Origin of the sequence: Listeria sp. SHR_NRA_18 (assembly GCF_003856515.1) — a bacterium.
GTDB lineage: Bacteria > Bacillota > Bacilli > Lactobacillales > Listeriaceae > Listeria_A > Listeria_A newyorkensis.
The window spans coordinates 1-838373 of sequence record NZ_QPKR01000001.1; the positions used below are offsets into that span (position 1 = coordinate 1).

Here is an 838373-nt window from a genome sequence, read left to right on the forward strand (position 1 = left end):
CATTGTCTGGTGGTTACGGCGAAGAGGTCACACCCGTTCCCATCCCGAACACGGAAGTTAAGCTTTTCAGCGCCGATGGTAGTAGGGGGCTTCCCCCTGTGAGAGTAGGTCGTCGCCGGGCAATGTACATATTTTTAGGGGGCTTAGCTCAGCTGGGAGAGCATCTGCCTTACAAGCAGAGGGTCAGCGGTTCGATCCCGTTAGCCCCCATTTAATCAGGCCGGCTTAGCTCAGTTGGTAGAGCAACTGATTTGTAATCAGTAGGTCGCGAGTTCGACTCTTGCAGCCGGCACCATATATTTCTCATAGTATCGTTTTTGTATTGTGAGCCGTTAGCTCAGTTGGTAGAGCATCTGACTTTTAATCAGAGGGTCGATGGTTCGAGCCCATCACGGCTCATTTTTGCGGGTGTGGCGGAATTGGCAGACGCACCAGATTTAGGATCTGGCGCCGCGAGGCGTGAAGGTTCAAGTCCTTTCACCCGCATTCTATAATGATGCGGAAGTAGCTCAGTGGTAGAGCACCACCTTGCCAAGGTGGGGGTCGCGGGTTCGAACCCCGTCTTCCGCTCCAAAATGTAAGTTGCCATTATAAAGTTTCTAACGCCGGGGTGGCGGAACTGGCAGACGCACAGGACTTAAAATCCTGCGGATAGTGATATCCGTACCGGTTCGATTCCGGTCCTCGGCACCATATACTTATATAATGCGCCCGTAGCTCAACTGGATAGAGTACTTGACTACGAATCAAGCGGTTAGAGGTTCGAATCCTCTCGGGCGCACTTTCGGGAAGTAGCTCAGCTTGGTAGAGCACTTGGTTTGGGACCAAGGGGTCGCAGGTTCGAATCCTGTCTTCCCGACCATTAAGAAAATATCCCATATTTTTATGAAGGGGCCTTAGCTCAGCTGGGAGAGCGCCTGCTTTGCACGCAGGAGGTCAGCGGTTCGATCCCGCTAGGCTCCACCAAATTTTTTGTGAGTAAAGGTACGCTTATCTATTATATTGGCGGTGTAGCTCAGATGGCTAGAGCATTCGGTTCATACCCGAAAGGTCGTGGGTTCGACTCCCTCCGCCGCTACCTTTTAATTTGGACCTTTAGCTCAGTTGGTTAGAGCAGACGGCTCATAACCGTCCGGTCGCAGGTTCGAGTCCTGCAAGGTCCACCAATCACTATTTTTATTATATCATGGAGGAATACCCAAGTTTGGCTGAAGGGATCGGTCTTGAAAACCGACAGGCGGGTAAGACCGCGCGGGGGTTCGAATCCCTCTTCCTCCTTTTTCTTCTTAGTGATTTGTGGATAAAATAATATTATTGTCGCGGGGTGGAGCAGTCTGGTAGCTCGTCGGGCTCATAACCCGAAGGTCGCAGGTTCAAATCCTGTCCCCGCAATTGGTGGTTCCGTGGTGTAGGGGTTAACATGCCTGCCTGTCACGCAGGAGATCGCGGGTTCAAATCCCGTCGGGACCGCTTTACTTATGGCTTGGTAGCTCAGTTGGTAGAGCACTTGATTGAAGCTCAAGGTGTCGGCAGTTCGATTCTGTCCCAAGCCACCTTTATAGTTGTTTGTATCTTAAGCCGGCTTAGCTCAGTTGGTAGAGCAACTGATTTGTAATCAGTAGGTCGCGAGTTCGACTCTTGCAGCCGGCACCATATTTAGCGATAGCGGCGGCTATGGCGAAGTGGTTAACGCACCTGATTGTGGTTCAGGCATGCGTGGGTTCGATTCCCACTAGCCGCCTTTATGAAATTTTGGATAATGCGGGTGTAGTTTAGTGGTAAAACTACAGCCTTCCAAGCTGTTGTCGTGGGTTCGATTCCCATCACCCGCTCTTTATTTTTTTATTGTGGGCCTATAGCTCAGCTGGTTAGAGCGCACGCCTGATAAGCGTGAGGTCGATGGTTCGAGTCCATTTAGGCCCACCATATTATTCCACAGTAGCTCAGTTGGTAGAGCAATCGGCTGTTAACCGATCGGTCGCAAGTTCGAGTCTTGCCTGTGGAGCTTGTAATTGTTTATATTGGGGAAGTACTCAAGTGGCTGAAGAGGTGCCCCTGCTAAGGGTATAGGTCGTTAACGCGGCGCGAGGGTTCAAATCCCTCCTTCTCCGCCAGTATAAAAGATGCGAAACTAGAATTAATATTTAGGCCCGTTGGTCAAGCGGTTAAGACACCGCCCTTTCACGGCGGTAACACGGGTTCGAATCCCGTACGGGTCATCGCTGATTATAAGAACAATGTCATTTATGGCATTGTTCTTTTTAATGCAAAAAATGCATAGGAGGATAGGTATGAAAAGCAATAGATTTAAATTTTGGATTTTGACAGTGGTTGTTGCTATATCTGGTTTATCTCAAGGCTTATTGTTGCCTTTGATTTCGATTATATTTGAGGGAAATGGGATTTCTTCGGGATTGAATGGGCTCCATGCTACTGGGATATATATAGGGGTCTTATTAGTATCGCCATTTATTGAGGCGCCATTACACCGATTTGGATACAAACCTATTATTATTGTTGGTGGTGGGATTGTAGCGGTTGCTTTATTACTATTTCCACTGTGGTTTAATTTATATTTTTGGTTTATTTTGCGACTGCTGATTGGTGTGGGGGATCATATGTTGCACTTTTCTTCGCAGACTTGGATTGGTGCTATGAGTCATCCTTCTAAGCGTGGACGTAATATGGCTATCTATGGTCTGTTTTTTTCGTTGGGGTTTGCTGTTGGACCACAACTCGTGAATTTAATGGAGATTAATGTGAACTTGCCGTTCTTTATATCGGGGATTATGGTGATTATTGCTTGGGGGCTTGTGTGGTTTCTTAGGAATGAGTTTGTTGCTGAGAAGGCAGTTATACGCGAAATTTCGTTTTTTGGAAGTATAAAGCGATTTTCGGACGTATTTAGGCTTGCTTGGATTTCGATGATTCCGCCTTTTGTTTATGGCATATTGGAGACGGCGCTTAATGCTACTTTTCCGATTGTGGGGCTTCGGGATGGGATTCCGCAGGCGATGGTTGTGACGATTATTTCTTCCTTTTCTGTTGGGACGATTTTATTCCAAGTTCCGATTGGGATTTTGAGTGATAGGATTGGTAGGGCAAAGGTTTTGCCTATTTTTGTGGGGGTGGGGGCTGTTTTGTTTTTTGTGACGGCTTTTGTTTCTAATAGTATTGTATTGATTGGGATGTTTTTTGTTCTGGGGATTTTTCTGGGGTCGATGTATTCGCTTGGATTGTCTTATATGACGGATTTGACGCCACTGGAGCTTTTGCCTGCGGGGAATATTTTAGTCGGGATGAGCTTTAGTTTGGGGAGTATTATTGGGCCTTCTGCGACGGGAATTATGATTGGTTTGTTTGGTAATGATGTGTTTTATTTTGTGATTACAGGGCTTCTGGTTGTAGCGTTTTTAGCGTTGTTTTTCGGGAATGCTCGAAAAAGTTTGACAATGCCGTGATTTTTTAGTTGACAGGAATTTCGTGGGATGGTAATATAAGTTCAATACATCGGAACTGGATGTAATTAATTTCATATAATAACTCTTATTGTGAGTGGTAGAGGGACTGGCCCTGTGAAACCCGGCAACCTTTCAGTTTTTGAAAAGGTGCTAAATCCTGCGAAGTATGATGCTTCGAAAGATAAGAGAGTGAATGCGTGTCTGTAAAATTCGGATATTCGTAGCCTCTCTGGTTCTTTGCTGGGGAGGCTTTTTATATGAAAAAAATAATGAGGGAATGGTGATGTGAAATGGCGAAAGTTCAAAGTTCAAATTTAGGGTATCCGCGTTTAGGTGAGAAACGGGAGTGGAAGAAGGCACTTGAGAATTATTGGAACCATAAGATTTCTGAAGAGCAATTACTTTCTGAAACTAAAGAATTGCGTTTACAAGCTTTGAAGAAACAGCAGGACAAAGGGATTGATTTGATTCCAGTTGGGGACTTTTCTTTTTATGATCACATTTTAGATACGAGTATTACTTTTGGGATTGTGCCGAAACGATTTAATTATGAGGCTGGGAAAGTGGATCTTGATACATATTTCGAGGTTGCGCGTGGGAATGATGGGGCGGTTGCTTCGGAGATGACGAAGTGGTTTAATACGAATTATCATTATATTGTGCCGGAGCTTGTGGATGCGAAGCCGCAGTTGACGGAGAATCGGGCGTTGTTTTATTACGAGGAAGCTAAAAAAGAGCTTGGTATTGATGGGAAGCCAGTGCTTGTTGGACCGATTACGTATTTGAAATTGGCGAAGGGGAATGATGATTTTAAAGGGTTGTTGGATCAGCTGATTCCGCTTTATGGTCAAATTTTGAAGGAGTTGCAAAATGCTGGTGTGAAATGGGTGCAGATTGATGAGCCTTACTTAGCGACTAGTTTTGATAAGGAAGAGTTGGTGTTGTTTGAAGAGGTCTATGCTTTATTTAAGAACATTGCACCTAATTTGAAGATTGAATTGCAAACCTATTTCGAAAGTCTTGATTATTTTGAAGAGGTTGTGAAACTGCCGGTGGATGCGATTGGTGTGGATTTTGTGCATGATCATGGTGAGTCGATCGAAGCGCTTGAAAAATTTGGATTCCCGGAGGATAAAATTTTGGCGGCTGGAGTGATTGATGGTCGTAATGTATGGCGTGCGGATTTGGATGCGAAATTAGGACTTCTTGAGCGGATTGCAAAAGTGGTGCCGAAAGAGCGGTTAATTGTGCAGCCGTCGAGTTCATTACTGCATGTGCCGGTGACGAAAGCGAGTGAGCCTGATTTGGATGGGGTGTTGCTTGGTGGGTTGTCATTCGCGGATGAGAAGTTGGTGGAGTTAGTGGCGCTGACGGAGGCATTGAATGGGGAAGATGTGACGGCGGAATTTACGGATGCGAGGGCGGCGCTGGGTGCGATTAATGGTTCGCATCACCGGAATAATGCGGAGGTGCAGGAAGCGATTCGTAATTTAGAGAACGTGGAGGTGAAGCGTGATTTACCGTTTGCGGAGCGGATTAAGTTGCAACATGAGTGGTTGCAGTTGCCGTTATTGCCAACGACGACGATCGGTAGTTTTCCGCAGTCGCCTGAGGTTCGGAAAAAACGTTCGGATTGGTTGAAGAAAGTGATTACGGACGCGGAATATGAGAAATTTATTGAGACGGAGACGGAACGCTGGATTCGGATTCAAGAGGATTTGGACTTGGATGTGCTGGTGCACGGTGAGTTTGAAAGAACGGATATGGTGGAGTATTTTGGTCAGAAGTTGGATGGTTTCCAAGCGACGAAATTTGGTTGGGTGCAGTCTTATGGGTCGCGCGCGGTGCGTCCGCCATTGGTATACGGGGATGTGGCGTTTACGGAAGCTATTACGGTGAAGGAAAGCGTTTATGCACAATCGCTAACGGATCGTCCTGTGAAGGGGATGTTGACGGCGCCGGTGACGATTATCAACTGGTCGTTTGTGCGTGATGATGTGCCGGATTATGTGGTTGCGAATCAAGTTGGTTTGGCGCTGCGTAAAGAGGTGGAGGCGCTTGAGGAGGCTGGAATTCGTGTGATTCAAGTCGATGAGCCAGCGCTGCGTGAAGGATTGCCGCTGAAGCGTTCAAGATGGCAGAAGTACTTGGATGATGCGGTTTATTCGTTCAAGTTAACGACGACTTCGGTTAAGAATGATACGCAAATTCATACGCATATGTGTTATGCCGAGTTTGAGGATATTATCGATACGATTAGTGCGCTAGATGCGGATGTTATCTCGATTGAGACGTCTCGTAGCCACGGTGAAATTATCGAAACGTTTGAGAAGGTTGGTTACGATAAAGAGATTGGTCTGGGTGTATATGATATTCATAGCCCGCGTGTTCCGACGACGGGTGAGATTCAAGAGAACATTCGTCGAGCTTTAAAAGTAATTGATGCGCGTCAGTTCTGGGTGAATCCGGACTGTGGTTTGAAAACGCGTAAAGAGAAGGAAACGGTTGAGGCGCTTCGAGATATGGTCAATGCGACGAAGGAAATTCGTGAAGCGTATAAAGTGATAAAATAATAGGAAATTAGGCGCTAGGAACGGCATCATGTTGCTACTCCTGGCGCTTTTTAAATTGATGGAGGGGATTGGAATGACAAAGTTAAAGAAAGAAACAATTGTAGCGCAAATTGGAAATCGAAAAAGTGGAGCGACTGGTGCTGTGAACATGCCGATATATTTGTCGACTGCATACCGTCATGAAGATCTGGGTGTTTCGACAGGGTATGATTATACGAGAACGGGAAATCCGACGCGTGAGGTTTTGGAGGAGTCACTCGCGACACTTGAAAATGGAACGGCTGGTTTTGCGACGAGTTCGGGTATGAGTGCGATTCAGCTTATTTTTACGTTGTTTGCGAGTGGCGATCATATTATTTCTTCACGGGATTTATATGGTGGTACATATCGTTATTTTGAATTGATTGCGAAAAAGTATAACATTGATTTTTCTTATTGGGAGTCGACGGATTTGGCTGATTTGGAAGGTTTGTTGACACCGGCGACGAAGGCTGTGTTTATTGAAACGCCGACGAATCCTTTGATGGTGGAAACGGATCTTGCGGCCGTTGTGGCTTTTGCTAAGAAGCATGATTTGCTGGTGATTGTGGATAATACGTTTTTGACGCCGATTTTGCAGCAGCCGCTGGATTTGGGTGCGGATATCGTTTTTCATAGTGCGACGAAGTATCTTGGTGGGCATAATGATGTGCTTGCGGGTGCGGTGATTGTGAAAGATGAGGCGTTGGCTGTGCAGTTGCGCGATTTCCATAATTCGATTGGTGCGGTACTTTCGCCATTTGACAGTTGGTTATTGATGCGTGGGTTGAAGACGCTTGTTTTGCGGGTGGAGCAACATCAGAAAAATGCGCGGAAAGTGGCGGCGTTTTTGGAGGGTCACGAGGCTGTGACGAAGGTGCTGTATCCTGGAAAGGGCGGCATGGTGAGTTTCTTGATTAAGGATGCTACGCTTGTTTCGCCGTTATTGCGTAGCTTGGAGTTGTTTACGTTTGCGGAGAGTTTGGGTGGCGTAGAGAGTTTGATCACGTATCCAGTGACGCAGACGCATGCGGATGTGCCGCGCGAACTTCGGGAATCTTATGGGCTGACGGATGAGCTTTTACGGATTTCGGTTGGGATTGAAAATAGTGATGACTTAATTGCTGATTTGGATCAGGCTTTTGCGGCTGTTTTAAAAGAAGGGGTGAGCGTGCATGAGTGAGGGGTTTTCTTTTAATACGAAGGTTGTGCATGCGAGTCTTGGGATTGATGAGGCGACTGGTGCTCTGAACACACCGCTTCATTTGTCATCGACGTTCCATCAGCCGGATTTTGATAATTATCATGAGTTCGATTATGCGAGATCGGGGAATCCGACGCGTCAGGCTGTGGAGGAAGCGATTGCTAAGTTGGAAAATGGGACGCATGGTTTTGCGTTTGCGACTGGGATGGCTGCGATTTCAGCGGCACTTTTGACGTTGTCGCAGGGCGATCATTTTATTATTTCTGGGGATGTGTATGGCGGTACGTTTCGGTTGACGGAGCAGGTTTTGCCACGGTTTGGGATTACGCATACGTTTGTGGATATGGGTGATTTGGATGCTGTTGCGGCGGCTTTTCAGGAGAATACGAAGTTGGTTTATGTGGAGACGCCTTCGAACCCATTGATGCGCGTGACGGATATTGCGGCGGTGGCGCGACTTGCGAAGGAACATGATTGTTATACGTTTGTGGATAATACGTTTTTGACGCCGGCTTTGCAACGACCGCTTGATTTGGGCGCGGATATGGTGGTGCATAGTGCGACGAAATTTATCGGGGGCCATAGCGATATTTTGGCGGGGCTTGTGGTGACGAATAATGAGGAGCTCGCGAAACAGGTTTATTTCATGCAAAATTCGACGGGTGGCGTGCTCGGCGTTCAGGATTGCTGGTTGTTGTTGCGTGGCCTCAAGACGCTTGCTGTGCGGATGAGTGTGGGCACGGCGTCAGCGCAAAAACTGGCGGAATTTTTGCAAGCGGATGATCGGGTGAAGGCGGTTTTTTATCCTGGGCTTGCGAGTCATCCGGATTATGATATTCAGCAGAGACAGGCGGATTCGGCGGGCGCGGTGTTGTCGTTTGATCTCGGTAGCGAGGAGGCGGCGCGCCAGTTTGTGAATCATGCGAAATTGCCGGTGTTTTCGGTGAGTCTTGGCGCAGTGGAGAGTATTTTGTCGTACCCGGCGAGGATGTCTCATGCGGCGATTCCAGAAGAAGAACGGTTGAAACTCGGCATTACGCCAGGATTATTACGCTTTTCGGCGGGGCTTGAGGATATCGCGGATGTGATCAAAGACTTCGAACAAGCGCTTACCTATACAGTGGAAAGGAGTGCTCGTTGATGAATTTACGCCGCGATTTAAGTGAAAAAGTTTTAATTGCTGATGGTGCAATGGGTACGCTGCTTTATTCTTATGGGGTTGACCGTTCCTTTGAGGAGTTGAATTTATCGCATCCAGATGATATTGTTGCGATCCATCGGGCTTATATCGAGGCTGGAGCGGATATTATTCAAACAAATACCTACAGCGCGAACTATATTAAGTTGTCGCGTTACGGTTTACAAGATGATATTAAAAAAATTAATCAGGCGGCGGTGCGGCATGCGAAAGAGGCGGCGCGGGGAACTGGTGTGTATATTTTTGGCACGATTGGCGGGATTAACGGGGCGAATGATGCCCGAATTGCGGCGCCGAGTTTGGAGGAGATTAAGCGTAGTTTCCGGGAGCAATTGTACTGTCTGTTGCTTGAGGGCGTGGATGCGATTTTGCTGGAGACGTATTATGATCTTGACGAACTGAAAACGGTGTTAAAAATTACGCGGGAAACGACGGACTTGCCGATTGTCGCGAATGTTTCGATGCATGAACCAGGACTTTTGCAAAGTGGGCAAACGTTGGCATCGGCGTTACAGGAATTGGCGGATTTGGGAGCGGATGTCGTTGGCGCGAATTGTCGACTAGGTCCCTATCATATGTCCAAAGCGCTTGAGAGTGTGCCGTTGCTCGAAAATGCTTACCTGGCGGCATATCCGAATGCTAGTTTACCGCAGATGGATGAGGGAAAAGTCGTTTATCAGACGGAAACGGATTATTTTGAGCAGTATGGCGAGATTTTCAGGCAGGAAGGTGTGCGTTTGATCGGTGGTTGTTGTGGCACGACGCCGGATCATATTCGGGCATTGCGAAGAGGTTTGAAATCGCTGAAACCGGTGACGTCAAAAGTGGTTCATCCGATTTTGGAATTGGCGGAGTTGGATGCAGCGGAAGACGCGGGTGTGAGGCTTACGGATAAGGTGAAGGAGCAGTATACGGTGTTGGTGGAGCTTGACCCGCCACGGACATTTGATACAGCGAAATTTTTTGAAGGGGCGCAGAAGCTCGATGCTGCGGGTGTGGATGCGATCACGATTTCGGATAATTCGCTGGCGACACCGCGGATTAGTAACATGGCGCTTGCTGCGATTTTGAAGCAGGAGTATGATATTCGGCCGCTCATTCATTTGACGACGCGGGATCATAATTTGATTGGGATGCATTCGCATATCATGGGTTTTCATAAGTTGGGGATTCAGGATGTGCTGGCCGTGACGGGAGATCCGAGTAAAGTTGGCGATTTCCCAGGCGCATCATCGGTGTTTGATTTGCGATCGGTAGAACTTGTGCAGTTGATTAAAAAGTTCAATGATGGGATTTCGTATACCGGGAAGTCGTTGAAGGAGAAGGCACGATTCCAAGTGGCGGCCGCGTTTAATCCGAATGTGCTGAAGCTAGATAAGGCGGTGCGTTTGATTGAGCGTAAAGTGGAATACGGCGCGGATTATATTATCACGCAACCGATCTATGATACGGAAAAAGCGGTGCAATTGAAAGAGGCGCTGGTCGAAGCTGGGATTACGGTTCCTGTTTTTGTTGGTGTGATGCCGTTGCTTTCTAGTCGGAATGCCGAGTTTCTCCATAATGAAGTTCCAGGTATTCGTTTGACGGATGAGGTTCGGGAGCGGATGCGGGAAGCGGATAAAAGCGGGACTGGGCGCGAGGAAGGCATGGCGATTGCGAAGGAAATTCTCGACGCGATTTGTGAGCATTTTAATGGTGTGTATATTATTACGCCATTCTTGCGGTACGATTTGTCGATTGAGTTGACGAAATATGTGCAGAGTAAGGAAACGATTGCAGAAGTCAGTTCGCAAAATTAAAAAGTACCAGCAAGCCGTGATAGGTTTGCTGGTACTTTTTGCGGTTTAAAAATCAACCATATTCGCGCTTAGTAAGCTAATCAAAAACGCGATGGCTAGTAGTATTCCGAAGAATGTTAAGGCCTTGCTTGTTGCTTTCATCGCGGGAACCATTGTGATTGGAACGCTTTTTCCGATGAAGCGGCGAACGGCTTTGATTGCTTCGGGAACGCTGAGTAGGATAATCAGAATCCACGGAGTTGCTTCAACCGTGAAAATCAGCGCGATTTCCCATACGTACGCGAAAATGAAGGCGGAGGTGAAGAGGATAAGTGCTCCTTTTCGACCTAGTAAAATCGCCAACGTGAGGCGTCCGTTTGCTTTGTCGGGCTCTAAATCGCGAATGCTGTTTGCTAGAAGTAAATTGCCGACAAGTACCATCACTGGAATCGAAACGTAGACGATGAAAGAACTGATAAATCCGGCTTGAATATAGAAGGAAATGAATGTGATAATACCTCCCATGAAAAAGCCAGCCATGATTTCGCCGAATGGTGTGTAGGCAATCGGGTATGGTCCGCCAGTGTATAAATAACCGACAACCATCGAGATAATGCCGAGTAGACCGATCCACCAATTATTCACGTCCATGCATAAGTAAATACCGCCTAAAATGGCTAATACGTATAGAAAAATGGCTAGGAATAAAATAAAGCCTGGTTTCATCCCGTTTCGGACAATTGCGCCACCGTTTCCTACTGTATGCTCATCGTCTTGCCCTTTTTTGAAATCGTAGTATTCGTTAAATAGGTTGGCAGAGGTTTGAATGAGGAAACACGATATTAGCATGACTAAAAAGCGCGTAAAATGAAAACTTTCGTAGCTCATTGCGACTGTGGTTCCTAAAAATACTGGTACGAATGATGCAACCAGTGTGTGCGGACGGAGTAACATCCACCATTTATGGAATCCAGAATGTCTTACAATAGCTGATTTTGTGCCGTGTGCCATTAGTTTCTCTCCTTTTATAAAAGCATTGTACTTGTACAATTTTAGGCAATGTTTGTCTATTAGTCAATGAATATAGATGATTTCTTTTTCGAATGGGGAGCTGGGCTGTTTTTTCGGGAGTGTCTAGAGGTGTAAAAACGGATGGCTTTTGTTATAATGGGTAGGTGAGTGAAGGCAATGAAGGAGAGATGAGTTATATGGGTTTAACATTGCCAATAGAGCTGTTTCAGCAGGCAAAACGTAGATTAAATTCGCAACAGGAGAACGTGTTATTAAGCTGGGTTTGTGAGCTTCCTGGTGGTATGGCAAAGCGTGTTTTTGATCAGGGAAACGAGTTTTTTAAAGGCGAGCGTTTCTTCTGGCAAAATAAAGAGCGGACGTTGCGACTTGCGGGGCTTGGCGCGATGGATCAGCTTCGAGTGGAGCAGGGGCATGACCGGTTTTTGGCGTTACATACGAGAAAAGAGCAGGTGCTTGAACGGACGGTAACGAACAGTGAGGAAACTGCTTGTGGTGCCGTTTATTTTGGTGGATTTAGTTTTGATGATCAGCATGATGCGTCGCCGGAATGGGAAAAGTTCGGGGAAGGATTTTTTTATTTGCCGCTTTTCTTGGTGACGGAGAAGGAGGATCGCTGTTATTTATCGGTGAATCTGTGGCTGTCGGAGGACGATGATTATGCGAAAGTCGAGGCTGTGATGGCGCAGTGGGATAAGGTTGCCGCGTCGTCGGTTGTGCAGGATACGGAAGTGGCTTGTATTTTGGAGGAGCGCTTGGCGGAGGATGCTTGGCTGCGGGCTGCGACGGATGTTGTGGCGTTGTTGCAGGAATCGCCAAATATGCAGAAAGTGGTATTGGCTCGGCGGATGCGACTGGGATTCGATGGTTTTCTTTCGAGCAGTCGGATGATCGCGCATATGGAGGAGCAGCAGGCGAATAGTTACTGTTTCGTGCTGGAAAATGGGACGAGTACTTTCTTTGGCGCTACGCCGGAACGGTTGTTGATGGCGGATTCGTCTCATTTGGAATCGGCTTGCGTGGCGGGTTCGATTGCGCGCGGGGAGACGGCGAGTGAGGATGCGATGCTGGGTGATGCGTTACTTAGCGATGCGAAAAACTTGGCGGAACACCATTTCGTTGTAGAGATGATTCAGGGCACGATGGCGCGTTTTTGCGAGGATGTGCAGGTTTCGGCGAGTCCGGTATTGCTTAAGAATCGGGATATTCAGCATTTGTATATGACGGTTTCAGGACGCCGAGGCGAGGCGAAGTTGTTGGACGTGTTGCGTGCGCTTCATCCGACGCCAGCGCTTGGTGGTTGGCCGCAAGCGGAGGCGATGACGGTGATTCGTTTGAAAGAAGAGATGGATCGCGGTTTTTATGGGGCTCCGATTGGTTGGATTGATCCGCTTGATCGTGGTGAATTTGCGGTCGCGATTCGTTCGGCGCTTGCGATAGATACGAATGCGTTGTTGTATGCTGGATGCGGGATTGTGGCGGATTCGGTGCCAGTGGAGGAACTTGCGGAGACGGCGATTAAGTTTCAGCCGATGCTACGGGTATTAGGAGGTAAGGTACATGAACGATCATAGAAAGGTCATGACGGAATATTTGGCGGCTTTTGTGGAAGAATTGGTGCAGGCTGGCGTGAAGGAGGCGGTTATTAGCCCAGGTTCGCGCTCGACGCCGATTGCTTTATTGATGGCAGAACATCCGACGCTAAAAATTTATGTGGATGTGGATGAACGCTCGGCGGGATTTTTTGCGCTGGGGATTGCGAAGGCTTCGAAAAGACCGGTTGTACTTTTATGTACGTCGGGAACGGCGGCGGCGAATTATTTTCCTGCGGTGGCTGAGGCTAATTTATCGCAGGTTCCGTTGCTTGTTTTGACGGCGGATCGGCCGCATGAACTGCGAAATGTTGGGGCGCCGCAAGCGATGGATCAGGTTCGCTTATTCGGATCGCATGTGAAGGATTTTACGGATATGGCATTGCCTGAGAATTCGACGGAGATGTTGCGTTTTGCAAAATGGCATGGTTCGAAGGCTGTGGATATTGCGATGAATGCACCACGTGGACCGGTTCATTTGAATTTTCCGTTGCGCGAGCCGTTGATGCCGATTTTGGAGCCGTCGCCGTTTGCGGTTACGGAGAAGAAGCGGCGTCACGTGCATATTTATTATACGCATGAGGTGTTAGAGGATGCAGTGATTGCGCAGATTATAGGGGCTTGTGCTGGGAAACGTGGCGTTTTTGTGGCGGGTCCTTTGGATAAAAAGGCGTTTTCACCGAAATTGGTGGCGCTCGCGGAACAGATTGGTTGGCCGATTTTGGCGGATCCGTTGTCGCAGTTGCGTAGTTATGGTGCGCTGAGCGATGCTGTGATTGACCAGTATGATGCGATTTTGCAGGAGGAATTGGCGCGCGAGGCGTTGCGTCCGGAAGTTGTGATTCGCTTTGGGGCGATGCCGGTTTCGAAGCCGCTCATGAAGTGGCTCGAGGCTTTGGAGGACGTGATGTTCTACGTGGTTGACCCTGGCGCGGCGTGGAAGGATCCGATTAAAGCGGTGACGAACATGATTCACTGTGACGAGCATTTCTTGGTTGGCGCGCTCACGGACGGCTGGCAGGAGAAGACTGCGGCGGACTGGGCGGGGACTTGGCAACATTTGAATGCAAAAGTGAAGACGGTTATCAATGGGCATATGAAGACGCTTGACACGTTGGATGAAGGGAAGCTTGTGTACGAACTGCGCGAGTGGATTCCTGAAAAAGCTGGCTTGTTTATCGGGAATAGTATGCCGATTCGTGATATTGATACGTATTTTGCGCAGGTGGATAAACAGATTCGGATGCTTGCTAACCGCGGGGCAAACGGGATTGATGGCGTGGTTTCTTCGGCGCTTGGTGCAAGTTTGACGGAGCAACCGATGTATTTGCTGATTGGTGATTTGTCGTTTTATCATGATATGAACGGTCTTTTGATGGCGAAAAAGTATGGGTTGAATTTGACGATTATTGTGGTGAATAATAATGGGGGCGGGATCTTCTCGTTCTTACCGCAGGCGTCGGATCCGAAGTATTTTGAGTCGTTGTTTGGGACGGGGACGGATCTTGATTTTCGCTACACGGCGGCGCTTTATGAGGGTGATTTTCATGAAGCGGCGGATTGGGATGAGTTCCATGATGCGCTTGATCAGGCTCATTTCCACAAGGGACTGGATATTATTGAAGTGAAGACGAATCGATATGAAAATGTGGATGCGCATCGGGCGTTGTGGGAAGCGATTAAGACGGCGATTCGTTCGGAGTTGAAATAAGGATGCGGATTCGGGGCGTGGATTACCATGTTGTGGAGACGAATGCTGGGGCTTTACGGGGAACGTTGTTATTGCTCCACGGCTTTACGGGTTCGCATGCGACGTATGATGCGATTTTGCCGATTTTGGCGTCGGATTGGCACTGTGTGACGGTGGATTTGTTGGGGCATGGTGAGACGGATGCGCCGCTTGATGTGACGCGATACGAGATGGAGCAGCAGGCGGCGGATTTGATGGCGATTTTGGATCAGGTTGGCGCGCAGAAAGCTTCGGTACTCGGATATTCGATGGGTGGCCGGCTAGCTTTGGGGCTTGCAACGCTTTACCCTGAGCGAATCCAGACGCTTGTTCTGCAGAGTGCTTCGCCGGGTTTGGAGTTGGAACAAGAGCGCGAGGCACGAATTTTGAAAGATACGGCGCTTGCTGATAAAATTAAAAAGCAAGGCGTGGCCGATTTTGTCGTAGATTGGGAGAAGTTGCCACTTTTTGCGACGCAGCGTTATCTCTCGGAAAATGTGCAGGATAAGATTCGCGCGGAACGGTTGAATCAACGTGCGCAAGGTTTGGCTGGAAGTCTTGGCGGAATGGGAACGGGTGCGCAGCCTTCTTTTTGGGAGGAGTTGCCGGCGCTTCACATGCCGATGCTACTTTTAGCGGGGCAAGAGGATCAGAAATTTTGCGGGATTGCGGTGGCTATGAAAATGGCGCTTCCCGATGCAAAATACATTACTTTTTCAAATGCGGGACATACGATACATATCGAGCAACCGGAGGCTTTTGGTTACGCGGTCCGCAATTGGTTACGAATTAGAGGAGGAACGAACTAATGGGTTTTGAGTGGAAAAAAGAGAAGGATTATACGGAAATTAAGTACGAAACATACGAAGGAATCGCGAAAATTACGATTGATCGTCCGCAAGTGCACAATGCATTTACACCAAAAACGGTCATTGAAATGATTGATGCGTTTACGATTGCGCGCGAGGATTCGAAGGTTGGCGTGATTATTTTAACGGGCGAAGGCGAGAAAGCGTTTTGTTCTGGTGGAGATCAGAAGGTTCGTGGAAATGGCGGCTACGTTGGCGAGGACAATATTCCACGCTTGAACGTGCTTGATTTGCAGCGTTTGATTCGTGTGATTCCGAAACCGGTGATTGCGATGGTTGCTGGTTGGTCGATTGGCGGCGGGAACGTGTTGCAACTCGTATGTGACTTGACGATTGCGGCGGATAATGCAAAATTTGGTCAAACTGGGCCTAATGTTGGTAGTTTTGACGCCGGTTATGGTTCTGGCTACTTGGCGCGCGTGATTGGTCATAAGAAAGCGAAGGAAGTTTGGTTCATGTGTCGTCAATATACGGCTGCTGAGGCGCTTGAAATGGGCTGGATTAACACGGTTGTGCCACTTGCTGATTTGGAAACAGAGACGGTTGCTTGGGCGAAGGAAATGTTGAAGAAAAGTCCGACGGCGCTTCGTTTTATTAAGGCAGCATTTAATGCGGACACGGACGGCTTGGCGGGTATTCAACAGCTTGCTGGTGACGCGACGCTTCTTTATTACACAACGGATGAGGCGAAAGAGGGGCGTGACGCGTTCAAAGAAAAACGTGACCCAGACTTCGATCAATTCCCGAAATTCCCTTGATTGTTGGTGAAAAATGATGGAACTAACCAATTGGTTGGAAAAACGAGTGCGGCTTTCTCCAGGGAAGACCGCGCTCGTTTTTCAGGATAAGCAGGAAACTTTTTTAGAGATATATGAAGCGGTGCAAGAAGTGGCTGGAAAATTGGCGTCGTTTGGTGTTCGGGACGGGATGTATGTCGCATTGCTTGGCAGGAATGACCGAGAGACGTTTTTGATGATTCATGCGTTGCAGCAGCTGGGGGCACGGACGGTATTTTTGAATAATCGGTTGACGGCGACGGAGATTTTGTTTCAAACGCAGGATGCGCAGGTGGAGCGGTGTTTTTACGCGGATGGGTTTGCGGAAAAAGTGGATGGAATTCCTGCGGTGCCTTTTACGTCTGTGATGGAGGCGCCGATTTTGAATGTTCCGCTCGTTTCCCATTTTGCGATGGAGGATGTGGCTTCGGTCATGTATACGTCGGGCACGACTGGGCAGCCTAAAGGGGTGATGCAGACGTTCGGGAATCATTGGTGGAGCGCGACTGGCTCGATGCTGAATCTTGGTTTGCAAGCCGGAGATAGTTGGCTCTGTGCGGTGCCGATTTTCCACATTAGTGGTCTGTCGATTTTGATGCGCTCGGTGATTTACGGGATTCCGGTTTATTTGGAGGAACATTTTGATGAGGCGCGGGTTGATGCCTTTTTGCGTAGCGGTGAGGTGACGTTGATTTCTGTGGTAACGACGATGGCGCAGCGTTTGCTGGACGTTTTTACGACGCGATATCATCCGAATTTCCGCTGCATGCTACTTGGCGGCGGCCCTGCGAACAAATCGATGCTTGAGGCTTGTTTTGAAAAAGGAATTCCGCTGGTGCAATCGTTTGGCATGACGGAAACGGCTTCACAAATCGTGACGCTACCACCGGAAGAGGCACTTTTAAAAATTGGCTCGGCAGGAAAACCTTTGTTTCCAGCAGAAATCAAGATTAGTGAACATGGCGAAATTTTGCTAAAAGGACCTTCCATCATGGCGGGGTATTTGCACAATGAATCCGCCACAAAGGCAGCATTTGACGAGGATGACTGGTTTCAGACGGGAGATATTGGTTACCTAGATGACGACGGTTTCCTGTTCGTGCTGGATAGGCGTTCCGATTTGATTATATCTGGCGGCGAAAATATTTACCCAACAGAAATCGAGCATGTTTTGATGGCGCACCCGAATATTGTAGAGGTGGCTGTGGTCGCTGCATCGGACGAAAAATGGGGCGAGGTACCGGTCGCTTTTATTGTAGCAAAGGAGGCGATGGATACGGCGCTACTTTCCGAATTTTGTCAGCAAAGGCTTGCGAAGTTTAAAATACCACGCCAATTTCATTTTTTAGACAAGCTTCCGAGAACCGCCTCCCAAAAAATTCAGCGTCATCGCTTAAAATAATAGCATACAAAAAGGCCGAGCGTTTCGCACACTCGGCCTTTCCTATACCTTAATAATTCAACGCCTTATCTAACGCCGCTAAATTATCTTTCATAATCGACATATAGTCACGTTTTGCATCGATATCTTTTTGCGTCAACGTTTCTAAATTGTGAAGCTTCATCGTCTTTGTGTCCGTTTCTTTCTGGATAACGTCGGCAATCTTGGAATTCGTATTTTGCTCCAACAAAATGTATGGAATCTTATCTTTTTTAATCGTGTTCACAATCGAAGTCAATTTCTTCTGAGAAGGTTCGTCACTCGTTGAAATACCGGCAATCGGAATTTGTTTGAAGCCGTATTCTTGCTCCCAGTAACCATACGCCGCGTGTGCCGTCACGAAATCTTTATGTTTCGCACTCGAAGCCATCGTTTTGTAATCGTTATTCAATGTTTTTAATTGAGATACAACGTCTTCATAATTCTTCTCAAACGTTGCTTTTTGTGCAGGAAGCTCTTTGCTTAAATTGTCCCGCACAACGCCTGCCATCGTCACCATATAATTCGGATCCAGCCAAACGTGCGGATTCACATCGCCATGATCGTGGTCATCATCCTCGTCCTCATGGTCATGATCTTCCTCTTCATGCGCGATAGTCGGCAGTTTCAAGCCATCCGTCGTCACGACAAATTTCACGTTCTCATTTTTAAGCGATTGTTTCGCTTTATCAACAAAACCTTCCATACCAAGTCCAATATAGAAAAATAGGTCGCTATCTGCAATATTCATCATGTCTTTTTGTGAGGGGTCAAAGCTGTGGGCGTCCGAACCAGCAGGATATACCGAATTTGCATCGACATATTTGCCACCAATTTGGGCCGCTAAGTATTGTAATGGATAAACCGTCGTGTAAACCGTCAACTTATCCGCATCTTTCGTCTTCGCGTCGCTATTGCCACAGCCGACCATGAAAACAGAAACAAGCAGAAGCGTACTAAGTAAAATTGCTATTTTCTTCATGAAAAAAGGAACCTCCTAAATCGAAATGATTCTTATTTGATGCTAAAAAATAATAAATCGTAGCCATTACGATTTAATATCAGAAATTCATAATACCGCAAATAAGATAAAAAGGCAAGTAGTTTCTTGTAGAAAATGATAAAAAATATAAAACCTCAAAACGTAAGTGCGACGAGCAATGTTTTATTTCTAGGCAAAAGCAGTACTACTCGTCGCGCTGAATCCTTGCGCCTACTCTTATTTTTCATTATAATGAGGATGACGGTGGTCTTCGTGGTTGCACTTCATCGGCACTAAATCCACACCGCCTTTATGGAAAGGATGGCATTTAGAAATCCGCTTCACTGTTAACCAGCCGCCTTTTAAAGCGCCATGCTCTGTAATGGCTTCCATACCATATTGCGAGCAAGTAGGGTAGAACCGGCAAGTTCCAGGTTTTAAGGGTGAAATATAGTTGCGATAAAGACGAATACCGCCCAACATGATTTTCTTCATTTTGCGACTCACCTTCATTTTTAGGAATTTTAACCTCTTTATCGTACCACAAATTCGAAAAAAAGAAAGGGAATAGGCATGTACACGTATCAGGATTCGCTTGGGAATGCGGTATCGATTTATTTTGATATCCAACAAGAAGCAGATGATGTGCTCGTCATCGCGAAATTTCATGACACTTGGCTGTTCACTACGCATAAAACCCGTGGCATCGAGTTTCCTGGTGGAAAAGGCGAGCTTGGGGAGTCGAACGAAGAAACGGCGAGGCGCGAAACAATGGAAGAAACCGGCGCAAAATTAGACAAATTACATATAATAGCGCAATATGAAGTAAAGACAGCAGAGCGAACGTTCAGCAAACGCGTCTATTTGGCGAATGTAGCAGGTTTTGTGAATCAGGTGGATTATATGGAGACGTTGGGTCCGAAGCTTATTGCAGGGGATTTAGCAAGCATCGTTCAGCAGGAATCATTCAGTTTTTTTATGCGCGATGAAGGAATGCAAGTCGTTATTCAAGAAACATTGCGACAACTAAAATCAAATAATTGGAGGTAATACGCATGGGAATGCCATTAGAAGTCAACACAATGATTGTAACAAAGGGAAAAGAGAAGCGGATTTCAGATAACTTTTTTGAGTTGGAGAAAGCAGGATATCGTATTTATCCCATCGATGTGCCAGTGGAAGTTCGGACAACAAGAGAAAGCGAAACAAATGGTATTGCTGTGCCACTTAAGCTCATCTGGGAGAACGATACGACGATCATTACATACGAACTAGTGTCGCTGAATTCCAGTAATTAGGCAACAAAAAAAGTTGAGCCCGCAATGCGTGAGGCCCAACTTTTTTCAGATGCTTCATTAAACGTTTTTCTTAGCCGACATGCGGCGAATCCAAGCAACGATGCTAATAATAAGAGAGAAAATATACTCTCCAAGTGTAGCGATGAAAATCGAAATCGCGATCTCAGCTTGCGAAACTCCGCCGCCGTAGAAGCTAATAAAGAAAATAACTGCACTTGCAATCAAGCCCATTGTTGCTAAAAAGTACTTGAACCAGCGCCATTTTAAAACAAATTCAAAAATGCATACAGCGATAATAAAAATCGCAAAAATAAGCAAAGTTAACGTCGAAAATATCATAGTTTCTTCTCCTTTGGTGAACCAAGCATTCATACAATCTGGGAAATCCCAATGTATAAAATTCATTTTAACATAGTTTGGCGAGAATGGTAAACAAGAAACGTCATTTAAGGAGTTGAGTAAGAATGAAGGATATCGTTTTATACGATCAAAATTGTCGGTTTTGCAAAGCTACGAAACGCGTGTTTGAAAGGCTAGACTGGATGCATGTCATCGACTGGAGGCCACTTCAAGAAGCAGTTGATATCGGTTTTTCACAAGAAGAACTGATGCGTGAAATTCACCTTATCACACCAGATGGAAGCGCCAAGAAAGGTTTTTTCGCGATTCGTCGGATGTTGTTGCGTTTTCCGCTGACAGGACTCATTGGCTTAATTATGTATTTGCCATTTCTCAAGCCTGCAGGACGTTTTGGATACAGTGTAGTGGCAGATAATCGGACATGTGATATTCGAAAAAAGAAGTAGGGGCGAGCGTGCAAAATTTTTTGTGCGTGACAATAAGTTTGAAACATGTTACAATAACGTGAAAACTAAATTAAACTCTTATCCAGAGCGGTAGAGGGACTGGCCCTTTGAAACCCGGCAACCTACATGTATTGTAAGGTGCTAACCTGTGGCAGGAATTGATTTCCTGATCGATGAGAGCGAAGGTATTGTAAATAATAGCCTTCTCTCTATTCCGCGCGCAATTGGCAAATAGGGAGAAGGCTTTTTTGTTGGCATGGAGCTAAAACATGTCGCAATAAAAGCGTGAACGAGACTACAAGGAAACAGACGATAAGTTCGCATTTTTGCAAACCACTTCGCGATGGAGAAGAAAAAGGAGGAAACAAAGAATGGCAAGAAACCGTCATTTATTTACGTCAGAATCTGTTTCTGATGGACATCCAGACAAGATTGCAGATCAGATTTCAGATGCAATTTTGGATGCGATTTTAACGAAAGATGCTGATGCTCGTGTGGCTTGTGAGACGACAGTGACAACAGGATTGGTACTCGTAGCGGGAGAAATAACAACGTCTACTTACGTGGATATTCCGAAAATCGTGCGCGATACGATTAAAGAAATTGGCTACACCCGTGCAAAATATGGTTTTGATGCAGAAACGTGTGCTGTTTTGACAGCCATTGATGAGCAGTCACCAGATATCGCACAAGGTGTGGATGTCGCTTTAGAATCTCGGGGTGGTTTGGCCGAAGACGCGGCAATCGATGCGATCGGGGCAGGAGACCAAGGCTTGATGTTCGGTTTTGCAACAGATGAAACCGAAGAATTGATGCCACTTCCAATCTCATTAGCACATGCATTATCCCGTAAAATCGCGGAATTACGCAAAAATAATGTGTTGACCTATCTACGCCCAGATGCGAAAACACAAGTTACCATAGAATATGATGATACTAATCAACCAATTCGCGTCGATACAATCGTTATTTCGACGCAACATCATCCGGACATTTCACAAGAACAAATCGCAACAGACTTGCATAAGCTAGTTATAGAAGAAGTGATTGATGCAAGGCTTCTTGACGCGGAAACGAAATACTTCATCAATCCAACTGGCCGCTTCGTTATCGGTGGACCTCAAGGGGATGCAGGTTTAACTGGTCGCAAAATCATCGTAGACACATATGGCGGTTACGCACGTCATGGAGGAGGCGCTTTTTCTGGTAAGGATCCAACAAAAGTGGACCGCTCAGGCGCTTATGCCGCGCGTTATGTTGCTAAAAACATCGTTGCAGCCGGACTTGCTAAGAAAGTAGAAGTACAACTAGCTTATGCCATCGGAGTTGCCCACCCTGTATCCATTTCGATTGACACATACGGAACGAGCAATTACAGCGAGCAAGACTTAATCAATGCAGTCAATAAATTTTTCGATCTACGCCCAGCAGGAATTATTAAAATGCTTGACTTGCGTCGTCCCATCTACCGTCAAACCGCGGCATTTGGTCATTTCGGCAGGTTAGATTTAGACTTACCGTGGGAAAAAGTGGACAAAGCGTCACAAATGAAAGAATTTTTATCCCAAACTGCAAATATAAATTAATATTTTAAAACCTAGCTTTGGAGCCAATCCAGCTAGGTTTTTTACATTATTGGGTGTTTTTTCTCAAAAATACCATGATATCGTCACAAAAAGTACACACACATATGAATCATTATGTAATATAATAATTAAGTTACTTAACGAAAGGAGTTTTCAACATGAAAACAAAATTATTAGCAGCTTCAGCAATCGCGGCATCACTTATTCTCGTAGCAGGTTGTGGCAATAGCGATGCAAGCGACACGAAAAAAGAGGAAAAAACAGCAAAAACAGAAACAACAGCGAAACACGAGGATCACTTAGACTATCATGATCAAAAATCGTGGCAATTTGAAGCAGGCGACACACAGTCCCCGATCAACATTGAAACAGCAAAAACAGAGCCGATGAAGGACACTGGGACTATTGAATTAAATTACAATCAAAAAGTGACCGACGAAGTAGACAATGGCCACAGTATCCAAGTGGATGACGGTGGACAAGCGACTATCAACGGACGCAAATTTGAATTAAATCAATTCCATTTCCATGCAGAAAGTGAGCATACAGTAGATGGTAAACATTATCCAATCGAAGCCCACTTTGTAAATGAAAATCAAGATAGCCGTCTAGCAGTTATCGGCGTTTTCTTCACAGAAGGTAAAGCAAACCCAGCTTTCCAAAGTATTTTAAACAATGTTAAAAAAGGCGAAAAAACAACTGTTAGCGAGCCAATTGACGTAGCAGCATTACTTCCAACAAACAAATCATACTATCACTATCTAGGTTCATTAACAACACCACCACTATCTGAAAACGTGGAATGGTATGTTATGTCGACACCAGTAGAAGTTTCAAAAGAACAAATTGCAGAATTCAACAAATACTACGATGGTAACAACCGTAAAGTTCAACCGTTACACGATCGTCCAGTATTAAAACACACAGACAATTAAAATCTTCCAGCGGGCCGTACAAGGCTCATCTCCGTCGTTAAATGCTGTGTTCCGGTGCTCACGTACTTTAGTACGTTCCGCTCCGGTACGCGCTTTTGCCTAGGATCTAAGCCTTGTGCGGCCCGCTGGTGTTTCGCGGTGCGTTCATGAATAGGCATAAAACATCAATTTTAATAAAGGATCCAGGAAATTCATGTTTACGTGATTTTTCTGGGTCTTTTTTTGCGGGATGCTGTTCAAACAAACCCTATTTATGATATGATAGACGTTGTTGAAAAAGTGGACATAAATAGTTTAAAAATAGAGGAGAAATGTGACGATGTGTGGATTTATTGGATGCGTACATGACCGCATTGCTGAAATTACTGGCGAAGAGAAGGAAACGTTTAAGCAAATGAATGACATGATTACACACCGTGGCCCCGATGATGAGGGTTATTTTACGGATGAGCATGTTCAGTTTGGTTTCCGTCGCCTCAGCATTATTGATGTGGAGAACGGTCATCAGCCGCTAACGTATGAGAATGAGCGGTATTGGATAATTTTTAATGGTGAAATTTATAATTATGTGGAGCTGCGCGAGAACTTGGTGAACGAAGGTATGACGTTTGAGACGAGCAGTGATACAGAGGTTATTATTGCTACATATGCCAAATATAAGGAAAAAACGGCGGAACAATTGCGCGGTATGTTTGGTTTTGTTATTTGGGATAAAGAAGAGGAGAAAATTTACGGTGCCCGCGATCCTTTCGGTATCAAGCCGTTTTTCTATGCAGAGGAAGATGGAAAACTTTACATGGGTTCTGAGAAGAAATCGATCTTGCATGCGCTAAAATCTACAAAATTGGATGAAGTGTCTTTACAAAATTACATGACGTTCCAGTTTGTTCCGGAACCGGACTCTTTGACGCAAGGTGTGAAACGCTTAGAGCCAGGTCATTATTTCACGAAAAAAATCGGTGAATCGATGCAGATTAGTCAATATTGGAAGGCGAAATTCCAACCAGTTGCGAAATCAGAAGATACGTTTATTAAAGAAATTCGCGATGTAATGTATGATTCTGTAAAAATGCACATGCGCAGTGACGTGCCGGTCGGTTCGTTCTTATCGGGTGGGATTGATTCCTCGATTATCGCGGCGATTGCAAAAGAATACCATCCTGCGATTAAAACGTTCTCTGTAGGCTTTGAACGTGATGGCTTCAGTGAGGTCGATGTAGCTAAAGAAACCGCTGAAAAACTAGGCGTCGAGAATATCAGTTACATCATTACGCCACAGGAATACATGGATGAATTGCCGAAAATTGTTTGGCATATGGATGATCCGTTGGCAGATCCAGCTGCGATTCCGCTTTATTTCCTATCCCGCGAAGCACGTAAACACGTGACGGTTGCTTTATCAGGAGAAGGCGCGGATGAACTTTTCGGTGGGTATAATATTTATAACGAGCCGAATTCGCTGTCCATGTTTAACAAAATGCCAGGTGTTTTGAAGTCGATGCTTCGCGGCGTCGCAAATGTTATGCCTGAGGGAATGCGCGGTAAGAGCTTCCTTGAGCGCGGAACAACACCGATGGAAGAACGTTATATTGGTAACGCGAAGATGTTTACGGAAGCCGAGAAAAAAATCTTGCTGCCGAAATATCAAGCCGGTCACGATTACACAAAAATTACCGATCCACTATATGCGGAGACAGTTGGCTACAATCCAGTGGAGCGGATGCAGTACATCGATATTCATACGTGGATGCGCGGCGATATCTTGCTGAAAGCCGATAGAATGACGATGGCGAACTCGTTAGAAGTCCGTGTGCCATTCTTGGATAAAGAAGTATTCCGTGTGGCAAAAGATATTCCAGCGTCGCTTAAAACAACGAATGGTACAACGAAATACGTGTTGCGTAAAGCAGCCGAAGCATTCGTACCCGATCACGTTTTAAATCGCCGGAAACTTGGATTCCCAGTGCCGATTCGTCATTGGTTGAAAGACGAGATGAATCAGTGGGTCAAAGATATTATTCGTGATTCACCGACAGATCACCTCATCAATAAAAAATATGTCTTGCAATTACTAGACGATCATTGTGCCGGAAAACAAGATTATAGCCGTAAAATTTGGACGGTCGTTATTTTCATGATTTGGTATGATGTGTATGTGGAAAACAAGTATGATTTTGGAAAATAATACGATAAATATGGAAGCACCGAGCCGTTTGGGCGAGGTGCTTTTTGCGATTTTGGTGCAAAATAGAGGGTGATTCCAAAAAAAAACATACGATGTAAGTGCTAACATTCACTCTTCAAGTAGCCTTTGTGAACGTCTAGTGAATCTTTTTGCGAAAGCTTGAATACGTGGAATCTTGCCTGTATAATCAAGTAAGAGATTAGAGTTTAATTCTTTTTATTGAAACAGGGAGAGTGGTTTGAAAACTCTTATTTTAAATGATTGAATTTTCTATCTTTTTAACGAACATATAATCTGAATCTAAATGTAATAATTGGGAATTATGGAAGCACACACTGTAGCGACGGAAGAAGAGTAGTTTACAACAATAACTTTTCGAATGACACTGAGATAAAAAGTGAATAAATTTACAAAAATAAGAAGTTTGTTTCAAAATGGTTGGTTATTTGGCTTAAAAATGCAAGACTTTAAAAAAATAAACGGAACTAGGCATCAGAAATGACATAGGTTACACAAAAACAGTCCAAATATGTACAAAAGGTGAAATGTTTTTGAAGCTATTGTATATACGAGCCGGGCTATGTATAATGAGGAAGGTACAGCGCTGTGATGCACTAAAGGTGTATAAATGAGGACCTTCGAGAAGTAGAAAAGAAGGATGAATCATGGATTATTTGGCTTGTTTGAGTTGCTCTTAAAACATATTGAAAGAAAGCTGAAACTAAATCTTTCGGGCATGATGATTTCTCAAATTTCCCTTTATTTTCTGCATACGCCGTATTTTTTTATCCAATTATTGGTATAGACGACCGAGCCTTGATTTCATGATGATGAAATTTTGAGTTGTAAGCAGTTCAGGGAATGATTGGATAGTTCAGTTATTTTTTCGTACGAATTTCAGTGTAAGGAGCCATTCATAAAAGGCACATGTTACATTATTGTCAGCGGGGAAAGGGAGTCACTACATTATGAAAAAAGTTATCACATATGGCACATTTGATTTATTACATTGGGGCCATATTCGTTTATTAGAGCGTGCCAAGCAATTGGGGGATCATTTGACGGTCGTTCTATCTACGGATGAATTTAACTTATTAAAAGATAAGAAAGCATTTCACAACTATGAGCAGCGTAAATATTTATTGGAAGCTATTAAACATGTCGATCAAGTCATACCTGAGACTACTTGGGATCAAAAAGTTGCGGATATCCAGTCGCATCACATTGATATTTTTGTAATGGGGGATGATTGGAAGGGGCAGTTTGATTTTTTGAGTGATCATTGTGAAGTATGTTATTTGGAGCGCACAAAAGATATTTCGACGACTTACATCAAGCAACAGCTTGCAGGAAGCGCTCAGACATAAAGCCACGGTATTCCTCTTCTGAAATTGGCACTGGATGCTGACTTGAAGAGAGATTTTTTTGAAATTGGGGAGTCAGCGCAATGAGGGTTGCTATTATCGGATTTAATGTTTTTTCGCCAGGGGGTACGAGTCGTAGTAATCTGAACTTGACCAAAGAGTTTAATCAGGAAGGGATTGACGTTGTTCTTTATAATGCGCGTCCTTTTTCACCGACGGATATTTTGAGTCTTCGTCATCAGGAGACATTGAGTGCACAGGTGAGTTTTCAGCCGTTATTAAACTTGGGTAAAGATGCTACGATTGATGTGTATATTATAACGCGGGAAACGTTCTTCCCATTGGCGCAGATTATTAAATTCTATTGCCCGCATGCCATGACGATTGGTGAAATACATGCACCGCTGAGTATATTGCCTGAAAACTTGGCTACAGATTTGCATGCGTTGGACTATGTGAGGGTAGCGACAGAATCTATCAAACGAGAGTTTCAAGCGACGTATAATTATGACGCATTGCTTGTTCATCATGTCAGTACGCACCACGTAAAGTTGCCCGAGAATGATATGCAAAAACCGACGAGTAACCTCTATGTTCTTTCTCGATTTGAGGATGATGTGAAGGATATATCCTACGCGATTCGACTTTTGGATTATCTCGTTCATTATCATAAAGCGACGCATATCAAGCTGTATATTGAGGGGTACGGGCCTTCTGAGATGCTGTATCGTAACTTGATTAATAATTATTCACTGCATGCCAATGTGTTCTTCAATCAGGGAACGCCTGTGGATTATATTTATTTTTCAACGTCGCGTTATGAAACATTTGGCTATTCGATTCTGGAGGCACTGGCCGAGGGGAAACGTGCCATTTTATTTCCAGGAGAAGACAGAGTATTACGAGAGGTCTATGGTAATCCTAGCAATATTCAATGGATTTCGAAAGATGTACAAATGGATGCGACGCGTGTTTTAAATTTTCTTGCATCCGTTAAGAAAATCAATTATCGGCAAGCCTCCCGGTTATTGCGACACCTAGAAATTATGTGTCTCTTTATGCGGAGTGTCATCACGTGTTTCAATCACAAAAACCAAGAAAATTTGCATTAAGCAGGAGTGTAGAAGAGATTTGGGCGGACGTCATGGCAAGTGATATGGACCAGTTACCCATCATTTATCGCATGTATGGCTTTTTGAAAGATAAGCCTGTTATTGGGAAAATTTTGACGAGTCATTCCACCAAAACGATGTTGCATTCTCTACTTGATCGGATAAATGCTTGGAAAGAAAGGCAGCATCGGACGACAGTGATAAACGAGAATATGTATTTTATTGAATCTTTTCATGGGAAGTCATTTTCAGGTGATCCGAAGTATATCGCGCTTTGGATTAAGAAACACATACCGAATGCGAAGGTGTATGTCAGTTCTGTGAATCAATTGGTAGACATGGAGATTCGGCATTTTGGTTTTGAGGCGCTTCGTTTAGGTAGTGCGAATTATCAGCAGAAATTCCACATGTGTAAGTATATTATCGTGAATGGAAATCCGCTAGATAAAGTTGGAAAAGCGCCTAATCAGGTCATTATTCAAACATGGCACGGTTTACCTTTGAAGAAAATGGTAGCAGATTTAGAGGATGTGAAGCACCGACAACAAGAGCTGAGTGCTTTTTTACCGCGGATGAAAAAATGGGATTATCTTTTGACATCGTCCACTTTTAATACGACATTGTTTCGTTCGGCTTTTGCGTTAGAAGAAAATCCAAAATTGGAGATACTCGAGATGGGGGCGCCAAGGAACGCGTATTTGATCGAGAATAGTAGTAAACATGGGGAAAAATCGCGTATTCATTTGAAATACTTTAATCGGCCGCTAGATGCGAGCAAGAAGTATATTTTATTTTGTCCGACATGGCGTAAGCAGGAGCGTGAGGAAGTTACTGGTATTGACTTAAAAGCGTTGATTGAGAGTTTACCGCCTGAATATGAAATTATCGTGAAGCTGCATCCATTAGAGACTTCGCTACGCAAATTATATAAAGCGTTGGATCCGAGAATTCATTGTTTCTTTAATGAACTTGTGGATATTCAAGAATTATTTTTGCTAGTAGATGTCTTAATTTCTGATTATTCGTCAGCTATTTTTGACTATGCGCACTTGAATAAGAAAATTATTATTTTGCAAGAGGATTCGGAAAAATATCAGAAAAAGGTTGGCTGGTATTTTGATATGAAGCAGACGTGTTTGTTGGAAGGAAAGTCTTATACGACGGAGAGTCTGGCAGAGGCTATTTTGGAGGATGATCCTCATGTGTTTCAATATTGTAACGCCATTCAGAAGAAGCTGCTAAACCTTGATAATGTATTTATGAATGAGAAGTTAATGCGGGTGTTATTTTTGAAAGGGAGGCCATGATTTATATGACAGCAAATAAAGATATGGAGTTTACGGATATTTATAGTTTTCATTGTGAGTATGAAAAAATGAAGGTGGTTGTGAAGACTTTTTCGAATAAGAATATTTTGGAATTGTCGCGGGAGACACAGCCGATTTTAGAGATGTATAAAGCCATTTTAGCGCACGATTATATTTTATATATGCATTCGGGGCAATCTTCTTACTTTATTCGGCGTAAAGATGTGCATACGATTTGGCAACGGAAAGATTTAATTCAACATGGAGATTTGTTTTATTCGTTGGATCAGATACCTGCTGAAAAAGAAAACAAGCTTGCACCTAAACGTTTAGTCGTGATTTTTTCTCCGATGCCGGCGAAAGAACATTATCATAGTGCAAACATTGCTCACCGTTGTTTCACGACTTCTTTTGCAAGTATGCAGAAGCATTTAGTGAAGAATACGATTATTATGCGGATCATGGATTTAAATTTATCTTATGGAAGTCATTATATCAATACGTTCAATTATATGGAAATGGAATCAGATATTCAAAATGCTATTCAGTTTGTGATGGATTCGAACCATATTGCGAAAGATGACGTTGTACTGTACGGTGGTTCTAAAGGTGGTACTGGTGCGTTGTATCACAGTTTGCTCGGAGATTATAATTCGGTCACGGTAGATCCAATTATCAGTATTGAGCAGTATAACCAAGAGAACGATTTGCATTATCTACGGGATTTTCGAAAAAGGAGTATTTTGAATGATTTAATGAAGCTCGCTAATACAGAAACGACTAAAAAACGCATTATTTTTGGTTATCCGCTGATTTCTTTTAACTACAATTTATATTCGCAAATTCCATCTGATTCAGTGGAAATTCATAACGTATTTGATTCATCAGTGCACAAGCATGCAGATATTTCACGAAACACAATTATAGAACAAATTACATGTATCAATGAGCTGTTACTTTCATCGAGCAATCTACATAAAATTGTAGAGCAAATCAGTGCGTTAACAGAGTAGAGAAGGGAACGAGTACGATTATACCTAAAAAAATCGCCATTATGGGCTCCTGCTTAACCAGAGACAATTTCAATACGACGTTTAATCCAGATTACAAAGATTTTTTTGAATGTGTGCTGCATCAACATCAATGTAGTTTTCTAAGCCTCATGTCGCCAGCTTTACCTTTAGTAGAGGATGAAGAGACGGCGAAGATGAATGCTTTTACTGGATGGCATTATAAAACAGAACATACAAAAGAATTTTTGAGTCTGATTCAAACGAGGAAGCCAGAATATCTACTTTTGGATGCCTATGCTGATATTTATTTGGGCGTTGTAGAGGCTACACAAGGTTATTTTACGTATAATCCTAAATTTAAAGATGTGCCTCCAGTAAAGGATTCGGAAGCGATATGGACGATAACTGCTGATTTCGAATCTTACTTTAAAGCTTGGATGCAGCATGTCGATGCGTTTTTCCAATTTTTGCATGAAAAGGTTCCTTTTTGTAAGATTGTCTTGGTGAAGGCTCGATTTGAGGATGTATTTGAAGATGGTACTTCGCTTAATGAATGGCGGGAGGGTCGCAATTATCCAACGGTGGATATTGAGCGATTAAATGGTATTTGGGATATGCTAGATCAGTATGTGGTGGCTCATTTCCATGTACAAATTTTGGATATGACACAAAAGAAATATACACTTGATAAGGACCATCCTTGGGGCAATTTTTATGTACACTATACAAGAGATTTTTATCATGACTTTTTGTTTCAATTGAAAGAGTTAACAAAAGGTGATGAAATAAGATGATTAGAAACATGCTAATTTTAGTGTGTTTTTTTATTATCTGCATCATACCATTAAAAAAGTAATTAAAAAGATAGTTAGTATCGATTTATTTTCCAGAAAAATGGATTTTTTTCTGTAAATGGATGAGTATTTGGATTTAAAAGCGTATAATTCTTGTGAAAAAGAGGAAAGTATGTATAAAAGGTGAAACATTTCAGAAACTATTGAATATAGGGGGCTTGGTATGTATAATTGGAAATGTGTTAGTGTTTGTTAAAAGAGGAGCAAACTCTATATTGGGAAAGGGACTGCAACGTGTAGATTGAATTTAGACAAATCGGATAATATGGATTGTCTTTCGAAAAGAATTTAATTATCTTTATTTATTTTAAAATTAGAATATTAAGTCTTTTTATGAATTGAAGGGGTTGGTACAATGTATGAAGAGGGAAGGAAGAAATCGTCATTTGTTATTTCGCTATTTGGTTTTGTGCTTTGTGTAGCGATGTTGGAGATGATTGGTTTTTGGAGGACGGGGAACATTTCGACATCGTTTAGTATTTATGGTTGGGGAATGGTCATTTATCTTATTATTAAAATGACGCTATCTATGTTCTATAAGCCGAAGAAAAATGAACCGCCGAATTTGAAAGTAACGGTTGTTATTCCAGCTTACAATGAGTCGAGTGATGCCATTCTTCGTTTGATGGAGACGATTCAGAAGCAAACCTATCCGATACATGAAATCTTTTTTGTGGATGATGGCAGTAAATCAAAAGAGGCTGTTATTGCTTTGCGAAAATATGTGGCGGAAGCAGATTTGCCAAATACGAAGAATATTATTATTCACGAGATGGAGAAGAACCAAGGGAAACGCCATGCGCAAGCTTATGCATTTGAGAACTCTACAGGGGACATATTTTTCACTATGGATTCTGATGGAGAGATTTTCCCTGATACGCTTTATGAATTAATGCGACCGTTTGCTGATGAAAAAGTGATGGCAGCGACGGGACATATTAATGCTCGTAATCGTGATACGAACTTGTTAACACGTCTTTTGGATATGCGTTATGACAATGCTTTTCGTGTGGAGCGGGCTTCACAGTCAGTAACTGGACATATCCTTGTTTGTTCGGGGCCAATTAGTTGCTATCGACGCGAGGTTATTATGGATAATCTACAGCGATATTTGAACCAAACAGTTCTGGGGGTTCCAGCGTCTGTTGGGGATGACCGTTGTCTGACAAACTATGCGATTGAGAAAGGTACCACGATTTATCAATCAACAGCAGAATGTATTACAGATGTTCCAGATACGATGCGTGTCTTTTTAAAACAACAAACGAGATGGAGTAAGTCATTTTTTAGAGAGACATTTATATCGATGCGTATGATTTTTACACATCCAATTGTATTTTTATGGTCTTTTGTTGAAATCGTGCTATGGCTTATTTTCCTAGCTGCTGTTGCTTATAATATTATTTGGCATTTCTGGGATTTAACATGGGTCGATTGGGTATTTTACTTAATTCTAGCTTGCCTATCAGCTTATGCAAGGAATGTGCATTATATGTTTAAGTATCCGCTTTGTTATTTAATGGCTCCGATTTATGGACTGATTCATTTTTTCACTATTCATATTGTTCGATTAACTGCATTGGCAACATTACGTGTCGATAAATGGGGGACACGTTAAGGCATATAAAAAGGAGTAATGGGATGAATAATTTTAAGAAAATAAAGAATAGTTTGAACGAAAAAGAAGCGGTTATCGCGGTTATGGGACTTGGCTATGTTGGTTTGCCACTAGCTATTTCCTTTGCCGAAGCTGGTTTTCAAGTCATTGGTTTTGATCCAAGTGAGCCAAAAGTGACGCTTGTTGCGACTACAGATTCTGAAAGTTTAGCAAAAGCAGATGCCATCATTATTTGTGTACCAACACCACTTACAAAATCGTATGAACCGGATATTTCATATATTGTGAGCGCTGTGGATATGATTCGAGCGAACATGACGCCTAATACGGTTGTGGTATTGGAAAGCACGACATATCCGGGTACTTCTAAGGAATTGCTTTATGCGCCGATTGAGAAAGATGGGTGGAAGCTTGACGAAGATTTCTATGTCTGTTATTCACCAGAGCGAGTAGATCCGGGGAATAAAACCTATCAAACTGAAAATACACCGAAAGTTTTGGGTGGTATGACGCCGATTTCGATGCAAGTGGGGACGGCCTTATATGAACAAGTTATTAATCATGTAGTGCCAGTAGCATCAACAGAAGTCGCAGAGATGAGTAAACTTCTTGAAAATACGTTTCGCAGTATCAACATCGCGTTTATTAATGAAATGTCCTTGTTATGCGAAAAATTAGATATTGATGTTTGGGAAACCATTGAAGCATCTAGTACAAAACCATTTGGATTTATGCGATTTAACCCAGGCCCAGGAATTGGAGGGCACTGTATTCCACTAGATCCGATTTACCTGTCTTGGAAAGCAAAAGAAGTTAATTTTTTCAGTCGCTTTATTGAGTTAGCGCAGGAAACAAATCATCAAATGCCTGAGCATGTTGTTCACAAAGCAATGAAAACTTTAAACAGTAAACAAAAAGCATTGAGTGGTTCGCGAGTCTTACTGTTAGGGATGGCATATAAGGAGAATATTGATGATCTCCGTGAATCGCCAAGTATCTCAGTTTATGAAAATCTTGTAAAAGCAGGAGCTAGCGTCGATTTTTGTGATCCATTAGCAACGAAGTATCGGGACTATGATGGTACCATCCAAGAAACGATTCCGCTTGATTACAGCAGTTTTGCATCTTATGACTTAGTTATCATGCTGACATGTCACGACTTGTTTGATAAAGAACAGATACTCGCGAATAGCGCTTTAATTTTAGATACGAAAAATGTGATGTCTTCATTTGGTTCAAGTAAGGTTACTCGCTTCGGTGGTGGACCAGTTATAGATGTTGAAAAATCATTGATGGCACAGTAAACTTGGGTGCCTTGAAGGTTGATAGATAGAAAGAAGATTCTGCTCGTGTTAAAGTGAGCAGAATTTTCTTTGGTTATACTGATTAATTATGTTGTCTCAATTGAAGTGCCTGTCCAGGTTTTATGAAGGGGAGTATGGCAATTGATTCTGGTGTGACTTGACCGATAATATTCGTTTTTTGCTCAGCGGTCAGATCACGGAGAGCAATCGTAATTTCTCCTTGATAGCGTCCAAACAGGTTATTGTCAATCAAGATGCTACCGATATGACGTTTGTTTGATGGAATCGGTGCTATATCAATTTTCCCCAAAGCTGGTCGGGATTTTTCTAAGCGAATGAGATCGCGTGCTGGGTCCATGCGATTATTATCTGGTCTTAGTAGGTGTTTTTGAATCTCTGGGTCAAGATTTGGAGCTAGTTGGCAGTCGAGTAAGAGCATGCCATCTTTAGCGAAGGCGGCGAATTGTTCGGTTGTTCGTGCTTGCAGCGATGGATCGCCGATGTAGATGTTGTCGACGCCGAGTGTTTCTAATTCAAGTGCTGCGGCGAATGGATTGCTGTGGCGGTGGTTTTCGAGTGTTGGTAAGCCTTCGAATAAGGGCTGGCGTTTTTCACCGTCGCCGGGCACGAAAGCTGCGATTTTTAAGCCGTGAAGGTGTAGAAAATCATTCGTTTGCTTGAAAAAGGGAATATCGAGACCTGTGTGCGGTTTTGGATAGTAGTTATGGAAGGCTTCCACTTGCGAAATATCGACCCCGGCTTGTATAAGTGCTTCTAAAAAGGTGCTGTCAATCGTGCTGGCGTTTAGGTAGATTTTGATTTTCTTGGCGAGTTTTGCGATTTCTTCTGTGGTGAGGCCGTAATCGACGCGCAAGCCGGTAACGCCGAGATCAGTCAGTTGGTCGGCATTGTCAATTGTGAGTCCGATGTGTGCGAGTGATTCAGTGGAAATATCGAGGACTAACTGCATGTCGTGTATTTTTGCTGCCGCGCCTAGTCGTATTAGCAAGTGTCGATAGTTTGTAGGATTTTCTTCTGGAATGTGTAAGGAACTGAAAATGAGCGAAAAGCCGTTTTTGGATGCATGCTGGATTGTTGTTTCAAAATCATTGTCGCTGGATAAGTAAACCGAGATACCGAACATTTGAATCACCGTACTTTCTGGATATTTTAATTTAAGTATACAGTTAGTGAAATTTTATTTCAAACAAAAACCAGTTCCCGGATTATTTCGTGGGAACTGGTTTTGTTTTTCGTTTTTCAATGGCAATCACAAAAGGTGGGTTGTTGCGCTGGTTGATGAAGCGGTATTCTAACACGTGAAACTGTTCTTGGGGAAGCGCTTCGGCGTAATTTAGCACGGCTGATTTCTCGGTTTGGCCTTCGGGGTGTCCGTGATAAATGACTAGAATCACGATGCCGCCGATGGTAAGTAGTGATAGGGCGGATTCGATGGCTTTTATAGTAGAGTCAGCGAGTGTAGTGATTGTTTTGTCGCCGCCTGGGAGATAGCCGAGATTGAAGATAGCTACTTTGATCTCGGTTTGTTGTGGCAGGAGCTCCGCCATGTTTGCATGACTCTCGTGTAGCAGCGTGACTTGGCTGGCAACGCGTTTCTCGGTGAGCAATTGCGTCGTAGCGTCAATCGCTTCTTGTTGGATATCAAAACCGAATACACGACCATTCACGCCAACTAAATTCGCCAAAAAAGCCGTATCGTGGCCGTTTCCAATCGTAGCATCAACAACGGTATCACCAGGCAAAATAATACGAGTCAGCAGGTCGTGGCTAAATGGTAAAATGCTTTTTAAGTTCATGCCTCGTTCCCAACCTTTGCAGTGTTGTAAAATTTCCCTTGCCAACTATCACGTCTGACGAGCTCGGCATCGATCGAATTCAACACTTCCCATTTATTCAAACTCCAAATCGGACCAATCAAGTCTTCGATGGCGCCGTCCCCCGTAATGCGATGAATCACCATCTCAGGCGGCAGTATTTCGAGCTGATCACACACAAGGCTAACATAATCATCCTTCGTTAAAAATTTCAGTTCGCCGTTCTTATACTGCTGAACCATTGGTGTGCCTTTTAGCAAATGTAATAAATGAATTTTGATGCCTGCAACGCCGCTTTCCACGACTTTTTGCACGGTTTCCATCATCATTTCTGGTGTTTCGCGAGGCAGACCGTTGATAATGTGCGTGCAAACACGAATGCCGCGAGCGTGTAATTTTTCGACGCCTTCCACGTAGCAATCGTAGTCATGCGCTCTGTTGATTAGTACACCAGTCTCGTTGTGCGCGCTTTGGAGGCCGAGTTCCACCCAGAGGTAGATTCGTTCGTTTAACTCGGCTAAATAGTCCACAACGTCGTCAGGAAGGCAATCGGGACGCGTCGCAATCGAAAGTCCCACGACGCCTGGCTCGTTCAGCACGGATTCGTATTTTTCGCGCAGTTCGGCAACAGGGGCGTGCGTATTCGTGAACGCTTGAAAATAGGCCATATATTTGCCGTCCTTCCATTTCGTATGCATCCGGTCCTTAATCGCGTGAAACTGGGTTTGCAGATCATCCACGCGGTCTCCAGCAAAATCACCAGACCCCGCTGCACTGCAAAAAGTACAACCACCATGCGCCACTGTACCATCGCGATTCGGACAATCAAAACCACCGTCAAGCGCCACTTTAAAAACCTTGTAGCCAAAATGGTCACGCAAGCAGTAATTCCACGTGTGGTATCGTTTATTATCGTTCGTATATGGAAATGGGTTCATTTTTGTCAAACTCCTTCAAACTTGAAATAATCATCCCTGCTATTTTATCATATTTTTCAGGGTTGCGGAGGAGTTATCATTGTGCTATGATATAAAAATACTTTAACTTGGTAATGTGCTAAAATGACTTGGGGGCAGAGAAAATGAACAAAACGAACAAAAAAATGGGCTATCTTGTATTAACATCTCTAGTAGTAGGGAACATGATTGGATCGGGAATCTTCATGTTACCGCGGCAAATGGCAGCTGTTGCAAGCCCGCTCGGCATTATGTTGGCGTGGATTTTAACAGGGACCGGCGTTTTAATGATCGCGCTCGTATTCGGAAATTTGGCTGTGCGACGACCAGACTTAACAAGCGGTGCGCAAAGCCATGCGTTCGAATTATTTGGCAATCCAAAACTAAAGCGGCTCGCAGGATTTATCGCCGTTTGGAGTTATTGGGTCGCTAACTGGGCAGGAAACGTGTCCATCATCACCTCCTTTGCTGGGTACTTATCCGTCTTTTTCCCAGTACTTAATAGCAAAAAGGTCGTGTTCACGATGGGGTCCTATCAGCTAGGGCTCGGTCAATTATTAACATTCCTAATCTGCTCCTTGCTTTTATGGGGCGTTTGTCTGATCATCATTCAAGGTGTGAGCGGGGCTGGGCGGATTAATTTCATCGCGACTGCCGCAAAAATAATCGGCTTCTTCCTGTTTATTGTCGTCGGTTTATTTGCTTTCCAATCCTCCGTGATGGGCGAGTGGTACCATCCAGTTGCTGATATGAGTGGACTGGAACACGGCTTGTTATCCCAAGTCAACAGCGCAGCAATCGTTACGCTGTGGGCATTTATCGGAATCGAGTCGGCGATGATGTTCGCTGGACGCGCTAAATCCGGGAAAACTGTTCGTGCGGCAACGATTTCAGGTCTCATCATTTCGGTTTGCCTTTACACGACAATCACGATTCTGGCGCTTGGTCTCATCCCTAAATCCAAGTTGTTGCATTCTGCGAGTCCGCTTGCCGATGCGCTAAACGCCGTCACAGGAAGCGGCGGCTCGGCAGTCATGGCCTTGCTCGCGTTAGTCTGCCTATTCGGCTCAGCGATTGGCTGGATTATGATGAGTTCCGAAGCACCATACCAAGCCGCAAAAAATGGCCTCTTTCTCCCATTCTTAGCAAAAACGAATAAAAACGGCACGCCAGTCCTCGTCCTCATTTTGACATGTTGCGCGTCCCAATTATTCATCCTATCAACGCTTTCCGGCAATATCGCAACGGCCTATGATTTCGTGGTTAAAGTCTCAACACTCGCGTTTCTCGTCCAGTATTTCATCTCGCCACTATTCCAATTGAAACTGACGCTAACCGGCGCAACGTACGAGACGAATTCACTCGGAAAACGTTGGTTTGACGGCTTTATCGCAGCGCTTGCCCTAACATACGCCTGCTGGATTATCAAAAGTGGAACAGAAGATTGGCGCGTGTTTGCTCTGAGTCTAGGTCTATTCTTCCTAGGATTTCTACTGTATCCGTTGATGAAATATAAGCCGTTACCAAAATGACAATCGTTGCTTTATCCGCGTTTTTATGCTATTTTTAAAACATCTTTAGGTTACTTTGGGAATGCGAAAGAAGTGGGGAAATGATAATTGTGTATCTTGTGTTGGCGATTATTTGTTTAATGGTCATCACAGCTTTTTATGGAAAAATCAACATTCGAAAACATTGGATTGGCTTTGCTGCACTTGTTTTACTGGTCGCGATGATGGCGATTTTTTTCAGACAGACGTTTTTCGTAACGGGGAGTCCGTACCACGAAATCCATAAGCAGGTTGCCTCGACGGATCTTTCTTCGGAGTCGGTAAATGGGGTCAAAATCGATCAAATACTATCTACCTCAGCGCAGAAAAAAGATTTTAAATCGAAGCAAGTGTCGGACAAGAGTCTCCAAAAAGAGATAAAAGTCCTCATTCCGAAGAAAAAGGAGAAGGCGACGTACTGGGTATCTATCGAGGATGCTGACAAAAATCGCGTGATACATATCGAATATGGGAGCGATAAATTAACGACGAGCCGCGGCATCAAGTTCGGCGATTCTGTTGATAAAGTGACTAGTACGTATGGCTCAGCGTATCGTAATTTAACGAAATCCGATCGCTATGAACAGGAGCTGGTGTATGAAGATAGGGATAATAACATCGAATTACGCTTCGGTTTTTGGGATAACAAAGTCGAGATGATTTGGTTGACGGCGCTTGATAAGGCTCCAATTTAGAGGGTTGTCAAAGTGTGGCTAATAGGCTACAATAGAGCTATTGATGAAGCAAAAGAAGAGGAGTAGTAGTACAGGTTCTTGGCGTTTAGAGAGGTGACGGTTGGTGCGAGTCACACGCGAAGATGTACGAACTTGCCTCGGCACGCATAGATGTGGTGAAAACCGCCGTCCTTTTTCCGCGTTAAGGAATTCTTGAGTTGAGTGGAGACACTAATTTGGGTGGTACCGCGGGAGTTTTTACTCTCGTCCCATGGCATTTTTTTGCTGTGGGATTTTTTTGTTTTGCAGCAAGTATAGAAAGGGAGTTATGGATTATGACATTTAATCACAAAGAGATGGAGCCGAAATGGCAGAAGAAATGGGAAGACGAGAAGATTTTCAAAACGACGGAGGACGCGGATAAGTCGAATTTTTATGCACTCGATATGTTTCCTTATCCATCAGGCTCAGGCCTCCACGTGGGACATCCAGAAGGGTACACGGCGACGGATATTATTTCGCGAATGAAGCGGATGCAAGGTTTCAACGTGCTTCATCCGATTGGTTGGGATGCATTTGGCCTGCCAGCGGAGCAGTACGCGATTGATACAGGGAATGATCCTGCTGAATTTACAGCGCATAATATTGAGAATTTCACGCGCCAAATCAAGTCGCTCGGCTTCTCTTATGATTGGGATCGCGAAATTAATACGACCGATCCGAGCTACTACAAATGGACGCAATGGATTTTCACGAAACTATACGAAAAAGGTCTCGCGTACGAGGCGGAGGTTGCGGTAAACTGGTGCCCAGCGCTTGGTACGGTGCTCGCGAATGAAGAAGTTATCGATGGCAAAAGTGAGCGCGGCGGGCACCCTGTTTTCCGTAAACCGATGCGTCAATGGATGCTAAAAATTACGGCGTACGCGGATCGTTTGCTGGACGATTTGGATTTGGTGGATTGGCCGGAGAATATTAAAGATATGCAGCGCAATTGGATTGGGCGTTCAGAAGGTGCGGAAGTCGCGTTTGAAGTGAAAGACAACGATGCGAATTTCACCGTATTTACGACGCGTCCGGATACACTTTTTGGAGCAACGTATGCAGTTCTAGCGCCAGAGCACGATTTGGTGGATAAAATTGTCACGGCAGATCAAAAAGAAGCGGTGACGGCGTATCAGAAGCAAGTCGAGCTTAAAAGCGAGTTGGAGCGTACGGATCTTGCGAAAGACAAGACGGGCGTTTTCACGGGGGCTTATGCGATTAACCCGGTGAACGGCGAAGAGATGCCAATTTGGATTGCCGATTATGTCTTGATTCAGTATGGAACGGGTGCGATTATGGCGGTTCCAGCACATGATGAGCGCGATTACGCGTTTGCAAAACAATTCGATTTGGAAATTAAAGCGGTTCTTGCTGGTGGAAATGTGGCAGAAGAAGCTTATACAGGCGATGGCGACCACATTAATTCTGGGTTCCTCGATGGCCTAAACAAAGACGACGCGATTACTAAAATCATTGATTGGCTAGAAGAAAATAAAGCTGGTACACGCAAAATTAGTTTCCGTCTACGTGACTGGTTGTTCAGCCGCCAGCGTTATTGGGGCGAGCCGATTCCCGTCATTCATTGGGAAGATGGCGAAACAACAACGATTCCAGAACAAGAATTGCCACTACTTCTTCCAAAAGCAACGGAAATCAAGCCATCTGGAACAGGTGAATCGCCACTTGCAAACCTGACAGACTGGGTAAATGTTGTCGATGCGAATGGTCGCAAAGGGGTTCGCGAAACGAATACGATGCCGCAATGGGCTGGCTCTAGTTGGTACTTCTTGCGTTATATTGATCCAGAAAACGAGACAGTTTTGGCGGATAAAGAGAAGCTTGAAAAATGGCTGCCAGTCGATGTGTATATCGGTGGCGCCGAGCATGCCGTTCTGCATTTGCTTTACGCGCGATTCTGGCACAAATTCTTGTACGATATCGGCGTAGTACCAACGAAAGAACCGTTCCAAAAACTATTTAACCAAGGTATGATTTTGGGCGACAATAACGAGAAAATGAGTAAGTCTCGTGGCAATGTTGTCAATCCAGATGACGTGGTGGAGCAATACGGTGCGGACACACTACGCCTTTACGAAATGTTCATGGGACCGCTTGAAGCATCGATTCCTTGGAACGCGAACGGCCTAGAAGGGGCGCGCAAATTCCTAGACCGCGTTTGGCGCTTGTTCATCGAGGAAGAAACAGGCGAAATCAACGCTAAAATCACGACAGAAGCCAACGTTGACCTTGAGAAGTCGTACCATCAAATGGTGAAAATGGTTTCCGAACACTACGAAAACCTGCGCTTCAACACAGGCATTTCGCAGTTGATGATTTTCATAAATGATGCGTATAAAGCAACGACCGTTCCGAAAAACTATGCGGAAGGTTTCGTACAACTCCTTTCACCAATTGCGCCACATTTGGCCGAAGAACTATGGAGCCGTCTAGGTCACGCCGAAACGATCACGTATGAGTCATGGCCAACATTTGACGCATCAAAATTGGTAGAAGATGAAGTCGAAATCGTGCTACAAGTAAACGGTAAAGTGAGAGCTAAAGTCACTGTAGCTAAAGATTTGAGCCGAGATGAGCTAGAACAAATCGCTCGCGCCAACGACAAAATCACCGAAGAAATCGAGGGCAAAACAGTCCGCAAAGTCATCGCTGTACCTGGTAAATTGGTGAATATCGTAGCGAATTAAATGTAATAAATAGCTTGCCTAACTCGATTCATGGTTAGGTGGGCTATTTTAATTTTAAAGAATTTCTAAAGGTTTGTTTTTTGTCAAATTCGCGTCATAAATCTATGGTATGATGGAAAAAATGAACCACTAGGATGATGAAGAATGAATGTGCTAATTGCGGATGATCAAAAAGATATGTTGAAAATTTTATGTGCTTATTTTAAAAAAGAAGGCTTTACTGTTTTTCAAGCGGAAAATGGGGAAGAAGCTTTAGAAATATTTTATCGTGAGAAATTGGATTTAGCGGTGTTAGATTGGATGATGCCGGGCGTGAACGGAGTCGAAGTTTGCAAGGAAATGAAGGCGTCGGGTTCTGTGAAAGTGATGATGTTGACGGCGAAAAGTGAGGGCGAGGATGAATGTTATGCGCTGGAATCTGGAGCGGATGACTATGTCAAGAAGCCGTTTTTCCCGAAGGCGTTGCTGGTTCGCGCGAAGAACTTGACGGGTTTTCAGAACTGCTTTGAAGTGGCGGATATCACGATTGACACATATGCCAAGAAGTTATTTAAACAAGGTATGGATATTAATGCCACGAAAACAGAGTACGAATTAATGCGCGTTTTAAGTCAAAATAAGGGCGCGATTCTGAATCGAAATCAGTTGCTAGACATCGTTTGGGGCATCGATTATGAAGGCGAGGAGCGCACGGTGGATACGCATATTAGGCGGCTTCGCGAAAAAGTTGGTGACGGGCTGATTAAGACGCATCGCGGGATGGGTTACAGTATCGAGGTCGGCAATGAGTAAGCTTGGCCGGAAACTGACATGGCGGATTTCGGCAGTCGTGATTGGTGTTTTTGCGCTATCGATGCTCTTGAATCAATTTTTCCTGCCGAAATACTATCATTTTGAGATGAATCAAAAAGTGACGCAGGCGATGAAAGAGGTCGACAAATGGGATAAGAAGCGGATTGAGAATGATCTCGGCATCCTAGAAGCGAAATATGACGTGACGATTGTGGCTGAGAAAATGAGCAATAATGTCGACGATTTGAATGAGATGCTGCGGCTAGACTTGGCGCAGAAACGCATTGCGCTGAATCGTTTTTGGGTGACTGGTGAGACGCTGGATGATCTTAAAAAAGGCGCGATTATTACGAAACTATATGACCAAGGTAAGCAGAAATCGAGTTTTTTGGTGAGCCTGAATGAGAAGGATGGTTTGCTCATTGTGGCGGGGATTTCGATTGCGAATTACGATGAAACCGCCAAAATTATTAATGAATTCAACTTGATGTTGATGCTGTTTGGTTCCATTTTAGTCGTTGCGCTCACTGGTTTCTTCTCTCGGAAAATTACGAAACCGCTAGAAGAATTGAAAAGTGTTGCCGACCAAATTTCGAAGTTGGAATTTGAAAAGGTAAGCATTGAAACGCGGGATGAATTGCAAGATTTGGCGACGAGTATCAACGTCATGAGTGATGATTTGAAGAAGGCGCATCATGCTTTGCTACGTCGAAATAAAGAATTGAAGCATTTCACAGCGGACTTAACGCATGAATTGAAGACGCCGCTCGCGCTGATCAAAGCCTACAGTATGGGTATTCAGGATGGTTTGGACGATGGCACGTATATGGCGACAATCGTGAAACAGACGGACCAAATATCGATGCTTATTGAAGAACTATTACGTTTTTCCAAAATGGAAGTAGATCCGCTACATCTAGAAAAAATCCAAGTTCGGATGCTTTTTGAGGAATTGCTCGCGAATTATCAAGAGACGACGGGGCTAGATATTCGTACAAAATCAGAAATCAGTCCAGAGGTCGTTATTTTAGCGGATAAAGTGAAACTGGAAATGGTATTTAATAACGTCATCACGAATGCAGTGAAATACGCAACGACGAATCAAATTAAAATCGAATGGGCAGAACGAAACAATAAAGTCTATTTTGCAATTAAGAATGAAACAACGATCCGTGACGCGCAGACATTGGAACATATTTGGATGCCGTTTTATGTGAGAGAAGCTTCGCGCAATAAGAATTTTTCAGGGACGGGGCTTGGGCTTGCGATTGTGCAAACCGTGATGGAACAACATGAATGGGAGTATGGCGCGAAATTGGAAGATAGCTGGATAACGTTCTATCTGGTTTTTGATCAAATCGAGTGAGAGAGGGGGAGGCAAGCGTGAAAACAAAAAATATCGTCGTGAGTATCGTACTTGTCTTCGTCCTCGCGATCTTACTGATTTTACAAATTTGGCAACCGCATGAGGACATGCCAGAACAGGGGTTTACGAAAATACACACTAATGAGAGGTTAAGGCTATGAAAAGAGAAACATTTATTTTTATATTAGGCGTATTAGCAGCAGCTGCACTGGTGTTTCACTTCTACGATCAACATCAACAGCGCGTGGCAATGATGGATATGATTAAGGAAACAGCGAAAAAACACGATATACCGGCTTGGATTCCACTCTCGATTGCCGAAACTGAGAGCGGATTCGACCCAAAAACGATTGGTGATGCGGGAACTTCTTATGGCTTATTCCAGTTACATCGCGGCGGTTTAGCACCAGAAGGAATGACCGAAGATGAGTTGTTGAAACCCGAAGAAAATATCGAAATCGCGATTACAAACATGACGAGAGCCTACGAACGCGCGCAGGTGAAAGGGCTTGAGGGTATTGAAATGCTGACCTATATCGCTAATACCTCTGGCTGGCCGACCCAGCGTGGAACCGATTGGACGGATCAAAATACGAATTACAATAAAAAACTAGCGAAAAATTTCAAAAAGCATATTAAAATAAAGGAATTGGCGGTATTAGAATAAGACGAGAAGCGGCTTGACAAAACAGTTGAGCTGCTTTTATTGTGTTTGTTAATGAAATTTTATTTCATTATTTTAAAATAGTTGTTGAAATATAATTCCGAATGCGTTACAATAAACGTATGAAAGAGGTGTTTTTATGTTAGAGAATTTATCAACGGAAAAGCGAAATGAAAAAACGACATCTTTAGATACGCTAACTGTAAAAGAAGCATTGCAGATTATGAATGAAGAAGATGCGAAAGTACCGGTTGCTATTGCGGCGAATCTTGCTTCAATTGAAACCGTTATCAATGGTGTGATAGAGAGTTTTAAAAAAGGCGGACGCTTGGTTTATATTGGCGCAGGAACGAGTGGGCGTCTTGGTGTTTTGGATGCCGCAGAATGTGTGCCGACGTTTGGCGTGCCGGCGACAATGGTTGTTGGACTAATCGCGGGTGGCGAGAAAGCGTTTTTAAAAGCGGTGGAAGGTGCAGAAGACTCGGCTATTTTGGGGAAAGAAGATTTACAAGGTATCGCTTTGACGGTGAATGATTATGTGTTGGGAATCGCGGCAAGTGGCCGTACGCCTTACGTGATTGGCGCGCTTGATTACGCGAAAGAAATTGGCGCGAAAACGGGTGCTTTGTCTTGCAACACGAACGCAGCGATTTCAAAACACGCGGACACAGCGATCGAAGTGGATTGCGGCCCTGAAATTTTGACAGGATCGACGCGTTTGAAAGCCGGAACAGCACAAAAGCTCGTTTTAAACATGATTTCGACGGTTTCGATGATTGGAATCGGAAAAGTATATAAAAACTTGATGGTCGACGTGATGCCAACGAACGAGAAATTGGTGGAACGCTCAAAACGCATCATCATGGAAGCAACAGAATGTGATTACGAAACAGCAGAAAAGCATTTTGAATTAGCAGGACAGCACGTGAAACCAGCAATTGTCATGATTTTAACGAATACAGACCTTGCGACAGCCACGGAAAAATTAGCAGCAGCGGATGGTTTTATTAGACGCACATTAGACTAAAGGGAGGTACGAAACATGAGTAAAGAACAAGATTTAGGCCAAAAGATTTTTGAAGAAGTCGGCGGTATGGGGAACGTTTCTAAAATCGCACATTGTATGACGCGCGTACGTTTAGGAATTAAAGATACAGATAAAGTCAACGTAGAAGGATTAAAAGCGGCACCAGGAGTACTTGGCGTCGTAGAAGATGACACGCTCCAAATCATTGTTGGACCAGGATTCGTTAACAAAGTAGCCGGCGCGATGTGTGATATGGCAGGCGTGAAACTAGGCGAAACATTGCCGGATAATTTAGATGAGAATTTGACACAAACATCCACAAAAACTGGGAAAGAGCTGGTTGAGGAGAAAGCAGCGGCAACAAAAGCTGCGCTGAAAAAGAAACAAAATAATACATCTGGATTCAAGCGTCTATTGAAATCGATTGCGAACATTTTCGTTCCGCTAATTCCAGGTTTCGTTGGTGCCGGTTTAATCGCTGGTATCGCGGCGATTCTTTTTAACAATATTCAAGCTGGTAATCTAGATGCCGGGACATGGGCACAATATGTCACGGTTTTAAACGTTATTAAGAATGGTATATTCGCATTCCTTGTTATCTATGTAGGTATCAATACGGCGCAAGAATTTGGTGGCACGCCAGTACTTGGTGGAGCCGTCGGTGGTGTGACGTTACTCATGGGCGTGACGCCAGAAACACCAATTAAGAATATTTTCAACGGTAGTGATATGGTCGCAGGACAAGGTGGTATTATCGGCGTACTTCTAGCGGTTTACTTACTTTGCGTACTGGAGAAATTTTTACGTAAATGGATTCCGAATTCGCTCGACATCATTTTAACACCGATGTTAGCGTTACTCATCATTGGTTTGTTCACGATTTTCATCATCATGCCATTTGCTGGCGTTATTTCAACGAGCTTGGTTGGAAGCATCAACTGGATTATCGCAAAAGGTGGACTGTTCGCCGGATTCGTTCTGGGGACGCTATTCCTGCCAATGGTTATGCTTGGACTTCATCAAGTATTGACGCCAATCCACGTTGAAATGATTGCACAAAATGGCTACACAATATTGCTTCCAATGCTTGCGATGGCAGGCGGCGGACAAGTCGGCGCATCAATCGCAATCTGGATGCGTTGTCGCAAAAATAAACCTTTAGTTACGATGATTAAAGGCGGTTTGCCAGTCGGGATTCTCGGCATTGGTGAACCATTAATCTACGGTGTTACTGTCCCGCTTGGGCGTCCGTTTATCACGGCGTGTCTCGGCGGCGGTATCGGTGGAGCTATTATTGGCTTCTTCGGTAATGTTGGCGCCATCGCAATTGGCCCATCAGGCGTAGCGCTCATTCCGCTTATCGCTAATAACACATGGTTTGAATACGTTATCGGCTTACTAGCAGCCTACCTTGGCGGTTTCATCCTCACGTATCTATGGGGCGTGCCAAAAGATGCAATGGAAGCAGTAGAAGAGTAAAACAACGAAAGTGGGGCAAATGCGTCTCACTTTTTTTGTTGTATCGCATTGCCACATGGTATAATCAAAGCATGGAATGTATTCGAAGGAGGCGGCAACAAACATAATGGGAAGTGTGATTAATCGAATTCAAGGTATTTTAGAAGAACTGCCGAAATCAGAGGCAAAAGTAGGTCGCGCAATATTAGCTGATCCTAGTAAAGTGGTGAAAATGTCGATTCATGAACTGGCAGAAAGTTCGGGCGCGAGTGGCGCTGCGGTGATTCGTTTTTGCCATTCGATGGGGTTAGAAGGCTTTCCAGAGTTAAAAATGAAGTTATCCGTCGAGCTTGTTCGGCCTGAAAAAGTAGGCTATTATGACATCGAGCCCAATGAAGATTTTGAGGAAATTACCCGGAAGCTAGTTTCTAACACGGTACAAACATTGAACGACACGGTTGGGCAGTTAGAGAAAGAAAAAATTATGGATGCATGCGAAATTCTGTATAAAGCGGATACAATCTATGCGTACGGTGTTGGCGCTTCGTGGCTAATTGCTGAGGATATTGCGCAAAAATGGATGCGCGCTGGAAAACACGCGATTGCGATTGCAGATCCCCATATTTTAGCGATGGCTTTTGCGGCGGGCTCTAAAAATGCGGTTTTCTTTGCGATTTCCAATAGCGGCGAAACGAGTGAAGTGTTGCAGTTAGCCGATGAGGCGCTGAACAATGGTTTGGAATTGCTCAGTCTGACTCGTTTCGGGCAGAATAAATTGAAGCAACGAGCGGCGGTTGCACTGGAAACATCACGCGCGCCAGAAAGCGAGCTTAGAAGTGCGGCAACGAGTTCGCGACAAGCGCAGTTTTTAGTGATTGATATCTTGTTCTACTTCTATGCCTCGCACCATTATGAGGAAATGATTGAGCAGATAAGGACTTCACGGGAAGCGACGAATCGATTTAGGGAATCTTGATTTGTTTGCTACATAATTTCAAAAAGGTAGGCCAAATGTGGCTTATCTTTTTTTAGTTGCCTTTTTAGGTTAAACGAAGAGTCTGTGGTATAATAAAGGAAACTTGATGAAGTAGGTGATAATGATGGGGGACGACTTGGGTACAAAGAGAGTATTAATGGAAGAAATAGAAGGATTAGCCTTGGAATATCAGGTTGGGGAGCCGATTTTCACGAAGGAGATTAAGCAACAAGTAAAGGAGCAGTTTGAAGCAGCCAGTAACGATAGTTTTACGAGAACAGTGAATGAATATTTGCGTAGATTGGAAAAAAGAGGCGTGATTTCTAAATATGATGATGGCATTTATTTTCGTAGCAAAGAGACTAAGTTTGGGCGAAGTGCTATCGACAAAGAGAAGCTTATTAAGAAGGCGTACATCATGGATGAGCAAGAGGATGAAGTGATTGGATACGTTGTGGGGGCTTCTTTTCTTAGTGCTAATGGTTTTTCTAATAATATGACGAATCGACGGGAAATCGTGACAAATAATTACAACGTGAAGAAACCGATTCATAAATTTAGTAACCCACCAATCATTAAAAAGCCTAAAGTGCCAATTTCTAAACATAATTATCGTTATTTTCAGTTGTTGGATACGTTGCGAGATATCGGTCAGTATCATGTGTTGGATGCCTCTTTTTATATGTCGCTTTATGACTATATGGAACGCGAGCGAATCGATGGCTTTAAACTACTGGGCTACGCAAAGAAATATTATAATCAAAAAGTAATGCACGTACTGGATGAACTAGCGGAGGCTGCTCTAGACAGGGAGCTGATTGGTTAATGTACTATACTTTGCACCACGATCGACATGCGTTTAGGGATTTACTAGAATCCATTTTTAATGAGCACGATATATTACCAGAGATTTTAGAGAAAGATTATTATGTATGTTTAATGTTGCAGGAAATAGCTACTGTACGGCGAGAGTATGACGTATATTTTAAAGGCGGGACGGCATTGTATAAATGTTTGAAAAGGATTAATCGCTTTTCAGAAGATATCGATTTAACATTTAATAATGAAAAATTTGTTTCTAAAACGAGTAAAAGTAATGCGCTGAAGAAAGTGACTTCGCGTTATACACAATTGGAGTTAAATACGGTACATCCACAAAGTGTCTCAGGAAGCGGTTCGAGGACATCGGTTTATGAGTATGATACTTTATTTGAGACTGGCTTTTCAAGGAAAGATTCGCTACGAAGAGTCGGGACAGTCAAGGTTGAGACAACGGCTTTTACGACGTTTGAGCCATATTGTGCGTATCTGATGGAACCTATTATATTAACATTAGCATCAGATTCGGTTAAGCAAATTTTGAATGTGGAATATAATATGAAGCCATTTGAAATGAACGTGATGAAGATAGAACGGATATTTGTTGATAAACTATTTGCTGTGGAAGATTATTATTTGGGATCAGCTGGGATAGGTAGGTTTATTGAAATGGGGAAACATTTATATGACTTGATTATATTATTTGAGTTAACTTCCATTCAAAAATTGCTTTTGGAATCAGAGACAGAATTGCATTTTATTGTTGAGCAAAAGAGGATAGAACAGGACTTGAGGCATGAAGCCAAGACTCTAGGGAAAACCATTAGTAACTTCCAATATTGGGAGTGTCTGGAGACGGATTGGGATATTGAAAAGGGCTATAATAGAATGCAGAATGTGTATATTTTCTTGGATGAAGACAGGAGAAGATTCGAATATGTTCTTGAAAAATGTGCCCATATTCACAAACGGTTTATGGAGAATTCATTGTAAAAAAAGCTTGACTTTAGCGGTAACATCGGCTAACATAAAGTTTATATTAAATGAATGCGTGGATGAAGAGTAAGTAACATGATGGATGTTTTAAGAGAGCTGATGGTTGGTGTGAATCAGTAGCAGAGATGATGTGAATGGACTTCGGAGCAACTAAGCTGAACGGGATTTTTCCTCAGTAGGAGTTAGCGATTAGGCCTTATCGTTACACAAGGCACCCCATATTCGTTGTGGGATTGAGTGAATCGTTTTTTCGGTTAATTAAGGTGGTACCACGGGTCTCCCGTCCTTATCTAGTTATTAGATATGGAGGGAGGCCCTATTTTTTTGACAGATTTTAGCCGGAGTAAATCGGCGGCAAGCGTTCGCATTCCAACAGTTTGGTGGACTTCCGGTTCTCACATACACAAGTATGCTCCGCTTCCGGCTTCCACCAAACTGTTGGAATACAAACGCTTTCGCTCGATTTGTGTAAAGCGATAAATTATTCTTATACGAAGAGAATAAAAATTAAAAAATATATAATCTAAAACATAAAGCAAGAAGAGTAAGCAAACATAATTTTCGCAGAGAGTCAGTGGTTGGTGTGAACTGATAAAGTTATTTTGCCGAAGTGGTCCTTGCGCGTGCGGCTTTGAACAAAAAAGTAGGAGCTGCCGGGTTCTCCCGTTATTGAGATAGAGTATGTGATTCGTACTCGAATGAGATGGAACTTTTTATGGTTCCAATATGAGGTGGTACCGCGGTATTTGATTATTCGCCCTCTAAAGAAAACAGTGATTTGGCTGCATTCTTTAGGGGGCTTTTTTGTATTCTGGAATTGGAGGAATGAGAGATGAAATTAACGAGAAAAATAAATGCGGACACGATTACGGCTATTTTGGCTTATGAGCGATTGGATGGGAAAAATAAGGCGTTACTTGAGGGCGCGGCTCGGGATGCGGATGCGGGACGGTATTCGATTGTTGCGATGGATCCGGTGCATGAGATTAAGGTTTATGGTCAGCGATTCGTGTTGGATGGTGTGGAGAGAACGGTGGTTGATCCGCTGGCGGAGCTTGATAAGGTGATTCGGACGGCGCCAAAACAGGCGGATTCGCTTCCTTTTGAGGCTGGTGCAATTGGTTATGTTGGCTATGATACGATTGCGCTCTATGAGGATTTGGGCGAGATGCCACGGGAAACGCGCGAGGGATTGGCGGATATTCATTTTATGGTATATGAGTCGTTTTTGATTATGGATCATCAGGCGGAGGAAATGACGCTGGTGCAGGATAATTGCTACTCGGGTCGGACGGAGGATGCGATGCGAGAGGCGCTGGATCGGATGCAGGAGCAGTTGGTGACGGCGGGTGATCGCGAGATGCGGGACGTTGTGGTGACGCCGATGGAATACACGAGTAATGTGACGAAGGCGGAGTATATGACGCAAGTCGAGCGGGCGAAGGCGCATATCAGGAACGGGGACTTTTTCCAAATTGTGTTGTCGCAGCGTTTGGAGGCGCCGTTTACGGGTGATGCGTTTGATTATTATCGAAAATTGCGATTGTTGAATCCTTCGCCGTACTTGTTTTTCGTTGATTTTGATGATACGACGTTGATTGGGTCTTCTCCGGAGAGTCTGGTGAGTGTGACGAATGATGTGGTCGTGACGAATCCGATTGCTGGGACGCGCAAACGTGGGGCGACGAAACAGGAGGATGAACGCTTGGCGGAGGAACTTTTGCATGATGAAAAGGAACTCGCGGAACACCGGATGTTGGTGGATTTGGGGCGTAATGATATTGGAAAAGTGGCGGTGACGGGGAGTGTGAGTGTCCCGGTTTACTTGACGATTGAGCGGTATCGCTTTTTGATGCATTTGGTGTCGGTCGTGGAAGGTGTGCTGAAACCGGAGTTGACGGCGATGGATGCGCTGAAATCGGTGTTGCCCGCTGGGACGGTGAGCGGGGCGCCGAAGATTCGAGCGATGGAACGGATTTATGAATGGGAAAATGTGAAACGTGGTCCTTATGCGGGTGCGGTCGGGTATTTGACGCATCAAGGGGATTGTGATTTTGCGCTGGCGATCCGGACGATGGTGTTGCATCAAGGAACGGCGTATGTGCAGGCTGGTGCGGGTATTGTTTATGATTCGGATCCTGAGAGTGAATATTTAGAAACGTTGCAAAAAGCAAAGGCGTTACTGGAGGTTGGAAAATGATTTTATTAGTCGATAATTATGATTCGTTTACGTATAATTTGGAGCAGTATTTGGCGGAATTTACGGATGAGGTCGTGGTTTGCCGGAATGATGCGGCGGATTTGATGGCATTGGCGGCGAACGCGACAGGGATTGTGTTATCGCCGGGGCCTGGAAAACCGAGTGAGGCGGGGCTTTTGGAAGAGGTCGTGCGGCAGTTCGCGGATAAGAAGCCGATGTTGGGAATTTGCCTAGGACATCAGGCGATTGGCGAGGTGTTTGGCGGAACGGTGAGTCAGGCTGGTGCGATTCGGCATGGGAAGGTTTCGATGATGCGACAAACGGCGGACAGTGCGATTTTTGCGGGGTTAGATGAGGAGCTGGAAATTATGCGGTATCATTCGCTGATTGTGGAGAAAGGCGGTTTTCCGGAGGCTTTGGAAATTTTGGCGCGGTCGCTGGATGATGATGAGATTATGGCGATGCAGTTGCGCGGGTTTCCGGTTTATGGGTTGCAGTTTCACCCGGAATCGATTGGGACGCTTGACGGCAAACGGATGATGGCGAATTTTGTAGCGATTGTGGAAAAGGAGGGTGAGCGAGATGGAAGCGTATTTGCAAAAAGTGTATGATCAACAGAATTTGACGCGAGTGGAGATGCAGGAAGTTGCTTCGGCGATTTTTGCGGGGGAATTAAGTCAGGCGCAAATCGCGGCTTTCTTGATGGCTCTGAAAATTAAAGGGGAAACGATTGAGGAGATGCAGGCGATCGCGGAAACGATGCAGGGCGTGGCGTTGCAGTTACCGATGGCGTCTGAAAATACGATGGATAATTGCGGAACTGGCGGGGATAAATCGCTCAGCTTCAATGTGAGTACGACATCGGCTTTTGTTTTGGCGGCGGCGGGCATTAAGGTCGCAAAACATGGAAACCGCAGTATTTCGAGCAAGTCGGGAAGCGCGGACGTTTGCCAGGAGTTGGGCATTGATATTTCGCTTGGCACGGAGGATATGGTATATTTACTGGAGAATGCTGGTATTGCTTTCTTGTTCGCGCCACATGTGCATCCGAATATGAAATATGTGATGGAAGTGCGGCGGGAGCTGAATACGCCGACGATTTTCAACTTGATTGGGCCACTGACGAATCCGGTAAAATTGGAGACGCAATTGATGGGGATTTACCGTCGTGATTTGTTGGAGCAAACCGCGCAAGTGCTTGGGAAACTAGGCAGGAAGCGTGCAATCGTGGTGAATGGCGGTGGTTTTATGGATGAGGCGTCGCTTGCGGGTGAGAATCATTACGCGCTTCTCGAAAATGGTGAGGTGACGATGCATCGTTTTTCGCCAGAGGATGTTGGCTTAGAAAGTCGTGATTTGGCGGCGATTCAAGGCGGCGATGCGAAACGGAACGCGGAAATTTTGCTATCGGTTTTAAAAGCGGAGCCGAGTGCGTATTACGATACGGTGGTTTTGAATGCTGGACTTGGCTTGCTGGCGCACGGAAAAGTAACGTCGCTTGTTTCGGGCATTGAGATGGCGCGTGATTTGATTGATAGTGGTGCGTCGTATGCGAAATTAACACAATTATTAGCTTGTCAAAAGGAGCGATTAGTAGGATGACATTTTTAGAAGAGATTTTAGCGAAAAAAGCGCAGGAAGTGGCGAAAATGCCGATTGAAAAGGTGGAATTAGACCGACAAAAACCGTATTTTCATGATTTTTTAAAGGCGAATAAAGATGCGGTGCAGTTGATTGCGGAAGTAAAGCGAGCGTCTCCATCGAAAGGCGCGATTAATCTAGATGTCGATCCCGTTGCCCAGGCGCAAAGTTACGAAGCGGCTGGTGCAGGCGCGATTTCAGTTTTGACGGATCAGCAGTTTTTTAAAGGAGATATTGAGGATTTGCGGACTGTGGCGGAGGCGGTGAGCATTCCGGTTTTGTGTAAAGACTTTATTATCAGTGAAAAACAGTTGATTCGCGCCAAAAATGCGGGGGCTTCGATTGTGTTGTTGATTGTGGCGGCTTTGTCGGAGGAAGACTTGACGGCGCTTTACAAACAGGCTACAGCGCTTGATTTAGAGGTTCTCGTGGAAGTGCATAATGAAGTCGAATTGGAGATTGCTGAACGACTAGGTGCAACATTGATTGGCGTGAATAACCGCGACTTACATAGTTTTGTAGTGGATATTGCGGTGAGCGAGCGCGTGGCAGAGGAATTTTCGCTTGCGGAGACGTTTTATATCAGTGAAAGTGGTTTCCGTGAACCGGCGGATGTGGCGCGCGTAGCGAAAGCGTTTAGTGTCGTACTTGTCGGTGAAGCGTTGATGCGAGCGGAAAATGTGGAGCAAGCGGCGAGTGCATTGAAGGTGAGTCGCGTATGACACAGGTCAAAATTTGCGGGCTGAAATATCGTCCTGATATCGAGGTTGCGGTCGCGAATGGAGCGGAGATGATTGGTTTCGTGTTTGCGCCGAGTAAGCGCCAAGTGACGCCGGATCAGGCTCGAATTTTAGCGCAAGGCATACCAGAATCGGTCAAAAAAGTAGGCGTTTTTGTAAATGAAAAACCTGCGGAAATCAACAGAATTGCGGCAATGGTCCCGCTTGATATCGTGCAATGTCACGGCCAGGAAACGGCGGTTGATTTAGCGGAAATAGAACACCCAACGATCAAGGCTTTTCAAGTCAAGGATGGCAAGATAAATGGGGATCTAACCGCGTTTCCAGATAGTCTGATTTTACTCGACGCGCCAATTCCGGGGCTCGGTGAAACGTTTGATTGGCAGGCGATTGTGAACAGCGAATTGCCCAAGGAACGGCTTATTATCGCGGGTGGCTTGAACATTGACAATGTCACCGCAGCGATCGAGCAGTTCCAGCCATTTGCCGTCGACGTTTCCTCGGGTGTTGAAACGAACGGCACGAAAGATCCTGAAAAAATAATAACATTCATTCAAAAAGCGAAGGAGTCCTGAAAATGAGTTATGATGCACCGAATAAAGCAGGTTTTTATGGGAATTATGGTGGGAAATTTGTCCCGGAAACATTGATGAAAGCTGTCACGGAACTAGAAGAGGCATACGAAATTTCGAAAACAGATGAGGCGTTTCAGCAAGAATTGAGCTATTATTTGCGCGATTACGTTGGGCGCGAGTCTCCGCTTTATTTTGCGGAACAATTGACGGCACACGCGGGTGGCGCCAAAATTTACTTGAAACGGGAAGATTTGAACCATACCGGTGCGCACAAAATCAATAATTGTATTGGGCAAGCTTTGTTGACACGCCAAATGGGGAAAAAGAAAGTCGTGGCGGAAACGGGAGCTGGGCAACATGGTGTAGCGACGGCGACTGTGGCGGCTCTGTTTAACTTAGAATGCACGATTTTTATGGGGGAAGAGGATATTAGGCGTCAGCAGTTGAACGTTTTCCGGATGGAGTTGCTTGGCGCGAAAGTGGTCAGCGTTTCTGGTGGGAATGGCACGTTAAAAGATGCTGTGAATGAGGCGCTGCGCTATTGGGTGGCGAATGTGGAAGATACGCATTACATCATGGGTTCTGTTTTAGGGCCGCATCCGTTTCCACAAATTGTTCGCGATTTCCAAAGCGTGATTGGAGCCGAAGCCCGCGCGCAGCATTCGGAAAAGGAGAACCGTTTGCCGGATGCCGTCGTTGCTTGTATTGGCGGTGGCAGTAACTCGATGGGACTTTTTTATCCCTTTGTGAACGATACGACGGTCAAAATGTACGGTGTCGAAGCGGCGGGATCTGGTCTGGATACTGCTTTTCACGCAGCGTCCCTTTCAAAAGGTGAAATTGGCGTCCTGCACGGCGCGATGATGCATATTTTGCAAGATGATGCTGGTCAAATTCAGGAAGCTTATTCCATTTCGGCAGGCTTAGATTATCCGGGAATCGGACCCGAACATAGTTTTTTAAGAGACGAAGGGCGCGCCAAGTATGCCTCTGTGACCGATGACGAGGCCGTAGAAGCGTTCCAATTGCTTTGCCGTACAGAAGGCATCATTCCGGCGTTAGAAAGCTCACACGCGATCTCCTTCGCCGTAGAACTCGCCGGCAAAATGAGCCCAGAAGAAAGCATCGTCGTTTGCCTATCTGGTCGTGGCGATAAAGACGTGGACCAAATCCGCGCACGTTTGAAAGGAGCAGATGACAAATGATGTTACAAAACGCAATCGAAAAAGCTAATTTAGCCGTAGTTCCTTATATTATGGCGGGGGATGGCGGCCTCGACCAGCTAGAAAATCAGATGCAACTACTGAGCGACGCTGGTGCGACAGCGATTGAGCTCGGTATCCCATTCTCCGATCCAGTAGCCGATGGACCAGTGATTCAGAAAGCTGGCGCGCGTGCTTTGGCGGCGAACATTAGCCTTGCGCAGATTTTAGAAACGCTGACCACGAGCAAAATCGATATTCCGCTAGTCGTAATGAGTTATTTCAATCCGATTTATCACCTCGGCGTTGAAAAATTCATTGAACTTGCTAAAAAAACACCGATTAAGGGACTGATTATTCCCGATTTGCCGTATGAACATCGCGATTTAATTTTGCCACATTTAGAAAATAGCGACATTGCCCTGATTCCGTTGATTTCGCTTACGAGTCCGAAAGAGCGAATGGAATTGATTGCGAAACAAGCACAAGGATTCATTTACGCGGTGACAGTGAATGGGACAACAGGCGAGCGTGCAGTATTTGGCGATAAGATTGATGAAAATTTGACATACTTAAAAACGATTAGTCCTGTGCCGGTTTTGGCAGGTTTCGGCATTTCGAACTTGGATCATGTGGCGAGATTTGCCGCCGTGTGTGACGGGGTGATTGTGGGAAGTAAGGTTGTGCAATTGTTGTATGATGGGAAGTATGAAGAGCTGAGTGGATTTATTACTGGGGCAAGTCAGGTTAAATAAACTATTAACGAAGAGAAAGAAGTTTTTTATTTTTTTAAGTAGGATGTATATTTTGCTTTACACGAATCGAGCGAAAGCGTTTGTATTCAGGTGAGTTAGTGAAAGCCGGAAGCGGAGCATACTTGTGTATGTGAGAACCGGAAGTTCGCTAACTCACCTGAATGCGAGCGCTTGTCGCCGATTTTTTTTGCTTATGGACCAAACTTTTTTCAACTAATCATTGCAAGCTTGTGCAAGAAGGAGTAAACTAAAATTTAGTTGAGTTTTAAACAAATCAGTATTTCATGAAAAACGAGAGTTAATAATCGGCTCAGGAAACGAGCACTTCACAATAAAGGACGAGGTCTATGTCTTCATCAAAACTACTTCGAGGAACTTTCATTTTAACGTTGGGAACTTTTATTTCTAAATTTTTAGGTCTGTTTTATGTCATTCCGTTTTATTGGATTATGGGTGGCGCTGGACCGATGACATTGTATAATTTCGGGTATGTCCCGTATCAAATTTTTCTAGGTATCGCAACGGCGGGTGTTCCGCTTGCGGTCGCGAAATATGTTGCGAAATATAACGCGATTGGCGAGTACGAAATCGGGCGTCGTTTATTCCGAACGGGCGTTTACTTAATGCTTGCAACGGGGGTTGTCAGCTTTATCGCTATGTATGCGTTAGCGCCTGTACTCGCTGGGCTGCAATCGATTGAAGGTAGTGGTTATACGGTCGAGGACGTGACGGGAGTTATTCGTGCGGTTAGTTTCGCGCTCATCGTTATCCCGGTTATGAGCCTGATTCGTGGGTTCTTCCAAGGGTACCAATCGATGGGCCCCTCAGCGGTTTCTCAAGTTATCGAGCAAATTGTCCGCATTGCGTTCCTGCTTGTCGGTTCAGCAACAGTGCTGTATATCCTGCACGGTACCATCGTTAGCGCCATTAGTATCGCCACATTCGCAGCCTTCATCGGCGCATTGGCGAGTCTGGCCTGCCTACTTTGGTACTTCTTCAAACGCAAAAAAGGTCTCGATGCCCTGTTACGAACGAGTAAAGGCGAAGTGACGGTCTCATTACCGTCGATGTACAAAGATATTTTCATTACGGCGGTGCCATTCGTTGTTGTCGGCATTGCCAGCTCACTTTACCAACAAATTGACCAGTTCACGTTTGGCCGAATTTTGACATGGATTGGCTACAGCGGTCATGAAGCGGAGAATTTACTCGGTATCGTTAACTTCAGTGCGCAAAAATTAGTCATCATTCCAGTCAGTTTAGCGACTGCGTTTTCGATGACGATTGTGCCACTTGTGACGGCGGCTTATGCGCGTGGCGAACAGGAAAACGTGAAAAAGCAACTAAACGATGTTTTCCAAGTACTACTTTTCATCACGTTACCGGCATGTATCGGGATGTCCTTACTCGCAGAACCGCTTTACACAGTGTTTTATGAACATGATCCAGCAGGGATTCAAATCTTGGCGTTCTATGCGCCAGTCGCGATTTTGCTATCTTTATTCAGTGTAACAGCGGCGATTTTGCAAGGAATTGATGAACAGCGATTCACGATTTTGAGCCTGCTTATCGGTTTATTGACGAAATCCGTTTTTCAAATGCCGCTAATGATGTGGATGGGAGCGCGCGGTTCCGTTGCTGCGACTGGACTTGGCTACACTGTGTCCGTTATTTTCGCGATGATCATCATTCGGAAATACGCGAACTACAATTTCAGCGTTATCCTAAGAAGAACAGTCTTAATGTTACTCCTGAATTTAGCGATGGCAATCTCCGTATTGCTCGTATATCAAGGGTTGACGATGTTTATTAATCCAGAAACGAAATTCAATTCGATGATTCTACTCATCCTTTGTGGTGGGGTAGGCGCGCTCGTGTACGGCTATCTGAGCTTGCGACTACGTCTATTCGACAAAGTATTTGGCCCAAGAGCCGCAACAATTCGCCGGAAACTGCGCATGAAAGCATAAAAGGGAGGCAAACGCATCATGGAAAAACGAACAAGAAAGCGGTCAAAAGAAGCACGGCGAGCTCGCATATTTTTGATACTCGGCGTACTCTGTGTCATCGCAGGGCTGGGCGCACTATTTCTAGACTACACTTGGGTTGCCGTTCCATTCGCCATGCTCGCTGCATTACTAGTTGGCATGACGATTGGATTAAAACTTCCAAGAACGAAAGAATAACGAATAAAGCTTGCAGGTCGAATTCAGACATCGCAAGCTTTTTTTGCGCTATTAAAAAAGGTTAGGAGATGCTATAATTAGAAATATGGAAAATTGTAAAAAGGAGCTATACATATGAAAAATTTGGGTCATGCAATCACAGAACAGTTCAGCTATCAAAGGAAATCAAGACGGCTTCTCTGGCTACTTCTCGGTATTTTAGTTGTTTGTTGTCTGTCCAGTTTCAATCAATACGAGGCTTGGAAGTCGCCGAATGAGGATTTGAAGGCGGCGCTTGCATCCAATAAGAGCATTGGTTATACGCTTGAGCAAGCACTCGCAGCGGATCAAGTGATTACGAAAGTAGATGGCGTTGAATCCAGTGACAATCCGATTAAATATTTTTATTATGAAGCTAAGACGCAAAAAGCTGCGTTAAATCCTTGGAATGCGCCGAATCAATTTTTCACATCTTTGGCGGTGGTTGTGTTGCCCGTTATGTGGGGACTATACTGTATTTTAACGACATTAGGCACGAATAAAGCGGGGCACGAGATTCGGAGTTACCGCAGTTCTTTTTTTGGAAAACTAATCGCACTCTGCATCGTGGGCATCGGAGTAGTCACATTTGCAACGATTCTATCGATTATTGTCCAGTTTGTGGCCAACGCAATGCTTGGTATTCACGTGCATGCGCCAGCGCCAGACCTCGCTCAATTGCCGATTCAAACGGCGTACCAATGCCTTGTTTTCACACTATTCGCGAGCTTCTTTTTCTTCCTAGCAACGTGGACGAAATCGCAAAAAATCAGTATTCTCACACTAGCAATCTACATGCTCCTCATCCCAAATCTAGGCGGTTTTGATCTTAAAAATCTGCTTTTGCTATCGCTTGATAATATTTACAACACGTCCGCCTCCACGATGGATATCATGAAAGGCCAGCCGACCGATATGTGGCTCGGCTACACCATTATCGTCTGCCTATGGATCGGTTTTGGCTTTTTCACCTATCACTATACAAAATTAAAACAAGACCCTAAAGCAACTGTTCCGCGCTGAAAATAGCAAAAAAGCTTACACGCGCAATGGAAAACGTGTAGGCTTTATTAATTAATATGGATTGTCGTCAGTTTCGCTAAACTTCTTCAAATAATACGGAATTTGTTCGGCGACTTCGGTTGGCAAAACAACATATTTCTTTTTCGCCAGCGTTTCACCGATATAACTATGCAAAAATACAGCGGTGAGGACGGCGTGTTTCGGTTTTTCTAGCTGTCCGAGTAATCCGGCGATCATTCCGGCCAGCGTGTCGCCCATACCGCCCGTTGCCATCGCTGGTGTACCGTATATATTTTGCCAAATATCTTCGCCGATATAGACACGCGTGCGGTGATCCTTCAACACAACAATCGCATCGAAATCAGTCGCAAAATCTTGATTCTTCATGTCATCCAGATTCTCCGTCTCCATATGCGTCAATCGTTCCCATTCCTTACGATGAGGCGTAAAAATGAGCGTCGCATCCGGCTTTTTGAAATTTTGCGAAGCGTACAACGTAATCCCGTCCCCATCAATCACAACCCGCTGCTCGGCATGCGCATACTCACAAACGATCTCTAAAAGCTGTCCCGCCGTTTCATTCACACCCAGGCCAGGCCCAATCAAAATCGTATCAAATTGCGGCAAAACTTCCATCAAATAATCCGTATCATTAAAATCGAGGCACATCGCTTCGGGCAGTCTCGCATGAAGCGCCGAACGATTCACTGGATGCGTCGCGACCGTTACAAGCCCAGCACCGCTATAAATCGCGCCTTGCGCAGCCATAATGATCGCGCCGCCAAGCCGTTCATTCCCGCCAATCAATAAAACACGACCATAATCACCTTTATTCGACTCATCTTCGCGCTGCTTAATCCAAGCACAGATAACCTTTGGCGTGATTTTCTTCATTTTTGCAACATCCTTTCTCGATTTTCTTTTTCAGTATGTATTATATAGTATTCATTATAAACCTACTTGCCAAATTGTCCAATTTAGTATAACCTATGCAGAAAAGGAGTGAAAGTAAAATGAAACCAATTTTTCCAGCAGTAAAAGCAGTTATTATACATAACGGTCACTTTTTAGTTTTGAAGAAAGCGGGCGTGGAAGGGGATGTGTGGGAACTTCCTGGTGGTCGGATGAACTTTGGCGAAACGAAAGGCGAGGCATTATTCCGCGAGGTGCAAGAAGAAACGGGGCTTCAAGTCCAGCCATTTATTCTCTACGATACGTGGGAATTTTTCCAACCAGAATATCAAATTACGGGCGTGATTTACTTGTGCGAAAAACCGGATGGCGAAGTGCGGCTTTCGAGTGAACACCAAGCGTATGACTGGTTTCCGCTGGAAGCGAGCAGTCTAGAGCGAATGGACGTTGTGTTTGCGTCGCGGATGGTACGATGGGATTTTGAGGCGATTCAAGGATTTATGGCGTAATTCACCTCAAAATGCTTTCATACGAGTGCAAAAGGGTATACAATGGAGAAGGTAAACTAACTGTTGAAGGGATTGTTATAATATGAGTACGATCAATTGGCAAGAGGAAGTAGAGAAACGCCGCGAGGATTTCAAACGTGATTTATTTGCGATTTTGAGCATTCCAAGTGTGCGCGATGATTCCAAAGCAACGGAGGACGCACCGTTTGGCCCCGACGTGAAAAAAGCATTGGATTTTGCTTTAGAACTAGCGGCAAAAGACGGTTTTACAACGAAAGAAGTTGGCAATGTTGCAGGTCATGCGGAGTTCGGTCAAGGCGAAGAATTAGTCGCAGCGCTTGGTCACGTAGATGTGGTGCCGGTTGGCGATGATTGGTCACACGATCCATTTGATCCAATTTTAAAAGACGGTAAGGTGTTCGCACGAGGCTCAGCGGATGACAAAGGCCCAGCGATGGCTGCTTACTACGCGATGAAAATTATTAAAGAACTAGATTTACCGCTATCACGCCGCGTTCGGATGATTTACGGTTCAGATGAAGAAAGCGGTATGTCTTGTGTGGAACGCTATTTCGAAACGGAAGAACAGCCAACGATGGGCTTTGTTCCAGATGCTGAATTCCCGATTATCCACGCTGAAAAAGGTATTTCTGAACTTGATATTTCGTTCAAAGATGGCGAAAAAGAAGGAAACGCTGATTTCCGCCTTATCAGTTTTGAATCTGGCGCGCGTTACAACATGGTTCCAGATCACGCGAAAGCTGTTTTGGAAAACGTGAAGGATTTCGACGTCCTTTCTAAAAATTTCGCAGCGTATCAAAAAGAAACAAAATTAGCTGGTGAACTAGTAGAATCAGGTAATTCTGTGACGATTTCTATGGTCGGTAAAGCGGCGCATGCGATGGAGCCGAACAATGGTATCAATGCAGGACTTCATTTAGTAGCATTCCTTGGCAAATTCACGCAAACGGGAGCTGCAAGTGATTTTATAACATTTGGTAAAGATTACTTATATGGCGATTCGCGTGCGATGAAACTTGGCATTCGTTATGAAGACGATGAGAGTGGCGAATTGACAATGAACGTTGGTGTGATCCGTTATAGCGTGGAAGAAGGCGGCCGTTATGGCTTGAATTTCCGTTATCCGGTAACCGCGAACATGGATCAGCTGAAGCTTAAAATGGAAACAGTCGTTAATGAATACAATGGTCAATATACGCATTACGACGATTCTAAACCGCTATTCGTGCCAAAAGACCATCCACTAATCCAAACGTTGCAAGAAGTTTACACGAACCAAACGGGCGAAGAAGCAACATTACTCGCTATTGGTGGCGGAACTTATGCGCGTCACATGGAGACTGGGGTTGCGTTTGGAGCGCTATTCCCAGGCCGCGAAGACACGATGCACCAAAAAGATGAGTTCGCGTATTTCGACGATTTAATTAAAACAATCGCAATTTACGCCGAAGCCCTTTACAAACTAGCGAAGTAAAGTATATAATTGAAAAAAATTAAGATTCAGACTGAATGTAGCAGAGGAACGAAACGCTGGTTTTAACCTCTGCTTTGGTCTTGATTGGAATTTTTAGATAGTTGCAAAAACATTCGCGAAGGAGTGCTGAAGAGATGAAAGTATTAGTGAAGAACCAATTAATAGAACGTGATGAAGCAAAAGTTGATGTTGAAGATAGAGGTTACCAGTTCGGAGACGGGGTTTACGAGGTTATTCGTATGTATAATGGCCAATTTTTTACATATGATGAGCATATCGAGCGTTTGTATGCGAGCGCGGCTAAAATTGATCTTGTGATTCCTTATAGCAAGCCGGAATTGCGTGCGCTTGTGGACAGTTTGATGGAAGCGAACAATATTGGGACTGGTAATGTGTATCTTCAAATCACGCGTGGGGAGCAGTCGCCACGTAATCATGTGATTCCAAGCACGCCGCCGGAAGCTGTGCTCACCGCCTCTGCTAGTGAAGTTCCGCGTGATACGACGCTATTTGAGAACGGCCGCAAAGCGATTCTGGAAGAGGACGTTCGCTGGTTGCGTTGCGATATTAAGAGCCTTAATTTACTGGGAAATTCGATTGCAAAAAATAAAGCGCATCAAGCTGGGGCGTTTGAAGCAATTCTGCATCGCGGGGAAAACGTGACGGAAGGCTCTGCGGCGAATGCTTACATGATTAAAGATGGTAAATTAATCACGCATGCCTCTAACAACCTGATTTTAGAGGGAATTACACGCCAGGTTATTTTGCGAGTGGCAGAAGAGAACGGGATTCCTGTTGTTGAATCTGGCTTTACGCTCACGGATTTGGCTGCGGCGGATGAGGTATTCATTTCCAGCACGACGATTGAAGTGACGCCGATTATTGAAATTGACGGGAAAGTCGTTGGCGATGGCAAACGTGGACCGATAACGAAGAAATTGCACGACGCCTTCACAAAAGAGATTATGAAGCAATGTGGCGAATTGGCAGTAAACTAAAAATAACGAGACCGGATGGGTTCATGAGTAGATGAATCGATTCGGTTTTTTGATGGGGAGGTTTTAAAAATGGATCCTTCACTAAAAGCGCATTTGCAATATTTGGAGGAGCAGTTGCTACAACCAGAAGTTCGATCGTCTCGGGAAGCGTTACAGCGTATCTTGGCGGAGAATTTTTTTGAGTTCGGGAGTTCTGGGCGCGTGCTTTACAAAAATGAGTCGATTGGTGAAGAGGGAATTGGGGAAGTGGAGATGGCTTTGAGCGATTTTGAAATTCAGGAATTAGCGGAAGATGTTGTTTTGGCGACGTATCGCATTTTTAATGTCACGCAAAAGCAAGAATCACTACGAAGCTCAATCTGGAAATTCAAGGATGCTAGATGGCAACTCGTTTTTCATCAGGGAACGAAATGTATATAAATAATGACATATAAAAAATATTCGTTGCTATACGGTTATTGTGCCCGCTTTCATGAAAAAAGCTACTTGACATCGTGCGTAATCGGCGTATAATAAGCGTTGTTAATAGTTCGCATACGAATCTTTCGCTTGTGAACATTAAAGGAGGAGAACAGAATTTGGACGAGAAATTAATACGCGAGGTGGTTCTCTCATTTCGAACGATGCAGCAAAAAATACACCATTATTTACAAGAAGAGGCAACGAAGCGTGACATTACAACTGTGCAATTATTTTCGCTAGGTACGTTGAAAAGAGAGCCACATTTAACGCTTGGGGAACTGGCAGAGCGTGTACGCGTGAATAAAAGCACGATGAGCGGGATTGTCGATCGATTGGTGAAGGCGAATTACTTAACGCGGGGACGTGATGAAGGGAATCGTCGGGCGCTGAATTTACAGCTAACCCAAGAAGGCCTCGCAAAAGTGGACGAAACGTATGATGTTTTTTTTAACCGTTTAGAGGCGGTTTTGGAAATAGACTCGGAAGAACTGAGGGCAATGCTCGCAACACATGACAAAATGATTGCGTTACTAGAACGAAAAGGAGAAACGAAACAATGAATATGAAAGCAGCAAGTGATGGAATTAAAACAAACGGTATCTTAATCGTAATGCTGATGGGGGCATTTGTCACGATCTTGAACCAGACGCTTATGAACGTGGCACTACCAAGCATTATGACGGACTTCAATATTACGGCGAGTCAAGGACAATGGTTGACAACAGGATTTATGCTGGTCAATGGTGTCATGATTCCGATGACGGCCTTTTTAATTGAGCGATTTACGACAAGACAACTATACTTATTTGCGATGATTACGTTTGCCATTGGTACGACGATTTCTGGTTTTGCAGGGGATTACACCGTACTTATTATCGGGCGGATGGTGCAAGCGATTGGTGCGGGTATCGTGATGCCGCTTTTGACCGTGGTTGTACTTAATCTCTTTCCGATGGAGCGGCGCGGTAGAGCGATGGGTTTGATTGGCCTTGCGATGAACTTTGCGCCAGCGATCGGACCGACTTTATCTGGTTGGATTGTGCAAGAATATGATTGGCGAAATCTTTTTTACATTATTATTCCATTCGCGATTCTCGATGTTGTCGTGGCCTTTTTCTTACTAAAAAATGTCGGGAAACGTACTTTTCCAAAATTGGATTTCCTCGGGGTTATTTTATCGACCATCGGGTTTGGTAGTTTATTACTAGGATTCAGTAACGCAGGGGATCATGATTTCCTATCTGCAAAAGTGCTAGGATTCGTCTTATTAGGATTTGTTGTTTTAGCAGTATTTATTTGGTATCAAGGTCGCGCGAAAGCACCTTTGCTAAACTTCAACGTGTTTAAACACAGAACATTTACTTTGACAACAACGATTAGTTTCTTCGTCATGATGGGATTATATGGCGGTATGTTATTATTCCCGATTTTCTTACAAAGTGTACGACATTTTACACCGCTAGAATCAGGGCTCGTGCTTTTACCGGGGGCTGTGATGACCGCGGCACTTTCACCGGTAACGGGAATTATGTTTGACCGATTTGGTGCGAAATATTTGTCATTAATTGGGCTTGTTATCATGGCTGTAACGACATTCATGTTTACAAACCTTGATGAAAGCACGACTTTAACGTATATCGTCGTTGTGCAAACGATTCGGGCAAGCGGGATGGCGATGGTCATGATGCCGCTCCAAACAGCCGCGCTCAACTCGTTACCACTATCAATGGCGGCACACGGCTCGGCAATGTTTAACACCGTCCGGCAAATTGCGGGGTCGCTCGGAACGGCGCTACTCATAACCACTATGTCAAAAAGTGCGAAAAGCTTCGGCGAGAACTTGACGGCGGCGGATGTTGCAGGTAAAACGAAAGAACAGATTGCGAATCATGTGTTGATTCACGGGATTGAGACAGCATTCTTGGTTTCCTCGATTCTTTCTGTGATTGCTGTCATTTTGGCGATATTTATTAAGAAGAAAAAACAATCATTGGCTCCCATTGTGACTAAAACGGAAGTCATCGAACATTAATGTGGATCTCTGGACTTGGCTTTTGGCTGGGTTTGGAGGTTTTTTGTTTTTGGCATATCGGGTTTTTGGGTATGTTAGTTCGAACAACTGGGGTGGATTACATGCTTGCTTCGTTCTCATGCATATTGGGCTCGTAATTCACTTTGTTCAAACGATCGGGAAGGATTACATGCTCACTTCGCTCTCATGCATATTGGAACTGTAATTCACTTTGTTTCAAACAGTTCCAACAAATACGAACATACGTTGACTTGACGGGAGGGGCGAAGAGAAGTAAAATTTAAAAGGTAGCTATTAAGGAATTGTGATAGCTCTTTTTTTATCCATCTTTCTAAAGTACATAGTATTGCGCTGGAATTTTATTATATCTCGAAATTTTTGGCGTACCAACAGGGGTTGTGTAAGAGCTAGATTCGTCGTTAATAATAATGAAATATAGAAAGACAACGACGTAAGTGAAGGTGAATGTAGAATGGAAGATAATTTGTTTGGGCAAGATTGGGAAATAGAGCCGGCGGGCGGGGAAACTGGAAAGGCCTTCGTCGCGATTCATGAAGACGAAAAATTCTTTTTAAAAAAGAATTCCTCGCCTTTTTTAGCTGCGCTTTCTGTTGAAAATATTGTGCCGAAATTAATCTGGACGCGGCGGGTTGAAAACGGGGATGTCATTACGGCGCAGAAATGGATTAATAATGGGCAGACATTGACGGCAAAAGAGATGCGAGAACCGCGTGTGGCTAGATTGCTCGGAAAAATTCACCAATCGGAGGCGTTGCGGGATATGCTGCAACGTATTGAAAAAAAGGACTATTCTTGCTTCCATTTGCTAGAAAAAGTGACGGATGGTATTGGTAATCTGAATCCACTGGATACGAAAGTTTCGGAGGCATACCGTTATTTGCTGGCGAATGTGGATGAACTGGAAGAGGGGCGCCACGTTGTCTGTCACGGTGATGTGAACCATAATAATTGGTTGCTTTCAGAAGGAAACGAGCTGTATCTTGTTGACTGGGATGGCGCGATGCTTGCTGATCCTGCGAATGATCTGGGCGTTTTATTGTATCAGTATGTTCCGTATGATGAGTGGGACGGTTGGCTTAGCGAATATGGTCAGGAGTTGACGCGCGCTTTTTATACACGGGTGAAATGGTTTTCTATCTGTCAGGTTTTGATGGCGATGAATTGGCAATTTGAGCATGACCGGAAACCGGAACTTGCTCGTTTGGAAATACTTTTGAAAAAAATAATGGAAGATAATGAGGTGTACGCAACGTTATGCGAGTAAAACATAAACCGTGGGCGCGGGAGAAAATTCTGGCTCACCCAGAAGTATGTGTGGCAAATCCTGAGGAGTTAAAGGGGAAATGGCACCAACTGTTTGGAAACGAGAATCCGATTCATATTGAAATTGGGACTGGAAAAGGGCAGTTTGTAACAGGAATGGCGCAGGCGAATCCGGATATTAATTATATTGGTATTGAAGTCGTGGAAAGTGTGTTGATTACAGCGCTCGACAAGGCGCTTGCGGCGGGAATTCCGAATTTGCGCTTGCTATCTGTGGATGGTGCGGATTTATTGGAGTATTTCGAAGTCGGGGAAGTTGCGCGGGTTTATTTGAATTTTTCTGATCCGTGGCCGAAGAAGCGGCATGCGAAACGTCGATTGACACATCCGCGCTTTTTGAATATTTATAAAGCGTTGTTGCCGACAGAAGGCGAGATTCATTTCAAAACGGATAATCGCAGTTTGTTTGAATATTCGCTTGTGGCGTTTTCGGAGTATGGTGTTTTGTTAACTTACTTGTCGCTTGATCTTCATAACAGCTCGTTTGAAGGGAATATTATGACGGAGTATGAAGAGAAGTTTTCAGCACAAGGTTTTCCGATTTATCGTTTAGAGGCGACATTTAAATCATAGTGAAAGGCTAGAGTTTCCAGCATTATGGTTACTCTGGCTTTTTTAGTTTAAAGGAGGACAAAAAATGGATACTTTGCGGGTAGGGGAGATAACGATTCATTGGTTGCGCGGCGGTGTGACGCATTTCGATGGTGGCGCGATGTTTGGCGCTGTCCCGAAGGCATTATGGAGCAAAAAACATGAGGTGAACGAGAAAAATCAGATTCGCTGTGTGACGGATCCGATGTATTTTGAATATCAGGGCAAGCATTATCTTATTGATGCGGGTATTGGCGTTTGTCGGTTGACGGAGAAGCAAAAACGTAATTTCGGTGTCGTGGAAGAATCGTTTATTTTGGAAGATTTAGCGACGCTTGGTGTGCGGCCGGAAGATATTGATTGTATCCTGATGACGCATCTGCATTTCGATCATATCGTTGGCTTGACGGATACGAACGGAGAAAGCATTTTCAAGAACGCGACGATTTACACGACGGAAGCGGAATGGCAAGAAATTCGCGAACCAAATATTCGTTCCAAAGCAACATACTGGCCTGAAAATTGGCAGGGAATCGCGAGCCAAATACAGACATATGCGCAACATCTGGAATTAAATGACGCAATTTCATTAGAGAAAACTGGCGGACATAGCAATGGGCACGCGGTGATTCGGATTGATAGTCAAGGCGAATCGGCTATTCATATGGCGGATATTTTCCCGACGCATGCCCATCAAAATGTGCTATGGGTGACAGCGTATGATGATTATCCAATGGACTCAATTTTTGCGAAGGAGCGGATTCGGAATGAGCTGGACGGGACGGGGAAATGGTTGCTCTTTTATCATGACTCTTTCTATCGCGCTTTGCAATTCGATGTGGATGGAAATGTGACGGATAAAGTAATAGCGGACAGGGGAATTTATTATACCTCCATATGGTATATGAATTAGTAACCTGTATAGGGGGTTGTGACGAACATTATCTATGAATGGTTTTTTGGGACATGAATAAAAATTAGATTCTTATCGCTAGGGGGTATACCTATGTCAGAGGTTAGAAAATCAATTTCCAACCGGTTCGCTAAAATCGAAGGGCATGTGAGATCCATCAAGAAAATGACGGATGAGGAGCGTTCATATGAAGAAATTATGCTACAAGTTGCTGCGGTGAAAAAAGCGTTGCAAAGTGCCGAAAAAGTCATTTTCAGCGAACAGATGAAAGATATGGTGGACAGCGGCACGTATGATCAAAAACGCGTGGATAGTTTTATTAAATAAAAAAACTGCAGGCGCATCATTGGCCTGCAGTTTCGTATTTCTATCAGGTTAAGTAAACGTCAATAACTGTTCCAGTCGTCGCGTCTGCGATAAATTCGAATTGTTTCTTCTCGCCATCACGAATCGCTGTGATACCACCGTGATACACGAACGTATCCATCGCGAATTTTTTGTAATGTTGTTTTTTCAGTTGAATCCACGAGCCTTCGATTGGCCCTTCTTTTTTGAATGCTTCTTTGACGTTTTCAAGAATTACATCGCCTGAAATGGTCTTTGGCTCGAGTAGGTAATGGTTGATAAGATGACCCGCGGCTGCTCCTGCTGCAACACCTGTAATAAATACTTTCCAGTTCATTGTTTGCCTCCCTAAATCTTACTTGTCTTCTCTTTTTTAGCTTTACTGTGTCTTATTATACCCTCTAAACTAAAAATATAAAAGCCTTTACATCGAAGGGCGCCGATTTGGTTAGCCGAATTCTTAGACGTAACGTTTCTGGAAGTGGTATAATGCTAGAGATATCACCGAAAAGGACTGATGATAAGTGGAAAAAGAAACGTTGGAGTTATTTAAAACATTAACGGAGTTGCCAGGCACGTCTGGAAACGAGCAGTTTGTGAGAGATTTTGTAAGAAAAGAAATTACGCCGGTCTCTGATGAAGTGATTCAAGACGGTTTAGGCGGTATTTTTGGTGTGCGTCATGGCGCGGAAGATGGGCCGAGAATCCTTGTTGCTGGCCATTTGGATGAGGTTGGTTTCATGGTGACGCGGATTACGGATAATGGGATGATCGCTTTCCAAACGCTTGGTGGCTGGAATCCGCAAGTTCTGCAAGCGCAACGAGTGCAACTGATTACGGCGAATGGGCCGGTTATTGGTGTGGTAGCGTCTGTTCCGCCGCATTTGTTGACCGAAGCAGAACGAAGCAAGCCGACAGATCCGAAAAACTTGTTAATCGATATTGGTGCGGATGATCGTGACGATGCGATTGCGATTGGCGTGAAACCTGGACAACAAATCGTTCCGGTTGCTGAATTTACACCACTTGCTAACCCGAAAAAAATCATGGCAAAAGCGTGGGATAATCGCTACGGCGTCGGTCTTGCAATCGAGCTTTTAAAAGCGGTGAAGGATGATACGTTGCCAAATACGCTGTTTGCGGGCGCGAATGTGCAAGAAGAAGTTGGGCTTCGTGGCGCTGGTGTTAGTGCGCATATGATTCAGCCGGATATCTTTTTCGCGCTTGATGCGAGTCCGGCGAATGATACGACAGGTGATAAGACGCAGTTCGGCCAAATAGGGCAAGGCTTCTTAATGCGGATTTTTGATCGGACGATGATTATGCATCGCGGTATGCGTGAATTCCTGCTGGATACCGCGGAGTCCAACAAGATTCCGTATCAATATTTCATTTCGCCAGGTGGAACGGATGCTGGGAAAGTACACACGTCGAACAGTGGGATTCCGAGCGCGGTTATCGGTGTTCCGGCGCGTTACATCCATTCCTCCAACTCGATTTTGCACGTGGATGATTACGCGGCGGCAAAAGAAATGATTACAACAATTGTTCGTACCCTTGATAAAACAACATGGGAAACGATTCGCAATAATGCTTAAAAAATGGTGGCGGCATCCAGTTATTCTGACGGGGAGTATCATGTTCCTCTCGGCGCTCGTTTTCTTGATAGGGTATTTCTTTCACGTTCCTTATTTGAAAGAAACGGAGCTCGGGTGGATTTTGACAACGCTTATCGGTGGCGTACTCGTCTTGGGATTCGGCTTTATGTGGTATTGGAAAGATCAAGTAAACGCGAAAAAGCGCCTCCGTGAATGAGGTGCTTTTTCATGGGAAAGACTATGCAAAAATGTAATCGATAACTTGCGCGGCTTGTTCGATCGTATCCACGGTGACATTTGCTTTCTCAGATAGCTCTTTTAACGGATGGTGTAGCGATTCTGGGCGGATAACAATCGTTGGTTTCCCAAGTGCGATTGCAGTTGCAGCATCTGTGGCGGTGTTCCATTGCTTGAATTTCTCGCCGAATAGAGCAATTACTAAATCTGCTTTTTTCAAATGTAGTTCGGTACGTAGGTTATTGATTTTTGAAGCTTGTAAATCCTTGTAGACGGCATTCGGTTGTTCGCCTAGCACGTGTTCGCCGATTGCGTCGGATAGATCGTGATTTTCTTGCGGTCCATAAAAATGGAAGTGAACACCTGGTTTTTCCTTCAGGCTAGCTCGCAATTGATCGCGCCAATCCGAATGAATTTCGCCTGCTAAATAAATATGATAGTCCATCAAAAAACGCCTCCTTTCTTGCTATAATAGAAGAAAATGCATCCGATAGCAACTTTTGTGAGCGTAATTCTTTACTAATTTTCGTGGGGGCTTTAGGATTAAGTAAGTAGGAACAAGAAGGAGTCGAGTGAGTGATGAAACATTTAGAAACAATGGAAGAATTTAATGCGTTAAAAAATAATGGTAAAACGATTTTTATGTTCAGTGCGGATTGGTGTGGGGATTGTAAATTTATCGAGCCGGTGATGCCTGAAATTGAGGCGGAACATGATGATTTTACGTTTTCGCATGTGGATCGTGACCAGTTTATCGACCTCTGCGCTGACTTGGCGATTTTCGGTATTCCGAGTTTCTTGGTGTTTGAAGATGGCGAGGAAATCGGTCGGTTTGTCAGTAAGGATCGCAAAACGAAAGAAGAAATTACGGATTTTATTGACGCGTTATAAGGAAGAGGGGAGGGCGCTACGATGAAAATGACAACGATGAAGATGAAGGAAAGGCTCGAAAAAGAGCTTGCTGGCGCGAACCGTACATTCCGTTATAATCGGGAGAAGGATACGCTAAAAGTGACGGAAGCGGGCAATTCAATCACGCTTTCCATCCCGCAAATTATCGCGAATTGGGAAGAACAGGCGGACGTAGCGGTTGAAAAAATCGTGTATTATGTCGAGGAAGGTTTGAAAGCGTCGCAGCATACGATGGATATTCAGGCGAGTTTGCCGAACGTTTATCCGGTCATTCGGGCGACGTCTTTTCCGCAAAAAACGAAAGACGGGAAGGCGCTTTTGACTGAAAAACACACAGCGGAAACGGCGATTTTTTACGTGGTGGATGTCGGTGCTTCGTATCGCTTTATCGAGGAAGAGAGCTTGGAAAACACGGATGTGACGATAGACGATGTCAGGCTGGCGGCGTTTGCGAACTTGCGCACGCGGGCGACGACAACGAAAAAAGATTCGGTGAGCGGTAATGATTATTATTTCGTGCGAACAAATGATGGGTATGATGCAAGTCGGATTTTGAATGAGCCGTTTTTAGAGGAAATGCGTGCGCGTATCGATGGAGAAATGGTGCTCGCTGTGCCGCATCAGGACGTGTTGATCATCGCGGATATTAGAAATAATACAGGCTATGACGTGTTGGCGCACATGACGATGCAGTTTTTTGCGGACGGCCTTGCACCAATTACCTCTTTACCTCTCGTGTATAATGATGGTAAACTAGAACCGATCTTTATTATGGCCAAAAACAGACCAAAGGAGTAGTTAACGTGATTGTAAATGCATTTTATAACGAAAAAGGAGTAGGGGACACGCTTTTAGTCCACCTCAAGGATGTAGAAAAAACGGATTTTGAATCAAAAGGAAATGTAACGCGTATCTTTGACGTTGAAACAGGCGAAACGGTTGCGATTAATATTTTCGACGTATCGAAAAAGCGCGCGTTTGATGCGGTTGGCAAGGTTTCGCTGACGCTTGAAGATGTGGCGTTTATCAACAAAGAGTTAGCGGATAACGGCTTTGATTTTGTGGTTGAAGCGGATCTTTCGCCTAAATTCGTCGTTGGTTATGTGGTGTCGAAGGAAAAACATCCGAATGCGGACAAATTAAATGTATGCCAAGTTGATTTGGGAGATAAAACAGTGCAAATCGTATGCGGTGCGCCAAATGTTGATGCAGGACAAAAAGTAGTCGTTGCAAAAATAGGCGCGGTAATGCCGAGTGGTCTGATTATTAAACCGTCCAATCTTCGCGGGGAAGACTCGTTTGGAATGATCTGTGCGGCGCGCGAATTGGCGATTCCGAATGCGCCAGAAGAAAAAGGAATCATGGTCTTGGATGCTGATTATGAAGTTGGCGCAGCCTTTCCCGTTTCCTTCTAGTGCTTGAATAAAGCAGCTTTTTTAACGAAAAGCTGTTTTATTTTCGTGGTATATCGTATACAATATGGATTTAAATTGTTCTTTTTCTCGAGTTATGTCTGGATATAAGTTTAAGTTATGCACGCATTAACGCTTATATATAGCCGTTTTTCACAGTTTTTCGACGAGCTACCACATTCATAATAGCTTTATCTAAATTTCTCTGTTAGAATCAGTTTAAGAAATGGTTAAAAAAATAATAGGTAGTGATATAGTATGGGATGGTTTAAAGAATTTTTCTTCGCTGATCGAGATGCGGAGTATGAAGAAGTAGAAGTGGCTAAGCCGAAAAAAGAGGCAGAAACAGCGCCACCAGTTCAATTAGCAGCCGTAAAGGAAATTAAGAAAACGACAAATACACCGCGTGGCAATACGCAATCAACGAAACAAAAGCGTGAAGTCCACGCTAAAGTGATGTATCAATATCCAAAAGGCGAGTTCCGCTTTCCGCTCATTCCTGATGGACAAAAACAAGTAGAAACAAAACAAGAACTACATAAAACCCCGATACCGCGCCAAACACCGAGAACCCAATCACCAAATACAGTGGCGCCGAAATTTGAGAAGAAACGTCCGTTTAGACCAACCGATGTCCCTTCTCCAGTTTTTGCTTTCCAAAAAAGACCAAGTCGTTTTGAGTTTGATATCACAAAAGAACCAGAAACGAGTGATGCGGTTCATGAAGTGATCGAGGAGCTAGTAGCTGTTGTTGAACCGATGCATGAGGAAGTTGCTCCTGAGTTTGTAGCTGACTTTGAGGTCGAAGCAGAGCCTGTTGTTGTAGAAGAAATCGAGGAAATCCCGCCGGTTGTGGAAGAGGAAATTTTACAAGAAGAAGAGGTTCCTGTTGCGCCACAACGTATTGAGCTCATTCATGAGGCGCCGAAACCGGAGAAAGTAGAACAACGAGAGCACAGTGCACCGCCGAAAACGAGGATTCCATTTAATGTGATGATGGTGAATCAAGACAAGCAACACGTCGAACAGAAAAAAGCAGAAGTGGTAGCGGTGGAAGAACCAGAAATAGCCCCTGTTTTCCCGACAGAACAACATCTGAGAGAAGACGCGAGCGGCTATTATTTCCCATCCCTAGATTTGCTAAAACCACCTGTCTTTGAAAATGAGGACGAGGAGTGGTTGGCGTTTCAAGAGGAACTTTTGAATGAGACGCTAGAGAATTTTAACGTGTCTGCAAAAGTCGTTAACGTTACGCAAGGTCCAGCGGTAACGCGTTTTGAAGTCCAGCCAGAAAAAGGCGTGAAGGTCAGCAAAATCACGAATTTGACGGATGATATCAAGTTAAGCCTCGCTGCAAAAGATATTCGAATCGAGGCGCCAATCCCTGGGAAGAGCACGATCGGGATTGAAATTCCGAATGAAACGAGCCGCCCTGTGATGCTGTCAGAAATTATGAATAGTCAGGCGTTCCAAACGAGTAAGTCACCGTTAACGGCGGCGCTTGGACTCGATATTTCTGGTATGCCAATCGTGACGGACTTGCAAACGATGCCGCATGGATTAATCGCTGGGGCAACGGGTTCGGGTAAGAGTGTATGCATCAACTCGTTACTCATTAGTCTGCTCTATAAAGCGACGCCGGACGAGTTGAAGTTATTACTTATCGATCCGAAAATGGTCGAACTTGCCCCGTACAATCGCATTCCGCATCTTGTCAGCCCGGTTATTACTGACGCCAAAGCCGCAACAGCCGCGCTTAAATGGGCAGTCGAAGAAATGGAGCGCAGGTATCAGTTATTTTCACATGCAGGCGTTCGAAATATGGAGAAATTTAACGAATATTTTTCCCATCCAGAACATTCCGGTGAAAAATTACCGTATATCCTGATTATTATAGATGAATTAGCCGATTTGATGATGGTGGCGCCAAATGATGTAGAAGAAGCCATTAGTCGGATTGCACAAAAAGCAAGAGCTTGTGGCATCCATATGATTGTCGCGACGCAGAGGCCTTCTGTAGACGTTATAACAGGGCTCATCAAGGCGAATATCCCGACGCGTGTTTCATTCTCTGTATCCTCTCAAATCGACTCCAGAACGATCATCGATACCGGTGGAGCCGAGAAATTACTTGGAAAAGGGGACATGCTCTTCTTACCAAGTGGGTCATCGAAGCCGGTCCGTTTACAAGGCACATATGTTGGCGATCAAGAAATCGACGCCGTCATTGCCCATGTGCGGAATCAGGCAGAACCGAACTATTTATTTAAACAAGAAGAACTCCTCGAACGCGAAATTGCCAAAGAAGAAGAGGATGATTTATTCGATGAAGCGTGCGATTTTGTACTGGCACAAAATGGTGCTTCGACGTCGCTTTTGCAACGTCATTTTCGAATTGGCTATAATCGTGCCGCAAGATTGATGGAGGCATTAGAAAAGCATAGTATTGTTTCAGAAACGAATGGGTCGAAACCGCGAGACGTCATTATCACCCGAGAACAATTAGAAAAAATACGTGATAATTAATACATCAGTAGTTCTATTAGCGTATAAAAATGTACTTTATTTCGAATAAAAGCGTAAAAACATAAGTCCTTGGATATAAATTTCCCACAAGGATTTCTAAATGGGCGAGAAAGTGCTATAATTACCTAGTGAGATTTTTCGGTCACAGCGTAGATAAACATCAAACACACGTTTAAACAGTAATACAAGAAGATGTCTAGAAATAATAAAAATAATGAAAATGCTTTTTTTAGTTGGGCAACACACTATTTTTTAGGCTACCTCTTCAAAGATTAAAATTCTGGGGGTTCAATTAATGACGACGTATCATTTTGTTGGGATTAAAGGGTCAGGTATGAGTGCGCTGGCTCAAATTATGTTTGATAAAGGTTTCTGTGTGCAAGGAAGCGATGTTGAGAAATACTTCTTTACACAGAAAGCACTAGAAGACGATGGCATTAAGATTTTACCATTTTCTGAAGATAATATTCATGAAGGCTTAACCATCATTGCTGGGAACGCGTTTAAGGACGAACATCCAGAGATTAAGAAAGCAATGGATATGGGATTACCGGTTATTCGTTATCACAAGTTTTTAGGGCAATTAATTGATGGTTATACAAGTATCGCTGTCACTGGTTCGCACGGAAAAACATCGACGACGGGGCTTCTTTCTCATGTGCTAGAAGAGTTACGCCCGACATCTTATTTGATTGGCGATGGCACTGGAAAAGGTAATCGTGATGCTGAGTATTTTGCTCTGGAGGCGTGTGAGTACCAACGTCATTTCCTAGCTTATTCCCCGACATATGCGATTATGACGAATATTGATTGGGACCATCCCGACTATTTCAAGAGCGAGGATGACGTATTCAGTGCGTTCGAATCGTTCGGAAAACAAGTGAAGAAAGCCGTTTTTGCATTGGGCGATGATAAGCAGTTACGTCGTTTGAAACTAGATATTCCGATTGTTTATTTCGGTTTCGGAGACGATAATGAGTTCCAAGCTAAAAACATTATTAAAGAGACGACGGGTTCGACGTTTGACGTGTATCATAACGGCGAATTTTATGGTAATTTCGTCATTCCAACATACGGTGATCATAACGTACTTAACGCGCTCAGTGTTATTGCGCTTAGTGAATATGAAAAAATTGCAGCCGCAGATGTAGCGAAAGAATTACGTACATTTGAAGGTGTGAAGCGCCGTTTTAGCATCACGGAGAAAAAGGATCAAGTGCTAGTGGACGATTACGCACACCATCCTTCTGAAATCAGAGCGACGGTTAATGCAGCGAGACAAAAATATCCAGATCGTCAAGTCGTGGCCGTTTTCCAACCACATACATTTACGCGTACACAAGCATTCTTGCAAGGTTTTGCGGATAGCTTGAACTTGGCTGACGAAGTATATTTATGTGATATTTTCGGCTCAGCCCGTGAAAATCGAGGCACACTAACGATTCAAGATTTAGCCGCGAAAACAAAAGGCAATCACGTGATTCAAGAACAACACACCGAAAGCCTGTTAGCATACCCGAATGCAGTTATCCTATTTATGGGAGCTGGAGACGTTCAAAAGTTCCAAGCAGCATATGAAGGTGTTCTCGACGCAGGTGTGGAAATAATGGAAGAAAAGCGAGCAGTAAATTAATAGAATGAATGAGGAACTGTAGATTAGGAGTATTCCTGGTTTGCAGTTCTTTTTTTGTGCATCAAAAAAGGAATCCCGTTGCTGAAATTGGGATTCCTTGTCGATATTTAAATTAAGTTTTCCGGGTTTAACTTCTCAAGTTCTGGAATCACGAATCGGCCGTCTTTGCGAATAAGCACATCGTCAAAGTAAATCTCGCCGCCGCCGTATTCCGGACGTTGAATGTTCACAAGATCCCAGTGAATCGCGGAATCATTACCATTTGGCGCTTCGTCGTAACATTGACCAGGCGTGAAGTGGAAGCTGCCTTCGATTTTTTCGTCAAATAGGATATCTTGCATCGGCTCATGGATAAATGGATTCACGCCAATCGCGAACTCGCCAATAAAGCGTGCGCCTTCATCTGTGTCCAAAATTTTGTTAATGCGTTCGGTGTCATTTGCAGTAGCCTTCACGATTTTCCCGTTTTCAAAAGTAAAGGAAACATTTTCAAAAACGAAACCTTGGTAAGGGGATGGCGTGTTGTATGTGATGGTTCCGTTGATAGAATCGCGCACAGGAGCCGTATAAACCTCGCCATCAGGAATATTTAATTGACCAGCACATTTGATTGCAGGAATGTCTTTAATCGAAAAACGCAGGTCTGTGCCTTCTCCAACGAGGCGAACGCGGTCGGTTTGATTCATCAACGTTACGAGACTCTCCATCGCTTCACCCATTTTGCTGTAATCAAGGGTACAAACTTGGAAATAGAAGTCCTCGAAGCCAACTGTGCTCATCTTAGACAATTGTGCCATCGAAGCGCTTGGATAACGCAAGACAACCCATTTCGTTTGCTTCACGCGGATACTCGTATGCATTTTACCGACTGTTTCGCCGTTGATTTTCAATTTCTCAGCAGGAACATCGGATAGCTCATTGATATTATCGCCAGCACGCAACCCGATATACGCGTCCATTTCCTTCATGACATTGCCTTCAAATTCAGCAATTTTCGCATATTGTTCTGGATTTGCGCCCAGCATCATTTCCCGGTCAATTTGCGGTTCCTTCAAGGATACGAATGGAAATCCGCCAGCTTTATAGGCTTCCGAAACAAGCGACGTCACCAATTCCTTTTGTACGCCGAAGTTTTCAATAAGTACTTTTTCGCCTGGTTGTAGGCTTATAGAGTAGTTGATTAAGTTATACGCTAGTTTTTCAATACGTGGATCTTTCAAGAAAATCACTCCATTTCATTTTTTCCACCGTTTCGCGGCACCCCTATAGTTTACTCCAAATCGTCGAAATATGCTTCCAAAAAGAATTTATCTTGTTGCCGCCATGCTATTTTACTTCCCTTTTTCGCATAATATTGCTAAAATGAAGACAGCCCGTTCTTCAAAAATGGTCGTTTTACATAGACGCATTAGGGGTAAAGTGTTAGATATATGTGGAGGTGTGGAGAAGGTGGAAATAATTTTATACATTGCGGCTCTAATTGCAGCAATCGCGCTACTTGTCATTGCGGTTTATCTAGGCATGACGCTTAAATCAACCTCAAAAACAATGGATGAAGTGGCCAAATCGCTCGAAGAAATGACAGGTGAGGTCAAGGGGATTACGGATCAGGCCGAGAAATTAATGAGCAAAACGAACGATCTTCTCGAAGATATCAATGGCAAAGTGGCAAAAGTAGATCCAGTTTTCGACGCGGTTGGAGACATCGGAGTATCGCTTCTTGGGCTAAGTCAATCCGTTCGTGAACTAGCAACACTTGCGACGAATAAAGTCCACACAAATGAGACTAAAATCGTACAAGCCGTATCATTTAGTAACTCCATTTTATCATTCCGTGATAAGATGAAAGCCAATAAAGCTGCCAAACAAGCTGCGGCGGAAGCGAAAGAAGAAACAATCACTTTATAAAATGAAGATGGAGGGAAAATATATGTCTGGAAAAGATGGAATTAACGTAAAAGATTTTCTAATCGGTGGTTTAATCGGAGGTATCGTAGGTTCGGTAACGGCACTACTTTTAGCTCCAAAATCAGGTAAAGAACTACGCGGCGACCTAAACGAGCATGTCGAAGTTGTGAAAGAAAAAGGGGCGCAATGGAAAGATGTTGCCTACGAAAAAGGAATCGAAATTGGCAATGTAGCCAAAGATAAGAAAGATGCCCTTGTCGATTCTGCATCCGGTTTTGTCGGTGTAGTAAAAGACAAATCAGGTCAGCTGTATGAAACGGTTTCTAAGCAAACAAAAACTGTGAAAGATACAGCCGTAGCAGGCGTTGAAGCAACAAAACAAGCAGCGCAAAAAGCAGGCGAAACATTCAAATCCGAAGCGAAAGATGTGGGCGCTGACGTGAAGAAAGCGGCTGACAAATCAAAGGAAGAAGTAGAAGAAGCTTCTAAAACAGCAAAAGACAAAACAGAAAAAATTGTAGATGACGCGAAAAAAGAATTGAAAAAATAAAAGATGGGTTATAAATGAGGTGTGAGAACACTTTGTTTATAACCTTTTTTTCTTGCGAGTAACCGATTTTTGGAAGCGATGACGAAAAATTAGCTTGCATTTGGCGAGAAGGGATGTTAGTATTAATCTTGTAACATTCACTTTAACACTTAAAAGCGCTTAAGTAGAAAAGCGATATGGTGACAAATGAATCGTTTTCATCTATAATGATAAAATATACTGTAAAAAGATATACAGGGAAATTGGAGAGGTGGCAAAAAACATGGGTAATCCAAATTTAGAAGAATTACGCGCACAGGTTGATAGCTTAAACATAGAGGTTTTGGAGGCTATTAATAAACGAGCAAATTTAGTACAAGAAATCGGTAAAATTAAAGGCATGCAAGGTGTTATTCGCTTTGACCCAGTTCGTGAGCGTCAAATGTTGAACGCAATTACAGATGCGAACAAAGGGCCATTTGAAGATAGCACGATCGAGAAGCTTTTTAAAGAAATTTTCAAGGCTGGTCTAGAATTGCAAGAAGACGATAATTCGAAAGCATTGCTTGTTTCTCGTAAAAATAAGAAAGAGGACACCGTTGTCAATGTGAATGGCGTGCCAATCGGAAACGGTGTACCAACATTCGTATTCGGTCCGTGTTCTGTAGAATCTTACGAGCAAGTAGCAACGGTGGCTGGTGCAGTTCGTGATAAAGGCCTGAAATTACTTCGTGGTGGCGCATTTAAGCCGCGTACAAGCCCGTACGATTTCCAAGGACTTGGCGTGGAAGGATTACAAATTTTGAAACGTGTTGCTGACGAATTTGGCCTAGGCGTGATCAGTGAAATCGTGACGCCTCGTGATATCGAAGTGGCGCTAGATCACATCGATGTTATCCAAATCGGTGCACGAAACATGCAAAATTTTGAACTTCTAAAAGCGGTGGGTCAAGTAGACAAGCCAATCTTGCTAAAACGTGGATTATCTGCGACGATTGAAGAATTTGTTGGTGCTGCCGAATACATCATGGCGCAAGGGAACGACCAAATTATTCTTTGCGAACGCGGTATCCGTACGTACGAAAAAGCAACACGCAATACATTAGATATTTCTGCTGTTCCAATTTTGAAACAAGAAACACATTTACCAGTTATGGTCGACGTGACGCATTCTACGGGACGTAAAGATTTACTACTTCCATGTGCAAAAGCAGCGTTGGCAATCGGCGCGGACGGCGTTATGGCTGAGGTGCATCCAGACCCAGCAGTAGCCTTGTCTGATTCAGCGCAACAAATGGACTTGAAAGAGTTCGATGCATTCTGGGAAGCGATTTTGAAATCGAAGTTAGTCCCATCCAACATCCAATAAAGTCTTCAGCGTGGCGACAAACGATCATCTCCGTCGTTAAAAGCTGTGTTCCGATGCTCACATACACCAGTATGCTCCGCTTCGGTACTCGCTTTTGCCTAGGATCTAATCATTTGTCGCCACGCTGAGGTTTGGTGGGGAGTCGGATTTTTTAGTAAATAGTTATGCAGAGAGTGGTTAGGAAATGATTTCCTAGCTGCTTTTTTTGTGTGTATAAAGGGAGAGTGAATTGGTTTACGTGGAGTTATGTAAGGGAATACATTAGCTGTGGGAAGGGGTTTGCTGGATTTTGTGATGGAATAGTCGAATGAAACGCTTTCTTCTGAATTTTTAGTAATGTAAATAATAAGTGAAAACAATTGCATAACGAAAAAAACTATCGTATTATTAAGTGTAGGCACGATTGTGTACGTTTACAATGGTTACATATGGCTAACCGTTAAAATAAATGAATCTGGAGAGTGAAATGAATGAATATAACAATTTATGATGTGGCGCGTGAGGCGAATGTTTCGATGGCAACTGTTTCTCGTGTTGTCAATGGGAATCCGAATGTGAAGCCGGTTACTAGAAAGAAAGTATTAGATGTTATTAAACAGCTCGGATATCGTCCGAACGCGGTGGCTAGAGGGTTAGCTAGTAAGAAGACGACGACGGTTGGTGTGATGATTCCTGATATTTCGAACGTTTTTTATGCGGAATTGGCGCGTGGGATTGAAGATATCGCGACGATGTATAAATATAATATCATTTTGAGTAATTCGGATGAGAACGAAGATAAGGAATTGCAAGTGTTGAATACGTTACTTGGTAAGCAAGTGGATGGTATTATTTACATGGGTGAGCGTATTTCTGAGCAGTTGCAAGAGGAATTCGATCGTTCGCCAGCACCGGTTGTTTTGGCGGGTTCTGTGGATGCGGCAAACAAAATTGCATCGGTGAATATCGATTATAAACAAGCAAGTTATGAGGCTGTGTCTCGCTTTACGAAGAATGGTCATAAAAAAGTGGCGTTCATTAGTGGTTCGCTAGATGAGCCGGTAAACAGTGAGTTGAAATTAGGCGGGTATCGTGAGGCGCTTAAAGAAGCCAAAATTAAATTTAACGAAGACTATGTGTTGGAAGCGGCTTATAATTATGAGGCTGGTGTCAAAGCTTGGGCGCAGTTAAGTAGCTTGAAAGCAACGCCTGACGCGATTTATGTGGCAGATGACGAGCTTGCGATGGGTGTCTTGAATGCCGCGCTTGATGCTGGTGTGAAAGTGCCGGAAGAGCTTGAAATCGTGACTTCCAATAATACGAAATTGACATTGATGGCGCGTCCACAATTGTCAACGGTGGTTCAGCCTCTGTATGATATCGGTGCCGTAGCGATGCGTTTATTGACGAAATTAATGGCAAACGAAGAAGTAGAAGAAAAAACAGTTATTTTACCACATAGCGAAAAAATGCGCGGAACAACGCGTTAATTTTATGGAGAGTCGGGCAGTCTAGAAATAGATTTGCTCGGCTTTTTTAATATTGTTTCTTGACATCTGTTTTGGGCTGTGTTAAAAATAGAAGTACAATATTATATCGAAAAGCTATGAACGGACGAAGTAGTCGCTTATCCCTGTGGAAAAGAGAGCTGGTGGTCGCTGCAAACCAGTACAAATAAGGCGGACGAATTACATCCCGGAGCATATTTGCATTTGCAAACGGTTTTTGCCGTTATCTTAATGAAGCGAGGAAGATTTTTTCCTAAGTTGGGTGGTACCACGTATATTTTGCGTCCCTTCGTCAGTAGACGGAGGGACTTTTTTTATGGAAAAGGAGAGAATGAGATGAATATTATTGATGAGTTAGAGTGGCGTGGCGCGATTTACCAGCAGACTGATGAAGCTGGACTTCGTGAATTAACGGAAAAGGAATCGATTTCGTTGTACTGCGGGATTGATCCGACGGGAGATTCGATGCATATTGGGCATTTGATTCCATTTATGATTTTGCGTCGCTTCCAAAACAAAGGGCATCGTCCGATTATTTTAGTTGGCGGTGCAACAGGATCGATTGGTGATCCGAGTGGTAAGAAAGAAGAGCGCCAACTGCAATCGATCGAACAGGTCAATAAAAACGTTGAAAGCCTGCGTGGCCAGTTAGAAACAATTTTTGATTTTGCTGGTGACAATGGCGCGATTATGGTGAATAATTATGATTGGACGAAAGATTTGACAGTGCTTGACTTCTTGCGTGATTTTGGTAAAAATTTCAATGTCAATACGATGCTGGCAAAAGATATCGTGGCGAATCGTCTGGAAGTTGGGATTTCGTTCACGGAGTTCTCATACCAAATTTTGCAAGCGATGGATTACAATGAGTTGTATGAAAAGCACAATTGTCGTCTGCAAATTGGCGGTAGTGATCAGTGGGGAAATATTACGGCAGGGCTTGACTTGATTCGTAAAAAACAAGGCGAGGGCTCTAAAGCGTTTGGTTTGACGATTCCGTTGTTAACAAAAGCAGATGGCACGAAATTTGGTAAGACAGAGGGTGGCGCGATTTGGTTGAATCCGGAGAAGACGACGCCGTACGAGTTCTACCAATTCTGGATTAACACGGATGATCGCGATGTTGTGAAATACTTGAAATATTTCACGTTCTTAGATCAAGGCGAAATTAGCGATTTGGAATCAGCGGTCAAATTGGAACCGCATCGCCGTGCCGCGCAACGTTCTTTAGCTGCTGAAATGACGCGTTTCATTCATGGGCAAGAGGCGTTAGATCAAGCAATTAAGATTTCGGAAGCTTTATTCAGTGGAGATGTGAAAGTGCTGACGGCGGATGAAATTGAGCAAGGTTTTAAAGATGTGCCAACGTTTGAGGCGGGCCAAGAGGAGAAACTGCTTGTAGACTGGCTTGTTGATCTTGGTATCGAGCCTTCCAAGCGCCAATCACGTGAGGATATTGGGAATGGCGCGATTTATATCAATGGCGAGCGTGTGCAGGATCTTGAAAAAGTAGTGACGAAAGCGGATCGTGTGGAAGATCGCTTCACCATTGTTCGTCGCGGTAAGAAAAAATATTTCTTGGTGCGCTATGTCTGAGGGATTACGTTTAACAGCGATGCCAAAAGAGCATTTCTCTGATTTTGCGGAGTCGCTTAGTGTGGGTTATGCGAAGGATCAAGCAGATGCAGGAATTTGGCCGCGCGATGAAGCGTTGTTCAAGGCAAGAATGACGACGATGGAATTGCTTCCTGATGGCGTTGCAACAAAGGATCATTTTCTTTGGGAAGTCATGCAAGGGGAAGCGTTTGTCGGGACGTTATGGGTTTTTCAAGAAGAGAAAACCTATTTTATCTATGATATTCTGATTTTCGATGCGTTTCAAAATAAAGGTCTCGGCAGTGCGTTGTTAGTTTTGCTTGAGGAAAATGCAAAAGAACGAGGAATTACCGAGATATCGTTGCATGCCTTTGCGCACAATAAGCGGGCGGTCCATGTCTATAAAAAGATGGGTTTTGAAGTCGTAGATATTACCATGAGAAAATATGTATAAAGTGTTTATTTTGTTTGAGTAAGATATCATGTTTCCTTCGTGATATCTTACTCTTTTTTTGCCGCAACAAAAAACCACGAATGCGAGTTGCATTCGTGGTTTTTAAGGCGATTAACGTGAATAGAATTCTACGATAAATGCTTCGTTGATTTCAGCGTGTAATTCTGAACGTTCTGGCAGGCGGCTTAATGTACCTGTCAGTTTTTCAGCGTCGAAAGTTAGGTATTCAGGCACGAATGCCGCAACGTCTAAGCTTTCAGCGATTGCTGATAATTTAAGAGATTTTTCGCGAACACTGATTACTTGACCAGGTGATACTTGGTAAGAAGGGATGTCTACGCGTTTTGAATCTACTAAAATGTGACCGTGGTTTACTAATTGACGTGCTGCACGACGAGTGCGAGCAAGACCTAAACGGTATACCACGTTGTCAAGGCGTTGTTCTAGCAAGATCATGAAGTTCTCACCGTGTTTACCTTGTAATTTTCCAGCTTTTACGAACGTGTTTTTGAATTGACGTTCTGTTAAGCCGTACATGTGACGTAATTTTTGTTTCTCTGCTTGTTGTAAACCGTACTCAGAGATTTTTTTACGTTGTGTCGGACCGTGTTGCCCTGGAGCGTACGGACGACGTTCTAATTCTTTACCTGTTCCTGAAAGTGATAACCCTAAACGACGGGAAATTTTCCAGCTTGGACCTGTATAACGAGCCATCGATTGACTCCTCCTTTAAATTTGTTTTAGCATAAAACAAACAAGTGTGACCAACCAAATACGTGCAGTTTATCTTCATGTATCTTCGCCCTTGCAGCAGCAGGTTACAGGATACACCACGAAAAAATCGGGGATAAACAACGGTCATATTCATCATCACTCAAGCTGCATTTTACACGCTTTCTAGTATAGTACATTTTGCGTACTCTTGTCAAACTTTATTGTATCGACGCTTTTAAAATAGTGACGACTTGCTCTAAGTACTGTTGGTCGGTTTCGTCAAAACGGTTCAAGGAAGGGCTGTCGACGTCTAAAACGCCAAGCAGTTTTCCATCATGGACAATTGGAATAACGATTTCGGAATTGGATGCTGTGTCACAAGCGATGTGTCCAGGGAAATCGTGAACGTTTTGGACGAGGTACGTTTTTTGTTCTGCGGCGGCTGACCCACAAACACCGCGACCTAGTGGAATACGGATGCATGCTGGGAGGCCTTGGAATGGACCGAGGACAAGTTGGTTGCTCGTTTCTTCATATAAATAGAAGCCAACCCAGTTAATGTCGGTTAGCGCTTGGTTTAATAGAGCGGAGATGTTGCTGATATTGGCTAGGAAGTTAGGCTCACCCGCGATCATTGCTTCGACTTGTTTGACGCATAATTGATAGTTTTCTGCTTTTGTTCCAGTGAATTTTGGAATTTCAATCATTTTTTTCACCACTTTTTCATAATTTTTGATTTTAAATAAGGCAAATACAGCGGAATCGTGTTAGAATAGTGTATGTGTATAATGAATTAGTATAGCATGGATTTGTCATTTGTACTTAATGAAGTGATTTAAAAAAATAGAGATAATGGGATAATAGGAGGAAACGACATGTTTGTTTGGTATTTGGTCGGCTTTGTAGTCATTGTAGCCGTTGTTTTTGCGGTTGGATACATAATGAAGAAAAAGCATTATCAGCGAATTAACGCGCTTGAGGAGCAGAAAATAGAATTGATGGAGCGTCCGGTGATTGATGAGCTCACGAAGGTGAAGAAGTTGCGGCTTACCGGGCAGACGGAGGACTTGTTTGAATCGTGGCGCGACTCGTGGGACGATATTGCGACGAAATTATTTCCAAACTTGGAAGAGTATATTCTTGGCGCGGAGCAACATACGGATCGCTATCAGTTCCGCCAAGCGACGCAGATGGAAAATCAGGTGGAGCAGGTGATTCATGAGATCGATACGCAAATGAAGCAAATTTTGCGTGGATTGAAGGAATTGATTGCTAGTGAGGAACGCAATGCGCAGGATATTCGGATGGCGAAGGATAAATTCACGACGTTGCGCCGTGAGGTTTTGAGTAATGGGTATAAGCTTGGTGACGCGTTACATAGCGTGGAAGGCGAGTTAGATACGATTGCGGAGAACTTGAATCGGTTTGATATGTTGACGGATCAAGGGGATTATTTGGAGGCACGGGAAGTGGTGTTGAATGTCCAACATGATCTGGAGAAATTAGGCGTGAAACTGGAAAAAATTCCTGTTTTGCTGCGTGAGAGCGATGTTGTTTTACCGGACGAAATGGGCAAGTTGCAAGCGGGTTATGATGAAATGGCGCAACAAGGCTATTTCTTGGAGCAATTGCAACTGGCTGCGGAATTGGACCGGATGAGCAATCGGGTGACGGATTTGAAAGACAAGATTGTGGCAGGGGAACTAGAAGCCGTGGAAAGCGGTGTGGCAGAACTGCATACGGAAATTAACTTGTTTTACGATACATTGGAGCATGAGGTTGAGGCGCGCCATTTTGTGAAGGAAAATCGTATTGTGGTGGAAGCGAAACTGGAGAAACAGCTCGATGTGTCGGACGCGTTAGCTGAGCAGATTAAAGAAGTGAAGCAGACGTATCATGTGACGGAAGAGGATTTGGCAAGCTATTTGAAAATTGCAAGCCAGTTAGAGCTCCAGAAAGAACAGTTGGCGACCGTTACGGAACGACTTTCTGAGGTTAAAATTGCGTATTCGGCGGCAGAGGATGCGTTGAAAGAAATTGATGCGGTTGTGTCGACGATTTCCTTAGAGCAAGACGCATTTGCAGAAGAATTGCGTTCGCTACGAAAAGATGAGCTAGAGGCGCGTGAAGATGCAGATAGAATGCGTCGGGCGATTCTGAATTTGAACCGTAGATTGGATCGTGAGCGACTTCCTGGTAAGCCAGAGGACTACTTGGCGCTATGTGAGCACATGGAGGCGTCGATTTCTAAGCTAGAACAGAAGTTGGAAGAGAAGCCGCTGAATATGAAATCGGTGAATCACGAGTGGCAGGTGGCGCAAGAGGATTTGGAGCATTTGACCGAGAAAGCGGATGAAATGATTGAGAACGCGCATTTAGTGGAGCACGTGATTCAATATGCGAACCGTTATCGTTTACAGACGCCGGATCTTGCAATAGCATTACGTCAAGCGGAAGACCATTTTTATGATGATTATCAATATAAGAAAGCGCTGGAACTTGCAGTAACGGCTTTGGAAAAAGTAGAGCCGAGTGCGTTTAAGAAGATTGAGAAGGCGTATGAAATGAAGATAAATGTGGATGAAGTAGAGGAATAATGAAGCGAGAAATGTCGTCTTATCCGAGTAAGAAGGATGGGACGATTTTTCTTTGTTCCGAGCGCGGATTTTTTTGAAATGTATGCGCGCGGTTGGTGATTCTGTGATAGAATAATGAATGAGAATTAATTCATGGGGGCTTTTTTGGATGATTTATTTTGATAATAGTGCGACGACAAAGCCGCTGAATGCTTGTGTGGAGACATATGCAAAAGTAGCGACGAACTATTTTGCGAATCCGTCCTCTCTTCATGGCTATGGTTCGAAGGTTAGTGAGTTGCACGAACAGGCGCGGATTCTTGTGGCTGGGATGCTCGGGACGCTGCCTGAGGAAATTATTTTTACATCTGGTGGGACGGAAAGTAATAATATGGCGATTAAGGGCGTGACGGGATTTTATCGTAATCGCGGGAAGCATGTGATTACGACGGCGATTGAACATCCCTCGGTCCAAAATACGATGCATAGCTTAGAGGCGCAAGGATTTGAAGTAACGCGGTTGCCAGTCGATGCGTCGGGCGTTGTTTCGGTGGAAGATTTGAAAAGTGCGCTGCGGGAAGATACGATTTTGGTGTCGGTGATGCATGTGAATAATGAGGTTGGCTCTGTGCAGCCGATTGGAGCGATTGCGGAGGTACTGAAAACGCGACCGCAGACCTTTTTTCATGTGGATCATGTGCAGGGATTGACGAAGGTGGCGCTGGATGTTGCGGACGTCGACTTGGTGAGTATTTCTGGACATAAGATACATGGCTTGAATGGGACTGGCGTTTTGATAAAGAAGAAGCACGTATCGGTGATGCCGCTTTTGGATGGTGGTGGGCAGGAATTTGGTCTGCGAAACGGGACGGAAAATACGGCTGGTGTCGTGGCTTTTGCGAAGGCGTTGCGGATTGGTTTGGAAGAGCAGAAAGCACATGTTGCTGATCTAGAAGCGATTCGCGATTATTTGCTAGACGCGCTTGCGGGTATTCCAGAGGTTTCGATTCATACGGATAAAAACCAGGCGGCACCGCATATTTGTTGTTTTTCTGTCGTTGGGCATCGTGGCGAAATTTTGGTGCATGCGTTGGAGAAATATGAGATATATGTTTCGACGACGAGTGCTTGTTCTTCGCGTGCCAAGCTTGCTAGCAGTACGTTAAAAGCGATGCGGGTGACGGATGAAGAAGCTGTGGGCGCCGTTCGTGTGAGCTTGTCTTACCAGAATGCGATGGCGGAAGCAGAGCGTTTTATGGAAGCAATACAAGAGATTATCAAAAATTTGAATGAAGTGGTGAAATGATGAAATATGATCGTATAGTCGTTCGGTATGGCGAGTTATCAACAAAAGGCCGGAACCGGAAACAGTTTATTAAAAAATTAGCGCATAATGTGAAACGAGCGATTGCAGATTTTCCAGAAGTGAAAGTGTTCGGAGAGCGTGATCGGATGTATTTACTATTAAATGGAGCGGATGATCAGGTTATTTTAGAGCGGTTGCGTCCGATTTTTGGGATTCAGTCGTTTAGTCCGGCAGTTCGGGTACCTCAGGATTTGGAGGAGATGAAGCAAGCTGGATTGTCACTTGTTCGCGCGATGCATCAGGCTGGCGGGAGTTTCAAAGTGAATGCGCGGCGTGCGGATCGGTCATTTGAGCTGGATACGAATGGGATTAATCACGAGCTCGGCGGGTTTATTTTGCAAAATATCGATGACTTGCATGTCGATGTGAAAAATCCAGATGTGAAGTTACTTGTTGACGTTCGTAGTGAAGGAATCTTTTTGTCGTGTCAGACAATTCAAGGCGCGGGCGGTTTGCCGGTGAGTTCTTCGGGGCGCGCGATGTTGATGCTTTCGGGTGGGATTGATAGTCCTGTTGCGGGATATTTGGCGATGAAACGTGGTGTGGAGGTTGAGGCGGTGCATTTTCATAGTCCGCCGTATACGAGTGAGCGCGCGAAACAAAAAGCTGTTGATTTAGCTGGAAAATTGGCGCAGTATAGCGGGCAGGTGCAGATGCATGTGGTGCCGTTTACCGCGATTCAAGAAATGATTAAAAAGCAAATTCCGGAAGGGTTCACGATGACGGTGACGCGTCGGATGATGTTGCGGGTTACGGACGAGCTGCGCCGACGCCGGGAAGGTTTGGCGATTGTGAATGGTGAGAGTTTAGGCCAGGTGGCGAGTCAGACGCTGGAGAGTATGCTGGCGATTAATGCTGTGACGACAACGCCGATTATTCGTCCTGTGGTATCGATGGATAAAAATGAGATTATCGAGATTGCGCAGGCGATTGACACGTATGATATTTCTGTGCAACCATTCGAGGATTGCTGCACGATTTTCACGCCACCATCTCCGAAAACACGTCCTAAATTAGATAAAGTGGAGCGTTATGAAAGCTTTATAGATTTTGAGGCGTTGGTGCAGGAAGCGGTGGATGCGACAGAAACTTTTTCTGTGGAAGTTGCAGATGTGAAAAAAGTACAGGATGAATTTTCAGATCTATTTTAACAAGGGAGACGATGCCGATTGTGGTGTCGTTTTTTTATTGGTGGGAATCGTTTCATATTTCAGATATGTTTTTTCTATAACTAACAGGGTAAAAATGAAGTAGAGGCAAGGAAATGTTTTTGACAATGCATCACGGTTAAAAATAGAAGGAGGAATGAATTTTATGGTAGACGATAAAGGCAAGAAGGAGCAAGTAAAGGGTGGAGTGAAGGAAAAGACAGGGAAATTGACTGGCGATAAGGAAAAGCAGACTGAGGGCTTTTTGGAAAAAGCGAAGGGCAAGGTGAAAGAAGCGGCATCGGATGCGAAGGAAACAGCAGAAGGCGTGAAGAATGCTGTGAAGAAGGACTCGGATAAAGAGAAATGATATATTGCGTGATGGAGGGCCGTTCTGATGAGCGGTCTTTTTTGATGGGGATTTGTGAATGTGTTTTGCATAAAAAAAGAACGAATATGCATATATAGTGCATAAAAATAGTTTTATAATTTATAAAAAACCATTTGACATTATAAATATACAAGTTTATAATAAGTTTTATCATAAAAAATAAGAAGGGTGGGAAAATCATGAAAGTTTCGATTATTGGAGCAACAGGTTATGGAGGGCTCGAATTACTTCGACTATTGCATCAACATCCGCAAGTTGAGATTGCTTCTTTGCATAGTTTTTCCGCTCAGACGGATGATATTTCGCGATTTTACCCGCATTTACATACGGTTTACCATCATGAGCTGGCCGAGATTGACGTGGCGAAAATAGCGGAGGAAAGTGAGGCGGTTTTTCTTGCAACGCCTAGCGGGGTCGCGAAGGAGGCGGCGCAACCGTTTATCGATGCGGGGATGAAGGTTATTGATTTGTCCGGGGATTTCAGGTTGACGAAGGAGAAATATGAGAAGTGGTATAACAAGGACGCAGCGCCGGTTGCTTACTTGAATCAGGCGGAATACGGGTTGGCGGAATGGCGGGAGAACGTGGACACGACGTTTATTTCGAATCCTGGTTGTTATGCGACGGCAACTTTGCTTGGTTTAGCGCCACTTGTGATGCATGGCAAGGTCGAGGCGGATTCTATTATTGTGGATGCGAAATCGGGCATTTCTGGGGCGGGTAAGACGCCGAGCGCGAATACGCATTTTCCGGAGACGAACGAGAACATGACGCTGTATCGGATGAACCAGCATCAGCATATTCCAGAGATTATTCGGCAGTTGCGCGTGTGGGACGCGGGCATTGATGCGATTACGTTTTCGACATCGCTTATTCCGGTGACGCGAGGCATTTTTGCAACGATTTATGTGAAGGCAAAAGGCGAGACTTCGACGGAGGAACTGCTTGCGCTTTACCGAGAAAGCTACGATGGAAAGCCATTTGTTCGTATTCAGGATAAGGATGTTTATCCGACGCTCAAACAAGTGACGGCTTCGAACTTTTGCGATATTGGGCTTTGTTATAATGAAAGAACGAATATGATTACGATTGTTGTAGTGATTGATAATTTGGTCAAAGGGGCCGCGGGACAAGCGATTCAGAATTTGAATTTGATGGCCGGATTTGAGGAGACGGCTGGGCTTGATTTTATACCGGTTTATCCTTGATTAGGGGGAAATACGATGGAGAAGGTATTGGAAAAAGAGGATTGGATAACGGTTGAAAATGGCACGATTGCGACGCCGCTCGGTTTTTTCGCGGATGGGAAGCATTGTGGTTTAAAGCGTAAAAAGAAGGATATCGGGATTATTTTTTCGGAAAAGCCAGCGGAGGCAGCAGCGGTTTACACGATGAATCAGATGCAGGCGGCGCCGATTTTTATAACAAAGGATAGCTTGGCGGCGAATCAGACGTTGCAGGCGATTGTGGTCAATAGTGGTGTGGCGAATGCGTGCACTGGGAAGCGCGGCTTGGAAGATGGCTTTGCAATGCGGGCGCTGGCGGCGAAACATTTAGGCATCGCGGATACGGATGTGGCGGTTGCGTCAACAGGCGTGATTGGCGACTACTTACCAATGGAAAAAGTGGAGGCAGGCATTGCGTCATTGGATGCGAAGTCGGGTGTGAGCGCTGATTTTCACGAAGCTATTTTAACGACGGATACGGTACAAAAAGAGCTTACATTGCAAGCAAAAATTGGCGGTAAAACGATTACGATTTCAGGTGTAGCAAAGGGATCAGGGATGATTCATCCGAATATGGCGACGATGCTCTCATTCATTACGACAGACGCAGCGGTACCAGCTAAACTATTGCAAAAATTGCTAAAACAAAAAGTAGATCAAACGTTCAATCAAATAACGGTGGACGGGGACACATCAACGAATGATATGGTTGTCGTGATGGCTAACGGCTGCGCGGGAAATACCACTTTTTCAGAAGGTACACCAGAGTTTGCGACATTTACCAAAATGTTTTACGCGGTGTGCCAACATTTAGCGAAAAGCATTGCGAGAGACGGCGAAGGAGCGACGAAACTCATTGAAGCCCAAGTGAAAGGCGCAACATCAAAAGAAGACGCGAGGATGATCGCGAAACAAATTGTATCGTCAAGCCTTGTGAAAACAGCGATGTTCGGCGAGGATGCGAATTGGGGCCGAATAATTTGCGCGATTGGCTACAGTGGCGGGCGTTTTTCACCAGATAATATCACGATTCGAATTGGTGAGACTGTGATTTTAGAAAAAAGTGAGACGGCAGCGTACAATCCGGATGTACTGGCTGATTATTTGCAAAAAGAAAATATCCTAATCGAGGTGAATCTGCATAGTGGCTTGGAAGCAGGAACCGCTTGGGGATGCGATTTAAGCTATGATTATGTCAAAATAAATGCGTGTTATCGGACGTGAAAAAGGGGTGAATGAGATGAGTGGAATTATTGTGGTGAAAATAGGTGGCGTCGCGGGAAGTCATCTCCATGAAAATTTTTTCAAGCAAATCAAAACGTGGCAGGCGGATGGCAAACAGGTTGTCTTGGTTCACGGTGGTGGCGTTCAGATTAGCAAAATGATGGAGGCGCTGCAGATTCCAGTTGAAACGAAGGCGGGGTTGCGTATCACGACGAAAGAAACGTTAGCGGTGACGAAAATGGTCTTGATTGGGCAGGTGCAACCGGAAATCGTCACAGCGCTTGAACAGCAGGATATCTCGGCGGTTGGCTTACATGCGGGTGACGCGGGCTTGATGCAAGCGGAACAATTAACGGACGGCGAGCTGGGATTTGTTGGCGAAATTACGCATGTGAAGACGGACTTGATTGAGAGTTTAATTGCGCAACAAATCGTGCCAGTGATTGCGCCTCTTGGCTTGGCGATGTCGACGCAATGGCTGAATGTGAATGCTGATTTGGCGGCGTGTGCGGTGGCGGCAGCTCTTCAAGCGGAGGAATTGATTTTGCTGACAGATGTGGCCGGGGTTCTTAATGCGGGCGAGGTGGTGTCGCATATTGATACGGCCGAATTGGACGATTTATTCGCGACAGAAATCATCACAGGTGGTATGATTCCCAAACTCAAAAGTGCGAAAAACGCAGTCACGCAAGGCGTTGGACAAGTCATTATTACGAATGAAATGACGGCTAAAGGAACGATAATAAGCGAAGGAGTGAAGATAGGATGAGTGATTTATTTCCAACATACGCCAAATTCCCAATCGAGATTGTGGAAGGGAAAGGAACGGTTGTGAAGGATGCTAACGGGAAGGAATATCTGGATTTCACCTCGGGTATCGCGGTTTGCAACTTGGGGCATTGCCATGAAACGGTTCTAGCCGCTGTGCAAAAACAACTTGGTCAAATTTGGCACACGTCGAATCTTTTTGAAAGTAGTATTCAAGAGCAAGTCGCGACAAAATTAACAGCGGACGCGGATCGTGTGGTATTTTTCTGCAATAGTGGGGCTGAAGCAAATGAGGCTGCTCTGAAACTCGCGAAAAAACATACGGGTTGTGATGAGATTATCACGTTTCAGCAGTCGTTTCACGGCCGAACAATTGCGACGATGACGGCGACGGGACAAGGAAAAATTCACGACGGTTTCGGCGCACTGCTTCCAGGTTTTACATACTTACCGTACAATGATTTGGCAGCTTTAGAAAACACGATTTCGGCAAAAACAGCGGCTGTGATGTTGGAAGTTATTCAAGGTGAAGGTGGCGTACTACCAGCAACGACGGCGTTCTTAGTTGGTGCCTCCGAGCTATGTCAAAGACACGGCGCGCTACTCATTATCGATGAGGTTCAAACTGGAATCGGGCGCACTGGAAAACGTTTCGCTTTTGAGCATGCAGGAATCGAACCAGATATTTTCACATTAGCAAAAGGGCTTGGAAACGGCTTGCCAGTTGGAGCGATGGTTGGTAAATCTGAGCTTGCCGCAACATTTGGACCTGGCGTTCACGGCTCGACTTTTGGCGGGAATAAAATTGTGATGGCAGCAGCAGACGCGGTTATGGATATCGTTTTTGATGAAGTATTTCTCGCAGATGTGGCTGAAAAAGGCGCCTATTTCCAACAACTGCTTACCGAAAAAGTAGCGGCAAATGTCGTGGAAATTCGTGGAGAAGGCTTGATGCTTGGAATCGCGTTAGAATTTGGAGCGGGAGATGTTGTCAAAGCGTTGCAAGAGCTAGGATTACTTACGTTGACAGCTGGGCCGAACGTATTGCGAATTTTACCACCATTAACGGTGACAAAAGAAGAACTGGAACGCGCGGCGAATTTGATCGAATCAGTGTTGATAAAACAGGAAGTAGGGATGAAATAATGACGTATTATAAAGAAACGACTAAAGGGAAAGATATGCTGAGTTTACTGGAATGGAGCAATGAGGAAATCGCGGAATTAGTGCAGTTGGCGCTTGCGATTAAGACGAATCCGGCGCATTATAGCCATACGTTAAGCGGACAGATTTTAGGGATGATTTTCGATAAACCGTCGACGCGGACGCGTATTTCTTTTGAAGCAGGAATTTTGCAATTAGGTGGGCAGGCGATTGTGATGTCTTCCAAAGAGCTACAAATTGGGCGTGGCGAGCCGATTAAGGATACCGCGCACGTTTTGAGTGAGTATATAAATGCCGTGATGATTCGGACGTTCAGCCATGAAGGCGTGGAGGAGCTTGCGGAACATGCGTCGATTCCGATTATTAATGGCTTGACGGATCTGCATCACCCGTGCCAAGCGCTGGCCGATTTGTTGACGATTTTTGAAGTGAAAAACACGTTTGAAGGCGTGAAACTCGCGTATATCGGTGATGGAAACAATGTGTGCCATTCGCTGTTACTTGCGGCCGCAATGGTTGGATTAGATATCTCGTGCGCGATGCCAGTTGGATATGAGCCGGACGAAACGGTGTTGCACCAAGCTTTGCAAATCGCGGCTAAAACTGGTGCGACAATCGAGATCACGACAGATCCTGTTCTTGCGGTTTCTGACGCGGATTTTGTGTATACAGATGTGTGGACGAGCATGGGGCAAGAAGAGGAGAATGCGAAACGTTTTGCTGATTTTGAAGGATACGCGGTGACGGGCGAGTTAGTGGCGCATGCCAAATCAGACTATCACTTCTTGCACTGTTTACCAGCACATCGCGAGGAAGAGGTCGCGACGGCTGTTATCGATGGCAAACAATCGCTCGTATACCAACAAGCTGGAAACAGGCTCCACGCACAGAAAGCTTTGCTAGTGATGATTTTAGGCTGAAAATTGGGAATCCAATGCATGATTCATTCATGTGCATTGGATTTTGTATTATATTTGACAGTGCTTACATAGAAAGGTAAAATGGAAATGCATGGGAATGTTGTTATATCTCATATTTTTTTAGAATGTTATAAAAATAACGGAAGGGAGGAATTGCTAAAATGGAGCGTGTTGTAGCAGTTTTCAAACGCTTCCAAATACACACAAACTATTCTACTATTCTGAATGAAATTGGAAGTATCAGACTCAAAGTACAAGATGACAAGATACCTAGATTTATTCATACGATAAACACGGAAACAGACTGTCGGGCAGCGCTTAGCCCGTCCGCAGAGTATGTGGAGATAAGCAAGATATAAGAAGATAATCTCGGGAAATGCTAGATAATGCTAGCGATACCGAGATTATTTTTTATGCCAGATTATTGTCACATAGATGTAACGATTCTATGTTACGATTTTAAAGTAGTTAGGAGTGCCATTCCTTCTACAAAAAAATAAAGAAAGTAGGAGATTTTTATGCACATGAAAAAAAGAATTGTTGGACTCTCCGTTGCTGTTTTTTTTGGACTTTCTTCGGTTATTGGTGTCAGTTTGGTGAATACGGGACATGTAAGTTTGGATAAAAGCCTAGGCGTAATTGGAGCGGAAGCAGCAGGCATAGGTGGAAACACAAAAATAAATGGAGTTAACTATAAATGGGTGGAAACATCATGGAGTAAGAATAGAGGGTTAACGTTTAATCCTGGTAATCATGTTTATCAATTTTCGCCAAATCCTCATAATGATCCGTGGTACAATAAAAATCAAAAGAAATTCTATGATTCAGCCGTAGATCAAATTACAAAACAAGGGAATGCTGGTAAATGGGATCAAAAATCATGGCCAAGCTCGATAAAAGTTACGATGAATGGTATTGACTATACATTAGCGCCGAGATGACTTAAATAGGAGGCTTGAGTGTTCGTCTTTTACATAGGCGCTACATTCAGGCTTCTTTTTTAGAGAAAGTAATTCCCGAAACGCTCCAACTATGATAGGATTAGCAGTGTAGAGAATTCAACTATTTGGAGTGATATGAAATGGAAATTAAAGTGAAATACGCGGCGGATCAAGATGCTAGATTAAATAAAATCGAGCAAGGTGACTGGATTGATTTACATGCAAACGAAGAAGTCCACCTAGCTGCTGGTGACTACAAATTAATCGAACTTGGCGTCGCGATGGAGCTGCCAAAAGGGTATGAAGCCCATGTCGTGCCTCGTTCTAGTACATATAAACATTTTGGGATTATCCAATCGAATAGCATGGGAGTTATCGATGAGAGCTATTGCGGCGAAAATGATTTCTGGAAATTCCCAGCGATTGCCATGCGCGATACCGTTATCGAAAAAGGGGATCGAATCTGCCAGTTCAGAATTATGGCGAAGATGCCAGAGGTTAAAATTACAGAGGTTACAACGCTTGGTAATACCGATCGTGGCGGTTTTGGTTCCACGGGGAAAAAATAAACGAGATGGATATTAGCTATTTTTGCTTACAGGATAATGGCAATCTCGAACTGGAAGTGTTCAAAAGTATACACAATGACGCGTTCAGAAATACGCATCTCGTTTTTGCAGGGGAAGAGCTTCAAACACATGTGCATGTGATGTCAGAATCGGAACTACCATTTATCCAAAATAAGTTAGTACACGCGGAACTTACAGAAAATGGTCAAAAAGTTTTGCCTATCATTATTGTTAATGGTATGATTGTGAGACGTGGTGGATTGTTCAGTCCAGATGAATTGTCTGAACTTCTAGCCATTGGAATAGATATCCAGATAGAGGAATCTTAAAGCACGGAAAAATTTTGCGGAATCTAGGGCTATCTAGTGACGGTGGAAAGAATCATATGGTACAATAATCCTTGTGAATACTTTAATAGCGAAAGGTTGATTAAATTGGCGGCAAAACGATATACGGATGAATATTTAATAGATGAAGTAAAACGCATTACAAAAGTACTTGGCAGGCCACCAATAGGCGCTGCATCAGAGTTTCCAGGTGTTGGGGCGGCAACGAAGAGTTTTGGCTCATGGGAACAATTTTTGAACGCGGCAGATTTGTCGCTAACAGCTCCGGAAGGGGAAGGCAAAGAGATTAAGGAACGCTATATTAAAGAAGCAAACGAAATTATCCGAATTCTAGGCAGAGCGCCGAAAATGACGGACTTTGACGACTATCGCGTGGTCAAGTATTACTTCGGTAGTTGGCAGGAATTTAAGGATTGCTGGAATAAATAAGGATATGTGCTCCGTTCTAGAAAACTTGGAACGGGGCTTTTTCATGACAAAAAAAGCTTATTCGCACACGCCTGATTTGGCAGTATGAACAAGCTTTAATTCGGATTTTTACAAGAAATTACGCTTCACTTTATCCCAGAATGAATTATTATGCAGTTTGATAATATTCACAAAGCGGTCGCCAACTTCAAGCTTAATCTCATCAACGTGTTGGATGCTAAGCGCTTCGGAATCCATCCCCATAATCGGGAAGTCGTTTACGCCGTTCGCACGCATATCTAAACGCAATTTACGTTTTGGGCTCAAAATGAACGAAGAGCCAAGCGTCCGGAAACGGTTATTATTAATCGAAGCTAGTTCACTCACTTGCATTGAAGGTAGTAATGGATCCACAATCGAGCCGTTAATCGACTTATTGTAAGCTGTACTTCCTGTTGGCGTCGAAATAACCATGCCATCACCGCGGAACGTTTCAAATAGGCTGTCATTAATATACACATCGATTTGCAGCGTACGAATAATCGATGAACGAATATTGAACTCGTTTAGTACGTAAAAAGCCTTCGAATTGTTGACCGTACCGTAAATCGTTGGGTAACGGCGAACAAGCCAGCGATCTTCTGCCGCGGCCTTAATAATTTCATCGATTTGGTGTACGTGAAAATCGCAATATTGTCCAAGTTGTTCCGTCAAGGCGATGCCCGCATATAAACAATCGGAGCGGAAACCAGTTTCGCGCACGGATTTCAAGAAAGCGCCGTCTCCACCAATACTAATAATCGCTGTTGCAGCTTCGAAATTATCGGTTACTTCAAAACCGTATTCTTCCGTTACTTTTTTTAGTTCATCGGCATGTTTTTGTAATTCTTCTGTTTTGCGATAGGAAAAGTAAAAAATTGTCTCAGCCATACTAAAACCTCCAGAGTTCTTAATTAATTCAATCTCCACCCCATTATAACACGAATGCTCACTACTAATCTTGTAAAAAATAAGAATTTTTCAAGTTTCGCTGTAAAAAGTAGCTGTTTTCCGTTATGATAGTTCTATGGTAATAAAAAAGGGGGAAATAATGTGAATGCAAAAAGATGGATTGCGATCGGGATTGTCGCCGCTTTATTAGTAGTGAGCGGGATTACGAAGATTACGAGTACGCTCCTAGCAAGCGATGATGAGTACAAAATGTCGTGGGCGGAATCACTGACCGCGATGGATACAGAAATGACCGAATTGGTGCTTGAGGATGGGAGCCAAGATAAGCGGATTGCTGTGCTACATATTGATGGCGCAATCCAAGACACAGGTTCGAGCGACTCGCTTCTTGGCGGTAGTGAAGGCTACAACCATACGGATTTCATGGATCAGTTGGAACAAATTCGGGAAGATGACACAGTTGCCGGAGTTATTCTAAACGTCAATTCACCAGGTGGCGGCGTTGTAGAATCCGCGCAAATTCGCGATAAAATTTTACAGATCAAGAAAGAGAAGAAGTTGCCAATCTATGTTTCGTTCGGTAGCATGGCTGCATCTGGCGGTTATTACGTTTCCGCGCCAGCCGACAAAATTTTTGCAAGTCCTGAAACACTGACTGGTTCGATCGGCGTTATCATGCAAGGTTATGATTTTAGCGAATTGATGAAGAAAGTCGGAATTTCGGATAATACGATTAAAAGTGGGGAATTCAAGGATATTATGAGTTCGTCGCGCCCGATGACGGCAGAAGAAAAAGCTATTATGCAGTCGATGATTGATGATTCTTACGGCCAATTTGTAAAAGTTGTCGCGGAAGGTCGTCACATGACAGAAGCTGAGGTTCGAAAAATTGCAGACGGTCGGATTTACGATGGCCGCCAAGCGAAGGCGAATGGTTTAATCGACGCATTCGGATATGAAGAAAATGCCTTGAATGCTTTGAAAAAAGAGCAAGATTTGAAAGGCGCACAAGTATTTGAATACGATTCGAGCGGTGGCGGTTTAGCATCGATTTTCTCTACGTCGATCAGCCAAATCGTAGGCCAAAAAAGCGAGGCGCATCAAGCGTTACAGCTAATGAACATGATGGAAGCGCCGCGTCTGATGTACTTGTATGGAAAATAAAGGAGGAGTTCAAATGGAACAGGAAACGTTGCAACACACGGAGCGTCCAGTTTTTAAATATGAGCCTCCAAAAGAAGAACAAAACGGTTTTCCATCCCAATATTACGCAGGATTCTGGATTCGTTTCATGGCGTATCTTGTAGATTTACTCGCAACGACGGCAGTTGCGGCTATCATCATCAGCCCGATTTTCAGACTAGCAGATTGGCAAATGGACGGTTCGTTTTTCGCGATTTACGGTGCGCTCGTGACGCTTGTTTTTCTTGCTTATTTTATCGTGATGACGAAGTTCTGGGGGCAGACGCTCGGAAAAATGATTTTTGGGATCCGCGTTGTGTCATTGAAAACGGGAACGTTGACATGGGGAACGGTGTTGTTTCGCGAGGGTGCTTTGCGCTTCGTCACTTCTGTCGTTTGGGGACTATACGTAGTCTGTGCCTTCACGCCGAAAAAACAAGGAATCGCGGATTTACTGGAAAGCACGGCGGTTGTGCATGAAGGGTATTTGAAACTAGATAAAGATTGGAAGTAGTATGTTAAAATGGGGACTTACGAGCTTGGCTTGTAGGTTCTTTTTTGGAAGGGAGTGGGTTCGGTGGGTATGAAATCAATGATCGACGAATTGTTGCGAGAAAACGTGTTAGGTTCGGAAATTATCACGTGGGATCATTTGCGTGGTGGGACGTCGAGCGCGGTTGCCAAAATACAATGTGAAGACGGCAAAACCTATGTTGTGAAGGGAAATGAGGCGAATCTGATTTATTGGGAAGCAACATTTCTGCGGTTTTATAAGGATAGCGCTTTGTTGCCAAGATTGGTGTACGACGCGAAAGATTATTTAGTGTATACATTTATGAAAGGGGATACATTAGGCGCTCGATCTGAAAAAGCGAAGATGCTGCAAGATTTGACGGTAGGCTTAATCAATGAATACAAGCCGATTATGCGCGGTTGGGGTTGGCATGAAAAGTTCACCTGGCATAAGTTTTTGCAACAGGAAATTATGGGAGCTGAGGCTATTATTGGCAAGCATTTACCAAATGAAGATGCCGTTCTCGTTAGGAAAGTGGTCAAGGATCAGCCTCGTGAGCGCTTATATTTTCTACATGGCGATTGCGGCGTACATAATTTTCTGTTTCAAGACGGGCAGTTGTGCGGCGTTATTGATCCACTTCATCTTTTTGGACCGCCGATGTATGATCTTATTTTTGCGTTTTGTTCTTCACCAGATAGTCTGGATGAGAAAACCTTGCAGGACGCGCTATTATTTTTCAATGGGGAGATTCCAGGGGAGCTCTACGGTTCGGTTTTGATTGGGTTATACATTCGGATTGCGCGCTGTCTTTTGCATCATCCAGAGGACTTGGCGGCGTATTTAGAGGCTTGGACCTATTGGAAAGCGCTTTACTATAGGCAAAAAAATAGTACATTGCGCGACACTTCGGTAGAATAGAGGGCGTAGATACAAATCAAAGGAGGCAATTCAATATGGCAGAAGTTACATTTAAGGGAACCCCGATGACATTGATTGGGAAAGAAGTAAAAGTTGGTGACACAGCGCCAGATTTCACGGTTTTAAATCAAGGTTTGGAGCCAGTTACATTAAGCGATTACGATGGCAAAGTGAAAATAATAAGCGTGATTCCATCGATTGATACAGGCGTGTGCTCGCAACAAACGCGCAAGTTCAATGAAGAGGCGTCTGGTTTAGAAAATACGGCGATACTTACGATTTCTGTAGATTTACCGTTCGCGCAAAAGAAATGGTGTGCCGCAGAAGGACTTCCTAATGTGATTACACTTTCTGATCACCGCGACCTTTCGTTTGGTGAGGCGTACGGCGTTGTGATGAAAGAATTGCGTTTGTTAGCTCGCTCGGTATTCGTGTTGGACAGCAATAATAAAGTCGTACACGCGGAATACGTTGGCGAAGGAACAAATCATCCAGACTACGAAACGGCGATTGCGAAGGCAAAAGAAGCGAAATAATGAATAAGAGCTTGTTCTGATGTCCAAATTGGCATCCGAAACAAGCTCTTTTTTTAATTTGTAGTAAATGTTGAATCGGCTAAAACAACGATTTCAGTACCGTTTAGTACGAATTCGACATCTTTGTTCGACGTATTTGTGATTTCAATCATATCATGCGTGATTTTCATGTGTAAGCGAGCACCTTTCCAATAAATAGGAAATTGTAATTCTGTCCATTTTTCTGGGAGATGAGGGTGCACGTATAATCTGCCATCAAGCATTCGGACACCACCAAAACCATTGACCACAACTTGCCAAATACCGCCAATAGACGCTGAGTGAATACCGGCATCGCTTGATTTCATATTTTGGCCAAGATCGATGCGGCTAGCTTTTTCAAACATCGAATAGGCGAGGTCTTTATCACCTAAGTCAGATGCTAAAATGCTGTGTGTAGCCCGACTTAACGAGGAATCATGCAGTGTTTTTGGTTCGTAATAATCCCAATTAGCTTGCTTCACATCTGGTGAGAACTCATTTTCTAGTAGGTAGAGCAGAATCATGACGTCCGCTTGTTTGGTGATTTGCATGTCATTTACTTGGTCTAGGTTGTAGTCTAAGAATAGGGCGCCGACTTGTGATGCTTCTTTATACGGTGTTAGGTCGATGATTTTTTTTGATAAATACGTATCATCTTGCGGGATAACTAACGCTGCATTTGGCTGTGGAAGGTAGAGTTTTGCTGCTTTTTCTCGCCATTTTTGATAGTTGCTCTGTAGGTCCCATTTTGCGGATAGGGACGCGAGTAGCTCGGGATTTTCTTGTTGCAATAAGTCGTAGTATTGTATTGCTTTTTCTAAATTCCAATGAGCCATGTAATTCGTGAAGGCATTATTATCTACGTGTTCTTTGTACTCATCAGGACCGACGACACCAGTAATTTCATAACGATCGTCCTTTTTTTCAAGGCGTGATTGCCAGAAAACTGCTGTCGCAAAAAGGAGTTCATAGCCGTGTTTTTCCATGAAATCTTGGTCGCCAGTAAATTGATAATATTGCCAAACAGCGAACGCGATGTCTGCTGTGATATGCTGTTCAATGAAACCTGACCAAATTTTGGTGGGCTCGCCTGTGATGATATCTGCTGCACCCCAAACTGGCGTTACTTCACCATCTTCCAGCCAAGCAGATTCCCAAGGGAACATCGCGCCTTCGTAGTTATTGTCACGTGCTTTACGAACCGCTCCGGGAATGGATAAAGAGCGATATTCAAGGAGTTGGCGGGCAATTTTAGGGTTGGATGTTGTGAAAAATGGCAGAACGAAAATTTCGGTATCCCAAAAAGCATGGCCTTTGTAGCCTTCGCCGGAAAGTCCTTTTGCGCCAATGTTCATGCGATTATCATGGGCTGGCGTCATACCTGTGAGATGATAAATCGCAAATCGAATCGCGAGCTGGTCGAAATCAACGCCCTCGATTTGGATAGGATATTGTTCCCATACGGTTGTTTGCCAAGCTTTGCGGTGTGCTTTGAACAAGCTATCATAATTGGGTGTCATGGCGAAAATGGCAAGTGCTTGATCGGCATCCTTCCAATCTTTGTCGCGGCTTGTGTACACGCCTGATATTTTCTCAATCGTAATCGTCTCATTTTGCTGGATTGTCTCAGGCTCAAAGGTTGTGAAAATTTTGCGACGGTCCATGAAAATCGTATTTTTAGGCGTGATTACACTATTTTCGAGTGTAAATGCATGACGGGAAAAATGAGCAAAATCAATGTTGGATTCGGTTGTATGCGCTTCTAGTTTCATGATTTTTTGGTCATATAATCGCAAAACGCCTTCTTTAAAATGTTGCGTACCTGTATTCGTCATTTGGCCGTTAATGCCGGAATGAAGTTTCAAGGTGAGATTCCTAGAAAGCGGAGTAATCGCGACTTTTTGGGCAATGATATGTTTATTGGCTAGGGATACGAAGCGGGTGAAAATCAGTTTATATTCGTCATCAGATGGGGAACGCCAATGAACCGTACGTGATAATGTTGCATCTTTTAGGTTCAAGGTACGGTCGAAATGAAGGATTTCACCATCAGTCAATTGGAAGGTATCACCATTTAGTGTGAAGCTCATTTCCGTCATGTCGGCAGCGTTTGGAAGTTCGGTTACTTCTTTATCACCGAGGAATTTGTTGAAAGTGCCAGCGATGAAGTTGCCGCGAACCTCTCTGGCATAGCGCTCCTCGGTTGCTGATCGCAAACCCATGTAGCCATTTCCTAGACTGAAAACAGCTTCGACTTTGCCAAGTGTTTCAGGATCGAAGTATGTCTCTGTGATCTGCCAGTTTTTTAATTCTCCGGAACCTGTATCGTATTTTAATGCTTGATGCTGGTTTTTTAACAACATAATAGTATCCTTTCGTAACGCATAATGTAAATGAATAGATAACGCTTTCTTTAATTTCACATTTTATACGAAACGTTTCGGTAAGTCAAATGAAATTTTGTTATTGATTTAAATCCTGTAATGGTTTAATATGATTTTTAATAGCAAATAACGTTTTGGATGTGAGGGATAATATGGGGATAGTGGAACAATTTCAGCAGAGTTTATTTTTTCAGTGGAAGGAGATTGGGAAGTGGAAGGCGCAGAGTATTTGGAAATCCTTTTTTTATTTGCTGTGTTTGGTGTTGCTTTCGTCCCTTATCCTTAGTTTTTCTAGCTTTTCGAAGACGTCGAAATTAGATTATGAGGCCTTATTGACGGAAATGGAGCCGTTTGTATTGTCAGAGAAGGGCTTGGATTATACGGGTGAGCCCTTGATTGTGCCTATTCCAGTTTTTGATACGACGGTTATGATTGGGAAGGTGACGCAAAGGGCGACGACGTATTATGTGGTAACGTTGCAGGGTGACGGATTTAAATTTGGGAAAAATGGCTTGATGTCACCAAATATCACGTCCTATAGTCGTTTGCCGATTTGGGGGAGTAAGCAGGAATACACCAATGCGGATGTATTGAAATTGTTGCAGGAGAACGAATCGCAGTTAAAGCAGGTAGCCTTTTTCTACCAGTACATGAAGGCATTTTTGCAGGTAATGATTAGTATAGTCTTTATTTCTATCATTGCATTAGTATCGATTCCATTTGGTCGCGGTGCTTCGGTTAGTTATAGGCGGCTGTGGATGTTTGGCGCTTATGGCATGACGTTGCCGATTGTGATAAAAACGATACTGAAATTAACAGGATTCTTTATTCCGTATTTTGGAATGATGTATTGGTTTGCGGTCATTATTTTCGTTTTTTTAACGGTGAATACAATAAAGAGGAGTGCCTGAATCTTGGCGCTCCTCTCTGCTTATTTCTTAGCCCCGCTAGATTCACGGACGATTAGTTCGTTTTGCAAAATTTGATGGTGTTCTGTCGATGTTTGATTAATAATTTCCAAAACAAGTGTAGCTGCAGCTTTTCCGAGTTCAAACGGATTTTGCGCGACGGTGCTAAGGGATGGACTTACATAACGGGTGAGCAGAATATTGTCGAATCCAATGATTGAGAGCTCTTCGGGGACCTGGATTTGAAGCTCACGTGCGGCCTGTAAAACACCTAAGGCCATGATATCGCTGGCGCAGAAAATAGCGGAAACCTCTTGTCTCGCTAGTAGAAAGCTGAGCGCTGTTTGGTACGCTTTTTCTTCTTCAAAATCACCGTAACAAATTAGTTTATCGTCATACTCCATGCCCACTTCGATTAGAGCTTCTTGGTAGGCTTTAAAGCGAATTTCGCTTACGTATGCCCGTTTATGCCCATTCATGAACGCGATTTTTTGATGGCCGAGGCGTGATAAATATTTAATTGCCGTTTTGATGCTATCTTCTTGGTCGGAGGTGACGTAGCCAGTGGAATCGTTTTCGATGGGGATGTCTATCAGAACGGTGGGCAGATTGCTAGCAACGGCTTCTGTTAAGTAGGGATCATTTTTTTTTAGTCCTTGGATGATGACACCGTCTAGGTTTCGCTCGCCCACAACTTGGCCAAATGTTTTGTTTCGTTGCCTCGATGTGGTCGTGCTAATCAAAATCATTTCATAGTCTATCGTTGCGACATATTCGCTCACACCACACAAAACTTCGAAGACAAAATTATCCTTCACACTTTCCCTTTTTAAGTCGGTCACTAGTAGCCCGATGGTTTTTGATTTTTTTGTGACAAGGCTCTGCGCCAACATATTTGGACTGTATTGCAATTTTTGCGCGGAGGCTCGAATGATAGCTCGCGTTTCTTCGTTTACGTCACTATAGCCATTGAGCGCACGTGAAACGGTAGTTACAGAAAAACCGGTGTCTTTCGCAATATCTTTGATTGTTGCCAAAACGTTATACCTCCAATACTAACTTCTTGTTATCCCTATTTTAGTGGAATTTAGGGAAACTTACAACTCTAAACATCTATTTCTTTGAAAATAAGCACTTGACATCCGAAACGTTTTGGAATAGAATGACTTTAAATGAATACGCTTTCTTTAAATTGGATAAAAAGGAGAAGAGTTGCTATGAAAAATGGTTGGAAAATGCTTGGGATTCTAAGCGCAGTTTTTGCATTGTTATTTACAGTTGCTTGTGGAAATGAGACGAAAGATACGGCTGGGGCAGGCGAGAAAACGGTAACATTAGGTGTTTGGAAAGGGACAGAGGCTGAGAATACGACGCGTAAGAAATTGATTGCTGATTTTGAAAAGGAGTCTGGAATCAAGGTGAAAGAGAAGGTGTACAACGATTATGAAACGCAACTCCAGACGGATTTAGTTGGGGGAACCGCGCCAGATGTCTTTTATGTAGACGCTTACCTCGCACCAAGTTTGATTGAAAAGAAGGTTTTAGCGCCTTTGGATGATTATATTTCGAAGACAAAAGATTTTGATACGGATGATTTTTATAAACCGGTATACCGTGCATTTACAGGAGATGACAAGGCGCAGTATGGATTGCCGAAAGATTACTCAACGCTCGGTATTTATTACAACGAGAACATGTTTGCTGATGCTGGAATCGATCCGAATACGATTCCGACAACCGCTGATAAAATGGGGGCTTTCCTAGAAAATTTGAAGGCGAAATTACCAAAAGATGTTGTCCCTAGCGCGTTCACAGCAGATCTTGCTCGCCAAATGTACATTGCACAAGCATCTGGGGAACCGATTATAGATAAAGATGGCTACTCTAATCTGGATAATTCAAAAATTATTGCGGCATTACAACCACTGGTGGATTGGTACCAAAAAGGCTTGATTAAGCGCCCAGCGGATTTAGGACAAGACTGGTCGGGGGACTCGTTTGGAGCAGGTAAAGCAGCGATGATGGTTGAAGGGAACTGGGCAATTGCACATTTAAAGCAAAATTTTCCGGATGTGAAATTTGGAACGAAAGAAATACCAACCATTGATGGGAAAAAAGGAACGATGGTATTTACGGTAAGTTATTCGATGAACGCAGCGGCAAAAGACAAAGATGCGGCGTGGGAATTAATGCAATATTTTACTGGGAAAACGGGCATGAAGACTTGGGCAGAAGGAGCATCGGTATTGCCGTCACGCCAATCAGTTGCAAAAGAGATGAACATCGAAACAGACGCAATTTTGAAGCCGTTTGTGGCAGGTGCCGAATATGCGACACCGTGGCAAGACGGTACGACGCTCTCGATTGTTGCGGATCAATACAAAAATATGCTTCCATCGGCGCTTAAAGGCGAGATGACGTTGAAAGAAGCGATGACGAAAGCGACAGAGAGTGCGAATAATGATATTAAGACGCAGTTGAAAAACTAGAGAAGTATTACTGGTGGATTGCTTGTTCACATGTATATTGAGGTTCTTCGGGGGTTGAGATGGGTTGCTATTTTTGAGTTATTTCATGTTAGCGTCCTAAGGATCACTGGTGGATTACCTGCTCACTGCGTTCACATGCATATTGATATCCTAACTCAGCAAAGAACGCTTCCTAAGGATCTCAACAAAAAAAGGAGTCTAGAAAATGAATCCAAACAAGTCTAAGCGTAAGGCGAAGGAGGCTGCGCAAGGCATATCCTTCATGTTGCCAACGATTATCATCATGACCGTTTTTACATTAATACCAATCATTTACGCCCTATTCTTATCTTTAAACAAAGTTAGTCTCGTCGGCGAATCGAGCTACCAATTTGTCGGCTTAAAAAATTACACGAACGCATTTCAAGATGAGCGTGTCTGGATTGCGCTCAAAAACACGGTGCGATACGTGATCATCGTTGTGCCTTGCCAAACTATCTTGGCATTGTTAATGGCATCTTTACTCAATTCGGGGATTAAATTTCAAAATACATTCCGAACGATTTTTTTCTTACCAACATTGACGTCCAGTTCGGCATTAACGATGATATTCATGTTCTTATTTAGTTTGACGGGTCCAGTGAACAATATTTTGGTCGATTTTGGCATTCTTAGTGAGCCGATTAATTTCATTAATGAAACGCAATTTGCGCTGGGTACGATTATGGTGATGAATATCTGGTCCACGGTTCCATTTTTCATGACGATTTATTTGGCTGGATTACAAGATATTCCAAAAACGATGTACGAGGCGGCGCAAGTGGATGGGGCCAATGCTTGGAAACGTTTGACTCGAATTACGGTTCCGCAGATTGCGCCGATTACGAACTATGTCCTTTTGATGGGGATTATCGGCTGTTTTCAGCTTTTTGATCAAGCGTATATTATTTCGGGTGGGAGTGGTGGCCCGAATAACGCCACGTTAACGCTTTCCCTCATTATTTATCAGTACGCATTTAAGTCATTCGACACGATGGGATATGCTTCGGCAATCGCGATTTTGCTGACAATCATCATTTTTGTTGTATCGATGCTCGCGCGGAAACTGAATAAAGAGGATGTCAACGAAGAGGGAGGTGCGGCATCATGAAGCGAAAGCGTTTTTGGAAAATAGTAACGTACACATTGCTTATCGGCTATGGTTTAGTGACGCTGTACCCGTTTTTGTGGGCAGTTATGGCATCATTCAAACCGTATAGCGAAATTATCGGTGGCGGGCTTTCCTTGCTACCAAAAGCACCAACGCTTGAAAATTTTAGCTACATTTTTACGCGTGATCCGCTTTTTCCAAGATGGATATTAAATTCATTTATCATCGCGACTTCAGGAACTATTTTAAATATTATATTTAATAGTATGGCGGGTTACGCTTTGGCGCGACTCCGTTTTCCTGGGCGTAAGCAGATGTTCTTGCTTATTTTGGCAGTCATTATGGTGCCGGCGCAAATTCTTTTGATTCCAAACTATTTAATCATGAAATCCATTGGAATTCTTGATACGTATAATGCACTGATTTTACCAGGTGCGATCAACTTTGGTTATATTTTTATGATGCGGCAGTTTTTTGTGAATTTCCCGAAAGAGGTGGAGGAGGCGGCGCAAATGGATGGGCTGAGCCGGACGCAGACATTTTTCCGAATCGTTTTTCCAATAGCACAGGCATCCATCGCGACACAAGGCGTCTTCGTGTTCCTCGGTTTGTGGAATGAATTCATGAAACCATTACTCTACATTACATCGCCAGAAAAATACACATTGACACTGGGCTTACAGTCGTTTCAAACGCAAAACGCGACGCAGTGGAATTATATTATGGCAGCGTCCGTTGTTTCTATTATTCCTATTCTGATTCTATACATTGTTTTGAATAAATATTTCATGAAAGGTGTACGTATTGGTGGGGATAAGTAATTTTTAAAAATAGCAAAGCTTTGATGGGGTGCTTCGGCACTCTTTTTTTGTGCATCCTGTTATAGTGAATACTAAGCTTGGCACTATAACAATACGCAAAACATGAGGAAAATCCACAAAAATAAAGCGCTTGCTCATTTTGCCACAAACCTTGTTTTTTGATAGTGTAAAATGCTATCATCTTGACTGGAAATGCTGTATAATATTTAATTGGTGTTAGAAATGAAGGAATTCGAGGTGTTCACTTTTGACAAATGCAACAGTTGAGGAATTATTCCGTGTTCTCGATGATACAGCCATCATTATTCAGAACGAGCTCGAAATGAGTTATCTGGAGGCCGTTTATGAGACAGGAGAGAATTTATTTCAGAAAGAGGTACTTCAAAAGGATGAACTTTCTGCTGAGGCGACACTGAATCTGGAAGAGCGGTATGGTTCTGTTCAGTTGGAGGAGTTTGCAAAAGAAGATATCCGTAAGAGTTATCAACTTGCACTCTTAAAAGGTATGAAGCATGGCATTCAGGTCAATCATCAAATGACGCCGGACTCGATTGGGTTCATTATGGGTTACTTGGTAGACAAGGCTTTTGCTGGTAAGAAACAAATCCGTTTGCTCGATCCTGCATGCGGGACCGGGAACTTAATTGCAACGATTGTCAATCAATTGGAAGGTAAATTAGAGCTCGATGCTACTGGCGTTGATGTCGATGATTTGCTCATTTCGCTTGCTTACGTCGGTGCTGATTTGGAGCGCCAACCAATCCAACTTTTACATCAAGATGGTTTGGGCAACTTGCTTGTCGATCCGGTCGATGTTGTTGTGAGTGACTTGCCGGTTGGGTATTATCCAGACGATACGCGTGCTAAAGCGTTCGAGCTACGCCGCGACGATGGGCATTCTTTTGCGCATTTTTTATTTATCGAGCAAGGTATGCGGTACACGAAAGCAGGAGGCTATTTATTTTTCCTAGTGCCGAGTGCGATGTTTGGAACGGAAGATTTCGCGAAAGTGGACAGGTTCATCAAAAAACATGGTCACATTCAAGGAATTCTGCAATTGCCAGAGACACTTTTTGCATCTGAGGGAGCTCGAAAAAGTATTCTAATCCTGCAAAAAGGGGCAGATGATTTGCAGCCGCCAAAAGAAGTATTGCTCGCGAACCTGCCAAGTTTGACCGATCCAAGAGCGACGGCAAACGTATTGGCGAAAATTGAAAACTGGTTTAACGAAAACAAGTAGTTGAAGGGAATGGATGAAATAAACATGGAAAAAACAATTGCAATTAATGCTGGGAGCTCGTCACTAAAATTCCAATTATATGATATGCCATCAGAAACGGTTATTACAGCAGGAATCGTAGAACGTATTGGCTTGAAAGATTCGATTTTTACAATCTCTGTTGGCGATGAAAAAATCAAAGAAGTAACGGACATTCCGGATCACGAAGTTGCGGTCCAAATGTTACTAGACAAATTAATCTCGCATAACATCATTAAATCGTACGATGAAATCACAGGCGTTGGACATCGTGTTGTTCACGGCGGCGAAAAATTCACAGAATCCGTATATATCACGGATCAAGTTATTACAGACATCGAGGAATTATCTGAACTTGCGCCACTTCATAACCCAGCGAACGTTACTGGTATTCGCGCTTTCCGTAAAGTTTTACCTGATATCGTAGCGGTAGCCGTTTTTGATACAGCTTTCCACCAAACAATGCCGCAATCAAGTTACCTTTACAGCTTGCCGTATAACTACTATGAAGATTATGGCATTCGTAAATATGGTTTCCACGGTACGAGTCATAAATATGTGACAGAACGTGCGTCTGACTTGCTTGGTCGTCCACAAGAGGAATTGCGTTTAATCACATGTCACTTAGGAAACGGTGCAAGTATCGCTGCAATCGAAGGCGGTAAATCCATGGATACATCGATGGGCTTCACGCCGCTTGCTGGTGTTTCCATGGGAACTCGTTCTGGTAACATCGATCCTGCGCTCGTTCCATTCATTATGGAGAAAACAGGGAAATCAGCGGAACAAGTGCTTGACGTGTTGAACAAAGAATCAGGTATGCTTGGCGTATCCGGTATTTCGAGTGACCTTCGTGATTTAGAAAGCGAAGCCGCAAAAGGAAATGATCGTGCTGAACTAGCGCTTGACGTCTTTGTTGATGGTATTCATAAATACATCGGTTCGTATGCAGCTCGTATGAACGGTGTCGATGCGATTATCTTCACAGCAGGAATTGGCGAAAACAGTTCGTACATTCGTGAGCGCGTTCTTCGTGGTCTTGAGTTCATGGGCGTTTATTGGGATCCAGCTTTAAACCAAGTTCGTGGTGTAGAAGCATTCCTTAACTACCCGCACTCACCAGTTAAAGTTATCATCATTCCGACAAACGAAGAATTGATGATTGCACGTGATGTGGAAGTTATTCGCGCACAAAGATAAATAGAATTTTGCAGAAAGCAGTTATCTCGATTGAGAGATAGTTGCTTTCTGTTTTTTTGATGAGATTTTGGAGAAATATCCAGTTATAGTTAACTCTATACCTTGGTTTTGTGCTATTATACAGGAGTGAATACAAAAATTGTAAAGGCGGCAAATAATATGGACAGTGCTCTTTTAGAAGATTTTAAAGTATGGCTTGGGAATGATCCGAAGTTGAGCGAAGGAATGCAGCATTTAGATGAATTTCGCAGTTTAATGACGTGCTATCAATCCGTGATTCGAGAAGTACGTACGAAATTGGATATTCTAAATGACGAAATGGCTTTGAAGGAAGATCGAAATCCGATTCAGTTTATCACGTCTAGAATTAAGAAACCGATCAGTATTGGCACGAAACTAGCAAAAAAGGAGAAGGCAATTTCGGTGGCTAGTATTCGAGAGACGCTGAACGATGTGGCAGGAATTCGCGTTATTTGTTCCTATACAGACGATATTTATTGGCTAGCAGAAATGTTGACCAAGCAAGATGATGTCTACTTAATCGAGACGAAAGATTATATTAAAAACCCGAAAGAAAATGGTTATCGTAGTTTGCATCTAATCTTAGAGGTGCCTATCTTTTTATCAGATCGTAAGGAAGCATATCGCATTGAAGTTCAAATCCGCACAATTGCAATGGACTACTGGGCGAGTTTAGAACATTCGTTACGCTACAAAAAAGAAATGGGTGACGCGGGGCTTGGTTTGGAGCTCGAGGTTTGTGCGCGAGAAATCGCAGCAATCGAAGACAGAATGCTTGCCATCCGCGAGAAAATAGATAACTAAAAAAATAAGCGATTTCCCACTGAGATTCGGGAAATCGCTTATTCATATTTTGTTAGTCTTTGTAAACTGGATCTTCGTTTCTTACAACTAGTACGTCGCATGGGGAGTGACGGATGATGTACTCCGAAACACTACCGATAAGTAAGCGTTCTACTGCGTTTAGACCAGTCGCACCACACATGATAAGGTCGGCTTTGAAGGCTTTGGCAGCTTCTTTTGTGATCGCTGTTTTTGGTGAACCGTATTCGATATAAGTTTCGACATTGGTAACACCTTGTTTTAATGCATCATCTTTGTAACCATTTAACAATTCATCCGCGTATTCTGTGGCTTTGTCGGCCATGGAAGTATCGTAGTTAGCGACGGATGAGAAGGCACGCGTATCGATAACATGAACAAGTCCGAGTGATCCTTCATTTCTTTTTGCAACTTGAATTGCTTTCTGGAATGCGCTTTCTGCTTCTTTAGACCCGTCAACTGCTACTAAAACTCTACTATATTGCTGTAACATACTAAATCCCTCCTGCCCAGCGTGTCGACAAACGCCTATCTTCGTCGTTAAAGTCTGTGCGCCGGTGCTCACATACCTGAGTATGCTCCGCTCCAGTGCTCGACTTTGCCTAGAATATAGGCATTTGTCGACACGCTGGGGTTTGGCGGGACTTTCACGAAAACAGTGAATTTCGACACTTTGGAAAATCTTTTTATACTATTATTGTACCCTTTTTTTGCGAAAACAACCATTAAAAGCATTGCAAAATTTTTTAACCCGTATTTTTTTACAATTCGGGTCATCTGTGTTATTCTTGTTTTGTAAGCGCATACTTTATGGGCTAATTTACTTAAAAGGGGAGATTCATATGTTAATTGGTGTTCCAAAAGAAATTAAGAACAATGAAAATCGGGTAGCAATGACGCCGGCCAGTGTTTTATCTTACGTGCAATCAGGTCATAAAGTACTAGTAGAAACAAACGCGGGTGTAGGTTCAGCTTTTCACGATGAGGATTACGTTGCGGCAGGCGCGACGATTGTGGGAACTGCTGCTGAGGCTTGGGCTGCGGATATGGTTGTGAAAGTGAAGGAACCGATTGCATCTGAATACGGCTATTTCCGTGAAGGATTGCTGTTGTTCACATACTTACATTTGGCGAATGAGCCAGAACTTGCGAAGGCGCTTACGGAGAATAAGGTGAACAGTGTTGCCTATGAAACGGTGGAGCTGGATGACCGTACATTACCATTACTTAGCCCGATGAGCGAGGTTGCTGGTCGTATGGCAGCGCAGATTGGGACACAATTTTTGCAAAGGAACAATGGCGGTCGCGGTATTTTACTTAGCGGTGTGCCGGGCGTTGAGCGTGGCGAAGTGGTTATTATCGGCGGCGGGATGGCAGGAACGAACGCAGCAAAAGTGGCGATTGGGCTTGGTGCGAATGTGACGATTCTCGATTTGAACTTGCATCGTTTACGCGAGCTGGATGATATTTTTGGCAATCAAATTACGACGTTGATGAGTAACGCTTTCAACATCGAAACGGCTGTGAAAAAGGCGGATTTGGTTGTTGGTGCGGTACTGATTCCGGGTGCGCGTGCTCCGAAACTTGTGAAAGAGGATCTCGTGAAGCAAATGAAACCAGGTGCGGTTATCGTGGATATCGCGATTGATCAAGGTGGTATTTTTGAAACGACGGATCGTGTGACAACGCATGATGACCCGACGTATGAAAAACATGGTGTTGTGCATTATGCAGTGGCGAATATGCCGGGTGCCGTGCCACGTACGTCGACCATCGCGCTGACGAATGCGACACTACAATTCGGATTAACATTGGCGAATAAAGGGCTTGCTGATGCAGTTCTTGGAAATTTATCGCTGTATAAAGGTGTGAATACGATTGGTGGTTATGTGACGTATAAAGCCGTTGCGGATGATTTGGGTTATGAATATAAGGCGGTGGAAGAAGCGCTGGCTTAACTAGAAAAGCCAGTTTTCGTAGACTATTCGCCGAACCCCAGCGTGTCGACAAATGCTTAGATCCTAGGCAAAGTCGAGCACTGGCGCGACGCACAGGCTCTAACGACGGAAATGAGCGTTTGTCGACACGCTGAAACGAGCAGAAATCTCTTGCTGAGGTTACTGCTCGTTTTTTTGGTGTGTGAATATAGTTATTATCAGTGTCCATGAGTAGGAGGTTACGATTGTAGAATTGACCGTCGCTTTTTAGAATGAGGGCGTTAGATTTGGCATCGTAGTCGATTTTTAGTTGTTCTTCTAGGAAAACAGCCGTCCAGCGCGCGATTAAGATGGGACCAAGATTGGATGAGAATTCGATGTCTTCAGGTGTTGTTTCGATCGCTAGTTTTAATGTGAAAATACCGCTGTTTTCGCAACCGCATCCTTCTGTTAAATAGTAGAGATATAGTTTGCCGGGAAGGTCACCGCGCAAGGCCTCGACGCGTGAAATGGCTGCAGGTGTGAATGTTAGGTTCATTTGGAATCACCTCGTTTTTATTTTATTGTACGGCGATTGGGTGGGATTGGGAAATTAGTTGCTCAAAGTAGAGAAGTTTTGTAGCATAGAGAATGAGGTGATCAGTATGGAAGGTTTGAGTCATATGACGTTTGTTGTCAAAGATTTGGAAAGAGCGAGCTTGTTTTTTGAACGAATTTTTGATGCGGAGGAGGTTTATTCGAGCGAAGACGATACGTATTCTTTGTCACGGGAAAAATTTTTCTTAATAGGTGATTTATGGATTGCGATTATGGAAGGAAACAGTCTGCCAAGTAGGACGTATAATCATATTGCGTTTAAGATTGATGAGGCGGAATACGATGGATATTTGGAACGCATTGTAAAACTAGGATTAGAGATTAAAGCTGGGCGTCCAAGAGTCGTTGGGGAGGCGAATTCGATTTATTTTTATGATTTTGATAATCATTTGTTCGAACTGCATACGGGAACGCTTGAGGAGAGATTGCTTAAATACAAAGAGAAGTAGTCCAGCTGGTGGGCTGAACTACTTCTTTGACTTATTTCACATACGTTAATTCTTTCGGAAACTCGGTCAAAATTTCATAACCATCTTTTGTCACTACGATATCATCTTCAATTCGCACGCCTGCAACGCCTGGGACGTAAATGCCGGGTTCAATGGTGAAGACCATATTTTCTTGTAGCGCCATCTCGTTTGTTTCGGTGATCGATGGGAATTCGTGGACGCTTGCGCCTAGCCCGTGCCCGAGTCGATGTGGGAAGTAGTCGCCATAACCTGCGTCTTTGATGATGTTGCGAGCGGTCAGATCCACTTCTTTCGCCGGAACGCCGGCTTTTACTTTTTCGATGGCTGCGAGTTGGGCTTTTAGCACGGTGTTGTAGATTTTTTCTTGTTCTGCGCTGATTTCGCCGTATGCCACGGTGCGCGTGATGTCGGAGCAGTAGCCTTTATGGACAACGCCTAGGTCAAAGAGGACAAGGTCGCCTTTTTTGATTTTTGTCTCGCTTGGTGTGCCGTGTGGTAGGGCGCCGTTTGTGCCGGTTAGAACCATCGTTGAGAAGGACATCGCGCTCACGCCTTTTTTCTTCATTTCATATTCGATTTTTGCCACGATTTCCGCTTCGGTTTTGCCTTCTGCGATTTCGTCAACGCCCACTTGGACGGCGTAATCGGCTAGTAGTGCGGCTTCTTTTAGGATGGCTAGTTCTTCTGGTGTTTTGATGAGGCGGATCATCTGAATTTTTTCTTCAATCGAGATGAATGTCGCGTCGGTTAAATATTTGGATAAAATTTCAAAACGGTCAACCGTCATATGGGATTTCTCGATGGCAAATTTCTTCACGGTCGGTACGCGTTTTGTAATCTGCGTGACGATGATTTCCCAGGGGTTTTCGATGTCACTGTAACCGTATGCCTCGTGTGACCAGTCGCTGTTTTTCACATCTTCTACTTCAAGGCCTGGTGTGAAAAGGAACGGCGCGACTTCGGGAAATACGGCGAGGCCTAGCACGCGTTCGTGTGGGTCGCTATGATAGCCGGTGAAATAGGCGATGTTTTCAGGGTCGGTGATGAACGCAACCTCAGCGCCTTGCTCTTTTAGCCAGTTTTGCAAAATATCGATATTTTTTTCCATCAGTCATCCTTCTTTCCTTGTTTCGTCCGCTTTATCATAACACGAAATCGCGCAGAAATTAAATGTTTACCATGGAATAATACCATCGTGGCTCATAAAAATACCAGTTGGGCCGTCTTTGTCAATGGTTGCCATTTGCACGATCGCGTCGGATCCTTCTTGAACGGTTTGGTGGCCTTGCCCTGTTAAGCCAGTTTTGGTTGGGTCTGGATCAACCGCATTGATTTGCATGTTCGGTAAACCTTTGGCGTACTGGACTGTGAGCATGGAAGCGGCGGATTTGGACGAGCTGTATACTAGCGGGTTTAGTTTGGATTCGATTTGTTCTGGATTTAGAACTTGCCCGAATGAACCGAGGCCACTGCTCACGTTGACGATAATGGGTTGTGTCGATTTTTGCAAAAGTGGTAAAAAGTGATGGGTGGCGCGCACGACTCCGAAAACGTTGACTTGGTAGACTTGCTCCATCATGTCGACGGTGATTTGTTCTGGCGATGCGACATTTCCTGAAACGCCGGCATTGTTGATAAGGACGTCTAAATGGCCTTCTTTTTTCTCGATTTCTGTGGCTGCTTGTGCGACGGAAGCTTCGTTTGTGACGTCTAAAACGATGAAAGCGACGCCAAGTTCCGCGGCTGCTTCTTTTCCACGAGCGGCATCGCGTGATCCGATATAAACTTTGTACCCAACTTCTTTCAAACGTCGCGCGGTTTCAAATCCTAATCCGGCATTTCCGCCTGTAATTAAAGTAATTGTCATTGTAAATTCCTCCTAAATTAGTTATTTCCTTTGCTGAGCTGCATTTTATCGATTTTTTTCGTCTTTAAAAACCAGTATTGATGGTAATTGCCTTGTAGCGCGCTAAATGGGACAGGCATTTTTCCCGATTTCAAAATATGTTGCTCTAAAAATTCCTTGAGAATCCACGGGTCTTCGATTGATTTTTGTTCTAATTGGAGAATGCGATGGATTTTTTCTGGGCTTGTTTGTAGTTCGGTTGCAATTTGTTCGATTGTAAGGCCTGATAACACAAAGTTTTGTTGAAATTCGTGTATTGTATTTTGCATTTGTTGTGGGCTTAGTGACATGATTGATTCCTCCTGATTTATAGTTGTTTTTAATACAGTTGTAATTAAAACTATTTAATGAATATGACTATACGCTGTTTTAGAATAGTTGTCAATTGAATTGTTTTAGATTAAACTGTTTAAAAGACATGAAGGAGGAGAGGCATTTGATTTCAGGCGAAAATGAGTTGTCAGAGAAAATTTATCAGTTGAGTTTGTTACAACAGGATTATATTTCAAAACGGTTGAAAGGGGTTCATTTGAATCTTTTGCAGGCGAAAAGTTTGAATTATGTGGCTGCGAATTCGGGGACGATTCAGAAGGACTTGGCGCATTATTTAGGGAAGCAGAACGCGACAATCACGAATATTTTGAAAGAATTGGAGAAGAAGGGGCTTATTTATCGGGAGATACCTAGCGATAATGAGCGGCAGAAGCAGATTTTTCTGACAGTAGAAGGAGAAGAGTTGGTTCGTCATGTGCAGCAAGCGTTTCGTGATTTGAACGAGGGAATGGAGAAGGCTCTTTCTGGAAGGGCACGAAAACATGTAGTGGCTGGTTTAGAGAAGATGATTGCGGACTTTGATTAGATATCGGGTGTGTTTTCTGTACTAGTATAGCGATGTTTTACGTATTTTCGTGTCATCATTAAACGGTGTTATTGCAACACTTTGCAATCGTTTTATGGTATAGTTTATGTATTAAATATAATTAGTAGTACAGAAGGGAAGTCAGAATATGCAAATTTCATTTCATGGGCAATCTTGTATTAAAGTGGTGGCGGAGGACGTGACGATTCTTGTGGATCCATTTATTTCAGGGAATCCGCAGTGTGATTTGGTGGTGGAGAATTAGAAACCGGATTATATTATTGTGACGCACGGGCACGACGATCATGTGGGGGACACGGTCACGATTGCGCAACAATCGGGCGCGACGGTGATTGCGAATGTGGAACTGGCAACGTTTTTAAATATGCAAGGTGTGGAAAATTTGGCGCCGCTACATATTGGTGGAAAGCGTCCGTTTGATTTTGGAACGGTGAAATTGACGCAGGCGTTTCATGGTTCGTCGACGGTGCAAGATGGCAAAATTATTAATTTAGGCTTGCCGACGGGATTCGTGTTGACAATCGATGGGAAGTCGATTTATCATGCTGGCGATACGGGATTGTTCTCGGATATGAAATTAATCGGGCAGTTGAACGAGCTTGACGTGGCGTTTTTGCCGATTGGGGATAATTTTACAATGGGGCCGGAAGATGCGGCGATTGCAGCGGAATTTTTGCAGGCGAAGGTGGTTGTACCAATGCATTATAATACGTTCCCGCTGATTGCACAGGATCCGCACGCGTTTGTGGCGAGTTTGAATACGGAATTGCGTGGGAAAGTGCTGGATATTGGCGCATCGATGACAATTTAGAGGGAATGGGTGAGTGGCTTGGCGACAAAGCATGAGCAGATTTTGAAATATATTGAAGAGCTTGCGGTGGGCGAGAAAATTTCGGTTCGGAAAATCGCGAAAAACTTGCATGTCAGTGAGGGGACGGCTTACAGGGCGATTAAGGATGCGGAAATTGTTGGCTTTGTTAGTACGATTAAGCGTGTCGGGACAATCCGGATTGAGCGGAAGCAAAAGGATAGTATCGAGAAGCTGACGTACGCGGAGATTGTGAATATGATCGATGGTCAAGTGCTTGGTGGCCGTGCTGGGCTTCATAAATCACTGAACAAGTTTGTGATTGGTGCGATGACGGTGGAGGCGATGGAGCGCTATACGGATGCGGGGAACTTGGTGATCGTTGGAAATCGGGTGGATGCGCAGGAGTTGGCGCTAGAACGTGGTGCCGCGGTGCTGATTACGGGCGGTTTTGATACGGTGGATTCGGTGAAGAAATTGGCGGACGAGAAAGAGTTGCCAATTTTATCGACGACGTATGACACGTTTACGGTTGGAACGATGATTAACCGGGCGATTTTTGACCAGTTGATTAAGAAGGAAGTCGTGTTTGTGGAGGATATTTTGACACCGCTTGAGAAGACGGCTTATTTGAGCACATCGGATCGGGTCGAGGGTTGGTATAAGAAGGAAACATCGACGGGGCACAGCCGTTTTCCAGTGGTGAATAAGGCGATGCGCTTGTCGGGGATGATTACGAGCAAAGACGTGATTGACAAAAATTTATCGATCTCGATTGAGCGAGTGATGACGAAAAATCCGTTGACGGTCGGTCCGAAAATGAGCGTGGCGTCGGTATCGCACATGATGATTTGGGAAGGTATCGAGGTTATCCCGGTTGTGAAAGATGATTTGACGCTGATTGGGATTGTGAGTCGACAGGATATTTTGAAGTCGCTGCAAATGATTCAGCGGCAGCCGCAGATTGGGGAGACGATTGACGATACGATTACGAATCAGTTGATTGAAAAGACGACGGATGATGTGTCGGAACTGGATTTTCAATTTACCGTGACGCCGCAGATGACGAACAATATCGGGACGCTTTCTTACGGCGTTTTTACGCAGATCGTGTGTGATGTTGTGCAGCAAAAACTGTTTTCTTTGAAGAAGCGCAATGTGGCGATTGAGAATATTTCGATTTACTTTTTGAAACCGGTACAAATGGATGCGACGATTGTGATTAAACCGCGGATTTTGGAGATTGGACGTAAGGCGGGAAAAATCGATATCGAGCTGTATTTGGAAGGTATTTTAGTGGGTAAAGCGATTGTGGCTTGCCAAATGATGGAACGTTAAGGATTGGTGGAAATAGGATGAAAAAAGCAATTTTAGATGTGATTAAGAAATATGAGACGATTATTATTCACCGGCATGTGCGGCCGGATCCGGATGCATATGGTTCGCAAATGGGACTCGCGGCGGTTTTAGAAGGCAATTTTCCAGATAAGTTGGTGTATTGTGTTGGGGAAGGTGAGCCGTCGCTTGATTTTCTTGGGAAAGTGGATGCGATTGAGGATTCGGTTTATGAGGGTGCGCTTGTGATTGTTTGTGATACGGCGAACACGGAGCGGATTGATGACGCGCGCTATACGCTTGGCAAGGAGCTTGTGAAGGTTGATCACCATCCGAATGACGATGCGTATGGGGATTATAGTTGGGTTGATACGGGGGCTTCGTCTTGTAGTGAGATGATTACGGCGTTTGTGGAGGCGTTTCCGAAAGAATTGACGCTGAACGAGAAGGCGGCGCGGTTGCTGTACGCTGGGATTGTTGGGGATACTGGACGGTTCTTATTCCCGAATACGACGCCGAAAACATTGCGTTACGCGGCGGACCTTGTTGTTTTCCCGTTTGATCGCACGGAAATTTTTACAAAAATGTATGAGACACCACTGAATGCGGTCAAATTATCAGGCTATATTTTGCAAAATTTCCAGATGGCGGCAAATGGCGCTGCGCATATTTATATTAACCGAGCTTTGCTGGAGCAGTTTGATGTCACGGCGCGCGATGCAGCACAGTTGGTGAATCGGATTGACAGCGTTATTGGGATTAAAGCGTGGATATTATTCATAGAAGATGGCGCGATTATCCGAGCGCGTTTACGATCAAAAGGGCCTGTTATCAACGGTTTAGCAAAGGAATATCGTGGCGGTGGGCATCCGTTGGCATCTGGTGCGACGCTTGAATCGGAGTCAGAAATCCCAGAAATGGTGGCAAAACTAGAAGCATTATGTAATTGAATAAAAGAGCAGTAAACCAAATTTGGCGTACTGCTCTTTTTCTATGCGTTTAGACCGACATAAATCCGAATCGAGCCATCAGGAGTGTATTCTTCATAGTCAAAAAGGTAACTTCTATGGAGTTCGGTATTCCAAATTTCTTGCCACGTCGCGAAAACCTCTTTTTCTACGTTGAAAACTTGATATGGTTGTTCAGGAATCATGATTTTTTTTGCGTTTTCAGAATGAGGCATATTGCTCGCAACGCTCACCGTATAATCTCCCTTGTAGTCACTCTCATAATCAGCATAAATACCATAAAACGTGGCGTCTGTTTGCTGTAATTTTTGCGCTTCTTGCCATAAGCCGCCTATTTTCGCAGCGACTTCGCGGTCATTGAAATTATTCGTACGCGTTTCGTTTATCCAATAAATTTCTTGCATCATTAAAACCTCCTTTTCTTCTATAATAGCGTATTCGATTGACAGCGTTATGTCATATTTAAATAGTATGTTAGGATAAAATGAGAAGAGGTGAGCCATTGTGAAAATCGATCGTTTATTGGAAATTTTAATCTTATTAATGAACAGGAAGCAGTTGCAGGCAAAGGATTTGGCGACTTATTTTGCGGTGTCGGTCCGGACCATTTATCGTGATATCGAAACGCTCTCATTGGCGGGTATTCCTATCGAGATGACGCGCGGGAGAACAGGTGGAATTAGTCTTATGTCAGGGTTTAGCTTAGCTCGAATACCGATTACCGCGAAGGAAAAGGATGTCCTTCAAGTAGCACTCCAAAACCTTTCAACGACGAATTTTCCAGAGGTGGCGTCTCTAATGGAGAAGTTTCAGGCGCTATGGGACGCGGTTGAGAAGGATTGGATTGTGATCGATCCAGCTGAATATGGAGCTCCGCCTGAACGAAATGAGATTTTTGCGCTGACGAAGCAATGTATTTTGGAAAATCGCAAAGTCGCTTTTATCTATTATAATAGCAATCGGCAGAAAACGAGGCGGGAAGTCGCACCACTGAAGCTTTGGTATCGCGGGAATGCATGGTATTTATGGGGTTATTGTTATTTGCGGAAGGCATATCGTTTATTTCATGTGCATCGTATGGTAGACGCTGTGATAACGGACTATTTCCAACCAAATTTCGAGGAATCTGCGTTTGATGCGTTTCGACAGCAAGCCGTGACACCAGCACCGAAATTGGCAGTACATCTTGTGTTTGAGGCATCTGTATATTACCGGTTATTAGCGATTTTCCCAGCTGAAATTTTGCAGGTGGTTTCAGGGCGCATCGAAGTAAAAACGGAGATCCCGAAAACAGATTGGCTGTATTCTTTTTTATTATCGTTTGGTGCGGACGTTCAAATCATGGCGCCTGAATCGCTGCGACTAGAAATAAAGGCAAACTTGCAACAAGCTATCAAACATTATGCGTAGGTTCGGGGCAGGTGATAAATAAAAGCGAACATATGGTTTCTTTTTCGGGGGATAACCGATATAATAGAATGGAGAATGTTGTTCGAGAGAGGAGACATGGATAATGGGATTTGTTCATTTACAAGTGGCTAGCGCGTACGATTTGTTATCAAGTACGGCGGCTATTGACGGGATTATTGAGAAAGCACAACAATTTCATTATCCAGCAGTCGCGATTACCGATCATAATGTGATGTATGGTGTTATCGAATTTTATCAAAAGTGCCATGCTGCGGGGATTAAACCGCTTATCGGGATGATGATTTCAGTGGAGGGCGTGACGCAACCGCTTGAGACCTACGAACTGCTCCTGCTCGCGAAAACAACGCAAGGCTACCGTAACTTACTCAAAATTTCAAGTGCCATCGAGACACGCGAGGAACAGAAACTACCGATAAAGTGGCTAGAATCGTATCGAGACGGCTTGCTGCTATTCTCGCCGGGTGAAGCTGGAGAAATCGAACGCTTGATTCGCCAAGGTTTACACGAAGATGCGCGCTTGGTTGTGACGAAGTGGCAGGAAATTGCTGGTGAATCTGGATTTTACATGACATTACAAAAAGAAAATCCACATTACGAGGCCGTTCGTGATTTTTGCGAAGCGGAGAAAATCCCTGCTGTTGCCACGAAAAATGTGCAATATTTGGAGCCTAAAGGTGTTCGCAGTACAGAAATTTTGCGCGCGATTCGCGATAATGACACTGTATCGTGGCATAATTTACCGCTCGCTGGAGGAGCTTATTTCGCCGCGCCTGAGGACATGGAAAATCTGTTTACAACGCCGTTTGAGCAGGAAGCATTGGCGTTAACGGCTAAAATTGCGGATATGTGTCACGTGGAGATTGCGATGGATCAGCATTTATTGCCTAAATTCCCGCTGGCAGAAGGTTTTGAGGCAGGGCCAGTTTTGAAAGATTTATGTCATGACGCGCTGAAAATCCGTGTCGCAAATCCTGACGCAACCTATTGGGAACGTTTGGATTACGAGTTGAAAGTTATTCAGGATATGGGCTTTTCCGATTATTTTCTTATTGTATGGGATGTCATGAAATATTCACGAGAAAACGAGATTCTAACAGGACCAGGACGGGGCTCAGCGGCGGGTTCGCTCGTTTCGTACGTCCTACAAATTACAGATGTCGACCCGATTCAATATCAACTACTATTTGAACGATTCCTGAACCCAGAACGTATCAGTATGCCCGATATTGACTTGGATTTCCCTGATAATCGTCGCGATGAGGTCATTTCTTATGTCGTTAGCAAATACGGCACACAGCACGTGGCACAAATTGGCACATTTGGAACGTTAGCGGCCAAAGCTGCGGTTCGAGACACCGCGCGGACATTTGGCTTAAATTCTGTTCAATTATCCGACTGGTCTAAGCTCATTTCACGCGAACTTGGTATGACGCTAACCAAAGCGTACGAACAGTCTACAGCCCTGCAACGCCACATTATTAGCTCCGAACAAAACCAACTTATCTGGGAAATCGCGACCGAAATCGAAGGCTTGCCCCGCCACATTTCCACCCACGCAGCCGGAGTCGTTATTAGTGACGAACCGCTCGTCGATCAAATAGCCCTCCAAAAAGGCAGTGGTGACGCGCTTTTGACGCAATTTGCAATGGGGGATCTCGAAAAAATAGGACTTTTAAAAATGGATTTTTTGGGACTTCGAAATTTGACATTACTCGATCGAACGCTGAAAAATGTCAACTATATTCGGGATACAGAGCTGACTTTGCAAGATATACCGCTCGACGACGCTAAAACGCTGCAAATTTTCCAAAAAGGGGATACGACTGGGATTTTCCAGTTTGAATCTGATGGGATTAGGCGTGTATTGAAGCATTTGCGTCCGACTTCATTTGAAGATATTGTCGCGACGAATGCGCTTTACCGTCCAGGCCCGATGGAACAAATTGATACTTTTATTGCTCGGAAACATGGGAAGCAAGACATTGTCTACCCACATCCAGATTTGGAGCCGATTTTAGGCGTTACGTATGGCATTATCGTCTACCAAGAACAGATTATCCAAGTCGCATCCGTCATGGCAGGTTTTTCGCTTGGTGAGGCAGATTTACTCCGACGCGCCGTCAGTAAGAAAAAAGCGGATGTCCTAGAAGAGGAGCGGATTCATTTTGTGTCAGGTGCAGTCAAAAAAGGCTACACGGAAGCAAGCGCGAATGAAGTCTACGATTTGATTGTTCGTTTTGCCAATTACGGTTTCAATAGAAGTCATGCGGTTGCCTATTCTAAAATCGCGTTCCAACTAGCCTACCTAAAAGCCAATTATCCAGCCGCATTCATGGCCTCACTTCTTAGCGCAGTCATTGGAAACGACGATAAAATAAGCCAGTACATCACCGAAGCAAAAAACTACGGTATCAAAATGAGCGGACCTTCAATCAATCGTAGCTACTATCATTTTCAAGTGGAGGACGACGCGATAAGGTTCAGTTTACGCGTCATTCGCAAAGTTCCAAGTAAATTTGTACTCGCGATAGTCAACGAAAGAAAAGGAGCGCCGTTCAAGGACTTCTTTGATTTTTGCGAACGGATGCCTCAAAAACAACTGACCAAGCAAGTATTAGAAGCGCTCATTTACGCGGGATGTTTCGATGAATTTGGCAAAGATCGCGCCACGTATATGGCTTCGATGGACGCAGCGCTACAATATGTTAGCTTGCTTGGCGACGACGAAAAAGGAATTAATCTGTTCACAACTGATGACGAATTGTTCCGCAAAATGAAGCCGAAATACCGCGAAGCCAGCCCGCTTCCAATCGATGAAAAACTAGAAAAAGAAAAAGAATACGTCGGGCAATACGTTTCTGCGCATCCCGTCACGTTCTATCAAGATAAACTAAAACTCCTTGAAATAACACCATTATCACAAATAAAAGTCGGCAAAATCTACAAAATAGCGGCGTATATTCACGACATCAAAACGATCCGCACAAAAAAAGGTGAGTCGATGTGCTTCCTTACAATCAGTGATGACAGCCGTGAAATCAGCGCCGTCATGTTCCCAGAAACCTATCGAAAATACACAGAACTAGCCGAAAAAGGGCTTATTGTACTGCTTCAAGCCAAAGTGGACCAACGAAACGGGGAATTACAGCTCGTCATTAATAAAGCAGAGAATGTAAAAGATATCGAAGTTCCAAAACGCGCTTTTTTACGTATTAAAGAAGCGAGTCAATGGGAACAATTAAAGTCGATTTTGCTGGCTAATCGCGGTGATATCAGCGTTATTTTACATGACGAAACAACGAAGAAAACGACGCAGCTACAGCCGAAATTTAGCATTAACGGGAGCTCTGAAACAGCGAAAGCAATCACGGAACTTCTCGGAGATGGCAATTTTATCATTCGTTAGCCTTTTAAAAAATAAAAAAAATATGGTATAGTAGTGTGACTGAATAAAGGACAACAGCCGGTATCGGTATCCAAGTTGTACTAATACAGAAAGATTTAGATAAGACAAATGCGCCAAAAAATGCTACTATGGAAAGTGGACAAAAATAGTTGAAGTGCTGATTAGAAAAGAGATTGTTTCAAAAGGGGGTTCATCCTTTGTTAGGAGATTTATTTACAAAACCAAAGAAAAGGAAATATGCAACGATTCCTTCAGACGGCTCTAAGCCAGATGTTCCAGAAGGTATCATGACGAAATGTCCTTCATGTAAGAAAATTATGTACTCCAAGGAACTACAGAAGAACTTGAAGGTTTGTAGCTATTGTGGCTATCATCATTCGCTAGGGGCGCAAGAAAGAATCGCCTATTTAGTAGACGAGGGCTCGTTTTCGGAGCTGGACGGCAATTTAACGACGGCAAATCCGCTTGGGTTTGAAGATTATATGGATCGAATTGTAAAAGATAAGAAGAAAACCGACTTGAATGAAGCTATTTTGACTGGAACGGCAACGATTGCGACACTGCCATTTGTAGTAGCCGTGATGGATTCCAGATTCCGGATGGCCAGCATGGGCTCTGTTGTCGGAGAAAAAATACTGCGCGCCGTGGAAAAAGCCGATGAATTAGGCGTTCCATTTGTGATTTTTACAGCATCGGGGGGCGCTCGGATGCAAGAAGGTATGGTGTCCTTGATGCAGATGGCGAAAACATCGGCTGCCTTCAAGCGTTTCAGTAACCACGGAGGATTGGCGATTTCCATCATGACGCATCCTACAACGGGAGGCGTTTCGGCAAGTTTCGCATCACTCGGCGATTATAATTTTGCAGAACCGGGGGCAATGATTGGTTTTGCAGGGCGTCGTGTTATCGAGCAAACGGTTCGCGAAGATTTACCAGAGGACTTCCAAACAGCGGAGTTCTTATTAAAGCACGGCCAGCTGGATGAGGTTATATCACGCCTTGACATGCGCGAAACACTGCGCTTCCTCTTAGATATCCATACAAAAAAGGAGGATGCAGCAGATGGCAAATGAGCTAGAATTTGAAAAACCGATTTTAGAATTACAAACAAAGATTGCTGATCTCAAAGAGTATAATGAGAAGTCGGATGTCGATTTGACGAAAGAAATTGTGAAGTTGGAAATCCGTCTTGGTAAGCTAGAAGACGCGATTTATGGCAATATGTCTGCCTGGGATAAATTCCAAGTCGCGCGCCATCCAGAACGCCCGACGACACTGGATTATATTCCATTTGTGTTTGATCAATTTATGGAATTGCACGGCGATCGTTATTTTGGTGATGATGCAGCGATTATAGCTGGTGTCGCTACATTTAACGGTACACCAGTCACGGTTATCGGTCACCAACGCGGGAAAGATACGAAAGACAATCTGCATCGTAATTTCGGAATGCCACACCCAGAAGGTTTCCGCAAGGCGTTACGTTTAATGAAACAAGCCAATAAATTTGGACGTCCGATTATCTGCTTCATCGATACGAAAGGCGCTTATCCAGGCCGTGCCGCCGAAGAACGCGGACAAAGTGAAGCGATTGCGCGTAATCTTTACGAGATGAGCGATATGACCGTGCCGATTATTTCGATTGTTATTGGTGAAGGTGGAAGTGGCGGTGCTTTGGCGCTTGGCGTCGGCAACCAAATCTACATGCTAGAAAATGCCGTTTTCTCCGTTATCTCACCAGAAGGCGCTGCAGCTATTCTTTGGAAAGACGCAGGACTTGCCAAACAAGCTGCTGAGTCGATGAAAATAACGGCGGCAGATCTATTTGAGTTAGGCATCACAGACGGCATCATTCCTGAAATACGTGGCGGCGCCCATCGTAACGTGGAAGAACAAGCCGCACTTATCTCCGCAGTCATCCGTAAAAGCTTGAATTCGTTGTCAGCACTTGACGGCGAGCAATTAGCGGATCAGCGGTATGAGAAGTTTAAGAAAATCGGTGTTTACGAAGAGTTATAGATGATAATAAAGGTCATGAAAGCACGAGTGAAGCAAAGGTTTTGACTCATCTTTCATTGGCTTTTATTTTTATGCTATTTTAGCTTGTTTCGTGTTATACGATGTTTGGTCTACTCCACCAAGGGGTAATAAACCAGTACCAATTCCTAATAAAAAGCAATTGGTACACACCATTCGCGGGTGGAATTAATGAAAAGTTTCACAAAACATGAAAAAAGAACTAGATTCCTGCTTTCATTTTTAGGAAAAGTGATGTAGAATGTAACCATGTGATGAAAAAATATATTCATTGTTTGAGGTGGGATTTTGATGAAACGTATTGCAGTTTTAACAAGTGGTGGAGATGCACCAGGAATGAACGCTGCGGCTCGTGCCGTTGTTCGTAAAGGTATTTATGAAGGATTAGAAGTTTATGGTATCGATTACGGCTTTTTAGGCTTAGTAAACGGAGATATTCATAAATTAGATTTAGGTTCTGTAGGGGATCTTTTACATCGCGGAGGAACGTTCCTTTATTCGGCACGCTATCCTGAATTTGCGACAGAAGAAGGTCAACTAAAAGGCATCGAGCAGTTGAAGAAATTCGGTATTGAAGGCCTTGTCGTTATTGGTGGAGATGGCTCTTATCACGGAGCTGAAGCCTTAACAAAACGTGGCTTCCCGACAGTTGGTATTCCAGGAACAATCGATAATGATATTTCTGGTACTGATTTTACAATCGGTTTTGACACGGCTTTAAACACAGTGCTTGACGCATTGGATAAAATTCGTGACACAGCAACAAGTCATGAACGTACATTTATCATTGAAGTAATGGGTCGCGATGCTGGTGATATCGCACTTTGGTCTGGTCTTGCAGGAGGCGCGGAAGCTATTATCGTTCCTGAGCACAATTTTGTGATGGAAGATGTTGTCGAACGCCTAAATAAAGGACTTGCTCGTGGTAAAAAACATAGTATCATCGTTGTTGCAGAAGGTGTTATTTCTGGTAATGAATTCGCGAACCAATTAGCTGAGTTTGGCGATTATCATGCGCGTGTAACAGTTCTAGGACATGTTCAACGTGGCGGTAGCCCAACTGCTTTTGACCGCGTATTGGCAAGTCGTCTAGGCGCGCGTGCTGTCGATTTATTAATGGAGAACCGCGGCGGTCTTGCTGTCGGCATCCAAAATAATAAAATCGTCGAAAATGATATCACAGAAGTTTTGAAACAAAAACACGTGATTGATAAAGAAATGTTTGATTTAGCAACAATCCTATCAATTTAATACAACGATAGAGGTTTCTAGTTTTGCATAACTTAGAAGCCTCTTCCTACGGATTAAAATGAAAATAGGCATGAAAACTGGCTACATAAAAGCGTGCCTAAAAAAGAATGAAAAGTTTGGTCAACATGCACATAAATTCACAAAACCCTTGTACGCTAGTGAAGTTACTGGTAAAATGGGGCGGATGAGTTTATAATAAGTAATGAATGAATAGGTATTCTTAGGAGGAGTATAAAAGATGAAAAAAACTAAAATTGTTTGTACGATTGGACCTGCAAGTGAAACGGTAGAAACATTAGTACAATTAATCGAATCAGGTATGAACGTATGTCGTCTTAATTTTTCACATGGTGATTATGAAGAGCACGGCGCGCGTATCAAAAATATTCGTGAAGCTGTCAAAATTACGGGAACAGAAGTAGCGATTTTACTTGATACAAAAGGCCCTGAAATCCGTACAAACGATATGGAAAACGGGAAATTAGAATTTTCAAAAGGGGACACTGTTCGCGTAGCAATGGAAGAAGTCCTTGGAACGAAAGAAAAATTCTCCGTAACATACACAGAACTATTTGATGACGTAGAAATCGGTTCAACAATCCTTTTAGATGATGGCCTAATCGGTCTTGAAGTTATCGAAAAAGACACTGCAAACCGTGAACTAGTAACAAAAGTTCAAAACCCAGGCGTACTTAAAAACAAAAAAGGCGTGAACGTGCCAAACGTATCGATTAACCTACCTGGTATCACAGAAAAAGATGCGAACGATATCCGTTTCGGTCTAGAACAAGGAATCGACTTTATCGCGGCATCATTCGTTCGTCGCGCAACAGACGTTCTTGAAATCACGAAAATCCTAGAAGAAAACAACGCCACACACGTTCAAATTATTCCTAAGATCGAGAACCAAGAGGGCGTTGACAATATCGACGAAATCCTACAAGTATCTCAAGGTCTAATGGTTGCTCGTGGTGACCTAGGCGTTGAAATTCCTGCCGAAGAAGTTCCGATTGTACAAAAACAACTTATCAAAAAATGTAATAAACTTGCAAAACCAGTTATTACAGCAACACAAATGTTAGATTCGATGCAACGTAACCCGCGCCCAACTCGCGCAGAAGCAAGTGATGTAGCCAATGCCATTTTTGATGGTACAGATGCAATCATGCTTTCTGGTGAAACAGCGGCTGGGGATTATCCAGTAGAATCCGTACAAATGATGACTAAAATTGCGCTACGTGCCGAAGAAGCTCTAGTAGCTCAAGATAAATTTGCCCTAAAAGCTCACCAAAATTCTGATATGACAGAAGCAATCGGTCAAGCAGTTGGTCACACAGCGCGCAACTTGAACGTACACACAATCGTTGCAACAACGCAAAGTGGTCACACAGCACGCATGATTTCGAAATACCGTCCAAAATCACACATTTTAGCGGTGACTTTCAACGAACGCGTATGTCGCGGACTTTCTCTAGTATGGGGCGTATACCCACGTCTAGCAGAACCAATCGCTAATACAGATGACATGTTCGACCTTGCAGTAAAAGAATCCCTAGCATCAGGACTTGCCAAACAAGGCGACCTAATCATCATCACTGCCGGTGTTCCAGTTACAGAATCTGGTACAACTAACCTAATGAAAATCCAATTAATCGGTGACAAAGCAGTATCGGGTCACGGAATTGGTTCGACTTCCGTTATCGGTAAAGCAGTCGTTGCTAAATCGAATAAAGAAGCATTAGACAAAGCTGTAGAAGGCGGCATTCTTGTTGTTAAAACAACAGACAAAGAAATGTTACCAGCATTCGAGAAGAGTGCAGCAGTAGTTGTAGAAGAAGGCGGCCTAACTAGCCATGCAGCCGTTGTTGGAATCACACTAGGAATTCCAGTAATCGTAGGCGCAACAAACGCAACAGACCTTGTGAAAGACGGCGAAACAGTGACTGTCGACGCACGCCAAGGTAATGTTTATAATGGTAAAACGGCGACTCATTAATAGAAAAGCTGAGGAAGCCCGTTAGACCCGAAAAAATTTGTTAGGGGCCGCAGTGAAAACCCGCTCTTGGTTTTTGCGGAGGCCACGAAAATTTCGAGGGTCTGGCTTCCGAAGCTGGATCACATGAAAAGCTGAGACAGCCCGTTAGCCTCGACAGAAATTGTTAGGGGGCGCAGTAAAAGTCCTCTTTTGACTTTTGCGGAGGGCACGAAAATTTCGAGGGTCTGGCGTGTAAAGCTGGATCCGGAGGCGTAAGTCACGAACTACTCCAAACTAAAAACACAAAACCAGATCACATCCCTAACCCGGATGCCGATCTGGTTTTTCTAATCTTTCTCATTTCCCCAAAACTACGCTATAATAAAAAGAAACCACACAAAGGAGGTCACCATTTTGAAAAAAATAGTCTACTACTGGGCCGCATATGGCGTCATCGAACTACTTACCTATATCCTCCTATTCCAATGGATCGGTTTCTGGCCACTACTTTTCATCCAAATCGCCTCCACAGCTTTTGGCATTTTCATCGTAAAACGTTTATGGCGCGGCATTACTCAAAACATGCGTGAAGGAAAAACCATATCGCCATATCTACTCGATACGATTTGTCTACTCCTAGCTGGCATCCTACTCGTCATCCCAGGCATCATCACATCCATCTGCGGACTCCTCTTATTCCTACCATTCATACGCTCATGGATAAAACCGCGCATCAATCGCTGGATAGAACGCCGAATGAGTCAAGGAAACTTCACCTATTTCGATATGAAATAATAGGTCATTGGCTTTTCTTATCTATTTTCAGATATACAATAAGTATCGCTTTACATCAAGGGGTGTAGATGTGTTATAATACAACTAATCTGACGTTTTCTCAGAAGGAAAGGTTTGTTCTTCTTGTTTACAGAAAGTATGCTATTTTTACTCTTATTTCTCGGACTTGGATTACTAGCAAAAAATAACTCGTTAATCATTGCGGTTGCCGTTGTAATCTTGCTGAAACTTTTCCATGTGGATGGCAGAATTATGGAAACGATACAATCACGAGGAATCAATTGGGGAGTAACAGTTATTACAGTTGCTATCCTGATTCCAATTGCGACGGGACAAATTGGTTTTAAAGACTTAATCGATTCCTTTAAATCGGCGGCTGGTTGGATTGGCTTGCTGGCGGGAATTGCTGTTTCTATTTTGGCAAAAAAAGGTGTCGGCTACATGGCGGTAGACCCACAAGTGACAGTATCACTTGTTTTTGGCACGATTCTAGCGGTGGTACTATTTCGCGGAGTTGCGGCTGGGCCGGTCATTGCAGCAGGAATCGCCTATGTGCTCATGCAAGGTGTCGCTCTATTCAAATGAATGAACAAAAAGACAACTACATAGCAGGTGACGCTAAATTTTATATTGTTAGGGGGAAAAATAATGACGGTTTCAAAAGGTTTGGAGAATGTATATGTTGCGGAGACGTCGATTAGTTCTATTTTAGATGACATGCTGACGTATGTTGGTTATGGCATTGATGATCTGATGGAGAGTAACGCGACATTTGAAGAGGTTATTTATTTACTTTGGCATTTACGCCTGCCAAATGCGGAAGATTTGGCGAAATTTACGGGCGAAATTCGTGAAAATATGGCAGTTTCTGAGACGATTATTACAAGTTTGCGTTTGCAACATCACCAAAAATTACATCCGATGAGCGTTTTGCGGACCACGGTTTCGATGCTCGGCGTTTTTGATACGGAAGCGGAGATGGATGATGGGGAAGCTGTTTACCGCAAAGGGATTCGTTTACAAGCGAAGATGCCGACGATTGTGGCAGCATTTTCACGGATTCGTCGTGGTTTGGATCCGATTCCACCGCGCAATGATTTGAGTATGGCAGCGAACTTTTTATACATGTTGACTGGCGAAGATGCGACTTATTTGGAAGTCGAAGCGATGAATAAAGCGCTGGTGCTACACGCGGATCATGAATTCAACGCATCTACGTTTACTGCGCGTGTTTGTGTGGCAACATTATCCGATGTTTATTCGGGAGTAACCGCTGCAATTGGCGCGCTTAAAGGACCGCTTCATGGTGGTGCGAATGAGCGAGTGATTGACATGATTGAAGAAATCAAGGAAAAAGGCAATGCGCGTGAATATATCCAAAATAAGATAGATAACAAAGAGAAAATTATGGGCTTCGGGCACCGCGTTTATCAAGGTGGAGACCCACGTGCGATGCATTTGAAAGAGATGGCTCGCAAACTTACAGAGAAAAAAGGCGAACCGGAATATTACGATATTTCGGCGGAAGTAGAAGAGGCAGTCTGGGAATTCAAACACTTGAAACCAAATGTCGATTTTTACTCGGCGTCTGTTTATCACGCGCTTCACATTGATCACGACTTGTTTACGCTTGTTTTTGCGATGAGTCGCGTATCGGGTTGGTTGGCGCATATCTTTGAACAATACCGTGATAACCGCTTGATTCGTCCGCGTGCTATTTACGTGGGGCCAGATTCAAGAGACTATATTCCTGTCACAGAACGGGACTAAAATTTGCGAGGGGGAAATTCATTTGACACAAGGTGAAAAAATTCAAGTAGTAGACGGTGTTTTAAAAACGCCAAATAATCCAGTAATTCCGTTTATCGAAGGCGATGGCACAGGTCCAGACATTTGGCGTGCCGCTAAGCGCGTACTTGATGCGGCTGTTGAAAAAGCATATAACGGCGAGAAGCAAATCGATTGGAAAGAAGTTTTAGCGGGAGAAAAGGCGTTCAATCAAACGGGCGAATGGTTACCGCAAGCAACACTCGATACAATCGATGAATATTTAATCGCGATTAAAGGACCACTTACAACGCCAATTGGGGGTGGAATTCGTTCGCTAAACGTGGCGCTACGTCAAGAATTAGATCTATACGTATGCCTGCGTCCGGTTCGCTATTTTACAGGGGTTCCATCTCCGGTGAAGCGTCCTGAGGATACAGATATGGTTATTTTCCGGGAGAATACGGAAGATATTTATGCTGGGATTGAGTTTAAAGAAGGCAGCGATGAAGCGAAGAAATTGATTGCTTTCTTGCGCGATGAATTTGGCGTGAATAAAATCCGTTTCCCTGAAACATCAGGAATTGGCGTGAAACCTGTTTCAAAAGAAGGCACAGAGCGCTTAGTTCGCGCGGCGATTGAGTATGCGATTAGAGAAAACCGCAAATCATTGACGCTTGTGCATAAAGGAAACATTATGAAGTTCACAGAAGGCGCGTTCAAAACGTGGGGCTATGACCTTGCAGAACGCGAATTTGGCGATAAAGTCTTCACTTGGTCTGAATATGACCGTATCGTGGAAGCAGAAGGTGTGGACGCGGCTAATGCGAAGCAAGACGCGGCACTCGCGGCAGGTAAAATCTTAGTCAAAGATTCGATTGCGGATATATTCTTACAACAAATTTTGACACGTCCAGCGGAATTTGATGTTGTGGCGACGATGAACTTGAATGGGGATTATATTTCTGATGCGCTCGCGGCTCAAGTTGGCGGCATTGGTATCGCGCCTGGTGCGAATATTAACTATTTGACGGGACATGCGATTTTTGAGGCGACGCATGGTACGGCTCCGAAATACGCAAACCTTGACAAAGTGAATCCATCCTCGGTTATCCTTTCTGGGACGTTGCTACTCGAGCATATCGGATGGGGCGAGGCGGCGACTTTGATTATTAAATCGATGGAAAAAACAATCGCTGACAAAACGGTTACTTACGACTTCGCACGTTTGATGGACGGCGCGACGGAAGTAAAATGTTCCGAGTTTGCAGATGCGCTGATTCATAATTTTTAAGCGATAAAGGATACCGTGTTTTGAAGTGGGGGAGAACGTGTGGCTCTTGTTTCAAAACATGGTTTTTTTGTGTGCCTGAATAAAGGCGTATTCAGTGTTTCTATGTTAAAATGGACATAATGAGCGCTAAATTTTGAGGAGGAATCCCTGTGAATAAACTTGTACTAATTGATGGAAATAGTATCGCGAATCGTGCTTTTTACGCGTTGCCGCTTTTGAGCAATGATAAGGGCGTGTACACGAACGCGGTGTATGGTTTTGCGATGATGATTATGAATGTGTTGGAAAAAGAGCAGCCGGACCATGTGTTGGTGGCTTTTGATGCGGGGAAAACGACTTTTCGGCATAGTCAGTATAAAGAGTACAAAGGTGGACGCCAGAAGACGCCAAGTGAGCTGTCTGAGCAGTTTCCGTTTATTCGCGAGTTGCTGGATGCGTATTCGATTCCGCGCTATGAACTGCCGAATTATGAGGCGGATGACATTATTGGAACGATTACGAAACACGCTGAAAAAGACGGGCTAGAGGTCGTTGTGATTACGGGGGATCGCGATTTAACGCAGCTCGCGAGCGATAAAACAACGGTGTATATTACGAAAAAAGGCATCACGGATATGGAGCAAAATACACCGGCGAGTTTGAAAGAAAAATATGATCTTATGCCGGAGCAAATCATTGATATGAAAGGCTTAATGGGCGATGCTTCCGATAATATTCCTGGAATTCCTGGCGTCGGCGAGAAAACGGCATTAAAATTACTACATCAATTTGGCACGGTAGAAGAAGTACTAGCCAATGCCGATCAAATTTCGGGTAAAAAGCTACAAGAAAAAGTAATGGATAATAAAGAATCAGCCGTAATGAGTAAAGAATTGGCGACAATCAACACGGATTCGCCACTAGAAATTAAAGTCGCGGATCTGAAATATACTGGCTACGATACGGAAAAAGTGGTGCCGTTACTGAAAGAACTTGGTTTTGCGACACTTTTGAAAAATATACAGGGGGAATCGAGCGAACCGGAGAAAGAAATGGAGAGCCTCTCGTTTGAAATAGTAGATGAGATTACGGCGGAACATCTGAGCGACAAAACCGCGATTTATGTCGAATTGGATAATGACAACTACCATACGGCACCGTTTATTGGGATTGCGTTTCATTCGGAAGCGGGTACATTTTTCGCAAATGCGGATGCGCTCACAAAGTCTCCAGCATTGAAAACGTGGTTGGAAGATCCGAAAAAAGAAAAAGTCGTATACGATGCGAAGAAAACGATTGTCGGGCTTTCCAAATTTGATATTGCGGTCGACGGTATCGAATTCGATATTATGCTCGCTTCTTATTTACTCAACCCATCCGACACGATTGGTGATTTTGCGAGTGTTGCAGTGAGTCACGATTTCGACGCGGTGAAAACGGATGAATTGGTGTACGGAAAAGGGGCAAAACGCGCGATTCCAGAAGAAGCCATTGTTGCGGAACATCTGGCGCGTAAAGTTGTCGCCGTTTCCGAATTAGAGAAAAAAATGCGTACGGAACTCGAAAATAATGAGCAGTTAGGCTTATTTGAAGACCTCGAATTACCGCTATCCAAGGTTTTAGCGAAAATAGAAATGTACGGCGTCAAAGTGGACACGGCGCGTCTAGAAGATATGAAAGTTGAGTTGGCAGGCCGATTAAGCGAACTCGAAAAAACGATTCATGAGTATGCAGGATCTGAATTCAACATCAATTCGCCGAAACAATTAGGCGTTATCCTGTTCGAAAATCTAGGGCTCCCAGCAGAAAAGAAAACGAAAACAGGCTATTCCACATCCGCCGACGTCCTTGAAAAACTGGCAGGATCGCATCCAATCATTGAAAGCATCCTGATGTACCGTCAACTTGGCAAACTCCAATCAACCTACATCGAAGGCTTGCTAAAAGTGACACATCAAGATACGCAAAAAGTATACACGCGTTTTAACCAGACATTGGCGCAAACAGGCCGTTTGAGCTCTGTTGACCCGAACCTGCAAAATATCCCGATTCGTTTGGAAGAAGGCCGCAAAATTCGTCAAGTCTTTGTCCCATCTGAACCAGGTTGGAAGATTTTTTCTGCGGATTACTCACAAGTCGAACTACGCGTTTTGGCGCATATTTCAGAAGATGAGAACCTACAATACGCCTTCAAACACGACTATGATATCCATACAAAAACTGCGATGGACGTTTTCCACGTGGAGCAGGAAGAAGTCGATTCGTTGATGCGCCGCCAAGCAAAAGCCGTCAATTTTGGTATCGTATATGGCATTAGTGATTACGGTTTATCGCAGAATCTAGGTATTACGCGGAAAGAAGCACGGGATTTTATCGATCGTTATTTTGCGAGTTATCCTGGCGTAAAAGAGTACATGGAAGAAATTGTGCGTTCTGCGAAGGAAAAAGGCTATGTTGAAACGATTTTGCATCGTCGCCGTTATATTCCTGAAATCACGAGTCGCAACTTCAACGTTCGTGGATTTGCCGAAAGAACCGCGATGAATACACCGATTCAAGGAAGTGCCGCGGATATTATCAAAAAAGCGATGATTCTCATGAATGACCGTCTTATCTCGGAGAAACTCGAAGCACGTTTGCTACTCCAAGTGCACGATGAGCTCATTTTTGAAGCACCGGAAAGCGAAATCGCGAAACTCGAAGAAATCGTTCCCGATGTGATGGAGAATGCCGTCGCGCTTTCTGTCCCACTCAAAGTCGATAGTTCTTTCGGAGACACGTGGTACGACGCGAAATAACAGAAGTAAGGGGTTAAAATCATGCCAGAATTACCAGAAGTAGAAAACGTTCGGGCAACACTCGCCGAACTTGTTATAGGAAAAGAAATCGATCAAGTTATCGTCGGCGTTCCAAAGATGATCGTCGGCATGCCAGCAGAACAATTTGTTGGGAATATGATCGGGCAAAAAATCGAAGCCGTTCGCCGTCGCGGCAAGTTTCTGCTAATCGACACAACGGATGGCACGCTTTTATCGCATTTGCGCATGGAGGGCAAGTACCGTCTCAATAATGCGACAGATCCAGTGGACAAGCACACACACGTCACGTTCCACTTCACGGATAACACAGAACTACGCTACCTTGATGTCCGGAAGTTTGGCACGATGGAACTCGTATTAAAAGGGCAAGAAGGACTCACCAAATCTATCCAAAAACTCGGACCAGAACCGCTTTCCGACACGTTTGAAAAGAGCGCTTTTGCGATGAAACTAATGAAATCAGGTCGCGCCGTCAAAACCGTTTTGCTGGATCAAAGTCTTGTTGCGGGTATCGGAAATATTTACGCGGATGAGGTTTGTTTTCAGGCGAAGGTACTTCCGGAAAGACCGGCGAACACATTAACACCAGCTGAAATCATGCGACTTTATGAGAGTACTAGGTCAATCATGGCAGAAGCAGTCGCACTCGGAGGTTCCACCATTCGTACGTATGTGAACTCACAAGGAAAGATTGGCGGTTATCAAGATAAACTGCAAGTCTACGGCGAAAAAGACAATCCGTGTCCGGTTTGTGGCACGCCAATTGTGAAAATCAAACTGAATGGCAGGGGCACGCATTTTTGCCCGAAATGTCAGAAATAGGTGACGCGGATGGCTTATATTATTGGATTAACAGGCGGAATTGCAAGCGGTAAAAGCACGGTTAGTCAGATGCTTCATGAAGCTGGTTTTCCAATTGTTGACGCGGATATCGCTGCTCGAAAAGTTGTCGAGGCTGGGACGGAAGGCGCGAAGCAAATCAGAGCTACTTTTGGCGCAGAGGTTTTTCAAGAGAACGGGGAGCTTGATCGGCAGAAGTTGGGTAGCATTATTTTTCACGATAGTGAGAAGCGAGAAGTTTTAAACGCGATTGTGCACCCGCTTGTAAGGCGCTGGATGTTGGCTGAACGGGATCGATGGATAGCCGCTGGACATGATATTATCGTTTTTGATATTCCACTTTTGATAGAGAGTAAGCTGCAAGAAATGGTAGATACGATTGTCGTTGTTTTTGTGGATGAAAAGACGCAATTAGAGCGTTTGATGAAGCGGAATAATTTAGGGAAAAGCGAGGCACAAGCTAGAATCGCCAGCCAATTACCGCTAGCTGAAAAAATAAAACAGGCAGATATTGTGATTGATAATTCACAGAGTTTAGCCGAAACAGAACAACAAGTAAGCGCGCTAGTCCGCACCTTTTCAAAGTAGAAGCTTTGGTGGGAGTCGTGGTATACTAGGGAAAAGGAATCACATAAAATAGGAGTGGATGACAATGAAATGTCCATCTTGTAAAGGCAATAGCTCACGCGTTGTGGATTCAAGACCGGCGGATGATGGCAATTCCATTCGACGTCGCAGAGAATGTGAAACGTGCGGCTTTCGCTTCACCACATTCGAAAAAGTAGAAGAAAGCCCGCTTATCGTCGTCAAAAAAGACGGTGTTCGTGAAGAGTTTGCCAGAGAGAAAATATTGCGCGGCCTCATTCGTGCTTGTGAAAAGCGGCCGGTCTCCGTGGAACAATTGGAAGACGTCGTGAACGCAGTCGAACGCGAGCTACGAAGCATCGGTGAAAGTGAAGTATCTTCGCATTTGATCGGTGAGAAATTAATGGATAAATTGGCGGTTTTAGACGAGGTTGCCTATGTGCGATTTGCCTCGGTTTACCGCCAGTTCAAGGATATCAGCGTTTTTGTGGAAGAACTAAAAGATTTAATGAATAAGACAAAATAGGAGTAAGAAAGGTGAAGTAGAGTGGCAGAATTTTGGATGGAGTTACAGCCGGTCGATAGCTATCAAGTGAAGGCGAATGGTGTTTTATCAGAAAAAGACCGCAAAATCATGACTTTTTTATATCAGCCGCTAATGGGAGCAGAATGTTTGGCGCTCTACGACACGCTTGTCACAGAGGTGGAGGAGAACCGCCTTTGGTCCGAGAGCCATAGTCATACCCAGCTGCTAAACTTGCTCGGGATCAGCTTGTCGAACCTTTTCCAAGCACGATTGAAGCTAGAGGGGTTGGGCTTGTTGCGGAGTTTCGTGCAGACGACCGGCGAATCCCGACATTACATATACGAAATGGCAGCACCGCTTTCTCCTGAGCAGTTTTTTTCCGACGGGTTATTGAATATTTATTTATATAGCAAAATTGGAAACGCACAGTACCAACGATTGCGCCGCTTTTTTTCCGATGAACCGATGTCAGAAGATGGTTTTGATGAGGTGACGCGTTCGTTTCAGGATGTATTTGAGACGTTTCAAGGGAGCGAATTGCCGGTGAGTACGGTCGCGAATGGCGAACCTGTTGGGCGTGCGGTATCGCGAGGTGTCACGCTCGATGACAAAGCATTTGATTTTGCGGTGATGCTCCAAAGTTTATCGCCGACGATGTTATCACGAAATGCGGTGACGGAAGAAGTTCGCGCGTGCATTCTGAAACTGCACGCGATTTATGCGGTGGAAGAGCTCGATATGGTGCATTATTTGTATCGATCGGTGCAAGCAGACGGTTCGCTAGATCTAGACTATTTGCGCAAAATTGTACGAGATGGCTACCAGTTGCAACATAACCGCTTGCCGGAATTAAAAGCGAAAACCGAGCCTAAAGTCGCGTCACAAGATCTGCAGCCGCAAGAAGGTGCGTCGGATACAGAAGCGCTTGCTTATTATTTGGAAAACGTGACGCCATATCAATTGATGGTCGATATTAGCGATGGGGCAGTGCCTGCAGAGACCGACCTTAAAGTCATTGATGAAGTTTTGGCGCAACAGAATTTGCCGATTCCAGTCATGAATGTATTGATTGAATATGTTTTGCTTCGACTAGACGGTAAAATTTCTAAAAACTACATGATGACCATCGCAGCTCACTGGAAACGTAAAAAAGTACAGACCGCCAAAGAAGCGATGGAAATGGCTTGGGCTGAGCATGAAAAATATAAGAAACTTCAAGAAGAAGGCACGCAGAAACCGCCGGCCAATTATCGCAATAACAACCGTAAATTCAATCAAACAGGACGCAAAGAAATTTTGCCAGATTGGTTTGATAAAGAAGAAGTGAAACCAGTTGAAAAAGAAATGACTGTCCGCGAAAAATCGACGCTCGACAAGCAAGTTGAAGAGATGAAAAAACGCTTAAAAGAAGGTAGGTGACGAAGATGGATAAAATCGAAAGAACGCTCGGTCAGCTCTTCCAAGGTCGCGATTTTGAAAAACAATATGAAACATTGAAGCAGCAAGTTTTTGCTTATGGGCCGGTGAAGCAGTTTCTAAACGAGCACCAATCAGAGCTAAACGAACAAATCATCAATCAGAACTTATCCAAGCTTTACGAATTTATGACGGAGCACGAGAAGTATCAGCAAAAAGAAGATACATTGATGCCTGGTTACGCGCCGCGACTTAGTTTGAACGGCGACTATATCACGGTCACATATTACCCAACCGAGGAGAAAATTCAGGCAGACCGACAGCGCGCGATAGAAAAACGCATCCGGTCTCTATACATGCCGAAGCAAGTGATGGAGGCAACATTGGATGATTTTTCAATCGATAATGAGTCGCGTAGTGCGGCATTTTTAGCGGCTGGTGAATTTTTAAGCACCTATGAAAAAGGCGCCACTGGTATGCAAAAAGGTCTCTATATTCACGGCAGTTTCGGAACGGGAAAATCGTATTTACTTGGTGCTATGGCAAAGGATTTGGCGCTAAAAGGAATCTCAACAACGCTCGTATATCTACCAGAATTTATGCGTGAAATCAAGCAATCGATAGCGGATAACAGCGTCGGTGAAAAAATCCAGTTCGCGAAAGAAACCGATATTTTGATGTTAGATGATATTGGCGCGGAATCGATGACGACATGGACGCGTGATGAAGTGCTGGGAGCCATTTTGCAGTTCCGGATGCAAGAAGAATTGCCAACGTTTTTCTCGTCTAATTACAGTATGGAGCATCTAGAAAACCACTTGATGTTTTCGAATAATGGCACGGAAGAACGCATGAAGGCCCGCCGAATTATGGAACGGATTCGTTACTTGTCGAAAGAAGTAGAACTGGATGGCAGAAATAGGCGCTATTAAATTTTTTAGTACTAAAGCTTGCCATTTTGTCCAATCCGATTTATAATACAGGTAATGATGAAACAAGTATTGATAAGGACAACATTTTATTAGCGTCTGATTCACAGAGAAGGAGGCATTGCTGAGAACCTCCTAATTAGCCAGTAAAGTGACCCCCTTTGAACTTTTCATTCGAAATTGGGTATTCCCAGTAGTAGTTTGAGACGGATCACACCGTTAACTGTGACAAGAGTAGAATTTTTCGGAATTCTTGAATCTTGGGTGGAACCACGTGTTGAAAGACTCGTCCCTTGCATAAGCTAGGGATGGGTCTTTTTTTGTTCCCCAAAAAGTTAGAATGTGCTTGAAAAAAGTCCGCGTTTCGTCTAAAAAATTGGAAGAAGGAGTCGAAGAAAATGAAAATTACATTTCCAGATGGTGCAGTAAAAGAATTTGAGGCAGGCGTTTCCACAGCAGATATCGCCGCGTCCATCAGCCCAGGCCTCAAGAAAAAGGCATTAGCAGGTAAAGTGAACGGAACATTGGTCGACTTAGTAACACCGATTCTTGAGGATTCAAAAATCGAAATTGTGACTCCGGATCACGAAGACGCGCTGCAAATTTTGCGACATAGTTCCGCGCATTTACTAGCTCAAGCTTTAAAACGTTTATATCCAGGTATTACTTTTGGGGTAGGTCCAGCTATCGATTCTGGTTTCTACTATGACGTCGATACGGAAGTGGCGATCAGCGAAGAAACTTTCCCGGTAATCGAAAAAGAAATGCAAAACATCATTCGTGAAAATTTGCCGATTACACGTGAAGAAGTCTCCCGCGATGAAGCGATCAAACGTTTCAAAGCAATCGGTGATAACTATAAATTAGAACTTATCGAAGCGATTCCAGCAGAGGAAACAGTGACTATCTATACACAAGGCGAATTTTTCGACCTATGTCGTGGTGTGCACGTTCCATCAACTGGTAAAATTCAAGTATTCCAATTGCTAAGTGTGGCTGGTGCTTACTGGCGCGGCGATAGCAATAACAAAATGTTGCAACGTATTTACGGAACAGCCTTTTTCGATAAAAATGGTTTGAAAGAATTTCTACGTCTGCAACAAGAGGCGAAAGAGCGTGATCACCGCAAACTTGGTAAAGAGTTGGAGTTATTTGCGAATAGTCAAGAAGTTGGACAAGGCTTACCGCTATGGCTTCCAAAAGGTGCGACAATCCGCCGCGTGATCGAGCGTTACATCGTTGATAAAGAGGAACGCCTAGGCTACAACCACGTTTACACTCCAATTATGGCAAACGTAGAGCTTTACAAAACAAGCGGTCACTGGGATCACTATCATGAAGACATGTTCCCAACAATGAAAATGGACAATGAAGAGCTTGTGCTTCGTCCGATGAACTGTCCGCATCACATGATGATTTACAAAAATGACATTCACAGTTATCGCGAATTACCAATCCGCATCGCAGAACTTGGTATGATGCATCGCTATGAAATGAGTGGCGCGCTTTCAGGCTTACAACGGGTTCGCGGTATGACTCTAAATGACGCGCATGTATTCGTTCGCCCAGATCAAATTCAAGACGAATTCAAACGTGTTGTCGAACTTATTTTAGCTGTGTACAAAGATTTCGCGATTACAGATTATAGTTTCCGTCTAAGCTATCGCGATCCTGAAAACACGGAGAAATATTTCGATGACGACGCGATGTGGGAAAAAGCGCAAGGCATGTTGAAAGACGCGATGGACGACATGGGCTTGGATTACTATGAAGCAGATGGCGAAGCTGCATTCTACGGGCCAAAACTTGACGTTATGGTGAAAACTGCAATTGGCAAAGACGAAACATTATCTACTGTCCAACTTGATTTCCTGCTTCCAGAACGCTTTGACTTAACTTATATCGGCGAAGATGGCGAAAAACACCGTCCAGTCGTGATTCACCGTGGCGTTGTCTCAACAATGGAACGCTTCGTTGCCTACTTGATTGAGGAATATAAAGGCGCGTTCCCAACATGGTTGGCACCGATCCAAATGGAGCTTATCCCAGTTAGCATCGATGCACATATGGATCACAGCAAAGCGCTGAAAGATAAGTTAATGTATGCCGGTTTCCGCGTGGAAGTCGACGAACGCAATGAAAAACTTGGTTACAAGATTCGCGAAGCACAAACAAAGAAAATCCCGTATGCGCTCGTTATCGGTGATCAAGAGGTAGAGAACAACACAGTCAACGTACGTAAATATGGCGAGAAAGATTCAGAAACATTACCACTAGACGAATTCATCGCACGCGTACAAGCAGAAGTATCGCAAATCTAGTTTTCAAGGAAGGTTCTCCCATCAGCGGAGAGCCTTTTTGCTTAATTTGCATAATTCCGTTATACTTAAAAAAGATCATTTTAGATAAAGGTGGAAACTATGAATATAAATAATGTAGAACTTGTAATAAGTGCTGTTTGGAAAGAGCAGTATCCAGATGGCGGTTTGCCAGAGTTTGCGCTCGCAGGTCGTTCGAATGTCGGGAAATCTTCTTTCATTAACACGATGATTCGCCGTAAAAGTATGGCCAGAATCTCGCAAAAACCAGGGAAAACGCAAACATTGAACTTTTATAAAATTGAAGATTCCTTTTTCTTCGTCGATGTTCCAGGATACGGTTTTGCCAAAGTCTCTAAGAAGGAACGTCAAAAATGGGGCGAGATGATTGAAACATACATGACGAGCAGAACGCCTCTTAAAGCAGTGATTCAGATTGTAGATTTACGTCATAAGCCAACCGAAGATGACCGGAACATGTATGAATTTTTGAAATACTATCAGATTCCAGCTATCGTTATTGCTACAAAAGCTGATAAAATTCCGCGTAGCAAATGGCATAAAAACATGAAAATAGTGAAAGAAGCACTAGATTTCGATCCAGAAGATGGTTTTGTGATGTTTTCCTCTGAAACAAAGATGGGCAAAGAAGAAGCTTGGAAATTAATTGAAGAAGCAATGCAGTAAGTCGTTGCGATTATTCACAAGCGAACAAGTTGGCGCCCGTTCTAAAAAGTGATAGAATGAAGCTTGAATTTATTAATGTAAAAAGGGGGCTTATTGATGTACATTCTCTCTGTCGGTCTAAATCATACAAGCGCGCCAATCGAAATACGAGAACGGTTAGCTTTCAATCCAGAAGAAGAGGAAATGGCATTGGTTTCCTTGCATCAAGAAAAAAGTATTTTAGAAAATGTTATTATATCGACATGTAACCGTACTGAAATTTTTGCTGTGGTGGATCAACTCCATACAGGAAGATACTATATTAAGCGTTTCTTAGCCAATTGGTTCCAAATGGATATGCAAATTTTGGAGCCTTATTTGCTGTTTTTTGAAGAAGAAGAGGCCGTGAAACATCTGTATCGCGTCACGAGTGGCTTGGACTCTTTGATTATCGGTGAAACGCAGATTCTTGGTCAGGTCAAGGACGCGTTCACAAGCGCGCAAACAATCGGAACAACGGGAACAATTTTAAATCAACTATTCCGCGAGTCAGTTCATTTCGCCAAAAACGTACACCATACGATGAAAATCAACGAAAATGCAGTGTCTATTAGTTATGCCGCGGTGGAAGTCGTGAAAAAAGCATGTATGGATGTTGCAAATAAGAAAACAGTCATTGTCGGCGCTGGGAAAATGGGCGTGCTAGCGATTCAGAACATGCTTGGAGCCAAAATAGCTGATGTCACGCTGTTAAATAGAACGAGCGCGCGCGCGGAAGATGTGGCAGAAAAGTTAGGTATCCAGTGGTCGGATTACGCTAGCTTGAGCGAACAACTAAAGCATGCAGACATTGTCATTACTTCCACATCAGCAACGACACCAATCATCACCCAAAATATGATAGCTGAGCGTGAAAAAGCGCTTGTCATTATAGATATTGCTTTACCGCGAAACGTTGAAGCGACATGTGCAGAGATTCCCAATGTGACGTTGTTTGACATTGACGACTTAGGTGATGTCATCCAAGAAAACACACAACAACGGCAAGCAATGGTCATCGAAATCGAAGCACAAATTGAAGAAGCTTGCGTGAATTTTTATGAATGGGAGAAACAGCTCGGCGTTGTTCCAATCATTAAAGATCTACGTGAAAAAGCGTTGGCATTACAAGCAGAAACGATGCAGAGTCTTTCGAATAAATTGCCAAACCTATCAGATCGGGAACAAGTCATTGTCGGTAAACACATGAAGAGTATCATTAATCAGTTACTGAAACATCCAATTTCTGAATTAAAAGAGATGGCAACAAGTGCAGATGCCGCGCATGACATTGAAGTTTTCCAAAATATATTTGACCTTCAAAAAACAGAAGAAACGATAGAAATAACTAAAGAAAAAGTTGGTGAAAAAGCATGACTCGAAAAATTATTGTTGGTTCAAGACGCAGCCAACTAGCTTTAACGCAGACAAAATGGGTGATTGCAAAACTTCAAGAACAATTTCCAGAAATAAGTTTTGAGATTGAGGAAATTGTGACAAAAGGCGATCGTATTTTAGATGTTACATTGAGCAAAGTTGGTGGCAAGGGCCTTTTTGTGTCGGAAGTAGAAGATGCGCTGATTGCAAAGCGAATTGATTTCGCTGTACATAGTATGAAAGATGTCCCATCTGAGCTAGCCGGTGGACTAATGATTGGTGCCATTCCAAAACGTGAGAATCCACTGGACTGCCTTATTTTTAAGCAGGGAAATAGCTTAGATAGTTTGGCTAATGGTGCTGTCATTGGGACAAGTAGTTTGCGACGTGCTGCGCAATTATTGCATGTACGACCAGATTTAAACATTAAGCCCATTCGCGGGAATATTGATACAAGGCTTAGGAAGTTGCGGGAAGAGGATTTTGACGCAATCGTGCTAGCAGTTGCTGGATTGAAACGCATGGATTGGCTAGATAAGCTGGAGCAAGGTTATGCTTTCTTGGATGAATCGATTTGCTTACCAGCTGTTGGACAGGGAGCACTTGCGATTGAGTGTCGCGCAGATGATACCGTTGTCAAAGAGATGCTCGCACTATTGAATGATGAGGAAACAAACCTTGCCGTAACAGCAGAACGCACACTTTTAAAAGCATTAGATGGCGGTTGTGAAATTCCAATTGCTGGTCACGCGACTGTAAAAGATGGTTCTTTAGAGTTAAAAGGTCTGGTTAGTTCTGTTGATGGCAAGTTATTTTATCAAATTACAGAACAGGGAGAAGACCCTAAGGCGCTTGGTTTAAGTGTAGCGGATCAGCTTATCCAACTTGGTGCTAAAGAGGTTATTCAAGGATTAAGAGATAATGTCTAAACACGTTTTATTAACACGTGAAGCTTCGAAAAATATGCCTTGGCTAGATGTGTTGGAAAGCGCAGGGTTTCGTGCTTCGGCAGTTCCGATGATTGAGACTAGGCCACACCCGTGCGACGAGGTTTTAGACGAATACGATTGGATTATATTCACAAGTGCAAACACAGTTCGTTATTTTTTTGAGCAACAAGCAGTAATCCCTAAAAAAATAAAAATAGCAGTGATCGGTGAGAAAACAACGGAGGCACTTGCTTTATACGGTTACTCGCCTCATTTTCATCCGTCATTATTTACAACGGATGTGTTTATTGAAGAATGGCTAGCGCTTGGTTTAGTATCGCAACTTATTTTCCTTCCAAAAAGCAATATCGCGCGTGATGAAATTGCGAAACGCTTCGCTCAATCAGGGCATTTAGTCAAAGAAAGCGTGATTTATGAAACTGGTTTTCCAGAAGAATCTATCAATCAGTTACAATCTGTTATGCATTACCAGCCCATCGATATCGCGATATTTGCTAGCCCTTCTGCATGGCGCCATTTTCTGAAAAGCTATACCGGAGATATCAAATCTTTAAAAATCGCATCCATCGGCCCAGTAACAACCGAGGCGATTAAAAAATCTGGTTTTTCGGTCGCATATGAGCCAGATAACTATACAATGCAACAAATATGCGAATTATTAATAGAAGGAGAGATATGACAATGAGTCCAAATTTTGATAGACATCGGCGCTTGCGGAGCAGTACCGCAATGCGCGACCTTGTTCGCGAAACGGTTTTACATACCGATGATCTGATTTATCCTATTTTTGTAAAAGAAGGTAAAGAGGCCAAAACAGAAGTGAGCTCCATGCCTGGCGTTTTCCAATTCCCTTTACATGAATTGGAGGCTGAAATTGAAGAGCTTACCAAGTTAGGTATCAAAGCAATCATCTTGTTCGGGCTCCCTGACGATAAAGACGACGTAGGAACAGGCGCATATCACGACCATGGAATTGTTCAAGAAGCCACGCGATTAGTGAAAAAATTAGCTCCAGAAATGATTGTTATTGCAGATACATGCCTTTGCGAATTCACAGATCATGGACATTGCGGTGTGATTGAAAATGGCGAAGTAAAAAACGACGCATCGTTAGAACTGCTCAAACAAACAGCAGTTAGCCAAGCAAAAGCTGGTGCCGATATCATTGCCCCCTCCAATATGATGGACGGCTTTGTGCAAGTTATTCGTGAAGGTCTAGATGAAGCAGGCTATCAAGATATCCCGATTATGTCTTATGCTGTGAAATATGCCTCCGCTTTTTATGGTCCTTTCCGTGATGCAGCGAATAGTGCACCTCAATTCGGTGATCGAAAAACCTACCAAATGGATCCCGCTAATAGACTTGAAGCGTTGCGCGAAGCAAAAAGTGATGAACAAGAAGGCGCGGATTTCCTGATTGTCAAACCGTCCCTTTCCTACCTCGATATTATCAGAGACGTGCGCAATCAAACGAATCTTCCCGTCGTGGCCTACAATGTAAGTGGCGAGTATGCGATGGTAAAAGCTGCGAGCGCCAACGGTTGGATCGATGAAGAGCGAATTGTAATGGAAATGCTGACGAGTATGAAGCGTGCTGGCGTGAGTCTGATTATTACTTATTTCGCCAAAGACGTTGCCCTCTATCTAAAAGGAGATGCTTAGATGAATAAATATACAAACTCAATCAAAGCCTTTAAAGAAGCAGAAAAAATATTGCCAGGTGGTGTTAATAGTCCAGTTCGTGCATTTAAATCAGTAAACGCGAATCCTGTTTTTATAGAGTATGGAAAAGGAGCTTATTTAACCGATATCGACGGCAATAAATATATCGATTACGTCCTATCTTGGGGGCCTTTAATTCTAGGTCATGCGAACGAAGGCGTTATTAAAGCAGTTACCGATGCCGCTATGAAAGGGACGAGCTTCGGAACACCGACAGAAATCGAAACCGAACTAGCAAAACTTGTCGTAGAACGTGTCCCATCTGTAGAAATGGTTCGCATGGTATCCTCAGGAACAGAAGCAACAATGAGCGCCATTCGATTAGCAAGAGGCTATACCAAAAGAAATAAGATAGTGAAATTCGAAGGAAGCTATCACGGCCACGGCGATTCCTTGCTAATAAAAGCAGGATCAGGCGTTGCAACGCTTGGCTTGCCAGATTCCCCAGGAGTCACGCCAGGACTTGCTGCTGATACCATAGCTGTTCCATACAATGACTTAGAAAGCGTAAAGTTCGTCTTCGAAAAATATGGTGCAGAAATAGCAGCTGTCATCGTGGAGCCAGTAGCAGGAAATATGGGCGTTGTGCCTCCAATCGAAGGATTCCTAGAAGGGCTACGCGAAGTGACGACTCAGTATGAAAGCCTTCTGATTTTTGATGAAGTCATGACGGGTTTCCGCGTTGATTTTTATAGCGCACAAGGTCTTTATGTTGTCACGCCTGATATCACTTGTCTTGGAAAAGTAATCGGTGGTGGGCTACCAGTCGGCGCTTACGGCGGGAAAAAAGAAATTATGGAACACATTGCCCCAGCAGGTTCTATTTATCAAGCAGGAACATTATCAGGAAACCCGGTAGCAATGAACGCAGGCTATGCCACACTAAAACAATTAACACCACATCACTATGATGCGTTTAGAGCTCTGATAGATCAGCTGGAAGAGGGGCTAGAAGTATTATCGAAGCAATATGAAGTCCCACTTTCTATCAACAGAGCAGGTTCCATGTTCGGCTTTTTCTTCACCAATCAAAAAGTAACAAATTACGACACTGCAAAAACATCGGATCTGACTTATTTCTCTAACTACTACCGAGAAATGCTCAATAATGGGGTTTTCTTACCACCTTCTCAATATGAAGGCTTGTTTATCTCAACGGAACACACAGATGTAGAAATCGCAAAAACACTAGAAGCAATGGAAGCAGCTATGAAGGCACTGCGTTGACGTTTCTGCGTTTATTTGATACAATAAATCCAATCTAAATATTCGTAAATGCAAGGATGAGGAAGAGTAGAATATTTTTTCTTACTACAGAGAGGAGACGGCTGGTGCGAGTCTCTAAGAAAAGTATTCGAACGTAGCCTCTGAGCAGTATCCCTGAAAAAAGAGTAAGGGATATCGGGAAACTTTCTCTCGTTAAATTAATGAAGTGCCGGTTTTGTGTACGGTAAAAAGGTGGTACCGCGGAAAATACTCTTTTCGTCCTTTATGGATGAGAGGAGTTTTTTTGTGTTTCAAAAATGCTGAAAATCAATTTATAGGGGGAAAAACAATGACTGAACTGAATATGCCAACCAAATATAACCCGCAAGATATCGAAAAAAATAGATACGACTGGTGGATTGAGCAAGAATTTTTTAAAGCGGACGGTAAAAATGATAAACCCGCGTACTCCGTTGTTATCCCACCGCCCAATGTCACAGGAAAATTACATCTAGGTCATGCATGGGATACGACATTACAAGATATCCTAACACGAATGAAACGGATGCAAGGGTATGACACGCTTTATCTTCCGGGAATGGACCACGCCGGCATCGCTACACAGGCAAAAGTGGAAGCTAAACTGCGCGAAAGCGATATCTCTCGCTATGATCTTGGTCGAGAGAAGTTTCTATCCAAAGCTTGGGATTGGAAAGAAGAATACGCTACATTCATTAGAGAGCAGTGGAAGAAAATCGGCTTAGGGTTAGATTACTCTAGAGAGAGATTTACATTGGACGAAGGTCTATCTGATGCAGTAAAAAAAGTTTTTGTTTCACTATACGAAAAAGATCTGATTTACCGCGGTCAATACATTATTAACTGGGATCCCGTTGCTAAAACAGCCCTATCAGATATCGAGGTTATCCACCAAGACGTGGAAGGTCAATTCTATCATTTGAAATATCCTTTAACAGATGGTTCGGGCTTCCTTGAGGTTGCAACGACAAGACCGGAGACAATTCCAGGAGACACAGCGGTTGCCGTTCATCCTAAAGATGAGCGCTACCAATCATTCATCGGAAAAACTATCACACTACCAATCATTGGCCGAGAAATTCCAATTGTTGCAGATGACTATGTGGAACGCGAATTCGGCTCTGGCGTTGTAAAAATTACGCCAGCACACGATCCTAACGATTTTGAAGTCGGTAATCGCCATGATTTACCCCGCGTTATCGTAATGAATGAGGATGCAACAATGAACGAAGCATCAGGAAAATATAATGGTATGGACCGGTTTGAAGCGAGAAAAGCTATTATCGAAGACTTTAAGGAACTGGGGCTATTCATTAAACAAGAGCCACATCTTCATTCTGTGGGGCATTCAGAACGTACAGGAGCTGTTGTTGAACCTTATTTATCCATGCAGTGGTTTGTAAAAATGCAACCCTTAGCAGAGCAAGCAGTGAAATTACAAGAAAATCAAGATGAAAAAATAAACTTCATACCTGAGCGTTTCGAAAAAACATATCTTTCTTGGATGGAGAACATTCACGATTGGTGTATTTCTCGTCAGCTATGGTGGGGGCACAGAATTCCTGCTTGGTACCATAAAGAAACTGGTGAACTCTATGTGGGAGAAAATGCGCCCGCAGACATTGAGAACTGGAATCAGGACGAAGATGTACTTGATACTTGGTTCAGCTCTGCACTATGGCCTTTTTCAACAATGGGATGGCCAGATGAGGAAAATCCGGATTTTCAAAAGTTTTTCCCAACGAGTACGCTTGTAACCGGATATGACATTATCTTTTTCTGGGTATCTAGAATGATTTTCCAATCAGTGGAATTTACGGATACAAGGCCCTTTAAAGATACACTGATACACGGTTTAGTCAGAGATGCAGATGGTAAAAAGATGTCTAAATCACTCGGAAATGGTGTTGACCCAATAGAAGTGGTTGAGAAATACGGTGCAGATTCTCTACGCTATACGCTATCGACAGGAACCGCGCCAGGTCAAGATTTGAAATTTAGCTTTGAAAAAGTAGAATCAACTTGGAATTTCATTAATAAAATTTGGAACGCTTCCCGTTTTGCGTTGATGAACATGGAAGGCATGAAATACGAAGCTATCGACTTATCAAACGTGACAGAAGTGAGTGACAAGTGGATACTGACGCGACTTAATGAAACGATTGAAACGGTGACTAACCTTGCGGAAAAATACGAATTTGGCGAAGTAGGTCGAACGCTTTATAATTTTATTTGGGATGAGTTTTGTGACTGGTACATCGAAATTGCAAAAATATCCCTGTACGGCGATGATTTAGAGGCGAAGAAAACAACCAGATCTGTTCTAGCGTATGTGTTGGATAATACGATGCGATTACTACACCCATTCATGCCATTCGTAACAGAAGAAATTTGGCAAAACTTACCTCATGAAGGGGCGTCCATCACCATTGCAGATTGGCCAAAAGTAAATGAGAAGCAAGTGGATAAAGAAGCAGCGGACTCAATGAAGCTACTTGTGGAAGTTATCCGAGCAGTTCGTAACATCCGCGCAGAAGTGAACACTCCGCTTAGCAAGCAAATTGAATTACAACTAAAACCGAAAACAGAAACACATAAAGCTATCTTAGAGAAAAATATTTCTTATATTGAGCGCTTCTGTAATCCTGAGACGACTACGATTTCATTTGATTTAGAGCCTTCGAAAACCGCAATGACAGCCGTAGTTTCTGGGGCGGAGATATACTTGCCACTTGAAGGGCTTATCAACATGGATGAAGAGATTGCTCGATTAGAAAAAGAGTTATCAAAATGGAAAAAAGAAGTTTCACGTGTACAAGGAAAGCTATCAAACGAGAAATTCATGGCAAAAGCACCGGCCAATGTCATTGAAGAAGAGCGAGCGAAAGAAAAAGACTATATGGAGAAAAAACTATTGGTCGAAGAAAGAATTAATTCATTGAAAAATAACTAAATGAACTATTTCAGACCTTCTGTGTACGTATTTTTGCAGGAGGTCTGATTTTTAGTATAGGGGAGAGATGGCGCATATGAGTTTTAAAAGCTATACAGAGGCTTTAGAATGGATACACGGAACACTACGTATGGGAATTAAGCCAGGACTTATGCGGATGGAGTGGATGCTTGCTAAGCTGGATAATCCAGAAAATAAAAATAAGTGGGTACACATTGCTGGAACAAATGGAAAAGGATCAACATTAACTTTTCTTCGTAATGTTTTGGAACAATCTGGATATCGGGTTGGCACGTTCACATCGCCTTATATCGAGACCTTTAACGAACGAATTAGTGTCAATGGTAAACCTATTGAAGATGAAAAAATTGTCCTACTATGTGATCGAATAAAACCTCTGGCTGACGAGCTAGCTCAAACTGAGATGGGTCATCCATCTGAATTTGAAATTATTACGACTATGATGTTTCTTTATTTTGCTGATTATGACACCATCGATATTGGCGTTATAGAAGTCGGATTAGGAGGTAGATTGGATTCCACGAATGTCATTACACCATTAGTCTCTGTTGTTACAACGATAGGTATGGATCACATGGAATTTCTAGGTAATTCACTTCAAAGTATCGCCATGGAAAAAGCGGGTATTTTCAAAAGGCAGATCCCCATTGTGAGCGGTGTGATACAGCCAGAAATACGTGCATTGTACGCGGTAAAAGCAAAGGAATGTCAATCTGGTCTATACCAACTAGGGACTGATTTCTTTTCACAGAAGCAGGCAGATGGACTATTTACTTATCAACTGGCAAATCGAAAAATACTGGAGATAGAGGTCGGGTTGATAGGTGATCATCAATTAAATAATGCTGCAGTTGCGATAAGGGTAGCAGAATTACTTAAAGAGCAACAATTTAGTATGACAGATGAGAATATCAAAAATGGTTTAAAAATAGCAAAATGGCCTGGTCGGATGGAGCAAATACATGATAATCCAATCGTGTTTTTAGACGGCGCGCATAACCTTGAAGGAATGAAAGTATTGGTCCAATCAGCAAAAAAATTCAAAAGTGTTCCTGTAAAGGTGCTGTTCACGGCAATGAAAGATAAAGAATTTACTGAGATGATTTCTTTGCTAAACGATATCGAAAATGTACAGATTTACCTTACCACATTTGATTATCCTCGAGCACTGACTAAAGGTGAGATAGAGCAAATCGCGATTGCCAATAATATTATTTCCGTTGAGAACTGGGAGGATATGCTTAGTAACTGGATAGCTAGAAGAGAAGAAGAGGTCATCTTAGTTACAGGTTCGCTCTACTTTATCTCAGAAGTTAGGAAAGTACTATTGCATTATTAAGACAAGGGAGACTCTAGTTAAAGGGTCTTTTTTGTTATTTTATAATTATTTTTGATGCGTGTAAATTGTACATAAAAGTATTTTGGGCTTCTTTTTTTCTCGAAAATCGTATTTTGTTCTTAGGCTAAATCTGTATTTTTAGCTACAATTCTACATGAAAAAACTATTTTGGCAATATGACAGTCAAATTTTATCATGCTATATTTGTGTCCAAGAAGTTGGAGGTGTCGCATGATTTATTTTATCTTATCTGTCTATAGCTTAGTCTTAGCATCCTTTTTACATGTTGTGGGCATGAATTATCCATTACGAAAGCCATTTTTACGTAGAATATCTTCGGAATGTGATTATTGCGGGGAAAAGCTACAGCTCACCCGTATGTTGCCTATTGCTTCGTTTGTCCTTCTCAAAGGGCGTACGGGGTGTTGCAATCAGCCTATGAGTTGGAGTTACTTTATCGTGGAAATACTATCGCCTATATTTGTCTGCATTCTCTACAGTGTATATGGATTTGAAAGCTCATTTTATCTCTATATTTTTATATTTTCGCTATTACTAATCCTGTATGTGAGCGATGTATATTATTTGCATATACCAAACATGTTTTTATTTGTTTACTTTTTTAGTTGTGCCAGCTATTACGGGTATATTGATTTCTCTGTTCTTTTGCAACATATGTACCAATTAATCATAGGCACAGCAGTGTTTGTTGGGATATATTTATTTGTTAGAAAGGGCTTTGGCTTTGGAGATATAAAATTACTAATATTGCTTTGTTTTTTATTGAGTTTGAAGGAAGCTTTATTTATCTTTATTATTGCCGTGTTCTCTGGAGCCATTTTAATTGGGATAGTCACTATATTTCAGAGAGGGATGAGAAAGAAGCGAATACCATTTGTTCCGTTTATACTGATTGGTTTTTTGCTATGTCCATTTGTCAATGATTTTTTCTGGGAGTTTGTTCTGTATAATTAAAAAGGAGGAGAAGCACATGTTTATAAGAGAGATGTCTGACACAGAAAAGCCTCGTGAACGACTCCAAAAAAAAGGAGTATCGAGTCTATCTAACATTGAATTGTTCGCGATTATTCTTGAAACGGGTAGTCGAACGGAGTCTGTCGTAGATTTGGCTAACAAAGTAATTGCAAAGTATTCAGAGATAGCGGATATGAGAGAAGCAACCTTGCAAGAGTTAACAGAAATAAATGGGATCGGTCTTGCTAAAGCTGCGAAAGTACTGGCTGCAATTGAGATTAGTAAGCGGATAGGACAACAAAAGGTAAATACATGTCCAGTAATTAGAGGGCCACAAGATGGTGCAGATTTAGTGATGCAAGAAATGAGCATGCTGTCACAAGAGCATTTTCACTGCGTTTTTTTGAGTACTAGGAACAGATTAGTCCACCGAGAGACGATATTTATTGGAAGTTTAAATAGTAGCGTGGTTCATCCAAGAGAAATTTTCAAACAGGCAATGAAGTATTCTGCGGCAAGCGTCATGTGTTTTCATAACCATCCTTCAGGTGATGCGAGTCCGTCAAGTCAAGACATCACTGTGACAAAACGGCTAAAAAAAGCTGGGGATTTACTAGGAATTCCATTAATCGATCACATCATAATTGGCAATAATACGTTCACAAGTTTAAAGCAAGAAGGCTATTTCTAAAGAAAAGATAAATATTTCAAGTATCTCATCAAAAATTAATGTCTGTTCTTCTTAGTTATGTTATAATAAGATGGTTGTTTATGTGTATCTGTTTTTACATAAAACATCAAGGGATATCAGCATACCTGATTATTAAAAGACAATACTTTGGGGCTGGGAATTTAAGAACTAATAAGTTAATAGAGAGACAGCAATCATGAACAAAGTGATAATTAAGAAGAGAAAAGGAGATTAATAAATGTTTGGATTTGGTAATAAAGATATTGGGATCGACTTGGGAACTGCAAACACTTTAGTATACATGAAAGGTAAGAGTATTGTTTTAAGAGAACCATCTGTTGTAGCAATGAAGAAAGATACACAGGAAATTGTTGCAGTTGGTAGTGAGGCGAAAAATATGATTGGTAGAACGCCAGGGAATATTGTCGCTATTCGCCCGATGAAAGATGGCGTTATTGCTGACTACGATACAACAGCAGCAATGATGAAATATTATATTCAAAAAGCGAGTAAGGGCTCAAGTGCGAGTAAGCCACGCGTTATGATCTGCGTTCCATCTGGAATAACAGGTGTTGAAAAACGCGCTGTTACAGATGCTACACGTCAAGCTGGTGCGAAGGAAGCCTACACTATTGAGGAGCCGTTTGCAGCTGCAATTGGGGCTGGCTTACCTGTGTGGGATCCAACAGGTAGTATGGTTGTTGATATTGGTGGTGGAACAACAGAAGTTGCTGTTATATCACTTGGTGGTATCGTAACTAGCCGTTCAGAGCGAACTGCTGGAGACGACATGGATGATGCCATTATTAATTTCATCCGTAAGAAGTATAATCTATTAATAGGTGATCGTACTGCCGAAACCATTAAAATGGAGATTGGTTCTGCTGATCCTGTTAATCTTGGCTTGGAACCATTTAGCATCCGAGGTCGCGATTTGGTGACAGGCTTACCAAAAACAATTGAAATCTCACCTGAAGAAATAAGCGAGGCATTAGCCGATACGGTTGCTTCGATTATCGATGCTGTGAAGAGCACTTTGGAAAGTACACCTCCTGAACTTTCGGCGGATATCATGGATAAGGGTATTGTTCTAACTGGTGGTGGAGCGCTTCTTCGTAATTTGGATTCAGCTATTGCAGAAGAAACCAAAATGCCAGTAATCATTGCTGAAAATCCACTTGATTGTGTTGCAATTGGAACAGGTAAGTCACTAGAAAACATGGATCTATACAAAAAGAAAAAAATGAACTAATGTAAGCTTACTTATTTTTGGGTGGATTTTTGGAACCTATTGCACAGTTGTAAAAGAAGAGGATTGACGAGATGAGGTGTTCATTATGCCACAGTTTTTCTTAAATAAACGTTTAATTATCTTGTTGATATCCATTATTGTTTTAGTAGCATTGGTAGGATATTCACTGAGTGGGAAAAGTAAAGCATCATGGCCAGAGCAATTTGTGAAAGATGTTGCGGGATTTGGAGAAAATATTGTCTCTAAACCAGTTGGCTTTGTTGCAGGTTTTTTTGATGGTGCAAAAGACTTAAGAAACACATACACAGAGAACGAGCATTTAAAAAAACGTTTAGAAGAATTGGCACAACTTGAAAGTAAAGTATCAGATTTAACTAAAGAAAATGCAGAGCTAAAGAAATCACTAGACATTGAAGCGGATCTTAGCGATTACGAGCCAATCAATGCGACGGTCATTTCAAGAAACCCAGATAACTGGAATACACAAATCCAAATTGACAAGGGATCTGTTGATGGAGTGCAGCCTAATATGGCAGTTCGTACCCCCGAGGGAATGATTGGAAAGGTCACTAAGACTGGTGCTAAATCTTCGACAGTGAAATTACTTAGTTCTACGGATGACAGGAATAGGATTTCTGCTATAGTACAAGGAAAAGCGGCAGCCTATGGTATTATCAATGGCTATGATGCGGAACAAAGACTTTTAGAAATGAAGCAGTTGCCAGTAGACCAGAAGTTTACTAAAGGCGAAAAGGTAGTCACATCTGGTTTAGGCGGAATTTTCCCATCTGACATTTTTATTGGGACAATTGAAAAAGTGGAGACTGATAAAATGGGGTTATCTCAGACTGCGCTTGTGAAGCCTGGTGCTGATTTATATGATTTGAGTCATGTCATTGTATTGAAACGTACATTGGAAGGCGATGATTCGGAAGGATCTGGCTCCTGATGAATATGAGAAAAGTAGTTGTAATGCCACTTATTGCAATCGCGATTTTTATTTTAGAAGGTGTCTCTAGCATGTTGTTTAGTCAAGCGTTCTTTGGTGAACAACGATTTTTTATCCCACACTTTCTTATTGTAATGCTCGTTTTGATGACCACTTTTTATAGTAGAAATACTACATTAATCTATGCTTTCGTACTTGGAATGGTATTCGATATTTATTACACTGGGATTTTAGGGATTTACTTCGCTATATTTCCTTTAGTTGTATATTTGACGGATAAATTTATGAAAGTTCTGCAAAGTAATATTATGTTGGTGGGACTTGTAACTGTTTTTAATGTGATTCTAACAGAGTGCTTGGTGTACGGTTTTTATGTTCTTATTGGTGGAACCGATATGACATTAGCTTCCTTTGTGGATCAACGTTTATGGACAACGATTTTGTTAAATCTAGCTTTCTTTTTAGTTATGTATTTCCCATTCAGAAGCTTTTTATTGAAACTAAAGAGAAGCGATGGAAGATAAATAGAATGAAAGTCGATATCAGTCTGTTTGCTTGTATGTATTTGGAATGCGTACTCAGTAATGTAATTTTACTTACTGAAAAGGGCTTTACAGACTGATATAGTTTTATTATGATGGAGGAGTAATCTTTTGAATTCTAGTGTATACTAAATATATGGCTGTGAGGTGAAGGTAAGTTGAAAAAATATGTCCAAATAAAAGGGACGAAAGATGGTATAAGCATTTTTTTGAGTGATGTAGCGAGTATTGTCGAACTGGAAGAAGGATTAATGCAACACCTTAAGGAACAGCAAAAAATAGTATCTCAAGATCAAAAGTTGACTGTTCAAGTACATATAGGGAATCGCCTTTTTACAGAAGATGAAGAACAGAGTATCAGGACTATTATTCAGGAAAATAGTGCTATGGAAGTTCGTGGCTTTACAAGCAACGTTATGAGTAAACAGGATGCAAAGAAATGGAAGGAAGAAGAGCAGATTTTTTCACTGGCTACAGTGGTTCGGTCTGGTCAAGTAATTAATGTGCCAGGTGATTTATTACTTGTTGGAGATGTTAATCCAGGTGGTTCCATTCGCGCAACGGGTAATATTTTTATTCTTGGGAATGTAAAAGGCATTATTCATGCGGGTTTTGAGGGGGATTCAAAAGCAGTTGTTACTGGAAAATTCCAGTATCCATCGCAAATTAGAATTGCCGGTGAGATTCGTGGATTTGATGATGAGGAAAATAAAGGTCGGGTGGAAGAGAATATTCTGACTGCATATATAGATGGTAAAGGTAAACTGGCGATTGATAGTTTACACATTTTAAGAAAAATTAGACCAGAAATTTCTAATTTTCAAGGAGGACAATAATCATGGGTGAGGCTATAGTTATAACTTCAGGAAAAGGTGGCGTTGGCAAGACGACTACAACGGCCAACCTTGGTACAGCGCTTGCATTGCAAGGCAAGAAAGTGTGCTTAGTCGATATGGATATAGGACTTCGAAATCTCGATGTTGTTTTAGGTTTAGAAAATCGAATTATTTATGACCTTGTAGATGTTGTGGAGGGTCGTTGTAAATTGCATCAGGCAGTTATAAAGGACAAGCGATTTGAGGATTTGTTGTTTTTATTACCAGCAGCGCAAACAACGGATAAGAGTGCGGTTACAGGCCAACAGATGAAAGCGTTAATTGCGCAGATGAAGCCTGATTATGATTTTATTCTTATTGATTGCCCGGCTGGAATTGAGCAGGGGTATAAGAATGCGGTTGCTGGTGCGGATCGTGCATTAGTTGTGACGACACCTGAGATTTCAGCTGTTCGTGATGCGGATCGGATTATTGGTTTGCTAGAACAAGAGGACATTGAGGCGCCTAAGTTGATTATTAATCGTATTCGGACACAAATGATGCGAAATGGTGATGTAATGGATATTGATGAGATTACGACGCATTTGTCTATCGAGTTGATTGGTATCATTATTGATGATGATGAGGTTATTCGTTCTTCTAACAGCGGTGAGCCAGTCTCTATGCAAGCGAGCAATAAAGCAAGTATCGGGTATCGGAATATTGCCCGTAGACTGCTTGGTGAATCTATTCCATTGATGTCGATTGACGAACAGAAACAAGGATTCTTTAGTCGCTTAAAAATCTTATTTGGTGGTAATTGATTAGACAGATAATAAAAGTTGGATTTATTGATGGGGACGTTGATGCCTCTCGTCAATAACCAGCTTTTTTGCTACAGGAGGAATTTTTATGGATGGATGGAAACCAGAAGATACACATAAAATTATAGAACAGTATAGAGATAGGAATCCTGTGCCAATCGAAAAACAGGATGAACAGACCAATTTTGAAATTATTAATCATGTTATGACACATGTAGAAGTGTTGTCGGATGACGAAATAAGAGCAGTTGTTGCCACGGCGAACTATATGTTTTTAATGCCTGCCGATAGACAAAAGTTTATGGAAGTGCTTACTAAAGCGTACAGTGTTAAAAAAAGTGAGATATTAGCTTGGGAAAAAACAATCAGTGCTTCGATGGAAGAATCTACGATAGATGTAAATGAAATTGTGTTTGATATGCCAGAAGTATGGATGTATTCACAATTAGCAGTGGGACGCTATGATGTTAGTGTGGGTGCTGAGATACAAGGCTTGTTGAGAAACTTTTTTGATGCATACCCGAATACATTTAAAAAGAATGTGGATTTTAAATCGATTGTTGGTGCTGCGGAATATGCTGTTATTGCGAATCGATACCCAGAGTTAAAGGATTTTGACCAGCAAGCGCTAGCAGATAAATATGAAGTATCTAGAACATCCCTGGCAGTGTGGTATAGAAATATTAAAAAATATTGTGTCTGGGAGGCATGGCATTGAGAATTGTTATTAACGCTATGGGGAAAGAAAAAAGGGTGGCTTTTTTAGAAGATAAGGTTTTAGTGGGATTGGATATTATCAGGCCAACTACGGAGCCCAAAGTATCGGATATTTACTTAGGAACGGTTACAAAAATAAACAAAAAAATCAACGCTGCGTTTGTAAATATAGGCTACAAGGAGAATGCGTTTATTCATCTGCAGGATATTCCGGATTCATATCGCCTGCATGAAGGGCTGAAATTAATGGTGCAAGTAAAGCGGGAAGGAAGCGTAACGAAGGCTCCGCTACTCACAGCCATGATTGAAGTGTCTTGTGGTTCTGTGGTGTACAGCTACGGGAAACCGTTTTTAGCGATATCCAAGAAAATAAAAGAAGTAGATAAAGTTCGATTACAGCAACTGGTAGCGCCGCTTTTACTAGATAACGAAGGAGTTATTCTCCGTTCGGCGGCGGTTGATGTTAGCCCTGACGAAATAAAAGAAAATCTTGTACAAGCTAGGTGTGAAATGGAAGAACTTATGACTCGAGCTAAAGGGGCTAATCGGAAAATTCAAGAAGCGATGGTTAATATCCCAACAATGTTGCATAGTAATCCGCTTCTGGACGAACAGACAGAGATTATTTGTGATGATGCTACACTTTATAGTAGTCTGAAAACGCAATTTTCTAATGTGTCGCTTTTTCGTGAAAAGGGCGGGATTTTCTCTGCCTATAATCTTGAAGTGGCGATTAATCGGTTGTTGCGCCCGACTGTATTCTTAAAAAATGGTGCTTCGATCGTTATCGAGAAAACCGAGGCTATGTGGGTGATTGATGTAAACTCGGGTAATTATAAATCGAAAAAAGAAGTGGATGAAGTTGCGTTTGATGTTAATCTGGCGGTGATTGAAGAAATCGGTCGTCAAATGAAATTGCGAAACATGAGTGGCTTTATTTTAGTTGATTTTATTGGTGGGATGAGTCGAGCTCAATTAGATAGTTTGCAGGAACAAATGCAAGAAGTGGCTTCTTTAGATACAACAACGGTTCGTGTGGAGGGGCTTTCTGAGAATGGCTTGATGCAATTGACGCGGCGCAAACGACAAAAATCGCTTATTGAGGAAATGCAGTGTGCTTGTCCTACATGTGAGGGAAGTGGTTATGTTTCTTCCGTTCAGACGCTTATTTATCAGATGGAGCGAGAGCTTAGAGGCGTTTTTGCAAGTGATCCGTCGTATGTTGCTGTGACGGTGACGATGGATGTCATGGATGCTTTTTTGGATGAAATTTCATTTGATGGAGATATTGATTGGATGATTGCGGATGAAGTGCGGCCGTTTTATCGGATATCGCAGGTGGAGCACTGATAATAGTTGTTGACACAGGCTTTCTTTCTATGGTATCATTCTAATGTTATGTTTGTAGCGCACCATGCTACAACCGCTCAGAATAGGGTCAAGCATTGTTTTCTAACAATCCCCTCATGATGGCGAGTCTAAGTATATGAGGAGGTGCAAGTATGTACGCAATTATTGAAACAGGTGGAAAACAAGTTAAAGTTGAAGCTGGCCAAGAGATCTATGTTGAGAAATTAGCAGGTGAAGTTGGTGATGTGGTAACATTTGACAAAGTCGTTTTTGTTGGTGGTGACGCTGTTAAAGTTGGGGCTCCATTCGTGGAAGGCGCAACAGTTACAGCAAAAGTTGAAAAACAAGGTCGCGCTAAGAAATTGACTGTTTTCAAATATAAGCCTAAAAAGAACTATCACAAAAAACAAGGTCATCGTCAACCTTATACAAAATTAACGATTGATGCAATCAACGCTTAATTTGTAAAGGGGATGATACGTATGATTCATGTAGATTTTATTCGGCATGAGGAACGAATCGTTGCTTTTGAGATGGATGGACACGCAAATTTCGCCGAACAAGGTGCTGATTTAGTGTGTGCAGGGGCTACTTCGATTGCTTTTGGCATGGTAAATGCGATTAGTGAAAGAATGGGAGTCGAACCTGTGATGGAAGAGGATGATGGTTATCTTTATTATTCTGTCCCTGAAGAATTAGGAGCTAGTGAGGATGTTCAAATCTTGCTGGAAGGCATGGAGCATCAATTGATATCTTTAGCGTATAGCTATCCTGATTATATTACGATTAACTCCAAAAAGTAGGAGGTGGAATTTTCATGTTAAAATTTGATATTCAACATTTTGCCCATAAAAAAGGCGGTGGTTCTACATCCAATGGACGTGACTCCGAGTCGAAACGCTTAGGTGCTAAACGCGCTGATGGCCAATTCGTGACTGGTGGGTCTATCCTTTACCGTCAACGTGGGACAAAAATTTATCCTGGAACTAACGTTGGACGCGGCGGCGACGATACTCTTTTCGCTAAAGCAGACGGCATCGTACGTTTTGAACGTATGGGTCGCGACAAGAAAAAAGTTAGTGTTTATCCAGTAGCACAAGAAGCATAATATGTTAAAGGGATCCTTCTATTGAGGGGTCTCTTTTTGTAGGAGCGTTCTGACAAAGGGAGCCTTTAATCCATATTATATTACTAGATGATACTTCCAAACCACACTCTCGTTATTTTTCCATGAAAATCATGTTTACCTGCCATATCTGTTAGGGTATAGTCCATAGACAAGTGCAATAAAACACAAGCGAACTTATGGGGCTAAAGGGTTGACAGCGTTTTCTTGATATGGTTTAATAGCTTTAAGTTAATAAATTTGTCAGGAGAAGAGATGACAATCAAAACGTCTATAAGTCTGCTTTTATGCGGTGCTTAGTTTTGGTTGTCATTCTTTTTTTGAAATAAATGAAGAAAAGGGTTACAGGCGATAAGTAACAAGGGGCGTGTTATGTTGCGGTGTCTAGACCAAAAAATCAAAAGGAGTTGGAATAAATGGACACAAGTATTGGCACACAATTTTTAGGAGAATTACTGGGTACGATGATCCTAGTGTTATTTGGCGGAGGCGTGGTTGCTGGCGTTTCGCTGAAAGGTTCCAAAGCGGAATCGGGTGGTTGGATTGTCATCACGATTGCTTGGGGATTGGCGGTTACAATGGGTGTGTATGTGTCCGGTTATATGAGTTTGGCTCACTTAAACCCGGCGGTAACATTAAGTATGGCTTTAGCTGGTAAATTTCCTTGGGCAGATGTTTTTCCGTACATATCTGCGCAGTTTATCGGAGCCTTTATCGGCGCGACGCTGGTATGGCTTCATTACTACCCGCATTGGGCAAAAACGGAAGACAAACCTACAAAATTAGGCGTGTTCTCCACGGCGCCGGCGATCCGTCATTATACATCGAATTTTTTCGGTGAGGCATTGGGTACTTTCGTTCTGATTTTCGGACTTCTATCGATTGGGGCTAATAGTTTTTCGGATGGCTTGAATCCACTGGTTGTCGGTGGGCTGATTGTTGTTATCGGGATGTCGCTTGGTGGAACGACGGGTTATGCGATTAATCCAGCTCGTGACCTTGGACCTCGTATCGCGCATTTCGTTTGGCCGATTGCTGGAAAAGGTGGCTCTGACTGGGCGTATTCTTGGGTTCCGGTTTTAGGACCGATTGTCGGCGGGGCGCTTGGTGGATTAGGCTATAACGCGATTGTTAATGAGGATTTCGGAATTTGGCTGTGGATAGTTGTTGCTCTATTCCTTGTGATTTTACTATTCACCATGCAACTTGATAAAAAGCAAAAAGCGTGACAAAATTAGAAAAAATGACATACTTATTTTGAAGGGGGAATTTTAGATGGAGAAAAAATATATTTTAGCATTAGATCAAGGTACGACGAGTTCAAGAGCGATGATTGTAGATGAAACGGGCGAAATTATCGGTGTGGAGCAGAAGGAATTCGAGCAAATTTTTCCGAAGCCGGGTTGGGTAGAGCATAATGCGAACGAAATCTGGGCTTCGATTTTAGCGGTTATTGCGGGCGTGTTACTGAAAACGAATATTTCATCGAAGGACATTGCTGGGATTGGTATTACGAATCAGCGTGAAACGACGGTGGTCTGGGAGAAAGAGTCTGGAAATCCGGTTTATAATGCGATTGTTTGGCAATCTCGTCAAACGGCGGATATTTGTAACCAGCTGAAAGAGGACGGTTACAATGATATTGTTCGCGACAAAACGGGATTATTGATTGATGCGTATTTTGCGGGAACGAAAGCTCGTTGGATTTTAGATCATGTGGATGGTGCGCAGGAGCGTGCGGAAAATGGTGAGTTGTTATTTGGAACCATTGATACGTGGCTTGTTTGGAAATTGACTGGTGGGAAAGCGCATGTGACGGATTATTCGAATGCTTCGCGGACGCTTTTATACAATATCTATGATTTGCAGTGGGACGATGAATTGCTTGAGATGTTGAATATTCCAAAAGCGATGTTGCCGGAAGTTCGCCAATCCTCAGAGGTTTATGGCACTACGGTACCGTATCATTTCTTTGGCGAAGAGGTTCCAGTTGCTGGGATTGCGGGTGACCAACAGGCGGCGTTATTTGGACAAGGTTGCTTTGAAAAAGGCGAGGCGAAAAATACGTACGGCACGGGTTGTTTCTTGTTAATGAATACAGGAGATAAAGCGGTTAAATCGGATACTGGGCTGTTGACAACGCTTGCGTGGGGTATTGATGGAAAAGTCGAATATGCGCTAGAAGGTAGTATTTTCGTTGCAGGTTCTGCGATTCAGTGGTTGCGTGACGGCATGCGGATGTTGCGTCATTCGGGAGATTCGGAAAATTACGCGTCTCGGATTGAGTCATCTGATGGTGTTTACGTTGTACCAGCGTTTGTAGGTTTGGGTGCGCCGTATTGGGATTCTGACGTGCGTGGTGCGGTATTTGGTCTAACTCGCGGAACGGAAAAAGAGCAGTTCATCCGTGCGACATTGGAATCGTTGGCATATCAAACAAAAGACGTATTGGATGCGATGGAAAAAGATTCAGGCATTGAGTTGAAATTGCTACATGTCGATGGCGGAGCATGTGCGAATGACTTCCTAATGCAGTTCCAAGCAGATATTTTGGATGTTCCAGTAGAACGTCCGGAAAACCGCGAAACAACTGTACTTGGCGCTGCATTTTTAGCAGGATTAGCAGTCGGTGTTTGGAAAGATAAGAATGAGATTAAGAGACATTGGAAATTGGATAAGAAATTCGAAGTTGAGATGAAAGAAGAAGAACGCGCTGAGTTATACGGCGGCTGGAAGAAAGCAGTGAAAGCGGCACAAGCTTTTAAATAAGAAGTGCTGAAACGGCCCGTTCAGCTCCGAAAAAACTGGAGCGGCCGTAGGAAAAAGCCGCTCTTGCTTTTTGTGGAGGGCGTGAAGTTTTCGAGGAGTTGGCCATTGAAGCCGGATCCAAAGAAGTGCTGAAACGGCCCGTTAGAATCGAAAAAAATTGTTAGGGGCCGCAGTGAAAACCCGCACTTGGTTTTTGCGGAGGGCACGAAATTTTCGAGAGTCTGGCCGTTGAAGCCGGATCCGGAGGCGCCAAACGTGACGCCACATATGAAAGAAGAGCCTAAACCATTCCTGTGGGTTTAGGCTTTTTCTATGGATAAAAATCACCCAGCCATAAAATATTTTCGAAAAAGGATGACTATGCAAGTAAAGTTCGTTATAATGAACAGATGATATAAAATTGGACGGGAGAATGATTATGTTTATAGATCAAGTTAAGATATATGTAAGAGCTGGTGACGGTGGAGATGGAATGGTTGCATTTCGTCGAGAAAAGTTTGTTCCAAATGGTGGACCAGCTGGCGGTGATGGTGGTAATGGTGGCGATGTTGTTTTTGAAGTAGACGAGGGTTTGCGTACATTGATTGACTTCCGTTATCAGCGCCGTTTTAAAGCGGAGCGTGGCGAACATGGGATGAGTAAAAGTATGCACGGACGTGGCGCGGATGATTTAATTATTAAAGTACCACAAGGAACGGTTGTATCAGACGTTGATACAGGTGAGGTTATCGCGGATTTAGTTGCGCATGGTCAACAGGCTGTGATTGCAAAAGCGGGTCGTGGAGGACGTGGAAATAAACGTTTTGCGACATCAGCGAATCCGGCTCCGGAATTATCGGAAAATGGTGAACCAGGGCAAGAGCGTTCGATCCAACTAGAGTTGAAAGTATTGGCAGATGTTGGTTTGGTAGGTTTCCCAAGTGTTGGTAAATCGACGTTGCTATCTGTTGTTTCTGCTGCTCGTCCGAAGATTGCGGCGTATCATTTTACAACGATTGTGCCGAATTTAGGAATGGTCGATACGTGTGATGGTCGTAGTTTTGTTATGGCGGATTTGCCTGGTTTGATTGAGGGTGCTAGCCAAGGTGTTGGTCTGGGGCATCAATTCTTGCGCCACATTGAGCGGACGCGTGTTATTGTGCACGTGATTGATATGTCGGCATCAGAAGGTCGCGATCCGTATGATGATTATTTAGCGATTAATAACGAGTTAGAACAATATAATTTACGTTTGATGGAGCGTCCGCAGATTATCGTTGCGAATAAGATGGACATAGAAGGCGCTGACGAACAGTTAGAAATTTTTAAAGGGAAGTTAAAAGAAGAGATTCCAATTTTCCCGATTTCGGCTGTGACGCAGACAGGTCTGAATCCGTTGTTGCTTACGATTGCGGATAAACTGGAAACGACGGCGGAATTCCCGCTTGATGAGTTGTTGGAAAAAGAAGAAGAGGAAACAGTTCTTTATAAATATCAAGCTGAGGCGCCTGATTTCGAGATTACGCGTGATCCGGATGGTACGTACGTGCTTAGCGGTGAGAAATTAGAACGACTATTTGCGATGACGAATTTTGAACGTGATGCTTCGATTCAACGTTTCTCTCGTCAATTGCGTGCGATGGGTGTCGATGATGCGCTTCGTAAACGTGGTGCGAAAGATGGCGAAACGATTCGTCTGTTTGACTTCGAGTTTGAATTCATCGATTAATAAAGGGGTGGCATTTTTATGAAGATTGGTTATTTGGGGCCGGTTGCGACGTTCACGCATTCAGCGGCGATTAGTGCTTTTCCGAATGGGGAAGCGGTCGCTTATGCAACGATTCCAGATTGCATTATGGCGATTGAAAAGGGAAAAGTGGATGTGGCGGTTGTTCCGATTGAGAATACGCTCGAGGGAACGGTTAATATCACGCTAGATTATTTATTTCATATTTCGAGCGTGCCGATTGTGGCGGAGATTGTCGTCCCGATTGCGCAACATCTCATGGTTCACCCAAATAATAAAGCTACCTGGCACTCTGTCCAAAAAGTGATGTCGCATCCTCAAGCGATTGCGCAATGTCACACGTTCTTGCAAACCGAGCTGTATGGTGTGGAGCGCGAGACGACCCCTTCAACGGCTTATGCGGCGGAATGGGTAAGCAAGCATCCAGATGAGCTTGTTGCGGCTATCGCGCCGTATATGGCGGCTGACGAGTATGGACTTACAATCGTTCAAGAAAATGCGCAGGATATCGAATTGAATCAGACGCGGTTTGTTGTTTTAAGTCGAAATCCGGTGCGTATTGCTTTGCCTGATCGGGAAGAAGAGAAGACTTCGGTTAGCGTTATTTTACCGAATAACATGCCGGGGGCGCTTCATAAAGTGTTGGCAACGTTCGCTTGGCGTAATATTGATATGAGCAAAATTGAATCTCGGCCGTTAAAAACATCGCTTGGAGAGTATTTCTTTTTGATTGATTTACTTTCGGATGGTGAGGCGAAATTAGTCCAGAATGCGTTGGAAGAAATCGCTTTACTTGGCGGGAAAACCCGAGAATTGGGGACATATCATGTGTATCGTCTTCCTGTGAAAATGAAATAATACGTGTCGAATCACGCTTGACCGGGTAAAATCGGTTCCGCGTGATTTTTTGTTTATCGTTTTTATTGAAGTTTCGCGGGAACTAGGCTAGACTTTTAAGAAATAAGTTTAAGGGAGTGTGGTGGAATTATGGCAGGACATTCGAAGTGGAAGAATATTCAAGGACGGAAAAATGCGCAGGACTCCAAACGAGCGAAAGTTTTTCAAAAGTTAGCGAAGGAAATTTTTGTGGCGGCGAAAGGTGGGGCGGATGTGGCTACGAATGCATCGTTGCGACTTGTGGTGGATAAGGCGAAAGCTGTGAATATGCCGAACGATAATATTAAGCGGGCGATTGATAAGGCGGCTGGAAATACGAGTGGGGAACATTATGATGAGATTACGTATGAGGGTTATGGACCTGGTGGTATCGCGGTTTTGGTACATACGCTGACAGATAATCGGAACCGGACGTCGACCAATGTGCGTGTGGCATTTAATAAGAATGGTGGCAGTCTTGGGGAAACGGGGAGTGTCGCCTATATGTTTAATCGCAAAGGGTATATTGTGATTGAGCGTGAAGGCTTGGAAGTGGATGAGGACACGTTTATGCTGGAGGCGATTGAGGCTGAGGCGGATAATGTGGAGATAAGCGCGGAAGCTTTTGAGGTTTATATGGAGGCGAGTGCTTTTACGGATGTGAAGGATGCGCTTAGTGAGGCTGGATATGCGTTTGCAACGGCTGAATTGTCGATGATTCCTCAAGTTGTAAATGAAGTCCCAGATGATAAAAAGGAGCAATTTGAGCGGATGATCGATGCGTTAGAGGACGATGATGATGTGCAGGAAGTGTATACGAATGCGGATGGATTTTGAGGTGCTTTACAGCGCTCAGATATTAGTGTAATCTTGTTTTAGAGGCTTTGGGCTTTTAAATTCGTGAATAAGAAGGAGAATTTAATGACTAGAACAGCAGAATTTGTGTTGGGGTTAATTGGCGGGATTACGGGTGTGATTGCATCCATAGTAACGATTGTATTTGGTTTCTTTATGGTTGGTATCGCTGCAATTATGCCAGAAGATGTGTGGAGTGGGCTTTTTAGCTTTGGCATGATGGGCATGGGCGTGTTAGTATTTTTCATGTCTGGATTTGCTATTGTTGCGGCGTGCATGATTAAATCGAACCCGAAAGCTTGGGGAATTGGACTGATCATCGTCGGAGGAGCTGGATTTATTCTGATTCAACTGTTATGGATCGTTCCAGGCGCGTTATTGCTTATTTCGGGCATTATGTGCGTGTCTCGTAAACCGTCGTATGAAGATTTTTAACTGGCAGAGGCTTATAAAGACTTGGTTTCACACAAAACAAGCAAGATATCGCGAATGCATATTGAGGTTCTAATTCGCTTTGCTTCAAAGAACTACAACAAATCGATTACTTTCTTTTCTGCTTGTTTCTGTGTAAAATGGGAGCAAGAATTGTGTGAGGAAGGAATGATTAATTTGAAGCCTAGAAAAGTGATGATTATCGGTGCTGGAAATGTTGGTTCGGCGGCAGCGCATGCTTTTGTGAATCAGAATATTTGTGAGGAATTAGTGCTAGTTGACTTGAATACAGAGCGTGTGGAGGGCCATCGCAAGGATTTAGCGGATGCGGCGGCTTTTACGCATGGGATGATGAAAATCAGCGTACGTGAGGCGAAGGACTGTCGTGATATCGATATCGCGGTCATCACAGTGACGGCGGGTGCTTTGAAAGAAGGGCAAACGAGACTGGATGAGCTAAAAAGTACGTCGCGGATTATTGCGAATATCGTTCCGGAAATGATGGCGAATGGTTTTGAAGGTATTTTCTTAGTGGCGGCGAATCCGGTAGATATTATTACGTATCAGGTGTGGCAACTTTCAGGTTTGCCGAGGCATCGGGTGCTTGGCACGGGTGTTTGGCTGGATACGACGAGATTGCGTCGCTTGTTATCGGAGCAACTAGACGTGGCGCCGCAGAGTATTGATGCTTTTGTGCTAGGGGAACATGGGGATTCGCAATTTCCTGTTTGGTCGCATTCGTCGGTGTACGGGAAGTCGATCAACGCTTACAGCAAGGAGAAGTTTGGCATGGAATTTGATTTGAAGGAAATCGGCGACCGAGCGCGGGATACTGGTTTTGAGATCTATCATCAAAAAGGATGTACCGAATATGGCATCGCTGGGACGATTGTGGAGATTTGTCGCAATATTTTTAGCGGGAGTCACCGTGCGTTGGCGGTTTCTTGTGTGCTCGATGGGGAATACGGGAAACGTGGTATTGCTATCGGAGTTCCAGCCGTTTTGGCGCAGGATGGGGTCAAGGAAATTATTGAGTTGCGATTGAACGCGTTGGAACAGGAACAATTTGATGCTTCTGCGGCAGTGATTGCGGAGAATATTACGCATTTGGGATAAAAAAGAACGGTTTACCAGTATCTGTCTGTTGTGTTTGGACCGATATCGGTAAGCCGTTTTTTATTTTTCTTCTTTTTTTAGCTGTTTTAGTTTTTGATGGATGTGATGGTTGGTCATGGATGTGTCTGTGGTGCTGCCGGTGGATGCGATGGCGTTTAGTAATTTTTTCAGGGTTGTCACGATTGTTTTTTCTGACATGATTACCACCTCGTCTTTTTATTGTATGCGGTTTCTTGGTTTGTGGCAAGTAGGAACGGGAGAAAATGTCGCAAACAATGATTTGTGGTAGTACAAATGTTCTTTTTTATGCTATCATGGAGGGAGTGAATTTATTTTTAGATGGAGGGGCATTTTCTTTGTATGAATATATAAAAGGTACGGTGACGGATATTTCTCCGGAGTATATTGTGATTGAGACGGGTCACATTGGTTATCAAATTATTACTGGGAATCCTTTTTCATTCTCGAGTCTAGAGGGTAAGGAAACCAAGGTTTATTTATATCAACATGTGCGTGAGGATAATATTTCCTTGTTTGGTTTTCAGACATCGGAGGAACGTTATTTGTTTAAGAAATTGCTCGGCGTGTCTGGAATTGGGCCAAAGAGTGCGCTTGCGATTATTGCTGCGGGCGATCCTGTGCCGCTTATTTCAGCGATTGAGGCGGAGGACGATGTGTATTTGACGAAGTTTCCGAGCGTTGGGAAAAAGACGGCGCGCCAGATTATTTTGGACTTAAAAGGGAAGCTTGCGGATGTGGCGGCGGATCAGATTACGGTTCAGAAGGCGACGAAAGACATTTCTGATGGGTTACCGCCAGCGCTTGAGGAGGCAGTTTTGGCACTCGAGGCGCTTGGTTATAGCACGCGGGAGCTCAAAAAAGTACTGCCGAAATTGGAAAAAGAAGTGTTGACGAGCAATGATTATATTAAATTGGCGTTGCAACTCATGACGAAGTAAGGAAGGGGAATGTGATATGGAAGACCGCATCATTTCTGGTGAAAACGTGAATCAAGAAGAAGTTTCCTTCGAGAAAAGTCTCCGCCCACAGACCTTAGCGCAATATATTGGGCAAGAAAAAGTGAAGCATAATTTAGCGGTTTTTATTGAGGCGGCGAAACAGCGGGAAGAGGCGCTGGATCATGTGCTTTTGTACGGGCCACCGGGGCTTGGGAAGACGACGCTTGCAATGGTGATTGCGAATGAAATGGGAACCGCGATGCGTACGACGAGTGGTCCTGCGATTGAGCGTCCTGGTGACTTGGCGACGATTTTGACGACGCTTGAGCCGGGGGATGTGTTGTTTATTGATGAGATTCATCGATTGAACCGCTCGATTGAGGAGATTCTATATCCAGCGATGGAGGATTATTGTCTAGATATTGTGATTGGGACGGGTCCTACGGCGCGATCGGTGCGTTTGGATTTGCCACCGTTTACGTTGATTGGGGCGACGACGCGTGCTGGGCAGTTATCGGCGCCTTTGCGGGATCGGTTTGGTGTGATTGATCATTTGGAATTTTATTCGGAGGAGCAGTTGACGGATATTGTGACGCGGACGGCGGATATTTTGGATACGGAAGTGGAGAAATATGGCGCGGTGGAGATTGCAAGACGATCGCGTGGGACACCTCGGATTGCGAATCGGTTGCTAAAACGGGTGCGTGATTTTGCGCAGGTTCGTAGTGATGGTTTGGTGACGGAGAGTTTGGCGCGTGAGGCGTTGACGCTTTTGCAGGTGGATCCGCGAGGTTTGGATACGATTGATCAGCGTTTACTGGCGACGATTATTGGCTCGTTTCGTGGTGGGCCGGTTGGTCTGGATACGATTGCGGCGAGTATTGGTGAGGAGCGCGAAACGATTGAAGATATGCAAGAACCCTATTTGTTACAGATTGGCTTTTTACAGCGGACGCCACGTGGGAGACTGGTGACGGACGCGGCTTATGAGCATTTAGGACTAACGAAAAGTGAATGAAAAGGTGTGTCGGAATGAGAGTAGAGGATTTTGATTTTGAATTACCAGAGGAATTAATCGCGCAGACGCCATTGCTTGATCGGACGTCGAGTCGCTTGATGTTATTGAATAAGGAAACGGGCGCCATCGAGGACAAGCATTTTCCAGCGATTTTGGAACATCTGCATGCGGGTGACGCGCTTGTTTTGAATGATACGCGTGTGTTGCCGGCGCGACTTCACGGGGAAAAGGCGGAGACGGGCGCGCATATTGAAGTTTTGTTATTGAAACAGACGGAAGGCGATGCTTGGGAAACGCTTGTTAAACCAGCAAAACGGATTCGAAAAGGGATGCGTATTGTGTTTGGTGATGGCGAACTTTCTGCGGTTTGTTTGGAAGAATTGGAACATGGTGGCCGTATTTTGCAATTTGAGTATAGTGGTATTTTTTATGAGATATTAGAGCGTTTGGGCGAGATGCCTTTGCCTCCGTATATTAAGGAGCAATTGGCGGATCAGGATCGATATCAAACCGTTTTTGCACGTGAAAATGGTTCTGCAGCGGCGCCAACAGCTGGGTTGCATTTCACGGAAGATTTGTTGAATCAGGTGCGCGCGAAAGGTGTGAAAGTGGTATTTTTGACGCTTCATGTTGGGTTGGGGACGTTCCGACCGGTGGATGTGGAAGATACGGCGAATCACAAAATGCATTCGGAATTTTATCGTTTGACGGCGGAAGCAGCGCGAGAATTAAATGACGTGAAGGCGGCTGATGGCAAGGTTGTTGCGGTTGGGACGACATCGATTCGGACATTGGAAACGATTGCGTCGAAATTTGATGGAAAATTGCAAGAAGATAGCGGTTGGACGGAGATTTTTATTTCGCCGGGTTACGCGTTTAAAGCGGTGGATGCCTTGATTACGAATTTCCATTTGCCTAAGTCGACGCTTATTATGCTAGTGAGTGCGCTTGCGGATCGCGAAAAAATTATGGCGGCCTATGAACACGCGGTTGCGCAGGAATATCGCTTCTTTAGTTTCGGCGATGCGATGTTTATTTACGCTTAATTTATTTTTTTACTAGAAAAGACTTGTTTTTCAGTGCTTTTTTAGATATGCTATGATTTGGATATCACAAATAGAAAGAGGTAGAAAATGGCTGCGATTACCTATGAACTAATAAAAACTGATAAGCAAACAGGCGCTCGTCTCGGCAAAATTCACACGCCGCACGGTTCTTTTGATACGCCAATGTTTATGCCAGTGGGGACGCTTGCAACTGTTAAAACGATGTCTCCAGAGGAACTCAAAGCAATGGGTTCTGGCATTATTTTGAGCAATACGTATCACTTGTGGTTACGCCCAGGTGAGGATTTGATTGAAGAAGCAGGTGGTCTTCACAAATTTATGAACTGGGATCAGGCGATTTTGACGGATTCTGGCGGTTACCAAGTGTTTAGCTTGAGCGATATGCGTGATATTAAGGAAGAAGGCGTGCATTTCCGCAATCATTTGAACGGAGATAAGCTGTTCCTGTCACCTGAAAAAGCGATTCAAATTCAAAACTCGTTGGGATCGGATATTATGATGTCGTTTGACGAATGTCCGCCATATCCAGCGACGCATGACTACATGAAGAAGTCGATTGAGCGTACGTCTCGTTGGGCAGAACGTGGTTTGAAAGCGCACGCGCGTCCGCATGACCAAGGACTTTTTGGGATTGTGCAGGGTGGTTCGTACAAAGATTTACGTGAGCAAAGTGCGCGTGATCTTGTGTCGATGGATTTCCCAGGTTACTCGATTGGCGGATTGTCCGTTGGGGAGCCGAAAGATATTATGAATGAAGTGTTGGAGTATACGACGCCATTATTACCAGCGAATAAACCGCGTTATTTGATGGGTGTAGGTTCGCCAGATGCGTTGATTGACGGCGTAATACGTGGGATTGATATGTTTGATTGCGTGCTTCCAACGCGTATTGCGAGAAATGGGACATGTATGACGAGTAAAGGCCGGTTAGTCGTTCGAAACGCCAAATTTGCGCGTGATTTCCGTCCGATTGATGAGGCGTGTGATTGCTATACGTGTAAGAATTACTCGCGTGCCTACATTCGACATTTGATTCGTTGTGATGAAACTTTTGGAATTAGGCTTACTACTTATCATAATCTACATTTTCTGTTAAACTTAATGGAGCAAGTTCGCGGCGCAATTATGAACGACCGCCTTGCTGATTTCCGGGAAGAATTTTTTGAGCAGTATGGTCTTAATGGCCCGAATGCGAAAAATTTCTAATATAGAATAAGAACGAAAGGAGCTGAATAAACACATGGCAATGTTAATACCGTTATTATTAATGATCGTATTGTTCTACTTCTTGCTTATCCGTCCACAACAAAAACGTCAAAAAGAAGTAAACGCAATGCAAAGCGGTCTATCTAAAGGTGATAAAATCATTACTATCGGAGGCTTGCACGGAACTGTCGTAGCAATTGAAGATGGCAATGTTGTACTTGATTGTGCTGGTAGTGAACTAACTTTTGATCGCAATGCAGTTCGTACTGTTTTAGCGAAATCAGACGCAGTTGAGGAAGAAGTAGTGGAAGCAGAAGTTGAAGAAGTAACAACAACGGAAGTAGACACGGAGAAAAAATAAGTTTTCTTTTTGAAAAAACAAGCCGTGGATGAAAATCCTTGTACTGGCTTGTTTTTTCTTGTAGATAAGTGGGTATATAGAAATATCGTCGAGCAAAAAAAGATACATTTTTCATGGGGAATGCGATCGTTTTGTGAACGAGTTGGAAATAAAGATTTGGCTTTTTTGAAGATTATGCTTCCCATTTACTTCATAATTAGATAAAATGAATCTATGTTGTTTGAAAAAGAAGGTGTGAGAATGAGGATGGGATCCGACAAAGAGTGGTACGATCAGTTAGAAACGGCAATTTTAATTCGTGTAGAAGATTTTAAACTTATGGGGTACCGTGAAATCAAAGCGGAACATATTTGGTCTTTTTTGGTTGAAGTTGTTTGGAAGGATCAAGAGGACCCGCGTTTGCATCAGCGCATTCACGACATTTTACAAATGAAGATAGCATCATTAATGGACTTTATTACCATGGGACCGCCAGAAGAAGCAGAGAAGGAAGCTATTTCGCTGCAACTAACGGAAGCTCAAGAGTAGCATTCTACATAGCGTAATGGCGCCTACAAAGGTGTCTGTTGTTAGTAGATGAGGGAGGAATTAGAAAGAAATGATAAAGAAAAGTAAAATAATTACATTTTTCCTGATCGTAGCAATTATTTTTGGAACAGTTATTTTTACTGCAAAACCTGTTCTGGATAAAATTAATCTCGGGCTAGATTTGCAAGGTGGTTTCGAGGTTCTTTACCAAGTAGAGCCTGCTGACGGGAAAAGTAAAGTAACCAATGAAACACTGAAAGAAACAGTGGCAACATTGGATCAACGTATTAATACATTAGGGGTTACAGAACCAGTTATCACAATTGAGGGCGGAAACCGTATTCGGGTTCAACTCGCAGGGGTAACGGATCAAACAGAAGCACGAAAAATCCTATCGACACAAGCTGTCTTGTCATTCCGTGATGCTAATGACAAGCTGATGATGGACGGTAGTGACCTTGTACCAGGCAGCGCAAAAGCTGTAACAAACGACAAAAACCAAGCAATCGTTACGTTGGAAATGAAAAACAAAGATAAGTTTGCTAGTGTAACCAAAACAATTGCTGCAAAAGCGCCAGACAATCAGTTAGTTATTTGGTTGGACTGGAAAGAAGGCCTGAAATACAAAACAGAACGTGTTAAAGAAAAACCAGCGTTCCTTTCTGCGCCAAACGTAGATCGTGAATTAGACACGAAGAAAGTGGAAATATCAGGTAGTTTTACAATGGATTCTGCGAAAGAACTAGCGAACTTGCTAAATTCTGGTGCGCTTCCTGTTAAATTAACCGAGGTTTACTCTACTTCTGTCGGCGCACAATTTGGTCAAGATGCCTTGTCTGAAACCGTTGTAGCCGGACTTGTTGGTGTTATTGCTATCTTTATCTTCATGATGGCTGTATACCGTTTACCAGGTATCATCGCTTCCATCACTTTGGTGGCGTACACGTACATTGTATTACTTATTTTAGGATTATTAAATGCAACCCTTACACTACCAGGTATTGCCGGATTAATTCTCGGTATTGGTATGGCGGTCGATGCCAACGTTATTACCTACGAGCGGATAAGGGAAGAACTCAAGGTTGGTAAATCCACGAAAACAGCCTTCGATACAGGTGGGAAAGAATCCTTCAGAGCTATCTTTGATGGAAACATTTCGACGCTTATTGTTGCTGGGGTTCTTTTCTACTTCGGGTCAAGCTCGATTAAAGGTTTCGCGACGGTATTGATTATAAGTATTCTTGTGAGTTTCTTGACTGCTGTTTGGGGTTCAAGAGCGCTAATGGGACTTCTTGTAAGTAGTAATGCACTGAATAACAAACCAGGATTATTTGCGGTTCGTCGTAAAGATATCCACGATTTACATGAAGGTAAACAAACATTCGATTTGAAAACGCATTTTGATAAGTATGATTTCGTCAAACATCACCGTGCGTTCTTGACTACTTTTGCGGTCATTGTGGTGATCGGGATTGTGATTCTATCGGTGTTCAAGTTGAATTTGGGTATTGATTTTGCGAGTGGTACGCGTGCGGAGGTCACTTCGACACAGGCGCTGACCGAGGAGCAGATTAATAAGGATTTGAAAGAGATTGATATGCCTTCTGATGATGTCAATTTCCAAAATAATAACAAGACGGCCGTTATTAGTTATAAGGGTGCCTTGACGCAGGACGAAATCGCGAAGTTTAAAACGCATTTCAAGAAAGCGTACGGGACAGATCCGAATATTAGTACGGTAACGCCGACTGTTGGACAGGAACTTGCGAAGGATGGGTTGTGGGCGCTTGCTATTGCCTCGTTACTGATTGTGGTTTATATCGCGTTTCGTTTCGAGTTGTCCATGGGTATTGCGACGATTCTGTCGTTACTATTTGACGCTTTCGTGATCTTCATCTTCTTTAGTATCTTCCAACTGGAGGTCGATTTGACGTTTATTGCGGCAGTGCTGACCGTTATCGGTTACTCCATCAATGATACGATTGTTACGGCGGATAGGATTCGAGACGTTTCCTTCAAAATGGGACGTTTCAAAAAACCAGAGGATATCGCGTTTGCGGTTAACCATGGTTTACGTCAAACGTTTATCCGTTCGATCAATACCATTTTGACTGTATTATTCACGGTTATCGCGCTTATTATCTTTGGTAATGAGTCGATTCTGAACTTCTCGATTGCGCTTTTAGTTGGATTAGTATCCAGTGTGTTCTCATCCATCTTCATGGCAATGCAATTGTGGTATGTATTCAAAAAACGTGAGCTGAAGAAAAAAGGCGTTATTAATACACAGAAGAAAAAGAAACGCGCAAGAACAGACCAACCAGTCGTATAATCTGTGATAAGCGGATTTTCGGCAAGACTTAGCTAACGCGTCTAATGCCGAATGTTTATCTTATCTGAGACGTAAAATTCAGGTGGGATAGGCATTCGGCATTTTTTATTGATAATAAGGAGTACGATGTATTCATGATTTGGCAGATAGTTGTGATAGCAATCGGTGTGGGGCTTTTTGTGCTCGGATTGTTTTATTCGAAAAGTTGGCATAAGAACTGGCAAGATGGCGGTGGACCTGATTTTGATGGTTGGGATTCGTTTTTTATCTCGATTGTGTTCGGGGCGGTTATTATTGTCATCGCCATTTTGCCGTGGTATGTCATGAAGTCGTTACTGATTACTGGCGGTTTGACGCTGGTTTATTGTGCGATTTGGGTATTTTCGTTTTAGGAGGATTTAGGATGCATAAAAGAAAGTATGTGAAAAAATAGGAAAATCGCTCGTCCTCAGATGATTTGAAAGAAATGAGGAGATTTTGATGGACAGAGAGATTTTGTGTCGTGTGTTGAAAAACGCGATGAAAGCGCAGACGATTGTGTATATCTATAATGATTCGACCAGTAAAGATGAGCGTTACGGTGGGTTTGTGCAGCTGGTGACGAAGGATTATGTGGTGATGCGTCTTGTTTCCTCGGCAGCGAGGGCGGCTGGCTATCTGATTGCTCGGCTCGATATGGTTTTTCGGGTGGATAATGGTGGTCAGAGTGCGAAGCGAGCGGAGCGGTTGTATTATTTGAATCAGGAGCGGCATGAGGGATTTGCGGTGAGCACGTTTGGGAATTTGTTGGTGAATGTGCTGATGGTTGCGATGGATCAGAAAATCGCGATTTCGGTATTTCTGGATCAGGATGAGGAGCGTGAGTCGTTTAATGGCTATGTGCGCCATGTTGTGAAGGAACATATCATGATGGATGATTTGGATAATGATGCGGAATCCTACGGCGAGGTTCACTTTGAATTGGCGTCGATCATTGATATACAGCTGGGTTCGAGTGATTTGACAAACTTGGCGTTGCTTTATGAGCAGCCGAAAAGGGATTGAACTCGTGTATTTGCGGGTATTTTATAAGAGAATGAAGGAGGTTTTTGAGATGAAAGGACAATGGCAAGTGATTGTTGGGATTGTGTTAGCTATTATTATTGCAATTTTCGCAGTTGTGAATGTTGATTCGGTACAGGTGAGCTTCTTATTCGCAAAAGTGGAGTGGCCGCTTATCTTGGTTATTTTGGGGTCCGTGCTTGTTGGTGGCTTGATTTTCTTCTGTTTGAACATTGTGCGCGTGAATGCGATGAAGAAGCAGATTAAAACGCTGGAAGCTACAAAGAAAGAATTGGAACGCACACTAGCTGCGGAAAAATCGCGTAAAGTGAAAGTTTCGGAAGTGGATGTGCCAGATGAGGCGCCGAAACCGACTGTATAAAAATATTTAGGAAACGCTAGAAAAAACATTTAACATGATCTTACGTCAAACTTTTGTGTGTTGACAAATGCTCAGTTTCTAGGCAAAAGCGAGTATCGGTGCGGAGCGTACTGGAGTATGTGAGCCTGGAACGGAGATTTTAATGACGAAAATGTGCGTTTGTCGGCGCACTGAGACCATCCAAGTGGGTGGTCTTTTTGTTGTTTTTTCTGTATAATGGGTAGGGTTGAGGGGTGGTAAATCATGATTCATTCTAAATATAAATGGCAAGTGGAAACGGCGGATGCGGCGGCGATGCAACAGGTTGCTGATGAACTGAAATGCACGTTACCGATGGCGGAGTTATTTTCGCGTCGCAAGGTCACGACTGCTGGTCAATTGGATAAATTTTTAAATCCGGATAAGTATGAGGCGTATGATCCGTTTTTGTTTGCGGAGATGGGGCTTGCGGTGGATCGGATTAAGCAGGCGATTGAGGCCGAGGAGCAGATTCTGGTGTATGGTGATTATGATGCGGATGGTGTGACGAGTGTGACGGTGTTGTTGAAAACGTTGCGGAAGCTCGGTGCGAGCGCGGATTTCTATATTCCGAATCGGTTTACGGAAGGCTATGGACCGAATGTGGCGGCTTTTACGCAGGCTAAGGATTCGGGCGTTGATTTGCTGATCACGGTGGATAATGGGATTTCGGCGCTGGATGTGATGGCGCATGCGAAAGAGATTGGTTTGGATGTGATTGTCACGGATCACCATGAGGCGAAGGAAACGATGCCTGAGGCGGTCGCTGTGATCCATCCGCGTCATCCGGAGTCTAATTACCCGTTTCCTGATTTAGCGGGCGTTGGCGTGGCTTACAAGCTGGCTCACGCGTTGTTGGGAGAGGAACCGACGGAATTGCTGGACTTAGTGGCGATTGGGACGGTGGCGGATTTGGTTTCGCTGACGGATGAGAACCGCTTATTTGTACAAAAAGGACTGCGAATTTTGCGTGAAAATGCGAATATCGGCGTGTCTGCTTTGGCAAAACTAGCTAGTGCGAAACTGCCTGAAGCAACGGAAGAGACGATTGGTTTCATGATTGCGCCGCGTTTGAATGCGGTTGGTCGGTTAGGCCCTGCAGATCCGGCGGCTGATTTATTGCTTACGGAAGATCCGGAAGAGGCGGTTTTCTTGGCGGAGGAAATCGATGAGGCGAATAAGGAACGGCAAACAATTGTGGCGCAGATTGCGGAGGAAGCGATTGCGATGATTGAAGCCGAATTTCTTGGTGAAGGAAATGAAGTGCTTGTTATCGGAAAAGCGGGCTGGAATCCTGGTGTTGTTGGGATTGTGGCTTCGCGTTTAGTGGATCGTTACGCGCGACCTGTGATTGTGCTTGGCATCGATGAGGTCACTGGTATTGCAAAGGGATCTGGACGGAGCATTGAGGCGTTTCATTTATACCAAGCGCTCGACGCGAATCAGGCGCTGTTAAAAGCGTTTGGTGGTCACCCGATGGCAGCTGGTATGACGCTGGATGTGGCTGATGTGGCGACGTTGCGGACCAATTTATCGCAGTTAGCTCGGGAAACGTTGTCGCCAGAGGATTTTGTGTCTATTTTGCGCGTGGAAGAGGCGATTCCTGTGGAGACGGTGACGATTGATTTTATCGTGCAGTTGAACAAGTTGGCGCCGTTTGGAACGGATAATCCAAAACCAGTTTTTGCGTTGGAAGGCGTTCGGTTGAGCGGTACAAAGCGAATTGGCACGGACAAGAATCATCTGAAAACAGCGATTACGGCGGATTCGGGTGCTTCGATTGATGCGGTTGGATTTGGAACGGGCGAACTCGTTGAAAAAATTTCTCCAATGGCAAAAGTGGACGTGGTCGGCGAACTATCGATCAATGAATGGAATAATATGCGTAAACCGCAACTCCGCATTGTAGACTTGAAAATCGGACATTGGCAATTGTTTGATGTCAGAAGTCGCGCAGAATGGGAGAAGTTGCTACAAACGGATGGCATGGCTGATAAAGTATTCGTGTGTTTCCAAGATGGGACGCGAGAAAAACTGTTAGCCGAGAATGCAAATCTTGTTTGTGCGCAAATCCAGTCGATCGATGACTGCACGGACGCTGCGACGAAAGATCTTATTTTTGCGGATATGCCGGATGATGTGGCTTTGCTTGAGGCGTTGGTTACGAACACGTCAGCGGATCGAATTTATTTGCATGTGGAAGCCAAAAATGGGAATGCGATTGCGTCTATGCCTAGTCGTCAACATTTTGCGCAACTTTATGCGGTGCTTAAAAAACACCAACCTTTCCCGCTCGCTCAAAACATGTCACGCCTTTGTAAGCAATTTAGCTGGACGGACGATCAAGTTGATTTTATGTCACGCGTGTTTTTTGATCTAAATTTTGCTACAATAGAGGATGGCGTGATTAGATTGAATGAAATTGGGGAAAAGCGTAATCTGGAGGACTCGGCTGTTTATAAAGCTCGGGTATACCGGATTGCGATGGAACAGAAATTACTCTATTCCAATTACAACGAATTGTATGATTGGATGGAGAAGCTAATGAATTCGAAGGGGAATTCAATTTTGGAGGAAACAGTAAAATGAACTTAGAAGAATTGAGAAGTTATGTAGCGATTGTCAATGATTGGCCAAAAGAAGGTATTGTTTTTAAGGATATCACGCCATTGATGAGTCATGGTGAGGCTTACAAATTTGCGACGGACCAAATTGTAGAATATGCAAAAAAATTAAGTGTGGATGTCATTGTTGGGCCTGAAGCGCGTGGTTTCATTATCGGATGTCCGGTAGCTTATTCGCTTGGCATTGGCTTTGCGCCAGTTCGTAAACCGAATAAATTGCCGCGTGAAACGGTGGATATGGAATACGATTTAGAGTATGGCACGAATAAATTATCGATGCATAAAGATGCGATTAAACCTGGGCAACGCGTGCTTATTACGGACGATTTGCTAGCGACAGGTGGTACGATTGAAGCGACGATTAAACTTGTCGAAGAACTTGGTGGCGTGGTAGCTGGTTGTGCTTTCTTGATCGAACTAACAGAGCTTGAAGGCCATAAGAAATTAGAAGGATATGACCGCCTGATTTTGATGGATTTCTAGAACTATTTTCGAAAAAAGTGTTTTTTCAGGCTCGGGCAACAAAATTGCTTTGTGAGTCGTGTAAAACATGTTATAATATCAAATAAGAATTATTTTAAAAAGCACTCATTCGTGGGTGCTTTTACATACTTTAATAGATAGCGTGGATGAAAAGGGTGTGGGGACATTATGGCTAAAGAACAAAATTTAACAGCGGATCAAGTAATTGAAATGGCTTCTCATTACATGAATGAGGAGCATCTTGCGCTTGTCAAAAAAGCGTGTGACTATGCACGTGAGGCGCACAAGGATCAGTTCCGCAAATCGGGGGAACCTTACATTATTCACCCTATCCAAGTGGCAGGCATTTTAGTGGAGCTGGAGATGGATCCGGCTACTGTTGCTTCAGGATTTTTGCACGATGTGGTAGAAGATACGCCGATTACATTGCAAGATTTAGAAGAAACGTTCAGCCCAGAAATCGCAATGATTGTCGACGGCGTTACGAAACTTGGAAAAATTAAATACAAGTCGCACGAAGAGCAGCAAGCGGAGAATCACCGCAAAATGTTCATCGCGATGGCACAGGATATTCGTGTGATGCTCGTGAAATTGGCGGATAGACTGCACAATATGCGGACGTTGAAACATTTACCGGTAGAGAAACAGCGCCGTATTGCGAATGAAACGCTGGAAATTTTTGCACCGATTGCGCATCGTTTGGGGATTTCCCGTGTGAAATGGGAGCTCGAGGATACGGCGTTACGTTATTTGAATCCGCAGCAATATTACCGCATTGTGCATTTGATGAAGCAGAAACGGGAAGAGCGGGAGCGTTATTTGCGCGATGTTATTGATGGCGTGAATGAGAATCTGGATGAACTTCATATTAAGGCGGATATTTCTGGTCGCCCGAAACATATTTATTCGATTTACCGCAAAATGTCGGAGCAGCACAAGCAGTTTAACGAAATTTACGATTTGCTGGCGGTTCGGATTTTAGTGGATAGCATCAAGGATTGTTACGCGGTTCTTGGAATCATCCATACGCGTTGGAAACCGATGCCTGGCCGTTTTAAAGATTATATTGCGATGCCGAAATCAAACATGTATCAGTCGCTTCATACGACGGTGATTGGTCCGCAAGGCGAGCCGCTAGAAGTTCAGATTCGGACGCTGGAAATGCATCAAATTGCCGAGTACGGGGTTGCGGCGCATTGGGCTTATAAAGAAGGCAAAGTCATCAATTCGAAGACATCCTTTGACAATAAAATGAGCTGGTTCCGCGAAATTATTGAATACCAAAATGAGTCGGAGAACGCTGAGGAATTCATGGAATCGCTGAAACTCGATTTGTTCACCGATGTAGTCTATGTGTTCACACCAAAAGGAGACGTTTTTGAGCTACCAAACGGTTCTGTACCGCTTGACTTTGCCTACCGAATCCATACTGAAATTGGGAACAAGACGATTGGTGCTAAAATCAATGGTAAAATTGTCACGCTTGATTATAAATTAAAAACAGGCGATATCATTGAAATTTTGACGTCAAAACATTCGTATGGACCAAGTCGTGATTGGCTGAAACTCGTGCAGACGTCGCAAGCGAAAAACAAGATTCGCCAGTTCTTCAAACGCCAAGCGAAGGAAGAAAACGTCGAAAAAGGTCGCGATATGGTCGAGAAGGAATTGCGCCAACTTGATTTCGAGCCGAAGAAAGTGATGACGACGGAGAACATCAACAAACTCGCCGAACGTTTGAATTTTAGTCATGAAGACGATTTATTTGCGGCGGTTGGCTACAATGGTATTACGGCGCTTCAAGTTGCGAATCGTTTGACGGAGAAAGAGCGTCGCGAGCGGGAACTTGAGGAGCAAACAGAGAAGCTATTAAACAAGATCGAAGCGAAACCGAAAAACCCAGCAGACAGCAATAACGAGCGGCTTAAAATCAAGCATAATGCAGGCGTTGTGGTGCAGGGTGTCGGTAATTTACTCATTCGATTATCGCGCTGTTGTAACCCGGTTCCAGGTGACGAGATTGTCGGCTACATCACGAAAGGCCGCGGTATTTCGATTCACCGGAAAGATTGTCCGAATGTCAATGGTCCAGATACGGAGCGCTTGATTGATGTCGAGTGGGAAGATGCGGATATGACGGCTAAAACCGATTACAACGTCGATATTGAGGTGTTTGGCTATAATCGCAATGGTATGCTGAATGATATCTTACAAGTCGTGAACAGCCTGACAAGCAATATTAATGGCGTTAACGCAAAAGTCGATAATAACAAAATGGCGACGCTCGTTCTGACGCTTCAGATTCATAATATTAATCATTTGCAACGCGTTGTCGATAAAATCAAGCAAGTTCCTGATGTCTACACGGTTAGACGTTTAATGAATTGAGACTGACTGGGGGATTTTAGTATGCGAGTTGTGGCGCAGCGTTGTTTCGAAGCAAGTGTAACGATTGATGATGAAAATGTGGGAGAAATCGCGGGTGGGCTTTGTCTGCTCGTTGGTTTCACGCATGGCGATACAGAAGAAGACGTGAAGTATATCGTGAAGAAAATTGTTGGATTGCGCATTTTTGAAGATGATGAGGATAAAATGAATTTGTCGATTCAAGATTTTGGAGGCGCGATTCTTAGCGTTTCGCAATTCACGTTATATGCCGATGTGAAAAAGGGAAGGCGCCCGAGTTTTACGAATTCGGCGGCTCCGGATGTGGCATCGGATTTGTATGATTTGTTTAACAAACTGCTTGCGGCTGAAGGGATTGTTGTGGAGACTGGGGTTTTCGGTGCGATGATGGATGTGCGTATAGTGAACCACGGTCCGGTGACGATTATTTTGGATTCGCAGGAGTTGTTGGGGAAATAGGGTTGGGGATGAAAAAATGCGAGGACAAGATTTGGAATCTTGTCCTCGCATTTTTTTGTTTTGGCGTCATGTTTTGCGTCTTCGAATCGGGCCTCAAGAGCCAGACTCTCGGAAATTGTTGATGCTCTTAGGAATCGTATTTTGGTTCCTTAGAGTATCAATATGAGTGCGAGCGAAGTGAGCATTCGATCCTTGCGCCCCCTAACAATTTCTGTCGAGTCTAATGGGCTCTTTCGGCACCTAGTTTTTAAAATACCCGCTCAGTCCCTCGAAAATCGCATCGGCGACGTCTTCGCGGAAAGTGTCGGAGTTCATTTTCTCTTCGTCGATGCTTGAGCTTAGGTATCCTAGTTCTAGCAGTACGGACGGTTGGGTGTTTTCGCGTAGTACGTAGAAGTCGCCGGAGCGTGTGCCGCGGTTTTTGCTGGTTAAGTTGCTTGCTAGGCTCGCGTTGATGCTTTCGGCTAAGCTCTGGTCTTTGTTTTTGTAGTAGTAGGTTGTTTGGCCGTTGACACTGGCATCGCTTGCGTCTTCTACGGAGTCAAAATGAAGCGAGATGAAGGCGTCTGCGTTGTATTTCTCTGCTTTTCTCGCGCGATCTTTTAGAGAAACATACTCATCGCTATCTCGTGTTAAAATGACTTTCGCACCGCTTTGTTCTAAGCGTTTTGCCACGGCTTTGGCGGTTTTTAATGTTGCTTTCTTCTCCACGGTACCGTTTTGTCCTTTGGCGCCTGGATCGTTGCCTCCATGGCCTGGGTCAATCACGATGGTTGCTTCGGCAAGTGATGTTGTTTTGGATTTCGGTGCGCTTTCAGTTTTGGAGGTCGAGACATCAACAACCCAGTTGGCTACGTAACCTTGTGCGCCGGATGATGTTGTGATTTGGTACCAATCGCCTTGCACGCCGTCGATATTATAGACGGTTCCTGAATCGGCTTTCTCGATTGTATTGTTGTTACGACCTGGACCTGAACGGATATTCGTGCCGTTAGATCGGATGGTAACGGTTTGCAAATTGCTTTTCGATTCTTTCGTCGCGGATTCTTGCATTTTAATATATGTCGAGTTGACCCACGCGCTTTGACCTTGGTACTGGATCTGCGTCCAACCATTGGATTGACTGGTGACGGTGATTTGATCGCCGCTTTTTAAAGTTCCGAGAATGGTGCTGTTTGTGGAGGCTTTACTTCGAACGTTCAGGCTACCATCGCTTGTGACGGTGGCGAGACTGTTACTGGAAGCACTGACATCGACATTTTTCACGAGCCAGCTTGCCACGTAACCGCTTTGCCCGTTCTCAAGACGAACTTTGTACCACTTATTTTCCTCATCAATAACGTTTAGAATTTCATTTTTTCTGACTTGAGATGTGACGTCGAATGCGAGTCCTGGTCCGCTTCTGACGTTTAGAACTTCCGCTTTTACTTGCACCGTGTTTGCATTTGCCATCGCGATTGTAGACAAGATGCCGGCTCCAATAAGCAAGAACGAGAGCACGGTTATAAACAGGAACTTATTTTTCATCAATGGACACCACCTATACCCCTAATAAATATCTACTATAAAAAGATTATCACAAAACAAGGCATTATGAAACATTAAACCTACAATTTCGCGATTATTTTTCAAAATCTTATTGACTTTCGAGGCAAATTCTAGTAGTCTTAAGGGTAATTAATAGATGACCGATGACGGAGAAAAGTATAACAGGCATTTGCTGGTAAAGAGAGATAGGTTCCTAGGCTGTAAAACCTATCGCAGTTAAACTGTTAGAAAGACACTCCAGAGGCTTCTTGCTAAAAGGCGAATATGCGCTGAGTAAGTAAGAACGTTGACAGGCGTTAACTGTTTTGAGTGGAGGAGCTTTTTTGTTCTTCAATTTAGGGTGGTACCACGGGTTAACTCTCGTCCCTTGTTTTATTTAGTTAAGACAAGGGGCGGGGGTTGTTTTTGTTGTGGGTCTTATGAAGCGTACTCTGCTGAATTAGAGCCTCAATATGCATGCGAACGCAGTGAGCATGTAATCCCCCAGTGGGTCTTACCAGGAGCAACCACTACACAAATAAGCAGCAGCAAACCAAGTTGCTTAGTTTGCTCTAATCTACCAAACCCAAAACAGTTCAACCAAACCAACGATACTATCGTAATTTTAAGGAGGGATAAGGCATGCAGATGAAATTGCCAAGGGGAACACGCGATATTTTACCAGGAGAAGTAGAGAAGTGGCATTATGTAGAGCGCGTTTTTCAATCGATTTGTGAGAGATTTCAATATGAAGAAATTCGGACACCGATTTTTGAGCATACAGAATTATTCCAACGCGGCGTAGGAGATACAACGGACATCGTTTCAAAAGAGATGTACACGTTTCAAGATAAGAAAAATAGAAGCTTGACGTTGCGCCCAGAAGGTACTGCATCAGTGGTACGCGCGTTTGTAGAGCATAAACTATTCGGACAAGTGAACCAACCAGTGAAATTATATTACTCCGGACCAATGTTCCGCTACGAACGTCCACAAGGCGCGAGGCAACGCCAGTTTACGCAAATGGGACTAGAAGCGATTGGAAGTAATGATCCAGCGATTGACGCGGAGATTATTTCGCTTGCGATGTCATTTTATAAAGAACTAGGACTACAGAATATCGAACTAGTCATCAATAGTTTAGGTGATAAAGAAAGCCGTTTGAAGCACAAAGACGCCTTGGTTGCCCATTTCGAACCTCAAATCGATGAGTTCTGTGCAGATTGTCAAGTGCGTTTGCACAAGAATCCTCTACGCATCTTGGATTGTAAAGTCGATCATGCTCACCCGCTTATCGCAACGGCACCATCGATTTTGGAATTTTTAAATGAGGAATCGAGGTCTTATTTTGCAAAAGTGAAGGCGTATTTGGATGCGTTAGGTATTGCTTATACGGTTGACCCAACGCTCGTTCGTGGTTTGGATTACTACAATCACACGACCTTCGAAATTATGAGTACGGCAGAAGGTTTTGGCGCGAAATCTACACTTTGTGGCGGCGGTCGTTACCACGGTTTGGTGCAAGAATTTGATGGCCCGGAAACGCCAGGTGTTGGCTTCGGTCTAGGCGTGGAGCGATTATTCGCTGCGCTTGATGTGGAGAGAATCGAACTTCCTGTAGCGCGCGAACTAGATTGCTACGTCATTACGGCAACAGAAACGGCTGAGGTGAAAGCTGTGACGATCGTTAACGAGTTGCGATTAAACGGTTTTAGCGTAGAGAAAGATTATATGGGTCGCAAAATGAAAGGCCAGTTAAAAGATGCCGATCGCAAAAATGCGTGGTTCACGATGATTTTAGGCGACACAGAACTCGAAAGCGGTATCTGCAAGTTGAAAAACATGAAAACAGGCGAGCAAACGGAAATCGATTTGGCAGCTGTGACGGCTGGTTTACAGGCCGCGCGCGAGCAATTAGAGGGGGAAAACAAATGAAGAAAAGAACGTTATATTGTGGCGATGTCACGGAAAAACATATCGGGGAAAAAGTAACACTGCACGGCTGGGTACAAAAGCGTCGTGATCTAGGAGGACTTATTTTTATCGATTTGCGCGATCGTGAGGGAATCGTCCAAGTGGTTTTTAATCCCGATTTTTCGGCGGATGCGCTCTCGATTGCAGAATCGGTTCGTAATGAGTTCGTTGTGACGGTTGTTGGTAAAGTTGCGGCGAGAAGTGAAGGCGCGATAAACGACAAGTTGGCGACAGGTCGGATTGAAGTTTTAGCGGAGGAAATTGAAGTGCTGAATGCTTCGAAAACACCGCCTTTTTATATTGAAGATGGTGTGAACGTGTCGGATGAGCTGCGCCTGAAATATCGTTATTTGGACTTGCGTCGTCCGGAGATGAATCAGATTTTCCAGATGCGCCATACGGCAACGAAAACATTCCGCCAAAAATTAGATCAAATGGGCTTTTTCGATATTGAAACGCCGTATTTGACGAAGAGTACGCCAGAAGGTGCGCGTGATTATTTGGTACCGAGTCGTGTGTATCCGGGTAACTTCTATGCTTTACCCCAATCACCGCAAATTTTGAAGCAGTTGTTGATGTCTGCTGGTTTTGATAAATATTACCAAGTTGTTCGTTGTTTCCGCGATGAAGATTTGCGCGGGGATCGTCAACCAGAGTTTACGCAAATCGATTTAGAGACGAGTTTCCTGACGAAAGAGGAGATTCAAGAAATTACAGAAGAAATGTTGGTAGCGGTCGTTGAGGCGACGAAGGGCATTAAAATCGCGAAACCATTCCCGCACATGACATATGCAGAAGCAATGGATCGTTTTGGAAGCGATAAGCCGGATGTGCGTTTCGGTTTAGAATTGAAAAACGTGGCAGAAGCAGTGGCAAATGTTGATTTCAAAGTGTTCACGAACGCAATCGAAAGCGGCGGCGAAGTAAAAGCGATAAACGCGAAAGGCGCAGCGGCGAACTATTCGCGTAAAGATATTGATGCGCTAGGCGAGTTTGTCGGCAGATACGGCGCGAAAGGCCTTGCATGGATGAAAGTGGAAGAGGACGGCTTCAAAGGACCGATTGCAAAATTCTTCACACCAGAAAATCAAGCGGCAGTGGCGGGCGTTTTAGATGCAGAAGTTGGGGATTTATTACTATTTGTTGCTGATAAAGCAGAAGTTGTTGCGGCATCGCTCGGTGCGTTACGCTCGAAACTTGGCCAAGAGTTAGATTTGATTGACCAAAACGAATTGGCGTTTTTATGGGTGACGGATTGGCCGTTATTCGAATACGACGAAGAAGCAGGGCGTTTTGTTTCGGCTCACCATCCATTCACGATGCCACAAGACGCATCATTGCTTGAAACAGCGCCAGAAAAAGCGATGGCAGAAGCGTATGATATCGTTTTGAACGGCTATGAAATTGGCGGGGGCTCGCTCCGTATTTATAAAAAAGAAATGCAGCAACAAATGTTCCGCGCGCTTGGCTTCACAGATGAAGAGGCGACAGAACAATTTGGTTTCTTGCTAGAAGCGTTGGAATTCGGAACACCGCCACATGGTGGGATTGCACTTGGCTTGGACCGCATTATCATGATTCTTGCTGGACGAAATAATTTGCGCGACACGATTGCCTTCCCTAAAACAGGAAGTGCAGCAGATCCGTTGACGAATGCGCCAAGTGAAGTTAGTGCGGCACAATTGGCTGAACTAGAACTTGCGATTGAGGCGAAGAAAGCGGAATAAGAAAATAGGATTTCTCGCGTAGTTTCATGCGGGAAATCCTATTTTTTTGCACAAAAAAACCATAGGCTCCACCATTTCAGCGTTTGCCTACAGTTCTGATTTAATTCGCTGAGGACGTATCAATCATCGTGACCTCAACATCGTTCGCTAAGATGCCAGTGTTGGTTTCATTCGACCAAAACGGACCTTCTAATGTTTTCTTTTCCTTGCTGCTCACTTCATGCTTGTCGTAAAATCTAGCCTCTACAGCGTAGCGATTACCGACTTTCACCGAATCCCATTGTGACTCGTCAAGGTCTAGCTTAATCTTTTTGCTACCTGCTCCTTCGATGTTTCCTGAAATAGAATTGTCATCATTCTTTTGCGTGACCAAAAAATTAAAAGAAACATCTATTGGAGAAGCGGAGTTTTGCAGAAAATAATAACCTCCTGCTAAAAAAACAATCGCGATAATTGTAAAAAAGGGGATCTTTCGCATCTTTGTCTATCTCTCCTTCATATATAAAAAACATCCAATTTAGCTACTTCTTTATTATAAGCTCTGTTTTTCATTTCGGGAAGGGGAAAACGCGATTTCTCATTGTATTTTTAGAATTACTTCCGTTTTATTTATCCGCATCTCATTTTGGAGGCTATTTCTCTTTAGGATGATCTTGTAAAGCGTCAACACCACGCTCGCCGGTACTGATTTTAATGACCTCAGCCACGGGATAAATGAAAACTTTACCATCGCCAGGTTCGCCAGTGCGCAACGTGTTTTTCACAACTTCTAAAACGGCTTCCACAGGCACGGTGCTGACAACAATCTCGATTTTCATGCGTTCGTGGACATTGTTTTCTTTCTTTTTGCCGCGATACAGCTCGATTAAGCCTTTTTCAAGACCGGTTCCGAGCGCCTTCGTCACAGTGAGGCCGCTAACGCCGATTTCTGCGAGCGCTTTTTGGAATTCGTAAAAACGGTTTGGACGTGTAATAATTTCGATTTTTGTTAAGTTTGACAATAGAACCACCCCTTAATCATGATAGGCTTTTTCGCCGTGAAGCGTTAAATCAAGCCCTTTGTACTCTTGATCTTCATCCACTCTGATTGGTAGGAATATTTTGATAACATAGATAATGATGATGGTAGCAATTGCAACGAAAACGACCGTAGATCCGATAGCGATGAGTTGTTTGCCGAGCAAGCTAGCATTTCCGTAAAAAAGACCGTCCGCGCCAAGCTTGTTAATTTTAGTAGTAGCGAAAAGCCCTGTGGCAATACCGCCCCAAATTCCGCCGATACCATGCAAACCGAAAGCGTCTAGTGCATCGTCGTATTTCAGCTTGCCTTTTAACCAGAACACCGCCCAGAAACAGATCGCGCCGCCGAGGAAACCAATCAGTAAAGCACTGCCAACCGTGACGAATCCAGCTGCGGGCGTAATCGAGACAAGGCCTGCAATCGCGCCGGAAATTGTGCCGAGCATTGTTGGTTTTTTGTTAATCAGCCATTCGACCGCGACCCAACCGATAATCCCTGCTGCAGCGGCCGAATTGGTGTTGACAAACGCAGCCATCGCAACATTATCGATCGTCAGCGCGCTACCAACATTAAAACCGTACCAACCGAACCAGACTAATATACCACCAATTAAAGCGAGTGGCAAATTATGTGGGGAGGAATTCTCCGCTTCCTTACGACGCCCAAGCACAATCGCGAGCACGAGCCCCGTAATACCAGAACTAATATGAACCACATTCCCACCCGCAAAATCAAGCGCACCGAGTTCACGTAACCAGCCACCGTCGCCCCAAACCCAGTGAGCAACAGGAGAATAAACAAGCAATGACCATAAAATAATGAAAATTAAGTATGCCGCAAAATTCATCCGTTCCGCAAAAGCGCCAGAAATGATAGCTACTGTCAAAATAGCGAATGTCATCTGGAACATCATGAATAAAGTATGTGGAATCGCGTCGGAGTATGTCGCATTGGCATCGAAACCGACGCTATGCAAAAATGTCCAATCAAAACTTCCGATAAAAGCATTTCCTGGTGCAAAAGCGAGGGAATAACCAACGAAAACCCATAGAATAGAAATAATCGCCATCGAGCTAAAGCTATACATCGCAGTGCTCAGTACGTTTTTACGGCGAACCATCCCTCCATAGAATAAAGCAATCCCCGGTGTCATCAGCCAAACTAACAAGGTACAAAAAAACATAAATACTGCTTCCATGTGACACTCTCCTTTTTGTTAGATAATCTAACATTTGTTTTTTGTTTATGTGATAATAATACTGCAAACTGAAAATAAAGCAAGCTATTTTAACTGAAAATTTAAATTTTGTTAGATTATCTAACATATAGCGCTTTCTTAACTATATTTTAGGATTTTAATCATAATATTCATTTTATTTGAAGTTAATTTTTTGCGAGAAAATAGGTGACATAAGGTGTAAAAGAGGCTTTTAAAAAAGGGCAAACTAAAAGACTCTTCACGTCAAAATGTGAGGAGCCTTTTGGATTTTAAATATAAAACATATAGCCATCTAAAAGCGGATCGTCGCCGTGGCTCGCTAAATCTTCCAATGTTGTGCTGTCCAAAACTTCTTTGACGGCATTACGAATGCGGAGCCAAAGTTCGCGTTGAGCAGCTTCTTCATCTTCAATGCTCTCGACCAGAACAATCGGGCCTTCTAACGTGCGGATGATGTCGCCGGCTGTGATTTTTGCGGGTTCGTCGCCTAGAATATAGCCGCCGTGCGCGCCGCGGATACTTTTCACAATACCTGCGTTACGAAGCGGGCCGATTAATTGTTCTAAGTAATGTTCGGATAAGCCTTTTTTTTCAGCGATGGAACGTAACGAAATGGGACCCTGTCCGAAACATCGCGTTAATTCGAGTACAATAGTTAAGCCATAGCGGCCTTTTGTTGTGATTTTCATAATAACCTCCAAATAGTGTCGCGATTTTCTGGTACAATGAAGAAGAATCGCTTATGTATGATCTTCAAATTGCGATATCAGGATAATTATATAGTATATGGCGTCAAGAAGCTAATGAAATAGATGTTTTTGCATAACAGAACATACGCTCTTATGGTATAATTGGAAGAGATGATTAGAGGGGGAGAGATATGGCTATTCAACCGCTTGCTTACCGAATGAGGCCGAAGTCGCTAGAGGATATTGTTGGACAGACGCATCTTGTTGGTAAGGATAAAGTGATTTATCGGATGGTAAAGGCAAAACAGTTGTCTTCCATGATTTTATATGGACCGCCTGGCATTGGGAAAACGTCGATTGCGAGCGCGATTGCAGGGAGTACAAAATATGCGTTTCGGATGTTGAACGCGGTGACGAATAATAAGAAGGATTTGGAAATTGTAGCTGCAGAGGCAAAAATGAGTGGAACGGTGATCTTGCTTTTGGACGAGGTACATCGCTTGGATAAGCCAAAACAAGATTTTCTGTTGCCGCATTTAGAGAGCGGCCAGATTATTTTGATCGGGGCAACGACGAGCAATCCGTATATTGCGATTAACCCAGCAATCAGGAGTCGGACGCAAATTTTTGAATTGAAGCCGTTGTCGGTTGCGGATATTGAGGTGACGATGGACCGGGCGCTGGCGGATTCGGAGCGGGGCTTGGGGACGTATGATGTTGTGCTGGATTCAGATGCGAAGACACATTTGGCGACGGCGAGTAATGGCGACGTTCGGAGTGCGCTGAATGCATTGGAATTGGCGGTTATTTCTTCGGAACCGGGCGATGATGGAAAAGTACACGTAACGTTGGGAGTCGCAGAGGAATGCTTACAGCGGAAGAGTTTGGCGCACGATAAAGATGGCGATGCGCATTACGACGTTTTGAGCGCGTTTCAGAAATCGGTGCGAGGCAGTGATGTGAACGCAGCGCTCCATTATATGGGCAGGCTGATTGAGGCGGGCGATTTGGTGAGTATAAGCAGGCGTATGCTCGTGATGGCGTACGAAGATGTAGGGCTTGCGAATCCGCAGGCAGCGACACACACCTTGTCCGCGATCCAAACCGCTGAAAAAATCGGGTTCCCAGAGGCGCGGATTCCACTGGCAAATGCAGTCATCGAGCTTTGCTTGTCACCAAAATCGAATTCTGCTATTATGGCGATTGATAGCGCGCTAGCAGACATTCGAGCCGGAAAAAGTGGCGAAGTTCCAGATCATTTGCGCGATGGGCATTATTCTGGCGCGAAAGAACTCGGTCGAGCGCTGGATTATAAATACCCACATAGTTATGAAAATGCCTGGGTGGATCAGCAATATTTGCCGGATCGTTTGTTAAAAGCGAAGTACTATGAACCGAAGTTGACGTCGAAATATGAGCAGACGATTGCTGGGGTGTATGAGAAGATAAATCAGAATAAAGAATAGAAATATAGTAAAAAAAGTTACGAATTTCGACACATTTAAGTGCTCCAAATTGAAATCTATAAAATTTTGTGGTATTCTTAGGTCAATAAAGAAACCCTAATGTATTCGTTATGGTACCTATATTATTGAACCGAACAATTTGATCTACCTAGGGAGCCCAAGTTCGGGCGCAGCGCACATGCCTTTTCACGAGGACTTGTAAACCGTCAGACAGAGCACCCACCTGCTGTTAATAGCGGGTTCAAACAATGGTATTAAAGACGGTACGATTGGGGTTTCTTTATTATTAAAATTAAGATTCGAGCGCTTCATTTGTGAACGTGATTTTGACGTTTTGCTGAATGGAGTGCTTTTTTGTTGAGCGCGTAAGAAAGCGTATTTTGCTTTCCTACGCGCTCAATATGCATGCGAACGCAGTGAGCAGGTAATCCACCAGGTGCCTTTAAACGCAAAAATCGGAATGAACTCAAAACAAATATAAGCAACCCATTACCCATCAAGAATCACCACGAACAAGAAAAAGAAGCCGATTATGAACGCAGTGAGCAGGTAATCCATCAGTGGCTCTTGGATTCCAAGCAAGAATGAAAACAAATATAACCCACTTGCACACTCTGAAATACAGTAGAGTACAGACAAGCAGCAAAACTAAACGCGCTTTCATCCAAAATCATCTTGGTTCTTTGCTTTCAGCGCCGTTTCTTGCTAAAATAGGGTAGGTTATAAAAACATTTTTTAAAGGCTGATTGTTAGTTTTTAATATAGAAAGAAGCGATTTTATGATGGAACGTGTGTATTTGGATCATGCTGCGACTAGTCCGATTCATCCAGAGGTTGTGCAGGCGATGTTGGCTAGTTTTACGAATAATTATGGAAATCCTTCTAGTATTCATTATGCTGGGAGAGAGGCTCGCAAGGCGCTTGATGAGGCGCGTGCTATTGTGGCGCGGAGTATCGGGGCGGATGAGCGTGAGATTGTGTTTACGAGTGGTGGCACGGAGGGCGATAATGTGGCGATAATTGGTGCTGCTTACGCGAATCGTGCGCACGGGAAACACATTATTACGACGGCGATTGAGCATCCAGCGGTTTTGGAGACGTGCCGGTTTCTAGAGACGCAAGGGTTTGACGTGACGTATTTGCCGGTGGATAAGACGGGTGTTATTTCACTCGAAGATTTTGAGGCGGCGCTTACGGACGAGACGATTCTGGTTTCGATGATGTATGGGAATAACGAGATTGGCTCGGTGCAACCGATTCGGGCGATTGGCGAGCGGCTCTCGGAACACAAGGCGTTGTTTCATACGGATGCGGTGCAGGCTTTTGGGATGTTTGACATGGATGTCGCGGAGCTTGGCGTGGATATGTTGACGGTGACCGCGCATAAGATTAATGGACCACGCGGGATTGGCTTTTTGTATGTGAAAAATGGGACGAATTTGGAGTATCCTTTTCATGGCGGGGAGCAGGAGCGTAAGCGTCGGGCTGGTACGGAGAATTTGCCAGGGATTTGCGGAATGGCGGAAGCTGTGCGGATTTCTTTGGAGTCGCGTAAACAGAAACGTTCGGATTTTGCGGAGTATAAGCAGGTTTTCGTGGATACTTTTGCGGAGAGTGAGATTTTTTTTGAGGTGAATGGTTCGCTTGAGAAGGGATTGCCGCATATTTTGAATGTACGCTTTCCGGGTGTGTCGGTGGAGCAGTTATTGATGAATTTGGATATGGCGGGAATCGCGGTTTCTAGTGGTTCGGCTTGTACGGCTGGTACGGTGGATCCGTCGCATGTCTTGGTGGCGCTATATGGCGAGGATCATGACGGGGTGCGCGAGTCGATTCGGATCAGTTTTGGCCTTGGTAATTCTTACGAGGAGATGGAGAATGCGGCAAGCGAGATTGTAAAAGTGGTACAGCGACTTTGTAAGTGAAGGTGAGGAGTAGTTAAAATGGATAATAGTAAGACGCGGGTAGTTGTTGGTATGTCTGGCGGCGTGGACTCGTCGGTGACCGCTTATTTGCTGAAAGAGCAAGGCTATGATGTCATCGGAATCTTTATGAAAAATTGGGATGATACGGATGAATTTGGTATGTGCACGGCGACGGAGGATTATGAGGACGTTATTCGTGTGGCGAATCAGATTGGAATTCCGTATTATGCGGTTAATTTTGAAAAGGAATACTGGGACAAGGTGTTTACGTATTTCTTGGATGAGTATAAATTGGGTCGGACGCCGAATCCGGACGTGATGTGTAATAAGGAAATTAAGTTTAAAGCGTTTTTGGAGCATGCGGAAAGCTTGGGTGCTGATTTTGTGGCGACGGGGCATTATGCGCGTGTGGAAACGATTGATAATGAGGTCAAAATGTTGCGTGGCGTGGATCGGAATAAGGATCAGACCTATTTCTTGAACCAACTATCGCAAGCGCAAATTTCAAAAGTGATGTTCCCGCTCGGTGGCATGGAAAAACCGGAAGTGCGTCGGATTGCGGAAGAAGCTGGGTTAGCGACGGCGGGCAAGAAGGATAGCACGGGGATTTGTTTTATCGGAGAACGCAATTTTAAGCAATTTTTGAGTGAGTATTTGCCGGCGCAACCTGGTGATATGAAGACGCTGGATGGCAAAGTGATGGGCAAGCATGATGGGCTGATGTATCACACGATTGGGCAGCGTCATGGCTTAGGGATTGGTGGCGACGGTGATCCGTGGTTTGTTGTTGGTAAGGATTTGGCGAATAACGTCTTGTTCGTGGAGCAAGGTTTCCATCATGATAGCCTGTACTCGGATTCGCTCGTGGCAACGGATATGAGTTTTGTATCGGATCGCCCTGTTGAAGCGGTTTTCCATTGTACGGCGAAATTCCGTTATCGCCAAGATGATGTTGGTGTGACGGTGCATTTGTTGGATGGAAATAAGGCGAATGTGGTGTTCGATGAGCCGGCTCGTGCGGTGACGCCTGGTCAAGCGCTCGTTCTCTATGATGGTGATGTTTGCTTAGGCGGCGGAACAATCGATGAGATTTATAAGCAAGATTCGCAGTTACAATATGTAGGATAATTCGTAGGAAAAAGAGTTTGGGATGGGATTATTTCCTGAACTCTTTTTTGATAAAGGATGAAAAGAGGATTTGTATGAAAAAGACGTTATGGATCGTGTTGGCTGTGCTAGTTTTGGTTATTGGGGGCGCTTATTTTTATTTTAATACATCGCCGAGTCAGTTTGCAGAGGAGGCTGGGAATTCAACGAAAAAAGTAGATGTCGTGGATGATAGCGGCTTCTTGATGTTCACGCCGATGAATCAGGATGTGAAGAAAAGCGTGATTTTTTATCCGGGTGCTTTTATTGATGCGCTCAGTTATGCTCCGATGGCGAAAGGGCTTGCGAATGCGGGTTACAAGGTCTATATTGCAGAGATGCCGCTTGGCTTGGCTGTTTTCGGGCAAAATAAGGCGGCAGATATTATCGATAGTCACGAGGATGAGCATTTTGTGATTGGTGGACATTCGCTTGGTGGTGCTATGGCTGCGCGGTTTGCTCATGAAAATATGGATGAATTGGACGGTATTTTCTTTTTAGCGAGTTATGCGGATGAGAAGGGAACGCTTGCAAAAGCTCCATTTTCGGCGTTGTCGATTACGGCAACAAAGGATGGCGTGCTAAATTGGGATACATATGAAAAGAATAAGAAATACTTGCCGGAAAACACGACTTTTGTATCGATTAAAGGTGGGAATCATGCGCAATTTGGGGCTTACGGGAAGCAAAATGGTGATAATGAAGCCACGATTAGTGTGGAAGAGCAGACAAAAGAAACGGTGACAGCGCTGAAAACGTGGCTTGCTGTTGCGGTAAAATAGGAGGAAAAAAGCATGATGGATAAAAATGCGCAAGGTATTGAAGCGATGCAAAAAAATGATTTAGAGACGGCGGTACGTCTTTTTACGGAGGTCATCGAGGAACATCCAAATGATCCAGTGGGCTTTATTAATTTCGGAAATGTGTTGCTTTCGATGGACGATTTTGAGCGGGCGGAGCGCTTTTTTGAGCGGGGGATTGAGCTTGATAGCAAGGCTTCTGCTGCTTATTATAGTTTAGGAAATCTGTATTATGTGTTGGAGCGTTATCAGGATGCGGCGAAGCAATTTGAACAGGCGATTGCGAATGGGCTGGATTCGGCGGACGTGTATTTTATGATTGGTATGAGTTTTGCGCAGATGGATGAGAATTTGCTTGCGATTCCGTACTTGCTCCGTTCGGTGGAATTGGCGCCGGATGACGTGGAGGCGGCGTTCCAATATGGGATCGCGCTGGCGAAATCGGATCTTTTTGAGGATGCGATTGGGGCGCTGGAGCGTGTGTTGATGCTGAAACCGGATGATGCGGATGCGTTTTACAATATTGGTGCGGCGTATTTGGCTTGGCAAGGCGATTTAGTGATTGGAAAAACGTATTTTGAAAAAGCTGTGGCGAGCGATGAGAATCATGAGTTGGCGGCAAATGCGCTGGCGGCGATTCAGGATTTAGAGGCGAGCGGCGAGTAAGGTAGGACACGAAATCTGGAAGGAGGTGGGAAAATGGACACGCAAGAAACGTTGGGATTGCTCGGTGAGAACGAGGAACTGTACATGAAAGGGCTCGTGATGTCGACGATTTTTCATAATAGTGATAACTTGTTTTCTGTGGTGCGGATTCAGGTGCAGGATACGAATACGACGTGGGACGAGAAGGATATCGTTGTGACGGGCTTTTTTCCTGCCCTTCATGAGCAAGAGGCGTACATATTTCATGGTAAATTAATGGATCATGCCAAATTTGGTCAGCAGTTTAAAGCGGATCGGTTCAAAAAAGAGATGCCGCAGACGAAGCAGGGTTTGGTGCAGTATTTATCTGGGGAACTTTTTAAAGGCATTGGGAAAAAGACGGCGGAACGTGTGGTGGAGACGCTTGGCGAGGATGCGATTAGTCGGATTTTGTCTGATCCATCGCTGCTTCAAGAGGTCCCTCGTTTGCCACTTGCGACGGCGGAAAGTTTGCTGGAATCGCTGCGTGAGAATCAAGGTTTGGAACACATTATGGTGAGTTTGAATGAGTACGGATTTGGTCCGCAGCTCTCGATGAAAATTTTTCAGGCGTATAAGCAGGATACGTTGAATGTGCTGGAAAATAATCCTTATAAGCTGATTGAAGATGTGAAGGGGATTGGGTTTAATCGTGCGGATGAGCTGGGGCGCAAGCTTGGTCTTGGTGGGAATCATTATTCGCGGTTGCAGGCGGCGATTCTGTACATGTTGGAGCAGGAGTCGTTGCAACAGGGAAATGTATTTATGGAGCGGGAAGTGTTGTTGGAGACGGTGACACAGCTGCTTGAGAATAGTGAGCCGATTCGGATTGAGCAGGAGCAGTTGACGAAGCAGTTATTGGCGCTTGAGGAAGATCAGAAGGTGATGACGGAGAACACGCGGGTGTACGTGCCATCGCTTTATTTTGCGGAGGCTGGATTTGCGGCGCACGTGAAACGGATGATGCGACAAAAGGAGTACGAGGAACTTTTTCCAAAATCGGAGTTTTATATCGCGCTTGGTGAACTGGAGGATCGGATCGGGGTTTCTTACGGGGAAACGCAGAAGGTGGCGCTTGAGCAGGCGTTAATGTCGCCGATGCTGATTTTGACTGGTGGACCGGGTACGGGGAAAACGACCGTTATTAAGGGAATCGTGGAGCTTTACGCGGAATTGAATGGTGTGAATTTGGACCCGATGTCGTATAAAGATGGACAGAAATTGCCGATTTTGTTGGCGGCTCCGACGGGACGTGCGGCGAAACGGATGACAGAATCGACAGGATTGCCTGCGATGACGATTCACCGATTGCTGGGAATGAACGGGCAGGAGCAGTTGGACGATGATAATGAGCGTTCAATTGAAGGGAAACTGTTGATTATTGATGAGATGTCGATGGTCGATATTTGGCTTGCGAACCAGCTTTTTCGGGCTTTGCCAGCACACATGCAAGTGATTTTAGTGGGAGACCAGGATCAGTTGCCATCAGTTGGACCGGGCCAAGTTTTGAAGGACATGTTGCGGTCGAACGAGATTCCGACGGTGGAGTTGACGGATATTTATCGGCAGGAAGACGGTTCCTCGATTATTGAGCTGGCGCATGATATTCGGCAAGGATTTTTACCAGCGACCTTCACGAAAAATAGCACGGATCGGTCGTTTTTCCATTGTACGGTGAACCAAATTGCGGAAGTCGTGGAGAAAGTCGTGGAAAATGCTAAGAAAAAAGGGTTTCGTGCGAAGGATATCCAAGTTTTGGCACCGATGTATCGCGGACCTGCGGGAATCGATATTTTAAATCGCAAAATGCAGGAAATTTTTAATGCGAATCCGGATGGAAAGCGTAAAGAAGTGAAGTTTGGCGATATCGTTTTTCGGATTGGGGATCGGGTGTTGCAACTTGTGAATCAGCCGGAGAAGAACGTTTTTAATGGCGATTTTGGCGAGATTGTCTCAATTATTTATGCGAAGGAAAACACGGAGAAGCAGGATATGGTTGTGGTGCAGTTTGACCAGACGGAGGTCGAGTATTTCAGGCAGGAGTTTGGTCAGTTAACGCACGCGTATTGTTGTTCGATTCATAAGGCGCAGGGCAGCGAGTTTCCGATTGTGATTATGCCGGTGGTGCGGAGTTATTACCGGATGTTGCGACGCGATATTTTGTATACGGCGGTGACTCGGAGCAAGCAGTTTCTGATTATTTGTGGGGAAGAGGACGCGTTTCGGATGGGCGTCGAGCGGATTGATGAGGAGAAGCGGAATACGACGCTATATGAGCGGTTGCTGAGTGAGGAAGATATGCTGGCGACAGTGAGTAATCGGAAGTTGTTGACGGAGGAAAATTGGATGCATATTAATCCGATGATTGGGATGGATGATATTACTCCCTACCAGTTTATGCGCGCTTAGGAAGGAACATGAAAATGGAGATTCAGAAATTTGAAAATGACGGTATTGCTCGGGTTAAGAGCGATGAGGTTATAATAAAAGATACGGCGTCGATGTTGGACTTTGTGATGAGTGTGCAATACGAAACGACGTATCACAAAATTATCATTGATAAAGTCGCTGTTTTAGAGGCGTTTTTCGATCTCAAGACAGGATTGCTAGGCGATGCTTTTCAAAAATTAGTGACATATCAGCTGAAAATGGCAATCATTGGTGATTTTTCAATGTATAGTGAGAATTTTAAGGATTATATGTATGAGAGTAATAAGGGGAGTCATGTTTATTTTGTTGCTACCGAGGAAGAAGCGGTTGATAAATTGAGATGAGAAAAGACGGTATGATAGCTGATTTTGCTATGTATACCGTCTTTTCTTGTACAATCATATTATTCATTATCCGCAAAAAACGGTAATTTAATCGTAAATATAGTACCTTCACCGGCCACGCTATGCACGCTAACTTCACCATCATGATAGCTAATCAACTGCTTCACAATCGACAGCCCAATGCCGGATTCGCCGAACTTTGTGCTCGTTCGTGACATATCGGCTTTGTAGAAACGATCCCAAATCTGCTCGACTTCGGATTCATCCATGCCAATTCCTGTGTCGCTAATCTCGAAAATCGTTTCTTTATATTCCTGCCTCGCCGAAAGGGTAATCGTGCCGTTTTCGGTAAATTGGATGCTGTTTTTCACGATGTTAATGAAAACTTGCATCAATCGGTCGTAATCTGCAAAAATTTGGACGGAATCTCGGGTATCCACAATAATCTGGTCGCCTCTATTTTCGGCGGTCAATTGTAGCTGGTCTTTGATAATCGCCAAAAATTCATGTGCGGCGAATGTCGTTTTGTGCAGCTGAATCTGATTCGAACGAATGCGCTCATAATCGAGATTCTCATTCACAAGTCGTGCCAAGCGCCGAGCCTCGGTATCAATCAACGCAATACAACGATCTGTCTCGCTTTTTGGAATAATATCGTTGACTAAACCTTCTGTCAAACCGCTAATCGTCGTGAGTGGCGTCCGCATTTCATGGGAAACATCGGCGATAAACTGGCGGCGGCGCTTCTCTTGACGCTCAATCTCAATCGCGGATTCTTCCAACGTCTGCGTCATCTTGTTAAAATCACCAGCCAGCGCGCCAATCTCATCAATCGAACTTTCCTTCAACCGCACGCTATAATTGCCCTTAATGACTTCTTTCGTCGCCGAACTTAGCTTACGAAAGCGGTTCACTTGTAGTTTTGCAATAATCGCGCTCAAAATCAGAGCGATCGTAATCGAAATAAGAATTGTGTAGAAAACGTACCAATTAATTTTGCCGATGACTTTCTCAGTGCCGCTAATTGGCGAGGTGAGCATGATTCCACCGGCAAATTCACCATTTTTCTCAATCGGAATACTCACGCGCGTCAATTGGTCAGTAAAGCGTGTGTCTACTAGCGTCGAAACCGTCTTGCCTTCCTGCAATTCCTTCCATTCATCGGTTTTTAAATGGAAATCGGGCGGAAGTGGGCGATTGGTTTGCGGATAAATAATCGCAGCGGTATCATCGAAAATCACATAATGGATGTTTTTCACGCCTAAAATTTGCTGATACGTCTGCAAAATCGGACTTCCAGTTTCTCGGTCCGACATATTCTGCACATCTTTTGCAATTTCTTCCCCGTACGCCGTCAAATCCGAAACTTGTGTCTGGTACAAATAATCCTTCATAAAGTGCGAAATCAGCAGGCCAATCATCAAACAGGCGATAAACAAAATAACAAACTGTGTCAAAAATAGCTGATAAAAGTATTTAAATTTCATCCTGATCATTCCGTTTCATCGAATTTATAGCCGACGCCCCATATTGTATGAAGAAACGGATGCGCTTCTGTCGCGATTTTCTGCCGCAATCGTTTGATATGCACGTCCACCGTACGCTCATCTCCATAAAACTGGTAACCCCAAACCTGTTCTAACAACTGCTCCCGCGAGAAAACTTGGCGTGGATGCTGCATCAAAAAGTATAACAAATCGAATTCTTTCGGCGTCAATGCCTCAAGTAACTGCCCCTCAAAATACATTTCCCGCGTCTTTTTGCTAATTTTGAAATATTTCGTTTCTAGAATATCGTCATCCTCAGGTTTCGCCGCCGTGTCAACTGCTTGTCCTTTGCGACGCGTCACCGCTTTAATCCGTGCCATCAATGTCAACGGGCTAAATGGCTTCGTCACATAATCATCTGCGCCAATCTCAAGCCCCAACACCTGATCCGACTCCGATTCCTTCGCCGTCAAAATAATAATCGGCACATCGCTCGTCTCACGAATTTTATGACAAATCGTCATGCCATCCATCCCCGGCAACATCAAATCGATAATCACGATATCCCAATCTTCCTTACCAAATGTCTCAAAACCTTCCAAACCATCATGCACAAACGTAGCGTCTATCTTTTCCTTCATAAAAAACATCTCGATCATCGTGCAAACACTGACATTATCCTCAATCATTAATAGTTTCATCATTTTTGCCTCTCTCTCATTAATGCTCTCCCTTAAAATTAGACTATATTCACCGCGAAATCAAGATAAATAATGTTTTTCGCAAAAGTTTAAAATACCGCACACAGTTTGTTCATATTTTTTTCACACCTTCCGTCTAATCTATAGAAAGAGCAAGACGAAATGGAGGAAACGATATGAATTTTATCAAACGAGGATTACTCAGCATGAAAGCCAGAAAAGGACGAACGATTTTGCAATTATTCATTTTTACTATCGTGTGCGTACTTATTCTATCCGGATTCACGATTCAATCCGCAGCAAATAAAGCAAGCGAACTAGCAAGACAAGAGTTGGGCGGGGACGTCACACTAAGCGTTGACCGCGAGAAGCAGATGGAGGCGCAGCAAAAAGAATCGTCATCCAGTTCAGGTGGCACCACCGAGCGACGTATGTTCGAATCCACACCAGTAGCCGTTGCAGCAGCAAAAAAACTAGCAGAACTCGATCACGTAGCGGGTTACAATCTCTATTCCAACACTCAAGCCATGGCATCCGGTTTTGAGCCGATTGCATCATCAAATGATACATCCCAAACAGACGATTCCTCCACACAGCAAGGTCCAGGCGGCAACGATTCGAACCGTCCGCAAATGGTCCAAGCCGACCTAAGTGTATCCGGCGTTCTAGACTCAGCAACCGCAACAAAATTCAAAGCTGGAACTGACAAACTGGTATCCGGAAAAGCAATCACAGCAAGCGATGTCGACAAAAACGTCGTGATGATTGAAAAAACACTAGCAGAAGAAAACGACCTCAAAGTTGGCGATAAAATCAAAATCCAATCCAGCGACGAAGCAACAACAGTCGAATTAACAATCCAAGGCATTTACGAAACAACTGATTCAGGAACCGACGCAGCAGCAAACTTCTCCTTCCTAAATCCATACAACACGATTTATGTTCCATACACCGTTGCTAACACAATCAAAGGCAGCGATGCAAAAGACACTGTTGATTCCGCGATTTACTTCATGGATGACGCAGCAAACATCAGCGCCTTCGAAAAAGCAGCGAAAAAAGTAACAGCCGTCGATTGGGACACGTTCAAATTAGACGCCAATGACGCGACATATCAACAAATGATCGGGCCAATCAACAACGTAGCCGCTTTTTCTAAAAATGTTGTCTATATTGTATCCATTGCAGGCGCGTTGATTCTAGGATTACTCGTGATGATGCAAATTCGCGAACGTAAATACGAGATGGGTGTTTTACTCGCGATTGGTGAAAAACGCTCCAAACTCGTCGGCCAGTTCCTCGTTGAAATTTTGGTAGTGGCCGTTCTATCGTTCGGAATCGCCGCGGTGAGCAGTCATTATGTGGCGCAAGTTGTTGGAAATCAGCTACTAACCCAACAAAACGCGACCGCATCCGAATCGACATCATCGACAACAAACCAAAGAGGTCCAGGCGGAAATGGCGGCGGTCCAGGATTTGGCTCATCACTCACAGCGAACACCGCAGAAATCAAATCACTCGACATCCAAGTAAGCCTAGAAGACATGCTGAAAATGGGCGGAATCGGCGTCGGCATTGCCTTCATTTCCGTATTACTACCATCCATCCTAGTCCTTCGCATGAACCCAAAAACAATCTTAACCAAACAAGAATAGGAGCGTGACCTTCATGACAAAAATTCTCGAATTCAAAGGCGTAAGCTATGCCTATAAACAAAATGACAATCCAATTTTGGATAAAATAAACTATGACTTTGCAACCGGCGTTTTCTATACCGTTGTAGGCAGCTCAGGATCAGGAAAAACCACTTTCCTATCCTTGGCAGGCGGCCTCGATTCACAACAAGACGGCGATATTTTCTACAAAGGTTTATCCTTGAAAAAAATCGGCCTCAACAAATATCGAAACCAATACGTTTCTATCGTATTCCAAAGCTACAACCTGTTAACCTACATGACCGCGCTTCAAAACGTGACAACCGCAATGGAAATAACGCATGTAAATCAGCAAGACAAGAAACAATTCGCACTCGATATGCTAGCAAAAGTCGGTATTGACGAAAAAATGGCCCGCCAAAAAGTCCTAACATTGAGCGGCGGACAACAACAACGCGTTTCCATCGCCCGCGCGCTATGCTGTGAGACAGATCTCATCGTGGCAGATGAACCGACTGGGAATCTGGATGAACGCACGAGTAAAGAAGTTGTGACGCTATTCCAAGACTTGGCGCACAAAGAAGGGAAATGCGTTATTATGGTAACACACGATCCGGAAATTGCTAAGGTATCGGACGTTAAAATAACGATGAAAAACGGTAAGTTTGATGTGAAAGAACAAATGGTAGTTACAGTATAAACAAAATAAGCCGAATCGGATTTCTAGCATCTGATTCGGCTTATTTTCATCTATAAAAATGTCAAAAAACGCTTATCCCAAAGCGACTCATGATGCGCCATAATCGTTTCCGCATCCATCAAATCACTATCCGCCGTCGTATGCAACCTGCGCACCATATAACTGTCAAATCCCAATCCATGCGCAAATCGAACCGTTGTATCCACACAATATTCCGTCTGCGCGCCGCAAAACTCAATCTTCTCCACGTCCAAACCAGCAAGAATCGTCGGCAACTCCGTCTTAAAAAAGGAATTCGCATGCGTCTTATTCACATAAATATCATCATGTCGACAATCCAATTCCGGCATCAACGCCCACGCATCACTACCAATCACCAATTTCTCATCCACATGCTGCACAAAAATCACCGGTTTCCCCGCATCCCGATATATTGCAATCCGCTGATTCACGCCATCCAACACACGCTTCAAATCAGCTAACGGATAATCCGCAGAATTCACCCCGTTTTGCAAATCAATCACAACTAAAACATCACTCACCATCTGCCATCACACCTTTCGAAGACGCATATTTCATCGGCAAGCCCATTTTTTCAGCAATCGTTAAAAAGAAATCCTTATCAATCTCAAAATGCCCGTAACGCAAGGAAGAACGATATTTCTGCCAAGCTTCCAGTTGCGAAATCGTATGTAATGGCACTTGTTTTGCATCAGGGAAAAAGTCAATATCCTTACGATAAGGCACAAACGTCTCACTCATCGCAAACGGATAAATCTCCGCGCCCTTCACACGCCCAATCGCCGTAAAACACTGGCACTTTTCATCCTCACCCAGCATCTGTTTGGGACTATAATAAATCAACCAATCCCCAGGTTTCATCCGTTTCAGAGGTGCCTCTTTTCCATGACACAACTGCGAAAATCCACCTTCCACGCCAAGTTCCACGTGATCCAAAGAAGCCACACCAATCCAATATTTTGTCATTCGAGTCATCTTCTTTCGTTATTTTTTATCATAGACCCATTATAAAACGTATACCCATATAAAGTCCATTCAATAAAGTTTGACAATAAGCCACTATATCCTTTATAATTTCAAGTATCATACAACTAAAAATAGTGTGAGCTTAAAGAAACACGCCCGTTTGCAAGAGAAATGTTCCTATGGCTGGAAGAACATAAACGAGACAGCGATTTCTGTGCTACCTCACATTACGACTATTTTTCGTCTTATTCCGCGTTAAGGATTCTAAAGAGGTAATGATCAAGTCTTATATCATTGCAAACAGGGTGGTACCGCGAACATATTCGTCCCTGTATTGCGAGATGATATGAGGCTTTTTGTTTTGTAATCATACTCGCGCCAACCAAAAAGGAGGAAATAAAATGAAACAACTAACAAGTGCTGAAGTAAGACAAATGTTCCTAGATTTTTTCCAGGAAAAAGGTCATAAAGTGGAGCCAAGTGCACCGCTCGTGCCGATTAACGATGCATCTTTGCTATGGATTAATAGCGGTGTTGCGACATTGAAAAAATATTTCGACGGCAGCGTGATTCCAGACAACCCACGTATCACCAATGCACAAAAATCAATCCGCACAAACGATATCGAAAACGTTGGTAAAACAGCGCGCCATCACACATTTTTCGAAATGCTGGGCAACTTTTCGATTGGCGAATATTTTAAAGAAGAAGCGATTGTTTGGGCTTGGGAATTTTTGACGAGTCCGCAGTGGATTGGCTTTGATCCTGATAAATTATACGTAACGGTTTATCCAGAAGACGAAGAAGCGAAGACGATTTGGAAGGAAAAAGTTGGCTTGACGGACGATCATATTGTGCCGATTGAGGACAATTTCTGGGATATCGGCGAAGGTCCAAGTGGTCCAGATAGTGAGATTTTCTACGATCGTGGCGAGGCTTACGGCAACGATACGACTGATCCAGAACTTTATCCAGGCGGCGAAAACGAACGCTATTTGGAAATCTGGAACTTAGTATTCTCGCAATTCAATCACAACGCAGACGGCACGTACACGCCACTTCCAAAGAAAAACATTGATACAGGGATGGGCTTGGAACGGATGGTTTCGATCATTCAAGACGCGCCTACGAACTTCGAAACAGACCTATTCATGCCAATCATTCGCGAAGTAGAAGCGATTTCTGGTGAAAAATACGGTCAAGATCCAGCAACAGATACAGCGTTCAAAGTTATCGCTGACCATGTACGTACGGTAGCTTTTGCAATCGGTGACAGCGCCTTACCATCCAATGAAGGCCGCGGCTACGTGTTGCGTCGTTTGCTACGCCGTGCCGTTCGCTACGCTAAAAACCTAAATATTAACGAGCCATTCATGTATAAATTAGTGCCAGTAGTCGGCAAAATCATGAACAGCTACTATCCAGAAGTAGAAAAACAAACCGAGTTCATCCAAAAAATCGTGCGCACCGAAGAAGAACGTTTCCATGAGACTTTAAATGAAGGCTTGGCGATTTTAGAAGAGATGATGGCAGCAGCAAAAGACTCTGGTCAAATGAATGGTGCCGATATTTTCAAATTATATGACACGTTCGGATTCCCAGTCGAGCTGACCGAAGAATACGCGGAAGATAACGGTCTAACCGTCGATCACGCTGGTTTTGAAGCAGAAATGGCAAAACAACGCGACCGTGCTCGAAATGCGCGCGCTGACGTCAAGTCCATGAGCGTCCAAACCGAACTTTTAACAAGCCTGACTGAAAAAAGCGTGTTTGTTGGCTATGAAACAACGACTGTCGCAACCGAAGTTCTCTATATTATCAAATCCGGTGGCTTAGCAGAAAGCGCATCACGCGGCGATAAAGTCCAAGTTATTTTCAAAGAAACACCGTTCTACGCTGAAAGTGGGGGTCAAATCGCGGACCAAGGAACCATTAAGAAATCCGGTTTCACCGCAGCCATTCTCAACGTCCAAAAAACACCAAACAAGCAAAACATCCATGAAGTGCGTATCGAAGAAGGTAGCTTGAACAAAGGCGATCACGTAACACTTGAAGTAGACAAAGCATCCCGCCACGGCGTCGTGAAAAACCATACAGCGACCCATTTACTACACCGCGCGCTAAAAGACGTTCTAGGCGATCACGTCAACCAAGCTGGCTCACTCGTAGAACCGAATCGCTTGCGTTTTGACTTCTCTCATTTCGGCCAAATTACAGACGCAGAATTGCAAAAAATGGAACACATCGTTAACCGCAAAATCTGGGAACAACTCGCAGTAGACATCAAAGAAATGCCAATCAAAGAAGCGAAAGAACTCGGCGCAATGGCTCTATTCGGTGAAAAATATGGCGATGTCGTCCGCGTTGTCCGCATTGGCGATTACAGCATCGAGCTATGCGGTGGCTTACACGTTGGCAACACATCCGAAATCGGACTTTTCAACATCATTTCCGAAAGCGGCATCGGAGCAGGAACACGCCGTATCGAAGCAGTCACAGGCGAATCCGCATACCGCTTCCTAAACCAACAAGAACACTACCTAAAAGAAACCGCACACTTGCTTAAAACAACACCAAAAGAAGCACCACAAAAAGTAGAACAATTACATCAAGAAATGCGCGAATTAAAACGCGAAAACGAATCACTACTTTCAAAACTAGCAAACGCAGCAAGCGCAGATATTTTCAGCAATCCAGAAGATATAGGTGGCGTAGCAGTCATCGCGAAACAAGTAAACGCGAAAGACATGAATCAGTTACGTCAATACATGGACAACTGGAAAGAAACAAAAGCAAGCGGCATTTTAGTTCTTGGCGCAGCGCACGACGATAAAGTAAGTCTCATTTCAGCTGTTTCCGAAGACCTCATTAAAGAAGGTTATCACGCAGGTAAACTGCTAAAAGAAATCGCGACACGTTGCGGTGGAAACGGCGGCGGACGCCCAGACACAGCACAAGCAGGCGGTAAAGACCCAGAAAAACTAGCTGGGGCGCTAGCTTATGTATCTGAATGGGTCGCTGCCCAACAATAGGGTCGCTCAGCGAAGCGAGAACAGCTTATCTTCGTCGTTAAAGATTCCGTTCCAGTGCTCTCGTACGCAAGTACGCTCCGCACCTGGTACTCATCTTTGCCTAGAATATAAGCCATTCTCGCTCCGCTGAGGTTTGGCGTTTCAAGTCATGTTAGAGACAATAAAAAATGAGACAAACTGGCTGGCATTTATAAGTTGTCAGTTTGGCTAGCATCTTCTTTGTTATTTTTCGCGACTTAGTGTAAAATGAAATGTGGACAATAGCGATAACAATGGGAAAGAGGTGCTGATCAAAATGGCTTCTGATAAAACAATGTTTTATAGTTTTGGCGACGATTCGATTGAAGAGGATGTCAAAATTCTGATGGGAAAAGTGTATGTTGCCCTAGAGGAAAAAGGATATAACCCGATTAATCAGATTGTTGGTTATTTGCTCTCTGGTGATCCAGCTTATATTCCGCGCCATAACGATGCTCGTAATTTGATCCGCCGTCTAGAGCGCGATGAGATTATCGAAGAATTAGTAAAGGCGTACCTAAAAAACAATAAGATTGGTGACAAATGAGAACAATGGGATTAGATGTTGGCTCGGTGACTGTTGGTGTAGCCATTAGTGATGAGCTAGGCTGGACTGCACAGGGCATTGAGACAATCACGATAAACGAACGCGCGAAACAATTTGGCTACGATCGCGTGAAAGAGCTCGCAGCAGAGTACAATGTTACAAAAATTGTAGTCGGTTGGCCAAAAAATATGAACAATACGGTCGGTGAACGCGCAGAAGCATCTGAAAAGTATGCGGAAGTATTGGAAAATCGCACTGGAATCCCTGTAGTTTTATGGGATGAGCGCTTGACCACTGCCGCAGCGGAACGGACGTTGCTTGAAGCCGATGTTAGCCGTAAGAAGCGTAAGAAAGTCATTGATAAGCTTGCAGCCGTAATGATATTGCAGTCTTATTTAGATTCAAATAATTAATTAAAAAGAGGTGTCCATTATGACAGAAAATCATGAACATGATCACGAACATATCACAGTAGTAGACGAAGACGGTAACGAGGAGCTATACGCAGTCCTATTCTCGTTCAATTCCGATGAGTTTGAGAAATCTTACGTACTTTATTATCCAGAAAGCGCAGAAGACGAAGAAGAAATCGAATTACAAGCGTCTTCTTTCATTGAAAACGAAGACGGCACACAAGGCGAGTTAAAGCCTGTGGAAACAGAAGAAGAATGGGATATGATCGAAGAAGTACTAGCGACATTCTTAGAAGACGAAGACGCCGAATAATCTTTCAGAGGGACAACAAACGCGCATCTGCGTTGTTAAAGTCTGTGCTCCGATGCTCACGTATAAATATACGCTCCGCTTCGGTGCTCGACTTTGCCTAGCATCTACGAATTTGTCGTCCCTCTGAGGTTTTGCGTACGAAGTACGATTTTTCGATAACACAAAAGAAGCTGGGAAGTTAGCGCCATTACGTGCTAATTCTCCAGCTTCTTCTTTTTATGCGCTTGTCTTGCGTTTCTTAATGATCTTCACGATTAAGTACACGACAATCACCACTAAGAGTGCTAGCATGGCGTAGCTGATGGGGCGGGTGTACTGTTCGACCACGCTCCAATTGGCGCCTAACTTGTAGCCTAAGTAGGTTAGGAAAATGTTCCATGGGATGCAGCCTAAAATTGTATACGTGACGAATTTCCAAATGTTCATGTTTGCAATCCCAGCTGGTAGTGATATGAACGTTCGGATGACTGGCAGGATGCGGCCGAAGAACACTGCGGATGCGCCGTATTTTTGAAACCAGTGTTCGGCTAGGTCGAGATGTCCGACGTTTAGAAAGATGTATTTTCCAAATTTTAAAACGAGGGCCCGACCTCCGAATTTGCCGATGTAGTAGGCGATTAAGGAACCAACGAGGTTTCCTGCGATGCCAGCTGTGACCACGAGCCAGAAATTTAGGTCGCCTGCTTCGGCCATGAAACCACCGAATAGCATGACAACTTCGCTTGGCAGTGGGATGCAGACGCTTTCGATAACCATCGCCCAGAAGATGCCCCAGTGCCCGAATAGGTCGATTAAGGTCATGACGAAATTTTGCAGGGCTTCAATAATGGAATGTAACATAGATAGCCTTCTTTCGTTCGGATTGAACCGTTTAATGATGCTTCCTTATTATAGCTAAATTTGTCGGAAACGTCACGAATTTATATTTTTTGCCGAATGTGGTTGAACTATGGTAGTGATTACCGTTATAATAGATAGGGAAATGTTTTGCATAGACGAATGAAAGAGGTTTAGATATGAAAAAATCCAAGAGCAAAATGATCACGATTATTATTTCAAGTATTGCCGTGGTACTGGTTGCGCTGACTGTTGGAGGCTATTTCTACGTTGATTCACAACTCCAGGCTGTTAATGCGTCGAGTAAGGAATCAATTATTGTAGATATTCCTAAAGGCTCCAAAGTATCGGAAATTGGCGATATTCTTCAAGAAAATAACGTGATTAATAGTAGTATGATTTTTACATACTATGTGAAATATAAAAATGAGACGAACTTAAAAGCGGGAAAATATAAATTGAGCCCATCGATGACCGTCGAACAAGTGGTCAATGAATTGAAAAAAGGTCAAGTGATTGCGCCAGCTAGACTCGTGATTCCAGAAGGGTACTCCTTGGATCAAATCGCGGATCGCATGGTAGCCTATAAACCGGAATTAAATAAAGCCGATATTTTAAAAGTAATGGATGATAAAGCGTTTGTGAATGAATTGATGACGGCCTATCCAGATACGGTCACAAAAGACGTGTTGGCGCCAAATATCAAGCATCCACTAGAAGGTTATTTATATCCAGCGACGTATGAATTTACAGGCAAACCAGACATTAAAGCGATGGTGAGCGACATGGTTAAAGCAACAGACGCCAATATCGCCAAATACAAACCAGAACTCACGAAACAAAAAATGTCGGTGCATCATTTCTTAACGATGTCCTCCCTCATTGAAAAAGAAGCAACGGCAAACGTCGATCGTAGCAAAATTTCGAGTGTTTTTTATAATCGTTTGAAAGAAGGCATGAGGCTACAAACAGACCCGACAGTGCTTTACGCGCTTGGTAAACATAAATCGCGTACGATGTATGAAGATTTAAAAGTGGATTCTCCGTATAATACGTACAAAAACAAAGGCTTGCCACCCGGCCCGATTTCGAATAGTGGCGAAACATCAATGGAAGCCACATTGCATCCAGAAAAAACGGATTATCTTTACTTCTTAGCGAATACAAAAACAGGTCAGGTTTACTTTTCAAAAACGCTAGAAGAACATAATAAATTAAAAGAAGAACATATTACAAATAATCAATAAATAGACACGATAAGCGTTTGTTTTTGGCCTTGATGGTCGGGAACAGGCGCTTATCATTAGTCTGTTAAAGGGGATTTAGAGCAGTGAATGATACGTTAATTCATAATTACTTGCTTTCACATATTCCAGAGCGCAAGCCGTTCTTCATGGAGTTGGAAGCTTATGCAGCGGAACACGAAGTACCGATCATGGAAGTTGACTCGATGCATTTTATGTTACAAATTATGCAAATTCAGCAGCCAAAGAGAATTTTGGAAATCGGGACAGCGATTGGTTATTCGGCATTACGGATGGCAGATGCGTTGCCAGATGTACATATTGTCACGATGGAGCGCGATGAAGCGCGCTATGACCGAGCTTGGCACAATGTCCACGCATTTGGCGCGGAGGACCGGATTGAGGTTCTTCTCATGGATGCTTTGGAAGACAGCTCAATTGTGCTAGAAAAAGAGAATTTCGACGCGATTTTCATTGATGCCGCGAAAGCCCAGTACGCCAATTTTTTCAACGTATACATCGATAAATTGGCTCCGGGCGGCGTGATTTACAGCGATAATGTGCTTTTTAAAGGATTAGCGCTACATGACTCGCCGCGAGCGCAACAGAAGCAACGCGTTTCTAGAAAAATGCGGGAATTCAATGATTGGCTTTTGCAAAATCCAGATTTCATTACGACGACCGTTCCTCTAGGGGATGGCCTTGCGATTAGTCGCAGAAAGGAAGGCGCAAAGTGACGAAGAAAAAGCCGATAGTAGTAGGCGTGACGGGCGGTAGTGGTTCAGGAAAAACGAGTGTGAGTAAGGCGATTTACGATCATTTCACCGGGCATTCGATTTTGATGTTAGAGCAAGATTTTTATTATAAAGATCAAGCAGAAATGGCTTTTGAGGAGCGTCTAAAAACGAATTATGATCATCCTTTGGCGTTTGACACGGACCTTTTAATTCGTCATATCAAGCAATTATTGCGCTACGAGCCAATCGATAAACCGGTGTACGATTATGAGCTCTACACACGTTCTAGCGAGATTATTCACCAAGAACCGAAAGAAGTTATCATATTGGAAGGCATTCTAATTTTGGAAGATCCGAAGTTGCGAGACCTCATGGATATCAAGGTTTACGTCGACACAGATGATGATATTCGGATTTTGCGACGGATGGTGCGCGATGTCAATGAACGCGGCCGGACAATGGAATCGGTGATTGAACAGTATCTGGGCGTGGTTAAGCCGATGTATCAGAAATTTATCGAACCAACGAAAAAATACGCCGACATTATCATCCCAGAAGGCGGCGAAAACAAGGTTGCCATCGATTTAATGACGACAAAAGTAGCGACAATACTCGAAATGAACCGATAATACAACGCTACGACTTGTAATTACACGCAAATTAAGATAAAATTTCACTATTGGACAAAAATTTGCTGGACATTCCCTGAGAATCGTGTTAATCTTTCAGGCGTAAAGTAAATACATGTTGAGGCGCGGAAAAGAACAGACTTCCGTGCTTTTCAAATAACATAAAGATGAAGGAGAGAAAGAATTTGGCTACAGAAAAAGTATTTCCAATGACACTAGAAGGTAAAGCAAAATTAGAAAGCGAACTAAATGACTTAAAAACTGTCAAACGTAAAGAAGTAGTAGAACGTATTAAAATTGCCCGTAGTTTCGGCGATCTTTCGGAAAACTCCGAGTACGATTCCGCAAAAGACGAGCAAGCTTTCGTAGAGGGCCGCATTACAACGCTTGAAAACATGATTCGCAACGCGCAAATCATCGATGCCAGCGCTATGAGTGGCGAAGTAGCACTAGGAAACACCGTTACTTTCAAAGAACTTCCAAACGGCGACGAAGAAAGCTACACAATCGTAGGAAGCGCAGAAGCAGACCCGTTCGAGGGACTTATTTCCAACGACTCACCAATCGCCAAAGCTCTACTAGGCTGCAAAGAAGGCGACGAAGTATCCATCCAAACACCAGGCGGCGAAATGAACGTCAAAATCACAAAAATCAGCGCCTAATATGCTGAAATGAATAAACGCAATACCTCAACGAAGTGAGAAAGATTCATATTCTAGGCAAAGACGAGTATCAGGTGCGGAGCGTACTTGCGTATGCGAAAACTGGAACAGGGTCTTTAACGACGAAGATAAGTCGAAATAGAAACTTGAATAAATGCAACACAACAAAATAACGCAAAACCTCAGCGAAGCGAGAACGGCTTATATTCTAGGCAAAGGCGAGTACCAGGTGCGGAGCGTACTTGCGTACGTGAGCACTGGGACGGAATCTTTAACGACGAAGATGGGGCGAAATGGAAACTTGAACAAACGTAATACAAGAAAATAACGCAAAACCTCAGCGAAGCGAGAACGGTTTATATTCTAGGCAAAGGCGAGTACCAGGTGCGGAGCGTACTTGCGTACGTGAGCACTGGAACAGGGTCTTTAACGACGAAGATAAGTCGAAATAGAAACTTGAATAAATGCAACACAACAAAATAACGCAAAACCTCAGCGAAGCGAGAACGGCTTATATTCTAGGCAAAGGCGAGTACCAGGTGCGGAGCGTACTTGCGTACGTGAGCACTGGAACAGAGTCTTTAACGACGAAGATAAGTCGTTCTCGCTTCGCTGACCTAGGTAAGGTGGTGGCATATATGGACAAGAAAACACAAAAGGAAGAGCAACGGCGCAGTGCCCAAAATCATGTGGAAGCATCACGCTCTGAGCAAAATAGTAAACATAAAAGAACGAGTATTACTTTGAACGTTTTAATCATACTGATGAGTTTGGCGATTATTGGTGTTTTATGGCTTGTTTTTTTTTTAACGGCTGATGATTCGGCGGATAAAGTAGAAACAAAGCCTAAAACGGAACAAACGCAAAAGGCGGATGAAGCGAAAAAGGATGGCTCGAAAGCGAAGGACACCGAGAAACCGAAAGAGCAAACGACGGAGACCAGCGATGATCCTAATGTGTCAGAAGTCATTAAAAAAGATTGGAAAGCTGTTGGGACGGAACAAAAAGGTGATCACGTGAATTCCTATGAAATGGATAGTCAGGATTGGAATGAGAAAGTGAACGCATTTTCTGAGGCGACAGGTATTGATAATGGTGACATGACAATTTGGTATGTCGGTCGCGGTGATGAGCCTGCCACACAATCTATTGGAACGATTTCAACAAAATCTGATCCAGATAAAGCTTTTCGAGTATATATTACTTGGGTCGATGGGGCTGGATGGCAACCTACAAAAGTAGAAGTGCTCAAAACGAATGATAAAAGAAACTGATAAGACTGTGTTTCGGATTGGTTTATCCACTTCGAACGCAGTTTTTTTAAGGGAAGGAATGATAGGAATGGGAAAAATAGCAATTATCGGTGCGATGGAAGAAGAAGTGACAATTTTACGGGAACAGATGGTTGGACTTACGGAAACGACAATAGCGGGGGCTGTTTTTTATACGGGAACGTTGGCTGGAAAAGAGATTGTTTTGTTGAAATCGGGCATTGGGAAAGTAAATGCGGCTTTATCGACGACACTTTTATGCGATCATTATGATATTTCGTTAATTATTAATACTGGATCAGCTGGAGGCATTGGTGCGGAATTGGAAGTTGGAGATGTGATTATTTCAGATCATTTGGCGTATGGGGATGTGGATGCAACGGTTTTTGGTTATACATACGGACAAGTACCTCAAATGCCGGCACTCTATCAGGGCGATGAAGAGGCGATGCGCTTGGCACAGCAAATCTATCAAGAAAACTTCTCAGAGGGAAACAAGGCGGTCTACGGGCTCGTGGTGACGACTGATTCTTTTATTCACCGGCCAGATCAACGGGAATTGATTACGACTTTCTTCCCAGAGGTAAAAGCGGTTGAGATGGAAGCTTGCGCGATTGCACAGGTGGCGCATCAGTTTGACGTACCGTTTTTGATTATCCGAGCGCTTTCTGATGTAGCGGATAGCGAGGCTAGTGTTTCGTTTGATGAATTTTTAGCGACGGCGGCAAAGAATTCGTCGGCTTGTGTTGTAAAAATGGTAGAACAATTGTCATGAAAAAACGCCCGCTTGGTGATCAGCGGGCGTTGCTGTTATACTAAGTCATTTGTTAAATTCAGGAACTCTTCGACATCGCCGACTGCAATTTCCAGCGCGCCTTCCCAGAAATCGGGTTTTGTCAGATCGATACCTAGATGTTTTTGGGCGAGTTGTTCGGTTGTCATGGCACCAGTGTCTTGCAATAAGGCGATGTACTTGTCTTCGTAGCCGCTTCCTTCTGCGAGAGCTTGGTGATAGATGCCTAATGAGAACAAATAACCAAATGTGTATGGGAAGTTGTAAAATGGTACGTCGGCAATATAAAAATGTAATTTGGAAGACCAGAATTGTGGATGGTACTCGGATAATGCGTCTTGGAAGGCTTCTCGCTGCGCTTCTTCCATTAATGTATTGAGACGATCCGCAGAAACGAGACCTTCTTTGCGAGCTTCATAAAAACGTGTTTCGAATAAGAAACGAGCGCGTATATCCATGAAAAAGGCGATGCTACGTCCGATTTTATCTTCTAATAGAATGATCTTTTCTTCTTTTGTAGCCGCTTCTTTAACAGAGGCATCTGCGATAATCATTTCAGCAAAAGTTGACGCGGTTTCAGCGACGTTCATCGCATAATTCGTGTTTTCGAAAGGCTCATCGCGAATAACGTGCGAGTGAAAAGCATGGCCCAGTTCGTGTGCTAGCGTCGCGACTGTTCCAGGAGCGCCATCATACGTCATGAAAATGCGGCTTTCTTTCTCCAATGGAATATCGGTACAAAAACCACCAGGGCGCTTGTTATCACGATCTTCCGCCTCAATCCATTGTTGCTCAAACGCATGTTTCGCAAAACTGGCCATTTTCGGGCTGAATTTCGCAAATTGCGTTAGAATGAAATCTGCGCCTTCTTGGTACGTATATTTTTTCGGCTCAGAATCAAGCGTCAAGGGTGCAAAAACATCATGGAAGCTCAATTTATCGATGCCGAACAGCTGAGCTTTGCGATTCAAGAATGAAACGAACGTTGCTTTATGCTTTTCGATGACATCCCACATTGTTGCCAATGTTTTTTCGTCTAGACGGTTAATCGAAAGTGGTTCCGCGAGAACATTGTCCCATTTACGTGTCCGATAAACGGCAAGGCGGAAACCGGCTAAATGATTCAATGTATCGCTGAATAGTTGCGATTTTTCCTGCCATGCTTTTCCATAAGCTTCAAATACAGCGACACGAACGGCGCGATCTGGATGGCTCAATAAATTCAAGGCTTGCCCGGCGGATACTAATTTCTCCTCACCATCCACTACAACAGGGACGCGAATCGTTGCTACGACTGTATCATAATGATCAGACCAACCACGGTAACCATCGACATTTAGCGCATTGATCACGGCTTCTTCTTCACGCGTTCCTTTTTTCTTACGGTTATCGCGCGCTTCATTCAATACGAAGGCGATCTCGCTCAAGCCATTTTCTGTAAGCAACGAAGCCCACAACGCATCTGGAATTAAGGCGAATTTCTCGTGCCATTCATTTTCGATGGTTTCCAGTTCTGCTAATTGTTGGTAGACGCCGCCAGTCAATTCTACCGCTTTCAAATCGCGCGTGTCGGCAGAGGATAAACATTCCAGAAAAGCCGCCGCATTCATCAATTGTTTCGTAATTTCTGCGTTTTGATTGATTAAAAGTAAAAATTCACTGACTGCCTCGTTATTTTCTGGAATCGGCCAATCTTGCACCGCTTGTTTAAATGACGCGATATCTTTGGTTGTGTCAGAAAGCGCAGTAGCCAGAGCCTCGGAGCCACTTCCGCCTGAATAAATCGAGTCTAAATCCCATATTAACGCATAGTTTTTTGCCATCATAATCCCCCTATATTTCCGTATTTTCCACTTCATTATAGCACTTATCTCAGATTTTTTTGTAAAATAAGCGGAAAGATGTTAAAATTTATAAGGATTACATGAAAAGCGTGCTTGTTTGGCATTCTAAAAAGACGATGTCATGACACTTTCCAACTAATTAAATAAAAAGAGGTGCCTATTTTGCTAAAAAATTTCTCACCGGATAAAATGTTAACATCGCCATTTGGTATCACCGCGGACCAATTGCGAAAAATGGGGAAAACGACGGTATTAACAGATTTAGACAATACGTTACTCGCTTGGGATCAATTGGATGCGACCGATGAAATTTCCAACTGGTTTCGCATTCTGGAAGAAGATGGTATCAAAGTGATGATCGTATCAAATAATAATGAAGAGCGCGTGAAGCGAGTGGCTGTCGCAACAAAAATTCCATACTTGGCCAAAGCGAAAAAACCATTAGCCGCCTCGTTCCAGAAAGCGTTGGCCGACCTTGGTTCAACACCGGAAGAAACGGTGATGATTGGCGATCAGATCATGACGGACATCTTCGGAGGCAATCGCCAAAAATTGACGACTGTTTTCGTACGTCCAGTCAAAGATACAGACGGTTTTGCGACGAAGTTTAACCGATTTATGGAACGCATTATTTTAAAAAGACTAGCTAAAAAATCAGAATTAAAATGGGAGGATTCTCTGTGACCGAAGAACTAAGATGTATTGGCTGTGGAGCCGTTATTCAAACAACCGATAAGACCCAACCTGGCTATGCGCCAGAATCTAGCTTAGAAAAAGAAGATATTATTTGCCAGCGTTGTTTCCGCTTGAAACATTATAATGAAATTCAAGATGTCCCGCTGACGGATGATGATTTTCTGAAAATCTTGAACCAACTAGGCACGAAGCAAGCGCTGATCGTCTATGTTGTCGATATTTTCGATTTTGATGGCAGTTGGTTACCAGGTTTGCATCGTTTTGTCGGCAATAACCCGGTGCTACTTGTCGGAAATAAAGCCGATTTGCTACCAAAATCATTGAAACGCGAACGCTTGACGCAGTGGATGCGTGGCCGGGCTCGTGAACTCGGATTAGCACCAACCGATTGCGTATTAGTAAGCGCTGAAAAAGGCCAATCCTTCGACGTTTTACTTGAAAAAATTGAAGAAGAACGCGCAGGACGTGATGTCTTTGTTGTTGGCTGTACAAATGTTGGGAAATCGACGCTTATCAATCGCATTATTAAAGTCGCGACTGGCGAAAATGATGTTATTACGACATCTCAATTCCCAGGCACAACGCTTGATAAAATCGAAATTCCACTTTCAGACGGAAGTGTTCTTGTCGATACACCAGGAATTATCAACCATCATCAAATCGCGCACGTCATCGATGCTAAAACGCTAAAACTTGTCTCACCGAAAAAAGAAATCAAACCAGTAACCTATCAATTAAACGAGGAACAAACACTGTTCTTCGGCGCATTGGCACGCTTTGATTACACAAGTGGCGGCAGACGCTCATTCGTCGTTTATACATCGAACAACTTGATGATTCACCGCACCAAGCTTGAAAAAGCCGACAATCTGTATGAAACACAAGCTGGAAAACTGCTACAACCGCCGGGCGAAGCGGATATCGAAACGTTACCGAAACTAGTACCGTATCAATTTTCAATCAAGGAAAAGGCGGACATCGTGTTCTCAGGCCTTGGTTGGATTACCGTTTTAGAAGGTGGCGCAAAAGTGACCGCTTGGGTTCCAGAAGGCGTGAGCGTAACTATTCGCCGCTCAATCGTGTAAGGAGGAGGCGAATTTCCGAATGAAAGAATTATATTGCGTTATCGGCAATCCCATCGCGCATTCATTGTCTCCAGTGATGCACACGGCTTTACTGGAGCAGAACAAACTAAATGCGAGTTATGTCCCATTTTTAATAGAAAAACAGGATTTTACGACCGCGATAGAAGGCATGAGAGCGTTAGGAATTAGCGGATTCAACGTTACGAGTCCATTTAAGGAGGATATCTTGCCGTTCTTAGACGCGCTTGATCCCGAGGCTAAAGCGTGCGGTGCCGTGAATACGGTTGTTGCAACAAATGGACGCTGGACAGGCTATAACACGGATGGCATCGGTTATTTGCAAGGTTTAGAGAGCATTCGAAAGGTCACTGAGACCGATCAGATTTTGATTCTCGGAGCAGGTGGCGCGAGTAAAGCGATTTTTCACGCCCTTATGCACCATACCGATGCGAAGGTGGCCGTTGCCAATCGAACGCTTGAAAAAGCTGTCAAAATGGTTGCAGGAACAGCGCACAAGGCTCTTAGTTTAGCCGAAGCCGACTCGCAACTTGCCGATTTCACCATCGTTATCCAAACAACATCATCCGGACTTACAAAAGAAAATGCAGCTTTACCAATCAGATTGCATGACGTAACCGCGGGGACCATCATTTCTGATATCATCTACAATCCCGCCGAAACGCCATTTTTAAAAGAGGCGAAAGCATGTGGAGCCATCACGCAAAATGGCTTACCGATGTTCATTAACCAAGCAGCGATTGCGTTCGAGTTATGGACAGGAATCAAAGCAGACCGCGCGCTCATGCGAAACATTGTATTGAAACAAATAGGAGGAAAATAATGCTAACAAATGTACAAAAGCGTTTTTTACGCAAAGAAGCTCACGATATCGATGCCATTTTTCAAGTTGGAAAAGGTGGGGTATCACCGAATTTAATTAAGCACGTTGCAGAAGCCATCGAAGTTCGCGAGCTAATCAAGATTTCGATTTTACAAAATTGCGACCAACCAAAAGAAGAAGTAGCGGAAATGATTAGTTCCCGTTCTGGTTCTGAGCTAGTGCAAGTGATTGGCCGCACCATCATTCTATACAAAGAATCGCAAAATAAGAAACAAATCCAATTGCCATAAGAAGGTGTATCTGATTTGAAAGAAAAAATTGGTATTTTAGGTGGCACGTTCGATCCGCCACATCATGCCCATTTAATTATTGCCAACGAAGCGCGCATCAAGCTTGGTCTTGAAAAAATTATTTTCTTGCCCAACGCTGTCCCGCCTCATAAAAAAGAAAGTGGGTTGACGAGTAATGCAGATCGCTTAAAAATGATCGAACTTGCCATCGCCGATAATCCTTTTTTTGAAGTAGATGACCGTGAAATGCACCGTTCTGGCAAGTCTTACACGTATGATACGATGATTGAAATGACAAAGGAGTTTCCAAATGCCGCTTTTTCCTTTATAATTGGCGGAGACATGGTTGAATATTTGCCGAAGTGGTATCATATTAATGAACTAATAAAACTTGTAAACTTTGTTGGCGTCAATCGACCGCGTTACGACGGGGATGCGCCTTACGACATAGAGGAAATAGAGGTTCCAGCATTGGACATCTCGTCTTCCTTGTTGCGAGAACGTTTGGCAGCAGGATTACCAATCGATTATTACGTTCCAAACGAGGTAAGCAAGTATATAAAGGAGCATCATTTATATGAATAGAGAAGAAATCTTGGAAGCAGTCAAAGAAGCGATGCCAGAAAAACGCTTTATCCACACACTTGGCGTTGAAAAAACAGCACTTGAGCTTGCCGATCATTACAAAGTGGACCGGAACCAAGTAAGTCTTGCGGCGCTGTTACACGACTACGCGAAGTACGCGGATAAAGAAGAAATGATGGCCATCATGGTCGAGCAGAAAATGGATCCAAAACTATTCACCTACAATCAAGAACTATGGCACGCCCCAGTTGGCGCCTATTTTGCAGAAACCAAATTTGGCGTGACAGATGAAGCCGTTTTGAAAGCCATCGCTTGCCATACAACAGGAAATGCCGCGATGAGCACGATGGATAAAATTATCTATCTGGCCGACTACACAGAACCGAATCGTTCCTTTCCTGGCGTTTACAAAGCTCGCCGCCTGTCCTTTGACTCTTTAGATAAGGCCATGTTATTTGCCCTGTCCAACACAATCACGTTTTTAATTACGAAAAGACAACCTATTTTTCCAGATACATTCGATGCTTACAACTATTTTGCACGTTTACAAATTGAAGGTGAGGTATAACTATTGAAAAGTCATGATTTATTAATGTTAACCGCAAAAGCAGCGGACGATAAACGCGCAGAGGACATCCTAGCGCTGAATATGGAAGGCCTATCCGCATTTGCCGATTATTTCGTCATTTGCCATGGTAATTCCGACAAACAAGTACAAGCCATTGCCCAAGAAATCAAGGAACAAGCGCACAAAAATGAGGTAGAAGTGAAACGTTTAGAGGGCTTCGATGCTGCCAAATGGATCTTAATTGATCTAGGCGACGTCATCGTTCACGTTTTCCACAAAGAGGAGCGTAGTTACTACAATCTTGAAAAACTATGGGGAGACGCGCCACTAGAAGACGTACGCGAAGCCTTCACTATATAAAAAAGCAAAGAGGGGCTTTCATAGGCTCCTTTTTTCGTGGAAAGAGGTATAACAATTATGAGTTACGAATATTTTCCGAATTTCTATGATGCTCTCATGGACGAGGAGCTGTACGACAACTGGTTTTCTTTTGCAACGCCCTATTTACCGAATGAAGGCGGAAAAGTGCTTGACGTCGCTTGTGGGACCGCTGAGCTCGCCGTACGCTTAGCTAAACGTGGCTTTGAAGTTACTGGTGTCGATTTATCAGAAGAAATGCTGAGTGTTGCCAGTGAAAAAGCGTTCCATGAAGAAGTGTCACTATTATTGTTGCAACAAGATATGTCAGAAATGGAGAAACTAGACATGTTTGATTTAGTCACCTGTTTTTGCGATTCGCTTAATTATTTAGAAACGGAAGAAGCAGTTCACGGCACATTACGTAGCGTCTATGAAAACCTGAAAACAGATGGTGTGTTCCTATTCGATGTTCATTCTATCTACAAAATGGACGAGCTCTTCAAAGATTATAGCTACGGTGATAGTGATGAAGAAATTTCGTGCATTTGGAACTCCTTTGAGGGCGAATTCCCGCATTCCGTAGAACATGAATTAACCTTCTTCAAACAAGGCCCAGACGGTAGTTACGATCGCTACGACGAGCTACATAAAGAACGAACATACCCGATTGAATGGTACAAAAAAGCAATACAAGCAGCCGGATTTCGTAAAATAAAAATTTGCGCTGATTTTACGGATTTCGAACCTACTGAAACTAGTGAAAGAATCTTTTTCATATGTGAGAAATGACTTTTTGCCGTCATTTCTCTTTTTTTATGTTTTTGAAGCCCCCGAAGCAATAAAGGAGAAAACGCAAAAAGGGCGAATACTAATACTAAAGGCAGGTGATAAAGCATGCTAGAGAAATGGCAAGCATATAAGAAATACATTATTGGTGCAGCGGTTTTACTCATAGCCATAGGGTTCTTCTTCGTGACACAAAAGCAAGAAGAAACAGTGATCCCAACAGCCGCAGTCGCGAAAGAAGAGCCGGCAAAGAGCCCGAAGAAAGAGGAAGAAATTGTCTCGACTAAGTCTCTTATTGTCGATGTGAAAGGTGCAGTGAACAAGCCAGGTGTCTATGAACTCGCGCCTGATAGCCGTGTGAAGGATGCTATTTTAAAGGCAGGAGGACTATCGTCAGAAGCGGATGTAAAATTGCTGAACATGGCGCAAAAAGTGACAGATGAGATGGTTATTTATGCTGGGAAAATAGGCGAGGAAGGTTTAGCGCCAGTTACAACAGCAGGAGCAGAGACAGGAAGTACCGACAGCTCGAAGGTTAATATCAATACAGCGGATGTCACGACCTTGCAAACTATCCCTGGAATCGGCGCTGTGAAAGCCCAAGCTATCGTGGACTATCGCGACAAAGAAGGGCTATTTACAACGATTGCGGACCTTTCAAAAGTATCAGGGATTGGCGCTAAAACAGTGGAACGATTAACAGAACATATTACAGTGGAGTAATAAGCTATTGACGAAGCGAATTCGAAAAGCATATACTAAAAGCATCAACTTCTTAAAAGGAGCGACAAATATGCAAAGAATAGCTTGGGATCAGTTTTTTTTGGCACAAAGCCATTTAATATCTTCTAGGAGTACATGTACACGTCTGATGGTAGGTGCAACAATTGTTCGAGATAAACGTATTATTGCAGGTGGTTATAACGGCTCCATCGCTGGCGGGGACCATTGTGATGAAGAAGGATGCTATGTTGTAGAAGGTCATTGCATACGCACGATTCATGCGGAAATGAATGCTATTTTACAATGCGCTAAATTTGGCGCTTCCACGGATAATGCGGAAATGTATGTCACGCATTTTCCATGTATCGCATGTTGCAAATCGATTATCCAGGCGGGAATTAAAGCGGTCTATTATGCAAAGGATTATAAAAATCATCCCTATGCAATGGAACTTTTTGAACGTGCAGATGTGATTATCAAGAAAGTTCCTTTTGACGAACACGTGCTAAACAATACAGCCCAAATCGAACAGACAGTGATCCAAACGGTACAAGAAGTGCTGCAAAAAGAAGCGGTACCAGAAGAAACAATTGCCCACCTAGAAGATAAATTACGACAACAGTTTTTAAAATAAAGTGAGGTGAGGACTATAGAGCGTCTTTTTTTGACGATCATTGTAGCCATTATTCTCGCTGTAATATGTGTCTTTATTTCAATGAAGATCTTTCTGTTACTTGGCCTTCTGCTCATTGTAGCGATCGTATTCAAACGGACTCGATTCGTCGTTTTTTTTAGCCTGACCATTGTAGCAGGAGGATTTTTCTGGTTTTTTGATGATCAAAATCACTCCATGTTCGAAGCGGGTGAATTAGAAGGAACAGTTACCATAAATGATGGTATCGTCATCGATGGGGATGCTTTTCGAGCGCAAGTTTTATATCAAGGAGAACGCTTTCAGTTGAGCTATAAACTTGCGAGTGAACAAGAGCAAAAACAATTTATGCGTTTAAATTATGGAGATAAACTAAGCGTAAGTGGTGAGCTAGAAGCACCAGAAAAGAACCGTAATAAAGATCAATTTAATTACCAAGAGTTCTTGTATCGAAAGCAAGTACATTGGCTATTAAAGGCAAGCTCGGTGCAATCCTTATCGGAAAATAGTGCTTCATGGTTGCACAGTTTAAGGAATTTTCGGAAATCCCAGCTTAAAAAAATTGACGAAACACTAGATTCACAAATCGCGCCATATGTGGCCTCGCTAATTTATGGAGATCGCACCACTGTGGAAACTACGGTTTACGAAAGTTATCAACGCCTTGGTGTCGTTCATTTATTAGCCATATCAGGTCTACATGTTAATTTAATTATTTCCGGCTTTTTGTTGTTATTTAGGCGAATGGGATTTCAAATCGAGAAAACCGCTATCGTTATGATTTGTTTATTACCACTTTATTGCATGATGACTGGGGCAAACGCACCTGTTGTTCGAGCCGCCATCATGACAATCTGTTTAATGATAGGTAGACTATCGCCAGTTCGTGTGACATCGCTTCAAGCCCTCTGTTTTAGCTTCATTTTTGTATTCCTTTTTAATCCTTACTGTGTCTTTGAAATTGGTTTTCAACTCTCTTATGCCGTATCGTTCGCTATCATCCTATCTGGGCGGAAAATCATGCGAAAAGTTTCCTCTAATTTATTAAGCTCTCTGTATATTTCACTCATCTCCACCATCTCGGGAATCGCGGTTATGAGCTATCACTTCTATGAATTTTCCATCGTCGGTGTCTTTCTAAACGTTATTTATGTACCGCTATTCACGTTTATACTATTGCCATTAAGCTTTATATCTATCTTTTTCTTAAATCTAGCGCCTATCCTTCTAGTCATACCGTCGACGATTATGAAAATAGCTGTAAATATTTCAGAGTCACTCGCGATCTTATTACAAGAGATACCGTTTACGACTTGGGTAACAGGGAGACCTACCCTCATTTTATTGGTGATAATTCTTTTATTTACTCTTTATTTTTTCTATGGTTGGGAAAAAACGGGGAAAATTTATCGTTACTTAATCCCAGTATGTCTATGTCTAATAATAGGGACAATAAATTTAACTGGAAAAGTATCCATTATTGATGTTGGGCAAGGAGATAGCATCCTCATTCAACTACCTTGGAATAAAGGAATCTATATAATAGATGTCGGTGGACAAATGGCCTTTGACAAAGAGAAATGGGCAGAACGCAAAGCGCCATTTTCTGTGGGTAAGAATATCGTGACGCCCGTTTTAAAAGCCAAAGGGATTTCAAAAGTAGATAAATTAATTGTGACACATAGTGATGCAGATCATATGGAAGGCCTTATCGATGTGGGCAAGGCGATTCAAATCAAAGAACTTATTTATGCAGAGGGCGGCGAAACAAAAAGCATCATGAAAAAAGCACTGCAAGCTCTTCCTGGGGTGCCAACAAAAGCGATACTTGCTGGCTACAGTTGGGCAAAAGGCGATGCCACTTTCCAAGTCCTGAGTCCAACTGAAAGAGGCGAAGGTGGCAACAATGATTCCATCGTTATTTCCGCTGTACTAGATAAGAAAAGGTGGTTATTTACTGGCGACATCGAAAAAGAAGCAGAGCAAGCTCTACTTGAAAACCCTTTGATAAAAGCTGACATCCTAAAAGTGGGGCATCACGGCAGTAAAACATCTACGACCCCGGCATTTATAGGCAAGGTACAGCCCGCCATATCGCTTATTTCTTGCGGAGTGGATAATCGCTTTGGGCATCCTCGAAAAGAGACGCTAGATACTTTAGAAGCCGCAGATAGCACGATTTACCGCACAGATCAGAAAGGAGAAATAATCTATACTTTTTCAAAAGGATTTACCTTTGGGTTAGAATGATATTTCCACTTGCGCAAAGCTCGTTCTTGATTTACCATAGGGAAGAGATATGTCGGAAGGTGAGGGCGATTCATGATTTCAGAGTGGAAAAAAATAGAGAAGAAGCAATTTGCACCGATTTACCTGATTATCGGGACAGAGGATTATATTATCAACGAGACGAAGAAAAGGCTTGTTGCGGGGATTTTAGATACAGAAGACACGGATTTTAATTATGCTAATTTTGACTTGGATGAAACGGCGATTGAGCAAGTTGTAGAAGAAGCAGAAACAATTCCGTTCTTCGGTGACTGTCGACTGATTATCGCCTCCAATCCAACCTTTTTAACAACGGAGAAAACAAAAAGCAAAATCGAACATCGAACGGCGCGTCTAGAAGACTATTTAAACGAACCCGTGGATTATTCTATTTTGGTATTTATAGCAAGAGTAGAAAAACTAGACGAACGAAAAAAACTGACAAAGCTCATAAAAAAGCAAGCGACAATCATTGATGCGAAACGTCCCAACGAAGCAGAGTTGCGTAAATGGCTACAAGGTGTGAGCGGGGCCAATGAATTTCAAATGGATAACACGGCAACAGATCGACTAATAGAATTAACAGGCGGCCAACTAACAACAGCGATGAATGAATTAGACAAGCTGATGCTCTATAAACTGGAAGAGCGAGCAATCGATACATCAGACGTGGAGAGCCTTGTAGTGCGCTCATTAGAACAGAATATATTCTTGCTACTAGACAAAATGATAGCTCTAGATATCAGCGGTGCGCTAAGCATCTACTACGATTTACTCAAACAAAAAGAAGAACCAATCAAAATATTGGCTCTCATCGCGAGTCAGTTCCGTCTACTAACCCAAATTAAATTACTAGAAAAACAAGGATTCAGCCAACAACAAGTAGCTCAAAAATTAAAAGTCCATCCATTCCGAGTTAAAATAGGCGCACGACAAGCCAAAAGCTTCTCCTATCAAGAACTAACAATGACCCTAAAAAAACTAGCCCAAATGGATTTCGAAATGAAAACCGGCTACGGCGACAAAGCCCAAAAACTAGAATGGTTCCTCTTCTCTCTACAAGACCAAAGAAAAATCCAGCGAATGAATTAGGTGTCTATGATCCATTTGGTAGACCAAGATAGCTTTTGAAAATATCTAAGACGATTTTATGCTGTTTTTTATTCGCTTGGGATTTTATGTTTTGTGTAGGACGCAGAATAAGGTATAACACAAATTGAGCGAAAGCGTTTGTATTCATCTTTTGCGGTGGAAGCCGGAAGCGGAGCTGTTTTGCGAAGTAGAACTGGGTGAAGGATTAACCGTTCACTGCGTTCACGCTTATATTGGGACTGTAACTCATTTTATTTCGAACAGTCCCAGCAATGCGAGCGCTTGCCGCCAATTTACCACGCGTAAGATCTATCTAAAAGGATGCAAAAAAACATCACACGGGTGTGCGATGTTTCTGCGATTAAGAATCGTATTATTTAGCTAATTTTTTAGCTAAGCGAGATTTATTGCGTGCTGCATTGTTTTTGTGAAGTAGACCTTTGCTTACCGCGCTGTCTAATTTTTTACTAGCTTCAACATATAGTTCTTTCGCGTTGTCTGCATTATTTTCTGCAGCTTGTTCGAATTTTTTAACAGCTGTACGCATTGCAGTACGTTGAGATGTGTTACGGCTATTGCGAGTTTCAGTTGTTTTTACACGTTTGATTGCTGATTTAATATTTGGCATTTCATTCACCTCCGCCCAAAATTATGAGGTAGTATCTTTTATATATACCATACCCTTCAAAATTACACTAGAACAAATGTTATTATACCTAAACACAGCGGATATTGCAATATTACTTTACTAATTTATTTATTTTTTCACGAAAAAAGTCGGAAGTGATTGAAAATAGCGAGCTCTACTGATATAATCTATCTTAGCTTGCCATCGTTTTAATAAGATGAGTTCGAATTCGGGAGCTGGAGAAATGAAGAAAGAAGAAATGCTAGAAAGACAAAAGAAAATAAGAAATTTTTCGATAATAGCGCATATTGATCATGGTAAATCAACGCTTGCCGATCGTATTCTCGAAATGACGAATGCACTGACGCATCGTGAAATGAAGGCGCAATTGCTGGATTCCATGGATTTGGAACGTGAGCGTGGTATTACTATCAAATTGAACGCTGTGGAATTGTCGTATACTGCCAAAGATGGCGAAACATATATTTTTCACTTGATTGATACGCCGGGACATGTCGATTTCACGTATGAAGTTTCGCGTAGTCTAGCTGCTTGTGAAGGTGCTATTCTAGTTGTGGATGCGGCGCAAGGAATTGAGGCACAAACGCTAGCTAATGTTTATTTGGCGCTAGATAATGATTTGGAAATTATGCCTGTTATTAATAAAATTGATCTTCCAGCAGCAGAACCGGAGCGTGTTCGTGCTGAGATTGAGGATGTTATCGGCTTGGATGCATCGGATGCGGTACTTGCTTCTGCAAAATCTGGAATCGGGATTGAAGATATTTTAGAGCAGGTGGTTGCGAAGATTCCAGCGCCAACGGGAGATATTGACGCCCCGCTAAAAGCGCTTATTTTCGATTCCGTTTTTGATGCCTATCGTGGTGTTATTGCGAACATTCGGATTATGGAAGGTTCCGTCAAGGCGGGAGACAAGATTCGTATGATGGCCAATGGTCGAGAATTTGAAGTGACCGAAGTAGGTGTGTTTACACCGAAATCGACGCCTAGAGAACAATTGATGGTTGGGGATGTTGGTTATTTAACTGCCGCGATTAAAAATGTAAGTGATACGAGTGTCGGGGATACGATTACGCTTGCAAATAACCCCGCGTCGGAAGCTTTGCCAGGATATCGTAAATTAAATCCAATGGTTTATTGCGGTCTATATCCGATTGATTCAGCGAAATATAATGATTTACGTGATGCACTGGAAAAACTGGAATTAAATGATTCAGCGCTCCAATATGAAGCGGAGACGTCTCAAGCGCTTGGTTTTGGTTTCCGTTGTGGGTTCCTTGGCTTGCTTCATATGGAAATTATTCAGGAACGTATCGAACGGGAATTTAATATCGACTTGATTACGACTGCGCCAAGTGTTATTTATCATGTTAACTTGACAGACGGTTCTAAAGTGGTCGTTGATAATCCGGCTGAAATGCCAGAACAAGGGGTTATTGATTCGGTTGAGGAGCCTTACGTGAAAGCAACGATTATGGTGCCGAATGATTATGTAGGTGCTGTTATGGAACTTGCGCAAAATAAGCGTGGGAACTTTATGACAATGGAGTACTTGGATGATATTCGTGTGAGCGTTATTTATGAAATGCCACTTTCAGAGATCGTCTATGACTTTTTTGATCAGTTAAAATCGGGTACGAAGGGTTATGCTTCGTTTGACTATGAGTTGATTGGTTACCGTGAGTCGAAACTTGTGAAGATGGATATCGTGTTAAATAATGAGAAAGTCGATGCGCTTAGCTTTATTGTCCATCGTGACTTCTCTTATGAACGTGGCAAAATTATCGTAGAAAAACTAAAAGAATTGATTCCAAGACAACAGTTTGAAGTGCCAATTCAAGCGGCGATTAGTACGAAGATTGTCGCGCGTTCAACGATTAAGGCGCTACGCAAAAACGTACTTGCCAAATGTTACGGTGGGGACGTGTCGCGGAAACGGAAACTTTTAGAGAAACAAAAAGAAGGTAAGAAACGTATGAAATCCATTGGTTCAGTAGATGTGCCACAAGAAGCATTCATGGCGATTTTGAAAATGGATGATAAATAAAGAATTGATGGGGAAAGCGACTTTAGCTTGTTCATTGCGGACAGGTGGAGCTCGCTTTTTCTCCTTAAGGAAATGAGTGTATAAGAATGACTGCGATATATATTCACATCCCATTTTGCGAACATATTTGCTATTATTGTGATTTTAATAAGGTTTTTCTGGAAGGGCAGCCAGTCGATGAGTATGTAGATTTGCTCATTAAAGAAATGGAAATGGTAACCGCGAAGCACACAATGGAGCCGGTGGAAACCGTTTTTGTAGGTGGGGGAACACCGACGACATTGACGGAAGCTCAGTTGGCAAAACTTTGTTCGGCCGTTCAGCGGCTTTTTCCGATTGCGGAGAATGCGGAATTTAGTTTTGAAGCAAATCCAGGAGACTTGTCGCTCAGCAAGTTGCAGGTGATGAAAGACCATGGTGTGAATCGCCTGAGCATGGGGGTTCAGAGTTTTAACAATGACTTGTTGAAGAAAATTGGTCGGATTCATACGGTGGATGATGTGTATCAATCGGTGAATAATGCGAAACAGGTTGGTTTTGAGAATGTGAGTATTGATCTTATTTTCAGTTTGCCGGGTCAGACGGAGGCCAATTTTGAGGATACGCTGACGAAAGCCTTGGATCTGGATTTACCGCACTACTCTGCGTATTCGCTTATCATCGAGCCAAAGACGATTTTCTATAATTTAATGCAAAAAGGGAAGTTGCTGCTGCCTGGTGAAGATGCTGAGGCTAATATGTATGAGAAACTGATGACCACTATGGAGAATCATGGGCGTAAACAATATGAGATTAGTAATTTCGCTAAGCCTGGTTTTGAAAGCAGGCATAATATCGTTTATTGGAGTAATGAGCATTATTTTGGTTTTGGTGCGGGGGCTCATGGGTACGTGGGTGAGACGCGTTACGCGAATTATGGTCCGCTAAAAAAATACATGCAACCGCTCGAAAAGAACGAATTGCCAACCTTCCAACAAAAAGAGCTGACATTGAAAGAAAAGATGGAAGAAGAAATGTTTCTCGGATTGCGAAAAGTAGCGGGCGTGGATAAAGCGCATTTTCAGGCTAAATTCGGTCAGGCGCTTGATACGACTTTTGCGCGGGCGATTGATAAAACGATTGCAAAAGGCTGGTTAGAATCTACGCCAGAATGTGTTCGGCTAACGAGGCGTGGTCGCTTTCTAGGGAATAATGTTTTCCAAGAATTTTTATAGAAGCACTGGATTTCGGCTAATTACTACTTTAGTCTGAAATCGAGTGTTTTTTGTTGACAGTAGACGGTCATAGTGGTAAATTTATAATTGTATTTAGCACTTAAACGTATCGAGTGCTAAAAAGAGGTGATAGATATGTTAACCGAGAGGCAATTGCTAATCTTTCGTGCCATTATCGACCATTTCATCGAGACTGTGCAACCAGTTGGATCTAAGAATTTGCTGAAGGAGAACAACTTACCATTTAGCTCAGCGACGATCCGCAATGAGATGAGCGTTCTGGAAGAGTACGGATTTATCGAAAAAACGCATTCTTCATCAGGACGAATTCCTTCTGAGAAAGGGTATCGTTTCTACGTGGATTATTTACTCGAACCGCAGAAATTGAAGAAGCAGGATATTATGTCCATTCAATCGCTCTTTTCGGAGACGTATTTTGAAATGGAGCAGCTTATTCAAAAGTCCGCGTTAATGTTGTCGGATTTGACGAATTATACATCGATTTTACTTGGCCCGGCTTCGAAGCAGAACCGGTTGAGTGGTTTCCGTTTTGTACCAATTAATAGAAACCAGGCGATGTTGATTCTGATTACGGATCAAGGCCATATTGATAATCATGTGGTGACGATTCCGGAAACGATGACGCCGAGTGATATGGAGCGGGTTGTCAACATTTTAAATGAGCGTTTGGTGGGTCTTCCGATTGATCAAATGAATGCGATGATTCCAGCAGAAGTGTCGGATTTGCTGCGTAGCAATGTGGTAAATCATGAGTTAATGCTTTCGATTTTGAAGGATTCGTTCCAACAAGTTAGTAAGGAAAAAGTGTATTTTGGTGGCAAAACGAACATTTTGAATCAGCCGGAATTTCACGATTTTGCCAAAGTTCGCGAGTTGCTGCGGTTGATGGATCAGGAAAAGGATGTTTACCAGCTTTTTTCTGACATACCTCAAGGCCTTCATGTAAAAATTGGTACGGAGATTAACAACCATTTGATGGATGATTGTAGTATTATTACTGCGACGTACAGCATTGCCGATGAACATGTGGGAGGCATTGTCCTCCTTGGCCCGACACGGATGGAATACGACCGCATGATGGGCTTGGTTGATCTAGTAAGTCGGGATTTAACAACTGTATTAACAAAGCTTTATCATGATAATCAAAAATAGAAGAGGTGACAAACGTGTCTGAACAAAAAAACAAAAAAGAAAAAGTTGCGCAAGAAATCGAAAAAGAAGCGGCAGAAGAATTGAACGTCGTGGAAGAAGAGATGGAAGCTCATAATGAACAAGTAGAAGTGGAATTAACAGAAAATGAGAAGCGTTTGCTTGAGTTAGAAGAAAAGTTAGCAGCATCTGAGGATCGTTATTTGCGCCTGCAAGCTGATTTTGAGAATGTGAAAAAACGCAATGTGGCAGAGCGTGTGGCGACTCAGAAATATCGTTCGCAAACCATTGCGGAGGAACTTTTGCCGGCGCTTGATGGTTTCCAGAAAGCACTCGATACGCAAAGTGACTCGGAACAAATGGAAGCACTTTTGACGGGCATGAAAATGGTTTATGGCCAAATCATGACGGCGCTAGAAAAGGAAGGCGTGGAAGCAATTCCGGCACTCGGTGAGCAATTCGATCCGAACTTCCATCAAGCGGTGATGCAAGATAGCGATGACTCGAAAGAAAGCAACGAAATCACGATGGAATTGCAAAAAGGATACAAGTTGAAAGACCGCGTTATCCGTCCATCAATGGTAAAAGTAAACCAATAAAACAAGAATCCGGTCGCGTGCATGTGATCGGTAATAATAGGAGGAAATGAAATTATGAGTAAAATTATCGGTATTGACTTAGGAACTACAAACTCTGCAGTGGCAGTATTAGAAGGCGGAGAAGCAAAAATCATTCCAAATCCAGAGGGCGCGCGTACAACACCATCTGTTGTCGGCTTTAAAAACGGCGAACGTCAAGTTGGGGAAGTTGCGAAACGTGCAGCGATTACAAATCCAAATACGGTAGCATCAATCAAACGCCACATGGGTACGGATTACAAAGAAACAGTAGAAGGTAAGGACTATTCACCACAAGAAATCAGCGCAATCATCTTGCAATATTTGAAAGGTTACGCAGAAGATTACCTTGGTGAAAAAGTAGATAAAGCGGTTATTACAGTACCAGCTTATTTCAACGATGCACAACGTCAAGCAACAAAAGACGCTGGTAAAATTGCAGGCCTTGAAGTAGAACGTATTATCAATGAGCCTACTGCAGCAGCACTTGCTTACGGTATGGACAAAATTGACAAAGACCAAACGATCCTTGTTTTTGACTTAGGTGGCGGTACTTTTGACGTATCTATTCTAGAACTTGGCGATGGCGTATTCGAAGTTCACTCAACAGCCGGCGATAACTTGCTAGGTGGAGACGACTTTGACCAAAAAATTATTGATTTCCTAGTTGCTGAATTTAAACGCGACAACGGTATCGACCTTTCTCAAGATAAAATGGCGTTACAACGTTTGAAAGACGCTGCTGAAAAAGCGAAAAAAGATCTTTCTGGTGTGACTAGCACGCAAATTTCGCTACCATTTATCACAGCTGGAGAAGCTGGCCCACTTCACTTAGAAGTAACGCTTACTCGTGCTAAATTTGATGAATTAACGCATGATTTAGTGGACCGTACGATTGCTCCAACTCGTCAAGCGTTGAAAGATGCTGGACTTTCGGCTAAAGATATCGATGAAGTTATCTTGGTTGGTGGGTCAACTCGTATCCCAGCTGTACAAGAAGCAATTAAAAAAGAATTAGGTAAAGAGCCACATAAAGGTGTGAACCCGGATGAAGTTGTAGCGATGGGTGCTGCGATTCAAGGTGGCGTCATCACTGGTGACGTGAAAGACGTAGTACTTTTAGACGTAACACCACTTTCTCTAGGTATCGAAACAATGGGTGGCGTAATGACTCCGCTTATCGAGCGTAACACAACGATTCCAACATCGAAATCACAAACATTCTCGACAGCGGCTGACAATCAACCAGCAGTGGACATCCACGTATTGCAAGGTGAGCGCCCAATGTCGAAAGATAACAAAACGCTTGGCCGTTTCCAATTAACAGATTTACCACCAGCACCACGCGGTATTCCGCAAATCGAAGTTTCTTTTGATATCGATAAAAATGGTATCGTAACGGTTCGCGCGAAAGATCTTGGAACTGGTAAAGAACAAAACATCGTAATCAAATCTTCTTCAGGTTTAACAGACGAAGAGATTGAAAAAATGGTGAAAGACGCAGAATTAAATGCGGAAGAAGATAAGAAAAACAAAGAAAACGCAGAACTTCGCAACAATGCCGATCAATTAGTATTCACTGTTGATAAAACGTTGAAAGAACTAGAAGGCAAAGTAGACGAAGAAGAAGTGAAAAAAGCAGAAGCAGCTCGTGATGAGTTGTCAGAAGCGCTTAAAGGTGAAGACTTTGACGCAATCAAAGAAAAAACAGACGCGTTAAACGAAATTGTTCAAGCTCTTTCCGTGAAATTGTACGAGCAAGCAGCGGCAGAACAACAAGCAGCACAAGGTGAAAACCCTGAAGGCGGCGCAGCGAACGACGATGTTGTAGATGCTGAGTTTGAAGAAGTAAACGATGACGATCAAGAGAAAAAATAAGGACAGCGTGTCGACAAACGCTCATCTCCGTCGTTAAAGCCTGCGCGCCGGTGCTCACATACCCAAGTATGCTCCGCTCCAGTGCTCAACTTTGCCTAGGGTCTAAGCATTTGTCGACACGCTGAAAATAAGGATTTATTTGCGGGAAGGGAGTCAAAGTCTAACTGGCTTTGGCTTTTTCTCGGTTTTTGAAAGAAATCATGGTTTTACTTCGCTAAAACATGTGTTACAATACGTTAAGAGAAATACGAGAGAACAAGGAGTGAGACGCAAAAAATGGCAAAACGTGATTATTATGAAGTGCTTGGCGTTTCCAAAGGCGCCTCGGCAGATGAGATAAAAAAAGCTTATCGTAAACTATCTAAGCAATATCACCCGGATATTAACAAAGAGGCTGGCGCTGATGAGAAATTTAAAGAAATATCCGAAGCATACGAAATTCTAAGTGATGAATCAAAACGTGCGCAATATGACCAATATGGACATGTTGATCCTAACCAAGGTTTTGGCGGTGGCGGTTCGTACGGTGGAGGCGGTTTTGGCGGCCAAGGTTTCGGTGGATTTGAAGATATTTTCGATACTTTCTTTGGTGGTGGCGGTTCGTCTCGTCAAGACCCGAATGCACCGCGTCAAGGTAATGATTTGCAATATAGAATGCATTTGAAGTTCAAAGAAGCGATTTTTGGTAAAGAGGCTGAGATTGAGATTCCGCGTGAAGAAAGCTGTGACACGTGTGATGGAAGCGGCGCTAAACCAGGAACGCATCCTGAAAAATGTTCGCATTGTGGTGGTAAAGGTTCGGTTAACGTCGAGCAAAATACGCCGTTCGGTCGGATTGTAAACAAGCGTACGTGCCAATATTGTAACGGCACTGGGAAAGAAATTAAGGAAAAATGTGACACGTGTCATGGTTCAGGTCGCATCACAAAAACGAAAAAAATCAAGTTGAAAGTACCTGCTGGTGTCGATGATGGGCAACAAATGCGCGTCGCTGGTGAAGGGGAAGGTGGCGTGAATGGCGGACCAAACGGCGATTTATATGTTGTGTTCTCCGTTGCTCATGATGAATTCTTTGAACGCGAAGGCACTGATATTTACGTTGAAGTTCCGCTGACATTCGTTCAAGCAGCACTTGGCGACGAAATCGATGTTCCAACCGTTCACGGCAAAATTCGTTTGAAAATCCCTGCTGGTACACAAACGGGCACGACTTTCCGCTTACGCAACAAAGGGGTTCCGCATCTTCGTGGTAATGGAACAGGAGATCAACACGTTGTCGTTAAAATCATCGTTCCGAAAAAACTGGACGAGAAACAAAAAGATATTTTGCGTGAATTCGCGACAACAACCGGCGATAAAGTCGATGAAAACAGCGAAGGCTTTTTCGATAAAATGAAACGAGCATTCAAAGGATAAATAATGAAAAAAGGCTCAGGTATTGCGATTCTAGTCATACTGGGCCTTCTTTTCTGAAATGAGGTTGAGAAAATGAAATGGTCAGAGATTGAGATTCATTCTGTAAATGAGGCGGTAGAGCCGATTACATATGCTCTGAACGATTCGGGAGCAAGCGGGGTTTCGATTGAGGATTCCGCCGATTTGACGCGCGAACATGAGGATCGTTTCGGTGAAATTTATGATCTGCAGGCGGCGGATTATCCAGCGGAAGGCGTGATTATTAAGGCCTACTTTTTAACGACGGATGACTTTTTGAAGATGGTGCCGGCGATTGAGGCGCGAATTCGTGGTTTGGTGCAGTTTGATATTCCACTTGGTGATTTAACTTTTCAGGTCAATGAGGTGAATGACGAGGAGTGGGCGACGGCTTGGAAGAAATACTACCATCCAGTCAAAATCACGGATCGGATTACGGTTGTGCCGACATGGGAGGACTACACGCCGGAAAATGAGGATGAAATGATTATCGAACTAGATCCAGGCATGGCATTCGGTACGGGAACACATCCGACAACGCAATTGTGTGTGCAGGCGCTTGAAAAAATCGTGAAACCTGGCGACGAAGTTATCGATGTTGGGACGGGTTCAGGCGTGCTAAGTATTGCGAGCGCGAAACTAGGCGCGAAAAGTGTCTTGGCAACGGACTTGGATGAAGTAGCGGTTCGTGCGGCTCGGGAAAACATCGCGCAAAATCATTGTGAGAATATCGTAACGATTCAGCAAAATGATTTATTAAAAGGCATCGATCAAAAAGCGGATGTCATTGTGGCGAACATTTTAGCGGAAGTGATTCTGATGTTCCCGAAAGATGTGCATGCGACATTGAAGCCGAACGGTATTTTTATCGCGTCAGGAATTATTGAGCCAAAGCATGAAATCGTGAAAGAGGCGTTGATTGAAGCGGGTTTGACGGTGTATCATGTGGAACAAATAACGGATTGGGTAGCTATTTACGCCAAGCGAGGTGAATAAGAAGGATGCAGCGATATTTTATTGAGGAAATCAAGGATGAAACGGCGATTATAACGGGTGATAATTTTCATCATATCGTGCGCGTGATGCGGATGAAGCTGGATGATCAAATTTACCTAGTCACACCAGACGAGCGTACGGCGATTGCTGGGATTAGCGAGCTGGGAGAAGACTTTGTACGCTTAACGGTTTTATCGTGGAAGAGCGAGTCTACAGAGCTTCCTATTGACATCACGATTGCTAGCGGCTTGCCAAAAGGGGATAAACTAGAGCTGATTACCCAAAAAGGGACGGAACTCGGCGCGAAACAGTTCTTGTCCTTTCCGGCGAAACGTTCCATTTCCAAATGGGATAGCAAAAAAGCGAAGAAAAAAGTGGAGCGTTTAGATAAGATCGCTTTGGAAGCAGCGGAGCAATCACATCGTAGCTTTGTTCCGAAATTTCGGCATTTAGAATCTTTCCAAGCCTTAATTCAGTCGCTTCCCGATTATGATTATATCGTGGTTGCCTATGAAGAGAGTGCCAAAGAGGGTGAAACGGCTGCGTTAGCCACAGTTTTTAACCAGATGAAACCAGGCGAATCCGTGCTTGCTATATTTGGACCAGAGGGTGGTTTTTCGACGGAAGAGATTGATAAGTTGGAAGCGAATAAAGCGCTCAAAGTGGGGCTGGGGCCGCGAATTTTGCGTACAGAAACAGCGCCATTTTATTTTTTAGCAGCGGCTTCTTATGCGTTTGAACTTTCTTGAAATGGGTATAGGAGAATAAATCGCCGACTGTTCTGAAAATAAATTAGCGAAAGTTAGCGATTTCATGTTGACTCGCCCAGCGGATTAGTTTATAATTTTTAGTGAGTGAATGCAAATAGTATGTGCATTACTTTGGAATCATTCACAGGCTAATCTTGTGCGAGGTTTCCAAATAGCTTAGGGCATCCTTGTCCATTTAAGTGTCGGAGGGAGGGAAAGAGAGATGTCAAAAACAGTAGTTCGTAAAAACGAATCGCTTGAAGATGCTCTTCGTCGCTTTAAACGTACTGTTTCCAAAACAGGTACAATGCAAGAAGTTAGAAAGCGCGAATTTTATGAAAAACCAAGCGTAAAACGTAAAAAGAAATCAGAAGCAGCAAGAAAACGCAAATTCTAATCGAAGGGACGAAATCAAGCATGAGTCTCCTTGACCAACTGAATGAGGATATGAAACAAGCGATGCGCGCGAAAGAGAAAGAAAAACTTTCCGTTATCCGCATGTTGAAAGCGGCTTTGCAAAATGAAGCCATTCGTCTAGGTACAGATGATATATCTCCCGAAGACGAAATTACCATTCTTTCCCGTGAAATGAAGCAGCGTCGTGATTCTTTAGCTGAATTCCAGAAGGCAGATCGAGCTGACCTTGTTGAGAAGCTAGAAGATGAGATGGTAATCGTGCAAAGCTATTTGCCGAAGCAACTTTCCGAGGAAGAAGTCGCTGAAATTGTAAAAGTTACGATCGATGAAGTTGGTGCAACATCCCAAGCCGATTTTGGTAAGGTGATGGCCGCTGTCATGCCGAAGTTAAAAGGTAAAACAGACGGAAATGTAGTTAACAAATTCGTGAAACAATATCTTTCATAAACAAAATCAAAAGAGTCAGTTCGCTGGCTCTTTTTTTGATGGAATTGATGTGACTGAATCGACCTCGATACATAGGCACGCCGAATAGTACCAAAATCCTGCGCTTTCGTGTATAATGTAGACACACGAAGTTAATTTTAGAGTGAAGGGGTTATTTGGATGCCAACAGATCATGAGAATATAAAAATGGACTTAGCGGAAGGTTTTGATGCTAGGGAACTGTTTGGGAATAACGATGCACATATTACTTTAATTGAAGACGCGTTCGAATTGCAGATTATCACTCGCGGGGAATCGATAACGCTACAAGGGACAGAGATAAACGAGGCACACGGGGCGGCGGTTTTGGAAGCGCTAATCAGTGTCATTTTAAAAGATATTCATGTGGATGAACGGGATGTTACCCAAGCGATAAAAATGGAACAGAACGGGACTGTGGAGTACTTTGCTAGTCTCTATGATGAAGAAATTACGGTGAATGCGAAGGGTAAAATGATTCGCCCTAAAACGTTTGGACAGCGCAAATATGTGCGTACGATTGATAAATATGATGTTGTTTTTGGAATCGGACCTGCTGGAACTGGGAAAACGTATCTTGCTGTCGTGAAAGCAGTTGCGGCTTGGAAAAAAGGAACTGTGAACAAGATTATTTTGACGCGTCCTGCTGTGGAGGCTGGGGAAAGTCTTGGTTTCTTGCCGGGTGATTTGAAGGAGAAGGTAGATCCTTATTTACGGCCGGTGTACGATGCTTTGTATGATATTTTTGGTGTGGAGCATACGACACGCTTGATGGATCGCGGTGTGATTGAGATTGCGCCCCTAGCTTATATGCGCGGACGGACGCTGGATAACGCGTTTGTTATTCTGGATGAGGCGCAGAACACGACGGTTGCGCAGATGAAGATGTTTTTAACGCGTCTTGGTTTTGAATCCAAGATGATCGTGAATGGGGATACGACGCAAATTGATTTGCCTAAAGGGGCTACGAGCGGGCTTGTGAATGCCGAAACAGTTTTGCGAGACGTGAAAAATATCGGTTTTGTGTATTTTGAGCATTTTGATGTGGTACGTCATCCGCTTGTTGCTGAAATTATTAAAGCCTATGAAGGTAAGTTGAAATAAGAAGAACGCAAACGAAATGGGGGTACATATGAAGCCTACGAAAAAATGGACGGATTGGTATTATAAAACGGGAAAAAGATACGTAACGCCAGTCATCTTAATCGTCTTATTCATTGTTGCCTTCGTGCTTATTTGTCAAATGGTGAAGCCAGAATCATATAATGTGAAATTGTTCGAAGTGGCTCAAAAAACGATTCGTTCGCCGCAAACGATTGAGGATACGCAAAAAACGGCGGAAGAGCAGGCGAAAGCTAAGGCTGATGTCGAGGATGTTTTCGTATTTAATCGAGAGACGGCGCAGAACCGGGAATCGCTTGTTAGTTCACTGTTCGCGTATGTGACGGAAGTGAATCGAGAAGCGGCATTAAATGATGCTAAAAATGATAAAATGACGACGCTTGATCAGAAATTGGCTTCTTTGAAAGGTAAGTTGTCAAAAGATGTATCGGAGAATATTACGGACGGCGTCAATGCCGCGATGCTGACGACGCTGCTCCAAATGAATGCAAAAGATCTGCAAACGGTAGAAAAGGAAGTCGTTAATGCGCTTGATGTGGCGATGGAACAAAGTGTGCGCAGAGATAATTTGACAGATGTGAAGGTTAGCGCGCGCGATACGATTGAGTTGTCTAATTTGCCAACGAGTTATAAAGGGGTTGCTAAAGCGATTCTATCTTACGCGATTGTGCCTAATGAGGTCTACAATGCGGCTCAGACGGAAGATCGACGCAAAGAAGCCGCGGCAAACGTGATTCCGGTTAAAATTTTGCAAGGACAGGTTATTGTGCAGGAAGGTCAGATTATCGATCGGGAAATTTACCGTCAGCTGGCATTGTTGCATTTATTGGATCAGAAAATGCCGATTAAACAGTATGCTGGATTTGGGCTGTTGTTGCTATCGCTCGGTGTGATGCTTTATTTCTTTACGAACAAGCAGAAAAATCTAGATAAAGAGCGGAAAAATCAATATGTGCTCGTGTTTTCATCTGTGTATATTGCGATATTGCTGATGTTGATGATTATTCGCTTTTTGGAAGGCGTGGATATTAGCAATATTTCGTTCTTGTTCCCAGCCGCATTTGGCCCGATGATTATCAAGATTCTGCTCAATGAGAAGTTCGCTTTTATGATGACGATTTTTACATCGGTGACGAGTTTCTTTGTTTTCCAAAGTGACGCGACGGCTGCGGTGAATGTGACGGTTTCGACCTTTATCTTACTTAGTGGACTGGCGAGCATTGTCGTTTTAAGGGATTACAGTCGCCGTTCTGCTATTTTACTGTCGGGTTTTGTGGTTGGACTGGCGAACATGGCTTTTGTTTTCTTGCTTTTATTAATTAGTAATACGGGACTGCTCACGCTTGCATTTTGGATACCAGTTGGCTATGCTTTCCTAGGCGGTATTGGATCATTTGTGCTTGGCATTGGCGTGATTCCGCTGTTTGAGACGGTGTTCGGGATACTTACGACGAGCCGTTTGGTGGAACTTGCGAATCCGAACCATCCATTATTGAAAAAAATTATGATGAAAGCGCCAGGAACATATCACCATAGTTTGATGGTGGCGAATCTCGCGGAGGCTTGTACGGATGCGATTGGTGGTAATAGTTTGCTCGTTCGTGTTGGGTGTTTTTATCATGATATTGGTAAGACGATTCGACCGCCGTATTTTGTGGAGAATCAATTGCATGGGATTAATCCGCATGACCGACTGACGCCGGAGCAGAGTCGTGATATTATTATCGCGCATACGACGGATGGCGCGGCGATTTTGCGAGATAATCATTTTCCGCAGCCGATTATTGATATTGCGCTACAACATCATGGGACAACGCTTGTGAAGTATTTTTATTACAAGGCAAAAGAGGCAAATCCGGATGTGGCAGAGGCCGATTTCCGTTACCCTGGGCCAAAACCGCAGACGAAAGAAATTGCGATTATTAATGTCTCGGATAGCGTGGAGGCTGCTGTTCGTTCATGCGAGGCGCCAACAAAGGAAAAAATTAAGGCGATTGTGGACGGCATTATTGATGATAGAATGCAGGATAAGCAATTTGTGGCATGTGATATTACGTTTCAAGAGATAGAGGTCGTTCGGTCCACATTATGTTCGACGCTCAATGGAATTTATCATCAACGGATTCAGTATCCTGATGATAAGTAAGGAGGAAGACGATGACTTTAGAGCTTGATTTAATAGACGAAACCGAAGAATTGGAGCCTGATGCGCTAGACTTGGTCGAGGGTCTGCTACAATTTGCGGCGAAACGGCTTGAGATTCAAGAAGACAGTGAATTGGTTGTGACTTTCGTTGATAATGCGCGGATTCAAGAGATTAATCGTGATTATCGTGATAAAGACCAACCGACCGATGTGATTTCGTTTGCGCTGGAGGAAATGGGTGATGGCGAGACGAAGATTGCATGGGATGAGGATATGGAGGCGCCGCGTATTTTGGGAGATATCATTATTTCCACGGAGCGGGCGTTAGAACAAGCGGACGAGTACGGGCATGGATTCGATCGCGAATTAGGTTTCTTGGCGTTACATGGGCTTCTACACCTCCTAGGATACGATCACATGGAACCAGAGGATGAAGACGTGATGTTTTCATTACAAAGAGAAGTGTTGAATGCGTATGGACTCGAAAGATAAAGTAAAAGTCACGAGCAACCGACGTTTCAGGAAATCATTTATTCATGCCGTTACAGGTGTTAAAACAGCGATTTTAGAAGAACGCCATATGCGTGTCCATATTACTGCTGGGATGATTGTGATTATTTGTGGTGTTTTTTTCAAAGTAACAAAGATCGAGTGGCTATTTCTGATTTTCTCGATTTTCAACGTATTGACATTTGAAATGATTAATACGGCGATAGAACGCGCAGTGGATGTGGCAACAGAAGACTTCCATCCCTATGCAAAAAAAGCGAAAGACGTCGCAGCAGGAGCGGTTTTACTAGCTTCGATTTGTTCGGCGGTTATTGGACTCTTTATTTTTATACCAAAATTATTTTAAAAGGAGTTTTTTAGGATGAAAGAAAATAATTTAATTGATCTGGCAAAACAAGCGCGTGAAAATGCGTATGTGCCGTATTCTAAATTTAAAGTTGGCGCGGCTTTGGTGACAACGGAAGATGAAGTCGTGCTAGGCTGCAACATCGAGAATGCTTCTTATGGCTTGACGAATTGCGCGGAAAGAACGGCGATTTTTAAAGCAGTTTCAGAAGGCAAACATGATTTCAAAAAATTAGTGATTGTGGCAGATACAGAAGGTCCAGTGGCTCCATGTGGCGCGTGTCGTCAAGTGATTAGCGAATTCTGCGCACCAGAAATGCCAGTAGTTTTAACAAATATGAAAGGTGATACTGTGGAAGTAACCGTTGGGGAACTACTGCCAGGCGCCTTTACACCGGGGGATCTTAAAAAATGAGTGACGTTTTCAAATCAGGTTTTGTGGCGATTGTCGGCCGTCCAAATGTAGGTAAATCGACTTTATTGAACCAAATTATTGGGCAAAAAATCGCAATCATGAGTGATAAAGCCCAAACAACGCGTAATAAAATCCAAGGTGTGTATACAACAAATGATGCGCAAGTCGTGTTTATCGATACGCCGGGTATTCACAAACCGAAACATAAACTTGGCGACTTCATGGTGAAAGTAGCGCTCAACACGTTCCGGGAAGTCGACATGATCTTCTTCGTGATTGACGCTGATGCGGGTTACGGTCGCGGGGACGAGTTCATTATTGAAAAGCTGAAAAGAGTAGAGGAAACGCCGATTTTCCTGCTGATTAATAAAATTGACTTAGTAGAGCCAGAAGTTTTGCTGGATTTAATTGCTAAATATAGTGAAATGCTTGATTTTGAGGAGATTATTCCGATTTCGGCATTGCAAGGGAATAACTTGGGGACGCTGCTTGAAGAAACGACGAAACATTTAGTGGAAGGCCCAATGTATTATCCTGCCGATCAAGTGACGGATCACCCAGAGCGATTCATCATTTCTGAGTTGATTCGCGAGCAGGTATTGAAGTTTACGCATGAAGAAGTACCACATTCCGTTGCGGTTGTTATTGAGGGGATCGAAGTAAATCCCGAGACGCACAAACTGCACATTATGGCGCAGATTATTGTGGAACGCAGCACGCAAAAAGGGATTTTGATTGGGAAACAAGGGCAAATGCTGAAACAAATCGGCATGCGCGCACGTAAGGAAATCGAACTTTTGCTAGGCTCGAAAGTGTACTTAGAAATTTGGGTAAAAGTGCAAAAAGGTTGGCGTGATAAGGAACATTTCTTGAACGATTACGGCTTTGATCACGACGAATATTAAGAAACAAAAAACAGAACCGACTCCAAAAAAGTCCGTTCTGTTTTTTCGTATGGTGCAACCTTATTTTATACTGCCACTCCACGACGCGTCATAACACGCAATGTGAAACGGCCCATCTCCATAAACATCGAAATAAATCTCCTTCGTCACTTTGGTTCCAGGTTTCACAACGACGCGCCAATCCTCTTTATACGCGTTATCACCCTCGAGTCCATCCTTATCATAAATCAAGAAATCATCGGCGTAATATGTCGTCGAACGAACATCTTTATTCTCAATCGTCACGGTTGCTTTTACGTAATAACCAGCCATCGGACTATGGAATTCTTTGTCGCCGGCCCATTTCTCGATTTTTGTGACGTTGACAAACACATTATCCTCTATCTCAGCCACTTGCCCAACTTTGTACTCGGTATATTCATCTGAAAAATAATCGTAATCCTCATCATAATATTCCTCGGAGTCATCATACGGATCGTCCTCGCCGCCCGTATCATCATAGTTTGAGCCATCCATCAAATCATCGTACATCATCGAACGGTCGCCCATCATTATGTCATGAGAGTAACCCCCACTAAAAATAAGGCTCATGGCAAAAACCCCACAAAAAATAATCCCAAGAAAAGTCGCAGAGGAAGTCATAATTGCTCCAGGCATCTTGTTTTTCCTAACTACAAGCAGAATAATACCAACAATCAGCGCGACTAGACATAGAAATAAGAAGAATCCAGAAAATAAAATCAGTGCTACCATCATGTGAAAAACGCTCCCTTTATATCGTAATACTACTATTGTACAATAGTGCGCGCATTAAATAAACGAAAATCTGCCTTTTTTTCAAATTGGTGTTGTATAATAGAAGTTGAGGAGTGAATCGAGATGGAAAAATGTGAAGGAATCGTCATTCGAACGACCAATTACCGGGAATCTGATAAAATCGTTGTCATTTATTCGAAGGAGTATGGCAAAATTGGTTTAGTCGCACGTGGCGCGAAAAAAACAAAGAGTCGGCTGGCTGCTGTGACACAACTATTTACAAACGGCGTCTTCACTTTTTACCCGAATCGTGGCTTAGGAACTTTGCAACAAGGCGAAGCAATTACTTCTTTTTCATCCATCCAAACCGATATTTTTCTGACGGCCTATGCGACGTATGCGTGTGAATTGTTAGATAAAGCGACGGAGGAACAGCAAGCGAATGGTCCGCTGTATAACCTTTTTTATCAAATTATTCACCATATTGATGAAGGGTACGATCCGCAGGTGTTGACGCAGATTTTTGAGATGAAGATGCTTTCGGTGTTAGGTTTGTATCCGACGATGGACCGGTGCGCGATTTGTGGGCAGACGGAAGGGCGATTTGATTTCTCGGCGTATGCGAATGGAATCGTGTGTCACCGCTGTTTTGAACGCGATAAATACCGACTTCATATGACGGAGAAATCGGTGAAGCTGATGCGTTTATTTTATATTTTCCAATTGGATCGGTTAGGGAATATTGATGTGAAGCAGGAGACGAAAGAAGAGGTTCAGCGCGCGATTGATACCTACTACGAACAGTATTCGGGTCTTTATTTGAAGAGCAAGAAATTCCTTAATAATATGAAGAACTGGGATACACTTTTAAAGGACCCAACGAAAAAAGAAGGTGAGGATTGACTTTCTGCTCAAAATGCGGTAAATTTTAATGTATATACAAAAGGTGCAACGACGGAAAAATAGTATTAAAAAGCTCTTTTCAAAGCGAGTTCGGAGATGGTGTGAGCCGAATGTGAATCTTTTTAAGAAGGCCTTCCCGAGCACAGACGAAATCAAGGTGGGATTTGAGAATACCCTTTCGCGAAGACGTAAAAAACGCCAAACCATTTTTTAAAACGGGTAGGGCGTAAAATACGGCTTTACACAAATCGAGCGCTTGTCGCCGATTTACATTGGGGTATGATCTGTTCAAATAGGGTGGAACCGCGTGAGTATAACTCTCGTCCCTATGCTTTTCTTTTTGGAGGCATAGAGACGAGGGTTTTTATATGCCTAATTTTATGGAGGTGGATTTGATGAATTTACAAACGATGATCCGAACGCTGCAAGATTATTGGTCTGAACAAGGTTGTATTATGTTGCAATCCTATGATGTGGAAAAAGGTGCGGGGACAATGAGCCCGTATACATTTTTAAAAGCGATTGGCCCTGAGCCGTGGAAAGCGGGTTACGTGGAGCCTTCTCGTCGCCCTGCTGATGGTCGTTATGGGGAAAATCCGAACCGTTTATTCCAGCATCACCAATTCCAAGTGGTGATGAAGCCGTCACCGGATAACATTCAAGAGCTGTATCTGGGTTCGCTTGAAAAGCTTGGCATTAACGCGTTAGAGCACGATATTCGCTTTGTTGAGGATAACTGGGAAAATCCATCGCTTGGTTGCGCGGGTCTTGGTTGGGAAGTTTGGTTGGATGGAATGGAAATCACGCAATTCACGTATTTCCAGCAAGTCGGTGGCTTGGAATGTTCACCTGTGACATCCGAAATCACGTATGGTTTAGAGCGTTTGGCTTCGTATATTCAAGAAAAAGAAAACGTGTTTGATTTGGAATGGACGGATGGCATTTCGTATCGTGATATTTTTTATCAAGCGGAGTACGAGAACTCGAAGTATGCATTTGAGACGTCGAACGGGGACATGTTATTATCGCTTTTTGATACGTATGAACGCGAGGCGGGTCGTCAAATGGAAGAGGGCCTTGTTTTTCCGGCATATGATTATGTGTTGAAATGCTCGCATACATTTAACTTACTCGATGCAAAGGGCGTTGTTTCAGTGACGGAACGCGCGCAATATATCGCTAGAATTCGGAATTTAGCGCGTCGTATTGCGAAAACTTTTTACAATGAGCGTGAAAAACTAGGATTCCCACTGTTGAAAGAAAAGGAGGGCGCAGATCATGAGTAAAGATTTTCTATTGGAAATTGGTTTAGAGGAAATGCCAGCGAAATATATCACTGCGTCTGTGAAACAATTACAAGAACGCGTCGAAAAATGGCTTGCAGAGAATGATTTAGAATATAAAACAACAGAAGTTTACTCGAGTCCTCGCCGTTTATCCGTGATCGTGAAAGACTTAGCTGAAAAACAAGCGGATCGTGTGGAAGAGTCGAAAGGACCTGCCAAAAAAATCGCGAAAGATGCGGAGGACAATTGGTCAAAAGCCGCGCAAGGCTTTGCGAGAGGCCAAGGTGTTGATCCTGATACGCTTGAGTTCCGCGAAATTAACGGTGTGGAATATATTTATTTAGAGAAGGAAGTAAAAGGTGCGGCGACGGTGGATTTACTGCCAGAGATGCGCCAAATCGTTACTTCGATGACGTTCCCAGTTAGCATGCACTGGGCAGCCTATGATTTGAAATATATTCGTCCGATTAAATGGTTGATAGCTTTGTTTGGCGATCAAGTTATTCCGTTTGAAATTACGAATGTAACAACTGGAAATGAAACGCGTGGACATCGCTTCTTGGGCGGTTCTGTGGCGATTTCGAACCCTGCTGAGTATGAGGAAGCGCTTTTGAGCCAGTTTGTGGTTGCGGATGCAGCGAAACGAAAAGCGGCGATTGTGAGTCAAATTGAGGAAATCGAAGCGGTAGAAAACTGGAAGATTCCTGTTGATGCGGATCTTTTGGAAGAGGTCAATAATTTAGTCGAATATCCGACGGTTCTGCACGCTACTTTTGATGAGGCGTATTTGGAGTTGCCTGAGGAAGTTCTGATTACGACGATGAAGGAGCACCAACGCTATTTCCCAGTGGTTGACGAGGCAGGCAAGTTGCGCCCGTACTTTATCACCGTTCGAAACGGAAATCACGAACATTTAGAAACCGTTGCGAAAGGGAATGAAAAAGTACTGCGCGCGCGGCTATCTGATGCGGATTTCTTCTATCAAGAAGATTTGAAAATCACGATTGACGAAGCGGTGGCAAAACTGAACAATATCGTTTTCCATGAAAAACTAGGAACGCTGACGGAAAAAATGGTTCGCGTGAAAAAAGTGGCGCTAATTATCGCGGAACAACTCAACATGACAGAGGCACAAAAAGGGAAAATCGCGCGTGTTGCGGATATTTATAAATTTGACTTAGTAACGAATTTAGTCGGTGAATTCCCTGAATTACAAGGAATCATGGGTGAAAAATATGCGTTATTACAAGGCGAAGATGCGGAAGTGGCGACGGCGATTCGGGAGCATTATATGCCAACATCGGCGGACGGTGAACTGCCACAAAGCGATATCGGTGCTCTGCTTGCAGTTGCGGATAAGCTAGAAACATTGACTGGATTTTTCTGTGTGAATATCGTGCCAACTGGTTCGGCGGATCCATTTAGTTTACGTCGTAGCGCACTGGGAATTATGCGGATTATTCAAGCGAAGAACTGGGATATCCGACTACTTAGCGTATTAGCGGATACGGTCGAAATTGAGCGTGCAGAAGGCCTGAATACGATTCCAAGCGAAGAGGTTTTCGAGCAGGTAGAATTATTCTTGCAAAATCGATTACGCGCGATCCTTTCTGATCAACAAATTCGTCATGATATTATTGATGCGGTCGTTAGCGCTGGCAGCAATGTCGTGCCGGAGCTGATTGAGCGCGCGGAGTTGCTAAATAAGAATCGCGATGCCGAGTGGTTCCGTCCAACAATGGAAGCTCTTGCACGTGTTGTCAATATTTCTAAAAAACATCAAGGCGGCGACATCACGATCGATCCTGGTCTTTTTGAAAATGAGTCGGAGCAACAGTTATTTGATGCGGTTCAAAAGTTGAAACAAGATTATCCGACATTGATTATCGTGGACAGATTGCGAGCTTTTGCAGCGTTACGTACAGCGATTGATGCTTATTTTGAGAATACGCTTGTGATGAGTGACGATGAAGCCGTTCGAAATAATCGCTTGGCATTGTTGTTTGAACTGGCGAGCTTTATTAAGGAATTTGCTCAAATCGAAGAAATAAACGTGAAGTAAGTTTTCATGAAAGGAGTTAATAACAATGACACAACCAGCAGTTTACGTCGTTTCAGATTCAACGGGAGAAACGGCAGAACTAGTAACGCGTGCGGCTTTGATGCAATTTGGCAAGAGTCCGCAGTTCATTCACCGTTTTCATCACGTGGACACACCGGATATGATTGAGGAAATTGTTGATTTAGTGGCGGTGAACAACGGAATTATCGTGCATACCATCGTTGTGGAGGAAGTGCGCGAGGAGTTAAATAAAACCGCGAAAAGTTTCGGCGTACCGATTATTGATATTTTCGGGCCGCTCCTGGCGCAGTTGGAAGAGACGTATCAAATTAAGCCACTTTCTGAGCCTGGTATGGTGCGATCGCTTGACGAAGCCTATTTCCGAAAAGTGGCTGCGATTGAATTTGCGGTGGAGAACGATGATGGTCGGAATCCGCGCGGTTTGTTGCAAGCTGACTACGTGCTAATCGGGATTTCACGGACATCTAAAACGCCGCTTTCGCAATATTTGGCGCTCAAAGGCTTGAAAGTAGCCAATGTCCCGATTGTTCCAGAAGCGCAAGTTCCAGAAGAGCTGTTCGAAATCGATCCGAATAAGATTATCGGCTTAAAAATCAGCAAGGAAAAATTGAACCAGATTCGTGAAAAACGGCTGGCTTCGATTGGACTTAGTGGGGTTGGTAATTACGCGAGCCATGATCGGATTGACGCAGAGCTAGAGATATTTACGGAGCTCACGAATAAGCTGGGATGTTACGTCTTAGATGTTACAAATAAAGCGATTGAAGAGACGGCAAACGACATTTTAATGCATATCGGTGAAATTGTTGATGAAAATTTAGAATTATAGAAGGAAAATCAGATTTTATGGCGAATATATATATTATAGCGATTAAAACGGTGGAAATTCTTGTTTTGATCGCCTATAATATATTTTTGTGTGTGGGTTATGTGTTTTCTCCAAATATAACAGTGAATAGATATGAGGAGGGAGAAACATGAAGATTTTTATCGATGCAGATGCTTGTCCTGTGAAGGATGAGATCCGTGAACTAGCGAAGAAGTATGATTTGCCCATGACTTTTGTGGCGTCATATAATCACTTCTCTGTGAATTTGCCAGCAGGTGAAGAATGGGTTTTTGTCGATACGGATAAGGAATCTGCCGACATGCGCATACTTAATTTAGCGAAGAGCGGCGATATTGTGGTAACTCAAGATATTGGGCTTGCTAGCATGTTGATTGCGAAAGACGTCGCTACTTTTTCTAATCGTGGGGAGGAATATCGCGAGAGTGAGATGGCAATGATGCTTGATATGCGGTATTTACACGCGAAAGAACGTAGGCAAGGCAAGTATAGCAAGGGCCCACGAGCGATGAGTTTCCAAGATAACGAGAATTTTTTACACAAGCTGGATACGTTTATAAAAGTGAGGTTATAATAGAAGATGCAACGGATTCCAGAAGAAAAAATTGATGAGATACGTTCCCAAGCAGACATTGTGGACGTGGTTGGAAATTATGTTCAGCTTAAGAAACAAGGGCGTAATTACACGGGGCTTTGTCCTTTTCATGGCGAGAAAACACCATCCTTTTCGGTATCACCTGAGAAACAGATTTTCCATTGTTTTGGGTGTGGTAAGGGAGGCAATGTTTTTTCATTTTTAATGCAGATTGATGGGCTTTCGTTTGTCGAGTCAGTGAAGAAAGTGGCTGACATGGCACATATTCCGTTAGATATTGAGATATCTTCTGGTGACGGAACGCCTGCCAATCGGCCAGACAGTCAAGAAGGCAAGATGATTGAAATCCATCAATTGACGAGTAAATTGTATCATTATTTGTTGATGGAGACCGAGGAAGGGCAAGAAGCTTTACAATACTTGCTCGATCGGGGCATGTCGGAGCAGGAATTAGATCATTTTGAGATTGGTTTTGCACCGGCAGATGCGCTGACGGTAACCACTTTTTTGAAGAAGCGTGAGGTTGATTTACCGCTTGCGGTGGAATGTGGCTTGCTTACGGAGCGCGATGATGGTAACATAGTAGACCGGTTCCGTAATCGTATTATGTTCCCGATTAAGAATGATCGCGGGCAGTTGGTCGGTTTTTCGGGTCGGCTTTTTAATCAGGAGGATGGGCCGAAATATTTGAACAGTCCGGAGACGCCGATTTTTAATAAGCGAAATATTTTATACCATTTTTCTGATGCAAGACAGGAGATTCGAAAAAAAGAGGAAATCCTGTTGTTGGAAGGATATATGGATGTTATTTCTGGTGTGTCAGCGGAGTTTCAAAATGGTGTGGCCTCGATGGGGACCTCGCTAACCGAGGAACATGTCCAGATGATTCGGCGTGTTACGAACCGAGCGATTATTTGTTATGATGGGGATCGCGCGGGTATTGAAGCGAGTTTCAAAGCTGGAACACTACTGGCAGAGCAGCACCGGTTAGAGGTTTTTGTGTTGCAGTTGCCGAATGGGAAAGATCCGGATGATTTTATTCGCTCAGAAGGCGCAGAGAAATTTGCAGAGATTTACGCACATCAACGCTTGAGCTGGACGGCTTTTAAACTGCAGTTTTTGAGACGGAATCGTAATCTTCAGAATGAGACGGACAAAATTGCTTATTTGGGAGAAGCGCTCGTTGAAATCGGCAAGCTGGATCAAGCGGTGGAGCGAGAGCTTTATTTGAAACAGTTGGGCTCGGAATTTGAGCTGTCGATGGAAGCGTTGAAACAGCAGTTACAGCAATCTGTTGCGACGACTGCGAAGCCAAAGACGCGTGATTATGGTGGACCTCCGCCAGAGGATTTTGGCGATTACCCAGTCTATGATAGTGGCGGTGGGCCTGTTTATGAGGAATTTCATTTTCAGCAACCGACGCAAGCGCCATCAGCGGGTTTGACTTCAGAGAAGCGCCTGTTGAAATACATGCTGGAAGATCGTGATGCATTTATTCAGATTCGGAATATGATGCAGGAGCAGGAAATCGATTTTTATCATGATAACTATCAAGCGTTGTATACGCATTTAATCGGGTTTTATGCATCTGGAAATGATGCGAATCCGCTCGCTTTGATGGATCAAATTCCTAATGAGGTGTCGCGAAATTTAGTCAGTGAACTCGAAATGATGGTCGTAAATACAGATGTGACCAACGAAGAGTACCAAGATTACATTTGCAGCTTAAGAAAAGCCGGCATTGAACGGGATATTAAAGAAAAAGAGCAACAGCTATTAGTAGCCTCGCAACAGGGGGAGATGGCGTTGGCATTAGAACTCGCCAGAACTATCACGACGATGCGGGCTGATTTAAAACGTAATATTTAAGGTAAAAAAAACAACTCACACGAAAGATGTTACAACAGGCATACCTACAAATATAGAATCATGCACTAGCGCTCTCTAAGTATGATTCAGAGCGCGTCAAGTGTTTAGAAACTGGGCAATGAGGTAAGGTATATCATTGACGGTTATTTTGGAAGGAGGACATGGCAGACTATGGCTAAAAAACCGCAAGAAACGAAACCAGAAGATTTGAACCTAGATAAAGCAAAAGAATTATTAATTGAAGATGGCAAGAAGAAGGGGTCTTTAACGTACGCCGAGATCGCTGCCAAACTTGCGCCATTTACTTTAGATAGCGACCAAATGGACGAATTTTTAGAGTTGCTGACAGTATTAACGATTGAGGTTTCTGACGATGATGAGGAAGACGATCCGAATGAAGCGGAGTTAATCAAAGAAGAAACTGCCGAGATCGACTTGAACGATTTGAGCGTGCCTCCAGGTGTTAAAATTAATGACCCTGTGCGGATGTATCTAAAGGAAATCGGACGCGTGAATCTACTTTCTGCGGATGAAGAAATTGCCTTAGCGAAACGTATCGAACAAGGCGATGTTGAGGCAAAAGGACGTTTGGCAGAAGCTAACTTACGCCTTGTTGTCAGCATTGCGAAACGTTACGTTGGTCGAGGCATGTTATTCTTGGATTTGATTCAAGAAGGTAACATGGGATTAATGAAAGCCGTTGAGAAATTTGACTTTAACAAAGGGTTCAAATTCAGTACGTATGCGACATGGTGGATTCGTCAAGCGATCACCCGTGCCATTGCCGATCAAGCACGTACGATTCGTATCCCCGTTCATATGGTCGAAACGATTAACAAATTAATCCGCGTGCAACGTTCCTTACTCCAAGATTTAGGACGTGATCCAACGCCGGAAGAAATCGGCGAAGAAATGGATTTACCAACAGAAAAAGTTCGTGAAATCCTAAAAATCGCACAAGAGCCAGTATCTCTTGAAACGCCAATCGGTGAAGAAGATGATTCACACCTTGGTGATTTCATTGAGGATCAAGAAGCGACATCACCATCAGATCATGCGGCATACGAATTGCTGAAAGAGCAGTTAGAAGATGTTCTTGATACGTTGACAGACCGTGAAGAGAACGTGCTTCGTCTACGTTTTGGTCTAGATGATGGCCGTACGCGCACTCTTGAAGAGGTTGGTCGTGTATTTGGTGTTACTCGTGAGCGTATTCGTCAAATCGAGGCAAAAGCGCTACGCAAATTAAGACATCCAAGCCGTAGCAAACAACTAAAAGATTTCTTAGAATAAAAATTTCAGAGGAGAGTGCGTAATAATCGCGCTCTCTTTTTTACAAAGGAAGGTTTTTTTGTGAACGAGCAACAATTATCAGAACGATTAGAAAAAGTAGTATCTTATGTGCCAGCAGGATCACGAATTGCAGATATTGGCAGTGACCATGCTTATTTGCCGTGCTATGCAGTTCAAAAAGGACAAGTAAAATTTGCGATTGCCGGCGAGGTTGTAGAAGGTCCGTTCCAATCCGCGACAAAACAAGTGAAGAGTCTTGATTTAGTCAATGAAATAGCTGTTCGTAAAGGCGATGGCTTGGCAGTTATTGAGCAGGAAGACGCGATTGATACCATCGTTATTGCAGGAATGGGCGGGGCGCTTATCCGTTCGATTTTGGAAGCTGATGCAGCGAAATTAGCGGACGTGAAGCGTCTAGTTTTACAACCTAACATCGCGGCGCATCAGTTACGTGAATGGGGCGAAGTCAACCAGTGGGGGCTTACAGCAGAAACGATTTTGCGTGAGGATAATAAGACCTATGAGATATTAGTCTTGGAACCGAGCGAGAATGCGGTTGTTTATTCAGATGCGGAGCGTTTATTGGGGCCATTTTTAATGCGAGAGAAGTCAGCCGTTTTTCAGGCGAAGTGGGGACATGAGTTGAATAACTGGAAGAGAATTCAAGCTAAGATTGATGCTAATAATGCGAAAAATGCAGCGAAATTGGCGGAGTTGGATGCGAAAATAAGGATAATAGAGGATGTGTTACGATGAAAGTAGCAAATGGTTACGAATACATCGCTATTTTAGAGGGCATTGCACCTAAGAAATACGCGATGGAAGGCGATCCTATTGGGCTTCAAATTGGTGATTTAGCACGTAAAGTCCGCAAAATTATGTTTACGTTGGATGTACTAGAAAATGTGGTAGATGAGGCGATTGAAAAAGGTGTGGACATGATTATTGCACACCATCCATTGCTCTTTAGACCGCTTAAAAAGATTGACTTCGGGACGCCTCAAGGTAGAATTGTGAAGAAGTTGATTAAGCATGATATTATCGTTTACGCGGCGCACACGAACCTAGATATCGCGAATGGCGGGGTGAATGACGTGATTAGTGACTTGCTGGGGCTCGGCGATACGGAGATTATTGTTCCTACATATACAGAAACCTATAGCAAAATTGCGGTTTACACGCCTGATTTTGCAGAGGAGCAGATTCGTTTGGCGTTGGTGAACAATGGTGCTGGACGTTTTTCAGATCGCTATTCTGAGTGTACTTTTTCGGTGGAAGGGACTGGGCGTTTCTTGCCGCATGATGGGGCGAATCCGACGATTGGGAAACCTGGTGATCTTGAAACGGTGCAGGAAGTGAAGATTGAAGCGATTTTTCCGCATTCTGAAATGGATCGAATCGTGAAAGCGGTGAAATTATCGCATCCTTATGAAGTTCCGGTTATTGATATTTATCCCATCGAAAATGTGACGTCACAAATGGGACTTGGTCGAATCGGGAATTTACCTAAAACAATGGATTTAAAGGCGTTTATTGGTTTTGTGAAGGAGAAGCTTTCGATTGAGAACGTGCGAGTTATTGGGGACACGAATCGTACCGTGCGTAAAGTTGGGATTATTGGCGGGGATGGGAATAAATTTATCCATGATGTGAAGCGTGCGGGAGCCGACGTTTATATTACTGGCGATATTTATTATCATACTGGTCATGATTTAATGGCGATTGATTTGCCGACGATTGATGCGGGACATTATATCGAGAAAGTCATGAAGGCTAGCTTATTGAAGCAGTTCGATGAGGCAAGTCAAGTATACGGATATGAAGTGGATTTCATTGTATCAGAACGAAATACGAATCCGTTTACTTTCTACTAAAATACGTAAAAAGGATTAGAGCGCAGTAACCAGGCTCTAATCCTTTTTCATTATTTGCCACCGTTTTTTAAGTGTTCTAAACGAGCAGCGCGTTGTTTTTCAATATTTTTCTTACGGGCACGTGGTAAAATGCTGACTGGATCGACATCATGTTTGCGCTCCCATGTGGTAGAATCTTCTGGGTCATAGGCATCTAGGAAAACGAGGACTTCTCGGATGATTTGCGTCGGCGTACTCGCTCCAGCTGTTACGGCCACTTTTTTGGCATCTTTAATCCAATCTAGATTCAGCTCTTCAATGTTGGCAATCCGATGCGCAGGGACACCAGCTTTTTCTTCGGATACTTGCGCCAAACGATTACTGTTGTTACTTCTTGGATCACCGACAACGATCGTCACATCTGCACCTTTTGCTTGTTTTGCAACGGCTTCTTGACGAACTTGAGTCGCCATACAAATTTCTTGATGCTGCTCGGCTTGCGGATAGACCGACTGAATATAATCCATCAAATCCATCACGTCCCACTGACTCATCGTCGTTTGATTCGTGACAAAAACTTTTTCGTCAGTAAGCGGCAAGGCATCAACATCTTCCATATTTTCTACGAGATGCACGATATCCGGCGCAACACCTACAGCACCTTCTGGCTCTGGATGGCCCTTTTTGCCGATATAAATCACATGAAAACCTTCATGCTTCTTCTCTAAAATTAAATCGTACGTTCGCGTCACATCTGGACACGTGGCGTCAAGCGTTGTGAGGCCTTTCGCTTTCGCGCGTTCCTTCACGGCCGGCGAAACACCATGTGCTGTGAAAATGACGGTTCCGCTATCGATTTGGTCTAAAATAGCTTCCCGATTCGGGCCATCAAGTGTGACAATCCCAACATCTTCAAAAGCTTCTGTGACATGTTGATTATGAACGATCATGCCGAGTATATGAATGGGGCGGGGCAGGTTCGGATCGAGTGAAGCATTGCGCGCAATCACCATCGCATCCACCACGCCGTAACAATAACCACGAGGGGCAATCTTTATAATTTCCAATGTTAAACCTCCTAAATTTCTCAAGGTGTAGCAATAGTTAGGCAGGACAACAAAAATGCCGACTACTTTTCTATTATAAGCCAGATTTCGCATGGTTTCAACTGGCTGAATTTTCAAAGCGTTAAACGAGGCAAATACATATGCGGAAATATCCTAAATAGTGTAAAATAATAGATGTCAGAATGTATATTGTATTACAACAAAGGGGCGTGACAGATATACTTGATCCGAGTCATGAAGCTATAAAAGAAACATTACATCTTATTATGCACGAAAAAACCTTCACTATCTTAAAATTGCAACATAAAGAATTTCTTGAAAACTCAAAAAGCATTAACAAAAACACGCTTCTCCGGACTATTTACTGGTTGGAGTTACATGGGTATGTCAAACGAGGTATTGTGAAAATTGCGGATAAAAAACTATACCATGCGACCCCACGAGGCGAAAAATTCTATAAATCTTTAATGGAGGAGTTATAATCCTATTTTTGTAGTGACTATAGACGGCTTTATGTGATATACTAACGTTTAGGAACAGAACGGAGTGGAAAAATGAACAAAAAAACAAGGTTTGATCAATTTCATTTTCAACCTTTTATTCAGCTTGCCATTGATAAATTAGGTTTTTATGAACCAACGGAGGTACAACAGAAATTAATTCCGGCAATTATGAAAGGCGAAAGCGTCGTGGGACAATCTCAAACGGGAACTGGGAAGACGCATACTTTCTTACTGCCAATCATCAACAAAATTAGAGCGGACAAAGATAGTGTGCAGGCAGTTATTACAGCACCTAGCCGCGAGCTCGCAACGCAAATTCATAACGAAATCAAAAAACTCATCAAATATAGCGATGACGAAATTCGCTCACTGCTCGTTATTGGTGGTACGGATAAACAAAGAACGATTGACCGTTTGAAGAAACAGCAGCCGCATATTGTTGTTGGTACGCCTGGTCGGATCAATGATTTAATTCGTGAAACAGCGCTACTCGTTCATACAACGCAAGTTTTTGTTGTTGATGAAGCCGATATGACGCTTGACATGGGATTCTTGATGGATGTCGATCAAATTGCGAGCAAAATGCCTGAGAACCTGCAAATGCTTGTTTTCTCAGCGACAATCCCGCAAAAATTGAAGCCTTTCTTGAAGAAATACATGGAAAATCCGCGTTATGAGCATATTCAGCCTCAAGCGGTAGCTAATGCGGACGTGGCGCACCAATTGATTGCTCGCCGTAGTAAGCAGAAAATCGATATTCTAAAAGACGCGCTCGTAGCTTATCAACCATATTTGGCGGTTGTTTTCACCAATACGAAAGCAATGGCGGATGAAGTGGCAAAAGGCTTGACGGAACGCGGTTTGAAAGTAGCGAAAATTCATGGTGGCGTCGAAGCTCGTGAGCGTAAACGTACAATGAAACAGCTAGAAAGCCTAGAGTACCAATACGTTGTAGCGACTGATTTAGCCGCACGTGGTATTGATATTCAAGGAATCAGCCATATTATTAACTACGAGTTGCCGAGCGATCTTGATTTTTATATCCATAGAACGGGTCGTACAGGCCGTGCCGGGCACTCTGGTATCGCGCTAACGATTTACGAACCATCGGATGAGGATGCGCTGAACCAACTGGAAAAAATGAACATCGAGTTCAAGCACGTCGATCTGAAGAATGGCGAATTTGTGGATGCAGATGACCGTAATCGTCGCCAAAAACGAGAAGCGAAGCGCGAAGCAGCGGATCCACGCGAAATCGGTATGCGTAAAAAAGCCAAAGAAAAAGGCAAGCCAAACTACAAAAAGAAACTGAACTACAAAATGAATGAAATTAAACGTCGCGAAAGAAAAATGAACAAACGCGGGAGGTAACTAGCATGTTAAGATTAGGCTCACATGTTTCGATGAGCGGCAAGGATATGATGCTTGCCGCAAGTCAGGAAGCAGCGTCCTATGGATCGAACACATTCATGATCTACACGGGCGCGCCACAAAATACACGACGCAAACCGATTGAAGACTTGAACATTGAAGCGGGACTTGCGCATATGAAAGAGCATGACATCACGGATATCGTGGTGCATGCGCCTTACATCATTAATATTGGAAACGCCGTGAAACCAGAAACATTTGAAATCGGCGTCACTTTTTTACAATCGGAAGTGGAACGTACAGCGGCTCTTGGCGCGAAACAAATCGTGCTTCATCCAGGCGCGCATGTTGGGGAAGGTGCAGAAACGGGCATCAAGCAAATTATTAAAGGCTTGAATGAATCGTTGAAACCGGATCAGAATGTGCAAGTAGCGCTGGAAACAATGGCTGGAAAAGGGACCGAGATTGGCCGAACGTTTGAAGAAATCGCTGCGATTATGGATGGCGTGACGCATAATGAGTTGCTTTCTGTGACGTTTGATACGTGTCACGTGCATGATGCTGGTTACGATATAGTGAACGATTTTGACGGCGTTCTGAATCAATTTGACAAAATCATTGGTTTGGATCGCTTGAAAGTTTTGCATATCAATGATAGTAAGAATGAACGAGGCGCGCATAAAGACCGTCACGCGAATATTGGTTTTGGTCACATTGGCTTTGACGCGCTGAATTATATTGTGCATCATCCGCAGCTGGACGACATTTCTAAGATTCTGGAAACGCCGTACGTTGGGGAAGATAAGAAGAATAAGAAGGCTCCGTACAAGCATGAAATTGCGATGCTTCGTAGTCAGACATTCGATCCAGATCTTTTGACGAAAATCATGGCGGCCGAATAAGGCGCTAATAAAGGAGATAAAAACATGACAAAATCACTCGTTTTTGGACATAAAAACCCGGATACAGATACGATTTGTTCTGCGATTGCGTATGCAGAATTAAAGAAAGCGCAAGGGCAAGAAATCGAAGCGGTTCGTCTTGGCGAAATCAACAGCGAGACGGCTTTCGTCCTTGATTATTTTAAGGTAGAAGCACCGCGTCTTGTTGAAACGGTTGCGAATGAAGTAAAAACGGTTAGCTTAGTAGATCATAATGAAAAACAACAAAGCGTAGCTGATATTGCTGATGTTACCGTTGTAGAAGTCATCGATCACCATCGTATCGCTAATTTTGAAACGGCAGATCCTTTGTATTACCGCGCGGAGCCAGTTGGTTGTACGGCGACAATCCTTTTCAAAATGTTCCAGGAAAAAGGCATCGACATTTCGAAAACGACGGCGGGTCTGATGCTTTCGGCGATTATTTCCGATACTTTGTTGTACCAATCACCAACGTGTACACCGGAAGATAAAGAAATCGCGGAGAAATTAGCGGCTATCGCGGGAGTTGAAACAGCTACATACGGCTTGGACATGCTAAAAGCTGGCGCAGATGTGACGACTAAAACGGTTCCTGAACTATTGCTGGATGCCAAAGAATTCGAAATGGGCGGTTCCAAAGTAGAAATCGCGCAAATCAATGTTGTCGACGAAAAAGACGTGTTGGTGCGCCAAACGGAAGTGGAAGCAGAAATGAGCAAACGGATCGCTGATAAAGGTCTTGATTTGTATTTGTTCGTCGTTACGAATATTTTGACGAATGATTCTGTAGCCATTGCGCTTGGTAGCAAAACGGATAAAGTCGAAGCGGCGTATGGCGTTGTTTTTGCGGCGAATGTAGCACCGCTAGCTGGTGTTGTATCGCGTAAGAAGCAAGTCGTGCCAATTTTGACAGAGATTTTTGCGAAATAATAATGGAGGAGAAGTAGCTTAGTGTGTAGGCTACTTCTTTTTCTACCGTGAGGGGAGCGGTTGATTTGGAGATACAACGTTTGGATACGATACCGTTAGAGGAACAAGTGGCGCTGTGGAATGAGGCGTTCGCAGACTACCTCGTACCAGCTGCTATGACCGAGGCGAGTTTCACGACACGAATGGAGAAACTACAACAATCACCACACGAGTCATTTATCGCAAAAGTGGATGGCGAGGCTGCGGCGATTATATTGACGGGAACGCGCGATTTCGGGAATACGAGAATGGCTTGGATTGGCGGGCTCGCGGTTGTGCCGAGATTTAGAAAAATGGGCCTATCGCGTCAACTTTTGGAGCGGCTTTTTGTGGGGTACCGGGGGCAGGGTGTGGATGAGTCGCGTTTAGAGGTGATTTCGGAAAATATCCCGGCGCTTCGACTCTATCAAAAGCTCGGCTACACGGAAATAAATGAGCTGATTTATCTCACTGGGAGCTTGCAGGATTACGGTATTGCGGGCTATCGGTTGAAAGAAGTGAGCGATCTGGCAGCATACATAGCGTTGGAAGAGGATGCCTTACCGTGGCAAAATAGGATTGCAGCACATCATAAAATCGCGACTATTTGGCGGAATGGGGAGCAGCTGGGCTATATTGTGTACGGGGTTTCGGCTGATAATCTGATTCTTTTGCAAGTGAGGCTAAGCAATGCGCCAGATCAGATTTTAGGTTTATTACAGGCGTTTTATGACACATATGGCAGTATTTCTTGCGCCTTATTTAATGAAGTCGTGACAAGCGAATATATCCCTATTTTACTAGATAAGGGCTTCGAAAAAATAGCAACACAAATCCAGATGCGAAAAAAAATCTAGCAAAATGCGTTTTCCCGAGTGGAAAACGCATTTTTAACACCTATGTCCTCCGACGAATCGGAATGAAGTTTGCCAAGAATAACACAATTGCTAGAATCAGCGCTGTATACGAAACAACTGCGTTCCAATCCAGCACGCGAACGTAAATACCGACGAATGCCCAGACAAAGACAAGTGGCGCGATCCAATCGTTTTCGCGGGCTCGAAAAGTATAGGCAATAAGCGTCGCGATAATGAGTAACGCAATCGTCCAGGCGACCTCGCTCAGCCCTAGAAAGCTAGTGATTTCCTTCCAAGTGAGGTAATAACAAATATTTGCGATAGTTGCCACGCTTACCCAGCCTAAATAGAGACTGATCGGCGCCCTCCAAATAAGCGATTTTGTCACGGTTTGTTGCGCTTTATACAGTGTGGTGAGTCCGATTAACAGCAAGACCATCACGACCACAGAGCCTAGAAAATACCCATAATGCCAGCAAACAATCCATAAACCGTTCAGTAAAGACGTGACGGAGAACGAAAAGGCGAGCGCTTTTGTCACATTTTTTCGGTTAAAAGTCAGCGCGATGAGCCAGATAAACAAGCTGACGTAAATAACGCCCCAAATAATAAATACATATCCCGCCGGCGTAAATAAAACATCGAGCTGGTTGGAAATTTCGCCAGTATTCAGGCCATTCAGCGGCAAAATATTAGCGAGTGCATTCATGCCAACCATGATCACAAAGCACAGATACATCCAGATTAGTTTCATTTCAAGCACCTCCATAGTTGTGCTTTCCCTTTATCGGCGTTCATTAATCATCTGATAAACGAATAAAAACCATAAATAAGAGTGATTACGATTTACAGGTTCGGCTTTTTTATGTATACTAGATGAAGTAGTGATTTTTAAGTATAGAAGGAGTTTTTTCAAGGTATGGATGAGATATTAAAGGTAGCGAACATTTCCTACCATTACGATAAAGAAGAAGTGCTCCAGAGAATCAACTTATCAATCAAAAAAGGCAGTTTTACAGGGATTATTGGGCCGAATGGTTCTGGGAAATCGACTTTACTGAAACTGATCTTAGGGCTTTTAAAAATACAACAGGGCGAGATTACGTTATTTGGAAAGCCGCACGCCGAATTTAAAGATTGGTCTAAAATTGGCTTCGTATCGCAAAAATCGAACGCGTTTAACGGTGCTTTTCCGGCGACGGTGAAGGAAGTCGTGTCTAGCGGTTTGGTGAAGAAGAAAGGGATGTTTCGTCGGTTGAATCGCCATGATTTTGAAGCGGTCTATGAGGCGCTGGACATTGTGGATATGAGACGGTTTGCGGGGCGGAATATCGGTGAGCTTTCTGGTGGGCAGCAGCAACGTGTTTTTATCGCCCGCGCGCTTGTGAGTAAGCCGGAAGTGCTGATTTTGGATGAGCCGACAGTCGGTATTGATGCGCAGAATGTGGCGTCTTTTTACGAGTTGTTGAAAGAGTTGAATGCGAAAGAGGACATTACGATGTTGCTTGTGACGCATGATATTCTGGCGGTGAATTCGTATGTTGATCATATTGTCAGCATGAATACGAAGGTGCTTTTTGACGGGACGGCCGTTGATTATCAGCTGTACTTAGAGGAACGAGAACTTGAGGCGCTTGAGGCGAGTCGGATTGGGGTGACACATTGTGATTGCGAACATGTTTGAATATGATTTTATCCGAAATACGTTTATCGTCGGCATCGTGATTGGGATTGTGGCACCGCTTTTGGGAAGCTTTATCGTGGTTCGGCGGCTGTCTTTGATGGCGGATGCGCTAAGTCATGTCAGTTTGGCGGGCATCGCGGTGAGCCTCTATTTAAGCAAGATGTACCTACCACTTGTGGCGCTTAACCCGCTGTATCTCGGCTTCGGTTTTGCAGTCGGCGGGTCTCTATTGATGGAAAAACTACGCAATGTATACAAACAATTCCAAGAACTGGCGATTCCGATTATTATGTCGGCGGGGATGGGATTCAGTGTTATTTTTATATCGCTTGCAAATGGCTTTAATACAGATTTGTTCAGCTACTTATTCGGAAGTGTCAGCGCCGTGAGTACCTCGGATATGTGGACGATTTTGGCGACAGCTTTTGTCGTATTACTCACTGTATTTTTCTTGTATAAAGAACTATTTTTGTTATCGTTTGACGAAGAGTACGCGAATGCTTCGGGAATTCCTGCAAAAGTGGTTGACGTGATTTTCATGCTGTTAGTAGCGCTCGTGATTGCATCCAGCATGCGTATTGTGGGGATTCTACTCGTGTCGTCGCTTATGACCTTGCCTGTAGCGGCCGCAATTCGTATCGCTAACGGCTTTAAACAAACGATTGCTTATGCGATTCTGTTCGGGGAAATATCGGTGATAGGCGGCCTTGTGAGCGCCTTTTACCTCGACTTAGCTCCGGGTGGCTCGATTGTTATCATCTCTGTTCTTATTTTAGTTATAACGATTAGTGTTCAAAAAATTAAACAAAAACTGGCGATAGCCGAAAGAAGTGATTCGAATGTCTCTAACAGCGAATGAAGCATTGCAATTAATGAAACGAAAAGGATACAAACATACGGATAAGCGCGAATTTCTAATCAACCTTTTTGCGCGAAAAAATCGTTACATGACGGCAAAAGAAGTTTTAGAGTGCATGAAAGAGGATTTTCCAGGGATTAGTTTCGATACGATTTACCGTAATTTGTCTTTATTTGTGGAATTGGATTTATTTGAGGAAACCGAGTTGTCGAGCGAGAAACATTTCCGGTTGTCGTGTGCGCATGAAGAGCATCATCATCATTTTATTTGTATGGAATGTGGGAAAACCCGCGAAATTCGGATGTGCCCGATGGATTTTCTAGAAGAAGCATTGCCGGGATATCAAGTCGAGGGTCACAAGTTTGAAGTGTATGGAAAATGCCCAGACTGCCTCGCAAAAGTTGGATAAACACAAGAAAACGCGCCCCATTAGCGGGAACGCGTTTTTTTCTTGGTTACAAAATTAGTACCATTTATTTGCCCAAACTGATAACCAATCGAATCCACTAACTCCGGAATCGTATGGACCTGCTGGATATTGGCGAGCTCACACACGATATCAGCCGCAACGATGGAATCTTCCAACGCGTGGTGATGCTCAAAGGTGATCCCAAAATAATCAGCGACAAGATTCAACTTATGCGAACGCAGCGGCAATATTTTTTGCGATAGCACACAGGAACAGAAATATAGATTTGCGGGTAATGGCAGATCGTATTTCTTTGTTGTAGCGCGGAAAACATTGATATCAAACGTTGCAAAATGGGCGGCGACTGGTAAATCACCGATAAAGTTAATAATACTTGGATAAACTTCCAACCAGTTCGGCGATTCCCATACATCTTCTGGATAAATGCCGTGAACGCGAATGTTGGATGCGTAGAAATCTTCTTCAGGATTGATTAATTGATAGTATTCGGAATGCTTTTCGCCGTTCAGATATTTGACCATGCCAATCGAACAAGGACTCGTCCGTGAACCATTGGCAGTTTCAAAATCAAGAACGACATAGTTTAAATCTCTCATCTCGTCTTCACTCCTTCTCGTCCATCATACCTCTAAGAATTTGACTTGCGCAAGGATTTTGGTTTGATATAGAGGCCAAGGTCGCGCCGTTCTTTTCGCAATGCTTTGGACAACGAGAGCATCATCAAAAGCATGATAAACGAAAACGGTAGGGCGACGATGATCAGCATATTTTGCAAGCCTTCTAAACCACCACTGAAAAGTAGAATCGAGGCGATGAGCGACTGAATAATGCCCCAAATAAATTTGACACGATTCGCCGGATTCATCACGCCATTCATCGTTTGCATCCCGAGCACGTATGTGGCCGAGTCTGCAGATGTGATGAAAAATACACCAATCAAGAAAATCGCGATCACAGAAAGTAGCGATCCAAGTGGCATATGGTTAAAAGTACCAAACAAGACTTCCTCAGTTTTCAGTTGCGTTAAGTCAAATCCAGCGCGCTGCACGGACGTCGATGCTGTTCCAAAAACAGCGAACCAGACTACACTTAGTAACGTTGGCAACAAAATAACACCAGCTAAAAATTCGCGGATTCGGCGGCCTTTGGACACACGCGCGATGAAAATACCGACAAACGGTGACCAAGAAATAAACCAAGCCCAGTAAAAAATAGTCCAACTATTAATCCATTCACGACCCGCCGCATCAACCGGTGACGTCCGGAAACTCATGCCGATAAAATTTTGCATATAAGCGCCAGTAGCGTCGGTCATCATATTTAGCGTCAATAAGGTAGGACCAACAATAATAACGATAATCATCAGAAGAACCGCCAACACCATATTCGTGTTGCTGAGCCACTTCATACCGCGACCAAGCCCACTCATAGCAGATGTCAAAAACAGGACGGTAACGATAGCAATAATGATTATCTGCACTTTAAAACTAACTGGAATGTCAAATAAAAAGGACAAACCACCATTGATTTGTGTCGCGCCAAAGCCAAGCGTCGTTGCAACACCGACAATCGTCGCGAATACGGCGATAACATCGATCGTCACGCGGACAGAAGGCTTCATCCATTTGCCAAGAAGCGGGTCAAGCGTTGCGCTAATTAGCCCCGGCTTATCATGTCTAAACTGGAAGTAAGCAAGTGTCAGCCCAACGAAAGCGTAAATCGCCCAAGCATGAATTCCCCAGTGGAAAAAGGAAAAACGGAACGCGTCCATTAATGCCTGATTCGTTCCAGGTTCCGCTTCAGGGCTCGAAATCGCATAATGAGATAACGGCTCAGTCGCGCCCCAGAACACAAGCCCAACACCCATTCCAGCGCTGAACAGCATTCCGAACCAAGAAATAGTTGAATATTTTGGTTTTTCTCCCGCTTTACCGAGTTTGATCGATCCAATCGGACTAAAAATCAAGTAAAAACAGAAAATCACGATGACTGAAACGAATATTAAGTAGTACCAGCCGAACGTTGTCGTAATAAAATTTTGAATGTTCGCAGTTACGCTAGCGAGACCTTTTGGCGTTAAAATCCCGATTGTAACGAAGACAAGCGTGATGGCCAGCGTGATCCAAAATACATTTGTAATTTTGTGCGAAGTTTCCTTTTTTGTTCCCATAATTCCTCACTTTCATTGCTAGATAAGTTTTTGTGTAGAATCTAGCAAACTAACTAAGAAGGAGATAACGAATCGCTCCTTGACCTTAACTATGGTAACAAAGATTAGCAATGAAAGCAAATGAGCGAGAATAGGCGAATATTTGATGTTTGAATTATCAGATATGGGATAAAGTTAAATAATAATATAACACGCATGTATTAGGCAGTATCTGGAGGGGAAAAGCATGAAGAAAGAAAACAGCTTTATGGTAGGATTCATTATTGTCGTTGTCTTAATCTCTTTTAAAATTTGGATAAAGTTCACTTTCGAGTTACAGTTATTCTGTCTGATTTTGTTGGTCGCGGCATCGTGGACATTGAAATACTTTATTTTCAAAAAGCTGAAATCAGGCAGGGAATAGAATACCAGAAAAACGTCGATGCGCAACAATAGGCATCAACGTTTATTTGGATTATTTGGCAGCTTCGGCTTCTTCCGCTGCTTTTTTAGCGAAATATTCTTCGGCTAGGATATCGATTTCTTTCTTCAATTCCTCCACCATTGTTTCTTCGGGAACTTTACGAACGATTTTACCGTGACGGAAGAGAAGGCCTTCACCACGGGCACCGGCGATTCCGATATCGGCTTCACGAGCTTCACCAGGACCGTTTACGGCGCAACCAAGCACGGCAACTTTGATCGGTGCTTTGATTGTAGAAATGTATTCTTCTACTTCATTCGCGATGCTGATTAAATCGATTTCGATACGACCACACGTTGGACACGAAATAAGTGTCGCGGCATTGGACGAAAGACCGAATGATTTCAAGACTTCACGCGCTACTTTAATTTCCTCTACAGGATCGGCAGAAAGGGAGACACGAAGCGTATTTCCGATGCCTTTGCTTAGAATCGCGCCAAGACCGACGGCACTTTTGATACCTCCGGCGAATTGCGTACCTGATTCTGTGATCCCTAAATGTAGCGGATAATCGAACGCTTTGGAAGCTAGATCGTAGGCTTCGATTGCCAAGTTCACATCGGATGCTTTAAGCGACACGATGATATCATGGAAATCGAGGTCTTCTAGAATTTTGATATGATCGAGGGCACTTTCTACCATACCTTCTGCAGTAGGGTAGCCGTATTTCTCGATGAATTTCTTCTCGAGACTACCGGCGTTGACCCCGATACGAATCGGAATGCCTTTTGCTTTTGCCGCGTTTACGACTTTAACAACACGATCACGACGACCGATATTACCGGGATTAATCCGGATTTTGTCGACACCAGCATCGATTGCTTTTAAAGCTAAGCGATAATCGAAATGAATATCAGCTACGAGTGGAATCGAAATTCTGCTTTTTATTTCTGCAAGGGCATCCGCCGCGCGCTCATCAGGGACGGCGACACGAACAATTTGGCACCCAGCTTCTTCGAGACGATGAATTTCAGCAACTGTTGCCTCTACATCGTGCGTTTTCGTTGTGGCCATACTTTGGATAAATAACTCATTACTACCGCCTATGGTCAAATTACCAACCTTTACGGGCCGCGTATTTGATCTATGTGTTCTTTCTGTCAAAGCGATTCGCTCCTTATAATCCTAACTTGCAGGATTTGTTATTATTAATGCATTACTAATCATACCACTATTCGCGTGAAAAATCATCCATCTTGTTTATTAGAAATTGGTGAGAAAACGGCATTGTGTCACCATTATAAGAATTTGAAAAGGCTAAAAAAGGAATTTTTAACACCAAATATTGTACATCATATCAAATGGAAAGACTATATCCAGTCGCGCCAGATACAGTCTTTTCCGATTGAACTATTTGACAGGTTGCTTCTGGTCTACCGGTGGAATTTGCCGAATAACTAGGAAAATAATGAAGAAGCTGACGGCCATGTTGATGGTGGAGAGGTACGGAACCGCTATTTGGAACCAGTACATAATCATCGTAAAAACAGCTGCGAGCGTCATACTGTATGCCGCGATATTCCAGTTGTTGAAATAGCTGATTCCCATGCGACCAAAACCGCTCATAATAAAGCCGAATAGGGCATAGAGCGCGACTTTGAAGAAGGAAACAAGAATCATCGCGATTAAAATAATACCGAGTAAAATCGGAATAAAGTATTTCGATAAGTCTTCCATTGACTGGTAGAAACTCACCAAATCATCTTTGGATTTAATGCCCGCAGTCGCATAGCTTACCGATTGATCCACACCAGGCGCTTTAATATAAATTTTATCCGATAAAAAAGCGATGGCGCTGTCGGCAGAACCGAGTTGATTATCGACCTGATCTGTGGTCAGGCTATCCGTCGAATCAAAGACGAAAAAGACGCTACCTTGGTCGATGGTGATCGGTTTTTTAGCATCAGAAACGAGTTTTCCGTCTTCCACCGTGAAATCAGGAATGTCATTTTTGATCGTATCCGCGCCAACTTGCATAGCATCATTTGCGGCAGTTGCTGTGTGGTAGCCGATTGGTAAAAAAATCAGAATCGAAATGAGAATTATGTAAAGAATCGATTTCCATATTTTATCCGCTCGAAATGTTGCAATATCCTCTGGAGAGTAGATACTTTTTGCAAAACGTTTGAAAATATTCATTTGGTTGTGATGCACCTCATTCTTGGTTTATTTATAGTAGAGTTTGGAACATAGCCCAAATAAATCGGCGACAAGCGCTCGCAGTCTGGGGATTTGGCGGACTTCCGGTTCTGCTACGCTTAACTTCTTGCATGGTCGAGGTAACTACGCTCTCCCTGCTTTCAGTCATCACATACACAAGTATGCGCAACTCTCCGGCTTCCACCAAATCCCCAGAATACAAACGCTTTCGCTCGATTTGTATATAGCACTATTTTCGTCTTACTCAAAAAAAGGTAAGGCGATTTTCTATCTTGCTTGGATTTCGTTCCAGTCTCTCCTTTATAATAGCTTTAAATAGGGGAGATTGCAATTGTTGGGAGTATTATTTTTATAGAAATAACGCTATAATGAATGAGAAGGAAGGTGAGCATATGGCAATTTATACACAAGAAATCCCGAAAGTGACTGGCAAGGATGCAGAGAGGTTTTTGGCTAGAATTGCAAGTTCAGAGGAGAGGAAACGGCGTGCTTTGGAACGTAAATACCTTCAAGACATCGATACATATGGTGAGTATGAGGCAAGAATACTTAACAACAAGTTTTCATGAAGTGCTTGATAACCTAAAAAGCTAGACCATTCATTTTTCAAATCTAGCTTCGGGGTTAGCTAAGCTTTTTTAGTTAAGCATTTAAATTGCAACCATCGTCTTGTAGTGATAACCTTGTACTTGTAGGGAAAAGTGGACTAAGTATCTCAATTGGAAGTGCTTGCTTTTTCGAATAAACATATATCAAGGAGGAGTTTTTATTATGACATATGAATTACCTAAATTAGCTTACACATACGATGCTTTGGAGCCGAATTTTGATAAAGAAACAATGGAGATTCACTATTCGAAACATCATCAAACGTACGTAACGAAATTAAATGATGCATTAAAAGGACATGACGATTTAGCTGCTAAATCTATCGAGGACTTGGTTGCTGACTTAAATAGTGTTCCTGAAAACATCCGTACTGCTGTTCGTAACAACGGCGGGGGACATGCGAACCACACATTCTTCTGGGAAATTCTTAGCCCACAAGGTGGCGGCGAACCATCTGGCGCTTTAGCAGATGCGATCAACGCAACATTCGGTAGCTTCGAGGAATTCAAAACGAAATTCGCTGATTCAGGCGTGGCACGTTTCGGTTCTGGTTGGGCGTGGCTAGTAGTGAAAGATGGCAAATTGTCAATCATCTCTACAGCAAACCAAGATTCACCGCTAACAGAAGGCTACACACCAGTTATCGGTCTTGACGTTTGGGAGCACGCGTACTACTTGAAATTCCAAAACGTTCGTCCAGAATACATCAAAACTTTCTGGAATGTAGTAGATTGGAATAAAGCTGGCGAAAACTTCGCTGCTGCTAAATAATTTTAATTTGTCTATAAGCTAAATAAATTGGCGACAAGCGCTCGCATTGTTGGGGCTGTTCGAAATGAAATGAGTTACAGCCCCAATATGCCTATGAGCATCTCGAATAGGCGTTCCTTCTGAAGATTTAGAACAAGGATGCGGTACATCTTTGCGGTTCTGCTACACAAGAGCAGTTTCGCTTAACTTCTCGCATGGTCGGGGATACGACTCCCTCTCTGCTTTCAGTCATCATGTACAAATCGTACACACCGCTTCCGGCTTCCACCAAATTCCCTGAATACAAACGCTTTCGCTCAATTTGTTTAAAGCATAATCTTCGTCTTACCCAATGATGGGCTAGGCGTTTTTTTGCGTGCTTAGAGTATTGTCTTATACTATTTCTGCATGGAATTACAAATCTAAAGATGCCTTTAACTTTTCTTAATGATTTTCTCATCAAACTCTAGTGGTAATCTCGCCAAAATTCGGATACAATAGAGGTAGATGAGTGCTGAAAAAGGAAGGATTGTGACACGTGAAAAATAGATTTATTAAAAAGACCGACAAACCGAAGAAGAAAAGGCAAGTGATTCCACTGCGCTTGAACATCCTATTTTTCGTGATTTTTATATTATTCTCGGCCTTGATTTTGCGCCTAGGTGTGGTTCAAATCGTTCAAGGGGAAACGTATAAGCGTCAATTAGAGGAAACGGATGATGTCAGCGTGACGAAAAACGTGCCGCGCGGTGTTATTTACGACCGGAATTATAACCTGTTAGTGGGAAATTCTGCGGTGAAATCGATCACGTATACGCGTAGTCAGAAAACACAGGCAACGGAAATGATCGCTGTTGCGAAGAAATTGGATAAACTGGTCGCAATCACGCCGGAGAAATTAACGGAACGCGATTTGCAAGATTATTGGATTTTGACGCATGAGAAAGAATCATTAGCACGTCTTAGCAAGGCTGATCAAGCTTTGGACGGTGGAAAAGTATACAAGAAACAAATCGCAGGCGTGACGAAAGACGATTTGGCTAGTTTGACCGACGATGATAAACGTATCGCGACGATTTACAAGAAGATGACGGCAGGTTACGCGTTATCGCAAGTTGCGCTGAAAAGTAAAGGCGTGACGGATGCGGAAATCGCGAGGGTAAGTGAGAACTTGGAAAGCTTGCCAGGCGTGGATACGACGACAGACTGGAATCGTTTTTATACGTATGACGAAACATTGCGCTCGATTTTAGGAAGCGTGTCGACGGAGAAACAAGGGATTCCGAGTGACAAAGTGGATTATTACTTAGCACAAGGTTACAGCCGAAATGACCGCGTTGGCCGTAGTTATTTGGAAGCGCAGTATGAATCTGTGCTAGCCGGACAGAAATCGAAGTCAAATAGTGTTCTGGATAGTAGTGGGAATATTATTGAGACGGTTGAGAAATATGAAGGTTCTAAAGGTAAGGATTTAGTCTTGTCTGTGGATGTTGAGTTGCAGAAGAAGATTGAAGAGATTTTGAAGAAGAATATGAGGATTGGCAAGTCTGCTGGAAGCTCTGATTTATTCGACCGTGCATTTGCGGTGGCTATGGATCCATATACTGGGCAAGTATTGGCACTAGCTGGACAACTGATTAATGATAAAGGTGAGTATGAAGACTATTCACTTGGCAACTTTACCTCAGCTTACAATATGGGATCTGCTGTAAAAGGTGCGACTGTATTAGGTGGAATAATGGACGGAGCTATCACGGAGGATACGGTTTTTGTAGACCAACCAATTGAATTTAAAGGTACTAGACCAAAAAGCTCATGGTTTAATCGTAATGGAGAGCGTTCTCTATCACTTGATCCAGTGGGAGCTTTGGAAATATCATCAAATTCGTATATGTATCAAACATCAATGAAGATGGCGGGAGCAAAATATGTTTATAAAGGTCCATTCCGAGCATCACCAGATACATTTGATAAGATGAGATATTATTATAATCAGTTTGGATTAGGGGTTAAGACTGGTATTGACCTTCCAGGAGAACAAGTGGGCTTTAAGGGTGATGACAAAACGATGGGTAAAATTCTCGATTTTTCCATTGGTCAGTATGACTCGTATACACCATTACAATTAGCTCAATATGGAGCTACTATTGCAAATGGTGGTTCTCGAATCGAACCAACGATGCTGAAAGAAATTCGTGATCCAAGTACAAATGGAGATACTGTCGGAAAGGTAGCGACAGAGATTGAACCAAAAATCTTAAATCAAATTGGCGCTCCAACGTCGGCGATTAAAGAGGTTCAAAAAGGTTTTTATGAAGTTACTCATGGTGGAAATGGTACAGGAAATAAATACTTTAATGATGTTCCTGTTGAAGTTGCAGGTAAAACAGGTACAGCTCAAGCATTTTATGATGGTCCTAAAAAAGGAAATGCAATGGCGAGTGTTTGGAATACAACATTTGTCGGATATGCTCCAGCTGAGAAACCAGAGATATCTATTGCTGTAGTAGTTCCTTGGGGATATAGAGATAATGGAAGTACAGACCCTAAGGTTAATATGAAAATTTCTGAGGAAATATTTGAAGCATATTATGATTTGAAAAAAGAAAGAGCAGAAGCCGGTAAAGATTCATCAAAGGTTGATCAACCAATTAATAACAAAGCAGCGGCTGCAGCTGCGCAATCTAAACTGAATGACTAATAGTACAGCGAAAAGATAGTTTCTATAACACAAAAATACACACCAAAAATCTTATTTCAGATTTTTGGTGTGTATTTTTCTAGTCTAAAGAACCTTTGTTTAGATTCTTTCTTGGATTATCTTTGTACATTTAGGTAATGTGTAAGTTCTGCATGAAATGCCAGGTATGACCAGTCTGAATTTACATGGACATCATATTGACCTGCTTTAAGCCCCTTTAATGAAAATGAAACTTTGTAAGTACCAGCTTTATAAACATCTATACGTTTGTAAAATTTAGAATCTCCTTTTTTGTATAGCTCAACTACTACAGTATCAAATGGATTTTTACCAATTACATCAATAGTTGTTGCACTTTTTGAGTAATTATTAGCATCAGTGTGAAAAGCAATTTTCGAAGATCCTTTTGAAGCCATTGCAAATGCCTCAGTTGATGAAACCCCTAATACCCCCGCAAATACAAACCCTACAATCAATAAAAATGGTAAAACTCTTTTTCTAAAACTCATTACATTCTCTCCCATCATTCTTTTTTTGAACTACTCCCTAATCAACAATATGTATATAGCAAATAGAACTATACATATCATACTGTTAACTGGTTATAATTACAACTATAATCTATATAAGACCCACATTATTTCTAAGGATAATATGGATTAATTTGTCATAATCGCATGTATGGGATATTTTTATTCCCAATTCTGATACAAACTAACTTTACTTGGCTAATTTGCCATTTTTAATTTTTTTGCATAATAGTTTGAAATTATTCATGGTTTATACTAAATAGGGTTAATTCCACTCACCTAATTCACTCGCAACCATCTGAATAATTCGGTTTTGCATATTATAGGCAGTTCGTCGGCTTACGTGGATTTTTTGTGCGATGCCTTCCATTGTTGTGTTGGAATTGGTGCGCCAATATCGTAGTTTAATGAATTCTTGGTATGGATCACCGAGCGAGTTCAGATTACGGATGACATTTTCTATACATCGGACTACGGTTGAGAGCCTTTCAATTCTAATGTCCAGATGAAGCGTGTTGTAGGTAGGGGACTGCGGATTTTTCTCGTGTTGTAAGTATTTTGTTAACTCATTGATACGTTCTATCATTCGGGGATAATTGATAAGCTCATGCTCGATATAACGATAAATTTCTTTCGGCATGGTTTTAGTTGCTGTTGTCATATTATGACCTCCATTCATCTTTAATATAGTTCTATTATACAACGGATTTCACGTCCAAACCTGTCTGAAATCGCCCATCTTTATTTTTATTTTAGATAGCAAAAAAGCATCGGTAAGCGCTGATATAATAGCGTTTATCGATGCTTTAGTTTAGAAATTAATGACTGCATTTTGTAATTCTTTTAGGTAACGTTTTTTCAGAATGGTCTCGATGACTTGGACAATTCGATCGTATTTTCGTCTGCGATGGGCCAATATGACATGTGTATTAACTGGTGGACTATAGGCAACTTGAAATAATCTAAATTCGACTACTAAGAGTAAGATGATTGCCGTAAAGGAAAGCCAAGTATTTGTTTGATATAAGAATATAAGATAGATGACAGACATTCCTACAAACGAATACATAAAAATTGACTTAATATGTGAATAGGGTGTGAGAGACATTGTACCAGAAAGATATGCTCTTAGGTGCTCCAAATCTTCTAGTGGCATTTCTTCTAAGACTTCGGTTAACATATTCTCGTCATCTGCATGCTTTTCAATAATGGAGAATTGCTGAGAAAATTTCATATGTTCTGATTTAGATATTTTCAAGAAAATGCGCCTCCTGTGATTTTCTTTCAGAGTTGTCGGTAGAGACGAATTTATCTACGGTATTTTGCAATTCCTTTTCATAGCGACTGTTAAGGATGATATCAGCGAGCGAAACAATACGATCAAATTTAGCTCGATTATAGGCAAGTTTTACATGCTGACGAATGGGTTTTCTGGCAAAAAATAGACGGATAAAGCTTAATAGACAATATACAAATAAAAATTCGGAAAAGGTGGACATGAAAAAATTAGTTTGGTACATATTATAAATAAAAATCATCATGCCGGAGACAAAGGTTCCTATGATAATCTCACTTTGTCTAATGAATGCGACTCGCGTACCGCTTCCTGAAAAATAGGTTTTCACTTTTTCTAGTTCTGTTAGAGTCAGTCTGTTTAGCGCATAGCAAATGGCTTCAATATTATCTGCTTGTGCGATTAAACCAACTAAAAGTTTTGTGAAGTTATCTAATTCGGTTTTGGATGCTTTCATTTATGTACCTCCTTGGGTGTGTGGTAAATCAAGATTTCATACTATTTTTTCGTACTTCTGCGTAACGTTCGGCTAAGATAATATCAATGAGGCCCACAACACGATCATATTTACCTCGGGCATAGGCTAACGATACGCTTGTCTTAACTGGAAAAGTCAGGGCTGTTCTGAATAATTCAATGACACAAGCTAGTAGAAACATAAACGCAACAACAGCTACAAAGAAATACTCTTGAAACATGTTGAGGATAAAAATCATCATACCTGCTATAAAAGAACCAATAATTACTGCTCTCAGTTGATGAAATGATGTTCTTGTACCTGTTCCAGAAAAGTAGGCTTTAGTTCGTTCTAGTTCTTCCAGTGACAAAGAATCTAATGTTTCGTTTAATGCTGTGATATCGTTAGCTTGCTCCTTAACAATTGAAAGTAGCTTGGAAAAAGGTTCTAAGTCATTTTTTATAATTATCAAATGGTTGACCTCCTGTTGTAAACTACATCACAAGTATAGTATCTATGGGTGATGAGAATAATTAATTTTATTTAAAATCAGAGGGAGTTTCTAAAGCGTTTTGAAAATCTTCTCTATATCGTTCATCTAAAATAATAGCTGTCAAACTGATAATTCGATCATACTTACCTCTGTTTATTGCAATTTCCAAAAAGGATTTTGTAGGGGCTTTTAAAGTGGAACGGAAGAAGATTAATATACATGCTAATAAATAAGCGATTCCAAGGAAAAAAACTAGTAATTCTGCTTGGAATTTTACGAAAAAGAACACGGTCATCCCAGAAATGAAGGAAGCCATAGAAATTTGCAGGAATGTTTTTGAAAAGGTTCGAAAACCACTTCCTGAAAAATATGATTGCACACTCTCTAGTTCTTCGGTACTTAATTGGTTCAAATTATAAAGTATTGTTTTTATGTCGGATGAATCGTTTTCAAGAAAAGTAACCAGCTGTGCGAGTTTAGTTAACTCAAGTTTAGATGCTTCCAAAAATTTGACCTCCTTATGTAAATTAAAAATCTACATCCATTATACAACGGATGTAGATTTAATAGTATTATTTAGTAGATGATTTGTCTAGAAAATCTTTAATTAGAAGGCCAATTCCTACTAGACCAATTACTATGGGTGCCAGCAAACCTCCACCAAATACACTAACTCCATATAATGCGTACACGAATGCGGCCACTGCTCCGGTTTTCCAAACACCATCAGTTACTGTGCTTGTGATGGCATCCCATTGTGAATCTAAGTCTTTGTTTTTGTTATCAATGATAAGCGTTATACTCATAGAAGCATTTGTTTTGTATTTATCTGTAACTTCAATTTCTGGTACATTTGCAATAATTGAAACAGTTATAAAATCTTTCGCAGGGGACCATTTTATAGTAATGTCTCCAAGGACAACTTTTGCTGCTAAATCTGCAATGAGTTTTTGTGTGTTCTCAGATTCTTCGGATGATAGGGAGCCAGTCCAGTTTGCTAATTCTTTTTCAAAAGAAGCACTGACTTTTCCATCTTTTACAGATACAGTTGTGCCACCGTCACCTGGGTTAATTAGCTTTGCACTAGCTTTAAATGTAACAGCAAGATTTGGAGAAATTACACGCGAGTTAGTTTTCTCTAATTCTAGTTCAAATGTAACTTTATCATCGACTAGCGCGGCCAAACTCGAATTTCCATACAACACATCACGAATCCTCATCAAACGTGCACGGTTAATCGCGGCGGAACTCGGTGTATCGCTCACTGGTGGTGGGGTCACGACGGAAACGGCTTTGTCTGCGCCGGAATACGTGACTTTATCGATGTCTAATTTTCCGTTGCCTGTGCCGATTGACATTTCGAAATATTGGTCGAATGCCCAGTCGTCAGGTATCGGGAAGCCTAGGTTGCCGCTGAATCCGGTGGACATGTCGGCAACGAAGACGTTATCGACGAGGCCTGCGTTTTTCAGGCGACTACATACATTGCGGGCTCCGTAGACGCCGATTTGGTAGGAACGCAAATCTTGATTTTGCTTGAATGCGGCGCGTAGGTTTTGGAAGTAGGGTATGATTAAATCTGTAATTTGATAGTCGTAGGCGTCGAGATCAACTGCGAAATAAATCGTTGTTCCTGCTGGGAAACCGAGATTGTATGCGGCATCAATGGCTTTATAGCCGTCGCTAATGCCTTGAAGTGGGACCTCGAAATATGGGATTTCATAGCCGCCATCTTGATAGATTGGGAAGATTTTCAGGCCTTTTTTCAGGATTGCTGCGATTTCTGTCTGGTTCATCGCTTTCGGCACTCGAACGCCGCCGCGGATGACATTTCCTGTTAAATAGCGGCCAACGTAGCGGTAACCGGCATTCCATAAGGTATCGATTTGGTCGGTATTCAGGACGTAAGAAGTATCGCAGGCAGTCGCGCTTCGGTTCGTATCGCCAGCACTCGATAGCAGCGCTTTGAACGTACCCATATTAATCGCGCCAGTCGTGATGCTCATTTTCATAAATTCTTGATAGCGCTTCACCAGATTCGTCGTCTCCGCATCGTATGTGCCGCTAAATTGATTGATTGGCAGGCCGTTACACGCGAGACTGTATTGCAAAAGTAGAACGAGCGCCTTGTTCGATGTAAAAGTAGGGATCAGATTTGTCAGATTGGTCGTCGTTCCGGGCCCAAAATTACCGTTCGCCGTCGTGCGCGCCATACCTTCTTCTTTTTGAAGGGCGTAAATCAGCGAGGTGTTCGTGTCGCGGCCGTATAAACCATCGCACGGAACGAGTGCACCAATCCAAGCGCTGTAATCTCGATTTAGATTTTGCTGAACGGTGCGAACGGCGATATTGCCACCGCTTACCGTCTGGAATGCGCTCATGTTAAGCAGGGATTTCATAATAATTGTCGATACAACACCATCTTGCGTCGCGAGTCCGGCGTCTTTTTGGAACATTTTAACGGCGATTTGCGTTTGTCCACCGAATATACCAGTGAAACCGCCCGGGCTGTAGCCTTTGCAGTAGAATGCGCCTTGCAGAATATAGTTGATATTGCTCGGTTTGGCGTCACTTGCTCCGATTGTCAGCGGCTTGAATGCTTTCTCCGTTCCCGGCCCGAAATTATCCGCGGTAGGTGAGATGCCAAGCTCGATTTGAAGGGCGCGCGTTAACGCATACACTGTCGTCCATCCTGTTTTCCCGTTCTCAGGAATCGTTTGATAATCGCCTTTTGCGATATAACCTTGATATGTTTTGTTCAACCAACTTTGTACTGTTTTTACCATTTCATCCATTGTTGCCAACTCCAATTCTCTATTTATGTTTGTCTTACAAGAACTATTTTATAATGAAAAATCATGCGTAAAATGCAGAAAAAATGCAAACAGGTTTTCAGCTAGGATAAAAATTTTCAATTTCTCCTCAAAATCCCGTGCAAAAACCTGATAATTACCGCTTTTTATGGTATGATAAGTTAAATGTGAAAAAACGAAGTCCGAGGAAGGAGCACTGTTTTCCTTTTTCGACAAAATATATCAAATCCAAGGGGGAAATAGAATGACAAAAAGTTATCACTTAGCCGTTGTTGGTGCGACTGGCGCTGTTGGGACTCAAATGATTCAATTACTGGAAGATGTGACGTTTCCGATAAAGGAAGTTTCGTTTTTATCTTCGGCGCGTTCTGCTGGTAAAAAATTGACGTTCCGCGGGGAGGAAGTCGTGATTAAGGAAGCGACGCCTGAGAGTTTTGCGGGTGTGGATATCGCTTTGTTTAGTGCTGGCGGTTCTATTTCTGAGCGTTTTGCGAAAGATGCTGTGGCGCATGGTGCGATTGTGATCGATAATACGAGTGCGTTCCGGATGCATCCTGATGTGCCGCTGGTTGTTCCTGAGGTGAATCCTGAGGCTTTGCGTGATCATAAGGGCATTATTGCGAACCCGAACTGTTCGACGATTCAAATGGTCGCGGCGCTGCAACCGATTCGTGCGGCTTACGGCCTAAACCGGATTATTGTGTCGACTTATCAAGCCGTTTCTGGTTCTGGTATTCAAGCGATTGAGGAGCTCCAAATGCAGTCCCAAGCCATTTTGAGTGGGGAAGAGTTTACGCCTGCTGTGATGCCGGTGAAGGGTGACAAGAAACATTTCCAAATCGCGTTTAATGCGTTGCCACAAATTGATGTTTTCACGGATAATGACTATACATACGAAGAGATGAAGATGGTCAATGAAACGAAGAAAATCATGAGTGATGCGTCGATGAAAGTAGCCGCAACGTGTGTGCGTATTCCAGTTATTACGGGCCATTCGGAGTCTGTTTATATTGAAGTGGAGCAAGATAACGTGAAGGTTTCTGAGATTCAAGCGCTTTTACGCAACGCTCCTGGTGTTGTTTTGGAAGATGATACAGCGAACCAAGTTTACCCACATGCAGCGAGTTCGGCTGGCAAAAAAGAGGTTTTCGTAGGGCGTGTTCGTCACGACTTAGACGATTCGAAAGGGTTCCACATGTGGATCGTATCGGATAATTTGTTAAAAGGTGCCGCTTGGAATTCGATTCAAATTGCTGAATCTTTAATCGAACAAGAAATCATCTGAAAAACGCGAAATAATTGAGGTGTAACGAATGAAAATTATCGTGCAAAAATTTGGTGGGACTTCCGTTCAGAACGAGGAGTCCCGCCAGCTTGCATTTAATCATTTACAAAATTCGATCGATCAGGGCTATAAAGTGGTCGTCGTTGTTTCGGCAATTGGCAGGTTAGGCGATCCATATGCGACGGATACGCTGTTAGAGCTGATTGGCGCGAAGGAAACGCGGTTGTCGTTACGCGAACAAGATATGTTGCTTTCCGTCGGCGAAACGATTTCTACTGCCGTATTTACCAACATGCTTTTGGAGGCTGATATCAAGGCAACGGCGTTTTCAGGCGCGCAAGCTGGTATCCGGACGTCTGGCGAGTATACGGCGGGCAAAATTTCCGAGGTTGACGTGACGCGTTTGCGTGAAACATTGGAGACGGTGGATATTGTCGTTGTGGCTGGTTTTCAAGGAAGCGCGCCGAATGGTGATATTACAACGCTTGGCCGTGGTGGGAGCGATACTTCTGCCGCAGCGCTTGGCGTCGCACTTGCCGCTGAGCGAATCGATATTTTTACGGACGTCGACGGCATGTATACGGCTGATCCGCGCATCGTGAAAAATGCGCGTTCGTTGCCGACTGTCAGCTATAATGAAGTGAGCAACATGGCTTATCAAGGCGCCAAAGTGATTCATCCGCGCGCTGTTGAGATCGCGATGCAAGCCAAGATTCCGCTTCGCATTCGCTCGACCTATTTGAAGGGTGAGGGTACGCTGGTAACATCGCAAACCGAGGTCAGTGGTCGCTTTGACGTGAAAGAACGCCTTGTTACGGGGATTGCGCATGTGACGAACTTGACGCAGCTTCGTGTTAAAACGGATAATGTGCATACCCAGCAGAAAGCTTTCGCAATTTTGGCTGAGGCAAGTATCAGTTTAGATTTTATCAATATATCGACAAACGAGATCGTGTTCACCGTGCCCGAACGAAAGCGAGAGCATGTGTTGACACTTTTAAAAGAAGCATCCTACGAGGCAGAAACGACCGAGAACTGCGCGAAAGTCTCCATCGTTGGCGCCGGCATCGCCGGTGTTCCAGGAGTTACCGCCAAAATCGTGTCCGCCCTATCCGCGAAAAACATCGCTATTTTGCAGTCTGCAGATAGTCATACAACGGTTTGGATTCTAGTTGAAGAAACCGATTTAATCGCCGCCGTGAACGCACTTCATGACGAGTTTTGTATTGAAAATGAGTTGGAGGAGGAATAACATAATGGATTTTGGAAAAGTAGTGACAGCAATGGTGACGCCGTACAATTCCGAGAAAGATAAAGTGTGCAAAAAAAGGATTCATCGCTTAGTCAACCACCTCATTGAAAACGGGTCGGATGGACTTGTAGTAGCGGGGACGACGGGTGAATCTCCAACGATTTCGCATGAAGAAAAAATCAAGCTGTTCAAACAAGTTGTGGAAACAAACCAAGGTCGCGCGAAAATCATTGCAGGGACGGGTTCGAACAACACGGCAGAAACGATTACCTTCACGAAAGAAGTGGAAGAAATCGGCGGAATTGACGCGGTTTTGATCGTGGCGCCTTACTATAATAAGCCAAACCAAGCTGGACTTTACGCCCATTTTGCGGCCATTGCAGAGGCGACGACGTTACCAGTTATCATCTATAACATTCCGAGTCGTTCGATTGTGAATATTGAGCCAGAAACGATTATCGAACTTTCCAAAATCGAGAACATCGTCGCGGTTAAAGAATCCAGCGGTAATTTTGACAATATCACGAAAATTATTGCAGAAACTGGCGATGATTTCGCGGTGTATAGTGGTGATGACAGCTTCACGTTGCCGATTTATGCGCTTGGTGGGGCTGGTGTTATCTCGGTTGCGAGTCACGTTATCGGGCCTGAAATGCAGACGATGCTTCGCGCTTTTGATGAAGGCGACACGAAAAAAGCTGCAGAGATTCATGGCAAACTGGTACCGTTAATGAATACGCTATTCATCGCGCCAAATCCAACTCCAGTGAAACATATGGTCAACAAACTCGGCGTTGACGTTGGGCACGTACGCTTGCCACTCGCGCCGTTAACAGAAACAGAGATAGCAACCATTGAAACAGTATTCAAAAATTATTTGAAATAAGAGGAAGGAGGAATAACTTTGACAATTAAAAAAGCAAAACACATTAAGATTATCCCACTTGGCGGTGTTGATGAAAGTGGAAAGAATTTATACGTGGCAGAAGTGGATGAATCTATTTATATTATGGATGCAGGTTTGATGTTCCCAGAAGACGAACTATTGGGCATCGACGTCGTTATTCCAGACATTAAATACTTAGAGGACAATCAAGACCGGATCGAGGCTATTATCCTTACGCACGGTCACGAAGACGCAATCGGAGCTTTGCCGTACATTCTTGCCAAAATTAAAGCACCAATTTACGGTACAGAACTGACTATTGCGCTCGTTAAAGCTGCTTTAAAAGAACACAAAAAAGTTCGCTTCAATGACTTCCATATTGTTGACGAAAAATCGAAATTATCGTTCCCGAATGTGGACGTAGAGTTTTTCCGTACAACGCATTCGATTCCTGATTCCGTGGGGATTGTGTTAAATACAAGCGAAGGCGCGATTGTCTACACCGGCGATTTCAAATTCGACCAATCCGCAAAACCAGGATATGAAACGAGTCTAGGACGCATCGCTGAAATCGGCGAAAAAGGAGTTCTCGCTTTACTATCCGATAGCTCTGAAGCGGAACATGCTGGCGCTACATCCAGTGACAGCCTTATTGACGAAGAGATTCGCCACGCTTTCCATTCCGCGCCAGGTCGCGTTATCGTCGCGTGTGTCGCCTCTAATTTGGTTCGTTTACAACAAGTTCTTGACGCATCATTCGCGACAAACCGCAAAGTAGCAATTGTCGGGAAAGAATTAGAACGCGTTTTTGACATCTCCGTGAAATTAAACAAGATTCAGCTACAAAGCGAAGATCTCGTTATTCCACTAAAAGAAGCGAAAAAACTGCCACAAGACAAGTTAGTTATCATCGAAACAGGTAATCTCGGAGAACCAATCCAATCGCTGCAACTGATGACACAAGGCAAGCATCCAAAAGTAAACGTCGAAAAAGGCGATACCATCTACATCACAACAACGCCATCGCCGTCATCCGAAACGATTTTGTCGAAAACGATTGATATGCTGTACAAAGCGGATGCAACGGTACTAACGATGAACCGCGATTTATTCGTATCTGGTCACGGTAGTCAAGACGATTTAAAATTAATGCTAAACTTAATGAAACCAAAATACTTCATCCCAGTTCACGGCGAATACCGCATGTTGATTGCTCACGCGAAATTAGCGTACCAAGTCGGCATTCCGAAGTCAAACGTATTTGTAGCTGGAAAAGGTGAAGTTATCGAATATAAAAATGGCCGCATGACCGCTGGAAATCGCGTTTTTGCAGGGAACACATTAATTGACGGACTTGGAGTGGGAGATGTAGGGAATATCGTATTACGCGATCGTAAATTGCTATCCGAAGACGGCATTTTCATCGTCGTTGTCACATTGAACCGCAAATCCAAAGCCATCATCTCCGGACCAGAAATTATCTCACGCGGGTTCATCTACGTTCGCGAATCCGAGCATTTACTTGAGAAATCCTCCGAAGTAGTGACGAAGATTGTCGAGAAAAACCTACAAGACAAAGAATTCGAATGGGCGAAGTTAAAACAAGACATCCGCGACCAACTGAACCGGTACTTGTTTGAACAAACGAAGCGCAGACCGATGATATTGCCGATTATAATGGAAGTATAGTGAAAAGTTGAAACGGCCCGTTTAGACCCGAAAAAATTTGTTAGGTGCCTCCGTAAAAGTCCTCTTTTGACTTTTACGGAGGCACCGAAATTTCCGAGAGGCTATTTAAAAGGAAGGCAGTTTCATTACATTCAACTGCATATTGAGGTTCTAACAAAGCAAACGACGCTTTCTAAGAACCACAACAAAGCTAGATCTGGAAACAGTGATACGTCAAAAATCGGCGCGTTCCCGCAACCCGTGATTGCTAGGTTAGGGAGAACTACTGGATTATTATTAGTTTGGTTCTTGAAGGTAGATCGGGGGCGTGGAACAGGATGCTGGGCATGATTGAATGCTTTAAAACATGGCGTTTCAATATTTGAGTTGTGATGGTTCAGTGCTTGGCGGATAAGAGCCACTGATGGATTACATGCTCACTGCGTTCTCATGCATATTGAGGCTCTAAATCGGCAAATGATGCCTCATAAGAGCCACAACATAACACCCACAACAAAAAAACGTCGCTTTAACTCCAAATTCCAAGGAGCTAAAGCGACGTTTTCCATGAATAAATATCCTGCAAAGACTAAATTCGGCGGAGTATGCTTTATAAGAGCTACTGAAGGATTACCTGCTCGCTGCGCTCTCATGCAGTAAAAGATGCTTTATAAGAGCTTCAACATATGTTATAGTACAAGAATAACAATCAAGCAAGGAGAGTTAAAACATGGCCATTTGGTTAACATTACTGGGTTTTGCATTTCTAGCGTTCATCGTTGGACTCATCATGCTATTCGCCCAATCTAAACGCAAAATTGGAATTTACGTCGTGAGTGGCGCGAGTCTTATTATTATCGCTTCCATTATCGGCATATTTATCTCATTCGGTAACTATACTAAGCTGCAGCAACAAGTCGCAACGTATTCCTCTGACAGCAAGAATGGCAACACGAAATCAGAGGGAAAAGAAACATACAACGTGAACTGGCACAACAATGCTGACGGTATGGATAAGAAAATTTCAACGGTCGCCGTCGAGAAAAAAGTGGTTCACTCGACAATGGAAGACAAAGATATGCCGGGTACATTAACGATCGCCATTGAAATCAAAAACAACACAAAAAATGAACTGCTAAGCTATCCGTTACAAGGCGAATTAACGACAGTCAACGGTCAGCAATTAGCGGCTGATATTATTCTATCAGATCTTATAGATGGCAAAATGAAGCCTGGAGCTACAATTAAAGGCACCATCGTGTTTCCGTTAGATAAATTGGACAAGGTATCGGACATTGAATGGTTCGAATTTTCATGGTCGACGTACAACAAGGATAAGTTACTCAAAAGTGATACAGGACGAATTAATTTGAAAAAATAGCAAATAGCGCTTTCTTATCTGGGAAACCTGGTGGAAAGTGCTTTTTTGTCTCGGGGAGGAAACTCGATGTATACAGTTCGGTTAGCTGAAATAGGAGACGCAGCAGAATTAGCTAAAATTCGGTTACAAATTGACGGAGAAACGGAAAATCTAGATAGGGAACAAGGCGAGGGTATCATTGATGAAGCCGGTTTTCGAGAAATAATACAAGTGGACACGGTCGCGCCAACCAACTTGTTTTTAGTAGCAGAACGAGCAGGAGAACTTGTCGGTTTTTCAAGGTGTGAAGGGACTGACCTTAAACGTTCCAAGCATAAAGTAACGTTCGGAGTGGCTGTGCTAAAAAATCATTGGGGTCAAGGCTTAGGCTCGGAATTACTCAGAAAATCAATACATTGGGCGGATGAAAATGAAATCCGAAAAATCACGCTCACAGTCCTCGAAACGAACCGTAAAGCCATAGATATCTACACAAAATTCGGCTTTGAAATCGAAGGCTGTCTGAAAGCGGATAAGAAGTTATCAGATGGAAATTATTACGATACGTATATCATGAGCAGAAACACAAAAGCAGTAGAACAGCCAACTTAGAGGCCATTCTACTGCTTTTTAAACGTATAGCTTACTCGGTTACATTCAATGCTTCCGCAAGATACTCATCATATGAAATTTCTTTATTGTAGAACTGATCTTTCGAAAGGTTGACGATACGAGTCGCGACACTTTGTAAGAACTGATGATCATGTGATGCGAAAATCATCGCGCCTTTAAATTGAATCATGCCGTTATTTAGCGCTGTAATGGATTCTAAGTCTAAATGGTTGGTAGGTTCGTCCATCAATAGTACGTTTGCGCCAGAAAGCATGTTTTTCGATAGCATACAACGAACTTTCTCACCACCGGAAAGAACGCGAACTTTCTTCAACACTTCGTCGCCACTAAATAGCATACGGCCAAGGAAACCGCGAAGGAAGGCTTCACTATCGTCTTGTGGAGAATATTGACGTAACCATTCTACAAGGTTTAGATCGTTTTCCTCGAAAAATTCCGAGTTATCTTTCGGGAAGTAGCTTTGTGTTGTTGTTACGCCCCATTTATATTCGCCTTCATCTGGTTCCATTTCGCCAGCAAGGATTTGGAAAAATACTGTTTTTGCAACTTCATCGTCACCAACAAGGGCAACTTTGTCATTACGATTGATGATAAAGCTAACGTTATCAAGCACTTTCACGCCATCAATCGTCTTAGAAAGATTCGTTACAGTAAGGAGATCATTCCCAACTTCGCGGTCAGGATTGAATTGTACGAACGGATAGCGACGGCTCGAAGGTTGGATGTCCTCAAGCGTGATTTTATCGAGCATTTTCTTACGGCTGGTTGCTTGTTTAGATTTCGAAGCGTTGGCCGAGAAACGTGCGATAAAGGCTTCCAATTCCTTGATTTTCTCCTCTTTCTTCTTGTTGCGGTCGCCCATCATTGTTTGCGCTAATTGGCTAGATTCATACCAGAAATCATAGTTACCAACATACAGCTTAATTTTGCTGAAATCAAGATCGGCAATATGCGTACAAACTTTATTTAAGAAGTGACGGTCATGGGAAACAACGATAACGGTATTCTCAAAGTTGATTAAGAACTCTTCTAACCAATGGATCGCTTTGATGTCCAGATGGTTGGTAGGCTCATCGAGAAGCAAGATGTCAGGTTTGCCAAACAGCGCTTGTGCTAGCAAAACTTTCACTTTGTCGCCACCCGTAAGGTCTTTCATTAATTTATCATGTAAATCGGTCGTAATACCAAGACCACTAAGCAAAACAGCTGCTTCTGGCTCTGCGTCCCAACCGTCAAGCTCTGCAAATTCACCTTCAAGTTCTGCCGCACGAATACCATCCGCATCACTGAAATCTTCTTTAGAATAAATCGCGTCTTTTTCTTCCATGATTTTGAACAATTGCTCATGTCCACGAATAACTGTTTTTAGAACAACTTCTTCATCATATTGGAAATGATCTTGCTTCAAAACAGTCAAGCGTTCGCCAGCAGGGATATGCACATTACCACTTTGTGAATCCAGCTCACCAGAAAGTACTTTTAAGAAAGTAGATTTACCAGCGCCGTTCGCACCAATCAAGCCGTAACAATTCCCAGGTGTAAATTTAATCGAAACATCTTCAAATAATTTTTTATCGCCAAAACGTAAAGATACATTATTTACAGTTAACATTTTCGTCCTCCCAAATTCGCGCGTTTTCAACTGAAATTTTCATATTGAATGCCAAAAACGCAATTACTCCTATTCTATCATGAATGAGCACGCAATGAAAGAGCAGGGGGCTGGACTTTCTAAAAATTGCTGTTATAATAAAACCAGATAAACAAATAAGTCGCCGAGATTACAAAACTTGGCTGGTTTATTTGGATATTTGATAGTTGTTATACTCTTTGAACGATAGATTGGGAATCTTTCTTTTGTTTTGGGATAGGTTCTAAATATCGCTTTACACAAATCGAGCGAAAGCGTTTGTATTCTGGTAGTTTCGAGGAAGCCGGAAGCGGAGCATACTGGTGTATGTGAGAACCGGAAGTCCGCGAAACTACCAGAATGCGAATGCTTGTCGCCGATTTATATCGAGTAAGCAACTATCTCGAGACGTTACCACAGGGGGGGCCTTGGCTGAGATTGATTCCTGATTTTTAGGATTCTGACCCTTTGAACCTGTTCGTTAATACGAGCGTAGGGATTGTGGCGAATGAAGTGGTATCTGATACATAATTTGACGATATGACTCCTTTCTTCTGCGGTACGTTTTTTACCAAAAAAAGAGAGGGGTATTTTTTATGCGTAATACGCGATTATTGACGATGTTAGAATGTGCTATATTTGCAGCACTAGCAATGGTCCTCAGTTTTATTCCGCTTGATATTGGATCATCTTTTTCGATATCTCTTGGTATGATTCCGATGTATATCATTGCGATTAGACGTGGCTTTTGGGCTGCTGGTTTTTCTGGATTATTGTGGGGGTTGCTTCATTTTGTGACAGGGAAAGCCTATATTTTGAGTCCGCTGCAAGGATTTCTAGAGTATATTGTAGCGTTTGCGTTTATTGCTTTTGCTGGTGTTTTTGCGGTACAAGTTCGTGGTTATCTGAAAGAGGAGAAGTTAGGCAAAGCGATTGGCTGGGCTTGGGGAACGATGGTTATTGGCGGCGTGGCCCGTTATTTCTGGCATTATCTTGCGGGTGTCTTGTTTTGGGGAGCTTATGCTTTCAAAGGTTGGTCCGCGCAATTGTTCTCAATCGTGATGAATGGTGCGAGTTGTATCGCAACGATTATCGTGGCAGGAATCATTGTTTCCATCCTGATGAAAATCTCACCGAAGCTGTTTTTACCTAAATAATCATGGTGCTAAAAAAATGGCTTTATACGGCGATGCTTATTGCGATTTCTTTTGTCGGAAGTAGTTTTATTTTTGTGCCAGTCGGCTTTGCAAAAATTGCTCCCGTGCAGCATTTGGTAAACTTGGTTAGCGCCGTGATACTTGGACCTGGATATGCTGTGGCGCAAGCGTTTGGCACCTCTGTACTGCGTAATCTATTCGGAACAGGCACAGTGTTTGCATTTCCTGGGAGTATGGTTGGTGCGTTGTGCGCGGGGATGCTCTACAAATATACGAAAAAGTTTTGGCTGGCTGCTGTCGGCGAAATTGTCGGAACGGGGATTCTCGGTGCTTTGATATGTTATCCGATTGCTCGATTATTTCTGACACAGCAAATGACAATCTGGGTGTTTATTCCGTCTTTCTTCCTGAGTTCTCTCATTGGAGCGCTGATTGGCTTTGCTATTCTCAGGAAAATGGATACTCGATTGAAACTCACGAATCGGTCATTATTCGACTAAAATGCCTTCATTTCAACATGTAAATCTTGTTTTTTATAAGAAATTTTAAAAGTTCCCTAAGTGCCTATGAGTAGTGCATTTGGTGGAGCTTTTTTCTATCTGAATAGGCACATATGAGGCGTGGGCGTTCGCTTTTTGATTTTGGTTACGTTATAATGGGGTTTAGAAAGGGCTGTGTTATTTGGAATAGGATCAACGTTTTGATTTCTTACTCGCTGTAACTGTGTTCTGATTATACAACCAGTTAAAAGTTGAGAAGCGCTAATTCCCAGCTTTTATTTCTTTTTATTGATAAGTTTTTCCATCGTATTTTCTTGCTCTATGAAATGTTTCGTTATAGACTGAGATGGGAATACATACGTCGTGGGTCAAAGGGGTCGTTGATTCAAAGCTTCACACTAGCGATTATGCTAGCTAATAAACTCGGAGGTGTCTAGATTGCTAAGATTTGAGCATGTTTCAAAAATTTACAAGGGCGGTAAAACGGCGGTCAATGATCTGAACTTAGATATTGATCGTGGCGAATTTATTTGTTTTATCGGGCCAAGTGGTTGCGGGAAGACAACAACGATGAAGATGATTAACCGCTTAATTGAGCCGACTAATGGCCAAATTTTTATTAACGATAAGGATATTATGAAGGAAGATCCGGTGAAATTGCGTCGGTCGATTGGGTATGTGATTCAGCAAATTGGCTTGATGCCACATATGACGATTCGTGAAAATATTGTACTCGTTCCGAAACTTTTAAAATGGTCGGAAGAGAAGAAAAATGAACGGGCACTGGAATTGATCAAATTGGTCGATTTGCCTGAAGAGTACTTAGACCGCTATCCATATGAGTTAAGTGGTGGTCAGCAGCAACGGATTGGTGTGCTTCGTGCGCTTGCTGCGGAACAGAATTTGATTTTGATGGATGAGCCTTTTGGTGCGCTTGATCCAATTACGCGTGATTCGTTGCAAGAGGAATTCAAGAATTTGCAACGGGAGCTTGGAAAAACGATTATTTTTGTTACGCATGATATGGATGAGGCTATCAAACTTGCGGATCGGATTGTGATTATGCGCGGTGGCGAAATCGTTCAATTTGATACGCCAGATGAGATTTTGCGAAATCCGGCTGATAAATTTGTGGAAGACTTTATTGGGAAAGATCGCTTGATTGAGGCGCGTCCGAACGTGACGAATGTAGAGCAAATCATGAATAATACGCCTGTTTCGATTACGGCGGACAAATCACTGCAAGCGGCGATTCAACTGATGAAGGAACGCCGTGTGGATACGCTACTTGTGACGGATGATCAGAACGTGTTGAAAGGGATTATTGATGTGGAAGCTATCGAGCATAATCGCCGAACTGCGACATCGGTTGTTGATATTTTGGATAAAAATGTTTTCTACGTTCGAAAAGATGCGCTATTACGCGACACGATGCAACGTATTTTAAAACGCGGGTTCAAGTATGTCCCGGTTGTGGATGAGAAAAACCGCTTAGTTGGGATTGTGACGCGCGCAAGCCTTGTGGATATTGTTTATGATTCCATTTGGGGCGATTTAGAAGAAGCTGCGGCGGAACATGCCGAAGTGACGAAAGAGCTTGAAAAAGAAGAAGTACACGAATAAAATAGGAGGTTATTTTTAATGGACGCGATAACGCAATTTTTCCAAGACAACGGCCATGACCTGCTAGTAAAAACGTGGGAACATCTCTATATTTCGCTATCTGCGGTAATTTTGGGGATTGTTGTGGCTGTACCGGTGGGCATTTTGTTAACACGCTCGCCAAAAATCGCTAATTTTGTAATCGGGATTGTTAGTGTGTTACAAACAGTGCCGTCGCTTGCAATCTTGGCTTTTATTATTCCAATTCTAGGCGTCGGTAAAATACCAGCGATTGTGGCGCTATTCATTTATTCGGTGCTGCCAATCATGCGAAACACGTTTATCGGTGTTCGTGGCGTGGACAAAAATTTGATTGAATCGGGACGTGGCATGGGGATGACATCTTGGCAACTCGTCAAAAATGTCGAACTTCCTAACTCGATTTCCGTCATTATGGCAGGTATTCGTTTATCCGCCGTATACATCATTGCTTGGGCAACACTTGCCTCATACATTGGTGCAGGCGGGCTCGGTGACTTTATCTTTAACGGATTGAACTTATATCGTCCAGATTTAATTCTCGGCGGCGCGATTCCGGTTACGATTTTGGCGCTGTTAGTCGAATTTTTCCTAGGCAAATTAGAAGTTCGGATTACACCAAAAGCAATTCGTGCTGCAAAAGAGAATATGTAGGAGGGACAGTAAAAAATGATGAAAAAAAGACTCAAACTTGCTACTGTCATCCTGCTTGGCGTATCTCTTTTATCGGCGTGTGCCTTGCCAGGACTTGGCGGTAGCACAGATGGCACGATTAAAATTGGGACTATGTCTACAACAGAATCACAGATAGTAGGTAATATCGTAAAACAAATGATTGAACACGATACAGATTTAAAAGTTGAAATGGTAAACAATCTCGGTTCTTCCGTCGTGCAACACCAAGCGATGGTAAATGGCGATATTGATATCTCGGCAACGCGTTACACGGGGACTGATTTGGTAGGTCCGCTTGGCGAAGAGCCGCTAAAAGATCCTGAAAAAGCACTGAAAGCCGTGCAAAAAGGTTTTTCCGAGCGCTTCGATCAATATTGGTTTGATTCGTATGGTTTTGCGAATACGTATGCCTTTATGGTGCGTCAAGATACCGCGAAGAAATACAATTTGAAAACGATTAGCGATATGCGTGCGGTAGAAGATCAGCTTGTTGCGGGTGTCGATAACTCGTGGATGGAGCGTGTCGGTGACGGTTACAAAGCGTTTTCCAAAGACTATGACATCACATTCAAGAAAATTTTCCCGATGCAGATTGGCTTGATTTACACGGCTTTGAAAAACAATCAGATGGACGTCGCGCTAGGTTACTCGACAGACGGCCGAATTCCGACGTATAATTTGGTTGTATTAGAAGATGATAAGCACTTCTTCCCGCCGTACGATGCTTCACCAATGGCTACAGATGCTATTTTAAAAGAACATCCAGAGCTGAAAACAACGATTAACAAATTGGTTGGCACGATTTCCACGGAAGAAATGCAAAAACTGAACTACCAAGCAGATGGCGAATTAAAAGAACCGTCGATCGTTGCAGAAGAATTTCTAAAAAAACATAATTACTTTGAAGATAAATAAGGAGGTGTCGACAAAATGGATACATTTTCACAACTCATTGACTATTATCAAACCAACGCAACATACGTGATGGAAGCATTCTGGCGGCATTTCTTGATGAGTGCTTACGGCGTTATTTTTGCAGCGATTGTGGCGATTCCACTTGGGATTTATATCGCTCGCAAGAAGAAATTAGCGGGCTGGGTCATCCAAACCGCGAACGTGATTCAAACGATTCCTGCTTTGGCTTTACTCGCGATGCTGATGCTCGTGATGGGACTCGGAACAAACACAGTTGTCCTTTCACTATTTCTCTATTCCATTTTACCGATTCTGAAAAACACCTATACAGGGATTCAAAATGTAGACGGTGCGCTACTTGAATCAGGAAAAGCGATGGGAATGACTAAATGGCAAGTGTTGCGTATGATTGAAATACCGCTGGCGCTTTCCGTGATTATGGCGGGGATTAGAAACGCCCTTGTCATCGCCATTGGAGTAGCAGCAATCGGGACATTCGTTGGTGCAGGCGGGCTCGGCGATATCATTGTTCGTGGAACCAACGCGACAAACGGAACCGCGATTATTCTAGCTGGAGCGATTCCAACCGCACTGATGGCCGTTATGGCGGACGTGTTACTTGGCTGGGTCGAACGCAAACTAAACCCAGTGAAGAATAAAAAGAAGAAATTTGCGGAAGTACTATAACGACAAGCGAACTATCATCCTTAACGGGTGGTGGTTCGTTTTTGATTAGAAAATCATAGGAGGAAACCCGATGGAAACAAAACTACTTATTATTCGTGGAAACTCAGGAAGCGGCAAAACAACGATCGCGAACGAATTGCAAAAAAAGCTAGGTCCAGGAACACTACTCGTTTCGCAAGACACCGTTCGGCGCGATATGCTACACGTAAAAGATCGCCAAGGAAACCCGAGCATCGACCTCATTCGAATCATAGCTGAATATGGAAAACACACATGCGAATATGTCATCGTAGAAGGCATACTTGGCAAGGCGATTTATCAGGAGATGCTTCACGGGCTTATCCACTTTTTCAATCATAAAGCAGACGTTTATTATTTCGATTTACCATTTTCAGAGACTATAAAAAGACACCGAACAAAAGCAAACGCACACGAGTTCGGAATCGAAAAACTAGAAGAATGGTGGCTTAGTGACGATTATCTAGGTGTGGAAAACGAGATCATTCTCCGTGAAAACCTCTCCGAAGAAGCGATAATAAGCCTTATTCTAAAAAAATGCCAAACAAAAAGTTGACATGTCACCATATGGTGTCGTATAATGAAAATGACAACAAAAGGTGTCCTATTTTCCGAAAAGAGAAAAGGTGGTGTGTATGCTTAGCGATAAAGGCCAAGTGAGGGATGTCTATGACGCTGTTGCCGATCCAACGAGGCGAAAGATACTTCAAATGCTGACAGATGTGGAAGAATTACCGTTATACGAGATAACGGTTCATTTTCAAATGGGTCGTACAGCCGTTTCTAAGCATTTGGCTATTTTGAAAGAAGCCGATCTTGTAGTGGCGCGAAAAGTTGGTCGTGAAACCAGATACCGGTTAAATGCCAAGCCACTGAAAGAAATTCAAGATTGGGTATCGTACTATGAAAGTTTTTGGAAAGAACGAATGTTTAAACTAAATCAATTATTGGAGGAACAAAACATGAAACCAGATGTATCATTAGATTTTCAATTCACAAGCTCGGTAGAAAAAGTATGGCACGCGTTAACAGACTCGGATATGCTCGCAAAATGGATTTGGAATAACGATTTTAAAGCGGTTGTTGGTCACAAATTCCAATTCCGCGCAGAACCATCCGAATGGTGGGACGGCATTGTCGATTGCGAAGTGCTGAACATCGATGAGCCAAATTCTATCACATACACGTGGGCAAGCGCTGGCGAAACAACGACAGTAACGTGGACATTGACAAAAAACGCAGATGATACGGTACAATTGAAGTTAGACCAAAGCGGTTTCAGTGAAGAAACGAAAGCGCGTCAAGGTGCGATCCAAGGCGCAACATATGCATGGACTGAAATGGGTAATAAACTCGGAACGGTTTTAGCATAAGGTTGGGCAAAAGAGTGCAATTCTGAAATGGGATTGCGCTCTTTTATTGTGAGAGAGTACTCGAAGTTGAAGTTACATAACCAGTTATGCGATAATTAGGATTCAGCGTATGACTAGATTGAAAGAATGGGGAAGATACCACTATGAAAATAAATCAATTAATTGCGAACAACATTAACCATCTGGACACTGTATTACCAACAGATAAATCACTCGGAATTGCCGGTTTGTCTGGATCAGGAAAAACGACTTTCTGCCAAACTATCGGTGAGGAATCCAAGAAGCGTCTCGTTTCATTGCTACCAAAAGCGGAATATCAGTACTTATTTCCCGAAATTATGGATACGAATTTCAGCGCGATCAAGATGGAAGAAATGCCACTTGTTTTGTTTCTTGGAAAATCCTCTATTTCATCGAATCCGCGTTCTACAATCGGAACGCATACTGGTGTATTTAAGGAAATTCGTGTGACAATGGCAGAAAAATTCGACTTATCACCAGAACTATTTTCGTTTAATAATGTTTTGGGTTGGTGTACGGGTTGTAAAGGGCGTGGCAGTAATAGTAACGTGACGTGTAAAAAATGTGACGGCAAGCGCTTTAATCCTGAAGTTGAGACCTATAAAATCGAGTTACTAGGAAAAGAACACAGTATTTCTGATGTAAATAATTTGAGCATGGAGACGCTGCTTTCGCTTAAAGAGGAATTAAATCTTAGCGAAGGAAAACAGCATATCCTGCAAAATATTATCAATATGAATATCGGCTACTTAACACTAAATCGCATCATGGGAACGCTATCAGGAGGGGAATTAACGCGACTTTATTTGGCGGAATTCATGGCTACAAGTGAAAATACCGTGATTATTATCGATGAAATTTCAGTCGGTCTCGATCACCAAACCTTATTAAAGATTCTAGAGCAAATTAAACAATTGGGCTACAAAAACCAGATTTGGCTGATTGATCATTCGGACACCGTACTGGATGCAACGGATGAGCAGCTATTTTTCGGACCAGGTAGTGGGAAATACGGCGGGAAAATTGTGGAGGAATCGCCACGACCAGCGCCAGTGCTTGTTGGGACGAATCAAGAAACACCGACGGAATACTACCAATTTAAGGATTTGTATTGCCGTAATATTCAAATGGCAGAGATACAAATTCCAAAAAACAGACTCGTGACATTTACGGGTGAATCTGGGTGCGGGAAATCGACGCTAGTCAACGAATGTATCGCGAAAGATTTTCTGAAACGCTATCCAAAAGATAAGTTAGTTATGGTCGGTCAAAATCGCAATCAATCGATTACGAGCCGTTCGACTGTTGCGACATTCCTTGATATTAAGAAAAAACTGACGAAGTATAGCGATGACATTGACGCTATTTTTGAACGTTCGATTGAAGATATTATTGATGAATTACCAAAGCAAGATCTCGCGCACAAACGCTTGAGTTTATTAATAAAATTAGGATTAGGCTATTTAACGCTAGAAAGAAAAACACAGACGCTATCCACAGGGGAATTCCAATGTGTGCATCTTGTTTCGGAACTTTTTTCAGGCGCTAAAAATCCGCATACGCTATTCATTTTTGATGAGCCATCGAAAGGTTTGTCGCAAAATATTTTAAACCAATTCATCGATAGTATTCGCGTTATTTTAGAGGATGAAACGGTGTCTATGGTGATGATTGAGCATAACGATTACATGCTTGAAGCCTCGGATTTCATTGTCGATTTCGGAAAACGGCAAGTCGAGCCGGTTGAAAAGCTGGATATTGTGACGCATGAAGAGTTCTACCGTCAAAAAAGCGGGGAAGCTAGCGTAAAACCGGCGCCAATTTCTTCTACGCTGAAGCCACAAACCGGTGTTCATTATTTAGAAGAAAATCATATCGACTACTTCAAAAATGCGGAAAACATCTATAAAGGCGGTATTTTAAAGAGCTTGTCATCGATGGCTCGCTTGATTTATGGCGAATTCGAATCGGAGAAAATTGCACCAGTTGTCGCGATTGATTTGGAACGGCATTTGTATAGTCAATATAGTTTCCTTTTTGAAATGGGCGGACTCATTAACCACATTGTGGCATCGCATCCTACGAATAAAGATACGCGAAGTTTCGATTTTTATTCAGCAGATAACCATTGCCCGTATTGCTCTGGCCGTCGCGTGATCGAGGAATTTGATTTCGATGTTGTGATTCAGGACAAAAATGCGCCGTTTTGGGAAGGTATGCTGCACCCAGAAGTGATGAAAGTGTTAGAATTTTTCCAGTTCCAGAAAATCGAGTTTTTATTCGAGGAAATCAAGAATGAGCTCGGTCACGACTTGAGCAAGCCTTACAGCAAGCTAACGGAAGCCGAGAAACATACCTTCTTATATGGCTATTGGGAAAAATCGTTCTATGATAAAGCAGGAAAAGCGACGAGAATCTGGCAAGGTTTCAATCAAATCATCGGCCGCTACATCGTTATTTCCAAATCGATTATTAAAGAACAGATGAAGGAAACTAGAAAAATGGTGACATGCCCGATTTGCGAAGGTAGCGTTCTTGGTCACCATAAAAAACTAACGTTCGGCGAAACAGACATCCGTGAGCTGGTTCAACAACCCGTAGACCAAGTGATAGCAACAGTTGGCGCGTTACCTGAACTCGTGAAAGTCAAAGAAATCGTCGGTGGAGACATGCCGCTTACAGAAGACGTTTCCTTACTTCCAAGAGAAAAACAAGTCGCCTTAAAAATGCTAGAACTAGAGCAAGCAAGCTTCGTTGGTTACGAAATGGTTCTGCAAAATGCTGTGCCATTCTGGGATGAAATTGAAGCAAATATCGAATCCATCAGTCGTAAAAACCAAGCCACGATTTGTGATTTCCCAAATATTAAAGAGACAAGAGAAACCATCATTGACGCCTATTTTGTCAACGGGAAATACAAAAAACTAACGTACGTCTACGAAGCATTTGGCTATAAAAAAATCGTCACGCAAATCAATAAGGTCAAGAAAGCCGAGCCATGTCCATTCTGTAAAGGGAAGAAAGTTATCTCAGAGGATGGTCTACATGATGGCGTTCAAAAATTATCGATTCCATGCGTCACGTGTTCGGCGACCGGAATTAACGAGGACGGACTGAAAGAAACGGTGGAAGATATCGCGGTAAGCACGTGGTTAATAGGTAAAGTGAGCGATGTTGTCGCGGCAAGTTCGCGCACAGAAGCCGTGTCTGATATCCTGATTTTCAATCGTATCCGCGAGTTGAATAAACAAGAAATGATGGCCGTTTACGAATGCTTAGAACAGAATAACTAATACCATCAAAAAGCCCAGTGTCACCGCGTTTAGACGGTAGGCACTGGGCTTTGCTTCTTTTTAAAATAAGGTGATAAAGTAAACAACGATATAAATAACGCCGATGATAGCGGGAATAATCGAGGCCATCATCAGGAAAATTTGATACATCGGTTTACGTTTCATCTGCATTCCTTTAATACTCAAATAAAATCCTAGGCAACCGGAAGCTCCCATTAGAATGGCGACGATAAACAGCAAACTCTCCGGCCACTTGACGTTATACATAAGGTACAAACAAATATAACCGAATAAGATCAGTAAAATATTAATATCAACGAGCGCTTTCCATTTCTCATTTTTAGGCATGCGGGTTCCAACTCCTTACACAAGCAAGTATAGCTAAAATAGCGCTGGTATGCAAGTAGTGACGCATAATGACTCTTTATTAAAAAGGGTTTCTATGCTACGATGGACATGCTCAGATTCATTTGTACGAGTAAAAAAAGTTGGAGGTTTCAAGGATGTTATTTAGTTTACGAAAAAACGAGTGGTTTGGTAACTTACGAGGAGACATTTTATCTGGCATAGTCGTTGCTTTTGCGCTCATTCCTGAAGCCATCGCTTTCTCTATTATTGCAGGTGTGGATCCAATGATAGGCCTCTATGCATCCTTTACAATGGCTGTCGTTATCGCTTTTATTGGCGGACGACCTGCCATGATTTCAGCAGCTACTGGAGCCATGGCGCTTTTAGTAGTCGATTTGGTAAAAGATCACGGATTGCAGTATTTATTAGCTGCTACTATTTTGACAGGCATTATTCAATTGCTATTTGGTTATCTAGGCGTAGCCAAACTCATGCGTTTTATTCCGCGCTCCGTGATGATTGGATTCGTTAACGCGCTCGCTATTTTAATTTTTATGGCGCAGTTACAACAGTTGCAAGCCGCTAACTGGCTGATGTACGCTATGGTCGGTGTATCCTTGCTTATATTGTACGGCTTACCTAAATTTTTTAAAGCTATCCCAGCAGCACTGATTGTGATTATTGTCATGACGCTGGTTACCGTCTTATTCCATCTGGACGTAAAAACAGTTGGGGACATGGGTTCTCTTTCTAGTTCACTGCCCGTTTTTTTGTTTCCATCTATCCCATTTACGCTAGAAACGCTAGGTATTATCTTACCGACAGCCATTGGACTCAGCGTCGTTGGTTTATTAGAATCTCTACTAACAGCAACAATCATAGATGACATGACGGATACAGATAGCAATAAAACAAGAGAGGCAAAAGGTCAAGGCATCGCGAATATTGTGACTGGCTTTTTTGGCGGTATGCCCGGTTGTGCCATGATTGGCCAGTCGATGATTAATGTGAGTTCTGGTGGACGCAAACGATTGTCTACTTTTACAGCTGGCGTATTTTTAATGTTTCTTATTCTCGTTCTTGGTGATTGGGTTGTTCAAATACCAATGGCTGTGCTCATTGCCGTCATGATTACCGTCTGTATAGGGACATTTGATTGGCACAGCTTTGAATATATCAAAAAAGGTCATTATACGGATACGGCAGTTATGATTATCACGGTTCTGACAGTCGTATTCACACACAATTTAGCAATAGGCGTCATTATAGGCGTGGTTCTAAGTGCCATTTTATTTATGGTCAAAATTTCAAAAGTGAAAGTGGACATCATTCCAAAAGAAGCCGACAAGGTTGTGTATAGAGTGAAAGGGCAACTTTTCTTTGCCTCTGTTGACAATTTCGTCCAGGCGCTTTCCATAAAGACTGAGAATAAGCGTGTTATATTGGATCTAAGCGAACTTCATATATGGGATGACTCAGGCGTTGAGGCGATTTATAAAGTAATCATGCAGTTTGAGAACGATGGAAGTACAGTCAGAATGGTAGGTCTAGATAAGGAAAGTCGCCGAATGATGCGTCAATTAAGAACCTATTTAAAAAATAGTTCCCGTTAAGGGTGAGGAGAGATTGTGGAATGAAGAATATTTTACTGGCTGCCGATGGATCCACGCATGCAGTGAATGCAACGAAGGAAGTAGTTAAACTCAGTAAAGGATTTCCTGATATACACGTGACGGTCATAAGTGTCGTCGATTCTAGCGAGACTAAATCTGCCGCGTTAGACTTGAAATCCAATAAAGAATTACTACACATGAAACGATTGAAAAAAATAGAGGAAACTTTGAATAGGCTAGAGAATGCGAAAATCGATTATCAAGTAGCGTTACTGCATGGAGACCCCGGACCAAGTATCATAAAATATGCGTCTGAGCATCCAACAGATTTGCTCGTTTTAGGCAGTCGTGGCTTAAACTCCTTACAAGAAATGGTAATGGGAAGCGTCAGTCACAAAATAGTCAAACAAGCAGCGTGTCCAGTTTTAGTTGTTAAATAGGAAATGTTAGTAGATGACGATAATATAATTATGTAAACAACAAGGCTTTGAAAACTTTTCCCTGACATTTGAGACATTTTCATTTATAATGGAAGAATAGGAACAGAATTGCTGATTGAAGGTGATATGGATGGTAAATAAGAATCCCAAAGTATATAAAAAAATGTTAGAGAACAATCATACGTTACCGTACAAAGTTCGCGTAGATGGGCAATTTTTCGACGTGATTGTTTATTCGATGCTCGGAAAAATCGCGGGTATTATTGTCACTAATCCCGATGGCCTAACAGTAGACCGGGAAACAGCAGAAAAAGTGATTATCGAGGTTCAGAAATATAGTTTTTACTTTGATTACTTGAAGAAACGTGCGCAATTGGTCAAAGAACGAGATAGTATTACTGCGGAGCGAATCGAAAGCGTTCAGCGTATTTTGAATGAAAAAGGGCTGTTTGGTCAGAAATTGCAGTCCGAGATGGATGAGCTGAATTTAGCGCTCGAGGTTTACAAACAGCAGCAACGCAAATTAGATATTTACCAAGAGGACATCACGCTTTTAAATGAGAAAGTGGAGTCGCAGCAGGAGATTTTTGAAGAAGATTGGAATAATGCGGAGGACTTGTCGCTCGCGTATGCTATGGCAGCGTACGGGCAAAGTCTGTATTTGGAGAAAACGCGTGATACCCGTAAGAAAATGTTAAAATGGACGCAAATGCACGGGAAAATGTTACCAGCTGAACAACGCCGCGCTTTATCAAAGTTAGCGTTTGTGCTGAGTGAAGCCCAAGCCGGTCATATTTTTGATCAAATTATATCATTGATACCGATGCTCGAAAATGGCTTGCAGTTAAATCGGAACCAGCCTATTCCGGCTCGTGTGAAGGATTACGGTAAGGCGTATGAAGCCTATTGCCGTGTGTACGAACCACCGATGGAGAAAATAGGACCTTTAATTCGAAATAAGAAAGCCTAAAGATGGCGTTAGAAAGGTAAGGCGTATGTATACAACTCAAACGATGGAACAACTGAAACAAGAAATCCCGACACTTATTATCAAGACAGAAGAAGATTTGGCGGCGTACACGTTTACAAAAACGGGCGGGAAAGCCGATCTTTTTGTGATGCCTACGAGTCATGATTTAGCGGCAAAGACGATTGCTTTTGCCCATACGAATCAGATTCCGCTAACGATACTCGGAAATGGCTCGAATCTGATTATTAAAGACGGCGGCATTCGCGGTATCGTGATGTACCTGGACGCTCTACATGCAATTAAGCGAGAGGGTACGCGCATTATTGCTGGTTGCGGCGCTAAGATTATCGATGTGTCCCGGTTTGCGCTAGAGGAATCACTCAGTGGCTTAGAATTCGCATGCGGCATCCCAGGCTCAGTCGGCGGCGCGCTATATATGAACGCAGGCGCTTACGGCGGTGAAATATCCGATGTCCTGATCGAAGCAACCGTATTAACAGCGACTGGTGAACTCTTACATCTCCAAAAAGACCAACTAGAAGCCCGCTATCGCAAAAGTTCCATCGCGGATAAGCATTACATCGTGTTAGAAGCTGTGTTCGAATTAGAGCTCGCCGATAAAATGCAAATCCGTCTAAAAATGGATGAACTAACAGAAATGCGCGAATCAAAACAACCATTAGAATACCCATCATGCGGCAGTGTTTTCAAACGCCCGCCTGGTCATTTTGCTGGTAAATTGATTCAAGAAGCTGGGTTGCAAGGGTACCAAATCGGCGGGGCGCAAGTATCGAAAAAGCACGCTGGTTTTATCGTGAACATTGATCACGCGACGGCGACGGATTACATGAATTTAATCGAACACGTCCAGAAAACCGTTTTTGAACAATCTGGTATTTTACTGGAAACGGAAGTAAAAATTATCGGAGAAGATAAGTAGAACGAGATCTTTTTAGCCTGTGAGCATTTGCAGGTTAGGAAGATTTTTTTATTTTCCAGTTAAGGCATGCATGGCAACGCTTTTTTTGATACAATAGAGGAAGTCAGAAACTAGAGGAGGCTGTCATTTTGGACGCTTGGACCAAATTATTTTACAATCGCAGTTTTCGGCGTGTACTGGTGTTTCTTTTAATCGCCGTTATTCTGTATTTACTTAGAAGCATGATTGATATTATCTTGCTGACGTTCATTTTTTCCTTCCTCATCAATCGGTTGGAGAATTTTATTTTGAAGCGTATTTCCATTTATCGGAAAATTATCGTGATTATCCTGTATGCGTTTATCGCGCTGGGTATTACGTTGTTGATAGTGAAATATATTCCAATGTTAATCGAGCAAATGGATCAGCTTATCCGCTCCATCAACCATTTCTACACGAAACCAAGCAATAATGAAACGGTGAATTACATCATGTCTCTCGCGAAAGAATTCGAAATAACGAAGTACGCGAATGATGGGATTCAGTTCTTGTTCACTTATTTAGCGAATATTGGCGTGGTTGCGATGAATACGTTTATTGCGCTGATTCTAAGCCTATTCTTCTCGCTTGGAAAAGAGCAACTTATCTTATTCACTAGCAAGTTTGGCCAGAGTAAAGTCGCGTTCATTTACGACGAGGTGAAGTATTTCGGTGGTAAGTTTAACGAGACGTTTGGTAAGGTTATTGAAGCACAGTTCATGATTGCCTTGGTCAACTGCGTTCTCACAACGATTGCGCTTTGGATTATGGGATTCCCGCAATTGTTCTCACTTGCGATAATGGTTTTCCTACTAGGTTTGATACCGGTAGCCGGGGTTATTATTTCGATGGTGCCGTTAACAATTATCGCCTACACGATTGGCGGCGTGAATTACGTCTTGATTATTTTGGTGCTCGTTGTAGTGATTCACGCGTTGGAATCGTACGTTTTAAATCCGAAATTAATGTCTGCGAAAACAGATTTGCCGGTTTTCTATACGTTTATCGTCTTGATTTTCTCCGAGCATTTCTTCGGCATTTGGGGATTAATCGTTGGTATTCCTGTCTTCATGTTCTTCCTAGACGTGCTGGGCGTTATCAATAAAGACGAGGTGCTCGTTCACCCAGACCACAAAATAACAGATAAGTAAGGCGGAACTGAGAAGGTTGGTCATGCAATTTTCTCAGTTTTTCTAATGGGAGGATATCAAAATATGAGTCGCTATTTAGTCATTGTTTCACTGGACGCGTTGGGTTCGGCTGATTTGGAAGATCTCACAGGCTTGCCAACGCTTGCTTTTTTGAAAAATAACGGCGCGCATGTCGAAGCCGTGGAAACAATTTATCCGTCGCTAACGTACCCAGCGCACACGACCATCGTGACGGGGCATTATCCAAGGACGCACGGTATTGTAAATAATACAAAAATTCAGCCCGAAAAAGCTTCACCGGATTGGTTTTGGTACCGCGAGGCAATCAAGGTCCCGACTCTATACGATGTAGCCAAACAAGCAGGGCTCACGACGGCGGCTTTTTTATGGCCAGTGGCGGCGCGAAGTTCGATTGATTACAACATCGCAGAAATTTTTCCGAACCGGTTTTGGCTGAATCAGGTGATGGTTTCCTTATGGGGCAGCTCACCGGGATTTTTAATGGATATGAACAGACGTTTTGGTAAATTGCGTCGAGGAATTGAGCAGCCGGAACTGGATGATTTTTTGATTGCAGCGGTAGAGGATACGATTTTGCGGAAGAAGCCGAATTTGACGTTGGCGCATTTTGTGGATATGGATAGTATGCGGCATGCGCACGGTGTGAGGTCGCAGGAGGCTAGGGATGCGCTCGAACGGCATGACGCGCGTTTGGCTCGGATTATCGATGCGACGAAGCAGAATGGTACATATGAGGATACGACGTTCATCGTGCTTGGTGATCATTATCAAATCGATGTGCATTCGGTGATTCAGCTCAATGTTCTGTTTGCGGAACAAGGCTTTCTGACGCTGCAGCAAAATAAAATCGTTGCCTGGGAAGTCTACGCGAAAAGTTGTGATGGCTCGTGTTATATTTATGCAAAGGATGCTACTAGGGCTGTGCCGATTCGGTCGCTGCTTGAAAACTGCGAAGGCATCGAAAACATTTATCAGCAAGACGAGGCGACGGCATTTGGCGCCGACGATACGTGTTTACTCATGATTGAAGCGACAGCTGGTTATTATTTTAAGGACCAGGCATTTGGCGAACTCGTTCAAAAAGTGAGGCCAGAGGATATCGGGAATCCAGATTTTTACCAAGCGGTACACGGCTATTCTCCGCAAAAAACGAATTATGCGACAACGATGATTGCATTCGGTAAGGGGGTTAAATCGGGTGCGGTGATTCCGCAGGCACGACTTATCGATGAGGCACCAACTTTTGCGGCGATTTTGAATCTCAATTTGCCGGATACAGAAGGAACGGTAATCGAAGCTATTTTTGATTAAGTAAAGGGGATACGTCTAGATGAAACTGACGAAACAAGAGAAGAGCTGGGTTTTTCAAGATTGGGGTAATTCGGTTTATTCCATCATGATTACGACGGCGATTTTGCCGATTTATTTTAAAGGCGTGGCGAGTAATGCGGGGATTGCGGACCATGTGTCGACCGCTTATTGGGGTTACGCGAATTCTTTAGGTACGCTATTGATTTCCTTACTAGCGCCAATTCTAGGAACAATCGCCGACTATCAATTTTTCAAAAAACGGTTTTTCAGCTTATTTACGTGGCTAGGCATTGCATTTACAGTAGCTTTCGTATTCGTTCCGAGCGATCAGTGGATGCTGCTACTCATTTTCTACATGCTGTCACTCATCGGTTTTTCCGGCGCGAATATATTTTACGATTCATTTTTAGTTGATGTCACGACAAACGATCGCATGGACAAAATTTCATCATACGGTTATGCATTCGGATACTTAGGAAGCTGTATTCCGTTCGTCGCGTTTATCTTTTTCCAAGCAACGGGGATTTTGCCGATTAGCCAAACGATGTTGCTTAATGGGGCATTCTTGCTGACAGCGGTTTGGTGGGCCGTATTTACGATTCCACTGTGGCGCAACGTCCATCAAGTCTACTTTATTCCGCATGATAAAAAGCCTGTACGTAGCAGTTTTATCAGACTGGGCAAAACGCTTAAAAATATCAAGCAGTACCGCAATATTGTGCTGTTTCTCGTCGCGTATTTCTTTTATATCGATGGTGTGGACACGATTTTCCGCATGGCGTCGTCGTACGGGATTGATCTCGGGATTTCAGATACGACACTTATCATTGTTTTGTTAGTCACGCAAATTGTCGCGTTTCCATTTACGATTATATACGGTCAGCTCGCGAAACGTTTTGGCGGGAAAGCGTTGATACTCACTGCGATTTCCATCTATATCATTATCTGTATTTACGCCATTTTCATGAAAACTGCGACAGACTTCTGGATTTTAGCGATGCTAGTTGGGACATCACAAGGCGGTATTCAGGCGCTGAGCCGTTCCTATTTTGGCAAAATTATTCCGAAAGAACGATCCAATGAATTTTACGGATTCTACAATATTTTCGGCAAATTTTCAGCGATTATGGGGCCGGCGTTAATGGGAGTCATCGCCCAAGTCACCGGCCACACACAATACGGCGTCGCAAGCCTCGTTGTTTTATTTATTATTGGTGGTGTGTTATTGTTATTTGTGAAACCTGAAAAGCTGAACCAGTCCGTTTAGCCTCGACAGAAATTGTTAGGGGGCGCAGTGAAAACCCTCTTTTGGTTTTTGCGGAGGCCACGAAATTTCCGAGAGGCTGGCTGGTGAAGCTGGATCGGAGATGCGAGACGTGACGCAGGGCAAGGAACGAATGCTCAGTTTGTATACGCGTTGAATTTTGATTTGCTGGTGGTTCTTTATTTGGTGTTTAAGAGCCGCTGGTGGATTACCTGCTCACTGCGTTCTCATGCATATTGAGGCTCTAAATCGGCAGGGGATGCCTCATAAGAGCCACAACAAAATAAGGAGTTGAAATAAAATGCAAGAAAAATATCAAAAAATCACAGACACATCGGGTATCATGACATTCGAATTAGAGTTAGACAGCAAAATCGCTAAAGTTTGGGAGCTTATTGCGACAACGAAAGGTTTTGCCCAATGGTTCCCTGAGCTAAGTGTCGGCGAATCTGGCGTTGACGGGTTAATCTTATTCGATTTCGGAAATGGCGAATATGAAGAAATGACAATCACCGTATATGAACCGAAATCAATTTTGGAATACACTTGGGATAAAAACATGGTACGGTTCGAATTGACGGAGCAAGGCGAGAAAACAACGCTTCGCTTCACTGAAGAAATCAACGAACTTACAACGCATACGCCGCGTGATATCTCGGGCTGGCACATGTGTTTACAGAAAATCCGAGGTATTTTAGAAGACAAGGACGTTTCGTTCACCGAAGACGAATTTTTAGCTTTGTTTGATAAATACCAAGCGTTGATGAACTAACCAGAGGAGCGAGCAGATGCCAATCATAATCACGATTCTCATATAGTAAAGGCCAAATTAATCAGAAAAAAGAACACGACTGAAAAATAGGAAAGCACGCTGTAAAATTCTGATTCGTCGGATGATCTTTTGCAGTTGGTGCTTTCTTTTTGATGTTGGAGGGCTTTGTCTTGACTTGAAGTGAACTCCAAGGTGTAAGGTTGTGGAGTAGTGAAATTCAAAATAGAGAACGGAGAATGTATATGTCAGGAAAAGTAATCGTGATTACAGGAGCATCGAGTGGAATCGGGGAAGCGACTGCAAAACTTCTCGCTAAAAAAGGGCATAAACTCGTACTCGGAGCGCGTCGGGAAGAACGTTTAAAGGCGTTGGTTCGGGATATTGAGAAAGACGGAGGTATAGCGGTATATCAAGTGACAGATGTTGCAAAACATGATAGTGTGGAAGCATTAGCAAAACGCGCATTGGATACGTACGGCAAAATCGATGTTTGGCTAAATAATGCTGGATTAATGCCACATTCTACTTTTGATAAACGAAAAGTGGCGGAGTGGGACCAAATGGTGGACATTAATATTAAAGGCGTACTGTACGGAATCGCAGCTGCATTACCAACTATGCGGGAACAAAAGAGCGGTCATTTTATCAATATTTCATCTATCGCTGGGCATCAAACACATCCAGGGGGCGGCGTTTATAGTGGGACAAAATATGCGGTCAGAGCAATCAGTGAAGCGTTACGTCAAGAAGAAGCCGCAGCTAAAAGCAACGTTCGCGTAACCATTATCTCACCAGGTGCCATTGCTACGGAGTTGACGCATACTATCACAGACGAGGATTTGAAACCAGGAATTGAGCAATTATACGAAGAGGTCGCGATTAGTCCGGAACGGGTAGCGGAAACGATTCTTTTTGCTATGGATACGCCAGCTGACACGGCGATGAATGAAATCCTGCTGCGCCCAACGAGCCAACAAGTTTAATAGAGGGAGGGGAAGCGCGAATGAATATCAAAGTAGTGAGCGAGGAAACCCAGATTTCTGCGGACACGATCCGCTATTATGAACGGATTGGCCTAATTCCGCCAGTGCGGCGAAACGAAAATGGTGTCCGTAAATTTGATGAGGAAGATTTACGTTGGCTTTTATTCAGTCGTCATATGAGAAATGCTGGGCTCTCGATTGAGTCGCTGATTGAATATTTGAGTCTGTTTCGCGAAGGCGATGCTACGATTCCTGCGCGTGTAGAACTTTTAAAAGAGCAGCGTAATGAATTGCAGGACCGGATTGACACGATGCAAAGCGCACTAGAGCGATTAGATTTTAAAATTGAGAATTACGGCAGTCATGTTTTGCCGACGGAGAAGAAGTTAAAAGACTTTTAAGAAGGAGCTGATAGCATGTCTGCAATTTTCAACAAAGGTGACGTGATTACGAATAATTATTTTACAGGGACAGCGTACTTGAAAATGCTTGTACCAGAAGGAACGGAATTTAATTGCCCGATTGGGAACGTGACATTTGAGCCAGGAGCGCGAAATAATTGGCATACGCATGACGGCGGTCAAATACTATTAGTCATAAGCGGCGAAGGTTACTACCAAGAAGAAGGGAAGCTAGCGCAGAAATTGCATACCGGTGATGTGGTTACAATCCCGGCTAATCTGAAACATTGGCACGGTGCAACAAAAGATAGTGAATTTGTCCATCTTGCTATTACAACAAATCCTCAAAAAGGCGGCACGAATTGGTTAGAACCAGTAAGTGACGAGCATTATAACGCGCTATAAAATCAAATAAAGCATGCTAGCTCTTTCCTGCTAGCATGCTTTATTTTTGTCATGATTCATCAGGCCGGTATTCCAATAAATCTCCAGGCTGACAATCCAGCGCCAAACAAATGGCTTCTAGCGTAGAGAATCGAATAGCTTTGGCCTTGCCATTTTTCAGTATTGAAATATTAGCCATCGTTATGCCGACTTTTTCGGATAGTTCGGTGACACTCATTTTCTTCTTGGCCAGCTGCACATCAATATTAATTATAATCGCCATATATCATTCACCTCAGACCGTCAAGTCGTTTTCAGATTTAATAGCCACTGCTTCTTGCAAAATTCTCTGTAGAACCGCCGCAAAAGTAGCAACAACAATGGACGCGAATGTAAGAATAAGCCCAATAACGACAATTCCAGGCGCATCATCTTGTTGCGCGAGACAATAAAAAAGTGGCAAGCTAAGCATGTAAAGCCCGCTAATGACCATCGCACAGTACTTTATACGCTTCAAAGCTCGCACGGAAAGCTCTGAGAAAGCCTTCTGTTTATCAATGTAAGTCAAGACCTTTAGTGCCTGATACAAGCCAATAAAAAACGGTACAGCAGCAAGGTACATCGTAATCAAAATGGGATAAAGCCATCGCGCGAAATCAGGATCATTTCTACCTGCTTCCATAGCTAGCGCAGGTAATCCAAAAATACATAGAGCAAGTATAACAAGCCCGATGAAGACAATAGCAAGTTTTAAAAGCAAAGTCGATCCACGTTCCATAAAAACACCTCATTTAGTAATATATATCGATTATAAACTAAAAAATATCGTTTTGCAATAAAAAAATGTTGTTTTTATTTGATCGATTAATCACGACTAAATATGCTATAATAAAAATGGAGGTGATAAGCATACCAGAATTAGAAGACTATGTCAGCTTATTAAGATCAAAATCGCGTTCAGAATCGACGACAAAGCAATCGAAAAGAATCATTCAGAACTATATGCAAAGATTCGGCTCATTGGAAGTGTCTAAAAAGGAGGTCTATATCTATTATAAAGAATTAGAAAACAAGTTAGCTAAATCTACATTTTACAATCATATTAAGATATTACGCCATTTTTATCATTTTGTATCTAACGAGAATCCGCATATCAACAATCCCTTTGCTCGATTTAAACCGCGAGCCCCAGTTCGTAAGTTTGTGCGTGTACTATATGAGCAAGAAATCGACACATTATATGCCCGAATGCTAGAGAATAGTCGAATATCGGATTATCAGCGCTTTCTATTCGAATTTATCTATGCAACAGGTATGAAGCCTTCTGAAATGCAGAGATTAGTGCTATCTGATTTCGATTTTATTACTCGGAGTATTGTTGTGGCAGGCGATAATGGTAGCAGGCGCTATACTTTTTACAGCGAAAACCTAGAGCCACTGCTACTTAATCATCTAGAAAAGCGACAAAGCATACTGGAAAAACAAGGTCTGTACCATTCTGCCTTTCTTATAGATTGGGAAACGGGTCTTACAGTTAATGGACATATCATTTATCAAGCAATCACAGCAATTGGTAAAGAATTAAATATCAAGCTAACACCATCCATTTTGCGCCATTCATTTGCTGTTGCATTATTAGAAAATGGCTGTGATATCAGGTATATCCAGGCACTACTGGGCCATATATCTATACTAACGACACAAATCTATGAAAAAGTAGAAATTAAGTCAAAACAAAACACCATACAGAAATATCATCCACGTGGTAAAAAATCATAGAAAGGCGTGAAAACGGTGTTTTATGAAAATGATATCGTAATAAAACAAAAACTTATCGGTGATTTGAACAAATACTTAATGTCCCAAAAGCAAGTAGCAGAATTTTTAGGCATGTCAAGATCCAATCTATCCAGCGTGGTCAGTACGGATAAATTAAGACCGCTGTATGTATTTGATCATAGCAGTTCTAGAAAGATGGCTTTATTCTACAAAAAAGATGTGGAGCTTTACTCAAAAAACAGGCGCACAAGAAAAAGAAATAAATGATAGAACATTGTTATATAAAATGAAGCGCGAAACTAGAAAAGGCGATAAAAAAGTGAGGGAAGAGAAGTTTTTTCCTGCTTATTTCATATTGTCTTTTTTAGTTTACATAATATATATTATAGGAAGTAATAACGTCATAATGACAAAGCACAAATCCACAATAAAAAGCATCATTTCTCTCTTTTAAAAGAAAAACAATGCTTCTAACTCATAAATTAGGATCTTTTTTGAAGTTTTGGTGTAAAGTTTCGTTCTCGTGATACGCTTGGAACACATATCCTTTGTCGCGTAACATTTTAATCACTCTAGGCAATGCATCTAATGTGTTTTTACGCTCATGGAATAGAATAACTAATGGCTCGTTGCTGCCTTCATAAGCATTTACTTGAGATAGCACATTTTGATATACGGCACCTGAATTACCCGGGCTATAACGCCAATCATTGCTATCAATATTCCAATCAACTAACCGGAAACCGTTCTGTTTTGTTTGCTCAACCTGTGTATTTGTAAGGTACGTACTACCATAAGGCGCTCGAATCAAATTAGTACGAATGCCACTAATTCTTTCGAAGTCGTCGCGCTCACGGCTCATTTCACTAATAAATGTAGGATCTTTTTTACGATATAGTTTCTTCGGATTGTGCGTATAGCTATGTAGGCCAATTACAAAACCACTATCAATCATGCGCTGATACGTTTCTTTGTCACCATTTGCAAACTCATTTCCAACAAAGAAAAAAGATGCCGGAGCTTTCTCTTTTTCAAGAACTTCTAAAAATTGCTTTAAATGTATGCTTGGCCCATCATCGAATGTTAAGTAAACCACTTTTTTACCTGCTGCTGGCCCTGGTGGATCTTTCGGCGCAGAACTAATGCTTTGTTGCTTAGCCGGGACTTTCCAGTGCTGCACAGAAACGGCTTCAGCTTTGAGGACAAGTAACTCTTTGGACGAAGCGCTATTTGTGAATAAGTTATTTGTTAAGACTAATCCCCCGATGGTTAGTACAAGTGTTGATAAAACAATAGCTATGAGCCACTTAAATTTCGATGACTTATTATTTTGCGTGGTTTTCGAACTTCTATTCTGTCTCATTCATCATGGCCTCCTTTTTCTTTCATAATACAATTTAAACATAGTTTGTTATATAATTCAAGGATTAATGGTCGTAAAATTGATTTTTTTGACACATAAAAAGTGTTTTTGTAATCTTAAAGTAATAAAAGGACGCAAAATGTCATCTGCGCCCTCCTATATCATCAATTATATTTTTGCGTTTCTAAAATTGTATTCGCCATCTTAACGACATCATCTTCTGGACCTTCAATACCTTCCAGTGGATAACGGATACCGAGACTCTCCCACTTGTACACACCCATCGTATGGTATGGCAACACTTCAACGCGAGCTACATTCGGTAGCTTCGTAATAAATTCATGCAGCTTCGTTAAATCTTCCGGATCATCCGTTTTCGTTGGAATTAATACATGACGAATCCAAATTGGCTGTTCTTTATCCGCAAGATACTGTGCAAAATCCAGAATCGGCGCATTTGGACGCGTTGTTAATTTTAGATGTTTCTCTGGATTGATTTGCTTAATATCCAATAAAATTAAATCTGTAACTTCCATTAAACGATCTAGTTTTTCAATAAATTCAGAATCTCTTGTAAAGCAACCACCACAAGAATCGATTGTTGTATGGATTCCAGCTTGTTTACAAAGTGTGAAGAGCTCGATTAGGAAATCAACCTGCAGCAACGGTTCTCCCCCACTAACTGTGATTCCACCATCTGAAGCATCCATGAAAGCCTTATACTTATAAGCCTCCTCAAAAACATCCTGGGCGGTTCTTTCCTCCCCGATTCCAATCTTCCACGTATCCGGATTATGACAAAATTGGCAACGCAGTAAACAACCTTGCATAAAGACAATAAAACGGATACCAGGACCATCCACAGTCCCCATTGTTTCCACGGAATGAACACGACCAATAACTTCAGACATTTGACTCCTCTTCCTTTCAAGTAGTAGATTTACAACAGACAGGGATTGCAAAAAACGCAATCCCTAAAAATGTTTTCCCGCAGCACTTCGAAATCCCCGCGAAACATCATCGGGCCGAGAAACGTTGATATCCTAGGCAAAAGCGAGTACCGAAGCGGAGCGTACGACTTGTACGTGAGCATCGGAACGGAGCTTTTAACGACGGAGATCGGCGTTTCTCGGTTTGATGAAAGACATTACATGGATTCGTGCATGGTGCGGTGTATTACATCCAATTGTTGCTCACGTGTTAATTTAATGAAGTTAACAGCGTAACCAGATACACGGATTGTTAATTGTGGGTATTCTTCTGGATGATCCATCGCATCAAGCAATGTGTCACGATTAAAGACGTTGATATTTAAATGATGGCCCATTTTTGTTGAGTAACCATCAAGCATTGCAACAAGATTATTGATTTGTGATTCATCTTCGCGACCTAATGCTTTTGGCACGATAGAGAATGTATTCGAAATACCATCTTGTCCATATTCATACGGAAGTTTTGCAACAGATGATAAGGAAGCTAGAGCGCCTTTTGTATCGCGACCATGCATTGGGTTTGCTCCTGGTGCGAATGGTTCGCCAGCGCGACGTCCGTCTGGTGTGTTACCAGTTTTCTTACCGTATACAACGTTAGATGTGATAGTAAGAACAGACGTTGTATGAACAGAATCACGATATGTTTTATGTTTTTTAACTTTCGTCATGAATGCTTTTAGAAGATCAACGGCGATTTCATCTACGCGATCGTCATTGTTTCCATATTTAGGATAGTCACCGATGATTTCAAAATCAATAGCGATTCCGTTTTCATCACGGATTGGTTTTACTTGCGCATGTTTGATAGCACTTAAAGAATCGGCTGCAACAGAAAGTCCAGCGATACCAGTTGCCATCGTACGTAATACGTGTGTATCATGAAGCGCCATTTCTAGACGTTCGTACGCGTATTTATCATGCATATAATGGATAACGTTTAGTGTGTTTAGGTATAATTCTGCAATCCATTCCATCATTTCGTCAAATTTAGCCATGACTTCTTCATAGTCTAGTACTTCAGAAGTGATTGGTTGGAAAGCTGGTCCAACTTGTGCTTTTGATTTCTCATCCACGCCACCGTTGATTGCATAAAGTAATGTTTTTGCAAGATTGGCACGTGCTCCGAAGAATTGCATTTGTTTACCGATACGCATTGCGGATACACAACATGCGATTCCGTAGTCGTCGCCCCATTTAGGACGCATAACATCATCGTTTTCATATTGGATAGCGCTTGTTTTGATAGACATTTTAGCGCAGAATTTCTTGAATCCTGATGGTAATTGTGTCGACCAAAGTACCGTTAAGTTTGGCTCAGGAGCTGGTCCTAAGTTGTTTAGTGTATGCAAGAACCGGAATGAGTTCTTCGTTACAAGTGGTAGACCGTCTTCTGAGATACCACCGATTGATTCTGTTACCCACGTTGGATCTCCAGAGAACAATTCGTTGTAGTCTGGAGTACGAGCGAATTTTACAAGGCGCAGTTTCATAATGAAATGATCCACGATTTCTTGCGCTTCCACTTCTGTTAATGTACCGTTGCGAAGATCGCGTTCTACGAAGATATCAAGGAATGTAGACGTACGGCCTAAACTCATTGCTGCTCCGTTTTGTTCTTTAATCGCTGCAAGGTAACCGAAGTATAACCATTGGAAAGCTTCTTGCGCTGTTGTTGCTGGTTTAGAAATATCAAAACCGTGCTGTGCTCCCAGTTGTTTTAGTTCAGCTAATGCGCGGATTTGTTCGTTTAACTCTTCACGTAAGCGAATAATATCGTCGCTCATTGTGCGAAGTCCTGTGTTTTTCAAGTCGTTCTTCTTGTCTTCGATTAGGCGATCCACACCGTATAATGCTACACGACGGTAGTCACCGATGATGCGCCCACGGCCGTATGCATCTGGAAGTCCTGTAATAATACCAGATTTACGAGCTGCACGCATTTCGTCATTATAAGCATCAAAAACACCTTGGTTATGCGTTTTACGCCAATCTCTGAAAATGCTTGAAATTTCTTTGTCGACTTCATAACCATAAGCTTCACATGCAAGCTCTGCCATACGGATGCCGCCAAACGGTTGTAGTGAGCGTTTGAAAGGTACATCTGTTTGCACGCCTACTACTGTTTCTAAATCTTTGTTTAAGTATCCAGGATCATGTGATGTGATAGTCGATACGATTTTTGTATCCATATCTAGCACGCCGCCGTTTTCCCGCTCTTGCTTTGTTAAATCCATAACTTGATCCCATAATTGCGATGTTGCATCTGTAGGACCTACTAGGAAAGTGTCGTCACCTTCGTATAATCTGTAGTTCTTCAAAATAAAGTCTCTTACGTCAATTTCGTTTTCCCAGTTACCACCTGTAAATTCAAACCATTGTTCTTTCATCACGGAAACCTCCTACGTTTCATTGTTCGTTTATGAGCGTTAAAAATTGAGCAAAGCTACCCAAGTAACTTCTATACTGTTATCATACCACAAAATAAAAATAATGCTACAGTTTTCACATAAAAATTTTACTGCATTCTAACAAAATTAAAGTGCTTTCATTGCTTTTTTAGCGCCAAGTGATTGGTATCACATACTTTCTTATATTGTCATGATTATTAAATAAGTACAAAAATAATTTACTTGCAACATTGTAACATTCCTGTACTATTCCAAATTCGTACCACTGTATTATAACAGTAGTTATTTTCTATCCGCTGTATCAAATCAGGTTTTGTTGCTATATCTCACTTTCTGCACGACTGTTCCAAATAAAAAAACTAACCTCTATTTTTCGAGATTAGCTTCTATATCTTCTAAGAATGGCATGCCGACTTGGGCACCAATTTTTGTTGTGCTTTGTGCAGCGGCTTGGTTAGCAAAACGGACGGCGTCATGCAAGGATTTCCCTGCAGTAATGGCAACCGCGAAAGCACCATTAAACGTATCCCCTGCCCCAGTGGAATCCTTGACTTCCACATCCACTGCCAGTATATCCGTATCTCCATCAGCATCACAAACCCGGACGCCGTCTTTTCCCCGCGTTACAAGCAGTGCTTCCGTGTTCCCTTGCAAAATGTCATCTGGTAACTGCTTAAACTCCGTCTCATTCGGCGTCAAATACGTAATCTTCCGCAAGAATGCAATCGGAAAACGATCCACAGGCGCAGGATCAAACACAGTTGGAATCCCGTGCTGCACCGCAACATCCACCGCTTTTTCAATGACCGAGAACGGAATCTCATTTTGCAACAATACAATCGATGCCCCAGCGATAATCTCATCAAGCATCAAGTCGTCCGGCCAAGCATTATTCGCCCCAGGAGCCACGATAATCCGGTTGTCTCCATGTTCCCGCAAAATCATCGCCAGGCCAGTCGTCAAATCCACACCGCGCACATGCGTCACGTCAATACAAAAAGAATTCAGATTCGCCAAAGCATCCGCGCCAAACGCATCGTTTCCAATCATACCAACCATCACAACATCGCCACCAAGTTTCGCGGCGGCAACCGCTTGATTCGCACCCTTGCCTCCCGGTGAAATCACTGCATCCTGACCCTTCACTGTTTCACCAAGTTCCGGCATCCCAGCCAGTTCCGTCGCAATATCCATATTAATACTTCCAATAACAACAATCTTTCCCATCTTCCTAATCCCTCATTTCCAAAGTGATTTTTGAGATGTCGTGATAGCCGTTGCTTTCGCTGCTAAAATTTCGTCAACCTGTGCCTGCGTTGTAATCAAGCCGCCCGCAATGACAGGAATGTGGAGCAGCTCCGTCATTTGTTCCACCATTGTAGGCAAGATTCCAGGCAACAATTCAATATAATCCGGTTTTATTTTCTGAACCAGTGCCGTGCCTTTCGTAAATGCGCTCGAGTCTAGCATAAATAAACGCTGAATCGCGAGCACCTTATGTTGTTTTGCCTTTAAAATAACGTTTCCTCTTGTCGAGATAATTCCAGCTGGGCGAACGTCTTGACACAAGAAGTCCACCGCATACTCATCATTTTTTAAGCCGTGAATGAGATCGGCGTGTAAGATGACCTTTTTACCACCAGAAGCGGCCAAATTTACGAGCGATTTCAGTTGCCCAACCTGCGTTTCTAACATCACCATATATTCCGCGTCCAGACTAAGAATTTTCTCTACATCCCGGTGATTATGCGCGGCAGGTATGACAGTTTGACCGTTAAACGACATGTGATTCTCTCCTTTAAAATTTTACATAATACGCTTAAACATTTTTTCGAGTTCATACGTCGAATAAGAAATGATGACTGGTCGACCATGTGGGCACGTAAATGGATCGTTTGCCTCGCGCAATGTATCGAGCAATTTTTCCATATCCGCCTGCGTTAAATAATGATTCGCTTTAATCGATTTCTTGCAACTCATCATAATTGCCGCATCTTCCCGCAATTTATGAATACTAACCTGTGGCTTCGTGAGCGCCTCGTCTAAAATATCACGCAACGTACTCTCTTCCTCCCCCTTAGGTAGCCACGTCGGATGCTCCCGAATAATAAAGCTATTTTGCCCAAAATTCTCAAGAAAAACGCCAACCTCTTCTAATTTCGCTTTTTGATCCCGTAATTTAATAAACTCATCCGTCGAAAAATCAAGGACAATCGGAACAAGCAACTGTTGCAATTCCCGATCCACTTCCCCAATCTTTTCCCGATAAAATTCATACTTAATCCGTTCTTGCGCGGCGTGCTGATCGATCAAATACATTCCCGTCTCGTTTTGCGCAACGATATAAGTCGCGTGAACTTGACCAACCGGGTACATTTTTGGCATCCGCTCTTTTGGAACTTCCACTGGCGCAGCCTCTTCCATCTTTGGCGCCACATCATATGCCGCGAAATCCTCATTGATAAAAAGTGGGTCTTCATCCGGCAATGCATCGCTCGTCGGCAACTCCATTTGTGTCTTCGGCGCCGTCGAATAAGTAGGCGTCACAACCGGTTTCGGCGCTTCCACCACCACTTCCTCCGGTTCCTCTTCCTTATCAAAATTGATCGCTAATTGCTCCGAGGCCAACTTCTGCCGTTTCGAGGGCGCAGCATCAGGAATCAACTGCTCCTTATGAAACGCGGCTTTTAACGTACTCGCGATAAACTGACCCAACTCCGCTTCCTTACTCAAACGAACCTCCAATTTGGCAGGATGCACATTCACATCCACAATCAAAGGGTCCATTTCAATCTGCAAAACTAAAATCGGAAAGCGACCAATCGGAAGCAGCGTATGATATCCATCCTGAATCGCCCGAACAAGCGCATAGTTTTTAATAAAACGGCCATTTACAATCGTGGAAATATAGTTACGATTCGAGCGGTTCACCTCAGGCAAAGCCGCGTATCCCGTCAACTTAAAATCCAGCGACTCCGCTTGAATCGGAATCATTTTTTTCGCAACAGCAAGTCCATAAATCGAAGCCATCACTTGTTGCAAGTCGCCATTCCCGTTCGTTTTCAGCAAACTTTTCCCGTTATGCGAGAAACGAAAGCTAATCTCCGGATGCGACAAGGCCAACCGATTCATGATATCCGTAATATTGCCAAGCTCCGTATGCAAACTCTTCAAATATTTCAAACGTGCCGGCGTATTGAAAAATAGATTAGAAACTTGAATCTCCGTGCCTTTTCTAGCCTGGGCACTATGCTTCTCAATCTCTTTCCCGCCCTCCACAACAATCTTCGTTCCCGCACCATCACCTGTCGCGGTCGTCATTTCTAAGAACGACACCGAGGCAATACTCGGCAAAGCTTCACCACGAAAGCCTAGCGTATGCACGCGAAACAAATCATGTTCGTTCTTAATCTTGCTCGTAGCATGGCGTTTAAAGGCAACAGAGACCTCTTCGGCGCGAATTCCGACACCATTATCGATAATCGTAATCTTATTCAGGCCGCCTTCTTCCACTAGCACATCAATAACGGTACTTTTAGCGTCAATCGCGTTTTCCACAAGTTCTTTCACAACGGAAGCAGGGCGTTCGACCACTTCACCAGCCGCGATTTTATTTGATAAGGCATCCGTCAATTCGATAATGTGAGCCATCTAAACTTCACCTTACTTTCCTATTGCTTCGCTTTTTTCTGTAAATCATAGAGTGTCGACATCGCGTCCATCGGCGTCATATGCATCAAATCAATATTTTTAATAACCTTGATTAAAGACTGTTCTTGCTTCATCCGCACTGTTTTCTCCTCGATTGGAAACATCGATAGCTGCACTTCTTCATGCGTTTCTGGCACACTCACAGCGGTTTCGGCAGGCATGATAATTTTCTCCTCCGAACTCTCCAACTGTTCTAAAATATGGCGTGCCCGGCCAATCAATTTTTGCGGAAGGTTGGCAAGCTCGGCGACATGAATCCCGTAACTCTTATCCGCCGGACCATCCTCAATTTTGTGAAGGAACACGACTTTCCCGTCCTCTTCCACGGCGCTGACATGCACATTATGCATCTGCGGTAACGTCTCATCCAAAATGGTTAACTCGTGATAATGCGTGGAGAACAAGGTTTTAGCGTGCACTTCCTCGTGGATGTACTCAATAATCGCCTGTGCTAACGCCATCCCATCATACGTCGCCGTCCCGCGCCCAATCTCATCAAACAAAATCAGACTGTCCGCCGTCGCATTCACAATCGCATTCCGCGCCTCCAACATCTCCACCATAAACGTACTCTGTCCAGCAATCAAGTCATCCGCCGCACCAATCCGTGTAAAAATCTGATCGAAAATTGGCAACGTCGCTTGTTCCGCCGGGATATAACAACCGACCTGCGCCATGATCGCGGTAAGCGCAATCTGACGCATGTATGTGCTCTTACCAGACATATTCGGTCCAGTTATCAATAACATACCGCGCGATTCGTTCATCACGCAGTCGTTCGCTACATAGCTCTGTGTCCCCATCACTTTTTCCACCACAGGATGGCGTCCCTGAATGATTTCCAAATCTCCCGTCTTATTCATGACCGGCTTCACAAAATGATTGTTCTCACTAATATTAGCAAAACTCTGCAAGCAGTCAATTTCACTGATCACCTTCGCCAATTTTTGCAGACGTTCGATATATTCCTTCACTGTTTCGCGAACCGCAATAAACAGCGAGTATTCCAACTCAATACTTTTTTCTTCCGCATCCAAAATCAGGCGTTCTTTTTCCTTCAAATCAGGCGTAATATAACGTTCCGCATTGGTCAACGTTTGCTTGCGCTCATATCGATTTTCTGGCAACGCCGCAATATTCGCCTTCGTTACCTCGATATAATAGCCAAATACACGATTAAAGCCAACTTTTAGCGATTTAATCCCAGTCAGTTCGCGCTCCTGGCGTTCCAGTTCTGCAATCCATGTTTTTCCGTTACGACTCGCATCCCGGTATGTATCCAGCTCCGCGTTATAGCCATCCTTGATAATCCCACCCTCACGAATCGAGATCGGAGGTGACGCATTAATCGAGCGCTCCAACACATCCGCAAGCGTATCACACGGATCAATTTCATCAATAATTCGCGTCAAATTCGGCTGATTCATAGCCTTCAACGTATCCCTCACAAGCGGAACCTGATACAGCGAATTCTTCAACTGAATCAAATCGCGCGCATTCACGTTCCCGTAAGCCACACGCCCAGCCAAACGCTCCAAATCATAGACCTGCTTCAACAACTCCATCAATTCCATCCGTTCAAAATAATGATTGATAAAACTGTTCACATCCTGTTGGCGTGCCTCAATCGCATCCAGGTGAATAAGCGGACGATCGATCCACTGTTTCAACAAACGCCCACCCATCGCGGTTTTCGTCTGATCTAGCAACCACAATAACGTGCCTTGTTTCCCCTTCCCACGAATCGACTCCGACAACTCCAAATTCCGCTTCGAATAATAGTCCATTTTCATATATTGGCTCGTTTCATAATGAACCGTCTTCTGTAAATGCGACAAATCCCGCTTTTGCGTATCAATAAAATAATTCAGCAACTTCGCAATCGCTTTTTTCTCAATTGGATGAATCGTGTTCGTCACTAAACTCTCGTAACCGCTCGGCAAATCATTATTATTCTCATACGAAATAAAGAGTCCCAGCTGCTCACGAACCGCTTCTGGAAACGCCTCACTAAACTCAATCCCGACAACCATTTCTTTTGCAGACAGCGTCGTCAACTCATTAATCAAGCGATCCTCACCCATCGCAAGTACCGTCGATTTCAGCTCACCCGTCGAAAGATCACAATAAGCAAAACCATATTCCTTCTCCTCGTGCTGAAAAACCGCCGCAATAAAATTGTTTTCTTTCTCCTTCAGACCCTTCGACTCCATCATCGTCCCCGGAGAAATCAGCTGAACCACTTCACGCTTCACCATACCCTTGGCAAATTTCGCGTCCTCCACCTGTTCACAAATCGCCACCTTGTAACCCTTATCAATCAACGTATCTATGTAACCCGCAGCCGCATGATAAGGCACCCCGCACATCGGAATCGGATTATCCGAATTACCCGCACGAGCCGTTAACGTTATCTCTAAAATTTGCGACGCTTGTATCGCATCTTCAAAGAACATCTCGTAGAAATCCCCTAATCGGAAAAACAGAAATGCATCTTTGTAATTTTCCTTAATCGCTAAATATTGCTTCATCATCGGCGTCACTTCAACTGCCATTCCAATCAACCCTTTTTCTCTTTGTTTAAAAGTTATTTTGTCCCTTTATTATAGCATAAGCAAGCCAAATCATGAAGAAAAGACAAGTTTTGAATAGAAAGAAACGATGCAGTAACGTAAGCACCGCATCGTTCTCATCCTTATTTTTGCAGTTGTGACGTGACCTTGTAGCTGATTTCGTGTGTGATGGCTTGCAATAAATCATTCGCTTCTTCTTGAGAACGTCTGAATTCCTGCACAATCGGTAAATGGTCGATTTCAGCTGTCAACGCATCGATGCCATCTTCGGTTTGCTTCACCGCTCCGAATTTTTGATAATGCTCTAAATTGACCGCTTCCTTCTGCAGTTTCTTGATGTCTCCCACTTTGGCAGCCACTTTTTGATTCGTATTAATTTTCGCTTCTGCCGCACGATAAAATTTGACAGCCTCCGTAGCTTGGAGCGCCGATTTCAACGCCTGCGCTTTGGCGATTATTTCTTCTTTTTGGTAGGTCAACGTGTGACACCTCCTTTGATCAAAGCGTAAACGGATGATCCTCGTTTATCAAAATCCGTTCAATTTTAGTAGCCTGTCCAGTCGTATCGTTAATACTAATCATACATCCCGACAAAACAGCGCGCCCAGTCTTAGGCACTTCAAAACGAGAAGGCATCGCAGTCAAGAATCGACGCAAGCTCGCCTCTTTATCCATGCCCAAAATGCCGTCATAAGGTCCAGTCATACCAACATCTGTTAAATACGCCGTTCCCTGTGGCAAAATCCGATTATCCGACGTCTGCACGTGCGTATGCGTCCCAACAATCGCTGTCACGCGACCATCCACGTACCAGCCCATCGCTTGCTTCTCACTCGTCGTCTCCGCATGAAAATCCACGAAAATGATATTCGTTCGTTTCGAGGCTTCCTCAATTAATTCGTCCATTTTGCGGAACGGATCATCCAAATCTGACATAAAGACACGACCCTGCATATTAATTACCGCAACTTCCAACTGGTTGCTTTTTATAAAAACAAGTCCAGTACCCGGCGTCGTCTCCTCCGGGAAATTCGCAGGTCGCACCAAATATTTCGCGTTATCGATAAATTCAAAAATATCGCGATTATCCCAAGCATGATTACCAAGCGTCACCGCATTAGCACCCTGCTCTAAAAACTGTTTGTAAATCTTCTCCGTAATGCCACGTCCAGCAGCGGCGTTCTCCCCATTGATTACCGTAACAGTCGGACGATACGCTTTCTTTAGTTGCGGCAAATATTCGGTAATCATATCACGACCGATAGAACCCACAACATCCCCGATAAATAATAATTCCATATGCTAATTCCTCACTCTCTATATGTAACCTATTATACCCCGAAACGCGTCAAAATGCCCGTCCTATTTTCCGACGACATCACTTCTGCGCTCCAATAATGCCACATCTCGAAAAACACCGTCCATCTCGCCCAATTTTTCATGAATGCAAAGCGTTTTAAATCCGAATTTTCTATGTAAAGCAATACTCGCCGTATTTTCAGGGAAGATCAAGGATTGTAGCGTCCAAAAACCAGCCTCTTCGCTCTTGCTAACGATATGAGCCATAAGCGCCGTCCCAATTCCTTTTCCAGCCGTTGCCGGATCGATATAAATACTCAGTTCCGCAACCCCGCGGTAAGAAGGCATGCCGGAAAATGGCAGTAATGCAGCCCATCCAATTACAACTCCATCCTCCATCACCACAAAACGACAAACATCCAGATACTTCTGATCCCAAGCCTCAAATGTCGGCACCTCTTTTTGAAACGTCGCATTTCGTCCATCAATTCCCGTCTGATAAATACGAGCCACATCCGAATAATTCTCTTTTTTAAAATTTCTGATTTCCCATTTTTGCATGCTATCAAACTCCCATCTTAGATTACTGCATATTATAGCTTTGTTTTTCGGCATCGCGCAAGGAAATTGCTTGCCTGTATACAGCAAAACACGCAGCTTCCGATGTGGGAACTGCGTGTTTTATGTGATTACTTCGCGTACTCTACAGCACGCGTCTCACGGATAACAGTCACTTTGATATGACCAGGGTATTCGAGTTCTTCTTCAATCCGTTTCCTAATGTCTCGTGCTAAGCGGTAAGAAGCTAAATCATCGATAGAATCAGGCTCTACGATAATACGAACTTCGCGTCCAGCTTGAATGGCGTAAGATTTCTCTACACCTTCATAAGACTCGGAAATCTCTTCTAATTTCTCTAGGCGGCGAATGTAGTTCTCCAATGTTTCACTACGAGCACCGGGTCTTGCGGCTGATAGGGCATCTGCGGCTGCTACTAGGACAGCGATAACAGATGTTGCCTCTGTGTCTCCATGGTGGGAAGCGATACTATTAATAACAATATCATTTTCCTTGTATTTCGTAGCAAGTTCGACACCAATTTCGACATGACTTCCTTCAATTTCATGATCGATTGCTTTACCGATATCATGAAGGAGTCCAGCACGCTTAGCCATCGTTACATCTTCACCAAGCTCACTGGCCAAAATTCCAGCCAATTTCGCCACTTCTAACGAGTGATTCAAGACGTTTTGCCCGTAACTTGTACGGTAACGCAAGCGACCAAGAATCTTGATTAGATCTGGGTGTATTGAATGAATGCCAACTTCGAATGTTGCTTGTTCTCCAACTTCACGAATATGTTCGTCCACCTCTTTACGAGCTTTATCGACCATTTCTTCAATCCGTGCTGGGTGAATTCGTCCATCTTGTACGAGTTTCTCCAAAGCGATTCGCGCGATTTCACGACGAACAGGATCAAATCCGGAAAGGATAACTGCTTCTGGTGTATCATCAATAATTAAATCGATACCAGTGAGCGTTTCCAGTGTACGAATATTACGGCCTTCACGACCAATAATTCGACCTTTCATCTCATCATTCGGTAGAGTTACAACGCTTACTGTCGTTTCAGCAACATGATCCGCTGCGGAGCGTTGTATTGCTAGAGAAAGAATGTTTTTCGCTTTCTTATCTGCTTCTTCCTTCGCACGAGTTTCAGATTCCTTCACCATCACTGCTGTATCGTGTGTTAGTTCCTCTTCTACTTGGCTCAAGATAACGTTCTTCGCCTCATCCTTGGTAAGGGCAGATATTCTTTCTAACTCTACTTGTTGTTTTTGAGTCATCTCTTCCACTTTGCTTTCTTTTTCTTCAATTTGTTGTTGACGTTTACTGATACTCTCCTCTTTTCTTTCAAGAGTTGCTTCCCTTTTACTTAAAGAAGTATCTTTTCTGTCGAGGTTTTCCTCCCTTTGCAATAAGCGATTTTCTGATTTTTGTAATTCCCCTCTTCGCCCACGAAGTTCATTTTCGATTTCAGTACGTAACTTATGATTCTCTTCTTTGCCTTCAAGTAATGCTTCTTTCTTCAAGGTTTCTGCTTCTTTTTTAGCGTCTTCCGTGATTAATTCAGCTGTTCCTCTAGCAGCGGCAAGTTTCCGCTCAGAGCTTGATTTATAAATTAGAGAACCAACAACCAGACCGACGATCAAGAAAAGCAAGCTGGAGATGATTGTGATTACGAGTTCCATCCTTACACCTCCTTTGCTATTCAATTCTTTTTAATGGTTATGTCGGTTGTCAGAAATATTCCTGACACGCGTGTATTTTTTCATTTTTAAATGTAAAATATACAATCTAATTCTATCTGTCAATCCATGTATTGTCAAGGAAAGCGCAAAGATGTAAACGGAATCAAAAAAAACCCTATAAAAAAAGGATTTTATAGCTTAGAAATAAAGAGAAGCCACCCAATTGGGCGGCTTATGGATTAATCTTCATCAAGTAAATTGATTTCTTCTGGCAATGCTTCTTCTGCTAAATTAGGTTTCACATCGATTTCATATTCTTGACGCACGCGTTTTGAGATTTCATCGCGAATTTCTGGATGCTCTTTCAAGTATTGTTTCGCATTCTCGCGACCTTGGCCAATACGCTCTTCGTTATAAGAATACCATGAACCACTCTTATTGATAACGTCAATTTCAGAGGCCATATCAACGAGTTCACCTTCACGTGAAATACCGAAGCCGTACATAACGTCTACTTCAGCGACACGGAATGGTGGTGCTACTTTGTTTTTCACGACTTTGATTTTTGTTTTGTTACCGATAACGTCCGTACCTTGTTTTAGTTGTTCTGCACGTCTTACTTCTAAACGAACAGTAGAGTAGAATTTAAGGGCACGTCCACCTGGAGTTATTTCAGGGTTACCGAACATAACGCCTACTTTTTCACGAATTTGGTTGATGAAAATCGCGATTGTTTTGGATTTGTTGATTGCACCGGATAGTTTACGCAAGGCTTGGGACATAAGACGCGCTTGTAAGCCGACATGTGAATCTCCCATTTCGCCTTCGATTTCCGCACGTGGTACGAGTGCGGCTACGGAGTCAATAACTAAAATATCGACAGCGCCACTACGAACCAACGCTTCAGCGATTTCTAATGCTTGTTCCCCTGTATCTGGTTGTGATAGCAATAATTCATCAATATTAACGCCTAGATTCTTCGCATATGCTGGATCTAATGCATGCTCAGCATCGATAAATGCCGCTGTTCCGCCCTGCGCTTGTACTTCTGCAATAGCGTGTAAAGCAACGGTTGTTTTACCTGAACTCTCTGGTCCGTATACTTCGATGATTCTTCCTCGTGGATAACCACCGACTCCAAGTGCGATATCGAGAGCTAAAGAGCCACTTGATATCGTAGAAATATTATGATCTGATTGTTCCCCTAACTTCATAATGGAACCTTTACCAAATTGCTTCTCGATTTGTTTTAACGCCTGATCTAAGGCCGCTTGACGATCACTCACATTATTGCCTCCTAGTCTTTATATATATCTAATTTCATGTAAAAACATTGCATACCACACATTATTTAGCGGTTGTTTTTACTGCCTATAGATACTATACCTTATTTTTTGAAGATATACAAGTAAAAAGCGAATATTTGTTCGTATTTTTTCTGTGCGCGCTATTTTTCTCTCTACACGGTAGCATTCGCTTCCTGACTGTGCCTTTATTATAGCCGTTTTGCAAGCATTCGTCTAACCTTTTTTTACGGCTGATTGTGTTGATTTTCACCCCTTATTTCTCTTTTTTATCGGATTTCTCGTCCAAAAAAGCTTTAATCAGCGCAAAACCTTCTTTTACAGCTCGACGACGATTATAATTACGATCGCGATTGAAGGTGTAACGATAGGCTAATGTAGGATTACCAACAACGCTAAGGCCAATCCATACGGTTCCAACAGGATTTCCTTCTAGCTCTTCGGGACCTGCAACACCCGTGAAGCTGATGCCCATATCTGTTTTGCATAGTTTACGAATATTATCTGCCATTTCTATCGCGCAAGCTTGGCTGACAACGCCTTCTTTTTCAATCGTTTCCTTGGAGACGTGCAGTAATTCGTGCTTCGTTTCAGCACTATATGTTACCATGCCGCCTTTGAAGATTTTAGAGATGCCTGTTGTGCCACCGAGTTCTGCTTGAAATAAACCGGCTGTGAGGCTCTCTGCTGCCGAAATAGTCATGTTGGCTTCCATGAGTTGCTGGATGACCAAATCGACGAGTGTGACGTCTCCTGAGCCGTATATGTAAGCCCCGTCTCGCTTAATGATCTCTTCTTCTGTCTCGGCAATCAACCGCAATGCTTCTTCTCTTGTTGTCGCAGAAGCAGTAAGTCGGATAACCACTTCATTTTCCCCCGCATAGGTTGCGATTGTAGGGTTTGTCTGTGTTGCAATCATATCTTTCAAATCATCTGCTAATTTCGATTCGCCAATGCCGAAAAAACGTATTATTTTAGATTCTAGTATAATTTCGCGCTCACTATTTTTTAGTAGCAGTGGTTTGGCATATTTCGTAAACATGGGTTGCATTTCTGATGGCGGGCCAGGAAGTAAGATATAGGTATGAGCCTTTTCTTCTAGGAACATGCCAGCCGCAAAGCCGAAATCATTGGATAAAACGTATGATCCCTCAATGATTTCTGCTTGGCGTTTGTTATTTTCGGACATCTTGTCTTTTCTAGCCGCGAAAAAATGCTCTATTTTTGTCAGATGCTCGTTGTCATAAATGATCCCTTTTGTCAGGTATCCAGCTAGAACTTGTTTGGTAATATCGTCTTCTGTAGGTCCTAATCCACCTGAAAAAATTAAGATATCGCTGCGTTTCTCGGCAATTTCGATTACTTTTTTCAATCGTTCGGGGTTATCGCCTACGACGGTATGATGATATACATAAACGCCACATTCGGCAAGCTCTTTTGATATAAAGGCAGCATTGGAATTCACGATTTGTCCTAATAATAGTTCGGTTCCTACTGCAATAATTTCTGCACTACGCATAAAAACACGCCCTTTCTACTTTTATATATTACAACTTCTTACCTCAAAGACAAGAAAAACGACCTACCAATAGCGATAAGTCGTTTTTTGAAATTACATCGAACCTTTGAAGATATTCCGGTTTTTGTAAAAATAATCCCAGCCTGACCAAACCGTGAAGAAGGCACAAACATATAGGAAGACAAGATCGATACGAATACCGGTCCATTCGAATGGCCAGTTGTGAAGTAGTAATAGCGGAATGGCGATCATTTGTGTAAATGTCTTGATTTTTCCTAGTTGTCCAGCTGCCATGACCTCGCCACCTTCCACAAGGAGTAACCGCAAACCAGTTACTGCAAACTCGCGGCTGATAATAATAATGATAACCCAAGATGGCGCAATATGTTGTTCTACTAGAATGATAAAGGCTGCAGCGACAAGCAATTTGTCAGCTAACGGATCGGCAAATTTTCCGAAGTTGGTGATTAAGTTATACTTTCGCGCCAAATGACCGTCAAACCAGTCTGTTAATGCAGCTACAATAAAAATAATAGCTGCTATGATGTTGGATACAGGAATGGTGGAATCAAGCCACGTCACAGTTCCAAGACCTAGTGGTGCCACACATAATACAACAAAAATTGGTATCAAAATGATGCGGGCCACCGTTATTTTATTAGGTAAATTCATCTTTTTTCATCCCCTCTTAAATTAAAGATATGTAATAACGCAGCGTGGCAATAAATGCTTATTTTCATGCTTGATGCAAGATAAGTAAGCATTTACGGCCACGCTGTCCTAAAAAATCTGTTATTCCGCGTTACTGTCTGAACTAGTGCTAGTATCAGAAGAATCGGAAGTGGTTCCAGTATCTGTACTTTCAGCCAGATTAATCGTTAATTTTTGCGTAATGGAATCTTTCGCTAATTCCGCCGCTTGATCATTGATTTTCATTGTTACTGGTGTGGCATTTCCGACTGTTATTTTGGCAGATTTACTGCTTGCCAAATCGAATGTTTTCGTCTCACCGTCTGCGATAATACCGCCAAAGATACTTGAACCAGCGTCGTCAGTTACTTGAATCCAACTTTCGCCACCGGATAAGGTGAATGTCACAGAAAGCTTGTCCGCGTTAGATACAGTGTATGTGGTTGCATTTCCAGACGTTTCGGTTTTGATCTCTGTTTTCTTTGGTTCGTCTTTTTTCTCAGTAGTTGTATCTTTTTTAGTATCTTCTTTTTTCGTTGTGGTATCTTTCTTGGTGTCGGAATCGCTCTTCGTTCCATCATCTACCTTGATTGTGGAATCCCCAGTGCTCGTATTGTTTACTTCGTTGCCTGATCCGCCAGCATTGTAGAAGGCGAAATACCAAATTACGAAGCCGATAACGACGATGAATAGGGCAATCAGAATTTTTGGAACGAGTCCGAATACGGAATGTGTTGTATGTGGGTTATCGTTGCCTGGTTGGCTTGCGGCCAGTGGGGCACGACGTTGCTGTGCACGTGTTATTTGCTCGTTTACAACGGCTTCTTGACTCGTAGCTGGAACTTCATTTTCAAATTCTTGAAAGAGTTCTTCGCTGTTTAAATCAACGGCCTCTGCATACTGCTTAATGAACGCGCGTGCATAGAATTTACCTGGCATTACAGCATAGTTGCCTTCTTCAATTGCGACAAGATAGCGCTTTTGAATCTTTGTTATTTGTTGTAGATCATCAAGACTGAGACCTTTTGTTCGCCTTGCATTTTTGAGTTTCTCACCTAGTTCGGTCAATTTTAAACACCTACCATTACATAAAATCTTTTTCTTACCTCATAAACCAGCCACCATCAAGACGCATCGTTTGTCCAGTCATATAACTTGCGCGATCGCTTGCTAAAAAAGCGACCACTTCCCCAACCTCACTCGGTTTTGCAAATCGGTGCATTGGAATATCCGTTAATAACGCTGTCTTCTCTTCCTCGTCAAAAAGGTGATTCATTTTTGTATCTACCATTCCTGGAGATACTACATTGACAGTCGTGCCTGATGCGGCTATCTCTTGAGCTAGCGCTTTACAAAAAGCAATCTGCGCCCCTTTTACAGCCGAATAAGCCACTTCCATCGCAGCCCCAACTTCTCCCCAGATAGAACTAATAAAAATAATTCGTCCAGCGTCACTTCGTTGCAACTTCGGAATCCATTTCTGTAATAACTGCATCGGAAAATGAACATGGATATCCCATAAATTCGTTATTTCCTGATCGGGCATGTCTTGAAATAAGCCGTAATAGCTATTCCCAGCAGCATGAACAAATACATCTAATTGAAAAACGGAATCTTGCAACCGTGATATAGCATCAGAATTAGTAAAATCAGCTTGAATCGGGATAACATCTACACCAAAAAGAACTAACTCTTCTTGTAGCAGCGCAATCGCCTTCTCGTTACGATAATAGTGTAAATATAGGTGAAAACCTTGTTTTGCAAGTGCAATCGCGATTTCTCTTCCTATGTCTCCACTCGCACCAGTAATGAGCGCGTATTTCGTATCTTCTCTCAAAGCCGATTATTCCCTTCTATCCATTTCTTTCATCATAGCATGACTCGCTCCAAAATACCATTTTTTTTACTAAGTTAAAGAAATCTTAAAGAATCTCCGCGCGGAGGTTTAGTGGGAAATCATGTGAAGCAGTTTATCAGGAGTTCAGCGACCTGACTTTACTCCGGCACAATTTGGAACGTCGTGATGCGATCCGCCACATAAATTCGTTTCAAGAAGGTTTCTACATCCGCGACCGTAACGGCTTCAATGGCAGGTAAGATATCGAATAGAGATGCTTCTTCAAAAATATATTGTGAGAATTGGTTCGCGATAAATTCAGGTGAATTCAATGAGCGCAGGAATTGGCCCATTTTTTTGCGTTTTAATAACTCCAAATCGGCTTCATTAAATCCGGTTTCTAGTGCTTTTTCGAAGGTTTCTTTAATTTTGCGTTCTTGTAAATCTGGGTCTTTTGCATCGCCACCGACGAGAACAAATGAGAAGCTGTCTTGTAAACTATAATCAAATCCGAACGTGTCGTCAATAATACCTTGGTCGTATAATTCCAAATAGGCGTCTGATGTCGTGCCAAACATTAATTCCAGCAAGATATCGGCGGTCATTTCGTGTTGTACGGCTTCTTTACCGCGCAATAACCCAATGTCCTCTTTCACTGCTACGAGATTCTTCGCAATTTGAACGGGGAATTTTAATGTTTTTTTAGCAACAGCAACGGATTTCGGTTCCTCTGGGAAATGGCGCTTCACTGGTTTTGCAGGTGCGAACGTCTTTTTCGCTTGGTTGTTGCGAACTTGCTCAATCGCTTGCTCGGGGTCTACGTTACCAACGATGAACAGAATCATGTTACTTGGATGGTAGAACGTGTTGTAGCAAAGATATAGCAGGTCTTTGTCGATTTCTGCAATCGATTCGACGGTACCTGCGATATCTATTTTCACTGGATGGTGATGGTACATGTTTTCAATCGCTCCAAAATAAACGCGGAAATCAGCGTCATCATCGTACATCTGGATTTCTTGCCCGATAATGCCTTTTTCTTTTTCAACGGTTTCTTCTGTAAAATAAGGTTCTTGCACGAAATCGACAAGCGTTTCTAGGTTCTCTTCCACATTCGATGTGCTTGAGAATAGGTACGCCGTCCGTGTGAATGACGTGAAAGCGTTCGTAAAGGCGCCTTTTTCACCGAATTTGAAGAACACATCGCCATCTTCTTTTTCGAAAAGTTTATGTTCTAAGAAATGCGCGATGCCGTCTGGAACGCGGGTGAATGCTTCTTGGCCTAGTGGCACGAATTCATTGTCAATCGAACCATAATTCGTCGTGAAAATCGCGAAAGTCTTGCTAAAACCGTGTTTTGGCAGAACGTATACTTGCAAACCATTATCTAGCGTTTCATAATAAACGGCTTCTTTTAATTGATCGTAGCTTTTTTTATTCATTTGAATCGGCTCCTTTGCTTAGGAAATAGATCGTGTCGAGTTCAAACGATTCTGCGGCAGCAACTACTTCTTCTTTTGTGACCTCGGAAATACGTTTTAACCAATTTGTTAAGCCAAGATTAGCTTTTTTCAAAGTATTATTATAGGCAAGTTCAATCAGACCTTGCGCCTGGTCATTCGCTTCTAGCAGTTGATTCGACAGCATCGCTTTGGTTTGAGATAGCTCTTCTTCCGTAAAATCACCGGCTTGCATCGCTGCGACCTGTTCTTTAATGATTGTCAGCGCTTGATCATAATTCTTCTCATCGATACCTGCAGAAATCAGCATGAAACCGTGGAACGAGTCGATTCGGCTACTCGCGTAATACGCCAAACTCGCTTTTTCGCGGACGTTAATAAAAATTTTCGAGTTAGCAAAACCGCCGAGTAAACCATTGGCAAGCTGTAATGGCACGTAGGCATCTTCGCCAAACAAAATATTCGTGCGATATCCAAGGACAAGTTTTCCTTGATTGATCGGTTGATTTTCTTTCACGGTGTTGACGCTTTGAGGGTGAATCGGCGCTATAACGTCCAAATCACGGTACTCCCGGTTCGCAAAAGGGAGCCCTTTAACAAGCGGAATAACGTCCTCTTTCTGCACATCGCCACAAATGAATAAATCAATTGTATCTTCGGCTAAAAATTGTTGATAATAATCATATAAATCGGCACTTGTGATATTCGGAATGTCTTCCAATACGCCAGCCGCGCCGTATTTATAATTCTCATCGGCGAACATGATCTCGGTTAAGCGTTTGTTTGCATACCGAATTTTATCATCGTACACACTTTCCAAGCGTTGCGCCAAATTCTCTTTTTCACGGGCAACGGTTGCATCATGGAAGCTACCATCTGTCACATTAGGATTGAAAATAATCTCTTGAAGCAGCGTGAAAGCCTCTTGAAGTAACGTATCCCCGTTAGGCACGAATTGTCCGTCAACCATGTCAAGAACAGCTGTAATAATGTGCTCGTTTCCTTTTTTATCTACGGATGCATAAAAATTAGCCCCATACAAGCTCGCTAATTCTTTACGGAACGCCGTTTGTGTCGGATATTTCTTCGTATTTGTCTCAATTAACGCGGCGATTAATGCGCGCTTCGTTGTCGTAGCACGATCGAGTGGTGCTCTGAATTTAAATACAATTTTATTGGATTTATATTTGTCAGAAGGAATAAGCGTTAACTGAATGGCGCCAACTTGTTCTTTATATTCCTGTTTTTGAGTTGTCATTAAAAAATCCCTCCTTATTTGGCTAAGCACTGTTTATTGTACCTTATTATTCCTCGCTAAACAAATGCTATCGACTGAAAAACACCCAATTTCGCGAATACTGGCGAAATTGGGTGCAACTTGTTATTTTCCTTTGATATAGTTCACGCCATCTGCTTTAGGTGCTTCGGATTTACCGATAAGACCCACAAGAGCAAGAATCGTTAAGACGTAAGGCGCGACTTGCAAGTAGACGTCTGGAATGCCACTGAAGAATGGCAGTTGTCCACTGATGATGCTCAGACACTGCGCAAATCCGAAGAAAATCGCGGCTCCCATAGCACCAAGCGGGTTCCATTTACCAAAAATCATCGCAGCTAAGGCCATATAACCTTGCCCAGAAATCGTCGCATGACCGAAATCAAGCGTAAAGGATTGGGCATAAACCGCGCCACCGAGTCCGCCTAGAATACCGGAAATGATGACACCTTGGTATCTCATCCAACGAACTTTGATTCCCATTGTGTCTGCTGCTAGTGGATGTTCCCCAACAGAGCGAAGACGCAAGCCAAATCTTGTTTTATAGATGACGAACCAGGATATAATCGCCACTACAATCGCGACGTAACTCATGACTGGGACGTTTTTGAAGAAAATATCGCCAATCACTGGAATATCTTTTAGAACTGGAATATCTGGTTTTCCGAAGTAATGCTTAATTTGATCGGTTTGTCCTTTATCGTAAATAACTTTGACAAGGAACAAGGAAATACCGAGTGCTAAAAAGTTAATCGCGACACCACTGATAACGTGATCAGCACGGAAATTAATTGTTGCAACGGCATGTACGAGCGAGAAAACACCGCCGACAAACATCCCTGCTAAAAGTGCAACCCATGGCGTCCAGTCGCCGAAAACATCGGCAAACGTTAAGTTAAAGACGATCGATGAAAAGGCACCCATAATCATCATACCTTCGAGACCGATATTGACAACACCGCCTCGTTCCGAGAAAACGCCACCGAGCGCTGTGAAAATGAGTGGTCCAGCCATCAATAATGTACTAGAGACAATAATCGCTAAAGTCGAAATCATTTTGTTTTCGCCCCCTTCGCAAATTTATCCATTGCCCAGCGGATAATATAACTGGATGCAACGAAGAAGATAATAAGCGCGATAACCACGTTTACTAGCTCATTTGGAACTCCAGCGACAGCAGGCATGTTTAGCGATCCTACTTTTAGCGCTCCGAATAGAATGGCGGAGAAGATAATACCAATTGGTGAGTTACCGCCGAGTAAAGCAACGGCAATACCGTCAAATCCAGTACCAGGAGATGTTGGTAAGACATAAGCTGTCCCGTAGTTTCCAAGGCCTTCCATCGCGCCCGCAAGTCCAGCGAGTCCACCTGCGATAATCATCGAGATGACAATTGTTTTCGCGACGCTCATCCCAGCATATTTAGAGGCATTTTGGTTGAACCCGACTGATTTCAGTTCATAACCAAATGTTGTTTTATTGATTACTAGCCACATGATAAGTGCGCAACCAACCGCAATCAAGATTCCCCAGTGAAGTGACGAGTATTGTGTCATTTCTTGTAAAAACGGTGATTGAAGTGAAGCGGATGCAGGAACTTCTTTTGTTTTGTCCATTTGTTTTGTAAGGACATTTTGCACGATATAGTTGAAAATATAAAGCGCCGTATAGTTTAACATAATCGTTACGATAACTTCATTCACTTTTAGCGTGGCTTTTAGAATCCCTGGAATGAACGCCCAGAAAGCACCACAGATGATACCTGCCAAAAGAGCAAGCGGTAAGTGAATCCATTTATCTAAGCCGTCAAATGTTAAACCTACTGCAACGGCACCGATCCACCCCATTAAAAGTTGACCTTCCGCACCGATATTGAACAGTCCAGCTTTGAAAGCGACGGCAATCGATAGACCAACTAAGATGTAAGGCGTTGCTTGACGGATCGTTTCTCCGAGGTAGAAGGAATCGCCGAACGCACCTTGGAAAAGCGCAATGTAAGCGTCGATTGGATTATATCCGAATAATAACATGATAAGGGCACCGAATAGCAAACCGAGAATAACAGCTGTAATCGGGATGACAAGGGCTTGTATTTTCTTAGACATGTGTTTTCTCCCCCGTTTCCGCTTTTGCTGATCCAGCCATAAGAAGACCGAGTTCTTGCTCTGTCGTTTCTTCAGGTTTCACGATAGCTACGATTTTACCTTCATAAATAACGGCAATGCGATCACTTACATTCATGATTTCGTCAAGCTCAAAGGACATTAGTAAAATAGCTTTTCCTTCATCACGTTGCTCGATAAGGCGTCTATGAATAAATTCAATCGCTCCAACGTCAAGTCCACGTGTTGGTTGTGCTGCAATGAGAAAATCAGGATCTCGACTAATTTCACGGGCGATAATCGCTTTTTGTTGATTCCCACCGGAAAGTGCTTTAGCCGCAACGTATTCGCTACTTGTTCGAACGTCGTATTCCTCGATAAGCTTGCGAGCGAAGTCATACATTTCTTTATGGTTGAGGAAGCCTTTGCTTGAAATTGGTTTTTTGTAATAGGTTTGTAAGGCGATATTTTCACCGAGTGACATTTCTAGAACAAGACCATGTTTATGACGATCTTCTGGAATGTGACCGAGGCCTGATTCCGTGATACGACGCGGTTTCTTGTTTTCGATATGTTCGCCTTTTAGTAGAATTGAGCCACTTGTTGTTTTCGTTAGTCCAGAAATAGCTTGGATAAGTTCACTTTGACCGTTGCCGTCTACCCCTGCAATACCAACGATTTCGCCGGCGCGCACCGTGAGATTTAGACCGCGGACGCTTTCCACGCCACGACTTTCTTTCACGACAAGATCTTTCACTTCAAGCACATCTTGACCGGGAGTAGCGGGCGTTTTCTCGGTTGTAAAGACGACTTCACGACCAACCATCAGATTTGCCAGCGCTTGCGGACTCGTTTCAGGAACATTGACAGTCCCCATTCCTTTACCACGGCGAATAACAGTGACGCGATCACAGACATCCATGATTTCTTTTAGTTTATGTGTGATCAGAATAATCGACTTACCCTCCTTGATAAGCGTACGCATAATCGAGATAAGTTCTTTAATTTCTTGCGGTGTCAAAACAGCGGTCGGCTCATCAAAAATCAGAATATCCGCCCCACGATATAACGTTTTTAATATTTCAACACGTTGTTGCATACCAATCGAGATATCACTTATTTTAGCATTTGGATCTACTTTCAAGCCGTAACGATCTGAGATAGCTCGGATTTCTTCGATGGCTTTCTTCTTTTCGATAACACCAAACTTGCTTGGCTCTTTTCCTAGAATAATATTTTCGGCTACAGTAAATTTATCGACAAGCATAAAATGTTGATGCACCATGCCGATTCCGAGGTCATTGGCTTTGTTGGGGCTGTTAATTGCCTCCACGTTTCCATTGACACGAATTTCGCCACCATCTGGTTCATAAAGTCCGAACAAAACATTCATCAGTGTTGATTTCCCAGCACCATTCTCACCTAGCAGCGCGTGAATTTCGCCACGCTTTAGCTGTAAGGTAATGTTATCGTTTGCTACAAACCCAGAAAATTCCTTTCTGATCCCTAACATTTCAATAACATAATCCACTGTCTCACTCCCTTTATAATAGCTAATATCCACTTTTTTACGTGAATGGATTGATTTCTTTTTTGATGTAAACCGTTTTACAAGACGGAGAATCGTATGTAAAAAAGGTCACTCTTTTTCGTGAATAAAGCGAAATATGTAGTCTTCCAAAAAAGTCATCACCTTATTCTATTTCTAAATGCGAAACATTGCAATTCCTTTTTTACAAAAAAGCGTCAAAATAGCCGATATTTTATAAAAATATGCTTTTTGACCTAGGATTAGAGAATATAATCCATCGCTTTATAGGTTGAAACGCTTACAATACGAACGAAAAATAAAAACCGTGCCTAATTATTAATAAAAGCCGGTTCGAGACCGGCTTTTATCCATCGAGTTACGTATCAAGGTTTTTCTGGAACTTTAATGTCACCATCGATGATTTTTTGTTTGTACTCGTCTACTTTAGCAAGTACTTCTTTTGATAGGTTATCTTGGCTTGGAGAAAGACCTACAGCATTTTTGTCAAGGCCGTATTCAATCTTCTCGCCACCTGGGAAGTCGCCTGCTTTTGTGCGTGTTGCTAAATCGTCAACTGCGATATCTACGCGTTTGATTTCAGATGTTAGCGTCACGTTATATTCTTTGCCGTCATTTGCTGTGACAGCACCTTCGTCCCATTGGTCACGGTCAACACCGATTACCCATACAGCACGAGCTGGATCTTTTTTCTTCAAGTTTTTAGCTTCCGCGAACACACCGTTACCTGTTGCACCAGCTGCGTGGAAAATGATATCTACGCCACCGTTATACATACCAGCTGCAATTTGTTGTCCTTTGTCTGCTTTTGCGAAATCGTTCGCGTATTGTACTTTTACTTCTGCTTTCGGGTTCACGGCTTTAACGCCTTCTGTGAATCCAGCTTCAAAACGATCGATAACGGCACCTTTAACGCCGCCAACGAATCCGACTTTGTTAGTTTTTGTCGTTAAACCAGCAACAACACCAACTAGGAATGAACCGTCTTGGTCCGCAAATCCGATACTTACAACATTGTCGCGATCTGTAATCGTGTCATCAACAAGCGCAAATTTGTTTTTTGGTTGTTGTTTAGAGACATCTTCAATAGCGTCTTTTAGTTTGTAGCCAATACCATAGATAAGACTGAAATTATTACGAACGGCTGTGTTTAGGTTTGTTTTGAAATCGGCTTCTGATGCGGATTGCAAGTAGTTATAGCCATTCGTTCCTTTTTCAAGGCCATTAGCTTTACCAAATTTTTGTAAACCTTCCCATGCTGATTGGTTAAATGAACGGTCATCTACCCCACCAGTATCTGTTACCATTGCTACAGTAAAATTATCCTTGTCGCCACTACTCTTCTTGCTGTCATCTGATGATCCACATGCACCAAGCACAACGCCTGTTGCCAATATCATGGATAGTGCTAAAGCAAATGTACGCTTTTTCACCTTAAAACCCCTCCCGAGAGATAAAATAGTAGTTATTAGCATCCCAAGTACGAACGATTAGAAAATATGTATGGTTTAAGTTCCCCTTTTGCTGAATCTAACGGCGTTCCTTGAAAACGGATACTCTAACTCTCTTTAATATACCATGGAATTTCAAATAAATAAATATCGAAGCTCAAAGTAAGTATTCCAAATATATTCTGAATAGTATTTCTTTTCAAAGGATAAAAGGCTTGCAACTGTCACCAAAGATTTGCATAATAGGTATATGCTTGGAAAAAAGGAGCATAATTCTTAGTAGAGACGAGATGATTAGCGTGAAAGTTGGATTTATTGGTTACGGTAGTATGGCGGATTTATTGACGCGTCAGTTTTTAGCACACGCAGAAGTGGCACCTAAAGATTTGATTATTTATACGCGTTCGGAAAATGCGAAATTACAGGAAATTCATGATCTATTCCCGGAAATTACGATTGCGAAGACGAGCTTGGAAGTTTTTGAGCAGGCGGCGCATACCTTTGTTTGTGTGTTACCGCTTGGCGTATTGCCAGTTTTGCTGGAGAATAAAGCAGCTCTTTCTAATGAAAAACATGTGATTTCGATTGCAGCGGGTGTTTCTGTTGAGGATTTAAAACAAGTGACAACGAATGCGCAGTATAGTAAGCTAATCCCTTCTTTGACAACATCGGTCGGTATTGGAACGAGTTTAGTGAATCATGATATGGCCGTTTCTGCTGACAACCAAGCGTGGCTGAATAGTGCATTAGGAACGTTTAGTACAGTGCAAGAGGTTGCGGAAGAAAATATTGATTTGGCGAGCGATTTGACGAGCTCCTCTCCTGGATTTATCGCCGCTATCTTTGAGCAGTTCGTACAAGCGGCTGTTCGCAAGTCGAGTTTGACGGAGCCAGAAGTTTTCCAAATGATTAGTAATTCTTTAGCTGGGACTTCTAAATTGTTGGCGGAACAAGGCTATACGTTTGATTCATTGATTAAACGCGTGGCGACAAAAGGTGGAATTACAGCGGAAGGCGTTGCGTTAAGTGAAGACAAGCTACCTGCTTTTTTCGATGAATTACTACAGCGTACAGAAGCGAAATACGACGATCATCATGCCGAGATAAAAGAACAACTGAAAGAATTATTCTAAAACAATAAAGAGGCGCAGGACCATTTTCGTCCTGCGTCTTTTATTTTAGAAATTATTCTTCGTATTCTGGCATATCCCCAATGTTCACACGGCGTGGCTTACTGCCTTCATGCGGACCGACAACACCGCGTTGTTCCATCTCATCAATGATGCGGGCTGCGCGGTTATAGCCGATTCTGAATTTACGTTGTAGCATGGAGACTGACGCGGTTTGCATTTCGCGCACCAGTTCTACGGCTTCGTTATAGAGTTCGTCTTCTGCTTCTACTGCAACATCTGGAACTTCATCAGGAATCATATCTTCGTTATACTGCGCTTTTTGTTGGGCAACGACGAAAGATACGATATCTTCTACTTCTTGATCTGACAAAAACGCGCCCTGAATCCGTACAGGCTTGCTAGCGCCGACAGGAAGGAATAGCATATCCCCGCGTCCAAGCAGTTTTTCCGCACCTCCCATGTCTAAAATCGTACGGGAGTCAATGGAACTTGATACGGCAAACGCGATTCGTGATGGAATGTTTGCTTTGATAACGCCGGTAATGACGTCAACAGATGGACGTTGTGTTGCGATGATTAAGTGAATACCTGCTGCACGCGCCATCTGTGCCAAACGTGTAATCGCATCTTCCACATCGTTGGACGCAACCATCATTAAGTCTGCCAACTCATCGACAATGACGACGATAAACGGTAATTCGGCTTGCTTGGCTTCGTTTTGCTCATTATGTTGACGGACATGTGCGTTGTAACCGGCCATGTTTCGTGTTCCTGTATGTGAAAATAAATCGTAACGCCGCTCCATTTCTGAAACTACTTTTTGGAGGGCTTGTGCGGCTTTTTTAGGATTGGTGACAACCGGCGCGAGCAAATGCGGAATGCCGTTGTACACATTTAATTCAACCATTTTTGGATCGATCATCATCATTTTCACTTCATGTGGCTTGGCGCGTAGTAATATGCTGGTAATGATGCCATTGATACATACTGATTTCCCGCTTCCTGTAGCGCCTGCAACGAGTAAATGGGGCATTTTATCGAGATTGGCTACAATGGCGTCTCCCGAAATATCGCGCCCTAAAGCAATCTGTAATTTCTCATCTGGGCGGTCGCTCGGGTTGTTTTCCAACACTTCACGCAATGCGACCATGGCTACTGTTTGATTCGCTACTTCGATACCGATGGCTGATTTACCTGGAATCGGTGCTTCGATTCGGATATCTTTTGCGGCGAGCGCGAGGGCAATATCATCGCTTAGTCCGACAATTTTGCTTACTTTCACGCCGACAGATGGCTGGACTTCATATTTTGTTACCGCGGGACCTAGATGCACCTGTGTTATTTTGGCTTTGACGCCAAAACTTTCGAACGTCGATTCCAGCTTCTGTGCGTTCGCTTTAATTTGGTCGTACTCTTCGCTTTGATCGGTCGGTTCTGCTGGTGTTAATAAATCGATTGGCGGTAATTGATAAATTTCATTTTCAAATGATTCTTGCTGAAAAGTAATTGGTGCTACCTCTTCGTCTGGTTTCAATTCCGCCGCTTTCTTCTCTACTTCTTGTTTTTTCTGGAAATTGGAGATGATCGGTGGTAATTTTGGCTCGACTTTTTCTTCTACAACGTCAAGAATTGGCTCTGCTTCTATGACCGGTTTTTGCTTCGGTTTAGGTTTCGTCACTTTTTTTGGTTTTGGTTTGCGATTTTTGCGGTCCTCAAAGAACTGATTTAGTTTGTCGAATACGCCGTGAAGGAAAGTTGCGATTTTTGTAAACGCGGTTTTTAGTGGGATGCCTGTTAGTAAAGATAAACCATATAATACCAAAATTGTGGCGATGATGTTCGTGCCAATGCGATCCACTAAAAAATATGTAATGGCTACAATCCCTGATCCGATAATTCCTCCGCCGACTTGGTCAATCTGACTCGGATGCCATATGTTCTGACTCAAAAGTTTCCACATCGAGCCAAATACGGTGGCTCCATCTGCGAGCACATGCGTGACGTACCACATCTCAAAAAATGTTAATAGGCCGATGAAAATAAGATAACAGCCGTTTAAACGTTTCGTGAACAGATTTGGGAACTTCCCTTTAAAAACAAAATAAATGCCTAAAATGGCTAATCCTGTGAGAAGAATGATAGCTAATTCACCGGCAATGAATTCGCCTAGCGCATAGACTAATCGGCCAATAAAGCCGAGCTGAAATAAGCCGATCATGCTAAGTCCAGCTAAAATAACGCCACTTATCTCAAAGGAGTAAGATTTTGCTGTTTGCTTCTTTTTTCGCGTCGCTTTTTTTGAGCGAGACGGTTTTTTCTTTGTTTGATTTGCCAAATTCCCCACCCTATCCTCTTTTTCGCTTTTCGTATTCTAGCATTATAGCATAGAACGAGAAGATATTCCTCCAACTTTAGTACGAAATACGAAAATATGTTCTTGTTTTTGCATGAAAAAGATGCTCCCAGATCGAGAACATCTACATTCGTTATAAGTGCGGCGTTTTCTTATTCATCATTTTTCCGCCGCGAACTTCCGACATGTTGTTTCCGACCGCAAGAAAGGCGTTAGGATCAATGTCGTCCAGTATAGAAATCAGCTTAGGTTCTTCAAAGCGAGAGATAATAACGAAAACTACTTTTTTTATGTCACCAGAATATCCACCAGACGCATCGATGTATGTTACGCCTTTGCCAAGCTGGTCAATGATTTCTGCACCAATTTTTTCGTAATGATGGCTGATAATAAAAGCACTTTTCGATTCGTCTAAACCGCTAATGACAATATCGATAACTTTATAGGCTAAAAAATACGTAATCAGGGAATACATTGCGCGATCCCAGTTGAAAACGAGCCCAGCTACTAGGAAAATCACAATATTGATGGCCATAATGATTTGTCCTGTCGAAAATGGTGTTTTGCCATTAATAATAATCGAGACAATTTCTGTGCCATCGAGCGCACCGCCGTTTCGAATGACGATACCAACGCCAAGTCCGAGCGTAACACCGCCAAACACGGTTGCGAGCAGTAAATCATCTGTCACCGGTTCTAAATCATGCAATACGAGTGTAACTGCTGACATAACTGCGATTCCATATAGTGTGAAAAGTGCAAAACTCTTGCCTATTTTACGATATCCGATAATGAAGAACGGGATATTTAGTATAAACATTAAAACTCCCAGTGGCGCCGGCGTTAATTGTGAAATAATGATGGAAATCCCTACAATCCCACCGTCGAGGATACGATTATTTACTAAAAATAGCTCTAGACCAACCCCCATTAAAATAGCGCCGAGTGTGATGAATAATATTTTGTAGATGAACCATTTTGTTTTATTCCGCTTTTTTGCGAACACATCTTGAACGACTGTTTCTTCTAATGTTGTTTCTCCTGACTGCAATACGAACCACTCCCATACTCTCAAGTTCTCTTTTTTACTACTATAAATTATATCATACAATGCTGGTGGGTTAAATAATTATTTCATATTTTGAACTATTTTCATGTCGAATTATCCCGTTAGTCCTTGCACAATTAGCCATAAATATAGTATCATAGACAATGCGCAAACAAGGAAATTCACTTTTCCAATAAAAAATTAATTAAGGGTGGTTAGAACATGAGCAGCTATCAAGTGTTGTTATATTACAAATACACAACGATTGATAATCCTGAACAATTCGCAGCCGAACATCTCGCTATGTGCAAGGAAATCGGTCTTAAAGGACGGATTTTAGTGGCAGAGGAAGGCATTAATGGCACGGTTTCAGGAACTATAGAGGAAACGGAGAAATATATCGAAGTCATGCATGCAGACGCACGTTTTGCTGATATGGTATTCAAAATTGACGCGGCAGACAAACACGCATTCCAAAAAATGCACGTACGTCCGCGCCCAGAAATTGTTTCCCTTTCCCTCGAGAATGACGTCAATCCTTTAGAAATTACAGGGAATTATATGGAGCCAGAAGAGTTCCGTGAAGCCCTGAAAGATGAAAATACAGTGATTTTAGATGCTCGAAACGACTATGAATTTGACCTTGGTCACTTCCGTGGTGCGATTCGTCCAGATATTGAAACATTCCGCGACCTGCCAGAATGGGTGGAGGAAAACCGGGAGATGTTTGAAGATAAGAAAATAGTAACCTATTGTACGGGTGGTATCCGTTGTGAGAAATTCTCTGGTTGGTTGAAAACAGCTGGTTTCGAGGATGTTTCGCAATTACACGGTGGTATCGCGACATACGGTAAAGACGAGACAGTAAAAGGCGATCTTTGGGACGGTATGATGTACGTATTCGATGAGCGTATTGCTGTGCCGATTAATCGTGTGGATCATACGATTGTTGGTAAGGATTACTTTGATGGTACCCCTTGCGAACGTTATATCAACTGTGCGAATCCATATTGTAACAAGCAAATTCTTGCGTCTGAAGAGAACGAGGAGAAATATTTACGCAGTTGTTCGCACACATGTCGGACGCATCCTGCCAATCTATATGTGAAAAAACATGCGCTTAGTCCAGAAGATTTGGAAGCGCGTATAGCGGGACTTGAAACACCGATGACTGCTAAATAATTGAAAAGAGGAGTTGTTACCGTTATTAGTAGCGACTCCTCTTCTTTATGAGCTTGGGAGATAACCCAGATAAATCGGCGACAAGCGCTCGATTAGTGTCAAGCAAAACTTTTCGTCTTACCCCCAAAAAAATGGGTGAGGCGATTTCACTTTATATTGAGTTTTTATACGAAAACTATCCGTAAAAATGCAAAAAAAGGCTTACGCCCTTATGTATCAACAAACAGAAAAAATTTTAAATATCGCTTATTATTGTGCCTGTAAAGATTTTGGTAAAGCTCCTTTCTGCTTTAAGTAATGTTCTCCAAATTCTATATAGCGGGAGTTATCTTTTAATAATCGATAAATAATGCGAAGTAATAAATGCGCGGTAGCAATAATCGCTTTCTTAGGCCCTTTATATTTAGCCATGCGCCAGAAAAAGGCTTTGATGCGATATCCTTTCCACGACTAAGAGCAAGCGCTGCTTGCGTTAAGACTTTCTTTAAATACGCATTCCCTTTGCGAATACGTGCATTGTAGTTCTTCCCTGCACTTTCATGATTACCAGGTGCTAGACCTGCCCATGAAGCCAAATGTTTGGAAGAAGGAAACGTAGACATATCCAACCCGATTTCAGCCAAGATTACAGAAGCTGTAGTCACATTAATTCCAGGGATTTCGTCTAAAGTAACTACTAATTCATCATGAGGTACTAATGCATCATGGATTGCTTTTTCTATAGTCTTTATTTGTTCTGTAATGAAATCAATCTTATCCAGATGTATTTGTAACAGAAATCGATGATGCTTTCGCACAAACCCTTGGAGAGCTTCTATTAAATCAGGTACTTTTTTCTTTAATGAAGTATACACTAACTTTTCTACCTCTTCTAGAGTTAGAACTTCGCCATTCACAATAGCGTCCAAAAGATTCCTACCAGATGCGCCATAAATATCACGTATATAAGTGGTTAGTTTGATACCTGCATGTTGTAATACTTTATGCGCTCGGTTTTTCTCTTTGGTTAGATCCTCTGTCAAATGTTTTCGGTGACGCGTAAGATCACGTAAATCTTGAATAGGTTCCGGCGGAACAAAGCTAGGTGGAACCAAGCCGACACGAGTGAGTTTAGCAATCCACTCCGCATCTTTCATATCCGTTTTTCTGCCGGGGACATTTTTAATCATACGTGGATTAGCGAGAATCAACTCGAAATCATCTTGTAGAATATGCCAGACGGGTTTCCAATAAACACCTGTACTTTCCATGGAAATAACGGTACAATGGTGACTTTTTAGCCAATCATGCATTTGTAGTAAACCATTGGTTGTAGAAGCGAAGCTTTCTATAAATTTTTTTGGCCGTGTTCCTTTGGAAGGACTCGTTAAGACACAAGCTACCATTATCTTTTGATGAATATCGATGCCTGCACAACTATCAACAAGTATATCCATATTAAATTCCTCCTTGCAAAATAGTGAAGAAATAAGTTATCATGTTCATAGAAAATCTTTATTTTTATACGCATGCTTGAAAGCATAATGAATGGTGCAAATGAACATGACAGTTCAGTTTGTCCCGCGAGGTTTTGGAGAACCTCAATAACTCATCGACCTGCAACTTATTCCTCTATCTTTATTATGATAGAAAAACAGTTGTAAGTCGATGAGTTTTTTCATTATGATTGGTGTCAGCGAAAGCTGACATGGGAGTTTGTCCCAGCCCCTTCTTTATGTGCGGTTAGCAAGGTGATCGATATGGACGTGTCTTAGCGTCGCAAAATCGTGCAGTTCGCCTTGAATAAGCAATGATTTCCGTGTTAGTTCTGATACGGATTTGGCTCCTAGTAGTGTCATGACGCTTTTTAGTTCGCTTTTCCATGCCAGCAACATGTGGATGGTTTGCTCCACATCTGTTTTTTTCAATTGATGTAATACAGCGCCTGCAACGCCTACCGATTTAGCTCCAAGCGCGAGGCATTTCACAATATCGAGTGGTGTTTTAATGCCGCCAGATGCCAGAATTTCGACGGAACTATTTTGACAATCGAGTAGTGATTCAGCGGTTGTAAAGCCCCAATCTTCCAGGAACTGATACGCTTCGTCTCGCCTGCGATCTGTTTCGATTTTTGCGAAATTAGTTCCTCCTTTGCCGCCGATATCAATGGTCTTTGCGCCGGTATTTTGCAGTTGCTCCATCAGTTCTCGACTCATTCCAAAGCCGACTTCTTTCACGATGACAGGGAATTCTTGGATGGCAACGATTTTTTCAATCGCGCGTAACCAGTTTGAAAAATCACGATCGCCCTCTCGCATCACCAATTCCTGCGCGACATTGATATGTAGTTGCAAAGCGTTCGCGCCAAGCATATCAACGGCTTTGCGGGCATTATCCACCGAACTATCCGCGCTCAAATTTGCAAAAATGGGACCATCTGGATTTTCTGTTCGGACAATGCTATATGTACTGATGAGATCGGCGTCATGAAGCGCTGCTGATTGCGAACCGACCGCCATCGCTAAACCAGTCTCACGCGCAATAATTGCCAGTTTTTGATTGAGTTGCTTCGTTCGGGCACTCCCACCGGTCATCGCATTAATGTAAAACGGCACATCAAATGTCTGTTCCGCGAAATGAGTCTGTAGTGACACGTCTTCTTTATGAAAATTAGGCAGGCTTTGCGGCGCGAATCGAATATCCTGAAACGCGGTCGCATCAGCATTATACTGTCCATAAGCAAGCGTGATATGCTCATCTTTACGCCGTGACCGCTGTTGCTCCTCCATTTTAGTAACCCCCTTCCATCAAAAAAACACCTAAAATTCAGGCGTCCTTTGACAAATTTAGTTTCTCTTCCAAAGAAAAATAGGTTGCCAGTTCGTCTGGTGTTGGTTCATATACGCGTTCATCGGCGAACAAAATGAGTCCGTGAAACGTCTGAATATCATCGTCACATTCCTCGCAATATTGTGTCTCATCCTCCGACCACGTTGCTAGTAAAACATTTTTTTTAACTGCTTTATTCGGGTAATTCGCCATCAGTTCTTGAGCTAGCGCCTGGTATTGAAGCATCGCATCGTTTTTCTCTGTATACACAAACGATGATTCGATATCCTTTTGCCAGTCTTCGAAAAACCACCAAGGCTCGTATTCCCCTTTTGTCACAATGACTTGAAATTTCGCCATCTTCCAACACCTTACTTTCATTCACTTCATAATATGTAAAACTATTATAGCACAAGGCATGTGAAACTAACCGTAACTTGCTTTTGGCTAGGTTATTTTTTGAAAAACGCGAGAAAAAAAGGTACACTAGGGGTACTAATAAAAAAGGATAGGTGATTAGACTTATGGCTCGAAAAACCGTCATTATGCGCGTAACTGGAATGGTTCAAGGCGTTGGCTTCCGCTATACGACAAAGCATTTGGCTTACAAGATGAATATCAGCGGTATCGTCAAAAATTTACAAGATGGCTCCGTTGAAATCCAAGCGATTGCCGAAGAGGATGATTTAGAAAAATTCATAGAGGCGGTCAAAAAAGGCCCGTCTCCAGCTGCGCGAATTGGGGAAGTGTATATTTATAAGGACGCTCCTGTCGAAGAACGTAAGACTTTTGATATTGAATACTGATAAAGCTTGTTTTTCCGCTTGATTTCACTTATAGTTAAGGCTGTACTTATTTCAAATTGGAAGGAGTGACTGCGTGTGTTTGAAACTTTAATCCAGATGGTGCTTGGCCCAGAGTACATCTCGTTATATGTGACCTTTTTCATGACGATGGCTGTGTTTCGATATTGGCCGGTTTTAGCGATGGTGAAGCCTACGATGGTATTGCATACGAAACATCTGTGCATCACGCCACTTCCTGTGATTCATTGGAAGCCTGCTGAAACGCACCGAGCTAGCTTTATTATCGTGTGGCTCGTCCAAGCAATCACGCGTTTTTCAAATACAGACGATGAATATTCTTTGTCTTTTTCCTAATACGATATACAAAATGAACATAACTTTTAGGAGGAAATGAGACATTGAAAAAGAAAAATATATTATTACTTATCATGATTGCAGCGTTATTTTTTGCGTTGGCGGGTTGTAGCATGGACCCTTCTCAAAATACGGATGGTTTTTTCTACGTTTATCTGATTAGGCCGTTTACGACCGTGATTGAATGGATTGCTTCGTTATTTGGTGGGAATTACGGCATTGCAATTATCGTGACGACATTGGCGATTCGTGCCTTGATTATGCCACTAAACTTGCGTACTGCTAAAGCGCAGATGGGTATGCAGTCCAAAATGGCGGTTGCCAAACCAGAAATCGACGAAATCCAAGCACGACTAAAAAGAGCAACAACCAAAGAAGAACAGCAAAAAATTCAGCAAGAAATGGCGGCTGTCTATTCCAAATATAATATCAATCCGCTGCAAATGGGTTGTTTACCACTTCTGATTCAAATGCCGATTTTGATGGCGTTCTATTACGCGATTCGTGGTTCTTCGGATATCGCGCATCACGAATTTCTCTGGTTCAGCTTAGGTAGCCCAGATATGATTATGGCCATTATTGCCGGCGCCGTCTATTTATTACAATATTTTATCTCTCTCATCGGCTACACACCGGAGCAGAAAAAACAAATGAAGATTATGGGGCTCATTTCGCCAGTCATGATTCTCTTCGTCTCTCTCTCCGCTCCAGCAGCCCTTGCGCTATACTGGGCGGTCGGCGGACTTTTCCTAGCAGGCCAAACACTCCTAACGAAAAAACTATACATGAAAAAACATCCAGAAGTGGAAATGATGGAAAAAGAAGAAAAAGAAATCGAGCAATTAGAACACGAGCAAAACAAAAAATAATACGAAAAGACGTTTCCGCTACTCTTTCCTAAGAGTTTTGGAAACGTCTTTTTTTTGCTATTCTGCTTTATCCTCATTTTGTTCGATTAGTGGGAGTGCAATGGTGATGGTTGTACCAACATTATCCTCACTCTCGGCATGAATGGAGCCAAGATAGCCACTGACCAGTTCTTTCGCAATCGCAAGTCCTAGACCGTTGCCGCCAACTTCACGACTACGCGCTTTATCCACACGGTAGAAACGATTAAAAATCTTATCAATTTCATCTGCTGAAATGCCGACGCCGTAATCTTTAATAGAGACTTTAATTTTATCTGTCTCTTTATAGACGTGCATATCGACTTGTTTGCCGTCACCAGAATATTTCACCGCATTATCAGCAATAATAATCAAAATCTGTTCTAAGTGATTGTGCTGAATCATGGCGTGAAGGTTCTTATCATCTTCGGCCAAAGTAAATGTGAAATCTTCGTACATGACTTCAAAATTACGTCTCACCTGCTCGACAACATCATTGACGCACACAAGCTGTAGTTCTTTTGTTTGTGAAATTTGCTCTGCTCGCGATAGGTCAAGCATTTCCTGCACGAGTTTCTTCATGCGTTCCAGCTCGGTTAACGAAGCATTAAGCGATTCGTCCAGCACTTCGGGATCATCTTTACCCCAGCGATTCAGTAGTTTTAAATGACCTTCCATGATTTGTACTGGCGTTCGTAATTCATGCGAGGCGTCTTCCACAAACTGTTTCTGTTGCTCAAAGCTACGTTCGATTTGTACCATCATATCATTGAATACGATAGTCAACTCACCAATTTCATCTTTTGTGATGACGGTTGGCTCGATGCGTTTCTGGAAGCCGTTATTGCGAATATCGTTCATTGTTTTTGCCATTTTTGTTAGTGGATTTAAGAAATTTTGTGCGAGTAGATAGCCAAGCATACCACTAATAAACAAGGCTACAGCGCCAAGTAAGAACATCGTTGCGAGTAATTTACCCATCATACTGTTGTAGGATGTCATTGGATTCACAACTTGGATGTATCCGATAATACTGGAGTTATCGATTTTATTGATTATTGGAATTTGATACATGACCATTTGTTGCCCTTGCACGGTCGGCTTAGACAGCGCTGGAGTTGGTTGTTTCACCAGGTAGCTACTATAATCATTTTTTGCGTAGGCTTTATTATTATTCTGCCCCGCGGTGTACTGTTCAATCAGATTCCCATCTTTGTCGTAAAAAACAAGCACTTGGTCCTCCAAGCGTGATCGCAATTCTATATTATCCTTCACGATGGGGCCGATTTTTTCACTCGTAATGTTTTCGGATGCACCAGTTAAGTCGGCCGTATAAATCGCGTCAGATGCCGCATAGGCCGCTGATTTCACGGTGTCATCCTTCTCGTCTAGAAGCATGCTGCCGATACCTTGATAAATGGCAAAAGAGAATAAGAAAAACGTTAAAAATATAGCAGCACTTGCGCCAAATGTCCATTTAAATTTCAGTGATCGGCTTTTTAAAGAAAATGTGTTTGGTGTGGTCATGTACGCATCACATACCCCGTGCCACGCACTGTTTGGATGTAACTCTCGTCATCATTTTTATTATCGATTTTGTTACGTAAATATCGCACGTACACATCCACGACATTCGTCTCGACTTCGGTTTCATAGCCCCATACTTTGTTTAAAAGTACTTCACGCGTCAACACGATGTTTATGTTCTCCATCAAGGTCAACAATAATTCGTATTCGCGCTTCGTCAAATCGATAATATCTTCACCACGCTTCACGATGCGGCTTTCCTTCTCGACAACGATGTCACGGTATTCCAATGTGGTTTGCTTTGTCTCGTTCTCGCTCGTTTCAATGCGGCGTAATAAAGCACGAAGCCGCGCCAACAATTCCTCAATAGCAAACGGTTTTACAATATAATCATCCGCGCCATGATCCAGGCCAGAAACGCGGTCAATAACGGAATCACGCGCGGTAATCATGATAATCGGTGTTTCTTTAACTTGGCGAACGCGTCTACAAACCTCCACACCATTCAGTTGCGGCAGCATTAAATCAAGTAGGATCGCATCCCATTCTTCCGTGATTGCAAGCTCTAAGCCAGCTCGACCATCATTGGCAACCGCAGTCTCGTAACCTTCATGTTGTAACTCCAGTTCTATGAAGCGAGCTAAATTCTTTTCATCTTCTACAATAAGTATTCTATTCATCAACTATCCCCACCTTCAAAAACCAGATATCTTCCTATTACCATTGTAACTAAAATCGCGGTAAAAACAACTAATAACAGTCTGTATAGGCAATTTCTATGTATAAATTCATAAAATAGCGTGTTTTCACATCGCTTTGTTATGTTGGTGTGAAAAATAATAAAAAACGGTGGTTTATCTCTATGTTCTGAGATAAACCACCGTTTTTTTAGAGGGCGTCGTGTTTGGCGCCTTCGGATCCGGCTTTGTTGTGGCTCTTATGAGGCATTGCTTGCCGATTTAGAGCCTCAATACGAGTGCGAACAGAGTGAGTATTCGCTCCTTGCACTGCATCATGACCTGCGCCTCCGGATCCGGCTTCAACGGCCAGACCCTCGAAATTTTCGTGGCCTCCGCAAAAGTCAGAAGAGGACTTTTACTGCGGCCCCTAACAAATTTTTTCGGGACTAACGGGCCGTTTCAGCACTTCTATTCATCAATCTCCGGCCATTCTGTATGGAACGTCCCTGCTTTATCTACGCGTTCGTATGTGTGTGCGCCGAAGTAGTCGCGTTGGGCTTGGATTAGGTTGGCGGATAGTACTTCTGAGCGGTAGCTATCGTAATAACTAATTGCTGCCGTGAATGTTGGTACTGGAATTCCTGCTTTCACAGATTCAGCTACTACTTCACGCAATGCGTCTTGGTAGTTATGCGCAATATCCTTGAAATATGGATCTAACAACAAGTTATTTAAATTCTTATCGTTATTGTACGCGTCTGTGATTTTTTGTAGGAAACGAGCGCGGATAATACAACCTGCGCGGAAAATTTTCGCGATTTCGCCGTATTGTAGATCCCATTCGTATTCGTCTGACGCGGCTTTCATTTGTGCAAAGCCTTGTGCGTAGGACGCGATTTTACTGAAATATAGTGCGCGGCGTACAGATTCTACGAAGGCTTTTTTGTCTCCGTTGAATGAGTAGTTGCTTGGACCGCTTAAAACGGTACTTGCATGTACGCGCTCTTCTTTTAACGCAGAAATGTAACGTGCGAATACGGATTCTGTGATAAGAGAAAGCGGTACACCAAGGTCTAGAGCGCTTTGACTTGTCCATTTACCCGTTCCTTTTTGCCCTGCTTTATCAAGAATAACATCAACAATCGGCTTACCTGTCTCAGGGTCTTTTGTCTTCACGATGTTTTTCGTGATTTGGATTAAGTAACTATCGAGTTCGCCGTCATTCCATTCTGTGAACACGTCAGCAAGCTCGTCATTCGTTAAGCCACCGATTTGTTTTAGAATCGTGTAAGCTTCTGCGATAAGTTGCATGTCGCCGTACTCAATGCCGTTATGCACCATTTTCACATAGTGTCCAGCGCCATCAGGGCCGATGTAAGTCACACAAGGTTCGCCGTCCGCTACAGCCGCAATCTCTTGCAAAATTGGAGCGACTAAATCATAGGCTTTGCGTTGACCACCAGGCATAATAGAAGGTCCTTTTAACGCGCCTTCTTCCCCACCAGAAACACCAGTTCCGATAAAATTAAAACCTTCTTCGCTTAGCGTTTTGTTGCGGCGAATCGTATCTTTAAAGAACGTATTCCCACCATCAATCAAAATATCGCCTTGGCTTAGGAAAGGTTTGACTGCATCAATCATCATATCCGTTGCCGCGCCTGCTTGTACCATTAATAGAATACGACGAGGCACTTCGATGGAGTTCACAAACTCCTCTAAGTTATACGTAGGAACCAATTTTTTGTCGCTATGTTCTTCTGCGACTGCTTTCGTTTTTTCGCTAGAGCGGTTAAAAATCGAGACACTGTAACCACGACTTTCGATATTTAAGGCCAAGTTGCGACCCATTACGCCCATTCCGATAACGCCAATTTCTTGTTTTGCCATTTTTCACATTCGTCCCTTCTCATTCGAGTCATTCGTTATAATGAATGCTGCCATTTTCTCAACACTAATAACTATATCAAAACTTTGGCGCTACGGCAACGAAACAAACCCGAATTTAGCGAATTTATTGTCAGTTTGCCGTCGTTTTTATAATTTCCAGAACGAGTTTGGTGAGTTTTTCAAGTTCTGCAACCGCGATTCGTTCGCTTGTCGTATGCGGATTTTCAAAGCCTGCCGCCAGAACTAGAAACGGTATACCACGATCGTTGAACACATTTGCATCCGTGCCTCCTTCGAGCTGAAGCGATTTTTTAGGAATTCGGAGTTTTTGCATGGCATCAGATGCTATCTCGCAGACATGGCTCGTTTCTGGAAGGCTGAAATGGTGGTAGCTCATATGCGTCACATCTTGCACATCGGCCTTATATGTAACGCCTGTTTCAATGAATATTTGCTTAATTTGCTCGACAAACGGCAAACAATTTTCAAGTGGGAAATCCGCAGAGAACTCCGACAGAATCGTCACTTTTTCGTTCCCGTTTTCTAAAACCTCCCCACCGAAATGATACACTTGCCACGTAATCCCAGTATCTAGCGTGAAGTTTTGGCGAATTTTCTTCATCGCATCACGAGCAATTTGGATGGCTGATTTTTCGTGAGGAACACCGACTTCGATCCAAAAATCTAGTTGCAGATGTGTTTTGCTGGTCCGAATCATTCCACCGACTGCGCCTGGAGCGTCTAGACAATAGCCATATGCGGCGTCAACGAGATCGAGATCGAATAGTTTCGCGCCAGTCAGGCCTTCTTCTTCCTTCGTTGTAAAAATAAATTCGACTTGTCCGTGCGGCTCGTCACTTTGAGCAAGTGTTTCTGCGACGGCAAGCATGGCGGCGACTCCCGTCTTATCATCAGCGCCTAGGATAGCACGGTTTGCTGTTTCGACATATCCGTTTGTGATAATGACTTCTGGTAGAACAGACGATGTGGTGGTATCTAAGTGCGCAGAAAATGCGATGACTGGGACTTGTTCCATGGCTTTATTCGTTGCTGGAAATGTTGCAACAAGGCCTGATTGCTGTTTGCTAAGTTTCACGGGCATGCCGAGCTCCTTAAAGAAGGTTTGGATGTAGGTCATAATTTCCTGTTCTTGACCGGAATGGGACGGAATCGCTACCAACTCTAGAAAAAGGTCTTGTACATTATTTTGTGTCATTTTATTCACCTCCGTCTGGCTTCTTGAAAAATATTAACTAATTCCTACTAATTTCACTTGAAATTCTCACAAAAAGTAAGTATGATAGAGATATCGAGATTTTATTTGGAAGGAGCCGTCTCATTTTATGTCTAACAAAAAAGTTGCTAAAGTTATCGTTATTTTGATGCTTGTTGCGATTGTAGCCTCTTCTGTTTTAACAGGGGTATTGATGTTCCTATAATTGGTGATTGAATATGCGATTTTTAGAGACCACATGATTATGTGGTTTTTTTGTTGTATGCGCAGATATTCGTTTGATGGATTGATTGTTCGCTTTCTGGCCTTCGCTTATATTGGGGCTGTAGAGCAATTTGTCATAACTGTCGAGAAGGTTTAACCGCTCGCTTATATTGTGGTGATAACTCACTTTGTTCATAACAGCCAGGAAGGATTAACTGTTCGCTTTGCTCTCACTTATATTGGGGTTGTAATTCACTTCGTTCATAACAACCCCAACAAAAAAGAGCGATAGCGTATTTAAACGTACCACTCAAGACATCTAGGGAGTTTAGGGGTATGGATCTAGATGTATTATTTTTATACCCGCTGATTTTTTTGTTAAACATTGGGTATTTCAAATTGGTTTACCCCTATTTTCTCCTATTTATTTTCAGTAGATCGGTGTGTTTTCTTTGGTGATTGTTTCGATATTTTCTTTCACTTTGCTTAGGAATCTGCCTGCTACAAGACCGTCTAAGATGCGGTGGTCGATGGATAGGCAGAGATTTACCATGTTTCGAATGGCAATCATGTCGTCAATGACAACTGGGCGCTTCACAATGGATTCGACTTGCAGAATCGCTGCTTGTGGGTGATTAATAATACCCATCGATTGTACGGAACCGAATGAGCCTGTGCTGTTAACTGTGAATGTGCCGCCTGACATATCGTCTTGTGTTAGTTTTCCAGCGCGTGCTTTGGCTGCTAATTCCGTGATTTCGCGAGCGATGCCTTTAATCGATTTCTCGTCTGCATGCTTGATGACTGGTACGAAAAGGTGATTGTCGGTCGCTACGGCGATGGAAATGTTGATATCCGCGCGTTCGATGATTTTATCACCAGCCCATGTGCTATTTAAAATAGGATACTCTTTCAGCGCTTGTGCAACGGCTTTAACGAAAAACGCGAAATAAGTGAGAGAATACCCTTCTTCGGCTTTAAATTTGTTTTTTAGGGCATCACGGTGGCGCACGAGGCCTGTTGCGTCTGCTTCTACCATCATCCAAGCGTGTGGAATTTCATGTTTGCTGGATACCATGTGTTTGGCAATCGCTTTTCGAATACCGTCCACCGGGATTTCTCGATCACCGACTTGGCTTGTTGGCATTGGTGCGCTTGGATGCTGTTGTGGTGCCGTTTTCGGTGCTGCTTGTGGTTTCGGAGCTACCGGAGCGCCGTTTTCAACATAAGCAAGAACATCTTTGCGTGTAATCCGACCATCACGGCCCGTTCCACTGACATTGCCCAAATCGATGCCGTGTTCTGCTGCCAGCGTTAAGACTGCTGGTGAGAATCGACCGGTTGCAGGATTTTGTTTAGCAAGTGCTTTGTTTGGTGCGTTCGCAGGTGCTGGTTCTGATTTTTTGGCCACCTCTTCTGCCGGCGCTTCTTTAGACTCGGAGCCGCCTTCTGTTTCTATCATACAAATAACGGCGCCTACATCAAGCGTCTCGTCTTCTGCTGCAATCAGTTCTTTGATGGTTCCAGTGAAGGAAGACGGGATTTCGGCGGTTACTTTATCGGTCAATACTTCCGCTAAGGCATCGTATTTATTTACGTGGTCACCAGGTGCGACTAGCCACTGACTAATCGTACCTTCTGTTACGCTTTCACCAAGTTGCGGCATTGTAATTTTTTCAAGTGCCATTCTTTTTTCACTCCTTTAAAATTCCGCTAAATCACGCATCGCTTTTTCTACTTTGTCGGGGTTAATCATGAAATATTTCTCCATCGTTGGTGCAAAAGGCATCGCCGGTGTATCTGGTCCAGCTAGGCGCTTGATTGGCGCGTCAAGATCGAACAAGCAGTGCTCCGCGATGGTGGCAGCAACTTCGCCGATAATGCTTCCTTCTTTATTGTCCTCCGTAACAAGGAGAACTTTCCCCGTTTTCTTGGCAGCCTCGATAATTGCTTCTTTATCTAATGGATAAATCGTTCTTAAATCTAAAATTTCCGTTTCAATACCGTCGCTCGCTAATTTTTCAGCGGCTTGTTGGGCAAAATGAACGGCTAAACCGTATGTGATAACCGTTAAATCATCGCCTTCGCGAACCACATTTGCTTTGCCGATTGGCACGGTATAATCCGTATCCGGCACTTCGCCTTTAATAAGACGATACGCGCGTTTGTGCTCTAAAAATAGAACAGGATCGTTATCGCGAATCGCGGCTTTTAAAAGACCCTTCGCATCGTATGGACTCGATGGCATCACGATTTTCAAACCTGGTTGCCCGGAGAAAACTTTCTCGATCGATTGAGAATGGTAAAGCGCTCCATGTACGCCACCACCATAAGGCGCGCGAAAAACAATCGGACAGCTCCAATCATTGTTGGAACGGTAACGAATTCGTGATGCTTCCGAGATAATCTGGTTCACGGCAGGCATGATAAAATCAGCAAATTGCATTTCAGCAACGGGACGCATGCCGTACATCGCAGCACCAATCCCAACGCCAGCAATCGCAGACTCGGCGAGCGGCGTATCTAGCACGCGGTCTTCACCAAATTGGTCAAAAAGTCCAGCCGTCGCTTTAAAAACGCCGCCCTTTTTCCCGACATCTTCTCCTAAAATAAATACATTCTCATCGCGCTCCATCTCTTCACGAAGCGCAGCCGTTATGGCATCAATATATGAAATGACAGGCATTTTTATTCCTCCTAATTCGAAAGGGTCGAAACAATCGCCCTAACGTAAATAAATCGCTTATTGTTCTTCGTAAACGTGTAATAGCGCGGATTCTGGGGCGGCATAACTTGCATTTTCTGCATAGTCTGTCGCCTCATTGACCTGCGTCATCACTTCTTTTTCGAAGGCTTCTTTTTTGGCGTCATCCAGCAAGCCGAGTTCTTCCAATTCTTTCGTATAAATAGCAAGTGGATCGCGTTCTTTCGCTTTATTTACCTCTTCCAACGTACGGTAACTTCTATCGTCATCGTCTGAGGAATGTGGTGTGAAGCGGTATGTCATGGTTTCAATCAATGTTGGGCCTTCTCCACGACGAGCACGGTCTGTGGCCTCTTTGAATGCTAAGTAAACTTCTGTCATGTTATTACCGTCGACGCGAACGCCTGGGATGCCATAACCTAATGCACGATCGGATAGTTTTTCAGCCGCGTATTGTTTTTCAACTGGCACAGAAATCGCGTATTGATTGTTATGGATGACGAAGACAACAGGTAATTTATGCACACTAGCAAAATTGATACCTTCGTGGAAATCGCCTTGATTGGATGATCCTTCGCCAGTTGATGTGTAAGCAACGATTGGATCTTTCTTCATTTTAGCGGCAAGTCCGATTCCAGCTGCGTGCGGGAATTGGGTCGTTACCGGTGAACTTTGCGTGACAATACGATTTGACTTTTGACCGAAATGGGCTGGCATTTGACGTCCGCCAGAGTTCGGATCTTCTGCTTTTGCAAACGCACTGAGCATAATGTCGCGCGCGGTCATGCCGAATGATAGAACGACAGCTAAGTCGCGGTAGTACGGCAAGCAGTAATCTTTTTCTAAATCAAACGCAAAAGCAGCGCCGATTTGTGCGATTTCTTGTCCTTGTCCTGATATCGTGAACGGTATTTTTCCTGAGCGATTGAGTAGCCATAAACGCTCGTCGATACGTCGTGTTAATAGTAGTTTTTGGTACATTTCCAATAAGGTTTCATCTGATAAACCTGTTTCTCTTAATCCCATTGCCAAATTTCCTCCTTATTTGTTATCCATGAATAGCAAGGCCGTCAACTGCTAGAGCGGCTTCGCCAAATGCTTCTGCAAGTGTTGGATGTGGATGAATCGTGCTACCAATTTCAAATGGTGTCGCATCTAACACGTGTGCTAGAGCGGCTTCTGAAATCATGTCTGTCACGTGAGGTCCAATCATAAAGACACCGAGCAAATCATTTGTTTTCTTGTCAGCTACGACTTTGATAAAACCGTCTGATTCGCCGTAGACAAGCGCTTTACCGATGCCACGGAAGAAGAACTTCCCAGTTTTCACTTCAAAACCTTGTTCTTTCGCCTGTTCTTCGGTAATGCCGACGCTAGCGATTTCTGGTGAGGTATACGTACAACGCGGTACATGGTTGTAATTAATCGCGGGTTGCGGGTTTCCACTAATATCTTCAGCAGCAATAATGCCCTCTTCCATCGCGACATGCGCTAGTTGCATGCCACCGATGCAATCACCAACCGCATAAATATGACTTTCCTTCGTTTGGAAATTGCTCGCGACTTGAATCACACCTTTATCGACAATAATATCTGTGTTTTCTAAGCCGATATTTTCGACAAGCGCGCTTCTACCTACTGAAACGAATATTTTTGAAGCTGTAAACGTTTGTTCTTGCCCTTTGACAACTGCTTTTATTTCAACGCCATCTGCTGTTTTTTTGTACGTATCTGCTTGAACTTCCGCGCTAGTCACGATATTTATTTTCTTCTTTTTGTATAGTCGGTGTAATTCTTTGGAGATATCTTTGTCCTCTGTTGGTAAAATGCGATCGCTGTATTCGATGACTGTCACTTCTACGCCGAAATCGTGTAGCATCGACGCCCATTCCATGCCAATCACGCCGCCACCAACGATGATGATAGATTCTGGCAGAGTTTCCATTTGCAAAGCGCCATCAGAGGATAGGACGAATTCTTCATCGAACGGCAAACCTTTCAGCGCGCGCGGCTTAGAACCAGTTGCGATAATTAGATTTTTCGGAATGAGCATTTCGTTTTCGCTTCCATCTGCAAATTCAACCGAAATCGTGCCGGCAGTTGGTGAGAAAATCGATGGACCAAGAATCGTTCCCTTACCTTCGTACAAATCAATCTTCCCTTTTTTGAAAAGCTGCTGAATCCCGCTTTCCAATTGGTCGACGATGCCTTGTTTGCGTTCCTGTGCTTTGATAAAACTAAATGTTGGTTCAGGAGTTTCAATGCCAAATTCAGCGGCTTTTCTAACGGTTTGTAGCACTTCCGCCGAACGTAGTAGCGCTTTACTTGGGATACAACCGCGATGTAAACATGTGCCACCGAGTCTGTCTTTTTCGACAACCGCTACAGTCAATCCTTTTTGCGAGGCACGAATCGCAGCAACATAGCCACCCGTTCCACCGCCTAATACTACTACATCATACTCTTTTGCCATTTCTATTCCTCCCCTAGGTAAACTTTCGCTTCTTCTATTCCTTCTAAAATTCGCTGTGCTCCTTCGTTAAGCGCGGCCATCTCATCTTCACCCGGCTCGGTCATAATCGGCGCTATCCAGTGAATATATTGGCTAATTTCTTTCACAAATGCAGCACTTCTCGCTAAACCGCCCGTCAAAATAATCGCGTCCATTTCTCCTTTTAAAACCGCTGCATTGGCGCCGATTTCTTTTGCCACTTGATAAGCCATCGCTTCAAAAAGGCCAAGCGCTTCTTTATCGCCATCCTGTATTTGTCGCTCGATATCGCGTAAATCATTCGTCCCTTTGTAGGAAACGAGACCGCCACGACCGACAATTTCGTTATGTAAAGCTGTCTTTGTCATTTCGCCTGAAAAAGCCCAATCAAGAAAACGGTTCATTGGAAGGGAACCAGAACGCTCTGGACTCATTGGTCCATCGCCATCTAACGCATTATTGACATCGATTACGCGTCCCAATTTATGAGCGCCAACAGAGATGCCACCACCAAGATGCGCAACGATAAAATTGGATTCGGCATAGGCTTTATCCAGCTTAATCGCTACATTTCGAGCTACTGCTTTCTGATTTAACGCATGAAAAATACTTTGCCGCTCCATATGTGCATTTCCAGAAATCCGCGCGACAGGTTCTAACTCGTCAACAACAACAGGATCTACAATGTAAGCCGGGATACCGTAATCGTCCGCGATTTTTCGAGCCAAAAGTCCGCCTAAATTGGAAGCATGTTGACCGGAAACTCCAATTTCTAAGTCCCGCTGCATAGCCTCGTTTACATCATAGGTGCCACCAGCGATTGGTCGCAGTAAACCGCCACGTCCGACAACAGCAGCCAGTTGCGTGAGGTCCGTCGTTGCCATCGCGTCTTTCACGAGTTGATAACGAAATTTGAATTGCGCCATCACATTTTCAAACGCAGCAATCGTCTCTCTTGGATGCGCTATTTCTTCCGCCAAAATAACAGTATCGCCTTGAAATAAAGCAACCTTTGTCGAAGTTGATCCTGGATTAATTGCTAAAACCAGAAATGCCATGTATTTTTACCCCCATGTGAATTGATTTATCCTTCTCCGACCTATTGTAACATGCGCCCATCACAAACTTAAAAAGCTTTGCACCCCAACACTTGAAATCGTTTTATTCAAAGTTTTGTATCATTTTCCGATCATTCCAACAGTTAGTATTAATGACGCAAGTTTGTTATCAACAGAATCGCTTCTAGAGGCAATGATCACAGGGACTTTCACACCGGCAATAATCCCGCCAACTCTAGCTCCTGCAAAGTAAACCAAGGATTTATACAGGATATTTCCAGCTTCAATCGAAGGAACAATCAAAATATCGGCATCACCAGCAACATCGCTTACAATATTTTTATGCAGCGCGGCCGTTTTGGAAATCGCATTATCAAACGCAAGCGGTCCTTCTACAGATGCATCACGATCAGGAAATGCTTTGAAATATGCCGCAACTTGAGCCGCTTGAACCGAAGAATGCATTTTAGGATTCTCTTTTTCTACAGCACTCAAAATCGCCACTTTTGGTTTTTCAATGCCGAGTTTGCGAGCTACTTCAATCGCATTAAGGGTAATTTGAATCTGTTCTTCCTCATTTGGCGCAATGTTCATCGCCACATCAGAGACAATTAATGGCTTATCGTAGGCGGGAATTTCAAAAACAGAAACGTGAGATAGTAAATCTTTATCGCGCAATCCATATTCACGCTTCAGCACCGTTTTTAAGATAAGCCCAGTGGGGAGATTTCCTTTCATCAGGACGTCTGCTTCTTTGTTGACGACAGCTTCGGCCGCTTTTTCAGCCGCCTCTTGCTCTGAATGGGTTGCGATGACCCGTACATTTGGCGATTGCAGCGGTATAGATTCCGCACACCCAAATAATAAAAAGTTCGCAATACCAAGGTTTAGCGCTTGTTCTACTACTTCTAAAATAACAGGATCATCCGCCCCAGCAATAGCAATGGTCACGTTCGCATCCGGTTTTACAGGATTAAATATTGATTTTTTTGTCATAAAAAGCCTCCTAATTTGCGATTTTCACAGAAAAAAACCTACATCTCAAATTAGTAGTTGTTTTTATGACCAGGTGATAAAAAATACTACCTCATCATTGTAAGCAAATTTCTTTTGAGATGCAAGCTATTTAATTCATTTTTAGATTACGGCTGTTTTTGCGATTTGATTTTCATCGCTTGTGTGAGCATTTCATTGGCGTGTTGTTTCGTCACATCTGTCACTTCAATTCCCGCAATCATACGACTGATTTCCTCAATTTTTTCATCGCCAGAAAGTGGCGTCACAGAAGTCATCGTCCGGTTTTCTGTCGTTGCTTTAGAAATGTAGAAATGGTGATCTGCCATTGCTGCTACTTGAGGTAGATGCGAAATACAGAGCACTTGTGACCCGATGGCTACGGCGTAAATCTTCTCGGCAATCGCTTGCGCCACGCGTCCACTAACGCCTGTATCGACCTCATCGAAAATAATCGACGTAATACCTTGATGCCGCGAAAAAATGGTTTTAAGAGCCAACATCATACGTGAAAGTTCCCCACCAGATGCGACTTTAGAAAGGGCTTTTAGCGGTTCACCTGGGTTTGTACTCATATAAAATGCGACTTTGTCAACACCGTTTTCTGTAAATTCATTGGTGTGAGTGGCAAAGTTGACTTGGAAAATCGCTTTTTCCATATACAGTTGGTTCAGCTCGTTTTTGATCTGTTTTCCGAGTTGTGTCGCTGCTTTTTGACGAATCGCGGTTAATTCAGTAGCCAGTTCGCTTAAACGTTCTTTCGCTTTTTCCAAGTCTTGCTCGAGTTGACCAAGATGGGTTTCGCGATCCGATAGTTCTAGAATTTCCTGATCGATTTCCTCGTTATATTGAATAATTGCTTCTACCGTTTTGCCATATTTTCGTTTCAATTGACTCAATTCGTTAAGTCGCGTCTCAATGGTATCCAGTTCGTCGGGTTGAAATTCCAGCTTATCGAGTTCTTGCCGAATTTGCATCGCACTGTCTTCTAATAAATAAAAACTCGATGCCACGGATTCACTGAGCGCCTTGTATTCCGGTAAAATATCGCTTGCTGACGCCACATGACGCATCGCCTCTGAAATGAATTCGAGACCGCGTTCTTCCCCTTGAAGCGCCGTATAGGCATTTTGCAAGCTTTCGTTGATTTTCTCGAAATTGGCAAGCACGTGTTTTTGCTCGACTAAGCCTTCTTCTTCCCCTAGTCGCAGGTTCGCACTCGTAATTTCATCTTGTTGAAAACGAAGCATATCTAAGCGTTGCGCGAGTTCTTGTTCATTTTTTGTCCAGTTGCGCCATTTCATCTTCATTTCTGTGTATGCCACATATTCCGTCTGATAACTGGCCAAAGTCGGCTCGATATCCTTCCAAGTAAAACGGTCTAGCAGTTGCAAATGAAATTCATCATTCATCAATTCCTGATGCTCATGTTGGCTATGAATATCGATCAGCCGCGACCCGATTTCGCGTAAAACAACCGTAGTCGCTAGTTTCCCGTTAATTCGGCACGTATTTTTTCCACTCTGAAAAAGGGTCCGTTCCAGGACAACCATACCGTCACTCGCATCGATACCGTTACTTTCTAGCGCTTCTACGCATCCCTTATTTTGCGGATTAATCGTAAACAAGCCTTGAATTTCCAGCTTTTCTTCGCCATGTCTAATAAAATCAACAGAACCCCTGCCACCAACAAGAAGACCAAGCGCATCAATAATAATCGATTTTCCAGCGCCGGTCTCCCCTGTTAGAACAGTCATACCTTCTTGAAAAGATAAATTTAAAGATTCGATGATAGCAAAATTTCTAATCGTTAGTTCTTGTAACAAATCTATTCACCTCAAATTTAGAGCATCTCAATGAAGCGCTCTGCTAATACTTTTGCGTCGGCTTCACTTCTGCAAATAATCAAACACGTATCATCTCCGCACAACGAGCCAACTTTCTCTTCCCAATTCAAATTGTCAATCAAGGCTCCGATTGCATTCGCATTACCCGGCATGACTTTTAGAATAAGCATAAATTGCACGGTTTCCACACTGATAAAGGCGTCTACAAGAGATCGTTTCAGCTTTTGGTGTGGGTTAAAACGGTTATCGGCGGGCAGACTATACTTATAATTACCAGTTTGTGTCGGAACTTTCACTAGATGTAGTTCTTTGATATCGCGGGAAATCGTGGCTTGGGTGACTTTGACATCTCTTTTTAGCAATAACTCAACAAGATCTTCTTGCGTTTCGATTTCGTTTGACGTTACGAGTTCTCTAATAATAATATGACGATGACCTTTATTCATTATTTCTCACCTCACGAACTTTTTCTCTCTTACATCTTAGCCCAAAACGAGCGTAAAGTCACGGATTTAACTTAAAAAAAGTTTCTAAACCGTCGTATGCATGTGAAAAAGCTAAAATAAGGGCTGAAAATGCGCTAAAGTGGCTTGAAATATAAAAAGTCGAGCTATCTATAGAAGACAACTCGACATGTATAATTATTCTAATTTCGCATGGGCTTTCGTCACAATTTCCGCAAGTTCTGTCGCAGATAAATGACTTTCGCCTTTATTATCCCATTTGAGGTGGGCGATAAATTCGATGTTTCCTTCGCCACCCGTAATTGGAGAAAAGTCTACAGCAAGCACAGAATAACCTTCCGCCATCGCAAAAGTCGTGATTTTCTCGATGACTTCCAGATGGATTTTCGCGTCACGGATAATGCCTTTTTTGCCGACTTGCTCTTTGCCAGCCTCAAATTGTGGCTTTATTAAACACATGACTTCCCCGTCGCTAACTAAAACCGTTTTTAGAACAGGTAAAATTAATTTTAACGAGATGAAGGAAACGTCAATCGTCGCAAAATCGGCCATGCCTTGTTCAAAATCTGCCGGTGTTACGTAGCGGAAATTCGTACGTTCCATAACAGTAACGCGCGGATCATTGCGGAGTTTCCAAGCCAACTGGTTATAGCCAACATCAAGCGCATACGAATGCTTGGCGTCATTTTGAAGGGCACAGTCGGTAAAACCACCAGTCGAGGAGCCGATGTCTAGTAACAGCTTATCTTTCACATCCAATTCAAAGACTTGAAGCGCCTTTTCAAGCTTTAAACCGCCGCGACTGACATAAGGCATCACTTTCCCCTTCACCTGAAAAACAACATCTACCGGGAATTTCTCACCGGGTTTATCGACGCGTTCTTCTTTTAAATAAACTAAGCCTGCCATCACGGACCGCTTCGCTTTTTCGCGTGTTTCAAATAAACCTTGTTCCACTAATAATACGTCTACACGTTCTTTTTTTATCGCCATCTCTACGCCCTTATCTGTTTTTCTGGTAATATTTTTTGAATCGTACTTAAAATGCCAAGCGCTGAAATACCGTGTTCTGCTAGGATCATATCGACCGAACCGTGGCTAATAAATGTATCAGGAAGCCCGATTCGTCTGACAACTGCTTGATCGTAACCATGTTCTTCCGCAAACTCGAGCACCGCCGTACCAAATCCACCTTTTAAAAGGGATTCTTCGACGGTTATAATCGGAACGCCTCGTTTCATCAAATCATGCAACATCGCCTTGTCTAGCGGCTTAATGAAGCGTGCGTTAATGACACCAGCCTGAATACCTTGACGTTTCAATTCCATCGCCGCCTCAACAGCCATCGGAATCGTCGTCCCAAATGTCAAAATAGCAACGTCAGCAGGCTCACTGAGCGCTTCCCATGAACCAATTGGTACTGCTCTCATCTCGTCATCAATCTTAACGCCGATTCCATTTCCACGTGGATAACGAATCGCAATCGGCCCAGCATTATAATCATACGCCGTTTTCACGAGATGCCGCGCTTCATTTTCATCTTTTGGCATCATAATCGTCATATTTGGAATCCCACGCAAAAAGCCAATATCAAAAATGCCCTGATGCGTCTCGCCGTCTGCACCAACAAGTCCGGCGCGGTCAATCCCAATCATCACGTTCAACTCTTGCCGACAAATATCATGTACCACTTGGTCATACGCCCGCTGTAAAAATGTCGAATAAATCGCTAAAAACGGCTTCATATCAAGCGCCGCGAGTCCAGCAGCCATCGTTGTCGCATGTTGTTCCGCAATCCCGACATCGAAGAACCGATCAGGAAAAGCCGTAGCGAATTTTTCGAGTTTTGAACCAACCGGCATAGCAGGCGTAATCGCAACGACGCGTTCATCCTTTTGCGCCAATTCCAATACCGCATCACTAATGATAGCACTCCAAGCAGGAGGCCCACCAACAGGTTTGATAAAATCACCAGTCTCGATTTTGTAAGGGCCAGTACCGTGCCAATTGCCAATACGATCGGATTCAGCGGGTTGATAGCCTTTTCCTTTCGTCGTCACAACATGCATCAGAACCGGGCCTTTTACCTTTTTAGCAAACTCCATATTCGTAATCAAATCATTGTAATCATGCCCATTCACAGGACCGAGATACGTGTACCCCATCTCTTCAAAAAAAGTACCCTGAACAAGCAGATATTTAATGCTATCTTTAATACGTTCCGCGGCACCAGCAATCTTATCACCAGCCGTCGGAATTTTTTTCATCGCCGCCTCAATATCTTTTTTCGCGCGTTTAAATTTGCCCGATGTACGCAGCTTACCTAAAACGTTATGCATTGCTCCAACGTTCGGCGCAATCGACATGTTGTTATCATTTAAAACCACAATCACGTTTTTCTTCATATCACCAATATGATTCAGTGCTTCAAGCGCCATGCCGCCCGTGAGAGCCCCGTCGCCAATAATCGGCAAAACGTGGTATTTCTGCCCGCGGATGTCCCTTGCAATCGCCATTCCTGCTGCTGCGGACAACGAAGTAGAACTATGACCAGTCTCCCAAACATCGTGCTCCGACTCTTTGCGCTTAGGAAATCCGTCCAAACCATCATGCTGCCGTAATGTATCAAATCTATTTGCTCTACCAGTTAAAATCTTGTGTACGTAGGATTGGTGCCCGACATCCCATAAAAACTTATCTTCAGGGCTATCAAAACAATGGTGAAGTGCTACCGTTAGCTCAACAACACCAAGATTTGGTCCAATATGCCCGCCCGTTTTGGAAGTCGATTGAATTAGGAACTCGCGAATATCCGCACTGAGCGCTTCCATTTGCGTCACGTCCAAGTCTTTCACGAACGTAGGATCCGTAATTTTCAATAAATCCAAACAAAACAACTCACTTTCTAGGATTTCTCCATCAATATCGTTTGGTGCACGCCTTTTCGCGCTACCTTAAATGTTTCCATTGGTCTCATTATAAACCAGTTCCGCGGATTTTACTATAAAAATGAAAAAAAGCACACCTTAAACAGGAAGCACTTTCTTACAATCTTGTATTTCTCACCGCTAAATTCGCTATTTTAAAAATCACGCACGGCAATCAAATCTGTTAAACCCAATAAAAAAGTGGCATCGATATCCATTGTTTGAAGTGCTTGTTTTGCTGATTCTGTGTGCTCCGCTAAAGCCTGCTTTGCCCCTCCAAGTGATAATAGTGCTGGATACGTGCTTTTTTGCAAATCAACATCCGCACCCGTTTTTTTGCCCATTTTTTCGGAGTCACCAATCACATCCAAAATATCATCACAGATTTGAAAAGCGATGCCGATATGATGCGCAAAAGATGCTAATGTAGCTTGATCCGCTTCAGAGGCTTCCGCAATAATTGCCCCACTCAGTACAGAAGCACTAAGTAAAGCGCCCGTTTTCCGACGATGAATAGACTCTAACTCGGGAAGAGATAAGGTTTGGTTTTCCCCAAGAATATCTGCTTGCTGGCCACCTACCATCCCATTTGCACCTGCACTTTTCGCGAAAAGTTGTACTAAGCTGATTTTTACTGTAGCTGATAAGTTGGAATCGTTCACAATCATTTCAAAGGCTTTGGTGAGCAGTGCATCTCCAGCCAAAATAGCGGTTGCCTCGCCGTAAACCTTGTGATTCGTTAGCTTTCCACGTCTAAAATCATCATTATCCATCGCAGGCAAATCATCATGAATAAGACTATATGTATGGATCATTTCCATGGCAGCCGCTGTTTGGTAGCCCAACCTTGGATCGCGCCCAAAAGCAATCAATGTCGCTAGAATCAATAGCGGCCGAATGCGCTTGCCACCAGCTTCCAACGAGTAAATCATCGACTGCTCTAACTTCTGATCAGAATCAGTCGCAATAATCGCCTTTTTCATGCATGCCTCGACTTCTTTTTTATAATGTTGCATAAAATGCTCGAATGTCATCATTTTTTACCTTCTTCTGCCTGAAATGGTTCTTCCTCATCCGATTCCGTCACCACTTTGGCTAATTTATCCTCTGCTGCGGCTAGTTTTTCTTGGCATAATTTCGTCAATTCAATGCCACGCTGATACATTTCCAGTGAGTCTTCTAACGAAACGTTGCCTTCTTCTAGCATTTGGACGATGCCTTCTAACTCCTTCATCGCCTCTTCATAACTGATTTTTTTTGTCGCCATGATTAGATGCCCTCCTTTTCTGTGATTTTTGCACGAATTTTTCCGTCTGCCATCGTCACTTTAATTTCATCGCCAATTTCTAAATTCGCGCTCGATGATAAAATCTCATTTTCCTTATATACAACACTATAACCACGCTGCAGCAAGCCAAGTGGACTTAAATGCTCTAAGGCCTCTATTTTTTGCAAGAAATCTCGTCGTTTGGCAGTGACAAGGTGGCTCATCTGTTGATTCAAATCTTTTCGAACATTCGCTAATTGTTGCTTCTGCTGTGCAATTTCACGGTCCAATCCAGTGTGTGATAAACGAAATGATAGCCGTTCAAAAGCATGTTGCTTCAAAATAAGATGTTGTTTCAATCCGCGCGCTAAACGTTCGACAAAATAATCCGTACGCTCCTGATACTGTTCTATTTGGCGCTTAGGTCCATGCATGACTAAACGTTCTTGCTGCCTAGACACATGCTGCTTGGAAATATCTACTCGTTGCTTCATCGCTTGAATCAGGCGAAACCGACGCTCCGCTATGCGTTCTAACAAATCTCGATAATCTGGCACGGCCAATTCTGCAGCTGCTGTTGGCGTCGCAGCCCGAACATCCGCAACATAATCTGTCAAGGTTGTATCCGTCTCATGCCCCACAGCGGAAATAACTGGAATATCCGAATCCGCAACAGCGCGAACGACAACTTCCTCGTTAAAAGCCCATAAATCCTCAATCGAGCCACCACCACGGCCAACAATCAACACATCAATATCATTCCTAAAATTAGCACGTTCAATATTCCGAACAATATTTGGCGCCGCCGTCTCACCTTGCACAATCGTTGGAAACAGCAAAATCTCCGTCGATGGCATGCGTCGCTTCATTGTCGTAATCATATCGCGAATCGCGGCCCCAGTTTTCGACGTGATAATCCCCACTTTCGCAGGGAAAGAAGGAAGCGCTCGTTTGCGATTTTGCGCAAAAAGCCCCTCCTTGTCTAATTGTTTCTTTAATTGTTCCAGTTTGATGTAAAGACTACCAACACCATCCGGCTCCATCCACTCCGCATAGAGCTGGTAACGTCCACCTTTACTAAACACACTCACGCGACCGGTCAACATGATTTGCATACCGTCCTCAGGCTTAAATCCAAGTTTAGCAGCCGATTTTTGGAACATAACACAACGAAGCTCAGCGCCTTCATCTTTCAGCGTGAAATACATATGACCGCTGACAGGTTGTTTAAAATTTGAAATTTCCCCTTTGACGTAGACATTCTTCAAATAAGGATCCACTTCGAATTTTTTTTCAATATATTTAGTTAGCGCCTCAACACTGAGGTATTTGTCTTGTTCCATCATCACACAACCCTACAATAAAAATTCTATCAGCATGCCAGTAATCGACATGCTGACTATTTTCTAAACACTTATTTCGTCTGTAATTGTGTATCCCAAATGCGTTTTGCCGCTTTTAATGTGTTCGCAAGCAGCATAGTAATCGTCATGGGACCAACGCCACCAGGAACCGGAGTAATAAACCCAGCAGTATCTTTGACGTCATCAAAATCTACGTCGCCGCATAATTTATTATTTTCATCACGATCCATACCTACATCGATGACCACAGCACCAGGTTTAATCGCGTCTTTTTTAATGAATTTAGCCAATCCAGTGGCCACAACCAGAATATCTGCTGTGCGTGCAACGGCTGGTAAATCTTTCGTGCGACTATGCGCGATAGTTACTGTCGCATTCTCTTGCAATAAGAGCTGCGCTACAGGTTTTCCGACAATATTACTACGTCCGATAACGACCGCTTGTTTGCCTTCGATAGAAACACCCGTCGATTTAATCAGCTCAATAATCCCAGCTGGCGTACACGGAACAAACGCTTCCTTGCCAACATAAAGATTCCCAACATTGATTGGGTGGAAGCCGTCGACATCTTTTTCAGGAATAATGGTGTCGATCACTTTGTCCTCCGAAATATGCTTTGGAAGTGGTAACTGCACTAAAATACCGTGAATCGTCACGTCATTATTCAAATCTTCCACTGTTTCTAGTAATTTCGCTTCTGAAATATCTTCTGGTAACTCGATTAAAACGGATTTCATACCTGCTTCTTCTGTGCGCTTCTGCTTATTTCTTACATATGTACGGCTTGCCTGATTATCACCCACAAGCACAACCGCAAGTCCTGGTTGTAAATTTTGCTTCGCGAGTTCAGCTACCTCATTTGTTACGTTTTCTTGAATTTTTTTCGCCAGTTCTTTACCATCAATAATTTGTCCCATCAAAAAAGCCCCCTTAATATTTATATGAAACCTGATGCTTCCGAGGCCCGAAAAGCGCCCCGAAACAGGTAACATTACTCATTTGTCGAAACTTTTGTCAATTAAAATGATACTGCGCAGAAAAACATATTTATTCTATACCGTCATCTTTTGCGATATTGGCTAAAACACCATTGATAAACTTACTTGACTTCTCGTCGCTGAAAATTTTGGCGATTTCAAGGGATTCGTTAAGGCTTACTCGATCTGGAATATCTTCACAATAAACCATTTCAAATACACTCACCCGCAAGATAGCAAGGTCGACTTTATTTAATCGATCCATACTCCAATTGTCCAAATTCCCTGCAATCAGCCCATCAATCGCTGTCTTATTGGCCACGACGCCTTCTACTAACTTATCGACATAGGCATCGCTTTGGTCTTCCATCACGTTGGCTATCGCTTGGTCCAAATGCATCTCATTGAGTTCCATCTGAAACAATATTTGAAGAGCCTTTTCTCGTGCTTCTCGTCTTTTCATTAAAAGCTCTACTCCTTAGTTCAGTAAGGTTCGCCTTACTTATTAAATTTCTAATTCATCAAATGACATCGTTTCTTGTCGCTCGAATTGGACACCAACAATATGGATGTTCACTTCTACAACTTCAAGGCCAGTCATATTTAGAATGGTTTCACGAATGCTATCTTGGATGTTTTGTGCTAAAAGTGGAATCGTTGCGCCAAATTGAATATAGCAATATACATCAATCACAATGCCAGCTTCGGTTAGATCAATTTTAACACCTTTACTGTGGTTCACTGCACCGCCAAGACGTTCGCGCATTTCGTTCGTAAACGAGCCTTGCATACCAGCCACATTTTCAACTTCTGCCGCGGCAAGTCCTGCAATAACACCGATTACTTCTGGTGCAATTTCAATTTTACCAAGTGTTTCCTCGTTTTTATTTTTCGTTAGTGCCATGATTATCTCTCCTCACGATAGATTCATTACATCATACTTTTCAAGGAATTTCGTATTAAAGTCCCCTGATTGAAAAACTTCGTGGTCTAACACGCGTAGATGGAACGGAATCGTTGTTGGAATGCCTTCAATCGCAAATTCGCCTAATGCGCGTTTCATTGTAGCGATGGCTTCATCACGGGTTTCGCCGTAACAAATGACTTTCGCTACCATGGAATCGTAGTATGGCGGGATTTTGTAGTTCGGATAAGCGGCAGAATCAACACGGACGCCATTACCGCCTGGTGGAAGGTAAAACTTGATTTCTCCTGGCGCTGGCATGAAATTCTTTTCTGGATTTTCTGCGTTAATACGGCATTCAATCGCCCAGCCTGTCAATTTCACGTCTTCTTGTTTGATTGTCAAACGTTCACCAGAGGCAACAAGGATTTGCTGCTTGACGATATCGATTCCTGTAATCCATTCTGTTACGGGATGCTCTACTTGGACACGCGTGTTCATTTCCATAAAATAAAACGTTTTTTCGTGTGGTTCGTAAATAAATTCGATGGTTCCAGCGCCAGAATATTTCACGGCTTTTGCTGCTTTCACAGCTGCTTTCCCCATTTTTTGACGCATTTTTTCATCTAGGGCTGGTGATGGTGCTTCTTCAATGAGTTTTTGAAGGCGACGTTGAATCGAACAATCGCGCTCTCCTAGATGAATAGCATTTCCATAATTATCAGCCATGATCTGAATCTCTACATGACGGAAATCTTGGATAAATTTCTCGATGTACACACCAGAATCACCAAATGCGGCTTCTGCTTCTTGTTGCGTGGTTTGCAAACCAGAGATGAGCTTCTCTTCGTCTTCCGCAACACGAATCCCTTTACCGCCACCACCTGCTGTTGCTTTGATGATGACTGGATAGCCGATTTTTTTCGCTAATTTCTTCGCTTCTTCTACGTCTTTAATAATCCCTGTAGAGCCCGGAACTACTGGAACGCCAGCTTTTTTCATGGTTTCGCGCGCGACATCTTTCGTTCCCATTTGAGAAATAGCATCAGCGCTTGGACCGATGAAAATAATATTACAATCTTGGCAAAGCTCCGCAAAATCAGCGTTTTCCGCTAAGAAACCATAACCTGGATGAATCGCGTCGCAATTCGTCAATACAGCAACGCTAATAATGTTTGACATGTTGAGATAGCTTTCTTTCGTAGATGCAGGACCAACACAGTATGCTTCGTCTGCTAGTTGGATATGTAGGCTCTCAGCATCTGCTTCTGAATAAATGGCAACCGTTTCAATATTCATCTCTTTTGCAGCGCGGATGATACGAACTGCGATTTCGCCACGGTTCGCAATCAATATTTTTTTTATCATGATTATTACCCCTTATTTCTTTCTAACTTTAAATAGTGGCTGACCGAATTCGACTAATTCTCCGTTTGAAGCAAGTACTTCAACGATTTCGCCATTCACATCTGCGTCCACATCATTTAGTAATTTCATGGCTTCGATAATCCCAACAACTGTTTTTTCGTGAACGACTGTGCCGACTTCTACAAACGCTGGGCTTTCTGGATTTGGAGAGCTGTAAAACGTGCCGACCATTGGTGATGTAATAATGTGAAGGTCTTCTGTTGGTGCAGCTGGTGTTGCCGCGACTACTTCTGTTTCTACTTGAGGCGCTGGAAGAACTGCTTGAACTGCTGGTGTGGAAACTACTGGTGCTAGCGCGTGTTCGCCACCTTTTTTCATTTTGATTTTGCCTTGTTCTGTCTCGTATTCGAACTCAGTCAATGAAGACTCATCTACTAATTTCACAAGTTGCTTAATCTCGTTAATTGATAACATTATTTATAACACTCCTCAAAATTCATCTATAAAATATATATAAGTTCAAATGCATTCGTCACGCATCCTAATTATTGTACCATACTTTCTATAGAAACTCGTAGCTTAACGCCGTGTTTTTGCGAAAAAAAATAGCCTTGTCTCATTCTGCTAGTATAGAACCGTAAAAGTAGGCTCTGAACAGAATTAGACAGACTATTTTTTCAATTATTGTGCACGGGAAACGTAGGATCCGCCTTCTGTTGTGTTGACAACCAATGTATCATCCACATTAACGAAGAAAGGAACGTTTACAACAAGACCAGTTTCAAGCGTGGCCGGTTTAGAGCCACCAGAAGACGTGTCGCCTTTGATTCCTGGGTCTGTCGCTACGACTTTCAACTCCACCGTGTTTGGCAAATCGACACCAAGTGTTTCTCCTTGGTACATCATGATTTGAACTTCCATGTTTTCACGTAAAAATTTCAATTCATACTCGATTTGTTTTTCTGGTAGCTCGATTTGATCGTATGTTTCTGTGTTCATAAAGACATGTTGATCGCCGCTTGCGTACAAATATTGCATTTTATTATTATCGATCTGTGCTTTGGCTACTTTCTCGCCGCCACGGAATGTTTTTTCTTGAATAGCGCCAGTACGTAAGTTACGTAATTTCGAACGAACGAATGCAGCGCCCTTTCCTGGTTTTACATGTTGGAAATCTAGTACGCGCCAGATGCCGTTATCTACTTCAATCGTTAAACCTGTTTTAAAATCGTTTACTGAAATCATCTTTGTATCCTCCTACTTTTAAGTTGGTTTCATCCTTACTTATTTAACCACAAAACGCGCCATTATACAATTCTATAAAATAATTAGTTCTTTTGACGAGTGTGTTAAAACTTCATTTCCTGTTTCTGTAATCAAAATATCATCTTCAATCCGCACGCCACCAATGCCCGGTAAGTAAATGCCCGGCTCATCCGTAACAACATTTCCTGGTACAAGAACATTAGGACTCTTCATCGAAAGGTTTGGTCCTTCGTGGATTTCTAAACCGATACCATGACCTAATGAATGACCAAATGCTTCCCCGTATCCTTTTGAGGCAATGTGATCGCGGGCAATAGCGTCTGCTTGGATACCCGTCATGCCTGGTTTTAGCGCGTCGATGACTTTAAGTTGCGCTTCCAGAGTCACCGCGTAGATTTCTTTTAACTTGGCACTAGGCTCGCCAATCGCAATCGTGCGCGTCATATCCGAGCAGTAGCCATTGTAATAACAGCCGTAATCCATCGTCACAAAGTCGCCTACTTCGATAATCTTGTCCGAGGCAACACCGTGCGGCAAGGCAGAGCGTAATCCAGAAGCAACAATCGTGTCAAAAGAAGATCCCGATGCCCCATTTCTACGCATGAAAAATTCCAGTTCATTAGATACTTCTAGCTCTGTCAACCCCGGTTTAATGAACGTCAAAATATGCGTGAATGCTGCGTCTGCGATTTCACAAGCTGTTTTAATCGCGGAGAGTTCTGACGCCGTTTTGACTTTACGCATATCCTCAAATAAATCGCTAAACGGCTCTAATTTTGCAGAGAAAAAGCTTTGCATTAATTTATGTTCTGCGACGGTTACGTAAGCTTCCTCAAAATAAAGCGTTTTAATCCCTAATTCTGCAATAATTGCTTGCACTGTTTCATAAATCGGACCTTTGTTTTGACGGATTTCGTAACCTACCGCCTGCTTAGCTGCTTGCTCTGTATAACGGAAATCTGTAATGAAAAAAGCTTGTTTTGGCGTGATTAAAGCCATACCAGTCGTTCCTGTGAAATCTGCTACGTAGCGGCGGTTATAGTCACTCGTCACAAGGACAGCTTCCATATTTCTATCTTCTAAAACTGCTTGAATCTTTGCTAATTTCGTCATTCTAATTCCTCCTAAAATGTTTCGTTATGTAACTATTTTTCCACTCGAATACAGCTATTCTATCACAAACCGCGCAAAATAACTTTTTTTATGCGTTATAACTATACGAATTCGGCAAATTAGCGTAGAATAGCAGTTGTATACTAAATAAGGCTGGTGAACGATTTTGAGTGAACAGACAAAAGGAATATATGGCGGTCAGGCCGTGGTCGAAGGTGTAATGTTCGGCGGCCGTAGAGAAACCGTCACTGCTATCCGGCGAAAAGATGGCACGATTGAATACTTTTATTTAACGAAAAACCCACCTGGCTGGGTGCAAACGTTGAAGCGCATCCCTTTTATTCGGGGCATCGTTGCTTTGATCGAATCAAGCGCAATCGGCTCCAAGCATCTAACCTTCGCAACCGATCGTTATGATGAGGACCCGCTTGACGAAGCAGAAAATAAGAAAATCGAGACCAAAGAGTCCAAACTCGCGATGTGGCTAGGCGTGGCAGTTGTCGGGGTGCTGTCCTTCATCTTCGCAAAATTTGTCATGACACTCATTCCGGTTTTTATCGCGAACCTTTTCCGACCAGTCGTGTCGGGCGATATGGGACAAATCATGCTCGAGACACTATTCAAATTAATTCTATTGCTCGGCTATATTTTCGCCGTTTCCCAAACGCCCATCATCAAGCGTGTGTTCCAATATCACGGCGCAGAGCATAAAGTCATCAATTGCTATGAGGCTGATTTAGAGCTCACCGTCGAAAATGTCCAAAGCAGATCACGACTTCACTATCGTTGCGGTTCCAGTTTCATCCTGTTTACTGTGATTGTCGGCATGTTTATCTATATGCTCGTGCCAACAGACCCACTCTGGGTTCGCGTAGTCAACCGGATTCTACTCATCCCCGTTGTACTCGGCGTAGCGTTTGAAGTCCTACAACTAACGAATAAATGCCGCAACATCCCAATTTTGAAATATCTCGGCGTTCCAGGTTTGTGGCTACAACTTTTAACAACAAAAGAACCGCAAGATGACCAAGTGGAAGTAGCCATCGCCTCGTTTAACGAATTGCACCGCGTCGAAAAAGACAAACGAGAAGAAGCACTACCTAAAAACCTAGAATTACTAGAATGAGGTGAAAAAAATATGCGTACATTCCCTATTTGGTTTTATATTTTAGCTATTTTAGCAGTGTTCGGTATCTTTTTCGTAGGCTTTAAAAGTATTATTAGCAGCCTGGTCGTATCGATTATTTTAATCCTCATCATCTGGCTGCTCTTCCGCTTCTTAGGAAACAGACCGAAAAAAGACGATAAATATGAGGCGGCGGTCAAACAATCCCAAAAACTACGTGCGAAAAATCAACCGCAAACAAAAAAACGAAAAACTTCCTTGAAAGTCATTGATGGAAAGAAAAAATAAGTTATAATGGTAAGTGGAGATAAAGAAACGAAAGGGGTATATCAGCTTGAATATTGACTGGAGTTGGGTCTTAGCAATTGCGATTTTGCTCGTTTTGCTAGGCTATGAAGTGTATCAATATACGATGCGCAAGAAAGCGTTAACCATTTTAACCGAGGAAGAATTCAAAAAAGACTACCGGAAAGCGCAACTAATCGATGTGCGCGAGCCGAAAGAATTCGACGCGGGGCACATTTTAGGAGCAAGAAACATTCCGATGTCCCAAATGAAAGCTCGAAAAGCAGAAATTCGTCAAGACTTACCTGTTTACTTGTATTGCCAAAGCGCACAACGAAGCAACCGTGCCGCAATCATGCTTTACAAAGCCGGCTACAAGAACGTGTTCCAACTAAAAGGCGGCTACAAAAGATGGACAGGAAAAACAAAATCAAAATAAGCATACAGCCACTGAGCGCGTCTATTGCTTAGTGGCTTTTTTAGGAGGTTTTATCATGTCGAAAAAAATGCAAACACCAAAAATACCAGCGCATTTGGAACCACTGGATCAAAATTGGCTTTCAGAAGAGGTGTACCTGCGCGAAGTATTGATAGAAGATCGTGACTTTGATTTTGATCCAATGGAGCGAATCGTTCTCGACCAAGTCATTCTGCGAAACGTGAACTTTGTGACCCTTGAATTCCCGAATATTGAACTTACTGATGTCATTTTTGAGAAGTGTAACCTTTCAAATGTTGCTTTTAATTCTGCAGTCATTCACCGTTGCCAATTCATTGATTGCAAGCTAACTGGCGCTGACCTCTCGGATTCTTTGATACATAACACCCTCTTTCAAAACTGTCTCATGACGATGAGTTCGCTCGGTTTTTCGAAATTTAAACAAGTAGAATGGCATGATTGTTCGCTCATAAACGCAGATTTTTATGAGAGTGAATTGAAGCATTCGGAAATTATAAATTGTAAGTTGAATGAGGCTAATTTCTCTAATGTTATGATGGAAAGTATTGATTTGAGCGTCAATCACTTTGATGGCATGACTGTTTCACTCGATAAATTGCGAGGTTGTCGCGTGACATCTGAACAAGCGCTCAGTTTCGCTAGGGCTTTGGGCGTTGTAATCACTGAAGAAGACTAAAAGAGGCCGTGTTCCCCAGCTAAGTTGGGAACACGGCCTCTTCTCATGTCGTTACTTCGTCTTCTACTTTTTCTTGGTAACGCAAGACCGGTTTTCTGGCCGCGCGTGTTTCGTCCAAGCGTTTTACATACGTATTATATGGCGCTTCTTGTACAATTTCAGGATTGTCCTCTGCTTCTTTCGCAATTTTAAGCATGACATCGATAAAGCCATCCAACGTCTCTTTTGACTCGGTTTCTGTCGGCTCAATCATGATAGCTTCTTCCACAATTAGCGGGAAGTATACAGTCGGTGGATGGAAATTATGATCCAACAGACGCTTAGCGATATCCAACGTACGGACACCTAATTGTTTTTGGCGTTTTCCAGAAAGCACGAATTCATGTTTGCAGACTTGGTCAAACGGCAAATCGTACGCTCCTTCTAAACGGCGCATCATATAATTCGCATTCAACACAGCATATTCCGTCACTTTTTTCAGACCATCTGGCCCCATCGTACGGATATACGTGTACGCGCGAACGTTGATACCGAAGTTACCATAATAAGGTTTCACACGTCCAATCGATTGCGGATAATTGTAGTCAAATGTATATTTATCCTCTTTTTTCGTTAAAACTGGGGTTGGTAAAAATGGAATCAAGTCCTTCTTCACACCGATTGGTCCTGATCCAGGTCCGCCACCACCATGAGGTCCCGTGAATGTTTTATGCAAATTCAAATGCACAGCGTCAAAGCCCATGTCACCAGGACGAACTTTTGCCATAATCGCATTCAAGTTCGCGCCGTCATAATACAGTTTTCCGCCAGCTTTATGCACGATATCTGCCATTTCTACAATATCTGCTTCAAAAAGGCCAAGCGTGTTTGGATTCGTTAGCATTAATGCAGCCGTATCATCGCCTACCGCGTTTTTTAGATCCTCAATGTCGACAAGTCCTTTTTCGTTAGACTTAACAGTGATGATGTCAAATCCAGCAACAGATGCAGAAGCTGGGTTCGTTCCATGCGCTGAATCTGGGATGATCACTTTCGTACGGTGATGGTCGCCATTCGCCTCGTGGAAAGCGCGAATCAGCATGAGAGCCGTCCACTCGCCATGCGCACCAGCAGCCGGCTGTAACGTAACTTCGTCCATACCTGTGATTTCAACCAAACTTTCTTGTAAATCGTAGAGCAATTCCATCGCACCTTGCACTGATTCTTCCGGTTGATACGGATGAATGTTCGCAAAACCTGGGAATCGAGCTACTTTTTCATTTATTTTTGGATTATATTTCATTGTACAAGAACCAAGCGGATAAAAGCCTGAATCGACGCCGAAATTATGGTTAGAAAGCGTTGTATAGTGGCGCATTAATTCCAGTTCACTCAACTCTGGCAAGGCTGGAGGGGTTTCCCTTACGTACGCAGCGCCGAATAAACTTTGTAAATCTACTTCTGGCACATCGCGCTCTGGTAAGCTATACCCGATACGTCCTGGAACCGACCGCTCAAATACTAATGGCATTGTTTCGCTATTATTCATTTTGCACCCTCCAAACTTGTTACAAACGTCTCAATTTCTTCTTTTGTACGCATTTCTGTGACAGCTACAAGCATATGGTTGGCGTATTTCTCCTCGTAAATTCCCAAGTCGTATCCGCCGATAAAGCCTTGATCTAGCAATTCCAGGTTTACTTCTTTGACCGGTTTCGATAACTTCACGACAAATTCATTGAAGAACGCATCGCCAGAAATAACATCAAATCCTTTGTCTTGGAAAGCTTTCTTCGCAAAATGTGATTTATCAATGTTTTGTTTCGCCATTTCGGTGATACCTTGCTTACCAAGCGCACTCATTGCCACAGAAGAAGCCAGCGCATTTAAAGCTTGATTGGAGCAAATGTTTGATGTCGCTTTATCACGACGAATATGTTGTTCGCGCGCTTGCAATGTCAATACATAACCACGTTTTCCGTTCTCATCCACGGTTTCCCCGACAAGGCGTCCAGGAACTTTACGCGTTAACTTAGAACTAACCGCGAAGTAGCCGCAATGTGGTCCACCAAACGCTTCAGAAATTCCGAATACTTGGGAATCACCGACGACAATATCCGCTCCAAATTTACCAGGCGGCGTCAATGCTCCGAGTGCTAATGGGTTACTCGAAACAACAAATAGCGCCTTGTTATCATGTGCTAACGGCTCTATTTCTTGTAACGCCTCGACTTGACCGTAAAAGTTCGGATATTGGACAATGACTGCAGCCACGGTGTCATCCACTTGCGATTCTAGAGCCGCCAAATCTGTCACGCCATCTTTCTCATCAATCTCAATAACCTCAATATGTTGCCCCTTCGCATACGTTTTTACAACATTGCGCGATTCTGGGTGTACCGCTTTTGAAATTAAGATTTTTTTACGTTTTGTGTGGGCGCTAGCCAGCATCGCAGCTTCGGCGAGTGACGTCCCCCCGTCATACATAGAAGAATTCGCTAAATCCATACCTGTAATTTCTGCAATCATTGTTTGAAATTCGAAAATAGCTTGTAATTCCCCTTGTGAAATCTCCGGCTGATAAGGCGTGTAAGCCGTATAAAATTCAGATCGAGAAATAACGCTATCTACTACAGTCGGAATGTAATGATTATACACACCAGCCCCTAAAAAGGACGCATACTCCACAGAATCTGCATTTTTACTAGCCAGCTTAGCCAATTCTTTCAAAAGAGCTGGCTCTGATTTCGCAGGTTTCAGATCATATTCCCGGTTAAAGCGAATCGACTCCGGAATATCCGTAAAAAGTTCATCAATAGAAGAAACGCCAATTGTATCTAACATATCCTTTTCATCTTGTTCAGTCATTGGTAAAAAACGATGTTTCGCCATAATATTACATCCTCCTTATTTTGCGCGTTTATAGAATGGGGTTGGAACTACTTTTGCCTTCAATTTCTTATTACGAACCTCGACTTCCACTTCGGTATCTAGCGCCGTGTAATCAATATCAATCAGCGCTAAACCTAAGTTTTTGCCAAGCGTAGGCGATTGTGTGCCACTCGTTACAATTCCGATTTCTTTATCTCCCATGAAAACTTTATAGTCATGTCTCGGAATTCCGCGATCAATCAGCTCGATACCGACAGATTTACGCGATAAGCCAGCTTCTTTCTGCGCTAACAATGCATGTTTACCAATGAAATCTGCCTCTTTTTTTAATTTCACCGCAAAACCAACGCCGGCCTCGAGTGGAGATATATCTTGTGTTAGCTCTTGACCATAGAGTGCCAAGTTTGCTTCAAAACGTAGCGTATCACGTGCACCAAGGCCGATTGGCAGTACGCCTTTTTCTAAGATGGCTTCCCAAACTTGAGGTGTATCTGAAGCTTTTGTATAAATTTCAAAACCATCTTCCCCTGTATAGCCCGATCTTGAAATAAGCGCTGTAACCCCTGCTACTTCCACATTGTCAACGAAACCAAAGAAAGTAAGTGCCGCTAAATCCGCATTCGTTAGAGTAGCTAATATAGCCTCAGCATTAGGTCCTTGCAAAGCCAATTGTCCATAATCTGCGGAAACATTTTGCACGTTAACGCCTTCTGACGCATGTTTCTCCAACCATTCAAAATCTTTTTCGGTGTTCGATGCGTTCACAACGAGTAGATAATCATCATCTGCTCTCATATAAACAACTAAGTCATCCACTACACCACCAGTTTCGTAACACATAATATTATACTGTGCTTTCCCAATCTTCAGCTTCGAAATATCGTTAGACAATACTTTTTGTAAAAATGGCAAACTCCCAGTTCCCTGCACCGCCACTTCCCCCATGTGCGACACATCAAATAGCCCAGCATCTGTTCGTACAGCCTCATGCTCGGCCTTTATTCCTGAAAATTGTACTGGTAAATCCCATCCACCAAAATCAATTGTTTTCGCACCATACTTTTCGTACAAAGGAAAAATAGGCGTTTTCTTTAAATCTGTCATGTGAATCCTCCTCTTTTTTTGCATACTAAAAGGACTTACTCGTTAAAATAAGTCTCTGTCGTACTCCAAAAATAAGGAATAATGCCTCCAGAGTTGCGTCCCATAAACATCCTTTTGCCTGAGAGTTTCACATTCCCATGCTTTCCCCGTCGGCGCTGCAAAATCTGCAGTCTCTCTGTCTATTTTCATCCGCTCTTTTATGTATTAGTTGCCTTTCCTATATGTTACCACGAGACCCTATCGTTCGGCAAATAATTAAATTTAAGACCTCGATTTTATGTTTTTAGATATATAGTTCGGAATGAAAGGGCTTTATCTGTAATTGACACTTCTATCATACGTATGTGAACAATCGAACAATCGGTGATGACTAAAATATTTTTCTAACCCTGACTCTCAAGTTTTTCTCCCTGTTTTCTCTCTTAAAATTCATTTCTGGACTCTTTTAACCCCTAAAAATCACAAACTCCCTTTTTTAGATGAAAAGGGAAATAGCGTAGTTATGGCGAATACGTTTAGCATAGACACAAATAAGGAGCCTGCCACATGATTCAAAATTTAGCTAACACCCTTTTAAATCAAGCTATTCTACTCACAGCAAGCGATGTGCATGTAATTCCAGCCGAAGCACACTATCGTATCCTGCTACGTATCAATGGAAGACTACAATTTTTTGCCTCTATCCCAATTGATAATGGTGAGCGCCTACTCGCGCATTTGAAATACCGAGGGTTCATGGATATTAGCGAGACTAGAAAACCCCAAAGCGGCGCCTTTCAAACAGATATTCAAGGACGTAAAGTATCCGTTCGACTCGCCACTATACCCAACTTCCGCTTTATTGAAAGTATGGTTATTCGTGTATTTTCAGAACAAGAAATAGTGCCTTTTCAAAAAAGTAGTATTTTCCAACGAATAACGCACCATATACTTTCTCTTGCCCAGAAACGGACAGGGCTCCTTTTATTTTCAGGAGCGACCGGCAGCGGCAAAACATCCAGTATGTACAGTTTGGCCCATTCTTTGAGTTTGCAACATCCATTGCAGATTATTACTATTGAAGACCCTGTCGAGCGCCCAATGTCGGCATTTTTACAAGTACAAATTAACGAAAAAGCGGGACTCGACTATGCAGATATCATCCGAGCAACACTTCGACACGACCCAGATATCTTAATTGTCGGTGAGATTAGAGATTCGCACACAGCAAAAATGGTTATTCGAAGCGCTTTGACAGGGCACCTTGTTTTGAGCACAGTGCACGCAGACAGCACATATGGAGTCCTATCGCGCCTCCTTGAGCTGGGTGTCGATAAAGAAGAACTGCGGCAATGCCTCATTGGCATATCCCATCAACAACTAAAACACTTACATTGCATGTTTTGCACTAGTAGATGCCACGCTTTATGCAATCATCTCTCCCAAAAAAGGACAGCTCTTTATGAATTTATAGAGAAGGAACAAATTAACGACTTTCTTATAACTTCAGTAGAAATCGATTTAGTAAGCAACATAAGTAAACAACTCAAGAAAGGAGTTTGTTATGGCTTTTTCTCTCCGCAATAATTGGCGTGCTGACGGCGAATTTCTCATACGACTCGCCGATCTTCTAAGTAAGGGTTTTACTATGGAAGAAGCAATTTCTTTTCTCTCTATCACAACACCAAAAGATACATCTCGGAACACAAAAATGATTGAAACGCTCTCTTCAGGTGCTCCTTTTAGCGAAGCCCTACTACAAGCAAACTTCCCCAGCTTCGTCTGCACACAGCTTCACTATGCTAGCAAACATGGCTATTTTAATGAGACTGTCCAAGAAACTGGAGATCACCTCATGCGAAAAGCTGAGCAACAAAAGGCATTACGAAAAATTTTCCAATACCCACTTATCCTTTTCATGACCGTCATTGTCGTTTTCTTTCTTTTACGCATTTTTCTACTTCCAAAATTCGATATGTTATTCAGTCAGTTGACACATGGAGAAAATCAAACAACCAATTTCACCTATTTCATTCTAGAAAAATTGCCACTGATATTTCTCGCCTTCTTAGGAGTCTTATTCATGTTATGTACCATTTTTCTAACAAAACAAAGAAAAAAGAACTCCTACGAACGCGCTGAACTATATTGTAAGATCCCAATTTTCAAAAGGTTTATGCGTCTGCACTATTCTCAATTATTTGCCCGAGAATGTGGTTACCTTCTAAAAAGTGGTCTGTCCATTAATGATATGGTTCAAGTATTTGCGCTACAAGATTCCCCACCACTTTTCAAACACATTAGCACATCTATTGAGAAAGCATTTTCTGAAGGTACATTATTCACCAAATCTCTCGCTGCTTTTGCTATCTTTGAATCTGAATTGATTTACATTATACAACACGGCGAAAAAAATGGTCAATTAGCCGAAGAACTCCTATTTTACTACAAACTATGCCATCAAAAATCCGAAGAAAAAATAGAAAAGATATTTAGCTTTATACAACCAGCTGTATTCATGATTATAGGGGTACTTATTGTATCCATTTACTTATCCATCCTTTTCCCGATGTTCTCGATGGTAAATTCCATCTGAATAATAAAAAAATAGGAGTGATTTAAATGTTTAAAAAAATCAATTGGAAAGATGAATCAGGTTTCACTTTGGTAGAAATGTTAATCGTTCTGCTCGTGGTCAGCGTACTACTTTTACTCACGATCCCAAACATTGTGAAACAAAGCAAGTCAATCAACGACAAAGGATGCGACGCTTTCATAACAATGGTCCAAGGACAAGCGCAAGCGTATCAACTAGAAAATAACAAAGTACCTTCCTTACAAGATCTTCTAACTGGGGGTTACCTAAAAGGCGAACAGAAGAAATGTCCAAATGGTAAAGATGTTTTGATTGATAGTAGCGGCAAAGTGACGGAAGCCCCGTGAAAAAGAATGGTTTTACTCTAATAGAAATGCTTCTTGTTCTCTCCATTAGCTTTATTATTTTAGGTATCAGTGTCCTTCCTGCCGGTAATCTAATGACTCATCTGTTAGAAAAACAAAGTCTGGATCAGCTCAAAATGGACATCATGTATCTTCAAGCAGAAGCAATAACTACGAATCAAGAAACCGTGCTACTGCTGAACGGTAATCATGATTCCTATTCAGGAAAATCTGCTCAATCAGTATTATCAAGAACATTCACCCCTACTTTACATTTTCAAGAGAAAAGCGAGCAACTCTTTCGCTTTTCTCCACCCTTTGGAAATATCAGCAAATTCAAAACGATCATCATTCAAGGCCAGAACAAAAAATATGCACTTATTTTTCAAATCGGAAAAGGGAGGTTTCGTATCGATGAAATCTGATGGTTTTTCTTTATTGGAAAGTCTCTTTGCTCTTAGTTTACTTTCCCTAGTTGTCCTTTCCTTACTGCCTATAATGATGCAAATTAAACAAAATCTGCACAAGCAAAATCAACGAACCACGGCTCAGCAATTACTCTCTGAGGAAAGTATATTTCATTTAAACAGCCGTTTTTCATCAAGCTATGATGTAATTATTAAAAATCAAGCATATCGAATAACTTACAATCAGGAGGCGAAGCAACTTTGCGCTACTTATGCTAAAGAAAATATTTGTTACGCTATCAAATAAACAAGGTTTTACCTTAATCGAATCTCTTTTTTCACTGCTCATTGTCATTATTATCGCTTCTTTCATTCCGCTTATTTTTCAAAGCTATACATCTGTTATAAAAATAATGGATATTGATAAAAATTATGAGTGGCAACTATTCTTGAATCACACGCGAAAAGAATTAAATACTGGCACTCGATTAACTGTCACCGATCATAAAATAACCTTCGTCACTCAATCCAAATTAGTGACCTATGAAGCGTATCAAAATCTAACTCGTCGCTCTGTTGACAACAAGGGGCACGAACCACTTTTAACAAATGTAAAACGAGATAAATGGTCAAAAAAATCGGAGGAAGAGCTATTGTATGAAGTTACTTTTGAAGATGATACCCAGTTATCTGCCCGTTTTTATATTCAGTCAGAAGGGAGTGAATAAATATGCGCCCAAATGGGTTTACGTACATCCTATGCCTTTATATTACGTTAGTAGGTATTATTACGATGCTTGGAGCAACCAATATTTATGTTTCCAAACTGCAAATGGAAAAGCAGCTGCAAAATCATTATCTAGCTACTACTCTTACAAATTTATCGCTCCCCAATAATATCTCACGTATAAAAAGCGAACAAAAAACATTTACAGAAAAGCACAATAACGCTGTTTTATGGTATAATTGGGCAGATAGTACAGAAGACTATATCAGATATGAGACCACCACAGAGCTGAGTAATGGCTATACTCTCAAACAAGCTATATTTTGGGATACCAAGCTACAGAAATTTCGTCTTCTACTAAATTAAACAGAAGCTTAAGGAGGACTTGCATGAATCAAATTGTTTTAACCGGATTTATGGGGGCTGGAAAATCGACAGTCGGGAAAATACTGGCTGAAAAACTAGCATTACCTTTAGTCGATATCGATACAGAGATACAATCCGAACATCAGATATCAATTACAGAAATTTTTGCAAATTTAGGCGAACCGGCATTCCGTAAATTAGAACATCAAATGCTAACAAGAGCTTTATTACAAGATGCTATTATCTCAACTGGAGGCGGTATTATTCTATCTGGTGATAACCGAATGAAGTTAGAAGCAGCTGATTTTGTTGTTTACTTAAAGACCAGACCTGATACTTTTCTTGCTCGATTAAAAGGTGACACAACACGCCCGCTTATTCAAGAAAAAAGTAGAGATGATATTATTGCTCTATGTGAGTCGCGAACAAAGCTTTATGAAAGTGTGGCCCATCTGATATTAGAGACGGACGAGCTAACCCCCGAAGAAATTGCGGCCCAAATAAAACAAGCTTTTCAAACAAGGAAGGAGTTATTATGACACAACCTGTTTTAGAAATAAATCATTTAGTCAAGCGCATTGGAGCTAAGTCCATTATAAAAGATATCTCGTTTTCAGTGAACGAAGGTGAAATATTTGGACTTCTAGGACCTAACGGCGCCGGAAAAACGACTATTATCCGAAGCATCGTCAAACTCATCAATAAGACTAGTGGCGAGGTGAAGATCTTAGGAAAAAATATAGATGACTCTTATACAGAAGCTATTCAACAAGTCGGAGCTATCGTGGAAAATCCAGAATTTTATCCATACATGACAGGACTGCAGAATCTCAAAACATTCGCTTCTATGTCACGTAACAAAATCTCCAACGAGCGTTTAAATGAAATTATCCAACTTGTACATTTAGATAAAGCCATTAACAACAAAGTTAAAACATACTCTCTTGGAATGAGACAACGATTGGGTGTTGCACAGGCGCTAATACACGAACCGAAATTATTAATTTTTGATGAACCTACAAATGGATTAGATCCAGAGGGTATGAAAGAATTTCGTTTACAAATGAAAACCTTAGCTAGCCATGGTGTCAGTGTTCTTGTATCCTCGCATCTACTAACAGAGATGGAACAGCTATGTGATCGATTTGCAATCATAGAACGCGGAGAATTGACACATATTGCAGATATGAAACAAGAAAATCTGGCAGAAGCTGAACAATTACAGACATTCCACATGCACCTTGAACCGCTTGAATTGTCTAAAAAACTACTCACAAATTGGAATATTGACTACATACTCGCTGATAATGGAACATCTCATTTCTTTGTAAAAAGTAGTCCCACCAATATCCCATTACTTGTTAAGAATTTGGTAGCAGAAGATGTTTCTATTTTTGCGATAGAAGCACATACTAAAACATTAGAGGAACGGTTCTTAGAAATTACAAAACCAAATGGGGGTAGCATGGAATGATATCATTAATCGCAAATGAAACAAAGAAAGTATCACTAAGGTTCAGTACGTGGCTATATCCTCTCATTATTTTAGTTATCATTCTTGCTCTATCCGCGAGTTTTAAATCTTTTGTCCCAGATATTGATAACGTTCAGCTTATGTTATCCGTAAACAGCATCAGCATGTTTATGGTAGCCCTCTTTTCTATCGTCGTAGCTAGTGCAGTTGTGTCATCTGAATTTAGTTATGGAACGATAAAGTTACTGCTAATTCGTCCATATCAACGTTGGCAGATCCTTCTTTCCAAATACATCGTTGTTCTTATGTACGCAGTTCTTTTGACACTATTCACGGTTGTAATGTCCTATGTTATTGGTGGAATTTTAACTTCATTTGGTAGTCTAACTCAAGATATTAGTGCAGTTAATCCGAACTACTCAGAGAATGGAGATATTACGAATGCAGGCCAAACAGCCATAAATGCGATTGGTTACCAATTAGGGTACTTCTCTATTCAACTTATTTTTTCAACTTCCATCGCATTCATGGTTTCATCACTATTAAGAAGCCAGGCTTTAGCTGTAGGAATCGGACTGTTTCTACTGTTTATCAATAGTATTGCGGGCGGAATTACGCTTATGTTGGTAGAACAATTCCAATGGTTCAAATACATCTTTATGGCTCCTCTATACTATGTCAGCATGCATGCAAACGGCCTTGGAATGGATGTAAAGGGACTTTCACCAGGACTGGCCATTGGTGTCCTAAGCGTCTATTATATTATTTTTATGGCCCTCTCCTTTGTATTTTTCCAAAAAAGAGATGTCTCTGTTTAATTCTATGAAATAAAAAATGCCAGAAAAATAGCTATCTCATTACGATAGTGCTTTTCTGGCATTTTTAATACATTTTATCACGATGTTGTATCAAGTACAAGGTGTCTTTTGTTTCTAAATCAATTATTTGATCAAATAGATAACCGTATAAACAGTACTTACCGTTTGGTGATGTAACAATTGGTTCGTTATTGGTTAGTTCCAGTATTGTTTCTGCCTTTTTCTCCTTAGGACTCACCTTGACCAGCTTAAACTCGCCACCATGATCTTTTAACTTTTTGCTTTCATATGGCTCAAATGTAAGAAACGATTCCTTTTCCACATTCAAATCGTAGAATGGAAAGAACGTCCCCAATTCATCATATACTCTTGGGGCTTCATATTGATAATAGGATTGAAAACCAACTGTCCTGAAGTTATATACCATAGCTTTATCTTCTTTACTTGGCTCAATTGTTAGCAATGTATTGGCAGATACGGCGAATTTATATACATCTGCAACCACAAGATTTTTAACTGTTTTATCCCGTATATCTTCTAGATAGAGATCCCCTCTGTCCTTCTGTGGTGATAGCTTTTGATTAAAGACAAATAAATTATCACTATACCAAGAAACAAATGGTGAATCTGTATTTAATCGGGTTATATTACCAGTTGGGATATCCCATTGAAACACTTGGTAATTCCAATCTGTATCGAATGTGGTGAGGAACATTTTATTTTGATCATCTTGATTCCAAGAAAATTCGATACTTTGTGGCTTTACTTCTTTTGTGCTCATTATAGATCCATCTATAGAAATAATATCCAAATTCGCCTTATCTTTACTTTCTGCAGAATAAATAAGGAAACAATCCCGATTTGGGCTAATGACTACTTCTGAAATCACATGTGTTGTTTCGTATATCTGATGTTGCTTCCCACTAAAAACATTGAGCCTTTCGAAGGTTATTTTCCCCTCTTTTTTCAGTTGCAGTAGAACATTCTCGTCGTCTATCCAGCCCACAATGCGTTGAAACTCTTTAGGCTGAATGTTTAAGGTTTTAATTTTATTCGACGTTGTTATTTTCTCTTCTTTGCTGACAGGTACCTGCTCATTTTGGCAGCCGTAGGAAAGAAATAAAAGTCCAAGGATTGTAACTATAAAACGTATGCGAATTTTACTCATCTCTTTCCCTCCATTTGCTAATATGCTACTACTATTTTACCCTGACATCAAGGAAGTGAAACAAACTTCCAATTACGAAAAAGAAAAGCTAGATGCCTACCAGCGTTATATTATTGCCAGTAGTACATCTAGCTAAAATAAGCTATTATTCAGACGGTAGAGCTAACCATGCTGCGCCCAAAACTCCTGCATCATTTCCAAGCGTCGCAATCGAGATAGATGTTGATTCTCGGACTGCCGGGAAGACCATACCTTCAAAATAGTTTTGAATAGGTTTCAAAAGAGCGTCTCCAGCTGCCGAAACTCCACCACCAATGATGATCTTTTCTGGATTGAGCATATTACCGATATGACTACATGCTAGACCAAGATAAAAACAAATATGATCAACTACTTTTTTTGCTAGTTCATCTTTCTCTGCTGCGAGGTCAAAAATCAACTTAGATGTGATTTCTTCGGTTCCTTGCTGTATAGCATCTTTTAGCTTAGAATTCGGTTCGAAAGACTTAGCTAAATCTTTGGCTACGCGCACGATTCCTGTGGCAGAAGCGATTGTTTCTAGACAACCTTTCTTTCCACATGTGCAGTCATAGGCCTCTTTGCTAGTATCTACCGTAATATGACCGATTTCACCTGCCGCTCCCTTAACTCCATGAAGAATCTTTCCTTCCGCAAAAATACCTCCACCAACACCAGTTCCTAAGGTCACAAAGAAAACATTCGCCGAGCCTTCACCAGCTCCTTGCCATCTTTCACCAACTGCTGCAATGTTAGCATCATTATCTAAGTGTACATCTAGCCCAGTAATACTTTTGAGATCGGTTGCTACATTTTGTTCTTTTGCCCAATTTAGGTTGTAGGCTCCTTTAACCGTGCCTGTTTCGTAGTTAATCGTTCCAGGTGTTCCCATTCCGATACCATAAAAAGTGTTGTTATCCAACTGTAGGTCCGTTAATTTTTGGTTAATGCTGTCGCCAATGTTACGAACAATATGAGAGCCTTCATCAGAGCTATCTGTTTCAACAGACCATTTTTCTTCAATTTTCCCATTAGTTGTTAAAATTGCAATTTTTGCAGTTGTACCGCCAAGGTCAACGCCAATTAATTTCTTTTCCATTTTCACATGTCTCCTACTCTACTACCTTATTTTTTGCTTTCTCTTTGTCTAATTCGACTTTAAGAACAGATCTAGCGCGGGCATAGACTTCACGATCCAGCAATTTATGTTTAAACAGTTCCGTTAGCTCGTATTCCATCATTTCGATATCCCATTGTCGCTTACCAAGATAAACGATAATGCCGTATTTTTTCAGTAATTGAGCCACATCATAGACTGTTTTCATAACGATACCTCTTATCTTGTTTGGATTTTGCCCTCTAAATATTGCTTGTACTGGACATACGTTTCTGTATCTTGCTGTTCAACTGCGATTGTTGCTTCTTTTAACGCCTGCTCCAAATCCCCTTGAACTTCATAGCTACGAGCCAATAAGAAATGCGCGTGAGGATTAAACGATTCTTGTGCAATCGCTTCTCGCGCAAAGTCTGCCGCTTTTACTTCATTTCCTTGAATCGTTGCAATGACGGCCAAATTTGTAAAAGTTAGCGCATCGGCACTACCTGAAACTTGGAGTTGGTGCAAGATTTTTTGGGCTGTTTTGTAATCTTCATTTTGTATAAATGCCCCTGCTACAGCATTGGCGTTTTGTGGGTCATAAGGGTGCTTTCCTTTGTCGAAACCGAACCACAGGAAGAACACGGTCAGTACAACGGCCGAAGCTCCGTATAAAATTCGGCGCCAGTGGAAGTATTGATGCGGCATGGATAAGGCTCCGGCAATCAAGAATCCGCCAACTAAGCCGCCGATGTGTCCTGCTAGGTCGATACCTTGAGAAAATAAATCAACCACTAAATTTACGACAACTAAACCCGCAATACTAATTCCTAATGACCTTGCATAGATATGCGGTTTTAACACTACTAGGTATAACAAGGCTCCAAAGATACCAAAAATAGCCGTACTAGCTCCTGCCGCCACATTAATGTTAAATGCGAAACTGGCGACAACTCCTGTGATGCCAGATAGCACATAGATAAGCGCATAACGCCACTTGCCGTAAAGTTTTTCTGCCATTGGTCCTATGATATACAGGACGACGGAATTCATGAGTAAATGGAGTAATCCGATATGGATAAACATCGGCGTAATGAAGCGCCACCATTCTCCTGCGAATATAAGTGGATTGAACTTAGCTCCCCACCTGACAAGGTTAAAGGTATTATTGCTCGTCCCTCCTGTGAATGTCATGATTAAAAATACTGCTATTTGGATGGCAAGCAAAACATATGTCACATAAGGCTTTTCTTTACGGGCTTGCACCTGTTCGTCACTTACTTTTGCGGTAATATAATTGATGACGACGCTTCGTTCACTAGTGACGGTGCTTTCATCTATACCTGTCGGAACTTGAAATGTCTCGGCAGGTATACCGAGCTCCGTTTCTAGTTGTTTTAGCTGCTCTTCTGCGTTTTCTGCATCGATTAATATATTGTTCAGACTTATTTTCTCGTTTTCTGAGTGTAGCGGTTTATCGAACCATTCTGAAGTATCTCCAACCGGCTTAAAGGGCGTGATGTACATATTGACTAGTGGGAGTTTCAAACGTCCCATCTGCTTGCGTAAATCTTCGCACACACGCATTACTTGCTCAATATCCCGCTCGACGACACTAGACCAACTGAGCTCCTTCATCTGAATTCGAATAACTGGTCGCTTCTTTTGGGCTGGATTATCTAACCATAGTTCTTGTTTCTTTTCGTGAAGATGAATGAGTCGATATCCCTCTTCAATTAGAAAATAGCTAGTTAAGCGCCAAAAAATATACTGTTCCTGGAGGCTCAAAAAATTCCCTGCTTTCTTTTAAAATCCTATTTATAAGTACTACTATACGCAAAAAAGGGAACATTGTAAATCAATCTCCGCCAAATTTTTGCTATTATTTCAGATTATTTTCAATCACTAGTTTTTGAACGGGTAAATCGTGAGGTTCTGGCATGAAATCAGCGGTTATTTGTTCGCGATAACAGAGTGAAATCGTTGCGCCCTGATAGTCCATTAAGTAGCGATCGTAAAAGCCAGCTCCAAAACCAATTCGGTAGCCGTCTGTGCGGAATAAAACGCCAGGGACGATTAGTAGGTCCAAGTCGTTTTTTTGCACAACGACAGCGCTTTCTAATGGCTCATAAAGACCCAATGCTTTTTTACAAAGTTCATCGCTTTCTTTGTATACTCGAAACTTCATGGCTTTTGATTTATTATTTGTCTCAGGTATTGCTACAGTTTTTCCATCTTGCCAAGCTCGTTCAATGATTGCGCGCGTTGCTATTTCTGGGAATCGGGCGATTGTGATACCGATTGTTGTCGCTTTTTTCCATATTTCTTCTTGAAATAGTTGTTCTGCAATGGCTCGTGAGCGTTGTTCGTATGTAGCTCTATCCATTTTTTGCAAATCGGTCAGTATTTGTTCGCGTAGTGTTGCTTTCGCTGTCATTCCCTCTCCTCCTTGAGTACAGAATATTCTCCATAAAAAAAGCAACAGGTGGAAATCCTGCTGCTTACTTAGTTTCGCGGTGCAAAGTGACACGGCGCAATCTTGGACAATATTTTTTTAGTTCAATACGTTCCGGGTTTTCACGTTTGTTTTTAGTAGTGATATAATTGCGATCGCCGCACTCAGTGCATTCTAAAGTGATATTAACACGCATTCTATTTCCCTCCAAACTCTAATCAAACTGAATTATTTATCAGACCTGTATTATAATATCATTTTTAAGGGCTTTACGCAAGGATTCCTAAGCTTTTCTTTTTATTTTGTTTACAATATTCATTTTTGACTATGTTTTTGGCGTAATTTATGCTATAAATAGAAGTAGAGTTTAGGGAAAAGAGGTGTTATTAACACAATGACTGTTCTAATCATAATTCTTCTTGCCTGTTCTGTCGTCCTATTCTTGCTTTCATTTATGCAAAAAGGAAATAGCAAACAGATAGAAAATGAGATGGAGGAAATCGCGTCTCAATTAATGCAAGAGAACTTCGAATTAAAAAAACGTGTGTCTACTCTAGAAAATACATTGAAAATCGATGCTGACACTGTCACTCCTGTTCGCACATCCAGTAAAAAACTCCGTGACTTAAGAAAAAAACAAATTATTACTTTGTATACTTCTGGTGTCACTATAGAGGAAATTGTTACACAATCGGAACTTTCAGAAGACCAAGTAAATGAAATAATCGCTGAATATGTTGCTCATTAAATTGGAGATATCACAAGGGAGGAAATAATACAATGAAACAATCACTTCGCATGCTAGCGCTAGGATTTTTGATTTCAGCAGTGCTCTTGCTTGTCTTTGATACGTTCTTCTCATCAAGCGCACAAGCAGAGAAATCAGCGGAACCAAAAACAACGACGACAACGAAAGCTGACGACAGCGAAAATTACAAAAAGAAATATGAGGATCTACTTGCATCTCAAGAATTAGCGAAATCACAAGCGGCAGAAGCTCAAAAAGCAGTTGCGGCTAAGAAAAAAGCAGAGGAAGAAAAAGCAAAACAAGTCAAGAAATTCACGCTTGTTATCAAAAAAGGCGATCCTTCTTCTAAAGCTGGTAACGAATTACAATATGCCGGCATCATCAAGTCCGGTGCTGAATTCGATAAGTTCCTACGCACGAACAACTATGAGAAATATGTACGCGACGGTAGCTATGCTGTAGACAGTAATATGACTGCCGATCAAATCGCAAAAATCATTACGCATAAAAACTAATGAAAAAGGAAGGCAGCTACCATCGCTTTCCTTTTTTTATTGGCTAAAGCGCCCTGCTTGTGTTATAATGGAGCGGAATTCCCAATATGAAAGGATGATGAATTATGGATATTGTAAAGTTTTCGAATACTAACAACAATCACATTTTGGGAGCGTTTGATTCGATTTAAAGCTCCCCTATTTTAAAGGAGCGAAAACATTGACTATTAATAATTATGGATTTACAGATTTTTTTGAGGCGCAAACGTTGCAGGAAGGGCTTATTCCCGCACGTGTGACGGCTGTTTTTAAAGATTTTTTCAAAGTTGTATCTGAGGATGGCGAGCATTTGGCCAAGTTGAAATATGTTGCTTTTATGGGCGCGATGAATACGGAGCTTCCTGCGGTTGGTGATTTTGTGGCGCTTGAGAGTCATCCGCAAGATACGTCCCTCATTCATGGCGTGCTGGACCGGAAGACGGTGTTTAAACGCAGTGACCCTGCTGGCGGCGAACAATTAGTGGCCGCGAATTTTGTTTATGTTTTTATTGTGAGCTCGTTGAATCATGATTTTAACATCAATCGGTTGGAGCGTTATTTAACGATTGCTTGGGATAGTGGCGCGAAACCTGTTGTGATTTTGACCAAGGCGGATCTCAGTGAAAATACAGCGCAAATCGTGACGGAGATTGAACTCGTTGCGTATGGCGTACCTATTTTTGCGGTGGATAATTTATCAAAAAGTGGTTTTGACACGATTGAGCGCTTTTTGAAGCCTGGTGAAACAATTGTGTTGCTTGGTTCGTCTGGTGTTGGGAAATCTTCTTTTATCAATGCCCTATCTGAAAAAACGTTGATGAAAACGAGCGGAATTCGGGAGGATGATTCGAAAGGCAAGCATACGACCACGCATCGTGAGTTGCACTTGTTGCCGACTGGATTGCTTGTGATCGATACGCCTGGGATGCGCGAACTTGGTATCGGGCAAGCGAGTGATGGACTTGGTGAAACGTTCCAAGATATTGAGTTGCTGGCCAATGATTGCAAATTCCGAAATTGCCAACATGGTACCGAGCCAGGATGCGCCGTACAAGCCGCTTTAACGGACGGTAGTCTTTCGGAGGTTCATTATGCCAATTGGATTAAATTAAAGCGAGAACTGGCTTATTTCGAGCGTAAAAACGATCCTGTTTTGCAACGTGCGGAAAAGCAGAAATGGAAAGCCGTTCATAAAGCTTCGGAGACGCAATATAAATCTAATTTAAAGGCGAGAAAAAAATAGTATAACAAGGATCCTGCTGGAAACGGCAGGGTTTTTCGCATCAAAAAAACACCTACCAATCGTGCATGGCAGGTGTTTCGATTACTTATTTTTTATCGTTGGTGTAAGGTTTTTTGTAGCCTTCTTTACGTGGTGCGCGGTTCGGTTGTTCTGTATCGCCTTCTTTTTTCTCAATCAAAGCTTTACGAGATACGTTTACACGACCGTGATCGTCTATTTCTGTTACTTTGACTTTCACGATATCACCCATTTTCAGGATGTCTTCCACTTTACCAACGCGTTCGTGCGCTAGTTCAGAAATATGAATCAAGCCATCTTTGCCTTTGAATAATTCAACAAAAGCTCCGAATTTCTCGATACGACGAACTTTACCATCATAGATTTCGCCAACTTGTACTTCGCGGACGATTTCTTCAATCATTGCTTTCGCTTTTTCGATCATGGCATCATCTTGAGACGCGATGAAAACTGTACCGTCTTGTTCGATATCAATTTTAACATTCGTTTCGTCGATGATTTGGTTAATTTGTTTACCGCCGGGTCCGATAACGTCCTTGATTTTATCAGGTTTGATATTGATTGTAACGATCTTAGGTGCATATTCTGACAAGGTTTCGCGAGGTGTGTTGATGGTCGCTTCTAGGTGTTCTAGAATGTGCAGACGGCCTGCTTTCGCTTGTGTCAAGGCTTCTTCTAAAATTTGGCGGCTAAGACCATCGATTTTGATATCCATTTGCAAGGCAGTAATACCGTCACGTGTTCCAGCTACTTTGAAATCCATGTCGCCGAAATGATCTTCCATACCTTGAATATCAGAAAGAATTGTGTAGTCATCGCCAAGTTTGACAAGTCCCATCGCGATTCCAGCAACCGGCGCTTTAATTGGCACACCTGCATCCATCATTGCAAGCGTCGATCCACAAATACTTGCTTGTGAACTTGAACCGTTTGACTCTAAAACCTCAGATACAAGGCGAATCGTGTATGGGAAATCCTCTTCACTTGGAATAACTTGTTGTAACGCGCGTTCACCAAGTGCTCCGTGACCGATTTCACGACGACCTGGTGCACGACGAGGTCCTGTTTCTCCAACACTGAACTGCGGGAAGTTGTAATGATGCATGAAGCGTTTGGAATCTTCTAGACCAAGCCCATCAATGATTTGGTGCTCGCGAAGTGGCGCTAATGTACATACGCTAAGTGCTTGCGTTTGTCCACGTGTGAATAGTCCTGAACCATGGACGCGTGGCAAAATACCAACCTCAGATGATAGCGGACGAATTTCGTCTACCTTACGACCATCTGGACGGATTTTATCTTGTGAAATCAAGCGACGCATTTCATTTTTTTCAAGCATTTCTAAAATATGTTTTACTTCTGGCAAAACTTCTGCTGCGTCTTCTAATTCTTTTGCTTCATATTCTGCGACAACCGCCTCTTTTAACACGTTAATGTTTTCTTCGCGCGCTAATTTTTCTTCGGTTTTAATCGCGATTTTCATATCTGCTTCTGCGCGAGCCGTTACTTCTGCAACAAGCTCTGCGTTTGGCACGAATAATTCGATTTCCATTTTCGCTTTACCAACTGCGGCAACGATTTCTTCTTGGAACGCGATTAAGCGTTTGATTTCTTCGTGACCGAACATGATAGCTTCTAACATCGCTTCTTCAGGCACTTCTTTCGCTCCTGCTTCTACCATGTTGATGGCTTCTTTTGTCCCAGCAACCGTCAAGCTAATATCGCTTAATTCTTGTTGCTCGATGGTTGGATTAATGATGTATTCCCCGTTCACACGACCAACATCTACACCCGCAATCGGCCCTTCAAAAGGAATATCCGAGATGCAAAGTGAAATCGATGAACCAAGCATTGCAGCCATTTCTGGTGAGCAGTCTTGATCCACGCTAAGCACTGTAGATGTGATTTGAACATCGTTACGATACCCTTCTGCAAAAAGCGGACGGATTGGACGGTCAATCAGACGTGCCGTTAATGTTGCGCGATCACTTGGACGACCTTCGCGTTTTAAGAAGCCGCCTGGAACTTTACCAACAGCGTACATTTTTTCTTCATAATTTACAGTCAACGGGAAAAAGTCACCCGGTCTTGGTTTACGCGAACCAACAGCTGCTGTTAAAACAACGGTATCGCCGTAGCGAATAAGCGCTGCACCGTTTGCTTGTTTTGCCATTTGACCAACTTCGATTGCTAGTTCTTTGCCTGCCCATGTGGATTTAAATACTTGTTTTTCAGTCATATTTCGATCTCCTTTTAGTTAGGAGCGTCCACTACCAAATAGAAACTTTACCATGCATAACTCTTCACGCACGCCTGAATTGATATTCCGACACGCATGAATCCAAAAACCAACCATCTCTCTCATCGAGCCGAGAAGCACACATCTGCGTCGTTGAAGTCTGCGCGCCGATGCTCCGCGTCTGTGAAGACAGTGACTTTTAGGGAAATCATGTTTTTATGTAAATGGCACGTTTTTGGATTCATGCGATAAAGCTTCTTTCTACTTTCTTAGGTAGCAGGACACTTCTTGTTTATTTTTTTCAAAAAAAAACGGGACAAAAATATCCCGTTTTCCTTGTGTTTATCGACGTAAACCTAAACGTCCGATAAGTTCGCGGTAACGTGCAACATCTTTCTTACGTAGGTAAGTTAAAAGGTTACGACGATGACCGACCATTTTCATCAAACCACGATAAGAATGGTGATCTTTCTTGTGCTCGCGAACGTGTTCATTCAAACTGTTGATTTCTGCAGTAAGAACAGCGATTTGAACTTCTGGTGAACCAGTGTCCGTATCATGTACACGATATTCAGCGATAATTTCATTTTTACGCTCTTGTGTCAATGCCATTTCTTACACACCTCCTTCTTTTCTAATCCCCGCATACTGAGCCAAGCGTTGGTGACTCGCAAAAAGCCAAGTAAGGGTTCTATTTCGTACAGAGTTAAAGATACACTATTTTCGGTCAAAAAGCAAGAGATAGCCTAACTTTTTATGCGAAATATGCTCTCGTATCTGCTTCGTCTTGCTTCAATTGTTCAATCAAACCTTCTACACCATTAAATTTCAACTCTGGTCGGAAATAATGGAACCATTCGATTTCAATTTCCTCTCCATATATTTCTTGGTGGAAATCTAAAATATAGACTTCGATTGACATCGCTTGGTCGTCTTTGAAGGTAATGTTATAGCCAATGCTCGCCATGCCTAAATGTGTTTCTCCATTCACTTTAAATTTGACGGCATAGACGCCTAGTTTAGGAATGAGGAAACCGTCATCGACAGCAATATTCGCCGTTGGAAAACCGATTGTGCGGCCGCGTTTGTCACCGTGGATAACGGTTCCTGTCAGTGTGTAAGGATAGCCGAGCAATTGGTTTGCCTCGTCTAGTTGGCCTTCCGAAATATATTTTCGAATGTTGGTCGAGCTCACTTTGTCATGCAAATCTTCTAGCTTCTGAACAATTGTTACATCAAATTGCCCATCTGCATAGTTGGCAAGATCCGTCATTTTCCCAGCACCTTGACGTCCGTAAGAATAATCGAAGCCGGCAACAACATGCTTTGCGTTTAGGCCAATCAGATAATTCGCGACGAAATCTTCTGGGCTCAGATTCGAAAACGCTGTGGTAAAGCGAACGATGTATAATATATCAACACCGAGCTCGGCCATTTTGCGCTTCTTCTCTTCTAGCGGTGTCAGATATTTGACTTGTTTTCGCATTTGGCTAAGCACAACGGATGGATGTGGATCGAAAGTTAAGACTGCTGTTTTTATGCCACGTTTTTCAGCTTCTTTTTTAGCTGTGTTGATGACTTCTTGATGCCCTCGGTGCAATCCATCGAAAAAACCAAGCGCTATCACTTTCGGGTCGCGATCGATATTTTCTGGTGGATGATGCAAAAAATACGTTTCCATGAAATCCCCTTCTCTTTGCAGTATGTTTTGCCCCACTACTTCAAGGGTAAAATATAATGCGCAATCAATACGGAGTTACGAGAAGTTACCTTGTTCGACAATGGGTAGCTTCTTTTCGTTCGCCGTTTTTAGTTTAATTTACCTTCGCGTAGTTCGATCACTTTTTCTGGTTTCCAAAAATCGCGACGTTCTGGATGTTGTACATAGATGGCTGTTAATTTATTTTTATAGAGCAAGGCTACGCGTCCTTGGCTGCGTTCTTTGATGAACTGTTCTGGTAGCACAACGCCGTTTAGCACTTTCTCGTGAATCAGCTCCGAAATGTCTTGTTGTGGCATGTCAGATAAGCCGTCTTCTAACGGATACAGGAAGCTGGCCTCTTCTTCTTTTGCTCGCAGCGCTTCAATTTCAGATAATGTGAAGCATTGTTCTTCTGTGAAAATACCGCTTTGCGTGCGTTTTAACTCGGACATATGCGCGGGATATCCTAGTTTTTCACCGATCATGACGGCAAGTGTACGGATATACGTTCCTTTGCCACATTTAATCCGTATGTGGAAGGTATTGTTGTCCGGACTTATTGGTACGTAAGGCTTCAAGAGTTCGATTGCATAAATATTCACCGTGCGTTTCGGGCGTTCTACCTCTATGCCTTCTCTTGCATATTCATACAACTTGCGGCCATTAACCTTCACCGCGGAGTACATCGGCGGAATTTGCACGATTTCCCCAACGAAAGATTTTGCAGCTTTTTCGACATCAATCGGTAAAATAGTTTCGGTGATTTCTTTTTCAGCGACTACTTCTCCACTCGCGTCTTCGGTCGTTGTGGCACTGCCAAGCGTAACCGTTGCTTCGTACGTTTTGCCTTCATCCGTAATGTATTCGGCGAGTTTTGTTGCGCGACCAATACAGATCGGCAAAACACCTTCGACATCGGGATCGAGCGTCCCTGTATGTCCGACTTTTTTTGTTTGGAGAATTTTGCGCAGTTTGAATACGCAGTCATGACTCGTCATGCCTTTTTCTTTCCACAAGGGGATAATTCCGTCCATCTCGTAAATCACTCCTTTTCCTACACAAAGAAGGATAGACGTCCGCGAAAACCGGCACCTATCCCCTCCTTGTTTCTTATTCGTTATCGTTTAGACCGCGTAATAGGTCGTCGATATGATTGCCGTAAGCCACAGAATGATCTATTTCGAAAAATAGTTCTGGTACTTTGCGCAAGCGAATGCGACTACCGATTTCGGAGCGAATAAAACCATGCGCTTTTTCTAAGGCAGCCAGGGCGTCTTGTTGCCCTTTTTCTTCGCCTAGAACGGAAACAAACACGGTTGCTTGTTGCAAATCACCCGTCACGTCAACACCAGTAACGGTTATGAAACCAATGCGAGGATCTCTTAATTTGCGGTTAAGGATGTCGCCAAGCTCTTTTTTCATTTGCTCTGCTACACGATTAGCTCTAAGATTCATATTTTCACCTCATTTTACAAACTTTCCATTGTTGTTTTGCCGCGTTCCCACTCTGGAAATGAATCGAGAAATGCGAGAACGGTATCTGCTACTTTTTCGGCTTGTTCGTGGGATTCGGAGACGACAGCGAATCCGATTAAGGCTCACTGCCATTTGTCTTGGAATCCAATTCCAGCAATGGAGATATTAAATTTTTGGCCGGCACGTGTTAGGACGCGCTTTATGATGGCTCGTTTTTCTTTTAGTGTCTGTGGGGTCTGCAAAAACCACTCGGACTCGACGTAACGGATCATTTACGTTCGATTTCCTCCATGATGTAAGCTTCGATCACGTCGTCTTCTTTAATATCGTTAAATTTATCGATGGTAATACCACACTCGAAGCCTTTTGCTACTTCTTTCGCGTCGTCTTTAAAGCGTTTCAGCGTGCCGATTTCGCCTTCGAAAACAACGATGCCGTCACGGATAACACGAACGCCACTGTCGCGTGTGATTTTGCCGTCTGTAACGTAACAACCCGCGATTGTTCCAACTTTGGATACGCTGATTGTTTGACGTACTTGGGCTTGCCCGATAATTTTTTCTTGGAATTCTGGATCAAGCATCCCTTTCATCGCAGCTTCGATTTCGTCGATAGCTTTATAGATAACGCGATGCAAGCGGATATCAACGCCTTCATTCTCAGCGCCTTCACGTGCTTGTGTTGTTGGGCGAACGTTAAATCCGATGACAATGGCGTTTGATGCAGAAGCCAATGTGATATCAGATTCGTTGATGGCACCAACGGACGTGTGAATAATTTTGACGTTAACGCCTTCTACTTCAATTTTACGTAGGGATGCAGCCAATGCTTCCACTGATCCTTGTACGTCGGCTTTGATGATAACGTTAACTTCTTTCATTTCGCCAGCCTTCATGTGTTCGAATAGGTTTTCTAGACTCACACGGTTTGTAGCAGAACGCTGTGCTACAACGGCACGGCTTGAACGAGCTTCCCCAACAGCGCGGGCTGTTTTTTCATCTTCAAAAACTACGAAACGGTCGCCGGCTTGTGGTACATCGCTAAGTCCTGTGATTTCAACCGGTGTACTTGGTCCTACTTTCTTCACGCGGCGTCCGATATCATTGACCATCGCACGAACACGTCCAAACGTATTACCAACAACGATTGGATCGCCGACATTTAGTGTACCGTTTTGAACTAGAAGTGTCGCAACGGAACCGCGACCTTTATCAAGTTCGGCCTCGATAACACTACCGATAGCTAGACGATCTGGATTTGCTTTTAATTCTTCTACTTCGGAAACAAGGAGAATCATTTCAAGCAACGTATCTAATCCTTCGCCAAATTTCGCTGAGATTGGCACGAAAATGGTGTCACCGCCCCATGCTTCAGGAACTAATTCATACTCGGTTAGTTCTTGCATCACGCGATCTGCATTGGCTTGTGGTTTATCGATTTTGTTTACAGCAACAATGATTGGAACTTCCGCTGCTTTCGCATGGTTGATCGCCTCAATTGTTTGCGGCATAACGCCATCGTCTGCTGCTACAACAAGAATGGTGATATCAGTAATTTTGGCACCACGTGCACGCATGGTTGTAAAGGCTGCGTGACCAGGTGTATCTAAGAATGTGATTTTTTTGTTGTGGACTTCTAGTTGGTAGGCACCGATATGTTGCGTGATTCCGCCGGCTTCACCAAGTGTTACCTTCGTGTTACGCAGGGAATCAAGTAGCGTTGTTTTACCATGATCGACGTGACCCATGATCGTTACAACAGCTGGACGCTCCACTTCTTTGCCTTTATCTTCTTCGGTTGCTTCTTCAAAATAAACATCTAAATCTGTGATATCGATTTTGATTTCTTCTTCTACTTCTACGCCGTACTCGCCACAGACAAGTTCAATGGCATCTTTTTCTAAGCCTTGGTTAATCGTTGCTACGACGCCGAGTAGGAATAGTTTTTTGATGATTTCAGATGGTTCGCGGTATAATTTACGCGCTAATTCGCCAACTGTCAGTGATTCTGAGAAAACGATTTTTTCTGGAAGCTCTTTTGGCTTCGGTGGTGTTGGTGGTACGGTACTGTGATTACGTTTGCCTTTGTATTTGGTGTTGTTTTTGCGACCGCGGTTTTGGTTGTTGCGATTGCCACCTTGGTTACGGTTTCCGCCGCCTTGTGCGTTGCCGCCAGGACGGTTTTGACCACCGCTATTGTTTGGGCGATTTTGACCGCCTTGTGTTGCTCCACCAGCTGGTTTATTTCCACTTGCTGCTGGTTTTGCTGCGCCTTGTGAGGCTGGTTTATTTGTATTATTAGTTGGTTTGGATTGATTCGATTTATCATTCATATTTGGTTTATTAGACCCCTTACTTTGACCTGCTTCGTTTGATGCTTTAGGTTGGCTGCTTGGCGCGGCAGATTCTTTTTTCGGTCCAAGCAATGTTTTGTCGAGTTGTCGTAATGCATTGTCGTTAATGGTAGACATGTGGTTGGCGACTTCTACGCCTAACTCTTGTAATGTCTCGATGACTTTTTTACTAGGTAATTGGTGTTCTTTTGCGTATTCATATACACGAACTTTACTCATGTGACACACCTCCGTTAAGATTTCACCCGAGTAATTCCGTTAGTTTTGCCGCAAATCCTTTATCCATTACCGCGATAATGGCTCTTGCATCTTTGCCGATCGCACCGCCTAGCTGTTCACGGGTGCCGGCTTTCACAAGCGGGACATCGTAATACTGGCATTTGTTACGGATTGTTTTCTCGGTTTTTTCTGATATATCCTCTGAAATGATGACTAGTCGTGCTTTTTGACGTCTCACTTCTTTTAAAACTAGTTCTTCGCCAGTCACGAGTTTGCGAGCGCTATAAGCGATTCCGAGTAAGGAATAGGCTTTGTTATGATCCATGATTTGCTCCTTCGATTGTCTTTACGTAATCAATAAGTTGATCGTAAAAACCGTCTTGTTCTGGCATCTTCATCTGATGAAAAATACTGTTTTTCTTTTTAGCTTTTTCAGCGACCTTGCTGTCTATGACAATGTAAAAACCACGACCTGGCGCTTTTCCGCTAGGATCTATCGTTAGTACACCGTCTTTAGAATAGGCAATACGTAAAAGTTCGCCTTTTGGTTTGCGCTCGCCGGTTACAATACATTTTCTTAAGGGAATTTTCTTGTTACGCATCCGCATTGGTCACTCCTTTATTCTTCGTCTTCAGCGATTTCATCCGCCATGTCGATATCGGCGCGTTCGATGACTGGGCCATCAGGACGTGGATAAATACCAGCTTCTGTCGCCACTGTTTCGCTCTTAATATCAATTTTCCAGCCAGTTAATTTAGCGGCAAGACGTGCATTTTGACCACGTTTACCAATGGCTAAGGAAAGTTGATAATCTGGTACGATGACCGTCGTTGCTTGTTCGGCTTCATTGACGATAACATCGAGCACTTTGGACGGGCTTAGCGCGTTTGCAACGAATGTAAACGGATCAGCTGACCATTCCACGATATCGATTTTTTCGCCTTTTAGTTCGTTCACGATGGCTTGTACGCGGGCACCTTTTGGACCTACACAAGAACCAACCGGGTCGACTTCTGGATTTTCTGTGTACACAGAGATTTTAGAACGATCTCCGGCTTCACGAGCAACAGATTTAATTTCTACAATGCCTTCATAGATTTCTGGAACTTCCATTTCAAAAAGTCGTTTTAAAAGACCTGGATGCGTACGAGAAACATAAATTTGCGGTCCTTTGGTCGTTTTTTCGACTTTCGTCAAGTACACTTTGATACGATCATGGGCGCGGTATGTCTCATTTGGCATTTGCTCATTTTGAGATAGAATCGCTTCGATTTTACCTAGGTTTACATAGATAAAACGAGAATCTTGGCGTTCTACGATACCTGTCATGATATCATCTTCGCGATCGATAAATTCGTCGTAAATGATGCCTCGTTCTGCTTCACGAACACGTTGCGTCACGACTTGTTTCGCTGTTTGTGCTGCGATTCGGCCGAAATCTTTTGGCGTCACTTCAAGTTCCACAACATCGCCAACTTTGAATGCTGGATTGATTTTGTGTGCCTCTTCCACAGAGATTTCTAAACGGGAGTCAAATACTTGATCTACCACATCTTTGCGCGCTAACACGTGCATCGTGCCCTTATCTAAGTTTAAATCTACTCGTACATTTTGTGCTTGGTTGAAATTTCGCTTGTAAGCAGACACGAGTGCCGCCTCAATCGCTTCAATAATCACATCACGTGAAATTCCTTTATCATGTTCTAACACATGAAGAGCATCTAATAGTTCTGAGCTCATTCTTTTTTCAGCTCCTTTAATTTACCGCTTTTAAAATTTAATCGCTAGTCTTGCTTTGGCCACTTTGTCTTTCGGAATTTCACAGACAACTTTACGTGTCTTATCCAAAATTTCAACAGTTAGTGTCTCGCCATCATACTTCGTGAGTGTTCCTTCCCACATTTTACGGTCCGCGATGGGCTCGTAACTTGTGATGTGGACCCATTTGTCAATGGCTGCTTCAAAATCTTTTTCCTTTTTCAATGGTCGTTCTGCGCCTGGTGATGATACTTCCAGAAAGTAATTTTGTGTAATTGGGTCATTTTTGTCCAAGATTTCACTCAGTTTCTCGCTAACCAAGGCACATTCATCGATATCAATGCCGCCTTCTTTATCTAAAAATACCCTCAAATACCAGTGCTTTCCTTCTTTTTCAAACGCTAAATCGACCAGTTCCAGTTGAAGTTCGGTTGTGATTGGCAACACGATTTCTTCGACTTGTTCAAGAACTTTACTCATTTTAGCCTCCTTTAATATATCTGACAAAGCTAGTATTGCCAGTGGTTTACGACAATCTAACCCTGCAAAGTTGCAAAAGGAAAGAGTGGGCGTCGGCCCACTCTTGGTTGAGTTATCGTAATTTCATTATTAACTATAACACAAACATTCTTCCTTCGCAAACATTAGGCCCTGCGTCGCCTTGTATAGAGCCATTATCGTCAGAATAACGAGAGCTGATTTTGATCTGGTAAACCTTCTAAACACCCTTGATCATCCATATATTGAATGATGGTTTTGGAGACTTTTCCACGTTGCTGCAAGTCTTCTTTTGATAGGAATTCGCCATCTTCACGCGCTGCTACAATCGCTTTGGCAACGTTGGTTCCAAGACTTGGAATCGCATTAAACGGTGGAATTAGCTGGTCGCCTTCAATGATAAATTCGTCTGCGCTTGATTTATACAAGTCTACTTTTTGGAACGAAAATCCGCGAGCTAGCATCTCGTTTGCAATCTCTAGAACCGTCAGCAAACTTTTTTCTTTCATCGATGCTTCTAGTCCTTTGGCGTTGATTTCTTGCATCTTCGCTTTTGTTGCTTCTTTTCCGTTGACCATCGCTGTCAGGTCGAAATCATCGGCACGAACAGTGAAATAGGTCGCGTAGAAGAACAATGGGTGGTGCACTTTGAAATAAGCAATCCGGACAGCCATGAGTACGTAAGCAGCAGCATGGGCTTTCGGGAACATGTACTTAATTTTTTTACACGAATCGATGTACCAATTCGGCACTTTATTTTCAATCATCGCGGCTTCCATTTCTTCGGAGAGCCCTTTTCCTTTACGCACAGACTCCATGATTTGGAAGGCAAGGGAACTATCGAGGCCTTGGTAGATAAGGAAAACCATGATGTCATCACGACAACCAATAACTTCGGCGAGCGAACAAATATCGTTTTTGATGAGTTCTTCCGCATTTCCAAGCCATACATCAGTTCCATGGGATAATCCAGAGATTTGAACAAGCTCGGAGAATGTTGTCGGTTTGGTTTGCTCAAGCATTTGCCGCACAAAACGCGTTCCGAATTCAGGGATGCCGAGTGTGCCGGTTTTCGAATCAATATCTGCTGGTTTTACACCGAGTGATTCCGTGGAACCGAACAGTTTCATCACTTCTTTGTCATCGGTAGGAATAGTTTTCGGATCGATACCGCTTAGGTCTTGAAGCATCCGAATCGCGGTCGGATCGTCGTGTCCGAGTATATCGAGTTTTAATACATTATCGTGAATCGAGTGGAAATCAAAATGGGTTGTTTTCCATTCTGAATCCGTCGCGTCAGCTGGAAACTGGATTGGAGAGAAATCATAGACGTCCATATAATCCGGGATAACGATAATCCCCCCAGGATGTTGACCAGTCGTTCTTTTTACGCCGGTACAGCCTTGCACGAGACGGTCAATCTCCGCCCCACGAATCGTCATATTCATGTCCCGCTCGTAATTCCGCACGTAACCGAACGCCGTCTTCTCAGCGACCGTACCAATCGTTCCAGCACGATACACATAATCCTCACCGAAAAGCTCCTTCGTGTACGCATGGGCAATCGGCTGATATTCCCCAGAAAAGTTCAGATCTATATCGGGAACTTTATCCCCTTTAAAGCCAAGGAACGTTTCAAAAGGAATATCTTGACCTTCTTTCGTAAGCGCCGCCCCACATTCCGGACATTCTTTATCTGGCAAGTCAAATCCAGAACCGACCGAACCGTCATCGAAAAACTCGGAATGCTTACATTTCGAACAAACATAATGCGGTGGTAACGGATTTACTTCGGTGATTTCCGTCATCGTTGCGACTAAGGAGGAACCCACCGAACCACGTGAACCTACGAGATAGCCTTCGTTTAGCGATTTTTTCACGAGTTTGTGTGAGATTAAATAAATAACCGCGAAACCGTGACCGATAATACTTTTCAGCTCTTTTTCGAGACGCGCTTCAACGATTTCTGGTAGCTCATCACCGTAAATACTACGTGCCATCGTGTAGCTCATATTGCGGACTTCATCTTCAGCACCCTCAATTTTTGGCGTGTACAGATCGTCTTTGATTGGTTTCAGATTCTCCATCCAATCCGCCACGAGATTTGAATTTGTGACAACGATTTCTTTTGCTTTTTCAGCACCTAAAAAGGCAAATTCAGCAAGCATTTCATCGGTTGAACGGAAATGAACATCTGGAAGTGACGCACGGTTCAGCGGATTTGCCCCGCCTTGCGAATGAATCAAGATTTTGCGATAGATTTTATCGTTTGGATTCAAATAATGTACATTTCCAGTCGCCACAACAGGTTTGCCAATTTTTTCACCGACCTTCACCAAGTTGCCGATAATTTCTTCGAGCGCTTTTTCATCGCGAACTAATTCCCGTTCGATAAGTGGCGCATAAACTGGCTTCGGTTGTACTTCAATGAAATCATAAAAGGCTGCCACCCGTTCTGCATCTTCCATTCCTTTTTGCATCATCGCTTCAAAAATTTCGCCTTGATTACAGGCTGAACCAACGATGAGTCCTTCGCGAAGTTTATTAAGCTCCGATCTAGGAATTCTAGGAACTCGGAAAAAGTAATTGATTTGCGACATCGACACGAGTTTGAATAAATTTTTCAGTCCGACATCGGTTTTTGCATAAATGGTAGCATGGAATGGACGGGCACGCTTGTAAGCATCGCCTTCTCCCATGTAATTATTGAATTGGTCGTGAAAATCGATATCGCGCATTTCCTTCGCGTCTTTAATCAACTTCCAACCGAGATAAGCCGTCGCCTCCGCATCGAAAATGGCTCTGTGATGCTGTTCTAGGATAATATTGAATTTCTTCGTTAACGTATTCAACCGATGATTTTTAAAATGGGGATAGAGAAAACGGGCCAGTTCTAGCGTATCGATGACCGAGTTCTCTGCTTTTGCAATGCCTACTTTGCCGTAAGCCGTGTTGATGAAGCCCATATCAAAAGAGGCATTATGCGCAATCAGAATCGCGTCCCCCGACCAATCTTTAAAGTTCTGTAGCACGACTTCCATCGGATCTGAGCCTTTCACCATATCATCCGTGATTCCCGTCAAGTTGATCGTCGTCGCGGAAAGTGGATGACCTGGATCAATGAAGGCCTCGAATTTATCGATGATTTCGCCGTCTTTCATTTTGACACCAGCGAGCTCGATAATCGTATCGTATACCGCGGACAAACCAGTCGTCTCCACGTCAAACACGACATAGGTTGCGTCTTTCAAAGCTGTGTGGCGCTCATTGTACGCGATTGGCACACCGTCATCAATCAAATTCGCCTCAATCCCGTACAGAATTTTGACACCGTTTTTCTTGCCGGCACCGTAAGCTTCTGGGAAAGACTGCGCCACCGCATGATCCGTAATCGCAATCGCCGGGTGACCCCAATCGGCCGCCTGTTTCACGAGGTCCGCCACAGATGATGTCGCATCCATTTGACTCATCGGCGTATGCAGATGAAGTTCCACGCGTTTTTCCTCCGCCGTATCTAAGCGCTTCACGCCCGCAATCTCATTGACATCTTGCGCCATCATGATCAAATCGCGGACAAACGTATCCATCTGCACACTACCACGAACGCGAACCCACATGCCTTTTTTCATATTCTGGAACATGGCAGCATCGTCGTTATCGCGCGAAAACATCTTGATAATAATCGAGCTCGTGTAATCCGTAATCTTGAATTGTAACAAGCTCCGGCCACTACGTAACTCCCGAATTTCCGACGCAAAAACATAACCTTCAACCGTAATGCGGCGTTCCTCATCATAAATATCGCCAAGTGGTTTGCGTTCCTCATCATCCTTGATTTTATACCCAATTTGGAACGGCCCAGATGGTGCTGGTCCACCGCCACCTTCGCCATTGGCCTGTTGCTCCGCCCGTTTTTGCATCACTTGCACAGCTTCCAGCGCCTTCGCCTGGTCCTCTTTTTCCTTCGCCTCCACAAAAGCCTTATAATGCTCCGTTTCCGACTGATCCAACAAGTTCGTGCGTAACATCATCGTCGGAAATCCTTTTTCGCGCAAACTCTCGGCAATCGCTGGTTGAAAACGCTGGGCAATCGTCGTCTGCTCCATCTCATTATGTACACGAACCTCCATAAAATTAGGCGCAACAAACGTCGGTTTCTGCTCAATCAACAACTGTCCAATCATCGGCGACTGCTTCGCGAACGGCGCAATTGTATCGTTCCAATAATCCTCCACCAAGCGCTCCGTCACAGTCTCGTCCCGCACATGAATCCGCATCGTCGTCTGCGCAATCTGTTGAAACGCCTGATTCATTCCCACGCGCATCATCTGAAACAATTCAAACGGCAAAATTTGCGCGACATCCAAATGGAATTCCCAGATCTTATTCGCTTTATCTACAACCAATTTCTCGATTTTCCCATCCTTCGTAAAATCTTGAAATACGGCATCATTTCCTAATCCAATTTGCTGCAACAAAATTTGGAATCGTTCTTGCTTTTCTACATCTGTAATAGACAATCTCGACAACTCCTTTTCGTGACTTAACAAAAAAACGTCTTCCCAGTGAACCCCGTAAGACGTTTTTTGTTTTCCTTCTAAAAATGGGAGAGTCCAGCCATGAGATATTCTCCAAAGCTGGACATTTCCATCTATATTTACGCGTTTTCACCTAATAAAATCGGCAATGTATTCATAAGTTCATCTTTGCGAACTTCAATCATTTCACCCGTTTTGCGAATCTTCACTTCGACAATGCCCTCTGCTGCTTTCTTACCAACTGTAACACGCATTGGTAATCCAATCAAATCGGCATCGGCAAATTTCACGCCCGCGCGCTCAGAACGGTCATCTAGCAACACAGAGAATCCCATTTCTTGTAAAGAAGCGTAGAGTTCTTCCGCAAATGCGACCTGTTCTTCACTCTTCATATTGACAGGAATTAAATGTAAATCCAGTGGACTAATACTACGATCCCAAACTATACCAGACTCATCGGCTTGCTGTTCCGCAATCGCCGAAAGCAATCGAGAAACGCCGATACCGTAACAACCCATGATAAACGGATTACTGCGGCCATTTTCATCTAAGAACGTCGCGTCCATCGCTTCACTGTATTTTGTTCCCAGTTTAAAGATATGACCCACTTCAATACCTTCCGCAAACTTAATCACGCCATGCCCATCCGGAGATAAGTCACCTTCTTGAATCAGACGCAAATCAAAATACGTATGCACGTTAAAATCACGTTTTGGTTGCGCGTTAATCATGTGATAGCCCTCTTCATTTGCACCAATCACTGCATTTACAACATCTTGCACATCATTATCCGCAAAAATCCGAACGTGTTCTGGCACGCCGATTGGACCTAGCGAACCAAATCCAGAACCAAGTAATTCCACCGCTTGTTCATTCGATGCAAGTTCTACCGTCGTCGCCGATAACGCGTTTTTAATTTTGATATCGTTCACTTCATGATCCCCACGAACAAGAACCATAATAATTTCCTCGTCATCTAACACGTAAAGCATCGACTTCACGGTTTTCTCAATCGGAACATCTAAAAATGACACAACGTCCGCAATCGATTTTTGATCAGGGGTTTCTACTTTTTCAAGTTCGCCTGCTTCTTCGTGTGATTTCTTCTCCATATGCATCACTGGCGCCATTTCAACGTTTGCCGCATAATCAGAAGCGTCGCTGTAAGCAATCGTATCTTCACCGATATCCGATAATACCATGAATTCCTTCGTCTCACTCCCGCCGATAGAACCAGAATCCGCAATAACCGCGCGGAAATCTAAGCCACAACGCGTGAAAATATTCGAATACGCTTGATACATTTTATCGTATGTCGCGTCCAAACTTGCTTCCGTCGCATGGAAAGAATACGCATCTTTCATAATAAACTCACGGCCACGTAACAAACCAAAACGCGGACGCAATTCATCGCGGAACTTCGTCTGAATTTGATACATCGTTAAAGGTAAGCGTTTATACGACTTAACTTCATCACGTAAAAGCGATGTGATAACCTCTTCATGTGTTGGACCTAATGCAAAATCGCGTGCATTACGATCTTTCAAACGCATCAATTCCGCGCCATAATCTTCCCAACGACCGGATTCTTGCCAAAGTTCTGCTGGTTGCAAGGCTGGTAATAATAATTCGACCGCATCGATTCGATTTAACTCTTCACGAATAATTGTCTCGATTTTTTGCAATGTTAATTTTGCGAGTGGTAAATAACTATAAATTCCACTTGCCGTTTGGCGGATAAATCCCGCACGTAATAATAACTGGTGACTTTTCACCTCTGCATCAGCAGGTACTTCTTTCAATGTTGGAATAAAGCTCAATGTTTGACGCATACTCAAATCACACCCCTAATTTTTATCTTAAAACCTGAGAACAATCTCGCTCTCAGGTTCCCCCTATTTATCTTAGAAAAACGCTCGCTGGATGTCGTTCCACGTAACGAGCAACATCAATACCATCAGCAAGGCAAAGCCAATGAAATGCACCATACCTTCTTTTTTCGGATCTAGTGGTTTCCCGCGGACTAACTCGTACAGGAAGAATAGTAAACGTCCACCATCCAGTGCTGGCAGTGGCAGTAAATTTACGATTCCTAAGTTAATGCTTAGAACGGCTGTCCAATTGAGCAACGTCAAGAAACCATAACTCACAACTTCTTGCGTCGACGTATAAATTCCAACTGGGCCATTCAACATGTTGAGCGAGAAATCCCCCGTCACCATTTGGCCAAGCACGTGACCGATTTGCGTTATCCAGAACCACGTCTGCGTAAAGCCGTATGTTATTTTCGTCCAGAACGAATCCGACCCTGGTTGTGCGACACCAATTTTACCAACGCTTGTACCGTCCTGTGCTTTTTCCGCTTTCGGTGTTACATCGATATCTTGTGTTTTTCCATCGCGCTCGACTTTGAAATCAAGCTCTTTATTCGGACTTTTCTCCACAGTAGAAAAAATATCCTGCCATGAATCCATCGCCTTGCCATTGATGGAAATAACTTCATCGCCTTGCTTCAAACCAGCTTCCTGCGCCGCACCATTATCCATCACTTGCCCGATTTCAGGATCATTCGAAGGAACGCTTCCTGACACAAAAGCAAGAATTGTAAAGATTATAATAGCTAAAATAAAGTTGAATAACGGTCCTGCAAAAATAGTCATCGCCCGTTTACCAAGTGATTTCGATTGGAAAACACGGTCATACGGTGCAATAATCGTTTCTAATTTGCCATCGACGACAACCGCATCACTCGCCACTTGATAGCGAACAATTTTGTCCTCATCGTATTCTTCGTAACCCTCGATGAAAAGTTCTCGTTCAAGATCGCTCCCAGAAACTTCAAGCGGTTGCACATCTTGATATTGATCCTTTCCATTGATGATAATTTTTGTCACGACTTCATCATCGTTTAAAATCAAGCCAACACGGTAACCCGGTTTCAGCTCAACAACTTCTCCGTCCTCACCCGCCATACGCACGTAACCGCCGATGGGGAGAAGCCTTAATGTGTACTGTGTTTCTTTCTTGCGGTAAGCAAATATTTTTGGACCAAAACCAATCGAAAAATCGCGAACTAGGATACCAGATCTTTTTGCAAATAAGAAATGTCCGAGTTCATGAAAGAAAACGATCAGGCCAAAAACAAATATAAACGCAATAATGGTTGTCATTGTTTCACCTCTATAAAAGTGTCTTCACGTAAGCACGTGTTTCCTGATCTACTTGGAAAATAGTCTCCAAATCAGGGGTGGGTATTACCTTATGGCGATTCATCGCATTTTCAACGAGCGCCTCGATATCTTGGAAAGCAACCTGACCATTTAAAAAGCCAGCAACAGCAATCTCATTCGCTGCATTCAAAACGGAAGGCATCGTTCCACCTATTTTACCAGCAGTGTACGCTAATTTCAATGCTGGGAAACGATGGAAGTCCATTTTGTCGAAGTGAAGCGTACCAAAATCCGTAATATCAAACGGTTTTTGGAAGGAAATGCTGGAGCGTTCTGGATGTGTCAGCGCATATTGAATCGGCACACGCATATCTGGTAACCCAAGTTGCGCGATATGACTGCCATCTTTAAATGCGACCATCGAGTGAATAATACTTTCGCGATGAATCACGACATCAATTTTGTCATAGTCCAAGTCGAACAACCAATGCGCCTCAATAACTTCTAACCCTTTATTGAACATCGTCGCCGAATCGATTGTAATCTTGTTCCCCATCGACCAGTTCGGATGCGCCAACGCTTCAGCAACCGTCACATCTTTCAACTGATCCCGCGTTTTATCACGGAAGCTACCACCAGATGCCGTCACAATCAATTTATCGATATTCGCCGGATTCTCACCTTGTAGGCATTGGAAAATCGCGGAATGTTCGCTGTCAACGGGCACCAAACGCACGCCTTTTTCTTTCGCAGCACGCATTACTAAATGCCCCGCTGTTACTAACGTCTCTTTATTCGCAATCGCAATCTCTTTCCCGGCCGCGATCGCATCCAATGTCGGCTGTAAACCAACGCTGCCCATCACCGCATTAATTAAAATGTCGCCATGACTATACGTCGCAACTTCTTGCAAACCCATCGCGCCATAGTAAACTTTCATTCCAGGAAACTCTACTTTTAATTTCTCATAATCCCGGCGATGCTCCACCGATACAATTTCCGGTTGAAACTCGTGAATAATCGCCGTTCCAAGTTTGATGTTGCGTCCAAACGAGAGCGCTACAACTTGAAATAATTCTGGATGTTCCCTTACAATCGCAAGTGTCTGGCTTCCAACCGAACCCGTTGCGCCTAATAAATTAATTTTTCTCATCAGTACACCTCTATTTTATAAAATTTGAAGTATATGTAGCAATGGCAAAAGAAGTGGTAAAACAAAGAGTAAATTATCGAATCGGTCTAGAATTCCGCCATGCCCAGGTAACAATTTGCCAGAATCTTTCACGCCATAGTAACGTTTCAGTGCGGATTCCACCAGATCTCCTAGTTGACCGAAAATCGATAGCACGACAATCAAAGCTGCAATGACAAATGGATTTCCATCTAATCCCATGTATAAATAATATCCACCGGCGATGATGACCGCAAAAACGACACCACCAACAAAGCCTTCCACCGTCTTATTCGGACTCACATTAGGCGCCAATTTATGCTTCCCAAGAGACCGACCGACAAAATAGGCCATCGTATCTGTCATCCAAACAATTAATAGCGCAAAAATAACATACTCTAGCCCCGCATTCCGCGTCTCCGCTAAATAATGAAAGCCTAATCCTGTATAAAAAGCTGCTAAAATGCCAATACCAACTTGATCAAAATGATAGCGGTTCTTGGAAAACACCGTATACGATAACAATAATGCCATACAGACAAAAATAATTTCCATTTGCGTAATATTGTATTCCTGAAGCCAGTCGATGAACCTTATCGGCGCTGCAATCGTGAGCGTCAATACGAGCGTGATAATCCCGTTCACCGAAAACAGACTCTGCTTGGTCATTACTAAAATTTCATATAATGCGATCGCTGCCAGCAACATGCTAAGCAGTTCAAATGGCAATTTTCCATAGATCACAAACGGCAGGAACACCGCCAAAGCTACGATTGCTGTAATAATTCTTGTTTTCACAATATATCCTCCCTATAAGCCCCCGAAGCGTCTCGAGCGATTCTGATATTCCACAACCGCCTGCTTAAAATCGCTTTCCGAAAAATCAGGCCAGTGCGTCTCTGTAAAATAAAACTCGCTATATGCAAGTTGCCATAACATAAAATTGCTGAGTCTAAGCTCGCCACTCGTTCGAATCAACAAATCGGGATCCGACAAGCCGGCACTCATTAAATGCTTCGCCAACCGTTCCTCCGTCAAATCCTCCGCAGTAAGCCCCGCAGTAAGCAATTCCCGCATCGCTGCCTGTGTCGCCGTCACAATCTCGGCCCGCGAGCCATAATTCAGCGCAAAGTTCAACACAAGTCCGGTATTCCCCTTCGTTGCCTCTATCGCGCGCTCCACAGCATCCAGCGTATGTTTCGGCAATTCCTCTTTATACCCCATGACATTCACGCGCACATTCTCTTCCATCAATTCCGGAATAAACGTATCGAAAAACTCGCCCGGCAACTTCATCAGAAAATCAACCTCATCATTCGGCCGCTTCCAATTCTCTGTAGAAAAAGCGTACAACGTTAAAACATCAATACCAAGCGAATTCGCATAGCGCGTCATGCGTTTCACTACTTGCATTCCTTCACGGTGCCCAGCAACCCTAGGCAAAAAACGCTTCTTCGCCCATCTCCCATTCCCATCCATGATAATCGCAACATGGTTTGGCAAAGGAAGTTCCGCTGAAATTTCATTATTTATCTCATTCTCATCTTGACGAAATATCTTCTTAAACATGTTCTTTCCTCCAATAGAATTACCAAGAGTCGGCACGTCTATACCTATAATAACAAAAATAACAGAAATTATGTACTATAACTTGCTCAAAGTAAATAAGAAATCCATGAGATTCGTGTTGTTGCCGTTTTTCATACCGATTTAGAGCTTCCATATGCGTGTGGGCATGTATAAAATCAGTCGTTTTTTTTGTGGTGCAATGCCCACCTCAAAGATTTCCTGAAATTCATCCTACCGATATTACTAAGAAATAACCGCCTCACGCATATTGAAAAAGCAATGTTTCATGCCTCAATATGCGTGAAGCGGTAGTGGGATTCGGGGTTTGGCGTCTCCGGATCCAGCTTCAAGAGCCAGACCCTCGAAATTTTCGTGCCCTCCACAAAAACCAAGTGCGGGTTTTTATTGCGGCCCCTAACAAATTTTTTCGGGTCTAACGGGCTCTTTCAGCTTTTCTAGACTTCCATTATCTCTTCTTCTTTACTCTTCGCAATCTCATCAAGCTTCTTAATGCTTGCGTCTGTCAATTTTTGCACGTCTTCCGTGAAATTACGTAAATCATCTTCTGTAATATCGCCGGATTTCTCTAATTTCTTCAAATCATCATTGGCATCGCGACGCACGTTACGAACCGCAACTTTTGCATCCTCTGCTTCTTTTTTCACTTCTTTTACAAGCTCTTTACGGCGTTCTTCCGTTAATTGTGGAATCGCGATGCGGATAACTTCACCGTCGTTATTTGGCATGATACCAAGATCTGCTTTTAAAATCGCTTTTTCGATGTCGCCTAGCGCTGTTTTGTCGTAAGGCGAGATCATTAGTAAGCGCGCTTCTGGAACGCTCACTCCTGCTACTTGGTTGATCGGTGTTGGTGCGCCATAATAATCTACGGATACACGATCAAGTAGTGATGCGTTGGCACGACCTGCGCGAATCGATCCTAATTGATGTTGTAACGCTTGCTCTGATTTTGTCATTTTATCTTGTGCTTGTGCTAATACTTCTTTACTCATAATTATTTCCTCCCTCTTACTATTGTTCCGATTTTTTCGCCTAAAATCACGCGTTTGATATTGTTATCTGTCTCTTCAAACGAGAAGACGATCAATGGAATATCGTTGTCCATGCTTAGCGATGATGCCGTTGTATCCATAACTTGCAAATCTTCCTTAATCACATCAAGATACGATAATTCCTCGTATTTCACTGCTGTATCGTCCAATTTCGGATCAGCACTGTAAACGCCATCGACATTGTTTTTCGCCATCAAAATAACCTCAGCCTCAATTTCAGCTGCGCGCAATGCCGCTGTTGTATCCGTTGAGAAATAAGGATTCCCAGTTCCCGCTGCAAAAATAACAACGCGCCCTTTTTCCAAATGACGAATGGCTTTACGTCTAATATACGGTTCAGCAATCTGACGCATATCAATAGAAGTTTGAACACGTGTAGCTACACCAACGTTTTCCAGCGAATCTTGTAGTGACAAAGAGTTCATAACCGTTGCAAGCATACCCATGTAATCTGCTGCTGCACGATCCATTCCCATTTCACTACCAAGCTTACCGCGCCAAATATTACCGCCACCGACAACGATAGCAACCTCCACGCCAAGTTCTACTACTTCTTTTACTTGTTGCGAGATGGAGTTCACGACACGCGGGTTAATCCCAAACCCTTCCGTTCCTGCTAAAGCTTCACCACTAAGTTTCAATACTACTCGTTTATATTCTGGGGTATCCATATTGACCTCCATCTACTTTCTATTTGGCTCATTCCTAACACTCGGAATAATTCCATCATATTCTATAATACTAAAAAAAAGCCTTAAGCAAAAGCATTTTCATACAAATTTCAAAAATAATATTTTCCTTCCCTATTTAGGCTACTAATTATTGTTAACTTATCGTATAATGAAAAGCAGAAATAAGGGGGAGAAATTGAATGAACACGATTAAAATTTGGCAAACCTTGAGGACTTCTTTGTTTTATACCCGTTTTAACTCATGGTACTACATAAAATTTGTATTTGTTTTACAAGCGATGATTCTATTACTGGCTTTTCCGTTTTTGGCGCTGTTTTTCCAGTTCATGACGACGTCGCTTGGCTATGACAGTATTACGGATCAGAATATTTTAGAATTTTTACGCAATCCGCTTGGGTTACTATTTGCTGTTATTTTCGGATTGTTGGCGTTGTTTTTTATTTACATCGAATTATCTGTTTTAATTCTCATCACCTATTACCATCAGCAACAAATTCCATTTACAATTCGAATGATTCTGCGCAAAATCTTGCGGCAATCGAAATATTTACTATCTTACCAATTTATTATTTTCCTATTATATTTCGTATTGATTGTCCCAATTGCAGGAATGGGATTACATTCTGAATTAACGGATGGGATCTATATTCCGAATTTTATTGTGAACGAGTTATTGAAATCAACGTCCGGTGCGATTCTTTATTTTAGTTTCATCGCCGTCGTGATTTACATTAATATCCGATTATTATTCTCGCTGGCAATTTTTCTCACCGGTGAATGCACCATTTTCCAAGCAATCAAACGCAGCTGGGTCATCACTCGCTGGCAAACATGGCGCATCGTCACAATTTTCGTTTTGATGTCGCTTGTCGCCACTGCCCTGATTTTCATCGCCTTTTTGATTTTCCTATTCCCGACTATTTTAACAGAGCAACTATGGACACCAGCCGCGCCAGTCGTAGCAGGAATTTCACTGACGTTAAGCCAAATATTCTTCATTGCCGCCTTCACCATCACACCAATTTACGTCGCACATGCCGTTAATTTCATGTTTTTAACACGTGAAAATAAAGTCATTCCCCGCGCGCAAAATAGAATTGTGAAGACGCCACATCGGAAATCTTTTTATGTCATTATCACCGCTGGAATCATAGCTCTCATCACGATTAACGGCGTTTACCTGACGGAAGTCACGTACAGCGATAACACGCAAATCATCGCCCATCGCGGACTGAAAAGTGCTGGCGTCGAGAATTCACTAGAGTCCCTTCACGGTGCCGCGAAAATCGGTGTTGATTTTGTCGAAATGGATATCCTCGAAACGAAAGACCACCAGTTTGTCGTGTTTCATGATACAAATTTGAGGCGCTTGGCCGGGATAAATCGCAACGTTCGAGATATGACCCTGGCCGAACTTGAAAAAGTAACGATTCGCCAAGACGGCTTTACATCAACGATCCCATCACTAGATACCTATATTGAACATGCGAAAAAATGGAACGTGAATCTGAATATCGAGATTAAAACGCATGGCGGTGAGTCCAGGGATTTCCTTGCTAATTTTGAGAAAGTAGTTCAAAAACATGGCGTGGAGAGCGATTATATTTACCAGTCGCTGGATCGTACTATTGTCGAAACCATTAAGAAACGTTACCCAGCGATGCGCGTCGGCTTTATTGTCCCGCTTAATTTTGGAAACCTGGTCAATGTCGATGCAGATTTTATCGTTATTGAGGAATTCTCCTTTAGCTCTAGCATGCAGAGACAGGCCCGTGAGCGTAATATGGACTTATTGGTTTGGACAATCACGACGCCAGAAGCAGCCCGTAAATACATGCTTGCAGACGTCGATGGAATCATTACGGAGATACCAGAAGAAGCTATGAAGGTACAAAATGACTTACGAAACGACCAAGCAGTCAGCACGAAGTTATCAGATGCGATTGATTTGCTGACTGGGAATTAGAATAGAAGCGAGATATGGTTGGTTTTCATCGTATCTCGTTTTTTTGTAGTGTCTTTACAGATATTTAGGCATTCAAAAACCGCTATTCCTATTGAATAGCGGCCCATCTAAATCACGCAAAGCATGACTTATTTCTTCACTTGGTTCATAACTTCTTCAACAAAGTTGTCTTCTTTTTTCTCTAAACCTTCGCCGACTTCAAAGCGAACGAATGACTTGATTGTAGCGCCTTTTTCTTTAACGAATTGACCTACAGTTACGTCTGGGTTTTTAACGAAAGGTTGATCTTCTAGGCTAATTTCGCTAAGGTATTTCGTTAAGCGACCTTCGACCATTTTTTCAACGATGTTGGCTGGTTTGCCTTCGTTAAGCGCTTGCTCTGTAAGGATTTTTCTTTCGTGCGCAATTTCGTCTTGAGAAACGTCATTACGTGAAATGTATTTAGGGTTGATTGCTGCAACGTGCATTGCAACGTCTTTTGCAATCGCATCATCAGAAGTTCCTTCAAGAACAACTAATACACCAATACGCCCGCCCATGTGGATGTATTCGCCAAATGCGTGATCTGCCACTTTTTCTTGAATTTCAAAACGACGAAGAGAAATTCTTTCACCGATTTTTTGGATTGCTTCATTGATATAATCTTGTAAGGATTGACCGTTTGGCATTTCTGTTTTTAATGCGTCATCCAAGTTATCTGGACGAACAGTTAGTAATTGGTTAGAAATGTCTTTTACTAATTGAATGAATTGGTCATTTTTAGCTACGAAATCTGTTTCTGCATTGATTTCAAGTACTGCAGCATGTTTATCATTGCTGACAACGCTTGTCATACCTTCTGTAGCGATACGATCGGATTTCTTAGCAGCTTTTGCAATACCTTTTTCGCGTAGGTAGTCGATTGCTAAATCCATATCTCCATCTACTTCTACTAATGCTTTCTTACAATCCATCATACCTGCACCAGTTTTTTCGCGTAGTTCTTTTACCATTTGAGCTGTAACGTTAGCCATTTACAATTCCTCCTAATATAAAAATCTTTGAAAAAAGGTGATAAGAGATTGCCACTTATCACCTTGTTAGTTTTAAATCGTAACTTATGCTTCTGTAGTTGGTTCTTCAGCAACAGGAGCCGGAGCTGCTGCAACAGTTTCTTCAACAACTGGAGCTTTTACTTCTTCTACAGGAACTTCTTGCTCTTCACCTTGGTTTACTTCGATGATAGCGTCAGCCATTCTAGCAGTCAAAAGTTTAACCGCACGGATAGCATCGTCATTTGCAGGAATTACGTAATCAATTTCATCTGGATCACAGTTTGTATCTACAATACCGATGATCGGGATGTGTAATTTACGAGCTTCTGCAACAGCAATACGTTCTTTACGAGGGTCAACGATGAACAAAGCATCTGGAAGACCTTTCATATCTTTAATACCGCCTAGGAATCTTTCAAGTTTTTCTTGTTCTTTCTTAAGTAGAACAACTTCTTTTTTAGGAAGGACTTCGAAAGTGCCGTCTTCTTCCATTTTTTCGATTTTCTTAAGATGTTTAATACGTTTTTGGATTGTTTCAAAGTTCGTCAATGTTCCACCTAACCAACGATGGTTAACGAAATATTGACCTGAACGGATCGCTTCATCACGTACTGAATCTTGCGCTTGTTTCTTAGTTCCTACAAAAAGGATTGTTCCACCGTCAGCAGAGATTTCTTTCATGAAATTGAAAGCTTCGTCTACTTTCTTAACAGTTTTTTGTAAATCGATAATGTAGATACCATTTCTTTCTGTGAAGATATATTTCTTCATTTTTGGGTTCCAACGACGTGTTTGGTGACCGAAATGTACCCCAGCTTCTAGTAATTGTTTCATTGAAATAACAGGCATGTTATTCCCTCCTATGGTTTTATTTTTTGCGGACTTTTCCGCCCTCCACATGAATCAACCAGACAAAGACTTGTAAACAAGCACCCTTTGCACTGTCCTCAATGTGTGTGTGATGTTTTAACACCGTTTATTATGATATCACAGAATACCGCCTATGACAAGTGATTTGCAGTGTTTTATCTCGTTTTCACAACTTTGGAGAAGGAGACAGTTTTCTACTAAATTTCCCACTTGCAAAATTGTAAGGAGTTTGTCACACAATCCAATGGTTTTAGCCACTTTTTGAAACTATAATAAAATACTAGGAGGTGATTCCAAATGGATAACCAAGTATTTTTTATAGGAAGTATCATTGTCTTTTTCATTGGTACTGGCTGCCTTTCTTTGTCGAAAATCGTCTATCGTACGCGTGCAGTTATGAATAAACCAGCATGGGGTGGTTCCACACTTCCCCTTCTATTCCTCGGCGTACCCCTAACAGCAGTGGGCGTTGGACTCATTTATCTATTCTATCCATTTCAGTAGAGTCACTCATGTGTGTGTCCAGAAAACGGCGTGTACACATTATCGTATTGTAAATGCATCATCATTCCATTGGTCGCGTGGTCAAGGTTGTGACAATGATCCATCCAGATACCAGGATTCTCCGCCTTAAAAGCAACCTCATATGTTTCACCAGGTTTCACGTTCAGCGTATCTGTCCACCACGGGCTTCCCGTTGTAGCGACGCCATTACGCGTCAACACCAACATCTTATGTCCGTGTAAATGCATGGGATGATGGCTGTAACTACGATTGACAAAAGTCGTTTTTACGATATCACCATTGCTAACCATCAACATCGGTGTGTTCGGATAAAGCTCACCGTTAATCGTCCACAAATGATGCACCATCCCATCAAAGAAAGCGAGTTTACTATCAAAAACCATCTCAAATTCCCTGTCAAAATCAGCCGATACGTCTAATTGACTAGCTTGCTGCTCCCCATATTCCTCTGGCTTGAAAACTTCATCTGGGACTTCCATCGATGCTTTCGTTGTTGTCGTTGTAGATTGGAAAACCCAACCACCACGCTCATCTTTTGCATCAAACAAGCGCACCGCATGATTTGGCATCGTAAAGGTAACATCCATCCGACCACCAGCTGGAATTTGTAAATAAGTTTCCTTCAAATTAGTAGGTTTATGAATGGCGTTCCCATCTATCGCTGCGACTTGAAACGCGGTACCGTTCAAAATCAGTTTTTGCGGCTTATTGTGTGCATTTCCAAGACGAATTCGCACATTAGTACCCGGTTTGATTTTTTTCGGTACCGTCCCGTCTCCAGAAAGTAGCGCACCAGATGCATCTATATATTTCGGCGCCACAAAACCAACAATCTCTAACTCCTCTTTCGACTGCTTCTTTGGCTCTACAATGAGGGAACCAAATAAACCATGACCCACCTGCTCCGATGACTGATTATGCGAGTGGTACCAGAACGTTCCAGCCGTGTCTGCCTTAAATCGATACGTATAGCTCTCGCCAATCGCCACAGCTTTTTGCGAAATATCAGGAACGCCATCCTCCGCAATCGGAACATCGTAGCCATGCCAGTGAATTGTTATCCCATCCGCAATATTTTTATTAGTCAGCGTCACTTCGACAACATCGCCTTGTGTCACTCGAATTACCGGCCCCGTTAACTCCCCATTAAAAAGCCACAATTCTTTCTTTGACCCATCAGGAATTTCCATCCTCTTTTTCGCCGCTGTAAACTGGAAACGCTTCGTAACAACTGCTGCATCAGGCCCAGTAAGTGCCGTCACGTCGACCAGCTCCTTCACGTTCGTTATTTTTCCGCCGCCCCAATCCAGGCTTTCCTCATGACCATTCGCCTGCATCGCGGTCGCATTAAGAACTAAGGAGCCAAAAATAACCCCCACAATAACAAGAACGCTCCCCGAAACAATCCACCGCATTTGGAAACGCCCACCAAAGAATCTATCCCAAACATATAATAGGAAGAAAATAAGAATCGGCAACCCAAAACACTCAAAATACGTCCATCCATCTGGAAAAGCAGGTATTTGAAAAGCAATCATAAACACCGCAAACCAAGCCACAAAAATAGCATAGCGTTGGACTAGACGATTCCACAATTCCCGCTTCCTAAAAATCGTTAACAAAATAAACGGTGAAACAACCATCGGCGCGAGCATGCCAAAAATCTGTCGGATAAACTCCCATCCAATGCTCAAACTAGCAACTACTGCCACAACAAACCAAGCAAACAAAAGCAGTACATTCCCCATCATAAGTAGCCGTCCCCCTCTAAAAGGAAGAATCGACCATACAATAGCCATCCCCACTAAAAGCAATACAGAACTCCCAAAAAACATCATATACATCGTTATGTAACCCCTTTTTCTATATAATCTTACTTCTCCCCAAGTATACTACAAAATGCACAATCTTTCTTGGAAGCCCCTAACCTATTTCTGATAAACTGCTAAGAATCAGGCTAAGGGAAACTCCTCTTTTTCTTAACTTATCTAAGCTAAATCTATCACGCTCCACTTTTTAGATATGTCTTTTTTACTATTTTCGAGATTAAGTGAATATATTCACAATAAACACTAGACAAAGACTTTGTGAAGTGTTACACTTACTTTGTAAATAAGAAATCCAAGAAGATGACGGCGAGTCGACCGCCGCAATTTTTTTGAAATAACAGGGACGTTAAATGTCACCAGAGGACGTTTTTAGTCCCAATACTATTGGAGGGTTCACAAATGGCAATGAAAGAAAAAGCTGTTAACGAAGAATTAGAGGTTCAAAAAGTAATTGATACACTAGCAAGTAACGGACAAAGCGCACTAAAAGCGTTCGCCGATTTTGGCCAAGAAAAAGTAGATCATATCGTTCATGCAATGGCACTAGCTGGTCTTGACCAACATATGCCGCTTGCTAAACTAGCAATTGAAGAAACTGGTCGCGGAATCTACGAAGACAAATGTATTAAGAACATTTTCGCAACAGAATATATTTGGAATAGCATCAAAGCAGACAAAACAGTCGGCATTATCAATGAAGATAAACAAACTGGTGTCGTTGAAATCGCAGAACCAGTCGGCGTTATTGCTGGGGTAACTCCTGTTACAAACCCAACATCGACAACACTTTTCAAAGCTATCATTGCTATTAAAACGCGTAACCCAATCATTTTTGCATTCCATCCAAGCGCTCAAAAATGTTCTTCTGAAGCGGCTCGTGTCGTATATGAAGCAGCAGTTGCAGCCGGCGCTCCAGAACATTGTATTCAATGGGTTGAAAAACCATCCCTAGAAGCGACAAAACAATTGATGAATCATAAAGATGTAGCGCTCGTTCTTGCTACAGGTGGTGCCGCAATGGTTAAATCAGCGTACTCTACTGGTAAACCTGCACTTGGCGTTGGTCCTGGTAACGTTCCCGCTTACATCGACAAAACTGCGAAAATCAAACGCGCAGTAAACGACTTAATCCTATCTAAAACATTTGATCACGGTATGATTTGTGCTTCTGAACAAGCTGTAATCGTCGACAAAGAAGTGGCAAAAGCCGTTAAAGACGAAATGGAAGCGAACAAGTGCTACTTCGTTAAAGGCGCTGAGTTCAAAAAACTAGAAAGCTATGTCATTAATCCAGAAACACACGCATTGAATCCAAATGTAGTCGGTAAATCCCCTGCTTGGATCGCAAACGAAGCTGGTTTCAAAGTTCCAGAAGATACAAAAATGCTCGTAGCTGAAATTAAAGGTGTGGGCGATGATTACCCACTATCTCACGAAAAACTAAGCCCAGTCCTAGCTTTCATTGAAGCAAAAGACCAAGCACAAGCCTTCGATCGTTGTGAAGAAATGCTCGTGTATGGTGGTTTAGGTCACTCAGCAGTTATTCATTCTACAGACCGCGAAGCACAACTTGCATTCGGTTTACGTATGAAAGCATGTCGTATCATTGTAAACGCACCATCTGCTCAAGGCGGAATCGGCGACCTTTACAACGGCTTCATCCCTTCCCTAACACTTGGTTGCGGATCTTACGGTAAAAACTCTGTATCACAAAACGTTAGCGCAACAAACCTTTTAAACGTGAAACGTATCGCAGAACGGAGAAATAATATGCAATGGTTTAAATTGCCACCAAAAGTATTCTTTGAAAAATATTCTACACAATATCTACAAAAAATGCCTAATATCGAGCGTGTATTCATCGTAACTGACCCAGGAATGGTTCAATTTAAATACGTTGATGTTGTTATCGAACACTTGAAAAAACGCGGCAATGACGTGTCCTATCAAGTATTTGCAGACGTAGAACCAGATCCATCAGACGTAACAGTTTACAAAGGTGCAGAATTAATGAAAGACTTCAAACCAGATTGCATTATCGCACTCGGTGGTGGTTCTGCAATGGACGCTGCCAAAGGTATGTGGTTATTCTATGAACACCCGGAAGCTTCATTCTTCGGCTTGAAACAAAAATTCCTAGATATTCGCAAACGTACGTTCAAATATCCTAAACTTGGTGAAAAAGCACAATTCGTTGCTATCCCTACTACATCCGGTACAGGATCTGAGGTTACTCCTTTTGCGGTTATTACAGATAAAGAAAACAACATTAAATACCCACTAGCAGATTATGAGCTAACTCCAGACGTAGCAATTGTCGATGCACAATACGTTATGACTGTTCCAGCTCACATTACAGCTGATACAGGTATGGACGTGTTAACACATGCGATTGAGTCTTACGTATCTGTTATGGCAAGCGATTATACACGTGGATTATCTCTACGCGCGATCGAAATGGTATTCGAATCATTACGCGCATCCGTTCTTGATGCAGATGAAGATGCTCGCGAAAAAATGCATAACGCTTCTGCTATGGCGGGTATGGCCTTCGCCAATGCTTTCCTAGGCATAAACCATAGTTTAGCACACAAAATCGGACCTGAATTCCACATCCCGCATGGTCGTGCCAATGCTATCTTGATGCCACACGTTATTCGTTACAATGCAACAAAACCTAGAAAACATGCGCTATTCCCAAGATATGAATCTTACCGTGCAGACCAAGATTACGCACAAATCGCTCGCGTTCTTGGACTTCCAGCTTCTACAACAGAAGAAGGCGTGAAATCACTTGTTGATGCTATTATCAGCCTTGGTAAAGATTGCGGAATCGACATGAGCTTGAAAGGTCAAAACGTTGATAAGAAAGCATTTGACGCAGTGGTTGATACACTTGCTGATCGCGCATTCATGGATCAATGTACGACTGCTAACCCAGTTCAACCGCTCGTTTCTGAGTTGAAAGAAATTTATATAAACGCATATAAAGGTGTTTAAGTTATAAATAGTTGAAAAGAGCAGCCCTTCCCTCAGGGTTGTTCTTTTTTCTCTCTATTTAAAGTTTACATAATAATATTATTGTAATCTTTATTTCTAGTAGTCTCTCAATTAATTGCGCAAACGAATCATTTAAACTATACTGGTGACTTATCATGTAGCAGAGGATGCGATAAAGAAATGGAAGAAAACGTTTTCGAAACAATAGCCAAGAAATATGATAGTACCGAACGGATAGAACTCGCGAATATTATTGCCCACAAAGTTCGTGAAGAGCTAGCGCAAGCCAAAGAAAAAACGCTGATTGATTACGGCAGTGGAACCGGTCTAATTGGTTTACAAATTGCCGACTCTGTTAAAAATGCTATTTTGGTAGACTCTTCCGAGAATATGGTTGAGATAATAAACGATAAGGTAGCAGCAAGCAATATCCAAAATGTCCAAACATTCGTTGCGGATTTCACCAAAGACACAATGGATATAAAAGCTGATATAGTACTGGTATCTCTCGTTCTTTTACACATTCCGGATACCAAAATCATTTTAGAAAAACTTTATAAAACACTCCAAACGGATGGCAAACTTATCATCATTGATTTTGATAAAAACCCTAACGTCTATCACCCAAAAGTGCATAACGGCTTTGTTGCGGATGAATTGAAAGCATTGCTAACTAGCACAGGATTTAAATCGACAAATATTCAGCAATTTCACCATGGCGAGAAAGTATTCATGAAACAAGATGCCACCCTATTTATAGCGGTCAGCAAGAAATAAAATTTGTATATTAGTAGATTTCTGCATTCATTTATTCTATACTGTCCCTATCACCTCGCGTGAAAAACCTTTTAGGAGGAAATGATTATGCCAAATACGATACCTTATTTACAGTTCAACGGGAATGCAAGAGAAGCGTTAAATTTCTACGGTGAGGCTTTTGGAGCTACACCCACAATGGTCCAAACATACGGAGAAATGGGAGATTCTCGCGGTGACGAAACATTAGCTAACCGCCTTGTACACGCCCGCTTAGAGAAAGATGGTGTTGAATTACTATATTTCTCCGATTCTTATGTTGATGAAGCATTGGTAGCTGGTAACATGCTCTCTGTTGCCTACATGTTTGATGATGAAGCATCGTTAAAAAGCACCTATGACGTATTAAAAAATGGTGGCCAAATTTCTATCGAGCTACAGGAAATGCCATGGGGTGGCGTTTATGCAAAAGTAACCGATAAGCTTGGCATTGAATGGCAGCTTAACTGGCAAAAAAATTAAATAAAACAGGCGTACCAATCCATCTGGCTACGCCTATTTTTATGCAATCAAACCAATTAGCAAGCTAAAACTAGCACCGATTCTCTGTATGGTACGGACAAGTAACCACATGATCATCAATCATCCCAATAGCTTGTAAATACGAATAAATAATAACAGGTCCAACAAAAATAAAACCGCGTTTCTTGAGGTCTTTACTAATGCGCTCAGATAATTCGTTTTTAGCTGGCATTTGTGACATATCCGTCCAATGATTTATAATTGGCACACCGTCAGAATATCCCCAAATATAATTAGCAAAAGAACCAAATTCCGCTTGCACCTTTAAAAAAGCGATCGCATTTTTGCGGACTCCGCCAATTTTAAGCTTGTTTCTAACAATTTCTGCGGTTTCACGTATCTGTTCTAACTCTTCATCTGTCATCATCGCGCATTTATCTGGATCAAATTGATGGAAAGCTTCTTTGTACGCAGCTCGTTTATTTAAGATTAGCCGCCACGACAAGCCCGCTTGCGCACCTTCTAAATTCAGCATTTCAAATAAATATTGCTCATCACGACTTGGCACGCCCCACTCATTATCATGATATACTTGCTCGACACTATCATTCATCGCCCAACCACATCGTTCATGCTGCATCTTGCATCCCTCTTTCTATCTGTTATTTGAATAAAGCCCGAACTTGCTCTACTTCTTCGTGCGTCAAGTCTGCATCTAACGTTTTCATGTTTGCCCTAACTTGCTCTGGACTCTTAGCCCCTGGAATCACAACATCAATGCCGTCAATACCGAGCGTGGTCGCCAAAACAATATTCGCAATGGAAACATGGTGCTTGTCAGCTAATCCTTGGAGGCTGTCCACTTTTGCAATGGTATCAAGGTATGCTTGTCCTTGGAAATGTGGGCGTTCTTTTCGGAAGTCTTGAGGTGGATTGTTTGCTGTGAATTTCCCCGTTAAAAGTCCACTTGCAAGCGGTGTGTATGGTATAAAAGAGATTCCCTGCTCGATACAGTAAGGGATCATATCGCGCTCTAATTCAGGGTAAACGAGTGAATATTTATCTTGTACGACATCCACATACCCATCTTTATTTGCTACTTTCAAAGCCTCCATGCTAAAATTGGACACACCTATTGCGCGAATTTTACCGGCCTCTTTTAAGCGTTTTAAAGCGCCAACTGCTTCGTCTGGTGGTGTTACTCCATCCGGGAAATGAATATAAAACAGGTCAATATAGTCTGTTTGAAGACGCTTCAACGCAATATCTACCGCTTCCGTTAAGAAGGCTGGTGAATTATCTAGTTTAATCCCACTGTCTGTCACGATATGAGTGGCTTTCGTTGCTAAAACAACATCCGAACGGCGACCAGTCTCGGCCAAGATTTCACCAATCAGCTCTTCTGAACGCCCTAATCCATACATAAATGCACTATCAAAAAAATCCGCACCTGCCGACAACACCTCACGTACCGTCTGACGGCTTACTTCTTCATCAATATCTTGAAATAAATTATGCGCACCAATCGTATTTGCTCCAAAGCCAATCGGTGTGACGCGCAACCCAGTGTTACCAATCTCTACTCGTTTTTCCATCCTCCAACAACCTCCCTGATTTATCGCTATATCTCATGATAACATAAAAAAACATCGAACGCACGTTCTAGTTCGATGTTTTTTCATTTCTTTTATTTCTTCAATTTTCCGCGTAAAACCATTGGCAAAATTCCGCCATGACGGTAGTAATCGATTTCTACATCCGAGTCAAAGCGAACGAGCGCCTCAAATGTTTTATGTGTGCCATCTTCTGCAACCGCCGTTACGGTAACAAAATCAAGTGGAGAAACCGTTTCATCAATCGCGACACTAATCGTTTCCCGACCAGTTAAGCCAAGTGAATCTGCGCTTTCGCCGTCTTTAAACTGCAATGGCAATACGCCCATCATCGCAAGGTTGGAGCGGTGAATCCGTTCGTAACTTTTCGCAATGACTGTTTTAATGCCGAGTAGATTCGTTCCTTTTGCGGCCCAGTCACGAGAAGATCCCATGCCATAATCATCGCCAGTCAACACAACAAGCCCAGTTCCAGCTTCTTGGTATTTCATCGATGCGTCATAAATCGGCATAACTTCTTCTGTTGGCCAGTACGTTGTATAACCGCCTTCCGTTCCTGGTGCGACTTGGTTTCTAATCCGAATATTCGCAAACGTTCCGCGCATCATCACATCATGATGACCACGACGCGAACCGTACGAGTTAAAGTCACGAATCGCTACACCATGCGCTTGCAAATACTTCCCAGCAGGTGTATCTTTTCCGATTGCCCCAGCTGGAGAAATGTGGTCCGTCGTAACAGAATCGCCGAATTTACCGATCACACGAAGGCCATGTAACGCCTCAACCCTTCCTGCTTCCGGTGATAAATTCTCGAAAAATGGTGGGTTGGCGATATACGTCGAATCCGCATCCCAATCATAGAGCGCTTGTTCCGATGTCGCAATCGCGTTCCATTCCTCATTTTGGCTGAAAACATGCGCATATTCTTCGCGGAATAATTCCGGCGTCACAGTTCTCTCCACAAGCGCCTTCACTTCCTCTTGCGCCGGCCAAATATCGCTTAAAAAGACATCCTGGCCATGTTCGCCTTTTCCGATTGGTTCATGTAACATATCGATATTCGTTGTCCCAGCAAGCGCGTAAGCCACAACAAGCGGTGGTGAAGCTAAGAAGTTCGCTTTCACTAACGCATGAATCCGCCCTTCAAAATTACGATTTCCACTCAAAACTGCAGAAACGAGTAAATCATTATCCACAATCGCCTGTTCAATCTCGTCTTTTAACGGGCCAGAGTTACCGATACACGTCGTACAACCGTAACCAACAAGGTCAAAGCCTAACTTCTCAAGGTATGGTAGCAAACCGGCATCTTCCAAATAACCCGTCACGACCTTCGAACCCGGTGCGAGCGATGTTTTCACGAATTTCGGCACTTCAAGACCTAGTTCGACAGCTTTTTTCGCGAGCAGTCCAGCACTTAGCATCACATATGGATTCGATGTATTTGTACAACTTGTAATCGCTGCAATGGCCACAGAACCAGTTTTCATCGGCGATTGATCGCCATTGCCAAACGTCACTTTCGCTTCTTTATGCAAGTCTTTTTTCGATAAGCCAAATCCTTGGTTGCCATTTGGCGCGCTGATTGAGGCTTGGAAGCTCTCTTTCATTTTCGACAATGGAATCAAGTCTTGTGGGCGTTTTGGTCCCGCTAAGTTCGGCTCGATCAAGCTTAAATCCAGTTCCACAACCGACGTATAATTCGGCTCCACGTTTTCTGGTGTGAAAAATAGCTCGTTATGCTGCAAATATTCCTTCACAAGCGCGACTTGTTTTTCTTCACGCCCTGTTAAACGCATGTACGTAAGCGATTCCTCATCTACTGGGAAAAAGCCACATGTTGCGCCGTATTCTGGTGCCATATTCGCAATCGTCGCACGATCAGCAAGCGGCAATGTCGCCACGCCTTTACCGAAGAACTCGACAAATTTGCCGACAACTTTCTTTTCACGCAGGACTTGTGTTACTTTTAAAGCTAAATCGGTTGCTGTTGCGCCGTTTGGTAAGGCATTGATTAATTTCACGCCGATAACTTCTGGAATGGGGAAATACGATGGTTGGCCGAGCATTCCTGCCTCAGCCTCGATTCCGCCAACACCCCAGCCCAGTACGCCGATTCCGTTGATCATGGTTGTATGCGAATCCGTTCCAACCAGGCTATCTGGAAACGCTGTATATTCGTTCTCAGCCACTTGGTTCGCGATAACGACGCTTGCCAAATACTCCAAATTCACTTGATGGACGATTCCCGTTGCTGGTGGTACGGCGCGGTAATTATCAAACGATTTCTGCGCCCAGTTCAAGAATTGGTAACGCTCCATATTACGCTCAAACTCGAGTTTCATATTGATTTCTAGCGCTTCCGGATTGGCGTAACTATCCACTTGCACCGAGTGATCGACAACAAGGTCCACCGGGATTTCCGGATTAATATCTTCTGGATTCCCGCCTAGATCTGCCATCGCTTTACGAAGGGAGGCCAAATCAACGACAGCCGGAACCCCTGTAAAATCTTGCAAAATAACACGCGCTGGTTTAAATGGAACTTCCCCGTCATTTTTCTTCGTCGCATCCCAGTGCGCTAGGTCTTCAATATGCTTATCCGTGATGATGCGTCCGTCCGCTTGACGCAATACTGATTCAAGTAGTACGCGGATCGAGTAAGGCAGTTTTTTTATGGATGTTTGACCATCCGCCTCCAATGTTTTTAATTGATAATAATGATACGTGTCGTCGCCAATTTGAAACGACTGCTTTGCTTTCTCATTCCAATTTTTCATTTGTTTTTCCTCCCACTGTGATACCCTTCGCTCTCGTTGCAATCTTCTACTACTCTATTGTACGAAAAAAAGCGTGATAAGTAAACTAAGATAAATCGATGCTTTGTGATAAGTAAAAATTATCGATGAATACGCACCGAAAAAGCCGAACACAACTGCTCGACTTCTTCTCATTTTGAGGCGACATCTTTGTTCCACGCCTTTTTAAATTGATTGCGGTAGAACATAATATCCTTCACATAAATATCGCTATGATTATACTTGAAAATCGCTTGCTTCTCTTTGCCATCTTTTGCGCCATTGTCCGCTAAAAAGTTCGCGGTGGAAAAAACGGCATCTTCCAAATCCCATGGATCCGCTTTACCATCATGATTTGCGTCCACACCGTATCCACCGTACGCTTTAATCACGCTAGGGTCGACTAAATCATCGTCCGTAAAATCCCCGACGCCTCCCGTTGCTGGGCACCCCTCTGCACTCCATCCCACAAACGTACACGGCATAAACTGCATCGGGCCAATCGCGCCAACATCAGAAATCATCGGTTCTACCGTTGAAAATTTCGTCTCCACACGATGCACGGCGGCAAGTAAAAACCAGTCAATCCCGTATTCCTTCGCCGCTGCTTGGTAAATCGAAACAAACTGCTCCGGAATATCTTGCGTATACGGTTTCGGCTTTTCCTCCGCTCGAAATTGCATCAGAACAACAAGCGCCAAGCCTAACACGAACAAGGCTAAAATCGCCAAAAACATGCTGCGTCTCTGTTTGACTTTACGTAGTTGCGCCTTTGTTGGCTTCTTCTTTGCCATTTTATCTCGCCAAAATCAAGATTTGACCACTGTGAAGCGCACGCACAAACTCGTCAATTTGAGCATCATCCAAGTCAAAATCGTTCAGCAAACGTTTGACCGATTTATCACTCGTATTCGAAAACCATTTTGCAAAAGGACCAGCAGCATAAAGCGCACCATATTTCGGATTATACACTTGCGGAATCACCAATCCACCGCTAAGCGACTGCAAAATACCTGAAATAACACCAAATGCTTCTTCATTCACCGGATGCTCTTCCTCCACATTCGTCGACTCAATAATCTCTTTTACTTCATCTTCTTGATCAGATTTAGCTAAGATCGAGATATTCTCCTTTTTATAGCCTCTAACCTCCAGTTCCGTAATTTTATCCACGGCTTCTGTTTCATTTCCTGCGATAAATACTTCCCAATTATCCATAAACACTCGCGTCCCTTCTATAATCAACTCAATGTCAAAATCTCTTTTATCTCTTCTGTTGTCAAACGATGGAGCATTTGTTCACCAGGCTGGATCAACGCATCCATCAACGCCTGTTTCTGCTTCTGTAAATTATAGATTTTCTCTTCAATCGTGCCTTTTGTAATCATTCGAATCACTTGCACCACGTTTTTCTGCCCGATTCTGTGCGCTCGACTCGCCGCTTGTTCTTCCACCGCGGGATTCCACCATAAATCGTACAAAATAACCGTATCGGCGCCTGTCAAATTCAGCCCCGTTCCACCAGCTTTCAGTGAAATAAAGAATAAATCGGCATCCCCTGCGTTAAAAGCGTTTACCAAATCCATCCGGCTCTTCGAAGGCGTGCCACCATCCATATAAAAATAACGATAGCCAGCTTCTTCAGCCTGCGCTTTCATGATTTGAAGCATCGACGTGAACTGCGAGAAAATCAAGATGCGCTTGCCACTTTCACGTGCTGTTTGTATTGTATCAAACAATTGTACCAGTTTACCAGAACCACCATCATAAATTTCAACAAAAAGTGCTGGATCACAACAAATTTGGCGTAATCGCGTCAAACCTGCTAACAATTTAATCCGATCTTCTTGGTCATTACCATCTTTGGCAGCCAATTCTTGTTGTATTTTCTCCAAATAAGCGAGGTAGACGGTTTTTTGTGATTCCGTTAGTTCAGAATAAAGATTCGTCTCGATTTTATCCGGTAATTCTTTGACAACATCTCGTTTCAGACGGCGCATCAAGAACGGTCGAATCATCTGCGCCACGCGTTCGTGCGGTAATTCTTTAAACTTACGAAGCGACGGGAAAAAGCCTGGCATAATCGTTTGAAACATTGTCCATAATTCATCGATACTGTTTTCCAAAGGCGTACCACTAAGCGCAAAAACATTCGTCGTTTTGAGTGCCCGAACCGCTTGCGACGCCTTGGTATTGTAATTTTTAATCGCTTGCGCTTCATCCAAAATAATCGTTTGGAAACGCGTCGTTAAGAATTCCTGCTCATCTTGACGCAAGGACGGATAGGATATCAAATAGACATTCCCCGGCTCGATTTTTTGAATCAGTTCCAAACGCATTTGCGAGGTCCCGTGAATGACCGTCACCGGAATATCAGGCGCAAACTTTTCAAATTCGCTCGACCAGTTATACAAAAGAGAAGCCGGCGTCACGATTAAAACTGGTTTCATGTCCGGATTTTCTTCGATAGTTGAAGAAATGTACGTGATTGCTTGTAGCGTCTTTCCAAGCCCCATATCATCCGCTAAAACGCCACCTAAGTGATATTTCCCAAGCGATTTCATCCATTCAAAACCAGTCACTTGATACTCCCGAAGCTCCGCGTTCAAATTCGTCGGCAACGGGTAAGACGTATCCTCTTGATTCACAATCTCATGCAATAAATCGCGGAACGTCCGACTGAACTTATTATGCTCATTTTGCGCACTGCCCATCGCCTCATAGATTTGCATCCCACGATAAAGCGGCACAGCCATTTGTTTCCCGACTTCTTTTTTACGAACATCTAAAATATCAAAAATCGCTTCCATTTGCTGATAACTCTCGTCTTCAAGCGATAAGAAACGCCCGCTGTTCAAGCGATGATACTTCCGCTTTTCCCGCAAAGATTGCAGTACTTCCTGAATCTCATCCTCATCGATACCTTGAAAATCAAATGCCACCGATAAGTAATCATTATCATGCGCCACATCGATGGTTGTCGTTGGTTTCACGTGTTCCTCCACCATTTCTTCCAAACCATCTTCCAAATAAATTGCCACATCCGTCGCCAAACTCGGAACGACCCGATAATAAAACTCGTAAAGGCTCGCCTCATCAGAATTCACAACCATTTGCGTCTCCGAAAAATGAACGGGCGCCGCCTCAATACGGTGCATAATTTTTGCTTCCGTCTCCATATCCCGAATCATGATTCGGCCATCCGGATCCACGCTTTCCGTCAATGCAAATGGGTCAAAAACCTGCGAACCATAGTGATATTCGAGTTTTAGCACATGTTCGTTGTTTTTTTGCGAGATCCACATCTTCGAAACGAGCGGTTGCTGAATAACCCGGTCTTCAATCGACGGATCAATCTGCACGTGCCCACTTTTTTGGAGCGACGGCAACACGTATGACATCACCTCACTGAGTTGCGATTCTGAAAACTGTACCACCTCATTCTCCGTCACACTATGAAAATGAATAAGCGGCGTCAACTGCTCCCAAACCGCATCAATCGGCCGATAAAACACACCATTTAAAAACAATAACTGATAGCTTTCCAAATAACTCGCTTGTTGCAATTCTTCCATCACGAGCTGGTACATATCACCATCGTCATTTTTGCGAAATACGAATGAAAACGGCAGCGTCCCTTTTTTAAACAACAACCCGCTGTATTTAATGTCGTCATGAATACAAATTGTGTTCTGCCCCATCAAATCAGCCAAAATCGTCTCCGCTAAACTCGGTGGAATAATCAGCACCTTCTCCTCCGCATACGATTTGTTCCAATAGAAGCTATCCGTATCATACATCTTCGCGATTTCATTAATTTTCGTCAGCTCATTGAAAACCGCGATATCACGCTCACCGAAATAATGCTCGTTCGGATCAAAACTGAAATTTTTTGTGAAAAAATAGCTCGTATGTTGCTTTATCGCTTGCAAAAAATCCCCGATATTTTTCACAACATACGTCCGATCCTGCCCAACCTTTAAATCCAGCGTCAACATGTTTTTATCACGATTTTCCTGCATCCGCAAAATATACTCGACCTTCAGTGGCGTTTTGGCCGTCGTATCGAACGTGTCAAATTGGCGGTCCATATTTTCTTGAAACAGCGAAAGTAGCGTCGTAGCCTCTTGCGCCAGAATGCGTTGCTTGAAATTTGCCTTCTCGATCTTCGTCTGACGCGCCTCGTGTTCTAACTCAACTGCATAAATATGCGCACAGATACTATTTTCTTGGAAGTAAATGCAATCACACTGATAATTCCCGCTCGCCACATGCTTCACTTCATACGAAACCCGGTCATCTACAACAACAGAACGGAACATATTCGCGTACGTCGTCTTTTCTTCGAAAACAGTGATTGCTCCATCTTCCAGTAATTCGCGCCCCTTTTTCTTAATCGAAACAGGAATCATTGTGTTTTTTGGATCTGTTAACAATTCACTCAACTCCTGACATTTTGGGTCATGTGATAATAATCATGACCAGATAAAACCAAATCGTACTCCGATTCGTAACCTAATTTTTTATATAAATTTAGCGCGCCTTCATTTGCTTTTTCAACGTTCAGCGCGATAATCTCACAATTTTTAGCGACCGCCAATTCTTTAAACGCATGCAGTAGTTCCTTGCCAATCCCTTGACCGCGATACGATGAATCGACCACAAGAGAATCCAGATAATACTCGCCCATCCACGTTTCTTGCTCCGTAAACAACGGTATTTTGTTAACAATCCCGAACATATCTTGAATGCCTTCCCACTCGTCATCCATATTTTCCGCGTGCTCCCCATGATAGCTCACAAGGATTCCCGCCACTTTGCCATCAATTTCCTTGACCATCACATTCTCTTTACTAAACCGATAATCCGACCGTAAAAAGCTCGCCTCAATCATTTCCAACATCATCTCTTTACTAACACCTTTTAAAAATGGCAATTCCATATCCTCTAAAATTATATAAATAAGTGGTGCGACTTGTTCCGCATCTTCCGCTTTCGCTTGTCGTATCATCACAATTCCTCCATTCATGTCATCAGGAAAAAAAGTTCTTTTTTTCATCCAACACTTCATTATATCGAAAAAAGTCTCATGTTTCAAACTAGGAAGCTATTTCTACTCCAAGTCTGCACCTCCACATCCAGTTTTATAGGCCTTGCGCGAAAAATTTCGTCGTACTTCCGTGGTTTGTCGCCGTTACTTCCAGTCGCGACGGAATCCGTTCTTTCAACTCTGGCACATGTGAGATAATACCAACAAGCCGTCCCGATTCCTGCGTTTCAAGCAAGCACTCCACCGCCATTTCCAACGATTCCGGATCCAGCGTACCAAATCCCTCATCAATAAACATCGTCTCCAGCGAAATCCCACCTGACATTTCCTGCACAACTTCCGCAAGAGCTAATGCCAAAGCTAAGGACGTTTTAAAACTCTCCCCGCCAGATAATGTTTTGACATGCCGCTCCAAACCAGTATACTCATCGTAAACCTCAAGCTCCAAACCACTTTGCACGTTTCCCTTTGACTTTTCCTTTTTGCGGTTCAGTTGAAACCTACCGTTCGTCATTTTTTTCAATCGACCGTTCGCCCGGAGCAAAATCGTATCTAAGAAAGTGGCCAAAACAAAGCGTTCAAACGTTAAGCGTCGATCATTTTTCCCGCGCGCCATATCCGCCAAGTAGCCAACATCCGCGTAAGCCTTCTCCGCTTCACTCGTCTCCACCAGATATTTCAAAAATCGCTCGGATAACTCCGATAACTTGCGAACAACGTCTTTTTGCCCCATCCAGCGCTCTGCTTTTTCATGATACAGCCGTTTCGCCTCATCATCCAGTCGTTGCAATGCTATTAAATCCGGTTGTTCAGCTCCTGCAAGCCTCGTCTCCGTCTCTTTCAAACGCTCCGAAACAAAATGATACCGCTGCTCAAAATCACGAATAAAGCGCTCCTTCGCGTCCAAATCTTCCGGACTCAAAATAGCTCGCTGATAGGATGCATAATCCGCAAAACCGTTCGCCGCCATGATATCTTTAAAAATCGTGCGCTGCGTTGCCAAAGCATCCTCCGCCTTCACAGCCGCTTTCCCCGCCATATCGCTTGCCGAAATCGCTTTGTAATGCCCTTCTTTCGCCGTATTATATGCCAATTCCGCGCGTCCCTTCTTCTCTTCAAAATCAGTAATTTTCGCCGTCAACGCTTTCTGTTCTTCATAAAAAACAGTCGGATCCCGAAACTCCTCCGGCACATCCTCCAAAAGCAAGGTGTGCGTCGTTTTTGCAGCATCAACACTTTTACTAACTTCTTCATACGCCGTCTGCAACTGCGCTTTTTCCTCGCCGAGCTTGATCATCTCCTGTTTATTCCGTTCCAGCTGTTCCTCCACATCATTCTCTTCCACTAGAAAGACGTCCATTTCCGCGAGTTCCTTCTCTTTTGTCGCTACTTCCTCGCCATACAACGCTTGTTTTTCCTTCAAAACCTGCAACGATTCCTCCGAAGCAAATACGATTTGTTCGATCTGCCATCTTTTCTGTTCTATTTTCGTCACAATTGCTTTTACAGCGTCCTGCTTGGCGCTCTGACTCTCTCTTGCCGTGTCTACCTCTGTTTTTGACACGTCCGCCGTTTCCAATGCAGCATTCGGATGCTCCAATGAACCGCAAACTGGACACGCATCACCATCCACAAGGCTTAACGCCAACATCGCCGCTTGTTCATGCTGCCACATCGCACCCAACTTCTCATATTTTGCTTGCGCTTCGCTAAACTGCTCTTCTGCCACTTTCCATTTACGATTTAATACAACTAATTCCGCTTCCCACGCCTGCTTCTGTTCCCACTTCTTTATTTCAACCAAAACAAACGCTTCTTCTTGCTTCAACTCGGTTAGCCGTTGCTTCGTTTCCGCATATTTCAGTCGCGAATCCTGCACCAATCGCACACGCTCAGCTAATTTTTCCGATTGCTCTAACAGCCCTTTTTCCTGCAAAATAAACTGTTCTAATTTCTGCGCTAAATCTTGCTGCCGGCCACTCTGCTGTGCTAATTCTTCTTGCACGGCTAGAGCCCGCGTCACTTTTGCCTCCATCGTTTGCAGCAAATCCCGCTTTTTAACCCAAGCCACGTATTCTAACTCGATTTCCTTCACTTTCTCTATTTCCAAATGGGCTTTTTCAAACGCAACTTCCCGATTTTTAAGAGCATCCAAAGCCTGCCGCTCATCCAATTTCGCCTCGTCTAATTGCTGTTTTAACCGCAAACACAATGCATCCTGGTCAATCAACGTCCCAGCTTTTCGCGCCAAATCGACCGTTTCTTGCTCCTGATTTCGCGTGTCCAATTGCTCATCCAATGCCACTTTTTCCGTCCGTAATTTCGCTAATTGCGCCCATTCCGCGATTTTTTCCTCCGCCAATGTCACATTTTTAGCCGTGATTTCTGCTTTCTCCTTCGCAAACTCCATCTGTTCCTGAAGCCCATTCATCGTTTCCTGCTCCACAATCAATCGTTCGGCAAACATCAACTCAATATCCAGCGCCGTTTTTCCAGCAAGCGCCTCCGCGTCAAAAGCCTCCTGCGTAATCCCCGCCACTTTTTCACGCAATAATCGCACTTGCTGTTCCTGATCCTTCTGCTGTTGCCACAACTGGTTTTCAATAAGCTGATAGAAATGCGTATGCGCCAACCGCTGCAAAATCGCTTCCTTCTCCTTACTCTCCGCTACAAGCAATTCCCTGAACTCGCCCTGCGGAATCATCAAAATTTGGCGAAACTGATCCACATTCAACTGGATAATCTCTTCCATTTTCGCGCCAACATCCCGAACCGAACTCGCGAGTAACGTCTCCTCATCCCCATCCAGTTCATAGAGCTCCGCCTTCGCAGTAACCGTGGTCATCCCTTCCCCGCGCTGCTTCGGAACCTCCTGCTGCGGCACACGACGAACCAAATACCGCACATCCCGAAGCAAAAATTCAAGCGACACTTCCGTCAAATCCTCCGCTTTCGCAAAATGACTCCTGAGCGAAAAACCTTCCCGATCATTCGTATTCGCCTTCCCAAAAATCGCAAAACTAATCGCATCAAAAATCGTCGACTTCCCAGCGCCCGTTTTTCCAGAAATCACAAAAATCCGTTCCTGACCTAGCTCCGTAAAATCAATCGTCTCGGCCTTCGCATAAGCACCAAAAGCCTGCATCGTCAGTTTCAAAGGCCTCATTGATCCGCACCTCCCTTTACACTATCCATCGTCTCGCGCATAATCTCCACTTGCCGATCCGACATTTCCTTCCCACTCACATGCTCAAAAAACTGCGCAAACAGCTCCAAATCATCTTTTTTAATCACATCTTCAAATCGTTCAAATTGGCTATCCGTCAACTTTTCCTGTACCCGTTCCAAATGCAACACATTCGGATAAAACGCCCGCAGTTGCCCAATCGGATCAATCAACGCACCCTCATCCAATAAATTGATCTGCAAAAAATCCTCATTTCCAGGCGCCACGGAACTTACCAAGTCCGCCAAATACCCTTCGATAATCCGCAAATCATGCAATGGCTCCAAATAACGCTCCCGCACTTCCACAAGCGCCTTCCCATCCATCGTCACAATCCGAACACTCTTCTTATCCTTCGCCTCCGAAAATGAATACTTCAACGGTGATCCCGCATAAAAAATACTCGGATGATGAATCGCGTGCGAATGGTGCAAATGCCCGAGCGCCACATAATCAAAGCCCTCAAAACAATTCGTCGACACCCGATCCACATTTCCAATCGCCAATTGCCGCTCCGAATCACTAGGAAGACCACCCGCAACAAACGCGTGCCCAACTAAAATCTGCGCCTTATCCGTATCCCAAACCGCTCTAATTTTTGCTGTGACAGCCTGCATCGCATCCTCAAACGACCGTACCGTCTTCTCTTCAAAAGCCGCCCGAACCTGCGCTGGCTCATGATACGGAACCAACCAAACCTGCGCCCCGTTCCACTCAATCGGCGCGAGCTCCTTACCCAACGTCCCTTGAATATGTAAACCACTCTTCTCGTACCAAGCCGAACCGAAATTTACCCGTTCCGCACTATCATGATTCCCACTAATCGCAAAAACTGGCTTCCCAAGCGTCACATTCAGCTCCATCAACACGTTATTCAAAAGCGTCACCGCATCCGCTGGTGGCACCGACCGATCATACAAATCCCCAGCAATCACAATCCCATCGACCTGCTCCTCCTCCGCAATCCGCGCTATCTGCTCTAAAATATACCGCTGTTCCGCAAGCATCGACACCCCGTTCACAATTTTTCCTAAATGCCAATCCGCCGTATGTAAAAATTTCATCCCAACACCTCATTATCCTATTTTCCTCATTACCACCAGTATACTATATTTTCGAAAAAAACAAGAACAGCACGTAAGCACTAGACGTTTCCACAACTTTTCAGTATACTAAAAACAAGACTAAAAAAAGAATTATAGGAGTGAACCAACTTGTTCTACACTTTTGCGAGAAATTTCGTCCAGGTGATTCTCACGATAATCGGCGGACGTTTCCAGGTACAGAATAAAGACAAAATCCCCGAAGCGCCATTCGTTGTCGTTTCAACGCACACATCGTGGATGGAGATTCTCTACCTCGGATTTGCCATAAAACCACTTCAAATTCACTACATGGCAAAACAAGAACTATTCAAAACCAAGTCACTAAACTGGTTAATGCGCCATCTGAACGCCTTCCCAGTAAATCGTGAAAATCCAGGTCCAAGCGCGATCAAACTTCCAATTCGCCTTTTAAAAGACGGAAAAGTAGTTGGTATTTTCCCAAGTGGTACTAGGAAATCAGCTGGTCTCCATCTAAAACGAGGCGCAGTAACCGTGGCACTAAAGGGTAAAGTTCCAATCCTGCCAGCCGTATACGACGGACCAAAAACAGTCGGTGAATTATTCAAACGAAAAAAAGTCATCATTCGATTCGGCGATCCAATCCCATTCAACGACAAAGACATCGATCAAAAAGAACTGCTAGAAATTAAATCCGAAGAAGTTTTGAAAACCTTCGAACGTTTACAAGCAGAAATAGACGCAACGAAAGTAAAATAATAAAAACCTTGATCCCGCGTCGCTCGCACTTGGGAATCAAGGTTTTTTTCATGCTCAGCCAGTAATATCATTCACGATATTAGAACCCGCCAAACCAATATTTTTTAGAGCTTCTGAAAGTTTATCTGACGCATTTTGTATCGCAGCATCCGCTTTCTCTGCTGCTTTTGTGTCGCCAGGATTCGCCTTTATCGCCGCTGCTTTTTCAGCAAATGCATCGCTCAAGCTTTGAATTGACGTTTTAAACGCATCTGTGTGCTCTCCTAAATCAGGAACCTTCACATTCGCCAACGTTTCCGAAATATTTTCTGCGGAGGCACTAGCTTTCTCTGCCAATTCGTCCAACTTCGCTCCTTTGGATGGAGCATCACTCGTAATATCTGCTATATACGCATCATAATCTTTATCTTTTTCATTCACCTTATCAACCAAATCCGTGTAGAAATCCATGGCTTTCGTATGCAGCTTTTGTGTTGCTTCATCCAGTTTTGAACTACCTTCTTTCTTCATCTCATCCGCTTTTGACTTAGCTTTCTCCTTTACATCCTCCGCTTTAGATGACACCTTCTCTTTCGCTTCGTCCTTCGTTTCATCACTCACATTGCCACAAGCCGTTAAACTAAATACAGTTACTGCCGCTAATGTCCCCACTATCCATTTTTTCAAAATAAAACCCCTCCATTAGATATTATTAATCATTACTTTCCCATTATACTTACAATTGCAAAAAGTTACAAACACAAACTAAGGGCGTTGCAGTTTTTACGCTACAACGCCCTATTTCATTTCTTATGCTGCTGTGTCATTCATGATACTCGATGGCGCTAAGCCAGTATCTTTCAACGCTTGACCAAGTGCATCAGAAGCTTTTTGCATGGCTTCATCCGCTGATTTTGTATCGATTGGAGAAGCCTTTAAGCCTTTAGCCTCCGCTGCATACGCATCACTTAAGTCTTTTACCGCTGTTTTGAAAGCGTCTGTCTCTGCACCCAAGTTCGGTACTTTCACATCAGCCAATACTTGTGATACTTTGTCTGCCGAGCTACTTGCTTTTGCCGCAAGTTCTGCAAGCTCTGCATCCGTTGGCGGTGTGTCACTACCAATCGCCGCTTGATATGCGTCATAGTCCGTATCATTGTCATTAATTTTTGCCACTAAATCCATGTAAAAACTCATGGCATCCGCGCTTACATCTTTTTTCTCTGTCTCTTTTTCATCCTTCGCATCATTGCCACAAGCCGCTAAGCCAAACACAAGCGCAAGGGAAAATAAAGCTACTAACCATTTCTTCAAATGAAAAACCTCCTCTTTTATACATGTTGCCCAATTCGCGCAACCTTACTCATTATATCGATGTTCCTGTCATAATTCAACCGTTTTCATGGGATAAATCCTCCCAAATTTTAAAATCAGGTTTCTTCCGTTTGTTCCAGCTTCCCAGCGACATTTTTATATTGAAAATACATCGCGATTCGCCAAGGAACAATCATCGCAAACGCTAGAATCCAAAACATTCCAGACAATTCCCCAACATCCACCGAGCCACTAATCCAATATTTAATACCGAGTCGGATTAAAAGCAAACTCAACAAAATAACTGGAAACGATTTCGTCCGCTTAATAAAGACATACTGATGCTTAATCTCAAACCGCGTTGTCCAAATTAAAATGAGCGAGAAAACTAGCCCCATCAACACAGCCTCGAGAATACCAGCTGGCGAAACACGGAAATACGGAATGACGAACATAAGCGCCCCCGTACTCATCATAATCGGCGGAATAATAATTTTTTTCACAGTCGCTGGCTCTTTCGACGCCTTCATCCGAATCAAGATAACCCCGACACCAAAAACAAGCGTGATGATAATTGATAATATAAATGACACGTTTCTTCCTCCTAATCGGCACTATTTACTTGCCTCATTATAAACTTTTTTAGAAGAAAAACAACCTTTATGCCCAATTAACCAAGCTCCTCTAAATCCATGCCACTGTTTTGCAACTGATACATCGAATGATAGACACCACCATGCGCAAGCAATTCCTCATGCGTTCCCCGCTCAATAATGCTCCCTTTTCGAAGCACCAAAATCAGATCCGCATCTTTAATCGTCGAAAGCCTGTGCGCAATCGCAATCGTCGTCCTACCTTGCCTCATATTTCGCAAGCCCGTCTGAATCAAACTTTCCGTCTCCGTATCAATATTCGCCGTTGCCTCATCTAAAACAAGGATTTGCGGATTCGTCACGACCGTCCTAGCAAACGAAATCAACTGACGCTGCCCACTTGAAAACGAAGCACCACGCTCAATCACCTTATGATCATACTTATCCGCCAACGTGTTAATAAACCGATCCGCCTGAACAAACTGCGCCGCTTCCAAAATTTCTCGATCCGTAATCATCTTATTATGCAACCGAATGTTATCCTTAATCGTGCCATAAAACATAAAGCTATCCTGCAAAACCAGCCCCGTTTTCGCACGCAATTCCTCCATCGGATACCGCTTAATTGACTTCCCATCAATCAAAATTTCACCGTGCTCAAACTCATAAAAGCGCATCATTAAATTGATAATCGAGCTTTTCCCACTTCCCGTATGACCAACAAGCGCGACCGTTTGCCCCGATTCAGCGGTAAAACTAATATCCTTCAAAACGTCTTTTTTACCATCATAAGAAAACGTGACATTTTTGAACTCAATCTTCGCTTTTCCGATGGCTAAACCATCCTCCACATCTTGTTCCGGCGCCAAATCCGTGCCATCCATAATCCGGAACACACGCGAAGCCGCCGTAATCGCCTCTTGGTACATCGCGAGCCGCTCCATAATGTTGTAAATCGCCTCTAAAAACCGATCAAAATACGTGATAAAAGCATAAATCGTCCCAATCGCGACCGGCCCAGAAAACGATTGAATCCCGAAGAAACTAAGAATCAACACAACCGCTAGCGAATAAATCAGATCAATCGCCGGGCCAAGAAGCAACGCGTTAAATTTAATATTTTTCATACCAACATCATAATAATCTTTATTAATCTCTTCAAACTCACCGATTAAGCGCTTTTCCTGATTAAACTGCTGCACAATCGACATGCCTGAAATAGACTCCGCAATTTTCGCATTTAGCTGACTCAATTTTTCCCGACGCGCCCTGTAAAACTGCGAACTATACTTTCGGTACACAATAATAATCAACATCGTGAGCGGAAAAACAAGCAAACTATACGCCGCCAATTTGGCATCCATAATAAACATCGCAGTGTAAATTCCAATCAGCATAAACACACTTTGAATCGCTGTTCCGAGCACATTTATAAACATATCTTTAATCGCTTCCGTATCATTCGTCACACGCGAAACCAAGCTCCCCGCAGGCGTTTGATCAAAATAACGCATCCCCATATTCTGAAGTTTACTAAAGATATCAATCCGAATGCGCTGCACTATCCGCAAAGCAATCTTTTGAAATAAAACCAGTTGAAAATACCAAACCATAGACCGGCCAAGCGCCAAACCCATGTACCCCGATGCCAACAAAAGAATCGGCCCAGCCACAAAATGAAGCGGTGTCAAGTAATCATCCAGAAATATTTTAATCAAAATCGGCAAAAATACATCCGCCAACGTCACCAACATGACCAGAAAAATCGTTAAAATCAGCGCCGGGACATGATACTTCGTGTAGCTAAACAAACGTTTCAAAACCGCACGATGTTCTCTCCCACTCATCGTTAACATTTCTTCATTATCCGGCTCCATTCGTATCACCCCCGCCCTCAATAAGCTCCTCTAATTGCTGGTTTCGGAACATTTCCGCGTACCAACCGTCGAGCACTACAAGCTCTGCATGCGTCCCACGCTCCACAATTTTACCTTTATCAATCACGATAATAATATTCGCATGCTCCACCGAACTGAGTCGATGCGCACTAATAATCGTCGTTTTATCCGCCCGATTAGCTTTGAGATTTTGCAAAATCAGCTCTTCCGTTTTCGCATCTACAGCCGAAAGCGCATCATCCAAAATCAGCAACTCCGGATTCATAATCAGCGCCCTCGCAATCGCTAACCGCTGCTTCTGACCACCAGAAAGCGACACACCACGCTCGCCCACGACTGTATCATAGCCATCCGTGAACTCCGTAATATCCTCATGCACCGAAACCATCTCCGCAATGCGCTCCACATCCGCCTGCGACAACTTCGGATTCCCAAAACGAATATTTTCCCGAACCGTCGTCGAAAACAAGAACTGATCCTGCGGCACATAACCAATCGCCCGGCGCAATCCCCGCACCGTATAACACTGAATCGGCTGCCCATCAAACTTAATCGACCCCTGATAATCATCATATTCCCGCATCAACAACTTCAAAAGCGTCGTCTTACCAGAACCCGTTCGCCCAACAATCCCAAGCGTTCCACCCGATTTCAACTGAAAAACAATATCCTGCAAAACTGGCGCATCCTCATCCGGATACGTAAATGCCTCTAACGCAAAATCAATATCCCCACGTGGCAAAGCATCGATCGCCCCAAAATCATCCTTCACGTCCTCCGGCTCACTCAATAATGTATTCAGTCGATCATAAGACGCATTCCCACGCTGAATCACATTAAACAAGAATCCAAACGCCAACATCGGCCAAATCAGTAAGAATAAATAATTTGTAAATGCAATCACCTGACCAATCGTGAGCGTCCCTTCCATCACAAATTTGGCCCCAAAAGCAAGCGATAGTACAAACGAAACACTCACAATAATCGAAATCATCGGATCAAACATCGCATCCAGTTTTGCAACCTTCACATTGACACCGACAACCTCCTCCGTCTGCCTTCTAAAATCCTCGATATCCTCCTGCTCCTGTCCAAACGTTTTCGTAACCTTAATCCCCGACAAACTCTCCTGCGTCTTATCATTCAACTTCGAAAATTCCGCCTGGGCACTATGAAAACGATCATGCAATTTCCGACCAAGCACCGAGCTTCCCCACACCATAAACGGCATCGGCAAAAGCGCAATCAACGTCAGGCGCCAATCAATCGTAATCGCCATCGTCGCAATAACCGTGCTCCCCGTCAAAATCGAATCACACAACGTCAAAACGCCAAATCCAGCCACTTGCTGAATCGCGGAAATATCATTTGTTGCATGCGCCATCAAATCCCCCGTCCGATAACGCTGAAAAAAGAACGGCGACATTTTCGACAAATGCTCAAATAATCGTAACCGCAATTGACGTTGCAACTTATTATCCGACCCAAAAATCATCATCCGCCAAAAATAACGACCAACATACGCGACAACAGCAGCCCCAAGCAGAACTCCCATCCACATATATAAATGATTTTTCGTCAGCGTATCCTTACTAATCGCATCCACCGTCATACCAAGTATTTTCGGCGGCACCAGTTGAAGTAAAGTTATCATAAAAAGCAATGAAACCCCGATAATATACGATTTTCGCTGCTCTTTAAAAAACCATCCCAACTCCTTATAAATCTTCATTCCCAACCCTCTTTTCTTTTGAAACCCTTTTTATTCCTGTTTTTGGACATAAAAAATAACGGACACGTCTTGCTCTGCCCATTACTGTTTGGAAATATATATCGAAATAATCCCACAAAAGTACACATAACAGCCCTCAAATAAGCCTGTACCTCTTCCTCGATATAACGGACGCCGAATTTAGGCTATCTCCTACAATAATGGTTCGCTCATCAAATCCAATTATCTTTTTCATTGTCCTTACCTCCTTCTCAAATTTGTTTACAGGAACTAGTGTAACCGATTTCTTTCAAAGATTCAAGTATATTTATAATTTTTTTATTTGACAGACAAAGAACCCCTTATTCAGGATTCTCTGTCAAATATGTGTAGGCATACTGCGCGTATAGTTCCGCGCCATAAACCATCGCATCCTCATCCACATTAAAACGGCCATGATGATGCGCCCATTCCGTATCCTTCTCCAGATTTCCAGCACCAACAAGCGCAAAACAACCAGGAGCCTCCTGCAAATAATAACTAAAATCCTCGCCCGCCGTCGTTGGTCGGTCCGAATAAAGCACCGCATCACCAAAACTACTCGTAACCACACGTTGCGCCAAGTTCGCGCTCTGTTCCTCATTTATCACCGCATGCGTCCCATACCGATAATCCACTTCCGCCGTTGCACCATAAGTAGCCGCAACCTGTTCCGCATAACGCCGAATCGCCGCCTCCATTTTTTCACGAACCCGCGGATGAAACGAACGAACCGTCCCCTCCAAAACCGCATTCTCCGCTATCACATTATAACGCGTCCCAGCCTCCATGCGCCCTATCGTAAAAACAGCTGGCTCAAGCGGGTCCGTTTCCCGTGATACAATCGCCTGAACCCCCATCACAAAAGCCGAAGCAACCACCGCCGCATCAATACAAGCGTCCGGCATCGCACCATGCCCACCACGTCCCGTAAACTTAATCTCAACCACATCCGCAGACGCAAAAACAGGCCCAGCATTACAAGAAATGGCATGCGTCGGCATCTGCGACCAAATATGAATTCCGAACACATTATCCACACCCTGCATCGCACCCTGCTGAATCATCGCCTCCGCACCTTCCGTAATCTCCTCCGCCGGCTGAAAAATAAAACGCACCGTCCCAGCCAACTCATCCTGAATACCAACCAGCGCTTCCGCCGCACAAAGCAACATCGCCGTATGCGCATCGTGCCCACATGCATGCATTTTCCCATCATTTCCCGATCGGTAAGAAAGCGCCTCGCTCAATTCCATCACGGGTAACGCGTCCATATCCGCACGCAGCGCCACCGTTTTCCCATTCCTATTCCCAACCAGCTCCGCCACGACCCCCGTCGGCTCCATTCGCCGATACGCAATGCCTATCCGCTCAAGCTCCGCCACAACCCGGTTCGTCGTCCGAATCTCCTGCCACGACAACTCCGGATTCCTATGTAAATCCCTCCGAAAAGCAACCATCTTCTCCTCGTTTCGCTTAACTTCAACCTTTATCTTATCATTCATTCCAACGCCTCCAATTCCAATTAAAAATACCGCCTCGTCTGCATGAACCTATTCTACCACTCTAGCACCACTTTTACTTGCGACACGCTCGGAAAACCCGAAATATTCTGCAAATATTACTCGAAACTAAAAAACACCTCTCAAAATCACGTCTCAAACGTAATCCCAAAAAGTGTTTCAAGTATACCATCAATTAAGCTATTTAGAACAAGTAAATCGTGCAATACCCCGTCCTAATCTTATTTTTTCTTCTTCGCTTTTCCTTCTTTTTCTTGCTGTTTACCCATAGCGTTCATCATTTGGTTAATTTTTTTCTGTGACGGTTTCATTCCCATTTGGGCCATCATCATTTGTAACATTTGCTCATTGATTGGCGGGTTTTTCTTCAGATACGTCATCATGTATCTTCTTGCAATGAAAAATCCTAATGCCAAACCAGCAATTAAGCAAAGTATGCCGATAAGTATATACCACAACATATTCTCTTTCTCCTCCTCGAAACAATATATCCCTTTTATTGTACTTGATTTATCAGGCCAAAACAATAGTTTTTCGATATTCTATAGCAATAAAAGTTCGCTATCATTAAAAAATCACAACTGCCTCATTATACCATCAACACAACGTATACACAACACATTCTCATAAAAAGAAGTGCAAAATGATTTAGCGAAAAACTCGCCTCACCTTGCACTTCCAATCTATTACTTACAGAGACTTCACAGTGTTAACGACATTCTCCACAGTGAAACCATAGTTTTTAATAATCGTATCGCCTGGTGCTGAAGCGCCAAACTTGTCAATTCCGATTGTTTTACCATCTAAACCAACGTAACGTTCCCAACCAAGCGTTGAGCCCATTTCGATGGATACACGTTTACGTACTGCATTCGGTAGAACACTCTCTTTATATTCCGCCGATTGTTGCTCAAACAAGTCAAATGATGGGATACTAACGACAGATGCGTCAATGCCATCTTTTGCAAGTTCTGCTTGTGCTTGTACAGCCAAATTAACTTCTGATCCAGTAGCTAAAAGAAGTACATCTGCCACGTCTTTCTTCGCTGGAGACAATACATAAGCTCCTTTAGCCACGCCTTCTTCCGCCAATTTAGCAGAATTAGGCAATGTTGGTAAGTTTTGACGCGTAAGCACAAGAGCCGTCGGGCGATTAGTTGAGCGAATCGCAATTTTCCATGCCGCAACAACTTCATTCCCGTCTGCTGGGCGAAGTAACGTCAAACCAGGCATTGCACGAAGAGAAGCAATTTGTTCTACAGGCTCATGCGTTGGTCCATCTTCCCCAACTGCGATACTGTCATGCGTCAGCACATAGTTCACTGGTAGGTTTTGAATCGCAGATAAGCGAATCGCTGCACGTAGGTAATCAGAGAATACGAAGAATGTTCCCCCGTAAACTTTAAGCCCAGAATGTAGCGCCATACCATTCAGTGCAGCCCCCATTGCAAACTCACGTACACCAAACCAAATATTACGATCAGCAGGTGTAGTTTTCGTAAACTCACCATCTGTTGCGATATTTGTATTATTAGAACCAGCTAAATCAGCAGATCCACCAAATAATTGAGGTAATTTAGCAGCTAAAGCATTGATGACTTCACCGCTTGACGCACGGCTAGCAAGCGATTTATCCTCACCATATACAGGTAAATCCTTGTCCCAGCCTTCTGGAAGTTCCTCATTCAAGCTAAGCTCTAATTGAGCCGCAAGTTCTGGGAATTTCTCTTTATAAGAAGCAAACATCGTGTTCCATGCTTCTTCTTCCTCAGCGCCACGCTTCGCAAGCGTCTCTTTAAAGCGATCATATACTTCGCTTGGAACGTAGAAGTCTTCTTCGTAATCCCAACCATATACAGCTTTTGCAGCCTTAATGCCATCCGCACCAAGTGGAGCGCCATGAACCTTGCTTGTTCCTTCGTTTGGAGCACCGAAACCAATAACTGTTTTCACTTCAATCATCGTTGGTTGCGATGTATTTTGTTTCGCTTTTTCGATAGCCGCTAAAATTTCAGTTGTATCATTGCCATCTTTAACAAGCAAATGTTCCCAACCGTAAGATTCAAAGCGTTGTTTTACACTTTCAGAAAATGATTTATCCAAATCACCATCTAGTGAAATATCATTAGAATCATATAAAAGTACCAAGCGGCCTAGTTGTTGATGTCCAGCAAGGGAAGCAGCTTCCGATGCCACACCTTCCATTAAATCGCCATCACCACATAATGCATATGTATAGTGATCCACAACTGGGAATCCATCTTTATTATACATTGCTTCTAAATGTCTTTCTGCCATCGCCATACCAACAGCCATCGCGATGCCTTGTCCAAGTGGACCGGTTGTCGCATCTACACCATCCGTATGATGAACCTCAGGGTGACCAGGTGTTTTGCTATCCCATTGACGGAATTGCTTCAAATCCTCTAATCCTAATTTATAGCCACTAAGGTGTAACAGGCTGTAAAGCAACATAGAACCATGGCCTGCAGAAAGAACAAAGCGGTCGCGATTAAACCAGTGTGAATTAGCTGGATTGGCCTTCAGTACTTTAGACCATAATGCATACGCCATTGGGGCAGCCCCCATTGGTAATCCTGGATGACCAGAATTGGCTTTCTGAATTGCGTCGATCGATAATGTTCGAATAGTATTAATTGCTAATTGATCCGTTTTATCAAACAAATGAAACATCCTCTCTTGTTTTAGTCACTACTCTCTATAATAATCCTTTCTAGACTATTACACAACTAAAAAATATCTAATTGTTTACAAATGCATTAAAATGATCGATAATGTTCGATTGAATATAAAGAAATGGAGAGACATATCAATCCCTCCAGTTCCTTCACAGCTTATTTCGCTCGTCACGTTTTCGTTTTATTTTTTCAGGCGTTACATCATCACCATTCGGATCGATGAATGTCGTGTGCTCAATCGTATCACGAACTTGATTTCGAAAGGACTTGATATACTCTTGACGAAGTGCCTCTTGTTCTAGCTTCTCATCAACAGTCATCGTACCTGCTTTTTTCTTGTGCGACAATTCGTTAATTCGATCTATTTTCGCTTTCTCTAACATTATGTTCCTCCTTGTTTACTATTATACTGATAATCCTGATTCCTCATCTTGAGTCAAGTCCGATGTACATTGTGGGCATTTACTCGCTTTCTCTGGAATAGCAGACAAACAATAAGGACACTCTTTCGTAGCAGGCTTTTTCGGTTCTAGTGGAATATATTTTGTTACCACTTTAATAATCAAAAAAACCGAGAAAGCAATAATAAGAAAACTGATAACATTATTGACAAACAAACCGTAATTTATCGTTGGTGCTCCGGCAGTTTGAGCAGCTTTTAGTGTATCGTAATGTGTCCCATTTAAGCTGATAAATAGATTCGTAAAGTCTACATTACCTACTAGTAGCCCTAATGGAGGCATGATAATATCATTTACAAGCGAGTTCACAATACTTGTAAACGCAGCGCCAATGACAATACCAATTGCCATACCTAATGCATTTCCTTTCGAAATAAATGCTTTAAAATCTTTAAACATCGAAAAACCCCTTCTTGTTCATTATCAACGACTATTTTACATGAAAAGCAGAGGTTTTTAAAGCATTGTGTCCTATTTACTCATTTGCTAATTGAATAGAGTGATCTATATCTGTGTTACCTTTCTTAACTGGTATTGTGATTGTCTCACCCGCTGTCAATTTACCGTTGATTATCTGGTTCTCTTTCTCGACCCATGCTACGAACTCTTGTTTGCTCATTTTATAATCACCAGCGTACTCATCCGCTAAACTCCAAATCGAATCCCCGCTAGCAACATAGACCTCATTATAATCAGAATTTGCCTGATTAACTGTCACAAACATTAATACTAAACCTAAAACAAAACACGTAATAATAAATATAATCGCAATATAATACCGATCCCAAATAGATTTTAAAGTCATCTTTATCCCTCCAAAAGAATATACGTTCGCTTTTTATTCATTATAGAACACTCGTTCTGTTATGTCAATAAAAAAACGAACAATTGTTTGCATATCTAAAAAATCTTTGATATACTGGGATTAATAAAGAAGTAATGAAAGAGTGAACGGGGTGAAACAAATGAAATTATCCAAACGGCAACAAGATATCTACGACTTTATCAAGTCCGAAGTAAAAGACAAGGGTTATCCACCCTCCGTGCGTGAAATCGGTGAAGCAGTTGGTTTAGCCTCTAGCTCCACAGTCCACGGTCACCTAGCACGACTTGAAGGAAAAGGGCTCATTCGCCGGGATCCAACTAAACCTAGAGCTATTGAAATCCTATCTTTGGAAGATGATATCGCAGCACCAAACGTTATTAATATTCCTATTATTGGTAAAGTGACAGCAGGCATACCTATTACAGCTGTTGAAAATATTGATGAATACTTCCCTTTACCTGAATATATGGCAAATGGTGAAACAGAGATATTTATGCTAGAAATTGATGGCGAAAGTATGATTAATGCAGGTATTCTTAATGGTGATAAAGTGATTGTAAGACAACAGAATTCCGCTAATAATGGCGAAATCGTTGTCGCAATGACGGATGACAACGAAGCTACTTGCAAAAGGTTCTTTAGAGAATCTAGCCATTTCCGTTTACAGCCAGAGAATGATGCTTTAGAGCCAATTCTTTTAAGAAATGTTACCATCTTAGGAAAAGTCATTGGCTTGTACCGAGATATTCGCTAAACAAAAGGATCTGAGACAAAAGGTTCTCTGACCTAGAAAAATACGTATCAAAAATCTGCATTTAGATTTTTGATACGTATTTTTTCCATTTAGGCACGCGAGGCGTGCCAGTTTTCGCATATTATTAGCCATGAAGTAGAGATTGGCTTCGGTCGCTACTTTTGGAAGCCCTCGTAAACGGAAACGAGTGAACCCCAAAAGAACCTTCACATGCCCAAAAACTGGTTCTACATCTATCTTTCGTTGCCGATAGATGGCAGAAGTTATTTCGGATGTGAGGCTTCGTCTTGCTCGACTTTTTAGTTCTTCCCAAACAGGATTATAGTAAATTTTTCGATTCTGTCCTGATTTAGCAGTTGTGCATACTGCACGCAAAGGACAATCGGAACAGTCTTCGCATTCATAGACTTTAAAATCACGCACGTAGCCATAGCGATCTGTCCGATACGCATACCGCTGAAAGTTGACTTTTCGCTGATTCGGGCAAATGAAAAAATCATCCGCTGCGCGGTATTCCCAGTGATCTCGATGCATCCTATCTTTCTTATACGAGCGTTTTTGTTCTTTTCGGTACATCGTATAGGGCATGATAGGCAGGCTATTGGTTTCCTCTAATAGATATTTATAATTTTCTTCTCCACCATAACCAGCGTCTGCGACGATGTAATTTGGAAGGTTCCCTAATTGCTTTTCATATGAAGATAAAAAGGGAAGAAAGCAGCGCGTATCTGTGGGACGTTGAAAAATGGCACAATGCAAGGTAAATTGATTCTCCGTGGCAATTTGAACATTATACCCTGCTTTTAATTGTCCATTTCGCATGTGATCTTCTTTCATTCGCATGAAGGTCGCATCTCTATCTGTTTTAGAAAAGCTATTCCGATCACCAAATTGTTGAAAATGCGTCTGATACTTTTGTAGCCTTGGTAAATAATCGCGTTGTAATTGTTTTTGTTGTTTGGTCCACATCCGCTTCTCTTGTTTTAAGGCTTTTTGTTCGACACTATCAGCCTCACAGAGGCTGGTATCAATGGCTTCAATCGTTTCAGAAAGCACTTGATCTAATTGCTCCAACTGCACGATTGAAAAATCTTCTTTCTCATCTTTCTCCATATCTAATGCGACTTGGCGCTTCATATCTTCGTAAAGGGTGCCTATTTTTTCTTGTAGACTTGCATGGAACCGTTCCGATGATTTTCGCCAAACAAAGCTATACTTGTTGGCGTTTGCTTCTATCTTTGTTCCATCTACATATATTTTTTCACCTGAAATAAGTTGTTGTTTGAGCGCAAAGGCATGAAAAGAAATAAACATATTTTTTAACAGCGTATCAAAATGGGGAGAAATTCGGGCGCGATTAATCGTGCGATAACTTGGGGCTTGTTGCCCCGCTAGCCACATCATCGGAATATTTTCTTGCGTCATAGACGCTATTTTCCGACCGGAGGTCACGCCTTGGGAATACGCATAAAGAATAACTTTGAGCATCATTTTTGGATGATAGCTTTGACGGCCTTCTGCCCTTTGCCAATTTTGAATTGCTACTTCTGGAATCTCCTCTACTTGTTGATGAATCGTTCGTGACACATGATTTTCAGGAATCATTGTTTCTAAATCCATTGGAAGAATTAATTGGTCCATGTTATAATTGATATACATAAATAGCACTCCTTTGTTGGGTTTTGGTTGGTACTTTAATTTTAACAAAGCGTGCTATTTTTGTGTACTTATTTCTATATACAAAAAAAGGATGGAACATCCGTTGATACTAATCAACTTTTGTCCCATCCTCTTTTTAGTTTACATATTAATATATTTCCATATATTGATCACGTTCCCATTGGTGAACCGCGGTTCTAAACATATCACATTCAATTGTTTTAGCTTCCACAAAATGTTCCAGAATGTGTTCGCCCAAACCATCAACAACGATATCATCGGTGGCAAGTTCTTTTAAAGCTAACGCTAGGCTTTCTGGAAGATCGAAAATACCGTGCGCGTGACGCTCTTCTTCATTCATGCCATAAATATTGCGATCCACAGGTTTCGGCGGAGTAAGCTCGTTCTTGATACCATCTAAGCCAGCACGAAGCAATACAGCCATTGCTAGATATGGATTTGCTGCTGGATCGACGCTACGAAGCTCCAGACGCGTACTCAATCCACGAGAACTTGGTACACGAACAAGTGGGCTACGGTTTTTACCAGACCAAGCGATATAACATGGCGCTTCATATCCAGGAACTAAGCGCTTATATGAATTAACGGTCGGATTCGTTACCGCAGTATAGCCTTTCGCGTGTTTTAACATGCCCGCTAAGAAATAATACGCCGTTTGACTTAATTGCTCTTCGCCATCTGCATCAAAGAACGCATTGCCGTCCTTGTTGAACAGCGACATATTGAAATGCATCCCCGATCCATTCACGCCGAACAACGGTTTTGGCATGAACGTCGCGTGCAAACCGTGCTTACGAGCAATTGTTTTTACGACTAATTTGAATGTTTGGATATTATCGCATGCTGTAACGGCATCTTCATATTTGAAATCGATTTCGTGTTGCCCTGGAGCTACTTCATGGTGGCTCGCTTCAATTTCAAAACCCATTTCTTCTAATTCTAATACAATATCACGACGACAATTTTCACCCAAATCGGTTGGTGCTAAGTCAAAGTAACCAGCGTTGTCGTTCAATTCAAGCGTTGGTTTACCCTTCTCATCTAGTTTGAAAAGGAAAAATTCGGGTTCTGGTCCTAAGTTAAAATCTGTAAATCCTAAGTCATGCATTTCGGCTAATACACGTTTTAAGTTAGCACGAGGATCCCCCGCAAAAATTGTTCCGTCCGGATTATAAATATCACAAATCAACCGCGCCACTTTCCCTTTTTCTGCTGTCCAAGGGAACACAACCCATGTAGCAAGATCTGGGAATAAGTACATGTCAGACTCTTCAATACGTACAAATCCTTCAATAGAGGAGCCATCAAACATCATTTTGTTATCCAATGCTTTGCCTAGTTGGCTTACGGGAATTTCCACGTTCTTAATGATTCCTAGGATATCCGTGAATTGCAAGCGGATGAATTTCACATTTTGTTCGTCTGCGAAGCGAAAAATGTCTTCTTTAGTATACGATGTCATAATTAAATCCTCCCAATAATTGATATTATATAAACTTTTTTAAAGTAAATACCTTGTGTCAAAACCTTGGTAATTGTTGCTTTCCAGAGGCATCTTGTTTCACGAATCGACCAGCTTGCTGCATCTCTTTTCGCAAAATCTTACGTACATCCTCATCAGTGAGCGGTGTTTTCTGTTCATCCTGCTGCATTTGGTACATTTTTTTAATTCCCGCAATATTCAGACCATCATTCAAATAATCTTTAATCTCAAGCAGTATATCGATGTCCTGTAGCGAATACAGTCGATGATTCCCTTGATTTCTTGCTGGGTGTATTAATCCTTGATCCTCGTAATAACGAATTTGTCGCGCAGTAAGATCTGTTAATTTCATGACAGGACCTATCGGGAAAAGAGGCATCGATCTTCTAATTTCTTTTTCACTCACGACAATTTACCCCTTTCAAAACTCTATATTTTTCATATGTTAGTTGCATTATAATGTATGTGATATCATTTGTCAAATTTATGTCAGATAATCTGACATACACTAAAAACCTTACGTATCAACGGTTACCATGAAATATAAAAAAACAACAAAAAATATTTTTGCTGTTTTTTTGAATTTATTTACATCCTGATGTTATTTGCGATACCGACAAAAGTTTCTGCTCAATCAACCGATTCGTTGCCGATAACACCACTAATTTTACATGCTCATACGTGAGTCCACCCTGTACATATAGCTGATACGGCTCTCTAATTGGACCATCTGCCGTTAATTCCAGGCTTGCTCCTTGAATAAAAGTTCCCGCTGCCATGATAACGTCATTTTCATACCCTGGCATATACGCCCCTTCTGGAACAACATGCGCGTTTATCGGCGATGCTCCTTGAACCGCTTGAGCAAAGGCAACCATTTTTTCGCGATTATGAAAAGAAACACTCTGAATCAAATCGGTTCGTGATGCATCCCAAGTTGGATCTGTCTCCACCTGAAACGCGCCCAAGATTCCCGCTGTAAAACGTGCTCCCTTAACAGCTTGCGAAACAACGTGCGGTGCCAAGAAAAAGCCTTGATACATCTCCAGCAAACTATATAGAGATGCTCCCGCCTCTGCACCAATTCCAGGTGTTGTTAGACGATACGCGCACAATTCAACTAACGCCGCATTCCCAGCGATATAACCACCCGTCTTGGCCAATCCACCACCCGGATTTTTAATCAAAGACCCCGCAATTAAATCAGCACCTACTTCAATCGGCTCTAAAACTTCGACAAACTCGCCGTAACAATTATCTACAAAAACAATAACATCCGACTTCACCTCGCGAACAAACGCAATCATCTCTTTTATTTTTGCAATCGAAAAAGAAGGCCGATCCGCATATCCTCGCGAACGCTGAATCCCAATCATTTTGGTCGAGGGCTTTATTTTCGCACGTACCGACTCAAAATCAACAGAACCATCCTCTTGTAATGGAACCATGTCATATCCAATCTGATACTCCTTCAACGAACCCTTACCGGAGCCACGAACACCAACAATCTCCTCCAACGTGTCATATGGCGCACCTGTCATATATAACAAATCATCGCCAGGACGTAGTACGCCAAATAAAGCCGTCGAGATGGCGTGTGTCCCTGAAATAATCTGCGGGCGAACAAGTGCCGCCTCTGCTTTGAAAACGTCTGCATAGACTCGTTCTAGCGTGTCACGGCCGTCATCATCGTAACCATAACCCGTCGATGGCGTGAAATGGAAATCACTCACCCGGTTTTTCTGAAAAGCCTGCATGACCTTCCATTGATTTTCTTCGGCAATGACCTCCGTCTCGCGTTGCAAAGAGCGCAATTCATCCTCCACACGATACGCTAACTGACGCAGTTCATCCGGTATTTGTTTAAAAAATGATGTCATTTTACTTATCCTTTCGCGCTTGATAGCCTTTTAATTGATAACTTTCCGTTTCCTCATCAAACGTCTCTTCAATAATAACCGTTTCCTGTTTATATTTATGTAACATTCGCCCGTCACTTGCAGGAACGCGAACCACATAAGGTTGCCACAACTGCTTGATTTCCCACAACATCTTCTCCATCAAAAAGTACTGCGAAGATTCTTCAAGCGCACTTACCTCGACATAATTCGGCTGTGTCGGGATAAAATGAGGCAACTGTTGGTCCTTTTTATTATAAACCGTCAAAATCGGAATATGGTGCATTTCCAACTCCTCAAGTAGCGTCAAAACCGTTTTTTCATGCTGGACATAATCCGGATTCGAACAATCGACCACATGCAAAAGAACATCCACATTCGCCGTCTCTTCAAGTGTCGAACGAAAAGCCGCAACGACCGTCGTTGGCAAATCTTGAATAAAGCCAACCGTATCCGTCAAAAGCGCTGTGTATCCCTGTGAAAAAGCCAATTTCCTTGTCGTCGGATCAAGCGTCGCAAACAACTGATCTTCTTCCAACGTTTTCGCATCACTCAATCGGTTAAAAAGTGTCGACTTCCCAGCGTTCGTATAGCCAATCAAGCCAAACCTAAAAATAGCCTGGTCATTCCGTCTAGCAGTCATCCGCTCGCGATGTTTCACCACTGTATCCAGCTGTTTCTTAATATCGACCATTTTTTGACGAATATGGCGTCGATCCATCTCCAATTTCGTTTCCCCAGGTCCGCGCGTCCCAATCCCGCCACCAAGACGCGACAAAGAAACCCCTTGACCGCTTAATCTAGGCAACAAATATTGATATTGCGCCAATGCCACTTGCAGTTTTCCTTCTCGAGTCTTCGCACGCATCGCAAAAATATCCAAAATCAACTGCGTCCGATCAAGAATTCGCGCATCGACAATCTTAGAAATATTCCGAACCTGCGTCGCACTAAGTTCACTATTAAAAAGCACCACATCGACTTCCATCTCCGCAACAAACGCTGCAATTTCTTCTATTTTCCCAGAACCAACAAATGTAGCCGGATGTACTCGCTCCCGCTTTTGCGTTACTTCCCCAACGACTTCTGCTTGTGCCGTTTTCGCCAAGCTCCCCAATTCTAACATCGAATAGTAAAAGTGTTCCTCTGTCTGTTTCGGCAATTCGCAGCCGACCAATATCGCTCTTTCCACCATTATCCGCACTCCTATCATTTCCTCCATTCATCGTAGCACAAAAAGCGACACAAAGAAAGACGAAAATCCATATAAAAACCGAATGCCCGCACCCATCGAAACGGATACAAAACATTCGGCTTATGTTCTTTTTTAGAATTCAATTAGCCTATTCATCATCCGACTTCAAAGCTACATTTTTTTGTGGAGAGAATGTTGAAATCGCATGTTTAAATACAAGTTGTTGTTTGCCATCTACATCAAGCAAAACCGTGAAATTATCGAAGCTGATAACCCGACCACGCAACTGGAATCCATTTGTTAAGAATACCGTCGCCAAAATTTTCTCTTTCCGCAGTTGATTTAAATAATGATCCTGTAACCCTTGCCCACCTTGTTTCATAATGAATCGCTCCTATTCTCTATCTTTTTCAGTTATCTCCATTCTATACGAAATGTACAAAAACTACAAATGACACTTCCAAAAAAGAAGACTGTTTTCTCTATGCTAGTTTCAAATACCCTTTTTATTCGGGATTAAAACACACGATTTGTTGCTAAAAACTGTCTAATCACACTTGCTATATCGTTTTCGACACCAGCTTCCTTCGTGTCAAACCACGTGACATCCAAACGATTGCGAAACCATGTCAATTGCCGCTTAGCAAAACGCCTCGAATTACGCTTAAGTAGTTCCACAGACGCATCTAGTGACATCTCCCCATCAAAATAGGCAAACAATTCTTTATAGCCAATGCCTCGCGCCGCTGGAACTTCACGCAAACCAGTGTCACAAAGCTTTCGCGCCTCTTCCAATAACCCTTGATTCATCATGATATCCACACGCAGGTTGATGCGCTCATAAAGCTCCGCGCGATCACGATCCAAGCCAATTAACAAGGGCTCGAACTCACTTGATTGTTGTCCCTGATTCTGCAACTCGGAGAATTTCTTACCAGACAAATGATATACTTCTAACGCCCGAATAATACGCCGCGGATTATGCTCGTGTAACTTTTCAGCACTCCGCGGGTCCACCTCGCGCAACATCTCTAAAAGCGCATCAACCGGCATTTCAGCTAAAGCATCACGATAAGCCGCGTCACTCTCCACTTCTGAAAAAGTATAATCATAAAGAACGGACTGCACATAGAGCCCCGTACCACCAACAAGAAATGGTACTTTCCCAGCCTGCCAAATTTGGCGAATAAGCCGATGCGTCTCCCGCTTAAATTCTGATACATCATAAGGTTCACTCGGTTCACGAATATCAATCAAATAATGGGGAATTCCAGCCATTTCAGCATCGGTCACTTTTGCAGTACCGATATCTAAGCCACGATAGACCTGCATGGAGTCTCCGCTAATAATCTCTCCATCAAAAGCCTGCGCCATCTCAATACTAAGCGCCGTCTTCCCAACCGCAGTCGGCCCAACAATTACAATAACGGGAATCTTGCTCAAAAAAATCTCCCCTTCCATACCTCCATTGTACCATCTAAACACTGCGGCGGTCACTACCAAAGTGCGATATATCAATAAAAACACCAACCATCACGCGGTCGGTGCTTCTAATCCTTCTTGCATCGTATAGCCGGCAATAAGTTGTTCCACAGAAGCAGCCTCATATTTTCGAAGTTTTAGTAAAGCTTCCAAGAATTCCGCTTCCTCACAAGAAAACGTGCGCTTTGTATAATGGATAATTAGAAATTCATTCACCGCTCTATAAAAACTCATATGACTTTTGAGTGCATCTGCAAAACTCGTCCCCATATCATACCTGTCCTCCCCCATACTCTTTGCATTGGAAGGAATGCTCTCCTCATTTACCAGAGCCAGCCTAAGAAGCGTAATTGTCTCTTTACGGTGCGCTTCCATATAACCAGGAGTAAATTTTCGCGCTTGATATTCCTCTGAGTTCACGTAATAAGTGCTGATCCAATAGTCCGTCGCCTCTTCCGCATGTTCACTTAAAAAACGCATCACCATCGACATAAAAAACATCTCCTTCTAAATTCCTAAGTGCCTTGGAGTTCTTGTAATGAACCATCGTATAATAAATTACTTTTCTATTCTACTACTTTTTAATCCGCATTCCTATAAAAATATTCGCGATAGATTCAGGTATAACAAAAAGCCTCTCAAAGATTCGTTCGAGAGGCTTAACCAAACTATAAAATCGCAATTAATGCCAGTCTGCCGGTTCACGTGCATCATCAATTTGCGTTTGCAATTCCGCAACCAGTTGTTCTTTCGTCTGCGCATCCCATTGGAATAATCTATCCATATCTTCTATAACTTCCTCTTTCCATTCCAACAAATACGGCATATCAAACAACAAGTATCCCGTACGACGCAATAAGAAATCAACAGGATGAATCACCGCTTCTTGATAAATCGCATAGTGGAGTTGTGCATACAAGCTGTTTGGCAATGGCGATGTACCGTTTTCTTTATGCTCCTGCGCATACGTGAACACATGGTCAATATTCGAACCGTAGCGTTTCGCAAGTTCACGACCCTCCGCAAGCGACCAACCGAAGCGATTGTTCCCTTCTTTTGCTTTTTTCTCAATGAATGCGTCGATATTTTTCGAACCCCCTACATCTCCACCCGAAATCGGCAAATGATGCGTTTGTACCGTTTTGAATTTCTTCCCAGTTTCTTTAGCAAGCGCTTTGGAAACTTCATCTAGCAACTTCTCGGCCATTTTACGATAACCAGTCAACTTCCCGCCAGCCATCGTAATCAAGCCGCTTTCAGAGAACCAGACCTCATCCTTACGTGAAATTTCAGATGGATCCTTGCCTTCTTCGTAAATAAGTGGACGAACGCCAGCCCAGCTTGATTCAATATCATTTTCACTAATATGAACATCTGGGAACATATAATTAATCGCTTTAATCACGTACTTATGATCCTCTTCATTCGCTTTTGGATTGATCACCATTTCTTCATAAACCGTATCCGTCGTCCCAACATAGACCTTCTTTTCACGCGGAATAGCAAAGACCATCCGACCATCCGGCGTATCAAAATAAACAGCCTGCTCCATCGGGAATTTCGTTTTATCGATAACAAGATGGATTCCTTTGGTTAGGCGCAGGTGCTTATTGTTGACTGTATAATCCATTTTACGCACTTTATCCACCCAAGGTCCAGCAGCATTAATCACGCGATGTCCTTTAATATCGAATACTTTTCCGGTGATACGATCACGCGCAACAACACCAACAACTTGTTTTTTTGCATCATAGAGGAAATTCTCCGCTTTTGTATAATTGATGACTTTCGCGCCGAGTTCAACGGCTTTTTTCATGACTTCAATCGTTAAACGCGAATCATCCGTCCGATATTCCACGTAGTAACCCGAACCTTTCAGCCCTTCCTTTTTCACAAATGGGTTTTTAGCCAGCGTTTCTTTTGCTGATAAAATTTTGCGGCGCTCGTCTTTTTTTACACCGGCCAAATAATCATACAAGCGAATACCAAATGAAGCGCTCAGTTTCCCCATGTTTCCGCCTTTATGAAACGGTAACATCATCCATTCAGGCGTCGTCACGTGTGGACCATTTTCATACACAATCGCGCGTTCCTTCCCTAAATCAGCTACCTCTTTAATCTCAAATTGTTGTAAATAACGCAAGCCACCGTGAACCAGTTTTGTCGAACGGCTAGAAGTTCCCGCAGCAAAATCTTGCATTTCAATTAACGCTACGCTCATCCCACGTGAAACGGCATCCAGCGCAATCCCTGCACCAGTAATCCCACCGCCTACAATAACTAAATCGAATGCTTCCTCTGCCATCTTCGTTTGAATCGTTTCTCTGTCAAATGCTGAAAATAATTGTACCATCATTTTTCCCCCTCTAGGACCTGTTTGAAGTCTATCCCTCATCATCTGTTTTCCACTTTTCGCCGGGTTTGAAACCGCTACACAAAAAAAGAGAGACTACAAAACAAGCGATTGCGCTCGCCATTTGTAGTCTCTCCGTATCTCAGACAATAATTAATATTAACTTGTCTCCAATTATAGTACAGCCGTTCCCTAAAAGTAAAGCTATTTGTTTCGTCCCCTTCGTATCTCTACAGCTTTTTCTGGAAAATCCGTCATAAACCCGCGAACATTCTCATCAAAAAGCGTCTCCATCTGACTTACTTTATTAGCCGTCCAACAGCGCGTCGCCACATTCGCAAGCGCTTCTTGATTTCGAATCGTGTATGGTGGATTAATGCTATCCAGTTGCAAACTTGCAAACTGCGCCATCGCTTCTTCCACGTCCAACTTCGTTATCGCCGAAAGTTTAATCGTATCGTCTAGCGCTCTGAGCCGTGCTAGCGTCTCTAAATTAAAGGAACAAAATAAGAAAGTCAGCCGTCCAGCCCATTTTTCACAAAGCTCCAGCACTTTCTCCTCTATTCCAGGATAATCATACGCATCCGTCTTTAATTCAATATTTAGAATCAACGGATACCGACCTAATACGACAAGCACTTCCTCCAATGTCGGAATCTTTGTTTTTTTGAACAACGCTCGTAAATGTTTCTTATACCCTTGATGCGCATCCAATTTTTGAAGCTCTCTCAACGTAAAATCTTTCACTAATCCCGAGCCATTTGTCGTCCGATTTACCGTTTCATCATGGATCACGACAGGAATACCATCTTTTGTCAACTGGACATCTAATTCAATGCCATCCGCCCCAGCTTTCACCGCAGCTAAAAAAGACGGCATCGTATTCTCCGGATACAACCCTTTACTCCCGCGATGGGCAAATATTTCCGTCAAATTCCTCACCTCACTTATGTGACATATTGTTCTTTTTATTATACATAAATAAGACAATTGTCTCAAATTTAATAAATTCCCGTTTTTTTATTGTCTATCGAATTACAGCGCTAGAAACATGTGTTATGATAGGTCAGTAGAGAATAACTGGAGTCAGCAAAACGGAATTAGTAACAAGCTTTTATTCCTACTACTTATATTAGCAATTAAAATTGGGAAACTTTCTTTCCTTATGATTTGCGGTTAGGAGAGATTACATGGAGAGATCCGCTCGTTATAAAAGAAAATATGTACCTAGCATCGATGGGCTTCGAGCACTGGCAGTTATAGCTGTCATCGCCTATCACCTCAGTTTTGGATGGGCTTCCGGCGGCTTTTTGGGAGTTGACATCTTTTTTGTTTTATCAGGCTACTTAATTACCAATATTTTGCTATCTGAATGGGAAAAGAATGAACGCATTGATTTGAAGAAATTCTGGGTTGGCCGTTTCAGACGACTTATCCCTGCTGTATACTTAATGATTGTTGTCGTTGTCGTGTTTGCCGTAATTTTCAACCGGCCACTTCTGGCAACATTACGAGGAGACGCCACCGCTTCCTTTCTATACATGAGCAACTGGTGGTTCATTTTCCATAACGTGTCGTACTTTGACTCATTTGGAACAGCATCTCCCATCAAAAATTTATGGTCCTTGGCTATCGAAGAACAGTTCTATATTATCTGGCCACTGTTTTTATATGGCGCCCTCAAGTTCATTAAAAAACCAGCCATCATTTTGCGCATTATCGTGATTGCAGCGATGCTTTCCGCTATTTTAATGGCGATTCTGTATTCACCCGATGGCGATCCAAGCCGCGTTTACTACGGAACAGATACACGCGCATTTGGTTTGTTACTCGGCGGAGCACTGGCTTTCGTATGGCCATTCACACGCTTATCGCCTCACATTCCAAAACCCGCAAAATTCACCGTGAATCTAGCGGGAACAATCAGCGTTGCCATCTTCTTAATTTGCATCGTGACCGTCAACGAGTATGATTCCTTTTTATATCGTGGCGGCATGTTCTTAATCGCCATTAACGCCATTGTCATGATTGCGACCATCGCGCATCCAGCTTCCTATCTGAGCAAGCTATTCAGTTTTAAACCACTGCGCTGGATTGGTATGCGGTCTTACGGCATTTATTTATGGCACTACCCAATCATCACGTTAACAACACCAATCACGGAAGTCGGAACGCCGAATTTGGTACGAGCGACCCTTCAAGTGGCGGCAACACTTCTCATCGCCGAGCTTTCCTACCGATTCGTAGAGACCCCGATTCGAAAAAAAGGCTTCATCGCCTACATCAAGTCGTTCCATTTCAAAGGCTTACTCCATTGGCGCGGCTACCCAGTTGGGAAATGGGCGTTTATCAGCAGTCTCGTTCTCATTCTCGTATTCTTCGCACTCGGCATGAGTAATCTAATTCCAGTGAAAACAAACGCAGAAGGCACACAGAAAACACATGTAAAAACAGTTGCCGATGCGAAAACACCGCAAAAAGAAGCGCCTAAACCAGATACACCAACAAAACCGACGCCGGCACCTAAAAAGAACGCCGCAAAAACACCAGTCACACCTGACAAAATCAGCTACACACAAACACTAGCGATTGGTGATTCACTCATGATTGACATCCAACCAGTTCTCGAGAAATCCGTTCCAAATATCGCTATTGACGGTTTAGTCGGACGCCAAATGGCCGATGCAATCAATACAGCCACTCAATATAAGAAATATAATAGTAAAGGTAGCGCCGTCATCCTCGAACTTGGCACAAATGGTCCTTTTGCCCTCAAGAAAATGGAGCAACTCGTCCAAATGTTTGACGAAGCTAGCATTTATCTTGTGAATACGCGCGTTCCTCGTCCATGGGAGTCAGAAGTAAACGAATCCATCGATAAGATTGATGCGGAATACGATAATGTTACACGCGTCGATTGGTACAGTTTAGCCATCGATCATCCGGAATATTTCGGTCGTGATGGCGTTCATTTAACGAAAAAAGGCGTATCGGCTTATGTTGGCCTCCTGACAAATAAAATGGTCCATTAAAAAAAACCATCGAATCCTACTACCAAAGGGTTCGATGGTTTTTTTTATAGAAAAACTAAGCGTTCTTGCTCATTAAAGAGCGTTTGAATTTCGTTAGACTGAAACAACGCATCCTGTTCCTGATAAAATAAATAAAGCATCAAAACCCTATCAAACGCCAGGCTTACCGCGATACTTTTAGAACGCACCAACGTTTCCCGATGCCTCTTCCCTTTTAAATCAATATAAAAACTTCGTCCAGAATCCCAATCCGTTTCCAGATTAATAGAATCCGGTTTTTGCTCATTTTCTAAACTATATAAATGTCTGGGTATATGTAATTTCGATAAAACCGCTAGCGCTCGCTCCACAGTTGCCACATCTGGACTAATATCGTAATCTGTTTCGCGCAGATATTCATGAATTTTCCAAATATATTTTTCGCGGTAATGGCTGCGCATCGTCCATAAATAAAATATCCGCGCTCCCTCACGCTCATCCGTATAACTCGCGAGATGCTCCTTCTCCAAAACATTCTCTTTCTTACTCCGTACATAAAAATAATGCCACTGTTCCCCACCCGCTAGCCGTTCGCGCTCTAGTCGGTAATAATCCTCCCCTTTTTCATGGAAGGTCTCAATACTATTCTTCTTCGTAATAACCCGCTCTCCGCGTTGCTTTAATAATCGGCAAATACGTTCTAATTCCATATCAAACTGTTCCTTTCCAACATCGCAGCTACTCCTCTATTTTCAAATAACCATAATCCACCAAATTCTTAATCGAAGCAATAATCCACAGCTCTTTTTCTACATGTACGCGTCCTTTTAAATATTTCCGAAATCCATTATCAATCGCATCCATATGCTTTACCGCCTTTTCACAAGCGGTCTCAAATGGTTCTATCACAATATATTTATCAGCTGTTTTCTCAACCACCGTGTGCATGGATTCCTTCTTTGGGAGTCCTTGCAAGCCATTTATCGCATCACTAAACCTTCGCAACTTTAAGTCCATTTCGTTTTGATGCATAAAAGAAATTTTCTTCATTATTATCCACCTTTCCATAAACTTCTTGATATATCTAGGTGTTTCCGCTTTCAGTTTGGAATTAAAAGAAGACCACTCTCATAGTGATCTTCATCGTCATGTATATATATACAATTTAACACATTCTCAGTTGTGTGTAAATGCTTTTACAGATTATTCTCCAAAAACATGTGGCCACTCTTGTTTTTTGTCCAAGAAATTCTGTGCTAACTCTTTCGCGCCTTCTAAGCTATGGCTAGCAGCCCAGCCACATTGTACTTCATTACAAGCCGGAACTTCAGTAGCGCTTAGTACGTCAAGCAATGTTTTTTCAAGAATCGCAAGCACATCCTCATAGTCGTCATGATTAATAACGGATAGGTAAAAACCAGTCTGGCAACCCATTGGACTGATATCTACAATTTTATCGGAATGATTGCGTGACAACTCTGCCATTAGATGTTCCAACGAATGGAGCGCCGGCATTTCCATATGCTCCTTATTAGGCTGCATAAAGCGAATATCATATTTATAAATCTCGTCTCCATGCTCCCCCATTTTTTGGCCAGCAAGTCGTACGTACGGCGCCTTTACAAGCGTATGATCTAGGTTAAAACTCTCGACATTCATTTTTTCAGACATTCCAATCCATCCTCTCGAAAAAAATATTCCTAGGCTAGCTTCACCTTGCTCACCTAGGAACTCTTATGATATAAACTATTCTACCGTATTTTCAGTAATCGTTGCAAGTCCAAGCCATGTTTCGACTGGTGCGCCTTCTAGTTGCTCATCCATAATGAACGATCCATTCGAATAGCGATCCGTCACGCGTAAATTCGCAACCTCCAGATTCACTACCACTTCTTTATCCGTCGCAATATGAATAATATCATTGCTATCGGCTAAGTCTAAACTGATAAAACGATGTGGACTATTTTTCAGCTCACGAAGCATCAACAAACCTCGTTTTGCTCTTGAGATCGGCTCAAATTCCGATAATTTCATTCGTTTAGCTGATCCGCGCTGTGTAAGCAAGACCAAATCACGTTTTTCGCTGGGAACAATCACTTTTGCCCCAACAATAAAGTCATCTGCCTTCAGATTCATGGCTTTGACACCGGCCGTTCTAGCGCCAGAAAGCGGCACTTCACTAATCGAATAACGCAAGCCGTATCCATTATGACTCGCTAAGAAGATATCTTCATTTCCAATAACGGTCTCCACAGAAATCAGGCTATCTTCACCTTTTAAGTTAATCGCCATCAATGTTTTCGAGTAACGCTGCGGTTTGTAGTTCAATACTGCCGATGCTTTAATCATGCCATTTTTCGTTACGAATAAGAAATAGTCCGTCTCACTGAACGTTTTCATCGGGATGGCGGCAACCACTTCTTCCTCAGAGGACGTATCGGAAACAAGATGACTCACATGCTCGCCTAAGTTCTTCCACTTAATATCTGGCAACTCATGGACAGGACGATAAATATAGTTCCCTTTACTTGTGAAAAGTAACAGCGAATCCATCGTGTTCATCGTCTGGATAAAGATAGCATGATCCGTTTCTTTCATCGATAAATCTTCCCCGTTTGACGCGGCATATGAACGCATTCCAGTGCGCTTCACGTAGCCTTCTTTCGTCACAGAAACAACGACGTCCTCACTCGCAACAAGCACCTCTGTATCAATTTTGATTTCAGAAATTTCATTTTCGATAACCGTCAAACGCGGCGTTTTATATTTTTTCTTGATTTCATTCAACTCTTCTTTTAAGCAAGCAATCAAATTATTTTCGTCTCCCAAAATCGCTTCTAGCTCCGAAATTTGTTTTGCCAGCTCATCCGCCTCTTGCTGAAGTTGCGTAATATCCGTATTTGTTAAGCGATAAAGTTGCAAGGATACGATGGCCTCTGCTTGTTTCTCACTAAAATCATACGTGGTTTGCAAGTTTAATTTCGCATCACGCTTATCTTTGGAACCACGAATCATTTGAATCACTTCGTCTAGAATCGATAGGGCCTTCATGAGCCCATCAATAATGTGTTGGCGAGCCTTCGCACGACGAATATCATACTCCGAACGCTTCGTGATAATCTCTTTTTGGTGCGCAATGTATGCGTCAATCATTGAAATAACACCCATCAATTGCGGACGTTTATTAAAAATCGCGACCATATTGAAATTATATGAAATTTGTAAATCCGTGTTTTTGAAAAGGTAATTCAGTACGCCATCTGCATTCGCGTCTTTTTTCAACTCAATCACAATGCGGAGTCCAGAACGATCCGTTTCATCACGAACTTCTGAAATACCCTCGATTTTCTTATCAATCCGTAGATCATCCATCCGTTTCACGAGTGTCGCTTTGTTAATTTCGTATGGAATCTCGGTAATGACGATCTGCTGACGTCCGCCGCGCATATCTTCAATAGCCGTCTTCGAACGCACAACCACGCGTCCTTTTCCGGTTTCATACGCTTTACGAATCCCGTCGATACCTTGAATAATCCCACCAGTCGGGAAATCCGGGCCTTTAATCAGCTTCATAATATCCGACGTCGTGCAATCCGGTTTATCCAAGCGCTTAATCACGCCTTCAATCACTTCCGTCAAATTATGCGGTGGAATATCCGTCGCATACCCAGCCGAAATCCCTGTCGAACCATTCACAAGCAAATTCGGAAAACGACTCGGCAATACCGTCGGCTCACTCGTCGTATCATCAAAGTTCGACACAAAATCAACCGTCTCTTTATCCAAATCACGCAATAATTCCGATGAAATCTTGGATGTCCGTGCTTCCGTATAACGCATCGCGGCCGGCGGATCACCATCGACACTACCGTTATTTCCGTGCATTTCAATCAAGGTATTGCGAACTTTCCAATCCTGGCTCATCCGTACCATCGCTTCATACACCGACGAATCACCATGCGGATGATAGTTACCAATTACGTTCCCGACAGTTTTCGCAGATTTCCGGAATCCTTTTTCAGCCGTATTGCCCTCGACATGCATCGCGAACAAAATCCGACGTTGTACAGGTTTCAATCCGTCACGCGCATCCGGTAACGCCCGTTCCTGAATAATATATTTACTATAACGACCAAATCGGTCTCCTAAAACTTCTTCCAAGGCTAAGTCTTGAATTTTTTCATCTGGAGTACTCACTCGCCCGCCTCCTCAATAATCATGTTCTCGTTTTCTAGAATGCTTTGATCTTCTTCCAGCGAGAATTCCACGTTTTTCTCAATCCAGTCACGTCTTGGCTCTACTTTATCGCCCATCAGTGTCGCCACACGACGCTCAGCGCGAGCGATATCATCAATGCGTACACGGATCAGCGTTCGCGACTCTGGATTCATCGTCGTATCCCACAACTGATCGGCGTTCATCTCACCAAGCCCTTTGTAGCGCTGAATAATGTAGCCTTTTCCGATTTTTTGAATGGCTGCATCCAGTTCCTCATCAGTCCACGCGTACGCCATCACTTCTTTTTTACCAACACCCTTACTAACCTTGTAAAGTGGTGGTAGCGCGATATACACCTTGCCAGCTTCCACTAACGGACGCATGTAGCGGTAAAAGAACGTCAGGAGTAGCACTTGGATATGCGCGCCATCCGTATCCGCATCGGTCATAATCACGACTTTATCATAATTACAATCCTCCACCTCGAACTCAGCACCTACGCCAGCGCCAACCGTGTGGATAATCGTACTAATTTCTTCATTTTTCATAATATCGACCAGTTTCGCCTTCTCGGTATTAATAACCTTACCACGAAGCGGCAAAATAGCTTGGAAACGGCGGTCACGGCCTTGTTTAGCCGAACCACCCGCCGAGTCTCCTTCGACAAGATACAATTCATTTCTTTCCGGGTTTCGCGATTGCGCTGGTGTTAACTTACCAGAAAGCGATGTTTCTGAGCGTTTACGTTTTTTGCCGTTTCGCGTCTCTTCACGCGCCTTACGTGCCGCCTCACGCGCCTCACGCGCCTTCACAGCCTTTTTCACGAGCAAAGCACTTACTTCTGGATTCTCCGCTAAATAATAGCCCAAATGTTCCGCTACAACAGCATCCACCGCAGGTCTCGCCTCTTGCGTTCCGAGTTTTTCCTTTGTTTGCCCTTCAAATTGCAACAAATTCTCCGGAATCCGAATCGAAAGCACCGCAGAAAGTCCCTCGCGAATATCGCTACCTTCCAGGTTCTTCTCTTTCTCCTTCAACATCCCAACACGGCGGGCATATTCATTAAACACACGCGTCATCGCAGCCTTCATACCAGCCTCATGCGCGCCCGCACCTTTAGTCCGCACGTTATTAACAAAACTCAAGATGTTCTCCGCATACCCATCGTTAAACTGGAACGCCATCGCGATCTCAATCGTATTGTTATCCCCTTCAAACGACACAACTGGGTGCAACACATCTTTGCCCTCGTTAATATATTCCACAAAATTCTTCACACCATCTTCAAAATGGAATTTCTCTTCCATCCCAACACGCTCATCTACAAGCTCAATCTCCATCCCTTTCAACAGGAATGCGGACTCACGCAAGCGCTCCGACAACGTTTCATAATTATAAGAAGTCATGGGAAAAATCGTTTTATCAGGTTTAAAACGAATCGTCGTACCTCTTTTGTTTGTTTTACCAAGCTTGCGTAACGTCCCCACTGGCTTACCACCGTTTTCAAAATCCATTTCGTAGGTGAAGCCCTCACGGTAAATCGTTACTTTTAGGGATTCTGACAAAGCGTTAACAACCGAAGAACCTACACCGTGTAAGCCACCACTCGTTTTGTAACCACCTTGACCAAATTTACCACCGGCATGGAGTACCGTCAAAATAACTTCGACAGTTGGCTTACCTGTTTTATGCATTCCAACAGGCATACCGCGCCCCTCATCCGAAACGCTAACACTTTCATCAGCATGCAAAACTACTTTTATTTTATGACCATATCCAGCCAGTGCCTCATCGACGGAATTATCCACGATTTCATAGACTAAGTGATGCAATCCACGTGTATCTGTCGAACCGATATACATCGCCGGGCGTTTACGTACCGCCTCAAGTCCTTCCAACACCTGAATCGAATCATCATTATACTCATTTTTTGAACGACTCATTTTATTTTTTCTCCTTCCGATTTTGCTTATATATCTTGCTGTTTACCCATTTCTACCTGTTATCCAAACATATGTTGGCAACAACTACTTTAACAGAATAGCACTTCCGCTCAAAATAATAAAGCCCCAGTTCTCTCTGAGGGCCTAGAAATGCTCATTTCCGTCGTTAAAAGTTCCGTTCCGATACTCGTGTACAAATCGTACATTCCGTGTCGGTACTCGCTTTTGCCTAGAAACTAAGCATTTCTAGACCCCCAGAGGTTTCGCGGCACGGACTTGGACTTTAGTCCTTCAAAATTTTGATTGGATTGGTTATAGGGCTATGTATTTTTTTTGCAAGTCAAATAGACTGGGACAAAATTCCGAACAAGATAAAATCGCCTTGTCCTTTATTGGGTAAGACGTAAATTATGCTTTACACAAATCGAGCGAAAGCGTTTGTATTCAAGGGGTTTGGTGGAAGCCAGAAGCGGAGTGTACGACTGTACATGAGAACCGGAAGTCCGCCAAACCCCTTGAATGCGAGCGCTTGCCGCCGATTTATTTGGGCTATGTCCCAGACCATTTTTTGTGGTTATCTTTCTAGTCTAACATTATCCCTTGCCAGAAAGCAAATACTCTACCATTATGCAGCGGTCCATGATAACGATGTGGCCTTTTTCTTTTAGGAAATCGTAGGCTTCTTCGTTTGAAACGCCGGATTGCGCCCAGAAGACATCTGCGTCGATTTGATCGAATTCTCGCGCCAAATCAGGTAAGAATTCGGATCTTCGGAAAATATCAACAATGTCGACATGCCCTTCGATGTCCGCTAAACTTGCCACGGCTTTTTCGCCAAGAACTTCATCTACGCGCGGATTAACCGGTATAATCGTGTACCCCTCTTGTTGCATCCGCTCCGAGATTTGATAGGATGTGCGCTCTGGGTTGTCACTAAGCCCAACTACCGCGATTCGCTTCGCTTTGTTCAAAATCTGATGAATTTCCGATCTTTCAGGGTTCAAAATTGCCATCTAAATCCCCTCCTATACGTCCATCATAGCGGATGAGGAGGCGAAATAGCAAGCAAGAACGGCATTTTATTTTTTCCTAGAAGAAACAACTTTTTCTCGAAATAAGAAAAACTGTTCTAATAGCATCGCAAAAACACTTCCAACGATAAGTCCGTTATTCAAAACAGCGATGACCGCAGCTGATAATCCTTTTGTCGCAGAAGGAGATAGGAACATCACACCCACGCCAATCATCATCGATATACCGATAACAAGGTACGCGTTTTCCTCACCTGACGTTATTTTTTTGAGCTCCTTCAATGCCATCACAACCATATTGGAGAAAATGACAAATGTTACCGCATAGCCAACCGGTGCTGGTAACGCACTCATAATGTTCATAATCGGCGGGAATAGCGTAATCCCAATGACTAATAAACAACCTAGCAAAAATGGTTTGATCGATTTCTGACCGGTTTGTGTGACGAATCCAGCAGCTCCTGAAATAGGGACAGAACCAATCGCCGAAAAACCGCCGCCTAGCAACTGATTAACGCCCGAAATTAGCCCGCCACGCTTGTACCTTTTCGGATCACTAGGCTTATTACCAGCAACGATTCCTTCCATCAAACGCACAGAAGCAACTAAATTAGTAATTAATAGCAACGTGATAAAAATCGCGGTCGTAATCACACCAGAATCAAATGTCGGCATGCCAAACGCAAATAGCTTCGGCAAATCAAACCAAGAATGTGCCTCTCCAACACGTGGTGCTTTTCCAGCAATTAAAAATAATCCCCAACCAAGAACTAAGCTAAATATCACGGAATACTGCCGAATCCACATCACTTTTGACCGTCCAAATGCAAAAGCTGCGATGACCACTATCAGGCTTAACAGCGCCATCCACGGGTCCATTATCGGGTGAGCCGCTGAGATTCCGAACATCCCTTTTATAAAAGAACCGCTCAGTTGCAATACGAGGAGCATCAAGTAAACAAACGTCACAGTCGGCGTGAATAATTTCGCTAAGACACCGATAAATCCGCTAGCAGCTAAGACGATAAAAAAGATACCACTTACGAGTAAACCACCTGATAAAGCTTGTAATGCCTCGATATTTGAGGTGTATAAAACACCGATAAATCCTGCATAAATTGTGAATACGCTCCACCATAATCCCGCAGGACCTTCATGGATTGGCAAACGGTGTCCAAGCAAGCCTTGTAACAGTCCTGCTACACCTAAAACAAATATTGTTCGTTGCATAAAGCCTGCCGTTTCCACAGCGCTCAGTTGATATAAATCTGCAATCGCAATTGGCGCCACGATCGCAGCCGCAATCATAAAAATCATCCACTGCAATGCAGCAATTCCCATTTTCATTCCAAACTCCACTCCTTTTTGTGTTATTTTCTAACTATTCAATTTAAATGTGGAACCTGTCCAGTTTTCTATTTTACGCCAGTTGGTATAAAAAGTCCATGAAATAAATAAGTATCTACGGTATTCTGCATCTTTTTTTTATGCTATAATGGCGGAGATACATAGTTCGAAATAAAAGGAGTTTCTAAACCAATGGAAATGATCATTTTGCTTTGCCTCATCGCCTATATTCTTGGCTCCATCCCATCAGGTTTGTGGATCGGAAAAATTTTCTATAAAAAGGACATTCGTGATTTCGGAAGCGGTAATCTGGGCGCGACCAACTCCTTCCGTGTTCTTGGTGTTAAACCAGGCATCGTCGTCACCTTGATGGATATTTTGAAAGGAACCGCCGCAACACTTCTACCGTTCTTTTTCCAGTTAGATGTCAACCATCATTTCTGGTTGCTTACGGGTATTTTCGCCATTATCGGACATAGTTTTCCGGTTTTCGCGAAATTCAAAGGTGGGAAAGCTGTTGCAACGTCTGCAGGAGTCATTCTAGCCTATGCACCTTGGCTGTTTTTAGTCGCACTAATCATCTTTGCCCTATCTCTAAAAATCAGCAAATACGTCTCGCTTAGCTCTATGATCGCCGCTGCGAGCGCACTGGTTATCTCGTTATTCTTCCAAGACTGGATTCTAGTCGGTATCATCGCGGCGATTGCAGTGTTCATTATTTACCGCCATATACCAAACATAAAACGCATCAAAAAAGGCGAAGAACCAAAAATAAGTTGGATGTAGTATCAAAAAAGAAGCTGGCCGCGGCCAACTTCTTTTTATTTACCCAATAGTAATCGTATATTCGCTAGAAAAATCAGCACCCACAGCGAGCGTCTCGATCCCTAGCTTGTCCTTAAGCTCCACAGATTCACCCTTCGCATCCGCAATTCCAAACCACGGCTCGATACATAAGAACGGCGTACCTGGCTTCGGCGTCCAAATCCCAACGTATTTAAAATCAGGAAATGCTACCTTCACAAAATGACGATTTTTTCGTGAGCGAATCGTTACCTCATTTTTCGTTAATCCTTCAAAAATAAGCGCATCATTACCAAACAACTCGTAATTCAGCGGTAATTTCTTCGCATCCGCAATTTTCTTTTTCTCCCCGGACAAATACGGTCCCGAAAGCGTCAACGAATCGAGTACTTCCTCTGCCGCAAATTCCAGATAATAATCCTCAAACACCTCACCCGGCACAAATGGCACATTAAAAGCAGGATGCGCGCCAATCGAGAAATGCATCGTTTTGTCATCCAAATTCATCACGTGATAGCCAACATGAATCGTTCCACCTTCAATCCGATAAGCAATCTCCAAAGCAAAACGAAACGGATAAATCGCAAGGGAATCCGCGTCAGACTCCAATCGTAATGTAATCGATTTCTCTCCTTGCTCCGTCACATGAAATACGCGATCACGCGCAAAACCATGTTGTCCCAAATGAAACGGCTTGCCATCCACCAAATACGTATCCTCTACTAACCGGCCCACCGTCGGGAATAAAACCGGCGAATGTCTTGCCCAAAAAGCACCATCTGCATGCCATAAAAACTCTTTTTCCGAATTCTTATCAAAGATTCGTGTTAATTCAGCGCCATCTTCTTTTAATTCTACCAGTATCGTATCGTTTTCTAATTTTAGCATTATTTATCACCATTCAAATGAAACCGCTCTAATTGATCCCATTCGCCTTCTTTTTTTAGTACCGTTCGTTGTATATCACCAAACAAATCATAGTGAGGATAGGCTCCGTGCCGTCTGTCAATCCATTCCGGTTTAAAACCATACGTTGCACCCCACGCTTCCAGTTTCGCTATATCCGCACAAGCAGCCTTTGTCACCGTTTTTGAATCAGGGAAACGATCATCCAGCCAATAATGCGTCAAAAACGCGATTTCCCCGCTGTCCGCTCGTTTTTTCCATGCCTCAAGTTCCGCTCGTTTCACACCAAAAGCCATTGTCCTCACCTACCATTACGATTTCATTGCCTCTAAATAGGCCTCATGCCACGCCGGGAAAGCCCGTCTCGTGCTCACTGGTTTAAAATCAGCTTTGCGAACTGCGATGTGCTCCGTCTCACCAGAAATATGTATCTCACTGCCGCCTTCTTGCCTGATTTCATACCCATACACAATCCGAAACCCATCATACGACTTGATCCACGTCTTCACAACCGCTTTTTGCCCATACTTCATCGCTTGCTTATACGAAATATGCACATCTAAAACTGGCGAAATATAGCCTTCCTGCTCCATATCAAAATAGCGCAAACCGATGCTCTCCAGAAAATCAGTACGCCCAATCTCCATCCACACCAAGTAATTCGCATGATACACAATGCCCATCTGATCCGTCTCCGCATAACGCACAACGATTGTCGACTCATGATACTTCACTTAACTTCCCCTCCTTCCATCACAATATCCATTCTACCACGACGAAAAAACTTCCACAATTATAATAATAGCAGAAGTTTCTTGAATTTATTTTTTTAATCAATGATTTTTTAATTTTTCCAATTCTACTAGGAATTTATCATTCAAGACACGGATAAATGTCCCTTTCATTCCAAGTGAACGAGAATCAATAACGCCGGCACTTTCTAATTTACGAAGCGCATTAACGATAACTGAACGCGTAATCCCTACACGGTCAGCGATTTTAGAAGCAACTAGAAGTCCTTCTTTACCATTCAACTCATCAAAGATATGCTCAATCGCTTCTAACTCACTGTAAGAAAGAGAGCTGATTGCCATTTGAACAACCGCACGGCTACGCGCTTCTTCTTCAATTTCTTCTGCTTTTTCATGTAAAATTTCCATCCCAACAACTGTTCCGCCATACTCAGCAAGCAACAAATCATCGTCCGTGAAATCATTTTCTAGACGAGAAAGAATCAATGTACCAAGACGTTCGCCACCACCAACAATAGGGACAATCGTCGTTAAACCTTTGACAAAAAGATCACTATTCTCAATCGGGAACGCTGTGTACTGGCTAGAAACCTCCAAGTTAGAAGATGTTTCATTTACATTGAAAAGGCTGTTCGTATATTCTTCAGGGAATTGGCGTTCCACTAGCATTTGTTTCATACGCGCGTTTTCGATTGGTAAAACTTCTGAATAACCAAGAAGCTTTCCTTTACGGCTCACAACATACGTGTTTGCTTCGATAACATCCGCTAACGTATCCGCCATTTCTTTGAAGTTAACCGTTTTACCTGCTGCATTTTGTAACATGGCATTAATTTTTCTTGTTTTTGCTAATAAGTTCATTATTAGTCCTCCTAAAATTTTTATAAAATAAATTGCGTTAAATCTTTATCCATCATAATTGTGGCTAATTTGTCGTTCACATAACTTTCTGTTACCGTGACAGACTCTAGTGTAATCTCTGGCGCTTCAAAAAGCAAGTCTTCTAGTAATTTTTCTAGAATCGTATGCAATCTTCTAGCACCAATGTTGTCCGTTTCTTGGTTGACATGAAAGGCGATTTCAGCTAACCGCTCTACGGCTTCTTTTGTAAAAACAAGTTCAATATCTTCGGTCTTCAGCAATGCTTTATATTGTTTAATTAGCGCATTATCCGGCTCCGTTAAAATTTTCACGAAATCTTCTTGGGATAATTTATCTAACTCAATCCGGATTGGGAAACGCCCTTGAAGCTCTGGAATTAGATCGGACGGTTTCGACATGTGAAATGCTCCAGCTGCGATGAAAAGAATATATTCTGTGTTGACTGTACCATATTTCGTCGCGATTTGCGAGCCTTCAACAATCGGCAAGATATCCCGTTGCACACCTTCACGCGATACTTGGGCATTGCCACCACCTTGACCACCACTTGCAATTTTGTCAATCTCATCGATGAAAATTATACCCATTTGTTCAGCGCGTAAAATGGCTTCTGACGCCACTTCATCTTGATCAATCAGTTTCGAAGCCTCATCTTCAAACAAGATTTTGCGCGCTTCTTTCACAGTTACTTTGCGTTTCTTCATTTTTGACGGAAATAGGCCTGAAAAAGCGTCCTGCATGCCGCTCATTTGATCCATACCGGTACCGCGGAACATGTCTGCCATTGGGCTTTGCTGTTCTTTCACCTCAACGGTTACGTAGTCATTATCCAAATCGCCACTCTTTAGTTGCCATTCGATTTGACTGCGTTTGGAGCGTACTGTGTCATCCTCAGGTTCCGTTTCTTCTTCTGCCTGCTGATTTCCACCACCAAAAAGCATTTCTAACGGGTTTTGCGATGCCTGCTTTTGCTTCTTCTTACTCGGCGCAAGCAATTTCACAAGACGTTTCTCCGCATTTTCTTCCGCTTTTACACGAACAATCTGCATTTTTTCCTCTTTCACAAGTCGCACCGAAACCTCTACAAGATCACGAACCATGGACTCTACATCACGCCCAACATACCCAACCTCTGTAAATTTCGTTGCTTCTACTTTGGAAAATGGTGCACGAACGATTTTAGCGATACGGCGAGCAATTTCCGTTTTTCCGACACCAGTTGGACCAATCATCAGAATATTTTTAGGAATGACCTCATCTCTGATCTCATCTGCCATCAATGAACGGCGATAGCGATTCCGGAGTGCAACTGCGACTGACTTCTTAGCACCCGTTTGCCCGATGATGTACTGATCTAATTTTTCTACGATTTGGCGTGGCGTTAAATGAATGTTTGACAAATCGAGTCCCTCCTTACAATTGTTCTACAATAATATTATCATTCGTAAATACACAAATTTCGGATGCAATATCTAGCGCATTTCTAGCAATATCTTTCGCCTCTAGCCGGTCACCGTCGAAACGCTTCATCGCTCGCCCAGCAGCCAATGCATAGTTACCACCAGAACCAATCGCTAAAATGCCATCATCCGGTTCAATAACCTCACCTGTACCCGACACTAACAATAATTTCTCATCATTCATGACAATCAACATCGCTTCAAGCTTGCGCAAAACATTATCACTGCGCCACTGCTTAGCAAGTTCTACCGCCGCTCGCTCTAAGTTTCCATTATATTCATTTAATTTTCCTTCAAACTTTTCAAAAAGCGTAAAAGCATCCGCAACAGAGCCAGCAAAACCAGCCACTACTCTATCATGAAAAAGGCGCCTTACTTTCTTAGCCGTGTGTTTCATCACGACAGAATTTCCTAATGTTACTTGTCCGTCTCCGGCCATAGCAGATTTGCCATTGTGACGAATTGCAAAAATCGTTGTCAATTTCCATACGCCTCCATTTCTAAAAAAATCAAGCTCTTGGATGGTGTCTCATATAAGTTTCCTTCAAATGCTCCTTCGTGACATGTGTATAGATCTGCGTGGAAGAAAGACTTGCATGCCCTAATAATTCCTGAACCGTTCGCATATCCGCACCATTATTCAGCAAATCAGTCGCGAATGTGTGTCGCAGCATATGAGGATGAATCTTCCTTGTTAAAGAAGCCTTCTCGATCACTTTGCTCAAACAATAACGAATACCTCTTGCTGTCAGCGGATCACCGTAATGATTTATCAACAGCGCTTGGTGTTCCTTCTTATGGTGTTCCATCAAAATAGTGCGGCCACCTTTTGTATAATCATTCACAGCGTCTAACGCAAAAGCACCGAATGGAACGTACCGCTCCTTGTTCCCTTTTCCCCTAATTAAAATGGCTTGATAGGTTTGATCAATGTCAGGCAATAGAATTCCTGCGCACTCACTCACGCGAATCCCAGTAGCATATAATAATTCAAGCAAAGCCCGATCTCGTAAAGTCAACGGATCATTATTCGCGTATACGACATCAAACAATGCCTCCATTTCCTTGGAATAGAAAAATTTGGGCAACCGTAATTGTTTCTTTGCATGTGAAACAATTGCGAACGGATTCTCAATCATAACTTTTTCCCGTAGCAAAAAGGCATAGAAACTGCGCAAACTTGAAATTTTCCGGGCTACAGTTGTGCGGGCAAATTCCTGTTTGCGTAAATATGTGAGATATAGTCTAACATCCATATACGTCACATCTGTAAAATGATTAATTGCTTCCTCCATCATAAATGAATGAAAATCGCGAATATCATGAAGATAGTTAATATTAGTATGTTCTGAATAATTGCGCTCAGTGCTCAAGTAATTGCTAAACTCTTGCTCCCAATTTCGCCCAGTCATCACATTTATACACCTCTCAAACAAGTCCATCGTATCACACATGGTGTGATGTTGCAATAATTTTATACATTTTTCGCAACCTTTCGAATTGAACCGGGAAAGTGTAAATTAAAGGATAAAACGGATTCTAATGCGATTCAGTAAAAAATGAACTCACCTAGTTTGTTTAAATTCTATCAGTAATATTTTTCCTCAAACATCAAAAACAAGACAATGCGGCTTCTTTTTATCAAAGCCGCATCCCCTTATTTTTTTATAAAGTCGGAATAACTTCTTTCACTGCTGTGATTGCTCGATTTGCATGTTGTTCATTTCTTTCTTGTTTACTACGAATTTTTGTTGGCAAGTCTGGGAATAAACCAAAATTCACATTCATTGGTTGGAATGTTTTCGTATTCGTGTTCGTAATATAGTACGCCATACTTCCAATGGCCGTCTCTGGAGGGAAAACAACTAACTCTTCGCCTAAAACAAGACGCGCCGCATTAATTCCGGCAGCTAAACCACTTGCTGCTGATTCAACATAGCCCTCAACACCCGTCATTTGCCCTGCAAAAAACAGTTCTGGACGCGCTTTTAGTTGATACGTTGGTAATAAAACTTTCGGTGAGTTAATAAAAGTATTGCGATGCATCACGCCGTAACGAACAATTTCCGCATTTTCTAAACCAGGGATCATTTGGAATACCCGTTTTTGATCTCCCCATTTCAGATGTGTTTGGAAACCAACCATATTATAAAGCGTTCCTGCTGCATCATCTTGACGTAATTGCAAAACAGCGTATGGTCGTTTTCCAGTCTTTGGATCTTCTAAGCCAACTGGTTTCATCGGTCCAAATAACATTGTCTTAATACCACGCTTAGCCATCACTTCAATCGGCATACAACCTTCAAAGAAAATTTCTTTTTCGAACTCTTTTAGTTTAGCTGTTTCGGCAGTTACTAATGCTTCATGAAACGCGTTAAATTCTTCTTCCGTCATCGGGCAATTGAGATAAGCCGCTTCCCCTTTGTCGTATCTAGATTTCAAATATACCTTGTCCATATCGATACTATCTTGCTCAATAATTGGAGCAGCAGCATCGTAGAAGTATAAGTACTCTTCACCAGTGAGTTCTTTGATTTTTCCAGCTAACGCCTCACTTGTTAATGGGCCGGTTGCAATAATGGTTGGACCTTCTGGTATTTCTGTAATTTCCTTATGGTATACCGTAACATTCGGATGCTCCTTCACTTTCTCAGTCACATAGCTTGAAAATTCATGCCTATCCACAGCCAAAGCACCACCCGCTGGAACGGAAGCTTGATCAGCTGCTTCAATAATAATGGAATCTAGCAAACGCATTTCCTCTTTGATAACACCTACAGCATTGGTCATCGTATTCGCTCGTAATGAATTACTACACACTAGTTCAGCAAATTTGTCAGTGTGGTGCGCCGGTGTTTGCTTTACAGGACGCATTTCATATAAGTCCACTTTAATTCCTCGTTTGGCTAGTTGCCAAGCCGCTTCACTTCCAGCCAAGCCTGCACCAATTACATTTACTTTTTTCTCCATTTTTATCCTCCAATTCAGAACAATAGCAACGCGCGATGGTCGCTTGTTGCTACTGTGTCTAGCTATTTTTTTACGCATTCTATTGTTGTGGTTGCTCTTTATAATCACAATTAGTACATTGAATTTGTACACCTTTTTTGAGTTTCTTCTCAACGAGGGCTTTCTCGTTACACTTCGGACACGGACGCGCGATTGGTTTATCCCAAGAAACATAATCACATGCAGGATAGCGATCGCAACCATAGAATATCCGTTTTTTCTTACTCTTGCGTTCAATCACTTGCCCCTCATTACACTTAGGACATGTAACACCAATTTCTTTAACAATCGGTTTCGTGTTACGACAATCTGGAAAGCGACTACAAGCTAAAAACTTACCGTATTTGCCCATTTTAAAGACCATTGGAGCGCCACAAAGATCACAATCAATCCCTGCCGGTTCATCCTTAATCTCGATTTTCTCCATTTCCTTGTCTGCTCGCTCGACATTTTTCTCGAAGCCTTGGTAGAACTGGTCAATAACCTTCACCCACTGCATCTCACCATGCTCTACTTCATCTAACTCCGCTTCCATATTTGCCGTAAACTGTACGTCCAATATTTCAGGGAAATAGTCACGGATAAGTTCATGTACGATTTCACCTAATTCTGTTGGTACAAATCGTTTATTATCCAACGATACATAGTTACGCCGCTGAATCGTATCAAGCGTAGGCGAATAAGTAGATGGTCTCCCAATTCCCACTTCTTCCAAAGTCTTAACCAGTCTCGCTTCTGTAAAACGTGGCGGTGGCTGCGTAAAATGTTGACGCTGTTCTAGCGATTGCGATTCCACTTTGTCGCCTTTTTTCAAGTCTGGCAAAATATTTTCTTTTTCTTCTTTATTATCATCGTTACTTTCCACATAGACCTTCATAAACCCTGCAAATTTTATCTTAGAACCATTGGCACGGAACATGACGCCATTATTATCTAAATCCACTCGCATCGTATCCAAGACAGCTGGAGCCATTTGACTTGCTATGAAACGTTCCCAAATCAAACGATATAAGCGTAGTTGGTCACGACCTAGATATTCTTTGACTTCCTGAGGAGAGCGCATTGCACTGGTTGGCCGAATAGCTTCATGGGCATCTTGAGAACCTTTGGATTTCTTGTCATTTCTCTTTTGCGTACGACCAAATTCCTTGCCATATGTCTCCGTAATAAATGTAGATGCTTCTTGAATCGCCGTATCAGAAATACGCGTGGAATCGGTACGCATATACGTAATCAAACCAACCGTTCCTTGACGACCTAAAGCAATCCCTTCATACAATTGTTGCGCTAACATCATCGTTTTACGAGTTCGGAAATTAAGCTTACGTGCAGCCTCTTGTTGCAAGGATGACGTCGTAAATGGCGCTGCCGGATTACGCAGGCGTTCCTTTTTTACTACATCGATAACTTCAAATTGCTTCCCTTTAATCGTTGACATCACTTCTTTGACATCTTCAACTGTGGAAAGTTTCTTTTTCTTCCCGTTCATACCATAAAAATTAGCTTGGAACTCTTTTTTTCCTTTTTTGAAATTACCATCAATGGTCCAGTATTCTTCTGGTATGAAGGCTTTGATTTCATTTTCCCGATCAATCACGAGTTTGAGCGCGACAGATTGGACACGACCAGCGCTCAGTCCCTTTTTCACTTTCTTCCATAGAATAGGACTGATATTATATCCTACTAGTCGATCTAGAATACGGCGAGCCTGTTGTGCATCTACTAGATCCATATCAATTTTACGTGGATGTTTAAAGGATTCTTTCACAGCTTCTTTTGTGATTTCGTTAAAAACAACGCGTAAATCATCTGTTTGGTCTAAACCAAGACTTGTCGCAAGGTGCCAAGCAATTGCTTCACCCTCGCGATCTGGATCGGCTGCGAGATACACTTTTTTCGCTTTTTTCGCAGCTTGTTTTAGTTCTTTTAAAATAGGACCTTTACCACGAATCGTGATATAACGCGGTTCAAAGTTGTTCTCTGTGTCCACACCCATTTGACTCTTTGGTAAATCCCGTAGATGTCCCATAGATGCCTTTACTTTGTATTTCTTGCCAAGGTACTTCTCAATTGTCTTTGCCTTTGCTGGTGATTCTACTATTACTAAATAATCGGCCATTGTTAATTCCTCCCTAATTTGGGATACGCATTTAAGACGGCGGAGCGCGACAGAATCATTCTTCTGACATTCAGCTTCCGATTTTAAATAGTCTCCAACTCTAATTACAAAAATGAAACGTGTAATCAGTAGTAAATGTTATCCTTAGTTGTGCTATTTGTCAATTCATTTTTATTCCATCTATTTTTTTGCCTGTTCGGAATAATGATGATTCTTTAGCCAACTTATATCAAATACGCGAGAAATGCAAGCCTAATCACTTAAAATGTAGAATTTTATCCTTATTGACGCAATTCTTCCATTATATCTGAAGCTTCCATTACTAATTTCGCTCCTTCTTGAATTAATTTATTCGTCCCAGCAGAGCTAAGTTGAAAAATGCTGCCTGGTACCGCGAAGACTTCCCGATTTTGATTTAATGCTGCATCTGCTGTGATAAGTGAACCACTTCTCTTCTCCGCCTGTACAATCAGCGTTCCCAATGATAGCCCGCTAATAATACGATTTCGTTCTGGAAAATGCCATTTTCGTGCTGTAACATGCGGTGCGTACTCACTTAATACAAGTCCATCGTTCATTATTTTTTCGAACAGTTGCTTATTTTCAAGGGGGTAAAATTGTAAGAATCCACTTCCAATGACCGCAATTGTTTTCCCTCCGACACGTATAGCCTCTCGATGCGCCTCTGCATCTACTCCCATTGCTAACCCGCTTACAATAGTTAACGATTCTTTACAGAGCGGCGCAACTAGCTGGCCTATTATTTGTTTGCCATACTCCGTCATCTTTCGGGTGCCTACGATAGCAAGTTTTTCCCATGCTAATAGCTCTACATTTCCCCTTGCAAATAAAAGTAATGGTGGGTCATACAATTCACGTAATAACGCAGGATAACAAGCATCTTCAATCGATATAAGTGTAATCTGATACCGCTCCAATTCCAATAGTACATTCGCTAAATGAAAGCGAGAAAAATCATCTTTAAATCGTTCGCGCTGTTCTTCTGACATTTCTAGACTTACCGCTATTTCTTCAGCAGAGATCTTTCGTAGCTGCTCTACTGGAAACTCGCGCCATAATCTTCCCAGTTGTTTAACAGAAATCGACGAACAATATTTCATACGCAGTAACCAGTTTTTCATGTATCATTTCTCCTTTACGTTTTCCTTATCTTATCCCCTCATTCCCATTTTGTAAATTGTGTCAAAAACAGCAAAAAAGCAGTTTCAAACAATAAAATCATCTCAACTTCTTTAAAAGATAATTTCTATCGTTGTTACTGCTTTTTCAACTAGCTTTTAGTGCCTAAAAAAATATTTTTCACTGGCGCAAAAGTCAAGCGGTGAATAGGACATACTCCTTGTTTCTCAAGACCATCCAGATGTGCTTTCGTCCCATAACCCATATTCTTCGCAAAACCATATCCAGGAAATTCCTCATCAAATGATGCCATCATTCTATCGCGAGTTACTTTTGCAACAATAGATGCTGCTGCGATTGATACGCTTTTGCTATCCCCTTTGATCAGGGACAACTCATGTTCACAATGTTTCAAAGGCATCGCGTCAATCAGACAGAAATCTGGTTTCAAAGATAATGAATCAACAGCCTCTGCCATCGCTAATTTAGTGGCTTCATAAATATTGACATCATCAATGACCTCATGCGATTTAACACCTATACCGACAGCCAGTGCCTTTTCTAGAATCGTGTCATATAATTGGTCACGCTTCGCCTCATTCAACTGCTTCGAATCATTGACGCCAACGACATCAAAATCAGCCGGCAACACCACCGCAGCAGCAACTACTGGCCCAGCAAGCGGCCCACGCCCAACCTCATCGATTCCGGCGATGACTTGAAACCCCTTAGCTCTGGCCTCATTTTCATAGTATTTCATCGCTTCTAACTGAACAAGGAGCGCCTCTTTTTTCGCCTGTTCACGCCGAAACGTAGCGACTAATTTGGCAACACCCTTACGCTCATCTAAAAGGCATTCTTGAAAAAACGGATCCGCCTCAGAAGTCACAGATTGCAATCGTTCTTTAATTATCGCTAGCTTCTCCGCCATTTTCATCGTCCTCCACTATCAAATCACTTGGAAAATCAAAGGAAACGCGGCCCATTTTCTCTTGGCGCATCTCTCTCACTAGTAATTCAGCCGCACGCGAATAATCAGGATCACGATAGCGATCATAAATACCGCGCCGTTCTGCAATCATCGCCAGGACCTCCGTCGTTTCCTCAGGCAAAGTCTCAATTTGCAGCCATTGATGCAGTTTTTCCGGATAATGTTCCTCTAAAAAGCGCAAGCCAAACCCAGCGATATCTTCCATATGTAGCAAATCATCTTTGATTGCACCTGTAAGCGCCAACTTATAACCAACACGCTGATCTTCAAATTTCGGCCATAAAATTCCCGGAGTATCAAGTAGCTCCAACGTTTTCCCAACTTTAATCCACTGCTGCGCTTTCGTCACGCCTGGTTTATTCCCAGTTTTCGCAATATTCTTCTTCACAAGACGGTTAATCAACGTCGATTTCCCAACGTTTGGAATCCCTAAAATCATTGCCCGAATCGCTCTCGGTTTCATACCACGGCTACGCTGACGTTCAAATTTCTCCGCCATCAACGCTTCGGCAGCCCGTTCGATTTTATGCATCCCTTTCCCTTCTTGTGCGTTCACAGCGACCGCTGGCAATCCGCGTTCCGCAAAATGATCAATCCATTCCTGCGTCACTTTCTCATCGGCTGTATCTGCTTTATTTAAAATAATCACGCGTCTTTTCTGGTGAATAATCTCCTCAAGCATCGGATTAGACGAAGAATAAGGAATCCTCGCATCCACCAATTCAAAAATCACATCCACCAACTTCAATTTCTCTGTTACTTCACGACGGGCTTTTGCCATATGACCCGGAAACCATTGTATTGTCATAATAAACTCCTTTTATCGAATAAACTTCGCGTGCTCCAGTGGCCAATAGCAAATCGGGGTTGTTCCAAGTATTTTCGACTCTGGAATCGGTCCCATAATCCGACTATCCTTACTTGCACGGCGATTATCACCTAACACGAAAACCGTTCCTTTTGGCACAACGCCTCCTGAAATCATGTCTTCTGTACTAAAATCATCTGTTAATAATGCGTTTCCTAGTTGTTTTTTATACGTATCCAGATACGGCTCATCCTGCTTTTTTCCATTGATAAATAGCTCATCATTCTTATACACTATCTTATCGCCAGGTACGCCTATCACACGCTTCACATACTCTCTATTATCATCTTTAAAAATAATCACGTCGAAGCGATTCACATTTCCAAAGCGATTAATAATGACCCGATCTCCATCATGCAGCGTCGGCATCATCGAAGAACCGTCTACCATGACAGGCACAAAAAAGTAGAAACGGATAAGTATCGTTAGAAATAGGCCCAGCACAATCGCCCAGGTCCAACTCCATAATAATTTTAAATTCTTTTCGTTCAAAATCCCATCTCCCCTAAACCTCTTGCTAGACTTATCACCCTTCTGACTTAATTTTTTTATAGTTCTAAGTATACACTAATAATAAAAAAAAAGCTTGGGTCTGGTCCATAACCCAAATAAATCGGCGAAAAGCGCTCGCATTCAGAGAGTTTGGCGAACTTCCGGTTCTCACGTACAGTCGTACGCTCCGCTTCCGGCTTTCACCAAACTCTCTGAATACAAACGCTCTCGCTCGATTTTTTTATAGCAAAATTAAACTCTTACCACAAATAAGATTAGAGATATTCTACTTAGTTCCTTATTTTTGCAACGACTTTCCGAACGAAATGACTTTTCCTAGTACTTTGTCCTCGTCAATAAAGCCAATATAGCGACTATCTTTACTTATAGGGCGATTATCACCTAGCACGAACAATTTGCCCTCTGGTACCTTCGTAGCCCCTCCACACGCTGGAATTGTGGCTAAGGAGAAGTTAGGATTACCTTGCGCACCATCATTTAATGTCGTTAAATAACCATTAGAAAGGTCTTTTTTTGCTTCATCTAAGTATGGTTCGTCATATTTTTTACCATTTATATACAGTTGATCTTGCTTGTACTCCACTGTATCTCCTGGCAATCCAATCACGCGTTTGATGTATTCCGTATCCTTCTCGTCAGGTGCTGGGAATACAATAATATCAAATCGATCTGGACCTGTTACTTTATTAATAAATAAGTGCTCTCCATCATGCAACGTTGGGTACATAGAATCCCCAAATACTGTAACTGGTGAAATCACAAAATAGCGGAGCGCCATGGAAAGTATAACGGCCACAAGGATTACCTGAACCCAACCCCATATTGCCTTACCTTTGCCACGACCAGTTTTTTTAGTCTCATTAGTCTCACTATCCATATCCTCTAGTTCCTCTCTACAATTACTACTAAACACAAGTTAAAGTATAGCATGAAACGCTTTGAAAAAAACAGCAAAATATACTGTGCTAGAGTAATTCTAATCCATTTCTAATATACACTTGCTTTCCTACCTACTGTTTACCCCATTCCCAAAAAGAAAAACGCTAAAATCCATCATCTGGACTTAGCGTTTTCCATTCCATTAAGCGGATGTTTTAATTGGGATAATAGAACCGTCTTCTAACTGTAATTGTGGCTCAGCGTCACCAGTAACGGCTTCTTTCGTAATGATACATTTCTTGATATCATCACGGGAAGGAATCTCAAACATAACTTCCAACATAATATGCTCAATAATCGAGCGAAGACCACGTGCTCCCGTTTTACGAGCAATCGCTTCTTTGGAAATCTCTGATAAAGCTTCTGCTGTAAATTCAAGTTCGACGTCATCAAGTTCTAACATTTTTTGGTATTGTTTCACAAGAGCATTTTTTGGCTCTGTCAAAATCGAGATTAGTGTCTCTTCATCCAATTGCTCTAATGTTGCAATAACCGGTAAACGTCCGATAAATTCAGGAATTAGACCGAATTTCAGTAAATCTTCGGGAACAACTTTAGAAAGATACGTTTCATCTTCTTTTAATTGCTCGTTTTCTGTTCCGAATCCGATGACTTTTTCACCGAGACGATTTTTAACGATTTGTTCAACGCCATCAAAAGCACCACCGACGATAAACAGGATATTGCCTGTGTCGATTTGGATAAATTCTTGATGTGGATGCTTGCGCCCGCCTTGTGGAGGAACACTTGCAACCGTTCCTTCAAGAATTTTCAGCAAGGCTTGTTGCACACCTTCACCGGAAACATCACGCGTAATAGATGGATTCTCTGATTTTCGCGCTACTTTATCGATTTCATCAATGTAGATAATACCTTTTTCAGCACGTTCTACATCAAAATCAGCCGCTTGAAGCAGTTTCAGCAGAATATTTTCGACATCTTCACCAACGTAACCAGCTTCTGTCAGACTCGTAGCATCTGCAATGGCAAATGGCACGTTCAAAAGTCTAGCCAACGTCTGTGCTAGCAATGTTTTACCGCTACCAGTTGGTCCGATTAGGCAGATATTGCTCTTAGATAGTTCCACAGCATCGTCTGCTTTTTCGTTAGAATTGATGCGCTTATAGTGATTGTAAACCGCCACAGCCAATGCTTTTTTCGCACGGTCTTGACCGATAACGTAATCACTTAAAATGCGGCGAATCTCTTGAGGTTTCGGCACATCGCCAAAGTCCACAAATTCAGACACATTTAGCTCTTCTTCAATAATTTCGTTACATAATTCGATGCACTCGTCACAAATATACACGCCAGGTCCTGCAACTAATTTGCGCACTTGGTCTTGTGTTTTGCCACAAAAAGAACATTTCAACGTTCCCTTTTCGTCATTAAATTTGAACAAGGTTTTCACCCCTTCTAATTAAGTGTTTTCATAAGCGTAATGCCTTATAAAACAAGCTTATGTCTGTTTATCATATCACTAGTTTGTGAGAAATGCTATTAAGAAACATTGAGTAGGTTGCATACTTGCTTTGTTTGTATGCGTGTTGAGGTTTTGATTTGGAAAAAATGCGTGCTTTATAAGAAGCTTGAACAGTTGGGTATTTTGATGAGCTTGTGATAAATAGTGGCTTAAGGATGGTATTTTTGTACTTGATGAAGTCCTGTTTCTCCACAGTGGATTCCTCTGATTTAGTCCTTAATTGCCGTAAAAACAACGCTCAAACAAGTTTATGGAACGAATGCTCGCACTCATATTGCGGCCTCTAATTCAGAAAGCAACGTCATAAGCGGCGCAACAAAAGGGCACAAGTTATAAACTCATGCCCTCTCCTAAACATACTAGTGAATTGTCTTGCTTCCTAAAAATTATTCCGCTGCTTTTACTTCTTTAGCATTTTCTACTAAAAGATCGATTGCTTTACGGATTTTAAGGTCAGATTTCAATTCGTTCATATCGCCTAATGCTGCACGAACTGCGTCTACTTCCATGCTGTATTTGTCAGCAAGTGTTTTTACTTCTTCGTCAATGTCTGCTTCTGTTGGCGTGATGCCCTCAGCTTCAGCAATTGCTTCAAGAACTAGGTTAGTTTTTACGCGTTTTTCAGCGTCAGTTTCCATTTGTGCATGCATCGCTTCTTCTGTTTGACCAGTGAATTGATAGTAAAGCTCAGGAGTTAATCCTTGTGCTTGTAAATCTTGCGCAAAGTGGTTCATCATGTGATCTGCTTCGTGGTGAACCATTGCATGTGGAATTTCCACTTCTGCATTTTCTACCGCTTTTGCAATCGCATCATTTTGTTTCGCTTGCACAACGCTCTCTTCTTTTGCTTCTTGTAAGCGTTTTGTTACTTTTTCTTTCAATTCAGCAAGAGTTTCCACTTCTTCGTCGATGTCTTTTGCAAGCTCATCGTCAAGTTCTGGAACTTCTTTTGTTTTAACTTCGTGTACTTTGATTTTGAATACGACCGCTTGACCAGCAAGATCTTCTGCGTGGTATTCTTCTGGGAATGTTAATTCGATATCTTTTTCTTCACCAGCTTTCAAACCAACCACTTGCTCTTCAAAACCTGGGATGAATGAACCTGATCCAAGTTCTAATGAGTGATTGTCTGCTTGGCCGCCTTCAAAAGCAACACCGTCTTTAAATCCTTCAAAATCAAGAATAACTGTATCGCCATCCTCAGCTGGAGCATCTTCACGGACTACTAATTCTGCTTGACGTTCTTGCATGCTCTTAAGCTCAGCATCCACTTCTTCGTCTGTTAATTTCGCATCGCGTGCTTCTACTTCAACGCCTTTGTAGTCGCCAAGTTTCACTTCAGGTTTCACAGTAACTTCTGCTGTTAATACCCAAGCAGCATCTTTTTCCATTGATTCTACATTGATTTGCGGGTTGTCCACTGGATCAATTCCAGATTCTTCAATAGCAGCTGCGTAAACTTCTGGCAACATGATATCTAATGCATCTTGGTACAATGCTTCTTCACCAAAACGTTGGTTAAAAATTTGACGCGGCACTTTCCCTTTACGGAAGCCTGGTACGTTTAGATTTTTACGAACTTTTTGGAACGCTTTGTCCATTCCTACTTTGATTTGATCTTGATCGATTTCGAAAGTTAATGTACCAACATTACCTTCTTTTTTTTCCCATTTTACTGACATGGTATTCCCTCCATACATCTATTTACTGGTTATTAGTCTTGATTCCTCAATACTGATTTCAGTCGCACTCATACATAATACCATAAAACTTATCGACTTGAAAACTACAATCCTCTGGTTAAAGCAGATAATTTTGCTGTGCCTGCTCCATTTTCTCGATAAACTGAGTTGCTTCCATTAGTTCTTCATGGCTTAAATCCGCATTATCTCGCCAGATTTCGCCGTACATTTGCGATAACCACTTGCTGTACGCCTCACTCCAAAGCTCAGTATTCTCAGATGGAAACCGGAATGGATACATGACAAATACGTGTTGTTGCACAATGACTAACAACTGTTCTAAAAGACTCGGATTTGTATGTTCCCATCGCCTTGTTAATTTTTCAATCAATTCTTCTATAAACGGATCACTAGTCAAAAGCGGAATTTTACTAGGATTCACCTGTTCCTCCATGCCCACCTTCTTCACTAAGAAAACGGCATCCACTTTCTTTTCTTGTAAAAGCTCAAATATCATCGATTTCACGAATGGAGAGGTCGTTGCATCTTTTAAGAATAAAGCGAATGGCTCTAAGTAAGGCTCAACATCATGAAATCTTGCCTGTTGCAAAAATTCCAATTGCTCCGCCGTACCCCATTCTAGAAAATTCGTGACACTCCGTCTCGGCTTGATTTTTTTCGGAAATGGAATTACATTACTCGCTTCCTCAGCGCCACTCGTTTCGATAGTGTCCAGCTGCGATTCTTTATCCAGATGTTGCTTCACCAAACTGAAATACGTATCCATCTCGTTCAGCGATAAGAATGTAGCCGATAGCTCACCTAATATTGCCTTGTTGTAGCCATCCATCATCAAGAAAGCCTGTCCAACTTCTCTCGCTTCCTCAAACATCTGTTTAGCATTGTAAAATTTAATTAATGCATAAACAACCGCCTCATTACACGGCTGCTCCACATAGGCTTGTTCCAAAAATTTCTGCACTACATATTCCTCTTCTTCACCAAGAATCGTGATGCCATCTTTTAAAAACATCTCTACAATAGTAGGAAAAATAATATCTGATCCCTTCATCGCCAAAAAACTCCTCACAGAATAAGTCCATTTTTAATGACGCGCAACCTGTAAGCTTTGTATCTTTCACGCGCACGTCTCCATTTGATTCCATTTTACACGATTTCCCGTCTAGTTGATATTCTTTTTTTGTTTTATTTCTATTGACACACAAAAAACGTGACATATCGCCACGTTTTGAAGGGATTTATTTGAAAAAATCTTCTTGTTTACAACGCAAAATTTCTGCCAGAACCGCTGCTTTTTCTGCCGTTAATCGTACCATCCCTTTCTCCAGGTTGGAGTAACCGCTACTGTATTTATATCCCATTTTTCTTGAAATAAACGCTTGCGAAATGCCTAAAGATTCTCTTCTCTTTCTCACTTTCGCCCAATTGATTTTCTTGTCTGCAGTTGCTTTCATGTGTATCTCTCCATTCTACTCAATTTGTGTTTATAAAACCATAATATCAACTCTAATAGTTACTGTCAAATCGATACAAGTCATTACGTGTAATAAAATAGCCGTATTGTGTAAGTTGTGATATAATATCTTCTAAAAGGAGTGATTAAATGCCAAAACTAAGTCATCGATTAACTATTTTAAGAGAACAGAAAGGTTGGACGAAAGCAGAGACGGCAAGACGACTCGGTCTTAACGCGGTATCTACATACGGTAACTGGGAGTACGGCATCAGAGAGCCCGACATTGAGATGTTACGCCATATTTCTATGCTATTTGATGTTTCTGTTGATTATCTGATCGGTCAAAAAAATGATTCTGACTATAAGCCAAGCGAGATAGAAAAACATCCTGATATCGCGAAAACATTAGAACAAATAAGGCAAGACCTCCGTTTTGAAGAAAATATGCGGCTCGATGCGAAACCCATTCGCCCTGAAGTTGTTAAGTTTATTGACGATACAATTATATTTCTGTTAAATCAGGCGCAAAGCCTCAATACCGAACTTCGCAAGGGCAACTAAAATCGCTTTTTCTATATATATTAAGTTTCAACCTATTCTTTTTGTGGAAATAGGTAAAGACTATAAATATAAATAAGGGAGGCGATCCATTTGTCTCATTGGTATTTTCAAAAAAATGACAAGACAATTGGTCCATTAACAGATTACGAACTCAAAACACTATACAAAAGAAAGGAATTAACTGCCGAAACGCGAGTGAAGCAAGAGGAAAGCGGAGAATGGCTGCTTTTAAAGGATAGCCCGATTTTCCATACTATTCACGAACCGCATGACGCTCCAAAAGGCCCTAAGAAAGATGTCAATCACCACCCACACGAAAAAAATGGGGTACAACATTTAGGTTTAGGCGATATTTTTGCGGATGTGTTTAAAAAGCATCCTAAATCAGATAGTGAGAAAGTCTTTATCGCAGGTACCACTTACACAACGCCGAAAGAGGGAGATATTGCATCTTCGTGGACAAGACCGTTCCTGTTCTCTCGTGTATTTTTCGCGCTAGCTATCACATATTTCTTATTGCTCGCTTGTACTTATATTTTTTCTAATTCGAATACGATTCCTGGCTTGATGGTTATTGGGTCATTTACGATGCCGTTTTCAGTGCTTGTGCTATTTTTTGAAATCAATGCGCCGCGGAATATTAGTTTCTTCGATGTTTTGAAAATGTTTTTTATCGGTGGTGTCGCGGCACTCGTTGCCACGCTGATTCTATACGATTTAATCCCTGTTGGAAAACTGAACTATTTTAACGCATTCTTGGTCGGAATCATCGAAGAGACGGGTAAAATGGTCATCGTCGCCCTCTTTATTGTGGCACTGAAGCCAAAATATATTTTGAATGGTTTACTTATCGGGGCTGCTGTTGGGGCAGGTTTTGCGGCCTTTGAATCTCTCGGTTATGCGTTTAATTACAGTATCGAAGCCGCAGCGGTATTTAAAAATCTCCAATTTGCCGGCGATACGATGTTAAGCATTATTTTCTCTCGTGGTTGGCAGTCTATCGGTGGACATGTGGTCTGGGCAGCCATTTCTGGTGCCGCACTTATGATTGCAAAAGGCTCCGATCCGAAGCTCCAAATACGCCATATCTTCACGGGCAGATTCCTTAGCCTATTCATTATCCCGATTGGTCTTCATTTCCTTTGGGATTGTCCTTGGAATCCGCTACCACAGATTGCATTCAAACAAATTTTACTTATCGTTGTTGTTTGGGTTGTTATCTTCTCGCTTATCAATAAAGGTTTACGCCAAATCTCAGGTAAAAAGCCTGCAAAAGCGTAAATTTGCGACCTGTTCTATCTTTTTTTGATAGAATGGGTTTTTTTGTGCGCCGAAATAGTGTACAATGAATGGAATATAATTCGACTTAAAAAGGAGACTCGTTCTATGCGTACATCTTTAAAGAACTGCAAGCGAATTGTCATTAAAGTTGGAACTAGTACGCTCATGTATCCAAATGGCAATATAAATTTACGAACTATTGAAAAATTAGCGATGGTTCTCAGCGACCTTTCTAATGAAGGGAAGGAAGTCGTGCTCGTTTCTTCTGGCGCGATCGGCGTTGGCTGTCATAAACTGCAATTAGCTACACGCCCTACTACGATTCCTGAACAGCAAGCGATTGCAGCGGTCGGACAAAGTGAACTGATGCATATTTATAGTAAGTTTTTCGGTGAATATGGGCATACGGTTGGGCAAGTTCTGCTGACTCGTGATGTCATCGATTATCCTGTCAGCCGCAAAAACGTGATTAATACGTTCAATAAGTTACTCGAAAACGAAATCGTGCCTATCGTCAATGAAAATGATACGGTTGCGATTGAAGAGATTGAGCACCTTACAAAATTCGGCGATAACGACCGATTGTCTGCGATTGTGGCCGAGGTTATTCAAGCCGATTTGCTGATTATGTTGTCGGATATCGACGGTTTTTATGATAGTAATCCGAATGAAAATCCTGACTCGACCATGTTTACCGAGATCAACCAGATCACGCCGGAACTACAAGCCTTAGCTGGTGGAAAAGGCTCCGAATTTGGCACTGGCGGTATGTTGACTAAGCTCGCCGCTGCTGAAAGAGTTTTGAAAAACGGTGGGAAAATGGTGCTGACAAACGGGAATAATCCGGGTACTATTTTTGATATTATGAATGGCGATCCAGTGGGAACTTTATTTGCTGCGAAGGATTTAGTGAAGGGGGAAACGAAACGATGACCGAACTCATTCTAAAAGGAAAACAAGCGAAAGCAGCTGCATTGGTATTAGCACAAGCAAAAACGAAGGCGAAAAATGAGGCCTTGCAATCGCTTGCCGTGTCTTTAGTTGCGAATACTGCTACTATTTTAGCGGCTAACGAGAAAGATTTAGCGGCCGCATCGGACAATGGTATCCGGGACGCCATGCTTGATCGGTTGCGCTTAACGCCAGAACGCATTGTAGACATCGCGGAGGGCGTGAAACAAGTAGCTGCACTCGCCGATCCAATCGGCGAAGTCATGCATATGTGGAAAAATGAAGCGGAATTAACGATTGGGAAACAGCGCGTGCCACTGGGTGTCATTGGTATCATTTACGAATCACGGCCGAATGTCACGGTAGACGCTGCAGTTCTTTGTTTCAAAACAGGCAACGCGACGATTCTCCGCGGTGGAAGCGAGGCTTTTCATTCCAATCTCGCCCTCGTGCGCGTGATTCGCGATTCGCTAGCTAGCTCTGGTTTCCCCGCAGATGCTGTACAGATTGTGGAAGACACGTCACGAGACACCGCGCAACAGCTCATGAAGCTAAACGCCTATCTCGATGTTCTGATTCCACGTGGTAGCGCTCGGTTAATCCAAGCTGTCCTTGAGAATGCAACGGTCCCTGTTATCGAAACCGGGACGGGTAATTGTCACGTGTATATTGATAGCGCGGCCCAGCAAGAAATGGCGACGAAAATCATCGTTAACGCCAAAGCCAGCCGCCCCTCTGTTTGCAACGCTGCCGAAACGCTCTTGATTCATGAAGCTGTTGCCCATGATTTTCTGCCAGCAATCGTTTCCCGACTCCGTGCAGAAAATGTTGAGATTCGTGGCGATGAAGCAGTCGCAAGCATCGTTTCTGATGTCATTCCAGCGAGCGAACTTGATTGGGAGACAGAGTATGCCGATTACATTTTAGCGATTAAAGTGGTGCCAAACGTAGATACTGCAATTGCTCACATTAACAAATATGGAACGAGGCATTCCGAAGCTATCGTCACAGACAACTACTTCACAAGTCAAAAATTCTTGCAGCAAGTCGATGCCGCGGCGGTTTACGTCAATGCTTCCACGCGCTTCACAGACGGTTTCGAATTCGGCTTCGGCGCAGAAATCGGTATCAGCACTCAAAAACTACACGCTCGCGGTCCAATGGGCTTAAACGAGTTGACATCGACAAAATACATCATTTACGGTGAAGGCCAAATACGCGAATAAGATAAAAAAAACAGCAAATCGATAACTCTTCAAACGAGTTGATTTGCTGTTTTCACCATTATTTAGTCGCTACATATTTTTTATACCAAGAAGCGACATCTTCAAAAACCTGCTCTTTATTAATCTCATTTGTCAGCTCATGGCGCGCGTCTTCGTATATTTTTAACGTCACATCTTGCACCCCTGCTTTTTCAAATTTCACGGCTAATTTCGGCACATCTTTGCCAAGGTGTCCAACTGGATCTTTGCTTCCTGAAATAAGCAGTAATGGGAGATTTTTTGGCGTTTTCAAGATTGTTTCCGGATTTTGCGACTGCTCGACACCTCGAAGCAAGCTATGGTAGAAGCCGAGTGAGCCGACAACCTGCCCGCCAAACGGATCCTCCATGTAGTCTTCATGCACCGCCTTATCCCGAGAAAGCCAGCTAAATGGGTGCTTTTCCGCGATAAATTCACGATTGAAGCCGTAAAATGATAATTTATGCAGGATTTTGCTACGTTTGGTGTCATTTTTTTGTGCGCGTAGTTTGGCATAGAACAACCCTGATTTCAAAAGTGGGTCTGGTTGCAAGCCGCTTCCTGCCAAAATCGCTGCGTCCACGTTATATCTCGTAATCAACACACGCGTGACAAAACTCCCCATGCTGTGGCCAAAAAGAAGGTGCGGAAGATTCGGGTAACGTGCTTTAATAAAGGTCGCCACTACTTCTTCGTCCGCCACCATCGCCTCAAATCCGTCTGGAAAAGGGAGATGTCCAAGTTTCGTAGCATCCTCCGCACTCTTACCAAAGCCGCGATGATCATCGGCAATCACGATAAATCCTTGTGTGTTTAAATATTCCGCGAACTGGCTATATCTCGCGCCGTGCTCTGCCATGCCATGAATAATTTGCACAATGCCGATTGGTTCTGCGACTTTCTCCCAAATATGTACGTGTAACGATAATTGGTCATGCGTTTCTACCTTCACTTCTGTATGCATCGTACCCCTCCTCTTCTCATATAATTCCATTATACATGAGTCATTCTAGAATTCCCAAATATGCTACTCGCTGATTTCGTTTTTTTTTTTGCGTTATTTAGCACTTTTAACACTTGTTCACATAATCACAACATGTTAAAATAGAAGCATGAAGGAGATGTTAACATGACAAATGATATCGCGCATTTACAAATGTTTGACTATGTTTTGAAGAAATATGGTAACAAGGAGCTTTTTGCCAACACTCGGATGGTCGTGGAAATAGACGGCAAGCTTTGGACTGGTGATTTCTTGATTTTGGACGATTGTCACATTCTTGAGATTGATTGGGCGGACAATGGCTATACGCAGGTCGAGTTGACTCGTGAATCGATTAATGACGATTTTGATGAGGCTATTAAAGTTTCGAATGTGAATGTCAGTCAGAATCGAATTGATGCAAAAATCGCCTCGTTGAAACATCCTGAGACACTGTATCAAGAAATTAATCGCTTTATCGGTACGATTGACAACACAAAAACGGCTTTAAAACCAGTTCTATATAATGCTTATTGCTTGGATACACGCGTGAAATTACCATTTTTAGATATCTCGAAAAAAGATATCCTTTTGGTTTCATTAACGGTATAATAATTACGAACGGTGGTTTTTCTATTGCTACCGTTCTTTTTTATGCTTATATTACAATTTTGTCACGTCAAAAACCTGTTTTGTCATGCACATCGATGTTTTTGGACTGCTCGGATTGGTAAGCTATATAGAGGAGGAATGACTTTGTATGATGAAATGGTGTAGAGCTTTCTTTGTGATGTACTTATTGTATATTATGTTTATTGTGGACGGGTATTACTTTATGATTTTGAATGTATCATTGGCGTATATTCCGCTTGAATTGGCAGCTTTTGTTTATGGGAAACAGCGTAAAGCTTATCTATTTTGGCCGGTTGCTTTTTTATGGTTGCTGTTCTTTCCGAATGCGCCGTATTTGTTGACCGATTTCTTTCATTTGGAGGGGTTACGAGTGAATGTTGCTGGGACCGGTGTTTTTTCGAGTGATCCATATATTTGGGGGCGATTTACTGCGCTGACTGTGGGTGTTTGTTTCGGGCTTTATACGGGGTTCGTTTCGCTCAAATGGATGTTGGATGAGTGGATGATTCGTTGTAAATCGACGCGCGCACTTGTTTATTGGGCAACGTTTGTGGGGATTTCGGCATTGTCTGGATACGCGATTTATTTGGGGCGCTTTGCGAGGTTGCATTCTGTTTACCTATTTACTGAACCACTTCATTCTATACAGCAGATGATCGATGCGTTTTCGTATGAGATGGGTTACTTTGTTGTGTGTTTTATGGTAATTCAAGCAATTGTGTACCTTGTGTTTTTGAAATTTCCTCATAAAAAAGACTAGCGATGGTTGAAATCGCTAGTCTTTTTATTGATCATCGGGTGTGGATTTGCACCACACAAACTCATATTTAAATCTTAACTTGTTTAAATGTACTTTATTAATGTTGCTTTGCTTCGAAGTTCTTTGCAACTAAATGCGTCTACCTATTCCGCCACCGATAATGTTATTTTAACAACGGTATCTATAATACCACGGATTTGGAAATAATGCAAGGATTTATTGTATTTTGCATCAAAAACTGTCAAAAAATGAGGCGAAGTAGCGCCATTATGACCACGCCTAAAATAACTGTCCATAACAGACTTCGCGTGATTAGTGAGATAATAAGCGTTGCGATGACGGCAACTAATTCTAGCCAGTGAATCTGGAAGCCCTCTGCCCCGTTTGTCATGAAACTTTCAATGATGAGCGCGCTGAAAATGCAGAGCGGAATGTAGCTTAGCCATTTGAGAACGGGCTCGGAAATCTGCATGTTGCGCATGACTAGAAACGGTAGCATTCGCGGGATAGCTGTCACGAGAGAACAACCTAGTAGCATGAGAATAAAGCCATAGCTGATGCTCATCGATCAGTCACCACCCCGATAGTTGCAACGATTAGTGTGGATAGCACGACGGCAACGTTTGTTGAGACGATGAAGGATAAGCCTATCATGAAAATAAGCATGTATAGGATTAGAAACGAGATGTGACGCAGTTTTGATTTTGGTACACTTTGTAGTTGGAATACGAATAGTGCGACAAACATAGCCGTGAGTGCGAAATCAAGACCGAATACGGCTGGATTTGGGATTAGTTTGCCGACCAGAGCTCCGAGTGCGCAGGATGCAATCCAGACGAGGTACGCGGTTATGTTTAACCCGTTCATCCATGACGCGTAAATGGGCTCTTTTTTCGCCAGTTTCATCGCTGCTACGCCAAAGGATTCATCTGTGACAAGGAGGCTGATTCCGATATTTTTTGGCATCGAGTCTTTCTGAAAATGTGGCGCCAGTGTTGCACCCAGCAGGAAATGTCGGAAGTTGACGATAAATGTTGTGACGATGATGGCTAATGTGGTGCTGTTCGTTAATAACATGGCGCAAATAATGAATTGAGCCGCGCCTGCATAGACAAAAATCGCCAGCAATGTAACTTCTAAAATACTCAGATTCGCCGCAATGCCAGCAACGCCCGCTGCTATGCCGATACTTATGTAACCTAATAATGTTGGAATGCAATCCTTCACGCCTTGCTGGAAGGTGAGATTCCCCGTTTGATCTGACATTTGTCACGCCCCTTTTCTTTTTCTACTATCCTATCAAATTTTGGAGCTTATGACTAGCACTTCTTGACATTTCGCCGGTTTGGTTTTATACTATATTAAAAAATGACTCCGAAGTCAAAATATGACTCGATGTTTAAAGGTGGCCTCTAAATGAATTGGAAGGAACAGCAAAAGTACGACCGAGAACAACTTATACTAGCGCAGGCGGAAAATATGTTATTCCAAACGGCGGACAATCAACTGAATATGGATGAGCTCGCACTTGCTGTCGGGATTTCAAAAGGGACGCTGTATAACCATTTTTCGAATAAAGATGCGATTATTGCGCGTATCATGGAGCGCAATGCGCAGAATTTTTTGCAGATGATGCGGGAAACGATGATTAACGTGGACGATAGTTTGATGAAATTGAAAACATTGATTCGGACGATTATTCGAAATCCTTACTTTATTTTTGTGCTGCGGAATAAGCCTGATATGACGGGAACAACGGAACTCGTACGGATTTTCGAACATATTTTAGGTGAACTCGGTGTTTTGTTTAAGCACTTGCAGGCGCAGCGTTTGATTGATCCGGTTTACCCTACTCCCTTTTTAGTTTCGTATTTTATCCATTTGTTCGATCCGGCTATTTTTGACTATTTATTAAAAGAAGGCGTCCTGGAAGATCAAATTGTTGCTTTGACGGAGCGGTTTTTCTTCCACGGGACACAGAAGGAGATGTAAAAATGCAAGCTTTTATGACGAATGCTAATTATCATTTTATTTTGAAACAAGCGATGAATGCTTTTTATGGCGCGCAAAACACGAACGATGAAGGGGTTAAAAATGCGCTGCGGTTCTCGTGTATTGATAAGGCTCAGGCAATTTTTGAATCGTTGGAACCTGAGCAGGAACAGCTTATTGGGGAGATTTTTCATATTCATTCCGAGGAGGAACTTGCTCAGTTTGACGAACGGTTGCAGGCGTTTCTGTTGCCATTCCCTATTGTGACGGATATGACGGTGAAAAAATTGTTTCCGAAAGCGAAGAAATTGAAGGCTCCTACCCTGCCTGATGCGGAAATGGAACGGCTTGTATTTCTAGGGTGGAACGATACCGGCGCTCAGAAGAAGTTCCTTATCGCTAATCATGACGGGAAATTAACTGGTGTTCAAGGCAACTTTATTCCTGTATCTAAGAAAGGAATCTGCGCTTTTTGCCATCAGAATGAGCGTGTCGGTTTGTTTAAAGCAGATATTAAAGCAAAAGGAAATACAGATAATTTCCGCGCGATTGGTCAATATATTTGCGCTGATAGCCTCGTTTGTAGTGCGCATGTGCAAAGTACGGATCGGTTGGATGCTTTTATTCGTGAGTTGAAATCCTGAATCTGGGTATACTAATAAAGATAAATTAAAGGAGGGTATGAATGATGGCAGAACAACCAAATTTGCTTTTTGTTAATTTAGCAGTGTCGGATTTAGAGAAATCGATCGCGTTCTACACAGCGCTTGGCTTTGAATTTAACCCGCAATTCACAGATGAAAACGCAACCTGCATGATTGTAAATGAGGGCGCGTTCGTGATGTTGCTCGTGGAGAAATTCTTCCAAAACTTTACGAAGAAATCTATCGCCGACTCGAAAACGATAACGGAGGCGATTATGTCGATTTCGGTAAGTAGTCGTGCGGAGGTTGACCAATTCGTCGAGAAAGCTCTTGCGGCAGGCGGAACGACATCGAACGAGAAGATGGATGAAGGATTTATGTATAGTTGGAGTTTTCAAGATATTGATGGACATTTGTGGGAAGTACTTTACATGGACCCTAATGCGATTAACGGTTAAAAAAACAGAAGGAGAATATTTGCCGATGGATAATCGATAAATACTCTCCTTCCTTATTTGCTATTTCTTCGCATAATCACTATACCCCTGCAAAATAATCGGCATGATGGTATCGTGGAATGCAATTAGTTCATCCAAATAATACTTTATTTCTTGCTCGGTCACGTCCATCGCGCCTTCTTTTTTACGCTTTAGCAAAAAAGCTTCCATCGCCGCTTCGAAGGAATCGCGATTTCGTAGTGCATCTTCTGCTGTTAGCCCGTTCTGTGCTTCTGTTTTCCCGAGATTGTAGTAATCGAGTTGAGAGTAGCCACCGCCACCAATACCTCGCAGGCCACTCGATACAGTTTTGACAATCGTCGTTCGGTAAAGTTGCACGAATTCAGGATGTTCTTCTAAAACGAGGTCGTCAATACCTGTTGTGTAGTAATTATCAAACCAGAACTCAGCAAAACGGAAAATTTCCTTTGAAAAAAGTTTCGTAATCTCATTAGATATCAGCTTTTCATGCATTTACGCGCCACCTTTTGGTTATAAGACATAACTTAATTGTACTTTTATTCGCTACAAGATGCAACGTTTTTTTGTCATGTATATTATCATTAATGTCTCTACTCACCTACAAAAATGAATACATTTCCTCGCGATTACTATTTATGCAAATTTTTTTCATTTAGGTATTGGCAAACGAAAAAAATCGTGATACAATAAGTCTTGTGCTTATGGAGGAATACCCAAGTTTGGCTGAAGGGATCGGTCTTGAAAACCGACAGGCGGGTAAGACCGCGCGGGGGTTCGAATCCCTCTTCCTCCTTCATTAATATGAAAAAGATCCGAGTCTACTTGATTCGGATCTTTTTTTGCCTACATATCTCGACTAATCGCCACAAACTGCGCCTGCACGACTTGCGCCAACGCTTGTGGATTTACCCCTACTTGAAAGCCTCGTTTGCCTGCCGAAACCAAAATACAGTCTTGTGATTCCGCAGCATCCGCGATAAAAGTCGGAAACAGTTTCTTCATGCCAATCGGCGAACAACCGCCACGTATGTATCCTGTGACACTTTCTAAATCCTTCATCGGAAGCATCTCTATTTTTTTATTCTCGCTTGCCTTGGCTAGTAGTTTTAAATCGAGTTCTTGATTTCCTGGAATGCATGCAACAATGACGCCTGTTTTGTCACCTTTTGTCACGAGGGTTTTGTAGATTTTATCTGGCGGTAAATCGAGATCCATCGCGACCGTCACAGCATCCATATGCTTGTCTTGAAACGGAATTTGGTAGAGTTCGTACGGTATTTTCCGCTGATCCAAAATTCTGCCGACATTGGTTTTCGGTATTTTCATCACTCACACCTCCATAAAAACAGGTACCCTATGTGAAATCAGAATACCTGTTGTCATTATTAGCTTACAATTTCGTCGTCGGAAACACTTTCTTTACGATCCCATTTCACGACAATTTTCACGGTTTTCTTACGTTTATCGACTTCTTCATAGCTTTCTGAATACAATTTCTTCTGGTGCTGAATTTGTTCTGCGATAAAGCCGGCCTCTAGCTTGAACGTTGCGTTGCTGTCATTCGTCAAGCGGAGTGCCACCATTTCGCCACGCAACAAAATATGCATCTCGTCCTTTTTCTCACTGCTCACTTCTAATTCGCCGAACGATGCTTTTTGGAAAAAGTCAGCCAGCTCGTCTAGCGTTTCCAGTGGATATTTGCGCGCGAGCTCTTTGCCTGCCCAGTATAGAATGTGTGGCGTTTCTTCACCTAACACATTTGGCAATAGCGTATCGCGAATTAATTCGTATCCAAAAACCGGTATCATTTTTTCATTTACAATTTCATTATTTTCTGTCATTCACAGTACCCCGCTTTCTTCTCCACTTATTATACCCAGAAAACCTCCAAAATAGAAACATCAACCTACAAAATTCGTAAAAAAACTATAAAATCGGCAAAAAACTTGCGAAAACGGTGAAAAAATAAGAAAATGGAGAGTATAATCCAAATTTGTAGTATACTTATAGGAAGACGAAAATATAGAAATTGAGGCGAAACGTGTGAAAAGAGCAATTGGTTTTATTGATTCGGGCGTTGGTGGACTGACGGTTGTCAAAGAGGTCCTGAAACAGCTTCCCCATGAACAAATATATTATCTAGGTGACACCGCACGTTGCCCGTATGGCCCACGTGATAGTCAAGAAGTGAATCAATTTACGTGGGAGATGACGAATTTCCTCGTAGATCGCAATATAAAAATGCTCGTTATCGCTTGTAATACGGCGACAGCAGCGGCTTTGACGGATATTCGTGCCAAACTAGATATCCCGGTTATCGGTGTTATTCAACCCGGTTCTCGCGCGGCTTTAAAAGCAACGCAAAACAACCGGATTGGCGTCCTTGGTACGATTGGAACGGTGCAAAGCATGGCGTATCCGAAAGCTTTGAAAGGCCTAAATCGCCGTGTCGAAGTGGATTCGCTTGCCTGCCCTAAGTTTGTATCGGTCGTTGAAAGTCGTGAGTATAAAAGCGCGATTGCGAAAAAAATCGTTGCGGAATCCCTACTCCCGCTGAAGAGTACGAAAATAGATACGATTATTCTGGGCTGTACACATTATCCGCTACTCAAAACATTGATTGAGAACTTTATGGGCTCGGATGTCGCGGTTATTAATTCTGGCGAGGAAACGGCAAGCGAGGTCAGCGCTTTGCTTGATTATCATGATTTGCTGGATCATGACGAAATTGGCGTGAATCACCGGTTTTTCACGACTGGTTCGGTCTCCATTTTTCAAGATATTGCGCAAGATTGGCTGGATGTTCCGGATATGCAAGTGGAACATATTAAATTAGGGGGTGCGTCGTGATGAGATTCGACGGTAGAGAAAAGGATGAACTGCGTCAAATAGAGATGGTTCCTGGGTACATAAAGCATCCGGAAGGCTCGATTTTAATTACGGTTGGCGATACGAAAGTGATTTGTTCTGCTTCTGTGGAAGATCGTGTGCCACCTTTCATGCGCGGAGAAGGCCGTGGCTGGGTTTCAGCGGAGTACGCGATGTTACCTCGTGCGACGGAACGCCGAAATATTCGCGAATCTTCGAAGGGAAAAGTGACTGGGCGGACGATGGAGATCCAACGTTTGATTGGTCGTTCTTTGCGCGCGGTGGTTGATTTGGATGCGCTAGGCGAACGGACGATTTGGTTAGATTGCGACGTGATTCAAGCGGATGGTGGTACGCGTACGGCATCGATTACTGGCGCATTTGTGGCGATGGTGATTGCAATCGGGAAGTTGCATGAGGTGACCCCTTTTGCGAAATTTCCAGTCAAGGATTTTCTGGCTGCGACGAGTGTTGGCTTGTTGGAAAACGGCGACACGGCGCTTGATTTGAATTATGTGGAAGATAGTGCGGCAGCGGTGGACATGAATCTCGTGATGACTGGTGCTGGGCGCTTCGTGGAGCTGCAAGGAACCGGCGAGGAAGCTACTTTTTCAGAGGAAGAACTAAGCGAACTTTTGGCATTGGGTAAAAAAGGAATTCAGGAACTAGTCGCTTTGCAAAAGGATATTCTGGGCACGACGGCTGGCTTGATCGGAGGCGCTGCGGAATGAAGAAGCTTGTAGTTGCAACGAATAACGTCGGGAAAGCGCGGGAATTCGAGAAGCTTTTTGGCGCGCATGGTATTGAAATTTTGACGTTGGCGGATTTTCTGGAAATTGGCGAGATTGAGGAAACTGGTACGACATTTGCGGAGAATGCAGCGTTGAAAGCGGAAACAGTGGCAGAGCGAATCGGGCAAGTCGTGATTGGTGATGATTCTGGTTTGATTGTCGATGCGCTAGACGGCGCGCCTGGCGTGTATTCTGCGCGTTATGCCGGAAATCAGCATAATGATGCCGACAATAACGAAAAACTGTTGAGAGAGCTTACAGGCGTGCCAAATGATGCGCGCCAAGCCAAGTTCCATTGTACGCTTGCGATTGCTTTTCCTGGCGAGGCGACGGAATTTTTCACTGGGGAATGCGCTGGGCAAATATTGACCGCTGCGCAGGGAGAAAATGGTTTTGGCTATGATCCCCTCTTCTACTTGCCGGAGTTTGATAAATCCATGGCTGAAATTAGCGCCGAACAGAAGAATAAGATTAGCCATCGCGCAAAAGCTTTAGAAAAAGTTGCGAAAAATATAGACCAATTGCTCGAAAAGATTGTATAATAAGAAAGTGTAAGAAGATGGGGGAGAATAATTTGAAATTACTAGTAGTCAGTGACAGTCATCATGAACGCGACTGTCTCATCCATTTGAAGGAAAAATATGAAGGAAATGTTGATGCGATGATTCATTGTGGCGATTCTGAGCTTGAAAAAGATGATCCCGCGATGCAAGGATTCCATACAGTTCGAGGAAACTGTGACTTCGGCTCGGATTATCCAAACGATTGGGTCGGCGTGGTTGATGGTTATCGTATTTTCACGACACATGGTCATTTGTATAATATCAAGATGACGTTGATGAACCTGCGTTATCGCGCGCGTGAATTGAATGCTGATTTTGTTTTCTTTGGTCATTCGCATGAATTAGGCGTTGATATGCTGGATAACACGATTATTTTGAATCCTGGTAGCATTTCCCTTCCACGAGGACGAGTTCAAGATAAGACGTATGCCTTGATCGATGCAACAGATAAAGGCGTGACGATTCGCTTTATGACGATTGATGATGTCGAATTAACCGAACTAACGCAAACATTCCCGCTTGTGAAGAACAACTAGTTTTTCAAGCGGGCAAGACAGTTGGAGCGCTAAAAATGGATAAACTTGCAGTAATATGAATATTTTTTAGAAAGTTTATCTAAAACCATTGACAAATCGCCGAAAAAATCATAGAATGATACTTGGCTGTGAAAATTGTATAGCGCGTCCTGATAGCTCAGCTGGATAGAGCAACGGCCTTCTAAGCCGTCGGTCGCAGGTTCGAATCCTGCTCAGGACATAATATTGTAAAAAACTTCTACTAATTAGGAGTTTTTTTGTGTCTAGAATTTAAAAACTCGAATTGCACTTTACCGACAACTCGAGTTCCACTTTGTATTATTTTAGTCCTCCAACTCAAACCGATCATGCAACACCTGCGCGGCTTTAATCATCTTCTTCTCATCCACCACAGTTGAAACCTTGATTTCCGATGTACTGATCATTTTAATCGCCACATCATTATCCGTCAACGCCTCAAACATATGCGCGGCTACTCCGGGGTTAGAGACCATCCCAGACCCAACAATCGATACTTTCGCTAAGTTCTGCTCGGATTCTAGTTTTGCGTACTGTAACGTCTCCTGATGCTCTTCCAGCACGGCCAACGTTTCGAGTAATGCTTTTGTTTTAATCGTGAAGGAAAGGTTGCCGTGGCCAAGTCCGGTGATACCTTGGATAATAATATCTACGTCGATATTGTGGTCTGCGAGCGTTGTAAAAACCTTCGATACGCGCATGTTTTCTTTCTTATCCCAGTGAATCGTCACACGGGTTATTTTATCTTCAAATGCGATTCCTCGCACGACTTTCGTATTTTCCACGGTCATTTCCTCCTCAATCATCGTTCCTGCTTCGGTTTCGTGGCTGGCTCGGACTTCAAGCGGGATGCGGTAATTTTTCGCGTACTCCACTGCTCTTGGGTGCAAAACGCCTGCTCCAAGGTTCGCCAATTCTAGCATTTCATCGTAGGTTACTCGGCTCAGCTTGCGCGCGTTCTTGATGTAACGCGGGTCTGTTGTGAAAACGCCGACGACATCTGTGCAAATGCTACATTTATCGGCTTCTAGGGCAGCGGCAAGCGCGACGGCTGTTGTATCTGATCCGCCTCTTCCTAATGTCGTGATTTCGCCGTCTCCACTGACACCTTGGAATCCTGCAACAATCACGATTTGGCCTTTGTCTAGTGCGTCTTGAATCGTTTCGGTGTCGATGTCTAGAATTCTGGCATTGCTCGCAATCGCTTCGGTCGTGATGCCTGCTTGCCAGCCTGTGTACGATACTGCTTCATAGTTCTTCTCGTGAAGGGCCATTGATAGCAAGGAAATCGTGATTTGTTCGCCGGTCGAAAGCAACATGTCCATTTCGCGCTTGCTTGGATGATCGCTAATTTCTAGCGCCATATCGACAAGCCGATCTGTGGATTTTCCCATCGCAGAAACGACCACGACTACTTGATTCCCTTTTTCAAATTCGCGGATTGCTTGATCTGCGGTTTTTTTGATTTTTTCGATGGTGCCCACTGAGGTTCCGCCGAATTTTAAAACTACTCTTCCCAAAAATACCCCTCCTATTTCGGTTTTTCTTCATTCATTTTTGCAAATTTTGCGTGGACTGCTTCAGCAACGGCTACCGGTACGCCTGCTTCTTGGATTTCTGCGACGGACGCGGCTTTTAGTTTTTTCATGGAGCCGAAATGTTTGAGAATCGTTTTTTTGCGGCCTGGGCCAACGCCTGGAATGCCGTCGAGTAAGGATTGGAATCCGGTTTTGCTTCGTAGTTGGCGGTGGAATGTGATCGCGAACCGATGGACTTCATCCTGAATGCGTTGCAGTAGGTAGAATTCTTGGCTGTTGCGATGTAACTGCACGACCGCCAGTGGATCGCCGAATAAGAGCTGGCTCGTTTTGTGCTTGCTATCTTTGGCAAGTCCTGCGACCGGGATATCGAGTCCAAGCTCATTGACCAACACGTCTTTCGCGCTATCAATCTGGCCTTTTCCTCCATCAATCAAAATGAGGTCTGGGAGTGGCAAGCCTTCTTTGAGTACGCGCCAATAGCGACGACGCACCACTTCGCGCATCGTTGCATAATCATCAGGTCCCACGACGGTTTTGATTTTATATTTGCGGTAATCGTTCTTGCTCGGGCGGCCGTCAAGGAACGTAATCATCGCGGAAACCGGGTCTGTCCCGTAAATATTCGAGTTATCAAAAGCCTCAATTCGGTTCGGCGTCGGAATCCCCATCGCTTCTCCAAGTTTTTCCGTGGCACCAACCGTCCGTTCTTCATTACGCTCGAGTAGCAAAAACTTCTCATTTAGCGCAATTTTAGCGTTTTTGTACGCCAATTTAACGAGGTCTTTCTTATTTCCCCGCTTTGGAACGAGGATTTTCGTATCTGGCAATAACGCCTGAATCGCCTCTTCATCCACATCATCCGGAAGGAAAACTTCCTGCGGCGGAATGTGATTCGTCTTCTGATAAAACTGCCCGATAAACGTCAAGAAATCTTCGTCCGCATCGCTATAAAATGGGAATTGTGACACATCGCGTTCAATCAGTTTACCTTGCCGAATGAAGAATACTTGCACGCACATCCAGCCTTTATCAATCGCGTAGCCGAACACATCGCGGTCCACGAAATCGTTCATCGTCATTTTCTGTTTTTCCATCGTCGTCTCAATCGCAGTGATTTGATCGCGGTATTCCGCCGCTTTTTCGAACTCCATCGATTCGGCCGCCTCTTGCATTCTCCCCATCAAATCCCGCTTCACTTCTTTGTACCCACCATTTAAAAATTGGACAATCTCATCCGTCATCGTTTTATACGTATCGGCTTCGACTTTGAAAACGCACGGCGCGAGGCACTGCCCCAAATGGTAATACAGACACACCTTGCTCGGCATCGTCGTACATTTGCGCAACGGATACAACCGATCTAAAATTTTCTTCGTCTCATTCGCCGCATACACATTCGGATATGGACCAAAATACTTCCCTTTATCCCGCTTGACTTTGCGTGTAATAATCAATCGCGGATGCCGTTCGTTCGTAATTTTGATGAACGGGTAGGTTTTGTCATCTTTTAGCATAATATTGTAGCGTGGATCATGTTTTTTAATCAAGTTTATTTCGAGCAACAGCGCCTCCACGTTCGAGGATGTCACGATATATTCAAAATCACGAATTTCTTGAACCAAACGTTGTGTTTTACCGTCATGCGAACCAGTGAAATAGGAGCGCACGCGATTCTTCAAAACCTTTGCCTTCCCGACATAAATGATCGTCCCCTGCTGATCCTTCATCAAATAGCAACCAGGCTGATCAGGCAAAAAGGCAAGCTTATTTCGGATATGTTCTGTCGTCATTATCATCACTCCACAGTCTTGCTTTACTTCCTCTTTAGTGTAGCATAAATCGGCTTTGTTGCAACAAAAAAAGCTAGGAAAATGAGGGGAATACGTGAACTAAATCGCGCATCCTCTCATTTTTAACCAGCTCTTCGACAATTCTATAGATATTTCGCTAAAACTTCATCTAATTCTTCTTTTGGACGATAGCCGATAATTGTATCAACCACTTCGCCGTCCTTCTTGATAAGCAATGTCGGGATACTCATCACACCAAATTTGCCTGGTGTTTCTTGGTTCGCATCCACGTCCATTTTAACGATTTTTAATTTGTCGCCTTGTTCTGCGTCAATTTCTTCTAGAACTGGCGCAACCATACGGCAAGGACCACACCAAGTTGCCCAGAAATCAGTAAGCACTAGACCTTCGCTCGTTTCTTTTTCGAAATCCGCGTCTGTAATTTCTTGAATAGCCATTTCTCTACCTCCTTACACCTATTGTATCGTTAGTATAGCACTGCGTCTGCGTATGGAGCCAATAATCTGCTCAAAATTTTACTTCAGCTCGGCGATAGTTACTCCGTTTCCACCTTCTGCAGCGGCTCCGAATCGAATCGATTTCACCATTCGGTGGTGTTTCAAAAATTCGGTAACGCCCTGTCGTAGCGCGCCCGTTCCTTTACCGTGAATAATACTGACTTGGTGGTAACCGGCAAGCAAGGCCGCATCGATATATTTATCCACTTGTTGTAGCGCATCTTCATAGCGCACACCACGCAAATCAAGCTCGGTTTTTGTCACAGAATTATCACTTTTCACCGTTGTCACATGCCTCAGTTTCTTCGGTTGTTCCGGTTTCATATACTCCAGATCAGCTTCCTTCACCTTCGTTTTAATGATCCCGATTTGAACGTTCCATTCCTTACTATTCACACGATTTAGAAGCACCCCTTTTTGCCCTAATGACAAAATTCGTACTTGGTCTCCTTGCGCGAACGTATGCGCCACTTTTGGTACATCATGGACGACTTTTTTCTGAATCGTTTTCGGCTTCACTTGATTTAGGCGGCTTCTCATTTCGATCAGTTCATGTTCTTTGAGTCCTGCGGCACCTTGAAGTTGCATTTGGCGCAACTCTTGAATGATCGCTTCGGCCTCGACTTCTGCTTTTTCGATGACACCTGCTGCTTTTTCGTTTGCCTTTTCAAGCAATTTATCTTTTTGATCATGATACGCGATAATCTCTTTTTGCAGGTCTTTTTGCAGTTTTTCAGCATCGCGACTCATTTGATATGCTTCTTCGTACTCTAATTCCGCAGCTTTACGCTTCTCTTCCAAACTCGAAATCATATCGTTCAAATCAGCGCTTTCCGTGTCGACAAGGCTTCTTGCATCTTCAATAACTGCCTCACTCAAACCAAGACGACGTGAAATCGCAAAAGCGTTACTACGCCCAGGTACGCCAATCAATAAGCGGTACGTTGGACTCAGCGTTTCCACATCAAATTCCACTGATGCATTCGTCGCAAAGTCGCGATTATAGCCGTATGCTTTTAGCTCAGGATAATGCGTCGTTGCTACAACGCTTGCTTTTTTGGCGGCCACCGCATCAAGAATCGCAATTGCGAGTGCGGCCCCTTCTTGTGGATCCGTCCCAGCTCCAAGCTCATCGAATAGAATCAAGGAATCGGCGTCCATTTTGTCAAGGATCGATACAATGTTCGTCATATGCGAGGAGAACGTACTCAAACTCTGCTCAATTGATTGCTCATCCCCAATATCAGCGAAAACTTGCGAGAAAACAGCAATTTCCGACTCTTCTTCTGCGGGAACTTGCAATCCAGCTTGTGCCATCAGAGTAAGCAAACCTAGCGTTTTCAGCGTAATCGTTTTCCCACCGGTATTTGGCCCCGTAATGAGCATCGCGCGATAGTCCCCACCAAGCAGGATATCGTTGCTGACAACCGTTTCCGGATCGAGTAACGGATGACGCGCATTTAGCAATTTCACAATGCCGTCCTGATTAATTCGTGGCGTAATCCCTTTCATTGACTTCCCAAACCGTGCCTTCGCAAAAATAAAGTCGAATCGTGCTAAAACGTACGTATTTTGCCGAATTTCCGTGATGAATTCTGCTAGCACCGCCGAAACCTCCGCTAAAATGCGTTCAATCTCCTGCTTCTCTTTTGCCTGTAAAGTACGGCGTTCATTATTCATATCCACCACGCTTTGCGGTTCGATAAATAGCGTTTGACCCGAGGCCGATTGATCATGCACAATCCCGCCATAATGCCCTTTATATTCATGCCTTACCGGTAAAACGTAGCGATCGTTTCGAATCGTAATGACCGTGTCACTCAACATTTTAGACGCGTTCTTATCACGTAAATATTGCTCCAAACGCTCACGAACACGACCTTCCGTACGACGCAACGTCTGACGAATATTCCGCAAAGCCTCACTCGCCGTATCCAAAATTTCACCAGCTTCATCCACCGTCAGCGTAATCGTATCTTCCGTATCACGCATCGGGACAAGCTTTCCAGCAAGTTCATCCAGCAGTTCTATTTCTACGCCCTGTTCTACAAGGCCATCAATAAACTGCTTCATCAAACGGCTCACTCGAAGATTGCTCCCAGTTTGATAAAGTTCCAAACCGCTTAAATCCCCGCCGATTTCGAGTCGTTTCATATGCCCAGCTACGTCGTAAACGCCAGAAATTGGCGCAGCCCCGCGTAAACGAATGACTTTTGCACCTTCCTCGGTTTCCCGTTGCGCTAATGTCACTTTTTCTATATCCGATGTTGGTTTTAGCGCTCGAATGGCCTCCTCACCTAATGCAGAAGAAGCAAATTCGAGGAGTTGCTGCTTTATTTTATCGAATTCTAAAATCGTTTCTACTTTTTTACTCATATTATTTTAACTCCAGTTAACGTCCTTCTATTTCGGACGATTATTTTTTACAAACGCGAGAAAATCCTCTTTTCCCATCGTATTCAGTACATTTGCTTTGTTCAGCCAACCCTTCGTCGCCGCTCGAACACCAATTTCCATAAAATCCAAATGCTTCGTGTCGTGCGCATCTGTATTAATCGCAATCGGCACATGACGCTCCGCTGCAAGCTCCAAATACTTCGCCGTCAAATCCAGCCGTTGCGGATTCGCATTGAGCTCAAGCGCAGTTCCAGTCTTCGCGGCCATTTCAATCAATTCCTCCACATTCACGCGATACCCATCACGACGACCGATAACACGCCCTGTTGGATGCGCAATCAAATGCACATAAGGATTTTCACAAGCCACTCGTAGGCGATTCATGATCTCTTCCTCTGATTGTGAAAAACTAGAATGAATCGAAGCAATCACAAAATCCAAATCCTGCAGCAAATCATCGTCAAAATCGAGCGTTCCATCCGGCAAAATATCCATTTCAATCCCCGATAAAATCTCGATTTCCGAATACTGCTCGTTGTATTCCCTAATCTCCGCCTGCTGCTTCCGAATCCGTTCCTCCGTCAAACCATTCGCCACTTTCAAAAACTGCCCATGATCCGTTATCACCATGTATTCGTAACCCTTCGCAATACACGCTTCAATCATTTCAGAAAGCGAATACGCGCCATCGGACCAAGTCGTGTGCATATGCAAATCACCTTTTATATCCGCGAGTTGTACAAACGCAGTGTCCGGCTTAATTCGGTCGATTTCCGTCCCATCGCGCCTCACCTCAGGCGGCAAAAACGGAATATCAAAATGGGCAAAAAAAGCTTCCTCCGTCTCAAACTGCTTCACATTCCCAGCTTGGTCTTCTACGCCATATTCATTAATTTTCTCATCTTGCTGCTTAGCAATTTGACGCATCCGGATATTATGATTTTTCGAACCAGTAAAATGATGTAGCGTACTGACAAATTCAGCCGGTGCGACCATTCGAAAATCCACAGAAATTTTGATGCCCTCATCCAATTCCACCGAAACCTTCGTATCCCCAGCCGCAATCACCTGATCAATCGTTTCAATCGCTAACAGTTGCTTGGCTACTGCATCCGGCTGATCCGTTGCAATCACAAAATCCAAATCCTTCACCGTTTCCCGCAACCTTCTGAAACTTCCTGCATGCGAAAACCGAACAATTTCAGGAATTCCAGCCAAATAAGCTTCCAGACTTTTCGCAATCGGTAACACATCATTCAACGGATATCGATCCGGACGCTCGCCCATTTCTTGAACAGCCTCCACCATTTTATCAACAGACTTCTGTCCAAACCCCTTCAACGCAGAAATACTGCCATCCTCCGCTTTAGCAAGAAGTGAGTCACGATCAACGACACCAAGCTCCTGATACAAACGAGATAACTTTTTCCCACCGAGCCCTGGCACTTTCAAAAGTGGTACCAGACCTTCTGGAACCTCCTTCTTCAGCGACTCCAACTCCTCCGACTCGCCAGTTTCTAGGTAATTTTGAATAATAACCGCTGTCGATTTACCGATTCCCGCAATTTTTGTAAAGTCCTCGATTTCTGAAAGACTGCGTTCGTCTTGCTCCAATGCCAGCGCTGCCTTGCGAAATGCTGCTATTTTGAAAGGATTCTCACCTTTTAACTCCATATATAATGCGATTGTCTCGAGTAAATTAATAATTTTCTTTTTATTCATTTCCCATCACTCCCTCTAAAAACAAGCAGAAAAGCTGGAACTGAGCAGCCCCAGCTTTTCGCTGACATACATAAAAACTATTTAGGTAGCATTCCCGTCATCCACTTGTAAAATGAATCGGATAACAGCGGTGTATTTTCCAGAATCCACGTAGCGACCGACGAGCCAGTAATCGCATTTTGCGCCCACTCTGCTGGAAAAATCGCGCCGATATACAGAATCAAGAAAATAACCAAGTACGTTTGTAAAACTCCTAACACTGCACCAATCAAGCCATTCACCTGACGTAAAACCGGTACCTTCGTAACGCCTTTAAACAAAGAAGCAATCATGTGCACAACGATAATCGCAACTAGGAAAATCATCAGAAAAGCAATGCTATTATAATACGCATTCTCTGTATGAAGCGCATCAAGTAGCGCATACAAATCACTCGACTTATCCAACTCTGGGTAAGGAATAAATGTAATATGCGGTGCTAACTGTTCGTAATACTTGTACGCCACAAAGAAGCTTAATAGATAACCAATCGTGATAATTAACTGGCGTAAAACACCGTTACGATAGCCGTTGACGAATCCGCCAATCAACAAAATGAGTATAATAGCATTTAAAATCAATTTATTCGCGTCCTTTAATTCGAGCCAGCTCTTTCTCCAACTCTTGATATTTTTCCTCTAATTTCAGATAATCATGTGTGGCATTAACGGCAGTCAACACAGCTAGTCTACCACTGTCTAAGGACCGATTCTGTGCACCAATCTCATGCATTTTTTCATCAACCAGACGCGCAACCAGACGAAGATGTTCGGTAGATTCTACACCAACAATCGTATATTCTCTTCCATATATTGTTGTTGTTAGCTTATTTCTAGTATTATCCGCCATCTGTCTTCCTCCTCATTAATATCCTCAGCACACATTTATCCTACTTGTACCCCATCTTATCATGAAAAGCAACCGAAGAAAAGCGCAAATGTTCTAATCTAGAACGATTTCAGTCTTAAGTATGAAACAATCCCGTGAATTATGGTAAAATAAAAAGCAATGAACCTAAAAGAAAGAAGTTGATTCCAATCGCAAACACCGTTATTCAAGCCACACCAAAACAAATCGAAGCCATGCAAAAAGCTTACTTATCTCATATGTCCGACAAAATACCACCCGGCGCAATTTTTGCTGTGAAAAAAACTGGTCTCTCTATCACCGCTTATAAATCTGGAAAAGTGATGTTCCAAGGCGCAACTGGTGAACGTGAAGCCGCTAAATGGGGCACTGCAACAACACCAAAAGCGAAGTCTACAAAAATAAGCACATCCGTCCTACCAGCAGGTTTCGCGTCAAAAAACGTTGCTGGCTCGGATGAAGTTGGTACTGGTGACTATTTCGGGCCAATGATCGTTGCGGCTTGCTATGTCGATCAGGCAATGATGCCACTTTTGAAGCAGCTCGGTGTGAAAGATTCGAAAGCGATGACCGATCCAGAAATTTGCGAGATTGCTAAAAAAATCATCCCCGTTGTCCCGCATAGCCTCTTGCTACTGCCCAATCCTAAATACAACGAGTTACAAGCAAAAGGCATGAACCAAGGCCAGATGAAAGCCATTCTACATAATCGCGCATTAGAAAACGTCCTCAAAAAAATAGCACCTATCAAGCCTGACGCGATTCTCATCGACCAATTTGCCGAAAAGAACACCTATTATCGCTACCTTGCCAAAGAAGCCTCCGTCGTTCGTGAAGATGTTTTCTTCGCAACGAAAGCAGAAGGTCTGCATCTCTCTGTTGCCGCGGCATCGATTATTGCTAGATCCCGTTTTGTAGAAGCTTTTCATGAAATGGAGCGAGAACTCGGCTTCCAAATCCCTAAAGGCGCCAGCTCCAAAGTCGATCAAGTCGCGGCGGATATTCTAGATGCCAAAGGAGAAGAAACACTTCAACGCTACACAAAATGGCATTTCGCAAACACTGATAAAGCTCGAAAATTATCGCGAAGAAATTAAATGAATGATATCCTTACCTCGCAATGAGTTGCCAAGTAAGGATATCATTTTTATATGTTCGGAATTTGCCAATTAATCGGCGCGACGCCACTCTGCGTTAAATAATGATTCGCTTTCGAAAAGTGTCGGCATCCCATAAAACCGCGGTTCGCTGACAATGGACTTGGATGTACCGATGTTAATATCAGGTGGTTCGGATTTCGCAACAATGGCTGTTTAGATTTCGCGTTATTTCCCCACAATAAAAACACCACCGGCTCTGTCTTTTGCCCAAGTAACGAAATAATAGTATCCGTCAGCTTCTCCCAGCCTTGATTCGCATGGGAATTTGGCTTCCCTTCCCGAACCGTCAGAACAGTATTTAGCAATAATACACCCTGTTCTGCCCACGGAAGCAAATAACCATTATTCGGTATCACTAGCCCCAAATCATCCGCCAATTCTTTGTACATATTAACAAGTGACGGCGGCGTCTTGACACCCAGCTTCACAGAAAATGACATTCCATGCGCCTGCCCTGCTCCGTGATAAGGATCCTGCCCAAGAATCACAACCTTTACATCTTGATATGCCGTATATTTCAGCGCATTAAAAATATCATACATATCGGGATATACTTTCTGATTCCCATATTCGACTTTCAGAAACGCTCGTAATTTCAAATAGTAATCCTTCATAAATTCTTCTTGTAGTAATGCATCCCAATCATTTCCTAATTGAATCATGTTGTTTCCCCCCACTTATTCTTGATACCACAATTATACATGTATCACTCGAATAAATGAACCGTTTTCATACTTTTTCTGTAAATTTTTAATGCTCGATTTCGCTTCTTCATTTATGGTCGAGATTGGAACAACGCCGTTTATTGTTTGTACAAGCGGATCCACCACTCTCGTTTTTCCTCGCATATGAAAATCGTAATTCTGCTCATTTAGCTCTACCTCAACCTTCGTATGTAAAGCTGCAAGTTCCTTTTGGAGTTTCGCATCTGAAATCCCACTTAATTTCTCCATAACCTCTGCGTCTGTACCTATTTCTAAAAATTTCATGGTTACATAGTCTGAATCTAAGGTATATCGCAAAATCGCCGTCATTTTCCAGGCGCTGTATATATTTTTTTGGTTCAGTAAAACGGCATCGACATACTCTTGATATTTCTGGATATACCAAAGCGCAACATCTTCTGATTGCAACACAAACCGGCCATCCACAACAGACAGGTCATTCAAGAAAAGCGCGACTTCCTCCTCCCTCATATAGCCATATGTCCGCATATCTCTTAAAAAATAATCAATCCGATCGGCACAAAGATGAGGACTTGGCTGTTCTAGCAATTGGTACTGTGCTAGGTTATCCAACGCCAAATCAGTGGTAGCTTCTTTAAGAATTGGAGCAACATCACTATTGCGGATCGTATCTAAAAAAATATGATCATGGTAGCTTTCTGTATTGTCGCCAACGAGATAATCGATGACATGAGAAAAACTAGTATGAGAAATGTCGTGTAGTAGCCCCGCCACTTGTTCTTCTATACTGCCTCCAAAGCGCTGGATAAGCAACATTACGCCAATAGAATGCTCCAACCTCGTTACCGTCCAACCATCATGAATAAGATATGCGGCTCCAGCTTGATGAACGCCTTGAAGTCTCTGCATTGCTTTAGTTGCTATTAAATCTTGCATGACGTTATTCACTTCATACGCCCCGTACAAAATATCATTTCCAATCATTTTCGGACACCTCACCAACAAGAACTTATGTTCGTATTTTATATTAAATTATCATCCATGTCAACTAAAACGCAGACTTGAAATTCGAACTATATCCATTTGCCAAAATAAAAAACTAGCTTCATGGTTTCCCAATTCGCTAGATTTTACTCTTATCAAAAATGATAACCCTCAGTTTTTGAAAAATTGGTTTGCAAAGTCGAAATAATGCGTATCCAATCAATCCGCCACTCACATTCCATATCAAATCATCCACATCAACATATTTGAAAGCAACTTGATAAAATATGTTTTGTAGTAATTGGAGAAGTTCTATAGACACAGACAACGCAACAGCTAACAAAAACATCCTTTTCCAGCTTACTTTATACTTTGAGCATAGTGGATACAGACAGCCCAGCGGTACAAACATAATGATATTCGCCACTACTTGAAAGATACCTTGACTGACATCCATATCTCCACTATACATGTAAATTTCCCAAATAGTCGCAAAAGGGATGATATTAATTCCTGACACACCTTCTCTAAATAATCGAGTATCTTCAATTAACCTACTATTCGTCATAATTGGGAATATTGTATAGCCCACAACCCCTGATATATAAATAAACATACACGATTTAAAAATTATTTTCTCAATTGGCTCTTTCTTCCTAATCCACCGAATTAGAAAGAACGCATAGATAATAAGGGCAACAAGAAGTAGGTCTTTTGCTGTCAGCATATTTTACGCCACCTTATTTATTTTTAATAGTCCCAACACCTTTTGTTGTGTAGTTATTACTCACTTTCTCGGCTTTAATATAAAAATCAGAAGAGGCGCTTCCAACATAATATTCATGTGTCGTCGTTACACTTGCACCACCTTTTCCTTGTATACACGGTCTTACGCCATAATAATCATCTGGACCCCATCTTTCCTTAAAAAGGCTTACATCAATTTTTTCGGTTGATTTTCCTTGTCCGGAAACAGCTAATTTGAGATTAACATACCCTTTACTTAGTTTATGATATTTATTGTTTTTCGCCCCACTAACCACATTATAACTAAACGTAAAGTTTACATTTTGACTAACCGTTGCTTGTACGGTAGCTAATGGTATGGAGATAATCAAAGCTCCCGCCATTAATGAAGTTACTAATCTCCCTAATCTGTTTTTCTTCATAGAATTATTCTCCTTTTTGTTTTCTTTTTAAGCGATTACATATGTTAAATCAAGAGAAGTACTAAGTTGTTCATCCCGTATTTATTTTTCTGCTCATCATAGCCACCCTTTTTTAACATAACTCAACATTATCACACGATTTGTGTTAAATCAACATTTTATTTTACATTTGAATGGATTATTTCTTAACTCCAAAAAGACTGACCAGCTTTTTACACTGCTCAGCCTTCATTCTATTTACGATCTTTCGGGTCGATATTTTCCTGATGATCATTTTTTCTAGTGATAAACGGCCACCAGTTTGCTTTTCCGAATAGTCGAACCATGACTGGGACGAATAGCGGTAGGACGACGAATGCATAGAGTAGCAGTCCTATGAGCACCACGGAGGCGATTTCTAGTAGGGATAGCACTCCTGCTGGCATCATCGCGGCGAATGTTCCTCCGAGAATAAGTACCGCGGAAAAGATGACGCCACCCATATTTTTCATCGTTAAAATCATGCGTTCGCGAATCGGCATGCCGTGATATTCGTTAAATCGGGTCATCAGGAAGATCGAGTAGTCGATTCCGAGTGCGACAAGTACGACAAATCCGAAGAACGGTGTTGCCCATGTTAGGCCATCATAGCCAATGATTCTGGCGAAGATGATTTCGGCAATCCCAATGGATGCGAAATACGTTAACACGAGCGACGCGATGAGATAAAGTGGCATCACGAGCGAGCGTAACACAACGACTAGGACAATGAATACGCCTGTTAGCACAAAAATTAATACTAATTGGTAATCAGCGCTGGACATGTCTCTCGTATCGTAGTTAATGCTTGTCATTCCGCCAATTCCGATGTTCGCATTTTCGAGCTTCGTGCCTTGTAAACTTGATTTTAGTTGGTCGTTTATGCCATCGATGGTGTCCATTGCTTCATCGGAGTATGGATTTTTTGTTAAAACTAAATTCAGTGAGGCTAATTTGCCATCCGACGACATGTATTGATCAAGTACTTTTTGATAGTCAGCGTTATTTAGTAATTGTTCTGGGATGTAGATGCCTGATTCGTCGTACGGTACATTGGACCAATTTTTCACGAAATCGTTGGCGTCTGTTAAGCCGGTTTGGATTTTGCCTAAGCCATCTGCGCTTTGCTTTAAGCCTGTTGTTAATTGTCCTATTTGACCTGACATTGCGGTGAATCCGGTTTGTAATTGGCCTTGTCCAGCGGCGAGTTGGGAAAGTGCGGATGAGATTTCAGGCATTTTTACCACGACTTGATCTTCGCCTGTCGCTGCTTGATTTAGGCCTGTTTCTAGCTGGGTTAAGCCGGTTTCAATTTGACCGAGGCCATTGTTGAAAGCGCCGAGTCCTTGTGTTATTTCCGCGTTTTTGGCGTTTAATTCGGCCATACTTGAGGCTAATGTTTGGATGCCTTGATTTAGAGCTGTCATTTGTTGTTTCGCTTTTGCCATTTCTTTGTCAATGCTTGCTTGGATTTGTGGCCCTAGCGCTTTCGTTGCTTGACCGAGTTTGGCAAAATCAGCCATGATCGCTTTGAAATCGGGATCGGCCATTGCGGCTGGATGGCTTGCGATGTACGCTTTTAGGGAGCCTTCCATGTTGCTGAACAAGGCGTCTAAAGCAGTTGTGTCAATCGCTGGTTTCGCTGGATTTTGGAAGCTAGATGTTTGATCGGCTACTTTTTGTAAAGCGGTTCCGATTTGGGTATAGCCTGCTTGGATTTGCTTTTGACCATCTTGTAATTTGGCGAGTTGGGCGCGTGCTTCTTGGATCCCTTTTTCTAAATCGCCTGCGCCTGATGCTCCTGCTTTAATGCCAGTCGAAATTTGGGTTAACGCGGCTTGCAGTTGGTCCACGCCATCTTTTGTTGCGACGGTTCCCGCTTGGAGCTCTCCAACGCTTTTAACCGCTTCGTTTAGCTGTGGCTCTGATTTCGCCATCTGTGAACTAGCATCGGATAAGCCTTTTTGAATTGTGCCGACGCCTTGGCCTGCCGTATCTAGACCATCGCCAACTTTGCCTGCTTGGTCTTTGATGTAGATATCATCGAGACGCTTGCCGGTTGGTCTTGAGGCACTCAGAACCATTTCGACGCCGTCCACGTGGGATAAGTCTGTCGAAATTTGTTCGAGTAGCGCCAAATATTCCGTGGTTTTCATGGAATCATCATTTTCCAAATACACGGTGGTTGGCGCGACTTGGCCTGCTCCGAAACTATCGGAAACGACGTCAAACCCTTTTTTGGATGGGTATTTGTCGCTGATTTCGTCGAGGGAGTTGAAGGATAGATTCCCTGTGTGCATGATGATTGGCGGTACGGTGATTGCGGCTACGATGAGAAGGGCGAGAAATGGTCTGGCGAACGCAAATTTGCCTGCTGCGCCCCATAACTTATTTTCTTTGTGCCCAACGTTTTTATTGAGTGGCCAAAATAGCGCCGTGCCAAGCGTTGCCATAAAAAATGGAACGATGGTAAACAGTGCGGCGAGCAACACCACAATGCCGACTGCTACAGCGACTGCCGAGCGGTATAGTTCGAATTGGACAAAGCTGAGTGACGCGAAGGCAACGAGTACCGCGATGCCGCTATAAATAACGGTTTTACCGGCTGTTCGATACGTGGCAAACACGGCTTCTTTCCCTGATAAACCATTGCCGATTTCTTCTTTAAAACGGCTCATCAGTAGAATACAGTAATCTGTTCCGATTCCAAATAGGATACAAACCATGAATATTTGGGTGTACGTCGAAACGGGGAAGTTCCATTGATCGACTAGAAACGCGACCACTGCTTGGCTGGTTAAATAGCTGACTCCAACTGTTAGTAGCGGGATAAATGGCGCCACAACGGAACGGAAAACTAATACTAATACGACTAGAATAAAGACGATGGTGATGCCTTCTGTTTTATGTAAACCGTCTTCGGAACTCTGGACAACATCTTCTTGAATCAAAGCATTACCTGTTAAATATGTGTCCACGCCTTTGATGTCCATTTTTTTATCGATATCAGTGCGGATTTCTTTGACTGGGGTGTCTCCTGCATCCACGTTGAATGTTGCGACCATCGTTTTGCCGTCTTTTGATAGGAATTTATCTTTTAGCTCTGGTTGATTGAAACTATCGACGACGCTCGTAATGTGAAGCGACTTCTTGTTTTTTTCGATATCGCTGAGTGAGTCTTCGATGTTATTTAAGTCTGTCTTTGTGAGTTTTTTATCAGATGTATAGACCGCGATGTAGGCCTGACCTTGTTTATCAGGATTATGTTTTTTCTCCATTTCGGTGGCAAGCGATGACGGATAGCCGTCTGGGAGCTTGATTTCCCCTTTTTCTCGGACTAAATCAGCCATGTTCGGCGCCGTGAAGATGAGCACCGCCATGACAACGAGCCAGGCTGCGACGATAGGCCATCTAAATTTTACAATCCATTTCATTTGATCGAATCCCCCTCTTTATTTTTCGATGACTGACTCCGTGATTTTTTTATACAACGCTAAAAACTGTTCGCTGTCTTCCTCGCCTAGAATTTCAAGCCAGTTAGACACGAGTTCTTCCAATTTCTGTTCGCACGACTGATATACCTTTTCCCCATTATCCGTTACTGTTAACCTAAATCCGCGCTTATCTTCTGCATTTTTCATGCGATGAATGAGATCCTTCTCGAATAGCCGGTTAATCTTCGCTGTGATCGCACTTTTGTGCATGCTGAGCGCCGTCGCCAGGTCGTTCGGACTAGACTCGCCATGCTCCGCTAAATAACGCAATACTAAAAATTGTTCAAATGAAATGCCCTGCTTCCCTAAAATCTGTTCCGCAATCGCATCATGTAGTTGCCGTGTCGCAAATATGTATGTTTCTTCGTAGCTTTTGATTAGTTGCCTTACTTTGTCTTTCTCCAAAAGAAGTTCACCCCCTAAACTATTTATTTACTATACCGCAAATGACCAGTAGGTGCAAAAAAACTGCTCCCCTCCAGTTGGAAAAGAACAGTTTCAATAATTATCGTACTACCGCGTCAAATTTCGTTTCAAGTGCGGTAACAATCGCTTGGTTGGCTTTCGTCACTTCTTCATCCGTCAATGTGCGTTCTGGATCAAGGAATGTGAGCGTGTAAGCCATCGATTTTTTATCTGCACCAAGTTTTTCGCCTTCAAAAATATCGAAAAGTTGGATGTTCGTTAACAGTTTGCCTGCCTGTGCTTTGATTTCATTTTCTAGCGCGGCTTGACTCACTTCTTTGTTCACTAATAAAGCGATATCGCGTGTCATGCTTGGGAACCTCGGAATCGTATGGTACGCCACTGCTTTTTTCGGTGCCGCTAAAAGTTTTGCCGCATCCAGCTCGAACACGTACGTTTCTTTCAAATCAAGCTCCGCGGCAAGAGACGGATGTATTTGCGCTAAATAACCAAGTTCTTCGCCGGCTAGTGAAATGCTCGCAGTTCTTCCAGGATGCAAATCTTGTTTTTCTGTTTGCGTCCATTCCAAAGCGGCCTCAAGTCCAAGTTTTGCAACGACACCTTCGACCATACCCTTTAATAGGAAGAAGTCGACTTTCTTCTCTTGTTTTTGCCAATCGGTTTCCCGCCAGCTTCCTGTGATAAGTCCAGCTAAATGTTCGGTTTCAAGCGGTAAATTATCGCCTTCTGTCGCATAGAAAACCGTACCTAATTCGTATAAAGCGACATTGCTATTTTTACGAGCTACGTTATAGCTTGCGGCTTTCAGAAGTTGTGGTACGATACTTGTTCGTAAATGGCTGTGCTCCTCACTCATCGGCATGGAAAGCGACACGGCTTTTTCTTCTGAAAGCGCTAATTTTGTTGCCGCTTGTTCGGTTGTTAAGGAATACGTTAACGCTTGATTCAGCCCAGCGCCTTCCAAATAGCGACGAATCGTTCTTTTAGCGGCTTGTTCGACTGTCAAATGACCCGCTGAAACGCTGTTCGGCAATGTTGATGGAATTTTATCGTAGCCATAAATACGTGCGACTTCTTCAAAAATATCCGCTTCAATCAGAATATCCCAACGGCGCGATGGAACGGTAATCGTTAACGTATCGCCATCTATAGCCAATTCAAACTGTAATTTTGCGAAAATAGCTTGTACTTCTGTCGGGCTGATTTCGGTTCCTAAAACACGATTAATCCGCGTCAGTGTTGTTTCGATCACGTTATCGGTTTTTGCGCGATTATCAACGGCCGCCAAGCCACCAACAAGCGTCCCACCTGCAAGTTCAGCGATTAACGCCGCGCCATGTTGCAACGCTTTTTCCACCTTCCAAGCGTCGCTACCTTTATCATAACGAATACTCGCTTCGGTTCTCAAATTAAGCTCACGAGACGCACGGCCAACGTAACTACTGCTAAAAATGGCACCTTCTAAGGCAACCGTCGTCGTTGTTTCGATAACCTCAGACGTTTCGCCACCCATCACGCCTGCAATCGCAATCGGATTCGTCCCGTTTGTAATCACCGCGTGCCCAGCATTCAGCGCTCGTGTTTCGCCGTCAAGCGTTACAATTTCTTCTCCATCACTAGCAAGACGAACCACAATTTCCTTACTGCCAAGTCGCGCATAGTCAAACGCATGCAACGGCTGACCGTATTTCAAACAAATATAATTCGTCACGTCAACAACATTGTTATGCGGCCGAATCCCAGCTTTCATCAGCTTCGTTTGCAGCCAAAGTGGTGATTCCCCAACGACAACGTCCTTAATAACGTGCATCCCGTAAAATGGCGTCGTGTCCGCATCCTGCACGCTCACTTGCACATATTCCGATACATCGCCTTGCGTGTCTACTTCCGGAATCGCGTCAAAAACAGGTTTTTGATCCACAATCGCGCCAACTTCATACGCCACACCCGTCATACTAAGCGCATCCGCACGGTTCGGCGTAATCGCCATATCCAAGATTGCATCATCCAAGCCAAGTAGCGCCGTCGCATCCGCGCCAACTTCCACTTCCGCCGGCAATACAAAAATCCCATCAGCCACTGCTTTCGGAATCGTTTTCCCTTCAAATCCTAACTCTTGTAGCGAGCAAATCATGCCTTCTGACACTTCTCCGCGCAATTTCGCACGCTTGATTTTCATGCCACCTGGTAATTTCGCACCAACACGAGCGACAATCACTTTTTGGCCAGCAGCAACGTTTGGCGCGCCGCAAATAATTTGAACAGGCTCCGATTCGCCAACATTCACCGTACATTTATTTAACGTATCCGCATTCGGATGTTTTTCGCATGTGATGACTTCGCCGACTACGACATTCGAGATTTCAGCGTTCAAATGCTCCACGCCTTCTATTTCAATCCCGCCACGCGTAATCCGTTCTCCTAGCTCTTCTGCTGAAACCGCCAGATTTGGAAAATATTCTTTTACCCATTGATATGATACTAACATGCCTCTTCGCCCCCTTATTCTTTCACCGAAAATTGTTTTGTAAACCGCAAATCGTTTGTGTACAGGTGACGAATATCATCCACCGCATATTTCAACATCGCGACACGCTCTGGACCCATTCCAAATGCAAAACCGCTATATTTTTTCGAGTCGATTCCTGACATTTCAAGCACATTCGGATGCACCATGCCAGAACCAAGAATTTCAATCCAACCAGTGCCTTTACACACGCGACACCCTTCACCGCCACATTTGAAACACGAAATATCCATCTCAACAGAAGGCTCCGTGAACGGGAAGAAACTTGGACGCAATCTCACATCGCGCTCTTCGCCAAACATTTTCTTCGCAAGCACCGTCAGCGTTCCTTTTAAGTCGGCTAGCGTAATATTTTCGTCCACAACCAAGCCCTCAATTTGCGTAAACTGATGGGAATGCGTCGCGTCATCGTTATCGCGGCGATACACTTTACCCGGACAAATGATTTTAATCGGGCCATTCGCAAAATCATGTTGCTCCATCACGCGCGCCTGTACAGGAGACGTTTGTGTACGCAATAACGTATTTTCCGTAATGTAAAAACTATCTTGCATATCGCGCGCTGGGTGATCTTTCGGCAAATTCAATGCCTCGAAATTGTAATAATCCTTCTCCACTTCCGGCCCCTCAGCAATCGTGTAGCCCATTCCGATAAACAAGTCCTCAATCTCTTCAATAACTTGCGTCAATAAATGCGCCGTGCCTTCTTTTACAGTCGTTCCAGGAAGCGTTACATCAATCGTTTCATTCGCAAGCTGCTTCTTGATTTCCGCTGCGCCCAATTCCTCTTGCTTCTCTTGAATCGCGCTCGTTAATTGCTCACGAACTTCATTCGCGACGGCCCCCACTTTCGGACGTTCCTCTGCAGACAATTTGCCCATCTGCTTCATAATTTCCGTCATCGGTCCCTTTTTACCTAGATACTTCACACGTAAATCGTTCAACGTCTCTAAACTTTCCACAGCCGCAATTTCCTTCACAGCCTCTTGTTTCAATTGCTCCAACTGATCTAACACACTACTTCACTCCTTATTTTTAGCCAAAATAAAAAACCTTATCCACAAAGGGACGAGGTTATAATCACGCGGTACCACCCTAATAGACAGCCCAAAAAGCCATCCACTTCATTAAAATAACGGCTTCACACCGATCTGTCTTTCATTTTCAAAAATCCCGACAGCGACTCCAGAGCTGAAATGTTCGCACATACGTATCACATGAGGTTATTTGCAGTCTAAGATAACCTCTCCCTAAAAATGAATCCGTAAAGCTACTTGTCTCCTTCAACGTCTTTAAGTATATTTAGTTGATACGTCTCATTATAGTATGTTTGGTTGGAATTATCAAGGTAAAAAAGAAATATGGCGCATAAACATTGTTATGCGCCTTCGAATCTAGCTCCAAAAGCCAACCCCTCGAAATTTTCGTGGCCTCCATAAAAGTCAAAAGCGGACTTTTACTGCGCCTCCTAACAAATAAAAGGTTGGTAGTCTCGCAATGCTCCACTGCCTATTGATTCACTAAATCAAACCAAACAACGGCTTGAAAGTTCATCAACATAGCGGGCTTCCTCAGCTTTTCAATTCAATCCAGTCTTCCGCCCACTCCTGAACTTGAATCATCACTTTCTCCAGGCCTTTACCTTTTTCAGTCAGTACATATTCAATGCGAACAGGTGTCTCTGGGTACACATGGCGCACGACGATTCCGGATTCTTCTAACTCTTTTAAGCGCTCTGCAAGGACACGATCACTCATTTGCGTAATCTCGCCTGCAATTTCCTTAAAGCGTTTCGGTCCATCCAACAAGACATTAATAATCAGACCAGTCCAACGCTTACCAAGTAGCGAAAAGGCATTCTCGAACTTCGGACACATTGTATGCGTTTCTTCTTTCATTGTTCTCACCTCTAAAATTATTATACCATATTCGGAGCTAGAAAGTAACTCATTTAAACTCACTAGCTTACAATTAATAAGCGATTAGATACATTGAAAAATACCTTATTTAAGCGTAAAATAGAGGTATCAGATAAGCTAGCGCAGGAAAACGTCATTGGAGGGATCACAAATCATGACTCAATCCAGGTATGTTGTAAAAAGTAGCGTAGCCGAAACGATGGATTTAATTAAATTATCCCAATCAGCGAACGATCTTAGCTTTGAAGAACTGCGCCAATTCGGTGAGTTCCATCAAGGGATGCTAACCTATGACCAGACATCTTTGCGTCCAGGTAATCATACCGCTTTATTCATCGTCGTGCATGATTTTAACCACGTCACCGAAGTCACGATGATTACGACAGGTGGTTCTGGTACCCTATTTAACATTGATTGGAGTACCGCAAAAGGAATTATGGGCGGTGTCAAATCCGCTTTGAAACCCGTGCTTATTAAAGAAGTGAAGATGCGCGACTAGACAAAAACAGTACGAACCTGATTTTTAGGTTCGTACTGTTTTTCTTATTTCTCAATAATAGACACTCTATCTATATGATTCAATTTTAGGTAAGAATCAATATTATAAAAATTGTAATCCCTATTTTTAGGGTTCAATACAAACGCTTTATAGTCATCTATCATTTCCAGTAATTCGATTATATTACAATGCTTTAAAATTCCAGTCTTCTGCAAGTCTTCCTCATCTTTGACACGAGTACTAAATAGTTTAGTCAAAGCAAAATATTCAATCGTAGGGATATAGACTGTGAGATTAGAAAAACGTAAGACATCCGCAAATTCTATTTCTTCTTTGGGCGGAATTTCCACAACAGTAACCTCATCAATTGAAAATTGGTCTAGCACCTTTCTAAAGCTGTTAGCATCTTCCACTTCCCGTATCATAATATCTATATCAAAAGTTTCTCGAAATTCATCTTGCAAAAGATATTTCCCTAATAAACCGCCTATTAAAATAACGCCCGCACGGACGTTATTTTTAACCATTTCTTTATTCACTTCTTCCAGCAAAGTCTGTAAATATCTATTGGGGCTATTTATCATCATACTGTCAGCTCTTCTTTTGCAACTTTATAAAGTGCATCGTTCTGAACAAGCATATTTAAGTGATTGATATATTTGTTCAGCCAATCTTCATCCCGATCCTGCTTATTTACAGTCAATAATTTACTCGGATGTAGTAAGAGCTTGCGTAAAACCTGCACTTGCTCGCGATATCTCTCCGTATTTTGAGATCCACTTCTTTGTAGATATTTCACCTGCCTATACTGAATAACCAATTTCCGATATGGGTAAACAAATCTGCTCATATCAAATCACTCCTTTCTGCATTATTCTTATTAGTTTCATTATAACACGGTTTAAACAGAACTCGCAATCCAGATAACGGCCTACTTCCTCAACCCATACATCAAAATCCCCGCCGCTACCGCAACGTTCAGCGATTCGCTGGCACCGTATATCGGTATGTACACCTTATGCGTTAGTCGTGTTTGGAGTTCTGTCTGGATACCGTTTCCTTCATTACCAACCATCAAGGCTAATGTTTCGCGCGGCTCCACGTCTTGTAATTTTGTCGCGGTATCGTCTAAAACAGCTCCAAAAATTGGCACGCCTTCTTCTTCCAAGCGCTCAATCCAATTTAACAAATTCGCTTGCAAAACTGGAATATGGAAATGGCTTCCTTGTGTCGATCGAATCACTTTTGGATTGTATAAATCCGCGCTTCCACGACCGAGAACAACGGCGTCATATCCAGCGGCATCGGCTGTACGAATCAAAGTTCCAACATTTCCTGGATCCTGCACGCCATCTAGCAACAAGAATTTCTTACCGAACAGCATCATGATTTCCGGATCTTCCATTTTCACAACGGCGAATATTCCTTGATCGGTGATGGTTTCACTTATGCTTGTCGCCACTTCTTTATTCACATAAAACATAGGGATATTCGTGATATTCCATTCTTCCGGTATCTTCACATCTGGGGCTACAATCAGCTCGGTTACTAAGCCGTCTTGGCGCAACGCCTCTTCCACAAGATGAAAGCCTTCTACCAGATAGGAAAACTCTTGTTGTCTCCCTTTTTTCGTTTGCAATTTACGCCAATTTTTGACGCGGTCGTTTTTCGTTGATTTGATCATTTCCACGATTCATCACGCTCCCATTCCTATCTATTATAGCATAATAATGCATAACTATTCGTGAAAAGCTTATTTTCAGGTTGTTTTCTTCTACGCAAAACTGGTATAATACGTTAAAGATGAAACGCACTAAAGGGGAGATTAAAAGTATTATGCAAACAAATCGGGAACAATGGACATCAAAATTAGGATTTATTTTAGCATCTGCAGGCTCTGCAATCGGATTGGGAGCTCTCTGGAAAATGCCTTACGTGACAGCAAATGCGGGCGGTGGCGCTTTCTTTCTTATTTTCGCTATCTTCACGATATTTATCGGCTTGCCCGTGTTACTTGGCGAATTTGTTATCGGTCGAAACACGCAGAGCGGAACCATTGCGGCCTATCGAAAATTAGCACCTAACACAAAATGGGATTGGACGGGGCGCATCGGTGTTCTCACGTGCTTCTTTATTCTTGCTTTTTATTGTGTGGTTGGTGGTTGGGCGATACTTTACATATGGAAAGCCGCGACCGGAGCACTTCATGGACTGTCTGTGGATGCTTTGACCGAGCTATTTGTAACGACTTCCAATGATCCACTACAGGTTATTTTGGCAACGGTCATATTCATTGCGATTAACTATTTCGTACTGCTAAAAGGGATTACGGCTGGGATTGAGCGCGCGAATCGTTGGATGATGCCTGCCTTATTTCTATTTTTGCTCATATTGATTGTGTACGCATTGACCTTGCCGAACGCGATGGATGGTGTCTCTTACTTTTTACAGCCGAAGTTTGAGGATTTGTCTTCCGATGGGATTTTGCAGGCGCTTGGACAGAGCTTCTTTTCGCTGGCAGTCGGCGTTGGTGGGATGATCACGTATGCTTCCTACTTAAAACGCGATGTATTCTTGCCGAGTAGCGCGCTGACGATTGCCTTGATGAACTTGCTCGTTTCTTTATTCGCTGGACTTGCGATATTTCCAGCTGCTTTCTCATTCAGAATCGAGCCACAAGCAGGACCTGGACTCTTATTTATCGTCTTACCAGCGATTTTCAACCAAGTCCCGTTCGGCATTGTGCTCCTACTATTATTCTTAGTTTTATTCCTATTCGCGGCACTGACATCCAGCTTCAACTTGTTCGAAGTGCCAGTCACAGCCTTCCTCGAAAAACGACCAGAAGCCAGAAAACGCGTACTTCTCATCGTTGTTGCGATTGTAACGTTGCTTGCTGTCCCAACGTCACTAAGTACTGGCGTTCTAGCCGACGTCACACTTTTCGGGAAAAATTTATTCGGTATTGCGGACTATCTTGCATCGAATATCTTACTCCCAATTGGCGCTTTCTTAATCGCTATCTTTGTCGGATTTCGGATGCCACGCCAAGTTTTACTGGATGAAATTACATCAGGCGGAGCGTTTCGATTCAAACTTTTCGCGGCTTGGTTATTGATTTTAAAATATGTATGCCCTATCGCGATTTTCCTTGTATTCTTACAGCAGTTAGGTATCCTATAAACGCAAAAACGATGATGCGCAATCTTGGCATCATCGTTTTTCTATTAAAGAGTCGTAAAAACTTCTTGAATTGCTTTTTCTACATTGTCTGCATGGTAGTCGAGCACGTCTAGCGCCTCGATTGGATTTACGTAAAGCGCTCGTGTTAATAGTTCTGTGTAGGCTACTGGTTCAAAACCTGCCTCGCGACCTGCTAGCTCAATCTCATGCGCCTCTTTCCTTGCTACTGCTTGAAATTCGCGCAATGTTAACGTCTTAATTTTGATATCTGATTGCAACGCGCGTTTGGCTTGCATCAAGAAAGCCTCGTTTGAGATATTGCGCCAACCTAGCGTATAGCTTTTAGGCACGACATCCTCACTCGCCGCTCCAACAAGCGCCTGACCGACCTGTTTTGCCGTCATATAGCACGAACCACCTGTCGCCTTGTTATGATGATCAACGTAAAGCGGAAACTCCCTGCGTTGCAAGCGTTTGGCGTACGTTTGCCAAGCAGAAACACGACCAGGAACTAGCCCCACGACATAAGGTAAGCGCAGCGCAATCGTTTCCAAGCCATTCCCGTTCTCAGCCAACAGACGCATCTCCTGCTCCACACTTGCATAAATATACGGATGAAGCTCTGTCAACTGCATATCAGGCCACAGCGCATGAAAATAATTATAAAACGATGTACAGAGAATAAATCGAGATACCCCAGCCTGTCGCGCAAGTTGCGCCAAATGTTGCACAGGCTCCACATTCGCCTGAAAGAAAAACGCTTTCGCCGGCTTTTTCGGAATATAATGCGCGTTTACCCCACCTGCAAAGATAAAAATATCCTGCCCTTTTAAAAATTTCACAATCTCAGCATCAGACATCTCATTTATATCACCAAAATGATGTTTTGCACGCGCGTCTAGAACGCCATCTTCCGGTACCGGCGGCAAGGAGAATGTCGTCACGCGATAGTCCTCCGTGTCTAGAAACGCTTTTGTTGCGGCGTAACCAATCAAACCTGTTCCGCCAAGAATACATACGGATTTCACTGTTGTAAACCCTCCCAGCTCATCTGTTGTGATGCTAGCTTTTCTTAACCTAAACGAATCTCTTTTACTTTATCCGCATCTAAACGTTTCACAACTTCCGTAATCAGTTTCACCGCATTTGTAAAATCATCACGGTGTAACATGGATGTATGTGAGTGAATATAACGCGTCGCAATCGTGATTGAAAGCGATGGAATCCCATTTCCAGTCAAATGAATCGCACCTGAATCCGTTCCACCAGCAGCAATCGCCTCGAATTGATAAGGAATCTCCAGTTCATCCGCCACATCTGTCACAAAATTCCGCAATGGCGCATGACTGATCATCGACGCATCATAAATAATAATCTGCGGACCCTCACCCATTTTGCTGACTGCTTCTTTCGCCGTCACGCCTGGTGTATCGCCTGCAATCCCAACATCGACACCAAAGGCGATATCCGGCATAATTTGGTGCGCCGACGTTTTAGCACCACGCAAGCCGACCTCTTCTTGCACAGTTCCAACACCATAGACGATATTCGGGTGTTTTTCGCCTTGTAGGTTGCGCAACACTTCAATCGCGATCGCAAGGCCAATCCGGTTATCCCACGCTTTCGCAAGGAGATATTTCTCATTTTTCATCACGGTAAATTCGAACGCAGGAACGATCATATCGCCAGGTTTAATGTCCCAACTCACGACCTCCTCTTTATCCGCCGCACCAACATCGATAAACATATCTTTAATGTCAAAAGCCTTTTGACGCTCGGCTGCACTCATCAAATGTGGCGGCTTCGAACCGATAACCCCTGTAATTTCTTCTCCAGAACGCGTCACAATCGTTACACGCTGCGCTAACATCACGGAACTAACCCAGCCACCGATTGTTTGGAATTTGATAAAACCTTTGTCATCGATTTGAGTCACCATGAATCCAACTTCGTCTAGATGACCCGCAATCATGATTTTTGGACCGTTCGCGTCTCCTGTTTTTGTTGCAATCGCACTGCCAAGTCCGTCCGTTTCAAACGTGTCTGCAAGTGGCTCTATGTAATCCTTGAAGACCTCGCGCACCGCACGCTCATTTCCTGATATTCCTTTCGCGTCAGTAAGCTCTTTCAACATCTCTAACTGTTTATCCATCTTTCGTTCCTCCTCGAAATTACATCTTTTCCTTCTATAGTATACGCGATTTTTTCTGGCAAAACCACTTCTAGGCATAAAAATAAGCGGCGAACAAGAATCAAATTCTCTGTTCACCGCTTATGCAATGTGTCTTATTTAGCTAACGCGTCTTTTGCTTGTGTCGCGATTTGCGTGAAAGCTGCTTCATCGTGCACCGCAAGATCTGCTAGCATTTTACGGTTCATGTCAATACCGGCTAATTTCAAACCGTGCATGAATTTGCTGTAAGAAAGATCATTCAAACGAGCTGCCGCATTGATACGTGCAATCCATAATTTACGGAAATCACGTTTCTTTTGACGACGATCCCGGTAAGCGTATTGGTAAGATTTCATTACCGCTTGGTTTGCTACTTTATATAGTGTATGCTTCGAGCCGTAATAGCCCTTCGCTAATTTAATTACTTTTCTCCGACGTTTGCGTGTTACTGTTCCGCCTTTTACGCGTGGCATATAAATTACCTCCTAATGGGTTTTCACAAAAATAGATTCTGTGTTTTTCCGAATTAAAACTTGCTTATTTCATTTTAGCGACCATTTGGCGAATACGCTTGAAGTCACCTTTTGAAACTAACGCACTTTTACGTAGTTTACGTTTTTGTTTTTGAGATTTGTTTGCGAACATATGACTTGTGTAACCGTGCGAACGTTTTAATTTACCAGAACCTGTTCTTTTGAAACGCTTAGCAGAGCCACGGTGAGTTTTCATTTTTGGCATGAATTTTTCCTCCTCAGAACTTTACTTCTCTTGAATTGGCGCTAGGACTAAGAACATTGAACGTCCGTCCATTTTTGGTCTTTGCTCAATTGTACAAAGGTCTTCGCACTCTTTTGCAAAACGGTCAAGCACCTTTTGACCGATTTCTTTATGGGTAATCGCACGCCCTTTAAAGCGGATAGAGCATTTTACTTTATCGCCTTTTTCAAGGAACTTGCGCGCGTTACGTAGTTTCGTATCGAAATCGTGTTCGTCAATCGTAGGACTTAAACGAACTTCCTTCATTACGATGATTTTTTGATTCTTGCGAGCTTCTTTGTCTTTCTTCTGTTGCTCGAAGCGGAATTTACCATAGTCCATAATACGGGCTACTGGCGGTTTCGCTGTCGGTGCAACTAGAACAACATCCAAATTGGCTTTCTCCGCAATTTCAAGTGCTTCAGCTTTTGTTTTGACACCAAGCTGTTCGCCGTCTTGATCAATCAATCTTAATTCACGTGCACGAATCCCATCGTTTACCAACATGTCTTTGCTAATGGTGAGCCACCTCCATAAATTATTACTCATAACAAGTGAAAGTACGCATAAAAAAAGCGCCGGTTTCATTACAAACCCGCACATCAGAAAATTCACATACGTCATACGTGAATTATAATTCCAATTCTTTGCCTGCAAAAATACATTTACGAGGCGAGAAGCGGGATGCTCCTTCTTTCTTGTCATTCATTAACCAGAAGTTATTGTACCACGGCTAGACTGCATATGTCAAATCACCTACTCATTCGACTACGAGATTTATCATATCAAAGTTTCGTGTGCTTTTCAAGGACTTTCTGAAACTTTTTCAAATTCCCGGCTCAGCGAACAGGATTTTGAATGAGTTGTGGATTGTTTGTTGCATGATTTGCGTCATGATTTCGTCTTTTTCAGCCTGAGAGATTGGCGTGATTTCGTCCGCTTTATGCCAGTTTTGAATCGATGTTGGGTCTGCGATGAAGCCTCCGCGGACGAGTTCACCGTTTAGTTGGAAGTGTTGACCTGATTGGTTTTCGACGGTGATGTGGTTGTTGTGCCCTGTTAATATATACATTTTATTTCTCTCCTCCGCCTAAGATATGTAAAAATGTGTATTCCATGATATAATTGTACTAGCTTTTATAATGAATAAGGAGGCCTTACATAGCACTTTTCGAAAATAGATTGAAATAGGGAGCGAATAAAAATGGAACAAGACCAATTTACCGCAAATGTAAAAGTACTTGGAGACCGTATCACGCAACTGAAAGAATCAATTATCACAGAAGAAGCTACGAAAACCTCATTGATTATGCCATTTTTTCAAATACTTGGTTATGATGTTTTTAACCCTCTTGAGTTCACACCAGAATTTATTGCAGATGTAGGCATAAAGAAAGGTGAAAAAGTTGACTATGCTATTTTGGCTGACGGTAAACCATTAATTTTAATCGAAGCAAAGTCTATTAATGAGAAACTTAAAAAACATGATTCGCAACTTTTCAGGTATTTCGGTACAACATCGGCAAAATTCGGGATACTGACAAATGGTGACGAATATCGTATTTATACAGATTTGGAAGCGCCTAACAAAATGGATCCTACACCTTTCTTCACGTTCTCACTCACTGATTTACAAGATGTACAGATTCCTGAAATCATTAAATTTCATAAAGAAAATTTCGATGTTGAAGCGATTGCTAAAAATGCCTCCGATTTAAAATATTTAGGTCACATAAAAAAATTCATCGAGCAAGAAATTGATAATCCAAGTGAAGAGTTTGTAAAATTCGTCATTAATGAGGTCTATGAGGGTATGAAAACAAAAGCCGTTATTGATAAGTTTACACCTGTCGTAAGGCGCGGTTTCCGTCAATATATTTCTGACCAAGTCAACAACAAGCTGAGTGCCGCACTAAACAATAACGTTAGTTCTTCCGTAGAGGTAGAGGAAATTTTGCAAGATTCCTTAGCAGAAGAAGTTGAAATTGAAACAACACACGAGGAACTCGAAGCATTCACAACTGTAAAACTCCTTTTAAAAGATAAAATTGATACAAGCCGTATTTTCTTTAGAGATAATCGTTCGTATTTCAATATTATACTAGACGATAATATCCGCAAATGGATACTTAGATTACATGTAAACAATAGTCGGAAGTTCATCACGTTAAATGATGAAGCGAAGACAACCATTGATATCAATGAGGTTCTGGATATATATAATCATGCGGATAAAATTATTCCAATACTGGATAACTACCAATAACCATAATATGCAAGGCTTGAATCTCATAAAACGGATTTAAGCCTTTTCTTGTCATTTCTCCCAATTCAGTTCCCAACTAAATCCAAATTTATCGATAACCTTCGCGTGTACGGCGCCCCAGAAAGCTTCTTGGAGTTCCATTTCGATTGTGCCTTCTTCGGCAAGCGCTGTGTAGATATTGGTAATCTCCTCTTCCGAATCAAACTCTAGGCCTAGCATGACGCTGTTTCCTTCTGTAACTGGTGTTTGGAAAATATCATTAAGATAGAGCGTCAAATTTTCGTTAATGACGATTTCTGCGTGGAGGACTTTATTCGGATATTGTTCAAAACCAGGAATGCCATCTGACATTTGAAAATTTTTAATTTCCCCTCCAAAAATGGCGTGATAATAGTCTACCGCTTCTTTACAGTGATCCGTTGTTAAATAAGGAATGAGCTTTTTCATCGTTTCGACTTCCTTCCATTATTTGATAGTATCAGAATACGCGATTGGCTCTTTTTTTGCAAGCGATACATAAAAAGACGATCAGCGCGATGCCGACCGTCTTTTTATAATTAACGAATTTCTTTAATACGAGCTGCTTTACCACGTAGATCACGTAGGTAATACAATTTCGCACGACGTACTTTACCACGACGTAATACTTCTAATTTAGCGATACGCGGTGTGTGTACAGGGAATGTACGCTCAACGCCAACACTATAAGAGATTTTACGAACTGTGAAAGTTTCGCTGATTCCTGCTCCACGGCGTTTGATTACAACACCTTCAAAAAGCTGAATACGTTCGCGAGTTCCCTCGACAACCTTCACGTGAAGGCGAACAGTATCACCAGGACGGAAGCTAGGTACGTCTGGATTTAATTGACTTTTAGTAATTTCATTGATTAACAAATTCATTACATTTCATCTCCTTCCAACAGACATTCTTTCATTCAACATATGTAATGAAGCGGAACATCGTTATAAAACTGGATCTGTCCAGTTACTAATCTAATTTATCACATTTATCATGGTGTGTAAAGGGTTTTTTCTTGATGGCTAAAATATGGTATGATGATGCTATCTATTCCAAGAAGAAAGGACGTGTTCCAAAGATGAAATCGGTGACGCAAAATAACCTCACACAACTCACCACATTGCCATTCCTATTTCCGGTCAATTGTTATTTAGTGAAAGATGAAGATTTCCTCACGCTGATTGATACAGCCTTGCCAATGAGTGCTAACAAAATTTTAAAGCAAATTGCGCTCATTGGTTTACCGCTCCGATATATCGTTTTAACGCACGCGCACGGCGATCATATTGGCTCGCTACAGACGATTGCAGAAGCTCATCCTGATGCGAAAATTATGATTTCTGACCGCGAATTACAGTTAATCAAAAATCCTGTGCCGTACGCGTTTGAAGCGCAGAAACCAATCAAAGGTTCCTATCCGAAAACATTCCCTGTCAACGTTGACAAAACAATCGTAGAAGGCGATATGATTGGCTCCTTATCTGTGATTGAGACGCCTGGTCATACACCTGGATCCGTTTCCTTTTTTGATAATCGGACGAAAGCTGTCATTGTTGGTGATTTACTACAAACACAGGGCGGCATCGCAGTCGCAGGCGATACGCGTCCACTCTTCCCTTTCCCGACGATGGGCACGTGGGATTTGGAAGCTGGTATTGCTTCCACGGAGAAAATAATGCTACATAATCCGCGCATTCTCGCTGTTGGACATGGAAAAATGATTCTGGATCCGATGCCGTTCCTCGAAAAAGCAGTGACGCGCGCGAAAAAACGCCTCAACTAAACACGAAAGGAGAACCATCACGCATTGGCTCTCCTTTCGTTTTTTCTATTAAAATCTCGTAATTTTCGTCATGACTACCGTGCCATAACCGACTTGACTCATGAGTAATTTGCCATCTTCTTCTCGAATGAATTGCTCCTCGAAATGGCAGTTAAGTACCGCATCTCCGCCGAGCTCGTGGGCCTGTTCTTGCAAACCTCGAACGATCCCTGAGAAATCAGATGTCGCGGCCCAGCCTACTTTCGCCTCCGCTTGCACGTAATTACGAACAAAAACAACCTGCACAACATCATGGTTTACCGCTGTCGGGCCAGTCGATACAAGCACCGATTCCACGTCACGATTCAATACATCATCGCGATTTTCAGCCTCTTCATTTTTAAAAATCCCCATGCCTAATCCACTCCTTTTTGTATCTCCTCCAACCATTTTTGCTGCTGGTCAGATAAAGTATAACTTTCAAGTAAGTCTGGTCGGCGTTCCCATGTACGGCGCAATGACTCACGTTCCCGCCATTCTTCGATCAATTTATGATTCCCATTCAAAAGTACTTCCGGAACCCCCATATCGCGAAACTGCGCTGGTCGCGTGTAGTGCGGGTGCTCGAGCAGGCCTGTAGAAAAAGAATCCGTCACAGCCGAATCCGCGTTCCCAAGCGCTCCAGGAAGCAGACGAATCACGCTATCCATCATCGCCATTGCCCCAATTTCGCCACCCGTTAAAATATAATCACCAATCGAAACCTCATCCGTGACCAAAAACTCGCGAATCCGCTCATCATAGCCTTCATAATGCCCACAAATAAAAATCAAATGTTCCTCCTGCGCAAATTCCTCCGCCAATTTCTGGTCGAATCGTTTGCCAGCTGGATCCATCAAAATAATCCGTGGCTTCGTATCTGGCGTTCTTTCCCGCAACGCTTCCACTGCTGAGAAAATCGGTTGTGCCTTCAAAAGCATCCCAGCGCCGCCGCCATATGGATAATCATCGACCGTTTGATGCTTTCCTTCTGCATATTCCCGAAAGTCCGTAATAGAAACATCCACGAGTCCTTTTTCAATTGTTTTTTTGATAATCGAATTCCCGGTCATGCCATCAAACATCGTTGGAAAAATCGACAAAACATCCATTTTCATTTAGTCAAACAATCCTTCCATGACAGAAATCGTGATTTTCTTATCCTTGATGTTGACCGATTGCACGACGTCCGCGATATACGGAATCAGCTTGTCTTTCTGGCCCTTCGTCTGCACAACCCAAACGTCATTCGCGCCAGGCGTCAAGATTTCACTAATTGTTCCGAGCAATTCGCCTTCCTCCGTGTACACCTCGCACCCAATAATCTCGTGGAAATAATATTCGTTTTCCTCCAAATCACCAAGCTGCGATTCCGGCACTTTCAGCATCCCTTCCCTCATTCGCTCGACATTATTAATACCAATAATGCCCTCAAACGTCAACAAATCAAAATTCTTATGCTTCCGATGCGTCTTGATAATCAGTTTTTCAGGCTTCTTGCTACCTTTTGCGAATAAAAATAATTCATTTCCTGGGGCAAAGCGCTCATCCGCAAAATCCGTCTGCGAAATAACGCGAACTTCTCCCATTAAACCGTGTGTATTCACTATTTTTCCTACATTAAACATCTGCTCCATGCTTTCACCTCTAGCGTATTTCTATTATAACATCATCTTTCACTACAATCGTTTTCGCAAAAATGGTCTCGTCCCAAGCATCGCCAACTGCAACATCTAGGATTGCTTCCAACTCGCGCTCTTTGATTTCACTTCCAATCGGTAAAATTTCGAGCTGTTCGACTTGGAATTCAATAATTTTTACTTTCTCATGTCGCATTTCAATTTCTTTCTCGAAGTAACTATTCACCGATTCTTGATTGAACTTATTTTTGTGCTCCATCTTTTTTTGTTCAAAATGGAGTTGATCGCTTTCTTTTTGTAACGTTTGCCGTTGTTCTAAGTAGAATTGAAATAATTTCTCCTTACTTTTCTCTGTAAGAATTTGTTTCACAGTGACTTTTTGGATAATTTTCATGAGGCACGCTCCTTATCCGTTTGGGGTGTTTGTTTTATTGTAACATATGAAGAGCTGAGGAAGGCAGTTTCATTATATTCCACTGCAACAAAGCTGGATTAGGGCAATATATCAATCGTGATTCACTTATAAGTCCGATCTCTGCGTCCAGTACCAGCCATTGATGGATTACCTGCTCGCTTCGCTCTCATGCATATTGAGGTTCTAATTCAGCATACTACGCTTCATAAGAACCACAACAAAAACCACCTCACAAATACTGTGGGGCGGTCATTCAATGATCTCGAGACGTACTTTCTTCTCGCTACGGTTGCCTGATGCGTAGACAAGCGTACGAATCGATTTCGCGATCCGTCCTTGCTTGCCTATCACGCGGCCCATATCATCTTTGTTTACTGATAACTTATAAAGAAGGCTTGTAGCGCTCTCTTCTACCGAGACAACAACGTCATCTTGATGATCAACAAGAGGCTTTACGATGGTTAGAATTAAATCCTCCATAGCCATGACCTTTATTACTTACCTAGTTTTGAATTGTGGAATTTTTCCATAATGCCTTCATTTGACAACAAGTTACGAACTGTGTCAGATGGTTTCGCACCGTTATGCAACCATTTTAAAACTGCTTCTTCATCGATTTTCACTTCTGCTGGGTTCAATAGTGGATTGTATGTACCCACTGTTTCGATTGAACGGCCATCACGTGGAGAACGAGAATCTGCAACTTGAATACGGTAGAAAGGTTTCTTGTTAGAACCCATACGTTTTAAACGAATTTTAACTGCCATTTATATATACACCTCCATAAAGTCTTACACAAGTATATATATTACCAGTAAAGGATTTGTTTGTAAAGTGTTTTTTCTTTACAGCTTCATTTTTTCTTTCTTTTTATCTGGCAAATCCGCTGTGATTCGGTGTAAATAGCGACAGTAGCCGGAAATATTATGTTCGACATCATCAATGCGAACGCGGAACGAATGGTGGCGAATGAAGAAACTGTGCCGAATACGTGCTGGATTTTTGTAATACATCGCCAGTTCTGGATAGAAAAAACCATTCAGTTGATAGTCCGCGCGTTTTTCGATGGTGCGCTCTAATTTTTCACGATGAAAACCTTCTAGCAAATACGCTTTGTTTTCCGCTTCAATCCGTTCGCACATATCATGCGTTGCCACAGTCAACTCTAAAAATGTCGGGAATGTCGTTTCGCGGTCATGAATAAAATCCAGACGTCCGAAAGCATTTTTTAGACCAAATTCAAAATAGCGATCTTCCGGCAAGTATTTCGTTATTTCATTCGTACAATAGCTGAGCCAGTGATCATGATTTTTCCAGTACTCGTTTTTAATAAAATGATCAAACGCTTTCGTTGCAACGTCCAGCCAACGTGAATCGCGATCGAGTTCATATAACCGCAGCAAGCCTAAAACCGCTTCTCCATCGTAATAGATAATCCGGAAAGCGTCTTTTACTGCAAGCGTTGGGTATTCAAGAACATGAATAAACCGGCCATCCTCCTGCTGCTGGTCACAAATCGCATGCGCCAGCTTTTGAGAAAGCGCTAAATAGTCGTTATTTTTAGTCACCTGCATATATTTTGAAAAAGCCAAAATCGCCGCTGCATTCGCGCCGAGCTTAACCTCATTGTTATCGCGCTCAATGACATACGCACGGTTTTCCTGCTCCCGAATCAGATCAATCGCCAGAAAACGCAATGCTTTTTCGGCAGCTCGCAAAATTTTCAGATCGCCAGACACTTCATACGATTCCAGCATCGAATACGTGGAACTCGCATGACGCAGACTATTGTAATGTTTTATTTTCTTATCAAAACAAGAGAAGTAACCATAGATAAATTCACCATCCGCACCAACCTGATCTGCCAAATACGCACCAGATTGCTGGATAAGCTCCTCCACTTCTGAAGGCTCCAATTGCGAAATAATGCGTCGCCCATGATTTAACTCCCCACGGTAAAGCGGCCAGACAACATCTCCATCGAAGTAAAACCCAATCGTATCAAAAACAATCACTTCGGAATTCGCCTCGATTTCTAATTTGCCATGTTCCTTATGCGACTGTATCAAATACCGATTCAAGTTCTCCACATTTAGCGCCAAACCATCTTCTTTTGGCTGTATCATTGCATTTCCGTTGACCTCTTGCTCCAACAAAGCCGTACGGAATCCCTTATCAAACGAAACACCGAGACGGCAATAATTCTTCTTCGTATGTAGCGCCATATCGTTCCATTCCGAAAAAAGCATCACCTCGAACTGGTAAGCCACGTCAATTTTAAAATTAGCAGTGTGTTTATTCGTTTCTTTTTTTATTTGCTTAAAAATATAATCGAGTGACGCGTTGCTGTAATTGATAACCGTCGCGCGTTTTGTAAAATGTTCCAGTGATAGGAAGACTTTCCAATTTCCGAGCCAACTCATATTTCCAACTTGTTTTGCCTCATTTTCAATCGCTTTTTTAATTTCCAAAACAGCATCTATACTTTGCATAACCGCCCACTCCTTATTTAGCCTCCCTATTTCCGAAAAATAAGGAGGCCTATTATTGTTACCTGACGTGAAAAACTCGAATTATTCTTGTGGTTTTTTTCTAAACAATCTTAGTAAGAATCCACCAGCCAAAGCGAGCAATCCAGCGCCGAACCATTGCGCAGTAGTGGAATCCTCATCACCAGTAGACGGTAACGATGAGCCGTCAGAGCCAGACATGGAAGTATCTGCACTTATCATACTCGTCGTTCCAGTACCTGTAGTCCCTGTACTAATAGGCACGATCACCGAACCAGTACCGCCCGTACCACCAGTTCCACCTGTGCCGCCAGTTCCTGTATTAATTGGCGTATTAGGATCTGTATCACCATCGGCATCCGCATCGGCGTCAGCATCTGTATCATCGACTAAAGGAAGTACCTCTGTTGAGGCAATGGCGCTAGTTTTAGTAGCTTCTCCTCTAGTTGCAGTTAGATAGGCCGTAATAATATCACCAGCATCCAACTCATGACCAGAGACATTGACAACATAATCCCCATCATCATCTAACGTTACATCACCAATAATAGTACCATCTGGAAGTTGTAGCGTTAACTCCAAATCCGTTCCTTCTGGAAGTTCTGGAGCTAAAGCCTGAGCTCGTTGAATCAAACTATTGATAGGACTAGGCGCATCATCATAGAGCCCATCACCACGGATAAACGTATCACCTTCATGAACAGGATTGATGAGCGGTCTATCGACAATATAGCTCATCCAATCAATGTCCCCGTCGGAATCTGCATCAGCATCGGCATCAGCGTCGGCATCCGCATCTGCATCAGCATCGGCATCAGCGTCGGCATCCGCATCTGCATCAGCATCGGCATCAGCGTCGGCATCAGCGTCAGCATCCGCATCGGCGTCGGCATCCGCGTCGGCATCGGCATCAGCATCGGCATCAGCATCCGCATCAGCATCCGCGTCAGCATCCGCATCGGCATCGGCGTCAGCATCCGCATCCGCATCTGCATCCGCATCGGCATCCGCATCTGCATCGGCGTCAGCGTCGGCGTCAGCATCAGCATCAGCGTCAGCATCCGCATCCGCATCAGCATCAGCATCCGCATCCGCGTCAGCATCGGCATCCGCATCGGCGTCAGCATCGGCGTCGGCGTCAGCATCGGCATCCGCGTCAGCATCGGCATCCGCGTCGGCATCAGCATCGGCATCAGCATCGGCATCGGCATCGGCATCAGCATCGGCATCGGCGTCAGCATCCGCATCCGCGTCAGCGTCAGCATCGGCATCGGCATCGGCATCGGCATCGGCGTCAGCATCGGCATCCGCATCAGCGTCAGCATCGGCGTCAGCATCGGCATCGGCATCGGCATCGGCATCGGCATCGGCGTCAGCATCGGCATCGGCATCGGCGTCAGCATCCGCATCGGCGTCAGCATCCGCATCGGCGTCAGCATCCGCATCCGCGTCAGCGTCAGCATCCGCATCGGCGTCAGCGTCGGCGTCGGCATCCGCATCGGCATCCGCATCAGCGTCGGCATCATCCAACGAAACAATAAACGCCGAAGCCGAATTAGTCCCCAACAAATCAATATCCAATAATCCATCTCCAACACGCGCAAAGAAATCCAAGTCATTATCGCCCAGACCTGCTGGTAAAGCAAGCGTCCCAATCGCTGCCAAATCAATTGTCAGCGTAAACACCGATTGCCCACCAACCGAAAGACGTAATCCATTAGATATATCTGCACCAACCGTCCCACCTGTTGGATTCAGTTTTAAAGCACTTCCCGTAACCGTTCCCGTATTATGCTTCGTTGAAAACCCCTGTAAATATGGGATATCATAATCAATTCTTGTATTAGCACGTATAGAAGGATGTGACAAAAGAGGTTTCAATTCATCAGCCAATTTAAAATATGGATGATAATGTTTCCCAATCGCAATATTCACTAATTGATTCCCAGTTATCGTCAAAATCAGCTTACCACCTGAGTAACTCGCATTCAGATTAGCTGAATTCAACAAACTAACCGATGCCGCATCTACCGAAACACCATTTAGCTCTAATCCCCGATCTAGAGCACTATAGTTAATCGATACCGGTGCAGCAACAATAGTTGCCGCTGTAAAAAGAGTCGCTAAAACTTTCGCCTTTTGATTATGCTTACTGTTCATTCTGCGCTTATAATCCACCTGTTGTTTCCCCATCATTATTTCCCCCTCAAGCTTCGGCCTAAACCGAGCTGAAATTAATACAACAAGTTCCATTACTGCCCAACGTCTAAGCTAACCACACAACCTTCTAATTCGAAATATCAACAAAAACTGATTTCTCATCACCTACTTTCTCAAAAAACTGAAAAATAAACATCTTCCAGATTTAGGGATTCATAAAGGTCGAAACTAAATGTTTGTAACAAATGTAATAATAACGTAATAAGTCTCAACCTAACCTCGTATGTAAGACCTTCGACGCATGAAACTACTATACCCAATAAAAAAATATATTATACAAAAAAAGCGAAAGTAACTACATTTGAATATAATACAACGAATAATTCCTAAAATTAGGTTATTATACCTCTTTCTGCATACCGTTAAGAAAAAAATAAAATATTTCTAAATAAAATTATTTTTTCTAATTATTATTACTACTTACCCCAATGACTTTCTTGTTTCTTTATTAACAAACCTATTTTCCGTAAAAAAGGACTATCGAACTGAATGGGATTTATTCACAAAGAAATCCACAAAAAAACACAGCTTTTTCGCTATGTTTTTTTGTAGATATTTTTTAAAACGGCATTTTAAAATTACCTAATCCGCCACGTTTTTTCTTACCTTTTCCACTTCCGCCCATACCAGACATCTGTTTCATCATTTTTTTCATTTCATTAAACTGTTTCAAAAGTCGATTGACCTCTTGAATCGGTCGTCCAGAACCACGTGCAATACGCTTCCGACGATTCGCATTAATGATATCTGGATGGTCTTTTTCCGCTTTTGTCATCGACTTAATGATTGCCTCAATATGCGTCAACTGCTTCTCATCGACGTTCATATTATCGAGACCTTTCATTTTATTTGCACCCGGCATCATTTTTAGAAGCTCATCAAGCGGCCCCATTTGGCGTACTTGTTGCAACTGCTCCAAGAAATCATCCAGCGTCATCGACATATCTTTTACTTTCTGCTCAAGCTCGCGCGCCTTGTCCTCATCGACAGAAACCTGCGCCTTCTCAATCAGCGAAAGCACATCGCCCATGCCAAGAATACGCGACGCCATCCGGTCTGGGTGGAAACTTTCGAGTGCTTCCATCTTCTCGCCCATACCAACAAATTTGATCGGTTTCTGCGTTACGGAACGGATGGAAAGCGCCGCACCACCACGTGTATCCCCATCAAGTTTCGTTAATACAACACCGGTAATATCTAATTGCGCATTAAAGCTTTCCGCTACATTGACCGCGTCTTGCCCCGTCATCGAATCGACAACGAGTAGAATTTCAGATGGATTCGCGATTTCCTTCACCGCTACCAACTCATCCATTAATTCCGTATCGATATGCAGACGACCCGCCGTATCAATCAAAACATAATCCAGATGCTCCTCTTTCGCCTTCGCAATCGCTTGTTTTGCAATCTCGACAGGACTGACTTGATCTCCTAAAGAAAAGACAGGCATATCCAATTGGTTGCCCAGCGTTTCCAATTGTTTAATCGCTGCTGGACGATAAATATCAGCCGCAACAAGAAGTGGTTTACGATTATATTTTTTGCGTAGTAAGTTCGCCAATTTTCCGGTAGTTGTTGTTTTACCCGCCCCTTGAAGCCCCACCATCATCACAACAGTCGGTGGCTTATCGGCAACTGCGATCTTACTTTCCTCGCCGCCCATCAATGCTGTTAGTTCTTCTTGTACAATTTTGATGACTTGCTGACCTGGCGTTAGGCTCTTCATGACCTCACTGCCGACAGCACGTTCACTCACCGTTTTGATAAATTGTTTCACGACTTTAAAGTTAACATCCGCTTCCAGTAAAGCAAGTCGGACTTCACGCATCATTTCTTTTACGTCCGCCTCATTCACTTTCCCTTTTCCGCGGATTTTGTTCATCGTTTCTTGTAATCGGCCGGCTAATCCTTCAAATGCCATGTGCGCCGCCTCCTAATCCATATTTTTAAGTTGTTGAAGCAGACCAGCCACTTCATTGTCTAACACTTGTTCTTCCTGTAATCGCCGTTCCAGACGTTCAATTAATTGCTCACGCTCCTGATATTTCTTTAAAACGCCGAGCTTTTCTTCATAGTTCTCGAGCACTGCCTCGGTCCGCTTAATATTATCATACACCGCCTGCCGACTCACTTCATACTCCTCAGCAATCTCACCAAGCGACAAATCTTCCAAATAATAAAGCGAAACATAGGACCGCTGCTTCTCTGTTAAAAGCGAATCATAGATATCAATCAAAAAATTCATTCGCGTCGTTTTCTCAAACATATCCGCATCGTTCCTTCCCTAGCTAAAACCCGCTTATACTATATAAGAATACGTGGAAAAATGGGGGATGTCAAGCATTGAAAGGCTGAAACGGCTCGTTCAACTCCGAAAAAAACTGGAGCGGCCGCAATAAAAAACCGTACTTGTTTTTTATGGAGGGCGTGAAGTTTTCGAGGAGTTAGCCGTTGAAGCTAGATCGGAGGCACAAGCCATGACGAGTGCAAGGAACGAATGCTCACTCTGTTCGCACTCGTATTGAGGCTCTAAATCAGCGAGTAATGCCTCATAAGAGCCACAACATAGGGGCCCGCAGTGAAAATCCTCTTTTGATTTTTGCGGAGGCCACGAAATTTCCGAGAGGCTGGCTCTTGAAGCTAGCCCGACCATGAAGCAACCGCCAAACGAACGCAGAACATGATTTCCGCTACACTAGGAATAGTATTTGCTCTTTATGGAGACCGCCCCAGTTTTCGAGGAGATAGCTAAAAGGAGGGCAGTTTCATTACATTCTACTGCATATTGAGGTTCTAACAAAGCAAACGACGCTTTTCAAGAGCCACAACAAAGCTAAATCGGAGGCGTAAAATATGACGCTAGGCATGATTAGATGCTTTAAAATATGGCGTTTCAATATTTGAGTTGTGATGGTTTAGGGCTTGGCGGATAAGAGCCACCGATGGATTACCTGCTCACTGCGTTCTCATGCATATTGAGGCTCTAAATCGGCGAGTGATGCCTCATAAGAGCCACAACAAAGTTAGCCCGAGCGTGAAGAAACCTCCAACACCAAACATCTGTGCTATAATAAAACCTATCAACGCGAAAGGAGCGATGCATAACATGAGAAAAGTAGTTTTTTACGGCGCCGTTACGCTAGACGGATACCTTGCCGACCAAGACAATAGCTTAACCTGGCTATTCGAAACAGACACAGGCGAGGGAACAACCTATGAAAAATTCATCCAAAATATTGATGCTGTCGTCATGGGCCGCGTCACATATGAGGAAGTTCTAAAGCTGCAACAAGACGAACCATTTTATCCAAATCAAGAGGTGTATGTTTTCACGCGAGACACAACGAAATCATTTGAAGACACACATACGATTCACGAAAACCCTGTTTCTTTTATCAACAAATTAAAAGAACAAGATGGAAAGCCCATTTGGATTGTAGGTGGCGGCAACTTATTAAAACCACTTCTGGAAGCCAATATGATTGATGAGTGGTGGATTCAGATTACACCGATCCTGCTTGGTAAAGGAAAGCGTTTATTCGAAGATGGCGACTATTTAGAACGCCTAGAGTTAGTTGATACCACTACTTTTGGACAATTTGTCGAACTACATTACCAAAAAATCGAGGAATAGCGAAGAACCCGTTCACCAGAAAAATGATTCTGATGGATGGGTTCTTTTCATTATTCTTTCGCGCCGTCAATCACGTCTGCGAATAGTCCGTAAACATATTCATTCGCATCGAAGGCTTGAAGATCATCCATTTTTTCGCCTAAACCAACGAATTTCACCGGGATGTGTAGCTCATTACGAATCGCAATCACGATACCACCTTTTGCTGTGCCATCTAATTTCGTTAGCACAATCCCGCTTACATCCGTTGCTTCTTTGAACTGCTTCGCTTGCACAAAAGCATTCTGTCCCGTTGTCGCATCTAAGACAAGCAACACTTCATGTGGCGCATTTGGCACCTCACGCGTGATGACACGTTTCACCTTTTCCAGCTCATTCATTAAGTTTACTTTGTTTTGCAGGCGTCCAGCCGTATCACAGAGCAAAATGTCTACGTTACGCGCTTTGGCCGCTTGTACCGCGTCAAACATCACAGCAGCAGGATCACTGCCCTCCGCTTGCTTGATAACGTCCACGCCGACGCGCTCTCCCCAGACATCTAGCTGATCAATTGCCCCAGCACGGAACGTATCGCCAGCCGCCAGAAGTACGCTCTTGCCTTGTGCTTTCAAATGATGTGCCAGTTTTCCGATTGTTGTCGTTTTACCGACACCGTTCACGCCGACAAACAGAATCACAGTCAAGCCTTCTGATTGGATATTTAGCTCTGGCAACTCTTCCTCTTCGCCGTGATAAATCGCGACCAGTTTTTCCACAATAACTTCCTGAACCTCTTTTGGATCTTGAATATTGCGCAACTTCACCTCTTCGCGCAACTGCTCGACAAGCTCCATCACCGTTTCAAATCCAACATCCGCCTGAATCAGAATTTCCTCCAACTCTTCAAAAAATTCCTCGTCCACTTTACGATAACGCGCCACAAGTTCATTCATTTTGCCTGAAAAATTGTCACGTGTTTTCGTTAAACCTTCTTTAAATTTTTCCGTTACAGAATCGGTTTGTTGCGTTAATTTATCTTTTATTTTCTTGAAAAATGTCATCGGGTTTGCAACTCCTCTATTTGATTAGTTCTGCGGTTTCTTCTAAGCGTACCGAAACGAGCTTCGAAACACCGGATTCCTGCATTGTTACACCGTACAACACGTCCGCTTCCTCCATCGTGCCTTTGCGGTGGGTAATGACGATAAACTGAATATTCGTCTCAAATTTCTTCAAATAACGACTGAAACGCGTCACATTTGCCTCATCCAGCGCCGCCTCCACCTCATCCAAAATACAGAATGGCATCGGTCGCACGCGAATAATGGCAAATAATAAAGCAATCGCAGTTAGCGCACGCTCTCCACCCGAAAGTAGACTCAGATTTTGCAACTTCTTGCCTGGTGGTTGCGCTTCGATATCAACGCCTGTCGTTAAGACCTCATCCGGATTTTGCAAAATAAGTCTTGCCTGTCCACCACCAAAAAGCTCGGGGAAAACAATCGCAAATTCAGCTTGAATCGCGGTGAAAGACGCTTCAAATCGTTTCTTCATCTCTTCGTCCATCTCGTCCATCACTTGGAATAACGTGGATTTAGCTTCGAGTAAATCAGCCTGTTGCCCATTTAGGAAATCAAAACGTTCTTTAATCCGCTCAAATTCATCGATGGCGCCAATATTGACCACGCCAAGCTCATCAATCGAGCGTTTTAATAGACGGACTTTGGATCGTGCGTTATCGATATCCATATCTTCCACCATGCGTTCTTTAGCCGCCTCAAACGTGAGCACATAAGCTTCTGATAGGCGCTCTAAACGATTGTCTACATCTGCGTCTAAACGGCTTAGGCTGACCTCTGCGGTTGTTTTTTGCTCCATGTAGAAACTTGCCTGATTATGTTTTTGCTGTAACGCTTCTTCTTGAACTGCCAAGCTCTCTTGTAATGCCGTCCGTTTTTCGCGTAATTGGTCGCGTTTCGTCGCGGCCTGTTCTTTCTCGATACGCGCATTATCAATGATTTCTGCTAGCTCTTCTGTACTCGTATGCACCGTTTCCAGATTCGATTGGAGCATCGCCAGCTTCGACGTGATCGCTTCTTTTTGGTTATAGTAATCAGCCATATCGGTTTCCAGCGTCAACAGAGCTTGTTCCGCCGTCTGAAGCTGTTCACGACTGACTGCCACACGGGATTTCAGCGTAGAATAGCTCTCCTGATCGCTCGCACGATTATGTTCTTGTTCTTTACTTTGCTTCGTCATCCGCTGAATCTCTTCGTCTTTATCGATAATTTCCAGCGCCAGCACCGTCAACTCTTGTTGCAATTTCTCTTTCCGTTCGGTCAATTGTTGATGCTCTGATGTGCCTTCTTCTTTCTCCATATCGTAAATTTGAAGCTGTTTGTTCGCGACGGCTAAGCGTTCTTCCGCGCGTTCTTTTTTACCGAGCAATTCCGTTTCCTGTAAACGCAACGATTCGCCGATAGATCTAGCTTCTTCCAACTGCTCTCGTTTTCCTTTTACTTCTTCTTTCAATGCCGCAAATTGTTTCTCCGTTTTCGCAACAGATACCGTCATTTGTGCAATCGTTTTACTCAAGTTTTCCAATTCATGTTTTCGCGTCATGATCGATGACTTGCCTTGCGCTGTTGCTCCACCGGTCATGGAACCGCCAGCATTCACGACATCGCCTTCCAACGTCACGACACGATAGCGGAAGTTTACCAATTTGGCGAGTACGTTCGCGCCTTTTAAATCCTTCGCCAAAATGGTGGTACCAAGCGCGTTCAAAATCACGTTTTCCACTTGGGCATCGTACGTCAACACATCACTTGCCAATGCGACAAACGCTGGTTGTTGCTCTAAACTGTGCTTTGTTGCCATTGGAATTTGGCGTGGTTGAATCGTTGTCAGCGGTAAGAACGTCGCCCGTCCAGCCCGCGTTTGTTTCAAATAGCTAATCGCTTCACGTGCCGCTTGATCATCACGCACAATGATATGTTGGGCGTTCGCACCAAGCGCAATCTCAAGCGCCTTCTGGTAATGCTCCGGAATCTCGACCAATTCCACAAACGCGCCCATAATCCCGTTCAACTTCTTCTTCGCCTTCAAAACTTCACGAACACCTTGGAAAAATCCAGCGTAATCATCCGCAAGCTCCGCCAATGTTTCCTGACGCGATTTCGCTTGTTGAATCGTTTCATATTGCCGATACATATCACGCTCTTGCTTCGTGAACACCGCTTCCTGCTTCGCCAATTCCTGCTGAATCTCCTGATAATGCGTCATCTGATCCGCCAGTTTAGTCCGCATTTCGTCCACATGCTTCTTCAAAATTTCGACATTCGCAATAATTTCGTTCCGTTCTGTAATATGTTGCTGATTCTCATGATCCAGTTTCTCCGAACGACCTTGCATCTGCGACAACTGACGCTCCAAATAACCAATATCATTTTTCATCGTTGTTTGCGTGTGGCGTAACTCGATATAATCGCTTTTCATGTTCTCGATTTTTTCTTCCGACAAGTTGCTATACTCCGCCAATTTGGCCTCCAGCACTTTCTTTTCTTTCAGGAAAACTTCGAGCGCGGTTTCTTTTTCTAGCTTATCTTGCAAAAGCACTTGTTTCTGCGCTTCAAACGTCTTGATTTTCGCTTCGAGTTGCTGCAGGTTTTCATGCATCGCCTGCTCGTTCTCATTGCTATGTTTCTTCCGCTCTAGCGCCACGTTTCGCTTCCCTTCCAGTTGTTCCAAGCGTTCCGTCACAACGAGAAGTTCCGCTTGCGTCGCGTCCATTTGCGCATCCATATCCGCGAGCATCTGCTTCTGCGCGAAAATCTGCGCTTCTTCCTGCTTAATTTCCGCTTGCATCGCCGTCAAAATCTCGCCATTCTTCGCAAATTCTGCTTTTTGGACCGCGATTTTTTCCGTGAAAGCTTCAATTTCAGCCACGAGTAGCGTCACTTCGTATTTCTCCAACTCTTCCTGCTGGAATAAATAGTCCTTCGCCACGCTCGCCTGCATCTCAAGCGGCTCCAATTGCCCTTCCAGCTCATATAAAATATCCTGCACCCGGTTCAAGTTCTCTTCCGTTTCAAAAAGCTTGTTTTCCGCTTGTTTCTTCCGATGCTTGTACTTCAAAACGCCCGCCGCTTCTTCAAAAATCGACCGCCGTTCCTCTGGCTTGCTATTTAAAATCTCATCAATTTTCCCTTGACTAATAATCGAAAACGACTCGCGTCCAAGGCCTGAATCCATAAACAAATCCACGATATCTTTCAGACGACATGACTGCTTATTAATCAAATAATCGCTATCTCCATTACGGAAAATACGTCTCGTCACCGAAACCTCACTATAATCAAGCGGTAAAAAACGATCTTCGTTCTCAAAAACAAGCGAAACCTCCGCAAAATTAATCGGTTTTCGCGAATCACTTCCAGCAAAAATAACGTCACCCATCCGGCCACCGCGAAGGCTTTTGGCAGATTGCTCCCCAAGTACCCAGCGAATCGCCTCGGTAATATTACTTTTTCCACTTCCATTTGGGCCTACTATCGCTGTAGTGCCCGGCACAAAATCAATTACCATTTTATCAGCAAATGACTTGAAACCATTCATTTCTAATCGCTTTAATAACATGTCCGGACTCCTTCACCGCTTAGTTTTGGCGCAACGCTTGGATAGCGCTTTTGGCGGCATTTTGCTCCGCTTGTTTCTTCGTTTTACCAGTTCCAGCGCCGCGTTTTTCTTGATTGATGGCGACGATAGCTTCGAAAGCCTTGCTGTGCGCTGGTCCTTTTTCATCTAGAATCGTATACGTAATCACGACGTCACGGTCTTTTTGCACAATTTCTTGTAGCTGCGTTTTATAATCGACGGTCTGCTCAAAATAGCCCACATCGATTTTCGGAAACACGACGCGCTCTAAGAAACGCACGACCTTGTCCAGCCCCTGATCGAGGAATAGCGCTCCGATAAAGGACTCGAATACGTCTGCGAGCAAGGCCGGGCGTGTTCTGCCACCAGCGCGCTCTTCCCCGCGTCCAAGTCGCACATACCGCGAGAAGTTCACCATCTCCGCAAAATCGACGAGCGAGGGCTCACAAACGATTGCTGCACGCATTTTCGTCATTTGTCCCTCCGCCATATTTGGAAATTTCGTGAATAAATAATGTGAAACGGTCACCTCAAGCACCGCGTCCCCTAGAAACTCCAAACGCTCATTATCCTCGATTTTCTCCTTGCGATGTTCGTTCACGTAAGACGAGTGCGTAAAAGCCGTTTTTAGAAGATTCGTATCCGTGAATGTAAAACCAACACTTTCCTGTAATTCTTCCCAAAGATTCATCCGTAAAGCCTCCATTTCGATACACCAGAGCTTTATTTTCTAAACATCTTTAAAATAAGAGTCTGCTTAGAAAATAAACTTTAATGTGGAAAAAGAGGATGTCTAGATGCGCGACAGAATTTTTAACCGGAATACCCGTCTAAAACAGTCTGTGCTACCTAGACACCCTCGTTCATTTGTTTAAAACAAGTCGGAATTATGCGTTCGCCTCTATGTATTTCACAGCGTCCCCAACTTTTTCAATATTTGCTGCATCATCGTCTGAAATTTCTACACCAAATTCATCTTCAAGTTCCATAACCAATTCAACAACGTCTAGTGAATCTGCACCTAGATCGTCTTTGAAGGAAGCTTCTAAAGTCACTTTAGATTCCTCGACGCCTAAACGGTCAACGATGATCTTAGTTACTTTCTCTAATACTTCTGCCATTGTTTACTTCACCTCCCTCCAAGTATTATATAGGATTTCTTCGTATTCGTAAACTATTAATTAAAAAATTGTTTAAATTAGCGATATTCCAGGTGCCGCTGAGCTATTTATTTAGGTATATCTCATAGTTTTCCGCGTAGCTTTTCGTTGCATCTAAGCCAAAGTGGGTAAAAATATCCTGTTTTATCTTAGCGTTTTCTGGATGGCGCAAATCACTTTTGTCATCTGCCATATCCAGCTTTCTGCCCAGTAGTTCCGCTCGATTTCGAAACAGGATACTAAAACCAATGGACTCAAATCGATATGGATTGCTACTGTAGTGCATAGCGTCTATTGCCTCGTTTAGATAGCGGTTATAGTTTTTAATATTCGTTTCTAAATAAATCATACCATATTGAAGATAAACCGTATCAGGATCTTGTCCATCAATGCTACGACTATATGAAATTGGAAATTCAAGCTCTGCTGGTTGAAGCGACCTGTTTCCAATAACATTATATTCTCCATAATAGAAAACATTGTCAGCAATAAAATCTGACGGAAAAGCCGGACACGTGGCAAGTTCGTCTAAATCAAAGTTCTCAGTGTCACTGACTTTATTATACACTTTAATGACTATAGGCTTTCCCATCAGATGCAAGCCATAATGCTTTTCTTGTAATATGCCTTTTTCAACCGCTTTTCGAATTGGATCAATAACTAACAAGATTCTGCCTACACCAAATTTTCTTCTCCCTAATTTAAAGGTAAAAAAGTCACCCGCTTGGTATTTTTTACGTTGGCGCTTCATTGATTTAAAGGCATTTAGCTGTTTCAAATCTTTCTCTGTTGAGTCGCGCATCCATTGATTCAACCAGAGTTTTAAATCATCAAAACTCTGCCCTTCCTCTTCATTGCCAAAAGAATTATAGAATGTCGTCTGCGTGGTGAAATTAGCAATTGTAACATAGCCATTGTATCTAAAATAGACACCAACGCCTCGACAATTTTGTAGCGCAGTAAAATTCAATTTCTTCGGTTTTCCTTTTGCTGTCTTTGGAAGCAGGATTGTTCTATTTTCAGAAGTATTTTCATTTAGACTGGTCTCAAAATAGCTATTCTCATGGACATTTATTTGTTTGCATAATGCATCACCATCAAAAAATAGCGTTATGTGTTCATTGAATACGACCCTATCCCAACTATCCTCAATAAGCGTCAGGCCAAGATAGCTCCGCTGTTCATTTGTTAATTCGAACAACATTTTTTCACTCCTAGCTAAGCACTTTTCTGAATTTATTAATTTCACCTTGACTACCTTCCAAATCATCCCCGTACCACCAAACTGCCGGGCGACGAGAAATGCCCAGATTCTAGGCGAAGTCGAGCACCGAAGCGGAGCGTACTCAGGTACGTGAGCATCGGAGCACAGACTTTAACGACGAAGATGGGTATTTCTCGTCGCCCGGCAAGACTACATTGTCATGCCGCCATCAACTGCGATCGTCTGCCCCGTCATGTAGCTTGAAACATCGCTTGCCAAGAACAATACAGCATTCGCAACGTCTTCCACTGAACCGTATTTACCAAGCGGAATTTGTGCTAACATTGCTTCTTTTGTTGCTTCATCAAGCTCATCCGTCATTTCCGTAGCAATGAAACCTGGAGCGACCGCGTTCACGTTAATGCCACGTGTTGCTAATTCACGCGCCGTTGTTTTCGTAAGACCGATAACGCCGGCTTTACTCGCCACGTAGTTTGCTTGACCTGCGTTTCCAATCAAGCCAACAACGGACGTGATGTTAATAATTTTACCGTAGCGCTGTTTCATCATCGTGCGAGAAACGGCTTTTGTGCATAGGAAAACGCCTTTTAGATTCGTATCGATAACCGCATCCCATTCGTCTACTTTCATGCGCATCAATAGGTTATCGCGCGTAATTCCTGCGTTATTGACTAAAATATCGATTCGACCGTATTTGTCGACTGCTTCTTTAAATAAGGCTTGTACGTCTTCCTCCACAGCAACATTTGCTTTCATCGCCGCTGCTTCTCCGCCCGCTGCTACAATCTCGCTAACGATTGCTTCTGCTGCTTCCTGAGAGCCATTGTAGTTAAAAAATACCGTTGCGCCTTGCTTGGCTAGCGTCAGAACGATTTCGCGACCAATGCCGCGCGAACCGCCTGTAACTAGGGCTACTTTTCCTGTTAAAGTCATTGTTTTGCTGCCTCCTTCAATTGTTCCGCTACTTCTTTGACAGAGGCTACATCACCTGCTGCTAGAATCGTTACATCGCGATTAATTTTCTTGATTAGGCCGGAAAGTACTTTGCCTGAACCGATTTCAACAAACGTATCCACGCCTTCTGCTACGAGATTCGTAATGATATCTTCCCACAAAACGGGCGAATAGATTTGTTGTACTAATTTTTCTGGGATCGCGTTTTTATCTGTCGTTGCTTTTGCGTCAACGTTATTCACGACTGGAATCGTGCCGTCTTGGAAAGTTACTTTTTCTAACTCTGCTTGGAATTGTTCGGCCGCTGGAACCATTAATTTAGAGTGGAATGGGCCGCTTACTGCAAGAGGTAACACGCGTTTGGCACCTGCAACTTTTGCTTGTTCGCCTGCTTTTTCAACGCCTGCTACGGTTCCTGAAATCACGATTTGGCCCGGGCAGTTGAGGTTCGCTAGCTGCACGTCATCGCCTTCTGTCGTTACGGAATCCGTTATGGCGCCTAGTGTTTCGCGATCTAAGCCTAAAACTGCTGCCATCGCGCCTTGACCATTTGGCACAGCTGCTTCCATCAATTTACCGCGACGGTGTACTAAATAAATCGCGTCTTCTGCTGACAAAAAACCGCCTGCAACAAGCGCGCTGTACTCGCCTAAACTATGTCCTGCAACGAAATCCGCTTGGACACCATACGTTTCCAATGCTTTTAAAATTGCCACACTCGTCGAAACAAGCGCTGGTTGGGCGTTTTCTGATTTTGTTAAAAGTTCCATTGGACCGTTCTCGATCACGTCGGTGATGGAATAGCCTAATTTAGCGTCAGCTGCTGTATAAACCGCTTTTGCCTCTTGATATTCTGCTGCAACATCTTGCCCCATGCCGACTTTTTGTGAGCCTTGACCGGGAAATACGAATGCTATTTTACTCATCTTTCGTGCCTCCTTCTTGATTTGCTTTATCTTGTTCTGCTTTTAAGTGACCGCTCGCCACTTCGGTTATAATTGTTTCCACGACTTGCTTTTGGACCATATCGCGTGCTTGACGAACCGTTGAAAAAATCGCGTTCGCATTGGATGAGCCATGTGCCTTAATGACTGGGGCTTGGACGCCGAATAAACAAGCGCCGCCGTATTCGCTGTAGTCCATTTTCGCTTTTAGTTCCATCAAATCTTTTTTCAAGAACGATGCAGCGATTTTATTTTTGAAGCCGTTCATTAAGCTCATTTTCATCAGGCTGAAGAATGCGCCGGCTGTTCCTTCGATCGATTTCAACACCATGTTCCCCGTGAAACCGTCTGTTACAATAACATCCGCAACATCCATCATGATATCACGTGATTCCACATTGCCGACAAAATGGTACACGTCTTGATTCTTCATTAACTCAAAAGCGCGCTTCGTCAAATCGTTTCCTTTTGTTTCCTCGGTTCCGATATTGAGCAATGCCACGCGCGGACGCTCGATTTTACGGACTTTCTCCGCGTAAACCGAACCCATTAATCCAAACTGCAAAAGGTGTTCGGGTTTTGCTTCGGAATTCGCACCTAAATCGAGCATCACAAAACCTTTTCCGGTAACGGTTGGCAAAGTTGGTGCAAGCGCTGGGCGATCGATGCCTTTAATGCGGCCAATCACGAACAGACCCGTTGCCATCAAAGCACCCGTGTTTCCCGCCGAAATGCACGCATCTGCCTCGCCATCTTTCACGGCTTGCGCGGCTAAGACCATCGATGCTCTTTTTTTACGCTTCACAGCACGGACTGGTTCATCGTCACTTTCGATTTTTTCGTCCGTATGTATGATTTGAATGCGCGTTTTATCCGCCAAATATTCATTGATTTTCACTTCATCACCAAAAAGGAGGAACTCTACATCTTTATACTGTGCCGCGGCTTTCATAACTCCGAGCACAATTTCTTTAGGCGCATTATCGCCGCCCATTGCATCTATCGCGATTCTCATTTCACGTCACTCCTTTTTTCTTTTGTATGGTACATCTCAAATTTTCCTTTTAAAACCAGTTCATCCCCGACATAGCTGTTAACATCGACAATCGTGATCGACTTACTATCGCGGTCATCACGCACTTTCGCCTTGGCAATCACACGCTCGCCTTCTTTTACGGAATGAATAAAACGGACGGTGGCTTGCGTTGTAAGTGCCAAATCGTTCGGAATAATCGCCGTTGCTAGCGAATTAGCTTGGGCGAACAAATGATGTCCGCGGGCAATTTTATTTCGTTTAAAAACATGTTCTGGACCTACTTCAAAAATCGAAATAGCGCCTTTATTTAATTCAATGTCAATGATTTCACCGATAATTTCTTCGATTGGAAGGGAGCGAACGGCATCTGCGTAGTTTTCGGAAGCCACGTGTTTGATTCGTTCGCGAAGTTCTGGAATCGCGAGTGCGACCCGGTCTAGTCGAACGGTCTGCACGCTGACTTGAAACTTTTCGGCCAATTGTTCGTCGGTGATAAACGGATTGTCTTCAATCGCTTGGACCAGCCGCGTTTGCCTTTCTTTTTTCGGATATTTTTTCATCCGCGTTCCCTCCTTTTCTTTTTTGAATTTTAACACCAGATACTAAGAGTAATATATAAAAAATGCTCTCAACATGCAAGTTATAAGGCTAGGCATGTTTCGGGAATCAGTCTAATTTCTGTTCCCCGAAGACGCCGTTCGCCTCGAAAAAGTCGCGTAATGGAGCGTATTCTGCTTGTTCTAAAAAGCCATCGTGATAAATGATTTCGACGGCGTCTTGGCGGGCAATTTCCAAAACGCGATAGTCATGCACCATATCGGCGACTTTAAATTCTGGGATACCGCTTTGTTTTTTGCCGAAAAAGTCGCCGGGACCGCGGAGTTCTAAATCGCGTTCGCTGACAACAAAGCCGTCATTTGTCTCGGTCATGATGGTCATCCGCTCCTTGCCGACTTCGGTTTTCGGGTCGGCGATGAGGACGCAAAAGGACTGCTCGGCGCCACGGCCAACACGACCGCGAAGTTGATGCAGTTGCGCGAGGCCAAACCGGTCTGCGTCGTAGATAACCATCATCGTTGCGTTTGGAACGTTGACGCCGACTTCGACAACCGTTGTAGAGATGAGGCAATCGATTTTGTGATCGTTGAAGTCCCGCATAATCTGGTCTTTTTCTACCGATGGAAGTTTACCGTGCATCAAGCCCGCCGAGTGCTTGCCTTGCCATTTGCCGTTTAGAATATTATATACGTCAATGGCATTTTGGACGTCTAATTTCTCTGATTCTTCGATAAGTGGGCAGATCACGTAGGCTTGACGCCCTTTCGTGATTTCCTGTTCGATAAAACCGATGACGCGTTCGAGCATTTGATGTTTCACCCAATACGTTTCGATTTGCTTCCGACCGGCCGGCAATTCGTCGATAACGGACACATCCATTTCGCCAAAAGCCGTGATGGCAAGCGTCCGCGGAATCGGTGTCGCTGTCATGAATAGAACATCGGGAAACGCGCCTTTTTCGCGCAAGACACGACGTTGCTCGACGCCAAATCGATGTTGCTCATCCGTGATGACAATCCCTAACTTCTTAAAAATAACCTCGTCTTGAATGAGGGCATGTGTTCCGACAAGAACATCGATTTCTCCTGCTTCCAGCAACGCCAACATTTCGCGCCGCCGCTTGCCTTTGACGCTACTTGTTAGGAGTCCGACGGTGACATCGAAGGGTTGCAATAAATCGACTAACGAATTCGCGTGTTGCTCTGCCAAAATCTCTGTCGGTACCATCAATGCACCCTGAAAACCACTTTTTGCAGCAGCATAGAGAGCGATCGAGGCCACGACGGTTTTTCCAGACCCTACATCCCCTTGAAGCAGGCGGTTCATATGGAAATGCGATTTCATGTCGCCGCATATTTCATTGACCACTCGTTTTTGTGCGCCGGTAAGCGGGAATGGCAAGCTTTCGATATAGTGACGCAGATCATTGACATCATAATCAATCGATACTCCGCCAGTCCGTTCACGCTCTATTTTGCGGAATAGCTGCATTTTCAACTGGAACAACAGGAATTCTTCGTACACCATCCGACGCCGCGCCTGTTTCAGCTCTTCCGGACTTTTTGGAAAATGTAAAAATTGAACCGCTTCCTGCCTTGAAATCAGCTGATATTTTTGCAGCCATTTGTCAGGTAAAATTTCAACGATGGAGTCACTGTACGCGTCAAAAGCAGCGGCCGTGAATTTCAGCAACGTTTTATTTCGAATCGTGCCTTTTAGCCTGTAGACCCCTTCAAGCGCTTCTTCCGAGGTTTGATGTCCCAACTTATATTTACTAGCTGTAATCTGCGCGCGACCTTTATCCCACTTCCCTGAAACCGTCACCGCATCGCCAATCGCCAGTTTACCTTTTATGTACGGCTGATTGAAAAAATCGATTTTCACGACTTGATGCCCCGATGCAACGCGAAAAGACAGCTTCGATTTCTTCCTCCCGTAGTAGGCCAGAGTAGGCTCGGTCAGGACTTCGCCTTGCACCGTCACCCGCTCCTCATGCGCCACTTCGGACAAATCCCGCAACCGATAATCCTCATACCGATACGGAAAATTGAAAAGTAAATCTGCTACTGTCTCTATATCCAATTCTTTTAACGTTTTTGCCGTTTCAGCGCCGACACCCTTCACGTCAGTCACTGGAATATCATTCAGATTCTTCACGTTCCTCTTGCGGCGACAAACCAAAGATCTTTCTTTGTACTGCCCTACCAGTAGGTGTTGCCGCTAGACCTCCTTCGCCGGTTTCACGTAATGAACTCGGCATTTGTAACCCCACGCGGTACATTGCCTCAATCACTTCATCACATGGAATTCTACTTTTGATACCCGCTAATGCCATATCCGCTGAAATCATCGCCTGTGAAGCCCCTAGCGCGTTACGTTTCACACACGGAACCTCAACAAGACCAGCCACAGGATCACAAACAAGTCCTAACATATTTTTCATCGTCATCGCCATCGCTTCAGCTGATTGTTCCGGAGTCCCGCCTGCCGCCTCCACAATCGCAGCCGACGCCATCGCACTCGCCGATCCAATCTCCGCTTGGCAACCACCTGCCGCGCCAGAAATAAAGGCTTTATTCGCCACTACAAATCCGAATGCACCAGCCGTGAAAAGGAAGCGCAACATATCATCACGCGACATGTTCAAACGATCCTTCACCGCGTAAAGCACACCAGGAACAACCCCAGCGCTACCCGCAGTCGGCGTCGCACAAATCACGCCCATCGCAGCGTTGACCTCATTTGTCGCAATCGCTTTAGCCACCGCATCTAAAATCGTCTCGCCGGAGAGCATATTACCTTTCGCGATGTATTCCCGCATGAGAACCGCATCACCACCTGTTAAGCCAGTAGTGGACTCGACGCCGTCCTCCCCGCGCGCAATAGCCTCTTCCATCACAGTTAAATTACGATCCATGACCTCCAAAATAGTTTCACGCGTATTGTTCGTAACGTGCATTTCACGCTCAATCATAATTTCCGAGATTGGTTTATTGTCGCGATTTGCGATATCGATAAGTTCTGCAACTGAATGGAACATTTTCTTGACCTCCTTTACTTTCATGTTTTATTTATAATTTTATAAAACAAAACTAGCCACCTGATAAATGTCTGGTAACCCTTTAATCTCGTCCAAAACAACCTGATCCACGCGCTGGTCTACCTCAAGCACCATCAAAGCTTCGTCGCCTTTTACTTTTCTAGATACTTTCATTTGTCCGATATTAATCTCATGCTTGGCAAAAATTCCCGAAACAGCTGCAATTGCGCCAAACTGATCTTTATGTAACACTAAAACAGCCGGCGACATTCCCGTAAACTCGAGCTCGAACTCATTCAAGCGTACAATTTCGACCTTACCGCCACCGATTGATGCCCCAACCAACGTTGTCTGTTGCATCCCATTTTTAAGCACTAATTTTACCGTATTGGGGTGAGCCGCTTCCTCGCGTTCCTCGATGAAATTAATATGCATGCCCCACTCTTCGGCCAATTTGATCGCGTCCGGCATCCGCTCATCATCCGTCTCAAAACCAAGCAAACCACCAATCAGCGCCACATCCGTCCCGTGCCCCTTATACGTCTTCGCAAAAGAACCATACAAATGAATATCCACCTGCATTGGCATCTCATTAAAAACACTCCGAGCCACAGCGCCAATCCGACAAGCCCCAGCCGTATGCGAACTCGAAGGCCCAATCATCACCGGCCCAATAATATCAAACACACTATTAAATTTCATCTCACTTCACCCCTTCTTAATTAGTATAAAATCTCTCAATCTCTTGTTCCAGTTTGGATACACCGCCAAACCTCAGCGGCGCGGCAAATGTTCATATCCTAGGCAAAGCCGAGCACCGAAGCGGAGCGTACGACTGTACGTGAGCATCGGAGCACAGGCTTTAACGACGGAGATGGACGTTTGCCGCGTCGCTGAGCGACTACTCGACGGAGAAGATGTAAGGGTAGACCGGCTGCCCACCAGAATGAATCTCAAATTCAATCTCAGGATACTGATTCGACACAAGCTCCGCTACTTTTTCAGCATCCGCCTCCGTCACGTCTTCCCCGTAAAGCAACGTCACAATCTCACTATATTCATCGACCATTTCAGAAAGCGTCGCAACTGTAGCTGCTTCAAGGCTTGGATGGCTCACTTTAATGTCGCCTTCCACAATCCCGATATAATCATCTTTCTTAATCGTCACGCCTTCCACCGTCGTATCACGAACCGCTGTCGTCACTTGTCCGCTCGCGATATCTTGAATAGCCGCAATCATCTCATTCGCATTATCCTCAAATGTGAAATCTGCTTGGAAAACAAGCAATGCCGCTAAACCTTGTGGAATCGTTTTCGTCGGAATAATTTTAACCTTATCTTCGCCTAAAATAAGCGCGGCTTGATCTGCAGCCATTTGAATATTTTTATTGTTCGGTAGTACAAAAACTTGCTCGGCATTTGCTGATTCAATCGCCTTCACAATATCTTCCGTACTTGGATTCATCGTTTGACCACCAGAAAGAACGACCGTAGCGCCAACACTTTCAAATAGGCGTTTAATACCCTCTCCAACCGAAACCGTCACGATACCATAAGCCGCTTTTTCAGATGCTTCTGCCGGTGTATCTTTCACGACTTCGCGATGTTGTTCGCGCATATTATCGACTTTCATTTTGATGAGGCTACCGTATTGTTGACCGTAATTGAAAACATTTCCCGGATGCTCTGTATGAACATGGACTTTTGCCACTTCATCGTCTGCAACAACAAGCAAGGAATCGCCCATTTCTGAAAGATCCGCGCGGAATTTCTCTTCATCAAATTTCTTTTGTCCCGGTTTATTTTCATTGATTTGCACCATGATTTCCGTGCAATAACCGTAAACGATTTCTTCTGTTGACATGACATCCTGCACGTGGCGATGATGTTCGGCATTAATAAGCTCGCCCATCGAAGCCGTGTAGTTCGTTATGCCATCTTCATTGCCTGTTAACGCCGCGTAGAATCCCTCATAAATAATAATCAAGCCTTGCCCACCACTATCCACGACGCCAACTTCTTTCAAAACTGGCAACATTTCTTGCGTTTTGGCAAGTACGATTCTACCTTTTTCAAGGATTTGTTGCATCACGAATTCGATATCATCTGATTCATTGGCCGCGATTACACCCGCTTTTGCTGCTTCACGAGCCACCGTCAAAATCGTACCTTCGACTGGTTTCATCACGGCTTTATACGCGGTCTCCACGCCAGCCGTAAACGCAGCTGCCAATTCTTTCGTATTAAGTTCGGTTTTGCCTTCGATAGACTTTGAAAAACCACGGAAAAGTTGGGATAAAATAACACCCGAATTACCGCGCGCTCCCATTAGAAGTCCTTTTGCTAAACTGCTTCCTACTGCGCCAACCGTGCTCATGCTATTTCGACTAACCTCTTGCGCACCGCTCGTCATAGAAAGATTCATATTGGTCCCAGTGTCTCCGTCTGGAACTGGAAAGACATTCAAAGAGTCTACGAAATCTGCGTTCTTTGCTAAATTTTCCGATCCAGCTGCAATCATTGCCGCTAATTTTTCTCCATTCAACTGATACATACTCACGATTACGTATCCTCCCTTATGATTCGTTCGTCACACGGACACCCTGAACATAGATATTCACAGAATCAACTGTGATGCCCAACGTTTTTTCTAATGTATACTTCACGCGCTCTTGTACGTTATGAGCCACTTCGGAAATCTTGGTACCAAAACCAACAATAATATACATATCAATATTTAAACCCTCATCCTCTTGACGAACAATAACACCTTTCGTATAGTTTTCACGACGTAAAATATCAGTCAAGCCATCACGGATTTGATGTTGACTCGCCATCCCAACAATGCCGAAATTCTCCTCTGCCGCACCCCCAGCAAGCGTTGCGATCACGTCTGTTGTGATATCAATTTTGCCAAGTTTTGTTTCCATTTCAATTGTCATCTTTATAGTTCCTCCTTATTATTAAGTAGGTTTTGTGGAAGAAGCCGATTTCTTGCCTGCGCTTCCTGCTATCTTTACTTAAAAAATCACACTAACATTTCTGTTCCTTTCTATTCTACTATAATTAAAGGGGGTTGGGAAGGAGTTTGTTGTTGTGACTCTTATGAAGCGTCTTTTGCTGAATTAGAGTCTCAATATGAGTGTGAGTACAGCGAGCATTCGTTCCATGCCCCTTGCGGAATTAGATTGTCAATATGCATGTGAGCGTAGCGAGCAGGTAATCCATCCGTGGCTCTTAGATGCTGAACTATGATGCTTGCTTAATTAGTATATGAGCTGGAAACTTGGATGAATGAGAATGTAGTGAGCATTCGTTCCTTGTGCTTGGCTAAGAGCATTGCTTTCACTTGAAAAACTTTTCGCCCTGATTTATGCGTGATGCCCAAAACAGCAAGGGCTACTTTCGGCATAGCGTAAGTCATATTCAGCGTTCGTTTGTAGGGTTCTTCACGATTTGTCTAGCTTCAACAGCCAGATCCTCGAAATTTTCGTGGCCTACGCAAAAACCAAGTGCGGGTTTTCACTGCGCCCCCTATGTTGTGGCTCTTATGAGGCATCACTTGCCGATTTAGAGCCTCAATACGAGTATGAGCAAAGCGAGCATTCGTTCCATGTTCTCCACCATCACGTTTTGCACCTTCGGATTCAGCTCCAGAAGCCACATCCTAGAAAACCAAAGGCTACTCTTAACTTAGCATAAATCATGTTCTGCGTTCGTTTGGTGATTGCTTCACGCTCTGTCTAGCTTCAACAGCCAGCTTCTCGGAAATTTCGTGGCCTCCGTAAAAATCAAAAGAGGATTTTCACTGCGCCCCCTAACAATTTCTGTCGAAGCTAACGGGCTGTTTCCGCTTTTCATGGTGTCAAGTAAAAATTCTTTGCAGGTTTTTCGCTTAAGAGGTTGCAATTGAAGTCTGTTTATGATAAATTATTGTAGTATATGAAAAACAAAAAGCTATTTTTATGCGATAGATGGGTAACTAGCAGCTTTTTTGAAGTAGCTCTGTAAGGAGGGAAATAACGATGGCAAAAGTATGCGTAATCACAGGTCGTAAAACTCGTTCTGGTAACAAACGTTCCCACGCGATGAACGCAAGCAAACGTACTTGGAAAGCAAACTTACAAAAAGTTCGTATCTTAGTAAACGGCAAACCTAAAAAAGTTTGGGTTTCAGCTCGTGCGCTTAAATCCGGTAAAGTTGAACGTGTTTAATAAGAAAATGGATGCAGGTCTTCGGACGCTGCATTTTTTCTTTGTCTAAAAACCGTTCTTGTGAAACGTCCCTAGTCACTTCATTTGCAGTCTTATTCTTACGAAGCTTGAAGCCTAAGTTATCACATCATCCCAGCCCGAACAAAAAAATAGCAGACAAGAACACAATCGTGATCTCACCCACTATTCAACATACTTCTATATCCGCATAAAATTAGCACCACGTTCAAAAATTCGAATATCCTCGCCAGTCCCTTTACCAATCTTATTGTAAATCTCTTTTTCAGTCAGGTCTGTTCCTTTCGTATTCCAAGGAGTAAGCGCCAGCAATTGCCATGCACCATCCACTTTTTGAAGCGTCAATTCTAGTTTTTCCGGCTTTTCTTTATCCATGAATGTGAACAAATAATAAATCTTATCTTTTTGGTAATAGGCGCCATATAAGTAATCTTTGCCCTCAATTATTTCTTTATACGTGCTATTATATGTCGGCAAGTCGAATAATGCATTCCCCACCGTATTTTTCTGGACACTCGTTGCATCTTTAGCAAAAATAGCTTCAATTGTCTGTGTTGCGAGCTTGTCCGCCGCTTCATCCGGACTCGAACTCTTGTTGTCGTTTAAGCCATTGGGAGCTGTCGAACAAGCGGAGAGTGCGAGAAATAAACATACTAATAGCAAGATTTGAAAGCTTTTCTTCATCAGCGTTCGCCTTTTTCTAGTTTATCTACGTTAGAAACGATGACGCCACCAATAAGAATCGCGATTCCAGGGAATGGATTCACAAAAATAGCACATGCGATTCCCGTGATTGTTAACGTTAAGCCAGCTTTGTAATAGCTTTTTTTGATTAGGAAAATCAGTCCAACAACCGCAATAATCATGAAAAAAATCCCAATGTAAGTCATGCTCATCAAGGCATTATATAACGGATTGGTGCTGCTTTTTCCGAGATTAATAAAGGTAGAAATTTGTACGAGAACGCTTAAAATCAATCCGATAATCGTCACAATCAGGGCTATTTTCGATCTTTTTGCGATTAAAGCTGTATTATCTTTCATTGCAATACTCCCTCTAGTCATTACTTTGGATAAATAAAATTAAACCTGTTTGGAATGAAAACGTGCCTTGTTCGTCCAGAAATTCGTTGCTGGAAAGTGCGGCTCCAAATGGGTAGTCGGCTTCGGTTAATGGGTATTTGAATCCTTTTAATGTCAGTTTTGTCACGTCTGCCATCGTTATGAAGGCGGCGTATTTTTTGTCCGGAATTCGAGAAACTGTATATTCGCCTGGCATGTACATTTTGATATAGTTATAGCGATCGATTAGCTCGATTTTAGAGATAACATCCAGATAACGTGGTTGCATGAGCATCATAATGTTCGCAAGTAGGTGATCCAGACGACCACCCGTCGCGCCAAAAATTCGAATGAGGTCTGGTTGTTGAGCGAGCGCCCACTGAAGGCCTATTTCGGTGTCTGTTTCGTCTTTTTCGGCTGGGAATTCGGTTACTTCGGTTAGTGTTTTTAAGTGCGCTAGTTCTGGTTTGGAAAGGGAATCGAAGTCTCCCATCGCGATGATAGGTGTGATACCGCGATTGGTAAGGCGAATGGCACCGCGGTCAACGCCGATCCACGGGATTGTTTTGTCGTATTGTGATATATCAGGGAGTTCCAATTCTGGACCTCCGACCATGATATGTAAGGTTTTCATTGGATTTATCTCCCTCCTTGGTATGCATAGAGATGTTGTGGCTCTTATGAGGCATCATTCGCCGATTTAGAGCCTCAATACGAGTGTGAACAGAGTGAGCATTCGTTCCTTGTACTCCGTCATGACAGGCTCCACTACAAACTTTTCTACAGCTGAACGGCGGACTAATAGTAATTTGGTAGTTATTCATAGTCCAGCAATCTTGTTTGCTGGAACGCTTCGGGTTCTTGACGTATCATCGTTTCCAGATCTAGCTTTGTTGTGGTTCTTGAAAAGCGTTTTTTGCTTTTTTAGAACCTCAATATGCAGTTGAATGTAATGAAACTGCATTCCTTTTAGCCAGCCCCTCGAAATTTTCGTGGCCTCCGCAAAAGTCAAAAGAGGACTTTTACTGCGCCCCCCTATGTTGTGGCTCTTATGAGGCATCATTCGCCGATTTAGAGCCTCAATACGAGTGTGAACAGAGTGAGCATTCGTTCCTTGTACTTCGTCATGACAGGCTCCATTACAAATTTCTCTACAGCTGAACGGCGGACTAGTGATAATTTGGTGGTTATCGTAGTCCAGCAATCTTGTTTGCGGGAACGCTTCGGGTTTTTGACGTATCATCGTTTCCAGATCCAGCTTCAGAAGCCAGCCCCTCGAAATTTTCGTGGCCTCCGCAAAAGTCAAAAGAGGACTTTTACTGCGCCCCCTAACAAATTTTTTCGGGTCTAACGGGCTTCTTCAGCTTTTCGTTATTCCCCCACAATTTCCCGCAGCTTGTCCACGGCTTTCTCTCTGTTCTTATTTCCATAAATATACGATCCTGCGACAAAAACATCGGCGCCTGCTGCTACGCATAGTGGTGCAGTTTTATCGTCCACGCCGCCGTCTACTTCAATCTCAATGTCTAAGCCTTTTTCGTCAATCATTTGCTTCGCGGCTGTAATCTTTGGTAGCACTTCTTTAATAAAACTCTGGCCGCCAAATCCTGGATTAACCGTCATAAATAGTATTAAATCGACTTCTTCCAACACATGCTGAATCATCTCAATCGGTGTCGCCGGATTCAAAACAACGCCCGCTTTCACATCAAATGAACGAATTAACTGCAAAGTACGGTGTAAATGCGGGCATGCTTCTACGTGTACTGAGATGTAGTCCGCGCCAGCTTTTGCAAATTCCGGAATGTATAAATCGGGATTTTCAATCATCAAATGTACATCCAGTGGCAATTTTGTAACCGGTCGAATGGCTTTGACAACACTTGGTCCGAACGTGATATTTGGTACAAAATGACCATCCATCACATCAACGTGAATGTAGTCCGCACCGTATCCTTCCACTTCCTTAATATCTGCTGCTAAATTGGCAAAGTCTGCGCTGAGTATCGATGGAGCTATTTTTCCCATGTTAATACCTCTCTTTTTTGTTTTTGACTTCGGTTAAAATTTGAATGTAATGCTTGTACCGAAAAGCTGCAATTTCACCATTTTCAACTGCGGTTTTCACGGCGCATTTCGGCTCGTTTTCGTGAACGCAACCGCGGAACTTGCATTCGCCGCGACGCCGATCTATTTCTGGAAAGCAAAATTGGAGATTTTCAGTCGTTAATTCGTCCATTTCAATCGAGCTAAAACCTGGTGTATCCGCAATAAAACCGTCGCCGATTGTCATCAATTCCACATGACGTGTCGTATGTTTTCCGCGTCCTAACACGAACGAGATGACGCCTGTTTCAATATCTAAGTTCGGATTCAGTGCATTGAGTAACGTCGATTTCCCAACACCGGACTGGCCTGCAATCACGGCAATTTTCCCAGCGATAACGTCAAGAACAGCTTTTTTATCGATTTCGGTATTCGTCAGCAGCACTTGATATCCCGCTTCCTCATATATCGCTTGGTACTCGGCGATTTCGGCTTTTCGCGCGTCATCCGCCAAGTCCATTTTGCTGATACAAATAACGGGTTCCACGTCTTCCAACTCAATAGCTACCAAGAACCGGTCGGCTAAATTAGCGGAGAAATCCGGCTCCACTGCTGAAAAAACGAGCAATGCTAAATCGACATTCGCAATCGGTGGGCGTACTAGCGCATTTTTCCGAGGAAGTAGGTCTAGCACATACCCTTCTTTTAAATTATCTGCTTGAAAAACGACATGATCGCCGACGAGTGGTGTCAATCCACGTTTTCTAAAATTACCACGCGCGCGACATTGATAGGTTTTGCCCTCGCAATAAACGTAATAAAAACCGCTTAACGCCTTCATAATTTGTCCTTCCAGAAAAGTCACCTTCATTTCTTATGAATTTGGATAATCAATGGTTTCCTCTAAAATAACGGTATTATCGCGAACGACTTTGTAACCGCCTTGTGTGCCTTCTTCAATGTCAAAAGATAGCGTCTCGGTTGTGTCTTTCGTGATATCCATTTCTTTGTAGGCTTTCGTCATACTGTTATTCTTGTCTTGAATATAAATCTGAATATGCTGTGGTACGAGCGGATTCGCAGCTGGATCTTCCGGCTCATACTTGATATTAATGGTTCGTTTGACCGTTTTCACTTCTTTTTCTTTCGGACCTTTACTCATCACAACCGTCACTTTATCGCCTTTATTTAAAGACGCACCTGCTTCTGGTTTTTGCGAGATGACTTGGCCAGCGCCGACTGTATCGGAATATTCTTCACTGCCAACGGAAATAGTAATGTCGTTAGAGCTCGCATAATCGTCTAAGCCGACTTGGTTAAATCCAGATAAGTCTTTTAGCGTTAACGGTTGCGCGCCCTTACTCACCACGAATGAAATCTCTGTATCCGCAGCAACAACCTCGCTTCCTGATGTCGGATCTTGCGAAATAATCACGCCTGAATCGACGGAATCGCTATATTCCTCGGTGTAGCTTACTTTTTTGTAGCCTTGCTGCTCTAATACTTGTTTCACGGTATCGTATGTCTTGCCGGTGTAATCTTCTACCGTGATTTTTTTCGCGCCAATGCTCATGTATAGATTGACTGTTGAGCCTTTTTCTTCGCCTGTCCCAATTTCGGGATCGGTTTCAATGATTTTTCCTTCATCGACTTTATCGCTATTCTTCTCAAACGTTTCTCCGACGACAAAGCCCGCGTCTTGCAGTTTTTGCACGGCGGTTTCTTTCGTATCATTTGCCACGTTTGGAATCTTCACTGTGGCTGGGGGACGACCCATGAGCCAGAGGGCAACGATGATAATCGCGAATAAAAGAACGACGGCGGAAATAATCCAGATTTTCTTTTTGTTGCTCTTTTTCTTTTTCGGTGGTTCGGTAGGTTCTTCTGGTTTTTCAGCGGCGCTGACCACCGTATTATCGAGGTTTTGCATCGCGCTTTTCGTTGCGATAATCGGGATGGTTTTCGTTTCGCCATCGTCCATCGGGAATACGTATTTCGGTTCGTTGCGCCGCTCTGGGTCCAACGCCGTTTTTAAATCTGCTTTCATTTCTTCAGCCGTTTGATAGCGCAAAAATGGATCTTTGGCCGTCGCGCGAATAACGATATTTTCTAAACTTTGTGGAATATCTTGGTTTTGGTCGCGAATCGATGGGATGCTTGCTTGTAAATGCTTGATTGCGATGGAAACCGGCGATTCACCGTCATGCGGGACTTTCCCGACAAGCAATTCGTAGAGGACGATTCCGAGTGAGTAAATGTCTGATTTTTGTGTTGCCATGCCGCCTCGGGCTTGTTCTGGTGACAAATAATGCACCGAGCCGAGTAGCGAATTGGTTTGCGTAATCGATGTTTCAGAAAGGGCCATCGCGATACCGAAATCGGTAATTTTCACAGCGCCGTCATGGTCGATTAAAATATTTTGTGGCTTCAAGTCACGATGGACGATATGTGCACTGTGGGCTACCGCAACGGCTGAAACGATTTGGAGCATGATATCCACAGCTTTTTCGAATGGAATTGGATGGTTTTCATGAATGTACTGCTTTAAATCCATTCCTTCTACGTATTCCATTACGATGTAGTGAAGGTCGTTCTCCTCGCCTACATCGTAAATGCTAACAATGTTTGGATGCACCAGGCTTGTCGCTGATTGTGCTTCTCGCTGAAAACGGCGTATCAAGTTGCTTTCATCTGCTAAATCAATGCGCAATACTTTGACAGCCACATTGCGATCAAGAATCATGTCATGTGCAAGAAAAACATTGGCCATTCCGCCGCCACCGATTGCGCTGACAACTTTGTAACGGTCATTAATTCGCTTGCCGATCATCATGATACATCCCTACCTTTCTCCCTTAAATTCCGCTCCAAAAGCAACACCGTGATGTTGTCCTCTCCACCGTTTGCGTTCGCTTTCGTGATAAAAATGTCCGCTTTTTCTGCGAGCGTTCGTTTGCTTGTGAGAACCGCTTCGATTTCTTGCTCCGTCAGCATATTCGATAAACCATCCGAGCAAAGCAACAGCTGATCCTTCGCTTGAAATGGCAAAATAAAGACATCCGTCTCTACGTTTCCTTCAATGCCTAGCGCGCGTAATAAAATATTTTTGCGTGGATGATTCTCCGCGTCTTCTTTCGTAATCTCGCCTTTACGAAGCAGTTCATTGACGAGCGAATGGTCTTCGGTAAGCTGTTCTAGCACACCATTTTTCATAATGTAACCACGACTATCGCCAACGTTTGCCACGATGATTTGACTATTTGAAAAAACGGCCGCAACAAGTGTTGTTCCCATGCCTTGAAGGGTTGGATCTTGTTTTGCGTGCGCCAAAATTTGCTCGTTCACGGCTTGAATAGCTTCGCGGAACCATGCGTCGATTTCTGCCGCAGACTTCATATCAGCAACATTTTGCCACTTTTCGCTGAGTAAACGAACCGCCATTTCACTAGCAACGTCGCCAGCTCGGTGACCACCCATTCCATCTGCAACGATGACCAGCGGATTTCCGAGTTGATTTTCGAAAATGCCACCGTTATCTTCATTATGATTTCTGATTCTGCCTCGATCTGTTCTAAATTCTGCATGCATATTGCTTACACCTCACACTGCTGGGAAAATTTCAACCATTAAAACCTGTCTTTCCCTTGCTTATTTGTTGGTTATTTTGCGGAATGCGGCGATGAAGAAACCGTCACTTCCTATATCTGTCGGCACTAATTCGAGGTAATCTCCTTGTACGAAAGGACTCATTTTTTCAGGAACCTGTACTTGTTCTAATTGGAATTCCGGGTGATTTTCAAGAAAATTCTCCACAACACCACGGTTTTCCGTTTGGTCAATGGTACACGTACTGTATATTAATATACCATTTTCTTTAAGCAATGCGCCAACCTCAGCTAAAATTGCCTGCTGAATCCGCGCCAAATTCTCGATATCAGACTCCGTTTTACTATATTTAATGTCTGGTTTACGACGCAACACGCCAAATCCGGAACAAGGAGCATCCACCAAAACACGATCAAAGCTTTCTGGTGCAAAAAGTTCACTCGCTTTTCTGGCGTCAAGCACTTCCGTCGTGATGTTCGTCAAATCGAGGCGTTTCGCGGCTTTATTCACTAGTTTCGTTTTATGCGGATGAATATCAAGCGCGACGATTTCGCCGGTATTATGCATTTTTTCAGCGATATGCGTTGTTTTTCCACCTGGCGCCGAACATGCATCGAGCACATGTAAGCCGTCTTCTAGTTGCAAGGCATGCGCGACAAGCATCGAACTCTCATCTTGAATCGTGCAACGACCGTTATGGTAGGCTTGCGTTTCAGCAATCGAGCCGCGTTCCATCATTAAAGCCTCTGGAATATAGGCGTTTTGCTCCGTTTCGATCCCTTGCGCAGAAAGCTCGGCTTGAAGTTCCGCAACCGTCACTTTATTTTCATTAACACGAATGCTTTGCGACGGCGCCTCTAAAAAGGACAACCCAATTTCGCGTGTCTTTTCAGCGCCAAATTGCGCGATCCAACGCTTCACGAGCCATGTCGGCAAACTAGATTCCACAGAGATTTGCGTTGTTTCATCCTGAATGTCCTCGATTTTTGGCACACCTTTACGAATCACATTCCGCAACACGCCATTCACGAATTTCGTCACGCCATCATGCCCACGTTCACGCGCAATTTCGCCGGCTTCATGTAGAATCGCATGCTCTGGCACTTTATCGAGGAACTCCAATTGGTACACCGATAACCGCAACAAATTCAAAACCCAATTTTCAGGTGCTTGTCGCAAAAATGGCGCTAAGTAAAAGTCTAGCGTGATTCGGCGTTGTGTCGTTCCGTAAACGAGCTCGGTTAAAAGTCCGCGGTCCATTGGATTTAAATCGCTATTTTTGAGCGCGTCGTTGATTAGTAAATGACTAAACGACTGGTTATTTTCGATTTTCTCGATTAAGTCCAACGCTATTTCGCGGACTGTTTCTGGTTTTTTCATATCTCACCGAACCTTGTTTCTAGATTTAGATGTTGCCCGGCTCCCGCCATATAGTCAGCAACAGCCATTTTTTGCTTGCCTGCTGGTTGTACGATTTCCGGCACGATGACCGTTTTGTCACCCGTCGCAATCGCAAAATCGTGTTTTGTCGTCCAGACAATTTGTCCAGCTGGGACTTCTTTATTCGTCTTTTCGATGCGCGCCTGCCAAATTTTAAAAGCATTCCCAGCAAGCGTCGTATAAGCAACCGGCCACGGCGAAAGTCCGCGAATCTGGTTAAAAATCGCTCGACCATCACGCGTCCAGTCGATTTTTTCCTGCTCCCGCTTAATATTCGGCGCAAACGTCACACGGCTCGCGTCCTGCGGTTCGGGCGTCAATTTTCCAGCTAGAAGGTCTGGCAAAGTGTCCATCAAAAGCGACGCACCAACCTCGCTCAGCTTCTCAAACATCGTCCCCACATTATCCGCATCCGTAATCGGAATACTGCGGCGCGCCAACATATCGCCAGCGTCCAACTTCTCGACCATGTACATAATCGTCACGCCCGTCTCCGTTTTCCCATCCAAAATCGCATAATGCACCGGCGCACCGCCACGATACTCCGGCAAAAGCGACGCATGCACGTTGATACACCCATGTTTCGGCGCCTCGAGCAACGCATTCGGCAAAATCTGTCCGTATGCCGCCGTCACAATCAAATCCGCGCCAAGTCCGATTAATTCGTCCAATTCCGGCGAACTCCGCAACTTCTCCGGCTGATAAACCGGAATTCCCCGTGCAACCGCAGCTTCCTTCACTGGTGGCGGCGTCAACACACGCTTACGTCCCACCGCACGATCCGGCTGCGTCACAACCGCAATCACCTCATATTTATCCGCGACTTGCTCTAAAACAGGCACCGAAAAAGCCGGCGTCCCCATAAAAATTATCTTCGTCATCCTCATTCTCCTTTACATCATCACAAACGGCTGCACGTCCATCGTAATCGTCAGCCCTTTCACTTGCTCTTTTTGGTAATGCAACAAAATATTTTTCAGTTCGGCCTTCAGTTCCGGCTCCACTTTATATTTAATAATGCACTGATAGCGATATTTATTCTTAATCCGCGCAATCGAACTAGGCACCGGTCCCAGAATAATCGCATCTGGCCCCAACTTCCCTTGCAAAAATTGCGTAATCTCCTGAATCGTCCGAACCGCCTTCATCTCATCCTCGTCGCTCACATTAATCAGCGTCAAATAATAAAACGGCGGATACGAACCAATTTTGCGAACCCGCATCTCGTGGTTGTAAAAACCAATATAATCATGCGTCTTCGCGAACTGGATACTATAATGCTCCGGGTTGTAACTCTGCACAATAACCTCGCCCGTCAACTGATGCCGTCCCGCGCGACCACTCACTTGCGTCAACAACTGGAACGTTTTCTCCGACGCCCGAAAATCCGGCAAATTCAGCATCGTATCCGCATTCAACACCCCTACAAGCGTAATATCCGGAAAATCCAGCCCCTTCGCAATCATCTGCGTACCTAAGAGCACATCCGCTTCCTTATCCCGAAACTGGTTCAGCAGCTTCTCATGCGAACCCTTCTTCGTCGTCGTATCCACATCCATCCGAATCACACGCGCCTCCGGAATCAATTTCGCCAAGCTCTCCTGCACCTTCTGCGTCCCTGTCCCAAAGTACCGAATCTGCTCACTTTCACAGCTTGGACAATGGTTTGGCACGCCTTCCTGATACCCACAATAATGACATTTCATCTGATTATGCGCCTGATGATACGTCAGCGAAATACTGCAATTCGGACATTCCACGACATAGCCACAATCCCGGCACATCACAAACGACGAGTACCCGCGCCGATTCAGAAGCAGCACAACCTGTTCCTTTTTCGCCAGCCGATCCTTGATTTTTTCCAACAACACTTGCGAAAATTCCGTCCGATTCTCGTTGCGCAATTCCTCACTCATGTCGACCACTTCGACCTCCGGAAGCGCCGTATCATTCACACGCGTAGGCAATTCAAGCAACGTATACCGCTTTTTCCCAGCCCGCGCAAACGACTCCAAAGAAGGCGTCGCACTACCGAGCACAACTGGGCAACCATACCGCTTCGCCCGCTCAATCGCCACGTCCCGCGCATGATACCGCGGATTATCCTCCTGCTTATAACTCGTTTCATGTTCCTCATCAATAATAATAATACCGAGCTTCAAAAATGGTGCAAAAACCGCAGAACGCGCCCCAACAACGACCTTGGCTTTCCCCTGCTCAATTTTGCGCCATTCATCATATTTTTCACCCGCCGAAAGCGCGCTATGAAGTACCGCGACAAGCTTCCCAAAGCGGCGTTTAAAGCGCTCCACCATTTGCGGCGTCAACGCGATTTCCGGAACGAGCACAATCGCCTCTTTTCCAGCCGCGAGTACCGCCTCAATCGACTGCAAATAAATCTCCGTTTTCCCGCTCCCGGTCACGCCGTGCAACAAGAATGTCTCCTGTTCTCCTGCCGCGGCCGAAGCCACAATCGCATCCCGCGCCGCCTGCTGATCCGGCAATAATGGCAGCGGTGTACTCGCCTTGAAATCATGATGCTCATAAGGATCCCGCGACACATGCTGATCCACGATCTCAATCAAGCCAAGCGCCGCCACCTTCTGAATCGTCGCATCCGTCGTCTGAACCTTCTCCCGCAACGCTTTCACCGAAATATATTCCTCATCAAAAACCTGGAAAAATTGCAAAATCTTGCTTTGCGCTTTGGCCCCTTTCGAAAGCCCCGCCATCGCGTCCTCCAACTGCTGCACAGACGCAAGCGGTTTGACCACGCGCATCGTTTTTTTCGTCACCTTGTTTTTCACCTGATACACCAATTCGACGATGCCGTCCTTCATCCACTTTTGAAGCGTTGGCAAGGCTCCGAGCTGTTCCGCCCGTTTCCAATCCATCGTTTCATACTCTTCAAAAAGCCGCTGTGCCTCATCATTCGCAGTATCCAGCAAAACAAAATACTTCTCATATTTCGCCCGCAAAGCCGCCGGTAGCATCGCCTGATACGCCGTAATCCGATAAGCCAGCGTCTCCTGCGAAATCCAATCCCCAAGCTCCAAAAGCTCCTCATTTAGAACCGGCGCCAAATCCATCATTTCCCGAATCTCTTTTAATTTCGCGAACTCACTCGTGTCCGACGTACCAACAACAAACCCCTGCAACGCCCGGTTCCCAAACGGCACCGAAACACGCATCCCAGGTCGCACAATATCCTGCCAAGCCTCCGGAATGAGATAATCAAACGGGCGATCAACCTGCATCGCTGGCACATCCACAATCACTTGGGCTACTCTTGCCATCTTACTTTTCCTCCAACAAACGCGCAGCCTGTTCGATAATTTCGCGCGCTACCTCTTGTTTAGACAATAACGGGAAAACCTTCTCCGCATCTTCCTGCCCATAAAAAGTCACCTGATTCGTGTCCACGCCAAAACCAGCACCAATTTGCGCCACATTATTCGCCACAATCAAATCCGCATTTTTCGCATGCAGTTTTTTCAGCGCATTCTCCTTCACATTTTGCGTCTCCGCAGCAAAGCCAATCACGACCTGTTCCGCCTTCTTATTCTGACCAATTTCCGCCAAAATATCCTTCGTGCGCACCATCTCAATCGCGTAATCACCTGGCTGCTTCTTAATTTTATGCTCATGAATCACTTTTGGTGTATAGTCCGCGACCGCCGCGCTCATCACAAAAACGTCCGCCGAATCCTGATGCTTCATGACTTCCTCGTACATCTCCTGCGCTGTTTCAATATAAACCGCCTGAACACCGTGCGGCACCGCAAGTTTCGTAGACGACGTCACCAGCACGACTTCCGCGCCGTATCTAGCCGCCGTTTCCGCGACCGCAAAGCCCATTTTCCCCGTCGAATGATTCGTAAAATAACGCACCGGGTCCAATTTTTCCATCGTTGCCCCCGCCGTCACCACGACTTTCCGTCCAGCAAGCGTCGTATTCTTCTCCGCAAAAAAGCTCGTCAAATGACCCACGATCCGCTCCGGTTCCTCCAAACGGCCACGCCCAACGTACCCGCACGCAAGATATCCCTCGCTCGGCTCAATAAAACGAACACCGTCCGCGTAAAGCTGATTAATATTCCTAACCACGGCCGGATGCGCAATCATGTGCACATTCATCGCTGGCGCTACCCAAATCGGCGCCTCCGTAGCAAGCAGCGTCGTCGTCACCATATCATCCGCAATCCCGTTCGCCATCTTGCCAATCACGTTCGCCGTCGCCGGCGCCACAATCACAAGATCCGCCCAGTCCGCCAAGTCAATATGCGCCACAACACCAGAATCCTTCTCATCAAACGTATCCGTATACACATCATTGCGCGACAACACCTGAAACGAAAGCGTCGGCACAAACTCCTGCGCACTTTTCGTCATCATAACCTTCACATTCGCGCCCGCCTGCGTCAATTTACTCGTAAGCGCCACAGCTTTATAAACAGCGATTCCACCAGAAACCGCGAGTAAGATATTTTTTCCATCCAACATCTAGGTCACCTCTTTCACCTTCCCATCAATTATACCGTTTTAGCGCGGGAAAAAACAGTGCTGGAGGTTAGAAAGGTGAAGAAAAAGCTAGGAATCTCCTTTTGGGTGAGGAATCCTAGCTTTGATATTTTATATTATATACAATGCAGAGCCCCTATCTTTGAGTCTAGATATCAAACTTCTTTCGTAGCGACCGTTATTATCTTGTTGTATTTCTTCCGACGCGTTAATTTATCTGCGTTCTCATTAATAATTTTAAAGGTAAAACTCCTTTTCTATGTATATTTTTAATCTCTGTCTAGCATAAACTTTTACTAATTTCTACGGCAACATAATTATCCAAGGAAAACAATGGGTTCATAGATTATTTTAACATAATCGACTTTATACACAAAAAAACAGGATATCACGAATCCCCATTTTTCTGGGTAAGACGTACATCCTGCTTTAAACAAATCGAGCGAAAGCGTTTGTATTCAAGAGATTCCGTGGAAGCCAGAAGCGGAGCGTACTCGTGTACGTGAGAACCGGAAGTCCGCGGAATCTCTTGAATGCGAGCGCTTGTCGCCGATTTATCTGTCATATGATCCAGACCTTATTTCCAAAATACAGTCTCATCCGTACTCATCCGATACGAACCATACCCCAAGCCGCCTGCTTTCCCAATCGAAACAATCATCACCGGCACATAACGCTCTGTATCCATCCCAAACGCCTCGGCAACTTCCTTCCGCTCAAATCCACCAATCGGATTCGTATCATAACCATAAGCCCGCGCGACCAACATCAACTGCATCGCAACCAGACTACCGTCAATCAACGCCACACGTTCCAATTCCTCACGTGGCGAGTTCGCATAATAAGGTGTCAACGCAGCCATTTGCTTCTCTTTCACATCCGCCGGCATCAATCCTTGCTCCACCGCGCTACTAAAAATTTTCTCCCCATTCTCAAAACTATTCAAGTCACCAAAAATCACAATCATGGCCGACGATGAATCATTTTGCTGCGTATTAAATCGCACAAGCGGACGCAATTTCTCCTTACCTTCTGGACTCTCCACCACAACAAAACGCCACGGCTGCATGTTCACCGATGATGGCGCGCGCATCGCATCCGTCAAGATTTGCTCCATCTCTTCTCTACTAATTTTCACCGAGTCGTCATATGTACGAATCGAACGGCGGTTTTTGATAATATCTTCAAAGTCATTATTTTTATACATAATATTACTTCCTTTCTAATGTGCTGAGTACTTGAATGGTCGGCGGCGCACTCAACATGCTGCCAACACCGGCTTGGAACGCTTGAAAATGCTTGCTTTTATTATGAGCATCAATCGCAGCTAAATCTTCCCACTGCTCGATCATGTAAAACTCGGTCGTATTTTCAACGGCACACGTCAACTTGTAGCTAATGTTGCCCGACTCCGCGCGTGACGCCTCAACCAACGGCTCCACTTCTTTCAAAAAAGCAGCAACCTTATCTTCTTGGACTTCCAACTTCGCTTGAATAACTAGCATTTGTTCGCCCTTCTTCCTTCGATTATATTGTTCGATTTTTTTCGAACTACAATACTTTACCATAACATTTTTTGATAGGCAACTAATATGTAATGTGCTATGATACTTTTATGAAAAATAATAATCCAAATACAGATCAGTTGTTAGTTTTATTCCAAGCTTTAGGTGATCCGATTCGCCTCGATATTTTCCGCTGCTTACTTCAAAAAGGAGAACAGCGCGTGACGAGCGATACCTACGACGTTTCAAAATCCACGATGTCCCACCACATTAAACTGCTAAAGGAGGCCGGTTTAGTCGCCGTTCGAAAAGAAGGCACGACGCATATTTATTCACCCAACCAAGATTTACTCGAACAATATCCAGCCTTTTTCACCATCTTCCACAAAAAATAAGCGATATAACTCCGAATCCCGGAATTATATCGCTTGTTTTTTTCGATCAATCAGGCGTGTCTGTTAATGTCCAAGTCAGTGTTGTCACATATTTCGCATCTTTATCTTTCTTCGTCGCACCTGGAACTTTCAGCGTCACGCTCGCATTTTCAGCATCCGCATCGGCGCCGACCGTATTACCAAACGCGTTCGTCCAAACACCCATTCCAGAATCAACTGGTGCGTTCACAACATCTTGAATCGCGCTATTCCCGTTCAATACAACGTTCTGATTATTCATCGGTTTCGCCGCATTCGCCGAGTTCAATTCCGCATCTTTCAACGTCAATACTGCACCAGTCAACTCGCTCGATCCCGCTTTAAACTGATCATTACTCACTTGCAATTTCCAACCAGCGTTCGTTCCACGATTATCCGTCACTTGCGCAAAAGTCGGTACATATTTTGTGCTACCATCACTTTTCAAAACGACTTCATCATATTTGGCTTTATATGTTGTATCACTACCAGAAATTGTTTGCTCTCCAAAATGAATATTCGATACATAGTCTAAACGAAGCGCACCCGTTGTTGGTGTTGGCGCATCTGGATCTGTTGGCGTTACATCATCACCAGGATTTGTCGGATCGATTGGGTTTGTTGGTGTCGTGCCATCATCCTCTTTAAAAATAATATCACCTTTTGAAGTCGTCGAACCAACCTCCGCCGCGTGTGATGGTGCTGCATAAATCGCCAAACTACTTGCTGCCAAAATACCTACTAGTGCTACTTTACTTAATTTCATCATTTTATATTTCTCCTTCTTGTTTCTAAATTTTTTATAATAAAAGAGTCAAAATTCGACTCGAATATCAGGGGGCATCTTCTAACGTCCATCGAATATTCGTACTGTATTGTTTATTTGCCATAGCAGTTCCTGGTTTCACGTTCATCACTAAGGATGTTTCGCTTGAATTCAAGTCGATTTCCGTTAAACCGCGTTGCATGCGTTCATTAGAGTAGACTGGAATGGCGTGCTCTGTGCTAAGGGGTGTTTCACCTTGTGCGGTCTTCATCGCTAAAGCATCGGTCAAAACTTTTCCGTCAGTCGTTTGTAGTGGTGTTTCAAGTTGCGCACTGACTAGCCAATTAGACGAAACGCTTCTCGTATCACTCACAGAGAGTTGAACGTCATCAATAGGTTTTATCGTTTTTGTCTTAGAAGTAATCATTTGCTCGCCAAACGAAATGTTTTCCGTCACATTTCCGAGCGCTAAAGCACCATCTTGCACCTTCACCTTAATCCGTTTCCCAATACCATCCACAGAAAAAGTGACCGTGTATTCGCCAGGCGTATTCGTTAGGCCGCCCTTATCAACGATAGCGACTTGGCTCGTAATGTCCGTACCACTCGGAATCGCCCAAGCTTTCAAATTAGAACGCTGCCTTATGAGCGTGTTCAATTCCGCTTCGCTCGCTGGATATTCCGCAAGTTGAATCGTGATGTCATTCGCCTGCATCATCGCCTGATCGTTACTAATTGTCCCTGCGTCCTTCACAAAAACTGGCACCGTTATCGGCGTCGTATTTCCGGCCTGATCTTTAAGCGTCATCTCCACAGTCGTATAGCCAACTTTGCTCAAATCAGGCTGTTTGCTGATGGTATAGATGAGGTTATCATCACCATTTCCAGCATTATCATACACATCTGTCAGCAGATCTTTTGCATTCGTCGTAAAAGTGTCACCAACTGTTGCATACTGCGTCACTGGCGTCGCTGTTGGTTTCGTCGTATCCGCTACAATCACGTCTGCCGATTTTTCACTCGTATTTCCCGCAGCATCTGTTGCCACCGCATAACAAGCAATATAAGGCACGATTGGGCGCTCCGATACTGGGACGGCAATGCTATAATGGCCACTACCATCTGCTTTTCCTGTTGCTAAAACAGTATGATCGGCTTTTTTATAAATGGTGACCGTCGCATTCGCTTCTGCATCACCCGCCACGACTGTTGCTTTGTCATTGATGGCATGCAACGTTGGGGCATCCGGCGCGGTTTCATCTTTTACAGTCGTGGTCGCCGTCGCAGATTTACCGTTGAGATAAGAATAGGCAGTGACTTGATTTCCTGCTGTCACGTAACTTCCTGCTGGCAATGTGAACGTATACTTTCCTTCCGCGTCTGCAATAACATGATACATAGTTGCGTCGTTGAAATCTTGAGACGTGATGCTTCCTGTCCCAATCGCTGCGTCACCGGAGAATTTTACGTACGCACCAGGATTAGTGACACCGGTAATCGTATGGCTATTCATCGCCGCCTTGTCATCTGTCAAATCATTGATCGATACCGCCACATCAGGAATTCCTTCAAACAATACCCGTTTAAAATTCTGCGTCCGGAAATTTTGGATAAAGCTCGTTTGCGTCGCCTCATTCACCGAGTTAGCTGTTACCGAACTGACATTGGAGCTACTGTATTTAATATTCATCCCATACATCGGATTCCAAAAATACGTTTGATTCCCGTCTCCGAGCCAATCTGTTCCCGTCCAAGCTTTCACCGATTGCACGTCCACATTAAGTTTTCCAGCAGTGCCGTACATATAAATCAGGCGGCTTCCAGCATTCGTATTGTTCAACTGCAAATTCACTCTTTTAGCATCGGCAAATTGAAAAGTAGACGCGTTACCAATCCGAATCAAATATTTAGAGCCCGTACCATCTGTTTGAACATCAAACGTGCCATCTTTTGCAACGATAAAACTACTATTGTCACCTGTATAAATCGCGGCACCTGTTGATGTTCCAGTATTTTCAGCACGGATATTTAATTTGGCACCGGAATCCACTTTTAACGAGGCACCAGAGGCAATATAAATCGGGTTACGTCCATCTGAACCAGCGCCCAGCGTATTAACGAGCAATTCGGCATTCTTACTAACGTGCAATGAACTACCGCTACTTCCTAATATCACCCCACCAGCCGTACTTCCCGTCTCTGTGCGAATTTGAACATAAGCACCATCATCAATATTTAAATTACCATCAATCCTGAAAGCGCACGTTCCTTCTTCACCAGAACTCCCACCGCGTATCAAGTATACCTCTGCGTTCTTCCCAACCGTCGCTGTTCCTTTATTCCCAAGATTAATGACCGTCGCATTCGTGGTCGATCCAGTATACGTCGAATTTTCTTGAAAATTAATATTCGTTATTTCCAGGTTTACTTGGTTCGTCAAAGCCGCATACGTCACACTATCAAAAGGAGAAACGTAAGAATTCACCGATCTGTTCACGACATTGCCAATAATATTCACGTCTGCCTCATACGAACAAGTAAGTTGGGCGCCAGTATATTCAATATTTTGATAGGTAAGTTGCGTTCCTTTACCCGCCGTTCCCGATAAACGCAGCGGACCCCAGTAATTCCGACCGAACATTTTAATATCCTTGATCACAATATCCACTTTATTCGAGCCAAATGACATTAAATAACCACGACTTCTAAAATCAACCGTATGACCATTTCCGTTTATCGTGATACTTCTCGTTGGAATGCTGAGATTCGATTCCGCCGCACTCCCCGTTGTATAGTTTGAAAAATTGATATCATTCATAATATTGATTTCTGTAACCGTAACATCTTTCATCGCGGCTTCCAGTTGCAAATAATCCGTGACGTTCGCAACATTTGCCGTAGCTTGTAATCGTGATGATTGAAGCCCTTTCCTCTCTTTCGCGACCTCTTGTGTTGCTGATTCAGGCGTCGTTTCCGTTTTCGCTTCGGTTGCTTTTGGTTGCTCTATATTTGCCTCAGCTGCCGTTTCTACCAAGCCCTCTGCACTACTCATGATTGGCGCTACACTCGTTACTACAAAACTACACGCAAGCGTCACTGCCATCGTCCGTCTAAGAAGTTTCATCATTACCACCTCCAAGCCTATCTGGTAAACATCCTGTAAGAAAAATGTGTACCGCTTTTCCATGAACCAATCATACCACGTACCACAATATTCGTTTTTTGCTGGTTTCCGTGATATATTGAACCAAATGAGGGTAAAATAGATACATATAGTTCTATTTTGTGAAAAAATGTTGTTTGTGAACGTCCGAATTGCGTCTTCTTGACAACTTTATGAATTATTATTTCCTAGCTATATCCTGTTTTTAAGTCTTAAAAGCACTCGAAAATCACTATTTTAGGTACATATATACCTGTTTGGAGAGGGGAAAAATCATGTATCACGAATCCGAATTAAACGTTTTTTACTCCGTTGAACAAATTTTAAAATTGTTGCGGAAAAATCCTGTTTTTAATAAATACTGTTATCAGAGGAAGCTAAATAAAGGAGAAGTTATTCGCTTAACACCAACGACTCGCGGTTCTTTTTATATGATCGAAAAAGGAGATTTCTCGGTGTATTATGAATCGAGATTGACCGGGAAAACACTGATTTTCTTTTTTCAGAGGAATGATATGTTTAATTTCCCATTGTTGAAAGAGAGGATGCACCCCGTTTTGGAAGCCGTGGCGTTGAAAGAGGCGCAAGTGTGGATTATTGATTTTAATTTTATGATGTCCACGGTAAAATTGGAGGATCCGCGGAATTATTTGCAACTTAATTTCCTGGCGACAACGCAAATGCAACTCGGTAATGCGTTGATTCGAAAATCGCTAGACTCGAAAAAAAGGATTTTGCACGCTTTGGTGGAATTGACGGAGCATATGGCTTTGTATAATTCGGATAAAGTGCACGAGTTGCCGAGTTTTATGACGTATGAATTGCTTGCGGAAATGGCTGGAACTTCGCGGGGGTATACATCGCGGATTCTGCGGGAATTGCGAGATAGTGATGTGCTGGATTCGTCCAATCGACCGTGGATTGTGAAAAATATAGACTTGTTGAATGATTTACTATATGAAGGAACATAAAAAAATTCCGCGGGGCGACAAGCGCTCATTTTCGTCGTCAAAAGCTCCGTTCCAGTGCTCGCGTATCCTAGTACGTTCCGCTCTGGTACTGCCTTTTTCCTAGAAACTAAAAACTTGTCACCCCGCGGAGGTTTTGAGACACCTCATGAATGGCAATCCTTCTAGAAGCAAAAAGAGTAAGAATTCCAAATCGGAATTCTTACTCTTTTTATCGCTTATTTGTCTTTCCCCATAACCAAATTTCCTGCGTAAATCTCTTCTAGCGCTTTTCCTACCGCTTTGTGCGATTTGAAATCATCCATTGTACCTGGATCGTGGTCTTTTTGCATTTGACGGGCACGACGCGCAGCTACAGTTACTAGCGAGTATTTTGAGTCAATAACTAACAACAAATTATCAATTGATGGATATAACATCTATTCCAACTCCTCCAACATTTTTTCGTATTTATGAATGACGCGCTCTGTTTTTAAGTGCTCGGTCTGAACGATTCCCTTAATTTTTTGAACGGCATTATCTACTATATCATTAACGACGGCATAATCATAGGCGTTCATCATCTCAATTTCACGGCGAGCCTCACTCATCCGCTCCTCGACGACCTCCATAGACTCCGTACCCCGCCCTATAATGCGGTTTTTCAACTCGCTCAAGTCTGGCGGCGTTAGAAAAATAAATATTCCTTCTGGCATCGCCTCGCGTACTTGTAAAGCTCCTTGCACTTCGATTTCAAGAAAAACATCTTTTCCTGCTACCAAAATTTCTTCTACATAATCAAGCGGCGTTCCGTAATAATTACCGACATATTGCGCATATTCTAGCATTTTCCCGTCCGCAATTGCCTGCTCAAATTGTTCTTTCGTGCGGAAATAGTAATCCACACCATCCACTTCGCCTTCCCTGGCTTGGCGGGTTGTCATCGAAATGGAATATTCAAATGAAGTCGTCGGGTCGTCAAAAACTGCTTTTCTAACCGTCCCTTTCCCAACTCCAGAAGGACCAGATAAAACGATGAGAAGTCCTCGATCTGTCATGTTTGCGTTCCTCTTTTCTAATAATTTCATACTGCTTGAAAAATTATTCCACGTTCTGGATTTGCTCGCGCATTTTTTCAAGTGTCGTCTTTAATTCTACCACACGATTCGTAATTTCTAAATGACTAGCTTTCGATCCAATCGTATTTATTTCGCGATTCATCTCCTGAATGAGAAAATCGAGCTTCCGGCCAATCGGTTCTTCGAGTAAGATAATATGCGAAAATTGCTTCACATGACTTCCCATGCGTTCGAGTTCTTCATTGATGTCTGATTTCTCGAGCAAAATCGCAATTTCAGAGAGGACGAGCGCTTTATCGAAATCTTCGCCAACATAGCCAAGCAAGCGGTTTTCGAGTCGTTCGCGGTAGGTCGCTTCCATTTCGGGGACAAACGCTTGAATCTCGTTTAGTAATTTCTCCGTCGTCTCCAAATGATGCTTGAAATGTAGCGCCAACTCGCTGCCTTCTGTCGCCCGCATGTCGTCGAGCCGTTTTGTAGCAGCGGTTGTTGCGCCTATCAGGAGTTCTTCAAGCTCTGAATCCGGTTCATTGCTCTCCACAATTTCTAAAAAGCGCGGATCGAGTAAGAGTTCCTGGATGTTCAACGCGTCTTCCATCTGATAACGTTGCGTTGCCTGGCGCATAAAGCGAATATACTCATCCGCCAAGTCCCAGTTGATAACCAATTTCTCTTTCGTCGCCTTGTTTCCTTCTATTGTAATCGCGCATTCCACCCGGCCACGTTTCACCTGCTCCGCGATGCTCTTTTTTAACTTCGCTTCTAAGTAGGCGAACACCCGTGGCATCCGGAAAACAGTCTCCAAATAGCGGTGATTCACAGCTTTTAATTCTACGGTTACTTTGAAATTCTCTGATTGCTTCCCTGCTCGCCCGAACCCAGTCATACTTTTTACCATTTCGATCAGCCTCTCGCATTCTAATTTCACCTCTTCATTATAACAAAAATAAGGAAATAAAACATCTAAAAGCAAGATTATCAGGCAAGTTTCACCGTTCTTATGGTACAATAAAAGAAAAAATGAAGAGAGGTTCGCAACATGAAGAAGAATGTCTTGATTTTCAGTCTCGTGCTGGTCGCGATTATCGCACTGGCTTTTGTATTACGTTTCGCAGTTTCCGCACCAAAAGAGGATTTTGTCGTCAGCGGAGATAATTATAGTGGCAGCGCATCGTCTGAAATAACGGTTAGCAACGGTGGCAAAGTGGTTGCAACGATTCCAGCGCTGAAAAATGAAACAACGAAGGAAATAAACGTAGAGCCTTTTGACGTGAAATCCGGTGGGTTTGTCATTAGTTACATCGATAAGAGTGGCAAAAAGCATGATGATATTCAATTTGATGTGACATCTGGGAAATCCACGATGAATAGCACGCTTTACATCAGTGTCACCGAGGTAAAAGAGGATGGCACGATGAATATTGACTACAGTTATTCTTCGGTAAACGGGGAAGAAATCTCGAGTCAGACGAACTAAATAATTTTTTTAAGGGAATGAAACAAACGAATGGCATTTGATACAATGTTTTTAAAAGCAATGACCGAGGAACTGACCGAACAGTGCGAAACTGGGCGGATTATGAAGATACATCAACCGTTTGCACATGAATTAGTACTACACGTGCGTAAAAATCGGGAAAACCAACGCATTTTGATTTCGGCACATCCGAGCTACGCGCGCATCCAGATTACGAAAGAAACGATGGAGAACCCTGCGCAGCCGCCGATGTTTTGTATGTTGTTACGGAAGTATATGGAGGGCGCGATTATCGAGTCGATTCGCCAAGTCGCGAATGATCGGATTTTGATTTTTGGGATTCGTGGGAAAGATGAGATTGGCGAAACGCGTTTTTGTGATTTGTATGTGGAGATTATGGGGCGCCACAGTAATGTTGTGCTCGTGGATCGTGAGAAAGAGACGATTGTGGACTGTATCAAGCATGTTTCGCCGGCTTTTAATAGTTACCGGACGCTGTTGCCTGGCGCTTCTTATATTTTGCCGCCGAGTTCGGATAAGTTGGACCCGTGGACGGCGAGCGAGGATGATCTGCTCGCAAAACTGGATTTCAATGCTGGCAAAATGTCGAAGCAAATCGTTTCTGGTGTCGCTGGATTTAGTCCGTTGCTTGCGAATGAGGTTGTTGCGCGAGCTGGATTGGTGAATCGGGAAACGTTGCCGCAAGCCTTTTTTAGTGTGATTGCGGACTGTGCCAAACCGGCGGAACCGGTTTTGTTTACGAAGAATGAGAAAGAGGATTTCTATTTTATGCGTCTTGCGGATACGGACGTGACGGCGGAATCGGATTCACTTGGTGCTTTGTTGGATCGGTTTTATGGCGGGAAAGCAACGCGCGATCGGGTGCATCAAATTGCACATGATTTGGAGCGTTTGCTGGCAAACGAGATTGATCGTGACCGGTTGAAAATGGAGAAATTGGAGCAAACGCTTGTGGATACGGAACGCGCGGATGAGTTTCGGATTTTCGGTGAGTTGTTGACGGCGAACTTGCATTTAGTTTCGCGTGGCATGACGGAGATTGAGGTCCAGAATTTTTATGATGAGAATATGGGAACGGTGAAAATTCCGCTTGATATTCGGAAATCGCCGCCTCAAAATGCCCAGTTTTTGTTTAATAAATACCAGAAATTGAAGAAGGCTGTGAAATTTGTCGAGGAGCAGATGCGCTTGACGGAGCAGGAAATTGCGTATTTGGAGACGGTGCAGCAGCAGTTGGAGGACGCGTCGCCTGAGGACGTTCAGGAAATCCGGATGGAGCTCGCGGAACAAGGATACATCAAGTATAAGCAGAAAAAAGGAAGCCGGAAACCGAATCAGAATCCGACGCTTGAGAAATACACATCAAGTACTGGATTGCCAATTCTAGTCGGGAAAAATAATAAGCAAAATGATTATTTGACGAATAAAGTGGCGCGAAATACGGATTTATGGTTCCATGTGAAGGATTTACCGGGATCGCATGTGGTGATTCAAGATGCGAATCCGGATGAAGCGTCGATTACGGAGGCAGCGATGATTGCGGCGTTTTATTCTAAAGCGCGGTTGTCGGGGTCGGTTCCTGTGGATGCGACGCTGATTAAGCATGTGAAGAAGCCGAGTGGTGCGAAACCTGGGTATGTGACGTATGATAATCAGACGACTTATTTTGTGACGCCGGATGAGGAAACGGTGAAGGGGTTGCGGAATTAGATGAAAAACTGGTTGGCACGGTGCCAACCAGTTTTTCATGTTCCTATTAATCAGACTTAACTATTTTCTTAATATAGTTAGCAGATATTTGTCCCGGATCTGTTTCTTTAACAACTACTGGAGGGCTGAAATAAACTTTAATTTTATCTCCCACGGCTAAATCGCATATTTACATTTTATTCCAATTCTGGTCAAAAATATTAGTAGTACTCTCTAGCTCGTACTTCCCCTCTTGTAAATTTAATTTTTCTCCGCTAATCCATTTTATGTTATCTACACGCAAATTATTAGCATAGATGGTAGCGCTATAGATAGGCGTTTTATTTTGCATTGTTGATGTACTACTGCATGCACCTAGAAATAATAGAATCATCATACACGGGAACATTATTTTTTTCATCGCAGCCTATCGCTCCCCCTCAGATTGATATATTCGCCTTAATTCTCCCCGCTTTTCCTCGGTTAATTCTTTTTTTGGGATATCCTGAATCGCAGCTTCTAGGGCATATAAGAAATGAAGGCAGGCACCGTCATCCACTAGATGTTTGACGCGTAAATAGGCTTTTTCTGTTCCTATGGCTCGTAATTCTTCGGCTGATTGTATTCCGACTGCATTCAGTTTTTCTCCATTGACAGCTCCGAGATTTTTCATATCAGATATTTTCATGTTTGCTGGCCTCCCGAACTTTTTCTTTTATTATAGTAAAACAGTGATGAATAATCTACTTTTAGATTGCTCATCACTGTTTTTTTAGATATTCTTGATTTGATTTAAAACTTGTTTTTCGAGGTTTTGTAAGCGCCCTCTTGCTTCTTCTTCCGTTTCTCCTACACAACTGAAATAGATTTTGCATTTTGGTTCGGTTCCTGATGGTCGGATGCAGAACCATGAGCCGTCTGCCATATAGAATTTCAAAACGTCTGATTTTGGCAGGGCTATTTTTTGTGTTGTTTCTGTCTCTAAGTCTTTCGCCAAGCCGGTTTGGTAGTCTTCTTTTCGGATTGCATCTTCTACTGTTGTTGCGCGCATTGTTTGCATGATTTTCTGGATTTTTGCGACGCCTTCTTCCCCTTTTGCGGTGATCGTGTGCAAAGCTTCTTCGTGATAGCCGAATTCGTCGTAAATCGTTTGCAAGCCTTCGTATAGTGTTTTGCCTTGTAATTGGAAGGATAGCGCGACTTCTGCTGTTAAAAGTGCCGCTTGGATGGCGTCTTTATCGCGGACGAATGGTTCGACGAGGTAGCCGTAACTTTCTTCGTAGCCGAATAGGAATGTGGCTTCTCCTGAGGTTTCCCATGCTGCGATTTTTTCACCGATGAATTTGAAACCGGTTAGCGTATTGTAGGTTTTTACGCCGTATTTGCTGGCGATTTTTTCACCTAGATCGCTGGTCACGATGGTTTTGATGAGCGCGCTGTTTTCTGGCAAGTTCGGCTGGGTGACTAAATAGTGTAGCAATAAAGCGCCCAACTGATTTCCTGTCAAAATTTGATAGGCGCCTTGTTCGTTTTTCACAGCCACGCCAATCCGGTCGGCATCGGGATCTGTTGCCATCAGGATATCGGCGTCACGGCTTGCTTCGATTGCCATCGCGAACGCGGCGTGGTCTTCTGGATTCGGCGACGCAACTGTCGGAAAAGCACCATCTGGAATCGCTTGCTCTGCCACAACGCGGACATTCGTGAAACCTGCCTGTGCCAAACTCTGCGTGACGAGTGGTCCCCCTGTCCCATGAAGCGGTGTGTACACAATGGCAAGCTTTGCGCCGTAATCTTTTGCCAGATCTGGATTTTGCGTCACCGCGCGGACTTTATCTAAATAAGCCGCGTCCGCCTCTGCACCGATTCGAACGAGCAACCCGTCTTCGATGAGCAACGATTCGTCACCTACCGGAATCGCGAACAAGTCGGAAATCCCCGTCAAATAAGCCGTTATTAGACCCGCAACGTCCAGCGTAATCTGGCATCCATCCGCTCCGTAAACCTTGAAACCGTTATATTCAGCTGGGTTGTGGCTCGCCGTAATCACGATTCCTGCCGCGGCTCCCCATTCGCGAACCATGAAAGACAATTCCGGGGTTGGGCGTAACGCATCCGATAAGTAAACCTTGATTCCAGCCGCGCCAAGCACTCGTGCCGCTTCCAACGCAAATTCCGCTGAAAAATGCCGCGAATCATAAGCAATCGCCACGCCATCCGCCTGACGTCCCTGTTCTGCGATATGTGCCGCGACGCCACTCGTGACCCAGCGAATCATGTATTTATTGATCCGATTCGTGCCGCAACCAAGCTCCCCGCGCATCCCGCCAGTCCCAAATTCCAAATAGCGATAAAAATGCTCCCGTTTCGTTTTTTCGTCAGACAATTCCGTCATTTCCTGTTGAAGCGCCGCATCGTCCTTCGACGCCGCGCTCCATTTTTGCCAATTTTCCTGCCAAGTCATCGGCTCTCATCCTCAAGCTGCTGCAGAATTTCCGCCAAGCTCATCTCGCAGCAAGCCATCGACGTATCCGCCACACCGTAGTACATTTTGATAACATCGCCTTCTACAATCGTGCCACAGCCAAAAACAACATCGCCGAAAAAGCCATTTTTCTCATAATCCGCTTCTGGCTCTAAAATCGGCGTTTCTGTCCGCGCCAGCACTTTCATCGGATCATTCAAATCGAGTAGGACCGCTCCCATACAATAGCGATGTTCTTTCGTCGCGCCATGATACAGCTCCAGCCAACCTTTTTCTGTCTTAATTGGCACGGCACCTCCACCGATTCGGCCGCTATCCCAATAACCATCACGAATGCCGAGCAAATGACGGTGATCGCCCCAACTATGTAAATCAGGTGAAGACGCAATCCAAATATCCAAATTCCCAATACTCTTCAAACTCGGACGATGTAACGCGTAATATTTCCCGTTCACTTTTTCTGGAAAAATCAGAACATCTTTATTCTCCGGTGCAAAAATGTTTCCTTCGTACTCATAACTCACAAAGTCCTTCGTTGAAACCATCGCATCCGCCACGCCCATCTCAGAAACCGCGCTGAAATTCACATAGTAAACGTCGTCGATTTGCGTCACGCGCGCATCCTCAATACCGAATGTTTGATATTCATTAAACGGATACAAAAACGGTTTTTCATCGACCGTAAAGTTGTGCCCATCCTTACTTCGCGCAATTCGAATATAGGAAAGCGACGTCAAATACGTGAAACCTTCCATTTTATCTTTTTCACGAATCATTCGCGGATCTTCAAAGTCATATGTCGGGTCATCCAATCGGAACTCCAAGATATCTAATTCCTTCGTTTCCATATTAAAAATTGGTGCCTTGATAATGTTCGGATCCTCACTAATCGGCTTCTCTGCCACACGTAAAAGCAATAAAGTCTCATCTTTATATTGAGCCACACCCGCATTAAACGCCCCTAAAACTTCAAAATCTGGGCGATGCGGTGCCACATCAGCCGGTGTAATTAATGGATTTTCCTCATAACGATAAATATTCATAATTCCTAATCTCCCTATCCTTCAAATTTCACAAACGGATCGCGAATCGTGCGTTTCTGCGCGTCCGCGTCGCTTATTCCTACGTATAAATCAGCCGTTCCAGAAGCATTTCGAATCAATCCACCACTGAAAACAACATCTTCCAAATCAGGTCGTTTCGTCGGTCCCGCAAGAAAATCCGCACGTTCGGCGATAATTTCCATTGGGGCCTCGATGGCACCCGTTTTCGGGTCAATCACGCAAATCGCCGCGTAATAATGCCGATCGCCAGCCGCATCAAAATTAGCAATATGGCTGAGCACGCCTAATTTGCCATTTTTCAAAAGGTGCATCTCGTTCGCGCCACCCCATTCGTCTTCCGCAAAATGTGGTTCGAGTAACGGCGCGTCTTCAATCAAAGCAACCGTCAAGTCCGCCAATTTTTCAATCAAGCAAAAACCGATTTTGCCACGTCCACCTTTTTCACCTTGAGGTCGCGTCAAAACAACAATTTCCCCACTCGGCAACTGCTTCAACCGCAAATCCTTCATGCCAACCGGGCCTTCGAAAAACAGCGTCAAATCCGCGATTCCCTTGCCACGATACAAACAAGTCCGCCACGCCAATTTCTCAGGATCTGCTTCACTTGGAAACACTTCCACGCCACCAATAATCAAATCCCCATCGATGCGCGTCATAAACGGATCCTGCAGCGCCAATTTTGGCATATTCGCAAGCCTTATCCACGCCAAGTCCTGTTTTTCAAAAAAGCCGATTTCCGCCATCTCACTGTCCCGCGACTCAATCCGACCCGCAATCACCTCTTTGCCATCCACAACGAACGGCGCCGTAATGTTATACACATCCTTGTCACCAGCGCCGACAAACGCCAGCCGCTCCACTTTTGCAGGCACATTCCCCGCCCGATATTCCTTCAATAAAACCGCAATCTCGTTCATAATAAACTCCTTCATATCTTAAAAATTACCGCCGCAAACGCTGGTAGCATAATCCTATCCGCGTCCACAACCACATCCAAATTCGCTAAAACAGGCGTCAAATCGCCCCACTTGTTCTCCATCTCACGTGCCGCCCCGAAATTAAGGCAAACCAGATGCTCGCCGCGAACATACGTCAACAACTCACCATCCACCTTAAAATCACGATATCCCGGCTCACAAAAATCCGCCGTTTTTCGAAGTGCAATCAACGCTTGATAGAAAGCAAACATCCGCTGTCCACGCGCAAAATCAGGCGTCACTTCACCAATCCAAGCCTCCGTTTTATCCGAAAACCCTTCCGGCCAAGTCATCGGCGCCCTCGCCTTATCCCGCGTCTTCTCCTGCGCCGCGACCAACGCCTCATGCTCCGACTTCCCGTCCTGCAAAGCCAACTCATACGCGTAAACGCCCTTCACATCCCGCATCTCGCGCATCGACTCCGGCACAAAATCTGCCATCCCAATCTCCTCGCCAAAATACACAAATGGAACACCGTGCGCTGTCAACATCAGCATCGCAAGCAACTGCGCCACATCCTCACGCCCGTCCGCCAAACGATTCCACGAACGACTCATATCATGACTCCCGAAAAACAACGTCGGCATCCGACCATCCGCATACACCTGCTGCATCCGCGCAAGCTCCGCCACAATCCCGTCACGGCTCGCCACACTGCCAAAATTAAAGTTAAACGTCACGTCCAGCCCGTCCGACCCAGCATACCGTTCAATCTCCGCCAAGTTATCCGAACTAATCTCGCCAACCGTGAAATAATCGCCACGCGCCCGAATCCGTTCGCCAATCTCCGCCATTTTCGCCATCATCCCCGGCTGATCCTTATCGAAAACGTGCTGTTGCTCACCGTCCACAACCGGATTATCCATAAAGTCCCGCGTCAACGTCAAATTATTAATCACATCGAGCCGGAACCCGTCCAATCCCTTATCCAACCAGAAATCGAACACCTTCCAAATCTCGCGCTCCACCTCCGGATTGGCCCAATTCAGATCCACCTGCTCCGTCGCAAAACTGTGATAATAATACTGCTCCGTCTCCGCGTCCCATTCCCAAGCCGAACCACCGAAAAACGATTCCCAATTATTCGGCGCATCCTGCCAAACAAACCAATCCTGTTTTGGATTCGTTCTCGAACTTCGCGATTCCACAAACCACGCGTGCTCCGTCGACACATGATTCACGACCATATCCGCAATCACCCGAATCCCGTGCCGATGCGCCTCAGCCACAAATGCCTCCAAGTCCGCCATCGTGCCATAATCCGGATCCACCGCATAATAATCACTCACATCATAGCCATTATCCACTTTCGGAGACGGGTAAAACGGCGTCAACCAAATCCCACCGACGCCAAGCTCAGCCAAGTAAGGCACTTTTTCAAGCAAGCCCTTAAAATCACCAATCCCGTCCCCATTACCATCCTTAAATGACGGCATATAAATCTCATAAAAAACCGTTTCCTGCCACCATTTCAGCATCTTTCAAACCCCTTATTTCAATGTAAACTGCATACCCTCTTGGAATTTTTTCGAGAAGAATAAAAACAGAATAATCAGCGGTAAAGTCAGCACAACCGACGCCGCATACATCGGACCAGGATACGTTGCGTAAGGTCCAAACATTTGCGATATCAGCACGTTCAGCGTCACCGTCTCATCACTTTTCGTCACGATTAAATCCCATAATAGGTTCGTCCAACGATCCGTGAACAAGAACAAGAAGATAACCGTACTAATCGATTTCGACATCGGTAAAACAACGCGGAATAATATCTTCAAATCGCTTGCCCCATCAAGCTTAGCCGCCTCAATCAACGTATCCGGAATCGCCTTGAAAAAGTTCGTATACATAAAAATCGCCCACATACTCATCATCGTCGGAATAATCATCCCAGCGTACGTATCAAGCAAACCTACATTCGTAATCATCAAAAATTGCGGAATCAATAAAATAATCGCCGGGAAAAACATTTGGAACAAAATCACGTTATTCACGAACATTTTCCCTTTAAATTTCACTTTTGCAAGCGCGTAACCGACCATAATCGCAAATAACAACATCAGTCCCGTCGCAATCGTCGCTACAATAATCGTGTTAATAAACGCTTGAATCCAAGGTGCCGGAGCCGATATCGCCGCATCTCCGAACAACCAACTCCAAGAACGCGTCGTGAACTCAGTCGGAAACAATTTTCGGTCGACCTGATCCCATGCCGCAAACGAGTTGAGTACGAGATAAATAAACGGATAAATCATGACTAATAGAATCAATGTGGTTAACGTATAACGAACCGTCATCCCCCACTTACTTTTACGACCAACCATTTCTCTCGCCCCATTTCTCTAGTCCTTTTTTAATAACACCAATCGATGCAAACGTCACAACAGCCGCCACAAGCGAGATTGCCGAAGCATAGCCTGATTTCAAGTTAACAAATGCTTGGTTATAAATCTCCATTTGCCACGTATTCGTCGCAAAGTTCGGCCCACCGCCAGTTAGCTGGTAAACCTCGGTGAATATCCCGAAACTCACGCCTACCGCCAACACGATTACCGTGAAAAGCGCAGGATACATCATCGGAATAGTAATTTTCCAGAAGGTGCGGAACCTGCCCGAACCATCCATCGCCGCCGCCTCGTAGATTTCTTCGTTAATACTAGATAATCCTGATATCAAAATCAGTGCGTAATACCCTGACATTTTCCAAGCAATCATCAGCGAAATAACGAATAGCGATGTCATCGGCGTTCCTAACCAATCGATATTCAAGCCAAAATTGTCACGCAAAAAGATGTTCAGCGGACTGTTATAAGATAGCAAACCTTTCACGATCAAAGACGTCACAACGCCTGATGAAAGATAAGGCAGGAAAAAAGCAACTAAGTATAAACCTTTGAATTTCGGTAACCCGTTCACAAGTACCGCAACGACCATAGACATAATAATCGCGAGTGGTACGAATACAATCAAGAACTTATACGTCACCCAAAACGAGGCTTTCACCGCTGGGCTTGCAATCGCTTTTGTGAAATTATCCAGTCCAACAAAATTGATATCTGGACTCATCATATTCCAATCTGTCACGGAGAGCCAAATCGCCCAAACGAGCGGAATTAGAAAGAAGATAATCGTGAAGATAACATAGGGGCTGGTGAAAGACCAGCCCAATTTATTGTTTAGCTTCTTCATTTCTGAAGCACCTCATCCTCAGCTTTCTTCATGTCGTTCCAAGCTTTCGCAGGTTTCTTCTCACCACGAACCACTGGATTCCAGGCTTGTTCACCGATGATTTGTTGAATGTCATTGTAATCCGCATTATCCATTGCTGGAATCGCGTACGGTACGTTTTCTGCGTATACTTTTAGCGCTGGGTTTTCTTTGAAGAACTCGGTGAATGTTGCGTTCTCTGTTGCATCATCACGCGCTGGAATTAAGTTTGTTGTTTCGAGGAACTTCAAATCATTTTTATCGTTGCTGTAAACGAAATCTAGGAATTTAACCGCGGCTTTTTTCTCCGCATCTTTCGCTTGTGCGTAGAACACGATTCCTTTTGCATCCGAGTATGTGTTTACATTTTCAGCATCTTTTAAAGCATCTGGAACTGGCGGTGTGCTAACCGTGTATGTTTCGCCATTTTTTAGCTCTGGGAATTTCTCTGCCCAGTTCGGGAATGACCACGGACCAAGATCAGCCATGATGCTCGTTCCTGTTTCGAATGGATCGGTTGCTTGACCAGCTAATAATAGGTCGTTTTTTTGCAGCTCAGACATGAACGTTAGCATTTCTTTTCCAGCTTTGTCGTCCGCTACAAACTTACCATCTTGTACAAACGGGTTACCTTTTGAAGCCGCATTGTACAGTGGGAAGAAATCAAACCAACGCATCCAAGCTGTCGGATCCGCCAAATCTGCTTTTGCCCAAATCACTTTGTCTGGATATTTCGCTTTTAGTTTTTTACCAGCAGCGAGCACATCACTATATGTTTTTGGCGTTTCATTCACACCAATTTCTTTCAAAATATCAGTACGCCATGCGAAAAGAATCGGGTTGGAGTAAACTGGGAACACATATTGGTTACCGTCCGAGAATTTCCAAGCGTCAAGGCTATCGGTCATTTTACGTTTTTCAGCTACTTCTTTCATGCCATCGATTTCATTGATTGGCACGATGGCTTTACTGTCCGCCAATTGTGCGGCAAAGCTACGATTTATATTTTCCGAAATAGTTGGTGCGGTTTTCGACGCGATGGCCGCTTGCACCGTTGCTTCGGAGGATGGACTTTCTTTCATTTGTGATACTTCTACTTTAATATCTGGATTTTCTTTCTCAAAAGCTGTTGCCATTTCTCCCCAAAACTTCATCTGTGTTGGATTTGGCGCGGCCCAAAATGTTACTTTCGTTTTGCCATCAGCCGACGCGTCATCCTTACTTCCCGAACCACATCCCGCTAGCAAACTCCCTACTAATGCTACGGATAAAACAGAAAACACCACTTTTTTTAATTTCATCTTTCATGTCCTCCTAGTTAGATCATATTGTAATTTTGTAAGCGCTTGAATTACAATTACATTATTGCATTACATTTTTGTAATGTCAACAATTACTTTTTGCATAGAAAGCTTTTAAATACTTCAAGGGCAGTAATTGCACAATTTACAATAACATTACAAATAACATTACTTTTCAATTGCATTCTGTCGCTAATACTCTTATAATGAAATGAGAGAAAGTCCCATCTAGGAGGAAAATGAATGAAAAAAGTCACAATGCAAGATATCGCAGACGCTTTGCAGATTTCAAAAAACTCGGTATCACAAGCCTTAGGGAATAAAAATGGCGTTGGCGAGCAAACAAAACGGCTCGTTTTACAAAAAGCAGATGAAATGGGATATCAATACAAAAAAGACGTGGTTTACACGCCTACCGACAATCAATTTGCGCTAGTGGCAACCGAATTCGCCCTATCGCAAAAAAGTTTTTTTGGTGAGATTTGTTTGAGTTTAGAGCAGGAAATGACGGCGCGGGGCTTTTATTTAATGACGCTTGCTGTTGGTCCAGAAGCCATTGCTGCGAAACGTTTGCCGCGTGAATTAGAGGAGAAGAATTGGCGAGGAATCTTTATTTTGTCGCATATTAGTGATGTTTTTGTGAAGCAGATTTTGGAATTGGGGATGCCGACTGTGATGATTGACCACCACGATCCACATTTGCGGACGGATACGATTTTATCACAGAATAAAGATGGTGCATTTGTGGCCGTGGAACATTTGATAACGCTTGGGCACGAACGGATTGGCTTTGTTGGCGATGTTGATTTTTCGCCGAGTTATGAGGAACGTTTTGAAGGATATTGTAAGGCGATGCGGCATTACAAGTTGCCGGTGAATTCGCACTATACAATCACGAGTATCAAAGAGGAGCAGGCCGCGTTGTTTCAGGCGTTGGAAGGCTTGGAGGAATGGCCGAGCGCGTGGTTTTGTGTGAACTCAGGACTTGGCTTTATTTTGAATTCCTATTTTCAGTCGAAGGGATTTGCGATTCCAGAACAGGTGTCGATTGTTTGTTTTGATAATACGGAATTCGCGATTTTGGCACAACCACCGCTGACGACGATGTGCACCGATTTGCGATTTATGGGGAGAAAAGCCGCGGAAACAATGGAATGGCGACTGCGAAATCCGAGTGCACCGATTGTGAATGTGGCGATTGGGACAGATTTGGTTTTGAGAGAATCGACTGGGAAACTGATGGACTAATTCATTAGTACATAGAACAATAAGGACACAGCGAGTATAAGCCGTGTCCTTATTGTTATTTATTTAGGCAATGCTGCTAACTCTTTAGCGATATCGAGATAAAAGGCATTAACTTGCGAAGAAGATTTATCACCAATACCATTAATGTCTAAGTGGTCCCAACCTTGTTTAACCGGATAATAGCTCCACTGGCCTTTCACCGGCTTATTATCTGCTTGTTTTGCCAAAGAATCAAATGGATAGTAGCTGGAAATAACATTGACTAGGCCGTCACTTGCTGCCCAAGAATCGTCTATTTTCATACCATTTGATGCCGTTTTTCTGAAACTGTTCATATATTTTGCGCCCGGAATGATGGCTGGGAACATGGTGAGTACAGGGATTTGTTGTTTGAAAATCGGTGTTTGTGTCGTTGCTTGCCCTGTATGTGAAAAATAGTATACATCGGATTTTGTTTGCATATTTTTTTGATTCGCAATGACGCCTTCCACCGATAAATCGTAACTGGAAATATCTTTTGAATCCCAAATAGAGCTACTGAAAACTCGGTCATGATACGCCGACAAAAGCTCATACGGTTGACGTTTTAGACCAAATTGATCTAATTTGAAATCGTAGACAACCGGATTAAGTATTTTACCACTGAGTGCGCTCATACCAATAATCATATCTTCAATGATTGGCACAAGTGCATTGTTATCTTCGGCAAAAGAGGTGCCATTATTAGGTGTCGCAAGGGTAGTTACACTTTGTACAGAATGCTTTTTGCCAACAAATAATGGAGAAATACCTGCTTCTGGATTTGCTTTATAATATGCTTGTTCTTCTGCGTTTCCCTCCTCCAGCATGCTTGTCAGTTGGCGAATCGTCAAACCTCCCATACTGTGCCCAACCAAATGAATCTTGTTCACATCGCTCCATCGCTGATAAATCCCTGGGTAGGTACGCCCATATCTTGCATGTTTTTCTTTTGCGGCATGTGCCGCGCCATAGTCTACAGTTCCTCCCATGATATACGCGTAGAGCTCTGCTGTACGATCCCAGTTACTAGACACTGGGCCAACTGCGGCTGTATACGTTGGATAACCATTCTGCTTCAATACTTCTTGAATATCGTTTAGTCCGCCCCAATATTTGAAGCCTAATACTTCATTTCGATCCCAGCCAGTCAAACCGTGAACGAGAATAATTGGATAATCGTTTTGTTTTGCCGCTGCTACCGTTTTCTGATTGATCCCTTGAAATGATACACAAACTAGAAATGCAACTACCGCTAAAAAAATAGTGGCTTTACTTTTAAACATGAATTCCCCTCTTTTCTCAAATTTTCGAATTTTTCTCTATTTTCTTTCTAACAAAAACTCCCTTCCGTTATTGAACTTGGATTACAGTATAGCTTTTGAATGTATCTTCATGAGGATGCCAAGTAATAACTTTTTATAGTATAAACTGTGTATACATAAAAATCTAGACTTATAAGTATTAATAATCATTAAATAGCGCATTTTTGAGTATAATTTCACTATTTAGTCACAAAATTAGGATATACTTCTTTTTCATGCCCCAATTTGAACATAAATTGAGACAAAAAAAGTAATACCAGACTCGAATATCTAGTATTACGTTTTTTATTAGATTATTTACGTTTTAATTTAACCACTGTTCTGGGGCTTTATTCCATTCTTTCAACGTTGCCATGTCACCTTCTGATACATAGCCTTCGTCCAGCGCGACTTCTAGTAGCGTTTCATAATTCGTAAGTGCCGCAACTTCCACATTCGTCGCGCCAAGCAATGTTTTTCCTTTTTCTAATCCGTATGTAAAAATAGCGGCGATTCCTAGTACTTCGCATCCTGCTTCGCGCAAGGCTTCTACGGCTGTAATCGAGCTTCCACCTGTCGAGATTAAGTCTTCAATCACGACTACTTTTTGACCTTTCGCGATTGGTCCTTCGATTTGGTTGCCTTTGCCGTGTTCTTTTGCTTTGGAGCGGACGTAAACCATTGGCAGGTCTAGGAGATCGCTTGCCCATGCAGCGTGTGGGATGCCGGCTGTTGCGGTTCCTGCTAGTACTTCCACGTCGGGAAATGCGGTTTTGATTTTTTCAGCGAGTGCTGCTGCGATGAATTGGCGTGTTTTTGGGAAGCCTAATGTTAGGCGATTATCGCAGTAGATGGGGGATTTGATGCCGGATGCCCACGTGAATGGATCGTTCGGTTGGAGGAATACAGCTTTTATTTTTAGCAATTGCTCGGCTACTTGTTTTTCGGTTGTCATTTGTTCCACTCCTTTAAAATCGTTTCGTATGCTTGATATGGGTCGGTTGCTTTAGTGATAGATCTGCCGACAACGATTGCAGTTGCGCCGATTTCGCGGGCTTGATGTGGTGTTACGACGCGTTTTTGATCGTCCTTTGTGTCGGTGTCTAGGCGAATTCCTGGTGTGACACGTAAAAATTCGGGACGGGTGATTTCTTTAATTTTTCCAGCTTCAAGCGCAGAACAAACGACGCCATCAAGACCTGCTTCGTTCGCGAGATTGCTGTAGTGTAGGACGGAATCCATCAGACTTGCTTGGATGAGTTGGTCAGACTGCATTTCTGCTTCGCTCGTGCTCGTTAGCTGCGTGACAGCGATGAGACGCGGACGGCGGGAAGAGCTGGAACCAATTTCGAGGCCTTCGAGTGCGGCTTCCATCATCGCGCGACCTCCTGCAGCGTGCACGTTGACCATATCGACGCCCATGCGAGCGAGCCCAATCATCGCGCTTTTGACGGTGTTCGGGATGTCATGCAATTTTAGATCGAGAAAAATTTCGTGACCGTCGTGTTTTAAGCGCTCCACCAGGTGTGGACCTTCTAAGTAAAAAAGTTCCATGCCGACCTTGACGGACAGCGTGTCTCCTTTTGGAAATCGTTTTAAAAATGCTTCGACTTGGGCGTATGAGGCGAAATCGAGTGCGATAATTGGCTTTGTCATGCGTTTGTTCTCTCCTTTTTTAAGTCGGCTAATGTCGTGATTCCTAGTTCGTCCATGCGGGCTGGCAGGGCGTCGATTAAGTTCGGGCAAATATACGGCTCGGTAAAATTGAGCGTGCCTACTGCGACGGCATCTGCGCCTGCGATGAGGAATTCTAGGACGTCATCTACGGTTTGGACGCCTCCCATGCCGATGATTGGAATGTTGGAAACGGCGCGTACTTGGTGGATCAGGCGAATTGCGACGGGTTTAATGGATGGTCCTGATAAGCCGCCAGTACCATTTGCCAGTATTGGTTTGCGCGTTTTGAGATCGAGACGCATTCCTAGAAGGGTGTTAATCATCGTGAGTCCGTCGGCGCCTGCTTCTTCGATGGCTTTCGCGACTGGAACGATATCGGTTACGTTTGGCGAAAGCTTTACGTAGATTGGAACACTGGCAACAGCTTTGACTGCTTTCGTGAGTCGATAGGCTACTTCTGAATCGGTGCCAAATGCGATGCCGCCATGCTTCACGTTCGGACACGAGATATTAAGCTCAATCGCCTTGACGTTTGGCGCATCGCCAATTCGCGCGCAAACTTTGACGTAGTCTTCTTCGGATGCGCCGGCTACGTTCGCGATGATTGGCGTGTCGAAGCGCTCTAGCCAAGGCATTTCGTGCGCCATGACGTGATCGAGACCTGGATTTTGGAGGCCAATCGCGTTTAACATACCGGATGGTGTTTCCGCCACGCGCGGCGTTGCATTGCCGTAACGCGGTTCTGGCGTCACTGCTTTTGCCATGATGGCCCCGAGCAGGTTCAAATCGTAAAACTTGCTGTATTCTTTGCCGAATCCGAAACAACCGGACGCGGGCATGATTGGATTTTTTAGTGATAATCCTGGTATTTCAACGGCTAAACGGTTCATATGACTACCTCCCCAGCTCGGAAAACCGGGCCTTCATCGCATGCTTTATAGCTTTTCGTCGGATCATCAGTGCGCTGACAAACGCAGGCATAGCAAGCCCCGACGCCGCACGCCATCCGTTCTTCTAGCGACAAAAACGTCCGCGGGCCCGCAAATCGTTCGGAAACCACGCGTAACATCGCAGTTGGCCCGCAACTGTACACCGTATCTGGCACAAAATCCAGCGCATCGGTTACCGTCGTTACAAAACCTTGCGTGCCTCGCGTTCCGTCCACCGTTGCGACAAAACAATCTCCCAATTCTCCCATTTCCTTTTCATAAAAAACATCTTTCGCAGAGCTAAAACCTAAGACAAACGTCACGGTCGATCCTTGTGCTACCAGTTCTTTTCCGAGCTGATAAAGCGGCGGAACCCCGATCCCACCTCCGATTAATAAGGCATGTTCGCCAGGTTTCGTTTCCGTCGGTGCAAAGCCATTTCCAAGCGGGGCGATGACATCTAGCGCATCCCCACTTACAAGCTCCGCAAAATCCGCCGTCCCATCCCCGTCCACGCGGTACAATAGCGTGCACTCCTTCGCCTCCTTATCAATCGCACAAATACTAATCGGGCGTCGCAAAAGCAAATCCGCTCGCCGAGGTTTGAGCTGCATAAACTGCCCCGGATTCATCTCCAGAACAATATCCCCTTTTAAAACCAGCTCAAACACCCGATCCGCGATTAACTTTTGACTGACTACTTCCATCTTTGTTTGTCTCACGTTCTTCCACCCCGTTTTCTTAAACTGTTTCGATCACTCGAGCAGGTTGCATAGCTTCCATTTCAAACGACCGTGATTCGAGCACCCGCAAAATTGCTTCTGCTGTATCTAGCGACGTACAAACCGGCACACCGTTTTCGACCGATTCCCGACGAATTTGGAAACCGTCACGCTCTGGTTGTTTTCCAGTCGTTAACGTGTTCACCACAAGCGTTACCTGCCCATTACGGATGTAATCCACAAGCGTTTCTTGATTTTCGCCGATTTTCTTCACTTTAGAAACTGGAATGCCTTGCTCTTCTAAAACAAGCGCCGTTCCAGATGTCGCCATAATCGTGAAGCCGATATTTTTGAAGCGTTTTGCCAGTGCCGTTGCTTCTGCTTTATCACGATCCGCGACTGTCAATAGCACCGTTCCGTAATCGAGCATTTTCACACCACTCGCCACAAAACCTTTATACAGCGCCTTTTCAAGCGTACGATCTTTCCCCATGACTTCTCCGGTCGACTTCATTTCAGGGCCAAGCGACGTATCTACGCTACGCAATTTCGCGAACGAGAACACCGGTACTTTAACAAAAATTTCTTGTTTCTCTGGCGCCAAACCTTCTTTGTAGCCAAGTTCTAACAATGTTTTCCCTAAAATGACTTTCGTCGCCACATTCGCCATCGGAATATCGGTAATTTTGCTCAAGAAAGGTGCGGTACGGCTTGATCTCGGATTGACTTCAATCACGAAAACCTCTTCATCCGCGACAACATATTGAATGTTCAGCATCCCGATGATGTTCAGACCTTTCGCAAGTCGCGTCGTGTAATCAACAATTAGATCCTTGACGTGTTGCGACAAGCTTTGCGCAGGATAAACCGCGATTGAGTCACCAGAATGGACTCCCGCGCGTTCGATATGTTCCATAATACCTGGAATCACAACGTTCACACCGTCACTAATCGCATCCACTTCCACTTCTTGGCCCTGCACATAACGATCGACAAGTACCGGATGTTTCGGATTCACTTTTACCGCGTTGTTCATATAGTAGCGCAACGCTTCTTCTGATTCCACAATTTCCATGGCACGACCCCCGAGCACGTAAGATGGGCGCACCAACACCGGATAGCCGATACTCGTTGCCACCGCAATCGCTTCATCAATCGACGTCGCTGTTTTCCCAGCAGGCTGCGGAATACCAAGTTCCACGAGCGCTTTCTCAAACTTATCACGATTTTCCGCGCGATCGATGTCCTCTAGCGAAGTTCCAAGGATTTTCACGCCGCGTTCTGCCAAACCGTCTGCCAAATTGATCGCCGTCTGACCGCCAAATTGTACCACAACGCCTAGCGGTTTTTCGAGTTCAATCACATGCATCACGTCTTCTAGCGTCAACGGTTCAAAGTAAAGTTTGTCCGAAATACTGAAATCCGTCGAGACCGTTTCTGGGTTATTATTGATGATAATCGCTTCATACCCCGCTTGCTGAATTGCCCAAACCGAGTGCACCGTCGCGTAGTCAAACTCAACGCCTTGCCCAATCCGAATCGGCCCAGAACCGAGCACAATCACGCTTTCCTTCTCCGTACGAATCGATTCATTCTCATCCTCGTAGCTGCTGTAGAAGTATGGCGTTGTTGACTCGAATTCCGCCGCACACGTATCCACCATTTTGTAAACCGGGATAATTTCCGCTTCCTTACGAATATCGTACACCTCAAATGCCGTCATATCCCAAAGTTTCGCGATGGCACCGTCACTGAAACCGTTCCGTTTCGCCGCGCGCAATACTTCCAAATCCCCAACATTCGCCGCGATTTCCGACTCCTGCTTAATGATTTTCTCCAATTTATATAAGAAGAACAAATCGATCTTCGTTTTAGCGTGTAAATCCTCAATTGTCCAGCCTTTACGAAGCGCCGCAGCTAAGAAGAACAAGCGATCATCTTCTGGGAAGCAAATTTTACGTTCCAATTCTTCCAAACTCGCGTTCTCTGCCTCGTCCAAATACAGATGCGTCGTCCCGATTTCAAGCGATCGAACCGCCTTCAAAAGTGACTCCTCCAAATTCCGACCAATCGCCATGACCTCGCCAGTCGCCTTCATTTGCGTCCCTAAACGGCGATCCGCTTTTTCAAATTTATCAAAAGCAAAGCGTGGAATTTTCGACACAACATAATCAAGCGCTGGTTCAAAATGCGCGTAGGTCGTTCCTGTAACCGGATTCTTCATCTCATCGAGCGTCAAGCCCACCGCAATTTTCGCCGCGAGTTTCGCAATCGGATAACCCGTTGCCTTCGAAGCAAGCGCTGACGAACGACTCACACGCGGATTTACCTCAATCACATAATAATCGTAACTATCCGGATCAATCGCGAGCTGCACGTTACAGCCACCCTCGATTTCAAGCGCGCGGATAATTTTCAGCGACACATCACGAAGCATTTGGTACTCGCGGTCCGAAAGCGTCTGGCTCGGCGCCACAACAATCGAATCCCCCGTATGAATCCCGACCGGATCGATGTTTTCCATGTTACAAACAACCATCGCATTGTCATTCGCATCGCGCATCACTTCATACTCGACCTCTTTAAAACCAGCAATACTGCGCTCAAGCAAACATTGCGTCACAGGACTCAGCTTCAAGCCACTCGCCACAATCTCCGCTAAATCCGCATCATTCAGGCAAATCCCGCCGCCCGAACCACCGAGCGTATAAGCTGGGCGTACAATCACCGGATAGCCAATTTTTGCAACAAAGTTCTGTGCCTCCTCCAAGCTATGAATAATGTCACTCTCCGGAACCGGCTCGCCAAGCTCATGCATCAAATCACGAAACGCCTCGCGATCCTCCGCCTTCTTAATCGCCACCAAATCCGTTCCTAAAACTTCCACACCACACTCATCCAAAATTCCGGCTTCCGCAAGTTCCATCGCCATGTTCAGTCCCGTTTGACCACCAAGCGTTGGCAAAATCGCATCTGGGCGCTCCTTCCGAATAATCCGCGATACAAAATCAAGCGTAATCGGCTCAATATAAACCTTGTCCGCCATCTCCACATCCGTCATAATCGTCGCCGGGTTCGAGTTCACAAGCACCACGCGGTATCCTTCCTCTTTCAAACTCAGACACGCTTGCGTCCCTGCATAATCAAATTCCGCAGCTTGTCCAATCACAATAGGGCCAGAACCAATCACTAAAATAGTTTCAATATCCTCACGTTTAGGCATTTTGTTCCGCTCCCTCCTTCTCCATCATCGCTATAAATTGGTCAAATAAATAATTCACGTCACTCGGTCCAGGATTCGCTTCCGGATGGTACTGCACCGTATAAGCTGGAAACTCCTTGTGCGCCAAGCCTTCCACCGTTCCATCATTCAATTCGATGTGCGTCACGACAATATCTTTTCCAATAAGCGAATTCGCATCAACCGCGTAGCCATGATTTTGCGCCGTGAAATCAACGCGTCCCGTCGCCAGCTCCTTCACAGGATGGTTCGCCCCGCGATGCCCGAATTTCAGTTTAAACGTATCCGCCCCGTTTGCTAAAGCGAAAAGCTGATGTCCCAGACAAATCCCGAACAGCGGCACTTTTCCTTGCAAACCGCGAATCATTTCCACCGCTTCCGGCACATCTTTCGGGTCTCCCGGTCCATTTGAAAGCATCACACCATCCGGATGCATCGCCAGGATCTCCTCCGCCGTCGTATTGTAAGGCACGACCGTAATATCGCAGTCCCGCTTATTCAACTCCCGCATAATGCTACTTTTCACGCCATAATCCACAAGCACCACACGCTTACCTTCCCCCGGATTCGTAAATGCCTTCGAACAAGAAACCTCGCGCACTTGATCCACCGGCAACCGCACCGAACGCAGATGATGCAGTAAATCCTCCCGATTCGCCTTTTCCGGAGCCAAAATCCCTTTTAGCGTCCCTTCCTTACGAATAATCTTCGTCAATTTCCGCGTATCAATCCCCGCGATCCCAGGAATATCTTTTTCCTTCAAAAACTGATCCAGCGTCAATTGGTTGCGCCAGTTCGAAGCAAATTCCGCCGCCTCACGCACCACCACACCTTTTACAGCCGGGTGAATCGATTCAAAGTCGTCACGATTCACGCCATAATTCCCAACAAGCGGATATGTAAACGTGATGATTTGCCCGTAATAACTCGGATCCGTAATCGTTTCCTGATACCCCGTCATGCCTGTATTAAAAACCACTTCCCCAATCGTTTCGCGGTCGCTACCAATGGCCTCACCGATAAAAAAGTTCCCATCTTCCAACATCAAAATCCGTTTTGCCATGCGTTACTCCACCCCTTCTTCAAAAACAAGCGCGCCTTCTGCAAACGTCGCTACTGGCCAACCAACACAACTCCAACCAGTAAATGGCGTATTTCTACCTTTTGATGCAAAATTTTCTGGGTCAATCGTGGCTTCTTTTTCCAAATCAATGACCGTCACGTCCGCAACCCCACCGATTTCAAGCACACCGTACGGAAGATTAAAGCACGCCGCAGGTTTCACCGTCATCCAATCAATCAATTGTTTCAGCGTCCACTCACCCGTCTTCACAAATTGCGTGTAAAGTAGTGGGAATGCCGTCTCCAAGCCAACGATTCCAAACATCGCTTTTTCCATTGGCACGTTCTTCTCCTCTGCCGAATGTGGCGCATGATCCGTCGCGATAAAATCAATCGTTCCATCAAGCAACCCTTCCAACAATGCCGCATGATCTTCCTGAGCGCGCAATGGCGGATTCATTTTCCAATTCCCGTCATTCTCTGGAATATTCGTCTCATTCAAAATCAAGTGATGCGGTGAAACCTCCGCTGTTACGCGAATCCCAGCCCGTTTCGCATCACGAACCGCACGAACCGATTCCTTCGTCGAAATGTGGCAAACGTGATAATGGCAGTTCGCCGCTTCCGCAAGCAACACATCCCGTGCAATTTGAACCGACTCCGCAATATTCGGAATCCCAGCCAAACCATGCTCCTTCGCAAAAATCCCGTCATGCACGACCCCACCATACACAAGCGAATTATCCTCACAATGCGCCACAATCGCCATATCAAGCTTCCCTGCTTCCAACATCGCCTCATACATCATGCCCGCCGTCTGCACACCCACACCATCATCCGTGAATGCAAACGCGCCAGCCTCCTTCAAAGCAGCAAAGTCCACCAACTCGTCACCCTTCAAGCTCGACGTAATCGAAGCATAAGGCAACACACGAACCGCAGCCGTTTCCTTAATCCGATCCACAACCTGCGTCATCACTTCCGCCGTATCCGGCACCGGTTTCGTATTTGGCATCGCACACACCGTCGTGTACCCACCACGAGCCGCAGCCGCCGTCCCAGTCGCAATCGTCTCCTTATGCTCCCCACCTGGTTCCCGCAAATGCACGTGCACATCCACGAGTCCCGGTGCGATCAATTTTCCAGCGACATCAATCACCTTCGCGCCTTCACTCGCCTCAATCCCGTCACCAATCGCCGTCACGCGACCATCCTCAATCGCCACATCCTTCACTACCAAATCCCCAGTTTCCGTCAATACTTTTCCATTTTTCAATACGTACATGTCGTCACCCTCGTTTCTTTGTCTTGGCACACAGCCTCTAAAATTGCCATTCTAATATACACACCATTTGTCATCTGTTCCACAATGCGCGATTTCTCGCATTCCACCAAACTATCTGCAATCTCCACATCCCGATTCACAGGACTCGGATGCATAATAATCGCGCGTTCCTTCATCTTCGCCGCCCGCGCTTCCGTCAAGCCATATTTTTCATGATAATCCGACTTCGTAAAACTCAGCAAACCATCATGCCGCTCCTCCTGCACACGCAAGAGCATAATCACGTCCATCTGCTCCACCAAATCATCCATCGCCATATACGTCCCAAGCTCCGCGCAACTCTCACGCATCCACTCCGGCGGCCCCGCAAAAAACACCTCGGCACCAAGACGTTTGAGCGCCTGCATGTTCGAATTTGCCACTCGGCTATGCACGATATCCCCGACAATCGCGACCTTCAATCCTTTAAAACCGCCAAACTCTTCCTTGATTGTAAATAAGTCCAGCAACGACTGACTCGGATGTTGCCCACAGCCATCGCCACCATTCACAACCGCAATCCCTAATTTGCGAAGTGGCTCATAATAATTCTCGTCCGAATGCCTGATAACCGCTACATCCACACCAATCGCCTGCATGGTCAGCGCCGTATCGTATAACGTTTCCCCTTTTGTCACACTCGATTTAGATGGGTCGAAAGATAAAACATCGATGCCAAGCTTCTTCTCAGCCATTTCAAAACTATTATGCGTTCGCGTGCTGGCCTCAAAAAACATATTTACCGCATACATTTGCTTTTTCGGAGTCCAAATTTCTCCTTGCTTGAAACGCGCTGCTTGCTCCAATAACTCACCAATCTCCGCTACAGAAAGCTCTTCCATCGACACTAAATCCTTCATTCGAACCGCCACCTTTTCTAAAAATTAGATACTATTTATAGGAAAACCTCTAAAAAATTGCGCTTTTTCAGAGGTCTTCGTAGATGTTATTATTTATGTGCTTTAGCCTCTGGTAAGACTAAATTTAAGATTATTCCAAGTAGAGCAGCCATCGCCATACCTTCCAGTTTGAAAGAACCGATTTCAACTAGCAAGCCGCCGATTCCGACAACAAGGACAACCGATGCAATAATCATGTTGCGGTTCACGCTAAGGTCCACGTGACTTTCAATCATCATCCGCAGACCACTCGTTGCGATAACACCGAACAAGAGTAAAGAAATCCCGCCGAGCACCGCTGTTGGTACCGAAGTAATCACCGCATTAATGTAGCCGATAAATCCGAACGCGATAGCCAAAACCGCCGCACCCCCGATAACAAAAACACTGTACACCTTCGTAATCGCCAGCACCCCGATGTTCTCACCGTATGTCGTCACAGGCGGCCCACCAATAAGTGAAGCAATAATCGACGCCGTTCCATCCGCAGCAAGCGAACGATGCAACCCTGGATCTTTAAAAAAGTTACGATTCGTAATTCTGTTCAAAAGTAGCTGATGCCCCATATGCTCCGCCATCGTCACAAAAGCAAGCGGCGCCATCGAAAGCACAACCGTCAGCGTCACTACCGGATCCATATTCACAAACGGAACCGTAAAGTCTGGCACTTGGAACAGGCTCGCATTTTGAATCAATGTATAATCCACTAGCCCAAACGCCATACTCACCAGGTAACCAATGACGAATCCGCATAGTATCGGAATAAGTCCGAAGAATCCTTTGAAAAACATCATCGCGACAATCGTCACGACCAGCGTTATCAGCGCTACCAGCAAGATTTTGTAATCATATTCGCCACCATTATTCGTCCCCATCGCCATCGCCGCAGCGCTCGGTGCCAGTGACAAACCAATAACCATGATAACCGGTCCAACCACGATTGGCGGTAATACGCGCTTAATCCACTCAATTCCCACATAATAAACGAGCAGCGCCACAATCGCGTACACAACCCCAACCGAGAACGTCCCGACCATAACCGCTCCAGGCCCTCCGCCAGATTTCGCCGTGAGTAGCATCGTTATCGGCGCTATAAACGCAAACGATGAACCTAAGTAAGCCGGAATTTTGCCTCGCGTAATAATTAAGTAAGCAAGCGTCCCAAGCCCACTCGATATCAGCGCCACACTCGGATTCAAGCCCGTCACAGTCGGTACAAAGATCGTCGAGCCAAACATCGTGAACAGATGCTGGATACTAAGCACAATCCATTTATTCCAAGCCGGCTTCTCGTGAATATCTAGTACCGGTTTTACGTAATTTTCAGGTGTCGTTTCTTCTGTCATTTTACTCCCTCTTTCCGACTCTAAGTCATAAAAAATACCCCTTGCCAAATTGCGACAAAGAGCAGCTATGTACTGGATTTAGGCTAGACCTATTCTCCATTCATCACCCTTTATCAGCCTCTCTGGACTGCCCATTAAAAGTGTATTATTTAATTATTGTAACAGCATCCGCCGCATGATCGACGTCCGCCAAGTGTACCTCTACCCGTTCTTCACTCGAAGTCGGAATGTTTTTACCAACAAAATCCGCTCGAATCGGTAGTTCTCTGTGTCCCCGATCTGCTAAAACCGCCAACTGAATCCCAGCCGGGCGTCCTACATCCATCAGCGCGTCCATTGCGGCACGCACCGTTCGGCCTGTATACAGCACATCATCGACCAGCACAACCTTCTTCCCACTAATATCAAAAGGAACATTCGTACCATTTAGCGATGGCTCAGAAGACTCATTTTTAAAACTCAAATCGTCTCTGTAAAGCGTGATATCAACGTCACCGACCGGAACCGTCACGTCCTCAATCTCCTTGATACGAGCCTGCAAACGATTCGCCAGGAAAATACCTCGTGTTTTAATGCCGACAAGCGCCAAATCCTTCGTACCCTTATTACGCTCGATGATTTCGTAACTCACCCTTGTAAGCGCCCGTTTAATCGCCGCCTCATCCATCACAACAACCTCTTCTGGCATTCTCTTCCCCTCCCATATCATTTAAACAAAATAAAAACCCTCTGCCAAGAGCGCAGCAAAGGGTATACGTATAGAATCCAATTGGGCATAGAAACTCCCAAATCACGTTACCTTCTTAGCCTCTCTGGACTATGTTAAAGGACTGTTATTTAACTAGGTTCAGTTTATCGTACTAGACTCGGTTTGTCAACTAGTTTTATCTTGTATCGCATAAAGTACAAATATGGGGTTAAAAACCTGTCAAATCAATTAAAATGCGACTTTGGAAATAAGCCCCTTTTCAGGCTATTCCTATGCTATAATAAGCGCACGGAAGTCCTTTGGGCGGATAAGCGTTTCCTCAGAAAGGAGGCGTTGTCATATGACAGTAACGGACATCATTGCGCTTTTTGCGATGCTTTTCACAGGTGGTATATTTCTGCTTGCACTGTTGACATTTTTCTTGCATTTAACGCAAAAAAAATAATCCCCCTAGGCCGCCAAACTTAGTGGATTATTTCTCATCATGAAAGGCTGTCCGCCCTTAAAGCGGATTCCGTACCGTCAGTTGCTTTTCGACTGACGGTTCTTTTATTCACTCTAGTATAACATGGATCTCAAAAAATTAACATCCCAATCACAACTTCATTCTCTTAAACTTTCCAAAGCTTCCTGAAAAACCTCAGGTAACGGCGCCTCAAACTTCATTCTCTCTTGCGTTGTCGGGTGTGTAAATCCAAGCTCTGATGCGTGTAAAAATTGGCCTTCACCTTTAATCGTGTTCTTCAATCCGTATTTTGGATCGCCTGCAAGTGGATGCCCAATATATTTCATGTGTACGCGAATCTGATGTGTACGGCCAGTCTCTAAACGGCATTTAATCAATGTGTAACCTTTAAAACGTTCCAACACTTCAAAATGCGTGCGCGACTCTTTTCCATCATTCACGATACCCATTTTTTGACGATCTTCTTTAGAACGGCCGATTGGAGCGTCAATCGTGCCTTTTTGATGCTTGATAACACCGTGCACGAGCGCTATATACTCTCGATCACTCGTTTTATCGTAGAGCTGCTCGGCCAATGACTCATGCGCTTTATCATTTTTTGCGACCATCAAGAGACCGGACGTATCTTTATCAATACGATGCACGATGCCTGGGCGAATTTTGCCATTGATGCCAGAAAGATCTTTGCAGTGGAAAAGTAAGGCGTTGACAAGCGTTCCAGATGTGTGACCTGCGGATGGATGCACCACCATGCCTTGCGGTTTATTCACGACAAGCACGTCCGTATCTTCATAATAAATGTCGAGCGGGATATCCTCAGCCTCAATATCGAGTTCTTCTGCTTCACGAACGATATACGTGATTTCATCGCCTGTTTTACATTTGTAGTTCGCTTTTGTTTTCTCGCCATTGACTAGAATTGCGTCATCTTTCAGCAGCGTTTGTATGCCAGAACGGGTCATTCCCAATAGTTCTGCGAGACCTTTGTCCAAGCGTTCGTGATTTAGTTTTTCCGGAATAATTACGGTATTTTGCGTCATTTTTTCGTTCCTTTCGATTTGCGATCATCCAAGAACACGTAGACAATGAGTAAAATCACGCCTATCGTCAGACTTGCATCCGCGACATTAAAAATTGGGAAGTAATAATTTCCCCAAATTGTTTGTACAAAGTCAACCACTTCTTGATGGAGAATACGATCGATAAAATTCCCAATCGCACCGCCTAAAACAAGCGCTAAACTTACACCTAAAAGTTTACTATTTTTCGCGTAACGTTGCATGAAGTAAATGAGTACGCCGATCACAACGAGCGTAATCAGATAGAAAAACCACATTTTTCCTTCCAAAACACCCCAAGCAGCACCGGAATTGCGATGCGATGTGATATTTAGAAAACCTGGAATGATTTCCACAACTTCCCTTAGGTCTAAATTTTGCACGATGAGCCATTTGGTGAACTGGTCAATCACGATAATAACAAGTGCGATAAGATAATAATAAATCACATTGATTCCTCTTTTCTTTATTTTATGTAGATAATCTGAGCCTAGAACTGTTTCTAGGCCCAGACCACACTGTATCACTGCACGATAAATTGTATCAAAAATAGCGCGGCAATGATATACATGAGTATCGGGGTACGCGTTCGATTTTTTGAGAATAGTCTCAAAATCGGGTACGCGATAAATCCGACCGCAATTCCGTCGGCGATACTGTAGGAGAATGGGATAATGATGACGATAAGCAGTGCTGCAAAAGTATCCGCCGCGTTGCCAAAGTCCATCTCTTTGATTTCCTGTAGCATCGAAATACCGATAACGATTAGAATCGGAGCAATCGCGCTGTTTGGAATAAATGAAATGTACGGCATTAACACGAGCGATGCCAAGAAAAAGATAGCGACTGTCACAGATGCCAATCCTGTTCGCGCCCCACTTGCCGACATCGAACCACTTTCTAATGCCGAAATTGTCGGGCTTGTGCCAAATAATCCTGACAAGAAAGCTGTAAAACTACTCGCTTGTAGTACGCGTGGCAATTTCTCCATTTGGTCTAGTTGTTTCATTTGACCATGCGTTAAGCCTACCGTTTCAAATACAAGCACCATCGTCAGTGAGAAAACGCTTGTCCAGAACGCGATTTGGCTTACACCAGTGAAATCAGCCTGAAAAAGGACGTCTTTCCAAGGTGCCAAACTGAGCGAATCCTTCGAAACCTCGCCGTGAACACCGAAAAGAACACTGACAACCGTTCCAATCACAAGGCTCCACAAAAAGGCTCCCGGTATTTTTCTGACTAGCAGAATCATCGTGAGTACAAGCGTAATCAACGTGGCCAGCACAAATGGATCATGCATATCGCCAAACGCTAAAATCGAATGTTCTCCACGCGATACGATTTGTCCTTTTTCAAGACCTAGCAATACCAAAAATAGCCCTAATCCGACCGTGATTCCCTGCTTTAAAATCAGCGGGATCGTGTCGTTCAACTTTCTAGCTAACGGTGTAAATGCTAAGATCATGAATAAAAAACCACTGACAACAACGACGGCTAGTGCTTGCTGCCATGACAATCCGAGCGTTTGCACGAAATTGTACGCGAACAGTGCGTTGATTCCCATTCCTGGCATCAAAATAAGCGGTGCATTTGCCCAAAAACCCATCACCAAACAACCTACAACAGCTATAAAAATCGTTGCAAGAATGGCGCCTTGATACGGTACACCCGCTTCTGCCAAAATCGAACTATTGACAACAATAATGTAGACAACGGTGAAGAAACCTATCATTCCAGCTAAAGCTTCCGTTCGAACCGATGTCCGATGCGCTTTCAACTGAAAGATTTTGTCCAAGAATTTTTGCATCATAATTCCTCTTTATTCAATTATCCCTCTCCCAACCCGTAGAGTCTCGCCCCTACCACGAACCCTTATTATAACAGACACAAGCGAATTCGCATAGAGCTTTACTTTCCAGTTAGAGAAAAAGACCTCCACATTTCCGTGACGGCGCACTATTTCCTATGCTATAATCGGGTGTTGAAGTGTTTAAAAAGAGAAAGGGGAGCTCCGTTTTGGAACAAACATTCACGCGCAGTGAAAAATGGCGCCAATTTTTAGTTATTTTCACGCCTGTTGTTATCTCGCAATTGATGCTGTTTTCGATGGCTTTAATTGATACGATGATGTCTGGGCATTATTCCAATGAAGCGCTCGCCGGGACAGCTATCGGGAACTCGTTATGGGGGCCTTTTAACGCTAGTTTATCTGGGTTATTGATGGCCGTGACACCGATTATTTCGCAGCTGATTGGCCGTGGGGAGGGTCATGATATTAAACGAACTGTGAGCAATGGACTTTATATCGCGGTCGGACTCGCCGCCTTGTTATTAGCGCTTAACTTTTTATTCGTTCCTTCGATTTTGAGCGCGATGGGACTTGAGCCTGCCGTTGCCGATATCGCAAAACATTTTTTGAACGGGATTTGTTTCGGTATACCGGCCTTCTTTTTTTATTCCGTTTTGCGTGCGTTTATTGATTCGCTAGGGCTGACGCGAGTTACGATGATGATTACGTTGATTACGGTACCGGTGAATATTTTCTTGAACTATTTATTGATTTTCGGTAATTGGGGCTTTCCTGAAATGGGTGGCGCCGGAAGTGGCTATGCGACTGGAATTACGTATTGGGTCGTGTTGCTTGTGACGATTATTTTGATTCAAAGTCAAAAACGGTTACGCGATTACCATATTTTTTCTGGGTTCGCAAAAGTGGACTGGGGAAAAATACGGGAAATTATCAAACTTGGTGTGCCGAACGGTTTGACGATTCTTTTTGAAGTGAGTATTTTCTCAGCGGTGACGGTGTTTATGGGGCGTTTTGGGACAGATACTATTGCGGCGCATCAATCCGCGATAAGCGTGCCAACATTGCTGTACGCGTTTCCGCTTAGTATCGCGGCCGCGTTAACGATTTTGGTTGGGTTTGAGACGGGAGCAAAGCGCATTGTGGACGCTCGGAAATACCGCCATATCGGAATGATTTCTGCGATCTCTATCGGAGTTTTAAACGGTATACTATTGCTCGTATTTCTTGACCAGATCGCCTTTCTCTACACCTCCGATCCCAAACTCGCAGATTTGATCACGCATTTCTTGATCTACGCTGTTCTTTTCCAATTTGCTGATGCGCTATTGTCACCAGTTCTTGGAGCACTGCGCGGATATAAAGATGTAATGGTGACCTCGGTCGTCGCCTTCATCTCGTATTGGGTGATTGGACTGCCACTTGGATTGATCTTATCGTACACAGATCTCGGACCATTCGGATTCTGGATTGGCCTCAGCGCTGGACTGTTTATCGCCGCGTTCATCCTCTCCATTCGCGTCCGTTTTACAGAACGAAAATTAATGCAACTATAAAAAAGGAATGTGATGACCTCGCCGGTATAGCGATGCATCACATTCCTTTCCTCATTTTTTCAAGCCTTCATGAATCTTATCTATATTCCAACGCATCATTTCCAAATACGAGTCTCCCGTTTCTCCTTTTCTCGCGGTAGAATCTGTGAAAAGTTTAGCCGAAATTGGCACGTCTGTTTCGCTCGACACGCTCTCCATGCTACGCGGATCAACGCTTGTTTCCACGAATAAAACTGGCACTTTCTTCGCGCGAATCGTTTCAATAATCTGCTTCATCTGATTGGGTGTCCCTTGATTCTCCGTATTTATTTCCCAAATATAAGCCGCATTTAGTCCATACGCCGCGCCAAAATACTTAAACGCGCCCTCACTCGTCACCAGCGTCTTATGCTCCAAATCCGCAAATTTTGTCTTCGCTTCTTTGTCGAGCGCGCCTAACTTCGCGATATATTTCTCCGCGCGTTCCTGATAATAATCTGCATTATCCGGGTCTTTCTTCACCAACGTATCCCGTGCATTTTCCGCGTACTTGATCCCATTTTGCAAATCCAACCAAGCATGAGGATCCGTCTCGCTTTCCTTCCCTTTCGCCGTCAAAAACTTCGGCGCCACACCTTCACTCAGCGCTACCGCCTCTTTTTGACCAGAAGAAGCCATCAACCTATCAAACCAGCCATTTCCCGTCTCCAAATTCAGCCCGTTATTAAAAACCAAATCCGCATCCGCCATTTTTTGCACATCTTTTGGCAACGGATCATACTCATGCGGATCCGTCCCAGTTGGCACGATGCTGTACAGATCAATTTTATCGCCACCGACCTGCTTCACAATATCATACAGAATCGAATACGTCGTCACCACCTGCAATTTATCCGAAGCCGCCTTCTTCTCGTTACCGCCACATGCCGTGAGTAAAAAAATGCACAACCCAATCACACTCGCTAAAACCACTTTCTTCATTGTTTCACGCTCCTTCTTCCAAAAATAATGCCTTGTTTCGGCGAAAAGATAAATACGATAATAAATAACGCCGTCGCAGCGAGCACAATCGATGCTCCCGATGCCAAATTATACATGTAGCTAAAATACAAGCCAATAATCGCGCTGACCGCCCCGAACCCCGCCGCCAAAAAAAGCATGACCGACAAGCGATTCGTCAACAAGTACGCCGTCGCAGCTGGTGTAATCAACATCGCAACCACCAGAATAATTCCCACTGTTTGTAGCGATGCCACCGTCACGAGCGTCAACAATGTCATCAGAAAATAATGCAACGTCCGCACTTTTAGACCATAACTTTCTGCCATCGTCGGATCAAACGAACTCACCAACAATTCCTTATAAAACAGCACCACCAGCAAAATAACCAGCGCACCGATACCAAATGTCATCCACATATCACTGCTCCGAACCGCCAGCACATTCCCGAACAAAATATGATATAAATCCGTCGAACTCTGCGCCAGCGAAATCATAATAATCCCGAGTGCAAAAAACGAGCTAAACACAATCCCAATCGCCGTATCATTTTTAATCCGACTATTCTGATTCACAAAACCTATGCCGAGCGCCGCCACAACTCCAAAAGCCGTCGCCCCTAAGAAAAAATTGATGCCCAACATATAGGAAATCGCAACCCCTGGCAAAACCGCATGAGAAATCGCGTCCCCCATCAGTGACATGCCCCGCAAAATGATAAAGCTACCAATCACGCCAGAGACCACGCCAACAACGACCGAAGTCAACAGCGCCTTTTGCAAAAATTCATATTGCATCAAACCTTCTAAAAATAACATCACTGAACACCTCCCCATCCGAATCCTTGCCCGTATGTTTTTAAAATGTTTGCTTCGGTAAATGTCGCCGCCGTCTCGCCATGTGCCATTACATGCTGATTTAGTAGAATAACATCATCAAAGTACTTGGCCACCTTGTGAAAGTCATGGTGGACAACAATAATGGTCTTGCCGGCATTTCGTAATTTTTTCAATACTGCGACAATCAGTGCTTCACTTGTCATGTCAATCCCGACAAACGGTTCATCTAGAAGAAAGATATCCGCCTGTTGTGCGAGAGCCCGCGCAATGAAAACCCGTTGTAATTGTCCACCTGAAAGCTCCCCGATTTGACGTTTTGCGAAATCTAGCATTTCGACCTGCTTCAACGCTGTTCGTGCGATTTCGCGTTCTTTTTTTCTAGGAAGCTTGATGAGGCCGAGTTTCGGATAGGTACCAATGAGGACGGTATCCAGCACTGTGATTGGGAATGTTAAATCCACCGTATTTCTTTGAGGAACGTAAGCGATTTTGGCGCGCATGGCTTCGATGGGCCGCCCTTCCCAAGTTACCATGCCGGACTCACAGGGGATTAAGCCGATGAGACCTTTTAGGAATGTTGATTTTCCCGCGCCATTTGGTCCGATGATTCCTGTCATTTTTCTTGGTGATATTTGAAGGGAGATGTTCTCCACGACGCGTTTTTGACCGTATGATATGGATAAATTTTCGACTAGCATTCGTATCACCTTGTTTCTGATAGATTATTTTAGTCGCAACTAAAAATGTTTCCTTTGCGCAACTTTATGATTAGTATAGCCTATTTTATTTGGTTTGTAAAGGAGGGAATTTGGAAGCAAAAAAAGGATGAGATTCCAGTCTCTCGTTAGAAAGATCGGTTCTCATCCAGGAAACTTATTTTGTTTTTAGAGCCTCAATATGAATGTAAGCGAAGTGAGTATTCGTTCCATGCCTTCGCCTAGAGGAAACACGGAGTCCCTTCGTTACTACTCAATGTTCACATTATTTCTAACTCAGCGTTCGTTTGACGCTAACTCTCAGTGCTGTCTATCCTCAAGAGCCAGCCTCTCGGAATTTTCGTGGCCTCCGCAAAAACCAAGGACGGTTTTTCACTGCGCCCCCTAACAAATTCTGTCGAGGCTAAACGGGCTCTTTCGGCTTTTCAGTTTTCAGCTAACTTCTTCAGCAGTTCCTGAAACTGTTCGCGTTCTTCTTCTGTAAAAACGGAGAAGCGGCGGACAATCATTTCTTTTTTCTTCTGCTCAATCGAGGCTACAAAGTCTTTCGCTTCCTCGGTTAACTCAAGCACCACAATACGACGGTCGACTTCGGAGCGGTGTCGTGTGATGAAATTATTCGCAACGAGGGAATCTGTAATCGCTGTGATGTGACTCGCTGATACGTCTAGTTTTTTTGATAAATCTGTCGTGCGATTGATTCCGCTCGAGATAAGACTGAGCACGCGAAACTCGCCACCGGTCAGCTTTCGGTCTAAAATGCCATCGACTTCATGGCGAAAACTGTTAAAAACACGCTTCACAGATGTTTCGATTTCAAGAAAATTATCCATGTAAAGCCCTCCTTACTTCAATTCTTCTTTCACTAACTCAACCGCTTTTTTCTGCTGTGGATCATTGGCTTTTAGTTCTTTCTGAATAGCAGTAATCAAGGCATCTGTGGTTGCACCAGTTACGATACCGTCCACTTTTAACTTGCTTGCTTCTTGGAACGCCTTCACGCCATCTGTTGTATCAGCATCGAATAGACCGTCGACTTTTCCGACATTATATTTAAGTGCAGCAAGCATTGTCTCGATCGTTTTCACATCGTCACCAAAACTGCCTTCTTTATAGGTTTTAGATGCATCTGGAATCGCCATCGTCGCATAGGCTGGTAACGCCACCGCTACGTCAGGTTTAATGCCTTTTTCGTGGATCCATTCGCCGTCTGGTGTTAACCATTTCGCAATCGTGAGTTTCAACAACGAGCCATCGCTAAGTGGTAACGCCGTTTGTACCGTACCTTTACCGAACGATTTCGCACCGACTAGCTTGATATCACCAGATTCACGCGCTGCTGCCGCCAAAATTTCAGAAGCACTGGCGCTACCTTCATCAATCAGCATCGTGACAGGAACCTTCACTTTATAACCATTGTGCGCACTGCTATCCGCTTTAATCGTTTGTTTCGAACCATCTTTCACTTGTTCTTGAACGATCACTTTACCATCTGGCAGGAATAAACTTGCAATATCCACCGCTTGATCGAGTAAACCACCTGGGTTCCCACGCAAATCAATGACTAAGCCTTTCATGCCTTTAGATTCCATATCCTTCAAAGCTTTTTCTAATTCACTGTACGTATTTTCTGAGAAGGTAGTAATTTGAATCGTCGCGATTTTGTCTGCGCCCATTTCTGCATAGACCGTTTCAATCGGAATCTCGTCGCGAACAATTTTCACATCAAACGGTTTATCCGTTCCAGGACGCGAAATCGTTAGTGTAACGCTCGTTCCTTTTTTACCGCGAATTTTCGTTGTTGCTTCAGTGGAAGAAATGCCTTTAATCGACTTGCCGTCCACTTCGATAATTTTGTCATTCGGACGTAATCCCGCCGCTTCTGCTGGAGAGTTCTTGATTGGCGATACAACGGTTATGTAACCATCTTTCTCCTGAATTTCTACGCCAATTCCTGAAAAACTAGAAGAAATCGTATTATCAAATTCCTCTGCTTCCTTCGACGTCATAAACGAGGAATACGGGTCGCCAAGAGATGCCACCATCCCGTTGATAGCGCCTTCCATCATCTTATCTGTATTCACATCTTTAAAATATTTATTCTGAATTTCATCGTACACATCGTAAAGCTTCGTGAATTCCTTGCGTTCAGGAATCGCCACTTTGACATGCTTGTCCCCGCCCACAGACATTACGAGCGCCGTTACTAAAGCCGTTGCAAAAACACAACCGAATAACAGCATAACAAACGGGAATATCTTCATTTTTACCAAGCCTTTTCGAGAGGTAGGCTCTTGCTTCTCTTCGTTTTTCGGCTCATTTGGATTTGTTGGTCCTTGTTCCATTCCTATGTTCACCACTTTCTCACTAAACACCCTAGTTATGATATTTTTAACTTTCCTTTATTCTATCAGCTTTTGCTCCGAATGGGTAGCTTTTGTTGCTATACCCGACAAAAAAGACGAGCCAAGCTGATCCAGCATTGCGGCTTTCCCAGTTCGACTCGTCCTATCTCCTCTATGCAACGACTTCATAACCCGCTTCATCCACGACTTCTGCGATGGCATCTTGTACATTTTTCCCATCATCATACGTCACTTCCGCCGTGCCTGCTTCAAGTGAAATCACTGCTTTTTCCACGCCCTCGACAGACTCGATAGCCTCACGAACCCGTTTCTCGCAATGCTCACAGCTCATGCCTTCCACTTCTACTACCAATTTAGCCATTTCTCACCACTCCTTTGCTATCTTCTCTATTTTATTATACCCCACCCAGGTAATTATTGCACGATGGATGCCTGCGCTTTCTTAGCTTCGGATTCATGCCATTCCAACAACCCATAAACCGCATTAAAAAGGTAAATCGCATATTGCGTCGCGATAATCGGATTTTTCGTATAAATATTAAGCGAAATCACCAAGATATTCATGATAATCCACAAATACCAGTTAAAACTAAACCGCGCAATCATTAAAAATTGAGCCGTCACGCCAAGCGCGAAAATGAAATTATTCAGCATCAATTGATACGGATCATTCGCCACCCCAAGAATCCCCGTCAAATACATATTCACAAAAGAAGCACCAATAATAAACAAAATCGCAATTCCAAAATGGCGTTCCGTCAACTTCCGCGGTTCAAGCGTCGCCTCCGCATCCATATGTTTTTTCCAAGTCACCAGTCCGAAAATATGCGTCACGAAATAGTAAAGACTCGGCAATGCCGCCCCAACATTCCGTCCTAAAAAATTCCCACTCATCTCACCAAACGCTGCCAACATGCCAAACACATTGCCGCTATTCTTCCCTTTTGCCAATAAAATTACGCAAATCAACCCACAGATTGCGCCCACATAAGACAATAAATAACGCCATTCAAAATTGACCAATGGATTCGTCGCTAAAAAAGCAACCGTGACAAGCAAAACACTGATATAAGGGTATACTTTATTCCGACCTATCTTCAAAACGACTGATTTCATCTGAATTCTCCTTTTTATCGTTCAGTAATTGTTCCACAAGCTGGATACTCTCCAGATACCTCTCCTCATAATTCCCCGACGTAATCGCCACATACGGAATCCCGTTTTCCTTCAATAAATGTTCCAACAAATCCTGAAACTCCTTGCGCTTAGCCTTACTTCCAAGATGCCGCAACCCATCGTTCACCCAAGGCGTATTATTCTCCAGCAAAATCACCAAATCAAAACGCTGCGTCTCAATCATCGCCTGCACAAACGGATGCTCCCGTCCCTCATACGTCATGCAAAACGCTTGCGTCGTCACATAATCCGTATCAATAAACGCCACCTTATTCGCATATTTCACCGCAAAATCAATATACTGCGCCTGCCCCAACGAAATTTTGTCATAATCGGAAAATTGGAGCGCCTTCTCATTCCCACCAAGATGCGAAAAAACATAATCCCGTCCGTACTCCCAAGCACTCGTCGTGTTAAACGTATTCGCAAGCTTGTTGACTAGCGTAGATTTTCCACTCGATTCCCCGCCCAAAATCGCTACTTTCCGAACGAAAAACGGCTTCACCTCGGTTGGAATGTAGTCCCAATAATGAAACGGCTCCTGCCTAATTTGCGTCGCGCTAATATTCATAAACGACCGCTCCGCATCGATAACCACCGTGTTTACGCCCAACAATTCCTGATACCGAATCGCATCCTTAGGTTCACTCGAATAAATCGCGTTCGCCTGAATATGATTATCCGCAAGCAGCTTCTTCGCCCGAATCGCCCACTCATCCCAACCATCCGGATATGGCGGTATCCCATCCTCCGACAAATCATGAATTTTAATATTATCCTGATACTTAAACGTCTGCAACAACCAGCGCCAGCGATCCTCCACAGTAGGCTGCTTCGTCATCGAACTCTTTTGAAAAAGCTCGAAATCACGCACATCATCATGGCAAAGAATCACGTGAAGCTCATCCACTTGGCTCGCCGCTCGCTGAATTAAATAAATATGCCCCGTATGCAGCGGGTAAAATTTACCGAACACAACACCGATATTTTTTTCACGCGGGGGGTATTCTAAATGAAGCACTTCATGCAAAGCCTGCAATTTTTGAGCGCTTGGTTCCTTGATTTTATTATTGATAAGTTGACTGAGATACCCTTTCGTGACACCAATCCGGTCTGCTGCTTGTTGTAAAGTCAGTCCGTTTTCTTTTAAAGCTAACTTTAAATATGTATACCGTTGCATCTTTATCGCTCCTCATTCGCGTTTGTTTATTATATTAAACATTTATCCCGAAAAAGTCAATAGCAACTTAAAAATTCTATCATCATCGCTTTGCAAATCAAGTCATGCTATAATTATTTATATCATTTTGAGGAGTGTTGTTCATGGGTATGATTGGAAACTATTGCAAAATCACGCCAGACCAGTTTCATTCACTAAAAACCGGTCAAATAACCGTTTCAGAATTCCTGTATTCTGACAATCATGTACTAGAAGACGATTTACTAGATATCGATAAAGCTTGGGATTGCATCCATTTCGTTTTAACCGGAAAAGGAATGGTTGATTTAGTTGAACCTGAGTTAGAAATGTCTCCTATGTATCAAATCATTATGGGCGGTCAAGCAATCAGCAACGAAGATATCGGCTACGGCTCCGCCAGATATTTAACCCCCAAAGAAGTAAAGGCATGCCACCAAACCATTAAAAATATTACAGAGCATGATTTCAAAACCCGAGTGACTGCCGAACAATTAGTAGAACATCAGATTTACCCCCTATCGGATCAAGTCGACGAAGATTTTATACCTTACGCATACGAATATTTCCGCGATGTACAAGCATTTTTCGAACAAGCCAATACCGAAGAAAAATATATGTTGCTGTATATCAATTGAGCCATACAAAAAACGCTTAGAAGTCTGAAAATAGATTTCTAAGCGCTTTTTTATATTAGTGTTGCTAATAAACCACACGCTCTGCGTGTGCGGAGACGGATAGCTTTAGCGTTAAAAATCTCCTTTCGCTATAATAAAATTGGCCGCAAACCAAATTCTATGCGAAAGGAGATTTTTTTATGTCTAAAGATGATAGTAGTTTATCACATACGAGGTGGAATTGTAAGTATCATCTTGTGTTTACTCCAAAATATCGCAGAAAAATTATCTATGGGCAGCTTCGAAAAGACATTGGGGTGATTTTGAGGAAATTATGCGAGATGAAAGATGTAGAAATAATCGAGGCCCATGCCAGATCATATTCATATGCTTGTAAAAATACCGCCTAAAATGAGTGTCTCGAGTTTTATGGGTTTCTTAAAAGGGCGTAGCGCCATATTAATCCATGAACGGCATGCCAATTTGAAATACAACTATGGTAATCGCACTTTCTGGTCCAAAGGTTATTACGTATCTACAGTGGGATTGAATCAAAAAACAATTCAAAAATATATAAGAGAACAAGAAGCAGAAGACCGAATAAAGGATAGTGTCAGTAAACGAGAATATGTTGACCCATTTAAAAAGTAGTTAGCTAATTAACGACAGGGCATAGAAGCGGTTGGCGGTCACTTAAAAAGGTCCCTTCAGGGGCCAGCGTGTAGTGAGCCCTTCTAGGGCATATAAAAAGCCACCCGTTCACACGGGTGGATAATTACTATTTTAATTTCACACGTTTCAAACGCAGCGCATTCGCCACAACCGAAACCGAGCTCCCCGCCATCGCAAGTCCTGCTACCCAAGGCGCTAACAAGCCAATCGCCGCAATCGGAATTCCTGCACAGTTATAAGCCAATGCCCAGAAAAAGTTTTGCCGGATATTTCGCATCGTTGCTCGGCTCAATTGAATCGTTTGTGGAACGAGCGTCAACTGATGGCCCACAAGCGTCACATCGCCCGTTTCAATCGCGATATCCGTCCCCGTTCCGATACTAATTCCCGTATCCGCCGTCGCAAGTGCTGGTGTATCATTGATTCCATCACCAACGAACGCCACGACATGCCCTTGTTTTTGCAATCCAGCCACGAGGTCACTCTTATCATTCGGCAATTGTTCTGCGTACACATCATCGATACCAAGCTCCGCCGCTATATTCTCCACAACCACGCGCTGGTCACCCGATGCAATCGCCGTCTTAACACCCAGCTCCTGGAGTCTCGAAATCGCTTCCTTTGCCTCTTTTCGCGGTGTATCCAACAAGCCAAACGCACCCGCAAAAACACCGTCAATGCTCATTGCCACAATCGTTTGCCCAGCTTGCATCCACTGCTGCATCACGTCATCCGCTTCCTTCTCGATAGCCACAGACTGCGCGATAAACCGATACGATCCCAACGACACTTTTGCACCGTTCAAAACGCCAACCATGCCATGTCCCGCTTTCGCCCTAATTTTCTCCGCACGTACCTCGTTCTCATCCACATTCTCTAAATATGCCAATACAGCCTTAGCAATCGGGTGTTCTGACTGCGCTTCCATCGCGCCCGCAAAACGCTTGAAATCCACATGATTATCCAGCATATTCGTCACGCGCAACTTCCCTTCCGTCAGCGTCCCCGTCTTATCAAAAATCACCGTATCCACTTTTGCCGTCCGCTCTAAATGCTCGCCGCCTTTAAAAAGAATCCCGCTTTCCGCACCTTTCCCAGTTCCCGACATAATCGCGGTCGGCGTCGCCAAGCCAAGCGCACAAGGACACGCAATCACGAGCACCGCAATCGCCACCTGCAGCGACTGATCGAGCACACCGCCCGTCGCAATCATCCAAATCGCAAACGTCACGACCGCAATCACCAACACAATCGGCACAAAAATCCCTGAAATCCGGTCCGCCAAACGCTGAATTGGCGCCTTCACACCCTGCGCCTCTTCCACCAGTTGAATAATCGTCGAAAGCACCGTCTCGTCCATCCGTTTCGTTACCCTCGCCTGAAATCCCCCATCAAAGTTCACCGTCGAACCAATCACCGCGTCTCCCGCCTTCTTCTCCACAGGCACCGGTTCCCCAGAAATCATCGACTCATCAACGCTCGTCTCACCACTCAACACGACCGCATCAATCGGCACTTTTTCACCAGGTCGCACTAGAATCACATCGCCAATCGCAAGCTCATCCACAGGCACTTTCCACTCCTGATTCTCCCGCAAAACAACGGCTTCCTTCGATTGCAGTTTCAGCAAACCAGCAATAGACTGCGTCGTTTTCGATGTCGCGTAACTCTCCAACAATTTTCCAAGCAAAATCAACGTAATCAAAATCGCACTCGTCTCAAAATAATAATGCGCCTCCACATTCGGATTCACAAGCTGCCGCACATACTCCGCCAAGCTATAGAAGTAGGCCGACGACGTCCCCAACGCCACGAGCACATCCATGTTCGCGCTCTTACCACGAAGCGACTTATACGCCCCATCATAAAACCGCCAACCAATATAAAACTGAATCACCGTCGCCAAAATCAGCTGGATCGTCGGACTAATTACCGCATCCACACCCATCGCAAACGCCGTATGATGCAGATAAGGAATGTGCGTCACCATCGTAAGCAACAACGGCAATGCCAAAATTGCAGACAAGATAAAACGCCGCACTTCACGCTTAAACTGCTTTTCCAATACCGCGTCCTTCTCCTCTTTTGACATTTTCTCCGCTGCATCATACCCCGCGTGCTTCACAATCTCAATCAACTGCTCCGGCGCTATTTGCTCAGGATCATAATAAACCGCCGCACTCTCCGTCACCAAATTCACATTCGCCTTTTCCACACCAACCGCCTTATTCAGCGATTTCTCCACACGCGTCGAGCAAGCCGCACACGTCATACCAAACACATTTAAATCCTGTCTCTTCGCTTCCATTTCAAAAATACCCCCTTACTTATTTACGTTTTCGAAAACTGCCGTATCACTTTCAATAACTCATCCATCACTTCATCCGACTCACCATTTTGCGCCGCATCCACTACACAATGCTTCGCGTGATGCTCCAACACCTGCAATCCAACCTTCTTAAGCGCTGAATTAGCCGCCGAAATCTGCACTAGTATATCCACACAGTAACGATCTTCCTCGACCATTTGCTGTATCCCACGAACCTGCCCTTCCACACGCCGCAAACGATTCAACACCTGTTTCGTATCCTCCTCAGACCTTGCTACAATTGGTTTATCATGCGCCATCTCCAACACTCCTTCACTCAACTTTATATCTTCATTATACCTACAGGGGGTATATAAGTCAACTCACTTGTTTCTAACAAAAAAAGAACCCCCACATCACGTGAAGATTCTCTCATCTTATTTCGCCGTTCCACCATCAATTTTCTTCTGCAACACCTGCACATGCTGGAAAAATTCCTCAAGCGTCCAATCATTCTCATAAATAATTGTCGCCGCATCCTTCCCGACATAGCGATAATGCCAAGATTCATATTGATACTGCGTCACAGCTTCTTTGCCTTTCATATACCGCAAAATAAAACCATAATTATGCGCGTTCTTCTGTAACCATTGCCCCTCAGGCGTCTCACCAAAAGCCTCTGTCAAGTTAAACCCTTGATCACGCGATGAAATATCCATCGCAAGACCCGTCTGATGTTCACTCGTTCCAGGAACAGCAACAGCCTCCTTCGCTTTCGCCTCGCCCTTCGCAGCAACTTCCGCACTAAAAACTTCCTGTTGGCGCTTGTACGAACGGTAGCCCGACACAGCATAAAGCGTTAAGCCATCTTGCTTCGCCGCCGTAAACATCGCTTCTAGTTGCGAGCCCGCTTCCTTACGCATCTGCGCTTTTTCAACCTGCGCATCACCAAACGAGAACGTCACATTCGGACGCACTAAATCAGGTGGCGAATAAGAAGATTGCAACGAATACTCTTTATTCGCAAGCACCAAAATATTTTCCGGGTTCGTAATATACTGAACACCATCTTTTTCCTCTAATTTATTCTGCTGGGCAATATACGGATAAAGCGGATCATTTTGATAATCCTTACCGCCCGTTTCCTTTTCAGTCTTTGTTTCGGTTTCTTTTTCCGCCTCTGTGTTCGTGTCTGTTTTCGCCGTTTCTGTCTCCGCGGCTGGCTTCTCGATATCTCCCGCTAAATAATCAGCTGATGTATGAAAACCTGCCAAACTCAGCGCTATCATGAATGAAATAAAATGCATCATCTTGTTTTGTAACCTTCTTTCGTTAGATTCTCCCTACTTCAACGTAGATTCTAACGCAACCACAATCATATCGTTAAAAGTCGTTTGGCGCTCTTCCGCCGTCGTTTCTTCCCCAGTAAAAATATGGTCACTCACCGTCAAAATCGCCAGTGCTTTACGCCCAAATTTCTGAGCAATCGTGTAAAGCGCCGCCGCTTCCATCTCGATTCCAAGCACGCCATGATCCGCTAATTGTTGCTTATCCAACTGCTCATTATAAAAACGATCCGATGAAAAAACATTCCCCACACGCATCGCTAAGCCTTTTTCAAGTCCCGCATCATACGCATTTTTCAACAAATCAAAATCAGCCACTGGCGCAAAATCAACGCCCGCAAACGTATTGCGATTAATTTGTGAATCCGTTGAAGCCGCTTGCGCAATCACCACATCGCGAACCTTCACGTCTTTTTGAATCGCGCCCATCGTACCCACACGAATCAAATTTTTCACATCATAACTTTGAATCAACTCGTTCACATAAATCGAAATCGACGGAATCCCCATACCAGTTCCCATCACCGATACCCGCTTCCCTTTATATGTCCCCGTATATCCAAACATATTACGAACCTCATTAAAGCAAATAACGTCCTCTAAAAAAGTCTCCGCAATGTATTTCGCACGCAACGGATCTCCCGGTAAAAGAATCGTTTCTGCAATCTCGCCTTGTTTCGCCTCAATATGAATACTCAATCTTAACGCCTCCCATTTTTTTCTTCATCCAAAATATAGTTACCCCATAAATCATCAAACAACGTCATGCTCGGAATATACGAAGCATTAAGCTCCAAATACTCACACAACTCATAATAATCAGTAGACTGCTTCGGAAAACTATGATCTTTAAAAGCATCATTCGCAAATTTCGTCGCCGCATCACGTTTGATGGTATCGCGATAAGTCATTAAATAGTGATAAAACGATCGTCCCAAGCTGTCCATTCCTCTCTTTTGTCAACGCGGCACATGCTGTAAAATTTCTTCACAAATCCGATGTGTTTCAAGCGCTGATTTTTTCGAAACAGGTTCCGCCTTACCTTCACGTACCGCAGTCAAAAAGTCCGTAATAATCGACTCGAATCCGCGTTTATAAAGCGTCGTCTCCCAGTCACCGAAACGCACAACTGAATGACCCGTTCCTTCATAGACATGCAGCTCCGTCACATGCTCCACTTCCCATTTCGCATCCGGCGTAAATACCGTCAAACGCTCCTCGCTCGTACCACTTTCCCGGTTCATCATCGCCGTCGCCGTCCGACCATTCGCCAAAAACTGCACCGTAATCGCTGATAACAAATCCCCATTCATCGTCGGGAAAACCGTCATCTTCTCCACTGGCGCGTCCAACAAATGAAGCACCGTATCCACCACATGAATAAAATCATCAAAGATAAATACCCGAGGCTCACTTGCCTGCGCTTTTCGGTGTTTTTGCATCAAGATCATATTCGTATCCGTTTTCTCCGCCAAAGCCGCATATCGAGGCGCAAAACGACGATTAAAGCCAACCATCAATAACGTATTTTTCGCTTCCGCTAGCTCGATTAATTCCTTCGTCGTTTCATAATCATCCGCCACTGGCTTATCCACATAAACCGGAATACCAGCCTCCAAAAATGCACGAACAATCTCCGGATGGCTTGCCGTCGACGTATGTACAAACGCCGCATCCACCTGCGCACGAATCATCGAATCCACCGAATGATGCGTATTATGAAAACGATATTTTTCACTAATCGCCTTCAACTTCTGAGAATCTCGCGTAAACAAATGCACTTCCACATTATCTAAATGCGCAAACACCGGTAAATAAGCCTTCTGCGCAATCCCACCTAAACCAAGCACAGCAATTTTTTGCATCGTCATTCCTCCTCGAAAAAATACAAACTAATACCCCTACCAATTCTATCACAACTTAGCAGGGGTATTCAATGTTGAAGATAGGACATACGCTCGATTTGCGTAAAGCCAAGCACACTCCTCCCAATATATAGAGAGGTATGCTAGTCCTCGGCTTTACGCAAGCTTTTATCCAAGCCTCATTAAAAATACGAATTATCACACAAAAAATGGTAAATATTCGCCATATCCTTCTTCTTCAAGCGCATCTTTCGGTACAAAACGAAGCGCCGCCGAGTTAATGCAATAACGCATGCCACCCGATTCACGCGGTCCATCCGGGAAAATATGACCCAAATGCGAATCGGCATCCACCGAGCGAACCTCCGTCCGAATCATCCCGTGCGACAAATCTCGTTTTTCCAACACCTCAAGCGCATCAATCGGTTTCGTAAAACTTGGCCAACCGCATCCAGCATCATATTGGTCCAGTGACGAAAACAACGGCTTACCAGACACGATATCCACATAAATTCCCGCTTGATTATTATCCCAAAACTCGTTTTTAAACGGGCTTTCCGTGCCGTTTTTCTGTGTCACTTGATACTGCAATTCGTCTAGTTCTTTCAACCGTTTCGCTTTCTCCTCTTGATTCACAGCAAATCACCCTTTCCAATTGGCATCGATAAATGGGTCACGTCCCGAATGACTGCGGTAGTTCTTATAATGATTCGGATCCTTCTTATAAAAATCTTGATGATACTCCTCCGCCACATAAAATGGCCCAGCCTTCTCGATTTCCGTCACGACAGGCCGCTTAAAACGCCCACTCGCATCCAAACCGGCCTTCGATTTCTCCGCTATCACGCGCTGTTCCTCTGATGTATAGAAAATAACAGGACGGTACGACGAGCCACGATCCACAAACTGACCACCAGCATCCGTCGGGTCCGTCTGTTGCCAATATACCTCCACTAACTTCTCATATGGAAAAACAGCCGGATCAAACGTAATTTCAACAGCCTCCGTGTGCCCGGTCGTCTCACTACAAACCTCTTTATACGTCGGATTCACCGTATGGCCACCCGTATAACCCGCCACAACACTCTCAATCCCTGGTTGCGTATCAAACGGCTTAATCATACACCAAAAACAGCCACCCGCAAAAATTGCTTTTTCACTCATTATCTTACCTCCCCATCTTATTTCGTCGGTACCAATAGTGTAAACGAAATATCGTCTTTCTTCAAATCAAGCGCATCCACACGTACTCGCATGTCACCTTTTAGTTTCAATTTATTCATATCCAAATAAATTTTCTTACGTTTTGGCGAAACCGTTACCCAATCCGGCAATTCCACCTGATTCTGCACATATTTCATCGCAACAGAAACCGGAAGCGGTAACGCCCCAATTCTCAGATCCACTTGCTGCAAAACAATCACGCCATCCTTCCGCAAAGTTGGCGTAAAATTAAGCCCAAGATCCACTGGCTGTCCCAAAAAATGAGCCTCCGCAGTAAAAACAACATCATCCGCTAAATACACGTCATATTTGATATCCGCATCATTATCTTTCTGAAAATCCTGCAAATAATGCGCAATTAAAGCATTCAAATCCGCCTTATTCGTTGATGTTGGAAATTCCACCATATCCTTCGTGCTCACCATCCGCCCCGCATCTTCCGGCACATGTGGCGAAAACCAGAATATCGACATATAAATCCAACCAATGCTGATTATTAAAATCCCGACAAACGTCAGAAACGCCCATTTCCAGTAGTTTGTTTGCTTATCTTTTGACCTCAACAGCCGTCACCTTCTCTACTCTATATTTCCATTTTGAATCGATGTCACCATTTGTTTGTATAAAGCATCCGCCATTTTCTGATAGCCGGCATGATTTGGATGAAACAAATCGTCTGAAAGATTCGGATTTGCCTTTCCTTCTTTCGTTGCAGAACGCTCTTCCAACTGCTTATTCACCGAAATAAAATGCGTATCATTCACCTTTGCCAATGTCTCTTTTGTTGAGGCATTCCACTCGCTAATAATATCGTCAAGCACCTTCATCTCGCTAAAATAAGTCGTATACGGATTATAAATACCAAACAAGTATATCGGCGCATCTGGATTCAAATCGCGAATGTCATCCAAAAGTTTCATCAAATTGGCGTCAAATTTCTCATTCGCCTTCGTAAAATCGGATTTCTTCGCATCCAATAATTTAGAACGAATGACTTTCACCACATCGTTCCCACCAATCGTGATTGAAATCGCATTGGCAGCTTTCACATCATCTTGAAAATCAGGTTGTGTATCCAAACGTTTCAGCAACTGGTCCACCCGATTACCGCCGACACCATAGTTCTCCGTCGTCACACTTCTCACATCTTCACGCTTGGCTAATTTGGTCTTAATAATCCCGACGTAACCGCTATCGTTTTCCTCATCGCCAGAACCTTCTGTTAACGAATCTCCCATCGCGACAAGGTTGATTGAAACACGCGCTTCTTCACGCTTTCTCTCCTGCTCTTTTTGGATAAAATAAAAGGTAAGAATGGCCGCGAGGATGATGATAGCAATCCCCGCGAGCCAATATTTTTTCTTATTCAACGTCTTCACCTAACCTACTCTGTATAGTAAATCATCGCAAACGCGCCGTTTCCAGCATGTGTTGAGATAACCGAATCGGCATTTAACAACAATACTTCCGGCAAGTGGAAAATTTCTTTCGCATGTGCTCTGATTTCTTCGGCCATCTGCAACCCATTCGCGTGTACCACGTTGAATTCCTTGACCTTCTTCGTTTCTGCTTTTAATACGTCCACTAAATAATCCATCGTTTTTTTCTTACTGCGAATCTTAGCTTCTTCAACAAGTGCGCCGTCTTGTAATTTGGCAATCAACTTGATGTTCAAGAGACTTCCAATAATACCTTGCATTCTGCCGACACGCCCACCTTTAATGAGGTTTTCGAGGGTCACAACGCAAATATAAAGCTTTGTTTTCGCGCGAATCGATGATATTTTTGTTAAAATGTCTTCTACCGTATTTGTTCCAGTTTTCGCCATTTTCGCCGCTTCAATAACCTGAAACGCCAAAGCACGGGCGATGTAATCCGAATCGATGACTGTTACTTTGCCATCCACCATATCTGCGGCTTGTTGCGCCGTTAACACCGTACCACTTAGTTTCTCCGTTAAATGAATGGCTAATACTTCACTACCATCCGCTGTTAATTCCTCAAATAAGGCTACAATATTTCCAATTGCTGGTTGCGATGATTTAGGAAGTTGTTTCGAAGCTGCCATTTTTGCCATAAATTCAGCTGGCTCAATGTCCGTCGCATTGTATGTTTCTCCATCAATTTCGACGGTTAACGGTAGAATATGAATGTTATATTTCGCCACTTCTTCTGGCGTTAATCCTGCTGTTGAATCAGTCACAATTTTTATTTTTGTCATTATTTCCACATCCAATTCTAGATTTCTTCTTTCTATTATAGCAAGAAAATCACAATAGTACTATTCTAATAGCTAAATATCAGGCGGAAGTTGTACCTAAGAACGATGGTTTTGGTATTCTTTACACTATCTTAAACTTTCAAGGCTTTTTTTCACTTTCTATTTTCTCGAAAAAGGCGTATGATAAGAACAAGAATAGAAAATTTAATTTTTCAGAAAAGTTTGGTGATAAACATGCACGAAGCGTACAATTGGAAAGAAGAAGTCGCAAATGCGGTCACACATGGCGTTGGTTTTTTACTTAGTATTCCAGCTCTAGTGATGCTCATTGTTTTCGCAGTACAGCGGGATAACCCGATTTATTTAGTCAGTTTTTTAATTTATGGTATTTCATTGATGTTATTGTATTTCTGCTCGACGATGCTACACAGTTTCAAGCCAGGAAAAGCGAAACAATTATTCAATATTTTGGATCATGTCGCCATCTACGTTTTGATTGCCGGATCTTACACACCACTTGTTTTGATCACACTACAAGGATCGCTCGGCTGGACATTATTCGGCGTCATTTGGGGACTTGCCGCAGCAGGAATCGTGTATAAATGCTTTTTGCTCGGAAAATGGAAACTCGTTTCGACGCTTTTCTATCTATTGATGGGCTGGCTCGTCATGATTGCCATTAAGCCGCTCTATTTAACACTGGAACCAGTCGGATTTTGGTTGCTCGTCACCGGCGGAATCATGTTTACCGTCGGCGCGGTTTTTTACAGCATTCCAAAAGTTCCGTACATGCACGCGATTTGGCATTTGTTCGTCATCGCAGGCACAGGATTTATGTATTTCTGTATTTTGTTTTACGTATAATTTTGAAAAGGCATCCGCGAAAGTGGATGCCTTTGTTTGCTTCATTTGGATGTTATCATTCCAAAAACGAGGAAAAAAAGACATAAAACCAATAATACGAGCGCAGGAGAAAGCACCACGAACCAAACGAGAACAAATAACGCTACGAGTAAACCGATAAACAGCGCCAAATGTATCCACGCAAGCCGTTCTTCTGGAACCCGATATAGATGAAATGTTCCTGAAAAAGCAAGAACGTACACCAAAACCGAGCTAAACAGGAAGAAAACAACGAAATGGTACGATATATCTGGCAAAACAAGCATTTTGATACCTGCCGCCGTCGTCGAGAGCGATAAAAACAGGAATAAGTGTCCATAAATAATCAGTTGCCCTGCTGTTTGCTGTTCCTTATCTAATTTTTTCTCCAGATTATCGAAATACTGCCACCAAATCAGTAATACCAAAACAATCGCGCAGGCTGCATAAAAGATCAGGCCCGCGTCCATCACTTCCGTCGACAACACAGAAATAATCGCAACAATCGATTCTCCCAACAGAATAATCGTGAATAAACCAAAGCGTTCCAATAAATGCTCCGTGTGAATCGGGACTTGTCGCAATCGCTTTCGCCCTATCAGCGGTACCAGAATATCCAGCACAATTCCTGCGTAAAGCATGATATAACGCCATTCTCCATCTAAAAATAGCGAGATGGAAGATATGAAAATCCCAATCCAGAAATATTTTCCTAGAAAAAGCGCCACATTCCGACGAGCCGCTTTTTCTTTTTTTGCGGCAAAAAGATATTGTATCGCCGTAATCATCCTCAATCCGATATAACCAATGAAAAAAGTGATATACGTCTCATCAAAATGAATATTGAAGCTTGAAATCATTAATAATACAAACATGATTTCGAGTCCAATAAGCAATCGTTGTGGTAACAAATCATTGCCATAGCGATTGATAAATAACGTCTGTCCCGTCCAAGCCCACCATAACGGCACAAACATCAGCACAAACTTCCAAAAAACACTCGCATCGACCACGCCATCTTCTATATAAAGCAGAACATGCGTGACAGACGCGATTGCCCCGACAAATAATAAATCAAAAAATAGCTCCAGCCACGTTACTTTCTTCGGCACAAAAAATCGCCCTCCCTTTTCTTTCGCTAATTATAACGAAGCTCTGCGTCGGAAGCAAAAATAGGAACTCTTATTTTTAATTAGTATGACACATTAAACATTTGCATTCTATTATGTCATACTATATAATAAACAGCATATCCTATATCGAAATGAGGTGAGCCAAATAAAGCTCTCAGCACGACAACTAGCCATCATCGAATTTGTAAAAGTAAACGAACCCGCAACAGGCGACCAAATAGCACGTTCGCTGGAGTTAACGCGTGCCACGATACGCGCTGATTTGTCGATTTTGACGATGACTGGTATTTTAGATGCCCGTCCGAAAGTTGGTTATTTTTATTCGGGGCTCGATTTAAATCCTACTATCTATGAAGATATTCGCCATCTGAAGGTAGCCGAAATTATGACGACACCAGTTTTCGTAACGAAAGAAACCTCGATTCACGATGCGATTGTCACGCTTTTTTTAGAGGATACTGGTAGTTTATACGTGATCGAGGCGACCGAACTGATCGGCATTGTTTCTCGCAAAGACTTGCTAAAAGGTGCACTTGCAGATACCGACAAAAAGGCGACACCAATTGCGACGATTATGACGCGGATGCCCAATATTTTAACTGTCACAAAAACAGACTCTGCCCTCTACGCAGCGCAACAACTCGTGATTCATCAGATTGACTCCTTGCCTGTTATGGATGGCAAAAAAGCCATTGGAAAAGTTTCTAAAACACGATTGACGCAACTTTTCGTGGATACGTTCAAAAATGAATAAATCGGAGGTAAAAATGAAGTCTACTGTCATCATTTATGTTATTTCAGATGCCATCGGAGAAACCGCACAACACCTTATTCGCGCTTCAACTGCTCAATTTACATTGGAAGGTGGCACTGATATACGCCGCCACGCCTTTGTTCGAGACGAAGAAGCGTTGCTGGAAATTTTAGAAGAGGCCCGAAAAGCAGATGCGATTATCGTCCAAACGTTAGTGCAAAAGCGGTTAGGCAGCATTTCTAGCGATTATTGTGCACAACACGACATGCCCTGCATCGATCTTGTGTCCAATCTCACCAAAGCTATCGAGCAAAAAACGGGACAGCAATCCAAAGAAGATCCCGGTAATATGCGCAGGCTTGATCAACATTATTTCGACCGAATCGCCGCTATCGAATTTGCCGTTAAATACGACGATTGCAAGGATCCACGAGGTTTACTGGAAGCAGATATCGTACTCATCGGCATTTCCCGCACAAGTAAAACACCGCTCAGCAGTTATCTCGCCAACCAAAATTACAAAGTCGCCAATGTCCCGCTCGTTCCAGAGGTGCCGATTCCAACAGAACTCACCCAAATCCCAAGAAATCGCATTATCGGCCTGACAAACAGTCCAGAAAAACTCTCCGCCATTCGCAAAGTACGCCTAAAATCGATTGGTTTAGACGAAACGAGCAGTTACTCTAGTGAAAATCGGATTTTAGAGGAACTCGACTACGGATATCGCATTTTTAAACAACTCGGGTGCCGTATCATTCAAGTAGAGGACAAAGCTATCGAAGAAACTGCAGCCCTAATCATTGAAAAAGTGAAATAAAAATCTAATGTTAGAGGTGACTATTTTGAGAAAATTTGTGTATCATTTTAATGAAGGTTCGAAGGAAATGAAGTACTTATTAGGTGGAAAAGGTGCCAACTTGGCCGAAATGACGAATATTGGACTGCCCGTCCCGCCTGGCTTTACGATTACAACGGAGGCTTGTAAAGACTATAATGAGCACCATCAATACTTATCGGACGATATTTATGCTGAAATGATGACACATCTACACATTTTGGAGGAAGAGACTGGGAAGAAATTTGGCGATGCTACGAATCCGCTTCTCATCTCCGTACGTTCAGGCGCCCCTTTTTCGATGCCAGGAATGATGGATACAATTCTTAATCTGGGACTGAACGATCAATCGATTCTTGGGCTTGTAAAGGCCACCAATGACGCGCGTTCGAGCTATGATTGCTACCGCCGCTTTATCCAGATGTTCGGCGATGTCGTTTTTCAAATTCCTAGTTACCGTTTCGAGCAAGCGCTTACTGATCTAAAAGCACAGAAAAATTATACGCTCGATACAGAGCTTTCTGCCGAGGATTTGCGGGACTTGATTGCTACGTATAAAGCGCTTTATGTCAGTGCTTCTGGTCGTGATTTCCCGCAGGATCCTTTCGACCAACTGCGCTTGTCGATTACCGCTGTTTTTGATTCTTGGGAAAATCCGAGAGCAGCCATTTATCGTCGCCTCCATCACATTGATAATCAACTTGGAACCGCTGTCAATATTCAATCGATGGTGTTTGGAAATACTGGCGACACGAGCGGAACAGGAATTGCTTTTACACGAAATCCTTCGACAGGCGAAAATATCTTTTTCGGTGAATATTTGTTGAACGCGCAAGGAGAAGATGTCGTTGCCGGGATTAGGACGCCAGAGCCGATTTCACATTTGGAAGATACGATGCCTGAGGTTTACAAACAATTGCTCGACGTTGCTGCCTTGCTTGAACTGCATTATTTGGACATGCAAGATATTGAATTCACCATTGAAAAAGGCGAACTGTTTGTGCTGCAGACGCGAAATGGGAAGCGGACGGCGCAAGCGGCAATCAACATTGCGGTGGACCTTGTGCATGAAGGGAAATTGACAAAAGAGGAAGCGATTATGCGGATCGATACGGCTCAAATTGATCAGCTACTCCATCCTTCTTTTGATGAAGCGAGTTTGCGTGCCGCGACGTCACTTGCAACTGGCCTGCCAGCTTCTCCGGGTGCTGCGACCGGCCAAATTTATTTTAATGCAGAAGATGCCGTTGAAGCCGCTGAACGTGGCGAAAAAGTCGTGCTCGTGCGCAACGAAACCTCGCCCGAAGACATTGAAGGCATGGCGAAAAGTGTGGCGATTTTGACAGCACACGGTGGTATGACATCGCATGCGGCTGTTGTTGCTCGAGGTATGGGGAAATGTTGTGTGGCGGGATGCGATGCGATTGCGATTGATGAAACGAAAAAAATGATGCAAAGCGCGACGGCTACGCTTACGGAAGGTGATTTCCTCTCACTTAACGGTTCGACTGGAAGTATTTATCTCGGTGAAATCCCACTTGTCGAGACAGAAATCGGTGGTCATTTTGAAGAACTGATGAGCTGGGTGAATGAGACGAAGAGGCTTATTATTCGTGTTAATGCAGATTCTCCTGAAGATTTGGAAGTCGGATTGCATTTTGGTGCGGAAGGTGTTGGGCTTTGCCGAACAGAGCACATGTTTTTCCAAGAAGACCGAATTCCACACGTACGTCAAATGATTATCGCGGAGACAAAAGAAGAAAGAATGATTGCCCTAGCCCATCTGAAAGAGATGCAAAAAACGGATTTTGTAGGTATTTTCCGAGCTGCTGATGGAAAACCCGTAAATATTCGCCTGCTTGATCCACCACTACATGAATTTTTACCGAAAACGGATCGTGATATTGAAAAATTAGCGCGAGAAATCGGGAAACCAGCTGAGGAAATTAGGCAACGCGTTCAGGATTTAGCGGAAACGAATCCAATGCTTGGGCATCGCGGTTGTCGTCTGGCTATCACGTTCCCAGAAATTTATATCATGCAAGCCGAAGCCATTATGGAAAGCGCGATTCAGATTCATGATGAAGGGATTGCGGTATACCCTGAGATTATGGTCCCCCTCGTTTCTAGCAGAGAAGAAATCGCGATTATTAAGAACCAGCTGAAAGAAGCGATTCAAACAATATTCCGAAAAGAACAGTTGGTGTTGCCATTCGATATTGGGACGATGATTGAAATTCCTCGCGCATGCGTTACAGCAGATGAGATTGCGGAAGAGGCACAATTTTTCAGCTTTGGGACAAATGACCTGACGCAATTGACGTTTGGTTTTTCTAGAGATGACGCGAATAAATTCTTGTACGCGTATCAAGAACAGAAAATTTTGCCGACAGATCCGTTCCAATCGATTGATCAAAAAGGTGTCGGTGCGCTGGTGACAACTGCGGTGCAACGAGGGCGGATGACGAATCCGGCGCTTAAGATGGGCGTTTGTGGAGAACATGGCGGAGATCCTGCATCAATTCAGTTTTTCCATCAGTTAGGATTGCAGTATGTTTCTTGCTCGCCGTACCGGATTCCGATTGCGCGGATTGCAGCGGCTCAGGCATCGATTTTGGAGGAGCGGGAGAAAGTGAACGTTTAGAAGGATGAGAGCCCCGAGTAGTGATGTGAAAATCGCTGGTCGGGGGTTTTTGTTGAGGGGCTTATGGCGCATTTTGTTTCCTTAAAGTGCCAATATGAGTGTAAGCAAAGCGAGCATTCGTTCCTTGTACTCCAACAAATCTGGACGACGGACTAATAATGATTTGGCAGTCGTTCATAAACCGGCAATCTTATTCGCGGGAACGCTCCGTGTTTTGACTTATCATCGCTTTCAGATCCAGCTTTGTTGTGGTTCTTGAAAAGCGTCGTGTGCTTTTTTAGAACCTCAATATGCAGTGGAATGCAATGAAACTGCCTTCCTATTCCCAGTCTCTCGGAAATTGTTGACACTCTTAGGAAGCGTATTTTGTTTCCTTAGAGTGTCAATATGAGTGCGAGCAAAGCGAGCATTCGTTCCTTGTGCGCCAATAAATCTGGACGGCGGACTAATAATGATTTGGTAGTCGTTCATAATCTGGCAATCTTGTTCGCGGGAACGCTCCGTGTTTTGACTTATCATCGCTTTCAGATCCAGCTTTGTTGTGGTTCTTGAAAAGCGTCGTGTGCTTTTTTAGAACCTCAATATGAAGTGGAATGCAATGAAACTGCCTTCCTATTACCAGACTCTCGGAAATTTTCGTGGCCTCCGCAAAAGTCAAAGGAGGACTTTTACTGCGCCCCCTAACAAATTTTTTCGGGGCTAACGGGCTTCTTCAGCTTTTCATCCTTGACAAACCTCCTTTTTCCATGTAATCTAATACCAACAAATCTTATCGGGATTATATACTTTCATAATTTCTGGGGTTAAAAAAGGGAGGACTTTTTACATGGACACAGCATTTTTAATTATTAATTTAGTCGTAGCGGCCATCATCGTTTTTGTTTTTGGCTGGCTGGCGAAGCGTCATGTTTCATTTTCAAAACGGGTACTTTTAGCGCTTGGTATCGGTATTGTCGCAGGTTTTGTCTTGCAATTTATTTATGGCGCGGCATCTAATGTCACAACGCAAACGACGGAATGGCTAGGAATCATCGGTGGCGGATATGTCAAACTGCTGCAAATGATCGCCATCCCGCTTATCTTCATCTCCATCGTCACTGCTTTTACACGGCTTCAACTAAAAACCAATATCGCAAAAGTTGGTATGTGGATTATCGGCACGCTTGTTATCACGGCTGCCATCGCCGCTTTCGTCGGTATCGGGGCGGCTCTTTTATTCCATCTTGATGCTAGCAATATTTCACAAGGTGCAACCGAAGCAGCTCGTGCAACGGAACTTCAAGATAAATTTGCAGGAATTAGCGATCTATCGTTCCCGCAAAAAATCGTGGAGCTCTTGCCTGCTAATCCATTCCTTGATTTCACTGGTGCGCGTGCGACTTCCACAGTTGCCGTCGTTATTTTCGCAGCGTTTATCGGCGCCGCTTTCCTCGGTGTACAGCGCAAGCAACCCGAAGAAGCCGCTACTTTTGCGAAAGGTGTCGATGCGATTTATGTGATTATTCTTCGTATCGTGAAGCTGATTCTTCGCCTGACTCCTTATGGTGTTTTTGCGATTATGACAAGTACTGTTGCCCTTAGTGATACGTCCGCGATTTTAAAACTCGGAAATTTCGTGCTCGCTTCGTACGCAGCGCTTATCGCGATGTTCGTTATCCATCTCGTGATTGTCGCTTTCACAGGAACTAGCCCGATGACGTATATTCGTAAATCACTACCCGTTTTGACGTTCGCCTTCACTTCTAGAACGAGTGCTGGTGCGATTCCACTGAATATTGATACGCAGAAAAAATTAGGCGTGCCAGAAGGTATTGCCAATTTTGCTGCATCATTCGGTTTATCTATCGGGCAAAACGGCTGTGCTGGGATTTACCCGGCAATGCTTGCGATTATGATTGCTCCTGCGGCTGGGATTGATCCATTTTCGTGGAAATTCATTTTAACCGTCGTGCTTGTTGTTGCAATCAGCTCATTCGGCGTTGCTGGTGTTGGTGGCGGTGCAACATTTGCCGCAATCATCGTGCTCTCCACGCTGAACTTGCCAATCGGACTCGCTGGTGTCTTGATTTCGATCGAGCCACTAATCGATATGGGCCGTACAGCGCTGAACGTAAGCGATAGTATGGTGGCCGGACTTGTCACAAGTAAAGCTACCGGTGAACTAAAAGAAGAAGAACCAACATTGGCAGAAGCATAAAATGAAAATGGCGTTAAATCAAGGACCCAAACCTTGACTTAACGCCATTTTTATATTGTTTTCTGGGTTTTTAATGTCGGTACAATCAATCCTGCTAACACGAGACAAATCGCCAAGTACGTAAAAGTTGTCGCGTAAGAACCTCCTGAAATATCGAGTAATTTCCCGATGAAAATAGGTGATACAATTCCTGCAATTGAGCCTAAGCAGTTCACCACCGATGACCCCGTCGCCATCTGATCTGTTGGCAAAATATCGACGACAATTCCCCAAAAGATACCCTGCGATAAAAATAGGAACCACGCCGTCACACATTGTAGTACAAGCGCTAACTCGATGGAAGGCACTTTAATAATGAAAAATAACGAAACCGCTGCAACCAATATCGAAATCGCAAAAATAAACCGGCGCTGTTCTTTAAATCGGTCCGACATTGCCCCACCAAGAAGCATCGCAACCGTTCCAACAAGATACGGCAGCGCATTATAAAACCCCGTCGCCTGCAAACTCAAGTTCCGCTCATTCATCAAATAAGACGGCAACCAAGAAGTGAAGCCCCAAAAAGTAAGATCAAAGAAAAACCAAACGAGTCCCGCTTTCCAGACCAAACTATTTTTGAAAATCGTCGACATCTTCGCTTTTGGCTTAGTCACATTCACGGTCGGCTCATCTTCCTCTAGCTCCTGCAACGCCTCTGCGCTCATTCGTGGGTTATCTTTCGGATTATCCCGCACCAATCGGTAAAACAAGAATGCCACAACAAAACCCGGAATCGCTAGAAAAATAAATAAATGCCGCCAACCAAAAACACTAATAAAATAAGCCGCTAGCACACTCGCAAAAGCCGGCCCCAACGTGTTGACCGTCGATTGAATACTCGTCATGCGGCCACGAAGCCGTTTTGGATAATAAGTCGCAATCGCTTTATAAGAAGATCCAGGAAGTGGCGCCTCACCAAGCCCGAAGAAAAACCGAACCCCTAAAAATAGAGGATAATAAAAAATAACCCCTGTCAGCATCGTGAATAGCGACCAAAAGCCAACTGCAATACTCGTCATTTTACGAAAGCCAAACCGGTCCGCAAGCATTCCACCTGGAATCTGGAACAGCGCATAACCCATAAAAAAGGTACTAATAATTAGCCCCTGATGCGTGGATGTCAACTCAAAATCCTCCGCTATGTAAGGTAAAGCCACCGTTATGACCATCCGATCTAAAAACGATAACAACCAACAAAACCATAATAAAACCAACACTGTGCCACTAGCTCGCCATTTTGCATTTTTAAAAAACATTGTTACAAATCACCCACTTTTCAATTATAGGAACAATCTCATGTTTTCGATATATTCTTATAATTTAGCATAGGGCTAGATACTTGTAATTATTCATTTTGAACAAGGTTTACAAACGCGTTAGCCGAAATAAACAAGAACTACGAATGAGCCCTTGTTATCACGACCATTATCAAAAATAAAACATACGCTACCGGAATCACGACTAGCCAGATGAAAAACAGACGCGAGCCCAGCTCTTTCGCACGCCAAATCCCAATGACACCGACCACCAAACTCAGTACCATGTATTTAGCAAACGAGAACAGCGTCGCGACACTACTCTCCGACGCGCCGCTCGCTCCTAGCATTAGACCTGCACCCACGAATAATAAGGTCACTAAAAAATAACCTAGCACGTGAAATCTAAATCGCATTGCCTTCATCGTATCCATTACTCAACCTCTATTTTTTCATACCATCCGTACCAAAAATCAAGCTCATTTTTAGTATCCCGAACACCGTCCACACGCTTCGTCAACTTCCAATCAGACCACTGAATCGCCGGAAAACGTGTATCCCCACCGCAATTGGCTTCCACATGCGTCACAATGAGAGCGTCCGCATCTTCTAAAAACAGCTGATAAATTTCCGCGCCACCAGTAATGAACACCGTTTTTCCAGCTGCCAATTCCAGTACCGCCTCTTTCGAATGCACCACTTTTGCATCAGGTAATGAATAGCTCTGATCACGCGTCAAAACGATGGTTTCCCGATTCGGCAAAGCTTTTCCAATCGATTCGTACGTTTTACGCCCCATCACAATCGTGTGGCCGTTCGTTTCCTTCTTAAAATGCTGCAAATCAGCAGGCAAGCGCCACGGCATCGTATTGTCCTTGCCAATATAGCCATCCTTGTCCTGCGCCCAAATAAACGTTAACATCGTCGTCCTCCTCAAACTGAAATCGGCGCTTTAATCGCCGGATGCGGATCATAGCCCTCAAGCGTCACATCCGCTACATCAAACTCAAAAATCGATGCCGGTTTATCCGATAAAACAAGCTTTGGCAACGCACGCGGTTCACGTGATAACTGCTCCTTCACCTGCTCAATATGGTTATTATAAAGGTGCGCGTCTCCCATCGTATGCACAAACTCACCAACGCCAAGACCCGTTTCCCGTGCAATCAAATGCGTCAAAAGCGCGTACGAAGCAATGTTAAACGGCACGCCCAGAAAAATATCCGCACTTCGCTGGTACAACTGACAACTAAGTTTCCCATCCGCCACATAAAATTGAAACAGCGTATGACACGGCGGTAACGCCATACTCGGCACATCCTCTGGGTTCCAAGCCGACACAATCAGGCGTCGCGAATTCGGATTCGTCTTAATCATCGCAATCAAATCTGCCAACTGATCAATCGTTTCACCAGTCGACGTCCGCCATTCCCGCCACTGCTTCCCGTAAATATTACCAAGCTCACCGTACTGCGCCGCAAAAGCGTCATCCGCCAAAATCCGCGCCTTAAAGCTCGCCATCTCCTCCAAATAAACCGCCTGAAACGCCGCATCAGATTCCGCACGCAAACCAAAATCCGTCATGTCCGGCCCCGCATAATCCGGGCTCTTCACCCAACGCTCAAACGCCCATTCATTCCAAATATTATTATTATGCTCCAAAAGGTAACGAATATTCGTATCCCCATGCAAAAACCACAACAATTCACTGACCACCAATTTAAAAGGAACACGTTTCGTCGTCATGATTGGGAAACCTTCCGCCAAATCATAGCGCATTTGGTAACCGAACGTACTAATCGTCCCCGTCCCCGTCCGGTCCCCTTTTTGCGTGCCATTCTCCAACACAAACCGCTCCAACTCCAAATATTGCTTCATCCATTCATGCCCCCACTTCTCACTTAATCAGCAAACTGCGACAAATATTCCCAGCGCTCCATCAAACGTTCCAGCTCTGTTTCCGCCTCTAAAAGCGCGCTATTAAGCTCATTCGCCTTCGTAAAGTCCGAACCAACCGTTTCCAAATCCGCGTTAATCGTCGTGATTTTAGCCTCTTGCGCCTCAATCAAACCTTCAATTTCCGCCCACTCACGCTTCTCTTCAAACGTATGCTTGACCTTCTCTTTTGGCTTCTCCTCCACAACAACTTCCTTCTCCGGCTCCATCGCAAACATTTTCGATTTTCCTTTGCGCGACTCATAATCCGTCAAGAAATCACTATACTCGCCCAAATACGTCTCAATTTGGCCAATTCCCGTGAACACGAGCAGTTTCCGAGCAATTTTATCCAAAAAGTAGCGATCATGGCTGACCGTAATAACCGTTCCATTAAACGTCTCCAAATAATCCTCTAAAACCGTGAGCGTCTGCGTATCCAAGTCATTCGTCGGCTCATCCAGCAAGAGTACATTCGGACGCTCCATCAAAATTTTCAACAAGAACAGACGACGCTTCTCGCCTCCCGATAAACTACCGATTTTCTTCCCGTGCGTAATTGGCGGAAACAAAAAACGTTCTAACATATTGGAAACCGACACAACTTCGCCGTCCGATGTTTTCACGACTTCACTCGCTTCTTGCAAGTATGCAATCATCCGCTGATCCGGGTCCATTTCTTCATTTTGCTGCGTATAATAACCGATTCGAACCGTCTGCCCCGTTGAAATTTCACCAGCATCAGGCGTCACGCGACCAGCCAACATATTGAGCAATGTCGATTTCCCAGTCCCGTTATTCCCAGTAATCCCGATGCGTTCCCCAGGCTGAATAATCAAGCTGAAGTCCTGCAAAACATGCTTCTCCGCAAAACGCTTATCCACATTTTCGAGCGTAAATACTTGTTTACCGAGCCGCGACGTCGCAAAATCAAGCTGCAATTCCGTATCGTCCGTCTTCGATTTCACTTTCCCCTCTAAATCCGAGAAGCGATCTTGACGTGCTTTTTGCTTCGTAGAACGAGCTTTCGCACCGCGACGCATCCAAGCAAGCTCTTTGCGATACAAGTTGCGATTCTTCTCGCCTTCACGCATTTCATTTTCCATCCGAATCGCCTTCGACTCCATAAATTTCTCGTAGTTCCCGACGTAGCGGTATGCCGTACCTCGATCAATTTCCAGCATATGATTCGTCACGCGATCCAAGAAATACCGATCATGCGTCACAAGTAAAACCGCACCACGGAACCGATTCAAATAATCCTCCAAGAACCGAATCGACGTAAAATCAAGATGGTTGGTAGGCTCATCCAAAATTAGCAAATCCGGCGTTTCAATCATCACTTTTGCAAGACCTACACGCTTGCGTTGCCCACCAGATAGCGAACCAACTTTTGCCGTCAAATCCGTAATCCCTAAGCGGTCTAAAATTGTTTTCGCATCCGTATTCACATCCCACGCATTTGTCGCATCCATCGCGTGCTGGGCCTCCGTAAACCGATCATGCAGCTTCGTATCATCCGGATCAATCGCCATCTCAAGCAGCACCTGCTCATACTTCCTAACCGCCTGAAGCGCCCGCGTCTCCCCTTGGAAAACTTCCTCCAGTACCGTATGCTCGTCCGTCAAAACTGGATCCTGCGCCAAGAAACCAATCGTGTAATCCTTCGCCTTCGTAATCGCGCCCTTATCGCCTTCTTCCATCCCAGCAATAATCGAAAGCAGCGTCGATTTACCAGTACCATTCACACCGATAACCCCGATACGCTCCCCTTCCGTAATCGCAAACGTCACATCTTCAAAAAGGCTTTTCTCGCCGTATGTCTTCGTCAAATTTTCTACTTTTAATTGTTTCATTACTTCCCATCCATTCCGTATATGTCTCTTCTATTTTAGCGAAGTTTCGGCAACTAAGCAACCAACAAAAAAGCTGGGAAATCCACATTCAGATTCCCAGCTCCTTCTCACCTATAAAATTAGAACAATCCCATCGCGTTTCCTTTTTCATCGACGTCCATATTGAGCGCCGCCGGTTTCTTCGGAAGTCCTGGCATCGTCATCACGTCACCCGTCAAAGCAACGACAAATCCTGCACCAAGTTTCGGAATAAACTCACGAATATGAATCACGAAATCCGTTGGGCGACCAAGCATCGTCGGATCATCCGTCAAGGAATACTGCGTTTTTGCCATACAAATTGGATAGCGATCCCAGCCATATTTCTTGAACTCCGCGATTTGCTTTTGCGCCTTGCTCGAAAGTTCCACGCCACGTCCACCGTAAACTTTTGTAACGATCGCGTTTAATTTCTCTTCCATCGAATCCGCATCATCGTACATCCGCGTGTAGTTCGCTTTGCCACTTTCCACCGCTTCGATGACTTTATCCGCAAGTTCAGCGCCACCAGCACCGCCTTTTTCCCAAACTTCCGTCAAGGAGAACGGGATATCATATTCTTTACAAAGCGCTTCCAGTTGTGCCACTTCCGCATCTGTATCCGTGATAAATTTATTAATCGCGATAACATAAGGAAGTCCAAATTGCGTCACCGTATCCACATGTTTTTGCAAGTTCGCAAAACCTTTAATCAACGCCTTCACATTTTCCTCACCAAGTTCCGTTTTCGCAACACCGCCATGCATCTTAAGCGCACGAATCGTCGCTACAATCACGACACAATCCGGAGCTTTATCAAGCGCTGGTACTTTAATATCAAGGAATTTCTCCGCACCAAGATCCGCACCAAAACCAGCCTCCGTCACGACATAATCCGCTAATTTAAGCGCCGTTTTTGTCGCCGAAATACTGTTACAACCATGTGCAATATTCGCAAAAGGTCCACCATGCACAATCGCCGGCGTGTGCTCTAAGGTCTGTACCAAGTTCGGTTTAAGCGCTTCCTTCAATAATAATGTCAGCGCCCCCTCATAGCCCATTTCACCAACCGTCACAGGCTCACGATCATAATTATAGCCAATCACGATCTCACTCAAGCGATGTTTCAAGTCCTTCAAATCACTCGCCAAGCAAATAATCGCCATAATTTCAGATGCCACCGTAATGTCAAAACCATCTTCGCGCGGCACACCTTGAATCGGTCCACCAAGCCCAACAATGACTTTGCGCAACGCCCGATCATTCAAGTCAACCACGCGTTTCCAAACGATGCGACGTTGATCAATTCTTAGCTCGTTTCCTTGCTGCATATGATTATCGATAAACGCCGACAACGCATTATTTGCCGCCGTTATCGCATGAAAATCACCAGTAAAATGAAGATTAATGTCCTCCATCGGAATAACCTGTGCATAACCGCCACCAGTTGCGCCACCCTTAATACCCATTGTTGGGCCAAGCGATGGTTCACGAAGCGCAATCATTGTTTTTTTCTTTTTCGCGAGAGCGTCCCCTAATCCAACCGTCACCGTCGATTTACCCTCGCCAGCAGGTGTTGGATTGATTGCCGTCACCAGTACCAGCTTGCCATCCTCTTTGTTCACAAGCGAGTGAATCGTATCATAGCTCAGTTTCGCCTTGTACTTACCGAACAACTCCAATTCCTCTACACTTAATCCAATTGCCTCTGCAACCTCTGTGATTGGTTTGATTTCTGCTACGGATGCGATTTCAATGTCAGACTTTACTTTGTTTGCCATTTAAATTCCCCTCTCATATGTAACTATTAAAAAATCCCTGAAAATGCCTTGCACACCGACAAATACTTGCCAACACACAATGTAACGGCTTTCTTTTTGTTGCACCGGAAATAAACCGGCTTAGTACTAGTCTTGAGCCTTCTACAAAAATTGCGCGTAAAAGCCATTAGCACTGACAGGAAATCTTTTCAAAAAATTAATCTTCTGGATATCGCGACACATGCTGCATTCCTTGAAGTTTAGCAAGGGCATCCGGGTTTTCTTCAAAGAACTGGACGACATCCCCAATTCGGTTAATCGAGTTCCAGCTCAAATGATGCTCAATTCCTTCCACATCTTCATAAATGCGCGCCTCTTCCACACCAATAATCCCAAGAAAATTCTCAAGCAACGCGTGCCGTTCCAGCAATCGTTTCCCAATCGTTTTCCCCTTTGGCGTTAAAATTAAGCCACGATATTTCTCATAAACCAGATATTCATCCTTATCCAGTTTCTGAACCATTTTTGTAACAGAAGACGGATGCACTAAAAGCTCCTCCGCAATATCTGATACTCGAGCATAACCTTTGGATTCAATCAATGAATAGATTTTCTCGATATAGTCTTCCATGCTTGGTGTTGGCATTTCATTTTCCTCCAACCTTGATTTCTTTCACCTCTCCATTCTAACATACCCTGCCAGAATTCGCCTCTCCAAAGGGTTCAATTTTATGAAAAAAAGCAAATCAATGTAAACGCTTTAGAAACAACTTGACGTAGCCACAGCCACAGGTTTATTATTAACGTATCATACTCGCTTGTCTCCACCCCTTGCCGTATGAAAAAAGGTCTACTCTAGTTTCTCTCACTAGCCATTTGACCAAACTTAGGAGGAATTCATTCGATGCAAAATGGAAAAGTAAAATGGTTCAGCAATGAAAAAGGTTATGGTTTTCTAGAGATCGAAAACGGCGAGGACATCTTCATCCACTTCACCGCAATCCAAGGAGACGGCTACAAAACACTCGACGAAGGACAAAGCGTTACCTTTGAAGTTGTGGAAGGCAATCGCGGCCCCCAAGCCACAAACGTAAAGAAATTGGGTTGAGCATACGCCAATGAATCGGCGACAAGCGCTCGTATTGTTGGGGCTGTTCGAAATGAAATGAGTTACAGCCCCAATATGCATGAGAGCAAAGCGAGCATGTAATCCTTCCCGGCTGTTCGAAATGAGTTATGCCTATAAGCATCGCGGATAGGCGGTCCTTCATTATATTTAGAACAAGGATGCGGAACATCTTTGCGGTTCTGCTACACAAGAGCCGTTTCGCTTAACTTCTTGCATGGTCGAGGAAACTACCCTCTCCCTGCTTTCAGTCATCACATACACCAGCATGCTCCGCTTTGTTGTGGTTCTTTGAAGCAAAGCGAATTAGAACCTCAATATGCAAAGGAATGGAATGAGTTTGTCATCCTCGCTCCGCCAAACTTATGGAATACAAACGCTTTCGCTCGATTTGTGTAAAGCAGAATTTAGAGCCTACCCGGGAATGACAAGTTCGAGGCTCCATCTTACTTTGAGTTATATCTCGGTATTTTATACATATAGGAGGTCATATTTTGGAAATTTATGTGGATGGTGCCAGTGCTGGTAATCCGGGGCCAAGTGGTATTGGTATCGTGATTACAGCAGATGGAACCCATGAACAAATAAGTATTCCGCTCGGCATTTTGAGCAATCATGAGGTAGAATTTATCGCTATCAAAACCGCACTCACAAAAGCTATTCCTTATAATCCAACTTTTATTCGCCTCTACTCCGATTCAAAAGTCGCCATCGATGCAATTGAAAAACGCTATGCAAAAAATCCTCTATTTCAGCCACATTTAGATACAATCCTTCAGCTGATAGACTCGATCGACCTCTTCTTCATTCAGTGGATTCCCAGCGCTTCTAACAAGAAAGCGGATGATTTGGCACGCCAAGCTATCCAGAAGAGTAAGAAGAAGTCGCTCTAATCATTTCCTATGAATCAAATTATTTATTGCTCTTGCGAAACGCCCATAAGCAAAGTACTAAGCCCGAAAGAACCATAGCAACATCGCCTTTTGTCGTGTCGCCAGTGCTTGGTAGTTTTCTTGGTGAAGTAGCAGGTGTCGTTGGCTTTTCTGTCTCAGGTTTGGCCGGAGTTGCTGGCACCTTGATTACTTTTGATGGCGGCTCGTTGTTTTTTGGTGGTTCTGGCGTATTTTCTGGCTGCTTCGGTGGATTTCCTCCGTTATTTGGCGGCGTTACTGGTGGATCAACTGGTGGCACGATAATCTGTTTCGCTTTCTTTTGATTCAGTTTCTCGACTTCCACACTGTCTGTATTTGCAAACACGATTTGGAACGCGACAGGCTCTACGTCTAACTCATAGCCATCTGGAGCTGATGTTTCGATGAATTGATAGTCCCCTGGCAATAAATTCGACACGATGATTTGTCCAGGTGCATCCGTTTTAAGTCCTGTTTGAATAACAAGCCCATCTGCTCGCTTCAGGGTAAATGTTGCGCCCTCTAATACATCCTTCGTTTCCTTATCTCGTTTTGTCAGAATAACCGATCCAGTCATCGCCTTGTTCGGCACAGTCACTGTAACTTCCTGGCTTTCTGTGTTTGAAAAAGTAATCTCTTTCGTCTCGCTAGAAAGTAGATAGCTCGCTGGAGCCGCCGTTTCAGTCAATGTGTACGTGCCAGGAATGACATCCGCAAAAATCAGATTCCCATCCTGGTCGGTCGTCCCAGTTAACGTCACATTCGGATCCTCTTTTGAAGTCAATTCGAACGCAGCTCCGGAAAGTTTTGCTCCGGTTTCCTCGTCTACTTTTTGAACGACAAGTTTGCCTCGAATTAACTTCTCATTTTTAGCCCATAAAGCAATCGTTTGGTAAGAACTCTCTGTCACCGTGAATGGGATAGGCGTCGCATCCAGTTTATAACCGTCTGGTGCTTGCGTCTCCACCAACTGATAATCCCCAGGTGCCAAGCCGTGCAAAGCTAATTTCCCATCGGTGTTCGTTGCTCCTGTATGCAATGTTTTCCCGCCGCTATTGACAAGTTTAAACTCCGCGCCAGATAAAACTTTTGTCGCATCATCTTTATCCACTTTATTCAACACGATTTCCCCACTGATTTTCTTCGTTTGCACAACATTAGAATCGTAATACTCACCGTGTAGCATAATCGAAGCACTATTTGGTACAGAATCTCCGGTCGCAAGTTTGCTTGGATCGACGTTAAAAGCAAGTCTTCTGCCCTCGCCAATAGGGATATCTTTCTTCACCGTAATCGTCAACGTGTTGTTATTTTCCTGAATATCGAGCGTGCCATCTGCATCATCCACTATATTTTTGTACGTAAGTCGGCTATCTAACTTATCGACAAACGTTTGGCCTGCCTTGATTGTTCCGGTAATCGCATTCAAAGTCAAGGTGTACTGCAGATTCTTATCGTTCACCGTCACGATTTTCTTGTCGACCTCTTTTTTCAAGACTTTGTTAAAATTCGCATCGCCATCAATGCGCAAGGTGCTACTACTAGATTTCGTAAATTCATTACTCGTCATCGTCGCTGTATTCAAGTAAGTGTCATAAATGTGCGTCACACTCACTTTATACTCGATAAGAAACATATCATCTTTTGCAATATGATCGAAATATACCGTTAACTTTTGCGATGCCGCATCAAATTGAATGTCATTTGCATATTTTGATGTCACATAGGTACGATTTCCGTTCGAATCATACTTAATAATACGAATCCCGTCCACCATAGATTTATCCGTCGCGTCAACACCTGAGGTCAGCGCAGGATTAGGATCGACTTGAAGCCCATCTGGCATGGTATCTGTGATAATGACATTATTTAGTTCTACATTCTTATAAATATTGAGCGCCAGTTGGAACACATTATATTGCGATTCCACAGGGTCAAGAAGGCTTATCCCATCTTTATCAACACTTGAATGCCACCACTTCTCAAAAAGCGTCGGCGTCCCAATTTGCTGTGGCTGTATTTGTAACGTTTGTACGACCTCTTGCCCAGCGTATGTTGCTTTAAAAATTTGATCTGGAGAAACCGTCGTATCCGCGCGCATTAACACGGCTTGGAAAGATATCGAAAAGGAAGCCGACCAAGCCTTGCCGACATTGAAACTAGCATCCGGCTTCACATAAATCAAAATATGCGTCGGATCTGTCGTTTTATCTGTATGGTCATACGTAAAAGCATCACTATTTAATTCCGTCAAATTCCCTGCCGAATAAATCTCTTTTGGAATACTGACTTCAATCAACCCATTTTCATCTACAATCGCGTCTGCCGAAGCATTCAGCGTAAAATTCATTGTTACTTTTCCCGAGCTGACAATCGGATTGTCATGTACTTGCATGCTTAATTTAAATTTCCCATTACTAGCGCCTACCTTTGTGACAGAAGTATCAGCCTTCGTTGTTGCACCTAATAAAACGCTACTTGCAATCAAAATAATCGCCATAACATATATAAATTTTTTCATCTCGCATCTCCTCTTAAGTATTATATATTATTTAGAAAGAAAATTGTAACAATAATCTGTCCTGCTGAAAGAAAATCACCCCTTCAAGAATTTATCCTCTCATTTCATCGATGTTCCTCCTTTTCCATCTAGCTGGTTTCGCTATTTAGTCTATCATAGGCAAATTCTTTTTCCTAGTCCGTTTTTTTACGTTTTGACACAAAAAATGTTAAAATTTATTGCATCTTGAAACAGCTTCGTATTATGCTGGATTTACTACAAAAAAACCTTGCATCTCTGCAAGGCGTCTACTTTTTATAACATAATATCTCGTCGTAAAGATTTCAACCCATACTTTTCTACAACATCGATGGCTTCTGGTAATAAGCCGCGATACACACACTGCGCGATATCAAACTCTAACGGTACACTCGTATGAATCTCGGCTAACTGCCTAGATAAGCGCAGCATCTCCAAGTCTTCTTTCAATTTCGTCTGCTGCCCAGGTTTTAACTCATCCACATGTGCTAAAATACCATCAATTGTCTCATATTGCTGAATCAATTTTAAGGCGGTCTTCTCACCGATGCCACGAACGCCTGGATAACCATCGCTCGTATCGCCCATCAACGCCTTCACATCAATAAACTGCGTTGGCGTAATGCCCCACTCCTCAACAAAAGCCGCCTCATTATACTGCTTATAATTCCCGTATCCTTTTTGCAAAATCCATACATCATTCGTTGGCGCGATAAGCTGCAATAAATCTTTATCCCCGCTCAAAACCGTCGTATCGATACCCGTTCCAGCCATTTTCACCGTCACCGTACCAATACAATCATCCGCCTCAAAACCAGGCACACCAACGTTAATAAAGCCAAACGAAGCCGCGACTTCCTTCACTAAATCGAATTGTGGCATCAACTCTTCCGGTGGCGCTTTACGCTCCGCCTTATATCCGCTGTAAAGCTCATTGCGAAACGTCTGCGAACCCATATCCCAACAAATAAGCGTGTGCGTCGGGTTATTTTGATCGATCGCCGCAAAGAGATGCTTCATAAATCCTTGCACACCATTCGTCGGTACACCGTGTTGATTGACCATGAATTGCTTCGAAACCGCCGTCGCAAAAAAAGCACGGAATAATAAAGCCATGCCGTCCACGACTAATAAATTATCTTTTTGATTCGTCATTTTCGTTCCCCCTAGATTTTCTATGTAAGTCCTTATTATACCATAGAAATCCCCGGTGAACGAACGCTACAAATCAACACGCGCAGGTTCAGTTATATCTTTTTCCTTACGATGCGGAATGATGTTAAAAATAATATTCAAAACAATCGCCGTGATACTTCCAGCCACAATCCCATTGCTCGTAAACAATTGAATGAAGTCCGGCAACACTTTGAAAAGATCCGGAACAACCGTCACGCCAAGCCCGACACCGACCGAACAAGCGATAATCAACAAATTCTCCTGTGACGTAAAATTAACCTTGCCAAGCATCTTAATCCCTTGCGCGACAACCATACCAAACATCGCAACCATCGCCCCACCAAGCACCGGCGTCGGAATAATCGTCGTAATCGCGCCCACTTTTGGCAACAAGCCTAGCACAATCAAAATCCCCGCCGTCACGTAGATCACTTTTCGCGTTTTAATGCCCGACAACTGCACTAAACCAACATTTTGCGAATAAGCCGTATACGGAAACGTATTAAAAATACCGCCTAACACAATCGCCAAGCCCTCTGCCCGATATCCTTTTGTCAAATCCGATTTTTCCAATTTTCGCTTCGTAATATCAGAAAGCGCAAAATAAACACCCGTCGATTCGACCATACTCACGAGCGCGATCAAAATCATCGTCAAAATCGCCGCCCAGTTAAAAGTCGGCATCCCAAAATAAAACGGCGTAGGCACATGAAACATCGGCGCATCCACAACAGGTTGCATCGAAATACCGCGATAAATAGCCGCGAACACCGATCCAGCAACGAGTCCAATCAACACCGCAATCGCCTTACTAAAGCCACGTCCAAAACGATACACCAAAATAATCACGAACAACGTCCCAAATCCAAGCCCCAAATTATAGAGCGAACCAAAATCCGCCGCACCTTGTCCACCAGCCAAATTATTAATCGCCACCGGAATCAGCGTCAACCCGATAATTGTGACAACCGATCCCGTCACAACCGGCGGAAAGAATCGCACAACCATCGAGAAAAACGGCGCAATCAGGACAACAAAAATCCCTGAAACAATAATCGATCCGTAAATCGCACCTATCCCATACTGCTCACCAATCAAAATAATCGGCGCAATCGCTTGAACCGCACAGCCCAAAACAACCGGCAATCCAATGCCAAAAAAGCGATTCATCGTTAACTGCAAAAGCGTCGCAATCCCGCACATAAAAATATCAATCGAAACCAAATAAGTCATCTGCGCACTCGTAAAGCCAAGCGCACCACCAATCAAAAGCGGCACAATAACCGCTCCCGCATACATCGCTAATACATGTTGAAAACCAAGTGCCACAATTCTCCCTTTTCCTAACATCGCGCTACTCCCCCTTCACAAAACGAATTTGCTCATTTTCTAAAGAGGCAATCCGCGCTAAGGAATAAATCGGATAACCCGTTTTTTCAAGTAATGCTCGGCCTTGCTGGAACGATTTTTCAATCACGATACCAATCCCGACGACTTCCGCTTCCGCCTGTTCTGCCACTTCCAACAATCCCAGAACCGCCTGCCCATTCGCTAAAAAATCGTCAATAAGTAGAATTTTATCCGCCTTACCTAAGAAATTTTTCGACACTGAAATATCGTTCGTCTCTTGTTTTGTGAAGGAATAAACACTACTCGTATATAAATTTTCCGTTAATGTTAATGATTTTTTCTTTCTCGCAAAAACAACAGGAATCCCTAACTCGAGTCCCGCAAAAACAGCTGGCGCGATGCCCGAAGACTCAATCGTCACTATTTTTGTAATGCCAAGATTCCGAAACCGATCGGCAAATTCTTTTCCAACGGCCTGCATTAACACAGGATCAATTTGATGATTCAAAAAAGAATCGACTTTTAATACGTTACCAGGCAGCACGGTACCTCGATTTTTGATATGTTCTTCTAATAATTTCACAGCTTGATGACCCCTCTCTAATTTAAAGAGCGCGGGAACTAAAAAAACGCCCACCACTCATACTAATAATGAGAAGTAGACGTAAAAAGGCAGCAACAGTCGCCACCTTCCTTATAAAACGTTACTCTCACTCATAGTCCAGTCATTTACGGTAACTGGGTAGAAACTTGCTGTCCATATCACAGCCTTTATATAAGTGATCTTTCGTGGTACAAAGCAGGAGCTCTGAAACCGCCATATAATCTAGTTATTCCATTATTATAGCCTTCAACAAATCCTGGGTCAACCTTATTTTTAGATGAAAACGCTTTTCACGCCTCATTTAATTTGTAAATAAAATCGTAGCGGTCATTTAGAAGCTGAATCAAGTAATCCGGATTTAAGCCTTCACCCGTCGTATCCTTTAAAATTTCCAGCGGTTTTTTCAGCATTCCGTACTGATGCACATGCTCCGTCAACCATTCGCGAATCGGCGAATAATCATCGCTCGCCAGAATTTCCGACACATTTGGAATCTCCTTAGAAAGCGTGGCAAACAGTTGCGCCGCATACATATAACCGAGCGCGTACGACGGGAAGTATCCGAAATCGCCGCCAGACCAGTGAATATCCTGCAATATACCATCCGCATCCGATTCTGGACGAACACCTAAATACGCTTCATATTTATCATTCCACGCATCACGCAACTCATCCACACCAATTTCGCCGTTCATAATCGCCTTTTCAAGCTCATAACGAATCATGATATGCAGCGGGTACGTCAACGTGTCCGCCTCAATCCGAATCAACGAACTCTCCGAAAGATTCACCGCACGATAAAATTCCTCAACTGAAACATCATCAAACGCAGGCGCCGTAATCTCTTGGAAATCCTTATAATTACTCTGCCAAAATTCAAAACTCGAACCTAGGATAATCTCATAAAATAGCGACTGCGACTCATGAATCCCCATGGAAGCACCATTCGCAAGCGGCGTCCCAACCAGTTTCGGACTGATATTCTGCTCATAAATCGCGTGCCCACCTTCGTGAATAATCCCAAATACCGCCATTTTAAAATTCGCTTCATCGTAACGCGTTGTAATCCGCACATCCCCAATATTGAGCCCCGTCGCAAATGGATGAACCGTATCATCCAAGCGCCCAGCCTCAAAATCAAAGCCCATTTTCGTCAAAATACGCTCGCTAAATTCTTTTTGTTTCGCTTTTGACACCCGTTTATGCAGCAACGTCCCATCAGGCTGGTAACTCGCGGCCTCTACTTTTTTGCGCAGCGTCAAAATCGCTTCTCGAAGCTTCGCGAAAACATCGTCCAATACCGCCACTGTCATCCCCGGTTCATATTGATCAAGCAACGTATCATAAGGATTATCCTGATATCCCCAATACTCCACAAATTGACGCTTACTCGCGATGATTTTCTCCAAATAAGGCTTAAATGAATCATAGTCATTGTTCGCACGTGCCGTTGTCCAAACTGTCTCAGCCTGCGCCACCAATTTCGTATACGCCTCATATTCGTTCGCCGGAATTTTTTTATTCAAATCGTATTCTTTTTTGCACGCTTCCAACGATCGGCGCGTCACATCAGACAAATCCGCTTTTTCTACCCAAAGACCCGCGATAAAAGCCGCCATTTCCTCCGAAACCTTCATTTTGAAAATTTCACCACTCAGCGTACCAATCACTTCCGAGCGTTGCGTCGCGCCTTTTTCCGGTGCACCAGTTCGCAGATCCCAATAAACTAAGCTAAGCGCCTCTTCAAACGCACTGATTTTCTTCACATAATCCAAAAATTCCTGTTCTAGTTCTTGTAAACTCTCCGACATCCTGATTCCCCGCTTTCTTTAATCTTTACGTGGCGGTCTTGGTCCCCAATATTGGTACAAATCCGTCCGCAAATACCCATTATATAGTTTGCGTTTCTTCGTCGCTCGTTTTGCATACACTTCCTCAAACATTTCATAACTCGTCAACACATACACCGACCACGTTGGCATATTGCGATACACCGCGCGCATTTCACGATACAGTTCACGAACCGATTCCTCATCTTCCAAACGTTCCCCATACGGCGGATTCGCAACGATAACACCGTACTCTTTTTCCGTCGTAAAATCAGCCACTTGCATCTGCTTGAACTCAATCACATCTTCCAGTCCGGCCTCAAACGCATTCTGCTCCGAAATCTCAATCATTCGGTGGTCAATATCCGTCCCAGTAATATCTAATGGTTGCTCATGATTCGCCGCAGCTTCTGCCTCTGCACGCGCCTCTTTCCAAATATCCGCAGACATCCAATCCCACGATTCACACACAAAATCCCGACGCAAACCAGGCGCGATATTCCGTCCAATCCAAGCCGCCTCAATCGGAATCGTCCCAGAACCACAAACCGGGTCATAAAACGGACGATCCGGATGCCAACTCGTAAGCAAAACAAGCGCCGCAGCCATCGTTTCCTTTAGCGGAGCACCACCTTGCCCAACACGATAACCACGTTTATGTAAACCAGCACCACTCGTATCAAGCGTAATTGTCACTTCATCCTTTAAAATCGAAACCTCCAACTTAAAAAGAGCACCCGACTCCATCAAACGTCCCTGCCTGCGGTACTTCTCGCTCAAACGGCTCACAATCGCTTTTTTCGTAATCGCTTGGCAATTCGGCACACTAAACAATGTCGATTTCACCGATTTCCCAGCAACCGGAAAATTAGCATCCAAAGGCAAAAAATCTTCCCATGGTAGCGCCTTCGTTTGCTCAAATAAATCATCAAAAGTCGTCGCAGTAAAACGCCCCACAACAATTTTCACACGATCCGCCACACGAAGCCATAAGTTCGCCTTCGCAATCGCCATTTCGTCCCCTTTAAAATACACTTTGCCATTATCAACTTCACACTCATAGCCGAGTCGACGCACCTCTTTTGCCACAATCGCCTCGAGCCCAGCCGCAGCTGTTGCTACTAATTCAAATTCCCTCATAATCGCCATCCTCACCTCATTAATATCTAAAAAAAGAGCCATTCCAAAAGGCACACGCTCCTAGTCACACACATGGTGCACTAAGTTATGGCATCTCTTAGCATAAGAAATCCGCCATACGTCCGACTTTGAAACAGCCCTCACTTTTTTAATTCATCCTGAAAATAGCGTTTTGTAAGCCATGTTCTGTACTTCTGTGATTACAGGATCACACAAAAGCGGTAATTATCTATCTGCACATAGCGGTGAAGCTATGTACCTCGTCCCTCGTTGTTATTCCTCGGGAAAAGTGCCCCTACCAATATTTGGGTTTCTCGCTCGTGGGGTTTACCTCGTTCCACTTCCACCATTTCTGATGAAACTTCGTCACTGTGGCACTTTCAAGGTTCGAACACCTTATCCGAAGACTTAGGTGCGTCACCTGCCGTCAAACCGGTAATCCGGAGTGCCCTGGCTTATTGTTTCACCAGGCACGATCACTACGGGCAATTTCAGCACCGTGCGAGCATGGACTTTCCTCTGTTTTCATAGGGAAAACAGCAATTACCCAAACGCTACCTCAATCATTCTATCACGTTTATTGGTTGTCGTCTAGCTTATTTCCAAAAACATGTTTTTCGAGATTGCTCAGTCGTTTTAGAATATCGAAATTCGTCGTTCCAGCAGGCTGCGTTGTTTGTTGAAAACTCGGTGCCACAACTGCTTTCGGAGCATCCTCTAATTCAGAACGAAGACGCAAGTTCTCTTGTTGTAGAGCCTCAATTTCTTGTGAAAAAGTACTGTAATCATTAATAACTTTATCTAGAAATTCATCTACATCTTCCGGATTATAACCACGAAGACCTGTTTTAAATTCTTTTTCTAAAATCTCTTTACCAGTCAAATTATATTCAAATTGTTCAGAAGCCATTTAACTTCACCTCTATATCTAGTTTCTGTATGCTAACGTCGCTTCAGCGTGTCGGAAAATACTCATCTTCGTCGTTAAAAGTTCCGTTCCAATGCTCACATACACTAGTATGCTCCACGTTGGTACTCGCTTTTGCCTAGAATCTAAGCATTTTCCGACACGCTGAATCCTGGAAAACACTCATCTTCGTCGTTAAAAGTTCCGTTCCAATGCTCACATACACTAGTATGCTCCACGTTGGTACTCGCTTTTGCCTAAAATCTAAGCATTTGCCGACACGCTGAGGGTTGGAGCTACGAATCAAATATCGCAAAAAATATTTATCACCTAGCGTTACTTTACGTTACATATCTCCATTTTTTCAAAGTTCGGCGCATTTGTCAATTTATAATCCTTCATTTCCTAAAAAAGACACTTAAAAGTCAGCGTTGAGCGATTCTACTACTTCTTGTAACTCATAAAAATCAATCAACAAAATCGGATAGTCACCGTTCTCCGCGTATACCTTTGCTTTTTCATAGAAGAATTTAGGCGCCCCCTCACGCTCCGTATCATAGACAAGCAACGTCCCATCCGTGTGATCCAGCACGAACTGGTCCTTCAATTGAAACTGCCGCGGATTCTCATACTCCCGCTTCGTCACAGCCGCCACATAGTCCGCCGCGCCAACAATCTCATTATACCACAACTGATTGCCCTCATTCCAATTACTTTCCTGATTCAAAAACGGCGTCAAAACCGCTAATTTCAACGCATATTCTTCTTTTTTAAGCTCGGCTACCACTTCACCAGCCCACAGTTCCACACCCATTTGCCCCGAAATAATCACCCATTCCAAGCCATCATCCATCAGCCCAATCAGCCGCCGCTTCATCGCCTCCTTGATAAATCCCGCTTCTGGCGCATCCCGCTTAAAAATGCCTAATTCAAAATTCTTATAGCCCGACACAAAAATCGATTTCATGGTGCCTTCTCCAATACGCGTTTCAACGTATATTCCACCGACTGATAATGATCGTTAAAATGCTTATAAAACGATTTCCCGTTAAACGCACTGACCGCAATCATCTGAATATTGTCCGCCACTTGTTGCAACTGGGCCTCTCCAAGGTATGTCGGACGCGCCGTATTCACCCACGGAATCACGAGCGCTAGCCAAGCATCACACGTTTCCTTGACCCCATCCACAAACGGCTTCATATCCTTATAAAAATCAAATACCTGCTGTTCAGTTCGATTCGAAAGATAAAGTTCCCAAATAGCCTCATTATGACGCAACATTTCTATCGTTAAATCCTTCATTTCACTCATAAAAAACCAATTCCTTCTATATAAAAGTATGAGAACAGCATACCATATTTGATGGCAAACGCCTACTTTTCTAATGAGTAACGTATTAAAATTCACAGTGAAATCCCTGAAACTAAAAAAATATTGATTTTTTTCTGAGCCACACAACCCGATGCGAAGGTACGTTCTGTCTTGGTTTTCAGCGATTTTCCAAATACGCACAACAACCGCATAGGCAGATTTCCCCTATCATTTTCGTTTATATTTGTTATAATAGGTGTTAGTCCAAATTAAGAATGGCGAGTTCTGCCGTTCGATCGATTTAAAAGAGGTGAATCATAGATGGCCATACGATATCCAAATGGAAAAAAGTATCAGCCCAATACACCTACCGCCTCCAACGCACAAAAAAAGACGGTCTCTTACGGAAAACGCGGCATGTCACTCGAGCAAGATCTCAATGACACAAACGCCTACTATTTAACCCATGGGCTCGCCGTCATCCACAAGAAACCAACCCCTGTGCAAATCGTCGGTGTTGATTACCCAAAAAGAAGTAGCGCAAAAATAAAGGAAGCCTACTTCAAAACACCATCAACCACGGACTACAACGGTGTTTATCAAGGAAAGTATATTGACTTTGAAGCAAAGGAGACCAAAAATACAAGCTCATTTCCTCTTAGTAACTTTCATCAACATCAGTTAACACATATGGAAGGCGTCCAGAAGCAAGACGGTATCGTTTTTGTTATCATCGCTTTTCAAACACTTGGTGAGGTCTATCTCATCCCCTTTGAACATTTCCAGCCATTTTGGCAACGAATGCTTGACGGTGGGAGAAAATCAGTGACCCTTCAAGAATTAAAAGACGTAGCGGACCAGATTCCTTATGGTCTAAATCCGAGGCTAGACTATTTAAGCATCATTAGAAAGCATTATTTCTAAATCAGTCAACCCCTCAACATTAAAGGAGAGAAATTTTCTATGGCAGATAAACCGCAGACAAGATCTCAGTACCGCAATAGCCAAGCAAAACAACCTGAGACGAAGAAACCAACTGGGAAAGGTAAACGTATCACTGGAAATGTTGTCAAAGTGGTATTCTTCACCGCACTCTTTCTCGCATTTGCAGGCATTGCTGGTGGCGCAACCGCATTTTATTCGTATGCAAAAGAAGCGCCAAAACTGACAGATTCCAAATTGCGTGACCCTCTTTCATCTAAGATTTTAGATAAAAATGGAGATGTCTATGCAGAAATCGGTAAAGAACGCCGGGAATATATTGAGTATAAAGATATCCCAAAACAGCTAGAAAACGCAGTTCTATCAACGGAAGATTCCCGCTTTTACGAGCATAATGGAATGGACCCGATACGACTTGCGAGTGCGGCAGTCGGCAATATCACAGGCGGCTTTGGTTCCCAAGGTGCTAGTACGTTGACACAGCAAATCATTAAGATGTCCTACCTAGATTACACAAACAAAACGCTTGATCGTAAAGCACAAGAAGCGTGGATGGCAGTGCAACTTGAGCAAAAATACAGCAAACACGAACTCCTAGAAATTTACATCAATAAAGTATACCTATCCGACGGCATCCATGGTATGGAAACAGCCGCCGAACATTACTATGGCAAAAAACTAAAAGACTTAAATTTAGCACAAACAGCCCTAATTGCTGGTATGCCTCAAAGTCCGAACCGTTTTAATCCATTTGAAAATCCTGATTTAGCGAAAAAACGTCGCGATATCGTTTTGACATTAATGTATAACAACGATAAAATCTCGAAATCCGAAATGGAAGCTGCTCAATCGGTTGCCATTACAGACGGATTAGTAGATGAAGCGACACGTAAGCAAAAAACATACGCTTATGATACGTATGTCGATCAAGTTATCGATGAGATTGGTGACAAATACAATCCGTTTACAGATGGTTTAACAATCTATACAGCTCTCGATCCAGATGCCCAAAAGTATACGGAAAAAATGTTAAATACGAATGAGGTTATTAACTACCCAGACGCGAAATTCCAAGCTGGGGTTGTTATCATGGATACGGAAACCGGTCGTGTACAAGCCCTTGGTGGTGGACGCGAAACTGCTGGCACTAAGAAAATATCGCGTGGACTGAACCGTGCAACCGATATTAAACGCCAACCCGGTTCTACCATGAAACCTATTTTAGGTTATGCGCCAGCTATTGAGTACCTAGACTGGTCTACAGCTCATATTTTCAATGATGCCCCTTATCAATATTCAAGTGGTCAAGAATTGCGAAACTATGATTCTGGTTATCTAGGAGAAATTTCGATGCGTCATGCGCTTTATTCCTCTCGTAACATCCCTGCCGTAAAAGCTTCCAAAGAAGTAGGCTACGATCGTGCACGGGATTTTGCGAACAATCTTGGGTTGAACTATAAAGAAGTCTATGAATCAACGGTAATTGGTAGTGGTGAAGCTTCCCCTATCCAGATGGCAGGTGCTTATGGTGCATTCGGTAATGGCGGTGTCTATAACAAGCCACATACGGTTACCAAGATTCTCCTTTCAGATGGCGAAACAGAAGTGAATATGGAGCCTGAATCTGTTGTAGCGATGAAAGCATCAACAGCCTACATGATTAGCGATATGCTAAAAGACGTTCTCACAAAAGGTACTGGTACGCGAGCAAACATCCCTGGTTGGAATATTGCCGCGAAAACAGGTACAACCAACTATGATGAAAGCGTCCGTATCAAAAATGGCATTCCAAGTGATGGTACACCCGATTCATGGTTTGTCGGCTACTCCCCTCGTTACACGGTATCGATTTGGACTGGCTATGACGAACCGAACAAGTACTACCTATCACCGAGTGAAACACGCATTGCAGCCTATATGTTTAAAGCAACCATGGAACATCTCGTTTCCGGTGAGAAAAATCCAGACTTCAAAAAACCTAGCAATGTGAATGAGATTCCGATTATCGTTGGAAGTAATCCAATCACACGTGCAGGATCTGGCGCAAGCGGCGGAAATATCTCGTATGAACTATTCTTAGACGGTACGATTCCAACCAAATCAGCGGCTGAGAAGAAAACAGAGACGAAAACTGACGAGAAAACTGACGCTGAAAAAGAAGCTGAAAGAAAAGCAGCAGAAGAAAAAGAGAAAAAAGAGAAAAAAGAGAAAGAAAAATCCGAAGCAGACAAGCAAAAAGAACAACAAGAAGCTGAGAGAAAAGCGACAGAAGAAGCCGAGAGAACGGCGTTACAAGCACCAGCAGGTTTAAATGGCTCATATAATGCGGCCAATAAAACAATCTCCGCAAGTTGGGCATCCAATGGACCCGGCGTCACATACGATGTTAGTGTCAACGGACAAACTCAGAACTATGGTGTCACATCTATCACGGTAAGTGGCGGATCACCAGGCTCGAGCGTTGTCATTATGGTTGTACCAGTGAAGGACGGCAAACGCGGTTCACCAGCGACAACAACCATTACCATTCCACCTGATCAAACACAGCAAGATACACCTGCAACGGATGGAACTGGCACGGACGGCACACAAAACAATACAACACCGCCACCGGCCAACTAAAATAGCTTGCGACCACTCTGCATATTGCAGAGTGGTTTTTTTATGCAACAAAAAAACGCATTCCAATTTGAAATGCATTTCTTTGTTAAGTCAGTCCTTTCAAAGCTAGCTTCCTCTGCTCCTGTACCAACTCATTCAACTGTTTAAAAGCTGGATATCCACCTGACTTTCCCATAACAAAAGCTAACCGCTCCTGCAAGTTCATCGGAATAAGTTCCAACGTCTCGATATGCTTGTCCAACTCATTTAACTGCACAGGCCTCTCATTGCTCCAAAAAAGCATGGAAAGGTAAATACCTAATCCGTCACGAATAATCGACATATCAGGCTCCTCACGCAATTTAAAAGATGCATCTAACTCTTGCGCAATATTTCGCCACTGTTTTGCCATGCGTCTGCACGCTTGTCCTGGGTCCGTGTGCCAAGGCATCTCTCCCCGCCCGCGCGTATAAAAAAGTTGCTCCTGCCAAAACGGTAACCCTGTCACAAAAATCGATGCTTCGTCTATTTCTTCGACCGCAACATGTGGCGTTTTAAATAAAGGATGTTCCAATTCTTTTGCATACTGAAAATCAGCCATCAAATCCTCTCGCTTTCGCTTGTTTTTTACCTTCTCGGCAAAGGTATAGGAGCGGACATGTAGAGCATTCTGGAGTTCTTGCCTTACAGTGATAACGTCCAAAGAAAATCATATCATGATGCGCATCTGACCACATTTCTTTTGGCAGTTTTCGCATCAATGTATTTTCGACTTCGACCACGGAATCTTTCCACCGGCAAATACCCAATCGTTTAGAAACGCGTTCTACATGTGTATCAACAGCAATCGCTGGAACTCCAAAACCCACGGAGAGCACAACGTTCGCGGTTTTGCGTCCCACACCAGGCAAGCTCTCCAACTCCGCATGCGTCTCTGGTACCTGCCCGCCAAACTCATCCAGAATTTTTCGAGACAGTGCTTGGATATTCTTTGCCTTATTCCGATATAGACCAATCGACCGTATATCATTTTCCAGCTCTTCCACCGGGACTTGGATATAATCCTCAGGTCCATGGTATTTCTCAAAAAGTGATGCAGTTACGCGGTTGACCAAAATATCGGTACACTGCGCAGAAAGTACCACAGCGACCAGTAATTCAAATGTATTCTTATGCTCGAGTTCACAGTGGGCAGCAGGAAACATGTCTGCCATTGTCTCGATGCACATCACGGTTTGCTTGTTCGTTAGCATATGTTCACCCTTTTCTCTTATCTAGCCAATCATAGAGCGGAATCGAATTCTCACTTTTCTTTACCCTCGTCACGTTGCTTTTATCCGATGTATTACCTGCCACTTGCTCATGAAAAGCAGCGGAAGCCACACGTGCCTGCTCCGGCGTTTTGATGTTTTTACGATTCCAATTGAGTAAAATTCGATCCATATAGCGAAAACTCAATTTTTGCGAGAGTACAGCTTCTCTCAGAGCCTCCCGAATCAACTCCGGGCTATTATGATCCTGATCCACCCAAGCAGACAACATTTCCGCCTCCATCGGGGATAACGGACGTCCGAACTCCTTCTCAAACTGCGAATACAAACTCATTTGCTCCGTCTCACGCGACATCATTTTTTGTTCTTGATGCAGATTCTCGAAAAAAAGCATCAGTTTTTCCCAAAGCGGATCCAGCGCATAGCTCTCCGTATAGACTTGCTCACCTTCATTCACTTGTGTAATCATGACAAGCTGTTTGTTAACGAGCGCCTGAATAATTCGAAAAGCCTGTTCCGTACTAAATGTTGTTCGCCCGGCGATTTCTTCCATCGATGGAAAATAGATTCCTTTTTCAAGAAAGGACTGCAGCTGTAAAACAACGACAAACTCCTGCTCATTCATGCCGATTTTAGCGTAGTTCTCGACTAATACTTGCGGTAACGTCACATTTCCCGCGGCTAACCATTTTTGCATTATTTTATTATCCATCATGAAACACCTCATTAGAAATTATACCATGAAAAACGAGGGAAACGTGATGAAAAAACCTTTTTGGGAGAGTTTTTGTGTTTTTGACTTGCCTTGGTAGGATTTTAGCAATATAAAAACAGCCAGAACGCCGCAAAAACGAATTTTGTGGGTACTGGCTGTTTTTATAATCCAAGTAAAGCGTCTTTTATTACGGATACAAACGATTCAACAGTCTTGGGAATGGAATCGTTTCGCGAACGTGTTCTGTCCCTGAAATCCATGCAACTGTGCGCTCTAGGCCAAGTCCAAAGCCAGAATGTGGCACAGAACCGTAGCGTGCTAAATCTAAATACCAGCTATAGGCTTCCAGATCCAGATCAAACTCTTTCATGCGCGCTTCTAAAATCGCTAACTCATGAATACGTTCTGATCCACCGATAATTTCACCATATCCTTCTGGCGCAATCAAATCAGCACATAGCACGACTTCACTGTTATTCGGATCTTCTGGCATATAAAACGGTTTAATGGCTTTTGGATAATGCGTGATGAAAACTGGCTTCTCAAAATTATCCGCAATCGCTGTTTCATGCGGCGCTCCAAAATCGTCACCCCATTCAATATCTTCAAAACCTAATTTCTTCAGCAACGTAATCGCTTCTGTATACGTGATTCGTGGGAACGGCGCGACCATTTTCTCTAAATGCGAGACGTCACGGCCCAGACGATCTAATTCTAAGCGACAGTTCTTAAGCACAGCAGCGACAAGGAATGCCACATAATTCTCTTGTACTTTTAAGCTATCTTCCAATTTGTAAAATGCCATCTCAGGCTCAATCATCCAAAATTCGATTAAATGACGGCGCGTTTTCGATTTCTCTGCACGGAAAGTTGGTCCAAACGAGAAAACTTTTCCAAACGCCATCGCCGCAGCTTCCATATACAGCTGACCGCTTTGTGATAAAAAGGCATCCTCTTCAAAATATTTCGTATGGAATAGCTCGGTTGTGCCTTCTGGTGCGCTTCCTGTCAAAATCGGTGGATCAATTTTCAAGAAACCTTCTTCGTTAAAGAATTCATATGTCGCGCGAATAATCTCATTACGAATCTTCATAATAGCGTGTTGACGATTCGAGCGCAACCATAAATGACGGTGATCCATCAAAAATTCTGTGCCGTGTTCTTTCGGCGTAATTGGGTAATCGACAGACTCACTGACAACTTCAATTCCAGTCACAGCCATTTCATAGCCGAACGGGGAACGCGTATCTTCGTGAATCGTCCCAGTAACATAAAGACTCGTTTCTTGAGACATACCTTTCGCTGTTTGAAACAGTTCTTCACCGACTTCTTCTTTGACAACAACGCCCTGCATAAAGCCAGTTCCATCGCGTAATTGTAAGAAGGCGATTTTACCACTAGAACGTTTATTGCTGAGCCAACCGCCAATTTTTACTTCTTTGTCTACATATTTTGCTGCTTGATTAATCGTAATTTGCATGTTTACACTCCCTAATTTTTCATAAAATCTTTCATTCGGTTAAGCGCTTGTTCAAATAATGCTGGGTCTGTCGCATAGGATATCCGAATATAATCCGGCATACCAAAACCTGAGCCTGGAACAACCGCGACAAAGGCATCATCTAACAAGCTCTTTGCAAAAGCATCCACATCTGCAAAGCCCTTCATACGTGCTGCTTCTGCTACATCAATAAAGAAGTAGAAGGCACCGTCTGGCTTCTTCGGTCTAAAACCCGGAATCGATTCCAACACTGGATAAAACCGCTCCATCCGTCCCTCAAACGCCTTATACATACTTTCAGGAACCGCCTGATCCCCATTATAAGCTTCCACCGCGCCATACTGAGCGTTTGCTGTCGGATTACTCGTCATATGATCGGCAAGTCTTCCCATACTCGCAATAATCGATTCTGCCGCAGCTGCATAGCCAATACGCCAACCAGTCATTGCATACGCTTTGGAAACGCCATTAATCACGATGGTCCATTGATATAACGCGTCACTCAAAGAAGCAATCGAAACGAGATCCTTTTTGTCCCCGTAATATAACTTCTCATAAATTTCATCAGAAACGATATAAATGCCATGTTTCTCCGCAACTTCGCCAATCGCAACAAGTTCCGCTTTCGAGTAAGCCATCCCCGTTGGATTGTTTGGAGAATTAAGCACGATCGCACGCGTTTGTGAGGTTATAGCCTTTTCAAAATCAGCGGCAGTAATCTTGAAATCCGCATCAAAACCAGTCTCAACAAAAATTGGCACACCGCCAGCAAGCTTAATTTGCTCCGGATAAGTCACCCAGTAAGGTACAGGTATAATGACTTCATCGCCAGGATTCAGAATAGCTTGAAAAGCACAATAAAGCACATGTTTCGCGCCAGTTCCCACAAAAATCTGATTCGGCTTATACGCTAAATTCTGATCTTGTTGCAACTTGTCGATAATCGCTTGCTTTAATTCTGGTATCCCCGTTGTTGCTGTATACTTGGTATATCCTTTGTTCATCGAATCCACAGCAGCATCAATGATATTTTGTGGTGTATTGAAATCCGGTTCCCCAGCTCCAAGCCCAATAACATCGATTCCTGCTTGCTTCATTTCTCTTGCTTTTGCTGTAATCGCAAGTGTTGGCGATGCAGCAATTTCTTGGACACGTCTCGATAGCGGTAGGTCCATGCACGTTCCCTCCTAAATTTTAAAAAGTTTTATAAATTCTCAATTGCTCGGTACCATTCGCCTGTTTCAAAATCCAAATCATAATAATTCAAGTTGTTATCCTTGTCTAAATAGGACACTTCCCAAATTGGCACACCTTTATCCATACCAAGCGTCACATTCAGAATCTTAACTGGATTCTTTTCCTGCTTCACTTTAGCAATTGCCTCGTCTTTTGTTATACCATCTTTTGCGTACTTGACGACCACTGTCCCCTTCTTACTCTTAGGAACCCACACAATGATATCTTTCTTCTTACTATTCTTTCCTGTTAGCACGTAGTAGACACCATTCGAGCCATTATACAAATAAAAATTCTCTTGCTCTTTCAAATCTACCTTGCCATCAATGCGTGCAAGTGCGGTCTCTTCATCTGCGCGAACCGGCTTCTGGGCGCTGTAGAAAAAGATGAAAAACCCTGCTATTACAACGACAATCGCGGCAATACTAATCCAAATCCACTTCCAGTAACTTTTTCGATTACTTTTTCGCAACATATCTACTCTCATTTCTATTAGCTTTTACGCTGTTGTCGCCAATTTCAGGCATAGGTTTATTATAGCAATACCCTCACGATATTTGAAGCGAAAAAACGCTTATTCAAAAAATTTCTTCACTTCCTCCAATAATTCCTGTTCTTTGCCTTTTACAATAGGCACCTCAGGAATCGAGTTCAAGAATGCTTTTCCAAAATTAGTCGTATCCATGCGATTATCAAAAACGAACACAATCCCACGATCTGTTTCCCGCCTGATCAGCCTTCCAAAGCCTTGTTTAAAACGAAGAACAGCTTCTGGTAGCGAATAGGTTTGAAATGCATTGAGCCCCATTTTTTTACGCAACGCAATTTGAGCTTTCGTATAGGGATCCTCAAGCGGAGCAAACGGCAGACGCACAATGACCAAACAAGATAAATCATCGCCCGGAATATCAACCCCTTCCCAAAAACTCATCGTCCCTAGTAAAATGGCCTTATCAAACGCGAGGAATTGTTTCGTTAACCGTGCTGGGCTACCCGATGACACACCTTGCGCTAAAATACGATATTCCGCAATAGAGGAATCCTGATTCATTTTTCGGTATGTTTTTTGTAACATATCATGGGCAGTAAACAGGACAAGCATGCGACCCGATGTTTCTTTGGCAATGGCACTGAGATAACCTGCTAACTTGCTCGTGTACTCCTCAACAGGTGTTCCTTTCACTGGTAACATATCAGAAGGAATCAGGATTCGTGCATTCTCTCCATAATCGAACGGTGACTTAATCTGTTTGGTCACTATAGCAGCGTCTAAGCCTAACTCAGCCCGAATATAAGCAAACGAATCATCTACCGTGAGTGTTGCAGACGTCATAACCACTGATTTTTTAGTATCAAAGAAATCCTTCTGTAGCGTATGATTCACCTGCACAATATCTGCTCTAAGCCGTACACTACTAAGCGCCTTATTCTTATCTGCCTCGATATAAAGCATCATCGCCTCTTCCTTCTCGTAAAGCATCCGAGAAAGCTGGCTCTCCGCGCGTTTCCAATCAATTACAAACGAATAAACTTCTTCTAAAAATACCGATTCGCCCTCACTAAATTTCTCAGCCTCTCGCTTACCATGTTCCAAAACATGGTCGAGCGTGTTACTCACTTCACGCATCAGCAATAGTACCTTTTCACCTGCGAAAAACAAGGCTGCATCTAATTTCTCATCGATGACATTCTCAACCAGAATTAACTCCGTAGCATTCTTATTTGCCTTTAGTAACTTCTGCGCCAACAGTAAGAATAGGTTCTCTAACGCCTCTTCTAGCTTTATGATAGCAATCTCAATATCAAAAAGCTGATGTTGTTCCGGAAACATGAGTTCTAACCGCTGTAGCATAGCTTCTTTTCCTAGTGTTCCCAAGCGATTGATAAAAAATTTCATCCGACGATAGGAAAAAACAAAGCTCTGTTGTGCGCGTGCCGCATCTGTGAAATGATGCGCCTCATCAATAACTGCATATTCATAATCTGGCAACCATTTCCCACCACTAAAATGATCCTGTAAAAGTAAGGCATGGTTCACAATAATTAAGTCTGCCGCCTTGGCTTGCCTCTGATTAAACAAATAAAAATCATGGGCTAACCACGGATCTTTTTGAGGAGACAAAAACCATCCGGTATGCTTCATTCGATTCCAGAAAAGCTGACCACCACCAGATAAATTCACCTCATCAATATCCCCAGTCGTCGTTTCCGTCAACCATACAAGAATCTGCATTTTCGTCAAGACAACATCATAGGTTTTATCTACTTCCGATAGCAATTGTTCAAATTTAAACAAATTGATATAATGCTCTCTTCCCTTTAACACAACTGCCTGTATATCGAAATCGGTCAGCGCGGAAAGTAACGGAATATCTTTATGGAATATTTGAGATTGCAAAAGGTTCGTATATGTACTAATCACGATTGGAATTTGGCGTTCCTTCGCAAAATAAATCGCTGGCAAAGAATAACCTAAAGTTTTCCCAATCCCTGTTCCTGCTTCAATAAGTGCATTTTCTTCTTTTTCCCATGATGTCATAACCGTATCCATCATCACAAATTGACCAGCTCGAGGCATTAAAGTTTCATCTGCTTCCTTAAAAAGTGCCGTTTTCTCCTCATCCGTCTTTGGATACCGTCTAGTATCCGCCCGACTATACTGCACTTCTTGTATGCTTTTATTGCGAATCACGAGACCTCTATATTCTGTCCATTTTGTATCAAGCATTGCCAATTCGCGTTCTTTACGCATCTCGATTTCAAAAAGCAACTCCGCAAGGTATCCGGTCAAATGTTGCGAAAGCGTCGTTAATTTACGAATAGTCGCAAGCGGTAATGTCTCCAATTTCTCTAGAAAAAGTAACATCAATTCAGCCGTCACGCGTGCGTCACTATCTGCTCGATGGGGAGCATCATGGCCTAGTCCAAACTCATCCGCTAAGTCTTGCAATTTAAAACTATCCACTGTCGGATACATAATTCGCGCTAATTCCACCGTATCAAGAAGCTTCATTTTGAGTGGTGCTTCGCCTGCTTCACGCATCTCTTTTTGTAAAAAAGTCCAATCAAAACTCACATTATGCGCTACAAAAATACCGCCATCAATCAGCGAATGGATAATCGATGATACATCTTCAAATAATGGCGCATCTTTCACGTCTTTGTCGGCTATTCCCGTCAACTCTTTAATAAAAGGAGGAATCCGCTTCTCCGGATTTAGGAAAGTAGAGAACTGATCTATAATCTTGCCGCCCTCCACAATACACGCCGAAAATTGAATAATTTTATCCGCCTTATTCGCTTGGTTTCCCGTAGTCTCCAAATCAACGACGATATATCTTTTATTTTTCACGATTATCCCCCCTTTACTCCAATCGGGAAGCTAGATTCAAAACCTAGCTTCCTCCACATCTCATAGTGTTGTTCGCGCTTTTTCTTCTGGCAAAGTCTGTACAACACGATTAAGCTCATTCAGAACCACTATTTTAGGTTGATGATTCGCTATCTCTTCTTCCGAAAAAATACCGTAAGCCATAATAATAATCGTATCGCCAACCTGCGTCATTCTAGCGGCAGCACCGTTCAAACAAATAATACCACTATTTCGCTCTCCAGGTATAATATAAGTCTCCAAACGAGCACCATTATTATTATTTACAATCTGTACCTTTTCATTTGGCAACATATCAACCGCCTCCAGTATCGCCTCGTCAATCGTGATACTACCAACATAATTGAGGTTAGCTTCCGTTACAGTGGCCCGATGAATCTTACCATGCATCATGGAACGCATCATGTCATGCACCTCCTATGATTTCATTATCAATTAATCTAGCTTTCGAATATTGCACACAAATCGCAATAATAATAGGCTTTTCCCAATCTTCCACAGGTTCAAACGAAGGATACTGATACATATCTAGATAAACAATTTTTTCATGCGAGTTTTTCTGATCTATGGCTGCTCGAATATTTGCCAACACGCTCGCCTTATCTTGCCCCTTCACTTCTTCGCGAGCTTTTCGCAATGCGGCATGAATAACTGGTGCCTCCTTGCGCTCCTGCTCTGTCAAATACACATTGCGTGAACTTTTTGCTAGCCCATCCTGCTCTCTAACAGTCGGAACCACACAAATCTTCAACGGAAAAAAATAATCAGCAACAAAGCCTTGTACTACAGCTACTTGTTGCGCATCTTTCTGACCAAAATAAGCGTTATCCGGTTGAACAAGATGAAACAATTTCCCTAACACCGTCAAAACCCCATCAAAATGCCCTTCTCGAGTCGCTCCATCCAATACAGAAACTCGTTTCTGCGCATGAATCGTTGCCGTCAAACTCTCCGGATACATCGTTTCAACAGAAGGCATGAACAAAATATCTACGCCATTCTGCTCTGCACGTACCGTATCTCGCGCTTCGTCACGGGGATAGCTTTCGAAGTCTTCATTTGGTCCAAACTGTGTTGGATTCACAAAAATACTCATAACTACAACATCATTTTCCATATGAGCCGCTTTCACAAGTGCCATATGACCTTCGTGTAAAAAACCCATCGTCGGCACAAAACCAATCGTTTGCTGCTGTTTCTTGTAAGATCTGACAGCTGCTTGCAAAGCCTCTATTTCGCGTATAATTTTCATATCATTGGCCCCCGTATAGACCCTTAAGCGTTTCTTCGCTCATCGTAAAGGTATGCTCCAAAGCTGGAAAACTACCCGACTTCACATCGCTAACATAGGAGGTCAAAGCGGTATCGATCATGGCATCTACATCTGCGTACGTCTTCACAAATTTAGCTGCACGATCCGTTCCGTATTGAATCACATCATGATACACCAGTACTTGACCATCCGTATCCACGCCAGCCCCAATACCAATTGTTGGAATCGAAATAGCTGCTGTTACCTCTTTTGCCAGTTGTCTTGGGATGGCTTCTAAAACGAGCGCAATAGCCCCCGCTGCCTCTGCTTCTTTTGCTTGCCTCAATAAACCTTGTGCTGCCTCTTTTGTTTTCGCTTGCACCTTGTAACTACCTGTTAAACCTACCGTTTGCGGCGTCAGACCAAGATGGGCAAAAACGGCAACACCACCAGCACTCAGATGCGTGATTTTGGTGAACACATCACCAGCGCCTTCTAATTTCAGCGCATTTGCACCCGTTTCTTGAATGATTTGCCGTGCATTTCGCATCGTTTCCTCTGTCGAACCATGGTAACTTAGAAACGGCATATCTGTAACAATAAATGTATCCGGAGCACCCCGCCGCACCGCTTTCGTATGATGAATCATATCAGCAATTGTCACTGGAACCGTGGAATCATATCCTAGAACAACCATTCCCAACGAATCACCCACTAGAATCATGTCGACTCCCACCTTCTCGGCATTCTTTGCTGACGGATAATCATAAGCAGTTAGCATCGTTATTTTCTCCTGTGCTTCTTTCATTTGTAAAAAATCAACAGGTCTTTTCATTTCAATCTACTCCTTTTGTCTCTGTCCTAATTGGATCAAAGCAAAATATTTTTAAACAAAGAAAACATGTGCCGTTCTTACTCGAAGATACAGCCAATCATTGCTTTCCTCCTTGCTATAGTAACACATTTCACGCCGTTTCGAAAGTTCTTAAACTGACTATAATTGACAGTATTAGAAAAAGAGCGCATGCCTACCGAAATACTTCGCGACATACGCCTCCCTTGCTATTTACTGTATTTTTCAAACCAAGTTTTTAGCGCGGTCTTATCATCATTTCCGTCGTATCGCGCCACTTCTTTACCATCTTTCAAGTAGAAAATAACTGGGACTGTCTTTACTTTCATGTCCTGCAAAAATGTTTTTGTATCATCCTCAGCCGTCTCTCGTGCCGCATCTGTATCAAAATAAGCCAAACGCATCTCTTTATCTTTCAAAACACTATCCAACGTTGGTTGAAAAGCCTGGCAATCTGGACAGGTCGGTCTACCAATATACACAAAACCGCTTTCCTTATTATCCAATTTCGCTTGGAATTCTGCTAACGTTATTTTGTCTAATTGCTTACTATCTTCCGTCTTCTCACTACCGCATGCAGCAAGCACTAAAAGCACGCCTAACATTCCTAAAAATAATAATTTCTTCATCATTTCAAATCTCCTCTTTTTTATATCGGTAAAATCAAATGAATATCTAGCGGTTCCAGCTCAAATAAATAGATATCTGGTGGATTCGCTAATTCTGCGCCTAGCCTCAAGTAGAAGTCTACTGTATTACGAACTGGTGTCGCGGATATATATAGTTCCTTTGCACCGAGCTCTGTTGCCTCTTGGGAAATAATATCGATAAGCCGCCGACCAAGCCCTTTTCCGCGATAATCATGGCTGACGTATAACATGTCCAGCTTCATCGTCTTACCGTCAATAAGGTAGCTTTCCAAGGACACAAGCCCAACCAAGATACCTTCTTCGTATGCTCCAATAATAATGCCATCTCGGTCAAAAAGCGACTCTAAACGTTGCACATAAATCGTGAGCTCACTCTCGAGCCAGCCTTCGATATCATAGTATTCCTTCACTAATTGCAACATTTGATTCCGAACATAGTAAACTTCCCCAACAAATTCCTTGCGATCGATATCCTTCAACTGAGATAATTCATCCCGAACCAGCCATTTAAACTCCATCTATTCAGCGCTCCTTTTCAGCAATTTTTCTTAGTATACCTGAGTATCTTCTAAAAGAAAAAATGCTAAAAAGGGATTTCAAATCAAATTTTGTATATCTATACGCGTAAATCATGCCTTATCCTTCTTTTTTCATGCCACACCGTTCGTTTCTGCCAGCCAATTTTCGCCTAAAAAATGAATTTACTAACCGAGCAAAATATCTGCGGAATAAATCTTGTGTTCTTCTCCCACAGCATCTTGAACGATCAGCACACCTTCATCTGATATTCCCTTCACCGTTCCACGAATCTCGCCTCTTAACGTCTTTGCTACGATTTTTTCACTAAAAGGAATGGCTCTTGCTTCCCACAATAGTTTAATCGGCGCAAAACCTTGGTCTAGGAATAGCAAATAGTATTTTTCCAACTGAGAGACAATCTCGCCATATAACGCGCCTCTGGAAATTGGGTGACCTGCTAAAATAGCTAAGGATGTCGCTTTATCACGCAATTCTTCTGGAAAAAAGTCTTGATTCACGTTGATGCCAGTCCCAATAATAATCGCGTTTACCTGCTCTGCCTCGGCTTGCATTTCCGTTAAAACACCGCATACTTTACGTTTTTCGATATAAAGGTCATTCGGCCATTTGATTTGTGGCTCTAAACCTGTGATATTCTCAATCGCCTCAGCAACGGCTAACGACGCGATAAAAGTAAACTGTGGCACTTGTTGCATCGGGATTTCGGGTTTTAGAATCGTGCTCATCCAGATTCCTGTTCCCTTTTGCGAATTCCACGGTCTTGCTAAGCGTCCTTTTCCTGCCGTTTGTTCGTCAGCGATAACGACTGTTCCATCGACCGCTCCTTCGCCAACGAGTTGATGCGCAACGATTTGCGTGGATGTTACTTCTGGATAAAAAGCTACCTGTTGCCCGATGAATTTCGTTTTGGCGCGAAAATAAAGCATATCCTCTGTGAAAATTTCTTCGGCTGGTTGAATCGCATAGCCACTTCCTCGTTTTGCCTCAATCTCAAAGCCAGCTTTTTTTAACTCTTCTATTTGCTTCCATACGGCTGTCCGACTGCAGTTCAGCGCATCGGCAATCTCTTGACCTGAAACTAAACCACCCTCTGCTGCTCGAAATACATCCAATAATTTACGCCGATTCGTTGATAACATGTTCCACCCATCCTTTAATTTCTGACTGTGTATTCCTTATTTCTCCTTCAATGATGGCTTGATCGAGCCTCGCTAGCAAATCTTTTAGCCAAGGGCCTCCTTTTTTATCCGCCCATACCATGATGTCATCGCCACTCGCCTGAATCTCGCTTCGTGACTGGACAGGTAATCCGTCAAAGCGTTCGTGTAAAGCCGTCCAGTCTGTTTCGCCCGTTTGGATGAAGCGTGCTTTTTCGACTAGCGCTACCGTATGCGTTCCTGTTGCAAACAATTCGTAGTCGCTCCACACTCGTTTATCCGCCAAATCATACGCTTTTGAGACCTCACGGATTAGCTTGTTTGGCAATTTCCAAGCGCGCAAAAAGTTTCCTACATTCTCCGGCATCACAGCGAGGACAACGATAAACCAGATTGTTTCGTCATCACGAGCCGCCGCTAAATCCCAAGACGCTAATCTCTGAATCGCGGCATTTTGGCCTACAAATCCAGGTAAATACGGTAACATCTCGAGTTCCTCTACTAATGGCAATGCCGTTTTGACCGCTTCACCCTTCATTAATTTCACAAATTCGACGGCAATCCGTTCCACCGCAATGTTTTTCAGAAGTGCGATATTTTGTTGCATCGCCTCATATGTATCTTTTTCCAGTGAAAAATCTAACTGACTTACAAAACGAACACCGCGCATCATTCTTAGTGCATCTTCGTGAAATCGTTCCCATGGCTGACCGACCGCGCGAATCTGTTTATTTTTCATATCTTGCTGACCGCAAAACGGATCAATGAATCGGCCATCAAGCCCCATCGCTATCGCATTCATCGTGAAATCGCGACGCTCCAAATCCTTCTCCAACGAACGAATAAAAACAACCTCATCTGGGCGTCTGAAATCGGCGTACGTTCCCTCTGTGCGAAACGTCGTAATTTCATATATTTCTCCCGCTTCCAAGACAGAAACCGTCCCATGTTCGATACCAGTATCAAATGTCCGCGTGAAAATCTGCTTTACTTCTTCTGGAAAGGCACTTGTTGCAATATCAATGTCCGCTACTTCACGACCGAGCAACGTATCTCGTACAGAGCCACCTACAAAATAAGCCTCAAAACCAGCCTGTTCTAGTTTCGCTAAAACAGGCACGGCTTTCTTAAAAATTGCTTTCATCCATTAAAACTCCTATTCTTCGTTGCGTCTTAAATCGCGCCAATCCATAAATCCTTCTTGCAAACCGCGCAATAATACTTCTGCCGTTCCGATATTGGTTGCAAGTGGAATTTCATAAACATCACATAATCGAATGAGCGCGGTCACATCTGGTTCGTGTGGTTGCGCTGCGAGTGGATCGCGTAAGAAAATCACCAAGTCCATTTTGTTCTCCGAAATCCGGGAACCAATTTGCTGATCGCCACCGAGCGGGCCCGACTGAAACCGGTGTACCGAAAGTCCAGTCGCCTCCATAATTCGCAAACCAGTCGTTCCTGTCGCGAATAACGTGTGTGGCTCTAAGATGAGTTTATAAGCTAACGTGAGCTCTATCATCAATTCTTTTTTACGATCGTGTGCGATTAAGGCAATGTTCATGTACTAACCACTCCTCATCAAATTAAATTTTCTAAACCGTAGACTAGTGTGTCCAAGTCTGCCGTTTTGCGAATCGAAAAAGCAACGCCTGACATGAAAGAAATGCGATCGTAGGAATCGTGGCGAATCGTGAGTCCTTGGCCTTCTGCGCCAAATTGCACTTGTTGGTGCGCAATCAAACCTGGTAGGCGAACACTATGAATCCGCATCCCTTCATAATCCGCACCACGAGCCCCTTTCATCGTTTCCTCTTCGTTTGCCGCACCTTGTTGTTTCGGATCGCGAACTTCCGCCATCATTTCCGCCGTTTTCACAGCCGTACCGCTTGGCGCATCCAGTTTATTATCATGGTGCAGTTCGATAATCTCCACATCTGAGAAGTATTTCGCCGCTTTTTGCGCAAATTGCATCATCAGTACCGCCCCCACCGCAAAATTTGGAGCAATAATCGCGCCAATTTTTTTCGATGCTGCGAGTTCTGTCAATTCCGTAATTTGTTCTGGTGTAAAACCTGTCGTACCAACAACTGGACTCACACCATGCGTCAACACTAATTTTGTATTGGAATAGCCAACTTTCGGCGTCGTAAAGTCAACAACGGCGTCCAGCGTTACACTAGTCAGTAATTTTTCTAAATCGTCAAATACGGGTACGTCCAAATCCGAAAATTCCGCAATTTCGTTGATGTTCTTTTCTTTTGGCGCATGGTCAAGTACTGCAACTAGTTCCAAATCTGCTTCACGGAGGACCGTTTTTACGACCTCATGCCCCATTCTACCTTTAAAACCTAATACTGCTACTTTCATTTATTTGTCCTCCTTCTTGGTCCATCTATCGGCGTCACGTTCCTTGAATTTCTTCATGACCGTATCGTGGGCCTCTTCTAAGCTAATATTTAGCGAATTTGCCATACAAATGAGGACAAATAACACATCTCCGAGCTCCGCGGCTACTGTATTCTCTGGTTCGCTGGCTTTCTTCGGTTTCTCGCCGTAATAATGATTAATCTCGCGAGCAAGCTCTCCTGTTTCCTCTGTCACGCGCGCCATCATCGCTAAAGGAGAAAAATATCCCTCTTCGAACTGGCCAATCAACGCGTCTACCTCATCTTGCAACTGCTGCATCGTTTTTGCCATGCTTTGTTTCGCTCCTTTTGTGGTAAACTAACGTAAGGCTTTATTTACCCATTTTACGTCTGTTATAATCATTATAGCTAAGAAGTCCTTGCTACGTCTATAAAAAGGAATTTATACGTGGAAGCAATAAAAAAGGGAGTGATGCCTGTGTGGCAAGATGTTCGTGTTAAAAATATTATCTTTATTTTACTTGGAACAACGATTTACGGGTTCGGACTTGTAAACTTCAATATCGCGAATGATCTTGGGGAAGGTGGATTAACTGGGATTACCTTACTATTACTACATTTCACAGGTATTGATCCTGCGTATTCCAACCTTATTTTAAATATTCCGCTGTTTTTCCTAGGCTGGCGCATTCTTGGAAATCGTGCGCTGATTTATACCATTATTGGAACGGTGGGCCTTTCGCTAGCTCTATGGGTTTTCCAACGCGTGCCGTATCGCCTTGATCTGCATGATGACCTTTTACTCGTGGCGCTTTTTGCGGGTGGTTTTACGGGAATTGGGCTTGGTTTTGTCTTTCGTTATGGCGGGACAACGGGTGGTAGCGACATCATTGCCCAAGTGCTACATCGTAAAAAAGGCGTGAGTATGGGACGGACTTTGTTTGCGATTGACGCCGTTGTGTTGACGCTTTCGTTGTCTTATTTGGACGTTCGGCAAGTGATGTATACACTCGTTGCGGTTTTCATTGGCGCTCGTGTGATTGATTTCATGCAAGAAGGAGCCTACGCCGCCCGGGGTGCCTTGATAATTTCCGCCCATAATGATAAAATTGCCGACCATGTGATGCTGGCGATGAATCGAGGCGTGACGGTGCTTGAAGGACGCGGCGGCTTTTCGAAAAAAGATCAAGATGTGCTGTATATTGTCGTTGCGAAGAATGAGATTGTGCAGCTGAAAAACATTGTGAACGCGACTGATCCACACGCCTTCGTCTCCGTTTCCGTCGTGCATGACGTGATGGGAGAAGGTTTTACGTTGGATGAGGATAAGAAGCCGTTGATATGAAGAACGAAAGGCTGAAACGGCCCGTTTAGCTCCGAAAAAAACTGGAGCGGCCGCAATAAAAAGCCGCTCTTGCTTTTTGTGGAGGGCGTGAAGTTTTCGAGGAGTTGGCCGTTGAAGCTAGATCCGACGAAAAGCTGAAACGGCCCGTTATGTTGATTTAGTGAATCAATAGGCAGCTGAGCAAAGCGAAACTGACAACCTTTTATTTGTTAGGACTCGCAGTGAAAACCCGCTCTTGTTTTTTTACGGAGGCCACAAAATTTTCGAGAGTCTGGCAAATGGAAGGCAGTTTCATTGTATTCAACTGCATATTGAGGTTCTAAAAAAGCACACGACGCTTTTCAAGAACCACAACAAAGCTGAATCCGGAGGCGCAGAGCATGACGCCACACTCGATAAAAAAATGCCACACAACAAACCTAGACCAGCGCACCGTACTAAAAAAATTTTGCGTTACTGTTTTAAAAATAAGTCTTATTTTGCATCCAACGGCCATTTTAAGGAACGAATGCTCACTGCGTTCGCACTCATATTGTGGGCCTAATTCAGCAAAAGATGCTTCATAAGGCCCACAACAAAGGAGCCCAAAACCATGGAAAAAATACTAATCGTTGAAGACGACCCAAAAATCGCGACGCTATTACAAGATTACCTACGCCGATACAATCTAGACGCCCACATCACAACCGACTTCGATGACGTGATGCCTCTTTTCGAAGAACTAACGCCTCACCTTGTCCTGCTCGATATCAATTTGCCGAAATATGACGGTTACTTTTGGTGTCGCAAAATTCGTGAAGTCTCGGTCTGCCCAATTATCTTCATCTCAGCGCGTGATGGAGAACTGGACCAAGTCATGGCGCTTGAAAACGGAGCGGATGACTACATCACAAAACCATTTTCCTATCAAGTCGTTATCGCGAAAGTGCGTGCCCAATTGCGACGCGTCTATGGCGATTTTGCCAACCAATATCAAGAACCTGAATTTCATGAAGGTACACTCTCCTTTTATCCGCTAAAATTCACAATTGAACGCGCTGGCAAAACGCTAGAACTTAGCAAAAATGAAGCGAAACTGCTCGAAGTTATTTGGCGAACTGCTCCAAATGTTGCAAATCGCGATCTCTTATATGAAGAAATTTGGGATGAAGTCACGTTTATTGATGATAATACGTTGAGTGTCAACGTTGCCAGACTCCGTAAAAAGCTACTAGACCTTGGTGTCAAAGATTCGATTAAATCTGTCCGCGGTTACGGTTACCAATGGGTTTACAAGGAGGAATCATAATGCGTTTATTTTTTCGTAGTCACCTATCCTTCCTTCTATTCGCACTCATTTTATCGCTCTCAACTGTGGGCATCTTTTGGCTAGACGGATACAGCAGTGCTCGCCTCACCATCTATGTCCTTTTTCTCTGGATAGTGCTCAGTATCTTGTTCCTAACCGTCCGCTACTTCGGATATCGCCGCGTCTTTAAGCGCCTAGAACAAGCCGATGTCGTAGCATCCGAATTTCATCCTAACGAAGGTTCCCCGTTCACACAAGCCTTCGAAAGCTACTTAGCGCAACAATACCACGCCTACCAAATCGACTTACAAAAATGGCGCGCAAAAGATGCCGATCGCAATATTTTCATCAATCAGTGGGTGCATCAAATGAAAACCCCCGTATCGGTTATCGAGCTGATGACACAAAACCAGTCCGACCCAACGCTTCGTAGCATTCAAGAAGAGACCGATAAAATCAAGCAAGGCCTTGACACGGTTCTTTACACACTACGCCTCGAAACCTTTGAAAATGATTTCGTTGTTGACCATACAGACTTAAAAACGCTTGCCACCGAAGCCATCAACGAACATAAACGGCTTTTTATCCGACATCAACTCTATCCAAAAGTCGACATCGATTCCAGTCTATTTTTAGAAACCGACAAAAAATGGTTCGTTTTTATGTTGGGACAACTCCTGTCCAATGCGATTAAATACTCACCACAAAAAGGAAGTAACATCGAAATAACAGCGATTACAGAGTCCACAGGCTATTTACTGACTATCCAAGATTACGGTATCGGCATCGAAAAATCAGACCTTCCTCGTGTTTTTCGCCCTTTCTTCACAGGAGAAAACGGCCGCAAATACCAGCATTCTACAGGCATGGGGCTTTTCCTCGTATCAGAAATATGTCAAAAGCTTGGGTATCGACTCGCCATCGAATCTCAAATAGGCTCCGGCACAACGATTCTAATTCGAATTCCTATCCAGAAATAAACGGAGAATAACATAAGCCTCCAACTGTGGAAAAACCACCATACATGATTTCACGACAAACCTCTGCGTGGCGACAAATGCTTAATTTCTAGGCAAAAGCGAGTAGCAGCATGGACTATACTATGGAACGGAGCTTTTGCTGAAACTTACAACAACGTAAGCTTTTGTCATTAGAATCGATACCGCACTTTCCCGTTTGTTTGCTAAACTAGTCCTATCAACGAAAGAGGAGGTCTTGTTATGACACTTTTAAAAGTAGAACAAGTCAATAAAATATATACAGGAAACGTGCAATACCAGGCAATTTCTAATCTGGATTTATCGGTTGAAAAAGGAGAATTCGTGGGGATTATGGGCCCCTCAGGTAGCGGAAAAACAACGCTACTCAACATGATCGCTACCATCGACCCACCAACAAGCGGGACTGTGCAAATCCATGATGCAAACCCCTATACATTATCTTTTGATAAACTCGCCGAATTTAGACGGAAGGAACTCGGTTTTATTTTCCAATCATTTAATCTATTGGATACGTTGACCGTCCGTGAAAATATTTTACTACCACTCACACTCGATGGCACCCCACTGGAAACGATGAATGAAAAGTTAGATGTGATTGCTGCAAAGCTTGGCATCACGCCGATTTTAGATAAGCGGACGTATCAGATTTCAGGTGGTGAGTCACAACGGACAGCCGTTGCGCGCGCTGCGATTCATGAACCGAAATTATTTTTAGCGGATGAACCTACGGGAAATTTGGATTCCAAAAATAGTGAGGAAGTCATGCAACTACTTAGCCGATTGAATAAAGAAGAGGAAGCGACCATCCTGCTCGTCACGCATGATCCGCAAGCTGCATCCTACTGCGATCGCGTTGTATTTATTAAAGATGGTTCGCTATACAACGAAATTTATCGCGGCGATAACACGGCTGTCTTTTACCAGCAAATTATGGACACTTTGACGCTACTAGGAGGAAAACAACATGTCATTCCGCCAGTTCGTCATTAATAATGTTCGCCGTAATCCGAAAGTCTATGGTCCTTATTTCTTTACTAGTTTTTTCGCGGTGACGATGTTTTTTGTCTATGCTTTGCTCGTTTTTCACCCTGAATTTAAGGACAGTATTGATTCTTCTAGCGAAACCATGAGTTATTTTGCGATGATTGGTTTTCAAGTTTCACAGGTGATTATCGTTATTTTCTCAGCTTTTGCGATTTTTTACGCCGTTAGTACGTTTTTGAAAACGAGAAAAGCAGAATTTGGTTTACTGCTCATTCAAGGAATCAATAAGAAACAGCTCGTTAAATTGATTTTCTGGGAGAATATGTTAGCAGGGCTTTCTGCGGTCGTTTGCGGGGTTATCTTTGGATTTATTTTTTCGAAGGTCATCTTGCTGATCTGTTCTAAAATCTTAGCGTTAACGGAAACATTGCCTTTTTACTTCCCTTGGAAACCGATTTTGCTTACATTTGGCGTTTTTGGATTGATGTTTTTAGTCATTTCTTTCGTTACTTCTTTTACGATTCGCGTCAATAATCTAAAAGCTCTACTTGCCTCACAGAAGGAGCCGAAAAAGGAAATCAAAGCCGCATGGTATATCGCGCTACTTGCTTTAGTGCTTATTACAGCCGGATATGGCATCGTTCTTATTTTTACAAATCGTGAATCGTTCGCTCTCACCCCGCTCTTCACCGGCGTCATTCTAGTCGTCATTGGCACCTATTTCTTCTTTAGTCAGTTGCTTGTTTTTATGCTAACACGTTTGCGTAAGAGAGAACGTTTCTTTTTTAAACGCACAAATCTTCTTACGTTTTCAGAGTTAATCTATCAAATGCGTGATAATGTGAGTACGTTCTTCATCGTGGCGATTATCTCTGCAACAGCGATTACTGCGATGGGAACGAGCTCAGCGATTGGTAGTAGCGGGCTTGCGGAGATGTCGGAAAACCCATATGCGATTACGTATACCGGTTATGGGCAAGACACGATTAGCAAAGATATCATTTCCTATACAGAAAAAACGCTCCAAGGCGATTCCTATAAAAGAGCGAATGGACATTTCTATCAATTCTCTGACGATACCGATGTTTTTTATACTTTCTTGTCCATAGAAGACTATAATGCATTGATGGACTTGAGAAATGAAGCAAAAATAACGACACCACCAGGAACAGTCGTCTTGCTTCCAACAGAAAGTCTCAGTGAACTCCATTTGAAAAGTGATGCTCCTGATAAAATTGAAATTCAGCTTTCGAATCAAAAAACAACGCTACCTGTTGAAAAAGTAGCGCCGATCAATCGTTTCCCGTATGCTTCCAGTTCCAGCAGTGTAGAAATCGGGACAATAATTGCCAATCAAGCAGATATTGATGCGTTATGGCAGGAAGCAGAAGTTCGTTATAAAAACCCCAAGGATAACTATAATTCAAAAATTCCATACACCATTTTTCATATGGTTGACTGGGAAAGCACCGCAGCCTCTGCAAAAAAACTACAAAATAATGTTGATAGTTGGAATGAAAAAAATCAAGACAGTGACAAAGGTATCTATACTGGTTTTGAATCACTCGCTATACAGTGGCAAACTATGCAACAAACCAACGGCCTTCTTCTCCTACTGACCGTCTTATGCGGTGCTGTCTTCTACACCTTCTCGGCCGGATTCATCTACTTGCGCTTGCATAGCGATTTGAAACGAGACGAGCAACAATACAAAATGCTTTTCAAAATTGGTTTAACGAAATCCGAACTGCATAAAATCGTAGCGAGGCAACTACGCGTCATGTTTTTCTTACCGCTTTTCGTGGCAGTTATCCATTCACTCGTAGCCTTCCTCGCCCTACAAAACTTACTTGATTTCAATATTTGGCAAAATGTTGGTATCGTGATTGGTATCTTTATCGCCGTCCAAGCTATCTATTATTTCTTCGTGAAATATCAGTACTTGAAACAGCTACGTCGCATCATGAAGTAATCGCGCTGCTCGGATCAAAGCCAGCAATATCGGTTTTCGGCGTCCTCCCTTGAATCAAATCAACAAGAATTTTGGCAACGTAAGGGCCTGTTGTGAGTCCTGATGAGCCTAATCCATTAGCTACAAAAATATGCTTTGCAGTTGGCAAGGTACCAATAACTGGCGTGAAGTCTGGTGTGAATGGTCGCGTACCTACCCGGATTTCCGCCAGTTTTGCGTTTTTTACAGCCGGAGCAAAGCGAGCAATCTCCTCTAAAATTTCTTCGATGGCCGCCTCGGTTGGTTCCAAGTCAAAACCGCCCTCATTCTCATGTGTGGCACCAATGATTACCCGACCATCATCAAATGGCACGATACTTTTCGCACTCGGCGGCAAAACGACCGGCCATTCATTCGTGTCGATACCCTCCTCAAATTGAAGATGGAGTAGTTGTCCTTTTTGCGGGTGAATCGCGGCTTGTAGTCCGAGCGGTTGCACTAATTCTGGCAACCAAGCCCCCGCTGCGAGTATGATTTTGTCCGCAATAATGACCTCATTTCCGATAGCAACGATGACCGTATCGCCATGCTTCTCGAGTTGCGCTTTATCACGAATGATCTTAGCGCCATGCCTTGTTGCTGCGTCCGCTAACGCCAAAACGAGCAATTTCCCGTCCACGCGCGCACCACCACTCACAAAAACGCCTCCGAATGCTGGATTTACAATCGGAAATTTCGCTTGCGTTTCCGCTTTCGACAATTGTTTAATATCACCGATTTCTGATGCCTCCTCGTGGCGATCACGGGCAATTTGCTCTAATTCCGCAAGCTTCGTCTCGTCTTCTCGTAAACACAATGCACCAACCATTTTATAACCCGTATTCAGCGTCGTATCTTGCGCGAGTTCTTGCATGAGCGTCGGATAATAGCGCGCACTATCTTTGGCCAGCTCGTACCACACCTTGTTCCGGCGCTTCGATAACCACGGACACACAATCCCAGCCGCTGCAACTGTTGCCTGACCTGGCTCTTTTTTATCGATAACGATGACTTCTTTTTGTTGCTTGGCGAGTAAATACGCAGCCGTCATGCCCACGATTCCTCCGCCAATAATAACGATTTTCTCCATTTTTATGCACCCCGCTTCACCCCTCATTATACAAATTCCGAACATTTCTGACAAGCGCAGGGAAATTAGTCGATTTTTTAGCCACTTCTGGTGTAGAATATAGACAGGATAACTAAAGGAGTAGGATGCAAAATGATGAATGGATATGCACGATTAAATGACCCTTTTCAAAATAAAGGTACAGCGTTTACAGTGACAGAACGCGCGGAATGGGGCTTGGACGGCTTGATTCCCGCGACAATCGAGACGCTAGAACAACAGGCAACGCGTATTTATGCGGCTTTACATAAAAAAACGACACCCCTCGAGAAACATCTGTTTTTGATGACGCTTTATAGTGAGAATCGGACGCTATTTTATAAAGTAGTGATCGATCATGTGACGGAGTTGATGCCGATTATCTATACGCCAACGATTGGTGACGCGGTGATGCACTATCACGAAAACTGGGAAAACCCGCAAGACGCGCTGTTTTTGCAGGCAGATAGTGCGCTCGATTTGGTTTCGCTTTTCCAAAATAATGTTCCGAATCCTGAGAAAATAAAGATGATTGTCGTGACGGACGGGGAAGGCATTCTTGGAATTGGCGATTGGGGCTTGAACGGGGTCAGCATTGCGATTGGAAAATTGGCGGTCTATACGGTTGCGGCGGGGCTTGCGCCAGATTGTGTGTTGCCGATCGTCATCGATGCTGGTACGAATAACAAGGCCTTGCGCGCCGACACTCGCTATTTAGGAAGTCGGACGCCGCGCTTAGAGACACCTGCATATGATACATTCATCGCCCGTTTTGTGGCTGCCGTCAAAACTTGTTTCCCAAAAGCCGTACTTCATTGGGAGGATTTCGGACGAGACAACGCAAGCCGAATTTTAGAAACGTATCGTCAAGAATTATGCACGTTTAACGACGATATTCAAGGAACTGGCGCGATGGTTGTTGCAGCGGCCCTTGCTACTACGCGCGTATCAAATTTACCGCTGAGCAAACAACGCATTGTGATTTTTGGTGCTGGGACGGCGGGCATCGGTATTGCCGATCAATTGGTCGCAGAAATGGTCGCCAATGAAGGCTTAACCGCCGAACAGGCAAAAGCTCGTTTTTACTTGGTGGATCGCCCTGGCTTGGTGATATCCGACTTGCCAAACCTAACTGCTGGACAGCAAAAATACGCGCGTGACACTGCCGATTTTGCAGAGAAATTAACGAACCTACTCGCGATTGTGCAACATGTGAAACCGACGATGCTGATTGGTTGTTCTGGCGTAACGGGTGCCTTTTCAAAGGAGATTGTACTGGAAATGAGTCGCCATGTCGAACACCCTGCCATTTTGCCTCTATCGAATCCGACAAAGCTTGCTGAGGCTACTGCGCGCGATTTAATCAACTGGACAAAAGGGAAGGCGCTTGTCGTGACTGGGAGCCCTTCTGAGCCTGTTTTGTTTGATGGCCATACTTATTTTATCGGACAAGCTAACAACGCCCTACTTTATCCTGGGCTCGGCCTCGCAGCAGTGATTACCGAAGCTCGCGAAATTACGGACGACATGTTAGCCGCTGCCAGTCACGCCGTTGCTACACAAGTTGAAGATGTCAGCACAATCGGCGCGGCCTTACTCCCACCAGTTGCGACGTTACGCGACACATCACACGCTGTTACACTCGCCGTTGTGGAAAAAACAATCGAACTCGGATTAAACAAACGCGCGATTTCAAATCCACTGGAAGCTGTCAATGAAGCAATTTGGCTTCCTCAATATAAGGAGTGAACGCCCATGTTGGATACGCGATTAAAAAAACTAGTCACCGATGGCATTGTGCCAGGCATTTCCTACGCCATCATCACACCTCATCGCACAAAACAACATGTTATCGGTATGAAACAACTCATCCCTGAAAAAGTAATGCTAGAGCCAGACGCCGTCTACGATATCGCATCCTTAACGAAAGTCATCGCAACGACAACTCTAGTTTTGCAGCATATCGAAGCTGGACGCTTGCACCTAGCTGATAAAGTACACGATTTCCTACCAGATTTTCGCTATCCAGAGGTCACGATTTTGCACCTTTTAACACATAGTTCTGGTTTGGCAAAAAATATTCCTGCGTACACCATCGAATCAAAAGAAGACGTCTATCGTTACTGTATAGCGACGCCACAAGCCAATCCGGCGGGAACAGATGTCACCTACGCAGACGCCAATTTTCTACTACTCGGCTATATCGTGGAGCAGCTAGGCGGCGATTTAGAGGCACAAGTCACACGCAACATCTTGACACCGCTCGCCATGCGAAACACGAGCTACCATCCCACTTCACCAGAATCCTGCGTCCCAACCGAAGACCACCCAAATCGCGGCGTTATCACAGGTACCGTCCACGATTTCAAAGCTTGGCAAATGGATAGCGTCGCAGGTCACGCCGGCTTATTCAGCAATCTCTCAGACCTGATTCATTATACAAAAGCACTGCTTCATGATGGCGAACCAATTCTCAGCAACGAAAGCATCACCAATATCGCCAAAAACTACACACCAGATTTAAATCGTTCACGCGGCCTCGGCTGGGATTTAGTCCCGTCTACGGATCATTTCGCTATGTACCATACCGGTTTCACAGGCACTTTCATCGTCATCGATTTGCAACACAAAACAGCGCTGATCGTCCTCACAAACCGCGTACATCCGAGCCGAGATAATGCGATTTTTCTAGAACGTCGCGACGAAATCGTAGAACAATTCATGCAAGACTTAGGAGGAAAAACATGACAATCGAAGAATATATAGACGACATAGCACCCGATAAAAAAGACGCTTTTGCTAAACTTATGCACGTGGTGGATGCCAACATTCCAGCCGGTTTCGAAAAAGAAATCCAGTATGGCATGCCTTCCTACGTTGTTCCAAAATCCCGTTACCCCGATGGTTACCACTGCGATTCAAATCTTTCGCTTCCCTTTTTCGCCATCGCAGCGCAAAAACAACACATCGCTGTATACCACATGGGAATTTTCGGCAATGAAGCCCTTTTAGACTGGTTCCAAACCGAGTATCCTAAACATATGACCACCAAACTCAACATGGGAAAAGGCTGCATTCGATTCACAAACCCGAAGAAAATCCCATACGAACTGATCGGCGAGCTATCAAGTAAAGTCACTGTGGATGATTGGATTAAACAATATGAAACGACCATGAAAAAATAAAAGTGGAGGCAATCCCAATTTTTCTAGGGGAAACTGCCTCCACTTATTATATTTGTCTTAGCGCAATGCCGCATTGACTCCCGCCAAGCGCCCTGTCACAAGCGCACACGTAATATTATAACCACCCGTGTATCCATTAATATCTAATATTTCGCCACAGAAAAATAAACCTGGCATCAACTTCGATTGCATTTCTTTCGGCATAATCTCCTTCACAGAAACACCGCCCCCCGTCACGAAAGCCTTCTCGAAATCCAGCGTCCCGTTCACTTGGAATGTAAATTTCTTCAATGTTTCGATGAACGCCTGCCATTTTTTCTGTGCAACCGAAATACAATCAGCATCGATATCAATTTCCGCGCGTTCCAATAAAAACAATAACATCCGCTCTTGCATTACCGATTTCAACGCATTTTTGACGGCCTTTTTAGGATTATCCTTCACGAGCCCCATCACTTCCTGCTCCAATTCCCCTTTTGATATATCTGGAAAAAAGTCAATCATCATCGTTAGTTCCGGAACCGCGAATTTCTTCAAACCTTGAATCACGAATTGGCTACAGCGCAATGCTGCTGGACCCGACACCCCAAAATGCGTGAAGATCATGTCCATTTGATGCGTAATAATCGGTTTTCCTTTTGGATTTAGAACCGAGAGCGCCACGTCACGTAGAGAAATGCCTTGCAGCACTTTGCTCTTGATAAAGGCCTCGCGCGATGTAATTGGAACCTCTGTCGGATATAATTCCGTAATCGTATGCCCAGCCTCGCGCGCCCAGGCATAGCCATCTCCCGTCGATCCTGTCCGCGGTACTGATTTGCCACCAACAGCCACAATCACAGCTCGCGCACCGATTTCTTGACCATCCGCAAGCGTAATGCCCACAACCTGCCCTTCTTGGTAGTTCACACGCTTCACTGGCGTTTTCATATAGATTTTCACGTTTAGCTTATCGAGCCGTGAAATCATCGCATCAGCCACTGAACGCGCGCTGTCAGTCACAGGGAACATCCGACCATGATCCTCTTCCTTCAAAGCCACCCCTAATTTCTCAAAAAAGGCGATGATATCTTCATTATTAAATTCCGAAAATGGACTATACATAAAGCGCCCATTCCCCGGTATATTCTTGATAATTTCTTCCGCAGGCTTGCGATTCGTCACATTACAACGCCCACCGCCCGATAAAATCAGTTTTCTACCTAGTTTTGGCCCTTTTTCAACGAGCAGAACCCGCTTATTTTTCTCCGCCGCCGCGATTGCCGCCATCAAACCCGACGGACCACCACCAATAACAATTACATCAAAATCCATCCAATCATCCTTCTCCCCATCAAAAAACGCCCATTACAGAGCGTTTTTCTAATTCTAGTTTCGATTCATACCTGTAAAAATTAAGATCAATCTCAAAAGCTCCAAAACGGCTACTGCCATCGCTGCAACGTATGTCATTGCGGCTGCACTTAACACTTTACGAGCTTGTGGTAATTCGTCTGATTCGACAAGACCAAGTTGATTGATTTGTACGAGTGCACGTTTTGAAGCGTCAAACTCGACTGGCAATGTAATTAACTGGAACAATACACCAATTGCCATTAAAACAATCCCTATCAACATTAAGTTTGGTAATGTCGCCAACATCCCGATAATCAAAAACACCCAAGAGGCATTCGAACTAAACATCGTAATTGGGACAAGTGCCGAACGAAAACGCATAAACGAGTAGTTCTCCGCATCTTGAATCGCGTGCCCCACCTCATGTGCCGCTACCGCTGTTCCTGCAATTGAACGACCATTAAAGTTCGCCGATGATAGAAACACCGCTTTTTTCCTTGGATCATAGTGATCGCTTAGCACGCCACCAGTTTCATGCACCGGCACGTTTGACAAACCGTTCGCATCCAAGATTTGACGCGCCACCTGAGCTCCAGTCAATCCCGTGCGTATTGCCACCTTCGAATAATGCGAATAAGTGCTTTTGACACGATATTGCGCCCATAAAGGTATTAATGCCACAATCAAAAAATAAACGATATACATTTGAATACTCATCTTAAATCCCCATCCTAACTACTACGTATTACCTTAATTATATAGGAGAAAACGCCAAACCTCAACAACTTTTAGGCTTCATGAGGAAATTCTAATTTAAAGGCACCCTTTTTCAGCGTTTTTTCATAAACCGTCCATAAAACGAAAATCGTCAGCCAGAATGTGCAGTATCCAATCGTCGTTATGTACTGGTCAAGCCCTCCATAAATCGGCATCTGGCCAAATAAGTAGTCAATGACATCATTATGTAACACCCAAATCGCTGCGATTGCAAAATGCTCACACTTAATCCTGTAAAATGGCGCATAAACCAGTCCCTGCACTGCCATTAAACCATGCGACGTAAGCAACATCAAACTCATCGTATCCAAGTACCCCAAATTTATCATGTAAGCAATATTCATCCCAACAGCCCATAATCCGTATTTCACCAAGCAAACAAACGCCAGCGCCTCCATTAGCGGCCAATGTTTCTTCGCCAGCCAAGCCATCAAAACAAATACAAAAAATAAAATCGCCGTCGGACTATCCGGCACAAAAATCCAAAATCGTGGTTCTGTAATTTTCAGTTGAGGAACGTACCAAATATACCCATACACAGCCCCCAACAAATTGACAATGAACAGCAACCGCAAAAACGACCTGTTCGCCAAATAACGATACATCCTGCACCCCCATAAGAACTCTCTTTTCCCATAATACCAGACTTCCTCCTCAAACGAAAAACAAAAGCACCTATCCAAAAGGACAGATGCTTCTCAAATTAGCTATATTGTTTAAACTGCTCCATCAAACTCTGGAATCGTTCCTCGTCGTGCGCATCCAACGCCTCATCGATTTCAAGCAACAATTTCTCTTTTGAAAAATGTTCCACAACCGTGTCCAAGAACTGCGCCGCGATTTGCTTCTCCTTATCCGAAATCTGTAGCTCTTCAAACGGATTATCCTCGCGCACAAAAGCGTAACGAGGAGAAGTCAAGCTTTCCGGGAAATGCAACTGAATATAAATGTCCTCATCCCAATTCAAACGAATATCATGAAACGCCTTCTCTGGATCCGTCGTCACAATATTCCCCTTAAAGAATCGAAACGGCTCGTCATCCACTCCGAGAGCAGTGAGCACAAGTCCACGAGGGCACCCTTCTGCATTATCAACGAAGTGAACATATTTCATAATTTGGTCATGACCTGCAATATAATTTAGAATCCACATCGATTCTCTAATTTTCATTTGATGCTTATTTAACAACCATCTAACAAATTCCTTCTTGTCTTCAATGCTAATTGATGCTTTCATTTCACTCACTCCTTCCCATCAAAGTGGGGATTAATAACCTAATAAACTTAAAATCTCTTCATCACCGGGCTCGAGTGTCAAATACATGGCCAATACTTCTTCCGACTTCGCAATATCGCCGTCTTCGCGTAAAAATAAGCCATATTCCTTCAAGAATGTCGCGTTTTCGCTAAAATGCGGATGCGCTAATTCATAGTTTTCTTTTGCTTTATTATAGATATCCAGCTCCTGATATGCAACACTTACGTCCCAGAAAATTTGCGGTTCCGTGACAATTTCGCGTTCTAACGATTCCACGAGCTCTACAATGCCCTCATGATCATCTTTTTTCAGCAAAATTTTATTCACTTCTAAAATCGCATCGATGAACTCTGGATCAAGCGCAATCGCCTGACGGAAATAATGTTCCGCATCCGCCGCCCGATCGTTTTTCCAAGCCAATTTTCCAGCTTCCAAAAACATTTCTTTATTGAATTCATCCTGCTTCAAACCATCGACCAATGCTTCCAGCGCTTTATCTGGCTCGCCATTTTCCTCGTAGCTCTTAGCAAGGTACGTGTAAAGTGTCGTGAATCCCGGATCGTGCTCTTTCAAGCGTTCTAAAGCTGAGATTGCCTTCGTGTAATCCCTCGCCTGAAAACTCGTCAAACCAAGTCCAAATAGCGTATTAACGTCCTCTTGTTCCGCAATCGCCTTCTCATAATAGCTAATCGCCTCTTCAAAAGAACCACTGCTCGCCAAACTCTCCGCAATCCGTTCAAAAATCTGACTACCCGCAATTTCCGTCACGCCCACATCAAGCACCGCCTGATAACTCTGCACCGCCGACGCAAATCGTGCCGTTGACAAATAAAATTCACCCAATGCAAAATCAATCACAGCCTCATTTGGAAGCAAATTTTTGGCCTGCTGTAACTTCGCTTCTGTCACTTCAAAAAGCCCCTGCATCTGATACAAATCTGCGAGCACTAGCAAGCTCTCCGGGTACGCTTCGTCCTGCGTATTGACCTGTTCCAAATATTCCATCGCCGTCTCGATATCATCCTTCTCAATCGCGACCTCTGCTGCACGAACCAATAATTCCCCTTCGTCCTTATACTTCGCAAGCAAAAGTTCATACAAATCTTCCGCTTCCTCCAAGAAACCCAGTTGCATCAATTGTTCCGCTAACCAATACTGCTCCTCATCCGTTCCATCTTGTAAGGCTTGCTTAAAATATTTCTGCGCCTCAGGCAAGTTTTCCTGCTCTAAAGCCGCTAACATCTGCTCTGCAAATTTCATTAGTAATCTCCTCACATCTATCCTAGTTTCGTAGGCTTATTATAACGGAAAGGTCAAAACAAGTCAAACAGTCTTTCTCCGACCCCCGTTTACTTATTCGCCTGCTCAATCAAGTCAAATAACACTTTATTCTTATATACCCGTTCTCGCCCAATCATTTCCGAAATAAGAAAACCGTGCTCCTCCAACTTTTGCAAATAAGTCACCGCAGTCCGTCGAGAAATATTTAGATGTTGTTCCACATATATAATCTTCGTATAAAATTCATAAAACAGTGTTTCGACTAGCTCCTTTGAGTATAATTTAGGCAACTTCTCCTTCAACGCCTGCCCGTACTCAGCCATTGCCTCCGTAATCGAACGAATGATTTTTAGCGTCTCTTGCGCCGTTTCTTCTACCCCTTTTAAAATATACACCACCCACTCCTCAAAGTAAGCGCTATCCTGCTGTATTTTTAGGAGTAACACGTAATATTCTTTCTTCGTACGCAAAATATACTTGCTCAAATAAAGCACCGGACTCTCGAGTAGTCCCATCAATACAAGGTACAATATATTCAAAATTCTCCCACTACGCCCGTTCCCATCGTAAAATGGATGAATTGCCTCGAACTGGTAATGAATAAGCGCCAACTTGATGAGTGGATCCGTGCCGTCATCCAAATTAATATACTGCTCCAGATCCGCCAGTAAATCTCTAATTTCCAATTCTGATTGTGGTGGCGTGTAGATGATCTCATCTGTCGTTACGTTTTTGATAGCCGTACCAGGGACTTTACGAATCCCCGTTTTGCTATTTTCAATGATGCGTTGGATATGTTCGATGAGAGCCGTTGTGATGATGTCCCGTTTTAAGATATACTGATAGCCTTCCCAAAGCGCGTGTCGATAGTTGAGCACTTCTTTCGTAGCGGCGTCACGCACTTTATCTTTGGACATCGCTTGATATAAATCGTCATGTGTCGTGATAATTTGTTCGATTGCCGAGCTATCTTTGGCTTCATTAAGTGTCATTGCATTAATCAGGATGTACTGATTCGGTATCGTCGCGGAATATCCTTTTAATTCTGCCAAGGCACGATTCGACTTTGCCAATTGCTTATAAATGGTTACTGTATCTGTGTTTACGTTGTGTTTAGGCAATTCTAATAGCATTTGAGTCCGTCCCTTCTCTTTCTTTAAGTATAGCACACAAAGCATAATGCGTGCAAAAAAACTTAATTATTGCACACATTATAAAAACGTGTGCAAAAGTTGCACACGTTTTTTCAACTTAATATAAAGAAGCTACATCCTCAAAAAAAGTGGGATAAGAAACTTTGACCGCTTCGGCATTTTCTAACATTACATCAGAATCTGCAAGCAATGCTGCAATTTGCAACATCATTCCCATACGATGATCGCCGTAGGATTTTACGGTTGCACCATGCAAGTTTTGTTGCCCCTCGATAATCATACCATCTTCTGTCCCAACGAGTGCCACACCCATTTTCGACAGTTCTGTAACGACAGCATCAATACGATTCGTTTCTTTCACTTTCAATTCTTCTGCGTCTTTAATGACCGTTCTTCCCGTCGCTTGGGATGCCAATAACGCAATGACTGGCAATTCATCGATGAGACGCGGAATAATGTCGCCACCTATCTCAATGCCCTTTAAATCACTCGATTCAACGGTAATCGTTCCGGCCGGCTCGTCCCCAACTGCGCTTGTTTTTTCAACGGTAATTTTCCCGCCCATCGCTTGGACAACATCGATAATCCCTGTTCGCGTTGGGTTAATGCCGACATTTTCTAGACGAATTTTGCTGTTGGGAATGATTAATCCCGCGACAATGAAGAACGCTGCGGAGGAAATATCGCCTGGAACAACGACTTCCTGGCCTCGGAATTTCTGACCGCCAGAAACACGAATCGTCAGGTCATCCACTTCGATTTCCCCACCAAATTGGCGTATCATTTGCTCGGTGTGGTCGCGCGTCTTTTCTTTTTCGATGATTGTTGTTTCACCCTCTGCTTGTAGTGCCGCAAAAATAATTGCGCTCTTCACCTGTGCACTAGCAACGGGTAACGTGTATGTCATGGTGTCAAGCTTTGTTCCAATCACTTTTACCGGTGCAAAATTAGCTTCCTTCGCTTCAAAAGTCGCACCCATTTCGCGCAGTGGCTTCATCACCCGGCCCATCGGACGTTTTGCAATCGATGCGTCACCCTCGATTTTCGCGTCAAACGAACGCCCAGCTAAAATTCCCAACATCAACCGAATCGTCGTTCCTGAATTGCCTACATCCAGTGTTTCCGCTGGTTTTTGCAAGCCGTCCCAGCCTCTACCTTGCACCACTATTTTTTCTGGCGTTACGTCAATTGTCACACCTAGCGCGCGAAATACGCCAATCGTGCTCAGGCAATCTTCTCCCATTAAAAAGTTAGTCACCGTCGTTGTACCTTCCGCCAAAGCACCAAACATAATGCTTCTGTGAGAGATCGACTTATCTCCTGGAACTCGAATCGTCCCATTTAATCCTTGCTTATTCGTAATTAACTGCATCGTTTTCCCCCTAAAAGTGACATTGGTAATGACTATATTTCTCGATACAACGCTTCGCACGTTCGCGGTCTTTTTCATTTTGGAATGTAATCTGCAAAATCCCCATGATGTCTTCGCGTGTTTCTAGAATTTTAATATTAATCAAGCTAATTTCTTCTTGCGCAAGAAAACCAGTGACCTCAGAAATGACACCTGGATAGTCAGGCACATCGACAAACAAGTCGTAAAAAGATGGAATCGCGCCTTCTTGATGGACCGGCAACGAATCTCGAAACTCTTTCGCCGTATCGAAAAATTGATAAATCGCGTCGCTATCTTCTTTTTCCAGCATATCAATCGCTTCGTTCATACCGTCGCGCCAATTTCCAAGTAGTTCGCGTAACGTGTCTTTATTCGAAAGCGAAATATCCGTCCACATCGTCGGATCAGAAGAAGCAATCCGCGTAATATCGCGAAAACCACCTGCCGCTAAACGAAACGCCGCGGGATGTTCTTGCGTAAAAGCACTCGTCTGATTTACAAGTGCCGCCGCCACAATATGCGGTAAATGACTCAGCATCCCCGTAATATTATCATGCTCCGCCGCCGACAACTCCAAGAATTTCGCATTCGTACCTTCCAACCATTCTCTCAAAAGGGCCACATGCTTTGGGTCCTCGTCCTCACTTGGCGTCAACAAATAATACGCATTCTCAAACAATAACGATTTCGCAGCAGTCACGCCACTTTTGTGCGAACCCGCCATCGGATGCCCACCAATAAATGTATAGCCTGCCTCTTGAATCGCCGTCGCATGTTGCATCACCCGCATTTTCGTGCTACCTGTATCCGTGATGAGCAAACTATCTTTCAGTGGCAGTCCTGGTAACTCCGTTAAAAATTGCTCGGTTTGCTGCACTGGGCAACAAAAAACAAGCAAATCCGCACGCGCAATAACATCCGCCAAATTCGTCGTTCCCTCATCGATAATGCCAAGCGAATCGCCTGCTAAAATCGTTTGTTCTGAAATATCGACACCAATAATATGAGCCTGCGGATGTTTCGCACGAATGCAAAGTGCGATAGATCCACCAATCAGACCAAGTCCGACGATAACGACTGTTCCTTTCATCCTTCAAAACCCCTTACTTTACTAATTGTTGCAGCAACGTAATCACCGCTGCGTTTTCCGCTGCTTTTCCGATCGTTATCCGTACCGCTGTTGGGAATCCAAGCGCCGAGCCAGAACGCACAATATAGCCATTCTTTTCTAAATAGCGAAACACATCGTTTGCCGGTTGCCCGATATCGACTAGGACAAAATTGCCTTGTGATGGGTACACGAAAACCGCTTCATTTTGCGCTGCGAAGGCTTCATATTGTTTTCGACCAGTCGCATTTTCCATACGACATTTCTCAATGAAATCCTGATCCGCCAGTGCAATCTGAGCTAATTTTTGCCCCATTGTCGTCGTGTTAAACGGCGGCCTCACAATGTTAATTTGGTTAATAATTTCGGCGTTCGCAATACCGTAACCAACGCGAGAACTAGCCAGACCGTAAATTTTACTAAATGTGCGCGTGATAATCAGATTCGAAAACTCATAAATCAGCGCTGTATGTGTCTCTGGTTGCGGCTCTACGTATTCTATATACGCCTCATCTAGCACCACTAAAACGTCTTTTGGAACTTGACGCAAAAAGTGAATAATCGCATCTAGCGCTATGTAATTTCCAGTCGGATTATTCGGATTGCAAAGCCAAACGATACTCGTCGTTTCATCGATAGCCGCAAGCATTCCTGGCAAATCATGATCACCATTTTTCGTTAACGCGATTTCTCGGACTTCTGCACCTTCAATGCATGCGTTTTGACGATATTGCGGGAATGTTGGCGCGGCCATGACCGTGCTCGTTGAAGGAGACAACAGCGTGCGCGATAGTAACGCAATCAACTCATCGACGCCACTCGTGAAAATCAGCTCGCTCTCTTTCACACCATGATACGCTGCAAGTTGCGCTCGTAAATCAGACGCCCAGCCATCCGGATAGATTTCCACACTCACATCCACGTGCTTCAAGTAATCCGCTACTTTTTCAGAAACGCCATGTGGATTTTCATTCGAAGACAGTTTTGTAATTTCCGTCAGGCCTAGTTCCGCCATGACTTGCTCTTCCCGTTTTCCTGGTTTGTATGAATGTAAGCCGTTTAATGTTGTTTTCCATTTCATTCCTGTTACCCCCTACTTCGCCAAATCTGGTCGTAAAACCCGTGCACCTTCTAAATAAATATGAGCCACATCTTGTTGCCCGACTTCGCCAACCTCCGCGTTCACCATTAAGCGAATACACATCGCCAGTGCCCCTGCTACTGGAATTTCCATCACACCCATAATTGGTACAAACTGAAATCCAGCTAATTCACGAATTGGTTTGGCAGGAAACGCCGCATCAATATCACCCGTTACCGATGTCAAAACAGATGATATCGCTTCTGGTGTCAAATCATTTTCCGTCACGATTGCCTGAAATAACTCAATTGTTGCCTTGTAAATCGCTTCCGGCGTATTCTCCGTCACTGTTGTTGCCCCTCTAATACCTCTGATCATTTCTCTACGCCTCCTGACTCACTCTTCTAAATGTTGCCTCTATCACATCATCCGACACTTTTTGAATTTTCGGTTTGCCAATTTCTTCAAGCAATATCATTGTTATTTCGTTAAATGTCGTCTTTTTATCATGCTTCATATTTTCTAGCAAAACAGCAAAATCAAGATTCGCCGGTAAGTGTACATCATATCCCAACGCCGCAAGCCATTTGAGCAGTCCCTCTTTATCAAAAGTCAGACCTAACAACTGCTCACTCATGTCCAGCGCGTAAACCATCCCGAACATAATCGACTCCCCATGAAGCCATTTGCCAAATTCGCCGTACGCCTCAATCGCATGCCCCATCGTATGCCCAAAATTCAAATATGCGCGCACCCCTTGCTCCGTCTCATCCTGCGACACAATCTCCGCTTTAATCTCGATACCGCGCGCAAGATAGTTCGTCAAATCCACGCGATACAAATCCATCGGCGTTTTGTACGTTGCCATCAATTCCACAAGCAACGCCGGATCCTGAATCAACGCATGCTTCACCAGCTCCGCAAAACCAGAACGCATCTCCCGCTCCGAAAGCGTCCCCAGTAAAGACGTATCATAAATCACGGCCTCCGGTTGATAAAAATTCCCAACCATGTTTTTGCCTAGCGGATGATTAATCGCAACTTTCCCGCCAACCGCACTATCATGCGCCAAAACGGTCGTCGGAATTTGATAAAACGCAATGCCTCGCATATACGTCGCCGCAACGAAACCACCAAGGTCTCCAATCACGCCACCACCAAAAGCAAGCAAGACCGATTTGCGATCCAGACCAATCTCAATCGCCTTCGTCATAGCATCCTCATACACCGCAAATGTCTTCGCTTCTTCACCAGCAGGCGTCACATAATACGAAACCTTTTCAAGTGGCGCCAATAATTCGTTCATTTTTGCCATGTGAATTTCCGCGACATTCGCATCCGTCATCACAAACACCTGCGAAAAACGGCTCAGCTCTGCAACCAAGCTTTCCGCCTGCTCACGTAGTGCATTCTGACTGATATAGACTGGGTACACCTTATCCTTCGTCGTCACCGTGATTTCTGCCATTTTTAAAACTCCTTCGTCATAGCGCGATGCTCTTCCACATGCGCCCGTAGTACGTCAAAACGATCGCTATCAAATTTCTCCAAAATCGCTTGCGCTACTTCCCATGCAACAACCGCTTCCGCGACAACACTCGCCGCAGGAACCGCACAACTATCAGAACGCTCCACACTCGCGTTAAATACTTCCTTCGAGTCAATATCCACACTTTGAAGAGGCTTGTATAACGTCGGAATCGGCTTCATAACACCGCGAACCACAATCGGCATCCCGTTCGTCATTCCACCTTCAAAACCACCAAGATTGTTCGTGCGTCGCGTATAACCATCTTCCTCCGACCATAAAATCTCATCCATGACCTCACTACCAGGTTTACGCGCCGCTTCAAAACCAACGCCAAACTCCGCGCCTTTAAACGCGTTAATGCTCACGATTGCCTGCGCAATTTTTGCATCGAGTTTGCGATCCCATTGCACATAACTTCCAAGCCCCGCAGGCACGCCGCCAACGACAACTTCGACAATGCCGCCAATCGTATCGCCATTTTTCTTCGCTTCATCGATTTTCTGCTTCATCTCTTCCTCTTTTGCCGTATCCAAACAACGCACTGATGACGCCTCAGAAATCTCTTGAATCTCCTTGATTGAGTAATCACGCGTCAATTCCGCACGCACGCCACCAATTTCGAGCACATGTCCAGCGACTTCGATACCAAGCTCTAGCAATAATTTCCGAGCAATCGCACCAGCCGCCACACGCACCGTTGTTTCACGAGCCGAAGAACGCTCCAATACATTGCGCATATCACGATGTCCGTATTTCATCCCACCAACCAAATCTGCATGACCTGGGCGTGGACGAGAAACTTTCCGCGACGCCTCTTTTTCCGCAGGTACCGGCTCAATACTCATCACCGTTTCCCATTTTTTCCAGTCTTTATTTTCCACAAAAATAGCAACAGGCGAGCCCATCGTTTTACCGTGACGAACACCTGCTGAAATTTGTGCACGATCCGTTTCAATACGCATCCGCGCCCCGCGTCCATGTCCACCTTGACGTCGCTTCAAATCCCGATTAATATCCTCCGCCAAAAGTGGCATCCCCGCTGGCAATCCCTCAATAATCGTCGTAAGTCCTGGGCCATGTGATTCTCCCGCTGTTAAATATCTCATTTTTCAACTTCCTCTCCATCTATTTAATCTTTCCTCTATTTCAAAAATAAGCATCGTCATTTTAGCGCTTTAAAGTGTATGTGTAATATCATATCATAATTTGCCACCCACGTAAACAGGAAAAGCATCAAAACGCACGAAATACACAAAAAGCGCTCCTATTTGGAAGACTTGCGAACTTCCGGCTCTTTCCGTACATTCCGGTTCACTCCAATCTCCAAATACAAACGCCTTCGCATCATTACCTATAACCACATATCTATTGCTTTATCATACGACAGCAACTCTTCTGCTTTGAAAAACAAACCAATCTCGCGCACCGCACTTTCGACCGAATCCGAACCATGAATCACATTCCGATTCATATGTACCGCGAAATCCCCGCGAATCGTTCCCTGCTCAGCTTCAAGCGGATTCGTTTTGCCCATCATGAGGCGCGCAATCGCAACTGCCTCGTCGCCTTCCCAAACCATCGCAAAAACTGGACCAGACGTAATAAATTGCAAGAGGTCTGGAAAGAATGGCTTACCGACATGTTCCGCGTAATGTTGTGTTGCCAATTCTTCATCGATGCGCATCAACTTTGCACCAACTAATTTGAGTCCTTTTTTCTCCAAGCGCGCCACGACTTCACCAATCAAGCCACGCTCGACACCATCCGGTTTTACCATCAAATACGTTCTCTCCATCTTCCTACCTCCTAGTATTTTCTCTTATCCAAAAATTGCACAATCTGCTTCAACGGTTTCAGTTCCTTCGACGGCGGAAACTCCTCTAAAATCGCAATCGCCTTTTGCAAATAGCTCTCCGCGACCGCTTCTGATTTCTTAATCGCTCCGGATGCCTTGATTTCCGCAATAAACGCTTGCATCTCATCCTTTGTCGTCTGCTCCGTAATCCCGCGCAACTTCACCCGAAAAGCCTCGTCCTCCATTGCAAAAAATACTGGCAACGTAATATTCCCTTGTCTTAAATCGTCCCCAGCTGGCTTACCAAGTGACTTCTCTGATCCAGTAAAATCAAGAACGTCATCCGTAATTTGGAACGACATCCCGACATAATACCCAAACAAAAACAGTTTTCGATGCATTTTCGGATCCAGTTGTGCTACAATTCCACCCAGCTGGCAACTCGCCGCAATCAAAAGCGCTGTCTTTCGCTTAATCCGGCGCAAATACGTCCGCACATTTTGATTGAAATTATATTTGGCGCGCAATTGTTCAATCTCACCAACAGCGAGCTCCACAGTCACATTCGAAAGCACTTGATGCGCCTCTGGATTCAGGATTTTTGTCATATATTCCAGTGACTTCGCAAACAAGAAATCTCCTGTATACATCGCAACATGGTTTCCCCACTTCGATTTGATTGTTGGTCGGCCGCGCCTCACATCCGCATCATCCACAACATCATCATGCACGATCGAGGCCATATGTATTAACTCTACTGCCACCGCCGCCTGCTCTACCTGATTCCATTCAAACTGACCAAGTCTCGCTGTGAGGCACACAAAAATCGGTCTAATCCGTTTTCCGCCAGCATCTAGAAGTTGTAAAGCCGCCTCCTCAATCAAAGGGGCCTGTTCGGATGCAACAGCTCTGCGCAATTCCTCTTCGATCGCTGCAACATCCGCCTGAATATTAGAATATAGAAAATTAAGTTTCATCTGCCCCACCTATTGTTCTTTCTTTTTGTACCCAAAATGCGTCGCGCTTGCCCCACCACTATGCGGAACGTAACGGACATGATCGAATCCAGCGTCTTGGAACATATCAGCTAATTTTTTCATACCAGGGAAACTTCGTGTTGATTCTTCCAACCACGCATATTCCTCATAGCTTTTCGCAAACAATTTACCCATCAAAGGCATCATATGGCGGAAATAAAAGAAGAATAACTGATTGTAACCTGGAATCGTCGGCGTTGATGTATCCAAACAGGTCAACAAGCCACCTGGTTTCAACACCCGATACATTTCACGCAAAACCGTCATATAATCCGGCACGTTACGCAAACCAAAACCAATCGTCACGTAGTCAAACGAATCATCCGCAAACGGCAATTCCATCGCATTCCCGTGCATTAGCGTAATATTAGAATACGGCGAGTCCAGTACTTTTTCTTGACCGACCGCCAACATATTCTCACTAAAATCCAGACCAATAACCGAACCTTCCACACCTACCGCTTCCGCCATCGCAAGCGTCCAATCCGCCGTCCCACAACAAACATCAAGCGCTGAGGAACCAGCCTTCACGCGCATAAACTCCATCGTTGTTTGACGCCATTTCGCATGTAAATGAAAACTAATCAAGCTATTCATTCGGTCATAGCTAGGAGAAATTTTTTCGAACACATTATGAACTTTCTCTTCTTTCGTCTCTATCATACCCATCATTTCTCCTCTATTGTCCGAGTAGCTCTTGCAAACGTTTCTCTGTCATGTCAGAAATAACTAACCCGTCTATATTTGCCTTGATTTCAGCCTTCAATGTCACAATCAAATCCTCTAACCACATTGCAAAATCAGCCTGTGCATTTAACGCCATATAGCCGTGTTCATAGGCCGCCTCAAACAGCGAGCTCCCAGTCACCAACCAATTTTTGCGTTCTTTCAAAAGGTATGTTAACAGAATCGCGCGTGCTCCAACAAACGTAAAAGTCTCATCGCACTCGAAATAAGTCGCAAACTTAGAAAAAATGGCCGCTTTTGACATCACTAAATGCGCTAAATAATCCTCATCACCAGTAATATGCAGCTGATAAAGGTTGACCTTCGCCTCATTCGTCTCCTGAACACCACGCTGTAAAGCCGCCAGCAAGTCAATCATGCCAAAATCAGCCAACGCCCGATAATACAGGCTACTATAGAAATCCCCAGCAAGCACCGTTAACTGCCGTTCTTGCCACGTCTTTTGCCTCACATCACTCGGCTCATCAATCCCATCATGCGTATCATGAGCTAAAATCACATATAGCGTCGCACCAATCACTTGCTGAGCCACACTATCCTCTAAATCAGTCCCTCTAATCGCCTCATGTAGCCACAACATCTGATCCTTGTCCATTTTTGGCCCATCAAAATTGTCACCCAAAAACCGATAAGCTGTCTGATCTAAAACAAGTGCCTCTACCTGCTTCAACTGCGCTACGCCACCTTGATAACTCATTTACAAAATCCCCTTCAAATCTCGTTTATCCTGTACCTTAAATTATACCATAACTCCTTCAAAAATCGCTATCAGCTTGGTTAGCCGTTTAATTCTTAATGAGCGCCATAACCTCACTACGCAGCTTATCATCGTTTCTAAAAGCCCCACGAACAGCGCTTGTAACCGTTCTAGCACCTGGTTTATTGACACCACGGATAGTCATACACATGTGCTCCGCCTCTAAAATAACCATAACACCAAGCGGTTTTAATTTATCCATCATAATTTCTGCTACCGTTGTCGTAATACGCTCCTGCAATTGCGGCCGTTTACTCACATCATCCACCACACGCGCAAGCTTACTAAGCCCAGCCACTCGACCATTTTGCGGCAAGTAAGCCACATGCGCCACACCAAAAAACGGTACTAAGTGATGCTCACACATCGATGAAAACCGAATATCTTTCACTAAAACAAGTTCCTCATGCTGCTCCTCAAAAACCGTATTAAAATGAACGGAAGGATCCTTTTGCAATCCAGAAAAAACTTCTTCATACATTCTTGCAACACGCATTGGCGTATCAAGTAATCCCTCACGTTCCGGATTCTCTCCAACCGCCTCTAAAATAACTTTGACTGCATCCGCAATCTTTTGTTTATCTATTTGCTCCATAATAATCCCCTTTATAACCAGTCTTTATCTACCTCGTTATTTTAACATAGCAAGCAAACCAGGTAAACGTTAATCACTCATAGTCTTGTTGCGACAACAGATAAACCGGCGACAAGCGCTTGCAATCAGCAAATGTAGTAGACTTCCGGTTCCTACATACAAAGGCATGTTCCACTTTGTTATGGTTCTTTGAAGGGAAGCCAATTAGAACCTAAATAGGCAAAAGAATGCATTGAATTTGCCATCCTCGTTCCGCCAAAATCGGGGAATACAAACACCATTGCTCGTTTTTTTGTGAACTAGTAAACTTGAATTTTAGCAACAAAAAAAGGAATTCCGGAGAACTCCTTTTTTTGTGCTTAAAAAGTGTATGTAGTTATTTAACAGCTTCTTTAAGCGCCTTACCTGGTTTGAATGCTGGAACTTTGCTTGCAGGAATGTCAATCTCTTCCTTCGTACGTGGGTTGCGTCCTTTACGGGCAGCACGTTCACGAACTTCAAAGTTACCAAATCCGATTAATTGAACTTTTTCACCTTTAGATAAAGAAGTTTGGATAGTTTCAAAAACAGCTTCTACAGCTTTAGCAGCGTCTTTTTTAGAAAGATCTGCAAGTTCTGCTACGCTATTTACTAAATCAGTTTTGTTTGCCATTGTTTTTTCACCTCCTTAAGAGAATAATACCAAATGAGCAGGTCTTCCTTAACACTTGTATTATCCATTTTCCAAAATAAGCTAAACTTCTATGGAAATTCTAAGAAGAATTTCGGCTGGAATGGCGTTTTATCGCCGTTTCAGTGATTCTGATAAAAGATTATCACATTATCCTTACAACTGCAAGGATTTAGAAGCGAAAAACTTTATTTTTTACAAAAAAGTCTCTCCATCATTCTCCTAGTCCTAGTTCTGGAAACGTGATTGTATCAAGCTGTTAAGCATAATACTAACGCGAGAGACCTATAATAGCAAGTAAAAACACACCAAATAAGAAAAATAGTTCAAATTCCTTAAAAAACGAGCGAAAATCGGCGCTTTTGCCTGACAACTCTAGGTTTCAACTACTATTATCCTTCTAACATCATAGACTGGAATTTTGCCTTTTTGGAAGCGCTAATCCCAATTCCTTTTTCTAAATAAGCATCTACCGAACCATATTCTTTTCTCATCTCATCAAATGCAATTTCTAAATAGGCGGGTTTTGCTTCTGCCATTGGTCGGAAATTCTCTAGTTCTATTTTTTTGGTACTCCCAGAGAAAGCCTCCACCAAACCTTGCATCTCACCTAAAATGGCATCCGCATATTGGTTCGTAAGCTCGTAATCCGCTAAAATCGTCTTTTCTGGTACATCCAGCAACTTCAGTAAAAGTGCGCCTAAAACGCCTGTGCGGTCCTTTCCAGCTGTGCAATGGAATAGAAATGGAAAATCCGCTTGATCGATAACATATTCCAAAATTTCGCGAAAACCATCTTTAGACTGCACGAAAACGCGATAGCTTTCTCCCATCAACGGTTCATAAACACGATGATCTTCTGGAATATCCATCTTTTGCGTTTCGCTCGACTCATTTTTAGCCGTTCCAATCGGAATATGACGGTTCGCAATGCCTGGAATAGACGGGGATGGTTTCGCCGTAATCTCAGACGTACTACGCAGATCACAAATCCACTTTATTCCCATCGTTTCGAGCGTTTTTTCATCCTTAGGCGTTAAATTGGTGAGGAGCGAAGAACGGTATAATTGCCCCCATTTCACTGTTTTTCCAGCTGTATTCACGTAGCCACCTAAATCTCGGAAATTGAAACAACCCTCTAGTGGAATAATTCGCTCCCCGATGACTTCCGTTGCACCATCTGGTTTTTGAATTGTGAAAAAGACTGGTAAATCCTCTGTTAAAAGTAGCAGATGTGTCTCTTGGTCGGTGACTAATAATTGTTTTTTGGAAGCGCTAGGCTCTGCTGTATGGCCCTGAAAAATCGTTGAACCGACTGGAATATCGCCTGGTGACCACGTAAGCGACAATTGCGTTCCTGTTCTTTGGACTTGTATCATTGTTATCCCTCCGAATTTGTATAGATTTTAACTCTATAGTAACATAAAACCTCCTACAAACGAATCTGCAGGAGGTTTTCAGCGTGTCGACAAACACTCATTGTTGGGGTTGTCCGAAGTAGAACGAGTTACAACTTCAATATGCAGGAGAACGAAGTGAGCCTGTAACCCTTGTTCGTTAAAAGCTCCGTTCCAGTGCTCTCGTACCTAAGTACGCTCCGCGCTGGTACTCGCTTTTGCCTAGAAACTAAGCATTGGTCGACACGCTAAAGTTTGGAGAAATATCGTATAAAGCAGTTTCTTCATCAATATTCTTCTTTTTCAAGCTTGCGATCGCGCCCCATCAGGCGGTCAACGGCAATCTGAGGGTCTTCTTTTTCAAATAGGACTTGGTAGATGGCTTCTGTGATTGGCATGTCAATATCAAGCTTTTTCGCCCATTGGTGAACGGCTTTGGCTGTGCGTACGCCTTCCACGACCATTCCCATATTTTCGAGCACGCGTTCTAAGCTCTCACCTTTACCAAGCATATTCCCTGCGCGCCAGTTTCTCGAATGCACGCTCGTACACGTAACAATCAAATCGCCAATTCCGGTCAGTCCATAAAATGTCTGTGGATCAGCACCAGCCGTTACGCCAAGTCGCGTAATTTCAGCCATACCGCGCGTCATGAGAGCCGCTTTAGCATTATCGCCGTAACCAAGGCCATCTGTGATTCCAGCGCCAAGTGCGATAATATTTTTCAAAGCACCTCCGATTTCAGCACCAATCACGTCTTCATTCGTATAAATCCGCAAATTGTTGTTTAAAAAGGCATCCTGCACAATTTCTGCTGCTGCTAAATCTTTACAACTCGCGCAAAGTGTCGTCGGATGATGACGGACAACTTCTTCGGCGTGGCTAGGTCCAGATAAAACAATGAGTGCAGAACGTTTCTCAGGTGCAATTTCTTCCTCAATTACTTGCGTCATCCGTAAGTTCGTATCAGGCTCGATACCTTTACTCACGTGTACAAGCAATGTCGGTTCTTTTAAGGCATCATTTAGTTGACTACAAACAATCCTCATAGCGCTCGTCGGAATCGCAATAACGACCATCTCTGCGCCAGCTAGGGCTTCCTCCAATACGAGCGTTGCCCGCATCTTCGGCGAAAGCGTCATATCAGGAAGATAATGTTGATTGGTATGCTTTGTATTCAGTTCCTCAACCACTTCTGCGTGATTTCCCCAAATAACAACATCATGCCCATTTTCAATCAAAACTAGCGCCAACCCAGTGCCCCAACTTCCAGCACCAAGAACAGCAATCTTTTGTTTTTTCGTCATTAAACCGTCACTCCTTTACATTGATCAAGTAGGAGCTACACTTCGCTTTATACAAATCGAGCGAAAGCGTTTGTATTCAGGAGATTCGGCGGAAGCCGGAAGCGGAGCGTACTGGTGTACGTGAGAACCGGAAGTCCGCCGAATCTCCTGAATGCGAGCGCTTGCCGCCGATTTACATAGTGTATGCTCTACACTAGTTACTTTCTTTGGCGTGCTATTAAGCGAATTGGCGTGCCATCAAACGGGAAGGCTTCGCGAATTCGGTTTTCTAGGAATCGTTCGTAAGAGAAATGCATCATTTCTGGTTCGTTTACAAAGACTACAAATGTTGGTGGTCTAACCGCAACTTGCGTCGTATAGTAGATTTTAAGTCGTTTACCTTTATCCATTGGTGACGGGTTCATCGCAACGGCATCCATGATTACATCGTTCAATAGACTTGATTGTACGCGTAAAGAATGGTTGTTACTGATGTCGTTAATCATTGGGAATAGGTTGGTCAAGCGTTGTTTCGTTACCGCTGACACGAAAACAATCGGTGCGTAAGATAAGAACAAGAACTGCTCGCGAATATCTTGAATAAACGCGTTCATTGTTTTCTCGTCTTTTTCGATAGCATCCCATTTATTCACGACGACTAAAATACCGCGCCCTGCTTCGTGTGCATAGCCCGCAATTCGCTTATCTTGCTCACGAATGCCTTCTTCCGCATTTAGCACAACTAAAACAACATCGCTTCGTTCAATCGCTCGCATCGCACGTAGTACGCTATATTTTTCCGTTGATTCATAGACTTTTCCGCGTTTACGCATCCCCGCCGTATCAATCATCACGTACTCTTGCCCTTCAAATTCATAAGGCGTATCAATCGCATCACGCGTCGTTCCAGCAACATCCGAAACAATGACGCGTTGCTCACCTAATAAAGCGTTCAAAATGGAGGATTTACCAACATTCGGACGGCCGATTAGAGAGAATTTGATAACATTCTCATCGTATTCTTCTTCCTCACGTTCTGGGAATTTCTTAAATACTTCATCAAGTAAATCTCCAAGCCCCAAGCCATGCGATCCCGAAATTGGGAATGGCTCGCCGAATCCAAGCGAATAGAAATCATAAATCTGATCACGCATCTCTGGATTATCGACTTTATTAATCGCTAAAACAATCGGTTTTTTAGATCTGTATAAAATTTTGGCCACTTGTTCATCGGCATCTGTTACGCCTTCACGACCATTCGTAATAAAAATGATAACGTCTGCTTCATCAATCGCGATCTCTGCCTGCGCCTTGATTTGCGCTAAGAATGGCTCGTCTCCTAAATCGATTCCACCTGTATCAATAATATTAAAATCACGTCCAAGCCAATCAGCCGAATTATAAATCCGGTCCCGCGTGACACCTGGAATATCCTCCACAATCGAGACACGTTCGCCAACGATGCGGTTGAAAATAGTGGATTTGCCGACATTCGGACGACCGACAATTGCTACTACTGGTTTAACCATTATTTCACCTTCTTTTTCTTTAAATTACTTCAGACTTTCTTTAGTTTAACAGTAAACACGCCTAGTATCAACTTAAATTTCACAAATAAAAAGCGGGGAGCTCGTAACACGTAAACAATACGTGATACGAGCTTCCCGCCCTAGCGGATAAAAAACTTTCAGCGTGTCGAGAAACACCCATTTTCGTCGTTAAAAGCTCCGTTCCGCTGCTCACATACCAAAGTATGTTCCGCTTCGGTACTCGCCTTTGCCTAGAAACTAGGTATTTCTCGACACGCTGAGGTTTGGTAGAAAATCATGTCAAGCCGTTTTTCTACAATCCGAAAGTTAACACTTTATCGCTTATTTATCGTCTGTTGTCTTTAGATTCTTTAATTTGTCACCGATTAAATCTCCAAGTTGGAATCCAGTGTTTTCTTCTGGCAACTCATAATCAGCAACCTCAGCAGGCGCTTCTGTCAACTCTTTAATGCTAAGTGACAAGCGTTTGTCTGCCTCATTCACATCTAGCACTTTCACTTCAATTTCTTGGCCCTCTTTTAATACTTCTTGAGGTGTACCAATATGTTGATGCGAAATTTGAGAAATATGGACTAATCCTTCGACACCAGGGAAAATTTCCACGAAGGCACCGAATGTCACAAGACGCGCTACTTTACCTTTTAGAACAGAACCAACTGGCGCTTTTTCAGAGATATCATCCCAAGGGCCTGGTTGTGTTTCTTTAATAGATAAAGAGATGCGTTCGTTTGCTGGATCGACACCGATAACTTTTACAGTCACTGTTTGTCCTTCTTCTAAAACATCAGATGGTGCCGCGATATGTTGGTATGAGATTTGGGAAATGTGAACCAAACCGTCAATGCCGCTCATATCAACGAAAGCGCCGAAGCTAGTCAAGCGTTGAACCGTACCTTCGACAACATCGCCTTCTTTAATTTCATTCAAGCGTTCTTGTTTCTTACCTGATTTCTCAGCTTCGACAACAGCACGATGCGATAAAATCACACGGTTATTCTCTGGCTCAAATTCTACCACTTTAAACGTCAAAGTTTGGTCTTTATACGACGCAAAATCTTCTACAAAATGGTCTTCTACAAGGGATGCTGGCACGAACGCACGCACGCCAAGATCTACTACTAAGCCGCCTTTGACAACATCATTCACGACTGCTTCGAATACTTCACCGGATTCGAATTTTGCTTTAATATCATCGACAGATTGAAGCGCGTCTACTTTACGTTTTGATAATACCAACACATCGTCTTCTACTTTCAAAACGATTAAGTCTAACGTATCGCCAACACTCGCCACATCAGATGCTTGCTCAATATGAACATTAGATAATTCACTGATTGGGACAACACCATCTAGTTTGGAATCAGGAATACCAACGTAAACCTGTTTATCCTCTACACTAGTAACAGTACCAGTGACTTTGTCGCCTTCTTCAAAATTTCTAACTTCTACATCATTTAATTCTTCAGACATGCATAGCCCTCCTCTAAAAACGTTTATCGTAAGCTAGGATTCCCCAAGATTGACTGTTTCAAAAATAAGTAAGCGCAAAAAAGCGATGAAATAAGCATGAATACGACTTCAATCTAAAATGGGTTTTCAAAAATCCTGTTAACGAGATAAATTCTCTCTCTACTAACTTCCTACAAATACGTTCATTTGTCAAGTTTTTTAGGTCGAATTCACGTGATTTTTCTTACTAAAAATAAAAATAAACTGTATATCTAGACTTCCGCAGAAAATGTATAGACTTACTCGGTGATTTTTTCTTCCGCTAATTGGTGAATTGCTGTTGCTACTTCCGCAATTGTCATTGATGTCGTATCTAGCTCAATCGCGTCTTCTGCCTTCTGTAATGGCGAATGTTCTCTCGTATAATCAAGATGATCGCGCTCTTCTATCTCTTTTTTTAATTGCTCCAAATTGCTCGGGAACCCTTTGGAGACATTCTCTTTATAACGACGCTCTGCGCGCTCATCTACGCTCGCTAGTAAGAATATTTTCAGCTCCGCATGTGGTAACACGGCTGTACCGATATCACGACCGTCCATCACAATCCCGCCTTCCGCCGCGAAAACTTGTTGCCGCTTTTGCAGCTCTTCTCGAACAACAGGATGTGCCGCCACTTCGGATACGTTCGCCGTTACTTCCAACGAACGGATCACTTCCGTCACGTTTTCTCCACCAATAAATACTTGCTGTACTTCCCCCGGCTCAAAGCGAATCGATGTCTCCTGCAACATGTTCCCTAGCGCCGCTTCATCATTCAAGGCCACTTTTTGCGAAATCGCAGCATACGTTACAGCGCGGTACATGGCGCCTGTGTCGATGTAAATATACTGCAATTCCTTCGCGACAATTTTTGCCACCGTACTTTTTCCCGCAGCAGCAGGTCCATCAATCGCGATACAAATCTTTTTACTCATTTTATGGTTCGACTCCTTCGTCTTATCTGAAATTAGTTTGGCAAATTTCTTCTTCCGCAGCGATTAAAACTGCTAATTTCATGCGTGCCTTTTTGCTATCATAATCTTTTCCAAGAATGACTCCTTTTTTATAGAGATCGTACGTGCTGCCTTCGTAATCATAAGTCGTGTAAACATTGCCTTCTTCCGCGCTTGTTGAAATAACGATTGGAATTTCTGCAGCTAACGCACGCTCAATTGCTGGCATCATCCTAGGCGCCACTTGACCACGCCCCACGCCTTCCAACACGATTCCATCCGCGCCAGCTTCACGTGCGGCATCAATGAACAATCCATCCGCTTCCAAATAGCATTTCACGATGTAAATCGAGGGCATCGCGCGTTTAATAAGGTAAGATTCATGCTCCACAGGCTTCTGATATAGAAAAACTTGATCGTTATCGATGATGCCTAAATAGCCAAATCCGAATGCACCGAATCCTTGAATATTGGACGCGTGCACTTTCTTGACATAACGCGCTGCAAAAATACGCTCATTAAAAACAACAACCGTCCCAGTATCCCGCAATTCTTTCACGCTCGCCGTATAAATCGCATGCCGAATATTAATATACGCATCTGACCCAGCTTCACCAGGCGCCCGCTGCGATCCCGTCACGACAACCGGTCGCGCATCACTAATCGCCAAATCCAGAAAATAAGCCGTCTCCTCCAGCGAATCCGTGCCGTGCGTCACAACAATCCCGTCGTATGTATCATCCTCGAAAATTTGCATCACCAAGTCTTTTAGCGACAACAAATCTTGAAACGAAATATGCATCGATGGCAACTGAAACGTCGAAAAAATCTCAACCTGAATCTCTGCCGGTAGTTCACAAAGCTCCGCCAATTCTTGCCCCGAAAGCTCTCCTGAGGCCAAACGTCCCGACTCCGTCTTCGTACTAGCAATCGTTCCACCAGTCGTAATCAAAGCTACTTTTGCCAAAAAACACACCTTGCTTCCCAGAAAAAAATCGAGAAAAACGGTTCACTGTCATTCTCGATTCTTCTTATTTTTTTCACATGCTTATTGTGGAATCTTAAGCACTGTTCCAATCGGCACGTTATCATTCGTTATGCCATTCGCTTGCTTAATTTTTGCGACATTCGCGGCCACGTTTGTATTACCGTAAGCTTGACGCGCAATTTTGTAAAGGGTATCCCCAGCAGCAACCGTGTGAGACGATGCGGCCTCATTTGCAGCTTTCTCTTCGGCATCCTTTTCTTTTTGCCTTGCTTCAGCTGCTAGACGATCTTGCTCTGCTTTTTTCGCAGCAGCAGCTTCGGCTTCTTCTTGTTGTTTACGCGTTTCTTCTGCTTTCGCAGCGGCAATGCGATCTTGCTCCGCTTTTGTAGCGGCGGCTTTCTGTGCTTCTTCTTCCTTCTTCTTAGCCTCTTCTGCCTGTTGTTTCTCAAGCGCTGCCTTCTTATCCGCTTCTTCTTTCGCTTTTGCCTCTGCGGCCGCCTTTTCTTTGGCTTCTTTTATTTTTTCTTCATTGCTCGAGATATTGACTTCTTTCGTCTTCGTTGTCTCCGTTTGGGCATTCTCCGTCGTCACTTTGTCATCACTATTGGAGCCAAAATTAAGCACGAACAAATACACACCTAAACACACAATCGGGATGAGCAAAAAGAAAATAATTAATAAATTCAATATTGGATAGCGGAAAATAGCTTTTTTTGATTTATTAGCACGTCTGCTTTGGGAACGTGATGGGATCGAATCAATATAATCATCATCGTACTCGTCACCTAATTGTTTAAATTCTTGATCGTCTTTTCCCATGTGTTCGTCTTCTTTCTTAACCACGCGCGACCCCTCCTTCATTCTGATATCTATTTCTCATATCTAGTGCACCAATAAAATTGAATACGATATGAAACATTATTACGGCAATTAAATTCTGATTACTGAATTGAAATAGTCCTGCAATAATTATACTAGTTATTATAACATTGAACAACAAATATCCTTTATTTAAATAGCGAAAATGCACAAGCACGAACAAAATCATACTCGCCCAAAAACCGAAATAAACTTGGATAATACCACGAAAAATAAATTCCTCCGTCACGCCAATCAAACAACAAAGCAAAAATATATCTAGCGGTTTCCGGTTCCGAAAAATAAGCCGATTCAGCCCACCATCATCCGTTAAGCGTTCTGGCAACAAGCGATCCAACCAAGCATTAAGTCCCCCAAACACACACGCCAAAGCGACGCCTAGGAAAACAGAAACCCAATCAAAGCGCAATTGCCCCATCCAATTTAAAATACCAGTACTGATAAAAATAATACCAATTCCGAGTAAAATTAACAACCCATTTTGCAATAAAAAAACGCGCGTTATTTCTTTTTTGGACATATTTTTCATCGTTTCTACCGCATTGGCCATACGTTGCCCTCATTTCAATAAGTATTCCAAATATTTCTGCCAGTCCTGCTGCTGCTCAATCGTTTCATTCTCCCCCTCAAAATCCGCGTAATCCACACCACAAACATCGCAACAATCGGAAACTGCCTCCTGTTTCGCTTCTTCCTCAAAATAATAACGAACAAACTGGCGCCGACACGTAATTCCTTTTATAAAATTCAAAAAGGTATAGAGATTTTCTCGTTTCCAACGCTTACGAAACTGGATTTTTTCCTTGATTTGGTTGGGCGTTAAACCCAGTTCCCGATAAAACTCCAGAAAGCGCCGCTCCGTTATTGGCAACTGCTCCGTTAAAGCAGGACTCAGATGCACCAACTCTTCTTCCGGCAAATCACGATCCTGCAATTGCAATTGAATCGCCTCATCCCCGTCCGCGTACAACAAAATCGCAATACTCGGCGCACCATCTCGCCCAGCGCGACCAATCTCCTGCAAATACGCCTCCAAATCCCCCGGCATATGAAAATGAATCACATAACGAATATCCCCTTTATCGATGCCCATTCCAAACGCACTTGTCGCACAAATAAGGTGTAGCTGATTCTGAATAAACTGCTGCTGAATTGTCACACGATCCTCACCGCTCATATCTCCGTGATAAAAAGCCGTACGCAATCCATGCTGTTCCGCAATCTCAAACGCATAACGCTCCGCCAATTTCTTACTAGAAAAATAAACAATACCAGGCCCTTTCAACGAACCAGTTAACTTCAAAAGCTGCGCCTGTTTCTCAAGCCTCGAATCCAACTTTTGCACATCCAACGCGATATTCGGTCGATCCACAGAATGAATCACATCCATACACGCCGACAAGCGCAACTGATTTTTAATATCCGCGCGTACTTTTTTCGTCGCTGTTGCCGTCAAAACGAGCGTCACCGGAGAGCCAAGTTCCTCTCTAACAGCGCCAAGCTCCAAATAATCCGGTCTGAAATCATGCCCCCACTGCGAAATACAATGCGCCTCATCAACCACAAAAAGTCCAATCGTTAAACGCTGAATCGCCATCCGAATCTGCCTGTTAGCCAACATTTCTGGGGAAACAAAAATAAATTTATACGCCGATAAATCCTCGAGCGCATGCTGTTTCTCCTGCAAACTCAAAAAACTGTTCAGCGCCACCACACGTTTTTCGCCATTGGCCCGCATCCGCTCCACTTGGTCTTGCATCAATGACAAAAGCGGCGACACAATAAGCACCGTGCCATCTAGCAAATACCCCGACAACTGATAACATACCGTTTTTCCAGTCCCCGTCGGCAGCATCGCAAAACAATCTTTCCCATCTAGCACATGCGCCACCACTTCACGCTGACCTACTCTAAAATCACGAAACCCTAAAAAACGCTCTAATTCCTGCTCTAACTGCATATGACGCCACTCCTTCTAGCAATCAGCGCTACTCTAATTTGAAAATAATCCAATGCTGGAAAAGCCTGCTTAATATCCTTTAACGATCGCCATGGCTGCTGTGACATCGCCGTAATCATCGCGCTATCCACCCAAGAGCCCACATTGAATCCCGGAATCGTCGCCGCAATTTCCACAATATGATCTTGAATCGTACTCTCCTTCAAATGCCTAATCCCCGCCATATTCTCAAACAAAACACCTTGTTCCGCCAATTGCCACGTTTTCCGAGCCGAACTCGTCAATCCTTGCGCTGCATCCGGCATTAGCCCATTTAAAAGCGGAAAATCCAACACCAACCGACCAAACAAGCAATGTAAACCATTCAACCATGCAAAATAATACTGCCAAGGTGTCACGCCTAGTTCTGAAGCCACTTGAAGCGCCGTTTTGCCGATGTAATCCCCACCAGAAAAACGCGGCACATAAAGCGCACCATCCACCTGCTCTAACCACTGCTCCAATTCCGCATAAAAACGCCCGCGCACAGCCTCTTTTGTATCGCCTACCAAATGATCAGCCAGCCAACGTTTCACCGCCCACTGCGCCGCCTCATCCCGAACAATCGGCAAATAATGCTTCTGCTCATGTTTAAAATTACTAAAAACCTGTATCGCCAACAGCAATCTTTCAAAAAAAGGCCCCGTCCGATTCTGATACAAAAACCCATCTATATACGGAAAACGCATCCTAAAAGGCGTCTCGATTTCCGTCACTAACCCAACACCATCTTCCGTTATCTCGAGCAAACCGTCCTCCTGCATCCGCTGCAACCTCGCGTCAAAACTCACCTGTCTTAGCGTCGGCACACAGCCAAATAAAGGCGTCACTTCAAATAAATGCGAATCCTGCACCGCCTGCCCCGTCCGTTTCCCCGTCGCAACCGCAAACAAAAAAGCTGGTTTTCGTTTCAATGGAAATGATGCAATAATCGCCAACAAATAATGATCTAATTCATCCATCCCAACCAGCCCCTTCCCGTTCTTTTCATCTATTCTAACACGAAAACATTTGTTCGACATCCCTATTTGCCAAAAAAGTTTTTTAACCCCTTATTAGACACTTTCTCCAAATGGTTCTATAATAACAAGGAGAAGCGTTTCCCAACTAAAAATCAGGAGGTGTCAAAAAACATGAAATATACCATCGTCGACCAGTCTACATGCATCGCGTGCGGCGCCTGTTCCGTCCACGCTCCCGCTATTTTCGACTACAACGACGAAGGCCTAGCCTACAACACACTCGATCACAATAGCGGCAATACCCCTATCCCCGCGCAGCTCGAAAACGACGCCACCGACGCCGAACAAGCCTGCCCATCGCTCTCCATAAAAATAGCGGACCACCCATTTCAAGGCGACCCGCTAAAATTTGAACCCTAATTATCTCAAAAAGCATTACACAACGCCGTGGTGCTTTTTATCTTTCTTCACTCTTAATTTTACAATCGTATTTTTCAAAATCCACGATCGCATTCTACCGTAAACAAGGATGAATACCGCTCCTACAACGACACCTTTTAGCAAGTTAAACGGTACAATCGCCGTCGTAACAAGCGCTGCAATATTCGTTCCTGCAGGCAAACCACCGACCGTGATATAAAACGGTAATAAGATAAAGTAATTAAACAACGACATCATGACCGTCATTGTCACCGTCCCAATCCCAGCACCTAAAATCATCGCTTTCGTCGAGCGTGTATAGCGGAAAACATAGTAAATTGGTAGCACGAAACAAATACCAGATAAGAAATTCGCTAATTCCCCAATTGGAACCCCAACAAAACTCCCCGTCACTAAATACTCCAACACATTCTTCACAAACTCAATCAACACAATCGCGAGCGGCCCAAATAATAAACCGCCAATAATAGCAGGAATATCACTGAAATCCAATTTTAAAAATGGTGCACTTGGCAATAGTGGAAACTGAATCAGCATGATGACAAACGCCACCGCTCCCAATACTGCAATACTTACAAACGCCTTTAAAGAATACTTCTTCATCAAAATCACTTCTCCTTAGATGTTCATCCTAAGAATCTGCGGTTTCCCTTTATTAATAACCACACGAACACGAAAAAAATCCCTTCGAAAATGCAATCGAGGGATGGTATGTGAAATTCCAAACAAGCATAGTACATTCAAATAAGACTCCAGAAAACCACGCTAAAAAAACCGTAGCTCAAAAACGTCCCATCCAAAAAGACCATAACTAGCCAATTTTTCAAGTAAGTGCGCCAAAAAGTAAGCGAACCAACATCTCCTCCCATCCAGACTATACTGTCGGTTTTGGAATTACACCAAATCAACCATCTCAAAAAGAAACAGTTCGTGGACTTTAACCACCGGTCGGGAATTACACCCTGCCCCGAAGATGAACTATATTTTATTGTATTACGTTCGTTATTGTACCATAAGCCGTGCCATCATGCAAAACCACTTGCTTATCCCCAAGGAATTTCGGTCGAAAGGGAAGCCGCAAGTTCCCGACTCTGCGTCAGACGCTTCTTCCTTGCCAAACTACGCTCTTGCGCGTCACGGCTAATCATTTTCTCCTCATCCGATTGCGCGACAACGGTTGGAACCTCAACTGTTTTGCCATTATCATCAATCGCGACAAACGTTAGAAATGACGTCGCCGCCAAATAACGATCGCCATTTTTCAAGTTTTCCGCAATCACTTTCACGAAAATTTCCATCGACGAGCGTCCCGTTGAAGCCACGTAAGACTCTAAACATACCGAGTGATCATTTTTGATAGGTTGCAAGAAATCGACCGAATCCGTCGAAGCTGTCACAATCCCCGTCCGACAATGACGGGAAGCGCTGATAGATGCTGTATCGTCAATATAGGTCATCAGACGCCCACCGAAAAGCGTATTATGATTATTCGTATCGGATGGAAATACCCGACTTGTCTTAATTACCAATGAATCTTTACAAAATTTTTGCATGCGTTCTGTCAATTTCATCAAACTCCTTTATATATCTGTGGAAAGCGGCAACGTGACAATAAATGTCGAACCAATGCCTAGATGACTCTCCACCGTTATTTTACCATTATGCGCTTCGACGATATTTTTTACAATCGATAAACCTATACCCGTACCCGTTTTCCCGCGCGTTCGTGCTTTGTCCGCTTTATAAAAACGCTCAAACAAGAAAGGAATATCGGCCTCTGGAATACCGCTTCCGTTATCAATAATTTTAATCACGAGCTCATCTGAGTGGAAATCCGCCGTTTCATGCACTTCCACAACACCCTCGTAGTCCTCTCGCCCCGTATGGCGAATCGCATTCATGATCAAATTCACCAATACCTGCTCCATTCGATCTGGGTCAAATGTATACTCCAAATCATGATCATCCATCACCAACTGCAATTTCACATTATTGTCCTTCGCCAACACTTCAAAATTGGAGACCACTTTATCTAAGAACGGCTCTACCTGCAAGCGCTGTTTATCCAACTGCTCAAAACCAGCTTCCATCCGCGCTAAATCCAACATATCATTCACAAGGCGGCCAATGCGCAGCGACTCATCATAAATAATTTGCGCAAATTCACGCACCTCTTCATCCGTCTGCGCCACACCATCAATAATCGCCTCACTGTATCCTTGAAGCATCGAAATCGGCGTCCGCAGCTCATGCGACACATTGTTCACAAAATCCGTCTTCATCTTCTCCAGGCGCTTCTCCTCCGTCATATCCCGGATTACCGTTACGATACTCCGAATGTCGTCCCCATTATAAAGCAACGTCAAAATTGCGACATAAGTCTGGTCTCCAAACACAATTTCCCCAACCTGCTCCTCACGTGTCTCTAAAATATTCGTCAGCATTAAATCCAAGTTTGGCGGGATCAGCACTTTGTCCTCGTTTTCCATCGAAAAGAACCAATCATGCAAAAACTGTTCCGCCGGCGGGTTACTCAAAATAATCGTCTTATCGATGTTAAATTTAATAACACCATCCGCCATCCCAACTAAAATATTGGACAACTGCTCCTTCTCCTGCCTCAGCGCACTAATATTGTATTTCAGTTGCTGCGCCATCTTATTAAACGCAATCCCCAAATCTCCAATCTCATCGTGCGTATACGTCGGCACCCGATTATCAAAATTCCCCTTCGAGACCGCAATCGCGACCTTCTTCATCTCCCTGAGCGGATAAGCCATACGCGACGATAAAATAAACGACAAGACAGACGTCACTAAAATTGCCACAATCCCAGATATGAGCAACGTTTTCGTCACTTGACCTGTCAATCTCAAAATATCATCATACGACCTATACACATAAACCGTATTAATATGACCGTCTAACGTCTTAAAACGCTGGGCCCCCATATGTACCGATTCACCATTACTTTCACCGTAGAAATTATATTGCTCCAGGATAAATTTCCCCTCAGCTAAATGGTCATTCATTTTATTGTCTGCGAATAAATGCGAATACGCTCCACTATCCAGATGCATCGATGTCTGTTTAGAAGCCACCACTTTCCCATTCTGTTCGACGATGACACCTGTCGACTTATCCAATAATTGAAAAGCAGATGAAAGCGTTTCTGTATCCGTCCCCTCTTCAATTAAATTTCCAATATGCTCTGTCGTCGCCTCAATGCCGCCTGTTATCTGTTCTGTATTCTGGTCTCCATAAACGATCGCAATAAAAAATCCGGTTGCCACTAGAACTCCCGTTAGTAGAAGAATAATCGTTCCCCATATTTTTCCAACGATACTATGCCAAAATCTCATTGTCACCAGCCCTTTAATCCGAATTTCAAGCACCCCGTTGCTTGCTGTTTTATGTAGTAATATCAAGAAATAGATAGGCATTGTTAACCTATCTATTTCTATATGGACTATTTTACTCTGTTTCTGTCACTTCAAACTTGTAGCCTAAGCCCCAAACGGTCACAATCATTTTAGCTGCTTCCTCTGAAACATCGAATAATTTCTCGCGGAGACGTTTTACGTGCGTGTCGATTGTACGCAAATCCCCGAAAAATTCATAACGCCAAACTTCTTTTAGTAGCGATTCCCGATCAAACACTTTGTCTGGCGATTTCGCTAAGTAATATAATAAATCATACTCTTTCGGTGTCAAATTGATTTCTTGGCCTTCCACAATAACTCGGTGCGCCTCATTATCAATTTTTAAGTGTGGGAAAGTAATAATATCACCTGGTACGCTCGTTGCAACAGGTTGGCTATGTTGTTGCGCGCGTCTTAGAACAGCTTTGACACGTAGGACAACTTCGCGTGGGCTAAACGGTTTCACGATATAATCGTCTGCGCCGACCTCAAATCCTTGCACGCGATTTGCTTCCTCGCCTTTCGCTGTCAACATAACAACCGGAGTAGCTTTATATTCACGCAATTCACGACAAACCTCAATGCCGTCTTTTCCTGGCATCATCAAATCAAGCAAAATGACATCATAACTATTATCAATTGCGAGCTGTAACGCTTGATCTCCATCACTAGCTTCTTCAATTTTATAATTCTCACGTTCAAGATACATCTTAAGTAAACGCCTGATCCGGTCTTCGTCATCCACAACGAGAATTTTAACTTGCTCACTCATAGGTAATCATCCCCTTACTCGTTTCTCTAAAAAAGGAAACTTATTTCGGTATGTATTCATATTCCCTAGTCTTTCGTACCTTTTTATTGTCATTTTGTTCACAACTTTACTATAGCACAGACAACCCCAAATTAAAAAAAGAAAGCTACTATCTTGGACAAATTATACATGCTTTTTTTTATTTTAGCTATTTTTAAGCCTTTGTTTGTGAAAAATAATGAATACTTTCAATAAAACGGCAACAAAAAACTAGGGATATAGACACACATTCCCTAGATCTTCATTGAAAAAGTAATATTATCTGTTATTCTCTACTGCAGTTATATTTCCCCTGAACTCTAAGCTATTCATTTGACTCACTATTTCTTATCACCAAACTGTGTCAACGCTTTTAATCTCTTCACTTCATGATGGGTCAATTCTCTTCGTTCGCCAGCATTCAATCCCTTTAAATCAAGGAAAGCATAGGCTTCGCGTGATAACTTCTGAACTGGATGTCCAATCGTGTCAAACATCTTGCGGACTTGGCGATTGCGCCCTTCATGAATGATAATCTCGATGATAGCTTTTTCCTTTTTCTTATCAAAAGTTTGCAGACGGACTTTCGCTTTTGCCGTTTTGCGGCCTTCGATCATGACGCCATTTTCTAATTTGCGCAGGGCTTCTTTGGACGGAATCCCTTTCACGCGCGCGATGTATTTCTTTTCAACTTCATATTTTGGATGCATTAATTGATTGGCAAAATCGCCATCATTCGTCATGAGTAGTAAACCAGAAGTGTCATAATCAAGACGCCCAACCGGATATAACCGTTCTGGAATGTCCACGAAAAAGTCAGACACAACGCGACGTTTCTTATCATCCGACACAGCGGACATCACGCTACGCGGCTTGTACAATAGAAAATAGCGTTTCACTTCTTGCGTTAGCTCAATGCCGTTTACCTCGATTTTATCCGAGTTGCCAACCTTAAGACCTAACTCTCGAACCACTTTTCCGTTGACCTTCACTTTTCCTTCTTCAATCATCACTTCGGCTTTCCTACGCGACGTGATTCCTGCATTCGCAATTACTTTTTGTAACCGTTCCATCTTGCACCTCTTTTTAGCTATTCACTAATTATTATTCCATCTATCCTATTTCCCACCAAAACGATCGAAAAATAAGTCCATCTCATCTTGAATCATTTCCTCAGAATCTATGTTGTCCATCGATGGTAAATCCTCTAATTTATTCAAGCCGAAGCAATCCAAAAATTCGGATGTCGTTACATACAGTTTAGCACGACCAGCACCTTCTACGCGACCTTTATCCATTATCAAACCCTTCGCAATTAGCGTATGAATCGGACCATCCGTTTTCACACCACGGATATCATCAATCTCCATCCGCGTAATTGGCTGGCGATAAGCAACGATAGCTAGCGTTTCAAGCGATGCCTGAGAGAGCGTTGTGTTACCAGGTACTTCGACTAATTTTCGCAAATAAGTCGCATGCTCTTTTTTCGTCGCTAATTGAAACGTCCCTGCGAGCTCTAACAGAACAATACCACGTTCTGCCGATTTTGCATAGTTATCACTGAGCGTCTCCAACAAATTCAGCGCTTCAATATGACTGATTTCCATGACCTCTGTCAGTTGCTTCGTGCTCAGACCTTCATCCCCCGCCGCAAATAGCAAGCTCTCAAGGATTCCTAATTTTTTACTCACAGCTCTTCTTCACCTCTACTAAAAACATATAGCGCCGCAAAACTCCCCGACTGCTCCACACTAATTTGGCGACGTTTCATCAGTTCCAACACAGCCAAAAAAGTCACAATCAGGTCATCTTTTGTCGCCGCATCAAATAAATCTTCAAACACAACCCGACCGCGCGTAGCCTCAATCCGGTCCATCACATCATTCATCCGTTGGTCAATCGAAATTTCTTGCTTCGTAATACGCGTATGAAGTGGCTGACTCAATTTTTTCCGGCGAAGCATCTTGTGGAAAGCCCCTAGCATATCATTGAGCGACACGTCTAAATTCGCCTGTTTGCCAGACGTATCGTATTCCCCCAAATCCATTGGCGCCTTCCCAAAATAAAAATTGCGCTCCAACTCTTTTTCTTTCAATTGTTTCGCAGCTTCTTTAAAACGCTTATATTCCATCAATTTCTCGACTAATTCATCACGCGGATCGACAGAATCATCGAACTCAAAATCCACCTCAAGCTCTTGCTTTGGCAGTAACATTTTACTTTTAATCGCTAAAAGTGTCGCCGCCATCACAAGATATTCGCTAGCCACATCGAGTTCCATCTCTTTCATCAAGTGGATGTATTCCAAATATTGATCCGTAATATCCGCCATTGGAATATCATAAATATCGATTTCCAGCTGTTGAATCAGTTGCAGAAGCAAATCGAGTGGCCCTTCAAAAGCCTCTACTTTAAAATTAATTCCTGTCATAGAAAACCCACCTTAATGGAGCGGTAAATCCAGTTGTACCAGATTTTCGTAAGTTTCTCGCGCAACAACCAGTTTATCTTCTCCATTCTCTACGAAAACAACCGCAGCACGAGGAATCCGATTGTAATTGTTCGCCATCGAATATCCATAAGCCCCTGTACAAAATACTGCCAAAACCTCACCAGCATCCGATTTTGGAAGTGGTAGATCCCAAATCAGCATATCGCCAGACTCACAACATTTTCCAGCAATCGATACCGTCTCAGCCGGCTCTTCTAACGGACGTTCCGCGATAACAGCATCATATTTCGCCTCATATAAAGAAGGTCGAATATTGTCTGACATCCCGCCATCCACAGCCACATAGCTACGAATCTCTGGCACCTCTTTGCGCGAACCAATCGTATAAAACGTCGTGCCAGCCTCACCAACGAGCGAGCGACCAGGCTCAATCCAAATCTCCGGCATATCCAAATTGTTCGCCATCGCAACCTCACGCACATCCGCAATAATTTCGCGCACATACTGAGATGGTGGCAACGGTTGATCATCCGCCGTATAACGCACCCCAAAACCACCACCGAGATTGAGCACCTCCGCATGAAAACCTAGTGCATCACGCCAAATAACTAACTGCTCCATAATCCGATGCGCCGCCAATTTGAAACCAGTCGTCTCAAAAATTTGCGACCCAATATGGCAATGCAGCCCAATTAATCGGAAATCATCGATGGCCAACACGCGCTTAATCGCATCCTCCGCCTGACCATTCGTCAAACCAAATCCAAATTTAGAATCATCTTGCCCAGTCAAAATATAATCATGCGTATGCGCCTCAATACCAGGCGTTACACGAATCAAAACAGACACAGAAGCCTCTTTTTCACGCAAAATTTCCGCGAGCAGTTCAATCTCATAAAAATTATCAATCACGATACAACCAATACCGTACTCAATCGCCATTTCCATCTCATGTCTTGTTTTATTATTGCCATGAAAATGAATCCGCTCCGCTGGGAATCCAGCTTGCATCGCCGTATATAATTCGCCGCCCGAAACAACGTCCAACGACAGACCTTCTTCCTGCATCAATTGATAAATCGCAATCGCCGAAAAAGCTTTACTCGCATAAGCAACCTGCGCCTTCACACCAAGCTCCTCAAACGTTTTCTTAAAACCACGAGCACGCTCTTTGATCAACGCAACGTCGTATACATAAAGCGGTGTGCCATATTTTTGCGCCAGCTTCAAAGTGTCCACCCCTCCAATTTCTAGATGTCCAACTTCATTCACTCGCATAGTCCCAAATGATTCAAACGCCACGTCAATCCCACCTTTGCTAAATTAATTACACCATTCTTCGCATTTTCTAATGCACAAAGAATGTATAAAAGTTCTTTTATATAGTAGCATACAAGCACGTCGCAGAACAATAGCCAATATTATGTTTCCCAATTTTTTTAAGCTTTATGTACTACCAAAAAGGAGCCTGATGCCCAATTCGTAAGTGTTGCACCAGACTCCGTTCTTATTTTTATTTCACATTTCCAACGAGCGCCTTCACGTACGTCAAGAACGTTTCTTTCACATGTTCCGTCGTTTCAATAACCTCTTCGTGACTCAGCGGCTGATCCAAAATTCCTGCAGCCATGTTCGTGATGCAAGAAATACCGAGGCAACGCAGGCCACAATGATTCGCAACAATGACCTCCGAAACAGTCGACATACCGACAGCATCCGCGCCAAGCGTACGCATCATCCGAATTTCCGCTGGCGTTTCATACGTTGGCCCAGTAAATCCTGCGTAAACACCTTCGCGAACTTCTATTTCCAAATCCTGTGCCAACAGACGCGCTTGTTTCCGTAAATCTAAACGGTACGCGTCCGACATATCTGGGAAACGCGGTCCGAAATGCTCATCGTTTTGCCCGATAAGTGGGCTCGTTCCCGTGAAGTTGATATGATCCGAAATCAGCATCAAATCACCTGCATGGAACAACTCATTCACGCCACCCGCCGCATTTGTTACAATTAATATCTCAACGCCCAGTTCCTTCATAACGCGCACAGGGAACGTCACATCTTGCATCGAATACCCTTCGTAAAAATGGAACCTACCCTGCATCGCCACTACTTCTTGATGCTCTAACTTACCAAAAACAAACTGCCCAGCGTGCCCCTCTACGGTCGAAACTGGAAAATGCGGCACATCCTTATATTTCATCACGGTCGGCTCTGTAATTTCGTCCGCCAAAACGCCTAGCCCTGATCCTAAAATAAGTCCGATTCTCGGCTTCCCGCTATAGGTTTCCTTGATTTTTTTGACCGCTTCCATAACCTTTGTATAATTCATTTTCAAAATCGCTCCTTTTTCATTATCCAACCTTATGCACGCGGATGGTATTGCTTGTAAACATCTTTTAAACGCGCTTTTGTAACATGTGTATAAATCTGCGTCGTTGAAATATCCGCATGACCCAACAACTCCTGCACAGAACGTAAATCCGCCCCGTTTTCCAGTAGATGCGTCGCAAACGAATGCCGCAATGTATGCGGTGTAATCGGCTTATCAATCCCAGCCTTCGCCGCAATCTGCTTCAGATTTTTCCAAAAACCTTGCCGTGTCATACCGCGTCCATGATGGTTCAAAAACACAAAGTCATTGCGCTCTGACACCCGTCGCAATTTCGGTCGGCCAAACTCCAAATAACGCTCCAAAACCGTGGTTGCCGTTTTTCCAAGCGGAATAATACGCTCCTTATCCCCTTTTCCAATCGTCTGAATAAAGCCCATCTGCAAATGCAAATCGTCCATCTGAAGGTGCACCAACTCCGTCACCCGAAGCCCCGTCGCATACAAAACTTCCAACATCGCTTGATCTCGCATGCCAAGCGGATTTGCCCCATTCGGCGCCTCCAGCAATTTTTCCACATCGTTCAGATTCAGAATTTTGGGCAATGCCTGCGCCTGTTTCGGTGTCTCGATTTGAATCATCGGATCCCGGTCCGCCAGTTTTTCATGCAACAGAAAATGAAAAAAAGAACGCAATGAGGCAATGTAGCGCGCAATCGTTCTCGGTGATTTCTCCTCTAATTTAGCATAAGCCATAAAGCTCACAATATGTATCCGTTCTACGTCGCGAATCGCTAGCGCCCCCTGTTCTTCCTCCAAATAACGCGCAAAAAAACGCAAATCCCGTTCATAAGCAACCAACGTATTCGCCGACAAACCCTTCTCCACCTGCAAAAAATGTAAAAAATCAAGTATCAAATCATCCATACGTAATCTCCTCAAATCGACGTGCCACAATTACTAAATCCTTGTACATTGTCACTGTCCCACCAGTATACCAAAAGCGAAATAAATTAACAAATGTCCAGCAAAGCTCTTTACCTCCACCACTGAACCCCAGCGGGCCGACAAATGCTCAGATCCTAGGAAAAAGCGCTTAAAGGACGGCAGTCTCACTTCTTTCTACTGCATATTGAGGCTCTAATTCGCTTTACTTCAAAGTGCCTCAACAAAGCGAAATGTACTAAAGTACATGAGCATCGGAGCACAGCTTTTAACGACGGAGATGAGCGTTTGTCGGTCCGCTGGTTGATTTATTCGGCTTTTTTGATGTTGCTTTTGCACACCGTACAGATGCCTTGAAACGTTAGACGGTGATCCTTCACAAGGAAATCCCATTTCTGCTCGACAATTTTCTCCACGTCATCCAGCAAATCCTCTTGAATTTCCTCAACAGATCCACATTCCAGACATACTAGATGGTGGTGGAAGTGCTTTGCGCCTTCTTTACGAAGATCATAGCGCGCCACGCCGTCTCCAAAATTAATTTTGTCGACCACGCGTAACTCCGTCAAAAGTTCCAGCGTGCGATAAACCGTCGCTAATCCAATGTCCGGTGAAATATCTTTGACACGTAAATAAACGTCCTCTGCGCTCAGATGGTCCTTCTCATTTTCTAATAAAATGCGTACGGTTGCTTCCCTTTGTGGCGTTAATTTATAACTTGCTTCATGCAATTGTGATTTAATCCGCTGAATACGGCCTTCCATTTTATGCCCTCCCTCGGGAACAAACAATCATTCTCAATTAGTAGTTTATAATAATTCTAAATAAAAATCAAGTCTACTTACTCATCCTTTAACTCACTAAAACAATTGGAGTAAGTGGTTTTTATATCTATTTAAAGATAGCATAAAAGTTTTGAAAAGTCTATCCAGATTATCAATTACAAGGAGGATATTTATCTTTTTTATAATCATTATCATTTAGTTCTCGCTAATAAGTATAAGAAGTATGGTGCTCCAATTACCGCAACCACGATACCTGCAAAAATTTCTGATGGTTGCACAATAATCCGTCCAATTGTGTCCGCAACAAGAAGCAGTAACGCACCAACGAGCGCCGAAATCGGCAGGACCCATTTATGTCCACTACCAACGAGCCTCCGTGCAATGTGAGGACCGATTAAGCCGATAAAAGCAATACCACCACTGACAGAAACGCAAGCCGCTGCTAAAGCTACAGCAACAAGGAGTAGGATGACTTTTTCTTTTTCCGTTTTGACGCCTAGCCCAGTTGCTACTTGATCACCAAATCCTAGAATGTCGAGGGTTTTTATTTTGAACATCGCCACACCAACCAAAACGATAAGCCACGGAATTAGTGCGAAAACGTATTGCCAGTTACTGGCCCAAATGTTTCCCGCAAGCCATTCCGCCACAATTTGATAATTTTCAGGGTCAAGGCGAATGGTTAAGAGTGTCATCAGCGCTGCGACTGCGGCTGAAACCGCTACACCTGTTAGTACGAGGCGATTCGGCAGCAACCCTTCTTGGCGGCTGTAGGATAAGCCATATACGACAAAAGCTGTTAGAATCGCGCCTGTAAAGCCAACGAAAGGCATAAACATAACAGGTACATCTAATGTCGACGGGAAATATGAAATATAGAGCATAACTGCAAGCCCTGCACCATTGTTTATTCCCAATATCCCCGGATCCGCCAAACTATTTTGCGAAACTGCTTGTAATAGTGCGCCTGAAATCGCAAGCCCCGCGCCAACGAGCACTGCCACGATAATACGCGGTAACCGGAACTGCGAAATAATCAATGTATCTTGCGGCGAGCCTTGTCCAAATAAAGTTTTGATAACATCTAGAAATGGAATTTTTGAGAAACCTGCGTTGACACTGTAAACGAATGTGCCCACAAGTAAAATCGCGAGTAGAATCAAGATTAGCCAGCGTTTTCGCGTGACTTTTTGTTCCGTTGTCGTTCCCATCATCACAGACTCCTCCTTTCTTTACGCGCCACATAAAGGAAGAAAGGTACACCAATAAGGGCAAAAATAACACTAATCGGTGTCTCATACGGCGGGTTCACCATCCGCGCACCAATGTCCGCATACAGCGTCAAAAGCGCACCAACAATAGCCGAGCACGGAATAATCCAGCGATAATCCACACCGACCATATAACGAACCAAATGCGGCACGATCAAGCCGATAAAACCAACTGGACCAACGACCGAAACCGCAAGCCCCGCCAAAATCAGCACAACAAGCATCGATAGTAATTTTGTCCGCGTCGTATTTTGTCCGAGTCCAATCGCAATGTCATCACCAAGGCTCAGAATTGTTACCGCCTTACTGAGCAACATCGCCGCAATCAGCGCACCGATAAGCCACGGCCAGACCACTGCGATTTGCGACCATTTCACGCCTGCGACACCACCTGCAAACCAAAAAGCCAAATCTTGACTCAGCTTAAAATAAATCGCGATTCCTTCACTTAATGCCGTCAACAAAGAAGCTACCGCTGCACCTGCCAAAACTAACCGCGTTGGAGATAAGCCTCCTTTCACAAGCGCACTCACGCCAAAAACAAGGACGCAGCCAAGCGCAGCACCAAGGAACGAAAAGAAAATCAAATAATTATAGCTAAGACCAGGTAAAAATGCGAAACACACGGCAATCATAAACGCTGATCCAGCATTGAGACCAAGCAACCCACTATCAGCGAGCGGGTTTCGCGTCATGCCTTGCATTACTGCACCTGCCACTGCAAATGCTGCACCGACCATCATATCCGCAAGCACACGAGGAATGCGCAACTCCCAAATAATTTGATGTGTCGTTAAACTTTTATTGTAATGAAACAACGCGTCCCAAACCGTCGCTATATCGATATCCGCCGCACCCACAGCAATACCAATAAAAGCAGAAACGATAAGTAGCGCAACGCCAGCCGTCAAAATCACAGTAGCCATTGCTGGTCGCGTTTTTAATTGGGAAAGTTCCTTTGTTTTCATCGTACCCTGATCCCCTCATAATATGTATTGGTTCGATGCGGGAAAATGCAGTATCCAGCTTTCCAACTAATTCCTGCACTCCGCCTGAACCGTCGTTACTTCTAGCTTTTATTTATTACTATTCACGATTTTATTCACAATCAAATCCATTTGCCCCTCTACCGCAATCGGATCGTAGTTATACATTTCATCAAAATCCATCGTAAAAATATGATTTGCCTTATACGCCGGCAAGTCTTTCCAAATGCTCGATGCTTCTATCCCATCAAGCGCCCCATTGCGAGTATCCCCATGCTTAAATCGTGTCACAAACATATAATCTGCCGCAAAATCAGGTAGCACTTCTAGCGAAATCTGTTTATAGCCATCGCCATCAATGACCTCATCTTGAATTTTCTTAGGCGCCTTTAATTGTAATGCGTTATAAAGAACTTGTCCACCCCGACCCCAATTATCTCCAAAAACATAGAAATTTTTATCATCGCCTTCATATAACCCGACCGTCGCATTTGGAGCTACCACACCTTTTATTTTCTCCCGTGCTTTCGCGGCTTTCTTATCAAAATCAGCGAGCCAATCTTTTGCTTCCTGTTCTTTCCCAACAATTTCAGCAATCGCCGTTAATTCATCCTGCACGCTTTTGTATGTATTGTACGGTATTAAAATCGTCGGCGCAATTTTCTTCATCTGATTAAACTGATCCTCACCCGATACAATGATTAAATCTGGTTGTAGTTCCGCCACTTTTTCAACAGAAGCCGGGTCACCGATATCTTCCACCCCTTTTTTATAAGGATTCAAATAAGGATTTTTCAATACAAACGATGTAGCACCAATCGGTTTAATACCTAAAGCTGAGAGCGATCCCATATACTCCGTCACAACGATTTTTTTCGGATTATTCGGGATCTCTACTGTTTTCCCGTTTGGCATCTTGTACGCATGCGTCTCCGATTTTCCCTCCGCCGCTTCATCACTACCACACCCAACTAAAACAACCGCCATAACAGCAGTCAACATTAAAAATACGATTTTCTTCACGTTACTCCTCCTTTTCAATTGATAATGATTATCAATCTCAAAAGAAATTATAGCAAGACGATTCCTAAAAAGCAAGACTAAAAATGGCTCTAGCGCAAAAAAAATACGAATAATAACGCTTAGCTATTGCAACTTTCTCCAAAAGATTCTATACTAGTCATGAGAATGATTATCAATCGCGAAACTAAGGAGCGATGTATAAATGAACAATTTAAAGACAGACGGCTTACAAATCGCCTACGACAAGCGTGTTATCGTAGACGCTTTAAATATCGAAATACCCAAAGGCAAGATTACGGCACTAGTTGGCGCTAACGGCTCGGGTAAATCTACCATTCTAAAAACAATGTCCCGCCTGATGAAACCTTCTAAAGGCAACGTTTTCTTAGATGGAAAAGCAATTCACCGCCAATCCACAAAAGAAATCGCGAAACAACTAGCGATTCTGCCACAAAACCCAACGGCGCCTGATGGTCTGACCGTGACCGAACTCGTTTCCTACGGCAGATCTCCTCATCAAAGCGGTTTTAAATCGATGTCTGTCAAGGATCGCGACATGATCCAATGGGCTCTTCGTGTGACGAGTCTAAACGATTTCGCTGACCGCCCCATTGATAGTTTATCTGGCGGACAACGACAACGCGCTTGGATTGCGATGGCGCTAGCACAAGAAACCGATATTTTATTCTTAGATGAACCAACGACATTTCTTGATATGACTCACCAGCTGGAAGTCTTGATGTTGTTAAAACAGTTAAATCTGCAAGAAAACCGCACGATTGTCATGGTCGTTCATGATTTAAATCACGCCTCGCGCTTCGCTGATCATATGATTGCTATTCGCTCTGGCCAAGTCATTTCCGAAGGCTCACCAGTCGACGTGATGACCGAGCAAACACTAGAAGACGTTTTTGGCATTAAGGCCGATATTATGCTCGACCCACGTACTGGCGTTCCACTATGTTTACCATACGAAACGTGTCAAGCCTGTGAAATTAGACAAGTCGCAACCAAGTTAGCAGGTGAAGTCGTTGTCAAACTTGTATGACGTAACGATTATCGGAGCAGGACCAGTTGGCTTGTTCACAACTTTTTATAGCGGTTTGCGTTCCCTAAAAACGAAAATCATCGACGCCGAGCCAGCAGTTGGCGGTAAGATTCGCTACTTCTACCCAGAAAAAATCATCCGAGACATCGGCGGTATTCCAGCCATCGAAGGACAACAACTTGTGAAAAACTTACATGACCAAGCAAAAACGTTCCAGCCTACCATCGTGTGCGGCGAGCGTATCACAGAACTCAATCGACTAGCAGACGGCACCTTCCAACTAACCGCAGAAAATGGCAACAAGCATCACAGCAAAACCGTCATTATCGCAGCAGGAAGTGGCACGTATGAAGTCCACCCTTTAGAAGTATCCGGTAGCGAAACATTTGCCAGCAGCCTCTTCTATGACATCAAAAACCTAGCCAGTTTCCAACATAAAACCGTCGTTGTTTCAGGTGGAGGCAATGCCGCTATTGACTGGGCACAGGCGCTAGAACCCATCGCAAAAGAAGTCCATCTCGTCTATCGCGGCGAGAATTTTAAAGGACACGAAGAACGCGTCAAAGAAATGCATGATTCCTCTATTTGCGTCCATGTCAACCACGAAATAACAGCGCTACAAGGCGATTCAACCCATCTCAAAAACTGCGTGATTCACTGTAATAAAAACGGCAATACAACAAAAATTGACACCGATGCCATCATTGTGAACCACGGTGTAAAAGTAAATCTCGGCTCCATGCTCGACTGGGGATTCGACACATCCGAATACGGCATCCTAGTCAATCAACAAATGGAAACGAGCGTCCCCGGCATTTATGCATGTGGTGATATCTGCACCTACCCACGCAAAATGCGCATCATCGCGGCTGGCTTACACGAAGGCCCTATCGCCATCAACAGCGCTAAAAACTTTCTAGATCCAGCTGCCGAAGAAGTCGCCATGGTCAGCACACATCACGAAAGCTTTACCGAAGTTTAACATACCAAAAAGCCAGCATCCTATACGCTCAGATGCTGGCCTTACTTTATCTATTTTCAAGAAACGCCTTGCTTCTTCTCCTCACAAGCCACCTTGAAATTCTTCCAACTACCAAAATAATAACGCACCAATCGGTAATCCTCGAATTCGCTCATCGTCGGAAATCTCCGCATAATTCGTTCCATTTCCAAAATGTCGCGAATCAATTTTTCCTTCACTTCTTTACCTTCCTCTTCCCCCGCAAACTTCGTCAAACCAGCTCGCTCAAGAAAGGCTTCCCAAGAATCATAATACTCCATCACAGACATATAAAGCGGGAACTCATGCGGTCCACTAATCGGCGGACGTCCCAACTCCTGCGAAATTCGCTTAACCTCTGCAATCAAATAATCCTCCTTGTAAAAACGTTTCGGCTCATTCTCCAAACCCGCTGCTTTTAATGCATCCGGCCATGAACCAAATAATTGTCGTGCTTTTTCAAAATGATTGTACATGCTACGCCTCGGCACACGCCCCTGTTCCTGCGCCAATTGTTGTAATTCGGCAATAATCTGTTCTTTTGTCACAACAGCTATATCGTCCATCATCTTTCCCCTTCTCCTGTGTAGTAACTACATTTGCATTACAATTATGTTGTATCATAAAAAAGCAAGCGAAACAACTGAAAAATTTTCCAATTTACAAAAAAACAAACCTAAATCACAAAATCTAGGCTTGTTTTCCCATTTATTCATGTTTTTTGAATCATGCCACGCTCCACAATAGCCATCATATGCATAAATTTATCCACAAGCGGTTGCATTTCCTGCATCGTCGCATTCGGGTTTTCCCTAATATAATCCGTCGCTATTTTAATTGTATAATCGAACAAAGCACGAATCACATCATGGGCATCCTCCAAAACAACATCCGCACGCAATGTCACCCGCTCAAAAATCTGATTCATATACACATCTTGCATTTGCAACATCTCCGTATAATAAGCATGTAACCGCTCCGCAAGCGCCGCCGGAGGATTCGCGTAAGACTGCATAATCAACTTAAACGCAGCCGGATAATTCTTGCTAAAATGCAACTTCTGCTTCGTCGACCAAATCGCACCTTCCATAAAGTTCTCCGTCGGAATCTCCCCAATCGGTACTTCCTGCATCGCTAAATCCACCGAATACGTCACCGCTGCGGTATACAATTTTTCTTTGGAGCCAAAATAATGGAAAATCAACCCCTTCGAAACACCAGCAACCTCTGAAATCCGATTCGTACTAGCCGCCTTATACCCATGATCCGCGAATTCCTCCACCGCGACCTTCAAAATTTTATCCCGTTTATCCTCCATCACACCCTCAAATCCTTTTTCCGGTACAATACGAAAGTCAGCACGACGAACACAACTATCGAAATCACGCTAATCCACACATTCACACTCTCCATCGAAGCTTTGATCATATCAGACGGAATCGCAAAATTGATCGGCGAGAAATATTTAAAGAAGTCCACCTTATCGTTCAAACCAGCAAGAATCCCTAAAATATAAGTCAGAAAAACGAGGCCCAATGCCACCGGTGTCGCCTGTTTTGCCGAATGAACAATCGCTGAAAAACAGAACCCAGCACTCATAAACAACAAGGCCACCAGTAACTCATTTGAGAAAACCCGCACCAGCGACTGCACCAAATCCCCCGTATTCGCCCCGTCCTGCTTCAAGAAAACAACCAATACCGTTGAAACAACAAACGTGATAGCCCAAAAAGCAATAAATGAAATCGCGTTCCCGACCATTTTCCAAGCTACTAACTCCGAACGAGTAATCGGTTGCGCATACAAAAACTCAATCGTCCCATCCGTCTCTTCCTTCACCAACGCCTGCGCCCCAATCATAGCTGCATATACACACGCTGCAATAAAAATATACTGAAACACATACGCAAAGTACGCATCAATTTTTGTTAAATCCGCCATCGAACTAATATGCAAAACATTCATCATTTCTTTCGGTAAAGCATTCATTTTCGTGTTCACTAATTCTTGCATCCCGCTTGACTGCATACTAGGAAAGAACGCCATGAACATACCGAGCACTAGCGCCACAACCCCCGACCAAACGAGCAAACTCTTAATATGCGTTTTCCATTCAATCTTTAAAATAGTCATTTTGCCTTCCCTCCTTCATAAAGCGTCATGAATTTATCTTCCAACTCTTGATTAGTGATCGACAAATCCTTAATTCCCTCCGCTGCAAGAATCGGCAAAACCGCTTGCACATTACCATCAAACGTCAATCTCGCACTCGTTTCCGTCGTTTCCACAACTTTAGCGCCAGCATTGACAAGCTCCGTCACCGGCAACCGATCCCCTTTCAAAATAATCACTTTCCCCGACATTTCCTGATCCGCAATATTTTCCAGCGCTACAATTTCACCCTCACGAATAAAAGCAGCTCGCGTACTATACTCCTGAATCTCCCGCAAATTATGACTCGACAAAAAGATTGTCATGCCGTCCTCTTGATTTTGGCGCGTCATCTCTTTAAATAAGTGATGCTGCATCAAAGGATCCAACCCATTCGTAGGCTCATCTAAAATTAGCAACTTCGGCTTCGTAATAAGCCCGGCCACAATCGCAACCTTCTTTTTATTTCCAAGTGACATATCCCCAAAACGCTTATGCGGATCAATATCAAACATCTCATAATAACGCTTCATCTGCGTCTGCGCCTGATCAATATGATGAAACTTCGCCGCGAATCCAATAATATCATTCGCCGTCATTTGCGGATAATAACGCACCTCGCTCGGCACGTACCCGACCATCTTCTTAATTTCCGCCGAATTTTTCACAATATCCTTGCCAAGTATCGTCGCATGGCCTTTCGAAGCATAAATGAAATTCAGCAACAGCTTGATTGTCGTCGATTTACCAGCACCATTTGGCCCAATAAACCCAAACAATTCCCCCTCTTCCACTGACAAATTCACACCTTCAATCGCCCGTTTCTTATGATAGAACTTCGTCAATTCATTCGTCTCTATCGCTTTCATTTTTGACCCCTCCAATTCACAATTGACCATCTAGTCAATGCGATTATACTCCCGCCTGACCACCTAGTCAATCAATAACCATCCACATCAAAAAAAGCGCACCAGAAAGCCATCCGATACGCTAATCCATTTTCTTATTTCGTCAAAACATCACGATAACTAAAGTGCCACTGCGTCCCAAATTTGTCAGCAATCATGGCATAGCCCTTACTCCAAAACGTTTCTTCAAGTGGCATATAAATCTTACTGCCTTTTTCAAACTTGGCAAAAATCGCTTTTAAGTCTTCCAAATCATCGCTTTCCACAACAATACTAACATTATCACCTAGAGTCGCTGGAATACCGTCCGGCATATCCGACATCATCACGCGCAAACCCCTGACATCGATTTCACTGTACATAATTTTATCAGCGTTCCCATCTTTATTTCCGCTAGTATTCGGATTCGACGGCGCCTCACCATATGTCACTATCTCCTTTGGCTCGACTTCAAAAATTCCCGCATAGTAATCCAAAGCCTCACGACAATTTCCTGTAAAATGCAGAAAAACAGCAGTCATCTTCATCTACTTCCTCTCTGAATTATTTAGTCGCCTCAAGCAACTGCCAATATTGCACAGCGTATACCGTTTTAGCATCACAAATAACCTTTTCTTCTATTAATTGTAACGCCTCATCCAAACTTACTTCCACAATATTCACGAACTCGTCCTCATCTGCCTGAAGCGGGTTTGCTTGCTTCTTCAAATCTCCCGCAAGATAAATATGTAGTAACTCATCCGCGAAACCAGGCGATGTATAAAAAGACACAAGATGCTTCAAATCATCCGTTTTGTATCCCGTTTCCTCCTCCAGCTCGCGCCCAGCCGTCAATTCCGGAGCCTCATCTGGTTCAATTTTACCAGCAGGAATCTCGACAATTGCCTTCTCGAGCGGTTTCCGATATTGTTCCACCATCACCATTTTGTTTTCAGGCGTAATCGCAACAACCGCCACCGCACCAGGGTGCTTCACGATTTCACGCTTACTCGTTGCACCGTTTGGCAACACCACATCATCCACTACTAATTTAATAATTTTCCCATCAAAAATCGTCTCACGCTTCACCGTTTTTTCCTCTAACGAATCCATGCCACCACTCCATTTCTAAGTCTTTTTTATCATTATACCATAATCAAGTCTGAGGGGAATTTACATCGCACGACTGATAACATCTTTTCCTCCAATATGGTATGATATACTCAAATCAGGTTAGCCTTTTCAGATGATTTTCTAAAAAATTTTCACAAATACTTAATCCTTAAAAAAATAAGGAAGCCTAAGGAGAAGATAGACATGGTAGTTTTCAAAAAATTTATGGCCTTCACTGGCTCAATCGTTTTAACACTCATTTTGTTCGGCATCTTGGCAAACATCTTTGTGAACAACTGGTTACTTATTAGTGTCGTAACACTTGTCGTGGCCGCCGTCCTGTTCTTCTTTTCTGCAAAAGCGGGAGACAAAGCACATGCCATACAGACTGGGCTTACAAAAAAAGAATACAAATACATTCGCACAAACTTAGAAGAATCGCGAGCTAAAATACTGCGTCTCCAAAAAATCACGTCCGCTCACCGTAATCTTTTTACATTCCAGGAACGCGACAAAACACTCTTACTTACAAAACGCATCTACGGTATTGTGAAAGAAGAACCAAAACGCTTTTATGATGCAGAGGATTTCTTTTTCTCCCACTTGGACTCTTTGGTAGAGCTAACAGAAAAATACGCTTTCCTAAACAGCCAACCTGTGAAGGACAAGAAGATTTACCAAACACTTTCTGACACTCGTGCCCTTTTGAATGATTTAGGTCGCGTTATCGAGAAAGACCTCTTTGCACTGCTTAACAAGGACGTATCGAGCCTTGATTTCGAGCTAGAAGTTGCAAAGAATTCCATCTCCAAACAGGAAAAGAAATTTGAAAGGAGAACACCCAAATGACCGAGAACCAAAAGCCAAACGAACCTGAATTAAAAACAACAGAAACACCAACATATGAACAACCGAAAGCAGAGGTTATCGATGCTAATTTCAACAAGACATTAGATGATTTACTCGCCGATCCATTCGGCACAAACGGCTCACAAACCGTACAAGAAATCGTGAACAACGAAACAGACAAAGCTCCCCGCTTGGTTGACATGCTTCCAGAAGCGAACCGTCGCCAAGCAGTGGAACTTGCCAAACAAATCGAGCCTGGAAATCAAGCGGCTATCCTCGGATACGGCGCACCAGCACAAGCAAAGCTACATGACTTCTCCCACTCGATGCTCAACCAAGTTCAAAAGCAAGACGTTGGTCCAATCGGCGAAATCATCAGTGACTTGATGTTCCGCCTGCAAGAAGCCGATCCAGATGAACTTGCCGCACGCAACAAGAACGTTTTCACAAAAATGTTCTCCCGTGTGAAACAATCCATCAACGAGATCACATCCAAATATCAAAAAATGGGCACACAGATCGATCGTATCGCCCTGAAATTAGAACATGCCAAAAAACGTTTAATGGAAGACAATTCCTTCTTAGAACAACTCTACGATAAGAATAAAGACTACTTCCAGGCGTTAAATATTTATATCGCAGCTGGTGAATTAAAACAAGAAGAAATCAATACGAAGCTTCTTCCTGAACTTCGCAAAAAAGCAGAACAATCCGGTGATCAAATGGATTTCCAAGAAGTAAATGATCTCACACAATTCGCAGATCGCCTGGAAAAACGTGTGCATGACTTGAAACTTAGCCGTCAAATCACTATTCAGCAAGCACCACAAATTCGTCTTATTCAAAACACGAATCAGGTTTTAGCTGAGAAGATTCAGTCATCGATTATGACAGCTATCCCATTATGGAAAAACCAAGTCGCCATCGCGCTTACCTTACTACGTCAACAACAAGCGGCAGAAGCGCAACGCCAAGTATCGGAAACCACAAACGAGCTTCTAAAACGCAATGCCGATATGCTAAAAACAAATGCTATTGAAACAGCGCGCGAAAACGAAAGGGGTATTGTTGATATCGAAACACTAAAAGAAACGCAATCAAGCCTCATCGAAACGCTACAAGAAACCTTGAAGATTCAACAAGAAGGCCGTGCAAAACGCGCCGTTGCAGAAAAAGAACTTGTAACTATGGAACAAGAATTAAAAGATCGCTTACTAGAAATGAAATAATCTTTATCTACGAAGAAAGGTGCAGTACCTGTTGGTCATATCCACAGAAACTGCACCTTTCTTATTTGCTATTTTTTTCAAAAGCCGTTCTGAATTCAGCCTCCAGCATACTAAAAACAGCTAAGTCATGATAAGCCTCGTGAAAAAATTCATGCTCCCGTAATATCCCATCTTGATGGAAACCTAGCGAGTGCATCATATTTAATGATCGCTCGTTAAATGTATATACTTCACAATAAACCTTATGTAAATGTAATGCATTGAAAGCCACGTCCAACAACTCTAAGATAGCTTCTTTTCCGTAACCTTTTCCCCAACTTGATCGTTCCCCAATAACGATACCAAAAGCTGCCTGGCCATTTTCTCGGTCAATTAAGCCTAGTTCGGCACGCCCAATGACTCTTCCATCTAAAACAATACTGTATAGTTGTAACGATTGGTTGACGTTAAAAAAATATTTCTCATACATCGTTTGAAAAACCTCTAAAGATCGTGGTTTCGTAATACCGCTTGCCATGGCAATTTCTTCATCAAGCTCCCAGACATGCATTCCTTGTATGTCTTCCCGCCTGATTGGTCTAATTCTCCCTGACTCCCTTTTCATTAACTAACAACTCCCAACAATCATTATCGAACTTAAGTATAACAATGATATGCCATAATAAACAAGATTTTTCTTTAAAATCCTTCTAGTTTCAAATTTTCAAAGTGCAACGGTTTCAGGTTCGTTACCGTCAGGCCAACTAAGCGAACGCTCTCTTCTCCACTATATACATCGCGTAATAAACTGGCCCCAGCATCATAAATAACCCGTGCATCTCGTGTATATTCCATTAATGATAACCTCCTAGTAATGGTACTAAAATCACTGTATCGTAGCTTTAAAACCACTGTCTTACCGTGCTTGCCAATGCGTTCCAGTGAACTTTCTATTTTCTGTGAGAATAAAAGCAACATCTCTTGCATCTCTCGTTCATCGAAAATATTGTTAGCAAATGTAGTTTCTCGGCCAACAGACTTTCTCTCGCGATGTGGGTTTACTTTAGAATCTGATAAGCCTCTCACTGCTCGATACAAGCGATAGCCTTGTTTATTCAGCTCCCGAATTAAATCCCACTCCTCCCATGCTTTTAAATCCGCGCCAGAATGGATACCTAATCGATGTAGTTTCTCGGCTGTGACTTTCCCAACACCGTGGAATTTCGTAACTGGTAGACTCTCTAAAAAGGCTTCTGCTTCCTCTGGTAATACGACGGTCATCCCTGCTGGCTTCTTAAAATCTGATGCAATTTTGGCGATGAATTTATTGTATGAAACGCCTGCTGATGCGGTCAAACCGAGTTCGTGATAGATCGCATGTTGGATCTCCAGGGCTATCTTCATTGCGGATTTGATTCCTTTTTTGTTTTCGGTAACGTCTAAATAAGCCTCATCTAAAGACATTGGCTCCACTAAATCTGTATAACGATGAAATATTTCACGGATTTGTGCGGATACTTCTCGGTAATGTTCCATATTTCCATGGATGAAGATGCCGTGTGGACATAGTTTATATGCTTGCTTTGTCGGCATCGCAGAATGGACACCGAATTTCCTAGCTTCATATGAACATGTGGAGACGACACCTCGTTTATTTGGGTCTCCACCAATGATAAGTGCCTTTCCACGATATTCCGGATGGTCTCGCTCCTCTACCGAAGCAAAAAAAGCATCCATATCAATATGAATAATTTTACGCGTCTTATCCACTTCACTCATCACCTTCCAAAAACGAACGTTTGTTCTCCATTTAATTATACTCTCTCCTCTTAAATAATGCAAGCTGGATTCGGTTAAATTTTGAACAAAAATTACACAGCAAAAAAGAGACTATTTTTTAAGTACAGCGTGTCGACAAATGCTTAGTTTCTAGGCAAAAGCGAGTACCAGCGCGGAGCATACTAAGGTATGTGAGCACTGGAACAGAGCTTTTAACGACGAAAATGAGCGTTTGTCGACACGCTGATATTTTGCGGAAAATCACGTGAAGCAGTTTTTCTACAGTCTGTTTTAAGTAGCCTCCCTTTTTTATTTTTTCTCAAATGCGCCTTTACCGAAAAATTCGATGACGCGTGGCATGACCTGGTACATTCGCGAAATAAGGTTCATCAAAAACGGTAGATTTATTTCACGCTTTGGTTTCCCCATAATTGCCACGATTTTTGCAGCTACTTTTTCAGGCTTCAGAACCAAGAAACCTACATTGTCTAAATAGTCGCCCGATTTGTCGGCAATGTCGAAAAAGCTAGTTGCGATCGGCCCAGGGTTCACCGTCGTTACGTGGATACCTGATGGCTTGGTTTCCATTCGCAAAGCATTGGAATAGCCTAAAACTGCGAATTTTGTTGCGGAATAAGCGGATGATTTTGGTGTCGCGATTTTGCCAGCTTGGGAGGCGATGTTGATAATATGCCCCGACTTACGCGCCAACATGTCTGGTAAAGCGAGTTGCGTCAAGCGCATCAAACCAAGTACATTGGTATCAAACATCCGTTCCACCGTCGCAAAATCAGTCTTTACAGCTTCTTCAAAAATCCCAAATCCAGCGCAATTTACTAGGACATCGATTTTTGTATCGCCGATTTTTTGCATCACGTCTTCTATCTCTTCAAAGTCTGTCATATCCATTTTGTGGTAATCGCTAACAACACCATAATCCGCTTGAATCTGTGTTGCTAAATCTGACAATTTTTCCGTGCGGCGAGCCGTCAGAATCGTGTGTGCGCCTTGTGCCGCGACTTGCCGTGCCATCTCTGCTCCGAGCCCATTGGATGCACCTGTAATCATCACCGTTTTCCCCTTCAAAAAATCGTTCATCCTTCTCCAAACTCCTTTATAGTTCAAATATCGCAAAATCGGTCGCCATTTCCGTATTAGGAAAAATCGCTTGGCATTCTGAGACCAATTCGCGATTGTCCTCCCGGCTATAACGCGAACTAATATGCGTGATAATCAGCCGTTTTGCATTCGCATTCTTAGCTAGCGTGGCAGCTTCTATCGTCGTAGAATGCATGTACTCTCCAGCCATATCGCCCATTTCAGCACCAAATGTCGCTTCGTGCACGATGACATCCGCCTGATCCGCGAGTACCAACTCATTCGCCGTCGTCCGTGTGTCGCCAAAAATAGCCATAACCCGTCCTTTTTTAGCGGGTCCAATAAACTGGCTTCCATCGACTACTTCGCCATTCTCAAGCGTCACCGTCTTACCTTCTTTCAGCTCCTTAAAAATCGGTCCTGGCTTCACACCAAGTGCCGAAAGTCCTTCCGCATCAAGCGATCCCGCCTTATCAGCCTCCTCAATCCGGTAGCCATAACTCAAAATGCCGTGATCCAACTCGCGACAAATAACTTTAAAATCAGCATCTTCAAACACGACTTCACTATCAATTTCCACAATTTCAAGCGGGTATTTCAAATGCGTGCCACTCACCGCTAAACTCGTCCGAATATAATTCGCAATCCCCACAGGTCCGTAAATCGTAAGTTCCGTTTCGCCGCCCTGAAAAGAACGACTGCTAAGAAGCCCTGGCAAGCCGAAAATATGATCCCCATGCAAATGCGTAATAAAAATTTTTTCCAGTTTACTCAATCGAATCGAACTTCGTAAAATCTGATGTTGCGTTGCTTCCCCACAATCAAACAGCCAAATACTATTTCGTTCATTTAGCATCGTGAGCGCAATTGCCGTTACGTTACGGCCTTTGGAAGGGACACCCGCTCCTGTTCCGAGAAAAATCAATTCCATCTTTGTCTCACAATCCTTTCTCTAATCCGCTATTAATCATACCATATTTAGCCCATTTATGGCACTCCCACCGCTAAGCTTTTCCGACTTTTCCGGTTCAATCAGTTGCACATTAGAAATCAAACGGCTAAAATAGTAAGGAATAATGAGGGCGACTATGATTATATCTTAATTGTCTCATTCTCAGAATAAAAGCTAAAACATCTCGCTCATTTTTTCTAGGTAAGTTGTATTGACAGCTTTACGCAAATCGAGCGCTTGTCGCCGGTTTATCTGAGGTATGTTCCACACAATAAAGAAAGAGGGTAAGCACGTATGACAGAAGTGAAAGAACAAGTAGCTTTAATTACTATTTTTGGCGGTACGGGAGATTTGGCAAATCGCAAACTTTACCCTTCGCTATACCATCTCTTCACGAAAGGCTTTTTGAAAGAAAATTTCGCAGTGATCGGTACAGCTCGTCGTCCATGGACCAATGATTTCTTCCGTGAAAAAGTCGTAGAATCATTGAAAGGCATCGAAAAAGAAGGCTTCGATCCAGAAGAATTTGCGTCACATTTCTACTACCAATCGCACGATGTAACCAATCGTGAATCGTATGTCGAGCTGAAAGATTTATCTGATGAACTCGATAAAAAATACGAACTACAAGGAAATCGCCTATTCTACCTTGCTATGGCGCCAAATTTCTTTGGAACTATCGCAAGTCGATTAAAGTCAGAAGGTTTTGTCGATAATGCTGGATTTAGCCGTTTGATCATTGAAAAGCCATTTGGTCGCGATTTAGCAAGTGCCCAAGAACTCAATGAGTCACTGCGTCAAGCGTTTGATGAAAACGAGATTTACCGCATTGACCATTACTTAGGCAAAGAAATGATACAAAATATTTCCGTGATTCGTTTTGCGAACTCTATCATTGAATCGCTTTGGAATAACCGCTATATTGATAACGTCCAAGTAACATTGAGTGAAACGCTTGGTGTAGAAGATCGCGGGCGTTATTATGAAGAAAGTGGCGCGCTTCGTGATATGGTTCAAAATCATATTTTACAAATCGTATCCTTGCTTGCGATGGAGCCACCGATTAAATTAACCACACAAGAAATTCGCCATGAAAAAGTGCGCGCGCTCCGTTCTCTGCGTGTCATTGAAGGCGACGATGTGTACAAATATTTCGTACGCGGGCAATACGGTCCTGGAACAGTAGACGGCAAAGAACTGCTCGGTTACCGTCAAGCAGAGAATGTCGATTCCGATTCTAATACCGAAACATTTGTCGCAGCGAAACTCATGATTGATAATTTCCGCTGGAGCGGCGTTCCGTTTTATATTAGAACCGGGAAACGTCTTGCGAAGAAAACAACGCAAATTGCGATTCAATTCAAAAACGTACCGATGAACCTCTTTGGTCCAGGCCAATCGCTTGGAGGAAACGTGCTGGTGATACATATTCAACCAGACGAAGGTATCACGCTACACATGAATGTCAAAGAACCCGGCCAAGGAATGCTGACCATGCCAGTCAACCTGAACTACGCACACTCCTCACCAGACGGCATGAACACACCAGAAGCCTATGAAAAATTAATTCAAGACTGTCTAAACGGCGACGCAACATACTTCTCACATTGGGATGAAGTCTCCCTATCATGGAACTTCATCGACAAAGTAGCCGCAGTCTGGTCGAATTCAAAAGAACACTTCCCGAACTACACATCCGGCACAATGGGACCCAAAGAAGCGGATAAATTGGTGTCACAGGATGGATTTGAGTGGTTTGAATAGAGAAATGCTGAAGAAGCCCGTTAGACCCGAAAAAATTTGTTAGGGGGCGCAGTAAAAGTCCTCTTTTGACTTTTGCGGAGGCCACGAAATTTCCGAGAGGCTGGCTCTTGAAGCTGGATCCGGAGGCGTGGAACATGACGCAAACCCCAGAAAAAACTCCAGGTCTGTTTTACCTCCACAACCCGTGAAGTAAAACAGACCTGGAGTTTTTTTCTCTCTTCATCCACTCTCCCAATGTTGTTCCTTTTTTCACAAATCCATGTTACAATTAAAAGGAATACACAGTAAAAGGAGAATCAATATGCCAGAAAGCATTGACGATTATATCGATCGCGGTATCCATGGCGCAAAAGAAATTAATCCTGCCGAACGCAAAAAGTATCTCGGCACCTTTCGAGAACGTGTCGAAATCCAGATGAGTAAACAAGAAGTTTTTCAAAAATATTGTACCAAAGAATTAGAACAGGAAATGAAAGATCACCCGAAGGCCAAACTGCTCTTAAACGGCTCCATTTCCTATGAAATATTGCGTTCTTACATCATGTTGGCAGAAAAGCATAAGATGCCATTCTCGATTGTGGCACGCGAAGACGACGATACACCGATTGGCCTTGTTCTAGCGGAAGACCACGAAATCAACCGGGAAGATACGCATCTCCACGAAACGCCGGTTATTACAGAAGACACCACCGGAAAAGTCAGTCTGCTGGACAAAATCAAGGCTATTTTTCAAGAGTAAGGAAGTGTTTCACATGCTCCACACGATTGTACTGGCACTCGCCATTCTCATTTTTTTACAAACAATTTATTTTTTCATACGCAAAAATACCGATATGGGCGTGATGTTCCTGCTCATCGGTATCGCATTGCTTATTATTTCGACGATTGGTTAAATGTAAGAGGCTCGCCGGTGTTTATCGCTGTGCGCAGCCTTTTTTGCATGTCGCCAATTCCTCGTGTTCCGTGAAGCGGGAATGAAAATCGTTGTTTCCCATCTGTAATCGCCGCTAACAAAGGTTCGAATTTCTTTCCTCCAAGCATCACCATTGTCTCCTGCTCGATTCCGAGTGCTTGCCATTGCTGCTTTAATTCCTCTAACGAAATCGTATCTTCGGTCACACCTCGCGCAGTAAACCGCACGTCATACATCCCTAAAACAACGGAATCAGGCGTTAAAAAACCATACTTCGGCGATAAAACCAGATAATCCCCATCAAATTTTTCAGCATAGGTCCGGCATAAACGATGAAAGTTTCCGGTATACGCTTGGCTCGCCGTCACCGGTCCCGCGTCCTCCTGCTTGTCCCAAATCTTTGGCTTTCCTGATGGTATAATAATCATGATGTCCCCTCATCCATTGGGTATTCCCACAAAACAATCTTACCGCGAGGCTCCGTTTTATCATATTTCGGCTGATATAAAAATCCGGACTTGCGCAAAACTTGAATCGAATGCGGATTACTCTCGAAGCTTCTAGCAAATATACGCTTGATTTCTGGTTGTTGTTTCAGCCATACCAACAGCTCCCCTAACGCTTCTGTCACATAGCCATTATTTTGATACGCCGGCACAATGCTATACCCCAACTCGATTTCCCCTGTTTCTTCTGGCTTCCCTTGTCCGCCAATTTCTCCGATGACCTTGTTCTCCTCTTTCAACACGATTAAGTGCGTCCATTTCGTCATCTCTGGCTCTTTTTTCACGCTTTCCAATACATATGGTAGGTAAAAAAAGAAATCGATGCCAGGCCAGTCTCTGGACACCTCATAGCCTGATACGCGCTCCAATTCGTCCACACCAGCAATCGTCGCTTCAATCCATTCCAAACTGTATTCTACTAACAGCAACCGTTCCGTTTCTAATTTCCCCATGTCCATACCTGACTTTCCGTTTCAATATATCTTCTCTCTAAAATTATCAAATTCTACCTCATTACGCAAACTTTTTGCAGAATGTCACCTGTTATTATCACCACATACTAATTTTTTGAAAACTTTTTTCATTATCATTGTACACGCTTACATTATTATCTACCAACCGATTTAGCTATGTATTCTAGTTTTTCAATGAAATCCAAAAGCAACAAATTTTCAAATAACGGTTGACATTTCCCCGTCAAAAGCTATAATTAATAATAATATTACATTGATTGATATTTATTGAATTCACATAGGCTACATACGAATGAAGTATCTCATTGTTGATAAATTTGATTTAGAGGAGTTAATGACTTATGAAAACATCTAACCGAAATGACGTCATTACAATTTTATTACTCTAGCAAGGGTCTGGAACACTGTTTAAAACAAGCAGTCGTTTAGATCCTGTTTATCATTAAATGGGATTCTTATCTAAGCATCCCATTTTTTTACTCAAAAATGGGATGCTTTTTTGTTGCCAAGATGCGTTATCAATGTCATTTTTCGCTTTAAAAGGTCATGCTAGTTGATATATTCTAAAAATTCAGCTTCGACCAACAATTATAATAAAGAAACGGGGAATATGCTCATGCGTAGTGATAAAATTAAAAAAGGTGTCGAACAAGCTCCAGCCCGGAGTCTTCTGCACGCAACCGGTCAAATCAAAAGTCCAGGTGATATGGATAAACCATTTATCGCCATCTGTAACTCTTACATCGATATCGTTCCAGGTCATGTGCATTTGCGTGAGCTCGCGGATATTGCGAAAGAAGCGATTCGTGAAGCTGGTGGTATCCCGTTCGAATTTAATACGATTGGGGTCGATGATGGGATTGCGATGGGTCATATCGGGATGCGCTATTCCCTTCCGAGTCGCGAGGTTATCGCGGATGCGGCGGAAACGGTTATCAATGCCCACTGGTTTGACGGGGTTATGTATATTCCGAACTGTGACAAAATTACGCCTGGTATGTTGCTTGCCTCTGTGCGTACGAACGTGCCGGCAATCTTCTGTTCTGGTGGTCCGATGAAGGCTGGGCTTTCTGCAACAGGTAAAGCCTTGACGCTTTCTTCTGTATTCGAAGCGGTTGGTGCTTTTAAAGAAGGTAGCATGTCCCAAGAAGAATTTTTAGATATGGAAGCAAATGCTTGTCCGACGTGTGGATCGTGTGCTGGGATGTTTACAGCGAACTCGATGAACTGCTTGATGGAAGTGCTCGGTATGGCGGTTCCGTTCAATGGAACGACGCTTGCTGTATCGGAGGCGCGCCGTGAGTTGATCCGCGAATCGGCGTTCCACTTGATGGATCTTGTGAAAAAAGACATTCGTCCTCGCGATATTATTACGCGTGATGCGATTGATGATGCTTTCGCGCTAGATATGGCGATGGGCGGCTCGACAAACACCGTGCTACACGTTTTGGCTTTGGCGAACGAAGCGGAAATTGATTACGATTTGGAGCGCATCAATGAAATCGCAAGTCGTGTCCCTTACCTCTCCAAAATCGCGCCGTCCTCTGCGTATTCGATGCATGATGTCCACGAGGCTGGCGGTGTTCCTGCTATTATGAAGGAGCTTGTCGACCTTGGAAATGCGATTCACCCCGACCGGATTACGGTGACTGGTAAAACGATTCGTGAAAATGTCGAAAATGCGAAAATTAACAATACGGACGTGATTCATCCAAAAGAAGATCCGTATACAAAAACGGGCGGTCTCTCCATCCTATTCGGAAATATCGCGCCAAAAGGTTCGGCGATCAAAGTCGGCGGCGTGGACCCATCGGTATCCGTCTTTACCGGAAAAGCGATTTGTTTCGATTCGCATGACGCGGCTGTTGAAGCGATTGATAATCATACGGTTCGCGAAGGTCATGTGGTCGTGATTCGCTATGAAGGTCCTCGTGGCGGTCCGGGAATGCCGGAAATGCTTGCTCCGACGTCTTCTATCGTGGGACGCGGACTTGGAAAAGATGTGGCGCTAATCACGGACGGTCGCTTCTCTGGTGCAACACGTGGCATCGCGATTGGTCACATTTCTCCTGAAGCGGCGTCTGGTGGTCCGATTGCCTTGATTGAAGATGGCGATACGATCGTGATTGACTTGCCGAATCGGACGCTGAATGTCGATGTGGCGCCTGAAGTTTTAGAGGCTCGTCGCGCTGGGATTCCTAAATTTGTTCCTAAAATTAAAAAAGGCTATCTGGCTCGCTATGCTGCACTCGTGACATCAGCTCACACTGGTGGCGTACTGCAACTTCCGGATGATTTCTTAGAGTGATAAGGAGAGGTGAAGAAAATGATCAAAGTAGAGAAGGAAACGACGACAAAAAGCGGTGCGGAGCTTTTAATTGATGCTCTGAATGCGCAGAATGTAGAGATGATTTTTGGCTATCCTGGTGGGGCTGTGTTACCACTATATGATGCGTTTTATGATTGCGATATTCCGCATATTCTGACGCGTCACGAACAAGGCGCGGTGCACGCAGCGGAAGGTTATGCTCGCGTCACTGGAAAAGCTGGCGTTGTCGTCGTTACAAGTGGACCTGGTGCAACGAATGCTTTAACGGGAATTGCGGACGCGATGAGCGATTCAATCCCGATGGTCGTTTTCACTGGCCAAGTTGCCACACCTGGTATCGGAAAAGACGCGTTCCAAGAAGCCGACATGATTGGCTTAACGATTCCGATTACAAAATATAATTACCAAGTACGCGATGTGAAAGATATTCCGAAAATTATTAAAGAAGCTTTCCATATTGCCACAACGGGTCGTCAAGGTCCCGTCGTGATTGATTTACCGAAAGATATGTCTATCGCAACAACCGATAAGGTCAACGATGACACGATTCACTTGCCAGGTTATCAGCCTACCGTGAAGCCAAATGGCATGCAACTTGAAAAATTGATGCAAGCTTTAGCGGTTTCTAGCAAACCGGTTATCTTAGCTGGCGCTGGTGTGAATCATTCGCGCGCGACGGCGGAACTACTCGATTTTGCGGAACGCTATCAAATTCCAGTCGTGAACACGCTACTTGGACTTGGTAGTTTTCCACAAGATCATCCCCTCTTCCTCGGAATGGGCGGGATGCACGGTTCTTACGCAGCAAACATGGCGCTGACGGATCCTGATTTGCTCATTAATTTTGGCTCGCGGTTTGATGATCGCATGGTTGGCTCGCCACAAGAGTTCGCGAAACATGCGGTGATTGCGCATATCGATATCGACCCTGCGGAAATCGGCAAAGTCTTAACAACGAAAATTCCGATTGTTGCGGATATTAAAGAAACGTTGACGCAACTGCTGGAAATGACTGTAACGGAGGAAGCGGACAAAACGCATTGGTACAAGCTAAATATGACGCGTAAAGAACGCCATCCCTTCACGTATAATCGGGATTCAAAAGCGGAAATCAAACCGCAAAAAGTGATTGAGATTATCGGGGAGATTACGGAAGGCAAAGCGCTTGTTGCTACCGATGTTGGGCAGCACCAAATGTGGGTCGCGCAATTTTATCCGTTTCGTCATGATCACCAAATTATGACGAGTGGCGGACTTGGTACGATGGGCTTCGGTTTCCCAGCGGCAATCGGTGCACAACTTGCTTATCCGGAACAAACAGTCGTTGCTTTTGTTGGCGATGGTGGTTTCCAGATGACAAATCAGGAACTCGCGATTTTGAATGACTACAACATCAATTTGAAAACGGTCATTATTAATAACGGATCGCTTGGCATGGTGCGGCAGTGGCAAGAAAAGTTCCACAATGAACGCTTCTCCCACTCCATTTTCCAGAGTCAGCCTGATTTTGTTAAACTCGCGGAGGCTTATGGCGTGAAAGGTGTTCGTTTGACGGATCCAGAAACATTGGCCGCAGATTTGGAAGAAGCGTTTGCCTATCCTGGCCCAATCGTTATCGACTGCGTTGTATCGCCGAACGAGCTAGTACTACCAATGATTCCACCAGGCAAGGCGAATCATCAAATGGAAGGAGTGGAATAAATGCGACGTATCATTACAGCAACTGTTAATAACTCAAGTGGTGTGCTAAATCGGATTACCGGTGTTATCTCGCGTCGCCAATATAACATTGATAGTATCTCTGTTGGTTGGACCGAAACGCCGAATGTTTCCCGCATTACCATCGTCGTTCATGTCGATTCGCTCTATGAAATTGAACAGGTGACGAAACAGTTAAACAAGCAAATCGATGTGCTAAAAGTGAGTGATATTACCGATGATCCACATATGGAGCGGGAACTGGCTTTAATTAAAGTCAACGCCCCTGCAACGACACGAGCGGAACTTAATTCGATTATTGAGCCGTTTCGTGCGACGATTATCGATGTTGGTAAAACGAGCGTTGTTGTGCAAGTCGCGGGAACGAGTGAAAAAGTCAATGCATTTGTTGACAGCATTCGCCCATATGGCATACAACAAATGGCTCGCACCGGTGTTACTGGCTTTACTCGTAGCGCTAAATAATCATTTTGAATCCCAGAAAACCTTTTTTCTGAGAAATATATAAAGATAATTTATGGAGGTTAGGAAAATGACAAAAGTTTATTATGAAGATTCGGTACAAGAAAGCGCGTTAGAAGGTAAGAAAGTTGCGGTAATTGGTTACGGTTCACAAGGCCATGCGCATTCGCAAAACTTACGCGATAACGGGAACAATGTCATTATTGGGATTCGTGAAGGAAAATCAGCCGAAGCTGCTCGCAATGACGGTTTTGAGGTTTTATCTGTGGCAGATGCTACGAAAGCGGCGGACGTCGTGATGATCCTTTTACCAGATGAAACGCAAGGAGATACTTATGAAGCTGAAATCAAGCCGAATTTAGAAGCTGGAAATGCCTTAGCTTTTGCGCATGGTTTTAACATTCATTTTGACGTAATTAAACCACCTGCTGACGTGGATGTGTTCTTAGTAGCACCAAAAGGTCCAGGACATTTAGTTCGTCGTACATTCGTGGAAGGTGGCGCGGTTCCGGGATTATTCGCGGTTTATCAAGATGCTACTGGAAAAGCAACAGACATGGCATTATCTTACGCTAAAGGCATTGGCGCAACTCGTGCCGGTGTTATCGAAACGACATTTAAAGAAGAAACAGAAACAGATTTGTTCGGTGAGCAAGCGGTATTATGTGGCGGTACCACGCATTTAGTACAAGCTGGTTTCGAGACATTAGTTGAAGCTGGATACCAACCGGAACTTGCGTATTTCGAAGTATTACACGAGTTGAAATTAATTGTTGACTTGATGTATGAAGGTGGCATGGAAAAAATGCGTGATTCGATCTCAAATACAGCGGAATACGGCGACTACGTTTCTGGCCCACGCGTTGTAACGAGCGACACGAAAAAAGCAATGAAAGAAGTCTTGACGGACATCCAAAACGGCAACTTTGCCAAAGCATTTATTGATGATAATAAAAATGGTTTCAAAGAATTCCATCGTTTGCGCGCAGAACAAAAAGGACACCAAATCGAAGCGGTTGGTGCATCTCTACGCGAAATGATGCCTTTCGTCAAACCACAAAAATAATAGGAAGAGAATTGGGGATTTAGAAAACCTGCAGCGTTTCAACGGATACTTAGATTCTAGGAAAAGTCGGGCACTGGAGCGGCATGTACGATTTGTACGTGAGCACTAGCGCGCAGACTTTAACGACGAAGATAAGTGTTTATCGAAACGCTGCCCCCTTTTCTAATGAGGTGAAAACTATGGCTTATATTCAATTTTTTGATACGACCCTACGTGATGGTGAACAAACGCCGGGCGTCAATTTTAATCAACAGGAAAAAATTCAGATTGCGCGTCAGCTTGAGACTTACGGGATTGATGTGATTGAAGCGGGATTCCCGATTGCGTCTGACGGTGATTTCCATTCGGTGAAAGAGATTGCTAGTATTATTAAGAATGCAACGGTTTGCGGGCTTGCTCGTGCTGTGGAACGTGATATCGACCGCGCTTATGAGGCGTTACGCGGTGCTGCGAGTTCCCAAGTACACGTTTTTCTTGCTACTAGTGATGTACATATGAAGCATAAATTAAACATGAGCAGGCCGCAGGTGTTGGCGTCAATCAAACACCATGTCGCGCATGCTCGAAAACTTTTCCCAATCGTTCAGTTTTCACCAGAAGATGCGACGCGTACGGATCCTGCTTTTCTAGTGGAAGCTGTGCAAACCGCGATCGATGCTGGGGCGACGGTGATTAATATTCCGGATACGGTTGGCTTTACGAACCCAACGGAATTTGGTGCCCTCTTCCGCTACTTGCGTGAAAATATTCCGCGTTTTGATGAAGTTATTTTCTCCACGCATTGTCATGATGATCTTGGGATGTCGGTTGCGAACGCGCTTGCTGCCATTGAGAATGGGGCGCGACGTGTGGAAGGAACAATCAACGGTATTGGCGAACGTGCTGGGAATACAGCGCTTGAAGAAGTTGCTGTGGCGCTTCATATTCGCAATGATTACTACAAATCAGAGTCCGGTATTATTTTGAATCAGACGAAGAAAACGAGTGATTTGATCAGCCGCCTTTCTGGTATGCCTGTTCCGCGTAATAAGGCGATTATCGGTGGTAATGCTTACGCGCATGAATCTGGTATTCACCAAGATGGCGTTTTGAAAGAACCGACGACGTACGAGATTATCACGCCTGCTTTGGTTGGTGTCGAGAAAAACTCACTTCCACTTGGAAAATTGTCTGGTCGCCACGCTTTTGTGACACGTATGGAGGAACTTGGCTATACGATGACCGACGATGAGAAAAATGACGCGTTTAAACGATTTAAACATTTGGCAGATGTGAAAAAAGACGTGACCGAAGACGATTTACACGCGTTGATTCTTGGGCAAACGTCCGAAAAAGCAGATGATTACGAGCTGAATCACTTGCAAGTACAGTACGTGACGGGTGGCGTTCAAGGTGCGATTGTCCGCATTCATACGGAAGACGGTTCTGTTTTAGAAGATGCAGCGACTGGCGCCGGTAGTATTGAAGCGATTTATAATACGATTAACCGTCTGATGGAGCAAGATGTCGAGCTCACAGATTACCGCATTCAAGCGATTACTGCAGGACACGATGCACAAGCTGAGGTTCATGTTATCGTTAAAGACAAAGATGGCGCGACCTACCACGGGATTGGCATTGACAACGATGTCCTCACCGCCTCCGCCAAATCTTACCTCCACGCCAGCGCCAAAGCAAACGAAGCAAAACAGCAAACAAACGAGGAGGTACCAGTCAAGTGACCTATTCCATTACAGCCCTTCCTGGCGACGGGATTGGACCAGAAATCATGGCTAGCGGTCTAGAAGTTCTAGCAACCCTCGCCGAGAAATTCCAACTAGATTTTAAAATTGAAACACATCCATTTGGCGGTGCCGGCATTGACGCCTTATCCGACCCACTTCCAGAAACAACACTTGCCGCTTGTCAAAAAGCAGACGCGATCTTGCTTGGCGCGATTGGTGGTCCAAAATGGGACAATGCACCGAATCGGCCAGAACAAGGATTGCTTGCCTTGCGTAAAGCACTAGGCCTGTTCGCAAATATCCGCCCTATCCAAGTTCCAACCACGATTGCCCACCTCTCTCCATTAAAAAAGGAAATTGTAGAAGGTACCGATTTTATCGTCGTCCGCGAGCTCACTGGTGGTATTTATTTCGGCGAACCGAAGCATTGGGATGAAAACAGCGCGGTGGATACATTAACGTATACGGCCTCAGAAATCGAGCGCATCGCAGTACAAGCTTTTGAGTTGGCAAAAACGCGTCGCAATAAGGTGACTTCGGTGGACAAAGCGAACGTGCTAGCGTCCAGTAAACTATGGCGTCAAGTCGTCGAACGCGTCGCTGAACGCTATCCTGAAGTCACGCTAGAACATCTTTATGTCGATGCTGCGGCCATGATTCTTATCCAACGCCCGACCACTTTTGATGTTATCGTGACGGAAAACATGTTTGGTGACATTTTGAGCGATGAAGCCTCTGTTATCACCGGTTCACTTGGCATGTTGCCTTCCGCGAGCCATCCAGCATCCGGTCCATCATTATACGAGCCGATTCACGGTTCCGCGCCAGATATCGCCGGTCAAAATATTGCCAACCCGATGTCGATGATTTCATCCGTGTCAATGATGCTACGCCAGTCTTTTCAACTTTTCGAAGCGGCGGATTATCTTGACAAAGCGGCCGCGGATACCATGGAAGCAGGATTTTTAACCAAAGATCTTGGCGGGAATACATCGACCACAGATTTTACAAATGAAGTTAAAAAACGAGTTAAAGGAGGAGAATAACAATGGCTAAAACAATGTTCGATAAGTTGTGGGATCGTCACGTCATATTTGGGAAAGAAGGTGAACCGCAACTGTTATACATCGACCTGCATTTGGTGCATGAAGTTACCTCCCCTCAAGCTTTTGAAGGATTGCGAATGGAAGGAAGACAAGTTCGCCGCACGGATCGCACGTTTGCTACAATGGATCATAACGTCCCGACCGAAGATATTTTCAACATTCATGACGTCGTTGCAAAAAAACAAATCGATGCGCTTCGCAAAAACTGTGAAGAGTTTGGCGTCACGCTTGCCGATGTTGGTAGTGAACGTCAAGGAATCGTGCACATGGTCGGACCTGAAACGGGGCTAACACAGCCTGGCAAAACAATCGTATGTGGTGACTCGCATACCGCAACACATGGCGCTTTCGGAGCGATGGCTTTTGGCATTGGCTCGAGTGAAGTGGAACATGTCCTTGCTACGCAATCCATCTGGCAACAAAAACCTAAATCAATGGGTGTCAAAATTAACGGGACGCTTCCAAAAGGTGTTTATGCAAAAGACGTTATTCTGCACCTGATCGCAACGTATGGCGTCGCGTTTGGTAGTGGATATGCCGTCGAATACTACGGGGAAGCCGTTCGGAATATGACGATGGAGGAACGCATGACGATTTGTAACATGTCCATCGAAGGCGGCGCCAAAATGGGCATGATGGCACCAGATGCCACAACGTTTGCCTATATTAAAGGGCGCGAATATGCACCGACAAATTGGGATGCAGCAATCGCGGATTGGGCGATTTTGCCAAGTGATCCTGATGCGACTTATGACCGCGATATCGAAATTGACGTCTCCGATCTAGCACCGTATGTCACTTGGGGAACCAATCCTGGCATGGGCGTTCCAGTCACAGAAGCATTCCCAGCAATCGAAAGCATCGACGACGAGCGTGCCTATCAATACATGGGACTTGAACCTGGCCAATCAGCCTCCGAAATCGATCTTGGCTACGTCTTCATCGGATCTTGCACCAACTCACGACTTTCGGACCTCGAAGAAGCTGCTCAAATCGTAAAAGGCCACCAAGTCGCATCCGGCATCCGCGCGATGGTCGTTCCTGGTTCCCGCCAAGTTCGCCTTGCCGCAGAACGCATCGGTCTTGACCAAGTTTTCATCGATGCAGGTTTTGAATGGCGCGAGCCCGGCTGTTCGATGTGTCTCGGCATGAACCCCGACCAAGTACCAGAAGGCATTCATTGTGCCTCGACATCCAATCGTAATTTTGAAGGACGTCAAGGTAAAGGCGCACGAACACATTTGGTGAGCCCAGCAATGGCCGCAGCAGCAGCGATTCACGGTCGCTTTATCGATATTCGCAAAGGAGTGTGGCAAAATGGAAGCAATGGTGTTGCATAAAGGAAAAACTGTAGCCCTGATGAACGATAACATTGATACCGATCAAATTATCCCGAAACAATTTCTAAAACGCATCGAACGAACTGGATTTGGCGAATTTCTCTTTGACGAATGGCGCTACCTTCCCGATCGTTCCTTGAACCCAGAGTTTCCGCTGAACGCTCCTGACCGACAAGAAGCTACCATCCTTGTCACCGGTGAGAATTTTGGCTGTGGATCCAGTCGTGAACACGCTCCTTGGGCCCTACTCGACTACCGATTCCGCGTCATCATTGCCGGCGGTTACAGCGATATTTTTTATATGAACTGCACGAAAAACGGTATTTTGCCCATCAGTTTGCCAAAAGAAGCACGCGTGAAACTGGCGGCTATTCCGGCGAACGAAGAAATAGCCGTCGATTTGCCGAAGCAACAAGTGATTAGCTCGGTAGGCACGTATGATTTTGATATCGATGCGACCTGGAAAGAGAAATTTATCAAAGGCCTCGATGATATCGCCCAAACGATGGAGCATGAATCCATGATTACCAATTACGAAAACAAGGCACGCGCCTATTAAAAATGAGGATGTGAGGATGTTATGGAAATGGTTGATGTCGATGCTTTAGTTAGCAAACAAGACGTGCTCGACGCGTATGATACGTTAAAATCTATCGTCAAGCACACGCCACTCGAAAAAGACTACTACTTATCACAAAAATATGACTGCAACGTCTACTTAAAACGCGAAGATTTACAGTGGGTTCGTTCGTTCAAACTGCGCGGCGCCTATTATGCCATCGCCCAACTAACCGAAGAACAACTGAAAAATGGCGTCACGTGCGCAAGTGCTGGAAATCATGCACAAGGAGTCGCCTTCACGTGCCAAAAACTAGGCGTACCAGCAACAATCTTCATGCCAACAACGACACCCCAACAAAAAGTATCGCAAGTTCGCTTTTTTGGCGGTGAGTTTGTCGAAGTTCGCTTGACTGGTGATACATTTGACGCTTCCGCCTATTCGGCTAAGAAGTTTAGCGAAGAGCATAACAAGGCGTTCATCGCGCCATTTGATGATCCAGATATTATCGCTGGTCAAGGAACGGTTGCTGTTGAAATGCTCGATGATCTAGGCTCTGAAAGCTGCGACTTCGTATTTGCTGCGATTGGCGGCGGTGGCTTGGTTTCAGGTGTTGCGTCCTATGTGAAAGCAGTGCGTCCTGATACCACAATCATCGGCGTAGAGCCAAGTGGTGCACCATCAATGGCCAAATCATTACTCGCTGGCAAAGTTGTGAACCTGCCGAAAATCGATAAATTTGTCGATGGCGCTGCAGTGAAACAAGTCGGGGAACTGACGTACAAACATTGCGAGAAGCTTGTGGATGAAGTCACAGAAGTCGATGAAGGCGAAGTTTGCTCAACGATTCTAGACATGTACACGAAGCAAGCCATTGTCGCAGAGCCAGCTGGTGCCCTCTCAGTCGCGGCACTCAACCATTTCCGCCCACAAATCAAAGGCAAAAACGTCGTGTGTATCGTCAGCGGTGGGAATAACGACATCAATCGGATGCAAGAAATTGAAGAACGGTCCCTCGTTTTCGAAGGCCTGAAACACTATTTCATCGTCAATTTCCCACAGCGTCCAGGTGCCTTGCGTGAGTTCGTAAACGACGTCCTCGGCCCATATGATGACATTACCAAGTTCGAATACACAAAAAAAGTAAACCGGAATCAAGGACCCGTTATCATCGGTGTCTTGTTAGAAAATCCGAATGACTACGAAAAATTGCTTGAACGCATTGCTGTTTTTGATCCTAGTTTCATGCCGATTAATGACAATCAAATGCTCTATACCTTGCTTGTATAATGCAAAACACAGTCTGTAAGCCCTCCTTTCTTGAGGAAACTTACAAACTGTGTTTTTTTCATTAAAAAAGATTGAGCAACTACCAAAAAATCGGCAATTACTCAATCTCAATCCACGTTCTCGCGCTAGAATTAAAGTTTTGTTACTTTATCAGCTTGAGGTCCGCGTTGTCCTTCTACGATTTCAAATTCCACTTTTTGACCTTCATCAAGTGTTTTGAAACCTTCTCCTTCGATTGCGCTGAAGTGTACGAATACATCGTCGCCACCTTCAACTTCGATAAATCCAAAACCTTTTTCGCCATTGAACCATTTCACTGTACCTTCTTGCATGTGTCAAAAACCTCCAAAAATTTTTTCTTAATATGTTCCTTTTACAAATTAAAAACTTACTGGGAAACTGCTAAACAACAAGCTCACCTTGGTTTTCATATAAAAATTCACATATTATAAAAGATACTCATAGTTTAAGGATCAGTACCCTTTATAACATGTGAATAAGCTCTTGCTAAGCACCTACAGCATCCCAACAAACCACCTGTAAGGGCAATATTAATTTTATCAATACAACCATTTTAACGCTTTCATTCTAAAAATGCAAGCAATATTTACCTAAGTGCGCCATTATTGCGACAACTTAAAGATAGTTTGGAGCATAACCCATATAAATCGGCGACAAGCGCTCGCATTCCATCGGGGCCGTGGACTTCCGGTTCTCATGTACAGTCGTACACTCCGCTTCCGGCTTCCGCGATCCCGATGGAATACAAACGCTTTCGCTCGATTTGTGTAAAGCAATATATACTTTTCTACCCGAAAAAAGATTTCGCGATGCCTTACTTATTTTGTATGCTATTAACCGTAGTATTTTTATTTAATAATACTACGATCTTTTATGCGCCATTTTACTAGTAAGTTATGCAGTGGTTCGCGGACGAGGAAGTACACGCCAAGCGAGATAAAGATGGACGCGATTCCGAATAAGAAGCCGCCAAATACATCGGTTGGGTAGTGAACGCCTAGGTACACACGGGAATACATGATGAAGAATATCCAGCCTAGTGCAACGACACCAATCACGATTTTCGCCCACATTTGTCTTACAGTGAAAATCAAGAACATCGCTGCTAACCCGTAAAAAATCGTCGTGCCTGTCGCGTGACCACTTGGAAAACTAAAACCGGTTTCTGAAATAAGACGGTCAAAGTTTGGACGCGGACGCTCAAAAATATGTTTTAGAACCGTATTCATTAGAACCGCACACACTAGTACTGTTCCGCCGAACCATAGTCCAACAACGAATTTACGCAAGATGAATAGAACAACCACGGCAATTACCGTTAAAATAATCGCCAGTTCTGCGCTACCGAAGAACGTTAAATTCTCGATTAGACTCGTTTTTGAAGCGGATATGTTTGTTTGGATACGGCTGATCCAGTTTAAATCGAATTTGACCACCCATCTTGGTTCGGAATTGACCGCTAGTGCGACAATAACGAAAATCAACAAGGCAAACCCGCCAATAGTGAATAATGGTATGGCTTTCTTTTTGTTTGTATTCATAGATTTACTCCTAACTTCACTTGTTTTTTTGTAGGAAGGCTTGAACTTCTTCCACCATTGCTTGATACTGCGCTTGTTCCTTGGTATCACTTTTCTCAATCAGATTGATCGTTGTATCCGTAACAGCAAGCGTCCCGTGGTACACAAAAGTAGCATTACCAATCAGTTGCAGATGTAGCGCGCCATCTGAATCTTTGCTGGCAGTGACTTTGACGCGACCACCGTTATTATACACATGAACAGGCGTTTCCAGTTTATCATTGTGAAGCAGTTTTTTCATCAGACTTGAGGCCGACATTGCCGTTCCACAAGCATTCGTAAAGCCAACTCCACGCTCAAAAGTCCGAACGTAGATAGTGTCTTCCGCCAATTCCTTGACAAAGCTGACATTGACACCATCTGTAAAATAAGGATTTTCGCCGTTTAGGTACGTGGAAAGCTTCGTTTGTTTATCGGAGTCGAGCGTCGCCTGGTCCACAAAGGTGATTAAATGAGGATTGGGCACCGCTACTGCTGAAAAACGCAACTCATCGTCAAACGCCGGAACCTTCTTATCTATCATTTGCGCTTCATCCCAGTTTAATGGCAACGTTTCTGGCGCGAATAAAACCGGCGAAATTTCAACTTGATACGTTGGAATACCAGCGCCGATTTCTTCCGCTTTCGATACGTGTAGTGTCGCCTTCATCGTCTCGACGGTTGCTTCTTGCAAGTCATGCTGTTCTAGCAGGTAACGCGCCACCGTACGCAAGCCATTTCCACACATCGATGCTTCAGAGCCATCTGCATTAAAAACGCGCATACGGCCGATTGAGGCGTTATCTGAGCTTTCTGAAACGAACAAGATACCATCCGCGCCACCGAGCATTTCATCTCGATCACAAATACGGACTGCTAACTTCGCTCGATCTGCATCTTGCCAATGACTGAGATTATTTTTAGTCTCATCAATAAGAAAGAAATCATTTTGCGAACCATGTACTTTAATGAAGTTAATGTGTGCCATCAAGGTCCCTCCGTTTCTATGAACTGAAGGTCCTCTGTAAGCACCAGTAGCTATCAAAGGACCTCAGATTTCCATTTTTATTAGTTTTGATAGTTCTCCACTACAATATCCGCACATCGCTTACACAACGTTGGGTGATCATGATTCTCGCCAACATCTTTCTTCACGACGCGGCAACGTTCGCATGTTTCGCCTTCTGCTACCGTGATTGCAACCGCAACATGGTGATCTTTCACCGCGTTGGCCGGCGCTCCTTCTAAGCCTTCCACTAATTCAAAATCAGACACGATTAGTAGTTGTGCGAAGTCGCCTTCCAATGAATCAAACAATTGTTTCGCTTCGCCATCCACGAACAGCGTCACTTTTGCTAGCATCGATTTACCGATAATTTTTTCATTACGCGCTTCTTCCAATGCTTTTTGAACCACATCGCGAATTTGCATGAATTGATCCCATTTCTCCGTGATCGCTTCTGTCGCAGGATAATGCTTCACTTCCGGCATCTCCGTCAAATGAATGCTCGCCGCGTCTTGATCCGCTAAATGCGACCAAACCTCGTCCGCCGTATGTGGTAAAATCGGTGCCAATAACTTCGTCAAAACAACGACCGCTTCATGGAAAACCGTTTGCATCGCGCGACGGTCTTTGCTATCCGCTGCTTCGATATACACAACATCCTTTGCAAAATCCATATAAAATTGGCTAAGTTCTACCGTACAGAAATTATTGATTTGGTGATAAATCGTTGAAAACTCATACTTATCATAGCTTGTACGAACATTTTTAACGAGCTCATCTAGTTTAATTAGTAAATATTGATCGACTTCACGTAAATCTTCATAGGCAATCGCATCCATTGCTGGCGCAAAATCAGAAATATTTCCGAGCAAGAAACGCATTGTGTTACGAATTTTGCGATAGACTTCCGATACTTGTTTTAGAATATTATCACTGATACGCACATCTGCTTGATAATCCACAGAGGCAACCCACAAACGCACGATATCCGCGCCTAATTGATTGATAACTTTTCCTGGAAGCATCGTGTTTCCAAGTGATTTACTCATTTTACGACCATCGCCATCTAAGGCAAAACCGTGACTTAAAACGTTGCGGTACGGCGCTTCGCCACTAATAGCTACACTCGTCGTTAACGAGGAGTTGAACCAACCGCGATATTGGTCAGAACCTTCCATGTAAAGATCAGCCGGGCGATTCAGATAAGGACGTGCCTCAAGAACGGCTTGATGACTTGATCCTGAATCGAACCAAACATCCATAATATCGTTTTCTTTCGTAAATTCACCATTTGGACTACCTTCATGCGTGAATCCAGCCGGTAATAAATCTTTCGCTTCCCGCTCAAACCAAATATCCGATCCATGCTCGCGGAACAATTCAGAAACGTGATTAATCGTCTCGTCCGTGATGATAGAATCGCCATTTTCCGCGTAGAAAATCGGAAGTGGCACACCCCATACACGTTGGCGCGAAATAACCCAGTCCCCACGATCACGAACCATATTGAATAAACGCGTTTCGCCCCATGCAGGCGTCCAAGTCACCCCTTGCACAGCGTCTAATAACTCTTGACGGAATGCATTAATCGATGCAAACCATTGCGGTGTCGCACGGAAAATAACCGGTTTCTTCGTACGCCAATCATGCGGATACGAGTGCGTAATGAATTCCATTTTTAATAACGCGCCGACTTCTTCCAATTTCTCCGTTACCATTTTGTTCGCCGTATCATAAAACACGCCTTCAAAACCTGGTGCTTCGTCTGTGAAAACACCGCGATCGTCTAGTGGTGCCAATGTCTCTAAGCCATATTTTTGCCCAATGATAAAATCGTCTTCCCCGTGTCCAGGCGCCGTATGAACCGCACCAGTACCAGCTTCTGCTGTGGCATGTCCGCCATTCATCACCAAGGAATCCCGATCGTAAAATGGATGTCTCGTTACAACGCGATCAAGCTCTGCGCCACGAACCGTTTTCACGACCTCAGCCTCTTCCCAACCTAATGTCTCGCGAAGGCTTGGGAACAGTGCTTCTGCCACTACAAATTTCTCGCCATTTACCGCTACCACCACGTATTCTAAATCTGGATTTACCGTAATCCCCATATTGGCAGGAATCGTCCACGGCGTCGTTGTCCAAATCACGATATTCGTACCTTCTTCTAGCGCACCTTTACCATCCGTTACTTTAAACGCCACAAAAATCGAGGCAGATTTCTTATCTTGATATTCAATTTCCGCTTCAGCCAGAGCAGATTCACTAGATGGAGACCAATAAACCGGCTTCTTCCCTTTGTAGATGTAGCCTTTTTTAGCCATCTCACCAAAAACTTTGATTTGCTCTGCTTCATATTCCGGTTGTAGCGTGATGTAAGGATTCGCCCACTCACCAGTCACACCAAGGCGCTTGAATCCTGCACGTTGGATATCCACTTGTTTATACGCATATTCAGCGCAAAGCTTACGGAATTCTGCAACAGACATTTCTTTACGCTTCACACCTTTATTCGCCAGCGCTTGTTCAATCGGTAAACCATGCGTATCCCAACCAGGAACGTATGGCGAACGGAAGCCGCTCATCGATTTTTGACGAACAATCATATCCTTGATTACTTTATTCATCGCATGGCCCATATGTAGCTCACCATTCGCATACGGCGGCCCATCATGCAAAATAAACGTAGGCTTATCCGCATTTTTTTGTTGAATTTGGTCATATAAATCCATCTCTTCCCATTTCGCTTGCCATTCCGGCTCCTTATTCGGTAAATTACCTCGCATTGGGAATTCTGTTTTTGGCATTAATAACGTATCTTTGTACTCCATCAGTTCATTCTCCTTTGTATATCGTTATTTTTTATTCTTGTATTCGACAAGGCTTGCGTATCTCATTTTCAGGTCCAGCTTCAACGGCCAACTCCTCGAAAACTTCACGCCCTCCGCAAAAAGCAAGAGTGGCTTTTCCTGTGCCGCTCCAGTTTTTGTCGGATCTGAACGGGCCGTTTCCGCTTTTCAACACAAAAAACCCCTCCCTCAAAAAAGGGACGAGTCTAAATAGTCGCGGTACCACCCTTGTTGACATCGATCATGCATCTTTGCCCACTTCGTTATATCGTTAACGCCGACTTACGCTTCTTCCTAATTGGCAACGTGTACCTTTCAAAAAAAGAGCTCCAGAGTGATTTCCATATTCTATCCTATTTGCCAGTCTCTCACCATCACCAGCTCGCTTTAAAACAGGATGTATTCAGAACGTGTACTTGTCTCTATTATAGCTTTTCGATATCGTTTTCTTCTACTACTTCTAATTTCTCTGGTTCTGCTGATTTCAATTCGGTTGCATCGACTTCATATTCCATCAATTGCTTCCAATCATCACTCTTGATTAAATCCATCTGCGTTTCTACAAGTAAGCGCAAACGTTCACGGAACACTTTAGACTGACGCTTCAAGTCTTCAATTTCGATGGCAATTTTGCGGGCTTTTGATAACGAATCACTCAAAATACGGTCTGCGTCTTTCTCTGCTTCACGCACGATTAACTTCGCTTCTTTATCCGCATTATCAATCACTTGGTTCGCAGCTTCTTGAGCCACAATCAAGGACTTGTTTAGCGTTTCTTCAATATTTGTGAAATGTCCTAAGCGATCATCTCTTGAAGATAGCGTCTCCTCTAAGCGCTTCTTCTCTTTAATCAGTTGTTCATAATCCTTAATAATTTGGTCGAGGAATTCGTTCACCTCATCCTCTTCATAACCTCTAAAACCACGGCTAAACTCTTTATTATGTATATCCAGCGGTGATAATGGCATGCTCAACACCTCCATATGGTCAAAGCCTAACTAAATCTAGGCTAGCCCTTCTATTATACCATAAAAATTCATTCCATATATACCTGTCTCTTACTATAATAAAATTCTGACCTTCTCGCAAGTATTATCTTCTCAAAAAACGAAAATATTAACGTAAATAACCTATTTCCATCCGAATCTTGTCTTTCTTCGTGTGTCCATTGATTTCTCCCAGTTTAACACGACCATAACCGCGCGCTGAAATAATATCCAATTCCTCACACTCAAAATCAGGATTTTCAACCGTTTTCCAATTCACCTTAACCAGCTTCCCCTGCACGAGTTGTTTCGCTTTTTGGCGGGAAATATTGTGCGCTGTTGCCACGACAAGATCCAGACGCAAACTCGTAATCGTCGTTCCAACATACTCCCAATCCGCGCGCACAGGTAACGCTTGATCCAGACTCAATTCCTCCAACATGATATTCACTTTCCCTATTTTATCGAGTTGCAAACGAATATACTCTTTCATTTCGCCCATCACAAAAAATTGCCACAACTCATTTTCCGTTAAAATATCACCGAAAATATCGCGTTTCATACCGAGTGACATCACCGTTCCAAGAATCATCTGGTGCGACAGTGTCGTGAACTTCACCGGATAGCGAATATCAAACAACGTAATCTGAAAATCAGCATCGGTCGGCTCATAGTAATCCGGATAAATAAGCGCGCGTCGACGTTCTGCATGCGCCACACCGCCCCAGAATTTCACCTTGATATGGTCATAGCCTCCAACCACCGATTCCAAAATCAGGCGCTGACGCGGATCCAAGAAATCCGTCAAACGAGGCGTGTACTGGTCCTCAACCTGCACAATCCACTCCAAGGCTACATCAATAAAACTATGCTCTTCTGCTCTAAAATGTTGATAAATCCCTTCCATGTTCCCCTTACTCCCTTTAACAACAAAATGACCCTTACGAAAAAGCCATTTTGCAATATAGTCGTGCTTTCATAAAACCCATTATAGCACGCTTCCCCGTTTTTTAACACCCACACAATTCCAAAAAATACCGAATGAAAGCACTCCTGATTTCCAGACAGCTTTCATTTCGGTATCAACATGTTAGAAAAATAGTGGTAATAAATAATTATACACTAAGTACTGTAAGCCAAACGTCGCCATTCGTATCGCAAAAAAGGCAATGATCGGTGATAAATCAAGGACTCCACCAATTGGCGGAATAATTCTCCGGAACGGCGCTAAAACAGGTTCACAAATTTTCGCTAAAAAGCGGCCAAATGTGGTTTCGTAAGCACCCGGGAACCAAGACATTAAAATATAAACAAACAGTACGTACGGGAAATAATCCAGTACTAAGAAGACATAGTGTGCGATCTGATATGCTAATATAATGTGTTACACCTCATTTACATAAAATCTTGTTCTTCTAACATCTCAGAAATAGCGCCATCGACCTCGACGTTTTCTGGTGTGCAGAGGAAAATATTGTTGCCAATACGTTGAATATCTCCACCTAAAGCATACACAGTCCCACTCAAAAAGTCCACAATTCGGATTGCTTGGTCATGGCTAATACGTTGCAAATTCACAACCACCGTCTTATATTCCTTCAAGTAGTCAGAAAGCTCTTGCGCTTCTGCATACACACGCGGTTCCACAAGAACCATTTGGCTTGAAAATTGAGCCCCATTCATGCTTACCACTTTATGCTCATCGACTGGTGCTACTTCGCTTTGATTCGTAAAATAGTTTTTTCCTGTTGGTTTTTTCATTTTTTTCTCAGTTGGAACCTCGCGAAGTGGTTGAGGTTTCGCCGCAACCGGTTGCTCTTCGTAATAATCTTCGCCCTCTTCCTCATCTAAGAAAAAGTAAGATTTAAATTTATTTTTTAATCCCATCTGATTTACACCTCCACATTTAGTTTTCCTCTACTAAAGCTCTTCCTACTCTGATAAACGTTGCGCCTTCCTCTATTGCAACCTCAAAATCATTCGTCATTCCCATCGACAATTCATGACACGGAACATTCGGGATTCCAAGTTTCTCTATTTCTAGCTGCACTGCTTTTAATCCTTGAAAAACGTGATGTAAAGTCTGCTCATCATCGGTGTTTGGAGCCATGGTCATCAGTCCAACAATTTCAATACGCTCATAGTTCTGCGCCTTCACAAACGCGATGGCTTCCTCAGCACTAAAACCATGTTTTGTTTCTTCCTCAGAAATATTCACTTGTAAGAAACAAGCAACTTTCTGAGTCGCACGTTTTTCGATTTCATCAGCCAATGACTTGCGGTCCAATGAATGTAAAAAATGCGTATATGGTAGGATGGCTCTCACTTTTCGTGTTTGTAATGATCCAATAAAATGCCAAACAATATCGGGTTTATCCGCGAACGCTTCTACTTTTTCTGTAAAAACTTCCGCTCGATTTTCGCCAAAATGACGAATGCCGAGATTGTATAGCTTCTCCATCGCAACAATGTCCACCGTCTTAGTTACGGCAACTAAATGCACATCTGCCACATCACGACCGCTTTTTTTTGCTGCTTCGGAAATTTTATCTTCAATCGCTTGTAAGTTTTCGTTATAGCTCATCACATATCACCTATTTTTCCATACTTTTATTAGTTTCGACGGTTTCTGTTGCGGATGAATGCAGGCACTTCTACGTCGAGGTTTTGGCGCTGCTCTTCTACGTGTGGCGCTTGTGGGTGTTCTTCATTCGATGCTTGCTGCTGTTGTTGTGGCGCGTTAGATTCTTCTTTCACCGCGTAACCAGGGCGATTGACTTGAATCGCTGGATTGGGACGATTTTGCGCTTGGGCTTGTTGTTTCGCCTGAGCTGCTTCGTCAAAACCTGTCGCGATAACGGTAACAATCAATTCTTCTTGCAAATCATCATTGATAACCGAACCGAAAATCATATTTACATCTTCATCGGATGCAGAAGATACGATTTCAGCTGCTTCTTGCACTTCATACAGGCTCAAATTAGAACCACCTGTAATATTCATCAACACGCCTTTTGCACCGTCAATCGATGTTTCCAGCAGTGGAGATGAGATTGCTTTTTTAGCTGCGTCTGCCGCACGATTTTCACCAGTTCCAATACCGATTCCCATCAAAGCCGAACCGCGATTCGTCATGATTGTTTTCACATCGGCGAAATCCAGGTTAATTAAACCAGGAACAGCAATTAAATCAGATATACCCTGTACACCTTGGCGTAAAACATTATCGGCTTCACGGAACGCTTCCAACATCGGCGTATTTTTATCGACAATTTGTAATAAACGATCATTCGGGATAACAATCAGCGTGTCTACCGCTTCCTTCATGGCTTCAGTACCAATCGCCGCTTGTTTCGAACGCTTGGGACCTTCAAAACCAAATGGACGCGTCACGACACCTACTGTCAAAGCACCCATTTCTTTGGCAATCGTCGCAATAACCGGCGCTGCACCAGTTCCAGTTCCGCCACCCATACCAGCCGTTACAAAAACCATATCCGCACCTTTTAGCGCTTCCTCGATCATTTCGCGACTTTCTTCCGCAGCTTTTTTACCGATTTCAGGAACAGCTCCTGCTCCAAGTCCACGTGTTAATTTCGTGCCTATTTGCAAGTGAACTTCTGCTTTAGAAAGATTCAAAGCTTGTGCATCCGTATTTGCTGCGACAAAATCGACACCTTGGACACCATGTTCAATCATTCGGTTGACAGCATTGTTCCCGCCGCCACCGATTCCGATTACTTTAATTGTTGCTAAGCTTTCTGCACTCGTGTCAAAATCTAACATACTATTTGCCTCCTAATTTTACCTTTTTAACGAAAACACATACTTCTTCTAATCGAAAAATGCACCGAAGAAATTCTTCATCTTGGTGGAAACTTTCTCTTCTTCGGTTTTCTTTGGTTTTTGCTTCGGTTTAGAATATTGCTCTTCTTTTACTTCTATGGCTTCGGATGGTTCCGAATTTAAACTTCTGCCTTCTTTTTCAGCCATCTGATAGGCATATTTTATTAAGCCAACAGCGGTCGTGAAACTCGGCTCACGAACACCGATATAATCTGGAATTGCTAACCTTACATGGGCTTGAAAAACTTTGCCGGCAAGGTCAATAGCGCCTGGAATCGACATCGCGCCACCGGTTAACACATAACCACCAGGGAGATGTGCTTTACCTACGCGTGCTAATTCTTCTAATGCCAACGTATAAATTTCTTCCATACGCGCCTCGATGATATCTGCTACTTCGAGTTGTGTGAAATGTTGCTGCTGATCACTGCCGATAACGTCGATGCCAAATGCGATATCCTCAGAAGCATCATCGTAAAAAGCATAACCGTGTTCTAATTTCACTTTTTCGGCATTGGCTGTCGATGTGTTTAAACCGAGTGACAAATCTTTCGTCACATGTTCTCCACCAACTGGCAATACCGTTGTATACGTTAATTTTCCTTGCTCGAATACACTAATTGTCGTTGTACCCGCACCGATATTGATGAGTGCCGTACCGAATTCTTTATCATCTTCTGTTAAGGAAACCGAGCCTTCTGCAAGTGGTTGAAGCACGATGTCTGTAATCTCTAACCCAGCACGTTCTACGCAACGCAACGTATTATGTAGGATCGCTTTTGAACCTGTAATAAGTGTTCCTTCCATTTCAAGACGTACACCGATCATGCCTCTTGGATTGACGCCTTCGAAGCCATCGACCACGTATTGATCCGGAATCACATTGATAATTTCTCTATCTGGAGCGAGTGAAATCACCTGCGCAGAGTCAATGACATTCCATACATCATCATCTGTAATTTCACGATTCTCGCCACTAATCGCGACGACACCGCGGCAAGCTTCCAGTCGAACTTGGCTCGAAACAATACCCACAATCACTTGGGATACGTGCACGCCTACCATACGTTCTGCCTGTTCAATGGCTTTTTTAATCGATTCTACTGTCTTATCAATATCAACAATGACGCCTTTTTTGACTCCTTGGGACGCCACATTACCCACACCGATAATATTGAGTCTGTCATTGGCCATCTCGGCAATAATCACTTTCACAGACGATGTTCCAATATCCAAACTTACGTAAATTTCGTTTTCTCCCATTTATCGGCACCTCCTTTATTTCATATTCTGTCTTGTTTTATTTGTCTACTTGCAAAAATTCAGTAGTAAGTTTTATTTTAAAGTTTATTGTTAATGGTTGGTGTTTGTTCTTCAAGATTCCCCTCTCAGACAAACATAATAAGTAGAGGATAAAAGATATACTATTCAATCAACACATATCTACAGTCTACACCAAGAAGCATGGTAATAAAAGCACAAAGGATGTTTTTCAGCAACTTTTTAGCATTTTTTTTAATTCATCGCCAAAAGAGGAACGTGCATTCTTATCGGAAATTCGATTATGTGCTATTTCGTACGTTTTATCCTAGCGAACTTTGTAATCTATTTATTAATTTTTCTTATCTAACGAGGCTTTCTCTTCTTTGTCCTTTAAATAGGTGCGGAAATAAGAACCGATTTCTAAATCAATGATACCTTTTTGGCCGTCTTTTAGCTGGGCCACGATGGACGGGTAGTGTGCCATTTTTTCAGCGAAGGTGGAGATTGTCGCGGAGACTTGGTTGCCATCATTCATGTATAGGCTGATATGCTCATCATCGCTTTTGGTCGGCGCGAAGTGAATCTCGGAGATGGATAGCAGGACGCCTTCTGGTAATTGATTGAGCTGTGCAACCATGTCTTCTAGCACTTGCCCGTTTTTAAAGCCGCTAAAAATAGGATTATTGCCAATTGGGAACTGCTTCGGCTGCGTGGTGAGTAATTTGCCTGTTTCTAAAATGTCGAAATACTGGCCGTTCTTTCCTTGATAGCCGATTGTTTTGTTTTCTGTGATGTGCACGCGTAATGTGTTTAGGCCTCGGAGTTCGATCTTCGCCTTTTTAATCAGCGGATTTTTTTCGAGTGCTGCGGTGCTTTTGGATTTATTTATCCCGAAAACAAAAGCCTCCAAATTCAAATCGCCTTCTGTCAAAATGGTTTGTTCATCGACTTGGTGGTTCCCATCGACGTAAATACGTTGCACTTTACTCAGTGGTGATAGGAAATAAAGCGTAATTAAAATGAGAAGAACGAAGATACTAATTAGAATCGACATATGGCGAATGAGCTTCTTTTTGCGGTATTTTTTGAGTTCTGGAATTCTGCTTTCGATAGAAACAATTTTTTTATTACTCGCCATGTGATTGTCCTCCTCATCTGTTTTTAGTTGTTGATGATGTCATAGATGGCATCTACCAACTTGTCGGCTGCATCGGGAACGCCGAGCTGCTTGGCTTCGTATTGCATTTTTGCCAGTTTTTCCGGACTTTCCATAATCGTATCGATTTCATCTAGCAAGCGTATTGGTGTTAAGTCTGACTCTGCGATGACGGATGCTGCTGCTTTTTTAGCCAGTGATTCGGCATTTTTGGCTTGATGATTCGCCGTGACATACGGGCTTGGGATTAAGATACTTGGGACGCCTAGTGCGGTCAATTCTGCCAGCGATGTCGCGCCGGCCCTTGATACGACTAAGGTACAGACGTTAAGTACTTTTGGCATGTCGTAGATGAATGGCTGAATGCTGATATTTTTGTTTAGCTCCATTTCCACCAGCTTTTCCTTGATTTTCTCAAAATGGGCATCGCCGGTCACATAAAGCAGCTGATAACCGCGTTTCCCGATTTTTGTAAGATTGGCTTCCACGGCTTCGTTAATTCCTCTGGCACCGCGACTTCCCCCGAAAACAAGGACTGTCGGCTTATCTTGCTCCAAACCATACTCGGTTAAAACAGCGCCTGATTCGATGCCAACTACTTCGGATGCGCGCGGATTCCCTGTGAAAACAACTTTTTCAGCAGCAAAGGAATCGCTCACTTCTTCAAAACAAATCGCCACACGGTTGGCATACCGACTTAAAAACTTATTCGTCAACCCGGCCACGCTATTTTGTTCATGGATAAGTGTCGGGATGTTCAGTTTTGCTGCGGCATAAACAACTGGGCCACAAACATAGCCACCTGTGCCGATGACAGCATCCGGTTTGAAAGCACGAATCAAGGCTTTACTGCGCGTCACACCCTTGAAAAAACGCGTCACTGTTTTGACGTTTTCTAAAGATAGCGCGCGTTTAAAACCCGTGATTTCGATGGCTTCAAAAGGAATCCCTTCGCGTCTTACGATGGTTGACTCGAGGCCTTTTTCTGTTCCGATGTAAAGAAATTCAGCTTCTGGGTCTCGCTTTTTAATTGCTCGGATTAGCGCAAGGGCTGGATAAATATGTCCGCCCGTTCCGCCACCGCTTATAACAAATTTCATTTTTCCACCTCATCTGGCAATTCTTCGATGGCATCCATAAAGGCACGGCCTCGAACTTCGAACGTTCTGTATTGATCCCAACTCGCGCATGCTGGTGACAGTAAAATGATATCGCCTGGATTGGATAATTCATAGGCAAGTGGCACAGCAGCCGTCACATCATGAACTTGGTGCACATCCACGCCGGCTTCTTTACCAACGCGTCCTACTTTTTCAGCTGTTTCGCCGAATGTAATCAATGTTTTTACGTTCTTGAAAAATGGTTTGAGTTCGTCGAATTCAGTACCTCGATCGAGCCCTCCAGCCAGAAGCACCACTGGTTTATTAAAACCGCTAAGCGCGCTCTGTGTTGCCAAAATATTCGTTGCTTTGGAGTCGTTGTAGAATTTGCGTCCGTTCAGTTCTTTGACAAACTGCGTCCGATGCTCTACGCCTTTAAAAGTCTCCAACACATGCATGATTTGCTCGTTGCTCACATCACAGATTTTAGCGACAGCGATGGAAGCAAGAATATTTTCTAAGTTGTGCTCTCCTGGAAGCAGGATGTCATCACGTTTGCCGATTATTTCGTCGTAAAACATGATATTGCCATCTTTGACATAGGCGCCTTCGCCCAATTTTTGTGTTGGCGAGAACGGAATAACTTTCGCTTTCGTACGCTTCGTCATGTTCCGCAATTCATCTTGATCCCAGTTGATAACTAAGAATTCATTTTTCGTTTGGTTTTCTTGGATGCGCCACTTGGCTTTTACATATTCTTCACGCGTTTTATGATAATCGATATGCGCCTCATAAATATTCGTGATCACCGCGATTTTCGGGCAAAATGTGCGAATCCCCATCAACTGGAACGAGGAAAGCTCCATAGCGATATACTGCTCTGCCGTCGCCTTCTCCGCAACTTCCGAACCTGGAAAACCGATATTACCGGCAAGTAATGATTTATTTGGCGTCATTTCGTTCAGCATATGGTGCACGATGGTCGTCGTCGTTGTTTTTCCGTTTGTCCCTGTGATACCAATGATTGGCGCGTCCGATATTTGATACGCTAGCTCGACTTCTGTAATAATCGGGATCATCAAGTCCTGCGCTTTTTTAATCATCGGGTTGTCGTACGGAATACCCGGATTTTTCACGACAAGTTCAAACCCTTCATCCAAAAGTTCCACAGGATGCGAGCCGCAGATGACTTTAATGCCCTGTTCTAGCAAGCCTTGCGCTTCTGGATTCTCACTAAACGGCTTTTGATCGTTCACTGTCACAAAGGCGCCGAGTTTATGAAGTAATGATGCCGCACTGACACCACTTCTCGCTAAGCCCAATACAAGTACTTTGCGATGCTTATATTGAATAATGTTTTTCATTTTTATTCCCCCAGTTTCAACTCATTCCCATTTTTTAAAGGATGACGAGCAGTGCAATTATCGCACAGACAAGCCCCGCACCCCAGAAAGTGAAGACGATACGCCATTCTGACCAGCCGATATCGACATGCTCAAAGTGATGGTGAATCGGACTCATTTTGAATAATCGTTTTCCGTTTGTTACTTTAAAGTAGAACACTTGGATGATCACCGAAGCCGTTTCGATAACGAAGACGAGTCCGATTAAAAGCAACATCCATTCTTGTTGTAGCAAAATCGAGATCGCGGCAATCGCGCCACCAAGTGCTAACGACCCTGTGTCCCCCATGAAAATTTTTGCGGGGTTCTTGTTGAAAAGTAGGAAGCCTAGCATCGCTCCGACAATCGCCAAACAAAACATCGCTACGACATCTTGTTCTTGGAAAATCGCGATGATTCCGAATGCACCGAATGCGATAACGGAAAGCCCTGAAACCAAACCGTCCAAACCATCTGTTAAGTTCACTGCATTGGAGAATCCTACGAGCCAGAAAATCACGAAGATGAGGAAGAACCAGCCAAGATTGATCTCTGTTGATGTGAATGGAATCGTCAGTGTGTCTGGATAACCGTTCCATCGATAAATCACGTAGAACAAGATGGAGATAACAACTTGTCCTAGAAACTTCTGCTTCGAACGCAATCCTAAGTTTTGCTTTTTCACGACTTTAATGTAGTCATCTAAAAATCCTAATGCGCCGAATAATACGAGTGGGATGAGTAGTAGCAATGCTTCACTGCCAAACCAACCGCCGATTAGCGTCATGATTACGAAACTGATAACCATCGCAAGTAAGAATACGAGGCCGCCCATTGTCGGTGTCCCTGATTTTTTTTGATGGCTTTGTGGGCCTTCCTCACGAATACTTTGACCGAACTTTAATTTTTGCAGAAACGGGATAAATAAAGGTACCCCGATGACAGTAATAATGAAAGCCATCGCAAATGTTGTAACTATCCAATATAATGACACGCTTTTTCGCTCCAATCTATTTTGTATCTTTCGCTATCGTAAAATGTCCCGTTATAATATTTTTGCTAAAATGGCTTCGCGTGCTTCTTTGCGATCATCGAAATCATGAACAATATCGCCAATGATTTGATACGTTTCATGCCCTTTTCCAGCGATTAAAATAACATCTTCTGGATTCGCCTGCTGTACCGCAAACCGAATCGCGTCATGCCGATGTTCTTTTACCGTATACATTGCGTCTGGGACACCAGCTAGCATATCTTCAATAATCTGCATCGGCACTTCTGTCCGCGGATTATCGGATGTAAAAATCGGATCCGTCGCGTACTTCACAGCAATCTGAGCCATCTGTGGACGTTTGCCTTTATCCCGGTCACCGCCACAACCTACGACGACAAAAATGCGTCCTGTTGCAAACTCGGTCACGGTTTTCAATACATTTTCCAGACCATCTGGCGTATGCGCGTAATCCACAATCACCGGGAACTGTTGCCCCGCGTCCACGAGTTCAAACCGCCCCGCTACACCTTGCACTTTTTCAAGGGAAGCGATAATATCTGGAATCGCGTGTGGTGTTTCATTCGCCGCGTAAACCGTCGCAATTGCTGCGAGCGCGTTATACACGTTAAATTTGCCAATCAATTTCAGCTGCACCGCGAAGACCTCATCCTGAAAATGAAGCTGGAATCCCGTTCCCTTGCTGCTAATCCGGATATCACTAGCTCGGAATGTCGCCGCGCCGTCGATGCCATACGTCAACAAACTCACGCCTGTCGCCTCAACCATCATTTTCGCGTGCGGGTCATCCCCATTAATAATCGCCGTCTTGGCTGAACCTCCGTACCCATTTCCAAGCTGGGCGAACAATAAACTTTTCGCGTGGGCGTATTCTTCCATCGTCTTATGATAATCCAAATGATCCTGCGACAAATTCGTAAATACCGCGATGTCATATTCCGAGCCATAGACACGGCCTTGCACAAGCGCGTGTGAGGATACTTCCATGATCGCCGTTGTCACTTCCTGATACCGCATTTGCCGGAACGTCTTTTGCAACGTTAAACTGTCAGGCGTCGTGTTCTTCGTCTCCAAAATCTCTGCGCCAATTTTGCGATACATCGTGCCAATCAAGCCCGTCGTCACCGCATGATCCGCTAAAATGAACTCCACCAAATGGCTCACCGTCGTCTTGCCGTTCGTTCCCGTAATGCCAATCAAATTCATTTCCGCCGTTGGATACGAGTAAAACGCCGCGGCAAGCATCGCCATCGCCCGTTTCCCGTCCTGCACTAAAATAACTGGAATCGTGATATCCGCCAACATCCGCTCCGCTACAATCGCGACCGCGCCTTGTTCCTGCGCCGTTTTCGCAAACGCATGCCCGTCTACCACTTCCCCGTCGATACACACAAATAACGTACCCGCCGTCACCAATCTACTGTCCTGCTCGACACTTTCCACTTCTATATGTAGCGTATCTTCCTTGGCTTGCACCAACTGGCTATAAGGAATCGCCTGCATCAGCTTCTCTAATTCCATTTCGAACTTCCCTTCCATCTCATCGCCTCCACAGCCCAACGCAAAAAATGATATCGCAACCTCTAAAAAAACGAGTGCATATCAGCGCGCGTAACGATGACAAATCTTCTATTCTATATTAGCAAAAACAGCCGCGAAATACTAGTCTTTTAACAATGTTTCCCCAGCTATCAAAACAAGCAGGCACATCACGCTTACGATTCCCGAAAAAGTGTGCACCTGCTTCTCATTTTACTAATTTAATAAAGCATTTAATCCCGTTGCCTCTTGCACTGTCGTATCCGCCGAATCCTCTTTATTATCCTCTACTTTCGGGACTTTATTGAAATTCGGAATTTTATCAGGCGTGGTGAGATCGATTGTCACCTGCGACTTATCATTGAGCACCGATCCCGCAGAAAGGCTCTGTTTCAACACATAACCATCTCCATTGACCGTAAATGGCACACCCGTTATTTCCGAAACTTTGAGCACATCATTCTTCGCCCAATCCTTCATATCAGGAATCGTCATGTCCCCTTCTGTCATCAAAATAACCCGCTGCCCTTCTAAAATTTTCTCTCCAGCTAGTGGCAACTGTTGCACAATTTTCTTCCCGTTACCAATCACGACTGGAATCAATTTCTTCGCTTCCAATTCTTTCTTCGCAACATCTGGTGTCTTGCCAGCCATCGAAGTCATCTCGACCGATTTTAGTTTTGCCGTATCCGCCGATTTAATGTTCAAGTATTGCAAACTGTTTTTCATCACCGGATTGAAAACTTCCGACACCGCTTTTCCGCCCGTCTCCGTACCAGATAATTGCGGTTGTTGCATCGTCACGTACATCACAAGCTCCGGATCTTTCGCTGGCGCCATGCCCATGAAGGAGAAAATATAGTTATCATTCCCCGTCATGTAGCCACCACCATTCGGATTCGGAATCTGTGACGTTCCGGTTTTCCCAGCAATATCATAACCATCAATCGCGTACAATTTCCCAGTTCCAACCTTACCTGTAATAACATTCCGCAACTCTTCACGCGTTTGTTTCGCCGTTGCTGCACTAATCGGTTTACCCGTCGTGACTGGCTTCGTTTCCGTCACTTTCCCCGTATTCGGATCAACAATTTTTGACACAACGTACGGCTGTTTCATCGTACCATCACTCGCAATCGCCGTCGCACCTTGAAGCATTTGCATCATTGTCACCGTCGTACCTTGACCAAAAACCGTCGTCACCTGCTCAATTCTCCGATCAAACAGAATTTTACCAGTCGCCTCATTCGGAAGGTCGATTCCCGTTTTTGCGCCAAAGCCAAAGTTTTGCAAGTACGTTTTGAATTTATCCGGACCCATACCCGCTAGGAGTTTCGCAAAAGCAACGTTACTCGAACGCTCTACGCCTTCACGATACGTAATCGAACCCCAACCAACACCAGCATTATGATCATGAATCGGGATACTACCAACGTTATACGTCCCTGATTGATAATACGCATTCGGATGATACACACCTAAATCAATCGCCGAAGCTAGCGAGAAAATCTTCATAACCGAACCAGGCTCATACGTAATCTCAACCGGCAAATTCGCCCATTGATTCGTTAAACCTTCCTTTGTCGTCGGGTTAAACGTGTCCCGCTGACTCATCGCCAAAATCTCGCCCGTTTTCGGATTCATCACAACCGCCATCATATTCTTCGGATTATATTTCGCATCCACCGTATTTAGCGTATCCTCCAAAAACGTCTGAATCTTCTTATCCAACGTTAAATAAATATCCTGCCCATCTTGTGCTTCTTTCACCGTACTTTTCGTATTCGGCAAAATGTAGCCATATTTATCCGCGTCATAATTAATCGAGCCATTTTTACCCGTCAAAATGTCATTGTACGCCTTCTCAATGCCCATTTTACCAATCAACTTCGAAATTCCATCCTTGCCCTCTTCTTGCTGCGCATAACCAATCAGATGCGAGGCAAAAACGCCGTTCGGATAAAATCGTTCTGCCTGTTTCGTAAACACCAAACCTGGCAATTTCGACGCTTCAATCTTGTCCTTCACTTCTGCCGATAAATTCTTCCCAGCCTTACCAAACTCAACTTGGAAGAGATTCTTCTTTTGCAGTTTCTTCAAAATATCCGCTTCTTTCATCGGCAAATATTTCGCCAAAAGCGCTGCTGTTTCTTCTTTTTCCACCACGTGATGCGGGTTTTTCGCGTCCACCGTTTGCTTCGGATCAAGCACTGCCGCCAACGTATAAGAAGCAGTGTCCTTTGCAATCACTTCGCCCTTTTGATCTAAAATAGAGCCGCGATTTGCTTCAATGACACTGCTTCGTAAATGCTGTTTAGCCGCTTTGGCCGCAAGTGGAACGCCGTTAACATCGCCAACGACTTGCATGTAAAAGAAGCGTCCGATAACCGACAGAAAAATAACTCCAAAGATGATAAAAAGAACCAGGGCGCCTCTTCGCATGTTTCCTACTCGTTTTTTCATTTGCCTTCCACTACCTTCACATTATCTGGATCGAGTTTCAATCCAAGTTCTTTCGCTTTTTGCCATACGCGTTCATAACGACTAAGGTCTGCCACTTCTGCCGACAAATCCTCATTCGCCTTCACTTGTTTATCTACATCTGCCTGTTTCTCTTGTATGCCTTGGTTCACGCTATATACTTGCGCTTGTACATGAATGATTTTAAAAGCAAATACCGCAATAACGATAATAAAAACAGACGCAATCAACTTCTCGCCCAACGTTATTTTGCCACGTTTTAAAATTTGTTTTTTAGGCTGCGGTTGTGGTGCTTCCCTATGTACGCGTTTCGGTTCCACATTCGTTTTGTAGGCTACATTGTTACTCATCTACTTCACTCCTACTTCCTAAATATTCCGTTCCACCACTCTAAGTTTCGCTGAACGCGCACGGTTGTTTTCTGCTAGTTCTTCCTCAGACGGGAGAATCGGTTTTCTTGTTACTAACTTCATCTTTGGCTTATATTCATCTGGAATAATCGGTAACCCAGGCGGCAGTTCTGGTCCTTTCGCTTCCTCTGTGAACATTTGTTTTGTAATACGGTCTTCTAAAGAATGGAACGTAATCACGCTGATTCGTCCGCCCGGTTTCAGTAAATCCATCGCCTCTTTCAGCGAATCCTCTACTGCACCAAGCTCGTCATTCACTGCAATCCGAATCGCTTGGAAAACCCGTTTTGCTGGATGTCCACCTTTTCGCCTTGCTGGTGCTGGAATCGCGGCTTTAATCGCATCCACTAATTCCCCAGTCGTCTCAATCGGCGCCACTTCACGCCTGCGCTCAATCTCACGCGCCACTTGCTTCGAAAATTTCTCCTCGCCATAACGGAAAAAAATACGCACAAGATCTTCATAGCGCCAATCATTCACGACATCGCGTGCCGTAAGTTCTGCCTCTTGATCCATTCGCATATCTAGCGGTGCATCCTGATGATAACTAAATCCACGTTCCCGTTCATCTAGTTGCGGTGACGAAACACCTAAATCATACAAAATCCCATCCACTTCGCTAATCCCAACTTCTAGCAATGCTTCCTTAATATATCTAAAGTTGCTTTTGATAAACGTGACCTGTCCTTCGTATTCCTTTAATCGCTCTTTGGCGTGAGCGAGCGCCTTGTTATCTTGGTCAAACGCGAATAAATGTCCTTTTTCTGAAAGCTGACTTAGTAAGTAAGCGCTATGCCCTGCACCACCGAGCGTGCAATCCACATAAACCCCATCCGGCTTGATATTCAAATTATCCACCGTTTCTTTTAACAATACTGTCTCATGTTGGAACATCTTTATGCCCCTCCTCTTTTTAAATATCAAAGCCAATCATATTTTCGGCAATATCGGCGAACGATTCTTCGGCTTCATCAAAGAATTTATCCCATTCCGACTTGCTCCAAATTTCAATACGACTTGCGACCCCGACAATCACCGTCTCCTTCTCGAGTTCCGCATAGCTTGTTAAATTGGACGGAATATTTATCCGACCCTGCTTATCAAGCTCACATTCCGAAGCCCCAGAAAAGAAAAAACGGGTAAAAGAACGAGCATCTTTTTTAGTCAGTGGGAGCGTCTGGATCTTCTCTTCTACTTTCGTCCACTCATCAAGCGGATAAGCAAAGAGACATTTATCAAGCCCTCGGGTAATGACAAATTGATCCCCTAATTGTTCACGGAATTTAGATGGCACGATTAAACGACCCTTTATATCAATGTTATGTTGATATTCGCCCATGAACATAGTCCATCCCCACTTTCTTATAAACAACTTTACCACAACTCCCCACTTCGCACCACCAAAAACTAAAAAAAAGCGTAAAAAAGAGACTACTCACAAGAAATAAGTCTCTCAATCCACGTTATAAAGCCAATTTATCATTCTAAAAAAAAGTGGGTGTTAGTGGGGCACACGGTAAGATAAATAACAGAAAATAGTAGTAACAACATTTTAAGCCCCAGTTAATCTCCAGTTTATTTTTATATGGCATACTTAAGGGTAAAGAAGGAGGTCATCCGATGGCAAAATTCATTCTCATTCTCATTCTCATTCTCACGACACTCGTACTCACCGCCTGCTCGAATGTCAACACGGAAAAAACAACCACCAATACGCCAAAATCCACAGTAAAAAAAGAAACGGAGGAGAAAGCCATGCCGAAGAAAAACACGGCAGATTTAAATCAAGCCTTGCTCCAAGCGATCGAGACAAACGATATCCAGCAAATCGAAACACTGCTACAAGAAGGCGCACAAGTAGATACGGTAAATACACGCGGCGAAAGCGGTCTACTCGTCGCAACGCATGCGAACAATATCCCAATGGCAAAAATATTTCTCCAACATGGCGCCAATGTCAATTTGCAAGATAAGATAGAAGATAGTCCCTTTTTATACGCCGGAGCAGAAGGTCGGACGGAGATTTTGAAATTAATGATTTCGCACCATCCCGACTACACGCTAACAAATCGCTTTGGAGGAACTGCCTTGATTCCAGCCGCTGAAAAAGGCCACCTCGCCAATGTTCAACTGCTTTTAGCCGAAACGAGCATCGATGTGAATCATGTAAACAATCCTGGCTGGACGGCACTTTTAGAAGCGATTGTGCTCTCTGACGGTGGCAAAACGCAGCAACAAATCGTGCAAGCCTTGCTGGAAAACGGCGCAGATCCAAATATCGCGGATTCAAGCGGCGTCACACCACTTGCGCACGCGAAGCAACAAGGTTATGACGCCATTTCCAATTTATTATTAGCTCATGGCGCCAAATAACACGAAAAAGAAGAGATAACTACCGAAATAATTACCTCGGTCGTATCTCTTCTTTTGGCTATTCTTGTTTCACCGTTCTCGTTGCAGGCCTAAGCGCCCAGAACGTCATCATCACGCCAACAAGCCCGCAGAACAATATGAATAAGGCCATGCCATACTTTCCAATATACGGTGAAAACATCAGACTCCCAGCTCCAATTAATTTGCCAATTTGAAAAACAAAACCGTTAAACGCCATGTAAGTTCCGCGCATCGAGTCCTCCACAATATCTGCAAGAATAGTTTGCCGCGTTGGCACGTAAAGCAGTTCCCCGACAGATAAAATAATCGTGGCACCAAAAAGTACCCACACGCTATCCGTAAACGCACATATCGCGAACCCCAACGCAAAAATCATAAAACCAATATACATCCATTTTTGCAAACTGCGATCCCGAACCCATTTTGCAATCGGCGCTGTGAAAAGCACAATCATCATCGTGTTGACCAATGTCAAAATACTGACTAGCTTCACGCCATCAAATGGTATATTTCCAAGCCAACCGAAGCTATATATCATCGGCGGAAATACATCAGCTAGCCGTACCGAAATAAAATTATTGCGCTGAAATTCAATCGATAATACCGCGATTCCTCCCGCTGTGAACCATAGAAAGCGCGCATCATACAAAATCTTCTGATAACTCCGAAACAAACTTCTTATCCCCGCATCACTAACCGCATTATTCCCGTGCTGTTCCAACGTTTCCGAAATCAGCGTAATCGTCAGCCATGTCGTCACAAGCGACATCACGAGCAAACCGATGAGCAGTTCGAATAAATAACTCTGGAAAAACCAGCCGCCGATAACGACACCAATCATCACCGATAAATTATTCGCCCAGTAATTAATCGAATACATGTAAGCCCGCTCCTCACGCGTACTCACATCAATCAACATGGCGTCACTGGCAGGAATCGTAAACCCTTGCGATACCGCAATCAAAAGCAATGCTACAAACGTCAACCACGGCGACACCATCCAAGGCGAATTCACGAACAGCATCAATGCAAACGCCCCAACCTTCACCCACTCTCCCCAAACCATCAATTTTCGCCGTCCAATATGATCCGCCAAATGCCCGCCATAAATACTCGCTATAAACTGCACAGCAATGTTGATCATCAATAAAATACCCGCGACACCAATATTAATCTCCTTCGCAAAATAAATCGCCATAAACGGAAATACCATCGAACCAATCAGTTTACTCAAAAACGAAATACCTATCCGCGCCTTGATATTGGGATGCAATGTACGAAACATTGACTTCACCTCCTAAACATAGTATAACTAGTTTTAAAAAGGAGAAAAAGGGATAATATCATATTTTTTTGTCCCCTTTTATCATTAGAAGGAGGTCCTATCATGCGCGATCTTGCCTATTACGATATGCGTGCTTTTTTATCGGAGAGACAAATCGGCGATACAGCCACATTTCGTCTGAACGAACTAGCTGAAAAATGGGAATGTAGCGACAAAAACGTCAAGCGAAAACTTAAAAAATACCAAGAACTCGAATTTTGCCAGTACCAGCCTGGTCGCGGACGCGGAAACGCCTCCCAAATAACCTTCACACAGAGCTTCCAATCAGAAATCGAGGACTTTATCCGTACCGCAGTCGAGCAAGAAAATCTGGATAAACTGCTCACCCTTTTACAGCTAAATATTCCACGCGAATGGTTTAGCGCCGTATCCTCCGAAATGAACGAGCTATTTGGACTTCATACCGAAAAAGGCGATCAAGATATACTGCGCCTCGTCATCGCCCGCCCATTTAGCATTCTTGACCCGCTGCACACATCGATTAACATGGAAAGTTCCCTACTTCTTCAACTCGGCGACCCACTCGTTCGTTTCGACACGACGACAAACACCGTCACGCCTTGCATCGCGCACCATTGGAAAAGGGAGAATAATAGCACAACCTGGACATTCTACATCAGAAAAGGAATCCCATTTCATCACGGCAGAACATTGACGAGTACCGACATTCGCCACACCCTTGAAAAAGCCATGCAAAAAGGAACCGTGACTCATTGGTATCTAAGAGATATCGCGCGCATCGAGCTCCCATCCGAAAACAAAATCACGATTCACCTTCGCACCCCTAATCCCTTTTTCATTCGCTATCTTTGCTTGGGAAATCTCGTCATCCTGCCGCACGACATCCCATTTGACGAGTATAAATGGATCAGCACCGGCGCCTTCAAAATGACAAAAAGAACCTCTCAAAAACTGATTTTAGAGGCATTCGATTCTCATTTCCTAGAACGCCCATTTCTCGATCGCATTGAGTTCTGGCTCGTAAAAGATCAGGCTAATCCCGCCATCACCGTTACAAATATGGGAAACCCGGACAATAACGACTACACAGACCACGCAACAAGAGATTATGGCGTCAATATTGTCACCTTCAATTTCAAGCACTGCACTTTTGCACATCAGCCAGCATTCCGCGAAGCCTTTTACCACTTACTAGGCCCACAAAGAATGCTTCACGATTTAGAGAATCACGAAGAAACCGAGGCCTCCAGCTACTTTTTCCATAAATCCAGCCCGCAAAAAAGGGATTCGAGTAAAATAGAAGCATTGTTGAAAACCGCCCAGTATAACGGTGAAACATTGCAATTTGCGGTTCTCTCACACGCAAAAACAATTCGCCAAGGGCATTGGATAGTGGAGCAAGCTACCAAATTTGGCATTTCCCTTGCGTTGCGAGTGATCGATCTCAGCTCTGAATTTTATCAAGCCAGTCAATGGGAAGATGTCGACATTGCTATGAGCGCCGATGTCCCAAGTACTGATATTGAGATTGCGTTTATGGACTTTTACGGAAATCCTAATTTGGCCCCGCAACGTTTTTTGGCAAAAAAAGAGCTCCAACACATCGAGGAGCTACTACATCAAGCGCGACAATGTGCCGAATTCAGTGAGCGCGATCATTTTTACGACCAAATAGAGGACTTTGTACGCGATAATCACCTGCTCCTTTTCCTGGAACACCTCACCAAACACCAATTCATCCACGCCACGATCAAGACCGAAGACAAGCACGTATTCGGCCACTTAAACTTGAAAAAACTATGGATTGACTAGAAAACTAATAAAATACTCTTCACGATTCCTGTCACGAATAGCAATAAATACAAAATCGCGAAAGCAAAGAAACAAATGCGCCAATAGCCACGAATCACTTTGCGAAAATTAATATCCCCTTGCGACTTGGCGTAGAGCGCGACAAATAGAATACCGATCAAGAATAGCAACAATAAAATATAGAGCAAAAATGACTGATCAAATAGCACAATCATGAAGAAATGATCCGCTAAAATCAGAAAGAACGTCGTCACATCTGCGCTTCGCTTCACCGCTTTGGGCGTTCTTTTTGTCATATATTGCGTCACCATGAAGGTCACTGTAAAAATAAGTACTGGGGCGACAATAACAAGCGCCGTCATATTTGTTAACCAATTCACTGTAAGTATTCTCCTTCTAGCCCTTTCACCAGGCCGTATAATGTTTCAGAAATCGGCGCTACTTTTCCTTGTTCTTGCGCAAGTTTGACGACTGCGCCTGAAATACTCGCAATCTCCGTTTTTCGCTTCTCTCGTACATCTGTTGCCATCGAGGAAAAGTTAGCCGATGTCGCCTTACATATCGCCGTCACTTTTTCTAACGCATTCTCCAGGTCCAGTATATCCGCGACTTCCCGCGTCAGTTTTACCAGGAGTTCATTCCAAGATTCATTATGTATCAAAGCACCATTTTGCACGCCAAGAACGGCTGTCAACGGATTAATCACCGCGTTCGCCAATAACTTATTATAAACCATTTCTTTAAAATCTGCTTGCTGTAAAAAGGGAAAGGCGGGATTAGACATCATGATAGGATATAACGCCTCATTTGGCTCCCCTCGATAAACGGCCCAATTCGTTTGGCCTGCCCCGCGCCAGACTACCGTTGTAGCATCAATTTTCCCAGCACCGTGTTCACATGTCCCAAGTAGGATGTTTTTTTGCGGTAGATTGGGAAGTAGAGCTAGGTGCGCTATGCCGTTTTGTAAGAATAGCAGTGGAGTGTTTGTCGGGATTCTCGTGAGGGTATCCATCAAATCTTCTAGTTGGTAGGATTTCACGGTTATGATGATGAGATCCATTGCAGTGAAATCAGCCTCGGTGATGGGCGTTGCGTGGACATCGGTATGGGTCTTTACCCCATCGACAACGACTGTTATCCCGCCTTTTTTCGTGATAATGTCGGCTTGTTCCTTCGTTCTTGTGTAAAGCGTCACGTTTGTTCGCAATAGACCAGCGTATAAAAGTCCCAAGGCTCCTGCGCCAATAATGCCTACTCGATAGGTCATGTGGTTCCCTCCTCTTTTATAGCTTGGCTCTATTTTAGCAAAATTTTGTGTGTTTTGCATTTTTGATGGTACGTTTTTTTAGGTATGATTGGTGGTTTGATTTTTTGGGACTAAAAACTACTGGGGTTTATGTGTTCAACTATGTTTGGGTGGTATAGAAAATCTGGTTTTCAGTTTCAATATTTTTTTCGTGGGGATTCTTGGTTTGGTGTTTAAGAGCCACTGGGGGATTACATGCTCGCTTTGCTCTCATGCATATTGAGGCTCTTGGTTTTCAATCTTATTGTTTGTTTTGTCGGGATTCTTGGTTTGGTGTTTTAAGAGCCACTGGGGGATTACATGCTCGCTTCGCTCTCATGCATATTGAGGCTCTTGGTTTTCAATCTTATTGTTTGTTTTGTCGGGATTCTTGGTTTGGTGTTTTAAGAGCCGCTGGGGGATTACATGCTCGCTTTGCTCTCATGCATATTGAGGCTCTAATTCAGCATAGTACGGCTTCATAAGAGCCTCAACAACAATAAAAAAACCGAGAAGATCCATGGCGTCTTCTCGGTTTTTTTATGTGACAAGCGTACGTATCGCTTGCTTTGTTCACGCAATTTAGTTGCTTTCTACTACTTCTTTGCCGTTATATTGACCACATTCAGGACAAATACGGTGAGAAAGTTTGTACTCGCCACAATTAGGGCATTCAACCATACCAGGCACTTGTAATTTGAAGTGCGTACGACGCTTGCGTTTTTTTGCTTTAGATGTTCTTCTAAAAGGTACTGCCATTTCCATACACCTCCTTCGCGACTTCAGGATATCTCCTTGATCGCAATCCATCTAAGAAAAATTTCTTTCTCTTAAAATATATTCCAGCTCTTAGAATTAGTCTTCTTTCTTATCAAAGAAATCGGCTAATCCTGCAAGACGAGGATCCACTTTCTTTTCTTCTTGTTTTGCTTGTTGTTCCAGCTCTTCTTCTGTTATCACGTTCCAATCGTTTCCTTCTGACAACGCGTTCTCCACATTATCGCTGTAAACTTGCATCGGAATCTCCAACAAAAGTAATTCTTCAATCACTGGTAACGCATCAATTTTATCGCCGTCCATCATATGATGTGTCTCGTCCAATACCTTCTCCTCTTTGTTCACATACGTTTCCACAGATTTGATATGATACGGGTAAATAACATCTTCAAACGTTCTGGCACATGGTAATACAAAGGTTCCGTCTAAAACAAGATCAATCAAAACCGAATCTTGACGCACCGAAATGTCCCCAGAAACCTTTACTAGGCTCGCTGAACGAACATCGTGATTGTGCTCTTTCAAGTATTCTGTCACATCTATTTCCTGCTCAAACGGCACTTTCTTACCGCGGTATTTCTGTAGTTGAATTAATGACCATTTCATCGTTTATCACTCCAAGCGCAACAAAAAATATTATAGACTTTTCTAAGCCTTTTGTCAATCCCTATTTCCTAAGCGAACCATGTTCTCCCGCCCGATTTTGTGGTATTCTGGAAGTAATCAGAAATAACGACCAGCGAATTTCTTTCAAAACGGCTCACTTACTCAGTCTAACATGATTTACGTGCCAAACTCAAATGGAAGACTCAGCTAGTTTTTTAGAGCGCATCGTTTTACTCGATATTATTGTGACATGGAGTTGATAAAAATGAAAGCAACTGGCATTATCGTGGAGTATAATCCATTCCACAACGGGCATTTATTGCATTTGCAAGAAGCCAGGAAACAGACGCAAGCTGATGTTGTCATCGCTGTTATGAGCGGCTCTTTTTTGCAGCGAGGCGAACCGGCACTCTTGCCAAAATGGGAGCGTGCGCAGATGGCCGTTGACGCGGGTGTGGATCTTGTCGTGGAACTTCCTTTTCATTTTGCGACACAACAAGCCGCGATTTTTGCGAACGGAGCCGTCGAAATCTTAGATGCGCTAGGTGTGCAGTCAATCTTTTTTGGTAGTGAAAATGGGGATGCGAATGCTTTTAGCTCTGCGGCCAAGATACTGACGGAACAAGATGTCCCTTTTAAAGCTGCTATGCGACGTTTTTTGGATGATAAGAAGAATAGTTATGCAACAGCCTGGAATGCCGCTATTCACGAACTAGCGCCCGATTTGACGCTTGATTTAGCGCAACCGAATAATATTCTAGGATTCCATTATGCGCGCGCAATCGCTGAACAGGGAAAAGCCATTGAAATCGCGACGATGGCGAGGCAAAATGCGGCCTATCACGACGAGAATCCAACGCACCATTCTATTGCGAGCGCCACTGCTATTCGAACGATGCTACTAGGAAACGACTGGAAAAAAGTCCGCCAATACGTTCCCGATACCACCTTGCGCCTTTTACAGAAGTTTCGCGAAACGCATTCCTTTGTCTCCTGGGATGATTTTTGGCCACTGCTGAAATACCAACTTGTTACCGCACCCATCTCCCAGCTTCAGAGCACACGCGGCGTCTCAGAAGGCATCGAAAACCGATTACAGCAAGCGGCACTTCACGCGACCAATTTTGACGAATTTCTGGCTGCAACAAGAACGAAACGCTATAGCAACGCACGCATCAAACGCACAGCCTTGCAAATACTAGCGCAACAATCGGAAACGACGACGACGCAAAACTACATCCGACTTTTAGGCATGTCAACCACTGGACAGCGATATCTCGGCCGAATCAAAAAAAACATCGCATTACCAATCATCAGCACCGCCTCCAAAGCAAATCCTGCCTTGATTGAAAACGATATCCGTGCAACAAAACTATATTCCTTCGCACCGACGCTAGAAAACCAGATTTTGCGCGATTTTCATACATCTCCATACAGAAAAAATCCTTAATCAGCGCGATCAAGGATTTTTTCTGTCTCGCTATTTCTCTTTCAATGTCTTCAAATAATCCAATGCATCTTGGAACGTCTTCACAGGGACGACTTTCATCTTAGAATCAATCGCTTTCGCCGTCTTCACTGCATCCTCATAATTGCTTGCAACACCAGGTTGCGCCTTTTTCATTTCAGGCGTTATCGTATCATCTGGCGCGAAGAAAATCTCCACATCATCGCGGTCCGCCGCTACAATTTTCTGGTCAATGCCGCCGATTCGCCCAACATTGCCATCTACATCAATCGTACCAGTTCCTGCAATATTATGCCCTTTCGTCCAGTCCGTTTTGCCGAAATGATTATAGATTTCAAGCGTGAACATCAAACCAGCAGATGGCCCACCAATTTTCTCGGAATCAATCGTGATTTTCGGATCCGTCACTAGTTTTTGATCATCCACAAGTGAAATCCCGATTCCAGGCGTTCCTTTTTTGTCGATATCGATTAATTCAACCGATGCTTTTTCAGACTTGTCTTGGTGTTTGTAACTCACTTCGACCTTGTCCCCCACTTTTTTACTGCGTACATAGTCAATAAATTCCGCGCTCGATTCAAATGATTTCCCATCGATTGCTGTGATTAAATCGCCAGCTTCCAACACTTTTGCCGCTGGTGCATCTGGCATGACACTTAAAACATACACGCCGCGATATTCGATTTTTACCGATTGCCCTGCTGCTTTGTATGCCACTTGAATCGCATTATTTTTAGATTGGTTCATGAGTGATAACTGACGAACATTGTACTCCTCATCGGTCTCATTTTCCCCGCGGACATCTGATTCCTTCTCAATTTCTTGGTACGGCAACATTTTCGCCGCTAAGTATGAATAAATATTGGCCTGCCCCATCGCGATTGTCACCAACCGAAAAACGCCCTCACTATTGCTCGGATGCCCCTCCACCGTCACTAGCGGACTCAATTTATCTGCACTGCCCGGTCGCGTCACATAATATGGCAATGGCACAAAAAATGCTACAACCAACGCCAACACAATCAGGCCGGCTAAAAATTTTTTCCAATTCTTTTTAATCATCTTTTTTCTCCTGTATTCCTAGTTTATTTAACAACGCTTGGTGCACAATCGGTGGCACTAATTCCGCAATATTCCCGTTATACTGCGCCACTTCCTTCACAATACTCGAGCTGAGGAAAGAATACTGCGAACTTGTCATGATAAAAAATGTCTCGATATGATCATCCAACACGCGGTTCATCGATGTAATCTGCATCTCATATTCAAAATCACTGACCGCCCGTAACCCGCGCACAATCACGTCTGCCTCTTTCTTCTTCGTATAGTCCACCAGTAAGCCCGACGCACTTTCCACATGCACATTCGGCAAATGCTTCGTCACCTGCTCCATCAAATAAATCCGCTCGTCAACATCAAACAGCGACTTCTTCGACGAATTATTTAAAACCGCCACATACAACACATCAAAAACCTTCGCAGCACGCGTAATAATATCCAAATGACCATTCGTAATCGGATCAAAACTACCCGGACACACCGCCACTTTATTCATTTCCAGCCACTTCCTTCTCATATTCGAAAATCGAAAGCACCGTAATCCCGTAGCGCTCTTCCCGAATTTTTTTAAATCCAGCAACCTCATCAGGCAAAACCGCATCCGCGTCATGCTCACAAATCGCAAGCGCTGCATCATTTACCAATTCAAGCTCCGAAAACGACGCCATCAACTGCTCCAGCTGCTGTTTCTTGTAAGGCGGATCCAGAAAAACCAAATCAAACGCCCACTCATTTTTAGCCAAAACCTTCAACGCCCGTTTCGCTTCATTTCTAAAAATATGCGCCTGACTCTCCAAATGGCACGCCGACACATTCAAACGCACCGTCTTAATCGCCGCCTGCGCCTGATCGATAAACACACACTCACTCGCCCCACGACTAAGCGCTTCGATACCAAGCCCGCCACTTCCAGCAAACAAATCCAGCACCTTTTCCCCATCAAAAAAAGGCCCAATAATCGAAAACAGCGACTCCTTAATCTTATCCGTCGTCGGCCTTGTATTCGTCCCCGGCACCGCCTTCAAATGATGCCCTTTACGTTCTCCTGCAATAACTCTCATATGTTACGTACCTCCAAAAATAGAAAGCGACACAACCCAATCTCGAAAAAAACGAGAATCGAATCATGCCACTAAATTTAAAAACCAATCAAAATAAAATCACTTAACTGCGTAAGATGAAAATCCGACTTCAAACAAATCGAGCGAAAGCGTTTGTATTCCACAAGATTGGTGGAAGCCGGAAGCGGAGCATACTCGTGTATGTGAGAACCGGAAGTCCTTCAAACTTGTGGAATGCGAACGCTTGTCGCCGATTTATCTTGCTTATCATCTATTTCTAAATACTAATTTGTACGTCATCCATGCGGTCACGGAATTTCATATCTTTCTTCGATTCGTATTCGGTGTTTAAGAATGGCCGATACGAGAGCTCCACACGTTTTACATAATGGAACCGCGTTAATTTAGCAGCAACTTCTTCTATCTCTGCCATATCGCAATATAAAACCGCATATTTTAATTTCCTAGAAACGTAATGCACATTTCCAAACCGCTTTAAAGAACGTACTTGCTTCAAATGATTCATCCAAATAATGATGGATTGACGTTCATTCTCCATTGCCTTTCCCCCTCTTTAAGCTGAACAGCCACAACCGCCGCCTGATCCGCATCCTCCAGTAGAACAAGAAGATTTCGTTTCAAAAAACGGGTTTCCAGTTGGGACTTTAATATTTTCCGAGACAGCATCTGCCAAAATAAAACTAATTTCGTCGAGCAAACTTTGTAAATCCATCTCCGCTTGCCGAAACGCCGCGACATGTTCATCCATATCAACATCACGTTTATACTGGCGAGCCAAACGATTCACTTCTTTATAATCTGGATGATAGCGACCAAAACGTTGCACTTCATCGTATTGTTCCTTTATCTTTGCCAAGCGCTTAATACGCTGTTGTGTAGGTAAACTCGTCGTCATTTGGTGCAGACATTCACGGTATTGATCCGCTTCAGCCGACGCCAAAATCATCGATGCAAGGTCATCTGACATGTCAAGCAAAGCCAGATTTTCCATTGTAGCAAGCATGTTGCCACCTTCTTTCCATCGTAAATCAAATTACATGCTCCATTATAGCACGATTCACCGAAAAACGCTTTACTTTTGCAAGAAGTTCTGCGTATAAAATTTCCGATAAGTTCCAGCTCCCATATCCGTAAAGCTATTATCAAATAGGTTTTTGCGGTGCCCAGCCGAGTTTAACCAGCCTTCCACCGCCGCGGGGCCATCCAAATAATTGGAAGCAATATTCTCCGCCGCCTTCTGATAATCGATATTCGCGCGATTCATCCGATCGGCAAGCGTCCCGTACGTCGGCGAATCATGATCAAAATACTTGTTCTCATACATGTCCACACTATGCCCGTACGCCACTTTCGCAACATCCTCATTCCAGTCTAGTTGCTTCTTACCATAACGCTCGCGGAATATATTCGAAATATCAAAAACCTGCTGATCCGAGGCCTTATCCACCTTATCCCACTGTTCATCCGTCACCGTATCCTTAAAAATATCTCCTTGATACGTCATCTCATACGGATGCATTTTTATAAGCGATAGTTTATTAAAATACCGAACGCTAATCACTTTCGACTCAAACTTATCAAAATTTACCTGCGCATAAACACCGTTCCCCAAACTCACAAGCGGGCGAATATTCAGCTCGTCCTCCGACAACTCAAAACGATAATAATTATCCTCATAATTAAACGTAATCTCCGACTGCAATTTCATATTCAAAAAAACTTTCTCCGTCGGCATATCAATCTCAAATGGCTTCATCGGCAACTTATCACCCAGCGCATAAATCGTCTGCACCTTCTTGTTCGCCACACCGACCTGCATATACTGATCATCCGTTTGGTGGAAAATATAATTCTGATAACTATATGGAGAAGCATCGATTCGCTTCGGATCACCATATTTCTTCACAAGTAACGCCACATCTTTATTAATATAAGCCGCTAGACTCGCTTGGGTCTCCGCTTTAGGGTCACTTTCCGTGGTTTTATTTTTGTCCACATTTCCTTGCTGCACTGCCTTGTCATCCACAGAATTCACATCTGTAGGTGTTTCAAAAAATAGATCCGTATAGTAGCCCACAAAGAGACATACCACTACCACACAAATTGTTCGTAAAATAAATCGCATAGACTTCTGCACTCCTTCATGCTACTCCCTCTATTGTATCGGCTTTTCCCGAAAATTACTAGTAAGAAAATCTACATTTTTGCGCATAATAAAAGCCCAACTCTAAAGTCAGGCTCCACTTCTTATAAAAACACGCCGATAATAACCATCGATACGAAAAGAATCGTCATGTAATTAATCGAGTACACAAAACTAATACGCGCCCATTTCATACTGTCTTCCATCTTGAATCCATAGATACATAGCGCCAACCAAATCACATTCAAAACGGTGGCTAGAATCACGTAAACGAGACCCAACTCCCACATAAAGAATGGCAAAATAGTTAATAAGACAACCCAGAAAAGCGTGCTCCATTTCGTCCGTTCGATACCTTTAACAACAGGTAACATCGGGATTCCAGCAGCCTCATACTCCTCTTTCCGCTTAATCGCAATCGCATAAAAATGCGGCGGTTGCCAGCAGAACATCACAAGGAATAACATAATTGGCACAGCGCTAAATGTTGGCTCTACTGCAAACCAACCAATAAGCGGTGGCACAGCACCAGAGAAGCTACCGATAACCGTATTGCTGACCAGTTTCCGTTTTGCCCACATCGAGTACACCACGACATACAAGAAAATACCGATTAGACCGATAACTCCCGCTTGCCATGTTGTCATAAATAGCAGTGCCTCACCGACAACACCAAGTACCGCAGCCACAAGAAGCGCCCGTTTCCCTGAAATTTTACCCGTCATCGTTGGGCGGTTTTTCGTCCGTTCCATAATCCCATCAATATCGCGATCGATAACATTATTAAACGCACCCGACGCAGCAACGACCATTCCCGATCCCAAAATAGTAAAAATAAGAATATCGAGATTTTGAATAAAAGAAACCCCTGTTAACTGAAATGCCAGCCACATACCCGTAAAAGCCGTAATCGTGTTGGAATTAACAATCCCAATTTTCACAAGTTCCGTAAAATCTTTCACAGTGAACTTCGTAGCAGCGCCAATCTTTGCCGTCTTCTCCATTTGATTCACTTGTTTTCCCCCTTAACTTCTGTTGCACTTTAAAACATTATTCACATAGACAATCACGCCTACATTGCTTATTTGTTCACAATCTCACTATGAACTCCATCCTAACCATTATCGGAAATAAACACCCTATTTGTCAAGCCTTTGGACTTCATTTGAGCACGAAGAACTGTATCTGTAACTTTTGGTTCTCCTTCATATTTCACAAGCCGTGCCCTTTACTTACACTAACAAACAAGTTAAAATAAGATGGTATATGGCAATACAAACTATTTTTGTATGCTCAGTTTTTAATTAATACATATCTGAAGGAGGAAACCATAAAAAAATGAAAACTTTTCTAAAAGTCTGGTCCGTCCTAACAATCCTCTGCATGACGTTCGTTGTGTTTGGTGGCGCGTTAGTAACGAAGACCGGTTCAGCAGACGGATGCGGGAATACGTGGCCACTCTGTAACGGTCAATTTGTCCGCCTAACAGACATCACACCCGAAAAAATTATCGAGGTTATGCACCGACTCACAACAGGAATTAGCTCGATTTTCGTTATTGTTTTAGCTATTTTAGCATGGATTTATATTAAAGATCGTCGCGAAACGAAGCCATTAGCTATTGTCGCCGTTGCTTTCCTAGTATTGCAAGCCTTTATGGGCGCCGCGGCCGTTATGTGGGGCCAAAACCCGTATATCATGGCGCTCCATTTCGGTATCTCTATCATTTGTTACGCTGCCATCGTGCTGCTCTGCCTGCTTATTTTTGAAGTGGACAATAAGTTCGACGCGCGCAACATGGTCATCGGCACGAAGCTAAAAGTCAACATCTACCTGCTCACCATCTACACTTACCTCTCTGTCTACACAGGTGCGCTCGTTCGTCACGAAAAAGCCAGCCTCGCGGTTCCAGCCTGGCCCTTTGAAAATGGAAAATTCATCATGCCGACCAACGTGCAGGATTACGTGCAATATTTACATCGGTTCGCAGCACTCATCCTCGTTGTCTGGATTTTATATGTCACGTGGATTGTGTTCCGCGAATATAGCCACTATCGCGTATTGAAATATGCGATGGTACTTGAAATCATCTTTGTTGCGGCTCAAGCATTTACCGGATTCATGTCTGTCGTAACAAACGTGAATCTCTATGTGGCACTAGCGCATAGCTTAATTATCACGATGATGTTCGCCTTGATGACTTATCTCTGCCTACTTGCTAGTCGCAGTAAGCAGAACAGATTACGTATTAGATAACACGAATAAAACCGCCAAACTCGCGTTCCAGATGAGTTTGGCGGTTTTTTGTGATAGAATAGATTATTATATCACCAGAAAGTAGGGAATCGGTTGAAAGCTCCACGTCGCACACTTTATTACGAATTGTTCATGCTTTTGTTAGTCCTGCTCTCCGTCCTGACTATTCCAATACATAGCAAAGCAGTTACTATTCTGAACACCGTTATCTGGGCTGTTTTTACAGTCGATTATTTCGCGCGTTTAATCCGTGCAGAAGATAAGAAAACATATATCAAAACGCACCTATTTCAACTCATTGCGATCTTACCGCTATACAGTTTCTTCCGTCTAGCTCGTATCGTTAGTTTGTTTCGGATACTTCAATTAACAGCCATTGGCAGACGCTACATTGCTCCACTTTATAGTTTCCTGCGCACAAATGGCTTCAATCGAGTGATTAACACGTTCGTGATCCTTGTCATCGTGATTCCAATACCGCTTATTCTTGTAGAACCAAGTATCAAAAACTACCCAGACGCCATCTGGTTTTCCATTGTAACAACAACGACTGTAGGTTACGGCGATATCGTTCCAGTCACAGGATTCGGTCGTTTTTTGGCGATTCTCCTGATGCTATTTGGAATCGGCTTCATTGGGGCACTAACTTCCACCATTCGTAGCTTCATTACAAACAACAAAAAACAACTCAGCAGCTCCGAAAAAATCACAAAAATTACGCGAAGCATCGAGCAAGCAGGTACCTTAACAGAAGCCGAAATCACCATGATTCAAACTTTCCTTCACAGCAAAAAAACACCCGAAGACACGCCATAAAAAAAGAGTTTGCGACTCGTCCTACAACGAAACGCAAACTCTTTTTTGTTACTCAGATAAATTGAAAGACCAGCCAACACCATATTTATCCGTTAATTGACCGAATTTTTCTGACCAAAATGTTTTCTGTAATGGCATAATTTTCGTTGCGCCATCAGATAAAGCATCAAAATAACGCGTTAATTTCTCCGCATCCTTTGTATCCAACACCAGTGTTACATTATTTCCAGGGATGAACTCCATGAAATCAGGTGTATCCGAGAACATCACTGTGTCCCCTTCAATTTGAAGACTCGCATTCATGACTAAGTTTTTTGTTTTTTCGTCTATTTCAGGTCCGCCTTCTTCCTTGATTGAACCGTAAGTCATCAAATCCGTACACGTCGAACCAAATATCTCTCCATAAAAATCCAATGCCTCACGAACCTGATTCTTCATATTGATATATACACCTAATGTCATCTTTATTCCCACCTTCTTTTGATTTTACAACGCTTTCATTCGCTAAAATTATACCATACTACTAAAAAAAATAAAATTATTCCTCATTCACCATTGCCAAATTGATTAAACGCGTCTCCACATCAAAGCGATAGCGTTCAGCTAAGGCTTCCACTTCCAAAATACGGATCATCTCTTCTTCCGTGCCGTGTCCGTGAAGAATGTTTTCGTGACAATACGCAATCGTCACTAAATCATCTGGGCGTTCAATACATTCCACCGTATCTCCAAGGCAAATTTCCCCGACCTCAATCGTACGGCATAAATACCCTGTATAGCCTGTATTTCTAACTTCTTTGAATAATTCAGATAAATCATTGCGTTTTCCAATCGTTGCACACGGATTACGCGCCTCTGTTACTTGAATAATCGCTTCCCCAATTCTAAAAACATCACCAATGCAAACATCTTTCTCAAGCATTCCTGTTACTGTCAAGTTTTCACCAAACGCTGCAGGTGGCAACTCGATTCCAAACTGCTCATTCCAACGCGCGTAGTGTTCTGCGGGGTATATACAAACGGTACGATCCACTCCGCCGTGGTGTCTCAGGTCATGTTGCCCATCGTCTAAAAAACCATATTGCGTCAACATTGCTTTCTCAACTGGCTGCTTTACAATTCCCGTCATCATCGACTTCTTCTTGCCGACCGCCATCTCTTTTGGTTTACCAATAGCAAGTCCAATAATTTTCCCTTCCATGTCTTCACCCCTCTGATGCTTTCAATTTAACAAAAAAACGCCGAACTTTCAAGCTCTGGCGTCGTTTTTTATATTTTATTCACGGAGACCTTCACAATTCTGACAATAATCCAAATGAAGATAACCACGTTCACCACAACAATCACAAATAGCATAAACAGTACAATAAACGTCGTTCCTGAGCTATCTCCCGTTGAAAATCCGTACAAACCAACCACAATTAAAAACAAAATGTTCAGCGCTGTTGGAACTAAATCCACAAATAATACCGTTTTTGCATGTTTCTTTACATACTCCGATTTCACAAAAATCCAAACCAGCGCTGGAAAAACAATGGGTAAAAAGAAATGGCTAGCATAGGAAAGTATCGCCCAAACCTTATCGCTTGTCAAACATATCAAATCCTTTCCTTATTTTTTGCGTTTCATCACAAAAGTCAAAAGAGCTAGAACGAGTGCCAAAATAGCGATGCCTAGAGAAACCCATTGGATCACAGAAGGGCTTTCCTTGGCGTCATCCGTCTCGCTTTTTTCTGTCGCTTTTTTGCCGTGAGAATCTGTGGCGCTATCCGATACGGCTTTCGAAATCGTCGTTGTGGCGTGCGGATAATCAGCATCCTCATTTCCCGTCCACTCCACAATCGAGCCGTCTTCATAATACTGATAAGCATTCCAATCCACCGTCCCAGCTTTATCTGGATTTTGCGCAACGAAACTAAAACGCTGGAATTGGCCGTTTTGAATGCCGCCACCAGTCGCCGTCCACGTCACCGTGTTCTCCGTTTTATTCACGACAACATTCCAACCAGGAACCGGCTCATACGATTGAAAAGCCACGCCCGCCGGCACTTTTACAACCACTTTCACCGTTGCACTCTCTTTTTCCACCGGTACTTTCACTGTATACGTTTCCCAAGCACCCGTCGTCGATTCCGTTGGCGCCACCGTCACATGTGCGCTCGCAATCACAGGCGAAATCATCAACATCGCCCCCGCCAATAAACCTGTCACTAATTTTCTCATACTATCCTACACTCCCTCATTGTTTTATTTTTATGGTAAAACTTTTGTCGATCTCTGAGAAGTCCTTACTAAGCGCATGAACCTTGATTTCCCAACGCCCTGTCGCATTCAAATATAGTCCACTTGCCGCATATTCATTTTGTGCATTCTTTTTCGCTTCAAACTCCGTCGATTTCTTATTACCAGATGGAACGGCGGTCAACGTCACCTTTTGAAAATCCGTCCGAACTTGTCCATCTTGATCCGTGAACACGACAAGAAACGTATTATCCCCAACGACTGCCGGAGCAATTTTTAGAGAAACGAATCCAGAATCCGTCGCCACTTTTTGCGAGAAAGCTTCTGGTGGGGCTGGCGGTGGTGTTTGTACATTTGTCAAAAACGCCGCGACACCAAGAATCACCAAGCCTATGCCAAATTCAGCAATAATCGTTTTTGCCGACATCATTTTTCCTGTTTGTCGCATGTATAAATAGTGGATCAAACCAAGCGCTCCCATCACGAGAAACAGCACCACTTTCACCAAGATGACCTTCCCGTATTCCGTCGTAAATAGTTTCGCCATCGACCCTAAGTTCATCACGCTCATCAGCAACCCGCTCACGATAATCATCCCGACAAAGCTCGCAGCCCAAGGACTAAATCGGTTCCACGCGACCTTCGCCTCTGGTTGTTTTGGCAAGAGTAAGAACAGTACGACAATGCCGCCTACCCAAGCAGAAGCACTAACAAGGTGTAGAAAATCCATTGGAATCGCGATTGTCTTGTCTGGACTCCCTGCCGCATGTCCCTGCATCGCCTTTGCAAATAATAGTACCATAAACAAAGCAAGCGGTACTAGCCAAAACCAAAGCTTGACGATTCTACTTTTCTGGAAAATAAGAAACAAGCTCACCATCAACATTAGCAGGCTCACCATCTGAACCAGCCACAAATGTCCAATTCCCGAGCGCTGCACTAATTGCCCCATCGCCGCGAAATCCCAGCCGTTCCCACCTGTATAAATCTGAACTTGTAAAGGTAGAAATAACAGGAATCCAATGAGGAGTAGCCCGAGCCCCACATACAAAACACGAACCGCTCTCTGACGCAATTTTGGACTGACTTCTCCTCGGTAAAGCGCCAAGAAAAATAATAATACCCCTGCGGCTAAACTGAATCCTATGTATAAAATAATCTTCACAATCGTACTTGGCCAGGAAGAAGTCGCACTCGCCGTCGAAGCACTAGACGCCATAAAACCTTGAGTCGTTTCGCCAACTTTAAAAGAAATAACCCCTGAAACCGGATGCCCATCCGCCGATACAACGCGCCATTCCGCACTGTACACATCATCAGGTAAGCCGTCCTGTAGTCCAACTTCCACGACATGATCATTTTCCGAATTGATAAACGCTTTTCCATTCTCCACACGACGACCCTCAGAATCCCTCACAATAACAGAAGGATACTCATTTTGAATCATCTCTGTGAACGTCAAAACCACTTTTTTCGGCGACTCATCCAATGACGATTGATCCACCGGCGTCGAACTTTGCAAATACGCATGCGCCTGTGCTACGGTAGTTGGAACACAAAACAAACAAACCGCGATAACCAATCCAACACCCCACCACCAAAATTGCCTCATCGCTCTCAGCCCCCTTCTTTTCACAAAAACCATCTACCCTCTAAGATACCATGCAACTTTTATTTACGAAATTAATCTGCTTCACAAAAAAGCCGAGAGCCTCATCATGCAGACTCTCGACATTTTTTCATCTTCCAAATTCCCAAATCCATGTGTACGCGGCACGAATTCAAGTTTTTGAAAAATTAATTATTAGACAGAAGGATCCGCAACGATGTTCCAGTGAAGCGCTGCATTATAATCCCCAGCCTTCGCATCAGTCGGAATCACGAGCGCAACACCATCCGTGCCACCAAGCAAAATCGAGTTAGATCCCATACCACCATTTTCGTCAGCAATCGCGATATCGATCTCATCTCCATCACCATGAAGTTTTCCACCAACTGCCGTGATTTTGTCATCAGCACCATTATATACCGGCTTAAACCGCAACTCAGCACCTTGAACTAACTCACCAGTTTGCGCTACTTTCAATGTCCAGCCATCACCAGTTCCACGCAAATCAGCTACGTTAATAAAAGCCGGAATCGCGTTTTCTCCAACGACATCATCTTTCGAAAAAATCGTTTCCTCTCTCCCCGTCAATGTATGATCATCAAAATTCAAATCCGACACATAGTTAATACGTAGCGGTCCTTCATTTGGATTCGTTGGCTCTAGGGGAATCTCCGGTAATTCTGGATCAATCGGATTGGTAATCGGTGGATCAACAACACCCGTTCCCGGTAACACATTCACCGTCGCCTCACTCGTTGCTTTGTCCGCCCCGTCAAATTCCGCGGCACCAACACCAGCCGCAAAAACACTTATCGTTACTCCAAAAACCGCTAACCCTGTCATCATTTTCTTTTGCTTCGTCATCTAATTTACCTCTTTCGCTCGCTTATTTTCTAGTTTCCTTAAGTACAATCCACCGAATAAAATTAATATTCCGCCTATAATAACTAAGAAAACAGAATTATTTACATCTCCCGTTACAGGTAATAAAACATCTTTTCTTGGCATCTCTTTTGGCACTTCCACTTCTTGCTTCGGTTGCTCCAAAATCCGAATCGTCATATCCGACTTGCCCGTAGTAGCCTCCACATAGGAATGCCCTGAAATAACGAGTGAAGCGACAACTATGAAAAGTATGCCCTTACCTATACCCGAATTTCCTCGCCTAATCAAAAACTCACCTCCTTTCCTGCCAATCTTGCCGCAATATAGGAACCCTGTTCCGTATATCCTTTAAAAACAACATACCCATCATGAAACTCCGCCTCAATCAAACCAATATAATCCAAACAAATCATCTGATCGTACACGTCGCCTCCGAAAGTCTGCTCTTCCTTATCCTGCAAAAATAATAACCCCTTCATCGTTTCACCTACTCTGGTCGTAAGTATAGTCCAACATCCCATTCATCAATATTCCTGACCTTCACCGCATCAAAACGCTGGAATTTCTTCTCTAGCATATGCCGTGGACTCAACTCCCCGTGATCATGAACCGCAATCCAACGATTATGGCGATTATTACGCCGATCCGTAAACTCTACCTGAAAAATAGCAATATCATCAAAATGGTGGTCAACTCTCATTTTCCTCACTCCTCGATTTTATTTCTAATTTCTTCTTCGTTTGACGCTGCTTCCAAAACAATACCATCACAAGACCTAGTAAAATAATGATAGCCACAACAAAACCTATCGTCGACCAACCGCCCTCATCCAAATCCAACGCCGTATTATTCAAATCATCCGCGGTCGCCTTATCTATTTTAAAATCGCGTTCCCAAGACCACGTATCTTCCCCAGACGTCGCTGTCAGTTTCAATGTATAATTTCCGGGTTTTAGCGGCTGATCCCGCGTATGAATCGCATAATCAAAATTAGAATTCGGTGCCATTCTCAACTTTTCAGATTTTTGCTCAAATAATGCTTTCGTCCCATTTTCACGGTAAACCTCGGCTTTAATCGCTAAATCCCGCAGAATAACCGCTTGATCGTTTTGTAAATTCGCCGTGATTTTGTTGCGATAATTCTGTTGCGCCGCCTTGATTTCACCTAAATGCAAATCTGGCTTGACCACCGTGTCGTTTTGCGAAAGCACCACGCCAATCGTATAGGAAAATCGATTTTGCAATTTGGCACCCGCATCATGCGCAGCTTCCTTCTCTGAAAACACAAGGCCACCTAATATAACGCCATCCTTCGCCACGTCTGGCATCTTCACCTTGATTTTGGCCTTCGTTTCCGTCTTTGCTTTCACAATAATTTCCTGATTCACAACCTCCGCAATGCTTCCAAATCCATGTTTCAGCGACTCATCGACCGGCTTATCCGTGGCATTATAATCCACAATCCCATTGCCATTCGTAAAAGCACTATTTGCCTCAACCAAAATCGTTACATCCTTATCCGTCGCATTACGGAGCGCCACTTCCAACTCCTGCTGTTGCCCAGGCCTCATTCTCAAATCGAAATAGCTCGTCGCCTCGCCTCGCTGATTCTCCGGTAACACAGCTTTAACAGAAAAAGCCGGTTCCTGCGCAAAAACTGGCGCGCTCATCGTGTACATACCTATCAAACACAGTAATACTAGTATTGTTTTTTTCATAAAATCCTCCGTTATCTTATCCTGTAATCAAGTTCTCGCTGTAAGCATCATACGTCATATGCATAATATCAGAAGGCATATCCACAATCAGCTTATTAATAAATTCCAACTCCCGAACCGTCGGAAAAGGTGAAATCCGCAACGATAAACAATTATTCAGGCTTTCATCAATATCATAATTATGCAAAAATATATCCACGCCACGCTCCTGAATCGCCGCTTCCGTCACCTCTTCATTAAACAAGAAATCATACTTTACACCGTGCGGAATATGTTGTCTCACACGCGTCATCAAGTAATTCATATATGTCGATTCCCCAGAAAACGAAAATAATATCTTCTTATTTCGATAGTTCTCTTCCCCGCGATACGCACATGTCAGCATCGTTAAACTCACAGCAACATCCTCACGATAGGCGTTTGGCAAATCTTTCACATGTTCATTTTGCGTTAATTGATTCAGCCAGTATCGATACGTGTACGGATATTCTGATTTCGTATATACATTTAACTCGTAGGAATTTTTCTGAAATACAGCCGTTATTTGAGTAAGTAACACGAGATTTTCCGTAAAAGCAATGAAGCTCGTACGTGCATGTTCCAGCTTCCCGTCCGGTATTCCCAAATGCTTCAAATGCCACTCCTCAAACAAATCCTCATATATTTTCACGCACGCATTATCCCGGCGCATCCGAAAGTGCTTCCCATCATTCAGCTTATAAACAACACTATCCAAACAAATAATGTACGCATACACCATCTCATCCTCTGGAATATTGACAAACTCAAAATTCGCCATCAACTCATCCGTATATAACTGCTGGAAAATCTGAAAACTTTTTTTCTGCGTAATCTCCTCTTTCAACGCAGGACTGAGTTTGATATAGTTTCCATTTTCAAGCCTCTGCGTAATGACACCCAGCCAAGATACCACGCGATGATAATCCAAGTGCAAGACACGATTTAAACGTTTTTCCGCTTTTTCCAATATTTTTTTATAAAATAGCGAAATCACTTTCTTATCCTCGGCACTCGTAGACATCACATCCGTTTGTTTCCGCTGATTCAAATAACTAAAATAAAAACAACGAATATCACTTTCCTTACCGCCAAGTTGCAGCGGAGCCGTTTCCAAATGTAGCTTATACGGCTTAATAATTTTCACAAGTGTATTCGTGTAACGGCGCAACGTCATTTCCGAAATCCAAAGCTTCTCACTCCACTGCGCCACCGAAAAATGCTCCCCGCGAAACATCGCATCCAGAATTTGAAACAGCGGACTATTCCCAATAAAGCTTTGAATAAAATCACTGATAGAAAAAGTCGCTTTCCATTCCAGTAAAATACTCTTATTCCCAATATTGGCGAGCCATACACCCTCTGGAAACACATCTTCTAAAATTTCCAAATCCTTTTTCAGCGTTTTTATACTGACATTGACCACATCTGCTAATTCCTCGATTGTGCTTGGATGGCGAGACTTTACAAGATAGTCTAACAAAATAACTAATCGCTTATTCTTTTTATCTGTCAGCAAGTCTAAATATAGTTTGTTCATTTTTTCTCCTCCTCGCAAGAACCTTATTATTTCATTTTTTAGGTATGTTTTTCAATAACTTTTTTTTCTTCATTTTGGAATAAAGCTATACTTTGTGGCTAGTGAAGTAACCCCAGACACCTGCAACTAGTTGATAATTCAATATCTCTTACAATCGTCCCCTTCTTTATACCATAAAAAAAGGCAAAATAAAACTGGAATAGCAGAGACACCGTTTCCCGTCTCCACTATTCCAGTTCTGTTATTGCTTCACTCTCGCTACAAATTGAAAACGATTTCCAACATATTGCGAACGCGTAAATTCAAATGGTCTACCATCTTGTAAAAACGTAATTTGGCGTAATTTCATCACCGGTGAACCGAGTTTCACATCCAAATACGGCGCGACTTTTTCAGAAACGAGTGCTGCCTCCATAATCTGCTCGGCTTCCCCAATATTTTGACCCAGCTTCGTTAGAATAGCCTCATAAAGCGAATCCATGATATCTTCTTTATTCAATAACGACGCAATATTTTCTGGGACAACAACGACTTCAAATAAAATCGGTATTTTATCACCGTAACGTATCCGTTCAATCCGCATCACATTGCTATTTTCCGGTAATTGTAGCGCCTCACGTTCCTGCGTACTTGCAGGTCTGATGCCGTAAGAAACAATCCGCGATGATGGCGTTTTTCCCTCGTGTATCATTAAATTCGTGAAACTGGTCACCGCTTCTAAATGTTCTGTCATCTTTTTCTCCGCGATATAGGTCCCAGCACCAACCCGACGTTGCAAAATGGTATCATCTACAAGCCCTTGAATCGCCTGGCGAACCGTCATTCGGCTCACATGAAACATCTCCGCTAACTGCCGCTCCGCTGGAATTGCTTTCCCAACTTGCCACGTACCATCTTCAATTTTCTGCTTAATCTCACCTTGAATTTGAATATAGATCGGAATCCCCGACGACTTATCTATCATCATTTACACCTTCTTTTTTGTAGAAGTGAATTATAACATACAACACCAAGCTACGCCATTCCTAGAACGATTTAGCTTGGTGCTTTTTTATTCCTTATAATAAAGATGCTGCGGCTTTATCTACAACAATCGTCACGTCTGGGTGGTTTTGCAAGACAGAGGCTGGGATACTTACGTCCACTTTGCCTTCCACCGTGTCTTTAATCGCTTGTGCTTTGCTTTCGCCAAATGCCAGTAAAATAATCTTTTTAGCGCCCATAATCGACTTGATTCCCATCGAATATGCATGTGTCGGTACATCTTCTTCGCGCTCAAAATAAATCTTGTTTGATTCGCGTGTTGATTCCGTTAGCAAAACTTTATGCGTTGGCGTTTCAAATGGCGTTCCTGGTTCGTTAAAACCGATATGCGCATTCGTACCGATTCCCAATACTTGAATATCAATTGGGTGATCTGCCAAAACTTGCTCGTAACGTGCACATTCAGCTTCCCCATCTTCCGCCAAACCGTCTGGCAAATAGCTTTCTTTAAACGGCTTTTTCGAGAACAACGCCTCATTCATATAGAAATGATAGCTATTTGGGTCTTCTGCTGAAAGACCAACATATTCGTCCAAATTCACAGAGACCAAGTTCGATGTATCCACATCACTAGCCACAAACTCTTTATACAAATCCGTTGGCGTGCTTCCTGTTGCAAGACCTAATGTTTTTGCTTCACCAGCTTTAATGGCTTTCTCAATCAGTTGAAAAGCTTCTTTTGACGCTTCTGCTTTTGACTCTTTGACAATAATATTCATGACTTATTTCCTCCTATTGTTTGCTATGTTTTTTCCCGAATGAATAGGTTGCTTGAATTTCAAGCGCATCATTCAAAAGATTAAAGTCAGCATCTTTATCTACTGCGATACCGCCTTTTGAATCTAATTTAAATTCTTCTGCTTGGTTCACCGAAGACATCAATACAGCATCCTCAATCAAACAGCCAGTAAATTTCACCATGTTACGGAAAGCATCATCATACGTTAAGACACTTCCAGCAAGCGTTCCATCTTCCAAACGCGCTTGGCGATCCTTCACAAATACTTTTTGACCACCTAATTCATAGTCACCGTCCGGCATTCCTTTTGCACGCATTGCATCCGTAATAATATTGATACGTTTCGGCCCCTTCACATTGTATGCCAGTTTAATCATGTCAGGATGCACGTGAATGCCATCCACGATCAACTCGGCATGAATGCTCGGTTCCAGCATAACGTGCCCGACAACGCCTGGTTCGCGGTGATGTAGCGGACGACACGCATTGTACATATGAGTCGCATGGCTCGCCTTACTGTGAATCAACTCCGCACGAACCGCATTAGAATGACCCACAGACGGCACAACACCAAGTTCGATACAAAGATCCTCAAAAGCTGGTGACGTGCTGTGTTCTGGCGCATATGTCACCAATTTAATCCGTTCCCCACTTGCCTTAAACCATTTTTTGAAAAGTTCCAAGTCAGGCGCGGTAATGTATTCTTCTGGCTGAGCACCTTTAAATACAGGCGACACAAAAGGACCTTCCAAATGAATGCCGCCGATTAAAGGCTCGTCTTTCGCTACCTCGTCAATGACTTTCAACGCGTTCTCAATGTTTTCACTAGATTGCGTCATCGTCGTTGGGAAATACGTGGTAATTCCTTCGTTCAGCATACCTTGTACTTGTTTTTTTAATTTCACAGGGTCGGCATCCATCGCATCGAAACCAAAGCCACCGTGCGAATGAACATCGATAAATCCTGGTACTAACTTCTGACCTTTGGCGTCTACAACTTCTTCGCCAGCCACTTCTTGATAGCTTGTCATCGGGCCAACTTCATGCACAGTCTTATCGAATCGCACAAAACCTTCCTCGATAACGGAATCGCCTGTGTACACTACTGCGTTCTTGATTACTTTTGAAGTCATTAAAAAACATCCCTTCCATAACTGGTCTATACCAATTATTATACAACTTATTTAAAAAAATGCAACCTCTTTATGTTCTTTCTTTACCCCTGATTCTAATAATTATGCGTTCACATGGTGAAAATAAGAAACACAATCCACTGTTTTCAAGCCAAAAATGTATAATAAAAAAGATACAGCGCTTCTCCAATTCGAGAAAGGCTGTATCTTCGTGTGATTATTTATTCTTGCTCTTTTTTATCTTCGTTTGGTACGTCTTTCTTTTCAAGTTCAGGAATAAGGACTTCTTTTTCTTCTTCAGGCTTATCTTCCTTCGCTTGCTTCTTCGCGTCACGCTCCAAGTCCTCTAACATTTCTTCCATCGAAGCATTGTCTTTTTTCTTGAAGTTTTGTTTCTCACGCTCGATAATTTCATCGACCATTTGCGTGAAATCTTGTGTTTTTCCTTTGATTGCTTCTTTACCTTTTGCTGTTTTCTTCTCTAATTCAGCCATTAATTCATCAAACGTTTGCGATAATTCGCTTGTCATATCCGCTTGTTTTTTAGCCGTATTAGCAAGGTCGCGTTGTTTTTGTGCTTCATGATAGTCTGTTACACTGCCCCAGCTCATATCGTGGATGACTTTATCCATTTTTTCAGCTGTTTCGGCTGCATTTTTTTCAGCTGTTTCGGCTAAATGTTGTGTTTTTAGGTTTTTCCATTTCAAGCGCATTTCGTGCATTTTTAATTCTAGCTTCTCTAATTGCTCAGAAGCGTTGTCGTAGTGGCTTTGTGTTGTTGCCAACTGCTCTTTATATTGCGCTACTTCTTCTTTTGCAAAGTTCGCTAATTTTGTTTCGCCAGCTTCTTCCGCGATTCCTGCTTGATATTCGCGTTTTTCGATGTATTTTTCGATTTCTGTGCACTCTTTATAGAATAAAGATTTCAGCTCGCGTTGTTTGTCAACGGCACGCTCGATATCCTTCATTTCTTTCTTCGTTTGGTCCATATAATAGGATACGGAATTACGTTTCTTCTCTTCACGTTTCTCTTTCATTGCGTCCCAGTCGTTATTCACTGCTTGTTTGAATTTATTAAAAAAGTTTGTCATTGTTTTTTCCTCCAATTGTTTAGTATCTATTTAGTAATCAAATGTATTCGTGTTTGTGGTTTTGCGCTTATTCTTTGTTAAGAAATAAATCAATGCTACGACAATGGCTACTGTGAGAACGCCGTGCAAATTAGATAAAATGATTAAGGCGCCCACACCGATAAGTACGCCGTACAGAATCTTCTCGCCTGTACTGTTTGCTATCATAAATTGTCTTAAAGCCCAATAACCAAGTGCAGCTCCAAGCGCCGCCATAATCGCGGGCCAAAGGAAAACAATGATGGCAATAATAAGTGCTGCGACTAATACTCCAATAATAATTCCTCTCATGATTATGTCCTCCTTGCTTTACTATACAACTATCATAAAATAGATTCCGCATTTCAGTAAGCTACTCGGGTTTGAACTTTCACTACAACTAGAGTCCTACTCATCTTCGCCATTGCTACATATTATGTATACGATATCCTCTTAACTATACCAAATATAGCCCTAACTTACTAGCTCCTCTTCCACCATTTTAGTTAGTAAATTAACTCTTTTGATTCGTTCGATACACTTTCTATCGATTCTGATTTTTATTTTTTCTTTACAAAGGTTATACTCGAAATGGGGGTGATAAATCAATGAACTTATTGATTCTCTAAGTATCGGGGGTGATTGTTAGTTTTATTACAAGACAGACTTTTTGACGGATATGGATAGAGGATATTGCACGAGTGGGATGAACAGAAACAGAGGTGAAGGGGAAAATGAAGCGAGATATAAATAAACATCTGACTACTATTTTAAAGCATCTAGATGATGGCGGTCTGTCATTAACAAACTTCAACAAAGCAAGTACTCAGATAGAGAGAAAAACAAACCTTAGCAAAGATATAATTTTGGTTGTCCTCTATACGTTGGAAAGTTATGGTTATGTGTTTCGAGTATATCATTTGGAAGATATAACCTACCAAATTACACCGAAAGGGAAACGACTCATAGAAAAAGATTAGACATGCCGAGATGAAAAAAAGCCTACCGCGTAAGTGAAGATGCTTAGCGGTAGGCCATAGTACGCTATTTTGTTAGCGCCTGTCTCCTATTTTCATACGCAATGCTTGTCATCGCGCCTTCTGAAATCATATTGTTTTCCTCCAAATCAAGCGCTTCTTTTCCGTCCTCAAATGACTCTATTGTTTTTTGGTTCCATAATACATAGGCGATAATACCGCCAATCGCGCCTATTGCCGTTCCGAGCAACACCCAATTCTTCTCTTTCATGCTGTGCACCTCCCCTTCCTCATCGCTATCCTTCTTCCTTTTCCCACTCTATATGAAAATAAACCGCATCTACGAGAGACACGGTTTACAAAAATGAATCGTATTCTAGGCTATGAATGGATCTTTTGGCTTGCGGACGAAGCTTAGAATTGCTGCAATAACGAGCAATAATCCAGGCACGAATCCAGCAACGACAAAGCCGCCGATAGTTACAATAATACCTGCAATCAAGAACATAAATCCGGCAAGTACAGGTTTCTTATTCCCCGTAATACAAATCAAGCCAATAATCAGCAAGACAGTGAAAACAATCGTTGCGATGAGTGCTAAAATGGCGTATGTATGCACCATATCAAGGATTTGCTTGGCACTTGGGACATCTGCTACAGCAATTCCTGATTCCTCTAAACTTTGGTAATAGCTTCTCGTGAAAGAATCTACACCCTCTTTTGTACTGGCTGCACTGTCTAAAATAAAGCCGATCGCTGTAAAACCAACTAAGGTTACTAATCCGAAAAGCATACCGATGACAGCTAAAACAACCTCTGCTGTACGTTTAATCATATTATTCTACTCCCTCATTTCTTACGTGTTTGTTTTTAGTATACTATAAATACATTCCGGTGTAAAAATAAAGATGTCTTTTTTATAGGATAGAAGATGCGTTTTTCCGAAAAACCTTGTATACTTTATAAAGATGTTGTTATTTTAGAAAAGAGGATTTGGCCTATGTGGAAAAAAAGTTTATGGATGGGACTGTTATCAGCTATTTTTGTTGCGGCTTCCGTACTACTATTACTGCAATTGAACGGAACGCATCGTGAGGTGAATCAAAGTGCGACACCGACCATTTTTATTCATGGGTATCGCGGGACGGATCGATCGCTCCATGGGATGATTCGTCGTTTCGACCAGAAATATGATTGGGCCACGGATGCTTTAACGGTCAAGGTTAGCCCCACTGGTGATATTTCTGTAAAGGGAACCTATAATGGCAAGCAAGCGGATAACCCACTTATTAATATTGTTTTTGCTGATAATCGAGCGACGGTGACGCAACAATCCTTGTGGACGAAAAAAGTGATGCGTTATTTGGAAGACCATTATGATGTGACCAAATTTAATGCGGTTGGGCATTCGATGGGTGGTGGCGCTTGGGTTTCTTATCTAGCTTCTTACGCGAATAACCCTGATTATCCTGAGGTCGAGAAGATTGTCTTTTTGGCGGTTCCATTTTATCCGGAAGAGTATGTGAATGGCGACCAGGAAGTGGATTTGCAAAACGCGAGTGCAATTCACACAAAGTTTGCCAAGCAGATGGAACAGAAGCTTAAGACTACGACGCGTATTATGATTATTGGTGGTAATTTGGAAGATGGCTCGAACAGTGATGGCGAGGTCAAAATTGATAGCGTGATGTATGGTAAAAAGCTGTTTGCGAATCAATATGTAGAGGCGCATACACTGACGGGTCCAACGGCCAAACATAGTAACATGCATGAATTACCAGTAGTGGATGAATATGTCGCGAAATTTTTATGGGGATTTAAGGAGTCGACGAAATAATGAAGAAGATTTTAATCGTATTTACTGTTTTAGCGGTCTTTGCTGTGGGATTTGGTTTTATCTTCGCCACGCATGATGCAGCGGAAAAGAAGCCTCAAACAACGGATAATTCGGTGAAGAAAACGGCCACAAAAGACGCGGCGGTAAAAGTAAAAAGTATCGATACACCAACATTATTCTTACACGGTTATTCGGGAACGAAGAACTCGATGGGGCACATGATGGATCGGCTCGCTAGAAATGGGGATGCTACACGTTCCCTCGTTCTTTCCGTCTCACCGGAAGGCAATGTGAAAGCGACTGGTGACTGGGATAAGTTTGCGACAAAACCGCTGATTCAGATCCTGTTTGAAGATAATAAGAGTTCTTTGACCAATCAAACGATCTGGTTGCAAAATGTAATGCGGACACTCAAAAATGAGTATCATATTCCTACTGTGAATGTCGTTGGTCACTCAATGGGTGGCGTTGACTGGGCGAGTTATTTGGAAGAAGGCAGTGACAGAGACGATTTTCCAACGGTGACAAAGCTGGTCGCGATCGGAGCTCCTTTTAACGGGCTGGTCATTGGTGAAGATGGCAAAACGGCGTATGACTTAACGGCGAATGGTCCTGAAACGAAAACGGAACGGTATCAAAATTTTATGACGAATAAAAAAGCACTACCTGCTACGCTGGAAGTTTTGAATATTGCTGGGGATGTGCAGGATGGTACGAAAAGTGATACGAGCGTCTCGCTAGCCAGCGCGTTATCTGGTAAATTTATTTTTGATCAGGTTGCTAGTTATAAAGAGCTAGTGTTCACTGGAAGTAAGGCGCAACATAGTAAACTACATGAAAACAAAGAGGTTGATAAGGCTGTGAAACAATTTCTCTGGTCCTAAACAAAAAGGCGCTGCGTCCAATGATACCGGATGCGGCGCCTCTTCTTATTTCGCTTTCTTCTTTTTGAAGCCCCAGAAACTGCGGCTTTTTATTTCGGCTTCATTTCCGCGTACACCTAATACATCGAATAGGAATACAACGACTGGAATACCGACGATCAAGCCCCAGACGCCGAAGAAATGCTCGGAGAAAATCAGAATGATGAAGGTGTAGAAAACCGGTAAATCCGTTTTTGATGACATTAGCTTCGGGTTGAGGATGTAGGTTTCAATCGAATGCACAATGACGATCGTGATCAGGATGACAATCACGTCTGTAAGGCCACCTACGGAATAGGCGATAATCGACAGCGGGATGCACGAAATGATAACGCCCGCAACCGGAATCAAGCCCAGCAGGAATACCATAATGGATAACGTCAGCACTTGCGGGAAGCCCATCGCGATTAAGGCAATCGTTGTCAGCACTGTGTTTACGATGGCAATTAGAAATTGAGCTTCTAGAACAACGCCAAATGTGCCAACAAACTTCTTGCCAAAATAGGCCACTTCACGGAACACAGCTCCCATTTTGCTCGTTAGGAATTTGCTTGAGAAATGAACAACGCGTTCTTGTTCCAGTGAGAAAAATAGGCTTAGTATCAGAGCCATGAAGAAGGCAATCCCAATGCTACCAATGCCGCTTAGTGATCCAATAATGAATTTCAAACCAGAATTGATATACGCTTTAACGTTGGAATCGTTGAATAAATTCATCACATATTTAATAAAATCGTTATTTCCGGGGTTATTATAGAATTTCATAACACCGTTGAATGTGGACACGATTTGCTGGATGATAATCGGCAAGTAATGCGTAAAGGCGATATACAAGAATATCACAATCAATATGTACAAGACAATAACGATTAATTTCCGCGGTACTTTCACCCACCTTAAAATCACTTTTTCTAGTCGCGTAATTAAAAAGGTGAAGATAAATGTTAATAAAATCAAGTCTATCATGCTTCTCACTAAATAGAGTACAAAAATGAGGAGCGCAAAAATAAGAACTCGTTGTAATCCAGTATTTAATTTAAATTTCTCCCATAGTTCTTCCATAGAACACACTCCTATCGCTTCTTATCATATTCTAGCACATTTTTGCCGATCATGAAAAATTTAGTTAATTATTCTACTGAAAATTTGAAAAAGAGTGCTTTCAGGGCTTTACATTTTAGTAAAAAAGTTGTAACATATCCTATGAACCAATCATCCTACCTTTAGAAGGAGTGTCGCGATAATGCTACATAAATTACAAAAAAAATCACTGGTTGAGCAAGTCTCTAGCCAGATTCAAGAGATGATTAAGAACGGCGTCTGGCGCATTGGGGATCGCTTGCCTAATGAGGCGGATTTGATGGAACAGTTTGGCGTCAGTCGGAATACGTTGCGCGAAGCCATCCGAGCTTTAGTTCACGTCGGGCTACTTGAAGTGAAGCAAGGCGATGGGACATTTGTTCTGGCAACAAGCGAACTAAGCGCCGTACTACAAAAAAGAATCCAGAGCGCTGCGGTACTGGAAATTTTAGAGGTGAGGCATGCACTTGATCGGGAGGCTGTTTCATTAGCTTGTTTACGGAGAACTGAAGAAGATTTAGCTCAGATGGCTAAATATCGCGATCAGTGTTTGCAATATACGACGGAAAATAATTTGGAGAAGTTTGTGGAAGCGGATTGGCAATTACATCAAACCATTGCTGCGGCCTCCTATAATCCCCTTTTGATTGATATGTACGCGCATTTATTTGAGGAAATTCAGATGTCGATTACGAGCACGACGGAAATGAATGATGCGAATGGTGCTGGTCATAATGATCTTATTTTAGCGATTCAAAATCAAGATGCGGCCTCGGCTGTGCATTGTGTAGATATGTACATTTCGCACTTTAAGCAAATTGTGTTACCGAAGAAAGGAGAGTGACGTAATGGACGAGGAAAAACGGAAAATGCGGCGTCGTATTTTTTTAATTATTGGCATTTTACTTGTAGCAGCAAACCTTAGGGCTCCAATCACCGCGCTGAGCCCATTGCTTAGTTATGTTCGCGTGGATTTGCCGCTATCCAATACGATGACTGGTTTTTTGACGACGTTGCCACTCCTTGCTTTTGCTGGCTTGTCCCCTTTTGTGTCTAAATTGGCGCGAAGATGGGGGATGGAGTTTATTGTCTTTTTTGCGGCTTGTTTGATGGTTGTGGGGAGCCTCATTCGCCCGTTCGGCGGGATTCCGTTGCTTTTATTTGGAACGTTTCTCATCGGGCTAGCTATCGCAGTTGGGAATGTGTTGTTACCGAGCCTCATCAAAAAAGAGTTTCCTTTTAAAATGGGATTGATGACGGGGATGTATTCGATTTCGATGAATGTGTGCGCGATGTTGGCATCAGGCATCAGTGTGCCAATCGCGGTGAATTCTGGATTCGGTTGGCGAGGGGCACTCGTTGTATGGTCCGGTTTCGCGATTATCGCGCTTCTAGTCTGGTTGCCACAGTTGAAATATAATCAGAAAAGCCTCCCTCAAGCTGTAGCGCAAAAGCCTAGACAGAGTATTTGGCGGTCCCCTTTAGCTTGGAAAATCACAATTTTCATGGGGATGCAGTCGACTTTATTTTATGTCATGGTCGCTTGGTTGCCATCGATACTTATTAGTCAAGGAATGGCGAGTACGCAGGCTGGTTTCATGTTATCGTTATTCCAGCTCGGGATTATTCCGTTTACATTTATCGTACCGATTATTGCCAGCAAAATGAAATCGCAGCGACCAATCGTTATTATGATGACGGTGTTATTGCTTGTTGGAACCGCTGGGCTAATATTTGGCGCAGGTGATGTCTGGCTTGTTGGTCCATCGGTGTTTATGATGGGTGTGGCTTCTGGGACGGCTTTTAGTGTGTGCATGATGTTCTTTAGTTTGCGGACGTCAACGGCAACCGAAGCTGCGGACTTGTCTGGAATGGCGCAATCGGTTGGGTATTTACTCGCCGCTGCTGGCCCGACGTTGTTTGGTGCGCTTCATGATCTGACGGATAGCTATACCGTGCCGCTTGCGATTATCGTGGTTGCTGCATTGTTGTTATTTGTAATGGGAATGGATGCTGGGCGCGATAAGAAAGTTTTTGGGAGATAGGAAAAAGGCTAGTAGAATATCCAAACAAGACAAAATCGCCTTACCCGTTTTTGGGTAAGACGAGAATATTGCTTTACACAAATCGAGCGAAAGCGTTTGTATTCAGGGGATTTGGTGGAATGAGGATGGCAAACTCATTCCATTCTTTTGCATATTGAGGTTCTAATTCGCTTTGCTTCAAAGAACCACAACAAAGCGGAGCATACTGGTGTATGTGATGACTGAAAGCAGGGAGAGGGTAGTTTCCTCGACCATGCGAGAAGTTAAGCGAAACTGCTATTGTGTAGCAGAACCGTAGAGATGTACCGCATCCTTGTTCTAAATATAATGAAGGACCGCCTATTCGCGATGCTCCTAGGCATATTGGGGCTGTAACTCATTGCATTTCGAACAGCCCCAACAATGCGAGCGCTTGTCGCCGATTTATTTGGGTTATGCATTTATTTTTCTAGATATGCCCATCTAAAGCTGTATGGTGCGCCGAAAAGATGTTTTACTACGCCTTTTACGTATGGTTTTTCAAGGACGGCTGTGGCGTTTTGGTATAATGGTGCGATTGCTGCGTCGTCATCGAGTAGCACTTTTTCGGTTTGGAGCATGGCTTGCCAACGGGCTTCTGGATTCGTCGCAAGTGTTGTGGAAATATCGGTTGTCAATTTGTCGTAAGCTGGGCTTGAGTAGCTCATATTGTTGTAGTTGTTGTCTGTTTGCCAACTTGCGATGTAGGTCATTGGGTCTTTGTATGCTGGTGCCCAACGCGAAAGTTGAACCGTATAATCTTGCGCCTTATCAAGTGCTAGCCTGTTTTTGTAAGGCACTGTTTTTAAGTTGATTTTGAGCCCGTCGAGATTGGTTTGTAGCTCGCTTTGAATGAACTCGAGGGTTTTCTTCGCGAATTCTTGGTCGTCACCTACTAGTTCGAGCGTGATTTCGCTTTTACCGAGTTGTTGCTTCGCTTTCGCAAAATGTTCTTTGGCTTCTGCGACGTTATATGTGAGGTGATCGCCACTATCTTCGCGGAAGTCTTTGCCTGTTTTCGGATTTTGGGCAAAACCGTTTGGAATTTCGCCGTTAATTGGTACCGCACCATTCGCGATGACCGTGTCGGCTAGCGCTTCTTTGTTAATCGCTTTTGCAATCGCTTTTCGTAATTCTACATTCGCAACATCCGATTGTTTTTGATTGAATTTTAACCAATATACGTAGGAATCGGGTTCTGCAACGAATTCTTTATTGTCTTTGTATTGGCTCGCGTAATCGCCTGTTAATGGGGCACGGTCAACTTTTCCTGTGTTGTAGAGATTGACTGCTGAGCCTGGTTCTTTGGCTACTTGGACATCGATGCGATCTAATTTGACGTTTTTCTTATCCCAGTAGTTATCGTTTTTGATGAAACTCCAGCTTTTGCTTGTGCCCGACCAATCGGACATTGTGAATGGGCCGTTGTAAAGTAAATGATCGGAATCTTTGGCAAAGTCTTTCCCTTCTTTGCTCACGTAAGCCTCTTTTTGTGGATAGAACGGGCCGAATGTGAGTAGTGAGTTGAAGTACGGCACGGCCTGTGTCAGTTGGATTTCGATGGTTTTGTCATCCAGTGCTTTCACGCCGAGTTCTTTTGGATCTTTTTTACCGTCGATAATATCGCTTGCATTGGCAACGACATCGCGGTATAAAAAGGAATACTGGGCGCCCGATTTTGGATTGACGACTTTGCGCCAAGCGTAGATGAAGTCATCGGCTGTGAGATCTGATCCGTCTGACCATTTCGCGTTGTCGCGGATTTTGATGGTGTATATTTTTTGATCTTTACTTATTTGAGGCATGGCTTCGGCTGCTGCTGGGATGATTTGGTCCTTGGAATCAAGCGTATAAAGCCCTTCAAAAACTTGATTCATCGCGGTGAAGCTGACGCCGTCTGTTGCAAGTGATGTGTCCATGAGTGGAATTTCTGTGGATTCGATGACGCGCAAGACTTGTTTATCTGAGGCATCGCTCGCCGTGTCTTTTCCTCCTCCGCATGCTGCTAATACGAACATGCTGGCTACTAGAATCAAGCTGATAATATATCTTTTTTTCATATGTAAAACTCCCCTTTTTTGTGTGACTGTTTCTATCATACGCTATTTTGACGCGAAAATAAATACCTTTTTCTAAATTAATAGAATTATTTTATAATGTTTATCACGTTAAAGGAGATAAGCAGTTGACCTATCTCCTTTTTTGGCAGACTAGATTTGTTTTGTATCTTCGTATTCTTGTTTTATATCGACTAATAGCGCTTCGTTCGTGTAGAGTTCTAAAGCGGTTAGCGCGAGCAGTTTGGCGCCTTTGATTAAGGCCTTGTCTCCAGCAGCGGATCTTGCGGCTTCGCGGAATTCAACGGTATGCCCAACGAGGTCACTGGAACCAATTTTGATATAAGGGTGGATGGTTGGGATAACTTGGCTAATGTTTCCTGCATCTGTGGAACCAATGCCGCGACTATCGGTAATTAGCGGTTCGTCTAGTTGCTCCGCGATACGTGCGAACAGGCGATTGAACTGTTTATTAATCAGGAAATCATCGACGCCATTCTGGATATTCGTCACTTTAAACGTTGTACCAGTTTGAATCGCAGCACCTTCTGCGACTTGAATGACGCGCTTCGTGATATCATCGAGACGGCGACGTTTGTCAGCGCGCGTGAAAAAACGGGCACGGGCGTAATCTGGAACGATATTCGGCGCTTGACCACCATCCAAAATAATGCCATGAATGCGCACATCGGAGGTCACGTGTTGACGTAAAGCATTGACGCCGTTGTAAAACTGGATAAGGCCGTCCAGTGCGTTAATGCCATCTTCTGGGTTAGCCGCGGAATGGGCTGGTTTCCCGAAGAACTCAAATTCTAAAACGTCCACGGCAAGCGATGGTGTCGTTAACGCGGAGTCGCTGGATGGATGAATCATGAGCGCGGCGTCAATACCTTGGAGGAGATTATGCTTCACAAAACTTCCTTTCGCACTGCCATTTGGTCCACCCTCTTCGGCTGGCGTTCCAAGTACGACTACTTCCCCACCCGTTTCCTCGATTACTTCGGCGAGTGCGATGGCTGCGGCAACGCTCGTTGTGCCAATTATGTTGTGCCCGCATGCATGTCCAAGCCCTGGTAGCGCGTCATATTCCGCTAAAAAGGCAACTGTAGCGCCTGGCTTCTCTGCTTTTTTACGAGCGAGGAAAGCGGTTTTGTGGCCTGCTACGTCTAATTCCACGGTGAAACCAGCTTTTTCAAGGATGGTCGCCAGTTTTTCGCTTGCGTAGAATTCTTCGTTGCCGATTTCTGGGTGGTCGTGAATATCGTGACTTACTTCAATATAGAAGTCTTGATGCGCGTCAATATTTGTTTCAATGGCCTCAGACCATGTCAGTTTTGCTTGTACCATGTGCAACGCCTCCGTATTTCGAATTTATTTTTTTGACCACGTTTCTTTATACGTTTCTAGCTCATCAAGCGGGATAAATGCTGGGATGGAGCTACCTTTATATGTTTTTTCGATAAATTTCTTCATGTCATCGGAGTGGTAAATTTCCACAATTTTTTTCAAAGCTTCGCGATCTGTGTCCCCTTTTCGAACGGCAATAATGTTAATATAAGGTTTCGCCGTATCTGACTCTAGGAAAATCGAGTCTTTCAGCGGGTTCAGTTTCGCCTCAACAGCCACACCGTTATTGATTGTTGCCGCATCCACATCGTCTAGCGCGCGCGGAATTTGACCAGCTACCATTGGCTTAATATCGAGCTTTTTCGGATTTTCTTTGATTGCTTCTGGTGACCCGTTCCCATCAAAATCATCAACCAACGTGATAAGTCCCGCCTCTTGCAGCAAAAGCAAAGCACGGCCGTAGTTCGTAATATCATCAGGAACAGCGATAGTAGCGCCATTTTTAATATCCTTAATGTCTTTCACTTTGTTCGAATAAACGCCCATTGGAGCAATGACCGTCGAAGCAAGCGGTACAAGATCTAGCTTATTTTCTTTAATAAAAGAATCGAAATAGGCAACCGTTTGAAAAGCATTCGCATCCAAGTCCCCGTCAGCAAGCGCGCGGTTCGGCAAGACATAGTCACTAAATTCTTTCAATTCGATATTAATACCATCCTTCTCAGCAATCCGCTTAATTTCAGGCCAAGTCCGATCCCCAGCACTCACACCAATCACCAAATTCTTCTCGTCTCCCTGCGCCTTCTCATCTGAACCACCACAAGCCGTAGCAACAACAGCCAACAATACCAACGTCAAAACTAAAACCAACTTCTTCATCCAAAAAACTCCCCTATTATTTATTATTTTATCTTTTCTTAAAATCATGTTTAAGTGTCCTTCACGATTGAACCTCCAAACGGAGGTGGCGCCGAGAAATGCCTAGATTCTAGGCAAAGCCGAGCAACGGAGTGGAGCGTACGATTTGTACGAGAACCCCGTAGCACAGGTTTTAACGACGAAGATGAGCGTTTCTCGGCGTCGCCGGCGCCTAACGGCGGCGGATTTTGCGAGAAATGAAGTTCCCCAGCGACTGGACACTTTGGACAATAACGACCAAAATAATAACTGTAACGAGCATCGTGATATTATCATAACGCTGGTACCCATACGTAATCGCCAAGTTTCCAATCCCTCCTGCACCAACAACTCCTGCCATTGCGGTAGCACCAACGAGACCAATCGTCGCGGTAGTTAGTGTCAGAATCAATGAGCTAAGACCCTCTGGCAACATAAATCGCCATATAATTTGCCACGCGTTCGCGCCCATCGCCTGAGCTGCCTCGATAATGCCTTGATCCACCTCTAAAAGCGAGTTTTCAACAAGTCTTGCAATGTAAGGTCCTGCGTAGAAAACAAGTGGAACAATCGCGGCTTTCACGCCAATGCTCGAATCGACGATGAAACGCGTCACAGGAATCAATGCGACTAGCAAAATAATAAATGGCACCGAACGCAAAATGTTGATAATTGGGTTTAAAATATTGAAAATCATTGTATTTTGCAAAATGTGACCTTTTCGCGTTACGACGAGTAAGACACCGAGTGGTATCCCTATAAGGCAAGCAAATAAGAGTGACCATGTAACCATGTATAGGGTTTCAATAAATGCCATGCTTAGCTGTTCAGATGTGACTTCCATGCGCTCCCACCTCCTCTAATTTGACATTTTGCGTTGTTGCGTAAGCGAAGGCTTTTGCGATTTCTTCTGGCTCACCTGTGACTTCCACGATCATGTAGCCAAACGCAATCGCCTGAATTTCAGAGATATTCCCACTTAGGACGCTGACATTGACATCAAATTGTTTGGCAATATTCGAAAGTAGCGGATTTCCTGATGATTCTCCCACAAATGTGAATTTCCAAACGGTTGCGTCGTGATTTTGAATCAGCTTCAGTGCGCTGGCTGGAATATCGTCATTGATTACCGTCTTGACGAAGTTTTTCGCGGTTTGGCTTTGCGGATTTGAGAAGATATCGAATACTTTGCCTTCTTCGATAACTTTACCGCCTTCCATCACCGCTACTCGATTGCAGATTTCGCGTATCACAGACATTTCGTGGGTGATGAGCAGAATCGTAATATTGTATTCTTTGTTGATTTTTTGTAACAGTTCGAGAATCGCGCCTGTTGTCTCTGGATCTAATGCGCTCGTTGCCTCATCGCATAGGAGCACCTCTGGATTTGTTGCGAGTGCACGTGCAATCCCGATACGCTGCTTTTGGCCGCCGGATAATTGGTCGGGATAATTCTTTGCTTTATCTGCTAAGCCAACAAAGTCCAACAATTCCAGCACTCGCTTTTCGCGTTCTTTTCGGTTTGTATGTATTAAAGCTAGCGGTATCGCGATGTTATCGAAGACCGTTTTGGAATTCAATAAGTTAAAATGTTGAAAAATCATGCCAATCTTTTTTCGTTCTGCGCGAAGTTCTTTGGATTTTAATGTTGTTAAATCGGTTCCTGCCACAGCCATGGAGCCTTTTGTGGGCCGCTCCAGTAGGTTTACCGTGCGAATCAAGGTACTTTTTCCTGCACCACTAAAGCCCACTACGCCGAATATGTCGCCTTTTTCGATGGTTAAGCTAACGCCGTCTAACGCGGTAATTTCTTTGCCTCCGCTTTTGAATGTTTTCGTTACATTTTTGAATTCGATCATCCTATCACTCCCTTAATTGCCTTACCCACAAAAAAATCTCCCCTTAAGTTAATAAGAGGAGATTCTAGTCCAAACATCTATGTACCGAATAATTATACAGTCATATGAATGCAGTCTTTGTCGTCTCACCTTATCTACCAAGCAAATGGAATGCTTGTTGGAATTGGCACAGTATCAATACATGATCTGTTGCCGAGGTTTCGTAGGGCCAAATCCCTCCACCTCTCTGGATAAAATGTGTAAGTCGTTATTTATTTTTTATAACTATATCGTGTATTTCGGATACTGTCAACCACTTTTGGAAAAGTTCTTTGTTTATTAATCGTTTTTTCTGCGCAATTGTTCGAGTTTCGCTGCGATGCGTGCTTTGTTTTCCGCTGTTGTTTGGGCGTCTAGTGTGATTCTCGTGCCATCGATTAGAACCGAACTGCCTTCGTGAATATTTTTTGGCAGTTTGGTTTGTGGGATTGTCCATATTTGCTCATCTGGTTCGAGTAGAAAAACCGCTTTTCCATCCTCGATACGGTCTAAAATCGCTTTTTTGCTCATGGTACACCTACTTTACGGTTGCTTTGCCTTGTTCTTTGATTTGTCGAACAATGCCGTCGCCTATTCCGTTTATTTTTTTCAATTCGTCAATTGATTTATATGGTCGTTCGGCGATAATTTTGTCTGCTAAAACGGGGCCAATGCTCGGTAGATATTGCAGTTCTTCTGCGGTTGCTGTGTTAATATTAATTGTATTTGGCATCGGAACCGCCTCGCCTGGTTCTTCTGTTGTTTGTTTGCCAGTGCTATTTCCAGGTTCCGGTGTGCCGGATTTTTCTGTCGCGACGTGGATTTGTTTGCCATCCGTCTCGATTGTTACCGTTCCTTCGACATCCGTTCCATACGTTTTGATATCGCGATCCTTGAGCCACTGAATGACTTCGCGGTGCGGGTGCCCGTAGGAATTTCCTTTTTCAGCAGAATACACGGCGACTTCCGGTTTGACTGCATCTAAAAAGTACGGCTGATTCGATGTTGACGAACCGTGGTGTCCCAAATCGAGAATCTGGGCGTTTAAATCTAGGCCGCTGTCGACCATTTCTCGTTCGCGTGACTTTTCTGCGTCTCCTGTAAAAATAGCCGCAATATCTTTGTATGTTAGACGAATCGCGATGGAATCGTTGTTAGCGTTATCCGATAATTTATCCGGACTCAGCACCTGAATCCCAAACGGTCCGAATGTAGCTTTTTCACCGCGTCTTGGCTCCTTATATTTCGCGTCCGAAGCCAGAGCGGCATCAATCACGCGCTCATAAATCGAGCTATTGAACACGAGTCCATCCATCCAAATTTCTTTCGGCTTATACTGTTTGATGACTTTATCCGCGTTGCCAATATGATCTGAGTGCGGATGTGTTAAAAGCAACAAATCAATTTTTTCGATATTCGCTTTTTCTAGATATGTCAAAATCCGATTATCGTCATGGCGGCCAGTATCAATCAGAATCGTTGTGCCATCATCGGCTTGAATAAGCGTGCTGTCCCCCTGCCCGACGTCAAAAAAAGTGAATTTCGCGCCGTCTAACGTATTTTCGGTAACACTGGATGTTTGTGTATTATTTGAGCATCCACCAATAAGCATGACTAAAATAATCCCCATGATGCTCCATTTTGCTAATTTCTTCAAAATCTCAACTCCCTAATTCTCTTCCCCTTAGAATAGCAGAATCGCTTCTTGGAGTAAAGAGTTGCCGGAAAAGTTGGGAGATTTACACCAAATAAAACGAGCCCTATAAAGGACTCGCCAAAATTTCGAAAAACCACTTCACATGATTTCCTACCAAACCTCAGCGGATCGACAAATGCTTAGTTTCTAGGCAAAAGCACTGTTCCAGTGCGGAGCGTACTAAAGTACGTGAGCGCTGAAACAGTGCTTTTAACGACGAAAATGAGCGTTTGTCGATCCGCTGAGAGATTTATTTTACTTTCTCAAAAAATTTGAAGGTTACTTCTTCGCTTTTTGGATTGTAATCAATGATCCAGTCATGATCTTTAAAGTACCAGTAATCATGATCTTCTACGTAGAATAAAATATCGCCGATTTTGTGTTGCAATGCCATTTCCGTGGGTTTTTCAGATACTAATCCGATTGAAAAACCAGGATGTAGGGAACTGTTGGAGCCACCATATTTTGCGAATAATCTAATTCCATTTCCATCGGCCGTGTTAAACTCATTTCTAAACCAGTGTTGTGCTTGATCGCTTACTTCGATTTGCATTGTCATCACTCCTCGTATAATAAGTTTATAGCTTCTTAATTGTTCTTTGAAAATTTCATATAACAGCCTGTCGGCTTGTAAATGGTTTGCTTTGATATTGTGTGATTTCCCAGATTATAATGGAGCTATGGAA

Annotated in this window: 813 protein-coding genes, 24 tRNA genes, 1 rRNA gene, 2 other RNA genes, 6 pseudogenes, 7 riboswitches and 11 other annotated features; of the genes and pseudogenes, 387 read left to right on the forward strand and 459 right to left on the reverse strand. The window is 43.5% G+C overall.

The features are described from left to right. Positions 1-5 precede the first annotated feature (5 nt). The 28 genes from rrf (at position 6) to DUK53_RS00140 (ending at position 10253) form a co-directional block, all read left to right on the forward strand. Positions 6-121, forward strand: a 5S ribosomal RNA gene (gene rrf, locus DUK53_RS00005). 16 nt (positions 122-137) lie between these two features. Further along, a tRNA-Val gene (locus DUK53_RS00010) sits at positions 138-210 on the forward strand. Between the two features lie 9 nt (positions 211-219). Next, positions 220-295 (forward strand) — tRNA-Thr (locus tag DUK53_RS00015). Between the two features lie 31 nt (positions 296-326). After that, positions 327-399: transfer RNA gene (locus DUK53_RS00020), tRNA-Lys, on the forward strand. Between the two features lie 5 nt (positions 400-404). Next, positions 405-486 (forward strand) — tRNA-Leu (locus tag DUK53_RS00025). 12 nt (positions 487-498) lie between these two features. Beyond that, positions 499-573, forward strand: a tRNA-Gly gene (locus DUK53_RS00030). A gap of 31 nt (positions 574-604) precedes the next feature. Further along, positions 605-693: transfer RNA gene (locus DUK53_RS00035), tRNA-Leu, on the forward strand. A 14-nt stretch (positions 694-707) separates the two neighbouring features. Further along, positions 708-781, forward strand: a tRNA-Arg gene (locus DUK53_RS00040). A 4-nt stretch (positions 782-785) separates the two neighbouring features. Next, a tRNA-Pro gene (locus tag DUK53_RS00045) sits at positions 786-862 on the forward strand. Positions 863-890: 28 nt separating this feature from the next. Then, positions 891-966: transfer RNA gene (locus DUK53_RS00050), tRNA-Ala, on the forward strand. Positions 967-1004: 38 nt separating this feature from the next. Continuing rightward, positions 1005-1078 (forward strand) — tRNA-Met (locus DUK53_RS00055). An 11-nt stretch (positions 1079-1089) separates the two neighbouring features. Further along, positions 1090-1166: transfer RNA gene (locus DUK53_RS00060), tRNA-Ile, on the forward strand. Positions 1167-1188: 22 nt separating this feature from the next. Next, a tRNA-Ser gene (locus DUK53_RS00065) sits at positions 1189-1278 on the forward strand. Between the two features lie 40 nt (positions 1279-1318). Next, positions 1319-1392 (forward strand) — tRNA-Met (locus tag DUK53_RS00070). A 5-nt stretch (positions 1393-1397) separates the two neighbouring features. After that, positions 1398-1470, forward strand: a tRNA-Asp gene (locus DUK53_RS00075). 10 nt (positions 1471-1480) lie between these two features. Further along, positions 1481-1553 (forward strand) — tRNA-Phe (locus DUK53_RS00080). A 24-nt stretch (positions 1554-1577) separates the two neighbouring features. After that, positions 1578-1653: transfer RNA gene (locus DUK53_RS00085), tRNA-Thr, on the forward strand. 15 nt (positions 1654-1668) lie between these two features. Further along, a tRNA-His gene (locus tag DUK53_RS00090) sits at positions 1669-1741 on the forward strand. 20 nt (positions 1742-1761) lie between these two features. Continuing rightward, positions 1762-1832, forward strand: a tRNA-Gly gene (locus DUK53_RS00095). Between the two features lie 17 nt (positions 1833-1849). After that, a tRNA-Ile gene (locus DUK53_RS00100) sits at positions 1850-1926 on the forward strand. Positions 1927-1932: 6 nt separating this feature from the next. Continuing rightward, positions 1933-2005 (forward strand) — tRNA-Asn (locus tag DUK53_RS00105). Between the two features lie 18 nt (positions 2006-2023). Next, positions 2024-2114, forward strand: a tRNA-Ser gene (locus DUK53_RS00110). 33 nt (positions 2115-2147) lie between these two features. Beyond that, a tRNA-Glu gene (locus tag DUK53_RS00115) sits at positions 2148-2219 on the forward strand. Between the two features lie 72 nt (positions 2220-2291). Beyond that, a complete protein-coding gene (locus DUK53_RS00120) occupies positions 2292-3461 on the forward strand; it encodes an MFS transporter (RefSeq protein WP_036133286.1) in 1170 nt (389 codons plus the stop codon). Positions 3462-3543: 82 nt separating this feature from the next. Further along, positions 3544-3649: riboswitch (SAM riboswitch) on the forward strand. A 102-nt stretch (positions 3650-3751) separates the two neighbouring features. Next, positions 3752-6034 carry a 5-methyltetrahydropteroyltriglutamate--homocysteine S-methyltransferase gene (metE, locus tag DUK53_RS00125; protein ID WP_036133283.1) on the forward strand — a complete coding sequence of 761 codons (2283 nt, stop codon included), beginning with the start codon at positions 3752-3754 and terminating at the stop codon, positions 6032-6034. 73 nt (positions 6035-6107) lie between these two features. Beyond that, positions 6108-7235, forward strand: coding sequence for an aminotransferase class I/II-fold pyridoxal phosphate-dependent enzyme (locus DUK53_RS00130; RefSeq protein ID WP_036133319.1), 1128 nt, complete (start codon positions 6108-6110; stop codon positions 7233-7235). After that, positions 7228-8397, forward strand: a complete 1170-nt coding sequence (gene metC / locus DUK53_RS00135) for a cystathionine beta-lyase (protein WP_036133281.1) — start codon at positions 7228-7230, stop codon at positions 8395-8397. The genes DUK53_RS00130 and metC overlap by 8 nt, the downstream gene beginning before the upstream one ends. After that, positions 8397-10253, forward strand: a complete 1857-nt coding sequence (locus DUK53_RS00140; RefSeq protein WP_036133279.1) for a bifunctional homocysteine S-methyltransferase/methylenetetrahydrofolate reductase — start codon at positions 8397-8399, stop codon at positions 10251-10253. Before metC ends, DUK53_RS00140 begins: the two co-directional genes overlap by 1 nt. A gap of 45 nt (positions 10254-10298) precedes the next feature. On the opposite strand, the gene DUK53_RS00145 is transcribed toward DUK53_RS00140, so the two are convergent. Next, complete coding sequence (locus DUK53_RS00145; protein ID WP_036133277.1) at positions 10299-11243, reverse strand: 1,4-dihydroxy-2-naphthoate polyprenyltransferase; 945 nt, start codon at positions 11241-11243, stop codon at positions 10299-10301. A 197-nt stretch (positions 11244-11440) separates the two neighbouring features. Here DUK53_RS00145 and DUK53_RS00150 point away from each other — a divergent pair, with 197 nt between their 5' ends. Genes DUK53_RS00150 through DUK53_RS00170 form a run of 5 tightly spaced genes read left to right on the forward strand, consistent with a single transcriptional unit; the run spans position 11441 to position 17629 of the window. Beyond that, a complete protein-coding gene (locus DUK53_RS00150; RefSeq protein ID WP_036133275.1) occupies positions 11441-12835 on the forward strand; it encodes an isochorismate synthase in 1395 nt (464 codons plus the stop codon). After that, complete coding sequence (gene menD, locus DUK53_RS00155; protein ID WP_036133273.1) at positions 12822-14564, forward strand: 2-succinyl-5-enolpyruvyl-6-hydroxy-3-cyclohexene-1-carboxylic-acid synthase; 1743 nt, start codon at positions 12822-12824, stop codon at positions 14562-14564. The genes DUK53_RS00150 and menD overlap by 14 nt, the downstream gene beginning before the upstream one ends. A gap of 2 nt (positions 14565-14566) precedes the next feature. Continuing rightward, on the forward strand, positions 14567-15391 hold the full coding sequence (menH, locus tag DUK53_RS00160; protein WP_036133271.1) for a 2-succinyl-6-hydroxy-2,4-cyclohexadiene-1-carboxylate synthase: 825 nt from the start codon (positions 14567-14569) through the stop codon (positions 15389-15391). Continuing rightward, complete coding sequence (gene menB, locus DUK53_RS00165) at positions 15391-16209, forward strand: 1,4-dihydroxy-2-naphthoyl-CoA synthase (RefSeq protein ID WP_036088967.1); 819 nt, start codon at positions 15391-15393, stop codon at positions 16207-16209. Before menH ends, menB begins: the two co-directional genes overlap by 1 nt. A gap of 16 nt (positions 16210-16225) precedes the next feature. Next, a complete protein-coding gene (locus tag DUK53_RS00170) occupies positions 16226-17629 on the forward strand; it encodes an o-succinylbenzoate--CoA ligase (protein ID WP_036088971.1) in 1404 nt (467 codons plus the stop codon). A 49-nt stretch (positions 17630-17678) separates the two neighbouring features. Here DUK53_RS00170 and DUK53_RS00175 read toward each other — a convergent pair whose 3' ends face one another. Beyond that, positions 17679-18629 carry a metal ABC transporter solute-binding protein, Zn/Mn family gene (locus tag DUK53_RS00175; protein ID WP_036088974.1) on the reverse strand — a complete coding sequence of 317 codons (951 nt, stop codon included), beginning with the start codon at positions 18627-18629 and terminating at the stop codon, positions 17679-17681. Between the two features lie 237 nt (positions 18630-18866). Further along, positions 18867-19124: a membrane protein insertion efficiency factor YidD gene (yidD, locus tag DUK53_RS00180; protein ID WP_036089088.1), complete on the reverse strand. Its 258-nt coding sequence runs from the start codon at positions 19122-19124 to the stop codon at positions 18867-18869. Between the two features lie 78 nt (positions 19125-19202). Between yidD and ytkD the strand changes: the two genes are divergently transcribed. Continuing rightward, positions 19203-19679 carry an RNA deprotection pyrophosphohydrolase gene (ytkD, locus tag DUK53_RS00185; protein WP_036088977.1) on the forward strand — a complete coding sequence of 159 codons (477 nt, stop codon included), beginning with the start codon at positions 19203-19205 and terminating at the stop codon, positions 19677-19679. A 5-nt stretch (positions 19680-19684) separates the two neighbouring features. Then, the gene (locus tag DUK53_RS00190; RefSeq protein ID WP_036088980.1) at positions 19685-19927 is read left to right on the forward strand and encodes a DUF2584 domain-containing protein; all 243 of its coding nucleotides are present in this window, start codon (positions 19685-19687) and stop codon (positions 19925-19927) included. 57 nt (positions 19928-19984) lie between these two features. Here DUK53_RS00190 and DUK53_RS00195 read toward each other — a convergent pair whose 3' ends face one another. Continuing rightward, a complete protein-coding gene (locus DUK53_RS00195) occupies positions 19985-20266 on the reverse strand; it encodes a hypothetical protein (RefSeq protein ID WP_036088981.1) in 282 nt (93 codons plus the stop codon). A gap of 125 nt (positions 20267-20391) precedes the next feature. On the opposite strand from DUK53_RS00195, the gene DUK53_RS00200 reads away from it, so the two are divergent. The 11 genes from DUK53_RS00200 to DUK53_RS00250 all read left to right on the forward strand — a co-directional run bounded on the left by DUK53_RS00200 (position 20392) and on the right by DUK53_RS00250 (position 34011). Next, positions 20392-20733, forward strand: a complete 342-nt coding sequence (locus DUK53_RS00200; protein ID WP_036088982.1) for a thiol-disulfide oxidoreductase DCC family protein — start codon at positions 20392-20394, stop codon at positions 20731-20733. A gap of 75 nt (positions 20734-20808) precedes the next feature. Then, positions 20809-20913: riboswitch (SAM riboswitch) on the forward strand. Positions 20914-21104: 191 nt separating this feature from the next. Further along, positions 21105-22319 (forward strand): methionine adenosyltransferase, encoded by a 1215-nt coding sequence (metK, locus tag DUK53_RS00205; RefSeq protein ID WP_036133270.1) that lies wholly within the window; start codon positions 21105-21107, stop codon positions 22317-22319. A gap of 158 nt (positions 22320-22477) precedes the next feature. Next, positions 22478-23254 (forward strand): carbonic anhydrase, encoded by a 777-nt coding sequence (locus tag DUK53_RS00210; RefSeq protein ID WP_036088986.1) that lies wholly within the window; start codon positions 22478-22480, stop codon positions 23252-23254. 319 nt (positions 23255-23573) lie between these two features. Beyond that, positions 23574-25439, forward strand: a complete 1866-nt coding sequence (gene asnB / locus DUK53_RS00215; RefSeq protein WP_036088988.1) for an asparagine synthase (glutamine-hydrolyzing) — start codon at positions 23574-23576, stop codon at positions 25437-25439. 968 nt (positions 25440-26407) lie between these two features. Next, positions 26408-26806, forward strand: coding sequence for a glycerol-3-phosphate cytidylyltransferase (gene tagD / locus DUK53_RS00220; protein ID WP_036133268.1), 399 nt, complete (start codon positions 26408-26410; stop codon positions 26804-26806). A gap of 80 nt (positions 26807-26886) precedes the next feature. After that, positions 26887-27915 carry a glycosyltransferase family protein gene (locus DUK53_RS00225; protein WP_124892520.1) on the forward strand — a complete coding sequence of 343 codons (1029 nt, stop codon included), beginning with the start codon at positions 26887-26889 and terminating at the stop codon, positions 27913-27915. After that, complete coding sequence (locus tag DUK53_RS00230) at positions 27879-29222, forward strand: CDP-glycerol glycerophosphotransferase family protein (protein ID WP_236637248.1); 1344 nt, start codon at positions 27879-27881, stop codon at positions 29220-29222. The genes DUK53_RS00225 and DUK53_RS00230 overlap by 37 nt, the downstream gene beginning before the upstream one ends. A 5-nt stretch (positions 29223-29227) precedes the next feature. Next, positions 29228-30235, forward strand: a complete 1008-nt coding sequence (locus tag DUK53_RS00235; protein WP_036133316.1) for an XcbB/CpsF family capsular polysaccharide biosynthesis protein — start codon at positions 29228-29230, stop codon at positions 30233-30235. A gap of 41 nt (positions 30236-30276) precedes the next feature. Beyond that, the gene (locus DUK53_RS00240) at positions 30277-31029 is read left to right on the forward strand and encodes a DUF6270 domain-containing protein (RefSeq protein WP_036133264.1); all 753 of its coding nucleotides are present in this window, start codon (positions 30277-30279) and stop codon (positions 31027-31029) included. 415 nt (positions 31030-31444) lie between these two features. Continuing rightward, positions 31445-32707 carry a glycosyltransferase family 2 protein gene (locus DUK53_RS00245; RefSeq protein ID WP_036133262.1) on the forward strand — a complete coding sequence of 421 codons (1263 nt, stop codon included), beginning with the start codon at positions 31445-31447 and terminating at the stop codon, positions 32705-32707. A gap of 23 nt (positions 32708-32730) precedes the next feature. Continuing rightward, positions 32731-34011 (forward strand): nucleotide sugar dehydrogenase, encoded by a 1281-nt coding sequence (locus tag DUK53_RS00250; protein ID WP_036133260.1) that lies wholly within the window; start codon positions 32731-32733, stop codon positions 34009-34011. 82 nt (positions 34012-34093) lie between these two features. Here DUK53_RS00250 and DUK53_RS00255 read toward each other — a convergent pair whose 3' ends face one another. The 3 genes from DUK53_RS00255 to mnmL all read right to left on the reverse strand — a co-directional run bounded on the left by DUK53_RS00255 (position 34094) and on the right by mnmL (position 36793). Next, positions 34094-35155 carry a MupG family TIM beta-alpha barrel fold protein gene (locus DUK53_RS00255; protein ID WP_036133258.1) on the reverse strand — a complete coding sequence of 354 codons (1062 nt, stop codon included), beginning with the start codon at positions 35153-35155 and terminating at the stop codon, positions 34094-34096. Between the two features lie 82 nt (positions 35156-35237). Further along, a complete protein-coding gene (mnmM, locus tag DUK53_RS00260; protein ID WP_036133256.1) occupies positions 35238-35828 on the reverse strand; it encodes a tRNA 5-(aminomethyl)-2-thiouridylate-methyltransferase MnmM in 591 nt (196 codons plus the stop codon). Continuing rightward, positions 35825-36793 (reverse strand): tRNA modification radical SAM protein MnmL/YtqA, encoded by a 969-nt coding sequence (gene mnmL / locus DUK53_RS00265; RefSeq protein WP_036133254.1) that lies wholly within the window; start codon positions 36791-36793, stop codon positions 35825-35827. Before mnmL ends, mnmM begins: the two co-directional genes overlap by 4 nt. Positions 36794-36927: 134 nt before the next feature. On the opposite strand from mnmL, the gene DUK53_RS00270 reads away from it, so the two are divergent. From DUK53_RS00270 to DUK53_RS00370, 22 genes are all read left to right on the forward strand, one after another. Then, positions 36928-38334 (forward strand): amino acid permease, encoded by a 1407-nt coding sequence (locus DUK53_RS00270; protein WP_036133252.1) that lies wholly within the window; start codon positions 36928-36930, stop codon positions 38332-38334. 80 nt (positions 38335-38414) lie between these two features. Beyond that, positions 38415-39047, forward strand: coding sequence for a hypothetical protein (locus tag DUK53_RS00275; protein ID WP_036089001.1), 633 nt, complete (start codon positions 38415-38417; stop codon positions 39045-39047). Positions 39048-39090: 43 nt separating this feature from the next. Next, positions 39091-39301: a binding site (T-box leader), on the forward strand. Between the two features lie 60 nt (positions 39302-39361). Further along, the gene (gene leuS, locus DUK53_RS00280) at positions 39362-41776 is read left to right on the forward strand and encodes a leucine--tRNA ligase (RefSeq protein WP_036133250.1); all 2415 of its coding nucleotides are present in this window, start codon (positions 39362-39364) and stop codon (positions 41774-41776) included. A gap of 144 nt (positions 41777-41920) precedes the next feature. Continuing rightward, complete coding sequence (locus tag DUK53_RS00285; RefSeq protein WP_036089005.1) at positions 41921-42568, forward strand: response regulator transcription factor; 648 nt, start codon at positions 41921-41923, stop codon at positions 42566-42568. Continuing rightward, positions 42561-43934, forward strand: a complete 1374-nt coding sequence (locus DUK53_RS00290; RefSeq protein ID WP_036133247.1) for a sensor histidine kinase — start codon at positions 42561-42563, stop codon at positions 43932-43934. Before DUK53_RS00285 ends, DUK53_RS00290 begins: the two co-directional genes overlap by 8 nt. A 17-nt stretch (positions 43935-43951) precedes the next feature. Next, positions 43952-44095 carry a hypothetical protein gene (locus DUK53_RS17435; RefSeq protein WP_156110611.1) on the forward strand — a complete coding sequence of 48 codons (144 nt, stop codon included), beginning with the start codon at positions 43952-43954 and terminating at the stop codon, positions 44093-44095. Further along, complete coding sequence (locus tag DUK53_RS00295) at positions 44092-44601, forward strand: transglycosylase SLT domain-containing protein (RefSeq protein ID WP_036133245.1); 510 nt, start codon at positions 44092-44094, stop codon at positions 44599-44601. Before DUK53_RS17435 ends, DUK53_RS00295 begins: the two co-directional genes overlap by 4 nt. A 136-nt stretch (positions 44602-44737) precedes the next feature. Beyond that, positions 44738-45625, forward strand: a complete 888-nt coding sequence (gene murQ / locus DUK53_RS00300) for an N-acetylmuramic acid 6-phosphate etherase (protein WP_036133244.1) — start codon at positions 44738-44740, stop codon at positions 45623-45625. Between the two features lie 15 nt (positions 45626-45640). Next, the gene (locus DUK53_RS00305) at positions 45641-47104 is read left to right on the forward strand and encodes a PTS transporter subunit EIIC (RefSeq protein WP_036133241.1); all 1464 of its coding nucleotides are present in this window, start codon (positions 45641-45643) and stop codon (positions 47102-47104) included. Positions 47105-47210: 106 nt separating this feature from the next. After that, entirely contained in the window at positions 47211-48059 is an 849-nt protein-coding gene (locus DUK53_RS00310) for a MurR/RpiR family transcriptional regulator (protein WP_036089011.1), read from the forward strand. A 157-nt stretch (positions 48060-48216) separates the two neighbouring features. After that, positions 48217-48885, forward strand: coding sequence for a hypothetical protein (locus DUK53_RS00315; protein ID WP_036089012.1), 669 nt, complete (start codon positions 48217-48219; stop codon positions 48883-48885). Beyond that, positions 48885-49871 carry a nucleotidyl transferase AbiEii/AbiGii toxin family protein gene (locus DUK53_RS00320; protein WP_124892522.1) on the forward strand — a complete coding sequence of 329 codons (987 nt, stop codon included), beginning with the start codon at positions 48885-48887 and terminating at the stop codon, positions 49869-49871. Before DUK53_RS00315 ends, DUK53_RS00320 begins: the two co-directional genes overlap by 1 nt. Positions 49872-49921: 50 nt before the next feature. Further along, positions 49922-50165, forward strand: a binding site (T-box leader). 231 nt (positions 50166-50396) lie between these two features. Continuing rightward, positions 50397-50639, forward strand: a binding site (T-box leader). Between the two features lie 67 nt (positions 50640-50706). Continuing rightward, positions 50707-52074 carry an anthranilate synthase component I gene (gene trpE / locus DUK53_RS00325; protein ID WP_036133238.1) on the forward strand — a complete coding sequence of 456 codons (1368 nt, stop codon included), beginning with the start codon at positions 50707-50709 and terminating at the stop codon, positions 52072-52074. After that, positions 52071-52685, forward strand: a complete 615-nt coding sequence (locus DUK53_RS00330; RefSeq protein ID WP_036133236.1) for an anthranilate synthase component II — start codon at positions 52071-52073, stop codon at positions 52683-52685. The genes trpE and DUK53_RS00330 overlap by 4 nt, the downstream gene beginning before the upstream one ends. Next, entirely contained in the window at positions 52657-53676 is a 1020-nt protein-coding gene (gene trpD, locus DUK53_RS00335) for an anthranilate phosphoribosyltransferase (RefSeq protein WP_036089016.1), read from the forward strand. Before DUK53_RS00330 ends, trpD begins: the two co-directional genes overlap by 29 nt. Beyond that, complete coding sequence (trpC, locus tag DUK53_RS00340) at positions 53673-54437, forward strand: indole-3-glycerol phosphate synthase TrpC (protein WP_036133235.1); 765 nt, start codon at positions 53673-53675, stop codon at positions 54435-54437. The genes trpD and trpC overlap by 4 nt, the downstream gene beginning before the upstream one ends. Next, positions 54434-55030, forward strand: a complete 597-nt coding sequence (locus DUK53_RS00345) for a phosphoribosylanthranilate isomerase (RefSeq protein WP_036133233.1) — start codon at positions 54434-54436, stop codon at positions 55028-55030. The genes trpC and DUK53_RS00345 overlap by 4 nt, the downstream gene beginning before the upstream one ends. A 2-nt stretch (positions 55031-55032) precedes the next feature. After that, positions 55033-56235 (forward strand): tryptophan synthase subunit beta, encoded by a 1203-nt coding sequence (trpB, locus tag DUK53_RS00350; protein ID WP_036133231.1) that lies wholly within the window; start codon positions 55033-55035, stop codon positions 56233-56235. Then, entirely contained in the window at positions 56232-56987 is a 756-nt protein-coding gene (gene trpA, locus DUK53_RS00355; RefSeq protein ID WP_124892524.1) for a tryptophan synthase subunit alpha, read from the forward strand. The genes trpB and trpA overlap by 4 nt, the downstream gene beginning before the upstream one ends. Positions 56988-57334: 347 nt before the next feature. Further along, the gene (locus tag DUK53_RS00360; RefSeq protein ID WP_036133229.1) at positions 57335-58957 is read left to right on the forward strand and encodes a putative polysaccharide biosynthesis protein; all 1623 of its coding nucleotides are present in this window, start codon (positions 57335-57337) and stop codon (positions 58955-58957) included. 18 nt (positions 58958-58975) lie between these two features. Further along, on the forward strand, positions 58976-59173 hold the full coding sequence (locus DUK53_RS00365; RefSeq protein WP_036089024.1) for a hypothetical protein: 198 nt from the start codon (positions 58976-58978) through the stop codon (positions 59171-59173). Between the two features lie 114 nt (positions 59174-59287). Further along, a complete protein-coding gene (locus tag DUK53_RS00370; RefSeq protein ID WP_036133227.1) occupies positions 59288-60214 on the forward strand; it encodes an ABC transporter permease in 927 nt (308 codons plus the stop codon). Between the two features lie 51 nt (positions 60215-60265). Here the strand turns inward: DUK53_RS00370 and DUK53_RS00375 are convergent, their stop codons facing one another. Then, positions 60266-61108: an NAD(P)H-hydrate dehydratase gene (locus DUK53_RS00375; protein ID WP_036089028.1), complete on the reverse strand. Its 843-nt coding sequence runs from the start codon at positions 61106-61108 to the stop codon at positions 60266-60268. Between the two features lie 119 nt (positions 61109-61227). On the opposite strand from DUK53_RS00375, the gene DUK53_RS00380 reads away from it, so the two are divergent. The 10 genes from DUK53_RS00380 to DUK53_RS00425 all read left to right on the forward strand — a co-directional run bounded on the left by DUK53_RS00380 (position 61228) and on the right by DUK53_RS00425 (position 69797). Continuing rightward, positions 61228-61635: an NUDIX hydrolase gene (locus DUK53_RS00380; RefSeq protein WP_036089029.1), complete on the forward strand. Its 408-nt coding sequence runs from the start codon at positions 61228-61230 to the stop codon at positions 61633-61635. An 82-nt stretch (positions 61636-61717) separates the two neighbouring features. Beyond that, positions 61718-63130, forward strand: a complete 1413-nt coding sequence (gene pepV, locus DUK53_RS00385; protein WP_036089030.1) for a dipeptidase PepV — start codon at positions 61718-61720, stop codon at positions 63128-63130. Positions 63131-63264: 134 nt separating this feature from the next. After that, positions 63265-64128 carry a D-amino-acid transaminase gene (gene dat, locus DUK53_RS00390; RefSeq protein WP_036089032.1) on the forward strand — a complete coding sequence of 288 codons (864 nt, stop codon included), beginning with the start codon at positions 63265-63267 and terminating at the stop codon, positions 64126-64128. A gap of 69 nt (positions 64129-64197) precedes the next feature. After that, positions 64198-64548 (forward strand): nuclear transport factor 2 family protein, encoded by a 351-nt coding sequence (locus tag DUK53_RS00395; protein ID WP_036089034.1) that lies wholly within the window; start codon positions 64198-64200, stop codon positions 64546-64548. 158 nt (positions 64549-64706) lie between these two features. Then, complete coding sequence (locus tag DUK53_RS00400) at positions 64707-65150, forward strand: MarR family winged helix-turn-helix transcriptional regulator (RefSeq protein WP_036089036.1); 444 nt, start codon at positions 64707-64709, stop codon at positions 65148-65150. Beyond that, complete coding sequence (gene mdrM, locus DUK53_RS00405; protein ID WP_036089039.1) at positions 65147-66622, forward strand: multidrug efflux MFS transporter MdrM; 1476 nt, start codon at positions 65147-65149, stop codon at positions 66620-66622. The genes DUK53_RS00400 and mdrM overlap by 4 nt, the downstream gene beginning before the upstream one ends. A 472-nt stretch (positions 66623-67094) precedes the next feature. After that, positions 67095-67907: a phosphotransferase family protein gene (locus DUK53_RS00410; RefSeq protein ID WP_036089040.1), complete on the forward strand. Its 813-nt coding sequence runs from the start codon at positions 67095-67097 to the stop codon at positions 67905-67907. Next, entirely contained in the window at positions 67898-68539 is a 642-nt protein-coding gene (gene trmB / locus DUK53_RS00415; RefSeq protein ID WP_036133225.1) for a tRNA (guanosine(46)-N7)-methyltransferase TrmB, read from the forward strand. Before DUK53_RS00410 ends, trmB begins: the two co-directional genes overlap by 10 nt. A gap of 64 nt (positions 68540-68603) precedes the next feature. Next, positions 68604-69470 (forward strand): MBL fold metallo-hydrolase, encoded by an 867-nt coding sequence (locus DUK53_RS00420; protein WP_036133223.1) that lies wholly within the window; start codon positions 68604-68606, stop codon positions 69468-69470. 93 nt (positions 69471-69563) lie between these two features. Then, the gene (locus DUK53_RS00425; protein WP_036089045.1) at positions 69564-69797 is read left to right on the forward strand and encodes a metal-sensing transcriptional repressor; all 234 of its coding nucleotides are present in this window, start codon (positions 69564-69566) and stop codon (positions 69795-69797) included. Positions 69798-69840: 43 nt separating this feature from the next. Here the strand turns inward: DUK53_RS00425 and DUK53_RS00430 are convergent, their stop codons facing one another. Continuing rightward, a complete protein-coding gene (locus DUK53_RS00430) occupies positions 69841-70152 on the reverse strand; it encodes a PepSY domain-containing protein (RefSeq protein ID WP_036089047.1) in 312 nt (103 codons plus the stop codon). A gap of 187 nt (positions 70153-70339) precedes the next feature. On the opposite strand from DUK53_RS00430, the gene DUK53_RS00435 reads away from it, so the two are divergent. After that, a complete protein-coding gene (locus DUK53_RS00435; protein ID WP_036089049.1) occupies positions 70340-71413 on the forward strand; it encodes a M42 family metallopeptidase in 1074 nt (357 codons plus the stop codon). Further along, the gene (locus DUK53_RS00440; RefSeq protein WP_036089050.1) at positions 71406-71630 is read left to right on the forward strand and encodes a hypothetical protein; all 225 of its coding nucleotides are present in this window, start codon (positions 71406-71408) and stop codon (positions 71628-71630) included. Before DUK53_RS00435 ends, DUK53_RS00440 begins: the two co-directional genes overlap by 8 nt. A gap of 21 nt (positions 71631-71651) precedes the next feature. Here DUK53_RS00440 and DUK53_RS00445 read toward each other — a convergent pair whose 3' ends face one another. Then, positions 71652-72095 carry a YtoQ family protein gene (locus DUK53_RS00445; protein ID WP_036089052.1) on the reverse strand — a complete coding sequence of 148 codons (444 nt, stop codon included), beginning with the start codon at positions 72093-72095 and terminating at the stop codon, positions 71652-71654. Between the two features lie 134 nt (positions 72096-72229). Here DUK53_RS00445 and DUK53_RS00450 point away from each other — a divergent pair, with 134 nt between their 5' ends. The 5 genes from DUK53_RS00450 (at position 72230) to murC (ending at position 78133) form a co-directional block, all read left to right on the forward strand. Continuing rightward, complete coding sequence (locus DUK53_RS00450; protein WP_036089053.1) at positions 72230-72541, forward strand: thioredoxin family protein; 312 nt, start codon at positions 72230-72232, stop codon at positions 72539-72541. 21 nt (positions 72542-72562) lie between these two features. Beyond that, the gene (locus tag DUK53_RS00455; protein ID WP_036089055.1) at positions 72563-73360 is read left to right on the forward strand and encodes a DUF1444 domain-containing protein; all 798 of its coding nucleotides are present in this window, start codon (positions 72563-72565) and stop codon (positions 73358-73360) included. 5 nt (positions 73361-73365) lie between these two features. Next, positions 73366-73977 carry a YtpR family tRNA-binding protein gene (gene ytpR / locus DUK53_RS00460; protein WP_036089056.1) on the forward strand — a complete coding sequence of 204 codons (612 nt, stop codon included), beginning with the start codon at positions 73366-73368 and terminating at the stop codon, positions 73975-73977. 255 nt (positions 73978-74232) lie between these two features. Next, entirely contained in the window at positions 74233-76500 is a 2268-nt protein-coding gene (locus tag DUK53_RS00465) for a DNA translocase FtsK (RefSeq protein WP_036133221.1), read from the forward strand. A gap of 295 nt (positions 76501-76795) precedes the next feature. After that, positions 76796-78133, forward strand: a complete 1338-nt coding sequence (gene murC, locus DUK53_RS00470) for a UDP-N-acetylmuramate--L-alanine ligase (protein WP_036133218.1) — start codon at positions 76796-76798, stop codon at positions 78131-78133. 107 nt (positions 78134-78240) lie between these two features. Here the strand turns inward: murC and DUK53_RS00475 are convergent, their stop codons facing one another. After that, a complete protein-coding gene (locus DUK53_RS00475; protein ID WP_036089059.1) occupies positions 78241-79353 on the reverse strand; it encodes an aminopeptidase in 1113 nt (370 codons plus the stop codon). Positions 79354-79582: 229 nt separating this feature from the next. On the opposite strand from DUK53_RS00475, the gene DUK53_RS00480 reads away from it, so the two are divergent. The 6 genes from DUK53_RS00480 (at position 79583) to DUK53_RS00505 (ending at position 85476) form a co-directional block, all read left to right on the forward strand. Continuing rightward, the gene (locus tag DUK53_RS00480; protein WP_036079392.1) at positions 79583-80041 is read left to right on the forward strand and encodes a DUF948 domain-containing protein; all 459 of its coding nucleotides are present in this window, start codon (positions 79583-79585) and stop codon (positions 80039-80041) included. A gap of 22 nt (positions 80042-80063) precedes the next feature. Then, a complete protein-coding gene (locus tag DUK53_RS00485; RefSeq protein ID WP_036089060.1) occupies positions 80064-80591 on the forward strand; it encodes a YtxH domain-containing protein in 528 nt (175 codons plus the stop codon). A gap of 262 nt (positions 80592-80853) precedes the next feature. Then, the gene (locus DUK53_RS00490; RefSeq protein ID WP_036089061.1) at positions 80854-81939 is read left to right on the forward strand and encodes a bifunctional 3-deoxy-7-phosphoheptulonate synthase/chorismate mutase; all 1086 of its coding nucleotides are present in this window, start codon (positions 80854-80856) and stop codon (positions 81937-81939) included. 470 nt (positions 81940-82409) lie between these two features. Further along, positions 82410-83408: a catabolite control protein A gene (gene ccpA, locus DUK53_RS00495; protein ID WP_036072480.1), complete on the forward strand. Its 999-nt coding sequence runs from the start codon at positions 82410-82412 to the stop codon at positions 83406-83408. A gap of 107 nt (positions 83409-83515) precedes the next feature. Beyond that, positions 83516-83718, forward strand: a binding site (T-box leader). Positions 83719-83762: 44 nt separating this feature from the next. Continuing rightward, on the forward strand, positions 83763-85022 hold the full coding sequence (gene tyrS, locus DUK53_RS00500; protein WP_036089063.1) for a tyrosine--tRNA ligase: 1260 nt from the start codon (positions 83763-83765) through the stop codon (positions 85020-85022). Next, a complete protein-coding gene (locus DUK53_RS00505; RefSeq protein ID WP_052165058.1) occupies positions 85015-85476 on the forward strand; it encodes a GNAT family N-acetyltransferase in 462 nt (153 codons plus the stop codon). The genes tyrS and DUK53_RS00505 overlap by 8 nt, the downstream gene beginning before the upstream one ends. Before the next feature lie 111 nt (positions 85477-85587). Here the strand turns inward: DUK53_RS00505 and rpsD are convergent, their stop codons facing one another. Together rpsD and DUK53_RS00515 are read right to left on the reverse strand one after the other, a co-directional pair. Beyond that, positions 85588-86190 carry a 30S ribosomal protein S4 gene (gene rpsD / locus DUK53_RS00510; RefSeq protein ID WP_036072475.1) on the reverse strand — a complete coding sequence of 201 codons (603 nt, stop codon included), beginning with the start codon at positions 86188-86190 and terminating at the stop codon, positions 85588-85590. A 218-nt stretch (positions 86191-86408) separates the two neighbouring features. Beyond that, positions 86409-86897 (reverse strand): GAF domain-containing protein, encoded by a 489-nt coding sequence (locus DUK53_RS00515; RefSeq protein ID WP_036089066.1) that lies wholly within the window; start codon positions 86895-86897, stop codon positions 86409-86411. 168 nt (positions 86898-87065) lie between these two features. Between DUK53_RS00515 and DUK53_RS00520 the strand changes: the two genes are divergently transcribed. The 14 genes from DUK53_RS00520 (at position 87066) to DUK53_RS00585 (ending at position 99259) form a co-directional block, all read left to right on the forward strand. After that, a complete protein-coding gene (locus DUK53_RS00520; RefSeq protein ID WP_036089068.1) occupies positions 87066-88787 on the forward strand; it encodes a septation ring formation regulator EzrA in 1722 nt (573 codons plus the stop codon). Between the two features lie 148 nt (positions 88788-88935). Then, complete coding sequence (locus tag DUK53_RS00525; protein ID WP_036089069.1) at positions 88936-90072, forward strand: cysteine desulfurase family protein; 1137 nt, start codon at positions 88936-88938, stop codon at positions 90070-90072. Continuing rightward, complete coding sequence (gene thiI, locus DUK53_RS00530; RefSeq protein ID WP_036133216.1) at positions 90072-91283, forward strand: tRNA uracil 4-sulfurtransferase ThiI; 1212 nt, start codon at positions 90072-90074, stop codon at positions 91281-91283. Before DUK53_RS00525 ends, thiI begins: the two co-directional genes overlap by 1 nt. A gap of 163 nt (positions 91284-91446) precedes the next feature. After that, entirely contained in the window at positions 91447-91650 is a 204-nt protein-coding gene (locus DUK53_RS00535) for a CsbD family protein (protein WP_036089071.1), read from the forward strand. 200 nt (positions 91651-91850) lie between these two features. Continuing rightward, on the forward strand, positions 91851-92879 hold the full coding sequence (gene argC / locus DUK53_RS00540; RefSeq protein WP_036089072.1) for an N-acetyl-gamma-glutamyl-phosphate reductase: 1029 nt from the start codon (positions 91851-91853) through the stop codon (positions 92877-92879). A gap of 45 nt (positions 92880-92924) precedes the next feature. Continuing rightward, positions 92925-94121 (forward strand): bifunctional glutamate N-acetyltransferase/amino-acid acetyltransferase ArgJ, encoded by a 1197-nt coding sequence (argJ, locus tag DUK53_RS00545; RefSeq protein WP_036133311.1) that lies wholly within the window; start codon positions 92925-92927, stop codon positions 94119-94121. 16 nt (positions 94122-94137) lie between these two features. Then, positions 94138-94890, forward strand: a complete 753-nt coding sequence (argB, locus tag DUK53_RS00550; protein ID WP_036089073.1) for an acetylglutamate kinase — start codon at positions 94138-94140, stop codon at positions 94888-94890. Beyond that, positions 94887-96035: an acetylornithine transaminase gene (locus DUK53_RS00555; protein ID WP_036089074.1), complete on the forward strand. Its 1149-nt coding sequence runs from the start codon at positions 94887-94889 to the stop codon at positions 96033-96035. Before argB ends, DUK53_RS00555 begins: the two co-directional genes overlap by 4 nt. Further along, on the forward strand, positions 96035-96973 hold the full coding sequence (argF, locus tag DUK53_RS00560) for an ornithine carbamoyltransferase (protein ID WP_036089075.1): 939 nt from the start codon (positions 96035-96037) through the stop codon (positions 96971-96973). The genes DUK53_RS00555 and argF overlap by 1 nt, the downstream gene beginning before the upstream one ends. Before the next feature lie 161 nt (positions 96974-97134). Further along, on the forward strand, positions 97135-97332 hold the full coding sequence (locus DUK53_RS00565; RefSeq protein WP_036089076.1) for a hypothetical protein: 198 nt from the start codon (positions 97135-97137) through the stop codon (positions 97330-97332). Positions 97333-97497: 165 nt separating this feature from the next. Then, positions 97498-97914, forward strand: coding sequence for a hypothetical protein (locus tag DUK53_RS00570; protein ID WP_036089077.1), 417 nt, complete (start codon positions 97498-97500; stop codon positions 97912-97914). Between the two features lie 140 nt (positions 97915-98054). Next, positions 98055-98483, forward strand: coding sequence for a dUTP diphosphatase (locus DUK53_RS00575; RefSeq protein WP_036089079.1), 429 nt, complete (start codon positions 98055-98057; stop codon positions 98481-98483). 5 nt (positions 98484-98488) lie between these two features. Continuing rightward, complete coding sequence (locus DUK53_RS00580; RefSeq protein ID WP_036089080.1) at positions 98489-98812, forward strand: arsenic metallochaperone ArsD family protein; 324 nt, start codon at positions 98489-98491, stop codon at positions 98810-98812. A gap of 105 nt (positions 98813-98917) precedes the next feature. After that, the gene (locus DUK53_RS00585; RefSeq protein ID WP_036089081.1) at positions 98918-99259 is read left to right on the forward strand and encodes a homing endonuclease associated repeat-containing protein; all 342 of its coding nucleotides are present in this window, start codon (positions 98918-98920) and stop codon (positions 99257-99259) included. A gap of 108 nt (positions 99260-99367) precedes the next feature. On the opposite strand, the gene DUK53_RS00590 is transcribed toward DUK53_RS00585, so the two are convergent. Further along, positions 99368-100168, reverse strand: coding sequence for an NAD kinase (locus DUK53_RS00590; protein ID WP_036089082.1), 801 nt, complete (start codon positions 100166-100168; stop codon positions 99368-99370). A gap of 162 nt (positions 100169-100330) precedes the next feature. Here DUK53_RS00590 and sppA point away from each other — a divergent pair, with 162 nt between their 5' ends. The 4 genes from sppA to tpx all read left to right on the forward strand — a co-directional run bounded on the left by sppA (position 100331) and on the right by tpx (position 103342). Further along, positions 100331-101353, forward strand: coding sequence for a signal peptide peptidase SppA (gene sppA, locus DUK53_RS00595; RefSeq protein WP_036089083.1), 1023 nt, complete (start codon positions 100331-100333; stop codon positions 101351-101353). 13 nt (positions 101354-101366) lie between these two features. After that, positions 101367-101885, forward strand: a complete 519-nt coding sequence (locus DUK53_RS00600; protein WP_036089086.1) for an RDD family protein — start codon at positions 101367-101369, stop codon at positions 101883-101885. Between the two features lie 69 nt (positions 101886-101954). Next, positions 101955-102806 (forward strand): phosphotransferase, encoded by an 852-nt coding sequence (locus tag DUK53_RS00605; RefSeq protein WP_236637257.1) that lies wholly within the window; start codon positions 101955-101957, stop codon positions 102804-102806. A gap of 35 nt (positions 102807-102841) precedes the next feature. Next, a complete protein-coding gene (tpx, locus tag DUK53_RS00610) occupies positions 102842-103342 on the forward strand; it encodes a thiol peroxidase (protein WP_036079358.1) in 501 nt (166 codons plus the stop codon). Positions 103343-103395: 53 nt separating this feature from the next. Here the strand turns inward: tpx and DUK53_RS00615 are convergent, their stop codons facing one another. Next, positions 103396-105726, reverse strand: coding sequence for a glycoside hydrolase family 65 protein (locus DUK53_RS00615; RefSeq protein ID WP_036089581.1), 2331 nt, complete (start codon positions 105724-105726; stop codon positions 103396-103398). 173 nt (positions 105727-105899) lie between these two features. Between DUK53_RS00615 and DUK53_RS00620 the strand changes: the two genes are divergently transcribed. Then, positions 105900-106658 carry a DUF1189 family protein gene (locus DUK53_RS00620; protein ID WP_036133214.1) on the forward strand — a complete coding sequence of 253 codons (759 nt, stop codon included), beginning with the start codon at positions 105900-105902 and terminating at the stop codon, positions 106656-106658. Between the two features lie 20 nt (positions 106659-106678). On the opposite strand, the gene DUK53_RS00625 is transcribed toward DUK53_RS00620, so the two are convergent. Continuing rightward, positions 106679-107692, reverse strand: coding sequence for a LacI family DNA-binding transcriptional regulator (locus DUK53_RS00625; RefSeq protein WP_036089576.1), 1014 nt, complete (start codon positions 107690-107692; stop codon positions 106679-106681). 180 nt (positions 107693-107872) lie between these two features. Here DUK53_RS00625 and DUK53_RS00630 point away from each other — a divergent pair, with 180 nt between their 5' ends. From DUK53_RS00630 to DUK53_RS00655, 6 genes are all read left to right on the forward strand, one after another. Next, a complete protein-coding gene (locus DUK53_RS00630; protein WP_036089573.1) occupies positions 107873-109144 on the forward strand; it encodes an ABC transporter substrate-binding protein in 1272 nt (423 codons plus the stop codon). A gap of 205 nt (positions 109145-109349) precedes the next feature. After that, complete coding sequence (locus DUK53_RS00635) at positions 109350-110273, forward strand: carbohydrate ABC transporter permease (RefSeq protein WP_036089568.1); 924 nt, start codon at positions 109350-109352, stop codon at positions 110271-110273. Further along, a complete protein-coding gene (locus DUK53_RS00640) occupies positions 110270-111094 on the forward strand; it encodes a carbohydrate ABC transporter permease (protein ID WP_077917795.1) in 825 nt (274 codons plus the stop codon). Before DUK53_RS00635 ends, DUK53_RS00640 begins: the two co-directional genes overlap by 4 nt. Before the next feature lie 247 nt (positions 111095-111341). Next, a complete protein-coding gene (locus tag DUK53_RS00645; RefSeq protein ID WP_036089564.1) occupies positions 111342-112334 on the forward strand; it encodes a class I SAM-dependent methyltransferase in 993 nt (330 codons plus the stop codon). A 24-nt stretch (positions 112335-112358) separates the two neighbouring features. Next, a complete protein-coding gene (locus DUK53_RS00650; RefSeq protein WP_036089561.1) occupies positions 112359-113552 on the forward strand; it encodes an acetate kinase in 1194 nt (397 codons plus the stop codon). 159 nt (positions 113553-113711) lie between these two features. Beyond that, on the forward strand, positions 113712-114377 hold the full coding sequence (locus DUK53_RS00655) for a GTP pyrophosphokinase (protein WP_036089558.1): 666 nt from the start codon (positions 113712-113714) through the stop codon (positions 114375-114377). Positions 114378-114429: 52 nt separating this feature from the next. On the opposite strand, the gene DUK53_RS00660 is transcribed toward DUK53_RS00655, so the two are convergent. After that, positions 114430-114888, reverse strand: coding sequence for a universal stress protein (locus DUK53_RS00660; RefSeq protein WP_036066705.1), 459 nt, complete (start codon positions 114886-114888; stop codon positions 114430-114432). 349 nt (positions 114889-115237) lie between these two features. On the opposite strand from DUK53_RS00660, the gene ald reads away from it, so the two are divergent. After that, positions 115238-116353 carry an alanine dehydrogenase gene (gene ald / locus DUK53_RS00665; protein ID WP_036133212.1) on the forward strand — a complete coding sequence of 372 codons (1116 nt, stop codon included), beginning with the start codon at positions 115238-115240 and terminating at the stop codon, positions 116351-116353. 175 nt (positions 116354-116528) lie between these two features. Here the strand turns inward: ald and DUK53_RS00670 are convergent. Next, positions 116529-116870: pseudogene (locus DUK53_RS00670) on the reverse strand (iron-sulfur cluster biosynthesis family protein); the annotation flags it as partial. Between the two features lie 106 nt (positions 116871-116976). Here DUK53_RS00670 and fosX point away from each other — a divergent pair. Next, positions 116977-117378: a FosX/FosE/FosI family fosfomycin resistance hydrolase gene (fosX, locus tag DUK53_RS00675; protein WP_036089544.1), complete on the forward strand. Its 402-nt coding sequence runs from the start codon at positions 116977-116979 to the stop codon at positions 117376-117378. A 31-nt stretch (positions 117379-117409) separates the two neighbouring features. Here the strand turns inward: fosX and DUK53_RS00680 are convergent, their stop codons facing one another. The 3 genes from DUK53_RS00680 to DUK53_RS00690 all read right to left on the reverse strand — a co-directional run bounded on the left by DUK53_RS00680 (position 117410) and on the right by DUK53_RS00690 (position 119595). Beyond that, positions 117410-118507 (reverse strand): M24 family metallopeptidase, encoded by a 1098-nt coding sequence (locus DUK53_RS00680; RefSeq protein ID WP_036089541.1) that lies wholly within the window; start codon positions 118505-118507, stop codon positions 117410-117412. 66 nt (positions 118508-118573) lie between these two features. Further along, positions 118574-119266, reverse strand: a complete 693-nt coding sequence (locus DUK53_RS00685) for an SDR family NAD(P)-dependent oxidoreductase (protein WP_036133210.1) — start codon at positions 119264-119266, stop codon at positions 118574-118576. Positions 119267-119283: 17 nt separating this feature from the next. Next, on the reverse strand, positions 119284-119595 hold the full coding sequence (locus tag DUK53_RS00690; protein WP_036133208.1) for a DUF2316 family protein: 312 nt from the start codon (positions 119593-119595) through the stop codon (positions 119284-119286). Positions 119596-119741: 146 nt separating this feature from the next. On the opposite strand from DUK53_RS00690, the gene DUK53_RS00695 reads away from it, so the two are divergent. The 4 genes and pseudogenes from DUK53_RS00695 to DUK53_RS00710 all read left to right on the forward strand — a co-directional run bounded on the left by DUK53_RS00695 (position 119742) and on the right by DUK53_RS00710 (position 123278). Next, positions 119742-120164, forward strand: a complete 423-nt coding sequence (locus tag DUK53_RS00695; RefSeq protein ID WP_036089533.1) for a MarR family winged helix-turn-helix transcriptional regulator — start codon at positions 119742-119744, stop codon at positions 120162-120164. A 148-nt stretch (positions 120165-120312) separates the two neighbouring features. Then, a pseudogene (locus tag DUK53_RS00700) lies at positions 120313-120996 on the forward strand (metal-dependent hydrolase). 18 nt (positions 120997-121014) lie between these two features. Continuing rightward, the gene (gene ytoI / locus DUK53_RS00705) at positions 121015-122331 is read left to right on the forward strand and encodes a CBS-HotDog domain-containing transcription factor YtoI (protein WP_036133308.1); all 1317 of its coding nucleotides are present in this window, start codon (positions 121015-121017) and stop codon (positions 122329-122331) included. 17 nt (positions 122332-122348) lie between these two features. Further along, the gene (locus DUK53_RS00710; protein WP_036133206.1) at positions 122349-123278 is read left to right on the forward strand and encodes a DHH family phosphoesterase; all 930 of its coding nucleotides are present in this window, start codon (positions 122349-122351) and stop codon (positions 123276-123278) included. Positions 123279-123319: 41 nt separating this feature from the next. Here DUK53_RS00710 and DUK53_RS00715 read toward each other — a convergent pair whose 3' ends face one another. After that, entirely contained in the window at positions 123320-123703 is a 384-nt protein-coding gene (locus DUK53_RS00715; RefSeq protein WP_159106204.1) for a GyrI-like domain-containing protein, read from the reverse strand. Positions 123704-123800: 97 nt separating this feature from the next. Between DUK53_RS00715 and DUK53_RS00720 the strand changes: the two genes are divergently transcribed. From DUK53_RS00720 to DUK53_RS00935, 44 genes are all read left to right on the forward strand, one after another. Next, positions 123801-124706, forward strand: a complete 906-nt coding sequence (locus DUK53_RS00720) for a helix-turn-helix transcriptional regulator (protein WP_036089523.1) — start codon at positions 123801-123803, stop codon at positions 124704-124706. Between the two features lie 103 nt (positions 124707-124809). Beyond that, on the forward strand, positions 124810-128133 hold the full coding sequence (gene dnaE, locus DUK53_RS00725; protein WP_036133204.1) for a DNA polymerase III subunit alpha: 3324 nt from the start codon (positions 124810-124812) through the stop codon (positions 128131-128133). A 197-nt stretch (positions 128134-128330) separates the two neighbouring features. After that, the gene (gene accD / locus DUK53_RS00730) at positions 128331-129206 is read left to right on the forward strand and encodes an acetyl-CoA carboxylase, carboxyltransferase subunit beta (protein WP_036133202.1); all 876 of its coding nucleotides are present in this window, start codon (positions 128331-128333) and stop codon (positions 129204-129206) included. Further along, positions 129196-130152 (forward strand): acetyl-CoA carboxylase carboxyltransferase subunit alpha, encoded by a 957-nt coding sequence (locus tag DUK53_RS00735; protein WP_036089515.1) that lies wholly within the window; start codon positions 129196-129198, stop codon positions 130150-130152. Before accD ends, DUK53_RS00735 begins: the two co-directional genes overlap by 11 nt. A 309-nt stretch (positions 130153-130461) precedes the next feature. After that, positions 130462-131421: a 6-phosphofructokinase gene (gene pfkA, locus DUK53_RS00740; RefSeq protein ID WP_036066729.1), complete on the forward strand. Its 960-nt coding sequence runs from the start codon at positions 130462-130464 to the stop codon at positions 131419-131421. Between the two features lie 238 nt (positions 131422-131659). After that, entirely contained in the window at positions 131660-133417 is a 1758-nt protein-coding gene (gene pyk / locus DUK53_RS00745; RefSeq protein WP_036089512.1) for a pyruvate kinase, read from the forward strand. Between the two features lie 393 nt (positions 133418-133810). Then, the gene (locus DUK53_RS00750) at positions 133811-134191 is read left to right on the forward strand and encodes an FxsA family protein (protein WP_036089509.1); all 381 of its coding nucleotides are present in this window, start codon (positions 133811-133813) and stop codon (positions 134189-134191) included. 123 nt (positions 134192-134314) lie between these two features. Next, positions 134315-134776 carry a DUF441 domain-containing protein gene (locus DUK53_RS00755; protein ID WP_036089592.1) on the forward strand — a complete coding sequence of 154 codons (462 nt, stop codon included), beginning with the start codon at positions 134315-134317 and terminating at the stop codon, positions 134774-134776. A 63-nt stretch (positions 134777-134839) separates the two neighbouring features. Further along, a complete protein-coding gene (gene citZ, locus DUK53_RS00760; protein WP_036089506.1) occupies positions 134840-135961 on the forward strand; it encodes a citrate synthase in 1122 nt (373 codons plus the stop codon). A gap of 22 nt (positions 135962-135983) precedes the next feature. Beyond that, on the forward strand, positions 135984-137252 hold the full coding sequence (icd, locus tag DUK53_RS00765) for an NADP-dependent isocitrate dehydrogenase (protein WP_036133200.1): 1269 nt from the start codon (positions 135984-135986) through the stop codon (positions 137250-137252). Between the two features lie 149 nt (positions 137253-137401). Further along, positions 137402-140029, forward strand: a complete 2628-nt coding sequence (gene polA, locus DUK53_RS00770) for a DNA polymerase I (protein WP_036089502.1) — start codon at positions 137402-137404, stop codon at positions 140027-140029. Positions 140030-140050: 21 nt separating this feature from the next. Beyond that, on the forward strand, positions 140051-140872 hold the full coding sequence (gene mutM, locus DUK53_RS00775) for a DNA-formamidopyrimidine glycosylase (RefSeq protein ID WP_036133199.1): 822 nt from the start codon (positions 140051-140053) through the stop codon (positions 140870-140872). A gap of 9 nt (positions 140873-140881) precedes the next feature. Next, the gene (gene coaE / locus DUK53_RS00780) at positions 140882-141478 is read left to right on the forward strand and encodes a dephospho-CoA kinase (protein ID WP_036089499.1); all 597 of its coding nucleotides are present in this window, start codon (positions 140882-140884) and stop codon (positions 141476-141478) included. A gap of 64 nt (positions 141479-141542) precedes the next feature. Continuing rightward, positions 141543-142001, forward strand: coding sequence for a transcriptional regulator NrdR (gene nrdR, locus DUK53_RS00785; protein ID WP_036089498.1), 459 nt, complete (start codon positions 141543-141545; stop codon positions 141999-142001). A 21-nt stretch (positions 142002-142022) separates the two neighbouring features. Further along, on the forward strand, positions 142023-143420 hold the full coding sequence (locus tag DUK53_RS00790; protein WP_036089496.1) for a replication initiation and membrane attachment family protein: 1398 nt from the start codon (positions 142023-142025) through the stop codon (positions 143418-143420). A gap of 5 nt (positions 143421-143425) precedes the next feature. Next, on the forward strand, positions 143426-144349 hold the full coding sequence (dnaI, locus tag DUK53_RS00795) for a primosomal protein DnaI (protein ID WP_036079331.1): 924 nt from the start codon (positions 143426-143428) through the stop codon (positions 144347-144349). Between the two features lie 60 nt (positions 144350-144409). Then, positions 144410-144643: a binding site (T-box leader), on the forward strand. A gap of 101 nt (positions 144644-144744) precedes the next feature. Next, entirely contained in the window at positions 144745-146667 is a 1923-nt protein-coding gene (gene thrS / locus DUK53_RS00800) for a threonine--tRNA ligase (RefSeq protein ID WP_036089495.1), read from the forward strand. A 99-nt stretch (positions 146668-146766) separates the two neighbouring features. Continuing rightward, entirely contained in the window at positions 146767-147351 is a 585-nt protein-coding gene (gene yihA / locus DUK53_RS00805) for a ribosome biogenesis GTP-binding protein YihA/YsxC (protein ID WP_036089494.1), read from the forward strand. Positions 147352-147447: 96 nt separating this feature from the next. Then, a complete protein-coding gene (gene hemA, locus DUK53_RS00810; RefSeq protein ID WP_036089493.1) occupies positions 147448-148746 on the forward strand; it encodes a glutamyl-tRNA reductase in 1299 nt (432 codons plus the stop codon). Continuing rightward, the gene (gene hemC, locus DUK53_RS00815; protein WP_036133197.1) at positions 148743-149675 is read left to right on the forward strand and encodes a hydroxymethylbilane synthase; all 933 of its coding nucleotides are present in this window, start codon (positions 148743-148745) and stop codon (positions 149673-149675) included. Before hemA ends, hemC begins: the two co-directional genes overlap by 4 nt. Continuing rightward, on the forward strand, positions 149668-150375 hold the full coding sequence (locus DUK53_RS00820) for a uroporphyrinogen-III synthase (RefSeq protein WP_036089491.1): 708 nt from the start codon (positions 149668-149670) through the stop codon (positions 150373-150375). The genes hemC and DUK53_RS00820 overlap by 8 nt, the downstream gene beginning before the upstream one ends. 2 nt (positions 150376-150377) lie before the next feature. Further along, positions 150378-151358, forward strand: coding sequence for a porphobilinogen synthase (gene hemB / locus DUK53_RS00825; protein ID WP_036133195.1), 981 nt, complete (start codon positions 150378-150380; stop codon positions 151356-151358). Further along, the gene (hemL, locus tag DUK53_RS00830; RefSeq protein WP_036133193.1) at positions 151359-152645 is read left to right on the forward strand and encodes a glutamate-1-semialdehyde 2,1-aminomutase; all 1287 of its coding nucleotides are present in this window, start codon (positions 151359-151361) and stop codon (positions 152643-152645) included. Positions 152646-152689: 44 nt separating this feature from the next. Further along, positions 152690-152911, forward strand: a binding site (T-box leader). A gap of 62 nt (positions 152912-152973) precedes the next feature. Next, complete coding sequence (locus tag DUK53_RS00835) at positions 152974-155616, forward strand: valine--tRNA ligase (protein WP_036089487.1); 2643 nt, start codon at positions 152974-152976, stop codon at positions 155614-155616. A gap of 76 nt (positions 155617-155692) precedes the next feature. Then, on the forward strand, positions 155693-156976 hold the full coding sequence (locus DUK53_RS00840; RefSeq protein ID WP_036133189.1) for a bifunctional folylpolyglutamate synthase/dihydrofolate synthase: 1284 nt from the start codon (positions 155693-155695) through the stop codon (positions 156974-156976). Positions 156977-157207: 231 nt separating this feature from the next. Beyond that, positions 157208-157951, forward strand: coding sequence for a prepilin peptidase (locus tag DUK53_RS00845; protein WP_036089485.1), 744 nt, complete (start codon positions 157208-157210; stop codon positions 157949-157951). 16 nt (positions 157952-157967) lie between these two features. Further along, positions 157968-158642: a RadC family protein gene (gene radC, locus DUK53_RS00850; RefSeq protein WP_036089483.1), complete on the forward strand. Its 675-nt coding sequence runs from the start codon at positions 157968-157970 to the stop codon at positions 158640-158642. Positions 158643-158880: 238 nt separating this feature from the next. Further along, on the forward strand, positions 158881-159894 hold the full coding sequence (locus tag DUK53_RS00855) for a rod shape-determining protein (RefSeq protein ID WP_036089479.1): 1014 nt from the start codon (positions 158881-158883) through the stop codon (positions 159892-159894). Positions 159895-159979: 85 nt separating this feature from the next. Further along, positions 159980-160843: a rod shape-determining protein MreC gene (gene mreC / locus DUK53_RS00860; protein ID WP_036089477.1), complete on the forward strand. Its 864-nt coding sequence runs from the start codon at positions 159980-159982 to the stop codon at positions 160841-160843. Next, positions 160843-161367: a rod shape-determining protein MreD gene (gene mreD / locus DUK53_RS00865; protein ID WP_036089472.1), complete on the forward strand. Its 525-nt coding sequence runs from the start codon at positions 160843-160845 to the stop codon at positions 161365-161367. Before mreC ends, mreD begins: the two co-directional genes overlap by 1 nt. 176 nt (positions 161368-161543) lie before the next feature. Beyond that, a complete protein-coding gene (minC, locus tag DUK53_RS00870; protein WP_036089471.1) occupies positions 161544-162221 on the forward strand; it encodes a septum site-determining protein MinC in 678 nt (225 codons plus the stop codon). Positions 162222-162223: 2 nt separating this feature from the next. Then, on the forward strand, positions 162224-163024 hold the full coding sequence (minD, locus tag DUK53_RS00875; RefSeq protein ID WP_036089470.1) for a septum site-determining protein MinD: 801 nt from the start codon (positions 162224-162226) through the stop codon (positions 163022-163024). A gap of 88 nt (positions 163025-163112) precedes the next feature. Further along, positions 163113-163742, forward strand: coding sequence for a hypothetical protein (locus tag DUK53_RS00880; RefSeq protein WP_036089468.1), 630 nt, complete (start codon positions 163113-163115; stop codon positions 163740-163742). Then, positions 163739-165091 (forward strand): ribonuclease E/G, encoded by a 1353-nt coding sequence (locus DUK53_RS00885; RefSeq protein ID WP_052165055.1) that lies wholly within the window; start codon positions 163739-163741, stop codon positions 165089-165091. Before DUK53_RS00880 ends, DUK53_RS00885 begins: the two co-directional genes overlap by 4 nt. Before the next feature lie 61 nt (positions 165092-165152). Next, positions 165153-165231 (forward strand) — a sequence feature (ribosomal protein L21 leader region). A 12-nt stretch (positions 165232-165243) separates the two neighbouring features. Continuing rightward, entirely contained in the window at positions 165244-165552 is a 309-nt protein-coding gene (gene rplU, locus DUK53_RS00890; protein ID WP_036066764.1) for a 50S ribosomal protein L21, read from the forward strand. Between the two features lie 21 nt (positions 165553-165573). Continuing rightward, the gene (locus DUK53_RS00895; protein ID WP_036089462.1) at positions 165574-165894 is read left to right on the forward strand and encodes a ribosomal-processing cysteine protease Prp; all 321 of its coding nucleotides are present in this window, start codon (positions 165574-165576) and stop codon (positions 165892-165894) included. 14 nt (positions 165895-165908) lie between these two features. Further along, positions 165909-166199, forward strand: coding sequence for a 50S ribosomal protein L27 (gene rpmA / locus DUK53_RS00900; RefSeq protein WP_036066768.1), 291 nt, complete (start codon positions 165909-165911; stop codon positions 166197-166199). A gap of 434 nt (positions 166200-166633) precedes the next feature. After that, complete coding sequence (locus tag DUK53_RS00905) at positions 166634-167446, forward strand: MIP/aquaporin family protein (RefSeq protein ID WP_036089461.1); 813 nt, start codon at positions 166634-166636, stop codon at positions 167444-167446. Positions 167447-167492: 46 nt separating this feature from the next. After that, positions 167493-168986, forward strand: a complete 1494-nt coding sequence (gene glpK / locus DUK53_RS00910; RefSeq protein WP_036089459.1) for a glycerol kinase GlpK — start codon at positions 167493-167495, stop codon at positions 168984-168986. Between the two features lie 418 nt (positions 168987-169404). Then, a complete protein-coding gene (gene obgE, locus DUK53_RS00915; RefSeq protein ID WP_124892529.1) occupies positions 169405-170694 on the forward strand; it encodes a GTPase ObgE in 1290 nt (429 codons plus the stop codon). Positions 170695-170712: 18 nt separating this feature from the next. After that, positions 170713-171570 carry a prephenate dehydratase gene (gene pheA, locus DUK53_RS00920; RefSeq protein WP_036089455.1) on the forward strand — a complete coding sequence of 286 codons (858 nt, stop codon included), beginning with the start codon at positions 170713-170715 and terminating at the stop codon, positions 171568-171570. A 129-nt stretch (positions 171571-171699) separates the two neighbouring features. Then, a complete protein-coding gene (locus tag DUK53_RS00925; protein ID WP_036133185.1) occupies positions 171700-172425 on the forward strand; it encodes a YebC/PmpR family DNA-binding transcriptional regulator in 726 nt (241 codons plus the stop codon). Between the two features lie 84 nt (positions 172426-172509). After that, positions 172510-172878, forward strand: coding sequence for a DUF4064 domain-containing protein (locus DUK53_RS00930; protein WP_036089451.1), 369 nt, complete (start codon positions 172510-172512; stop codon positions 172876-172878). A 174-nt stretch (positions 172879-173052) separates the two neighbouring features. After that, positions 173053-173991: an L-lactate dehydrogenase gene (locus DUK53_RS00935; protein ID WP_036133305.1), complete on the forward strand. Its 939-nt coding sequence runs from the start codon at positions 173053-173055 to the stop codon at positions 173989-173991. Between the two features lie 60 nt (positions 173992-174051). On the opposite strand, the gene DUK53_RS17440 is transcribed toward DUK53_RS00935, so the two are convergent. Further along, positions 174052-174189, reverse strand: a complete 138-nt coding sequence (locus DUK53_RS17440; RefSeq protein WP_156110610.1) for a hypothetical protein — start codon at positions 174187-174189, stop codon at positions 174052-174054. Between the two features lie 158 nt (positions 174190-174347). Between DUK53_RS17440 and ruvA the strand changes: the two genes are divergently transcribed. The 14 genes from ruvA to dtd all read left to right on the forward strand — a co-directional run bounded on the left by ruvA (position 174348) and on the right by dtd (position 188875). Then, the gene (gene ruvA / locus DUK53_RS00940) at positions 174348-174950 is read left to right on the forward strand and encodes a Holliday junction branch migration protein RuvA (protein WP_036079740.1); all 603 of its coding nucleotides are present in this window, start codon (positions 174348-174350) and stop codon (positions 174948-174950) included. A gap of 16 nt (positions 174951-174966) precedes the next feature. Further along, positions 174967-175968, forward strand: a complete 1002-nt coding sequence (gene ruvB, locus DUK53_RS00945; protein WP_036089444.1) for a Holliday junction branch migration DNA helicase RuvB — start codon at positions 174967-174969, stop codon at positions 175966-175968. Between the two features lie 14 nt (positions 175969-175982). Next, positions 175983-177014, forward strand: a complete 1032-nt coding sequence (gene queA / locus DUK53_RS00950; protein ID WP_036133184.1) for a tRNA preQ1(34) S-adenosylmethionine ribosyltransferase-isomerase QueA — start codon at positions 175983-175985, stop codon at positions 177012-177014. An 87-nt stretch (positions 177015-177101) separates the two neighbouring features. After that, entirely contained in the window at positions 177102-178241 is a 1140-nt protein-coding gene (gene tgt / locus DUK53_RS00955; RefSeq protein WP_036089440.1) for a tRNA guanosine(34) transglycosylase Tgt, read from the forward strand. A 34-nt stretch (positions 178242-178275) separates the two neighbouring features. Then, positions 178276-178602 carry a preprotein translocase subunit YajC gene (yajC, locus tag DUK53_RS00960; RefSeq protein WP_052165054.1) on the forward strand — a complete coding sequence of 109 codons (327 nt, stop codon included), beginning with the start codon at positions 178276-178278 and terminating at the stop codon, positions 178600-178602. A gap of 246 nt (positions 178603-178848) precedes the next feature. Then, positions 178849-179130: a post-transcriptional regulator gene (locus DUK53_RS00965; protein ID WP_036089583.1), complete on the forward strand. Its 282-nt coding sequence runs from the start codon at positions 178849-178851 to the stop codon at positions 179128-179130. Between the two features lie 70 nt (positions 179131-179200). Beyond that, on the forward strand, positions 179201-181462 hold the full coding sequence (gene secDF, locus DUK53_RS00970; protein WP_036133182.1) for a protein translocase subunit SecDF: 2262 nt from the start codon (positions 179201-179203) through the stop codon (positions 181460-181462). Positions 181463-181596: 134 nt separating this feature from the next. Then, entirely contained in the window at positions 181597-181854 is a 258-nt protein-coding gene (locus DUK53_RS00975) for a hypothetical protein (protein ID WP_036089436.1), read from the forward strand. 88 nt (positions 181855-181942) lie between these two features. Further along, on the forward strand, positions 181943-182506 hold the full coding sequence (locus tag DUK53_RS00980) for a hypothetical protein (RefSeq protein ID WP_036133180.1): 564 nt from the start codon (positions 181943-181945) through the stop codon (positions 182504-182506). Positions 182507-182555: 49 nt separating this feature from the next. Then, positions 182556-182885: a LapA family protein gene (locus tag DUK53_RS00985; RefSeq protein ID WP_036089433.1), complete on the forward strand. Its 330-nt coding sequence runs from the start codon at positions 182556-182558 to the stop codon at positions 182883-182885. Positions 182886-183128: 243 nt separating this feature from the next. Further along, entirely contained in the window at positions 183129-185492 is a 2364-nt protein-coding gene (gene recJ, locus DUK53_RS00990; RefSeq protein WP_036089428.1) for a single-stranded-DNA-specific exonuclease RecJ, read from the forward strand. Beyond that, complete coding sequence (locus DUK53_RS00995) at positions 185489-186010, forward strand: adenine phosphoribosyltransferase (protein ID WP_036089424.1); 522 nt, start codon at positions 185489-185491, stop codon at positions 186008-186010. The genes recJ and DUK53_RS00995 overlap by 4 nt, the downstream gene beginning before the upstream one ends. Positions 186011-186178: 168 nt before the next feature. Next, entirely contained in the window at positions 186179-188398 is a 2220-nt protein-coding gene (locus DUK53_RS01000) for a RelA/SpoT family protein (RefSeq protein WP_036131308.1), read from the forward strand. Between the two features lie 21 nt (positions 188399-188419). After that, positions 188420-188875 (forward strand): D-aminoacyl-tRNA deacylase, encoded by a 456-nt coding sequence (gene dtd, locus DUK53_RS01005; RefSeq protein ID WP_036131305.1) that lies wholly within the window; start codon positions 188420-188422, stop codon positions 188873-188875. A gap of 240 nt (positions 188876-189115) precedes the next feature. Here dtd and DUK53_RS01010 read toward each other — a convergent pair whose 3' ends face one another. Further along, positions 189116-190402 (reverse strand): N-acetylmuramoyl-L-alanine amidase family protein, encoded by a 1287-nt coding sequence (locus DUK53_RS01010; protein ID WP_036089416.1) that lies wholly within the window; start codon positions 190400-190402, stop codon positions 189116-189118. 155 nt (positions 190403-190557) lie between these two features. Further along, positions 190558-190794, forward strand: a binding site (T-box leader). A 250-nt stretch (positions 190795-191044) separates the two neighbouring features. Here DUK53_RS01010 and hisS point away from each other — a divergent pair. Both hisS and aspS read left to right on the forward strand, forming a co-directional pair. Continuing rightward, positions 191045-192337, forward strand: coding sequence for a histidine--tRNA ligase (gene hisS / locus DUK53_RS01015; protein WP_036089414.1), 1293 nt, complete (start codon positions 191045-191047; stop codon positions 192335-192337). After that, complete coding sequence (gene aspS / locus DUK53_RS01020) at positions 192334-194103, forward strand: aspartate--tRNA ligase (protein ID WP_036089413.1); 1770 nt, start codon at positions 192334-192336, stop codon at positions 194101-194103. The genes hisS and aspS overlap by 4 nt, the downstream gene beginning before the upstream one ends. Before the next feature lie 100 nt (positions 194104-194203). On the opposite strand, the gene DUK53_RS01025 is transcribed toward aspS, so the two are convergent. The 4 genes from DUK53_RS01025 to cymR all read right to left on the reverse strand — a co-directional run bounded on the left by DUK53_RS01025 (position 194204) and on the right by cymR (position 197032). Continuing rightward, complete coding sequence (locus tag DUK53_RS01025; RefSeq protein WP_036092443.1) at positions 194204-194581, reverse strand: hypothetical protein; 378 nt, start codon at positions 194579-194581, stop codon at positions 194204-194206. A 154-nt stretch (positions 194582-194735) separates the two neighbouring features. Beyond that, positions 194736-195104: a P-II family nitrogen regulator gene (locus DUK53_RS01030; RefSeq protein WP_036079256.1), complete on the reverse strand. Its 369-nt coding sequence runs from the start codon at positions 195102-195104 to the stop codon at positions 194736-194738. 12 nt (positions 195105-195116) lie between these two features. After that, positions 195117-196322 (reverse strand): ammonium transporter, encoded by a 1206-nt coding sequence (locus DUK53_RS01035; protein ID WP_036131302.1) that lies wholly within the window; start codon positions 196320-196322, stop codon positions 195117-195119. 290 nt (positions 196323-196612) lie between these two features. Beyond that, complete coding sequence (gene cymR, locus DUK53_RS01040; RefSeq protein WP_036061761.1) at positions 196613-197032, reverse strand: cysteine metabolism transcriptional regulator CymR; 420 nt, start codon at positions 197030-197032, stop codon at positions 196613-196615. Between the two features lie 191 nt (positions 197033-197223). Here cymR and DUK53_RS01045 point away from each other — a divergent pair, with 191 nt between their 5' ends. From DUK53_RS01045 to DUK53_RS01080, 8 genes are all read left to right on the forward strand, one after another. Then, positions 197224-198498, forward strand: a complete 1275-nt coding sequence (locus DUK53_RS01045) for a replication-associated recombination protein A (protein ID WP_036131299.1) — start codon at positions 197224-197226, stop codon at positions 198496-198498. A gap of 90 nt (positions 198499-198588) precedes the next feature. Continuing rightward, positions 198589-198778, forward strand: a non-coding RNA gene (gene ssrS / locus DUK53_RS01050) — 6S RNA. Between the two features lie 499 nt (positions 198779-199277). Beyond that, positions 199278-200423 carry a cysteine desulfurase family protein gene (locus DUK53_RS01055; protein ID WP_036131293.1) on the forward strand — a complete coding sequence of 382 codons (1146 nt, stop codon included), beginning with the start codon at positions 199278-199280 and terminating at the stop codon, positions 200421-200423. A gap of 18 nt (positions 200424-200441) precedes the next feature. After that, a complete protein-coding gene (gene mnmA / locus DUK53_RS01060; RefSeq protein ID WP_036131290.1) occupies positions 200442-201551 on the forward strand; it encodes a tRNA 2-thiouridine(34) synthase MnmA in 1110 nt (369 codons plus the stop codon). Between the two features lie 74 nt (positions 201552-201625). Then, entirely contained in the window at positions 201626-202351 is a 726-nt protein-coding gene (locus tag DUK53_RS01065; RefSeq protein ID WP_036131288.1) for an alpha/beta hydrolase, read from the forward strand. 15 nt (positions 202352-202366) lie between these two features. After that, a complete protein-coding gene (locus tag DUK53_RS01070; protein ID WP_036092551.1) occupies positions 202367-203035 on the forward strand; it encodes a tetratricopeptide repeat protein in 669 nt (222 codons plus the stop codon). 33 nt (positions 203036-203068) lie between these two features. After that, positions 203069-205462, forward strand: coding sequence for an SF1B family DNA helicase RecD2 (gene recD2, locus DUK53_RS01075; RefSeq protein ID WP_036092461.1), 2394 nt, complete (start codon positions 203069-203071; stop codon positions 205460-205462). Between the two features lie 14 nt (positions 205463-205476). Next, a complete protein-coding gene (locus DUK53_RS01080) occupies positions 205477-205827 on the forward strand; it encodes a DUF4180 domain-containing protein (protein WP_036092463.1) in 351 nt (116 codons plus the stop codon). A gap of 59 nt (positions 205828-205886) precedes the next feature. Here the strand turns inward: DUK53_RS01080 and pieS are convergent, their stop codons facing one another. Both pieS and pieR read right to left on the reverse strand, forming a co-directional pair. Next, positions 205887-207323 carry a two component system sensor histidine kinase PieS gene (gene pieS / locus DUK53_RS01085; RefSeq protein WP_052164867.1) on the reverse strand — a complete coding sequence of 479 codons (1437 nt, stop codon included), beginning with the start codon at positions 207321-207323 and terminating at the stop codon, positions 205887-205889. Further along, a complete protein-coding gene (gene pieR / locus DUK53_RS01090; protein ID WP_036092466.1) occupies positions 207320-208015 on the reverse strand; it encodes a two component system response regulator PieR in 696 nt (231 codons plus the stop codon). Before pieR ends, pieS begins: the two co-directional genes overlap by 4 nt. Before the next feature lie 176 nt (positions 208016-208191). Between pieR and DUK53_RS01095 the strand changes: the two genes are divergently transcribed. Both DUK53_RS01095 and DUK53_RS01100 read left to right on the forward strand, forming a co-directional pair. Next, positions 208192-209670 carry an ABC transporter permease gene (locus DUK53_RS01095; protein WP_036131284.1) on the forward strand — a complete coding sequence of 493 codons (1479 nt, stop codon included), beginning with the start codon at positions 208192-208194 and terminating at the stop codon, positions 209668-209670. Between the two features lie 13 nt (positions 209671-209683). Continuing rightward, positions 209684-210370 (forward strand): ABC transporter ATP-binding protein, encoded by a 687-nt coding sequence (locus tag DUK53_RS01100; protein WP_036131281.1) that lies wholly within the window; start codon positions 209684-209686, stop codon positions 210368-210370. A 50-nt stretch (positions 210371-210420) separates the two neighbouring features. Here DUK53_RS01100 and DUK53_RS01105 read toward each other — a convergent pair whose 3' ends face one another. Both DUK53_RS01105 and DUK53_RS01110 read right to left on the reverse strand, forming a co-directional pair. Beyond that, positions 210421-210915 carry a cysteine hydrolase family protein gene (locus DUK53_RS01105; protein ID WP_036131277.1) on the reverse strand — a complete coding sequence of 165 codons (495 nt, stop codon included), beginning with the start codon at positions 210913-210915 and terminating at the stop codon, positions 210421-210423. Next, positions 210905-211357, reverse strand: a complete 453-nt coding sequence (locus tag DUK53_RS01110) for an EVE domain-containing protein (RefSeq protein ID WP_052164866.1) — start codon at positions 211355-211357, stop codon at positions 210905-210907. Before DUK53_RS01110 ends, DUK53_RS01105 begins: the two co-directional genes overlap by 11 nt. 401 nt (positions 211358-211758) lie before the next feature. Here DUK53_RS01110 and alaS point away from each other — a divergent pair, with 401 nt between their 5' ends. The 4 genes from alaS (at position 211759) to DUK53_RS01130 (ending at position 215680) form a co-directional block, all read left to right on the forward strand. Further along, the gene (gene alaS / locus DUK53_RS01115) at positions 211759-214389 is read left to right on the forward strand and encodes an alanine--tRNA ligase (protein WP_036092477.1); all 2631 of its coding nucleotides are present in this window, start codon (positions 211759-211761) and stop codon (positions 214387-214389) included. A 295-nt stretch (positions 214390-214684) separates the two neighbouring features. Next, on the forward strand, positions 214685-214954 hold the full coding sequence (locus DUK53_RS01120; RefSeq protein ID WP_036061807.1) for an IreB family regulatory phosphoprotein: 270 nt from the start codon (positions 214685-214687) through the stop codon (positions 214952-214954). Continuing rightward, positions 214951-215367: a Holliday junction resolvase RuvX gene (gene ruvX / locus DUK53_RS01125; protein WP_036079225.1), complete on the forward strand. Its 417-nt coding sequence runs from the start codon at positions 214951-214953 to the stop codon at positions 215365-215367. Before DUK53_RS01120 ends, ruvX begins: the two co-directional genes overlap by 4 nt. A 19-nt stretch (positions 215368-215386) precedes the next feature. Further along, positions 215387-215680, forward strand: a complete 294-nt coding sequence (locus DUK53_RS01130; RefSeq protein WP_036079223.1) for a DUF1292 domain-containing protein — start codon at positions 215387-215389, stop codon at positions 215678-215680. 216 nt (positions 215681-215896) lie between these two features. Here DUK53_RS01130 and DUK53_RS01135 read toward each other — a convergent pair whose 3' ends face one another. Beyond that, the gene (locus DUK53_RS01135; RefSeq protein ID WP_036092478.1) at positions 215897-216520 is read right to left on the reverse strand and encodes a DedA family protein; all 624 of its coding nucleotides are present in this window, start codon (positions 216518-216520) and stop codon (positions 215897-215899) included. Between the two features lie 176 nt (positions 216521-216696). Between DUK53_RS01135 and mltG the strand changes: the two genes are divergently transcribed. The 6 genes from mltG to mtnN all read left to right on the forward strand — a co-directional run bounded on the left by mltG (position 216697) and on the right by mtnN (position 221835). Next, positions 216697-217764: an endolytic transglycosylase MltG gene (gene mltG, locus DUK53_RS01140; RefSeq protein ID WP_036131273.1), complete on the forward strand. Its 1068-nt coding sequence runs from the start codon at positions 216697-216699 to the stop codon at positions 217762-217764. 83 nt (positions 217765-217847) lie between these two features. Next, positions 217848-218498: an O-methyltransferase gene (locus DUK53_RS01145; RefSeq protein WP_036092481.1), complete on the forward strand. Its 651-nt coding sequence runs from the start codon at positions 217848-217850 to the stop codon at positions 218496-218498. Continuing rightward, on the forward strand, positions 218495-219127 hold the full coding sequence (udk, locus tag DUK53_RS01150) for a uridine kinase (RefSeq protein WP_036079211.1): 633 nt from the start codon (positions 218495-218497) through the stop codon (positions 219125-219127). The genes DUK53_RS01145 and udk overlap by 4 nt, the downstream gene beginning before the upstream one ends. A 185-nt stretch (positions 219128-219312) precedes the next feature. Then, positions 219313-219789 (forward strand): transcription elongation factor GreA, encoded by a 477-nt coding sequence (gene greA, locus DUK53_RS01155; RefSeq protein WP_036092483.1) that lies wholly within the window; start codon positions 219313-219315, stop codon positions 219787-219789. Between the two features lie 638 nt (positions 219790-220427). Continuing rightward, the gene (locus DUK53_RS01160; RefSeq protein WP_036131479.1) at positions 220428-221063 is read left to right on the forward strand and encodes a YrrS family protein; all 636 of its coding nucleotides are present in this window, start codon (positions 220428-220430) and stop codon (positions 221061-221063) included. 67 nt (positions 221064-221130) lie between these two features. Next, positions 221131-221835: a 5'-methylthioadenosine/S-adenosylhomocysteine nucleosidase gene (gene mtnN, locus DUK53_RS01165; RefSeq protein ID WP_036131476.1), complete on the forward strand. Its 705-nt coding sequence runs from the start codon at positions 221131-221133 to the stop codon at positions 221833-221835. 35 nt (positions 221836-221870) lie between these two features. Here mtnN and DUK53_RS01170 read toward each other — a convergent pair whose 3' ends face one another. Further along, a complete protein-coding gene (locus DUK53_RS01170; protein WP_081964420.1) occupies positions 221871-223676 on the reverse strand; it encodes a M3 family oligoendopeptidase in 1806 nt (601 codons plus the stop codon). A gap of 183 nt (positions 223677-223859) precedes the next feature. On the opposite strand from DUK53_RS01170, the gene DUK53_RS01175 reads away from it, so the two are divergent. The 12 genes from DUK53_RS01175 to holA all read left to right on the forward strand — a co-directional run bounded on the left by DUK53_RS01175 (position 223860) and on the right by holA (position 233643). Beyond that, on the forward strand, positions 223860-224381 hold the full coding sequence (locus tag DUK53_RS01175; protein ID WP_036092487.1) for a YqeG family HAD IIIA-type phosphatase: 522 nt from the start codon (positions 223860-223862) through the stop codon (positions 224379-224381). Then, a complete protein-coding gene (gene yqeH, locus DUK53_RS01180; protein WP_036092488.1) occupies positions 224378-225478 on the forward strand; it encodes a ribosome biogenesis GTPase YqeH in 1101 nt (366 codons plus the stop codon). The genes DUK53_RS01175 and yqeH overlap by 4 nt, the downstream gene beginning before the upstream one ends. Positions 225479-225497: 19 nt before the next feature. Next, on the forward strand, positions 225498-226319 hold the full coding sequence (gene aroE / locus DUK53_RS01185; protein WP_036092490.1) for a shikimate dehydrogenase: 822 nt from the start codon (positions 225498-225500) through the stop codon (positions 226317-226319). After that, on the forward strand, positions 226319-226609 hold the full coding sequence (yhbY, locus tag DUK53_RS01190; RefSeq protein WP_036092493.1) for a ribosome assembly RNA-binding protein YhbY: 291 nt from the start codon (positions 226319-226321) through the stop codon (positions 226607-226609). The genes aroE and yhbY overlap by 1 nt, the downstream gene beginning before the upstream one ends. A gap of 15 nt (positions 226610-226624) precedes the next feature. Further along, complete coding sequence (locus DUK53_RS01195) at positions 226625-227194, forward strand: nicotinate-nucleotide adenylyltransferase (protein WP_036092496.1); 570 nt, start codon at positions 226625-226627, stop codon at positions 227192-227194. Further along, positions 227187-227762, forward strand: coding sequence for a bis(5'-nucleosyl)-tetraphosphatase (symmetrical) YqeK (gene yqeK / locus DUK53_RS01200; protein WP_036092499.1), 576 nt, complete (start codon positions 227187-227189; stop codon positions 227760-227762). Before DUK53_RS01195 ends, yqeK begins: the two co-directional genes overlap by 8 nt. A 3-nt stretch (positions 227763-227765) precedes the next feature. Beyond that, entirely contained in the window at positions 227766-228122 is a 357-nt protein-coding gene (gene rsfS / locus DUK53_RS01205) for a ribosome silencing factor (RefSeq protein WP_036092501.1), read from the forward strand. Positions 228123-228179: 57 nt separating this feature from the next. Next, positions 228180-228911, forward strand: coding sequence for a class I SAM-dependent DNA methyltransferase (locus tag DUK53_RS01210; protein ID WP_036092504.1), 732 nt, complete (start codon positions 228180-228182; stop codon positions 228909-228911). Positions 228912-229016: 105 nt separating this feature from the next. Continuing rightward, positions 229017-229631, forward strand: coding sequence for a ComEA family DNA-binding protein (locus DUK53_RS01215; RefSeq protein ID WP_036092508.1), 615 nt, complete (start codon positions 229017-229019; stop codon positions 229629-229631). A gap of 70 nt (positions 229632-229701) precedes the next feature. Then, the gene (locus tag DUK53_RS01220; protein ID WP_036092511.1) at positions 229702-230265 is read left to right on the forward strand and encodes a ComE operon protein 2; all 564 of its coding nucleotides are present in this window, start codon (positions 229702-229704) and stop codon (positions 230263-230265) included. 30 nt (positions 230266-230295) lie between these two features. After that, entirely contained in the window at positions 230296-232533 is a 2238-nt protein-coding gene (locus DUK53_RS01225) for a DNA internalization-related competence protein ComEC/Rec2 (protein WP_236637249.1), read from the forward strand. A 72-nt stretch (positions 232534-232605) separates the two neighbouring features. Then, positions 232606-233643, forward strand: coding sequence for a DNA polymerase III subunit delta (gene holA, locus DUK53_RS01230; protein WP_036092514.1), 1038 nt, complete (start codon positions 232606-232608; stop codon positions 233641-233643). Between the two features lie 373 nt (positions 233644-234016). Here holA and rpsT read toward each other — a convergent pair whose 3' ends face one another. Beyond that, positions 234017-234271, reverse strand: a complete 255-nt coding sequence (rpsT, locus tag DUK53_RS01235; RefSeq protein ID WP_036092517.1) for a 30S ribosomal protein S20 — start codon at positions 234269-234271, stop codon at positions 234017-234019. A 244-nt stretch (positions 234272-234515) separates the two neighbouring features. On the opposite strand from rpsT, the gene lepA reads away from it, so the two are divergent. The 16 genes from lepA (at position 234516) to era (ending at position 250721) form a co-directional block, all read left to right on the forward strand. Then, positions 234516-236339: a translation elongation factor 4 gene (gene lepA / locus DUK53_RS01240; RefSeq protein ID WP_036092518.1), complete on the forward strand. Its 1824-nt coding sequence runs from the start codon at positions 234516-234518 to the stop codon at positions 236337-236339. 86 nt (positions 236340-236425) lie between these two features. Beyond that, complete coding sequence (gene hemW, locus DUK53_RS01245; RefSeq protein ID WP_036092519.1) at positions 236426-237553, forward strand: radical SAM family heme chaperone HemW; 1128 nt, start codon at positions 236426-236428, stop codon at positions 237551-237553. Positions 237554-237688: 135 nt separating this feature from the next. Next, positions 237689-238726 (forward strand): heat-inducible transcriptional repressor HrcA, encoded by a 1038-nt coding sequence (gene hrcA, locus DUK53_RS01250; RefSeq protein WP_036092520.1) that lies wholly within the window; start codon positions 237689-237691, stop codon positions 238724-238726. A gap of 14 nt (positions 238727-238740) precedes the next feature. After that, on the forward strand, positions 238741-239322 hold the full coding sequence (gene grpE, locus DUK53_RS01255; RefSeq protein WP_036092523.1) for a nucleotide exchange factor GrpE: 582 nt from the start codon (positions 238741-238743) through the stop codon (positions 239320-239322). Positions 239323-239376: 54 nt separating this feature from the next. Then, on the forward strand, positions 239377-241218 hold the full coding sequence (gene dnaK, locus DUK53_RS01260; RefSeq protein WP_036092525.1) for a molecular chaperone DnaK: 1842 nt from the start codon (positions 239377-239379) through the stop codon (positions 241216-241218). A gap of 276 nt (positions 241219-241494) precedes the next feature. Next, positions 241495-242634, forward strand: a complete 1140-nt coding sequence (gene dnaJ / locus DUK53_RS01265; RefSeq protein WP_036092526.1) for a molecular chaperone DnaJ — start codon at positions 241495-241497, stop codon at positions 242632-242634. Between the two features lie 72 nt (positions 242635-242706). Next, positions 242707-243648, forward strand: coding sequence for a 50S ribosomal protein L11 methyltransferase (prmA, locus tag DUK53_RS01270; RefSeq protein ID WP_036092528.1), 942 nt, complete (start codon positions 242707-242709; stop codon positions 243646-243648). A 5-nt stretch (positions 243649-243653) separates the two neighbouring features. After that, a complete protein-coding gene (locus DUK53_RS01275) occupies positions 243654-244397 on the forward strand; it encodes a 16S rRNA (uracil(1498)-N(3))-methyltransferase (protein ID WP_036092530.1) in 744 nt (247 codons plus the stop codon). Positions 244398-244620: 223 nt separating this feature from the next. After that, entirely contained in the window at positions 244621-244794 is a 174-nt protein-coding gene (gene rpsU / locus DUK53_RS01280) for a 30S ribosomal protein S21 (protein ID WP_036061859.1), read from the forward strand. Between the two features lie 20 nt (positions 244795-244814). After that, on the forward strand, positions 244815-245261 hold the full coding sequence (locus tag DUK53_RS01285) for a GatB/YqeY domain-containing protein (protein ID WP_036092531.1): 447 nt from the start codon (positions 244815-244817) through the stop codon (positions 245259-245261). A 186-nt stretch (positions 245262-245447) separates the two neighbouring features. Then, positions 245448-246383, forward strand: a complete 936-nt coding sequence (locus DUK53_RS01290) for a PhoH family protein (RefSeq protein WP_373862710.1) — start codon at positions 245448-245450, stop codon at positions 246381-246383. A gap of 28 nt (positions 246384-246411) precedes the next feature. Further along, positions 246412-248547: an HD family phosphohydrolase gene (locus DUK53_RS01295; RefSeq protein ID WP_036131268.1), complete on the forward strand. Its 2136-nt coding sequence runs from the start codon at positions 246412-246414 to the stop codon at positions 248545-248547. Between the two features lie 11 nt (positions 248548-248558). After that, positions 248559-249038, forward strand: coding sequence for an rRNA maturation RNase YbeY (ybeY, locus tag DUK53_RS01300; RefSeq protein ID WP_036092538.1), 480 nt, complete (start codon positions 248559-248561; stop codon positions 249036-249038). Continuing rightward, a complete protein-coding gene (locus DUK53_RS01305; RefSeq protein WP_036092541.1) occupies positions 249016-249402 on the forward strand; it encodes a diacylglycerol kinase family protein in 387 nt (128 codons plus the stop codon). Before ybeY ends, DUK53_RS01305 begins: the two co-directional genes overlap by 23 nt. A gap of 15 nt (positions 249403-249417) precedes the next feature. Then, positions 249418-249816 carry a cytidine deaminase gene (locus tag DUK53_RS01310; RefSeq protein ID WP_036092543.1) on the forward strand — a complete coding sequence of 133 codons (399 nt, stop codon included), beginning with the start codon at positions 249418-249420 and terminating at the stop codon, positions 249814-249816. After that, a complete protein-coding gene (era, locus tag DUK53_RS01315) occupies positions 249813-250721 on the forward strand; it encodes a GTPase Era (RefSeq protein ID WP_036131265.1) in 909 nt (302 codons plus the stop codon). Before DUK53_RS01310 ends, era begins: the two co-directional genes overlap by 4 nt. Positions 250722-250781: 60 nt before the next feature. On the opposite strand, the gene DUK53_RS01320 is transcribed toward era, so the two are convergent. Further along, the gene (locus DUK53_RS01320) at positions 250782-251477 is read right to left on the reverse strand and encodes a DUF4352 domain-containing protein (RefSeq protein WP_036131263.1); all 696 of its coding nucleotides are present in this window, start codon (positions 251475-251477) and stop codon (positions 250782-250784) included. 123 nt (positions 251478-251600) lie between these two features. Here DUK53_RS01320 and recO point away from each other — a divergent pair, with 123 nt between their 5' ends. From recO to DUK53_RS01365, 9 genes are all read left to right on the forward strand, one after another. Further along, entirely contained in the window at positions 251601-252380 is a 780-nt protein-coding gene (gene recO, locus DUK53_RS01325; protein WP_036131260.1) for a DNA repair protein RecO, read from the forward strand. 395 nt (positions 252381-252775) lie between these two features. Continuing rightward, on the forward strand, positions 252776-253666 hold the full coding sequence (glyQ, locus tag DUK53_RS01330; RefSeq protein WP_036094199.1) for a glycine--tRNA ligase subunit alpha: 891 nt from the start codon (positions 252776-252778) through the stop codon (positions 253664-253666). Further along, entirely contained in the window at positions 253659-255728 is a 2070-nt protein-coding gene (gene glyS, locus DUK53_RS01335; protein WP_036131256.1) for a glycine--tRNA ligase subunit beta, read from the forward strand. The genes glyQ and glyS overlap by 8 nt, the downstream gene beginning before the upstream one ends. A 25-nt stretch (positions 255729-255753) precedes the next feature. Beyond that, positions 255754-256578, forward strand: a complete 825-nt coding sequence (locus DUK53_RS01340) for a pyruvate, water dikinase regulatory protein (protein ID WP_036094160.1) — start codon at positions 255754-255756, stop codon at positions 256576-256578. 148 nt (positions 256579-256726) lie between these two features. Then, positions 256727-257170, forward strand: a complete 444-nt coding sequence (locus DUK53_RS01345) for a YaiI/YqxD family protein (protein ID WP_036094158.1) — start codon at positions 256727-256729, stop codon at positions 257168-257170. Between the two features lie 6 nt (positions 257171-257176). Continuing rightward, positions 257177-259060: a DNA primase gene (gene dnaG, locus DUK53_RS01350; protein ID WP_036131254.1), complete on the forward strand. Its 1884-nt coding sequence runs from the start codon at positions 257177-257179 to the stop codon at positions 259058-259060. Positions 259061-259231: 171 nt separating this feature from the next. Continuing rightward, positions 259232-260353 carry an RNA polymerase sigma factor RpoD gene (gene rpoD, locus DUK53_RS01355; RefSeq protein ID WP_036094155.1) on the forward strand — a complete coding sequence of 374 codons (1122 nt, stop codon included), beginning with the start codon at positions 259232-259234 and terminating at the stop codon, positions 260351-260353. Positions 260354-260413: 60 nt separating this feature from the next. Then, entirely contained in the window at positions 260414-261109 is a 696-nt protein-coding gene (locus DUK53_RS01360) for a tRNA (adenine(22)-N(1))-methyltransferase (RefSeq protein ID WP_036131473.1), read from the forward strand. Next, complete coding sequence (locus tag DUK53_RS01365) at positions 261106-262227, forward strand: Nif3-like dinuclear metal center hexameric protein (RefSeq protein ID WP_036094154.1); 1122 nt, start codon at positions 261106-261108, stop codon at positions 262225-262227. The genes DUK53_RS01360 and DUK53_RS01365 overlap by 4 nt, the downstream gene beginning before the upstream one ends. Before the next feature lie 50 nt (positions 262228-262277). Here the strand turns inward: DUK53_RS01365 and DUK53_RS01370 are convergent, their stop codons facing one another. After that, a complete protein-coding gene (locus DUK53_RS01370; RefSeq protein ID WP_036131251.1) occupies positions 262278-263273 on the reverse strand; it encodes a 4-hydroxy-3-methylbut-2-enyl diphosphate reductase in 996 nt (331 codons plus the stop codon). A gap of 209 nt (positions 263274-263482) precedes the next feature. Here DUK53_RS01370 and DUK53_RS01375 point away from each other — a divergent pair, with 209 nt between their 5' ends. The 5 genes from DUK53_RS01375 to DUK53_RS01395 all read left to right on the forward strand — a co-directional run bounded on the left by DUK53_RS01375 (position 263483) and on the right by DUK53_RS01395 (position 267875). Further along, a complete protein-coding gene (locus DUK53_RS01375) occupies positions 263483-263755 on the forward strand; it encodes a DUF3116 family protein (protein ID WP_124892532.1) in 273 nt (90 codons plus the stop codon). A 72-nt stretch (positions 263756-263827) separates the two neighbouring features. Beyond that, the gene (locus DUK53_RS01380; protein WP_036094150.1) at positions 263828-265147 is read left to right on the forward strand and encodes a DEAD/DEAH box helicase; all 1320 of its coding nucleotides are present in this window, start codon (positions 263828-263830) and stop codon (positions 265145-265147) included. Between the two features lie 5 nt (positions 265148-265152). Beyond that, complete coding sequence (locus DUK53_RS01385; RefSeq protein ID WP_036094148.1) at positions 265153-266049, forward strand: deoxyribonuclease IV; 897 nt, start codon at positions 265153-265155, stop codon at positions 266047-266049. A gap of 24 nt (positions 266050-266073) precedes the next feature. Further along, entirely contained in the window at positions 266074-267000 is a 927-nt protein-coding gene (locus tag DUK53_RS01390) for a manganese-dependent inorganic pyrophosphatase (protein WP_036094146.1), read from the forward strand. A 65-nt stretch (positions 267001-267065) separates the two neighbouring features. Next, positions 267066-267875, forward strand: a complete 810-nt coding sequence (locus DUK53_RS01395; RefSeq protein ID WP_036094145.1) for a GNAT family N-acetyltransferase — start codon at positions 267066-267068, stop codon at positions 267873-267875. A 40-nt stretch (positions 267876-267915) separates the two neighbouring features. Here the strand turns inward: DUK53_RS01395 and DUK53_RS01400 are convergent, their stop codons facing one another. After that, complete coding sequence (locus tag DUK53_RS01400) at positions 267916-268629, reverse strand: LTA synthase family protein (RefSeq protein ID WP_036094144.1); 714 nt, start codon at positions 268627-268629, stop codon at positions 267916-267918. 165 nt (positions 268630-268794) lie between these two features. Between DUK53_RS01400 and DUK53_RS01405 the strand changes: the two genes are divergently transcribed. From DUK53_RS01405 to DUK53_RS01415, 3 genes are read left to right on the forward strand one after another with little or no spacing between them, the layout of a single operon-like run. After that, a complete protein-coding gene (locus tag DUK53_RS01405) occupies positions 268795-269559 on the forward strand; it encodes a metal ABC transporter ATP-binding protein (protein WP_036131248.1) in 765 nt (254 codons plus the stop codon). After that, on the forward strand, positions 269552-270418 hold the full coding sequence (locus tag DUK53_RS01410) for a metal ABC transporter permease (RefSeq protein ID WP_483306200.1): 867 nt from the start codon (positions 269552-269554) through the stop codon (positions 270416-270418). The genes DUK53_RS01405 and DUK53_RS01410 overlap by 8 nt, the downstream gene beginning before the upstream one ends. Next, positions 270399-270827 (forward strand): Fur family transcriptional regulator, encoded by a 429-nt coding sequence (locus DUK53_RS01415; RefSeq protein WP_036094139.1) that lies wholly within the window; start codon positions 270399-270401, stop codon positions 270825-270827. The genes DUK53_RS01410 and DUK53_RS01415 overlap by 20 nt, the downstream gene beginning before the upstream one ends. A gap of 20 nt (positions 270828-270847) precedes the next feature. Here the strand turns inward: DUK53_RS01415 and DUK53_RS01420 are convergent, their stop codons facing one another. After that, complete coding sequence (locus DUK53_RS01420; protein ID WP_036094136.1) at positions 270848-271444, reverse strand: 3'-5' exonuclease; 597 nt, start codon at positions 271442-271444, stop codon at positions 270848-270850. Between the two features lie 32 nt (positions 271445-271476). Beyond that, positions 271477-273018, reverse strand: a complete 1542-nt coding sequence (locus DUK53_RS01425; RefSeq protein ID WP_036094135.1) for a glycine betaine uptake BCCT transporter — start codon at positions 273016-273018, stop codon at positions 271477-271479. A 226-nt stretch (positions 273019-273244) separates the two neighbouring features. Between DUK53_RS01425 and DUK53_RS17445 the strand changes: the two genes are divergently transcribed. Continuing rightward, entirely contained in the window at positions 273245-273421 is a 177-nt protein-coding gene (locus DUK53_RS17445) for a hypothetical protein (protein WP_156110586.1), read from the forward strand. Positions 273422-273472: 51 nt separating this feature from the next. Here DUK53_RS17445 and ispG read toward each other — a convergent pair whose 3' ends face one another. Then, positions 273473-274585, reverse strand: coding sequence for a flavodoxin-dependent (E)-4-hydroxy-3-methylbut-2-enyl-diphosphate synthase (ispG, locus tag DUK53_RS01430; protein WP_036094132.1), 1113 nt, complete (start codon positions 274583-274585; stop codon positions 273473-273475). 246 nt (positions 274586-274831) lie between these two features. Beyond that, the gene (locus DUK53_RS01435) at positions 274832-275620 is read right to left on the reverse strand and encodes a DUF1189 domain-containing protein (protein ID WP_036131243.1); all 789 of its coding nucleotides are present in this window, start codon (positions 275618-275620) and stop codon (positions 274832-274834) included. A gap of 413 nt (positions 275621-276033) precedes the next feature. Between DUK53_RS01435 and DUK53_RS17450 the strand changes: the two genes are divergently transcribed. The 3 genes from DUK53_RS17450 to DUK53_RS01445 all read left to right on the forward strand — a co-directional run bounded on the left by DUK53_RS17450 (position 276034) and on the right by DUK53_RS01445 (position 279701). Then, entirely contained in the window at positions 276034-276210 is a 177-nt protein-coding gene (locus tag DUK53_RS17450) for a hypothetical protein (RefSeq protein WP_156110585.1), read from the forward strand. A 202-nt stretch (positions 276211-276412) separates the two neighbouring features. Next, positions 276413-277021: a superoxide dismutase gene (locus tag DUK53_RS01440; protein WP_036131237.1), complete on the forward strand. Its 609-nt coding sequence runs from the start codon at positions 276413-276415 to the stop codon at positions 277019-277021. Positions 277022-277538: 517 nt separating this feature from the next. Further along, positions 277539-279701 (forward strand): peptidoglycan D,D-transpeptidase FtsI family protein, encoded by a 2163-nt coding sequence (locus DUK53_RS01445; protein ID WP_036094123.1) that lies wholly within the window; start codon positions 277539-277541, stop codon positions 279699-279701. 116 nt (positions 279702-279817) lie between these two features. Here DUK53_RS01445 and DUK53_RS01450 read toward each other — a convergent pair whose 3' ends face one another. The 7 genes from DUK53_RS01450 to DUK53_RS01480 all read right to left on the reverse strand — a co-directional run bounded on the left by DUK53_RS01450 (position 279818) and on the right by DUK53_RS01480 (position 285270). Then, a complete protein-coding gene (locus DUK53_RS01450; protein ID WP_036131234.1) occupies positions 279818-280210 on the reverse strand; it encodes a hypothetical protein in 393 nt (130 codons plus the stop codon). A gap of 286 nt (positions 280211-280496) precedes the next feature. Further along, positions 280497-280892 carry a hypothetical protein gene (locus DUK53_RS01455; protein ID WP_036131230.1) on the reverse strand — a complete coding sequence of 132 codons (396 nt, stop codon included), beginning with the start codon at positions 280890-280892 and terminating at the stop codon, positions 280497-280499. 150 nt (positions 280893-281042) lie between these two features. Then, on the reverse strand, positions 281043-281489 hold the full coding sequence (locus tag DUK53_RS01460) for a hypothetical protein (RefSeq protein ID WP_036131227.1): 447 nt from the start codon (positions 281487-281489) through the stop codon (positions 281043-281045). Further along, entirely contained in the window at positions 281476-281982 is a 507-nt protein-coding gene (locus tag DUK53_RS01465; RefSeq protein ID WP_036131224.1) for a hypothetical protein, read from the reverse strand. The genes DUK53_RS01460 and DUK53_RS01465 overlap by 14 nt, the downstream gene beginning before the upstream one ends. A gap of 28 nt (positions 281983-282010) precedes the next feature. Next, on the reverse strand, positions 282011-282454 hold the full coding sequence (locus tag DUK53_RS01470) for a hypothetical protein (RefSeq protein WP_036131221.1): 444 nt from the start codon (positions 282452-282454) through the stop codon (positions 282011-282013). A gap of 67 nt (positions 282455-282521) precedes the next feature. Next, a complete protein-coding gene (locus DUK53_RS01475) occupies positions 282522-282980 on the reverse strand; it encodes a hypothetical protein (RefSeq protein ID WP_036131218.1) in 459 nt (152 codons plus the stop codon). Between the two features lie 67 nt (positions 282981-283047). After that, positions 283048-285270 (reverse strand): glycoside hydrolase domain-containing protein, encoded by a 2223-nt coding sequence (locus DUK53_RS01480; protein ID WP_052164865.1) that lies wholly within the window; start codon positions 285268-285270, stop codon positions 283048-283050. A 262-nt stretch (positions 285271-285532) separates the two neighbouring features. On the opposite strand from DUK53_RS01480, the gene DUK53_RS01485 reads away from it, so the two are divergent. The 7 genes from DUK53_RS01485 (at position 285533) to DUK53_RS01515 (ending at position 292351) form a co-directional block, all read left to right on the forward strand. After that, positions 285533-286573, forward strand: coding sequence for an aspartate-semialdehyde dehydrogenase (locus DUK53_RS01485; RefSeq protein WP_036131214.1), 1041 nt, complete (start codon positions 285533-285535; stop codon positions 286571-286573). 28 nt (positions 286574-286601) lie between these two features. Next, positions 286602-287825 (forward strand): aspartate kinase, encoded by a 1224-nt coding sequence (dapG, locus tag DUK53_RS01490; RefSeq protein WP_036094104.1) that lies wholly within the window; start codon positions 286602-286604, stop codon positions 287823-287825. 4 nt (positions 287826-287829) lie between these two features. Next, positions 287830-288711, forward strand: coding sequence for a 4-hydroxy-tetrahydrodipicolinate synthase (dapA, locus tag DUK53_RS01495; protein ID WP_036131211.1), 882 nt, complete (start codon positions 287830-287832; stop codon positions 288709-288711). A gap of 18 nt (positions 288712-288729) precedes the next feature. Continuing rightward, positions 288730-290400: a ribonuclease J gene (locus tag DUK53_RS01500; protein ID WP_036094098.1), complete on the forward strand. Its 1671-nt coding sequence runs from the start codon at positions 288730-288732 to the stop codon at positions 290398-290400. Between the two features lie 66 nt (positions 290401-290466). Beyond that, positions 290467-290730, forward strand: a complete 264-nt coding sequence (locus DUK53_RS01505) for a hypothetical protein (RefSeq protein WP_124892536.1) — start codon at positions 290467-290469, stop codon at positions 290728-290730. Between the two features lie 379 nt (positions 290731-291109). Beyond that, positions 291110-291760: a DUF4352 domain-containing protein gene (locus DUK53_RS01510; protein WP_036094097.1), complete on the forward strand. Its 651-nt coding sequence runs from the start codon at positions 291110-291112 to the stop codon at positions 291758-291760. Between the two features lie 66 nt (positions 291761-291826). Beyond that, on the forward strand, positions 291827-292351 hold the full coding sequence (locus tag DUK53_RS01515) for a GNAT family N-acetyltransferase (protein ID WP_052164864.1): 525 nt from the start codon (positions 291827-291829) through the stop codon (positions 292349-292351). Between the two features lie 31 nt (positions 292352-292382). On the opposite strand, the gene DUK53_RS01520 is transcribed toward DUK53_RS01515, so the two are convergent. Further along, entirely contained in the window at positions 292383-293984 is a 1602-nt protein-coding gene (locus tag DUK53_RS01520; protein ID WP_036094093.1) for an ABC-F family ATP-binding cassette domain-containing protein, read from the reverse strand. Positions 293985-294411: 427 nt separating this feature from the next. After that, positions 294412-294519, forward strand: a riboswitch (TPP riboswitch). A 79-nt stretch (positions 294520-294598) separates the two neighbouring features. Here DUK53_RS01520 and thiT point away from each other — a divergent pair. From thiT to DUK53_RS01565, 10 genes and pseudogenes are all read left to right on the forward strand, one after another. Further along, complete coding sequence (gene thiT / locus DUK53_RS01525; RefSeq protein WP_036094090.1) at positions 294599-295159, forward strand: energy-coupled thiamine transporter ThiT; 561 nt, start codon at positions 294599-294601, stop codon at positions 295157-295159. A 32-nt stretch (positions 295160-295191) separates the two neighbouring features. Then, positions 295192-295659 carry an energy coupling factor transporter S component ThiW gene (thiW, locus tag DUK53_RS01530; RefSeq protein WP_236637250.1) on the forward strand — a complete coding sequence of 156 codons (468 nt, stop codon included), beginning with the start codon at positions 295192-295194 and terminating at the stop codon, positions 295657-295659. A gap of 438 nt (positions 295660-296097) precedes the next feature. Next, on the forward strand, positions 296098-297282 hold the full coding sequence (locus DUK53_RS01535; RefSeq protein ID WP_036094088.1) for a betaine/proline/choline family ABC transporter ATP-binding protein: 1185 nt from the start codon (positions 296098-296100) through the stop codon (positions 297280-297282). Between the two features lie 18 nt (positions 297283-297300). Beyond that, positions 297301-297954, forward strand: a complete 654-nt coding sequence (locus tag DUK53_RS01540; protein WP_036061955.1) for an ABC transporter permease — start codon at positions 297301-297303, stop codon at positions 297952-297954. Positions 297955-297969: 15 nt separating this feature from the next. Next, entirely contained in the window at positions 297970-298890 is a 921-nt protein-coding gene (locus tag DUK53_RS01545; protein WP_036131208.1) for an osmoprotectant ABC transporter substrate-binding protein, read from the forward strand. Between the two features lie 15 nt (positions 298891-298905). After that, positions 298906-299577 (forward strand): ABC transporter permease, encoded by a 672-nt coding sequence (locus DUK53_RS01550; protein ID WP_036094086.1) that lies wholly within the window; start codon positions 298906-298908, stop codon positions 299575-299577. Positions 299578-299647: 70 nt separating this feature from the next. After that, positions 299648-300151 (forward strand): kinase, encoded by a 504-nt coding sequence (locus DUK53_RS01555; protein ID WP_036094084.1) that lies wholly within the window; start codon positions 299648-299650, stop codon positions 300149-300151. Positions 300152-300305: 154 nt separating this feature from the next. After that, a pseudogene (locus DUK53_RS18055) lies at positions 300306-300419 on the forward strand (ArsR family transcriptional regulator); the annotation flags it as partial. 138 nt (positions 300420-300557) lie between these two features. Further along, a complete protein-coding gene (locus DUK53_RS18060; RefSeq protein ID WP_052164879.1) occupies positions 300558-300968 on the forward strand; it encodes an SRPBCC family protein in 411 nt (136 codons plus the stop codon). A gap of 143 nt (positions 300969-301111) precedes the next feature. After that, positions 301112-304282, forward strand: a complete 3171-nt coding sequence (locus tag DUK53_RS01565) for an ATP-binding cassette domain-containing protein (protein WP_036131205.1) — start codon at positions 301112-301114, stop codon at positions 304280-304282. 60 nt (positions 304283-304342) lie between these two features. Here DUK53_RS01565 and DUK53_RS01570 read toward each other — a convergent pair whose 3' ends face one another. Then, positions 304343-304630 carry a hypothetical protein gene (locus DUK53_RS01570; RefSeq protein ID WP_036094079.1) on the reverse strand — a complete coding sequence of 96 codons (288 nt, stop codon included), beginning with the start codon at positions 304628-304630 and terminating at the stop codon, positions 304343-304345. Positions 304631-304785: 155 nt separating this feature from the next. On the opposite strand from DUK53_RS01570, the gene DUK53_RS01575 reads away from it, so the two are divergent. From DUK53_RS01575 to DUK53_RS01625, 11 genes are all read left to right on the forward strand, one after another. Continuing rightward, positions 304786-306243: a SulP family inorganic anion transporter gene (locus DUK53_RS01575; RefSeq protein WP_036131202.1), complete on the forward strand. Its 1458-nt coding sequence runs from the start codon at positions 304786-304788 to the stop codon at positions 306241-306243. Positions 306244-306263: 20 nt separating this feature from the next. Next, complete coding sequence (locus DUK53_RS01580; RefSeq protein ID WP_036094075.1) at positions 306264-306683, forward strand: universal stress protein; 420 nt, start codon at positions 306264-306266, stop codon at positions 306681-306683. Positions 306684-306813: 130 nt separating this feature from the next. Then, positions 306814-307653, forward strand: coding sequence for a hypothetical protein (locus DUK53_RS01585; protein WP_036131200.1), 840 nt, complete (start codon positions 306814-306816; stop codon positions 307651-307653). 25 nt (positions 307654-307678) lie between these two features. Beyond that, complete coding sequence (murB, locus tag DUK53_RS01590) at positions 307679-308593, forward strand: UDP-N-acetylmuramate dehydrogenase (RefSeq protein ID WP_077947469.1); 915 nt, start codon at positions 307679-307681, stop codon at positions 308591-308593. A gap of 128 nt (positions 308594-308721) precedes the next feature. Beyond that, positions 308722-309762: an AI-2E family transporter gene (locus tag DUK53_RS01595; protein WP_036094071.1), complete on the forward strand. Its 1041-nt coding sequence runs from the start codon at positions 308722-308724 to the stop codon at positions 309760-309762. Positions 309763-309825: 63 nt separating this feature from the next. Then, entirely contained in the window at positions 309826-311094 is a 1269-nt protein-coding gene (locus DUK53_RS01600) for an alkaline phosphatase family protein (protein ID WP_036131197.1), read from the forward strand. A 19-nt stretch (positions 311095-311113) separates the two neighbouring features. Continuing rightward, complete coding sequence (locus DUK53_RS01605; protein ID WP_036131192.1) at positions 311114-312361, forward strand: MFS transporter; 1248 nt, start codon at positions 311114-311116, stop codon at positions 312359-312361. A gap of 298 nt (positions 312362-312659) precedes the next feature. After that, on the forward strand, positions 312660-313130 hold the full coding sequence (locus DUK53_RS01610; protein WP_036094066.1) for an SRPBCC domain-containing protein: 471 nt from the start codon (positions 312660-312662) through the stop codon (positions 313128-313130). 236 nt (positions 313131-313366) lie between these two features. Next, positions 313367-314113 carry an SDR family oxidoreductase gene (locus DUK53_RS01615; protein ID WP_036131187.1) on the forward strand — a complete coding sequence of 249 codons (747 nt, stop codon included), beginning with the start codon at positions 313367-313369 and terminating at the stop codon, positions 314111-314113. A gap of 20 nt (positions 314114-314133) precedes the next feature. After that, complete coding sequence (locus tag DUK53_RS01620; RefSeq protein ID WP_036094062.1) at positions 314134-314514, forward strand: MerR family transcriptional regulator; 381 nt, start codon at positions 314134-314136, stop codon at positions 314512-314514. A 15-nt stretch (positions 314515-314529) separates the two neighbouring features. Continuing rightward, the gene (locus DUK53_RS01625; RefSeq protein WP_036094060.1) at positions 314530-314919 is read left to right on the forward strand and encodes a cupin domain-containing protein; all 390 of its coding nucleotides are present in this window, start codon (positions 314530-314532) and stop codon (positions 314917-314919) included. Positions 314920-314968: 49 nt separating this feature from the next. Here the strand turns inward: DUK53_RS01625 and DUK53_RS01630 are convergent, their stop codons facing one another. After that, entirely contained in the window at positions 314969-315181 is a 213-nt protein-coding gene (locus DUK53_RS01630) for a helix-turn-helix domain-containing protein (RefSeq protein ID WP_036094058.1), read from the reverse strand. A gap of 12 nt (positions 315182-315193) precedes the next feature. Further along, complete coding sequence (locus DUK53_RS01635; RefSeq protein ID WP_036094057.1) at positions 315194-315676, reverse strand: DUF2975 domain-containing protein; 483 nt, start codon at positions 315674-315676, stop codon at positions 315194-315196. Between the two features lie 248 nt (positions 315677-315924). On the opposite strand from DUK53_RS01635, the gene DUK53_RS01640 reads away from it, so the two are divergent. Next, complete coding sequence (locus tag DUK53_RS01640) at positions 315925-316677, forward strand: tyrosine-type recombinase/integrase (protein WP_236637259.1); 753 nt, start codon at positions 315925-315927, stop codon at positions 316675-316677. A gap of 15 nt (positions 316678-316692) precedes the next feature. After that, the gene (locus DUK53_RS01645; protein WP_077917918.1) at positions 316693-316944 is read left to right on the forward strand and encodes a hypothetical protein; all 252 of its coding nucleotides are present in this window, start codon (positions 316693-316695) and stop codon (positions 316942-316944) included. 208 nt (positions 316945-317152) lie between these two features. On the opposite strand, the gene DUK53_RS01650 is transcribed toward DUK53_RS01645, so the two are convergent. The 22 genes from DUK53_RS01650 to DUK53_RS01755 all read right to left on the reverse strand — a co-directional run bounded on the left by DUK53_RS01650 (position 317153) and on the right by DUK53_RS01755 (position 344445). Then, positions 317153-318040 (reverse strand): polysaccharide deacetylase family protein, encoded by an 888-nt coding sequence (locus DUK53_RS01650; RefSeq protein ID WP_052164863.1) that lies wholly within the window; start codon positions 318038-318040, stop codon positions 317153-317155. A 164-nt stretch (positions 318041-318204) separates the two neighbouring features. Next, complete coding sequence (gene pflA / locus DUK53_RS01655; protein ID WP_036094051.1) at positions 318205-318951, reverse strand: pyruvate formate-lyase-activating protein; 747 nt, start codon at positions 318949-318951, stop codon at positions 318205-318207. 236 nt (positions 318952-319187) lie between these two features. Beyond that, the gene (pflB, locus tag DUK53_RS01660) at positions 319188-321419 is read right to left on the reverse strand and encodes a formate C-acetyltransferase (protein WP_036131184.1); all 2232 of its coding nucleotides are present in this window, start codon (positions 321417-321419) and stop codon (positions 319188-319190) included. A 387-nt stretch (positions 321420-321806) separates the two neighbouring features. After that, positions 321807-322667 carry a ribokinase gene (locus DUK53_RS01665; protein WP_036131182.1) on the reverse strand — a complete coding sequence of 287 codons (861 nt, stop codon included), beginning with the start codon at positions 322665-322667 and terminating at the stop codon, positions 321807-321809. A gap of 12 nt (positions 322668-322679) precedes the next feature. After that, the gene (locus tag DUK53_RS01670; RefSeq protein WP_036094047.1) at positions 322680-323225 is read right to left on the reverse strand and encodes a glycerol-3-phosphate responsive antiterminator; all 546 of its coding nucleotides are present in this window, start codon (positions 323223-323225) and stop codon (positions 322680-322682) included. Between the two features lie 21 nt (positions 323226-323246). After that, the gene (gene mutL, locus DUK53_RS01675; RefSeq protein WP_036131178.1) at positions 323247-325091 is read right to left on the reverse strand and encodes a DNA mismatch repair endonuclease MutL; all 1845 of its coding nucleotides are present in this window, start codon (positions 325089-325091) and stop codon (positions 323247-323249) included. A gap of 20 nt (positions 325092-325111) precedes the next feature. Beyond that, a complete protein-coding gene (gene mutS, locus DUK53_RS01680) occupies positions 325112-327706 on the reverse strand; it encodes a DNA mismatch repair protein MutS (RefSeq protein ID WP_036131464.1) in 2595 nt (864 codons plus the stop codon). 140 nt (positions 327707-327846) lie between these two features. Further along, positions 327847-328203, reverse strand: a complete 357-nt coding sequence (locus tag DUK53_RS01685; RefSeq protein WP_036131175.1) for a YlbF/YmcA family competence regulator — start codon at positions 328201-328203, stop codon at positions 327847-327849. A 19-nt stretch (positions 328204-328222) separates the two neighbouring features. Continuing rightward, positions 328223-329023 carry a TIGR00282 family metallophosphoesterase gene (locus tag DUK53_RS01690; protein ID WP_036094042.1) on the reverse strand — a complete coding sequence of 267 codons (801 nt, stop codon included), beginning with the start codon at positions 329021-329023 and terminating at the stop codon, positions 328223-328225. Between the two features lie 63 nt (positions 329024-329086). Next, a complete protein-coding gene (locus tag DUK53_RS01695) occupies positions 329087-329584 on the reverse strand; it encodes a GNAT family N-acetyltransferase (protein WP_036094041.1) in 498 nt (165 codons plus the stop codon). Between the two features lie 128 nt (positions 329585-329712). Next, complete coding sequence (rny, locus tag DUK53_RS01700; protein ID WP_036094039.1) at positions 329713-331275, reverse strand: ribonuclease Y; 1563 nt, start codon at positions 331273-331275, stop codon at positions 329713-329715. 239 nt (positions 331276-331514) lie between these two features. Next, entirely contained in the window at positions 331515-332561 is a 1047-nt protein-coding gene (gene recA, locus DUK53_RS01705; protein ID WP_036094037.1) for a recombinase RecA, read from the reverse strand. A gap of 274 nt (positions 332562-332835) precedes the next feature. Further along, positions 332836-334098: a competence/damage-inducible protein A gene (locus tag DUK53_RS01710; RefSeq protein WP_036131172.1), complete on the reverse strand. Its 1263-nt coding sequence runs from the start codon at positions 334096-334098 to the stop codon at positions 332836-332838. Positions 334099-334191: 93 nt separating this feature from the next. Then, positions 334192-334770: a CDP-diacylglycerol--glycerol-3-phosphate 3-phosphatidyltransferase gene (gene pgsA, locus DUK53_RS01715; protein ID WP_036094033.1), complete on the reverse strand. Its 579-nt coding sequence runs from the start codon at positions 334768-334770 to the stop codon at positions 334192-334194. Between the two features lie 120 nt (positions 334771-334890). After that, positions 334891-335856 carry a helix-turn-helix domain-containing protein gene (locus tag DUK53_RS01720; protein ID WP_036131169.1) on the reverse strand — a complete coding sequence of 322 codons (966 nt, stop codon included), beginning with the start codon at positions 335854-335856 and terminating at the stop codon, positions 334891-334893. Positions 335857-335890: 34 nt separating this feature from the next. Further along, the gene (gene ymfI, locus DUK53_RS01725; RefSeq protein ID WP_036131166.1) at positions 335891-336625 is read right to left on the reverse strand and encodes an elongation factor P 5-aminopentanone reductase; all 735 of its coding nucleotides are present in this window, start codon (positions 336623-336625) and stop codon (positions 335891-335893) included. Between the two features lie 158 nt (positions 336626-336783). After that, positions 336784-338067, reverse strand: a complete 1284-nt coding sequence (gene yfmH, locus DUK53_RS01730; RefSeq protein WP_124892540.1) for an EF-P 5-aminopentanol modification-associated protein YfmH — start codon at positions 338065-338067, stop codon at positions 336784-336786. Next, the gene (gene yfmF, locus DUK53_RS01735) at positions 338060-339343 is read right to left on the reverse strand and encodes an EF-P 5-aminopentanol modification-associated protein YfmF (protein ID WP_036131161.1); all 1284 of its coding nucleotides are present in this window, start codon (positions 339341-339343) and stop codon (positions 338060-338062) included. The genes yfmH and yfmF overlap by 8 nt, the downstream gene beginning before the upstream one ends. A 123-nt stretch (positions 339344-339466) precedes the next feature. Beyond that, positions 339467-340417, reverse strand: a complete 951-nt coding sequence (locus DUK53_RS01740) for an ABC transporter permease (protein ID WP_036094025.1) — start codon at positions 340415-340417, stop codon at positions 339467-339469. Continuing rightward, positions 340414-341466: an ABC transporter permease gene (locus DUK53_RS01745; RefSeq protein WP_036131158.1), complete on the reverse strand. Its 1053-nt coding sequence runs from the start codon at positions 341464-341466 to the stop codon at positions 340414-340416. Before DUK53_RS01745 ends, DUK53_RS01740 begins: the two co-directional genes overlap by 4 nt. Next, on the reverse strand, positions 341459-342994 hold the full coding sequence (locus DUK53_RS01750) for an ABC transporter ATP-binding protein (RefSeq protein ID WP_036094021.1): 1536 nt from the start codon (positions 342992-342994) through the stop codon (positions 341459-341461). Before DUK53_RS01750 ends, DUK53_RS01745 begins: the two co-directional genes overlap by 8 nt. Before the next feature lie 383 nt (positions 342995-343377). Further along, a complete protein-coding gene (locus tag DUK53_RS01755) occupies positions 343378-344445 on the reverse strand; it encodes a BMP family lipoprotein (protein ID WP_036131155.1) in 1068 nt (355 codons plus the stop codon). 308 nt (positions 344446-344753) lie between these two features. Here DUK53_RS01755 and proG point away from each other — a divergent pair, with 308 nt between their 5' ends. Beyond that, positions 344754-345596: a pyrroline-5-carboxylate reductase ProG gene (gene proG, locus DUK53_RS01760; RefSeq protein ID WP_036094017.1), complete on the forward strand. Its 843-nt coding sequence runs from the start codon at positions 344754-344756 to the stop codon at positions 345594-345596. Positions 345597-345648: 52 nt separating this feature from the next. On the opposite strand, the gene DUK53_RS01765 is transcribed toward proG, so the two are convergent. Together DUK53_RS01765 and DUK53_RS01770 are read right to left on the reverse strand one after the other, a co-directional pair. Beyond that, the gene (locus DUK53_RS01765; protein ID WP_036131460.1) at positions 345649-347931 is read right to left on the reverse strand and encodes a DNA translocase FtsK; all 2283 of its coding nucleotides are present in this window, start codon (positions 347929-347931) and stop codon (positions 345649-345651) included. Between the two features lie 151 nt (positions 347932-348082). Continuing rightward, on the reverse strand, positions 348083-348955 hold the full coding sequence (locus DUK53_RS01770) for a YitT family protein (protein ID WP_373862711.1): 873 nt from the start codon (positions 348953-348955) through the stop codon (positions 348083-348085). A 264-nt stretch (positions 348956-349219) separates the two neighbouring features. Between DUK53_RS01770 and trhO the strand changes: the two genes are divergently transcribed. Beyond that, positions 349220-350179 carry an oxygen-dependent tRNA uridine(34) hydroxylase TrhO gene (gene trhO / locus DUK53_RS01775; protein ID WP_036131153.1) on the forward strand — a complete coding sequence of 320 codons (960 nt, stop codon included), beginning with the start codon at positions 349220-349222 and terminating at the stop codon, positions 350177-350179. A gap of 332 nt (positions 350180-350511) precedes the next feature. Here trhO and DUK53_RS01780 read toward each other — a convergent pair whose 3' ends face one another. The 3 genes from DUK53_RS01780 to DUK53_RS01790 form a co-directional block, all read right to left on the reverse strand. Beyond that, positions 350512-351615, reverse strand: a complete 1104-nt coding sequence (locus DUK53_RS01780) for an IS110 family RNA-guided transposase (RefSeq protein ID WP_201740709.1) — start codon at positions 351613-351615, stop codon at positions 350512-350514. Positions 351616-351891: 276 nt separating this feature from the next. Then, positions 351892-352947, reverse strand: a complete 1056-nt coding sequence (gene fni / locus DUK53_RS01785) for a type 2 isopentenyl-diphosphate Delta-isomerase (protein WP_036131151.1) — start codon at positions 352945-352947, stop codon at positions 351892-351894. A gap of 37 nt (positions 352948-352984) precedes the next feature. Continuing rightward, entirely contained in the window at positions 352985-353347 is a 363-nt protein-coding gene (locus DUK53_RS01790; RefSeq protein ID WP_036131148.1) for a DUF1033 family protein, read from the reverse strand. 164 nt (positions 353348-353511) lie between these two features. Between DUK53_RS01790 and DUK53_RS01795 the strand changes: the two genes are divergently transcribed. From DUK53_RS01795 to yidC, 3 genes are all read left to right on the forward strand, one after another. Further along, positions 353512-353793 (forward strand): acylphosphatase, encoded by a 282-nt coding sequence (locus DUK53_RS01795; RefSeq protein WP_036094009.1) that lies wholly within the window; start codon positions 353512-353514, stop codon positions 353791-353793. Positions 353794-353868: 75 nt separating this feature from the next. Further along, entirely contained in the window at positions 353869-354147 is a 279-nt protein-coding gene (locus DUK53_RS01800) for a hypothetical protein (protein ID WP_036094008.1), read from the forward strand. Positions 354148-354191: 44 nt separating this feature from the next. Next, positions 354192-355016: a membrane protein insertase YidC gene (yidC, locus tag DUK53_RS01805; RefSeq protein ID WP_036131144.1), complete on the forward strand. Its 825-nt coding sequence runs from the start codon at positions 354192-354194 to the stop codon at positions 355014-355016. A 57-nt stretch (positions 355017-355073) separates the two neighbouring features. Here yidC and DUK53_RS01810 read toward each other — a convergent pair whose 3' ends face one another. The 4 genes from DUK53_RS01810 to DUK53_RS01825 all read right to left on the reverse strand — a co-directional run bounded on the left by DUK53_RS01810 (position 355074) and on the right by DUK53_RS01825 (position 360344). Continuing rightward, complete coding sequence (locus DUK53_RS01810; protein ID WP_036131141.1) at positions 355074-356561, reverse strand: HAMP domain-containing sensor histidine kinase; 1488 nt, start codon at positions 356559-356561, stop codon at positions 355074-355076. Next, a complete protein-coding gene (locus DUK53_RS01815) occupies positions 356558-357241 on the reverse strand; it encodes a response regulator transcription factor (protein WP_036078578.1) in 684 nt (227 codons plus the stop codon). Before DUK53_RS01815 ends, DUK53_RS01810 begins: the two co-directional genes overlap by 4 nt. A gap of 468 nt (positions 357242-357709) precedes the next feature. Continuing rightward, on the reverse strand, positions 357710-359128 hold the full coding sequence (gndA, locus tag DUK53_RS01820) for an NADP-dependent phosphogluconate dehydrogenase (protein WP_036094000.1): 1419 nt from the start codon (positions 359126-359128) through the stop codon (positions 357710-357712). 130 nt (positions 359129-359258) lie between these two features. Next, the gene (locus DUK53_RS01825; protein ID WP_036131138.1) at positions 359259-360344 is read right to left on the reverse strand and encodes a M20/M25/M40 family metallo-hydrolase; all 1086 of its coding nucleotides are present in this window, start codon (positions 360342-360344) and stop codon (positions 359259-359261) included. 127 nt (positions 360345-360471) lie between these two features. On the opposite strand from DUK53_RS01825, the gene prli42 reads away from it, so the two are divergent. Then, a complete protein-coding gene (prli42, locus tag DUK53_RS01830) occupies positions 360472-360567 on the forward strand; it encodes a stressosome-associated protein Prli42 (RefSeq protein ID WP_077913806.1) in 96 nt (31 codons plus the stop codon). Positions 360568-360996: 429 nt separating this feature from the next. On the opposite strand, the gene DUK53_RS18065 is transcribed toward prli42, so the two are convergent. From DUK53_RS18065 to DUK53_RS01930, 21 genes and pseudogenes are all read right to left on the reverse strand, one after another. Beyond that, a complete protein-coding gene (locus tag DUK53_RS18065) occupies positions 360997-361713 on the reverse strand; it encodes a dihydrolipoamide acetyltransferase family protein (protein WP_390176037.1) in 717 nt (238 codons plus the stop codon). A 63-nt stretch (positions 361714-361776) separates the two neighbouring features. Further along, positions 361777-362253 (reverse strand): annotated as a pseudogene (locus DUK53_RS18070) (biotin/lipoyl-containing protein); the annotation flags it as partial. A gap of 15 nt (positions 362254-362268) precedes the next feature. Beyond that, positions 362269-363252: an alpha-ketoacid dehydrogenase subunit beta gene (locus tag DUK53_RS01840; RefSeq protein WP_036131132.1), complete on the reverse strand. Its 984-nt coding sequence runs from the start codon at positions 363250-363252 to the stop codon at positions 362269-362271. Positions 363253-363309: 57 nt separating this feature from the next. After that, entirely contained in the window at positions 363310-364296 is a 987-nt protein-coding gene (locus DUK53_RS01845) for a thiamine pyrophosphate-dependent dehydrogenase E1 component subunit alpha (RefSeq protein ID WP_036131128.1), read from the reverse strand. Positions 364297-364318: 22 nt separating this feature from the next. After that, positions 364319-365743: a dihydrolipoyl dehydrogenase gene (lpdA, locus tag DUK53_RS01850; protein ID WP_036131127.1), complete on the reverse strand. Its 1425-nt coding sequence runs from the start codon at positions 365741-365743 to the stop codon at positions 364319-364321. Positions 365744-365745: 2 nt separating this feature from the next. Beyond that, positions 365746-366819 carry a butyrate kinase gene (gene buk / locus DUK53_RS01855; RefSeq protein ID WP_036131125.1) on the reverse strand — a complete coding sequence of 358 codons (1074 nt, stop codon included), beginning with the start codon at positions 366817-366819 and terminating at the stop codon, positions 365746-365748. Positions 366820-366939: 120 nt separating this feature from the next. Continuing rightward, positions 366940-367815, reverse strand: a complete 876-nt coding sequence (locus tag DUK53_RS01860; protein ID WP_036131122.1) for a phosphate acyltransferase — start codon at positions 367813-367815, stop codon at positions 366940-366942. A gap of 146 nt (positions 367816-367961) precedes the next feature. Continuing rightward, positions 367962-369659, reverse strand: a complete 1698-nt coding sequence (recN, locus tag DUK53_RS01865; RefSeq protein ID WP_036131120.1) for a DNA repair protein RecN — start codon at positions 369657-369659, stop codon at positions 367962-367964. A 17-nt stretch (positions 369660-369676) separates the two neighbouring features. Further along, positions 369677-370126 carry a transcriptional regulator AhrC/ArgR gene (gene ahrC / locus DUK53_RS01870; protein ID WP_036093987.1) on the reverse strand — a complete coding sequence of 150 codons (450 nt, stop codon included), beginning with the start codon at positions 370124-370126 and terminating at the stop codon, positions 369677-369679. A 195-nt stretch (positions 370127-370321) separates the two neighbouring features. Further along, positions 370322-371137 carry a TlyA family RNA methyltransferase gene (locus DUK53_RS01875; protein WP_036131117.1) on the reverse strand — a complete coding sequence of 272 codons (816 nt, stop codon included), beginning with the start codon at positions 371135-371137 and terminating at the stop codon, positions 370322-370324. A gap of 2 nt (positions 371138-371139) precedes the next feature. Further along, a complete protein-coding gene (gene dxs, locus DUK53_RS01880; RefSeq protein ID WP_036131115.1) occupies positions 371140-373032 on the reverse strand; it encodes a 1-deoxy-D-xylulose-5-phosphate synthase in 1893 nt (630 codons plus the stop codon). A 194-nt stretch (positions 373033-373226) separates the two neighbouring features. After that, positions 373227-374108: a polyprenyl synthetase family protein gene (locus DUK53_RS01885; protein WP_036131112.1), complete on the reverse strand. Its 882-nt coding sequence runs from the start codon at positions 374106-374108 to the stop codon at positions 373227-373229. Further along, positions 374105-374338, reverse strand: a complete 234-nt coding sequence (gene xseB / locus DUK53_RS01890; RefSeq protein ID WP_036062363.1) for an exodeoxyribonuclease VII small subunit — start codon at positions 374336-374338, stop codon at positions 374105-374107. Before xseB ends, DUK53_RS01885 begins: the two co-directional genes overlap by 4 nt. Before the next feature lie 2 nt (positions 374339-374340). After that, positions 374341-375681, reverse strand: coding sequence for an exodeoxyribonuclease VII large subunit (gene xseA, locus DUK53_RS01895; protein WP_036131458.1), 1341 nt, complete (start codon positions 375679-375681; stop codon positions 374341-374343). Positions 375682-375752: 71 nt separating this feature from the next. Next, complete coding sequence (gene folD / locus DUK53_RS01900) at positions 375753-376619, reverse strand: bifunctional methylenetetrahydrofolate dehydrogenase/methenyltetrahydrofolate cyclohydrolase FolD (RefSeq protein ID WP_036093982.1); 867 nt, start codon at positions 376617-376619, stop codon at positions 375753-375755. Positions 376620-376749: 130 nt separating this feature from the next. Beyond that, complete coding sequence (gene nusB, locus DUK53_RS01905) at positions 376750-377142, reverse strand: transcription antitermination factor NusB (RefSeq protein WP_036093981.1); 393 nt, start codon at positions 377140-377142, stop codon at positions 376750-376752. 42 nt (positions 377143-377184) lie between these two features. Beyond that, complete coding sequence (locus DUK53_RS01910) at positions 377185-377583, reverse strand: Asp23/Gls24 family envelope stress response protein (RefSeq protein WP_036093979.1); 399 nt, start codon at positions 377581-377583, stop codon at positions 377185-377187. A 12-nt stretch (positions 377584-377595) separates the two neighbouring features. Continuing rightward, positions 377596-378951: an acetyl-CoA carboxylase biotin carboxylase subunit gene (gene accC, locus DUK53_RS01915; RefSeq protein WP_036093977.1), complete on the reverse strand. Its 1356-nt coding sequence runs from the start codon at positions 378949-378951 to the stop codon at positions 377596-377598. 12 nt (positions 378952-378963) lie between these two features. Then, entirely contained in the window at positions 378964-379425 is a 462-nt protein-coding gene (gene accB, locus DUK53_RS01920) for an acetyl-CoA carboxylase biotin carboxyl carrier protein (RefSeq protein WP_036093975.1), read from the reverse strand. Between the two features lie 207 nt (positions 379426-379632). After that, positions 379633-380196 (reverse strand): elongation factor P, encoded by a 564-nt coding sequence (gene efp, locus DUK53_RS01925; RefSeq protein WP_036064947.1) that lies wholly within the window; start codon positions 380194-380196, stop codon positions 379633-379635. Between the two features lie 72 nt (positions 380197-380268). Next, positions 380269-381330 carry a M24 family metallopeptidase gene (locus DUK53_RS01930; RefSeq protein ID WP_036093972.1) on the reverse strand — a complete coding sequence of 354 codons (1062 nt, stop codon included), beginning with the start codon at positions 381328-381330 and terminating at the stop codon, positions 380269-380271. A 220-nt stretch (positions 381331-381550) separates the two neighbouring features. Between DUK53_RS01930 and DUK53_RS01935 the strand changes: the two genes are divergently transcribed. The 4 genes from DUK53_RS01935 to DUK53_RS01950 are packed head-to-tail and all read left to right on the forward strand — an operon-like array spanning position 381551 to position 383877. Continuing rightward, positions 381551-382456 carry a DUF1385 domain-containing protein gene (locus DUK53_RS01935; protein ID WP_373862712.1) on the forward strand — a complete coding sequence of 302 codons (906 nt, stop codon included), beginning with the start codon at positions 381551-381553 and terminating at the stop codon, positions 382454-382456. 12 nt (positions 382457-382468) lie between these two features. Continuing rightward, complete coding sequence (locus tag DUK53_RS01940; RefSeq protein WP_036093968.1) at positions 382469-382744, forward strand: hypothetical protein; 276 nt, start codon at positions 382469-382471, stop codon at positions 382742-382744. A 52-nt stretch (positions 382745-382796) separates the two neighbouring features. Beyond that, positions 382797-383180: a rhodanese-like domain-containing protein gene (locus DUK53_RS01945; protein ID WP_036094188.1), complete on the forward strand. Its 384-nt coding sequence runs from the start codon at positions 382797-382799 to the stop codon at positions 383178-383180. 55 nt (positions 383181-383235) lie between these two features. Further along, positions 383236-383877, forward strand: a complete 642-nt coding sequence (locus DUK53_RS01950; RefSeq protein ID WP_036093966.1) for a pentapeptide repeat-containing protein — start codon at positions 383236-383238, stop codon at positions 383875-383877. Between the two features lie 43 nt (positions 383878-383920). On the opposite strand, the gene gcvPB is transcribed toward DUK53_RS01950, so the two are convergent. The 3 genes from gcvPB to gcvT are packed head-to-tail and all read right to left on the reverse strand — an operon-like array spanning position 383921 to position 387852. Further along, complete coding sequence (gene gcvPB / locus DUK53_RS01955) at positions 383921-385405, reverse strand: aminomethyl-transferring glycine dehydrogenase subunit GcvPB (RefSeq protein ID WP_036093964.1); 1485 nt, start codon at positions 385403-385405, stop codon at positions 383921-383923. Beyond that, positions 385402-386748 carry an aminomethyl-transferring glycine dehydrogenase subunit GcvPA gene (gene gcvPA / locus DUK53_RS01960; protein ID WP_036093963.1) on the reverse strand — a complete coding sequence of 449 codons (1347 nt, stop codon included), beginning with the start codon at positions 386746-386748 and terminating at the stop codon, positions 385402-385404. The genes gcvPB and gcvPA overlap by 4 nt, the downstream gene beginning before the upstream one ends. Positions 386749-386763: 15 nt before the next feature. After that, positions 386764-387852, reverse strand: coding sequence for a glycine cleavage system aminomethyltransferase GcvT (gene gcvT, locus DUK53_RS01965; RefSeq protein ID WP_036131110.1), 1089 nt, complete (start codon positions 387850-387852; stop codon positions 386764-386766). Positions 387853-387948: 96 nt separating this feature from the next. Next, positions 387949-388041: riboswitch (glycine riboswitch) on the reverse strand. Between the two features lie 357 nt (positions 388042-388398). Here gcvT and comGA point away from each other — a divergent pair. The 10 genes from comGA to DUK53_RS02015 are packed head-to-tail and all read left to right on the forward strand — an operon-like array spanning position 388399 to position 394563. Beyond that, entirely contained in the window at positions 388399-389418 is a 1020-nt protein-coding gene (gene comGA, locus DUK53_RS01970; protein WP_036093961.1) for a competence type IV pilus ATPase ComGA, read from the forward strand. Then, complete coding sequence (gene comGB / locus DUK53_RS01975; protein WP_036093958.1) at positions 389396-390427, forward strand: competence type IV pilus assembly protein ComGB; 1032 nt, start codon at positions 389396-389398, stop codon at positions 390425-390427. The genes comGA and comGB overlap by 23 nt, the downstream gene beginning before the upstream one ends. A 26-nt stretch (positions 390428-390453) precedes the next feature. Continuing rightward, a complete protein-coding gene (gene comGC / locus DUK53_RS01980) occupies positions 390454-390774 on the forward strand; it encodes a competence type IV pilus major pilin ComGC (RefSeq protein ID WP_036093956.1) in 321 nt (106 codons plus the stop codon). After that, positions 390771-391196: a competence type IV pilus minor pilin ComGD gene (gene comGD, locus DUK53_RS01985; RefSeq protein ID WP_036093954.1), complete on the forward strand. Its 426-nt coding sequence runs from the start codon at positions 390771-390773 to the stop codon at positions 391194-391196. The genes comGC and comGD overlap by 4 nt, the downstream gene beginning before the upstream one ends. Continuing rightward, positions 391186-391485, forward strand: coding sequence for a competence type IV pilus minor pilin ComGE (gene comGE, locus DUK53_RS01990; RefSeq protein ID WP_036093952.1), 300 nt, complete (start codon positions 391186-391188; stop codon positions 391483-391485). The genes comGD and comGE overlap by 11 nt, the downstream gene beginning before the upstream one ends. Continuing rightward, the gene (gene comGF / locus DUK53_RS01995; RefSeq protein WP_052164862.1) at positions 391451-391906 is read left to right on the forward strand and encodes a competence type IV pilus minor pilin ComGF; all 456 of its coding nucleotides are present in this window, start codon (positions 391451-391453) and stop codon (positions 391904-391906) included. The genes comGE and comGF overlap by 35 nt, the downstream gene beginning before the upstream one ends. Positions 391907-391908: 2 nt before the next feature. Continuing rightward, the gene (locus tag DUK53_RS02000) at positions 391909-392271 is read left to right on the forward strand and encodes a hypothetical protein (RefSeq protein ID WP_036131106.1); all 363 of its coding nucleotides are present in this window, start codon (positions 391909-391911) and stop codon (positions 392269-392271) included. 23 nt (positions 392272-392294) lie between these two features. Further along, positions 392295-392810: a shikimate kinase gene (locus tag DUK53_RS02005; RefSeq protein ID WP_077917917.1), complete on the forward strand. Its 516-nt coding sequence runs from the start codon at positions 392295-392297 to the stop codon at positions 392808-392810. After that, positions 392807-393745 (forward strand): ABC transporter ATP-binding protein, encoded by a 939-nt coding sequence (locus DUK53_RS02010; RefSeq protein ID WP_036093950.1) that lies wholly within the window; start codon positions 392807-392809, stop codon positions 393743-393745. Before DUK53_RS02005 ends, DUK53_RS02010 begins: the two co-directional genes overlap by 4 nt. After that, the gene (locus tag DUK53_RS02015) at positions 393742-394563 is read left to right on the forward strand and encodes an ABC transporter permease (protein WP_052164861.1); all 822 of its coding nucleotides are present in this window, start codon (positions 393742-393744) and stop codon (positions 394561-394563) included. The genes DUK53_RS02010 and DUK53_RS02015 overlap by 4 nt, the downstream gene beginning before the upstream one ends. 64 nt (positions 394564-394627) lie before the next feature. On the opposite strand, the gene DUK53_RS02020 is transcribed toward DUK53_RS02015, so the two are convergent. From DUK53_RS02020 to rpmG, 6 genes are all read right to left on the reverse strand, one after another. Continuing rightward, positions 394628-395731: a YqgU-like beta propeller domain-containing protein gene (locus DUK53_RS02020; RefSeq protein WP_036093948.1), complete on the reverse strand. Its 1104-nt coding sequence runs from the start codon at positions 395729-395731 to the stop codon at positions 394628-394630. A gap of 145 nt (positions 395732-395876) precedes the next feature. After that, a complete protein-coding gene (locus DUK53_RS02025; protein ID WP_036093946.1) occupies positions 395877-396848 on the reverse strand; it encodes an ROK family glucokinase in 972 nt (323 codons plus the stop codon). Between the two features lie 13 nt (positions 396849-396861). Beyond that, positions 396862-397074 carry a YqgQ family protein gene (locus DUK53_RS02030; RefSeq protein ID WP_036093944.1) on the reverse strand — a complete coding sequence of 71 codons (213 nt, stop codon included), beginning with the start codon at positions 397072-397074 and terminating at the stop codon, positions 396862-396864. A gap of 11 nt (positions 397075-397085) precedes the next feature. Beyond that, complete coding sequence (locus tag DUK53_RS02035; protein WP_036131104.1) at positions 397086-398633, reverse strand: rhomboid family intramembrane serine protease; 1548 nt, start codon at positions 398631-398633, stop codon at positions 397086-397088. 94 nt (positions 398634-398727) lie between these two features. Continuing rightward, entirely contained in the window at positions 398728-399282 is a 555-nt protein-coding gene (locus DUK53_RS02040) for a 5-formyltetrahydrofolate cyclo-ligase (RefSeq protein WP_036131101.1), read from the reverse strand. A 64-nt stretch (positions 399283-399346) separates the two neighbouring features. Beyond that, positions 399347-399496 carry a 50S ribosomal protein L33 gene (gene rpmG, locus DUK53_RS02045; protein ID WP_003719608.1) on the reverse strand — a complete coding sequence of 50 codons (150 nt, stop codon included), beginning with the start codon at positions 399494-399496 and terminating at the stop codon, positions 399347-399349. Between the two features lie 198 nt (positions 399497-399694). On the opposite strand from rpmG, the gene DUK53_RS02050 reads away from it, so the two are divergent. The 3 genes from DUK53_RS02050 to rsgA (DUK53_RS02060) all read left to right on the forward strand — a co-directional run bounded on the left by DUK53_RS02050 (position 399695) and on the right by rsgA (DUK53_RS02060) (position 401824). Then, the gene (locus tag DUK53_RS02050) at positions 399695-400048 is read left to right on the forward strand and encodes a hypothetical protein (protein WP_036093940.1); all 354 of its coding nucleotides are present in this window, start codon (positions 399695-399697) and stop codon (positions 400046-400048) included. A gap of 32 nt (positions 400049-400080) precedes the next feature. After that, positions 400081-400563, forward strand: coding sequence for an MltG/YceG/YrrL family protein (locus tag DUK53_RS02055; protein WP_036131097.1), 483 nt, complete (start codon positions 400081-400083; stop codon positions 400561-400563). Positions 400564-400762: 199 nt separating this feature from the next. Next, positions 400763-401824: a ribosome small subunit-dependent GTPase A gene (gene rsgA, locus DUK53_RS02060; protein WP_036131094.1), complete on the forward strand. Its 1062-nt coding sequence runs from the start codon at positions 400763-400765 to the stop codon at positions 401822-401824. Positions 401825-401909: 85 nt separating this feature from the next. On the opposite strand, the gene pnp is transcribed toward rsgA (DUK53_RS02060), so the two are convergent. The 20 genes and pseudogenes from pnp to pyrH form a co-directional block, all read right to left on the reverse strand. Further along, positions 401910-404081 (reverse strand): polyribonucleotide nucleotidyltransferase, encoded by a 2172-nt coding sequence (gene pnp / locus DUK53_RS02065; protein WP_036093935.1) that lies wholly within the window; start codon positions 404079-404081, stop codon positions 401910-401912. 122 nt (positions 404082-404203) lie between these two features. After that, the gene (locus tag DUK53_RS17905; protein ID WP_255309562.1) at positions 404204-404326 is read right to left on the reverse strand and encodes a hypothetical protein; all 123 of its coding nucleotides are present in this window, start codon (positions 404324-404326) and stop codon (positions 404204-404206) included. Between the two features lie 97 nt (positions 404327-404423). Next, positions 404424-404693 carry a 30S ribosomal protein S15 gene (gene rpsO / locus DUK53_RS02070; RefSeq protein WP_036062005.1) on the reverse strand — a complete coding sequence of 90 codons (270 nt, stop codon included), beginning with the start codon at positions 404691-404693 and terminating at the stop codon, positions 404424-404426. A 142-nt stretch (positions 404694-404835) separates the two neighbouring features. Beyond that, positions 404836-405762, reverse strand: a complete 927-nt coding sequence (locus DUK53_RS02075; RefSeq protein WP_036093934.1) for a bifunctional riboflavin kinase/FAD synthetase — start codon at positions 405760-405762, stop codon at positions 404836-404838. 128 nt (positions 405763-405890) lie between these two features. Continuing rightward, entirely contained in the window at positions 405891-406817 is a 927-nt protein-coding gene (truB, locus tag DUK53_RS02080) for a tRNA pseudouridine(55) synthase TruB (RefSeq protein ID WP_036093932.1), read from the reverse strand. Positions 406818-406893: 76 nt separating this feature from the next. Beyond that, entirely contained in the window at positions 406894-407238 is a 345-nt protein-coding gene (gene rbfA, locus DUK53_RS02085; RefSeq protein WP_036093930.1) for a 30S ribosome-binding factor RbfA, read from the reverse strand. Positions 407239-407252: 14 nt separating this feature from the next. Further along, a pseudogene (locus DUK53_RS02090) lies at positions 407253-407531 on the reverse strand (DUF503 domain-containing protein). Next, on the reverse strand, positions 407528-409831 hold the full coding sequence (gene infB / locus DUK53_RS02095; RefSeq protein WP_124892544.1) for a translation initiation factor IF-2: 2304 nt from the start codon (positions 409829-409831) through the stop codon (positions 407528-407530). The pseudogene DUK53_RS02090 and the gene infB overlap by 4 nt, the downstream one beginning before the upstream one ends. 22 nt (positions 409832-409853) lie before the next feature. Further along, positions 409854-410156, reverse strand: coding sequence for a YlxQ family RNA-binding protein (locus tag DUK53_RS02100; RefSeq protein WP_036078666.1), 303 nt, complete (start codon positions 410154-410156; stop codon positions 409854-409856). After that, positions 410146-410433: an RNase P modulator RnpM gene (gene rnpM / locus DUK53_RS02105; protein ID WP_036078772.1), complete on the reverse strand. Its 288-nt coding sequence runs from the start codon at positions 410431-410433 to the stop codon at positions 410146-410148. The genes DUK53_RS02100 and rnpM overlap by 11 nt, the downstream gene beginning before the upstream one ends. A gap of 17 nt (positions 410434-410450) precedes the next feature. Further along, positions 410451-411572, reverse strand: coding sequence for a transcription termination factor NusA (nusA, locus tag DUK53_RS02110; RefSeq protein WP_036093927.1), 1122 nt, complete (start codon positions 411570-411572; stop codon positions 410451-410453). A 30-nt stretch (positions 411573-411602) separates the two neighbouring features. Next, positions 411603-412070 (reverse strand): ribosome maturation factor RimP, encoded by a 468-nt coding sequence (gene rimP / locus DUK53_RS02115; RefSeq protein ID WP_036093926.1) that lies wholly within the window; start codon positions 412068-412070, stop codon positions 411603-411605. Positions 412071-412270: 200 nt separating this feature from the next. Further along, positions 412271-416608, reverse strand: a complete 4338-nt coding sequence (locus DUK53_RS02120) for a PolC-type DNA polymerase III (RefSeq protein ID WP_036093924.1) — start codon at positions 416606-416608, stop codon at positions 412271-412273. Positions 416609-416745: 137 nt separating this feature from the next. After that, the gene (locus DUK53_RS02125; protein ID WP_036131091.1) at positions 416746-418458 is read right to left on the reverse strand and encodes a proline--tRNA ligase; all 1713 of its coding nucleotides are present in this window, start codon (positions 418456-418458) and stop codon (positions 416746-416748) included. A 72-nt stretch (positions 418459-418530) separates the two neighbouring features. Next, positions 418531-419796: an RIP metalloprotease RseP gene (gene rseP / locus DUK53_RS02130; protein WP_036093922.1), complete on the reverse strand. Its 1266-nt coding sequence runs from the start codon at positions 419794-419796 to the stop codon at positions 418531-418533. Between the two features lie 10 nt (positions 419797-419806). Continuing rightward, a complete protein-coding gene (locus tag DUK53_RS02135; protein WP_036093921.1) occupies positions 419807-420949 on the reverse strand; it encodes a 1-deoxy-D-xylulose-5-phosphate reductoisomerase in 1143 nt (380 codons plus the stop codon). Between the two features lie 15 nt (positions 420950-420964). Continuing rightward, entirely contained in the window at positions 420965-421765 is an 801-nt protein-coding gene (locus DUK53_RS02140) for a phosphatidate cytidylyltransferase (protein ID WP_036093920.1), read from the reverse strand. A 12-nt stretch (positions 421766-421777) separates the two neighbouring features. Beyond that, a complete protein-coding gene (locus tag DUK53_RS02145) occupies positions 421778-422536 on the reverse strand; it encodes an undecaprenyl pyrophosphate synthase (RefSeq protein ID WP_036093919.1) in 759 nt (252 codons plus the stop codon). A gap of 455 nt (positions 422537-422991) precedes the next feature. After that, on the reverse strand, positions 422992-423549 hold the full coding sequence (gene frr, locus DUK53_RS02150; RefSeq protein WP_036093918.1) for a ribosome recycling factor: 558 nt from the start codon (positions 423547-423549) through the stop codon (positions 422992-422994). A 2-nt stretch (positions 423550-423551) separates the two neighbouring features. Continuing rightward, the gene (gene pyrH / locus DUK53_RS02155) at positions 423552-424280 is read right to left on the reverse strand and encodes a UMP kinase (protein ID WP_036093917.1); all 729 of its coding nucleotides are present in this window, start codon (positions 424278-424280) and stop codon (positions 423552-423554) included. Between the two features lie 200 nt (positions 424281-424480). Between pyrH and DUK53_RS02160 the strand changes: the two genes are divergently transcribed. Continuing rightward, positions 424481-426268 carry a glycerophosphoryl diester phosphodiesterase membrane domain-containing protein gene (locus tag DUK53_RS02160; RefSeq protein ID WP_036131089.1) on the forward strand — a complete coding sequence of 596 codons (1788 nt, stop codon included), beginning with the start codon at positions 424481-424483 and terminating at the stop codon, positions 426266-426268. 128 nt (positions 426269-426396) lie between these two features. Here DUK53_RS02160 and tsf read toward each other — a convergent pair whose 3' ends face one another. Further along, positions 426397-427281, reverse strand: a complete 885-nt coding sequence (gene tsf / locus DUK53_RS02165; RefSeq protein WP_036131086.1) for a translation elongation factor Ts — start codon at positions 427279-427281, stop codon at positions 426397-426399. Positions 427282-427365: 84 nt separating this feature from the next. Next, entirely contained in the window at positions 427366-428151 is a 786-nt protein-coding gene (rpsB, locus tag DUK53_RS02170) for a 30S ribosomal protein S2 (protein ID WP_036093911.1), read from the reverse strand. Between the two features lie 318 nt (positions 428152-428469). Here rpsB and DUK53_RS02175 point away from each other — a divergent pair, with 318 nt between their 5' ends. Next, the gene (locus DUK53_RS02175) at positions 428470-428676 is read left to right on the forward strand and encodes a hypothetical protein (RefSeq protein WP_036131081.1); all 207 of its coding nucleotides are present in this window, start codon (positions 428470-428472) and stop codon (positions 428674-428676) included. Between the two features lie 2 nt (positions 428677-428678). Here DUK53_RS02175 and DUK53_RS02180 read toward each other — a convergent pair whose 3' ends face one another. Further along, entirely contained in the window at positions 428679-430448 is a 1770-nt protein-coding gene (locus tag DUK53_RS02180) for a multicopper oxidase domain-containing protein (protein WP_059140434.1), read from the reverse strand. A 477-nt stretch (positions 430449-430925) separates the two neighbouring features. Here DUK53_RS02180 and adhE point away from each other — a divergent pair, with 477 nt between their 5' ends. The 3 genes from adhE to DUK53_RS02195 all read left to right on the forward strand — a co-directional run bounded on the left by adhE (position 430926) and on the right by DUK53_RS02195 (position 434804). Beyond that, the gene (adhE, locus tag DUK53_RS02185; RefSeq protein ID WP_036131078.1) at positions 430926-433526 is read left to right on the forward strand and encodes a bifunctional acetaldehyde-CoA/alcohol dehydrogenase; all 2601 of its coding nucleotides are present in this window, start codon (positions 430926-430928) and stop codon (positions 433524-433526) included. A 180-nt stretch (positions 433527-433706) separates the two neighbouring features. After that, entirely contained in the window at positions 433707-434303 is a 597-nt protein-coding gene (locus DUK53_RS02190; protein WP_036093908.1) for a class I SAM-dependent methyltransferase, read from the forward strand. A gap of 87 nt (positions 434304-434390) precedes the next feature. Continuing rightward, a complete protein-coding gene (locus tag DUK53_RS02195; protein ID WP_036093906.1) occupies positions 434391-434804 on the forward strand; it encodes a VOC family protein in 414 nt (137 codons plus the stop codon). A gap of 70 nt (positions 434805-434874) precedes the next feature. Here DUK53_RS02195 and DUK53_RS02200 read toward each other — a convergent pair whose 3' ends face one another. The 9 genes from DUK53_RS02200 to DUK53_RS02240 form a co-directional block, all read right to left on the reverse strand. After that, positions 434875-435444, reverse strand: a complete 570-nt coding sequence (locus DUK53_RS02200; protein WP_036093904.1) for a DNA-3-methyladenine glycosylase I — start codon at positions 435442-435444, stop codon at positions 434875-434877. Positions 435445-435466: 22 nt separating this feature from the next. Further along, positions 435467-436399, reverse strand: coding sequence for an aldo/keto reductase (locus DUK53_RS02205; protein WP_036093902.1), 933 nt, complete (start codon positions 436397-436399; stop codon positions 435467-435469). A gap of 92 nt (positions 436400-436491) precedes the next feature. Further along, on the reverse strand, positions 436492-439200 hold the full coding sequence (acnA, locus tag DUK53_RS02210) for an aconitate hydratase AcnA (protein ID WP_036131075.1): 2709 nt from the start codon (positions 439198-439200) through the stop codon (positions 436492-436494). Positions 439201-439370: 170 nt separating this feature from the next. Next, positions 439371-440012: a lytic transglycosylase domain-containing protein gene (locus DUK53_RS02215; protein WP_036093898.1), complete on the reverse strand. Its 642-nt coding sequence runs from the start codon at positions 440010-440012 to the stop codon at positions 439371-439373. A 1-nt stretch (position 440013) separates the two neighbouring features. Continuing rightward, a complete protein-coding gene (locus DUK53_RS02220; RefSeq protein WP_036094179.1) occupies positions 440014-440436 on the reverse strand; it encodes a general stress protein in 423 nt (140 codons plus the stop codon). 23 nt (positions 440437-440459) lie between these two features. Then, the gene (locus tag DUK53_RS02225) at positions 440460-443630 is read right to left on the reverse strand and encodes a DEAD/DEAH box helicase (RefSeq protein WP_036131452.1); all 3171 of its coding nucleotides are present in this window, start codon (positions 443628-443630) and stop codon (positions 440460-440462) included. 29 nt (positions 443631-443659) lie between these two features. After that, positions 443660-444229, reverse strand: coding sequence for a GNAT family N-acetyltransferase (locus tag DUK53_RS02230; RefSeq protein ID WP_036093896.1), 570 nt, complete (start codon positions 444227-444229; stop codon positions 443660-443662). Between the two features lie 133 nt (positions 444230-444362). Further along, on the reverse strand, positions 444363-447434 hold the full coding sequence (locus tag DUK53_RS02235) for an AAA family ATPase (protein WP_036131072.1): 3072 nt from the start codon (positions 447432-447434) through the stop codon (positions 444363-444365). Further along, positions 447431-448558, reverse strand: a complete 1128-nt coding sequence (locus DUK53_RS02240) for an exonuclease SbcCD subunit D (RefSeq protein ID WP_036131069.1) — start codon at positions 448556-448558, stop codon at positions 447431-447433. The genes DUK53_RS02235 and DUK53_RS02240 overlap by 4 nt, the downstream gene beginning before the upstream one ends. A 150-nt stretch (positions 448559-448708) precedes the next feature. Between DUK53_RS02240 and DUK53_RS02245 the strand changes: the two genes are divergently transcribed. After that, complete coding sequence (locus DUK53_RS02245; RefSeq protein WP_036093891.1) at positions 448709-449317, forward strand: lysophospholipid acyltransferase family protein; 609 nt, start codon at positions 448709-448711, stop codon at positions 449315-449317. A gap of 54 nt (positions 449318-449371) precedes the next feature. On the opposite strand, the gene DUK53_RS02250 is transcribed toward DUK53_RS02245, so the two are convergent. The 11 genes from DUK53_RS02250 to yneA form a co-directional block, all read right to left on the reverse strand. Continuing rightward, positions 449372-449983 (reverse strand): hypothetical protein, encoded by a 612-nt coding sequence (locus tag DUK53_RS02250; protein ID WP_052164859.1) that lies wholly within the window; start codon positions 449981-449983, stop codon positions 449372-449374. 123 nt (positions 449984-450106) lie between these two features. Next, positions 450107-450610, reverse strand: a complete 504-nt coding sequence (locus DUK53_RS02255) for a hypothetical protein (RefSeq protein ID WP_036093889.1) — start codon at positions 450608-450610, stop codon at positions 450107-450109. A gap of 116 nt (positions 450611-450726) precedes the next feature. Further along, complete coding sequence (locus DUK53_RS02260; RefSeq protein WP_036093887.1) at positions 450727-451203, reverse strand: CcdC family protein; 477 nt, start codon at positions 451201-451203, stop codon at positions 450727-450729. 77 nt (positions 451204-451280) lie between these two features. Continuing rightward, a complete protein-coding gene (locus DUK53_RS02265; protein WP_036131066.1) occupies positions 451281-453080 on the reverse strand; it encodes an ABC transporter ATP-binding protein in 1800 nt (599 codons plus the stop codon). Next, the gene (locus tag DUK53_RS02270) at positions 453067-454833 is read right to left on the reverse strand and encodes an ABC transporter ATP-binding protein (RefSeq protein WP_036131063.1); all 1767 of its coding nucleotides are present in this window, start codon (positions 454831-454833) and stop codon (positions 453067-453069) included. The genes DUK53_RS02265 and DUK53_RS02270 overlap by 14 nt, the downstream gene beginning before the upstream one ends. 341 nt (positions 454834-455174) lie before the next feature. Next, complete coding sequence (locus DUK53_RS02275) at positions 455175-456356, reverse strand: amidohydrolase (RefSeq protein ID WP_036093882.1); 1182 nt, start codon at positions 456354-456356, stop codon at positions 455175-455177. Positions 456357-456595: 239 nt separating this feature from the next. Further along, positions 456596-456832 carry a YneF family protein gene (locus tag DUK53_RS02280; RefSeq protein WP_103034820.1) on the reverse strand — a complete coding sequence of 79 codons (237 nt, stop codon included), beginning with the start codon at positions 456830-456832 and terminating at the stop codon, positions 456596-456598. 232 nt (positions 456833-457064) lie between these two features. Then, entirely contained in the window at positions 457065-459059 is a 1995-nt protein-coding gene (gene tkt / locus DUK53_RS02285) for a transketolase (RefSeq protein ID WP_036131060.1), read from the reverse strand. A 163-nt stretch (positions 459060-459222) separates the two neighbouring features. After that, on the reverse strand, positions 459223-459456 hold the full coding sequence (locus DUK53_RS02290) for a DUF896 domain-containing protein (protein WP_036078737.1): 234 nt from the start codon (positions 459454-459456) through the stop codon (positions 459223-459225). 21 nt (positions 459457-459477) lie between these two features. After that, entirely contained in the window at positions 459478-459933 is a 456-nt protein-coding gene (gene mscL / locus DUK53_RS02295) for a large conductance mechanosensitive channel protein MscL (RefSeq protein ID WP_036093879.1), read from the reverse strand. A gap of 76 nt (positions 459934-460009) precedes the next feature. Beyond that, positions 460010-460339 (reverse strand): cell division suppressor protein YneA, encoded by a 330-nt coding sequence (gene yneA, locus DUK53_RS02300; protein ID WP_036093878.1) that lies wholly within the window; start codon positions 460337-460339, stop codon positions 460010-460012. A gap of 160 nt (positions 460340-460499) precedes the next feature. Here yneA and lexA point away from each other — a divergent pair, with 160 nt between their 5' ends. Beyond that, positions 460500-461114: a transcriptional repressor LexA gene (lexA, locus tag DUK53_RS02305; RefSeq protein ID WP_036094173.1), complete on the forward strand. Its 615-nt coding sequence runs from the start codon at positions 460500-460502 to the stop codon at positions 461112-461114. On the opposite strand, the gene DUK53_RS02310 is transcribed toward lexA, so the two are convergent. The 10 genes from DUK53_RS02310 to DUK53_RS02355 form a co-directional block, all read right to left on the reverse strand. Next, the gene (locus DUK53_RS02310; protein ID WP_124892548.1) at positions 461076-462773 is read right to left on the reverse strand and encodes an IS1182 family transposase; all 1698 of its coding nucleotides are present in this window, start codon (positions 462771-462773) and stop codon (positions 461076-461078) included. The two genes, lexA and DUK53_RS02310, sit on opposite strands and share 39 nt — an antisense overlap. A gap of 148 nt (positions 462774-462921) precedes the next feature. Continuing rightward, positions 462922-464256, reverse strand: a complete 1335-nt coding sequence (gene glnA / locus DUK53_RS02315; protein ID WP_036093876.1) for a type I glutamate--ammonia ligase — start codon at positions 464254-464256, stop codon at positions 462922-462924. Between the two features lie 58 nt (positions 464257-464314). Continuing rightward, positions 464315-464683, reverse strand: a complete 369-nt coding sequence (locus DUK53_RS02320) for a MerR family transcriptional regulator (RefSeq protein WP_036093874.1) — start codon at positions 464681-464683, stop codon at positions 464315-464317. 178 nt (positions 464684-464861) lie between these two features. Next, positions 464862-466157 carry a methionine gamma-lyase family protein gene (locus tag DUK53_RS02325; protein WP_124892550.1) on the reverse strand — a complete coding sequence of 432 codons (1296 nt, stop codon included), beginning with the start codon at positions 466155-466157 and terminating at the stop codon, positions 464862-464864. 1 nt (position 466158) lies between these two features. Beyond that, positions 466159-467370, reverse strand: coding sequence for a GTPase HflX (gene hflX / locus DUK53_RS02330; RefSeq protein WP_373862709.1), 1212 nt, complete (start codon positions 467368-467370; stop codon positions 466159-466161). A 148-nt stretch (positions 467371-467518) separates the two neighbouring features. Then, entirely contained in the window at positions 467519-467752 is a 234-nt protein-coding gene (gene hfq / locus DUK53_RS02335; RefSeq protein ID WP_036064844.1) for an RNA chaperone Hfq, read from the reverse strand. A 134-nt stretch (positions 467753-467886) separates the two neighbouring features. After that, positions 467887-468813 (reverse strand): tRNA (adenosine(37)-N6)-dimethylallyltransferase MiaA, encoded by a 927-nt coding sequence (gene miaA / locus DUK53_RS02340; RefSeq protein WP_036094169.1) that lies wholly within the window; start codon positions 468811-468813, stop codon positions 467887-467889. A gap of 90 nt (positions 468814-468903) precedes the next feature. Continuing rightward, positions 468904-469344: a hypothetical protein gene (locus DUK53_RS02345; RefSeq protein WP_036093871.1), complete on the reverse strand. Its 441-nt coding sequence runs from the start codon at positions 469342-469344 to the stop codon at positions 468904-468906. A 190-nt stretch (positions 469345-469534) separates the two neighbouring features. Beyond that, the gene (locus tag DUK53_RS02350; protein WP_036093869.1) at positions 469535-471205 is read right to left on the reverse strand and encodes a glycerol-3-phosphate dehydrogenase/oxidase; all 1671 of its coding nucleotides are present in this window, start codon (positions 471203-471205) and stop codon (positions 469535-469537) included. Between the two features lie 204 nt (positions 471206-471409). Beyond that, complete coding sequence (locus DUK53_RS02355; protein WP_036093868.1) at positions 471410-472138, reverse strand: glycerophosphodiester phosphodiesterase; 729 nt, start codon at positions 472136-472138, stop codon at positions 471410-471412. Between the two features lie 257 nt (positions 472139-472395). On the opposite strand from DUK53_RS02355, the gene DUK53_RS02360 reads away from it, so the two are divergent. Next, a complete protein-coding gene (locus DUK53_RS02360; protein ID WP_036131056.1) occupies positions 472396-474237 on the forward strand; it encodes an acyltransferase family protein in 1842 nt (613 codons plus the stop codon). 44 nt (positions 474238-474281) lie between these two features. On the opposite strand, the gene DUK53_RS02365 is transcribed toward DUK53_RS02360, so the two are convergent. The 7 genes from DUK53_RS02365 to DUK53_RS02395 form a co-directional block, all read right to left on the reverse strand. Continuing rightward, on the reverse strand, positions 474282-474926 hold the full coding sequence (locus DUK53_RS02365; protein WP_036093864.1) for a hypothetical protein: 645 nt from the start codon (positions 474924-474926) through the stop codon (positions 474282-474284). A gap of 28 nt (positions 474927-474954) precedes the next feature. Next, complete coding sequence (locus tag DUK53_RS02370) at positions 474955-475266, reverse strand: hypothetical protein (RefSeq protein WP_036093863.1); 312 nt, start codon at positions 475264-475266, stop codon at positions 474955-474957. Between the two features lie 153 nt (positions 475267-475419). After that, positions 475420-475887, reverse strand: a complete 468-nt coding sequence (locus tag DUK53_RS02375; protein ID WP_036093861.1) for an S-ribosylhomocysteine lyase — start codon at positions 475885-475887, stop codon at positions 475420-475422. A 75-nt stretch (positions 475888-475962) separates the two neighbouring features. After that, positions 475963-478413 carry a DNA topoisomerase IV subunit A gene (gene parC, locus DUK53_RS02380; protein WP_036093859.1) on the reverse strand — a complete coding sequence of 817 codons (2451 nt, stop codon included), beginning with the start codon at positions 478411-478413 and terminating at the stop codon, positions 475963-475965. Further along, the gene (parE, locus tag DUK53_RS02385; protein ID WP_036093858.1) at positions 478410-480377 is read right to left on the reverse strand and encodes a DNA topoisomerase IV subunit B; all 1968 of its coding nucleotides are present in this window, start codon (positions 480375-480377) and stop codon (positions 478410-478412) included. The genes parC and parE overlap by 4 nt, the downstream gene beginning before the upstream one ends. 593 nt (positions 480378-480970) lie before the next feature. Beyond that, a complete protein-coding gene (locus DUK53_RS02390; protein ID WP_036093856.1) occupies positions 480971-481390 on the reverse strand; it encodes a CoA-binding protein in 420 nt (139 codons plus the stop codon). Between the two features lie 66 nt (positions 481391-481456). Beyond that, positions 481457-482755, reverse strand: coding sequence for a purine/pyrimidine permease (locus DUK53_RS02395; protein ID WP_036093855.1), 1299 nt, complete (start codon positions 482753-482755; stop codon positions 481457-481459). 192 nt (positions 482756-482947) lie between these two features. Between DUK53_RS02395 and plsY the strand changes: the two genes are divergently transcribed. Next, complete coding sequence (plsY, locus tag DUK53_RS02400; protein ID WP_036093853.1) at positions 482948-483541, forward strand: glycerol-3-phosphate 1-O-acyltransferase PlsY; 594 nt, start codon at positions 482948-482950, stop codon at positions 483539-483541. Positions 483542-483580: 39 nt separating this feature from the next. On the opposite strand, the gene DUK53_RS02405 is transcribed toward plsY, so the two are convergent. From DUK53_RS02405 to DUK53_RS02490, 18 genes are all read right to left on the reverse strand, one after another. Continuing rightward, a complete protein-coding gene (locus DUK53_RS02405; RefSeq protein WP_036093851.1) occupies positions 483581-484447 on the reverse strand; it encodes an aldose 1-epimerase family protein in 867 nt (288 codons plus the stop codon). After that, on the reverse strand, positions 484447-484761 hold the full coding sequence (locus DUK53_RS02410) for a hypothetical protein (protein ID WP_036093849.1): 315 nt from the start codon (positions 484759-484761) through the stop codon (positions 484447-484449). The genes DUK53_RS02405 and DUK53_RS02410 overlap by 1 nt, the downstream gene beginning before the upstream one ends. A 15-nt stretch (positions 484762-484776) precedes the next feature. Next, complete coding sequence (locus DUK53_RS02415; protein WP_036093848.1) at positions 484777-485199, reverse strand: acyl-CoA thioesterase; 423 nt, start codon at positions 485197-485199, stop codon at positions 484777-484779. Between the two features lie 99 nt (positions 485200-485298). Further along, positions 485299-486078 carry a GTP-sensing pleiotropic transcriptional regulator CodY gene (gene codY, locus DUK53_RS02420; protein WP_036077117.1) on the reverse strand — a complete coding sequence of 260 codons (780 nt, stop codon included), beginning with the start codon at positions 486076-486078 and terminating at the stop codon, positions 485299-485301. 20 nt (positions 486079-486098) lie between these two features. Then, the gene (gene hslU / locus DUK53_RS02425) at positions 486099-487499 is read right to left on the reverse strand and encodes an ATP-dependent protease ATPase subunit HslU (RefSeq protein ID WP_036093846.1); all 1401 of its coding nucleotides are present in this window, start codon (positions 487497-487499) and stop codon (positions 486099-486101) included. Positions 487500-487512: 13 nt separating this feature from the next. Further along, positions 487513-488040, reverse strand: a complete 528-nt coding sequence (gene hslV, locus DUK53_RS02430) for an HslVU peptidase proteolytic subunit (protein ID WP_036093845.1) — start codon at positions 488038-488040, stop codon at positions 487513-487515. 28 nt (positions 488041-488068) lie between these two features. After that, positions 488069-488971: a tyrosine recombinase XerC gene (xerC, locus tag DUK53_RS02435; protein ID WP_036093844.1), complete on the reverse strand. Its 903-nt coding sequence runs from the start codon at positions 488969-488971 to the stop codon at positions 488069-488071. 253 nt (positions 488972-489224) lie between these two features. Then, complete coding sequence (gene trmFO / locus DUK53_RS02440) at positions 489225-490529, reverse strand: FADH(2)-oxidizing methylenetetrahydrofolate--tRNA-(uracil(54)-C(5))-methyltransferase TrmFO (protein WP_036093843.1); 1305 nt, start codon at positions 490527-490529, stop codon at positions 489225-489227. A gap of 79 nt (positions 490530-490608) precedes the next feature. Then, complete coding sequence (topA, locus tag DUK53_RS02445; RefSeq protein WP_036093842.1) at positions 490609-492687, reverse strand: type I DNA topoisomerase; 2079 nt, start codon at positions 492685-492687, stop codon at positions 490609-490611. 281 nt (positions 492688-492968) lie between these two features. Next, complete coding sequence (dprA, locus tag DUK53_RS02450) at positions 492969-493829, reverse strand: DNA-processing protein DprA (protein ID WP_036093841.1); 861 nt, start codon at positions 493827-493829, stop codon at positions 492969-492971. Positions 493830-493978: 149 nt separating this feature from the next. Continuing rightward, positions 493979-494758 (reverse strand): ribonuclease HII, encoded by a 780-nt coding sequence (locus DUK53_RS02455; RefSeq protein ID WP_036093840.1) that lies wholly within the window; start codon positions 494756-494758, stop codon positions 493979-493981. Next, positions 494733-495626, reverse strand: a complete 894-nt coding sequence (gene ylqF, locus DUK53_RS02460; RefSeq protein WP_036093839.1) for a ribosome biogenesis GTPase YlqF — start codon at positions 495624-495626, stop codon at positions 494733-494735. Before ylqF ends, DUK53_RS02455 begins: the two co-directional genes overlap by 26 nt. 12 nt (positions 495627-495638) lie before the next feature. Continuing rightward, positions 495639-496178, reverse strand: coding sequence for a type I signal peptidase SipZ (gene sipZ, locus DUK53_RS02465; RefSeq protein ID WP_036093838.1), 540 nt, complete (start codon positions 496176-496178; stop codon positions 495639-495641). 298 nt (positions 496179-496476) lie between these two features. After that, positions 496477-497076: a signal peptidase I gene (gene lepB, locus DUK53_RS02470; RefSeq protein ID WP_052164856.1), complete on the reverse strand. Its 600-nt coding sequence runs from the start codon at positions 497074-497076 to the stop codon at positions 496477-496479. 204 nt (positions 497077-497280) lie between these two features. Further along, complete coding sequence (gene clpX, locus DUK53_RS02475) at positions 497281-498540, reverse strand: ATP-dependent protease ATP-binding subunit ClpX (protein WP_036093835.1); 1260 nt, start codon at positions 498538-498540, stop codon at positions 497281-497283. A gap of 467 nt (positions 498541-499007) precedes the next feature. Continuing rightward, complete coding sequence (tig, locus tag DUK53_RS02480) at positions 499008-500303, reverse strand: trigger factor (RefSeq protein WP_036093833.1); 1296 nt, start codon at positions 500301-500303, stop codon at positions 499008-499010. Between the two features lie 118 nt (positions 500304-500421). Next, the gene (locus DUK53_RS02485) at positions 500422-501375 is read right to left on the reverse strand and encodes a hypothetical protein (RefSeq protein ID WP_036131051.1); all 954 of its coding nucleotides are present in this window, start codon (positions 501373-501375) and stop codon (positions 500422-500424) included. Positions 501376-501562: 187 nt separating this feature from the next. Continuing rightward, positions 501563-501778, reverse strand: coding sequence for a helix-turn-helix domain-containing protein (locus DUK53_RS02490; protein WP_036093828.1), 216 nt, complete (start codon positions 501776-501778; stop codon positions 501563-501565). A gap of 149 nt (positions 501779-501927) precedes the next feature. Here DUK53_RS02490 and DUK53_RS02495 point away from each other — a divergent pair, with 149 nt between their 5' ends. From DUK53_RS02495 to DUK53_RS02510, 4 genes are all read left to right on the forward strand, one after another. Then, positions 501928-502341: a helix-turn-helix domain-containing protein gene (locus DUK53_RS02495; protein WP_036093826.1), complete on the forward strand. Its 414-nt coding sequence runs from the start codon at positions 501928-501930 to the stop codon at positions 502339-502341. A 90-nt stretch (positions 502342-502431) separates the two neighbouring features. After that, positions 502432-503622 (forward strand): PrsW family glutamic-type intramembrane protease, encoded by a 1191-nt coding sequence (locus tag DUK53_RS02500; RefSeq protein ID WP_036131049.1) that lies wholly within the window; start codon positions 502432-502434, stop codon positions 503620-503622. A 105-nt stretch (positions 503623-503727) separates the two neighbouring features. Further along, the gene (gene proB, locus DUK53_RS02505) at positions 503728-504555 is read left to right on the forward strand and encodes a glutamate 5-kinase (RefSeq protein WP_036131045.1); all 828 of its coding nucleotides are present in this window, start codon (positions 503728-503730) and stop codon (positions 504553-504555) included. After that, positions 504552-505799: a glutamate-5-semialdehyde dehydrogenase gene (locus DUK53_RS02510; protein WP_036131044.1), complete on the forward strand. Its 1248-nt coding sequence runs from the start codon at positions 504552-504554 to the stop codon at positions 505797-505799. Before proB ends, DUK53_RS02510 begins: the two co-directional genes overlap by 4 nt. 58 nt (positions 505800-505857) lie before the next feature. On the opposite strand, the gene DUK53_RS02515 is transcribed toward DUK53_RS02510, so the two are convergent. Continuing rightward, on the reverse strand, positions 505858-506781 hold the full coding sequence (locus DUK53_RS02515) for an alpha/beta fold hydrolase (protein WP_036131041.1): 924 nt from the start codon (positions 506779-506781) through the stop codon (positions 505858-505860). Between the two features lie 165 nt (positions 506782-506946). On the opposite strand from DUK53_RS02515, the gene DUK53_RS02520 reads away from it, so the two are divergent. Continuing rightward, positions 506947-507411 carry a hypothetical protein gene (locus tag DUK53_RS02520; RefSeq protein ID WP_036131037.1) on the forward strand — a complete coding sequence of 155 codons (465 nt, stop codon included), beginning with the start codon at positions 506947-506949 and terminating at the stop codon, positions 507409-507411. A 148-nt stretch (positions 507412-507559) separates the two neighbouring features. Beyond that, positions 507560-508192, forward strand: coding sequence for a DUF1361 domain-containing protein (locus tag DUK53_RS02525; RefSeq protein WP_036131033.1), 633 nt, complete (start codon positions 507560-507562; stop codon positions 508190-508192). A 241-nt stretch (positions 508193-508433) separates the two neighbouring features. On the opposite strand, the gene DUK53_RS02530 is transcribed toward DUK53_RS02525, so the two are convergent. Together DUK53_RS02530 and DUK53_RS02535 are read right to left on the reverse strand one after the other, a co-directional pair. Further along, complete coding sequence (locus tag DUK53_RS02530; RefSeq protein WP_036131032.1) at positions 508434-508757, reverse strand: AzlD domain-containing protein; 324 nt, start codon at positions 508755-508757, stop codon at positions 508434-508436. Continuing rightward, positions 508754-509458 carry an AzlC family ABC transporter permease gene (locus DUK53_RS02535; protein ID WP_036093812.1) on the reverse strand — a complete coding sequence of 235 codons (705 nt, stop codon included), beginning with the start codon at positions 509456-509458 and terminating at the stop codon, positions 508754-508756. The genes DUK53_RS02530 and DUK53_RS02535 overlap by 4 nt, the downstream gene beginning before the upstream one ends. A 150-nt stretch (positions 509459-509608) precedes the next feature. Here DUK53_RS02535 and DUK53_RS02540 point away from each other — a divergent pair, with 150 nt between their 5' ends. From DUK53_RS02540 to DUK53_RS02550, 3 genes are read left to right on the forward strand one after another with little or no spacing between them, the layout of a single operon-like run. Beyond that, entirely contained in the window at positions 509609-510184 is a 576-nt protein-coding gene (locus tag DUK53_RS02540) for a TetR/AcrR family transcriptional regulator (RefSeq protein WP_036093810.1), read from the forward strand. 2 nt (positions 510185-510186) lie between these two features. After that, positions 510187-510828 (forward strand): FusB/FusC family EF-G-binding protein, encoded by a 642-nt coding sequence (locus DUK53_RS02545; RefSeq protein WP_036131027.1) that lies wholly within the window; start codon positions 510187-510189, stop codon positions 510826-510828. Between the two features lie 44 nt (positions 510829-510872). Beyond that, positions 510873-511286 (forward strand): VOC family protein, encoded by a 414-nt coding sequence (locus tag DUK53_RS02550; RefSeq protein WP_036093806.1) that lies wholly within the window; start codon positions 510873-510875, stop codon positions 511284-511286. A gap of 60 nt (positions 511287-511346) precedes the next feature. Here DUK53_RS02550 and DUK53_RS02555 read toward each other — a convergent pair whose 3' ends face one another. After that, the gene (locus tag DUK53_RS02555) at positions 511347-511799 is read right to left on the reverse strand and encodes a hypothetical protein (protein ID WP_036093804.1); all 453 of its coding nucleotides are present in this window, start codon (positions 511797-511799) and stop codon (positions 511347-511349) included. 211 nt (positions 511800-512010) lie between these two features. Between DUK53_RS02555 and DUK53_RS02560 the strand changes: the two genes are divergently transcribed. Then, a tRNA-Ser gene (locus DUK53_RS02560) sits at positions 512011-512100 on the forward strand. 50 nt (positions 512101-512150) lie between these two features. Here DUK53_RS02560 and ybaK read toward each other — a convergent pair. Together ybaK and DUK53_RS02570 are read right to left on the reverse strand one after the other, a co-directional pair. Further along, the gene (gene ybaK, locus DUK53_RS02565) at positions 512151-512633 is read right to left on the reverse strand and encodes a Cys-tRNA(Pro) deacylase (RefSeq protein ID WP_036093803.1); all 483 of its coding nucleotides are present in this window, start codon (positions 512631-512633) and stop codon (positions 512151-512153) included. A gap of 59 nt (positions 512634-512692) precedes the next feature. After that, on the reverse strand, positions 512693-513148 hold the full coding sequence (locus tag DUK53_RS02570; protein ID WP_036093801.1) for a YslB family protein: 456 nt from the start codon (positions 513146-513148) through the stop codon (positions 512693-512695). 202 nt (positions 513149-513350) lie between these two features. Here DUK53_RS02570 and racE point away from each other — a divergent pair, with 202 nt between their 5' ends. The 5 genes from racE (at position 513351) to DUK53_RS02595 (ending at position 516285) form a co-directional block, all read left to right on the forward strand. Continuing rightward, positions 513351-514157: a glutamate racemase gene (gene racE / locus DUK53_RS02575; RefSeq protein ID WP_036093799.1), complete on the forward strand. Its 807-nt coding sequence runs from the start codon at positions 513351-513353 to the stop codon at positions 514155-514157. Continuing rightward, on the forward strand, positions 514157-514906 hold the full coding sequence (rph, locus tag DUK53_RS02580; protein WP_036131024.1) for a ribonuclease PH: 750 nt from the start codon (positions 514157-514159) through the stop codon (positions 514904-514906). Before racE ends, rph begins: the two co-directional genes overlap by 1 nt. Continuing rightward, the gene (locus DUK53_RS02585) at positions 514903-515508 is read left to right on the forward strand and encodes an XTP/dITP diphosphatase (RefSeq protein WP_036131020.1); all 606 of its coding nucleotides are present in this window, start codon (positions 514903-514905) and stop codon (positions 515506-515508) included. Before rph ends, DUK53_RS02585 begins: the two co-directional genes overlap by 4 nt. 32 nt (positions 515509-515540) lie before the next feature. Further along, positions 515541-516065: a metallophosphoesterase gene (locus DUK53_RS02590; protein ID WP_036131441.1), complete on the forward strand. Its 525-nt coding sequence runs from the start codon at positions 515541-515543 to the stop codon at positions 516063-516065. 146 nt (positions 516066-516211) lie between these two features. Further along, positions 516212-516285 (forward strand) — tRNA-Arg (locus DUK53_RS02595). A 103-nt stretch (positions 516286-516388) separates the two neighbouring features. Here DUK53_RS02595 and DUK53_RS02600 read toward each other — a convergent pair. From DUK53_RS02600 to zapA, 7 genes are all read right to left on the reverse strand, one after another. Beyond that, positions 516389-517603: an aspartate kinase gene (locus DUK53_RS02600; RefSeq protein WP_036130877.1), complete on the reverse strand. Its 1215-nt coding sequence runs from the start codon at positions 517601-517603 to the stop codon at positions 516389-516391. Between the two features lie 11 nt (positions 517604-517614). After that, complete coding sequence (uvrC, locus tag DUK53_RS02605; RefSeq protein ID WP_036130874.1) at positions 517615-519414, reverse strand: excinuclease ABC subunit UvrC; 1800 nt, start codon at positions 519412-519414, stop codon at positions 517615-517617. Between the two features lie 143 nt (positions 519415-519557). After that, the gene (gene trxA / locus DUK53_RS02610; RefSeq protein WP_036077069.1) at positions 519558-519872 is read right to left on the reverse strand and encodes a thioredoxin; all 315 of its coding nucleotides are present in this window, start codon (positions 519870-519872) and stop codon (positions 519558-519560) included. Positions 519873-519950: 78 nt separating this feature from the next. After that, positions 519951-522308: an endonuclease MutS2 gene (locus DUK53_RS02615; protein WP_036130872.1), complete on the reverse strand. Its 2358-nt coding sequence runs from the start codon at positions 522306-522308 to the stop codon at positions 519951-519953. 27 nt (positions 522309-522335) lie between these two features. After that, a complete protein-coding gene (polX, locus tag DUK53_RS02620; RefSeq protein WP_036093786.1) occupies positions 522336-524051 on the reverse strand; it encodes a DNA polymerase/3'-5' exonuclease PolX in 1716 nt (571 codons plus the stop codon). 77 nt (positions 524052-524128) lie between these two features. Beyond that, complete coding sequence (locus DUK53_RS02625) at positions 524129-524671, reverse strand: CvpA family protein (RefSeq protein ID WP_036093279.1); 543 nt, start codon at positions 524669-524671, stop codon at positions 524129-524131. 1 nt (position 524672) lies between these two features. After that, positions 524673-524939 carry a cell division protein ZapA gene (zapA, locus tag DUK53_RS02630; protein WP_036077066.1) on the reverse strand — a complete coding sequence of 89 codons (267 nt, stop codon included), beginning with the start codon at positions 524937-524939 and terminating at the stop codon, positions 524673-524675. 188 nt (positions 524940-525127) lie between these two features. On the opposite strand from zapA, the gene rnhC reads away from it, so the two are divergent. Further along, positions 525128-526054 (forward strand): ribonuclease HIII, encoded by a 927-nt coding sequence (gene rnhC / locus DUK53_RS02635; RefSeq protein ID WP_081964422.1) that lies wholly within the window; start codon positions 525128-525130, stop codon positions 526052-526054. Between the two features lie 50 nt (positions 526055-526104). Here the strand turns inward: rnhC and DUK53_RS02640 are convergent, their stop codons facing one another. The 9 genes from DUK53_RS02640 to DUK53_RS02680 form a co-directional block, all read right to left on the reverse strand. Then, positions 526105-526779: a uracil-DNA glycosylase gene (locus DUK53_RS02640; RefSeq protein WP_036093281.1), complete on the reverse strand. Its 675-nt coding sequence runs from the start codon at positions 526777-526779 to the stop codon at positions 526105-526107. 33 nt (positions 526780-526812) lie between these two features. Beyond that, the gene (locus DUK53_RS02645; RefSeq protein WP_036093283.1) at positions 526813-527787 is read right to left on the reverse strand and encodes an HD domain-containing protein; all 975 of its coding nucleotides are present in this window, start codon (positions 527785-527787) and stop codon (positions 526813-526815) included. A 139-nt stretch (positions 527788-527926) separates the two neighbouring features. Next, a complete protein-coding gene (locus DUK53_RS02650; protein WP_036093285.1) occupies positions 527927-528514 on the reverse strand; it encodes a VanZ family protein in 588 nt (195 codons plus the stop codon). A 13-nt stretch (positions 528515-528527) separates the two neighbouring features. Further along, positions 528528-528956: a hypothetical protein gene (locus DUK53_RS02655; RefSeq protein ID WP_036093286.1), complete on the reverse strand. Its 429-nt coding sequence runs from the start codon at positions 528954-528956 to the stop codon at positions 528528-528530. Positions 528957-529189: 233 nt separating this feature from the next. Beyond that, positions 529190-532408, reverse strand: coding sequence for an MMPL family transporter (locus DUK53_RS02660; RefSeq protein WP_036093288.1), 3219 nt, complete (start codon positions 532406-532408; stop codon positions 529190-529192). An 18-nt stretch (positions 532409-532426) separates the two neighbouring features. Then, a complete protein-coding gene (locus tag DUK53_RS02665) occupies positions 532427-532873 on the reverse strand; it encodes a MarR family winged helix-turn-helix transcriptional regulator (protein ID WP_036093290.1) in 447 nt (148 codons plus the stop codon). Between the two features lie 100 nt (positions 532874-532973). Then, the gene (gene pheT / locus DUK53_RS02670) at positions 532974-535382 is read right to left on the reverse strand and encodes a phenylalanine--tRNA ligase subunit beta (protein WP_036093291.1); all 2409 of its coding nucleotides are present in this window, start codon (positions 535380-535382) and stop codon (positions 532974-532976) included. A 14-nt stretch (positions 535383-535396) separates the two neighbouring features. Beyond that, the gene (gene pheS, locus DUK53_RS02675; protein WP_036093293.1) at positions 535397-536437 is read right to left on the reverse strand and encodes a phenylalanine--tRNA ligase subunit alpha; all 1041 of its coding nucleotides are present in this window, start codon (positions 536435-536437) and stop codon (positions 535397-535399) included. Between the two features lie 45 nt (positions 536438-536482). Beyond that, positions 536483-536717 (reverse strand) — a binding site (T-box leader). Between the two features lie 275 nt (positions 536718-536992). Continuing rightward, positions 536993-537319, reverse strand: a complete 327-nt coding sequence (locus DUK53_RS02680) for a winged helix-turn-helix transcriptional regulator (protein ID WP_036064644.1) — start codon at positions 537317-537319, stop codon at positions 536993-536995. 175 nt (positions 537320-537494) lie between these two features. Here DUK53_RS02680 and DUK53_RS02685 point away from each other — a divergent pair, with 175 nt between their 5' ends. Further along, positions 537495-537839, forward strand: a complete 345-nt coding sequence (locus DUK53_RS02685) for a DUF6054 family protein (protein ID WP_036093295.1) — start codon at positions 537495-537497, stop codon at positions 537837-537839. 44 nt (positions 537840-537883) lie between these two features. Here DUK53_RS02685 and DUK53_RS02690 read toward each other — a convergent pair whose 3' ends face one another. From DUK53_RS02690 to DUK53_RS02700, 3 genes are all read right to left on the reverse strand, one after another. Next, positions 537884-538426, reverse strand: coding sequence for a DUF6036 family nucleotidyltransferase (locus tag DUK53_RS02690; RefSeq protein WP_036093297.1), 543 nt, complete (start codon positions 538424-538426; stop codon positions 537884-537886). Continuing rightward, positions 538423-538689: a hypothetical protein gene (locus DUK53_RS02695; RefSeq protein WP_036093298.1), complete on the reverse strand. Its 267-nt coding sequence runs from the start codon at positions 538687-538689 to the stop codon at positions 538423-538425. The genes DUK53_RS02690 and DUK53_RS02695 overlap by 4 nt, the downstream gene beginning before the upstream one ends. Before the next feature lie 81 nt (positions 538690-538770). Next, positions 538771-539529, reverse strand: coding sequence for a TrmH family RNA methyltransferase (locus DUK53_RS02700; RefSeq protein WP_036093300.1), 759 nt, complete (start codon positions 539527-539529; stop codon positions 538771-538773). A gap of 146 nt (positions 539530-539675) precedes the next feature. Between DUK53_RS02700 and DUK53_RS02705 the strand changes: the two genes are divergently transcribed. Continuing rightward, the gene (locus tag DUK53_RS02705; protein WP_036093302.1) at positions 539676-541022 is read left to right on the forward strand and encodes a sodium-dependent transporter; all 1347 of its coding nucleotides are present in this window, start codon (positions 539676-539678) and stop codon (positions 541020-541022) included. 44 nt (positions 541023-541066) lie between these two features. Here the strand turns inward: DUK53_RS02705 and DUK53_RS02710 are convergent, their stop codons facing one another. From DUK53_RS02710 to DUK53_RS02735, 6 genes are all read right to left on the reverse strand, one after another. Next, the gene (locus DUK53_RS02710) at positions 541067-542050 is read right to left on the reverse strand and encodes an NAD-dependent epimerase/dehydratase family protein (RefSeq protein WP_036093304.1); all 984 of its coding nucleotides are present in this window, start codon (positions 542048-542050) and stop codon (positions 541067-541069) included. Positions 542051-542094: 44 nt separating this feature from the next. Then, positions 542095-543174, reverse strand: a complete 1080-nt coding sequence (locus DUK53_RS02715) for a M42 family metallopeptidase (RefSeq protein ID WP_036130869.1) — start codon at positions 543172-543174, stop codon at positions 542095-542097. 134 nt (positions 543175-543308) lie between these two features. Beyond that, a complete protein-coding gene (rplT, locus tag DUK53_RS02720) occupies positions 543309-543668 on the reverse strand; it encodes a 50S ribosomal protein L20 (RefSeq protein WP_036062116.1) in 360 nt (119 codons plus the stop codon). 64 nt (positions 543669-543732) lie between these two features. Then, the gene (gene rpmI / locus DUK53_RS02725; RefSeq protein WP_036064633.1) at positions 543733-543933 is read right to left on the reverse strand and encodes a 50S ribosomal protein L35; all 201 of its coding nucleotides are present in this window, start codon (positions 543931-543933) and stop codon (positions 543733-543735) included. Positions 543934-543954: 21 nt separating this feature from the next. After that, complete coding sequence (infC, locus tag DUK53_RS02730; RefSeq protein ID WP_103035007.1) at positions 543955-544470, reverse strand: translation initiation factor IF-3; 516 nt, start codon at positions 544468-544470, stop codon at positions 543955-543957. A gap of 44 nt (positions 544471-544514) precedes the next feature. Continuing rightward, positions 544515-544653 (reverse strand) — a sequence feature (ribosomal protein L20 leader region). A gap of 124 nt (positions 544654-544777) precedes the next feature. Further along, positions 544778-545023, reverse strand: a complete 246-nt coding sequence (locus DUK53_RS02735; RefSeq protein ID WP_036130865.1) for an Imm74 family immunity protein — start codon at positions 545021-545023, stop codon at positions 544778-544780. A 132-nt stretch (positions 545024-545155) separates the two neighbouring features. Between DUK53_RS02735 and DUK53_RS02740 the strand changes: the two genes are divergently transcribed. After that, positions 545156-546217: a type I restriction endonuclease gene (locus tag DUK53_RS02740; protein ID WP_036093310.1), complete on the forward strand. Its 1062-nt coding sequence runs from the start codon at positions 545156-545158 to the stop codon at positions 546215-546217. A gap of 51 nt (positions 546218-546268) precedes the next feature. On the opposite strand, the gene DUK53_RS02745 is transcribed toward DUK53_RS02740, so the two are convergent. Further along, positions 546269-546664, reverse strand: a complete 396-nt coding sequence (locus DUK53_RS02745) for a VOC family protein (RefSeq protein ID WP_036130862.1) — start codon at positions 546662-546664, stop codon at positions 546269-546271. 110 nt (positions 546665-546774) lie between these two features. Next, a complete protein-coding gene (gene rplS, locus DUK53_RS02750; RefSeq protein WP_036064629.1) occupies positions 546775-547119 on the reverse strand; it encodes a 50S ribosomal protein L19 in 345 nt (114 codons plus the stop codon). Between the two features lie 197 nt (positions 547120-547316). Between rplS and DUK53_RS02755 the strand changes: the two genes are divergently transcribed. Continuing rightward, positions 547317-548021 carry an MBL fold metallo-hydrolase gene (locus DUK53_RS02755; RefSeq protein ID WP_036131398.1) on the forward strand — a complete coding sequence of 235 codons (705 nt, stop codon included), beginning with the start codon at positions 547317-547319 and terminating at the stop codon, positions 548019-548021. 48 nt (positions 548022-548069) lie between these two features. Here the strand turns inward: DUK53_RS02755 and DUK53_RS02760 are convergent, their stop codons facing one another. From DUK53_RS02760 to DUK53_RS02805, 10 genes are all read right to left on the reverse strand, one after another. After that, entirely contained in the window at positions 548070-548414 is a 345-nt protein-coding gene (locus DUK53_RS02760) for a hypothetical protein (protein ID WP_036077031.1), read from the reverse strand. 2 nt (positions 548415-548416) lie between these two features. Next, a complete protein-coding gene (gene trmD / locus DUK53_RS02765; protein ID WP_036093315.1) occupies positions 548417-549157 on the reverse strand; it encodes a tRNA (guanosine(37)-N1)-methyltransferase TrmD in 741 nt (246 codons plus the stop codon). Further along, on the reverse strand, positions 549158-549676 hold the full coding sequence (rimM, locus tag DUK53_RS02770) for a ribosome maturation factor RimM (protein WP_036093316.1): 519 nt from the start codon (positions 549674-549676) through the stop codon (positions 549158-549160). A gap of 10 nt (positions 549677-549686) precedes the next feature. Next, positions 549687-550073 (reverse strand): YlqD family protein, encoded by a 387-nt coding sequence (locus DUK53_RS02775; protein ID WP_036093317.1) that lies wholly within the window; start codon positions 550071-550073, stop codon positions 549687-549689. 270 nt (positions 550074-550343) lie between these two features. Next, positions 550344-550574 carry a KH domain-containing protein gene (locus DUK53_RS02780; protein WP_036072758.1) on the reverse strand — a complete coding sequence of 77 codons (231 nt, stop codon included), beginning with the start codon at positions 550572-550574 and terminating at the stop codon, positions 550344-550346. Between the two features lie 14 nt (positions 550575-550588). Continuing rightward, positions 550589-550861, reverse strand: coding sequence for a 30S ribosomal protein S16 (gene rpsP / locus DUK53_RS02785; protein ID WP_036093318.1), 273 nt, complete (start codon positions 550859-550861; stop codon positions 550589-550591). 78 nt (positions 550862-550939) lie between these two features. Next, entirely contained in the window at positions 550940-552586 is a 1647-nt protein-coding gene (locus DUK53_RS02790; RefSeq protein WP_036093319.1) for a poly(glycerol-phosphate) alpha-glucosyltransferase, read from the reverse strand. Between the two features lie 81 nt (positions 552587-552667). Then, positions 552668-554800, reverse strand: a complete 2133-nt coding sequence (locus DUK53_RS02795) for an Lmo1799 family Asp-Ala repeat surface protein (RefSeq protein ID WP_124892552.1) — start codon at positions 554798-554800, stop codon at positions 552668-552670. Positions 554801-555383: 583 nt separating this feature from the next. Further along, the gene (gene ffh, locus DUK53_RS02800; RefSeq protein WP_036093325.1) at positions 555384-556745 is read right to left on the reverse strand and encodes a signal recognition particle protein; all 1362 of its coding nucleotides are present in this window, start codon (positions 556743-556745) and stop codon (positions 555384-555386) included. 12 nt (positions 556746-556757) lie between these two features. Continuing rightward, a complete protein-coding gene (locus DUK53_RS02805) occupies positions 556758-557090 on the reverse strand; it encodes a putative DNA-binding protein (protein ID WP_036093327.1) in 333 nt (110 codons plus the stop codon). Positions 557091-557930: 840 nt separating this feature from the next. Here DUK53_RS02805 and DUK53_RS02810 point away from each other — a divergent pair. After that, entirely contained in the window at positions 557931-558458 is a 528-nt protein-coding gene (locus DUK53_RS02810) for a dihydrofolate reductase family protein (protein WP_036093331.1), read from the forward strand. Between the two features lie 50 nt (positions 558459-558508). Here DUK53_RS02810 and ftsY read toward each other — a convergent pair whose 3' ends face one another. The 14 genes from ftsY to DUK53_RS02880 form a co-directional block, all read right to left on the reverse strand. Next, on the reverse strand, positions 558509-559498 hold the full coding sequence (ftsY, locus tag DUK53_RS02815; protein ID WP_036093333.1) for a signal recognition particle-docking protein FtsY: 990 nt from the start codon (positions 559496-559498) through the stop codon (positions 558509-558511). Positions 559499-559514: 16 nt separating this feature from the next. Next, positions 559515-563075: a chromosome segregation protein SMC gene (smc, locus tag DUK53_RS02820; RefSeq protein ID WP_036093334.1), complete on the reverse strand. Its 3561-nt coding sequence runs from the start codon at positions 563073-563075 to the stop codon at positions 559515-559517. Positions 563076-563094: 19 nt separating this feature from the next. Beyond that, complete coding sequence (gene rnc, locus DUK53_RS02825; protein ID WP_036093337.1) at positions 563095-563784, reverse strand: ribonuclease III; 690 nt, start codon at positions 563782-563784, stop codon at positions 563095-563097. Positions 563785-563980: 196 nt separating this feature from the next. Further along, entirely contained in the window at positions 563981-564214 is a 234-nt protein-coding gene (locus DUK53_RS02830) for an acyl carrier protein (RefSeq protein WP_036060159.1), read from the reverse strand. Positions 564215-564317: 103 nt separating this feature from the next. Continuing rightward, positions 564318-565523, reverse strand: a complete 1206-nt coding sequence (locus tag DUK53_RS02835) for an immunity 26/phosphotriesterase HocA family protein (protein WP_077917903.1) — start codon at positions 565521-565523, stop codon at positions 564318-564320. Between the two features lie 144 nt (positions 565524-565667). Then, positions 565668-566411: a 3-oxoacyl-[acyl-carrier-protein] reductase gene (fabG, locus tag DUK53_RS02840; protein ID WP_036093342.1), complete on the reverse strand. Its 744-nt coding sequence runs from the start codon at positions 566409-566411 to the stop codon at positions 565668-565670. Next, the gene (gene fabD, locus DUK53_RS02845) at positions 566408-567358 is read right to left on the reverse strand and encodes an ACP S-malonyltransferase (protein ID WP_036093345.1); all 951 of its coding nucleotides are present in this window, start codon (positions 567356-567358) and stop codon (positions 566408-566410) included. The genes fabG and fabD overlap by 4 nt, the downstream gene beginning before the upstream one ends. Continuing rightward, positions 567351-568391 (reverse strand): phosphate acyltransferase PlsX, encoded by a 1041-nt coding sequence (gene plsX, locus DUK53_RS02850; protein WP_036093346.1) that lies wholly within the window; start codon positions 568389-568391, stop codon positions 567351-567353. Before plsX ends, fabD begins: the two co-directional genes overlap by 8 nt. Beyond that, the gene (gene fapR / locus DUK53_RS02855) at positions 568388-568972 is read right to left on the reverse strand and encodes a transcription factor FapR (protein ID WP_036093349.1); all 585 of its coding nucleotides are present in this window, start codon (positions 568970-568972) and stop codon (positions 568388-568390) included. Before fapR ends, plsX begins: the two co-directional genes overlap by 4 nt. A 106-nt stretch (positions 568973-569078) precedes the next feature. Next, complete coding sequence (gene recG, locus DUK53_RS02860; RefSeq protein WP_036093351.1) at positions 569079-571127, reverse strand: ATP-dependent DNA helicase RecG; 2049 nt, start codon at positions 571125-571127, stop codon at positions 569079-569081. Continuing rightward, on the reverse strand, positions 571111-572010 hold the full coding sequence (gene sdaAA, locus DUK53_RS02865; protein ID WP_036093354.1) for an L-serine ammonia-lyase, iron-sulfur-dependent, subunit alpha: 900 nt from the start codon (positions 572008-572010) through the stop codon (positions 571111-571113). Before sdaAA ends, recG begins: the two co-directional genes overlap by 17 nt. Before the next feature lie 39 nt (positions 572011-572049). Next, positions 572050-572712 carry an L-serine ammonia-lyase, iron-sulfur-dependent subunit beta gene (gene sdaAB, locus DUK53_RS02870; RefSeq protein ID WP_036093357.1) on the reverse strand — a complete coding sequence of 221 codons (663 nt, stop codon included), beginning with the start codon at positions 572710-572712 and terminating at the stop codon, positions 572050-572052. A 199-nt stretch (positions 572713-572911) separates the two neighbouring features. Further along, entirely contained in the window at positions 572912-574570 is a 1659-nt protein-coding gene (locus DUK53_RS02875; RefSeq protein WP_036093358.1) for a DAK2 domain-containing protein, read from the reverse strand. A gap of 16 nt (positions 574571-574586) precedes the next feature. After that, a complete protein-coding gene (locus DUK53_RS02880) occupies positions 574587-574952 on the reverse strand; it encodes an Asp23/Gls24 family envelope stress response protein (protein ID WP_036093360.1) in 366 nt (121 codons plus the stop codon). Positions 574953-576035: 1083 nt separating this feature from the next. Between DUK53_RS02880 and rpmB the strand changes: the two genes are divergently transcribed. Beyond that, positions 576036-576224: a 50S ribosomal protein L28 gene (gene rpmB / locus DUK53_RS02885; RefSeq protein WP_036060116.1), complete on the forward strand. Its 189-nt coding sequence runs from the start codon at positions 576036-576038 to the stop codon at positions 576222-576224. Positions 576225-576422: 198 nt separating this feature from the next. Here rpmB and DUK53_RS02890 read toward each other — a convergent pair whose 3' ends face one another. The 13 genes from DUK53_RS02890 to DUK53_RS02950 all read right to left on the reverse strand — a co-directional run bounded on the left by DUK53_RS02890 (position 576423) and on the right by DUK53_RS02950 (position 590421). Beyond that, on the reverse strand, positions 576423-576926 hold the full coding sequence (locus DUK53_RS02890) for a hypothetical protein (RefSeq protein ID WP_036093367.1): 504 nt from the start codon (positions 576924-576926) through the stop codon (positions 576423-576425). Continuing rightward, positions 576926-577285: a DUF1418 family protein gene (locus DUK53_RS02895; RefSeq protein ID WP_036093369.1), complete on the reverse strand. Its 360-nt coding sequence runs from the start codon at positions 577283-577285 to the stop codon at positions 576926-576928. Before DUK53_RS02895 ends, DUK53_RS02890 begins: the two co-directional genes overlap by 1 nt. A gap of 13 nt (positions 577286-577298) precedes the next feature. Continuing rightward, entirely contained in the window at positions 577299-577937 is a 639-nt protein-coding gene (locus DUK53_RS02900; protein WP_036130854.1) for a thiamine diphosphokinase, read from the reverse strand. A gap of 737 nt (positions 577938-578674) precedes the next feature. Then, positions 578675-579331 (reverse strand): ribulose-phosphate 3-epimerase, encoded by a 657-nt coding sequence (gene rpe / locus DUK53_RS02905; RefSeq protein WP_036093373.1) that lies wholly within the window; start codon positions 579329-579331, stop codon positions 578675-578677. Between the two features lies 1 nt (position 579332). Next, a complete protein-coding gene (gene rsgA / locus DUK53_RS02910; RefSeq protein WP_036093374.1) occupies positions 579333-580220 on the reverse strand; it encodes a ribosome small subunit-dependent GTPase A in 888 nt (295 codons plus the stop codon). Between the two features lie 3 nt (positions 580221-580223). Continuing rightward, complete coding sequence (pknB, locus tag DUK53_RS02915; protein WP_036093376.1) at positions 580224-582182, reverse strand: Stk1 family PASTA domain-containing Ser/Thr kinase; 1959 nt, start codon at positions 582180-582182, stop codon at positions 580224-580226. After that, on the reverse strand, positions 582179-582937 hold the full coding sequence (locus DUK53_RS02920) for a Stp1/IreP family PP2C-type Ser/Thr phosphatase (protein ID WP_036093377.1): 759 nt from the start codon (positions 582935-582937) through the stop codon (positions 582179-582181). Before DUK53_RS02920 ends, pknB begins: the two co-directional genes overlap by 4 nt. 60 nt (positions 582938-582997) lie before the next feature. Continuing rightward, positions 582998-584335, reverse strand: a complete 1338-nt coding sequence (gene rsmB, locus DUK53_RS02925; protein WP_036093379.1) for a 16S rRNA (cytosine(967)-C(5))-methyltransferase RsmB — start codon at positions 584333-584335, stop codon at positions 582998-583000. Continuing rightward, positions 584332-585276, reverse strand: coding sequence for a methionyl-tRNA formyltransferase (gene fmt, locus DUK53_RS02930; protein ID WP_036093381.1), 945 nt, complete (start codon positions 585274-585276; stop codon positions 584332-584334). The genes rsmB and fmt overlap by 4 nt, the downstream gene beginning before the upstream one ends. Positions 585277-585288: 12 nt before the next feature. Further along, the gene (gene priA, locus DUK53_RS02935; RefSeq protein WP_036093384.1) at positions 585289-587691 is read right to left on the reverse strand and encodes a primosomal protein N'; all 2403 of its coding nucleotides are present in this window, start codon (positions 587689-587691) and stop codon (positions 585289-585291) included. Between the two features lies 1 nt (position 587692). Continuing rightward, entirely contained in the window at positions 587693-588895 is a 1203-nt protein-coding gene (coaBC, locus tag DUK53_RS02940) for a bifunctional phosphopantothenoylcysteine decarboxylase/phosphopantothenate--cysteine ligase CoaBC (protein WP_077917912.1), read from the reverse strand. Positions 588896-589493: 598 nt separating this feature from the next. Further along, a complete protein-coding gene (locus tag DUK53_RS02945) occupies positions 589494-590126 on the reverse strand; it encodes a nitroreductase family protein (RefSeq protein ID WP_103035005.1) in 633 nt (210 codons plus the stop codon). A gap of 1 nt (position 590127) precedes the next feature. Then, positions 590128-590421 carry a putative quinol monooxygenase gene (locus DUK53_RS02950; RefSeq protein WP_036093391.1) on the reverse strand — a complete coding sequence of 98 codons (294 nt, stop codon included), beginning with the start codon at positions 590419-590421 and terminating at the stop codon, positions 590128-590130. Between the two features lie 110 nt (positions 590422-590531). Here DUK53_RS02950 and DUK53_RS02955 point away from each other — a divergent pair, with 110 nt between their 5' ends. Beyond that, the gene (locus tag DUK53_RS02955; RefSeq protein ID WP_036093395.1) at positions 590532-590816 is read left to right on the forward strand and encodes an ArsR/SmtB family transcription factor; all 285 of its coding nucleotides are present in this window, start codon (positions 590532-590534) and stop codon (positions 590814-590816) included. 46 nt (positions 590817-590862) lie between these two features. On the opposite strand, the gene DUK53_RS02960 is transcribed toward DUK53_RS02955, so the two are convergent. Next, positions 590863-591603 (reverse strand): WxL domain-containing protein, encoded by a 741-nt coding sequence (locus DUK53_RS02960; protein ID WP_052164846.1) that lies wholly within the window; start codon positions 591601-591603, stop codon positions 590863-590865. 64 nt (positions 591604-591667) lie between these two features. Continuing rightward, positions 591668-594727 carry a pectate lyase-like adhesive domain-containing protein gene (locus DUK53_RS02965; RefSeq protein ID WP_159106224.1) on the reverse strand — a complete coding sequence of 1020 codons (3060 nt, stop codon included), beginning with the start codon at positions 594725-594727 and terminating at the stop codon, positions 591668-591670. 311 nt (positions 594728-595038) lie between these two features. Here DUK53_RS02965 and DUK53_RS02970 point away from each other — a divergent pair, with 311 nt between their 5' ends. Beyond that, positions 595039-595734, forward strand: a complete 696-nt coding sequence (locus tag DUK53_RS02970; RefSeq protein ID WP_036093399.1) for a Crp/Fnr family transcriptional regulator — start codon at positions 595039-595041, stop codon at positions 595732-595734. A gap of 215 nt (positions 595735-595949) precedes the next feature. Here DUK53_RS02970 and rpoZ read toward each other — a convergent pair whose 3' ends face one another. From rpoZ to DUK53_RS02985, 3 genes are read right to left on the reverse strand one after another with little or no spacing between them, the layout of a single operon-like run. After that, on the reverse strand, positions 595950-596150 hold the full coding sequence (gene rpoZ / locus DUK53_RS02975; protein WP_036064566.1) for a DNA-directed RNA polymerase subunit omega: 201 nt from the start codon (positions 596148-596150) through the stop codon (positions 595950-595952). After that, a complete protein-coding gene (gene gmk, locus DUK53_RS02980) occupies positions 596151-596768 on the reverse strand; it encodes a guanylate kinase (protein ID WP_036093401.1) in 618 nt (205 codons plus the stop codon). 43 nt (positions 596769-596811) lie between these two features. Next, positions 596812-597687 carry a YicC/YloC family endoribonuclease gene (locus tag DUK53_RS02985; RefSeq protein WP_036093402.1) on the reverse strand — a complete coding sequence of 292 codons (876 nt, stop codon included), beginning with the start codon at positions 597685-597687 and terminating at the stop codon, positions 596812-596814. A gap of 141 nt (positions 597688-597828) precedes the next feature. Between DUK53_RS02985 and DUK53_RS02990 the strand changes: the two genes are divergently transcribed. Together DUK53_RS02990 and DUK53_RS02995 are read left to right on the forward strand one after the other, a co-directional pair. Continuing rightward, on the forward strand, positions 597829-598266 hold the full coding sequence (locus DUK53_RS02990; RefSeq protein ID WP_036093404.1) for a hypothetical protein: 438 nt from the start codon (positions 597829-597831) through the stop codon (positions 598264-598266). 30 nt (positions 598267-598296) lie between these two features. Beyond that, positions 598297-599997, forward strand: a complete 1701-nt coding sequence (locus DUK53_RS02995; protein ID WP_036093405.1) for an Rqc2 family fibronectin-binding protein — start codon at positions 598297-598299, stop codon at positions 599995-599997. A 169-nt stretch (positions 599998-600166) separates the two neighbouring features. Here the strand turns inward: DUK53_RS02995 and DUK53_RS03000 are convergent, their stop codons facing one another. The 9 genes from DUK53_RS03000 to DUK53_RS03040 all read right to left on the reverse strand — a co-directional run bounded on the left by DUK53_RS03000 (position 600167) and on the right by DUK53_RS03040 (position 609010). Beyond that, the gene (locus DUK53_RS03000; protein ID WP_036093408.1) at positions 600167-600397 is read right to left on the reverse strand and encodes a hypothetical protein; all 231 of its coding nucleotides are present in this window, start codon (positions 600395-600397) and stop codon (positions 600167-600169) included. Positions 600398-600403: 6 nt separating this feature from the next. Next, positions 600404-600664: a TfoX/Sxy family DNA transformation protein gene (locus tag DUK53_RS03005; RefSeq protein WP_036093416.1), complete on the reverse strand. Its 261-nt coding sequence runs from the start codon at positions 600662-600664 to the stop codon at positions 600404-600406. 84 nt (positions 600665-600748) lie between these two features. Beyond that, on the reverse strand, positions 600749-602440 hold the full coding sequence (locus DUK53_RS03010; RefSeq protein WP_036130851.1) for a phospho-sugar mutase: 1692 nt from the start codon (positions 602438-602440) through the stop codon (positions 600749-600751). Next, positions 602437-603504 carry a BtaManbiosPhlase gene (locus DUK53_RS03015; protein ID WP_036130846.1) on the reverse strand — a complete coding sequence of 356 codons (1068 nt, stop codon included), beginning with the start codon at positions 603502-603504 and terminating at the stop codon, positions 602437-602439. The genes DUK53_RS03010 and DUK53_RS03015 overlap by 4 nt, the downstream gene beginning before the upstream one ends. Positions 603505-603518: 14 nt before the next feature. Further along, positions 603519-604442: a DUF1861 family protein gene (locus tag DUK53_RS03020; RefSeq protein ID WP_052164844.1), complete on the reverse strand. Its 924-nt coding sequence runs from the start codon at positions 604440-604442 to the stop codon at positions 603519-603521. A gap of 11 nt (positions 604443-604453) precedes the next feature. Beyond that, a complete protein-coding gene (locus DUK53_RS03025; protein WP_052164843.1) occupies positions 604454-605980 on the reverse strand; it encodes an alpha-amylase family glycosyl hydrolase in 1527 nt (508 codons plus the stop codon). 12 nt (positions 605981-605992) lie between these two features. Further along, positions 605993-606826 (reverse strand): carbohydrate ABC transporter permease, encoded by an 834-nt coding sequence (locus tag DUK53_RS03030; protein WP_036093426.1) that lies wholly within the window; start codon positions 606824-606826, stop codon positions 605993-605995. Then, positions 606813-607691 (reverse strand): carbohydrate ABC transporter permease, encoded by an 879-nt coding sequence (locus DUK53_RS03035; RefSeq protein WP_036093428.1) that lies wholly within the window; start codon positions 607689-607691, stop codon positions 606813-606815. The genes DUK53_RS03030 and DUK53_RS03035 overlap by 14 nt, the downstream gene beginning before the upstream one ends. Then, on the reverse strand, positions 607688-609010 hold the full coding sequence (locus tag DUK53_RS03040; RefSeq protein ID WP_036130841.1) for an ABC transporter substrate-binding protein: 1323 nt from the start codon (positions 609008-609010) through the stop codon (positions 607688-607690). The genes DUK53_RS03035 and DUK53_RS03040 overlap by 4 nt, the downstream gene beginning before the upstream one ends. Before the next feature lie 243 nt (positions 609011-609253). On the opposite strand from DUK53_RS03040, the gene DUK53_RS03045 reads away from it, so the two are divergent. Then, positions 609254-610258, forward strand: a complete 1005-nt coding sequence (locus DUK53_RS03045; RefSeq protein ID WP_036130838.1) for a LacI family DNA-binding transcriptional regulator — start codon at positions 609254-609256, stop codon at positions 610256-610258. A 59-nt stretch (positions 610259-610317) separates the two neighbouring features. Here the strand turns inward: DUK53_RS03045 and DUK53_RS03050 are convergent, their stop codons facing one another. The 14 genes from DUK53_RS03050 to DUK53_RS03115 form a co-directional block, all read right to left on the reverse strand. Next, positions 610318-611562 carry an esterase/lipase family protein gene (locus tag DUK53_RS03050; RefSeq protein WP_052164842.1) on the reverse strand — a complete coding sequence of 415 codons (1245 nt, stop codon included), beginning with the start codon at positions 611560-611562 and terminating at the stop codon, positions 610318-610320. 343 nt (positions 611563-611905) lie between these two features. Beyond that, complete coding sequence (gene pyrE, locus DUK53_RS03055) at positions 611906-612535, reverse strand: orotate phosphoribosyltransferase (RefSeq protein ID WP_036130835.1); 630 nt, start codon at positions 612533-612535, stop codon at positions 611906-611908. After that, on the reverse strand, positions 612532-613236 hold the full coding sequence (gene pyrF / locus DUK53_RS03060; RefSeq protein WP_036093435.1) for an orotidine-5'-phosphate decarboxylase: 705 nt from the start codon (positions 613234-613236) through the stop codon (positions 612532-612534). Before pyrF ends, pyrE begins: the two co-directional genes overlap by 4 nt. Continuing rightward, positions 613233-614147, reverse strand: a complete 915-nt coding sequence (locus DUK53_RS03065) for a dihydroorotate dehydrogenase (RefSeq protein ID WP_036130834.1) — start codon at positions 614145-614147, stop codon at positions 613233-613235. Before DUK53_RS03065 ends, pyrF begins: the two co-directional genes overlap by 4 nt. Next, entirely contained in the window at positions 614144-614908 is a 765-nt protein-coding gene (locus DUK53_RS03070) for a dihydroorotate dehydrogenase electron transfer subunit (RefSeq protein ID WP_036130832.1), read from the reverse strand. The genes DUK53_RS03065 and DUK53_RS03070 overlap by 4 nt, the downstream gene beginning before the upstream one ends. A gap of 19 nt (positions 614909-614927) precedes the next feature. After that, positions 614928-618131: a carbamoyl-phosphate synthase large subunit gene (carB, locus tag DUK53_RS03075; RefSeq protein ID WP_036093438.1), complete on the reverse strand. Its 3204-nt coding sequence runs from the start codon at positions 618129-618131 to the stop codon at positions 614928-614930. Beyond that, entirely contained in the window at positions 618124-619212 is a 1089-nt protein-coding gene (locus DUK53_RS03080; RefSeq protein ID WP_036093442.1) for a carbamoyl phosphate synthase small subunit, read from the reverse strand. The genes carB and DUK53_RS03080 overlap by 8 nt, the downstream gene beginning before the upstream one ends. Positions 619213-619215: 3 nt before the next feature. Beyond that, positions 619216-620496, reverse strand: a complete 1281-nt coding sequence (locus tag DUK53_RS03085; protein ID WP_036130829.1) for a dihydroorotase — start codon at positions 620494-620496, stop codon at positions 619216-619218. Next, positions 620484-621395, reverse strand: coding sequence for an aspartate carbamoyltransferase catalytic subunit (locus tag DUK53_RS03090; protein WP_036093445.1), 912 nt, complete (start codon positions 621393-621395; stop codon positions 620484-620486). Before DUK53_RS03090 ends, DUK53_RS03085 begins: the two co-directional genes overlap by 13 nt. Positions 621396-621484: 89 nt before the next feature. After that, positions 621485-622780, reverse strand: coding sequence for a solute carrier family 23 protein (locus DUK53_RS03095; RefSeq protein ID WP_036093446.1), 1296 nt, complete (start codon positions 622778-622780; stop codon positions 621485-621487). Between the two features lie 145 nt (positions 622781-622925). Continuing rightward, complete coding sequence (gene pyrR / locus DUK53_RS03100) at positions 622926-623468, reverse strand: bifunctional pyr operon transcriptional regulator/uracil phosphoribosyltransferase PyrR (protein WP_036093447.1); 543 nt, start codon at positions 623466-623468, stop codon at positions 622926-622928. 624 nt (positions 623469-624092) lie between these two features. Further along, entirely contained in the window at positions 624093-624995 is a 903-nt protein-coding gene (locus DUK53_RS03105; RefSeq protein WP_036093448.1) for an RluA family pseudouridine synthase, read from the reverse strand. Next, the gene (gene lspA / locus DUK53_RS03110) at positions 624992-625459 is read right to left on the reverse strand and encodes a signal peptidase II (protein ID WP_036093739.1); all 468 of its coding nucleotides are present in this window, start codon (positions 625457-625459) and stop codon (positions 624992-624994) included. Before lspA ends, DUK53_RS03105 begins: the two co-directional genes overlap by 4 nt. Before the next feature lie 77 nt (positions 625460-625536). After that, positions 625537-626820 carry an NCS2 family permease gene (locus tag DUK53_RS03115; protein WP_036093449.1) on the reverse strand — a complete coding sequence of 428 codons (1284 nt, stop codon included), beginning with the start codon at positions 626818-626820 and terminating at the stop codon, positions 625537-625539. Between the two features lie 209 nt (positions 626821-627029). On the opposite strand from DUK53_RS03115, the gene DUK53_RS03120 reads away from it, so the two are divergent. Beyond that, complete coding sequence (locus tag DUK53_RS03120) at positions 627030-628376, forward strand: MATE family efflux transporter (protein ID WP_036093450.1); 1347 nt, start codon at positions 627030-627032, stop codon at positions 628374-628376. Positions 628377-628427: 51 nt separating this feature from the next. Here DUK53_RS03120 and DUK53_RS03125 read toward each other — a convergent pair whose 3' ends face one another. The 8 genes from DUK53_RS03125 to nadR form a co-directional block, all read right to left on the reverse strand. Further along, positions 628428-629336 carry a metal ABC transporter substrate-binding protein gene (locus DUK53_RS03125; RefSeq protein WP_036093453.1) on the reverse strand — a complete coding sequence of 303 codons (909 nt, stop codon included), beginning with the start codon at positions 629334-629336 and terminating at the stop codon, positions 628428-628430. Beyond that, on the reverse strand, positions 629333-630172 hold the full coding sequence (locus tag DUK53_RS03130; protein WP_036093454.1) for a metal ABC transporter permease: 840 nt from the start codon (positions 630170-630172) through the stop codon (positions 629333-629335). Before DUK53_RS03130 ends, DUK53_RS03125 begins: the two co-directional genes overlap by 4 nt. Continuing rightward, on the reverse strand, positions 630172-630891 hold the full coding sequence (locus DUK53_RS03135; RefSeq protein ID WP_036130827.1) for a metal ABC transporter ATP-binding protein: 720 nt from the start codon (positions 630889-630891) through the stop codon (positions 630172-630174). The genes DUK53_RS03130 and DUK53_RS03135 overlap by 1 nt, the downstream gene beginning before the upstream one ends. 443 nt (positions 630892-631334) lie before the next feature. Continuing rightward, a complete protein-coding gene (locus DUK53_RS03140) occupies positions 631335-631742 on the reverse strand; it encodes a MarR family winged helix-turn-helix transcriptional regulator (protein ID WP_036093457.1) in 408 nt (135 codons plus the stop codon). Positions 631743-631754: 12 nt separating this feature from the next. Continuing rightward, entirely contained in the window at positions 631755-633254 is a 1500-nt protein-coding gene (locus DUK53_RS03145; protein ID WP_036093459.1) for a lmo1851 family serine protease, read from the reverse strand. 172 nt (positions 633255-633426) lie between these two features. Then, entirely contained in the window at positions 633427-633636 is a 210-nt protein-coding gene (locus DUK53_RS03150) for a heavy-metal-associated domain-containing protein (protein WP_036130825.1), read from the reverse strand. 53 nt (positions 633637-633689) lie between these two features. Beyond that, complete coding sequence (gene pnuC / locus DUK53_RS03155) at positions 633690-634391, reverse strand: nicotinamide riboside transporter PnuC (protein WP_052164841.1); 702 nt, start codon at positions 634389-634391, stop codon at positions 633690-633692. Further along, complete coding sequence (gene nadR, locus DUK53_RS03160; protein ID WP_052164840.1) at positions 634357-635631, reverse strand: multifunctional transcriptional regulator/nicotinamide-nucleotide adenylyltransferase/ribosylnicotinamide kinase NadR; 1275 nt, start codon at positions 635629-635631, stop codon at positions 634357-634359. The genes pnuC and nadR overlap by 35 nt, the downstream gene beginning before the upstream one ends. A 143-nt stretch (positions 635632-635774) precedes the next feature. Here nadR and DUK53_RS03165 point away from each other — a divergent pair, with 143 nt between their 5' ends. Then, positions 635775-636287 (forward strand): YfbM family protein, encoded by a 513-nt coding sequence (locus tag DUK53_RS03165; protein WP_036093466.1) that lies wholly within the window; start codon positions 635775-635777, stop codon positions 636285-636287. 179 nt (positions 636288-636466) lie between these two features. Continuing rightward, positions 636467-636917, forward strand: a pseudogene (tnpA, locus tag DUK53_RS03170) (IS200/IS605 family transposase). A gap of 127 nt (positions 636918-637044) precedes the next feature. Here tnpA and DUK53_RS03175 read toward each other — a convergent pair. The 11 genes from DUK53_RS03175 to DUK53_RS03225 all read right to left on the reverse strand — a co-directional run bounded on the left by DUK53_RS03175 (position 637045) and on the right by DUK53_RS03225 (position 645902). Beyond that, positions 637045-639246, reverse strand: coding sequence for a heavy metal translocating P-type ATPase (locus DUK53_RS03175; RefSeq protein ID WP_036130823.1), 2202 nt, complete (start codon positions 639244-639246; stop codon positions 637045-637047). Positions 639247-639269: 23 nt separating this feature from the next. Next, positions 639270-639566 (reverse strand): metal-sensing transcriptional repressor, encoded by a 297-nt coding sequence (locus DUK53_RS03180; protein ID WP_036093471.1) that lies wholly within the window; start codon positions 639564-639566, stop codon positions 639270-639272. A 117-nt stretch (positions 639567-639683) separates the two neighbouring features. Then, entirely contained in the window at positions 639684-640556 is an 873-nt protein-coding gene (locus tag DUK53_RS03185) for a M15 family metallopeptidase (RefSeq protein WP_077947542.1), read from the reverse strand. Positions 640557-640589: 33 nt separating this feature from the next. Continuing rightward, positions 640590-641291: a purine-nucleoside phosphorylase gene (gene deoD / locus DUK53_RS03190; protein WP_036093473.1), complete on the reverse strand. Its 702-nt coding sequence runs from the start codon at positions 641289-641291 to the stop codon at positions 640590-640592. A gap of 2 nt (positions 641292-641293) precedes the next feature. Continuing rightward, positions 641294-641530: a YozE family protein gene (locus DUK53_RS03195; protein ID WP_036093474.1), complete on the reverse strand. Its 237-nt coding sequence runs from the start codon at positions 641528-641530 to the stop codon at positions 641294-641296. Between the two features lie 21 nt (positions 641531-641551). Further along, a complete protein-coding gene (locus DUK53_RS03200) occupies positions 641552-642457 on the reverse strand; it encodes a Gfo/Idh/MocA family protein (protein WP_052164839.1) in 906 nt (301 codons plus the stop codon). Between the two features lie 198 nt (positions 642458-642655). Continuing rightward, positions 642656-643093: a peptide-methionine (R)-S-oxide reductase MsrB gene (msrB, locus tag DUK53_RS03205; protein WP_036130819.1), complete on the reverse strand. Its 438-nt coding sequence runs from the start codon at positions 643091-643093 to the stop codon at positions 642656-642658. A gap of 6 nt (positions 643094-643099) precedes the next feature. Continuing rightward, the gene (gene msrA, locus DUK53_RS03210) at positions 643100-643621 is read right to left on the reverse strand and encodes a peptide-methionine (S)-S-oxide reductase MsrA (protein ID WP_036093477.1); all 522 of its coding nucleotides are present in this window, start codon (positions 643619-643621) and stop codon (positions 643100-643102) included. Positions 643622-643638: 17 nt separating this feature from the next. Continuing rightward, on the reverse strand, positions 643639-644244 hold the full coding sequence (locus DUK53_RS03215; RefSeq protein WP_236637253.1) for a YpmS family protein: 606 nt from the start codon (positions 644242-644244) through the stop codon (positions 643639-643641). Positions 644245-644259: 15 nt separating this feature from the next. After that, a complete protein-coding gene (locus tag DUK53_RS03220; RefSeq protein ID WP_036131382.1) occupies positions 644260-645051 on the reverse strand; it encodes an SGNH/GDSL hydrolase family protein in 792 nt (263 codons plus the stop codon). Positions 645052-645065: 14 nt separating this feature from the next. After that, complete coding sequence (locus DUK53_RS03225; protein WP_036130818.1) at positions 645066-645902, reverse strand: DegV family protein; 837 nt, start codon at positions 645900-645902, stop codon at positions 645066-645068. A gap of 234 nt (positions 645903-646136) precedes the next feature. Here DUK53_RS03225 and trhA point away from each other — a divergent pair, with 234 nt between their 5' ends. Beyond that, positions 646137-646766 (forward strand): PAQR family membrane homeostasis protein TrhA, encoded by a 630-nt coding sequence (gene trhA, locus DUK53_RS03230; protein WP_036093479.1) that lies wholly within the window; start codon positions 646137-646139, stop codon positions 646764-646766. A gap of 41 nt (positions 646767-646807) precedes the next feature. Here trhA and DUK53_RS03235 read toward each other — a convergent pair whose 3' ends face one another. Continuing rightward, positions 646808-647896, reverse strand: a complete 1089-nt coding sequence (locus tag DUK53_RS03235) for a low temperature requirement protein A (RefSeq protein WP_036130816.1) — start codon at positions 647894-647896, stop codon at positions 646808-646810. Between the two features lie 157 nt (positions 647897-648053). On the opposite strand from DUK53_RS03235, the gene ccpN reads away from it, so the two are divergent. The 4 genes from ccpN (at position 648054) to DUK53_RS03255 (ending at position 654347) form a co-directional block, all read left to right on the forward strand. Beyond that, positions 648054-648671 (forward strand): transcriptional regulator CcpN, encoded by a 618-nt coding sequence (gene ccpN / locus DUK53_RS03240; RefSeq protein ID WP_103034847.1) that lies wholly within the window; start codon positions 648054-648056, stop codon positions 648669-648671. A 13-nt stretch (positions 648672-648684) separates the two neighbouring features. Beyond that, on the forward strand, positions 648685-649488 hold the full coding sequence (locus DUK53_RS03245) for a pyruvate, water dikinase regulatory protein (protein WP_036131380.1): 804 nt from the start codon (positions 648685-648687) through the stop codon (positions 649486-649488). Between the two features lie 25 nt (positions 649489-649513). Continuing rightward, the gene (ppdK, locus tag DUK53_RS03250; protein WP_036130814.1) at positions 649514-652150 is read left to right on the forward strand and encodes a pyruvate, phosphate dikinase; all 2637 of its coding nucleotides are present in this window, start codon (positions 649514-649516) and stop codon (positions 652148-652150) included. Between the two features lie 826 nt (positions 652151-652976). Then, the gene (locus DUK53_RS03255) at positions 652977-654347 is read left to right on the forward strand and encodes an L-cystine transporter (RefSeq protein WP_124892554.1); all 1371 of its coding nucleotides are present in this window, start codon (positions 652977-652979) and stop codon (positions 654345-654347) included. Between the two features lie 50 nt (positions 654348-654397). Here the strand turns inward: DUK53_RS03255 and DUK53_RS03260 are convergent, their stop codons facing one another. The 7 genes from DUK53_RS03260 to mntR all read right to left on the reverse strand — a co-directional run bounded on the left by DUK53_RS03260 (position 654398) and on the right by mntR (position 661857). Next, entirely contained in the window at positions 654398-655642 is a 1245-nt protein-coding gene (locus DUK53_RS03260) for an MFS transporter (protein ID WP_036093484.1), read from the reverse strand. A 140-nt stretch (positions 655643-655782) separates the two neighbouring features. Further along, complete coding sequence (locus DUK53_RS03265; protein ID WP_036130809.1) at positions 655783-656076, reverse strand: hypothetical protein; 294 nt, start codon at positions 656074-656076, stop codon at positions 655783-655785. Then, a complete protein-coding gene (locus DUK53_RS03270; RefSeq protein ID WP_036130807.1) occupies positions 656076-656564 on the reverse strand; it encodes a dihydrofolate reductase in 489 nt (162 codons plus the stop codon). Before DUK53_RS03270 ends, DUK53_RS03265 begins: the two co-directional genes overlap by 1 nt. Before the next feature lie 11 nt (positions 656565-656575). Then, positions 656576-657520 carry a thymidylate synthase gene (locus DUK53_RS03275; RefSeq protein ID WP_036130805.1) on the reverse strand — a complete coding sequence of 315 codons (945 nt, stop codon included), beginning with the start codon at positions 657518-657520 and terminating at the stop codon, positions 656576-656578. A gap of 23 nt (positions 657521-657543) precedes the next feature. Further along, positions 657544-659433 carry an ABC-F family ATP-binding cassette domain-containing protein gene (locus DUK53_RS03280; RefSeq protein ID WP_036130804.1) on the reverse strand — a complete coding sequence of 630 codons (1890 nt, stop codon included), beginning with the start codon at positions 659431-659433 and terminating at the stop codon, positions 657544-657546. Positions 659434-659552: 119 nt separating this feature from the next. After that, positions 659553-661232, reverse strand: coding sequence for a formate--tetrahydrofolate ligase (locus DUK53_RS03285; RefSeq protein ID WP_036093501.1), 1680 nt, complete (start codon positions 661230-661232; stop codon positions 659553-659555). 196 nt (positions 661233-661428) lie between these two features. Further along, positions 661429-661857, reverse strand: coding sequence for a transcriptional regulator MntR (gene mntR, locus DUK53_RS03290; RefSeq protein ID WP_036078370.1), 429 nt, complete (start codon positions 661855-661857; stop codon positions 661429-661431). Between the two features lie 258 nt (positions 661858-662115). Here mntR and DUK53_RS03295 point away from each other — a divergent pair, with 258 nt between their 5' ends. Continuing rightward, the gene (locus tag DUK53_RS03295) at positions 662116-662319 is read left to right on the forward strand and encodes a cold-shock protein (protein WP_036093504.1); all 204 of its coding nucleotides are present in this window, start codon (positions 662116-662118) and stop codon (positions 662317-662319) included. A 512-nt stretch (positions 662320-662831) separates the two neighbouring features. After that, a complete protein-coding gene (locus tag DUK53_RS03300) occupies positions 662832-663230 on the forward strand; it encodes an RNase H family protein (RefSeq protein ID WP_077917905.1) in 399 nt (132 codons plus the stop codon). Positions 663231-663249: 19 nt separating this feature from the next. Here DUK53_RS03300 and DUK53_RS03305 read toward each other — a convergent pair whose 3' ends face one another. The 10 genes from DUK53_RS03305 to DUK53_RS03350 form a co-directional block, all read right to left on the reverse strand. Then, positions 663250-665769 carry an MSCRAMM family protein gene (locus DUK53_RS03305; RefSeq protein ID WP_036130802.1) on the reverse strand — a complete coding sequence of 840 codons (2520 nt, stop codon included), beginning with the start codon at positions 665767-665769 and terminating at the stop codon, positions 663250-663252. 294 nt (positions 665770-666063) lie between these two features. Beyond that, entirely contained in the window at positions 666064-666942 is an 879-nt protein-coding gene (locus tag DUK53_RS03310; RefSeq protein ID WP_036130800.1) for a 5'-3' exonuclease, read from the reverse strand. Between the two features lie 66 nt (positions 666943-667008). Continuing rightward, positions 667009-668313 carry a nucleobase:cation symporter-2 family protein gene (locus DUK53_RS03315; RefSeq protein ID WP_036130798.1) on the reverse strand — a complete coding sequence of 435 codons (1305 nt, stop codon included), beginning with the start codon at positions 668311-668313 and terminating at the stop codon, positions 667009-667011. 4 nt (positions 668314-668317) lie between these two features. Beyond that, positions 668318-668896: a xanthine phosphoribosyltransferase gene (locus tag DUK53_RS03320; protein ID WP_036130795.1), complete on the reverse strand. Its 579-nt coding sequence runs from the start codon at positions 668894-668896 to the stop codon at positions 668318-668320. 114 nt (positions 668897-669010) lie between these two features. Further along, a riboswitch (purine riboswitch) is annotated at positions 669011-669112 on the reverse strand. Positions 669113-669207: 95 nt separating this feature from the next. Beyond that, on the reverse strand, positions 669208-670728 hold the full coding sequence (locus DUK53_RS03325) for a carboxypeptidase M32 (protein ID WP_036130793.1): 1521 nt from the start codon (positions 670726-670728) through the stop codon (positions 669208-669210). 18 nt (positions 670729-670746) lie between these two features. Continuing rightward, a complete protein-coding gene (locus DUK53_RS03330) occupies positions 670747-671886 on the reverse strand; it encodes a THUMP domain-containing class I SAM-dependent RNA methyltransferase (protein WP_036131377.1) in 1140 nt (379 codons plus the stop codon). A 170-nt stretch (positions 671887-672056) separates the two neighbouring features. Further along, positions 672057-672441, reverse strand: an RNA gene (gene rnpB, locus DUK53_RS03335) — RNase P RNA component class B. A 22-nt stretch (positions 672442-672463) separates the two neighbouring features. Next, a complete protein-coding gene (gene gpsB, locus DUK53_RS03340) occupies positions 672464-672796 on the reverse strand; it encodes a cell division regulator GpsB (RefSeq protein ID WP_036093514.1) in 333 nt (110 codons plus the stop codon). 415 nt (positions 672797-673211) lie between these two features. Beyond that, on the reverse strand, positions 673212-673760 hold the full coding sequence (locus DUK53_RS03345) for an SLOG family protein (protein ID WP_036130790.1): 549 nt from the start codon (positions 673758-673760) through the stop codon (positions 673212-673214). Next, positions 673757-674098 carry a YppE family protein gene (locus tag DUK53_RS03350; protein WP_376700853.1) on the reverse strand — a complete coding sequence of 114 codons (342 nt, stop codon included), beginning with the start codon at positions 674096-674098 and terminating at the stop codon, positions 673757-673759. Before DUK53_RS03350 ends, DUK53_RS03345 begins: the two co-directional genes overlap by 4 nt. A 330-nt stretch (positions 674099-674428) precedes the next feature. Here DUK53_RS03350 and recU point away from each other — a divergent pair, with 330 nt between their 5' ends. Both recU and DUK53_RS03360 read left to right on the forward strand, forming a co-directional pair. Next, positions 674429-675031, forward strand: a complete 603-nt coding sequence (recU, locus tag DUK53_RS03355) for a Holliday junction resolvase RecU (RefSeq protein ID WP_036093523.1) — start codon at positions 674429-674431, stop codon at positions 675029-675031. A 39-nt stretch (positions 675032-675070) separates the two neighbouring features. Further along, the gene (locus DUK53_RS03360; RefSeq protein WP_081964413.1) at positions 675071-677671 is read left to right on the forward strand and encodes a transglycosylase domain-containing protein; all 2601 of its coding nucleotides are present in this window, start codon (positions 675071-675073) and stop codon (positions 677669-677671) included. Positions 677672-677756: 85 nt separating this feature from the next. On the opposite strand, the gene DUK53_RS03365 is transcribed toward DUK53_RS03360, so the two are convergent. From DUK53_RS03365 to DUK53_RS03445, 17 genes are all read right to left on the reverse strand, one after another. Further along, a complete protein-coding gene (locus DUK53_RS03365; protein WP_036093525.1) occupies positions 677757-678251 on the reverse strand; it encodes a YpoC family protein in 495 nt (164 codons plus the stop codon). After that, positions 678244-678903, reverse strand: a complete 660-nt coding sequence (nth, locus tag DUK53_RS03370) for an endonuclease III (RefSeq protein ID WP_036093528.1) — start codon at positions 678901-678903, stop codon at positions 678244-678246. The genes DUK53_RS03365 and nth overlap by 8 nt, the downstream gene beginning before the upstream one ends. A 4-nt stretch (positions 678904-678907) precedes the next feature. After that, on the reverse strand, positions 678908-679633 hold the full coding sequence (locus tag DUK53_RS03375) for a DnaD domain-containing protein (RefSeq protein ID WP_036093758.1): 726 nt from the start codon (positions 679631-679633) through the stop codon (positions 678908-678910). A 190-nt stretch (positions 679634-679823) separates the two neighbouring features. Further along, positions 679824-681116, reverse strand: a complete 1293-nt coding sequence (gene asnS, locus DUK53_RS03380; protein ID WP_036093530.1) for an asparagine--tRNA ligase — start codon at positions 681114-681116, stop codon at positions 679824-679826. An 11-nt stretch (positions 681117-681127) separates the two neighbouring features. Beyond that, positions 681128-682312, reverse strand: a complete 1185-nt coding sequence (locus DUK53_RS03385) for a pyridoxal phosphate-dependent aminotransferase (RefSeq protein ID WP_036130785.1) — start codon at positions 682310-682312, stop codon at positions 681128-681130. A 29-nt stretch (positions 682313-682341) separates the two neighbouring features. Next, positions 682342-682860 carry a cell wall elongation regulator TseB-like domain-containing protein gene (locus tag DUK53_RS03390; protein WP_236637255.1) on the reverse strand — a complete coding sequence of 173 codons (519 nt, stop codon included), beginning with the start codon at positions 682858-682860 and terminating at the stop codon, positions 682342-682344. Positions 682861-682947: 87 nt separating this feature from the next. Then, a complete protein-coding gene (gene dinG, locus DUK53_RS03395) occupies positions 682948-685725 on the reverse strand; it encodes an ATP-dependent DNA helicase DinG (RefSeq protein ID WP_036130783.1) in 2778 nt (925 codons plus the stop codon). Between the two features lie 60 nt (positions 685726-685785). Then, the gene (panD, locus tag DUK53_RS03400; RefSeq protein WP_036093538.1) at positions 685786-686169 is read right to left on the reverse strand and encodes an aspartate 1-decarboxylase; all 384 of its coding nucleotides are present in this window, start codon (positions 686167-686169) and stop codon (positions 685786-685788) included. A gap of 1 nt (position 686170) precedes the next feature. Next, positions 686171-687016 carry a pantoate--beta-alanine ligase gene (panC, locus tag DUK53_RS03405; RefSeq protein ID WP_036130781.1) on the reverse strand — a complete coding sequence of 282 codons (846 nt, stop codon included), beginning with the start codon at positions 687014-687016 and terminating at the stop codon, positions 686171-686173. 1 nt (position 687017) lies between these two features. Beyond that, positions 687018-687851, reverse strand: a complete 834-nt coding sequence (gene panB / locus DUK53_RS03410; RefSeq protein WP_036130780.1) for a 3-methyl-2-oxobutanoate hydroxymethyltransferase — start codon at positions 687849-687851, stop codon at positions 687018-687020. Positions 687852-688078: 227 nt separating this feature from the next. Then, on the reverse strand, positions 688079-688501 hold the full coding sequence (locus tag DUK53_RS03415) for a thioredoxin family protein (protein ID WP_036130778.1): 423 nt from the start codon (positions 688499-688501) through the stop codon (positions 688079-688081). A gap of 17 nt (positions 688502-688518) precedes the next feature. Further along, positions 688519-689037 (reverse strand): GNAT family N-acetyltransferase, encoded by a 519-nt coding sequence (locus DUK53_RS03420; protein WP_036093549.1) that lies wholly within the window; start codon positions 689035-689037, stop codon positions 688519-688521. 186 nt (positions 689038-689223) lie between these two features. Beyond that, positions 689224-690198, reverse strand: a complete 975-nt coding sequence (locus DUK53_RS03425) for a biotin--[acetyl-CoA-carboxylase] ligase (protein ID WP_036093551.1) — start codon at positions 690196-690198, stop codon at positions 689224-689226. Continuing rightward, positions 690176-691360, reverse strand: a complete 1185-nt coding sequence (locus DUK53_RS03430; protein ID WP_036130776.1) for a CCA tRNA nucleotidyltransferase — start codon at positions 691358-691360, stop codon at positions 690176-690178. Before DUK53_RS03430 ends, DUK53_RS03425 begins: the two co-directional genes overlap by 23 nt. Positions 691361-691372: 12 nt before the next feature. Next, positions 691373-691777: a methylglyoxal synthase gene (mgsA, locus tag DUK53_RS03435; protein ID WP_036078325.1), complete on the reverse strand. Its 405-nt coding sequence runs from the start codon at positions 691775-691777 to the stop codon at positions 691373-691375. Positions 691778-691794: 17 nt separating this feature from the next. Further along, positions 691795-692583 carry a 4-hydroxy-tetrahydrodipicolinate reductase gene (gene dapB / locus DUK53_RS03440; RefSeq protein WP_036130774.1) on the reverse strand — a complete coding sequence of 263 codons (789 nt, stop codon included), beginning with the start codon at positions 692581-692583 and terminating at the stop codon, positions 691795-691797. Next, positions 692584-692913, reverse strand: coding sequence for a nucleotide pyrophosphohydrolase (locus DUK53_RS03445; protein ID WP_036064417.1), 330 nt, complete (start codon positions 692911-692913; stop codon positions 692584-692586). A 147-nt stretch (positions 692914-693060) separates the two neighbouring features. On the opposite strand from DUK53_RS03445, the gene DUK53_RS03450 reads away from it, so the two are divergent. The 5 genes from DUK53_RS03450 (at position 693061) to DUK53_RS03470 (ending at position 699172) form a co-directional block, all read left to right on the forward strand. Further along, positions 693061-693927, forward strand: a complete 867-nt coding sequence (locus DUK53_RS03450) for a YitT family protein (RefSeq protein ID WP_036130772.1) — start codon at positions 693061-693063, stop codon at positions 693925-693927. A 592-nt stretch (positions 693928-694519) separates the two neighbouring features. After that, on the forward strand, positions 694520-695215 hold the full coding sequence (locus DUK53_RS03455; protein ID WP_036093562.1) for a response regulator transcription factor: 696 nt from the start codon (positions 694520-694522) through the stop codon (positions 695213-695215). After that, positions 695215-696195: a sensor histidine kinase gene (locus DUK53_RS03460; RefSeq protein ID WP_036093563.1), complete on the forward strand. Its 981-nt coding sequence runs from the start codon at positions 695215-695217 to the stop codon at positions 696193-696195. The genes DUK53_RS03455 and DUK53_RS03460 overlap by 1 nt, the downstream gene beginning before the upstream one ends. 240 nt (positions 696196-696435) lie before the next feature. Continuing rightward, entirely contained in the window at positions 696436-697206 is a 771-nt protein-coding gene (locus DUK53_RS03465; protein ID WP_036093564.1) for an ABC transporter ATP-binding protein, read from the forward strand. Continuing rightward, positions 697181-699172 carry an ABC transporter permease gene (locus tag DUK53_RS03470; protein WP_036130770.1) on the forward strand — a complete coding sequence of 664 codons (1992 nt, stop codon included), beginning with the start codon at positions 697181-697183 and terminating at the stop codon, positions 699170-699172. Before DUK53_RS03465 ends, DUK53_RS03470 begins: the two co-directional genes overlap by 26 nt. On the opposite strand, the gene DUK53_RS03475 is transcribed toward DUK53_RS03470, so the two are convergent. Beyond that, entirely contained in the window at positions 699162-700280 is a 1119-nt protein-coding gene (locus DUK53_RS03475) for an NAD(P)/FAD-dependent oxidoreductase (protein WP_036093568.1), read from the reverse strand. The two genes, DUK53_RS03470 and DUK53_RS03475, sit on opposite strands and share 11 nt — an antisense overlap. A gap of 132 nt (positions 700281-700412) precedes the next feature. Here DUK53_RS03475 and DUK53_RS03480 point away from each other — a divergent pair, with 132 nt between their 5' ends. Genes DUK53_RS03480 through DUK53_RS03490 form a run of 3 tightly spaced genes read left to right on the forward strand, consistent with a single transcriptional unit; the run spans position 700413 to position 703483 of the window. Then, the gene (locus tag DUK53_RS03480) at positions 700413-702047 is read left to right on the forward strand and encodes an NAD-dependent malic enzyme (RefSeq protein ID WP_036130768.1); all 1635 of its coding nucleotides are present in this window, start codon (positions 700413-700415) and stop codon (positions 702045-702047) included. 6 nt (positions 702048-702053) lie between these two features. Beyond that, complete coding sequence (locus tag DUK53_RS03485) at positions 702054-703046, forward strand: serine hydrolase domain-containing protein (RefSeq protein ID WP_036130767.1); 993 nt, start codon at positions 702054-702056, stop codon at positions 703044-703046. Beyond that, complete coding sequence (locus DUK53_RS03490) at positions 703043-703483, forward strand: DUF1801 domain-containing protein (protein ID WP_036093574.1); 441 nt, start codon at positions 703043-703045, stop codon at positions 703481-703483. Before DUK53_RS03485 ends, DUK53_RS03490 begins: the two co-directional genes overlap by 4 nt. Before the next feature lie 57 nt (positions 703484-703540). Here DUK53_RS03490 and DUK53_RS03495 read toward each other — a convergent pair whose 3' ends face one another. The 28 genes from DUK53_RS03495 to DUK53_RS03630 form a co-directional block, all read right to left on the reverse strand. Then, complete coding sequence (locus DUK53_RS03495) at positions 703541-704797, reverse strand: BaiN/RdsA family NAD(P)/FAD-dependent oxidoreductase (RefSeq protein WP_036093577.1); 1257 nt, start codon at positions 704795-704797, stop codon at positions 703541-703543. Between the two features lie 54 nt (positions 704798-704851). After that, positions 704852-705535, reverse strand: coding sequence for a zinc metallopeptidase (locus tag DUK53_RS03500; protein ID WP_036093580.1), 684 nt, complete (start codon positions 705533-705535; stop codon positions 704852-704854). Positions 705536-705606: 71 nt separating this feature from the next. Then, entirely contained in the window at positions 705607-706200 is a 594-nt protein-coding gene (gene lhaT, locus DUK53_RS03505) for a lipoprotein heptaprenylglyceryl N-acetyltransferase LhaT (RefSeq protein ID WP_036130765.1), read from the reverse strand. A gap of 98 nt (positions 706201-706298) precedes the next feature. Beyond that, entirely contained in the window at positions 706299-706832 is a 534-nt protein-coding gene (locus DUK53_RS03510) for a ReoY family proteolytic degradation factor (protein WP_036093583.1), read from the reverse strand. 30 nt (positions 706833-706862) lie between these two features. Continuing rightward, on the reverse strand, positions 706863-708113 hold the full coding sequence (locus tag DUK53_RS03515; RefSeq protein WP_036093584.1) for a tetratricopeptide repeat protein: 1251 nt from the start codon (positions 708111-708113) through the stop codon (positions 706863-706865). Between the two features lie 89 nt (positions 708114-708202). After that, positions 708203-709267: a Fic family protein gene (locus DUK53_RS03520; RefSeq protein ID WP_036130763.1), complete on the reverse strand. Its 1065-nt coding sequence runs from the start codon at positions 709265-709267 to the stop codon at positions 708203-708205. A gap of 118 nt (positions 709268-709385) precedes the next feature. Continuing rightward, positions 709386-710660 carry a 3-phosphoshikimate 1-carboxyvinyltransferase gene (gene aroA / locus DUK53_RS03525; protein WP_036130760.1) on the reverse strand — a complete coding sequence of 425 codons (1275 nt, stop codon included), beginning with the start codon at positions 710658-710660 and terminating at the stop codon, positions 709386-709388. A gap of 10 nt (positions 710661-710670) precedes the next feature. Continuing rightward, positions 710671-711771 carry a prephenate dehydrogenase gene (locus DUK53_RS03530; protein WP_036093590.1) on the reverse strand — a complete coding sequence of 367 codons (1101 nt, stop codon included), beginning with the start codon at positions 711769-711771 and terminating at the stop codon, positions 710671-710673. 13 nt (positions 711772-711784) lie between these two features. Beyond that, positions 711785-712870: a histidinol-phosphate transaminase gene (gene hisC / locus DUK53_RS03535; RefSeq protein WP_036130759.1), complete on the reverse strand. Its 1086-nt coding sequence runs from the start codon at positions 712868-712870 to the stop codon at positions 711785-711787. Positions 712871-712882: 12 nt separating this feature from the next. Beyond that, positions 712883-713245 carry a chorismate mutase gene (gene aroH / locus DUK53_RS03540; protein ID WP_052164876.1) on the reverse strand — a complete coding sequence of 121 codons (363 nt, stop codon included), beginning with the start codon at positions 713243-713245 and terminating at the stop codon, positions 712883-712885. A gap of 7 nt (positions 713246-713252) precedes the next feature. Next, on the reverse strand, positions 713253-714338 hold the full coding sequence (gene aroB / locus DUK53_RS03545) for a 3-dehydroquinate synthase (protein ID WP_036093595.1): 1086 nt from the start codon (positions 714336-714338) through the stop codon (positions 713253-713255). Positions 714339-714340: 2 nt separating this feature from the next. Further along, a complete protein-coding gene (gene aroC, locus DUK53_RS03550; protein WP_036093596.1) occupies positions 714341-715507 on the reverse strand; it encodes a chorismate synthase in 1167 nt (388 codons plus the stop codon). 245 nt (positions 715508-715752) lie between these two features. Continuing rightward, positions 715753-716196, reverse strand: coding sequence for a nucleoside-diphosphate kinase (gene ndk, locus DUK53_RS03555; RefSeq protein ID WP_036130754.1), 444 nt, complete (start codon positions 716194-716196; stop codon positions 715753-715755). 11 nt (positions 716197-716207) lie between these two features. Beyond that, positions 716208-717173, reverse strand: coding sequence for a heptaprenyl diphosphate synthase component II (hepT, locus tag DUK53_RS03560; RefSeq protein ID WP_036093598.1), 966 nt, complete (start codon positions 717171-717173; stop codon positions 716208-716210). 9 nt (positions 717174-717182) lie between these two features. Beyond that, the gene (locus tag DUK53_RS03565) at positions 717183-717896 is read right to left on the reverse strand and encodes a demethylmenaquinone methyltransferase (protein WP_036130752.1); all 714 of its coding nucleotides are present in this window, start codon (positions 717894-717896) and stop codon (positions 717183-717185) included. A 16-nt stretch (positions 717897-717912) separates the two neighbouring features. After that, positions 717913-718677 (reverse strand): heptaprenyl diphosphate synthase component 1, encoded by a 765-nt coding sequence (locus DUK53_RS03570; protein ID WP_036093601.1) that lies wholly within the window; start codon positions 718675-718677, stop codon positions 717913-717915. An 88-nt stretch (positions 718678-718765) separates the two neighbouring features. Then, positions 718766-719332, reverse strand: a complete 567-nt coding sequence (folE, locus tag DUK53_RS03575) for a GTP cyclohydrolase I FolE (RefSeq protein ID WP_036093602.1) — start codon at positions 719330-719332, stop codon at positions 718766-718768. A 376-nt stretch (positions 719333-719708) separates the two neighbouring features. Further along, entirely contained in the window at positions 719709-719984 is a 276-nt protein-coding gene (locus DUK53_RS03580) for an HU family DNA-binding protein (protein ID WP_003720260.1), read from the reverse strand. Between the two features lie 410 nt (positions 719985-720394). After that, entirely contained in the window at positions 720395-721378 is a 984-nt protein-coding gene (locus DUK53_RS03585) for a tyrosine-protein phosphatase (protein ID WP_036131374.1), read from the reverse strand. A 308-nt stretch (positions 721379-721686) separates the two neighbouring features. Then, on the reverse strand, positions 721687-722706 hold the full coding sequence (locus tag DUK53_RS03590) for an NAD(P)H-dependent glycerol-3-phosphate dehydrogenase (RefSeq protein WP_036093603.1): 1020 nt from the start codon (positions 722704-722706) through the stop codon (positions 721687-721689). A gap of 197 nt (positions 722707-722903) precedes the next feature. Continuing rightward, positions 722904-724214, reverse strand: a complete 1311-nt coding sequence (gene der / locus DUK53_RS03595; protein ID WP_036093605.1) for a ribosome biogenesis GTPase Der — start codon at positions 724212-724214, stop codon at positions 722904-722906. Between the two features lie 342 nt (positions 724215-724556). Further along, complete coding sequence (gene rpsA / locus DUK53_RS03600; RefSeq protein WP_036130750.1) at positions 724557-725705, reverse strand: 30S ribosomal protein S1; 1149 nt, start codon at positions 725703-725705, stop codon at positions 724557-724559. A gap of 278 nt (positions 725706-725983) precedes the next feature. Further along, on the reverse strand, positions 725984-726658 hold the full coding sequence (gene cmk, locus DUK53_RS03605; RefSeq protein ID WP_036093607.1) for a (d)CMP kinase: 675 nt from the start codon (positions 726656-726658) through the stop codon (positions 725984-725986). 22 nt (positions 726659-726680) lie between these two features. After that, complete coding sequence (locus DUK53_RS03610; RefSeq protein WP_036093608.1) at positions 726681-727643, reverse strand: asparaginase; 963 nt, start codon at positions 727641-727643, stop codon at positions 726681-726683. Positions 727644-727724: 81 nt separating this feature from the next. Further along, positions 727725-728507: a LysM peptidoglycan-binding domain-containing protein gene (locus DUK53_RS03615; RefSeq protein WP_236637256.1), complete on the reverse strand. Its 783-nt coding sequence runs from the start codon at positions 728505-728507 to the stop codon at positions 727725-727727. Further along, positions 728500-729093, reverse strand: a complete 594-nt coding sequence (locus DUK53_RS03620; RefSeq protein WP_036093609.1) for a CPBP family intramembrane glutamic endopeptidase — start codon at positions 729091-729093, stop codon at positions 728500-728502. Before DUK53_RS03620 ends, DUK53_RS03615 begins: the two co-directional genes overlap by 8 nt. A 9-nt stretch (positions 729094-729102) precedes the next feature. After that, entirely contained in the window at positions 729103-730503 is a 1401-nt protein-coding gene (locus DUK53_RS03625) for a RecQ family ATP-dependent DNA helicase (protein WP_036130748.1), read from the reverse strand. After that, positions 730494-731504 carry a YpbB family protein gene (locus tag DUK53_RS03630; RefSeq protein ID WP_036130745.1) on the reverse strand — a complete coding sequence of 337 codons (1011 nt, stop codon included), beginning with the start codon at positions 731502-731504 and terminating at the stop codon, positions 730494-730496. Before DUK53_RS03630 ends, DUK53_RS03625 begins: the two co-directional genes overlap by 10 nt. Positions 731505-731675: 171 nt before the next feature. On the opposite strand from DUK53_RS03630, the gene DUK53_RS03635 reads away from it, so the two are divergent. After that, positions 731676-731924: a ferredoxin gene (locus tag DUK53_RS03635; protein WP_036093614.1), complete on the forward strand. Its 249-nt coding sequence runs from the start codon at positions 731676-731678 to the stop codon at positions 731922-731924. A gap of 15 nt (positions 731925-731939) precedes the next feature. Here DUK53_RS03635 and DUK53_RS03640 read toward each other — a convergent pair whose 3' ends face one another. From DUK53_RS03640 to DUK53_RS03705, 14 genes are all read right to left on the reverse strand, one after another. Then, the gene (locus tag DUK53_RS03640; protein ID WP_036093616.1) at positions 731940-732548 is read right to left on the reverse strand and encodes an ECF transporter S component; all 609 of its coding nucleotides are present in this window, start codon (positions 732546-732548) and stop codon (positions 731940-731942) included. A gap of 250 nt (positions 732549-732798) precedes the next feature. Continuing rightward, a riboswitch (FMN riboswitch) is annotated at positions 732799-732924 on the reverse strand. 64 nt (positions 732925-732988) lie between these two features. Continuing rightward, entirely contained in the window at positions 732989-733498 is a 510-nt protein-coding gene (locus tag DUK53_RS03645) for an acyl-CoA thioesterase (protein ID WP_373862723.1), read from the reverse strand. Between the two features lie 27 nt (positions 733499-733525). Further along, positions 733526-735307, reverse strand: coding sequence for an ATP-binding protein (locus DUK53_RS03650; RefSeq protein WP_036131372.1), 1782 nt, complete (start codon positions 735305-735307; stop codon positions 733526-733528). Between the two features lie 112 nt (positions 735308-735419). After that, the gene (locus DUK53_RS03655; protein ID WP_036078261.1) at positions 735420-736139 is read right to left on the reverse strand and encodes a response regulator transcription factor; all 720 of its coding nucleotides are present in this window, start codon (positions 736137-736139) and stop codon (positions 735420-735422) included. Positions 736140-736498: 359 nt separating this feature from the next. After that, positions 736499-737230 carry a pseudouridine synthase gene (locus DUK53_RS03660; protein WP_036130742.1) on the reverse strand — a complete coding sequence of 244 codons (732 nt, stop codon included), beginning with the start codon at positions 737228-737230 and terminating at the stop codon, positions 736499-736501. A gap of 45 nt (positions 737231-737275) precedes the next feature. Further along, complete coding sequence (scpB, locus tag DUK53_RS03665) at positions 737276-737848, reverse strand: SMC-Scp complex subunit ScpB (protein WP_036093621.1); 573 nt, start codon at positions 737846-737848, stop codon at positions 737276-737278. Beyond that, complete coding sequence (locus DUK53_RS03670; RefSeq protein WP_036130739.1) at positions 737845-738588, reverse strand: segregation/condensation protein A; 744 nt, start codon at positions 738586-738588, stop codon at positions 737845-737847. The genes scpB and DUK53_RS03670 overlap by 4 nt, the downstream gene beginning before the upstream one ends. Positions 738589-738600: 12 nt before the next feature. After that, on the reverse strand, positions 738601-739911 hold the full coding sequence (gene lysA, locus DUK53_RS03675) for a diaminopimelate decarboxylase (RefSeq protein ID WP_036130736.1): 1311 nt from the start codon (positions 739909-739911) through the stop codon (positions 738601-738603). 211 nt (positions 739912-740122) lie between these two features. Continuing rightward, on the reverse strand, positions 740123-740941 hold the full coding sequence (locus DUK53_RS03680; protein ID WP_036093763.1) for a purine-nucleoside phosphorylase: 819 nt from the start codon (positions 740939-740941) through the stop codon (positions 740123-740125). A 32-nt stretch (positions 740942-740973) separates the two neighbouring features. Continuing rightward, complete coding sequence (gene xerD, locus DUK53_RS03685) at positions 740974-741867, reverse strand: site-specific tyrosine recombinase XerD (RefSeq protein WP_036130733.1); 894 nt, start codon at positions 741865-741867, stop codon at positions 740974-740976. Positions 741868-742193: 326 nt separating this feature from the next. Beyond that, a complete protein-coding gene (gene fur, locus DUK53_RS03690) occupies positions 742194-742649 on the reverse strand; it encodes a ferric iron uptake transcriptional regulator (protein ID WP_036093626.1) in 456 nt (151 codons plus the stop codon). Positions 742650-742861: 212 nt separating this feature from the next. Next, positions 742862-743884 (reverse strand): FecCD family ABC transporter permease, encoded by a 1023-nt coding sequence (locus DUK53_RS03695; protein WP_036093630.1) that lies wholly within the window; start codon positions 743882-743884, stop codon positions 742862-742864. Continuing rightward, positions 743884-744909: a FecCD family ABC transporter permease gene (locus DUK53_RS03700; protein WP_036093632.1), complete on the reverse strand. Its 1026-nt coding sequence runs from the start codon at positions 744907-744909 to the stop codon at positions 743884-743886. Before DUK53_RS03700 ends, DUK53_RS03695 begins: the two co-directional genes overlap by 1 nt. 108 nt (positions 744910-745017) lie before the next feature. Continuing rightward, entirely contained in the window at positions 745018-745929 is a 912-nt protein-coding gene (locus DUK53_RS03705) for an iron-hydroxamate ABC transporter substrate-binding protein (RefSeq protein ID WP_483306201.1), read from the reverse strand. Between the two features lie 223 nt (positions 745930-746152). Here DUK53_RS03705 and DUK53_RS03710 point away from each other — a divergent pair, with 223 nt between their 5' ends. Together DUK53_RS03710 and DUK53_RS03715 are read left to right on the forward strand one after the other, a co-directional pair. Then, the gene (locus DUK53_RS03710; RefSeq protein ID WP_036093637.1) at positions 746153-746998 is read left to right on the forward strand and encodes an ABC transporter ATP-binding protein; all 846 of its coding nucleotides are present in this window, start codon (positions 746153-746155) and stop codon (positions 746996-746998) included. After that, a complete protein-coding gene (locus DUK53_RS03715) occupies positions 746982-747980 on the forward strand; it encodes an NAD(P)/FAD-dependent oxidoreductase (RefSeq protein ID WP_036130727.1) in 999 nt (332 codons plus the stop codon). The genes DUK53_RS03710 and DUK53_RS03715 overlap by 17 nt, the downstream gene beginning before the upstream one ends. Positions 747981-748036: 56 nt before the next feature. Here the strand turns inward: DUK53_RS03715 and DUK53_RS03720 are convergent, their stop codons facing one another. From DUK53_RS03720 to DUK53_RS03745, 6 genes are all read right to left on the reverse strand, one after another. Further along, positions 748037-748567: a homing endonuclease associated repeat-containing protein gene (locus DUK53_RS03720; protein ID WP_036093643.1), complete on the reverse strand. Its 531-nt coding sequence runs from the start codon at positions 748565-748567 to the stop codon at positions 748037-748039. A gap of 143 nt (positions 748568-748710) precedes the next feature. Beyond that, positions 748711-749316, reverse strand: coding sequence for a TetR/AcrR family transcriptional regulator (locus tag DUK53_RS03725; protein ID WP_036130724.1), 606 nt, complete (start codon positions 749314-749316; stop codon positions 748711-748713). Continuing rightward, positions 749316-750131 carry an ABC transporter permease gene (locus tag DUK53_RS03730; RefSeq protein ID WP_036093649.1) on the reverse strand — a complete coding sequence of 272 codons (816 nt, stop codon included), beginning with the start codon at positions 750129-750131 and terminating at the stop codon, positions 749316-749318. Before DUK53_RS03730 ends, DUK53_RS03725 begins: the two co-directional genes overlap by 1 nt. After that, positions 750128-751018: an ABC transporter ATP-binding protein gene (locus tag DUK53_RS03735; protein ID WP_036093652.1), complete on the reverse strand. Its 891-nt coding sequence runs from the start codon at positions 751016-751018 to the stop codon at positions 750128-750130. Before DUK53_RS03735 ends, DUK53_RS03730 begins: the two co-directional genes overlap by 4 nt. A 134-nt stretch (positions 751019-751152) precedes the next feature. Next, the gene (locus DUK53_RS03740) at positions 751153-751584 is read right to left on the reverse strand and encodes a VOC family protein (RefSeq protein ID WP_052171447.1); all 432 of its coding nucleotides are present in this window, start codon (positions 751582-751584) and stop codon (positions 751153-751155) included. A gap of 16 nt (positions 751585-751600) precedes the next feature. Beyond that, positions 751601-752149: an NUDIX hydrolase gene (locus tag DUK53_RS03745; RefSeq protein WP_036093655.1), complete on the reverse strand. Its 549-nt coding sequence runs from the start codon at positions 752147-752149 to the stop codon at positions 751601-751603. 204 nt (positions 752150-752353) lie between these two features. Between DUK53_RS03745 and DUK53_RS03750 the strand changes: the two genes are divergently transcribed. Beyond that, positions 752354-752998 (forward strand): 5-bromo-4-chloroindolyl phosphate hydrolysis family protein, encoded by a 645-nt coding sequence (locus DUK53_RS03750; RefSeq protein ID WP_036093658.1) that lies wholly within the window; start codon positions 752354-752356, stop codon positions 752996-752998. Then, positions 752995-754227: a toxic anion resistance protein gene (locus tag DUK53_RS03755; protein ID WP_036093661.1), complete on the forward strand. Its 1233-nt coding sequence runs from the start codon at positions 752995-752997 to the stop codon at positions 754225-754227. The genes DUK53_RS03750 and DUK53_RS03755 overlap by 4 nt, the downstream gene beginning before the upstream one ends. Positions 754228-754288: 61 nt before the next feature. Here the strand turns inward: DUK53_RS03755 and DUK53_RS03760 are convergent, their stop codons facing one another. The 4 genes from DUK53_RS03760 to rnz all read right to left on the reverse strand — a co-directional run bounded on the left by DUK53_RS03760 (position 754289) and on the right by rnz (position 758014). Continuing rightward, positions 754289-754831, reverse strand: a complete 543-nt coding sequence (locus DUK53_RS03760; protein WP_077917909.1) for a GNAT family N-acetyltransferase — start codon at positions 754829-754831, stop codon at positions 754289-754291. A 74-nt stretch (positions 754832-754905) separates the two neighbouring features. Then, positions 754906-755976 (reverse strand): DNA polymerase IV, encoded by a 1071-nt coding sequence (gene dinB, locus DUK53_RS03765; RefSeq protein WP_036131370.1) that lies wholly within the window; start codon positions 755974-755976, stop codon positions 754906-754908. 318 nt (positions 755977-756294) lie between these two features. Further along, complete coding sequence (locus DUK53_RS03770) at positions 756295-757083, reverse strand: SDR family NAD(P)-dependent oxidoreductase (RefSeq protein ID WP_124892561.1); 789 nt, start codon at positions 757081-757083, stop codon at positions 756295-756297. Between the two features lie 16 nt (positions 757084-757099). Continuing rightward, positions 757100-758014, reverse strand: a complete 915-nt coding sequence (rnz, locus tag DUK53_RS03775; protein ID WP_036093665.1) for a ribonuclease Z — start codon at positions 758012-758014, stop codon at positions 757100-757102. A gap of 315 nt (positions 758015-758329) precedes the next feature. On the opposite strand from rnz, the gene zwf reads away from it, so the two are divergent. From zwf to DUK53_RS03790, 3 genes are all read left to right on the forward strand, one after another. Next, positions 758330-759799 (forward strand): glucose-6-phosphate dehydrogenase, encoded by a 1470-nt coding sequence (gene zwf / locus DUK53_RS03780; protein WP_036130720.1) that lies wholly within the window; start codon positions 758330-758332, stop codon positions 759797-759799. Positions 759800-760100: 301 nt separating this feature from the next. Continuing rightward, a complete protein-coding gene (locus tag DUK53_RS03785) occupies positions 760101-760538 on the forward strand; it encodes a YueI family protein (RefSeq protein WP_036093672.1) in 438 nt (145 codons plus the stop codon). 13 nt (positions 760539-760551) lie between these two features. Beyond that, a complete protein-coding gene (locus DUK53_RS03790) occupies positions 760552-760692 on the forward strand; it encodes a hypothetical protein (protein ID WP_124892565.1) in 141 nt (46 codons plus the stop codon). Here the strand turns inward: DUK53_RS03790 and DUK53_RS03795 are convergent. Both DUK53_RS03795 and DUK53_RS03800 read right to left on the reverse strand, forming a co-directional pair. Further along, the gene (locus DUK53_RS03795) at positions 760673-761140 is read right to left on the reverse strand and encodes a DUF6884 domain-containing protein (RefSeq protein WP_036130718.1); all 468 of its coding nucleotides are present in this window, start codon (positions 761138-761140) and stop codon (positions 760673-760675) included. The genes DUK53_RS03790 and DUK53_RS03795 overlap by 20 nt on opposite strands. Then, positions 761137-761670, reverse strand: a complete 534-nt coding sequence (locus tag DUK53_RS03800; protein ID WP_036131368.1) for a GNAT family N-acetyltransferase — start codon at positions 761668-761670, stop codon at positions 761137-761139. The genes DUK53_RS03795 and DUK53_RS03800 overlap by 4 nt, the downstream gene beginning before the upstream one ends. 637 nt (positions 761671-762307) lie before the next feature. Here DUK53_RS03800 and ilvD point away from each other — a divergent pair. The 9 genes from ilvD (at position 762308) to ilvA (ending at position 773286) form a co-directional block, all read left to right on the forward strand. Continuing rightward, positions 762308-763999, forward strand: a complete 1692-nt coding sequence (gene ilvD / locus DUK53_RS03805; protein ID WP_036093768.1) for a dihydroxy-acid dehydratase — start codon at positions 762308-762310, stop codon at positions 763997-763999. Between the two features lie 18 nt (positions 764000-764017). After that, the gene (gene ilvB / locus DUK53_RS03810; protein WP_036093675.1) at positions 764018-765721 is read left to right on the forward strand and encodes a biosynthetic-type acetolactate synthase large subunit; all 1704 of its coding nucleotides are present in this window, start codon (positions 764018-764020) and stop codon (positions 765719-765721) included. Beyond that, positions 765722-766204 carry an acetolactate synthase small subunit gene (ilvN, locus tag DUK53_RS03815; RefSeq protein WP_036080183.1) on the forward strand — a complete coding sequence of 161 codons (483 nt, stop codon included), beginning with the start codon at positions 765722-765724 and terminating at the stop codon, positions 766202-766204. A gap of 67 nt (positions 766205-766271) precedes the next feature. Then, positions 766272-767267, forward strand: a complete 996-nt coding sequence (ilvC, locus tag DUK53_RS03820) for a ketol-acid reductoisomerase (protein WP_036093677.1) — start codon at positions 766272-766274, stop codon at positions 767265-767267. A 179-nt stretch (positions 767268-767446) separates the two neighbouring features. Further along, on the forward strand, positions 767447-768988 hold the full coding sequence (locus tag DUK53_RS03825; protein WP_036093679.1) for a 2-isopropylmalate synthase: 1542 nt from the start codon (positions 767447-767449) through the stop codon (positions 768986-768988). Next, on the forward strand, positions 768985-770037 hold the full coding sequence (gene leuB / locus DUK53_RS03830; protein WP_036093680.1) for a 3-isopropylmalate dehydrogenase: 1053 nt from the start codon (positions 768985-768987) through the stop codon (positions 770035-770037). Before DUK53_RS03825 ends, leuB begins: the two co-directional genes overlap by 4 nt. A gap of 2 nt (positions 770038-770039) precedes the next feature. After that, entirely contained in the window at positions 770040-771437 is a 1398-nt protein-coding gene (gene leuC / locus DUK53_RS03835) for a 3-isopropylmalate dehydratase large subunit (RefSeq protein WP_036093682.1), read from the forward strand. Then, positions 771415-771996 (forward strand): 3-isopropylmalate dehydratase small subunit, encoded by a 582-nt coding sequence (gene leuD, locus DUK53_RS03840; protein ID WP_036130716.1) that lies wholly within the window; start codon positions 771415-771417, stop codon positions 771994-771996. The genes leuC and leuD overlap by 23 nt, the downstream gene beginning before the upstream one ends. Before the next feature lie 21 nt (positions 771997-772017). Further along, entirely contained in the window at positions 772018-773286 is a 1269-nt protein-coding gene (gene ilvA, locus DUK53_RS03845; protein WP_036093685.1) for a threonine ammonia-lyase, read from the forward strand. A gap of 131 nt (positions 773287-773417) precedes the next feature. Here the strand turns inward: ilvA and DUK53_RS03850 are convergent, their stop codons facing one another. The 21 genes from DUK53_RS03850 to mraZ form a co-directional block, all read right to left on the reverse strand. After that, positions 773418-773618 carry a cold-shock protein gene (locus DUK53_RS03850; protein ID WP_036093687.1) on the reverse strand — a complete coding sequence of 67 codons (201 nt, stop codon included), beginning with the start codon at positions 773616-773618 and terminating at the stop codon, positions 773418-773420. A gap of 537 nt (positions 773619-774155) precedes the next feature. After that, positions 774156-774848 carry a phosphatase PAP2 family protein gene (locus tag DUK53_RS03855; RefSeq protein ID WP_036093690.1) on the reverse strand — a complete coding sequence of 231 codons (693 nt, stop codon included), beginning with the start codon at positions 774846-774848 and terminating at the stop codon, positions 774156-774158. Between the two features lie 16 nt (positions 774849-774864). Continuing rightward, on the reverse strand, positions 774865-775854 hold the full coding sequence (gene dapF, locus DUK53_RS03860) for a diaminopimelate epimerase (RefSeq protein WP_036093692.1): 990 nt from the start codon (positions 775852-775854) through the stop codon (positions 774865-774867). An 80-nt stretch (positions 775855-775934) separates the two neighbouring features. Next, positions 775935-778700, reverse strand: coding sequence for an isoleucine--tRNA ligase (ileS, locus tag DUK53_RS03865; protein ID WP_036130713.1), 2766 nt, complete (start codon positions 778698-778700; stop codon positions 775935-775937). A 31-nt stretch (positions 778701-778731) separates the two neighbouring features. Further along, entirely contained in the window at positions 778732-778893 is a 162-nt protein-coding gene (locus DUK53_RS17455) for a hypothetical protein (protein WP_156110581.1), read from the reverse strand. An 18-nt stretch (positions 778894-778911) separates the two neighbouring features. After that, positions 778912-779156, reverse strand: a binding site (T-box leader). Then, positions 779144-779686 carry a DivIVA domain-containing protein gene (locus DUK53_RS03870; protein ID WP_036080160.1) on the reverse strand — a complete coding sequence of 181 codons (543 nt, stop codon included), beginning with the start codon at positions 779684-779686 and terminating at the stop codon, positions 779144-779146. (Overlaps the previous feature by 13 nt.) A gap of 148 nt (positions 779687-779834) precedes the next feature. Beyond that, positions 779835-780611 (reverse strand): YlmH family RNA-binding protein, encoded by a 777-nt coding sequence (locus DUK53_RS03875; protein ID WP_036130711.1) that lies wholly within the window; start codon positions 780609-780611, stop codon positions 779835-779837. Between the two features lie 183 nt (positions 780612-780794). After that, positions 780795-781085 carry a YggT family protein gene (locus DUK53_RS03880; RefSeq protein WP_052164836.1) on the reverse strand — a complete coding sequence of 97 codons (291 nt, stop codon included), beginning with the start codon at positions 781083-781085 and terminating at the stop codon, positions 780795-780797. 14 nt (positions 781086-781099) lie between these two features. After that, positions 781100-781591, reverse strand: a complete 492-nt coding sequence (locus DUK53_RS03885) for a cell division protein SepF (protein WP_036093697.1) — start codon at positions 781589-781591, stop codon at positions 781100-781102. Positions 781592-781610: 19 nt separating this feature from the next. After that, complete coding sequence (locus DUK53_RS03890) at positions 781611-782288, reverse strand: YggS family pyridoxal phosphate-dependent enzyme (RefSeq protein WP_036093699.1); 678 nt, start codon at positions 782286-782288, stop codon at positions 781611-781613. Positions 782289-782317: 29 nt separating this feature from the next. Then, complete coding sequence (gene ftsZ / locus DUK53_RS03895; RefSeq protein ID WP_036093701.1) at positions 782318-783490, reverse strand: cell division protein FtsZ; 1173 nt, start codon at positions 783488-783490, stop codon at positions 782318-782320. A 48-nt stretch (positions 783491-783538) separates the two neighbouring features. Then, positions 783539-784813: a cell division protein FtsA gene (gene ftsA / locus DUK53_RS03900; RefSeq protein WP_036130708.1), complete on the reverse strand. Its 1275-nt coding sequence runs from the start codon at positions 784811-784813 to the stop codon at positions 783539-783541. Positions 784814-785162: 349 nt separating this feature from the next. Continuing rightward, the gene (locus DUK53_RS03905; protein WP_036093704.1) at positions 785163-785951 is read right to left on the reverse strand and encodes a cell division protein FtsQ/DivIB; all 789 of its coding nucleotides are present in this window, start codon (positions 785949-785951) and stop codon (positions 785163-785165) included. A gap of 23 nt (positions 785952-785974) precedes the next feature. Then, entirely contained in the window at positions 785975-787069 is a 1095-nt protein-coding gene (murG, locus tag DUK53_RS03910; RefSeq protein WP_036093705.1) for an undecaprenyldiphospho-muramoylpentapeptide beta-N-acetylglucosaminyltransferase, read from the reverse strand. Then, positions 787066-788433, reverse strand: coding sequence for a UDP-N-acetylmuramoyl-L-alanine--D-glutamate ligase (gene murD, locus DUK53_RS03915; RefSeq protein ID WP_036093707.1), 1368 nt, complete (start codon positions 788431-788433; stop codon positions 787066-787068). The genes murG and murD overlap by 4 nt, the downstream gene beginning before the upstream one ends. Before the next feature lie 34 nt (positions 788434-788467). Further along, positions 788468-789445 (reverse strand): phospho-N-acetylmuramoyl-pentapeptide-transferase, encoded by a 978-nt coding sequence (gene mraY, locus DUK53_RS03920; protein WP_036093709.1) that lies wholly within the window; start codon positions 789443-789445, stop codon positions 788468-788470. A gap of 51 nt (positions 789446-789496) precedes the next feature. Further along, complete coding sequence (locus DUK53_RS03925; RefSeq protein WP_036131367.1) at positions 789497-790984, reverse strand: UDP-N-acetylmuramoyl-L-alanyl-D-glutamate--2,6-diaminopimelate ligase; 1488 nt, start codon at positions 790982-790984, stop codon at positions 789497-789499. A gap of 234 nt (positions 790985-791218) precedes the next feature. Then, complete coding sequence (locus DUK53_RS03930; RefSeq protein WP_036130704.1) at positions 791219-793465, reverse strand: penicillin-binding protein; 2247 nt, start codon at positions 793463-793465, stop codon at positions 791219-791221. Next, the gene (ftsL, locus tag DUK53_RS03935; protein WP_036093713.1) at positions 793462-793833 is read right to left on the reverse strand and encodes a cell division protein FtsL; all 372 of its coding nucleotides are present in this window, start codon (positions 793831-793833) and stop codon (positions 793462-793464) included. Before ftsL ends, DUK53_RS03930 begins: the two co-directional genes overlap by 4 nt. Positions 793834-793851: 18 nt before the next feature. Further along, positions 793852-794787 (reverse strand): 16S rRNA (cytosine(1402)-N(4))-methyltransferase RsmH, encoded by a 936-nt coding sequence (gene rsmH / locus DUK53_RS03940; protein WP_036130701.1) that lies wholly within the window; start codon positions 794785-794787, stop codon positions 793852-793854. 19 nt (positions 794788-794806) lie between these two features. Further along, positions 794807-795238, reverse strand: coding sequence for a division/cell wall cluster transcriptional repressor MraZ (gene mraZ, locus DUK53_RS03945; protein WP_036093716.1), 432 nt, complete (start codon positions 795236-795238; stop codon positions 794807-794809). Between the two features lie 275 nt (positions 795239-795513). On the opposite strand from mraZ, the gene DUK53_RS03950 reads away from it, so the two are divergent. After that, entirely contained in the window at positions 795514-796266 is a 753-nt protein-coding gene (locus tag DUK53_RS03950; protein WP_036130699.1) for an ankyrin repeat domain-containing protein, read from the forward strand. A gap of 58 nt (positions 796267-796324) precedes the next feature. On the opposite strand, the gene DUK53_RS03955 is transcribed toward DUK53_RS03950, so the two are convergent. After that, positions 796325-797572, reverse strand: coding sequence for an MDR family MFS transporter (locus tag DUK53_RS03955; protein WP_036093719.1), 1248 nt, complete (start codon positions 797570-797572; stop codon positions 796325-796327). Positions 797573-797674: 102 nt separating this feature from the next. On the opposite strand from DUK53_RS03955, the gene DUK53_RS03960 reads away from it, so the two are divergent. Beyond that, positions 797675-799405: an ABC transporter substrate-binding protein gene (locus DUK53_RS03960; protein WP_036131365.1), complete on the forward strand. Its 1731-nt coding sequence runs from the start codon at positions 797675-797677 to the stop codon at positions 799403-799405. Here the strand turns inward: DUK53_RS03960 and DUK53_RS03965 are convergent. The 4 genes from DUK53_RS03965 to DUK53_RS03980 all read right to left on the reverse strand — a co-directional run bounded on the left by DUK53_RS03965 (position 799402) and on the right by DUK53_RS03980 (position 802073). Continuing rightward, positions 799402-799767 carry a DUF3397 domain-containing protein gene (locus DUK53_RS03965; RefSeq protein WP_036093772.1) on the reverse strand — a complete coding sequence of 122 codons (366 nt, stop codon included), beginning with the start codon at positions 799765-799767 and terminating at the stop codon, positions 799402-799404. The genes DUK53_RS03960 and DUK53_RS03965 overlap by 4 nt on opposite strands. Before the next feature lie 14 nt (positions 799768-799781). After that, positions 799782-800672 (reverse strand): 2-dehydropantoate 2-reductase, encoded by an 891-nt coding sequence (locus tag DUK53_RS03970; RefSeq protein WP_036130696.1) that lies wholly within the window; start codon positions 800670-800672, stop codon positions 799782-799784. Positions 800673-801272: 600 nt separating this feature from the next. Beyond that, positions 801273-801449, reverse strand: a complete 177-nt coding sequence (gene rpmF, locus DUK53_RS03975) for a 50S ribosomal protein L32 (protein WP_036064226.1) — start codon at positions 801447-801449, stop codon at positions 801273-801275. Positions 801450-801545: 96 nt separating this feature from the next. Beyond that, positions 801546-802073 (reverse strand): YceD family protein, encoded by a 528-nt coding sequence (locus DUK53_RS03980; protein ID WP_036093722.1) that lies wholly within the window; start codon positions 802071-802073, stop codon positions 801546-801548. A 265-nt stretch (positions 802074-802338) separates the two neighbouring features. On the opposite strand from DUK53_RS03980, the gene DUK53_RS03985 reads away from it, so the two are divergent. Then, a complete protein-coding gene (locus DUK53_RS03985; RefSeq protein ID WP_036093725.1) occupies positions 802339-803523 on the forward strand; it encodes a nucleotidyltransferase in 1185 nt (394 codons plus the stop codon). 30 nt (positions 803524-803553) lie between these two features. On the opposite strand, the gene DUK53_RS03990 is transcribed toward DUK53_RS03985, so the two are convergent. The 7 genes from DUK53_RS03990 to cyoE all read right to left on the reverse strand — a co-directional run bounded on the left by DUK53_RS03990 (position 803554) and on the right by cyoE (position 808838). Continuing rightward, a complete protein-coding gene (locus DUK53_RS03990) occupies positions 803554-804600 on the reverse strand; it encodes a SepM family pheromone-processing serine protease (protein ID WP_036131363.1) in 1047 nt (348 codons plus the stop codon). After that, entirely contained in the window at positions 804596-805096 is a 501-nt protein-coding gene (gene coaD / locus DUK53_RS03995) for a pantetheine-phosphate adenylyltransferase (RefSeq protein WP_036089100.1), read from the reverse strand. The genes DUK53_RS03990 and coaD overlap by 5 nt, the downstream gene beginning before the upstream one ends. After that, entirely contained in the window at positions 805089-805661 is a 573-nt protein-coding gene (gene rsmD / locus DUK53_RS04000; protein WP_036130693.1) for a 16S rRNA (guanine(966)-N(2))-methyltransferase RsmD, read from the reverse strand. Before rsmD ends, coaD begins: the two co-directional genes overlap by 8 nt. A 277-nt stretch (positions 805662-805938) precedes the next feature. After that, a complete protein-coding gene (locus tag DUK53_RS04005) occupies positions 805939-806220 on the reverse strand; it encodes a DUF2129 domain-containing protein (protein WP_036080110.1) in 282 nt (93 codons plus the stop codon). 15 nt (positions 806221-806235) lie between these two features. Further along, a complete protein-coding gene (locus DUK53_RS04010; RefSeq protein WP_036089103.1) occupies positions 806236-806685 on the reverse strand; it encodes a YlbF/YmcA family competence regulator in 450 nt (149 codons plus the stop codon). A 69-nt stretch (positions 806686-806754) separates the two neighbouring features. After that, positions 806755-807807 (reverse strand): CAP domain-containing protein, encoded by a 1053-nt coding sequence (locus DUK53_RS04015; protein WP_036089104.1) that lies wholly within the window; start codon positions 807805-807807, stop codon positions 806755-806757. Between the two features lie 122 nt (positions 807808-807929). After that, complete coding sequence (gene cyoE, locus DUK53_RS04020; RefSeq protein WP_036130692.1) at positions 807930-808838, reverse strand: heme o synthase; 909 nt, start codon at positions 808836-808838, stop codon at positions 807930-807932. 325 nt (positions 808839-809163) lie between these two features. Between cyoE and DUK53_RS04025 the strand changes: the two genes are divergently transcribed. Both DUK53_RS04025 and DUK53_RS04030 read left to right on the forward strand, forming a co-directional pair. Beyond that, positions 809164-810081, forward strand: a complete 918-nt coding sequence (locus DUK53_RS04025; protein WP_036130689.1) for a COX15/CtaA family protein — start codon at positions 809164-809166, stop codon at positions 810079-810081. A gap of 93 nt (positions 810082-810174) precedes the next feature. After that, positions 810175-810897, forward strand: a complete 723-nt coding sequence (locus tag DUK53_RS04030) for a potassium channel family protein (RefSeq protein WP_036089109.1) — start codon at positions 810175-810177, stop codon at positions 810895-810897. A gap of 48 nt (positions 810898-810945) precedes the next feature. Here the strand turns inward: DUK53_RS04030 and DUK53_RS04035 are convergent, their stop codons facing one another. The 16 genes from DUK53_RS04035 to DUK53_RS04110 all read right to left on the reverse strand — a co-directional run bounded on the left by DUK53_RS04035 (position 810946) and on the right by DUK53_RS04110 (position 823245). Beyond that, the gene (locus tag DUK53_RS04035) at positions 810946-811359 is read right to left on the reverse strand and encodes a VOC family protein (protein ID WP_036089110.1); all 414 of its coding nucleotides are present in this window, start codon (positions 811357-811359) and stop codon (positions 810946-810948) included. 76 nt (positions 811360-811435) lie between these two features. After that, positions 811436-812098: an MOSC domain-containing protein gene (locus DUK53_RS04040; RefSeq protein WP_036089111.1), complete on the reverse strand. Its 663-nt coding sequence runs from the start codon at positions 812096-812098 to the stop codon at positions 811436-811438. A 68-nt stretch (positions 812099-812166) separates the two neighbouring features. After that, positions 812167-812490 carry a magnetosome magnetite crystal formation protein family gene (locus tag DUK53_RS04045; protein ID WP_036089113.1) on the reverse strand — a complete coding sequence of 108 codons (324 nt, stop codon included), beginning with the start codon at positions 812488-812490 and terminating at the stop codon, positions 812167-812169. Positions 812491-812508: 18 nt separating this feature from the next. After that, positions 812509-813120 (reverse strand): YcnI family copper-binding membrane protein, encoded by a 612-nt coding sequence (locus tag DUK53_RS04050; protein ID WP_036089114.1) that lies wholly within the window; start codon positions 813118-813120, stop codon positions 812509-812511. 16 nt (positions 813121-813136) lie between these two features. Next, positions 813137-814750: a copper resistance protein CopC gene (locus DUK53_RS04055; RefSeq protein ID WP_052164835.1), complete on the reverse strand. Its 1614-nt coding sequence runs from the start codon at positions 814748-814750 to the stop codon at positions 813137-813139. A 192-nt stretch (positions 814751-814942) separates the two neighbouring features. Then, positions 814943-815611, reverse strand: a complete 669-nt coding sequence (locus DUK53_RS04060; RefSeq protein ID WP_052164834.1) for a WxL domain-containing protein — start codon at positions 815609-815611, stop codon at positions 814943-814945. Continuing rightward, the gene (locus DUK53_RS04065; RefSeq protein ID WP_036089119.1) at positions 815612-815920 is read right to left on the reverse strand and encodes an LPXTG cell wall anchor domain-containing protein; all 309 of its coding nucleotides are present in this window, start codon (positions 815918-815920) and stop codon (positions 815612-815614) included. It abuts the gene before it with no gap. Next, the gene (locus DUK53_RS04070) at positions 815917-816111 is read right to left on the reverse strand and encodes a hypothetical protein (protein ID WP_036089121.1); all 195 of its coding nucleotides are present in this window, start codon (positions 816109-816111) and stop codon (positions 815917-815919) included. Before DUK53_RS04070 ends, DUK53_RS04065 begins: the two co-directional genes overlap by 4 nt. An 8-nt stretch (positions 816112-816119) precedes the next feature. Beyond that, positions 816120-816332: a hypothetical protein gene (locus DUK53_RS04075; protein ID WP_036089122.1), complete on the reverse strand. Its 213-nt coding sequence runs from the start codon at positions 816330-816332 to the stop codon at positions 816120-816122. Next, the gene (locus DUK53_RS04080; protein ID WP_036130683.1) at positions 816322-817350 is read right to left on the reverse strand and encodes a WxLIP family cell surface protein; all 1029 of its coding nucleotides are present in this window, start codon (positions 817348-817350) and stop codon (positions 816322-816324) included. Before DUK53_RS04080 ends, DUK53_RS04075 begins: the two co-directional genes overlap by 11 nt. Positions 817351-817366: 16 nt before the next feature. Further along, entirely contained in the window at positions 817367-818908 is a 1542-nt protein-coding gene (locus DUK53_RS04085; RefSeq protein ID WP_036130681.1) for an AcpB/EbpR/MafR family transcriptional regulator, read from the reverse strand. A 241-nt stretch (positions 818909-819149) separates the two neighbouring features. Continuing rightward, positions 819150-819872 carry a GntR family transcriptional regulator gene (locus DUK53_RS04090; protein WP_036089126.1) on the reverse strand — a complete coding sequence of 241 codons (723 nt, stop codon included), beginning with the start codon at positions 819870-819872 and terminating at the stop codon, positions 819150-819152. A gap of 94 nt (positions 819873-819966) precedes the next feature. Next, positions 819967-820671 carry a glucosamine-6-phosphate deaminase gene (locus DUK53_RS04095; protein ID WP_036089128.1) on the reverse strand — a complete coding sequence of 235 codons (705 nt, stop codon included), beginning with the start codon at positions 820669-820671 and terminating at the stop codon, positions 819967-819969. Between the two features lie 13 nt (positions 820672-820684). Beyond that, positions 820685-821824, reverse strand: coding sequence for an N-acetylglucosamine-6-phosphate deacetylase (gene nagA, locus DUK53_RS04100; RefSeq protein ID WP_036130677.1), 1140 nt, complete (start codon positions 821822-821824; stop codon positions 820685-820687). A 221-nt stretch (positions 821825-822045) separates the two neighbouring features. Next, positions 822046-822915 (reverse strand): PspA/IM30 family protein, encoded by an 870-nt coding sequence (locus tag DUK53_RS04105; protein WP_036089131.1) that lies wholly within the window; start codon positions 822913-822915, stop codon positions 822046-822048. Positions 822916-822945: 30 nt separating this feature from the next. Beyond that, complete coding sequence (locus tag DUK53_RS04110; RefSeq protein WP_036089133.1) at positions 822946-823245, reverse strand: lmo0954 family membrane protein; 300 nt, start codon at positions 823243-823245, stop codon at positions 822946-822948. Positions 823246-823667: 422 nt separating this feature from the next. On the opposite strand from DUK53_RS04110, the gene DUK53_RS04115 reads away from it, so the two are divergent. Further along, positions 823668-823913, forward strand: coding sequence for a DUF3116 family protein (locus DUK53_RS04115; protein WP_052164833.1), 246 nt, complete (start codon positions 823668-823670; stop codon positions 823911-823913). A gap of 64 nt (positions 823914-823977) precedes the next feature. Here DUK53_RS04115 and DUK53_RS04120 read toward each other — a convergent pair whose 3' ends face one another. Further along, positions 823978-824181 (reverse strand): hypothetical protein, encoded by a 204-nt coding sequence (locus DUK53_RS04120; RefSeq protein ID WP_036089134.1) that lies wholly within the window; start codon positions 824179-824181, stop codon positions 823978-823980. A 105-nt stretch (positions 824182-824286) separates the two neighbouring features. Continuing rightward, a complete protein-coding gene (locus DUK53_RS04125; RefSeq protein ID WP_036089136.1) occupies positions 824287-824745 on the reverse strand; it encodes a DUF4064 domain-containing protein in 459 nt (152 codons plus the stop codon). A gap of 165 nt (positions 824746-824910) precedes the next feature. On the opposite strand from DUK53_RS04125, the gene DUK53_RS04130 reads away from it, so the two are divergent. Both DUK53_RS04130 and DUK53_RS04135 read left to right on the forward strand, forming a co-directional pair. Then, entirely contained in the window at positions 824911-825747 is an 837-nt protein-coding gene (locus DUK53_RS04130) for an alpha/beta hydrolase (protein WP_036130675.1), read from the forward strand. Continuing rightward, positions 825747-826631: an alpha/beta hydrolase gene (locus DUK53_RS04135; RefSeq protein WP_036089140.1), complete on the forward strand. Its 885-nt coding sequence runs from the start codon at positions 825747-825749 to the stop codon at positions 826629-826631. Before DUK53_RS04130 ends, DUK53_RS04135 begins: the two co-directional genes overlap by 1 nt. A 45-nt stretch (positions 826632-826676) precedes the next feature. Here the strand turns inward: DUK53_RS04135 and DUK53_RS04140 are convergent, their stop codons facing one another. Next, the gene (locus DUK53_RS04140) at positions 826677-827732 is read right to left on the reverse strand and encodes an AI-2E family transporter (RefSeq protein ID WP_036089142.1); all 1056 of its coding nucleotides are present in this window, start codon (positions 827730-827732) and stop codon (positions 826677-826679) included. A gap of 181 nt (positions 827733-827913) precedes the next feature. Here DUK53_RS04140 and DUK53_RS04145 point away from each other — a divergent pair, with 181 nt between their 5' ends. Both DUK53_RS04145 and DUK53_RS04150 read left to right on the forward strand, forming a co-directional pair. Next, positions 827914-828594, forward strand: a complete 681-nt coding sequence (locus tag DUK53_RS04145; protein WP_036089144.1) for a FadR/GntR family transcriptional regulator — start codon at positions 827914-827916, stop codon at positions 828592-828594. A gap of 4 nt (positions 828595-828598) precedes the next feature. Further along, positions 828599-829795 (forward strand): CynX/NimT family MFS transporter, encoded by a 1197-nt coding sequence (locus tag DUK53_RS04150; RefSeq protein WP_036089146.1) that lies wholly within the window; start codon positions 828599-828601, stop codon positions 829793-829795. A 440-nt stretch (positions 829796-830235) separates the two neighbouring features. Here DUK53_RS04150 and DUK53_RS04155 read toward each other — a convergent pair whose 3' ends face one another. From DUK53_RS04155 to DUK53_RS04190, 8 genes are all read right to left on the reverse strand, one after another. After that, positions 830236-831873, reverse strand: a complete 1638-nt coding sequence (locus DUK53_RS04155; protein ID WP_036089148.1) for a peptide ABC transporter substrate-binding protein — start codon at positions 831871-831873, stop codon at positions 830236-830238. A gap of 150 nt (positions 831874-832023) precedes the next feature. Next, the gene (locus tag DUK53_RS04160; protein WP_036089150.1) at positions 832024-833217 is read right to left on the reverse strand and encodes a M20 family metallopeptidase; all 1194 of its coding nucleotides are present in this window, start codon (positions 833215-833217) and stop codon (positions 832024-832026) included. A gap of 24 nt (positions 833218-833241) precedes the next feature. Beyond that, a complete protein-coding gene (locus DUK53_RS04165) occupies positions 833242-834096 on the reverse strand; it encodes a MetQ/NlpA family ABC transporter substrate-binding protein (protein WP_036089151.1) in 855 nt (284 codons plus the stop codon). A 211-nt stretch (positions 834097-834307) separates the two neighbouring features. After that, positions 834308-834958: a methionine ABC transporter permease gene (locus DUK53_RS04170; protein ID WP_036130672.1), complete on the reverse strand. Its 651-nt coding sequence runs from the start codon at positions 834956-834958 to the stop codon at positions 834308-834310. Continuing rightward, positions 834942-835973, reverse strand: coding sequence for a methionine ABC transporter ATP-binding protein (locus DUK53_RS04175; protein ID WP_036130669.1), 1032 nt, complete (start codon positions 835971-835973; stop codon positions 834942-834944). The genes DUK53_RS04170 and DUK53_RS04175 overlap by 17 nt, the downstream gene beginning before the upstream one ends. A gap of 127 nt (positions 835974-836100) precedes the next feature. Then, a riboswitch (SAM riboswitch) is annotated at positions 836101-836210 on the reverse strand. A gap of 81 nt (positions 836211-836291) precedes the next feature. After that, complete coding sequence (locus DUK53_RS04180) at positions 836292-836522, reverse strand: DUF3006 domain-containing protein (RefSeq protein WP_036089155.1); 231 nt, start codon at positions 836520-836522, stop codon at positions 836292-836294. A 7-nt stretch (positions 836523-836529) separates the two neighbouring features. Then, entirely contained in the window at positions 836530-837621 is a 1092-nt protein-coding gene (locus DUK53_RS04185; protein ID WP_103034835.1) for an MBL fold metallo-hydrolase, read from the reverse strand. 316 nt (positions 837622-837937) lie between these two features. Beyond that, the gene (locus DUK53_RS04190; protein ID WP_036064150.1) at positions 837938-838240 is read right to left on the reverse strand and encodes a HesB/YadR/YfhF family protein; all 303 of its coding nucleotides are present in this window, start codon (positions 838238-838240) and stop codon (positions 837938-837940) included. Positions 838241-838373: the final 133 nt, after the last annotated feature.

What these genes read in the sequence shown, in the direction of transcription:
- DUK53_RS00120 (WP_036133286.1), top strand. Translation starts at nt 2,292, where the DNA reads ATGAAAAGCAATAGATTTAAATTTTGGATTTTGACAGTGGTTGTTGCT.
- metE (WP_036133283.1), top strand. Translation starts at nt 3,752, where the DNA reads ATGGCGAAAGTTCAAAGTTCAAATTTAGGGTATCCGCGTTTAGGTGAG.
- DUK53_RS00130 (WP_036133319.1), top strand. Translation starts at nt 6,108, where the DNA reads ATGACAAAGTTAAAGAAAGAAACAATTGTAGCGCAAATTGGAAATCGA.
- metC (WP_036133281.1), top strand. Translation starts at nt 7,228, where the DNA reads ATGAGTGAGGGGTTTTCTTTTAATACGAAGGTTGTGCATGCGAGTCTT.
- DUK53_RS00140 (WP_036133279.1), top strand. Translation starts at nt 8,397, where the DNA reads ATGAATTTACGCCGCGATTTAAGTGAAAAAGTTTTAATTGCTGATGGT.
- DUK53_RS00145 (WP_036133277.1), bottom strand. Translation starts at nt 11,243, where the DNA reads ATGGCACACGGCACAAAATCAGCTATTGTAAGACATTCTGGATTCCAT.
- DUK53_RS00150 (WP_036133275.1), top strand. Translation starts at nt 11,441, where the DNA reads ATGGGTTTAACATTGCCAATAGAGCTGTTTCAGCAGGCAAAACGTAGA.
- menD (WP_036133273.1), top strand. Translation starts at nt 12,822, where the DNA reads ATGAACGATCATAGAAAGGTCATGACGGAATATTTGGCGGCTTTTGTG.
- menH (WP_036133271.1), top strand. Translation starts at nt 14,567, where the DNA reads ATGCGGATTCGGGGCGTGGATTACCATGTTGTGGAGACGAATGCTGGG.
- menB (WP_036088967.1), top strand. Translation starts at nt 15,391, where the DNA reads ATGGGTTTTGAGTGGAAAAAAGAGAAGGATTATACGGAAATTAAGTAC.
- DUK53_RS00170 (WP_036088971.1), top strand. Translation starts at nt 16,226, where the DNA reads ATGGAACTAACCAATTGGTTGGAAAAACGAGTGCGGCTTTCTCCAGGG.
- DUK53_RS00175 (WP_036088974.1), bottom strand. Translation starts at nt 18,629, where the DNA reads ATGAAGAAAATAGCAATTTTACTTAGTACGCTTCTGCTTGTTTCTGTT.
- yidD (WP_036089088.1), bottom strand. Translation starts at nt 19,124, where the DNA reads ATGAAGAAAATCATGTTGGGCGGTATTCGTCTTTATCGCAACTATATT.
- ytkD (WP_036088977.1), top strand. Translation starts at nt 19,203, where the DNA reads ATGTACACGTATCAGGATTCGCTTGGGAATGCGGTATCGATTTATTTT.
- DUK53_RS00190 (WP_036088980.1), top strand. Translation starts at nt 19,685, where the DNA reads ATGGGAATGCCATTAGAAGTCAACACAATGATTGTAACAAAGGGAAAA.
- DUK53_RS00195 (WP_036088981.1), bottom strand. Translation starts at nt 20,266, where the DNA reads ATGATATTTTCGACGTTAACTTTGCTTATTTTTGCGATTTTTATTATC.
- DUK53_RS00200 (WP_036088982.1), top strand. Translation starts at nt 20,392, where the DNA reads ATGAAGGATATCGTTTTATACGATCAAAATTGTCGGTTTTGCAAAGCT.
- metK (WP_036133270.1), top strand. Translation starts at nt 21,105, where the DNA reads ATGGCAAGAAACCGTCATTTATTTACGTCAGAATCTGTTTCTGATGGA.
- DUK53_RS00210 (WP_036088986.1), top strand. Translation starts at nt 22,478, where the DNA reads ATGAAAACAAAATTATTAGCAGCTTCAGCAATCGCGGCATCACTTATT.
- asnB (WP_036088988.1), top strand. Translation starts at nt 23,574, where the DNA reads ATGTGTGGATTTATTGGATGCGTACATGACCGCATTGCTGAAATTACT.
- tagD (WP_036133268.1), top strand. Translation starts at nt 26,408, where the DNA reads ATGAAAAAAGTTATCACATATGGCACATTTGATTTATTACATTGGGGC.
- DUK53_RS00225 (WP_124892520.1), top strand. Translation starts at nt 26,887, where the DNA reads ATGAGGGTTGCTATTATCGGATTTAATGTTTTTTCGCCAGGGGGTACG.
- DUK53_RS00235 (WP_036133316.1), top strand. Translation starts at nt 29,228, where the DNA reads ATGACAGCAAATAAAGATATGGAGTTTACGGATATTTATAGTTTTCAT.
- DUK53_RS00240 (WP_036133264.1), top strand. Translation starts at nt 30,277, where the DNA reads ATGGGCTCCTGCTTAACCAGAGACAATTTCAATACGACGTTTAATCCA.
- DUK53_RS00245 (WP_036133262.1), top strand. Translation starts at nt 31,445, where the DNA reads ATGTATGAAGAGGGAAGGAAGAAATCGTCATTTGTTATTTCGCTATTT.
- DUK53_RS00250 (WP_036133260.1), top strand. Translation starts at nt 32,731, where the DNA reads ATGAATAATTTTAAGAAAATAAAGAATAGTTTGAACGAAAAAGAAGCG.
- DUK53_RS00255 (WP_036133258.1), bottom strand. Translation starts at nt 35,155, where the DNA reads ATGTTCGGTATCTCGGTTTACTTATCCAGCGACAATGATTTTGAAACA.
- mnmM (WP_036133256.1), bottom strand. Translation starts at nt 35,828, where the DNA reads ATGAACTTAAAAAGCATTTTACCATTTAGCCACGACCTGCTGACTCGT.
- DUK53_RS00270 (WP_036133252.1), top strand. Translation starts at nt 36,928, where the DNA reads ATGAACAAAACGAACAAAAAAATGGGCTATCTTGTATTAACATCTCTA.
- DUK53_RS00275 (WP_036089001.1), top strand. Translation starts at nt 38,415, where the DNA reads ATGATAATTGTGTATCTTGTGTTGGCGATTATTTGTTTAATGGTCATC.
- leuS (WP_036133250.1), top strand. Translation starts at nt 39,362, where the DNA reads ATGACATTTAATCACAAAGAGATGGAGCCGAAATGGCAGAAGAAATGG.
- DUK53_RS00285 (WP_036089005.1), top strand. Translation starts at nt 41,921, where the DNA reads ATGAATGTGCTAATTGCGGATGATCAAAAAGATATGTTGAAAATTTTA.
- DUK53_RS00290 (WP_036133247.1), top strand. Translation starts at nt 42,561, where the DNA reads ATGAGTAAGCTTGGCCGGAAACTGACATGGCGGATTTCGGCAGTCGTG.
- DUK53_RS00295 (WP_036133245.1), top strand. Translation starts at nt 44,092, where the DNA reads ATGAAAAGAGAAACATTTATTTTTATATTAGGCGTATTAGCAGCAGCT.
- murQ (WP_036133244.1), top strand. Translation starts at nt 44,738, where the DNA reads ATGTTAGAGAATTTATCAACGGAAAAGCGAAATGAAAAAACGACATCT.
- DUK53_RS00305 (WP_036133241.1), top strand. Translation starts at nt 45,641, where the DNA reads ATGAGTAAAGAACAAGATTTAGGCCAAAAGATTTTTGAAGAAGTCGGC.
- DUK53_RS00310 (WP_036089011.1), top strand. Translation starts at nt 47,211, where the DNA reads ATGGGAAGTGTGATTAATCGAATTCAAGGTATTTTAGAAGAACTGCCG.
- DUK53_RS00315 (WP_036089012.1), top strand. Translation starts at nt 48,217, where the DNA reads ATGGAAGAAATAGAAGGATTAGCCTTGGAATATCAGGTTGGGGAGCCG.
- DUK53_RS00320 (WP_124892522.1), top strand. Translation starts at nt 48,885, where the DNA reads ATGTACTATACTTTGCACCACGATCGACATGCGTTTAGGGATTTACTA.
- trpE (WP_036133238.1), top strand. Translation starts at nt 50,707, where the DNA reads ATGAAATTAACGAGAAAAATAAATGCGGACACGATTACGGCTATTTTG.
- DUK53_RS00330 (WP_036133236.1), top strand. Translation starts at nt 52,071, where the DNA reads ATGATTTTATTAGTCGATAATTATGATTCGTTTACGTATAATTTGGAG.
- trpD (WP_036089016.1), top strand. Translation starts at nt 52,657, where the DNA reads ATGGAAGCGTATTTGCAAAAAGTGTATGATCAACAGAATTTGACGCGA.
- trpC (WP_036133235.1), top strand. Translation starts at nt 53,673, where the DNA reads ATGACATTTTTAGAAGAGATTTTAGCGAAAAAAGCGCAGGAAGTGGCG.
- DUK53_RS00345 (WP_036133233.1), top strand. Translation starts at nt 54,434, where the DNA reads ATGACACAGGTCAAAATTTGCGGGCTGAAATATCGTCCTGATATCGAG.
- trpB (WP_036133231.1), top strand. Translation starts at nt 55,033, where the DNA reads ATGAGTTATGATGCACCGAATAAAGCAGGTTTTTATGGGAATTATGGT.
- trpA (WP_124892524.1), top strand. Translation starts at nt 56,232, where the DNA reads ATGATGTTACAAAACGCAATCGAAAAAGCTAATTTAGCCGTAGTTCCT.
- DUK53_RS00360 (WP_036133229.1), top strand. Translation starts at nt 57,335, where the DNA reads ATGTCTTCATCAAAACTACTTCGAGGAACTTTCATTTTAACGTTGGGA.
- DUK53_RS00365 (WP_036089024.1), top strand. Translation starts at nt 58,976, where the DNA reads ATGGAAAAACGAACAAGAAAGCGGTCAAAAGAAGCACGGCGAGCTCGC.
- DUK53_RS00370 (WP_036133227.1), top strand. Translation starts at nt 59,288, where the DNA reads ATGAAAAATTTGGGTCATGCAATCACAGAACAGTTCAGCTATCAAAGG.
- DUK53_RS00375 (WP_036089028.1), bottom strand. Translation starts at nt 61,108, where the DNA reads ATGAAGAAAATCACGCCAAAGGTTATCTGTGCTTGGATTAAGCAGCGC.
- DUK53_RS00380 (WP_036089029.1), top strand. Translation starts at nt 61,228, where the DNA reads ATGAAACCAATTTTTCCAGCAGTAAAAGCAGTTATTATACATAACGGT.
- pepV (WP_036089030.1), top strand. Translation starts at nt 61,718, where the DNA reads ATGAGTACGATCAATTGGCAAGAGGAAGTAGAGAAACGCCGCGAGGAT.
- dat (WP_036089032.1), top strand. Translation starts at nt 63,265, where the DNA reads ATGAAAGTATTAGTGAAGAACCAATTAATAGAACGTGATGAAGCAAAA.
- DUK53_RS00395 (WP_036089034.1), top strand. Translation starts at nt 64,198, where the DNA reads ATGGATCCTTCACTAAAAGCGCATTTGCAATATTTGGAGGAGCAGTTG.
- mdrM (WP_036089039.1), top strand. Translation starts at nt 65,147, where the DNA reads ATGAATATGAAAGCAGCAAGTGATGGAATTAAAACAAACGGTATCTTA.
- DUK53_RS00410 (WP_036089040.1), top strand. Translation starts at nt 67,095, where the DNA reads ATGGAAGATAATTTGTTTGGGCAAGATTGGGAAATAGAGCCGGCGGGC.
- trmB (WP_036133225.1), top strand. Translation starts at nt 67,898, where the DNA reads ATGCGAGTAAAACATAAACCGTGGGCGCGGGAGAAAATTCTGGCTCAC.
- DUK53_RS00420 (WP_036133223.1), top strand. Translation starts at nt 68,604, where the DNA reads ATGGATACTTTGCGGGTAGGGGAGATAACGATTCATTGGTTGCGCGGC.
- DUK53_RS00425 (WP_036089045.1), top strand. Translation starts at nt 69,564, where the DNA reads ATGTCAGAGGTTAGAAAATCAATTTCCAACCGGTTCGCTAAAATCGAA.
- DUK53_RS00430 (WP_036089047.1), bottom strand. Translation starts at nt 70,152, where the DNA reads ATGAACTGGAAAGTATTTATTACAGGTGTTGCAGCAGGAGCAGCCGCG.
- DUK53_RS00440 (WP_036089050.1), top strand. Translation starts at nt 71,406, where the DNA reads ATGCTTAAAAAATGGTGGCGGCATCCAGTTATTCTGACGGGGAGTATC.
- DUK53_RS00445 (WP_036089052.1), bottom strand. Translation starts at nt 72,095, where the DNA reads ATGGACTATCATATTTATTTAGCAGGCGAAATTCATTCGGATTGGCGC.
- DUK53_RS00450 (WP_036089053.1), top strand. Translation starts at nt 72,230, where the DNA reads ATGAAACATTTAGAAACAATGGAAGAATTTAATGCGTTAAAAAATAAT.
- DUK53_RS00455 (WP_036089055.1), top strand. Translation starts at nt 72,563, where the DNA reads ATGAAAATGACAACGATGAAGATGAAGGAAAGGCTCGAAAAAGAGCTT.
- DUK53_RS00465 (WP_036133221.1), top strand. Translation starts at nt 74,233, where the DNA reads ATGGGATGGTTTAAAGAATTTTTCTTCGCTGATCGAGATGCGGAGTAT.
- murC (WP_036133218.1), top strand. Translation starts at nt 76,796, where the DNA reads ATGACGACGTATCATTTTGTTGGGATTAAAGGGTCAGGTATGAGTGCG.
- DUK53_RS00485 (WP_036089060.1), top strand. Translation starts at nt 80,064, where the DNA reads ATGTCTGGAAAAGATGGAATTAACGTAAAAGATTTTCTAATCGGTGGT.
- DUK53_RS00490 (WP_036089061.1), top strand. Translation starts at nt 80,854, where the DNA reads ATGGGTAATCCAAATTTAGAAGAATTACGCGCACAGGTTGATAGCTTA.
- ccpA (WP_036072480.1), top strand. Translation starts at nt 82,410, where the DNA reads ATGAATATAACAATTTATGATGTGGCGCGTGAGGCGAATGTTTCGATG.
- tyrS (WP_036089063.1), top strand. Translation starts at nt 83,763, where the DNA reads ATGAATATTATTGATGAGTTAGAGTGGCGTGGCGCGATTTACCAGCAG.
- DUK53_RS00505 (WP_052165058.1), top strand. Translation starts at nt 85,015, where the DNA reads ATGTCTGAGGGATTACGTTTAACAGCGATGCCAAAAGAGCATTTCTCT.
- rpsD (WP_036072475.1), bottom strand. Translation starts at nt 86,190, where the DNA reads ATGGCTCGTTATACAGGTCCAAGCTGGAAAATTTCCCGTCGTTTAGGG.
- DUK53_RS00515 (WP_036089066.1), bottom strand. Translation starts at nt 86,897, where the DNA reads ATGATTGAAATTCCAAAATTCACTGGAACAAAAGCAGAAAACTATCAA.
- DUK53_RS00520 (WP_036089068.1), top strand. Translation starts at nt 87,066, where the DNA reads ATGTTTGTTTGGTATTTGGTCGGCTTTGTAGTCATTGTAGCCGTTGTT.
- DUK53_RS00525 (WP_036089069.1), top strand. Translation starts at nt 88,936, where the DNA reads ATGATTTATTTTGATAATAGTGCGACGACAAAGCCGCTGAATGCTTGT.
- thiI (WP_036133216.1), top strand. Translation starts at nt 90,072, where the DNA reads ATGAAATATGATCGTATAGTCGTTCGGTATGGCGAGTTATCAACAAAA.
- DUK53_RS00535 (WP_036089071.1), top strand. Translation starts at nt 91,447, where the DNA reads ATGGTAGACGATAAAGGCAAGAAGGAGCAAGTAAAGGGTGGAGTGAAG.
- argC (WP_036089072.1), top strand. Translation starts at nt 91,851, where the DNA reads ATGAAAGTTTCGATTATTGGAGCAACAGGTTATGGAGGGCTCGAATTA.
- argB (WP_036089073.1), top strand. Translation starts at nt 94,138, where the DNA reads ATGAGTGGAATTATTGTGGTGAAAATAGGTGGCGTCGCGGGAAGTCAT.
- DUK53_RS00555 (WP_036089074.1), top strand. Translation starts at nt 94,887, where the DNA reads ATGAGTGATTTATTTCCAACATACGCCAAATTCCCAATCGAGATTGTG.
- argF (WP_036089075.1), top strand. Translation starts at nt 96,035, where the DNA reads ATGACGTATTATAAAGAAACGACTAAAGGGAAAGATATGCTGAGTTTA.
- DUK53_RS00565 (WP_036089076.1), top strand. Translation starts at nt 97,135, where the DNA reads ATGGAGCGTGTTGTAGCAGTTTTCAAACGCTTCCAAATACACACAAAC.
- DUK53_RS00570 (WP_036089077.1), top strand. Translation starts at nt 97,498, where the DNA reads ATGAAAAAAAGAATTGTTGGACTCTCCGTTGCTGTTTTTTTTGGACTT.
- DUK53_RS00575 (WP_036089079.1), top strand. Translation starts at nt 98,055, where the DNA reads ATGGAAATTAAAGTGAAATACGCGGCGGATCAAGATGCTAGATTAAAT.
- DUK53_RS00580 (WP_036089080.1), top strand. Translation starts at nt 98,489, where the DNA reads ATGGATATTAGCTATTTTTGCTTACAGGATAATGGCAATCTCGAACTG.
- DUK53_RS00590 (WP_036089082.1), bottom strand. Translation starts at nt 100,168, where the DNA reads ATGGCTGAGACAATTTTTTACTTTTCCTATCGCAAAACAGAAGAATTA.
- DUK53_RS00600 (WP_036089086.1), top strand. Translation starts at nt 101,367, where the DNA reads ATGGAACAGGAAACGTTGCAACACACGGAGCGTCCAGTTTTTAAATAT.
- DUK53_RS00605 (WP_236637257.1), top strand. Translation starts at nt 101,955, where the DNA reads ATGAAATCAATGATCGACGAATTGTTGCGAGAAAACGTGTTAGGTTCG.
- tpx (WP_036079358.1), top strand. Translation starts at nt 102,842, where the DNA reads ATGGCAGAAGTTACATTTAAGGGAACCCCGATGACATTGATTGGGAAA.
- DUK53_RS00615 (WP_036089581.1), bottom strand. Translation starts at nt 105,726, where the DNA reads ATGTTGTTAAAAAACCAGCATCAAGCATTAAAATACGATACAGGTTCC.
- DUK53_RS00620 (WP_036133214.1), top strand. Translation starts at nt 105,900, where the DNA reads ATGGGGATAGTGGAACAATTTCAGCAGAGTTTATTTTTTCAGTGGAAG.
- DUK53_RS00630 (WP_036089573.1), top strand. Translation starts at nt 107,873, where the DNA reads ATGAAAAATGGTTGGAAAATGCTTGGGATTCTAAGCGCAGTTTTTGCA.
- DUK53_RS00635 (WP_036089568.1), top strand. Translation starts at nt 109,350, where the DNA reads ATGAATCCAAACAAGTCTAAGCGTAAGGCGAAGGAGGCTGCGCAAGGC.
- DUK53_RS00640 (WP_077917795.1), top strand. Translation starts at nt 110,270, where the DNA reads ATGAAGCGAAAGCGTTTTTGGAAAATAGTAACGTACACATTGCTTATC.
- DUK53_RS00650 (WP_036089561.1), top strand. Translation starts at nt 112,359, where the DNA reads ATGGAAAAAACAATTGCAATTAATGCTGGGAGCTCGTCACTAAAATTC.
- DUK53_RS00655 (WP_036089558.1), top strand. Translation starts at nt 113,712, where the DNA reads ATGGACAGTGCTCTTTTAGAAGATTTTAAAGTATGGCTTGGGAATGAT.
- DUK53_RS00660 (WP_036066705.1), bottom strand. Translation starts at nt 114,888, where the DNA reads ATGTTACAGCAATATAGTAGAGTTTTAGTAGCAGTTGACGGGTCTAAA.
- ald (WP_036133212.1), top strand. Translation starts at nt 115,238, where the DNA reads ATGTTAATTGGTGTTCCAAAAGAAATTAAGAACAATGAAAATCGGGTA.
- fosX (WP_036089544.1), top strand. Translation starts at nt 116,977, where the DNA reads ATGGAAGGTTTGAGTCATATGACGTTTGTTGTCAAAGATTTGGAAAGA.
- DUK53_RS00680 (WP_036089541.1), bottom strand. Translation starts at nt 118,507, where the DNA reads ATGGAAAAAAATATCGATATTTTGCAAAACTGGCTAAAAGAGCAAGGC.
- DUK53_RS00685 (WP_036133210.1), bottom strand. Translation starts at nt 119,266, where the DNA reads ATGACAATTACTTTAATTACAGGCGGAAATGCCGGATTAGGATTTGAA.
- DUK53_RS00690 (WP_036133208.1), bottom strand. Translation starts at nt 119,595, where the DNA reads ATGTCACTAAGCCCACAACAAATGCAAAATACAATACACGAATTTCAA.
- DUK53_RS00710 (WP_036133206.1), top strand. Translation starts at nt 122,349, where the DNA reads ATGAAAAAAGCAATTTTAGATGTGATTAAGAAATATGAGACGATTATT.
- DUK53_RS00715 (WP_159106204.1), bottom strand. Translation starts at nt 123,703, where the DNA reads ATGATGCAAGAAATTTATTGGATAAACGAAACGCGTACGAATAATTTC.
- dnaE (WP_036133204.1), top strand. Translation starts at nt 124,810, where the DNA reads ATGGGATTTGTTCATTTACAAGTGGCTAGCGCGTACGATTTGTTATCA.
- DUK53_RS00735 (WP_036089515.1), top strand. Translation starts at nt 129,196, where the DNA reads ATGGCAAATGAGCTAGAATTTGAAAAACCGATTTTAGAATTACAAACA.
- pfkA (WP_036066729.1), top strand. Translation starts at nt 130,462, where the DNA reads ATGAAACGTATTGCAGTTTTAACAAGTGGTGGAGATGCACCAGGAATG.
- pyk (WP_036089512.1), top strand. Translation starts at nt 131,660, where the DNA reads ATGAAAAAAACTAAAATTGTTTGTACGATTGGACCTGCAAGTGAAACG.
- citZ (WP_036089506.1), top strand. Translation starts at nt 134,840, where the DNA reads ATGACGGTTTCAAAAGGTTTGGAGAATGTATATGTTGCGGAGACGTCG.
- mutM (WP_036133199.1), top strand. Translation starts at nt 140,051, where the DNA reads ATGCCAGAATTACCAGAAGTAGAAAACGTTCGGGCAACACTCGCCGAA.
- coaE (WP_036089499.1), top strand. Translation starts at nt 140,882, where the DNA reads ATGGCTTATATTATTGGATTAACAGGCGGAATTGCAAGCGGTAAAAGC.
- nrdR (WP_036089498.1), top strand. Translation starts at nt 141,543, where the DNA reads ATGAAATGTCCATCTTGTAAAGGCAATAGCTCACGCGTTGTGGATTCA.
- dnaI (WP_036079331.1), top strand. Translation starts at nt 143,426, where the DNA reads ATGGATAAAATCGAAAGAACGCTCGGTCAGCTCTTCCAAGGTCGCGAT.
- thrS (WP_036089495.1), top strand. Translation starts at nt 144,745, where the DNA reads ATGAAAATTACATTTCCAGATGGTGCAGTAAAAGAATTTGAGGCAGGC.
- yihA (WP_036089494.1), top strand. Translation starts at nt 146,767, where the DNA reads ATGAATATAAATAATGTAGAACTTGTAATAAGTGCTGTTTGGAAAGAG.
- hemA (WP_036089493.1), top strand. Translation starts at nt 147,448, where the DNA reads ATGTACATTCTCTCTGTCGGTCTAAATCATACAAGCGCGCCAATCGAA.
- hemC (WP_036133197.1), top strand. Translation starts at nt 148,743, where the DNA reads ATGACTCGAAAAATTATTGTTGGTTCAAGACGCAGCCAACTAGCTTTA.
- DUK53_RS00820 (WP_036089491.1), top strand. Translation starts at nt 149,668, where the DNA reads ATGTCTAAACACGTTTTATTAACACGTGAAGCTTCGAAAAATATGCCT.
- hemB (WP_036133195.1), top strand. Translation starts at nt 150,378, where the DNA reads ATGAGTCCAAATTTTGATAGACATCGGCGCTTGCGGAGCAGTACCGCA.
- hemL (WP_036133193.1), top strand. Translation starts at nt 151,359, where the DNA reads ATGAATAAATATACAAACTCAATCAAAGCCTTTAAAGAAGCAGAAAAA.
- DUK53_RS00835 (WP_036089487.1), top strand. Translation starts at nt 152,974, where the DNA reads ATGACTGAACTGAATATGCCAACCAAATATAACCCGCAAGATATCGAA.
- DUK53_RS00840 (WP_036133189.1), top strand. Translation starts at nt 155,693, where the DNA reads ATGAGTTTTAAAAGCTATACAGAGGCTTTAGAATGGATACACGGAACA.
- DUK53_RS00845 (WP_036089485.1), top strand. Translation starts at nt 157,208, where the DNA reads ATGATTTATTTTATCTTATCTGTCTATAGCTTAGTCTTAGCATCCTTT.
- radC (WP_036089483.1), top strand. Translation starts at nt 157,968, where the DNA reads ATGTTTATAAGAGAGATGTCTGACACAGAAAAGCCTCGTGAACGACTC.
- DUK53_RS00855 (WP_036089479.1), top strand. Translation starts at nt 158,881, where the DNA reads ATGTTTGGATTTGGTAATAAAGATATTGGGATCGACTTGGGAACTGCA.
- mreC (WP_036089477.1), top strand. Translation starts at nt 159,980, where the DNA reads ATGCCACAGTTTTTCTTAAATAAACGTTTAATTATCTTGTTGATATCC.
- mreD (WP_036089472.1), top strand. Translation starts at nt 160,843, where the DNA reads ATGAATATGAGAAAAGTAGTTGTAATGCCACTTATTGCAATCGCGATT.
- minD (WP_036089470.1), top strand. Translation starts at nt 162,224, where the DNA reads ATGGGTGAGGCTATAGTTATAACTTCAGGAAAAGGTGGCGTTGGCAAG.
- DUK53_RS00880 (WP_036089468.1), top strand. Translation starts at nt 163,113, where the DNA reads ATGGATGGATGGAAACCAGAAGATACACATAAAATTATAGAACAGTAT.
- rplU (WP_036066764.1), top strand. Translation starts at nt 165,244, where the DNA reads ATGTACGCAATTATTGAAACAGGTGGAAAACAAGTTAAAGTTGAAGCT.
- DUK53_RS00895 (WP_036089462.1), top strand. Translation starts at nt 165,574, where the DNA reads ATGATTCATGTAGATTTTATTCGGCATGAGGAACGAATCGTTGCTTTT.
- rpmA (WP_036066768.1), top strand. Translation starts at nt 165,909, where the DNA reads ATGTTAAAATTTGATATTCAACATTTTGCCCATAAAAAAGGCGGTGGT.
- DUK53_RS00905 (WP_036089461.1), top strand. Translation starts at nt 166,634, where the DNA reads ATGGACACAAGTATTGGCACACAATTTTTAGGAGAATTACTGGGTACG.
- glpK (WP_036089459.1), top strand. Translation starts at nt 167,493, where the DNA reads ATGGAGAAAAAATATATTTTAGCATTAGATCAAGGTACGACGAGTTCA.
- obgE (WP_124892529.1), top strand. Translation starts at nt 169,405, where the DNA reads ATGTTTATAGATCAAGTTAAGATATATGTAAGAGCTGGTGACGGTGGA.
- pheA (WP_036089455.1), top strand. Translation starts at nt 170,713, where the DNA reads ATGAAGATTGGTTATTTGGGGCCGGTTGCGACGTTCACGCATTCAGCG.
- DUK53_RS00925 (WP_036133185.1), top strand. Translation starts at nt 171,700, where the DNA reads ATGGCAGGACATTCGAAGTGGAAGAATATTCAAGGACGGAAAAATGCG.
- DUK53_RS00930 (WP_036089451.1), top strand. Translation starts at nt 172,510, where the DNA reads ATGACTAGAACAGCAGAATTTGTGTTGGGGTTAATTGGCGGGATTACG.
- DUK53_RS17440 (WP_156110610.1), bottom strand. Translation starts at nt 174,189, where the DNA reads ATGTCAGAAAAAACAATCGTGACAACCCTGAAAAAATTACTAAACGCC.
- ruvB (WP_036089444.1), top strand. Translation starts at nt 174,967, where the DNA reads ATGGAAGACCGCATCATTTCTGGTGAAAACGTGAATCAAGAAGAAGTT.
- queA (WP_036133184.1), top strand. Translation starts at nt 175,983, where the DNA reads ATGAGAGTAGAGGATTTTGATTTTGAATTACCAGAGGAATTAATCGCG.
- tgt (WP_036089440.1), top strand. Translation starts at nt 177,102, where the DNA reads ATGGCTGCGATTACCTATGAACTAATAAAAACTGATAAGCAAACAGGC.
- yajC (WP_052165054.1), top strand. Translation starts at nt 178,276, where the DNA reads ATGGCAATGTTAATACCGTTATTATTAATGATCGTATTGTTCTACTTC.
- DUK53_RS00965 (WP_036089583.1), top strand. Translation starts at nt 178,849, where the DNA reads ATGGGATCCGACAAAGAGTGGTACGATCAGTTAGAAACGGCAATTTTA.
- secDF (WP_036133182.1), top strand. Translation starts at nt 179,201, where the DNA reads ATGATAAAGAAAAGTAAAATAATTACATTTTTCCTGATCGTAGCAATT.
- DUK53_RS00975 (WP_036089436.1), top strand. Translation starts at nt 181,597, where the DNA reads ATGATTTGGCAGATAGTTGTGATAGCAATCGGTGTGGGGCTTTTTGTG.
- DUK53_RS00980 (WP_036133180.1), top strand. Translation starts at nt 181,943, where the DNA reads ATGGACAGAGAGATTTTGTGTCGTGTGTTGAAAAACGCGATGAAAGCG.
- DUK53_RS00985 (WP_036089433.1), top strand. Translation starts at nt 182,556, where the DNA reads ATGAAAGGACAATGGCAAGTGATTGTTGGGATTGTGTTAGCTATTATT.
- recJ (WP_036089428.1), top strand. Translation starts at nt 183,129, where the DNA reads ATGATTCATTCTAAATATAAATGGCAAGTGGAAACGGCGGATGCGGCG.
- DUK53_RS00995 (WP_036089424.1), top strand. Translation starts at nt 185,489, where the DNA reads ATGAACTTAGAAGAATTGAGAAGTTATGTAGCGATTGTCAATGATTGG.
- DUK53_RS01000 (WP_036131308.1), top strand. Translation starts at nt 186,179, where the DNA reads ATGGCTAAAGAACAAAATTTAACAGCGGATCAAGTAATTGAAATGGCT.
- dtd (WP_036131305.1), top strand. Translation starts at nt 188,420, where the DNA reads ATGCGAGTTGTGGCGCAGCGTTGTTTCGAAGCAAGTGTAACGATTGAT.
- DUK53_RS01010 (WP_036089416.1), bottom strand. Translation starts at nt 190,402, where the DNA reads ATGAAAAATAAGTTCCTGTTTATAACCGTGCTCTCGTTCTTGCTTATT.
- hisS (WP_036089414.1), top strand. Translation starts at nt 191,045, where the DNA reads ATGCAGATGAAATTGCCAAGGGGAACACGCGATATTTTACCAGGAGAA.
- aspS (WP_036089413.1), top strand. Translation starts at nt 192,334, where the DNA reads ATGAAGAAAAGAACGTTATATTGTGGCGATGTCACGGAAAAACATATC.
- DUK53_RS01025 (WP_036092443.1), bottom strand. Translation starts at nt 194,581, where the DNA reads ATGCGAAAGATCCCCTTTTTTACAATTATCGCGATTGTTTTTTTAGCA.
- DUK53_RS01035 (WP_036131302.1), bottom strand. Translation starts at nt 196,322, where the DNA reads ATGGAAGCAGTATTTATGTTTTTTTGTACCTTGTTAGTTTGGCTGATG.
- cymR (WP_036061761.1), bottom strand. Translation starts at nt 197,032, where the DNA reads ATGAAAATCACAACAAAAGGCCGCTATGGCTTAACTATTGTACTCGAA.
- DUK53_RS01045 (WP_036131299.1), top strand. Translation starts at nt 197,224, where the DNA reads ATGGCTATTCAACCGCTTGCTTACCGAATGAGGCCGAAGTCGCTAGAG.
- DUK53_RS01055 (WP_036131293.1), top strand. Translation starts at nt 199,278, where the DNA reads ATGATGGAACGTGTGTATTTGGATCATGCTGCGACTAGTCCGATTCAT.
- mnmA (WP_036131290.1), top strand. Translation starts at nt 200,442, where the DNA reads ATGGATAATAGTAAGACGCGGGTAGTTGTTGGTATGTCTGGCGGCGTG.
- DUK53_RS01065 (WP_036131288.1), top strand. Translation starts at nt 201,626, where the DNA reads ATGAAAAAGACGTTATGGATCGTGTTGGCTGTGCTAGTTTTGGTTATT.
- DUK53_RS01070 (WP_036092551.1), top strand. Translation starts at nt 202,367, where the DNA reads ATGGATAAAAATGCGCAAGGTATTGAAGCGATGCAAAAAAATGATTTA.
- recD2 (WP_036092461.1), top strand. Translation starts at nt 203,069, where the DNA reads ATGGACACGCAAGAAACGTTGGGATTGCTCGGTGAGAACGAGGAACTG.
- DUK53_RS01080 (WP_036092463.1), top strand. Translation starts at nt 205,477, where the DNA reads ATGGAGATTCAGAAATTTGAAAATGACGGTATTGCTCGGGTTAAGAGC.
- pieS (WP_052164867.1), bottom strand. Translation starts at nt 207,323, where the DNA reads ATGATCAGGATGAAATTTAAATACTTTTATCAGCTATTTTTGACACAG.
- pieR (WP_036092466.1), bottom strand. Translation starts at nt 208,015, where the DNA reads ATGAAACTATTAATGATTGAGGATAATGTCAGTGTTTGCACGATGATC.
- DUK53_RS01095 (WP_036131284.1), top strand. Translation starts at nt 208,192, where the DNA reads ATGAATTTTATCAAACGAGGATTACTCAGCATGAAAGCCAGAAAAGGA.
- DUK53_RS01100 (WP_036131281.1), top strand. Translation starts at nt 209,684, where the DNA reads ATGACAAAAATTCTCGAATTCAAAGGCGTAAGCTATGCCTATAAACAA.
- DUK53_RS01105 (WP_036131277.1), bottom strand. Translation starts at nt 210,915, where the DNA reads ATGGTGAGTGATGTTTTAGTTGTGATTGATTTGCAAAACGGGGTGAAT.
- DUK53_RS01110 (WP_052164866.1), bottom strand. Translation starts at nt 211,357, where the DNA reads ATGACAAAATATTGGATTGGTGTGGCTTCTTTGGATCACGTGGAACTT.
- alaS (WP_036092477.1), top strand. Translation starts at nt 211,759, where the DNA reads ATGAAACAACTAACAAGTGCTGAAGTAAGACAAATGTTCCTAGATTTT.
- DUK53_RS01120 (WP_036061807.1), top strand. Translation starts at nt 214,685, where the DNA reads ATGGCTTCTGATAAAACAATGTTTTATAGTTTTGGCGACGATTCGATT.
- ruvX (WP_036079225.1), top strand. Translation starts at nt 214,951, where the DNA reads ATGAGAACAATGGGATTAGATGTTGGCTCGGTGACTGTTGGTGTAGCC.
- DUK53_RS01130 (WP_036079223.1), top strand. Translation starts at nt 215,387, where the DNA reads ATGACAGAAAATCATGAACATGATCACGAACATATCACAGTAGTAGAC.
- DUK53_RS01135 (WP_036092478.1), bottom strand. Translation starts at nt 216,520, where the DNA reads ATGTTACATTCCATTATTGAAGCCCTGCAAAATTTCGTCATGACCTTA.
- mltG (WP_036131273.1), top strand. Translation starts at nt 216,697, where the DNA reads ATGAAAAAATCCAAGAGCAAAATGATCACGATTATTATTTCAAGTATT.
- DUK53_RS01160 (WP_036131479.1), top strand. Translation starts at nt 220,428, where the DNA reads ATGGACAAGAAAACACAAAAGGAAGAGCAACGGCGCAGTGCCCAAAAT.
- mtnN (WP_036131476.1), top strand. Translation starts at nt 221,131, where the DNA reads ATGGGAAAAATAGCAATTATCGGTGCGATGGAAGAAGAAGTGACAATT.
- DUK53_RS01170 (WP_081964420.1), bottom strand. Translation starts at nt 223,676, where the DNA reads ATGGCAAAAAACTATGCGTTAATATGGGATTTAGACTCGATTTATTCA.
- aroE (WP_036092490.1), top strand. Translation starts at nt 225,498, where the DNA reads ATGAAAGAATTATATTGCGTTATCGGCAATCCCATCGCGCATTCATTG.
- yhbY (WP_036092493.1), top strand. Translation starts at nt 226,319, where the DNA reads ATGCTAACAAATGTACAAAAGCGTTTTTTACGCAAAGAAGCTCACGAT.
- yqeK (WP_036092499.1), top strand. Translation starts at nt 227,187, where the DNA reads ATGAATAGAGAAGAAATCTTGGAAGCAGTCAAAGAAGCGATGCCAGAA.
- DUK53_RS01210 (WP_036092504.1), top strand. Translation starts at nt 228,180, where the DNA reads ATGAGTTACGAATATTTTCCGAATTTCTATGATGCTCTCATGGACGAG.
- DUK53_RS01215 (WP_036092508.1), top strand. Translation starts at nt 229,017, where the DNA reads ATGCTAGAGAAATGGCAAGCATATAAGAAATACATTATTGGTGCAGCG.
- DUK53_RS01220 (WP_036092511.1), top strand. Translation starts at nt 229,702, where the DNA reads ATGCAAAGAATAGCTTGGGATCAGTTTTTTTTGGCACAAAGCCATTTA.
- holA (WP_036092514.1), top strand. Translation starts at nt 232,606, where the DNA reads ATGATTTCAGAGTGGAAAAAAATAGAGAAGAAGCAATTTGCACCGATT.
- rpsT (WP_036092517.1), bottom strand. Translation starts at nt 234,271, where the DNA reads ATGCCAAATATTAAATCAGCAATCAAACGTGTAAAAACAACTGAAACT.
- lepA (WP_036092518.1), top strand. Translation starts at nt 234,516, where the DNA reads ATGAAGAAAGAAGAAATGCTAGAAAGACAAAAGAAAATAAGAAATTTT.
- hemW (WP_036092519.1), top strand. Translation starts at nt 236,426, where the DNA reads ATGACTGCGATATATATTCACATCCCATTTTGCGAACATATTTGCTAT.
- hrcA (WP_036092520.1), top strand. Translation starts at nt 237,689, where the DNA reads ATGTTAACCGAGAGGCAATTGCTAATCTTTCGTGCCATTATCGACCAT.
- dnaK (WP_036092525.1), top strand. Translation starts at nt 239,377, where the DNA reads ATGAGTAAAATTATCGGTATTGACTTAGGAACTACAAACTCTGCAGTG.
- dnaJ (WP_036092526.1), top strand. Translation starts at nt 241,495, where the DNA reads ATGGCAAAACGTGATTATTATGAAGTGCTTGGCGTTTCCAAAGGCGCC.
- prmA (WP_036092528.1), top strand. Translation starts at nt 242,707, where the DNA reads ATGAAATGGTCAGAGATTGAGATTCATTCTGTAAATGAGGCGGTAGAG.
- DUK53_RS01275 (WP_036092530.1), top strand. Translation starts at nt 243,654, where the DNA reads ATGCAGCGATATTTTATTGAGGAAATCAAGGATGAAACGGCGATTATA.
- rpsU (WP_036061859.1), top strand. Translation starts at nt 244,621, where the DNA reads ATGTCAAAAACAGTAGTTCGTAAAAACGAATCGCTTGAAGATGCTCTT.
- DUK53_RS01285 (WP_036092531.1), top strand. Translation starts at nt 244,815, where the DNA reads ATGAGTCTCCTTGACCAACTGAATGAGGATATGAAACAAGCGATGCGC.
- DUK53_RS01290 (WP_373862710.1), top strand. Translation starts at nt 245,448, where the DNA reads ATGGACTTAGCGGAAGGTTTTGATGCTAGGGAACTGTTTGGGAATAAC.
- DUK53_RS01295 (WP_036131268.1), top strand. Translation starts at nt 246,412, where the DNA reads ATGAAGCCTACGAAAAAATGGACGGATTGGTATTATAAAACGGGAAAA.
- ybeY (WP_036092538.1), top strand. Translation starts at nt 248,559, where the DNA reads ATGACTTTAGAGCTTGATTTAATAGACGAAACCGAAGAATTGGAGCCT.
- DUK53_RS01305 (WP_036092541.1), top strand. Translation starts at nt 249,016, where the DNA reads ATGCGTATGGACTCGAAAGATAAAGTAAAAGTCACGAGCAACCGACGT.
- DUK53_RS01310 (WP_036092543.1), top strand. Translation starts at nt 249,418, where the DNA reads ATGAAAGAAAATAATTTAATTGATCTGGCAAAACAAGCGCGTGAAAAT.
- era (WP_036131265.1), top strand. Translation starts at nt 249,813, where the DNA reads ATGAGTGACGTTTTCAAATCAGGTTTTGTGGCGATTGTCGGCCGTCCA.
- DUK53_RS01320 (WP_036131263.1), bottom strand. Translation starts at nt 251,477, where the DNA reads ATGATGGTAGCACTGATTTTATTTTCTGGATTCTTCTTATTTCTATGT.
- recO (WP_036131260.1), top strand. Translation starts at nt 251,601, where the DNA reads ATGGAAAAATGTGAAGGAATCGTCATTCGAACGACCAATTACCGGGAA.
- glyQ (WP_036094199.1), top strand. Translation starts at nt 252,776, where the DNA reads ATGAATTTACAAACGATGATCCGAACGCTGCAAGATTATTGGTCTGAA.
- glyS (WP_036131256.1), top strand. Translation starts at nt 253,659, where the DNA reads ATGAGTAAAGATTTTCTATTGGAAATTGGTTTAGAGGAAATGCCAGCG.
- DUK53_RS01340 (WP_036094160.1), top strand. Translation starts at nt 255,754, where the DNA reads ATGACACAACCAGCAGTTTACGTCGTTTCAGATTCAACGGGAGAAACG.
- DUK53_RS01345 (WP_036094158.1), top strand. Translation starts at nt 256,727, where the DNA reads ATGAAGATTTTTATCGATGCAGATGCTTGTCCTGTGAAGGATGAGATC.
- dnaG (WP_036131254.1), top strand. Translation starts at nt 257,177, where the DNA reads ATGCAACGGATTCCAGAAGAAAAAATTGATGAGATACGTTCCCAAGCA.
- rpoD (WP_036094155.1), top strand. Translation starts at nt 259,232, where the DNA reads ATGGCTAAAAAACCGCAAGAAACGAAACCAGAAGATTTGAACCTAGAT.
- DUK53_RS01365 (WP_036094154.1), top strand. Translation starts at nt 261,106, where the DNA reads ATGAAAGTAGCAAATGGTTACGAATACATCGCTATTTTAGAGGGCATT.
- DUK53_RS01380 (WP_036094150.1), top strand. Translation starts at nt 263,828, where the DNA reads ATGAACAAAAAAACAAGGTTTGATCAATTTCATTTTCAACCTTTTATT.
- DUK53_RS01385 (WP_036094148.1), top strand. Translation starts at nt 265,153, where the DNA reads ATGTTAAGATTAGGCTCACATGTTTCGATGAGCGGCAAGGATATGATG.
- DUK53_RS01390 (WP_036094146.1), top strand. Translation starts at nt 266,074, where the DNA reads ATGACAAAATCACTCGTTTTTGGACATAAAAACCCGGATACAGATACG.
- DUK53_RS01400 (WP_036094144.1), bottom strand. Translation starts at nt 268,629, where the DNA reads ATGAAACTAATCTGGATGTATCTGTGCTTTGTGATCATGGTTGGCATG.
- DUK53_RS01405 (WP_036131248.1), top strand. Translation starts at nt 268,795, where the DNA reads ATGGATGAGATATTAAAGGTAGCGAACATTTCCTACCATTACGATAAA.
- DUK53_RS01410 (WP_483306200.1), top strand. Translation starts at nt 269,552, where the DNA reads ATGTTTGAATATGATTTTATCCGAAATACGTTTATCGTCGGCATCGTG.
- DUK53_RS01415 (WP_036094139.1), top strand. Translation starts at nt 270,399, where the DNA reads ATGTCTCTAACAGCGAATGAAGCATTGCAATTAATGAAACGAAAAGGA.
- DUK53_RS01420 (WP_036094136.1), bottom strand. Translation starts at nt 271,444, where the DNA reads ATGAGAGATTTAAACTATGTCGTTCTTGATTTTGAAACTGCCAATGGT.
- DUK53_RS01425 (WP_036094135.1), bottom strand. Translation starts at nt 273,018, where the DNA reads ATGGGAACAAAAAAGGAAACTTCGCACAAAATTACAAATGTATTTTGG.
- DUK53_RS17445 (WP_156110586.1), top strand. Translation starts at nt 273,245, where the DNA reads ATGAAGAAAGAAAACAGCTTTATGGTAGGATTCATTATTGTCGTTGTC.
- DUK53_RS01435 (WP_036131243.1), bottom strand. Translation starts at nt 275,620, where the DNA reads ATGAATATTTTCAAACGTTTTGCAAAAAGTATCTACTCTCCAGAGGAT.
- DUK53_RS17450 (WP_156110585.1), top strand. Translation starts at nt 276,034, where the DNA reads ATGGCAATTTATACACAAGAAATCCCGAAAGTGACTGGCAAGGATGCA.
- DUK53_RS01440 (WP_036131237.1), top strand. Translation starts at nt 276,413, where the DNA reads ATGACATATGAATTACCTAAATTAGCTTACACATACGATGCTTTGGAG.
- DUK53_RS01450 (WP_036131234.1), bottom strand. Translation starts at nt 280,210, where the DNA reads ATGAGTTTTAGAAAAAGAGTTTTACCATTTTTATTGATTGTAGGGTTT.
- DUK53_RS01455 (WP_036131230.1), bottom strand. Translation starts at nt 280,892, where the DNA reads ATGACAACAGCAACTAAAACCATGCCGAAAGAAATTTATCGTTATATC.
- DUK53_RS01465 (WP_036131224.1), bottom strand. Translation starts at nt 281,982, where the DNA reads ATGAAAGCATCCAAAACCGAATTAGATAACTTCACAAAACTTTTAGTT.
- DUK53_RS01480 (WP_052164865.1), bottom strand. Translation starts at nt 285,270, where the DNA reads ATGGATGAAATGGTAAAAACAGTACAAAGTTGGTTGAACAAAACATAT.
- DUK53_RS01485 (WP_036131214.1), top strand. Translation starts at nt 285,533, where the DNA reads ATGACAAAAAGTTATCACTTAGCCGTTGTTGGTGCGACTGGCGCTGTT.
- dapG (WP_036094104.1), top strand. Translation starts at nt 286,602, where the DNA reads ATGAAAATTATCGTGCAAAAATTTGGTGGGACTTCCGTTCAGAACGAG.
- dapA (WP_036131211.1), top strand. Translation starts at nt 287,830, where the DNA reads ATGGATTTTGGAAAAGTAGTGACAGCAATGGTGACGCCGTACAATTCC.
- DUK53_RS01510 (WP_036094097.1), top strand. Translation starts at nt 291,110, where the DNA reads ATGGCCATTTGGTTAACATTACTGGGTTTTGCATTTCTAGCGTTCATC.
- DUK53_RS01515 (WP_052164864.1), top strand. Translation starts at nt 291,827, where the DNA reads ATGTATACAGTTCGGTTAGCTGAAATAGGAGACGCAGCAGAATTAGCT.
- DUK53_RS01520 (WP_036094093.1), bottom strand. Translation starts at nt 293,984, where the DNA reads ATGTTAACTGTAAATAATGTATCTTTACGTTTTGGCGATAAAAAATTA.
- thiT (WP_036094090.1), top strand. Translation starts at nt 294,599, where the DNA reads ATGCGTAATACGCGATTATTGACGATGTTAGAATGTGCTATATTTGCA.
- thiW (WP_236637250.1), top strand. Translation starts at nt 295,192, where the DNA reads ATGCTTATTGCGATTTCTTTTGTCGGAAGTAGTTTTATTTTTGTGCCA.
- DUK53_RS01540 (WP_036061955.1), top strand. Translation starts at nt 297,301, where the DNA reads ATGGACGCGATAACGCAATTTTTCCAAGACAACGGCCATGACCTGCTA.
- DUK53_RS01545 (WP_036131208.1), top strand. Translation starts at nt 297,970, where the DNA reads ATGATGAAAAAAAGACTCAAACTTGCTACTGTCATCCTGCTTGGCGTA.
- DUK53_RS01550 (WP_036094086.1), top strand. Translation starts at nt 298,906, where the DNA reads ATGGATACATTTTCACAACTCATTGACTATTATCAAACCAACGCAACA.
- DUK53_RS01555 (WP_036094084.1), top strand. Translation starts at nt 299,648, where the DNA reads ATGGAAACAAAACTACTTATTATTCGTGGAAACTCAGGAAGCGGCAAA.
- DUK53_RS18060 (WP_052164879.1), top strand. Translation starts at nt 300,558, where the DNA reads ATGAAACCAGATGTATCATTAGATTTTCAATTCACAAGCTCGGTAGAA.
- DUK53_RS01565 (WP_036131205.1), top strand. Translation starts at nt 301,112, where the DNA reads ATGAAAATAAATCAATTAATTGCGAACAACATTAACCATCTGGACACT.
- DUK53_RS01570 (WP_036094079.1), bottom strand. Translation starts at nt 304,630, where the DNA reads ATGCCTAAAAATGAGAAATGGAAAGCGCTCGTTGATATTAATATTTTA.
- DUK53_RS01575 (WP_036131202.1), top strand. Translation starts at nt 304,786, where the DNA reads ATGTTATTTAGTTTACGAAAAAACGAGTGGTTTGGTAACTTACGAGGA.
- DUK53_RS01580 (WP_036094075.1), top strand. Translation starts at nt 306,264, where the DNA reads ATGAAGAATATTTTACTGGCTGCCGATGGATCCACGCATGCAGTGAAT.
- DUK53_RS01585 (WP_036131200.1), top strand. Translation starts at nt 306,814, where the DNA reads ATGGTAAATAAGAATCCCAAAGTATATAAAAAAATGTTAGAGAACAAT.
- murB (WP_077947469.1), top strand. Translation starts at nt 307,679, where the DNA reads ATGTATACAACTCAAACGATGGAACAACTGAAACAAGAAATCCCGACA.
- DUK53_RS01600 (WP_036131197.1), top strand. Translation starts at nt 309,826, where the DNA reads ATGAGTCGCTATTTAGTCATTGTTTCACTGGACGCGTTGGGTTCGGCT.
- DUK53_RS01605 (WP_036131192.1), top strand. Translation starts at nt 311,114, where the DNA reads ATGAAACTGACGAAACAAGAGAAGAGCTGGGTTTTTCAAGATTGGGGT.
- DUK53_RS01610 (WP_036094066.1), top strand. Translation starts at nt 312,660, where the DNA reads ATGCAAGAAAAATATCAAAAAATCACAGACACATCGGGTATCATGACA.
- DUK53_RS01615 (WP_036131187.1), top strand. Translation starts at nt 313,367, where the DNA reads ATGTATATGTCAGGAAAAGTAATCGTGATTACAGGAGCATCGAGTGGA.
- DUK53_RS01620 (WP_036094062.1), top strand. Translation starts at nt 314,134, where the DNA reads ATGAATATCAAAGTAGTGAGCGAGGAAACCCAGATTTCTGCGGACACG.
- DUK53_RS01625 (WP_036094060.1), top strand. Translation starts at nt 314,530, where the DNA reads ATGTCTGCAATTTTCAACAAAGGTGACGTGATTACGAATAATTATTTT.
- DUK53_RS01630 (WP_036094058.1), bottom strand. Translation starts at nt 315,181, where the DNA reads ATGGCGATTATAATTAATATTGATGTGCAGCTGGCCAAGAAGAAAATG.
- DUK53_RS01635 (WP_036094057.1), bottom strand. Translation starts at nt 315,676, where the DNA reads ATGGAACGTGGATCGACTTTGCTTTTAAAACTTGCTATTGTCTTCATC.
- DUK53_RS01650 (WP_052164863.1), bottom strand. Translation starts at nt 318,040, where the DNA reads ATGAGACAGAATAGAAGTTCGAAAACCACGCAAAATAATAAGTCATCG.
- pflA (WP_036094051.1), bottom strand. Translation starts at nt 318,951, where the DNA reads ATGTCTGAAGTTATTGGTCGTGTTCATTCCGTGGAAACAATGGGGACT.
- pflB (WP_036131184.1), bottom strand. Translation starts at nt 321,419, where the DNA reads ATGAAAGAACAATGGTTTGAATTTACAGGTGGTAACTGGGAAAACGAA.
- DUK53_RS01665 (WP_036131182.1), bottom strand. Translation starts at nt 322,667, where the DNA reads ATGGGAAAGATTGTTGTTATTGGAAGTATTAATATGGATATTGCGACG.
- DUK53_RS01670 (WP_036094047.1), bottom strand. Translation starts at nt 323,225, where the DNA reads ATGTCGTTTAACGGTCAAACTGTCATACCTGCCGCGCATAATCACCGG.
- mutL (WP_036131178.1), bottom strand. Translation starts at nt 325,091, where the DNA reads ATGGCTCACATTATCGAATTGACGGATGCCTTATCAAATAAAATCGCG.
- mutS (WP_036131464.1), bottom strand. Translation starts at nt 327,706, where the DNA reads ATGGCAGTTGAAGTGACGCCGATGATGAAGCAATATTTAGCGATTAAG.
- DUK53_RS01690 (WP_036094042.1), bottom strand. Translation starts at nt 329,023, where the DNA reads ATGGAATTATTATTTATCGGGGATGTTGTGGGTTCTATCGGTCGTGAT.
- DUK53_RS01695 (WP_036094041.1), bottom strand. Translation starts at nt 329,584, where the DNA reads ATGCAAAAATGGGAAATCAGAAATTTTAAAAAAGAGAATTATTCGGAT.
- rny (WP_036094039.1), bottom strand. Translation starts at nt 331,275, where the DNA reads ATGGAACTCGTAATCACAATCATCTCCAGCTTGCTTTTCTTGATCGTC.
- DUK53_RS01710 (WP_036131172.1), bottom strand. Translation starts at nt 334,098, where the DNA reads ATGCGTAGTGCAGAAATTATTGCAGTAGGAACCGAACTATTATTAGGA.
- pgsA (WP_036094033.1), bottom strand. Translation starts at nt 334,770, where the DNA reads ATGAATTTACCTAATAAAATAACGGTGGCCCGCATCATTTTGATACCA.
- yfmH (WP_124892540.1), bottom strand. Translation starts at nt 338,067, where the DNA reads ATGAATAAAAAAAGCTACGATCAATTAAAAGAAGCCGTTTATTATGAA.
- yfmF (WP_036131161.1), bottom strand. Translation starts at nt 339,343, where the DNA reads ATGACAACTCAAAAACAGGAATATAAAGAACAAGTTGGCGCCATTCAG.
- DUK53_RS01740 (WP_036094025.1), bottom strand. Translation starts at nt 340,417, where the DNA reads ATGATTTCGACTTTAGCGATTATTGTCTCTAGTACATTATTGATGGCT.
- DUK53_RS01745 (WP_036131158.1), bottom strand. Translation starts at nt 341,466, where the DNA reads ATGTCTAAGAAAATACAAGCCCTTGTCATCCCGATTACAGCTGTTATT.
- proG (WP_036094017.1), top strand. Translation starts at nt 344,754, where the DNA reads ATGATTAGCGTGAAAGTTGGATTTATTGGTTACGGTAGTATGGCGGAT.
- trhO (WP_036131153.1), top strand. Translation starts at nt 349,220, where the DNA reads ATGAGCAGCTATCAAGTGTTGTTATATTACAAATACACAACGATTGAT.
- DUK53_RS01780 (WP_201740709.1), bottom strand. Translation starts at nt 351,615, where the DNA reads ATGGATATACTTGTTGATAGTTGTGCAGGCATCGATATTCATCAAAAG.
- fni (WP_036131151.1), bottom strand. Translation starts at nt 352,947, where the DNA reads ATGGAGGAGCAACAGCGGTCACGGCGTAAAGATGAGCATATCACGCTT.
- DUK53_RS01790 (WP_036131148.1), bottom strand. Translation starts at nt 353,347, where the DNA reads ATGGCGAAATTTCAAGTCATTGTGACAAAAGGGGAATACGAGCCTTGG.
- DUK53_RS01795 (WP_036094009.1), top strand. Translation starts at nt 353,512, where the DNA reads ATGGCTCGAAAAACCGTCATTATGCGCGTAACTGGAATGGTTCAAGGC.
- DUK53_RS01810 (WP_036131141.1), bottom strand. Translation starts at nt 356,561, where the DNA reads ATGACCACACCAAACACATTTTCTTTAAAAAGCCGATCACTGAAATTT.
- DUK53_RS01815 (WP_036078578.1), bottom strand. Translation starts at nt 357,241, where the DNA reads ATGAATAGAATACTTATTGTAGAAGATGAAAAGAATTTAGCTCGCTTC.
- gndA (WP_036094000.1), bottom strand. Translation starts at nt 359,128, where the DNA reads ATGGCAAAACAAGAAATTGGCGTTATCGGAATGGGCGTAATGGGTCGC.
- DUK53_RS01825 (WP_036131138.1), bottom strand. Translation starts at nt 360,344, where the DNA reads ATGACACAAAATAATGTACAAGACCTTTTTCTAGAGTTGGTAGCGATT.
- prli42 (WP_077913806.1), top strand. Translation starts at nt 360,472, where the DNA reads ATGTCTAACAAAAAAGTTGCTAAAGTTATCGTTATTTTGATGCTTGTT.
- DUK53_RS18065 (WP_390176037.1), bottom strand. Translation starts at nt 361,713, where the DNA reads ATGCCAACAAGCCAAGTCGGTGATCGAGAAATCCCGGTGGACGGTATT.
- DUK53_RS01840 (WP_036131132.1), bottom strand. Translation starts at nt 363,252, where the DNA reads ATGCCTGTCATTTCATATATTGATGCCATAACGGCTGCGCTTCGTGAA.
- DUK53_RS01845 (WP_036131128.1), bottom strand. Translation starts at nt 364,296, where the DNA reads ATGGGATTAAGAGAAACAGGTTTATCAGATGAAACCTTATTGGAAATG.
- lpdA (WP_036131127.1), bottom strand. Translation starts at nt 365,743, where the DNA reads ATGGCAAAAGAGTATGATGTAGTAGTATTAGGCGGTGGAACGGGTGGC.
- buk (WP_036131125.1), bottom strand. Translation starts at nt 366,819, where the DNA reads ATGGCATTTCTGGTTTTAGCAATTAATCCAGGATCAACTTCGACAAAG.
- DUK53_RS01860 (WP_036131122.1), bottom strand. Translation starts at nt 367,815, where the DNA reads ATGACAAAAAAATCAATATTTAATCCTGTAAAACCGGATGCGAACGTG.
- ahrC (WP_036093987.1), bottom strand. Translation starts at nt 370,126, where the DNA reads ATGAATAAAGGTCATCGTCATATTATTATTAGAGAACTCGTAACGTCA.
- DUK53_RS01875 (WP_036131117.1), bottom strand. Translation starts at nt 371,137, where the DNA reads ATGGCGATAAAAAAAGAACGTGTAGACGTATTATTAGTGGAACAAGGT.
- DUK53_RS01885 (WP_036131112.1), bottom strand. Translation starts at nt 374,108, where the DNA reads ATGATGACATTCGAGCATTTTATGCAACATTATAAAAAAGAAGTCGAG.
- xseB (WP_036062363.1), bottom strand. Translation starts at nt 374,338, where the DNA reads ATGGCGACAAAAAAAATCAGTTATGAAGAGGCGATGAAGGAGTTAGAA.
- xseA (WP_036131458.1), bottom strand. Translation starts at nt 375,681, where the DNA reads ATGGAACAAGACAAATACCTCAGTGTTGAGGCGCTAACTAAATATATT.
- folD (WP_036093982.1), bottom strand. Translation starts at nt 376,619, where the DNA reads ATGGGACAAATTATTGATGGTAAAGAACTGGCGAAAAAAATTCAAGAA.
- nusB (WP_036093981.1), bottom strand. Translation starts at nt 377,142, where the DNA reads ATGAAAAGACGAGAAGCACGAGAAAAGGCTCTTCAAATATTGTTTCAG.
- DUK53_RS01910 (WP_036093979.1), bottom strand. Translation starts at nt 377,583, where the DNA reads ATGGCACTAACGAAAAATAAAAACGAGGAAACACTTGGTAAAATTGAA.
- accC (WP_036093977.1), bottom strand. Translation starts at nt 378,951, where the DNA reads ATGATAAAAAAAATATTGATTGCGAACCGTGGCGAAATCGCAGTTCGT.
- accB (WP_036093975.1), bottom strand. Translation starts at nt 379,425, where the DNA reads ATGTTATCAATTAACGAGATTAAGCAACTTGTGAAATTAGTAGATGAG.
- efp (WP_036064947.1), bottom strand. Translation starts at nt 380,196, where the DNA reads ATGATTTCAGTAAACGATTTTAAAACAGGTTTAACGATTGAAGTAGAT.
- DUK53_RS01930 (WP_036093972.1), bottom strand. Translation starts at nt 381,330, where the DNA reads ATGACGAAATTAGCAAAGATTCAAGCAGTTTTAGAAGATAGAAATATG.
- DUK53_RS01935 (WP_373862712.1), top strand. Translation starts at nt 381,551, where the DNA reads ATGTTCGGCGGCCGTAGAGAAACCGTCACTGCTATCCGGCGAAAAGAT.
- DUK53_RS01940 (WP_036093968.1), top strand. Translation starts at nt 382,469, where the DNA reads ATGCGTACATTCCCTATTTGGTTTTATATTTTAGCTATTTTAGCAGTG.
- DUK53_RS01950 (WP_036093966.1), top strand. Translation starts at nt 383,236, where the DNA reads ATGTCGAAAAAAATGCAAACACCAAAAATACCAGCGCATTTGGAACCA.
- gcvPB (WP_036093964.1), bottom strand. Translation starts at nt 385,405, where the DNA reads ATGAATAATAGCGAAACAATGCCATTAGTATTTGAGCGGTCGGTTCCA.
- gcvPA (WP_036093963.1), bottom strand. Translation starts at nt 386,748, where the DNA reads ATGGCGAAACATCGTTTTTTACCAATGACTGAACAAGATGAAAAGGAT.
- gcvT (WP_036131110.1), bottom strand. Translation starts at nt 387,852, where the DNA reads ATGACAGATTTAAAGAAAACGCCTATTTTTCCTTTGTACGAAAAGTAT.
- comGA (WP_036093961.1), top strand. Translation starts at nt 388,399, where the DNA reads ATGATTCAAAATTTAGCTAACACCCTTTTAAATCAAGCTATTCTACTC.
- comGB (WP_036093958.1), top strand. Translation starts at nt 389,396, where the DNA reads ATGGCTTTTTCTCTCCGCAATAATTGGCGTGCTGACGGCGAATTTCTC.
- comGC (WP_036093956.1), top strand. Translation starts at nt 390,454, where the DNA reads ATGTTTAAAAAAATCAATTGGAAAGATGAATCAGGTTTCACTTTGGTA.
- comGE (WP_036093952.1), top strand. Translation starts at nt 391,186, where the DNA reads ATGAAATCTGATGGTTTTTCTTTATTGGAAAGTCTCTTTGCTCTTAGT.
- comGF (WP_052164862.1), top strand. Translation starts at nt 391,451, where the DNA reads ATGCTAAAGAAAATATTTGTTACGCTATCAAATAAACAAGGTTTTACC.
- DUK53_RS02000 (WP_036131106.1), top strand. Translation starts at nt 391,909, where the DNA reads ATGCGCCCAAATGGGTTTACGTACATCCTATGCCTTTATATTACGTTA.
- DUK53_RS02005 (WP_077917917.1), top strand. Translation starts at nt 392,295, where the DNA reads ATGAATCAAATTGTTTTAACCGGATTTATGGGGGCTGGAAAATCGACA.
- DUK53_RS02010 (WP_036093950.1), top strand. Translation starts at nt 392,807, where the DNA reads ATGACACAACCTGTTTTAGAAATAAATCATTTAGTCAAGCGCATTGGA.
- DUK53_RS02015 (WP_052164861.1), top strand. Translation starts at nt 393,742, where the DNA reads ATGATATCATTAATCGCAAATGAAACAAAGAAAGTATCACTAAGGTTC.
- DUK53_RS02020 (WP_036093948.1), bottom strand. Translation starts at nt 395,731, where the DNA reads ATGAGTAAAATTCGCATACGTTTTATAGTTACAATCCTTGGACTTTTA.
- DUK53_RS02025 (WP_036093946.1), bottom strand. Translation starts at nt 396,848, where the DNA reads ATGGAAAAGAAATTAATTGGCGTTGACCTTGGCGGTACAACTGCAAAA.
- DUK53_RS02030 (WP_036093944.1), bottom strand. Translation starts at nt 397,074, where the DNA reads ATGAAAACAGTCTATGATGTGGCTCAATTACTGAAAAAATACGGCATT.
- DUK53_RS02040 (WP_036131101.1), bottom strand. Translation starts at nt 399,282, where the DNA reads ATGACAGCGAAAGCAACACTACGCGAACAAATACTGACCGATTTGCAA.
- rpmG (WP_003719608.1), bottom strand. Translation starts at nt 399,496, where the DNA reads ATGCGTGTTAATATCACTTTAGAATGCACTGAGTGCGGCGATCGCAAT.
- DUK53_RS02050 (WP_036093940.1), top strand. Translation starts at nt 399,695, where the DNA reads ATGACTGTTCTAATCATAATTCTTCTTGCCTGTTCTGTCGTCCTATTC.
- DUK53_RS02055 (WP_036131097.1), top strand. Translation starts at nt 400,081, where the DNA reads ATGAAACAATCACTTCGCATGCTAGCGCTAGGATTTTTGATTTCAGCA.
- pnp (WP_036093935.1), bottom strand. Translation starts at nt 404,081, where the DNA reads ATGACTGAAAAACAAGTATTTAAATCCACATGGGCAGGCAAAGAACTA.
- DUK53_RS17905 (WP_255309562.1), bottom strand. Translation starts at nt 404,326, where the DNA reads ATGAATCCAAAAACGTGCCATTTACATAAAAACATGATTTCCCTAAAA.
- rpsO (WP_036062005.1), bottom strand. Translation starts at nt 404,693, where the DNA reads ATGGCATTGACACAAGAGCGTAAAAATGAAATTATCGCTGAATATCGT.
- DUK53_RS02075 (WP_036093934.1), bottom strand. Translation starts at nt 405,762, where the DNA reads ATGGAAACGTATTTTTTGCATCATCCACCAGAAAATATCGATCGCGAC.
- truB (WP_036093932.1), bottom strand. Translation starts at nt 406,817, where the DNA reads ATGGACGGAATTATCCCCTTGTGGAAAGAAAAAGGCATGACGAGTCAT.
- rbfA (WP_036093930.1), bottom strand. Translation starts at nt 407,238, where the DNA reads ATGAATCTTAGAGCTAATCGTGTAGCAGAGCAAATGAAAAAAGAGCTT.
- infB (WP_124892544.1), bottom strand. Translation starts at nt 409,831, where the DNA reads ATGAGTAAAGTTCGTGTATATGAATACGCAAAAGAACACCAATTACCT.
- DUK53_RS02100 (WP_036078666.1), bottom strand. Translation starts at nt 410,156, where the DNA reads ATGGATCATAACAAAGCCTATTCCTTACTCGGAATCGCTTATAGCGCT.
- rnpM (WP_036078772.1), bottom strand. Translation starts at nt 410,433, where the DNA reads ATGCGTAACAAGAAAATTCCCTTAAGAAAATGTATTGTAACCGGCGAG.
- nusA (WP_036093927.1), bottom strand. Translation starts at nt 411,572, where the DNA reads ATGAGCTCAGAACTATTAGATGCTCTTCATGTGTTAGAACATGATAAA.
- rimP (WP_036093926.1), bottom strand. Translation starts at nt 412,070, where the DNA reads ATGAGTAAAGTTCTTGAACAAGTCGAAGAAATCGTGTTGCCAATCACA.
- DUK53_RS02125 (WP_036131091.1), bottom strand. Translation starts at nt 418,458, where the DNA reads ATGCGTCAAACATTGAGCTTTATTCCAACATTGAAAGAAGTACCTGCT.
- rseP (WP_036093922.1), bottom strand. Translation starts at nt 419,796, where the DNA reads ATGACAACCATTATTGCGTTTATATTTGTTTTTGGCCTGATCGTTTTC.
- DUK53_RS02135 (WP_036093921.1), bottom strand. Translation starts at nt 420,949, where the DNA reads ATGAGAAAAATTAATTTATTAGGCGCAACGGGTTCGGTTGGAAGCCAG.
- DUK53_RS02145 (WP_036093919.1), bottom strand. Translation starts at nt 422,536, where the DNA reads ATGTTTAAGAAGATATTTCGTCAAGATGAGAATGAGATAAATAATGAA.
- frr (WP_036093918.1), bottom strand. Translation starts at nt 423,549, where the DNA reads ATGAGTAAAGAAGTATTAGCACAAGCACAAGATAAAATGACAAAATCA.
- pyrH (WP_036093917.1), bottom strand. Translation starts at nt 424,280, where the DNA reads ATGGATACCCCAGAATATAAACGAGTAGTATTGAAACTTAGTGGTGAA.
- DUK53_RS02160 (WP_036131089.1), top strand. Translation starts at nt 424,481, where the DNA reads ATGAACACGATTAAAATTTGGCAAACCTTGAGGACTTCTTTGTTTTAT.
- tsf (WP_036131086.1), bottom strand. Translation starts at nt 427,281, where the DNA reads ATGGCTAACGTTACAGCTCAAATGGTAAAAGAACTACGCGAAAAAACT.
- rpsB (WP_036093911.1), bottom strand. Translation starts at nt 428,151, where the DNA reads ATGCCTGTTATTTCAATGAAACAATTACTAGAAGCTGGGGTACATTTC.
- DUK53_RS02175 (WP_036131081.1), top strand. Translation starts at nt 428,470, where the DNA reads ATGGATAACCAAGTATTTTTTATAGGAAGTATCATTGTCTTTTTCATT.
- DUK53_RS02180 (WP_059140434.1), bottom strand. Translation starts at nt 430,448, where the DNA reads ATGATGGGGAATGTACTGCTTTTGTTTGCTTGGTTTGTTGTGGCAGTA.
- adhE (WP_036131078.1), top strand. Translation starts at nt 430,926, where the DNA reads ATGGCAATGAAAGAAAAAGCTGTTAACGAAGAATTAGAGGTTCAAAAA.
- DUK53_RS02190 (WP_036093908.1), top strand. Translation starts at nt 433,707, where the DNA reads ATGGAAGAAAACGTTTTCGAAACAATAGCCAAGAAATATGATAGTACC.
- DUK53_RS02195 (WP_036093906.1), top strand. Translation starts at nt 434,391, where the DNA reads ATGCCAAATACGATACCTTATTTACAGTTCAACGGGAATGCAAGAGAA.
- DUK53_RS02200 (WP_036093904.1), bottom strand. Translation starts at nt 435,444, where the DNA reads ATGCAGCATGAACGATGTGGTTGGGCGATGAATGATAGTGTCGAGCAA.
- DUK53_RS02205 (WP_036093902.1), bottom strand. Translation starts at nt 436,399, where the DNA reads ATGGAAAAACGAGTAGAGATTGGTAACACTGGGTTGCGCGTCACACCG.
- acnA (WP_036131075.1), bottom strand. Translation starts at nt 439,200, where the DNA reads ATGAAAAATTGGAATGAGAAAGCAAAGCAGTCGTTTCAAATTGGCGAC.
- DUK53_RS02215 (WP_036093898.1), bottom strand. Translation starts at nt 440,012, where the DNA reads ATGGCAAAGAAGAAGCCAACAAAGGCGCAACTACGTAAAGTCAAACAG.
- DUK53_RS02220 (WP_036094179.1), bottom strand. Translation starts at nt 440,436, where the DNA reads ATGGATAATTGGGAAGTATTTATCGCAGGAAATGAAACAGAAGCCGTG.
- DUK53_RS02225 (WP_036131452.1), bottom strand. Translation starts at nt 443,630, where the DNA reads ATGATTCCTGTTTCGATTAAGAAAAAGGGGCGCGAATTACTGGAAGAT.
- DUK53_RS02230 (WP_036093896.1), bottom strand. Translation starts at nt 444,229, where the DNA reads ATGATACGACAAGCGAAAGCGGAAGATGCGGAACAAGTCGCACCACTT.
- DUK53_RS02235 (WP_036131072.1), bottom strand. Translation starts at nt 447,434, where the DNA reads ATGAGGCCTTTGAAACTGACGATGCAGGCTTTTGGTGCTTATGCGAAG.
- DUK53_RS02240 (WP_036131069.1), bottom strand. Translation starts at nt 448,558, where the DNA reads ATGAAATTTTTACATACGGCGGATTGGCATTTAGGAAAAATTGTGAAC.
- DUK53_RS02265 (WP_036131066.1), bottom strand. Translation starts at nt 453,080, where the DNA reads ATGGAGCCGGATAATGAAGAAATGTTAACGATGAGTGGGAGAGAACAT.
- DUK53_RS02270 (WP_036131063.1), bottom strand. Translation starts at nt 454,833, where the DNA reads ATGAAGATTTATAAGGAGTTGGGATGGTTTTTTAAAGAGCAGCGAAAA.
- DUK53_RS02275 (WP_036093882.1), bottom strand. Translation starts at nt 456,356, where the DNA reads ATGAATGATAAGATAAAGGTTGAAGTTAAGCGAAACGAGGAGAAGATG.
- DUK53_RS02290 (WP_036078737.1), bottom strand. Translation starts at nt 459,456, where the DNA reads ATGTTAGAGAAAGCGAAAATAGATCGAATTAACGAATTGTCGCACAAG.
- mscL (WP_036093879.1), bottom strand. Translation starts at nt 459,933, where the DNA reads ATGTTTAAAGATTTTAAAGCATTTATTTCGAAAGGAAATGCATTAGGT.
- yneA (WP_036093878.1), bottom strand. Translation starts at nt 460,339, where the DNA reads ATGACTTTAAAATCTATTTGGGATCGGTATTATATTGCGATTATATTT.
- lexA (WP_036094173.1), top strand. Translation starts at nt 460,500, where the DNA reads ATGAAATTATCCAAACGGCAACAAGATATCTACGACTTTATCAAGTCC.
- DUK53_RS02310 (WP_124892548.1), bottom strand. Translation starts at nt 462,773, where the DNA reads ATGTATATCAATTATAACATGGACCAATTAATTCTTCCAATGGATTTA.
- glnA (WP_036093876.1), bottom strand. Translation starts at nt 464,256, where the DNA reads ATGACATCGTATACTAAAGAAGACATTTTTCGCTTCGCAGACGAACAA.
- DUK53_RS02325 (WP_124892550.1), bottom strand. Translation starts at nt 466,157, where the DNA reads ATGACATCATTTTTTAAACAAATACCGGATGAACTGCGTCAGTTAGCG.
- hflX (WP_373862709.1), bottom strand. Translation starts at nt 467,370, where the DNA reads ATGGTGGAAAGAGCGATATTGGTCGGCTGCGAATTGCCGAAACAGACA.
- hfq (WP_036064844.1), bottom strand. Translation starts at nt 467,752, where the DNA reads ATGAAACAAGGTGGGCAAGGGTTACAGGATCATTATTTAAATCAACTG.
- DUK53_RS02345 (WP_036093871.1), bottom strand. Translation starts at nt 469,344, where the DNA reads ATGTCGATGGTGATGCGTTTTTTAAGTGAACATGCGGAAGAGGCGACG.
- DUK53_RS02350 (WP_036093869.1), bottom strand. Translation starts at nt 471,205, where the DNA reads ATGGTACAATTATTTTCAGCATTTGACAGAGAAACGATTCAAACGAAG.
- DUK53_RS02360 (WP_036131056.1), top strand. Translation starts at nt 472,396, where the DNA reads ATGGAGAGATCCGCTCGTTATAAAAGAAAATATGTACCTAGCATCGAT.
- DUK53_RS02365 (WP_036093864.1), bottom strand. Translation starts at nt 474,926, where the DNA reads ATGGAATTAGAACGTATTTGCCGATTATTAAAGCAACGCGGAGAGCGG.
- DUK53_RS02370 (WP_036093863.1), bottom strand. Translation starts at nt 475,266, where the DNA reads ATGAAGAAAATTTCTTTTATGCATCAAAACGAAATGGACTTAAAGTTG.
- DUK53_RS02375 (WP_036093861.1), bottom strand. Translation starts at nt 475,887, where the DNA reads ATGTCTGAAAAAATGAATGTCGAGAGTTTTAACCTAGATCATACGCTT.
- parE (WP_036093858.1), bottom strand. Translation starts at nt 480,377, where the DNA reads ATGAGTCGTTCAAAAAATGAGTATAATGATGATTCGATTCAGGTGTTG.
- DUK53_RS02390 (WP_036093856.1), bottom strand. Translation starts at nt 481,390, where the DNA reads ATGGCAATTTTGAACCCTGAAAGATCGGAAATTCATCAGATTTTGAAC.
- DUK53_RS02395 (WP_036093855.1), bottom strand. Translation starts at nt 482,755, where the DNA reads ATGAAAATGGGAATTGCTGCATTGCAGTGGATGATTTTTATGATTGCG.
- plsY (WP_036093853.1), top strand. Translation starts at nt 482,948, where the DNA reads ATGGAAATGATCATTTTGCTTTGCCTCATCGCCTATATTCTTGGCTCC.
- DUK53_RS02405 (WP_036093851.1), bottom strand. Translation starts at nt 484,447, where the DNA reads ATGCTAAAATTAGAAAACGATACGATACTGGTAGAATTAAAAGAAGAT.
- DUK53_RS02410 (WP_036093849.1), bottom strand. Translation starts at nt 484,761, where the DNA reads ATGGCTTTTGGTGTGAAACGAGCGGAACTTGAGGCATGGAAAAAACGA.
- codY (WP_036077117.1), bottom strand. Translation starts at nt 486,078, where the DNA reads ATGAACTTATTAGCAAAAACAAGAAAAATTAATGCCATGTTACAAAAT.
- xerC (WP_036093844.1), bottom strand. Translation starts at nt 488,971, where the DNA reads ATGACTGGGCGAAATTGGGAGCAAGAGTTTAGCAATTACTTGAGCACT.
- trmFO (WP_036093843.1), bottom strand. Translation starts at nt 490,529, where the DNA reads ATGGAGAAAAAAGTAAATGTAATTGGTGCAGGCTTGGCTGGAAGTGAA.
- topA (WP_036093842.1), bottom strand. Translation starts at nt 492,687, where the DNA reads ATGGCCGATTATTTAGTAATAGTAGAATCACCAGCAAAGGCAAAGACA.
- dprA (WP_036093841.1), bottom strand. Translation starts at nt 493,829, where the DNA reads ATGAAAAACTGGTTACTGCGTATGAAATATTGTTCGTCGATTTCTGTT.
- DUK53_RS02455 (WP_036093840.1), bottom strand. Translation starts at nt 494,758, where the DNA reads ATGGCGGAGAAGCTAGCGATAATTAAAGAACGATTGCAATCTGTGACT.
- ylqF (WP_036093839.1), bottom strand. Translation starts at nt 495,626, where the DNA reads ATGACAATACAATGGTTTCCGGGTCATATGGCAAAAGCCCGTCGTGAA.
- lepB (WP_052164856.1), bottom strand. Translation starts at nt 497,076, where the DNA reads ATGGATAGTGAGACTAATGAGACTAAAAAAACTGGTCGTGGCAAAGGT.
- tig (WP_036093833.1), bottom strand. Translation starts at nt 500,303, where the DNA reads ATGTCAGTAAAATGGGAAAAAAAAGAAGGTAATGTTGGTACATTAACT.
- DUK53_RS02485 (WP_036131051.1), bottom strand. Translation starts at nt 501,375, where the DNA reads ATGAAGGGATCAGATATTATTTTTCCTACTATTGTAGAGATGTTTTTA.
- DUK53_RS02490 (WP_036093828.1), bottom strand. Translation starts at nt 501,778, where the DNA reads ATGAAAGCAACTGCAGACAAGAAAATCAATTGGGCGAAAGTGAGAAAG.
- DUK53_RS02495 (WP_036093826.1), top strand. Translation starts at nt 501,928, where the DNA reads ATGCCAAAACTAAGTCATCGATTAACTATTTTAAGAGAACAGAAAGGT.
- proB (WP_036131045.1), top strand. Translation starts at nt 503,728, where the DNA reads ATGCGTACATCTTTAAAGAACTGCAAGCGAATTGTCATTAAAGTTGGA.
- DUK53_RS02510 (WP_036131044.1), top strand. Translation starts at nt 504,552, where the DNA reads ATGACCGAACTCATTCTAAAAGGAAAACAAGCGAAAGCAGCTGCATTG.
- DUK53_RS02515 (WP_036131041.1), bottom strand. Translation starts at nt 506,781, where the DNA reads ATGCATACAGAAGTGAAGGTAGAAACGCATGACCAATTATCGTTACAC.
- DUK53_RS02520 (WP_036131037.1), top strand. Translation starts at nt 506,947, where the DNA reads ATGACAAATGATATCGCGCATTTACAAATGTTTGACTATGTTTTGAAG.
- DUK53_RS02525 (WP_036131033.1), top strand. Translation starts at nt 507,560, where the DNA reads ATGATGAAATGGTGTAGAGCTTTCTTTGTGATGTACTTATTGTATATT.
- DUK53_RS02530 (WP_036131032.1), bottom strand. Translation starts at nt 508,757, where the DNA reads ATGAGCATCAGCTATGGCTTTATTCTCATGCTACTAGGTTGTTCTCTC.
- DUK53_RS02535 (WP_036093812.1), bottom strand. Translation starts at nt 509,458, where the DNA reads ATGTCAGATCAAACGGGGAATCTCACCTTCCAGCAAGGCGTGAAGGAT.
- DUK53_RS02540 (WP_036093810.1), top strand. Translation starts at nt 509,609, where the DNA reads ATGAATTGGAAGGAACAGCAAAAGTACGACCGAGAACAACTTATACTA.
- DUK53_RS02545 (WP_036131027.1), top strand. Translation starts at nt 510,187, where the DNA reads ATGCAAGCTTTTATGACGAATGCTAATTATCATTTTATTTTGAAACAA.
- DUK53_RS02550 (WP_036093806.1), top strand. Translation starts at nt 510,873, where the DNA reads ATGGCAGAACAACCAAATTTGCTTTTTGTTAATTTAGCAGTGTCGGAT.
- DUK53_RS02555 (WP_036093804.1), bottom strand. Translation starts at nt 511,799, where the DNA reads ATGCATGAAAAGCTGATATCTAATGAGATTACGAAACTTTTTTCAAAG.
- ybaK (WP_036093803.1), bottom strand. Translation starts at nt 512,633, where the DNA reads ATGAAAATACCGAAAACCAATGTCGGCAGAATTTTGGATCAGCGGAAA.
- DUK53_RS02570 (WP_036093801.1), bottom strand. Translation starts at nt 513,148, where the DNA reads ATGACAGAAAATAATGAAATTGTAAATGAAAAAATGATACCGGTTTTT.
- rph (WP_036131024.1), top strand. Translation starts at nt 514,157, where the DNA reads ATGAGATTCGACGGTAGAGAAAAGGATGAACTGCGTCAAATAGAGATG.
- DUK53_RS02585 (WP_036131020.1), top strand. Translation starts at nt 514,903, where the DNA reads ATGAAGAAGCTTGTAGTTGCAACGAATAACGTCGGGAAAGCGCGGGAA.
- uvrC (WP_036130874.1), bottom strand. Translation starts at nt 519,414, where the DNA reads ATGACGACAGAACATATCCGAAATAAGCTTGCCTTTTTGCCTGATCAG.
- trxA (WP_036077069.1), bottom strand. Translation starts at nt 519,872, where the DNA reads ATGGCTATTCAAGAAATTACAGACGCGGATTTCGAAAAAGAAACGAGC.
- DUK53_RS02615 (WP_036130872.1), bottom strand. Translation starts at nt 522,308, where the DNA reads ATGAGTAAAAAAGTAGAAACGATTTTAGAATTCGATAAAATAAAGCAG.
- polX (WP_036093786.1), bottom strand. Translation starts at nt 524,051, where the DNA reads ATGAATAAAAAGAAAATTATTAATTTACTCGAGACAATCGCATTATAT.
- zapA (WP_036077066.1), bottom strand. Translation starts at nt 524,939, where the DNA reads ATGGCGGATAATACTAGAAATAAGCTAACAACAACAATATATGGAAGA.
- DUK53_RS02640 (WP_036093281.1), bottom strand. Translation starts at nt 526,779, where the DNA reads ATGATTCAATTAGGAAATGATTGGGATGCATTACTACAAGAAGAATTT.
- DUK53_RS02645 (WP_036093283.1), bottom strand. Translation starts at nt 527,787, where the DNA reads ATGATTGGAAATGATATTTTGTACGGGGCGTATGAAGTGAATAACGTC.
- DUK53_RS02650 (WP_036093285.1), bottom strand. Translation starts at nt 528,514, where the DNA reads ATGCTGACAGCAAAAGACCTACTTCTTGTTGCCCTTATTATCTATGCG.
- DUK53_RS02655 (WP_036093286.1), bottom strand. Translation starts at nt 528,956, where the DNA reads ATGAAGAAAAACAGATTAGGGAGATTAGTAACTTCATTAATGGCGGGA.
- DUK53_RS02660 (WP_036093288.1), bottom strand. Translation starts at nt 532,408, where the DNA reads ATGAAATGGATTGTAAAATTTAGATGGCCTATCGTCGCAGCCTGGCTC.
- pheT (WP_036093291.1), bottom strand. Translation starts at nt 535,382, where the DNA reads ATGTTAGTATCATATCAATGGGTAAAAGAATATTTTCCAAATCTGGCG.
- DUK53_RS02680 (WP_036064644.1), bottom strand. Translation starts at nt 537,319, where the DNA reads ATGAAAGAAGAAACGCATACAATGTGTCCGAAGTTCGAGAATGCCTTT.
- DUK53_RS02685 (WP_036093295.1), top strand. Translation starts at nt 537,495, where the DNA reads ATGACTCAATCCAGGTATGTTGTAAAAAGTAGCGTAGCCGAAACGATG.
- DUK53_RS02690 (WP_036093297.1), bottom strand. Translation starts at nt 538,426, where the DNA reads ATGATGATAAATAGCCCCAATAGATATTTACAGACTTTGCTGGAAGAA.
- DUK53_RS02695 (WP_036093298.1), bottom strand. Translation starts at nt 538,689, where the DNA reads ATGAGCAGATTTGTTTACCCATATCGGAAATTGGTTATTCAGTATAGG.
- DUK53_RS02705 (WP_036093302.1), top strand. Translation starts at nt 539,676, where the DNA reads ATGCAAACAAATCGGGAACAATGGACATCAAAATTAGGATTTATTTTA.
- DUK53_RS02715 (WP_036130869.1), bottom strand. Translation starts at nt 543,174, where the DNA reads ATGGATAAACAGTTAGAGATGTTGAAAGAGCTTACTGACGCGAAAGGA.
- rplT (WP_036062116.1), bottom strand. Translation starts at nt 543,668, where the DNA reads ATGCCACGCGTAAAAGGCGGAACAGTAACACGCAAACGTCGGAGAAAA.
- rpmI (WP_036064633.1), bottom strand. Translation starts at nt 543,933, where the DNA reads ATGCCAAAAATGAAAACTCACCGTGGCTCTGCTAAGCGTTTCAAAAGA.
- DUK53_RS02735 (WP_036130865.1), bottom strand. Translation starts at nt 545,023, where the DNA reads ATGTATATATTAACAGGGCACAACAACCACATCACCGTCGAAAACCAA.
- DUK53_RS02740 (WP_036093310.1), top strand. Translation starts at nt 545,156, where the DNA reads ATGGAACAAGACCAATTTACCGCAAATGTAAAAGTACTTGGAGACCGT.
- DUK53_RS02745 (WP_036130862.1), bottom strand. Translation starts at nt 546,664, where the DNA reads ATGAAAAAGCTCATTCCTTATTTAACAACGGATCACTGTAAAGAAGCG.
- rplS (WP_036064629.1), bottom strand. Translation starts at nt 547,119, where the DNA reads ATGAATTTGTTAATCAATGAAATTACTAAAAGTCAATTAAATCCAGAC.
- DUK53_RS02755 (WP_036131398.1), top strand. Translation starts at nt 547,317, where the DNA reads ATGAAATCGGTGACGCAAAATAACCTCACACAACTCACCACATTGCCA.
- DUK53_RS02760 (WP_036077031.1), bottom strand. Translation starts at nt 548,414, where the DNA reads ATGGGGATTTTTAAAAATGAAGAGGCTGAAAATCGCGATGATGTATTG.
- trmD (WP_036093315.1), bottom strand. Translation starts at nt 549,157, where the DNA reads ATGAAAATGGATGTTTTGTCGATTTTTCCAACGATGTTTGATGGCATG.
- rimM (WP_036093316.1), bottom strand. Translation starts at nt 549,676, where the DNA reads ATGGAGCAGATGTTTAATGTAGGAAAAATAGTGAATACACACGGTTTA.
- DUK53_RS02775 (WP_036093317.1), bottom strand. Translation starts at nt 550,073, where the DNA reads ATGAAAATTATCCAAAAAGTCACTGTGAAACAAATTCTTACAGAGAAA.
- DUK53_RS02780 (WP_036072758.1), bottom strand. Translation starts at nt 550,574, where the DNA reads ATGGAGGATTTAATTCTAACCATCGTAAAGCCTCTTGTTGATCATCAA.
- rpsP (WP_036093318.1), bottom strand. Translation starts at nt 550,861, where the DNA reads ATGGCAGTTAAAATTCGTTTAAAACGTATGGGTTCTAACAAGAAACCT.
- DUK53_RS02790 (WP_036093319.1), bottom strand. Translation starts at nt 552,586, where the DNA reads ATGCAAAGTATAGATGCTGTTTTGGAAATTAAAAAAGCGATTGAAAAT.
- DUK53_RS02795 (WP_124892552.1), bottom strand. Translation starts at nt 554,800, where the DNA reads ATGATGGGGAAACAACAGGTGGATTATAAGCGCAGAATGAACAGTAAG.
- ffh (WP_036093325.1), bottom strand. Translation starts at nt 556,745, where the DNA reads ATGGCATTTGAAGGATTAGCCGGCCGATTACAAGAAACGATGAACAAA.
- DUK53_RS02805 (WP_036093327.1), bottom strand. Translation starts at nt 557,090, where the DNA reads ATGTTTGAGAAAACGACGCGAATGAATTTTTTGATTGATATCTATGAT.
- DUK53_RS02810 (WP_036093331.1), top strand. Translation starts at nt 557,931, where the DNA reads ATGAGAAAAGTAGTTTTTTACGGCGCCGTTACGCTAGACGGATACCTT.
- ftsY (WP_036093333.1), bottom strand. Translation starts at nt 559,498, where the DNA reads ATGACATTTTTCAAGAAAATAAAAGATAAATTAACGCAACAAACCGAT.
- smc (WP_036093334.1), bottom strand. Translation starts at nt 563,075, where the DNA reads ATGTTATTAAAGCGATTAGAAATGAATGGTTTCAAGTCATTTGCTGAT.
- rnc (WP_036093337.1), bottom strand. Translation starts at nt 563,784, where the DNA reads ATGAATCTTTGGGAAGAATTACAGGAAAGTGTTGGTTTTACATTCACG.
- DUK53_RS02830 (WP_036060159.1), bottom strand. Translation starts at nt 564,214, where the DNA reads ATGGCAGAAGTATTAGAGAAAGTAACTAAGATCATCGTTGACCGTTTA.
- DUK53_RS02835 (WP_077917903.1), bottom strand. Translation starts at nt 565,523, where the DNA reads ATGATTTGGAAGGTAGTCAAGGTGAAATTAATAAATTCAGAAAAGTGC.
- fabG (WP_036093342.1), bottom strand. Translation starts at nt 566,411, where the DNA reads ATGACTTTAACAGGAAAAGTAGCCCTAGTTACAGGCGGTTCGCGCGGC.
- fabD (WP_036093345.1), bottom strand. Translation starts at nt 567,358, where the DNA reads ATGAGTAAAATAGCATTCGTATTTCCCGGTCAAGGCTCACAAAAAGTC.
- plsX (WP_036093346.1), bottom strand. Translation starts at nt 568,391, where the DNA reads ATGAGAATCGCGATAGATGCAATGGGCGGCGATAATGCGCCTAAAGAA.
- fapR (WP_036093349.1), bottom strand. Translation starts at nt 568,972, where the DNA reads ATGAAAAAATATCCGAAAAAAGAAAGGCAAACGCGGCTGGTCCAAGCG.
- sdaAA (WP_036093354.1), bottom strand. Translation starts at nt 572,010, where the DNA reads ATGTTCCATTCAGTTGCAGAACTTATCGATATCGCAAATCGCGACAAT.
- sdaAB (WP_036093357.1), bottom strand. Translation starts at nt 572,712, where the DNA reads ATGAAATTTAATAGTGTGTTTGATATTATTGGGCCGGTGATGATTGGG.
- DUK53_RS02880 (WP_036093360.1), bottom strand. Translation starts at nt 574,952, where the DNA reads ATGACAATTGAAATGGAAACAAAACTTGGCAAAATTGATATCACAACA.
- rpmB (WP_036060116.1), top strand. Translation starts at nt 576,036, where the DNA reads ATGGCAAAAGTATGCGTAATCACAGGTCGTAAAACTCGTTCTGGTAAC.
- DUK53_RS02890 (WP_036093367.1), bottom strand. Translation starts at nt 576,926, where the DNA reads ATGAAGAAAAGCTTTCAAATCTTGCTATTAGTATGTTTATTTCTCGCA.
- DUK53_RS02895 (WP_036093369.1), bottom strand. Translation starts at nt 577,285, where the DNA reads ATGAAAGATAATACAGCTTTAATCGCAAAAAGATCGAAAATAGCCCTG.
- DUK53_RS02900 (WP_036130854.1), bottom strand. Translation starts at nt 577,937, where the DNA reads ATGAAAACCTTACATATCATGGTCGGAGGTCCAGAATTGGAACTCCCT.
- rpe (WP_036093373.1), bottom strand. Translation starts at nt 579,331, where the DNA reads ATGGGAAAAATAGCTCCATCGATACTCAGCGCAGACTTTGCCAATTTA.
- rsgA (WP_036093374.1), bottom strand. Translation starts at nt 580,220, where the DNA reads ATGAAGGTGACTTTTCTGGAAGGACAAATTATGAAGGCGTTAAGCGGT.
- pknB (WP_036093376.1), bottom strand. Translation starts at nt 582,182, where the DNA reads ATGATGATCGGCAAGCGAATTAATGACCGTTACAAAGTTGTCAGCGCA.
- DUK53_RS02920 (WP_036093377.1), bottom strand. Translation starts at nt 582,937, where the DNA reads ATGCATGCAGAATTTAGAACAGATCGAGGCAGAATCAGAAATCATAAT.
- rsmB (WP_036093379.1), bottom strand. Translation starts at nt 584,335, where the DNA reads ATGAAAAAACCAGAAACAGTCCGCGAAATAGCGTTGGACTTAATCGAG.
- fmt (WP_036093381.1), bottom strand. Translation starts at nt 585,276, where the DNA reads ATGACGAAGATAATTTTTATGGGGACGCCGGCTTTTTCGGTGCCTGTT.
- priA (WP_036093384.1), bottom strand. Translation starts at nt 587,691, where the DNA reads ATGGCAAGAGTAGCCCAAGTGATTGTGGATGTGCCAGCGATGCAGGTT.
- DUK53_RS02950 (WP_036093391.1), bottom strand. Translation starts at nt 590,421, where the DNA reads ATGCTAGTTATTCAAGCGAAGTTGGAAGTCCAAGAAGATAAGGTTGCT.
- DUK53_RS02955 (WP_036093395.1), top strand. Translation starts at nt 590,532, where the DNA reads ATGAAAAATAATAATCCAAATACAGATCAGTTGTTAGTTTTATTCCAA.
- DUK53_RS02960 (WP_052164846.1), bottom strand. Translation starts at nt 591,603, where the DNA reads ATGATGAAATTAAGTAAAGTAGCACTAGTAGGTATTTTGGCAGCAAGT.
- DUK53_RS02965 (WP_159106224.1), bottom strand. Translation starts at nt 594,727, where the DNA reads ATGATGAAACTTCTTAGACGGACGATGGCAGTGACGCTTGCGTGTAGT.
- DUK53_RS02970 (WP_036093399.1), top strand. Translation starts at nt 595,039, where the DNA reads ATGTATCACGAATCCGAATTAAACGTTTTTTACTCCGTTGAACAAATT.
- rpoZ (WP_036064566.1), bottom strand. Translation starts at nt 596,150, where the DNA reads ATGTTATATCCATCAATTGATAATTTGTTGTTAGTTATTGACTCAAAA.
- gmk (WP_036093401.1), bottom strand. Translation starts at nt 596,768, where the DNA reads ATGACAGATCGAGGACTTCTCATCGTTTTATCTGGTCCTTCTGGAGTT.
- DUK53_RS02985 (WP_036093402.1), bottom strand. Translation starts at nt 597,687, where the DNA reads ATGGTAAAAAGTATGACTGGGTTCGGGCGAGCAGGGAAGCAATCAGAG.
- DUK53_RS02990 (WP_036093404.1), top strand. Translation starts at nt 597,829, where the DNA reads ATGAAGAAGAATGTCTTGATTTTCAGTCTCGTGCTGGTCGCGATTATC.
- DUK53_RS02995 (WP_036093405.1), top strand. Translation starts at nt 598,297, where the DNA reads ATGGCATTTGATACAATGTTTTTAAAAGCAATGACCGAGGAACTGACC.
- DUK53_RS03000 (WP_036093408.1), bottom strand. Translation starts at nt 600,397, where the DNA reads ATGAAAAAAATAATGTTCCCGTGTATGATGATTCTATTATTTCTAGGT.
- DUK53_RS03005 (WP_036093416.1), bottom strand. Translation starts at nt 600,664, where the DNA reads ATGAAAATATCTGATATGAAAAATCTCGGAGCTGTCAATGGAGAAAAA.
- DUK53_RS03010 (WP_036130851.1), bottom strand. Translation starts at nt 602,440, where the DNA reads ATGACTTGGCAGGAAAATTGGCAAAAATGGAGCGCGGCGTCGAAGGAC.
- DUK53_RS03015 (WP_036130846.1), bottom strand. Translation starts at nt 603,504, where the DNA reads ATGAATATTTATCGTTATGAGGAAAATCCATTAATTACACCGGCTGAT.
- DUK53_RS03020 (WP_052164844.1), bottom strand. Translation starts at nt 604,442, where the DNA reads ATGAACGAGATTGCGGTTTTATTGAAGGAATATCGGGCGGGGAATGTG.
- DUK53_RS03025 (WP_052164843.1), bottom strand. Translation starts at nt 605,980, where the DNA reads ATGCTGAAATGGTGGCAGGAAACGGTTTTTTATGAGATTTATATGCCG.
- DUK53_RS03030 (WP_036093426.1), bottom strand. Translation starts at nt 606,826, where the DNA reads ATGGTTGGTCGTAAAAGTAAGTGGGGGATGACGGTTCGTTATACGTTA.
- DUK53_RS03035 (WP_036093428.1), bottom strand. Translation starts at nt 607,691, where the DNA reads ATGAAGAAGCTAAACAATAAATTGGGCTGGTCTTTCACCAGCCCCTAT.
- DUK53_RS03040 (WP_036130841.1), bottom strand. Translation starts at nt 609,010, where the DNA reads ATGAAATTAAAAAAAGTGGTGTTTTCTGTTTTATCCGTAGCATTAGTA.
- DUK53_RS03045 (WP_036130838.1), top strand. Translation starts at nt 609,254, where the DNA reads ATGAAAAAAGTCACAATGCAAGATATCGCAGACGCTTTGCAGATTTCA.
- DUK53_RS03050 (WP_052164842.1), bottom strand. Translation starts at nt 611,562, where the DNA reads ATGTTTAAAAGTAAAGCCACTATTTTTTTAGCGGTAGTTGCATTTCTA.
- pyrE (WP_036130835.1), bottom strand. Translation starts at nt 612,535, where the DNA reads ATGACAACCGAAAAACAAGTAGCCGAGCAATTGCTAAAAATAAAAGCT.
- pyrF (WP_036093435.1), bottom strand. Translation starts at nt 613,236, where the DNA reads ATGACAAAGCCAATTATCGCACTCGATTTCGCCTCATACGCCCAAGTC.
- DUK53_RS03065 (WP_036130834.1), bottom strand. Translation starts at nt 614,147, where the DNA reads ATGAACCGTTTAGCCGTTGAAATACCAGGATTATCACTAAAAAATCCA.
- carB (WP_036093438.1), bottom strand. Translation starts at nt 618,131, where the DNA reads ATGCCTAAACGTGAGGATATTGAAACTATTTTAGTGATTGGTTCTGGC.
- DUK53_RS03080 (WP_036093442.1), bottom strand. Translation starts at nt 619,212, where the DNA reads ATGGCAAAACGGATTTTGATGTTGGAAGATGGGAACTTTTTTATCGGT.
- DUK53_RS03085 (WP_036130829.1), bottom strand. Translation starts at nt 620,496, where the DNA reads ATGTACGTATTGAAAAATGGAAAAGTATTGACGGAAACTGGGGATTTG.
- DUK53_RS03090 (WP_036093445.1), bottom strand. Translation starts at nt 621,395, where the DNA reads ATGAAGGATTTAGTGTCGATGGAAGAGCTTTCTGTAGCGGAGATTGGT.
- DUK53_RS03095 (WP_036093446.1), bottom strand. Translation starts at nt 622,780, where the DNA reads ATGACAGAAGAAACGACACCTGAAAATTACGTAAAACCGGTACTAGAT.
- pyrR (WP_036093447.1), bottom strand. Translation starts at nt 623,468, where the DNA reads ATGCCAGAAGAGGTTGTTGTGATGGATGAGGCGGCGATTAAACGGGCG.
- DUK53_RS03105 (WP_036093448.1), bottom strand. Translation starts at nt 624,995, where the DNA reads ATGACGCAAAATACCGTAATTATTCCGGAAAAACTAAATCACGAACGC.
- DUK53_RS03115 (WP_036093449.1), bottom strand. Translation starts at nt 626,820, where the DNA reads ATGCAAAAATTCTTGGACAAAATCTTTCAGTTGAAAGCGCATCGGACA.
- DUK53_RS03125 (WP_036093453.1), bottom strand. Translation starts at nt 629,336, where the DNA reads ATGAAGAAAGTGGTTTTAGCGAGTGTGATTGGGTTGTGCATTTTTTTA.
- DUK53_RS03130 (WP_036093454.1), bottom strand. Translation starts at nt 630,172, where the DNA reads ATGTTATTTTTAGAAGGTTTGATGCAATATGAATTTTTGCAAAAGGCG.
- DUK53_RS03135 (WP_036130827.1), bottom strand. Translation starts at nt 630,891, where the DNA reads ATGCTAGTCGAAAATTTATCCATATCATACGGTCAAAAACGCGTCGTG.
- DUK53_RS03140 (WP_036093457.1), bottom strand. Translation starts at nt 631,742, where the DNA reads ATGGATAATTTTCTTGAAATCGAAACATCTGTGAAGCGTGTTTTTAAC.
- DUK53_RS03145 (WP_036093459.1), bottom strand. Translation starts at nt 633,254, where the DNA reads ATGGAACAAGGACCAACAAATCCAAATGAGCCGAAAAACGAAGAGAAG.
- DUK53_RS03150 (WP_036130825.1), bottom strand. Translation starts at nt 633,636, where the DNA reads ATGGCTAAATTGGTAGTAGAAGTGGAAGGCATGAGCTGTGAGCATTGC.
- pnuC (WP_052164841.1), bottom strand. Translation starts at nt 634,391, where the DNA reads ATGAAATCAGTCGTTTTGAAGATAGGTCGGAATAAAGTATACCCTTAT.
- nadR (WP_052164840.1), bottom strand. Translation starts at nt 635,631, where the DNA reads ATGCAACGGTATACATATTTAAAGTTAGCTTTAAAAGAAAACGGACTG.
- DUK53_RS03165 (WP_036093466.1), top strand. Translation starts at nt 635,775, where the DNA reads ATGGGTATGATTGGAAACTATTGCAAAATCACGCCAGACCAGTTTCAT.
- DUK53_RS03175 (WP_036130823.1), bottom strand. Translation starts at nt 639,246, where the DNA reads ATGGAAGCGAAGAGACAGGATTTAAATGTGTTTGGTATGACGTGTGCG.
- DUK53_RS03180 (WP_036093471.1), bottom strand. Translation starts at nt 639,566, where the DNA reads ATGGCGCATGATAAACCAATTGTAGCAAGGTCTGAGGAGGATACGAAA.
- DUK53_RS03185 (WP_077947542.1), bottom strand. Translation starts at nt 640,556, where the DNA reads ATGATGCATTTTATTTCATTCATGATAGCGCTGAGTTTGGCAGGTTTT.
- DUK53_RS03200 (WP_052164839.1), bottom strand. Translation starts at nt 642,457, where the DNA reads ATGCAAAAAATTGCTGTGCTTGGTTTAGGTGGGATTGCGCAGAAGGCT.
- msrA (WP_036093477.1), bottom strand. Translation starts at nt 643,621, where the DNA reads ATGAGTGAAAAAGCAATTTTTGCGGGTGGCTGTTTTTGGTGTATGATT.
- DUK53_RS03225 (WP_036130818.1), bottom strand. Translation starts at nt 645,902, where the DNA reads ATGACAAAAATAAAAATTGTGACTGATTCAACAGCAGGATTAACGCCA.
- trhA (WP_036093479.1), top strand. Translation starts at nt 646,137, where the DNA reads ATGCACGAAGCGTACAATTGGAAAGAAGAAGTCGCAAATGCGGTCACA.
- DUK53_RS03245 (WP_036131380.1), top strand. Translation starts at nt 648,685, where the DNA reads ATGAAGTCTACTGTCATCATTTATGTTATTTCAGATGCCATCGGAGAA.
- DUK53_RS03255 (WP_124892554.1), top strand. Translation starts at nt 652,977, where the DNA reads ATGGACACAGCATTTTTAATTATTAATTTAGTCGTAGCGGCCATCATC.
- DUK53_RS03260 (WP_036093484.1), bottom strand. Translation starts at nt 655,642, where the DNA reads ATGTTTTTTAAAAATGCAAAATGGCGAGCTAGTGGCACAGTGTTGGTT.
- DUK53_RS03265 (WP_036130809.1), bottom strand. Translation starts at nt 656,076, where the DNA reads ATGGATACGATGAAGGCAATGCGATTTAGATTTCACGTGCTAGGTTAT.
- DUK53_RS03270 (WP_036130807.1), bottom strand. Translation starts at nt 656,564, where the DNA reads ATGTTAACGTTTATTTGGGCGCAGGACAAGGATGGCTATATTGGCAAG.
- DUK53_RS03275 (WP_036130805.1), bottom strand. Translation starts at nt 657,520, where the DNA reads ATGAAGCAATATTTGGAGTTGGAGCGGTTTGTGTTGGAGAATGGCACG.
- DUK53_RS03280 (WP_036130804.1), bottom strand. Translation starts at nt 659,433, where the DNA reads ATGAAACAATTAAAAGTAGAAAATTTGACGAAGACATACGGCGAGAAA.
- DUK53_RS03285 (WP_036093501.1), bottom strand. Translation starts at nt 661,232, where the DNA reads ATGGCAAACAAAGTAAAGTCTGACATTGAAATCGCATCCGTAGCAGAA.
- mntR (WP_036078370.1), bottom strand. Translation starts at nt 661,857, where the DNA reads ATGCCAACACCAAGCATGGAAGACTATATCGAGAAAATCTATTCATTG.
- DUK53_RS03295 (WP_036093504.1), top strand. Translation starts at nt 662,116, where the DNA reads ATGCAAAATGGAAAAGTAAAATGGTTCAGCAATGAAAAAGGTTATGGT.
- DUK53_RS03305 (WP_036130802.1), bottom strand. Translation starts at nt 665,769, where the DNA reads ATGAAAAAATTTATATATGTTATGGCGATTATTTTGATTGCAAGTAGC.
- DUK53_RS03310 (WP_036130800.1), bottom strand. Translation starts at nt 666,942, where the DNA reads ATGACGAATCAAAAAGATAATTTATTAGTCGTGGACGGCATGGCTTTA.
- DUK53_RS03315 (WP_036130798.1), bottom strand. Translation starts at nt 668,313, where the DNA reads ATGTTAGGAAAAGGGAGAATTGTGGCACTTGGTTTTCAACATGTATTA.
- DUK53_RS03325 (WP_036130793.1), bottom strand. Translation starts at nt 670,728, where the DNA reads ATGTCGGAGAGTTTACAAGAACTAGAACAGGAATTTTTGGATTATGTG.
- DUK53_RS03330 (WP_036131377.1), bottom strand. Translation starts at nt 671,886, where the DNA reads ATGAGGGAATTTGAATTAGTAGCAACAGCTGCGGCTGGGCTCGAGGCG.
- gpsB (WP_036093514.1), bottom strand. Translation starts at nt 672,796, where the DNA reads ATGGCTTCTGAACAATTTGAATATAATTTGACTGGTAAAGAGATTTTA.
- DUK53_RS03345 (WP_036130790.1), bottom strand. Translation starts at nt 673,760, where the DNA reads ATGAAATCGATTTTTGTGTCGGGCTATAAGAATTTTGAATTAGGCATT.
- DUK53_RS03350 (WP_376700853.1), bottom strand. Translation starts at nt 674,098, where the DNA reads ATGAAGGATTTAACGATAGAAATGTTGCGTCATAATGAGGCTATTTGG.
- recU (WP_036093523.1), top strand. Translation starts at nt 674,429, where the DNA reads ATGGCCATACGATATCCAAATGGAAAAAAGTATCAGCCCAATACACCT.
- DUK53_RS03360 (WP_081964413.1), top strand. Translation starts at nt 675,071, where the DNA reads ATGGCAGATAAACCGCAGACAAGATCTCAGTACCGCAATAGCCAAGCA.
- DUK53_RS03365 (WP_036093525.1), bottom strand. Translation starts at nt 678,251, where the DNA reads ATGGCTGATTTTCAGTATGCAAAAGAATTGGAACATCCTTTATTTAAA.
- nth (WP_036093528.1), bottom strand. Translation starts at nt 678,903, where the DNA reads ATGCTAACGAACAAGCAAACCGTGATGTGCATCGAGACAATGGCAGAC.
- DUK53_RS03375 (WP_036093758.1), bottom strand. Translation starts at nt 679,633, where the DNA reads ATGGATAATAAAATAATGCAAAAATGGTTAGCCGCGGGAAATGTGACG.
- asnS (WP_036093530.1), bottom strand. Translation starts at nt 681,116, where the DNA reads ATGCAAATTACGATTAATCAAGCAGCAAAATATGTAGACAAAGAAGTA.
- DUK53_RS03385 (WP_036130785.1), bottom strand. Translation starts at nt 682,312, where the DNA reads ATGGACCTACCGCTATCGAGACGTGTCCAAGAAATTGCTGCATCGCCA.
- DUK53_RS03390 (WP_236637255.1), bottom strand. Translation starts at nt 682,860, where the DNA reads ATGAGAGTAGATATGTTGCGAAAAAGTAATCGAAAAAGTTACTGGAAG.
- panD (WP_036093538.1), bottom strand. Translation starts at nt 686,169, where the DNA reads ATGATGCGTTCCATGATGCATGGTAAGATTCATCGGGCCACTGTAACG.
- panC (WP_036130781.1), bottom strand. Translation starts at nt 687,016, where the DNA reads ATGAAAATTATACGCGAAATAGAGGCTTTGCAAGCAGCTGTCAGATCT.
- panB (WP_036130780.1), bottom strand. Translation starts at nt 687,851, where the DNA reads ATGAAAAGACCTGTTGATTTTTTACAAATGAAAGAAGCACAGGAGAAA.
- DUK53_RS03415 (WP_036130778.1), bottom strand. Translation starts at nt 688,501, where the DNA reads ATGATGAAGAAATTATTATTTTTAGGAATGTTAGGCGTGCTTTTAGTG.
- DUK53_RS03420 (WP_036093549.1), bottom strand. Translation starts at nt 689,037, where the DNA reads ATGGAGTTTAAATGGCTGGTTCGGGATGAATTATCTCAGTTGAAGGAT.
- DUK53_RS03425 (WP_036093551.1), bottom strand. Translation starts at nt 690,198, where the DNA reads ATGTTATCAACGAATCGGCGTAAATTATTGGATGTATTTCGAGCAGCA.
- DUK53_RS03430 (WP_036130776.1), bottom strand. Translation starts at nt 691,360, where the DNA reads ATGAAAGCAATTTTTAAGAAAGCCGTGCCTGTTTTAGCGAAACTAGAA.
- mgsA (WP_036078325.1), bottom strand. Translation starts at nt 691,777, where the DNA reads ATGAACATTGCCTTAATCGCACACGATCGTAAAAAAGAATTGATGATA.
- dapB (WP_036130774.1), bottom strand. Translation starts at nt 692,583, where the DNA reads ATGAAAGTAGCAGTATTAGGTTTTAAAGGTAGAATGGGGCATGAGGTC.
- DUK53_RS03445 (WP_036064417.1), bottom strand. Translation starts at nt 692,913, where the DNA reads ATGGCAAAAACGATGCAGCAGTTGCAAGATGAGGTAGACGCGTTGATT.
- DUK53_RS03455 (WP_036093562.1), top strand. Translation starts at nt 694,520, where the DNA reads ATGGAAAAAATACTAATCGTTGAAGACGACCCAAAAATCGCGACGCTA.
- DUK53_RS03460 (WP_036093563.1), top strand. Translation starts at nt 695,215, where the DNA reads ATGCGTTTATTTTTTCGTAGTCACCTATCCTTCCTTCTATTCGCACTC.
- DUK53_RS03465 (WP_036093564.1), top strand. Translation starts at nt 696,436, where the DNA reads ATGACACTTTTAAAAGTAGAACAAGTCAATAAAATATATACAGGAAAC.
- DUK53_RS03470 (WP_036130770.1), top strand. Translation starts at nt 697,181, where the DNA reads ATGTCATTCCGCCAGTTCGTCATTAATAATGTTCGCCGTAATCCGAAA.
- DUK53_RS03475 (WP_036093568.1), bottom strand. Translation starts at nt 700,280, where the DNA reads ATGGAGAAAATCGTTATTATTGGCGGAGGAATCGTGGGCATGACGGCT.
- DUK53_RS03480 (WP_036130768.1), top strand. Translation starts at nt 700,413, where the DNA reads ATGATGAATGGATATGCACGATTAAATGACCCTTTTCAAAATAAAGGT.
- DUK53_RS03485 (WP_036130767.1), top strand. Translation starts at nt 702,054, where the DNA reads ATGTTGGATACGCGATTAAAAAAACTAGTCACCGATGGCATTGTGCCA.
- DUK53_RS03490 (WP_036093574.1), top strand. Translation starts at nt 703,043, where the DNA reads ATGACAATCGAAGAATATATAGACGACATAGCACCCGATAAAAAAGAC.
- DUK53_RS03495 (WP_036093577.1), bottom strand. Translation starts at nt 704,797, where the DNA reads ATGGATTTTGATGTAATTGTTATTGGTGGTGGTCCGTCGGGTTTGATG.
- DUK53_RS03500 (WP_036093580.1), bottom strand. Translation starts at nt 705,535, where the DNA reads ATGAGTATTCAAATGTATATCGTTTATTTTTTGATTGTGGCATTAATA.
- lhaT (WP_036130765.1), bottom strand. Translation starts at nt 706,200, where the DNA reads ATGTATCGTTATTTGGCGAACAGGTCGTTTTTGCGGTTGCTGTTCATT.
- DUK53_RS03510 (WP_036093583.1), bottom strand. Translation starts at nt 706,832, where the DNA reads ATGAAAGCATCAATTAGCATTGAAGACAAGAAGGAATTTGTTAGATGG.
- DUK53_RS03515 (WP_036093584.1), bottom strand. Translation starts at nt 708,113, where the DNA reads ATGAAATTTGCAGAGCAGATGTTAGCGGCTTTAGAGCAGGAAAACTTG.
- DUK53_RS03520 (WP_036130763.1), bottom strand. Translation starts at nt 709,267, where the DNA reads ATGCTATTAGAATTGCCTAAACACAACGTAAACACAGATACAGTAACC.
- aroA (WP_036130760.1), bottom strand. Translation starts at nt 710,660, where the DNA reads ATGCAGTTAATTACGAATAAGCAAGGATTAAATGGGACGATTCGAGTT.
- DUK53_RS03530 (WP_036093590.1), bottom strand. Translation starts at nt 711,771, where the DNA reads ATGAAAGGAACAGTCGTTATCGTCGGACTTGGTCTGATTGGTGGATCT.
- hisC (WP_036130759.1), bottom strand. Translation starts at nt 712,870, where the DNA reads ATGAAATGGAAAACAACATTAAACGGCTTACATTCATACAAACCAGGA.
- aroB (WP_036093595.1), bottom strand. Translation starts at nt 714,338, where the DNA reads ATGGCAGAAATCACGGTGACGACGAAGGATAAGGTGTACCCAGTCTAT.
- aroC (WP_036093596.1), bottom strand. Translation starts at nt 715,507, where the DNA reads ATGAGATATTTAACAGCGGGAGAATCACATGGCCCAGGACTTACGACG.
- ndk (WP_036130754.1), bottom strand. Translation starts at nt 716,196, where the DNA reads ATGGAGAGAACGTATTTGATGGTAAAACCGGATGGTGTCGAGCGTGGC.
- hepT (WP_036093598.1), bottom strand. Translation starts at nt 717,173, where the DNA reads ATGAAACTTAATTTTCTATATTCTAATATTCAGGCGGATGTTGCAGCG.
- DUK53_RS03565 (WP_036130752.1), bottom strand. Translation starts at nt 717,896, where the DNA reads ATGATAGAGACGAAAGAAGAGAAAGTTCATAATGTGTTCGAAAAAATT.
- DUK53_RS03570 (WP_036093601.1), bottom strand. Translation starts at nt 718,677, where the DNA reads ATGAGTTATCAAGGTGGCGTAGCGCAGTTGAAGCAGGTAGAGGCACTT.
- folE (WP_036093602.1), bottom strand. Translation starts at nt 719,332, where the DNA reads ATGGAGCAAATAGATAAACAAAAGATTGCGGATGCAGTCAAAGTTATT.
- DUK53_RS03580 (WP_003720260.1), bottom strand. Translation starts at nt 719,984, where the DNA reads ATGGCAAACAAAACTGATTTAGTAAATAGCGTAGCAGAACTTGCAGAT.
- DUK53_RS03590 (WP_036093603.1), bottom strand. Translation starts at nt 722,706, where the DNA reads ATGACGAAAAAACAAAAGATTGCTGTTCTTGGTGCTGGAAGTTGGGGC.
- der (WP_036093605.1), bottom strand. Translation starts at nt 724,214, where the DNA reads ATGGTTAAACCAGTAGTAGCAATTGTCGGTCGTCCGAATGTCGGCAAA.
- rpsA (WP_036130750.1), bottom strand. Translation starts at nt 725,705, where the DNA reads ATGTCTGAAGAATTAAATGATGTAGAAGTTAGAAATTTTGAAGAAGGC.
- cmk (WP_036093607.1), bottom strand. Translation starts at nt 726,658, where the DNA reads ATGAGTAAAAAGATTTGTATCGCGATTGATGGACCTGCTGCTGCGGGA.
- DUK53_RS03620 (WP_036093609.1), bottom strand. Translation starts at nt 729,093, where the DNA reads ATGGCCAATGCGGTAGAAACGATGAAAAATATGTCCAAAAAAGAAATA.
- DUK53_RS03625 (WP_036130748.1), bottom strand. Translation starts at nt 730,503, where the DNA reads ATGCAGTTAGAGCAGGAATTAGAGCGTTTTTTAGGGTTTCGTGATTTT.
- DUK53_RS03630 (WP_036130745.1), bottom strand. Translation starts at nt 731,504, where the DNA reads ATGGATGAATTAGATCATTATTTGTTGGCGATTATTGCATCATTTCCA.
- DUK53_RS03635 (WP_036093614.1), top strand. Translation starts at nt 731,676, where the DNA reads ATGAAATATACCATCGTCGACCAGTCTACATGCATCGCGTGCGGCGCC.
- DUK53_RS03640 (WP_036093616.1), bottom strand. Translation starts at nt 732,548, where the DNA reads ATGAAGAAGTATTCTTTAAAGGCGTTTGTAAGTATTGCAGTATTGGGA.
- DUK53_RS03645 (WP_373862723.1), bottom strand. Translation starts at nt 733,498, where the DNA reads ATGCAAAAATTTTGTAAAGATTCATTGGTAATTAAGACAAGTCGGGTA.
- DUK53_RS03650 (WP_036131372.1), bottom strand. Translation starts at nt 735,307, where the DNA reads ATGAGATTTTGGCATAGTATCGTTGGAAAAATATGGGGAACGATTATT.
- DUK53_RS03655 (WP_036078261.1), bottom strand. Translation starts at nt 736,139, where the DNA reads ATGAGTGAGCAAGTTAAAATTCTCGTTGTGGATGACGAAGACCGGATC.
- DUK53_RS03660 (WP_036130742.1), bottom strand. Translation starts at nt 737,230, where the DNA reads ATGGAACGGTTACAAAAAGTAATTGCGAATGCAGGAATCACGTCGCGT.
- DUK53_RS03670 (WP_036130739.1), bottom strand. Translation starts at nt 738,588, where the DNA reads ATGACAGGAATTAATTTTAAAGTAGAGGCTTTTGAAGGGCCACTCGAT.
- DUK53_RS03680 (WP_036093763.1), bottom strand. Translation starts at nt 740,941, where the DNA reads ATGAATTATACAAAGGTTATGGAAGCGGTCAAAAAAATCAAGGAAACC.
- xerD (WP_036130733.1), bottom strand. Translation starts at nt 741,867, where the DNA reads ATGGATGATTTGATACTTGATTTTTTACATTTTTTGCAGGTGGAGAAG.
- fur (WP_036093626.1), bottom strand. Translation starts at nt 742,649, where the DNA reads ATGGAAGGCCGTATTCAGCGGATTAAATCACAATTGCATGAAGCAAGT.
- DUK53_RS03695 (WP_036093630.1), bottom strand. Translation starts at nt 743,884, where the DNA reads ATGATGGGAACGACAACGGAACAAAAAGTCACGCGAAAACGCTGGCTA.
- DUK53_RS03700 (WP_036093632.1), bottom strand. Translation starts at nt 744,909, where the DNA reads ATGAAAACAAAGGAACTTTCCCAATTAAAAACGCGACCAGCAATGGCT.
- DUK53_RS03705 (WP_483306201.1), bottom strand. Translation starts at nt 745,929, where the DNA reads ATGTTGACTGCTGTTATGGCGGTTGTTTTAGTTGGGTGTGGTAGTGAT.
- DUK53_RS03710 (WP_036093637.1), top strand. Translation starts at nt 746,153, where the DNA reads ATGAACAATTTAAAGACAGACGGCTTACAAATCGCCTACGACAAGCGT.
- DUK53_RS03720 (WP_036093643.1), bottom strand. Translation starts at nt 748,567, where the DNA reads ATGATGGACGATATAGCTGTTGTGACAAAAGAACAGATTATTGCCGAA.
- DUK53_RS03725 (WP_036130724.1), bottom strand. Translation starts at nt 749,316, where the DNA reads ATGGAGGATAAACGGGATAAAATTTTGAAGGTCGCGGTGGAGGAATTC.
- DUK53_RS03730 (WP_036093649.1), bottom strand. Translation starts at nt 750,131, where the DNA reads ATGACTATTTTAAAGATTGAATGGAAAACGCATATTAAGAGTTTGCTC.
- DUK53_RS03735 (WP_036093652.1), bottom strand. Translation starts at nt 751,018, where the DNA reads ATGAAAGCGATAGAGACGAATGAATTGACGAAGTTCTATCATAAGAAA.
- DUK53_RS03740 (WP_052171447.1), bottom strand. Translation starts at nt 751,584, where the DNA reads ATGAAGATGACTGCTGTTTTTCTGCATTTTACAGGAAATTGTCGTGAG.
- DUK53_RS03745 (WP_036093655.1), bottom strand. Translation starts at nt 752,149, where the DNA reads ATGGATTCGTTAGAGGAAAAAACGGTGAAGCGTGAGACGATTTTTGAT.
- DUK53_RS03750 (WP_036093658.1), top strand. Translation starts at nt 752,354, where the DNA reads ATGGTAGTTTTCAAAAAATTTATGGCCTTCACTGGCTCAATCGTTTTA.
- DUK53_RS03755 (WP_036093661.1), top strand. Translation starts at nt 752,995, where the DNA reads ATGACCGAGAACCAAAAGCCAAACGAACCTGAATTAAAAACAACAGAA.
- DUK53_RS03760 (WP_077917909.1), bottom strand. Translation starts at nt 754,831, where the DNA reads ATGAAAAGGGAGTCAGGGAGAATTAGACCAATCAGGCGGGAAGACATA.
- DUK53_RS03770 (WP_124892561.1), bottom strand. Translation starts at nt 757,083, where the DNA reads ATGAACGATTTTTTGAAGGGGAAAACGGTGATGATTACAGGTGCATCC.
- rnz (WP_036093665.1), bottom strand. Translation starts at nt 758,014, where the DNA reads ATGGAATTGATTTTTCTCGGAACAGGAGCGGGTGTCCCTTCCAAAGGC.
- zwf (WP_036130720.1), top strand. Translation starts at nt 758,330, where the DNA reads ATGACAGAAGTGAAAGAACAAGTAGCTTTAATTACTATTTTTGGCGGT.
- DUK53_RS03785 (WP_036093672.1), top strand. Translation starts at nt 760,101, where the DNA reads ATGCCAGAAAGCATTGACGATTATATCGATCGCGGTATCCATGGCGCA.
- DUK53_RS03790 (WP_124892565.1), top strand. Translation starts at nt 760,552, where the DNA reads ATGCTCCACACGATTGTACTGGCACTCGCCATTCTCATTTTTTTACAA.
- DUK53_RS03795 (WP_036130718.1), bottom strand. Translation starts at nt 761,140, where the DNA reads ATGATTATTATACCATCAGGAAAGCCAAAGATTTGGGACAAGCAGGAG.
- DUK53_RS03800 (WP_036131368.1), bottom strand. Translation starts at nt 761,670, where the DNA reads ATGGGGAAATTAGAAACGGAACGGTTGCTGTTAGTAGAATACAGTTTG.
- ilvD (WP_036093768.1), top strand. Translation starts at nt 762,308, where the DNA reads ATGCGTAGTGATAAAATTAAAAAAGGTGTCGAACAAGCTCCAGCCCGG.
- ilvB (WP_036093675.1), top strand. Translation starts at nt 764,018, where the DNA reads ATGATCAAAGTAGAGAAGGAAACGACGACAAAAAGCGGTGCGGAGCTT.
- ilvN (WP_036080183.1), top strand. Translation starts at nt 765,722, where the DNA reads ATGCGACGTATCATTACAGCAACTGTTAATAACTCAAGTGGTGTGCTA.
- ilvC (WP_036093677.1), top strand. Translation starts at nt 766,272, where the DNA reads ATGACAAAAGTTTATTATGAAGATTCGGTACAAGAAAGCGCGTTAGAA.
- DUK53_RS03825 (WP_036093679.1), top strand. Translation starts at nt 767,447, where the DNA reads ATGGCTTATATTCAATTTTTTGATACGACCCTACGTGATGGTGAACAA.
- leuC (WP_036093682.1), top strand. Translation starts at nt 770,040, where the DNA reads ATGGCTAAAACAATGTTCGATAAGTTGTGGGATCGTCACGTCATATTT.
- leuD (WP_036130716.1), top strand. Translation starts at nt 771,415, where the DNA reads ATGGAAGCAATGGTGTTGCATAAAGGAAAAACTGTAGCCCTGATGAAC.
- ilvA (WP_036093685.1), top strand. Translation starts at nt 772,018, where the DNA reads ATGGAAATGGTTGATGTCGATGCTTTAGTTAGCAAACAAGACGTGCTC.
- DUK53_RS03850 (WP_036093687.1), bottom strand. Translation starts at nt 773,618, where the DNA reads ATGCAAGAAGGTACAGTGAAATGGTTCAATGGCGAAAAAGGTTTTGGA.
- DUK53_RS03855 (WP_036093690.1), bottom strand. Translation starts at nt 774,848, where the DNA reads ATGAATACAAACAAAAAGAAAGCCATACCATTATTCACTATTGGCGGG.
- dapF (WP_036093692.1), bottom strand. Translation starts at nt 775,854, where the DNA reads ATGGCACACATTAACTTCATTAAAGTACATGGTTCGCAAAATGATTTC.
- ileS (WP_036130713.1), bottom strand. Translation starts at nt 778,700, where the DNA reads ATGGAGTACAAAGATACGTTATTAATGCCAAAAACAGAATTCCCAATG.
- DUK53_RS03870 (WP_036080160.1), bottom strand. Translation starts at nt 779,686, where the DNA reads ATGCCATTATCACCGCTGGATATACATAATAAAGAGTTTAGCCGTGGT.
- DUK53_RS03875 (WP_036130711.1), bottom strand. Translation starts at nt 780,611, where the DNA reads ATGGAAGGGATTTATCAACATTTTAGAGCAGAAGAGCATAGTTTTATT.
- DUK53_RS03885 (WP_036093697.1), bottom strand. Translation starts at nt 781,591, where the DNA reads ATGGGATTAAAAAATAAATTTAAATCTTACTTTTTCTTAGATGAGGAA.
- DUK53_RS03890 (WP_036093699.1), bottom strand. Translation starts at nt 782,288, where the DNA reads ATGAGCTATAACGAAAACTTACAAGCGATTGAAGATAAAATTTCCGAA.
- ftsZ (WP_036093701.1), bottom strand. Translation starts at nt 783,490, where the DNA reads ATGTTAGATTTTGACACGAGTGCAGAAAGCTTAGCAACAATTAAAGTA.
- ftsA (WP_036130708.1), bottom strand. Translation starts at nt 784,813, where the DNA reads ATGGGAGAAAACGAAATTTACGTAAGTTTGGATATTGGAACATCGTCT.
- DUK53_RS03905 (WP_036093704.1), bottom strand. Translation starts at nt 785,951, where the DNA reads ATGGCGAGTAATAAAAAAATTGTTTCTATCGAAAGCAGAATTCCAGAA.
- murG (WP_036093705.1), bottom strand. Translation starts at nt 787,069, where the DNA reads ATGAAATTTGTTATAAGCGGTGGCGGAACGGGCGGACATATTTATCCA.
- murD (WP_036093707.1), bottom strand. Translation starts at nt 788,433, where the DNA reads ATGAAAAACATTATTCAATATAAGCATCGCAAAGTACTTGTATTGGGC.
- DUK53_RS03925 (WP_036131367.1), bottom strand. Translation starts at nt 790,984, where the DNA reads ATGGAATTAGAGAAGCTGATGCAGGCGATTCCTTATAGCCAGTTGGTG.
- DUK53_RS03930 (WP_036130704.1), bottom strand. Translation starts at nt 793,465, where the DNA reads ATGAAAAAACGAGTAGGAAACATGCGAAGAGGCGCCCTGGTTCTTTTT.
- ftsL (WP_036093713.1), bottom strand. Translation starts at nt 793,833, where the DNA reads ATGAGTAACAATGTAGCCTACAAAACGAATGTGGAACCGAAACGCGTA.
- rsmH (WP_036130701.1), bottom strand. Translation starts at nt 794,787, where the DNA reads ATGTTCCAACATGAGACAGTATTGTTAAAAGAAACGGTGGATAATTTG.
- mraZ (WP_036093716.1), bottom strand. Translation starts at nt 795,238, where the DNA reads ATGTTCATGGGCGAATATCAACATAACATTGATATAAAGGGTCGTTTA.
- DUK53_RS03950 (WP_036130699.1), top strand. Translation starts at nt 795,514, where the DNA reads ATGGCAAAATTCATTCTCATTCTCATTCTCATTCTCACGACACTCGTA.
- DUK53_RS03955 (WP_036093719.1), bottom strand. Translation starts at nt 797,572, where the DNA reads ATGTTTCGTACATTGCATCCCAATATCAAGGCGCGGATAGGTATTTCG.
- DUK53_RS03960 (WP_036131365.1), top strand. Translation starts at nt 797,675, where the DNA reads ATGCGCGATCTTGCCTATTACGATATGCGTGCTTTTTTATCGGAGAGA.
- DUK53_RS03965 (WP_036093772.1), bottom strand. Translation starts at nt 799,767, where the DNA reads ATGACGGCGCTTGTTATTGTCGCCCCAGTACTTATTTTTACAGTGACC.
- DUK53_RS03970 (WP_036130696.1), bottom strand. Translation starts at nt 800,672, where the DNA reads ATGACCTATCGAGTAGGCATTATTGGCGCAGGAGCCTTGGGACTTTTA.
- rpmF (WP_036064226.1), bottom strand. Translation starts at nt 801,449, where the DNA reads ATGGCAGTACCTTTTAGAAGAACATCTAAAGCAAAAAAACGCAAGCGT.
- DUK53_RS03980 (WP_036093722.1), bottom strand. Translation starts at nt 802,073, where the DNA reads ATGAAATGGTCATTAATTCAACTACAGAAATACCGCGGTAAGAAAGTG.
- DUK53_RS03985 (WP_036093725.1), top strand. Translation starts at nt 802,339, where the DNA reads ATGAAAGCAACTGGCATTATCGTGGAGTATAATCCATTCCACAACGGG.
- coaD (WP_036089100.1), bottom strand. Translation starts at nt 805,096, where the DNA reads ATGAATAAAGTGGCGGTGTGTCCGGGTAGTTTTGATCCGATTACGAAT.
- rsmD (WP_036130693.1), bottom strand. Translation starts at nt 805,661, where the DNA reads ATGAGAGTTATTGCAGGAGAACGTAAAGGGCATCATTTGAAGGCGGTG.
- DUK53_RS04005 (WP_036080110.1), bottom strand. Translation starts at nt 806,220, where the DNA reads ATGGAGAATGAACGTCAATCCATCATTATTTGGATGAATCATTTGAAG.
- DUK53_RS04010 (WP_036089103.1), bottom strand. Translation starts at nt 806,685, where the DNA reads ATGCTTGCTACAATGGAAAATCTGGCTTTGCTTGACATGTCAGATGAC.
- DUK53_RS04015 (WP_036089104.1), bottom strand. Translation starts at nt 807,807, where the DNA reads ATGCGATTTATTTTACGAACAATTTGTGTGGTAGTGGTATGTCTCTTT.
- DUK53_RS04025 (WP_036130689.1), top strand. Translation starts at nt 809,164, where the DNA reads ATGAAAACTTTTCTAAAAGTCTGGTCCGTCCTAACAATCCTCTGCATG.
- DUK53_RS04035 (WP_036089110.1), bottom strand. Translation starts at nt 811,359, where the DNA reads ATGACATTAGGTGTATATATCAATATGAAGAATCAGGTTCGTGAGGCA.
- DUK53_RS04040 (WP_036089111.1), bottom strand. Translation starts at nt 812,098, where the DNA reads ATGGAAGGGAAAATTATTGGACTTGCTATTGGTAAACCAAAAGAGATG.
- DUK53_RS04050 (WP_036089114.1), bottom strand. Translation starts at nt 813,120, where the DNA reads ATGAGAAAATTAGTGACAGGTTTATTGGCGGGGGCGATGTTGATGATT.
- DUK53_RS04055 (WP_052164835.1), bottom strand. Translation starts at nt 814,750, where the DNA reads ATGAGGCAATTTTGGTGGTGGGGTGTTGGATTGGTTATCGCGGTTTGT.
- DUK53_RS04060 (WP_052164834.1), bottom strand. Translation starts at nt 815,611, where the DNA reads ATGACGAAGCAAAAGAAAATGATGACAGGGTTAGCGGTTTTTGGAGTA.
- DUK53_RS04070 (WP_036089121.1), bottom strand. Translation starts at nt 816,111, where the DNA reads ATGAAGGGGTTATTATTTTTGCAGGATAAGGAAGAGCAGACTTTCGGA.
- DUK53_RS04075 (WP_036089122.1), bottom strand. Translation starts at nt 816,332, where the DNA reads ATGAGAGTTGACCACCATTTTGATGATATTGCTATTTTTCAGGTAGAG.
- DUK53_RS04080 (WP_036130683.1), bottom strand. Translation starts at nt 817,350, where the DNA reads ATGAAAAAAACAATACTAGTATTACTGTGTTTGATAGGTATGTACACG.
- DUK53_RS04085 (WP_036130681.1), bottom strand. Translation starts at nt 818,908, where the DNA reads ATGAACAAACTATATTTAGACTTGCTGACAGATAAAAAGAATAAGCGA.
- DUK53_RS04090 (WP_036089126.1), bottom strand. Translation starts at nt 819,872, where the DNA reads ATGATAGATAAGTCGTCGGGGATTCCGATCTATATTCAAATTCAAGGT.
- DUK53_RS04095 (WP_036089128.1), bottom strand. Translation starts at nt 820,671, where the DNA reads ATGAATATTATTGTCAAAGAGTCAAAAGCAGAAGCGTCAAAAGAAGCT.
- nagA (WP_036130677.1), bottom strand. Translation starts at nt 821,824, where the DNA reads ATGACTTCAAAAGTAATCAAGAACGCAGTAGTGTACACAGGCGATTCC.
- DUK53_RS04105 (WP_036089131.1), bottom strand. Translation starts at nt 822,915, where the DNA reads ATGACAAACTTTTTTAATAAATTCAAACAAGCAGTGAATAACGACTGG.
- DUK53_RS04110 (WP_036089133.1), bottom strand. Translation starts at nt 823,245, where the DNA reads ATGAGAGGAATTATTATTGGAGTATTAGTCGCAGCACTTATTATTGCC.
- DUK53_RS04115 (WP_052164833.1), top strand. Translation starts at nt 823,668, where the DNA reads ATGAAGCGAGATATAAATAAACATCTGACTACTATTTTAAAGCATCTA.
- DUK53_RS04120 (WP_036089134.1), bottom strand. Translation starts at nt 824,181, where the DNA reads ATGAAAGAGAAGAATTGGGTGTTGCTCGGAACGGCAATAGGCGCGATT.
- DUK53_RS04125 (WP_036089136.1), bottom strand. Translation starts at nt 824,745, where the DNA reads ATGATTAAACGTACAGCAGAGGTTGTTTTAGCTGTCATCGGTATGCTT.
- DUK53_RS04130 (WP_036130675.1), top strand. Translation starts at nt 824,911, where the DNA reads ATGTGGAAAAAAAGTTTATGGATGGGACTGTTATCAGCTATTTTTGTT.
- DUK53_RS04135 (WP_036089140.1), top strand. Translation starts at nt 825,747, where the DNA reads ATGAAGAAGATTTTAATCGTATTTACTGTTTTAGCGGTCTTTGCTGTG.
- DUK53_RS04140 (WP_036089142.1), bottom strand. Translation starts at nt 827,732, where the DNA reads ATGGAAGAACTATGGGAGAAATTTAAATTAAATACTGGATTACAACGA.
- DUK53_RS04145 (WP_036089144.1), top strand. Translation starts at nt 827,914, where the DNA reads ATGCTACATAAATTACAAAAAAAATCACTGGTTGAGCAAGTCTCTAGC.
- DUK53_RS04150 (WP_036089146.1), top strand. Translation starts at nt 828,599, where the DNA reads ATGGACGAGGAAAAACGGAAAATGCGGCGTCGTATTTTTTTAATTATT.
- DUK53_RS04155 (WP_036089148.1), bottom strand. Translation starts at nt 831,873, where the DNA reads ATGAAAAAAAGATATATTATCAGCTTGATTCTAGTAGCCAGCATGTTC.
- DUK53_RS04160 (WP_036089150.1), bottom strand. Translation starts at nt 833,217, where the DNA reads ATGGTACAAGCAAAACTGACATGGTCTGAGGCCATTGAAACAAATATT.
- DUK53_RS04165 (WP_036089151.1), bottom strand. Translation starts at nt 834,096, where the DNA reads ATGAAGAAGTTGGTTTTAGTTTTGACGTTGGTATTGTTGGCTGTTGTT.
- DUK53_RS04170 (WP_036130672.1), bottom strand. Translation starts at nt 834,958, where the DNA reads ATGGAAGTCACATCTGAACAGCTAAGCATGGCATTTATTGAAACCCTA.
- DUK53_RS04175 (WP_036130669.1), bottom strand. Translation starts at nt 835,973, where the DNA reads ATGATCGAATTCAAAAATGTAACGAAAACATTCAAAAGCGGAGGCAAA.
- DUK53_RS04180 (WP_036089155.1), bottom strand. Translation starts at nt 836,522, where the DNA reads ATGAGCAAAAAAGCGATTTTAGACCGTATCGAGGATGGAAAAGCGGTT.
- DUK53_RS04185 (WP_103034835.1), bottom strand. Translation starts at nt 837,621, where the DNA reads ATGGGGATTATTTTAGTCATGCTTATTGGTGGATGCTCAAATAATACA.
- DUK53_RS04190 (WP_036064150.1), bottom strand. Translation starts at nt 838,240, where the DNA reads ATGCAAATCGAAGTAAGCGATCAAGCACAACACTGGTTTAGAAATGAG.